The sequence below is a fragment of the Herminiimonas fonticola genome, from assembly GCF_003293745.1.
Taxonomy (GTDB): domain Bacteria; phylum Pseudomonadota; class Gammaproteobacteria; order Burkholderiales; family Burkholderiaceae_D; genus Oxalicibacterium; species Oxalicibacterium fonticola.
Map to the genome: position 1 here is coordinate 1 of NZ_PTLZ01000002.1, position 763,437 is coordinate 763,437.

Here is a 763,437-nt window from a genome sequence, read left to right on the forward strand (position 1 = left end):
GATATATTCATGATTAAACACCCTGTAGTAGCTATAGGGTAAAGAGATATAGTAAAGGAGTTGTCATGTCTGGTTCAGCGTTGAAGATTGGCGAGTTGGCGAAGATGACGGGCTCGCAAGTAGAGACAGTTCGTTATTACGAACGTGAAGGCTTGCTTCCTGCGCCTCACAGGTCGGAAGGCAATTACCGTCTTTACGATTTAGCCCACGTCGAGCATCTACAGTTTGTATTGCGGTGCAGGTCGCTTGATATGACGCTTAACGAGATACGAGAATTGCTTAAGTTTAGGGATGCGCCAGAAAAAAACTGTGGTGCAGTCAATGAGCTGCTGGACCACCACATCGGACATGTGACCACTCGTATTGCGGAATTGCAGTCGTTAGAAAATCAGTTAAAGAAACTGCGGAAGTTGTGCGAAAAATCACAAATGGCGAGGGACTGTCAGATTCTGCAAGGCTTGTCCAAGCCTCAGAGTGCAAAGACGAAGAAGCTTGCTTCCCACGGACGTGGGTGCTGCTAATAAGAGTGATGAAGATCCGATTTCGGTCGAACCAATGATTGCTCATCAAGATTAAATTATTCCGCATTTGATTTGTTACGGCCGTAACATTACAATAGATACCATGATGTCTAAAACTTGGTTGTTGTTAACTTATAAAGTCCCACCGGAACCGGCGAAGAAGCGGATCGCTTTGTGGCGCAGACTTAAAGGGTTGGGGGCGATCTATTTGCAGAGCGGCGTCTGTCTCTTGCCAAATAACGACGAGCACATCAGACGTTTGAAGATGATCGAGAATGAAATTGCCGAGATGGATGGTGAATCTGTTCTTCTCGAAAGTGTCGCCCTTGATCAAGCGCAAGAGGACAAAGTGGTGGCTCGTTTCAAAAAAGACAGAGACGAGGATTACGTAGAGTTTCTCGACAAGTGCCAAGCCTTTGAAGGCGAAATTATCAAGGAAACTGCGGCAAACCATTTCACTTATGCCGAGTTAGAAGAAAACGATTTAGATCTTAAGAAGTTACAAACATGGCTGGAAAAAATTCGGAAATTGGATTTCTATGATGCTGCGCTCGCAATTGAGTCGCAAAATCGATTGCTAGCCTGCGAAGCATTACTTGATGTGTATGCACAGAAGGTCTTCGAATCACAAGATGAAAATCGGTAGCAATTTGCAATGCCCTACCGATTTACCTCCAAAATGACATTATCAGGAATTTTGCAATGAGCATGCTTGAATCAATCAGGGTGTGGGCGAAAAAAATAAAACGAGATGCAGTGATGCTGTGGTTTGCTCAACGTCATCCAGATACACCACTGATGGCGAAACTTATATGCATTTTCACCGTGGCATACGCTCTCAGCCCAATTGATTTAATTCCAGACTTTGTCCCAGTACTTGGCTACGTTGACGACGCCATATTGTTGCCAGCGCTGATCTGGTCAGCGGTCCGGCTGCTTCCAGATCACGTCGTTTTGCACTGTCGTTCGCAGGCGGAAGAATGGATGATCAAAGAAAAAAGCAAGCCTACGAGTTATGCAGGTGGAGTAGCCATCGCCATCCTTTGGGCTGCGACTCTGTATCTGTCTTGGTGGTGGTTTTTTGGCAGATAAATCTATCGCTAAAAAATCACTGTCTATTTGAGCGACGAGCGTCAGATCAGCAAAGAAATAAATCTAATAGCTACACTGATTTCACATTTAGGGACCTAACTCTCAATGGTTGTAAAGCTTCAATTGCAACTGGGCGCATATTTAGAGATGCGAGCGATGGTTAAATTACATGCTCATAGTCAATTTATTAAATATTATTTTTGATTTGGACGGTATGCATGGCGGTTCGCCTGGGCATCATAGAGCGCATGATGTTCTGGCAAACCGGAATGTTTAAAAAAATCATAAAGCATCAACTCAACAATTTCCCTATTCACCAGCTTATAGTGACACCAAGGCGGAACACGATGATCCAATACTTGGCAAAATAAATCCCAGTCGGTTTCATAATCAACACAGATAAAGACATCTTCTTTATTGCGACGAACGATCTCAAGCCATTTGATAATCTCAAGGTGAAGATTGCCGACATTAAAGTATGAGTTCGGTATTTGTCGCAACAGCGGTACTACCACTTCACGTACAAATGCAGAGCAGGCGTTATCTGGATATGGTGTCTCTGCGTAAAAATCCTCACCGTACTCCGATGCCATTCCCAGACTGATTAGTTTTGGTTCTCGAAAATCCGTAAATTCAGTATCTAAAAAAACATTCATGCAGCCTCTCAAATTACAATATTAAGGGAGTAATAATGCCGCACACTTCCATTAGAGAGAAGCAGAGAAGTTATATTTGGGAAGAGTGGACAAATGAAATACAGAAATCATAAGCAACGACTATACGCAAGACTCTTGGGAAAAACGAATAGAGGACGGACCGAAGAGCAAGCATGGCTTGATATCATGCCTGTAGGTCGCGAGTTCGGTAGTAAGGACTACGAGCTATTAGGTCTTTTAGATATTCAAACTAATAATCGGTAAATAAAGACTAACCGACCTCAGTGTTTAAAACGCTTGCGTGTGGCAGCTTTGAAATGCGAATGCATGGCGACTTTGCGATGCGGATGAGTGGACATTAATTCGAATACTCAGATTTCATTGATACATCGCACGCTTGATGTATCAGTCAAGGCGGGCAATTTATGATTTACCACCAAAACCTTTTTAGATTTCCTCCGTTCTAATACACATGACAAAAATTTCCTTTAGCGTGCTACTCGCAGCCATATTTATCATCATAGCGGGATGTGGCAAAGAACCAGAGGCGGCACACCGATTTAGCACAGTCGATTTCGAAGGCTATAAACTGCCTGGCCGGATTGAACAGGCAAAAGCGATGGGATTTCAGAGTTGCGAATCTAGCTATGACAACTTTAAATGTCGCCGCGCCGGAGCAGAACTACTTGGAGTAAAGGCTCTAAATGCATCCTTGCTGCTTGAATATAAAGATTATTTTCTGGATGACAGTAGTTATAAAACGGCCTTGGCACCAGATCAAAGAGCCCCGGAGAAACTGACCTATGGAAGCATCTCATTTGTCTTTCCAGAAACGAATTACGATGCGCGCTGCATTGAGAAAAAGCGGACTGCGTCATGGGATAAACCGATCGAATGCCGCAAAGGAGATACCGGAACTGACTTCTTAAAGCACAAACTATCCACAACAGGCTGGTTTGAGAGCAACTGGAAAATGCACCGCTATTATTTTAAAGAAGATCAATTGGTTGGGATTCATATTGACCGAGATGGAAAAACTGTCACCATCAAACAGATTTCTCAGAAAGAGCGGGACTCAGAAATACAGTCTATTAAACAAAAAAACAGCGATGTACAGGCGAGACAAGCCGCACAAGATGATGTTCTAAAGAAGTTAAAGGACTGACCGATACGCTATGAATGCCAATAGAGATGCGCATTTATAGGGTATCGAAAAGAGTGCCAGTCCATTTTATAGAAGCCTATTTGACAAAAGAATTTTGGCGCGATATTCTTTTATTGGGCCGTCTGAGCCCAACCTGCCGCCGGGTTAAAACAGACGCAGTATCCTCATCAAGATGACCTTCAATTCGGGTCGGTATGTAATCGGCGGACACCGGCCAATATTGATTGAGGGCTCATACCATGGCAAGTATTCCATTATCTATGTCCGTTGTAGACGGATTAAAAAACCGTATTCGTCTTATCTATGACGAGCGCAAATCTTCTCATCTGTCCGAAGCACTTGCTGCCGCACTTGGCTTTAATACCAACGCTGCTCTTAGAGCGGAACTGGAAAATCAGGGTAGCGATCCGCTTTATCGCCTCTTGGATGAGGTTAGGTTCGATACCCGCATGCAGGAGCTTGGGTATCCTCCTGACCCTGAGTTTATGTTCGAAGATGCGCAAATCCCAGAAATGCTTTTGACAACATGCCCGCGAGCGCATGAGATTGAGTACGAATCTGTGCGTAAGAAAGCATGGCGGAACCTGATTGTTTGTGCTGTCAATGAAGGACTTAGGCTGAAGATTTTTTCACTACGTCCAGGCGACAATCGTTGGCCGGGCTACGATCCTCGGGGAAGCAACGTCTATTTGTTCGACTTTATTCTGCCCTGTAATTTACCGGCGCGTGTTGCTGTCCATGATGCCGGTTACGATGAGCTTTCCATACATGTAGCGGTCAACCCGAAAGGAGATTGGGTTAAGGCATCTGATGCAGGCTTTAGCGCAGGCGACGTGTTTGGTACTACATGGCTAGAACGGAGAAACGGTGCTTGGATTCAGTCTTCTGAATCATCTTTCAGTTGCCGTCGTCATCTGCTTAGCAAACTTAGCAATATGCAGGTAGCTCCCGCCGGTTATGGTGATCGAGGTTGGGTCATCATGTAGCAGAGCATCTTAATCAAGAAAAAGAAGAGAAAAAGCCTCCATTTCCCATGGAGGCTTTTACATATCGATTCTCTGCGAAGTCATGATTGAGCTATAGGTGAATACTGAGTGACCTCAGTGTTTAAGACGCTTGGGTGTGGCAATTTTGGAATGCGAATAAGTGGCAGGTTTGGAATGCGAATGTATGGCAACTTTGCAATGCGGCTAGGTGGCAACATTAATGCGGATACTCACTAATGTTTGGGAAACTCATTATTTGGTCGTAATATCCATTATGGAATATACATACGCTCGTCTCTATGATCCGATTGGGGAAGACTACGCATGTGATATGAAGACAGTGCAACATGAGGCTCGTTACTTGGCATCATTTGTTGAGTATCTACAATCAAGGAAAATATTTGAGACAGCCGATATTGGTCATCACGATATTCAGGATTACGTGAAGTGGCTAATACGTCGTAGAGGCCAGGCACTTAAGAAGAAAATCAAAACTGAAGCTGCGGATCTCGACTGGGTTGATGTTCGAATTCGCGCACTTCAGTCCTATCACAGCTATAACAAGCGCGTATCTCAGCAGTTGCCGATAAGGCCATTGCATGGACATTCAATATTTAAGTACTTAGGGAAAAGGCGCCGAAGAACTGAAGAGAATAGAACTCCTTTAATTCCTAAAGAGGTCTGGGATCCCTTTTTATGCGCTGCTCTTGATTATGTAGAATATTTTGCGGATGATATTCTTAGCGGCCAGAGTGCCATAGAAGATATCAGGGCGAATGTATTGCCTCTTGCAAGGATGGCTAAGAACTTTTCTTCAAACAACTTCACAGCGAGAAAAATAAAGCCGAGACTCAACGCGATAACGGAATTTTCTATTAACCCGAACTCAGGTATTGCCTGGCGTGAACGGTGGGTAAATGTTGATGACTTAAGAGTTGAATTATTTACCCTTTACCAAGCTTGTCTCGTAGTGGTTTCCTGTTTGTCGGGGATTCGTGAATCTGAGTTGGCGCTGATTCAGGTTGACGGATTTCAAGAGCAAACAGATGTAGACGGTGTGTCAAAGCGTTACACAGTGATTTCCCGGATGATCAAGGGGAATATCGACCGACAACTTATTTGGGAAGTAAATAGACCGGTCTATCAGGCGTGCCATGTCATAAAAAAAATGACTAGTTACGCTCGTTCACATCGTGCATGTAATGAGTTATTTATCCGAAGCTGGTATCGCGGGGCTGGCGAACAATTTCAGACTGACCTGCGAAAGGACTGCTTAGGACGCTCGACCAAAGGGTCAATTCTTCCTCTAGGTCCAGACGCTATGTCACTCGCGTTAAAAAATTTCGGAGCTCGGCTTGACGTAGCGATACAAGGTACGTATCGGCTTCCACTCGTCGACGGGGAAAAGTGGAATTTTACGATGCGGCAGCCCCGTCGGACGCTTGCGAGCCGAATCGCGCGCGAACCCTTCGGGTTGATTGCGGGAATGCTTCACTACAAGCATGTCAAACTGACGACTTTTCTGGGTTACGCTGGTAAAGATCCGTCTTGGATTCAAGATTTAGCTATGGAGGAATTTTCTGCAAACGAGGAGTTTCTTGGCCAGATTTGGGAGGATATTCAAGACGGTGCTCTCGCTGGTGCAAGGGGGCATGAATTGATTCACGAATTTAAGGGCATGGCCGGTGACATAAAAAAGAATAGTCTTCAATATTTCATTGAGAATAATCGCCGCAACCTTCACGTTGGTCTTCTAAATTATTGCCTCTTTCAGCGAGACCGTGCGTTATGCCTAACAAATAAGAAATCCGATCTTCCAGAGAAACCAGTTATTAACGCTTGTTACCCTGAGCGGTGTGCAAACAGTTGTATATCCAAAAATCACATACCAATTTGGCAGGCTCAACTCAATGACGCCCAGGCGATGCTTAATCATAAAAATGTCTCGATCCCGCAAAAAATCGCTCTTACAGATGACATAGCGAAGTCGCTTCACATTTTGAATCAATTAAACGGTACTTGTTAAGAATGTCAGATTCAATGAAAGAAATAGCAGCGACTGAAACACAATTGTTTGCAGCGTTAAACAGGATCGCTCTCGGAATTTCAGAAAAAACGAATGGCCGTATGACTCAAGAAAATATTGCACTTGAAGCGGGCCTTTCGAGAGCAACTTTTAACCGGTATCCGAACGTTATTCTTGAATATAAAAAGAAAAAGAAAAAAGAAAATTTCGTAGCTGATATTGAAAAATCACAAACTGTCGAGGATAAGCATCGAGATGTAGTGGCAGATAATATAAGATTGAAAAATGCTGCAATCGAAAATAAAGAGGAATATGACAAAAATATTCGTGCAGCAAGACAGGAAATATTCATTTTGAATCAGGCACTCGAAATGCGCGATAAAACATTGGCAGAAAAGGATCGCGAAATTGCGGAGCTTAATAAAAAAACCGTTGGGCTAAAATTGGTTCCTTGATTGTCGTGGAGAGAAATACATATAAAGCTTTGAACGATTCCGTTTTGTTTGCGTAGAAACATCATGAGCTTTACGACGCGCAGGAAAATCGACATGTATTCCATCCGCTTCTAAAAATAGCAATCAGCCTAATACGCTTTAATGAGTGAGTATTCGCACTAAATTAGTCACTCATGCTAAGGAGTTTGCGTGGCAATCGCATTGAAATTATCAGACGAATTAATTGATCTGACCAAGCCATATGCCGTTGCCGAGCATCGCTCAGTTCCGAAGCAGATCGAATATTGGGCGCGTCTCGGAAAGACTGCTGAGGATAACCCTGAGCTGCCAATTCAGTTCATAAAAAATACTTTACTTGCTATTGCCGAGATAGATGCTAAACAATTTACTGAGTATTCACCGGTGAACAATGCACGATGACGCACTGATTAGGCGAACAGATGCCTATTTCGGGCTACAAATAGGCGGGTCTTCGATGGGAATGCTCAATGAGGATGGCGGTGATGAATATCCGGAAAATGTGAATGACTATGAACTAGTGGTTTATGTTGATGTGGATGAACGTGCGGTTCCTTTCCATCCCATGGAAAATCATGCTCGTGCTGATGATGCTCATCGTGACGATGAGCATGCGAATGGAATATCGGCGAATGGGTGTGTTCGTGTGCATGAACTTCCGTCACATGTAACCAGATTCCAGCTCCCATCAAAGCAGCGGCAATCCAGAAGACGGTATTCGGTGTTTCACCTAATATCAACAACGAGACGACGGCACCCACAAAAGGAGCGGCAGAAAAATACGCACCGGTTCGCGCAGTGCCAAGATGCCGGAGTGACAGAACAAACATGACGAGACTTAGCCCATAACCGCAGAATCCCACGATGCCTGCGCTGAAGACGACCCGAACTTCCGGTACTGAATAGCTCAGCGCTAACGCAATAGATAAATTCACAGAGCCTGCGACCAAACCTTTAATGCCTGCGATTTGAACAGCATCACTCGCTGATACCTTGCGGGTTAAATTATTGTCGATCGCCCAGCACAAACATGCCGCAATAATCGCAAGTGCTCCCCAAGGCACGCCTAGTTCCAAGCGTTGCCCCCATGACAGCAAGGCACCCGCTATCACGATCAGAATCATGCCGATGAAAATACGGCGATCAAAGTTTTCCTTAAAGACAAACCATGCCAGCATTGCCGTCAACACGCCTTCCATATTCAGCAACAACGATGCTGACGATGCAGGTGTAACTGCCAATCCAATCATTAGGAGTACCGGCCCGGCGACGCCTCCTGTCAATATTGCCCCGCTCAACCATGGTAGGTCACTAGCGGTTAAGCGATCACCTGAGACCGGTTTATCTCTAGAGATGAAGTAGCGCACGCCATACCATGCAAGCAGGCCCAGACCGCTACCTAGATACAGCAGTCCTGCAAGCATAACGGGTTCCATCTGCCCGACCAGCATTTTAGAGAAAGGCGTACTGGCACCAAACAATGCGGCGGCAAGTAAGGCATAAACAACTCCTTTGTGCACTTTACTTTCTCCTTAATCTTGCGGTATTTCTATTTCATGGTGGGGGGCCATTGATGCGTTTCTAACTGGCAGTTCTGACACCATGAATAGAGCGCTTCGTACATCACCATGCCATGTTTGAGCATCTCATGGTCATCGGTAAAGTTTTGCGACAGTCCCAATGACAAGGCATACAAGCCGGCTGATTGCGGCGTGAGCCCGAGTCTTGATGTATCTGCACCCCGTACGATTTCGGCCAGTTGCTGTAATGCAGAATCCGTCAGTTTGTACTTTTTCAGGATAGCATCGAAACTGCAAAGCTCTCCGTCATGCGTCAACTCGACGCCTGGCACATCATAAGGAATCGCGCCGGTTTCTTTGGCAATACGCAGCACATCTTTTGCTGGGACATAAAGAAACTCTGCGCTTGGGTCGACGAATCGCATTATCAACCAAGGGCATGCAATACGATCAATCTTTGGACGTTCACGCGTGATCCATTTCATGTGATTCTCCTCACGAAGCCGATGTGCTCCAACGCTTCTCTACTCGGCTCCAGTCAATGTTTTTCATAAAGGCATCCACGTATCCTGCCGCTTTTGCACCGAAATCAATGTGATATGCATGTTCGTACATGTCTAGTGCCAGCACTGGCATTCCGCCAGCAAGGGTGTGGCAATGATCTGATGCCCATTGATTGCAGAGTTTGCCATCACGCGGTGACTTCACCAGCAAGACCCAACCAGAACCGCCACCCAAGGCTTTTCCCATAGCGACAAACTCTGATTGCCAACGTTCTACACTACCGAAGTCGCGCTCTATGGCATTACGCAATGAACCATTGGGTAGCAGGCCATCGCCTCCCAGTGAATCAAAATAGATTTCATGCAACAACATAGAGTTATAGGCAATCAACTCCTCGCGTTTTAATCCGTTGAGAAGAAATCCGGGTGCCTGATCAAAGTCAACGGTACCCAACTGCTGCTGAATCGCATTCAAACGTTTGACTGCACCGCCATAATTATTTGCATGATGACTTTGTATAAGTGTTGCAGACAATCCTGTGAGCGTTGCTGCATCGAGCGGTAGTGGAAGTAATTCATAAGACATTTTTATTCTCCAGAATATTGACTAGATAAACATAGCGAAATACACAGTAAAAACTGTTTTCAACAGGAAACCAATCACAGCACTGGCCGCGATAACGTGGATGACATTGCGTTTGTAGCGAACCAATGCAATTGCGGCAGCAATCGCCATGAGTGCAGAGATCCAGTCGAAAGAGCCTGAGAAACCTTGCGGCCATAAGACGTGATAGGCAAAGAACACGGCCAGGTTAAGAATGACACCAACTACGGCCGCCGTAATTCCACTCAATGGAGCAGTAAACTTCAAATTTCCGTGGGTAGATTCGACTAAAGGGCCGCCAGCTAGAATAAAAATAAACGACGGGAGGAAGGTGAACCAGGTCACAAGCACTGCTGCAGTAGCCCCGGCAAGAAACTGTAGATCCGGTCCGAACACAGCCTGTACATAAGCGCCGACAAAGCCTACGAACGCCACCACCATGATGAGTGGGCCAGGATTGGCCTCACCCAAGGCCAGGCCATCGATCATCTGGGTTGGCGTCAGCCAGTTGTAATGCCCGATCGCTCCCTGATAGATATATGGCAAGACGGCGTATGCACCGCCAAATGTCACTAAAGCGGCCTTGGTAAAGAACCATCCCATTTGCGTCAAGATGTGGTCCCAACCGAAGCGCAGGGTCAAAACTGCCATAGGCAAGCACCACAGTACAGCTCCTACAGCAAGAATTTTTGTCAATCCCAACCAACGAAATTGCGCGTGCGCAGGTGGCGGTGTTTCATCGTCTATCAATGCTGGGCCATACGATTTCTTTGATTCTCCATGACCACCGCCTACCGTAAATTTGTGCGGGATATAGCGACCACCGAGATAACCAAGTAACGCAGCTGTTGCAACGATGACCGGGAAAGGGACATTCATCGCAAAAATGGCAACAAAGGATGCTGCGGCAATCGCCCACATCAAATTGTTTTTCAATGCACGAGAACCAATACGATGAACCGCATGGACGACCACTGCCGTAATCGCCGGCTTGATACCGTAAAACAAACCGGCGATCAGAGGCACATGGCCGTACGCGATGTATAGCCAGGACAAAGCAATCAGAAAAAACAATGAAGGTAGTACGAACAACACGCCAGCTGCGATACCGCCTTTGGTACGGTGCATCAGCCAGCCCATATAGGTCGCGAGTTGCTGACCTTCCGGCCCCGGCAGCAGCATGCAATAGTTCAATGCATGCAGAAAACGCCGCTCGCTGATCCAGCGTCGCTGTTCAACGAGTTCTCTGTGCAACAGAGATATTTGCGCGGCAGGACCGCCGAAGCCGATGAAGCCTAATTTGAACCACAACTTCAGAGCCTGCCAGAAAGGTACTTGATCCGGTCGAGTTTGATCATCAGCATTCGGAGTCGTAGTTGGAGTGATGATACTCATGCTGAAATGTCCTGTTCAAAATTGGTTATCAGGGCATCAAAGATGCCTGACGCTATCATTAAAAGTTGATCATCATCGGCAACGGTTGAGCGTATGCCTGCCAATACCCGTTCGATACCACTTGCTTCCGGCGGCTGTATGCCACCGGCATCAATAAAATGGACAATGGCACCGAGCCGTGAAAGTGCGGGAGAGTCCAAACCAAAGCTGGTTAGCAAGGTCTCGAACGTGACCTTGGCCCCCACATGAGAGAACGTCGCACCGTCAAAATCGAAGCCCAATGCATCAGCCGGGCAATCGGCTGGCGACGCCAGCCACAAGATGCGCGCATCAGAATCAATAAAGCGGCGAATCAGCCATGCACTTGCCAAACGATCCATCCATGGCCGAGCACGTGTCGCCCAAGTGCGGCCGCGATAGTCGACAAGTGATAACCGTGGAATCTCTCCTGTAATGGAATGAGGCTCATCCGGCGACAAGGTTCGAATTGCAGCCGTCTCCAACTCCAGTAATGCCGCAGCCGTTTGTTTTTGCGACTCACTGGAAAAAAAGTCGATAGAGACCAATTGGTCAAAGGTTTTGCGTAATTTGCGTGCCTGCTTGAGTATTTCATTCGCAGTCTCGTCGTTGAGCTTGGCGCGATGCTGAGCAATGTCACCTGATAACTCTGCGAACTCTGTCGAACGGTCAAACAAAGTAACGAACGCTTCGTTATCTGTGCTCGTCTGCAGTAAATGCGTCGTGCCGCCGTTCTTGTCGATATCGTCTGCGATTTCCGATAACTTTTCTTTGTTGCCTTCTTGTTCAGGCAATAAATAAACGCCGTCGCGCAAAACTGCAGCACCGGACGATTTGAGCGCTCGCCATGCCCTCATACGCGCCGTGGCGTTTTCAGTCGGCAGGGTCAGAATAAGTAGAATCCATTTCATATTAAGTAGCTTTCTCTACATTTATGTATTTAACTCTACCATAAAATATTCTGAATACAAGGAGATCTACGTTTTTATGCATATCTGAGAGATGAGGCCAGTTGCACAGCCGAGTACGTTGATGGAGCAAAGAAGACGATTTCTAGAAATCAACGACAGGTAGAAAGCTAGCAATCAATAACTCTCATTTAGGTTTGATTGGAAAATTAGTTGCTATAATCGGCGCACTGTTTGGTTTGTGAGAACTTTGTGCGCCGCTTCTTTTGCATTTTCCTGTTGATGCTTTTACCTTTGCACAGTTTTGCTATGCAAAGTGGCTGGTTATCGACTTCAAATGCTTATGACCTCTCTCATGAACTGGTCCATCAAGAAGGCATTAGTCATCATCATGGCGACGATGGGTTAATCCATTACGATGATTCAAGCGAATCTGCTCAGCACTTTTCAGATCACGCAGCATCCGGTCAGAGCGCAACTTTGCCTGCAAGCGTCACAACTTTGAACCCGATGATCGCGTTCATAGTTCTTGTGTCAGAACGCAGCTATTTCCACATACCAAATCCTCATCTCGAACGTCCACAGCGACCGCCTTCATCCCTCGGTTAATCTGCCGAGGGTATTGCCTTTCTAATATTTATTAAGCTCCATACGGAAGTGTTCCGTTTGGCATGCGCATACCTTCGGTTCGCCTTTTTGGATACCGAATGGAGATCGCATGTTTGCCAGTTCTATATTTTTTCGCTTAACTCTTTTAGCGGTATTGGCGCTCACAGCGCCGATGGCGCTATCTGAATCCAATACACCACTCTCGATGGCCGTTGATGCCGCTTGGCAAAGATCGCCCTTGGCTCGCACGCTTGAAGCCCGACGCGGCGAGTCTGTTGCAGGTCAAGAATCAGCGCAATCTTGGATTGCCGGTTCACCATCAGTTGGCTTGTCTCAACGCAATGACCGCGGGAGCAATCAAACGGGTTTCCGGGAATCAGAGGTTTCTGTGTCTGCCCCGATTTGGTTGCCAGGGCAAAAATCAGCGCGAGAGTCCTTGGCCAATGTCAGCGCGGATGAATTAGAAGCGCAAATAGCGCATATGCGCCTAGTAATTGCCGGCGAAGTACGTGAACAGCTATGGGCGGTTGCTGCCGCACGGGAGGAACTGGCAGAAGCACAAGATCATCAGCGGCACCTTACCGCACTCGCAAGTGATGTGATGCGTCGTGTAAAAGCGGGTGACCTTGCGCGCACTGATGGCTTACTCGCGCAACAGGAAGTTCTTGCGGCAAAAAGTGCTATCACTGCTGCACAGACTCGACTACAGGTCGCGATGGCGCGCTACGCCACGCTAACCGGCCAGCAAAATATCCCGTCCCCGGAACTTGAACCTATTGCGACATCAATGCAGCAGCCGCATCCACGAATGCTGTTTGCACATAAATCTATACAGCGTTCCCAGGCGTCTCTCCATGCAGTGAACTCGACGCGTAGCGATCCCCCTACTGTTGGCTTACTGATGCGACGTGAACAAGACGGTTTAGTGAGTGGTTCCAGCCAAAGTATAGGGATTGCTGTGCAGATTCCCTTCGGAACAAATGCACGCAACCGCCCGTTAGAGTCTGCAGCTCTCACAAAAATCGAGACCGCAAAAGCAGAAGCAGCGCAAACCGAAAGCATGCTCCAGAGCGATATCGAACTGGCACGCCAACAATTAACGGCCTCCAAGGAAGGATTAGCCGCCGCTTCAGAACGTGCTGCACTGACACGTGAACATACTGAACTGATTGCCAAATCATTTCGTATGGGCGAGCGGGGATTGAGCGATCTCTTACGGTCTCACGCACTCAGCCATGAAGCTGATGTGAGTGAAAGACAGCAAAAAGTCTCAGTGGGACTAGCCCATGCCCGTTTAAATCAAGCACTAGGAATACTCCCGTGAATCTATTCAAATTTGTCGTTCTTTATTTTTTGCTGACAGCGTCAGCTATTGCCGCACCAGGTGCGCATGGCCCAGATGGTGAGCACCTGGACGGAGCTGGTGGACACGTGCATCGCGACGCGGGGCCTCGTGTTGAAACCTTTACCGAGTCATTTGAACTGGTTGGCCGCCTACAAGCAGACGAACTCTCGATCTTGATCGACCGCTACGAAACAAACGAACCGGTACTCAATGCCAAGCTGGAAGTTGATTTGAATGGCTTGAAAGCGCTTGCCAAGTTTCATGCCGATCACGGCGACTATGCGGTCGATGAAGAACACATGCTGAAAGCGCTAGCCAAACCGGGGAAGCACGCACTTATCTTCACGCTAACAGCTGGAAACGAAAGCGATTTGCTGGAGGGAACGCTGATCGTGTCCGATGAGGTAAAAACAGAAGACCACTCGCATTTTCCATGGGGATGGAGTGTTGTCGCCCTGTTTGTAGTGGCCGTACTGCTATTCGCGATCATCAGATTCCGCCGCCGCAAAAAATCGACAGGAAATAATCATGCATAACAAACTGGCTTATCTCGTCATTCCAGCATTCGTACTTGGATTGCTCTCACCAATAGCTAGCGGTGCACCAGGTGCGCATGGGCCAGATGGTGAGCATCTGGACGGTGCGGTGTCAGGTAGTGGTAGCGGATTGGCACGCTTACCTGATGGCAGCGTCAATGTCCCTAAACAAGCTCAACGAAGTATGACCATCCGAACGGTAATGGCATTAGAGAATGACCATCCACTTACCGTTGAATTGAATGGTCGGGTAGCGATAGATCCCAATGCAGGCGGTCGCGTACAAGCGCCATTTTCGGGACGCATCGAAGCCGGGCCAAAAGGTTTGCCCGTTGCCGGACAGCGCGTTGAGAAAGGACAGATTCTTCTTCGTATAAAACCAGTCGCCAGTGCAATCGATCGAGGCAATCAAGAAGCGCAATTAGCTGACCTACGCGCCAATCGCGTTTTGGCTGAGCAACGGGTTCAACGTCTCGAATCGCTGGAAGGGAGTGTTTCTCAAAAAGACATTGAAGCTTCTCGTGCAGAGTTGAGTAGCCTGAAAGGCCGCGAACGTGCCGTATCTGCAAGTGTTGTTGGTAGCGAGGCGATTACAGCCCCTGCTTCCGGCATCGTGGCGACTGCAAATGTCCTCAGTGGACAAATTGTAGAAGCACGCGATGTCCTGTTCGAAATTATTGACCCCGATCGCATGATCATCGAAGCAACCACCACTGATGTTGCACTTGCAAACCGGATTGACCAAGCAAGCCTAGTATCCCATCCGACAATCGATTTGATTATGTTGGGTGGCGGGCGCAGCTTGCGGGATGGTGCATTGCCGATCAATTTCCAAGCGCAGGGAAAAGGTATGGCGCTCGCTATTGGGCAACCTGTGACTGTCATAGCCAAGCTGACCGAAAAGGTAAAGGGAATCGCACTACCGGCAGAAGCACTTGTCCGTAATCCGGAAAACCAGCCCATTGTCTGGATCAAATCAGGTGCTGAACGGTTCATTGCTCAAAAGGTTGAAGCACGCGCATTGGACGCAAACACAATTGTTGTGGTGAAAGGACTTGCTCCTGAAAACCGTGTTGTTGTGTCAGGCACAGCGTTGATTAATCAAATCCGATAGGGGCGAACTCATGTTTAACTGGATTGTTCGTTTCAGTCTGACCAACCGCATATTTGTTTTGGTGGCGGCATTGCTCTTGATGGTCTATGGCTCGTTAATGGCATTGCGTACACCGATTGATGTATTCCCGGATTTGAATAAGCCTTTGGTGACCATTTTGACAGAGGCAGGGGGCATGGCTCCTGAAGAAGTCGAGCAGCTAGTATCGTTTCCCGTAGAGACATCGTTAAACGGAATGCCTGGTGTAACCAGAGTGCGTTCGGTTGCTGGTGTCGGTTTGTCGATTGTGTACGCCGAGTTTGATTGGGGTACAGATATTTATCGGAACCGACAATTAGTTTCGGAACGACTTGCCTTGGTGAAGGAGCAACTACCCGATGGCATTACGCCAATCATGGGGCCAGTCTCATCCATTATGGGCGAAGTGATGTTGATAGCATTACCTATCGATGTTGCTACAACCGATCCAATGCGCGCCCGGGAATATGCCGACTTTGTATTGCGACCGAGGTTGCTATCTATTCCGGGGGTATCGCAGGTCATACCTATTGGTGGTGACGTAAGGCAGTTGCGGGTTGAGCCGGATACAGCACGCATGGCGCAGTTCAATGTGACGCTTGAACAGATCGAAATCGCATTACGTGGCTTTGCTGCGAATACAAGCGGTGGTTTCATTGACCTCAATAGCCGTGAGTATCTAATTCGAAATTTGGGGCGTACCAACCGTCTGGAGGACGTAAAAGGATTGGCAGTTACATACCGCAATGGCACACCTGTTTTAATGGATCAGGTGGCCACCGTTCGCTTTGCTGCCGCATTTAAACGAGGCGACGCAGGACTCAATGGCAAGCCAGCAGTCATCGTCAGCGTACAGAAACAGCCCGCTGCGGATACTGTCAAATTAACGCGTGATATTGAAACCGCATTAAGTGAACTCAAACAAGGACTCCCTGCGGGTCTTTCTGCGCCGGAAGTGTTGTTCCGACAGGCCGATTTTATTGAAGCATCTATCAATAACGTAGTAGAAGCATTACGTGACGGTGCAATCCTAGTTGCCATTATCTTGTTTGCGTTTCTACTCAATATCAGGACTACTGCAATATCACTTATTGCTATTCCTTTGTCGCTTGCAGTGACTGCAGTCGCATTTCATCTATTAGGACAATCGATCAATGTCATGACACTGGGTGGACTCGCTATTGCGATTGGCGAACTAGTCGATGACGCCGTGGTGGACGTTGAAAATATCTTGCGACGTCTCAAGCAGCGAAGTGTTGGGGACAAATCGGTATCGGTATTGGAAGTAATCTGGCGTGCATCGGTCGAGGTGCGCTCTGGCATCGTGTATGCAACCGTTATCGTTGTTCTTGTATTCGTGCCACTTTTCGCATTACCCGGAATTGAAGGTCGTTTGTTCGCGCCACTTGGAATTGCTTACATCGTGTCGATTTTGGCATCGATGCTGGTTTCCATGACGATTACTCCCGTGTTGGCTTATTACCTGCTGCCTCAAATGAAGCAACTCGCACACGGTGATAGTCCAGTGGTTAGTCGCCTGAAGGCCTGGGATAAACGAGTGCTTGAGTGGTCGTTTCCAAGAGCGAAAATGATTCTTGTCGTGGCCGCATTGGTCGTCGTTACCGCAGGGTCTACGATCGCATTCTTTCCGCGTGCTTTCTTGCCGCCATTTAACGAAGGCTCATTGGTGATGGGTATGACATTCACTCCTGGCACTTCGTTGGCAGAAGCCAATCGGATGGGCGCAATGGCAGAAACACTCATTCGACAGGTTCCAGAAGTATCCAAGGTTGGACGACGCACTGGCCGTGCCGAGCTCGATGAACATGCCGAAGGTGTTCATTCGTCAGAAATCGACGTCGATTTGAAGCGTTCGGAACGCGGTCGGAAAGAAATAATGGCGGACATACGCGCACAGCTTTCGACTATCCCGGCTTCAGTGGCAATCGGCCAGCCGATTTCTCATCGACTCGACCATCTGCTCTCTGGGGTGCGCGCGCAAATCGCGTTGAAGATTTACGGTGAAGATACCGATACCTTACGTGGATTAGCGGAAGGATTGCGTTCACGCTTGGTAACCGTACCAGGACTGGTGGATCTCTCGGTCGAGCGGCAAGTTCTTATTCCGCAAATCAAGATACACGTAGATTATCGTAAGGCCGCTCAATATGGATTGGCACCCGGCCAATTGTTGACTACGTTGGAAACGCTCTCTGAAGGAAAGCGTATTGCACAAGTTGTGGATGGGGTGCGTAGATTCGATGTGACGATACGTCTGCCAGATGACGGACGCTCACCACAAGATTTGGCACGTGTGATGATCGACACACCGGCAGGAAAAATACCTTTGTCTTCTATTGCAACGGTTGAAGAAGGTGATGGCCCCAATCAGATAGGCAGGGAAAATGGCAGAAGACGCATCGTCGTCTACGCCAATACAGATGGCTCCGACATGTCACGCATCATCGGCGATGTTCGTGCTGCGATTGCCGCTACACCAATGCCAAGTGCTTACTTCGTGAGTGTCGAAGGACAATTCCAAGCACAAGAAAAAGCAATGAAGCTTATCGTCGGCTTGTCCCTATTGTCGCTGGCAATGATTTTCCTCGTGCTCTACTCGCGTTATAAATCGAGTGTTCTGGCATTCGTCATTATGGGCAACATCCCATTTGCGTTGATTGGTAGCGTCATTGCAATGTGGATTGCAGGCGTATCGCTGTCAGTGGCCTCTATGGTTGGCTTCATTACTTTGGCAGGTATTGCGACGCGTAACGGCATCCTCAAAGTCAGTCACTACATCAATCTCTGCAAGCTCGAAGGCGAAGAGTTCGGTCTGCCTATGATTGTGCGTGGGTCGTTAGAAAGGCTGACGCCCGTACTGATGACAGCATTGGTGGCTGCGTTTGCGCTAACGCCACTGCTATTGGCAGCAGATGCGCCAGGCAAAGAGATTTTGCATCCGGTTGCTGTCGTTATCTTTGGTGGTTTGATTAGCTCGACGATTCTCGATTCGCTTCTTACGCCAGTGATATTTTGGTTAGTCGGACGCAAACCGCTTGAACGGCTTGTTGCCGGGAAACAGGAAGATGCGTATTAAAAAGGTTTATGTGGCGGCACCTATTCAAGACACGCCACACTCTTGGAGAAAATGATGAGGAAAATTTTAGCTCTGGCAACTATGGCAATCGCCCTTACCGCAACTGGCCATGTACTCGCACACGGTGCGAAAGCAAACCATGGGGGAATTGTGCAAAGTGCAAATGATTTGAATTTTGAATTAGTTGCGAAAGATGGAAAGGCCACGATTTACGTTGAAGACCATGATGAGGCGTTTTCAACTACAGGAGCAACAGGAAAACTCACCATTCTTAATGGCGCAGAAAAAACGGAAGTATCACTTGAAGCTGCAGGAAAAAATTTGCTCGTAGCTAAAGGTGAGGTCAAATTATCTAAAGGTGCAAAGGTAGTTGCAGCAATTAATTTTGCAGATAAAAGCTCAGTTAACGTTAGGTTTGCGATTAAATAACTTTAAACTTCTACCTTTTTTCTTGGGAGCATGGTCCTGCAGCCTTGACTCCCGAGGCTAGTCTTTAGGAATCGCCATTTGCCTCTGTTGCTCTTGAATAGAATTGGGAATTCCGTTGTACTTGCAATATGAGTACACGGATTCCACCTGCTTTAAAATGGCTGATAGACAAACGAGTCAGGCTTGGCGATGAAATTCAAAGACTCAACAGGAAGTTCAGATGTCCGGTTTCGTGTGCCCCAACTCGATGGCCTTTTTCCGTTGAGCTGAATTCAATGCTGGCCATATGAACGGAATTTGGCTTTTAGGCATTTCTCGCAGATCTCGCTGGTATTTATCCTTCTGCAGGTTGATTTTAAAGAAAGTCGGGCTGTGGTCAATAGCATGTTTCTGAAGCCTCCACAGAACAACGAAGGAGTACTTGGGGGTTAAGTACTTATTCTTCCTGTAATACGCAAGTGCGTTGGTCAGAATTACATTGTTCTCGGTCGCTGCTAGTCGCTCCAAGGCGCGGACACAGGACTCCAGCCGCATCTGTTGCATTAAGCGATCAAGCTTCTTCTTGGCATCAGCTGGATTTAACTTTCGACCTTCTTCGAAGACGGAAAGTCCGAATTTCAAGATGCATTTCGAGCCGACCATCATTTGGTTTTTTGTCAGATGGTTTTTGATCTCGAAGTGATAGCGAAGTGCCTCCTGCTCACATAACTCGCACGTTTCAATCGGCTCCTCGTGGTCGATTGTCCTGTCCGTGAAGGACCATTCCTCAAATGCCTCCGGAAGAGTCTTACCAACCGAAAGAGGAAGAATGCTATCTCTTACCCGTTGCGGGTATGCAGTCATAGTGCCTCCTTAATGTCTAAAAATTGACTATCCCTTTTTCGCATAGTGGGAATATCCTCGTTCAAACATTTCGATATCGTTGAGGTAGAGCATAACTAATACTTGCCCACTAACAGAGGGCATTGAACTTTCTAACAGCTCGAAATCGTCAGCGTCATCGTTTTCAAACCAAGCGTCGGCTGATTGCTTTCCACTCTTATTTCCCTCGACACGATCATTGAGGATGTCGTAAGCAAAACTGTCCTCATCGAGAAGGCGCTTCAGACGCCATTTGCTTGGGACATGGGATGCCCTACTGAACCATTTAAGACCGTTATGCCCATAGCAAGCGACGATAACCGGTAGGATATCGAGCGCTGCGAGTCGGATCGACATGGCCTGCAGGCTGACATCGAAGTCATTAGCGACACGCTGTAGATCCTGTAGCGTTGGTTTGGAAAGCGATTTGATAATGGGTCGAAGAATGTTCGTCGGCATGAGCAGATGCGATGCAAATTCGTCCGCCTCTTTTTCGAGAGCTACCTCGGAACTGTAATTCTGGACGATGTCGTCGACCCGACATCGGAACGATCGACCTCGGTGGAGCAGCCAGTGGCCAATCTCATGTGCAACAGAAAATCGTTCTCGTCCTCGGCTGGTTGCTCTTCTGATCGTCGCAATGGCCTTGGTGTCGTAGCCCACCAAGGTGGCTTCGCACCCATTCAATGCTTCGTAACGAACTTCTACCCCTTGGTCAAAAGCAATAGCCTCTACGTCAAGGTCGGCTGCCGAAGTAATGCATAATTCATCAACAAGCTGTTCGGCACGATGGCCCGGGCGTATGAACGACATTGCTCACTCGCTATCGGATCGAAGCTTCTGCAGTTGTTGGTAAATACGCACAACATCTTCATCGGACATTTCATCCAGCTTTCTAGCAGCCAAGGTATAACGCGGATCGTTCATGGCCGATTGCACAAACGCCCGCGCCGTTTGAATATCGATCACATCAGTCTTCGTTTCATGAGCCGCAGTTTTCAAGGCGAGACCAGTCTTGGCAGCTGCAAGTCTGCGCCGTCCAATCTCGGCCCGCGCGGCAGAAAGCAGAGACAACTTCTCCTTTCGAAGCGCATCAATATCTTCACCATCCAGCAGCTCAGCAGCCGACATATTCAGTAGTTCTTGCTGCTGGCTTTCGAGCAGAGCTGACCATTCGTCCTTCTTTTCGGACTGGCTCACTTTTCATTCTCCTTCATGTCTTTCAAGCGCCTGTTGAGGCGTTTGCGTGCGGCTTCATATTGTTTCATATCCCATCCTAGAGAATCCGCAGCCTCTTGCCCTGTCATCTCCATGCCCCATGCAACCGCCAAATCTTGCAAGTCTGGCTCGTTGGCAAGTGAGTTCATGAGCTGATTGAAAAGCTCCTGGCCGCTGATAATCCGTTCTGGCGTGACTTCAGCACGTGGGATAACGAAAACGCCAGTAGCAGCGGCTTCATCGGCATCGTCACTAACAATTTCCGATACATCTACGAAATGATTGATGGCTCCCGTCGTTTCCCGCTCCCGCAAGTTGGATGCTTCGCTATGCATCGCGTTCATCAACACGACTGCGGGAGGCAGATCCCTCGGGAAGATCCTATCCTGCCCGAGCAGGGCGGTGAAAGTCTCCTGGATCAGATCTTCGGCAGACATGTTCACCAACCCTCGGACGTATGTCCGAGCTTTGTATCGAATCCGCTGGTAATCGTCATCCGAGAGCTGTTCCAGCGCCCGGTACACCTCTTCCTTGCTAAGACTCACACTGTCCCTCCCGTGTTTTATGAAGATGATGACTGCCCAACACACCGTTTCGGACGTCTTCTAGAAATATTTTTATTCCGGCGTCCGAAAATCCTATCCTCGTCAGTCATACCAAGTAGATGGCAAGAATGCGAGAACGGTAACCAATGCTGCCGAAATGATACTGCTGCAAAACCGGTTACAAAACAAGCAATTTGGGCCACTGACTTTTCTACATTTGAAGGATTAAAGACATGAGTAATGATAAAGACAAGCCCAACGGGCACAAAGACGTCACCATTTATATCAACGGTACGCCTAAGGTGGTGCGTAAGGAACGGCTGACGTTTGAAGAGATCGTTGCCCTGGCTTTCGACAACCCGCCGACCGGCGAAGGCGTGCAGTTCACGGTGCAGTATTCCCGTGGCCACTCCAACTCTAAGGGTAGTCTAGTTGAAGGCCAGTCGGTTCAAGTCAAAGAAGGGATGGAATTCGATGTCACGTCCACTAATCGCTCGTAGTCCCGACCTTCTGCGTCTGCAGAATGAAGGGTATGACATCGGAGTCCGCGATGGCTTCTTGCTCGTCAAGGACGTGCCCTACGTTACGGCCGCCCGTGAAATCAAGCGTGGAATCCTGATTTCTGCACTTGAATTGAACGGGGACAAGACCACTACACCGCAAAACCATGTGGCGATGTGGACGGGCGAGCATCCCTGTCACCATGATGGCCGGAGCATCACCACCATCGCTAATCCGAGCCCGCCGCAGGATCTAGGCGGTGGTATCCGTGCTGACTTCACATTCTCGGCCAAGGCTGCCTATCGTGATTACCATCATAAGATGACAACCTATATCGCTCGCATCTGCGGGGAGGCCAAGGCCATCGATTCATCCGTGACGGCAGCCACATTTCCGGCAATGCCTACCGAAGAAGGTGAGTCCGTATTTCGGTATCTCGATACCGCGAGCAGTCGAGTCGGCATCGGCGCGCTGAACGATCGCTTGGTAGGGCTGAAAATCGCTATTGTGGGTCTCGGCGGAACGGGGTCGTATGTCTTGGATTTGGTTGCAAAGACCTGCGTCGCGGAAATCCATCTGTTCGACGCGGATGTCTATTCTCAGCACAATGCTTTCCGCTCCCCAGGTGCGGCATCCATTGAAGACTTGCAGGCCAAGCCGTCCAAGCTTGCCTATTTGTCAGGAATCTACAACCGTATGCGACGCGGCATTTACTCACATGAGGTATATGCCGATGTCTCAACAGAAGTGCTTTATTCAATGGATTTTGTCTTCTTGTGTTTGGATCGTGGTGCAGCGAAGAAGATCCTTGTCAATATGCTCGTCGAAAAAGGCATTCCCTTCGTGGACGTTGGTATGGGTATCCTGCAGTCCCAGGACAAGCTGACCGGTCTTATGCGCGTCACCAGCTTTGCGGCAGGGGACGATCCTTCCGTGCTGGCTCGCATTGACTACTCAGACGAGGATATGGCGAAAAACGAATACTCTACCAATATCCAGATTGCCGAGTTGAACACCCTGAATGCTGCGTTGGCGGTGATTCAATGGAAGAAGCGCTACGGTATCTACCGCGACTCGTCGCGAGCGAACTCGTACAGCTACTCCATTGCCGCCAATGAAATGGCGAACCAAGCAGACGATGAGGAAGCGGCATGACGCGGTTGTATAGCATCAGCCACCAATATGTGGAGTACATCCCAGAACACTTACTGCCGGGGGTACTCTACATTTCTAAACGTTTCAGAACGGCCTCCCATTTGTGTTGTTGCGGTTGCGGTATGAAGGTCGTCACGCCCCTGAATCCTGCCAAGTGGAGCCTCACTGACTATGGCCCCAACGTATCGTTGTCGCCCTCAATTGGCAACTGGAATCATCCGTGCCGCTCGCACTACTTCATTATCCGTAATCATGTGCGCTGGGCAGGAAAAATGAGTCAGCGCCAAGTCGCCGCCGTACGGCAGCGGGATCATATTGACGTGGAACGTCACGCTAAAGGCAAGAACGTAGTGGCGCACCTATCCGAAATATTTAAACGCTGGTTCAAATAACACCACATTCACCAAGCTTAAAAAGATAGTACCCAATATATTTGTACCGATTTGATAAGCGGAAAGTTGCATTGCCGACGTTAGAAAATTTGGCTTTGAATATCTATTGAATCGCCCCGAGTTTACAACACACTTCAAGCCTCTCGAAGTACTGCTTTTCGTAGTTGACAGGCGAAAGATTAGCTAAACCTTTTTTATAAGTCTTTACAACGGGGATGCCGGGCCTTATAAAAAATACGAGGACGTGGATGGTGATTTTTGAACATCAGTGGAACTTTACGATGCGATTACGCGGCAAGCTCTTCCTGCAGTCATATGATCAGTCGTCACCGAGGTCTTCGCGCTCTTCATTAATCTCACTTTCTTGGGGCAATCCAAGTTGCGAGTACTGTTGTAGTACTTCTCGAATAGCGTCTACCACACTAAGCCCCTGGCGAATGAAGCCTGCCAAACAAATAAGAACTTCTGCTTCTATCCCATCAGCTCGAGCTTTTGCCATCAATTCTTTTGATGGCAAAATAAGTAGGCCGACCTCATCTGAACTTGGAATAACGACGTCAAATATGCGAAATACTTCACTTCCGGTCGTCGTTGCATCTATGCTGAAGTAATCCCAAAAAACTTGGCCAAGCGTTCCTTCCGGGTGCTGCTCGCGCCTAGCCCATTGTTTTAAAGTATTTTCGCCTTTTGATACCTTCTCGAGGAATCGTTGTGCTTTACCAGGTATCGTTGCTGATGCTTTTCGACTGTTGGAGTAAGTTCTTTGTGAAAGGCTTGCTGCATCCTTGACTATCTTCCACACCATCGACCATAACTCGCTTACGCTATGAATTTCAAGTGCTGTTCTAAAGATACTTTTCATCTGCTTCGACTCTTCCTCTTCTAGTTGGAAGTCGTAGTCGATGCATTGATCTAGAAGGTATCGATGGCAGTCTGCTACAGCGTAGTCGAGCCATAGATTTCGAAGGGCAAGATGATCTGTATAGTCGCGATTCTCTAATATTGATAATGCGTTCTCACTTCTACCAAGTTTGGAATCAGGGACAAGGAAGAAGCAGGCTTGCGCGGGGTAGTGCCATATTTCATCCCCGTTCATGCTGTAAGTTCCCTCTTTGGCTGCCAGATAATGTGATAGGAGGATTTGAGAATTGCGTAACTTGTCGATAAAGAAATCGGAGTCTGAGGGAGTTAAATTTATACAGTCCCGGTACATGAATGTACCGGAAAGCAAGCGAGGATTAATAGCTTGATGTAATGCAAGTAGGATTAATGCGGCATCATCAGAAATCTCACTATAGTCGTGATCAGTCGCTAGGTTTTCTTCTGTAAGTTTTTCAAGACGTTCGCGGAGTCGTAATTTCTCTGCACGCTGATTTTCTTCTTCAAGATTTCGACAATCGACGCAGCGTGTCTTTAATTTTTGTAACGTCCGCCTTATGTCTGCGCGGACGAATACTTGATGAAAACCTTCACAATGTGAGCAAGTTTGATTTCTATCCCAAGCCTGGGAAACTTGAGAAATGTGTTGTGTCAGTTGGTGGATATTTTTGATTTCTTTATAGGGTAGAAGATCTGCGACATTCTCTTTAAATTTGCCATCCTCATTCATTGCCCAATAGCGATCGACTAACACATGATCATCCGGATCGTCTGAATAAATTTCCACGTTTATCACGTTCTCCCTCCTTCCCTCGTTGAGTATTTTTTCATGCAGCGACGACGACACGTCGACGAAATACGGCATCGTCACTATTTTTATGCCTCATTTTATCTTGCGTTAGAGCCATGCCCCACGAAGGAGCTGACATAAACCTGCATCCCGTGGAAAATTTCTGTTCACTTATCATGTCACTGATTGTTATTTTTTGGATTGATGCGGACGGTACGCGTGTCGATTCGCCTGCGCGTCGTACAGTGCGTGATGTTCCGGCAAGCCGGAGTGCTTAAAAAAATCGTAAAGCATCAGTTCGACGATCTCGTTGCTCACTAGCTTATAGTTACACCATGGCGGCACGCGACAATCTAAGGCCTCACAAAATAAATCCCAATCAGTCTGGGAATCTACGCAGATATAAACCTCCTCTTTGTTTCGACGGACAATTTCAAGCCATTTAATAATTTCCAGATGAAGGTTGTCGACAGTGAAGTATGAATGAGGAATTTTCCGCAACAATGGCACGACTACTTCACGTACGAATGTCGAGCAAGCGCAATCTGGATATGGAACCTCCGCGTAAAAATCCTCTCCGTATTCGGATGCCATTCCTAAACTGATAAGGTGAGGTTCAAGAAAATCCGTGAACTCAGTATCTAGAAATACGTTCATACAGCCCCTCTAATTAAGATTTCGGATCGCTAGCCCAGTTTGGTAAAAGTTTCGTTTGACCGTTTAGTTGACATTGAAATTTGTACACTGGCAGGAAAGGTCTACCTGACACGAGAACCTGTTTTGGAAGATGATAAATCACCAAATAAGGTGCTTCACGTTCCGGTTCAACGCTCGTCCCAACTGGGCCTCGCCTTCGATCAATATTGAATGCATCGGAATTTCGTTTTTTCTTTGGTTACGATCATAATGCCGCAACGTTAAATGAACACTATAGATTGTAGTTCTAAAGTGTTCGTTATGAGTACATCGTGTCTTTTATGGGAGACACGGATGAATTCTCGAAAAGGGTTCGCGACGGCACTGAGGGAGTTAAGGACTAGCAAAGGCCTTACGCAAGAGGATTTCTCGGATGTATCGAGCAGAACTTATTTAAGTAGCCTCGAACGAAGCATGAAATCACCTACCTTGGAAAAGGTAGAAGAGTTGTCCGGTGTGATGGAAGTGCACCCCGCGACACTACTGGTATTGGCGTATTGCAGAGCAGAAGATGTTAAATTTAAAGAATTATTTCTTCGTGTTGCTGGTGAGTTGAAGGCTATGAATATCAAAACGTGAGGACAATTACCGCATGGTTGATTTGTCTAACGGGTGCACCTTCTAGTGCATGGCGGAGGCACGAGCTTTTTTTGATGGTGTATTAAGGATAATTTGAGAAATGCCTAAACGAATTGGTTCATCAATCAAGCGAGATCCGACGATCTCGGGACCTGACTTTTTGACGAAGGATGGCAATACTTCTTTGGTGCAGCAATTGGTAATGCTGATTCAGTCGAAGATTGATGACAAGGTTCTTAGAAGCGGTATTAAATTACCTTCAATTCGTGTTTGTGCAGAAGAATATTCGATTTCAAGATTTACTGTTGTAGAAGCATATGATCGACTAGTAGCGAATGGGTATTTGGACTCTCGCCGCGGTTCCGGTTTTTTCGTAAAGGAACGTAGGCATATAACTATTCCAAGAAATCCGGCTCGATCGGATATTTCCGCTCCACAGCATTTAGACATAGCATGGCTAGTACGAACTATGTTTCGTCAGCATCCAGCGCAAGCGATGCCTGGTTCAGGATTGCTCCCTCCAGAATGGATGAATGCAGGAATTGTTGGAAATAGTTTTCGTTCTGTTGCGCGTGAAAGTTCCAACCAGATATTTCATTATGGAACTCCTGAAGGCTATTTGCCACTTCGCCAGCAACTTCAGTTAAAGCTCGCTGAGATTGAGATTGGCGCAACGCCTGATCAGATAGTCACAACTTCTGGTGTCACTCAAGGATTAGACATAGTTGCACGCCATTTTCTTGCGCCTGGTGATGTTGTATTCGTGGATGACCCTGCTTGGTTTCTTATGTTTGCCAGTTTTGCCTCGATGGGGGCAAAAGTAATTGGCATTCCGCGAGAAGCCGATGGTCCCGATATTGCAGCGTTGGAACATTTGGCTGAACTGCATCGCCCTAAGTTGTACGTGCTTAACTCAATTCTTCATAATCCGACATCCACTTCACTATCATCAGCCAAAGCTTTCCGAGTATTAAATATTGCGGAAAAATTTGACTTCACGATCGTCGAAGACGACATTTATTGTGATCTCGAACCTGATGGTAATCAACATTCCGGTACACGAGTTGCAACTTTAGATCAGCTAAATAGGGTTATATATCTAGGTGGATTTTCTAAAACTCTAGCAGCAAACCTTCGCGTGGGCTTTATAGCTTGTTCGGCTGAAATCGCACGGCAACTCACAGATAGGAAAATTCTGGCTACTTTAACTTCGTCGGAAGTCGGAGAACGGGTAGTGTATAAAATTCTTGCAGAAGGATATTACCGAAAACACGTTCAGAGATTGCGCCTTCGACTCGATACAGCTCGTGAGGATTCGACGAGATCATTGGAAAAATTTGGATTGTCGGTGCCCACCGCGCCTTCCGCTGGAATGTTTCTTTGGGTAGATGCTAAATCTGACACCAATGTTTTAGCTGAACGCGCCATGCGCGAGGGGGTGTTGTTAGCACCCGGAGCGTTGTTCTCTCCAACTCAAGCGGCCTCTCAATGGATGAGAATAAATGTAGGTGCTATGCAGGATGCCGCAGTATTGCGGTGTTTCTCTAATTTATTTGGCGTGTAAGCGGCGCCAAATAATGCATTGTTATTGACCAGCTACGCTGGCGATACTCATTTGCATTAACTTCGCTGCTTGAGTGCGACGGTTTTGTCGCTTACCAACCACATAATTTGTGTCGCCATTATCTGAGACAATTTAAATGTATCACTGCTTTATAAACATGATTCCCGAGGCTAACTTGCTTTCCAATTCTTTTGGAACAAAATAAGGTCAATATAATCGGCGGATCGTCGACAAAAATCGTGTCGCCAGCCTGAATAAAATGGCGCGCCACCAGATCCAGCGCCTGCGTGACGCCGGATGTGGTGACGATTTGATCCGGCGTGGCGGAAATCTCCAGCTCTGCCATTTTCAATTGCAATTGCTGGCGCAGCGGCAGAAAACCTTGCGGCGTGCCGTATTGCAGCAGCATGTTTTGATTTTGCCGACTGACGGAGCGCAAGGCATTGCCAACCAGATCGCCATCCAGCCATTCGTTTGGTAAAGAGCCTACGCCGGGCATTTTTTCCGATGGCAGTTGGCGGAACATATTGCGTACCAGCCAGACGACATCCAGCTGTTGCGATTGTGTGGCGCTAGGACGTGGCGTACGCAATGCCAGCATGGGTGCGCGATCGCGCACATAAAACCCGGAGCCGCGTCGTGATTCAAGCAAGCCGCCGGCAACCAGCCTGTCATAAGCTTCGACCACAGTAAAACGCGACACGCTGTGCTCATCCGAGAACTGCCGTATCGACGGCATGCGTGCGCCTGTACGCAGCAATTTGTCGTCTATGCGCGAGGTCACCAGTTGCACGATTTGTTCGATCAGCGAGCTATCGGCCTGGCGCGATAGCAGGGGACGCGGCAAATCTGTGGCGACTGAAGGTGAGCTGAGGGATTTGGCTGTATTGGTCATATTGCCATGACAGTGGAGAGATTAATTCCTTAAGTGTACTGGTACTGTATTGGTTTTGTCGATTAGGATGTTTTGACTATAAAAATAGCCGGGCGATTTACGTATCGCTTTGTCATCCTACTGGAACCATATGGAATCCTTGTTGCCACTTTCCCTGTTCGCCTTCGTCTCATCGATCACGCCGGGACCGAACAACATCATGCTGACGTCGTCCGGTATCCGTTTCGGTTTTATGCGTTGCATTCCGCACATGCTGGGTGTGGTCTCGGGCTTTGGCGTGATGCTGGCGCTGTACGCCGCTGGTATTGGCAGCCTGATTGTCGCGATGCCCGTATTGCATATCATCTTGAAAACCATAGGCTCTGCTTATCTGGTTTATCTGGCGTGGCAATTGCGCAGCATGGCGTTCAGCCGTAGCGATGACGATAATGGGCACCCTATGTCTTTTATCGGCGCGGCATTGTTTCAGTTCGCGAATCCTAAAGCATGGGTGATGGCAGTGACTGGCGCTTCGGCCTTTCTGCCGCCTATGCAACCAATCTGGTTTGCGATTGCCGTGTTTTGCTTGTTATTCAGCGTGATCAATTTGCCGTGTCTGAGTATCTGGGCTGCTACCGGCGCTATTCTGCGTCGTTATCTGACACAGCCGAAATGGCGGCGTCTGTTTTGCGCAATCATGATCATATTGACGCTTTATTCAGCAGTGGCGGTCTGGTCATGAGCGCGCATGATAGTCAGAGTGCACTCGTCACCAATCTCGACGCGGTAGTCGACACTGATGAAGTGCCGACCACGGTGAAATCCATGACATCTGAAACAAAAGGAATGTGGCTGGGCGCGATAGGCATCGCGATTTTCAGTTTGACCCTGCCATTCACGCGCATGGTAGTTGCAGAATTGAATCCGGTATTGATCGCGTTAGGGCGCGCAGTTGTCGCGGCCTGTTGCTCTGTACTGTTGCTGTGGTGGACTAACGCGCCGCGTCCGACTCGATCGCAATTGAAATCGCTGCTCATTATTGCGTCAGGTGTCGTAGTTGGCTTTCCGGTGTTTTCATCGATAGCGATGAGCCAGATTTCCGCTTCGCATGGCGCGATCGTGCTGGGTATTTTGCCGCTGGCGACTGCCTTGTTTGGAGCCTTGCGTTTTGGCGAACGGCCTTCGATCGGATTCTGGATTACTGCCTTGATCGGTAGCGCGCTGGTGGCCGCATTTGCAATGGAGGAGGGCGGTGGCTCCCTTCAGCTGGGTGATCTGGCGATGCTGATTGCGGTGATTGCTGCTGCGATGGGATACGCGGAAGGCGGTCGCTTGTCGGAGTCCATGAGCGGCCAGCAAGTGATTTCATGGGCGTTGGTATTGTCGATGCCGATCGTGTTGCCGGTAACGATCTGGCTCGCGCTGCATTACGGTGTCAAGGCATCGGCTGGCGCATGGGTAGGGTTTGCCTACGTGTCGCTGTTCTCGATGTTTATCGGATTCTTCTTTTGGTACAAAGGTCTGGCGCTGGGCGGCATTGCGCGCGTCGGCCAGGTGCAACTGATACAACCCTTCCTCACATTGCTAGGTGCTGCAGCGATTCTTGGCGAAGCGCTGGAGTTGCGTAGCTTCCTGTTTGCATTGGCGATTATTTCAGTCGTCGCAGCCGGTAAGAAAATGGCAATCAAACGTTAAAGTTAAGCAGCAAACGAACAGAAAACAGCTCCAGTTGGTATCATGTGCATATTGCGCTGGCAGCTGCATTTTGCGGCGCAATTCGTCTGCCTGCTTTCCTGGCATCGATAGTTGGCAAGAAATGCTGCGGATTTGAGATAATCACGCGTATTCCTGCCGTGACTGCTGGCCTTACGCACACGATTGCATGCCACTTTTGCAAGATGCGAGTTTATTGCCGCAATTGCATTTCACGGACACCTGTTCATTTGTCATTTTTCCCTTTGAGGAAATGACATCAACTATTCTGGAGTTTGCATGTCTTTTTACGAAAAACTGAAAGCGCTCAATATTGAATTGCCGGCAGTGGCGACACCCGCCGCGGCATACGTGATGTTTGCGCAAAGCGGCAACACGATTTTCCTGTCCGGTCATATCGCCAAGAAAGACGGCAAACCGTGGGTCGGCCAGTTGGGCAAAAACATGACGACCGAAGAAGGCAAGATAGCAGCACGTGGCGTCGCCATCGATTTGATCGCCACCTTGCAAGCGGCATGCGGCGGCGACTTGAATCGCGTCAAACGCATCGTCAAAGTCATGAGCCTGGTCAATTCGACTGGCGAGTACACCGAACAACATCTGGTCACGAATGGCGCATCTGAACTGTTCGGCGAAATCTTTGGCGAACAAGGCAAGCACGCGCGTTCGGCATTCGGCGTGGCGCAAATTCCTTTGGGCGCATGCGTAGAGATCGAGCTGATCGCAGAAGTAAATTAAAGAAATATTGACGTCCCTGTATTGAGTGACGTCCTGGTCATCACACCGCAGTCATAGAGCATCGCAATAATGAAAATCGAAAATCCAACGCCGATCAAATGGCAATTCGCGCGCCGTGCAGAGCAACTGCAAAGCTCGGTCATCCGCGAAATCCTGAAAATCACGATGCGCCCCGACATCATTTCCTTCGCCGGTGGTTTGCCATCGCCGGAAACCTTCCCGGTCGAGCATATGAAGGCGGCGTTCGATACCGTCTTGTCGCGTCAGGGCAAGGTCGCATTGCAATACGGGCCTAGCGATGGCTACGCGCCTTTGCGTGAATGGATCGCCGATTCATTATCGATACCAGGTGTGACGATCACGCCGGATCAAGTGTTGATGGTGTCGGGTTCGCAGCAGGCGCTGGATTTGCTCGGCAAGGTCTTGATCGAAGATCACAGCAAAGTACTGGTTGAAACGCCTAGCTACCTCGGTGCCTTGCAGGCTTTCTCGGTCTATCACCCTGAATTCGTTTCAATTCCTACCGATGATTTCGGCTTGCTGCCGGAAGAAGTCGCAAAAATTGCAGATGGAGCGCGCCTCCTGTATGCGCTGCCGAATTTCCAGAATCCTACCGGTCGCACAATGTCGGTCGAGCGTCGCTTGGCACTGGTCGAAACCTGTGCACGCCTTGGCTTGCCTTTGATCGAAGACGACCCATACGGCGCACTCAGCTATCGCGGTGAACCATTGCCGAAGATGTTGACGATGAATCCTAGCGGCGTGATTTATCTGGGATCGTTTTCCAAAGTGCTGACACCTGGCATACGCCTGGGTTATGTGGTGGGGCCGGTGCCTCTGATCCGCAAGCTGGAACAAGCGAAACAGGCAGCTGATCTACACACCTCGCAATTGACGCAAATGGTGGTGTATGAAGCGATCAAGGATGGTTTCCTCGCACAACATATTCCCTCGATACGCACGCTATACGCGAATCAGTGTCAGGTCATGCTGGATGCGCTGACCGAATTTTTCCCGGCCGGTGTGACATGGAACAAACCGGAAGGCGGCATGTTCATCTGGGTGACCTTGCCCGAGCATATCGACGGCATGCAGTTGCTGGAAGAAGCGATTGCACAGAATGTTGCCTTCGTTCCCGGCGCGCCTTTCTATGCGAATGAACCGCAGAAAAATACCTTGCGCCTGAGTTTCGTTACTGTGCCGCCGGAGAAAATTCGTGAAGGCGTATCCAAGCTGGCGAAATTGATTGCGGCGAAAATGTGATTGATCGCATGCAGAAATAAAACTGGCCGCTGCCGAAAGGAGCGGCCAGTTTTATTTTGTGGATTTAATTTGATGGCTCTTTAGAGTTTGTTGATAGCTTGTACGGCTCTTTCTTCGTGGTGAGTTGCCGGGGGTGGCCCGGCAGCCACCTTCTTTCTTTGCTTCGCCAAAGAAAGAAGGCAAAGAAAGGCGACGCAGAAGCCGTTGCCCGCTGCACGGGTACCCAAGTCAAACGACCATCAGTCGGGAGCACAAACAAACTCGCCTTCGGCTCAAACAGGTTTGCGCTCTTTATCCGCCTGATGACCGCTTATCTTGGCAACGTCACATGCGATTAAGGTCAAAAGCAACCGCAACGTCTATACCTTGATAGCGCTGTTGAGCTAGCTTGCGACAATGCTGTTGCCGTTGAACTGCCGTTGAAGTTCAACCGCTGTGACGCTGCCGTTTGTGCGGTCGCCTTCTTTTGCTTACTTTTCTTGGCGAAGCAAGAAAAGTGAGTAGCTGGCGGGCTACCCCCGGCAACTGACTCTCATCGAATACAAATGATCAAATTATTCAGCGCTAGCCTTGGTCACCGGCGTCAAGGTCGTCGCCTTGATCTTCGATTCCAAACCTTTGCCTTTGCGCGCACGCTTGCCTATGTGCACCGCGAGTCCTGATGCCGACAGCAATATCTCCTGCGCTTTGGCACCGCGTCCCATACCGGATACAACTACGCCGCGCTGGCTGATCGGTTGTGCCGCCAGCAGCTTCTCGTTCTTTTCCAGTTCCATCAAAATCACACCGCGACCGCCTGCGGTCAGCGATTTGATTTCATCGATGCCGAATACCAGCACGCGACCTTTTTCCGACAGGCAGGCAATTGCACTTGCGCCGTTGATTACCGGACGTGGTGCCAGCGGTTCATCGCCGTCATCCAGCGTGATGAATGATTTGCCGCCACGTGTGCGGCTGACCATGTCGCCCGACTTGGCGGTGAAGCCATAACCGGCAGTTGATGCGAGTAACAGTGTGACATCGGCCGGGCCGGCAAAGTAATGCAGTACGCGTGTGCCGCTCGCCAGTTCGACCAGCGTGGTGATAGGTACGCCATCACCGCGCGCGCCGGGCAGGGCAGAGACAGGCACCGAGTAGATGCGACCGTTCGAACCGAATACCAATAGCGTATCGACGGTGCGGCATTCAAAGGTGTCGTACAGCGCATCACTCGCCTTGAAAGTGAATTGTGCGGCATCGTGGCCGTGGCCGGTGCGTGCACGCACCCAGCCTTTTTGCGAGATGACGACGGTCACTGGTTCATCGATTACTTTGGTTTCGACGACGGCTTTTTCTGCGACTTCGATCAGGGTGCGGCGTTTGTCACCGAACTGTTTCTCGTCGGCTTCGATTTCCTTGATGACCAGACGCTTCATCGACGATGGATTGTCGAGCAGATCCTGCAGCGTGGATTTTTCATTGCGCAGTTCTGCCAATTCCTGCTGAATTTTGATGGTTTCCAGACGTGCCAGTTGACGCAGGCGAATTTCGAGAATGTCATCAGCCTGACGTTCAGACAAACGGAATGCATCCATCAAGGCCGGCTTAGGTTCATCCGATTCGCGAATGATCTTGATGACCTTGTCGATGTTGAGCAGGATCGCTTCGCGACCTTCCAGAATATGGATGCGGTCATTGACTTTTTGCAGCTTGAATTGCGAGCGGCGAGTGATGGTCGTGAAGCGGAAATCTATCCACTCGCGCAGGATATCGCCGAGTGCTTTTTGGCGCGGTTTGCCGTCGCCGCCTATCATCACCAGATTGATGGAGACGCTGGTTTCCAGCGAGGTATGTGCCAACAGCATGTTGGTGAATTCGGTCTGGTCCTGATTCTTCGATTTTGGTTCGAATACCAAGCGCACAGGCGCATCGCGGCCGGACTCATCACGCACGGTATCGAGCATGGCCAGCACGGTTTGCTTCAATGCCAGTTGATCCGGCGACAGCGATTTCTTGCCTAGCTTGATTTTCGGATTAGTCAGCTCTTCGATTTCTTCCAGCACGCGTTGCGAGGAAGTGCCGTGCGGCAGTTCGGTGACGACTGCTTGCCACTGACCGCGCGCCATGTCTTCTATCTTCCACGTCGCGCGTACTTTGACGCTGCCGCGGCCGCTGCGATAGATATCGCTGATGGCGGTTGGCGAGGTGATGATCTGTCCACCACCCGGGAAATCAGGGCCCGGCACGATCGCCATCAATTCTTCATGCGTCAATTTTGGATTGCGAATGATGGCGACTGCTGCTGTCGCGACTTCGCTCAGATTGTGCGAAGGGATTTCGGTCGCCATGCCGACTGCAATACCTGACGCGCCATTCAACAAGACGAAAGGCAAACGGCTAGGCAGCAGTTTTGGTTCTTCGGTCGAACCATCATAGTTAGGCTGGAAGTCGACGGTGCCCATGTCGATTTCTTCCATCAGTAATTTGGCAATCGGCGTCAGGCGTGCTTCGGTGTAACGCATCGCCGCCGCACCGTCGCCATCGCGCGAACCAAAGTTACCCTGGCCATCGATCAAGGGATAACGCAGCGAAAAATCCTGCGCCATGCGCACCAGTGCGTCATAAACAGATTGATCGCCGTGCGGATGCAATTTGCCGAGTACGTCACCGACCACGGCTGCTGATTTGCGTGGCTTGGCAGCGGCGTTCAGTCCCAACTCATTCATCGCAAACAGAATGCGACGTTGTACCGGTTTCTGTCCATCGCAGACATCCGGCAGGGCGCGACCCTTGACCACAGAGATTGCGTAATCCAGATATGCGCGTTCGGCAAAGGTTGCCAGTGTCAGTGATTCGCCGCCATCGGCTGGTGCTGCAGTGTCAAAAAGATTGGCTTGATCAGTCATTATTGTTTTGCTTAATTTTTACGAGGATTATTCGATGGAAGTAATTGGGTAAGCAGAAGACGTGTCCGCAGACGGATTACTGTCGCGACGTCCCGGGATAATCATGTGTATGCGCTTGGAATCCGAACGCCGATTTGAAAACACAGCATTGTCGGCAAAACGCGAAGTCGGTTGATACAGATTATAGAACTGCGTAACCAGCTTCACGTAATTGCGGGTTTCCGGGAACGGTGGAATTGCATTATTGTATTTTTGCACAGCGCCTTCGCCAGCGTTATACGAAGCCAGGACCAGATGCTGTTGATTCGGATACAGATCTCGCAACACGCGCAGGTAACGTGCGCCTAAACGGATATTTGTTTTCGGATCGGTCAGTTTTTGCGCAATGCTTTTCTTGCGGTCCGCTTGCAGGCCGAAGCGCTCAGCCGTTGCCGGCATCAATTGCATCAATCCGACCGCGCCTTTCGGCGACACGGCATTTGGATTAAAACCTGATTCGGCTGCCATCACTGCTTTCAATAAGGTCGGATCGAGATTGAATTCGTTGGCTGCATCGTTCAACAGCTTTTCGTATTTTTTCAGATTCGGATGCTGTGACAGATAGCGGAATAGCGGTGTTTCTTTTTCTGCCGCATTTTCTACATTAGTCAACGGCGTCAGTCTGGACGCATTCAAGGCCTGATCGCCGCGTGCAAACAATTGATAACGTTTGTCGAGTTTTTCCGTTGCAAAATGCGCTTCGCCATTGGCATCGATATAGCCGTATACGTCTGCATGCGCAGCGACGGATAGCAGCGATAGCGATAAAGCCAGCAGGGAAGTGCGCACGATGTTCATGATCAGATATCGGCCTCAGCTTCGTTGCCGTGTTCTTCTATCCATGTGCGACGTGCAGCGGCTTCGCCTTTGCCCATCAACATGTTGAAGCGCGATTCGGAAAAATCCAGATCGAACTCGCCGAGCGAAACTGGCAGCAGGCGACGGGTATCCGGATTCATCGTGGTTTCCCACAACTGTTCCGCATTCATTTCGCCCAAGCCTTTGAAACGCGAGATGGCCCACGCAGATTCCTTGACGCCATCCTTGCGCAATTTGTCTTCGATTGCTTCCAGTTCGCCGTCATCGAGTGCGTAAATTTTCTGGATCGGTTTTTTGCCACGCGCAGGTGCATCGACGCGATACAGCGGTGGACGCGCGATGCAGATATGACCTCTATCTATCAATTGCGGGAAGTGCTTGAAGAACAGCGTCAACAGCAGCACTTGAATATGCGAGCCATCGACGTCCGCATCGGACAGGATGCAGATGCGACCGTAACGCAGACCGCTGAAATCGACAGTATCGTTTTTGCCGTGCGGATCGATGCCGATCGCAACCGCTATATCGTGGATCTCGTTATTGGCAAACAGGCGGTCGCGTTCGGTTTCCCACGAATTGAGCACCTTGCCGCGCAAAGGCAGAATCGCCTGAAATTCCTTGTCGCGTCCCATCTTGGCCGAGCCGCCGGCAGAATCACCTTCGACCAGGAAAATTTCATTGCGCGAAGTATCTGACGATTCGCAGTCGGTCAATTTTCCCGGCAAGACGGCGACACCCGAGGATTTTTTCTTTTCTACTTTTTGCGCGGAACGCAAACGCGATTGCGCCTGCTTGATGACGAGTTCGGCCAGCTTCTTGCCGTAGTCGACGTGCTGGTTCAACCACAGTTCAAGCGCAGGCCGCGTGTAGGTGGCGACCAGACGTACTGCATCGCGTGAGTTCAAGCGTTCCTTGATCTGGCCCTGGAATTGCGGATCAAGCACTTTGGCCGACAACACAAACGAGACACGTGCGAATACGTCTTCCGGCAACAGCTTCACGCCTTTTGGCAGCAGTGAATGCATTTCGACGAAACTTTTTACAGCGCCGAACAAGCCTTCGCGCAAACCGGATTCATGTGTGCCGCCGTTCGAGGTTGGGATCAGATTGACGTAAGACTCTCGTATCACCGCGCCATCTTCGGTCCATGCAACGACCCATGCTGCGCCTTCACCTTCGGCAAAACCTTCCGCATCGGCGTTCGCATATTGCTCGCCTTCGAACAGCGGGATGACGGTTTCTGCATTCGATGCCTGTGCCAGCGATTCGGTCAAATAACCGCGCAAGCCCTGATCGTATTGCCAGGTTTGCACTTCACCGCTCTTCGCATGCACCAGCGTGACTTTGACACCAGGCAACAAAACAGCTTTAGAGCGCAACAGGCGTTGCAGTTCTGCTTGCGGGATAACTGATGAATCGAAATATTTAGCATCAGGCCATGCGGTGACTTTGGTGCCGCTGCGTTTTTCATCGCGGGCAATCGGCCGCGATTTCAAAGGTTCGATGACGTCGCCGCCGGAAAACGTCAGCGTATGCACGCCGTTTTCGCGCCATACGGTAATTTCCAGGCGAGTGGAAAGCGCATTCGTTACCGAGACGCCGACGCCGTGCAAGCCGCCCGAGAATGCGTACGCACCGCCCGATCCCTTGTCGAACTTGCCGCCCGCATGCAAACGCGTAAAGACGATTTCTACCGTCGGGACTTTTTCTTCCGGGTGCAAGCCGACCGGGATGCCGCGACCGTCGTCTTCCACACTGACTCTACCGTCGGTATTCAATGTGACGACGATGTTCTTGCAATAGCCGCCCAGCGCTTCATCGGACGCGTTGTCTATCACTTCCTGGATGATGTGCAGTGGGTTCTCGGTACGCGTGTACATGCCGGGGCGCTGCTTGACCGGTTCCAGTCCTTTCAGGACGCGGATGGATGATTCGCTATAGTCTGCAGGGGATTTTTTAGTGGCCATTCAATCGAATACGGTAAGAGGCTGAAAAATGTACGTTGGAAGCTTACTGTGAATCCGAGCTTCCAATAATTGCTTAATTGATTACTTTTAAAAATCGCTTTAAATCAGGAATGCGGCATTGAAGTGTCTGCATTCTAATGAAAAAAAACGATGTGGTCGCGATGCGCTCGATTTAACTGTCTTCTCGAAGGGCGCGAAATCGCCAAATTGTTAAATAAGGTTAGATGCGTGATGCATCGCTGGCACTTTTTTAACAAAAGCGGTCAAATGTATATGTTTTGATAAATGGTGCACACAAATTTATACATTTCCCGGTTTTTCTCCTTTATTTATGGGATGGTTAATCGGTTTCAAGAGTGTATAAATGTTAACTAGTGCGCAGGGATTATGCGCCGTCTTCCGTCCTGTGGTGTTTTGCTTTTCAAGATTTAATGTCAGCTAATAGTTTTCCTTTTGCGGCTCGCCTGATTGGATTTAATCAACAGGAAACCGAAATTTTCGATGCCACATTTGCTCTGGACCAAGGCAAGGGCTATGGCTATTTTCGGCTGGCAGAAGATAACCTTCAAGATCCTGATTTATACATCGCCAATGCAGAAGAATTAAGGGCGCTGGTTGCCTTGTCTGATTTGCGTCCTAGCGATGTACGGCCTGTGCTGCTGGTTGGCACGCCAACTATTTCGCTTCCTTATACGCGTGTAGAACGACCGATTCGTTGGCAGCGTTTGTTCGAGGCGCTGGATAATTTAATCGAAAAACGCGCTGATACCCTGGCGCGCCTGGAAGCTTCCGATGTTGTGATGGTACCGGAGCGTCGTCGGCGCAATCGTGTTGATATCGATTTGACCGATCCGGCGGATTACGAAAGTCTGCGGACTGAGTTGCCGCATGGTGGCGCGGTGCTGATAATCGACAAAACACCAGCGTTTCGCGATTTTGTAGCGGAATTTCTGGCTCGCTATCAGATAGAAGTTTTGTGGGCCAAAGGCGAGGCAGAAGCCGAAGGCGCGTGTGTACGTCAGCGTGTGTCGGTGGTGCTGATCAATACGTCTGTCAATGACGTCGATCCGTTTCGCTTGTGCCAGACGGTTAAAACAGCGCGACCACACGACAAGACTTCAGTGATTTTTCTGGTGAGTAAATCCAGTGATTACGATGTAGATGCTGCGCGCAAAGCCAGTGTGGATGGTTTCCTGACGAAACCAGTGGCGAGTCAGCACATCGTCAGTGCACTGAAAAAATTCATGCATTTTCCGCGTTAAATTATTTCACCTGCACGACATTCGCTGTGCAGCTTCTCTTTATTTGCTCAGCATGCGCATGCCGCGCTCCAGACCTTCCAGAGTCAACGGAACCATACGATTATTCATTTGCTGCCGGATGATCGCGACTGACTGTCTATATTCCCAAATGCTTTCCGGTTCCGGATTGAGCCATACATAGCTTGGGAATGCCTTGGTAAAGCGCTGCAGCCATTCGGCACCAGCTTCTTCGTTGTAATAGTCGATTGCGCCTCCCGGGCGCAAAATTTCATACGGACTCATCGTCGCATCGCCGACAAAAATCACTTTCGTATCCGGCGTATATTTGCGCAACACATCCCAGGTAGCAAAACGCTCGGCGTGCTTGCGCTGGTTGTTGCGCCACAAGTGGTCATATACGCAGTTATGGAAGTAATAGAACTCCATATTCTTGAATTCGCTCTTGGCCGCAGAAAACAATTCTTCCGTGCGCTGTATGTGATCGTCCATAGAGCCGCCTACGTCCAGCAGCATCAAGATCTTGATGTTGTTCTTGCGCTCGGCCTGCATCTTGATGTCGAGGTAGCCCGCGTTGTTGGCGGTCGCGCGTATCGTCGCATCCAGCGCCAACTCGTCAGCCACGCCTTGCCGTGCAAACTTGCGCAAACGACGTAATGCGACCTTGATATTGCGGGTGCCGATTTCACGCGAGGTATCGTAATCGCGGTAGGTGCGTGCTTCCCATACTTTGACAGCGGAGCGATTGGTGCTCTCGCCACCTATGCGTATACCTTCCGGATTATTGCCGCTATTGCCGAAGGGCGAAGTGCCGCCTGTGCCTATCCATTTGTTGCCGCCTTCGTGACGTTCTTTTTGTTCCTTCAATAATTCCTGCAGGCGTTCGGCGAGTTTGTCATAGCCGAATTTTTCTATCAACGCGCGTTCTGCTGGGCTCAGGTCTTTCGCGGCACGCTTCAGTAACCAATCTAGCGGGATAGAGGCATTGTCTTCGAATATGGTGGCAATGCCTTTGAAGTACAGACCGAAGGCGCGATCGAACTTGTCGAAGTGCGCTTCATCCTTGACCAGGGTTAGGCGCGCCAGATAGTAAAAATCCTCCAGCGAGTGATGGGCGACGTCTTTTTCCAATGCTTCGAGCAAGAGCAAAAATTCCTTGATTGAAACAGGAATTTTTGCATCTTTCAGCATGAAGAAAAAATCAATTAACACGGCAAGTCCTGTCGTTCAGCTTGAACTTAGCGATTGGTACGCGACATGAAAACCAGTCGTTCGAACAAATGGATGTCTTGTTCGTTTTTCAGCAATGCGCCATGCAGCGGAGGGATGATGGCTTTGTCATCCTGGCTGCGCAGCGCTTCTGCCGGAATATCTTCCGCCAGCAAAAGTTTCAACCAATCCAGCAGTTCGGAGGTGGATGGTTTTTTCTTCAAGCCGCTAACATCGCGTACCTGGTAAAAAACTTCCAGCGCTTTTGCCAGCAATTCTTTTTTCAAATTCGGGAAGTGCACGGCAACGATTTGTTCCATCGTGTCGCGCTCAGGAAACTTGATGTAGTGAAAGAAGCAACGGCGCAAGAACGCGTCAGGCAATTCCTTTTCATTATTCGATGTAATAATGACGAGCGGCCTGTGTCTGGCTTTCACCATTTCGCGGGTTTCGTAGACATGGAATTCCATGCGGTCGAGTTCTCGCAGCAAGTCATTCGGGAATTCTATATCTGCCTTGTCGATTTCATCGATCAGCAATACGACTTGTTCATCGGCAGTAAACGCTTGCCACAACACACCTTTGACTATGTAGTTGTCGATAACTTTGACGCGTTCATCGCCGAGTTGCGAATCGCGCAGGCGCGACACTGCATCATATTCATACAATCCCTGCTGGGCCTTGGTCGTCGATTTGATATGCCATTGCAACAAAGGCATATCGAGTGCTGCGGCAACTTCTTCTGCCAGCATGGTTTTGCCGGTGCCTGGCTCGCCCTTGATTAACAAGGGGCGCTGCAAGGTCAATGCAGCATTGACGGCGAGCTTCAGGTCGCCGGTGGTGACATAGCTCTGGGAACCTTCGAAGCGTGTTTCGTGTCGCATGACGGTGTCATTAAGGTGAAAAGAAATCGGAGTATAAGCGAGAAGCCATGCGAAAGCGCATGGCATAAATACACTGGATCGCCTTGTCACCGTTCTTTGCGTAGTTTTTTGATGCCCAGGAGACAGTTGGACGCTTTTTGAATGTATCAAATTACAATAATTACTAAATGAAAATCTTCTTTCTCAGAGTCTGTGCCGTATGGCGCAGATTTCGTCGTGGTGCACTCAGGCATCACACTGATCACGCACAGTATTTGCCGCAGATTGAATCTCTGATGCGTAGGGCCGATCCCGACGCGTCCTGGCATGCGCGCGCCAACTGGATGATCGATCTGGCCGACTGGATACGTCGTGAGCCTAAAGTTTCCTTGCTGGACGATAGTGAATGGCGTCGCGTCAAGCATCAGCGGATTCGTTTTTTACTTGATTGGCTGGACGGCAATCGCGATGTCAAACAAGGCGTGCAGGCAACTTTGCGCAAGACGCTGCGCGAAGCGACTGGTCCTGAATTATTTTCCGCGACTGGTTTACCGCGCGAGTCCGCATTCTTTTCCGAATTGTCGGAACGCATGGTGAAATTGATCTTGCCGCGTCCGGTAGGGCAGCAGGATTTGTCGACCTTGTTTACTGCGATGTTTCCTGACGAATCGGATGCCGAGTGGTTGCTGGAACTCGATGTCAAAACTTTGTCGCGATTGTGGAAGCTGGGTGGCGATGACGGCATTGCGCATGGTTATCGTCAACAAATCGATGAAGCAATGTTGTATCTGGTGACGATGGTAATTTCAGTCGGTATCAGTCCGGCTTTCCGCCAGCGACTGGAGCCGCGCATGCCTTTGCTGGCAACACCTTTCATGTCGCTGCGTCGCGAACTGGAAAACTATTTGCTGGGTAGCGTCAAGGATGAAGCGGGCTTGCGTAGTGTGCGCATGTTGCTGGCAGTGTGCCAGGCGCAAACTGACAAGATCTACGCGCATCTGGATGAGTATGGCGTATCGGTCGGGCTGGTGTATCACGTCGAACGCATGCGCGCCCATCTGGTCAGGATTGCGCGTCTGCTGGATTTGCGTGGGGCGCCACATGCCGATGCAGGCTCGGGGCAGGTGCAAGCGGTATTGGTCGATTTGATCCTTGCACATCATCGCCGCTCGTCGGTACGTGAGCTGGTGAGTCGCAGCTTTTCTTTACTGGCGCGCAAGATGGTCGAGCGCAACGCCAATCACGGTGAACATTACATTGCACGCGATCGTACTGAATACCGTGCGATGTTGCGGGCGGCAATGTGGGGTGGTTTCATCACGGCTTTTACTGCGCTGATCAAGCTTGGGATTACCGGCCTTGGCCTCGCCCATTTTTTTGAAGGCGCATTCCTGTCGATTAACTTTGCGTTGAGCTTCCTCCTCATCACCGCGATAGGCGGCGTGTTGGCGACCAAACAGCCGGCAGTTACTGCACCCGCGCTGGCAGCACAAATGGGCGAGCTGGATACGGTGGAAGGCTTGCGCGAATTGCTGGCACGTATTGCGGCGCTGCTGCGTTCACAAGCAGCGGCCGTATTCGGCAATCTGCTGGCGGTGGCACCGGTTGTGATTGTCTTGTCATTTGCCGCTATGCTGATTTTCGGCAAGCCATTGATGAATCAGGAAAAAGCCTACGCGACAATTCATTCCTTATCGATCGTTGGTGTGACGCCCCTGTTTGCAGCCTTTACCGGTTTGCTATTGTGGCTGGCCAGTTTGATGGCAGGTTTTGCCGATAACTGGTTTGCGCTGCGCAGATTGAGAGAATCGATCGCGCATCATCGCCGTCTGGTGCATGCACTGGGCGCGCCTCGTGCCGAGCGTTGGGCGAACTGGCTGGAACACAATGTCTCCAGTATCGTCGGTAACGTGTCATTGGCAATTTTGCTCGGCATGATGCCGGTAATCGCACAGTTTTTCGGGTTGCCGCTGGACGTACGTCATGTGACTTTGTCGACCGCGACCTTGGCGGCGGCAGTCAGTAGCATCGGCTGGGAAGCGATGGCGACGCCGCAATTCTGGCTTGCCTGCGCGGGTATTTTTGCTATCGGCGTGCTGAATGTGGGCGTGGCTTTTTCTTGTGCACTGGCTCTGGCTTTGCGCGCACGCGACGTGCCGAAGCGGGTAAGACGTTTGGTATTTCGTGCGGTATTGCGGCGCTTTACACTGACGCCTTATATCTTTTTCTGGCCGACCAAGCCGGAAAATGCCGTGGCGGTCGAGACCGCTGGCGAGCAGCTTAATGAGCAAGGAAGGGACGTGTCCAGGACCATACTTCAGCGGAAAGATTGAGCGGAAACGCAGGTGGATAAACGCTCAAAACGGGACTGTCGGATGCTGTACACGCATTGCGATTTGAACATGGACGCTCCCTATCTCTTGAGGTAAAATCGAGCGGTTTTGGTGTAAAGAAGCAATTTTTTCGCTGCGAAGGACGTGTTTGCAGCGCTGTAGTAGCGGGTTTTGTATTCACTATATCCACACAGCTATCATGAAAAAACTATTTGCACTTCTCGCGTTCGCGGGTGTGGCCAACATCGCTGTTGCAGCGGAAGTTGTTGGCGATGCCAAAGCAGCTGCCAACAAGGTTTCGATGTGTATCGGATGCCATGCCATCCCGGGCTACAAAGCGACTTTTCCGGAAGTTTATCAAGTACCCATGATAGGTGGGCAGTCGGAAAAATACATAGTCAGCGCCCTGCACGCGTATAAAAAAGGCGACCGTAATCATCCTTCCATGCGCGGTATTGCAGCCAGCATGTCGGATCAGGATATCGCCGACGTTGCCGCTTATTACTCGCAACAGAAATAACGGGAGCCTATATGAAAAAAATTCTCGCATTGGCTGTTGTATCGCTGTCCGCACTTGTCTCGCTCAACGCTACAGCTGACAGCAAGATCGAAGCTGGTAAAGCCGCAGTCGCCAAATACAATTGTGCTTCCTGCCACGGTGCCGATTACCAGACACCTATCGATCCTGGTTATCCCAAGCTGGCTGGCCAGCACAAAGACTATCTGAAGCACGCGCTGGTCGCCTACAAGCGCGGCAATGAAGTGTCGAATGGTCGCAGCAATGCGATCATGGCGCCTTTGGCCAAACAATTGTCGAATCAGGATATCGAAAACATCGCTGCTTATCTGCACAGCCTGCCAACTACTTTGGTGCTGCGTAAGTAATTATTGATCGGATGTTTCGTCTAACAAAAAAGCCACGGTTTTCCGTGGCTTTTTTCATGTTCGTCAGCATTGCAAAAATCTGCTTCAGCGACGCTTGATGCATTCGATATAAGCGGCACCGTCTGGCGGCAAGCCATTGCGCTGCGAGTTCCAGATCATCTCACCCAGGCATTCCATGATCTGATGATGTGCTTCATGTTCTGAGCCCAGTCTGTGCGCCAAACCAGTGTACGCAGCGCGTATGCCGGGTGGCTGGTCGATGGAAATCTGTTCTGCAATCGACAAGTGCATGGATAGATGCAGGAAAGGATTGGCCTGACCTGACTCAACCGAATAATCCTGCGCCAGAGCTGCTTCTACATCCATTAATGCATCGGCATATTCCGGATGTTGAATCAGCCAGTCGCGCGCGATCGCTTCCAGCGGCGTGAGGATTTCATTGGCGCGCTGTTTGCGAAAAGTCTCGCAGAAAAAACGGCGTACATCGTGTTGTGAGGGTGTGAACATGGAAAAATAAAAGCGCAATAAAAACGATTTAAAAAAGCAGTTGAAAACGCAGTCGAAAATCCAGTTAAAAATGCATTTCATCAAGCGCAGACCGACATTGTACGTGGCTTGCTACTGAACTGCAGCGCGTGTTTCGGATAACATACGGTTCTTTGCTTTAGCGCTATTGCCGCCTTGCGGCATATTTTTTGAAATCTGAAACGGAAATGACCATGTTGAATCAGGAAGCTCTCGATACGCTTTTTACCCAAGCACATACCAATTCTGTCTGGCTCGACAAGCCTGTCACTAACGGTCAATTGCGGGAAATTTATGAATTGATGAAGTGGGCACCGACTTCGATGAATTGTTCGCCGGCGCGTATTGCCTTCGTCAAGTCGCCTGAAGCGAAAGAGAAACTGGCAGCTTGCGTCTCAGCTGGCAATGTACAGAAGGTAAAAACTGCGCCGATTACCGCAATCATCGGAATGGACATGGCATTTCCCCGCAAATTGCCGCAATTGTTTCCGCACATGGATGGACAGGCTGTCTTTGCCGGTAACGACAAATTGATAGAAGAAACGGCTTTCCGTAATTCTTCCCTGCAAGGCGCTTACTTCATCATGGCCGCACGTGCGATTGGTCTGGATTGCGGCCCTATGTCAGGTTTTGATGCTGAAAAAGTGAATGCTGCATTCTTCGTCGGCACGCAAGTCAAAGCTAACTTCCTTTGCAGCATAGGCTACGGCGATCACGAAAAAATCAAACCACGCTTGCCGCGTCTGACCTTTGAAGCAAGCTGCGCAATCGTGCTGTAAAAATGGGAAGAGAAAGCGTTTTCTTGAAAACGCTTTCCTTAAAAATTACACGCCTTTAGACGGCAAGGGCGTCTTCTGTTTGTATTCGCACAGATCGGCAATGATGCAATTCCAGCATTTAGGTGTACGTGCGATGCAGGTATAGCGGCCGTGCAGGATCAGCCAGTGATGTGCATCCTGCTGAAATTCCGGTGCGACAAATTTCATCAGTTTTTGCTCGACGATGTCGACATTCTTGCCCGGTGCAAGGCCGGTGCGATTCGATACGCGGAAGATGTGCGTATCGACTGCAATCGTTGCTTTCCCGAATGCGGTATTCATCACCACGTTGGCCGTCTTGCGGCCTACGCCCGGCAAGGCTTCCAGCTCTTCACGCGTGCGCGGGACTTCACCGCCATGTTCCGCGAGCAGAATCCGGCAGGTTTCAATGACGTTTTTTGCCTTGGTGCGATACAGGCCTATGGTTTGAATGTAGGGGATCAAGCCCTCGACGCCGAGTGCGTAAATTTTCCTTGGTGTGCCGGCATGAGGATACAGCTTGCGCGTCGCCTTGTTGACGGAAACATCAGTGGCCTGCGCTGACAGCATTACCGCGATCAGTAGCTGAAAGGGTGTCTGGTATTCAAGTTCGGTAGTCGGATGTGGATTGGCAGTGCGCAGTCGATTGAAAATTTCACGTCGTTTTTCTGCGTTCATTTAGCGTCCTTTTCCGCTTGTTCTTTTTTCAGTCGTGCGCGTTCTATCGCGGCTTGAATAATGGCTTTCTTGCGAGCCTGTTCGGCTTTCTCTGCATCCGAAATCGGTGTTTCGGATTGCACTTCCTTCAGTTTGGCTGCAGCTTTTGCTGCAAGCCGCGCCTCGTTTTCTTCTTTTTCGCGTTGCAAACGGGCGCTGCGGAAGTCATGTCGTGCGCGTGCCGCATCGGCTTGTGCTTGCGACCATGCATCCCAGCCAGTTTTCCCCGGCGTGACTTCTACCATCGCAATGCAATCGACCGGGCAGGGCGCCACGCACAGATCGCAACCGGTACACAGATCGGTGACGATGGTATGCATCTGCTTGGCTGCGCCTACGATGGCATCGACCGGGCAGGCTTGTATGCACAAGGTGCAACCTATGCATAAGGCTTCATCAATGAATGCGACTGGTCGTGGCCGTTCCATGCCGTTGACCGGATTGATGGGGATGACTTTCTTGCCTAGGACTTTTGCGAGTCGTGCGACGCCTTCAATGCCGCCTGGTGGACATTGGTTGTAGCTGGCGCTGCCATCAGCCATCGCTTCCGCATACGGACGGCATGCGGGATAGCCGCACTTTGTGCATTGCGTTTGCGGCAACAGATCTTCAAGCTGATCGGCAAGCGATTTATCGGTGGGTGATGACACAGCGGAGACGCAAAGAATAAAACAGAATTATCGTCTTATACGGGCTTGTGCGCCAAATGGAAAAAGCATGGATGTGGCATTGAGCCGATATTTCTGAAGTAATGCTAAGTGCTATCAGCTCAGTATTAGTTTCTTATCAGGAATGGTTCGCAATAAAGCTGGCGATTTTCGGACAAATGATCTCGCGCCATTTGCGGCCCGAGAAGATGCCGTAATGGCCGCATTGTGGTGCGGTGAATTGCTGTTTGCTGGATTTTGCGATGGACGAACACAAGTCTTGCGCAGCATGGGTTTGCCCCGCGCCTGAGATATCGTCTTTCTCGCCTTCGATGGTGAACAGCGCAACGGTTTTGATATCTTGCGGCCGCACCAGCTTGCCTTCGACTTCCCATGTGCCTAGCGGTAGACGATGTTCCTGGAAAACCGTCTTGATCGTATCAAGGTAATACTCGGCAGGCATATCCAGCACCGCATTGTATTCATCGTAGAACTTGCGATGTTCTTCCGCTGATTCGTTATCGCCCTCGCGCAAGTGCTCATAGAAATCCCAATGACTCTGCGCATGACGACCAGGATTCATCGCAATGAAGCCTGCGTGCTGCAAAAAGCCCGGATAAACCTTGCGACCAAAGCCGGGTTGACTGGCCGGTACACTGTAGATCACTTGATTTTCAAACCACGCATAGGTTTTTTCAAGCGCCAGATTGTTGACTTGTGTCGGCGATTTGCGTGGATCGATAGGGCCGCCCATCATCGTCATTGTCTTAGGCAATTTCGGATCTTTAGCAGTAGCCATTAGGGAAATTGCAGCCATCACCGGCACCGTAGGCTGGCAAACAGAAATGACGTGCAGGTCTGGACCGAGCTTGCGGATGAAGTCCTGAATGTAATAAACGTAATCGTGCAGATGGAAAGGACCTTCAGTCAGCGGCGCCATACGCGCATCGACCCAGTCGGTGATGTAGACGTCATGACCCGGCAGCAGACTGCGTACCGTGTCGCGTAGCAGGGTAGCGTGATGACCGGACAAGGGAGCGACCAGCAAAACCGTGGGCTGCTTCAATGCGGCGAATTCTTTTGCCGGTAGTGCTTTCTTGAAATGCAGCAAAGTGCAGAATGATTTTTCTGCTGCCACTTCTTCAACGATGCGCACGGATTTGTCGTTGATCTCTATTGTCTCGATGTCGAAATGAGGTTTTTCGTATTGCTTGCCCAGGCGGTACATCAGCTCGTAACCAGCCGCGATGCGGTGCGCAAATGGCGTATAGGAAAAAGGCGAGGCAGGATCGGTGAATAGGCGCGACGAGGCTTCAGCCCATTGCATCATGGGATTGAGCAAACTGCGGTTCAACTCATGCAATTGGTAAAGCATAGTGGCCTCCATCGATGAACGATCATTGAATTGATTGTCACAACAAAACATTTATATTGCAATGCACCATTGATAACTATGGTGATATTTCAGTGCAATGAGGCAAATTAATTTCAAATTTGAATTAGTTTGAGGTGTTTTGTCGGAGATCGCTGCGAATTTTGGGCAATAAAAAACGCCCTGTGGTGAACCAGAGGGCGTTTTCATGAGGCGCAGTATTTAGCGTGCCAGATATTGCAGCTTGTCCGTCTTGTCTTTCCATTCCTCTGCTTCAGGCAAAGGCGCCTTGGTCTTGGTGATGGATGGCCATTCGCGCGACAACTCTACATTCAGCTTGATGTAGTGCTGTTGATCAGCCGGTACATCTTCTTCTGCATAAATGGCGTTGACAGGGCATTCGGCTACGCACACTGCGCAGTCTATGCACTCATCCGGGTCGATAGACAGGAAATTCGGGCCTTCGCGAAAACAATCCACCGGGCACACGTCTACGCAATCCGTGTAACGGCAAAGTACGCAGGAATCGGTCACTACGTGGGTCATACCAGTCCTAACTGTAAATATTTGAAGTGGGCTGACTGCAGATGGCGGGAGCATGCGGCTCACATATCCCGGCGACAGTCGCAAAGCATTGTATTTTAAGGCATATCGCTATTTCCCACAAACCGCAGTTATACCGTTTTCGAATAAGTACATGCGCTGTGCGTCTTTAGGATGGGGAAATTTCGATGTGCGCGCAGCAGCTTGCTTGCTGCCGTGCCCTTGCTGACAAGACATATTTTTTCTGGGATAAAATGGCTTCCCCTCAATATCGGAGTCACCATGCGTGCACATTTCCTCGTCGGCATGCTTGCCCTGGCGCCAGCAATATGCGGCGCTGCAGAGTTGAACGGCAGCGGATTATCTGTGTTGTGGGGCATCCCGTTTGCCGGCTTGTTATTGTCGATTGCCTTGTGCCCGTTGCTTACGCCCGGTTTCTGGCATCACCATTTTGGTAAGGTGACGGTGGCTTGGGCACTGGCATTTTTGCTGCCATGTGCATTCCTGTTTGGGCCTGCGACCGCAATCCATGGTGCCGTGCATGCGTTTGTTGCCGAATTTTTCCCCTTCATTATTCTGATCACCTCGCTATTCGTTGTCGCGGGCGGCATTTGTGTACGCGGTAATTTGCATGGCACGCCTGCACTCAATACCGGCTTGCTCGCTATCGGAACCGTGCTCGCCAGTTTTATGGGAACGACAGGTGCTGCCATGTTGCTGATTAGGCCCCTGATACGCGCTAACGACAACCGCAAGCATGCTGCGCATATTGTTGTGTTCTTTATTTTTCTGGTTGCGAATGCCGGCGGCGCACTGACGCCGCTGGGTGATCCGCCGCTCTTTCTCGGATTTTTGAAAGGCGTGGATTTCTTCTGGACTGCGCGACATCTTTTTGCGCCAACCATCTTCCTTTGTGTGACGCTCCTGATTATTTTTTATTTGCTCGACAGCCACTATTATCACAAGCGAGAAGAACTCAGCCCGCGAGAAAAAGATCCCACCCCCGATTCTGCCATTCGTTTCGATGGCAAGATCAATTTCGTCTTGCTGGCAGTCGTCATTGTGCTGGTATTAATAAGCGGTTTCTGGAAGCCCGGCATTGCATTCACCTTCTTCGGCAATACGGTGGAGTTGCCACATCTGCTGCGGGACGTTTTGCTGCTCGCCGTGATTGGCCTCTCTTTATGGCTGACGCCGCATAGTGCGCGTAGCGGTAATGAATTTTCATGGGGGCCGATCCAGGAAGTCGGTAAATTGTTTGCCGGAATTTTCATCACGATCATTCCTGTCATTGCGATGTTGCGCGCGGGTGAATCCGGTGCTTTTTCAGCCGTGGTGCGCGCCGTAACGGACGGTAACGGGCAGCCGATTAACCAGATGTATTTCTGGGCGACCGGCTTGCTGTCGTCCTTCCTCGATAATGCGCCTACCTATCTGGTCTTTTTTAATACGGCCGGCGGGGATCCCGCAAGATTAATGACGACCATGGCGCACACGCTTGCCGCCATTTCTTGCGGCGCGGTCTTCATGGGGGCGAACAGTTATATAGGCAATGCGCCTAACATGATGGTCAAGGCCATTGCAGAAGAGCGCGGCATCAAAATGCCGTCGTTCTTTGCGTACATGGGATGGTCGTGCATGATTCTTGTCCCATTGTTCATTCTGATGACCTTCATTTTTTTCACCTGAGGACCTGCAAATGAAAGCAAAGATACTGGTTGCTCGCGCAACTTTCCCGGATGTGATCGAGCGTTTGCAGCAGCAGTTCGATGTCGAATCGAATCAGGACGACAAGATTTTTTCTGCTGCGGAGTTACATGAAAAAATGCAGGGCAAAGATGCAGTAGTGATCACGAGCAGCGAGAAATTGTCTGCTGAAGTCATCGCTGCCAATTCGCATTTAAAAGCCATTTGTAATGTGGCTGTAGGCTATAACAATATCGATGTTGCGGCGGCGACAAGCGCCGGCATCATGGTGACCAATACGCCGGATGTCTTGAATGAGACTACCGCCGATTATGCGTGGACGCTGTTGATGGCGAATGCACGTCGCGTGTCGGAATCCGAACATTATCTGCGCGCCGGCAAGTGGAAGAACTGGCGTTTCGATCAATTCCTGGGCGCCGATGTGCATGGCGCGACCTTGGGCATACTCGGTATGGGACGCATTGGTCAGGCGATTGCACGTCGCTCGATGGGATTCGACATGCAGGTGATTTATCATAATCGCAGTCGCCTCACGCCCGAGCAGGAAGCGCATGCAAACCATGCGCGTTATGTCAGCAAGGAAGAGTTGTTGCGTGGCGCGGATCACCTGATCCTGGTCTTGCCGTACTCGGCACAAACGCATCACATTATTGGTGCGGCAGAACTGGCCTTGATGAAACCAAGCGCGACGCTGGTGAATATTGCGCGTGGCGGCATCGTTGACGATATTGCCTTGATTGCCGCATTGCGTGAAAAGCGCATCGCGTCGGCCGGGCTGGATGTCTATGAAAACGAACCGGCCTTGCATCCGGATTTCCTGACTTTATCCAATGTGGTGTTGACGCCGCATATCGGCAGCGCATCGGAAAAAACACGCCGCGCGATGGCCGATTGTGCGTCAGCCAATCTGGTTGCCGCGCTGAGCGGCGTGCAGCCGCCGAATTTGATTAATCCTGAAGTAATACAAATGAAGTAATACAAGTGAAGTAATACGGCTGAAGTAATGCATCCGAATTAAAAGTGGTTGAAATGAAAGCGAGAGAATAAAGATGGCCGATATCAGTATCAAGCAGGAGCATCAGCTCCCCTTGCAGCAGGCGAAGGACGCGGCACAAAAAGTCGCGGACAAGATGGCAAGCGAATTCGAGATGACGACGCAGTGGGACGGCGATGTGCTGTCCTTCAAGCGTAGCGGTGTGGCCGGTACGCTGGCCCTGCGTGACAAGGAAGCACAGATCGACATCACGCTGGATTTTTTGTTCAAGGCATTTGCTTCCACACTGGAAGAAAAAGTCGCAAGAAACATGCGTAAGTTTTTTGCCGAAGCCGCGTAGAAGGTTTAATGCAAGAACAGCGCAGGGCAATAAAAAGCCCCGTATGAAAATACGGGGCTTTTTCTATGCAAGAGATGTGAACGGACTGTTCAGCCTTTCAGTTCATGCACCAGATCGATGTACTGTTGCATCGCATCGTCTTTCGAGATCCCTTTCAGATTATTCCAGGCATCCCACTTTGCTCGCGCGACGAAGTCCGTCATCGCAGGTTGCTCGCCAGTGACGTCGCCACTGCCAGCCTGCTTGAATAATGCATACATTTTCAGCAGGGTCAGATTGTCCGGACGTTCAGCCAAATTCTTGGAATCGGCTTGTGCTTGATTGAATTGCTCTTGCAGGCTCATGAATGCTCCCGGAAAATAAAACGCAATGAAAATAATGCAGGCAATGAAACGGGATGATGACGCGTCATTCTCGGACCCCGGCATCAAGCCGAAGTTCGAGCACGATCATGCAGTCTTGGCTTATACGCCCAGCAGTTCCACTTCGAAAATCAGGGTGGCGTTGGGAGGGATCACGCCGCCTGCACCACGTGCGCCATAGCCCAACGAGGCAGGAATGATCAGGGTGCGGGTGCCGCCGATTTTCATGCCTTGCACGCCTTCGTCCCAACCCTTGATGACGTGACCTGCACCCAGTGGAAACTGGAATGGGTCATTGCGGTCCTTGCTGGAGTCGAATTTTGCGCCAGCGGTGCCGTCGTCGTTACGCAGCCAGCCGGTGTAATGCACGGTTACATGGTTGCCTGCGGTCGCTTCTGCGCCGTCGCCGATAACGTTGTCTTCGTATTGCAATCCGGATGCGGTGGAGGTAGTAGCCATGTTGGTTCCTTTGAAAATGAGGTCAGAAAGTGGGCAGATTGTAGCAGGTGATGCGCGATTTTTCCGGCCCGGCCCTTATCCGGGCTGCTGGCAAACGTGGCAGAGTCGCTCACGGTAAAATGACCGCACTGCATACAGACTTGTATCAGAGGGAGGCCGCTGGTGGCGACTCTGATTTTCTAAGGATATTTTCTCATGCGACCGGTAATGACTGCTTTCGGACGGGCCGTATGGTCTCAACTGCACATCAGGATGCTGCTGCTGAGCGTATTGCCTTTTGTATTGTCGATCGTGGTGTGGGGCTTTGCTTTGTGGTTATACCTGCAACCGATGATTGATGGCTTGCAAGCTTATTTTATCGAGAACGACGGTTTTCGTTTCAGCAATGATTTGTTGATGTGGGTAGGCATGGGGGCGCTGAAGACAGTGGTCGTCCCCTTGATCGCCATGTGGATATTGCTGCCCTTGATGATACTGACGGCGCTGATTTTTGTCGGCGTGATGGCAATGCCCGTCATCGCCAAGCATGTCGGTAGCAGGCAATACAAGGAACTGGAAACGCGCAGGGGCGGGACTTTCCTTGGCAGCCTGTGGACATCAACATCGTCATTTGTCGTCTTCCTGGCGCTCTGGATCATCACCTTGCCGCTGTCGCTGATCCCGCCATTGACCTTCGTGATCCAGCCGGTATTGTGGGGCTGGCTGACCTATCGCGTGATGGCGTATGACGCCCTGGCTGATCATGCGGATGCCGCCGAGCGCAAAATCATTTTGCGCAAGCATCGCTGGCAGTTGCTGATGATCGGCGCGATGACCGGTGCGATGGGTGCCGCGCCTACCTTGCTCTGGTTGGGTGGCGCGTTGTCGGTCATTTTCTTTCCGCTGCTGGCCGCTGGTGCGATCTGGTTGTATGTACTGGTCTTCATCTTTAGCGGATTATGGTTCCAGCACTACTGCATGGAAGCATTGAAACGCCATCGTGCGACAGAAGCGGAGGTGCAGGCGCAGGCTGAACATGCTGCCCGCCAGCCGGCACCAACGTTGGTGTTAAATGCTGTCATCGAAGATGGAAAATAAAACGGTAACTCATTTCAGTGCATTCCTCGGTGCATTCATTACCTGACGAAAGAAGGAAACCTATGGCATTCGGACTCATTATCATTGGCGATGAAATTTTGTCGGGTAAGCGTGCAGACAAGCATTTTTCAAAAGTCGTTGAATTGCTGAGCGCGCGCGGCCTGTCACTGGAATGGGCGGAGATACTTGGTGATGACAGGGCGCGTATTACTGCCACGTTGCAGCGTACTTTCGCCAGCAATGACATCGTGTTCAGTTGTGGCGGCATCGGCGCGACGCCGGACGACCACACGCGGCAATGTGCGGCAGCCGCGCTCGGCGTGCCCATCGTGTTGCATCCGCAAGCCAAACAAAAAATTCAGGAGCGCATGCAGGAAATGGCGCGCGAAGCGAATGTGCCTTTCGATCTTGAAAAACCGGAAAACCTGCATCGCCTGAAGATGGGAGAATTCCCGCAAGGGGCAGATATCATTCCCAACCCCTACAATAAAATCCCCGGCTTCGCGATTCATCACGGGCAGGGCGGCGCACATTATTTCATGCCGGGTTTTCCGGTGATGGCGTGGCCGATGATGGAATCGATACTGGATACGCAGTATGCGCACCTCTTCCATCGGCAAGCATGGTTTGAAAAATCGGTGCTGGTGTTCCAGTCCATGGAATCGGCATTAACGCCTTTGATGGAGGCGATAGAGGCTGAATTTCCAGAAGTTAAAGTGTTCAGCCTGCCTAGCGTTGGCGATGCAGAAACACGTCGTCACATTGAACTCGGCGTGAAGGGCGAAGCAGTGCAAGCCGCCGCTGCCTTCGATAAATTGATTACGGAATTGAATCTGCTGGACGTTGAAGTCCAGCATATCCGATGAACTGAAGGTTTAGTTCGTCTTAGCGAAGGTCACCACGTGATCGGCCTCAAGTCGTATGCCTATGCGTTCACCTAGTGCGTGGTCGTGATGCGATGGTACGAGCGCAAGCACTTGCTGGCCGCTCTTCAATTTCAAGGTATATAAAAATTCAGCACCGCGGAAAGCTTTGCGTACTACTTCCGCCTGCAATGGGCTGGCGTCATCGTGGATCACGTCATCGGCGCGCAGCAAGACATCGACTTGTCCTTGTGCGTTTGCATCGCAGCTTTCCATGCCATGACAAAGCGGCAGTGAACCTAGCTCGATATTCACATGTTGCTGTGCTGGATCAATCGTGCCGGTTGTGAAAACGCCGAGTCCGATAAAGTCGGCAACAAAACGCGTGGCAGGACGGTGGTAAAGATTGTAGGCATTGTCCCATTGCACGATGGCGCCGTTTTGCATCACGCCGATCTGGTCTGCAATGGCAAAGGCTTCATGTTGATCGTGCGTCACCAATACGGCTGTGGTGCCGATTTCCTTCAGAATATCTCGCACTTCGGTAGCTAGTCGTTCGCGCAGATCCACGTCCAGATTCGAAAACGGTTCATCCAGCAAAAGTAAATCCGGTTGCGGTGCGAGCGCTCGTGCAAGTGCCACGCGCTGCTGCTGACCGCCGGACAATTCATGCGGGAATTTTTTCTCTTGGGAAGTCAAACCGACCAGGCTCAACAGTCTTGCAACACGTGACTGGCGTTCTTGTGCAGACAGACCGCGCAAGCCGAATGCCAGATTATCTGCGACCGACAAATGCGGAAACAGGGCGTAATCCTGGAATACGACGCCGACATGACGTGTTTCCGGCGCTGCGGTGTGCTGTGCCCCGCTCAATTCTTTTCCACCCAGGGTAATGCTGCCGCTGATCAGCGACTCAAATCCTGCAATCGCGCGCAAGACGGTCGTTTTGCCACAACCTGATTGACCCAGCAGGCAGCCGATTTGCCCGCGCTGCAGCGTGAATGACAGGTCATGCACAATTTCCTGCATGGTTCGGCCGAGCTGATAGCCGACGCGGATAGCGTCAACCGAAAGATGTGCCGCAGAATCTGGAATAGCTGACATGGTGCATGGTTCCGAAAATATCGCATGGGTGAAGTGAGCGATTGATTATAATTCTCATCCAACTTATTGAGAACAGAACAAACGCATGCTTCTTTTCATGTCCGCCTGTATGTGCATCACTATGGGTCCTCGCCGTGCCTGACTCACGCCATCAACATGGCGCATTGCACCCGCTACTGCTCGCCTCATTGCTCATTGCCTTATTGGTAGGCGTGCCGATAGCCGGCGTGCTGTCGAATCTTTTTTCGCCATCCGAATTGAGCAACAGCATCAGCACATTTTCTCATTTGTGGGAAACGGTGCTGCCCGAGTACATCCTCAACAGTGTGATCATTGCCGTCATCGTTGCCGTGTTGACGGCGGTGATAGGCATCGCTTGTGCATGGTTGGTTGCGGTGTTTGATTTCCCCGGGCGCAGATTTTTTGAGTGGGCATTGATCCTGCCATTGGCTATGCCTGCCTATGTCGTCGCCTATGCATACACAGATTTTCTGCAATTCACCGGCCCTGTCCAAACCGCTTTGCGTTCCTGGTTTGGCTGGCAAGGACAGACTTACTGGTTTCCGCAGATACGTTCCGTGGGTGGTGCCGGTTTTCTGTTTTCTTTTGTGCTGTATCCCTATGTTTATCTGTTGGCGCGTAATGCATTCATAGAACGCAGTCCACGCATGCTGGACGCAGCGCGTACGCTGGGAGCAGGGCCGTGGCGCGCATTCTTCCAGGTCAGTTTGCCACTGGCGCGGCCGGCTGCCGCTGCCGGGATCGCATTGGCATTGATGGAAACACTGGCCGATTACGGTGCGGTGGCTTATTTCGGCGTGCCTACGCTGACAACGGGGATTTATAAATCCTGGTACATCTTTTCTGACCGGGCTGCGGCGGCACAAATTGCAGCCGTGCTGCTGATTGCCGTCATGGGCTTGATGCTGCTGGAGCAAAAGAATCGCGGCAGGGCGCGTTATTACGCGGTCGGTGGACGCAGCGCAGCGCAATTGCCTACGCAACTTCAAGGACGACAGGCATGGAGTGCGACCTTGTTTTGTGCGCTGCCGATATTGTTCGGATTCCTCGCACCTTTAGTCATCCTGTTGCATTTGCTGTGGCATGCAGATGTCATTTCGTTCGGCGCTCGTTACTTCGGCTGGCTGCAAAACACAATCATCCTTGGCGGCGCCACGGCATTCATTGCGGTCGCGATATGCGTCTTGATGGCCTACGCGGCGCGCGTATCGAATAGCAAGGTGCAGGCGTTTTGCAATCGTATTGTCAGCATGGGTTATGCAATACCGGGCGCAGTGATTGCTGTGGGTATTTTGATTCCATTGGCGTATATCGATGCGTGGAATAGCGAGCATGGCATTGCATTGATATTAAGCGGCAGCGTGATTGCCTTGATCTATGCTTATCTCGTACGATTTCTTGCGGTGTCTTTCCAAAGCGTACAGGCTGGCCTGGTCAAGATTACGCCTGCGATGGATGCGAGTGCGCGCAGCCTGGGACATGGAATAGCTTCCATGTTGAGGCATATTCATGTGCCTTTGTTGTGGCGCAGTGTGCTGACGGCCGGCTTGCTGGTATTCGTCGACGTGGTGAAGGAATTGCCTGCGACCTTGACGATACGTCCCTTCAATTTCGATACGCTGGCGGTGATTACGCATCAATTGGCGTCTGACGAACGCTTGGGTGAAGCGGCATTGCCTGCTTTGACGATCGTACTGGTGGCGATAGTGCCGGTGGTAATGCTGGCGCGTGCGATTGCGAAGACAAAAGATTAAGCGCTCGATGTTTAAAGTGCGCAATGTTCACATTGAATCTTCAATAAAAAATGCCCCGTTTTATCGGGGCATTTTTACGTGTTTTTGCAGCTCATGTTTTACATGACATGAGCAGACTGGCTTATGCAGACTTGCGGCTGCGGCTAGTGGTTTTTTCTGCCGCGCTGACAAATTGGCTGGCTGCCACATTCAAATTGCCTTCCAGTGTTTCTACCGCTTGCTTGGCAGTTTTGGAAAACTGGTCGTAGCCGGCATTTGCATTGCCGATTGCCGATTTGAGAATCGCGACTGCATTTTCCGAACCGGCTGGTGCATTTTTGCTCAACTCTTCAACCAGCGACAATACTTTGCGATTGGTTTCTGCGATTTGTGTTTCTGTCGCCTTGGCAAATTCGGCTTGCGTGCTGGTTGCAATGCTGGCCAGGTGGCGGCTGTAGGCGATGGCTTTTTCAGCTGTCGGCTGTGCCTGCGCGCTGGTCAGGGAAAAGAATTCCTGCGGATCTTTCGCAGTGATTAACTGATGAACGGTAGAGCTCGATTCCTGCAACGACGATTTGACGACATTCAGATTCAGGTCGACGATTTTTTGCATACTGTCGAAAGCAGTGCTGGCAAAAGAATTTATGACGGCGAGTTGCGCTTCTAACTGATTCTTGGTGGCCGCTGAAAACTGTTCTGGAATAGCAAACATGTGTTTCTCCTTGTGGTGATACAGACGGGGTACGGTAATGCCGCAAATGTTGCGATGCAACAGAACCCATTTTAAGTCCATCGGCTTGGATGTCAAGTAAAATATGGTGCAACGCACAAAATAAATTTTCTTTTTAGTTTCATATAGTTACGGATGGAAAGATTATTGAGTCTTGGCAAATTCATATCGAATAATTTGCCTTCCAAGCTACGCCATATTCCGTCTCCGGCAATCAAAGCTTGCACGGCATAAAATTGCGTCTGCTGACGTGCAAAAAATTCAACGCACAGTATTTGTTTGGCACGCACACTTCATACTTGGGTTTAGCGTGAACATTCAAATAGCCAGCCAACAATAAACAGCAATTCAATGATCCCTTCGAAAAATACCGCCGCCAGTCCGTGGCTGGCGCTCATGCCTTTTGCGTTTGTACTGATCTGGAGTACCGGCTTCATCGTCGCAAAATTCGGTTTGCCATATGCACCACCGCTGACCTTTTTACTGTTGCGCTTCCTCGGCGTGCTGGTGTTTTTATTTCCGCTGGTATTGCTGCTGCGCGCGCAGTGGCCAGTGGGCAGCATGCACCATATCGCTGTGGCCGGGATACTGGTGCAAGCGGGTTATCTGGCCGGCGTATGGTGCGCAATCAAGCTGGGCATGCCGGCCGGTTTGTCGGCATTGATCGTTGGAATGCAACCAGTGCTGACGGCCTTTGCTGCACCTTTGATCGGCGAGAAAGTGCGAGGTCGGCAATGGATAGGTTTGATCTTCGGTCTGTGCGGCGTCGCCCTGGTAGTCGCGAACAAAATCACCTTGATCGGTTTGACCTGGCAAAGTATCGCCTTGTGTGTGATGGCTTTGTTGTCGATCACGATAGGGACGATGTATCAAAAACGTTACTGTCCGCATTTCGATTTGCGTACCGGCACCATCATTCAGTTTGCCGCGTCTAGTGCTGTCGTTTTACCGCTGGCAATCTGGCTGGAAGATTTTTCACCTGCACTACAGACAGTGCAGTGGACGCCGAATTTTATCGGTGCCTTGCTGTGGGCGATTCTCGCCTTGTCGATAGGCTCGATATTCTTGTTGTTTACCTTGATACGCAAAAGTGCCGCGACGCAAGTCACGAGTTTGCTCTATTTGACACCGCCAACTACTGCCTTGATGGCGTGGGCAGCATTCGGTGAAGTCTTCAGTTTAATAGGGCTGGCTGGCATGTTGCTTGCTGTAATTGGAGTCGTATTTGTCGTCAAAAAATAGGCTGAAAAAGTAAATATCTGCGCTTCGCTATTGAAAACCATTGTCATTTGTCTATTCTGCGTGGCGGCAAAATTGCACCAATAGTGTGAGCAAAAAATCATCGCTGATTAGAAAATAGATTAATGAATGTCGCTAACTATCTAATTCTCTTGCACATTTCAAGATATTTGCTAAACTGCAATTCATATTTTCTGTGCTAATTGAAAGGCTCGCAGATGCTTAAGTCCGCGTTAGGGGTATTTTTTTCACTACTCGTCATTATTCACGCCCCCATTGCGCAGGCTAAAGAGCCGAGCACTACAGCGGCGAAAAAGACAGTCGTAAAGAAATCAACCGTCAAAAAGACTAGCGTCAACAAGGCGAAGACCCCAAAAGCAGCATCGAAAAATGGTGCCGCTACGCGCAAATCATCTGTGCAAGCCAGCAAGACTTCTTCAAAATCCGCCAAGCGTGGCGCATCCAAGCAACGTGAAAACGTATCGCTCAATTCCGACGAAAAACTGGTAAAGAAAACAGTTGTTGTACGCGGCAAGCAAAAAGTCATTTATCAACGCGTTGCCAAACCGGTAGTACCTATCGTTCCTCCCGTGATGACCGCTGGCGACATCGCCGGCTTGAGCATGACACGCGATACATTGGCACTGGCGTCGAGTGTGGCCTTGATACTGGATCAATCCAGTTCGGAAGTCTTGTTTGAAAAAAATGCGAATGTGACCTTGCCGATTGCATCGATCACCAAGCTGATGACAGGTTTGGTTGTGGTCGAAGCGCAGCAGGACATGAATGAAATTCTCGAAGTCACGGATGAAGATGTCGATCGCGAGAAAAACAGTTCTTCGCGCTTGCGCGTGGGTTCGCAACTGTCGCGTGCAAACATGCTGCACATTGCATTGATGAGTTCAGAGAATCGCGCAGCCTCTGCTCTTGGTCGTCACTATCCAGGCGGCATACGTGCCTTCGTCGCCGCGATGAATGCCAAGGCAAAATCCCTGGGCATGACCGGCACGCATTATGTTGATTCAACCGGCTTGTCGAGCAATAACGTGGCAAGTGCACGCGATCTGGCGAAGCTGGTCATGGCTGCTTATCATCATCCGATACTCTGCCAATATTCAACCGATACCAAATACGTGGTGGAGCCAGGTGGACGCTCCCTGCAATACGCTAATTCGAATCGTCTGGTCACCAATCCTGACTGGGAAATCGGCATCCAGAAAACCGGTTATATCTCGGAAGCAGGTCGCTGTCTCGTCATGCAAACGAATATCAATGGTCGTCCTATAGTGATGATCTTCCTCGATTCCAAAGGCAAGTTTTCGCGTTTGGCAGATGCCGCCCGCATACGCAAATGGCTGGAAACGAAGGAGCCGCAAAACGTCGCACGCAAGCATCGCGCAGTCGAGAGTTGATCGATACCGATATGAAAAAAGGCGAACTTCGGTTCGCCTTTTTTATTTGTGTCGCACTTAATCGGCGTTAAATAGCTTGGGTCTTATCTCTTGGCAGGAACAACTCCTGCGGTAGTTTCGCTATAACCGAGTGCGGCGGAAATTTCTTTTGCTGTGATCATCAAATCTTCCAGCCATTCATCCTGCAATCTGTCGGCAGGTGCGGATATCGACAAGCCGGCAATCAGCTTGCCAGTGTCGTCATAGATTCCGGCGGCCATGCAACGTACACCCAGCTCCAGCTCTTCATTGTCGCGTGCGTAACCGTGTGTGCGTACCAGCTTCAGCTCGCCTTCCAGTTTCGCCAAATCGGTAATCGAATTTTTGTTGTGACCAGCCAAGCCGGTACGCACCGCGTAGGCATGCACAGTTCTCGCTTCATCTACCGACAGAAACAGTTTGCCGGTTGAGGTCAGATGCAAGGGGGCGCGACCGCCAACCGCACGTACCACCTGCATGCCGGAACGTTCGGAGAAGGCGCGATCGATGTAAATGATTTCGTCGTTTTGTCTTACCGATAAATTGACGGTTTGATTGGTCTTGCGATGCAGATGGCGCATCAGATCCAGTGCTGCTTCACGTACGCTCAAGCGGCTTTTAACGACATTGCCTAATTCCAGCAAGCGCATGCCAAGTCGGTAAGTGCCAGGCTCCGAGCGGTCGACAAAACGCTTGATGACGAGGTCGTTCAGAATCCGATGAGCGGTCGAAGGATGCAAAGCGGTGACGCGGGAAAGTTCTTTCAGGCTGACTGGGTCCGGGTAAGTGGCGAGTGCGTCCAGCAACGAAGTCATGCGTTCGATGACTTGAATTGATGTTTTATCCAACTCTGCAGTGTTATTCGTTTTCATGTTCTCTTGTGCCCATCGCAGTGCTGACTTTATATCACATTGTGAAAGATGAGAAAAGTTTGCTGCTTGCAACATTCATGAATACACTTTTGGATAGGTTGACTCGGCTCTTGTATCCGGCTTATTAACGGGATGTTCACGGCTTGAATGTCAGCATGAAAAATACCGCACACGCAGCTTGTCTAGCTTTCTACCTCGGCTGATAATTCACACCATGCATCAAATCCCCATCAATCCGATTGAAATCGAATGAACAATCCAGAACAAACAATCAGTGAATTCAAAAGTAAAAGCGGCTTGAAACGCATTTTTTCTGCATTCGGTTATTCGATGGCCGGTTTCAAATCGGCATGGCGCAGCGAACATGCATTTCGCCAGGAATTATTTGTCGTCGTGATTGCGACGATTGCCGCCTTGCTGTTGCCGGTTCCGGCCTGGCAAAAATTAGTGCTGATCGCTGTGTTTGTGCTGGTATTGATAGTCGAACTGATCAATTCGGCGATTGAGGCAGTGGTGGATCGCGTATCACTCGAGCGCAATCCACTATCAAAGAATGCAAAAGACTTTGGCAGCGCGGCCGTATTGTTGACCTTGATGCTGGCTCTAGCCACCTGGCTGGTTATTTTGTGGCCCTTGTTTGCGGGAAGATGAATCTCGCTGATGCGAATGAAACATGTCGCTCATAGCTTCAGAATAAGCTAATAACAAATGTTTATACCAGCCGCCTCAAGCATGTTTGCTTGCTGCGGCTGTTTTATTTTCATGTCTTATTCAAGGACTTTCATTCAATGCGGAAAATACATTCATGTGCCGCTCTGCACTCTGTGCATTAGCTTATGCGCAAGCGCACATGAAACAATTTCTGTATGAAGAATCACATTTTCTAAAGACTTGAAAAAATTCCTTATGCATAAAACGCATAAGGAACGATGAAACAATTCGTGTCGCTTTTTTTTACAGCAATTTAATCTTCAATCCTCAGAAACGAAATGCCCAAGGGGAAATTAAATGTTGCTCAAAAAATTGATAGGCACCGCCTTCGCACTTGCACTGATTGCACCTGCAGTACATGCAGCAGAAGTCTCGTTGTTGAATGTATCTTACGATCCGACGCGTGAACTGTACCAAGATTTCAACAAGGCTTTCGCTAAAGACTGGAAAGCAAAAACCGGTGACGACATCAAAGCCAAAGTATCGCATGGCGGTTCCGGCAAACAAGGTCGCGCAGTGATCGATGGCCTGGAAGCAGACGTCGTTACCTTGGCGCTGGCGTATGACATCGACGCCATCGCTGATAAAGGCCTGCTCGCCAAAGACTGGCAAAAACGTTTGCCGCATAACAGCTCGCCTTACACCTCGACTATCGTGTTCCTGGTTCGTAAAGGCAATCCTAAAGGCATCAAGGACTGGAACGATCTGGTCAAGCCAGGCGTAGCCGTCATCACACCAAATCCAAAAACATCGGGCGGCGCTCGCTGGAACCATTTGGCAGCATGGCTGTATGCATTGAAACAACCAGGCGGTACCGAAGCAACAGCTACTGATTTCATCTCCAAACTGTACAAAAACGTACCGGTTCTGGACTCCGGCGCACGTGGATCAACCACTACTTTCGTTGAACGCGGTATCGGCGACGTATTGCTGGCTTGGGAAAATGAAGCAATTCTGGCTATTAAAGAACTCGGCCCGGACAAAGTTGAAATCATAGCGCCTTCGTCGAGCATCCTGGCTGAACCACCAGTTGCTGTTGTTGACAAGGTTGTTGATCGTCGCGGCACACGTAAAGTAGCTGAAGCTTACTTGCAATACTTGTACTCGCCTGAAGGCCAGGAAATTGCAGCGCAAAACTACTATCGTCCTATCGATGAAAAAGTAGCGAAGAAATATGCAGGTCAATTTCCAAAGTTGAAGTTGTACACGATTGCAGATGTTGGTGGCTGGACAGCGGCACAGAAGAAGCATTTCTCTGATGGCGGCGTGTTTGACCAGATCTATCAACCAGGCAAAAAATAATCTGCACCATTCTTTGGGATTGAAATGAATATCTTGTTGCTCGCGGGTAGTCCATCGACACCGTCTCGTTCTACCCGCTTGCTGCATCACGTTGGTGAAAAGCTTGCATTACTCGGCCATCGTTATGTGAAGCTGCATGTTCGTGATTTGCCGGCGCAAGCGCTGTTACATGCAGACGTCAGTGATGCAGAATTGGAAGTTGCAAGAGAGCAGGTGGCGCAAGCGGATGCAGTCGTGATTGCGACGCCAGTCTACAAGGCGGCATATAGCGGAATACTGAAAGCATTTCTCGACCTGCTGCCGCAGGATGGCTTGAATGGCAAGCTGGTATTGCCCTTGGCTACCGGTGGCAGCCAGTCGCATATGCTGGCTCTCGATTACGGTCTGCGTCCGGTATTGTCGGCACTCGATGCGAAGCATGTACTGCCGAGTATTTATGCAACCGATCAGCAAATCAATTGGTCTGCTGAACATGGTTTGACGCTGGATCCTGCGATTGCAAAACGTGTTGCCGACGGCATAGAAAACTTGTCCAACAGTTTGCATGCATTGAGCGAAGTGTCCTTGAATACCTTCGATTCGATTCCATTCTCCAGCGTGCGATGTAGCGTTTAAGTCTATCGCCTGCTCAAGCAGGTCAGTCCTAACAATCTCTACCCCGTAAAAAATCGGTGCACATGCATCGGCGGGGATTCTTTTGCTCAAAATTTGTGTGACAAGGAAAACGATATGACCATTTCAAATGACAAACGCAATGCCAAGCGTCGCACTTTAGGTCTGCTGTCTGCAGCTGCAGTAGGCGCATTGACTGCAGGCTTGCCTAATCTGGCATCGGCGCAGAGCAAAGGCGTGCTGCGTATTGGTTATCAAAAATACGGCACGCTGGTGATCCTTAAAGGTCGCGGCACCTTGGAGAAACGTCTCGCGCCTGAAGGCATAGAAGTGAAATGGAATGAGTTCACCGCCGGCCCTGTCTTGCTCGAAGGTTTGAACGTAGGCAGCATCGACTTCGGTACTGCCGGTGAAGCGCCGCCGATTTTCGCGCAGGCTGCTGGTGCCAATCTTGTTTATGTAGGTAACGAACCGCCGGCACCGACTGCCGAAGCGATCGTCGTTCCAAAGAATTCAACACTCAAAACCGTCGCCGATTTAAAAGGTAAAAAAGTCGCGTTGAACAAAGGTTCTAACGTGCATTACCTGTTAGTCAAGGCGCTGGAAAAAGCCGGCCTGGCCTATAAGGATATTGAAGTTCTTTTCCTGGCACCTGCCGATGCACGCGCCGCATTTGAACGTGGCAGCATCGACGCATGGGTAATCTGGGATCCCTTCCTTGCCGCTGCCGAAAAACAACTAGGCGCACGCGTGCTGGCTGATGGCACCGGCCTGGTTGCGAATCATCAGTTCTTCCTCGCATCGCGTTCCTACGCTGAGAAAAATCCAAAGATCGTTGAAATCCTGCTGGATGAATTGAATCGCATCGATCAATGGGGTGCGCGCAATCAGGATGAGGTCGCGACGATTCTCGCTGCGCAAACCGGCCTTGATAGACCGACTGTTGAGCTGGCGACCAAGCGTTATTCCTACGGCGTCAAACCTGTCACACCTACAGTGATCGCGGAACAGCAAAAGATCGCGGATGTGTTCGCGAATCTGAAACTGATTCCTAAAAAGATCGTCGTCAAGGATGCCGTACTGGCAATCAAGTAATCGTCTCTGCAACAAGCCGTGCTGCCGTGTTGGCAGCGCGGATGTCTTAAAGGATTTTGAATCATGAGTTTGAACGTATTCTGGTTTTTGCCGACGCACGGTGACAGTCGTTATCTGGGCACATCGAAAGGCGCACGTCAGGTCGATTTCGATTACCTGAAGCAGGTCGCGGTTGCCGCCGATACGCTAGGTTACGACGGTGTGTTGCTGCCGACTGGCCGTTCCTGCGAAGACGCATGGGTCGCTGCATCCAGTCTGATCGGTGAAACCAAAAAACTGAAATTCCTGGTCGCAGTGCGTCCAGGTTTGAGTACGCCAGGTCTTGCTGTACGCATGGCTGCGACTTTCGATCGTTTGTCTAAAGGTCGCTTGCTGATCAACGTTGTGACCGGCGGCGATCAGGCTGAAATGGAAGCCGATGGTTTGCACGCCAATCATGCAGAACGTTACGAAATTTCCGATGAGTTCCTGAAAGTATGGCGCGCATCGCTGGCCGGTGAGGGTGGCGATGCAGGCTTCGATTTTGAAGGCAAGCATATACAGGTGAAGGGTGCCAAGACCTTGTATCCAGCAGTACAAAAACCGTATCCGCCACTGTACTTTGGTGGTTCGTCGCCAGCTGCGCATGAACTGGCTGCAGAACAGGTTGATGTCTACCTGACCTGGGCTGAACCACCTGCCGCCGTTGCAGAAAAAATTGCTGACATGCGTGCACGCGCTGCCAAACATGGCCGTACCTTGAAGTTCGGTATCCGCCTGCACGTGATCGTGCGCGAAACCAATGAAGAAGCGTGGAAAGCCGCTGATGAGTTGATCCAGTACGTGGATGACGATCTGATCGCCCGCGCGCAGGCTTCGTTCAACAAGATGGATTCAGAAGGTCAACGCCGGATGGCTGCACTGCACGGCGGCAAGAAAGACAAACTCGAAGTGTCGCCAAATCTGTGGGCCGGTGTCGGCCTGGTACGTGGCGGTGCAGGTACTGCATTGGTCGGCGACGCGGAAACAGTTGCGGCACGCATGCAGGAATATGCAGACCTCGGCATCGAGACTTTCATCCTGTCCGGTTATCCGCATCTGGAAGAATCGTATCGCTTTGCCGAGTTGGTATTCCCGCTGCTGAATAAAGGCAGAGCGCGTTCGGATGATGCGGTATTGACTGGCCCGTTCGGCGAAGTCATTTCCAATGACATCCTGCCTAAAGTTTCGCAGAGCTAGGAGCGCAACATCATGAGTGCTGTTCTTTCCACTTCCACCACCGCCAATCCATCGGCGCGCAAGCCTGTTTCGACCTGGCGTGCAACATCCTTGTCGCGCGTGTTGCCGTGGATCGTACCGGTCTTGCTGCTCACAGTCTGGCAAGTGGCCGCACACGTAGGCTGGTTGTCGAGCCGTATTCTGCCTGAGCCGTTTGCAGTCGCCAAAGCTGCATGGGATCTGGCTATATCAGGCGAGTTGTGGAGGCACGTCAATGTCAGTTTGTGGCGCGCGACAGTCAGCTTTGCGGTAGGTGGTGGACTGGGCTTGTTACTCGGTCTGTTGACCGGTACCTTCAAAACTGCCGAGACGCTGCTCGATACTACCTTGCAGATGATCCGCAATATTCCTGCGCTGGCCTTGATTCCACTGGTGATCCTGTGGTTCGGCATTGAAGAAACCTCGAAGATTTTTCTGGTCGCAGTCGGCGTGTTTTTCCCCATCTATCTGAATACCTTTCACGGCATCCGTTCAGTTGACAAAGGCTTGATCGAAATGGCGAAGAGCTATGGCTTGTCCGGCTGGCCGCTGTATCGCGATGTGATTTTGCCGGGTGCCTTGCCATCGATACTGGTTGGTGTGCGTTTTTCACTAGGCCTGGTATGGGTGCTGCTGATCGTGGCGGAAACGATAGCTGCACAATCCGGCATCGGTTACATGACGATGAATGCGCGTGAATTCCTGCAGACCGACGTCGTGCTGGTTGGCATCCTGCTGTACGCATTATTGGGAAAACTGGCTGATGTGGTCTCCCGTTTGTTAGAGCGGTACTGGTTGCGCTGGCATCCGGGTTACCGACACTGATTCGGCATTGAGGAGAACACAATATGCAAAGCAATCAAGTCGAACAAAAGAACGTGCAGGCAACTGCCAAGCGTGGCATCCGTGTCGCAGTTCAAGGTTTGTTCAAATCGTACGCAGGTCGTGAGGTATTGAAGTCAGTTGATCTGACATTGGAACCGGGTGAATTTGTCGCCGTTGTCGGTCGCAGCGGTTGCGGAAAAAGCACCTTGCTGCGTCTGATCGCAGAACTGGAAACTGCCGATCACGGTTCGCTGGTATTCGGCGAAGACAATAAACGCCCAGAGACACGCATCATGTTTCAGGATTCGCGCCTGTTGCCGTGGAAGCGCGTGCTTGACAATGTCGCGCTCGGTTTGCCAAAAAAAGACAGCGCATTGAATTCATTGAAGCAAGTCGGCCTGGAAGAACGTGCCGGTGAATGGCCGGCCGTGCTGTCAGGCGGGCAGCGCCAACGCGTCGCACTGGCGCGCGCCTTGGTGCACGATCCTGAATTGCTGCTGCTCGATGAACCTTTAGGCGCACTCGATGCATTGACACGTATCGAGATGCAGCAGTTGATTGAATCCTTGTGGCAGGAACGTGGCTTTACCGCGCTGCTGGTCACGCATGATGTACAGGAAGCGATCGCGCTGGCTGATCGCGTCGTGCTGATTGAAGACGGACGCATCACGCTGGATGAACGTATCGCACTGGCACGTCCACGTGCACGTGGCAATCTGGCGTTTGCACAACTGGAAGAACATATTCTGTCTCGCGTATTGAAACAACCGGCATCGTCAACTGATCCCGATTCTTCATTGGGCGATCTGTCGCTGCTGAAGTCGGTTCATCAGTTCGCGTGGGCCGTCTAAATTTTTACCCGTTTATTTTTAACTGTTTGAATTTTTAATTTTTTGATTCATAAACCCATAAAGGAAAATCATGAGCATCGAAAAAATCAACGCCCGTAATCAATTCAAAGGCAAGATCCACAGCATCATTCTGGGCGACGTCGTATCAGAAGTTGATGTTGAAACACCTGCCGGTATCGTCACGTCGGTCATCACGACACGTTCCGTCAAAGACCTCGATTTGAAAATCGGGACAGAAGTAGTAGCGCTGGTGAAAGCGACAGAAGTGTCGCTCGCCAAACTGCTGTAAGTTCACGTTCCAGGGTGCATCCGAAGTTCTGCCAAGGACGCGCCCTGCGGATAAAGGAAGATCATCATGACTTTCCCCGCATTGCAAGAATACTTGTCGCATCTTCATGCGACGCCACAAGCCGATACCAGTCCATGGTTGGATGAAAGCGGTCAGGCACATGGACGTTATTTCAACTCCACGCTGACCAGTGCATTTCAGCCACTACGAGCGCTTGACTTGAACGGTACACCGAATCAAATCGTTGGCGTACAAGGCTTCATGCGCAGCTATACCAAGACAGGTTCAGGCTTGAGTATCTGGAAGTTGCTGGATACCGTCGCCACCGACGACCAATCAATTGAACTGGACAGGTTGTGCCGCTTGCTGCACGCCGTCAATTTTTATCGTCAACCTGATCTGGTTGATATCGATCTTTATCTGAGCGTACATGCGCGCTTGCTGGCAGCAGTCGACAGCAATCACGGCATGTCATTCCGTCGTGTGCTGGACGTACTTGGTTTGCCACATAGAAAGATCGTTTTACAGTTGCCCTTGATACAGGCAGAGCAGGCCAGCCTTTTGAATTACGTTGCCGATAACTATAGACGCAACGGCTTTCGTCTTGCGGTCAACGCAGCGAATGCACAGCATGGACTGGAGTTGCTGCAGCAGGTAGAGGCGGATGTCATTAAAGTAGATGTCCGTGAAATTACCGATGAAGCCGCTGCACTCAAGTTATTGCAAGTGGCTGCTGATCGCAATGTGCGTGTTGTTTTCAAACGGGTTGAATCCCTGGCGGTACGCGAGAAATTAATTCGGCTCGGCGTGTTGGCGCAACAGACCATTACGGCACAAGGCTATTTGTGGGATCAACCCAAGGCCAGTGTGTTGCAACTCAATGACGCAGAGTACGGCGTAATCGCAACGGCAGATCTGGCATGATAGCTCTGCCAAATTTATCCGATTATCGAGTACTGGTTGTACCGGGCTTGCACGGCAGTGGCGCTGCGCATTGGCAAACGCGGTGGGAGAAACTGTACCCGACATTTGAGCGGGTAGAGCAGGATGATTGGGCTACACCCGACTTGCCGCGCTGGTCGCAACGCATGGCGCAGACACTGGACAGTTCCGATAAACCGGTATTGATTGTTGCGCACAGCTTTGGTTGTCTGACGACGATGCAGGCGGCCAATGTAAACGCGACGCGTGGACATTTCAATCTGGCCGGAGCTTTATTGGTTGCGCCAGCCGATCCTGAAAAATTCGGTGTAGCCGATGTCTTGCGCAACGCAAGATTGCCTTGCCCGGGCATCGTGATCGGCAGTACCGATGACCCATGGATGGCGAGTGCCCGTGCGGCTTTTTGGGCCGATAATTGGAACTGCGGTTTTTTGAATGCAGGCGCACTGGGGCACATCAATGCAGAATCCCAGCTGGGTGATTGGGAGCAGGGCTTGCAACACTTCAAACATCTGCTCGATATGGCGAATGCATTTTCGGCAGATTCACATCACACCGCTTAAAAACGCGGCTGTGCATAAGCTTGATTATGCAGGTTTTAACTTCATTCAAACTTGCGCAAGTAAGCAATCAGATCCGCAATCTGTTTCTCATTACTGATTCCATAGAAGCGCATTTTATTGCCCGGTACGACATCATTCGGTGATTTGATAAAGGCGCGCAAGCTGGCTTCCGACCAAACGATGCGCGAATTCTTCATGGCCGCCGAATATGCGAAATCCTTGCTGGTGCCCGCTTGCCTGCCGACAATTGCATTGAGTTGCGGGCCGAATGCGCCGCGCGCGGACGGCCCGACTTGATGACAATTCGCACATTTTGCAAAGGCCATCTTGCCTGCAATGACATCGCCTGCTGCATGTGACATGGATATGCAGCCAATCAGTGCTAATGCGATTAGTATCTTTTTCTTCATTGTGTATGAATCATCTGTATTGCGAGCTGCAGGCGCCCATCATAATCCAATAGTGGCGGCACACCTTGTTCTCGATGATGAGACTTGACTATTCGAATCTGTTTTTCGCTTTAGGAAGTGCGTCATGATTCAATTTCGAACCCCATGCTGGTTAGCAAGCTTGCGACAACTACTGATGCAACACAATTGCCATATGTTCATGAATCACCTAGTTTGTAACAATCTATGGTGAAAGCTGACATTCGATGCTATCGGTACAAAATGAATATTCATTCCAGATCCGGAGATCGCCATGTCATACCAATGTCAAAACGCGCTGTGTATGCATGTGAATTCAAAAGCAATGACGACATGTTTATGCGATCTTATGGGGGCCTACTTTGTTTGCGGTGTTTGCCAGCATAAAACCTATCTTGCGGAGCTGGCTCGGCGTGGTGCTTATGCGCAGTCGACATTCGATAGACGAAGGATATGATCCTATGCATCCAGCGTTAAGATGGACGCACGATACGTGGACTCGAGCATGCCAACGCACAGATTATCGTGATCCGGTTTCCTTTCATTAAGGCTATGCAATAAAGCGCACTGCAACCTCTCCTTTATCAAGCTCGAAATTATTTTTTATGATCCTCAAGCCGTTTTTTCAGCGCAGTGCTCGATTCGCTCAAAATGGACGATTGATTAAAAGTTTTCCTTTGGTCGCGCCCCCTTCATCCTTTCGATAATAAAAAACGCGGGCAACTTTGCCCGCGTTATAACATTTTCCGTCTTCAAGCGACCAGCTTCTGCACGTTCTCGCCGACACCATCAATCAATATCTTGCGAGGCTTCAGTGCTTCGGGGATTTCACGCGCCAGTTCTATATTCAATAGTCCGTTATCCAGTTTGGCGCCGACGATGTGCACATGTTCGGCCAGCTGGAAGCTATGCTCGAAATCGCGCGAAGCGATGCCGCGATGCAAGAAGTTACGGGGCGTTTCTTCACGTGCCTTGCGGCCGGTAATTTTAAGTGTGTCGCCTTCGGTCACGATTTCTATTTCCGAACGGTCAAAACCGGCGACGGCCATGGTAATGCGATATTTATCTTCATTCACCAGCTCGATGTTGTAGGGCGGATAACTTGATTCGGTGCGTTGTGAATCGTCAAAAAATTGAGCCAAACGATCGAAACCGATGGCAGAACGATAGAGAGGTGAAAAGTCATAAGTACGCATGGTTATATCCTTTCAAAATACAAGCGATAAGGTTGTCGCAAGCCTCGATTGAGCGCCTGCTGAACAAAATATAGTTGTGCTGCCATGCATTTCAAGCGGTGGAACTCTTTAAAATTTTTAATGATAATTCGCGGCCTTGATTGATTTTTTTTAATCCATGCGCGCGGCTGCCTGATCGCGCTCACGCGAAGATATAGCGGGCCTTTTGTGAGGCATGATTCAAATGCCGACGGGATACGTTTCCGGTGCTTCGCCGGTTTCCCACTGGCTGTTCAACTCCAGCGGCCTGACCGCGTGTGTTTCGTCAAAATAGAGAATGGCATCGAATTGCTGCGGCAGGCAGGCGTGGAAGTAGTGACTTCCTCGCTCGCTTTCGGGCAGATAGATGACGCCTATGGTCCGTTCCAGATGAGGCTGCATCAGTATGCGCGTCGCCGCATCGCCATCGAAGGTCAGTAGCATCCGCTCTATGCCGGTTTGATGCAGCAAGGATTCATAGCTGCCAGGTAACGCCGGGCGCACGCGCTTGCGTTCTGCCACGGCATCCCAATCGGATGCGGCTGTCACCGTACCATGATGCGTCATGAAGCCAATTGATACGACCTGATCACCATACAGTTGCCGCATCAACTGACCGACATTCCATTCGCCGTATTGCCCGACCTCGGTGGCGCGCGCATCGCCCAGATGCGAGTTATGCGCCCAGACGATAATTTTGGCCGGTTCGGAGTGAATCTTCGTCAAATGAGTGACCAATGCTTGCAGCGTGTCCGCCATGTGGCGGTCGCGCAGATTCCATGAAGAGGTGCGGCCCTTGAACATGGTTCGATAATATTGTTCGGCATTTTTTACGAGGCGCGCATTCTGTTGTGCATAGAAGAATGCGGCAGTGGCTTCGGTGCCATCTTGTTGCAGATACTTGTCGCCTTGCTGGCATAATTCCGTCAGCTGCGCGACCACTGCATTTTCACACGATGGCGACATCTGCACGCCAGTTGCATAGCCGTAGCTTTGGCTGTCATGCCGGAAGTGGTCGAAACAGGCATAGCGATGGCGCGCGCGCGCGGCTGCGTCAGGATCGACCTTGCCCAGATATTTCAGTACCTCATCGATGGACGTAAACAAGCTGTAGAGATCGATGCCGTAGAAACCGACTGTATGCAGCTCGGGCCGGGCGTCATTGTAGCTGCGCAGCCAGTCCAGAAAATGCACCACGTCGTTATTGCGCCACATCCATGTCGGAAACCGCTTGAAACCAGCCAGCGCCTGCTCACTGTCGCCATCCTCGCTGCGATTACAGACGTAGCGGTTGACCCGATACGCATCCGGCCAGTCTGCCTCGACTGCGACAGCATGGAAATTTTTTTCCTTGATCAGGCGTTGGGTAATGATCGCGCGCTCGCGATAAAACTCGTGCGTGCCATGGCTGGCTTCGCCGAGCAATACGAAGCGCGCATCGCCTATGCGTTCAAGCAGGTCGTCATAGTCTGTCTTGGTGCCGGTTAAAATCCGCGCGCAGGAGATGAGTGTTTCTGTTGTTGTCATCGTGCGGCCTTTTCACAAGACAAGACGGATATGGAAGCTATGGTTTGGTCGCGACCGCTTCCGGGCCGATCAGGTGCAGGACGAACCAGTTTGCAGCGAGTGCGGCTGCCTGTTCCAGGGCGCCGGCTTCTTCAAATAGGTGAGTTGCTCCGCGCACAATTTCAAGCTGCTTTTCGCAGCGCAAGAGTGCATACGCCTGGCGATTGAGTTCAAGCACGATGTCGTCATGCCCGCCGACAATCAATAGCGTCGGCGTATTCACCATGCGCAGCGCGCTGCGACCTGCCAGATCGGGGCGTCCGCCGCGCGAGACTACAGCCACAATGCCTTGCCCGCGCATGGCGGCCACCTGCAACGCGGCCGCAGCGCCGGTGCTGGCGCCAAAGAGTCCGATCGGCAGATGGGCTGTCGCCTCGCATGCTTGCAGCCAGTCGCACGCTGCATTCAGACGACGGCTCAGCAGGCTGATGTCAAAGCGCGTGGAAAGATTACTGTCTTCGTGGGGTGTCAGCAGATCGATCAGCAGTGTCCCCATCTGAAACCGCTGCAAGTAATCGGCGACATAGTTGTTACGCGGACTCAGCCGACTGCTGCCGCTGCCATGGGCAAACAGAATCATGCCGGCGGCACCCTCCGGGATAGTCAGCATGCCCTCCAGGGAAACGCCATCGGTTTCGACATCGATCAATTCTTTTTGTAGCGATTGCATTGTGTATCCCCCCATCCACTAGTGTTCAAACAGCATCGATCTGCGAAGCTGCTGTATTCAGTGCTTGCAAGCGTGATGCTTCGTTAAGCAGTTGTATGACTTCATCATCACTGGTTTGTCCAAAATCCTCGTACCACAAGCCGACGGCATGAAAATAATCCGGTATCAAAAGACAGACGATGTCATCCACCTGCGGCCGAATCTGCTGTACCGAATCCTGGGCGGCGACCGGTACCGCGACGATGATTTGCGCCGGCGCGGCCGCATGCACTATCTGTAGTGCCGCCGCCATCGTCGCACCCGTCGCCAAACCGTCATCGACCACGATCACGATGCGATCTTTCAAATCCGCGGGCGGACGATGGTTGCGATATATTTCTGCGCGCCACGCCAACTCTTCCTGTTTGCGTGCAATGAGGGCATCAATCGCCGATTGCGGAATGTTCAATTGCTTGATGACATCAGTCCGTAATATGCATACGCCGCCTGCGGCAACAGAACCCATCGCATATTCCTCATGACCGGGTACACCCAGCTTGCGCACCAGCAAAATATCTAGCGGTGCATGCAACGCGCGCGCAATCGCAAAGCCAACCGGTACGCCGCCACGCGGCAAAGCCAGCACGATGACATCGCGGCGTCCACCGTAGGCCGCAAGTCGTTCCGCCAGCATCATCCCGGCTTCGGCCCGATTTTTAAAACGCTTTGCTGGTATTGTCGTTTGCATCGTCATGACTCTTGATTTGAAGGACTGTATGGATGAGGTATGGGATTGAAAAGCAAGGGCATGCGTCGTTCAGTCCGTGTGATTGCAGGCAGCGCTGGCATCGATATCATCATCGTGTGCCGCTCCCCTCTGTTGGCGCTGGCGCGACGCCATATTGCTGAACGAGGCAATCATTCATCGCCGCCACGCCGCTCTTGTTGAGGGACGCGTGACAGACAGTGATCATCTTGCTGACTTCGGTGTCCCATCCCTTGTGATCGCGGAAGTGGGGCTTCATTTCTAGACAGTCCTCGATGGCCAGCATCCACTCTTCACGTGACCCCTCCGGTAATCCGGCAGGCCCGATCGATGTGTTGGTGGCAAAGGCAGGCATGGGCATCCGTCGTCCGTTTCCGGCAAGCAAAACGCTGCCTGCCATGCCGAAAATGTTGCATCTGTTTGTCATTGCCGGGCTCCCCGAAAAAATTTTTCATTTATCGACTCTATTTATTTCAGTGTCGATCACATGAATGATCGTTTCAATATAGGCGTTCCCCGCAATATGTCCCGCCAACTTCGCTGCGGTTTGACATGTATCAAGTAAGGCGTGGGTAGAAGTCAGGATCATATCTGTTCAGGCTGTCGGGCAGCAGGCGTTCGCATGGGCGACTTGTTTCAGAACGCATATATGCGGCTGGCCGATGTAGCAACCATAGACGTGGAGATACGATGAGCAGGCTGGATGTCATAACGCTGCGTCGCGCCGCTATACCCGTAGTCGTCTTGGGCTTCTTGCTATCTGGATTGCTGTGCAGCGCCCCTGCTGATGCAGGAGTTACTGCGGAAGCGCTGCGTGCAGCCTATCTGCTGCAGGTCGATCGACGTCTTGAATTGCCGGAGGAGGAAGCGCAGCGCTATGGCACGCTTGCACTGACAATGCTGGCCGATGCAGACGTGAGTTTGGCGGAGCCGCAGTATGTGGTGCTGGTTGATCGCAACCCCTATGTGCAAGCAATTTTTGTTTACTTAATTTCGCACGATCAGGCCTACGTGCTGATCGGCGCCTCGCCAGTATCCACCGGCCGTATAGGCCAGTTCGATCATTTTGAAACGCCAACCGGCGTATTCGAGCATACGCCGGCCAATCCTGATTTTCGTGCAGAAGGAACAAAAAACAAGCTCGGTATTCGTGGCTACGGTGTCGTCGGCATGCGCGTATTCGACTTTGGTTGGCAACAGGCGCGACGTGGATGGGGGGAGGGTGGAATGGGCATCATGCGGCTGCAAATGCATGCGACCGACCCCGATATTCTGGAGCCGCGTCTGGGGCGTGTGCAATCCAAAGGATGCATACGGATTCCTGCTGCATTGAACCGCTTGCTGGATCGCTACGGCGTGCTCGATGCTGCTTACGAAGCGATGCAAAGTACGGGCAGGGGGATGTGGATATTGCCGTCGGACCGCAGTCCTGTCACTGAAGCAGGGCGGTATTTGATCGTGGTCGATACCTTGCGTATCCAGCGTCCTTTGTGGGCGACGCTCGCGTCAGGACAATCGTTGCAACAGCATTCATATCCATATTGATAACGCCGACACGATGGCAACCGCTATCGCACCGATGTAAGGAGAACACCTTTATGTATCAGCATATTTTGGTGCCGATTGATGGTAGTACGACTTCCGAACGCGCAGTGACTGAAGCGACTGCGATGGCAAAGCTTTGCTCGGCCCGCGTCAGGCTATTGCATATTGTCGATATGGGCGAGTATGTCTATGGCTATGAAACGCCGCATTCTTACATCAGTCAAACGCGTCCGCAGGTGTTGGCGGCAGCGCGACAACTCCTGCAGCGTACGCGTAGCGAGCTGGAAGCCAAGGGTGTGCCGGTGGATATCGATTTGTGTGAAAGCACAGGTGCCTATGTATCCGACATTATTGTGGACCACGCCGTGCACTGGGGAGCCGACTTGATCGTGCTCGGCACACATGGCCGACGCGGAATAGATCGCATACTGATGGGCAGTGATGCCGAGCGAGTGGCGCGCATGTCGCCGTTACCTGTGCTGCTGATCAAGCCCGCCCATATGCAAAGTGCGCCGCATCCGAGCGGCATGCGCACCATCGCCTGCGATGAGATGCAGGATCCCGTTTAGAAAGCGGCTAGGGAGTGGCACTTGCAGCACGGAAAGCAGTCCTAGGTGCCGTGTATTTTTTCTATCCGTCCGGCTTTGATTTGTATCAACAACCTAGCAGAAGCGATCGTTACACTGAAAAGAATACTGGCGGAACATATGCTTGATAGAAGACAGGCGTGGTTCGCATTTCTTCATAGTTGTTCGAATGAACTCACTGGAAAAAATCATGACTAGTCAACTTCCCATTGCCGCCGTGAATACCATGACGCTCACCACTCCGCTCCTGTCTATCGATACAGATGTCGGGGATCTCGCCGTGCCGCTGCTGCAAGTACTGCTGAAACGCAAGAGCATACGCAACTTCAGCGATCGGCACCTCAGTCTGGAAACGCTGTCGCATTTGCTATGGTCTGCGTGCGGCATCAATCGGCCGGAGGAAGCACATCGCACCAATCCATCGGCGAGAAACTGGCAAGAGATTGATGTGTATGTCGCGATGGAGCAAGGCTTGTACCTGTTCGATCCGCACACGTTTACGCTGCACTTGCTGCAGGAAAAAGACTTGCGCGCTAAAACCGGAACACAGGATTTCGTGCCGCATGTGCCGGTGAACCTGATCTATGTTGCCGACCTTGCCAAAATGGAAGAGGGTGAGATGGACGAGCAAGAATTCTATGCCGCTCTGGATACCGGCTTCATCAGTCAAAACGTTTATCTGTTTTGTGCTGCAGCGGGTTTGGCGACTGTAGTGCGTGGATTGCTGGATCGTCCCGAATTGGCTAAAGCGATGAATTTACGGTCGAATCAGCAGATCATCGTGGCTCAATCTGTCGGCTATGCTGCGGATTGAAGGCTGGTCTACCCAGATTTTTTACAGAAGATTCGGCAGCGCCGCACTGAATTTATCAGAGAAAAATCAGCACGCCGCTACACAGTTCCTGCCGTCAGACTTCGCTATATAAAGCGCTTTGTCTGCCTTGGCGATAATTTTATTCGGACTGTCGGACTGATCTACCGATTGCAGTACGCCGACCCCGGCGCTGACTGTCACGATACCGATTGGATTAGCGGCATGCGAAATTGCCAGTAATCGAATCTTCTGAAGTATTGTTTCTGCAATTGCGATTGCGTTCTTGCGATCGCAATTCGGCAGCATGACGACAATCTCTTCGCCACCGTAGCGTGCGGCGAGATCCCCTTGCCGACTCTCCATGGATCTAATGGTCGCGGCAATTTTCCGCAGGCATGCATCTCCCGCCAGGTGTCCATAGGTGTCGTTATAGCCCTTGAAATGATCCAGCCCGAGGGGTTCACTCCACAGGCGAATTAATTGATTTGTTTGATGGAAAAAGAGCAGACGCTATCGGTCTGCTCTTTTCAATTCTCATTGGATGATTCAGCCAACGGTTTTTACATCAATACTGTTTAACGCAAAGTCCTGAACGCTGCTCGCATTTCGACACTGAATAGTTCCGGCTGCTCCCATGATGCAAAGTGACCGCCTTTGTCGACCTCATTGAAATAAATGAGTTTGGGATAAGCACGTTCTGTCCAGCTCTTCGGTGCACGATAAATTTCGCCCGGGAATACTGTCACCGCAACCGGTACCGATATCTCCGTGGTTTTTTGTTCGACAACGTTGAAGTTATTGTTGTTGTTTTCCCAGTAGAGTTGCGCCGAAGAAGTCGCGGTTTTCGTGAACCAGTACAGCGAAATATCATCCAGCATTTCATCTTTGGTGAATGCCTTGTCGGCATCGCCGCCGCTATACGTCCATTCGCTGAACTTGTCATAGAAAAATGCGGCAAGTCCGACCGGTGAATCTTCCAGCGCGTAGCCCAAGGTTTGCGGACGCGTCACCATCATCGCAGCATAGCCGCCGCCTTTTTTGTACAAGTGGTTCAGCGAATCGAAAGCGGCTTTTTCCACTGCAGACAATCCGGCTGGCGCAGGCTCGCCGTTGTTCAACGCCTTCGCCACATCGGCCGGTACGGTCGCCGGCATATTGACGTGGATACCCAGTAATCCGGCAGGTGCCTGACGTCCCATCGCATCGGCAATGACCGAGCCCCAATCGCCGCCTTGCGATACATAACGTTTGTAGCCCAGCCGCTTCATCAGCACATCCCATGCACGGCCTATGCGTTCCGGACCCCAGCCGGTGCTTTGCGGTTTAGCCGAGAAGCCGTAACCCGGCATCGAAGGCAGTACCAGATGGAAGGCATCTTCGGCTCGTCCACCGTAAGCAGTTGGATCGGTAAGCGGGCCGATGATTTTCAACAGTTCCATGATTGAGCCTGGCCAGCCGTGTGTGATGATCAGCGGCAGCGCATTTTCATGTCTGGAACGGATGTGTGCAAATTGAATATCCAGGCCATCGATTTTGGTCATGAACTGCGGTAGCGCGTTCAAGCGCTTTTCTACCTTGCGCCAGTCATAGCCTTTTTGCCAGTAGCGCACTAGCGGCTGCAACTTGGCCAAGGGTACGCCTTGCGATTGATCGCTGACCGTCTCGCGCGCAGGCCAGCGTGTTCCTGCCAAACGACGACGCAGATCGGTGAGCGCTTCTTCTGGAACATGAATGCGGAATGGGCGGATCGAGTTGTCCTCTGTCGCTGCGAACAATGCTCCGGGTAACAGGCCGACGGCGCTGGCTGCAGCAGTCGTGGCGAGAAAGTTGCGTCGCGTGAGCGATAGCGATAGATCGGACATGATGATTTTCCTTGCTTGGAATAGAGGTGATGGCAGAGCCGCATTGCAGCTCTGCATCAGTTTGATCAGCTGGACGACTTAAATCAGATTAATCACGACATCGATATTGCCGCGCGTCGCTTTCGAATACGGACAGGTTTGGTGCGCTGCATCGACCAGCGCTTGTACGACATCGCGATCCAGGCCTGGCACGCTGACATTCAAACGCGCTTGCAGGAAGTAGGCACCATCTGTATTGCATAGATCGACTTCAGCATCGACGGCCAGATCTGCTGGCAGTTTGATTTTCAACTTGCCGGCGGCGAGTCCCATTGCACCGATAAAGCATGCCGACCAGCCGGCCGCGAACAATTGTTCCGGATTGGTCCCTGTGCCGGCTGAGCCTGGTGAAGACAGCTTGATGTCCAGACGACCATCGGAGCTTTGCGCTGTACCATCGCGGCCGCCTGAGGATGTGTGGGTTTTACCTGTGTACAGTACTTTTGTGACTTGGGTCATGGTAGTTCTCCTGTTTAAATTAATAGTGTGTTGATACATTTCGTTGCTAGGTTTTGCTGCGCTTGCTAATACCGCTTGAAGAGTCAGCGTGCTGCTGCGACCAGCTTCATCACTGCATCTGAAAACTCTGCGGGTGCTTCCTGCGGCAGGTTGTGGCCAGCATCTTTGACTATGCGATGCAGGCGCGGACCGGTGAACTTCGCTGCATACGATTTACCGTCTGTTGCCGGTACCACGCCATCTGCATCGCCATCCATCGTGATCGTCGGTACACCGATGGTCGGCTGTGCAGCGAGACGTTTTTCCAGTGCGTCGTATTGCGGATCGCCTGCGACAAGATCGAGCCGCCAGCGATAGTTGTGAATCACGATATCGACATAGTCCGGATTGTCGAAGGATGCTGCTGTGCGATTGAAAGTCGCGTCATCGAAATGCCAGGTTGGCGAGTTTTTCTTCCAGATGATTTTGGCGATATCGCGTCGGTTGGCAGTCAAGCCGGCACGACCGCGCTCGGTTGCAAAATAATATTGATACCACCAGCCGACCTCGGCCTCAGCCGGCAAGGGCAGTGCATTGCGCAGGATGTTCTGGATCAGGTAACCGTTGACCGAGAGCAGGCCGATGCAGCGCTCAGGCCACAAGGCGGCGATGATGCAGGCGGTGCGTGCACCCCAGTCGTAGCCGGCCATGACGGCGCGCTCTATCTTCAACGCATCCATCAATGCAATGATGTCTACCGCAACTGCCGACTGTTGACCGGTGCGCAATGTTGCTTTGTCGAGAAAGCGCGTAGTGCCATGTCCGCGCAGATGCGGCACGATCACGCGACAGCCTTTTTCTGCAAGGATGGCTGCGACATCGATGTAGCTGTGAATGTCGTACGGGTAGCCGTGCAACAGGATGACCACCGTGCCATCGGCCGGACCAGCTTCGTAATAGCCGATATTCAAAACACCTGCATTCACCTGTTTCAACGGTTGCAGTTGCGCAATCGCGGACGACAAAGGATTTGCCTGTGCTGAGCGCATGAAAGGGATATTGGCAGCTGCGATGCCGAGGGCTGCAGTTCCCATCAGGCGACGGCGTTTGAGATCAATGTCAGACATATAAAAATCCTTTGCAAGTTAAGAAGGTCAGGTTCGATTGCCGGGCTTTGTTTCTTACTGTGTTGCGCAATCGGCATGGCTAAACTTTAAGGCTTGCTTGTATCTTCACTGTGTCTGCAACACAGGGTTTTGTATGTCTGTGTATCTGTAAAAAAGCTGATACATACGGATACAAAAAGAGGATTCGATATGCCAATTGATTCATGATTGTTCGCTTGTCTTGATTGCTGATGCTCCCGGATGAAACACGCTTCTTCCGGGAGCAAATTCTTACTTCGCTGCTTTGGCTGATTCTTTTGCCGCTGTTTCAATCAATCTGGATACTTCAGCAGGATGCGATGTCATGACGACGTGCGATGCGCCTGCGATGGCGACTGTCTTTTGCGAATTGGCGCGTTTAGCCATGAAAGCCAGAGCAGCTTCCGGAATGTTCTTGTCGGCCTTGCCATAGACAAACCACGAAGGAATGTTTTTCCAGGCCGGTTCGCCTGATGCTTCGGTGATGGCCGCCTCGGCAACCGGACGTTGTGCCGCTGCCATCAATTTGGTCTTGGCGACTGGCACGTCAGCTGCGAACTGATTGCGGAACTTCGCCTGATCGATATACAGATCCTTGCCGCCATCCGGCAGAGGGACCGGCTGTGCCAACGCAGAACCCAAGGTGCTGCCTGGAAATTTTGACGACAGACCGATTGCAGTCTCACCAACGTCAGGTGCAAAGGCAGCGACAAACACCAGGCCTTTCACATTGTCGTTACCGTTGGCAGCGGTGGAGATGACCGAGCCGCCATAGGAATGACCGACCAGAATCACTGGCCCGGCAATGCCTTTCACAATGCCGGAAACATAAGCGGCGTCGCCTTTTACGCTACGCAATGGATTGGCAGCGCCGATAACCTTGTAACCATCGGCGATCAGTTTGGCGCTAACGCCATCCCAGCTTGAGGATTCGGCAAAGGCACCATGCACCAGGACGATGGTGGGCTTGGATGAAGCATCGTCGGCAAAGGAGATTGCCGGCAACGTCACCGCTGCAGCGCTCAATGCAATCGTGAAAGCGCTCTTCAATACGTTTTTATAGATGTTGTTCATGTTGACTTCCTTTCAGTGGGAAAAATAAGCGTTGCGTCGTCGTTGGTGAGGACCCCTGAAGACGCGGTTGGTAAAACGATGTCACTCCGCCAGCGCGGCCTTGATTGCAGCGTCGGTTTCCTGATACTTGCCTTCGCCGAAATGTTTGTAGACGATCTGTCCTTTCTTGTTGATCAGATAGACCGCAGGCCAGTACTGATTGCTGAAGGCAGTCCACGTTGCGTAGCGATTGTCTTGGGCGACTGGATAACGAATATCAAAACGTTTCATCGCCTTGATCACGTTTTCTGTCGAACGCTCAAATGGATATTCCGGCGTATGGACACCCACCACGACCAGGCCTTGATCCTTGTATTTGTCGTACCAGCTTTTTACGTAAGGCAAGGTGCGTATGCAGTTGATGCAGGTGTAAGTCCAGAAGTCCACCAGCACCACCTTTCCGCGCAGTTGTTGCATGGTCAGCGGCTCGGTGTTCAGCCATTTTTCTATGCCGGTAAATTCCGGCGCCTGAGGCGGATTGTTGAACGGTGCAGCGTGTGCCAACGAGGCAGTAAGCAAAGTGGCAGCAAATAGAGTTTTGAGCAGGGTGTTCATCTTAAAAACCTTTCAGGGTGGGGAAGAGATCGGATATCCATGCGTAAATCAATACGTCGTACTGGAAGTAAATGGCGATGGCCGTCAGCACGATCAGCGCGCCAAAAATTTTCTGCAGCCGCTCGGCATACTTGGCAACAGCGCGTACACGAGTCGTCATGAACTGACCGCCGTAAGCGATAGCCAGCATTGGGATACCGGCGCCTATCGCGTATAAAATCAACAGCGATGCAGACCAGCCGAGGTTTTGTGCCTGTGTGACTAGTACTAGGATCGATGCCAGTACCGGACCGGCGCACGGGGTCCAGATCGCGCCCAGAGACATGCCGAGTACAAAGCCGCCGAGATTTCCTGATCCAGCGTTACCGCCGCTGGTACCTATGCGATTCAGCGGTCCGCTTAGATGCGCGATCAGCCATTCATACGGACGTCGCCACAGCATCGCAATGCCAGCCAGCATCAAGATGACGATGCCGGCCAGACGTAAAGTTTCGTGAGCGATGGCGACGGATTGCGAGACACTCGCCAGCAACATGCCCAGCGCTGCAAACGTCAATACAAAACCTGCCACGATGAAGAGCGGACGCAGTTTGCTTGCCCGTTTGATGGAGGTGCCGAGTACGATGGGCAGGATGGGTAGCACGCATGGCGAGGCAATAGTGAGTACGCCGGCGAGCAGGGCAAAGGGCAGTTCGATCAGATTGTTCATGGCACGGTCCTCTTGTTGGAATGACCGTATTTAAACGTCCGAGCGTATCTGCCATGTGTCCAAAACAGGCTTTATTGCAATGTCTTGTATCGCCGCCGGGCGTAGATACATTGAGATACAAAAGGCAGAAAGAACTCGGATATAAAGCAAGCATTGCCATCCCGAGGAAATTTCATGAACGCTGTAAACACACAAGCTCACAAGTCAAGCCACACAGGTTCCTGCCACTGCGGAGCCGTTAAATTTGAAGTGCGTAGCGCCTTGCTTCCTGCGACACGCTGTAATTGCAGCCTGTGCAAGCGCAAGGGTGCACTGATGTCGCCGGTATTTGCTGTCGATGATTTGCACATCGTCGAAGGTGCGGAAGCGCTGGCTATGTATCAATTCAATACGCGTTCCGCCCAGCATTTTTTCTGCAAAATTTGCGGTATCTATCCTTTTCATCAAACCCGCAAGGACGCGCGTTTATGGCGTGTCAATCTTGGTTGTCTGGATGGAGTCGATGCATATACATTGGAAAGCGTGATTGCGGATGGAGCCAGCTTGTCTGTGGTGGAGGAAGCATGAAGCGTTTATTTGCAATCATGGCTTTTCTCGCTGGCGGCATCAGCGTCGAGCTCACCAAACCCTTGAATTGCACACTGATGGAATCAAGTCAGCCACGTCTGAAGCGCCATAAGATAAGATGCAGCAATGGAAAATAACGACCACATCTTGATCGTCGACGACGATAGAGAAATCAGGGAACTGCTCGCCAGCTACCTGGAAAAAAATGGCATGCGCGCCTCGCTGGCCGCCAACGGACGCCAGATGCGAACTTTGCTGGAACAGGGTTCAGTCGATCTGATCGTGCTGGATTTGATGTTGCCGGGTGAAGATGGACTAACGCTATGCCGTGAACTACGCTCCGGCAAATGGCGCACGATTCCAGTCCTGATGCTGACTGCGCGCAACGAAGAAACGGATCGCATCGTCGGCCTTGAAATGGGTGCCGACGATTATCTGACCAAGCCGTTCGCGGTACGTGAACTACTGGCGCGGATACGCTCGGTATTGCGTCGTGCACGCATGCTGCCTTCGAATCTGCAAGTGAGCGAACCGGTGCAGTTTCTGGAGTTCGGCGACTGGAAGCTGGACACCACTGCGCGTCATCTGCTGGATAAGCAAGGCACGATGGTGGCGCTCAGTGGTGCCGAGTATCGCTTGCTACGCGTATTCCTCGATCATCCACAACGTGTATTAACGCGTGATCAATTACTGAATCTTACGCAAGGGCGCGACGCTGATCCCTTCGATCGTTCGATCGATTTGCTGATAAGCCGTTTGCGTCAGCGTTTGCAGGATGACGCGCGTGAACCGCGCTATATCAAGACGCTACGTAGTGAAGGTTATGTATTTTCTGCCGCAGTAGAGGTACGTGAGGGGCCGCGATGAAACCGATGAAATGGAGTTTGTGGCCACGCACGCTGTTCATGCGTCTGACGCTGATCCTGTTTGTCGGATTAGTCGTGGCGCACGCGTTTTCATTCTGGGTGATCATGCGCGAACGCACTGAGGCGACTACAGGCTTGATGCTCGGTTATATGGAACAGGACGTCGCCAGTTCGGTCGCCTTGCTCGATCGTTTGCCTGCAAGCGAGCGTGCAGCGTGGTTGCCACGACTGGAGCGTCGCACCTACAGTTTTTCACTGGCCCCGGGTATGGAGGGACACGCGCCCGACACCAAACTTTCCAGCATGATTGCGGCATCCTTTGTCGATGCAATCGGCAGTCATTACCCCGTTACTGCGAATGTCGTGCCGGGCCAAAAAGATCGCGTACAAGCGCAACTTGAGTTGAGCGATGGCAGTCCGCTCACGATCGATATGCGACCTGCCGGTTTACCCATGTCTGGATGGTTGCCGGTTGTGCTGTTGTTGCAACTGATATTGCTTGCCGGATTTACCTGGATAGGTGTTCGTCTGGCGACGCGTCCACTCGCACAACTGGCAGATGCCGCCGACACCCTGGGTCCTGATTTGCGTGCGTCACGTTTGGCTGAAGACGGGCCACTGGAAGTTGCCCGTGCGGCTAAAGCTTTCAATGCGATGCAGGAACGTATTGCTCTCTACATGACCGAGCGCATGCAGATTCTGGCAGCGATTTCACATGATCTGCAGACACCCATCACACGCATGCGCATGCGCGCCGACATGATGGACGACAGCGAACAACGCAAGAAATTGAATCATGATCTGAAGGAAATGGAAGTGCTGGTCAGGGAAGGCGTGGCCTATGCGCGCACGCTGCATGGAACCGCCGAGGCGCCTTGCACTATCGATCCCGATGCGCTGCTCGACAGCCTGGTCTTCGATTACGTCGATGCCGGACAGCAGCTGAGTCTGAGCGGCAAGATCGGACATCCGATTGTTACTCGACCGAATGCATTGCGCCGCGTTCTGATTAACCTGATCGACAATGCATTGAAGTTTTCAACGGTCGTCGAGGTTGCCCTTATTGACGAACACGATGGACGGACGACGATTCTGGTTCTGGACAATGGCCCGGGTATACCAGAAGACGAGCTGGAAACGGTGTTCCAGCCTTTTTATCGTGTGGAAACTTCACGCAATCGCGATACCGGCGGCACGGGTCTAGGCTTGGCCATTGCCAAACAACTGACGTTGGCGATGAACGCGACGCTGACTTTGCAAAATCGCTCTAGTGGCGGATTGGAAGCACGTCTCACGCTTGCGGACATCCAAGGGCGCGTCATTCCTTAAAAAGCGCAGCCATCTCAACATTATGAGATGTTAAAGCAAGGGCTTAGGTTGTGTAATCAGGTTCTAGTCCTAAAGTCTCCATCGGATAACAATGTGACTCTACCGAAGTGCTAAAAAATTGACTTAACTTGCTAGGGCGAACGACATCAAATGCATAAGCCTTTGAACGGAAGCTGCACGAAAAGAAAAATGACATCTTTTAAGATAGTAATTTCAAATTGACTTGATTTGGCGTCTACCAATTTATCGCTCTTTATAACGATGGTCGTCAACCTTGCGGACTCCGGGTCATTTGGTGGCAATAGCTCTCCAAATTCTCCGGCAGGTCCCTCGGACAAACGCCGCATTGCTGATTGCCTAAGACAGCATAGTCAATGAACTTTGGATATGGCAGGTTCAGATTCGCCATAATGTGCTTGAACTCTTCTAGTGTCCTGTCGCCACCCAAGCGCGGATTGCGTGCTTTTTCTTGGGCTATGGATGACACAAAACGCTGCTTGTAGTCATGCCCTGGGTACACCAACGTTTCATCCGGTAAGGAAAACAGCTTTTCCTTCACACTTTTATACAGCGCGTCGGCATCACCATTCTGGAAGTCAGTACGACCGCAGCCTTCAATCAGCAATGCATCCCCAGTAAATACCCGGTCGTTAAACAAGTAGGCAAAATGCCCCTCGGTATGACCAGGCGTATGGAGTGGATGTAGTGTGATGCCGTCGACCTGAAATGATTTGCCTTCCTCGATGCCGATGTCCGTGCATGGTAGGTTGTCATATGCCGGCGTAGCAATCTTGCTGCCAACTGCGCGCTTGAGCTCGAGCGCCCCGGTGATGTGGTCAGCATGAATGTGCGTGTCGACTGTGTAGACGAGCTTCAAGCCGAGACGGCGGACTTCGGCTAAATCGCGCTCCGTAGTAGAAATAACAGGGTCAATGAGAATGGCCCGACCGGTTTGTTCGTCACCCAGCAAGTAGGTATAAGTGCTAGACAGCGGTTCGTAGAGTTGTCTGAAAATCATAATGGCTCCTGACTAGGTCAAAGAAAAAATGGCTGTAGCTTTTTCTAAAACGATATATGTTTATATATATTATTATAGTATAATATTTTGGCGTAAAGCGTTAATTGACCCTATTTCCCATGACCAACACAAAGCAAATTGAATTAGTAAAACTCCAGGCATCTGCTGGGCAGGCCTGCAACCTATTGAAGATTCTTGCCAACTCTGACCGCTTGCTCCTGCTATGCCAGATGACGCAAGGTGAATACTCGGTCGGTGAGCTGGAAACGATGACTGGCATTCGCCAACCGACGCTGTCGCAGCAATTGACCGTTTTGCGCGAAGAGAAGGTGGTAAACACGCGTCGCGAAGGCAAGCAGATTTTCTACAGCGTTACCAGCCCAGAAGCTCTGGCAATACTGCAAGTACTTTACCAGTTGTACTGTCCGAAGGATGAGGAGAAATAAGATGACGATTGACTGGATTCACTTCACGCCATGGGTCTCGCTTGTTGGCGGTTTGCTGATTGGCGTGTCGGCTTCGCTGCTCCTGTTCTTCAACGGCAAAATTGCTGGTATCAGTGGCATTGTGGGCGGCCTGTTCAGACCGTTCAACGGCGACATAGGATGGCGCCTTGCCTTCCTCGCCGGCATGGTGTGCGCACCGCTTATCTATAGCTTGGCACTACCGCTTCCAGACGTACGTGTTGATAGCAGCATGCCGGTACTCATCGTCGCCGGGCTTCTGGTGGGCATTGGCACCCGTTATGGGTCGGGGTGTACCAGCGGACATGGCATATGCGGTCTGTCGCGCCGCTCGCCGCGCTCGATGGTGGCGACCCTGGCCTTTATGTTTGCAGGGTTTGTGACTGTCTACCTCGTGCGTCACGCGTTTACTTGAGGAGAATGAGATGAAATTACTGATGTCGTTATTAGCCGGCTCGGTATTCGGTCTTGGTCTGATTGTGTCAGGCATGGCAGACCCATCCAAAGTACTTGGATTTCTAGACTTGGCTGGAAACTGGGACCCGTCACTTGCCTTTGTCATGGGGGGCGCATTGCTAGTCGGCTCACTGGCATTCCCGTTCGCAGCCAAGCGACAACAATCACTGCTGGGCGAAGCAATGCGTCTGCCGATAGCCACGAAGATTGACCGGCGGCTTGTGCTCGGTGGTTTGACCTTTGGCGTCGGTTGGGGCTTGGCGGGATATTGCCCGGGGCCGGCCCTAGTATCGCTTGCCCAAGGGGGCGCAAAGCCTCTGCTGTTCTTCGTTGCGATGATAGCCGGCATGCTCGTGTTCGAGCTCTTGGAGCGAATATCAGCCAGATCGCACAAGAAAGCCGGATGAATACACCCATGCTATTTAGTCTTGTTTTAGGAGCTTCGGTCGGGCTTGTCATGGGCTTGACGGGAGCAGGTGGAGGCATCCTTGCGGTACCGCTGCTTGTGTTTGCGCTCAACATGACAGTCAGCGAGGCAGGACCAATCGCGCTACTCTCGGTCGGACTCTCGGCTGCAGTAGGAGCAATGATTGGCTTTCGGGCTGGAGCTGTCCGTTATCGGGCAGCAATGGTGATAGCTGGCACCGGCATACTTGCCGCTCCACTGGGGGTATGGCTTGCCCAGCGCCTTGATACGAATTTTCTTGGTATTTTGTTCGCTGTCGTATTAATTTGGATTGCGTACAAAAACTTGATGGAAGGTCGACAAAAAATACAAAAAACAATCGATGGGGATTCACTGCCATGTATCCGTGACGAAAAAAGTGGTCGCTTTGTTTGGACCAGCAAGTGCGCTAGCCGGTTATTGTTTGCCGGTAGCTTTGCTGGAGTATTGTCCGGCCTGTTAGGAGTAGGTGGCGGTTTTGTGATGGTGCCGGCTCTGCAACGCTATACCGATTTGGCAATGAAGTCTGTGGTGGCAACGTCGCTTGCAATCATTGCCTTGATATCGCTTACAGGGGTAGTTGTGAGCGTATCTGCTGGGCACTTTGACCATGATGTAGGCGTGCCTTTCGCCGGAGGCTCAGCTGTGGGAATGCTTATAGGTCAAGCCCTCTCTTTGCGACTGCCTGCAAAGTATTTGAAGATTGCTTTTGCAATCATTTGCATACTTGTCGCTTGCCTAATGGTTGGCAAAACCATTTCGAGTTGACTGACAGGTGATTACGTAGGTTCCATCGCTTTGCCTGCAATTCATGCGTGGTCTTTTCTTCATTTGCAAACCTCATTCAGGTTATGCAGTTTTTAGTGTGTTGCAACTACCGGTTGAATCCAAGGCCAAAAGCAGACATTAATCAAACGCATTTTTTGACGTCTAACTAATGTGCTGCACTTGTTCTGAATTCAATTGATTAATTATCGATGTAAATTGGTGATTGCTTTGCCAAGTGGGATTGTGTGCGATACGCAGGTCAATTTTCTATGCAACTCTGCATCTCCAAAGGTATCGCCATTTCAGTATGCTCAGCCAAGCCGACAAGATCCCGATTTTTCCCTAGCATAATCATTCTGGTATGAAGATCTTCGCGAATCTGGTTACTGATTTCGCGTCCCAGATAGCGCAAGGTTTTGTCGCGTAGGTCGACATAAATCAAATCGTAATGCTTGTTAAGTGAATGCCATAAGGCATGTGCACCAGCGGACTGACGCGCGCCGCTAATCAAGCAGTTGCCTGCATCCAGCCACCATCGATAGATGGCGCTTGCTATGCCACGACGTTGATAGGCTGGCGCGTATTTGGAATGTGTCGCGCGCAGATGTTTGTCCTGGCGACGATTCAGTTCTATCAAACGGTTAAAGACGGTATAGCCTGCGAGACAGCGGTGCTTCAGATCTTCAACATAGATATAGTGTTCTCCATCTGCCTCACGATAACGAAAGGCCAGGCCTGGAAAATTAATGTCTATGCAGGGAAGATCGTAAAGAATATCGCCGGGCTGATTCAAGCGTCGATTGAGCGTATCAAGTTCTTTTTCCAGCTCGGATAGTGGAAGCTGTACGTCGATGCGCAGTTCCATGATGCGCGCAAGCCAGAGAATATGTGGAAAGGGAAGGGCTAAGCTGTGCAAGATAAGCTCCAAATCAAGATTGGGTAAGTAGGTTTTTCATGGGCAACAAGCTGGCATCAAGCCAGACAAGTGCCACCCCACCAACCGCTCATCAAGCGTTCTGGTTTCGACTTGGCGCGTACCTGGGCACTGGCCTCCCATGCATCAAACTGAACGATCAATCCGGCGTAGATGCCGTAGCCTTCACCCGCTTGTATTTCCTCCATTGCCTGCAAGCTCTCGCCTGCCTTGATCGTGCCGTGGGCAACAATGGCTTCTTGGGCTTTGATGCCCCAATTTGCTTCCAAATGTTTTTCGCAAAGAATGCTTGCGCCAGATTCGATTCCATTGCCGGCCCAGATGCAGTCAAGACCCGTGATGGATCCACCGGCTCTAATACTTTTATCGCAACGGAATACGCCCTTGCTCACGAGGTCTTGCCCCACGAATGCATTGCCCGCAACAGACAGGTCGCCACCGCAAAATAATTCCCACTCGGCGCGCAAGTCACCACCGCAACGTAGATTCTCTTGAACCTCAATGCCCCAGCCCGCTTTGATATCGCCACCTGCGTCCAGCATTACTTCGCTGCGTATGCTGGCGGCAGCACGAATATCTTCGCCGGCGATAATCGAATGGCCTGCACGAATCCCGCCGCCGGCTCGTATTGACCGTCCGGCTCTCACAATCGAAGCAACTTCAATGTTGCCTTTTACTTCCAGCGTTCCGGCGAACACGATTGCATCAGCATCAATGGCGTCTACTCTTAATACGGCATCAGTGGGACCAAACTGCGTGAGCAGCCAGCAAGCGTCGTCGACTCTGCCCGCACTGACTAGTGCATTCAGAAGAGGTTGGTAATCGCTGCCTTCTTGATGGTTGCGTAGAAACCAGCGAAATCCATCGGCACATGGGCTCTTATGTTTAACGAAATTTTTTGTCAGTTCCATGGCGACTTGGATAGGAGACAAAAGGTCAGCGCACGATAGGCTGTAGAAACCAGAGATGGGCGGAGAGAGAACGTGCTGATCATGCGCAACAGGCGCACGAACGGAAGCTCGGCGAGAGCTTGCTCGCCGTAGATAATCGAAGACATGAAGTAAATCCCAAAGCGCAGCCGAAACTCAAGAAAGAGTTGGCCGCTATCGCGCCTGGCTTAAGCCCGGCGATAGATGAATTGCGCTAAAGAGAAAAGGAATTATCGCCGGGCTTAGGAATCTGCTGCCGGCTGGAGGGCGTGTTGGATGCCCTTAAACCTGAGCACGTGCGAAAACGGAACCGTCGTTAAAGACTGTTCTGATGCAAATGTGCCAAAGGAATAAACGAGGAGTGCCATAGACGCAAGTATAGGCGATCCCGCGATATCGGGCAAACCATGACTTTGTTGCAATGCCCTTGTTTCCGCAGGGAGGCGGGGCGAACATAGCAAACGATGTGCAATAAAAAAATCCCGCTAAGTAGCGGGATTTTTTTATGTCTAATAGAAATTCAAAAAATGAGAATTCTTAAAAACCATTAGATATCGAAGAGATACAGACACAGCGACTCTTGCTGCGATCTGCACGCTCTACAGTTACGGATTCGCATATAAAGTAATCGCCGATATGGCGATGACAGCGATCGAAATTATGATTCTCCACTTTGTGTTCATACATTCTCCTTGGGCATCCTGGCGTGCCGCATCGCCTATTCATCGTTACGTAAATTTTTAAAGTATTGCGTTCAAAGCCTTGTCCAAGTTTGCTACGGTGCGTTCGATGTTGTGCAGCTTGTCCAGGCCAAACAGACCGACCCGGAAGGTTTTGAAGTCAGCGCGTTCATCGCATTGCAAAGGCACGCCCGCTGCGGTTTGCAAGCCAGCTTCCACAAATTTCTTGGAGGACTGTATGCCGTCATCATTGGTGTAACTCACCACCACGCCCGGCGCTTGAAAGCCTTCTGCCGCGACGCTCTTGAAGCCTTTTGATACCAGCAGCGCGCGCACTTTGTCACCCAGCTCCTGTTGCTCGGCACGGACTTTGTCGAAACCATATGCGGCAGTCTCTTCCATCACGCCACGCAAGACGGTGAGAGCATCGGTAGGCATGGTGGTGTGGTAGGCGACATTGCCTTGCTCGTACGATTCCATGATTTGCAACCACTTGCGTAAATCGCAAGCGAAGCTGGTGCTTTGGGTCGAATCGATTTTTTCACGTGCGAGTGCGCTCAACATGATGAAGGCGCAGCCTGCCGAAGCACTCCAGCCTTTTTGCGGTGCGCTGATCAAGACGTCGACGCCGGTCGCTTGCATGTCAACCCACATGGTGCCCGATGCGATGCAATCCAATACAAACAATCCGCCCACCGAATGTACGGCAGCAGAGACTTGGCGCATGTAGTCATCCGGCAGCATGATGCCGGATGCGGTTTCCACGTGCGGTGCAAACACCACAGCTGGTTTGGTCGCCTTGATCGTGGCGACTACTTCGGCGATAGGCGCAGGTGCGAAAGGTGATTGCGCGGAGTCTTCCAGCTGACGTGCCTTCAATACCGTGGTACCGGAAGGAATACTGCCCATGTCCAGAATCTGGCTCCAACGATAGCTGAACCAGCCATTACGAAGAACCAGACATTGATTGTTCGTTGCGAACTGCCGCGCCACCGCTTCCATGCCGAAGGTACCGCTGCCGGGCATGACAACCGCGGATTGCGCCTTGTAGACCTGTTTCAAGGTCTTGGAAATATCTTTCATCACGCCTTGAAAGCGTTGCGACATATGGTTGATCGCGCGATCGGTGTACACGACGGAGTATTCGAGAAGACCGTCGGGATCGACATTGGGTAATAGACCAGGCACGTTTGCTCCAGCAAGAATGAATCAAATTCGGCCTAGCCAAGGGTTACTTGATTAAGCCACAAAAGGCAAAGAATGCCGAAAAGATAGATTTTACCGTTTACGCGGACAAAAGCCGACCCTCCCCATTTGGTAGCGCCATGATTTCTGCAGGAATACTTTCTTTTGAGACAAGAATCCGGGATTTACACCACTTAATCCACAACGTGACTCAGAATTTGAGGCGAATTTAAAGACAAATCAGGTATTTACAATTCTATTGACATAGATATTGAATCTATTGGTCATTGGAAATGGGATTTCATGCAATTTCGCCAAAGAAAGTGAGAGTTTCTGAATTGGTCATTGTTGATTTGCATCGAAAACTGCCCCACGTCTGGAGCACAATCCTGGCTACCAAAGTGAGTAATAGATTGGAGTGATCGACGTTCCCCCGACTTTTCTCGACAGTACGCATTAAATTCCCAGCCATGATTGACCTCGCCTTCTATTGATGGCGCGCAAGAACAGGTAACAACAGCAAATTGCCAATCACGATCATCAAGTAATTTAAATTTTTTAGCGAAGATTTACTCTGCCGGAATTGAATCAGCTAATAGTTTTGCATAGAATATTTGACATCAATTTGCGTTTGATTTTCTTTGTTTCCACTGATGAATTGCAGGATATTTTGATTGATCGAATTGCCATACGTTTGATATTTATCAAGTGCCGCCACTCCTTTCACATTACATTTTGTTGTTGCGAAAAATATACCTTTTTTGAAGTATGCAGGGATGACGCGCGATACGGTTTTGCATCAAATGACACCCAGGAAATGGATTGAAGTTATCACTACAAATCTTGGTTCTGTCTTCAATATGCCCAGTAGGGCATTTGGGAGTAGGGAGCGATGTTGCTAGGCTCGCCGTGTTTCTGGCTGACAACGGGGCTGGCTTCATTATTGGCGCTACTTTTGATGTCGATGGTGGACAGTTCATGACGTAATGTTGAATGTCGTTATTTCAAACTTGATTTGTGCAAGGAGAGATATATGGAACAAATCTTTTCGCAACCAGATATATCGCTGGGCATTGTTGAGATGGATAAGGCTCATAAGGTATTGATGCGAGAAATTATGAGCCTGATGCAGGCTCCCAACTTTGAATTGGCTCGGCGTTTGCCATACTTGGTGGAGCTGCTGGAGACGGATTTTCGGATTGAAGAGCAGTTGATGGAGTCAATGGATTATCCAGAGTTGCGCGCGCATCGTGAGCAGCACGCAAGTCTGCTTGGTGTCATGCATCACACCGTTACAAAGGCGATGAATGAAGATTACCTGCTGCCGCGGGAGGTGCTGAACACGTTGCCTCAATGGTTTCTGTGGCATCTTGTGAAGATGGATGCTTCATTTGTAAAAGCGCTGAAAGCAGCTGGCGCCATGCCGGTCAATCACTTTGTTTTCAAACCGAAACAATGGTCTGAAAAACATTCACATCATATCGGGCATGTCCGATCATGACTTAACCAAGGAGCACACCATGTTTCCTACAATGAACGCGCCCTCTAATCTGAAGAACCTGTTCAATTCAGAATTCAGTTTGTACAAGGCTGCGGCTGACAATGCATGTGATGCAGTATTCAAGATTGCAGATCTGAATCTTGAAATTTTGAAGCAGGTACGTGCCAGCTGGTCGGCACAGTCCGCGCAAATAAGGCAGATGGACGGAAATGTAATCTCTCCTCTGCTGGATATAAATCAATTCAAGAAAAACGCCGAGATTGCCACATCCTATGGACAGCATCTCACAAAAATCATGCTGGATTTTCAGGCCGATATGCTGAAAATGGCGCAGCAGCAGGCTGCACAAATACCGAGTGCGAACGGCAGTGCATCGGAAGCCGGCGACACGAGTATGGCGAATGGCAATTTTCCGGGAATTCCGTTGCTTCAGAGTATGGTGGAGCAGGCAAGTAAGGGATATGTCGATTGGAACAACAGCCTGCTCCATTTTATGGATGCAGCCAATCCCGATCTTGCACATCAAGCCCGACGGAAGGATACGAGTCATCAGGAGAAGTCTCGTAGCGCGAAATAGTGAAAGGCATAGCTTTGCCCGGGAGCCGGGGAGTTTGTGATGCGCATCATCATGGAGTGTCAGCGCCACGATGATCTGCATGCCAAGCATAATTCGCTGCAGAACATCGTCAAGGCGTAAAGTTGAAATGTTAAGGCAGGGTGTCTGCAGTGGTCGTACATAGTAAGAGATGTACGACCACTGCAGATCGTTCGGGCAGACCTATTCCAGTAACCGTAACAAGCCCATCACCGACAGGCAATCACCCTTCCAGAGTGTTATGCATGGCAGTGAGTGTGCTTTCCTATGCAAGCATATCTGCCACCTCTCAAGCACACTATTTCAATCCGAAACGCGACATGAGCCAGGATTTCAGCAACTGAATCAATAGCAGGTAGGCCGCCACGATCAGAAAAATGGCGGCATTAAGCGAAAGCGGCAATGCAGTCAACCCTAAAGAATCTGAAAAGGGTGATGTCGGCAACCAGAATGTCAGTAGTACGGTCATGATTGTAGTCATCAGCAAAGGCAGACTCGGCTTGCTTTGAATAAATGGAATCTTGCCGGTACGGATGATATGCACAACCAGGGTTTGTGACAGAAGAGATTCGACGAACCAGCCAGACTGAAACAGCTCAGATTGATGTCCAGCGCCGAAGACGAACCACAGTATGGCAAAAGTCAGGTAATCGAACAGGGAACTGACTGGTCCTACGGTCATCATGAAATGACCGATGTCCGCAATTTCCCAGCGGCGTGGCTGCTTCAGGTATTCGCGATCCACGTGATCGGTTGCAATCGTCGTCTGCGAGACATCGTACAGAAGGTTATTCAGTAATATCTGTATCGGTGCCATGGGTAAAAATGGCAGGATGGCGCTGGCTCCCAGCACGCTCAGCATATTGCCAAAATTGGAGCTGGAACTCATTTTGATGTACTTCGTGATGTTGCCGAAAACCTTGCGTCCTTCGAGTACGCCATCTTTCAGCACGATCAGGCTTTTACGCATGAGAATAATGTCGGCAGACTCCTTGGCGATATCAACAGCACTATCGACGGAAATGCCAACATCCGCAGCTTTTAATGCGGCACCATCGTTGATGCCGTCACCAAGGTATCCGACTACATGGCTGCGCTTTTGCAGGCACCGGATCACACGTGCTTTTTGCATGGGGCTGAGCTTGGCAAACATGCTGGATCGTTCGGCAAGATCACCTAGGGCAACGTCGTCGAGCGTATCGATATCGCTGCCGAGTACGACATGATCGCCAGCCAGGCCAACATGACGACAAACATTGAGCACCACGGCACCATTGTCGCCACTCAGAACTTTTACGTTAACCCCATAGTGATGCAGTGCAGTGATGGCCTCGGAGGTACTGTCCTTCGGTGGATCAAGAAATGCGATGTAACCCAGCAATGTGAGTGCCGATTCATCAGTCTTGCTGAAGGTGTTCGCGCTGTTTGCAGGTTTGTGTGGCAATTGCTTGTACGCAACCGCGATCACGCGGAAACCATCTTCATTCAGGCTGTTTACAGTCTGGCTCATGACAGTGCCATGCTGCGAGACCAGCGGCGCCGCAATGCCACCATGTTCGGCATGGGTGCAGACGCTTAATATTTCTTCTGCGGCTCCCTTGCATATGAGCAGGCGGCTGCCATCCGTTTGTTGCACGATAACCGACATGCGGCGGCGCTCGAAGTCAAATGGTATCTCATCAATTTTCTGATAATGCTTGTCCGGTTCGATCTTTTCATGAACGTCGACATAGCTGAGGATCGCGAAGTCGAGCAGGTTCTTCATCCCGGTCTGGAAGTAGCTGTTGAGGTAGGCATACTCCACCACCTTGGGCGAATCAGTACCGTCAATATCGACGTGCTGTTCGAGAATGATCTTGTCTTGCGTCAGGGTGCCGGTCTTGTCCGTGCACAGGATATCCATTGCGCCAAAATTCTGGATGGCATTCAGCCGTTTGACGATCACCTTTTTCTCGGACATCGCCAATGCACCTTTGGCAAGATTGATGGTGATGATCATGGGCAGCATTTCCGGCGTCAGCCCTACGGCAACGGCAACAGCGAACAGCAATGCTTCGAGCCAGTCGCCTTTGCTCAATCCATTGACGAGAAATACCAGCGGCACCATGACCAGCATGAACAGGATGATCAGGCGTATGTATTTGTTAATGCCCTGATCGAAACTGCTTATCTCGCGTCTTTTGAGAAGGTCGGCTGCAATATGGCCGAATGCAGTATGTTCTGCGGTCGCGATGACGATCGCCATCCCGGTACCGCTCATGACATTCGTACCCATGAAGGCCAGATTGACGATGTCCGAGAATACTTCCGCATCATTTTGTGCGATCGCGAAAGGAGTTTTTTCGACGGGCAGCGACTCACCGGTTAATGCAGCCTGACTGATGAACAGGGATTTGGACGACAATATGCGAACGTCGGCAGGGATGATGTCGCCTGCCGACAGAAAAATAATATCTCCCGGCACCAGTCCTGCCAATGGAATTTCTATTTTTCCCTTGGAGGTCCGCAGCACGGTAGCCGTGGTTGCCACCATGGAGCGCAGCTTTTGCGCAGCGCGATCAGAGCGGTGTTCCTGTACAAACGACAGCAGCGACGACAGCATGACCATGATGCCTATCATCAGGCCGCCCCACGTCTCGCCAATGGCAAGGTTGACCCCCGCCAGTATCAGCAACAGCAGAGACAAGGGACTGGCCAGCAACACCATAAAGCGTTTCCAGCCTGACCGTTGCGCTTCGGCAGCGATCAGGTTGGGACCGTAAATGCGTTGCCGGCTTGCCGCCTCGACGGCAGACAAACCCTGGAGAGTGGAATGTTGCTCCTGAATGACGGTTTCTGACGAGAGTGCGGCAATGCGTCGCATCTCCCGCTCCACCGTGCGTTCGGGTGTGTGTGCAATTTTCTGCGCATCCTCGAAAGCAGATAACTTCGCAGTAGCGGCAGACGTATTGCGAACAGCGAACATGGTGATTCTTCTGTTGAGTCAGGGTTGCATCACATACTTTCCCGGCGCTGCGGGTTTATGTGCCGGCATCGGGGGAGGGGGAATGCGTTTTCCGGATTTCACGCGGAGCCAGGATTCCCATGCGGGCCACCACGATCCTTCCTTGTGTTCAATGGTGGCTTGCCATGTGTCGGTATCAATCCCATGTTCTTTTTCAGCGCGAGTCGCAATCTGGTAACTGCGATCAGGATAGCCAGGCGGTGATACCACTCCGGCATTGTGGCCTCCGGAAGTGAGTACGAATGTGACTTCGGTATCTGATAATCGATGAATCTTGAATACCGAGCGCCATGGCGCAACATGATCGGTCAGCGTGCCAACCGCAAAGATAGGAATACTGATATCCGTCAGATGAGTCGACTTGCCTTCCGTGAAATACCTGCCTTCGGCAAGGTCATTTTGCAGGAATAATTGGCGTAAATATTCTGAGTGCATGCGATAAGGCATACGCGTGGCATCCGCATTCCACGCCATGAGATCACTTTTCTTTTCGCTCAGGCCGAGTAAATACTGGTTGAGCCTGCGCGACCAGATCAAATCATTGGAACGCAAAAGCTGGAACGCACCCGCCATTTGCTTGGTATCGAGATACCCCTGCTCCCACATGATGGCTTCTAGAAAGCTGATCTGGCTTTCATCAATAAACAGGGATAACTCCCCTGGTTCTTCGAAATCCACCTGGGATGCAAACAGACTCATGCTGGCAATGCGTTCATCGCCGTCGCGTGCCATGCTGGCCGCCGCAATCGACAGCAAGGTGCCGCCCAGGCAATATCCTGCGGCATTTAGTTGCGGAGCATGCGTCAGTTCCATGACTGCATCAATCGCGGCCATCACGCCAAGTTTACGATAGTCCTCCATCGACAAGTCCCTATCTTCGGCCAGCGGATTTTTCCACGAGATCATGAATACGGTATAGCCCTGGTTCACCAGATACCTGACCAGGGAATTTTGTGGCGAAAGATCGAGTATGTAGTACTTCATTATCCAGGCCGGCACGAACAGCAAGGGCAATGCATGTACTGTTTTGGTCGTCGGTGTGTACTGAATCAGCTCAATCAGATGGTTTTGGAAAACGACCTTGCCCGGCGAGATGGCAATATCTCTGCCGACCTTGAATGCATTGTCCGATTCGATTACATCGTTTGGCATACTCCGTCGCCAATCCCCGACTGCATTCAGCCAGCCCTGTACGAAGTTGCAGCCCCATGACTGGATGGCGGCTTGCTGTATCACAGGATTCGTCAGCGGAAAATTTGATGGCGCCAATGTATCCAGCAACTGGCGCACTGTAAATGTCACGACATCCTCATGGTGCTTGGATAGTCCCCGGACACCGGTGGTTGCACGGTGCCACCATTGCTGTTGCAGCAGGAATCCCTGGGAGATGGCATTAAACGGCCACTTTTGCCATGCCGGATCGCTGAAGCGCTGATCTTGCGATAAAGGCGTGACGCAGTACAGCGGCTGGTCCTCAGTGACGACGCAATTGCGATTGTAGAGATGCCACTGCCAGCAGTTTTGCCACGCTTTCTGCAGCAAAACAACACGTTTTGACGGCGATAGGAACAAGTGAGTCAGCCAATCTGCATAAGCGTTGAACATCGCGGCCGGGGAAATATTGCAGGTCGTGCGTCCGAGCCACGCATTGCTCATCAGATCCAAGTACGCTGATTCGTTAGCGCTTTCAGGATAATTGTAGGTCAAGGGCGTCAGCCAGGCACTAGCCATACGCTCGAAAGCGAGATTGTCGTAGGGATTCTTTTCAAGCATTGCAACCTCTCGAAAGAACAATGCAAGCAGTAATGCGTGCTGCCGTCGACTTAATACAGATCAAGACATCGCGTTTCATTCTAGGCAGGGAAGCGTGAAAACACCATGCAAGCGTTTGTAGTTCCGGATGTGAATCGATTGTTCTTCAAAACGCATCAGAAGATGACACATAAAGAACGCAACCTGACTGTCTGCAGCAAGGCGTGGAAGTCGCTCCTGCGCAGATGCGCCAGCCAGGTTGTACCTGATTATCCCTGGATCAGGGAATACGGTTGCTGTACAGGCTGAGGCAATAAATAATTAGCCTCTGCTTCTGCAGACGTGACGCAGATGGAAATTGGTGAGGTGTCGCTAATATCCATGCCTGCGGCCAGTTTTTTTAGTGCCGCTAAATCGAGCAGTTCAACGTCACGCTGCCGTACCTCGATGAGACCGTTTTTGCGTAATTTTGCAATCATCCGGCTAATGCTTTCTATTGTCAGCCCAAGATAGTTTCCAATATCTTCCCGCGTCATGCGCAACTGAAAGCGGGTTGGTGAATATCCTCGCAGCGCATAACGCGTGGATAGATTCACAAGGAAGGCAGCGAAACGTTGTTCTGCGTACATATTTCCCAGGATCATGATCACGTCCTGTTCACCTATGATTTCCTTGCTCATTACACGATGAAAATGGCGCATCAAAATCGGCATTTCCGTGAATAGTGTTTCAAGTTGTGCGTAAGGAATCACGCATACTTCGCTATCCTCCAATGCAGTAGCGTCACATTGATGGCGTGCACTACTGATGGCATCCATACCTAATAGATCGCCACTCATCTGGAGGCCGTTGATTTGCCGGTTGCCGGCGAGATTTTCCTGATAAGTCTTGAAATGGCCGACACGCACAGCATAGAGTGCTGTGAACGGATCGCCAATGCGATACAGGTAGCTATCCTTTGCAATTTTTTTGTGGACGACAATCTGGCTCAGGAGTCGCGTTTGATGTTCATTGAGCCCGGCCGGCAGGCATATCTGGTGCATGCTGCATCCTGAACAATTCCGAAGCGTAGAGCTTTCGAGGACAAGAGGAAAATTCAATTGCAAGGGAATTTTCATAAGACCCTCCAGATGAGCGGAATGGTTGACAATCACGATTCATTGTAGATATTTTTCTAATTTTTCTACTGTTCGTTTGCGCCAATGTCTTGTCTTTTTCGGCCAATATCTTATTTTTTGCACCCGATCAAATACGCTGCATTAAAAAATAATTGCCGCCAAACATTAAATAAATAAAGACCGATGCGAGTGTTCTCTGTAATCGCTCTTTTACTTGTATCGTCATTTTTTAAATAACAAAACTTTTTGTCTGCAATCGATAGGTCGATTCTCGTCTTGCTTATCACGGCAATAATCTCGCCTTCTGCGGCAAGAATCTCAACTTCCGTGTCCTTTACGGAGGCAGTTCTATATACGTTTTTCTTCTAACAAAATGCAAAAAGATTCGTTCTTCTTATAACTAATAAGTGCAATTATTGCGTCCTGTTAGTCATATTTGTAATAAAGAGAGCTTATGTCTGCCGCTGCCATCCCTGTTCCGGCCCAAAAACAAAAGGTATTCCGTGTCCTTCCCGGCTTCCATTTGTCGCTGGGCTTCACGATTTTTTATCTGAGCCTGATTGTTCTGATCCCCTTGTCGGCCGTCTTTTTAAAGACCTTCACGATGAGTTGGGATGCATTTATTGCGGCTGTGACATCCGATCGCGTGGTTGCTTCGTACAAATTGACGTTTGGCGCTTCCTTGTTGGCGGCATTCTTTAATGCGGTTTTTGGCGGAATCGTGGCCTGGGTGCTGGTGCGCTATTCCTTCCCCGGAAAAAAATTCATCGATGCGCTGGTTGATTTGCCATTCGCATTGCCGACCGCAGTTGCAGGCATTGCATTGACGGCTTTGTATGCGCCTAATGGCTGGCTCGGTCGTTATCTGGAAATGGTCGGCATCAAGGTTGCTTTCACACCGCTAGGCGTGATCGTTGCGTTGACTTTTATCGGCTTGCCCTTCGTCGTGCGCACCATACAACCGGTGCTGGAAGATGCAGAGCGTGAGCTGGAAGAAGCCGCCGCTAGTCTGGGCGCGAGCAACTGGCAAACTTTTTCCAAGGTTATTTTCCCTACAGTTTTCCCGGCATTGCTGACTGGTTTTGCATTGGCATTTGCACGTGCAACCGGTGAATACGGTTCGGTCATTTTCATCGCCGGCAATATGCCTATGGTCTCTGAAATTACGCCGCTGTTCATCGTCACCAAGCTGGAGCAATACGACTACGCCGGTGCGACCGCGATTGCGGTGGTGATGTTGTTGGTTTCTTTCGTGATGCTGCTGACGATTAATTTATTGCAAGCCTGGACCCGCAAGCGCGGTCAGGCGGAGAAGGTTTGATATGGCTGCCGTGATTTCTGCTATTGACGTTGCTGTTGCAGCCAAGCCGCGTACTGCACCACATGTGCCGGCCGCGACACTGGAGCCGGTGTGGGTACGGACATTGCTGATTGTTATCGCATTGGCGTTCCTGACTTTGTTCCTGTTTGTACCGCTGGTTGCTGTATTTGTTGAAGCGCTGAAAAAAGGTTGGGACGCCTATATAACAGCGATCCTTGAAGAGGATGCCATCTCTGCGATCAAGCTGACACTGCTTACCGCTGCGATTGCCGTGCCGCTGAATCTGGTGTTCGGCGTGGCGGCTTCATGGTGTATCGCCAAATTCGATTTTCGCGGCAAGAGTGTGTTGTTGACGCTCATTGATTTGCCGTTTTCGGTATCGCCGATTATCTCGGGTCTGATTTACGTGTTGCTGTTCGGCGCACAAGGTTGGTTCGGCGGCTGGCTGCAAGAGCACAACATCAAGATTTTGTTTGCGGTTCCGGGGATAGTGCTGGCGACGATTTTTGTGACCTTCCCGTTTGTTGCGCGTGAGTTGATTCCGTTGATGCAATCGCAAGGTAGTGAGGAGGAAGAGGCCGCCTTGGTGCTGGGCGCATCCGGCTGGAAGACTTTCTGGCACGTGACTTTGCCGAATATTAAATGGGGTTTGTTGTACGGCGTGATTTTGTGTAATGCCCGTGCAATGGGTGAGTTTGGTGCGGTATCGGTGGTCTCCGGGCACATACGCGGACAAACGAATACCATTCCGCTACAGGTTGAGATTCTGTATAACGAATACCAATTTTCTGCAGCATTCGCGGTAGCATCGTTGCTGGCATTGTTGGCACTGGTTACACTGGCGCTCAAATCATTCATTGAATGGCGTTTGCGGGACACACACGAAGAGTATCGGGAGCAGGGATCATGAGTATCGAAGTAAAAAACATACACAAGCAGTTTGGCAATTTCACCGCATTGAACAATGTCTCGCTGGAATTTCCAGCGGGCGAGTTGACTGCGTTGCTGGGACCATCAGGTTGCGGCAAAACCACCTTGTTGCGCATCATCGCCGGTCTGGAGCAACCAGATCACGGCCAGGTTTTGCTCGACGGTGAAGACGCATCGGCGCGCCACGTACGTGAACGCCAGGTCGGCTTTGTGTTCCAGCATTACGCATTGTTCAAGCACATGACCGTGTTTGAAAACATTGCTTTCGGCTTGCGTGTACGTCCAAGTGCGACACGTCCTTCGGAACAAGTGATCAAGGAAAAAGTCACCAAGTTGCTCGAACTCGTGCAGCTCGATTGGCTGGCCGATCGCTATCCGCCGCAATTGTCCGGTGGTCAGCGTCAACGTATCGCATTGGCGCGTGCCTTGGCAGTTGAACCGCGCGTATTGCTGCTGGATGAACCGTTCGGTGCGCTGGATGCAAAAGTGCGCAAGGAATTGCGCCGCTGGTTGCGCCGCCTGCATGACGACCTGCATGTCACCAGTATTTTCGTCACGCATGATCAGGAAGAAGCGCTGGAAGTTGCGGATCAAATCGTCTTGATGAACAAGGGTAACGTCGAACAGATCGGCGCACCTAAAGATGTCTACAACAATCCGGCCTCGCCATTTGTTTTCGGCTTCCTGGGTAACGTCAATTTGTTCCATGGTCGCGTGCATGAAGGCATTCTGCAATCGTCAGGTATCGCATTCGATGCGCCAGATCATGCGGAAACGCAAGATACCAAAGGTATTGCTTATGTGCGTCCGCACGATCTGGAAGTCGATCGTTACACCACAGGTGCAGAAGGTATCGTCGTGCAATTGCGTCGTGCTCACGCAATCGGCCCGTTGGCGCAGCTCGAATTGGAGCGCGATGACAACGGTGAACTGATTGAGGCAGTGATTTCAAATGAGCGTTTCAGCCAGTTGAAGTTCAAGGAAGGCGAAACGCTGATTGTGCGTCCTAAACGTTTGCAGGTGTTTGTCGACGATTCGATTTGATTGAATAGCCAGCGAGCGCCGCAACATGTGTTTCCGCATAGGCGGAATATGCATTTCCGGTAGAGGTTTCTTGATATGAATTTTCAGCAATTACGATCGATACGTGAAACCGCGCGTTGCGGCTACAACCTGACTGAGGTTGCGAATGTGTTGTTCACATCGCAGCCCGGTGTCAGCCGGCAGATACGCGAGCTGGAAGAAGAGCTGGGCGTCGATATTTTCGAGCGCAACGGTAAGCGCCTGACCGGCCTGACCGATCCCGGACGCGGCATACTCGTGATCATCGACAGGCTGTTGCTTGAAGCAGAAAACCTGCAGCGTGCGAGTCAGGAATATGCAGGACAGGAAATCGGTACGCTGACAGTTGCCGCCACCCATACGCAAGCACGTTACATGCTGCCTAAAGTGGTGCAAGGCTTTCGCTCGGCTTTCCCTAAAGTGCGGATTGCCTTGCAACAGAGTTCACCGGAACATATTGCGGAATGGGTATTGTCCGGCAAGGCAGATATCGGCATTGCGACAGAAGGCTTGAGCCAGTTCGAGGGCCTGGTGTCCTTCCCATGCTATCGCTGGCATCACTCGGTCGTGGTTCCTGAAGGTCATCCATTGTTGGCAAAATCACCGATTACGCTGGAAGATCTGGCGCAATATCCGTTGATTACCTATGACCTCGGCTTTACCGGTCGCGGCCATATCGACGATGCATTCAAGAAGGCCGATATTGCGACTGATATCGTGTTGACCGCGATGGATTCGGACGTTATTCAACAATACGTTTCGCTCGGCCTCGGTGTTGGTATCGTGGCATCGATGGCGGTGCAAAAGGATGGCACGAATGGCTTGAAGGTAATCGATTCGGCGCATTTGTTTGCACAGAACGTGACGCGTCTTGCGGTACGTCGTGGCGCTTATTTGCGTCAGTACACATATGATTTCATCCAGCAATTTGCGCCTGATTTGTCACGTGCAGATATCGATGAAGCGATGCGGACCAGCGCATAGGATGCATTTAAAGTTTTGCTGAACTTGTTTCAGACATAAAAAAATCCCGCACTTGCGGGATTTTTATTGGGCGATCAAAAAACACTCAAGGCATCAGTGGTTTTTTCGCAGCCTGCTTGCCCTTGATTTCGGCATTGGCTTTATTGATTGCATCTACACGATAAGCGATTGATGGATGAATTGCAGTGTATGCATTCGGTACGCTGGCAGGATATTGCGTTGCCAGTCGTTGCCAGAATGCGGCTGCGCCATCGATGTTGTAGCCTGCGCGTGTCAGCATGTAGAGCGCCAGCCTGTCTGCCGCTGCATCCAGTTCTTGCGGCATCGCGCGCACGCCACCACTACCGCCCAGGGCGCTGGTGTCTGGCGTGATACGAATCAGGTTGTCGATGATGCCGCCTACCGTGGCATTCATTTTTTGTTGTGACGGATGACCGAGTGCGTTATGTGCAAGTTCCTTCGCCAGTACAAAAGCCAGCTCGCCATCGTTACGTACAAAATTCAACATGCCGCGCGTGACTAATACGCGACGACCGTCTGCATACGCATTCACGTTATCCGCATTGCCGAGTTCGATGCCGAAGCCGCAAGCCAGTGTCAGTGGCACAGTGACGCTCACGTTGTTGCCGGTGCGGGTCAGGCCGAGTTTGATGCTGGTACGTTTGCCGACCATGGGGCCGAGTATCGCGGCAGCTTGACGCTCGGCGTTCGCTCCTGCAGGCATGGGCTGGCCTTCTACCGTAGCCAGAATATCGCCGCGCTTGATGCCGGCACGTGCCGCGCCGCTGTTGTTCAACACGCCAGTGACTTGCAGTTGTTCAGTGAAACCCAGAACCTGCGCCGCATCTACGTAATCTTCGGAAAACGAATACTTGTTCTTGGCGCTGAAACCGATCAGGTTGCGCGCATTGCCCTTGCATAGCGGTGCGTTGCTGACCAGCAGTGGAGCGGCGATGCGATACAGCCTATCCTGTTGCGTAGTGATGGCACGCATGTTTTGCAATTGCGCCGATTCGCTTGGCGTTGTTGCTATCGGTGCTTTTGGTGTATCGAGCGAAACCGTGCTGCACGCAGCTAATGCCATTGCGAGAGGAAGTAATGCGAGGCTGACGGGCTTGACGCGTCTAACGCACTTCAGTTGCGTGACGATGGGTTGAAGCAGGCCGTACATAAAGCATTCTCCTAGAATTTAGTGTTTCCCGGTGCTGCCGAAACCGCCAACACCACGGTCGCTGGTGTCGAATTCATCCACAATATTGAACCCGACCTGCAGCACAGGTACGATGACCAATTGCGCCAGACGTTCCATCGGATTCAAGGTGAATTCTGTCTGTCCGCGATTCCATGTCGAGATCATCAATTGACCCTGGTAATCGGAGTCGATCAAGCCCACCAAGTTCCCCAATACGATGCCGTGTTTATGTCCCATGCCGCTGCGCGGCAGGATCATCGCTGCGTAAGCCGGATTGGCAATATGAATAGACAGGCCGGTCGGGATCAAATGCGTTTCACCCGGCTTGATCGTGATAGGCGCATCTATGCAGGCGCGCAGATCCAGACCTGCGCTGCCGTTGGTAGCGTAGGCCGGCAATTGTTCTTTCATGCGCGGGTCGAGAATTTTTACGTCGATTGTTTTCATGTGAAGGATGTCGGGAAGTTTTGAACAGCAACGCAAAAACGATGCTTCAGATTAAGTCTTTTAGATTAAAGGCGGCTGGCGATTTCGCTGATCAACTGACGTGCAAGTTTTTGCTTGTCGGCGAGTGGCAGCAACGTGTGGCCTTGTTCATCGAACAGCACCAATTCATTCTGATCTTGGCCGAAGGTTTGATGGCCGATGTTGCCAACCAGTAGCGGAATGTTTTTCTTCTTGCGTTTGGCTTCGCCGTATTCCTGCAGGTTTTCAGACTCTGCTGCAAAGCCTACGCAGTACGGATGTTTTTCCAGAGCCGCGACTGCAGCCAGGATATCGGTGTTTTGTTCGAACTCAAGCTCAGGTGCTTTACCGTCCGTACCTTTCTTCAATTTTTGTGTACTGACATTTTTCACGCGCCAGTCGGCAACTGCCGCGACTGCGATGAACACATCTTGCGAAGTCACGCGCGACATCACGACATCGTGCATTTGCTCGGCGGTTTGTACATTGATGCGCTGCACGCCGTACGGTGTCGCCAATGCAGTCGGTCCCGAAATCAAGGTGACGTCTGCACCTGCTTCACGCGCGGCGCGGGCAATCGCATAACCCATCTTGCCGGAAGAAAGATTGGTGATGCCACGCACTGGATCGATGGGTTCGAAGGTAGGGCCGGCAGTAATCATCACGCTTTTGCCGACCAGCAGATTAGGCTGAAAGCAGGCGATGATTTCTTCAAGTAATTGTTCTGGTTCCAGCATGCGACCCATGCCGGTTTCGCCGCAAGCCTGTTCGCCTGCATCCGGGCCGAGTACGGCAATACGGTCTGCTCGCAATTGTGCGACGTTACGTTTGGTGGCCGGGTTTTGCCACATTTCGACATTCATTGCGGGTGCAACCAGCAAGCGCAAGGTTTCGGGACGTGCCACGCACAAGGTGGAAAGCAAATCGTCGCATGCGCCATGCGCAAGCTTGAAAATGAAATCGGCGGAGCAGGGTGCGATCACGATGGCATCGGCATCGCGCGTCAGATCGATGTGCGGCATGTTGTTGGAAACACGTGCATCCCATTGATCGGTCACGACAGGATTGCCCGACAAGGCTTGCATCGTTACTGGTGTGATGAAGTGTGTTGCGGCATTCGTCATGACAACTTGAACGATAGCGCCAGCCTTGGTCAGCTCGCGCGTCAGTTCGGCTGCTTTGTAGCAGGCTACGCCGCCAGTCAATCCGAGTACGATTTTTTTACCGGCAAGATCCATGAGGACTCCTGAAAGATGTTGCGGGCTAGTTTAACAGTTCAAGTGCCTGAAACCTGTTTTTTGCCGCGCCGTAACTCATCGTAGATAAACAGTACAGCGCCTATGCAAATCGCGCTGTCGGCAATATTGAATGCAGGCCAGTGCCAGTTGCCGATATACACATCCAGAAAGTCTATGACGTGGCCGTACAACACGCGATCAATCACATTGCCGATCGCGCCGCCAAGTATCAATGTCAAGGCCCAGCTCAACAAACGCTGGCCGGGATTTTTCTTTAATAAATAGATGATGAAGGCAGATGCACCCAAGCCAACCACGGTGAAAAAATGACGCTGCCAGCCGGTTTCCGACGCAAGGAAGCTGAAAGCCGCTCCCTTGTTATAGACCAGCACCAGGTTGAAGAACGGCGTAATCGGCATAGCCTCGCCGTAGACGAAGGTGCTGGTGATCGCGATCTTGGTGATCTGGTCGAGAATGATCAGAATCGCAGCGATACCCAGCCAGCGGGTAATGCTGGTGTTCGTAGAAGCGTTGGTCGTCATCAATTCTTTCAATATCAGTTCAATCTATCGTTACGCAAAGCGGCGCGCTTCGCCCTTGCCAAACAGGTTGTCTACGCAACGGCCACAGAGTCCTTCGTGCTCGGCATGTGACCCCACATCGGTACGATAGTGCCAGCAGCGTTCGCATTTTTGCGCTGTCGATGGCGTGACGAGGACAGATTCTTCTTCTGCGCTGGCAACTTTTTCCACACTGGCTTGGGAAGTGATCAGGACGAATTTCAAATCGTCGTCCAGACTTGCCAGCGCAGCGAATTTGTCGCCGCTGGTTTTCAGTGCCACTTCTGCCTGCAGCGATGAACCGATGCCGCCGGCGACGCGTACTTCTTCCAGTTGCTTGGTAACGTCGTTGCGCACTTCGCGCAGCAGCGTGTACTTGGTCAGCAAGGCAGCACCATCCGCTACTTCCGGCAAGGTGTAATAGGTTTGCGTGAAGATCGTGTCGCCAGCATCCTTGCCTGCAAAAATCACCCACGCTTCTTCTGCGGTGAACGACAGCACCGGTGCCATCAGGCGTAGCAGCGATTGCGTCAAGTGCCAGATCGCGCTTTGTGCCGAACGGCGCGCATGCGAAGTCACACCGCTGGTGTACAGACGATCTTTCAGGATATCCAGATAGAAGCCGCCCAGATCTTCGGTGCAATAACCTTGCAGCTTGGAGATCACCGGATGGAATTCATAAGCGCGGTAATGCGCGACGATTTCGTTTTGCATCGCGTTCATTTGCGCGATTGCATAACGATCGATTTCCAGCATGTCGGCAACCGCGACCAGATCCTTGCCGGCGTCGAAATCGGAAGTATTCGACAGCAGGAAGCGCAAGGTATTGCGAATACGGCGATAGCTTTCGGTCACGCGTTTCAGGATTTCATCCGAGATCGACAGTTCACCGGAATAATCGGTGGCAGCCACCCACAGGCGCAGGATATCGGCGCCCAGCGAATCGGATACTTTTTGTGGCGCGACGACGTTGCCCTTGGACTTGGACATTTTCTTGCCCTCGCCATCGACTACGAAGCCGTGCGTCAGCAACGCCTTGTATGGCGCGCGGCCATTCAGCATGGACGAGGTCAGCAATGAAGAATGGAACCAGCCGCGATGCTGATCCGAACCTTCCAGATACAAATCGGCCGGGAAGGCCAGTTGTTCCTTGTGCGAACCGCGCAATACCGTTTGGTGCGTGGTGCCGGAATCGAACCAGACATCCAGCGTGTCCTTGTTCTTCAGGTACATGTCGGCGTCGTCGCCGAGCAACTCTTTAGGATCCAGCGTCAGCCATGCTTCGATGCCGTTTTTTTCGACGCGTTGCGCAATCTGTTCCAGCAATTCCGGTGTGCGTGGATGCAGATCGCCGCTTTCCTTGTGCACGAAGAAGGCCATAGGTACGCCCCATTGACGCTGACGCGACAGGGTCCAGTCGGGACGGTTGGCGATCATGCCATGCAGACGTGCCTTGCCCCAACCCGGGAAAAATTCGGTTTGCTCGATCGCTGCCAGGGCAGTTTCGCGCAGTGTCGTTCCCTGGTTTTTCGGCATGACATCCATGCCGGCGAACCATTGCGATGTGGCGCGATAGATGATCGGCGTTTTATGGCGCCAGCAATGCATATAGCTGTGATCGAACATGACCAGCTTGAACAATGAACCGACTTCATCGAGTTTGGCGCAGATCGGCTTGGATGCTTCCCAGATGGTCAGGCCGCCAAACAGTGGCAGCCACGATGCGTATTTGCCGTCGGCCATGACCGGTGCGACGATCTCGTCGTCTTTCAGACCATGCGATTTGCAGGAGATGAAATCTTCGATACCGTAGGCAGGTGCCGAGTGCACGATACCGGTGCCGCTATCGGCAGTCACGTAAGTGCCCGGGTAGATAGGTGACAAACGGTTGTAGCCGGGATCAACATCGGCGAACGGATGTTTGAATTTGATCATGGCTAGTGCTTCACCGACGCAAGTGGCGATGGTTTTGCCTTCCAGGCCGTAACGCTGCAGCGTGGCTTCGACCAGATCGGCGGCGAGGATCAACAACACGGTTTCACCCTTGCGCTCGGTCTGCACCAATGCATAGGTAAATTCCGGATGCACGTTCAGCGCCTGGTTGGCAGGGATGGTCCACGGTGTCGTGGTCCAGATGACGGCGTAACCTTTATTAGTCGGCAGTTTGGCCAGGCCAAATGCCTTTGCGACTTTTTCCGGTTCTGCAAACGGGAAGCCGACGTCGATGGCCGGATCGCGCTTGTCCTGGTATTCGACTTCCGCTTCGGCCAATGCAGAGCCGCAATCGAAGCACCAGTTGACCGGTTTCAGGCCGCGATAGACATAGCCTTTTTCCAGCAAGGTGCCGAGTGCGCGAATTTCATCGGCTTCATTGCCGAAGTCCATGGTTTTGTATGGATTGTCCCATTCGCCGAGTACACCGAGGCGGATGAAGTCCTTCTTCTGGCGTTCGATTTGTTCGGAGGCGTAGGCGCGCGATTTTTCCAGTACATCCGCGGTAGGCAAACTCTTGCCATACAGTTTTTCGATCTGGATTTCGATAGGCATGCCGTGGCAATCCCAGCCCGGCACGTAAGGCGCATCGTAGCCGTCGAACTGACGCGTCTTGACGATCATGTCTTTCAGGATCTTGTTGACCGCATGACCGATGTGGATATCGCCATTCGCGTACGGCGGGCCGTCATGCAGAATGAATTTCGGCCGGCCTTTGGATGCTACACGGATTTTTTCATAAATCTTTTTATCCTGCCATTGCTTGACCCATTGCGGCTCGCGCTTGGCGAGATCGCCGCGCATAGGGAAAGGCGTATCGGTCATGTTGACCGGATACTTGCTGGCGGGCTTGGCTTCTGGCTTGTTCGGCTTGCCGGATTTGTTTTCGGGCTTATTTGTATTGTCGGACATGGTCTGCTTTTATAAAGTATTCAGTTGGATCAAACGAACGGTCGTGATGAGGAGGTACGTTCGATCGTCAAATTCGGTCAGTGGCTGATGTCGCCGAGTCGGCTATCTGTTTGAAGTAAGCACGTGCCTGCACTGCATCGCGTTCGATCGCCTCTGTCAGTGTCGGCAAGTCGATGTACTTTTCTTCATCGCGCAATTTCTTCAGAAATTCAACGCGTATCAATCTGCCATAGCATTGCTCGTTATAGTCGAACAGATAAGTTTCCAGTAGTACGCGGCCGCTATCGTCCACCGTCGGCCGTATACCTATGCTGGCCACGCCAGGTAGCGCTTCATCTGCCAAGCCATGCACTTGCACTATATAAATGCCGGACAGCGCAGGATGTTTGTGGGCTACGCGCAGGTTCAAGGTCGGGAAGCCGATTGTGCGTCCCAGTTTTTTACCGTGGATGACGTGGCCGGACATCGCATACGGGTGTCCGAGTAAAACTTCGGCTTCCGCAAAGTCACCTTGCGCCAAGGCCTTGCGTACTGCCGATGATGAAATGCGTGCGCCGCTGCTGGTCACTGTCGGTTGCGATTCGACGTGAAAACCATATTGCTTGCCCGCTTCTATCAGCGTGGCGACATTGCCGGCACGTTTGGAGCCGTAGCAAAAATCCTCGCCAACGATCAGCCATTTGACGTGCAAGCCTTGCACCAGGATTTTCTCGACAAATTCCTGCGGCGACAAGGAGGCAAAGTGTTCGTTGAAGTGTTCGACGATCACGCGATCGACGCCAGCCTTGGTCAGCGACTGCAGTTTGTCGCGCAAACTGGCGATACGCGTCGGTGCCTTCGATGGATCGCCGGCACGTGCTGCAAAGAATTCGCGCGGATGCGGCTCGAAAGTCATGACTGCAGATTCCAGACCCATTTTCGACGCAACTTCACGCAGGCGCGCCAGCAAGGCCTGATGGCCACGGTGCACACCGTCGAAGTTGCCGATCGCCAGCGCGCACGGCGCACGGGAAGCAGCATTGGGAAGTCCGCGAAATACCTTCATTGAATAGACTGGAGTTGACGGGTAAAGCCGTCGCAAAACCTTGAATTATAAATGCTTTCGACCGGCGTTCCCTCCTTCAAAATCGAGGGATTGCCATATTTGAACACCTTGCCGGCTATTTGCAGTGATTAATGAAAGCCATAAGTCACTAATAGAAAGCGACTTTGATAGCGATTTCGGCTGCTACATCGCACCCCAAACCGCATTCAACGCAGCAACTGCAGCGACGCCAGCCGTTTCCGTTCGCAACACACGCGGTCCCATGGACAGCATCAGCGCCCCTTGCGCAATCGCCAGATTCTCTTCCTTGTCCGTGAAGCCGCCTTCAGGTCCTATCATCAGCGCTACTGATTGCGGCGGATGGTGGCGTGCCCAGTCGGATAAGGATTGTTCAGCGCGCGGGCTGAGCATGATGCGTACGTGCAGATCCTGCTGCTGCGTCCATTGATGGAAGTCGACTGGTTCGACTAACGTTGTTAAACGATTACGACCGCTTTGTTCGGATGCTGCGACGACGATGCCTTGCCAGTGCTGCAGTTTTTTTGCGGCGCGCTCGGCGGAAAGTCGCACTACGCAGCGTTGCGAGGCCAGCGGCTGGATCGCATGCACGCCCAACTCAACTGCCTTCTCAATAACCCAATCCATCTTGGATGCTTCCGGCAGTGCTTGCGCCAGCGTGATCGCGTAGGGCAGTTCGACTTCGCGCGGCTCGAACAGCTTTACTTCGGCTGTGACACGTTTTTTTTCTATCGTGCTGATGGTCGCGGTGTACTCACCGCCTTCGCCATTAAATAGTGTGATGTGGTCGCCGGTGTTCAGGCGTATCACCTGAACGTGATGGGCGACGTGGTCGGGCAGGGTGACGATGGTGCCTAGCGCGAGCGCTTGCGGGCAATAAAAACGAGGCATTTGTGATCCGTTGTTGTCGATCCGGCATGAGATTTCGGCCGATCAGGACGCTGCTTGTATTAATTAAAAGGAATTTCCGATATTCGATTTTAGTCTGGGCGGCGTCACTCTGGTAAAATATGCGGCTTCGCAGCAAAGATCTTTTTGCTGCATGCAAGTCTGTTTTTGCACTGCTGATTAGTACCGCATTTATTTTATTCTTCATTCGACTCGCCATCACTCTAAATCACATGACTTCCACGCTCCCGACTACCAAAATGGCCAACGCAATCCGTGCGCTGGCAATGGACGCAGTACAAAAGGCCAATTCCGGTCACCCCGGCATGCCTATGGGGATGGCGGAAATCGCCGTCGCATTGTGGTCGAATCACTATTCGCACAATCCGGCGAATCCTAAATGGATTAACCGCGACCGTTTTGTCTTGTCGAACGGACATGGATCGATGTTGCATTACGCGCTGTTGCATTTGACTGGTTACGACTTGTCTATGGATGAGCTGCGTAATTTCCGTCAAATGCATTCGAAAACCCCAGGCCATCCTGAAGTGGATGTGACGCCAGGTATCGAAACCACGACCGGTCCATTGGGTCAGGGCATCACCAATGCAGTCGGCATGGCGCTGGCTGAAAAACTGCTGGCGGCTGAATTTAACAAGCCTGATTTCAATGTAGTCGACCACCACACTTATGTTTTCCTCGGCGACGGTTGCCTGATGGAAGGCATTTCGCACGAAGCGTGTTCGCTGGCCGGTACGCTCAAACTGTCGAAACTGGTTGCGCTGTATGACGATAACGGCATCTCTATCGACGGCCACGTCGAAGGCTGGTTCACCGACGATACACCGAAGCGTTTTGAATCGTATGGCTGGAATGTGATTCGCGCAGTTGACGGCCATGACGTCAGCGCAGTCGATGCAGCGATCAAGCAAGCCAAGCAATCCGACAAACCAACGTTGATCTGCTGCCGTACCGTGATCGGTAAAGGTTCGCCTAACATGGCCGGTACGCACAATGTGCACGGGGCAGCTTTGGGCGACAAGGAAATCGCAGCATCGCGCGAAGCAATGGGCTGGACCAGCGCACCGTTCGATATTCCTGCCGATGTCTACACCGCATGGGATGCAAAACTCAAAGGCAGCAAATCGCAAGCCGAGTGGGATGCCTTGCTGAGCGCTTACTCCGCAAAATTCCCACAAGAAGCGTCAGAACTGACGCGTCGCATGAGTGGCGAATTACCTGGTGATTTCGATAAAGTCGTCAGCGATTACATCGCAACCTGCGTAGAGAAAAAAGAAACCATCGCAACCCGCAAAGCCAGCCAGAATGCGATTCAAGCGTATGCGCCAGGCTTGCCTGAATTCCTCGGTGGTTCGGCTGATTTGACCGGTTCGAATCTGACCAACTGGAAAGAATGCGTCGCGGTACGTGGCGATCAAGCCGGTAATCACATCAACTACGGTGTGCGCGAATTCGGCATGAGCGCGATCATGAACGGTATCGCCCTGCATGGCGGCTACATTCCATTTGGCGCAACCTTCCTGACTTTCTCTGATTACAGCCGCAACGCATTGCGTATGGCTGCCTTGATGAAGCTGCGTTCGCTGTTCGTCTTCACACACGATTCGATCGGCCTCGGCGAAGATGGTCCTACTCATCAATCAGTTGAGCACGTTTCCAGCTTGCGCCTGATCCCTAATCTGGATAACTGGCGTCCATGCGATACCGTTGAATCGGCAGTCGCGTGGGAACAAGCAGTCAAACGTCAAAACGGTCCATCGACCTTGATTTTCTCGCGTCAGAATTTGCCGTTCCAGGAACGCAGCAAAGAACAGATCGCGAACATCAAACGCGGTGGCTATGTTTTGCGTGACGTGGCAAATGCACAAGCGATCCTGATCGCGACCGGTTCGGAAATCGAACTCGCAGTCAAATCCGCAGACGAGTTGGAAAAACACGGCGTCGCAGTGCGCATCGTGTCCATGCCATCGACCGACGTATTCGATCGTCAAGACGACGCATACAAAGCCAGCGTGTTGACCAAAGGCGTGCCACGCGTTGCGATTGAAGCGGGTGTGACTTCCTTCTGGTACAAGTACGTCGGCCTCGAAGGCGGCGTCATCGGTATCGATACCTTTGGTGAATCGGCACCAGCCGGCGTGTTGTTCAAACACTTTGGCTTCACCGTCGAAAACGTCGTTGCCGCTGTAAAGAAAACACTGGCGTGACCGAAATCACCTTCCGCCGCGCGACGGCAAATGATGCAGCAACAATCGCCGCCTTGCGCGTCGATAGCTGGCGCACCACTTATCGCGGTGTGATGCCGGATGCATATCTGGATGGCATGCGCGCGGAAGAAAGCACAGAGATGTGGTTGCAAGTGCTGAATGCAGACTTGCCAACCATTGCAGTCTTCGTTGCGGAAGCGGGTACAGAACTAGTCGGCTTCGCCGCCGGCATGTTGCTGATGCCTGAGAAGTTTGATTTGAATGCAGAGCTGACAGCGATTTATCTGAAGCCGATCGCACAACGCGGTGGTGTTGGTCGTCGCCTGCTTGCCATGATTGCCAGCGCATTGCAATTGCAGGGCGCGACCGGCTTGCTGGTGTGGGTGATTGCAGGTAATCAGGCGGCGCGTCAGTTTTACGAGCAAATGGGTGCTGAACTTTTAATCGAACAGCCGTTCACATGGGACGGGTTGGATTTGATGGAAACCGGTTACGGCTGGCGTGATCTGACCGCTTTGCGGCAGGCATGCGCTGAATAAATTTCTATAGTTGTTTGAATTTTTCTGGAGAAAAAGATGACCATTCGTGTCGCAATTAACGGCTACGGCCGCATCGGCCGCAACATCCTTCGCGCGCATTACGAGGGAGGCAAAAAAAATGACATTCAAATTGTTGCGATCAACGATCTCGGCGATGCCAAATCGAATGCGCATTTGACACGTTACGACACTGCACATGGCAAATTTCCAGGCACCATTGAAGTAGACGGCGATTACATGGTTGTCAATGGCGACAAGATTCGCGTTTTCGCACAACGCGATCCGGCGCAAATCGGCTGGGGCGAATTGAATGTCGACGTCGTACTGGAATGCACAGGCTTCTTCACGACCAAAGAAAAAGCATCGGCACACATTAAAGGCGGCGCGAAGAAAGTCATCATCTCGGCACCTGGCGGCAAAGACGTGGACGCGACGGTTGTATTTGGCGTCAACCACAATGTCTTGAAAGCCAGCGACACCGTGATCTCGAACGCATCGTGCACCACCAACTGTCTGGCACCGCTGGTCAAGCCTTTGAACGACAAAATTGGTGTGGTTAACGGCTTGATGACAACTGTCCATTCTTACACTAACGATCAAGTCTTGACAGACGTGATGCATGAAGATTTGCGTCGTGCACGTTCGGCGACGCAATCGATGATCCCGACCAAAACGGGTGCAGCAGCAGCGGTAGGCCTGGTATTGCCAGAACTGAACGGCAAGCTGGATGGCTTCGCGATCCGTGTTCCGACCATCAATGTTTCGCTGGTTGACTTGTCCTTCATCGCAGCACGCGATACGACAGTAGAAGAAGTCAATGCGATCATGAAGGAATCTTCAGAAGGCGCGTTGAAAGGTATCTTGACGTATCAAACAGAACCTCTGGTTTCGGTCGACTTCAACCACAATCCTGCATCGAGCAACTTCGATTCGACCTTGACCAAAGTCTCAGGCCGTTTGGTTAAAGTCTCGTCGTGGTACGACAATGAATGGGGTTTCTCGAACCGCATGCTGGACACCACAGTGGCGTTGATGACGGCAAAATAAGTTGTAGAGCTTTAAATAAAAATGCCCCGGATTTGGGGCATTTTTTTTGACTGTTTTTTTGGGGTGACCGATGTTTTAATCGGGACGGAAAAGATCATGCGCATCCAGAATGGCGTAGACGATTTCCGGATTCTTATCCAGGCATTTGCGTACCGCCGCTGGAATTGTTTGCCGAATCTTTTTACACAGACCGGGCCGCTCCAGCAATTCGATATTCAAGCCGCGTACCGTGCGAACTTCGTTCAGGCCAGGCGCGATTTGCAAGATGATTCCCAATTGCGCCTGCATGCGCTCGATCACGTGTTTCAAATCGGCATACGAAGAAACATTTTCTATACGCAGGATCAGCTTCTTTTCTTCCATCCTGGTCAATTGCAGGATGCGCATGTCACCTGCCGGATCTTGCAGCAAAGTCTCTCTATCGCACACGCAAGTGCCGGGTGGGCACTCTGTGCGTATCGCAACGTTTGCAGTAAAGGAAGATGCTGGCAACATGTGGTCTGCTGATCGCTAGATATACAAAGGATTTTATATCGCTGCTGTGAATTTACAAACGTGTCTATCTACCAGTTCGCATCCGCAAATTTACATTCGCTGGTTCAAACCTTTTTGACGAATTCCGTTTTCAGACTCATCGCGCCAAAACCGTCGATCTTGCAATCGATGTCGTGATCGCTGTCGACCAGACGAATATTCTTGACCTTGGTACCGACCTTGATGGTGCCCCCAGATCCTTTCAACTTCAGATCCTTGATCACGGTAACAGTATCGCCATTCTGCAGAACAGTGCCGACTGCATCGCGATAGACCTTGCCGCCTTCTTCGGCAGACTCTGCGACTTGCTGAACCGGCCATTCATGCGCACATTCCGGGCAGATGTACATGCCATTATCTTCATAGGTGTATTCGGAATTGCATTTGGAGCATGCAGGTAAAGCACTCATGGAACATCCTTAACGGTGGGGCGATTGCTGTAAAAACACAAAGTATACTGCGTGCACGCGAGGTTTCGGCTTCTTTATGGAGGATCGGGGCTTGCGTGATCTCAATCTGATGTCTCGAATTTCACTTCTTTTTTGTTGGCAAGTTCTGCCAAATCCAGCCTCAAAAATATATTTTCAATTGCCTGCATCCAAATCTGTATCTGGCGGGTAGTACCAGTATCAGCGCATAAATCTCCGGTGTCGGGATATGTCAGCTGATTACTCTTTAACTACCAAGGAAAACATCATGCAAACTACTTTTTCTGCCGTTGCACTCGCTTCTGCTGCTGTTTTGTTGTCAGCATGTTCCACCACCCCTATGTACTCGCAAGATGCATTGCCGCCGACGGTGCAGGTTCCAGCCGGTAATAGCGTCGCGCTGCAAACTGTTGGTGCAGGCGATATCACTTATGAATGCCGTGTTAAAAAAGATGTAGCTGGCCAGTTTGAATGGGTTTTCGTCGGTCCTGATGCTGTATTGTCGGATCGTAGCGGTAAAGCAATCGGTAAATATTTCGGCCCACCAGCAACATGGGCAAGCAATGACGGTTCGAAAATCACCGCGACTCAAGTTGCAGTGGCTCCAGCCGGCGCAGGCAATATCCCATTCCAGTTAGTCAAAGCCAACCCAGCAATGGGTAGCGGCGCGATGACCGGCGTGACATACATTCAGCGCGTTGCGACCAAAGGAGGTGTAGCACCAGCCACGGCTTGCGGCGCAGGTAATGTGGGCACCAAGGAAATCGTCAAATACCAGGCTGACTATATTTTCTGGAAAGCTGCTTGAGCTTGATAATTAAGTTTAATTAAGCGCGAGCAAGAAGTGGGCAGGCGAAGTACGTCCTATATAATCAATTGGAAATAAATCAGCGACATCCATCCAATTCTTTAAAGACAGACTATTTTGCCTGCCGACTCAGATTCCTTCGATTACAACGCCGCTTTGCATGCTTGCGCCTTGGGCGACGAGCAGGCGTTGAAGCGTATTTATCTGCAAGACAGCAAGCGTTTGCTTGGTGTGGCTTTGCGCATCGTGCGTCAACGGCATTTAGCCGAAGATGTGTTGCACGATGCCTTCGTCAATATCTGGAACAAGGCTGTCAGTTTCGATGCCACTCGTGGTGAAGGTCGCGGCTGGATCTACAGCGTAGTACGGCATCAGGCTTTAAACATGTTGCGAGATCGTGATCGCGAAGTGTATGCGGACGAAGAAGCCATCGACAACATGCAGCAACAGAATGAAGAATTGATTGTCGATCAATTTGAATTGAATGCCAATCTGGGACAGTTGCAGGATTGCCTGTCCCATCTCGACAGCGCCAAGCGCAACAGTATTTTGTGCGCCTATGTGGACGGCTGCAGTCATAGTGAAATTGCGCAACGCCTGAATGCGCCTCTGGGATCAGTGAAGGCGTGGGTCAAACGTGGTTTGGCCGCATTGCGGGAGTGCATGGGATGAATGAGTCATTCGACGAATTGCAGCATCTGGCCGGCGAGTATGTACTGGGTACATTGCCTGCCGAGCAGCGTCAGCAAGTTGCGCAGCGTATGGACAATGAACCCGCATTGCGTACGGCGGTGGACGAGTGGGAGCGGCGTTTGCTGCCCTTGACCTCACTGGTGGAAGAGCAGGAGCCATCAGTGCAATTGTGGCCACGTATCCTCAAAGATTTGCGTCGCCAGTCAGCGACTGCGCATACAAGTTGGTCAGCTTGGTGGAATGATCTGCGTTTTTGGCGTGGGTTGGCGGCAAGTGGTTTTGCTGCCGCTGCCGTACTTGTCGCGGTGATGATCATGCGTCCAACAACGCCAGTTTCAGGGCCGAACTTTATGGTGGTGCTGGTTGAGCCGCAAGAACGTACTCCGGGCTGGATAGTACAAGCCAGCGCAGACAAACAACTTACCTTGACGCCATTGCGTCCGGTGAGCGTGCCCGGTCAAAAATCCTTGCAGTTCTGGACCAAAGGTGAAGGCTGGGACAAACCGGTTTCACTGGGTTTGGTCGAGCCGGGAAAAACCGTCAAACTGGCGCTGGATAAACTGCCACCATTGCAGGCCAATCAGCTCTTTGAAATCACATTGGAACCGGAAAACGGTTCACCTACAGGCAGACCGACCGGTCCTATCCTGTTCATAGGCAAGGCAGCAAAAATGACATGAGCGCTACGGCGTTCATGTCATGCAAGGTGTGTGGAAGTGGCTATGCTGAACTCTACCGATTCATTGAATCGGATTGCTTTAGTCTTCTATGAGAGTTTGCTTTGCTGTCGAAGCGTAGCGATTACTTGCAATAAGATTTCAATTTCAAGTATCGCTCTACGTCTTGAGTATTTGCACCGACTCTAATTACTGCGTTTTCCAATTCACGCGGCGTTCGTTCAAACCGATCTGCCCAATATCGAAGTTCGTCTTGATTGTCGACCCTGATATGCGTCAAATCCGCTGGTGCGCGATTGCTTGCCTCTATTGACATACGTCTCTCTCTTGTCTCGACTGAAAGTGTTTGTCATCTCGCTGATGTCTCTGTGGACATTCATGGAGTGGCTTTAGTGTCGCGCTAACTTCTTTAAAATTCAAGTGCTAAGTGTTGGTTTGATTGCACGTATCCACAAAATTTTTTCTGAAGCGACAAAGACTTTTGTTTTTGATATGAAAATGTCAAAAATATATTGGCAATCTGAATTTGGCAGTTTGCATCAAGACTAGCTTGAGTCAAGAATAGTGCGGGGAGGGAGCTGCGCAAGTTGCTCATCAGACAGGCAACTTGTGCAGATTGTGCAGGGGATGAATTCTCTTTCAGATCAAGGACATATCTTGCTTGCACTCAGCTTATCCACAGGGCTGTGCACAAAAAGCGTGGATAACTTTTTACCGGTCGGTTTTATCAGTTTATACGCGCGTATTTGTCATTCGATACAGCAGTTACTATTACGCAAATACCGTAGCCCACAAGGCGACGACGGCTGCAATCTCTGGCGCGACTCGCTCCATTTCCACCCTTGCCCGCTCCGCTCCCTGTAGTCGAATCTGGTGCTGCAGTTTGCGGAATGTTCTATACGCATCGGCGACGGTATTCGACAAGGCTGTATCGATCAGTCCCAATTCGCCGCATAACTTCAGCAAGGCAATATTGCCGATGTCACCGGTCAGCCGCGGATGCTGTGCTGAGTCGCGCAATACGAGGAATTGCACCATGAATTCGATATCGATCATGCCGCCGTTATCGTGTTTCAGATCGAACAGGTCAGTGCGATTGGGATGCGCATCGTGCAGCTTTTTACGCATTTCCAGTACTTCTTTCTTCAGCGCGACCGGATCGCGCGTCTGGCGCAACACGCTTTCACGGATCGCTTCGAAGCGTGCACCGATTTCGGCATCGCCGGCGCAGAAGCGTGCTCGCGTTAAAGCCTGATGCTCCCAAAGCCATGCTGAAGTAGTTTGATATTTCTCGAACGACGAAACGGTGGAAACCAGCAAGCCGCTGGCACCGTCGGGGCGCAGTGCGATATCGACGTCGAACAGGATGCCGGCTGGTGTGTGCGCAGTCATCCATGTGATGAAACGTTGCGCCAGCTTGGCGTACAGCGCAGGTGCATCCTGGTCGTCATCGTCATATAGAAAAATCACGTCCAGATCGGATGCGTAGCCGAGTTCTTTTCCGCCCAATTTGCCGTAGGCAATGACGGCGAACTTCGGTTCCTCGCGATGCCGATTCGGCAGACCTTTCCAGATGGTTTGTATGGTTGCTTCGACCAGCTTGTCTGCCAGTTCGGATAAATGGTCGGCCAGGCGTTCAACGCTCATGTCACCTACTAAATCTTGTGCCAGCAGGCGTATCAATTGTGCGTGGTGCATTTCGCGCAGTACGTCCATTTGGCGTTCGGTATCGCCGGGAGTTTCGTCCAGGCGCTCGCGGCAATCGCGCGCAAATGCTTTCCAGTCAGGCGCTGCCTTCAATGTACGATCATCCAGCAGTTCGTCCAGCAGCAGCGGATGGCGAGTCAGGTATTTGGCGGCCCAGTCGCTGGCGGCGATCATGCGGATCACGCGTTCCAGCGCATGCGGATATTCAGTCAGCAAGGCAAGATAAGCGGCGCGACGCGCGATGGTTTCCAGGAAATCCAGCAGACGGCCCAGCGTAGTCGAGCGTGCCTTGCTTACTTTGACTATCAAGGGCAGCGAGGCATTCACCAGCGCGACCAGCTTGTTGCGGCTGGCTTCCGGCAAGGATTGCAGACGCGGCGAATGCCAGGTCGCAAGCAGGCGTTTGGCGGCATCGGCCGCATGGTCAAAGGACAGATTGAGCAAATAGGTTTCGATTACCTGTTCATTATCGGAGTCTGTCAGCACGGCATGCAAGTCTGCCGCGACCTGATCCTCGTCTCCGTTGTCATTCGTTTTATCGCTGAAAATTTCGTCGAATTGCGTGGCGACCAGCGCGCGTTGTTCTTCCAGCGCAGCCAGCAAAGTCGGCACATCGCTATAGCCCATCATCTTTGCAATGGTCAGTTGATCTGCTTTATTCGCTGGAAAGTTGTGGGTTTGTGCATCGTCCAGATATTGCAGCCTGTGTTCGAGATTGCGCAGGAAGGTGTACGCATGCAGCAATTGGGCTACGACTTCCGGTTTGAACAATTCTTTTTCGGCCAGTGTGCGCAAGGTGCTGCGCGTTGAACGATCGCGCAAGGCGGCGTCGCGCCCACCACGTATCAATTGGTGTACTTGTGCGAGGAATTCAATTTCGCGTATGCCGCCGCGCCCCAGCTTGACGTTATTGCTGCGATCGGGGTGGCGCGCTTCCTGGCGCGTAACTTCGGCGCGTATCTGCGCATGCATATTGCGGATCGCATCAATGGAGCCGTAATCCAGATAACGTCTGTAGATAAAAGGCCGGGTGATTTTTTCCAGAGCCGCGATGTCGGACGGCTTGCCGGTTAGTGCGCGCGCCTTGACCCATGCATAGCGCTCCCATTCGCGGCCTTGCACGATCAGGTATTCCTCCACCATATTGAAGCTGGCGGCCAGCGGGCCGGATGCGCCGTTCGGGCGCAAGGCCATATCAACGCGGAAGGTGAAGCCGTCTTCGGTGATTTCCGACAGAGCGGCTATCAATTTCTTGCCTAAGCGGACAAAGAATTCGTGGTTCGACAATTGTCTTTGTTCGGGCGTGGTGGTGACGGTTTCACCATCTTCGGGATAAACGAAGATCAGGTCGATATCTGAAGAAACGTTCAATTCTCCGCCGCCCAGTTTGCCCATGCCGAGCACGATCATTTCCTGCTGCTCGCCTGATTCTGCGCCTATGGGCGTGCCATGGCTGGCAATCATCTCGGTCGTGACGGCAGCCAAATGTGTCTGCACTGCAAAATCGCCAAAGGCCGTCATCGTGTCGACTACTTCGGCCAAGTCGGCCAGTCCGCTCAGATCGCGCTGGATCAGTGTCGAAATGATCAGATTGCGCAAGCGCCGCATTGCCGCCGGCAGGGAGGCGCCTGCATCTGTTTCGGTTTGTAAGATTTCAGCGAAGATGGCCGAGTTCAGGGATAATCTGCCGACTTCGGCAACCTTTTGCGCGCGGGATGCGTCAGCGTTAATCCATCGGGAATAGAACCGGGAAGCAGAAACTGGAGTCAAAGATAGGTTAGGCACGGGCTTGGGAGTATCCTAGAGTTCTTGTCGTTGAGCTTGAGGTAAAAGCTTTGTTTTATTTATGCCAGCCGATTGCCAGCCAGCCTGTTTTATTCTACGCGAAGTAGATTTGCCGACCTTTGATTGATGCATATAGATCCACGCCCACCTGAACAGACCCTGATTGCCAATCGGCTGCAGCTATGCTGGCGCGCGATCCAACAATCGGCTCGCGCTACCAATAGCGTCGGTTGCCGTCTTCTCGGCTGGCTGTTGAAGTTGCTGGTCGTTGCCTACTTCATCTTCTGCGCGCTCTTCCTTACCTTGCGTTATGCAGTCTTGCCGCAAATTTCCGCTTACCGCGTCGATGTGGAACAAGTCGCGACCAAAGCGATAGGGCGCCAGGTTTCGATAGAAACCATTGCCGCATCGTGGCACGGTTTGCGTCCATATTTATCGCTGAGCAATGTCGTGGTCTACGACAAGGACGGCGGAACGGCCTTGCAATTGCCTGCGGTTTCGGCGACGGTTTCCTGGTGGTCACTGGTGGTTGCCGATTTGCGTCTGCACAATCTGGAGATCGACAAACCGAACATGGATGTGCAGCGCGATGCAAACGGCAATTTTTATGTTGCCGGCTTGTTGGTCGATTTAAAAAAAGAGGGTGATGGCAAGGCTGCCAACTGGATACTGTCGCAACGCGAGATTCGCATCAAGGATGGGCAATTGCGCTGGCAGGATAATTTACGCCAGGCTCCGGAATTACTGCTGAGTCACGTCAACATCGTCTTGCATAACGAAGGACGGCACCATCAGTTTGCAGTGAAAGCAACGCCACCTGCTGAGATTGCTGCACCTCTCGATATACGTGCCAATTTCTATCACCCGATTTTTTCTCAAAAAATTTCCGATGCATCGCGCTGGACCGGTCAGCTATATACCGATTTGCGCGATAGCGACCTGGCGGCATGGAAGACTTATCTCGATTTCCCTTTTGATCTGCAGCAAGCCAAAGGCTCTATGCGCGCCTGGCTGTCCTTTGATCGTGCGCAAGTTGCCGACTTCACTGCCGATTTGAGTTTGTCGGATGTGGCTGTGCAATTACGCAAGAATATGGCGCCGCTGGCATTGGCCAATGCAAATGGACGGATTTCTGTGCGCGAGACTCTGGATGGCGGATCTCGCGATGGCGTGCCGACTTTCGGGACGCAGGGACATACGATTTCAGTGGTGGATTTTTCTCTGCAAACTGTCGATGGTTTGAGCTTGCCCAAAACCACGATGAGCGAGCATTACGTTGCCGCCAAAAAAGGCGCGCCAGAACGGATGGAAATTCAAGCGAAATCGCTGGATCTGCAAGCGTGGACCAATTTTGCCGGACGCTTGCCTTTGCCGGAAACGCAGTTGCGCCTGCTGCAGGATTTTGCGCCGCGCGGCAAGCTGAAAGATTTTTCAGCGCAATGGCAGGGCGCGTATCCGAATATTTCTTCCTACAAGATCAAAGGCGATTTTGTAGGCTTGGCGATGAGTGCACAAGCAGCCCGTCTGGCGCGTGCCGCTAGCGCCAACTTGCCGGCGCAAGCTGCCATCCCTGCAATTCCCGGTTTTGAGAATTTGACTGGTCATGTCGATGCGAGCAATCAGGGCGGGACATTCACGCTGGCATCGGAAAAAATCAAACTGGATTTGCCTGGTTATTTCACAGAACCGAAGATCGATCTTGATGCATTGAAAGTGGATGCGAAATGGACCTTCCAGAAAAACGATCAGTTGCTGCTGGAATTGCAAAAGATGAGTTTTGCACGTCAGGGTTTGGTCGGGTCGTTTGCCGGCACGCAGTTGATGTCTATGCAAAGCCAAGTGCCCCATGCGCTGGGCACCATCGATTTGACCGGTAGTTTGACCGGGTTGGAACTGAACAAGGTACGCGATTACCTGCCATTGGCCATGAACGAACATTTCCGCTCGTGGCTGGGCAGCGCCTTGATTGATGGCACGCTACGCGATGGCTACCTCAAGGTCAAAGGCGATTTGAATCATTTCCCGTTCCGTACGCAAAAGCTAGGTGAAAAACCGAAAGGCGAATTCATTTTCGGCGGCAAGATCGATAACGGTGGTTTGAACTACGCACCCGATATGTTTGGCAAAGACGGCAAGGTGCCGCTGTGGCCTTTGCTGGAAAAAGTCAAAGGGACAATTCTGTTCGACCGTACCCGTATGGAAATCAAGGGCGAAAGCGGCAAAACCCACGGCGCAGAAGTATCGAATGTGAAAGCAGTGATTGCGGATTTGCTGGCAAACGATCCTGTGCTCGAAATCGATGGTCATGCAGCTGGTACCTTGCAGGACATGGTGCAATACACGGTAGACAGTCCGGTTGCAGGCTGGATAGGGCACTTCACCGATGAAACCAAAGCAACCGGCAACGCCACGCTCGCGCTGAGTCTGAAATTGCCGCTGAATCAAATGATAGAAGCCAAGGTGCAGGGCGCGCTGAAGTTTGCCAACAATAATGTGATTTTGCAGAATGGCATTCCATCCTTGATGCAGGCAAACGGCCAGCTGGATTTCGATGAAAAGGGGCTAACCCTGAAGGGTATCAAGGCAAATTTCCTCGGTGGTCCTTTGACTGTCGCCGGCGGTACGCAAAAAGACGGCAATATTTTGATCAAGGCAGACGGCACGATCACGGCTGCCGGTTTGCGCAAGAACTATCCCGCGCCAGCGATGCAAAAACTGATAGACAAAATAAGTGGCAGCACACGCTTTGGTGTCGCTATCAGTGTCAAGAGCAAGCGAGTCGAGATTGTGGTCGATTCCAATTTGCGCGGCTTGGGTCTGGCTTTCCCTGCACCTTTGCAAAAATCGGCGAAGGATGCGTTGCCCTTGAAGATAGAACAAGCCAGCCTGCTATCCGACAACGCGGCGGTCATGCGTGACGGTATCAAGCTTTCATTGGGTTCATCGATGGTGGCTAGTTATCTACGCGAAAAAAATGCAAACGATTTTGCCGCCGCCTGGCGTTTGGTACGTGGCGGCATAGGCGTCAATACGCCGGCACCTGAACCGGATAGCGGCTTGATGGTGAACGTCAATCTGCGTTCGCTGAATATTGACGAGTGGATCGGTGTCGCGTCGTCGCTTACTGCGACGAGCGGCAAGCCTGAACAAAAGAAAATTGCAGACTCGTCAGACGCACTCAATATGTCGCAATACGTGGAGCCGAATGTGCTTGCTGCGCGTGCTAACGAATTGATTTTGATGGGCAAGAAATTCGACGACGTCGTGGTTGGTGTATCCCATGAAACCAGCGTGTGGCAGGCCAATATCGACTCGGCGCAGGCATCGGGTTATCTAACCTGGGTCGAGTCTTCGTCCGGTCGTGGTTTGGGTAAAGTCACCGCGCGTCTGGCGTCTATGGTGATCCCTAAATCAGTTGGCTCGGACGTCAAGAATTTAATGGACGGTGTAGACAGCACGACAGAAATGCCGGCGCTGGATGTGGTCGCCGAGAACTTTGAATTGTTCGGCAAGAAGCTCGGACGCCTTGAACTACTCGCAAATTATGTGCGCGCAACAGAAGGGCGTGAGTGGCGCATACGCAATCTGTCGCTTGCCAATCCGGATGCGACTCTGACGGCTAAAGGAAACTGGTTGGCGAAAAATGGCGGTAACGTTTCCAGCCTCGATTACAGTTTGAATATCACGAACGCCGGCAATCTGTTGAATCGTTTTGGCTTTGTCGATGTGCTGCGTGGTGGCAAGGGCAAGATGGACGGTGATATCAGCTGGAAAGGTTTGCCGTTTTCATTTGATATTCCCAGCTTGTCCGGCAACATCAATCTCGACATTGCATCCGGACAGTTCCTGAAGGTTGAGCCGGGTGCTGCCAAGCTGCTCGGGGTATTGAGTTTGCAATCGATACCACGTCGCTTGACGCTGGATTTTCGTGATGTGTTTTCAGAAGGTTTTGCATTTGACGGCATTAACGGTAGTGCGCGCATTTCCAATGGCGTGGCGAGCACTGACAACCTCAAGATGCGCGGTGTCAGCGCAACGGTACTAATAGACGGTACCGCCAATATCACCAAGGAGTCGCAGAATCTGCGTGCGGTTGTGATACCAGAAATAAATGCGGGTGCCGCGTCGGTTGCGTATGCCTTGGCGATCAATCCTGTCATCGGTGCCGGCACTTTCCTGGCGCAGTTATTCCTGCGTGAACCGCTGGCGCGTGCATTCACGTTTGAATATGCGATTACCGGACCATGGAGCGATCCAAACGTGAGCAAGGTCGATCGCAAGGCGGAACCGGCCGCGCCAAAATCAGGCATTGCAGAACCCAGCATAGAGGGCTGAATCATGACCAATTCCCTGACACGTGTAGCTGCCATACAAATGGTCTCTACACCTTCGGTTGAAGAAAATATCGCTACTGCACGTCGCTTGATTGCAGACGCCGCACGCCAGGGCGCGAATCTTGTTCTGCTGCCTGAATATTGGGCGGCCATGGGCATGCATGAAAACGACAAGCTGGGTTTGGCGGAGCAAATTGATGTCGGGCCTATTCAAAGCTTCATGGCTGAAACTGCACGCGAACATCAAGTGTGGTTGATAGGCGGTACCTTGCCGATGGCTGCATCGGTAGCCGACAAGGTATTGAATACGATGATGGTCTACAACCCGGCTGGCGAGCGGATAAAGCGTTACGACAAGATTCATTTGTTCAGCTTTACCAAGGGTGCGGAATCGTACGACGAGGCACGCACCATCGCGCAAGGCACAGAAGTCACAAGCTTCGATGCACCTTTCGGCAAAGTGGGTTTGTCGGTTTGCTACGACTTGCGTTTTCCCGAGTTGTATCGCGCGATGGGCGACTGCACACTGATCGTTGTGCCGGCTGCATTTACCTATACAACCGGCAAGGCACATTGGGAAATTTTGTTGCGCGCACGTGCCATCGAAAATCAATGTTATGTGCTGGCAGCTGCGCAAGGTGGACGTCATCAAAACGGCCGCACGACATGGGGACACAGCATGCTGATTGATCCGTGGGGTGAAATCAAGGCAGTGTTGCCAGACGGCGAAGGCCTTGTAATCGGCGATATCGAACCCAACTATTTATCCGGTATCCGGGAAAATCTTCCAGCCTTGAAACACCGCAAGCTGTAACTGCATTGCAGTGTTTCAAGGGGCTTTGAGCCAGATGCTCTACAATTCGTTATCCGAATCAATTTTGTTTGCGCATCAACGCGCAAATGGCAAATAAACAATGACTCCATTTGAACCAAATCTGAAAACCCTTGCCGTTGCGCGCGATGTATTGCTGACGCCTTTCGGCCTGGACGAATCCATCCTGATCAAGACCTTGGGAACGATGTTTACGCATCGCGTCGATTACGCAGATTTGTATTTCCAGTTTACGAAGAGTGAAGGCTGGAGTCTGGAAGAAGGCATAGTCAAAACCGGCAGCTTCTCTATCGACCAGGGTGTCGGTGTGCGCGCGGTATCCGGCGACAAGACAGCTTTCTCGTATTCGGATGAAATCTCCGAACGTGCATTGAATGAAGCAGCGATTGCGACGCGCACGATTGCGCGTCAGGGCGCAGGCAAGATCAAAGTGGCTTCAGCGATACAACAAGTAGGTGGTCGCGATCTGTATTTGCCGAATGATCCATTGACATCGCTGGACGCAACAGAAAAAGTAAAACTGCTGGAAAAAATCGAACGCATCGCACGCGCAAAAGATCCGCGCGTAGTGCAAGTGATGGCTGGCCTCGCTGGTGAATACGATGTCGTTCTTGTCGTACGCAGTGATGGCGTGTTGGCCGCTGATATTCGTCCACTGGTGCGTGTCTCGATCACAGTGATTGCAGAACAGAACGGTAGGCGCGAAATGGGTTCCAGCGGTGGTGGCGGTCGCTACAGCTATGGCTATTTCAGTGATGAATTGCTGGAGAAATATGCGAGCGAAGCTGTCGCTTCCGCACTGGTCAATCTTGAAGCGCGTCCGGCTCCTGCCGGTCCGATGACAGTCGTACTCGGACCTGGCTGGCCAGGCGTGTTGTTACATGAAGCGATTGGCCATGGACTGGAAGGCGATTTCAATCGCAAGGGTTCCAGCGCATTCTCCGGTCGTATCGGTGAACGCGTTGCTGCCAAAGGCGTGACGGTAGTCGATGACGGCACCATCGCCGATAGACGGGGTTCGCTGAACATCGATGATGAAGGCAATCCTACCCAATGCACGACGCTGATCGAAGACGGTATCTTGAAGGGCTATATTCAAGACACGATGAACGCACGCTTGATGAAGATGCCTGTCACAGGCAACGCGCGTCGTGAATCCTTCGCGCATCTGCCTATGCCGCGTATGACGAATACTTACATGCTCGGTGGCGACAAAGACCCGGCGGAAATTCTGGCATCGGTAAAAAATGGTTTGTACGCAGTCAATTTTGGCGGCGGTCAGGTCGATATTACCAACGGCAAGTTCGTGTTCTCGGCGAGTGAAGCCTACATGATCGAAAACGGTAAAGTCACGTATCCGGTCAAGGGTGCAACCCTGATCGGTAACGGTCCGGATGTATTGAACCGTGTCTCGATGATAGGTAACGATATGCGCCTGGACAGCGGTGTTGGCGTTTGCGGCAAGGAAGGTCAGAGCGTGCCGGTAGGCGTCGGTCAGCCGACCTTGCGCATCGACGGCGTGACCGTAGGCGGAACGGCTTGATGTTTGTTGGCATTCTTCCAAAATTTGTTTGAATGCCAAGCCATTTTCCAAGCTTTTCTTGCCAAATCACCTGAATTATTGCAATATTACCGACAGATCAAACAGAATTCAGTATAGATATGACTGCTTCGCGCTTCCAATTTTATTTTTACTTTAGCTATTCCAGCCCAACGGCGGTGGAGAAGCGGTAAGCGCGCAGGTAAAAAAGCTTAAACCGAAATTCTTTAAATAACCGCCCGCGATGGCGGTTTTTTATTTTTTGCAGAACAGATTTTGACCGGAGAAAAACATGCCACGCACAGATGATTTACGGATTAAAGAAATGAAAGAATTGACACCGCCGTCGCATTTGATCCGCGAACTGGGCGTTTCCGAAAAAGCAGAGACGACCGCTGCCGATGCGCGCATTGCATTGCATCGGATCTTGCACGGCCAGGATGATCGTCTGATGGTGGTGATCGGGCCATGCTCCATACACGACACCACAGCTGCGATGGAATACGCAAATCGTCTGGTGAAAGAACGTGCACGTTTTGCCGGTGAACTGGAAATCGTGATGCGCGTCTATTTCGAGAAGCCACGCACCACGGTCGGCTGGAAGGGTTTGATCAACGATCCGTACATGGACAACAGCTTCCGCATTAATGAAGGTTTGCACATTGCGCGTGAACTGCTATTGAACATCAATGAACTCGGCCTGCCGGCGGGTACTGAGTTCCTTGACGTCATCAGTCCGCAATACATTGCCGACCTGATCAGTTGGGGCGCGATCGGTGCACGCACGACAGAATCACAGATTCATCGCGAACTGGCTTCCGGTTTGTCCTGCCCTGTCGGTTTCAAGAACGGTACCGACGGTAACGTGAAAATTGCAGTCGATGCGATCAAGGCTGCATCGCAGCCGCATCATTTCCTGTCAGTCACCAAAGGTGGTCATTCGGCAATCGTTTCGACCAGCGGCAATGAAGATTGCCACGTCATTTTGCGCGGCGGTAAGACGCCTAACTATGATGCAGTCAGTGTCGAACAAGCTTGCAAGGATATCGCAGCGAACGGCCTGGCATCGCGTTTGATGATAGATACCTCGCACGCCAACAGCTCGAAAAAACCGGAAAACCAAATCCCGGTGTGCGCTGATATCGCAAAGCAGGTTGCCGGTGGCGATACGCGTATCGTCGGCGTGATGATCGAGTCGCATCTGGTTGCTGGTCGCCAGGATCTGATTCCGGGCAAGGAACTGGTTTATGGTCAATCGGTAACGGACGGTTGCATCAGCTGGGAAGATAGCCTGGGTGTATTGGAAGGCTTGGCAGAAGCGGTCAAACAACGTCGTCTGAAAGATCCGGACGCATAAGCGATAGCAGTAGAAGCAGTCGCAGAACTTGCAGCAGAAAATAAAAACGGGCACTGAATTCAGTGCCCGTTTTTTTATTGCATCCGACTTTAATATCGTTTGGTCAAAACCATCTGTTCGCCTTCGCGTCGCATCTCGGTACGATTCAAAAAGGACATGCCAAGCAGGGCAAAACTCAAACCGTTTTCCTGCACCAGCGCATCGACCTGGTTCAAGGTGATATCGCCTATCTTGACTGAATTCAACACCACCTGATACGCCGTTGTAACGCCGTTCGCCGTATTGACGTAGGCAGTCTGGCCTTTCTTGTAATCGATGCCCAAACGCCTTGCATCTGCGGCTGGCAAGGCAATCAGGGACGCACCGGTATCCACTAGCATGCGCATCGTGCCACCGTTGATTTGCCCTTGCACCATGAAGTGACCGCGGCCATCCGCTTGCAAAGTCACGCTGCTGGGGCCGGACGGAGCAATACGATTGACGTGTCCACCTATATCGATTTTTTGTTTTTTGCCGCTGGCATCGAAGGTTGCAGTGGTTTCGTTGACGTCGACCAGTTTGATACCGGAGGTCACCGTATTGCCGACCGAGTAGGTCTTCGGCGAACCGCCATCGATCACCAGCACGGCCTTGCCGGGGAAGAGGCCGATAACACTGATATCTGCCGCCTGGACTTGCAGCGCGGTGCAGCAAAGAATGGATGCGATCAGGGTACGATTCATGGCAGATGTCGTTGATATGAAAACAATGATTCTGTCACGAAATGTTCGTGATTTGGAAGGAAACGCGATGCCGCGATGAGGGCAGCAACAAACTGTCGCTAAATTGCCCAATATGGAAGAAATGCCGGCAAGCGAGATTCACTTGCCGGCATCTGCATAACAGTAGTTGTTAAAAACAGCGTTTAATGTAGAAAGTGCGGTGGGAAATGCTGCCGGAAATCAGTCGCGGAAGTTATTGAATTCCAGTGGCAGATCGGCAACTTCCTTGCGCAACAAGGCCATTGCATCTTGCAAATCGTCGCGTTTTGCGCCGGTGACACGAACTGCATCGCCCTGAATGCTGGCTTGCACTTTCAGCTTGCTGTCTTTCAGGATGCGCACGATTTTCTTGGCTGCTTCGGTTTCGATACCGTTCTTGATCTTGACAACTTGCTTGACCTTGTCGCCGCCGATTTTTTCTATCTTGCCGCGATCGAGGAAACGTACATCGACATTGCGTTTGACCAGCTTGTTGGTCAACACGTCCAGAACCTGATTCAACTGAAATTCCGAATCGGCATACGCGGTCAGGTCACGTTCTTTTTGTTCTACGCGGGCATCGCTACCCTTGAAGTCAAAACGGGTCGTGATTTCTTTTCCTGCCTGATCGACAGCATTCTTGACTTCAACCATATTGGCTTCAGAGACGGTATCAAAAGACGGCATGATGATTTTCCTTATTGTTGCCTGGCTCGCGACAAATGCCGACGAAGACCAGCTTGTTTATCCAGCTTACCCATCAGGAGTGCACTCCGATTTGTCCGCCATTCTAGCGGACAAAAAAACGAGGGGCTAGGGCTGTGGATGGTGAGCAGAGATTATAATCGCCCACTATGGCTCATTCTCTCCCGATTCAGTACGATTTTTCCCTGCGCAACCATAACACCTTCGGGGTGGAAGCGAATGCACATGCGTATTTGCCGATTGCCTCGGCCGATATGCTGGTCAAAGTCAAAAGTGATATCACGCTTGCCGCCATGCCGCGTCTGGTATTGGGCGGCGGCAGCAATATTCTATTGACCAGGGATTTCCCCGGCCTGGTTTTGCATATGGAAATCAAGGGAATCGAGATTGTCGGTGAAGATGATGATGCGACTTATGTGCGCGCTGCCGCTGGTGAAAACTGGCATCAATTCGTGCAATGGACTTTGGCGCACAATCTGGGCGGACTGGAAAACCTGTCGCTGATTCCCGGTAGCGTGGGAGCTGCGCCGATACAGAATATCGGCGCTTACGGCATAGAGATCAAGGATCGTTTTCATTCGCTGACGCTGTTTGATTTTGAAACCGGCGAGCAAAGTACGCTGGATAAAGCAGATTGCATGTTCGGTTATCGCGATAGCGTGTTCAAACATTGCTTGCGCGATAAAGCCGTGGTGCTGGATGTGACTTTCGCCCTGCCAAAGAAATGGCAAGCCGTGATTCGTTACGCTGATGTGACGCAAGAACTGGCGGCGCGCAAGATTGCAGAGCCGACTGCGCAAGACATCAGCGCCGCAGTGATTGCGATTCGTACGCGAAAGTTGCCCGATCCTGCAATGATAGGCAATGCAGGTAGTTTCTTCAAAAATCCGGTAGTGACTCCATTACAACGCGACGCACTGCTCGCGACTTATCCGCAATTGGTCAACTATGCGCAGCCGGATGGCAGCGTCAAACTGGCGGCAGGCTGGTTGATAGATCAGTGTGGCTGGAAGGGTAAAACTGCGGGTGCGGCCGGTGTCTATGAAAACCAGGCACTCGTGCTGGTGAATCGCGGCGGTGCCAGCGGGACCGAGATCGCGCAACTGGCCGCTGCCATTCAGGCCGATGTAGCGCAACGTTTCGATGTGCAACTCGAACCCGAACCTATTTTCCTTTGATTCGCAGAACAAAGTAATGGAATCGAAAATTTTATTGCCAGTACTGGGCAGTTATTTCGTACTCAGCTTGCTGAGCTTTGCTGCTTATGCGATTGATAAATCGGCAGCGCGCAAGGGTGAATGGCGGATTAGTGAAGGCAATCTGCACTTGCTTGATTTTCTTGGCGGCTGGCCCGGTGGATGGCTGGCGCAAAAATTTCTCCGACATAAAACCAGCAAAGCTTCATTCCAGCGTATTTACTGGGTGACGGTGCTACTGCATTGCGCTTGTGTGGGCTGGTTACTGTCGCCTTACGGCAGGGATGCGCTGCATGCGCTGAGGAATGGTTGATAGAACAACGTCTATCTAGTTAGCAGTGCCAGCTCAGTTTGAGCCGGCACTATATCCATATTACTTAGCCCCTTACTTGGACAGATAACTATCCTTGTCCTTGTCCTGCAGGAAGGCCTGCGAGTATTGCCCAACTGCGCGCCCAATCTCCGTTTTATTGAACTGCTCTTCACCATAGCTGCGGCAAGGCGCGCAGGCATAGCGTGGAATCTGCACCGCCAGGATGTGATTATGCGTATCGTCGCAGCGCGAATCGATCACGACGGTGCCGCCGCAATCCTGACAGGAACGTACCGTTTCATTGATGGTTTCGCGGATGCCGTCGGTATCGTAGTACACGTCCATGCTGCGCTTGTGGAACTCTTGTTCAGGATAGACCTGCTCACGTAGCGTGTCGCGATTGTTCCAATGGTGGAAGGTCGCATCCTTCAATTTCTCCAGGTAGGCACCAATCGCAGCAGGCTGTTTCTGGCTTTCTGCGTCGTAGTCCGGTTCCTGGATGTGGCTGAAATCCATGCCTGCCATCGCCAGGATGATGCCGGTGTTGATGTAGGGCAGAGCGGTTTCTATTGAGTAGCCGCCTTCCAGCACAGCCAGATCAGGTGCGAGTCGCTGATTGAGTACCGCGTAACCATGCGCGGTAAATTTCATGTTCGTGATCGGATCGGAATAGTGATTGTCCTGTCCTGCGGAATTGATGATCAAATCCGGTTTGAATTCTTCCAGGATAGGCATCACGATTTCATCCAGCACATACAGAAAGCCTTCTTCGCAAGTGTCTGGCGGCATAGGCAGATTGATCGTGGTGCCGAAGGCATTCGGTCCACCCAGCTCGTCCGGGAAGCCGGAACCGGGATAAAGAGTGCGGCCATCCTGATGCATGGAGATGAACAGCGTATTCGGATCGTGCCAGAAAATATCCTGCGAACCGTCGCCATGATGGCAGTCGGTATCGACGATGGCGATCTTCTTCACGCCATATTTATGGCGGATGTACTCGACCATGATCGCTTCCATGTTCAGCGTGCAAAAGCCACGGCTGCCATGCACGACACGGTATGAATGATGACCGCAAGGACGCACCAGCGCAAAGGCGTTATCCACTTCCTTGGTCATCACCTTGTCGGCCGCAGTGATGCAGCCGCCGACGGCAATCAGATGCGACGCATGCACGATCTCGTCTATGCCGGGCACGCAAAAATGTACGCGTTGAATGTCTTCAGCAGTTGCTACGCCGGGTTTGAATTCCTTGATGTTGTCGAAATCCAGCAAGCCTTCTTCAAACACCTGATCCTGCGTGTACAAAAGACGTTCTTCGCGTTCCGGATGCGTGGGTGAAATCGCGTAATCGAATGCCGGGAAAAATACCAATCCTGTGTTTTTCTTCATGATGCTTTCCTCAGACTTGTTCTTCATGTTTGATCAATCCGGGTTTGATTTGCAATCGGACGCGGATGTTCTTGCCCGTGGTTGCATAGCCGTGGATGACATTGAATGACTGGCAGTCGGCGACTTCCACTTCCAGATCTTCATCGCGTGCACCGGCGGCCCTGGCGATTTCAAGCAATCTTTCTTGGCCGATTGCCACCACATCGTCGACCGTGGCGCGCGAAGAGATCTTCATCTTGCGGCCGTCTTCAGCGAAGGTCAGTTGCTGCGATTCGGTATCGGCGAGCAGATTCAACTCGACGGTGGTGCGTGCCATCGCGGCACCGCTAGCATTGATCACTTCGGAATTCTCCGGCACTACTGCCGGCAGTTGCAGCAATTCTCCGACCTGTTTGGCAAGATAGGGCGCAGGTCCGCCGACGGCGATTAATTGCTGCGGGTTAAGCACTTTGCCTTCGAGCAGTTCATGAATGGTGTAGACCGGCTTGCTGTTGACCTCACTGATCATTTGCGTAACCTTGCTGGCAATGCTGGCGCACATGCTATCCACGATGGACTTGGCAACCTGTTCTGGCGTTTGCTGCAATGTGCTTGCGAGGCTTTCCATCGCGCGCAGAGCTTTGCTCTTGTCGCCGATGTCAGCTAGCCCGAGGACGATCAGCGCGTCGGTTGGCGTCGGTACCGGACCATCGAAGGCCATGGCAGAGCCCTTGCGTTCAGGTCCGATCTGCAATGCGCCGTTCACGACCTGCACATGACTGTCGCCACCGAGCGCCATCGAATGCGTGAGCAGGCCGCGGATCAAGGTCTTGTGTCCTTCTATCTCAACGCCCTTCGGTTCCAGTAATGGTGCACCGTCGGCGAATAGTGCGATATCTGTTGTCGTACCGCCTACGTCTATCGATACAGAATCCTGTGTTGACGAAACAAAAGGCAGCACGCCCATGATGGTGGCGGCCGGTCCGGACAGAATGGTTTGCACCGGATAGTTGCGCGATTGCTGTACGCCTATGGTGCCGCCGTCAGCCTTCAGAATAAACAAGGGCACATCGACACCGAGTTCCTGCAGATAGCTGGCTAGCTGATCGACCATGCGGCTGTGCAAGCTCCAGATCGCGGCGTTCAGATAAGTGGTTGCGATACGGCGTGGAAAATTCAGCACGCCGGATTGATGATGGCCGAGGGATACGTGCGCAATCTGGTCAGCGAAGAAGGCACCGACTTCCTGCTCATGCACAGGATTGCGTGTCGAAAACTTGCCGATGACTGCAAGATGTTCGATCTTGTCCGCGCTGAATTCTTGTTTCAGTGCCTGCAGCTCATCATCATCGATGGCCTCGGCTTCTATGCCGCGATGGTTCATATAGCCGGCGATCAAGTGTGTCTGGTCAGCGAGCGGCAAATCCTTAGGCGAAACGCCAGGTCCGTTCATGACTATCAGGCCAACCGGATCGAGCTGGTTTTGCGCCACGGCATTGGTAGAAATTGTGGTGCTGAGCACGATGCGCTTCAGCTGCTTGATATCGTCCGCAGTTGCGACAGCCTGGGTAGCGCGCATCACGCAAGCCAAAATATCATTCTTATCGGTCAGTACTTTTGACTTGCGGATGATTTTGCGGTTTTGCATCAATACCGAATCGGTATGCGTGCCTCCGACATCAATTCCAAGGATCATGCTTTTCTTTCCTGGGTAAAACACAGCGAGAGTGTTGCGAGCGAACAGGATCGCGCTGTGGGTTGCATATGTAAGTCAATTCAAATCTGCAGAGAGCAATTTTCAAAGCGTCATTATGGTGGAAGGATTACAAGGCCGTCCATAATCTGGCCGCAAACAGCAAAAAAGCCCGGCTCCATGATGAAGCCGGGCTTTTTTATTCGCTATCCAATCAGATGAAATGGCAAACGTAATCCAGTGTTTCTACCGTTTCAATGTCGAAGCTCGAATTTGCAGGTACTTCGAATTGCTGGCCGCCTTCGTAGGTATTCCATTCAGTTGCACCAGCCAGGCGAATGCGGCATTTGCCTGCATTCAGTTCCATGATTTCTGCAGCGCCCGTGTTGAATTTCAGGGTCGATGGAAAAATGATGCCTATGGTTTTCTTGGTGCCGTCCGCGAACAATACGGTGTGCGACACGCATTTGCCATCGAAGTAGAGATTGGCTTTTTTGACGACGGAAACGTTATCGAATTGAGTAGTCATGATCTGTATGTTTAATGTTGAAGGAATTATTCGTTTCTTTATTTCTTGTCTTTTTCAAAGCTAGGCAGTGCAACCGATGAGTTGCCGGTCAGCAGACCGACGCTGCTGTAGATGCCGAGTTTTTGACGTGTGTCTGTGATATCCAGATTGCGCATCGTCAATTGACCGATACGATCTGCTGGCGAGAACGGTGCGTCTTCCACTTTTTCCATAGACAGACGTTCTGGTGCGTAGGTCAGATTGGCCGATACGGTATTGAGGATGGAGTAATCATTACCGCGACGCAGTTCGATCGTGACTTCACCAGTGATCGCGCGCGCGACCCAGCGTTGCGCTGCTTCACGCAACATGATGGCTTGCGGATCGAACCAGCGACCCTGGTACAACAGACGACCGAGGCGACGGCCGCTTTCGCGGTATTGCTCGATCGTGTCTTCGTTATGGATGCCAGTGATCAGACGTTCGTAAGCGATGAACAACAGCGCCAAGCCTGGAGCTTCGTAGATGCCACGGCTCTTCGCTTCGATGATGCGGTTTTCGATTTGATCGCTCATGCCTAGGCCGTGACGACCACCGATGCGATTGGCTTCCAGCATCAGTTCAACCAGGTCGGTATAGACAACGCCATTCAATGCGACTGGGCGGCCTTCTTCAAAACGTACGGTGACTGTTTCGCGTTTGACTTCGACGTCGTCGCGCCAGAACGCTACACCCATGATAGGTTGGACGATCTGCATGCCGCTGCTCAGCTCTTCCAGATCTTTCGCTTCGTGGGTTGCGCCCAGAATGTTGGAATCTGTCGAATAGGCTTTCTCAACCGACATTTTGTAATCGAAGCCGGACTTGATCAGGAACTCCGACATTTCCTTGCGGCCGCCGAGTTCGTTGATGAAAGTATCGTCCAGCCAAGGTTTGTAGATGCGCAATGCCGGATTCATCAGCAAGCCGTAGCGGTAGAAGCGCTCGATGTCATTGCCCTTGAAGGTGCTGCCATCGCCCCAGATATCGACGTTGTCTTCTTTCATCGCGGCGACCAGCATGGTGCCGGTGACTGCGCGACCCAGCGGCGTGGTGTTGAAGTAGGTAACGCCAGCGGTCGAGATGTGGAAGGCGCCGCTTTGCAGCGCTGCGATACCTTCAGCAACCAGTTGTTCGCGGCAATCGATCAGGCGTGCCAGTTCAGCGCCGTATGCCTTGGCTTTTTCCGGAATCGCGTTGTAATCCGTTTCGTCAGGCTGGCCGAGATTGGCTGTGTATGCGTAAGGGATCGCGCCCTTTTGACGCATCCAGTGCAAGGCTGCGCTGGTGTCGAGGCCGCCGGAAAAGGCAATACCTACTTTTTGATTGACGGGAACGGATTGGAGAATATTCGACATGGTGTTTGCTTCGCGTACTTGGAATGAATGTGGATTAGATAATTAAGATGCGAGATAAAACTAAGATTAGTTGAGCTTGCCGAGGACCAGATATTCGAGCAACGCTTTTTGCACGTGCAAGCGGTTTTCCGCTTCGTCCCAGACTACCGATTGCGGACCGTCTATGACTTCTGCCGCGACTTCTTCGCCGCGATGTGCCGGCAGGCAGTGCATGAACAGTGCATCAGGCTGCGCGCGCTGCATTTTTGCGGCATCAACGATCCAGCCATCGAATGCTTTCAAACGTGCAGCGTTTTCTTCTTCGAAGCCCATGCTGGTCCACACGTCGGTGGTCACCAGATGTGCGCCTACGCAGGCGTCTGAAGGCAATGCATGCAAGGTGTAATGCGTGTTGTCGGCAGCGACCAAAGTCGGATCAATCTCGTAACCTTTAGGCGTCGACACATTGACGTGGAAGTCGAAAACCTGCGCCGCCTGCAACCACGAGTACAGCATGTTGTTGGCGTCGCCTATCCACGCAACCGTCTTGCCTTTGATAGTCCCGCGCTGTTCGATGTAGGTAAAGACATCGGCCAGTACCTGGCAAGGATGATGTTCATTGGTCAAGCCATTGATCACCGGTACGCGCGAATTGGCGGCGAAGCGTTCGATGATGTCCTGGCCGAAGGTACGGATCATGATGATGTCGCACATGCGTGACATGACTTGCGCCGCATCTTCCACCGGTTCGCCGCGGCCGAGTTGGCTGTCGCGTGTGTTCAGGTAAATTGCTGCGCCGCCGAGCTGGTGCATGCCGGCTTCAAACGACAGGCGTGTACGGGTGGAGTTTTTTTCGAACACCATCACCAGCGTGCGATCAGCCAGCGGATGGTAGGGCTCGTAATTCTTGAATTTGCTTTTGATGACACGGGTGCGTTCGATCACATGCTCGAACTCGTCCAGCGTCAAATCGGAAAATTGCAGAAAGTGTTTGATTGCCATAATTGAAAACGGCGACTAGGTTGCCGCCTGCCGCCGAATGTTGTAACTGCTTCAATTATAAGGGATTTTGACCCGAAAAAGCCACTTGCAGCGGCGCTTGCCTGGTTTCAATAAAGCTTCTGTGATGATTCATGCAATAACTGCAGGTACAAGGCGTGCCGCATCGGTGCGATATCGCCGGCTGCCACCGCTGTACGAATCGCACATTCCGGTTCATTCGAATGATGGCAATTATAAAATTTGCATTTGCCCAGATACTGCTCGAATTCCGGGAAAGCGCGCTCCAGCATGCCTTCGGTCAAATGATAAAGGCCGAATTCCTGGAAGCCAGGAGAATCGATAATCATCGTTTTGTCGTCCATCGCATACAGGCGTGTGAACGTGGTTGTATGTTTACCGGTATCGAGCGCGGCGGAAATCTCGCGTACTGCAATCGCCGCATCCGGAATGATCAGGTTGATGATGGATGACTTGCCCATGCCGGATTGGCCGATCAGGATGGTCGATTGCCCGACCAGCAAAGGCATCAGCGCGGCGACGGTTTCTTCCGGTTGCGCAGTGGCTGAGACTTCATGCACGGGATAACCGAGGCCGGCATAGAAGGCGACGCGCTTGCGGGTTTTTTCCAGCGATGCGACGACGTCGATTTTATTCAGGATGATATGCACGGCAACGCCGGCGGCTTCGGCCGCGACCAAGGAGCGCGACACGAGGTCATCGGTAAATCCAGGTTCGGTCGCCACCACGATGAATAGCTGCGTGACGTTGGCCGCCAGCAATTTGGATTTGTACTGGTCTGAACGATACAGCAGCGTCTTGCGTTCAGTAATCTCTTCGATCACGCCCTGATTGGCGGAGGTCAATTTCAGCTTGACGATATCGCCGACGGCTACATCGCTTTTCTTGCCGCGTGTGACGCATTGAAGTTTTTTGTCGTCGGCTTGAACCAGATAGTGTCGGCCATGTGCCGCGATGACGGTGCCTGTGACAGTGTCTGTAAGTGCGTCGATAGGTTTGGTCATTAATTAAGCGAACGAGCGTTCGTAGACGGCATTCAATTTGGCCGCGCAGATAAAGTCGTTGTCCGACAAGCCGCCTTTTCCCTCATTGACGGAATGCGTATTGAATTTGACGATGCAGCGGTTATAGGTAATCACCAGCTCGGGATGATGATCTTCGGCGTGGATGACGTAGGCGATTGCATTAACGAAGGCTAGCGTGTCGTAATAATCGGGGAAGGTGAATTCCCTGACGATTTTTCCATCCTGTAGTTTCCACGTGGAGACTGCTTGCAAACGCTGCGCGATTTCTTCCGCGTTCAATGCCGTCACTTGATGACAGCATTTTTGTTTGAGTAAGTCGGCAGCGTTGCTCATGATGGGTGGACTCAAATGGCCAGTAACTTGTTGATACGCACACTCGCTGGTGGATGCGAATCGTAAAACGCCGAATGCAATGGATCAGGCGTCAGCGTCGATGCATTGTCTTCATACAGTTTGACGAGTGCAGAAACCAGATCCTGAGAATTGGTGTACTGCGCGGCAAATGCATCGGCTTCGAATTCGTGCTTGCGCGAACTGAGGGAAGTCAGCGGCGACAGCAGGAAAGCGAAAACCGGCAGTATCAGTGCAAACAGAATCAGCGCCATTGCATCGTTGCTGGCACCCATCATCGGTTCTACGCCGAGGCCGGTATAAAACCAGGTTTGCGATTTCAAATAGCCGAGCAACGCGAGCAACACCAGCGATGAAGCAAACATGACGGCAATGCGTTTGACGATATGTTTGAGTTTGAAGTGGCCAAGTTCATGTGCCAGCACCGCTTCAATTTCATGTGGCGCCAGGCGTTCCAGCAAGGTATCGAAAAACACGATGCGCTTGGCGGCGCCAAAGCCGGAAAAATACGCATTGCCGTGTGCACTGCGGCGCGAGCCGTCCATCACGAACAAGCCGCTGGATGCAAAGCCTATGCGCTGCATCAGATTTTCAATACGGGTACGCAGACTCTCATCTTCCAGTGGTTTGAACTTGTTGAACATGGGCGCGATGAACAGCGGCACCAATACCAGCATCAGCATCTGGAATGCGCACCACAGCACCCATGCATACAACCACCACAAGTCACCAGATTTTTCCATCAGGATCAAGGTGACCCATACCAGACTGAGGCCGAGCGCCAGCGACAACACGGTACTTTTAAACAGATCGGTAAAGAACAGCGCAGGTGACATGCGATTGAAGCCAAAGCGCGCTTCCAGCACGAACTGGCGGAAATAATCGAAAGGCAATTCAATCAGACCGGAGATCAGCGCAAATGCCAGCACCAGTCCCAACTGATAACGCCAGCCATCACCGAAGACGGAAAACGAAGCACTCGCCAGCCATTGCAGACCACCCATCAGCGTAAAACCAATCAGCACGGCAGCATTCAGCAACACAATAAACAGAGCGAACTTGGTTTTCGCAATAGAGTAATCAGCCGCTTTTTGATGCGCTTCCAGCGAAATCTGACCGGCAAATTGCGCAGGCACAGTAGCGCGATTCACAAGAATGTGGCGGATATGGCGCGAGGCCAGCCAGAAGCGAACTACCAGACTGATAAGCAGGAAGCTGATAAACAAAACAGTAAACGCAAGTGATGACATTCTTTTCCTGTGAGAAAATGGCGGATTACGCCGGTCTAAGGGAAACAATTATGTCACAAGCTGTTGAAGTAACACCATCCGTAACGCCATCCACCGCGCCTGCGCGCCCGAATGAGTTCAATCTGGTGTGGCTCGATATGGAAATGACCGGACTGGATCCGGAAAATGACCGCATCATCGAGGTTGCCGTGGTGGTAACAGATTCAGAATTGAATGTCATTGGCGAAGGTCCGGTGTTCGCGATTCATCAATCGGATGAGGCGCTGGACGCAATGGATGCATGGAACAAAGGCACGCATGGCCGTTCCGGTTTGATCGAACGCGTCAAGGCATCGACTGTGACAGAAGCGCAGGCAGAAGAAGAATTAATCGAGTTTTTGAAAAAATACGTACCTAAAGGCAAATCGCCTATGTGCGGCAATTCGATTTGTCAGGACCGCCGCTTCATGGCGAAGGGCATGCCGAAGCTGGAAGCCTTCTTCCACTATCGCAATCTGGATGTCTCGACACTGAAAGAGTTGTGCAAACGCTGGAAGCCTGAACTGGCTAGCGGTTTCAAAAAGCACCAAAAGCACACTGCGCTGGCCGACATTATTGAATCGATAGAAGAACTGCGTTACTACCGCGAGCATTTCATCAAGGAATAATGCGTCGCTGATTTCAGCCATGGATGTAAAAAAGGCATGTGATGATCACATGCCTTTTTTCTTATCCAGGTGTTGACGTTTATTCTGCTCAGTCTTCAGCAGTTCCAGCACCGCAGCACTTCTTGAATTTCTTGCCACTGCCACATGAGCAATCGTCATTGCGGCCGACCTTCGGTGTTTCGCGCTGTACGGTTTTGACTGCAGACTTGCGGTGTGGCAGCCAGAACTTGTGGATTTCCGGGATTGCGGCTTCTATCTCGATGGTCAGCTTGTGGCATTTGACTGGATTGTCGACCAGTACCAATTCTTCTTCTTCGATTTCTTCTGCGCCCAGCAGATAGATAGGGCGCATCAGCGGCGCAATGTTCGAGGTTTGGATAGGCTCCCATGCCTCGGCGCGCAGGCTCATGCCTAAGTTGAAACCCCAGGCCCAGGCTTCGCCGTCGAGGATTGGTTTGCCTTCCCATTCGTGTTCGCAGAACAGCGGTTCGTATTCTTTGGGTGCGACTTCCAGTGTGATCGCGATTTCGTTCATGAAGCGGGCGATCAGCGCGACGATGCGTTCGTATTCCTTGTCATTCTTGAATTTCGGTATCGCTTCAGCATCTTCGCCCCAGACATGCGGCAACCATTCAGCCAGCGGCACTTCTTCCGGGCCGACGGCGAGGGCGGTCAGGTAGCCGTGTAGCGAGTCCATCGCCATGCAGTCGTCGGCGGTGCGATCGGACAGCAGGAATTTATCGAGTTCGTCGAATTCTTTATCGGAGAGGGGCTGGTCGAGATGCATGATGAGTTTCTTTGTTGATGTGCAGAGCCGAAGTGTATCAGCATGAAGGCCAAAGATTGAGCGTGATTGCTGAAATCACATGATCTGCGCGGCCGATGTGTTCCCGAGGAAATGTAACGCTGAAAAATACGCATGCACCGTACAATGCGCAGATGAATGAATCCTCTGCCTTGTCTTCGACTATATCTTTTACGGCACTTACGCCCGATTGCGTACTCGATGCGCTGGAAAGCGTTGGCTTGTACAGCGATGGTCGCTTGCTTGCTCTCAATAGTTACGAAAACCGTGTTTATCAAATTGGTATCGAAGACGGCCCGCCACTGGTCGCCAAGTTCTATAGACCAGCGCGCTGGAGCGATGAAGCGATACTGGAAGAGCATGCATTTGTCAGTGAGTTAGTCGAAAGGGAAATCCCGGTTGTCCCTGCGATGACGCTGTCGAATGGCAAAACGCTGCATGAATTTTCCGGTTTTCGTTTTGCGGTATTTGCCCGACATGGCGGCAGGGCGCCGGAACTCGATGATCCGGCGACACTGGAATGGATGGGGCGTTTTATCGGCCGTATTCATGCAGTCGGTAGCTTGCAAACGTTTCAGCACAGACCGGCATTGAATATCGTTACCTTTGGCGAAGAGCCGCGCGATTATCTGCTGGCGAATAATTTTATTCCGCCCGATCTGCTCGACGCATATCGCAGTGTGATTGCGCAGGCGATCGATGGCGTGCGCCGTTGTTTCGACCGGGCAGGTGACGTGAAGAATCTGCGACTGCATGGCGATTGTCATATTGGAAATGTCTTGTGGACCGATGCCGGTCCGCACTTTGTCGACTTTGACGATAGTCGCACCGGACCGGCCATCCAGGATTTATGGATGCTGCTATCCGGCGAGCGGCGCGATATGGTGAGGCAGTTCTCTGACTTGCTGGCAGGTTATGAAGACTTTGCCGAATTCGACACGCGCGAATTGCATTTGGTCGAAGCCTTGCGCACGCTGCGCCTGATTCACTACGCCGCTTGGTTGGCGCGTCGTTGGGACGATCCGGCTTTCCCCGTTGCTTTCCCGTGGTTCAACACGCAACGTTACTGGCAGGATCGCATACTGGAATTGCGCGAACAGGTAGCGCTGATGGATGAAGCTCCGTTGTGGGATTAAGCTGTTTGGCCGGGGTAATTCTTCGCTCTGTTCACATGGATAAAACGCAAGCGCGTTAGCGATTGTGAAGGAATTTTCATTGTGGCAATATGCGTTATTCCTTGAAGCAGTTTTGCGTGATTCCAGGCTCGGCAAGACTCATAAGAAAAAATTACCCCACCAGACTAGTTGATATGAGTTTTTTTCATTGGTTAACCAGTCTTCCCAGCGATAAATTTGAAGCCATCAGCGAGTTCGCACAAGCGAAACTGAGGGTTTTTAACGTCACGCCGTTTTGCCTGTATTTGATTCTGGCCTGGCATTTCAACTGGCAAGCAGTGTCGCCCAGTGTCGTGATCGGCGCTGCGGGATACATCGCGTATGCGTTCTTCTGGGTGCTGGTCGTACGCTTCTCTCTTCTTGATGTCACGCTACGTCGCACAACAGCGGCAATACTGGATCAGGCTTTGCCGGCCTTGGGCATGTATCTGGCCGGTTTTCTGGCGGGCCTGGTTGCCTGGGTTCCTGCGCTCGGGTCCATAGGCAGCGGTTTGCGCTTTGGGACGCGATATACATGGTTGTCATCGATAGTCGGTGGCCCGCTGATGGCCACCGCATTTTATTTTTCGTCCGACTGGAACACCATCCCTGCCGTTGCTGGCGGCATCGTGCTGGTGAATGTGCTGGTTCCACTTTATGTTGTGGCACTCGTCAAGAAACTCGAATTCGCAAAACGCGAAATCGAGTTACGGGCTGCACACTTTGAGGAAGCAACCAAGCATGACTATCTGACCGGATTACTGAATCGCGCGGGTTTCGCGGACGAACTGGAAGATCTATTCATGCCGGGAGCGGAATCACGTGAAGTGAATGCCGTCCTGTTGCTGGATCTGGATGGTTTCAAGGCGATTAACGATGCCTGCGGCCATGCGGAAGGCGACCAGATACTGAAAGTAGTCGCGCAGTCTTTAAAGAATTGCGTAAGGATCTCGGACAAGGTGGCGCGATTGGGCGGTGACGAATTCGGCATACTGTTGCGACATATCGTCGACGAGAAAAATGCAGAGGCGATGGTTGCAAAAATGCTGCGTGCGATTGCAGATATTTCACTGCCGCGCAAGGATTTGCGTTTGGGTGCCAGCTTCGGCATTTGCGTCATGCCACATCCGGATTTGTCTACGTATGAAGACGTCTTGAAAGTCGCCGATAGCCTGATGTATACAGCCAAAGCGGCAGGGAAAAATCAATTCCGCACTTTGGTAACATCAGCTGTGGCTTGCTAGCGGAACCAGCCTGCAACTCAATTCACAAGCCTGGTTCAGCTAAACCGGTGGCCGATTTTTAAATCTTTTGCGCGTTCTTTGTCATCGCGTCCAGCGCTGCAATCACCTTGTCGATAGACGCATCGCTATTGGCAATCAGCACTGCTTTTTCAATCGCATCGTCACGTTTTGTTTTGGCAAAATAACTGAGCAGGTAATCGCCGTTTTCAACGCCAGTATTGTTTCTGGCGTCATCCTTTGCCAGACGGCGCGCGTACCAGACGGCGTAGCCGTTCGACTCTTCGCAGCAATACACTTCTACTGAATGATGCGGGCCAAGTGGAAATTCTTCCGGGTCGGTGTGCCAGATGGTTTTGCGCCACAGGTGATTCTTTTTCGATTCAGGGATTTGGTTCATTTCTTGATACTTTCAGCATGTTCTGAATGATGTGGGCAGATGATTGCGTGTTGGCTGCATACGTGATGATACAGCGAGTGCCGCGTTCTATTAGTTTCAAGTAGCGCTTGGGCGACTGTCAGTGCGGGTCACGCAAGCCGGAGGGCTCTGTTGGAGCCGCAGCATGCAGCATGTGATGCAATTTTTCGTCTATGCGCGCGTACTCAAGTTCAATCGCATTCAAGCGCAACAATGCATCATCCAGTTCATTATTTTTTGCCTGGATTTCAAGATCCCTGCACAAAGCCGCCAGTGCAGTGGCACCTATCGACGCCGTACTGCCACACAAGACATGCGCCAACCGCGCGGTAACCGTCGCATCGCGTTCGCCAATTGCGGTATTCAGCAGCGTCAATCGCTTCGGACTGTCATTCAGGAACAAGTGTGCAAGTTCTGCAAAATCCTCGCCAAACATTTCAAGCGTTGCGTCCAGTTCATCATCCTGTTGCATAGTGGCAGTGGTGTTGTTTATGCCGGTTGGTAGCCAGCGGATCAATAATTCATGCAGGGTTTTCAGTCGTATCGGTTTGGCGATGAAATCATCCATACCGATGGCAAGGCAGGTGTCGCGCACATTGTGTTTGCCTCCAGCTGACCAGCCGATGATGAGTGTATGGTTGTCGGCCGATTCCATCGCACGTAATAACGCAGTGGTTTGATAGCCATCCATCTGCGGCATCTGGCAATCCATCAGCACCAGATCGTAATGATGTTCGTGGGCCATTTGCAGTGCTTGCTGGCCGCTGCTTGCCGTATCGACACGGCAGCCGAAGCGAACAAGCATCTGCTTCACTACCTGCAAGTTCATCGGATTGTCATCGACTGCGAGAATGCGCGCGTCAGAGAAAATCGCCAATGCTTCGGCGTTACCTGCATTCGCATGAGTGGTTTGCCGCACACCGGCGCAGACAAAACGCGGCGCATCTTTCTTCGCGATGCAAGTGCACAGCATATTCAGGGTGTTAAGCAGCGTGGTGTCGGAAGCCGGTTTGGGTAGCCATGCAGAAAAACCTGCGTTTGTCAGGCGAGTTGCATCGCTGCGATGGTGCTGGTCGCTGATCAATACGATCAACGCATCTCGATACAAGGGCGAACTGCTGATTGCCATGCCCAATGTCTCGCCATCTATCCCTTGGATGTTTTGATCCAGTAAAACGATGCGATACGGATCGCCGCTCACCGCTGCTTGATCCAGCGCGGTTAACGCATCTTTTGGTAACGCGAAGCTGTCGATGCGGACCACGCGTTGCTGCAACTTCTTTTCAATGCGGGAGCGATTGTCTGCATCCGGATCGACCAGCATCATTTTGACGTATGCAATTGGATTACTGGTGATATCCAGGGGCGCCGCGCTGGCGAAATGCGGATCCGATGCGAGTAATTGATCGACTTCCAGCAGCAGATTTTCGGCGCTGTCTTGGGCCAGATGGATCATGTCTGATTGATCGGATGCCAGATCGTTTTTTCGCACCATTTCCAGCACGCCGATGATGCCGTGCATTTGCGTGTTGATCATGCGCTGCAGATCGTCTAGCAGCTGCACGTTCACTTTTGTTTTGCTTGGCTCGCTGTTCTGATCTTCACGACGGCGCGCCTTCCGGCCGCGCTGTACGGCGGTGAGCGGCTTCACTTTGAACCGGATGATTGGGGACATGATCTCTCTAGAGAGGTTTTTTTAGCATCATCTGATATGGCAGTTGATGGTCGCTTGCTCACATCAAGTGTCACGCTGGTGTATATGCAGAATATATCAAAGCATGGCGCAAATGAATTGATCCGGGCGCTTTATTTTATTGCAAAAAATACATCTGTTCATGTAATCTTGCGGCTGCCTGTGATCAATAGAAAATCGAATCAAAAATGCAGGCTGCAACATCGAGTGTCCAGGGAGTACTCGTGGTGATCGAATCTGATCAGTACGAGTGAAGTACGAATAAAAGAACAATCGTAGTCAGGAGTGCACAAGCGAAGTGGCTTGATGCCTGCTCTAAAAGCAAATATCAGAAGCCGGGAGCGCTGCTGTATTTTTCGCGTTCTCTGCGTACTGCTATTCATGTGATGGTGTCAGATATTGCAAGGGGAGAATGCATGTCGAATATCGCTGGAAAAGCGTATGCCATGAACGTGATCACACCGATCCGTTGGTATATGACGTGGATTAACAAGGTCATTTTCTGGGTGGCGCTCAAGCTGCCATCGACGCTCAGAGGCTTGATTACGCTGTCGCTGATTCACTACGCGCGCTGGGTGATCATAGGCCGCAAGCAGTTTCCGCATCTGAGCAAGCATCAGCCGAAGGAAACGCTGAATTATTCCTACATGCTGTTCTTCAGTAATTTCAACGGTAGCTGGGCGCAGTACGTCGATTCATTTACGTTCTCGATTCCCAGCGGCCTCGATCTGTTCTGGAAATGGAATATTCGTTATCCGCGCTCGGTGCCGCTGACGCCTTTCCACGAATACATACAGTTCAACCAGATTCAAACCGATCACTACTACAACGCCTATCCAATGGCAGCGTCGAATGACATCAAGTCGGCGAAGACCTTGACAACCGCATTGCTGGAGTTCGATGCCGCGCACAGCAACGCGCCGCCCGATCAATTCCTGAAACAGTACAAGGCATTGCTGCGTAACCTGCAGCACGATATGGGCACCATGCAGCCCTTGCCGATTGTCAGTCTGGCCGATCAGGCAAAGGGAGATTGAGATGGCAAATACCAGCGGCAAGGCCTACGCATTAACCTGTCTTTGTCCTATCGAGAAAGGCCACCACAATGGCACTGCCTATAGCGATGAAGTCAGACATCGTTTGCAGGACTGGGGTTTGCTTGAGCACAGCCCTATGGCCAAAGTCCCGCAAACTTATTTGTGTCGTTATTTTGTACTGGACGACGTGTATTACGAGTCCTTGGCCGGTACTGAATTCGGTGGAACGTTTTACGACTTCATGTCTATCTTTTCGGACAAGTTTCGCCGCAGGGCCTTGCCGAGAGAAGATCACCTCAAATCCAAATACATCGTTTTTTCCTGCAATCTGCATGGCGATCTTGATGCGTATTTGCGTGGAATGTGGGCAGCGATCAGCGAAGACATCAAGCATATCTGGCAATTCTGCTACGGCTTCGATCAGGTCACGGATGCAGATTCATTTGTCGTCTACATCAAGAAGTGCCAATTGAAGGCGGCATTGTTCTTTGTCGGATCGAACGACGACCCCTTGCCTGAACAGTTGAAGGCGCTGTATCTGAAGCAGGAATTCTCACGCTTCGCAGCCGATCATCAAGGCATGCCGGCAGCGCAGTTGCAGCAGGCCTATCAGGCATTCATTCAGCGTGTTGAGCCGCTCAATCTGGCGGGGCCGGCGTGGACGCCAGGTCAGTCTGCACTATAAAAATAAAGGACAAACATCGTGGACAAACAGCTGGATCTGCTGGACATTCAAGGCAACGTGATCAAAGCCTACGGCCGCTATAACTTTCCGGTGGCGCGTTATCTCTTCCTGAATATTCGTGACGGTAAACGCGCGCGTGAATTTGTCGGCGCAGTTACCGAAGAAGTCACCACCGCCGTCAAATGGGATGACGGTGTTAATCCGATACCCAAGCCGCCGGCTACCGTCAACATCGCTTTTACCTATCCGGGTTTGAAGCAGCTTAACTTGCCGCGTGCTTCACTGATCGGCTTCCCTATGGAATTCGTGATGGGGATGAAGAAGCGCAAGGACATTCTCGGCGACGATGGTCGCAGCGCGCCCGATCATTGGGACCCGATCTGGCGCGACAGTCGCGAAACCGACTGGAACAAGGACGTGCACATCTGGATTTCAATCAATGGCCAGACGCCAGCCGATGTGCAGAAGCGTTATGAATGGCTGCAAGAACTGGTGACGCGCAGCGCGGGTGGCGTGGCAATTTTGTCCGGTCATCGCGGCGATGACGATGCAGAACATCTGCTGTTTCAGGATGTGCACGCGGTGATTGAAAACGGCAAACCGACCAGCAAGGAACACTTCGGTTATACCGACGGCATAGGCGATCCGGTATTCGAAGGATTGCCAGGCCGACCGGAGCGCGTGATCGGCCGAGGCAAGCAAATGAAGGATGGCAAATGGGCGCCACTCGCAACCGGCGAATTTATCCTCGGCCATCGCGACGAAGCCGATGAATATCCGACAGCGCCCGCACCGCAATTATTGTCACGCAACGGTACCTTCATGGTGTATCGCAAGCTGCATGAAAACGTCGGCACCTTCAACGCTTATCTGGAACAGGAAGGTGCGAAATATCCCGGTGGTAAAGAATTGCTCGCTGCAAAATTTGTCGGACGCTGGCGCGATAACGGCGCGCCTTTGGTTGATGCGCCTGATGCAAAGAGCAAGACTGAATGGGATGCGAAGTTCCTCGCGGCGAATGCCGTCGAGCGCGACAAGATGTTGAGCGGCTTTACTTTCAACAACGATAAGGATGGTGCGAAATGCCCATTCAGCTCGCATCTGCGCCGCATCAATCCGCGTGCCTCGCTGGAGTCAACGCCGGATGCATTTGAGACGCCAGGCGCATTGGCGAATCGCCGTCGCGTCATGCGACGCGGGCTGCCTTACGGCGACGTCAAGGATGCGACGCGCGACGATGGCAATCACGGCATCGTCATCATGATGATCAGCGCCAGCATCAGTCGCCAGTTTGAATTCGTGCAGCAACAGTGGATAAATTACGGTAACGACTTCCACGCCGGTAACGACAAGGAAATCATTCTCGGCAATCACAGCGCGGATTTGTCCAGCCGTGCGGTGCTGGAGGTAGAGAAGGACAGCGATGATGCGCCTTACTTCCTGTCAAAAATCCCGCGTCTGGTAGAAACACGTGGTGGCGATTACTTCTTCATTCCGAGCATGACGGCATTGCGGATGATAGCCAAAGGGATAGTTGATCCTACTTGATGAGGAAAGTAGGGGATCGCGGGGGAATAGTTACTGCGATTCTCTGCCTATCTGCGTGGCGCGTTTTGCAGGCGTTTGATCGGATCAAGTTATGATTCGTCATAATGAACGCCCGCATAGATACCTTTGTGGCACCGCCGTGTGCCGATGACATCACCATCCTTTATCAGGATGACGCGATATTACTGATCAATAAACCCAGCGGCTTGTTGTCGCTATCGGGTAAAAATCCGCTCAATCTCGATTCAGTCCATTACCGTTTAGTGCAGCAATTCCCGACGGCCTTGCTATTGCATCGGCTTGATTTTGGTACGTCGGGAATAATGATTGTTGCGCTCAACAAGGCGGTCGCGGCCAATATCAATCGCCAATTTCAGGCGCGCACCGTGGTCAAGACTTATCAGGCGGTGTTAGCGGGACACGTAGCTGCAGATGAAGGAGATATCGAATTACCGATAGCCAAAGATCCGGTCAATTTTCCGAAGTTGAAAGTTTGTTTCGAAACTGGCAAGGCTGCCAGCAGTCATTTTCAGGTGTTGGATAGACAGACAGGACCGGACACGACTCGCGTACTGTTCACACCTAGTACTGGGCGCACTCATCAATTGAGAATTCACAGTGCAGGGATGTGCCATCCTATTCTAGGTTGTGATCTCTATGGCACGGCTGACAGCCAAGGCATGGCCAAAAGACTTTTGCTACATGCTACTGGCGTGGAGTTCGCTCACCCCACTAGCGGCGAGCGAATTTTCGGTATCAGTGATTGTGCGTTTTAGCCAGAGACCGGACTGACACTAAAGTTTTCAATGTCAGAAATAAAAAAGCCCAGCTTTTAACTAGGCCTTCATATTTTCTTGGCTCCCCGCCTTAGACTCGAACTTAGGGGGGGCTCTTTGCTTTACCTGCGCTATTTGGAGAAAAAACTTGAGTGCTTACAATGAAGAGTGCAATCAAATTTCCCAACTAGTAGGTTCCCGCCGCGGCACATTATTGCGTGTATGACGGAAAGTAGAAATCGCATCGTAGACTATCTTGCGTGCGCGATTGATGCCGCCCAAAGGTCTATGCGCAGGTAAGCTGTGCCAAGGCGTGAACGATAAATTTTCCCCAAAGCTGCGTTGCGCTTCGCTGTCGAATTCTTGCTGAGGTATGCGGATGGTGGCGACTTTGCGGAAGGGCGATTTCGACTCCTTCCATTCATGGCCTGGATCTTCAATCGGCATGTCGGTTGCGTCGACTTGCAATTGCACGGTGAAGTCGAACACGGCTTCGCGTTGCGACAACTGGCGCACCATCGCTTCACGCAAATAATCCGGCCCGGGATTTGCCGGAATTTCGTCAGGATGCGTAACGCGTGGGATCGTCGAATATTTGACTGCCGTTTCGCCAAACAGATACGGCGTCGTACTCCAGTAGCGTGTCTGCAGCGGATTGGCGAATTTTTTCAGGGACTTGATCAGGTTCCAGATGACGCGCCAGTGCGTGGCGAAGTAGCTGATTTTTGCCCAGATGCTGCCGGTCATCGCCTTGATCAAGCCATCGAATTCCGCCACGTCCTTGGTGACGAACACATTGGTGGTGATGACGATAAAGTCTTGCGTCTGTTCGTGGCGCTCGGCTTCCAGCAATTTATCGCCGGCCACGCCCATCAACTTGATCGCCATGCCGCGTATGTCGCGCGAGGTGTCGGGCTGGATGGTGCCGTCCTGATTTGAAAAACGTATCCATGCCTGATAAGTGCGCGCTTCGCTGAAGATGCCTACTTTTAGCTCAAGCGGCAAGTCGGGTTCTATCGTGAACTCGGCTTTGACCAGACCATGCATTTTGGGATGAGCATCGCGGCGCATGATGCCGGTCGGATTGTCGCGGATGATTTTGGCTTGCAAGCGGGCTGCGAGGTCGCGTGTATCCTCAATTTCGCGGGCCGGGATGATTTCTTGAGCTAGTGCATTGTTGGACATGATTTATTATTGATTTGATACCACATCGTTGCCGCGTAGCAGACATTTCAAGCTATATTACGAGGGGCGGTGGACCGAGTAATAGTTGGCTATCATCAACTGTAATTAATTTTTTGGCAAGAAAAAGCGAGACAGCTTTTCGTCGATTTGAATACAAGCGGAGCATCAAATCAAACCTCAACAAGCATCGAATTGGTCAACATTGTCGAAGCGGGCAGGCCCGGTGAAAACCGGCTTGCACCGCTCCATGTTTTTTCGTCCGTCGATCGCATCCGGTTCCGAACAGGAACAAGCCGCAACTTCAGCACAAAGCGCGTATGACTTGAACGCTGCGCTAGCGCTGTTTGTCGCACTGATACATGGCCTGCGCGAAGTACATCAGCGCATCGATTTGCATCAGGCTTTGTGCCTGGCTAATTTACGTTTGCTGCAAGACGGTTCGGTTGAATTGCGTAACGACGCGACGGTGCCGCTCGCATATAGCTCACCGGAACAAACCGGGCGCATGAACCGGCAGGTCGACTATCGCAGTGACTATTATTCGCTGGGCATCGTGCTGTATGAATTGTTGAGCGGCCATCTGCCTTTCGAGTCTGACAGCGTGATGGAGCTGGTGCACAGTCACATTGCCAAAAAACCTTTGCCGCCCAGCCGCCTGAATCCTGCGATCCCTGAAGTGCTCGGGAATGTGGTCCTGAAGTTATTGGCGAAGAATGCGGAAGACCGTTATCAAAGTCTGGAAGGTTTGCTGAAGGACGTAGAGCGCTGCCAATCTTCGCTGGCAGAAACGGGTGTGATGGAACCGTTTCCGCTGGCGCAAAACGATGTCTGCGATCGTTTGCAGATTTCACAAAAACTGTATGGCCGACATTACGAATACAGCCGCTTGCTGAATGCATTCAAGCGCGTTGCAAGCGGCGGTGCAGAGTTGCTGCTGGTAAGCGGCTACGCCGGTATCGGCAAGTCGTCGCTGGTGAATGAAATCCACAAACCGGTGGTGGCGCAGGGCGGCTATTTCATTTCAGGAAAATTCGACCAGTTCAAGCGCACGATTCCATATTCCGCTTTCAATGATGCCTTCCGCGAATTGATGCGGCAAATCCTGACCGAGAGCGAAGCGCGGATTGCCGAATGGCGCAGCAAGTTGTTGAAGGCGCTGGGGCCTAACGGTCAACTGATCATTGAAGCCATTCCCGAGCTGGAATTCATTATCGGCAAGCAGCCGCAAGTGCCACTGCCGGGCGCGACGCGTAACAGCTTCAACTATGTGATGCAGAATTTCGTCAGTGTGTTTACGCACTCTGATCATCCTATCGTTTTATTCCTCGACGATTTGCAATGGGCGGATGCGGCATCGCTGAAGCTCATCACTCTGTTGATGAAAGATCTGGACGATCCATGCTTGTTGCTGGTCGGCGCGTATCGCGACAATGAAGTGGATATTGCACATCCGCTGAATCTGACTATCGATCTGATCCGCAAGAACACGATCGTCACGATCGTTGAAGTCAGCCCCTTGCTGGAAGACAGCATAGAAGAATTGGTCGCCGATACGCTCAAGCGCGATGCGGTAGAAACGCGTCCGCTGGCACAACTGATTTACCGCAAAACTCTGGGCAATCCCTTCTTCATCGGTCAGTTCATCAAGAGCTTGCACGGCGATGGCTTATTGCAATTCGAAAGCAGTTCGTGGAATTGGGATATCGATCAAATCAAGGCGTCGGATATTACCGATAACGTCGTCGAGTTGTTGACCAGGGAATTGCGTCGCTTGCCGGCATCTACGCAACGGCTGTTGACGATTGCGGCGTGTATCGGCAACCGTTTCGATCTGCAAACACTGGAAACAGTCAGCGAAAAATCACGGCATGAAATCAGCGAGTTATTGCACGATGCATTGCAAACCGGCTTGATCATACCGGCCGAACATACTGTTGCAGCAGTAGCGCTGCCGCCTTCGTCCTATCAGTTCCAGCATGATCGGGTACAGCAAGCTGCGTATGAAGGCATAGATAAACATGAAACAGATGTCGTGCATCTGGAGATAGGTCGCCTGCTGCTGAACAGCCTGACTGCAGTCGAGCAGGAAGAACAAATCTTCAACATCGTCGATCACCTGAACCAGGGACGAAACTTGTTGGCACAGCAAGTCGAGAAAGATGAGCTGGCCAATTTGAATTTGCTGGCGGCACAAAAAGCGCGCAAATCGGCAGCCTTCGATGTGCACTGCGACTGTATAGCAATTGCAGACGAATTCGGTAGTGACGATGACTGGAGCAAGAAGCCTGACTTCATGCACGAGTTGTACATGGAGTTGATCAACGTTGCTTTTGCCCGCGCCGATTATCGCGAGATGGAAAGACTGTGTCAGATCGTTTGCGAAAAGAGTGCCACGCCGCACCAAATTATCGCTGCCAAGGATTATCTGATTCGCTGTTATGGCGCGATTTACAAGCCGCAGGAATTGATGAAAACCGGGATCGAAATGCTGGAGATTTCCGGCATCAAGGTGCCGGCAGATTTGAATGAACAAGACATTCGGCTTGCACGTCTGAGACTCAAGCTGGCACTGCGCGGCAAGGATATCCTGGAGCTGGCTGATTTGCCGCCGGCAACCGATCCGCAATATCTGTTGCAACTGCATGCGACGATGGCGTTTCTTGGCTACGGGTTTACGTATCTTGCCGGTTCAAATGTAGTGTTGTGGGTTGCTCTGGAAATCGTGCGTCGTTCGGTACGTTACGGCTCATCGCCGAGCGCTGCCTATGCTTATGCTGTATGGGGACGTACGCTGGCCGGCAAATTAGGCCGGCAGCAAGAAGGCTATAAATTCGGCAAGGTCGCCGAGCAGCTCGGTGGCCATAAGCGCTTGCTGGGCGCGGTCGGTATCTTCCACGGCATTATTCGCCATCATCGCGAGCACCTGCGTTTGTCGCTGGAGCCTTTGATGGATACCTACGTCAAGGCAATGGAAACCGGCGACAGGCCGGGCGCGATGGTCGCCTTGTCATTTTCGGATGCGATTCGCTTCCAGTCCGGCGGCAATGTACAGGATGCCTTGATCACGATACGCAAGGATCTCGATATCTATCGCAAGATGGATTACGCAGCCTTGCTGGGCGTGATGGTGCCGTGGGCCTTGCTGTTCTCACGCCTGGTGGGAGAGTCGATCACCGATATCACGCAAGGACGCGAGCAGGAAGATTACGCATTGGCACGCAAGCATGCCTCCGATCCATGGGGCGTCTTTTACGTGCGGACGATACAAGCGATAGGCGAATATTATTTCGGCGAATTTGCCAGCGCGCATTTGCATGCGAAAGAAGCGATTGACTTGCCGGGTTTTGATTTCGGTACGCCATCATCCGGATTCCTGATGTGGTTACATTCGCTGTCCGAACTTGCACTGTGCCGTCCTTACGAGAGCAACGCCAAGGCGCTGGCAAGCGTCAAATCCCTGCAGGCGCGATTCAAGCCATGGGCGGATAGCGCGCCTATGAATTATCTGCATAAATGGCAGTTGGTAGAAGCTGAGCAGCTTCGTGTCGCCGGGAAAAGTGCACGAGCGGAGCAGTTCTACGAACTGGCAATCAAGGGCGCGCGCGACAACGGCTTTCTTAACGATGAAGCTTTGTCGCATGAATTGGCCGGCAAGTTTTATCTTGGTGTCGGTAAAGAGATTAATGCGCGCATGCATCTGGAACAGGCGCATGCCAAGTATGAAGAATGGGGTGCTTTTGCAAAAGCGCTGCAACTCGAATCGCTTCATTCTGCATTACTGGCGCGTGTGATTGAGCGCAAGCGTGAAGATAGCCGCGGCCTCGCCGAAGCACGTGAACGGCAAGTGGATATTCAAACGGTGATCCGTGCATCGCAGGCTTTGTCGGGTGAGATTCAACTCGATAAATTGCTGTCGAAATTAATGCATTTGCTGATCGAGAATGCCGGTGCGCAAAAAGGCGCATTGCTGGTAGCAGAACATGGTCGCCTGTTTGTGCAGGCAGAAATCAATGCAGACACCATCACTCTGCAACAGGATCTGGCGATAGAAAAATGCGAATACCTCGCACTTTCCGTCATCAACTACGTCAAGCGTACCGGTGAAAAAGTTGTGTTGGGTGATGCCGCTCACGATAGCCAATTCAATGGCGATCCCTACATAGAGCGCGAACAGCCAAAATCGATCATGTGCCTGCCTTTGCAAAAACAGGGGAAATTGGTCGGCATGCTGTACATGGAAAACAATCTGGCGGTGGATGCCTTCACGGCTGAACATGCAGAGTTGTTGCAGATTCTATCGACGCAGATTGCGATCTCGCTGGAAAACGCAGCCTTGTATAACGACCTTGAACAAAAAATCGAGGCACGCACGCAAGCGCTCAGTCAGAAAAATAGCGAATTGCACGATACGCTGAATTCATTGCGGCTCACGCAAAAGCAGTTGGTAGAATCCGCCAAGCTCGCTTCCCTCGGTCAGCTGGTCGCTGGTGTCGCGCATGAAATCAATACGCCGGTCGGTGTCGGCGTGACGGGTGCATCTACGCTGGCAGAAGAAACGATGCGTCTTAAATCCCTGTTCCAGAGCGGCGATATGAAGCGCTCCGATCTGGATGCGTATGTCGGTACTGCCACCACGATCAGCAAATTGCTGCTGTCGAATATGGAACGTGCAGCAACGCTGATTCAAAGTTTTAAAGACGTGGCGGTGGATCAGACCAGTGAAGAGCGACGCACCTTCCGTTTGAAGGCCTACATCGATGAGGTGTTGTCTAATTTGAGCCCGATGTTGCGCCGCTCTGAACATCGGATGACAGTCAATTGCGATGAGACGATAGAAATCGATACTTATCCTGGTGCCTTGGCGCAGGTCATTATCAACTTTGTCATGAATGCCTTGCTGCATGCCTTCCCTGATAACAGGCCAGGTGAAATGCTGATCGTGGTGCGCAATGTATATGCAAAAGGAATGGAAACCGATTTGATCGAGCTGCGGTTTTCCGATAATGGTATCGGTATCAAGCAAGCTAATCTGGCCAAAATTTTCGACCCATTCTTCACCACCATGCGTGGCCGTGGCGGTAGCGGTCTGGGGCTGAACATTATTCATAATCTGGTCACTGGCAGCTTGCAGGGACAAATCACGGTTGAAAGCCAGGTTGGTGTCGGTACAACTTTCATCGTGCGTTTTCCGCGCAATCCTGTGGCTGAAGCGCAAGCTCAACCAGGTCAGGCTTAAGGCGCACCATGTTTGAAGATTTTAAATTTGCGCCAGAAAAAGAAGGCAGCGTAGCCAGCACAGAACCGCCGTGGAAAATTCTGATTGCCGATGATGAGGAAGAAGTCCATCAGGTGACGGCAGTCGCGATGATCGATGTGCAGTTCAAGGGACGCAAGCTGGAATTCCTGCACGCATACTCTGCCGGTGAAGCACGCGATATGCTCGCAGCCGATCGCGACATTGCGATTATTCTGCTCGATGTGGTGATGGAGGAGGACGATGCCGGTTTGAAACTGGTCCGTCATATTCGCGAGCAAATGAATAATCGACGTGTGCGTATCGTGCTGCGTACCGGGCAGCCAGGGCAGGCACCTGAGCGCGATGTTGTGGTCGATTACGACATCAACGATTACAAATCAAAAACCGAATTGACGCGACAAAAGCTTTTGACATGCATCATTTCTGCCTTGCGCTCATACGACGATATCGTCGCACTGGAAAATCTGACCCGCGATCTGGAAAATCAGGTCATGGTACGTACACGCGAATTATCGTTGGCAAAAGAAGAGGCGGAGTCGGCTACTCGTGCCAAATCCGAATTTCTCGCTGTCATGAGTCATGAAATACGCACGCCTATGAACGGCATGCTGGGCATGATGCAACTGGCGCTGATGCACGCAGCGAACGACGAGCAGAAGGAACATCTGGAAACGGTACAGTATTCAGCCGAAGCCTTGCTGACCATCCTGAATGACATCCTGGATTTTTCCAAACTGGAATCCGGCCAGCTGGAGTTTGAGACTACCGATTTCGATTTGATCAAGGCGGTCGATAGCGTGATTGATTTGATGAGCGCCAGAACGCACAGTGCCGCCTTGTCGCTCAGCGTCGATTACGCAGGCGACTTGCCACGCGCATTGGCAGGCGATGTCGGACGCTTGCGCCAGGTTTTGCTGAACCTGATCAACAATGCATTGAAATTTACGGAGGAGGGCGGTGTCGCGCTGAAGCTGGAACAGCTCCCTGCCAGCGATGGACAGATTCTCTTGCGATTTACCGTGATTGATACCGGTATCGGCATTGCGCCGGAAGCGCAGGCTCGTTTATTCCAGTCGTTTTCCCAAGCAGATAATTCAATCTCGCGGCGCTTTGGCGGAACCGGGCTGGGCTTGTCGATCTGTAAAAAGATCGTCGAGATGCAAGGCGGCCGCATAGGCGTTGAAAGTACTGTGGGTGAGGGCAGCCGTTTCTGGTTCGAGTTGGCGTTTACGCCTGTGGTCGACATTCAAAGAAAACCGGCGGCTGTTAGCGCGGGACTTTCACTCGCCAGCCGTGCCTTGCATATATTGCTGGCCGAAGATAACGTAGTGAATCAGAAGGTTGCCGTCGCCTTGCTGAAAAGATCCGGCCATACGGTGCAGGTTGCTCAAAATGGACATGAAGCAGTGCTGGCCGTGCAGCAAGGTAATTTCGACGTTATTTTGATGGACATGCACATGCCGGAAATGGACGGACTGGCGGCAACGCGAGCAATTCGCGGCATGTCGGCACCTGCGTCCGGCTTGCCTATTGTGGCGTTGACGGCGGCGGGGGCCTTGTCTGATATACAAACCTGTATGGATGCGGGGATGAATTACTTCCTGGTCAAACCGTTCAGAATGGAGCGCTTGAGCGGGATTTTGGACCAATTATCCAGCGCCAAACTGTAAAAAACCGCTTGGCTGTCCCGGTAAAACATTCTCCATATCGCTGAAATAGCCGGATTTCCCCCCTCTTCTTCAAGCCTGATTGTCAGTCCATCCTCCGATAATGCTTATTAAGAAATTCCGACTGGCGTAAACAGCGTCAGCAGAATTGACTCTCAAGCGAGGATCCACGATGGAAACGAATCAGGCACTGCGTAAAAACTTTTCTCTGCAAGCAGCGGATGCGGGGAATGACGACTTCATTGATACCGTTATCGATGCGCCCAAGACTGGCGAACGCGTAGCTGGTATGGACTTGAAGGCGATTCGTGAAGCCATCGCCCGCGTGGAAGCAGAAGCCAAGGCGACTGTAACGGCCGAGAATCGTGCTTACGCAGAAGCGCACGCACGCTCACTTGCAGAAGACCGCGTCCAGGCTGATGCCGCCGCGATTGCCGAAGCCAATCGCAACGCCAAAGCAGCCGAAGAAGCAATCGCCGCCAGCCGCGCTCGTCTGGAAGTAGAGCGTCAGGCACGTGCCGCCAGCGAAGCACGCACCGCTGCAGTCAACAAGGAAATCGCTGAACTGCGCGCCCGTACCGAAGCCGATACCCAGCTCGGCATTATTGCAATCGGACGCGCCAAGGCAGAACAACTGGCACGCAAACGCACGATAGATCAAATCGCCGAAGAAACTCAATTAGGTGCGCAGGCAGCAGAAGCAGCGGAAAAACTGGCTGCAGAAACAGAATACAAGCGTCAGCAAATGGCAGAGCGCATCAGTGCTACCCATATCGCGACCGAAGCTGCAAAAGCGGAAGCAGAAGAACGTGCACGTCTTGAGTCGCATGTGGCTGATCTGGCGCGCGAACATGAGCGCCGCGAAAAAAGCGCACGCGAAACGAATCAAACACTGATCAATACACGCCGTGATGCGATGCTGCTGACGCAGCAACGCGAAGAAGCCGACACCAAGGCGCTGGCCTCGATGTTGAATCGCGTTCCGGCCGAAGTACGCGCCCGCGAAGATGCACTGGCACGGGCGGCGACCGAGCAAGAGCAACAGGCAACGGCGCAAGCACGTATCGAATCTGAACAACGCGCGCTGGAAGCGATCCAGATACGTCTGCACGCCGAAACTGAAATGCGCGCTGCAGCCGAACGTCGTGAACATATTGAAAGCATTGCAGCGGTAGCTGCGCAGTCGCGTCGCGAGGCAGACGAACGTGTGCGCGTCGCGACCGAAGCACGTATTCAAGTTGAAAAACAGTTGCAGACTTCCGCAATTGCACGTGTAGAAGCGGAACATCAGGCTGACGAACAGGCACGTGCGCGTATCGCAGTGGAAGCACGTGGCGAAGAAGAAGCACGCCAACGCGCAATCGCAGAGCAGCAGGCCGCAGCAGCAGCACGCGTGCGTGCAGAAGAAGAACAACGCGCCAGAGAATTGGCAGAACAACGCATAACAATGGAACGCGCAGCGGCTGAAATGGCAAGCGCACGTTCAGTATCTGAAAAATTTGCAGTAGACAAGGCAGCCGAGTGCGCAGCCTTGCAACAGCAGATGGCTGAAATCGCTGCACAAAAAGCGCAAGAAGCGCTGGAGCTGGCGAACGCAGAACACGCACGCCTGGAAGCAGAACAACGTACATTGCTGGCCCTGCAGGAAAAGAAACAGCTGGAAGCCAATGTTACAGCCACGGCTAACGCTCGCGCGGAAGTAAACAAAGAGCAAGTCGCGCTTTTGCAGCTACAGCAGGAAGCAGAGCAAAAAGCCTTGTCCGCTGCCGTAACTGAAAGCGCAGCGCTCAAGCTCAAGCTGGAACAAACCAAGGAACAAGCCGACCTTAAGCGCGCTGCGGCAGAAGCTGCATTGGCTCAAGCGCGTGAGGCAGTTGCCTTGGCAAAGGTACAGGCGCAACGTTTGCAGGATGAACAAAAAGCATTGGCCGTTACGCAGAAAAAACTGGCAGCAGAGCGCGAGCATGCCGAAGCTGTACAAAAGGAAATGCAAACTACCCAGGCAAGAATTGAAAAAGAAAATGCTGCGCGTGCAGCAGCTGAAGCACGTGCTCGTGCGGATGAAGAAAATTCGGTATTGCTGGCAGCGCAAGAGCAGGCCGATAAAGAATTGCGTGCGGCACGCCAGGCCGAATGTGTGGCGAATGAACACATTCTGGAGCAGGCCAAAGCCAAGACCGCGTTGCAAAGAAAAACAGCTCATCTGGCCTTGGACAAGGTTCGCCAAATGGTCGAGTTGACTCGTGTTCAACGCGAGCACGCCGAGGCCGAAGCATTGGCTTTGCAGGCACTGGAAGAGAAATGCCAGATCGAAGCTGCGGCAAAAGCAGAAGCTGAAGCGCGCATCCAGACTGACTTGCAACAAATGGAATTGCTGCGTGAACGCGAACTGAATGAACGCAAAATTCGTGAAGCTGCCGAAGCTGAATGCGTAGCAAGCCGCGAGGTGCTGGAACAAACCAGAGTCAAGGCAGAGTTGCAACAAGCAAGCGCATTGGCCTCCGAACAGCGGGCGGCAGAAGCACTGGAATTGGCACAAGCTGAACGTGTACGTAGTCTGGCTGAACAAAAAGCACTGGCAGCGATTCAGGAAAAATTGAGCAGCGAGCAAAAAGCCCGCTCTGAAGCGGAAGCACGTATTTTGCAAGAGCAGGAACAAGCTGGCGTCTTGCAGGCGCAAGCAGAAGCCGATCATGCATCGCGCACTGCCAAGGAATCGATACTGCAAGCAGAAAAGCAAGTGCTGGAAGCCGCTGTACAGCAGGCAGAACAGCAGCGCCAGGCAGCGCAAGCCGCGCAGACCGCAGCAAGACAAGCCGTCGAGTTGGCCAAGGCAGAACGCGCGCGTGCCGACCTTGAGAAAAAGGCGATGGATGCGATTGAAGACAAGTTGCTGGCTGAACAGCAACGTCTGGAAGGTGCCGCCAATATGTTGCGCGTCACGCAGGAAAAAATCGCAGCAGAAAAAGCCGCATTGCTCGAATCAGAATTGAGAATTCATGCTGAAAAAGAACAGGCAGCAATTTTGCGCAGCAGAGAGCAGGCACAACAAGCGATGCGTCATGCGACAGAAGTGATTGCCAGTGCTGAAAAAGAATTGCTGGTCACGGAAATGCAGCAAGTCGAAGCACAAAGAATCGTGATGGAAGCGGCTGAACGCAAGGCACTGGAAGCGCGCGAACTGGCGCAAGTCGAGGAACAACGCGCACTGGCCGAACAACGTACTCTGGAATTGCTGGAAGAACAGCAACTGTTGGAGCAACAGCGTCTGGAAGCAAGCGAAATCGCCTTGGCTGCAATTGAAGAAAAACTGCAGGCCGAACAAAAAGCGTGCAGCGAAGCTGAATTAACCGCAATCGCCGAACTTGAAATGGCAGAAGTATCGAAGCAGCGCCTGGCTGTTGAAGAGGAAGCACGTTTGGCGCAGGAAGCACAGCTTGCAGCAGAACGCGAAGCACTGGTTGCGGCCGAAGAGAAAGCAAAAGCGGCTGCCGCTGCGCTGGAATTATCGAAAGCCGATCAAGTTCAACGCGATCTTGAACAAGCAGAAGCGGAAGCGATTGCACGTGATTTGATTTCCCGCATCAGCGACAGGGGCGAGCAACATGATGAATGGCGCGAGCGCGCTACTGCAGTCCTGGCGGAATCTGGCGCATCGGTACCGCACAAAACCAGATCCGGTACGCGTATGTGGGCCTCGATTGCAGCCGGCCTTGCATTGTTTGTTGGCGTGGCAGGCTGGAGTGTTCAGCAAGATGCTTTCCACATGTTCGCACCACAGGCTGGCAAGTCGGTGGCGACTGTGAGCAATGTTTCAACTGGCGCAGTTGCACCGGCAACGCTGCAAATTTCTTATGCACTGTCCAGTTTCCCAGCCGAGATGACAACTCCTGGGCAGGGCGCAGAATAAGTAAATCGATAATAGAAGGCTGGTCAGAGTAATTTTTGACCGCTTGTTTTTATGCAAGAGGGAGCCAGGCAATCAGCCTTGCTCCCTCTTGGTGCGTTCGGGGTAGAGCGGCGTGTTTGCCGTCCCATTTTCATCAGGTGCGGATGCCTTCGATGAGAATTATCGATTTGCTTGCCGTTACTGACTGAAGCCCCGCAAATCCTGTCTTTAAGCCGCATCATCCGTATCAAGCTTTGCAGCATGCTTGTGCCCCTCTCAAAACGTAGCCATCCAGCCACATCGCCGCGCAGCAATCGGTTGGGGAAGATGAGCGGTTTGTCGTACTATATCGGCTGTGCGCAATTATCTAATAACCATAACAAGGAAAACCATGTTCTTCGCGTCACGTCGCACCTTCAATTCAGGCTTACGTTACGTGTTGAGCCGGACTTTGGCTTTGTCTCTGGCAGGATTCTGCGCGTTCCCGGCAATGGCGGATGATCTGTCCGACGTTTCGCAATTATTGCGCTCCGGGCAGCATGTTGCCGCATTGGCAAAAGCCGATGCCTTTTTGAATAAAAATCCACGCGATGCGCAAATGCGTTTTTTGAAAGGCGTGATCCTGACCGAGCAAAATAAATCGGCAGAAGCGATCGCGATTTTCAGCAAGTTGACGGATGATTATCCAACCTTGCCTGAGCCATATAACAATCTGGCAGTGCTGTACGCATCCAGCGGCCAATACGAAAAAGCGCGTACCGCGCTCGATATGGCGATACGCACCAATCCAACTTATGCAACTGCTTACGAGAATCTGGGTGATGTGCACGCCAAACTCGCAAGCCAGGCCTATGACAAGGCGTTGCAACTTGATAACTCGAATACTGGTGCCAAGTCCAAATTGACGATGGTGCGTACGCTGGTTGGCAATACGAATGGTGGTACCAATCCAAAAGTAGCCGTGGTTGCTGCTGCACCTTCAGCGCCTGCAAAAGTGGAGATCAAGCCAGAACCGAAGGTCGAGACCAAGCCGCCTGTGAAGGAAGTGCCTAAGGTCGAACCAAAAGTTGAACCAAAATCTCAAGCCAAACCTGAAGTAAAAGCGGAAGCCAAGCCAGATCCGAAAGCTGAACAAAAGCAGGCGCAGAAACTGGAAGCAGAAGCCAAGCGTGAAGCAAAGGCTAAAGCCAATGCAGCTGAAGCCGCCGAGCGCGAGCAAGTGATGAGTGCAGTCAACGCATGGGCGAAAGCCTGGAGCGCGCGCGACGTCAAAGCGTATCTGAATGCTTATTCCAGTGAATTCGATTTGCCTGCAGGTCAAACGCGCAAGGCGTGGTCGGATGAACGTCGTGCCCGTATCGAAGACAAAGGTCGTATCAGCGTGAAAATCGAAACGCCGCAAGTCACAGTAAACGGCAATACGGCGACCGTGAAATTCCGTCAGATTTATGATTCCGACCGGACCAAGGCTAACAGCCGCAAGACTATGGTGCTGATCAAGCAATCCGGTAAATGGCACATCAAGCAGGAGCGTGCGGGTAGCTAATGGCTGGTAATAAATTAAAGTTGCGGTTAATCGCACGTCGTATTGGATGTTGGACAGGTGCAGCAGCTTTAAGCTTACTGGTCGCTGGTGGTGCCAGCTTGCCTTTGCCATCTTTTGCCAGCGGCAGCAAGCCTGGTGTGCCGGCGCGTCTCGATCCGGAAATCATGCTGATCGATGTCTACAAGGCACTCGCAGCGAATCGTTTGCGTGATGCGCAGGCTAAAGCCGATGCTTTAGTCGCGGCTTATCCAAACTTCCGGCTCGGTCATCTGGTACGCGGTGATTTGCTGCTATTGCATACACAGCCTATCAAGACCTTTGGCGCGGCAACGAATGCGCCAGCCGAAAAACTCAATAATCTGCGTGCCGAAGCGATCGTGCGTTTGAAGTCCTTGCGTGAGCGTCCGGACCCGAACATGATTCCGCGCGTGATTTTGCAAATGCGTGAGGACCAGAAAAAAATTGTACTGGTCGATGCCAAACGTTCACGCCTCTATGTCTATGAGCGCAGTAACGATCAATTAAAACTGGTCAGTGATTACTACGTCAGTCAGGGCAAACTCGGTGTAGAGAAATTCAAGGAAGGCGATCAAAAGACGCCGCTTGGTGTGTACTACATTACTGCGCGTCTGGCCGGTGCAAAGCTGCCTGAGTTTTACGGGCCTGGCGCATTGCCTATCAATTATCCGAACGAATGGGACAAGGCCAACGGCCGCAGTGGTTCCGGCATCTGGTTGCACGGTACGCCATCGGACAGCTACAGTCGCCCACCATTGTCGTCGGATGGTTGTGTAGTCCTCACCAATCCCGACTTGAAGGAATTGTCTGCAACGGTTGAAGTTGGCAATACACCTGTCATCATCAGCGACGATCTGAAGTTCGTCACGAAGGCGAAATGGGAAGCGGATAGGCTCAGCGCCAACAAGATGCTGGAAGCATGGCGCGTCGATGTGGAAAGCACGGATTCGGATCGTTTGCGTCGACATTATTCGCGCAGCTTCAAGGCGCCACGCGGGCAAAGTCTGGATGGATGGTTGACCAAGCTGGAGCAATCAACTCTGGGTGCGCGCAAGATTGAGGTTGCAATGCGCGATGTGACTTTGTTCCGCTATCCGGATGGCAAGGATCAAAAGGAAATGATCGTCGCTGCCTTCACTCAGGAAGCTGTGATTGGCAAGGGCAAGCATGTCACGCGCAAGCGCCAGTACTGGGCTAAAGAAGGTGCGCAATGGAAAATTGTTTCTGAAGTTAATCTGTAACTGATTCCTCGGTACACCGAAAATTGCATTGATTTTCTCAACGAGAATTGATGCAATTTCATCATGAATTTTTCCTGCAATTCCATCAATCACATCTCGTATCGTCTTCATACTTCTTTACAGTTGTAAAAGACTATTTCTTCCGTGGATTTCCCCTGTGCGATCTATATAGTGATTTCATGTCGACGCGATTCATAAACCAAATCTGGTTTTCGCAGCGGCTAACAGGAGTCAATCATGCTGCACAAAAAATGGATAGGCATTGCTCTGCTGGCGACAGCCGCAGTCTCGACGACCGCTTCTGCTGATAATCGCGGCGTCAATACGGCATTGGGTGCTGTGGTCGGTGCAGTCATCGGCAATAGTGTCGGCGGGCAGGATGCAGCGATTATTGGCGGCGTGCTGGGCGCAGTAGTTGGCGCAAGTGCTTCCAGTGGTCACAACGACGACCGCAATTACGGACGTCGTCAGCCACAGGGCTACTACCAGCCACAACCTTATTACCAGGCTCAGCCTGTTTATTATCGGCCGGCTCCAGTGTATGCAAGACCGGTTTATCGCGAGAACTATGGTCAACGTAACGACTATCGCGACCGTTATCAATACGAGGGACGTCGCGGTGAATACGGCGGCTATGATCGCGGTGATTATCGTCGTTAAGTAATTTTGGAAAACTGAAACACGCGTAAAAAACGTCAAGCTTGGGAGGGCGTAGTCATCGACAAGATGACTACGCAACAAGCAACCGTATTGTTAGAGCCATAAACGTTACAGCGCATTTTTTGAAGTGGAAGATAGAAAAAAGCAAAAGTTGGCATGAATGAAAACTATGCAGACTATGCGATTTTTTCCTTCGACTTTGGTGGAAGAAAGGCTGTTGCGATGAAAACATTGAATACGCGCGTAGCGAAGCGCATGCTTATTTCGCTTGTAGGCTTGGCCGCCTTGGGCGGCTGCGCAGTCGTGCCGTATAACTCGGGTTACTACGAGCAGCCTTATGGCGGCCCAGTTTATGCGGCACAACCTGTCTATGTTGCGCCTGTCGTGAATTTTGGACTAAGTTACCGTTCGCGTGGCTACTATGGTCCGCGTTATTACGGTGGCGGTGGTTATCACGGTCGTGGTCGCTGGTAATCAAGGCGTCGACACTGGAAACGTGGATGGACGTATAAATTAAAAATGGCTAGTCGAATCGACTAGCCATTTTTGTATGTAATGAATGATAAAAATCAGTGGTCATAATCCCGATATTCACGATACCCGCGTTGATAGCCGTAGCGACCATCGTGTGGACGTTGTCTATCACGATAACTGTAGACTAATACCGGAGCCGGCGAAAAATACACGGGCGCCGGTTCATATACCGGTACTGCAGCGCCGTAAATAACCGGTGGTGCGTAATAATTGGAATAGTTGTTGTAGAGCGGAGCCGGCGCATAATACACGGGTGGTGGCGGATAAAAACCACCGACACCAACGTTGACCGACCAGTTTACGCCGCCAGCAATGGCACTCGTTCCAGCCAGTGTCAAGACGGTTGCCAAACCGCAAAATGTAATTAACTTTTTCATAGCGATCTCACACTAGTAATGCCTATATTACACGCCAAATAATCGTGCACTGCCACTGCTATTTCGTAACATTGTGTATCGTTTAATATATAAACAATAGTCCAACATGGCGTCGTGGTCTACTGCTCAACCCGGTATAAAACAGACAGATTTATTTGGGATCGGTCGCCACCAGCAGGCTGCAGCGAATTTTCTCTACCAGCAAGGCATCGGTTGCGCCACGCCACCAGCGCATGGCCAGCGATTGATGGCGCGAATGGCCAACAATGACCAGCTCGATTCCCAATTGATCGACCAGCTCGGCAATGGTCGGCACAGGTTCGCCGACTTCGATATGGGTTTGTACGTTGAGGCCGGCTTCGCGCAGGAGGGAGCCGCCATCGTTTAAATCGTGCTCCATTTTTTTCTTTTCGGCCTGAATTTCTTCTTCAATACCGACCATCGCTACCATTGCGTATTCGCCTATGACAACCGATGGCGGCGGGTTGACGACGGCGAGTAGATGGATTTCAGTAGAAGGGTCGGGTCCCAGCCGTATGCATTCCTGCAAGGCGGAACGACTTTCAGGCGTGCCGTTGTAAGCGACCAGAATTTTGCGGTACATAGACCCCTCCCGATATGCGATGGCACGTCATTAGTATAGCGCTAACAATGGAACGGGCAAGTCAGGTAAGAATGCGGTGTGTGACGAGTCTATCCAGTCTGTGAAGTTGCCAGATTCAGGTTGCCGATTTCAGATGGCTGAAAGTCAGCGCAGTCAGCAGGACGCCAATTGCGCCGACTGCAATCACCGGTCCGGTACCGAAATACCCGACGGCCAGCCCGGCTGCTCCCACGCCTGTCGATTGGCCGAGGAAGAAACAGGCGGCAAATGCGGAAACGGCGGCACCGCGCCGTTCCGGTGCCATCTGCGTGGCATTCATCTGCAGTGTGTTGTGCAGCATGTAAAAACCCATACCCGAAGCGAAGCAGGCAGGAATGGCCCACTGCCAGCTTGGCGCCAACCCTATCGTGAGGAAGGATGTCGCGACGATGATTCCGCCCCAGCGCGTCAAACCTTTTTCACCTAGCTTGCGCACCAGCCGACGCGAGGTGCTGGCATACAGCAAGCCACCCAGACTGAATAACATTACCAGAGAGGCCGCATTCGTCAGGGACAGATGGTGTACGCGGTGCAGATGCGAAGCGATAAATGCAAACGCGCCGTACAGGCATCCGCCTTCCAGGAACACGGTAACCAATACCACGCGAGCCCACGGCCGGGATAAAACCTGACCGAATTCATTGATCATCCGGCGTAGTGCAGACCCTTCTGCCTTGTGCGTAGTCAGCGCATAGGCAGGAAGGCGCCGATTGAAGGAAAAGAGCGTCAGGGCGATTAATACAAAGCAGAGTGAAATACCAAAAAACGGTATGCGCCAACTGAAATAATCACCGGCCAAACCGCCGAACAACACACCGGCAGAGATTCCCACGATCTGGCCGATCAGGAATTGCGCGAGCACCGGCTGACGTTGGTCATACGGTACTACATCACCTATCCATGCCATCGACAGCGGCACGATGGCGGCTGCCGTTGCACCGGCCAGTAGGCGCGCCACGATCAGCAAGGGGTAATTGGGGGCCAGTGCGCACAAGAGTGCAGTGACGGTACATGCCACACAAGCCCAGGCAATCACCAGGTACTTTCCGAAGCGGTCGCCCAAGGGACCGAAAAACAGCTGTGAAAAGCCGTACGCAATCGAGAACGCAGTAATGACGTAGGAAACGCTTCCCAGCGACATGTCGAATTCCGATGCCAGCCGGGGCAGTAATGGGTCGGTTACCCGTAACGAGATCGCGCTGCCGAAAGCAGCAAGCGACAAGGCCGGTATGGCAAGTGGCGGAATAACAGAGGCGGCTGGTTCGTTGGCGGGCATGGAAGCTATTAAATAAATGCAGGTAGCGAAGCGTACAACAAATCTGCAAAACGTATTTTGCATGCAGGCAACATGATGAACTGTACCGAAGCGACATTCTCCGGTATGAATGCGCCATTCAAGACTTGGACTTCGCTTTTTCCTACAAGAAATCGAGGCGCTGTCCTATATTAGGCAATTCATAACACAGATACGATTCTACTCAACTGCCACAGCCGTATGGATGTGCTTGATAGACATGGGGCGGTAGCAGTCCAGAGTTTGAATACCATCAAACCGAAGTGTAAAAAAGGGGTGAATTATGTCTATTCTCCATACAACTTTGCAAGATGCTTCCACTCTTTTCAAGGGTAATGTGACAGTCGAGTGGCCGGCTTATATCAAGGCTTGCCGTCAGATTGCCGAAAAAAAAACTGATCCCGTTGAAGTAGTTTTGCGGCAAAAACGCAGCCAGGCATTGAAATACCTGTGCAATAACACACCTGCGACCGGCCCTGCCTATAGCCTGACCGAACCGCGCATTTTTACACCTCAATTTATTTCCGAATTAGGTGCGGCGAATTCCAGATTGCGTGCCAAGCGTAATCCATGGGTGGAAGCCATGTTGAAGGAGATGCGCGAAAAGAGTGTCTGGCCATTAGTTGCAGACAGAAAAAATTTTCGATCTTTCGGGCCACCGATTGCGGTGCCGGAGCAGAGCAGCATTAGCGAGTCTGTTCGATCATCCGCATGAGGTGAAACATTACTCCAGAATTGAAAGCACTACCATGAAACGCCTTTATACTTTATTCATATGTACGATTGCCACGATTGGTGCTCTGTTTGTGATCTTGAATCCGATCACTGTATCGGCAGAAACCAGCCAGAATGGCATTGTCGAGCAAGCGCAAATTAACACTCTGGTGGCGATGGCGACTCCACCTTACAAGTGGTAAGTCCGAAGCGCGGATCTTAAAATGAAAAGCAGCAGACCTGATATTTACAGGTCTGCTGCTTTGGTTTTGCGATGGGCTGCGTAAGCGTGGAATAGAGTTCTGGCTCTGAACGCATTTATTAAATTTTTGACAGAGTCTCTACAGCTTCATCGTTATTCTCAGGTGCGCGATCGCTCGCCTTCTTCAATCTTTCAAAAAGCCAGATAAAAGCAAAAAATCGCGAGTATGGAAGCACTTACCAGCCAGCCAATATAATATTTGCTGCCCATTTCAAGCTCCGTTTTTATGTATTTGATTGCTTGATTGAAATCAAGAGAGTTCAGGATAAACCTTGCCTAACTTGTCTTCTGTGCGCTCAGTCACTTAAAGCGGTGCATATGAATAAATACTTTTGAAGTGCGGATAAAAAATCAGGCGGACATTTCTGTACGCCTGATTTGTGAGTCTGATGAACGTCGATTCGTTCTGCGACGCAAGGCCGATTCGGAATGTGCAGAGTTACTGCAAGCGAATTTCCCCATCAAAAGCAATATTCAGTTTTACGCCTTCGATTTCCAGCGTTACTTTTGCCGGGAATGATTCGGTACCACTGATGCGACCTTCGGCTATGGCTTTTTCCACTGCTTTTTCAATGGCATTTTGTGATCCGACACCAACGGTTTTCAAGAATTTTCGCATGCTGAGGTTGAAGCTTTCTTCGTCCATAGTGCACTCCTGTGTGGTGAGGGAAAAATTCGGCAATTCACGATTCATGTTCGGGTGGATGCAGCTCGACGACTATGCGCGCCCTTTTAGATCATAGCGAATTTTATCTGCATATGACAGATCAAAAATAAGGCCTGCATCGAAGTTCGACCGGGCCTGATGACAAGAGTTTCTGTTGCGGTTCAATCAGACCGGCCATTGCTCCAGACGATAAGCAGAATCCCAGAACATCCATTCCAGTTTTGCCGCATGCGTATAGGCAATGTGCATGTCACGGCGCGTTTCTGCGCTGGCAACTGACGCAACACGATCAACCGTAGCGATGACACCACGTACGGCGGCATGGAATTCTTCACCGGCATAAGTGCTAATCCAGGAATCGTAGGGATTGTTCTTTGCCGCGCGTGCAAGGATATCGCGACCGATTTCTGCATAGATCCAGAAGCAGGGCAGCAGTGCAGCCAATACGACCGGATAGGATGCGCTCCACGCCGTCGCAATCAGGTAGCTGCTGTAGTGATGCGTTGCCGGCGACAGTGGGGTTGCTGCAAAGGTCGCAGGACTGACATTGAACTGCTCCATGAAATCCGCATGCAGACTGCGTTCGACGATAATCGCAGTGTGCGCGCCATGCGCGAACTGGACGATCTCATCCGTGTTGTCGGCTTTTGCTGCAGCAACAGCAAGCGCCCGACCGAATGCGATCAGGTAATGCGCATCCTGAATCATGTAATGGCGGAAACGCTCCTGGCTCAAGGTCCCGTCAGCCAGTTCCTGATTGAAAGGCATGGTGCGTATGGTTTCAAACAGCGCGGCGTTTTCTTGCCAGATTTCAGCGGTAAAAGACATGAAGTTCCTTAATGAAGAGTACAGCCCGCTCGCATTGCTAGCTGCCAGCAGGCAGGGATTCAAGAGTAGGTGAGCGGAGTGTAGACGTGATCGAAAAATGCGCGCTCCAGCGCAACTGCGCGACTGAACATGCCGACGCAACGCGCCTGCTCCTGCGCATCCAGCAGTGGCCCGGTACGATCGAGTTCAGAACGCATCCAGCCGATAAATTCTGCAAATGTCGGATTGTTATGTAACGTAATCCATTCGGCATGGATGAAGCGTTCCGGTAGTTTTGCATCAGGGCGATCGGCCCAGCTTAAATACAACCATTCTGCAACGACCAGTACAGACAGGCACAAAGGATACATCCGGCTTTCAGCCGATTCGGTCATCAAGGCCTGGAACGCTTTGGTTGCTTCTGTCAGTGGCGGCGTGATCCGATGTTTGTCTGCGAGACCAAGTTCATCGAAGGCGCGCAGGAAGTATGTATTTTCGTCGCTGGTAATCATCGCGGCAAAGCGCGAGAAGCGCACGCGCGATGTGAAGAGATCTGCGCTTGCAATCGCTGCACCCAGCAAGGCGACAAAGCGATCGATGAATTGATAGTCTTGCACCAGGTAATGTTGCAGTACATCGTCAGCGACGCTGCCGGCAAATAACTCATCGATAAAGCGATGATTGATGGCGGCATCCCAATTTTCCTGATTCTGTTCGCGCAACCATTCGGTGAAGGTGCTGGTAGGATTGTTGCGTTTGCTGAAAGGTGTATCTGTCATGGAGATATTGATTAATCTAGAAGTTTGCTCGTATGAGCTAGCGCAAAATATAAAAAGTGGCGAGGGTCATCAGACATGGAAAACATAGGCTTGATTGTTGCTGACAACAATCAGAACAATGCTCAGTCCTGAATTTTACAGTGGCGGATATTTCTTTGCGTTCATGATCAGCTTGTCTTGAATTGCCGCGCTCAGATCAACCTTCAACACTGAGGCCAGACGAATCAGGTACAGCGCCACGTCAGCCAGTTCCTGCCGTACATGTTCTGCAGTCTCAGGTGCCTGCGCAACTTGCCACGATTCTTCTTCGCTGCGCCACTGAAAAATCTCCACCAACTCGCCGACTTCACCGGTTAATGCCATTGCCAGATTTTTTGGGGAATGAAATTGTTGCCAGTTGCGCGCATCCGCAAAGTCTTGCAATGTTTTTTCCAGCAACTTTGTATCGAGCAGCGTTTGCGTCATGACGGAGGAAATGAGGTTCGAATAAGCCAGCATGATAGCGCAGCTCAGTGCCTGCATTCATGTTGTTGCTGTCTTGTGTGAGGATAAGGCCCTGTTCTTCTCTGACATCATTGATGCCAGGGTAATTAAGCACGGAGGCGCGACTAGGTGACTTCCACAATTTACCGGTGCCGGCCTCATCTCTATAGTAGACACACAAATTAGTGGCCAGGCGCGAGTATTCCAATAGCGTCGGCTCAGCGACTATCGTCTGAAAAAATAATCACCCATATCAAGGAAAAAAATGAAAACATCGTTATTCGCAGCATTGTTGCTGGCATTGTCGTTGACTGCTTGCAACTCGGAAAAATCAGCATCGACTGAAGCCGCTCCTGCAGCTGCGCCTGTTGCCGCCGAAGCAGCTCCTGCAACACCAGGTGCTCCATTGAGCGCTGAAGATGCTGAGAAAGAAAAAATCCGCAAACAAAACGCTGCTGCTGAAGCTGCTTTGTCCGGACACTAATCGCATTCCTTGCGAAAGTAAAAACCGTCGCTTGCGGCGGTTTTTTTTCGTCTGCTATTTCCTGAATGAACAGTTGCCTGGACTCATCGTTTGCTTGTCCTACACGAGAAGATCACTTTATCCTATACCGTTATTTCTCCAAACGCCTAAAATGAAAGATCGCGGTTATTGCCAAGGAGATCGTCATGGTCAATCAAATTTCACCTCTTGAAAAAACAGATTCTGATCGTATGATTAAAGAAAGAGATACGAAGCAAGATCAACAGGATCAGAAACCGCTAGTTCGTAATAACGATTCAGACGTAGCGCCGGAAAAAAATCAGAACGACGTGCTGCGTCACCACGAGTAGTGGGTAGTGTGTGATCAGTAATGTGTTTGTCCGAAGCAGAGAGTCGGACGACGGGCTAGCCTTGAGGAGATAATCATGCGCACGATATCAAAGACCGACAAGGATCTCGAAGAGAAATTTGCCAAGCTTGATTTGGGTTCTGCTGATGATTACCCTGATCATCAAGCACGGCAGGCTGTGAGTGAATCGTATGTTGCGGCGAATACTGTTTCTGCGGAAACTGGCGGAAGATTTGATAATCGCACCGGTTTTACCGGCCACGTCGATGATGAAGATCTGCTTGATCCAGTCAATAGGGCAGACAACCCAACGATTCATTACGAAACCGTGCCCGGAGAAACCAACAAACGCAGCTATGTGAATGACAAACGGCTGATGAGCACTTCTGATGAAGATGTCTGAAGTCGCGTGACACAAAATCCGGAGCCACAAAGAAAAAGCCGTGCCGCATGTTTTCACATGGGGCACGGCTAAAATTCTTGGGGTGGCTGATGGGGCTCGAACCCACGACAACAGGAATCACAATCCTGGACTCTACCAACTGAGCTACAGCCACCATTGATTTACTGCGAGCGACTTGCGATGTTTTGCAAGACAGCTGCGCATTATACAAAATTCATACGCGGCTGGCAAATCAAATAAACAAAGTTGAGAAAACTAGTCGCTTGATGCCAGTTTTCGTACTGCCTTATACGGCTGCTTCGGTCTTCAGCGCAGTGACGGGAGGATGCAAATTCAGCAAGTTTGCGAAGGCATGCACCAATGAACTTTGGCTGCCGGTTGTAAATGCCTGCAGTGAACCCGGCATATTCTCGAAGCGTTGCAGCCCGCGCTGTTGCAGCAATCTTTCCAATTGGCGCGATACGGCCTCGCCGGTATCGATGATCGTCACCGGGACCTTGCTCTCGCGCTGAACTATGGCTTCAATTAAAGGCTGGACAAAAGGGTAGTGGGTACAGCCCAGCGCCAGCGTATCCGCACCGCCACGCAGCAAGGGCGTTACGTAACGCTCCAGCATCGCAGCAGTTTCCGGCGATGACAGCTCGCCTTTTTCAATTTGATCTACCAAGCCTATGCAAGCCTGCGTCAGAAAAGTGACGCCGGTGGTTTCGGCAATCTGGTCGCGCAGAGCGATGAAGCGATGGCTGGCTAAAGTACTTGCCGTTGCCAGTACGCCGGCCTTGCCACTTTTACTGAATACCGCAGCCGGCTTCAGGCCTGGCTCTACGCCGACAACAATCAGATCGGGATATTGTTGACGCAATGCCGCGATCGCAGCGGCTGTCGCTGTATTGCAGGCGACGACGATGGCCTTGACCTTCTGTGTCATCAGGAAGCTGGCGATGGCCAAGGTGCGTTCGATGATTTCAGTATCGGATTTGCCGCCGTAAGGAGCGTAGCCAGAATCTGCAAAACACAGCAGATGCTCGGACGGCAGGCGCGCCTGAACGTGACGCAACACCGACAACGCACCGACACCGGAATCGAAAATGCCGATAGGCGCTTCAGCAGCAACAGGGTCGGGATAGGCGGAGAAGCTCAAGGTCGTGGTGCTGTTAAATGAATTATCAGGTGCGACACAATGTATCGATCAAACCGCCGCAACAGGAATTTCGTTCAGGCGGATTTTTTCGATTTTTTCTTTCCACTCTTTCGGTCCGGTGTTGTGGACTGAGGTGCCGGTGGAATCGACGGCGACGGTGACGGGCATATCCGTGACGTCGAATTCGTAAATCGCTTCCATCCCCAGATCGGCGAAGCCCACTACCTTGGCAGTCTTGATTGCCTTCGATACCAGATATGCTGCACCGCCTACGGCCATCAGATACGCGGATTGATGTTTCTTGATTGCTTCGATGGCAGTCGGGCCGCGTTCTGCTTTGCCGACCATGGAGATCAAACCGGTTTGCGCCAGCATCATCTCGGTAAATTTATCCATGCGGGTTGCGGTAGTCGGGCCGGCTGGGCCAACCACTTCATCACGGACTGGATCTACCGGGCCTACGTAATAAATAATGCGATTGGTGAAGTCGACCGGCAGTTTTTCACCCTTGGCCAGCATGTCTTGTATGCGTTTGTGTGCAGCATCGCGACCGGTCAGCATCTTGCCGTTCAACAGCAAGGTTTGGCCTGGCTTCCATGAAGCGACTTCTTCCTTGGTCAGCGTATTCAAGTCCACGCGTTTCGACAATTCTGTATTCGGCATCCAGTTCACATCAGGCCAATCGGACAAGGATGGCGGATCCAGATAAACCGGACCGGAGCCATCGAGTACGAAGTGTGCATGACGTGTCGCCGCGCAGTTAGGGATCATCGCCACCGGCTTCGATGCTGCGTGCGTAGGGTGCATCATGATCTTGACGTCGAGTACGGTCGTCAAACCGCCCAGACCCTGCGCGCCTATGCCGAGTGCATTGATCTTGTTGCACAACTCGATACGCAATTCTTCAGTCTTGTTTTGCGGGCCGCGTTGCTTCAGTTCGTACATGTCGACGTCTTCCATCAACACCTGTTTTGCCATCAGCATCGCGCGTTCTGCAGTGCCGCCGATGCCGATGCCCAGCATGCCGGGTGGGCACCAGCCTGCACCCATCAAAGGCACAGTTTGCATGACCCAATCGACCAGTGAATCGGATGGATTGAGCATGACGAATTTTGTTTTGTTTTCCGAACCGCCGCCTTTGGCTGCGACTTGCACGTCCACAGTATTGCCCGGCACTAGCTCCATGTGCACGACGGCTGGTGTGTTGTCTTTGGTGTTCTTGCGCTCGAAGTGCGGGTCGGCCACGATCGATGCGCGCAAGGTGTTGTCTGGATGGTTGTATGCGCGACGCACACCTTCATTCACTGCATCAGTGATCGAAGTTTTGCCGAAGCCTTCGAACTTCACTTCCATGCCGATTTTCAAAAAGACATTGACGATGCCGGTGTCCTGACAGATAGGCCGTTTGCCTTCCGCGCACATGCGCGAATTGGTCAGGATCTGCGCAATCGCATCCTTGGCCGCCGGACTTTGTTCTGCTTCGTATGCCCGCGCCAGATGCTGGATGTAATCCTGCGGATGGTAGTAGCTGATGTATTGCAAGGCAGCGGCAACGGATTCGATCAAATCGTCTTGTTTAATGATGGTCATGGCGGTATCGGCTGTGAACGTTAGTGGAAGATGGATTTAGTGAGTTGCTTCAGTGTGCTGCCTGATTCAGTGAGTTGGTTTCCGCCATGATGCGATCAGCGTAGGCAATCGCCAATGCGGAAATCAGGAAAACAATATGAATACCGGTTTGCGCGTACAGCGTCTTTGCATCGTAAGACGATGCATTGATAAATGTCTTCAGTAAATGAATGGACGAGATGCCGATGATTGCCGTCGCCAGTTTTACTTTCAGTACCGACGCGTTGACGTGCGATAACCATTCCGGTTGATCGGGATGGCTTTCCAGATTCATCCGCGAGACAAAGGTTTCGTAGCCGCCAACGATGACCATGATCAGCAGGTTCGAGATCATGACGACGTCGATCAAGCCAAGTACAACCAGCATGATGGTGGTTTCTGTCAACTTCTCTGCGCGCTGCGCGCCGGGTATGGTGACGACGTCCAGAATATGTTTCAGCGATTCAGCATTGCCGAAGATCGCGCCTATCAAATCCGATAATTCCACCCAGAAGTGAAATACGTAGACGCATTGCGCCAGAATCAGACCCAGATACAATGGCAACTGTAGCCAGCGCGTCATGAAGATAAAATTGGCCAGCGGATGTATACGTTTTTTTGATGCTGATTCGTCAGTATGGGAAATTGATTTCATTAGATGCGTTGGTGTAATAGATGACGAATGGAAGCTGCATTTTACACGCGCTCGTGTATTTTGCTGCGGTGCGGACCAAGGTAATGGCAACTTTCGACTCGAATTGCTTGGACTGGTTCCATAGGTGGTTTTACAGCTAGATTTGCAGTCAGATTGGTGTAAGGCTTCAGTAAGCGTAGAAGCATATTGTGAGTAACAAATAAAATCCGTAACGGAGGGGACAATGTCCAGCATCGAGAGCTTCAAACAAGAGGAGCGGGTATTCAATTCGCCCGCAGATTTCGTCAACAACGCTGCTATCAGCGGCATGGAAGCTTATCGTGCCTTGTGTGCGGAAGCGGCCGACGATTACGAAGGTTTCTGGGCGCGCCTTGCGCAGCAGAACATACACTGGACCAAGCCGTTCACCAAAAAACTGGATGAGTCCAATGCGCCTTTTTATAAATGGTTTGAAGACGGTGAGCTGAACGTCTCCTGGAATTGCCTGGATAGGCACCTGACCAACGGCAATGCTGACAAAGTCGCGATCATTTTTGAATCCGACGACGGCAAAGTGACACGCGCCACTTATAAAGAACTGTACGAGTACGTTTGCAAATTCGCCAACGGCCTCAAATCGCTGGATATCAAAAAAGGCGATCGCGTCATCATCTATATGCCGATGTCGATAGAAGGCGTCGCTGCAATGCAAGCCTGCGCACGCATAGGCGCGACGCACTCGGTCGTGTTCGGCGGCTTCTCTGCCAAGTCGCTGCAGGAACGTATTATCGATGCTGGTGCAGTTGCAGTACTGACTTCCGACTATCAGGTGCGCGGCGGCAAAAATCTCCCCTTGAAAGCCATCGTCGATGAAGCACTGGCGATGGGCGGTTGCGATACCATCCGCAACGTTGTTGTGTATCGACGCACAGGCGGCGACATCAACTTCGTCAAAGGCCGCGATACCTGGTTGCACGAGCTCGTTGAAAAACAAGCGACAGTATGCGAACCGGTCGCCGTCGGTGCCGAACATCCACTCTTCATCCTTTACACATCGGGCTCCACCGGCAAACCAAAAGGCGTGCAGCATTCATCCGCCGGTTATCTGCTGTGGGCGATGCTGACGATGAAATGGGTGTTTGACATCAAGCCGAACGATGTCTACTGGTGTACTGCCGACATCGGCTGGATCACCGGCCACACCTATGTCACCTACGGCCCGCTCGCCGTTGGCGCAACGCAGATCGTGTTTGAAGGCGTACCGATGTTCCCGAACGCTGGTCGCTTCTGGGACATGGTGCAAAAGCACAAGGTTTCCATCTTCTATACCGCACCGACTGCGATCCGTTCTTTGATCAAGGCGGCAGAAGCCGATCCATCCGTACATCCAGGCAAATACGATCTCAGCAGCTTGCGCCTGCTCGGCTCGGTTGGCGAACCTATCAATCCGGAAGCATGGATGTGGTACTACAAAAATATCGGCGGCGAGCGTTGCCCGATTGCCGACACCTTCTGGCAAACGGAAACCGGCGGCCACGTGATTTCGCCATTGCCGGGTGCAACGCCTATGGTGCCGGGTTCCTGTACTTTGCCGCTGCCAGGCATTACCGCAGCGGTCGTCGATGATGGTGGCCACGATTTGCCGAATGGCAAAGGCGGCTTGCTTGTCATCAAGCGCCCATGGCCATCGATGATCCGCAATATCTGGAACGATCCGGAGCGCTTCCAAAAGAGTTACTTCCCGCCAGAACTGGGCGGCACAACTTACCTCGCAGGTGATGGTGCGATCCGCAATGAAGAAACCGGTTACTTCACCATCACCGGCCGTATCGATGACGTGTTGAATATCTCCGGCCATCGCATGGGCACGGCAGAAATCGAATCCGCACTGGTCGCCAATCCTATCGTGGCCGAAGCTGCAGTTGTCGGCAAACCGGATGAAACGACAGGCGAATCGATTTGTGCCTTCGTCGTTCTCAAGCGCAGCCGTCCGGAAGGGGATGACGCCAAACAGCTCGCCAAGGAATTGCGCGACTGGGTAGCAAAAGAAATCGGCCCGATCGCCAAGCCGAAAGAAATCCGCTTTGGCGACAACTTGCCTAAGACCCGCTCCGGCAAGATCATGCGTCGGCTGTTGCGCGTGCTCGCCAAGGATGAAGACATCACGCAAGATATCTCCACCCTGGAGAATCCGGCAATTCTGGAGCAGCTCAAGCAGGCACAATAAATTATCGTGGATTCAACAAAAGCCGTCGCAGTAGCCTGCTCCGACGGCTTTTTTACGTCCTTTGTATAATGACAGAGCGGGAAAACCGGCCTATTCGGAGAAATTTTTGCTATAATCGGCGACTTCGCTAAAAAGCAGCACTGCGAAGAACAAATTCAGGAGAGATGGATGAGTGGTTTAAGTCGCACGCCTGGAAAGCGTGTGTAGGTTCATAGCCTACCGGGGGTTCGAATCCCCCTTTCTCCGCCAAAATACAAAAGCCCGCGCAAGCGGGCTTTTTGTTTTTCGGCCGAGAAAAGTAAGCCGCCTGCGCGGCTTACGCGGGGATTCGAAGGGAATCGCTTGCAAGCGATTCCGCGGCCTGCGGAACGTAGGCGAATCCATTTTCTCTGCCAGAATAGTCAAAGTGTTTCGATCACAAATATTTGGGAATAGCCTCGGTGTTTCTTTTTAAAGTTCTCTTTTATTAAAGATATGCGGTGTGTATTTGTAAATATATCTTTTTGACCTTTTTTATTGACTCCGAGAGTCTCTGTAACCGAGTCACTTTCTACTTTCGCGGCTTTTAATAAAGTTACACACAAATCCTGAAAATACTTTTCTGACTCCAATTTATTTGGAAACGTGTTCACGTTTAATTTGATCGTGAGTTTCTTTGCACAGTGCTCGTCGCCTTCTATGTAATAGGCAATGTTGTTCGGCAGAATATCATCGCTGCTTAGTTCCAGCATTGGTGAATTCGCAAACCATTTCTCGTCAAATTGTGGCCGGTAATTGCCCGCTACTAGGCCATCGTCGGAACAAAATAGTCTCGCTAGATAAGGACTCCAGCCATCTTCTCTAGCGACAACTGGTGGGTGAGCTTCAGCGTATTTTTTATCCTTCAGTGCTTGAATAGATTTCAATACTTGTGCTTTGCTCGTTAGTGAATCCTTATACAACTCATGTGTCCACAATTCGATGAGTTGTGTATCTAGCGCGAATGACGTTATTGCTTTTCGCTTTGCATACAGCTGCAATTTCTTGTCTGTGATACTGGAAGTAATTCGTGGCGCACCGGATTCGTATGCCATATAAATTTTTAGAAAATAAATAAATGGTAGATAGAGCAGAGACAGAAAAAGCGGTACTGTGAATTCGCGGAGATTCGCAATACTTGCAAAGGCGGTGAAATCGTTTATCGCTTGATACAAGCCATTTAATAGATAGAAACATCCTGCTGTTACTAGAACTGAAAAACTAATTTTGTGCGCAACTGCGTACTCCGGCTTTCGCTCTGTGAATACACTCAAAGCCGTGAACAACGCTAAGAATGGTACTAATAGAAGCTCGACAATCATCGGGAAGCTATACAACTCCATGATGAATGTGATTGCGACCGTAACTCGAAAGATGTCTCGCGTAGTTTTTTTAAAGTACGCATGATCTTCACTAATTCGACTTAAATTAAAGAAAGTTACGAAACCGAATGTCAGAGCCCACACTAAAGTAGTCTTTAAATTTTCCCAATTCCACAACCCTACTTCTTTAAGAATAGTCGTGCTTAAAATGATCCAAAGTCCGGCTAACAGCAATGAAGCTAGTACCTTTCCTTGGCATATTGCCCGTATTAATGGTGGAATCGAGCTACGTACGCTGGCGTTCAACATAACCCAAGTGGTAAAGACAGCCAACCAAATTAGCGTCGATAATTCTCGATTACTAAGATTCATTATTTTTAACAAAAGATAGATGTTTTTTCAGCGATGATTAGCCGCATTTAATTCGCCTTTGGCATTCGTTGTGTTTTTAGTATTCAGAAGATTTTCGACTATTGCTAATATTTCTGCGTTGGGAAAATGCATGGAACTTTTATGCAGTGTCTTTACTGGGCTTTGTCATACTCGTCCCAGCTAGAGAAACCAATAGGTCTTTTAGGCTGTTCAATATTTTCGCGCTTTAAAGCGACCAGCAATACGCTGATTTGTGTGACATGCTGAATTAACTCTACTTGCTGTCCATCCTCCGTTTTACCTCTGAACGACATTAGTGAGGGATTCCAGAAGCCGATATCATCAATATGAATAGTGATGGATTGTCCGAAATTTACTAATCTTGCACCTACTTCATGTTCGTCATCAAGCTGACGATGAAAGTCGTTGATCCATTGAATTAGCCGCCGATGAAACTCGTCTGCGAGATTGTGATCTTTTGGGGGCATCAAAGCCGAAAGGTTGATGTTTGGCTGGAAAAATTCTGTGTTCATTGTTTCTCCTAGTTGTAATTGTTGTCATCGCATTCTACCCAAGGTTTGCGGTTATCTTCGATAACTAGATCGCCAAACACACGCTCGTTTTTCTAGTTCTTGAAATAGCTTGCGCGAGTTGGTAAGAAATCCTAAAAAATGCTCGTTCTAGCGGGCATTTTTGTTTGTGCAAAGTAGCTTGGTTACGCCTGGTTACACACCCGCAACGTTCCAGCTGAACTTCACCCTTTTATCCCCGTCTTACAAATACCAGTTTCTTGAGCCGCATCAGGACTGCCCAAACCTCACACACCAGGATTTGATATGGCTAGCTCTTTCTTTGCACGCGCTGCGCTGCTTATCTGTCTGACGCTACCTGCTGCAAGCTGGGCGCGGGTGGATGTTTTCGTTTCATTTGCGCCGCCACCGCTACCGATTTATGTGCAGCCGCCGCTTCCCTATGAAGGCTATATCTGGTCGCCGGGTTATTGGGCGTACGAAGACGGCGACTATTATTGGGTGCCGGGCACATGGGTTCGCCCGCCTGCAATCGGTTTGTTCTGGACTCCGGGTTACTGGGCATGGAGTAATGGTGGATACATATTCCACCGTGGTTACTGGGGTCCTCGCGTCGGTTTTTACGGCGGCGTGAACTACGGTTATGGATATAACGGTTACGGTTATCAGGGTGGTTACTGGAATCGCGGCGCGTTCTATTACAACAAGTCGATCAACAATTTCGGTAACCGCCATGTTACGCGGGTTTACAACAAGACCGTCGTGAATAACACGACAGTTAATAACATCAGCTATAACGGCGGCAATGGCGGCGTGAACGCCAGACCTAGTTCGCGCGAGCAAAATTATGCACGCGAAAAACATATCGCACCGACTTCTGTACAGAGACAGCATGTGCAGGCCGCCATCGGCAACCGCGAACAACGCGCATCGGTTAATCAGGGCAGGCCGCCGATTGCTGCAACCGACCGGCCTGGTCAGTTCAAAGGTTCAGCAGTAGTACCTGCGCGTGCGGCGGGTGGCCCGTTGCCTGATCGATTACGTCAGAACGATGATAGGCGTTCGTATGACGGACGTCTGGACTCTGCGCAACCTTTGTCACGACCTTCCACGTCGCAGATCAATCCGCAGCGTGACAATGGACAGCAAGCGCGTCCGCAGTTTGATCGCCCACAGGATCAGTCACGTCCGCAACAACAACGCGACGAACAGGTGCGACAACAACGTGACCAATCGCAGCGCGAAGTTCAACGATCCCAGCAGCAACGTGAACAGCAGGTACAGCGCGAACAGCAGATGCAGCAACGGGAGCAACAAGGACAGCAACAACGCATGCAACAAGTGCAACGTGAACAGCAAGTTCAGCAGCAGCGTGCACAGCAAGCGGAGCGCTCACAAAAGATGCAGCAACAACGTGAACAACAGCAAGCACGTCAGGCGCAACCGCGACAGGAATCACAGCACGTGGAGCCTAGACAACGCGAGCAGCGCCGGTCTCAGGCCTACGAGCAGGACAAAGCACCGCAAAACGAGCCACGTCGTGAAAGAGGGCGCGATTAACGGGTGGTTTTTATCTCTTCAGCAGAAAAAATGCCTGTGCGCGCGGGCATTTTTTTGTGGTGGAGAAAGCAAATCAGGAGTTTGGTTTGCGGGGAGGATTTGAAGGGAATTGCTTGCAAGCGATTCCGCAGCTTGCTCAGCAGTTTTGGATGGTGTTGCTTATAGAGATGACTCGATTGTCATAAGGTTTTACTCGGCGACTCTTTCTGCCGGGAATGGAAATGCAGGTCAATTCCCACAAGAGAATATCTGCTTGTCTGATTTTTTGTTTTGATCCAGCAACGTAAGATCAACACACAATCATTCAAAGGAGACCGTCATGATGACGCAAGTCGATGCAGTGAAGCAACGCAACGCAGAATTAAAAGATCGTGCCGAACGCGAAACGATTGTTCATGAGACGGTGCCGGGCGAAGATCGTATTCAGTCCGAACAAACGAAAAAAGACAAAGCGTCAGTCAGTACGACGGATGAGGATACTAACTAACATCGGTCTCAAATAAAAAACCGCGTCTCCTTTAAAAGAGGCGCGGTTTTTTTATGTTTGCTTAAAAAACCATTCTTTATATGGTCCTCTTTTCTGATTTGTCAGGAAACTTTATAAACGTCGCTCGACTCGCTCAGTTTGAAAGTGCCATCGCTTTGCTTGACTGCGGTGCGATCGGTGTCTTTAACGCGATAGCCGTTGAAGCTGCGCGGGAGGTGGGTGAAGCCGTAATCGAGATAGGTGATGCCTGGCACGAGATGTTGCAGAGTAACGGATTTGCCAGCGGCGTTCTTGACGTTGATTACTTCTGTAATTTTCATGAGATCTCCTGGTGGTTGTGACGTTGCAGTCATGCAAGGAGGAGCGATGCACAGACCGCGTTTCTACTTATACCACCAGTCGGAACCATGAGTTTGCGATTGCCTGATTATCGTGAGCCTCCCATGACTGCTTCATCAAGAAGCTGGCGGCTAGGCTAATTGCTGTTGTCATAATTATTGTTAAAGCGGCCGCCTTTGTTATCCGGCGTCTTGTATCCGTCACGGAATTTATCATCTGATTGGCGCTGGCGATTTGGGCTGCTATTCCAGTTGGGATTGGAGTTGGCGCGATCCGGTTTTCCATCTTTGTTGCGATCGTATTCTCTGCTATCAGGTATGCCGTTGCGGTTGCGATCTTGCTCACGCTGATCGGGAACGCCATTATGATTACGGTCAACTTCTCTGCTGTCCGGTATCCCATTGCGATTGCGGTCGACTTCGCGATTGTCGGGGATGCCGTTACGGTTTCTATCGGCTTCACGATTGTCAGGAATTCCATTACGGTTCCTATCGATTTCACGATTGTCAGGAATGCCGTTTCTATTACGATCGATTTCGCGGTTATCCGGAATGCCGTTGTGGTTGCGATCGTAATTGGGGTAGTAGGGCACTTCTTCGCGATACCAGGTTGTGCCGCCGTAGGAAGTCCCGTAGCTGCGTTGTTCAATGTAGGTGCCGCCCTGATTGCGATAGCCGTAACCATCGTCCACAGCGCAGCCTGTGAGTGCGCATGCGGTTGCGATGATGCTTGCGGTCAGCTTTTTCATTTTGTATGTCGTCATGGATGATGGACTGCGTAAAATTCTGGAGTGATGCACTAAATTTTTGACTCAATGCAGCTTGCTTTTTGCTATCTGTAATTCCTGCAATTGCTTGACCGTTTCCAGTATCTGCGCGAGTTCGTTCTCTGCATCGGACTGGATCAGTTCCTTCTCGTCGATATTGAGCTGGTTGTCGATGACGACCATTTCCACCCGGAAGATGTGTGGGTATTTATCCGTGATGGCTTGCAGCAGCACATCCAGCTTTTTGCGACCCAAGGCTTCCTTGATGCGCGCAGCGAGGAATAGTCTGACGATGGTGAGGCTATTGTCTTCGCTTAATTCCTGAATGGCGAGCGCTTCGCGGTGCAGCCATTCAGAGAATTGATCTGCAGTGACAAAGCTCGGTACGGTTAAAACGGAAACGTGAAACTGTACGTTCAGGTTGTCCATTATTTTCCCCTTGTTACTTGTCATTTGCGATCCTGCGAAGCTTTGATGCTTTCAGTTTATACGCGCGGATCGAGTTTGGGGAAGAGGGTTACATCCTTTTACTTTACGAGTACGGCAGAGAGTTTTTCCATCACGCGGGTGACATCTTCTGCCGTCGCAAAACCGATGCGTGGCCAGTTCTGAACCTTGTTGGTTTCAGTTGGTTTGCCGGTCAGGTATTTGCATTCATCCAGCAAGCTGGTCAGTGCTGCAGGTGTGATGCGGTATGCGGAGGCAAGCGGATGCACGTTGAAGGCGATCTCTGCTTCGTTGCCGGGCGCGAGTTCTGTGTGATAAATCGTGATGGTGCCGTTGCGCAGGAAGCGTGCGCCACCTTTATTGACTAGCGGACGTGGGGTGCCGAAGAGATTTTTCAATGCGGTGAGTGCTTGGTTGTATACGGCGTTTTCCATCTTGTGATCCATTCAAATGTGTTGAGCTGCTTATGGTCGATATTGTAGCTCTCGTGCGTGAAGCTCATGGGGCTGTTTCAGTTTTGATTTAAAAGTGCCGTTACAGGTGAATAAGCGAATGATCAAATTGCAGAAACGCACGTTGGCAAATGGCGATGGAATAGCGGCAATTGCGCAGGATGGGCTCGATGAAGTGGAGAATTGCGACAATTTGTTAACTATAAAATAATATTTTTGAAAAAAATATTTATGCGAAATTCTCTGATAGAGAAAATTTCCAGTGTTGACGAAATATTATTTTATCCATTTATAAGGGTACTTTTCTCCCATGAATATGGGAGAAAAAATAGTGCAATTGGCATCTCTGCTATGTCAGGTTCTCCCTATGACAACAAAGGAAAAATGCATATATTTTTCATGACACATTTTTTTGCAAATAGATGTAGCTCCTAACAATTTTTTTACACTAGAATCATTTAAAACGTAGCCGTGCGGCAAGGTAGACACCGCGATTTTGGCAGCAAAAATATTTAGTTTTGTAGTGGTTCCATTTCCTAAGAATATGTTCTGGATAACGTGCCTAGCGTTACTCAGGGAAAAATAAGCCGACAAGTATGGAAATGTCTGAGGATTCCAGATCAGAGTACATGATCAAGAAAGAGTGGTTGACGAAGCTCGGCCTGGGGCTAGCCTTGTTCCTGCTCGTGCTGATTTCTTTCGTGACTTTTAATAGCGTCGATCAGTTTGAAAATAGTTCAAAGCTGGTTGACCACACACATCTTGTTATCAAGCAAATCAATCAGATCGTGTCTGATGTGAAGGATGCGGAGTCCGCACAACGGGGTTATCTGATTACTTCCGAAGAATCGTTTCTGCAAGCACATCACGATGTGGTTGTCGAATTGCCGATAGAGATTAGCACGCTGAAATATCTGACGAGGGACAACCCCGAACAGCAGAAGACAATTAGTACCCTTGAAGAGTTAATCGACAAACGCATGCGGACCTTGCGTTTGGGTATCGATATGTTGGCGGATCGTGGTGCGATCAGTGGCCAGGAAGTGAGTGATCTTGTGGGGGGCAGTGGCAAGCAGGCGATGTCGCAATTGCGAGGACATGCTGATTACATGATCGCCGTCGAAGATAAATTATTGGGTGAGCGGGCTCGACTAGTGGAAACCAAGGCTAGCTCAACCAAACTGTGGATTTTGTTTGGTAATTTTGTGGCGATGGTGCTGCTGCTTTCTGCGCTTTTTTTGATTTTGCTGGAAATCAAACACCGCAAAGATGCGCAACGATCAATAGAAAGAACGGCAGCGCAGTTGGAACTTACGAACAAGGAACTGGAGAGCTTCAGCTATTCCGTTTCACATGATTTGCGTTCACCGTTACGTGCGATTGATGGTTATTCGCGGATGTTTGAAGAAGACTTCGCTGATCGTCTGGATGATGAAGGACGCCGCTTGCTGTCAGTCATTCGTGTCAGCAGCAAGAAGATGGGGCAGTTGATTGATGATTTGCTGGCTTTTTCACGCATGGGACGCAAGCCGGTCGATACGTCGAAGGTTGACATGAACGCCTTGGTCGATGAAGTCTGGTCAGAAGTCTGCGCCAGCTCCAGAACTTCATTGCCACTGAAGAAATCAAATTTGCCTGCAGCGTGGGGCGATCGTGCTTTGTTGCGGCAAGTGTTGATGAATTTGCTGGCGAATGCAGTGAAATACAGCAGCAAAAAGTCTGAACAGCTGATCGAGATTACGGCGAAGCAAGGCGAACACGAAGTTGTATATAGCGTGCGCGACAACGGTGTCGGTTTTGATATGCGTTTCTATAACAAGCTGTTCGGTGTCTTTCAGCGATTGCATACAGAACATGAATTTCCTGGAACAGGTGTCGGGTTGGCCATTGCGCAGCGTGTCATTGTGCGCCATGGTGGACGGATCTGGGCCGAGAGCAAACCGGACGAATATACGATTTTTAATTTCAGCTTACCTAAAGAGGCCACCGCATGAACGACGATATGCAACCAGTGCATATTCTGCTTGCAGAAGATACGCCCACCGATGCCGAAATGACTTTACGTGCGCTCAAGAAGGTGGGCCTCGTCAACAATATTACCTGGGTCAAGGATGGACAGGAAGCGCTGGATTATATTTTTCGTGGTGGCGATTTTACGGATCGGATCACGTCTGATCCGACCTTGATCATGCTCGATCTGAAAATGCCCAAGGTGAATGGACTTGAAGTCTTGAAGATGATCAAGACCACGGATACGACCAAGCTCATTCCAGTGATCATGCTGACGTCCAGCGCAGAAGAACCGGACATCGTGCGTTGCTATGAACAGGGCGTGAATAGTTACATCGTCAAGCCGGTTGAGTCGGACAAGTTTTTTGAAGAAGTTTCAAAGGCGGGTTTCTATTGGGCGATCCTGAATAGAATTCCCGGAGCACGATAATCGCAATCTGATGTCGAGACAGACTCATGATTAAAATCCTCATGGTGGAAGATACGCCGACCGATGCTGAACTCGCTTTACGCGAGTTGAAGCGGGGCGGCATTCAACATCAGGCAAGACGGGTTGAAACCGAGAAAGAGCTGCGGCATGAGCTACTCGACTTCAAGCCGGATGTTGTTTTGTCGGATTTTTCCATGCCGCATTTTGACGGCTTGTCCGCGCTCAAGGTTGTGCGTCAGGAGCAACCCGACCTACCATTTATTTTTGTCTCCGGTCGTATAGGCGAAGAGCTTGCTATCGAATCCCTGAAACTGGGCGCAAGCGATTACGTCATCAAGACCAATTTGTCACGCCTGCCGAGCGCGGTTGCACGTGCGATGGAACATGTGGAACAAAGAGATGCGCGGCGCCGCATAGAGACAGAACTGATGGAAAGCAATTTGATGTTCCGCACTTTCATGGAGAATTTGCCGGGTGCAGCCTTCATCAAGGATAAGGATGGTCGCTATCTGTACGGGAATCACGGCCTGGACAAGGCATTCAACGTTGAGAAGGGCTATTCCATCGGCAAGCTCGATACTGAACTGGTGCCGGTTCAAGTTGCGCATAAATTGCGTGAGATGGAAACGCGAGTAACGAACGCCGGCAGTGCTTTGCAGGAAATTGAAGCGATGTCGATGCCGTCGGGCGTGACATATTGGCTATCGACGAAATTTCCGCTGGTGGGCGAAAACAGTAATTCACGACATATCGGCGGCATCGCGATCGAAATAACAGAGCGTATGAAGGTCGAACAAGACTTGTTGTTGCGTACGCGCGCGATCGAGGCTTGCGTTAATCCCATCGTGATCGTTGATACCGCAGCGCCGGGTATGCCGATGATCTATGTCAACGGTGCGTTTGAAACAATCACCGGCTATACAAGTGAAGAGGCGATAGGCCGTAATTGCCGTTTCCTGCAAGGTACGGATACCGACCAGCCCGAGCTCGGTAAATTACGCGCGGCGATACGTGAACAGCGTCCCGCATCTGTCTTGCTGCGTAATTATCACAAAGACGGCAGCATGTTCCTGAACGAACTGTACATCGCACCTGTTAGTGAAACGATAGATGGCAGCGGCGCAGGACATTTTGTCGGTGTGCTGTATGACGTCACGCAGATCAAGCGTTATCAGGAAGATCTGGAGCATCAAGCCAATTACGATACGCTGACTGGCCTTGCCAATCGCAACCTGCTTAACGAACGTACGCAGCAGGCGTTGATACACGCGCGTCGTCATGATCAATTCCTCAGTCTGGTGTTTATCGATCTGGATAATTTCAAGCTCGTCAATGACAGCATGGGACATGGCGCTGGGGATGAATTGATTGCCAATGTCGGCGCGCGTTTGCAAACCTGCATACGTGACGGCGACACTGTCGCGCGTATTGGCGGCGATGAGTTCGTGCTGCTGCTGACGAATCAGAATCCAGGCGACAGCAATTTGACGGTGATGCAGCGCATTCAACAAGAGTTGACCAAGCCGATGTTGATTCGCAGCCAGGAGCTTGTGGTGACGTGCAGTATGGGTATTGCGCGCTTCCCGGAAGATGGCGAGGATTCGGAATCTTTGCTGGCGAATGCCGATGCAGCGATGTACCGAGCCAAATCAAATGGCCGCAATAATTTCCAGTTCTATACGAAGGAAATGAATGCAACGACTGGCGAGCGACTGTCGCTGGAAAATGACTTGTGGCACGCAATGGCGAATGATGAACTGTTCCTTGTTTATCAGCCACAAATCGATTTCCGTGATGGTTCCGTGGTTGGGATGGAAGCCCTGATTCGTTGGCAGCATCCGAAGCGCGGACTGATCTCGCCTATGGATTTTATTCCGATGGCAGAATGCAATGGCTTGATTATTCCGATTGGTATCTGGGTTATGGAAACCGCCTGCAAACATAATCTGCAATTGCAGAAAGAAGGTTTGCCGCCGATACGCGTGGCGGTCAATTTGTCTGCGCGCCAGATTGGCGAGAGGAATTTTGTTCAAACCGTCAAGGATGTGATCGATGCTACCGGACTCGACCCTTCCTATCTGGAACTTGAAGTCACCGAAAGTATGGTGATGCATAACATCCAGGAAGTCGTGGTGATTCTGAACAGCTTGAACGAGATGGGCATTCAATTGTCGCTGGATGATTTTGGTACTGGCTTCTCCAGCCTGGCTTATCTGAAACGTTTTCCTATCGATCGCTTGAAGATTGATCAATCCTTTATCTTCCATTGCGATAGCGATCCGGGCGATGCGATCATTTCGCAAACCATCATTGCACTGGCACACGGACTGAAGATCAAGGTCATTGCCGAAGGCATAGAAAAACCGGAGCATTTTGCCTTCCTGAAAGAAAATGGCTGTGATGAAGGACAGGGTTATTTCATCAGTCGACCACTTGCATTCAAGGACTTGCGTAAGCTATTGATTAGCAGACAAAACCTTCATTAGTCTCCTTCCTGCCCCTTCGCCAGAAGTGAGGCATCTCCTTGCGATAAATAGCTTTTTTGTGTTCATTACAGAAGCTGTAATAAAATACGGACTTGCAAGATGTAAGGGAGTATTTGCTTGAGAATGCCGGCACGCGCCGGCTTTTATTTGGGCGTTCCCTACCCATGCAAGCCATCTTGGCAGTAGATTTGTCTGTCGATGTGTTGTATAACTTCGACCACCGCGCCGGGCTGGATTTTTTTGCATATAGAGCCCGAACCATCAATAGCTAAGCAATCAGCGACTAACTCAAGTACTCATTTAAATTCGTGAATATTTATATCTGTGGGCAAAAGCACTTCGGTGCAGAAGTTTTTTCCTTGTTGTCGAATGCCGGACACACCATTGTCGGCGTCTCCGCACCAGCCTTGAACGGCGATGGTGGTGACGATCGTTTGAAAGCAGTGGCAGAAGCCGCTGGCGTCAAATGGATGAAGTCGGGTTTGCTGAATGAGAACACCATTCCGGACAACGTCGATCTGATCGTTGCGGCGCATTCGCACGATTTCATTCGTGAGCCGACGCGTGCAAAAACGACGCATGGTGCAATCGGTTACCACCCTTCGTTGTTGCCGCTTCATCGTGGCAAGGACGCGGTTATCTGGACGATCCGCATGGGCGATAAAGTCACTGGTGGCAGTGTCTACTGGTTGAATGAAGAGATGGATGGCGGCCCGATTGCAGCGCAGGAACATGTATTTGTAATGCCTGACGATACGCCGGAAACGCTGTGGAAGCGTGACTTGGCGCCGTTGGGTATTCGTCTGTTATGTGATGTCTGTAACGACATCGCACACGGCAAGATCGTCAAGCAAGTGCAGGATGAAAGCATTGCGACGACCGAACCGTCGATCAAGAAGTAATTCTGCAATAAAGATGGATATGCCGCACATTTGCCGGCCTATCCATCGTTTCTCTTCCCGCCTTCATTCTTGCTCTCGTCACCTCAATCGACGGGGAATCTCATCGTGAAACACATCAAACAAGTTTGGCGTGCAGCGACGCGTTCGATTGCAGTGATGCTGGCTATCGGATTTGTCACTGGATGTGCGAGCTCCACTGCAGATCGTTATCGCACTATTGAACAGGAAGCAGCTGCCTCTGGATTTTCAGCATTACGTTTTGACCTTGCTCCGCCAGTGATCGGGATGCTGCGTGCGTCCGGGATTTCACAAGCTGCGTCACGCAACGAACCGCAAACTCTGTGGGTCATGATCGAAGGTGATGGTCGTGCCTGGTTGAATGTGCGGGAGCCGTCACGTGATCCAACGCCTGTCGATGCGGTCGGCTGGCGGCTGGCGCAAAACATATCCAGGGACAATGTGCTGTATCTGGCGCGACCTTGCCAGTTTCTATCGTCGATTGAATTGCAGGCATGTTCCGTTGACGACTGGACCAATGCACGTTTTTCTGAAAAATGGGTAGGGCGTTTGAATGCAGCGATTGATGATGCCAAGCGTACTACGCGTGCGCGACAGATCGTTGTCGCTGGATATTCTGGTGGTGGCGTCATGGCTGCATTGATTGCGGCGCGACGTGACGATGTTGCGATGCTGATTACGATTGCCGCTCCACTCGATCATGCGGCGTGGACAGCACATCATGGCGTAGCGCCATTGAAGGGTTCGCTAACTGTCTTGTCGGTGAGAGAAAGATTGATGCGTCTGCCGCAAGTGCATGTGACAGGTGCCGAGGATAAAGTTGTGCCAACTGGCTTGCTGCAGGATTTTTTGCGTGCGTATCCGGCGGATGTCCCGGCAGAGCTTGTGACCCTGCCCGGGATCGATCACCGTATGCGTACGCAGATCGACATCAGTCGCATCAGAAGTTCCAGATTGCTTTCGCAGTCAATTGATGGCCGAGATACTTATCCTTGATTTCCATATCGTAGCCAATTGCAATCGTGGTGCCTTCTGCTGTGACATTGCGATAACCGAATCCAAGCTGCAAGGAGTCACGTGCCGGTTGTGTGCCATCGAGACGGAATGATGGACCGCCGCTGGCGAAGGTGGCGTTGATCGCCGGAGTATCTGCAAATTCATGCAGGTAACGGGCACGCAAAGTCGCACTGGAAGCTGCACTCAGTTTGTTGACGAACTCCACACCCAATACGCTTTGAGCTGAATTGGCACTTGCGCTGCCAACGTTTTGCGCCGAAGCACCGCCGTTTTCCGAGTACGCGTCGTTAGCGAGATAGCCAAGACGTGCACCCATTAACCAGCGACCACTCCATTTTTCATCCAGTGCAAACGGGATGCCGTATTCGACACGCGCACCGACTTGATAGCCTGAGTATTTGCCGCTCAGTGTTTCGGTAAAGCCTGGGATGATGACCGTGCGTTGGCTGGAATAACGATTGGCAGAAATCGCGACACCTGCATCCAGGGTGTAGCTGGCATCGGTACGGCTGAAGTAGGCACCGACATGGGTGGATTTGACGTCGGTATCATCGCCTGCGCCGCTATCTTTGCCGTCGCTGCCAGCTTGCGTATATCCGCCGGAGAAGCCCAGCATGTCGCGTGTGTTCAGATCGAACTCATAACCGACCGCCAAACCTTGCGCGTCGAGATCGTAACCATTCGCCCCTTTACGTGCATCCTGTTTGGCGATGGCTGCCAGCCCTTGCAACCAGAATCGATTGCCTACTGAGTCGCCACCAGAGAGGCCGGTTTTGCCCATCGCAAGTGGGCCGCCACTACGTGCGCTATCAATACGATTATCGAAGGCAGAGAACACGCTGCCTTGTGCAGCGCTTGCTGCTGATTGCGCGGCCGCATTGGTTTCCGGTGCGAGTTGTGCAGCGGCTTTGCCGACTGCTTCTGCATTTGGCAGCGATTCCAGCGCATTCAACAGGTTCACACTGGATTGCGAACCTGTGCTCAGCATTGCTTGCATACCGTTAGTGAACGCCACGCCGTTTTGTGGAGCAAGCGTTGCCAGGCTTTGTTCACGATGCGCGATCAGTTTTAGATCGTTGCCATCTTTTACCAGCGTGTAGGTCAGGAAGTTCGAGGTGCTATCAACCGTGAGGTTGGCCGCAGTTGCACTGAGTGTGCCGGCATTTAGCAGAGTGTAAGTCGTGCCGTCCGTTACATAGCCGTTCAAAATTGGACGTATGGTTGCACCATCTGTCAGTGTTGCAGCGCTTGTCACCGCAAGTTTGTCGCTCGCGCCGTTTGCACCAACGCGCGCTTCAAGTACGCCGGTCGCTGCCTGTACATAATTTCCTGCAACGCTGACGGTACGGAAAGCACCGCTGTCTGGTGCCTGCAAGGTACCGTTGACAGTCAGGTTGGTAGTAGCAAATGAGCCGTTGACGCGCAGATTGCCACCGAGGACGCTGATGGTCTGGAAGTTACGCAAGCCGCCATCAGCGAAACTTTGTGTGCCGTTGGTGTCCAATGTGTTAACGCCAGCGCCACCATCGATAGAGCCGATCACCGTGCCTCCCAGCAAATGCAGAGTATCGTTGCCGTCGCCCATATCGATTGCCATACCGTTCCTGCCTTCGATACGGCCGGAGTTGCTCAAGGTATCGTTACCGCCACCCATCTGGATCGCGGCTGCGGCTGTGGAGCTCAGCAATTGATCGACGCGTACAGCGTTGGCACCGCCGATGATGACGCCGGTAGCACCATTGGTAACCGTGTCGTCGAAATTTCCTACCAGGCCGATCGCTACCTTTTGATCGCCAGTGATGGTGCCATTGTTGGTAATGGTGACGATGCCGCCGACACCCACACCTGAAGCCGCAGTGCCACGACCTGCGGCCGTTGCTGTGCCGTTTGCGCCGTCATCCACCAGAATGCCGTTACTCTTGCCCCAGATTGATGCGCCCGCATTGTTTGTAATGGTGCCGCCGCCCATCGCGATGCCGTCACCACCATTTGGTTTGCCACCGGAATCGAAGCCACCACCACCCAGACCTTCAATACGTCCGTAATTGCTTACAGTGCCGATACCGTCGATATCGACGCCATCACCGTCGCCATTGCTGGTGGTGCTGATGCCGCCGGTTCCCGGTTGCTGGAATGCATTGCCTTCGCCGGCATAGCGGCCGCTGATGGTGCCGTAGTTGGTCACTGTCGCGGTGCCATCGCTGCCGACGCCTGAACCGTTGCGGCCTATGATTTGGCCGCCGAGCTGATTCGTCACCGTAACTGCGTTATCTGCGGTGATGCCGTGGCGCGGGCCGCTGATGGTGCCGTAGTTTTCAACAACGACGCCAAGATTGCCACCGATATCGATCGCATCGCTGGCACTGATCGCACTGTTGCACGCGGTGCCCAGATAGTCAGGGCATTTCGTATTGACGATGCCATTGCTGATGATCGTGCCGTAATTTGTAATCGTCGTATTGCTGCCGGCGCGAATCGCGTCATCCGCATCTGCACGAATCGTCGCTGCCGTGTTGGTGGCCGAGCCGTTGGTAATAAAGCTGCCAGTCGACGTTGCGCCAATGCCGCGAGAATCAATCGCTTGGCCCGCAGCCGCGCTGCCCGTACTCTTTTGCCAGATGGTGCCCTGATTATCGATCTGTATCGCGATGTTCGCTTTATTGGTGCGAATCACATCATTGCCAGCAGCGGATATGATCGCGCCAGCTGCGTTATTCAGAATCAGTTTGACCCCGTTTCCAGTCACATCAATCGTGCGCTCGGTGCCGGTTTGTTCGATCGTGCCCGCGTTATTCAGCGTCGCTGCACCGCTTGTGCCAGTCACGGTGACAGCGATGGTCGCGCCGCCGAGACTCAAGCTTGCGCCGCTACCGACTGTGCCGGTGTCGCCAGCGGCCAAGGTCTTTGTCGCCGTGCCGGAATCGGTAGGAATCGTGAAGCTCGCTGCCCACAATGGTGAGCAAAAGGCTGCCTGCAAAGCGATGACGAGGGGAAGCGGACGCAGCGAATGACTGAAACGCATTTTATTGTCTCCGAATAAATTGCCGGAGTATGCGTAGCAGTTATGACAAGCTCATTACCGTTTTGTTACAACACAATAAATTATCAAAAAATAACTTTCACTCAATTTGGTTATAAGCAAATGAGAATTCCATCGCAATCAAATTGCGACACTCGGGTATCCTGACGGGCAAGTGTTGCCGTGCTATAACGCTCGCGTTATAATGAGAATAATTCTCAAGTAATGCGCTGTTTGCGACTACGAAAGCCCATCACTGCAGCGTCTTTCGGCCAGTCTGGCCAATACCTGCGACAGTTCAGTCCCGACTGGTAAAATACGCGCTCTTTTTCTCCGGAAACTTGGAGCGCAAGTGGCTTGCGTCCACAGCTTGCTTTCCGCTTATGCGTGGCATTTCGCGCTTTTTTCGTATTTTTGATTTACGACGATTTGATATTTAGGATGTATTGATTTTATGGCCGCTTTTGACACCGTTAAGATTTTGACTGTCCATCACTGGAATAACACGCTGTTTTCCTTCACCACGACTCGTGAACCAAGTTTTCGTTTTGAAAGCGGCCATTTCGTCATGATCGGCTTGCCGATCGATGGCAAGAACGTGCTGCGCGCATACAGTATCGCCAGCCCATCCTGGGAAGAGCATCTGGAATTCCTGTCGATCAAAGTGCAGGAAGGTGCGTTGACCAAGTATTTGCAAAATCTGAAAGTGGGCGACGAGTTGCTGGTCGGCCGCAAACCAACCGGCACGCTGGTGATGTCCGATCTGTTGCCGGCTAAACGTCTGTTCCTGTTCGGTAGCGGTACCGGCCTGGCACCGTTCATGAGCATCATTCGCGACCCTGAAGCTTACGAACGCTTTGATCAAATCATTTTGGTGCACGGTGTGCGTCTGGTGAGTGAACTGGCTTACAAGGATTACATAGCCAATGAATTGCTGGAGATCGAAGGCCTGGGCGAAGAAATCGCTGCCAAATTGCTGTACTACCCAACCGTGACACGCGAAACTTTCATTAATGAAGGTCGCATCACGACCGCAATTGAAACCGGCAAGATGTGCGACGACCTCGGCATTCCACCGCTGGATCCATTGACCGATCGCGCGATGATTTGCGGCAGTCCCGACATGTTGAAGGACACTGCGGCACGACTCGATCATTTGGGCTTTGAAGTATCGGCCGGTATCGGTCAGCCTGGCGATTATGTGATCGAACGTGCATTTGTGGATCGCGGTTAATCATATTTTTCAAAACAGATATTGATGTCGCCGAGTATTGCAATGAGTTGATTGCGGCGAATTGAAAAGTGGCGCTGGATGTTTGCATAAACATCGGCGCCATTTTTGTATCTGCTGCAAGCGACTGCTCACGTTTGCTTCAAGCGCAGTCTGCACTGACACACTCACACACATCTTCTTCACAATTCTTTACCTTGCAGAATCAGGGATTCGCTTGATAAACACAGGCGGACTCGTTATCGTTACCACCTACCAAACGTTTTGCGACGTCGCCAGCCATTCCCTTGCATCATCCGGATAGCCAGCCAGTTCCTTGCAGCATGCATGAATGGACGGCTTTGAAGTACCAGCCTCCTTGTGTGCTGTCAAAGTTGGATGTGATCTTGTTTTATCCTGTTGCCTGATTGAATAACCACCAAACTCTGAATGTCCTTGTCCATGAAGTCATCTTCTTTCCTGTCTACTTTGCGCCAACGTGCTTTGCATCGTTATACCGTGCTGGCTTTGTTGGTCGTGCTGCTCACTGCTGCCGGTTATTGGGGATGGCACAAGTTTTATGCAAAGAAAGATCCGCGTGAAATTTATCAAGTCGCAGAAGTGCAGCGTGGCGATATTCAGGATCTGGTGACGGCAACCGGTACCGTGCAACCGCTCGAATACGTGGATGTCGGTGCGCAGGTATCCGGTCAGTTGAAAAAGCTGCATATTGAAGTTGGTTCGGTGGTCAAAGAAGGCGATTTGCTGGCCGAGATTGATCCGACCGTGTTTCGTGCAACGGTGGATGCACGACGTGCAGGTTTGCGCAATCAACAGGCGACGATGAAGGAGCGTGAGTCGGCATTGGTATTGGCCAACCTGCAATACACTCGTCAAAAAAATCTGATGGCAGCTGATGCCACAACGGCGGAAGCTTTGCAAACTGCAGAAGCAAGCTTGCGTGCAGCCAAAGCACAGATAGATGCGTTGCAAGCGCAGATAGAGCAAACGCAATCGACTTTGCGTGCTGACGAAGCCAATCTTAACTACGCAAAAATTTACGCCCCTATGGCAGGTACTGTTGTGTCGCTGACAGCGCGTCAAGGCCAGACACTGAACGCTAATCAAAACGCACCGACCATTTTGCGTATTGCGGATCTGTCGACAATGACGGTACAGACGCAAGTGTCGGAAGCTGAAGTGGGCAAGCTGAGCAAGGGTATGGAAGTGTATTTCACCACGCTGGGTAGTCAGGGTCGTCGCTGGTATGGTGCCTTGCGCAAGATTGAACCGACTCCTACTGTTACCAATAACGTGGTGTTGTACAACGCCTTGTTTGATGTACCTAACAAGAACCAGGCATTGATGCCTAACATGACGACGCAAGTGTTCTTTATTGCGGCGACAGCGAAGGATGTATTGCTGGTGCCGACTGCTGCGGTGACGATCGCACGAGGTTCTGGTGGTGCAGGTGGAAAACGCGAACGCGGTGAGACTGCAGGAAAATCGACGAATGAAAAATCCGCCGATGCGTCCACCACAAAGAACGCAGCTAGCAAGGCTGAGGCAAAAGACAAACCTGCCGATACTCAAGCTACCGCGCAAACAGCTGGAAAATCAGCTGATCCATCGGGCGATCAGTCATTCACGAACATGACGCAGGAAGAACGTCGCGCGTCATTCGAGAAGATGTCTCCCGAAGAACGCGAAGCCATGCGTGAGCGTCGCCGTGCGATGCGCGAAGCGGCCGGTAAATCTGGCGACTCTGCGTTGGCGCAAAGCGATAAATCGACGGGTGACGAGAAGTCCAAGGCAGGCAGTACAAAATCTGCAGCTGCAGACAAGGTCGATCCGCTTGCAGCAACGTCGAACATAGGTAGTCCTCCAACGTCCTCTGTTTCTACCAGCGGCTTCGCGGAGCAAAGCACAACACGTACGCCACGTAGTGGCACAGTCAAAGTCATAGATCAGGATGGCAAGATCGAACAACGCAAAGTCGAACTCGGTGTTACCAATCGCGTGCAGATGCAAGTAGTGAGTGGCTTGGTCGAAGGCGACACCGTCATTATCGGCATGAAGTTGCCACCATCAAGCAAACGCACACAAGCGGCGACTGGCCAGCAAGGCGGCATGCCACCAGGTATGGGCGGAGCTGGCGCTGGATCAGCACGGGGTCGTTAATGAACAAAGAGATAGACCCAGCCGTCGTGGAAACAGTGCAAGCTGCCGGTGTCCGTGATTCGGATGAGACGCCGCTGATTGAATTGCGCGGCGTGACCAAAACTTACCGCAACGGTGGCCTTGAAGTCGAAGTGTTGCACGGTATCGATTTGAAAATCTATGAAGGCGAGTTTGTCGCCATCATGGGTGCATCGGGTTCCGGCAAATCCACGTTGATGAATATTCTCGGCTGCCTGGATAGACCAAGTACCGGCAATTATTACTTCATGGGGCGTGATGTTTCGGACTTCGGTCGCGATGAACGCGCTTTGTTGCGTCGCGATGATTTCGGTTTCGTATTCCAGAGTTACAACCTGATCGCTTCCGCCAGCGCCGCAGAAAACGTGGAAGTGCCAGCCATGTATTCCGGCTTGCCGCCGGCGGAACGTCACGCACGTGCGCAAGCCTTGCTGGCTGAATTGGGTTTGGCAGACCGCTCGCACCATAGGCCGAACCAATTGTCAGGCGGGCAACAACAACGGGTATCGATCTCGCGTGCGTTGATGAACGGTGGTCGCATCATTCTGGCCGATGAACCGACAGGCGCGCTGGACAGCAAAAGCGGCCAGGATGTGATGAAGCTGCTGGCCGATTTGTCTTCCCGCGGCCACACGGTTTTGCTGATCACGCATGCGAAGGAAGTTGCAGATCACGCGCAGCGTTTGATTGAGATCAAGGATGGCCACATCCTGTCCGACCCAGGTCCTGCACATCCGTCGCCAACACAGACAGACTTTGTACGTCCGGTGGTCGCAGGCATAGGTTCGCGACTGACCGATATGCTGGAAGCGGCGAAGATGGCGCTACGTTCTTTGCGTGCGAATTTTTTCCGTTCTGTGCTGACCTTGCTCGGCATCGTGATCGGCGTTGCATCCGTGATCGCAATGCTGGCAATCGGCGATGGTGCCAAGGCTGAAGTAGTCGAGCGTATCAGTGCCATGGGTTCCAACCTGTTGCTGGTACGGCCGGGTGCGCCGAATCAACGCGGCTTTAATAGTACGGCGACGCTGGTAGTCGATGACGTCAAGGCGATTGACGATTTGCCGAATGTGCTGGCGGCGGTGCCGGAGCAAAGCAGTAGCGTCACTCTGCGTTTTGGTACCTCGGATACGTCTACCAGCGTAACGGGTACGTCGGCAAAATTTCCGCTCGCACGGCAATGGCCGGTAGCGCAAGGCACCTTCTTCAGTGAAGACGATGAAACGAATTACGCCGCCGTTGCGGTACTTGGGAAAACTACGGCGAATGCATTGTTTGGCGACAGTAATCCAATAGGCGAATTCGTACTGATCAACAATCTGTTGTTTCAGGTGGTTGGCATCATGTCGGAACGCGGTGCGTCGCCTATGGGCTCGGATCAGGATGACGTGGTGTTCGTCCCTTACTCAACCAGCAGCCTGCGTTTGTCGGGGCAACGTTATTTACGTAATGTGACTGTGGCCGTGGAAAACGTCGATCACATCGACGATACGCAGGAAGAAGTCGACAAACTGCTGCTGGAGCGTCACGGCACCGTCGATTACCAGATTCGCAATATGGCTTCCATCATGGAAGCGATGGAGCAGACGCAAAACACGCTGACTATTTTGCTTGGTTCGATTGCTGCGATTTCATTGCTGGTCGGCGGCATCGGCGTGATGAACATCATGCTGGTGTCAGTCACTGAGCGCACACGCGAGATCGGCATACGCATGGCGACCGGTGCGCGCGAGAGCAATATCATGCAGCAGTTTTTGATTGAAGCCGTGGTGGTGTCTGCGATAGGCGGTGCCATCGGTGTGGTGTTTGGTTTGGCAACCGCAGCCGTGATTGACGCATTCGGCACTCCTATTAAATATTCAGCAGCACCTGTATTGCTCGCATTCGGTTGCGCGTTCATGACGGGATTGCTGTTCGGTTATCTACCAGCTAAAAAAGCTGCACAACTCGATCCTGTGGTCGCGTTGTCGGCAGAATGAAATGACAGTCATGACTTCACGTTTTAATTCAACAGGGTTTAATTTTCGACGGTCGCGTCTCGCGCTTGCCGTAGCCGTCGTACTTGCACTGAGTGCTTGTGCGCATAACATTGATGCAAGCAAACCGGATGTGGAAATTCCCGCAACATGGGCAGAGGCAGCACCTGCTGGCGTTGAATTGCAGCGCGACTGGTGGCGTGGGTTTGGTTCAGAGGAATTGTCTGGCTTGATCGATCAGTCCCTGGCTGGCAGTCCGGATTTGATCATTGCCGCAGAGCGTGTGACGCAAGCAGAAATTGCTGCGCGCAGCGCCGGTGCATCTTTGTTTCCGTTACTGACTGTGAGTGCGGGCACCGAAACCGGTCAGGTTAAACCAGGCCCGACAGGCAGTGGTTGGAGTAGAAGCGAATCAAGCGGTGTGGCGCTGAGTGTCAATTATGAAGTCGACGTTTGGGGCCGCGTGGCGGCAACCACCAAGAGTGCGAACGCATCGCTGAACGCCAGTCTCTATGGTCTGGAAACGGTGCGTCTGACGCTGACGACTGGTGTCGCGAATGCCTACTTCCAGATACTGGCCTTGCGCATGCAATTGCAAGTGGCACAGGAAAATCTGGCTATTTCAGAAAAACTGTTTGCTATCGTCGAAGCGCGTTATCGCTTTGGCGCAGCGTCTGCCCTGGATGTCAGTCGTCAACGCAGTACGGTGTTGGCACAGCGCGCCACTATTTTTCCGCTACAGGTGCAAGAGCGACAAACCGTCAGCGCGTTAGCGATTCTGCTGGGTCGTCAGCCGCAGGCTTTACAGGTTGCGGCGCAAAGTCTGGAGGTGCTTGCTATACCGGAAGTCAGTGCCGGTTTGCCATCCACGCTGATTACACGCCGTCCCGATGTCGCCAGTGTCGAAGCGCAATTGCTGGCTGGTTCTGCCAATGTGGCAGCGGCACGCGCGGCATTGTTGCCGACGATTTCATTGACAGGCGCTGCCGGTAATTCGAGTGCTGCCTTGCTGTCTCTGGGTAATCCAACATACAGCGTAGGCATCGCAGCATCGATAGTCCAAACACTGTTCGATGGCAATCGCTTGCGCTTGCAGGTGGAAACCAATGAATCGACACGTCGACAACTGGCTGAAAGCTATCGTCGTACTGTGTATACCGCCTTGAAAGAAGTCGATGATGCGCTCGGCAATGCAACGCGCAATCGCGATCAGGAGCAGGCGCAGATCGAAATCAAGAAAGAAGCTTTACGTGCATTGCGCTTGTCCGAATTGCGCTATCGCGAAGGGGCAGATGATTTGAACGCTCTGCTCGATGCGCAGCGCACGCTGTTCACGGCTGACGATAGATTGACGCAGTTGAAGTTGCTGCGTCTGACCGGCACTACCGATGTATTCAAGGCACTTGGTGGTGGCTGGGACAAATCTCAGGTCGCAGCAAGATAGTCGAGAGCGGATGATGAGTGAAATACCAGTATCATCCGTTTCAACTATATTTGTTAAGCCGATTGCAGGGTAGGGTTGCGTGCCATGCGGTAAAGCGATCCCAGCAGCAGCGTGATTGCGAGGCTGGGTAGCGCGGAACCCACTTGCGGCCAGAGCATAGGGCAGATGTGGAATGCTGCGATGCCTATCAGCCAGATCGCGACAGGTACGACATTCACGGTTTTATCTGTCGCAGCTCCATTTTTTGCCAACTGCGAAATGACGACGCCGAACAAAGGTACGAACACCGAACTCAGTATCAGCAGAAAGGGTTCCAGGCCATGCATGGGCAGTATCAGTGCGCAGCAGGTAGCGACCAATGCCAGCGCAATTCCCCAGAAGCGTATCGTGAATTTTCCATTCAGGAAGTTGAGCGAGACTGAGCCGGAATAGACGTCGCCGTAAGCGTTATCCATTTCATCGATCAGAATCAAGCCCAACGCAATCAAACCGCCTTGCGCCAACAATAATGTCGTCATTAGATCGGCACCAGGATTCGACGTACTGACGATCAGCACACCCAATGCATGGCACCAGATATTGGCGATGGCAAAGCCCAGCCATGTACCACGGAAGGTGCTCGCACCGGCCTTGCCGTAACGCGCGAAATCAGCGACCAGAGGTAACCACGACACCGGCATTGCCATCACCAGATCTATGCCTGCGAGCGTACTCATAGAACCATCGCCAGCCTTGTTCCAGATCGCATCCAGACCTTGCGTTTGCGCTTTGATGAAGAATTGATACGTCAGCCAGATTAGCGACAGAATTACCAGAGGCAAGCCGAAGCGGCCGACAAAGCGTCGAACCAGACCGATCATGGAGCCGGTGGCGAGTGCCACCAATAACAAGCCCCAGAAAATTGCCGTGACATACGGAATCCACGCTGCTCAATACCGGTGATGCCTTTGATCAGCGCGGTCGTACCGTCGCGCATGACGACCAGCTCAAATGCGGACCAACCTAACAATTGAATGATGTTCAGAATGACTGGTAATTTTGCGAAGGATGTTCCCAGTGTTTGGCACATCAGGATAGGGCTGGACAAGCCGCGCTCGTATCCTATGTAGGCAACCCAGCCGAGCAGGGCAGCGCCCAGCACTGAGCCGGCGACGATGGCGAACAAGGCAGTTTGGGTGCCGAGTGCGGTGCCGAGGAAGGCGCCGATCTGCATGACCAGCAAGCCTACGCCAAGGCTGAACCAGAGCGCGGCGTGATCGCGGAACGAGAAGACGCGTTCTGCAGCAGGAATTGGTATGAAAGCGGGTGTAAAAGCGGCATTGCTGCTTGCCGCAGGAGTATCGGTTAAAGCCATCATCTTCTTTCAAAAGGATGGCAGGTCAGCCGGTTCTGCGCCGTGGAGGACGGCGATAGTTCGCATGCTTTCCTGCGCGAGGATTACCTCAATCAGGTTCAACGGGTATCTCTCACCCGCGCATGTTCTACCGCGCAGGACCCCGAGCCAGGAATTTCAACTGGGCGCTACTTTGATCTAAAAACTGCTTATAGGCAAGCCATACGTGACTGCGACTGCAGTATGAGGCACTAGAAATGAGGCGTGGGATTTTGGATGTAACAGGGAAGAAAGAGTCGGGCTGCACAGTAAAGCAGGAGGGGGAGCAGCCCGACAGAAATACACATTACTGTATATAAACACAGTATAAGTGTGCTGCCTGTAAAAGTCACGGATTAATTCTTGAGAGCTGAATTGTCGAACGTATCAAGGCTGGGATGTCGCTGGAGTAGAAAGAAAAACGCCCCGCTGAAAGCGAGGCGTTTGATTTGATGCCAGATACCGCGAGGGCAGTTTGTAGATTTACAAGCCTAGACGAGCAGTCGCTTCATCCATCACTTGCGTGTTCCAGGGTACAAAGCCGGTCATGCCGATTTTCGACAGTGCATTTCTGCCTGCTTCGTTTTCCGACAAGTTGAGCAACAGGCTTTTGAGTTTTTCGCGGTCGGATTCACTGAGCTTTTTCGATGCGAGGAATTGTTTGACTGGAATCGGTTTGGTTTCTGCCAAGACGCGACCACCTTTGGCTACCCATGCCTTGGCGACTGCAGCAGAACCCGTGACACCAGCGTCAACAAAACCGTTATCGATCATGAACGGCACGGCTTCCTGATAGCGTGTGGCAGTGAACGATTTTTCCGGTTGTGGAAAATTCAGCTCACGCAGATTGGCGGTAAACATCACGGTAGTAATCGAATCAAGCGAGGGCACGCCGACTTTTTTGGCGCGCAAATCCTGCATGGCTTTCAGTGGTGATGTGCTGGCGACCAGTACGCGTGCGCGGTAATCGGTGAATCCTTTGGCGGTGGCCAGGCCCTCATAGCCATTTTTCTTTACTGCTTGCAGACCGATGTGCGCTGCATGTATGAAGGCGATGTCAAATTTGTTTTCTGCCAGACCCTTGCCAAAGTTCGCAGCGTCTACGCTTTGCAGCTTCACATTTTGTTTGAGTTCTTTTGAAATCAATTGCAACAACGGTTTGTAACGTTCGCTGGCAGGTCCGCCATCTTGATAAGTAACACCTTCGTTAACTGCCAGAACAAGATCTTGTGCTGTTGCTGAGTTGATGCCTGCTGCGAGTAATGCAGTTGCTAAAAAAGAAGTGAGTTTCATATGCTGTATTCAGTGGAGATTGTTTGAAAATTTTAAGAACGCGAATACCGATAAGTACCGCATGAAGATGTTGAAATGATAAAAACTGAAAGGGTAAGAAAAAACGCATTGCGACAAGCAATGCGTTTTTTCTGATCAGCAAGCGCAAGCGCTTGCTATTTTTTACAAGCCGAGACGAGTCGTTGCTTCATCCATGACTTGTGCATTCCAAGGCACGAAGCCTGTCATGCTGATTTTGGACAGCGCGTTTCTACCAGCCTCATTTTCCGACAAGTTGAGCAACAGGCTTTTGAGTTTTTCGCGGTCGGATTCGCTGAGTTTTTTCGATGCGAGGAATTGTTTGATTGGGACTGGTTTGGTTTCTGCGAGGATGCGGCCGCCTTTGGCAACCCATGCTTTGGCTACGCCGGCAGAACCGGTGACACCAGCATCGACAAAACCATTATCGATCATGAAGGGCACAGCATCTTGATAGCGGGTGGCGGTAAAGGATTTTTCCGGTTGTGGAAAATTCAGTTCGCGCAGGTTGGCGGTAAACATCACAGTGGTAATCGATTCAACCGACGGTACGCCGATTTTCTTGCCGCGCAGATCTTGCATGGTTTTCATCGGGGAAGCGTTGGCAACAAGCACACGCGCACGGTAATCGGTAAATCCCTTGGCGGTCACCAAACCTTCGTAGCCATTCTTTTTGACGGCGACCAAACCGACGTGTGCAGGATGAATGAATGCCAGATCGAATTTGCCTTCAGCGAGGCCTTTTTCAAAAACTGAATATTTGTCTACGGTTTGCAGCTTGACGTTTTGTTTGAGTTCTTTTGACAGCAATTGCAGCAATGGTTTGTAGCGTTCACTGGCAGGTCCGCCATCTTGATAAGTCACACCTTCGTTAACGGCCAGGACAAGATCTTGTGCTACAGCGGAATTGATGCCTGCTGCCAGCAATATCATTGCCAACAAAGATGTGAATTTCATATAGGTCGCTCCGTTTAGAATATTTTTTTGAGGTAACTAATTGTAGAGTGAATGTTACATTAAGCAATCAAAAGCAAAGGAAATTTCTTGGTTTAAGTGACAAAAACGCACATAGATTTATTTGAGTTGCGCCAATAAACAGAGGGTTTTTGTCATGGCTGCTGACAGCTTTTGGCCGACAGGATTGCGCAACGAGTATGAGCTGGATGAAGTATGCATCGTGAATGCAGGATAAGGCCTTGCGCTTTGCCACTGTACGTTGCCGTACAAACAATTCCCGTCGAATGAGGGACAATCGCTACATCATCTGATGCACAGCTTTTGTAGCGCGCCGCCAGCCATATCTAGCTCGCGGTGAACGCTCCTTTCTTGAACCTCACATTGAAAGCGCGCACATCATGCAAATTCGGACATTGTTATTTGCCATTATCCTGGGTGCGATAGCGGCATTGGCTGCCTTGAATTGGGAAGCCTTCAATGCACCAACAGCCCTTTGGCTGGGAGGTACGACCGTACAGGCACCCTTGGGTTTGGTGATGCTGGGGCTGACGACATTGCTGGCTGCATTTTTTCTGGCACTGTTCATTCAGTTGCAGTCGCACTCTTTACTGGAGTCGCGCCGTCATACCAAAGAATTGCAGCTTCAACGTGAGCGTGCCGATCAAGCCGAAGCCTCGCGTTATACCGAGCTGCGTCAGTTTATCGAACTGGAAATGCGTACCATCGACAAGCAGAATCTGGAGCTGCGCGGCGCCTTGCTTGATCGTCTGGATCGCTTGAATACCGGCATTGCGACTGCCATTGAGCAATCCGGCAATACGGTTGCTGCGCACATAGGCGAACTGGAAGACAGACTGGAACGCGGTAGTAATGGCGTGACTTTGAACCGTTTGGCATGACGGTTTGAGGGTGGAAATATTTCCTTAAGGAAATTAATTGAGCTGTCCGTCCGGAAACATCGGTTAAACTAAGGCAATTCACCACTCCGGGCATCATCATGGCGAAAGCCAGCGTCAAAACCAAAACCAGGCAAATCGATACGAACGTCATCATTATCGGCGGTGCGTTGGCCATCGTATTGGTAGGCATGCTGTCGGTCTGGCTGTATTTTTCGTATGGTGCGCGCCCGGTGTCGCCATCGACTTATACAAGCTTTGGTCCGGTAGTGGTTCGCAGTTCCGAGTTTGCAATCAAGGCGACGATTGCTGTACAGACACGCAATGAAGATGCGACGTGGCTTGCCAGTAACAAGAAGCAACTGGATTTTGCATTGCAGGCAGCATTGGCCAATGTCGATCTCAAGCGCTTGCGTGAGCCGGAAGGCCTGACTTATGTGCAGACAATTCTGCGCGATGCGGGCAATACTGCTTTGAATACTCGTAATATCGAAGCAGTGCTGCTAACCGACTTCATTGTGCAGGCACAGTAATTTTTGCCGGTTTGATAGACAATGCAGGTTCGATGGATAGAAGCACAGACTATTTCGCATGAGCAACAAAGATAATTCAGTAGATCAAGCAGCAGACCATAATTCGCCAGCCCCGACTCGCAAAGACGTACTTCGCCCGGATTCTCCTTGCGCCGGTTATTGCTCGACTTCACATGGTGACGAAATCTGCAAAGGTTGCGGCCGGACCTTTGACGAAGTGATTAACTGGATCATTTACGACGACGCTGAAAAAGACGCCATCTGGGCCAGGCTGGAAGCCGCCGGCTTGGTAAAACGTTAAGCGTTTCTGCTTCGGCAGGGCTTAAGTACTCAAAACCCATCGCTATTTTCCATAGCCACATTAGACTTCAGGGCCAAGAGACGGTAGACTTTAGCCCTTTTCGCAAGGGCTATTCCATGTCCACTACGCCCGAAACCCTCATGTCCGCTTCCGTCGATTCTGCAACACCCGATTCTGCTATAGACGCAGGATCCGAACCTGAAATACGTTCCGTTTCGTCCGAACTGATCGCCAGCGAAGTGGCGCGCCGTCGCACCTTCGGCATTATTTCCCATCCTGATGCGGGTAAAACCACGCTGACTGAAAAGCTGTTGCTGTTCTCGGGCGCGATTCAACTCGCCGGTACCGTCAAGGGACGCAAGAGCGGCCGTCATGCAACATCCGATTGGATGGATATCGAAAAGCAGCGCGGCATTTCCGTCGCCAGTTCGGTGATGCAGTTCGAATATCGCGACCACGTCGTCAACCTGCTCGACACGCCAGGCCATCAGGATTTTTCTGAAGATACGTATCGCGTATTGACCGCAGTCGATTCCGCACTGATGGTGATTGACGCGGCAAAAGGCGTGGAAGAACAAACGATCAAATTGCTGAACGTTTGCCGCATGCGCAACACGCCCATCATCACGTTCATGAACAAGATGGATCGCGAGACACGCGATCCGCTGGAACTACTGGACGAGCTGGAATCAGTGCTGAAGATCGAATGCGCACCGGTCACCTGGCCGATCGGCATGGGCAAGAATTTCCGCGGCGTGTATCACTTGCTGCGCGATGAAATCATGTTGTTCGCGCCAGGCAGCGAGAAAGCCGATCAGACATTTGAAGTCGTCAAAGGCATAGACAATCCGCGCCTCGCCGAGATGTTCCCGCTTGAGATCGAACAATTGAAAATGGAAGTGGAGCTCGTGCACGGTGCATCGCATCCGTTCGACCTCGACGCCTTCCTGAACGGTACGCGTACGCCAGTATTTTTCGGTTCGGCGATCAACAACTTCGGTGTGCGCGAAATTTTGAATGCGCTGCTGGATTGGGCGCAGCCACCGCGCGAACGCGATGCGACGGTGCGTGCAGTCAAGCCGACTGAATTGCCTTTCTCCGGTTTTGTTTTCAAAATTCAAGCGAACATGGATCCGGCGCATCGCGATCGTATTGCGTTCCTGCGTGTGTGTTCCGGCCGTTTCCAGCGTGGCATGAAGGTCAAGCATTTACGCCTGAACCGCGAGATCAAGGTGTCCAGCGTAGTCACCTTCATGGCGTCCAGTCGTGAGCAGGTGGAAGAGGCATATGCAGGCGACATCATCGGTTTGCCGAATCACGGCAACATGCAGATCGGCGACAGTTTTTCCGAAGGTGAATTGCTGCAGTTCACAGGCATTCCATATTTCGCACCAGACTTTTTCCGCTCGGTGCGCATCCGTAATCCGCTGAAGATCAAGCAATTGCACAAGGGTTTGCAGCAGTTGGGCGAAGAGGGTGCGATTCAAGTCTTCAAGCCGGTCAACAGCAGCGATCTGGTGTTGGGTGGTGTGGGCGTGCTGCAGTTTGAAGTGGTCGCCAGTCGCTTGCTGAATGAGTATGGTGTCGATGCCGTATTTGAAGGTACCAGCATCAGCAGCGCGCGCTGGATTACCTGCGACGACAAGAAGATGCTGGCTGATTTTGAGCGCTCTTCAGCCGGCCACAATCTGTCGCACGATGCGGCTGGCAATCTTGCGTATCTGGCCAGTTCCGGCGTCAATTTGCGTCTGACGCAGGAACGTTGGCCGGGCGTGACTTTCCACGAAACACGTGAGCATGCCGTCAAGCTCGCTTAATGGTGCTTGCTTCGATTGCAACGCCGGTTATCCTTGCGATACCGGCGTTTTTTGTTTGCTTTTGTTGATTGAGTGTCGCTTGTCATGAAAAAAATTCTGAAATTCACCAGCTTTTCCCTGCGCGATCTATTTGTCACGGTCGGGCCGTTGGTGATTTTGATTGCTGCTGCATGCTATTTTGCTTACAAGCTGATCAATCCGTTTCCTCCGTCGCAGGTCGTTTTTTCGACCGGGCAGGATAGTAGTGCTTATGCAGAGTTCGGCAAAAAATATGCGCAGGAACTCGGCAAATTCGGGATTACGACAACACTGAAATCATCGCAAGGTTCAGCGGAAAATTTGCGCCTGTTGAACGATGAAGATTCGGATATCGACATCGCCTTCGTGCAAAGCGGTTCGACCCAACATGCCGATGCCGAGCGCTCCGGTTTGATCTCGATAGGCAGTTTGTTTTATGAGCCGGTCTGGTTGTTTTATCGCGAGAATGCGCAGTTGAAAAATCTGACGCAATTAAAGAAGATGAAGGTCAATGTTGGTACCGACGGCAGTGGCGTACCTAAGTTGTTTAACGCGATTCTCGAAGCGAATGATATTGACATCAATAGCGTAAAAACGAGCAAGCTGGCCGATACGCCGGCGACCGTTGAATTGCTGGCAGGCCGTATTGATGCCTTGGTGTTCAGTTCTGCGCCGGATGGATTATTGATTCAGATGTTGTTGCGAACGCCAGGGATCAAACTGTTTGATTTTTCGCAGGCGGAAGCGTATTCGCGTCGTTTTCCTTATCTGTCACATGTAGTTTTGCCGCGTGGCATTGTCGATTTTTCGCGGGATATGCCAGTCAAGAATTATCATTTGATTGCACCTACAGCCACCCTGGTTGCCCGTGAGGGTTTGCATCCGGCCCTGGTAGATTTGATTGCGCAGGCAGCCGTCAGTATTCACGGCGGCGCTGGGTGGTTTAACAAGAAGGGCGAGTTCCCGAACGGGAGCTACACGGAAATTCCAGTGGCGCCACAAGCCGAGAAGTTCTATCGCGATGGCGCACCGCTGCTGCAGCGTTACTTTCCGTTCTGGGTGGCCAATTTTGTTGAGCGCATGTGGATTGTGATCGTCGCATTGGGTGCATTGATCATTCCCTTGTCACGTATTTTGCCGCCCTTGTACGTATGGAAGGTGCGTTCGCGCGTGTATCGCTGGTATGGGCAATTGCGCTCTGTAGAACAGGCGATTGAGGATGTGCCACCGGAAAAACGTGCGGAGCTTTTCCCGGCGCAGTTGACGCGCTTGACTGAGATTGAAGAGAAAGTGAACCAGATTTCGATTCCACTTTCATTTGCGGATGAGTTATATCGCTTGCGCAGCAATATCAATCTGGTACGCAAGCGTATCTTGTGGCTGAGTGGAGTGAAAGCAGCTTAAGCGCCTATCCAGGGCAGGCCGGCTTTGCACCAGCCATTGACTGTTTTGCGATGGCCTTCGGCATCTTTCTCACCTTCAAATCCTTCGAGTACGTCGAAGGAGTGTGCATAGCCATTTTCCGTCGCCAGCTTTGCTGCGTGACGCGAACGTACCGCGCCGCGGCACAGAAATAACAAGACAGTGTCTTTCTCTGCAACTTGCGCAAGTTGCGACAGGAAATCCGGATTTGGCGTGCCTCCAGGGTACAGATTCCATTGCACGGCGACCTGCTGTTCCGGTGCGACATTGACGCGGCCTATCCAGTCGCGTTCTGCATTTGTGCGTACATCGACTAGTTTTACTTTTGGATTGTCTTGCAAGAGTGCATAGGCTTCTTGCGGTGTCACAGCACCGGCATACGGTAATTGATTGGCTACCCCGCGCGCATGTGCGGTAACAAGGATGTCAGCAGAAGTCGTCATGATGTAGGTTCAGGGTGATAGATCGTTTCATTATAAATGAGCACTTGCTTGCAAGTTTGTCGTCGGCTTGTATGGTGATGTCCATTGTTATAATCGGTGTTCACGTCCTCCAGGCAATCCAATGACCACTATCCAGCTCATCGCAGCGCTCATCTTTGCCATTGCACTTATTCATACATTCGCCGCAAAATCGTTTGAACGATTGGCGCATCATCATCCCAAACACGCGGGCTTATTGCATCTGTTGGGCGAGATCGAAGTCGTCTTTGGCTTCTGGGCCTTTGTATTGATCGTAGTGATGGCCTTGGTATCTGGCGGTACTACTGCACTGGATTATGCAGAATCGCGACAATATACCGAACCGCTGTTTGTCTTCGTGATCATGGTCATAGCCGCTTCGCGCCCGGTGTTGGAAATCGTTAAAATATTGATTGCAACGATTGCGCGTATAGCGCCGGTGAATACGGCAATTGCGCATGTCTGGTTGTGCATGGCGCTGGTGCCCTTGATAGGTTCATTGATTACCGAGCCGGCCGCGATGACGCTGGCTGCCTTGATGCTGGCACCGCTGGTTTTTCGTCAAGGCATTCCTGAGTGGTTGAAATATGGTGCGCTTGGTGTGCTGTTCGTCAATGTGTCTATCGGTGGCACGCTGACATCGTTTGCCGCGCCGCCGGTATTGATGGTGGCATCGACCTGGAGTTGGGATAGTGCTTTCATGGCGGCCAACTTCGGCTGGAAGGCGGCAATCGCAGTCTTGGTCAATGCGACTGGCGTGACTTTCTTGCTGCGTTCTTACATCAAACAGCCTGATGTGAAGAGTGAGCCGGATGCGGAATTGCGTATGCCTCTAATCGTCAGCCTGGTACACCTTGTATTCTTGAGCGGCGTGGTGATCTTTGCTCATCACCCGGTGATTTTTATCGGACTTTTTTTGTTTTTCCTTGGTTTTGCTAAAGGGTATGAGCAATTCCAGAATCCATTGATTTTGAAAGAAGGCTTGCTGGTTGGCTTCTTCCTGGCAGGTTTGGTGGTTTTGGGCGGCATGCAGCAATGGTGGTTGCAACCTATCGTTGCCAGTCTGGAGCCGACGGCACTGTTTTTCGGTGCGCTGGGTTTGACGGCGATTACGGATAATGCCGCGCTGACTTATTTAGGCTCGCTGATCGAAGGGATGTCTGATTCGGCCAAGTACATGCTGGTTGCCGGCGCAGTCGCCGGCGGTGGTTTGACGGTGATTGCCAATGCGCCAAATCCGGCGGGTGTGGCTTTATTGCGTCAGGGATTCAACGATGAATCGATAGGCATGCTTGGTTTATTGTTGGGCGCTCTTTTGCCAACAGCAGTTGCTGTCGTCTTCTTCCTGATTTTTTAATGATCAAAAATAGTGCATTAGTTAACTTTTATTAATAATTTGCACCTTAAAAGTGCTTTATTAAATTAATTCACCATTTTGGTGATTGTTTTTTCAGATCAAAGATTCAAAGCGTGCTCCAAAAGGGCGCTTAGCCAGTAAACATCGGCTGCTCCAGCAAGGTGCGACTATATATTTTTGCTGAAGCCGGTGGCATGGAATCTGCTATCATTTCGGGCGAGTTATGGACACATGCTGTTAGTACACGCACGGCTCACAACCCATTAACTAATTTGTATCACTTTGCTCAATTTTAGGAGATTCGCATGGCAATGACGGCAGCAGAGGTCTTGAAGATGGTGAAAGACAACGAAGTTAAATTCGTTGATTTTCGCTTTGCTGACACACGCGGTAAAGAACAGCACGTCACCGTGCCAGTTTCGCATTTCGACATGGACAAATTTGAATCCGGTCATGCATTTGACGGCTCTTCGATCGCAGGCTGGAAAGGTATCGAATCATCGGACATGTTGTTGATGCCGGATCCAAATACCGCCAACATCGATCCATTCTTCGAAGAAACTACATTATTCATGCAGTGCGACGTGATTGAACCGTCGGACGGCAAAGGCTACGACCGTGATCCACGTTCGATCGCCAAACGCGCAGAAGCGTATTTGAAATCGTCCGGCATGGGCGACACTGCTTACTTCGGCCCAGAACCAGAATTCTTCATTTTCGACAGCATCCGCTGGAAAATCGGCATGGACGGCTGCTTCGTCAAGATCGATTCGGAAGAAGCATCGTGGAGCACCGGCGAAAAACTCGAAGGCGGCAACACAGGTCACCGTCCTACAGTTAAAGGCGGCTACTTCCCAGTACCACCAGTCGACAGCTTCCAGGACATGCGTTCGGAAATGTGCTTGATCCTGGAATCGCTTGGCATTCCAGTTGAAGTGCATCACCACGAAGTTGCTGGCGCTGGTCAAAATGAAATCGGCAGCAAATTCTCGACTCTGGTTGAGCGCGCTGACTGGACCCAGAACTTGAAATATGTCGTCTGGAACGTGGCGCATACCTACGGTAAAACAGCGACCTTCATGCCAAAACCTATCGTTGGCGACAACGGTTCGGGCATGCACGTTCACCAATCAGTTTGGAAAGATGGCAAAAACCTGTTCGCAGGCGACGGCTATGCCGGTTTGTCGGATTTCGCCCTGTACTACATCGGCGGCATCATCAAACATGCTAAAGCACTGAACGCAATCACCAACCCAGGTACCAACTCGTACAAACGTTTGGTTCCAGGTTTTGAAGCACCAGTTAAATTGGCATACTCGGCACGTAACCGTTCGGCTTCGATCCGTATTCCTCACGTTTCGAACCCTAAAGGTCGTCGCGTTGAAGCGCGTTTCCCGGATCCTCTGGCAAATCCGTACCTGTGTTTCGCAGCATTGCTGATGGCAGGTTTGGACGGCGTGCAAAACAAGATCCATCCGGGCGAAGCAGCATCGAAAGATCTGTACCACTTGCCACCAGAAGAAGACGCGTTGATCCCAACCGTTTGCGCTTCGTTGGAAGAGGCTCTGGATCACTTGAACAAAGACCGTGAGTTCTTGACTCGTGGCGGCGTGTTCAGCGATTCCATGATTGATGCTTATATCGAACTGAAAATGCAAGAAGTTCAACGCTTCCGCATGACAGCTCACCCAGTCGAATACGATATGTACTATTCACTGTAAACTATCTTCGGATAGTCGCTGCTGATACAGGGCGAAAAAAGCGGGGAAAGCGCAAGCTTCCCCGCTTTTTTTATTGTTCTGTTATCGCTCGGTAAAGATTATTTGATAAATTGAAGTGTTGCTGACTTGCAGTAAATTGCCGTTCAATGTTTGTCAGCAAGTGTTTCTTGTCCTAAACTAAGTACCCCGGTTTAACAGTTTCAAAAAGAAAGTTTATGAAACGTCAATTCGCCATTCTGTTGTTCTCTGCCGTCGCATTGCCTGCGCTTTCGGCTTTTGCGCAAAGCGAGGTTTATCTGTGTGTCGATAGCAATGGCAATCGTGAATACAAAAATACCGGTGCCACCAAAGGTTGTAAAAGAGTCGATCTGCCCGGCGTAACGACTGTTCCTTCATCCGCCGCCAAAAAGCCAGTGACGCAAACGGTATCGGCCAAACCGACAGACTTTCCGCGTGTCAACGATACGGTGCAGAAAGCGCGTGACAGTGATCGCAAGCAGATTCTGCAAGATGAAATGAGGACAGAAGAACAAAAGCTGGCGACTATTCGTAGTGAATACAATAACGGTGAACCGGAGCGTCGCGGCGACGAGCGTAATTATGCAAAATATCAGGAGCGCACTGCCGCACTGAAAGACGATCTTGCGCGTACAGAAAAAAATGTGGAAGCATTGAAACGAGAGCTAGGCAACCTGAAGTAGATCGCTCAAGCAAGATCGGTACGATGTTTGCTAGGATTAAGCCGCGTTATGCGGCTTTTCTTTTTTGGATTCCTGTGAAAAAACCTTTAATTTCCTTTGGCGGTCTTGATTTGCTCGCATCAGCTGTGCTGGTGCTGAATGCGGAAGGCCGTATCTCCTATGCCAATCCTGCGGCAGAAAACTTGCTGGAAAGTTCTAGCAAGACCTTGCTCAATCACAAACTGACTGAGCTGTTCCTTAATTATGAGGAGCTGGAGGAAGTATTCCAGCAGGCAGTAGAACATCAGTTTGCCGACAAGCGGCAAGACCTGACGCTGGAGAGAGTAGGGCGTGAACCTTTGCAGGTACATACGGTGGTGACCGCACTGGATGATCCCGATTCTCCGGTATTGATCGAGTTACGGGAAAACGTCCAGCAATTGAAACTGGATCGCGAAGAACGTTTGATCGATCAAAGCCAGGCCAACAAGGAGCTAATTCGTAATCTGGCGCATGAGATCAAGAATCCGCTGGGCGGCATACGTGGCGCGGCACAATTGCTTGAACTGGAATTACCCGAGCGCCATTTGAAAGAACTGCGCGAATACACGCAAGTCATCATCAAGGAAGCTGATCGACTGCAGACTTTGGTAGATAGATTGCTGGCACCGCACCGCAGTCCGCATATCGTAGGCGACGTGAATATTCATGAGGTATGTGAGCGCGTGCGCAGCCTGATCGTCTCCGAGTTCCCGGCTGGCTTGAAGATCAAGCGCGACTATGATTTGTCGGTACCGGAATTTCGTGGCGACAAGGAACAACTGATACAAGCGGTATTGAACATTGCACATAATGCCGCGCAAGTGCTTTCTTCCCGCATGAAAACAGGCGACGCCGAAATTACCATCCGTACCCGTATTGCACGACAAGTGACGCTAGCCAAGGTGCGGTACCGGCTGGCATTAGACTTGCATATCATTGATAACGGACCGGGCATCCCGCCGGACATTCAAGACCGCATTTTTTATCCTCTGGTTTCAGGCCGGGATGGCGGTAGTGGATTAGGGTTGACGTTGGCGCAAACATTCGTGCAGCAACATATGGGCGTGATTGAATGTGACAGTCGGCCGGGATGTACGGACTTCAGAATTCTGATTCCATTGCCGTGACAGTTTCAAGATGGTCGCAGCAATGAATCAATAACTTTGCAATATGACTGCGGATATTAAAACTATATGAAACCAATTTGGATTGTTGACGACGACGAGTCGATCCGCTGGGTGCTTGAGAAAGCATTGGCCCGTGAGAATCTTGCAACCAAGAGTTTTTCCAACGCACGTGATGCTATGGAAGCGCTGAAAACCGGCGCCCCTCAAGTATTGGTATCCGATATACGCATGCCTGGTGAAACCGGTCTTGAATTGCTGCAGGCAGTCAAAGCCAAACATCCGGGTTTGCCGGTGATTATCATCACCGCGTTCTCTGATCTTGATTCCGCTGTTGCGGCATTTCAAGGTGGTGCATTTGAATATCTGGCCAAACCGTTTGATATCGACAAAGCAGTTGAACTGATACGTCGCGCCTTGGAAGAAAGTCTGCGTGAAACCAGCGTAGAACAGGCTTCTGCCGAAACGCCTGAAATTCTCGGTCAGGCACCGGCGATGCAAGATGTTTTTCGCGCGATCGGTCGTCTCTCTCAATCGAACGTAACGGTGTTGATCACCGGTGAATCTGGTTCGGGTAAAGAACTGGTTGCGCGTGCATTGCATAAACACAGCCCACGCGCATCGCAGCCATTCATTGCATTGAATACAGCAGCGATTCCAAAAGACTTGCTGGAGTCGGAACTGTTCGGTCATGAGCGCGGCGCCTTCACCGGCGCGCAAGCTTCGCGTCGGGGTCGTTTTGAACAGGCGGATGGCGGCACTTTATTCCTCGATGAAATCGGCGACATGCCTTTCGATTTGCAAACGCGTTTGCTGCGCGTGTTGTCGGACGGGCATTTCTACCGTGTCGGCGGGCATCAACCGTTGAAGGCGAATGTGCGTGTCATCGCCGCAACGCATCAAAATCTGGAGCATCGCGTACGCGAAGGCTTGTTCCGCGAGGATTTGTATCATCGCCTGAATGTGATTCGCTTGCGCCTGCCGAGCTTGCGCGAACGTCGTGAAGATATTCCTATCCTGACACGTCACTTCCTCGCACAAAGCGCCAAACAACTCGGTGTCGAGGTCAAGCGCATGTCGGAAGGCGCGATGCAGTTTTTGACCAGCCTCGAACTGCCTGGCAATGTACGTCAACTGGAAAATTTGTGTAACTGGATTACCGTGATGGCACCTGGGCAGACAGTAGAAGCCAAGGACTTGCCGCATGAGTTGACTGAAGGCCAGGCGTATTCATCGTCCACGCTGCCTGTGTCATCGACGAACGGTGCAGCTTATGTGCAGGAAAGCGATGGCAGTGCAGTCAGCAACATCACGCCTCAAGCATCGTCTTTCCAGACTGGTATTCAGGCTGAACACACCAGCTGGATTTCATTGCTGGAAACCGAAGCGGCGAACTTGCTGGCAGCAGGACAACCTGAAGTAATGGATGCCTTGGGTCGTCAGTTTGAATCGACCTTGATCAAGATGGCCTTGAAGCATACGCATGGTCGCAAGAACGATGCAGCAGTGCGTTTGGGGATAGGTCGCAATACCATCACGCGCAAAATCCATGAGTTGGGTATTGACGGTGCGAAAGACGATTGATGGTGTGTTGATCAATCTTGAGTTCGTGCATTAAATAAAAAAGACCCTGCTTAGTTGAAACTAAGCAGGGTCTTTTTTATTGTGCAGAGCTGAAGTACGAGCAACTTTTCTCAACAGATAAGGTTGCGAATGTCAGCTTGAGCGATCGGTTTTAAGCGGCCAGTTTTGCTGTGGAGCGACAGCCTTCCAGCAGGAAAGATAATCCAACTACCAATACCAGTTCGCCCTCAGCCGAGCGGGCAGTGCCGGCAATGCCTGCCACGGTAATCGCTGTCATCGGTTTGATCACCAGGTCGGCGGTACCTTCGACTGCACCAACGGACAGGATGTATGGTTGCGGCGCAGCGATGACGATGCCGACCCTTTCCATGCCGAGCTCATAGCCTAAGGAACCGGCCAGTGAACGTACCGGCAAGGGTCTTCCCTGATCGCGTAATACTGGTGCACCGCCTACATGTTCGAATTCTTCCGGCAATTCCACCACACGTTGTACAACCGACATCGGCAAGGCCAATGCTGCATCGGAACTACGCACCAGCATGGTCGGCACAATGGATAATTCAATCGGCAAACGTATCGAGAAGCGGGTGCCGATGCCAAGTTTGGAGTCGATGGTGATTGCGCCGCGATTTTTTTCGACTGCTGTTTTCACGACGTCCATGCCAACGCCACGACCGGATACGCTGTTGGCAACTTCCTTGGTGGAGAAACCAGGCAGGAAAACCAGTTGCAGCATTTCTTCCAGTGTTTGCGCGGCACTTTCGTTGATCAAACCTTTGGAGATGGCTTTGGCGCGCAATTGTTCGCCATTCATGCCTTTGCCATCATCGGAAATCTCGATCATGACGCTACTGGCTTCCTGCCATGCCTTCAGAAGGATGACTGACTTGGTCGACTTGCCGTTGGCGATACGGGTCGCATTGTCTTCAATGCCGTGATCCAGCGAATTGCGCAGCATGTGGACCAATGGGTCGTACAAACTATCGACGACCACGCGATCAACTTCAGTCTCGGCGCCTTCGATTTGCAGATCGACATCCTTGCCCAGATCCTTCGCCAGTTCGCGCACCAGGCGTGGGAATTTCTGGAAGAGTTTGCCGACTGGTTGCATGCGGGTCGATAGTGTTGCGCGTTGCAGTTCAGTCGAATAACGCGAGGCACGACTCAAGGTTTCTGCCAATGCTGCCATCAGTGTGGCAGCTTGTCCTTCGACCGGGAATTGTGCAAGTTTTTCCAGCAGCACGCTAGCCTGATTGGCAGCTTGTACCGATTCGCCGGCAACTTCCAGCAAGGCGTCAAGCTTGACTGCATCGACGCGTATGCTTTCTTCCTTGATGCCGGCGGTGGCAGCAGTTTTGTTCTCGCTTCGTCTGTCGACACCATCCCAACCGCCTTTTGCTGGTGCAGCAGGCGCGGATGTTGTGGCTACAGCAGCACTAACTGGTGCGTTTGCAGCGATCGTCGTTGTGGAAACCGGAATGGCCGTGCCTGCAGGAACGACGGCCAGATACAGTGCGTTCCAATCCAGGCCGTCTGCAGCAACTGCGGCGGCAGTGTCACTCGCAACGGCGCCAGTCGGTGGAGTTGTAGCAGCAGGTACTGCATCTTTACCTTCAATGGCACTGTTGAGAATATCTTCCAATGCACTTGGCATGGCTGGCAGGCTATTTGGTAGTGCGCCGTTTGATAGTGCAGTTAATTGATCGGCGACGAAACCACTGGCTTGCAATGCAGCTTCAATGGCAATCGGTGTGACCGGGACTTCGCCGGTGCGCAATGCGTCGAACAGGTTTTCTGTCAGATGGCAGGCGGAGACCATTGCCGGCAGATTCATGAAACCGGCACCACCTTTGATCGTATGGAAAGAGCGGAAAACGGCGTTGAGTGTATTCAAATCACCAGGGTTGCGCTCGAGACTGAGCAAATGCTCTTCTACGTTTGTGGCGAGCTCAAGTGCCTCGACAACGAAATCTTTGAGCATGTCGTCCATTAGAACCCCAGATCTGCAAGAAGGTCGTCAACGTCGTCCTGCACCATCGCAATGGTTGGTGCAGATGGGCCGTTCAACAATTCAACAGGTGTGTCGGCAGGTTTGGCTTCCGCACGCGCGGCTTTGATTTCCGGCGGAGCATTGTCGCGTAGCAGTTGGGCCAATTCGCTTTCTGCTTTGTGCGTGATGGTGACAATCCTCTTGATCAACTGACCTGTGATGTCCTGGAAATCCTGCGCCATCATGATTTCCAGAAGACGAGCTTTTTCGGCCTCGGTGACTATGACCACTTTATTGGAAAATTGGCGCGAGTCGTTTGCCAATGTTTTAAATTCTTCCACGTTCAGTTTGCCATCGAACAATTGGCCCCAACGTGTATTTATATCCTTGGCAGTTTTGGACAAGGCATCTTGTTCGGGCATGCCGATATCGATTGCGTTCAAGACCTTGTTCGCAGCTTGCTCGGTCAGCGTGGCGACGTACTCAAGGCGGCCTTGTGCGTCAGTGATTTGTGATGCGACATCCGATAAAGAGCGGTCGTAACCGAGTTCGCGCAAGGAGTCGTGCAGCAAACGAACAATGCCGCCCAAACGTTCAAACATCGGCTTGTCGGATACATCTTCGCTAGAGTTGGCTGCCGGCGAGGGCGCTGCAGTTGCTGCAGGAGTTGGAGGAGTCGCCGGTGCCACTGCAGCGGCTGCCGGCGCGACCGGCGCTACTGTTTCTGCACGTTGGGCGGAAATTTCTTCAAACAATGCATCAAAATCATCCAGGTCGCCGCTCATCTAATTTCTCTCTGTCTTGTTATTCGTTTGTACCGCTTGCATCTTGGCATTCCCTGGGGAGCGCGTCAGCAATACAAGATTGTCGTGTGTAACTCTGCAATATTGCGCCATTCCATTTAAACAAGTCATGAGTAGGCACAACGATTTTGCGTATTAACCTGAGGCAATAATACCCAGATTTAGAGGGAGCGCATAGTTATTCAAGACAAGTTTTCAATGCGACGCAACAATTGCAAAATTTGGTTAAAAGAGAAGAGGATTTTGCGAATTTCAGCAGGTTTTTCTTGCTTCTGGGAATGAAATATGAGGTGCTTTTCCCGGTCGCGAACAATGGGCTTGGATGGGTATGCTTGTGCCATGTCGTTTGACGCGATGTTCCCTCGCGCCTACACTGCAGCTACTTTTATTTGGCCCCGGGTTTTACTTATGTGCAGAGGTGAAATCTACCTTCGTATGAGTGCGATTTTCAATTCGGCGGCGCAGATGCTTATTAACATGGCAGTTTCATTTTCAAGGATAGGGACCCTCTCGAGGGTACGGCAAGCATGACATTTTCTTCTATCCCTTTTACTCATGATGTGGCGCTAGACCGGGCTTTGGACGCCGCGATCAATAACAAAACCAAGCCATTGGGCAGTCTTGGCATGCTGGAATCGCTTGCCAAACAGATAGGTTTGATTCAGCAGACTACGCAAGCAAGCATCAACGATCCGGCATTGATCGTGTTTGCTGGTGATCATGGCGTGGTTGCGGAAAACATTTCCGCCTTCCCGCAAAGCGTGACCTGGCAAATGATGGAAAATTTCCTTGCTGGCGGGGCGGCAATCAACGTTTTTGCGCGACAAAACAAGTGTGCACTGCATATCGTCGATGCTGGTGTTAATCATGATTTTGGGCCGCGTGATGGTTTGCTCGATCGCAAGGTGGCATATGGCACGCGCAATTTTGCGCAAGAGCCGGCGATGACTGCAGAGCAGTGTGCGCAAGCAATGCAGAGCGGTGCGGATCTGGTCGCAGGGCTGACGGGCAATGTAGTAGGTTTCGGCGAAATGGGCATAGGCAATACGACGGCCGCCGCTGCCATCATGCATGCAATCACAAAAATTCCGGTGGCGGAATGTGTGGGTGCCGGAACAGGTTTGGCACCCAGCGGTGTGCAGCACAAACAAAAAGTGGTGGAGGCAGCGATTGCATTTCATGCTCCTGTCATATCGGTAGGCGAACCTTTGGGTATTCTCGCAAGCTTCGGTGGGTTTGAAGTTGCAATGATTGCAGGCGCGATGCTGGCAGCAGCCGAGCGCCGGATGGTGATATTGATCGACGGTTTTATTATCACGAGTGCCTTGCTGGTCGCGGCGCGTTTGCAGCCCGCTATCCTTGATTATTGCGTATTCGCCCATTGCTCGGACGAGCACGGCCACAGGCAAATGCTGGCTTACCTGAAAGGACGGCCGGTTTTGCAAATGGGTTTGCGTCTGGGTGAAGGAACAGGGGCTGTACTGGCTTTGCCGCTGCTGCAGGCTTCAGTGAATTTTCTGCGTGAAATGGCAACCTTCGATTCGGCCGATGTGAGTAAAAAGAGCGCATAGAAAATGATGGAACCGGATATTATTCTCGATACAACTTGGCGTGCGCGTTGCTTGCAGTGTTGCATTCGTCAGCTGCGACTGTTCTTCATCGCCCTGCAATTTTTTACCCGGATACAAATCCCGCGGTGGGTAGGTTTTGACGAACGCTGGCTGCAACATGCTTCACGGTATTTCCCTGCGGTCGGTATCGTTGTCGCGCTGGTGACTGTACTGGTTTATGTCATCGCCTCGTTGTTGTGGACGCAATCGATAGCGGTGCTGCTATCGACGATAGCCGGCATTTATTTGACGGGCGCTTTTCATGAAGATGGTTTTGCCGATACCTGCGATGGTTTTGGCGGCGGTACGAGTAGCGAGCGCGTGCTCGAGATCATGAAGGATTCGCGCATAGGCGCCTACGGTGCAATTGGTATTGGTTTGATGCTGGCGTTGAAATGGATGACGCTTTCCAGCCTGCCATCGCCGGTAGTGGTTGTTACTTTGCTGGTTGCGCATCCGGTTTCACGTCTGGCTGCAGTCAGTTTGGTATGGCGGATGGATTATGCAAAAGCGAACGGCAAGGCGAAACCAATCGGCCAGGAGATGTCTAATCAAGAGTTTTGCATTGCCACTGCGACGACCTTATTGCCGATAGTCATACTTTGCTTGACCGGATTAATGCCTTTGCTTGCAATACTTACAGGCAGTCTTTTTGCTGCGCTGGTGTCCTTGTGGTTGGCAAGAATGTTTCAGCGTCGCATAGGTGGTTATACCGGTGATTGTCTAGGCGCCGTGCAGCAAGTTGCAGAAGTTGCTTTCTATCTGGGTGTGCTCGCCACTATTGCTTATTGAGGGGTTCTCATATGCACCTTTATCTCGTTCGCCATCCACGGCCCATAGTCGCTGCCAATACCTGTTATGGAAGCACCGATTTAGAGGTGACGGCGGAAGAGTTGGCGCTGGCGCATGCATCCTTGCTGCCGGTATTGCCAAAGAAGGCCGTGCTGTTTTCCAGCCCCTTGCGTCGTTGCAGAGAGTTAAGTGCCAGCCTGGCGGAAACGCTGGGATGCCAGGCACCGACTTACGATGAGCGTTTGGCAGAAATGCATTTCGGCGATTGGGAAATGCGCTCATGGGATGATATCCCGCGTGCATCTGTCAATGCGTGGAGCAATGACATGGTCGCTTATCAACCTGGCGGCGGCGAGAGTGTGCTGCAGGTTGCACAACGCGTACGCGCGTTTCGCGATGAGTTATCTGGCTTGAATATCGAACATGCCATCGTGATTTGTCACGCCGGCATTATTCGCTTGCTGGCAGCCTGCGAACACGGCTTGTCAATTCCCGAGATGGCTTTATACGCCGCACAAAAACCGCACAAGATTCGCTATGGTGAATTGCTAGTGGTGGATTGCTAGGATTACTTAAGCTGTTTCGCAGCAAGATATAAAACCTGCGCTGCTGCTTGCGCCGAGATGACATCTCTTCCCCACGGTTTGCGTTCGCTAGGCAGGGTACGCAACCAGCCAAACGTGCGCGCCGCCCGCATCACTTCACGCTGTATATCTTTTCCATCCTGTCGCAGATAAAGCAAAAAGTGTTGAACAATTTGTTGTGCATCCATGTTCAGGATGTAAGCAGTGGAGTGCAGATACAACAGCCAGTCGCGCGCCTGTGCCGAAGCCAGCGGCATGCTCTTGATCGGGTCGTCTTCAAAATCGATGAAGCTCACGGTGCCGTCGTGCCAAATCATATTTCGTGCAAAACACTGGCTGGCATTTTGACCCAGGCGATGCAGTTGCAAAATCGCCTGCAAACCGCTTTCCCAATAACTCAAAATTTTCTCTGGATCTTGCCGTAACAATTGATCAATCGAAGTTTTTCCGAGAAAAGAAATTGCAAACCATTGCGGCGTCACGTGCAGCACTTCCGGTACAGACACGCCTGCTGCTGCTAGCGAACGCAAGCGCGCGACTTCAATTGCCTGCGCAGCCGTGCCGCCAGGAGCCGGTACAGCGCGCAGCATAGGTTGACGCAAGACACATGCAAGCGTATTCAGTACCGGATAACCCCAATGTTTGAGCGGTGCCTCCAAACGTTTGACGATAACAGGCTGACCATCCACCTCCAGCAATGCGGTGCGGTCGGACGTGAGCGCCAACTGTGCGTCTATCGTTGTTATTTGTTCGGGAGTAAACATGCAATGAGTGGATGGCCGGGCAAGGCTGGATTATAGACCAGCGCTCTATGTGGCGACAGTCTGTGATCATGCAAATGAACAGGTAAAAGTCAGCGCTGTTGCCGCAGATGGGTGTGCGCCGTACAATGGCGCAGTTTTGGTGCTCGCGGACATGTTCATGTCTGCAGTTAAACGGGAAACACGAAGCCGTCAGGCCAAGGTGTGCTGCCCCCGCAACGGTAAAACAAGCGTCACAATCATCAGGTGACCAATCATTTCTCGAGACCACTGTGCAGTTGCATGGGAAGGTGAAATGGTTTGCTTGTCAGCCCGGATACCGGCCAGAACAGGTGAAAGCAATGCGAACGGGGAACGTCGCAAGTGCGCGTCTGCATAAAATTGCACGATGTCTGCTTGCTCTGATAGCCCTTGTCCCATTCTTTCGTTGAACTCGACTCGCGGGGAAGCAAGTCGAGTGCTCCTTATCAAAGAAGACATGATGAAACCTGTAACATCCCGCAGCATCGCTGCATGGAAACCACTCACGCTGGTTTCCGTACTCGCCACTTTGAGTTTCCCTGTTTTTGCGCAGGTTGAAACCGGACAAAACCTGGCACCGGTCACTGTGTCGGCATCGCGTTTTGAAAGTGTGGAAGCACCGATTGACGCGACAGTCATTACCGCACAACAAATTCGCGATTCTGGTGCAGGCAGCATTAACGAAGCGATACGCAAGATTGCCGGCGTATTTGGACGTTCTAGCCAAAGCGGGACGTCTGACTCATCCCTTGATTTGCGTGGATTTGGCTCAAGCAGCAATCAGAACGTGGCGATTTTTGTGGATGGAATTCGCATATCTGAAAACGAATTGCAACCTGCAGTGATGTCTGCAATCGCGATTGAATCCGTCGAGAGGATTGAAGTGGTTCGTGGGGGCAGTAGTGTGCTGTACGGCGAAGGCGCAACCGGTGGCACGATCCAAATCATCACTAAACGCGGTAGAACGAAAGGTACACATGGTTCTTTCGTCGCCGAAATAGGTAATCGTGGGCAGGAAGAAATACGCGCTTCCTTGAATACCGGCTGGGACGGCTTCTCCATTGATGCCAATCTTGGCGCTTTGCGTACAGATAACTATCGCGCCAACAACGAATTGAAACAAGAGAATTTCAGCGGTGGTGTTCAGTGGGCACTACAGAATGGACGAATAGGATTTCGTGTGGATGCAGCACGTCAGGATCTGCGCTTCCCGGGCTCTCTGACATTGAGTCAGTATCTGCAAAATCCAAGACAAACCTTAAAACCGACGGAGAACGGATCTCTCGACTCCAATCGTTATACGTTCTTTGTTGATCAGCATTACGGCAATCTGGAGCTCGCTGCTGATTTGTCTTATCGGGAAAAGACATCCAAAGGAGACTTCAGTGGATTTCTGTCAACCGCTGAAAGTGAGGTCAAACAATTCTCTCCTCGCGCAAAATACGTATCGAACTTCGGCAGTACGCGCAATGAGTTGATTGTCGGAATGGATTTTTCTGATTCCACGCGTTTTACCCAGAGTTCGTCCGGCGGGTTTGCGCTTGACGATGAACATGCCTCGCAACAGTCAATGGCGATTTATGGGCGTAATGAAATAAAGTTTGGAAATATGCGTGTCGCAGCAGGTGCCAGACATGAAAAATTTGATCAGGATTTGCGCGCAGGAACTTCCTACGATCAATCTTTTTCACTTAATGCCTTCGATTTAAATGCAAGCTATGAATTAACGCCGCTTGTGAGCTTGTTTGGTAAAACCGGTAAAAGCTATCGTGTAGCTAACGTTGATGAAAATGCCTTTGTTTCCAAGCCACTAAATCCGCAAAGGTCGAACGATCTTGAGCTGGGTGGATTGTTGGGCAATGAAAATAATAAATTGATAGCCAAGGTATTCAGGCATAAGTTGAAAGATGAAATCTTTTTCGATCCTACATCGGGTGGTTTTGGCGCCAACGTCAATCTTGACCGCACAAAACGACAAGGTATTGAAATAGAAGGACGCGCACGATTGTCATCGGAATTTTTCTTGTCTGCGGTATTGCAACATGTCTCGGCAAAATTTACGGATGGTCCTAACGAAGGCAAAGAAATGGTGTTGGTGCCAAAAAATACGGCAACTGTCCGCTTGAACTGGAAAGCGGACAAGCAGACCGCAGATGTTGGCGTGCAATGGGTGGATACACAACGTTATGGCAAGGATTTTTCGAATAGCTGTACAGCACTTATCCCGTCCTTTGCAACACTTGATGCGCGCTATGCAGTACGAGTGGGTGCTTGGGAATTTGCTGTGAGTGGTACAAATTTGACGGACAAGGACTATTACAGCCAGGCGTTTGGCGACTGCTCGAATAACCGAGGTATCTACCCTGATGCGGGTCGCTCGGTAAAACTCTCGGCACGTCTGGATTTCTAATTTTAAAAATTACTGCAATGATTTGCAAGATCGTCCCGCGTGGATGTTGGAATATGTTTTCCGACATCCACGCGGGATTTTTACATCTGCTTTTTTAATTGCAGACCTGATGCTCTTTTGCTTATTCAACATCAAAATCCTTGTTTGTTTCGAAGTAAGTCATGTGGTTCTGATGACACAGCCCTCGCACTAAGTATTTGGCACAGTTGCCGCAGAGTGTTGCTGGCCTTACAATGTCGCCAGTTTTGGTGCTCGCGGACATGCTCATGTCTGCAGTTAAACGGGAAACACGAAGCCTTATAGCTAACGTGTGCTGCCCCCGCAACGGTAATCAAGCGTCACGCATCTGTGACAGATTGTCTCTCAAACCACTGTGCAAGTAGCATGGGAAGGTGAGGCCATCATGCTTGCAAGCCCGGATACCGGCCAGGACAGGTGGAAATGCTGCGAACGGGGATCTTCGCGACGCGATTCGCGCACGTCCTGGTTATCCTGGCTCCTGTCGTCTCGGTCGTTGATTCTCTTCCTGCATTTCTTTTCAATTCAGCCTGCGGGGAAGCGGGCTGGATGCTGTGTCCCTATGAAAAGTAATCATGACCTCATCCGTTTTACGGCGCACAAAAGTGGCGATCCGGCCGCTCGCCATTGCATTATCCGTTTCCGCCGCATTCTCTCCGTTCAGCTTTGCGCAAACTTCAACAGAGTCATCGCTGGCTCCGGTGCTTGTGACGGCTTCGCGTACTGCGCAAAAAGCCAGTGATGTATTGGCAGATAATATTGTTATTACTGCAGAAGAAATCGCAGCGTCTGGCCAGACTTCTTTGGTTGATCTGTTGCAAACCAAACGCAGTGTCGAAATCAAAAGAAATGGTGGCGCTGGTAATGACTCTGACGTTTACATTCGCGGCGCGAATGGTAAGCAAACGATATTGTTGATTGACGGTGTACGTAGTGTGTCATCTACATCAGGAACGCCAACCTGGTCATCTATCCCGCTGTCCCAAATCGAACGCGTGGAAATTGTAATGGGACCTCTCAGCACGATGTACGGTGCAGATGCAGTGGGTGGTGTGATTCAGGTGTTCACCAAAAAAGGTGGTGGTGCGCCACGCCTGTCGTTTTCTGCCGGTGTAGGCACCTATGGCGAGCAGGTTGTGACGGCTGGTGTATCAGGTTCTACAGAAGGCGATCACCAAATACGCTATGCGATTAATGCATCGCACGAAGAGGCGGATGGTTTTTCTTCTCGGGTCGATCCAAAACAGAATCCGGATGATGATGGATATTCAAAGCGCAGTATTAGCGGACAGTTCTCATGGGAATTGGCCAAAGGTCAGGAGCTCGGCCTTACATTTTTGAATAGCACCAATAATGGTGAGTACGACAACGGCGTGTCCGCGTATAACGCACACATCATTGGCGATGTGGACGTGTATTCGGTTTATTCACGTAATCAAATTACTTCTGACTGGAGTAGTCTGGCGCAGGTTTCGCGTTCGTATACGAAACAACAGAACTTTACATCGGCTGTTCCCACCATCAATAATTCAAAGCAGGATCAAATCAGCTGGCAAAATGATTTCAAGATTGGAACTGACGTATTGCAATTCTTGATGGAGCATCGTGAAGAAAGCGTTTTCAACCCAAGTCAGCCGAAACAGAATCAGAGCCGTGATACGGACTCTTTGGCATTGGCTTATCAGTTGAATGCAGGTGCGCATTTGGCAAGTGCCAGCGTTCGTTACGATGATAGTTCGGTATATGGCTCGAATGTGACAGGCAGTATCGGTTACGGCTATCGCTTCACAAAAGAGTTAAGACTTAGCGGTAGTTACGGCACCAGTTTCCGTGCACCTACATACAACGAACTGTATTTTTCACCTAACTTCGGCAATCCGAACGTGAAACCGGAAAAAGGCAAAAATGCCGAAATCGGGATCTACTATGACAATGGTCAATCCGATTTCAGTATCTCTTATTATCATAATCAGATTACTGACTTGATCATTACGAGGACACCGTGTTCTTTCCCGGGTTTGGGGACGAGTTGTACCGATAACGTGAATGACGCTTTATTAAAAGGCGTGTCAGTTGGTGCTTCAACTAAAATCGCCGATTTCCGCGTGTATGGATCATTTGATTGGCAGGATCCGCGCGATCAGACTACAAACAAGCTGATTGAACGTCGTTCACGATCACATGGAACTGTCGGTTTCAGTCATGCTTATGGTTTGTTTAAATCCGGTGCAGATGTCGTTTTCTCTGACTATCGCTATGATGCAGCTAATGAAACCAAGAGAATGGGCGGTTATGCATTGTTGAACCTGCACGCTAGCTATGACTTGACGGATAACTGGCAATTGTTCGGCCGCTGGAACAATGTATTTGATAAATATTATGAGCTTGCACAAACTTATCAAACTCCAGGTTCCAATACATTTTTCGGCGTACGTTACGGTTTCAACTAAGTATTTGTAAAATGGCGCGGTAGTATTCGCGCTTGCAGTTGCAATCGATGTATCGCGCATGCCAGTTTGGGGAAGCTCTCCGAGCTCGCATGCGCGAATTTTATGAAAATGACTGAATGATTTTTTTACCATGAGCACGATGGCACATCGCGCGATCAGCACTCCCAGACCGCAAGGTCGCAAGCGGGCGTGGATGGTTTTGTCTACGCTGGTTTTCCTTGCCTTGTTGAGTGTGTTGATTGCATGTGTGGTGGGCTCGGTAGCGTTGCCCGTGCAGGATGTACTGTCCGCGATGCGTGAACTGACGCAGGGAACGAATTCGACTATGGCCGCGACCCTGGTTGATCTGCGACTCAGTCGCGCCTTGTCCGCATTCGTTACTGGTGCCACGCTGGCTTTGGCTGGTGTGATGATGCAGGCGCTGTTGCGCAATCCTTTGGCTGAGCCTTATGTGCTGGGTGTTTCTGGCGGTGCTGCAGTGGGTGCGTTAAGTGCGATGCTGTTGTTTTCGATGACATGGTCAATTGACGTCGCTGCCTTTGGTGGCGCGATGGCCGTGTCTGTCATGTTGTATTTGTTGGCGCAACGCGATTTGCGCGGTAGTGTCAATTCGGATGGCGGTGCGCCATTATTGTTATTGACGGGTGTGATCCTCGCATCCGGCTGTAGCGCATTGGTGGCATTGATGCTGTCGATTGCACCGGACAATCGCCTGCGTGGCATGGTGTTCTGGATGATAGGTGATTTGTCCGGTACGCAATTCCGCTGGTTGCCTTGGATCGTGTTGATAGGCGCCTTGATCTTTTCTACGCGTGCAGCGCGTGCGATCAATGTGATTGCATTGCATGCTGAAGCGGCAGTTACCTTGGGCATCAATGTCGCAAAATTCCGTATCGGCTTGTTCTTATGTGCGGCATTGCTGACTGCAAGTGCGGTGAGTAACGCGGGCAGCATCGGTTTTGTCGGCTTGATCGTGCCGCATGCATGTCGCTTTGTTCTGGGACCTGATCATCGTCTGCTGTTACCTGCCGCGGCACTGGTTGGTGGTGCGTTTCTTGTGTTGGCGGATACCTTGGCGCGTAGCGTCGTGGCGCCACAGCAGTTGCCGGTTGGTGTCATCACTGCAATCATCGGCGTGCCGGTATTCCTGCTGCAGTTGCATCAGTTAAGGAAGCGCTGATGCAAGCCAATAAGCTGCAGCTAAGAATTGCCGATCGTTTATTAGTCGATGGGCTGGACTGGCAAATCGGCGTTGGTGAATGCTGGTGCGTCATCGGCCGGAATGGTGCCGGCAAAAGCACTTTGCTACGTACCCTGGTTGGCTTGCGCCCGGCCGAAGGCGGTTCGATTGCATTGAACGGTCGCGCATTGAAAGATTGGCCCTTGCAGGATCTGGCGCGCCAGCGTGCGTTCTTGCCGCAGGGTAGAAACGACGCCTTCGCCTATCGCGTAATCGAAACGGTGTTGACCGCGCGTCATCCGTATCACGAGTCCGCTTATTGGGAGTCCGATGCCGACTATGCCGTAGCACATTCAGCGCTGCAATTAATGGATGTCGATGGATTAGCCGACCGTGATGTGCGTTCCTTGTCAGGCGGCGAGCGGCAGCGCGTCGCGATTGCCGCCGTGTTGGCGCAGGACACGCCTTTGTTATTGCTGGATGAACCTACCAGTGCACTCGATCTGGCGCATCAGGTGAGTGTCATGAGCTTGCTCGACAAATTATGTCGGGAGCAAAAGAAATCTGTTGTCATGGTCAGCCATGATTTAAACCTCGCGCATAGTGTGGCGACCCACGCTTTGCTACTGATGGGCGACGGGCGCTGGTTTGCCGGTGCGGTCGACGAAGTCATGCAGGCATCGCTGCTTAGCGAATGTTTGGGTCATCCGATCGAGATTATCAAACACGGCACGCGCACTATTTATCTGGCCGGCGATAGCGAACACGAAGTGAAGAAGAATGAATATGAGTGAAGACCAAAACAGCACAGACAAAGAAGTTGACGGCGTCACTGAACGTCACAATGCCCGCATGGCGCGGAAGAAAGAAGTTGTCGATAAAAAGATCGAAGCTGCCAAACGCGATGCCGGTGTATTGCTGATTACTTGCGGCAACGGTAAAGGGAAAAGCTCCAGCGCTTTCGGTATGGCAGCGCGTGCGCTAGGTCACGGCATGAAAGTCGGCGTTGTGCAATTCATCAAGGGCGCGATTGCAACCGGCGAAGAAAATTTCTTCCGTCGTTTTCCAGACGAAATCAGTTTCCATGTGATGGGTGAAGGCTATACGTGGGAAACGCAAAATCGTGAACGTGATGTGAAAAATGCAGAAATCGCATGGGATAAAGCTAAGGAATTATTAAGCGATCCCAAGGTCGGTTTGATCGTACTGGATGAATTGAACATCGCATTGAAATACAAATATCTTGATGTACAACGCGTGATTGAAGATTTGCAGGCGCGTCCCGCCATGCAGCACGTAGTAATAACTGGTCGCGGTGCGCCGCCTGAACTGATTGCTGTGGCTGATACCGTTACCGAGATGCAGCCCATCAAACACGCTTTTGCAGCTGGCATCGCTGCGCAAGCTGGTGTGGAGTGGTAACAATGGCTGTCATTTTTGCGAGCAAGGAATCATGAGCAGCGCGCGCATCGTTTTGATTTCTGGGATTGCGTCAGGGCAGGGCAAGACGACGATCACCGCTGCGCTGGCGCGCAAATTGATCAAGCAGGGTTTGCGCGTACGTGTCTTCAAGACTGGCCCCGACTATCTGGATCCGATGATCTTGCAACGAGCCAGCGGCGCCGAAGTATATGCGCTCGACTTGTGGATGGTGGGACTGGATGATTGCCGCAGATTATTGGCGCAGGCTGCTGCTGAAGTCGATGTGATTCTGATTGAAGGCGTGATGGGTTTGTATGATGGCGATCCTTCATCGGCGGATCTCGCGCGTGCATTCGGTGTGCCGGTTGTGGTCGTGCTCGATGCTGCCAAGATGGCGCAGACTGTAGGGGCAGTGGTGCTGGGTCTGCAGCAGTACGGCCCGGTAGAGCTGGCCGGTGTAATTGTCAATCGCGTTGCGAGCGCATCGCATGCAAGGCAGATTACGCAAGGGATACGCGGCGTCCCATTGTTGGCAACCTTGCCGAAACTGCAGGCATCGCTGCCGGAGCGCCATCTTGGTTTGGTGCAGCCAGATGAAATTGCGCAAGTGGATCAGATACTCGATCAACTTGCCGATCAGATTGATCTCGATATGGATGCGTGGAACAGCATTGCGCCTGTCATGCTCGACGATAGTCTGGCCGCCGTAAAGGCACCACAATTCCTCGCAGGGAAAAATATCGCGATTGCACGCGATGCCGCGTTTGCATTTGTCTATCACGCCAATCTGGAATGTCTGCGCGCCTCTGGTGCGCAGCTGCAGTTCTTTTCACCATTGAAGGATGAGCCGGTGCCGGCCGATGCAGATGCTGTCTATATCCCAGGCGGTTACCCGGAACTGCATTGCGCGACCTTGTCCGCAGCGCAGCACTGGCAGGATTCCATGCGTGACGCTTATGCGAAGGACATCCCGATACTTGCAGAATGTGGTGGCATGATGGTCGTGGCGGATACGCTCACCGATGCGCAAGGTAAGATCTGGCCCATGGTCGGTTTGTTAAAGGGCGAGGTCGTCATGCAGAAAAAGCTGGCCGGACTTGGCATGCAGGCATTGGCAACCGATAAAGGCGAACTGCGCGGCCACGCATTCCATTACTCGATTTTGAATACCGATGCCGCACCGGTCGCGCAGACTATCAAGCGATCCAATGGCGCGCAGGGTGAAGCCGTATATAAACAGCGGGCATTGACCGCGACCTATTTCCACGCTTACTTTTCATCCTGCCCGGCAGCGATGGCAAGTATCTTTTCAAAGGGAGAGTTGGACTGATGCGCACCCTGATAATCGGCGGAGCACGCTCCGGTAAAAGTGCTTATGCGGAGCGGCTCGCCGTCGCATCGAGAAAGCGCATCATCTACATCGCCACCGCACAGGCCGGCGACGACGAGATGAAAAGTCGTATTGCACATCATCGTGAACGCCGTGATGTCTATTGGACTACAGTCGAAGAACCCATCGAACTGGCGCGAACGATCGAGAAACATAGCGGGCCGGATACCTTGATACTTGTCGATTGTCTGACGGTCTGGCTTTCCAATCTTTTGTTTTCGGAAGCGCGAAGCTATCCCGAAGTGGGCGTGATAGAACCGCCTCCTGCCTTCCAGTATCAACGCGCATTATTGTTGAAGGCATTGGAAAATGCTAAAGGCGGCGTGGTTCTTGTGTCGAATGAAATCGGTCAGGGCGTGGTTCCGCAAGGTGCGATTTCGCGTTGGTTCGTCGATGAATCAGGCCGCTTGAATCAGGACGTTGCTGCAGTATGCGATCGCGCTGTATTGATCGTTGCAGGTTTGCCGCTTGCGCTCAAGGGTTGATGTGGGGCTGATTTGTTAATGGATTTGTCATTCGCTGCAATTGCGATCATGGTATTGCTGGGCGTGTTGCTGGACATGCGCCTCGGTGAAGCAACACGCTGGCATCCGCTGGTTGGTTTCGGCAATCTGGCGATCCGTGTCGAAAAAAAACTCAACGTAGGCGACTATCGATTTCTGCGCGGAGCTTTTGCTTGGATCTTGGTTGTGTTGCCTTTGGTCGCATTGACGTGGACGCTGACATTTGCGCTTGCTCAATTCGATATGCTGATTGCGTTTGCGGTACACGCCTTACTGCTTTACTTTTGCCTTGGATTGCGCAGCCTGCGTGATCATACTTTGCCGATTGCTCGCGCATTAATGGATGACGACTTGCCGCAAGCGCGTACCTTGACGGCGCGCATCGTCAGCCGCGATACCACGCAAGCGGAAGAATCCGATCTCGCCAAGGCTGGTGTTGAGTCCTTGCTGGAAAATGGCAACGATGCCGTGTTCGGCACCTTGTTCTGGTTCGTAATTGCCGGCGGTCCGGGTGCGGTGTTGTTTCGCCTGGCGAATACGCTGGATGCAATGTGGGGTTATCGCACACCGCGCTTTAACGATTTTGGTTGTACCGCTGCGCGCATCGATGACGCGCTGAGTTTTATTCCTGCGCGTTTGACGGCGCTGTCGTATGCATTACTGGGTAATACGCGTCTTGCATGGCAATGCTGGCGCACGCAGGCGCCAGCATGGTCCAGTCCGAATGCCGGGCCGGTGATGTCTGCCGGTGCGGGAGCCTTGAATATTTCTCTGGGTGGCGCGGCAATTTACGATGGTGAAGTTGAGCAACGTCCATCACTCGGTAGCGGCCCGCGTGCAACTGGCAAAGACATTCCCCGCGCATGGCGACTGGTTGCATTGACTACTGCCTTGTGGGTGGGAGTGATTTGCCTGATCAGTATTGCAGGAGCACTCTATGCTTGAGCATGGTGGCAATCTGCATGATGCAATACGGCGTTATCAACGTCCGCGTGCAGACTGGCTGGATCTGTCCACCGGTATCAACCCGCAACCGTATCCGATTCCCGCCATCGCATCTGATGCCTGGCATCGTTTGCCGGAACCAAGTACGGCCTTGCTGGAAGCTGCGCAAAGTTATTACGACGCTCCGCAACTGTTGCCGGTCGCTGGTACGCAAGCTGCGATTCAGGGCTTGCCGCGTTTGCGCTCGCATTCAAGAGTCGTGGTTGCGGCTCCTTCGTATGCGGAACATGCATTTCAATGGAGGCAGGCGGGGCATGAGGTAATAGAAGTACCGTACGCACAACTGGCATCGGCCGTGGACGATTGCGATGTGATGCTGGTCTGCAATCCGAATAATCCCACCGGCGAATGTGTAGACGCAGAAGTCTTGTTGCGTTGGTCGGCACAACTGGCTGCCAAGGGTGGATGGCTGATAGTCGATGAAGCATTTGGCGATATCACACCGGAAGCGAGTGTCGCTGCGTCTACTGCGCAAGCTGGCATGATCGTATTGCGTTCAGTCGGGAAATTTTTTGGCCTGGCCGGTTTGCGTTTGGGATTTGTCGCTGCGCATCCTGAGTTGCTCAAAGAATTGGCTGATTTGCTAGGTCCCTGGACTGTCAGTGGTCCGGCGCAGCAAATAGGCTTGATCGCATTATCGGATCGCGCATGGCAGCTTGCTATGCGTCAGCAATTAAAAGATAGCGGGCAGCGCTTGCAGCGACTGCTTGCAACGCATGGCATTGCATCAACGGGTTGTGCGTTGTATCAATACTGGCAACATGCAAGATCGGCGGAATTCGCGGAAAAGATGGCTGCGCATGGCGTCTGGATCAGACATTTTAACCATGGCGTGCGTTTGGGCTTGCCAGCTGATGAAGCAGGCTGGCAGCGCTTGCAGCAAGCACTGGCCACATCGATCATTTCACGGGATATTGAATGAGTATTCGTTTTGTAAAAACTGCTGTACTGGGCTTGATGTTGATTGCTGGCGCAGCGCATGCTGTTGTGAGCGTGCAGGATGATGGCGGCAATAAAGTGACTTTGGCGCAACCGGCGCAGCGCATCGTCTCTCTGGCGCCGCACGCGACGGAACTGATTTTTGCAGCGGGTGGCGGTGACCGTATTGTCGGCACCGTAGGCTATAGCGATTATCCGGCGGCAGCTTTGAAAATTCCACGCGTAGGCAGTCATCAGCAAATCGACGTGGAGCGCATCATCGCTTTGAAACCTGATTTGCTGGTGGTGTGGTTGCACGGCAATTCCGAGCGTCAGCTTGAACATATACGCAAGCTGGGCATTCCTTTCTTCTTCAGTGAGCCGAAAAAACTGACAGATATTCCGACCAGCATAGAGCGACTCGGCATCTTGATGGGTACCGAACAACAAGCGAACAAAGTCGCCGTCGCCGAGCGCGCAGAGCTGGCGCGTCTGGGTGCGCAGTACCGGAATCGTCCAAACGTGCGTATGTTTTATCAGGTGTGGGGCAAGCCGCTGTACACACTCAATGGCGGCAATATCATGAGCGACGTGATTCGCCTGTGCGGTGGTGAAAACGTATTTGCCAAACTGCCTATCCCTGCGCCGACCGTCAGTCTTGAATCCGTGTTGCTGGAAAATCCCGAAGTAATGATGACCGGTGATAGACAGGCAGAAAAATCCGGCGGACTGGAAATGTGGAAGGCTTATCCAAATCTGCTCGCAGTAAAAAACGATAATCTGTTTTCAGTCGATGCCGATCTGGTGAATCGCGCCGGACCGCGCTTGATCGAAGGTGCGGCGATGGTTTGCGAAAAACTGGAGCTTGCACGTAGTCGTCGTACTGCCAAATCACCGACACAACCGTGAGATATGCAGCCGTGAAATTTCCTTTCCATACCTTGATGGTGCAAGGCACCACATCCGACGCCGGTAAAACGACGCTGGTCGCTGCCCTGTGTCGTCTGCTCGCGCAACAAGGTGTGCAGGTGGTGCCATTCAAACCGCAGAACATGGCATTGAACAGCGCTGTTACTAGCGATGGTGGCGAGATAGGACGAGCGCAGGCATTACAGGCAGTCGCCGCTGGTTTGCCGCCGCACACCGACATGAATCCGATTCTGCTGAAGCCATCGAGCGACACCGGTGCGCAAGTTATCATTCACGGCAAGGCGCGCAGCGATATGAATGCGCGCGATTATCACGCCTACAAACCGATCGCGATGCAAGCTGTGCTGGGATCGTATGGTCGCTTGCGTACGCAATACGAAACTGTATTAGTGGAAGGCGCAGGCAGTCCGGCTGAAGTGAATTTGCGCGATAGGGATATTGCCAATATGGGTTTTGCCGAGGCTGTCGATTGCCCGGTGATTCTGGTCGCGGACATCGATAGAGGCGGCGTGTTCGCGCACATTATCGGTACGCTGGCTTGCCTGTCTGAGAGCGAACGCAAGCGCACCATCGGTTTTGTCATCAACCGTTTTCGCGGCGATATCAGTTTGCTGGAACCAGGCTTGCGCTGGCTGGAAGAACAAACCGGCAAGCCGGTGCTGGCGGTACTGCCGTATTTGCACGGCTTGTTTCTCGATGCTGAAGATGCCGTCGAACAAACGCAAGCTGCGCGCGGTGCTTTTCGCATCGTCGTACCGGTACCGCCGCGCATCAGTAATCACACGGACTTCGATGCGCTGCGCGCGCATCCGGATGTCGATCTGCAATTGATAGGGCCGGGGCAGCCGATTCCGCCTGCTGATTTGATCATCCTGCCGGGCAGCAAAAATACACGTGGCGATCTGGATTGGTTGATAGCAAATGGCTGGCGTGAGGCATTGATTCGTCATGCACGTTATGGCGGCAAGATCATAGGTATTTGCGGTGGCTATCAAATGCTGGGCAAGACGATAGACGACCCGCAAGGAGTCGAAGGCAAGCCGGGTATTTCGCAAGGTTTGGGTTTGCTGGATATCGCGACGGTATTGACGCAGGAAAAGCAGCTGGAGCAGGTCAGCGGTTTGTGTGCGTTTGCCGACAAAGAGGAGGCTGTCAGCGGTTACGAAATCCACATGGGTGTTTCCGAAGGTGATGCACGTTCGCAACCGGCTTTCATTATCGATGGTCGTCCGGAAGGTGCCCGTTCTGCCGATGATCAAATTCTTGGCAGTTATCTGCATGGGATGTTCGATACGCCGTCAGCCTGTTCCGCCTTGTTGCGCTGGGCTGGACTGGACAGCGACGTCACGGTGGATACGGCAAGTCTGCGCGAAGCCAGTCTGGATAGACTGGCACAAGCAGCGCAGCCGTTGCTGGATGCATTGTGCGCACTGGATTACCCCGCCGCCTGATCTTTTTCCCCTTATTTGCGTTGCCTTTGGCACGTCTGCAACAGCTGGTTGCGCAAGACCGACTACGAGATTGACCTTGCAATGCAGCATGATATTCTTGCTGCTGAATCAGCAATGGGCAAAGCGCAGGCTGGTTTTCAAGTGAATCGCCAATAACAACGCTAAAAGGGGAATTTCATGCCAGTCATCGTCATCGCCAATCCGAAAGGTGGCGTCGGCAAGAGTACGTTTGCCACCAATCTTGCCGGATATTTTGCTGCACAAGGACACAAGGTCATGTTGGGCGACGTCGATATTCAGCAATCGTCCCGCTCCTGGCTCGACTTGCGTCCTGCTTCCTTGCCGGCGATTCAGCCATGGGAAATTGAAGACGGTCATGTCGCCAAGCCACCGAAAGGAACAACGCACATCGTGCTCGATACGCCAGCCGGTTTTAGCGGCAAGCGTTTTGACAAGGTGATGCAGATTGCCGACAAAGTGATCGTTCCTTTGCAGCCATCGATTTTCGATATCCTGGCAACGCAGGAATTTCTGCAAAAGCTGAAGGAAATCAAAGGTAAATTCGAGCTCAGTGTGCTCGGTATGCGGGTCAATGGTCGCACGCGCGCCGCCGATCAATTGACGCAATATGTGAATGGCCTTGGTATTCCCGTGCTCGGTTTTTTGCGCGACACGCAGAACTATGTGCAGCTCGCAGCGAACGGCGCAACGCTGTGGGATGTGGCACCTTCACGCGTAGAAAAAGATCTCGATCAGTGGCAAGAACTTTTGCAGTGGGTCGATAAAAAATGATTTCGCCAGAATACGCGCAGCTCTTGGCGCGTTACAACCGCTGGATGAATGACAAGGTGTATGCCGCCAGCGAGCAGTTGAGCGATGCGGAGCGCAAGGCCGATCGCGGTGCGTTTTTCAAATCGCTACATTCAACCTTGAATCATCTGGTGTGGGGCGATGCGATGTGGCTGGGGCGCTTTACCAAAGGCACAGTGCTGGAAAGAGCGATGCCGACCACGCCCGGCAATGTCGATGTACATGCCGGGTGGGAGGCATTGAAAGCTGCACGAATTGCGTTGGATGAAGAGTTGATCGTCTGGGCTGCGAGTTTGGATGCAAGCTGGCTGGCAGGAGATTTTTCCTGGTATAGCGGTATGACCAAATCCACGCGTAGCGGTCCAGCCTGGCAATCTGTCACCCACATGTTCAACCATCAGACCCATCATCGCGGGCAGGTAACGACTCTGCTGTCACAACAAAAAATCGATCTTGGTGCGACTGATTTAATGATGATGCCGCATCAGAATTCCTGATTATTTTCTGCGTAATCTGCCGCATCCGCTTGCTCAAGCATCTTTAACATTTGAACCTTACGTTGTCATCAAATCGTCATGCTGACTCCGTAGCATTCATGACTACTCCCTTTTGAGAAAGAGTCATCATGAGTGCGCATGCAATGCTGGCTGCACAGGATTCAAGACGACAAGAACAACGTTATGTATTTCGCCGGCGCGGCTTGATGACGACCGATGAGGCGACGCTGCAGATACGCACTGTGGATGTGTCTGCGCATGGTCTGGCTGTCATGAGTCCGTCGCCGATCAAGGCAGGGAAGCTGTGTTCCATCATGCTGGACGCGGTCATCGGTGCGCGCATCGTGCAGCTGCATTTTTCCTGCAAGGCGATTTATTGCATATTGGCTGGTACCGAGGGGTTTCGTACCAGTCTGTATATCGATGGGAATGTGGACACGCACAAGCAGCAATTGCAAAAAATTATTGCAACCTGCTCATCCGCATCCCTGGCTGCGTCGAATTAGAAAATCAAGACGAAGCCAAGGCGGAATGGAGAATCAGATTTCCAGGTTGTCGATCAGGCGCGTGGCGCCCAATTTTGCGGCGGCAAGCACCACCAGTTTTTCACCTTGCGCCATATCGCCTGCAGTCGGCGGTTGCAGATTGCTGCGCTTGCGTATGGAAATGTAATCAGGTTGCCAGCCGCGTTGCTTGAGGTCGGCCATGGCCTGGCGTTCCAGTTCAAAAATATCCAGATGGCCGCTGCGTACTTCGTTGGCAACTGCATTCAGGTTGCGGAACAGAGTAGGCGCTTCTGCACGTTCTTCAGCCGACAAGTACATATTGCGTGATGACAGCGCGAGGCCGTCTTCTGCGCGATAGGTTTCAGCCGCGATGATTTCAGTCGGCAATGCGAATTGCTTGGACATATTGCGCACGATCATCAGCTGTTGATAATCCTTTTTACCGAATACAGCGACGCTAGGTTGTACGCAGGAAAACAGTTTCAATACGATGGTCGTCACGCCGCTGAAAAATCCGGGGCGGAATTCGCCTTCCAGCGTATTGCCCAAATCGTTCGGCGGTTGCACGCGGAATTCCTGCGGCTCCGGGTACAGATCTTTTTCCGTCGGTGCGAACAGGATGTAGACGCCTTCCTTTTCCAGCTTCTCGACGTCAGCCTGAAACGTACGCGGATATCTGTCGAAATCTTCGTTAGGGCCAAACTGCAGGCGATTGACGAAGATGGATGCGACGACCGGGTCGCCGTGTTTGCGCGCCAGACGCATCAAGGACAAATGACCGTCGTGCAGATTGCCCATGGTCGGAACAAATGCAGTGCGTAACTGGCCGCGCAAATGGTCGCGCAATTCTTCGATGCAGGAAATGATCTTCATAAAGCTGTCTTGGTAAGAGTTCGTTGCGCGTTAACAAGTAGTGCAAAACGAAATGATGAAATATCTGTATGAATGAAAAAGTAGGAAAGCTTTAAATGCGTGGTCAGCTAGGCGCGTAGGCCAGACGCACATAAATCGGTGCAAAAGGCTCGGCCTGCGTGATCTCGATCAAGGTTTCCTTGGCGAGTTCGAGCAGTGCGACGAAGTTGACGACCACGACAGGCACGCCGCGTGACGGATCGAACAGATCGGCGAACTCGACAAACTTGGTCGATTGCAGGCGGCGCAAGATAGATGTCATGTGTTCACGCACCGACAATTCTTCGCGGCTGATCATGTGATGCGCAGTCAGTTTGGCACGCTTGATCAGATCTGCCCATGCAGCCTGCAGATCCACGACTTCGACTTCCGGCCAGCGCGTGACGATGCTTTGCTCGATGTAAATCTGGGTGCGCACATAGTCGCGACCCAATTGCGGCAGGGCGTCGATTTGTTGCGATGCCAGTTTCATTTGTTCGTATTCGAGCAGACGACGTACCAGCTCGGCACGCGGATCGCTGGCTTCTTCGCCGGTATCGGCTTTGCGTACCGGCAGCAGCATGCGTGACTTGATCTCGATCAACATCGCTGCCATCAGCAGATATTCGGCAGCCAGTTCAAGATTGTGCAGACGGATCTGATCGACGTATTGCAAATACTGCTTCGTCACCTGCGCCATCGGAATGTCGAGGATGTTGAAATTTTGTTTGCGGATCAGATAGAGCAGCAGGTCGAGTGGACCTTCGAATGCTTCGAGAAAGACTTCCAGTGCATCCGGCGGAATATACAAATCCGTCGGCATGCGGAACAGCGGTTCGCCATACAGGCGCGCATACGCGACGCCATCGATGACATCCGGCGTGGTATCCGGCCTGCCATCGACCACAAGATCAGGCGCACTGGAAGGCAAGTGCGCCAGCATTGTGTTCGGCCCGTTGCTCATTTACCGGACTTTGTTTTGATACGGGTAAGCTTGTTGATCGATACGTGAAGCTTGATTGCGCGCTTGTGTTTCCAGATCGATAGGGCTTTTATCCCACAGCAATGCGCGACCTGCGAGCTGGGATGCTTCCAGGTTCGGATTTTTCTCTTTCAGCGAATCGATGAATTGAGTGATCTCGGACTGATAATTGGCGTGCTGTTTGCTGAGTTTCATGAGTAAATTGGCAACAAGGTGGAATCAACCGCTATTTTACCCTGTCTTTTGCCGGGTTTTGATGGGCTTTACCGGATGAGTTGCTGGATGTTCCATAAGGATACAATCCAGCTGCTCATTCAGCTATTTATGAACAGGCGAAATAAACTGCCATTTTGGCAATTGCCCGACGTCGATGCTGATAAAACCAATGTTCGGCAACTAGATGCCGCTATTTAAATGGAAGCACCATGAAGAATTTTTTACGTGCCTTGTTCAGCTTTGTTTGCGGTTTGTTGATGTTCGGCTGTAATGGCCGTGCGATTGAAGACTTCGGACTGGAAAAATTGAGCAAAGGCGTGTCGACCGAAACCGACGTGCGCAGTGCGATGGGCGAGCCGGAAATGGTCTGGAAAGAAGATAACGGATCGCGCACGCTGGAATATCCAAAGGGGCCGGAAGGACATCGCACCTTCATGGTGAATCTGGATGCGCAGGGAATTTTCCAGAATTACACGCAGGTATTAACGCAGCAGAATTTCGCAACAATCAAGGTTGGCATGAGCCGCGATCAGGTGCGCCGCATACTCGGCAAGCCGCGTACCGTCGTCAAGTTCGGTTTGAAAAATGAAGAAGTGTGGGATTGGCGTTATCTGGAAGGCCCGACGACAGAGCGGTTTTTCAATGTGCATTTCGATGTCGACAGCGGCACGGTTACACAGACTTCTGTGAGCGATCCGGTGCGCGGTTAGACCTAGATCCAAACAATATCAGGAAGCCAGTATCTCGCTGCGCATGACGGCTTCCGGCAGTGTGCGCAGGCAGTTTTGTAATCCCAAACGATTCAAAAAACCGCTGCGTCGCATCAGATCCAGCGGTTGCTGATTCGGTCCACACAGAATGAGTTGGCTACCTTGCTGCTGCAATGCCTTGTGTATGGTTTCCAGTGCGTCCAGGCCGGTTGCATCCATATTGATCAATTGATGCAATTCCAGAATCAACGCTTTTTCCGGCATCTCCTTCGGTGCGATCAATCCTTCCAGCTTGCCGACTGCACCAAAGAACAGCGAACCAAAGATCGAGTAAGCCATCACGCCTCGTGGCAAGGGTACGTGCAAACTGTCTGATGGAATCAATTCGATACGCGTCAGGCTGGAGATTCGATAAATAAAAAACACGCACGCCAGCACCAACCCAACTTGCACCGCCACCGTCAAATCGACGATGACCGTCAGCAGAAAAGTGGCGAGCATCAGAATCCGGTAGTTCATTGAAAAATGTCTGAGTCGTGCGAACTCATGCCATTCGCCCATGTTGTAAGCGACGTAGAGAAGAATGGCAGCGAGTGCGGCCAGTGGAATATTGTTGGCAAGCGGCGCGGCAATCAAGACGATGATCAGCAAAGTCAGTGCATGCAGGATGCCGGCAATCGGCGTTGCGGCACCCGCACGTATGTTGGTTACCGTTCGGGCAATTGTGCCAGTCGCAGGTATGCCGCCGAAGAAAGGCGTGACGACATTCGCGAGGCCTTGAGCCATCAATTCCTGATTCGGATCGTGCCGGTCGCCGGTGATGTTGTCGGCGACGCGCGCGCACAGCAGCGACTCAATCGCGCCCAGTAAAGCGATGGTCAGCGCAGGCGGGAATAATTGCTTGACCAGTTCCCACGAAAACTGCGGCAACTGAAATGAAGGTATGTCTTGCGGAATGCCGCCGAACTTGCTGCCGATAGTATCGACTTTCAGATCGAACAGCGTGACCGCCAGGGTTGCGAGGATCAAGACCAGGATCGTGCCGGGTATGGCGCGCATGATGGCTGACAGGCGATTGGATTTTTGGCTGGCTTGCCATTCAGGCAGATCCACTTTCTTTTTCCAGATCAATGGCCAGGCAAAAATCAGAATCAATGAAAGGATCGCAATCGCCACGCTGATCGGATTGAAGGTGTCGATATGCGTCGTCAGTACCTGCAGTTGCGCAAAAAAATCGGCAGGCATCTTGTCTATCCGCAAGCCGAAAAAATCCTTCATCTGCGACAAGGCGATCAAAACGGCAATCCCGTTCGTGAAGCCGATCACAATAGGCACCGGGATATAACGTATTAGAGAACCGAGGCGGAACAAGCCCATGGCGCACAGCATCATGCCGGCGAAGATGGTGGCAATTAAAAGGTTGGCGACACCGTAGGTTTCGACTATGCCGTAAATGATGACGATGAAGGCGCCGGCCGGGCCGCCGATTTGCACGCGCGAACCACCGAATGCAGAGATCAGAAATCCCGCAATAATTGCGGTAAAAATACCCGCTTCGGGTTTGACACCGCTTGCGATCGCAAATGCCATCGCAAGGGGAAGAGCAACGATACCGACAGTCAAACCTGCGCTCAGATCTCGGAAGAACAAACCAGCATCGTAATCGCGCAAGGAATCGAACAGGCGCGGGTGGAACGAGAATTGGAACTTCATTAGTCTGTACCTTCACGATCACTATGATTGCCGGATGCAGCGATTGCTACGAGTGGGTTTGCATGGAGACGATGTTAGCAGCAGCTTTTGTGCCAGACAATGGCGTGCGTGAAGTCAGTATTCAAGACCGCGTCGAACTTGCGTCCAACAGCAAGCATCTGCATTCCTCGCTGCACTTTCTTCCAAGAGATGAAGAGAGTTCGCAAAGGAAATGCAGATGCCAATACCAGCTCTGGTGATCAAGCCTGATAACGTTTTGCCGCGTGTTCCTGCGCGAGATTAGGCAACATTGCCTGGCGTGCAGTGTTGAATGTTTCCCATTGCGCAGCATCTGGCAGTGGCGGAATCGTGATGACTTCAGCACGGTCAAAGCCGACCAATGCCGCATCGACCAATTCGCCAACTTCCATTACGCCGTTGATCTCATTGACGTCACGTCCCGAGCGTTCCCAGATTTCTGTTCTTGTCGCTGCCGGCAATACCGCTTGAACATACACGCCGCGTGCACCGAGTTCTACGTGCAGTGCTTGCGAGTAGTGCAATACATAAGCCTTGGTTGCACCGTACATGCCAAGTTGCAGTTCGGGGGCAAGTGCGACTACTGAAGCGATGTTCACAATCGCGCCTTGTCCCTGTGCCAGATAACGGGGAATGACCGCTGCGCTCAAGCGTGTCAGTGCGGTGATGTTCAATGCGATCAGATTTTCCTGCGCATCGGCGGTTGAAGTTTCAAAACCGCCATGTGCTGCTGCGCCAGCGTTATTCAGCAAGATACCGATGTCTTTGTCATCGCGCAGGCGGGTTTCAACTTTTGCCAGATCGGCGGATTTGGTCAGGTCGGCGACGATGATGTCGACGGTCACACCGGTTTCCTTGCGCAGGCGTGCTGCGACTTCTTCCAGTCGTGCGCCGTTGCGGGCGACGAGTATCAGGTTGTGGCCGCGTTTGGCGAAACGGTCGGCGTAGGTTGCGCCTATACCGGTGGAGGCGCCGGTGATCAAGACGGTGGTGATTTTGGCTTCGATGCTCATGCTTATTCCTTTAATAATTAAAACGAGTCGGGATAGCAGTCAAAGGACTGCTTTATGGCATCAAGATTAATCATGATGTTCATAATGATTGCAATCATGATGACTGTCATGTAAAGTGTCAAGCATTAATTTGTGATTATTTTCAGCTAAGGAAAAAGATGAAAATCAGCAAAGAGCAGGTCGCAGAAAACCGGAAATTGATTCTGGATGCGGCGGCGCGCATGTTTCGCGAGCGCGGGTTTGAAGGCGTGACTGTGGCGGAAGTGATGAAAGCCGCAGGTCTGACGCACGGCGCGTTCTACGGACATTTCACATCCAAGGATGATTTGCTGGCGCAAGCTTTTGCGCATACGCTGGCGCCGTATTCCGATCCGGATGCGCCGGCGATCGACTTCGCAGCGTTTGGGGATGCTTATTTAAGCAATCAGCATAGAGACAATCCTGGTGTCGGATGTCTGTTCTCGACCTTGGCGCAGGAGGCTACGCGCGCATCGGATGCGGCGCGCGCAACGATGACGGAAAGTGCATGTCGCCAGATTGAAAACTTCAGTCGTTCAATGACGGGCGAAACAGAGGTGGAGCGACGTCAGGCAGCGGTTGGAAATTGGGCTGCAATGATAGGTGCAGTCACGCTGTCGCGCGTGTTGAACGATCCGGTCTTGTCGGATCAGGTATTGGCGGATGTAAAAGCGTGGCTGTATCGCTCTAATGCCATTGAAAAACAATAAGGCGAAAATAGAGCGCAATAAAAAACGGGCCAATTGGCCCGTTTTTATTTTCTGCTTTGTTTCTGTAGATCAGCCGACGCGCATGCCTGGCTCTGCGCCTGGCCATGGATTCAGAATGTAAATGCCTGGGTTAGTTTTCTCGTCTGCGGCAGAGGCAGCCAGTACCATGCCTTCAGAGATACCGAACTTCATCTTGCGTGGCGCGAGGTTGGCGACCATCACAGTCAATTTTCCGATCAGATCTTCCGGTTTGTATGCCGATTTGATGCCGGAAAATACATTGCGCAAACGACCTTCGCCTGCATCCAGTGTCAGACGCAGCAATTTATCCGAACCTTCCACGTGTTCGCAGTTGACGATTTTTGCAATGCGCAAATCGATCTTCGCGAAATCGTCGATCTTGATTTCCGATGCGATTGCTTCGATGCCTGTTGCGCCATTGCCGTTCGAGGTCGCGCCAGGTACACCGACAGTCGCATCAACGACTGCAGGCATGTCGAACAAATCATCCAGCATCTTAGCTTCGACGCGGGTCATCAAGTGCGAATACGGATTGACCAGATGATTGTTCGGCAGTGGCGTACCTACGTGATGCCATTGCAGCGGTTCTATATTCAACAATGCTTCGACCTGTGTGGCCAGATTCGGCAATACCGGTTTCAGGTAGATGGTCAGGATGCGGAATGCTTCCAGCAAGCGGCTGCAGACTTCCTGCAGTGCAGCGCTGTTTTCCGGCTTCTTGGCGAGTTCCCACGGTTTGTTGGCATCGACATAGGCGTTGATGATGTCGGCTTGTTCCATGATGGCGCGGAGGGCTTTGCCGTATTCGCGCTGGTCGTACAGCGATTGCAGCTCAGGTGCGATGTCGCGCAACTTGCTGATGAATGCATCGTCACTGGTCGCCCAGTCGGTGACGACACGGCCGTCGAAGCGTTTTGCGATAAAGCCGGCAGCGCGGCTGGCGATGTTCACATATTTGCCAACCAGATCGCTGTTGACGCGCGCGATGAAATCTTCCGGATTGAAGTCGATGTCTTCGTTACGTGCGCTGAGTTTATTTGCGAGGTAGTAACGCAACCATTCCGGGTTCATGCCGAGGCTCAAATATTTCAATGGATCGAGGCCGGTGCCACGGCTCTTGCTCATTTTTTCGCCGTTGTTGACAGTCAGGAAACCGTGCACGAATACCTTGTTCGGTGTTTTGCGGCCGCTGAATTTCAACATAGCAGGCCAGAACAGCGTGTGGAAATTGACGATGTCCTTGCCGATGAAATGGATTTGTTCCAGCGCAGGATCGGCTATGTAGGTGTCGAAGTTGTCGCCGCGTTTATCGAGCAAATTTTTCAGCGACGCCAGATAGCCGACCGGAGCATCCAGCCATACGTAAAAATATTTACCTGGCGAATCCGGAATCTCGATACCGAAGTAAGGCGCATCGCGTGAGATATCCCAATCGCTCAAGCCTTCGCTGGTGCTGCCGTCGATATTGTCACGTATCGAAAACCATTCCTTCACCTTGTTCGCGACTTCCGACTGCAGATGTGGTTTGCCGTCGGTGTCGTTACCTTGTATCCATTGCTCAAGAAATTCCACGCAACGCGGATCGGACAGCGTAAAGAAGAAATGCTCGGAGTTCTTCAACACCGGTGTCGCGCCAGTCAGCGTCGAATACGGATTGATCAAATCGGTAGGTACATAGACCGCGCCGCAAACTTCGCAATTGTCGCCGTATTGATCTTTCGCACCGCATTTAGGGCATTGGCCCTTGATGTAGCGATCCGGCAGGAACATGCTTTTTTCCGGATCGAAGAATTGTTCGACGGTCTTGGTCGCGATCAATCCGGATTTTTTCAAGTCCAGATAAATCTGTTGTGCGAGCTTGTGATTTTCCGGGCTGTCGGTCGAGCTCCAGTTGTCGAAGGCAATATGAAAACCATCCAGATATTGCTTGCGACCAGCGGCGATGTTGGCGACAAACTGCTGAGGCGTCAGGCCGGCTTTTTCCGCCGCGATCATGATAGGTGCACCGTGCGCGTCGTCGGCACCGACGAAATTCACCTCACTGCCTTGCATGCGCTGGAACCGCACCCAGATGTCGGCCTGGATGTATTCCATGATGTGGCCGATATGGAAGGCGCCGTTGGCGTAAGGGAGGGCGGTCGTGACGAAAAGTTTGCGCGGCAAGGGATTGCTCATAAGATGATGCTTGATGAATAAGGTAAGAAAGGCGTAATTTTAGCAGTGCCGCGCGGGTTGTCGCAGCCTCACGTTATATATAGCCATTAAATGACTGTATATGAGTCATATTGCTAAGCCACCTTGCCCTTATCTGTTTGAAGCAGATCGGATATTGCAGTCGGGGCTGGTCCATCCGCATGGTGACGCGGTAAAATGGCGTTTTTTTACAGGACGGCTTTGGCAATCCAAGGCCGTTTTTATTTGCCATGACAGTCCGCACCCGTTTTGCTCCCAGCCCTACCGGCTATCTCCACGTTGGTGGTGCGCGTACCGCGCTTTTTTCGTGGGCGTACGCACGCCACTTCGGCGGCACCTTCGTGCTGCGGATTGAAGACACCGATCTCGAACGTTCCACACCTGAAGCCGTGCAGGCGATCATCGAAGGAATGGAATGGCTGGGCTTGCATCACGACGAAGGTCCGTTCTATCAAATGCAGCGCATGGACCGTTATCGCGAAGTCATTGCACAGATGCTGGCTGCGGGTACCGCTTATCACTGTTACTCATCGCCGGAAGAAGTCGAAGCAATGCGCGAGCGTCAACGTGCTGCAGGAGAAAAGCCGCGTTACGACGGTACCTGGCGTCCGGAAGAAGGCAAAGCCTTGCCGCCGATTCCTGCCGATCGCAAACCTGTCGTGCGCTTCCGCAATCCGACTGAAGGCGATGTGACTTGGCTCGACGTCGTCAAAGGCTCGATCACGATTTCGAATCGTGAGCTGGACGATCTGGTAATTGCGCGTCCTGATGGCACACCTACGTATAACTTTTGCGTGGCAGTGGATGATTCCGACATGAAGATCACGCATGTGATCCGTGGCGATGATCACGTCAACAACACGCCGCGCCAAATCAATATCCTGCAGGCGATCGGTGCGCCTTTGCCGCTATATGGACATCTGCCGATGATTCTCGGTGCCGATGGCGAAAAATTATCCAAGCGTCACGGCGCAGTCAGCGTGATGGATTATCCGGCGCAAGGTTATTTGCCGGAAGCGATGCTGAACTATCTGGCGCGCCTCGGCTGGAGCCATGGCGATGATGAAGTGTTTTCGATGGAACAGTTCACGCAATGGTTTGATCTCGATCACCTGACTAAATCGCCTGCGCAATTCAATCCGGAAAAACTCGACTGGTTGAATAACCATTACATCAAGCAAGCGGACAATACACGCCTCGCTGGCCTGGTGCGCCCAATGATGGAAAGTCACGGTGCTCAATTTGCTAATGCACCTGATCTGGCCTCCGTCATTGCATTGATGAAGGACCGCATCAATACATTGAATGAGCTGGCCGTTGCGGCCATGCTGTTCTATCGCCAGCCTGCGCCGGATGCAGCATTGCTGACGCAGCACCTGACGGATGCAATCAAGCCAGCGCTTGCGCAATATGCAGAACAATTGAAAACAGTAGCGTGGACCAAAGAAGCATTGTCTGCTGCGCTGAAAGAAGTACTCGTTGCGCATAAAATAAAAATGCCGCAATTGGCTATGCCTTTGCGTTTAATCATCACGGGCCAATTGCAAACACCATCGATCGATGCAGTGGTCGAATTGTTTGGTCGCGAAGTAGTTTTGGCACGTATCACTAACTATCTTTAAAAAGATTCAAAAGAGTGATTTACACAGTGAGAAAACCTTTGCTATAATCTCGCTTCTGCGCAAGAGGGGGTATAGCTCAGCTGGGAGAGCGCTTGCATGGCATGCAAGAGGTCAGCGGTTCGATCCCGCTTACCTCCACCAGCAAAGCGCAGAGTAGTTAGTAGTACAAGGTCAGTATGGACAGGTTTCTGTCCCCATCGTCTAGAGGCCTAGGACATCACCCTTTCACGGTGAGTACAGGGGTTCGAATCCCCTTGGGGACGCCAAATTCCAGATTCGTCTGGTAAAAAAAAGCTCTGATTGCTCAGAGCTTTTTTCATTCAAGGTTAGGACGCAAAGAATCAGTGCTTAAGCCCTCGCTTATCACCGCTGCCGAATTTGCAAAAGGTCAGTATCAAGGACAGATTTTTGTCCCCATCGTCTAGAGGCCTAGGACATCACCCTTTCACGGTGAGTACAGGGGTTCGAATCCCCTTGGGGACGCCAAATTCCAGATTCGTCTGGTACGAAAAAAGCTCTGAATAATCAGAGCTTTTTTCGTTTATGGCTGTTGTGCAGTTCATATCTGGTTACTACCCAAACGCTCGCAAGCATGTTGAGCCTCAGCTTCAGATAATTACTTTCAACGCAGACGGTGCAATTGCTCGTTAGCGTCTTCTCTTGTCTTTACTCCCGCATTACTTCTGACGTTCACAATGATTGCTGCAAACTTGCAGTGTCGTTTTCCGCAGCGGCTTTTTGTAATCGGCTCATCATTCTCGCTGCAGCGAAAATGCTTTGCTGCGATGTCATTGTTGCATGCTCTGGTGCGGCGACTAGGCCGCGCGAGATAACAGTCTGATATCACTTGGATATCCCGCGCGCAAAATTCTTCTGAATCCGACGGTTCTTAACGTTTTCTTAGCACTACGAAATAAAAACGCTGTTAAATTAGCTGCCTAGACAGTTATTGACTTATCAGTTATTGATTGAGGCATATATATGAACAAGCTTGAAAAAATCTTCCCATCCGGTTCTTGGTGCGTAGAGGAAAGCGTTGGTTATCTCTTGGCGCGTGCCCGTACCAAGCTGGCGAAAGCGGTCGATGTCGATTTGGCTCAGCACGACATCACGCACGCACAAGGCAGCATGTTGCTGATGTTGAACTCAGGGAATTACTCGACAGCCGCGGAGTTGTCGCGCGAGTTGTACATCGATTCGGCATCCATCACTCGCATGGTCGATAGATTGGAAAAACGCGGCCTGATTCAACGCATGCCGCGTGGTGATGACAGGCGCGTGATCAATCTGCGTTTGACGGAAGTAGGTGTCGAGCTTGCGGACAAACTGCCAGATTTATATGTGGGCGTGCTCAATGAAAACTTTGCCGAGTTCAGCGGTGAGGAAGTGAATACGCTCAGAATTTTGCTGCGCAAGTTGCTATACGGCGCGGCACCGGAAACCAGCGGCAAGGAAGCGAAAGACAGGAGCGAATGATGAAAAACCTTTTACGTTTTTCTGCCGGTTCAAACCAAGGTTCTTTCCGCGGCATGGTCGCAACCAGTTGCGCAGTTGTTTTGCTCAGCGCTTGCGCCAGCTTCAAGGGAATAGAAACCAGCGGCACCTTGCGTCAGCCGGCGGATTATTCGACGGCCGAATCCTTGCCGGATCAGCATGGTCAGTGGCCAGACACCAAATGGGCGCAAGCAATTGGCGGTGCATCTTTGCAATCCTTGATCGATGAAGCGATTGCAGGTAATCCGAATTTGCAGATAGCCGCCGCGCGCGTGGCTGCAGTTACTGCGATGACAGATGCGGCAGATGCTGCCAGCCGTCCATCGGTATCCGCAAGTTTTGACAGTACCTATCAGCGTTTCAGTGAGAACTACATTATTCCGCCGCCTTATGCGGGTACATATCGCACGGACAACGCGTTGCGTCTTAACTTTTCCTACGATTTTGATTTCTGGGGAAAGCATGCGGGCGAATTGCGCAGTGCACTGTCACAAGGCAAAGCTGCACAGGCTGAGCAATACAACGCACGCCTGGTGATCGCAACATCAGTGGCACGCACATGGATACAGTTGGCACGTCAGTATGCGCAACTCGATTTGAATCAGCAGCAGCTGGATGTCACTGCAAAGATCGCACATCTGACGCAACTGCGTCTGGATGCAGGTCTGGATGCGAAATCCGAGAATCAGCAAACACGCCAGCAAGTCGCAAGTTTGGGGGCAGAGCACGAACAATTGCTGGAGCAAATTTCGCTGACACGCAATCAGCTTGCTGCATTGTTGGGGCAGGGTCCTGATCGCGGTCGTCAAATCGAGCGCCCGGTTCTACCAGCTGATGTCGCAATTGCCTTGCCCGACACTTTGCCTCTGGAATTATTGGGGCGCAGACCGGACATCGTTGCGGCGCGCTGGCAGGTTGAAGCAGTGCAGGGCGACATCAGTGCTGCCAAGGCTGCGTTCTATCCGAATATCAATCTGATGGCTTATGCAGGTTTCTCCAGTATCGGTTTGAACAATCTGCTGAAAAGCGGCAGTCGCATCGTCGGAGTCGGCCCGGCAATCACGATGCCGATTCTGGAAGGTCGCACCTTGCGTGCAAATCTGAAAGGCCGCGTGGCGGAATACGACAGCATGGTCGCCACGTATAACCGCGCATTGACCGATGCCTTGCACGATGTCGCCGACCAAGTGACATCTCTGCGTGCTGTTGCCTTGCAAAGCGAACAGCAGAAAAAAGCCACGCAAGCTGCTTCCGGCAATCTGGATCTGGCGCAGCAACGCGAACGCATAGGAACTACCAATATGTTGCCGGCCCTGGCTGCCGAGATGACGCTGCTGTCGCAACGTCGTGTCGATCTTGATTTGCAGGCGCGTCGCAGCGATTTGCGCATAGGTTTGATCAAGGCTTTGGGCGGCGGTTTTGACGCACAGGCGCAAGGTCTCGCAATTGAACAAAACTCTACTCCCTCGAACGTTTCCACCTCCGTGAGAAGTGCATCATGAATACGACTAACACAGCAGTAACAGAAACACCTCCAGCCAATAATGGCAAACGTCGCCAACGCATCATCGCCGTCTCTATCCTGTTGGCGCTGTTGCTGATTGCATACGGCATCTGGTGGGCAATCTACGCGCGTCATTTTGAAGATACCGATGACGCCTATGTAGCAGGCAATGTAGTGCAGGTCACGCCGCAAGTCAGTGGCACCGTGATCGCGATCCATGCCGATGACACCGAACTTGTGCAAGCCGGCAAACCTTTGATCGAACTGGATCACAGCGACGCCAAAGTGGCACTGGACCAAGCGGAAGCGCAACTCGCGCAAACCGTAAGGGAAGTGCGCACGCTGTTCGTCAACAACGGCACCTTGAATGCGAATGTCACTGCACGCATCAGCGATGTTGCGCGTGCCAAAGCCGATCTGGCGCGCCGAGAGCAATTGAGCGGAACCGGTGCGGTATCGAAGGAAGAACTAGATCACGCACGCACCGCATTGCAAGCCGCAGAATCTGCCTTGCAAGCCACGCGTGAACAACTGGCGTCGAATCAGGTGCTGACAGATCGCACCTCGGTTGCGAATCATCCGAACGTGCAACGTGCAGCTGCGCAAGTGCAATCGGCTTATCTGACTTTGGCACGCAATACCTTGCCGGCACCTATTACCGGCTATATCGCGAAACGTTCAGTGCAAGTTGGTCAGCGTGTCGCGCCAGGCACACCTTTGCTGGCGATCGTACCGCTGACGACCTTGTGGGTTGATGCCAACTTCAAGGAAGTGCAAGTCGCGAAGATGCGTATCGGTCAGCCGGTTACCTTGCATTCTGATTTGTATGGCAGCCGTGTTGAATATCACGGCAAGGTGGCGGGACTATCTGCCGGAACCGGCGCTGCGTTTGCCTTGCTGCCAACGCAGAATGCCAGCGGTAACTGGATCAAGGTGGTGCAACGTATTCCGGTGCGTATTGAACTCGATCCTAAAGAATTGGCTGAACGCCCTTTGCGTGTGGGTTTGTCTATGCAGGTTGAAGTAGACATCGCACATGCCGAAGGAACCTCGCTGACATCGGCTGTGCCTGCGCGTACTCAACCTGCTTATCAAACCGCGGTATTTGACAATGCAGGTCATGAAGCAGAAGCGCGTGTTGCGAGCATCATTGCCGCCAACAGCAATAGTGCAGCCACAAAAAATACACACTAAATCATGAGCGCAACTCCTCGTACCGCGTTGCCGCCCCTGAGTGGTACGCCACTCGTCGTCGGCACAATAGCCTTGTCGCTGGCGGTGTTCATGAACGTACTCGATTCGTCGATTGCGAACGTATCCATCCCGGCGATTTCCGGCGACCTTGGCGTATCGCCACAACAGGGCACGTGGGTGATTACCTCGTTTGCGGTGGCGAATGCGATTTCGGTTCCACTGACAGGCTGGTTGACGCAGCGTTTTGGTCAGGTGCGTCTTTTCATCACGTCTATCTTGTTGTTCGTGCTGGCTTCGTGTTTGTGTGGTTTGGCACCGAGTATAGAACTGCTGATTGCTGCACGGATTTTGCAAGGCGCGGTGGCGGGGCCGATGATTCCCTTGTCGCAAGCTCTGCTGCTGTCCAGTTATCCACCCGCGAAGAGCGGGATGGCATTGGCATTCTGGGGCATGACGACGCTTGTTGCGCCGGTTGCCGGTCCTTTGCTTGGCGGCTGGATCTCGGATAACTACACGTGGCCGTGGATCTTTTACATCAATATTCCTATCGGTATTTTCGCGGCGTGGGCCACCTGGTCTATTTATCGCGAACGGGAATCTAAAACCTACAAGCTGCCTATCGACAAGGTCGGTTTGGTGCTGCTCGTATTGTGGGTAGGTTGTTTGCAACTGATGCTGGATAAAGGCAAGGAACTGGACTGGTTCCATTCAGGTGAAATCATCATCCTGGCATCGGTCGCTGCAGTGGCATTCATCTACTTCATCATCTGGGAAGTCGGTGAAGAGCATCCGGTAGTGGATCTGTCCTTGTTCAAGGGACGTAACTTTAGCGGTGGCGTGATTGCGATCTCTGTGGCTTACGGCTTGTTCTTCGGCAGCCTGGTGATCTTGCCTCTGTGGCTGCAAACGCAGTTGGGATATACCGCGACGGAAGCCGGCAAGGTGATGGCGCCGGTCGGTATTTTTGCAATCATTTTGTCGCCTGTAGTTGGCAAGCTGTTGCCGAAGATAGATGCGCGCTGGGTGGCAACAACTGCCTTCCTGATTTTTTCGCTGGTGTTTTTCATGCGCGCACAGTTCACGCAGGATGTGGATGTATTAACGCTGATGATTCCAACCGTGATTCAGGGCGCGGCGATGGCGATGTTCTTTATTCCACTGACGTCCATCATCCTGTCCGGGCAATCTCCAGACAAGATTCCGGCAGCGGCGGGTTTGTCGAATTTTGTGCGCATCATGTTCGGCGGCATAGGCACCTCAGTGACATCGACGATGTGGGACAACCGTACGATTCTGCATCACGCGCAACTGGCTGAACATACTGGTCCGCACAATCCTGCATTTACACTATCGGTAGAAGCATTGAAATCGCGGGGTCTTACCGAACAGGGCGCATGGGCAGTCATTGATCGTTCGATGACGGTGCAGGCAAGCACCTTGGCGGCGACGGATATCTTCTGGATATCGGCAATCCTGTTCCTGATCCTGATTTCATTCATCTGGATGACCAAGCCAAGCAAATCAAGTGCACCAGCCGATGCTGCGGGTGCGCATTGATTCGATGATGGAATGATGGTTGTCGAGTGATTTTCGACAACCATCGTCTCATCCTCGTCTATCATGCGTGAATTAAATTTTTGGCTGCTTGCATGACATTTCCACAAACCTTGCATCTGTTTTGCCGTGTCGTCGATAACTACGGCGACATCGGTATTTGCTGGCGCTTCGCAAGGCAATTGCAGCGAGAGCACAATATCGCCGTCACCTTGTGGGTAGACGATTTGCGGAGCTTCCAAAGGATATGTCCGGAAGTGTTGCTCGATGCTGAAGAACAGCAAATTTTCGGCGTAACGATCCGTCATTGGCGTGATCAGGACGGCGTGTTCACGGTCAGTGATTTGGCCGACATCGTCATTGAATTTTTTGCCTGCGATATTCCACCTGGCTATATCACTGCAATGGCCGAATGTAATCCGCGCCCAGTGTGGCTCAACCTTGAAGGTTTGACCGCCGAAGAGTGGGTGGAGGGTTGCCATACCTTGCCTTCGTCTCATTCGCGCCTGCCTTTGACCAAGCATTTTTTCTTCCCGGGTTTTACGGGGAAAACAGGTGGTTTGCTGCGCGAATCAACTTTGGAAGAGCAGCGCCAGCAATTTCAATCTGATCCTATAGCCATGGCAGAATTTCTCGCTCAATTCGGCGTAACGTCGGCAGAGATGGCCTCGACCAAAGTGTCCTTGTTTTGTTATCCGCATGCGCCGGTTGCTGCCTTGTTTGAAGCTTGGCAAAACGGTGAAACAGCCATTACCTGTCTGGTGCCGGAAGGTGTTGCAAGCGACGCGATACAGACATTTCTCGGCACAGAGGCAAAAGCCGGAGCTGCATGCACGCGCGGCGCACTGACAGTGCGTGTGCTGCCATTCGTTGCTCAGCCGGATTACGACAAGCTGCTATGGGCTTGCGATCTTAATTTTGTGCGCGGCGAGGATTCGTGGGTGCGCGCGCAGTGGGCAGGCAAGCCGTTTATCTGGCATATCTATCCGCAAGACGAAAATCTGCATCACAAAAAATTGCGTGCATTTTTGCAGCGTTATTCACCTGACATTGCCAGCATGGCTACTTTCTCTTTATGCTGGAACGGCGCAGAAACAGACGAGAGTGAAGAGCCAACCGATTGGTCTGCGCGCTGGTCGGCATTCCAGGCTGATATGCCAAAAATTACATCCCTGTCTATTGATTGGCAGCAAAAAATGCTGGCAAACGGCGATTTGACATCCAATTTGTTGCAATTTGCCGTCTCGCTGCGATCAGAGGCTGCAAAAAACTAGGTATAATTCCCGGTTAATTTAAAGCGTCCTTTTTTCGATCAAACGTGAGCTTACGTGGCTTTGGCCGCAGGCGACAGATGATTTTTATGCAACCTACTTTTTACGTATACTTTTTATGAAACCTGCAAAAGAAATTCGCGTTGGCAACATCATTATGGTGGATGCAAAACCTTTCATCGTGTTGCGTTCCGATGTCAATGGTTCGAGCCGCACCGGCTTCACCTACAAGTGGAAGATGAAAAATCTTCTGACCAACAGCCCGATGGAAAACGTCATGCGCGGTGACGACAAGTTCGACGTCGTTGTCCTCGACAAAAAGCCTGTGACTTATTCGTACTTCGCTGATCCTTTGTACGTCTTCATGGACGAAGAATACAATCAGTTCGAAATCGAAGAAGAAAACCTGGGTGATGCTTTGCATTACCTGAAAGACGGCATGGAATGCGAAGCAGTGTTTTATGACGGCAAAGCAATTTCTGTTGAATTGCCTATCACGATCGCTCGTCAAATCGTTTATTCGGAGCCTGCAGTCAAGGGCAATACTTCCGGTAACGTATTGAAAGAAGCGCGTATTGAAAACGCTGTCGAAGCGCATCAACACACTGTTCAAGTGCCGTTGTTCGTCAGCAGCGACGACGTGATCGAAATCGATACACGCACCAATGAATACAAGCGCGTCGTTCGTAACTAAGATTGTGTTGAAATCAAAAAACGCTGCCTGATCCGCAGCGTTTTTTTCGCTTTGCAGTGATGTAACCGAAAAAACTGAAAGTCACTCAGTCAGTAAAAAAGCCTGCAAACATATTTGCAGGCTTTTTTACTTTCTTCTCTGTCGCACTAATCGATACGCACATTTAGCGCGCGTTCTGGATATGCGCTATGCGTTCATCCGTCGATGGATGGCTGGACAAATACGGTGGCGGTGCTTCGCCTTCCTTCGTTTTCATGCGCTCAAAGCTGGCAGACAATTGCGATAGCGGAATACCATTCGCCTTCATCATCGCGATCGCATAATCGTCGGCTTCACGTTCGGCATCGCGCGAATACTTCATATCCAGCATCAGCGTCGGCACGGTCACAATAATCGATGAGACATCGCCAAAAATAACCGTGACCACGGCACCGATCGCCGAGCTTTGCACGATACGGCGCATCAGATGACGTTCATGTAAATGGCCCAGTTCATGCGCGAGTACGCCCATGACTTGCTCATCGTTGTCCATCAATTTGACCAGTTCGTCGGTCATGATGATTTGTCCGGAAGGCAGTGCAAATGCATTCGGTCCGATTTTGCTTTTACGAAAAATGATTTCGTAGGATGGCGCACCGTCTTTCGGCGGCACCATCATCTGGAAATGCTTGTTGATGGCTTCGCGTCTGGCCGCCGGCAATTGACTGGGTGCGAGTATGCGTTTATCCAGGAACTCCAGCGTCCCTGTACTGATAGAGCGCTCCACGCTTTCCGGTATGGCTTTGGCGACAAGATTAGCTGCGATTGGCAATGCATATAAATAACCGAGCACCAGAATCGCGATGGTTGCGATCAGGCCTATGAACGCACTGCGCCAGCTTTGCTGCATACGCACGACAGCCGAATCGCGATATCCGGTTTCGGCCAGCAAGGCATCGAACTCCGATGCGTCATTGATTTCCAGATAGGCGTCGTCGGGAAAAGTCACCTTGCGGAAACCGTTGCGGGTACGCTCGGAGACCCGCAGTTCGGCGATCGGTGCAGCACGCTCTGCGTCACCGGAGATACGTGCTATCCCCTCAGTCACCGACAGCGTCACGCGATGGACGCGTGACGTTTTGCCGTCGAAATAGGATGCCGGGATCTGCGTCATTAAAGCGATAAGTCAAAGTCCAGCAGATCGGTCAAGCCTTCGCTGGTCGCGCCTGCTTGTGCCTGCGTTGCTGCAACGAAATGATCGAGGCTACCTTCGGGATGCAAGGTCATCGCTTCAACCCGATATTTCATATAGCGAATTTGCGCAAACGGCAGGAACAAGCCGAGTGTGCAGATAATCCCGATGATGTTGGTGATGGCGATGAAGGACACGCGTGACCATTTCATATTGCTTTGGAAACGATGCAAGCCCAGGCGTGTATTGTTCCAGATCAGGTTCTGGATCAGCGTTGCAAAAATCGGGAATACCAAAAACATCCAGACATACAGAGCAAATACAAAAGCGAAAATCGCCAAGGCGCTTGCTGTATCGGTCGGATCACTCATGCCACCGCTAGCGATCATGGTAAAGATCGCACCACCGAACAGAACGCAGATTACTGTGAAGCCGGCCAGCCAGATCATAAAGAACATCAGGTAGCGTTTATAAAATGCCCCCACTGTCGCATCGAAGGAAAAGTGCGTGCTGCCGAAGCGACTTTCCTGATGTTGAAACCGTTTCAGACGTTGATGTGCAAACGGCGCGCCCAGAAAGAAAATGATAACGGTCAGCAGAGGCCAAAGCAGATACACCAGATAGGCTTGTTTCAGCGAGCCACGGAAGCCGAAGCGTATGCCACGATAGCTGGAGTTATACAGTTTGAACTGCAGGCTTTTCCATATTAGCCAAGGCGCTGAGAACGCAACCGCGACGATCATCACCAATGCAACGATGCCTGATGATTCCACCGCGAGGTTGTAAGCAACGATCAAAATTACCGCGACAAATCGACCTTTCAGAATGGCGATAGGGTTGCCATGATATTCAAAGCTGGAATTGGCGACTGTCGTGTTGCCATAGAAGTACTTGAGCCGCCTTACCTTTGCCCACGCGGAATAAATACCCAAGGTGATGATCGATAACAGCAGATTGACGATCCAGATGCGGAAATATTCGCTGCCTGTGCCACTGAATGAAAATGGCAACGGGCCCGTCTGCTGCGGCTCGCCTTCATTTTCAGTCTGAAAAACAGAAATGTCAGTCATGTGTTTTCCCTGAGTAATTTATTTTTATCTGTTACCTGTCGCATGGTTGCTTGCCGATAATCAATTGTCAAGGATGAAGGCGATGCTGACTGCTTTAGTGGCATACCAGTTACAGAGAAAAATGTTTGTTTCAATGAAATGAAAATTCAGAAAGAGCTAAGCCGACTTTATCGCTACTTCAATTCTGGATTTTCTAAAATTTGATGACGTGATTACTCACGATGAAATTGCATGCAAGGCGATTCAAAACAGTGTGCTTAAATTTTAAGCACTTATGCCATGGAGAAATTTGTAAAATTTTTTATGAAAATGTAACAAATTCGAACTTAAATAAAATTGTACGTACCAATTGCAGATGCGCTTGGTAGCGAGCATTACTCATATGCAAGTCGCATCTACGAAGTGCAAATCAGGTATAGCGGCAACGTCGTTTACGCGCGATGCGCAGCTGACTGCGAAGCGTACTTATTTAAATTCACGTCATCGCGACAAATTATTTTCAGGAGATTTCATGCTTCGATCTGACACGCTTTTTGGCAAGCGAGAATCCAATACGCCAAATCCTTCATTGAACACAGGCAGTTCCCCTGCGTTGTCAACTACATCGAGTGCCGGTTTCCATAGCAAGCCAGCGTCTTCTACAACAAGCAATTTCAACAGCCCATCTTCCAGCCAGACATCAGCGCCTAGTACCAATGAAGTCGGTAGCAAGTTGATCGTCGGGCCTAACATCAAACTCAAAGGCGTAGAAATCACCGATTGCGATACCTTGGTAGTCGAAGGTTTTGTTGAGGCAACGATGGATTCGCGCGTGATTCAAATTTCCAAAGACGGATCCTTCAAGGGATCGGCCGGCATTGATATCGCAGAAATTCACGGCACCTTTGATGGCGAACTGACAGTGCGCCAGAAGCTGGTGATTTACGCATCGGGCAAAGTATCAGGCAAGATTCGCTACGGCAACGTGGTAATCGAAGAGGGCGGTCAATTGATGGGCGATGTGCAGGTTGGTGCTGCAACACCGCCCAAAGGATTGTCCGTCGCGAAAAGTGTTTGATTAAGTAATTATTCAAACCTGGTTTTGTCTTGTTGCCCGCACCGGTTTTCTGGCGCGGGCAATTGCTGTTGTTGGTTTTGCTGATGTAGTTGTTCTACTGTCGAAGATATTCGACGGTGGTCATAGGTTGCCGTGTCATTTTGTCTGTATTCGCAAGCCGTGCGACAATACGCCACGGCCTCGCTTGACGATCAAGCGCTTTTATTGCCCTACAGACCACTACTATGCATCCGCAATACATCCTTAATCTGTCTTGCCTCGATCAGCGCGGTATTGTGCAACGTGTATCAGGTTTTCTGGCCGAACATGGCTGCAACATCATCGATTCCGCGCAGTTCGGCGATCAGCAATCCAAACTCTTTTTCATGCGCGTGCATTTTTCGGCGGAAGACAAGGCGTTGACTGAAGAAGTATTGCGCACGACATTTGCAGCACTGGCCGACACGATGCAAATGAATTGGCAATTGCATGACGCGCTTAAAAAACCACGCGTGCTGCTGATGGTTTCCAAGATCGGCCATTGCCTCAACGATTTGCTGTTCCGTTACAAAAGCGGTTTGCTGCCGGTAGAGATTCCAGCGATCGTGTCTAACCACACTGATTTCTATCAGTTGGCTGCCAGCTACAACATCCCATTCCATCACCTGCCTTTGGCAACCGGCGCGCCGGAAGCTGCAAAGCGCGCGCAGGAAGAACGGATTCTGGAAATTGTGAAGACTGCCGATATCGATCTGATCGTGCTCGCGCGTTACATGCAGATTCTGTCACCGGAAATGTGTATCGCACTCGAAGGTCGTGCAATCAATATCCATCATTCATTCCTGCCTAGTTTCAAAGGTGCCAAGCCCTACTACCAGGCGCATGATCGTGGCGTGAAGTTGATAGGTGCGACTGCGCACTTCGTTACAGGTCATTTGGACGAAGGTCCGATCATTGAGCAGGATGTTGCGCGTGTCGATCATGCGATGGACCCTGCGACCTTGACGGCGATTGGTCGCGATGTGGAGTGTGTGGTGCTGGCGCGGGCGGTTAAGTATTTTGTTGAACATCGGATTTTGCTTAATGGGTATAAGACGGTGGTGTTCAAATAGGTTTTTGTTCGCTGTTTTTTTAAAATGCCGCTCTGGGTTTATTGAGCGGCATTTTTGTTTTATTAGTCTTGAACTTGTTAATACGGTTCTTTCTCCGTTGTTGACTTGCCGGGGGTAGCCCGGCGGCTACTCACTTTTCTTGCTTCGCCAAGAAAAGTAAGCAAAAGAAGGCGACCGCACAGCCGCTGCCCTTCGGGTTCCCGTTTGTGCACATCAAAAAATGGGAAGCGAACGAAACTCGCTGCGCTCAGACAGCGTTCACTTCTTTATCCATTTTCTGCTCCGCACAAACGGCAGCGTCACAGCGGTTGAACTTCAACGGCAGTTCAACCGCAACTTCCCAAACCAATTCAAGAGCAACCGTAGTCGTCACTTAAATAAGCGACGTTGTAGAAGTTGCCGTTGACGTTAATCGCATGTGACGTTGCCAAGGCAAGCGGTCGTCAGGCGGATAAAGAGCGCAAACCTGTTTGAGCCGAAGGCGAGTTTGTTTGTGCTCCCGACTGATGGTCGTTTGACTTGGGTACCCGCGCAGCGGGCAACGGCTTCTGCGTCGCCTTTCTTTGCTTTCTTTCTTTGGCGAAGCAAAGAAAGAAGGTGGCTGCCGGGCCACCCCCGGCAACTGACTCTCATTGAAGAAAGAACAGCTTCAACATCACAGATATTAATTTTTTTCGAGACGAAAAAAAGACGCGTCAAGCGCGTCTTTCATAATCATAAATCACAGAAAAAATCTCAAGCCAATACGCGTTTCAGGAAATTGCTGATGTCATCAATTTCTTCCATGCATACCGAATGCGGCATGTCGTATTCATGCCACTCAACGTTGTAACCATGCTTCTGCAGCAAGGCCAGCGTCTGCTGCGCACGTGTAATAGGAATTACCTGATCACCGCGACCGTGACCGTAGTAGATCGGAATGTTCTTGTTGGCTTCGCTGCGTTCGGCTTCGAACGAATCTTCCAGCGGCAGATAGCCTGACAGGCACAACAGGCCACCAAGTTTTTCCGGGTAGCGCAAACCGGTCTGGAGAGTCATCGCGCAACCTTGCGAAAAACCGCCGATCAAAATTTTGTCGGTGGCGATGCCACGTTCTTTTTCGCGCTCTATCAATGCACGGATATCAACTTCAGAATTGCGTACGCTTCTTTCATCGTCGTCCCGGCCAAATTCGCTCGATGAAATATCAAACCATGCGGGCATCATGCGGCCGCCATTGATCGTGACCTCCATCATGGGTGCATGCGGGAAGACGAAGCGGATGGCAGGGCAGCCTTCCAGATCGAGTTCCTTGACGATAGGCACGAAGTCATTGCCATCGGCACCGAGGCCATGCATCCAGATGACGGCGACGGTAGGGTTGGGAGCGGTAACGAGTTCGACGGTTTTCAGAGTCATGATGAGATGTGAAATGACGGGAGGATAGATTTGCTAAATTATTTTGCTGGACGGATGGCGTGCTTGGGACGCCAGGCCTTGCAGATGGCTTCGTTGGTCTCGACATAAGGGCCACCCATCAGGTCTATGCAGTAAGGCACTGCAGCAAAGATGCCGCCGACGAGTTGCTTGCCGTCCGCATCTTTCAAGCCTTCCAGGGTTTCCTTGATGGATTTTGGCTGGCCGGGCAGGTTCATGATCAGTGCTGCGTGATCTGCGGTCTCGCGTATGACGCTGACCTGACGCGACAGGATCGCGGTCGGTACGAAATGCAGGCTGATCTGGCGCATCTGTTCGCCGAAGCCTGGCATCTCTTTGGTGGCGACCGCCATGGTGGCTTCCGGTGTCACATCGCGACGGGCCGGACCAGTGCCGCCAGTGGTAATAACCAAGTCGCAACGTTCCACATCGACTAGTTCTATCAGGGCTTGTTCAATCGCAGCTTGTTCATCCGGGATCAGCCTGGTTTCTATTTGCCATGCACTGCTGAGTGCGGCAGTAAACCATGCTTGCAAGGCTGGGATGCCTTGATCTTCATAGACGCCGCTGGAGGCACGGTCGGAAATCGATACCAGACCGATCTTCAATTCATCAGGATTGGTCTTCTTCGACATCGTCTTCGTCATCCGTTGGTTGTGCAGCAGGCGCTTGCAGCGATTTCAGAATCTGGAACAGTTCGCGGTAAGCCTTCGGCGGCTTGTTCTCTGCCTGCTCCTTGCGTGCGTTGCGGATCAAGGTGCGCAAATGCTGTGCTTCCAGTTGCGGATTCTGTTCCAGCAAAACGGTCAAGGCTTTGTCGTCGGCCAGCAGCTTGTCACGCTTGCGTTCGATCGCGTGCAGTGCCGCTGTTTCTGACTTGGATGCGCCTCTCCAGCTGTCGAGCATTTTCTGGATGGCAGCGATTTCGTGTTCTTCCAGCGAGCGCATTTTCTTGCCGACGTATTGCACTTGGCGACGGCGGCCTTCGTGATCCTTGATCAGTTGGCATTCAAGGATGGCATCGCGCACGTCTTCCGGCATAGGGACGCGTTTGACGCGATCGCGTGGTTCGGCAATCAGTTCTTCGCCCAACTTTTGCAGGGCCGTCATCTGGCGTTTGAGTTCGGATTTGGACGGGCGCTCGTATTCCTGTTCGAATTCGGTGGACTGGAAGCCGCAGGAGCCTCGGTTGGGATTTGGCATGATCTGAAGTAAGGCGCGTAGCCATTCTGTAAACGACTGCTATCATAACTGTTTTATACGCATTCCCGAAGAAAACGACCCTCATGAGCGATACAGTGTTTATACATAGTCAAGATCAATTAAAGCAACTTGCACAGGATGTTTTACGTTACGCCAAGGAAAAAGGCGCGTCCGGCGCGGCCGTAGAGATCAGTGAAGGAAGTGGTTTGTCGGTTTCGGTGCGCAAGGGCGGCGTGGAAACGATAGAGCAAAACAAAGACAAGGGCATGGGCGTCACCGTGTATCTGGGCGAAGAGCGCCATATCCGTCGCGGTAATGCGAGTACCTCCGATTTTTCGCAGCAGGCGTTGAAAGACACGGTCGAAGCGGCTTACAACATTGCCCGTTTTACGGCAGAAGATGATTGCGCCGGTTTGCCGGATGACGATTTGCTGGAACGCAATCCGCAGGATTTGAAGCTTTGCTATCCGTGGTTGATTTCAACTGAAGAAGCGGTCGAACTGGCGAAGCTCGGTGAAGCGGCAGCTTTCGCAGTCGACAAGCGTATTACCAATAGCGAAGGTGCGAGCGTCTACGCACAGCAATCGCATTTTGTTTCTGCCAATTCGCGCGGCTTCATAGGTGGTTACCCCTATTCACGCCACACGATTTCGGTCGCTCCGATTGCCGGCAAAGGCAGCAATATGCAGCGTGATGATTGGTACACATCGATGCGCGATCCGAAAAAACTGGCAGCACCTGAAGCGGTGGGCCGTTACGCAGCGCAACGCGCATTGGCGCGCCTGAATGCGCGCAAGATCGACACCCGCACATGTCCGGTGCTGTTTGAGGCTCCGTTGGCAGCCGGTTTGCTGGGTGCTTTCGTGCAGGCGGTTTCCGGCGGCGCGCTGTATCGTAAATCGACCTTCCTGCTGGATTCGCTCGGCAAGTCTGCGTTTGCATCGCACGTGCAAATTACGGAAGACCCGCATGTGATCGGCGCGGTCGGTTCGTCGCCTTTCGATGAAGAGGGTGTCAAAACCAGCCATCGTGACGTGGTCAAGGATGGGGTCGTGCAAGGCTACTTCCTGTCTACATATTCCGCGCGCAAACTCGGCATGCAGACCACGGGCAATGCTGGCGGTTCGCATAATTTGTGCATGACATCTTCATTAACCGTGCCTACCGATGATTTCAAGGCGATGCTGAAAAAACTCGATACCGGTTTGCTGGTGACCGAGTTGATGGGCCAGGGCGTGAATTATGTGACCGGCGATTATTCGCGCGGCGCTTCCGGCTTCTGGGTCGAGAAGGGCATTATTCAATATCCGGTGGAGGAAATCACGATCGCCGGCAACATGAAAGATATCTTCATGCAGGTGGTCGCAATTGGTGCAGATACGCTCGTGCGCGGGACCAAACAAACCGGTTCTGTGCTGATTGAAAATATGGTGGTTGCTGGTGGTTAATAAGGCGTTTTCGTAGTATGGTTATGCCAGTTGTTTTATAGCGGAAGGCTGCAAATTTTTACTACTTTGCAGGGCTTACGCCACACTTACAACTCAGTTTTTTATTGCGCATATTCGTTAACATTTTTTCGCGAAGATGCTTGATAGAAGTCTTGTCCTTAACCAATCAGGAGACAAAATGGAACGTCGTTCATTCCTTAAAAAAGCAGCAGTTGGCGCATCGGCCGGCGCGGTTGCTGTGCCATCTTTTGCCCAAGCCAATCCAACGATTAACTGGCGTTTGGCATCCAGTTTCCCTAAATCGCTAGACACGATTTATGGCGCAGCGGATGTGTTTACCAAACGTGTTACGCAACTGACTGACGGCAAGTTCAATATCCGTCCTTTCGCAGGTGGCGAGATTGTTCCTGCATTGCAAGTGATGGATGCTGTGCAAGCCGGTACCGTTGAAATCGGTCACTCAGCTTCTTACTATTACTTCGGTAAAGATCCTACATTCGCATTTGATGCGGTAGTCCCTTTCGGCCTGACTTCGCGTCAGCAAACCGCTTGGTTCGATCAAGGCGGCGGTCGTGAACTGACCCGCGATTTCTTCAAGGATTATGGCATCGTCAACTTCCTGGGTGGTAACACCGGTACCCAGATGGGCGGCTGGTTCCGTAAAGAGATCAAGGAAGTCAAAGATCTGCAAGGCTTGAAAATGCGTATCGGCGGTTTCGCCGGCCGCGTCATGCAACGCCTCGGTCTGGTACCGCAACAGATCGCTGGTGGTGATATCTATCCTGCGCTGGAAAAAGGCACGATCGATGCAGCAGAATGGATCGGACCTTATGACGATGAAAAACTCGGCTTCAACAAGGTTGCGCCTTTCTACTACACACCAGGCTGGTGGGAACCAAGCTTGCAGCTGTCGTTCTATATCGGCACCAAGGAATGGGAAAAACTGCCTAAGCAATATCAGGCTGCGGTAGAAGCCGCTTCCTACGAAGCGCACGTTGTGATGCAAGCGCAATACGATGCTCGCAATCCTGCCGCCCTGGCGCGTTTGTTGAAAAATGGCGTCAAGCTGCGTCAGTTCTCCAAGCCGATCATGGAAGCCTGCTACAAGGCAGCTGTGGAAACGATGGATGAAGAAGCAGCGAAGAATGCCAAGTTCAAGAAGATCTACGAACCGTGGAAGCGTTTCCGTCAGGATCAGAACCAATGGGCTTCGGTGGCAGAAGCGCCGATCCAGAACTTCATGATCGGTCGCAAGTAAGCGTTTCTGCAGTACTAAAACGCAAGCTTCTAAAAACCCGCGGTGCATATGCGCCGCGGGTTTTTTTACAGCTGTTGGTTTTGCATCTGCGATAAGAGTAAAAATGGAGTGCAACCGCTATATGCGTCAGGCAAAAAAAATCCCGCAGAGCGCATCATGCGGGATTGTCAGGAGCAATAATTACTTACTTCTTGTCCGGTTCCGTCGAGAAGTTCAGTGGCGGGTTTTCTTCCGTCGTTGCTGCGGGTTGTTGATCACCCCCCGAGAAATTCAGATCCATGCCGCTACGCGCACCATATTCTTGTCCGCCACCCATATCGATTTGTAGTTCGATCTTTTCATGCATGTCGGTCTTCTTGTCGACCGAGATCAGGTTCGGGAAGGCGATGATCAGCGTCACCATGATGACTTGAATCAGCACGAACGGTACCGAGCCCCAGTAAATATCTGACGTCTTCACTTCCTTCGGCGCCACGGATCGCAAATAAAACAGTGCGAAGCCGAATGGCGGATGCATGAACGAGGTTTGCATATTGACACTCAAGAGCACGCCAAACCAGATCAGGTCGATGCCCAATTTTTCGGCGACAGGGCCAACCAGCGGCACCAGAATGAATGCGAGTTCAAAGAAGTCGAGGAAAAATGCCAGTCCGAAGAACAGGATGTTGACCACGATCAGGAAGCCGGCGGTGCCACCCGGCAATGATGTCAGCAAATGCTCAACCCACAGATCGCCATTGACGCCACGGAAGATCAGGCCAAACACGCTGGAACCGATCAGAATGAACATGACGAAGCAGGACAGACGCGATGTCGAATTCATTGCCTGCTTCAACAGGCTCCATGACAGGCGACGATTCATTAATGCCAGCACCAGTGCGCCGAACGCGCCCATGCCGCCACCTTCAGTCGGCGTTGCGATACCGACGAAAATTGTACCGAGGACCAGGAAGATCAGTGCAAGCGGGGGAACCAGAACGAACACAACTTGTTCTGCGATTTTCGACAGCATGCCCAGCTTCATTTTCCGATTGACGTAGGCAATCAGAAACGCGCCTGCAATACTCAGTGTCGCAGCATAAATGATGCCTTCATCGGCATGCAGCTTTGGATTGCTGGCCAGCAGAAGTTGTTCAATCGCAAAGCAGGCCGCAACAGTGCCGGCAATCAGAACAAACAGGGACATTATGCCGCTGGAACCGTCAGGTTGGCGCAGATTGCGCGCTTCCGGCGGCAAGGCTGGCACCCAAGTCGGTTTGATGATGGAAATGAGTAGCACATAACCTGCGTACATCGCTGTCAGCATCAAGCCTGGACCAAATGCAGCCTGGTACATATCGCCGACTGAGCGTCCGAGCTGATCGGCCATGACGATCAACACCAGCGACGGCGGAATGATCTGGGCCAGCGTGCCGGATGCGGCAATGACGCCGGTGGCGATTTTTTTATCGTAGCCGTAGCGCAACATGACCGGCAGAGAAATCAAGCCCATCGAGATGACCGATGCGGCGACGACGCCGGTCGTTGCGGCCAGCAAGGCGCCAACAAAAATAACCGCATAAGCGACGCCACCGCGCAAAGGTCCGAATAATTGACCGATGGTATCGAGCAGGTCTTCCGCCATACCTGAGCGTTCCAGAATCAGTCCCATAAAGGTAAAGAATGGAATCGCCAGCAAGGTATCGTTGGCCATGATGCCGAAAATACGGTTGGGCAAAGCCTGCAGCAATTCAGGTTTCAGCAAACCGAGTTCGATGCCGACCAGGCCAAAGAACAAACCATTGGCAGCGAGAGAAAACGCGACCGGGAACCCGGATAGCAAAAATACGACGAGCGCGCCGAACATGATTGGCGCCATGTTGGCAATGAGAAATTCAGTCATGAGTGTTCCTGGCGATCAGTTAATTTGATTGGCAGCTTTGATCGCCGCGATTTCTTCTTCTGGTGTGGCCACCTGTTTTTCAAACGCGCTGGCGGGTACTTTGCCTTGCAGGAAACCGATGCGCTTGATGATTTCCGAAATGCCTTGCAAGGCAAGCAGAACAAAACCTACCGGGATCAGCAATTTGGCTGGCCAGACGATCAGGCCGCCCGCATTACTCGATACTTCCTGGTTTTGGATGGAGGTCCAGGCGTAAGGCGTCGAATAATAAAGTATCAGGAGCGTGGCCGGCATCAGGAATAACAGGAACCCGATCAGGTCTATCCATACTTGTGTGCGTTTCGAGAAATGCGAAACGATCACGTCGATGCGCACGTGCTCATTGCGCCGCAAGGTATAGGAGGTTGCCAGCAGAAAAATTGCGCCAAACAAATACCATTGAATTTCGAGCCAGCCATTGGAGCTGATGTTGAACAGGTAACGTATTGCTGCATTGCCGGTGCAGATAAGAACGGCAATGAGTAAAGCCCAGCTAATACCATGGCCTATTTTTTCATTGAGGTTGTCAATGAATCGCGAAAGCGATAGTAAAAAAGACATTATTTTTCGTCTCCAGATTGGATTTGAACAAGACACAAACAGGGCTATTTATGTAGTCGCCATGCGCATGCTTTTAACTATTGTGAGTATAAAGAAGATAAATCAATTGCGCTCTTGTCGGCGCTGCATTTCTGCTGCGTACAGGCTTATCCCATTTTTACAGAACATAACGATACAGAGTCTAGCTGACGCCAACATTACGGTCAGGTGCGAGCAGCCGAAATCTGCGAAAAAATGTCGCTTGTCGGGAGGATAGTGGTTGGGATGTTGATCAGATGGCATGTTGGGAAGCGGCCATCTGATCAAATTGCGTATCAGGCCAGTTGGGCGCGATGTCGGGCAATGGCCGCGCGGACCTGATTCGGGGCGGTGCCGCCAACATGATCGCGTGCTGCAACCGAGCCTTCAAGCGTCAGTACTTGGAAGATGTCGGCTTCTATCAGTTTGGAAAAAACATGCAATTCTTCCAGTGACAAATCGCTGAGATCAATGCCGCGATCGACGCAGGCACGCACTGCATGCGCAACGGCTTCATGCGCATCGCGGAAGGGCAGGCCCTTCTTCACCAGATAGTCGGCCAGATCGGTTGCGGTGGCATAACCTTGCAGCGCTGCGGCGCGCATGGCGTCGGGTTTGACCGTAATGCCGCTCGCCATGTCGGCAAAGATGCGCAGCGTATCGATGACGGTGTCGACGGTATCGAACAAGGGTTCCTTGTCTTCCTGGTTGTCCTTGTTATAGGCCAGCGGCTGGCCTTTCATCAGGGTCAGCAAGGCGATCAGGTGACCGTTGACGCGTCCGGTTTTGCCGCGTGCCAGTTCCGGTACGTCGGGATTTTTCTTTTGCGGCATGATGGATGAGCCGGTGCAGAAACGATCGGCGATGTCGATGAAGCCGACCCGCGGGCTCATCCAGATCACCAGTTCTTCCGACATGCGCGATACGTGCGTCATGATCAGGGCGGCGGCGGCACAAAATTCAATCGCGAAGTCGCGATCCGACACGGCATCCAGCGAATTGTGGCAGACGTCGTCAAAACCTAGCGTCTTCGCCACGCGTTCGCGATCGATAGGGAAGGTGGTGCCAGCCAGCGCGGCGGCACCAAGCGGCAGGCGGTTAACGCGCTTGCGGCAATCCAGCATGCGCTCTGCATCGCGGCCAAACATTTCAACATAGGCCAGTACGTGATGGCCGAAAGTAATCGGTTGCGCTACTTGCATATGGGTAAAGCCGGGCAGGATGGTGTCGGCGTGTTGTTCGGCTAAATCCAGCAGCGCCAGACGCAAGTCACGCAACAGGCCTACGATATTGTCGATCTCGCTGCGCACATACAGGCGGATATCGGTTGCCACCTGATCGTTGCGCGAGCGGCCTGTATGCAGGCGCTTGCCGGCATCGCCGACCAGTTCGGTCAGGCGTTTTTCAATATTCAGATGGACATCTTCCAGATCCAGCAGCCATTCGAACTTGCCGGCCTTGATTTCTTCCAGAATCTGCGTCATGCCGCGTTGGATTTCGGCGTGGTCTTGCTGACTGATGATATTCTGATGCGCCAGCATCTCCGCATGTGCGAGCGAACCCTGAATATCGACTTGAGCCAGACGCTTGTCGAAAAATACCGACGCGGTGTAACGCTTGACTAGATCGGAGACGGGTTCGTTGAAGCGTGCCGACCATGCTTCGCTTTTTTTGGAGAGTTGTGCTGTCATAATTGTTTCCTGATGAATACGCGATTATAGAACAAGCGAACCTTCATTCCCATTCCAGCCTTGATTAATCCTCAAACCATGCCGTCATCGTCAGAGCCAACGCCCATCAAGCCACCGGAGATCGTGATCCCCGACTGTTGCAATATCGGCATCATGGTCAAATCTTTACTCTTCGTAAACGGTGCGGCACTGGCGGTGATCTTGATCGAGGCCGGCACTGTATACAACGGCTTGCTGGCGTTTATCGAAGCATCAATGCTGATAGAACTGGCCAGCCTGACGTCCTTGTTTGCCTTGTGCGGCTTGCGTCGAGTGATCAAAACCACACCACCCTGGGGGCAGCGCATTGCCTGCGCTGTAGTGCCCGCTGCCATCACCGGCCTGATTATTCACTATCTGCTGAACGATCCTCTGGCCATGATCAGTCTGAGCCGTTTGTCGGTGTCCGAGGGCATGGTGTGCGCAGCGCTATTCGGCATCGGCTTGCAGCATTATTTCGAATTACGCACGCGTGCGTTTTCGCCCGCCTTGGCTGAAGCCCGATTGCAGGCACTGCAGGCGCGCATACGTCCGCATTTCCTGTTCAACAGTTTGAATGCCGTGCTGTCACTGATACGCACTGAGCCGCGTCGTGCGGAAACCACGCTGGAAGATATGGCTGATCTATTCCGTATCCTGATGCGCGATACGCGCGAGATCACCACGCTAGGCAATGAAGTCAGGATAGGCATGCAATACCTGTCGATTGAAAAGATCCGTCTGGGCGAGCGGCTGCAGGTGAGATGGGACATGGACCATATCGCCGGCGACGTATTGCAGCGTGCAACAACCCCAGCCTTGCTGTTGCAGCCCTTGCTGGAAAACGCCGTGCACTATGGCGTTGAGCCATCGCAGGAAAATGCCACCATCTTGGTCGCCATCAGTCGCATACGCGATCGTATTGAGATTGTAATGACCAATCCTTATCATGCCGATGTCGTGTCTACCGGCAATCACATGGCGCTGGATAATATCCGTGAACGACTCGCTCTTTTATACGATATGGAGGCGCAATTGGCGACGAATATAGTGGATGGACAATTCGAGGTCCGCGTTTATTTGCCGTATCAAAAGGCGGCTGCATGAGTTTGCCCAGCCTGCCGCGTATTTTGATTGTCGACGACGAAGCGCCGGCACGTGCGCGTTTGACGACCTTGTTGTCGGATATCGCTGCGGAATGTCCGCATGCGTTGATTGGAGAAGCATCGCAGGCGCAACAGGCGCTGGATAAAATTGCGGAACTTGCCCCCGACATCGTTTTGCTGGATGTGCAAATGCCCGGCATGACCGGCCTCGAGATGGCAGCGCATCTTGCGCATAGTGAGGCGGCGGCGCCGGCGCCGGCGATCATTTTTGTCACTGCATATGATGAATATGCGTTGCAGGCATTTGAAGTACATGCGCTTGACTATCTGTTGAAACCCGTTAGGGCGACACGCCTGGCTGACGCGATTCGTCGCGTCAGGGCATTGAAGGACAATACAGCTTCGCAAGCAAAATTGATGGCAGCAGTCGCAACCACGCTGCAGGCAACGCGCAAGAATTTCTCAGTGCAGGAGCGCGGACGTTTGTTGTTGGTGCCGGTAGCCGACGTGCTCTATTTGAAGGCGGAAGCGAAGTACGTGACCTTGCGCACACGCGAGCGTGAGTATCTGCTGGAAGGCGCATTGTCATCTTTGGAGCTGGAGTTTGCCGCGCAATTCATACGCGTACATCGCAATGCATTGGTCGCGCGCGATGCGATCACCGGCGTTGAGCGCGGACAATTAACGGTGGATGCGGACAGCGATGGCGAAAGCGACAAGGCGCAGGATGCATGGCAGGTGATATTGCGTGGCATAGATGACCGCTTGCCGATTTCCCGACGTCAATGGTCGGCGGTGAAAGCGCTGGTGCGCTAGCATTGTGTACCCGTTCACACGATAAAAAAGGAAGCGCATGCGCTTCCTTTTTTATTGGATAGGCTAATTGAATCACCGGGAAGGTGATCCAGAGAGAGAAAATTTAGCCCGTGTTGCGGAGACCGGCAGCAATCCCATTGATAGACAAATGAATCCCGCGACGCACGCGTTCATCGACTTTGCCATCGCGCATTTCAGTCCGATGACGTTTGATCAATTCAACCTGCAAGTGATTCAGCGGATCGAGATAGGCGAAACGGTTTTTGATCGAGCGTGCAAGTAAGGGATTATTGGCCAGTCGTTCTTTCTTGCCGTTGATAAGCGTCAGGCATGACGATGTGCGTTCGTGCTCGCCGACGATGCGTTTGAAGATACTGTTGCGCAGCTTCTTGTCGACCACCATTTCCGAATAGCGCGAGGCCACAGCCAGATCGGTTTTCGATAAAACCATATCCATGTTGGACAACAAGGTGGCAAAGAATGGCCATTCCGCGAACATCGCGCGCAGGATTGCCACGCGCTTGGCCTTGTTTTCACCTTGTGCCAGCCATTGTTCAATGGCGCTGCCGAAACCGTACCAGCCCGGCAGCAGCAAACGGCATTGGCCCCATGAGAAGCCCCATGGAATCGCACGCAAATCTTCAATGCGACGCGTGGCCTTGCGTGAAGCAGGGCGCGATCCGATATTCAGTTCCGAGATTTCTGCAATCGGCGTGGCCGAGAAGAAATAATCGGTGAAGCCTGGCGTTTCATAGACCAGATCGCGATACGCCTGATAGGCCAGCTCAGACAGTTCATCCATCACGTTTTCAAACTCGGCCAGCTTTTTCGTATGCTTGCTGTCCGATGGATGCGGCATCAGGCTGGCTTCCAGTGTGGCGGCAACCAGCAAGGCCAGATTGCGGCGACCAATTTCCGGATTCGAAAATTTCGACGCAATGATTTCGCCTTGCTCCGTCAAGCGTATCTGACCATTCACGGTGCCGGCAGGTTGTGCCAGGATCGCTTCATAGCTGGGGCCGCCGCCGCGACCGACGGTGCCGCCGCGACCATGGAACAGGCGCAATTTGACGCCTGCGTTGTTGAAGACTTGAACCAGTTGCGTCTCTGCCTTGTAGAGTTCCCAGTTCGACGTCAGGAAGCCGCCATCCTTGTTGGAATCGGAATAGCCGAGCATGACTTCCTGCAAGTCGCCCTGTTTCGCGATCAGTTTTCTGACCAGCGGAATCGCCATCACCTGTTCCATGATGGTGGCTGCCAGGCGCAGATCGGGAATGGTTTCAAATAGTGGAATGACCATCAACTCGCCGGCACCGGCAGAACCATGATTCGCTTCGGTCCGCAACAGTCCGGTTTCGCGTTGCAACAGCAATACTTCGAGCAGATCGGATACGGTCTCAGTATGCGAAATGATGTAGTTGCGGATTGCGCGCGAGCCGTAACGCTGGCGAATGTCTTGTGCCGTGCGCAAGATTGCCAGCTCGGAATTGGTTTCGTCGGAATAGTCGATGTACGGTGAATACAGCAGGCGCGGTTCATTGAGCTCTGCCAGCAGCAATTCGATTTTCTTGTCTTCCGGCAGCGAAGCGTAAGCGGATTCGACTTGTGCGCGATTAAACAATTCGCCCAATACACGTTCATGTACGTCCGAGCTCTGACGCATGTCCAGTGTGGCCAGATGGAAGCCGAAAATTTCCGACGCGCGCAGCAGATTCGCCAGGCGCGGTTTGATCAAGGCGTCGCCATGACGCGCTTTCAGCGAATCGACCAGAATCAGCAGGTCGGACGAGAACTCGGTGGCCGCCTGATATGGTTTTCCCGGGCCCACTTCCTGACGCAGAATATTGATTGCACCAAAGGCGCGCGCAGTTGCGGCCAGTCGTGCATAGATGCCGATCAGTGCGCGGCGATATTGTTCGTCGGCGCGATGGGGCGAGGTGTCGGGCGACAATTCTGCCAAGGCGTTGACTTCCGGGCTGACGCCGGCAAGGAAGGTCGACACAGATAATTCCGCACCCAGTGCATGCACTTCTTCCAGGTAGAAATCGAGAATGGTCGTCGATTGACGTGCCAGCGCAAGTTGCATGGTGTCGGCATTGACGTTGGGGTTGCCATCGCGATCGCCGCCTATCCAGCTGCCCATTTGCACATAGGAAGGCAGATCACGGTAAGTATTGCCGCCACTACTGCGTTGCGGATACTGTTCTGCGATTTCGCCTTCGATATCTTCATACAGCGCTGGCAATTCGCGCAGGAAGGTCATGCGGTAGTACGACAGTGCGTTATTGATTTCGTCTTCGACGGTCAGCTTGGTATAACGCAGCAAACGGGTTTGCCACAAGGTCGTGACGCGTGCATGGATGCGTTCGGTATTCTCGGCGCGCTCCTTGGCCGTCATCGGCAGATCGCGCTGCGCCAGCAGACGTGCAATTTCGTGTTCTGCATCCAGAATACTTTTGCGTTGTACTTCCGTCGGATGTGCGGTCAGAACCGGAGCGATCAACGCATCCTTGAAGAACTTGCGTACTGCCGCACCGGTTACGCCGGCCCCGTGCAGTTTTTCCAGCGCGTAGGCAACGCTGCCTTCTTGCGGTGCCGAGCCGGCCAGCAAATGCGCACGACGACGACGATTGTGATGCTGATCTTCCGCGATATTCGCCAGATGTGAAAAATAGGAAAACGCACGTACGACGGAAATGGTTTGTTCCTTCGTCAGCTTCTTCAGCAATTTGTTCAGTTCTGCGCCGGCTTGCACATCGGCTTCACGACGGAAGCGTACTGCTGTCTGGCGTATGTTTTCGACTACCTGGAATACGGCCTCGCCTTGCTGATCGCGTAATACGTCGCCAAGCAGGCGTCCCAACAGGCGAATATCTTCCTTCAGTGGTGCATCTTTATTGGTCGATGGAGAAGTTGCGCGCGCAGGAGTTTTCAGTTGTTTTGCCATAGTCAAAGAATGCAATCAGCGTGTTAATGGTGATAAGAATGGAATGCCAAGTCTGCCGTGGAGAGGTGCATGCTAAAATTTCAAGAGTGTCTTAATCCAAAAACTGTGATGTCAGCGCGATTGTGCGCAGTCATCAAAACCGGCTGATTTGCAAAAAATTTGCTCAAAACGCATTTGCGTTTGAGCAGGTTTGCAAGTAGCCAGACAGAAAATCGAAAGAAGCCGTGCTGAAATTTCCACCTCCGAAAAAACTAGTCATTGCCTCGCGTGAAAGTCGTCTGGCCATGTGGCAAGCCGAGCATGTACGCGAAAAACTGGCCTTATTATATCCGCAGTGTTCGATAGAGATTCTCGGAATGACAACACGCGGCGATCAAATTCTTGATAGAACGCTGTCAAAAGTCGGCGGCAAAGGCTTGTTCGTCAAGGAACTGGAAGTCGCCATCGCCGAGCGGCGCGCCGATCTGGCCGTGCATTCGCTGAAGGATGTGCCTATGACTTTGCCTGACGGTTTTGCGCTGGCAACGGTGCTGGAACGTGAAGATCCGCGCGATGCGTTTGTCTCGAATGACTATGCGTCGCTGGATGAATTGCCGGATGGCGCAGTCGTTGGCACCAGCAGTTTGCGACGTCAGGCACAGATCGCGGTACGTCATCCGAAACTGGTGATACGTCCTTTGCGCGGCAATCTGGATACGCGCTTGGGCAAGCTGGACAAGGGCGAGTATGCGGCCATTATCCTGGCCGCAGCCGGCTTGAAGCGTCTCGGTTTGCCGCAACGCATACGCGCTTTCCTCGATCCGGAACAAAGCTTGCCGGCGCCGGGGCAGGGTGCCATGGGCATAGAGATTCATTCTGATCGCGCTGATTTGCAGGAATGGTTGGCACCGCTCAATCATCTGCCGACGGCGCAAGCGGTAACAGCCGAACGCACTGTTTCCAGAAATTTCGGTGGCAGTTGTCAGATTCCATTGGCCGCATTTGCGACGATAGATGGCGACACGATGCGCATGCGCGCAATGATTGCGACGCCGGACGGTACGCGCGTGGCGCGCGCCGATCTGGCCGGGTCTGCCGATGCACCGGAAATACTAGGCGGGCTGATCGCCGAAGTATTGCAGCAGCAGCAAGCCACCGCCATTCTGGCCTCCTGTCATGTCGGTGTTGACGGGGATGCCTGACGCTGGTTTGGGCGACGTCATCATCACGCGGCCGCTGGCACAAGCCGGTGTGCTGGCGCAGCGTGTGACGGCGCTTGGCCGTCACGCCATTATTTTCCCGTTGCTGGATATCCTGCCGTTGGCGGAGCAGGCTCCGCTACAGCGAGCATTAAGTGATTTGAGCGACTATGCGCTGATCGCCTTCGTCAGCCCGAATGCAATTGATGCCGCGTTTGCTGCACGTCCGGATTGGCCGGCCGACATACCGATTGCCGTGGTGGGGGAAGGCAGTCGCCAGGCATTGGCCAGGCATGGCGTGACTGGCGAGCACTACACCATCATCAGTCCGACCGATGCTGATCGTACTGATTCCGATACGTTATTGGTCGAACTGGATCTGGATGCCTTGCGCGGCAAGCAGGTCTTGATCGTGCGCGGTGAAACGGGACGGCCATTGTTGAGTGACGCATTGCGAGCAGTCGGTGTGCAGGTAACGCTGCTGGCTGCGTATCGCCGTGCCGCCCCGAAGTTTGACGATGCGCGCCGCAGCGAACTGAAACGTTTATTGTGTTGTCAGAACGACTGGATAGTGACCAGTTCGGAAGCTTTGCGTTTTTTTACCCAGATGGTTGCACAACTTGATATAACGGACGGCGTCGCAAAAATGCAACAGCAAAGAATAATCGTATCGCATATTCGCATCGCTGAAACCGCGCGGGCGCTGGGTTTCAGCAATATCACCCTTACCAGATCAGGCGACGACGGACTGTTAGCCGCGTTACAATCTCGCTCATGAACGATATGCCGACAACTCCAGAATCCACTCCGCAACCGAATTCGGCTGCGGCCCCCACCGCTACTGTCGTATTGGACGCCGAACCGTTGCGCAAGGAACATTCAGGCGCAGCCAAGCGCCAGGGATTGATTTACGCAGGTCTCATCGTGCTGGCATTGCTGGTGGTAGCGCAGTGGTGGGTATCACGCCAACAGCTTTCGGCCGTGCGTACCGAAGTCGCAAAGCGCATGCAAAGCGGCGATGCGATTAATACCGAGACCAAGGTCATCGTGAAATCCGCGCAGGAAACCATCACCGAATTGCAAGCCAAGGTGAATGTGCTGGAAAGCAAACAGGTAGAAGCACAAAGCCAGCAACTCGCGCTGGAACAGCTGTATCAGGATTTGTTTAAGAAGCGCGAAGACTGGGCATTGGCTGAGATTGAGCAAGTGCTGTCGACTGCCAGCCAGCAATTGCAGTTGGCCGGTAACGTCCAGGGAGCATTGATCGCGCTGCAAAATGCCGATGCGCGTCTGGCGCGTTCGGATACGCCGCAATTCGTCGTCGTGCGTCGTGCCATCGGCCACGATATTCAACGTCTGAAAGCCTTGCCTAGTCTGGATTTGACCGGCGTCGCATTGCGCCTCGATAGCGTTATTAGCCAAATCGATACGATGCCATTGCTGGCAGATGAAAAGCCTGCGATACCGGTTAGCGAACCAAAAAATCGTGCTGTGGCAGCCACAAGCAAAACAAAAAATTCCAAAACAGCAGTGCCAGCGGAACCGGAGGCCAGCAATGAATGGTGGCCAGTGGCAAAAGCCAGATGGGAAAGCTGGACCAGCGAAATGTGGGGCGAAATCCAGCAACTGATACGCGTACGCAGTGTAGAAACCTCCGATGCATTGTTGTTGTCGCCGACGCAGGAATATTACGCACGCGAAAATTTGAAATTGCGTTTGCTGAATGCACGCATGGCTTTGTTGTCGCGTAATGAATCGGCATTCCGCAGTGACATGATTGCGTCGCAGGACAGTATTGCCAAATACTTTGATACGCGTGCCAAGCAGACGCAAACTGCGCAAGCGATGTTGAAGCAAGTGCAGTCCAGCAATCTGGCGATCGAAATGCCTACGCTATCAGAAAGCCTGAATGCAGTCCGTAATTACAAAGCGAAACCTTGAGGCAGGCATCTTGCGATCAGTTCCAGGATTCGCCTCAACGTCAACTTCAATAACCATGATTGCCACCTGTTTTTAATATGCGCATATTTCTCTGGCTAGTCGCTTTGTTTGCCACCGCTATCGGTCTGGCAGTCGTGGCGCGCTTCAATCCCGGCAATGTGGTGTTTTTCTATCCGCCGTATCGGATTGATCTGTCGCTCAACTTTTTCTTGCTGCTTGCCGGCTTGCTGTTTTTCCTGATTTATCTGGTGCTGAAAACGCTGCGCGTTGCGCAAAGAATGCCGGGCAAGGTGGCAGCATATCGTCGTGAAAAACAGGAACGCAAAGGCAATCAGGCTTTGCGCGAATCCTTGAAAGCCTATTTCGAAGGTCGTTTCGGCCATGCTGAAAAAGCTGCGATGCGCGCCGTCGAGTCGCCGGATAACGCCGGCTTGGCCGCATTGATCGCTGCGCGGGCCGCACATCGCATGCAACAAACCGAGCGTCGTGATACCTGGTTAGCAACGGTAGAAGAAGATCAATCCTTGAAAACCGCGCGCTTGATGACAGCGATCGAATTGCTGGTCGATGAGCGTCAGCCTGAATTGGCTTTGGATGTCGTCAAGGAATTGAATGCCAACGGCACGCGCCACATTCACGCCTTGCGCATGGCATTGAAAGCCAATCAGCGCGCGAATAACTGGCCGGAAGTATTGCGTCTGGTCCGTACGCTGGATAAGAACAATGCCTTGCATCCAGCCTTGTCCACGCGTTTGCGCGAACTGGCGTATCAGGATTTGTTGAAGGATTCAGTCAACGATGCAGAGTCGATCCGCAATGTCTGGTGGAGCATCCCGGCGGAAGATCGCGTCAAGGCTTACATTGCTGCCTATGCTGCAGAAGCGTTTACCAAAAACGGCTTGCAGGATGAAGCGCGGGTGATTGTCGAGAAAGCGCTGGCAGTTGAATGGGATGACAGATTGCTGCGCGCGTATCGCGCTGCGGCAGCGACCGAAGGTTCGCCGGCCTTGCTGGCGCAAATCGAGCGTTGCGAAGAATGGTGCAAGAAGCATCCTAACGATGCCGAACTTGCGTTGACGCTCGGTACTTTGTGCCTGCGTCAGAATCTGTGGGGCAAGGCGCAACGTCAGCTGGAACAGGCTTTATCGGATGCCAGCGGATCACGCATGCTGCAGGAAGTCCATTTGAAGCTGGCGCAATTGCATGAAGCCTTGAATCACACCGAAGAAGCCGCTGCTCATTATCGTCAGTGCGCATTTGCGACGACCTTGTAGGTCGTCGTATTTTTTTAGCTTTACCAGCGTGATGGCATGCCGGCGCGATAGCTTGCCGGCAGCTTTTCAAATCCCCATGTCGCCTTGCCAGCCCGAGCAGGACGATGAAAGCGCTATAATTCAGGGTTTGCAAAATTCTTCCCACTTCTGAGAAAACAACATGAGTCTGAATCACGTTCCAGCTGGCAATGATTTGCCGAACGACTTTAATGTCATTATCGAAATCCCAATGAATGCCGATCCGGTCAAGTACGAAGTTGACAAGGAATCCGGCGCAATTTTTGTCGACCGTTTCATGAGTACGGCGATGCATTACCCATGTAACTACGGTTACGTTCCGCAAACTTTGTCGGATGATGGTGATCCGGTGGACGTGTTGGTGATTACACCTTTCCCGCTGTATCCAGGCGTGGTCGTGCGTTGCCGCGCGATCGGCATGTTGAAAATGACCGACGAAGCTGGTGGCGATGCAAAATTGCTGGCGGTGCCTATCGACAAGATTCTGCCTATCTACAGCCACTGGCAAAAACCTGAAGACATCAACGATCTGCGTCTGCAACAAATCCAGCATTTCTTTGAACACTACAAAGATCTGGAAAAAGGCAAATGGGTCAAGATCGAAGGTTGGGTCGGCCCGGATGAAGCCAAGGCAGAAATCATGTCTGGCGTCGAAGCGTACAAGAAAAACGCTGGTAAATAAGATTTGATTCGAAGATTCGAATTCACGTATTAGTGAAATAAAAAAAGCGCACCTCGGTGCGCTTTTTTATTTATTGCTTGATGCATTTGATTAATCTTGCCGCTACTCAGGGTCCCTCAGCGAGCTTAGCGGAACCAGACTGTATATGCGACGATCAGGCCGGCGACGATGACGCTGCAAGCCGGCCAGAACAGGCGTGAAGAATTAAAGTGAGGCGCGTTGGCCGGTTGCTCGATCTCGACGATGGACTTGGTCGTACGTTCGTTTTCTCTACGAGTACGCGTCAAATAACGTTTGATATCCAGCGCCATTTCATCGGCCGTCTGATAACGCTTATCGGCCTTTTTATTCATTGCCTTGACGACGATTTTTGAAAGCGCCAGTGGCACACCGCTTTCCACCATGTGCGGTTCGGGCGCAGCTTTGAATGCAATGTTATGTAGCAGCTTGTGCGTATCGTCGCTTTGAAACGGTTTGCGGAAGGTCAGCATTTCATACATCACTGCACCCAGCGAATAGACGTCGGTACGTGCATCTGCGCTCAGGCCAAGTGCCTGTTCGGGTGACATGTAATTGGGAGTGCCGAGAATATTGTCTTGGAAAAGTGTGTGTGGCGCGTCTTCTTTTTGCGGCAGGTCCGAAATTCTGTTCGGTGTACGCGCAATGCCGAAGTCCACAATTTTTGGCTGGTGATCAGCTACCAGGAAAATATTCGCCGGCTTGATGTCTCTGTGTACGACACCATGTTTGTGCGCGTGATCCAGCGCATCGGCAATCTTCCAGGCAATCGAGGCAACGTCGTCTGGCGTTAAGCGATGACCGGCATCGAGCAATTTGTTTAATTCACGACCTTGCAAGTATTCCATTGCGATATAGGTCGAATCACCTTCGCTGGACGCTTCATAGATCGTGACGATATTGGAATGCGCCAGACGACCTGCGGCCCGCGCCTCATTGATGAACTGTTGTTCGTGCTGTTTTCTCTCCACCGGCGACAAACGGCTGCGGAAAGTTTTGATCGCTACGGCTCTATCGATGATCGGATCGTGACCCAGATAAACCACACCGATAGAACCGCGACCGAGCTCATGCTTGACTGCAAAGCGTCCTATACGAACCAGCTTGGTTTGTGGGGTCAGGGGGAGGGTAGCTATAAATGTCATCGTGTTGGTAGCATGCCTTGGCGTTGGAAATATGACAAGCTTTTGATGATGAAAATTTGCGGCTTGAACATTTTTTACAACCCGGTTTTTAACCGTGTTTTAAGCTCGGCTTATATATCGCCATTTTATTTTCCCATTTCTAATGTCTTGTTATAGCTTGAATGGATTGCGTTCATTCAATTCATCCATATACGACTCTATGCCACCGGTTTCTCGTTTCAGGAATTCTTCTATGGCATCGGAAAACGCCGCATGTGCCAGCCAATGTGCAGACCAGGTTTTTTGCGGCAGGAAACCTCGCGCCATTTTGTGTTCGCCCTGAGCGCCACCTTCGAAGCAAGCCATCTTGTTGGCGATACAGAATTCCAGCGGCTGATAATAAGCAGTTTCAAAATGCAGGCAATCGACGTGTTTCAGCGCGCCCCAATAACGGCCAAATACATTTTGCTCATCATGAATCAGCAAGGATGAGGCAATCGCCTGGCCATCCTGTTCAGCAATGATCAACAAGATGTTCTGCGGCATCGTTGCGCCTATGCGCTGAAAGAAATCCAGATTGAGATACGGCGTTGAGCGATGGTCGGCGTAAGTGTGATCGTAGCAGCGCTTGAAGAAAATCCAGTCGTCCTCGGTGGCAGCATGACCTGAGACATGGCGGAAAGTTACGCCTGCATCATGCACCTTGCGGCGCTCGGCGCGGATATTCTTGCGCTTCTTGCGTTCCAGAGTTTTGAGGAAGGCGTCAAAATCCTTGTAGTCGGCATTGAGCCAGTGAAACTGCACGCCGGTACGCAGCATAAAGCCGGCCTCACGTAATATTTCGGCTTGTGCTTGTGGCGGATAAAGGATGTGCGTGGAAGAAAAGGTATTGCTCTCTTGCACTGTCGTAAGTGCCGCGATCAAAGCCCTCGTGGCCTCCGCATCGTGCGCCAGCAGACGGCTGCCTGTCACCGGCGTGAATGGAATGGCCGACAGTAGCTTCGGATAGTATTCAAGGCCGTTGCGCTCATAGGCATCGGCCCATGCCCAGTCGAACACGTACTCGCCGTAGGAGTGGCTCTTGACGTACAGTGGCAGCGCGGCGACCAGATCACCGCCAGCCTTGTCGTCATTTGCGCGCCATATTGTCAGGAATTGCGGCTGCCAGCCGGATTTTCCTGAAGCACAGCCGCTTTCATGCAAGGCATTCAGGAAAGCGAATGACAAAAAGGGATTGGCTTCGGCTTGCGCTTGAACCAGTGCATCCCATTGGGTTTGGCCGATTTCAGACAGAGCGGAAACGATACGCGTGCGATAATTAGTAGACGCGTTGAAAGATGCGTTGGACGATTCGTGTGCAGGCTCGCTGGAAGATTCGGTGCTTGAGTCATCCGACGTTTCGTTCACAGGTGATTTAGCTTTATTCATGCATTAGCCAGCTTCACGCTCTTTCATTTTCTGGAATTTTGTTTTCGAATTTCATTATTGAATTTCATCATTTATTACTCTAGCCATGACAGTAAAAGTCGCCATCGCGCAAATCAACAGTACCGTCGGTGATCTGGCCGGCAATCGCGCCAAAATTGCCGAGTTCTCACGCCGCGCCGCTGCACAAGGTGCAGACATCGTTTTGACGCCAGAATTATCGCTGGTCGGTTATCCGCCCGAGGATTTGTTGCTGCGCGATTCATTCTACGCAAAAACCGCGCAGACGTTGGACGAGCTCGCGGCCGATTTGGCGAATTTGAAGGACGTGCATGTCATTGTCGGGCATCCGGTTGAAAAGGATGGCCTGCGCTTCAATGCCGCATCGGTTTTGCTCAACGGCCATATCAGCGGCAGCTATTACAAACATGATTTGCCAAATGCGACGGTGTTTGATGAGAAGCGCTATTTTTTATCCGCCGATCTGCCGCTGGTCTTCGACGTCAAAGGCACCAAATTCGGTATCAATATTTGCGAAGATACCTGGTTTTCACACGCACCTGCGCGCGCGGCGGAAGCGGGTGCGCAAGTGTTGCTGGTGCCGAATGGCTCGCCCTTCCATATGAACAAACAGTATTTGCGTGTCGATGTGATGCACGCCAATGTGACCGTGCACGGCATGAGCCTGGTGTATGCGAATCTGGTTGGTGGTCAGGATGAATTGATTTTCGACGGTAATTCTTTTGTGCTGGATCAGCAAGGTGCGATGCGCGCGCAATTGCAGCATTGCGTAGAAGACTTGCAAATCATCGAATTCAAGGATGGCCAGCCTATCAACGGCACGATCATCGAAGAAAGCTCAGTCGAAGCACAAGTCTACAAAGCCCTGGTATTGGGTGTGCGCGATTACATAGGCAAGAATGGTTTTCCGGGCGCACTGATAGGCATGTCCGGCGGCGTCGATTCGGCATTGACGCTGGCCGTTGCGGTAGATGCGCTGGGTGCAGATAAAGTGCGCACCATCATGATGCCATCGCCGTACACAGCAGAAATTTCCTGGATAGATTCGCGCGATATGGTCAAGCGCGTTGGCGTACGTTACGACGAGATCGGCATCAGTGATTGTTTTGATGCATTCAATCGCACGCTGGCCGACGAATTCAAGGGTTTGCCGCAGGACACGACTGAAGAAAATATTCAGGCACGCATACGCGGCACTATTTTGATGGCGCTGTCGAACAAACATGGTTCAATAGTGCTGACGACTGGTAACAAGAGTGAAATGGCGGTTGGTTATTGCACCTTGTACGGCGACATGGCGGGCGGCTTTGCTGTGCTGAAGGATATTGCGAAGACGCTGGTGTATCGCTTGTGCGCATACAGGAATACTGTTTCCGATGTGATTCCTGATCGTATCCTGACGCGTGCGCCTTCGGCAGAACTGCGTCCGGATCAAACCGATCAGGATTCATTGCCGCCTTATGAAATTCTCGATGCCATCATGCAGATGTACATGGAAGAAAATCAAAGCGGCGCAGAAATTATCGAAGCCGGTTATCGCAAGGAAGACGTCGCGCGCATCACGCATCTGATCAAGATCAATGAATACAAACGTAGACAGTCGCCGGTGGGTATTCGCGTCACGCATCGCGCCTTTGGGCGCGATTGGCGTTATCCGATTACATCCAAATTTCGCGAATGATGGCAGAATAAATAAAATGTATCAGTGAATGTCGGTCACAGCGTAGACTAGATACCTAAACAAACAGCTCAAGTAAGCTTTAATTCAAGGAGTTTTGATGAAACAAATTACCGCCATTATCAAGCCATTCAAACTCGACGAAGTGCGCGAAGCATTGGCCGACGTCGGCGTCACCGGTTTGACCGTGACAGAAGTCAAAGGCTTCGGTCGCCAAAAAGGGCATACCGAGTTATATCGCGGTGCAGAATATGTGGTCGACTTTTTGCCTAAGGTCAAAGTCGAAGCAGTGGTCGATGATGCGGTAGTCGAACAAGCCGTAGAGGCCGTCATCAAGGCCGCGCGTACCGGTAAAATCGGCGACGGCAAGATTTTCGTTCAGTCAGTGGAACAGGTAGTGCGTATTCGTACCGGTGAAACCGGCGTTGACGCGGTATAAATCTGCAGTCTGTTGGTACCCCGGGTTTGCTGTAAAACCGAACTCGGGTTCTCACTTCTCATCATGGGTTTGCCGGCAGGCTCAGCGTTTGTTAGCTTGCTCTCAACAACACAACCAAAGCGCCAGCACCGCCGTCGGCCGCTTTGGCCTGACAAAATGCGAGGACTTCGTCCTTTTGCACCAACCAGTTGCGCACCTTGTTTTTCAGTACGGGTTCTTTGTTGATAGACCCTAATCCCTTGCCGTGAATGACGCGCACACAGCGCAGGCCGCGCTTGATCGCCTCGCGCAAGAACTCTCCCAGCGCTTCGCGTGCTTCGTCAGTACGCAAGCCATGCAAATCAAGCTGGCTTTGAATCACCCAATGGCCGCGCCGTAATTTGCGTACGACGTCCTGACCTATGCCATTGCGCGCGTAGCTTAATGCTCCGTCGGTTTCCAGCAGGGTTTCTATCGTGAATTCGTCGGACAGCGATTCCCGCAATGCGGCCTGTTCATCAGCCAGATGCTGGCGAGCGATAGGGAGCGGCTTGGTGGTGCTGACGTTTAACTTGTTGGATGGCGTGAGCGGTGCGACTACACCTATGCTGCGGCGGAACAGATCTGCTTCCAGTTGCGCAGTTTTCTCTTCCTGTATGCGCTTTTCTTCGGCGGCTTTACGTGTTTCTTCCCTGGACTTTAAATCCTTTTGCAGCGATTTAAGTCCGGCGAAATCCTTGATGGAAGCAGACATGAGGGGTGTTCCTGAATAATCCGGTTAAAGCGCACAAGAGCCTGCATTTGGCAGGTCCTTGTGTGCTTTAAATTTGGCATCGTAAAAAAGTATCGTAGCGACTTGGTTAGCGACTACCTTTACTTTTAGCCTTCCAGATAGCGTTGCGCATCCAGTGCGGCCATACAGCCGGTGCCGGCACTGGTAATGGCCTGGCGATAGATGTGATCTTGTACGTCGCCAGCGGCAAATACACCAGGAACGCTGGTTGCAGTTGCCATGCCTTCGAGACCGGTTTTCGTCTTGATGTAGCCGTTATGCATATCGAGCTGGCCTTCGAAAATGCTGGTATTCGGTTTGTGGCCGATGGCGACGAAGACCCCGTGCAACTTGATATTCGTGACTGCATCGCCTGCAGTCGACTTGATCTTGATGCCGGTTACGCCGCTGTCGTCGCCGGTAACTTCTTCCAGCGTGTGGTTCAGTTTCAGCTCGATCTTGCCTTCGGCAACTTTTGCCATCAGGCGGTCGACCAAAATCGGTTCCGCACGGAATTTGTCGCGTCTGTGAACGAGTGTGACTTTTTTCGCGATGTTCGACAGGTACAAGGCTTCTTCGACTGCAGTATTGCCGCCGCCGATAACCGCCACGTCCTGTTCGCGATAGAAGAAGCCATCGCAAGTTGCACAAGCGGACACGCCTTTGCCCATGAATGACTGTTCCGATTCCAGACCCAGATACTGCGCCGATGCGCCGGTCGCAATGATTAGCGAATCACAGGTGTATTCGCCCATGTCGCCGATCAGGCGTATAGGTTTTTCATCCAGCTTGGTGGTGTGGATATGGTCGAAGATGACTTCAGTATTGAAGCGCTCTGCATGCTGCAACAGACGTTGCATCAATTCCGGACCTTGCACGCCCAGCGGATCGCCCGGCCAGTTTTCCACGTCGGTGGTGGTCATCAATTGACCACCTTGTTCAACGCCGGTAATCAATACCGGTTTGAGGTTGGCACGCGCGGCATACACTGCTGCGCTGTAACCGGCGGGGCCGGAACCAAGAATTAAAACGTGGGCATGTTTTGCGGTAGGCATGAATGATTAATCGTCAAAGTGTGAATAAATGAGGCATAGACCGGTAAAAATCGCGTGCCACTGGCTGATATATGTTGCCACGGCATCAAATTTCAACCTGTCCTTGAATTATTGGGTGTAACAGGGAAAAACTGGTTAAGATTATAGACGAACCAGCCGCAGCAGCAGGAACGGCAAGCAGAAACAGCCTTGAGGCTGTCTTTCGCCCCTGCGTGCAAGCCGATCAACTGGATCAAAGCTGACTTATACGCTGTCGTAGCTTTATTTTCGTAGCCTATTCAGCATGCTTAACATTGACGCCATGCGTCCGGATTTATGACAAAGACAAGTACAACCTATACCCGCAAGACCGATTCAACAAAAGACCAGCCTTTGCCTGGCAAACTCGTGCGACTGTTGTCAGAGGCACGCTGGTTTATCCTCGCCGCCGTCACGGTTTATCTGATTCTGATTTTTCTGACTTACTCGCCGGCTGATCCTAGCTGGTCGCATGCGAGCGTCGTTCCCAAGCTGCATAACCTCGGTGGTCGTGCCGGCGCATGGCTGGCTGATTTGTTGCTGTTTATTTTCGGTTTCTCGGCCTGGTGGTTGTGCATCTTTTCGCTGCGGTTGGTCTGGCTGGGTTATCGCCGCCTGTCGCAACGCTTCCTGTTGAAAAAAGAGCCTGAACCTGAGCATAGGCATGAAGGTTTGATTCGCGGCATTGGATTCTTCCTGCTGATGGTAGGCAGCGTCGCGCTTGAATATTTGCGCATGTACAGCTTGAAGGCGGCCTTGCCGAATGCGCCAGGCGGCGTGTTGGGTAGATTGATAGGCAGTGCGGCGGAAGACGCTTTCGGTTTCATGGGCGCGACCTTGCTGCTGTTATTGCTGTTCGGTTTGGGTTTCAGCTTGTTCTTCCACGTGTCATGGTTGGGCGTGGCCGAACGCATAGGTGAAACGATAGAGCTGATATTGCAGGCGATCCGCAATCTGTATGGCGCACGCGAAGATCGCAAGGTCGGCGTCGTCGCCGCAGTCAAACGCGAAGAAGTGGTTGTGCACGAACGTGCAAAAATCGTCGATGCAGCACCTATGCGTATCGAGCCGCAAATCGTCGCTGTGCCGAAATCGGATCGCGTTGAAAAAGAACGTCAGGTTTCGTTGTTCAACGATTTACCGGATACCAATCTGCCGCCACTTTCGCTGCTGGATGAAGCGCCGCAATTGCAGGAAACCGTCAGCATAGAGACACTGGAATTCACCAGTCGTTTGATCGAGAAAAAGCTTTCCGACTTCGGCATTACGGTCAAAGTGGTTGCAGCCTATCCTGGTCCGGTGGTCACGCGTTACGAAATTGAACCGGCGACCGGCGTCAAGGGCAGCCAGATCGTCGGCCTCGCACGCGATCTGGCGCGCTCGTTGTCGCTGACCTCGATACGCGTGGTGGAAACAATTCCTGGCAAAAATTACATGGCGCTGGAATTGCCGAATCCCAAGCGCCAGATTGTGCGTTTGACCGAGATCATCAGCTCCAAAGTCTACAACGACAGTCACTCCAGCCTGACGATCGCATTGGGCAAGGACATTGCCGGTAATCCAGTCGTTGCCGATCTGGCGAAGATGCCGCATTTGCTGGTAGCCGGTACGACAGGCTCGGGTAAATCGGTGGGTATCAACGCGACTATTCTGTCGCTGCTCTACAAGTCCGATCCGAATCAGGTGCGTTTGATCCTGATCGATCCGAAGATGCTGGAATTGTCGATTTACGAAGGCATCCCGCATCTGCTGGCACCAGTTGTTACCGATATGCGTCAAGCAGGTCACGCGCTCAACTGGGGCGTCAACGAGATGGAGCGCCGCTATAAATTGATGAGCAAGTTAGGTGTGCGTAACCTTGCCGGCTACAACACCAAGATCGCCGAAGCGGAAAAGAATGAACAGAAGATTCCGAACCCGTTCAGCCTGACACCGGATGAACCTGAGCCGCTGGAAAAATTACCAACCATCGTCATCATCATCGACGAGCTGGCCGATCTTATGATGGTAGTCGGTAAAAAAGTTGAAGAATTGATTGCACGTATTGCACAAAAAGCACGTGCTGCCGGTATCCACTTGATTCTGGCGACACAGCGCCCATCTGTAGACGTGATCACAGGTTTGATCAAGGCGAATATTCCCACGCGTATTGCATTCCAGGTCAGCAGCAAGATCGATTCACGCACGATTCTGGATCAAATGGGCGCGGAAGCATTGCTCGGTATGGGTGACATGTTGTACATGCCGCCGGGCACGGGTTTGCCTGTGCGTGTGCATGGCGCCTTCGTTTCGGATGAGGAAGTGCATCGCGTGGTTGATCACCTGAAGGCGCAAGGTGAACCAAACTACATAGAAGGCATCCTAGAAGGAGGCGTTGCAGAAGATGGCGACTTGACCCTGAGTGCTGAAGGCGGTGTCGGTGGTGGCGAAGCGGATGCGCTTTACGATCAGGCTGTTGCCATTGTGCTCAAGAATCGCCGGGCTTCGATTTCGCTGGTGCAACGCCATTTGCGTATCGGCTATAACCGCGCCGCTCGTCTGCTGGAACAGATGGAGCAAAGCGGTCTGGTCTCAACCATGCAATCCAACGGCAACCGGGAAATTCTGGTGCCTGCCGGGAATGCAGCTGAATAGAAAGACCTCATGAAAAAATATTCTCAACAAAATAATCCGAAACAGAAATCGCTGGTGGCAAAAGCACTAGACCTGCGCGTCGCATTGTTCGCTACGGCTCTGGTAGCAGGCGCATTGTTTTTGACATCGCAAGCGCATGCAGCAGCGCTTGATCAGTTCAAATCCTTCGTGGCATCGACGCAATCTGCAAAGGGTGAGTTCACGCAGCAATTGGTCAAAGTCGAAAGCGGTGTGAGCAAGGTATCGAATAAATCCTCAGGTACATTCAGCTTTGCACGTCCGGGTAAATTCATCTGGACTTATCAAAAACCGTACGAGCAATTGTTGCAGGCAGATGGTGAAAAGCTCTACATCTATGATAAAGATTTGAATCAAGTCACGATCAAGAAGCTGGGCGACGCGCTCGGCTCGTCACCCGCTGCGATCTTGTTCGGCAGCAACGATCTGGAAAAGAATTTCACTTTGAAAGAAGCCGGCACCAAGAATGGTCTGGAATGGCTGCAAGCGACACCGAAAGCCAAAGACACGACTTTCGATCACATCGGTATAGGCCTGCGCAACGGCGTGCCGGAAGCGATGGAATTGCGTGATTCCTTCGGTCAGGTTTCTCTGCTTTCATTTACCAAGTTTGAAAAAAATCCTGCGATGCCTGCAATGCAGTTCAAATTTACAGTGCCGAAAGGCGCGGACGTTTTTCAGTAACTTATTTTTAGTAGAACTTAAAGTGACTGCTTGCGAGATACGCAAGCCAAGCATGTTGAGGTACAGTGCGACGCCAGTTTGATTTTTCGACTGGCGTCGATTTCATTCTCGCTATCGAAGCATATTTCCAGCGTCAAATTTATTCATGAGTTTTATCCCTCTCGCCGAACGGCTACGCCCGCATACCCTTGACGAAGTCATAGGGCAGCAGCACATCCTTGGTGAAGGCAAGCCTTTGCGCGTGGCGTTCGAATCGGGGGAGCCGCATTCGATGATTCTGTGGGGGCCGCCGGGTGTCGGCAAGACGACATTGGCGCGCCTGATGGCTGACAGCTTTCACGCTGATTTCATTGCCTTATCCGCAGTGTTGTCCGGCGTGAAGGATATACGCGAAGCGGTAGAGCGTGCGGAATTGTCGCGCGGTGCGATGGGGCGACGCACGATATTGTTTGTCGATGAAGTGCATCGCTTCAACAAGAGTCAGCAGGATGCGTTCCTGCCGCATGTCGAAAGCGGCTTGTTCACCTTCATCGGTGCAACCACTGAAAATCCATCGTTCGAAGTCAATGGCGCATTGCTGTCGCGTGCATCAGTGTATGTGTTGAAGTCGCTGGATGAAGAAGATCTGGGTGCGATGCTGGATAGGGCGTCCGCTACCGAACTGGATGGACTAAGGTTTACGTCCGATGCCAAAGCGACGCTGATAGGCAGTGCCGATGGCGACGGCCGCAAGTTGCTGAACAATCTGGAAATCGTTGCACGTGCAGCGCAAGCGAAGAAACTCAATGAAGTCGATGCAGAGTTATTGAAAGCCTGCCTCGGGGATGCCTTGCGTCGCTTCGATAAAGGCGGCGATGCGTTTTACGATCAGATTTCTGCTCTACATAAATCGGTACGCGGTTCGAATCCCGATGCGTCGCTGTACTGGTTCGTGCGCATGCTGGATGGTGGTGCCGATCCGCGTTATCTGGCGCGCCGTATTGTGCGTATGGCGAGTGAAGATATCGGCCTGGCCGATCCGCGTGCCTTGCGTTTGACGCTGGACGCTGCCGAAACGTATGAGCGGCTTGGTTCGCCGGAAGGTGAACTGGCCTTGGCGCAGGCGGTTATCTATCTGGCGTGTGCCGCCAAATCGAATGCGGCGTACAAGGCTTATAACGCAGCGCGCGCGCATGTGACCAAAGATAAATCGCGTTTGGTACCCGAGCATTTACGCAATGCGCCGACCAAGCTGATGAAAGAACTGGGCTACGGCAAGTTGTATCGTTATGCTCATGATGAGCCAGACGCGTATGCGGCGGATGAAACCTATTTGCCGGACGGGATGGTCGAGCCGCACTGGTATCAGCCGACGCCACGTGGGCTGGAAGGCAAGATCGGCGAAAAGCTGGCTTATTTACGTTCGCTAGATCAGGCAGCGAAGAAAAACAAAAAGTAAGTGATTGAATCGCCGTCTAAATCGTCAGATCGCCAATCTTCGCTGGTAATCAGGCTGGGCCTGACCACATCCTTGCTGATGTTTTCTTCTGATTTATTCTGTATCACCAGATTTGGAAGAAAACCGGATTTTGATTTGTTTGATGAAGGCGTAAGCCGCACCAAGACTAATGCCGCCAGCTATTCCATAGCCGATGCCGCCGCCATGCAATAAATATTGCCTGCCACTCCACATGGCGATGCCGACTGCAAGCGTCAAACCAACGATCAGGATGGAAAAGGGAATAGGGCGCGGCGCTTGATCTTTCATGATGTTCTGTTTGCTGGCGTTTAAGAATACGCAATGGTAACGCAGGCCATGGCAATGGTGAACAAGCGATGAATTTTCTCGACTAGCTTGGAATCGCCGCCCGCCTTGGTACAATCTCGTCTTGATTCATCTTTTCGCGCCCTCTCATGATAGACATTCAATTTCTTCGTAAAGACATCGCCACTGTTGCCGAGCGCCTTGCCGGTCGTAAATTTCAGCTCGACGTCAACGCTTTCAATGCAATGGAAGCGGAGCGCAAGCAGATTCAGTCCGCAACAGAAGACTTGCAAAACAAGCGCAATACGCTGTCCAAGCAAATCGGCGCCTTGAAAGGCAAGGGCGAAGATACTTCGGCGGTGATGGCGGAAGTGGCTGGCATCGGCGATGAGTTGAAAGCATCTGCAGCACGACTCGATGTTTTGCAGGCAGAAATCAGCAAATTCATGCTGGCGATCCCGAACTTGCCGCATGAATCGGTACCGGTTGGCAAAGATGAAGCCGACAACGTTGAATTGCGCAAAGTCGGTACGCCGCGCGCCTTCGATTTTGAAGTGCGCGACCACGTTGATATCGGTGCCGGACTGGGCCTGGATTTTGATGTGGCAGCCAAAATTACCGGTTCACGTTTCTCAGTCATGAAAGGTGGCATCGCCCGCCTGCATCGTGCGCTCGCGCAATTCATGCTGGATACACATACATCCGAGCACGGCTACACTGAATGCTATACGCCATACATCGTCAACGCCGATTCGCTGCAAGGCACCGGCCAGTTGCCGAAGTTTGAAGCGGATTTGTTCGCGGTGAAAAAAGGCGGCCAGGAAGGCGAGGGCGAGTCTCTGTATTTGATCCCTACCGCTGAAGTACCGCTGACGAATATCGTGCGCGATGAAATCGTGGCTGCCGATGCATTGCCTATTCGCATGACGGCGCATTCACCTTGCTTCCGCTCCGAAGCGGGTAGCTACGGGCGCGATACGCGCGGCATGATACGCCAGCATCAATTCGACAAGGTCGAGATGGTGCAGGTTGTCCATCCGGAAAAATCGTACGAAGCGCTGGAGGAAATGTGCGGTCACGCTGAAAACATCTTGAAGAAGCTGGGCTTGCCGTATCGCGTCATTACCTTGTGTACCGGCGATATGGGTTTCGGTTCGACCAAAACCTACGATCTGGAAGTATGGTTGCCGGCGCAAAATACTTACCGTGAAATTTCATCAGTATCGAATTGCGAAGCTTTCCAGGCGCGTCGTATGCAAGCGCGTTTCCGTAATGCGCAAGGCAAGCCGGAACTCGTACACACGCTGAACGGCTCCGGTCTGGCGGTTGGACGTACGCTGGTGGCATTGCTGGAAAATTATCAGCAAGCCGATGGTAGTGTGATCATTCCTGAAGTATTGCACCCGTATATGGGCGGCCTGAAGCGCTTGTCACCGCAAGCCTAGGTCGATAGAACATCGATGAATTAAAGCAGCGATGCGATCAGTTCAAGTTGTGCTGAATCGTCGTCTGTTTTTTCATTGAGCCACGGTCCCTGGCGACGGTCTATAAAAAGACTGTTCCCAGGGATTTTTTTCGCCTGTTTTTTTGCATCGGCCATCGCGCTGGCAATTTGATGGTGGGATACATAGTGGCCGGGTTCAATTTTTACCAGTCCTAACGATATCGTTACCAGAGCGTGAAATACCTTTTTGCCGCGCCTGTCTTCACTGATGTAACCAGCATTTTTACGATCGTCTTCATTGTAGAAGTCTGGTATCGCAGCGGCGAAGACATCGAGTATCGTGCGGCAGCGTTCTTCCCAGTCATCATTCTGAAACAGGATGATGAAATCGTCGCCGCCTATATGGCCGACAAAATCACGTTGCGGATCGCAGTAGCCGCTCAGGATTTTCCCGGTCAGACGCAGAATGTCATCACCCTTGCGGTAACCGTAGACGTCGTTGTACGGTTTGAAGTGATCGAGATCGACATAACAGGCGCAGAACGGTGTGCCGTTCTCCAGCAAACGGTCTATATGTTCGTAGATAGGCACGTTGCCAGGCAATAGCGTCAAGGGATTGGCGTAGCGCGCGGCGTTGATCTGCATTTGCGTAATTTCGCGCATCAGATCGTGTGCATTGCCCATACCCAGATACTGACCTGCATCGGTGATGATGAAGCCGTTGAACAAGTGATGGCGGTCGGCGTCGACAATGATCTGGCTCAAGGCATGCAGCGCCGTATTTTTATCCGTAATTAAAGGATTGGAATCCATGAACAGCGTGCAGGATTTTTTGCCATGCAGTTCGCGCAAATAAGGACGAGCGAAGCGATCAATCAGATTGGCACGCGTGATCAAGCCGATCGGTGTGCCGTTTGATACGACAGGCAAGACCTCCAGCGTTGGATCGCTGTTGAACATTTCATAGATGCGATTATTTTGTATGTCTGGCGATACGGATGGCACGCTGCGCAACAGTTTCAACGCAGTGAGCATTTTGTGCCCGCGTCCGGCCTCATGCGGATAAACGGCTACGCCGTTATGACGCAACAAATTACGCAGGTCGGTAGATATCGTAGTTGCCGGCAAGGCGGTCGGGCGCGCGATCTTGTAGCCTTGGCCGTAAGCGACGCCCAGATCGCGAATCATCAATAATTCAGCATCGGTTTCTATGCCTTCTGCAATGACGATGGTGCCGGATTTTTCGGCGATTTCCTGTATCGATCGTACAAATTGCAGCTTGATAGGATCCTGATTGATACCTTGCACGAAGTGCATATCGATCTTTACATATTCAGGTCTAAGCTCCGACCACAAACGCAGGCTGGAAAATCCTTCACCCAGATCGTCAATCGCAATCCGGAAGCCCATCGCACGGTAATGCGTCACCGCTTCGCGCAACAAATCGTAGTCGTATGTTGGCTGACTTTCGGTCAACTCAATGATCACGCGCTCGGGATTGATGCCGACTTCATGGATGTAACCCAATGTCTCACCGTGCCTGACGTCAGGTTGCACCAGACATTCAGGACTGACGTTCAAGAACAGCTTTCCTGGCAATTGCAGTTCGGCGAATTTCTCCAGCGTAATGCGACGGCACAAGTGCTCTACTTCAACACTCAGATTACAGTCGCGCGCCACCTTGAACAGATTCAAAGGCGAGTGCAAGGGACTATCGGAGGGGCCGCGTATCAGACCTTCGTAGCCTATGATTTCGCCGGTTTGCATGCGAATAATTGGCTGAAAAAGTGGCGTCAACTCACGTTTCTGTATGACTTCTTTTAGTCGCTGTGCCAGATGGTCGTCTGTTACAGGGTGGCTTTCATGTATCGCGACATCATTGGCGGCGGGTGACAAGTGAGTCTCCTTGGTTCTGAACCTTAACGGTTGCGCGAGTGACATCGTACTGATATCGAGTGCGTGCTCTGCGAACGCAATGTGTTCTAGTTCGGATGGCTTTGCAGGTGAAGATGACATCAAAATAATTCTTCGCTTTATGACGGTATTACGATTGAACAGACTAGTCTCGGCTGAATAGTACTGATGATTTATGACAGGATGATGATAGGAAATATTGCATCATTGGCAATGTGACTGCGTAAGTCTGGCGGTCAGAGGAGTGGAGCGCACAGATTGAAAAATCTGATAATGATTTGTCTGCCTGTCGTTCAAGGATGGGGTTTCCGATTGCAAAATACTCTGATATACTCTTTCCCTTCACTGCATTCGAGCGCAGTGATAGACCCAATTAGGAGAGGTGGCAGAGTGGTCGAATGTACCTGACTCGAAATCAGGCGTGCGTGCGAACGTACCGAGGGTTCGAATCCCTCTCTCTCCTCCAGAATTTGTAGTTCAGTAAATAACCCGCTTCAAGCCAAGTGCTGACGCGGGTTTTTTGCTTTTGCGATGTTTGTATTTAGGTGATTCCAAGCTTGTGACGAAGCGGGGTTAAGTTCAAAGGAAGTTGCTGATGTCGATTCGTATCCGACATTCCAGCAGCGCATTGAACACGGCATACGTACTACGAATACATGGATTGCAAGGCAAAGTAAGCCTAAGAATGAACTCAATCAGCAAGCGTGTTGCGTCGGCAGAATTCAAAATGGTTATGTTTAAAAAAGCCGCTTACAAGCGGCTTTTTTGTTGCGCGCTGCATCTTTAAATTGCTCTATTATTACTCTTGGCTCTTGTAGAGCGCTCTGCTGAGTTTTGACCCTTTAAGCGCAATTAATTTTCAGGTGGATCAGGCACATTCAGTATGTGCAAGTTCATGTAGTCTCTTTTCATGCCCGGCTTTAGCGGATATTCATAAAGGAATTGCCATGAGCAAAATGAGCGGTGAAAAAGCATCTCAATTGGCCATCAACCTGATCGAAGAGCAATTGCAGATATTGCCGATTTCGATCGCCATGATCTGGCAGCCGGCTGATGCCGGTAACGTTGAAGAGAGTGTGCTGGCGGAAGTACTTCAAAGAAAGCCGCGCCTTCTTAAAACCGGTTCTGGCGGGAATATCGCAGCGTCTTACGCCGCAGTTGATCCCGAATGGGATTTTCATGCATCTACGCAAGCTTTGTATTCAAATCCATTGCAAAAGAATCGCTACTTGCGCGTCGTGATCAGCAATGTTTTGCTGACTGTAGGCTCTTACTTCAAAGAGAACAACATGGCAGCAATGCGGACCCCGGAAGTGCAGTTCCTGGGACATGTTTGCAATGCAATTCTCAATGAAAATACTTTCGATATAGAGCCGGGTTATTTGCCGATTGCCACCTTCGACGGCCTGGTCATTGATAATAAACTTAACGGAACATTGTTGTTTGGGGATGGTGTGACCGAAGGATTTATGGAGTTCGGTGACGCGATCGCATTGCTGCAGTGGTTGTCACGATTCTTGCGCGGGGAAAAGAATTTTGTTTCCGGCGGCGATGCCGGCTAAGGCTTGAAGCAAGCAAGTTGATCGGAGGCATTAATGCTCAAGGTTCCGTCGAATTCTTTTCATGACGAAACTATTCTCTCAAAAATAATTCACTCGTCATTTTATATTTGTAGAAGAGTCGTCGAGCAAATTTTTGTCAATACAGCGGAATTAAAACCTCTCCGGAAGCCATCCTGAAATTATTCGGATCAGTTGCATCCGGTTCAAGGTATTCCGCTTCATCAGTGACATAACATTCATTGCCTGGACGGGCATTCGCCGGGATCAATTTGATGACTGTGCAGGTGATGCCTGTGGACTGATTCTTGAACTGACCGATCACGGATGTACTAGACATGTGGCTTCCTAGATGACGTGTTTGAATGATAGCGATTACATAGCAACGAAGATGTGATGACAATCCCATAAACATGGGGTGAATGACGTGCTGCAATTATTCTCGAATCACATGAGCCGCTTAGTTTTGAATGTTCTTGCTGGCTACTCGTTTTTTTTCTTTTCTGTAATGGCTTGAGGAGTAAATGCTGAGAAATGTCTTTTCTCCGAGCATGCTAGGATGGAATTGTCTGTGAGGAGATAGCCATGCCATCCGAGAAAATTGGCGCTTACGAAGTGGAATATTCTGCTGTTCCTGCCGCCGATGGAAAAGGCTGGGTCGCTCATGTCGCCGTCTATGGTCACTCAACCAATCCCATGCACAGGAACTGTATTTTTCCTGATCAGCGTGTTTCATTGGAGTCTGTCTTCAAGACAAGTGAAGAAGCGGAGGCTGAAGCGCGCAGGGCCGCGGCTGGCTTGCTGGATTCTCACAGCAGTCGCTCTGGCGCTCAATAAGCTTGAGGCATTGCTAGCGCTGAACCTTTTGCATTCTGCGTATCTCTTATGGAGATAAGAACAGAATAATGAGGAGATAGACATGAGTGGATTTTTACCAGAACCGCGACGCCATGTATTCAAAGCTTACACAACCAAATTGAAGGACGGCACGTTTTCCGGCCATGTTTCTCATGCGATAGAAGGTGAGTCCGGGGGAGTCAAAAGAATTTACGATACCGGCATAGTCGGCACCGAACGTGAGGCTCTGGATGAGGCACACGCGTTTATTGCGCGATATGTCGCAGCTCACCCTGAAGGGCGTGAATAATCTGCCTTGTTCAGATGATAGTTAACATATTCAATCAGGAGGCCTGTCATGAGTAGAGTACCTGATTCGGTTTACCACGGTTATGAAATATTTACGGTGATTGTGCCGATAGGTGATGGACGCTGGTCTGCCACCAGCGAGATAGAAACCAATGGCGCCGATGGTATAGACATATCGCAGGGTTTTGGTGGGCCTTGTGAGGGCCATAGCGTCGAAGAAGCTAGGGCATTGGTGCTCGTCGATACGAAGCAAAAGATAGATGATCTGCTCGCGGAACCTTGATCACTAAAGGCAATTAGATTGCTTACAATACAAACGAAGCCGCAGAAGTCAGCCTCTGCGGCTTTTTTCGTTGTAGCAAACGCAGTTGTTGTGAGTCCTTATACGTAATGCTTATAAACTTAGAGCGGACAATCTGTGTCGACTGGTTTATAGTTTCCAGCTAGATACTCCTCCTTTCATCATGACTGACCCGCACACCATTACCACCGCCGTTGAACCGCTGATCCAGGTCGGCATGTCGTTGCCTGAAATCAAATGGCCGTACCTGGTCAGCCTGACGCGTCTGAGTCTCGCGCTAGCACTTGGCTTGTTGATCGGGCTTGAACGTGAGCGGCGCGGCAAGGAAGCCGGCCTGCGTACTTTTTCGCTGATTGCACTTCTCGGTGCGATGGGTGGCACGCTCGGCGACAACTATGCTTACCTGATTCTGCTGCTGACTGGCGTTTTGACCGTCTTCTTGAATATTCAACGCTTGCGCACCAATGATAGTAGCGAGCTGACTACGTCGGCGGCGATGTTGATTACCTGCGTCGCGGGCATTCTGTGCGGCAAAGGTCATACGGCAACGCCGGCATCCATCATCGTGATAGTGACAGCGCTGCTGGCATGGAAAGACCGGCTCACCGGTTTCAGTCTCGGTCTGACCGAAAATGAAATGCGCTCGGCCTTGTTACTGGCGATTCTCGCCATCGTCATTTACCCGGCGCTGCCGGTCGGCACCATCGGTCCATGGAATTTGATTGAGCCGCGCGCAGCCTGGGTCACGGTGATCCTGATTGCGGGCATCGGCTTCGTCAACTACGTATTGTGGAAAATGTATGGCACGCGCGGGATTGTGATGGCAGGTTTCCTCGGCGGTTTGGTCAATAGCAGTGTGACCGTTAGTGAGTTGGCTTCACGCGCGAAAGACAATCAACGCGATACGGTCAGTGCGGCTTATCGCGGGATTTTGCTGGCAACCGCTGCGATGATTATTCGCAATGGTGCATTGCTGCTGATCCTCGCACCGACTGCAGCATTGGCGGCAACGATTCCTTTCGTCTTGATGCTGGCGATTAACGCTGGCTGGTTTTTCTTCGATGCCAATGCAAGACAAAAGACAGTCTACGATCCGGCGCAAGCTGTTGATCTGCCGCTGCCATTTGCACTTGGTGCGGCGCTGAAGTACGGTTTGCTCTTTCTGATTTTGCATATCGCCGGCGTGATCGCGCAACAAAATCTGGGCGAAACCGGCTTCTATGCCGTGAGCTTGATCGGTGGTGTGGTCTCCAGTGCGAGTGCCGTGGCTGCGGCTGCCAGCCTGGTAACCAGCGGGTCGGTACCTGAGCATGTTGCATCGACAGGTGCGGTGATTGCATCGTTGGCCAGCGTATTGATTAATTTGCCGTTGGTCTTGCGTGCGCATAACCGCAGGCTCACATTACGACTGTCAGTCGCGATGATCTCTATTTCTGTAGTCGGCATAGTCGGTGCCTTTCTTGCCAAGCCCTTGATGGTTTGGTTGCTGGCGGCATTCCCGGTGCTATCGCAATTCAACTAAGGTGCAAATAATCGATATATGGATTTGCGACTATGTAAATAATTAATTGGTCGTTGGTAGTTGGATAGCTGCACGATATAGTCGCACCTGTCTCCTCCAACTTCTCAAGAATTGGATTCAGCCCGCTTCCGTAAGGAGGTGGGCTTTTTTTTTTGTCGCATTATTAAAACGGCTCCCATATTGATGGGATACGAAAATATTAAAAATATTGCAACAATCAGCTTTATTCAAAAATCGCTGTTTGCATGAAGTTGTTCTGACCTTGTATTTCTGATCCCGTATTTCTGATTTGTATTAATCACATTGGCGGAAGGTGCTGCATGAGATCAACCGAACATGGTTTTTCCCTGATCGAAGTATTGGTCTCGGTTTTTATATTGGCTGTCGGTGTTATCGGCGCTCTCGGCATGCACTTGAATGCTCTACGTACGGCGCAGCAATCTGCATATCAAACGCGAGCGTTACATCTTGGCGCTGACATGGTTGATGCCATGCGTGCCAATGTTGAGCAAATGCGTTTGCCAGATAACGCGAATCCCTATCTGCAAGTCGACTATCAATCATCCCCGGCGTCTAGCCATTCAAGCAATCTCGCGTGCTATGGCTCCAACGGCGATTGCAATACGCAAGAACTAGCTAGGTTTGAGATTGATCAATTTCTGCGGCATATTGATGCGGATTTTCCCGGTGGCCGGGTACGGATTTGCCGTGATGCCTTGCCTTGGAATGCTAAGGCAGAACATTTTGAATGGGATTGCGCAATTGCGTCGAGTGCTTTGGTGCTTGCGCCGTTGGTGATCAAAATCGGCTGGCAAGAGAAAAATCTGCATAGCAAAACATCTCAAGTCGATTCTTCGATCACACCGAGCATGGTGCTGACTGTTGCATCCTATTCGAGATGAAACTTTTTAGTGATCGGTGCAAGGAAAGCGTTTCGTCATCTCAGCGAGGATGGACGATCACCGAAATGATGATTGCGATAACGCTAGGTCTTTTTATCCTGCTCACCACGATGGGTCTGCTCTTGTCCAGCAAGACGGCTTATGTAATGCAAGATCAGAATGCCACTATCCATGAAACAGGACGCTATGTAATTGAAGTGCTATCACGCAGCGTGCGCCAGGCGGGATATGAGAATTGGAATAACGGAAGCATGCCCATGCTGACTGGCACCGATTTTAGTGCGAACGTCATCGGTATGGACGCAATGACCTTGAAGAAGACCACGGCTGGGCTTGATGGCGCGACGGCTACGGATGTAGTGAATGGGAGCGATGTTCTTGCTGTACGTTTTTTTGGTGAGAGTGCTTACGGTGAGGACGGTGCAGTTTTGAATTGTGCGGGTCTGGCTGTGGCAGGACCTGCTTCGATTCAAGTGGCGGATCAAGAGCGTGGCTGGAGTATTTTCTTTGTCGCAAAGGATGCTGCTGGCGAGCCTGAATTGCGTTGCAAGTACCAATCCAAGACAAGTTGGAATGCAGATGCAATTGCCCGTGGCGTCGAATCATTCCAGGTTTTGTATGGGATTGATGCCGATGGTAATGGCTCACCAGAGCAATTTTTGAATGCGGACAGAATAGACGCACTGGACGATAGATTGCTATTAATTGGCGATAACGCAATGGCACGTGCAAGAGATAGAAATCGCAAGACGAATTGGAAGAAGGTAAAGGCGATCAAATTTTCACTATTGGTGCGTGGTTCGCAAGTTGCTCGCGATGACCATCTTGCCAACGAATACAACCTGTTCGGAGTGGCGTACAGCAATGCGCAGGCAGTGACAGATAAAGGTGTGCGTATCAGGGAAGATGCGTTGCCTAGTGCAACTAGAAACCGCATCAGGAAAGTATTTACGCACACGATTCAATTGCGTAATGACGCTGCCGGTAACGGCACATGAGCTTGCATGTATTTTTTTGCCGATCGTTCCAAAACGGTATGACTTTATTAGCGACGTTATTGGTCTTGCTAGTGGTTTTAATGCTGGGTATTGCGGGATCGCAAATTGCCGTACAAAGCGAAAAATCATCACGTAACGACAGAGATCATCAAATTGCATTTCAGGCTGCGGAAGCTGCATTGTTAGATGCAGAAATGGATATCGAGCATGCGCCAGATGGTGGTAGATCGCGCAGTGATCTGTTTTCTAATACGAGTGCAATAGGTTTTCCTGCCGCAGCTGGTTCTCCATGCGGGAGCGGCGAAAACAATCCTTATCTCGGCTTGTGTCATCACTCAGAAATCGGCGCAGCGCCGATTTGGCAGGTGGTTAATTTCATGGACGATGCCGCCACTACAAGCAGTTCGGTTCCATATGGCAGATTTACCGGCCAGTCGTTTCACACAGCGAACGGTTCCTTGCCAAGCAAACTGCCGCGTTACATTGTCGAATTGATGCCGTACAAAATGTCTGGTGGCCTTGTTGATGCGCCGAGTTATTTTTATCGTATTACGGCAGTTGGTTTTGGTGCGAAAGAGACGACGCAGGTCGCACTGCAAACAGTCTATCGAAAAACGCATTGATGAAAATATTGAGTCGACATGCGGCACACGCTTGTTTAATCAATGGGGTGCTACTCGTTTCATTTTCTTTTGTTTCGCATGCAGCAGTGCCTGAAATTGCAGTCGAAACCGATCCCTTGATCAGTCTTCTTTGCTCGAAACAGCTTTCGGGAAGTTTGACTATTTCCGGGGCAACGACATCGGCGTCCAGTATTTCAGATGCTGGTGTTTCGCTATATCAAGCCGGCTTTAACAAGGCGACCTGGAGCGGAAGTCTCAAAAAATACCGTCTGGGATTTGATGAATTTGAAGGCGAAATCAAGATTGCTTCTGTTGCCGAATGGGATGCGGCTGACATATTGACAGGTGTTGAATCAGTCATCGCAAAGCCAGCACCTGAAGCACGCCATATTTATACCTCGATGAATATCGCAAACCAGCCTTCGCTGACGATGCCATTCTTATGGAACAACTTGTCAATCGCGCAGATGGCGTTGTTACATACTTCTCCCGTCACTGGCAATGATGATCAGCTGGGTGAAAAGCGACTGGATTACTTGCGTGGCGGGCGTCAATACGAACTTGGTAATGCAGGTGGCATCTTTCGAAAACGCGATCGCGTGCTAGGTGCGATTGTGCATAGTTCGCCTGTTTTTGTAGGTGCTCCATCAGTTAGCTTGCAAGGTAGTGACTATCCCGCTTTTTATGAAGCACATAAGACGCGTCGATCAGCGGTGTATGTTGGCGCAAGTGATGGCATGTTGCATGGTTTTGATGCTGTTAACGGCGAAGAATTATTTGCTTATGTTCCTCAAGCATTGTTCAAAAATTTGAGCAGCCTCACGCGAGATGGTGGTGTCTATCGCCCTTTCGTTGATGGTGCAATTACGGTTGCGGAGACGCGCGTTGCAAATCAATGGAAGACGATATTGGCGTCTGGCATGGGTGGCGGCGCACAAGGTGTGTTCGCACTGGATGTAACCGCGCCCGACCAATTTGAAAAAGGACTGGGCGCTCTATGGGAATTTACCGACGCCGATGATGTGGATATGGGCAACGTGGTTGGCGCTCCACTCATTGCAAGATTCCGGATCAAGATTGTCAAAGGTGTACCTAGCTATAGAGATTTTGTTGTCGTTGCAGCTGGCTTGAATAACTATCGCGATGACGGAGTCGGAAAATTCAATCTTCAGGCACCCGGCGCACTGTTCCTGTTGGCACTGGATAAGAGCAAATCAGAGCCGTGGAAAATCGGTACCAATTACTTCAAGTTTGTTATTCCGATCAGTGACAAGATGCTGGCTAATGGGCTGACAGCACCTGCATCGGTGCCAGCTGATGATGGTTCTATTGCGTATATCTACTCTGGTGACTTGCAAGGAAATTTATGGCGTTTCGATTTCAGCGGCAATGCACCATGGCCGAACGCAGTTGGCGGTACATCGACAAAGCCGGTATTTGTTGCAATGGATGCGCAGCGCAATAGACAAGCCATCACGCAGAAAGTGCAGGTGGTTTACGCACCCTATGGAGGTTATCTGGTTTTGTTTGGAACCGGAAAATTCATCGAGGCTGCAGATATGGATGCAGCGCGTTTCAAGATGCAATCCTTTTACGCCGTGCTTGACGCGTTGGATGGCAAGACAGTCACGCGTAATCAACTGCTTGAAAGAAAGCTGATGCCAGTTAATTCCAGCAGAAATATGTTGGAGATTAACGGTGGCGAGGTCAAGTATGGTCTTCCAGCGAATGGCGATAAAGGTTGGTATTTAGATTTTCTGGATGCCAACAAGACAGGTGAGCGCAGTATCGGTAGCGCCCGTGTCAGTGATGGAATCCTGTTCTTCAATACACTTATTCCAAATAGCGATCCTTGTCAGGTGCATGGCGGACGTCGCTATATCCTCAACACACTCAATGGCTTGCCTGTCCATGCAAATCTCAGTGCAGAGCTTTCAAACACAGTCTTGTCGAGTACACCGATGGTGATGGCAATTGTGCCGGAACAAGCACCACGTGACGCCACAGGCAAGCGCCGCGTAAAAAAGAAGCTGGAGGTACTTGATCCCGTTGTCAGCGACAAGCAGGGCACCAGCGCGCCTGTTCCAAAGGCGGTAACGGAAACCTCCACATTATCTGGCCGCCTGAGTTGGAGGGAGATTGTCAATTGGGTGGAGTTGCGTACGTCAATTATTAAAAAATAGGAGGATGAATGTCTTGCAAGTACGTTCGTGGCTTCACGATGATAGAACTGATGATCACGCTGCTTATTCTCGCGATCCTGGCGGTGGTTGCTTTTCCATCCTATCAAGAGTCGGTATTGAAGACGAGGCGAACAGAGGGACGTGCTGCACTGATGAAGGCCATGCAGCAACAGGAACGTTATTACTCGCTGCATACAACTTATCTGGCCTTTTCTTCGATGTCTACCGATCTAAATGAAAAGAGATTCAACTGGTTTTCTGGAGAAAATGCACAAGCCAGTTTTTATGAAATCAGTGCACAGTCCTGCAAAGACAAAACTTTACGCGAATGCGTGTTGTTGAAAGCAGAGCCAGGGACCAGCAAGGTCAATGCGAAGTACCGTGATCCAAAATGCGGGAAGTTGACTTTGGCCAGTAGCGGGGAGAAAACTGCAGAAGCTGATGGTTGCTGGTAATGCCATGCCTTTAATACTGCCCCAGTTCAGATCGGATATCGATGCGCGCACCGAAGGCTTCTCCATTGTTGAATTGATGGTGATAATGCTGATTGCCGGCATCCTGCTGGCGATTGGCATCCCGAGTTTCCGGGGCATGATACAAAATCACCGCTTGATTACAGCTACGAATGCCTTGTTCATGGCAGTCAATTTGACGCGTTCAGAAGCGATACATCGTGGCGTGCGGGTGGATATGGTGCCGGCCGGAGATGGCACAAAGTGGACGAATGGTTGGGTGATTTTTGTCGATGAAGACAACAACCAGCGACCAGATACGAATGAAACGATTATTTATTCGCATGGCGAGCTGCACCGCGATGTACGGATCACGCCCAGTTTTACCGATTCGAAAGTACAATATATTGCATACAACGGGACTGGCCGTACGCGTACCAATGCGAATAGTCAGACTGCGCAATCCGGGAACTGGTTGCTTGAAGCCGGTGCGCAATCGCGCAAAGTGGTGCTCAATTTTCTCGGACGGGCGCGCGTATGCGACCCAAACAAGGAAGCGTCAAGCTGCTGAGCTGTTTATAGCTAAGCAGTTGCGGTAACAATCCATCATTCTAGAAAAGACTCTCGTGGAAATTCATAGCGACGTGCAAGGGATACGCCTTGCATTGGAACTGGCAGCCAAAGGCATGTTCACGACGACGCCGAATCCGCGCGTCGGTTGCGTTATCGTCAAGGAAAACCAGATCATCGGTACCGGCTACACGCAGCCGGTTGGTCATGCGCACGCGGAAGTGCAAGCATTGAACGATGCGGCTGACAAAGGTTTCGACGTCGAAGGTTCTACCGTGTATGTCACGCTGGAGCCATGCAGCCATCACGGTCGCACACCGCCTTGCGCCGATGCCTTGATCAAGGCACGTGTGGCGCGTGTGGTTGCCGCGATTGCAGATCCAAATCCTTTGGTCGCTGGTCAAGGTTTGGCGCGACTTGAAGCAGCAGGCATACACGTCGCGTGTGGCGTATTGGAAGATGAGGCGCGCGAAATCAATATCGGTTTTCTGTCGCGCATGCAGCATGGCAAACCGTGGGTGCGTATGAAAAGTGCCGCCAGTCTGGATGGCATGACCGCGCTGCATAACGGCATCAGCCAATGGATTACTGGCGATGAAGCGCGCGCAGACGGTCATTACTGGCGCGCGCGGGCTTGCGCAATCCTGACTGGTATCGGCACCGTGATGGAGGACGATCCGCAATTGACGGTGCGCGCAATCGACACACCGCGCCAGCCGCAACGCATCGTCATCGATAGCCAGTTGCAGATCAGCCCGCATGCACGCGTATTGAGCGGCGGCAGTACCTTGATCGTGGCGGCAGAAGCCAAACCTGAAAAAGAAAAAGCCCTGCGCGATCTCGGCAATGAAGTGATCGTGTTACCGAATGCCAGCGGCAAGGTCGATTTGCAGGCGCTGATGCTGGAATTGGGACGACGCCAGATCAACGAGCTACATGTGGAAGCTGGCTTCAAACTGAATGGCTCCTTGATACGCGAAGCTTGCGTCGACGAGTTGCTGGTTTATCTTGCGCCAACTTTATTGGGCGACGCGCAACGCATGTTCAATTTGCCCGCATTGGATTCACTTGAACAGAAAAAGAATCTGACTTTCCATGAGGTTAAGCAGATTGGTGCCGATTTGCGTATCCTTGCTCGTTTTATCTAACTTACTTCGCCATCATCATGTTTACTGGAATCGTTGCCGCCATCGGCAAAATTACTACTATTTCCCCTCTCGGCGATGCAGCAGCCGGGCATCGTTTGACGGTAGATGCAGGCGGTTTACCTTTGGCCGATGTTGCCCTCGGCGATTCGATCACCCTGAATGGTGCTTGCATGACAGTGGTTGCGAAGACCGATAAACAGTTTGAAGTCGATGTCTCGCGTGAGAGCCTGAACTGTACCGCCGGCCTGGATGCCATCGGGGAAGTGAATCTGGAAAAGGCGGTTACCTTGTCGGAACGCTTGGGCGGTCATCTGGTATCCGGTCATGTTGATGGGCTCGGTGTCGTCAGCAAGTTTGAGCCGGTAGGCGAATCATGGCTGCTGGCGGTGGCTGCGCCGAAAGAACTGGGAAAATTTATTGCAGTGAAGGGATCGATTGTGATCAACGGCGTGTCGCTGACGGTGAATACCGTTACAGATAGCGCTGATGCATGTACTTTCTCTGTGAACCTGATTCCGCATACAGTCCAGGTCACCACGCTCAAGCATTTGAAGTCGGGTAGCAAGGTCAACCTGGAAATTGATTTGATCGCACGTTATGTAGAAAGAATGCTCTCTGCGTCTAAGTAAGTGTATTAATTCTTTTAAAATCAATAACTTGATTTAATTTTCTTCCTGGATATGTCTATGTGAATCCATATCGATACCGTAAAAAATCACGTTTATTACGGTATAATTTACGGTATTAAAATGAATTTATTCAAAATACCGTATGAAACTGACCGATTTAAAGGTATCAAAAGCGAAAGCGATTGATCGCCCACAAAAGCTCACCGATGGAGGTGGGCTTTATTTATATATATCCCCAACTGGCGTTAAATCTTGGCGTTTGGATTACAGCCATAACAACAAGCGTTATACCCATACGATTGGTAAATATCCTGTCATTACTTTGGCAGAAGCGCGTGCTAGAAAATTGGAGTTAAAGAAGGAGTTATCAGCTGGTTTAAGCCCCAGTGTTGAGAAACATAAGGAAAAAATTCGAAGATCAGAAGAGGCGGCTCAAACATTTGAGTTGCTTGCCAATGAATGGTTTCAAGGAAAAAAAGACATACGGTCAAAAGCTTGGCAAGAAGGAAATGGTCTTTATCTTCGACGCGATTTGATCCCTGCGATTGGAAAAATACCGATCGATGAAATCAATGGAAAAACACTTTTACTAGTTTTGCAGTCAATTGCAAAAGATCGTGGTGTTAGAACTGCTGATCGTGCGCGTCAGACCGCGCTTCAGGTTTTTGAGCACGCTATTTTAAATTTTAAGACGGAAAAAAATCCGGCAGCTATTTTAAGGAAATGGGCCGAGATTCCAGCTGCTGTAAACCGCCCTCATTTAGAAGAGGGTGATGTACATCAACTGATTGATGCAATGGATGCATATCCTGGTTATCTCACTACAAAGCTGGCCGCCAAATTATTGTTGTTAACTTTTGTTAGAAAAATGGAAGTTACGGATGCTCAGTGGGATGAGTTTGATCTTCAGAATAAAAAATGGATAATTCCTGCCGAACGCATGAAGATGAAAGAGGCCCATGTTGTCCCGCTATCTGCTCAAGCGGTCTCACTAATAAATCAACTGCAGCCATATACGCGCGGCTCTAAATATTTATTCCCGAAGAACAGTACAGTTTTGAAGCCTATGAGTGCCGCGTCTTTGAACAAGATGTTTGACACGATGGGATACAAAGGAAGATTTTCGCCTCATGGTATTAGAGCTACGGCTAGTACTTGGTTGAATGAAAAAGGTTTTCGGCATGATGTAATAGAACGTCAGTTGGCGCATACCGAACGCAATCAAGTTCGAGCTAGCTACAATCATGCAGATTACTTATTGGAACGCCGGGAGATGATGCAAGCATGGGCAGATTTTTTATTCCCTAGTGCCAGTAAGTAGTTGTAGCAATACGTATTGGACTAACAACTCCACATACGGAGCAATCGATTAGAGCTTGGAAAGTCGTGAAATTAAGGGTATTGATGACTATGCTGCTGCCCAAGATAAATGGCCAGAAAAACTTATAAAACTGGGTCCACTCCTCAGAATATTGAATTTTTACTCAATTTATCTGAACGAGACGCTGGCTGACGGACCAATTACTTATCCAATATGTTCACTATTCTTTATCCAGAAATTGCAGAGGAGGCTCTTAAGTATCCAGGGGGTATTCATGCATTTCGCCTTCCGGAAGAGAGCATTCCGTTTTTCTTTGTAAAAATGATGCCTCAATATCTATTAACTGCAAAGATTAACAAAGGGTTCAAGATTTACGTTGTACCTTTGGAGGTTTCTGGAATCGTGACCGTGGGGTTGATGGCTGCATTCTTTGACGATTCTGACAATCCATTAACGGTATGGAGACCTTTGGCGGATGAGCCGGCTACTAGGCAACTAGTAGCCGCATTATCGGCAAAGAACTTGAAAGTACACCTCTTTGATGAGCATAATCGCGAGCTACTCGGTTATGCAGCAAGCGTTGGTATGCCTCTTGAAGCCCAAATAAGATTGGAGTGCGCGAACTTTCATGCCTTATCTCATCCCGTTGCTCATGCGTTAGGAGATGCTGCCAAAGCTTGGTTTTCTACTCGTACTGAAAAAGATGACACGGAGGCTATTTCCATTGCGTTCGACGAGCCGCTCTTTCCTGAAGATATTGTAATCACGGATATGAACAGTGACCGTTACGATTTCCATGGCAGCAAAGGATTTAACCAAACTTCATTGATTAAAACTGAGCCTGGATACACACAAGAAATCGATATCATTCTACTGTTACAGCGAATTTTCCATCCTAGCCAAATATTCCACGCGCCGAAAAGAATCAATGACGGTGAAGAGATTTCTGATGTGATGGTGATTACCGATAAGTTATGTCTCATAGTTCAAGCGAAGGACTCTCCAAATACAGACTTAATGCTGCAGAACAGTTTAGAAAGAAAACGTAAGAAAGCACTTAAACAGCTTAAAGAAGGTATCACTCAGGCATCCGGCGCCATCGGTTATTTACGCAGGGTCAGGCCACTAAAATTTCTAATCGATGGTGAGCAGATAGAAATCGACTTGGCAAACAGGAATATTCTGTCGCTAGTTGTAGTCCGCGAACTTTTTGATGATGGTTTTACAGAATACAGTGAGCTCTTATTCGACTTTCTTAACAAAATAGACTTGCCATGCATCGCGCTAGACTATTCAGAGCTTCATAACTACACCTCGTATTGCGACGATGCTGACGAATTCATCTTCGCATTCTTTGAAGTTTTCAACTATGCACTGGCGAATGGGCAATTTCCGCGGTTGCGTTTTGGAATGAATGACCTGTTCTGCGAAGACGGAGCTATCAAGTTTAATAAGCCGCGTTAGAGCTGGGCCTGTACTTCAATTGGCAAGACGAATGGAAAGACAAATCTTTGTGTCTAACAAGGCATTATCTTGGCGGCTAATTCAATCCGTGCGTGTTTGACGACTGACCATGCGCCCGTTAGCCCTAAAGTACCCATCAGAGTAGCGACCACAATATCCGGCCATCCAGAACCCGTCCCGTAGACTCCCAACGCTGCAAGCATGACTGCAATATTCCCAATCGCATCATTGCGTGAACATAACCAAACCGAACGCATATTGGCATCGCCTTCTCGGTAGGCGTAAAGCAGCACGGCAACTGATGCATTCGCTACCAGCGCAAGGAAGCCAATGACGCCCATGGTTGATGATTCGGGGACAATGCCCGACGCCAAATGATATGCAACGCTTCCCAGCACAAAAAGCCCATAACTTCCCATGATGAGACCTTTGGCAAGCGCAGTACGGGAACGCCAAACAGGTGCCAGCCCAAGAACGAAAAGGCTGACTGCGTAGTTGCCAGCATCACCGAAGAAGTCAACGGCATCAGCTAAAAGCGATACCGAACCGGCATGCCACCCGCCGACCAGCTCTACTACGAACATCACGGCATTAACGATGAGAGCAACCCACAAGATGCATCGATAGCGAGCGTCAACCGGTGGTTTATCTGAAGAGCAAGGGCCAGTGCAGCAATCCGCCATGATGAGTCCTTTAAGGTATATTCATGATTAAACACCCTGTAGTAGCTATAGGGTCAAGAAATATATAAAAGGAGTTGTCATGTCTGGTTCAGCGTTGAAGATTGGCGAGTTGGCAAAGATGACCGGCTCGCAAGTAGAGACTGTTCGTTATTACGAACGTGAAGGCTTACTACCTGCGCCACATAGGTCGGAAGGCAATTATCGTCTTTACGATTTAACGCACGTCGAGCATCTGCAGTTTGTATTACGGTGCAGGTCGCTTGATATGACGCTTAACGAGATACGGGAGTTGCTTAAGTTTAGAGATTCGCCAGAAGAAAACTGTGGCGCGGTCAATGAGCTGCTGGACCACCACATCGGACATGTGACCACTCGTATTGCGGAATTGCAGTCGTTAGAAAAACAATTGAAGAAGCTGCGGAAGTTGTGCGGACAATCGCAAAAGGCTAAAGACTGTCAGATACTGCAAGGCTTGTCTAAGCCTCAGAGTACCAAGGCGAGAAAGCTTGCTTCACATGGACCTGGATGCCATTAATTTGAATTACGAATGTCCGCTCTGGGTCGGAAGCAGACGTCTGCCAAAGGCCAAAAGCTGACATTGAGCTATCTAATTCTCTCATCACATTCTCAACTCAATTTTCACGTACTTTATATTGATGTTAATCGGTGCCTCTACGGTATTCTTTGTGCGCATCAGACCTTGAGCTATGGCATTGCCGTCGCTACACTTTTGCATTTGGTAATGGATTACGGAATTAGCGCACATTGCGTCTGTTGGGAAAGCCGCTGTCTATGTTGAAACTATTGCCCTAAGCCTAACGGCCTTCTTGTTGATGGCGTCTACCATAAGCGAGACGTTACGACGCGTTCCGGATGGCTATGCATTCGGAACTGACCTTAAGTCTCCACTTCTTCTTGGATTCCAAGGGGATCTCTTTCTTCTTATCGTCGGGGGATTCCTCAAATAATATTTCTACGCAGAGAGGAAGGTCAATCTCTCAGTGAGCACGATTTTACACGGCGTGTTGCCGAGTCGAATTGTTAAAGTGATTGTTTCTTGCTGCAAGTGTGACCGACAGTTTTCCGATTAGCTGAAAACATAATTCATACGTTAAAAAGCCTGGGCCAATCAGATTGGTCCAGGCTTTTTTAGAGATTCAAGCGCTTAACTCAAATCTAACTTAGCTGTACATGTAAAACCTTATGCAGAAACTTCTTCAAGCGATTTTCCTTTGGTCTCTATACCCATCGTAATGACGATCAGAGCTGCGGCAGTGAAAGAAATGGCGCCCAGAGTAAACACACCTGTATGACCCGTGAACGGCAAGATTACGCCAACTGCAAACGGGCCGAGCAATGAACCCAGGCGACCTATCGATGAAGCAAAACCGGCACCCGTTGCACGAGAGCGCGTAGGGTAGAGTTCTGGCGTGTACGCATAGAGTACGGACCACATGCCGAACATAAAGAATTGCATGCAGAGACCGGCACCTATCAGTTGTGCAACCGGTGCTTGCGCCGTCGCGACTTGGCCATACACATAGGCGGCACATGCACTGCCGATCAGCATCAAGACGCAGGTTGGTTTTCTGCCCCACGCTTCCAGCAGCCATGCAGAAAAGATGAAACCCGGGATACCTGCCAGCGAAATATAGATTGTGTAAGTAACCGATTTGGTGACTTCATAACCGGCTTGCTGCAGCAACGCACCCAGCCATGTGGTGAGACCGTAGTAACCGAGCAAGGCGAAGAACCATAGCGACCACAACATGATGGTGCGCTTCGCATATACGCCGTGCCAAAGTTCTGCGAACAATGCGCGCTTGTTTACTTTTTCAGGCATCGCGATGGCGGCAGTTGGTGGTGGCAGCGGCTTGCCCTTGTTGGCAGCGATCACGCGTTGTTCGATGTGGGTCGTGACGCGATCTGCTTCTTCAATGCGGCCGACTTCTTCCAGCCAGCGAGGTGACTCAGGCACATAGCGGCGGATCACGAAAACGAATACTGCAGGAACCGATAGCGCGATAAAGATGCCGCGCCAGCCTATCAATGGCAAGGTCAGGTAGGCAACGATGCCGGCTGCAATAAAACCGAGCGGCCAGAAACCTTCCAGAATCGCTACGTATTTGCCACGACTTTTAGCCGGAACGATTTCAGAAACCATAGATAAACCGATAGGGAATTCCATCCCCATACCGAAGCCGAGCAGCACACGGAACATCATTAACTGTTCAACGTTTTGCGAGAAGCCGCACAGCAAACTACCTACACCCCAGAACACCATGCTCCATTGGAACACCGGCTTGCGACCAAATTTATCTGCCAGCATGCCGGCCGTTGCGGCGCCAAGAAACATGCCGAGAAAACTGGAGCTTGCCAGCAAACCGGCTTGCGTCGTACTGAGGCCGAACTCTGCCTTGATGGAGCCAAGCACAAAGGTCATGATGCCAAGATCCATCGAATCGAAAAACCAGGCTGTCGCAATAATCGCGAATAGAGAACGCTGGTAGCGTGTCATCGGCAGCCGTTCCAGGCGTGCCGCCACATTAGAAAGAAGCTGAGCTCCAGGGGTTGCATTCATTTTTGTCTCCGGTAATGCCGCATCATTTGTGTGGCTTTTTATTGGATTAATGTTTTTGTTTCTAACTAATATATTACATGAATCTTAGTTATATTCAATGAAAATTCAAGAAGACTTTTGTCGCGTTGAAAACTTTCAACTGAATGCATTATTTTCACGACGATATTCGCCCGGCATTACGCCCTTCCTAGCTCTCCGGCCCATGCGCGCTTAACGATTCGGGCATATGTAGCGGCAACATCTTCGACCGGAAACGCTTTGGCCAGGCGGGTCACGGCCAATGCATCCTCAATCAATGCGGGCAGTTGTTCTTGCGCAATACCAAAATCTCTTAAATTGGTCGGAATCCCGAGTTGGGCTATCAGGTCTCGGATCAGGGCTGGTAATTGCTGGACGACTTGCTGTTCATCTTTGTCATCCAGGCCGAATAAACGCGCGACTTCAAGAAGTTCTTTATGTCGTGTGATTCGTAAGGCATCAAGTACATACGGCAACATGACGGCATTGGTGCTGCCGTGCGACTGATGCGTCAAACCTGCGACTGCGTATGCGATGCCATGCACTGCATTCAAACCTGCACCGCCGTACGATAATGCCGCGTAATGACTTGCATACGCCATGCCGATGCGTGCTTCAGTGTCGCCGCCATCGTGATAGGTGCGCATCAGAAAACGGGCGCAGAGGTCGATCGCTTGATGCGCGAACAACATGGTCAGTGACGAACGGCCGCTATAGCCGGGATCGGGATGCCCGCCTCTATCGAAGTCGAATGAATCCAGCGTTATGTACGATTCCAGCGCATGCGTCAGAGCGTCTATGCCAGAGTCTGCGGTGACGCGTGGTGGGCAAGTGTAGGTGAACTCGGGATCGATCAGTGCAATCACAGGGCGCAATACATTGTCCATAACCGCAACCTTGGTCGCATTGCTGGGATCAATCAGGATCGCGCCGGGTGTGGCTTCCGAACCGGTGCCGGCGGTGGTTGGTAGCGCGATCAAAGGGAGTGCGTGCGGCGCAGCGGGCAGAGCCCCTATAAATTGTTTGACTGGCTTGCCATCCGGGATCGTGACACATAAGGCTTTTGCCAGATCGATGTTGCTGCCCCCACCGAGTGCGATGACGTGGTCTGGACGTGTGTTGCCCAGCTTGCTGCGAATTTCCTGTGTTGCATCGTCGCAGAGAGTGGTGGTTGGATCTGGTTTTCCTCCTTCAAATAAGACAGTTTCTATACCGAGGGCGGTGGCTGCATCGATATATTCTTTTACCCAGGGAGTTTGTTTGCTGAAAAAAGTGTCTGTGACAAGGACGCCGGACTTGTAGCCTAGGCGTGCGAGCAAAGTCGGCAACTGGGCCCGACTGCCGCAACCTAAAATGACACGCGCAGGGGGGCAAAAATGGATTTGATCATTGGTTCGCATGAGACTCTCCGTGGGTCGGGATAGTAGAAAGAAAAGCGCGCATTTCGTCTGCAACGCGCACTGTGTTTTGCTTGAGGATGCTGTGTTTGCCACCGTTAATAATGCGTAGGTTTGCATTCGGCAAGCCCTGTGCAAGCAAATGCGCATGGGCGATTGGTGAGTCTTCATCGTCGCTGCCGTGCACGATTAAAGTCGGTGTGTGGATTGCGGATAGCAAGGGACGTTGATCTGTATCGCTGATGGCTTGCCAGGTCCACGCGACGGCATCGCGATCAGCCGCATTGTGCAGACCTAATCGAACTTCACGCGCTTCAATTTCCTGCAATAGCGGGACGTAATCGGTTTGATGAAACCATTCTGTCTGTTGCAGTACAGGGCTGCCCGACATCAGGATTAGTGCGGCAGGCATGTGCAGCTTTTCACGCTGCAGCAAAGCGATTGTGGCCAGCGTGACCGACACGCCCATGCTCCAGCCCGCCAGCACGAAGTTTGGCGTTGTTACGTGCGTTGCGACTACCTCTGCAATATCTGCAGCAAATTTTTCCAATGTGTAGTCGCTGGTTTGCATGCCGCGAAAGGCATCTGCGCGACCACGTAAATTGGGTTGTATCCAGCGTGCATCGTTCGGCAATAGTTGCACTACCGGATCCCAACTACTGCGCGTTCCCTGTATGCCATGAATCGCAATGATGCTTAAGTCGCTTGCATCGTTGCCAGTGATGGCTACATCAAATTTTTCCATTATTCCTCCACGTTTTACTTGGATATTCTTCGTATATAAGATATATCTTTAGCTGTTCCTGATCGCGTGAACTCTGTAGAGTTATGGTTCACAGCCGTCATATACAATCGTTTTTTCACTAGGTATTGATTCACACTCCATGGCAACTACAAGAAAAACATCAGTCAAGACCAAAGCGGCGGAGCCGAAAAAGAAAACCACACGTCAGGCCAGCAGCATTAATGGCATGGCGGATCCCAAACCGAAGCTGACTGATCTCGCATACGACCAACTCGAAGAGGCGATCATTACCTTGCGTATTCCTCCAGGTTCGGTCATCTCTGAACTGACCTTGAGCGAAATGTTTAACATCGGTCGTACGCCTATACGCGAAGCTATCCAGCGGTTGGCGCGCGAGCATTTGTTACTGGTCTTGCCGCAACGCGGTTTGATGGTTCCTGAAATCGATCTCAAGAAACAGTTGAAGCTTCTGGAAACACGCCGCGAAGTAGAGCGCCTGATTTGCAAAAGTGCTGCGCGCCGTGCGACGCCTGCCGAGCGCGAGATCTTTGCCAGACTGCACGATGAATTCATGCATGCTTCTTCCACTAACGACGACGTCACTTTTATGCGTTCGGATCGTGAGTTCAATGAACTCACACTGGTCGCAGCGCGTAATGAATTTGCCGAAGGTGCTATGCGCCTGATGCATGGCTTATCGCGTCGCTTCTGGTATTTCCATTACAAACAGGCAGCAGATCTTCCGGAAATGGCGCGCTTGCATGCCAATGTGGCCGGAGCGATTGCCAAGGGCGATGTGGCAGCAGCGGGCGAGGGACTCGATCGACTGCTGGACAATATCGAAACCTTTGCAAAAGCAACACTGATGTCCGACATGTAAAAAAAAGCGGTTGCCGGGATCAATTCGGCAACCGCGAAGAGCATCAAATAACGAGGCCGCGATCAATGGTTTCGTTTTCTTCTTTAGTTAATTGAGGTCCATCCAGCGTGACGCGTGAATCATCGAGACGGAAGCGCTTGATGATGGGCTTCAACTCTTCCTTCACATGTTTTTCGCTATAGCCGTTAAACAGGTGGCCGATCAATCCACGATTAAGATCAGTCGTACCCATTGCCCAGTCGGCGATAGGGAAAGTCAGGTTCATGTTGTACTTCATCATGATGCCCTGATTGTGATGCGCAGTATGGTGGCGACGTATCGTGTTGATGAATGGCATATTGCGTACAAACCAGTTCTCATGCACGTGGCAGCAGTAGTGAAATGTTTCATAGATCAGATACTGCGCGACCATCGTAATGAACAGGATATAACCGGCATTCAGATTAAAAATGATGGAGGCCAGATAACCAAACGTCAGACCACCAACACCCAAAGTGATTAATACACGCCAAGGGAAGAAAACGATACGAAATTCACGTGTTGTATCTATCGTCGCTTCGTTATCGGTGAAGTATTGGTGATGCTGGCGGGTGTGGCGATCGTAAATCGCACGTAATGCGTAGACGTCAATGCGACGGTGCATGACGAAACGATGCATCGCCCATTCGACAAAATTCCCGGCCAGAAAAACCGGTATCGCAATCAACCATTCCCAGCCCGCACCGTCCAGTTGCGTCAGGCAATACCAGATTGCTGCAATCCCTACCGAGTACATCACCCCAATATGCAACAGGCCGTTGTATAGCGGGCTGATATCGGCTTTGTATTCTTCGCGGAATTTCCGCTGGCGTTCGCTCATCATGATTATCTCCTTAATCGTTGTGCTTGATGTATGACTGATATATTAGTGGTGTATATTTTCGATGTCAAGGTCGATATTTGGATGCATGGTGATTTTGTGTGAGGTTTGTTGCATGAACGGAAATCCGCAAATCGATAAAATCAAAACGAAAGGAGATGAATATGGAATTGATACCTCGTCTGCAGAAACTGGTGGATACCTTGAATGGTTTGTTCGAGAGTGAAGGTAAAAAAGACGAACAGCAAAAACTTTCCATTGCGGGTGAGGCGTTAAAAATGCTGGTCGCGACTGATGACTGGTTGCCGGAGGAATTTGCGCAATCCCATCCTCAGTACTATCAGCAATACTTGCTGTACTGTGATCCACAGCAACGGTTTTCCATTGTCAGTTTTGTGTGGGGGCCTGGCCAAACCACACCTATACACGATCACAAAGTGTGGGCATTGATAGGCATGCTGCGTGGTGCAGAACGCAGCGAGCGTTTCGTGGTGGCGTCGCAGGCTCAGCCTATGAAGTGCATAAGCAGGGACATACTGTTTCAAGGGGAGATTGAAAGCTTGTCGCCGTCTTTGGGCGATATACATCGTGTGTCAAACGCGTATGCAAACCGCTTATCGATCAGTATCCACATCTATGGTGGGAATATTGGCCAAATTAAACGACACATTTATGATCAGGCCACTGGGAATATGAGCGAATTTATTTCTGAATATTCAAATATCCCGTGCAATTCGGGCTCCTGTTTTCCGACATCTTCGGCGTGTATATCGGGTAATCCTTGTCCTCGATACTTGAAATTTTGCTTTCGGGCAATAGCACACGATTGAGTGGCAGCTTTGGGTCGACAGTAGATAGCAGTTTTATTAGAAAATTTGGAGTTGCGTTTTATGAGGAGGAATTCATAAAAGTTGCTTTGAAAATACAACTTATTTACGACACATTCATCGGAATAACTATTTCCGTACGGCAATTTAAGATAACCTGAAATCTGCGACTGTGCAATACGGTGCAAGGCATCACATGATGCAATACGAACAACTATTTTCCATTCATTTAGATAGAATCTTTCTCATTTCAAAACCATGTTTTCCTCCCCGTTTTCCAAGAATCTATCTTTGCAAGCATGGGGTACCCTCGTTCTTGGCTGGACAGTAAGGGTTTCACTTTCTAAAAGTGCTTTAAGGGCACAAGGGGTTGCAACAAGTAAGCCCAGGGCAAACGGTGTAACTATATTCTTTGATTGCGACTCTAATATTGAACGCGCAATTTGTTCTTCAATTTCATCTTTGTTCATGTGTACTTTCAGAGTGCGAACGCGCGCCTTCCTTGTTAAAAAGAAAAGGATGCATTCGAGGGAAACAGGAGAGTTTTCTAGTACAGGTATTCGAGAGAATTCCTGAATGATTGAATGCTTGGGTCGTAAGATATGCACACTCAATAATTGCAATTATTATAACATTTAAGTTGCTATTTTGAAATATTCAGAAGAGAATAGCGGGCGGTTTTATATCTCAGTTTGTCTGTCTTTGTATCGCTGAAGCCATGAAATTAGACGGTATTTTTGACGGTATTTCTGTAATGAAATTATATTAAATATAATTAAATCAAAGACTTATGATTTTTATTTCATAATCGCACGTTATGTGGAAAGAATGCTGAGCGCTTCAAAATGAGTTTTTAATGAACCTGCTTAAATGAACCTGCTTACTTTGCAGCTTCATCTGTCGTGTAGATATCGGTTCAATGCTCCGAGTAGCAGGAAATTAATGCCGATGCTGTATTTTGTGAAAACTCTATAGCCCCGTTGCTAGTCAGATAGCTCGCATTGTTTTGATGTAATAAGAAAAGGTGTACCACCATGAATTCCTCCCTCCGTCTTCGCCTCGCTTGCTTCGTCGTAATAACAGGCGCCGCGTTTCACGCAAATGCAGAGAGTTTTGCATCGTCGGCTTCAAGTGCCGGTTCAGCCTCTAGCGGCAGCGTGTCGGACTCGTTGCATGATTCGAGCAACAGTTCGAGCAACAGTTCGAGTACGGATGAGAAGAGAGCCGATGGCGACTACCGCATCATCGATGTTGCCGCAGCGCCTAATCGAGGCGATTTCCGACGGGTCACTATGCAGGCTGACACTTCGCAGCAACGTATTGTGCTCGACCTGCCTGCGACCATTCTAGACAAGCAAGGTCTTAGTCGTGGTGATCTGGTGCACGCGCAACATCGCGTGTACGGCCTGGAGTTTGCTCGCAGCGATACGCGCGAAGCGTTCTATCTCGTGCTGGACGACAAGTGGCATGAAGAACTTGCGCCGCGCATCGTCGGTCTGTGAGGCTTAGGCCGCTCCTATTACTCTTGTTGACGGTTGCAGCCGTTACAGTCGCTGGCGCGGCAAATGCTGCCTCCGGCTTATCGGCCGCATCGAATTTCTGTGATCGGGCGCATCAGCTCTCCGCGGGCCAGCAAGATCGCATATTGCGATTTGCGGCTGTCGTGCGCGAGGAGTTGGCTGCGATTAACAGTAGTGCGGTATTGATCAGCCGCTCCGGTCTGGATTTGTCACGCTTTCATATACGTTACTCGCATGCCGCCATTGCCTGGCGAGATGAGGATGAGGTGTGGACTGCTCGCCAGCTCTACTATGCATGTGATGAAGAGCGCCCCCGCATTTATGACCAGGGCATTGCCGGATTCGCGATGGGTATCGACAATCCGTCGCTTGGCTACATCTCGATAGTCAAACTGCCATCTGACTCGGCACAGATACTTAGAGACGCATCGCTGGATAAAGCGCGCGTACTGAGATTGCTGGCGGCGACCTATAGCGCCAATGCCTATGCATATGGTCTGAGCTATCAGAATTGCAATCAGTGGGTGATGGAAACACTGGCGGCGGCATGGGGCGGGCTGGCTGATGGCGAGGACTTGCGCGAGCGTGCCCAGCTTTGGTTACGCCAGGCTGGCTATGCGCCGCAACCGACGGCTGTCGATTCCCACTGGCTAATGTTTGCTGCAGGTTTTGTGCCGCTTTTGCATCTTGATGATCATCCAGCAGATGATCGCTTTGCGATGAAACTGAAGATCAGTTTGCCGGCCACCGTCGAAACTTTCATCCAGGAGAAATTCCCTGGTACTGAACACATCGAGATTTGCCACGATGGCAAACGCGTCGTTGTACATCACGGCTGGTCGCCTATCGCCGACGGATGTATACCGGGAGAAGGTGATCGTATTGTCTACCTGGATGAGTAACAAATATCCTCTTCGTTACCAACCGACCTACATTAGGTAAATTGATCGGCTAAGGTTTTTGGCGCTTGCTGCGGATAAACTGAGGTGCCGAAGTTGCCTATACGATGTCTAGTGGCAGCACGATGATTGGTATCAATGTCATGCGATTTTTGAGGCAGACATTGCATTTTCTTCCTTCAGGAATTGAAGGGGGGACATAGGTCTTCCCATCAAATAGCCTTGCAGTACGTCGCATCCTAATGATGTCAAACAATCCTGCTGATTAGTGGTTTCAACTCCTTTACCGACAATGCGTAAATTGAGCGAATGTCCCAATGAGATGATCGCTGCGACAATAGCAGCATCGTTTGTTCCATACGCTAGCTCACGTATAAAATCGCGATCAATTTTCAATTCACTGGCTGGCATGTGTTTTAGGTAGCGAAGGCTAGAGTAAGCCGAGCCAAAATCATCAATCGAAATTTCCACACCCAACTCAGCTAATTTTTTCAATATAAGCAAACTAGCTTCTATATTGTGCATGGTCGCTGACTCTTTCACCTCCAGAATAAGGCAGCCTGGAGGCAGACTACGCCCAATGAGTGTTGCGGCTACGAATTCAACCAGGTTAGTTTGTCGAAACTGGCTCGCAGATAAATTGACTGATATTTTCCATGTCGAGTAACCGACGTCATGCCATTCACGCATCTGCCTGCATGCTTCGTCCAGTACCCATTCTCCGATTGTGTCAATTAATCCCGTTTTCGTCGCAATAGGTACGAAATCATCAGGTTCAATTATTCCGCGCGTTGGATGTTTCCAGCGCAACAAGGCCTCTGCGCCTACAATCGAACCGTTTTGCGCGTGAAACTTTGGTTGATAATCTAAATAGAATTCACCAAGTTTCAATGCATTGCGCAGGTCTTGAATGAATTGAAGTTGATTATGGGCGTTAGCATTCATCGACGATTCGAAGAAGCGATAGCCAGCACGGCCAGTATGCTTGGTATGGTACATCGCTGCATCGGCATTCACTAACAAGTCATGTTCCGTGACTCCATTTTCAGGAAATACGGCAATGCCGATACTGCTTGATATACAAAAGTCATATTCGTTTATTTGGACCGGCTGATTGATGGCAATGACAAGTTTATTGGCGACTGAGGCAGCATCTTCGAGATCATTTATTTCAATCAAAATTACAAACTCGTCTCCTCCCAAACGGGCGACAATATCTTGTTCGCGAAGATTGTTGCGAATGCGTGCGGCGACCTCAATCAATAGCAAGTCCCCGGTGTGGTGTCCAAGCGAATCATTGACTGTTTTAAAACCATCCAGATCAAGAAACATGATCGCAAATCGACTTCCTTCTCGAGTCGCATTACTCAGCATTTGCTTCAGTCGCTCTTCCAGAAATCTGCGGTTTGCCAATTTAGTTAAGTTGTCATGTAGTGTTTGTTTTGTTAGCTCTGAGTTTGCATCAGCCAGCGAGCGAGCCAGTTTCTCTGTCTGTGTTTCTAATTTTTCATCCAGAGCCGACGTTAGTAATGCCGATGCAAATGCCAACACTGCCAAGGTCGTAACAATGACAAGCACAGTTAATTGACCCGGCTTGATGCCATCGGCTACTGCGCTACAAACACTACCGATGGGGAAATTCGCTGCCGCCATTCCTGTGTAGTGCATCCCAACAATCGCGCCACCCATGATGATGGAAGCAAGCGCTCTAAATGTCTTCGTGTGACGCGCGTCTTTGCGCAACTTGAATGCGATCCAAAGTGCTGCGCCAGACGCAAAGACCGCTATGACTATAGACGTGCCGAATAGGAAGCGGTCATATTCAATGCCGGGAGTCATGCGTAATGCAGCCATGCCGGTGTAGTGCATGGCCGCGATAGCCGATCCCATGATAACGGCACTGATGGATAGATGAGTGACCGGAAGATGAGGCTGATTAATTTGCCAAAGAGCAAATCCGGATGCGAGAACGGCGATGACTAAAGACAGAGCCGAAATTTTAAAATCGTAAGCCAGCGGTATGGGTAGTTGGAATGCCAGCATGCCGATGAAATGCATGGACCATATCCCGACTCCCATTACGAGAGCACCACCGACCAGCCAGCCAAAGATGTTTTTTTCTTGGAGAGAGTTGATTCGGCCGGCCAAATTCAGCGCAGTATAAGACGTCAGAATGGCGACCATGAAAGAAAGAGATACCAATGACGAATCATAGCTTGTACTTAGCATGACGTACCTCATTCAATAGGGCGGCGCATTGCGCAAGTCACACGCGGAAAAGACGGTATTTCTCCATTCATACGGCCAGCAATATGCCGAAGAAAGTGCGATGAAGCACTTTTATAATAAGCGTTGATTTGTGTCAATAAAATTAACGCGCTCTTAATGTCATTTCAAGGAGCTTTATCCATTTGTACGTGTTTTTCAATGCAGAATGAATGCCTTCTGCTCCCAAATGCTTAGGTCTGGAAGTCTTCTGCTGAGTATTTCAAGCAGGCAGGGTTGGCGGCATAGACGTTTTGTATGGGATCAGGTAGCGGGTATTAAATAGAAGGGCAAGTGCGCTTACCCAAGCCAGAGACAACATCCAGCCCGCTAAAATATCGCTTGGGTAATGGAAGCCCTGGTACATACGACATACGCCAACCAAAAGAACGGCGGCGATACTGATTGCAACGATTATCGGAATCTTGCGGCTGGAACGCCATAGGATTACTAAGGCTATCGCGATGGCCATCGACTGCGTTGCATGACCACTGGGGAATCCAAAAGATGCATGAGTTATCCACAAATCCGGTCGACTTCGCTGAATTGCTATTTTGAGAATTGATGCGAGGATAGCCGAACCGGCGATCGCCACTAGCCAGAACAAGGCTGTGCGCCACAGACGTTGGTACAGCAGATAGCACAAGATAAAAACGCTCAGCAGAGTGACCAGCATAGAAATCGTTGACGCAATATGATCCAGCAATGGTGTCGCATACACACGGAGAGACCATAGAAGAGTTTTCTCGAAGACAGGAAAACCGCCGCGGTTTATGCGCTCTGCGAGGGAAAAGAAAAAAATCATTGGCAGGATGACGCCAAATAGAAGCAAGGCTTTCCTGATCTGTCCAATATATGCATGATTACCCCGCAAGCTCCGAAGAGTCCATCCATCCTGTTTTGTGAAGTAATTTCGAACTGGATTTGTCATGTGCTAACTCAGCTAGAGTCTGTTTAAGGATGTATGTCAGTTCGTCAATTTTTTGCCATTAACTGAGTCGGGGCAAACCGGTGCAGGCTGGTTTGCAAGAAGCGCAAGGAAAAGAAAAGCAGGGCCCAATGTTATGCAAGTAGGGTGACAACTTAATGACAAATTCTTAATGAACGGTGGCTGAGGCCAGTGGCATCGCTTTAATCCACAGCGTCAACATCGATTACAAACAGGCAGTCCAAAAACAGCCGCAGATCACACTAAAATGTCTGCGGGCCGGCACAAATCGCCGAATTCCGCTCAAACCGGCCGATTCTTGCGTAATCCAGAGAGTAGAAGGCCGCCAAATCCTTTAAAATAGCGACCTACTCCGAGATTACCCATGTCTATTTCAACTACCCAAGAAATCGTTACAGAATTACGTGCCGGCCGTATGGTGATACTGGTCGATGAAGAAGATCGTGAAAACGAAGGCGATCTGGTGTTGGCGGCCGAGTTCGTCACGCCGGAAGCGATCAATTTCATGGCCAAGTTCGGTCGCGGTCTGGTTTGTTTGACATTGACCGAAGAACGCTGCGATCAACTTGCGCTGGCGATGATGACGTCGCGTAATGGCACTTCGTACGGCACGAATTTCACGGTATCGATCGAAGCGGCTGAGGGCGTGACGACTGGGATTTCTGCCGCGGATCGTGCAAAAACCATTCAGGTTGCGGTATCGAAGAATGCCAAGCCGTCAGACATTGTGCAGCCCGGCCATATTTTCCCCTTGAAGGCACAAAAAGGCGGCGTGCTGATGCGTGCTGGTCATACCGAAGCCGGTTGCGATTTTGCCGAATTGGCCGGCTTGACGCCTGCCGCGGTGATTTGCGAAATCATGAAGGACGACGGTACGATGGCGCGTCTGCCGGATTTGATCGAATTCGCCAAAGAACATAATTTGAAAATCGGCACGATTGCCGACCTGATTCATTACCGCAGCCAACATGAAAGCTTCGTCGATCGCATCGGCGAACGTACGATGGAAACCGTACACGGTACTTTCCAGGCCGTGCTGTATCGCGACAAGCCTAGCGGCGGCGCGCATCTGGCGCTGGTGCATGGAAAAATTGTACCCGGCGAGGAAACCCTGGTGCGCGTGCATCAGCCAGTATCGATTCTCGATCTGCTGGAAACCAAGGCGACCACGCATTCATGGAATATGGCTTCAGCGATGGCGGCGATCAAACAGTCCGAGCGCGGCGTGATGGTTTTGTTGAATTGCGAAGAATCGGCTGATGAGCTGTTCTCTCAATTTGAAGCGCTGACCAATCCTGATATACGCCCACAACAACGCGCGGCGCGTATGGATCTGCGTACCTACGGTATTGGTGCGCAGATTTTGAAAGATCTGTCGGTTTGCAAAATGAAGCTGCTTGCCAATCCACGCAAGATGCCCTCGATGACAGGTTTCAACCTGGAAGTAACCGGTTATCGGGCAACCCCTGAAAATTGAGCGCTCGTTCAATTTTCATGAAATTATTTAATTAAATCAAGAGACAAGCTGTTGTTTCGGCAGAATTGAAATGCAGCAAAGTTGAACCAGTAATGTATCCAGCGCTTTGCGCATGAAGGGAAATACCATGACAGTTGGCACCTACGATATGAATTTGGCAGGAGAAGGTTTGCGCATAGGCATCGTGCAGGCACGTTTCAATCAGGACGTATGTCATGGTTTGCTGGCAGCTTGCCTGGCCGAACTGAAGCATCTGGGTGTCGAAGACGAAGACGTCTTGCATGTGACGGTTCCCGGCGCGCTGGAAATTCCTTTGGCCTTGCGCAAAATGGCAGAAACGCTGCAGTTCGATGCATTGATTGCGATTGGCGCAGTGATTCGCGGCGAGACCTACCACTTTGAACTGGTATCAAATGAATCCGGCGCTGGCATCACACGCGTAGCTCTCGATTTCGGCCTGCCGATTGCGAATGCTGTATTGACCACAGATACCGACGAACAAGCCGAAGTACGGATGGCGGAAAAAGGTGCCGATGCGGCACGTGTCGCCGTCGAGATGGCCAATCTGACGATCGCGCTGGAAGATCTGGCCGACGCCGGCGACGCAGAAGAGTAATCGTCCGAGAGTAAATGTTTTTATCGCCTGCTTGCAGTGCGCGCTTTTTAACCTTTTTTGCGCCTTCTGAAATGAAGTGCTGTGAGCCATGACCCAAAAAACCGACCACGCCAATCCGAGCAAAAACCGTACGCCGCGTCATCGCGCGCGTGAATTTGCCTTGCAAGGCCTGTATCAATGGCTGTTGAATAACGAAGACGTGCGCGTGATCGAAACGCATATTCGTCAGGCGCATGGCTTCGACAAGGCCGATGCCGAGCATTTCGATGCGCTGCTGTATGGCAGCATCAAGCAAGTGGCCGAACTGCGCGCCGGTTTGTCGCCGCTGATCGATAGAGAGATTTCGGCTTTGTCACCAGTGGAACATGCAGCTTTGCTGATCGGCGCATTTGAATTGAAGAACCACATCGAGATTCCGTACAAGGTTGTCATCAATGAAGCGGTTGAATTGACTAAATCCTTTGGCGGTATCGATGGCCACAAGTATGTGAATGGCGTGCTGGATAAGTTTGCGGCAAGCGTGCGCGAGCCTGAAATCAACGGCGGACGTAAGGGCTGATCTGTTGTTTGCCGATTACTTTTGTTTCGAAAGTAAGGCTGAAAAATAAAATTGCCGCCACCTTGTTTCCGTTTGCTCGGATGCCGGTGGCGGTTTTCATTGGGGAATTAGTTTGCCTTCGAATTTGACTCAACTCGCTTCGCGTCTCGATAACATCGCGCCTTTCCACGTTATGGAGTTGGCAAAGATGGCCGCCGAACTGGAGCGGCAAGGGCGCCACATCATTCATATGGGCATAGGCGAGCCGGACTTTACGGCTGCGCCGTCTGTGCAAGCGGCCGCGGCGCAAGCCATGGCCGATGGCAAGATGCAGTACACGTCTGCGACCGGCTTGCCGGAATTGCGAGCAGCGATTGCCCGGCATTACCACGATAAATACGGTGTTGAAGTGGCGCCATCGCGCATCATCGTGACGCCTGGCGCATCCGGCGCTTTATTGCTGGCTTGCGCTGCGTTGGTCGAAAAAGGGGCGGAAGTATTGATGTCCGACCCTTCATATCCGTGTAACCGGCATTTCGTCGCAGCTTTTGATGGGACGTCGAAGTTAATTGCGAGCGGTCCTGAGCATCGCTTTCAGCTGTCGGCAGATATGGTGCGTGAAAACTGGGGCGAACAAACCTGCGGCGTGTTGTTGGCTTCACCATCGAACCCGACTGGCACTTCGATCGCAGAAGATGAACTGCGCAGCATTGTCGAAGTCGTGCGTGAAAAGCAGGGCTTCACGATAGTCGACGAGATTTATCATGGGCTGCGCTACGACGCAGCGCCATTTTCTGCGCTGTCGCTGGGCGACGATGTGATCGTCATTAACAGCTTCTCCAAATATTTCAATATGACGGGCTGGCGTTTAGGCTGGCTGGTAGTGCCGGAAGCGTTAGTACAGCCTATCGAAAAACTGGCGCAGAACCTGTTCATCTGTCCGTCGAGTCTGGCGCAGCATGCCGGTCTGGCCTGCTTTGAACCGGAGGCGACCACAGTTTATGAAGCGCGCAAAGCCGAGTTCAAGCGCCGTCGCGATTACATAGTGCCTGCGCTGGAAGGGCTTGGTTTCAAAGTGCCTGTCATGCCGGACGGTGCGTTTTATGTGTATGCCGATTGCAGCGCCTTGTCTGACGACGCAGATAGCCTGACGATAGCGATGTTGAATGAGGCGGGAGTGGTGATGGTGCCGGGGCTGGATTTCGGTCCGTCCACGGCGCATCAATATATCCGCGTGTCGTATGCAACGTCGATGGAGAATTTGCAGGAGGCGGTAGCGCGCTTGCGGGTTTTCTTTGAAAAGCGCAATAAAGCGTGAGAATTCAGGAATAAATGGAAATAAAAAAGGAGCCAAGGGCTCCTTTTTTTATGACTTCATTTGCGGCTTTAATATCGAGCGGCTTACAGTGAAGTGTATTGTGCGACATTCGCCTGACGACGCGCGCGATCTTCCAGCGCTGTTTTGTCGTTGATCATATCTGCAGTTTTTTCCTGTGCCGAATTTGGAATTGGCTGGATGCGTGGCGCTGCACGGCTGGCCATCGTGGCAAAAGCCGATACGCGTTTGCCGCCTGCAACCGCTTTCAAGCGATCATATTCACCTAATACCTTGGCACCGTAACCGTCGTCGCTAGCCATAGCTGCTGCGCCTACATAGCGTTTCAAGCCAGCTTCAACCGAGCCGCCACGTGCCACGTATTCCTTCAGGATCAAGGCGCCGACACGGATGTTGGCGACTGGATTCAGCGCTGCATGTGTGCCGCCCATTTCTGCAAATTTGTCGCGATGCACTTTTGACATGACTTGCATCAGGCCTTGTGCGCCAACCGGGCTTTCAGCAAACGGATTGAAGCGCGATTCGATCGCCATCACTGCCAAAATCAACAAGGGGTCAATCTGGACCTCCTTGCCGGTCAGGTAAGCTGCAGAAACCAGCATATTGGTTGCATCGTTGGCGACGCGATAGCGCTTGGCGATCCATTGCGTTACGCGTTGCTGTTGCAAGTCGGTACCTATCATGGCGGCATTGCCGGATGATGTGCTTGGGGTTGGGTCTTCGGAGTCGGCAGCAGTTGCCGCTTCATCCATCAGATTTGCCATAGGCGGCATTTCTTCAGGTGCTGGTGACGCAATGGCTTCGCTGAATGGTGACAGTGCTTGTACGCGGTCTGCAATTTCCGGCTTGAAAAACATCAAGGCGAGGGTTGCGATGGCAGTCAGGCCTAAAGCCATGACTGCGTGGCGTCCAGTTGCAACGAGGCGACTGGTTGAGCTGCGGACGGAGATCGACGTTGCGATCGCCTGTCGTGCTGATTGGTTGGCGACTTTACGCATCGCCGAGTTGATTCGATTTAACATGCAAAACTCCAGGATTGACGCGGCAAATAAAGGGCTCCACTACAAATGACGCACATCTGTAGAACCCTGCACATGCCGTGAATCAGAGAAATCGCTTGCTGTCGCGCGTCGCGTACGGCAAGCGTCGGAGTTGATTACTTATCGGGCGCGCATCGTATGCGGCATGCCCTTGGCAAACAACTTTTTCGGGGAGAAGGCGAGAAGCCTTTTGAAAACACTCCTAAAATGTCATGTGGGACCCCGATCCCGTGAAATGAAGAGTGTTTCTTTTCTGCCCGGTTTGGTGTTCCAATACGGGGCCTGCTCTTCAAGTTGTGCGGATTGTAGGAGGCGGTTTATATCAAGTCAATACTATAAAAACTAAATTCTATTACTTTTAAATCTTAAGTTTTGGTCGCTAGTCCGGTAAAACCTAAGTGAATCAGGTACTTGGCTGTTTTATTTGAAAATTCAAGTGCACTGTGCAAAATGGCGAAAAAATATGAAATATTCAGATTTACGTGACTTTATTTCTCAGTTGCAACAGATGGGCGAACTTAAACGCATAAACATGCCAGTTTCGCCGTATTTAGAGATGACGGAGATCTGTGATCGCACTCTTCGCGCCCAAGGTCCGGCACTTTTGTTCGAGCAGCCGACCGGGCATAAAATTCCCGTACTAGGTAATCTTTTCGGTACGCCGCAGCGCGTTGCTCTGGGTATGGGGGCAACCGATGTCAGTGAATTGCGCAAAATCGGTCACGTGCTGGCGATGCTGAAGGAGCCGGAACCGCCGAAAGGATTCAAGGACATGTTGGGTCTTGGATCGTTGGTGAAGTCGTTATGGGATATGGCGCCTAAGGAGCGCAGCAGCGCGCCATGCCAGGAAATCGTATGGGAAGGTAATGATGTCGATCTGGCGCGCCTGCCGATTCAGCATTGCTGGCCGGGCGATATCGCCCCTCTTATTACATGGGGTTTGGTGATTACCAAAGGTCCGCACAAGAAACGCCAGAATCTGGGTATATATAGGCAGCAGGTTATTGGCCGCAACAAAGTCATCATGCGCTGGCTGGCACAACGTGGCGGCGCGCTGGATTTTCGTGAGCACAGTATTGTTAACCGCGGCCAGCCGTATCCGATCGCGGTCGCACTCGGTGCCGATCCCGCTACTATATTAGGAGCGGTGACGCCGGTGCCGGACAGTTTGTCGGAATACCAGTTCGCCGGCTTGTTGCGCGGCAGCCGGACTGAATTGGTCAAGGCGATCGGTAGCGAGTTGCGCGTGCCAGCTTCCGCTGAAATTGTGCTGGAAGGGCATATTTATCCGGACGAATCGCATCCGTCCGGTTACGAGCATGCGCTCGAAGGCCCGTATGGCGATCACACTGGTTATTACAACGAGCAGGATACATTTCCCGTCTTCACGATCGATCGCATCACGATGCGACAAGATCCGATTTATCACTCTACGTATACAGGCAAGCCGCCGGATGAGCCGGCCGTGCTCGGTGTGGCCTTGAATGAGGTATTCATTCCGCTGCTGCAAAAGCAGTTTTCGGAAATACTGGATTTCTATCTGCCGCCCGAAGGATGCAGCTACCGGATGGCGGTTGTGCAGATCAAGAAAGCCTACCCGGGTCATGCCAAGCGCGTCATGTTCGGCGTATGGAGCTTTTTGCGTCAGTTCATGTATACCAAGTTCATCATCGTAGTGGATGAGGACGTGAATATCCGCGACTGGAAAGAAGTGATCTGGGCGATTACAACCCGGGTTGATCCTACGCGTGACACGACGCTGGTCGACAACACGCCTATCGATTATCTGGATTTTGCGTCACCGGTCAGCGGCCTGGGCAGCAAAATGGGTATAGACGCGACCAATAAATGGCCGGGTGAAACCAGTCGCGAATGGGGCACGACCATCGCCATGACGCCGGAAGTAAAAAAACGTGTCGATCAGATCTGGCAGGAGCTGGGGATTTAATCGGCGAAGTCTATGACGTCTCGTTGATCTGCATAGCACAAATAAAGGGCCGCTTCAAAGAGCGGCCCTTTATGTATGCACTGGTATTGCTCTGAGGATTTGCCGTGCTGCCGCAGCTAATTCCTGCAGCGCGCTTCGTTTTTTGCTGTTAAAATTCACCTCGGCGGGCCCCTGCGCATTGCGGCATGGCCAACCTGGTCAGGTCGGGAACGAAGCAGCCACAGTCATTTCCTGCAAGTGCCGCAGACAAGGCTCGCCTCTTTATCTTTTTATAGCCACAGCTCTAGTCGCTATACCTTCCAAGTAGCATCCATATATAGACAGTCCCACCAGTTGATCTGCTCGGCTGTTTTGTGATTCTCTAATTTAATCTCGCTCAGCTTGTACTAATCAGGCAGCAAATTACTTTTCATTCTGCGCATGACTTGTGTGCTACTTTCGATTTCACTAATCGACAAGCCTTGCATCATCTCTGCGCGTAGTTCTTTCGATAACTTTTCGATAATCTTCAATTGTTCATTCGCCTTGGGGGTCAGTACCGCATATTTACGTCGCTTGTCGGCGCTGGATGCGGTGCGCTGTACCCATTCCTTTTCTTCTAGTATGTCTAGCAGGCGAACCAGCGTCGGGCTTTCGATGCCTAGCTTGCGTGCCAGGTCGCGTTGCATCAAGCCTTGCGGATGTCTATGCAACTGTAATAGGACCTGACGAGTCGAAAGGTTCAAGCCGAACGGTTTGAGGCGCTGATTCATCTGGTAACGCCAGGCGCGCGAGATGTCGCCTATCGTTTGTCCGAGTTCGGTTTGGTAATCGGTCAGATTGCCGTGTATGTCTGCTGTCATTTTTCCGTCAGCCTGTTGCGATGAATGATAATTGGCATGTTAAGCTAGCAGTTAGTATAGCTAACGAATTGATGCTTGGTAACGTTGGCACTTGCGCTTATTTTCATGAATTGCTTTTTCAGCAGTTCATTTCATCAGTTCACACTAAATAGTCAGCATGCAACAAACGAAAAAATATCTTTTGATAGGCGCAGCAGTCGTGGTGCTTGGTGGCGTCGCTTATCTGGGTTTGCGCGCTCCTGCGGAGCACGGCAAAAAATCCGATAACGTGCAAATCGTCAAAACCGCTATCGCTGAACAAAAGACGATTCCGATCAAGGTTCTGGCCAATGGCTATGTAACGGCGATTAATACAGTCGACGTGCGGCCTAAAGTGCAGAACATTGTGCGCACGATACACGTGAAGGAAGGGCAGTTCGTCAAAGCCGGCCAATTGCTGTTCACGCTGGATGAACGCAGCGATCAATCGAACGTGGCAAAAGCGCGTGCTGAACTGGCCGCCAGTCAATCAGATCTGGCGGACGCAGAGTTGACGCTCAAACGCAACGAAGATCTGCTGGCGCGTAATTTTGTTTCCAAGGCCGTCGTCGATACCTCGCGTAACAAGGTTGAGTCATTACGTAATACCGTCAAGGCGAATCAGGCGATTACAGAATCCGGCAATGTTGCCCTCAGTGATAACCGTATCGAAGCCAGTATTTCCGGCCGTATCGGCATTATCAGTGTGCATCCTGGCAGCTTGGCGCAACCGTCCGGTGACGCGATGGTGACAATCTCTCAGCTCGATCCGATAGCGGTGAGCTTTACCTTGCCTGAGCGTGAATTGGCAAATATCACCGCGACTTATCCACAAGGTAATGCACCGGTTAAAGTGCAATTGCCGGGACAACCGGAAGTGACCGGCAAACTTATCTTTATCGACAACACTGCAGATACACAAAGCGGCACGATACGCATGAAGGCGCAATTCGATAACGCGGCGCAAAAATTATGGCCAGGCACTTTTGTCAGTGTGAATATGATTTCGCGTAACGTGGCGGATGCAGTGCTGGTACCGGCGCAAGCGGTAGTCACCGGGCCGGAATACAAATTCATCTATGTTGTGCAGGCAGATGACACGGTCAAGGAACAAAAGATTGAAGTCGTGGCGATCGAAGAGGGCCAGGCAGCGGTCACTGGCCTGGTTGCGAATGCACGCGTTGTAGTCGAGGGCACGCAAAATCTGCGCGCCGGCAGCAAAATCAGTGAAGCAAAAGATAAGTCGCCCGCTGGTGCAAAACCATCTGTCGCCCCAGTTCATTAATTGGTATTTCCAATCGCAAGATCGCAGGTGGCGCTCAGCATTTGTACATGCGAGCGCATGCTTCTTAAATTGATCAACACAGTGTTATTGCCCGACTGATTATCCAGTGAATATTTCCGAACTTTGCATACGTCGGCCGGTCATGACCGTGCTCTTGTCGATCGCGGTGGTCGTGATCGGTATCTTTTGCTATTTCAAGTTGCCGATTGCGGCCTTGCCTAGCTACGACACGCCGATCATTAACGTTACGGCATCCTTGCCCGGCGCCAGCCCGGAAGTCATGGCATCGTCTGTCGCAACGCCGCTGGAAAAACAGTTTTCCACCATCGCCGGCGTTGCCACTATCAGTTCCAGCAGCACCCTGGGCAATACCTCCATCGTTTTAGAGTTCGATCAAAATCGCGATATCGATGCCGCTGCGGTCGATGTACAAGCTGCATTGCTGCGCGCGCAGCGCAGTCTGCCGGACGAGATGAATGATTTGCCGGCATACCGCAAGGTCAATCCGGCCGATGCCGCGATCTTGTTGCTGGCATTAACGTCGCCATCGATCTCTTTATCCGATCTGAACGACTATGCAGAGAATCTGATTTCACCATCACTGTCGACAATTGACGGGGTGGCGCAGGTGCAGGTGTACGGTCAACGGCGTTATGCAGTGCGCATCAAGGTCAAGCCGAACGAACTGGCGGCACGCAATATGACGCTGGATGAAATTGCTGCATCGCTGCGTGCCTCGAATGCCAATTCACCGGTCGGCGTTCTGGATGGCCCGCGTCAGACGCTGACCTTGCAGGCAAATGAACAATTGAAAAATGCAGAAGCGTTCAGCAATCTGGTTATCAGCAGCAGCAACGGACAAACCACGCGTCTGAAAGATGTAGCGACGGTCGAAGATAGTGTGGAATCGACCAAGAGCGGTAGCTGGGTAAACGGCAAGCCTTCGATTGTTCTTGCAGTGCAGCGCCAGCCGAATGCCAACACGGTGGCCGTGGTCGATGGCGTCAAACGCACCTTGCCGCAATTCAAATCACAAATGCCTGCATCCATCGAGTTGCAGGTTTTGAACGATAGGTCAGTCTCGATACGCGAGGCGATTCATGACGTCAAACTGACTTTGCTGCTGACCATCGCATTGGTGGTGCTGGTAATTTTCCTGTTTTTGAAGCGACTGACTGCGACACTGATTCCAGTGTTGTCTTTGCCGATTTCGTTGATCGGTTGTTGCGCCTTGATGTACTGGTTTGGCTACAGTCTCGACAATATCTCGCTGCTTGGCATCACGATTGCTGTCGGGCTGGTGGTGGATGATGCGATCGTCATGCTGGAAAACATCGTGCGTCATATAGAAGATGGCATGGAGCCTTTGGCTGCGGCCTTGAAGGGATCGCGTGAAGTCAGCTTCACGATTATTTCGATTTCGATTTCTCTGGTCGCTGTCTTCATCCCTATCTTTTTCATGCCGGGCGTGATCGGTTTGCTGTTCCATGAATTTGCCGCTGTGGTGTCATTGGCGGTGCTGGTTTCCGCGGTCATGTCTTTGACGCTGGTGCCGATGATGTGCAGCCGTTTGCTGAAGCATGAAGAACAGGATGGCAACGAAGGCGCTCACTCACAGGAAAAAGAAAACTGGCTTATCAGAACGTTCGAAAAAGGATTCAATCGCGTACTCGATAGTTATACGCATGCACTTGATTGGTCGCTCGCACATAGAGTCACGATGTTGTGGGTTGCCGTGGGCACTTTTGTGTTGACCGCGTTTTTATTCATCACGATTCCAAAAGGTTTTTTCCCTTCAGAAGATATCGGCCAGATCAGCGTCACGATAGAAGGGCCTCAGGATGCCTCGTACCCCACCATGGTGCAACTGGTAACTGCCGTCGGTACCATCATTCAAAATGATCCGAATGTAGCGACCGCGACGATGCGCGCGCGCGATAGCAATGTCGGCAACATGTTCGTTGGCCTCAAGCCGCGTTCCGAACGTGCTTCGATGGAGAAAGTATTAAGCGATTTGCGCCGCAAGGTGAAAGCGGTTCCGGGAGCGACGGTTTATTTGACGCCAGTGCAAAATTTACGGCTGGGCGGCCGCACATCCAAGAGTCAGTTCCAGTATGTATTGCAAAGCGTGCAAGCAGAGGAGTTGAATACGTGGGCGGAAAAAATGCAGGCGCAGATGCGCGCTGACGGTTCTTTCATTGACGTCACCAGCGATTCGCAACTGAAGGGTTTGCAGGCAGTGGTAGAAATCAACCGCGATCGCGCGAATGAAGCGGGTGTCGGTATCGCCGACATACGCACCGCGCTGTACAGTGCTTACGGTGATCGCCAAGTCTCGACGATTTATACCAGCAGCAATAGTTACTCGGTGATCATGCAGGATGACAGCACGGGCATGCAGGATGAATCGACGCTGAGCAAAATTTATCTGCGTAGCAAAACCGGTGCGCTGGTGCCGTTATTAAGTGTGGCAACAGTCAAGCGTACTGCGGGGCCTATCTCGGTCAATCATCAGGGACAACTGCAGGCGATTACACTGTCTTTCAATCTGGCGCCCGGCATTCCTCTGGGTGATGCGACCAAGAAAGTCGATCAGATCAAGGATGCCATCAATTTTCCGGCTGGCATCGCAACCAATTATGCGGGTGATGCCGCTGTATTCCAGTCGTCACAAAGCAGCCAGATTGCCTTGGTCGTGCTGGCACTGGTCGTGATCTATATTCTGCTCGGCGTTTTGTATGAAAGTTATATTCATCCGATCACGATTCTTGCCGGTTTGCCGTCTGCTGCGGTGGGTGCACTGCTGACGTTGCGTATCTTTGGTTTTGAACTGACGATGATTGCGGTGATCGGTATCTTGCTGTTGATTGGTTTGGTGAAAAAGAACGCGATCATGATGATCGACTTTGCACTGGCTGCACAACGGGAACAAGGTATGACACCGGCCGAAGCGATTCGTACTGCATGTATTTTGCGCTTCCGTCCTATCATGATGACGACGCTGGCAGCAGCATTTGGTGCGCTGCCGATTGCGCTTGGCCTGGGTGCCGGTGCAGAGTTGCGACAGCCGCTAGGCTTGGCTGTGGTGGGTGGTTTGCTGGTGTCGCAAGTGATTACGCTGTTGATTACACCAGTGATCTATCTATACCTCGATCGCTTCAGTGGCGATGGTCCGTTGCAGATCACAGCTGAGCAGGAACTGGCTGCACGTTGAAATTACGCCGCCCAGGCGCGTTCAAGTATTGCGCGCTGTATGACCGCTGTACTGTGCGTGTCGCCTAAGGTTCCAAATACACGACCGGATGCTGCATCGCTGCGACTGCTGATGAATAGCTCAGCATTTGCAGCAGGTGCATGTTGCAGCATCAGGCAGGATTGAATGATTAGTACTAAACGCTGTGCAATACGGCGCGCCAGCATTTCTCTCTGTTCTGCTGAAGTTGCCAGGTCTGCGTGCAAAGCCTTGATCGCATCGAGCAGAGCAGGGTGAGCTGCTGCAGTATTTTTCAGTTCGCTCAACAGCAGAGCAAAACCTTCCTGCTCTTTTTCGATGGCGCGCAATACGTCCAAACACATCACATTGCCGGAACCTTCCCAGATTGAATTGACTGGCGCTTCGCGGTACATGCGTGCCATCGCACCGGTTTCCACATAGCCGTTACCACCCCAAATTTCCATGCATTCGCCGGTAAATTCCAGTGCGCGCTTGCAGATCCAGAACTTGGCTGCCGGTGTAACAATGCGACGCCATGCGCGTTCCCGCAGATCGTTCGGAGATTCCTGAGATGCATCGGCGGCGCGCGCCAATCGCAGCATCAGCAAGGTGGCGGCTTCGCTTTCCAATGCTAGATCGGATAGCACATTGCGCATCAGCGCTTGTTCTGCCAACGGACGTCCGAATGCATTGCGGTGCCGTGCATGATGAATGGCTTGCACCAGTGCATTGCGCATCAAGCCAGCGCTACCGATGACGCAATCAAGTCGCGTGTGATTCGCCATTTCTATAATGGTTGGAATGCCGCGACCTTCTTCGCCCACCATTACGCCGCAGGCATCCTGAAACTCGACTTCGCTGCTGGCATTGGAGCGATTGCCGAGTTTGTCTTTCAAGCTTTGTATCAATATCGAATTCTTGCTGCCGTCAGGACACCAGCGCGGCACGAAGAAGCAGGACAATCCTGCTCCTGTAAGTGCCAACACCATATGGGCGTCGCACATAGGCGCGGAGAAGAACCATTTGTGACCGGTCAGCAGATATTCTTTGCCACGTCCTTGGCCCTGAATGGGATGTGCGACAGTGGTATTACTGCGCACATCGGAGCCTCCCTGTTTTTCCGTCATGCCCATACCTATCAGCATGGAATGTTTTTGCTCCAAAGGCAGATCGCGTGGATCGTGTTCAAGGGAAAACAGTTTTTTCTTCAGTGTTGCAAACAATTTTTCTTCTTGCTGCAGCAAGGGAATCGACGCAAAGGTCATTGTTACCGGGCATAGCGAACCCGATTCGACCTGTGCCTGCAGATAATAGGCTGCGGTGCGTGCGACATGCGCGCCGCTACGTGGCTGCGACCAGGGTAGGGCATGCAGGTTTTCACGTCTTTGCATGGCAAGTAATTGATGCCAGCTGGGGTGGAAGTCGACTGCATCGATGCGATTGCCGAAGCGATCGTGGGTGCGCAGTTCCGGGATATGCTGATTGGCGAATTGGCCCAGATGCAAGGTTTCCTGCGTGCCGAGTTCTGCTCCATAACGGATCAGATCCTGTTCATGCCAGGCTGCCTGCTCGCGTTGTACGGCGGCGGCCAGGGTCAGATCAGTAGAGTACAAATTGTAGTCGCGCAGATCCGGCGCCTGATTGGTGACGTCGTGAGTAGGCCATTGCATGGAGAACTCCTTTTGCTATGTTGCAAACTGCTTCAAGGCTGCCGGAAGACTGCATCTGAACCGAGTCTATAACTATGCGCTGCAGCTTGCCATTTTAGATGGGCTTGGCTTGATTCTGCGCCGTTTTTTCCATCAATTTTTCCATGAATTATTACCGTACAAGCAAGGAAAACAGGAACACTGTAAATCTACTGCCGTCGTCAGGTAAAATGCGGTTTGCGTTTTTATTGTTTTTATCCAGATCGGCTCTCATGTCCTATCAAGTTCTCGCCCGTAAATATCGTCCGAAAAGCTTCGACACGCTGGTCGGGCAGGAGCATGTCGTGCGAGCCTTGACGCATGCGCTGGATAACAAGCGTTTGCACCATGCCTATCTGTTCACCGGTACACGCGGCGTCGGCAAGACCACTTTGTCGCGGATTCTGGCTAAATCGTTCAATTGCATAGGTACTGACGGTAGCGGCGATATCACGGCGACGCCGTGTGGCGTATGTGATGCCTGCGTAGCGATCGATGCCGGCCGCTTTGTCGACTATATCGAAATGGATGCTGCATCCAACCGCGGTGTAGACGAAATGGCGCAGTTGCTGGAGCAGGCGATTTACGCGCCATCCAATGCGCGCTTCAAGGTCTACATGATCGATGAGGTGCACATGCTCACCAACCATGCTTTCAACTCGATGTTGAAAACGCTGGAAGAGCCGCCTGAACACGTCAAATTTATTTTGGCAACGACCGATCCGCAAAAAATTCCAGTCACCGTTTTATCGCGTTGTCTGCAATTCAATCTGAAACAAATGCCGCCTGGCCATATCGTTGCGCATCTGGACGATATTCTGGGCCAGGAACAAATCGAATTTGAAACACCCGCATTGCGTTTGCTGGCGCAGGGCGCACACGGTTCCATGCGTGATGCGCTATCGCTGACCGATCAGGCGATTGCCTACGCCGCCGGCAAGGTCACACTGGAAGCAGTGCAGGGCATGCTCGGTGCGCTGGATCAATCCTTCCTGATTCGCCTGCTGGATGCATTGGCGCAAAAAGACGGCGCCGGCTTGCTGGCGGTGGCCGATGAGATGGCGACACGCAGCTTGTCGTACAACGCCGCGCTGCAGGACCTGGGTACGCTATTGCATTGCGTCGCATTGGCGCAAACAGTCCCGGCTGCATTGCCGGATGATTTGCCGGAACGCGAAGATGTTTTGCGATTGGCCGCTTTGTTCGATGCTGAAGAGATACAACTGTTTTATCAAATTGCAGTGCATGGTCGCAATGAGTTGGGATTGGCACCGGATGAATACGCCGGTTTCTCGATGACCTTGTTGCGCATGCTCGCCTTCCGTCCCGGCTTTGGTCCGGCAGAAGCACAGACTGGCACACAGGCAGCACCGCTGGCGGCCCGACCATCTGTACCTGTCGCAGCGACACCTGCTGCACGTTTGAGCGCTGCGCCGCAGGCAGTAACGAATAGCGCGCCGGTTACGCGGCCCGCCGGCATGAGTCCGGCCATGGCGGCGTTGCAAGCAGCTCGCTCCGGCAGCAAGGTGGCAGCGCCTGCTGCTCCTACTTCTGCAGCGGCCGCACCTGCACCTGCACCAGCTCAGTCGCCAGTGCAGGCATCGGCACAAGCTGAAAAATCAGTCGCCATCGATATGCCACCAGCCCCGCCGTGGGATGATGAAATGCCTGCTGAACGCGGCAACGTCAACGAAGAGTTTTCCAGTCCGGCAGCTCAAAAAAAAACTGAACCGCAAGCTGGACGACCACTAGCGGCTGGTAATGCAAGTGCAGCTATGGCCGCTGCATCAAGCACAAGCTCATCATCAACGCAACAGCCAGCGCCGCCACAATCCTCGACACCGGCGGCATTACCATCGCGTCCTTTTACTTTACATCCGGTAGCTTCCTTGAAGTGGGATGGCAACTGGCCTGCACTTGCGGCAATTTTGCCGGTGCGCGGTGTGGCACAACAGTTGGCCTTGCAGAGTGAATTGCTCACATGCGGACCAACAATCGAGAGCGATCAAATTCAATTCGAGTTGCTGGTTGCCGTGGACGTCTTGCTGGCCAACGGTAGTGCGGAAAAACTGACGGCCGTTTTGTCAGAACATTTCGGTCAAACCGTGCGCGTGCAAACCAGGATTGGTGCGGTAGAACACACCGCCAGTGCAGCTGCGATGGCGGATCGTGCCGAACGGCAGAATGAAGCAGAACAAGCTATGCAGGAAGATCCCTTCGTACAAAAATTGATGCGCGAATTTGGCGCAACCATCGTGCCCGGCTCGGTCAGGCCGATCTGAGTGCGATTGCAAACTACTCATTCATACAGCGTTATTTAAAGGAGCAACATCATGATGAAAAACCAATTGGCTGGCCTGATGAAGCAGGCGCAAGCAATGCAAGACAATATGAAAAAGACACAGGATCAACTGGCGTTGATTGAAGTCGAAGGTCAATCCGGTGCAGGCCTGGTAAAAATCGTCATGTCGTGCAAGAACGATGTAAAACGCGTTTCCATCGACCCATCCTTGCTGGCTGACGATAAGGATATGCTGGAAGATCTGGTCGCCGCGGCATTCAACGATGCAGTGCGCAAGGCAGAGGCTACCTCGCAAGAAAAAATGGCTGGCGTGACTGCCGGCATGCCTATGCCGCCTGGCTTCAAAATGCCTTTCTAAGCCAGCATCGCAGCTTGGCAATAATCACAGCTTGAATTGAAGGTCATCGTTTGAAATCGACATCGAGTCTTGATTTTTTGACAGAGGCATTGCGTCGCCTGCCCGGCGTCGGGCCCAAGTCTGCGCAACGCATGGCGTATCACTTGATGCAGCACGACAGAGATGGTGCTGCGATGCTGGGGCGCGCCTTGTCGCAAGCGGTGGACCGGGTGCAGCACTGTGCAATGTGCAATACTTTTACCGAGCATGCGGTATGCGAAACCTGCCTCGATGCTGAACGAAATTCCGCTTTGTTGTGTGTGGTCGAAACGCCGGGCGATCAGTTGATGATAGAACAGACGCTGACCTTCAAAGGTTTGTACTTCGTGTTGATGGGGCGCTTGTCACCGCTGGATGGCATAGGCCCCAAAGATATTCATCTGGAAAAACTGATCAGTCGTGCCACTGACGGTATGGTGCAAGAGGTTGTATTGGCAACCAACTTCACGAATGAAGGAGAAGCCACCGCGCACTACATCAGCGAAACGCTGAAAGCACGGGGCCTCAAAGTGAGTCGCTTGGCACGTGGTGTGCCAGTAGGCGGCGAACTGGAATACGTGGATGCCGGCACCATCGCGCGCGCGATGCTTGATAGACGCACGACATAAGTTTTCGTCTTCAGCTTGAAGTGTTGATCGTGCTGTCTACTTCTCTAATTTCTTCCTGAACATCATGACTAAAGCTACTTCGTCCGGGCCGCTGGCCGGCATCAAGGTTCTTGAACTCGGTACATTAATTGCCGGCCCGTTTTGTTCGCGCATGCTGGCAGAATTCGGTGCGGATGTGATCAAGATCGAATCGCCGGATGGTGGTGATCCGATTCGCCAATGGCGAGTACTGAAGGATGGTACTTCCTTGTGGTGGTCGGTACAGGCGCGCAACAAGAAGAGTCTGACGCTGAATCTGAAAGACCCACGCGGCCAACAGATAGCGAAAAAGCTCGCGCTCGAAGCTGACATCATCATTGAAAACTACAGACCTGGCGTGTTGGAAAAGTGGTCTCTCGGTTACGAACAATTGAAAGCTGAAAATCCGGCCACCATCATGGTGCGACTATCCGGCTTCGGCCAGACCGGGCCGTTGAAGGATCAACCCGGCTTTGGTGCCATCGGCGAATCGATGGGCGGCATGCGTTATGTTTCCGGCTTCCCTGATAGACCGCCGCTGCGCATAGGTATTTCCATCGGCGATTCTGTCGCGGCAATGCATGGCGTGATAGGCGCGATGATGGCCTTGCGCCATCGCGATACAACAGGCGGTCGCTGGAACGGCAAGTCTGGCGATGAACAAGTTGCAGGGCAGGGTCAGATGGTGGACGTCGCCTTGTATGAAGCGGTCTTCAACATGATGGAATCACTGGTGCCTGAATACGATTACGCAGGCGTGGTCCGCGAACGCACAGGCGGCGCTTTACCAGGCATCGTGCCATCGAACACTTACACAACCGGAGACGGTGAAAACATCGTCATCGCCGGCAATGGTGATGCCATTTTCAAACGCCTCATGCTGGCGATGGGACGCGATGATCTTGCCAATGATATGCAACTCGCACGCAACGATGGTCGCGTACCGCGCACGGCAGAAATCGACGAAGCGATACAAGCTTGGTGCGCGACGCAAACTATCAACAGCGCGATGGAAAAATTGCAGGCAGCCGATGTGCCCGTCGGGAAGATCTATTCAGTGCGTGACATGATGAGCGACCCGCAATTTCTCGCACGGAAAATGTTCGAACAGCATACTTTTGCAGATGGTACACCCATCAAATTGCCGGCGATCACACCCAAGTTATCCGAGACACCAGGCGAAACAAAATGGCTGGGCCCGACCTTGGGCGAGCATACCGACGACGTATTGAAAACGCTGGGTTATGATGATGCTGCCATTGCCGAGTTGCGACGCGACGGTGTAGTGTGATCAAGCTCGCCGTCACCGCAATAATCCGAATAAAAATCGAGGAGATGAAATGAACAAGAATTTCTTGAAGCAGTTTGCGATTGCCCTGGGACTTTTTTTGCTCGGCTACTGGACGTTTAACGGTTTGATCTTCAACTAAATCAGTTGCATTAAAAATCCACACTTCTCATCCGTTTTAAAAACGGACACCTGCCGTCCACATCGCCCCCGCTGTTCCGAAGACGATCAGCTCGGTGCACAAATGTTGATAACAATATCCGACTGCCGGCAAAATGACTGGTGCCGTTCCGTATTTGTTAAACGGAATATTGTCCTTGTATTGATCCTTGTAGCCATGAATCAATCCGCCGACAATTTTCACGTACATATCCGGAGTTGCGTCTAGCGGGCGAAATTTCGCGCCCCAGTAAACGAGCTGGGTATCCTGATTGTATGAGTTGCTGAAGGTTGCGCCACCCACCACAAAATTTTTGTCATAGTTCCATTCCAGATTAATCAAGCCTTGGTGATTATTGTGGATTGGGGAAGGGCGAAAATGTCTGGTCGCAACGCTAGTGAATAGTGTCAAGTTGTTGGCGCTGTAGGAAGCAACGGAATCTGTATTTTCTTGTGCATGAGCAGGGATGGCCACTGTAAATAAAAGTGCGAGAAGGGCCGGAATGCCTGAATTTGGCAGGATATTTTTTTGCATGTAGTGAGCGCAATCTGAATAAAGCGTAGTTAAAGAATAAGCGGCTGTTGTGATCGTATCCGGATGCTGGCCAGGTAATTGGCCGCATTGTTATTTATAGTCAGGATAGATAAGCCTTGTTATATACGACCCTAGGTTCGGGAATCCGTTCATATTATTTTCTCTATTCGGATTCTTTCCTAAAAAACAATTGAATGCTGGTCTGTTGCTCGGTCAATAAGGGACGTTTATTCGACGTATTTGACCTTACATAGATATTCAAAAAGGGGATTGCATAATAATGTTTAAAAAAGTTCTGCTTATATCGCTTGTTTTGGGGATGTTGTCATCGTTGTCTGGGTGTGCAGTTAATCATGCAACAGCTATGGTTACACCCGGCACGGATATTAAAGCCATGAAGACATTCTATGTTGTTAAGGGGCCGGATGCATCTGACAAGACTGATCAGATCATCAAAGATTATCTGACCAAAAAGGGTTATTCGGCAACGGTAGGGCCGGAGTTAACACCTCCATATAACGCTGATGGAGTAATAACTTACGTAGATAAGTGGTTTTGGGATATCACGATGTACATGATCGAATTAACGATTAATGTCAGGAATCCGGTTAATAATTTTCCTGTGGCTGTGGGCAATTCGTATCACACCTCACTCACTAGATTGTCTCCGACAGAGATGGTGAATGAGGTCATGACTAATATTTATAAAGAAGCTAAATAATCTCAGGGAGAGATAAAAATGAAATTGATGATTAAAACTATTTTTTCGAATAAGTCGTTATCCGCAGCGGCACTTGTTTTTGCAGTCTCTATGCTTGGTGGTTGTGCAGCTCCTTCGACATCAAAAGGCATGACACCTGATTCGATTAAAACTACAAACAAGCATGCCAAGTCTGTAAGTGTGAATGTGGCCGGTGGCAAAGAGACGGATAAGATAGGCAAGTCACAAATTGCAGATACTGCATTTTCTCAGGCACTTGTCGATTCGATTAACAATTCCAAGACGTTTTCGAGCGTAATCCAGGGCAAGGGTGCGGACTATCTTTTGACAGTAAGCATTTTTAATATTGACCAGCCATCCTTTGGTTTTTCGTTTACCGTCAAGATGGAAGCAGGTTGGTCATTGCAGCGTGCTGATACGGGCGCAGTGGTCTGGCAGGAATCGATTAAGTCAGAACATACGGCTACAACAAGCGATGCATTTGCCGGTGTTGAACGACTGCGTTTGGCAAATGAAGGTGCGGCTAAAAATAATATTTCGCAAGGTTTAAGCAAAATATCTGCATTGAAGTTATAAACTTAATTGAAAGTAAAAAGGCCGATCATTGATCGGCCTTTTTACTTTCATGCGCAGGAAAAGCATCAGTATTTGCTATTTCAAAGCCTCAATCAGTTTGTCCAGCTTCACGGCATCTGCGCAAAATGCACGGATTCCTTCGGCCAGTTTTTCCGTTGCCATCGCATCGTCATTCAACATGCTGCGGAAGATCTTTTCATTCAGCGTCAGCTTTGCGATATCCACATTTTTTGCTTCTGCAGGAACCAGCTTGCGCGCCAATGGCACGTCTGATTCGGCCAGTTTTTGCAACAGTTCCGGACTGATGGTCAGCAGATCGCAGCCTGCGAGTTCGGTAATTTGCGAGGTGTTGCGAAAGCTGGCGCCCATCACTTCTGTCTTGTAGCCGAACTTGCGATAGTAGGTGTAGATGCGTTTGACGGATTGCACGCCTGGATCATCTGCACCTGTGTAATCGGTGCCGGTAGCTTTTTTATACCAATCATAGATGCGGCCAACGAAAGGCGAGATCAATTGCACGTTCGCATCTGCGCAGGCTATCGCTTGCGGCAAGGAGAACAACAAAGTCAGGTTGCAATGTATGCCTTCTTTTTCCAATACTTCGGCTGCGCGTATGCCTTCCCAGGTTGATGCGATCTTGATCAACACGCGCTCGCGTGAGATGCCGGCAGCTTCGTACAGTTTGATCAGTGTGCGACCTTTGGCAATCGAGCCTTCGGTATCGAAAGACAGGCGTGCGTCGGTTTCTGTCGAGACGCGACCGGGAATGATTTTGAGAATTTCAGTACCGAATGCGACCAGCAAATGATCGACGATCTGCTCTGTACTTTTGCCTGCATGTTCGCGCGCGATTTTTTCCATGATCGGGCGGTATTCATCCTTCTGCACGGCTTTCAAAATCAATGAAGGGTTAGTCGTTGCATCTTGCGGTGCAAATGCCTTGATCGACTGGAAGTCGCCTGTATCGGCAACGATAGTGGTGTACTGCTTCAGTTGTTCGAGTTGGTTCATGGCGAGACTTATTCGTGAGAAAGATATTTGGTTTCGATAATCTATTGTACGCAAAGTGCGGGCGACTCTGCAGGAACAAAGATTCTTTAATAGTTTGATACAAAACAAGATGATTGATCCGTGACGGGATCAATAAAAATCGCAATAAAGGTACCAGTGAAAGCAATAACCACAGGCGTACAGATTTAGCGCAGGAATGAATCGAATTGCATCTCGATTTTTTCCAGCGCTTTCTGGGCTGTGATCATTTTTTTGCGACGTTCCGGACTGAGGCGCAATGCCAGGCCGACCGCCAGAATATCGATGACAACCAGATGCGCGAGACGTGCCGAGATCGGGGTGTATGGATCGGTATGGAAGTGCAGATCGATAGGTATCAATACAGTCGCCAGTTCTGCCAGCGGTGTACCGCTTGGTGCCAGTATGACGACATCGGCGCCACAGGAACGTGCCAGTTGTACGCTGCGCAGCAAAGCGATGCTGTTGCCGCGCTGCGAGATAGCGACGACTGCATCACCTTTTTTCAATAAGGATGCGGCAATGCTGTGTATGTGCGGATCGGCATAGGCGACGGTGGGCACGCCGGAGCGAAAGAATTTGTGTTGTGCATCGGCGGCGATGATGCCGGATGTGCCTTGACCATAAAATTCGATGCGGCTGGCACGCGACAATACTTGCAAAGCCTGTTCTATCGCATTGGCATCGAGGCTGTTGCGCAGGTCGAGCAGGGTGTTGATAGAACGGCCGCAAATCTTGTTGACCAGATCTGCAGCCAGATCTTCCGGAGCCGGCGATTCGTCGGCACCGGGTGACAGAGCCAAGCCTTGCGCCAGCTTCATCTTGAATGCATGCCAGCCATCGAAGCCGATTGCACGGCAAAAACGCACGACGGTTGGTTCTGACACTTCGGCTTTTTTAGCCAGCGCGGTGATGTTTTCTGCGATGGCTAATTCCGGCTGTTCCAATACGGCAAGCGCGACTTTTTTTTCCGATTTGGAAAGCGAGTCGTACTGTGTGCGTATCGAATCAAGCAGCATGCAGCTTTTCCCTTATTCGTCCGTCTATTCCGGCAACGCTTCTTCGCGCCATTGCAAGCCGTCGCGGCCTATCAGTGCGCTGGCTGCTGCTGGACCCCATGTACCTGAGGCGTAAGGCAAAGGCTCGTTGCCTTCCTGTTCCCAATGACGCAACACTGGCTCCACCCATTCCCATGCGGCTTCCAGTTCATCGCTACGCATAAACAACGTCAGCTGACCGCGCAAGACGTCGAGCAGCAAGCGCTCGTAGGCATCCATGCGCGGAGTCTTGAAGGTTTCGGCGAAATCGAGTTCGAGTTCGACTGGTTTCAGGCGCATGCCATCGCCTGGTGTTTTTGCCATCAGGTTCAATTGCAAGCCGTCGTCCGGTTGCAGGCGTATCACCAGGCAGTTCGGTTGGAAGCTGCTGGTCGATTGCGCGAAGATAGAATGCGGGATGGCTTTGAAGCGCACCACGATTTCGGCCAATTGATCGGCCATACGTTTGCCGGTGCGCAGATAGAAAGGCACGCCAGCCCAGCGCCAGGTATCGATCTCGGCTTTGACGGCGACGAAGGTTTCGGTATTCGATTCCGGGTTGGCATTTTTTTCCTGGCGATAGGCCGGGACTGCCTTGCCTTCTACATGGCCGGCGCGATATTGGCCGCGCACGATGTTTTTGGCCAAGGCGGTAGGTGTGAATGGCTTTAGCGAGCGCAAGACTTTCAGTTTTTCATCGCGCACTGCGTCAGGGGTGACGGACAGCGGCGGTTCCATCGCGACGATACACAGCAACTGCAGCAAATGGTTTTGCATCATGTCGCGCAAGGCACCTGAAGTTTCGTAGTAACCCATGCGATTGCCGACGCCGATTTCTTCCGCAATCGTGATCTGCACGTCGGAAATCCATTCACGCCGCCACAACGGTTCGAACAAGACATTGCCGAAGCGCAGAGCCAGCAGGTTTTGCACAGCTTCCTTACCGAGGTAATGATCGATACGGAAGATCTGCGATTCCTTGAATACTTGACCGACTTCCAGATTGATTTGCTTGGCGCTGGCCAGATCGCGGCCCAATGGTTTTTCCAGAACGACGCGAGAATTGTCTGTCGCCAATCCACGTTTGGACAAGTTGTGGCAAATCTTTGCGAACAGTGTAGGTGGGGTCGCCAGATAAAACACGCGGGTCAATGTTGCATCGGTACGCAATACATCGTTCAGCGGCTGATACGTCGTGGCATCGGTTGCATCCAGCGACACGTAACGCACGCGTGCGCAAAATTTGTCCCAGGATGCCTGTGCGAATACTTTTTCATTGATATGCGGTCGTGAATTTTCATTCAGGGCATCGACGAATTCGGCATCGCTCCAGCTTTGACGACCTATGCAAATGATCTGCGCGGTGGGTGGCAAGTCGCCGGCACGGTCGCGTGCATACATTGCAGGAATCAGTTTGCGCATGGACAAATCGCCGCCGCCGCCAAACAGTACGAGATCAAAATCGGTAAGAGCCATGATTATTTTTATTAAGTTTGTGTACTAAGTTGAGATGTGTGAATTTATATTTTTCAAAACATCCACAGTAAATGTTTTATTTGACCGCTTGATTACAGTGCAGCCTTGGCGCGTGCAATCAAGCCATTGGTCGAGCTGTCGTGCTGCGCCGGTTTGGCTTGTTCCGTCAGTTCGGCGGCAATGTTCTTGGCGAGTATTTTGCCCAGTTCCACACCCCATTGATCGAAACTGTTGATGCCCCAGATTACGCCCTGTACAAACACCTTGTGTTCATACAACGCAATTAACGCACCAAGTGTGTTCGGGGTTAACGCATCCATCAAAATAGTATTGCTTGGACGATTGCCGGGAAAGGTACGGTGCGGCAGCAGCTTTTCAATTTCGTCGTTCGGCAAACCTTGCTTCTGCATATCTGCGCGGACTTCTTCCGCATTCTTGCCACGCATGAAGGCTTCCGATTGGGCAAAGCAGTTTGCCAATAACAGAACTTGATGCGATTCAAGTTGATGTGACGGTTTCAACGCAGCGATGAAATCAACTGCCATGACGTCGGTGCCTTGATGCAGTAACTGGAAGTAGGCGTGCTGACCATTAGTACCGACATCGCCCCAGATAATTGGACAGGTCGCCACATCGACTTTTGAACCGTCGACCTTGACGCGCTTGCCGTTACTTTCCATTTCCAGTTGTTGCAGGTAACCGGGAAACAGACGTAGATCCTGATGGTAGGGCGCTATCGAAATGGAATTGCTTTCGACAAAATTACGATTCCAGATGCCAATCAGGGCCAGAATCACGGGCAGATTTTTCTCTAGCGGCGTTTGCTGGAAGTGTTGATCCATCGCATGCGCACCAGCAAGAAACTCCTTGAAATTGTCTATGCCTATCGAGATGATCAGCGCCAAACCGATGGCTGACCATATTGAATAACGACCGCCTACCCAATCCCAGAACGGGAACATGTTTTCTGCGGCGATCCCGAATTCGGTCACCAGATCGAGTTGCGTGGATACTGCAACAAAATGCTTGTGCAGGTCTGCTTCGGTCGCGCTTCGTAGAAGCCATGCGCGAGCCGAACGTGCATTTGTCATCGTTTCCGATGTGCCAAAAGTTTTGGATGCGACGATGAAAAGAGTGGTCGCCGGATCGATGCGGGATAACAAGGCATCGAGATCGTGACCGTCAACATTCGAGACGAAATGCATGACGAGGCGTGAATGGCCGAATGAACGCAACGCCTGACAAGTCATTTTCGGACCGAGGTAGGAACCACCTATGCCGATATTCACGATGTCGGTAATTTCGCGGCCATCGTATCCGCGCCATTCGCCTGAACGTACGCGCTCGGAAAATACACCCATCCTATCGAGGACTGCATGAATATCCGGAATGATGTCTTTGCCATCGAGCAGCAATTGGTCGCTGCGCGGTCGACGCAAGGCGGTGTGCAAGACAGCGCGATGTTCTGTGCGATTGATTTCCTTGCCGGCAAACATCGCATCGCGTTGTGTTTCTACCTGCGTCTCGCGTGCGAGATCGCATAGCAGTTGCATCGTTTTGTCGTCGACACTATTTTTCGAAAAATCGAGAAACAGGCCCGCGGCTTCAACGGATAATTTGGTGAAGCGGGCAGGGTCTTGCGTAAAAAGATCGCGGACCTGCCGGTTTTTTGTTTCAACGTGATGCTGTTGTAGCGCTTGAAACGCAGCAGTAGCAATGAGCGTAGATGTTGGATTGGACGTGCGCATGGGCAATATATGCGATAGAAGTTGGATTTAACTATACAGCAAATTATGGTAATTTCACTACAAATATATTTCGTGTAAACAACGCGTCAAATCAAATGCGCGTTGCCGCTTATCTGTAGCTAGCCTGTTACGGATACGCTTAATGGGTGAAAGTTCAATCCGCTAGGATGATTTGGCAAGTTTGCAGGATAATGGCGAAGAAGTGAATTTCCTGCGCGATTGCGTGTCGTATGCTTTCGTAGGAAAACCAAAAAAGATGATAGCTTGGCACGTTTTATTGTAGTAAAATTTCAAAACTGTTTTCAAGGATTCCATATGCCGCTCAATCCCGTCGTGTCTGCTGTCACCGAGCGGATCATAGAGCGCAGTCGCCCTTATCGCGCTGCTTACCTGAATCAACTGTCGGATTCCATACAACAAGGCGTGCAGCGCAGCACCTTGTCCTGTACCAATCTTGCGCACGGCTTTGCAGCGTTTCCCGCCAACGACAAGCTGGTGTTGAAGCAGCAAAAGAATCCATCCGTCGCCATCATCTCGGCTTACAACGATATGTTGTCGGCGCATCAGCCCTATGAACGTTTCCCTGCAATCATCAAGGATGCGGTGCGCCAAGTCGGTGGCGTGGCGCAATTCGGCGGTGGTGTGCCGGCGATGTGCGATGGGATTACGCAAGGGCAGCCTGGCATGGAGTTATCGCTGTTTTCACGCGATACGATCGCCATGTCGACGGCGATTGCGTTGTCGCACAATATGTTTGACGCTGCGGTTTATCTCGGTATTTGCGACAAGATCGTGCCCGGTTTGCTGATAGGTGCCTTGCATTTCGGCCATCTGCCTGCAGTGTTTATTCCTAGCGGTCCGATGACGACGGGCATGTCCAATTCTGAAAAATCCAGAATCCGTCAGTTGTATGCGCAGGGCAAGATAGATCGCGAAGCCTTGCTGGAAGCCGAGTCCAAGTCGTATCACGATGCCGGCACCTGTACTTTTTACGGCACTGCCAACAGCAATCAAATGCTGATGGAAGTGATGGGCCTGCATTTGCCGGGCTCAGCCTTTGTCACGCCGAATACGCCTTTGCGCGATGCCTTGACGGTACGCGCGGCGCAACGCGCAGTAGAGATCAGCGCGCAGGGAAAAACCTTTACTCCTATTGGCCGTTTGGTTGATGAAAAAACTATCGTCAATGCGATCATCGCCTTGCTGACGACCGGTGGTTCGACCAATCACACTATCCATTTAATTGCGATTGCAAAAGCAGCGGGCATCGTGGTCGACTGGAATGATTTCGACAAATTGTCGGCGGTAATCCCATTACTCACGCGTATTTATCCTAACGGCGAAGCCGACGTGAATCATTTCCACGCGGCTGGCGGTACCGGTTTCGTGATTCGCGAATTGCTGGATGCAGGTTTGTTGCACGACGATGTGACGACCATACTTGGCAAGGGATTGCGCGCACATTGCACCGAGCCTTTTCTTGATGGTGAGAAAGTCGTCTGGAAGCCAACTCCGGAAGTTAGTGCTGATGAAAACGTATTGCGCCCGGCCGACAGACCGTTTGCGCCGGATGGCGGCTTGCGACTGTTGACCGGCAATCTAGGTCGCGCCGTGATCAAGATTTCTGCAGTCAAACCGCAATACCATGTGGTTGAAGCACCAGCGATAGTCTTTACGTCGCAAGAAGATTTCATGCATGCGTATCAGGATGGCAAACTGAATCAGGATTTCGTTGCCGTGGTGCGTTTCCAGGGGCCGAAGGCGAATGGCATGCCGGAATTACATGCACTGACCCCCGCGCTAGGCAGTTTGCAGGATGCCGGTTTTCATGTCGCACTGGTGACAGATGGACGCATGTCCGGTGCGTCAGGCAAGGTACCGGCGGCGATTCATGTTTCGCCGGAAGTGCTGGCTGGCGGCCCATTGGGGCGCATACGCGACGGCGATATTATCCGCTTGGATGCGGAGGCCGGGACCTTGCAGGCTTTGGTCGATGAAGCGGAATGGCAGCAGCGTCCGCACGCATCTGCCGACCGCTCTTCGAACGTAGTGAGGATGGGGCGTGAGCTGTTTGCAATGTTCCGTTCATCGGTCAGTGTGGCAGAAGATGGCGCGACGACCTTTGCCTTGCCGCGTTTGATTGTGCCGACCGATACCGAGATCAATCTGCCGAAAGGCGATGCGGAACCTTTCAGCGATGAAGACACCCACGTTCAACAATCCATTTAAATCAAAAAGATGAATCAGCCCATGAACCTGCTTGAAATTATGCGGAGCTCGCCGGTGATTCCGGTGATTGCGATTGATGATCTTGCACATGCAGTGCCATTGGCACGTGCATTGGTCGCGGGCGGTATCCGCGTACTGGAAGTCACCTTGCGTACCCAGCATGGTCTGGCTGCGATTCGCGCGATAGCCGAGCAAGTACCGGAAGCGATACTCGGTGTTGGCACCTTGACGCGACATGAAGATTTTGCTGCGGCACGCGATGCCGGTGCGATCTTTGGTGTGTCGCCGGGATTGACGAAAGATTTGATCGAGGGTTCTCGCTCCAGCGGTTTGCCTTTGTTGCCTGGCGTGATGACACCATCTGAAGTGATGAGTGCACGCGAGGCTGGTTTCCGTCAGGTGAAGCTTTTCCCTGCTGTGCCTGCCGGCGGTGTGGGCATGTTGAACGCGATTGCCGGGCCGTTGCCGGATATGCTGTTTTGTCCGACGGGTGGAATTTCGCAAGAGACTGCGGCACAGTTCCTCGCTTGTAAAAACGTTGCTTGCGTCGGTGGGTCTTGGTTGACGCCTAAGGATGCGTTGGTAGCTGGAGATTGGGCGCGGGTTACCGCCTTGGCTAAGGCGGCTTCGGCGCTTAAATAGCATTTATTAATTAATTGTTTTCTCCGTGGTAAGTTGCCGGGGGTAGCCCGGCGGCTACTCACTTTTCTTGCTTCGCCAAGAAAAGTAAGCAAAAGAAGGCGACCGCACAGCCGCTGCCCTTCGGGTTCCCGTTTGTGCACATCAAAAAATGGGAAGCGAACGAAACTCGCTGCGCTCAGACAGCGTTCACTTCTTTATCCATTTTCTGCTCCGCACAAACGGCAGCGTCACAGCGGTTGAACTTCAACGGCAGTTCAACCGCAACTTCCCAAACCAATTCAAGAGCAACCGTAGTCGTCACTTAAATAAGCGACGTTGTAGAAGTTGCCGTTGACGTTAATCGCATGTGACTTTGCCAAGGCAAGCGGTCGTCAGGCGGATAAAGAGCGCAAACCTGTTTGAGCCGAAGGCAAGTTTGTTTGTGCTCCCGACTGATGGTCGTTTGACTTGGGTACCCGCGCAGCGGGCAACGGCTTCTGCGTCGCCTTTCTTTGCTTTCTTTCTTTGGCGAAGCAAAGAAAGAAGGTGGCTGCCGGGCCACCCCCGGCAACTGAGCCTCATCGAAGAAAAACAGTTTCAATTATCACCAGACGCTGACAAGACAGGGAAACATCCCTGAAAGCACCGATATATTCCCGCATTACATAATGCAAGCACCTCATCCGGTAAAATAGCGCCTTAGGCCTAATATCAACCATCAATTTCCCGCATACGCCATGACCCAAGATGAAATGAAACAAGCTGTTGCCCGTGCCGCAATCGAATATGTTGTTCCGGGTGAAATTATTGGGGTCGGTACCGGCTCTACTGCCAATTTCTTCATCGATGAACTGGGCAAGATCAAGGATAGGATCAAAGGTGCCGTGGCTTCGTCAGAAGCGACCGCACAACGTTTGCAATCGCATGGCATTACAGTGTTCGATTTGAATGATATCGATAGCATGTCGGTGTATATCGACGGCGCAGATGAGATTACAGCGACAGGCGCGATGATCAAGGGCGGCGGTGCGGCATTGACGCGTGAAAAAATTGTGGCCTCGGTTGCCAAGCAGTTTGTGTGTATTGCCGACGGTTCAAAATTGGTGGATTTGCTGGGTAATTTCCCGTTGCCGGTGGAAGTGATTCCGATGGCGCAAGCCGTGGTGGCACGCAAGCTGGCTGCGCTCGGCGGTGAGCCGCGTCTGCGTGTGAAGGATGGCAAGCCTGTGGTGACTGACAACTGTTGCTACATTATCGATGTGCTGGGCTTGCGGATTCAAAACCCGGTAGAGCTGGAAGCGCAAATCAACGATATCGTTGGTGTTGTGACGGTTGGTCTGTTCGCACGCCGTGCTGCTGATATCGGCTTGCTGGGTACTGCTGACGGCGTGCAACGTCTGACGTTTTAATTAAAACAACTGATAACTGTCATAGGCTTATCAGTTGCTGCATCAAGAGTATTGCCGGATTCCTTCATGCAGCAGTTTGATGAATGCATGATTGGAAACCGGCTTGCTCATCAAATATCCCTGTCCCTCATTGCAGCCGTTTTTCAGAAGAAACTGAAAGTGTTCTTCAGTCTCTATACCTTCGGCCAGCACGGTCAGATTCAAGTTGTGCCCGAGTGAAATGATCGCCTTGATGATCGCGGCACTATCCGGATTGGTGGCGATATCGCGCACGAAAGATTGATCGATTTTCAAGGTATCGACCGGGAAACGCTTCAGGTAACTCAAACTTGAATAGCCGGTACCGAAATCATCCAGAGAAATTTTTACACCTAGTGCACGCAAGCGTGTCAGCAAGGAAAAGGATTTTTCGACATCGGTGGCCATCACGCTTTCGGTAATTTCCAACTCCAGATATTTCGCTTCCATTCCGGTTTCTGCGAGTATGCGCTCCACCAGTTCAACGATGTCCCCGCGTGCGAGTTGGCGTGGCGACAAATTGACCGAGACGGGAATAGGCGGGTGACCAGCAAGTTGCCAGGTGCGATTTTGTCTACATGCGGTGCGCAATACCCACTCACCAATCTGGATAATCAGTCCGGTTTCTTCTGCGAGTGGAATGAAGTTGGCAGGGGAAACGGTACCTTCAGGACTGTTCCAGCGTATCAGGGCTTCCGATCCTATGATTTTTCCGCTGCCGAGATCTACCTTCGGTTGGTAGTGCAACACGAATTCATTGTTTGGAATGGCTTGGCGCAGACGATTCAATAGCGCCAGGCGATCTGTCACGGTGTCGTTCATTTCCGCAGCAAAATACTGGAAGTTATTGCGTCCCAGCTCTTTTGCCTTGTACATTGCAGAATCTGCATTCTTCAGCAGAGTTTCCACGTCGCGGCCATCATCTGGACACAAGGTGACGCCTATGCTGCAGGTAATGCGGAATTCCAGATCGTTCGCCATCCACGGTTGAGAAACTTCATGCAGTACTCGTTGCATGGTTTGTGTAATCGATTCTTCGTCGGGTTGGCTGGTCAGCAATAGTACAAATTCATCGCCACCTTGGCGCGCAACGGTATCGCTTTCACGTAGACAGGACGTAAGACGTTGCGCAGTAATTTTCAGCAGCTCGTCGCCCACTTGATGACCGAGACTGTCATTGATGAATTTGAATTGATCGAGATCGAGGAAGGCGATTGCCGTGATATTACTGTAACGCTCGGAGTGCAAAACCGCTTGTTGCATGCGATCGTAAAGCAGTGTTCGATTCGGCAAGCCGGTCAATGCGTCATGCGTAGCCTGAAACTGGATTTCCGCTTCATGCAATTTGCGTTCAGTGATGGCTTCTACCGTACCTTCATAAAATACCAGGTCGCCCGTACTGTTGAATACGGCGCGCGCGTTTTCAGAGATCCAGATTATTTCCCCGTCACGTTTGTAGATGCGTGACTCAAAATTGGTGACCACGCCATTCTTCAGCATCAACTGCATGAATTCAATGCGACGCTTGGGTTCGACATAGACTTGATGCTCGATGTCTTTCAAGGTCGAGATTAAATCGTGCGGTGAGTTGTAGCCATACATGCGTGCCAGAGCAGGATTGACGGCAAGATAGCCGTTGCCTGGCGTGGATTGATAGATGCCCTCGATCGCGTTTTCAAAAATGCTGCGATAGCGACGTTCGGCTTCGCGCAAGGCTTCGTCAGCTTGCCGACGTTCGGTAATGTCCTGGATAAAACCTTCGAGTACGTCCCACTGCTTGTTGTCATGCGAAATATTGGTGCCGCGTTCCCATACCCAACGCACTTCGCCATCGGCACGCACGATCCGGTATTCGATATCAAAGCGGCGATTGTTTTTTACGGCCGCGAGAACGGCATTCCGTACGAGATCCCTATCATCCGGATGCGTGATGTCATCGTATGAAACACGGCTGTTGAATAAAATATCTTCTTCCGGATGGCCGGTAAGTGCCAAACATCCTTCACTGACAAATTCCATCGTCCAGTGCGCGTCCAGCCGGCAGCGATAAACCATGCCTTCCAGATTGGCCAGCAGCGTGCCGAGCAAGCGGGCTTGTAATGTCGGGTCAGAAGGATGGGAGGGCATTGAAAGCAGCATATTCAGATTTGGAAATTTGAGTCACGGACTGTTTTAAATGGATAGGCAATTTCTGGGACCATGACAATCTGCCTATGCATTTGCGTGACAGGGATAATTACTTCCCATGTAGCAATAAAGATGCCACGGCAAACAGCAAGCGCGAGCACTTAATTGGTGCAACGGAATGTGAGTTGAATGACAAGGAAGGCATTTTTCCGCTGAGCGCTTATTTTCTGGCGTAGCTTGTGCTGAGTGAGCCAAGTCTAATCTTTGCAGGGTGACGGCGACGCAGGTTTCAGGCGGGGGAGTAATGCGACCTGCTTAACTAACTAAAGGCTAGCAAGGTTGCTGGTCTTTATTGTTTTTGCTTGTGTTTATTACGCGAGCTATACGGATCAGCGCGGTTTATCGATGATTTCGCGCGCCATGCGATCTTGCCTGTCATAGAAATCCAGCGTGCCGATGTCGCCGCTATTGCGTTGTCTCGATGGCACTAAATACTCGACGTCGAGCATCAATTCGTCATCGATTTCCATATCATCTTCACTGCCCCAGCTGCTATTCATAGATCCTCCGTAAGGACTGTATTTTACGATGTTTTTTCGAAGTTTTTGATACGTGCTCCGAAGTCACATTTCGGAACACGTACCAAGCTACACACTTAGCCGAGAGAGTCTGGCACTTCGCCGCTGCCGGGTAATTTGGCGGCGAGGACGGCAAATTTTTCGATGGCGGGCGGATGTGCCAGCAGGCTTGCGGCAGTTGTTCCCAATGCTTTGGCGATTTCTCCCTGGAGATGTGCCTGACTCGCATTTTCATCCGGGAATGCATCGAAGATGCCAAAAGTTTTTGCATCCAGCTTGATGGCAAACCATGCGGTAGTGCCGGGCTCGCCCAAAGCGTAAGACAGTTGCGCATGCAAAAACTCTTCCAGCTCTTTTTCCTTGCCTGGCTTTGCTTCCAGGCGAACCTGCAATCCGACGTTAACCATAGTGCCTCCTGTCGATGACGATTGAGTGTGTATGTGGCGAATCAGCTCTTCGCGTTGTTGGAGCTGTGTTTAATTGTATTCCTCATCTTCATTTAATGGGCAATGCTGATGGGGGGTAGCACTACTGTAAGCTGTCAGACTTTTGCGCAAGCTGCCGGAGAAAATGCTTCTGCAGCGGAGAAAATAAACACACCCTGCGGTCTATGACTTATCATCGTGGCCCGTTTCATTTACAGAGGTTTTTCATGGCAAACGCGTGCGGCGTCGATTTTGGGACGTCGAATTCGACAGTCGGCTGGAGCCGACCCGGCACTTCAGCACTGTTGCAGCTGGAAGATGGCAAAACAACATTGCCATCCGTGGTTTTTTTCAATGCAGATGAAGAGCAGGTGTACTACGGACGCGCCGCGCTGGCCAATTATCTGCAAGGTTATGAAGGTCGCCTGATGCGCTCGTTGAAGAGTTTGCTCGGCACCAGCCTGATCGACGATCAGACCGAGGTAATGGGCAAGGCTTTGCCGTTCCGGACCTTGTTGACGCAATTCATAGGCGAGTTGAAGCATAGGGCTGAAACAGCGGCGGGTCGCGAATTCACCAGCGTCGTCATGGGCAGACCTGTCCATTTTGTCGACGGCGATGAAGAAGCGGACATCCTGGCCGAAGATACTCTGTACGAAATTGCCCAATCGGTGGGCTTCAAAGACATTGATTTTCAATATGAGCCGATTGCCGCAGCTTTCGACTATGAGTCGCAAATCGAGAAGGAAGAGCTGGTACTGATCGCCGATATCGGTGGTGGTACTTCCGATTTTTCTATCGTGCGCTTGTCACCGGAACGTGCAAAAAAGGTGGATCGACGCGACGATATTCTTGCAACCGCTGGTGTGCATATCGGCGGTACCGATTTCGACAAGTATTTGAGTCTGAACAGCATCATGCCTTTGCTCGGACTAGGCAGTCGCTTGAATAATAATAATGAAGTGCCGTCCAGCTACTACTTCAATCTGGCAACCTGGCACACGATCAATCTGGCGTACACGCAAAAGACCTGGTTGCAGATCAAGGATATCTATCGCGATGCGCGCGAAAAAGACAAGCTCGACAGTTTGTTGAACCTGATTGAAAACCGCTCCGGCCATTGGCTGGCGTTGAAGGCAGAAGAAGGCAAGATTGCCCTGTCAGCAGAGCTGGAAACGCAACTGGTGCTGGAACGTTTGTCGCCAACGCATACGCTGACCTTGAAGCGTGATGAATTTGACGAAGCGATCTACAGAATGGTGACGAATGTTGAAAATACAGTTGCCGATTTGTTGCGCGACGCAGACATCGATGCGGATGAGATCGATACGGTGGTGTTTACCGGTGGTTCCAGCGGCGTGCAACTGTTGCGCGAAAAAATTGCTTCCTTGCTGCCGAATGCGCGTCGTGTCGAAGGCGATCTGTTTGGCAGTATCGGTGCCGGCCTGGCGCTGGATGCTGTCAGAAAATTTGGCTAAATAAACAAAAAACAAGTCAAAAATAAATCAAGAAAAAAATTAGTCATGCCAACAGCGAAGACTGCTTGGCATGACTAATTTTAAAATGGTATAAACAATTTGCGCATTTATGCGCAATTTTTTTGTCGGTGAAATTTTTCTGCAATAGTTGCAGCACGATGCAGCATCAGTTTGACTGATCGTTCGTGTGCCCGATTTGTCATTACAGCGTAATAATGCAGGCTTATTGTCACGCACTTTTCACGCGCAGTTACGAACCGCGATGAAACTTGATTGGTTATAAGCAAGCACAAGCAGGTGATTGAGGAGATGGAATGTTCGCTGCAGTAGATCTGGGTTCCAATAGTTTCAGGTTGCATATAGGGCGACATGATGGCGAGACGATTCGCATCATCAAGAGCGCGCGCGACCCGGTGCGATTGGGCGCAGGTTTGGACAGCAAGGGAAACCTGACGCCGGCCGCAATGCAAGGCGCGATTGAATCCCTGGCACGTTTCAATTCCATTTTAAGCACGTATCCATTGAATGCGGTGCGTGTGGTTGCAACCAACACGATGCGCATAGCGAAGAATTCTGCTGCATTTCTGCCGGCAGCAGAAGCCGCCATCGGCTATCCGATAGAGATTATTTCCGGTGAAGAAGAAGGGCGCCTGATTTATATGGGTGTAGCCAGCACTTTGCCATCGTTGACCGAGCGTCGCCTGGTGCTGGATATCGGTGGCGGCTCGACAGAATTGATCCTGGGCAAGGGGTTGGAAATCGAGCAGGTCGAATCGTTCAGCATAGGCACGGTGCCGCAGACATTGTCATTTTTCCGCGAGGGCAATATTAATGCTGCGACCTTTGATGCGGCGATTCTATCCGCGCGTTCGCGCTTTGAAGATGCGGCGCCTGTATATCGCTCGGAACGTTGGTCTGGCGCCTATGGTTCTTCCGGAACGATACGGGCGATCTCCGATGCGATCAGCAAGAACGGATTGGGTGATGGTAACTTGTCGCTCAAGAGTCTGGATGCGCTCAAGCGTCGCCTGATCCAATTTGGTCATGCCAGCAAAATCGATCTGATCGGCATGAAAGCAGATCGCGCCACCACTATTCCTGGCGGACTCGCGATTCTGATCGCAGTCATGCAGGAATTAGGGATCAAGGTCATGAAGCCGATTGATGCCGGCCTGCGCATGGGCGTACTGTGGGATTTGCAATTACGCGCTACCAAGCGCGATAGACGTGAACAATCGGTGCGCGACTGTCTGCGACGCTTTCATGCGGATGAAAAGCGGGCCGAATTTGCGGCGCAAACGGCCAGTGCCTTGTTCAGTTTAATGAAACCGGCAGACAATACTTATGCCAAGTTATTGAACTGGGCCGGCTTGCTGCATGAAATCGGCTTGTCTGTATCGCACAGCGGTTATCACAAGCATGCTGCTTACATGATCGAGAATGCGGACTTGTCAGGCTTTACAACGCGCGAACAACGTCTGATGAGTTATCTGGTGCTGGCGCAAAAGGGCAATCTGCGCAAGGTTGGCGACTCGTTGATGGATAGCGATTTTGCGAAGGCGATTTTGGCCTTGCGACTTGCCGTGATGTTCATGCATGCACGGATCAAGGTCGACCTCGATGAGGTAAGACTGAAAATGAAAAGCAAAATCGAATTTGAATTACCCAAGGCCTGGGTGAGTGATCACCCGACCGTCGCATACTGGATTGAGAAGGAAAAGGAATGCTGGAGCGATGTCGGCGTCGATTTTTCTATCAAGCTCAATAGCTGAATAAGCTTGTCCTGAGAGCAAAAAGGGCGCTCGCGATGACTATCCTTGCTACACGCTGTGAACCTTTTCCCGTCTTGTCCTTCTGAGTAAGCGTATTCCTCGTACATTACAATGCACCTGGAAATCTGTGGCCCTACAGATGGCCCATTCATTCTGGAGATTGTCTTGTTTAACAACATCGTCGATATCGTGTCGCAGAGCGGCTATCTGGGGATTTTTCTGTTGATGCTGGCAGAGAACGTGTTTCCGCCTATCCCATCCGAACTGATCATGCCGCTGGCCGGTTTTGTTTCCGCACGCGGCGAGTTGAATTTGCTGCTGGTGATCCTGGCTGGTACTGCAGGCTCTGTGGTGGGCGCCTTGCCCTGGTATTACGCGGGTGCGATATTTGGCAAGGACAGGCTCAAGCGCATCGCTAACAAGCATGGCCGCTGGTTCACCTTGTCGCCACGCGATATTGATATGGCGTCAGACTGGTTTTCACGACATGGTGCGGCGGCGGTGTTTTTCGGGCGCTTGATTCCGGCGATACGCACCTTGATTTCAGTGCCGGCCGGCATAGTTCGCATGCCTTTGCTGCCGTTTTTGGCGTATTCGACGATCGGTTCCTTGATATGGACCGCCTTGCTGGCCGTTACCGGCTTCGTACTGCAATCACAGTACGAACAGGTTGAACACTATGTGGAACCTGTTTCGAAAGCCGTGGTATTTCTGGTAATCGCAATTTACATCTATCGTTTTATACGCTTCAAGCCGCAGCCATCGTAATCAAAAAATCAAACCGTTCTTTTTGAATAATGCGATATCGACATAGTTGGACAGATGATTGCTCTTGCCGGATACATTCACTGACAGGCCGCCCAGTTCGATATTCGTATCCTGTGCCATCAAATCCTGCAATGCCATGCGGGTAGAGCGTTTCGATCGTTGTATGGTCTTGGTCAGGGCCTTGGCTACGACAAACCCTTCCAGCGTCAACGATGATGGCGGCTCATCGCGATACTTCTTCATCATCGTCAGGTGTTCGAGCTGGATCGGTGTTTTACCGGTATTCGGATTCGGCACGACTTGCGAAAATACCGTCCATTCCACAGCGCGCGCACCAGCTAGCTCACGCAAGGTTTCCAGATTGATTAGCGAAGTACCGGCTACGTAGGTTTGCGATGCGAACTTGCGGAACTCTTTCAGGAAAAGGGCGGTGCCTATCGTATCGGCAATCACGATGACGAAACCTGGTTGAGTCGATGCGAGACGGCTGGCTTCTTGCGCATTCAACTTTTCGTTGCTACCCAAACGTACCGTGCCGGTCAGGTTCAAGCCACGTCCACGCAATTCGGTCGACAGACTGCTGAATGCCTCCTGGGTAGTTGGGCTGTCCTGATAAACGATGCCGACGTTCTTGATTCCCAGTGGTGCGAAATGCGAAAGAATATGCTGCACTTCCTGCAGATAGCCAGGCCGCCAGAACAGAATTCTATTATTGCTCAACTCAATGGCATCCACTAAGGGAGCAAATAAAACCAGATTGCTGCGCTTGAATGCAGGCGCATTCAGCACAGCCTGCGTCACGTTATCGCCCACGCCGCCCAGTAAAAAATCCACCTGATCACGTTCTATCAATTCGGTCACTGCCTTGGCGGCAACGCTTGGCGTAGCCTGATCGTCACGCACGACGTATCGCACTTTTTTGCCGCCTATGCCGCCGGTCGAGTTCAATGCATCGAAATAGGTTTTAATGCCGGCGACATAATCGCGGCCGATAGCAGCATTGGGGCTGGAGAGATCAATGGCCTGGCCGATGACGATGGCGTTGGCGTCTTCCGCGGAGAACGCGGCAGAGGACATCATGAAGGCAGCGGAGGCAAGAGAGAATAAACACAGGGATCGAAGGATCATGAAAGATAATTGTAGTTGTCAGATCAGACCGGAATTTTGCGCGGGAATTATGACCGCACCATGAATTCAGAAAATCCGTGATGGCTAAGTACAACAATTGGATGTCGCCATATACAAAAAACGTATTTGCTAATACGCTCGCAGAACAAGTGCCGGCGCTATTCTTCTTGCATTAAAAGAATAAACTATATATATTATTTATACGATTTAAATCATGGGAGGACATCTTGTCGATAGAAAATACAGTTAAGGATGCAGTCAAGCCGGTAGCAGCGCCAGTAACAACGGCAGCGCCAGCCAAAAAAGCGGTAGCAAAAAAAGTGACTAAACCTGCAGTGAAGGCAGTTACCAAGAAAGCTGCTGCACCTGCGAAAAAGGCTGCACCAAAAACCGCTGCAACGAAGGCTGTTAAACCAGCAGCCAAGCCTGCCGCTAAAAAGGCTGCAACAAAAGTAGCTGTGAAAGCAGTGAAAAAAGTAGCAACGAAAGCTGCGCCTAAGAAAGCAGCTGCCAAGAAAGTTACGGCTAAACAGCCTTTGGCCAAGAAACCGATAGTGAAGCCTTCCGCTAAAGTGAAGGTGGCAAGCAAGCCGCTGCAAGTCAAGCCGGTCGCATTGCCAAAAGAAAAGATCAAAAAAGCCAAGCTCGTCAGAGACAGTTTCACGATGCCTGAGGTCGAATATCAGGTCTTGAGCGACGTCAAAAAAGCATTTTTGAAATCCGGCGTATCAGTCAAGAAAAGTGAACTCTTGCGCGCAGGTGTTGCCTTGATCAAAACACTGGATCTGAAAAAATTGAATGCCGTCATTTCTGCATTGGCACCGATCAAGGCTGGCCGTCCGAAGAACGACAAGTAAGCGATGATGATGTGCGCATGACATGCCGCATAAGCGATATGCCTGAAGCAAAATTAAGCCGGTGCTGATGCATCGGCTTTTTTATTGTTGTCTCAAAAATTGAAATTGATAGTGTTGCAGTGTCACGAAAATGACATGTTCCTGTCATTTTGCTGAAGTATTCGCCAGTTACGCTTTGCTCGTCACAATATAAAGGACGACACATGCGATTACTGAATGCTTCTGCCGATACAACCTCCGCTTCCCCAAGACTGACCTTGAGTATGGCCAGCACGCCGGAAGAAGTGCGGGAAGTACAGCGTTTGCGTTACAAGGTATTTATCGAAGGTATGGGTTTGACCGCATTGGCAAACGCCGAACGCCTCGATAAAGATGAATACGATGCGTATTGCGATCACCTGATCGTACGCGACTCCACCACGTTGAAAGTGGTCGGCACCTATCGTGTGCTGAGCCCGCAAGCGGCGCGCAAGATAGGCGGCTTTTACTCCGAGCAGGAATTCGATTTGAGCCGACTCGACAATCTGCGTGGTCGGATTGCCGAAGCGGGCCGTGCCTGCATCCATCCTAAATACCGCAGCGGCGCGGTCATCATGATGCTGTGGGCAGGGATCGCGGCTTTCATGCAAAAAGAAAAATGCGAATACCTGATCGGCTGCGCCAGCATCAGTCTGGCGGATGGCGGTCACAATGCGGCAGCGCTGTATCACGCGATTGCTGAAACCAATCTGGCGCCTGCCGAGTATCGCGTCAAACCGCACTTGCCATTCCCGATTACAGAACGTGAAGCCGGCCACAAGCCGGAAATGCCAGCATTGATCAAAGGCTATCTGCGTAGCGGTGCATGGATATGCGGTGAACCGGCGTGGGATCCTGATTTTCACAGCGCGGATTTGTTCATGATGCTGCCGCTGGCCAAACTCGATAGCCGTTACGCCCGTCACTATCTAAAAAATGGCGCGAAAGATGAAGCGAAAGAGGATGCGCCAGCATGAAACCACGCGACCAGTTTCTGACGAATGATTTTATCGGTGCGGACGCTGGCAACATGCGTGAAAAAACGCACGATCCGGTTCGCGCTCCTATTCGATTCCGTACGATCTGGATTTCAGACGTCCACCTGGGAACCACAGGTTGCCAGGCACAACGTCTGCTGGAATTTTTGCGTAAAACCGAATCGGATACCTTGTATCTGGTCGGTGACATCATCGACGGCTGGCAACTCAAGCGTCGCTGGTACTGGGATCAGTCGCATAACAATGTCGTGCAAACGGTGTTGAAAAAAGCCAAGAAGGGCACCAAGGTTATCTTCGTGCCAGGCAATCACGATGAAGCGGTGCGCCAATTCATTGATCTTGATTTTGGCGGCATCCGTGTACGCGATGAGTTGATCCATACGACCGTGCAAGGCAAGCGCATGCTGGTGTTGCACGGCGACCGTTTCGACGGCGTGATCTCTTGTGCCAAATGGCTGGCCTACGTTGGCGACAATCTGTACACGATGATCCTCAAGTGGAATCAGTGGCTCAATAGCTGGCGTGCACGCGCCGGCCTGCCGTACTGGTCGCTGTCGCAGTATCTGAAATTGAAGGTGAAGAATGCAGTCAGTTACATTTCTTCATTTGAAAATGCCTTGGCTGCGGAAGCCAAGCGTCGCGGCCTCGACGGCGTGATTTGCGGCCATATCCACAAGCCGGAAATCCGCGAAATCGATGGCATTACCTATTGCAACGACGGTGACTGGGTCGAAAGTTTATCGGCACTGGTCGAAGATTATGCCGGCGAATTACGTCTGGTCACATGGCAGGAAATTGTGATGCCGCATCAAAGCGCCAAACATCAAAAGGAAGAAGAGCTATGCGTATCGCCATCATAACGGATGCCTGGGCACCGCAAGTCAATGGTGTCGTCAATACATTGAAGGCCACGCGCAAGCAATTGCGCGCCAACGGTCACGCGGTATTGATGGTGACGCCGGAGAACATGAAGACCTATTCCTGCCCCAGCTATCCGGAAATCCGTCTGGCCTACAAGCCGTATGGCAAGGTTGCGGCGGCGCTGGATGACTTCGATGCGGATTGCATACACATCGCGACCGAAGGGCCTATGGGTCTGGCGGCGCGACGTTACTGCCTCAATCGCGGGCTGGATTTCACAACCGCGTATCACACGCGTTTTCCTGAGTATTTGCGTGCGCGCTATCACTTGCCGCTGGCATTGACGTATCGCTGGCTGAAGTGGTTCCACAAACCATCAAAGGCGGTGATGGTACCGACGCCACGCATGCAGGATGCGCTGGAACAAAGCGGCTTCAAGAACGTCGTGCAATGGAGTCGAGGAGTGGACACTAATTACTTCAAACCTGGACCGCGCGAAGAAGCGACCTTGAAGCGTCCACTGTATTTGTATGTGGGTCGTATCGCGGTCGAAAAAAATATCGAAGCCTTCCTGCAGATGGAATTACCTGGCGCGAAATGGGTCATTGGTGATGGTCCCATGCGCGAGGAACTGGAGCAGAAGTATCCAGACGTGCGCTTCCTCGGTGCCAAACCGCATGAAGCCTTGCCGGCGTATTACAACTGTGCCGACGTATTCGTTTTCCCTAGTCGTACCGATACTTTCGGTCTGGTACTGATAGAGGCGATGGCCTGTGGCGTGCCGGTGGCGGCTTATCCGGTTGAAGGGCCGATTGACGTCGTGGCACACGGCAAGTCCGGCATTCTTGATGCGGATCTGATGCGCGCTTGCTTTGAAGCCTTGAACTTGAAGCGCTCAGTGGTGAGGGAACATGCCTTGTGCTATTCGTGGAATGCTGCGACACAACAGTTCTTGAGGCATTTGCATCCGGTGCGCAAGAACAATCTTATTCCGATGGTGCAGTCGTCGATTGCATAAGCCGAATTCCATAGCGCGTTTCTTGTCGATAAGATTCTGGCCTGAGCTTGCTCCAGACTAATACCCTATCAAGTTAAACATCGACTTGTCGCATGCCTTGCCTATACTGAAAACATGCGCAAAGTATTGCGCATGTTTTCTTTATTGGCTGAAACATGGAGTCGATCATGGCACGTAAATATATTGATTGTCGTGAATTTCCCAGCGACATGAATTGTTCGGTTGCGATCGCGGCAGATAGTGAAGATGAGTTGTTGAACGCAGCCGTGCAGCATGCGGTCGCGGTACACCAACATGTCGACACGCCGGAGTTGAGAGAGCAAATTCGGGAATTATTCAAGGACGGCACGCCGCCGCTTGTATACCGTTGATAAGCCAGCAAGATGGCAGGTATGCAAAGCTGATTTATTTGCGGGCTTATTTACTCAGTAAATCAGGCGCCATGACGGCGCGTACAAAGTTACCGGCGATTTCATCCCGTTCGCGTTGGACTATCCACCAGGCATTGCCTTTGCGGATAGTCCAGTCTTGTGCGGTGCCGGTCACGAGTAGCGCGGCTAGTTGGCCCAGCGTTGGCTGATGGCCGATAATCAGTACCGGTTCGCGACTGCCCGGCCAATGGGCTGCAGCTAGAATCTTTTCGGCGGTCGAGCCGGGTGCCAGATCATCAACAATCTTGAACTTGCGCCCCAACGCTTCTGCGGTCTGGACGGTGCGGGTGGCCGGGCTGACCAGGATCTTGCAACTGTTGGGCAGATTATGATCCAGCCACTCAGCCATTTTCCATGCTTGCTTGTGGCCTTTTGCCGTCAATGCGCGGCCCTCGTCGGGCTCTCCCATTTCTGCTTCTGCATGCCGCCACAAGATCAATTCCATGTTGTCACTCCAAAGGGGTGCCTAGAACTTCCATCAAATGTTGTTGTGCGCTGAAGGCGCTCGCCTTGCTGCGTGGTTTACGTTTTTGATATACGCCGTTGGAATCCAGTTCCCAGGTATTCATATTATCTTTGAGGTAGGGATTCAAACCTTCCGCGATCACACGTTTTTTCAAGGCCGGATCGAGGATGGGAAAAGCGACTTCAATCCGGCGAAACAGATTGCGGTTCATCCAGTCTGCGCTAGACAGAAAAATGTCGTGTGCCAGATCGTTGCGGAAATAATAGATGCGGCTATGTTCCAGGAAACGTCCGACATTGGAGCGAACCCGAATATTCTCGGACAAGCCCGATACGCCTGGACGCAAGGCGCAGGCACCACGCACGATCAGATCGATTTTCACGCCGTCGGCAGATGCCGCATACAGAGCGCGAATCACGGATTCATCCAGCAAGGCATTCATCTTGGCGATGATGCGCCCAGGACGACCTGCTTTTGCAATCTTTGCTTCGTTGCGGATGGCCTTGATGAATTCCTTTTGCAAGGCGAAAGGTGCCAGCCACAGATGGTTCAGCGTTTTTGGCTTGGTCAGGCTGGTCAGGTGAATAAAAACTTCATTGACCTCGGTAGCGATCACCGGATTCGCCGTCAGCATGCCGAAGTCGGTATAAAACTTGGTGGTACTCGGATGATAATTGCCTGTGCCCAGATGCGCGTAGTAGCGTAACGCGCCTTCTTCGCGGCGTATCACCAGTGCCAGCTTGGCATGCGTCTTCAAACCGACCACGCCATATACAACCTGCGCGCCTGCACGTTCCAGTCTGTCGGCCCAGTTGATATTCGCTTCTTCATCAAAGCGCGCCATCAATTCCACGACTACGGTGACTTCCTTGCCGCGTTGCGCAGCGAGGATCAGCGATTCCATCAAGTCGGAATTCATGCCAGTGCGATAAATCGTTTGCTTGATCGCGACCACAGCCGGATCGTGCGCGGCACTGCGTATGAAGTCGAGCACCGGCTGGAAGGATTGGAAAGGATGGTGCAGCAGTACATCATGCTTGCCTATGACGGCAAACAGATCCGTATTCGACAACTTGGGCGGATACAGCGGCGAGTAAGGCGGGAAGCGCAGCTCAGGTTTGGTCACATGGTCGATCAACTCCGACAGGCGCACCATATTGACCGGCCCATCGACCGCATACAGGCGATTCTGGTCGATGGAGAACTGTTCCAGCAGGAATTGCGACAGATGCGGCGGGCAGTTTTTGGCGACTTCCAGTCGTACGGCAACGCCGAAATTGCGGCTTTGCAATTCCCCCTGCAATGCCTGGCGCAGGTTCTTGACCTCTTCTTCATCCACCCACAGGTCGCTGTTACGCGTCACGCGGAATTGCGAATAGGCCAGCACTTCGCGGCCTGTGAACAAATCGTTGATGTGCGCATGGATGATGGAAGACAGCAGACAGAAGGAAATGCCGTTCTTTGATAGCTCGGGTGGCAACTGTATGACGCGCGGCAAAACGCGTGGTGCTTTCAGGATCGCGATGGCAGTGCCGCGACCGAAGGCATCCTTGCCGGACAGCTCAACAATGAAATTCAAACTCTTGTTGACGACTTGCGGGAAGGGATGGGCCGGATCGAGTCCGATAGGCGTCAACAGCGGGCGTACTTCGCGGTCGAAATAGGATTTGACCCATGCGCGTTGCGCTTCATTGCGATCCTGGTCGCGTAATAAGTGAATGCCTTGTTTCGCCAACTGCGGCAAAACGTCTTCATTTAATACACGATATTGACGTTCGACGATTTGATGACATTCCGTGCCAGCGATCGCCAGGGCTGCCGACAGGGCAGGTGCTTCGATGATTTCGCCATCTATATGGTTATTCGCTAAAAGGCTGGCAATTCTGACTTCAAACAACTCATCCAGATTATTACTGACGATGCACAGATATTTCAGGCGTTCAAGTAAAGGGACGTCCGGATTTTCGGCCTGTGCCAATACCCTGCGATTGAAGGCCAGTTGAGATAATTCGCGGTTCAGATATATCGCGCTTTTGGACGGAATCGGTGGCGAAACAACTGCTGCTGCGGCTTTCTTGTGCATTTTCTTGACTTTGGCCATGGGAATCTCGCAGAGTGTAGAGTCTCATTATGACAACTTAATGACAGCTATTTTTGCGTCTGATCAAGTTTGTGACATGATTCGCCGGAAGTCATAAAGCTGTCATAATTGTTCGCTAGAGTTCGCACTGTCTTATTTAGTTAACCCCTAAGGAGCAGATATGCGATTGAATCAATTTGTCAAAACCGCCGTAGTTGCTGCAGGTGCAGCAGTGGCGTTCTCTTCCGCAGTGGCTGCCGATATTACAGGCGCCGGTGCAACATTCCCATACCCAATTTATTCCAAATGGGCAGAATCCTATAAAGCAGTAAGCGGCACGGGCATGAACTATCAGTCCATCGGTTCCGGCGGCGGCATCAAGCAAATCAAGGCAAAAACCGTTGATTTCGGCGCATCCGACATGCCTTTGAAGGCAGAAGAACTGGACGCCGAAGGCTTGATCCAGTTCCCGGCGATCATGGGCGGTGTGGTGCCTATCGTCAATCTGGACGGTATCACCCCAGGTCAATTGAAATTTACACCTGACGTACTGGCAGCGATCTACCTCGGCAAAGTCGTTAAATGGAACGATCCGAAAATCACTGCCTTGAATCCAGGCGCCAAACTGACAGATCAAGACATTACTGTTGTTCACCGTTCAGACGGATCGGGTACCACTTTCCTGTGGACCGACTTCCTGTCGAAAACCAATGCTGACTTCCAAAAAGAAGTGGGCGCAGGTACAGCAGTTAAATGGCCAGCAGGCGTAGGCGGCAAAGGTAACGAAGGCGTTGCAGCTAACGTACAACGTATCAAGGGTTCGATTGGCTATGTTGAATATGCATACGCTAAAAAGAACAAAATGTCGCACACCCAGCTGAAAAACCGTGACGGTCAATTCGTTCAACCTGACGATGACACCTTCAAGGCTGCAGCTGCAGGTGCAGACTGGGCGAAAACACCAGGCATGGGCGTGGTTCTGACCAACCAGGCTGGCAAAGCTAGCTGGCCTATCACTGGCGCATCGTTCATCCTTTTGCACAAATCGCAAGCATCGGCTGAACGCGCTAAAGAAGTGTTGAAATTCTTTGACTGGTCTTACAAAAACGGTGGTGCTGCCGCAACTGAGCTGGACTATGTTGCGATGCCACCTGCAGTTGTCAAACTGGTTCTGGAATCCTGGAAAGCAAACGTCAAAGATGCTTCCGGCAAGGCTGTTTGGTAAGAGCTGATTCAATCGCTGTCTAATGTTACACAGAGCTGCAGCCTGATGGCTGCAGCTCTATTTCACTACCAAATATTATGAGCGTAACTTCTAATGCACTTTCTGCACACGCCATGACTTCAGATAAAGAAAACAGTGAAGGCGGCATCTTCAGCAAAGCGCTGATGGCCACGATGCGCAAGCAGCGACTTCAGGATTTTCTTTTTCATAAAATAACGTTCATCTTTGCGTTAAGCGTGTTATTCGTCCTGCTCGGCATCATCGCCTCCTTGATGATCGGTGCATGGCCTGCTTTAAAAGAATTTGGTTTGCCGTTTGTTACCAGCGTTGAGTGGGATCCCGTCAACGATCAATACGGCGCGGCGATTGCGATCGTCGGCACTTTGGCTACTTCATTTATCGCCTTGCTGATCGCTTTCCCGATCAGCTTCGGCATTGCATTATTCCTCACTGAAATCTGCCCGGCCTGGCTCAAGCGTCCTTTAGGTACCGCTGTTGAATTGCTGGCGGGTGTGCCGAGCATCATCTACGGTATGTGGGGTTTGTTTGTGTTTGCTCCACTGTTCTCTGATTACATCCAGCCCGCATTGGCTGCCACACTCGGACAATTGCCTGTAATCGGCAATTTGTTCAAGGGCCCGCAAATGGGCATAGGTATTCTGGCGGCTGGCATCATTCTCGCCGTCATGATCATTCCGTTTATCGCATCGGTGATGCGTGATGTATTCGAGATCGTGCCGCCGGTATTGAAGGAATCTGCGTACGCACTCGGTTGTACCAAATGGGAAGTGGTTCGCAAGGTTGTGCTGCCATACACACGCATAGGCGTGGTCGGCGGCGTGATGCTCGGTCTCGGTCGTGCACTCGGTGAAACGATGGCGATTACCTTCGTCATCGGTAATGCACACAAACTGTCGTGGTCCTTGTTCGCCGCTGGCAACAGTATCGCTTCTACTTTGGCGAATGAATTTGCCGAAGCGGAATCTGTCTTGCACGTATCGTCGCTGTTTGCACTCGGCCTGATCCTGTTCGTGATTACCTTTATCGTTCTGTCAGCTGCAAAAATCATGCTGATGGGTATGTCCCGCAAGGAGGGCGCGAAATGAGTGCAGTCTTGAAACAAGAAGGCGTGAAAGAAACGATGAATCCAGTCTATCGCAAACGTCTGTTGGTGCATCGCGTCGGTATCGCCTTGTCTTTCCTCGCGATGACGATAGGCCTGTTCTTCCTGATGTGGATTTTGTTCACCTTGTTGGTCAAAGGCGTGGGCGCAATCAACTGGGCGATTTTCACGCAAACCACACCGGCGCCAGGTAGCGAAGGCGGCGGTTTGATGAATGCGATTGTCGGCAGCTTGTTCATGGTTGGCGCAGCGGTATTCATCAGTACGCCGATTGGCATCCTGGCTGGTATCTATCTGGCGGAATACGGCGAAGTCAGCTGGTTTGCCAAGATCACCCGCTTTGTTACCGACATCATGTTGTCGGCACCATCGATCGTGATTGGCTTGTTCATTTACGCAATCTATGTCGCCAACGTCAAACATTTTTCCGGCTGGGCCGGTAGCTTCGCGATCTCGTTGATTGCGATTCCGGTGGTGGTGCGTACTACCGACAATATGTTGAATCTGGTACCAACCAGCTTGCGCGAGGCCGCTTTTGCACTTGGTGCTCCGCGCTGGCGTGTTGCGACCTTCGTGCGTTTGCGTGCAGTCAAGGCTGGTGTGATTACCGGTGTGCTGCTGGCGGTTGCGCGTATCTCTGGCGAAACCGCACCCTTGCTGTTCACTGCATTGAATAACCAGTTCTACAGCGCGAACATGAATGCGCCTATGGCCAATCTGCCGGTGGTGATCTATCAATTCGCGATGAGTCCGTATGACAACTGGCGCTCACTGGCATGGGGCGGCGCATTGCTGATTACCTTCAGCGTACTGGCATTGAACATTGCATCACGCACCTTGTTCAATCAAAAGATTAATAACTGATTTTTCCAAAGCGAACGCTATGACTACTCAAACGTCTTTGAATACCTCCGGCAAGAAAACGCTGGATATCAGAAACCTCAATTTTTATTATGGCACTTTTCAAGGCCTGAAAAATATCAATTTGAGCATTGAAGATAAAAAAGTAACGGCCTTCATCGGTCCGTCCGGCTGCGGAAAATCAACACTGTTGCGCACCTTCAATCGCATGTATGACCTGTACCCAGGCCAACGTGCGGAAGGCGAGATCATGTACCACGGCAAGAACATTCTCGAACCGGGTCAGGACGTCAACATGTTGCGCGCCAAGGTCGGCATGGTGTTCCAGAAGCCGACGCCGTTCCCGATGTCGGTCTATGACAACATCGCCTTCGGCGTGCGTCTGTATGAAAACCTGCCTAAAGGCGAGATGGATGAGCGCGTTGAATGGGCGCTGAATAAAGCGGCCTTGTGGACCGAAGTGAAAGACAAGCTCAACAAGAGCGGTTTGAGCTTGTCTGGCGGTCAGCAGCAACGTCTGTGTATTGCACGCGGTGTCGCGGTCAAGCCTGATGTCTTGCTGCTGGATGAACCGACTTCGGCACTGGATCCGATTTCGACTGCCAAGATTGAAGAGTTGATCAGCGAACTGAAGGGTGATTACACGATTGCTATCGTCACGCACAATATGCAACAAGCGGCGCGTTGTTCGGATTACACCGCGTACATGTATCTGGGTGAATTGGTCGAATTCGGTGAAACCGATCAGATCTTCATGAACCCGAATAAAAAAGATACGCAGGATTACATCACCGGTCGCTTCGGCTGATTTGCAAAAGAGCTAAAAGAAAAAACAGCTGTGTGCATGCATTTGAAACCAAGCGCTGCACGTGACCATTTAATAGAACTCAGTTTACATTCGAATTAGGAGAAACCTGATGCCAGGCGAACACTCTTCCAAGCAATACGACACGGATCTGGAAACCATCCGTTCCAAGGTATTGGCCATGGGCGGTCTTGTAGAAAACCAGTTTCAAGATGCAATTTCATGCTTCAGAACCGGCAATGTTGCGCAAGCCGAGCAAGTCATCAAGGCAGATGAAAACGTCAATAATCTGGAAGTCTCGCTAGACGATGCCTGCAGCCACTTGATCGTCAAACGTCAGCCTGCCGCAAATGATTTGCGTACCGTGATGGCAACCATCAAGGTCATCACCGATCTGGAGCGCATAGGCGACGAATCAACGAAAATCGCACGCGCAGCAAAAAGCATTACCGAACGCGGCGTGACGACCATCAATCATTACGAAACCATACGCGTGATGTCGATCAGTGCCAGCAACATGCTGCATGATGCACTGGACGCTTTTGCCCGTCTCGATGGCAAGCAGGCGATCCGCCTGATTGCGCAGGATGAATTGGTCGATCACGAATTCCGCTCCATCATGCGCACACTGATCACCTTCATGATGGAAGATCCGCGTACAATTTCCGGCGCGCTGGATACGCTGTGGGTAGCCAAGGCAATCGAACGTATCGGCGACCATGCAAAGAACATCGCCGAATACGTGATCTACATCGTCGAAGGCAAGGATATTCGTCACACCGACTACGCAGCATCGCAACTGGAAGATCGTACGACTAACTAAAATTATGGCTGCTGAAAAACCTACGATACTGATTGTTGAAGATGAGCCACCGATTATTGAATTGGTGACGTTCACTTTGAAGGGCGCAGGCTGGAATGTCGCTGCGGTACAAACGGCCGGCGAAGCCTGGGATTTTATCCAGCAGCGCTTGCCGCAACTGATATTACTGGACTGGATGTTGCCGGATCAAAGCGGCTTGCGTTTGTTGTCCAGGATTCGTGCAGACAGACAGTTCAACGAACTGCCTATCATCATGTTGACCGCGAAAAGCATGGAGGAAGACAAGATTGCCGGCTTGGACAACGGTGCGGATGACTACGTCACCAAGCCATTTTCCCCGCGTGAATTGACGGCACGTATCAATGCTTTGTTGCGTCGCAAGACGCCGGAACATTCACAAACCTTGATGACCGCAGGCAAAATCAGTCTAGATCCTGTCAGCTGCAGCGTCAGCATGAACGATGAAAAAATTGAGATCGGCCATGCTGAATTCAAGTTGTTGAAATTTTTCCTCGCGCATCCTGATCGCGTATTCTCGCGCAGTCAGTTGCTGGACAAAGTGTGGGGCGATCACGTCGTGATTGAAGAACGTACAGTCGATGTTCACGTTCTACGTCTGCGCAAGGCATTGAAAGATGCAGAAAACTTGATCAAAACAGTGCGTAGTGTAGGCTATATGCTCTCAGAAAAATAAGCCGAAACCAGCCGTCTATGAATCCTCAGTTGTTGTTCTGGATACCCGCCACACTGCGGCTGTCTTTTATCCTGATTGCCTCCGGCATAATCTGGTATTTTTTTGGTCCCATTATCGGACTGTCTGCCGGGCTCATTTGTCTGACAGCCTTGGTTGTCATTCAACTTAACTATCTCTATCTGTTAAGCGGCTGGCTCGATCGTCCCGATAGCGAAAAATTACCCGATGGCTGGGGCGCATGGACCGATATTTTCTCGCGCCTGTATCGTCTGCGTCGCGATGACGAGCGTAACCGTACCGAGTTGACCGAATGGCTGGCGCGCTTTCGCCAGGCGATGAGCCTGTTGCCTGATGGCGTCGTCATCATGGATGACGTGTTGTTCCTCGAATGGTGCAATCCGGCCGCAGAGCGTCATTTGGGCTTGAACAACGGACGTGATAAAGGCATGCGGGTCACTAATTTGATACGCAGCCCTGACTTTATCGACTACATCATCCTCGGGCGTTATGAACAACCGCTTACGCTCAGCCTGAAAGATCGCAAGCTGATCGTGCAGATCATTCCGTTTGAGAATCGTCGCCAGATTCTGGTGACCCACGATGCCACCGAGTCCGACCGTATCGAAATGATGCGCAGAGACTTCATCGCGAATGCCTCGCACGAACTGCGCACGCCGCTGACAGTCATCAACGGTTTCCTTGAAATCGCCCAGACCCAGCCGGATCTGGAGCAGACCATACGCATGTCGCATCTGAAGTTGATGATAGAGCAGGGGCAGCGCATGCAGAATCTGGTCGAAGATATGCTGACGCTCACCAGACTGGAATCTATCGACTATCCGCTACGTCCCGAGCACGTCAATATTCACAACCTGCTGGATCAGATCAGGCAAGAAGCCGAAGCCTTATCCGGCGGCCGTCATGTGATTTCATTGGCGATAGATGGCCCGGATATCGAAGGTAGTACCGACGAGCTACGCAGTGCCTTTAGCAATCTGGTCTCGAATGCCGTGCGTTATACGCCGGAACATGGGCACATCGACATCAAATGGCAAAACACTGACGCTGGGGCACAGTTCTCGGTCAAAGACAGCGGCATAGGAATACGGCCCGAGCATCTTGTGCGTTTGACTGAGCGTTTCTACCGCGTGGATAAAAGCCGTTCGCGTGAAACGCAAGGTACCGGCTTGGGTCTGGCGATCGTCAAGCATGTGCTGCTGCGGCATGGTGCGGTGCTAGCGATTGAGTCGCAGCCGGATGTCGGTAGCACCTTCAGCGTGCAATTCAAAAACATAAACCTGCCGGCATAGCCTTGCAGCACAAGATATTTCCGGACAGATATCCGGAAATATCTTGTGTTGATGCCTGCGCTCAATATCATTCCTCGCGGCAAGTCCTTCCGCTCATACCCCTGATTTTTTCGCCAGTTGGCAAGCTTTTGCGGGCATGTTGATTTGCTGCAATCCTGAGTTTGCCTGAAAAACGCGTAAGTAATCTATCGGGCTGCATGTATGAGTGTGCGTCTGCGCGCCTGCCTATATTGAAATTGCAATCATGTTGTCTATACTCATCTTATCTGGTGTGCGCTCGCACTACGGAGCGGCAATTGTGTGGCAGGTGTTTTCTGCAGCAAGGCAACTCGCGTAGGTATGTCAGCCGCAGCTTGATCTCGGAGTCGATGTAACACGGCCGTCCTGCTACGCAATTTCGGCGGCTCCATTGGTGAGCAAGGGAATCGGCATGGTGATCTCCATCGTTCTCGTCGTGCTTGTGCTCGGTTCGGTGCTGTTTCATTTTCTCAGCCCGTGGCGGCTGACGCCGCTAGCTTCCAATTGGCAACAGATGGACGATACGCTGGCGATTACTTTTGTGATCACCGGCGTTTTCTTTATTGCCATCAATTTTCTCCTGGTCTACATGCTGCTGCGCTTTCGCCACCGCGAGGGCAGTCGAGCCGCCTATGCGCCGGATAATAAAAAGCTGGAACGCTGGCTGATAGGCGGTACTACGCTGGCAATCATGGCGCTGCTGGCACCCGGTTTATTCGTTTATGCGGCCTACATCAAGCCGCCGTCGGATGCATTGCATCTGGAAGTTCTGGGTCAGCAATGGCAGTGGCGCTTTCGTTTTCCCGATCAGAATGGCAAGCTGGGCTTGAGCGATGCGCGCCTGGTGAGCGCAGCCAATCCTTTCGGCCTGGACCCTAAAGATCCGAATGGACAAAATAATATTCTGATCAATAGCAATGAAGTGCATCTGCCGCTCAACAAGCCGGTGAAGATGCTCTTGCGTTCACAAGATGTATTGCACGATTTCTACGTGCCGCAGTTTCGCGCACGCATGAACATGGTGCCGGGCATGGTGACCAGTTTCTGGTTTACGCCGACCAAAGCGGGGCGTTATGAAATTCTCTGTGCGCAATTGTGCGGGGTCGGTCATTACACAATGCGCGGCGTGGTGGTAGTCGAGGATGAGGCAGCGTTTCAAAAATGGTTACAGGCGCAACCGACCTTTGCAATGACGATGGCTGCACCAGCCGTTGTCGCCGGCACACATGATCAGAGCGCGCCCGATGCCAAACTGGAGCAAGGTAAACAGCTGGCGCAATCCAAAGGTTGCGTAGCTTGTCATTCGCTGGATGGCAGCAGCGGGGTTGGTCCAAGCTGGAAAAACCTGTTCGGCCACACTACTAGCCTGAGCGATGGCAGTAGCGTGCTGGTCGATGAAGCGTATCTGAAAAAATCCATCATTGATCCGCAGGCCCAGGTCGTGAAAGGTTTTGCTCCCATCATGCCGAAGCTGGAGATGTCGGATGCCGAGCTTGCTGCGCTGATTGTCTATATCGAATCACTGGGTGCTGCCGGACAAGGCGCGCAACAAAGTTCACAGTACACGAGGCAGCAATAAGGTCAGCAAAGAGGAGATCTCATGTCTTATTCCGAGCACGATACGCAGGACCATGCCCCCCAGGGTTTCTGGACCAAATATGTATGGAGCCAGGATCACAAGGTGATCGCGATTCAATATGCCAGCGTCGCCATCGCGGTGGGGCTGGTAGGCGTGGCGCTGTCGAACCTGATGCGTTTGCAACTCGGCTTCCCCGGCCGCTTCGCTTTCATCGATGCAGCGCACTACTACCAGTTCATGACCATGCACGGCATGATCATGGTGATCTATCTGCTCACGGCTTTATTCCTCGGCGGCTTTGGCAATTACCTGATTCCGCTGATGGTGGGGGCGCGGGATATGGTTTTCCCTTATCTGAACATGTTGAGCTTTTGGGTGTACCTGCTGTCTGTGCTGGTGTTGATGGCCAGTTTTTTCGTGGCGGGTGGTCCTACCGGTGCAGGCTGGACGCTGTATCCGCCGCAAGCGATTTTGCAGGGCACGCCCGGGCATGACTGGGGTATCATTTTGATGCTGGTATCGCTGCTGATCTTTATTGTGGCAGCAACCATGGGTGGCTTGAACTATGTGACGACTGTCTTGCAGGCGCGCACCGAAGGCATGACGCTGCTGCGCATGCCGCTGACTGTATGGGGAATTTTCGTCGCCACCATACTTGCCTTGCTGGCTTTTCCTGCGCTGTTTGTCAGCGGCATCATGATGTTGCTCGACAAAACGCTGGGCACGAGTTTCTTCATGCCTGCGATCGTTTCGATGGGGCAGGTGACGCAATATACCGGCGGTAGCCCGCTGCTGTTCCAGCACTTGTTCTGGTTCTTTGGGCATCCAGAGGTGTATATCGTGGCACTGCCGGCCTTCGGCATCGTGTCCGATTTGATCAGCGTGCATGCACGTAAAAGTATCTTCGGTTACCGGATGATGGTGTGGGCGATACTCGCGATCGGTGTGTTGTCGGTGGTGGTGTGGGCGCATCACATGTTCGTCAGCGGGATGAATCCCTATTTCGGCTTTTTCTTCGCAACGACTACGCTGATCATTGCGGTGCCGACTGCGATCAAGGTGTACAACTGGCTGCTTACCTTGTGGCGTGGCGATATACATTTGTCTGTGCCCATGCTGTTTGCGCTGGCGTTCATCAGCACCTTTTTGATCGGTGGCTTGACCGGACTGTTTCTGGGTAATGTCAGCGTCGATATTCCCTTGTCGAATACCTACTTTGTGGTGGCGCACTTCCATATGGTGATGGGGGTGGCGCCGATACTGGTCGTCTTCGGCGGCATCTATCACTGGTATCCGAAAGTGACCGGACGCATGTTGAACGACGCGCTGGGCAAGCTGCATTTCTGGATCACTTTCGTCGGCACCTACGCCATCTTCTTCCCCATGCATTATCTCGGCATGCTTGGCATGCCGCGCCGCTATTACAACTTCGATGGCTATCAATTCATTCCGCAGTCGGCGCATACGCTCAACACGTTTATCACCATCGCTGCACTGATCGTTGCCACCGCGCAACTGGTATTCGTCGGCAATCTGATCTGGAGTCGGTTTTACGGTGTGCGGGCAGACGCCAATCCCTGGCGCGCCGCATCGCTGGAATGGCAAACGCCGCAGACGCCACCTGTGCACGGTAATTGGGGACCGCATACGCCGGTGGTGTATCGCTGGGCTTATGCGTATAGCGTGCCGGGTGCGCCGCAGGATTTCATCGCACAGAATGCCCCGCTGGAAGAGGGCGGCATGGAACCCGAAGCGCATAGCACTAAAGAGGTGCCGGCATGAACACATGCATCTTGCTGAAAACCGATAACGCTCATTCCAGCGGTGCGTCGACTGCGTGGCGAGATCTGGAACCCGTTGCGCTTGGTACAGCGTTATGGATATTCATGGGCGTGGCCAGTTCTCTGTTTGCGCTATTCATCGCCTCGTATGCGATGCGTATGGATGCAAACGATTGGCATCCGCTCGCGATGCCTTGGCAGCTGTGGCTGAGCACGCTATTGCTGATATCCGGCAGCGTGACCTTGCAGTTGGCGAGTAGATCTGCCCGCAGCGCAGACTGGAGACGTACGCGTGCGCTGTTACTAATGGGTGGGATTGCTGCGCTGGCTTTTATATGTATACAACTATGGGCTTGGCAAGCGTTGCTGGCGGCACAGGTAAGGCCGGCCGGCAATCCTGCCGGCAGCTTCTTTTACCTGCTCACGGCCATGCATGGTTTGCACGTGGCGGGCGGTTTGCTGGCATGGGGCAGGACGGCGCGCCGTGCATGGAGCGCTGAAGCAGACGCTGCATCGTCCCGTATTGCTTGGTCGATCAGCTTGTGTGCACGCTACTGGCATTTTCTGTTGGTGGTGTGGCTGCTGCTGTTTGCGACACTGGGCTGGTTGACGCCGGAAGTCGTGCGTTTTATCTGCGGCCCGCGTTGAGCGTGGGAACAGGAGGCGGTATGAGTGCACCGATATTGACGTCAGGGCCTGGCGCATCGACTGCAATGGCTGGCTGGCGCCAGCTGGTGGCGGATTGGTCGTCCGACAGGCAAGCCTTCCAGGTGTCGTGGGGCAAGGCCATGATGTGGATTTTCTTGCTGTCGGATACCTTCATCTTCAGTTGCTTTCTCACCGGTTACATGACGGTGCGCCTGACGACCACAGCAGCGTGGCCCAATCCGAGCGAAGTATTTTCCCTGAATATAGGTGGCACCGACATGCCGTTGCTGCTGATCGCGATCATGACATTTGTACTGATCAGCAGCAGCGGCACGATGGCAATGGCGGTCAACTACGCCTATCGCCGCAACCGCGTCACGACAGCGATATTGATGCTGGCTACAGCGATACTAGGTGCCAGCTTTGTCGGCATGCAGGCCTTCGAATGGAGCAAGTTGATCGCTGAAGGCGTGCGGCCGTGGGGCAATCCTATGGGCGCGGCGCAGTTCGGTTCCACATTTTTCATGATCACCGGATTCCATGGCCTGCATGTGTCGGCCGGCGTGATTTACCTATTGATTGTGGCGTCACGCGTGCTGCGCGGGCGCTATGAGAAGACGGGCAACTACCAGATAGTCGAAATTGCCGGGCTCTATTGGCACTTTGTCGACCTGGTGTGGGTATTCATTTTTGCGCTGTTTTACCTGTGGTGAGGTGTGCGATGACTTCCATTAGCAGTCAAGAACATCCGATCGGACTCTATCTGAAGGTTTGGGGGCTGTTGTTCGTACTCAGCACGATGTCCTATCTGGTCGACTATTTTCACTTTCATAGTTATCTGAGATGGGGGTTGATTATTACCTTCATGCTGATGAAGGCGGGATTGATCGTCGCCGTGTTCATGCACATGGCATGGGAGCGGTTGGCGTTGATGTATGCGATTTTGATACCGCCGCTTTGCCTGCTGGTGCTGGTGGCGTTGATGGCGCTGGAGGCTGAGCATACGTTGGGGACGAGATTGTTCTTTTTTAGTAGCTGAATATCTCGGAAAAGCAAACGATACGCTTGTTTTGAGGCATTAGATGCCTTAATCAAGCAGGCCATTTTGTATGGATCGCGGCCTGATTCAAATATTTCTAATTGGGTAATAGTTTCGTCACATGCGAAAAATGGCTTGTCAATCGGCTAAAATAGCGAGTTGTATTTTTTGCCTTATTGAAAGCTATTTCAATGCTTCTTCCTATTATTCTTTCCGGTGGTGCCGGTTCACGTCTGTGGCCGGTTTCGCGCGAAGCCTTGCCCAAGCCGTTTATCGCGCTGCCGGATGGTGAGACTTTGCTGCAAAAAACGCTGAAGCGCGCAATCGCGCTACCGGGCGTTGAGAATGTGTTGACAGTAACCAATCGTGATTATTATTTCCTGACCCGCGACGAATACGAATCAAATACCGAGTCGGACAGTAAACATATCATTCACGATTATCTGCTCGAACCTGTTGGACGCAATACTGCGCCCGCAATTGCGGCGGCTACCTTGCATGCTTGCCGTAAGCACGGTGAAGATACGGTGCTTCTGATTTTGCCTGCCGATCATCTAATTAACGATCAATCATCCTTCACGCAAGCAGTCAGTACCGCAACGACCCTGGCAAGCCAGGGCTGGCTTGTAACATTCGGTATACATCCGACCGCACCTGAAACCGGCTATGGTTATATAGAAAGCGGCGAAGCTCTTGCCGATTCGATTAGCCATAAAGTTGCGCGGTTTGTCGAGAAGCCTGATCTGGAAACCGCAAAAACATATATTGCGTCAAATCGTTTTACCTGGAATTCGGGCATGTTCTGTTTTACTGCGGGAGCGATGCTGGCGGCGCTGCGTCAATGTGCGCCTGAAGTTTTATCGGCCGTAGAACAAACCTTTGCTGCCACTGGGCTCGATAAAGATCCCGTTGTACTGGATGCAACAGGCTTCACTTTGGCGCCAGATATTTCGATCGATTACGCAGTCATGGAGAGAGCCGACAAGGTAGCGGTTGTTCCGGTAAGCTTTGACTGGAGCGATATCGGCTCATGGTCGGCGCTGGCAGAATTGGTCGCGCCGGACGATAGGGGCAACAGAACCAGTTGCGAAACAGTATTGGTAGACACGGATAACTGTTACGTTCAGAGCGACTCGCGCATGATTGCTGCGGTTGGTGTAGATGACCTATTGATAGTCGATACCCCGGATGCCTTATTGATTGCGCATAATTCACGTGCGCAAGACGTCAAGTCTGTGGTGGCGCGTCTCAAGCTGCTTTCTCACGCCACGGTACAACACCATCGGACAACGCATCGCCCATGGGGTACATATACTGTGCTGGAAGAGGGCGTTGGTTTCAAACTCAAGCGCATTGTTGTCAAGCCGGGTGCCAGCCTCTCATTGCAGATGCATCATCATCGCAGTGAGCATTGGGTGGTCGTATCCGGCACAGCGATGGTCATTAATGGCGAACGCGAAATTCTTGTCCAGCGCAACGAATCCACGTATATTCCTGCCGGTACTGCGCACCGACTGACCAACCCTGGCGTCGTTGATTGCGTGATGATAGAAGTTCAAACTGGTGATTATTTAGGCGAAGACGATATCGTTCGCCTGGAAGATCGCTATGGTCGTGTTTAACCTAACATTTAGAAGATAACCATGCGTAAAGTTGCATTGATTACTGGCGTCACTGGACAAGATGGCGCATATCTCGCCGAATTGCTGCTTGATAAGGGCTACGAAGTACATGGTATCAGGCGTCGTAGTTCACTATTCAATACTGCTCGGATTGATCATTTATTTCACGATATTCATGAGACCGGTTTGCCCTTTTTTCTGCATTACGGAGACATGACTGACTCCTCCAGCTTGACGCGCATCATTCAAAAAGTGCAGCCAGACGAAATTTATAATCTTGCAGCACAGAGTCATGTGGCAGTTTCGTTTGAGGAGCCTGAATACACCGCTAACTCCGACGCGTTGGGTGCACTACGTGTTTTGGAGGCGATCCGTATTCTTGGGTTGGAAAAGAAAACTCGTTTCTACCAAGCGTCAACTTCCGAATTGTATGGTTTGGTGCAAGAGATTCCTCAAAAAGAAACTACGCCTTTTTATCCACGTAGCCCGTATGCCGTTGCAAAACTCTACGCTTATTGGATCACAGTCAATTATCGTGAAGCATATGGAATTTATGCCTGTAACGGTATCTTGTTCAATCATGAAAGCCCGGTTCGTGGTGAGACATTTGTTACGCGCAAAATTACGCGCGCGCTCGCGCGCATCAAGCTTGGCTTACAAGAGTGTCTTTTCCTTGGCAACATGGATTCGCTGCGAGATTGGGGGCATGCAAAAGATTACGTCGAGATGCAATGGCTGATGCTGCAACAGGAAAATCCGGAAGACTTCGTCATCGCTACAGGTGTCCAATACAGTGTGCGTGATTTCGTCAATGTTGCGGCTAATGAACTAGGCATCACCATTCGATGGGAAGGTAATGGTATAGATGAGAAAGGTTACGACTCAACTGGCAAGTGCATTGTTTCTGTCGATCCACGTTATTTTCGCCCTACTGAAGTTGAAACATTATTGGGTGATGCAAGCAAAGCCAGAATTAAACTAGGTTGGGTGCCCAAGATCAGTTTTAATGAGCTGGTGAGTGAAATGGTGCGTGAAGATCTCAAGAGTGCTGAACGCGATGAATTGGTAAAGCGGCATGGTTATCAAGCAAATAATTACCATGAGTAATATCGCGTGAGTTTGAAGCGAAATTTTTCAGTTGGATTCATTGTTTCAATTTGGGGAGCACTCCTCGGTTTGGCGGCGGTTCCTTTTTACCTTAAATATCTAGGTACAGAGGCGTACGGCTTGATAGGTTTTTTCGCAACGACGCAAGCGCTGTTGCAGCTTTTGGATTTGGGCCTATCTCCAACAATTAATCGCGAAGTCGCGCGTTGTTCAGCTTCTGGCAATATGCGCGAAGCGAGGAACCTATTGCATACGATGGCAATAGTCTATTGGATCATGGCAGGATTGATTGCTTTGGTTGCAATAGGTTTGGCCCCATTTGTAGCCGAGCATTGGCTTAAAGCTAGTCAATTACCTGTAGATACGGTGACTCATGCGATCACGCTAATGGGTGTTGTGGTTGCATGCCGTTGGCCGGTTGGACTCTATATGGGGGCTTTGATGGGGATGCAGAGAGTTGCACTGTCAAGCTCCATTGGCGCTGTCGTTGGAACTTTGTCCAGTTTAGGTGCAATTGCAATTCTTGTATTTGTTTCTCCAACGATTGAAGCTTTTTTTATTTGGCAAGCTTGTGTTGGGTTTATGTATGCAATTGTCATGCGCGGCGTGGCATGGAAAATAATGGGTGAAGACAATGAATCGCGCCGATTCAATATTGATGATCTGAAACGGATTTGGCGTTTTTCTGCAGGTATGAGTGCGGTCACTTTAACGGGCGTCATTTTGATGCAATTAGATAAAGTATTGCTAAGCAAATTCCTCAGTCTAGATGATTTCGGACGTTATGTGCTGGCAGGAGTAGTCGCAAATGGCTTATACATATTTTTGACCCCCTTATTTAATGCTATCTATCCACGGATGACAGCGCTTGTCGCTTCCGGGGAAACAGAAAAACTAATTGATTTGTATAAAACGGGGACGCGCCTTTTCCTGACTTTGTTTTTCCCAGTCGTGATTATGGCGGTGCTGTTTTCTGAAGACTTTCTGTTCGTCTGGACCAGGAATCAGCAACTAGCTACAAGTTCCGCATTAATCACTTCAGTGCTTTTGCTTGGTACCGCTTTGAATGGTGTTATGCATTTTCCGTATGCTTTGCAACTGGCTTATGGTTCAACTAGATTGCCCTTAACAATTAATGTAGTGCTGATAATAATTATGGCGCCGATGATTGTTGTCTTGAGCATGTCATATGGCGCCATAGGTGGTGCGATGACATGGCTTCTATTGAATATTTCATATTTGATTTTTGGAACATGGATTACACATAAAAATATATTGAAGGGGGAGGCCTTGGACTGGTTAATTCATAGTGTAGGCATACCATTTGGTATCTCATTTATTGTTATGATGGCAGGCTGGCAATTCACTTATGTAAAAGGAAGTCATTACTTTAATTTTCTTTGGGGTACCAGCTTCATATTGCTGGCTTTGCTGGCGAATATGCTCTTGATGCCCAAAAAAATAGTTGCGAAAATTAAGCAGTGGCGACCTTAACGGTTTAGTAACGAAAATGTAATGCTTCTAGTCGATATGATTTATTTGGAAGGTTCGGTATGTATCAAGAATCGAAACGACTATTAAAAAATCAAGTTTTTAGCAAAAGTCCGAGCGAGTTGGCAGGGGAAAATGGCACTCGCAAAATTTGAGTTGAAAGATATACATGACTCATATTTGTCGCGTCCAACTAAACCGCAAATGTCTCCATATGGTTTCAATTTAGTCGGAAGTAAATCAATGCATCATATTGCGATGCAGCGAGGTGAGTTTGAGTCGGAAGAAACAGCGCTCTTTATGAAACAGTTTCAGCAAGCGGATGTATTTGTCGATGTGGGGGCTAATATTGGATTCTATTCTTGTCTTGCTAAATCTGTAGGGAAGCACGTCATTGCTGTATAACCGCTGCCTCGGAATTTCGGATGTTTAGTAGCTAATTTATTAGCTAATGCATGGGACGATGTTGAGGTATTTCCGCTTGGACTCAGCAAGAAGCCAGGCTTGGCAACCTTATACGGTACTTCCCGTACTGGTGCATCATTGATTGGGAGTTGCGCAGGAGCATCTCAGTTCTTCCATCGTACAATTGCACTTTCCACGTTGGATATATTGCTTGGAAGTCGTTTTAATGGAAAGAAAGTATTTATAAAAATTGATGTTGAAGGCGTGGAGTATGAGGTACTACTTGGGGCTTTGGTGACAATGGATATGAATCCAAAGCCTACGTGGGTGATAGAGATATGTTTGAATGAATATCATCCAGATGGGATAAATCCTCACTTTCAGGATATGTTCAATTTGTTCTGGCAGCGTGGATACGAAGTGTGTACAGCAGATGAAAATAATAAATTGATCCAGCCGGAAGATGTTGCTCGATGGGTTCAAGAAGGCAGGTGTGATTCGGGAATGATTAATTATAAATCCCCCCCTTCTGATGTTATTGAGTCTGGTTCTAGATTTTTGCAAAGTAGGGTCTTCGGCTTTTAAGCTAATTTTTAATGTCTCGATAGACATCAATTTACCAATTTCATCAGTATTAGATGTTGGTAAATAAAACGGTGAGGAAAATATGGTAATGGAAGTATTGCAGAATAAATCGCAAATCGACGAATCTAGAGCTGCGTTAGTAAAGAAAGGTGCTTCTGCTATTGAATCGCCATTTCGTTCTTTTTTAAGACGTTATCGTTTGGCCGGCGGTATCGTATTGGGTGACCATGTCAAGAGCTGGGATGTATTGGCTAGTCTGAATTTTATCGAAAAGCATGTCCAAAAAAACGAATCTATATTAGATATCGGTTGTTATGCATCTGAGATAGTTGTTGCGCTTCATAAATCTGGTTATAAGAATTTGACTGGCGCAGACTTGAATCCCGACTTGACGCAAATGCCATACAACGATTCCATTCGCTACGAAATTACTAATTTTATGCAAACGCCGTTTGTTGAAGGTTCGTTCAAGGCCATTACGTCTATTTCTGTCATAGAGCATGGATTTGATGGCGATGCATTGTTAAAAGAGACGTCTCGCCTTCTTCAATCTGGTGGATACTTTATTGCCTCTTTTGATTACTGGCCAGAAAAAATAGATACAAGCGAGATTAAATTTTTCGGTATGGATTGGAAGATCTTTTCCAAAAAAGACGTTGCCGATTTTATTCAACAGGCGGCTGATTATGGTATGACGCCAGTTGGTGAACTTCATTATGAAGCTCAAGAAACACCAATAGAATGCGGTGGCAAAAAATATACTTTTGGTTGGTTGGTGCTTCAAAAAACTGTTTAACGTGCGAGTGCTCATAGTGGCGGGATCTTATCCGCCAGACAAATGCGGGGTCGGGGACTATACCGCGCAATTGGCGAACGCCTTGGCGGCGAGGCCAGGGATCGAGGTGGCGGTTCTTACCAGCTTGTCTGCGGGTATTCCATCGGACTTGACGGAAGTTAAAGTATTCCGTGTGATGCAGAATTGGCGACTCAGAAACGTCTTGCAGATAAAGCAGGTGATTTCTAAATTCCGACCTGATGTTGTTCATATTCAATACCCGACACAAGGATACAACGGTCGACTTCCTCAGGTGTTCCCAGTTGTTATGCGGTTGTTGGGTTTTCCTGTTGTTCAAACTTGGCACGAACATTATGTTGAATGCAGTGCGGTCAATTGGTTGAATTTACTGGCGTGTAATGGCTTGGTTTATGTGCGGCCTGATTTGGTGTCGAAGCTTCCTCATTGGATACAAGTGAGGCTCCGAAAAACTCCTTTAGTTTATATTCCCAATGCATCTACGATTCCAGTGGCGCGCTTAAGTGTGGAGCAAGAACATAGTATTAAATGGGAGTTATCTGGCGGTAAACCAATTGTTTGTTATTTTGGCTTTGCATATCCAAATAAAGGAGTAGAGCGGTTATTTACGATTGCGGATCCAAGTAAACATCATCTCGTTTTAATCTGTGATTTGAATGATGAACATCCTTATCAAGCAACGATTTTACGTTTGATGGAACAGGCGGCGTGGAAGGGACGTGTGACGGTTACCGGATTCCAGTCAGCACAACGCGTGGGGGAAATCCTTGCTGTTGCGGATGCGGTCCTCTTTCCTTTTCCTAACGGTGCGGGCGAATGGAATACTTCTTTGAAAGCGGCTGAGGAAGCCGGTGCATTTACAGTGGCTACGACACAAGATAATGATTTATTCGGATACCACGAATCAAAAAATATTTATTTTGCCGATTGCGATCAAATATCGGAAATGCAGGTTGCATTACATCGATATTTAGGTACTCGTAAGAAGCCTATGATAAAAAATGTATGGGAAGAAGTTGCGATGAAGCATGAGCAATTGTATCGAACTCTTTAAGGCTGATTGATTTATGCTCATTAAATTGACAATCTGTATTCCCGTTTATAACTGTGCTGCGTTTTTAGGGCAGGCCTTAGACTCCATTCTGCCGCAGGCTAAAGAAGGGGTTGAGGTTGTTGTTTATGATGGTGGTTCTACCGATGCGACTCCTGTTTTGATGGAATGCTATACCAATTTGTGGGCAAATCTGCATTACCATCGAGGCAGTGAGCGTGGCGGGATTGATGCGGATATGGCAACGTGTGTTGAGTTCGCACAAGGGAAGTATTGTTGGCTGTTCAGTGGCGATGACGTGATGCGTCCAGGTGCTATTGAGTGCTTATTTGAATGGCTAAAACAAGAAAAAGATGTCTATATTTGCAGGCATACCATTTGCAATAAAAATATGGTCATTTCGCATGAGCATCCCGTATTGTCTCTTGATCAGACATTTTCAGCAGATTTTATCAATTCCGGCGAACGTCTTGAATGGTTTCGGCGTGCAGCTACTACAGAAGCATTTTTCAGTTTTATCAGCGGAATAATTGTTCGTAGAGAGAAATGGCAGAGTGGCGAATTGCCTGTGGCCTTTAGCAAAAGCTGCTGGGGGCATGTTGCGCGGCTTTTCGGCTTGGCTGCTTCGGGATTGAAAGTTTGCTATGTCGCTGAGGTTTGGCTAGATCAGCGTGGAGAGAATGATTCATTCGCGGACAAGGGGATTGTCAATCGGTTTAGGATTGGTATTGAAGGATACCATCGGTTAGCGGATACATTTTTTGGACATGAGAGCGAAGAAGCTTTTCATGTCAGGCGAGTAATCCAGAATGAATTTGGTTTGAAGACATTTATGTTGATAAAAATTCAATGTATGAAATATCCGATACGAGAGAGTAGGCAGGAGTTAGACAGATTGGTGCGAATGACGTATTGCGATAGCCTGTTCATTCCAAAAATAAAGTGTTTTATATACTTCGGAACTCCATATTTCTTCTTGGGTGTACTTAGAGCACTCTATCAACCTGTCAAATGGATGCGCAGGTTGTTGCACAATGCTTGAGTCTCCTAAATTATCTATTTGTCTCGCTACGTATAACAGAGGGATGTTCATTGGAGAGACTCTAGATTCGATTTTAAGTCAGTTGCAGCCGGGTGTAGAGCTTGTGGTTGTGGACGGCGCATCTCCTGATAATACCTCCGAGGTAATGGCGCAGTACTTACAGCGTTATCCGCAAATTCGATATTATCGTGAGCAGGAAAATTCCGGCATTGATAAAGATTATGACAAAGCCGTGGGCTATGCGAAAGGTGAGTTCTGTTGGTTAATGACAGACGATGATTTGCTTCATCCTAGTGCCATCAATCGAGTGATTGTTACATTGGAGGATGAGCTTGATCTCGTTGTTGTTAATGCGGAAGTCAAGAATGCAGATTTTTCAAAAACCTTGGATGCAACGTTAATTAAGTTACCTGCTGATAAAAAATTTGATGCTCGGAATAATGAGGATTTTTTTGAAAAAACAGTGCAAGGACTTTCATTTATTGGTTGCGTAATTATCCGGCGAGAGTTGTGGCTATCTAGGAATCGCACGCTTTATTACGGTACGTTATTTATCCATGTTGGAGTGATTTTTCAAGATCCAGTGGTTGTAAAATCGACCGTCATTTCTGAGCCCTTAATTACGATTCGCTATGGCAACGCAATGTGGACGCCCCGTAGCTTTGAAATATGGATGTTTAAATGGCCGGAATTGATTTGGTCATTCAACGCATATTCGGAGAAAACAAAAGCGCTTGTCTACCCACGCGAGCCGTGGAGAAAAATTCGATTGCTTGCGTTGTATCGTGCACTTGGCGGATATGGCATGACTGAATATCGGAAATTCTTATTGGGGAAAGTATTCGGTTTGTTGCGCTTGCAGTGTCTATTTGTTGCCATTGTTCCTGCGATAGCGATGAATATGCTGATCAGTTTGCACTGCGTTTTGATAAACCGTAGCGCAAAGTCCGCAATGTATAGTCTCTTAAAGAGCCGTCATGCGAATTTGGTAACAAGATTCGCAGCAAATATTTTGGATGTTGGCAACTAAAATGAAGAGTGCTCTTATTACCGGGTTAACAGGACAGGATGGGCTGTATTTGGCTGAGTTGTTATTGGAGAAGGGTTATCGAATCATCGGTGCTGTACGAGACGTACTTAGTGCAGAACGAAGAATCCCAGCTCATTTAAAAATAGTTGAGCTTGTTGAATGGGACATGCTGGATCAGCAGAAGATGATAGAAGTTCTGTCGCATTATCGACCCACGGAAGTATATAACTTTGCGGCGTATTCGTCTGGGGTGGGGATGTATGACGATCCGGTTGGGATCGGTGATGTCAATGGTCTAGCGGTCGCTCGTACACTTGAAGCGATCCGGATTGTCGATATAAAAATCCGGTTTTGCCAGGCATCCAGCCGGGAAATATTTGGTGCTGCGCTCGATAGTCCCCAAACTGAAGATACCTTAGTGAATCCGCGTAGTCCGTACGGCGCGGCCAAATTATATGCTGATTCTATGAATCGTATATACCGGGAGCACTATGGCATGTATGCGTGCTCTGCGATTTTATTCAATCATGAAAGTCCGCGTCGAGGATTGGAGTTTGTCACAAGAAAAATTACTCACGAAGCTGCGAAGATAAAACTAGGCCTGACAAAGGAGCTTCACCTTGGCAATCTTGATACAGAACGGGATTGGGGATTTGCTGGTGACACTGTGCACGCAATGTGGCTGATGCTTCAACATACTCATGCGGATGACTATATAGTTGCAACGGGTGAGACACATTCAGTACGTGAGTTTTGTGAGTGTGCATTTGAGTATTTGGGGCTTGATTATCGGACTTACGTCAGAGAGAACGCTTCTGCTTACCGACCAAGTGAGCCAGCATTATTGGTCGGTAATGCTAGCAAAGCAAAGCAAAGCCTGGGATGGATGCCACAGGTTGGCTTTAGGGCGTTGGTACATATGATGGTGGCTGCAGAAATGCGGTCGCTGGAAAAAATTTAAAAACTACTTAGGTAATGTCTATGTATAAGAAAATTGAAAAGTGCAGAATTTGCGGCAATACACATTTGGAATGTGTATTGGATTTGAACGAGCAGATGTTGACCGGTGTGTTTCCTCGCGAGAAAAACGCGAACGTTACAGTTGGCCCGCTACGTTTGGTTAAATGTGTGGGGGGAGATGATGTCTGTGGATTATTACAGATGGAGCATTCCTATGATTTGGGTGAGATGTATGGCGAAAATTATGGCTATCGCTCAGGTCTAAATGCCAGCATGGTGACTCATTTGCATGACAAGGTAAAACGTATCCTTGGCCTCGTTGAGCTAAACAAGGGTGATTTGGTTATCGATATAGGTAGTAATGATAGTACTACGCTACAGGCTTATCCTTCGTCAGGTCCCGTGTTGGTTGGTGTTGATCCGACAGGCGTTAAATTTCATAGTTACTACCCTTCCCATATTCAATTAATTCCTGACTTCTTTTCTTCAACATTGGTGGAAGCTCGTTTCCCAGGGAAGAAGGCAAAAGTAGTTACTTCGTTTTCCATGTTTTACGATCTTGAGGACCCTTTGGGGTTTATGCAGCAAGTGTATGGGGTGTTAGCGGATGATGGGGTCTGGGTATTTGAACAGAGTTATATGCCGACCATGCTCGATACTAATTCGTACGACACGGTTTGCCATGAACATCTCGAATTCTACGCGCTGCGCCAGATAAAATGGATGGCAGACAAAGTTGGATTCAAAATTGTTGATGTGGAGTTTAACGACATAAATGGGGGTAGTTTTTCAGTCACTGTGGCGAAATCTAACGGAGACCTAACGATTGTTCCTTCTGTTCAGAAGATTCTTGATGATGAACGTTTGAAGGGATTGGATACGTTGGTGCCGTATCAGGAATTTGCGGAGCGCGTTGTTAAGACAAAACGGGATCTTCTGAAATTTATTGAAACAGCACATGCCGAAAACAAAACAGTGGCTGTTCTTGGTGCTTCGACGAAAGGCAATGTGTTATTGCAATACTGTGGTTTAACGACAAAACAAGTTGAATTTGTTGGTGAGGTTAACCCGGAAAAATTTGGTTGTTATACACCAGGAACATGGCTTCCCATTATCCCGGAGCAGGAGCTTTTGGATAAAAAACCTGATTATATGATTGTGCTTCCTTGGCATTTTAAGAATTTCTTTGTGGCAAATAAAAAATTCTCTGGTATGAATCTAGTGTTTCCTTTACCGGAAATAGAAGTCGTAAGGGGTGCTGTTTAATAATAAATAGACTTAACCATTTTCTTTTTATTGGTGGGAAAAAATAATCGGAAGTTGAATCTATTATTTTGAAGAATTGTAACTGGTTAGAAAAAGTACTCATAGCAGCGATCATTTTACTTATCGGTGACACGATACTGGGTGGTCCGGTGGGTCTTATCTTCAGAGGTGAGCGTCATTTCATATTGACGCTCATTTTTTTGGTCAGCTTTTATCTTTGTTTACAAAAATTAACGAAGATATCCATTTTAAAAACTTTGTCCTGGAAAGACTATGTTTTTTGGCCGCTATGGATTTTTCTCATAAATTTGATATGGGTTTTAGCTATCCCTATTGTCACAGGTGGTAGTTTAATGTTGGCCATACAAGATGCTCAATCCTTAGCGATATTGCCTATAGCTTCACTCGTTGCGTGTTCTATGCAACACAAAAAAATATCACTTTTCCTGATGCAGTGGATAACAGGATTAACGGTTATTTTAGCTGCTTGCCAATTCGCTTTATGGATTTGGTTGAACTGTTATCCTCAGCCCCCCGAAAATTATTATCATTACATTAAATTAATATTTAACACGGTTGATTCTGTATTCATTTTTTTGCAAGAGCCTATTAGTGGTGATCATGTGCGTGTGTTTTGGATTAGTTCAATCTGGATAACGGTTGCTGTTTTTATCACGCCGTTAATCATAAATAGTAATAAAAAAATATTTTTGGTAGATCTGATTTTAGGATGTGCAATTTGTGTGACGTTTACAAAAGGGCTTTGGTTGGGGATTTTTGTAGCAATAATTTTTTGTATTGGTGTGATGTTATTTTTTATTCGTAGATACACATCTTTTAGCGAGTCACCCATCAATAACTGGTGGTATGGGCTACTTGGACTCGTGTGCTCGATATTTCTTATTATGTTTTTGGACTACCTAGTTAATGAACGAATTAGCCTACTTTCGCGGATGTCAATTTTTGAGATAACTGACGCATCGAATAAGGACATGCCAATTAATAACGTGATCACCGACAAAAGTACTGCTGAACGAATGTCGCAAACAGGTGCATTGTTAACTAAGTGGGAACAACGTCCCTTTATGGGTTTTGGCTATGGTGCTTTTGTTTCAGATCATGTGCGTGATCCATCTCGTCCATTTTTATATGAGATGCTTCCATTCGCTCTTTTGATGAAGTTGGGAATAGTTGGCTTCGGTTTGTATTTAATTTCTATATGGGGACTGATTTTAAGTGTTTTATATAAAAAGAGAGGTTCATACGAGGGGGTGATGTTTATAGGAACAGTCATCGCTTTTTTTATAGCAGCTAACACCAATCCAATTTTATATAGCTTTGTTGGTATGACTGTTGTGTTTTTCATTTTGATATGGTGGATAGAAATGATGCATGCTGCTGGGAAAGTGCCCGATAATCAAGATAGAAGTGTGCCGTGAAGTTGACTCCGACTGTTGTACTACTCGCTACTTATAATGGCGAAAAATATTTAGTAGATTTTTTGGAGAGCCTTTGCAGGCAATCTGAGAAAAATTTTAAAGTGATCGTTAGAGATGACGGATCAACCGATAACACTTTGCACATTCTGGAAAGTTACCAGGACAAACTCCAGATTGAAATAATGGAATCTGTAAAGCGACTTGGCCCAGCTTTTAGCTTTCTAGAGCTACTGAAGTGCTGCGGAGATCAGTTCGATTTTTATTTTTTTGCTGATCAGGATGATTATTGGCACGCATCAAAAATTGAACGAGCGATTGATAAACTTGCATCGTGTAAGAACGGAGTGGGCTTGTACTGTTCGCGGTTAGAGTATGTTGATCAGAATCTCGCTCATATTAATTACTCAAGAATTCCTGAGGAAATTTCTTTTGAAAATGCACTTGTGGAAAATATTGCTACAGGTTGTACGGTTGCGATCAATGGCGCTGCTAGACGACTGATTATCGACAATCCACCAATGCAACTCATCATGCATGATTGGTGGTTTTATATTGTGGTGGTTGCGTTTGGCAAGGTTATTTACGATCCATTTCCATCAATTAAATATCGTCAGCATGGCAACAATACGATTGGTGCTGCAACTAATATAGTGCAAGATTTCAAACGCAGATTGCGTCGTTTTATCAGGAGTGATGGTGGCATTTTTGGTATTGCAAAACAGGCCATCGAACTTAAACGATGCTTTTCCAGTGCGTTTGAGAAAAAGCAGTTGAGGTTAGTCAATAGCATAATTGATGGGAAAGATTGCATTCCTAAAAGGGTATCACTTGCATTCTTCTCGAAATTTGTTCGTCAACGATGGTTTGATACTTTTATCCTCCGAGTTTTATTTTTGACTGGACGATTTTGAGCCAGGTTGCTTATATTGCATAAAGCATTTTTAGCATACAAAATTAACGAAGCACATTGACATGATTATTGCTGTTACCGGTGGCACTGGATTTATTGGACGCAACCTTGTGCTGCATCATCTTGCGTTAGGGGATGAGGTACGCGTACTTTCACGTCGATCGCCTAGTTCCGTTAGATTGCCTGATTCAGTAAAGTGGTATTGCGGTGATCTCACCAGCGCCACTGGTTTGGAATCATTTGTTGATCAGGTAGATGTTCTATATCACTGCGCTGGCGAAATTCGTGATGAAGCTCTTATGAGCGCGCTGCATGTAGATGGCACGCGGGAGTTGATTAATGCTGCAACTGGCAAAATTGGACGGTGGGTGCAGTTGAGCAGTGTCGGCGTGTACGGGTTTCCTCAAAGTGGCGAAATAACCGAGGTAAGTCCGCAATGTCCCACAGGCATTTATGAAATAACAAAGAAACAGTCAGATGATTTGGTCGTTGAAGCTGGAATGGGCGGTGCATTTGATTGGGCAATCTTGCGTCCTTCGATCGTATTTGGTGAGCAAATGGCCAATCAATCATTATTTCAAATGATTAAAGTTATTGATAAAAAAATGTTCTTCTTCATAGGTAGACCCGGTGCAAGTGCCAACTATATTCATGTGGATAATGTTGTGTACGCTTTGAGTCTCTGCGCTTCGCTACCACAGGCGGCTGGAAAATTTTTTAACTTGTCGGATTATGTGACATTGGAAGTATTTGTTGGAATGATTGCCGATGCATTGGGTAAAAATAGACCCTGCATTCGACTTCCAGTAATTGTCACGAAGGAAATTTCCAGAATGGGTACATTGCTCAGTAAACGTTTCCCGTTAACGGAATCCAGAATTAATGCGATGACAACAAGGGTTGTTTATCCTACTAATTCCATTCAGTCTGTTTTAGGTTATAGCCATAAAGTTTCTATGATATCTGGTGTTACTCGCTTGGTCCGTTCATGGCAGACTAATTAGAGTACTTATCGACCAATCGAGAGCCATTAATCTTGCTCTTGTCAGACAAATATTTTAAATGCCGATTTGTGAAAAAACAGCCGAAATTATTTATAAGTCGAGGTAATGTGGCATGAGACTAAAGGTCGTCAGAGTCGTCACGGCGTCTTATGTAGTCCCTTGGCATCTCCATAACACGCTTATGCGTATATCGTCCGATTTTGAGGTGTGCGTCGTAGGAATGGATGTATCGAAGAATCAAAATTCTTATCCACATGTAAAATTTGTTGATATCGATATCAATCGAAAAACGAGTTTGAGCGCAGATTTTTTAGCCTTGTTTGCATTGTGCAGATTTTTCCTCGCATACAAGCCAGACATTGTCCATTCCATCATGCCGAAGTCAGGTTTGTTGAGCGCCTTGGCTGGGTTTGTTTGTCGCGTACCTATTCGCATCCATACTTTTACTGGTCAAACATGGGCTGCAAAAAAAGGTTTGTCGCGTCATTTCTATTATTTTCTGGATAGATTAATTAATGCGCTGAATACCGTTTGTTTAACGGACAGTTTTTCGCAATCATCTTTTTTGCGAGATTACAAAATTTCTAATTCCGGATGCCCATTACCGGTTCTATCTAAAGGTTCTTTATCTGGTGTAGATGTTGAGCGATTTAATTTGTCCACACTTATTGAGCCTGGAAATAAACTCCGTTGTGAACTGGGGTTGGATAAAGAGGATTTTATATTTTCTTTTATCGCTAGAAAAACCCGTGATAAAGGTGCAATTGATATATTAAAAGCGTTTTCCTCTGTATCAGCCGTTTCACAAAAGGCAAAGTTGTTGTTTGTTGGCCCCGATGAAGACGGTGAAATTGAGCGCCTCCGAGAAACGGCTCCAGAACTGTTCTCTAATGTAGTTGATGTTGGGCATGTAAGTAATCATGAGGTTTATTTAGCGATCACTGATGTTCTTTGTTTGCCAAGTTACCGTGAGGGGTTTGGCACAATTGTGATTGATGCCGCAGCAATGGGCATTCCTACAATTGGCTCTGATATTCCAGGATTAATCGACTCAGTTGTTAACCAAAAGACCGGGATGTTATTTTCGGTAGGGGATTTAGATGAGCTGACGAAGCTTATGCTTACTTGTATTGCAGAGCCGTTAATGTTGACGCAAATGGGGCAGTTTGCGAAGAGCAGAGTAACGGAATTTTTTACTGCAGATAAATTGTACACAGCGTTAAAAGAATTTTACTTGGAATGTGCATTGGACAACCATACTACTTGTAAAAAAATAGGTGCGTTGTCATGAATTTGTTGATTACTGGTGCCAATGGTTTCGTAGGTCACCCGTTGTGTATGGAGATGAGCCAGAGGCAATATTCGGTAAGAGCCGCTGCAAGAAGTTTTTGTAATTTTGATCATCTCCCTGAGGAAAAGATAAGCAGGGTATTGGTGTCAGATATAAATGGCGATACCAATTGGTCAAGTGCTTTGACGGGTATCGACGTCGTCATTCATCTTGCGGCGCGTGTGCACGTGATGCAGGATCATTCGGTTAATCCATTGGCAGAATTTCGTCAAACGAATGTTGCCGGAACGGAGCATCTTGCGCGCGCTGCGGCAGCAAGTGGTGTCAAGCGATTCGTTTATGTCAGCTCTATCAAAGTAAACGGTGAATCGACGAGACGAGATGAAATGTTTGTTGAGTCTGATAAGGTTTGTCCTCAAGACCCCTACGGAATTTCGAAATGGGAAGCTGAACAGGCTTTGCAGCGAGTAGCAAAAGAAACGGGGTTGGAGATTGTGATTGTAAGACCTCCTCTTGTTTATGGCCCTAAGGTAAAAGGGAATTTTGCTCAAATGCTGAAGGTGGTACGTAAGGGAATACCATTGCCACTGGCAGAAGTTGATAATTTGCGCAGTCTGATCTATGTCGGCAATCTGGTGGATGCTTTGATCCTTTGTGCAACGCATCCGGCTTCCGCTGGACAAACTTACCTTGTGAGCGATGATGAGGATGTTTCAACGTCAAATTTGTTACATGAACTAGGTAAGGCAATGGGGTGTCCAGCATGTCTACTGCCTTGCCCTCCCATTTTATTGAGATTGGGTGGGAGTTTATTTGGGAAAAGTGAACAAGTAGAGCGTTTGCTTGGTTCCTTGCGTGTAGACAGCGGTAAAATTCGCCGTGAATTGGGTTGGGTACCTCCATATTCATTACTGCAAGGTTTGCAGGCCACCGTTATTTAGTTTTGTGTAATTTATGTTGAAACGCTCGTTTGATTTACTACTGTCCATCATTGCTGCTTTTTTGCTGGCCGCGCCGGTTATCGTCGTTGCATTAATGGTGCGAATAACATCGTCAGGGCCAGCCGTATATTGGTCTGATCGTGTTGGCCTGCATAATAAAATTTTCAAAATGCCAAAATTCAGAACCATGCGTGTAGATACTCCTGCCGTAGCTACCCACTTGCTTACGAATCCAGAACAATTTTTGACGCCTATCGGTTCTTTTCTGCGCCAATCTAGCCTGGATGAGTTGCCGCAGTTATGGAGCATTCTCAAAGGTGACATGAGCTTTGTTGGCCCGCGCCCGGCATTATTTAATCAGGAGGATCTGATATCGTTACGCAGCCGTTACGGCGTTGATCGGATCAAGCCAGGATTGACCGGATGGGCGCAGGTTAATGGTCGCGATGAGTTGCCGATTCCGGAGAAGGTAGAACTGGATGTGGAATATATGCAGCGACAGTCTTTCTGGTTCGATTGGAAAATTATCATTCTGACGTTTCTCAAAGTATTAAAAAAAGACGGTATTACTCACTGAGTCCAGATGAAACCATTCCTCGAATTGCCGCGTTTTCAAAAGCAGTTGATCGCCGCCACGGCTGATCTGCTTTTGTTACCGCTGACTTTTTATTTGGCTGTGCTGCTACGTTATGACAGCAGTACGCCGCAGTTATTCCAGATGTATTTCTGGATGATAGTCGCGGCGCCGCTGATTTCTATTCCTATTTTTCTCAAGCTGGGCCTTTATCGCGCGGTAATCCGCTTTATCGATCAAAAAATTGTCTATGTGGTTGTGCTGGGGGTAACGTTGTCGGTTATTTGCCTGGCCGCATTGGCGACCTTTACCCACACCGTCACCTTGTCACGCGGGGTTTTTGGCATCTACTGGGTGAGCGCTATTCTGTATGTGGTCGCCAGTCGTTTCATGGCGCGCGGTTATCTGCTGCGGACAAATGATAAAAGCGGTGCGATACGCGTTGCGATTTATGGCGCCGGGCATTCGGGGATGCAGCTGGCCAGTGCGTTGCGTGCAGGGAGTGCATACCTTCCTGTGGCTTTGCTCGACGACAAAAAGGAATTGCAGGGAGCAACGATTGCGGGTGTAAAAGTGTGGGCGCCGGATTGCCTACCTAAATTGGTTGCGGATAAACAGGTGCAGGAAATTTTGCTGGCGATGCCGTCCTTGCGCAAGGCAGAGCAGAAAATCATTCTGGAGCGACTTGAACCGCTTAAGGTAAAGATCAAGGTGACGCCGCCGATTGCCAGCCTGGTCAATGGCGAATTGCGCGTGCAGGATATACGCGATATTGAAATTGAGGATTTATTGGGCCGCGATACGGTAGAGCCGGATGCGCAATTACTGACTACCTGCATCACAGGGAAAACCGTGTTGGTAAGCGGAGCTGGCGGTTCGATAGGCTCGGAGTTATGTCGTCAGATCATACGCCTGTCGCCTAAACGCTTGCTGTTGCTCGATATATCGGAGTTTGCGCTTTACTCGATCGAGCAGGATTTGCGCGAGATCGAACAAGCCCATCATGACAAGGTGGAGCTATTACCTTTCCTCGGCTCGGTACTGGATGCGGAAAAGTGCGAACGTATTTTGCGTACCTTTGCAGTCGATACCATTTATCACGCGGCGGCGTACAAACATGTTCCGCTGGTTGAACACAATCCGATTCAAGGCATACGCAATAATGCATTCGGCACCATGATGTTGGCGCAAGCTGCCATTGCTGCGGAAGTCGCCTGTTTTGTGCTGATTTCTACCGACAAGGCGGTACGTCCCACCAATGTGATGGGAACGACCAAGCGCCTGTCGGAGCTGATTTTGCAGGGGCTGTCGCGTACGCAGAAGCAAACTCGGTTTTGCATGGTGCGTTTTGGTAATGTATTGGGATCATCTGGCTCTGTGGTTCCACTGTTTCGCAAGCAAATCATGGCAGGTGGCCCGATCACACTCACTCATCCGGAAATTACCCGTTACTTCATGACCATTCCGGAAGCGGCGCAACTGGTATTGCAGGCAGGTGCAATGGGCGAGGGCGGCGATGTATTCGTGCTGGATATGGGCGAGCCGGTCAAGATTCTTGACCTCGCCACGCGCATGGTGCATCTCAGCGGCCTGGAAGTGCGTAGCGCATCCGATGAGTCCAGCGATGCGATCGAGATCAGGCATGTCGGTCTTCGTCCAGGTGAAAAATTGTATGAAGAGTTATTAATCGGCTCTAACGTAGAAGGTACGCAGCATCCCTTGATCATGCGCGCACAGGAAAACGAAATCCCATGGGCTGAATTGCAGACATTGCTTTCGAAGTTGCAGCAGGCTTGTGAGCAATTCGATTACGCGCAAGTACGCGCCATGTTGCAGCAGATCGTGAGCGAATACGCGCCGCAATGCGGAATAGAAGATTTGCTTTGGCTGGAAAAAAACGGCGCTTGCAGTGCAGGCGACAATCTGTCACGGCAATTGGAATCCGATACGCCAATAGTCAAACCCGGATTGCGGCAGGTGAGCCCGTAGTTCTCTGCATGTTTACTCATAAATAGGAAGATGGAATGATTTTAGTGACGGGCGGTGCCGGTTTTATCGGTTCGAATTTTGTGTTGGACTGGCTGGCGCAGAGCGATGAGCCGGTGGTGAATGTCGACAAGCTGACTTATGCCGGCAACCTGAATAATCTGGTTTCGCTGCGTGACGACACGCGACATATATTTGTGCACGCAGATATCTGCGATAGCGACAAGATGCTGGAATTGCTCAACACATACAAGCCGACTGCCATCGTGCATTTTGCTGCGGAAAGCCATGTGGATCGTTCTATCCACGGCCCGGCAGAATTCGTGCGTACCAATATCAATGGCACTTTCAGCCTGCTGGAAGCGGCACGCACTTACTGGTCGCAACTGGCAAGCGCAGATAAAGAGAACTTTCGCTTCCTGCATGTTTCCACCGATGAGGTGTATGGCACGCTGGGCCCGGATGATGTACCGTTTTCCGAGACGACTGCGTATGCGCCTAACAGTCCTTATTCGGCATCGAAGGCAGCCTCCGATCATCTGGTGCGTTCCTATCATCACACCTACGGCTTGCCGACGCTGACGACCAATTGCTCGAATAATTACGGTCCGTATCATTTTCCGGAAAAACTGATTCCGCTGATCATCGCCAATGCGCTTGCTGGAAAACCTTTGCCTATTTATGGCGATGGGCAGCAAATTCGCGACTGGCTGTATGTCGGCGATCACTGCACCGCGATCCGTCGCGTACTGAAAGCCGGCAAGCCGGGAGAGACCTACAATATCGGCGGCTGGAACGAGAAGGCCAATCTGGATGTAGTGCATACCCTGTGCGATATGCTGGATGCATTACAGCCGAACGCTGTAGGTAGCAGTTATCGGGAACAGATTACTTATGTCACAGATAGACCTGGCCACGATCGCCGTTATGCGATCGATGCGCGCAAGATCGAGCGAGAACTCGGCTGGAAGCCTGCCGAAACCTTCGACAGCGGTATCAGGAAAACCGTGCGGTGGTATCTCGATAATCAGGCTTGGGTACGAGACGTGCAATCTGGCGAGTACATGAAGTGGCTGGAGAAAAATTACAAGCAGCGCAAACCACCTTCGGACGCACAGGAAACAGCATGACGCAACTGCTTGCCACTCCATCACGCAAAGGCATCATCCTCGCCGGAGGTTCTGGCACGCGCTTGTATCCGGTCACGATATCGGTTTCCAAGCAATTGCTGCCGGTGTATGACAAGCCGATGATCTATTACCCGCTGACGACGCTGATGCTGGCGGGCATACGCGATATCCTGCTGATTTCTACACCGCAGGATACGCCGCGCTTTCAGGAGTTGCTGGGCGATGGCAGCCAGTGGGGCATCAATCTGACTTATGCGGTGCAGCCTTCACCGGATGGCTTGGCGCAGGCATTCATCATAGGTCGCAGCTTTATCGACAACGGTCCATCCGCATTGATATTGGGTGACAATATTTATTATGGTCACGCGTTTGATCAGCAGTTGCGGCAGGCGTCTGAGCGAACGAGCGGAGCTACAGTATTTGCCTATCACGTACAGGATCCTGAGCGTTACGGCGTCGTCGAGTTTGACAAAGAACGCCGTGCTGTCAGCATCGAAGAAAAACCGCTGACACCGAAATCGAATTACGCGGTAACCGGTTTGTACTTTTACGATAATCAGGTATGCGATATTGCCGCTTCCATCAAGCCGTCTGCGCGTGGCGAGCTGGAAATTACCGATGTCAATCGTGCTTATCTGGCAAAGGGTGAATTGAATGTCGAGTTGATGGGGCGCGGCATGGCGTGGCTGGATACCGGCACGCACGAATCCTTGCTGGAAGCTGGGCAGTTCATTGCAACTATCGAAAATCGCCAGGGCCTGAAGGTGGCCTGTCCGGAAGAGATCGCTTTCCGTAAAGGTTATATCGATGCTGCCCAGCTGGAAAAACTAGCCGAGCCTTTGAAGAAAAATGGCTATGGTCGTTACCTGTTACGTATCCTTGACGATAAAGTATTTTGATTATGAATGTTGCAAGAACAAAGATTCCTGATGTGCTGTTGATCGAACCGAAAGTGTTCGGCGACGATAGAGGATTTTTCTTCGAGAGTTTCAATGAACAGCGTTTTGCTGCAGCCGTTGGCAAAACGGTGGAGTTTGTACAGGACAATCACTCCAGGTCTGCGCGTGGGGTGCTGCGCGGTCTGCATTACCAGATACAACAGCCGCAGGGAAAACTGGTACGGGTGGTGTCAGGAGAAGTCTTCGATGTCGCCGTGGATATCCGTAAAAGCTCGCCGACTTTCGGTTTGTGGGTGGGTGCGCTGCTATCTGCCGAGAACAAGCGCCAGATGTGGATACCGGAAGGTTTTGCACACGGTTTTGTCGTGACCAGCGATTCGGCGGAATTTCTGTACAAAACGACGGATTATTGGGCTCCCGAACATGAGCGTTGCATCGCCTGGAATGATCCGGCCATCGGCATAGAATGGCCGATCGATGGCAGCCCCATTTTGTCAGGCAAGGATCAAAACGGAATGTCGCTCGCTGATGCCGAGGTCTTCGCTTGAAGATCCTGCTTACAGGAAAAACCGGCCAGCTCGGTTACGAACTGGAACGCACGTTGCAAGGCTTGGGTGAGGTCTTTGCACTTGATCGGCAGCAGATGGATCTGGCGAATCTGGATCATGTGCGCGATGTGATTCGCACGATCAAGCCGCAACTTATCATCAACCCGGCAGCCTATACGGCGGTTGATCTGGCTGAAACCAATGTTGAAAGTGCCATGCGCATCAATGCCGAGGCACCGGGTGTGATGGCTGCCGAAGCGAAGAAGCTCGGTGCAGCGATGATTCATTATTCGACCGATTATGTTTTCGATGGTGAAAAATCTGGAAGCTATTCTGAAACGGATACTCCGAATCCGCAAAGCGTCTACGGCCGCAGCAAGCTGGCCGGCGAACAGGCCATTCAGGCAGCAGGCATTCCGCATCTGATTTTGCGCACCAGCTGGATCTACGGTTTGCGTGGGAAGAATTTCTTGCTGACTGTGAAGCGACTGGCGCAAGAGCGCGATGAGTTACGTATCGTCGCCGATCAGTTCGGAGCGCCGACCTGGTGCCGTACGGTCGCAGAAGCCACTGCATATTGTGTAGGCCGCTTGCAAGCGGACGTTGCACAGACGGAGATCAATCACGATGCATGGGCAGGACATTCCGGTTTGTACCATTTGACTGCACAAGGCAAAACCAGTTGGCACGGTTTTACGCAGGCGATCATTGCGCATCCTGTTATCTTAAAGAAGCCTAAAGTCACTTCGATCTCAACGCAGGATTACCCATTGCCAGCCAAGCGCCCGCAAAACTCGGTATTGTCTTCTGAGCGGTTCATGCAGACGTTTTGCAGTTTGCCGAATTGGGATGCAGGATTAAAACTCTGCATGGACTGAATTTGGTAAATCGTTCTTATTGATTGATCCGAGAAATTAAAAAGCAGCCATTAAGCGCAATAGTCTGTGCTTAATGGCTGCTTTTTTTTACCTACTGCTATTAGTTAGATACGTATCAATTTCTATTCGATCTATTTATAACTCACGCGATCCAGAATACGTTGCGCTGCAATCTGGTTTTTGCCGATAGAAGCAACGGAAACATTTTCCATCTTGAACTTGCCCAGCGATTCCAGTGTCTCGTTTTTAACTTTTGCTGTTTTCACTACAGGCCATTCGTTATTGCCTTCTGCAAAGTAGCCTTGTGCTTCGTCGCTGGCTAGATATTCCAGGAACTTCACGGCAGCTTCGCGATGCGGAGCATGCTTCGCCACACCACCACCGGCAATGTTGAAATGCGTACCGCTGGTTTGTGCATTCGGCCAGATGAAACCGACGTTTTTCATCGCTGCGATATCTTCTGCTTTGGTCGAGCGCAACAGACGTACGTAATAGTAGGAATTGGCAATCGCTACGCCGCATTCGCCGGAAGCAACGCCCTTGATCTGATCGGTATCGCCGCCGCGTGGTGGACGGGCGAAATTGGCAACCATGCCTTTGGCCCATTGTTCCGTGGCCTTTTCACCATCGCGTTCGATCATCGAACCGATCAATGACAGATTGTATGGATGTGAACCTGAGCGGGTGCAGACCTTGCCTTTATTGACTGGATCAGCCAGCGATTCGTATGTTGCAACATCGGCTGGTTTAACTGTCGCCTTGTTGTACACAATCACGCGGGCACGGGTTGAGAAGCCGAACCATTCAGGGCCTTTACCATCGTCCTTGCCGCGCAGATTGGCTGGGATGCGTGCATTCAGAATTTTTGACTGTACTGGCTGAAAGAAGCCTTCAATCTCTGCGCGCCAGATACGAGCCGCATCCACCATGACGATGACATCTGCAGGACTGTTTTTTCCTTCATTTTTAATACGTTCAAACAAGGCATTGTCATCCGCTTCAATGCGGTTGATTTTGATACCGGTTTGTTTGGTGAAGTTGGAGTACAAAACTTCGTCGGTCTGGTAATGGCGAGCTGAATATAGATTCAGGACTTTTTCTTGCGCATGAACCAAAGACACTGATGAAGTCATAAGGAATGCGGTTAGGGCTATGGCGATACCTTGTCTCATGGACTTTCCTTTTTCATCTTGTTAAGGGAGTGTTAAATTATAGCCAATTTTCTTATAAACGGGAATTATTCTCAACTGCAATTCGATCTGGATAACGCAGCTGACTAAAAACGGGTACGCTTCGTTCTTTGTAAAAAATTGAATAATCATGCGTTTGACTTATCGTATTTTCTCACTGGCTACATTGAGCAGCGCTCTCTTGCTTTCTGCCTGCACATCGCTTTCCCCGTTTAAATCTGATCCTGTTGTGCAGCCTGTTATCCAGGCAAAACCAGTTGAGGCTATCAAGGTGGCGCTGGTACTTGGTGGTGGCGCGGCGCGCGGGTTTGCGCATATTGGGGTGATCAAGGCGTTGGAGTCGCAAGGGATAGTGCCAGACATGGTCGTTGGCACTAGCGCAGGCAGTCTGGTTGGCGCTTTGTACGCGGCCGGAAACAATGGTTTTGCCTTGCATAAAATGGCGCTGGAAATGGATGAGGCAACCATCTCTGATTGGTCGGTACCTTTCTTTTCCAAATCGAGCGGTGTGTTGAAAGGCGATGCGCTGCAGAACTATGTTAATAAATCAGTGCGTAATGTAGCGATAGAAAAAATGAAAATACCGTTTGCTGCAGTTGCGACGGATTTGAATAGCGGTCAGCCGATTTTATTTCAACGCGGAAATGCGGGACTCGCGGTGCGTGCATCGTCAGCAGTGCCTGGTATCTTCCAGCCAGTGAAGATAGGCGAACGCATGTATGTCGATGGCGGCTTGGTTGCGCCGGTGCCGGTACATTTTGCGAAGGAGTTGGGCGCGGACTTTATCATTGCGGTCAATATTTCTACCCAGCCCGACGTGCAACTGGCATCTAGTTCTGTCGATGTGGTCCTGCAAACCTTTGCCATCATGGGGCAGAGTATCAATCGTTATGAATTGAAGGAGGCAGATATCGTGATTCGTCCCAGCCTAGGCATGATGAAAGGCAATGACTTCAATGGTCGTAATTTGGCCATGCTCGCTGGTGAACAGGCAACGATGGCATTGATGCCGGAGATCAAGCGCAAGTTGAAAACCAGGCGCGAACAATAAGAATGCAATAGATATTGATAGGCGCCATAAAAAAAACCGCACAGTGCTGTGCGGTTTTTTTATGGGTGAAAGGAATTTACTTTATTTCTGGATCGCTGATGCGTCGACCGCCGTTGAAGCGTTTTTTCCAGTAACCGACATCCATGCTTTCAATTCTGACTTCGCCGCCGGCTGAAGGAGAATGAATGAATTTTCTATCGCCCAAATAAATACCAACATGAGAGAAGCCGCGTTTCAATGTGTTGTAGAACACCAGATCGCCGGGCTGCAAATCATTTTTTTCGATGTGTTGGCCGACTTTGCTGATTTCGACTGAGGTGCGTGGCAATTCCTTGCCCCATGCTTCTTTGAATATGTGTTGAACCAAGCCACTGCAATCGAGACCGTTTTCCGGCGTGGTACCGCCGTACTTGTAACGTATGCCCAGCATACCCATCGCCTGGAGCGCAAGTTCTGATGCGCGATTGGTCAAGTCCTGCAGTTTGCTGATCGGCTTGCCGGCTTCTGGCGGTGGAGTATCTGCACTCCAGACAGCCGAAGTCGCCATCAAGCTGAGCGCGAATACAGCTGAGCGCGCCAGTTTGTGAGTGCGAGAGGATCGTTGAAAAACTGTCATCAAGTGAAATTCATTCAATAGGACTGAAGGAATGTAAGTCAATCTGGAAGTGCTGTCAAAATTTATTCGCTGGCGTTATGCTGTTACCAACATTAAAAAGGTTGATTGCATGCCGACAGATTCACATCGCGATATCTCGTTAAAACCCCGTATTTTGATTGCCGACGACTCTCGGATTGTCCGGGCAACCCTGATCAAGCGTATCGAGGGCATGTTCGAATTTCGTGAGGCGCTCGATGGCGAGCAGGCTTGGGAGATGTTATTGATCGACCCCAGCATACGTGTGGTGATTTCTGATTTGACGATGCCCAAGCTGGATGGTTACGGACTCCTGAAACGCATTCGATCATCCAAAATCGGCCGCATACGCAATATGCCTGTGGTAGTGGTGTCGGGCAGCGACGAACAGGCTGAGCGCGATCGCGCCAAGGCGGCCGGCGCTACCGACCTGATTACCAAAGGCATGAGTACCGGTCAATTATTGTCACGCCTGGATATTCTCTCGAAGCTGATTAGTACCCAAAACGAATTTGAGCGTGGCTTGGAAGCGCTGGTGCAGCATGTTGATACAGATGAGCATGTTGCCTTGTTGTCTCCAGAGGTGTGGCAAGAACAGGCAGAAGGGATGCGCGCGAGTGCCGTGCGGCAGAACCGTAATTTTGTAGTGTTGACAGCTTGTATTGGTTTGAAACACGTTGAGTTGGATGCTTATCCAGCCTTGCCGCCGCCAACAGTGATCAACGCGATTGGTCAACTTCTACATCGCACTGTTCGACAAACAGATTGTGTCGCACGCACTGGTGAAATTGAATTCACGATCGCCACCGGCAGCATTCATTTTGACTCCGCGCGTAATTTTGCTGAACGTGTCTGCCGTGCGATTGCGCATGCCAATTTGATCAAGGATGGGCAAATGGCTTTGATCGCCAGTTGCGGCGTTGTCTCGATTAGCGAATACGCTGATGACGCTGCAGAAATCGAAGGGTCCCTTGCGCAGATGCGGGTAAAAGCCAAAGATCGCGCTTTGCTGGGTTTGCAAAATGCAATTACAGGCGTGATCGGTACACAAGAAGAATTACTGTTAAAGCAGGGTGGTCATCTGTCTGAGGCGGACATCAATACAATTGATCCTGCTCAGAGCGGAGAAGTCGATTTATCGATAGATCTGGCGACATTGTTGCGCTGGATCAAGGAAGGCAAAGAAGATCAAGTGCTGGCGCATATCGGAAAACTGTCGACTGAACTGCAACCCTTGGTTGATTTGCTGTTGAAGCAATACAAAGTTTAGTGAGTTGCTTTTTCCAGATGCAGAATGATACGTCTGGAGGCTGATAAATTTCTGCAGCTACAAGCAAGAGTCACCTATTCGTCCTGAAGAGTAGGGAAATTTATTTATCATGCTCATCCCGGGAATGTTCTCCCCGACGGTCTGTGAGCGTCGCTCTGACGCTTTTTGCATGATATTCCATCAGCAGGATTTTAAAACTGCCTGGCATCGAGGGATCATGCGTCAAAGCATGTAATAGCTGTGATTGCACAAACATGGTTTGTTTTTTTAACATCTCACAATCTGTATTCACAACGCCTTGATTCATCTTTGCAACCAGGCTGAGTACATCGCGTTTGAATTGATACAAAGGCGATTGCAAGAGTATGTTGTCTACCTGCCGAGCAGATTTTTTCGTGACAGTTGTAGCGGACTTGGGTTCTTTTTGCGCTTCAATTGGTGGCAGCACATGTTGGAGCACTGAGCGTTTGAAAAACATAGTTCCCCCTTACGCTTGAAAGATATTTTCCTGTGTCTGTTTGTGAAGTTGCATTTTTGCCATGTTTTCTAGGGCAATTCAATAAAAGACACTTGGCCATTGTTGTGTCGCCCTAGACTAATGAATGAGCGCCAATAGTGTTTCTCAATGTCAGTTATTTTTTTGTTATTTAATCATACGCTTATTGGGAAAAAGAAAGGTTAACTGATGTTAAATAATAAACATTGTTCTTGCCCCAAGATGAGGCTGCATGCCTTACAATTCATTTTTGTCTAATTGGAGCCACTTGCATGCAATCAAAACAAATCCTGACGCTTGACGATGTGAAAAAAATCGCTGCGGCAGCGGAGACAGAAGCAACATTGAATAAATGGTGCGTGACAATTGCGATCGTCGATGATGGTGGCCACCTGCTGTGGTTGCAGCGTCTGGATGGTGCTGCGCCGATTTCCTCGCATATCGCGCCTGCCAAGGCAAAAACAGCCGCCTTGGGTCGTCGCGAATCGAAGGTTTACGAGGACATTATCAATAATGGTCGGTTTTCGTTTATTACCGCACCAACGCTGGAAGGGATGCTGGAGGGCGGCGTGCCTATCGTTATTAATGGCCAATGCTTGGGCGCGATTGGCGTTTCCGGCGTGAAATCGACCGAAGATGTGCAAATTGCCAAGGCTGGCTTGGTTGCAATTGGTGCCTGATTTCTTGTTGCTCTCGTTTTGACAGACTGACATCGTGGTGTATCTCGCGATGCAGCACGATTATCTCAACTAAACACCCTCCAAGTGCCGGATTCGGTTGCCAGTCGAGGGTGTTTTGCACTATAATTCGGCGGTTTAGCTAATTTTACTCCGCCGTAGCGCATACCCATTTCCCATCGTCTAAATACGACCTGTACAACCCTTTGATCAAGCGAATAGTCTTGGTCAAGAAGCGCGCAAGCTGCGCGGGTTGTGACGGTTAATCTGGCGCAGCGCAACGGCGGTAACCTCATCAGGAGTTACCCCTTGCCGCCATTCTTTTCTGGCCCTACAGTTCCGGCCATCCTTGCGCTAGCAGACGGGTCGATTTTCACAGGTATTTCGATAGGCGCGTCGGGTCATACGATCGGCGAAGTCGTGTTCAACACATCGATGACCGGTTATCAGGAAATCCTCACCGATCCTAGCTACAGCAATCAGATCGTTACTCTCACTTATCCGCATATCGGCAACACAGGCGTCAACGCCGAAGATGTCGAATCGACCAAAATTCATGCGGCGGGTTTGATCATCAAGGATTTGCCTATCCTGGTTTCCAACTTCCGCTCGACGCAGACGTTGTCCGCTTATTTGAAGTCCGAGAATATTGTCGGTATAGCAGGAATCGATACGCGCAAGCTGACGCGTATCCTGCGTGAAAAAGGTGCGCAAAGTGGCGCGATTCTGGCGGGCGAAGGTGCTACAGCTGAAAAAGCACTGGCCTTGGCGAAAACCTTTGGTGGCTTGGCCGGCTTGGATCTGGCGAAAGTGGTATCGACCAAAGCGTCGTACCCATGGACAGAAACCGAATGGAAGCTTGGCAAAGGGTACGGCCAGCAAACCGCGCCTAAACATCATGTCGTCGCATTCGATTACGGCGTCAAATTCAATATCCTGCGCATGCTGGCAGAACGTGGTTGCAAAGTAACGGTGTTACCGGCGCAGGCAACTGCCGCTGACGCATTGGCGCTGAATCCGGACGGCATTTTTCTGTCGAATGGCCCTGGCGATCCTGAGCCATGCGACTACGCGATTGCTGCGACCAAAGAGTTGATCGAACGCGGTATCCCGACGTTTGGCATTTGCCTCGGTCACCAAATCATGGCGCTTGCATCCGGCGCTAAAACACTGAAGATGAAGTTCGGCCACCACGGCGCGAATCATCCGGTGCAGGATCTCGACAGCAAAAAAGTGCTGATCACGTCGCAAAATCACGGCTTTGCTGTCGATGGCGCGACCTTGCCGGCTAACTGCCGCACCACACACGTTTCCTTGTTTGACGGTTCGCTGCAAGGTTTTGAGCGTACTGACAAGCCGGCGTTCTGCTTCCAGGGACATCCCGAAGCATCGCCAGGCCCGCATGACATCGCCCCCTTGTTTGATCGCTTCGTGGCGATGATGGAGAAAAATAAAAATGCCTAAACGCAGCGACATTAAAAGCATCCTGATTATTGGTGCCGGCCCGATCGTGATCGGCCAGGCATGTGAGTTCGACTATTCCGGCGCGCAAGCATGTAAGGCACTGCGCGAAGAAGGCTACAAAGTCATTCTGGTCAACAGCAATCCTGCGACCATCATGACTGATCCTGAAATGGCTGATGTGACTTACATCGAGCCAATCACATGGCAAGCCGTCGAACGCATCATCGACAAAGAACGTCCTGACGCAATCTTGCCGACGATGGGTGGACAAACTGCGCTGAACTGCGCGCTTGATTTGCATCACAACGGCATCCTGACTAAATACGGTTGCGAATTGATTGGCGCTTCGCCGGAAGCAATCGACAAGGCAGAAGATCGCTCGAAATTTAAAGATGCCATGACCAAGATCGGTCTGGGTTCTGCGCGTTCAGGGGTGTCGCACACACTGGAAGAATCGTGGGCCGTGCAGAAAGAACTGGGTTTTCCATGCATTATCCGTCCTTCGTTCACAATGGGTGGCAGTGGTGGCGGTATCGCATACAACGCGGAAGAATTTGACGCGATCTGCAAGCGCGGCCTGGAAGCATCGCCAACCAGCGAATTGCTGATCGAAGAATCGCTGATCGGCTGGAAAGAATTCGAGATGGAAGTCGTGCGCGACAAGGCCGACAATTGCATCATCGTCTGCTCTATCGAAAATCTGGACCCTATGGGCGTCCACACCGGCGACTCCATCACAGTGGCACCAGCGCAAACGCTGACCGACAAGGAATACCAGATCATGCGTAATGCATCGATCGCGGTCCTGCGTGAAATCGGTGTCGATACCGGCGGTTCCAACGTCCAGTTCTCGATCAATCCGGAAGATGGCCGCATGATCGTCATCGAGATGAATCCGCGCGTATCGCGCTCATCCGCATTGGCATCGAAAGCAACTGGTTTCCCGATTGCGAAGATCGCTGCCAAATTGGCAGTCGGCTTTACGCTGGACGAGTTGCGTAATGAAATCACTGGCGGCGCAACACCTGCATCGTTCGAGCCATCGATCGATTACGTTGTTACCAAGATTCCACGTTTTGCATTTGAAAAATTCCCGCAAGCTGATAGCCATTTGACGACTCAGATGAAATCGGTGGGCGAAGTGATGGCCATCGGTCGTACTTTTCAGGAATCATTCCAAAAAGCGCTGCGCGGACTCGAAGTTGGCGTCGATGGCATGAATGAAAAAACCACCGACCGCGAAATAATTGAAGAAGAACTCGGCGAGCCAGGACCGGAGCGCATCTGGTACGTGGGCGACGCATTTGCTCAAGGTTTCTCGCTGGAAGAAGTGCATGGCTTGACGCACATCGATCCGTGGTTCCTCGCGCAAATCAAGGAAATCGTTGATATCGAACTGTGGTTGGAAACGCAATCACTCAGCGCCATTGATAAAACGACCTTGTTCAAGCTGAAGCAAAAAGGCTTCGCCGATCGTCGTTTGGCTAAATTGCTGAAGACCACCGACAAGGCAGTGCGCGAACAGCGTCACGAGATGAACGTACGCCCGGTCTACAAGCGCGTTGATACTTGCGCTGGCGAATTCGCCACCAACACTGCGTACATGTATTCGACGTATGAAGAAGAGTGCGAATCGCAACCGACCAACAAGAAAAAAATCATGGTTCTGGGCGGCGGTCCTAACCGTATCGGCCAGGGCATCGAGTTCGATTATTGCTGTGTCCATGCGGCGATCGCGATGCGTGAAGATGGTTACGAAACCATCATGGTCAACTGCAATCCGGAAACCGTTTCGACAGACTACGACACCTCCGACCGCTTGTACTTCGAGCCACTGACTTTGGAAGATGTGCTGGAAATCGTTGCGCTGGAAAAACCTCTGGGTGTCATCGTGCAATACGGCGGCCAGACTCCTTTGAAACTGGCACTCGATCTGGAAGCCAACGGCGTGCCTATCATCGGTACGTCGCCGGACATGATCGATGCAGCAGAAGATCGCGAACGCTTCCAGAAGATGTTGCACGAACTGAAGCTGCGCCAGCCGCCGAATCGTACAGCACGTACTGAAGAAGATGCATTGCGCCTGGCGCAGGAAATCGGTTATCCGCTGGTGGTACGCCCGTCCTACGTTCTTGGCGGACGTGCGATGGAAATCGTGCACGAACAACGCGATCTTGAGCGGTACATGCGTGAAGCTGTCAAGGTCTCGCACGACTCGCCAGTGCTGCTGGATCGCTTCCTGAACGATGCGATCGAAGTTGACGTCGATTGCTTGTCCGATGGCGAACGCACCTTCATTGGCGGCGTTATGGAACACATTGAACAAGCAGGCGTGCACTCAGGCGATTCGGCTTGCTCGTTGCCACCTTATTCGCTGTCGCAAGAAACCATAGACGAACTGAAACGCCAAACATCGTTGATGGCTAAAGGCTTGAACGTGGTTGGTTTGATGAACGTACAGTTCGCGATCCAGCAGCAAGAGATCGATGGCAAGTTGCAGGATGTCGTGTTTGTGCTGGAAGTGAATCCACGCGCTTCGCGTACCGTACCGTATGTGTCGAAAGCCACAGGCTTGCAACTCGCTAAAATCGCGGCACGTTGCATGGCTGGTCAATCGCTGGATAGTCAAGGCATCTTCAACGAAGTGATCCCGCCATACTTCAGCGTCAAGGAAGCGGTCTTCCCATTCGTTAAATTCCCGGGCGTCGATACGATCCTCGGACCTGAGATGAAATCGACCGGCGAAGTGATGGGCGTGGGCAAAACCTTTGGTGAAGCCTTTGTCAAATCGCAACTCGGTGCCAGCATCAAGTTGCCGCGTTCTGGCAAGGTGTTTCTGAGCGTCAAGGGCGGTGACAAACCACGCGCGGTTCAAGTGGCGAAAGATCTGGTTGAAATCGGTTTCTCGGTTGTGGCAACCAAAGGTACTGCGGCGGCAATCAGTGCAGCCGGTATCGAAGTGCAGTCAGTCAACAAAGTGGCAGAAGGTCGCCCGCATATTGTCGACATGATCAAAAACAACGAGATTGCACTGGTGATCAACACGGTTGAAGAGAAGCGTAGTGCAATCATTGATTCACGCACGATTCGTACTTCGGCATTGCAAGCGCGTGTGACTACCTATACAACGATTGCCGGCGCGGAAGCTGCAGTGGAAGGCATGGCCCATCTGGACGAGTTACACGTCTACGATTTACAAGGCCTGCATAAAACTTTACACTAAGCTCAGAGCCAATAAACTTAACCACAGAAGTCGCAGAGGGTGCCGGATTCCGGTGCCATCTGCGGCCTCTGTGGTTTTCCACTTTTAAAGATATACGCCATGACTACACCTATTACACCTTATGGTGCCAGCCTCATGAAAGAGGAATTGCATCGCTTGAAAACCAAAGATCGGCCATGGGTTATCAATGCCATTGCGGAAGCGCGCGCGCAAGGCGATCTGTCTGAAAATGCAGATTATGATGCCGCCAAGGAAAGACAAAGTTTTATTGAAGGAAGAATTGCCGATCTGGAAGGCAAGCTTGGTACTTCCCAGATCATTGATCCGACTACGCTGGAAGCCGATGGCCGTATCGTTTTTGCGGCTACCGTGGAACTGGAAGAATTGGATTCAGGCGATAAAGTAACCTATCAAATCGTGGGTATCGACGAGGCCGACTTGAAGGAAAAGAAAGTATCGATCACATCGCCGATTGCACGCGCGATGATTGGTAAATCTGTCGGTGATGTCGTCGCAGTGGAAGCGCCGGCCGGTATTCGTGAATACGAAGTCCTGGAAGTGCGGTACATCTAAAAATGTTCATGTCACGTGCACGATTGCTGATTGCGACCTTTTGGGTGGGAACCTTGTGGGCGGTAGGGTTTGTCGTAGCGCCGACCTTGTTCTCTACGCTCAGCGATCGCGCGCTGGCCGGTACGATTGCCGGCAGTCTTTTTAATATTGTCGCGTGGCTGAGTATTTTTTGCGCAGCTGCTTTGCTTGCGCTGTTGTTTCAGGCAAGCCGTAGCGAACAAAACAAACCATCCAGGGGATTGTTTTACCTGATCGTGGGAATGGTCGGATGTACGCTGATTGGCTATTTTGGCTTGCAACCGCATATGGCGGAGTTGCGGCTTGTTTTGCACAGCATTACGGACGTAGCGGTAGTCGCGGATGCCAAAAAACAATTTGGCATCTTGCATGGTGTTTCTACCGGGATTTATGTTGTGCAGAGCCTGCTTGGCGCTGCACTGATCGTTAAACTTCGTTGAAATCTAATGAAGCTTAACGATAGCCTTTATCGTCCGAGCGACGATTTCTTTGGGCTGGTTTGACGCGGTTTGGCGCGTTTGATAGAACCGCCTTGCGTGACACGTTCATTCCCTTTGACCATCACTTTTGTCACTGAAGGGCGTTTGGTACCGCTAGGGCTAGGCTTGACGATGGTAACTTCACGCATGCCTTTGCCACGTGTCTCAGTACGTTCTTTCGGTGCATCTTTCTTCGGACGATAAATCACCAGCAATTTACCGATCTGTTGAATCGGTGCTGCGTTCAGTTGTTCGCAAATCGTTTCATAGATGGTGACGCGTGCTTCGCGATCATCACCAAATACACGGACTTTGATCAGACCGTGTGAATTGAGACTGTTATCGATTTCTTTGATAACGCTGGGTTTCAAACCGTCTTCACTAATGATGACGACAGGGCTGAGAGCATGCGCTTCAGCGCGTAAGGAGCTGCGCTCGGCCGGGGTAAGTTTCAACATATATGGCAATGGTGACGGGGATAGTTTTGCTCCGGTACGCATTGCGAACCTGACAAACTTTGTCCCACATTATTTAAAACTAGTATTCTACGCGAATGGCAAAGAAGAAATTAAACAAAAACTGGCTGCACGACCATATTAACGACCCATATGTGAAGCTGGCACAGAAAGAAGGCTATCGCGCGCGCGCGGTCTACAAGCTGCAAGAAATCGACGAAGCCGAAAAACTGATCAAGCCGGGGCAGATTATTGTGGATCTGGGTTGCACGCCGGGCAGTTGGTCGCAATATGTGCGTAACAAGTTGTCGGGCAGTGTAGGCGGGGGCATTAATGGCACGATCATTGGGCTGGATATGCTACCGATGGAGCCGATTGCCGACGTGAATTACATTCAAGGCGATTTTCGTGAGCAAGAAGTACTGGAGCAGCTGGAACAGCTGGTAGCAGGGCGGAAAGTTGATCTTGTGTTATCGGATATGGCACCCAATCTATCCGGTATTGCCGTGGCAGATGCTGCGCGCATGATGGATATTATTGATCTGGCCATAGATTTCTCCAAGCATCACATGAAACCTAGTGGCTCCTTGCTGGTAAAGTGTTTTAACGGCACTGGTTTCAATGAAATTGTCCAAAAATTCAGATTGGAATTCAAGACAGTGACGCAAAAGAAGCCAAAAGCCAGCCGGGATAAATCGTCTGAAATCTTTTTGCTTGGAAAAGGTTTGAAAAATCCGCTTTAAATGTAGATTTGCCTCTTGTTTATGCTTGTATTAACCCGATATCAGATACTGCAAGCCTTGATGTTTGCGGGTAGAATCGAAGCTACATTTTAGAAAAAGGCGCTATACGCGTCCAAGGAGTCTTAGTGAATAATATGTTTTCCAAGGTCGCCATATGGGTGGTCATCGGGATGGTCCTTTTCACCGTCTTCAAGCAGTTCGACGGACGCACTACAGCGGGTGCGGCAGCGGCGATTCCCTATTCGGATTTCCTGGACGAAGTAAAAAGCAAACGCATCAAAGAAGCCACGATTGAAGATCGCACCATTGTTGCGACTACGACCGACGGTAAAAAAATCAAATCGGCTATTACCTATCTCGATCGTGGTCTGATCGGCGACTTGGTGAATAACGGCGTGAAGTTCGACGTCAAACAGCCGGAAGAACAATCCTTCCTTTCACAAATTTTCATTTCCTGGTTCCCGATGTTGTTGCTGATCGGTGTCTGGGTATTCTTCATGCGTCAGATGCAGGGCGGTGGCAAGGGCGGGGCGTTCTCGTTCGGCAAATCCAAGGCGCGCATGCTGGATGACACGACGAATACAGTGACGTTTGCCGATGTCGCCGGTTGCGACGAAGCAAAAGAAGAAGTGACTGAACTGGTTGAGTTTTTGCGCGATCCAACTCGCTTTCAAAAACTCGGTGGTCGTATTCCACGCGGCGTGTTGATGGTCGGCCCTCCAGGTACTGGTAAAACTTTGCTGGCACGTGCGATTGCGGGCGAAGCCAAAGTGCCGTTCTTCACAATCTCCGGTTCGGATTTCGTCGAAATGTTCGTCGGCGTAGGCGCATCGCGCGTACGCGACATGTTCGAGAACGCCAAGAAACACGCTCCTTGCATCATCTTTATCGATGAGATCGATGCAGTCGGTCGTCATCGCGGCGCCGGCATGGGCGGCGGTAATGATGAACGCGAACAAACCTTGAATCAAATGCTGGTCGAGATGGATGGCTTTGAGCCTAATGCTGGCGTCATCGTGATCGCCGCAACCAACCGTGCTGACGTGCTGGATAAAGCATTGCTGCGCCCAGGTCGTTTCGATCGTCAAGTGATCGTCGGTTTACCTGACATTCGCGGTCGCGAACAGATCTTGCTGGTACACATGCGCAAGGTGCCTATCGCGACTGACGTTAAGGCCGATATTCTGGCGCGCGGTACCCCGGGTTTCTCAGGTGCTGACCTGGCTAACTTGGTCAATGAGGCAGCCTTGTTTGCGGCTCGTCGCAACAAGCGTCTGGTCGAGATGCAGGATTTCGAGGATGCAAAAGACAAGATCGTCATGGGTCCGGAACGCAAGTCGGCTGTTATGCGTGAAGAAGAACGTCGCAATACCGCTTACCATGAATCAGGTCATGCGGTGGTCGCCAAGCTGCTGCCTAAAGCTGATCCTGTACATAAAGTCACGATCATGCCGCGTGGCTTCGCACTCGGTTTGACCTGGCAGCTGCCTGAACATGACCGCGTCAATATGTACAAGGACAAGATGCTGGAAGAAATTTCCATCCTGTTCGGCGGACGTATTGCAGAAGAAGTGTTCATGCATCAAATGTCGACTGGTGCATCGAATGACTTTGAACGTGCAACCAAACTGGCGCGTGCAATGGTGACGCGTTACGGTATGTCGGAAAGCCTGGGCACCATGGTCTACGAAGATACCGAGCAGGATGCATACTTCGGCCGCTCGTCAGCGAAAACGGTTTCTGAAGCGACGCAACAAAAGGTTGACACTGAAATTCGTACGATTCTGGACACGCAATATGCGTTGTCGCGCAAGTTGATTGAAGACAATCGCGACAAGGTTGAGCTGATGGCAAAAACCCTGCTGGATTGGGAAACCATTGACTCCGACCAGATCAACGACATCATGGAAGGACGTGAGCCGCGTCAACCTAAGTACGGTATTCCAGTCAAACGCGCAACGTCGGATACTCCTTCTAGTGGCGTTCCACCGACTGCAACTGCACCGGATGCGCCTGCAGCACCAGCGCAATAAGCGTTCGACGCATTTCTTGAAGTAGCGATGTATTAATGTAGGGTGAGGAGCAATCCTCACCCTTTTTATTTTTCAGTGAATATTATGCAGACTCATTTGCAATGTGGTCGTTACCGTCTTCGCGTGGATGCCACTGCGCGCCCCTTGGTCATGGGTATTTTGAACATTACGCCAGACTCGTTCTCAGACGCAGGGAAATATCATGCGCTGGATTCCGCGATCTCGCATGCCGAGGAAATGATTGCTGCCGGTGTCGACATCATCGATATTGGTGGCGAATCAACCCGACCTGGCTCGCAGCCCGTTTCATTGCTGGATGAACTCGCACGCGTAATGCCATTGGTGTACGCCTTGCGCGATTGCGGCAAGCCACTCTCCATCGATACCTACAAGCCGGAAGTGATGCGCGAAGCGATTGCTGCCGGTGCCGATATGATCAACGACATCAACGGCTTTCGCGCTCCCGGTGCGTTGGAGGCAGTGGCGGAGCTGGATTGCGCACTCTGCGTGATGCATATGCAAAAAGACCCACAAAGTATGCAGTTGAAGCCTGATTATCAGGATGTCGTTGCCGATGTCAGTGCATTCTTGAGGGAACGTATCAATGCAATGGAACAAATGCACATTGCACGCGATCGTATCTGCATAGACCCGGGATTTGGGTTTGGGAAATCGCTTGCGCATAATATCGCCTTGCTGAAAAATATCGGGCAATTGCAAAGCACTCTTGATTTGCCTTTGCTGGCGGGTTTGTCGCGCAAAACTATGATAGGTGCAATACTCGATAAACCGGTCGAGCACCGTATGGCGGGTAGTCTGGCTGGGGCACTGGCTTCAGTGGCACATGGTGCGCGTATTGTGCGTGTGCACGATGTGGCAGAAACAGTGGATGCACTGACCGTGTGGCATGCAATCAATCAGTAAAAATTAAATAAGAAATCAGAACTAAAAAATGACAAGAAAATATTTCGGCACCGATGGTGTACGCGGCAAAGTTGGTGTAGCTCCGATTACTCCTGATTTCGTCATGCGACTTGGCTATGCAGCCGGCACTGTGCTGGCCAAATCGGGAGCGTCAAAAACATCAGTTAGCAGGCCGGTTGTCTTGATAGGCAAGGACACGCGTATTTCCGGCTATATGCTGGAAGCAGCCTTGGAAGCAGGATTTTCCGCTGCCGGCGTTGACGTCATGCTGGCAGGTCCTATGCCTACACCTGCGGTGGCCTACCTGACGCGCGCACTGCGTTTGTCTGCAGGCGTGGTTATCTCGGCTTCGCATAATCCTTACGACGATAACGGCATCAAGTTCTTTTCTGCATCCGGTAACAAATTACCCGATGCAGTGGAATTGGAAATAGAAGCCGCATTGGATAAGCCGATGGCTTGCGTAATCTCGGAAAAACTTGGTCGTGCCAAGCGACTGGATGATGCACGCGGACGTTATATCGAATTCTGCAAGAGCACATTTCCTAATGAGCTCGATTTGCGCGGCATGAAAATTGTCGTCGATTGCGCGCATGGTGCCGCTTACCATATTGCGCCGGATGTATTCCATGAACTTGGTGCAGAAGTCGTTGCCATCGGCAATCAGCCTAGCGGCTTCAACATCAATGACAAGGTCGGAGCGACGGCACCCGAAGCTTTGGTTGAAGCAGTAAAGGCTAACAAGGCAGATATCGGGATTGCACTGGATGGTGATGCCGATCGCCTGATCGTGGTTGATGCATCCGGCCGGATTTTCAATGGCGATGAATTGCTTTACATCATGGTCAAGGATCGCATGAGCGTAGCGCCTATAGCAGGCGCGGTTGGTACCTTGATGACGAATATGGCGCTGGAAGTTGCGTTCAAAAAAATGGGCATAGGATTTGTCCGCGCCAATGTCGGTGATCGTTACGTGCTGGAAGCATTGAAGGAGCGCGGCTGGTTAATCGGCGGCGAAGGTTCCGGTCACATGCTGTTCCTCGATAAACACACCACTGGCGACGGCATCATTTCTGCGTTGCAAATCTTGTCCGCATTGAAGCGCAGCGGCAAGACGTTGGTGCAATTGACTGCTGATATTGCGATGTTTCCGCAAACCTTGATCAATGTAAAAGTCACACCGGGTTTTGACTGGAAGAAAAATGCCGCTTTACTGGCTGAAAAAGAACAGGTCGAAGTTGAGTTGGGTGAAGAGGGTCGCGTCTTGATTCGTGCCTCCGGCACTGAACCTTTGATACGGGTTATGGTTGAAGCAAAGAATGGCGAAACTGCCGATAAAATGGCGCGCCGGATCGCCGCAAAATTAAACACTTAATTTTTTGCAAAATGTTGATATCGAAAGCACTTTAGTCGTTGACCGATGCCGTATATTGCAGTATTATTTCGTTCTTCGGAGTGTAGCGCAGCCCGGTAGCGCACCTGGTTTGGGACCAGGGGGTCCAAGGTTCGAATCCTTGTACTCCGACCAGAATTTAAAGGACTAGCCTAATCGCTAGTCTTTTTTTCGTCCATATTTTTGTCTGTTATTTCCAGTGCTTCCGATACAGGAACATTCGGCCAACATCGTGCTCTGATGCATACGAGCCACGTTTTTCAGTTTTAATTATTTCTAATGTTTTTCAGGTAACTCTTGATGGGTGCTGGGGCTATTGCGGATGCCGAATTCAAACGCATGTCGTGGTATTGTTGTTCAAGACTACATAGACAAGGTGAATCCAAATGAATATATCCGTAGCTAATTTGCACGAATATCCAAAGTCTATGCCGCGGTTCGATTTTGCATCGGCTATGCAGGCGCATAAAGCGCCGACACCTGAGCCGATTGAGGAGCCTTTGCCAGGTGAACATCCTGTGCCGCAGAAAGATCCGGTACCTTCACCGAATCCGGAAATAGATGATCGGCGCTCTTAGTCCTCAGCATTTTTTCTTCATAAAATAATTCAGTCAGTCAGCTTGTAAAGATCAACCTGGGATACGCCATGGAAAAACAGCAAAACTGGAGTACCGAACTGTACAAAGGGATGGAGGTTCACGTCACGACTTTGCAAAAGGAAGATGAGAAACATCAATGGGACTATACGGTCAGAATTTGCGAACCTGGTGTTGATGCGACCGCAGAAAGTGAACTGGCGGCAGAGTCTGGCGATGATGCCGATTATATTTCTGCGGAAGAAGCGTTGGCAGCGGGTTTTGCCAAGGGCTATGCAATGGTGAACGAAATTAGAGAATAAAAATTTGCGGTTCAATGCAGCATGAGTTGCAAGAAGAACGAGCGAGAGAAATACAGTGGAAGAGTAGGGAGTGGTCTGCCCAGCAGGAATCGAACCTGCGACCCTCAGCTTAGAAGGCTGATGCTCTATCCAACTGAGCTATGGGCAGAAACAGTTTGCGGCTGCATGAACAGTAAACATCTACTGCGCAAGATGTACCTGATGGTATGCCGTAAAGGTGCTGCATTATGCCTTTTTTACGGTGAGGTTTCAATGCTGCGGACTGCACGAGCACAAGTTGTGCTGCCGCTTTATAGCTTGTCATGGCATCGTGAATAAATCATTCATCGATTGCGGGCGTACTGTTGAGGATGTTTGCTCAAAGCTGTGCACTAGTTACGAGCCATATATCTCGATATCTATCGACGTAACGGCGTGTTCGATATTTCTGTCGAACACACCGTTACGCCGATGAGCATATCCATTTCTGCACGTCGTTATATGCACGGGCCGACTTTTGATAAAGGTGGATCTATCCTTTGGCAAACGCCAGTAAATCCGCATTCAATTTATCTTTGTGCGTGTCTGTCAAACCGTGCGGCGCGCCTGGATAGACGATCAACTTGGCATTCTTGACCAGCTTGGAAGACATGAGTGCACTGGCACCGATAGGAACGACTTGATCATCGTCGCCATGTACTACCAGCGTTGGAACATTGAATTTTTTCAAATCTTCCGTAAAGTCGGTTTCTGAAAATGCCTTGATGCAATCGTAGGTATTTATGTGACCAGCTTGCATACCTTGCGCCCAGAAGGAATCGATCATGCCTTGTGAAGCTTTAGCGCCGGGCCGGTTAAAACCAAAGAACGGGCCGCTAGCAAGATCTCTGTAAAGTTGCGAGCGGTCCTTGATCGATGCAGCACGAATGCCATCGAATACTTCGATAGGCAAGCCGCCTGGATTATTCGCGGTTTTCAACATCAACGGTGGAACCGATGAGATCAAGGCTGCTTTGGCAACGCGTTTGGTACCGTGACGACCGATATAGCGTGCAACTTCGCCACCACCGGTAGAGAAACCGACGAGGATGACATTTTTCAGATCCAGCAGGTCCAGCAGCAAAGCCAGATCATCAGCGTAGGTATCCATCTCATTGCCTTTCCATGGCTGCGTGGAGCGACCATGCCCGCGTCTATCATGAGCGATGGCGCGGAAGCCGTTCGATGCGACGTGCAGCATTTGCGATTCCCAGCTATCGGAACTCAAGGGCCAGCCGTGGCAAAACACGATGGGTTGACCCGAACCCCAATCCTTGAAGTAAAGCTGTGTACCGTCTCTGGAGGTAAAGGTATTCATATTGTGTTTTCCTGTATGCGTGCTGGAAGGCGGTTTTTTGCTTTCGGCAGCAAACGCTGTTAGGGGCAGGCTGAGTGCGGCTGCCACGCCGGCACCGCCTTTCAATGCTGAACGGCGAGCATCATTGATTTTTTTTGTTGCATCTTCAGACATGCGTTTCTCCTGACGGTAAGCGATCGAAAAGTAAGCCAATGTGGCTGATCGACCTTAGTCTTTTGAAATGACGGGCAGATATCAGCGCAGCTCATTCTTGTGTCGTTCGCCATGTTTTATTTATCTATTGCAACAAATGACAGAGATAAAAGCGCACCGTGCTGGAGCATTTGTCACCGGGCTGTGTCCTCAAGCTCAGTGAAGCCTCGTGCTGTTTCCATAAGGGAGGGAGAAATTGAATTGTGACAAATGACATGTACTTCCGTTTTGCTGCACCGCAGTGTATCTTTTGATCTCTAAGTCATACCACCAAGAAGTCGAAGAGAAATCCATGAAAATTCAAACGCCAACATCTGAAAAAGCACACGTATTGGCGATTGATGACGATCCGATGATCCGGCAGTTGATTTGTGATTATCTGGGTGACTATGACTACAAGGTCACAGCGCTCGCAGATAGTCGTGAGATGCTGGATGTCATGGCAAAGGAAACTGTAGATCTGCTGATTGTTGATTTGAAGTTGCCGGGCGAAGATGGCATGCAAATTACGCGCAGATTGCGTGACGAGTCCGACCTGCCCATCATCATGCTTACCGGACGCAAGGAAGAAGCAGATCGCGTGATGGGTTTGGAGTTGGGCGCTGATGATTATTTGACGAAACCATTCTCACCGCGTGAATTGCTGGCGCGCATACGTGCCTTGTTGCGGCGTGCCCGTGCGCAAGAAACGGTTGCCGATAGTTTGTCGCGCATACGTGCATACCGATTTTCCGGTTGGGAATTGAATGTCAGGTTGCGTCGTCTGGTCGATCCGGAGGGACAGAATGTTGCGCTCACGAATACTGAATTCAATCTGCTGACTGCATTTCTGGCAGCGCCGCAACGTGTGCTTTCCAGAGAAAAATTGCTTGAGTTATCGCGTTTGCACAATGACGAAGTCTACGATAGAGCAATTGATGTACAGGTTGGCCGCTTGCGCAAAAAGATAGAGGGCTTGCGTTCAAATGAACGTTTTATCCGCACTGAACGTGGCTCGGGTTATGTATTCACCTCAGACGCCAGCGCAATACGCTGAGGTGCAAAGTGAGCGACGTGCATGTATCCATGCAAAGGTATCTCGCGAACGTATTTGCAAAATGAATCTCACCGTACCAGCTTCACGTCTACTGTTTTGTATCCCGCTTCCTAGAAATATAGATCCACATATATGAATCTTAGCGCCGCTTTTCGATGGCAAACCGCGAGTGGATTGGTGTCTCTATCGGAAGAGGCGTGGACACTTTTTGATTTTCCCGTTGCCAGCGTATCGTCGTTGACCGAGTTGTGGCAGCGCGTGCATCCGGATGATCGGATGTCTGTATCGCAGTCTGTGGATCAGGCTTTACGCGATAACACTGTGCTTGATTTTGAACAACGCTTTTTGATGGCTGACGGTACGGTGCGCCATGTGCAAGTGATTGCACGCGCAGTCACAGGCAATGCGAGGAATGCCGAAGGTGCCGAATACATAGGCACAATGACAGATGTCACCGGACGTCAGCGATCACAACATGCCGTCGCAAATGCACTGCAAGAAATTCAGGCGCAAAACATTCAATTCCGATTGGCGGTAGATCACATACCGGGTTTGGTCTGGAGTTCACAGCCTAACGGTTATATCGATTTCCTTAATTTGCGCTGGTTGGAATATACCGGTATGCGACTCGCCGATGCTTGCGGTTGGGGCTGGCAGGCGGCCTTGCATCCGGATGATGCGCCTAGACTGATGGTGATATGGAAGCAGTTGCTGGAGACTGGTTCTGCCGGTGAAGCGAAAGCACGTCTGCGTCGTTACGATGGCAGTTACCGTTGGTTTATGTTTCGCGCGATTCCAATGTATGACGAAGACGACAAGCTGATCAAATGGTATGGCCAGACCACGGATATCGAAGATCACCAACGTGCCGAAGCATTGCTGGACAGGGAAAAACGCTTGCTGGAGCTGATTGCCAAGAGCAATCCCTTGCGTCATACCTTGAATGCAATGTGCGAAATGGTGGATGAGATGGCAGTCGGCTCGGTCTCATCAGTGTGGTTGATTTCATTGGAAAATCATCGGCTGGAACAGATCGCCGGGCCGGGTATACCGCAGAGTTTTACCGATGCTTTGGCCAGAGAAGAATTGAACTCGCAAGAAGGTCCCTGCGGTTTGGCCGCGTACTATCGAACGCCAGTTGTGATCACCGATATTGCCAATGATCCACGGTGGGCGGCATACGGCGAATTTCTGGTTCCGCATGGTTTGCGCGCTTGTGTATCGACGCCTATTTTTTCATCTGCCGGGAATGTGCTGGGGACTTTTAGCCTGCATTCAAAAGAAGTAGGCGTACCTACTTCCTATCAACAAACAATCATTGATCACTTCACGCATGTCGCCGCACTGGCGATAGAGCGGCAGCATGGTGATGCGGCATTGAAGGAAAGTGAAGAGCGCTTTCGCTTGATGGCGGAGTCCACGCCCGATGTCATCTGGATTACTGATTTGGTGCCGGAGCGGGTGCTTTATGTCAGTCCCAGTTTCGAAAAATTGTGGGGACATACAGCCGCAGATCTGTATCGCGATGCGCGTTTGTGGACCAAAGTGATACATCCCGAAGATGTAGCTCGCGTAGTTGAAATTTTTGCACAGGGAAAGAACGGAAAAACAGACGCGCTTTACGATGTGGAGTTTCGTTTATTACGCGCTGATGGTTCGATACGCTGGATACATGAGCGCGCCGTTTTCATACGCGATCAAGCCGATGTCGCTTATCGGGTCAGCGGCATTTCTACCGATATTACCGAGCGTAAATTAACCGAGGCCGCCCTGCTTGCATCGCAAGAACGTTTCAAACTTGCGGTCGCCGCATCGGCAGACGGCATCTGGGATTGGGATATATCCAGCGATGCGCTGTTTATGTCTGAGCGTGCACAACATATCTACGGCTTGCATTCTGATATTAATGTCAGACCAAGGCTGGAATGGTGCGCAATGATGACCATGCATCCAGCCGACGAAGCGGAACACGAGGTGTTGCTGACCAACTATTTATCAGGCATAGCTGCAAGCATTGATCATGAATGCAGGGTGCAGGGCAGCGATGGACATTTCCATTGGATACGTATCCGTGGCATGTGTGAGCGCGACATCAATGGCCTCGCCACCCGTCTGGCCGGCTCCATCAGTGATATCGATATGCAGAAGCGCACGGAAGCCGCTTTGCAGCAAGCACGACGTCTGCAAGCGATGGGTACTTTGGCTGGTGGCATCGCACATGATTTCAATAATATTCTAGGCGTCATTCTCGGATACGGCGAGATGGCCTTGAGCGATACGAATGAAGGCAGTCGCCAGCGGCGCGATCTGGAAAGCATCATGAGCGCAGGTGAGCGTGGTCGCACCTTGGTCGATCGCATACTGACATTCAGTCGCAGCGGGTTTAGCGAACGCTTGCCGGTTCATGTAGAAGCCGTGGTGCAAGAGACCATAGATTTGTTGACGCCGACTTTGCCGGATAACATCGAAATCAATCTGTGTCTGACCGCTGGACGTACCGCCATGATGGGTGACGCGACGCAGGTGCATCAGCTGGTGATGAATCTGGTGACGAATGCCGTGCATGCGATGGAGAAAGGTGGCTTGATCTGGATTTCGCTGAGTGTGCGACATCGTCAAAGCGCACGCATTGCGACCACCGGCATGTTGCAGGAAGGCTCGTATCTTGTTCTTGAGATTGCCGATAGCGGTAGCGGTATAGAGCCCGATGTGCTGGATCGTATTTTCGATCCTTTCTTTACAACCAAAGAGGTTGGCGTCGGCACCGGCCTTGGCCTGTCACTGGTGCATGGCATCGTGACCGATGTAGGCGGCGCCATCGATGTGATGAGCACAGTAGGCAAGGGTAGTTTCTTTACCGTGTATTTACCTAGCGTAGGTGAGGCCGCTATCGATGATGTACTGACTGCACCGGCATTGCCACTTGGTAATCGACAGCGCATTTTGGTGGTCGATGACGAAGAACCCTTGGTGCGATTGGCAACTCAGACATTGTTGAACCTGGGCTATGTGCCAGTACCATTTACGTCCAGTCAATCTGCGCTGGATGCATTTACTGCTGCACCTGGCGAATTTGATGCGGTGCTGACGGATGAACGCATGCCAGGAATGTCAGGCTCGGTCTTGATAGGCGCAATGCGTAGTGTGCGTCCCTCGCTGCCCATCGTTTTAATGACCGGTTACTTGAGCGAAACCGCCGCAAAGAAAAAGTATGAGGCAGTGGCCGATATCATTTTGAAAAAGCCTTTGTCCATGAAAGATATGGCGAACGGCATGGCGCAGTTATTTACCTAATTCGCCGATAGTGATTCATGTCGATTGACACAGAAGCTGAGCCATTCGATATATGCATGACACAAGCTTATACGACAATGCGATTATCCGATTCTTGAGAGTTTCATTCTCGAATCGCTGATCGTTTTCAAGGAGTAGCGCATGTATCTGATGTCCATCGGTGCCGGTATTTTGATTGGTGTCATCTACGCCTTAATGAATGTACGTTCGCCGGCACCGCCGGTGATCGCTTTGCTGGGACTGCTCGGCATATTGATTGGTGAGCAAATGGTACCTATTGCCAAACGCGTCATCAGCGGCGAGCCAGTTTCCCTCGCTTGGTTTTCCAGTACCTGCGTACCGAAAATAACCGGTATCGAGGCTCCTCCTCCGCGCAAGGACGACACCAATCCTCCTGGCGTTTGATTGCATCTTCACCCGTTTCTTTTCATGGAATCCAACATGAACAATAATCGTAGAACTGTCCTGAAAACTGTTGCGTCCGGCGCCGCACTTGCAACTTTGGGTGCAATGTCTTCCAGCTCGAATGCCGCTTCTGCTGCTAGTGCCAGCGTAACAAGCTCAGCATCCAGTACCAGTGTTAAACCAGCGGGCGCGACTTCGTCGCCGACATTGATTTTATTGAACGGTCGCTTTCACACGGTTGATAAAAGCAAACCGACTGCTACTGCAGTAGCGATCAAGGATGGCAAGTTCCTCGCGGTCGGTGATGTGGAAGATGTGATGCGTCATCGCACGCCTGATAGCCAAGTCATTGATCTGAATGGTCGCACCGTGATCCCGGGTTTGAACGACTCGCACATCCATTTGATACGCGGTGGCCTTAACTATAATCTTGAGTTGCGCTGGGAAGGCGTGCCATCGGTAGCCGATGCGCTGCGCATGCTGAAGGAGCAAGCGCTGCGCACGCCGAATCCGCAATGGGTGCGCGTGGTCGGCGGCTGGACAGAGTTTCAGTTCGCGGAAAAACGCATGCCGACGCTGGAAGAGATCAATGCAGCCGCACCGGATACGCCGGTGTTCGTCTTGCACCTGTACGATCGCGCCTTATTAAACCGCGCCGCCTTGCGCGCAGTTGGTTACACCAAGGACACGCCGAATCCACCTGGCGGTGAAATCCAGCGCGATGCAGCCGGCAATCCAACCGGCATGTTGATCGCCAAACCGAATGCACTGATTCTGTATGCAACGCTGGCCAAAGGTCCGACCTTGCCGCGCGAGTTGCAAGTCAATTCCACACGTCAGTTTATGCGCGAGTTGAATCGCCTAGGCGTCACCAGCACCATCGACGCCGGTGGCGGCTTCCAGAATTATCCTGAGGATTACGCGATCATCGACCAGCTGGCGCGCGAGCAGCAACTGACAGTACGTGTTGCCTACAATCTGTTCACGCAGAACAAGGGCAAGGAACTGGAAGACTTCCAGAAATGGAGCACGATGGTCAAGCCGGGCCAGGGCGATGATTTTTACCGCCATAACGGCGCCGGCGAAATGCTGGTGTTCTCGGCCGCAGACTTTGAAGATTTTCTGGAGCCTCGTCCTGATCTGCCACCGGGTATGGAAGCCGAGCTGGAACGCGTCGTACGTCATCTGGTGTCGCAACGCTGGCCGTTCCGCTTGCATGCAACTTATGACGAATCGATCAGTCGCATGCTGGACGTATTCGAAAAGGTCAATCGTGAGATTCCATTCGATGGTTTGCGCTGGATGTTCGATCATGCGGAAACCATCACGCCGCGCAATATCGATCGCGTGCGTGCACTCGGCGGTGGCATCGCGATTCAACATCGTATGGCATTCCAGGGTGAATATTTTGTAGAACGTTACGGCACCGAAGCAGCGGCCAACACGCCGCCTATCAAGCGCATGCTGAATGCCGGCATTCCTGTAGGCGGCGGCACCGATGCAACGCGTGTCGCCAGTTACAACCCGTGGACTGCACTGTACTGGCTGGTATCCGGCCGCACAGTTGGCGGCATGAAAATTTATGATTCCAGCGCACAGTTGTCGCGCGATACCGCGCTTGAATTGTGGACCAACGGCAGCGCCTGGTTCTCCAGCGAACAAGGTAAAAAAGGCCGGATACAGGAAGGCCAGTTAGCCGATCTAGCCGTGTTATCGGCGGACTTCTTCACGATCAAGGAAGACGCCATCAAATCGCTGGAATCGGTACTCACCATAGTCGGCGGCAAGATCGTGTTTGGCGCAGATGAATTCAGCAAGATTGCACCGCCACCGATACCAGTATTGCCGGATTGGTCGCCAGTCAAAACCGTGCCTGGCCATTACCGTCAAGTCGCGAGCAGCAAGCAGTTGGCTGCATTGCCGCATCAATGTGCAGGCGCTTGCGGCGTGCACATGCATGCACATGATGTCGCGCGCAAATCTACCGTGCCGGTAACGAGTCATACCGGTTTCTGGGGTGCGTTGGGTTGTAGCTGTTTTGCGTTCTGATCGGATGAAAAATTTTCTGATCAGATTCAATGCGCCGCAGGTCGATATCGGCCTGCTGTTCCTGCGTGTCAGCGGCGCCTTCATGCTTTTGCATGTGCATGGCTGGCCCAAGATTGTTCATTACAGTCATGAGTTGACGGTGATCGAAGATCCTTTCGGCTTGGGCGCGCAATTTTCTCTGTTGGCAGCAATCTTTGCTGAAGTGGTTTGTCCTGTGCTGATAGCTATCGGCTTGCTGACGCGATTCGCTTGCCTGCCTGTGCTTGCCGTGTTGCTGGTGTCGATGTTCATCGTGCATCCGCAATGGTCGATTGCTGAAGGGCAGTTTGGCTGGTTGCTGATGGTGATTTTTGGTGCGATTGCTTTTTGCGGTCCTGGTAAATATGCGCTGGGTTCAGCCATCGGACGCAAGGAATTGTCATGAGCGCCGCTGCGGGCAAGACCGCAAGCGCGACTTCTTCCTGGAGTCCGCTGCAGAATAAATTATTTCGCGCGTTATGGCTGGCGACGGTGGCGTCGAATATCGGTACCTGGATGCACGATGTAGGCGCAGGTTGGATGATGACTTCGCTCAGCTCCGACCCGTTCATGGTGGCTTTGGTACAAGCAGCGACCAGCTTGCCTATGTTTCTGTTTGCGCTGCCTTCTGGTGTGCTGGCCGATATCGTGGACAGACGCAAATATTTGCTGTTCGCACAAATCTGGATGTTACTGACTGCGGCTGTACTGAGTGGATTTGCATTCGCTGGCATGGTGACGCCGGAGATTCTGCTGGGGGCGACCTTCTTACTTGGCGTAGGCGCAGCAATGGCGGCACCACCTTTTCAGGCCATCGTGCCTGAACTGGTGGCGAAGGAAGATCTTGCTTCTGCTGTTGCACTGAACTCGCTCGGCATCAATATCAGTCGCGCCATAGGACCGGCGCTCGCTGGTTTGATCCTGTCCTTCGCCGGTCCTGCCGTGGTCTTCATGCTGAATGCGCTGTCGGTATTAGGCGTGGTCGCGGTGCTGTACTTCTGGAAATCGACGCCGCGCGTACAGCGTTTGCCGGCTGAACATTTCCTCCCTGCGGTGCGTGCCGGCTTGCGCTATGTACACGCAGCACCGGTGTTGCGCGTGGTGCTGATACGCGCGGTGGCTTTCTTCACGTTCGGTAGTGCGGCGTGGGCATTGTTGCCGCTGGTGGCGCGCAATGAACTTGGACTTGGTGCTGGCGGTTACGGCATTTTGCTGGCGTGTATTGGTGTCGGCGCTGTAACCGGTGCAGTCTTATTGCCACGCTTGCGCAAGCGTTTTTCAACGGATGGTTTGGCGGTAGGCGCAACGCTGCTATTTGCCTTGTCCATGCTGGCGCTTGCCATGCTGAAAAATGCAGTGCTGCTCGGACTAGTTTTACTTTTCTCCGGCTTTGCGTGGATCGCTATGCTGTCGATACTCAATGTCGGTGCGCAACGTAGTTCGGCCGGTTGGGTCAAGGCGCGTGCACTGGCTGTTTATCTGGTGGTGTTCTTTGGTGCGATGGCGGCAGGTAGTGCAATCTGGGGCCAGACCGCCGGCAAGTTCGGTACACCAACTGCGCTGATCATCGCTGCTATCGGCATGGTGTTGTCATGTGCCACCGCATTGCGCTGGCGTCTGGATTTGACGCCGGATTTGAACTTGACGCCATCTGTTCATTTGCAGCGCGAAGCGATGTCAGACGAACCAGCGCATGACTCTGGGCCGGTAATGATTACCGTCGAATATCGTATTGCTGCGGAAAACACCGAAAATTTCAAGAAAGCCATCCATGCAATGCGCCACGTACGTCGTCGCGGTGGTGCATTGACTTGGGGAATTTTCGAAGACATTGCGCAGCCCGGGCGTTACATAGAAACCTTTGTCGTCGAGTCATGGCTGGAGCATTTGCGCCAGCATGATCGTTTTACTGAAAACGACAAGGCAATCATGTTGCGTGTGCATAGTTTTCATCAAGGGCTGGATGCACCTTTGGTTCAACACTTGATTGCACCAAACTAAGTACAAGAAAGTGAATATCGTCTGACTTGTACGTATTTTTGATTTTCACTAGCTCACTTACATTCTTAACTTTAATTTTCAACCAGCGGAGCACATCATGAGCAATCCAAAACTCGAAGTCCTGACACCAACTAACTCGCAATTGATTTTCATCGATCATCAGCCGCAGATGGCTTTCGGTGTGCAATCTATCGATAGACAAACGCTGAAGAACAATACCGTCGCCTTGGCTAAAGCCGGCAAGGTTTTCAATATTCCAACCATCATCACTACTGTCGAAACTCAAAGCTTTTCGGGCCATACCTATCCGGAATTGCTGGATGTATTCCCGGGACAAAAAATTCTGGAACGCACGTCAATGAATTCCTGGGATGACCAAAAAGTGCGTGATGCATTGAAAGCAAACGGTCGCAAGAAAGTCGTCGTCGCTGGTCTGTGGACAGAAGTCTGCAACAACAGCTTTGCGTTGTGCGCCATGCTGGAAGGCGATTATGAAATCTACATGGTGGCAGATGCATCCGGCGGTACATCACTGATGGCACACGATCTGGCGATGCAACGCATGATTCAAGCGGGCGTGGTGCCGGTAACCTGGCAACAAGTCATGCTGGAATGGCAGCGCGATTGGGCCAACCACGCAACCTATGACGCGGTTACTGGCATCGTCAAGGAACATTCAGGTGCTTATGGCATGGGCATCGATTACGCTGTAACGATGGTGCACAAAGGTCAGGCACGTAATACAAGCCAGCATGAAACATTGGCGCCGGTTGCTGCGCCGGTACGCAAGTAATTTACATGCTCAGCTGAGCAGCTAGCAAGCTAAAGCATCAACAATGATCTGCTGTGTGCAGACACGGCAGATCATTGAGTATTTTCCATATATCCATCAGCAGAACGAAGCTGTGGCTTAGCGTGCGATGATGGCGCTTGCATCAATCTCAAACAGCATTCCATCCAAAGCCAAGCGCGGTACCGATATCAAGGTACAAGCGGGTAGTAGATATTCGCCTCAGACTTCCTGTCATTGACGGCCATCTTCGGTTTCACCACCTTGTCCTGCTATATAAACCAGGCGCGTTGGCGTATTAGCGATTTAGTTTAAAACCTGAACTTATATTGAGATAAAGCGCTTTTATTTTGTGTATCCAGAATAAATTTCTTACGAGAAGCTTACATAAAAGCGCGATGTAATTTTCTTGATTGCGCGCGCTATCTTTCGTCGCTATATTCTATCGATGGAAAGTTTTGCAGTGTGTCGCTTGCTTGATGCGTTGCTGACTTTCCATGTCTAATTAAAATAAACAAGGAGACAACATGACTGACATTAGTAGACGCGGAATGCTGCAAGCTGCTGGTTTGTTAACGATGGGTGCAGTGACTGGTTGTGCATCGTCGCGTAGTGGCGGGAAAGACCAAGCCATTTTCTCCATAGAGCAACCATCGATTCCTATCGTGGGTAGCAATGACCGTTTTCCAGTGCGTCGTATTTATTGCATAGGCCGCAATTATGCAGCGCATGCACGTGAAATGGGCTCGGACCCAACGCGTGAACCACCTTTCTTTTTTCAAAAACCCAGCGATTCGATTCAATTTGTACCGCCTGGGAAAACCGTCGACCATCCTTATCCGACGCTGACTAAAAATTATCATTACGAGATTGAACTCGTTGCGGCAATTAACAAGGGTGGCAAAAACATTCCTGTCGAAACTGCTTTGCAGCATGTCTTCGGTTACGCAGTCGGTCTGGATATGACGCGTCGTGATCTGCAAGCTGCGATGAAAAAGGAAGAAAAGCCGTGGGAAATCGGTAAGAGCTTCGACATGTCCGCACCTATTGGTCCCTTGCATCCGGTTGCAAGTATCGGTAACTTCACTCAAGGCAAAATCTGGCTGAAGGTGAATGGTCAGGTCAAGCAAAGCTCGGATCTGAAAAACATGATCTGGTCGGTTGCGGAACAAATCAGCAATCTTTCGAAAGCGTTTGAGTTGTTCCCTGGGGATATCATTTATTCGGGTACACCGGAAAATGTCGGGCCGGTTGTGCGGGGTGATGTGATGGAAGGCTATATCGAAAAGCTGCCTAGCATTACTCTGAAAGTCGTTTAATCGTTTCAGTAAATACGTCATTGCTAAAATAAAAATAGCCGGGATTGCTCCCGGCTATTTTTTTGTCTGGCGGTTTAATCAGTACAGATTAAAGTCCCAGCGCTTTTTTCACGCCCGCCCCATAAGCGGGATCGCATTTTGTGCAATTGTCGATGTGACGCTGCTTGATTTCGATTGGTGCATCACCCATCGCGCGACCAGTGTTGTCGAACAAAACTTGTTGCTGTGCTGGCGTCATCAGCTTGAACAGCGCACGTGGTTGCGAGTAGTAATCATCGTCATCCTCACGGAAATTAAAACGATCCGCAGCACCATTGATTGCCAATGGCGGTTCGCGGAAATCCGGTTGCTCTTGCCATTCCTTGTAACTGTTTGGCTCATAAGCCAAAGTGCTGCCGTGATTGCCATCGACCCGCATTGCACCGTCGCGATGGAACGCATGGAAAGGGCATTTCGGTGTGTTGACTGGAATCTGATAGTGATTTACACCGAGGCGATACCGTTGTGCATCGCCGTATGAGAACAAACGGCCTTGCAGCATTTTGTCTGGCGAGAAGCTGATGCCTGGGACAACGTTGGCCGGATTGAATGCCGCTTGCTCGACATCGGCAAAATAATTGTCGGGATTGCGGTTCAATTCAAACACGCCGACTTCGATCAAGGGATAATCGGCTTTGGGCCAAATCTTGGTCAGGTCGAATGGGTGATACGGGACTTTTTCTGCATCTTTCTCCGGCATGATCTGTACCGACATGGTCCAGCGCGGAAAGTCTTTCTTTTCAATCGCTTCGTACAGATCGCGCTGGAAGCTTTCTCTATCGCTACCGACTACCGCAGCTGCCTCTGCATCAGTCAAATTCTTGATGCCTTGCTGTGTACGGAAATGGAATTTTACCCAGAAGCGTTCATTATTGGCATTCAGAAAACTGAAGGTGTGAGAACCGAAACCGTGCATGTGGCGGTAAGAAGCAGGGATGCCGCGATCACTCATGACGATGGTTACTTGATGCAGTGCTTCCGGCAAAGAACTCCAGAAATCCCAATTGTTTTTTGCGCTGCGTAAATTGGTGCGTGGATCACGTTTTACAGCATGGTTCAGATCCGGAAATTTCAAAGGATCGCGGAAGAAGAATACCGGCGTGTTGTTGCCGACCAGATCCCAGTTGCCTTCTTCGGTGTAGAACTTCATCGCAAAGCCGCGAATGTCGCGTTCTGCATCGGCTGCGCCGCGTTCGCCGGCAACTGTCGAGAAGCGCAGGAACATCTCGGTCTTCTTGCCGACCTGCGAAAAGATTTTTGCCTTGCTGTATTTGGTGATGTCGTGGGTGACGGTAAAGGTCCCGAATGCAGCTGATCCTTTGGCATGCATGCGTCGTTCAGGGATGACTTCGCGATCGAAATGGGCCAGCTTTTCCAAAAACCATACGTCCTGCAAAAGTTGTGGCCCGCGCGGGCCAGCAGTCAAGACATTCTGGTTGTCGGAAACAGGTGCGCCGTTGATGGTGGTGAGCTTTTTCTTTGACATGGGTCCCCCGGAAATATGTGATTGATATAGAGAAGAACGATACAAACGAGAAGTGAGCGTTCAAATACTATCATCGAAGATCCGGAGTAATTATTTGAATTTTGATGTCCGCGCAATAGGAAAAAACTATATGTATAGTCGCACTGAAGCGTTGCGATTTTTTTGCAATGATTGCGGGTCAGTTACACAGCTTGGATGTCATGTGACATGCGGTCATGCAATGTTGATATAGAGGATGCGACGGGTGTGGCCGAAACGTAATGCAGCATGCGGTTTGCCGAAACCGGTTCGGCAAACCGCAGGAATAAAGCGATCGCTAGACTCTTATTCAAACACGTGTGAAAACTTCATTCGTATCTTTTAGTTTGAATGAGCCATCGCTTTGTGCCTCGGCAACCTGGTCAGTGTGCTTGACCATATACCCTTGAAACTCTTTGGGCAAATGTGCCATGCCGAAATCGAGATAGCTGATTCCTTTGGTGATATTCAGCATGATCAAGGATTTACCTGCGGCATTTTTAACTTTGAATTCTTCAGCGATTTGCATATGACCTCCATAGTGAATAAAAGCAATTTAATTACCGTGATTGCTATGTGAACTGACTGCATGACATTTATAGCATTTAAGATGCAACTTTAAAATTGCTTAATTTTGATATCAAATACAGTAAATATTGATATGAAACTTGCCGTCGATTTTGCGCAGTGCACAACGCAAAAAAGCCTGCGTACACGCAGGCTTTTTTTCACGCTTCACTTGTTTAAACTGGAGCCACACGAGTTTTTGTCAGGACGCGTTTCTATATATGGTGCTGGTATGTTTCCCGACCGCCAGCGCCGGTAGTAGCGACCTGTTTGTATGGTGCTAAATGCGGCTCTTTTTGAGAGCACGGGCTTATCGTAGCAAGTGCATGTGACAGGAGTTTGACATGAATCAAATTTCTGTCAGCTTTGTCTTTGGTTTGTTTCAGGTAAGTATTTTCTTCAAGCGCTGCCGCAAGAAAGCTGATGCTTCTCTGTTGTGCGTCTGGCTTTTTGCTTGGCGCGCTCACTACTCTTGGTCGGTGCGCTGGCTGCATCTTCCTTCGCCCATTGCACGCGCTGCGCTGATTCTGCGCACTTTTGTTTCTTCGTTTCGGCAGTCTTGTAGCGCTTCGCTTGCTGACGATCGTCTTGTGTCTGTTGCTTTTCCCTGCGTTGTTGCAGGCGTTGCAGTTCTTTCTTGTCTTGCTGCAGTTGTTTTTGCGCTGCACCGTTATCGCTAGCGGCCGCTGCGATAGCGATTTCTTTCATGCTGACGGTTTTGTCGCCTTGGCAGGGTGTATCGCTATAAATGATTTTGTCACCGGATTCGCATTTGTAAATCGCAAAGGCAGGTGCGGAACAAAAGATCAGTGCAAGAAGCAGTAGCTTGAATGGCATGGCAGTCCCGTGTCTGGTTGAACAACGAAGTGCTTCTACAAAGTGATGATGAAATTAATCTTGAATAAGCTTGCCCGGATTCATGATGTTGAGTGGGTCGAGTGCATGTTTGATCGTGCGCATCAGATTCATTTCAATCTCTGATTTGTAACGCAAGATTTCTTCACGTTTCAATGCACCTATGCCGTGCTCGGCGGAGATGGAGCCATCGAAGCTATGCACGCTATCGTGCACAATACGATTGATCGCTGCTTGTTGCATCAAAAAACTATCTTCGGTGTCGTGTTCAGGATGTGCGATGTTGTAGTGCAGATTACCATCGCCCAAATGACCGAAAGTCACTATGCGCACGCCGGGAAATGCCTCGCGCACCAGTCGATCGGTCTCGCTGATGAAGTCACCAATTACGGAAATCGGCAGCGAGACATCGTGCTTGATATTTTTTCCTTCGGCGGCTTGTGCCAGCGGGATATGTTCACGCACCGTCCACAAGGCTTTTGATTGTGCAATCGACGTCGCAATGATCGCGTCCTGCACAATACCTTGTTGTAGCGCATCACAGATCAAATTTTCCAGCAGGGTGTTTGCATGCTCGTCGGATTCGCTATCGGACAATTCAAGCAGGACATATTGTGCATGCGCTTCCTTGAACGACAAGCGCATCTGAGGGAAATGCCGACTTACCAGCGTCATGCAAAATCCAGACATCAGCTCGAAACCAGTTAGCGCCGCATTGCATTTTTTTTGTGCCAGCGTCAGCAGACGCAAGGCATCGTCAGCACTGCGTAATGCGAGCAGCGCGGTGCGTGTTGCTTTGGGTTGTGGGAATAGTTTGATGACTGCGGCGGTGATGATACCCAGTGTGCCTTCTGCACCTATGTAGAGGTCGCGCAAATCGTAGCCGGTATTGTCCTTGCGCAAGCCGCGCAAGCCGTGCCAGATATCGCCTTGCGGCGTAACGACTTCCAGGCCCAGGCATAATTCGCGCGCATTGCCGTAGCGCAGAACTGCAGTGCCGCCGGCGTTGGATGAAAGATTGCCGCCTATCGTGCAACTGCCTTCGGAACCCAAAGAAAGTGGAAAGAGTCTGTCTGCACCTTCTGCTGCTTGCTGAATGTTATGCAGGATGCAGCCGGACTCGACGGTCATCGTATTGTTGACCGGATCGATAGTGCGAATCTGGTTCAGACGGGTAAGAGACAAGACGATCGCAGTACCGCTGTCATCCGGTACGCTGCCGAGTACCAGGCCGGTGTTGCCGCCTTGCGGCACAACAGGAACCTTGAATTGATTGCAGAGGCGGACAATGGCGGCGACTTCTTCCGTCGAGCCGGGTTTGACTACGGCACACGCTGTGCCGGTAAAACGACGACGTGCATCAATCAGGTAAGGTGCATTTTGCTCGGCATCTATCGATACATATTGCGCACCGATGGTGTGGCGGCATGCATCGAGAAACGCTGTCATTCAGCAGCCTTTTTCAAGGCTTGTTTGGTGAGCGCCTTCGCAGCTTTTTTGTAAGGGCGCAAATAGGCAATGACACAAATGAAAAACGCCAGCACCAGTGCAACTTCTATCCAGCCCAGAATGGCGGACAGGCCGATATCGCTCATGCCACGCACCAGGCCTTCGGCGAAATACAGCAAAATCAGCATCGATGACCATTGCATCGTGTATAGATCGCGTTTCAGGATGCCGCGCAAAGGAATCAACAAAGGAATGACTTTAAGCACCAGCCATGAACCATTCGGCCGTATCGGCGCCAGTACCATTTCCCATGCGATGCATAGAACGATCAAGGCGAGCAGGCTGACGACCGCGCCGCGATGAATGATTGTTTGGCTTTGTGTTTGCATCAGTTGTTCTGCAGTTTGAACGCGGTGTGTGCCAGACGTTGACCGAGTGCAATGGCCAGCGCGCGGGTATCGGCCGAAATCGCCTGCGTGCCGCTGACACCTGACCAGTGCGACGCGCCGTAAGGTGTACCGCCGCTGCTGGTGGTCATCAACTCTGCTTGTGTGTAAGGAATGCCTAGCAGCAGCATGCCGTGATGCAGCAAGGGCAGCATCATCGACAACAAGGTAGTTTCCTGTCCGCCATGCAGACTGCCAGTGGATGTAAACACGCAAGCCGGTTTGCCGGCCAAGGTGCCGGATAGCCATTGCGACGAAGTGCCATCCCAAAAATATTTCATTGGTGCTGCCATATTGCCGAAGCGGGTAGGCGAACCTAGTGCGATGGCTGCGCATTCTTGCAGATCGCTCAGTTCTACATAAGGTGCGCCTTCCAGCGGCACCTCCGGTTCGCTTGCTTCGGTGACGGTAGATACAGCCGGCACGGTGCGCAAGCGCGCTTCGCAGCCGGAGACGCTGTCTATGCCTTGTCCGATCAACTCGGCCAGTTTGCGCGTGGAGCCATGACGCGAATAATACAAAACGAGAATAGGGAGCTTGGATGAGTTCATGCTTGGTATTATAGGATGCTTTATAAGCATCTAAATATTTGATCTGGCCCCTCTGTGCAAAATCCCGCGCAGGCCTTTTCAGATAAATGGATATATCGGAATTATCAATACGCGCGCTGCATGAAGCTAGAAACTTTTCCTCTTTTCCGTGATTTATCCTGGCCGCAAATGCGGCATCTGTTCCGTTTTGCAGCACGCCGCCTTGATGAAGAAAGATTGCCGCAGGTTGCAGGCAGCCTGACGTTTACGACGGTGCTGGCACTGGTGCCTATCCTGACGATTGCACTGGCGATTTTCACTACCTTTCCCTTGTTCAATACCTTCCGCGCTTCGCTGGAAGCTTACTTCGTGCGAAATCTGATGCCGCAAGGGATAGCCAACACCATCCTTGGTTATCTGACGCAGTTCTCCAGCAAGGCGACACGTTTGTCGGCGGTTGGCGCAGTTGCCTTGATCGTGACTGCCGTCATGATGATGCTGATGATAGATCGCGTTTTCAATCAAATCTGGCGTGTCAAGACGACGCGACCGATTACACAGCGCATACTGGTTTACTGGGCAATCGTGACCCTGGGACCTTTGCTGATAGGCGCGTCGATTACGCTGACGTCTTATGTATTTACCGCGACGAATGGTGTACTCAGAAGCAGCATTCCATTCTCCGGTGGTGTGCTGTATTCAACGATCTCGATTCTGTTGACCACAGTCGCGTTTACCCTGCTGTATATCGTGGTGCCGAATCGCCTGGTCGAATGGCGTGATGCCTTGTGCGGCGGCTTGCTGGCGGCAATTGCGTTTGAAGTGGTCAAGCGCCTGTTTGCCGTTTTTGTCGTCAAGGTGCCAACCTATACTGTGGTGTACGGCGCGGTCGCGGCTTTTCCTATTTTTCTGGTGTGGATCTATCTGGGCTGGTTGATTACCTTGGGTGGCGCAGTGGTGACTGCTGCCTTGCCTATCGTGAAATATGAGCGCTGGTGGCATGTGCCGCAACCGGGTAGTGCCTTCGTTGATGCGATGGCGCTGCTGGCAGTTTTATATGAGGCAAGAACCAGCGCCAATTCTGCAGTGGTCGACAGCAAATTATTGCGCGACAAAACTCATCTAGGCTTTGACGAGTCGGAAGTTTTACTCGAAAAAATGCTGGATGCCGGCTGGGTCGGGCGCATCAAGGCTGAAGGCCCGAAGCGTATGCAATGGGGCAAGCGTATTACCGATGGACTGGATCGCTGGGCACTGCTGGCCAACCCTCAACAACTTACTTTGGCAGATGTCTATCGCGTGTTTGTATTTGATGCTGTTAGCGATAACCACCTCGCGCAGCAAGTGGAAGCTGCGGTCGAGCAGGGGCTTAATGTGTCACTATCCGAGCACTTCAGCCATCAGGCCGATCTGGCCAATCAAAACGAGATTTGACCTGTCAGCATTTGCCAGTACATCAGCCATGCGGCCAGGAAGGAATAAATCGGTTGTTTGAACGAACGCGGCCGGTTTTTCTCGAATTGAAAATGCCCTATCCACCCAAAGCCGTAAAACGCTACAAGGGCTGCCAATAACCACCAGACATTGCCGCTTAGCGCCAGCAGGATCAGAAAAATGATGGAAAGCGTTGATCCAAAGAAATGTAATTGGCGTGATGTGCGATCCGTATGGTCAGTCAAATAGCTGGTGTAGAACTCGGCAAACGATTGCTGTGTCTTGTGTGAGATCACATTCATGATGGCCTCCTTCTGTTGCAACATCTTCAGATTAGGCCTCGTTTGCACCGGATGCAAGCTTTACAGCTTCGCTAAACAATCGTTTGTGAATTTTTAACACTTGTGTGCTGTCATACATTGACAGGCCATTGCTTAGGTAGCTGATAGCGTAAAACCTGCGGTGACGGCCGGATGATGGAATGGTAGATTTTTCGTGGCGCTTGCGCTACATTGGAGTTGTCCGCAGTACAACCATAATGTTGGGAGGGCCGCCACATGAAAGTATCCGAAATACTCAAGGTAAAAGGAAACATTCTCTTCACGGTGACGCCAGACAGTCCGATGCTGGAGGCCGTCAATACGATGGCTGAAAAGGATATCGGTTCGCTGGTCGTAATGGATAAAGGCAATCTGATCGGTATGCTTTCTTTCCGCGAAGTCATGGCGACCATTCATGCCCATGGTGGTGCGATAGGGGACGGCAGTGTTCGGCAGCACATGAACCAGGCCCCGATCACGATCTCCTGCGATACCGAAATCAATGAGGTACGTCGCATGATGCTGGAAAAACATGCGCGTTATGTCCCTGTCCTCGATGGAAAAATACTGGTAGGCGTGATCTCGTTTTATGACGTGGCGAAAGCCGTGCTGGAAGCGCAAAGCTTCGAGAATAAAATGTTGAAATCGTACATTCAGAGTTCACCTGCAATGGCTAACGAGGACGACGGTTAAGACGGCATCGTTTTAAAAAGCCGTTCGCGCATCTGATGGATGCACGAACGGCTTTTTTATTTGGTGAACCGGACAATCGCGTACTATTCTGCTGGCAGCGCCGAGGACCATGATGCTCTGTTGTGCGCCCCACTCATTCACATTTCCACGATTTCATTTACATGAAAAAACCAAGTCAGTTTTCTCTACTCGCGCAAGGTCGTTTTGCACCGTTTTTCTGGGCTCAATTTTTTGGTGCATTCAATGACAATGTGTTCAAGACTGCCTTGTTGACGATATTGACTTTTGAGGCGTTCAACTGGACCACGATGGATACGGGGTTTCTGAACAACCTGATTCCAGGTTTGTTTATCTTGCCTTTCGTATTGTTTTCCGCAATTGCAGGGCAACTTGCCGACAAGTTTGAAAAATCCGGCTTGGTGCGTTACATCAAGCTGCTTGAAATCGGCATCATGCTGGTCGCAGCCGTAGGCTGGTTTACGCAGAATTTATGGTTGTTGATTGCTGCGGTGGCGGGCATGGGCTTGCATTCCGCTTTGTTTGGCCCTGTCAAATATGCTTACCTGCCGCAAAAGCTGGCACCGGAAGAACTGGTGGGTGGTAACGGTGTGGTCGAGATGGGAACCTTTGTCGGTATTTTGCTGGGCGAAGTATTGGGCGCAGTACTAGTGTTGCAAAAACCATGGGGCATAGAGTTGGTTGCCGGCGGCACGATTGCGATTGCAGTGGCAGGGTGGTTGGCGAGCAGGGCAATCCCGTATTCGCCAGCGCCTGTGCCCGACTTGAAAATCAACTGGAATCTGGCCACGGAAACAGTACGCAACATCAGTTACTCGCGGAAAAATCGCACAGTATTTCTTGCGATGTTGGCCAACTCCTGGTTCTGGTTTTATGGCGCGATCATGCTGGCGCAATTCCCGCTGTATGCGAAGCAGTATCTGCATGGCGATCACAGTATTTTCGTTTTGCTGTTGACGATTTTTTCTCTGGGGATCGGTGTCGGCTCTTTGTTATGCGAAAGATTGTCCGGCCGTAAAGTGGAAATTGGATTGGTGCCGCTGGGAGCGATTGGTTTGTCGGTGTTCGGTTTTGATCTATTTCTTGCGAGTGGCGCTTATACGAGTACCAGCCTGGTTGATTTTTCAAGTTTCCTGCAGCAGCCTGGCAGTATGCGTATCCTGCTTGATTGCCTGTTGATAGGCGGTTTTGGCGGTTTGTATATCGTGCCACTGTTCGCATTGATACAGACGCGTTGCGATCCTACGCATATGTCGCGCACGATCGCCGGCATGAATATCCTGAATGCCTTGTTCATGGTGGTGGCTGCGTTGCTGGCGATGGTGTTATTGAATGCGGGTTTGAGTATTCCGCAATTGTTTATGGTGACGGCAATTTTGAATGCTGTGGTCACTGGATCCATCTTTGTTGCCGTACCTGAGTTTCTGCTGCGTTTCCGTGCCTGGTTGGGCTTTTAAGAACGTCTGCACTCTCGGATAAAGCAATCACGCTAGTGGATGCAAGGTATCGTTATCGTTGCTGTGTTGCGGAGCGACCAGAGGCAAGGTCAAGGTGAAGGTCGTGCCTGTGCCTACAGCACTTTGTACGCGCACGCGACCACCGAGTATGCCGCTGACGATATTGTGCGTGATATTCAAGCCTAAACCGGACCCACCTTCACCAAGCTTGGTTGTAAAAAACGGATCAAAAATTCGGGTCAAATTACTGCCTGGAATCCCTATGCCATCATCCTTCACAGTGATTTCTACCCAGCCATCTGCGCTATTGCATGCACCCACCACAACACTACCCTGAGTTCTTCCTTCAAAACCGTGCAGCAGCGCATTGCTGATCAGATTGGTCAGTACCTGACCCAGTGGGCCGGGATAGCTATCAAAGGTCAGATCAGCCGGAATGCTTTGTTCCACGGTGAAAGGCGTCTTGCGTATCGCCGGCCACAAGGTCAGCAGGATTTCACCGGTGATTTCTTCCAGTGAAAAGCTCCGTCTTTGAGAACTGGTTTGATCGATGGCAACTTGTTTGAAGCTGTTCACCAGATCCGCTGCGCGATGCAGATTGCGCACCAGAATATCGCTGGCCTTGTCGACATCAGTGAAATAGCTTTCCAGGCTGGAGCGTTTGATACCTTTATCGCCGCGATAATTGTCGAGTAATTTTGAAGTCTGGTTGCTGAGTGTACTGGCCACCATCAGACTATTGCCGATAGGCGTATTCAATTCATGCGAAATCCCCGCTACCAGTGCGCCTAGTGCTGCGAGTTTCTCATTGTTAACCAACTCTTCATGCGCCATATTCAACGCTTCCAGCGTGGTCTCCAGTTCCTGATTTGCTTGTTGTAATTCTTCGGTCCGTTCGACGACGCGGTCTTCCAGCGTCGCGTTGAATTCCAGAATCTCGGTTTCGATCAAACGTTTTTCGGTGATGTCCTGGCATGCCAGGATGCCGAACTGCTCACCTTCCAGCAAAAAAACATGGCCGGAAAACTGGATCAATATCTTGCTCTGGTCGCCGCAATACATCCATAACTCGGCTAGCTGTTCCAGGCTGCCGGTACTTTGCAGATTGCTCAGGACGGCGTCGCGATCGGCGGGATTGCAATACATGGCGAGATCCAGCGTGTTCTTGCCGAGCACGGACTGCCGTGTGCGTTTGAACAATTGTTCAAATGCGGCATTGACGTCCTTGATCACGTTATTGTTGCTGAGTTGCGTGACGAACATGGGTACCGGCGTGGAATGGAAAATCGTTGCGAAACGTTGTTCGCTGAGTCGCAACTCTTCTTCTGCGCGCTTGCGCTCCAGTTCCGCCGACGCACGTTCGCTGAATACCTGCAGCAGCGATTTAACGAGATCAGGGTTGCGTAGCGGTTTGGAGTGCATCACGGCCAGTACGCCTATGGCAAGGCCGTTGGCATCGTGCAGCGGCGCACCGGCGTAGCTGTCCCAGCCACGTTTGATCAGGGAGGCGTTCTGCGCGAACATATTTTGTACATCATGTGTGAAAACGCAGAGGCCGGCATCCAGCGTATGTCCATAAGGTGTGCCGGGTATCGCGCACTCGAAGTTGTCGACGATTTCGCCATGCATATGCGATGCCAGTGTCAGAATGCGCTGCGGGTCAGTACTGGAACGCAGCGCTATCAGTGCGCAATCGGTGCGCAGCGCAGCGGCCAGATCGTTGACCAGCAATTCAAAGAAGGGCTCACCGGCGATGCCCTGCGTGCCCTGTGCCAGCCGCAGCAGCGCATGATCGGCTTCCATCTTTTGTTCTTCCAGCAGCCTTTGACTGGTTACATCGCGCATGACGGCCAGCATGTATGTTTCGTCGTCGATGCAGAACAGCGTTGCATTGAGCAGGCAGTGGTGAATTTCACCGGCCTTGTTGCGCATGCTCCAGGCGAAATTTTCCACCTGCTTATCGCGCTCAAGCAGCTGGAATAATTCTGTACGCTCTTCCGGATATACCCAGATGTGCAAGCGCAAACCGTTTTTCAAAAGCCATTCATCGCGTGTAAAACCGAGAATTTTTTCAAACGCAGCATTGACTTCGATAAATGTGCCGTCGGGATAACGTGCAATCGAAATCGGCTCTGGGTTGCAGCGGAAGGCACCAGCAAATTTTGCTTCAGACAGACGCTGCACTTCTGCGACGCGGCGTTTTTCTGTGATGTCTTCCACCATTGATAACAGGCGCCCGGCATTGCCGGCATCATCGTCTATGGTCGAATAATGCCATTCACAAGTAATGATGCGACCATCTGCAGTCAGGTTCTCTTGTATGGATTGTGTATCTGCTGGGTTTGATCTTGATTGCAGCACGATATCTTCAATCAGATGGCGTTTATCGAGCGGCGCCAGAAAGCGGATATGTCGTCCAAGCGCGAGATCGCGGCGATAACCGAATATCCGTTCTGCAGCGGGATTCCATTCCACAACTTGAAGTTTTTTATCCCACTCGATGATGGCAATCGGGCTTTGCTCAAGGAATACGCGAAAACGTGTTTCCCGTTCCTGCAGCGCCAGTTGAATGCGTGTCTGTTGATGTTGATCTATTCCACTGATATTTTCTTGCTTGGTGTCGCCAAAAATTTCTCGCAGGCGTTTGCGTATGGTTTCAAGTTGCTGCGACAGCAAAGCAATTTCGCCGTGACGCTTGCCTCCAATTGTATGATCAAGCTGTCCGGACAATAGCTGTTGCGTATCGGTATTCAAGCGTAGCAGTGGACGTATCAAACGACGTTCGAAAAAGAGCAGGATCAACAGAATGGATACGGCGATTTGAAACGCCAGTGGCCACAATTGTTGCAGCAGATTGTTGGTCGTCATTTTTTGCAGACGTGCGCCGCCGACTTCAATCTTGAGCGAGCCTGCAACCTGACCACGGTAATAGATATTGGTTTCGGAGGAGGCAATAAAACCGCTCGGGCGTTTGCGTCGCTGGTCGCTGACAAAGACGGTTCGCTTGTTGTCGCGTATTTCAATGCGCACAATATCGTCATTGCGCCACATCGCAGCATCGGCCAATGCAGAGGCATCGTCGTATTTGAGATTCCATACGGCTTCGCTCATGGTGTCGGCCAAGGCCAAGGCGTTTTCTTCGGCGAGTTTGATGGTGCTTTTGTTGACTTCGGTGTCGTAGGTTTTGAACCAGCTATAGCCATTGATTGCAATGGCAGGCACGAGCAAGCCGATTGCCACCGCCAGTACGATAGAACGTCGCAGGGTGAGTACGCTTTTTTTCATGTCGTCCGGTTAGGGTGGGGGACTATGCAATAAGAAAACGTTACGGCGGTGGTAGGGCTTGTATTTGTGTGGCGAAGTGCAGATTTACCGTTTAGGTCGTTTTATGGGTACGCAACCAGTCGTGCAGTGCATCTGAAGTCAAGGGTTTTGAAAACAAATAGCCTTGTCCATAAGGGCAGCCGAGTTCGGTCAGAATTTTTGCTTGTCGCTCATCTTCAACGCCTTCGGCGATGATATCCAGCTCCAGATTGCGGCCTAACTGAATGATCATTTCTGCGATGCTGCTGCCGCGCGAAGAATCGGTAATTTCCATGACGAATGCTCGATCGATTTTGAGTCTATCGACGCTCAATTTTTGCAAATGGCTGAGCGATGAGAAACCGGTGCCGAAGTCATCAATGGCAATGCTGACGCCGGTTTCTGTAATTTGATCGAGCAATTTGATCAGTGCGTCCGGCTCTTCCATCGCCATCGATTCTGTGATTTCAAGCTCAATGCAATGCGGTGGAGCATTGGTGTCTTCCAATGCCTTGCGCAGCATGCTGAGAAAATGCGGATGACGGAATTGAACCTGCGATACATTGACCGACATCATGAAGTTGGGAAAGCCATGACGTTGAATGCGCACCAACTCCTGGCAAGCCTGGCGCAATACCCATTCGCCGAGCTCGATGATCAGGCCGGAGTATTCCGCAATCGGAATAAAGCGGCTTGGTGAAATCATCGTTTTATCTTCTGTCTGCCAGCGCAATAACGCTTCTGCGCCCACAGGCAAACGCGTGACCATATCGATCTGCGGTTGGTAGACGACGAACAGGTGTCTTTCTTCAAACGCGGCACGCAGTGCATGCATCATATTCACGCGTTCGCGTATGTCTATACCCATGCTGCGCGAGAAATGCAGATAACCGGTGCGTTGCTGCAGCTTGGCGCGTTTCAACGCAATATGGGCATTCTTCAGCGCTTCAACACCGCGGCCCTCGTGCTCTGATAAACGTACCAAGCCCACCGTGGCAGAAAGCTGTACATCCTGCCCATCAATACTGAACGGTCGTTCAAATTGCGCCAATACCGCTGCCGGATTTACCTGGATGTCATCGCCCAGTACGCCAAACGTATCGCCACCCACGCGCGCCACAACCAGTCTGTCGCCCAAACGCGATTGCAGGCGCGACGCAACAGACAGCAACAACAGGTCGCCGAATTGATGTCCCAGCGTATCGTTGGTTTCAGCAAAATGATCGATGTCGATCAGTGCCAGTGTGGTTGGTTTATCTGTCGTTGAGATCAGGTTGTCGTCGATGATTTCTTTGAGGCGCGTGCGATTCGGTAGTTTTGTCAGCGAATCGTAGAAGGCAGAATTGTGCAGATTTGTGACCAGCATGATGTTGGCGAGGCCAACTGAAATATTGCTGCAAAAAACTTCCAGTAATCGCAGAGCCGTGTCGTTTAACGGTCTATCGATATGGAAGAAGGCTGCGAAGTCGTTGATAGCGTTGCCGCCAAAGTGCAGTGCTGTAAATTCGCGTCCATAAATATTGCGGCGTTCGTTGAGGGCGCGACGCAAGGCATGACCGATTTGCTCATCTTCCAATGTGGATACAGAATGATTCAGCAGATTCCGGTATTTGCCGGCAGCTGCGACCACAAATAATTCGGTGTCCTGATTTTGCAACGTTTCGCGTACGCAAAAAAGACCATTAGGCTGGATATCCAGCAAGTGGGAAATTTGTCTGAGGACGCCGTTTGTAAATTCTTCCAGCGTTTGTAGTGCCATCAATTCGGTGCTTGCGCGCAAGATCATGTCCAGGCCGCGGCTGCTTGAATTGATGGTACAGATTTGTTCGTAAGAACGGATGGCCGCAGTGACGACTGTATATAACTTGATACGTGTCAGTTCGGATTTCGTCTTGTAATCATTGATATCGAATTGCTGGATAGCGTCGATTTCCGGCGCGTAGCCAGGTTGACCGGTGCGCAGGATAATGCGCACTTCGGTTCTGTGCAAGACATCGCGTATGTAATGAACGAGTTGCAGACCTTCATCCTGCTGTTCCATGACAACGTCCAGCAAAATGACCGCAACATTCGGTTCATTTGCCAGGATCGCGCGCGCTTGCTGCGCAGAGTAAGCGTGTAGAAATGACAGCGGTCGATTTTGTATTTCAACGTTGCTGAGGGCAAAGGTTGTTGCTGAATGGACGTCTGCATCATCATCGATGATCATGACCTGCCAAACATCCTTGCTTGTACCCAGAGTATTGTTGTCGGATGGTGTTGCAGCTTCATCCAGAAATACAAGGTCATCCTCGCTATGGCTGACCGACTTGCTCATGTTGCCTTCTCCGGGATTTGGTTTTTATAGTATGGAAACCGTATATTGCACACCGATTTAACATACGGCAATGATTTTTCTTGAAGTATTTGTGTTCTGCGCACTGGTAGAATGGTGCTTTATTCAATTGATCATTAACCATCATGTCCGGTAATACATTTGGCACACTCTTTACTGTCACCACTTTTGGCGAATCTCACGGTCCCGCGATCGGTTGCGTAATCGATGGTTGTCCGCCTGGCATGGTGTTGTCAGAAGCCGACATTCAGCTCGATCTGGATCGCCGTAAGCCAGGGACCTCGCGTCATGTGACCCAACGTCAGGAATCGGATACCGTCGAAATCCTGTCCGGCGTGTTTGAAGGCAAGACAACCGGTACGCCGATTGCGCTGTTGATTCGCAACGAAGACCAGCGCAGCAAGGACTACGGCAATATCACCGACACTTTCCGCCCTGGTCATGCCGATTACACGTACTGGCATAAGTACGGTATCCGCGATCCGCGTGGTGGTGGCCGTTCATCTGCTCGCCTGACGGCGCCGGTAGTCGGCGCTGCAGCGATTGCGAAGAAGTGGTTGCTGGAACAATACGGCACTACCTTCAAAGGTTGCATGAGTCAGTTGGGCGAAATTGAAATCCCGTTCGAGAACTGGGCGCACGTTCCTGAAAACCCATTCTTCTCGGCCAATGCAAGCATACTTCCGCAGCTGGAAGCGTATATGGATGACTTGCGCAAGAACGGCGATTCCTGCGGTGCGCGCATCGACGTCGTTGCCGAGAATGTGCCGATCGGACTGGGTGAGCCGATTTACGACAAGCTGGATGCGGAAATCGCTTACGCATTGATGGGCATCAATGCCGTCAAGGGTGTGGAGATAGGTGCAGGCTTCAAGTCGGTTGCGCAAAAAGGAACAGAGCACGGCGATGAATTGACGCCTGGCGGTTTTGCCAGCAATAACGCAGGTGGCGTGCTGGGCGGAATTTCAACCGGGCAGAACATCACGGCGTCGATTGCGATCAAACCGACATCCAGTATTCGTACCGCACGTCATTCGATAGATAAAGTCGGCAATCCGATCATGGTTGAAACGCTGGGTCGACATGATCCTTGCGTTGGCATTCGGGCCACGCCTATCGCTGAAGCCATGCTGGCATTGGTGCTGATGGATCATGCCTTGCGTCACCGTGCGCAATGTGGCGACGTCAAGGTCAGTACGCCGCAGATTCCTGCCAGTGCAGGTTGATTTTTAGTCGCAGTGTTTTTCTGAATTTTCGATAAGGAGCCGGATTGAAACTCTTTAAATCGCATTCTATTCACGCGTCGACTATTCTTGTTTTCTCGGTGCTGACCTTGTCCGCCTGCGAAACCGTACAAACCACGCAAGGCGGAGTGGTTGGGGTTGATCGCAGCCAAAGAATGGCGATTTCGGCGCAGCAACTGGATCAAGCTGCATCCAAGCAGTACGGTGAATTGATCGCGGAAGAAAAGAAGAAAAACAATCTCAACCGCGATTCGGCACAAGTCGCACGCGTACGCTCTATTTCGAATCGTCTGATTGCACAAACACCTGCTTTCCGCCCTGACGCAAAAGCTTGGCAGTGGGAAGTCAATGTACTGACCTCGGCTGAAGTCAATGCGTGGTGCATGCCAGGCGGGAAAATTGCGGTCTATAGTGGTCTGATCGAGAAACTCAAGGTAACGGACGATGAGCTGGCCGCAGTCATCGGCCATGAAATCTCACACGCCTTGCGTGAACATGCACGTGAGCGCGCGTCGAGTCAGATGGTTGCCGGTAGTGTTATTTCGATTGGTTCTGCTTTGTTCGGCGTTGGCAGTCTAGGTCAAACAGGTGCTGAATACGCGTACATGGGCGTGATTGGCCTGCCGAATTCACGCGAGCATGAAAGAGAAGCCGACCGCATTGGTGTCGAATTGGCCGCGCGTGCCGGTTACGATCCGCGTGCCGCGATTACGCTATGGCAAAAAATGGGGCAGGTCGGCGGCAGTGCGCCACCTGCATTTCTATCTACCCATCCATCGAGTGCCGATCGCAGCAGCGATCTGGCGGTATACGCGCAACGCGTGATGCCACTTTATCTACAAACCAAAAAATAGACCTCCATAGCAGGGCATTGCTTTAAATGTAATTACCCTCATGTTGGAGGTGCCACACGCTTTTCGGCGTGCGCGTAGCCGTTTCCTGCAATGGAGATGCGCTAAATATGGCATAATTAAAGGCTGTTTATATCAGTCGTTACTGACTTACTTTGGCACACGAATATGGCTCAAACGCTCTACGATAAACTCTGGCAATCGCACGTTGTTGAAACCGGCGACGATGGCACAACCGTGCTTTACATCGATCGTCATCTGTTGCATGAAGTCACCAGCCCGCAGGCTTTTGAAGGCTTGAAGCTGGCTGGTCGTCGCCCATGGCGCGTCTCCGCCAATCTGATGGTGGCGGATCACAATGTGCCGACTACCGACCGCTCGGAAGGGATTGCAGATCCGACATCGCGCCTGCAGGTTGAAACGCTGGATCACAATGCACACGAATACGGCTTGACCTATTTCAGCATGCGCGACAAGCGTCAAGGTATCGTGCACGTAATCGGACCTGAGCAAGGTGCAACTTTGCCCGGCATGACCGTGGTTTGCGGTGATTCGCACACGTCCACACATGGCGCGTTTGGCGCATTGGCGCACGGCATAGGCACGTCGGAAGTCGAGCACGTACTTGCGACGCAAACCTTGCTGGCGCAAAAATCCAAAGCGATGCTGGTACAGGTCGACGGTCCATTGCCGCTTGGCGTCACTGCAAAAGACATCGTGTTGGCCATTATTGGCAAAATCGGCACCGCAGGCGGCACCGGTTATGCAATTGAATTTGCCGGTTCGACCATACGTTCCTTGTCGATGGAAGGTCGCATGACCATCTGCAATATGGCTATCGAAGCAGGCGCACGTGCCGGCATGGTCGGCGTCGACGAAACCACGATCAATTACGTCAAGGGCCGTCCTTTGTCGCCTGTCGGCCCGCACTGGGATCGCGCAGTCGAATACTGGCGTACCTTGCATTCCGATGCCGGTGCCAAGTTCGATATGGTCGTGACCTTGAACGCTGCAGAAATCAAACCGCAAGTCAGTTGGGGCACATCGCCAGAGATGGTCGTGTCGGTTGATGGTCGCGTACCTGATCCGGATAAAGAAAAAGATGCAACCAAGCGTGACGGTATGGAAAAAGCGCTTGTGTACATGGGGCTGAAGCCAAACACGCCGATTACCGATATCCGTATCGATAAAGTGTTCATCGGTTCCTGCACCAATTCACGCATAGAAGATTTGCGCGCTGCTGCTGCTGTAGTACGTGGCAAGCATCGTGCCTCGAATGTGAAACTGGCGATGGTGGTGCCAGGCTCGGGATTGGTCAAAGAGCAGGCAGAACGCGAAGGTTTGGACAAGATTTTCAAGGCGGCTGGTTTCGAATGGCGTGAGCCGGGTTGTTCCATGTGTCTGGCTATGAATGCTGATCGTCTGGAGCCGGGTGAGCGTTGTGCGTCGACCTCGAATCGCAATTTCGAAGGACGTCAGGGTGCAGGCGGCCGCACGCATCTGGTTAGTCCGGCGATGGCTGCAGCTGCCGGTATTGAAGGCCATTTTGTTGATGTTCGGGCGTTGTAAATAAAACTGGGGAAAAACATGAAAAAAACAGTTTCGATATTTTTGCTGATCGCATTTTCCGGTCTGCTGACAGCTTGCAATACGATGAGTGGCTTGGGTAAGGATGTGGAGCACCTGGGCGACAAGATACAAAATAAGGCTGCGAAATAACGCGCTTGTGTCGCTGCGCGGATGAGAAAATTGAATCAGTGCGGCAACGCTTAGTCGTTGCCACACATGTTAATAGTTGGAAGTATGGAAAAATTTAATATTCTTGATGGTTTGGTTGCACCGCTGGATCGTGCAAATGTCGATACCGACGCCATCATTCCGAAACAGTTTTTGAAATCGATACAACGCACCGGTTTCGGTCCGAACCTGTTCGATGAATGGCGCTATCTGGATCAAGGCGAGCCGGGCAAGGATAATTCCACTCGTCCCTTGAACCCTGATTTTGTGCTGAATCAAGCGCGCTATCAAGGTGCTCAGATTTTATTGGCGCGCAAGAATTTCGGCTGCGGCTCCTCACGCGAACATGCGCCGTGGGCCTTGAGCCAGTATGGTTTTCGCGCGATTGTTGCGCCCAGCTTTGCCGATATTTTCTTCAATAACTGTTACAAAAACGGCTTGCTGCCAGTCGTGTTGACTGAATTGCAAATCGATCATTTGTTCAACGAGGTCAAGGCTTTCCCTGGCTACCATCTGGTGATCGATCTGGAAAAGCAAATCATAGGTACCAGCAACGGTAGCGTTGCCTATCCATTCGACATTGATGCTTTCCGCAAATACTGTTTGTTGAACGGTTTCGATGACATCGGCCTGACTTTGCAAAAGGCCGACAAGATACGCGAGTATGAAGAGCGTCATCTTGCTGCTCAGCCTTGGCTCTCGAACACTATTTAACGACGCGTATCATACGATTTGATACGTACGGCTTGGTATCAAGCCGCGCTTTCCCTCTTTTTTTAATTCTTACTGAAGTTATCAAATGAAAATTGCAATTCTGCCAGGCGATGGCATTGGTCCGGAAATCATGAATCAAGCAGTCAAGGTGATGAACGCCTTGGGTGAAAAGTTTGAAACCGAAACCGTGCCGGTCGGCGGAGCAGCATATGCAGAGCAAGGTCATCCATTGCCGGAATCGACCTTGAAGGTCGCGAAAGAAGCGGACGCTATTTTGTTCGGTGCCGTTGGCGATTTCAAATACGACACGCTGGAACGTTCGCTGCGCCCTGAGCAAGCGATTCTCGGCCTGCGCAAGCATCTGGGTTTGTTTGCCAACTTCCGTCCTGCGATTCTGTATCCGGAACTGGCTGGTGCGTCGTCCTTGAAACCGGAAATCGTTTCCGGCCTCGACATCATGATCGTGCGCGAATTGACTGGTGACATTTACTTCGGCCAACCGCGCGGTATGCGCGAAGCACCGGACGGTCCGTTCAAGGGCTCGCGTGAAGGTTTCGACACCATGCGTTACAGCGAACCAGAAATTCGCCGCATTGCGCACGTCGCATTCCAGGCTGCGCAAAAACGCAGCAAGCGTTTGACCAGCGTCGATAAAGCTAACGTATTGGAAACCTTCCAGTTCTGGCGCGATGTGGTCACCGACGTGCACAAGGAATACAAAGACGTCAAACTTGATCACATGTACGTCGATAACGCAGCAATGCAATTGGTACGCGCACCGAAAGAATTCGACGTTGTTGTCACCGGTAATATGTTTGGCGACATCCTGTCCGACGCAGCAGCAATGTTGACCGGTTCTATCGGCATGTTGCCATCGGCTTCTCTGGATGCAAACAACAAGGGTTTGTACGAACCTTCTCACGGTTCGGCTCCTGATATCGCAGGCAAGGATATCGCCAACCCATTGGCACAAATCCTGTCGCTGGCGATGATGTTGCGTTATTCACTGGCCAAGACCGAGCAGGCTGATCGTATTGAAGCTGCAGTGAAGTCGGTATTGAAGCAAGGCTTGCGTACGGTAGATATCTACGAAGCCGGCACCACCAAAGTCAGCACGACGCAAATGGGTGATGCAGTCGTTAAGGCGTTGGCATAAAAATCTGCTGTTTTTTGATTAATGGGTGCGGAAAGCACCTGAATTAAGGAAATGATGATGAAAGTTGTTGGCTTAGTCGGTTGGCGTGGGATGGTGGGATCGGTCTTGATGCAACGCATGCAGGAAGAGGGCGATTTCGATCTGATCGAACCAGTATTCTTCACAACATCGAACAAGGGGGGCAAAGCCCCTGCGATGGCGAAGAAGGAAACGACTCTGCAGGACGCCAACGATATCGATGCGCTGAAAAAATGCGACATCATCATTACCTGCCAAGGCGGCGATTACACCACCGAAATTTTCCCTAAGCTGCGTGCATCGGGTTGGGACGGTTACTGGATCGATGCGGCATCGACACTGCGTATGAAAGACGACGCCGTCATCATCCTTGATCCAGTCAATCAAAATGTGATCACAGACGCATTGGGTCGTGGCGTCAAAAATTACATAGGTGGCAATTGCACCAACTCCATCTTGTTGATGGGTGTCGGTGGTTTGTTCCGCGAAGGCCTGGTTGAATGGGTCAGCTCGATGACGTATCAAGCAGCATCTGGCGGCGGCGCTAATCACATGCGCGAATTGTTGTCAGGCATGGGCGTGGTTCATGGAGCAGTGGCTGATGAACTGGCCACCCCTGCGTCGGCAATTCTGGATATAGACCGCAAGGTTGCGGAAACCATACGCAAGGAAGTGCCAACCGAATTCTTCGGCGCACCTTTGGCTGGTGGCTTGATCCCTTGGATCGACGCACAACTGGAAAACGGTCAGTCGAAAGAAGAATGGAAAGGCCAAGCCGAAGTTAACAAAATCCTCGGTAATACCAACACAATTCCAGTTGATGGCTTGTGCGTACGTATCGGTGCTATGCGCTGCCACAGTTTGGCGTTGACGATCAAATTGAAGCGTGATGTGCCTTTAGCTGAAATCGAATCCATCATCCGTTCCGGCAATCAATGGGTGAAATGGGTGCCGAATGAGCGCGCCATCACCGTCAAGGAGTTGACGCCTGCAGCGATCACCGGTGGTCTGGAAATCGGTGTTGGCCGTGTGCGCAAGTTGAATCAAGGGCCAGAGTACATTTCAGCCTTCGTGATCGGTGATCAATTGCTGTGGGGCGCGGCAGAACCGCTGCGCCGCATGCTGCGCATCGTGCTGGATCGCTGATAATCGAATCGTAACTGCATGTGACGTTGTCACTACGCAACATAAACCCGCCAAATTCGCTCAAATAATGAGCGATTGGCGGGTTTTAAATTAGTTGCCAATATGGTTGCGCTTGCGCGCGTAAGTCCATGATGCTATGGTGAAAGTTCTTAGAAAAACGATAAATAAGCGTTGCTTGTGGTCCCCAACGTACGCTAACGGAATACTCTCCATGCCACTAAAAATGCGGTCAACTTCTCGCTCTAGCTTTTCCTCGTTCAAATTAAAGACGCTTAGCGCAGCGGTGATATCTGCCGTTGTGTTGTCTAATGCGCACGCCGCAGGTCTGGGGAAACTGACCGTCCTATCGTCGCTGGGGCAGCCGTTACGAGCCGAGATCGAACTGACCTCAGTTGCGCAGGATGAACTGGGGAGTTTGGTGCCTAAACTGGCGTCTGCCGATGCCTTCCGCCAAGCCAATATTGATCTGCATCCAGCATTGTTTTCATTGAGATTTGCGGTCGAGCAACGCGGTAACCGGCCTATCGTTCGGATTACTTCTACCCAGCCGATTAATGAGCCGTATGTTGATATGCTGCTGGAATTGGGTGGCAATAAAAACCGCCTGGTTCGCGAATATACCTTCCTGCTTGATCCGCCTGAAATGCGCTCTGCGCGTCCGGCACAAGTAGCACCAATTACACGTCCATTGGCTCCTGTTGCAAGACCGGTCGAAAGCATTCCAGAGCCAGTCGCACAATCGGCGCCGCCACCTTCTCAAGCTTTGCCGCCACCAGCGTCTAGCGAGGCCTTGCCTCCACCTGCGGCTGAACCAGCTCCGCGCGCCGCGCCGCAAGCAATTCGTGAAGCGACACCAGCGAAACCGGTACGTACTGCATCAGAACCAAAAGCTGACGTGTCTGCATCTGATGAATATCGGGTTAAAAAAGGCGATACGCTGGCAAAAATCGCCAATCAACACCGGCCAAGCGGCGTTTCGCTCGACCAAATGCTGGTCGCCTTGTACCGTGCGAACCCTGATGCTTTTGTAGGCAAAAACATGAATCGCCTGCGTGCCGGACAAATCCTGTCCGTGCCGGAAGCTGACACCGCAAAATCGGTGGGCCAATCCGAGGCGAGAGGTGTGGTCGTAGCGCAAGCTGCTGATTTCAATAGCTATCGCAACAAACTGGCAGACCAGGTTGCCACCGCAGAAGCGAAAAAATCTGACGACGTCAAGCAAACTGCCGGCGGAAAAATTACCACCCGTATTCAGGAGGAGTCCGCTGCTGCGGCCGAATCCAAAGACAAGTTGAAATTGTCCAAATCGGGCGCGACCACATTAAGCGCGGGTTCCGACAAGGCTGGTGCCAGCACGGAAGAGTTGATCGCTAAAGACAAGGCAATTGCAGATGCAAATGCACGCGTCAAAGAACTGGAAAAAAACGTCAGCGAACTGCAAAAGATTCTTGAAATTAAAAACAAGGATTTGGCTGAACAGCAAAAACAGGCAACCGCTGCTGCAACGCCAGCTGCGGTAATTCCACCAGTAGCAGCTCCGGCACCAGTTGCAGAGACACCTTCTGCTGCAACTCCTCCTGTTGCTGCAGAGGCGCCAGCTGCCGAACCGGCCCCGGTGCCAACGGCTGAGCCAGTTGTGCCGCCAGCCCCAGTTGCTGAAGTTAAACCAGTACCTAAAAAACCTGTCGTTGTTGCGCCACCGCCACCTGAACCAAGTTTCCTGGATGACTTGATGGGTAACGCGATGTTCTTGCCTGGCGCTGCAGCATTGCTTGCAGGCTTGGGTATTTACAGTTCGCGTCGTCGCAAGCAAACCAAATCGTTTGAAGACAGCATCATCTCGGATTCCAGCCTTAAATCGAACTCGCTGTTTGGTTCCACCGGTGGTCAAAGTGTCGATACCAATAACAGTGTCTTCAATTCCAATTTCGTTCCTTCTGCCAGCCAGCTGGACACGAATGAGGTCGATCCGATTGCAGAAGCCGACGTTTATATTGCTTATGGTCGTGATGCTCAGGCGGAAGAAATTTTGAAGGAAGCCTTGCGCAATCAACCTGACCGTCATGCAGTACGCGTCAAGTTGCTGGAAATTTATGCCAACCGCAATGACGCGCGTTCGTTCGAGATTTTGGCGAGCGAGTTGTACAGCATGACAAAAGGCGAGGGCGAAGATTGGACGCAAGCCGCGAATCTTGGCTTGATTCTGGACCCGGGCAATCCTTTATATGCCAGTGGTGCCGGATCAGAAAAAGGCGAGTCCAAAGCGGCCGCATTGCTGGCACCTACCCAGCCGTTTGACGAGGTACATGCCGAGTCGCCAGCGGACGTTGCAGAGTCGGTTAGTTCATTTGAAAGTTCTTTAGCTGAAAACAGCTTGTCCTTGCCGGAAGAAGACGAACATAAAACGGTCGCTTCGATGCAGCCGGATGTAGTCGAGGATCTCGATTTTGATCTGGAAGGCTTGGATCTTGAAACTCCGGACAATAAATCGCCTGATGCAACGCCGGCGAAAGCCGAAATGCCAGCGGATATTGCTGATATCGATTTCGGCTTCCTGGAAGATAACAAGCCTGCTGCGCATGCCATAGAGGAACAATCTGCACCTGAAGAATTTTCGGCGCCGGAAATTCGCATTCCAGACGACCTCGGCCTTGATTTCCCATCTAAAAGCGATGCGCCTGTAAACGTGCAAGCTGCAAATATCGCTTCGACACCGATCAAGGATGTGGCAGCCGATCTATCTGATATTTCACTTGATCTAAACCCTGTTGCCGCGCCAGTAGCGGTGTCAAGCCTGGATGAGGAGCATTTTGCGCTGGATGGCGTGGATGAAGCGACCAGCTATACCAGCAACGCAGAAATGGCGACCAAGCTTGATCTGGCGATTGCCTATCAGGAAATCGGTGACAAGGAAGGTGCGCGCGAACTGCTGGAGGAAGTAGTCAAAGGCGGTAACGGTGAGCAATCCGAGAAGGCGAGAAACCTGCTGAGCAAACTCGCCTGACGGGCTAAAATGCAGTATCGACGGGCGCAATGCACTGCTTGCGCCCGTTTTTCATTTTCAGTTTCGATTTTCGGGCAATGTTTATCATGAATGGCGAATCAGGCAGCTCAGGCGAAGCAAAACGCATCGTGCTCGGCGTGCAATACGACGGCGCGCCTTGGCAGGGCTGGCAGACGCAGCTTAACGGTTTGACTGTGCAAGACAAGCTGGAACTCGCATTGGGGAAATTTACCCAGCATGACATTTCTACCTCATGCGCCGGACGCACCGATGCCGGCGTGCATGCAATCGAGCAAGTGGTGCATTTCGATACCGTGCTGGATAGGGATATGCAATCGTGGGTGCGTGGTGTGAACACTTTTCTGCCATCATCGATCGCGGTGCGTTGGGCGACTGAGGTCACGAACGATACAGAGGAAAATTTTCACGCCCGCTTCAGTGCGCGCTCCAGAACCTATCAATACGTGTTGTACAACAATCAGGTGCGTTCGCCTTTGCTGGAAGGCAAAGCAGGCTGGGTGTTCCGCACGCTGGATGTCGATAAGATGCGTGTAGCGGCCGAGCATCTACTTGGCGAACACGATTTTTCCAGCTTTCGTTCCGTGCAATGTCAGGCCAAATCGCCGGTCAAGACGATGTATGCAATCAAGATCGAGCAACGTGGTGATTTGATCATGTTCACTGTCCATGCCAACGCGTTTTTGCATCACATGGTGCGCAACATTATCGGTTCGCTGATTTATGTCGGAAATGGCACGCAACCAACTGCGTGGTTGAAAGAGCTGCTGGAAGCACAAGATCGCAAAGTTGCCGCGCCAACCTTCATGGCGGATGGTTTGTATCTTGCCAAAATCGATTACGATCCAAAATGGAAATTGCCGCAAATCGACACACAAAATTTTCTATGGTCTTGATTGCGTTTTAAAAGGTGTGCTTCATCGGTAATCTTGAACTTGATACGCATAGACAATAAGCACATGTTTTTCAATAGGCTGGTAACACAATGACACATCGCACTCGCATCAAAATTTGCGGTTTGACTAGACTGGAAGATGTACAAGGCGCGATTACGGCTGGTGCCGATGCGGTCGGTTTTGTCTTTTATGCCAAAAGCCCGCGCTATATTCAGCCTGAAACCGCGGCGAAGTTGATTGCGCAAATCCCGCCTTTCGTCACTGCGGTTGGTTTGTTCGTGAATGCCAGCGTGGAAGAAGTGCAGGTGGTTGTAGAACAGACCTCGATTGCAATGCTGCAATTTCACGGTGATGAGACGGTAGAACAGTGTGCTGCCATCGCCGCTGCAGTGAACCGGCCTTTCATGCGCGCAATACGTGTAAAACCGGATACCAGCCCCGCCGATTTGCTAAAATACGAATCTGATTATCGTGCCGCCAGCAGATTATTCACCGGCTTGTTGCTGGATACCTATGTTGATAGCTATGGCGGCAGTGGAAAGGTCTTCGATTGGTCTCTCATTCCGGAAAACATCGCGCCTCGGGTCGTTTTAAGTGGTGGCTTGAGCGTACAAAACGCGACTGACGCGGTTACACGCGTACGCCCGTATGCCGTCGACATCAGTAGTGGTGTCGAACGCGACAAGGGCATCAAAGATCTCGCGAAAATTCGCGCCTTTATCGCCGCCGTGCAGCTTGCCGATACAGCAAACGCAAATGCACGCAGCCAGACTAAATAACAAGAGAACATCATGAAAGAATTAGACGCCTTAGGCAGTTTTGCCGAGCGACAAGCAATCATCGAGAGTGCATTGCATCAAACAGCACCTTACAATTTGCCAGACGCCAAAGGCCACTTCGGCCCATACGGTGGCAGCTTTGTGGCAGAAACGTTGAGCCACGCGCTGGCTGAATTGAAAGAAGCGTATGCGCACTACAGCAAGGATCCTTCCTTCCTTGCAGAATTTCATTACGACTTGAAGCATTTCGTCGGTCGCCCAAGTCCGATTTATCACGCCAAACGCTGGTCTGAAAAGATGGGTGGCGCACAGATTTACTTCAAGCGTGAAGACTTGAATCACACCGGCGCGCACAAGATCAATAACGTGATTGGTCAGGCCTTGCTGGCACGCCGCATGGGCAAGCCACGCATCATTGCAGAAACCGGTGCCGGCCAGCATGGTGTGGCGACCGCGACGATTTGCGCGCGCTTCGGCCTCGAATGCGTGGTTTACATGGGTAGCGAAGACGTCAAACGTCAGGCGCAAAACGTGTATCGGATGAAGTTGCTGGGTGCGACAGTGGTGCCGGTTGAATCCGGTTCCAAGACCTTGAAAGACGCGTTGAATGAAGCGATGCGCGACTGGGTTACCAACGTTGAAAATACCTTTTACATCATCGGTACCGTCGCCGGTCCGCATCCATATCCAATGATGGTGCGCGATTTCCAATCGGTGATAGGCAAGGAATGCATAGAACAAATGCCGGAAATGACCAGTCGTCAGCCGGATTATGTCGTCGCCTGTATCGGTGGCGGCTCGAATGCCATGGGGATTTTCTATCCTTATATAGAATACAAGAATGTGCAATTGGTTGGTGTTGAAGCGGCCGGTGAGGGCTTGGAAACGGGCAAGCATTCTGCGTCACTGACAGCTGGTTCACCTGGCGTCTTGCACGGCAATCGTACTTATCTGTTGCAGGATGAAAATGGTCAAATCATCGAGACACATTCGATTTCGGCTGGCCTCGATTACCCTGGCGTAGGACCGGAACATGCATGGTTGAAAGACTCGGCACGCGCACAATACGTGTCGGTGACCGATGAAGAAGCATTGCAGGCTTTCCACGATTGCTGCCATATCGAAGGCATCATTCCTGCGCTGGAATCCAGCCATGCTTTAGCCTATGCAGCCAAGCTGGCAGCGACTTTGCCGAAAGACAAAGTGGTGTTGGCAAATCTGTCTGGTCGCGGTGACAAGGATATGCACACTGTCGCGCAGCGTATGGGGTTGAACTTCGGTTAAGCGCAATTCAAACGGCAATGGATCAGTCCATTGCCGTTTTCATTTTCATGCGCGACTGCAGTCGCGTTGTTCACTAAAGATAAAACAAGATGTCCAGAATTCAATCCACGCTATCCGCATTGGCGGCTAACAATAAAAAAGGCTTGGTCACCTTCATTACCGCAGGCGATCCTTCGCCGGACCTGACGGTGCTATTGATGCACGCACTGGTCGCAGGTGGTGCCGATATCCTCGAACTGGGCGTACCTTTTTCCGACCCGATGGCCGAAGGCCCGGTGATTCAGCGCGCTTGCGAACGAGCACTCAAGTTCAATGTCGGTATGCACGACGTATTGGGTTTTGTCAGTGAGTTTCGCAAGACCAATACGACGACGCCTGTTGTCTTGATGGGTTACGCCAATCCGATAGAACGCATAGGCCAAACGGCATTTGTCCTGGCAGCGAAAGCAGCTGGCGTGGATGGCACTATCGTGGTTGATTACCCACCGGAAGAGTGCGAAGAGTTTGCCGCGACGCTGAAGGCGAACGATATGGATCCAATTTTCCTGTTGGCACCAACCTCGACGGAAGAGCGCATCCAGCAAGTTGCCAAATTCGGCAGCGGTTTCAGTTATTACGTTTCACTGAAAGGCGTTACCGGCGCGGGCAATATCGATACAACTGAAGTGTCGCAACGCATAGCAGCGATTCGACAACACGTAAAATTGCCTATAGGCGTAGGTTTCGGCATTCGCGATGCGGCGACTGCCAAGGCGGTAGCAGCGGTATCGGATGCCGTCGTGATTGGTAGCCGTATCATTCAGGAACTGGAAAATACCCCGAGAGAGCACGCGGTAGAAGCAGTGCAGACCTTTATTGCCGGTATCCGCAAGGCGCTGGACGAATAAGGTGAAAATGTCTTTGTAGACAAGTAAAATACTGCGAATCAAATAAGCGATCAGAAAAAACACGCAATTGTGGCGAATATCCGTGCAAACGGTACAATTCGCCAAGTCAAAATGAAAGAGGTCACGATGAGCTGGCTAGAAAAATTACTTCCCCCACGCATTCAGCGTTCCGATACTGCGCAACGCAAATCGGTTCCAGAAGGTTTGTGGGTTAAATGCCCGTCTTGCGAATCCGTGCTGTATCGCACCGATCTGGAAGCCAATATCCACGTTTGCCCTAAGTGCACACACCACATGCGCATTCGTGCACGTGATCGTCTGGATGCATTGCTGGATGCAGGCGGACGTTACGACATCGGTCAGGAAGTATTGCCTGTTGATACACTCAAATTCAAAGACAGCAAAAAATACCCGGATCGTCTGAAGTCGGCGCTCGAAGCTACTGGCGAAACCGATGCCTTGATCGTCATGGGCGGCTCCATCATGAGTTTGCCTGTCGTCGTTGCCTGCTTCGAGTTCGAATTCATGGGTGGTTCCATGGGCTCGGTGGTTGGCGAGCGTTTTGCTCGCGGCGCACAAACTGCGTTGGAACAAAAAGTGCCGTTCATCTGCTTTACGGCAACTGGTGGTGCGCGTATGCAAGAGGGCTTGTTGTCCCTGATGCAAATGGCCAAAACCACGTCCATGCTGACAAAATTGTCTGAAAAGAAATTACCTTTTATTTCGGTGCTGACCGATCCAACCATGGGCGGCGTGTCAGCTTCTTTTGCCTTCATGGGTGACGTCGTGATTGCAGAACCAAAAGCACTGATCGGTTTTGCCGGTCCGCGCGTGATTGAAAACACGGTTCGCGAAAAATTGCCGGAAGGCTTTCAGCGCGCCGAGTTCCTCGTGACTAAAGGTGCGGTCGATATGATCGTTGACAGACGCAAAATGCGTGAAGAAATCGCACGTCTGTTGGCATTATTGCAAAATCAGGCAGCGGAAGTTCTCGCTTAAGCCTGTAGTCCGGTCGCAGAAGCCCGAACCATACAAGGTTCGGGCTTTTTATTTGAGCAATCGCCATCACATACTTTCTCTAACCACGATCAATTTGTATGGAAAACCATCCTACGACCCTCGCTGACTGGCTCGCGCTGCTGGAAACGATGCATCCCAAAGCCATCGATATGGGATTGGATCGTGTGCGACAAGTCAAGGAGGCAATGGCGATTGAATTTGCCTGTCCAGTGATTATCGTCGGCGGCACGAATGGCAAGGGTTCAACCTGCGCCATGCTGGAATCGATATTGCTGCGCGCCGGTTATCGGGTTGGTTTATACACGTCGCCGCACATCCTGCATTTCAACGAGCGCATGCGTATCAATGGACAATCCGCGACAGATGCCGAATTGATCGCTGTTTTCAACAAGCTCGACGTCATCCGGGCAGACGTATCTTTATCGTATTTTGAATTCACCACGCTGGCGGCTATGCAGTTGTTTGCCGATGCCAAGCTGGATGCAGTGATTTTTGAAGTGGGCCTGGGCGGTCGTCTGGACGCGGTTAATGTGTTAGACGCGGATGTATCTATCGTCACCAGTGTCGATATCGATCACACCGAATATTTGGGTGACACGCGGGAGAAGATCGGTTTCGAGAAAGCCGGTATTTTCCGCGCTGGCAAAACCGCCATTTGTGGCGATCCGATGCCGCCTCAGTCGCTGATCGACCATGCAGAAAAAATCGGCGCCGATCTATGGTTGTTCAATCGCGATTTCAATTATTCCGGCGACAAGCTGCAATGGAATTTCAGCGGCCGCAGCGGTCGTCGTAATTCGCTGGCCTATCCAGCATTGCGCGGTGCCAATCAGTTGTTGAATGCGTCAGGCGTGCTGGCTGCATTGGACGCCTTGCGCCTGCGTTTGCCGGTAGGCGCACAAGAAGTGCGGACTGGCTTGGCGCTGGTCGATTTGCCGGGACGTTTTCAAGTGTTGCCAGGTCAACCTACGGTGATTCTCGACGTGGCGCACAATCCGCATGCGGCCGCTACGCTGTCGCAAAATCTCGGCAATATGGGTTTTCATCCTTATACCTACGCAGTGTTCGGCTCAATGCAGGACAAGGACATCGCTGGCGTGATCGAACACTTGAAAGGGCAGGTTGATCACTGGTGCGTCACCGATCTACCTTTGCCGCGCGCCGCTAGCGCAGAAGAAATTCGCGAAAAGCTGATTGCCGCTTACGGTGAGTCGCCGGCAGCTGGTGACACGGAACGCAGCATCCAGACATTCGCCACGCCTGCAGAAGCTTTTGCAAATGCCATGAGCCGAGCGGGCGAGAATGATAGAATTACGGTTTTCGGATCCTTCCTTACAGTTGCAGGCGTAATGGAATTCCGACATTCCGAACATCACTAGCGAATTTCACTCTATATCGTATGGGCTTGTTCTCGTTTCTTCGTAAAAAACAGCAGGAATCCTCGGTCGGCAACAGCGATTTTTATTCGCGGGCCGACGAAGAGCAGTCGAGTGGTCGCAGCAAACGCAAGCAAAGCAACAAGCGCACTGAAGCGGTCGATCCGGTATTGCCAGAAAAGAAACGCGCGCGCAGACGTTTGATAGGCGCGATTGCTCTGGTACTCGCTGCCGTCATCGGTTTGCCGATGATTCTGGATTCTGAGCCGAAGCCTCTGGCCGACGATATCAATATACAAATTCCATCCAAAGATACGGTAGCGCCGATAGCTCAAAGCAAAGCGCCTACAACGCAAAAGAGCAGTCAGCCAACGGCAGAGTCACTTTCACCAGATGAGGAAGTGATTGAAGCGCCTGCGTCGCAAGTTGCAGCCAAGACTGAAGTCAAGCCGGAAGCAAAGCCAGAAGTAAAAGCAGTCGAGCCCGATAAAAAGCCAGTTGCTAAAGTCGAGACACCAGAACACAAGGTGGCGACGCCGCCGACCATAGCCAAGACTGATCATTCGGATGAAGCCGCGCGGGCACGCGCCATCCTGGATGGTAAAGCGAATACAGCAGCACCGAAAGCATCAGGAAAAATTGTCTTGCAGGTCGCCGCTCTTGCGTCGCAAGATAAAGTAAATGAATTGCAAAAGAAATTGCAGGGTGCTGGTCTGAAGTCGTTTACGCAAAAAGTAGCGACTGAATCCGGCGAGCGGATTCGGGTACGCGTAGGTCCATTTGCCAATGAGGCTGAAGCTGAAAAAGCGCGCGCCAAATTAACCAAGCTCGGTTTGACCGGCAAACAGGTTCCGGCTTGAGGTGCAGCTTAATGCGCGGCGTGAAGTAAATCGATAGTGACGATTTTTGATTATCTGGTTTTGTTTGTACTGATCTGTTCCATCGTGATCAGTACCTTGCGGGGACTGGTAAAGGAAATTCTGTCCCTGTTGAGCTGGATAGTGGCATTCGTGGTTGCCAACGCATACGGCGAGTCGCTGGCGGAGTTGCTGCCGAATATGCTGCCCGGCAGCACGACGCGCCTGATAGTAGGATTTATTACCTTGTTCATCGGTGTGCGCATCCTGATGGGCTTGTTGGCAATGGCATTGAATGAAGTAGTCAAGGCGACCGGTTTGACCCTGGTGGATCGTGGTCTGGGTGGTTTGTTCGGTTTGGCGCGTGGTTTGGTGATAGTGCTGGCAGCCGTACTATTGTGCGGTATGACGGCGATACCCGAACAGAGTTTCTGGAAAGAGGCCTTGTTCAGTCCGTTGGCAGAAACTGTTGCCCGTACTGTCATGCCTTTCCTGCCGGGTGATTTTGCGCGGCATATAAATTTTTAAATTGTTCTAGTTGAGGAGTCCACCATGTGTGGCATTGTTGGCGTCGTTTCTCACAATCCCGTTAATCAATTAATCTATGATGCGCTGCTGCTGTTGCAGCATCGCGGTCAGGATGCTGCCGGTATCGCAACCGATAACGGCAATACATTCAGCATGCACAAGGCCAACGGCCTGGTGCGTGACGTTTTCCGCACACGTAATATGCGTTCGCTGTTCGGCAATTCAGGTGTCGGTCAGGTTCGTTATCCGACTGCTGGTTCATCCAGCGCAGAAGAAGCACAACCGTTCTACGTCAATGCACCGTTCGGCATCATCATGGCGCATAACGGCAATCTGACCAACTGGGAACAGTTGAAGATTGAGATGTTCAAGAACGATAGACGCCACATCAACACCACGTCTGATTCAGAAGTGTTGTTGAACGTGCTGGCGCATGAAATTCAGCAAGCGACGACTGGTTATTCGCTTGATCCTGCTGCAATTTTCAAAGCGGTATCGATGGTGCACAAACGTGTGCGCGGTTCATACGCGGTGACGGCACAGATTGCCGGTTACGGTTTGCTGGCTTTCCGCGATCCGTTCGGTATTCGTCCTTTGTGTATCGGTTTCAATGAAACCGCTCAGGGCACAGAATATCTGGTTGCGAGTGAATCGGTTGCACTGGAAGGCTTGGGCTTCCGCTTCTTGCGCGATGTCTTGCCGGGCGAAGCGATCTTCATCGATCTTGACGGCAAACTCTACAACCAGCAATGTGCAGAAAATCCAACGCTGAATCCTTGCGCGTTTGAATTCGTTTATTTCGCGCGTCCTGATTCGATTATCGACGGCGCATCGGTGTATGCAACGCGCCTGAAAATGGGCGAATATCTGGCCGAAAAAATCGCACGCGAATTCCCGCTCGGCGATATCGACGTCGTGATGCCGATTCCTGATTCGTCGCGTCCTGCTGCGATGGAGTTGGCGCACAAACTGAATATCGAATACCGCGAAGGCTTCATCAAGAACCGTTATATCGGCCGTACCTTCCTGATGCCGGGACAAGCAATACGCAGCAAGTCGGTGCGCCAGAAATTGAATGCCATCGGCTCTGAATTCAAAGGTAAAAACGTCTTGCTGATCGATGACTCCATCGTGCGTGGTACGACCAGCCGCGAGATCGTGCAGATGGCGCGTGAAGCTGGTGCGAAGAAGGTCATGTTTGCATCCGCTGCGCCGCCGGTTAAATTTCCGAACGTGTACGGTATCGACATGCCTACCCGCGCAGAGTTGATTGCATACGGTCGTACTGATGAAGAAGTTTGCCGCGAAATTACGGCGGACGCGTTGATCTATCAAGATATCGATGCATTGAAACGTGCGATTTCTGACGTGAATCCAGCGTTGAAGAGCCTGGAAGCATCGTGCTTCGACGGTATCTATGTGACTGGCGATATTTCGCGTGACTATCTGGATCGCATTGAATTCGCGCGCAATAATCCGAAACCGGAAACAGACGATGCAATTCGTTCGCAGTTGAACTTGAATCTGGCGCAGGTGGATTAACACTTTGCTGCATGACTAGCGTGCATCAATGCCTGCTCTGCGTACCTTGTGCGCACGCAGGCATTTTTTATTGGCTATCCTGAATTGACTACGATGACTAACTCTAAAAAATACGGCTTTACCACCACCACGCTGCACAGCGATAGGCAAAAGACTATCGAGCATGGCTCATTGCACAAGCCTATCCATACCTCGGTGACCTTTGGCTATAACGATGCGCGCGAGCTCGCGACAGTGTTTCAAGGCAAACAATCCGGCTATCGCTACGGCCGTCAGGGTAACCCTACGGTATCGGCGCTGGAAGACAAGATCAACAAGATGGAAGAGGGTTTGGGCACAATTTGCTTTGCAACCGGTATGGCAGCGATTGGCGCCGTAACGCAAGCCTTGTTGCGTGAAGGTGATCACGTTGTGTCGTCGGCCTTCCTGTTCGGCAATACCAACAGCCTGTGGCAAACAGTTGGCATTCAGGGCATCGACGTATCGATGGTCGACGCAACCGACGTCAAGCATGTGGAAGCGGCGATCACACCGGCGACGCGCATTGTGTTCGTTGAAACGATTGCCAATCCACGCACACAGGTTGCCGATCTGGCGCGTATCGGCAAGTTGTGCGCTGAACGCGGGATCGTCTACATCGTCGACAACACGATGACGTCGCCTTATCTATTCAAACCGAAAACTGTGAACGCCAGCATCGTCATCAATTCGCTGACCAAGTCGATCGGCGGCCATGGCAATGCATTGGGCGGCAGTTTGACTGACACAGGCCTGTTCGACTGGTCGCGCTTCCCCAATATTCTGGAAACCTACAAACGCAATCCGGCGCCGCAATGGGCACTGGCGCAGATTCGTGCGAAGGCATTACGCGACTTTGGCGGTTCGCTCGGACCGGAAGCAGCGCACCACCTGGCTGTTGGTTCAGAAACGATGGCCTTGCGCATGGATAGAGAATGCAAGAATGCGCTGGCCGTGACGCAAATGCTGGAGGCCGATCCGCGCGTTGCGGCTGTCTACTATCCGGGTTTGCCATCGCATCCGCAGCACGCAATTTCTACTGAATTGTTTCGTGCTTACGGCAGCTTGTTCAGTTTTGAATTGAAGGATGGTATCGATTGCTTCGATTACCTGAATCGTTTGAAGTTGGGTGTATCGGCCAGTAATCTGGGCGATACACGCACCTTGGTGATTCCGGTTTCACACACCATTTTTTATGAAATGGGTGCTGAACGCAGAGCCAGCATGGGAATTGCCGAGTCGCTGATACGTGTTTCGATCGGGATTGAAGACACCGATGATCTGGTGGAAGACTTCCGCCAGGCGCTGGATGTTGCCTGATTTTGTGGACGTGTCGCCGGACTGCTGAATAGATCAGGCAGCCCGGTGACAGAACTTAAGGTAACAAGGTTTTAGCGGCCAGCGCATCCAGTACTTTGGTACTCGGTTGTGGAACGAAAGTCTGCAATCTACGCAGCAAGTCGGCTGCATTTGCCTCATGCATCATCAAGTCTGCCTGATTCGCTTTCACGAAACCTTGCGCCACCTGGTTTTGCAGGAAGGCGATCAAACCATCGTAAAATTGATCCACATTCAATACGCCTACCGGTTTTTCATGGAAACCGAGTTGCGACCAGGTCAGTATTTCGAACAGTTCTTCCAGCGTGCCTATGCCGCCCGGCATGGCAATAAATCCATCCGATAATTCCGCCATCATCGCTTTGCGTTCATGCATGTCTTTGACCACGTGCATGCGCGTCAATTGATTGTGTCCGACTTCCTTGTCCATCAAGGCTTGCGGGATGACACCGGTTGCTTCTCCACCTAAACGTAATACTTCGTTGGCAATGACTCCCATCAGGCCGACGTTGCCGCCACCATAAACCAGAGCAATATTTTGCGTGACCATTTCCTTGGCGAGCGAACGGGCCGCCTCTGTATAAATGGATTTGTTACCGAAGGAGGAGCCGCAATAGACGCAAAGGGATTTCATTATTCAGGGAATTTAAAGATAAGGGAGTGGAAGAGAAAGATGTGCAGCATAAAAAATAAAAGCGGGATCGATGCATCGCTGCATCAACCCCGCGGATAAAACTCAAGGCGATGATTGCATCATTTGCCGGAATTTATTTGGCTGCCTTTGCCGGTGTGCGTGTTGCAGTTTTTTTTGCGACAGTTTTTTTCTTGGCAGCCGGTTTTACCGTCACTTTTTTCAACGCTACTTTTTTCGTTGCAGTTTTCTTGACAGCTTTTTTTGCCGTGGCTTTCTTCGCTGTCGGTTTTTTATCGGCTGCTTTCTTGACTGCAGATTTAGTCAGGCCATCGATACGCTTATGCAGTGCCTGCAATTCTTTTTGCGTACTGAGGCCGAGGCTGATGAGCGAACGTGTAACGGTTTGTTCAATCACTTGCTCCAGCTTTTCCCAGGAGTCGGACGCTTGCTTGCCGACGCTGCCGGTAATGGAGAGAAAGCCATCTGAAAGATCGGAGGCTTTTTCCTCTGCAATCTTTCGTGTGCGCTTTTGCAGGCTGGAGCCTTCTTTCGCCAAACGGGAAATGACTTTTCCGCCTTCTCGCTGAGTTTTCGCAAGTGCGTCTAGCCCGGCCTGCCAAATTTGCTGGGCAGAAGCGTGTACGCCATTGTTCACTTGCTTTGGATTTGATTTCGCTGTTTTGTTTAGTTTCTTTGCCATGCGACTCTCCGTTTCTGGTTAAACAAAATGTCATGGTTGGCATGTCACTGAGCTAGTGAAAATGCCGCAAACGCAATCAATTATAGTGGCAATAAGCTGTGCGTATGTGCATTGCTTTGATGCGCAGCTTCACTGATTTTCAGTGCGGCTGATTGTGTTTGAAGGGGAGAGTGAGTGTAGACGTCGGCAAGTGCGGCGTCTGGTTTACTTTGATTTGCTGATCGTTATCAGCTTGGTGCCGGCGATGCGGTCATGCAAGAACTGTCGGCTCGGATGTATGCGGGCAGTGAGGGCCCATGCAATGACATTGGCAAGTACGATAGCCACGGCAGTCCATGCTTTGGCATCCAAGGCCCACGCAATGGCCAGACCCGGCAAGAACCATAGCCATGCGAGAAAGTAGCGGGCAAGGGCGCGTTTGAATGATAGCGACTTGCCTTCAAGGGTTACCAAGCGCATGCGCCATGTTTTCATCGGCAAGGTTTGGCCGCTATGGATCCAGAACCAGATGAAGTACGCGCCTATGACGAAGAACAGCCAATATTGCAATGCATGGCGTAAATACAGTGCGTGGCGTTGCTGAAAAATCGGGGAGAACAACAGACCGGCAATTGCCACTACGCCGAACAGCAGCACACCTTCATAAATCATTGTGGTCAGGCGGCGTTTTATTGTGGGTGTATTAGAAGTGTCGAATTGCATTGTGCAAACGGCTCAATCAAGGCGTAGAAGAAGATAGCGGTATTGTAGACGGTTGAATGACTTCTACTGTAGGCGAGGGCTGTTTTGCTTTGGCCGATGTTGTGACTGCATTTTTTGCTTGCAGGCTAGCTTGGCCAGTGTGCTGACGCGGCGGATTTACAATTTGTTTTTTAGGTGTAATGCTTGCTGCCAACTGCTGTTTCTTTTCTTCGGACAGTTGTTGGTACTGCTCCCATTGTTTGGCGCGTTGTTCTGCATTCAACTTCTTGACGCGGTTATAGCTTTCGCGCGCAAGACGGCGCTGTTCTGGCGATAATTTGACCCAATCCCGCATGCGGTCTTGCATACGCGCCTGCTCTTCGGGCGACATAGAAACAAAGCGATTCGCCAGCTCCAGCCATTTTTCCTTGCGGAAAGCATCCAATCTCGCCCAATCACCGGCCAATGGAGCCAGCGCCTGTTGCTGAGCGTGACTTAGCTTGCTCCACTCTGATTTTGGCGCAGGGCTAGGGCGGGCTTTGACCACTGGTTTGACTGTAGGCTGTGTGGCATTGGCAGCAGGTATCGCGGTAGGCGCAACTGTTGGCGTATTAACCGGCGTAGGGGCGTTTGGTGCAGGCATGGCTTGCAGTACGCCGGCCAATGTCATCGACACCAGCAGCGCAGCGATTTTCTTCGGATGGTTTGCACCCATAGAAAAAATCCATGCCTTCATGGCCTAGTCCTCTCCCTTGGCTAAAAATGCACCAAAGCCGTTATCCAGGTAAGCGGAGATAGGCAGATCATCTGTTAATACTTCTGCATCGATCGCCGCAGATTCAATAATTTGCTGACGTTGCTCGAATTGATAAATACCCATCAAACCGAAAACCAGTGCAGCAAGGGGAATAGCCAAACCGGCGCGACTTATCCATGCAAAAAACTTAGGCGAAGAAGAAGACCCTGCCGAGCGGCCGGCGAAAGCAGCTTGGGGCGCAACGACATGAACAGCAGATTCCTGTTTTTTATGCGATAGCGCAATGTTGCGCGCCGATGCAAGACGTTCTACGGTTTTTGGTGACAAATCGCTAGCGCTTTGATCCAAAGCGTGCCGCAATTTGTAGGCGAAGTCTAACTCTTTCGTTTTCATAAATAGATTCCTTTGGCTTTCAGTGCCTGGGCCAAGGTATGGGTCGCGCGGGAACAATGTGTTTTAACGCTGCCCTCGGAACACCCCATGGCCGTAGCTGTTTCAGCCACGTTCAGATCCTGCCAATAACGCATCAGGAAGGCTTCTCGTTGACGTGCCGGGAGATTTTGTACTTCAGTTTCGATAAGTTCAAGTACCTGCTTGCGTTCAAGCGTCACCAGACCGGTCTCGGAGCCGTAGCTGCCTTCTTCTGCTTCGACCATATCCATTGCATCGAAGTTTTCCTGGTCTTCTTGTTTGTTGCCGAAGCTGGAAAACAGGCTGATCCACGAGCTGCGGACTTTTTCGCGCCTGAAGTAGTCGCGTATTGTGTTTTGCAGGATGCGCTGGAACAGCATGGGTAACTCGGCTGCCGGCTTGTCGCCGTACTTTTCGGCGAGTTTGATCATGGCATCCTGGACAATATCTAGAGCCGATTCTTCCTTGCGTACTGCATAGAGGGCTTGCTTGAAAGCGCGGCGCTCTACGTCTTCAAGAAAATCTGAAAGTTCTTTGTCAGTTGCCATTGGATGCAGCGAATTCGGTAGAGCGCTGCCTGAGATGTTGCTGGATTAGATATCCCACTATTGGAATGATCACTTTTTCAAACTGCACGCATGCTAGCAAAAAAGCCTCGTTTGCGGGCATTTTTTGCGCAAAATCCTTGATTTCAAACAGCTTTCCATGAATTTCACTTGACCGGAATTGTGCAACGCAGTAACGTATCACTCCCTTCGTCACCTCGAAGGGATCCCATGGTCTTTTTGCATGTTGCGCATGATGCAACTTTGTCGAAAGGCGCGCTTCAAAATTTGAAAGCTGTTTGCTCTAACCCGTGCCACAAGCGCGAGAAATTCGCAATCCTGCCTCAGAAACTCCGGCCGAACGAGTCGCGTTAAGCGTTTGTTTGAAGCACATTCACAGATGTGTAACGAATCGACGTGATCGCACAAAAAAGGGACGCCCCAGCACTGTTGCAGCTAGCGGTTTCAATAGGAGAGAGCATCCGATCAATTTCCAATGGACCTTGAAAGGACGTTAGCATGACCTCAGACGCAAGCACTACCGCAGTTAGCAATAATAAAATCGGTGAAGAAATCACCGGTGCAGAAATCGTCGTACGTTGCCTGGCCGAAGAAGGTGTTGAACATGTGTTCGGCTACCCTGGTGGCGCAGTGCTCTACATCTACGACGCGATTTTCAGTCACAGCAAATTCCAGCATATTCTGGTGCGCCATGAGCAGGCCGCCGTGCATGCTGCTGATGCATATTCCCGCAGCTCCAATAAAGTCGGCGTTTGCCTCGTGACCTCAGGTCCGGGTGTCACCAATGCCGTCACTGGTTTGGCGACTGCGTATATGGACTCCATTCCAATGATCATCATTTCCGGTCAGGTGCCTTCGCACGCGATTGGTCTGGATGCATTCCAGGAATGCGATACGGTCGGGATCACCCGTCCATGCGTCAAACACAATTTCCTCGTCAAGGATGTCAAGGATCTCGCCGCGACCATGAAGAAAGCATTCTTCATCGCGACTACCGGCCGTCCAGGTCCGGTGTTGATCGACATCCCTAAAGACATTACGATGCACAAGTGCGTTTTCGAATATCCAAAAGAAGTCGAAATGCGCTCGTACAAACCGGTCGATAAAGGCCACGCCGGTCAAATCCGTAAGGCGGTGCAACTGCTGTTGCAAGCCGAACGTCCGATGATCTATACCGGCGGCGGCGTGATTCTGGCGCATGCATCCGAAGAGCTGAACAAGCTGGTCGATAAGCTCGGTTTCCCTTGCACCAATACCTTGATGGGTTTGGGTGCATACAAGGCATCGAGCGACAAGTTCGTCGGTATGCCAGGCATGCACGGAACCTACGAAGCCAACATGGCGATGCAGCATTCCGACGTGATGATCGCGATCGGTGCCCGCTTCGATGACCGTGTAATCGGTAATCCAAAACATTTTTCATCGACCCCGCGCAAGATCATTCACATCGATATCGATCCATCATCGATTTCGAAGCGCGTCAAGGTTGATATTCCTATCGTCGGCAACGTCAAGGAAGTACTGGTTGAATTGCTCGCGCAACTGGATGCAGCCGACGCCAAACCGAATACGGTTGCATTGTCCGCATGGTGGAAGCAAATCAATGAATGGCGCAAACGCGATTGCCTGAAGTTCACGGATTCGACTGAAGTCATCAAGCCACAATCGGTGATCCAGAAGGTTTGGGAAGTCACCAAGGGCGATGCCTTCATCACATCCGACGTCGGTCAACATCAAATGTGGGCGGCGCAATACTATCCGTTCGACAAACCACGTCGCTGGATCAATTCCGGTGGTCTCGGCACGATGGGCGTAGGCTTGCCGTATGCGATGGGCGTGCAGATGGCGAACCCGGATGCAACGATCGCCTGTATCACTGGCGAAGCATCGATCCAGATGTGTATCCAGGAGCTGGCGACTTGCAAGCAATATCACCTGACGCCAAAAATTATTCTGTTGAACAACCGTTTCCTCGGCATGGTGCGTCAATGGCAACAGCTGGAATACGGCTCGCGTTATTCCGAGTCCTACATGGATTCGCTGCCTGATTTCAACAAGCTGGTTGAGTCCTACGGTCACGTCGGCATGAAGATTGAAAATCCAGCCGACGTCGATGGTGCACTGAAAGAAGCATTTGATATGAAGGATCGTCTGGTATTCATGAATTTCATTACAGATCAAACCGAAAACGTCTGGCCTATGGTCAAGACCGGCAAGGGCTTGACTGAAATGTTGCTCGGCTCGGAGGATCTGTAATGCGTCATATCATTTCTGTACTGATCGAAAATGAAGCCGGTGCATTGTCGCGCGTGGTGGGTTTGTTCTCCGCGCGCGCTTACAATATCGAAACTTTGACTGTGGCACCAACTGAAGATGCAACCTTGTCGCGCATGACGATCGTCACTAGCGGCTCGGATGAGGTGATTGAACAAATCACCAAGCATTTGAACCGTTTGATCGAAGTGGTCAAAGTGGTCGACCTGACCGAGGGTGCGTTTATCGAACGTGAGCTGATGCTCATCAAGATTCGTGCAGTCGGCAAGGAACGTGAAGAAATGAAACGTACTGCGGATATTTTCCGTGGCCGTATCATTGACGTCACTGACAAGACCTACACCATCGAATTGACTGGTAACAAAACCAAGCTCGACGCGTTTATCGATTCTATCGATCGCACGGCGATTCTGGAAACTGTCCGTACAGGCGGTTCCGGTATCGGTCGCGGCGAACGCATACTCAAGGTTTAAGCATTTGCAAGATCAAGCAGTTTAAAAACTCAGTTTAAAACTTAGTTAAAAATAAGCAGTTCATTTACACCAACAACCAACACTATTTAGGAACATCATGAAAGTTTTTTACGATAAAGATTGTGATCTGTCGCTGATCAAAGGTAAAAACGTTGCCATCATCGGTTACGGTTCGCAAGGTCACGCACACGCGCAAAACTTGAACGACTCCGGCTGCAAAGTAACGGTTGGTCTGCGCAAAGGCGGCGCTTCATGGGACAAAGTAGCGAAAGCCGGTCTGAACGTTGCTGAAGTCAACGACGCAGTCAAAGCAGCTGACGTCATCATGATCTTGCTGCCAGATGAAAACATCGCGCAGGTTTACAACGAAAACATCGCACCACACGCTAAACAAGGTGCTGTCTTGGCATTCGCTCACGGCTTTAACGTGCACTACGGTCAAGTCGTGCCACGCGCCGATCTGGACGTCATCATGGTTGCTCCTAAGGCGCCAGGCCACACAGTACGCGGCACCTACGCACAAGGTGGCGGTGTTCCTCACCTGATCGCTGTGTACCAAGACAAATCCGGCGTCGCACGCGACATCGCTTTGTCGTACGCAATGGCTAATGGCGGTGGCCGTGCCGGCATCATCGAAACCAACTTCCGTGAAGAAACAGAAACAGATTTGTTCGGCGAACAAGCTGTTTTGTGCGGTGGCGCGGTTGAGCTGATCAAAGCTGGTTTCGAAACATTGACCGAAGCTGGTTACGCTCCGGAAATGGCTTACTTCGAATGCTTGCACGAACTGAAATTGATCGTTGATCTGATCTATGAAGGCGGCATCGCCAACATGAACTACTCGATCTCGAACAATGCAGAATATGGCGAATACGTCACCGGCCCACGCATCGTGACCGAAGACACCAAAAACGCAATGCGCCAATGTCTGAAAGACATTCAAACCGGCGAATACGCGAAGAGCTTCATCCTTGAAAACAAGGCTGGCGCACCTACGCTGATTTCCCGTCGTCGTTTGAATGCAGAACATGACATCGAACAAGTCGGTGCAAAACTGCGCGCGATGATGCCTTGGATCGCTAAAAACAAATTGGTTGATCAATCGAAAAACTAAGTTTGTTTGAGTAAAGCCGGGCATCATCCGGCATGCGCTTGCAAGCGCATGCCGCGCTCGGTCGAAAAACCACGCACTTGCGTGGTTTTTTTTCGCCTTCACGTGCCTTGGATCGCTAAAAACAAATTGGTTGATCAATCGAAAAACTAAGTTTGTTTGAGTAAAGCTGGGCATCATCCGGCATGCGCTTGCAAGCGCATGCCGCGCTCGGTCGAAAAACCACGCACTTGCGTGGTTTTTTTTCGCCTTCACGTGCCTTGGATCGCTAAAAACAAATTGGTTGATCAATCGAAAAACTAAGTTTGTTTGAGTAAAGCCGGGCATCATCCGGCATGCGCTTACAAGCGCATGCCGTGCTCGGTCGAAAAGCCACGCATTTGCGTGGCTTTTTTTCGTTTACATTTAGTTGCACTAAATTAATGAACGCCTTGCTTGATAGAAAGAACTAACGCTTGGTTCATGAGTCACAATAGGACTAAATTTTTAAATCATTTTTGGTGCTCTGCGCCTCTTTCTGGAGAATCACAATGTCACGAATAAAATCCGTTTTGATGGCTTTGAGCTGTTTTGCCGTGAGCGCTGTTGCGTTTGCACAAGCGCCGATTCAAACCAGCGGCACGCTGGTCATTGTTCCCGCATTTGGCGAAGTAAAAATGGCAAATGATGAAGCAACCTTGACCTTGATGATTGAGGAACAGGATAAGGACAAAGCCGCCGCAGCTTCGCGCGTGAATCAAAAAATGAAACAGGGTATGGAGATCGTGCGCAAGGAAGACCCTAAAGCTGTGCTCACCACGCGCGGTTATTACACCTATGCCGTTTATCCGGAAGAGCAGCCTCGTCCAGCGACGAATAAAGTGCGTCAACCTAGCGGCTGGCGCGTCGGCCAATATCTGGAAGTGAAAACCAGTAATCTGACTGGTTTGCCGAAAATGGTCGCCGCCGCGCAACGCGTATTGGCAGTGAACGGTTTGCAGTTTGCTCTGAGCGACGCAACTGCCAAAAAACTGGATGCGCAGCGCATAGATGCAACGTATAAAAATTTGAGCGAGAGGATTGCATCTATCGCGCGTGCGATGGGACGCAACCCAGCCGATGCAGTGCTGGATACTGTCGACTTTGAAGGTTCGGGAAACTATGCGCAAGAAGCCGCACCAAAAATGATGCGTGCGGCGATGGCGGCGGATACTGCATCGGTTGAAGAGCCAAGCTTCGAGCCGGGGGAAACGACCTTGACCATGCGGGTGGTTGGCAAGGTTAAATTCCGTTGAGTTAGGCCTTGTGTTGAGGTCAGACCGGCTTAATATGATGACTGTGCTCTGCAGCTTGATTGCGTTGCATTCATCCCGTTACATGAATTGAGTACCTTAACCGCGGCTTCTGGCCGCGGTTTTCTTTTGCTTATTGGGACTCTCAGTCCTGCCGCCCTATGCAGATATGGTGCGGCATTCAGCTTATTTTCCGCATTTTTATCGCTGTCGCCATCGCGATTCCCGGCCGCCGCTGGGATTGCCCGTCTGATACACTACGACTTCCTGATTTTCCATTCAATACCGGACCTAATACACGGGATACGCATGTCTAGTTTCAATCGTCGAAAAGCGAAAAATAGTACGTCAGCTTTTGCCAGAACACGTCCTCTCGGCAAGTTGGCACGCGGTACGCAAAACTCGCGTCATGATGACAACGATGAGTTGATTGTCTCGCCACCAAAGGGACGGCATCGCGGTATATATCTGCTGCCAAATGCATTTACTACGGCAGGCTTGTTTTGCGGTTTCTACGCCATTGTGATGGCGATGGGACAAAAATTCGACCACGCAGCGATTGCGATTTTCGCTGCGATGTTGCTTGATGCCATTGATGGTCGCGTTGCACGTTTGACGAATACGCAAAGTGAGTTCGGTGCGCAGTTCGATAGTCTGGCCGACATGGTTTCCTTCGGCGCGGCACCTGCCCTGGTGGTGTACATCTGGGCCCTGCAGGACTTGGGCAAGCTCGGCTGGTTGGCGGCATTTGTATATTGCGCCGGCGGGGCATTGCGTCTGGCGCGTTTCAATACCAATATTGGTGTCGTTGATAAGCGCTATTTTCAAGGCTTGCCTAGTCCTGCGGCGGCAGCTTTGGTCGCCGGCTTTATCTGGTTGATGCAGGATCTCGGCTATGCCGGCAACGAATTGAGCTGGGCGGCATGGGTCATTACGTTGTATGCGGGATTGACGATGGTCACGAACGTGCCGTTTTACAGTTTCAAGGACATTAACTATCGCAAGTCGGTGCCGTTCATCGCGATCTTCGTGATCGTGCTGGCATTTGTGGCGATCGCTGGCGATCCGCCGAAAGTATTGTTCGGCCTGTTCGTGCTGTATGGTTTATCCGGTTATGCAATTTATTTTTGGCGCCTCGCCAAAGGTAGGCCGGTAAGCATAGTTCAGACAGAAATCGATACGCACGATTAAGAATATACTGAGGCGCTTCGTGCGAAGAAGCACTAGTCAATTGAAGTAACGCAGTTTAAATATTGAGCCCAGGCTCAGGAGTACAACATGGCAGTCGATTCAAACAAACTGATTATTTTCGATACGACCTTGCGTGATGGCGAGCAGTCACCCGGCGCATCGATGACGAAAGACGAGAAGATCCGTATCGCCAGACAGCTTGAGCGTTTGAAGGTCGATATTATCGAAGCCGGTTTTGCGGCAGCGTCGCAAGGTGATTTTGAATCGATACACGCGATCTCCGGCATCATCAAGAATGCGACGGTGTGCTCCTTGTCGCGCGCCAATGATAAAGACATCGCGCGAGCTGCAGAAGCGTTGGCCCCGGCGGAAAGAAAACGTATTCACACTTTTCTCGCGACGTCGCCCTTGCACATGGAAAAGAAGCTGCGCATGACGCCGGATCAGGTGTTCGAGCAAGCCAAGATGGCGGTGCGTTACGCGCGTAAATTTACCGACGATATTGAATTCAGCCCGGAAGATGGTAGCCGCTCGGATATCGATTTCCTGTGCCGCGTGATTGAAGCTGTCATCAAGGAAGGTGCGACCACGATTAACTTTGCCGATACCGTCGGTTACGCCGTGCCCGGCTTGTACGGCAATATGCTGAAGACCTTGCGTGAGCGTATTCCCAATTCCGACAAGGCGGTATGGTCTGTGCATTGCCACAACGATCTCGGCATGGCGGTTGCCAATTCGCTGGCCGGCGTCATGATAGGCGGCGCACGTCAGGTTGAATGCACGATCAACGGTCTCGGTGAACGTGCCGGTAATACCGCGCTGGAAGAAATCGTGATGGCCGTGCGTACACGCAAGGACCACTTCAAGTTGGAGATAGGCGTCGATACGACACAGATCGTGCCGACTTCCAAACTGGTGTCGCAAATCACCGGTTTTGCCGTACAGCCGAATAAATCAGTGGTTGGTGCCAATGCATTTGCGCATGCGTCCGGCATTCATCAGGACGGCGTGTTGAAAGCACGTGATACCTATGAAATCATGCGTGCCGAAGACGTGGGCTGGGCCGCCAATAAAATCGTGCTGGGTAAGCTGTCGGGCCGCAATGCCTTCAAACAGCGTCTTGAAGAATTGGGTATCAAGCTGGAATCGGCTGCCGATACCGATGCTGCGTTTATCCGCTTCAAGGAGTTGGCTGATCGCAAATCGGATATCTTCGATGAAGATATCATGGCTTTGGTATCGGACGAACAGCACTCGCATGAGCATGAATACTACAATTTTATTTCTCTGACACAGCAGTCGTCCAGCACGACCAAGCCTGTTGCCAGCGTCGTATTCTCGATAGATGGCAAGGAAGAAACCTGCAAAGGTGAGGGCAATGGCCCAGTCGATGCGATCGTCAATGCAATCGAATCGAAAGTGGCAAGTGGTGCAGAATTGCTGCTGTTCTCAGTCAATGCGATTACTACCGGCACGCAATCGCAAGGCGAGGTGACAATGCGTTTGTCGAAAGCCGGCCGCATCGTTAATGGCGTGGGCGCAGACTTGGATATCGTCATTGCTTCGGCAAAGGCTTACATTTCCGCGCTGAATAAATTGCATTCAAAAATAGAAAAATTGAGTCCGCAGTTGTAAATTATCTAGCACTTTTTTAAAAGGCCTTGCCGCGATGCAAGGCCTTTTTATTTGTGCTTGCCGTTTTATAGACCTCTTTGGAAATCACTATCTTACGTGCGAAAACGTACAGATTAATTCAAAAAAAAAGATAAGGATCAGAAATCTGTTGGTGATGGAAAGGCCGGTACACACGGCAGAAGGGGAGGCAGTATGGATGCAAGCAAGTCGCACTTCATGGGCCTGATTTTGGCGAGCATTGTTATTGTTTTTTTTACAGTCGTGGCCACTATCGTCATCGTGACATGGTCACCGATACTGCATGAGGCGCTTGCCGACGATATGGGTCGCGATGCCAATAATATCGCTAAACAGATGAACGACTTTGCGCCGTACATTGCTTTGCATAAAACTGAATCCTGGCATTACACGGCAGCGCTGAATGATTTAATGGCGATTGCGGATTGCCCAAAGTGAGGGTGCGGATGTCACGATGAATGGTGATTGAGTCACCGCCGAATGACCGTCTGGCGACGTACTGCTAGCTGCCAGAAAATTGGCCTGTTCAAGATACTACAGCGCGGATTGTATTCATAAACTGATCCGGCGCCACTGGCCTGCCCATCAGATAACCTTGCAAGGTATCGCAGCCCAGCATCGTCAAATATTCTTGCTGTTCTTCAGTCTCGACGCCTTCGGCCACGATGCGCAGATTCAGCGTACGTCCCAAAGCTACGATTGCTGCAACGATGGATGAATTACCGCTACCTTGTGCAAGGTCGTGTATGAAGCCCCTGTCGATTTTCAGTTCGCTTGCCGGGAGGCGCTTCAGGTAAAGCAGGCTGGAATAACCCGTACCAAAATCGTCGATAGCAATATCGATCCCCATGTTCGCGAGCTTGTCGAGTATAGTCAGACTTGCTTCGACGTCATGCATGGCGGTTGATTCGGTTACTTCCAGCATCAGCCCGGACGCGGGTAATCCGTTCCTCGCCAATGTCGTTTGTACGCGCTCGATCAGATGGTCGTTGCTGAACTGAACCGCTGATAAATTCACAGCTACCTTCCAGTGCTTGTTTCCTTCGTCATGCCATATGCGCATCTGACGGCAGGCTTCATCCAATACCCATTCGCCTATCGGCACAATCAAGCCGGTCTTTTCTGCCAACGCAATAAAATCGTCAGGCGCAATCATGCCGCGTGTCGGATGTTGCCAGCGCAATAGCGCTTCCGCACCGATAACCACGCCATCCTGCGTGTTGAATTTTGGCTGGTAGTGCAGACAGAATTCCTTGCGCTCAAGCGCCAGTCGAAGATCCTGTATCACCTGCAACTGCTTATGTGCATTGGTGTTCATCGACGCTTCAAAGAAGTGGTAGCCGTTACGTCCGGTACTTTTGGTGTGATACATCGCCGCATCGGCATTGACCAGCAAGTCATGCGGGATTAAACCGTCACCCGGATAAATGGCGATGCCAACACTGGCGGATACGCCCAGCATCTGGTGGCCGATATGAAATGGTTGATTGATGATGTTGCATAGTTTGTCTGCCACCGAGGCAGCATCTTCAGGTTCTGCAACTTCGATTAGTAAAACGAATTCATCGCCGCCCAGACGTGCTGCCGTATCCTGCGCTCTGATGCTGCCCTGAATGCGCCGAGCTACTTCAACCAGTAGCATGTCGCCGATATGGTGGCCGAGAGAGTCGTTGATTGCCTTGAAGCCGTCGAGATCCATAAACATCAGTGCAAAACGGGTGTGCGTACGCTCAGCCTTGTGCAGAATTTGATTCAAACGATCTTCCAGCAAGGTCCGGTTCGGCAGTTTGGTCAGATTGTCTTGCAGCGCCTGTTGCGTTAATTCCTGATTAGCGACCGCCAGCGATTTGGCCAGCAAACTGGTTTGCGATTCGAGTCGCGCATCCAGCACCGAGGTGAGCAATGCAATTGCCAGCACCGACAGAGTCACGATGATCACGACCAATGCCAGCCAGCCGGGAAGGATGCCTTCACTTGCTGCAGCACAAATACTGCCGACAGGGAAGTTTGCCGCAGCCATGCCGGTGTAGTGCATGCCGATGATAGCCACGCCCATCACAACTGCAGCCATCGCACGCGCACGTTTCATGTGCGGTCGATTTTTCCGCAAGGTGAAGGTTATCCATAGCGCAGCGCCCGAGGCCGCGATGGCGATCAGTACGGAAAGCGAGAACAGCAGCGGATCGTATTCAATCCCTGGTGTCATGCGCAAAGCGGCCATGCCGGTGTAATGCATGGCGGCGATGGCAATGCCCATCAGCAAGGCACTTGTACAGAGCTGCATGTTGCTCAAGGTGGCTTGGCTGATACGCCACAAGGCAAAACCTGAAGCCACTACCGCGATCACAAGCGAGGTGATCGTCAGGGTTAAATCGTAACCGAGAGCAATCGGCAGGCGAAACGACAGCATGCCGATGAAATGCATGGACCAGATACCGACGCCCATCGCGAACGCGCCGCCGGCCAGCCATAAGGCGGCCCCCTTGTGTTGCGTCGCGTTGATGCGCTCCGCCATATCAAGTGCGGTATAGGACGCCAGGATCGCAACCAGCAGGGAGATAAGAACCAACAGCGTATCGTAATGTGCTGCGTAGTATGCCGTTAACATAATAAAAACTTCATTCACTCAATATTAAACAAACAGGACGATACGAAAATTGCCGTTTTCATGGCAAGGATGCGCTATCACGGTGTCGCCAGACGAACAGGGACTACGCAGAAAAACTAATGACCAGAACTCTTCAGGAGGCAGGAGTTGGTAGGGCGACAGTTCATGTCGTCAAACAATGTTTGAATAATTAATGACACGATGACAATGGCGCATAAGGGATGTTTTTCACGACGCTGTATGAGCCTTAATATTGTACCTTGCCGGCCGGAAATTCGACGCTCAAGACACAATAGTTTGCATATGTTTAGATGGTGAAAATTCAATTGATTTCTCTGTGGAAATAATAATAAAAATATATGCATTACGCGCCTATGTGCGTTGTCGAACAGAGGTGCATTTATGTTTCCTTCATATTGGAATTAACGTTGGCGCATCACTGGTCGACGATCTTCCTGATAGAGATTGGGTGAAAATATTCAGCATTTCACGCTCGAAAAATACTGAATGGCGCTAGCCGTATCTCAGCATCGGGTGCGCATTTTTCCGCTCTATCAAACCTACTTGAATCTGCGTTAAAGAAGACGCGGCGTTTTGAAAGGAAATGTGATGGATAAGGACGTAATTTCTACCCTCAATGACCTGATTGAAACCTGTAAAGATGGTGAAGAGGGTTTTAAAAGTTGTGCCGAGGATGTCGGCAATTCGCAACTCAAAAAAACACTGTTGACCTATGCAGCTAGTTGCTCAGCTTCTGCGCGCGAGTTGTCTGCTCTGGTGACAGCACATGGCGGTAATCCAGAAACAAAAAGCAGCTTGAGCGGGACTTTGCATCGCCGTTGGATAGATATCAAATCCTTAGTAATGGGCAAGGATGATGAAGCCGTGTTGAATGAATGCGAACGGGGTGAAGATGTCGCGAAAAAAAGCTATCGTCGTGCGCTGGAAAAGGATCTTCCGCTGGATGTGAAGGCGGTGATCGAACGTCAGTATCAAGGCGTATTGCAAAACCATGATGCCATCAAGATCCTGCGCGATCGCGCACATGCAGCTGCATTGTAAAAGTGAGGATGCGGATATTCGACGTGTTCCCCTGTTTCATTCAATTTTTGAAATTCAAGGAGAGTCAACATGGAAGAAGAAAAACGGAATACAGTTAGCGATGATCTGAAAACCTTGTCGCGTGACGCAAAAAAGATGGCGCTGGACGCGCATGACGAAGTAATGGAGAAAAACGGTGAGCTGAGCGCGAAGTGTATGGAATTGTTTAATTCTGCTATCGCGACTGCGAAGGAAGTGCCGGCCGTTGCTGCTGCGAAAACCAAAGAAGTCGCCGCATCGACTGATGACTATGTTCATCAGAATCCATGGAAGGCAGTGACGCTGTCTGCAGGTGTTGGTTTATTGTTGGGTGTTATCTTCTCTAAAAGAACGGTACGCTAAGTCTGATTTTAGTCAAACATGGTTAGCATCAAAAAAACCTGCGGCACAATTTGTGTTGCAGGTTTTTTTTCGTTCACATGATTGCGGAAACATGGCTGAACAAGTTTATTCAGCATCCGCCTTGGGATAAAACGCACGCTTGGCATTGATGATGCTGCCTTGGGCATATCCGATGCCTATGCTTTTCAGCTTTGTCAGGGTGATGTCGTCTTCGACGTTTTGTGCGATGGTGTCAATTCCCATCACTCCGCTGATGTTTTGTATCGCTTCAATCTTGGCGCAATCGACTGGATCGCTCGCCATGCCTTTGACGTAGCTGCCGTCAATTTTCAGGAAGTCCACATTCAAATGTTTTAGGTAGGCAAACGACGACATACCGCTGCCAAAGTCATCGAGTGCAACCCGGCAGCCCAAGGGCTTGAGCTTGCCGATGAAATTCAATGCACGTGTCAAGTTGGTAATGGCGGTGGTTTCGGCAATCGCAAAACAGATAGCTTCGAACGGCAAAGCGTAGTGAGCGAATTGTTCCATGATGAAGTCGAGGAAGCCGTCATCATCCAGTGAACTGCCGGAAATTTTGACGAACATCAAATGCTGATTCTCGTTCGGCGATTTCTTGATTGCTGCAGCATGTTGAGCAAAGACGGTACGTATGACCCAGCGATCGATGGTAGGCATGAAGTGATAGCGCTCAGCCGCAGGCAGGAAGGCCGAGGTCGGAATCAGCTTTCCGGATTCGTCGGCCATCATCAGGCTCAACTCATCGAAGGAAAAATTTTTCTTGTCCGTTTGAATGCTGACGATACGCTGCGAGAATAGATGGAAGCGGTCGTTCTCGAAAGCTTTTTGGATGCGTTCATTCCATTTGATTTCGCCTTCTCGCGCAGCTAGTTGGTGATCCTCAGGGCGATAGATGTGCACGCGGTTACGACCGGAATCTTTTGCGACATAACACGCAGTGTCGGCGGCGCTTAGCAGATCAGGCAGGGACAGGGCGTTGGTATTGAAGTTGACCAAACCGATACTGACACCAATCGGGAAGATCTTGTCTTGCCAGACAAATTGAAAATCGCAAATTGTTTGCCGCAATTTTTCCGCGATACGACTAGCCGATTCGGGCGAGCAATTCTCGAGGAAGGCTCCGAACTCGTCGCCACCCAGTCGCGCCAGCGTATCGCTGTCACGCACCAGCGGTTGCAGCAATGCCGTGATTTGACGCAGCAGTTCGTCGCCTGCACTGTGACCACAGGTGTCATTGACGATCTTGAATTGATCCAGGTCCATGTACAGCAAGGCATGCTGCTTGGATTGGCGCGCGAGTGTATCGATTGCCAGTTCCAGTCGACGCTCGAATTCACGGCGATTGAACAAGCCGGTCAGCGGATCGTGCGCCGCCTGATGCGACAACTGAATGGCCAGCTTGCGCGAATCGCTGACATCGTGGAATACCAGCACAACGCCAATAATCCGGCCTTCGCGATTACGTATAGGTGCAGCGGAATCTTCCACCGCATATTCGATGCCGTCGCGACTGAGCAGCACCGTATCCTTGATCAGTTCGACATTGCTTTGTTGTGCCAGTACCAGCTCAACCGGATTGGGAACGGATTCTCGGGTAAAGCCATTGAGTATCTTGAACACTTGTGTCGACGGCAAACCTTGTGCTTCGATACTCTTCCAGCCAGTCAGTTTTTCAGCGACGCGGTTCATGTACTCGATATTGCCGCGACTGTCGGTGGTAATGACGGCGTCGGCAATCGATTCGAGGGTAACTTGCGCACGTTCTTTTTCGGCGAATAGAATTGCCTGCGACAGTTCGCGGTCTGATTCATGTTCTTGCAACGACGTCACCATGCCGTCAAAGGCGCGCGCCAGTTGGCTGATTTCTTCCTTGCCGTACTTGATACCGGTACGCGCGTCCAGATCGCCGGCCGCGATTTTGTTTGCTGTTTTTACCAACACCTTGACGCGTCGCAAAATGATGACGTCGCCGACAAACCAGGCAGCCAGCAAAGCCAGCAAGGCAATGATCGCCAGCGTGGTCAATTCCATCATTTGCAAATGGTTGGCTGGTGCGACGATGTCCTTGATCGGGATGCCGATGCTGACTTTGAAGTTGGAAATATTATTGGTGCCGACCGGTGCAAACGCATGCAGGCGCGTGATGCCATCTGTATCCGTGAGTTCTGAGGTGCCGAAGCCGACCTTGATCATGACGTCGAACAAGGATTGTGAAGCACGCGTGCCTATCCATTTTTCAGGATTTGGTCGTCTGGCAATGATGGTGCCGTTGCTGTCTGCGGTGATAAGTACGGCACCGGCAGGTAATGCGATGTCGCTGACAAAGCGATCGAGGTAATTCAAATCCAGTGCTGCAAAAATCACCGCTTGCACGGCACCGTTATTATCGAAGACTGGATAGGTCAGGTTGATCGCATGTTTGCGCAAGGCGTTACCAAATACATAGTCGCCGGCGATGAAGGTCTGCTCTTGTATCGCGCGTTTGAAATGTGGGCGGTCTGCAACATTGAGTTTGCCATTTAACGGCATTGCGCTGCAGTCAACGTCACCATTCAGTTGAATCAGGCCGAAGTTGACGTAACCTTCATTTTTTTTCAGGACTCTGGCGAGAAACTCGCTGCAGGTTTTTGTATCGCCGCGCAGTTCTGGTAGTGTCGAAAGTACACTCAATAATTGTTTGGTACCTTCGATGGAACGCGCTTCACTGGTCGCAGCTAATTGAGTTAGCTGCTGCAGGTTGTCTTCCGCCATGTGCACAGCTTGTTGTCGTTCTTTCCACGCGCCGTACACGGTCAGAATGACGGGAGGCACAATGGCGAGTAACACCAATACAAGCAAGCGCACACGCAAGCTATCGAAATTGAAATATGAGCTAAGCGGTTTGTTCAATGCGTGGACTTTTAAAATGACCGTCGATCCCGCGCTGTACAGTACAGCGCGCAGCTTCGACTGTAATAATGATTAATTCTTATCGCGCATGTATGCGACTTTACAGTCGTTCCCTGAGTGAACTCAGACTAGGGCGGAGGGAAAAGAGTTTCCGAAATACAGCAGAAGGACAAAAATAGTTAGTGCCGCGCACTGTAATTTGCGTCCGTCAGACTGCCCGGCGCATTTTCTGGGCTGTGTAATCTTTGACTTCTTTAGGCATTTTGACCAGTTTGATGATGGCTAAAGTGCAATTATCTGCCTTGCCATTGACTGCACGTTCCCGTGCTTTGGCAATCAGCATTTCGCTGGCTTTGCGCGGCGAGTTCATCGCGATGGCAGCGCCTAACTCTGCTTCGTTGAAATATCGCCACAGTCCATCACTGCAGAGCAGGAAAGAGTCGCCGATTTTCAAGCCGTCGCGCCGGTTGGTCGCGAGCGTGAAATCACTACTGCTGCCCAGTACGTTCACCAACAGATTCACTAATAGTGGATCGTTGGCTTTGGTCTCGTCGAGCTTGTTTTCAGCTTTTAATTGTTCGAAATATGTGTGGTCGGTTGTCCGCTTAACGCAATTCGGACCTTCAAAGTAGTACAGACGTGAATCGCCTACGTGTGCCCAGATGGCACTGTTTTGCGGTGTGATGATCAGAAGAACAACGGTGCTATGCGGTTTTTTGGCGGAAGACATGGCTGACAACTTGATAACGGTGTCTGCTTCTTTCGCAATGCTGAGCAAAATATCTTCCACCGTGTCTGTCAGCGGCGAAAAACGTTCAAAAATTTGTTGAGCCGTATTGATTACTTGCTCTGCTGCCAGCGCACCCTGATTACCCATGCCATCAGCGACGACGGCCAGCATGTAGCCGGGGGCCTTGGGCGCAGCAAACAATGCGCATCTATCTTGTTGATCTTCGCGATCGCCAATATGTTGGCCGGTTCCTGCTTCTATCTTGTATTGGCTCATACGTCTGGGTGGATTAAACTATGCAGGTAAATTTGTTGCGTTTGATTATTGCATGCGTATTTGGCAGGCAAGTCAAAGGCAGCCCGTTTAAATTGTAAGAATTTTTTACAATTGGTTTTATTTGTCTTTATGACATAAAAACTAGCGACTCTATGCATGCAGCACCTTTTACATGCAGAATCAGTCGCTTTTTGTAGGCAATTTGCTACGACGACTTCGGTAAATGGATGTCGGTTTGTAGTGACACGAGGATGCATCCTTATTGAAGTGCAACATCGCCAGAATGACCTATGACTATGAGTTCTCCGCAAGCTATTCACCAACGTATTGTTGAACTTGAAGTCGAACATCGCGACCTGGATGAAGTGATTGAAACGCTGATCCGTGACGGCCGGCATGAAGAGTTACAATTGCGTCGTTTGAAAAAGCGTAAATTGCAATTGAAGGACAACATCACCTTGCTCAAAATGCAGCTGATTCCCGACATTCCCGCTTAGTAAACACCTTGTATTACCTGAGCGAAGATACAAGCATTGCAATGCGCACCACGCAGTTGTCGCGTGCATTCTTGTTTAATTAGTTTCTGTGCAGGCTTGTATCTTCAGGCGCACAAACCTTGCCTTTTAACGCATTGCCCAAGACCTTATTTTGATCGCTGAATCTGCCGCATTGCCCGCTGGAGCCTCCGCCCCACAAGTCGCCACTCACGATGCCGAGCTCGATCAGCTGTTTGGCGTGGATAGTCCGCTCGGGCATGCGGTTGGCGGTTTTCGTCCGCGCAAATCCCAAACCGAGATGGCCAAGGCAATTGCCAATGCGATCGCCAATCAAAATACCTTGATCGCCGAAGCCGGTACTGGCACCGGTAAAACCTTCGCGTATCTGGTGCCGTCCTTGCTGTGGGGCGGCAAGGTGATTATTTCCACCGGCACCAAGAACTTGCAGGATCAACTTTTTCTGCGTGATATTCCTACCGTCCGCAAAGCGCTGGGCGCACCGGTTTCCATCGCCTTGCTCAAAGGGCGCGCCAACTACGTTTGTCATTTCCATCTCGAACGCACATTACAGAATGGCCGGCTGACTTCACGTGACGATGTCGGCTACCTGCGTGAAATTTCGCGCTTCATGAAAACCACCGGTTCAGGTGACAAGGCTGAGTTGTCCAAGGTGCCGGAAACTGCTTTGGTGTGGAACCTCGTCACCTCGACGCGCGATACCTGCATGGGCGCAGAGTGCCAGTATTACCAGGATTGCTTTGTGATGAAGGCGCGCAAGGAAGCGCAGCAGGCTGACGTTGTGGTCGTCAATCATCATTTGTTCTTTGCCGACGTGGCGTTGAAAGATACCGGCGTCGCCGAATTGCTGCCGTCGGCGAACACGATTATTTTCGATGAGGCGCATCAGTTGCCAGAGACCGCAACGCTGTTTTTCGGCGATACGATTTCTACATCCCACGTCTTGGAGTTGTGTCGCGATGTGTTGGCAGAAGGTTTGTCGCATGCGCGCGATGGTGCGGATTGGGCTGGCGTCGTGAGCAAGGTCGAGCGTGCCGCACGCGATCTGCGCCTGACTTTTCCTCAGGATATCGTGCGTCTCGCAGTGAATCAGATTGCGCCGTCCAGCGCGTTTTTTCCTGCGCTGGAAACATTGAAGGATGAACTGGACGGCATGATCTCCGTCCTGCAAAAACAGGCCGAACGCGCCGAGACGATAGAACAATGCCGTGTGCGCGGAGTGGAAATAGCCACACGCCTCGATGCATGGAACAAGCCCAGGGGCGATGTAATCATCGGCCAGGAAAGCGTGTTGTGGGTAGAAGCATTTTCGTCGTCGCTGCAGCTGCATCAGACGCCGCTTTCGATTGCACCGATTTTCAACAAGCAGCGTGAAGGCGTGCCGCGTACATGGATATTTACTTCCGCCACGCTGGCAGTTAAAAATGACTTCAATCATTACACCGCGCAAATGGGCTTGTGGGACGAGCCGGCGCAATCATGGCCGAGTCCTTTTGATTACGACAGCCAGGGTTTGTTGTACGTCCCTACCGGTTTGCCGCAGCCGAATTCACTTGAATATACCGATGCCGTGATCGATGCGGCATTGCCGGTAATTGAAGCCGCTGGTGGCGGTGCATTCTTATTGTGCACAACGATACGCGCAGTCAATCGTGCTGCGGAGCGCTTGCGTGAAGAATTCGAACGTCGAAAATTGCCTTTCCCATTGATGGTGCAGGGCGAGGCTGGACGCACAGAGTTGCTGGATAGGTTCCGCGCGGCTGGCAATGCGGTATTGATCGGCAGTCAGAGTTTTTGGGAAGGCGTCGATGTGCGCGGCGATGCATTGTCATTGGTGATTATCGACAAGTTACCTTTTTCGCCACCGGATGATCCGGTTCTGGCTGCGCGTATCGAAGCGCTGGAACGCAAGGGCATGAACGGCTTCATGCATCACCAGTTGCCGGCAGCTATCATCAATTTGAAGCAGGGCGCTGGTCGCCTGATCCGTGATGAAACTGATCGTGGCGTGCTGATGATTTGCGATCCACGTTTGATTGCCAAACCGTATGGCAAACGAATCTGGCAAAGCCTGCCGCCTTTCAAACGAACCCGCGAACTCGATGCAGTACGCACGTTTTTTGCATCGACCCTAGAGTCGATTAACGACGCAGAGTAATTGCAAGGCGAGCGGCAACCATCTGTCCGGCAGTCGTGTAAAACGCGAAAGCTAGTTCAGAAAGCAGCATGGCTTCAGGTAAAATTCGCACATGAAAATTCTTATCAGTAATGACGATGGCTATCTTGCGCCCGGGCTGATCGCTTTGGCCGAGGCGCTGGCACCGATTGCCGATATCGTCGTCGTTGCGCCGGACAGCAATCGCTCCGGCAGCTCCAATTCCCTGACACTGGACAGGCCGCTTTCCGTCTACCAGGCGGCTAACGGTTTTTACTTCATCAACGGTACGCCATCCGATTGCGTCCACATTGCGCTGACCGGCATCATGGGTTTTCGCCCCGATCTGATTGTTTCTGGTATTAATCAGGGGCAAAACATGGGCGACGACACCTTGTATTCCGGCACGGTTGCGGCAGCGACGGAAGGGCATCTGTTTGGCATTCCGGCGATCGCTTTTTCGCAACTGGACAAGGGATGGGCGGAAATCAATTCGGCGGCACGCGTTGCGCGCGATATCGTTGAACGTTGCGCGGAAGGGCGTTTTGATCATCTGGCTGAAAATTTCCTGTTGAACGTCAATATTCCGAATTTGCCATATGAACAACTGAAACCTGCGATTGCCACTCGTCTCGGCAAGCGCCATCAGTCAGAAGCCGTAATCAAAACGCAAGATCCAAGTGGTCGCGATATTTATTGGATAGGTGCTTGTGGTGGACAAAAGGATGCAGGCGAAGGCACCGATTTTCACGCAACCGCGTTGGGTCATGTATCTATTACGCCTTTGCAAATAGATTTGACACACAATGCGCAACTTGCCACGTTGAAGAAGGTTTTGGCATGACGGACAAAACCAAGCGCTTCCCGCTGTCGCTCTCATCAATTGCCGAGAAAGCTCCTCGCAATGGCACACGCAGTGAGCCGCATCGCAGCACAAGCAGTAAAACTGCCACGCCACAGACCGCCACGCTGAATGCTTCGCGCCATGCAGTCGGGTCTCCGGCACGAATTGCTTCAATTCCTGCCGCATCACAAGGCCAGACAGCGTCTTCGCATAAAGCCGTGACTCATGCTCCTGCTGCCGGTAATCGCTCCACACCGCTGGTTTCGGATGCGATACGTAAAGCAATGACTGCGCGCGTGGCCAAACAGGGCGTAAAGGACAGCAAGGTATTGGCTGCAATGGAGGCGGTGCCGCGTCATTTATTCATGGAGCCGGCTTTGGCGAGCCAAGCTTATATCGACGCGTCCTTGCCTATTGGTTATCACCAAACCATTTCGCAACCTTATATTGTGGCAAGAATGATTGAGGTCATGCGGAACAATAATGCGGGTGGCGTACTCAATCGTGTGCTGGAAATCGGTACAGGTTGCGGTTATCAGGCAGCTGTCTTGTCGCTGGTGGCGAAAGAGGTCTATTCCATCGAGCGTATCAAGGGTTTGCACGAATTGGCCAAAACCAACCTGCGACCCATGCGCGTGGCAAACATCCGCTTGCATTACGGAGATGGTATGCTTGGCCTGCCACAGGCAGCCCCGTTTGACGGCATTATTTTGGCCGCCGCCGGGATGGAAGTGCCACAGGCCTTGCTGGAACAAATGACGATAGGTGGTCGCCTGGTTGCCCCGGTTGGGGACAGGCATCAAGTTCTGCAATTAATAGAACGCGTCAGCAAATTTGAATGGAAAAGTTCGACGCTGGAGGATTGTCATTTTGTGCCACTCCGTCCAGGTACCGTAACTTGAACTCCGCGAACATACATCGCTAAAAAATAATTGAACGTAAAGAGAATGAAAAAAATTCGAATCACATTGTTGGCATTGCTGGTTGGCTCATTAGCCGCTTGTGGTACGCCGCACCGCGCTGCTCCGGTTACAGAGCGTACGATAGGTGGCACGACGTCAGCTGCAAAAGCTGCAGCAGAAGACCGCAGTTTCTATACAGTAAAGAAGGGCGATACCTTGTACCGTATCGCACTGGATTTCGGCCAAAGCTACAGCGAATTGGTGACATGGAACAAACTGGCAAATCCAAACGATATCAAGGTTGATCAGGTGTTGCGTGTAGCACCGCCTGAATCTTCGTCATCCCGCAGCGGTGCGCAAATTGGCTCGATTGCGACTTCGTCAGGTACCGAAGCAAGGACTTTGTCGACGCCTCCTACAATGACAGGCGGAAATAAAACTGCTCCGCGTGGTGAGAAGCGTCCGTATTCCGATAATAATATGGCCGAGATGCAAAAAAATGAAGGCGCAGCAGGCGCTACACCGGTCAAGCCGGCTGAAACTGCCGCAGCTTCAGACGACGAAACAGTTTCCTGGATGTGGCCGGCCGACGGCAAGGTCGTCGCGAATTTCGATGACAATAAAAAGGGTATCGATATCGCAGGTAAATCCGGCCAGCAAGTGTTGGCAGCCGGTTCCGGCAAAGTCATGTACGCCGGTAGCGGGATTCGCGGCTACGGCAATCTGGTCATCGTCAAACATACAAGCACTTTGTTGTCTGCCTATGCGCACAACAAGGCGATTCATGTGAAAGAAGGTCAGAACGTTACCAAGGGGCAAAAAATTGCCGACATGGGTGATTCGGATGCAGATGCAGTCAAATTGCATTTTGAAATTCGCCAGCAAGGCAAGCCTGTCGATCCATCCAAATTCTTACCCAGCCGCTAATGACACGTAACCGGAACGCACAGGCAGACGACGAGGAAAACGCGGAACCCGCGTCCCCCGGGCTACCTTTTCATTCCGTTGATGAGGAAGAGAAAGGCGACGACGTTGATGATGATGTCGAATCTGCCGATTCAGATGAGCACAACGAACATGCGGCGGCATCGGTTGAAGTCGCCGGTATCGATGAGCTGAAAAAGGTTCTGTCGACTGAGTTATCTACCGATGCGACCCAGCATTACCTGAATCAGATTGGTGCGCGTCCCTTGTTGACGGTGCCGGAAGAAGTCCACTTCGCCACTCTGGCCAAACAGGGCAATTTTGAAGCCCGGCAGAAAATGATCGAACACAATCTGCGGCTGGTTGTGTCGATAGCCAAGCATTACATCAATCGCGGTGTCGTTCTGCTGGACTTGATCGAAGAGGGCAATCTGGGTTTGATGCGTGCCATCGATAAATTCGAACCGGAACGGGGTTTTCGTTTTTCGACCTATGCAACCTGGTGGATACGTCAGAGCATAGAGCGCGCGATCATGAATCAGGCCCGTACCGTGCGTTTGCCGGTACATGTGGTGCGTGAATTGAATCAAACGCTGCGTGCCAAATTTCATCTGGAAGCACAGCATCACGATGGCAAGGATGCAACTGCAGAAGATATCGCGCATCTGGTCGACCGTAGTGTGGAAGATGTGCAGGATATTCTGGCGCTGTCGGAACATGCCAGTTCGCTGGATGCGCCGCTCGATGGTGACCCGCAAGCCAGTTTGATGGATCTGTTGCAAGGAGATCATGCCAATGACCCCGATACGCTGGCCGAACATAATGAGATGACGGTGCTGGTGCGCGATTGGCTGGACATGCTGCCGGATAAGCAACGTCTGGTGATCACACGCCGTTTTGGCCTCGATAACGATGACCCTGCGACTCTGGAAGAGTTGGCGACAGAAATGCATATCACGCGTGAGCGGGTTCGCCAAATTCAGCAAGAAGCCTTGATTAAATTAAAGCGCTCTCTGACCAAGACTGGTGTCGATAAAGATTCCCTGTTGTAGCAAGTGGGATAGCATTAAATCTATCGCGCATATGAAGCAGTTTGCTATCATCCGTTTCTTTTGACGCCTCCCTTTAATGCAAGTCTGGTATTGCCTGGCTTGCTCATCTGATTCAATCCCTATGCAGCAAACCATTATTGATATCGAGTCCCTCGACACGGAAGCACGCGGTGTCGGCCATCTGAAAAATGAAGATGGCACGCCAGGAAAAGTAGTCTTCGTCGAAGGTGCCTTGCCAAAAGAGCGCGTGGTCTATTCTTCCTATCGCAAGAAGGCGAATTGGGAAGCCGCAAAGATGATGTCCGTGATCAAGGAGTCATCGCTGCGCACCAAACCACAATGCAGTTATTTCGGCATCTGCGGCGGTTGTTCGATGCAGCATCTTGAAGCTGGCGCGCAAGTGGCTCTGAAGCAGCGTATTCTGGAAGACAATCTGAAGCATATAGGCAAGGTAAAGCCGGAAACCATGCTGCGCCCGATACACGGCCCGACTTGGGGTTATCGCTATCGCGCCCGTATTTCAGTACGAAATGTGCCGAAAAAAGGCGGCGTGCTGGTGGGTTTTCATGAGCGTAAATCGTCCTTCATTACCGATATGAAGACCTGCGAAATCCTGCCTGCGAATGTTTCTGCAATGCTGGTGCCTTTGCGTGAATTGATTGCATCGCTATCCGTCATTGATCATTTGCCGCAAATCGAATTGGCAATTGGTCAGGGCGCGGAAGAAAAAATCACCGCCATGGTGTTGCGCATCATGACCGAACTTTCGCCGGAAGATGAAGTGAAATTGAAGGCGTTTGCCGATCACCACAAAGTGCAATGGTGGTTGCAACCAGCTGGTCCGGATAGTGCTTATCAGTTCTATCCGGTAGAAGCGAATTTACATTACGCCTTGCCGGAATTCGGCGTAACGATGCCATTCAAACCGACTGATTTCACGCAGGTGAATCATCAGATCAATCGGGTGCTGGTGGCGCGCGCATTGCGTTTGCTGGATGTACAAGCGACCGATCGTGTCGCCGATCTTTTCTGCGGCTTGGGAAATTTCACTTTGCCGATTGCAACGCAAGCGCGTGAAGTGGTTGGAGTGGAAGGCAGCACAACCCTGACCGAGCGCGCACTGGAAAATGCACAGGCAAATCAACTAGCCGAAAAAACCTCGTTTTATTCACGCAATCTATTCGAAGCGAAAACCGAGGATTTTATCGAAATGGGTAAATTCGATCGCATGCTGATCGATCCGCCACGCGATGGTGCATTGGCCGTATGTGAAGCGCTGGCGGGGCTGAATGCAGTACGGCCGGATTTGATGCCTAGTCGCATTGTCTATGTGTCATGTAATCCTTCCACCCTGGCGCGCGACGCAGCAGTATTGGTCAATGACGGTCCTTATGTGTTGAAAAATGCTGGTGTAGTCAATATGTTTCCGCATACCTCGCACGTCGAATCGATGGCGGTTTTTGAATTGAATCAGACAGAAACACCAGTTGGGTAGTCCAGATCGCATGTTTAAAAAAGCCGACTTTGATGTCGGCTTTTTTGTCTGTATTGCAAGAATTTTCGGCTGATTTCGGAGGGTATGTATTGACTAGATAGCATCGAATTTAAGCAAACATGACTTATTCTGAGGATGGGGCAAAGTCTGTAATCAGCCTGCCTTCTTCGATTTGATGCTGTCGGTTAAACGAATTCGGGTGAAAAAATGCCGCGTACTTGATGCATGATCTTACGACTGGTATTGCTTAGGCATAAAACCATGTGTTCCTGCTCATAAAGAAGGGGTTTCATGCTAGAATCCAAGGTTAATTGAGTTCTCAATTTTTCGTCTTAACCCTTTCTTTTTATTGGAGTTTTTTCAGATGGCAATCGAACGCACACTGTCGATTATTAAACCGGACGCAGTCGCTAAAAACGTAATCGGTCAGATTTATTCCCGTTTCGAAGGCGCTGGCTTGAAAATCATCGCTGCTCGCATGACACAATTGTCGCGCGCAGAAGCTGAAGGTTTCTACGCTGTTCACAGCGCACGTCCTTTCTTCAAGGACCTGGTTGACTTCATGATTTCCGGTCCTGTGATCATTCAAGTGCTCGAAGGCGAAAACGCCATCATCAAGCATCGTGATCTGATGGGTGCAACCGATCCTAAGAAGGCTGACAAAGGCACGATCCGTGCTGACTTCGCTGACTCGATCGATGCAAATGCAGTGCACGGTTCCGATGCAGAAGAAACAGCGAAAGTTGAAATCGCTTACTACTTCCCAGCGTTGAACGTGTATTCACGTTAATTCGCGTTTTATGTGTAATGCCGCTATTCGTTGATATGTTTTCATCGGCGATCAAGCGGCGACAAGAAGTGTTTTTATGACGACTCTCACCAATCTGCTGGACCTGGATCCTGCGCAGCTCATCGCTTATTGCGGTGAGTTGGGTGAGAAGCCGTTCCGCGCCAAGCAATTGCAGCGCTGGATACATCAATTCGGCGCCAGTGATTTTGACGCGATGACGGATTTGGCCAAGTCGCTACGTGACAAGCTGAAGACGCGCGCGATGATTGCTGCGCCAGCTGTGATTTCCGATCACACCTCTTCCGACGGTACGCGCAAGTGGCTGATTGATGTGGGGCAGGGCAATGCAGTCGAGACTGTTTTTATTCCCGAAGAAAACCGCGGCACCTTGTGTATTTCGACACAAGCGGGTTGCGCGGTAAATTGCCGGTTTTGCTCAACCGGAAAACAAGGTTTTAATCGCAATCTGTCAGTTGGCGAAATTATTGGTCAGCTGTGGATGGCAGAATTTGAATTGCGTCGGACCAAGGGCATAGAGCCAGGTCCAAAAGGCGAACGCCAGATCACCAACGTCGTGATGATGGGTATGGGCGAACCTTTGCTGAATTACGAGCCTACGGTCACGGCACTCAAGTTGATGCTAGACGATAACGCGTATGGTTTGTCGCGTCGTCGCGTGACCTTGTCAACCAGCGGCGTGGTGCCGATGATAGACAAACTGTCACAGGATTGTGCAGTGGCATTGGCAGTTTCGCTGCACGCCTCGAACGATGCCTTGCGCGATGGCTTGGTGCCATTGAATAAAAAGTATCCGTTGAAAGAGTTGATGGCGGCATGCAAGCGCTATCTGGAATTCGCTCCACGTGATTTCGTGACTTTTGAATATTGCATGCTGGATGGTGTCAACGACACTGATCAGCATGCGCGCGAGTTGCTGGCGCTTGTGCAGAATGTGCCCTGCAAATTCAATTTGATTCCATTTAATCCATTCCCTGAATCCGGTTTGACGCGCTCGAATAATTCTCGCATCAAGGCATTCGCCCAAGTGCTGATGGATGGTGGCATTGTCACGACAGTGCGCAAGACACGCGGTGATGACATCGATGCGGCTTGTGGTCAATTGGCAGGTGAAGTGCAGGATCGTACACGTGTGCAAGATCGTATGAAAAAAATGGCCGAATATCAGGAAAAATTCGGTAAGAATTTTGGACGTATTGTGGAGATTTCATCTTGAAAATAGCGCGTCCTGTTGTCTCGCTCGGAATCACTTTGTTTTCGATAATTTTGTTGGCAGGGTGTGTAACCAGCACCACCAGTTCGACCAAACAAGATGGCGACGCGATGGCTGTGCCCGGTGCCGATAAATCAGATAATCAGAGACGTGCTCGAATTCGTTTGCGACTGGCTAGTGAGTATTACCAGCAAGGTCAGATGAATGTTGCGCTGGATGAAGTCAAACTTGCATTGCAGACGGACTCCGAATTTTCCGATGCATACAGCATGGCCGGATTGATTTACATGGATCTGGGCGAAACACGATTGGCAGAAGAAAATTTAACGCACGCCATGCGTTTGGCGCCAAACGATCCAGACCTGAGCAATAATTATGGCTGGTTCCTTTGCCAGAATGGGCGCGCTCCGCAGTCGATTGCCTATTTCGAAGCAGCCATTCGCAACAAGGCTTACCAGTCGCCTGCCAAGGCATTGAATAATGCAGGTACTTGCAGTTTGATTTTGAAAGATCCGGCCGCAGCAGAACGTTATTTTAATCAAGCCTTTCGCTACGATCCTAGTAGCCCGACAACGAACACTAATTTATCGCGTATCAATTACGAGCGTGGCGATTTTGAACTCGCCCGTTTTTACATTACACGTGTCACCAAGGCGGATGTGTTGACTGCAGAAGTGCTGTGGCTTGCAGTCAAAATTGAACGCAAGATGGGTGATCGTGCAGCAGAAGCCAGTTTTGTGACGCAGTTGCGTCGCCGTTATCCAAACTCAAATGAATTTGCGGCTTATCAGCGTGGAGCCTTTAATGAATGATGAAGCACGAGTAAACGAGCAGCCGGAAAACGTTGCTTCTACCAACTCTAATCCTGAGCCGGTTGTTAATACAGCAGAGCCGATAGTGCCGGCTGGAGTGCAACTTGCTGTTTTGCGTGAAGCGCGCGGCTGGACGACTCTGCAGATTGCCAGTCAGCTTAACCTTGCGAACAGACAGATTCAGGCATTGGAAGCGGATAATTACGCAGCTTTGCCGGGCATGGTCATAGTGCGCGGTTTTATTCGCGCTTATGCGAAAGTATTGCAAGCCGATCCCGCACCTATTCTGGCAGCGATTGTCGATGACACTTCTGCACCGGCTGTCTTGCTGCCGGAGCGTAATACACTTTCGGCATCGTTTTCTGAAGCTAAGTTATCGCCTTCCGGCCCTCGCGGACTCTCATTCAAAGTAATGATTGCTGCTGCTGTGTTGGCTGTAATTGGTGCTGCTGTATTTGCTGGTCAGCATCTGGGTTTGATTCCGATTTCGTCACAAACTTCCAAGGCGGAAGAAAAGCTTGTTCCGATTGAGACCGGAGAAATCGTCGAGGTGCCTCCTGTGCAAGCTGAGGTAATTGAAACAACGGTTGCTCCAAGCACGAATGAGTCGAGTGTGGCTTCGGTGGCAGCGAAGCCATCGACGATGACGCCGGTTGTATCTGTCACTGAATCAAAAGTTGTAGCGCCCGAACCCAAACCTGCAGCAGTTACACCTGCGCCAGTTGTTGCACCGAAACCGGCCGTCGCTGCAGCAGCCGTTCAATCTGCAACTGTAGCGACGAGTACAACCCCTGTTGCTGCTACCGTTCCAGTGAATAGCAAAGACGCATTGGCGATCAAGGTGCGTGAAGATTCATGGGTGGAAATCAAGCGTGCCGATAATAGTGTTTTGCTTTCCCGTTTGTTGAAAGCCGGCACCTCCGAGGTTGTTGCGGTGACAGAACCTGTATCCATGGTGATCGGGAATGCTGCCGGCGTTGATGTGACTTTGCGTGGCAAATCTGTTGATGTTGTTACAGGTAATACCAGTAACGTTGCCCGTTTGAATTTGAAATAATTTAAGTATGTCTTCATCTGATCCGATTGCTACAGGTTCTTTGGCGCGGCGTAAAAGTCGTATAGCGGTTGTCAGTTACGGCGGCCGCGAAGTGCGTATAGGTGGCGATGCGCCTGTTGTCGTGCAATCGATGACTAATACCGATACGGCAGATGTCATCGGCACTGCAATTCAGATCAAGGAATTGGCGCGAGCGGGTTCGGAAATGGTGCGCATCACGGTGAATACGCCGGAAGCTGCAGCTGCCGTGCCGGCAATCTGCGAGCAACTCGACAAGATGGATATCGTCGTGCCGCTGGTGGGCGATTTTCATTACAACGGTCACAAGCTGTTGAACGATTATCCGGATTGCGCAAAAGCGCTGGCGAAATATCGTATCAATCCCGGCAATGTAGGCAAGGGTAATAAGCGCGATACGCAGTTTGCGCAGATGATAGAAACGGCCTGCCGCTTCGACAAGCCGGTACGTATCGGCGTCAATTGGGGCAGCCTGGATCAAGAACTGCTGGCGCGCATCATGGATGAAAACGCGGCAAGAACGAACCCTTGGACTGCGCAGGCGGTGATGTATGAGGCGTTAGTCACTTCAGCAATTGAAAACGCGTTGCGGGCCGAAGAAGTCGGTCTGGCTGGTGATCGCATCATCCTGTCGTGCAAGGTATCGGGTGTTCAGGATTTGATCGCGGTTTATCGCGAACTGGCGCGTCGTTGCGATTATCCATTGCACCTCGGTTTGACCGAAGCGGGCATGGGTAGCAAAGGTATCGTTGCTTCAACGGCTGCATTGTCGGTGTTGCTGCAAGAAGGCATAGGCGACACGATCCGTATTTCGCTGACGCCGGAACCTGGTGGCGATCGAACTCGTGAAGTCATTGTTGGTCAGGAAATTCTGCAAACCATGGGACTGCGTAAATTTACGCCTATGGTGATTGCATGCCCGGGTTGTGGTCGTACGACGTCGACGGTATTTCAGGAATTGGCCGATGGCATTCAGACTTATCTGCGCGATCAGATGCCGGTTTGGAAAAAACAGTATCCAGGTGTCGAAGCGATGAACGTTGCAGTGATGGGATGCATCGTCAACGGCCCGGGTGAATCAAAGCACGCGAACATCGGTATCAGTTTGCCGGGTACCGGCGAATCGCCGGCCGCACCGGTATTCGTCGATGGTGAAAAAACCGTTACTCTGCGTGGCGATAATATCGCCGCAGAATTTCATGCAATCGTGCTGGATTACGTCAAGACTCGCTACGGTAAAGAAAACACAACTGCTAGTGGCCTTGCTGAATAAGCGATGTTGGTCACGAAGCCGGCAGCATCAAACAAGTTAAAGATAAGTTTTTAAAAATAAATGTCAGATACCAAGAAAATAGAAAAAATTGTCGGCGTAAAGGGAATGAACGATATTCTCCCTGGCGATGCTCCGATGTGGGAATTGTTTGAAAATACTGTGCATACGGTTTTGAAAAGCTACGGCTTTCAGCAAATTCGTACGCCTATCGTTGAGCCGACTGCCTTGTTTGCGCGCGGGCTGGGTGCAGTCACCGATATCGTCGAAAAGGAAATGTATTCTTTTACCGATTCGATGAATGGCGATGAGTTGACCTTGCGTCCGGAATGCACGGCAAGCGTCGTGCGCGCCGCGCTCGAACACAATTTGACTTACGACGGTCCAAAGCGTCTGTGGTATTCAGGCCCGATGTTCCGTCACGAAAGACCGCAACGTGGCCGCTATCGTCAGTTTCATCAGATCGGTGCAGAAGCAATCGGTTTTTCCGGCCCGGATATCGATGCAGAACTAATCATGATGTGTCAGCGTTTGTGGGATGACCTTGGTTTGCAGGATGTACGTCTGGAATTGAATTCGATCGGCAATGCGGAAGAGCGTAACAAGCATAGAGCTGATCTGATTGCCTACTTTGAACAGCACGCGGAATTGCTGGATGCCGAAGCGCAAAAGCGTTTGCACAGCAACCCATTGCGCATTCTCGATACAAAAAATCCGACCATGCAGGATATGGTCAATGCGGCACCTAAGCTGCTCGATTATCTGGGTGAAGATTCGCGTGCGCATTTTGAAGGTGTGCAAAAAATCCTGAATCACAATGCGATTCCGTTCACGATCAATCCGCGTTTGGTGCGCGGTATGGATTATTACAATCGCACCGTGTTTGAATGGGTCACCGATCAGCTCGGCTCGCAAGGTACGGTTTGCGGCGGCGGTCGTTACGATCCCTTGGTGGAAATGTTTGGTGGCAAACCGACACCGGCTTGCGGTTTTGCGATGGGCGTTGAACGCCTGCTCGAACTAATGAAAGCCAGCGGCGAAAAATTTGCACCGAATCAATGCGACGTTTATATCGTGCATCAAGGCGAAGCCGCGCAGTTGCAAGCCTCCGTTGTCGCAGAACGTTTGCGCGATGCAGGTCTGGATGTCTTGTTGCATTGCGCATCGTCTGCCGGTATTGGCAGTTTTAAATCGCAGATGAAGCGCGCAGACAATAGCGGTGCAGCTTACGCCGTGATTATCGGCGAAGATGAAATCGCACAAGGTATGGCAGTCGTTAAAGAAATGCGCGATTCAGAGGGCAAGCAATCGAATGTTGTGTTCGAAGGTATTGCCGATTATCTGGTCGACCAAATTGTTGGCGATGATCATGACCACGATCACGCCGATCACGTTCACTATCACCACTAATATCAAAAATCATCATGGCATACGATCACGCAGAAGAAGAACAACTAGCCAGCCTTAAAGCCTGGTGGAATCAATACGGCAATCTGGTTACCTGGTTGTTGATTATCGTGCTGGCTGCGTACGCAGCCTGGGCAGGTTGGGGCTTGTATCAACGCAATCAGTCGGCACAGGCAGGGCAGCTTTATGAAGAGTTGCAAAAAGCTGTAACGGCACAAGACAAGGAAAAAATCCAGCGCGTAGCTACCGACATGGAAGAGAAATTTTCCCGTACTGCTTATGCGCAAATGAGTGGCTTGGCAGCGGCTAAATCGGCTTTCGATGCTAATGACTTTAAAACCGCAAAAGCGCAGTTGCAGTGGGTCGCCGACAAAGGTAGTGATGAATACAAGGCCATCGCAAAAATTCGTCTGGCTGGTATTTTGCTCGATGAAAAAGCATACGATGAAGGTTTGAAAACTTTGGCGGGTGATTTTCCTGCAGAGTTTGCCGGTGTGGTGAGCGATCGCAAAGGCGATATCTTCGTTGCACAGAACAAGCTGGATGAAGCGCGTACCGCGTATCAGGCTGCCCTCGAAAAAATCGATGCGCAAAATCCGGGACGTCAGTTGATCCAGATAAAACTGGATGCAATTGGTGGCGCTTCCGTGAAAAAAGCTGCATAAACTAGCTGCATACACCAGCTTTAAAAACGCTTAAGGACGAAGATGCGTATCAAATCGAATGCCACGTTGAATTCTGCCGTGCTGGCAACGTCAAAAATTCTGGGCGCAGGATTGTTGCTTGCAATCACCGGATGTTCCTCGCTTAATCCGTTTGCCAGCAAACCATCGACACGCAATCAACCTGCTGCGTTGACCGAAGTCAAACCGACAGCAACTGTGCGTACTGTCTGGTCGGAAAGAGTCGGTAAGGCAGGTCAATATAGTTTTGCGCCTGCTGTCGTTGGCAACGATGTATTTGCCGCAGCAGCGGACGGCACGATTACGCGCATCAATGCAGCGACAGGTCGTTCGATATGGAGCATCAATGCTGGAACCAAGTTGACGGCTGGCGTCGGCAGTGACGGCGATACCATCGTTGTCGCTGGTGAAAAAGGCACCGTGCTGGCATTTGACGGCAACGGCAAACAACTCTGGAAGGCACAAGCCAGCAGCGAAGTGTTGTCTACGCCTGCAATCGGCCAAAACGTCGTGGTAGTACGTAGTCTGGATAATCGCGTGGTCGCACTGGATGCGGCGACAGGCGCGCGCAAATGGTTCCTGCAACGTACGGCACCGGCGCTGACCTTGCGTACTTCGCCTGGTATCACGATTGTGAACTCGACGGCTTTCGTTGGTTTGGCTGGTGGCCGCTTGCTGGCCGTCATGTTGAATAATGGCGCGCCGCGTTGGGAAGTCGCTGTCGGTGATCCACGCGGTACGACAGAATTGGAACGTATCGCTGATATTTCCGGTTCACCGGTTGTGGCCGGTCGTGATGTTTGTGCAGTTGCGTATCAGGGACGTGTGGCTTGTTTCGATGCAGCCAGTGGCACGCCACGCTGGGCGAAAGCATTATCCAGCGATGTAGGTGTGGCAGTCGATGAACGTTTTGTTTACGCCGCCGATGAGCGTGGTGGATTAAGTGCTTTTGCGCGCGATGGCGGCACCAGTATCTGGCGCAATACGCAATTGGCGAATCGCCGCTTGTCGACGCCTGTCAGCTCCAACCGTTTGGTCGCGATAGGTGATTACCAAGGTTACATCCATTTTTTCTCGAAAGAAGATGGTTTGTTAGCGGCGCGTATCAGTACCGATGGCAGCCCGATTCTTGCCGCGCCGGTTAGTGCCGGCGCGAATTTTATTTTTCAAACTCAATCAGGAACGTTGGTCGCAATTGCGGCCGAGTAAAACAATTAGATGAAGCCGGTTATTGCACTTGTAGGTCGACCTAACGTCGGCAAATCCACGCTATTCAACCGACTCACGAGGTCGCGCGATGCCTTGGTCGCTGATCTTCCGGGCTTGACGCGTGATCGGCACTACGGCGAAGGCCGTGTGGGCGAACGTCCTTTTCTGGTGATTGATACTGGCGGTTTCGAGCCTGTTGCCAAGGAAGGCATCATGCATGAAATGGCCAAGCAGACCAAGCAGGCGGTAGCAGAAGCGGACGTCGTGATCTTTATCGTCGACGGTCGTCAGGGTCTGACGCCACACGATAAAACCATTACCGATTTTCTGCGCAAGTCGGGGCGCTCGGTGATGCTGGTGGTCAACAAGGCCGAGGGTATGAAGTACACGATGGTCACCGCCGATTTCTATGAACTCGGTCTTGGTGATCCTTACGTGATTTCTGCCGCGCATGGCGATGGCGTTACCGATCTGGTAGAAGAGTCGCTGGATATCGCCTTCGCGCAACGTCCGCCGGAAGAAGAAATCCCTGAGTCGAAGGACCGCAGTGTCCGGCTGGCGATTGTCGGTCGCCCGAATGTCGGCAAGTCAACGCTGGTCAATACCTTGCTGGGCGAAGAGCGCGTGATCGCTTTCGATTTGCCGGGCACTACCCGCGATTCAATCGAGATTCCGTTTGAGCGCGACGGCAAGTTGTACACCTTGATCGATACTGCCGGCATACGCCGTCGCGGCAAGGTATTTGAAGCGATCGAAAAATTTTCGGTGGTTAAAACCCTGCAATCGATTTCCGAAGCGAATGTCGTGCTCTTGCTGCTGGATGCACAACAGGATATTTCCGAACAGGATGCGCATATTGCCGGCTTCATTCTGGAGTCCGGCCGTGCATTGGTAGTCGGCGTGAATAAATGGGACGGTTTGACCAGCGATAGACGCGACGAGATCAAGATTGATCTGGAGCGAAAACTGGGTTTCTTGTCATTTGCGAAAACACATTTTGTCTCTGCACTAAAATCGAGCGGTATTGGCCCGATGATGAAATCAGTCGATGGTGCTTACGCAGCAGCGATGTCCAATTTGTCTACTCCAAAACTGACCCGCGCCTTGATCGAAGCGGTAGAGCATCAGCAACCGCGTCGCAAGGGTTCCATCCGTCCGAAATTGCGTTACGCGCATCAGGGCGGGATGAATCCACCTATTGTCGTCATCCACGGCAATGCGCTGGATGCTATCGATGCGAATTACAAACGCTTCCTTGAAAAACATTTCCGCGAAACTTTTTCGCTGGTAGGGACTCCACTACGTATCGAGTTACGTTCCGGCAAAAACCCTTTCAGTCGTTCGGAAAAATAAACCGGCTGGACGGAAAAGTCCGAAATCGATTACATTCCTGAGAGAGGCACTTGAAAACAAGCAAGATGCCTCAACCTCCTAATCACAACAACACAATGGAGCTGTCATGACCAACAAAGGGCAACTGTTACAAGACCCATTCCTCAATGCCTTGCGCAAAGAGCACGTCCCCGTTTCTATCTATCTCGTCAATGGCATCAAGCTCCAGGGTCATATCGAATCGTTTGATCAATACGTCGTATTGCTGCGCAATACCGTTACGCAAATGGTCTACAAACACGCAATTTCCACAGTCGTTCCGGCACGCGCCGTGAATCTGAGCATCGAGTCTGAAGCTGAATAAGGTCGGCATCATTTTGCTACTGGCACGGGACTAATATGCGTGCAGTACTGGTTGGCCTTGATTTTGGTAAAGGCGATTTTGCCGCAAGCCTGGAAGAACTTTCCCTACTTGCGCGATCCGCAGGTGCCGAACCTATCATGACGATTACAGGCAAGCGTGCCAGTCCGGACGCTGCCTTGTTCGTCGGTTCCGGCAAGGCAAATGAAATAGCCGATGCGGTGCTTGATCATGAGATCGATATCGTTATCTTCAATCACGCACTTTCCCCCGCGCAGCAACGTAATCTGGAGCGCCATCTGAAGATCAGGGTGGTCGATCGCACCAGCCTGATTCTGGATATTTTCGCGCAGCGTGCACAAAGTCACGAAGGTAAAGTCCAGGTCGAATTGGCGCAATTGCAACATTTATCTACCCGCTTGATCCGTGGTTGGACCCATCTGGAACGCCAAAAAGGCGGTATCGGCTTGCGTGGTCCGGGTGAGACGCAATTGGAAACCGATAGACGCTTGCTGGGCGAGCGGGTTAAAGCTCTCCGTGCGAAGCTCGAAAAACTGCAAAAACAGCGTGCAACACAACGTCGTGCGCGCGGTCGTAATAATGCATTTTCCATTTCGCTGGTTGGCTATACCAATGCAGGTAAATCAACACTGTTCAATGCATTGACCAAGGCGAGAATGCTGGCTGCGGATCAGTTGTTTGCTACGCTGGATACTACTTCTCGCCGCATTTATCTGGGAGAAGCTGGTAATGTCGTGATTTCGGATACAGTCGGCTTTATTCGCGAGTTGCCGCATCAATTGGTTGCCGCATTTCGCGCCACTTTAGAGGAAACCATAAACGCCGATTTACTGTTGCATGTGGTCGATGGCGCAAGTCCGATGCGTATGCAACAGATCGAAGAAGTGAATATGGTTTTGCAAGAAATCGGTGCCGATCACATCCCGCAGATTCTAGTTTGGAACAAGATTGACGCTGCAGGGCTGGAACCTGCTTTGGAGCGTGATGAATATGATAAAATCCGACGTGTTTTTATTAGTGCCCAGACTGGAAGCGGATTGGATCTATTGCGTGAAGCGATAGTCGAATGTGCGAAGCAGCGCGCCGCTGGACTAGCAGATGTATCGCTAACTGCATCTGACGACGTCAACCTATAACGAATTTTTTGGTATTCCAACCCATTATTTTTCAGCCCGGACCGCAAAAGAATGCTTGTTTCCCTACTCAAAAGATTTGGCTTGAAATTCTCGCTCAACGATCCTCGCTGGGGTCGTGGCTCTGACGACAATAACAAGAATCAGGATGGCAAACGGCCGAACGACGGCCCGCCAGATCTGGATCAATTGTGGCGCGATTTTAATCAGCGCCTAAGCAACCTGTTTGGTAACAAGAAAAACGGTGGCGGCAATAACAACGGTAACGGTGGCAATTCCGGTGGAACCGGATTTACCCCTGACATGCGTGGTGCCGGCATTGGTGCCGGAGTCATCGCTGCGATCGTTGGATTTCTGTGGCTGGTGAGTGGCTTCTTCATCGTGCAAGAAGGCCAAACCGGCGTAGTCATGACCTTCGGTAAATTCAGCCACATGACGCCAGCCGGTTTTAACTGGCGCTGGCCGACCCCGATTCAAAGCCACGAAACTGTGAATGTGTCGCAGGTTCGTACGGTAGAGGTCGGCTATCGCGGCAACGTCAAAAACAAGCAGCAGCAAGAATCCTTGATGTTGACTGAAGATGAAAACATCATCGATATCCAGTTTGCAGTTCAATTCACATTGAAAAATGCTTCTGACTGGGTATTCAACAACCGCGAGCAGGACGAGATGGTCAAGCAAGTCGCAGAAACTGCGATACGCGAAGTCGTTGGACGCAACAAGATGGATTTTGTCTTGTATGAAGGTCGCGAAAAAATCGCATTTGACGCCAGCCAGTTGATGCAGCAAATCGTTGATAAGTACAAGGCTGGTGTGCAAATTACTAACGTGACGATGCAAGGTGTGCAGCCGCCGGAACAAGTACAAGCTTCGTTCGATGATGCGGTGAAAGCAGGCCAGGATCGTGAACGTCAAAAGAATGAAGGTCAAGCTTATGCCAACGACGTGATTCCGCGTGCCCGTGGTGCCGCCTCGCGTCTGATGCAAGAGTCGGAAGCTTATCGTGCGAGTGTGACTGCGAATGCGCAGGGTGAAGCATCTCGCTTCAAGCAAGTGCTGGCGGAATATCAAAAAGCGCCAGCCGTGACACGTGACCGTATGTATATCGAGACGATGCAGAAGATCTTCTCAAGCACGACCAAAGTGATGGTTGATTCCAAGGGCAGTAATAATCTGATTTATCTGCCGCTGGATAAATTGATTGCACAAACTGCTGCCGGCACAGCAACTGCGCCATCAGCAACCACAGCTACTACACCAGCATTACCATCTGATTCAGTCGCATTGGAGACGCAATTGCAGCAGGATTCCCGCACCCGTGATAGCCGTAGTTCCCGTGATCGGGAGGCTCGATAATGAATCGCCTTATTTCTGTTGTAATCGCATTGGTGATTGTGGTCGGCGTATTTTTCTCGACTATGTTTGTGGTCGATCAGCGCCAGTACGCGATCGTGTTTGCCTTGGGTGAAGTGAAAACGGTGATCAGTGAACCTGGTTTACATTTCAAATTGCCACCGCCATTCCAGAATGTAATCTTTCTTGATAAGCGCATCCTGACGCTGGATACGCCAGATGCGGATCGCTTCATCACGGCTGAAAAGAAAAATATCCTGGTCGATGCTTTCGTCAAATGGCGCATCGTTGATCCACGTCTGTATTACGTCAGTTTCAGTGGCGATGAGCGCAGTGCGCAAAACCGCATGGCGCAAATCGTCAAGGCTTCGCTGAACGAAGAAATTACCAAACGCACAGTGCGTGAAGTGATCTCCGGCGAACGCGGCAAGGTCATGGACGGTATTCAGAAAAAAGTAACGGAAGAAGCCAAACAGATTGGTGTCGAGATTGTCGATGTGCGTTTGAAGCGTGTTGATTACGTTGATCAGATCAACGCCTCGGTTTTTGAGCGCATGAAATCCGAGCGTGCACGTGTAGCGAATGAATTGCGTTCGACAGGCGCGGCAGATTCAGAGAAAATTCGTGCAGATGCTGATCGTCAACGTACTGTGATTCTGGCTGAAGCTTATCGCGATGCCGAGCAAATACGTGGTGAAGGCGATGCGAAAGCGTCGCAGATTTACGCGCAGGCATTTGGACAAAGCCCGGAGTTCTACAAGTTCTATCGTAGCCTCGAAGCTTATCGTGCCAGCTTCAAGACGCGCAATGATATGCTCGTCATCGATCCGAATTCTGAGTTCTTTAAGTACTTCAAAAATCCGACAACTGGTAGTAGCGCGCCAAAGAAATAAAGTTGTCTGCCGTGAATGCAGGATGGGGCCAAGGTCTTGGTACTCAAGTCCTGATGCGTTCACGGCAGTCTTTTCTTTTTAGCACCACTACGTTTTACAAGAGCGAATAATTTTCACGAGCGTGTTTCAGTTTTGAATTGCGCTTTGCCAAGTGCCTTGGCGATATTAGCCGTGCCTATTTTTTTTCTGACCTATTTCATTTCCCGTCATGCCTAATTGGCTCTTGCCTGAAAATATTGCCGATGTTTTGCCGTCTGAAGCGCGCAAGATTGAAGAGTTGCGTCGTCTGATCATCGACAGTTTCCATCTGTACGGCTACGAGCTGGTCATGCCTCCTATGCTGGAGTATCTGGAGTCCTTGTTGGCCGGTGCCGGCCAGGATATGGATTTGCGCACCTTCAAGCTGATTGACCAACTATCTGGTCGTACCTTGGGTGTGCGGGCAGACATGACAACGCAAGTTGCACGTATCGATGCGCATCTGCTGAATCGAAGCTCGGTTACAAGGCTGTGCTACTGCGGCAGCGTATTGCTAACACGTCCAAACGGTTTGCATGCCACACGCGAGCCTTTGCAAATCGGTGCAGAGATATACGGTCACGCCGGTTTGGAAGCAGATGGCGAAATTCAAGAGCTGGCGCTGGCCTCATTGGCATTGGCAGGTTTTAGCCATGTACGTCTGGATTTGTGCCATGTCGGTGTGCTGCGTGCATTGCTCGAAAGTGATGCGAATGCGCAGAAGGATGAGCGTGCACTGTATACTGCGTTGCGTGCGAAAGATGTGCCGGCTCTGGAGGAGATCACCGCGGCGTATGGCGCGGACACGCGTCGCGCCTTGCTTGCCTTGCCAGGACTATATGGTGATGTAACGGTGATTGCGAAGGCACGCGAAGTATTGCCACAATTGCCTGGGATTGCCAAAGCATTGGATGAGTTGAATGCCTTGGTCAACCTTGCCGGCGACGCCAGTGTAACGATCGATTTGGCAGATCTGGGCGGTTATCAATACGAAAGCGGCGCCATGTTTGCGATTTACGTTCCCGGCTTGCCGAACGCAGTTGCACGCGGCGGTCGTTACGACCATGTCGGTGAAGCATTTGGCCGCGCACGTCCGGCGACTGGTTTTTCGATGGATCTGCGTGAATTGGCGCGATTGTTGCCTGTAGCTGAACCCAAGCGCGCGATACGTGCACCATGGGGCCGTGAACCGGCATTAAGTAAAGAAATTGGCGCATTGCGCAAGGCAGGGGAAGTCGTGATTCAAAGTCTTTCCGGCCACGAAAACGATCAGGATGAGTTCGAGTGCGATCGCGTACTCGTGCTTGAAAATGGCAACTGGATTATCAAAAAATTAGGTTAAGTAATGTCTACAAAAAGCATGGCAAAAAACGTCGTAGTAATCGGTACCCAATGGGGCGATGAAGGCAAGGGCAAGATCGTCGATTGGCTGACCGATCATTCGCAAGGCGTGGTGCGCTTTCAAGGCGGTCATAACGCGGGACATACGCTGGTTATCGGCGGCCATAAAACCGCATTGCAATTGATCCCGTCGGGCATCATGCGCGATGGCGTGGCGTGCTACATCGGTAACGGCGTAGTGCTGTCAGTGCCTGACGTGCTGCGTGAAATCGACAAGCTGGCTGCGATCGGTGTTGAAGTGCCATCGCGTCTGAAAATCTCTGAAGCTTGCCCGATCATTTTGCCGTATCACACCGCACTCGACGTCGCTCGCGAAGTGGCACGCGGCGATGCAAAGATTGGTACGACAGGCAAAGGCATCGGCCCTGCATACGAAGACAAGGTAGCGCGCCGTGCGATTCGTGCGGCCGATTTACTGAACGAAAAACGTTTCGCTGAAAAATTGCGTGAAAACCTCGACTATCACAACTTCGTACTGGCTAATTACCTGAAGGTGCCAACGGTCGATTACCAGAAGACACTGGATGATGCGTTGGCCGATGTGCCACGCTTGAAGCCTATGGTGGGTGACGTATCGAGTGCTCTGTACGCAGCATTCAATGCTGGCGCGAATCTGTTGTTTGAAGGCGCGCAAGGCAGCTTGCTCGACGTCGATCACGGTACTTATCCTTACGTCACATCGAGTAACTGCGTGGCAGGTAATGCATCGACAGGTTCGGGGGTTGGTCCAGGCATGTTGCATTACATCCTGGGTATTACCAAGGCTTACACCACGCGCGTAGGTTCGGGGCCATTTCCATCCGAATTGCCAACCGATACAGGCGTAGGCAAGCATCTGGCAACAGTCGGTCACGAGTTCGGTACCGTTACCGGTCGTGCACGTCGTTGCGGCTGGTTCGATGCTGCCTTGCTGAAACGCTCGGTACAGATCAACGGTGTGACTGGTATGTGTTTCACCAAACTGGACGTGCTGGATGGTCTGGAATCGCTGCGTATTTGCACCGGTTATAAATTGAATGGCAAGACAGTGGATATCTTCCCGGTTGGTGCGGAAGATGCGGCAGCCTGCGAGCCGATTTACGAAGAAATGCCAGGCTGGAAAGAAACGACAGTGGGTGCAAAAACGCTGGAAGCCTTGCCGGCAAATGCGCGTGCCTATATCGACAGAATCGAGAAACTCGTCGGTGTACCTATCGACATGATTTCAACCGGTCCTGATCGTGAAGAAACCATCGTATTGCGTCATCCATTCAAATAAGATCTACAACAGTCGGCAACATGCCTGAAGCTAGCGACAAGGATTTATGGGTTGCATGGGATGAATACCACCATGCAATCGAACGTCTTGCGTTGCTAGTGCATGAGTCCGGCTGGAAGTTCGATCAAATACTTTGCCTGGCGCGCGGCGGTCTGCGTCCAGGTGATGTCTTCTCCCGCATCTTCGATGTTCCGCTGGCGATTTTATCGACCAGTTCCTATCGCGAAGATGTCGGCATGACGCAAGGCATGCTTGATATTGCCAAACACATCACGATTACCAATGGCTCACTGAGCGGCCGCATTTTGCTGATCGACGATCTGGTTGATTCCGGCGTTACGCTGGAAAAAATTCAGTCGCATCTCTCGGAGCAATTTCCTGATGTGACAGAAGTAAAATCTGCCGTCATCTGGTACAAAGCTTGCTCATCAGTCAAGCCTGATTACTATCTTGAGTATTTGCCGCACAATCCGTGGATACATCAGCCATTTGAAGAATACGATGGCCTGCGCCCGCACCAATTAGCAGCATGGATTAAAAAAGGCGACGTAGAATAAAACGTGTAGTGATGTTGTCATGCTCGGCTGGCATTATGCTGTGAGCAATGAATGAGGCATACGCGGATGCGGCGGGAAAATGCGAGGCGGTCGGATATAAAATCGACTGCAATATTTGAGTGTAAGCAGATTGCAAATAACTTGAATCTGAAATGCATTCTGAAAAAGAAAAAGCCCGTTGACGAATCAACGGGCTTTTAATAACTTGGTGCCCACGGAGGGACTCGAACCCCCACACCTTGCGGCACATGGACCTGAACCATGCGCGTCTACCAATTCCGCCACGTGGGCCTACAGAAAGATGAGCAGTATAGCGGAAATCATTTGAATGTCAATCGTCGAATGCAATCATTTCGGATGATTGCCGACTTATTATGCAAACATCGTCACCGTCCGTTACACTGACTCCCGTTCCAATAACAATTAACTGAAACAGCTTTTGAGCCAATACTCTTACACCATTCCCAGCCGCGAGGAAATTCTCGGCATCTTACGCACGGCGACCACGTCGCATGATGCTCAATCCCTTGCCACCGCACTCGGCGTAAAGCCTGACGAGATGGACGGCCTGATGCGCCGCCTGAACGCAATGGAGCGCGACGGTCAGATCAAGCCGGATCGTTCCGGTAATTATCAACTCGCGAACTCATCCAATTTTATTGAAGGCCGCGTCAGTAGTCATCGCGACGGTTTCGGTTTTCTGATTCCAGACGATGCAAGTGCGGACATCTTTCTGCCGGAAAAAGAAATGCAGAAAGTGCTGCATGGTGATCGTGTACAAGCGCGCATCATCGGCACCGATAGACGCGGTCGCCCTGAAGGCACCATCGTTGAAGTTGTGTCGCGTGCGAATACACATGTGATCGGCCGTTTGCTGAATGAAAACGGCGTGTGGGTTGTTGCACCCGAAGACAAACGCATAGGCCAGGACATCATGCTGGCCGGCTCACCAGGCAAAGCAAAAACCGGCCAGGTCGTCAGCGTCGAATTGACCGAACAACCTTCGCGTTTCAGCCAGCCTGTCGGCAAAATTGTCGAGGTGCTAGGCGACATCGATGATCCAGGCATGGAAATCGAAATCGCTGTGCGCAAATACGGCGTGCCACACGAATTTTCTGAAGATGCAAAAAAAGCCGCAGCCAAGCTACCGACAGAAGTCCGTGCTATCGATATAAATGATCGCGTCGATTTGCGCGATGTGCCGTTGGTGACTATCGATGGTGAAGATGCGCGTGATTTCGATGATGCGGTTTACTGTGAACCATGCAAGATTGGTCGCGCAGATGGATTCCGTTTGATCGTTGCGATTGCCGATGTCAGCAATTACGTGAAACCGAATGAACCGCTCGACGTGGATGCGATTGAACGCAGCACCTCGGTGTATTTCCCGCGCCGCGTGATTCCGATGTTGCCGGAAAAATTATCGAACGGTTTGTGTTCGCTCAATCCTGGTGTCGATCGCTTGACGCTGGTTTGTGATGCGGTAATCACTAGCAAGGGTGAGATCAAGGCTTATCAATTTTATCCTGCGGTGATTCATTCTGCAGCGCGCCTGACCTATACCGAAGTCGCTGCCATTCTCGGCAACACCAAGGGCATAGAAGCGAGCAAGCGCCCGATGCTGGTGCCACATCTATTGAACTTACATGGTGTTTATCAAGCTTTGCTGCAGGCACGTCATGCGCGTGGTGCGATTGATTTCGAAACCACAGAAACCTATATTGTTTGCAATGAAGTTGGCAAGATCGAACAGATATTGCCGCGTACTCGCAATGAAGCGCACAAGCTGATCGAAGAGTGTATGTTGGCGGCCAATGTCTGTGCTGCTGACTTGCTTGAACGTCACAAACATCCGAGTTTGTACCGCGTGCACGCGTTGCCAACGAAAGAGAAACTGAATCAGGTTCGTACTTTCCTGAAACAGGTCGGCTTGAATCTGGGTGGCGGCGATAAGCCTAGCGCATCCGATTACGCCGAGTTGATGCCTAAGATCAAGACGCGTCCTGATGCCTTGCTCTTGCAAACAATGTTGCTGCGTTCTATGCAGCAAGCGGTCTACAGTCCGGAAAATATCGGCCACTTCGGTTTGTCGTATGAGGCTTACGCTCATTTCACCAGCCCGATCCGTCGCTATCCCGATTTGCTGACGCATCGTGCGATCAAGGCGATTTTGCAAGGCAAGCGCTATACGCCTAAAGGGATGGACACGAGTGTATTGAACACGATGTTGTCGCCCGCCGCACGTAAAAAGCATGCGCAAGATAAAGCCGAAGGCAAACAAAAAGCCGAAGGCGAACTCGCGATATGGGAAGCGCTGGGCATACATTGCTCCGCCAATGAACGTCGTGCGGATGAAGCTTCACGTGACGTCGAAGCATGGCTCAAGTGCTACTTCATCCGCGACAAGCTGGGCGAAGAATTCACTGGTGTGATTTCCGGTGTGGCGACTTTCGGTATTTTCGTGCAGCTCGATTCGCTGTTCATTGAGGGCATGGTGCATGTCACAGAGTTGGGTGCGGACCACTTCAAATTCGATGAGGCACGTCACGAACTGCGCGGTGAGCGTACCGGTATTCGTTATCAATTGACTGACAGGGTTACGGTGCAGGTTAGCCGGGTTGATCTGGATGCACGCAAAATCGATCTGCGTCTGGTAACCGAGCCTGGTATTCATACGGTATTGAAAAACGAAGCGCGCCGTGCGGATACCGAGCATCAATTGCGTACGCAAAAAGGTGCAAAGAAAAGTTCGGCGAAAACAAGTCCTGCAGGCAGCACAGCTCCTGCGAAAAAAACCAAGGCAAAACGTCCGCCGGCGACGCCAAACAAACAGCGTCCACCGGCAACCAAACCAAGCAAGAAGAAGCGATAAAAAATGAAGAGCAAGATGATTTTCGGCTTCCATGCCGTCACGGCGCGTTTGCGTCATGAAGCCTCTTCGGTAGAAGAAATTTATATAGACGCGAGTCGTCACGATCAGCGCATGAAGGATTTGATACGCGCCGCGGAAGCGTCCAAGGTGCGGATTATTTCAGCTGACGACGCTCGTCTCAGCAGTATCGTCGGCACGCGGCGTCATCAAGGCGTTGTGGCCAAGGCGGGTGAACTGTCGTTGGCACGCAATCTGGATGAATTGCTGGATGCAGTTGATGGCCCACCGTTGCTGCTGGTGCTGGATGGGATCACAGACCCGCATAATCTGGGCGCATGCCTGCGCGTGGCGGATGGTGCAGGTGCACATGCGGTCATCGCACCTAAAGACAGAGCAGTCGGTTTGAATGCGACGGCAGCCAAGGTTGCCAGTGGTGCGGCCGATACCGTTCCTTACATTACTGTAACGAATCTGGCGCGTACCTTGCGCGAACTCAAGGAGCGCGAAATTCTGTTGATCGGAACTACCGACGACTCTGAAAAAGGCTTGTATGAAGCTGATTTCTCCGGCCCGGCAGCATTGATCATGGGTTCGGAAGGTGAGGGTATGCGCCGCCTGACGCGGGAAACCTGTGACGTTCTGGTCGGCATCCCGATGTTTGGCTCGGTCGAAAGCTTGAACGTATCCGTGGCTTCTGGTGTTTGCCTGTACGAAGCCCGCAGACAGCGGATCGCCACCGGCTCATAAGCCGCAATCTGAACTGCAGTTCAGAAGCTGTAATTCATCAGTCGAGCAATCACAAAAAAGCCGTACAAATCATGACGAAAGCCTGTTTGGCTTCCGTCATGATTTGCTATAACAGGCTAATATTGCTACTTCAGCATTTTTCGCATATCCATATTCCATGTTTAGTCGTATTCGAGAAGATATCGCCAATATCATAGTTCGCGATCCAGCCGCGCGCAGTGAGTGGGAAGTCATTACCTGCTATCCAGGCTTGCACGCAATCGTCATGCAGCGCTGGGCGCATTGGTTCTGGGTAAATGATTTGAAGTGGTTGGGACGCTTTACCTCACATATCGCGCGTTGGTTGACCGGAATTGAAATCCATCCAGGTGCAAAAATTGGTCGTCGTGTTTTTATTGATCACGGTTTCGGCGTGGTGATCGGTGAAACGGCAGAAGTCGGTGACGATTGCACAATCTATCAAGGTGTCACTCTGGGCGGGACTTCTCTCAGCAAAGGTGCGAAGCGTCATCCTACATTGGCCAATGGCGTCATCATCGGCGCCGGTGCTCAGGTGCTGGGCGCATTTACGGTCGGCGAGGGTGCCAAGGTCGGTTCGAACGCCGTGGTGGTGAAGGAAGTGCCGGCAGGTGCCACAGCGGTCGGCAATCCGGCGCGCATCATCCTGAAAGACAATGCACGTGATGAAGCTGCTGCACGCATGTTTGCTTCATATGGCGTGACACCAAACGGCGACGATCCTTTATCCAAGGCCTTGCACGGACTGATTGATAATGCCGCGACTCAAGAGCATCAAATCGAAAAAATTCTGGCGGCCTTGAAGTGCGCTGGTATCGATTGCGAAACCTTGCTCACAACAGAAAAATTTGATCCGGCAGAAATGAACAAGCTGGTCGAGTAACAGATCGGGTAGCAGATCGATTAACAACCACGGATTAAACGTTTTAAATGAGTGATGACGTAAGTAGTACGGAAGTGCCGGAAATATCAAGCAATGAGCAATTCTTGCTGGATGCAGGTGAAATTCGCGTGTTGGCAGTGCTCGCTGAAAAAGAAGCACTGACGCCGGATAGTTATCCGCTATCGTTGAATGCACTGACGAACGGTTGTAACCAATTGACCAGTCGCGATCCTGTGATGTCCATGAGCGAGGCCGACGTACAGGTGATTCTTCAAGGTTTGATGGAAGAAAAGTTCGTGACCGAGGTTCATCAGGCTGGTGCACGAGTCAGCAAGTATCAACATCGTCTGCGTGTGAAGTGGTCGCTGGAACAGGACAAGCTGGCCGTATTGACGATACTGATGCTGCGCGGCATACAGACTGCAGGTGAAATTCGTACGCGTTCCGGCCGTCTGCATGATTTTTCTTCGATTGCTGATGTCGAGGCAGGCTTGCAATTTCTGATGGATAAGTATCCACCGCTGGTTGCGCGTTTGCCGCGCACACCGGGGACCAAGGAGTCGCGTTACGCGACCTTGTTGTCGGGCGAAGTTTTTCCTGAGTCGAATGAGGTTGCAACTGCAACGAGCGCGATTGGCGGCTCTGCTCATATAAGCCGGCAAGATCGGCTTACTCAACTTGAAGAAGAGGTCAGTTCTTTGCGGCAGCAAGTCGCTGCATTGACTGAGCAGTTCCAGCAATTCAAAGAACAGTTTGAGTAAGTCGTCTGTATATTGGTAGATGACGCTTCATCGTTGCGCCAGTATTTCCTAATTGCCGATTTCAGCGCCATTCAAATCATAGCGACGGATAGATCCGTTCGTATCCAGTGCCAGCCAGTCTCCACGTGACGCAGTGTCATCCAGATCCCAGTCTGACAATACATAACGTACACGCGCCTTGCCATCTTCCTGATAGTCATGGCGTGCCGGCCTGTGGGTATGGCCGTGGATCATGGTTGCGGTTGCAGTTTGCTCGAATAAACCTGCAATAGCTTCATTGTTGACGTCCATGATTTCGTAAGACTTGTCACGTTGTGCAGCGCGGCTGCCTGCGCGCAGGTTTTCGATAATCGCTTTGCGTTGCGTCAGCGGCAGGGCGAGAAAATTTCTTTGCCATTCCGCATCTCGCACCTGCGCGCGAAATTGCATATAGGCTGCATCGTCTGTGCAATATGCATCGCCATGCGTCAGTACGAGCAAGCGATCAGCAATAGTGGTTACATATGGATCGGGTAACAGTGTGATGTTGCAGGTTTTGGCGAATTGTTCGCCGACCAGAAAGTCGCGATTGCCGGCAATCCAGAAAACATCAATGCCACGCTCACTTATTTTCTTGATCTCTTCTACGACCAGTCGGTTGTACGCATCGGCTATGTCGTCATCACCAGCCCAAGCTTCGAAAATATCGCCTAGTAAATAAAGCTGCCGGGTTTTTGTAGCTTGGGTATGCAGAAAGTTGAAAAATGCCTCGGTGGTCCGTGGCATTGCAGCCTGCAAATGCAGGTCAGAAACAAAAAGCGCAGCCTGCAAAGGCTGCGCTTGTTCGTTCGATGCAGAAGATGAAATGGTCATATCGTGCGTCGAGAATAATGCAAGTCAGAAGTGATGATTAGATGACTTCTGCTTTTTCGATGACGACATCTTCCACTGGTACGTCAGCAAACATGCCGCTGCGTGTGGTTTTGACTGATTTGATTTTTTCGACGACATCGCTGCCATCAGTGACTTTGCCGAATACGCAGTAACCCCAACCGTCTTGACCTGGATAGTCGAGGAAAGTGTTGTTGTTGATGTTGATGAAAAATTGGGCAGAAGCCGAATGCGGATCCGAAGTGCGCGCCATTGCCAAGGTGTAGATGTCGTTCTTGAGGCCGTTTTTGGCTTCGTTTTCAACTGTAGCGTTGGTTGGTTTTTGTTTCATGCCTGGTTCAAAACCACCGCCTTGAATCATAAAGCCGTCGATCACACGGTGAAAAATGGTGCCGGCGTAGTGACCGGAGTTAACGTAGGCCAAAAAGTTTTCAACCGTCTTAGGCGCTTTTTCTGCGTCGAGTTCGATGGTGATTTTGCCGTGGTTGGTGGTGAGGATGACTGCCATATTATTCCTTGATCTATGTAAAGTGAAACTGACTAAGTGAAGCTGAATGAGTGAATTTTAAAATATTGCGTAATTTATTGTGTGATGGTCGCGGATTCGATCACAACTGCCTGAACCGGAACGTCCTGATACGGTCCGCGGTTACCTGTACTGACTTGTTTGATCTTGTCGACGACTTCCACACCTTTGACGACTTTGCCAAACACTGCATAACCCCAACCGTCTGTGCCTGGATAGTTCAGCATGTTGTTGTTATTGGTGTTGATAAAGAATTGTGCGGTAGCAGAATGCGGGTCGCCGGTACGTGCCATCGCAATGGTGTAGATATCATTCTTCAAGCCGTTTTGCGCTTCATTGCGGATAGGTGCACGCGTTGTTTTTTCGCGCATGTTCTTGTCGAAGCCGCCGCCTTGAATCATGAAACTACCAATCACACGGTGGAAAATCGTGCCGTTGTACTGGCCGCTTTTCACGTATTGCAAAAAGTTTTCTACCGTTTTCGGTGCTTTTTCCGAATTCAATTCCAGTTCGATATCGCCCAGATTTGTTTTCAATACAACACGAGGAGCATCTGCTGCTTGAGCCAATTGCATTGCGCCTGATAGAGAGAGCGCTGCAATCATGGTCATGACATGACGACGGGAGAATTTCATTCTGGCTTCCTTCATTCGTTTGGTGCGTTTATGTATTGGTTACGTTTATAAAAATACGAACCTGCAATTTTTCGATTCTTGTTGCTCTACTTAAGCAAAATTTCTAAAACTGTATTCGTTGCCCTGTTGCACGAATACCGACACTGTCATATTATGCCGTCCCGCTCGCAAGTTAGGCGTTTGATCTGATGCAGCCGGAGAATTTAAGTTTTGATTGGCGTGTGTGTTTATTGTGTTGCAAGAAAATTTATTACCGGCTTGCCGATAACAACTAGCAAACTCAAACAGAATTCCAACGTAGCAGAAGAGTATTTCATCAATGCTATACTGCCGCAAAAACGTGCATTTTATCAAAAAGTAGTATGACAAAGTGTTTTGGCGACCTAGTCGCATCAGCGCCGGGATTTGCTGATACGCGTTGATGATGCGTATCAAGTCTTGCAACTACTAAAAGTCTCGCAACAAATTCCTGGCCGAAACAGACAACCATTCATGAGTGCCCTGAAGATCTACAATACGCTGGCGCGTGAGAAGCAGTCGTTTACTCCTATTGATCCGGGCAAAGTCCGGATGTATGTGTGCGGCATGACGGTGTACGACTATTGCCACATCGGGCATGCGCGCGTCATGGTGGTATTCGATCTGGTACAGCGTTGGTTGCGTACATCAGGTTACGAAGTCACTTACGTACGCAATATCACCGACATCGACGACAAGATCATCAAGCGTGCTGCAGAAAACGGCGAATCGATTTCGCAACTGACGCAACGTTTTATCGATGCGATGGATGAAGATGCCGCTGCGCTGGGTGTGCAAAAACCCGATCACGAACCGCGCGCGACCAACTATGTGCCGCAAATGCTGGGCCTGATTGAAACGCTGGAGCGCAATGGCCTCGCGTATAAATCATCCGATGGCGACGTCAATTATTCGGTGCGTGACTTTCCAGGTTACGGCAAATTGTCCGGCAAATCGCTGGATGATTTGCGTGCAGGCGAACGCGTTGATGTGAATACAGGCAAGCGCGATCCACTGGACTTCGTATTATGGAAGTCATCTAAAGAGTCAGAGCCGGAAGAAGTAAAGTGGTCGTCCAAATGGGGTAGCGGCCGTCCAGGCTGGCATATTGAATGCTCGGCAATGGCCTGCGATTTACTCGGTGAGCAATTTGATATTCATGGTGGCGGTGCAGATTTGCAATTTCCACATCATGAAAATGAAATTGCTCAGTCTGAAGGCGCGAGCAAGCACACCTTCGTCAACTACTGGATGCACAATGGTTTTGTGCGTGTCGACAATGAAAAAATGTCCAAGTCCTTGGGCAATTTTTTCACGATCCGTGAAGTGCTGGAGAAATTCGATCACGAAGTGGTGCGCTTCTTTATCTTGCGTGCGCATTATCGCAGTCAGTTGAATTATTCCGATGCGCACTTGGATGACGCCCGCAATGCGTTGACGCGTATGTACACTGCGTTGAAAGAAGTCGCGCCAGATGACTTGCCCCTGGATATGGCAGAAGCTCACGCAGTTCGCTTTGCGGATGCGATGAACGATGACTTTAATACGCCATTGGCAATTGCCGTTCTGTTTGAACTGGCAAATGAAATCAATAAAAATAAATCCGCAGTGCTGGCACGCCAGTTAGTCAAACTGGCTGGTATAGTCGGTCTTCTGCAACGACCGGCGCAGGAATTTTTGCGTGCCGGATTGGCAAGTACAGAAGACGGTAGCGATCTGGAAACTTTTGTTGCAGAGCAAATTGCCGCACGCGTGCATGCTAAAAAAGAAAAGAATTTTGCTGAAGCCGATCGCATCCGTGCGGGCCTGCTGGAAAAGGGCATCATTCTTGAAGATAAATCTGGCGGTTTGACCGAATGGCGAAGGGCTTAAGCTAGATGGTAAAGATGATTGCCGCTGATGAAATGCTTCTCCTGCCATCCTACTGGGAGGAAGCGAAGGTCGAGTTGATGAAACGCGACCGCATCATGCGCAAGCTGATTCCACAGTTTGGCGATTTACATCTGGTGGGCCGCAGCGAACCGTTTTCTACGCTGGCGCGTTCCATCATCAGCCAGCAGATTTCCGTCAAGGCTGCGGATAGCATCTGGCAACGATTTCTCGAAGTTTGCCCAAAGTGCACGCCGGCACAGGTCGTCAAGGCTGGCGACAAGCTGGCTGCTTGTGGTTTATCCAAACGAAAATCCGAGTACATTCTCGATCTGGCCGACCATTTCAAGGCGAAACGTGTCAATTTTGACAAGTGGACCGAGATGGCGGATGAAGACGTTATTGCCGATTTGATTCAAATTCGAGGCATCGGACGCTGGACAGCGGAGATGTTTTTGATATTTAATCTGCTCCGGCCGAATATATTACCGTTGGACGATCTTGGTTTGCTGGCTGGCATTAGCCGCAACTACTTTTCGGGCGAGCCGGTTTCCCGTAGTGACGCGCGCGAAGTCGCGGCGAATTGGGAACCGTATCGCACAGTGGCAACCTGGTATCTGTGGCGCAGTCTGGACGCAGCACCGGCAACAAATTAAACATATACGAAATCCACCTCGTGTTGAACAGAAGGAGGCACGATGAGTAAAACGACTTTCCTGGGCTTTGAACAGCCGATTGCAGAACTCGATTCCAAGATCGAAGAGCTGCGCTTTGTACAAGATGATTCTGCAGTCGATATCTCGGAAGAGATTGATAGACTGTCGAAGAAAAGCCAGCAACTGACCAAAGATATCTACGCCAAGCTCACGCCATGGCAAGTGTCGCAGATTGCCCGTCATCCACAACGTCCATACACCATGGATTATGTGAATGAAATTTTCACCGACTTCCACGAATTGCACGGCGATCGCAGCTATGCGGATGATTTGTCCATCGTCGGTGGCCTAGCCCGTTTCAACGGTATGCCTTGTATGGTCATTGGCCATCAAAAAGGGCGTGATACCAAGGAACGCAGCATGCGTAATTTCGGTATGCCGAAACCAGAAGGCTATCGCAAGGCGATGCGCCTGATGAAGCTCGCGGAAAAATTTGGTTTGCCAGTATTCACCTTCGTCGACACACCGGGCGCATTCCCGGGTATCGATGCAGAAGAACGTGGCCAGTCGGAAGCGATCGGCCACAATCTGTACGTGATGGCGGAATTGAAAGTGCCGCTGATTGCCACAATCATCGGCGAAGGCGGTTCCGGCGGCGCACTGGCGATTGCAGTTGGCGATGCAGTACTGATGTTGCAATACTCGACTTACTCGGTGATTTCGCCAGAAGGTTGCGCATCGATTTTGTGGAAGTCCGCAGAACGCGCATCCGATGCAGCAGAAGCCTTGGGTCTGACCGCACATCGCTTGAAGGCGATGGGCTTGATTGACAAGATCATCAATGAACCACTGGGCGGTGCACATCGCGATCCGAAACAGATGGCCGCATTGGTCAAACGCGCATTGGCTGATACCGTGCGTCAGTTCCAGGGCATGAAAACCAAGGATCTGTTGGCTGCACGTCATGAAAAATTGATGAGCTACGGTAAATTCAAAGAGATCACCACACCGGAATGAGCCTTGAGCAATAAAAACATTGCGGCAACGCAAAGTGAATTTGAACGCGCGTTAGGGGAAATCCGGACGCGCGTTTCTCTTTCCGGATCTACTACGCAAAAGATAGCCATTGCTTATAGCGGAGGTCTGGATTCTGCCGCCTTGCTGCATCTGCTGCGCGCATATGCAACGCAACATGAACTCGAATTGTTTGCCTTCCATGTGCATCACGGATTGAGCGCGAATGCCGATCAGTGGCTGGCACATTGCGAGCAGCAATGTGCCGAGTTGAACGTGGTATTTGATGCGCGGCGCGTGCAAATAGCGAATCAGGAAAAGAGTGGGGTCGAAGAAGCCGCGCGCCATAGTCGCTATGCCGCCTTGGGCGAAATGTGCCGTACGCATGATGTGCCTTTATTGTTGACTGCGCATCATCAGGACGATCAGGCAGAAACCGTGATGCTGCAATTGTTGCGAGGCTCCGGCGTGGCAGGATTGTCCGGTATGGATAGTGCCAATCATGCGGCGGATTTGCTGGGCGATGCGACTTTGCTGATGGGACGACCATTGCTGCAACTGGCACGCGCCGATCTGGAAAAAATCGTCACCAGCAATGCTATCGCTTTTGTCGAGGATGAATCCAACCTCGATCCGCGTTATGCACGCAATGCCTTGCGCCATCAAGTGATGCCGACACTGGCGCAACATTTCCCCGGTTTCCAGCAACGCTTTGCACGTACCGCGCAACACGCACAATCGGCGCAGCGCTTGTTGATAGAGTTGGCAGAACAGGATTTGACGCAGTGTCTGGATGGCGAATGCCTCGACATTACGAAGCTGAAAAATTTCAGCGCGGATCGTATCGATAACATGCTGCGTTATTGGTTTGGTCTACGCGGTGTGCGCATGCCATCGACGTCCTGGCTCAATGAAATGCGCACGCAACTGCTGGAAGCCAAACACGACGCGCAATTATGTGTGACGCATGCCGATTGTCATATTCGCCGTCATCGCGATCGTGTTTTCATTACGCCCAAGCTAGCTCCAGAAACGTTGGAGCAAGCGCCAGTAGCCTTCACTTGGAAAGGCGAGGCATCGATTCATTTTGCAGAATTCAGCGGCACGCTTTTTTTTGAGAAGGCAGAGCAGGGCATAGCTGCAGCCTGGCTAGGTTCACAAGCTTTGTCGCTACAGTTGCGTAGTGGCGGTGAACGTCTGAAGCCGGCATGGAATCGTCCTACCAAAAGTCTGAAATATCATTACCAGGCCTGCGATGTTCCCGCATGGGAGCGCGAACGCTTACCGCTGGTTTTCGCGGGCAAGCAATTATTGTTTGCAGCGGGAATCGGCATGGATTGCCACCAACTCAGCAGCGAAGCCGGGCCGCATATCCAGATTCGCTGGCAATTCGATTAACGCTAAAGGTGCTTGTCCGCATTTTTTGGTTATTTGACAAGCAGAAAATGGCTGGAAAGCCTAGGCGGGCTTGTCATTCTGCGCTGCAAGCTGTAAAGTCGTGGGTTGATTTTTCCAGCCTCTCTCTTTTTTCAAGCGTGTTTTTTCTATCCTTATGGCTTTAATCGTTCACAAATACGGCGGCACGTCGATGGGCTCTACCGAGCGCATCAAGAATGTCGCCAGACGCGTTGCCAAATGGCATGACGCTGGGTATCAAATCGTCGTAGTGCCGTCGGCCATGTCCGGCGAAACGAATCGTTTGATCGGCTTGGCAAAAGAGTTGATGACGCAACCAAGTCCGCGCGAACTGGACATGCTGGCTTCGACCGGCGAGCAGGTTTCCGTGGCCTTGCTGGCAATGGCCTTGCAATCGATAGGCAAGGAAGCTGTGTCTTACGCAGGTTGGCAGGTTGCGATCAAGACCGACTCGGCCTTCACCAAAGCACGGATTCAATCGATCGATGATGTGAAAGTAAAAAAAGATCTGGACGCTGGTCGCATTGTCATCATTACCGGTTTTCAGGGAGTCGATGATGAAGGCAATATCGCGACGCTGGGACGCGGCGGTTCAGATACTTCCGCGGTTGCTGTTGCCGTCGCACTGCAGGCGCAGGAATGCTTGATTTATACCGACGTTGATGGCGTATACACCACCGACCCACGCGTCGTGTCTGAAGCGCGTCGCTTGAATACCGTTACGTTTGAAGAGATGCTCGAAATGGCGTCGCTCGGTTCGAAAGTGCTGCAGATACGCTCAGTCGAATTTGCCGGCAACTACAAGATGCCGACGCGCGTGTTGTCGTCGCTGACCGACCCTATGATGTCGCTGGAAGAAGAAGCAAAATCCGGCACACTGATTTCGTTTGAGGAAGATACAAATATGGAACAAGCCGCTATCACCGGTATTGCATTCAATCGCGATGAAGCGAAGATCACTGTGTTAGGCGTGCCGGATCGCCCAGGCATCGCTTATCAGATCCTTGGTCCGATCGCTGCAGCGAATATTGAAGTCGACATGATCATTCAAAATCAATCAGTCGACGGCAAAACAGATTTCACCTTTACCGTACCGCGTAGCGAGTATGCAAAGGCAGTCGATGTACTGAATGACAGCGTCAAGCTGCATATAGGCGCTGCCAGTGTTCAAGGTGACACCAAGGTATCGAAAGTGTCCGTGGTCGGTGTCGGCATGCGCAGCCACGTCGGTATCGCTTCGCAAATGTTCCGCACCTTGTCGGAAGAGGGTATTAATATTCAGATGATCTCGACTTCTGAAATCAAGATTTCCGTTCTGATCGATGAAAAATACATGGAACTGGCAGTGCGCGCATTGCACAAAACCTTCGATCTGGAAAAAAACAATTAAGTCATATTTTGATGGCATAGTTTGGTTGACCAGACATGCCTGAAAAGTTATGATACTGAACCTTGCAGTGGCGGGCAGTTTGAAGCTACTGAAGTAATGTGGAGGCGTGGCCGAGTGGTCGAAGGCACTTCCCTGCTAAGGAAGCATACGGGCTTAAACTCGTATCGTGGGTTCGACTCCCACCGCCTCCTCCAAGAATTGAAAGCCCTTGATGCAAATCAAGGGCTTTTTTTCTTTGGTCGAATTGGATCAAGTCACTTTTACTGGAACAACGCATTTTGAACACGAAAAGAAGTAAACGCTGGAACGGCAGCATGGATACGCTGACGGTAGAGTATTTGAACGGTGTGGTCGCGCAAATGACGTCATATGGCGAGCGCGTGCAATTCAGTTTGACCAGTGGGCAGACGCCGAACTACCAGGTCATCAACACCTTTGATAAAAAAATGGCCTTCAATGGCAATCATCATTTGATGCACCCGCAAGAAGATGAATTCACAGGTAGCAATGCCACCACTGTATTGACGCTGGAGCAGGTCAAAGCCTGGATAGCTGGCGTTGGTGTCAAAAAGACTGTCAGTGCGCGTACCGCTCGTGTCAGCTCACATAGTAGGACCGGTAGTAGTCCTGCTGCGGCGAAGGTGGGTGATTTGATCGATGTGCAGAAATATGAGTACTTCAAAAACAATGTTCAAAAACTGCCGGAAGGTATTCGCGCCTATTCACAGGAAGTCAGCAACTTGATGAAGAATGGCATGTCGGCGGAAGCTGCCTTTGGCGAAATCGTTCAACAGTACTTCTGAAGCTGATCTGAATGGTCGCGCGAATTTATTTCGCTCATAAAAAAAGCCCGCAATTAATTGCGGGCTTTTTTGTAGGCGAATACTCGTATCTGCATCAACTTTTCAAATTCTTTCCACTGCGGCGATGAAAGCTGATGAGCTACACGCGATAGATTTTTTCTCCAGTTTGAATAATCTTGAATTTGGCATCGGATAGCGGATCCAATGCGCGTCCATCTGCAAGCTTGTAGGTTTTGCTGCCTGGTTGTCCCTCATCCGCCGTTTCTACCGGGGTTTGAAAAACCTCCACATGGTAACCAGCCCCTGTTTTTCCTTTGGCATCGAATTTTTCTACCAAATCCATAAGAGTCTCCTTTAGGTTGAGGATGGAATATCCGATCTCACAATAGCAGATTTTTTCGGCAATTTCGGCATCGGTGTATTTGATCTTGTATTGAAGGAATTGCCGACTGGTGAATGTTAATAAAAATATATGTAACTTTTAATTTTATTAACTAATTTTGTTTTCTGAGGTTTTTTTCACCAAGTTTTGACTCTGGGTACGGGGGCAATTACTAAGTGTATGTATCTGCTTCGATACAAGCGACACACAACATGGACACATTTCATAAGCATGATGCGTTTGTTGGAAGAAATGCAGAGTCGAAACAAGGATGGAAAACAAGAATTATGCAAAAAATCGAAAATAATTTGGACCGGACCCTAAAGTTTTGAAAGTCGCTGCCGTTACCAAACTTAGATAACGGTATAAAAATATTTTAAATTTATTTTGCTTGAACCCTAAAGTTTTGCAAAAGCGTGCCGTTAAAGATACAAGAGGGTAAAAAAAGAAGATTTTTTCACTGTTTTTATCAAATATTTTTAAGAATTTTAGTTACTAAAAATAGTTAAAAATTATTTTTCGTCGTTGTTTTTGGAAAAACTTTTGAGTTGGCAATAAATGCTCAGAAGTAATATGCAAGCCATTCTTCGCTCAATTTCATGTTGAGCGTATCCTATGCTGGTCGACGTTTGTAAGACAAACGCCTACCGGCCTATTGTCGTCTTCTCTGTATAAAAATACCGAGTAGTGCCTATTTCAGGCATTTGTTTCCCGAATCAGAATGCATTCACTGGCTCACAAATGTGGCCACAGACATTCACAGGTAAGGGGATACACATGACAAATAACGACATCATTGCAGAAATTCGCGACGCTAATCTGGGTTACCTGATGCTGGCGCAACAAATGATTCGTGCCGACAAGGCAACTGCAATCTTCCGCCTGGGTATCAGTAACGAAATCGCTGATTTGATCGAAGGCATGAACAATGCCCAAATCTTGAAATTGGCAGGAGCGAACATGATGTTGGCCCGATTTCGATTCGACGATGGTGCCATCCTTGGCATGCTGACCAATTACAACAAAGACCGTTCGTTGGCACATTCGCATGCAGCGATCTTGATGGCCGGTCAGGCTGTTGAGCAAATCGCTTAACGTAAATAGCCGCTGCCTTAGTCCATCCGATCAAATTGCTGTAACTCTTCCGAAGAGCGCGAACATGGCCAAGAAAAGTGTTGTGACAGAATCCCAAGAGATTCAACTCGCCATAGAACTGATTAATCTGGGTGCAAGATTGCAGTTGCTGGAGTCGGAAACCTCTCTTTCGCGCGAACGCTTGCTGAAGCTATATAAAGAACTGCGCGGTGTTTCCCCACCAAAAGGAATGTTGCCATTTTCGACAGACTGGTTTATTACATGGCAGCCGAATATTCATTCTTCGCTTTTCATTGGTATTTACAAATATCTGGTTGAGCATGCGCAGATTTCCGGCATTCACGCAGTAACGAAAGCGTACAAGCTGTATCTGGAGCAGGTTGATATGGGCGAAGATGGCGAGCCTGTCTTGTCTTTGACGCGCGCCTGGACCCTGGTTCGATTTTTCGATAGTAAAATGCTGGCGACGGCATGCTGCAGCGAATGCAGTGGTCATTTTGTAGTGCATCGGCTGGATTTGAATGCCAATTACACATGCGGCCTGTGCCACATGCCGTCCAGAGCCGGTAAAACCAAACGAGCCAAAATGGATGCAGCTTTGCTGGTGGCGTGACCGGATGGTTTAATTTCTGGAAAGAGTGTCTGAGTGAAGAAAGTGCGGCGCTCCGGCGCAAAACCGGCGTCGCCCGAACCTAGATATTTATTCAACGTGCCTGCAGTGCAGGCTCTTTTTTTTCAAATCCTTTCTTTTTTTATCGTTTTGCTGATCGCCCGAAGTCTGGGGGCGATTCTCGGTATAACGATGCATATCCTGGTCATCGCATTTCTTCAGGGCGCGGTCGCGGCAGGTTTTTCATGCTGGCGTGGCCTGGCTTCATGGTGGATTGCTATTCAGTTTTTCTTTCCTTTCGTTTTGCTTTTTGCCCTGTTGTTACAACTGCCGTCCTACCTTTTCCTGTTTGCCTTTCTCATTTTTCTATTTTTGTACTGGAGCACTTTTCGCACTCAGGTTCCTTTTTATCCATCGAATCTGACGACTTGGGATGCAGTGGCCGAGTTATTGCCGAACGATAGAAGTGTTCATCTGATCGATATCGGTAGTGGTTTGGGCGGTTTGGTTTTGAATTTGGCGAAGCGCCGCCCGGATAGTCATTTTCTTGGTATAGAAATTGCACCGTTGCCGTGGTTGGTGAGTATGTTACGCGCACGCTTCACGCGGAGCTCGGCTCAATTTACGCGTGGCGATTATGGGCACTTGAATTTTGCCGAATACGACGTCGTGTTTGCGTATTTATCTCCAGTAGCAATGCCAGCCTTGTGGGAGAAAGCGCGCACTGAAATGCGGCACGACACGATGTTGTTGAGTTATGAGTTTCCGATTCCGCATGTGGAACCAACTTTCACGGTATCTCCTGTTGCAAATAATCCGAAAATTTATGGTTGGCGTATGTAGGATTGTTAGGGATTCTTGTGCGACGATTTGATTCAAGTTCTTGCAATTAAAGCCGTTGAAAGCCTATATAGCCATGCCCAAAAACTCGAGTTAAGTGCGCCGCTCGGACAAGCGGGCAATCATCTCGGTTGCGTATTGGCAATTGTTGAGGCAATAATGGCATCCTAAATCCAAAAATCGGAGCACACGCTTGTTAGTTATCATCGGATATATTGTCGTCCTCGCATCGGTTTTTGGGGGATTCGTACTGGCGGGTGGTCATATCGCTGCGTTGTTTCAACCCGTCGAATTATTGATGATTGGTGGAGCTGCAACCGGTGCATTTTTTGTCGGAAATAACGGTAAAGCGATCAAGGCAACGCTGAAGGCTTTGCCTAGTGTCCTCAAGGGCTCCAAATATACAAAATCCTTGTATATGGAATTGATGACACTGTTGTTTGAAATCCTGACCAAGGTGCGCAAGGAAGGTTTGATGTCGATTGAAGGTGATATCGATGCTCCTGAAGAAAGCGCTATCTTCACCAAATATCCGGCCGTTCTGGCGGATCACCATATTATTGAGTTCATCACTGACTATCTGCGATTGATGGTGTCCGGGAATATGGACGCATTCCAGATTGAAAATTTGATGGACAACGAAATCGATACTCACCATGCTGAAGGTGAAATCCCTGTGCATTGCATTGCAAAACTGGGTGACGGTTTTCCGGCATTCGGTATTGTGGCGGCGGTTATGGGTGTGGTTCACACGATGGCGTCGGTCGGTTTGCCGCCGGCAGAACTGGGTATTTTGATTGCGAATGCGCTGGTTGGTACCTTCCTCGGTATTTTATTGGCTTATGGTTTTGTGTCTCCAATATCCAGCGTACTCGAGCAAAAATTACACGAATCCTCTAAGGTTTTTCAATGTGTCAAAGTCACATTGCTGGCAAGCTTGAACGGTTATGCTCCGGCACTGGCAGTAGAGTTTGGTCGTAAGGTATTGTTTTCGACAGAACGTCCTTCTTTCAGCGAATTGGAAGAACACATCAAGCAATCGAAAACAAAATAAACAGATTCTTGATATATAAGAACTAAAGAAATAGAAGAACCTAGCGGAGACTTAGATGGCTGACGAAGGACTCCGTCCCATTATCGTAAAACGTATCAAGAAATCCGGGGGCGGCCATCATGGCGGCACCTGGAAAATTGCCTACGCCGATTTCGTGACCGCGATGATGGCGTTCTTCCTGCTGATGTGGTTGCTCGGCTCGACGACCAAAGGCAATTTGCAAGGGATCGCAGATTATTTCGCTACACCGTTGAAGGTGGCGATGGCGGGTGGTTCCGGCAGCGGTGACGCGACCAGTGTAATCAAGGGCGGCGGCAAGGACATGACGCGCATTGATGGTCAGCAAAAACAAGGTGACGATGCGACGCCAACCAAAAAGAGTAATTTGAAAGCGGCTGCCGCTGAGCTTGAGCGGCAAGAGATGGAGCGTCTTAAATCCCTGAAAGAGCGGATTGAAGAAGCCATCGATTCAAATCCCAGTTTGCGTCAGTATAAAAATCAGCTTTTGCTGGATATCACATCTGAAGGCCTGCGCATCCAGATCGTTGATGAAAAAAACCGTCCCATGTTTGCCTTATCCAAGGCTGAACTGCAGCCATACACCAAAATTATCCTGCACGAGATTGCCAAAACACTCAACGACATTCCTAACCGGATCAGCTTGTCCGGGCATACCGATGCAACTCCGTATTCCAGTGGTGAAAAAAGCTATAGTAATTGGGAGCTTTCATCCGATCGGGCGAATGCATCACGTCGAGAATTGATTGCGGGTGGTATGGCCGAGTCGAAAATGCTGCGCGTTGTTGGTCTGTCGTCTGCCGTGTTGTTTGATCCCACAGATCCATTAAATCCGATTAATCGCCGCATTAGTATTATCGTGATGAATAAGAAAACAGAAGACTCCATCACCAAAGAAAATCGGACGGCAGAGGTAGCCGACGAGGAAACTGCAAAAGAGACAGTGGAAAAAGGTGTCAATATATCAGGCGTAGTCCAGCCTGCACCAGCGGCAGTGCCGAAACCGACTTCTGTTCCCGTTGCGCCCAAGCCGACAGCCAGCGCAACAGCTACGGCCGCCGCTGCAGCCGCTGCGGGAAAATAGAAAATTAACGGCAAATAAACGAAATAATGACTGGGTCTTTCCCATGACAATAAATAATTCGTTAGCGTCGAAAGTCACGGACCTTTTATCGGGTTTGTCTGATCACGGTAGACAACATCTGACAGAAGTAGAGACTGATCTGATTCAGACCAACGTTCTTCTCACGGAAGCGATTGAGAAGCTGAGCGCCAGTTTCATGGCGATTCATGCAGCAGTCACCGAACAGCAGCAGATGGTCGATGCATTGGCGACGGGTGCAAGTGCCTCGTCCGAAGCCACGTTGGCATTGAAGGCAAAATCGGCACAAATTGATCAGCACGTGAATGCGGCGGTGACGGGTTTGCAATTTCAGGATATGACAAACCAGCTGATTAGCCGTACTTTGCGTCGTGTTGTTGGATTTCGCGATGTACTGGAAGTGACTGGGACCAGCAGTATTGCCATTCCTGTAAATGCGAGTAATGAGCAACTGCATGCAATGCTGAGCCAGATCAATGAAACGTTGAAGACGGAAAGCCAGGACCTGGAAAAAGAATTATGGAAGGCCGTTTGTCAGACGCACATGGAGAGCGGAGACATTGAGCTGTTTTGATCGGCGAAAAAATTTGGATTAGCGGGCTTAAAAACCTGAAACGTGTATTAGCAGGAGTAAAAATGGCAAAGACAATATTGGCGGTCGACGATTCTGCTTCATTACGGCAGATGGTGGTTTTCAGCTTGCGTGCTGCAGGCTATCAGGTCACCGAAGCGGTAGACGGACAAGATGGGCTGGACAAGGCGCAAGCACAGATTTTTGATCTGGTGCTGACTGATCAAAACATGCCGCGCATGGACGGTTTTTCCTTGATTCGTGCCTTACGCGCATTGCCAACTTATCAGAAGGTGCCGATTCTGATGCTGACGACGGAATCCAGTGATGAGATGAAAGCCAAGGGACGGGCGGCAGGTGCAAATGGTTGGCTGGTTAAGCCGTTTGACCCGCAACGCTTGACTGAGGTCGTGAAAAAAGTCATAGGCTGACACGCGATGCGCGTAAGCATTATCACGAGCATAAAAACCGGAGTGGAATAATGACCATCGATATGAGTCAGTTCTTCCAGGTGTTTTTCGACGAGACCGAAGAACTGCTGGCGGAGATGGAAAAATTGTTGTTGGCGGTCGACGTATCAGCTCCTGATGCGGAAGACCTGAACGCGATTTTTCGTGCCGCACATTCTATCAAGGGTGGTGCTGCCACGTTTGGTATTACCGATCTGACTGAAATAACGCACGTGCTGGAAACCTTGCTGGATCGCATACGCAAAGGCGAGATGGCACTGGTGGCTGAGCATGTCGATGCTTTTTTGTCGGCCAAAGATATTTTGAAAATGCAGCTGGATGGTCACAGGTTGCACACGCCAGTCGATCTCGACGCTGTTGCCGAAGTGCGCATGATTCTGGAAGCGCTGTCGCAGGACGAGGCGGCTGCACCGGTACAAGCATCTGCTGCTGTGACGACAGGTTCAGCAGCGACATCGCCAGTGCGTACTGATAGACGCTTTCGTATCGAATTGCCCCAGGTTCCTCCACGCGACGTGGAAGCGCTGGCTGCAGAGCTGGGCTTGCTCGGTGAAATTAGTCAGGATGTATTGCCGGATCAACGCGCATTCTTCATTCTGAGTACGCATGAAGGGCCGGATGACATTATTGCGATCTGCTCTTTCATTCTCGATCCGCAAGACCTCAAAATTACCGAAGAATCCGTACCTGTATCGGCGGGCACCAAGCTGTCGATTGATGAGCGCAGTCAGGCCGAGGAGAAGCAGGGTTTTGGTTTCTTTGAGCCACTGCATTCCACCATTGCGATCAAGGATCAGGAAAACGAACAAGGCTACGGCTTCTTTGCACCATTCGTGCCGCTGGATATAGCGCCACCCGCAGCAAGCAAAGCAGCGGATTCCGAAGATGATGATGCCGATGAAACGCCTCACGCCATTGTTGCCACAGATAAAAAACCTGCCGTTAAACGTGATGCAGATAAAATAGTAAACAGCGCAGAATCATCGTCTATCCGCGTTGGTATAGAAAAAGTCGATCAGTTGATCAACCTGGTTGGCGAACTGGTGATCACGCAGGCCATGATTGAACAGCGTACGGATTCGCTCGACCCCATGCTGCATGAACGTTTGCTAAATAGTGTGACGCAACTGACGCGCAATACCCGCGATTTGCAGGAAGCCGTGATGTCCATACGCATGATGCCTATGGATTATGTGTTCTCCCGTTTCCCGCGCATGGTGCGTGATCTCGCGGCCAAGCTGGGCAAGAAGGTTGACTTTGTGACCCATGGTGCGGCGACTGAGCTCGACAAGGGTTTGATTGAACGCATTGTTGATCCTTTGACGCACCTGGTACGTAACAGTATCGATCACGGGATTGAAATGCCTGAGGTTCGGGCGGCGGCAGGCAAGGCGCCTGCCGGTCAGCTTGCACTCTCTGCCGGCCATCAGGGCGGCAACATCATGATTGAGGTGAGCGATGATGGCGGTGGTTTGAGCCGTGACAGAATTCTCGCCAAAGCGAAACAGCAGGGGATGGATGTTTCTGATGACATGCCGGATGAAGAAGTCTGGCAATTGATTTTTGCACCTGGATTTTCAACTGCAGAAGCGGTGACCGATGTGTCCGGCCGCGGTGTCGGGATGGATGTCGTCAAACGAAATATCACTGCCATGGGCGGTGTGGTCGATATTCGTTCCAGCAAGGGCTTTGGTACGACTATCTCGATTTCATTACCTTTGACCTTGGCTATTCTGGATGGCATGTCGATCAGGGTGGGTGAGGAGATCTACATTCTGCCTTTGGGCTATGTAGTGGAATCCTTGCAACCTGAATCGAATGATGTGAAGGAAATCAGCGGGCAGGGTACAGTGGTCAAGGTACGCGGGGATTACCTGCCTTTGATCCCCTTGTACAAAATGTTCGATATAGAACCACGGTTTACCGACCCATCAGAAGGCATAGTGGTTATTCTGGAGTCGGAAGGACGTAAAGCAGCTTTGTTTATCGACGATCTGGTCGGGCAGCAGCAAGTCGTAGTCAAGAATCTGGAGTCGAACTATCGCAAGGTCGCCGGTATCTCGGGTGCCACCATTCTGGGTGATGGCGGTGTGTCCTTGATCATCGATGTAGCAGCATTACTGCGTTCAAGCCGTCAGTTGAACGATGAATCCATTTATTCCTGAATAGGAGAACTCTCATGATTCACAATGTAAAAGACAATACGACAGGCGCTGAAACCGGAAATGAATTCCTTGCCTTTACCCTGGGCAAAGAAGAATACGGCATTGATATTTTGAAGGTGCAGGAAATTCGCGGTTATGAAGCCGTGACCCGTATTGCGAATGCGCCGGAGTTCGTTAAAGGCGTCGTGAACTTGCGCGGCATCATCGTGCCTATCGTCGACATGCGCATCAAGTTCAATCTGGGTGAGCCAACCTATGACCAATTCACAGTGGTCATCATTCTGAATATCGGTGGACGTGTGGTTGGGATGGTAGTGGATAGTGTTTCTGACGTAATTACCTTGTCGCCAGAGCAGATCAAACCAGCACCGGAAATGGGTACTGCTTTCAATACTGATTACCTGATTGGTTTGGGCACACTGGATGAACGCATGCTGATTCTGGTTGATATCGATAAATTGATGTCCAGCGAAGAAATGGGCTTGATTGAAAAAATTGCTGCATAAGATTGATAAAATTTAAATTCGCAAGATTGGAATTAAGCAGATTCAAAAATCGACTGTGAAAAACAGCGTATGCAGTTTTTGGAGGTCACATATTCATGCGCTATGAATATGCAAAAGGCAAAAGGAAATCAGCAGTATGAAACCGAATTCTCAAGCAAGACCAGAAGGCTCCAAAGAGTTCGAATTCACGGCACGCGACTTTGAGCGGGTGCGTTCGCTGATTTATAAAAAGGCCGGTATCGCTCTGGCCGAGAGCAAACAGGAAATGGTCTATAGTCGCCTGGCGCGTCGCTTGCGTGCAACCGGTATAGGATCGTTCGTCACTTATCTGGACAAGCTGGAGCAGGGTGGCGATGCTGAGGAGTGGGAGGCATTCACCAATGCCTTGACGACCAACCTCACATCGTTTTTCCGCGAATCCCATCACTTCCCGATTCTTGCCGAGCACCTGAAAAAAGTAAAAGAGCCTATCGAAATCTGGTGTTCTGCCGCGTCTACCGGCGAAGAACCGTATTCAATTGCGATGACGGCTTGCGAAGCATTCAATACCTTGACGCCACCAGTTCGCATCATTGCGACCGACATTGATACCAATGTCTTGAACACGGGAGCCAACGGCGTTTATTCGATAGATCGTCTCGACAAGATGTCGCCAGAACGCGCCAAGAAATTTTTCTTGCGTGGTAAAGGTGAACGCGAAGGTCTGGTACGTGTGCGTCCCGAACTACGGCAGATGATCACTTTTAAACAGGTGAATCTGCTGGCCGACAATTGGGGCATCAATACGCAATTCGACGTGATATTTTGTCGCAACGTGATGATTTATTTTGATAAGCCCACACAAGGAAAAATTCTGGATCGTTTTGCACCGTTAATGAAACCCGACGGTTTGTTATTTGCAGGCCATTCCGAGAATTTCCTGTACGTGAGTGATGCATTCAAGTTACGTGGAAAGACAGTCTACGAACTGGATCCGGAGAAAAAAGCGCGCGCCCAGTTGCGCAGGGCATGAGATAGAACTTATGAACGAATTGACCAAAGAACACTTCGCCACGAATGTCTATTACGACCGGACCTTCGATCGCGACGCGGCCAAAATTCTGCCGGGTGAGTATTACTACACGGGCAAGGACATGCTGATCGTCACTGTGCTGGGTTCGTGCGTCTCCGCTTGTATACGTGATCGCATAACGGGCGTGGGGGGCATGAATCATTTCATGCTGCCGGATGGTGGGGGTGATGCGGACAGTCCGATTTCTGCATCGGCGCGCTACGGTACATATGCGATGGAAGTCTTGATCAATGATTTGCTGAAGGCGGGCGCAAAGCGCGAAAATCTGGAAGCAAAAGTGTTTGGCGGCGGCGCTGTGCTGCGCGGATTTTCATCGATGAATGTGGGCGAACGCAATGCCCAGTTTGTTCGTGATTTCCTCAAGATTGAAAACATTCGGGTTGTCGCTGAAGATTTGAACGATATTCATCCGCGCAAGGTTTATTACTTCCCGCGTAGCGGCAAGGTACTCGTCAAGAAACTTAAACAATTGAATAACAATACTCTAGTCAACCGCGAAGAGGATTACGCGAATCGCTTGCAGACAAACAATGTCGCTGGCGATATCGAGCTGTTTTCCTGATTGCATATACCTCAATAAAAATAGTTTTGATTAGGCACGGTATGAAAATAAAAGTATTGATTGTGGACGACTCGGCGTTGATCCGCAGCGTGATGAAAGAGATCATCAATAGTCAGCCCGATATGGAAGTGGTAGGCGTGGCGCCGGACCCGATTGTGGCACGCGATTTGATCAAGCAGACCAATCCCGACGTGTTGACGCTGGACGTCGAGATGCCGCGCATGGATGGTCTCGATTTCCTTGAAAAATTGATGCGCTTGCGCCCCATGCCTGTTGTGATGGTGTCGTCATTAACGGAGCGTGGTTCGGAAATTACCCTGCGCGCGCTGGAGCTTGGTGCTGTCGATTTCGTGACCAAGCCCAAGATGTCGATTCAGAGCGGCATGCTGGAATACACAGAAATGATCGCGGATAAAATCCGCGCTGCGTCCAAGGCACGCATCAAGCCGCGCCAGATTACTCCAGCAGACTCAAACAAGGCTGGCGAGGGTGTGTTGCCGTTAATTCGCAATCCGCTGACCAGTAGTGAAAAATTGATCATCATAGGTGCATCTACCGGTGGCACAGAGGCGATCAAGGATTTCCTGATGCAAATGCCGTCTGATTGTCCGGGCATTTTGATCACTCAGCATATGCCACCTGGCTTTACCAAGTCGTTCGCACAGCGCCTCGATAACTTGTGCAAAATTGATGTGAAAGAATCAGAAGGTGGCGAACGTGTTTTGCCGGGGCACGCCTACCTTGCGCCTGGACATTCGCATTTGCAACTGGTGCGTAGCGGCGCCAATTACATGACACAAATCGATCAGGGGCCACCGGTGAATCGTCATCGTCCATCGGTTGATGTACTGTTTCACTCGGCTGCAGTGCATGCCGGTAAAAATGCTGTAGGCGTAATTCTTACCGGCATGGGTAAGGATGGCGCATTAGGCATGCTGGAAATGAAAAATGCAGGTGCTTATAATTTTGCGCAGGACGAAGCCTCCTGTGTCGTGTTCGGTATGCCGCGCGAGGCGATCGCCGTTGGTGCGACGCATGAAGTCGGGTCCTTGAATTCATTGCCGGGCATGGTTTTAGGCTATCTTGCAACACATGGTAGCCGCGCCTTGCGTGTATAAACCAAGGTATGCTGTTGCTGTGGTGGAAATCTTCCAACTCTGCAGCATCATCAGTGCATAATAGTAGTGTTCGAAAGATGGCAATTTAAAGCGAGTCCGATCACTTTTAAGATCGATAATGATTCAAAGAATTAATGGAGTAATTCATGGCAGGTCCAAACACCAAATTTTTAGTCGTCGATGATTTTTCAACAATGCGTCGTATCGTCCGCAATCTTTTGAAAGAGTTGGGCTATACCAATGTTGATGAAGCTGAAGACGGTGCAATGGCACTGGCCAAGCTGAGAAGCGAACACTTCGATTTCGTCGTATCCGACTGGAATATGCCGAACATGGATGGTTTGACGATGTTGCAAAACATTCGTGCCGATCCAGCGCTGTCCAAGTTGCCGGTTCTCATGGTGACAGCCGAAGCGAAGAAAGAAAACATTATTGCAGCGGCACAAGCCGGCGCTAATGGCTATGTAGTGAAGCCATTTACTGCCGCGACTCTGGACGAAAAACTCGCGAAGATTTTCGAAAAACTGGCTGCTGCCGGAGCTTGAGTTGAGCACGACCTTACGTGCAGAATTGACGCCTTCAGAAATGGCTGGCGCGGGCGGAGATATCTCGCATGACGAGGTATTGTCGCGCGTCGGTCACATGACACGTTCCTTGCACGACAGCTTGCGCGGTCTGGGCTTCGATCAATTGATCGCGAGTGCATCGCACGATATTCCTGATGCACGTGATCGCCTGGATTACGTAGCGCGCATGACGGAGCAGGCAGCACAACGCGTGTTGAATGCGACCGAAGCAGCCGGCCCCTTGCAGGATCGTATTCAATCCGACGCTGCCAGCATGGCGAGCGAATGGCAGCAGACCTTGCAGGGTGCTTTTTCAGAAGAAAAATACCGTGCAATGGCGGCACGTACCGTTTCCTATCTGGACCAGACCCAAGGAGCAACGGCGGAAACCAAGCAGCATCTGATGAATATCATGATGGCGCAGGATTTTCAGGATTTGACAGGGCAGGTCATCAAAAAAGTAACCGAGTTGGCGCACGGTCTGGAGCAGCAACTGCTGCAATTGCTGGTTGACTATGCACCGCCGGAAATCAAGCGCGAAGTGGATACTGGTTTGCTGAACGGGCCACAAATCAATCCGACTGGTAATGATGTTGTTGGCAGTCAGGCGCAGGTAGACGATTTACTCGATAGTCTGGGCTTTTAATACACAGGGTCGGCAGTTTTTGCGGCTCTTTTTGTTTTGGTTTTTTCCTTTCTCATCACCTCCATGTCTGCAAATAAATTCATTGTTCGAGAACCGCTCCTGAGTGCGGCACAGCAAATCGTTGGATATGAACTTCGTTGGGATGGCAACGAGCATGGCGACGGCATGGCCAGCGATGAAGATTTGCTGGAACTGGCCACATTTGCAGCGGAACAGCTGCGCAATGACGATGCTGGTTGGCTACTGAGCGATAGCGTGTTGTTCCTGGAAGCGACACCAGCGCTGATTACTTCTGCTGTGGTGCAAACACTGCCGGCAAAACACGTAGTCTTTCGTTTGACCGCAGCCGATCTGGCCGATGCCGATACGCAAAAAACAGTGATTGAATTGCGGCAGCAGGGTTATGGAATTTCGCTGTGTAATGCTGAGGTGGTTGCGCCAAATAGTCCACTATTAGCTATCGTCAGCCATGTCGAAGGAACGCTGGGCGGAGACGGTGCGTTTGCAAGTACCTCCCATGTTGACGGGAAACCGTTGCCAATCAAGGTTGCTCGTCATATTGCAGGCTGGCAGGAATACGAAACCTGCTTGGCAGCTGGATTGCAAACGTTTATTGGTAATCTCTATCTGACACCGCGTCCGAGTGTAGAGAAGCAGGGCTTGAATCCAGCACAAACCATCATTGTCCAGTTAATGGAGATGGTGCGCAAAAATGCCGATGTGCGTGAACTGGAAAATGTCCTCAAGCGTGACGCTACCTTGTCATACAAATTATTCCGTTATATCAACAGCGTTGGCTTTGGTCTGGGAGCAGAAATCCAATCCTTGCGCCATGCCGTCACGATGCTGGGTTACTCACCTTTGTATCGCTGGTTATCCTTGTTGCTGACTACCGCCAGTACGAATAGCCATTCTGCTGTGCTGATGCAAACTGCGATTGTGCGTGGTCGTTTTGCCGAACTGGCAGGAAATGGCATTCTGCCCAAGCAGGAAGCCGAAAACCTGTTTGTGGTTGGTATGTTTTCGCTGCTGGATCGCTTGCTTGGCATTCCGATGGAAGAGGTCCTCGAAAAAATCCAGTTGTCCGAATTAGTCTCGCAAGCTTTGCTGACGCGTGAAGGCATGTACGGCCCATTCCTGGCATTAGCCGAAGCTTGCGAACCGGATAATGGCGATATTGGTGCACTTGCAGACTCCTTGTTTCTCAACGCGCGGCAGGTCAATGAAGCCCATCTGGCGGCATTGGCATGGGCGCAAGCCATCAAAATCTAAGTTGTTTCCACATATACCCGCTCGGCAACACTTAAAAAGCGGGTATTTCCCACCCTATTCCCTCGATCACCCAGAAGCTTTCTAGCCAATAATCGACTCATTGGTCCGTATGGCGTCGTCTTGAACGCCTGCCGGACTATCTCAGGAGTCGGCTTTGGCTGAAGAAAGTGATCTCGAAAAGACAGAACCCGCGTCACCGCGCAAGCTGGAGCAGGCGCGGGAGCAGGGTGACGTCCCGCGTTCGCGCGAGCTGGCGACTTGCACCTTGTTGCTGGGCGCGAGTGCTGCTTTCTGGTTCACCGGCGGCCATATGATCACTGAGATGAACGGTGTGCTCGCATCCGGTCTGAGCTTTGATCGCGAGATGGCTTTTGATATGGAATTGTTGCTGGCGCATGCCGCTGCCAGCATTATCAGATTACTCATAGCATTTGCGCCGGCAGCCTTGATCCTGATGGTGGTGGCCCTGGCGTCGCCGATGCTGATTGGTGGCTGGTTGTTTAGCGCAGAGGCTCTGCAACCGAATTTTGGTCGCATGAACCCGATCAAGGGCATCGGCAATATGTTTTCTACCCGCTCGGCAGTTGAGTTGGGCAAGGCTATCGGCAAGACCGTTTTGGTCGGCTGGATTGCCTGGATGGTCATCAAATTCGAAATCGATGCAGTGCTGGCCTTGAGCGTCGAACCGCTGAAATCCGGCATGGAGCATTTGGGTCATTTGTTGCTGGTCAGCTTCATCTTCATCGTCAGTGGCTTGATCATCATCGCGGCAGTGGATGCGCCATATCAAATGTGGGCACATGCGAAGAAACTGATGATGTCGCGCCAGGATGTGCGTCAAGAATCCAAGGAATCTGACGGTAACCCTGAAATCAAAGCCAAGATTCGCCAGCAACAACGTGAAATGGCGCGTCGCCGCATGATGACTGAAGTCCCAACCGCAGACGTGGTCGTGACTAATCCGACGCACTATGCGGTGGCACTCAAATATTCTGAAAAAGGTAACCGTGCACCGATAGTCGTCGCCAAGGGTGCTGATGAAGTCGCAGCAAGAATCCGTGAGCTCGCGATGGAAAACAATGTCGTGTTGATGGAAGCGCCACCTTTGGCACGTGCCCTGTTCCGCCACGCAGAACTCGGTGACGAGATTCCGGAAGCTCTGTATATCGCAGTAGCTGAAGTGCTGGCCTATGTATTCCAGTTGCGCGCTTACAGCAAAAACGGTGGTTCACGTCCACAAAAACCGGGTGACATCGATGTGCCGCCAGAACTTGATCCTCTTAACCCCGCTGCAGAAGATGCAGATACCAATGGCCTGCCACAATGAATAGTCTGAAAATGCCAGCCTGGATGACTGGCCCTGGTTCAAAAGCCATCGCTGCACCGTTGATCATCATCATGATGTTGTCGATGATGATTTTGCCGCTGCCGGCGATCGTGCTGGATATCTTCTTCAGCTTCAATATCGCGCTGTCCATCATCGTATTGCTGACCGCTTTGTACACGGTCAAGCCGCTGGACTTCATGGTGTTCCCGACCGTGCTGCTGGTCAGCACGATGTTGCGTTTGTCCTTGAACGTGGCTTCGACTCGCGTGGTGTTGACCGAAGGTCATAACGGCCCGGACGCTGCCGGTAAAGTGATTGAAGCCTTCGGTCACTTCTTGATCGGCGGTAATTACACCGTCGGTATCGTCGTATTTATCATTCTGACCATCATTAACTTCACCGTCGTGACCAAAGGTGCAGGCCGTATCGCTGAAGTGGGCGCTCGTTTCGCATTGGATGCGATGCCTGGTAAACAAATGGCGATCGACGCCGATCTGAATGCAGGCTTGATCGGTGAGCAAGATGCACGTTTGCGTCGCACGCAAGTCGCGCAAGAGGCAGAGTTTTATGGTGCGATGGACGGTGCCAGCAAGTATGTACGGGGTGATGCAATCGCCGGCATTATCGTTACTGTCATCAATATTGTCGGCGGCTTGATGGTCGGCATGATCCAGCACGATATGGCATTTTCTGCTGCGCTGGAAAACTACACTTTGCTCGCTATCGGTGATGGCCTGGTGGCACAGATTCCTTCTCTGATTATTTCGACAGCTGCAGGTATCGTTGTGTCGCGCGTTGCAAGTGAACAGGATATCGGCGGCCAACTGGTCGGCCAATTGTTCGCCAAGCCGCAAGTGCTGTACATCACCGCAGCAATCATTGGCGGCATGGGTTTGATCCCAGGAATGCCGCACTTTTCCTTTCTGTTGCTGGCTGCTGGCATGGCTGGTGCGGCGTACCTGGTTTCGCAACGCGCGCTGAAAGCGCCAGAAGTCGAACCAGAAGTCACTGCACCGCCACCAGCACCTGAAGTCGAAGAAGCCACCTGGCAAGACATCGTGCAAGTCGATACCTTGGGCCTGGAAGTCGGCTACCGCCTGATCCCATTGGTTGATAAATCACAAAGCGGTGAGCTGTTGCGCCGTATCAAAGGCATACGCAAAAAATTTGCGCAGGAAGTCGGCTTCCTGTCGCCGCCAGTCCATATTCGCGACAACCTTGAGCTGAAACCTTCGGCCTATCGCATTACGCTAAAAGGTGTGGAAGTCGGTAGCGGTGAAGCGCTCGCAGGTCAGTTCCTCGCGATCAATCCCGGCATGGTGAGCGGTACCTTGCCGGGGCAGACTACCAGCGATCCAGCCTTTGGTTTGCCAGCGACGTGGATCGATGCCGGTCTGCGCGAACAAGCGCAAGGCATGGGTTATACCGTAGTTGATGCCGGTACAGTGGTCGCTACGCATTTGAATCATTTGATCACCACGCATGCAGCCGAATTGCTGGGTCGTCAGGAAGTGCAGCAACTGCTGGATCACCTGACCAAGGAATCGCCAAAGCTGGTGGACGATCTTGTACCAAAACTGATTCCGCTGTCGACCTTGCAAAAAGTTTTGCAAAACCTGTTGATCGAAGGCGTGCACATCCGCGACATGCACACCATCATCGAAACCATGACCGAGCACGCCAGCTTTACACAAGACGTCAACGAATTGACCGCGCTGGTACGCGTCGGACTCGGTCGCGCCATCGTGCAACAGCTGTTCCCATCGACCAATGAATTGTCTGTGATGACCCTGGATAACCGACTTGAACGTCTGTTGACGCAAGCATTGAGTGCAAGCGGTCCCGAAGGCGCCGGCATCGAGCCAGGTTTGGCCGATACGATCGCCGCGCAGGCAGAAGCTGCCACGCGTCAACAGGAGCAATTAGGTTTAACGCCGGTACTGTTGGTGCCGGCACAGTTAAGGGCATTGCTGGCGCGCTTCCTGCGCCGTGCAATACCGCAGTTGAAAGTTCTTTCGCACGCAGAAGTGCCCGATTCAAAAACGATCAGAGTTACTAGCTTAGTTGGAGGCCAGGTATGAATGTCAGAAAATTTACAGCAAGCACGTCGCGCGGCGCATGGAGTCTGGTGCGCGAAGCACTCGGTCCGGATGCCGTCATTCTTTCCAATCGTGCGGTGGCGGATGGCGTCGAGATTCTCGCGCTGGCTGGTGAGGACATGGCATCGCTGGCCGAGCCTTTCGTTGAAAAGACGATTTCGGAAACCACATTGGCCTCTTTGTCACCGAATTACAAGCCAGCTCAGTCTGAGCCTTTGGCAATTTCTGCACCGGTCCCTGCAGTTGCATTGCCGCAGTCGGCGCTGGGCGAAATCAATGCTGCAGAGTTGCACGATGTGATGAAGGAAATCCGCTCCATGCGCGGCATGCTGGAAATGCAATTGGCCGAACTGGCTTGGACCGATCAGCACAAACGCGAGCCGGCAAAATCTAGCGTCTTGCGTGAGATGCTGGCAGCCGGATTCAGTGCCAGCCTGTCGCGTTATCTGATTGAAAGAATGCCAGCCGGTGCCAGCAAGGACAGCGGCATGGAATGGATCAAGACCATCCTCACACGCAATCTGGCGACCATCGACAATGAAAACGAAATCCTTGAAAAAGGTGGCGTCTATGCATTAGTCGGTCCTACCGGCGTCGGCAAAACCACGACGACTGCAAAACTCGCAGCGCGTTGCGTGATGCGTCATGGTCCAGGCAAGCTCGCACTGATCACTACCGACGGCTATCGTATCGGCGGCTACGAACAATTGCGCATTTACGGCAAAATCCTCGGCGTCATGGTGCACTCGGTCAAAGACGAAGCCGACCTGCGTATCGCACTCGATGAGCTTAAAGGCAAACACACCGTATTGATCGATACCGTCGGCGTCAGCCAACGCGACCAAATGGTGGCAGAACAGATCGCGATGCTGACTGGTGCGGGCAGCCAGGTCAAACGCCTGCTGTGTTTGAACGCGACTTCAACCGGCGAAACACTCAACGAAGTAGTGCGTTCCTACATGGGTAATGGTCTTGCAGGTTGCATATTGACCAAATTAGATGAGGCTGCAACGATAGGCAGTGCACTAGATGTAGTCATTAGACAGAAATTGAACTTATACTACGTGGCTAATGGGCAACGCGTGCCGGAAGACCTGCACGTCGCGAACCAGCAGTACTTGGTTGACCGTGCATTCAAGCTCAAGCGCGAAACGGCACCATTCCAGTTCAACGATGCGGAAATACCTTTGGTAATGGCAAATACAGCAAGAGCAATGAACGACAAAAGTTTGCGTGAGGTGATTCTTGGCTAGTTTCGAATGTGATCAGGCAGAAGGTCTACGGCGCATGCTCGCCGGGCCCAAGCCGCGCATCTTTACATTTTTATCTGCGACTTCGGTTGCGGATAAAAGTGCGATGCTGGTCAATTTGAGCGCTTCACTTGCTTCAAGCGGCAGCGATGTCGTGCTGCTGGATGCGTGTATGTCTAAGGATGGCATTACACGTCGCATGGGCGTTGAAGTGCAAGCGACCTTGCTGGATGTAGCACGCCAGCAGCGCGCCTTGAATCAAGTTGTACAGGCAATGCCGCAAGGCTTTGGCATTGCGTCACTAACCAGTGGCTCGGTACATGCAGCCTCACGTGACGTTGATCAATTGCGTCGTCTGTCCAATGCATTTGGCGTACTGGCTGCACAATCGGACGTCTTGGTGGTGGATGCCGAGTTGGACGAGAGTGATAACTTCACTATTCCCGGTATGGCAAGTGGTGATATCGTTATTCAGGTCGCGCCAGGTGCGGCTTCGATCAAGGAAGCCTACTCGCTGATCAAGCGTCTCAACACACAGTTAGGCCGCCGACCTTTCGGCATTCTTGTCACTGGTGCCGATGAACGTGAGGCCGAAGTCGTTTATCAAAACATGGCGCATGTCGCCAGCCGTTATCTGGCGGTACAATTGCATTCCATAGGCTCAATTCCATCTGACGAGAACACGACACGCGCCGCGCGTTTGGGACGCGCCGTGATTGACGCGTTTCCCATGGCTGGCGCATCGGTGGCGTTTCGTCGCCTGGCAGAACGTTTTACACTGTCCGCCCATGGCGTCAAGTTTGGGGCTTGATAGATGTACACCGCAGAAGGAAAATCGGATAGGGATCACCTGGTAAGCGAGCATGCACCGCTGGTCAAGAAACTCGCGCATCAGATGAAAGCCAAGTTGCCGCCCAGCGTGGAAGTCGACGATCTGATTCAGGCGGGCATGATAGGTTTGCTGGACGCGGTCAGCCGCTACGAAGAAACACACGGTGCACAGTTCGAAACCTATGCCGTGCAGCGCATACGCGGCGCGATGCTGGATGAATTGCGCAGCAGCGACTGGATGCCGCGCAGCATGCGTCAGAACATGCGCAAGATCGAGGTGGCGATGAACACCTTGCAGCAAAAGCTGGGTCGCGCACCGAATGAAAGCGAAGTTGCCAAGCAGCTCAAGCTGTCACTGGCCGACTACCAGGATTTGCTCAGCGATGGCGGCGGCCATCAACTGGTGTATTACGAAGATTTTCACGATAGCGAAGACAACGAGCATTTCCTCGATCGCTATTGCACGGACGAATCGCCGGATCCTTTGCAGAATTTGATGAACACCGGTTTCCGCTCAGCGGTGATTGCGGCCATCGAAGCCTTGCCCGAGCGCGAAAAAATCCTGATGAGCTTGTACTACGAACAGGAAATGAATCTGAAAGAAATCGGTGCCGTCATGGGCGTGACCGAATCGCGGGTATCTCAACTACATAGCCAGGCCATTGCCAGGATGCGTGCAAACTTGAGGGAGAAGGCGTGGACTGGGGTAGCTTAATTGGCATCGTACTTGCGCTTGGCGGCATACTTGCCGGGCAAATGCTGGAGGGCGGCAAACTAGGCTCCCTGATACAGCCAGCAGCCTTTGTTATCGTCCTTGTCGGCACGATAGGTGCTGTGCTGCTGCAAAGCGGCTGGCAAAATTTTGTGAACGGTCTGAAAATGGCCGGCCGCGTTTTTATGCCGAAACACGACGATTACCCCGCCTTGATGCTCGACATTACCAACTGGAGCACGATTGCGCGACGCGAAGGCCTGCTCAGCCTGGAGCGTGTCATCAAGGACGTCAACGATCCCTTCATCGCGCACGGCTTGCGTCTGATTGTCGATGGCGTTGATCCGCATAAATTGCGTGAAGTACTGGACATGGAAATCGGCGCATACGAAACGCAGCAACGTCTGGCGATCAAAATATGGGAAGCCGCAGGCGGTTATGCGCCGACCATCGGTATTCTTGGTGCCGTGCTTGGTTTGATTCATGTGATGGAAAACCTGTCAGATCCATCCCGTCTTGGCAGCGGTATTGCCGTGGCTTTCGTGGCGACGATTTACGGCGTCGGTTTTGCCAATCTCGTGTTCCTGCCTATTTCCAGCAAGCTCAAGGCCATAGTCGCCCGCGATGTCTTCAAGCATGAAATGCTGGCCGATGCATTTGCCGGCATTGCAGCGGGTGATAACCCTCGCTTGATCGAAGAACGCATGAATATCTACCTGATGTAACTTGCTTTCATCCTCGGCAGACACCGCACATGGCCCGTAGAAAACACGAAGAAGAACACGAAAACCATGAACGTTGGCTGGTGTCTTATGCCGACTTCATTACCTTGCTGTTCGCCTTTTTCGTCGTTATGTATGCGATCTCTTCGGTCAACGAAGGCAAGTACCGCATTCTGTCCAATTCTCTGGGTGTCGCATTTGGCGGGGTGACCAGCAAAGCACCGGTACTAAAAGATCCGGTCGAGTCCAGTCGACCGGTTCTGCCGCGACCACTCCCGGCACAATCACAACGCGCCAATGATGCTGCCACCAAACGCGAAAAAGCACGCATGACGAATATCGCACGGGATATTCTCAAGGCAATGGCACCGCTGATCAGTCAAGGCAAAGTGCGCGTCACACAAACCAATCGCGGCGTCAGTGTCGAAATCAATGCCAGCGTGTTGTTTGCACCGGGTGAAGCCAAACTCAATGCGCAATCCGAAAAAGCCTTGCGTGCAGTGGCCGAGGTATTGAACAAGGTCGATAACGATATTCAGGTTGAGGGCCACACCGATAATGTTCCGATCAATAACGCAATGTTTCCATCCAATTGGGAATTGTCAGCAGTGCGTGCCAGCAGCGTGGTGCGCCTGTTTCTGGAAAGCGGCATGAATGAAAAACGCCTGGTGGCAATGGGTCACGGTGCCAACCAACCAGTCGATAGCAACGATACGGCGGAAGGGCGTTTGCGCAATCGACGCGTACAGTTGATGATCCTTTCCGGTTTGCCGGATGTGGTCACCGAGGTTCCGGTGACAGCAGAAGACTGATCGCTTGCTTGGCGAATCACGTTCAAAATAACTGTTTCAAGTATGAAAATTCATGAGTTTCATAGATAAAGCGCGATCAGATCGCAGAATCGCAGCACTCTCCGCACGCGTTCAACAACAACTCAAAATCAAGTTTAAAAATCCAGTGAAGGTGGATGGCAGTCCATTCTGAACGGCGATACGGCTGTCATTGAATACGCAAGCAGTCGTCATCCGAGCGCAGCACTTGAGCGTGAACTTTTGCAACTTGAACTTCAGTTGTCCAGCTATCGTCGCATCAAACTTGGCATTTCTTCAGTCATCGAAAATGACGTTATGCCGAATTTCATTAACGTGCTTGATGCAGAATTACTACGTCAAAAGTTAACTCCGCAATTTCTTCAGCTGGGCTTTCAGGGTGAGCATTTTTATAGAGATTCGGACAAGAATACGCAGGCTTATCTGAATCATGTATTGACCGGGCCGCCAGAGAAATTTGCTGATGTCGTTCCCTTGTTTGTCATGTTGATGAGCGTGGGCGAGGTTTTGACGGTGGATGCATATCAAGAGTTTTACGATAAATTTCTGCTCTTGAATAAAGGGACGTATGCCAAGCAGTTGTTGGCGATTGAACAGTTGATCAATGACTGGGGAAAGTCAACGTCGCTGGATCAAACAGATACTGTCAAGAAGATCATGCTGACGATAGAAGCAAAAGCTAACTTCAGCTGGTTCGGATTTACAGATGAAAATGGATTCCCAGAGCAGGGTTTCTTCGTGGATGAGGTGTTTTCGGTTAGGTTGTTGCCAACTTGATTGTTGAAGGTCATATGACTAAATGGTCTGTCATAGATATTTGCAATCCTCACTAGCTTAAGTGCTCTTCTATTGTCATGCCAAGCCAGGGTAACTAATCAGTATCAAAGCACTACCTCGATACAGAATCAATATTCTCCGCGGCTGAAATTTTCGTGTAATTCACCATTTTTAAAAGTGTTTTGCAAGAGCACTTATTTAACTTTTTCCACATAAAAAGTTGACACTTCCGAGTGTTAATTACAACAAGCCTTACGTAAAACTTACGTTATTTTCAAATCCCCCATAAACATGGCATGTCCCCGCATGCGATTCTCTATATGGTTGCTTTTTTCTTAAGTACACCATCGGGGGCGGCTTTTAACGGCCGCAATAAATGCACAAGCAATTCGTTGTAAGTCCTTTCTTCCGCAAGTTGTTTTCTCCTTCAATTACTTTAGTGCTTAGTGGACTCTTTTTCACATCGTCTATATTTGCTCAAAGCTTTGCTGCCGATGAATTAATAAGGCAACAAGAACGTGAACGTCAGTTGCGGTTGCAGCAAGAGCAAACGCCTGACGTTCGATTGCAAACGCCTGCATCTACTATGTCGGCAGCGATTCGCTTACCAAAAAACGAGTCACCATGTTTTCGCATTGATCGCTTAGCGTTGTTTGGCAATGCAGCTGATCAATTTCAATTCGCCGTACAAAGCGTAGTTGAAGGCGAGGATTCTCCTATTGGCAAATGCCTCGGTGCCAATGGCATCAACTTGGTACTGACTCGGGTGCAAAACGCCATCGTCGCCAAAGGCTTCGTCACTACGCGTGTGCTCGCCGCACCACAAGACATCAAGACTGGCGACCTCACACTGACAGTTATTCCAGGGCGTGTCCGTGACATCCGTTTTGCAGTAGATGCAGATCCACGCGGGACGAAATGGAATGCCATTCCGATTCAGTCCGGCAACATACTAAATTTGCGTGATATTGAACAGGGTTTGGAAAACTTCAAGCGCATTCCTACTGCTGCGGCAGACATCAAAATTGAAGCAGCCGAAGGCGAAGGAGCGCAGCCTGGACAAAGTGACCTGGTTATTTCCTATCAACAGAGCTTTCCGTTCCGAGTATCTCTTTCCTTAGATGATTCAGGTTCCAAATCGACGGGCAAATATCAAGGTGGGCTGACACTGTCCTATGACAACTGGTGGACGTTGAATGATCTGTTTTATATCAGCGCGAACCATGATCTGGGCGGCGGCGATCCAGGTGCACGCGGTACGCGTGGCGGAACAGTTCACTATTCGGTGCCGTTTGGGTATTGGACTCTGAGCACAACAGCCTCAAGCAATCGATATTTTCAAAGCATTGCCGGCTTGAACCAGAACTACGTTTACTCAGGTACGAGTAGTAGTAATGATCTCAAACTATCTCGGGTGGTTTATCGAGACGCACAACGTAAAACGACAGTAGCGTTACGTGCTTATCTTAAAGAGTCCAATAACTTTATCGATGACACCGAAGTAGAAACACAGCGCAGACGTACAGCAGGCTGGGAACTAAGTGTTGGACACCGTGAGTTCATGGGAGCGAACACGCTGGATCTGAATCTCGCCTATCGCCATGGCACGGGAGCGTTTCAGGCACTTTCAGCTCCCGAGGATTTGTTCGGTGAAGGTGCATCGCGCCCTCAAGTCTGGAATGCAGACGTGTCCCTCTCTGTTCCATTTCAAGTCGTTCAACAAAACCTACGTTACCTCGGTGCGTTCCGTGGCCAGTGGAACGATACGCCCTTAGTACCGCAAGATCGGTTTTCCATTGGCGGCCGTTACACAGTACGAGGCTTTGATGGCGACATGATGCTTTCTTCCGATCGTGGTTGGACCTTGCGTAATGACGTTGGCCTCATCTTAGGCGAAAGCGGACAAGAACTTTACCTTGCTCTCGATTACGGTGAAGTGAGCGGTCAGGCCAGCCAATATCTGATTGGTACGCGTCTGGCGGGTATGGCACTCGGCCTGCGCGGAAATTTTCTTGGCGGCTCTTACGACATTTTTGTCGGCCAACCCATAAAGAAACCAGATGGATTCAGGACCGCGAATACCACAGCAGGCTTCAGTCTGAATTGGAATTATTAATCTGATCTTTGCAATTTTTACTTAAGCGCTCTCACATTAAACGCGTCAATCATTAGGCAAACATGAACAAGAATCTATACCGCATTGTTTTTAATAAAGCTCGTGGCATCTTGATGGTTGTTGCAGAGAACGTATCCGCACAAGGTAAAGGTGATGCTGATCCAGTAGCGTCCATTATTGCTAAGCAAGAAACAGATTTGCATTGCTTGAAAATGAGGCAGATTTCATTTGCAGCGAAACTTGCTGCTGGTGTTATGGCCTTAGTGATGCCATTGGCACACGCGCAGATCGTCGCTGACCCGAATGCCCCTGGTAATCAGCGTCCCACTATTCTGCAAACCGCGAATGGCCTACCACAAGTAAATATTCAAACACCATCTGCTGCAGGCGTATCACGCAATACATACAGCCAGTTCGACGTGCAAAGTAACGGTGCGATTCTTAATAACAGCAGAACTAATACCGCAACACAAACCGGGGGGTGGATTCAAGGCAATCCATGGTTAGTAGGCGGCGCGGCGCGTGTCATTCTTAACGAAGTTAACTCTAGCAATCCAAGTCAGCTACGGGGTTATATCGAAGTCGCAGGACAACGCGCTGAAGTCATCATTGCCAATCCTGCAGGCATTCAGGTCAATGGCGGAGGTTTCATTAATGCCGATCGCGTCACGCTGACGACCGGTACTGCAGTCATGAATCAAGCTAATGGTGGATCGCTCGACAGCTACCGTATTCCACAAGGCACGATCAATATTGATGGTCTGGGACTGGATACGCGCACGGCAAGTTACACCGATATTCTTGCAAGATCGGTTCAGGTGAATGCAGGTATCTGGGCGAATCGTTTGAAAGTCGTCACTGGTGCGAATGAAGTTAGTACGACAAGCACAGACTATCCAGGAGATGTCTCGCAAGGTGTAACTCCGATCGCCGGCACTGGTCCAGTCCCGCAATTTAGTCTTGATGTCGCCGCGCTAGGTGGCATGTACGCCGGTCACATTTATTTAGTTGGTAGTGAGAGTGGATTGGGTGTGCGCAACAAGGGCGCAATTAATGCAGCAGGTGGCAATCTTGTTCTTCTCTCTAACGGTCTATTGACGAATGAAGGAGCGATCCAGGCAGCATCGTCGAATGGTAGTGGTGGCAACGTAAAAATAGATACGGCTGGCGGAATCAGTAACGTCGGCGCAAACGCAGTTATCAGTGCACAAGGTCAAGCATCAATCGTGACCGCAACTGGTCTTCTTAACGAAGTCGGTGCAAAGATGGAGGCGACTTCATTGCTCGCTATCACCGCTGGCTCTATAGACAATGCAGGCAAGCTAACTGCCGGCGATGCGATTACTCTAAATGCTGGTGATATTGGCAATGCAGCCACAGGTGAGATTGCGGGAAATACGACCAAGATTGCAGTCACGAACAATCTCACTAATCGTGGATTGATTGATGGCAGTAACGTATTGGTCGAGGCAGGTACGCTCGACAACATCGGTACCGGCCGCATCTATGGTGATGACCTCGGCATTGCAGCTAACGTTCTGAACAACGATACAGAAACAATCAATGGCCTCCGTTCCGATGCCGTGATTGCTGCACGTCAGCGATTGGATCTCGGTGTTGGTACTTTAAACAATCGAAATGGCTCGCTGCTTTTTAGCGCAGGCGTCGGTGCAAATGCCCTCAACATCGGTGGCAACTTGGATGCGCAAGGTCAAGCTACTGGCACCGTTGGCACGCTCAACAACGCGGCTGCCACCATAGAATCTCTGGGCGGTGCAAATATTTCTGCGCTGCAGATCAACAATATCAATCCCGATTTCAGCATTCGAACGGACACCAGTTATGCCGCCGCTTCTGCCCATTACATTCGCTTGGGAGGAACCAGATACCTAGAGAGTGAACTGGGACGCTGCTTCAAGTGCGCATCGGACCGATATGATAACGGCGACCCTAATCTTCCACGTTTGGAGTACGTCGCCCCTAGCGCTCAATATCCGTTCGAGGCTGGTTATTCGCGTGTTCCTTATCAGCTCGAAGCTTACGTGTACGACGAGTTCAGTGATAGCACCATAACAGTTTCATATGCATATCCTGCTGGTAGTCCCGTGTGGGCACTCTTCAATGTGCCAGAGGGTGACCAGGTACAACTAAGTAGTAGGCTTCTCAGCTACAACCAGAATCTGATTTCTCGGGGATACCGTGACTATTATCATATTTGGGTTACAAGCACCGAGACTATACAGACGGTAGTCGACAATCCGGGTGCTCCAGGTCGAATCATCTCTGGTAGTGCGATGAAGCTTTCAGGTGGAGCGATCCTTAATGACAACAGCCAGATTCTCGCTGATGGGAATTTGGACATCACGGGCAGCAACCTGACTAGTACTGAGACATCAGGCAATCGCCAAGTTACAGACTTCGGCTCATTCCGCGGCGATAGTGTGAAGTACAAAGGCTATGGCGTACACGAAGGATACTTTGGTACAGGATCTTATGTTTATGTAAGTGAGAGTGTCACAACTAAACTTGATACGTCGCTTGTTGAAGGTAATAGAAGCGTTTCCGGTACCGGTACACAACTGACCACACGGACTGCACCTACCAGTAGCATTCTGCGTTCGAGTCCTAATCCTGCGGCTACATATATCTTCGAGGTAGACCCACGCTTCGCTAACCAGCAGCAATGGCTCTCTAGTGATTACATGTTGCAGGTACTGTCGACAGATCCCAATACGATACAAAAACGCCTGGGTGATGGCTTCTATGAGCAAAAACTCATACGTGAGCAGGTTGCGCAACTCACAGGACGCAGATTCCTTGATGGCTATGCCAGCGATGAGGCGCAATATCAAGGGTTGATGCAATCGGGTGTCACTTACGCGCAGAAGTGGAATCTCGTGCCTGGCATAGCCCTTACAGCAAGTCAGGTAGCGCAGCTCACGAGTGACATGGTATGGCTGGTTGCTCAAGAGGTTGTACTGCCGGATGGAACCAAGACTATGGCGTTGGTGCCGCAAGTTTATGCGATGCCGAAGGCGGGAGATCTCGCTGCTAATGGGTCTTTGCTGGCCGGGCAGAACGTCAACATCCAACTTACCGGGGATCTCAAAAACTCTGGCACGATTGGGGGACGCAAGGTAATGCAAATCAGTGCAGACAATGTGCAAAATCTCGGCACTATTGGCGGCAAGGGAGTCAACGTGGTCGCACAACAGGATCTGATCAACTTTGGTGGTCGCATGATTGCTGAGGATAGCCTTACCGCCACGGCAGGCAGGGATCTCATCGTACAAAGTACGACGAGTACCGGATCTTCCTCCGCTGGTCTATCCAGCAGCAGTCTTACGCAAGTAGATCGCGTGGCGGGTCTTTACGTTACGGGGGATAAGGGCATTCTTGTTGCCAGCGCTGGCAATGACTTTAGCGTGTTGGCAGGCGTGCTCTCCAGCACGGGCAGCATTCAAGCAACCGCTGGCAACAATGTCAACCTCGGCACGGCAGATACTGCATACGCTAGCGACCTTACAGCCAACGAACGTAACTACATGCGCGAGTCGGGCATGCGGGAAGTGGGTAGTCAAATCGTCTCGGGTGGCAACATAATTCTTGCCGCCGGCAATGATACTCATGTCCGTGCTGCCACCGTCAATGCTACCGGAGACCTGACACTCAGTGCAGGCGGCGATGTCAAGATTGTGGAGGGGCGAACAACAAGGCAAAGTGACGATGCGCGCTACGCTACGAGTTCCGGTTTCCTCTCCAAATCGACTACAGAAAGTCGAAATCAAAGTCAGAGTGATATTGCCATCGGCAGTAGCCTCGGTGGCAAGACCGTCACGCTCGGGTCGGGCGGTGACACGCTCATCCGTGGGTCCAATGTGGTCGGCGACAATGGCACCACCGTGGTAGCGGGTAGGGATCTCAGCATCCAGGCCGCGACCAACACCAGCCAGTCCAGCAGTTTCAACGAGACGAAGAAGAGCGGTCTTTTCAGCAGTGGCGGCTTGAGCATTACCTACGGCAAACAGCAGCTAAGCACCGATCAGAACAAACAGTCCACCAATGCCTCGGCTAGTACGGTGGGGAGCGTCGGCGGCGATATCGTGCTCTTGGCGGGGCAAACCTATAGCCAGATTGGCAGCGATGTACTTGCCCCTTCGGGTGACATTAGTATCGCCGCGAAGAAGGTCGATATCGTTGCTGCCACCAATACCTATACCAATAGTACGGAGCAGCGCTTCAAACAAAGTGGCCTGACGCTCGCCATCACCAGCCCGATCATTAGTGCCATCCAGACTGTGCAGCAAATGGCAGTTGCTGCGAGTCAGACTAGTGACGGCAGAATGAAGGCGCTGGCTGGCGCAACGGCCGGGCTTGCGGCCCAAGGCGGTTATGACGCGATTCAGGCAGGACAAGGCGCAACCATCAATGGCAAAGAGAATCAGATCGCAACCGGTAAGGATGCACAGGGCAATCCAACCAGCCGTGATGCTACCGCCGCCGATCAGGTAGGGGGCGTCAACCTCAGCATCAGCATTGGCGCCTCCAGCAGCGAAAGTAAGACGATCCAGACCGGCATCAATGCGCTTGGTTCCACGATAGCTGCAGGCGGCAATGTCACCATCGTTGCCAGCGGCGCAGGTAAGAATTCCGACGTCACTGTGCAGGGCTCTGACATCGGTGCAGGGAACAACGTTATTATTAGCGCGGAAGATGAAATTAAATTACTTGCAGCTCGAAATGCCGATGAACAGCACAGCACTAACAAGAGCAATAGTGGGAGTATAGGCATAAGTATCGGTACCAGCGGTTTCGGCGTGACAGCCTCTGCAAGTTCTGGTCGTGGGAATGCGGATGGCAAGGATGTTAGCTGGAGCAATACCCACATTAACGCAGGCAATCAATTGGCGCTAGTTTCAGGCGGCGATACTAATTTAATTGGTGCGGTCGCTAATGGCAAACAAGTAGTGGCAAATGTGGGCGGAGATTTGAATATCGAAAGCCTGCAAGACACCAGTAAATACGACAGCAAACAAAAAGACATTGCTGCCAGCATCACTATCGGTGCTGGTGCCAGCACTGGCAGTCTCAGTTACAGCAAGAGCAGTGTCAATAGTGACTACGCGAATGTGAGTGAGCAGAGCGGGATCAAAGCAGGTGACGAGGGCTTCCAGGTTAAAGTAGGTGGCAATACTGACTTGAAGGGCGCTGTCATTGCCAGCACTGACAATGCGGTACAGGACGACAAAAATGCTCTCGTCACGGCAAGCCTTACTACCAGCGACATTACTAATCATGCTGAGGCTAGTGCTAAAAGTAGTGGAATTAATCTTTCCAGCGATATGCTGGCACAAGGTAAATACGGTATTGCCAAAGGCATTATAGGGACATCGCTTAACAACGGGAAAGAGTCAGGTTCTTCCGAGGGAGTTACTCATAGTGCTATTGAATCTGGACGTGTAGTGCTTACTAATGAGGCTGCACAGTTGAATTTGACTGGTAAGTCTACAGACGAAACGGTTGCGACTTTGAATCGTAACACCTCCAATGCGCAACATGCGGCGCAGAAGCTTGATCTTGGCGCAATGATGGAAACGGTAGAGGCGGAGCGCGCCATCAAGCAGGAGGCGTTCAGACAAGCAACAATAGTGACCGATGCAGTTTATAAGTCTGCTACAGGGCCAAAAAAAATAATGCTACAAAAATGTACAGGACAAGGAACAGATTGTAGCGCTGTAGAAGTTGATATGAGTACGCATAAAATTACTATAGGGCCTGACGGAAAGGTGTACGTATTTAACCATGGTATCTCGAACACAGAGCAGGATGCGTTGGCAAATGCAGCCAAACAGAGTGATGCGCATGCGCTTGAACAAGGGGTGTACGTTGTTATAAATCCTCACACAGGTAGTGCACTTGCGGAGGTGTTGTATGCAGGTTGGGACAAGGTGGCGGGTACGACTTTTGGTATTAGCAACGCAAGCGAAGCGAATATTGATTTGCGCGACCAGGTCAAAGCGGCGGGTGGCATGATTATGGAAGTTGATCATAGCCGCGGCAATATCACCAGTTTCAACGCCACCCAAACCCAAATCGAAAGGGGACAAACGAATGTGCCTGTGAGTTTCGTTCAAATGAACGGTTCACCGATTAATGCATTGGTGGCGCAACAAGCATTCGATGTAGCGACTGGTGCTGTCGCCAAAGTATTTCAATCGACACATCAAAACGACTTTATAAGTACATTTTTGGGAAGCAATCCAACAACGGGCGGCTTAACAAGTATTTTCGGTGCTGCTCATGGAAGTTACGGTCCGAATGTATCTACAGAACTTGCTGAAAGAGTTTGGGGCGTTGGACAAAAAAGTATTTCGATACCGAGTATTAGTAGAGATTAATTATGATTAAGATTATTGGTATTACTCCTATTTTGTTTTTTTTATGTTCTTGTAGTTTGCATTACATGGATGCTCCACCACCAAGCCAAAATCAATACTGGATAAAGTCGGGGCACTCCTTAGAACTCATAAATGTTGCACTCATTAGCTGTGGATATGACGAACCGAGATGGAGTGTGGAACAACAAGAAAAAGTCGATATTTGCATGCTTAGGAAAGGGTTCGTTTTCCGAGACTCACCTTATGGAAAAGTGCATGCTCGCTGTACATATCCGCCTTATCAACATCTCCCATCTTGCCAATCAATGAAGAAATGATCCATTTGTTGAATTTCGGTTGGACAGTGTTAAGAAATTCCTCGCTCTAAAAATATGCGCAAATGGATGTAACGCTTGCATAAATAATGTATTCCTATTTAGGTAGTCAGCTTAATTATTTTTTGGACAAAACATGAAGAAAATACCGTTATTCCTTGTTCTTATAGTTATGCTTTCAGGTTGCGGTACTACGAATAATAAGCATAGTTCAAAAGATGCAATGAGCGCTTGCATTGCTGCTGTTAAAGGGACTGATTTTCTGGTTGTTAGCGTTCCAGCCGCAGACAGCTTTATTGCTAATAAACTGATTGTTGCGTCGGTCAAGACAACCGGTTCGAATGCTATTGATGCGTTAGTAACTACGATGTCTCTGTCAGTCAGGCCTGCAATTATCGTCGTGGGGGATAACGATGAAGTGACTGCTGTGACTTTAGAGGCATCCCTACTCAAATTGCCGCAAGGTACAGTTCGCTCCAGCAAACCGGTATGTGTTGCAGGGGCAGATGTACATAAAACGCCTCTTCAGGCAGCCGCTGATAGTGCCGGTATTCAATTGGTAATGGCTTCGAATCGATAAGCGCAAATGTCATTCATACGAGGTAGATATTTGTTGTCATCGGCGCGCTTAAAGATTGCTATTGCGTTGTTGTTTGCCATGACATTGGCAGGGTGCGCAACATCATCAAGTGTACAAACCGAGTTCGATCCAGCAACCCAGGCTCGGATTCGTGTATTCCATGGCACGGCTGCGTATCTTTATCTGGGTGACGTTTGTGATGGCAATACCCATCCGGTTATTCATGCTGCTGCAGGCGGATTTTCCTATTTCGAACGCAATAAAAAAATAGGAGTGCCAGCTACTGACGATATGCCGTTTTCTTATCATGAGTATGCGATTCCAGCCAATGAACCTCTTACAGTGAAAATGTACTGGCAAGCGCAAAATGCGAGTGGGACATGGGAGCGTTGTGGTCCACTTTATACAACGTTTACTCCTAATGCTGGACAGAATTACGATACCTTCATGCAGTTCCACCGTGGTGTTTGTCAGGGAGTGAAGGTCCGTAAATTAGTAATGCATGCCGATGACAAGGCTACTACCATAGCCGCACCACTGAATGGTCTTCCATTTCGTCATTGTAATTAGTAGTTAGCTCATTTTCTTACACTCGCGGTCGTTTGGCACCAATTGCACTTGATCGAACCGAGGTGCTTATCGGATGCTATTAACGGCAGGCGGCGGCAATGTCGACGGCAAGGATGTTAGTCGGATAGCACCACATCAACGTGGGTAATCAGGAATAAGGCAATCCGGCAGTGGCATCTTACTTTTATGGTCCAGCACGAGAGGTTCACTCCAAACGTGGGTCAGTTTTCGATGCAAATCAACATCAACTTTGCACAAGGCTATGGCGTGGGTCGACCGGAACCGATCACATTCGTAAAAACCTGAATGTTTTATTTTCATTTTGATCTTCTTGATCGGAATGCCAGACGGGCAGTGAGGCTGCCTAATTTTTTATACAGCAAGCCATACGGCTTGTTCCAGCTTATAACTGCACGATACTGGCTAAGCACCGCTTTTATATCGCCGCGCACGATCGGGCCTGTTAGCGCTTTTTCTGGTCCGATTTTCAAAACATTCTCAGTGGTTTCCCGCACCAGTGCAGCCATCATCTTGAGCGCAACGTCCTGCGGTATACCAGCTTGTCCATAGGTTTGCACGGCAGTGTCCAGCAGCGTTACCAGATAGTTGGAGGCGAACACGGCAGCAGCGTGATACAGGATTTTTTCTTCGCTCTTGATCGTCACCAACTGCGCGCCGATTGCTGTAAATAGCGGCGTCAATATATCGAGTGCACGTTGATCGCCCTCGACACCGCAATAGGTGTCGGCGAAATCGCAGATGATTTTTTCCGGTACTGCAAAACTGCGGATGGGGTGGATGCTGGCGATTGCTGCGCTGTGCGCGCTTGCAGCTTGCAATATCGATGATGGCAGCGCGCCGCTACAGTGGAAGACGATACTGTCTTTGGACAGACAATTCGCGTTTGCCAAAGACTCGCAGCATGCTGCGATTTGATCGTCCGGTGCAGCGATCAGAAAGATATCGGCAGGGCGCAGATCATCGTAGTTATTTGCTACACGTCCTGCGCCTATAAAAGTGATTGCGTTCATTCCACTTGCTGTCGAACGATTCAAAATGTCTTGAATCTCGACAGCATGCTTCTCGTACAACAAGCGTCCCAGCGTCTGGCCGACTTTGCCACAGCCGATAATGCTGAGTGTCGCGGGTTTGTTCATGCTGATCGCTCGTGAGGGACGCTGTTTATTTGCCGGCTTTTTCCAGTGCTTCCTGCTGCTCCAGCCATTCTGCCTCAAGCTGTGTGACTTCCTTGGTATAAAAACTTTGGTCTGCCAGCAACTGCTTCAGTTCTTTTTTCTTGGCGGAGTCGTATATCAACGGGTCCGCAAGGGCTGTTTCTACTACTGCTTTCTGTGCATTGCGCTTGGCGATTTGCTCTTCCAGCTTTTTGATTTTAAGTTCTATCGGCTTTCTGTGCGCAGCCAGTTTTTGACGATCTTCCGCTTCCTGTTTTTTCTGCTCACGTTTGTCTACCGCAGATGCTGCTGGTGCAGCAGGTGCGATGATGCTTGCGGATTTCTCTTTGACGACTGGTAGTGCTGCAGCATTGCCTGCGGCGGCGTTCTTGGTCGCGAGTTTGGTCTTGAACAGCCAATCTTTGTAATCATCCAGATCGCCGTCGAATGGTTGAAGTTTGCCGTCGGCGACGATGATGAATTCGTCCGTCGTGGCGCGCAGCAGATGTCTATCATGTGAGACAACCATCAGCGTGCCTTCGAACTGTGCCAATGCCATGGTTAATGCTTCGCGTGTTTCCAAGTCCAGATGGTTGGTTGGTTCATCGAGTAGCAAGAGGTTAGGGCGTTGCCAGACGATCAGTGCCAACGCAAGACGTGCTTTTTCACCGCCGGAGAATGGTGCGATTTTGCTGGTGACCATCGCGCCGTTGAAGTTGAAGCTGCCGAGGAAGTTGCGCAGCTCTTGTTCACGTACGGTCGGTGCAATGTGCGCCAGATGCCACAGTGGTGATTCTTCGTGACGCAGCATTTCAACTTGATGCTGGGCGAAGTAACCGATTGCCAAACCTTTGCCGAATTCTGATACGCCACTCAGTGGAGCCAGTTCTGCGGCGATAGTTTTGATCAGCGTTGATTTACCAGCGCCGTTGACGCCGAGCAGGCCGATGCGCTGGCCGATCTGCAATGAAAAGTTGATGCCGGAAACGATCTTCTTTTCCGTGATCGAGTAGTCGGTTTCATTTTCGATACGGTAACCGGCATCGACGTTTTCCATGACCAGCAATGGATTCGGCGCAGCAGCCGGTTCGCGGAATTCAAATGAAAATTCAGCGGCTGCGCGCAGGGGGGCAAGCTCATCCATTTTTTCCAAAGCCTTCATCCGGCTTTGAGCTTGACGCGCTTTGCTGGCTTGCGCCTTGAAGCGGTTAATGAAGGATTCCAGATGTGCGCGTTGACGCGTTTGTTTCTCCAGCGCGCTTTGCGCCAGGATCATTTGTGCAGCACGTTGACGTTCGAAACCTGAGTAATTACCCGAATAGCGTTTCAGCTTGCGCTCGTCGATATGCACGATGACGTTGACGACAGCATCCAGGAAATCCCTATCATGCGAGATGACGATCAAGGTGCCTGGATAACGTTTGAGCCAGTCTTCCAGCCAGATGATTGCATCCAGATCCAAATGGTTAGTCGGTTCATCGAGCAGTAGCAAATCGGAAGGGCACATCAAGGCTTGCGCCAGATTCAAACGCATACGCCAACCGCCGGAAAAGCTCGCAACCGGTTGCTCCATCTGCGCCATCGTGAAGCCTAGGCCGAGCAGCAATTGTTCGCCGCGCGAGCGCACAGTGTAGGCATCGGCATCGGCCAAAGCACTGTAGAGTTCGCCGATCAATACACCATTGTCAGTCGTGTCTGGTTCACTTTCGAGGAAGGCGAGTTCTTCTTCCAAGCGGCGCAAGGTGACGTCGCCATCGATGGCGTAATCGATCGCTGAGCGTTCCAGTGGTGGAGTCTCTTGCGCGACATAGGCGACGCGCCATTTTGCGGGGAAGTCGATAGAGCCGAGGTCGGCATGCAGTTCACCCCGCAGCAATCCGAACAGGCTGGATTTACCTGCGCCGTTGGCACCGATCAGGCCGATTTTATCGCCTGGATTGAGTGTGACGTCGACTTTGTCGAGAAGTGGCTTGATGCCACGCATGAGTGAAACTTGTTGAAAACGGATCATGTGGTGTGTAAGTGGATCGCGCTGGCGACCGACTTTGCTTCTTCAATAAACGATTTAAAAATAAGCGGCAAGAAAAGTTTCCTGTAGCCGAAAGATGGAGCGGCAAGTTTTGTAGCTTGCTTATGCGAATGTCAGTCCGCTGATTTGCCCGGTTCCCGCATCAACGGGAACGAGCATATAAAAATTTATTGCAATTGATCTGCAGTGACCAAGAACACCATGTCGTCGCCGGCACTGGTGGTCAGCCAGGTCAAGTTCAATTCTGGAAATGCGGCTTCTGCAAACGCGCGTTCATTACCGATTTCGACCATCAAGATACCTTTTGGCGTCAGGCGTTTTGCTGCGCCGGCAACGATCTTGCGCACCAGATCCATGCCATCGTCACCACCTGCGAGTGCAATTTGCGGTTCGCGCAAATACTCTGGCGGCAGCTTGCCCATGGATGTGGAATTGACGTAAGGCGGATTGGTAATGATCAGATCGTATTTGTTCTCAGGCACATTCGTGTACAGATCGGATTCGATCAAAGTGATGCGATCCTGCAGTTCATATTCTTCCACATTGAGTTTCGCAACGGCCAATGCATCGGCAGAAATATCAACCGTGTCCACCTGCGCATTCGGGAAGGCATCTGCCAGCATGATGGGCAGGCAACCTGAACCCGTGCACAGTTCCAGAATATTGGTGATCTTGTCCGGATTGCTGACCCACGGTGAAAATTGATCGGGGATCAATTCTGCAATGAAGGAACGTGGCACGATCACGCGTTCATCGACGTAAAAGCGATAGCCGCCCAACCAGCCTTCGTTAGTGATGTAGGCTGCAGGCAGACGCTCATCGGCGCGCTGTTCGATCACGCGCAAGACGGCATCAACTTCATCCTGCAACAAGTGCGCATCGAAAAACGGATCGAGCTTGTCGAGCGGTAATTTCAATGTATGCAAAATCAGGTAAGCCGCTTCATCCAGTGCATTGGTGCTGCCATGGCCGAAGAACAGCTTCGCGGTGTTGAAGCGGGTCACTGCGTAACGCAGCAAGTCGCGAATGGTGGAGAGATCGTTAGGCTTGGTAGGCATGGTTCTATACAACTACTAAAAAGGATGAAGCCCGATACGCGCGTTGCGCTTATCGGGCAGGGTAATTTTGGTCATGACGTGCAATGTTTCAGCAAGTCTTGATTTTTCGATTTTTCAAGGCAGTCGCAGTAAATTCTGCGTTCGCTACCTTGATGTGTTTCTTACAGCAGCAAATTTTCCATCGTGCGGCGATAAATGTTTTTCAATGGATCGATGAATCGCACTTCAATATGTTCATCGATTTTATGAATGCTGCCGTTAGGCGGGCCGAACTCGACGACCTGTGGGCAAATCTGTGCGATGAAACGTCCATCGGATGTGCCGCCGGTAGTCGACAATTCTGTCGTCACGCCGGTTTCTGATTTGATGGCATCTGCCATTGCATCGCTCAAGCTGCCTTTAGGCGTCAGGAACGGATAACCGCTGATAGACCATTTCAAATCGTATTCGAGGCCATGTTTGTCGAGGATCGCATGTACGCGTTTTTGCAAACCTTCGACCGTACTAGCCGTGCAAAAACGGAAGTTGAAGTCGATCACGACATTGCCTGGAATCACATTCGATGCACCTGCACCGCCGTGCATATTCGATACCTGCCACGAGGTTGGCAGATAATATTCGTTGCCGTCATCCCATTTCTCGGCGACCAGTTCTGCCAATGCAGGTGCGCATTGGTGGATAGGATTGCGTGCCAGTTGCGGATACGCGATATGCCCTTGAATACCTTTGACGGTCAGTTTGCCGGACATGCTGCCGCGACGACCGTTCTTGATGGTGTCGCCCAGCACATCGGATGAAGTCGGTTCACCAACCACGCAGTAGTCGAGTTGTTCGCCGCGCGCTTTCAATGCATTACAGACGATCACGGTGCCATCTGTGGCCGGACCTTCTTCATCGCTGGTAATCAGGAAGCCTATCGAGCCTTTGTGATCCGGATGTGCGTGTACAAACTCTTCAGCGGCGACGACCATTGCTGCGATCGAAGTTTTCATATCCGCCGCACCGCGACCGTACAGTTTGCCATCACGTTGCGTTGGTACGAAAGGTGGTGATGTCCATTGCTCCAACGGACCTGTTGGCACCACGTCGGTATGGCCAGCGAATACCAGCAATGGTTGCGCGTATCCTTTACGTGCCCACAGATTCGTGACGCCATCGGATTCTATGGTTTCGCAAACAAAACCGAGAGGCGACAACAATTCGATCAGGCGTGATTGGCAGCCTTTGTCTTCAGGTGTTACCGATGACAGTGAAATCAGTTCTTCAGTGAGAGCGAGCGTCTTGCTCATAGAATTAATCTTGAAAAATTTGTTGATAAAGATCGGCCGAAAAGCCGACTGTAGTTTTTTTGTTCTTGACGAGGACAGGGCGCTTGATTACTGAGGGCGATTCCAGCATCAGTTCGGTTGCACTTGTCGCATCGACGATGGATGCCTTGCGTTCATCCGGCAGATTGCGCCAGGTTGTGCCTTTGCGATTGACCAGCACGTCCCACTGCACATCTCGCAACCAGCCGGCGATCAGTTCGCGTGTAATGCCGTCTTTCTTGAAATCATGAAAGACAAAATCAGTGTCATTGTTGCTTAACCAGGTGCGCGCTTTCTTGACCGTGTCGCAATTGGGGATGCCATACAGATTGATTGTCATGCTTACATTTTCAATGTGAATTCAGTGAAGCTCGCGCCTTGTTCTTCTTCAGGCTCTTCGACTTCCACTTTTTGTGCCGAGTTATTCAACAGCCAGAACAGGTTGCTGGCTGAGTCTGCGTGAGCCAGTGCTTCATCCTGTGTTACTACGCCATCCTTGATCAGTTGCATCAAGGCTTGTTCGAATGTTTGCGAACCTGGCGACATACTCTTCTCGATGGCTTCCTTGATCTGCGTGATTTCACCTTGCTCGATCAATTCCGCGACGTGGCGCGTATTCATCATGATCTCGACTGCGGCACGACGACCACCGTCAATGGCACTGATCAGGCGTTGCGAAACAATCGCACGCAAAGTCGACGAAAGATCTGTCAGCAGAGACTGGCGATTTTCTATCGGATAGAAATTGATGATCCGTGTCAGTGCCTGATAACTATTATTCGCATGCAGCGTTGCGACCACCAGATGTCCGGACTGCGCATAGGCGAGCGCGGCGGCCATGGTTTCCTTGTCGCGAATCTCGCCGATCAAAATGCAATCTGGCGCCTGGCGTAATGCATTGCGCAAGGCGACTGACATATTGGTCGAATCACTGCCGATTTCACGTTGATTGACGATCGAACGCTTGTTCTTGAACAAGTACTCGATTGGATCTTCCAGCGTCAGAATGTGACCGGTACGCAGCGTATTGCGATGATCCAGCATTGATGCAATCGTGGTCGACTTCCCTGAACCTGTGGAGCCGACGACCAGTAGCAGGCCGCGTTTTTCCATGATCAGGTTGGCTAGTGCAAACGGCAAGTTCAGTGTATCCAGCGCAGGGATTTCTCCCGGAATGTAGCGCAATACTGCAGAGATACTGCCGCGCTGACGGAACGCCGATAAGCGGAAGCTGCCGACGCCTGCCACCGGGATACCGATGTTGAGCTCGCTCTCGCGTTCGAGCTCTTCCAGTTTTGCTGCCGGCACGACTTCCGCCAGCAAGGACATGATGGCTTTCTGGTCCAGCTTCTGCTGGTTGATCGGCATCAAGCTGCCATTGATCTTGATATGGATCGGCGAATTGACTGCGATAAACAAGTCAGATGCTGCTTTTTCCTTCATCAGGAGAAATAACCGATCCATTGCCATGAGCGAATCCTTAGGTGGAAGTCAAAACACGATTTACAGCTTACCTCTGCAGTTCACTTGAACCATTGATGCAAGTGAGATTAGTCGCGCAGCAGTTCATTGATGCCGGTTTTTGCACGGGTTTTTGCATCCACGCGTTTGACGATCACAGCGCAGTACAAGCTGTATTTGCCATCAGCAGAAGGCAGGTTGCCGGATACAACGACTGAGCCGGCAGGAATACGACCGTAGCTTACTTCGCCGGTAGCACGATCGTAAATCTTGGTTGATTGACCGATGTAGACGCCCATCGAGATAACCGAGTTTTCTTCAACGATCACGCCTTCAACGATTTCTGAACGGGCACCGATGAAGCAGTTGTCTTCGATGATGGTTGGGTTGGCTTGCATAGGTTCCAGCACGCCGCCGATACCGACACCGCCAGACAAGTGAACGTTCTTGCCGATCTGTGCGCAGGAGCCAACTGTCGCCCATGCATCAACCATAGAACCTTCGTCGACGTATGCGCCGATGTTGACGAAGGACGGCATCATGACGACGTTTTTGCCGATGAAGCTGCCGTGACGTGCGACTGCAGGCGGCACCACGCGGAAGCCGCCTTTGGCGAAATCTTCAGCTGTGTAGTTTGCGAACTTGGTTGGAACCTTGTCGTAGAACTGCATGTGGTCGCCGGATGGCATCGTGATGTTGTCTTCCAGGCGGAAGGACAGCAAAACGGCTTTCTTGACCCATTGATTGACAACCCATGCGCCGCTGTCTTTTTGCGCAACGCGCAAAGTGCCATCGTTCAATTGCGCGATGACTTGCGCGACTGCATTGCGCAAATCTGCTGGTGCATTTTTAGGAGAAAAATCTGCACGGTTTTCCCATGCCTGGTCGATGATTTGTTCGAGTTGTTGTGTCATGTGAGTACTTATCGGTTGATGATAAAAATAAAATGAATTAAGAGCTTGGGTTTAAAGCTTAACTACCAGCTGTTCGGAAAAATAATCAGGAGTTTGCGCCAGATAATTTTTTGGTAAATTCGACGATGCGTTGCGCTGCTTCCAGACATTCATCGACTTCGGCTACCAGTGCCATGCGTATGCGATTTTGCCCGGGGTTGATGCCATGCGCCTCGCGGCCCAGATAGCTGCCTGGCAATACCGTGACATTATATTCGGCATAGAGACGCTTCGCGAATTCGATATCGCTGATGGTGGCGATTTTGTCGACTTTGGCCCACAGATAAAAACCGGCGTCCGGCAAATCGACATCCAGTACTTCTTGCAGCAAGGGTGTGACTTGCTTGAATTTCTTGACGTATTTTTCGCGATTCTCTATCACGTGTTGCTCATCGTTCCATGCTGCAATCGATGCGCTTTGCACGGATGGACTCATCGCGCTGCCGTGATAGGTGCGGTACAGCAGAAATTTCTTGAGAATTTCTGCATCGCCGGCAACGAAGCCGGAACGCATACCCGGCACATTCGAGCGTTTCGACAGGCTGGAGAATCCGATCAGACGAGGGTAGCCTTTGCGTCCCAGTTTGTGTGCAGCTTCCATGCCGCCCAAAGGGGCTTCCGCACCGAAGTAAATCTCGGAATAGCATTCATCGGCCGCGATGACAAAATTGTAGCGATCCGACAAGGCAAACAGCTCGGCCCAATCGTCCAGCGTCAGCACGGCGCCGGCAGGATTGCCTGGCGAGCAGACATAGACCAGTTGCACGCGCGACCATACTTCATGCGTGATCGCAGCAAAGTCCGGGGCAAAGTTGCGCGCCGGATCGCAATTAACAAAGTAGGGATGCGCGCCAGCCAGATAAGCTGCACCTTCGTAAATTTGATACAGCGGGTTCGGACACACGATCAAAGCGTGCTGGCTAGGATCGATCACGGTTTGCGCCAGTGCAAACAAGGCTTCACGCGAACCGTTGACAGGCAGCACTTGCGTGGCTGGGTCGAGTTTCGGCAGATTGTAGCGGCGCTCCAACCAGCTCGCGATAGTCGCACGCAAGGCTTCCGTTCCTGCTGTAGTCGGGTAAGTCGCCAAACCATCCAGATTGTCAGCCAATGCCTTTTGAATAAAAGCCGGCGTTGGATGCTTGGGTTCACCGATGCCCAGACTGATAGGACGGTAGGCAGCGTTCGGCGTGACGCCGGCGAACAGTTGCTTGAGTTTTTCGAAAGGGTAGGGTTGCAGCTGATTTAGAAGTGGATTCACGGCAGAGGGCGGAAAATATGCGATCAGTGTTAACAGTGAGTGTCAATTGAGGCAAGGTTCAAAGTGGCAACATTATACCGCCCATGAGCCTGTAACCGTAGCGCGCTTTACGCCATACTTAAGGTCTTGCGTAAGGACTTGTTTCAAATGCTAATAAACGTTATTTCAAATGCTATGATTACCCCCTTTTGCGGGCTGTTTCGCCGCATCCGCCAACTCGGTCGGAACCTTAATTCTGTTGTATATCCTGGGAACGGTTGATAACGTGCGTTTAACTTCGATTAAATTATCTGGATTTAAGTCTTTCGTCGATCCAACGAATTTTCAGGTGCCTGGCCAATTGGTAGGGGTCGTCGGCCCTAACGGTTGCGGTAAATCCAATATTATCGATGCAGTGCGCTGGGTTTTGGGTGAATCCAAGGCTTCCGAGTTGCGCGGCGAATCGATGCAGGACGTTATTTTTAACGGCACTAATACCCGCAAACCGGCAGGACGCTCCTCAGTCGAACTGGTATTCGATAATGGCGAAGGCAAAGCCGCCGGTCAGTGGGGCCAGTATGCAGAGATCGCCGTCAAGCGCACGTTGACGCGCGACGGTACCTCGACTTACTACATCAATAATCAGGGCGTACGTCGCCGCGATATTCAAGACATTTTCCTTGGTACCGGTCTTGGCCCACGCGCTTACGCGATTATTGGTCAAGGCATGATTTCGCGCATCATCGAAGCGCGCCCGGAAGAACTGCGTATCTTTCTGGAAGAAGCCGCCGGCGTATCCAAGTACAAGGAACGTCGTCGCGAAACAGAAAATCGCCTGCAAGACACGCGTGAAAATCTGCTGCGCGTGGAAGACATCCTGCGCGAGTTGAATGCCAATCTGGAAAAGCTGCAAAGCCAGGCTGCCGTCGCGCAAAAATTCCACGAACTGCAAGCTGATCAGGACGAGAAACAAAAGCTGCTGTGGCTGTTGCGCAAGAATGAAGCGAAGGGCGAGCAGGACAAGCATTTCCGCGATATCGAAAAAGCGCAAGTCGACCTGGAAGAACAAACCGCCAAATTGCGTCATGTAGAAACCGAACTTGAACATATGCGCCAGGCGCATTACGGTGCTGGTGATCGCATGCACCAGGCACAAGGGCATTTGTATCAAACCAATTCCGAAATCGGCAGTCTCGAAGCACAAATCAAGTTCGTCATCGAATCGCGCAGCCGTTTGCAATCACAACTCAATTCATTGACCGCACAACGCGATCAATGGCAACGCCAGGGCACGCAATACCAGGATGATCTGGTCGATGCAGAAATGCATCTGGAAGAACAAGCGATGCGTGTCGAGCAAGCGCAGGAAATCGCGCACCGTGAAAACGACAGATTGCCCGCATTGGAGCAGGCATGGCGCGAATCGCAATTGAAAACGACTGAGTCGCGCGGCAAGATCATGCAGGCGCAGCAACAGATCGAACTCGAATCCGCACATCAACGTAACGCTTCCAATATTCTGTCCGGCTTGACCGTACGTCGTGAGCGTTTGCAGCAAGAAAAACAAGGCCTGAATCTGCCTGACTCCACACATCTTTCCAACTTGAAGATGCAGCTGGAAGAAAAGCAGGCAACGCTGGAAGAAGCAACCGAACAGCTGGAAGTCGCGCAAGAGCAACTACCCAAGCTGGAAGAAGAACGTCGCACAGCGCAGCAGCAAGTGAATACTGAAACTGCCAACAACGCGCAACTCGAAGCACGCCTTGCCGCATTGAAGCAATTGCAGGAAAACGTACAGACACAAGGCAAGGTTCAACCGTGGTTGCAAAAACACGAGCTGAGTGAGTTGCCGCGCTTGTGGCAAAAGCTGCATATCGATCAAGGTTGGGAAACCTCGCTGGAATCGGTATTGCGTGAACGCACCTCGGCGCTGGAAATGTCGAATCTCGATTGGGCCAAAGCCTTCTTCAACGATGCGCCTCCAGCCAAGTTGGCTTTGTTCACGCCGAACGCGACACCGTCGGAAGCGATCCCAACGCAAGCGGGTCTCAAGCCTTTCCTGAGTTTGCTGCAATTGAACGATCCTGGTCTGCGCGCCTTGCTGCAGGATTGGCTGCACAACGTCTATGTCGCCGACGATATCGCGGCCGCTTTCGTCGATCGTAATAAATTGCCTAACGGCGCTTATTTCGTCACCAAGCAAGGTCATGTCATCAGCAAATCGAGTGTGCGTTTTTATGCATCAGATTCCGAACAGGATGGCATGCTGGCACGCCAGCAGGAAATCGAAAACATCACCAAGCAATTGCGTGCGCAGCACATGCTGGCTGACGAAGCGAAGTCTCGTTCGGTACGTGCCGAATCTGCATTGACGCAAGCAACGCAACGCCTGCAAGAGATTCGCCAGCGTGCGAATACGTTGACGCAAGCGGTACATGGTTTGCAAATCGATGTGATGAAACTGTCGGAAGTACAGGAACGCTTCAACCAGCGCAGCACGCAGATCAGCACAGATCTGGAAGAAATCGCTGCGCAGGAAGCCGAACAGCAACAAATCAAGGCAGAGTCGGAAGCCAAGTTCGAACAACTCGACGGCGAGTTGGGTGAGTTGCAGGAAAAACACGAAGAAGGACAGACTGAATATCTGGCTAAAGAACAGCAGTTGAATGACGCACGCCAACGCGCACGTGAACTCGAGCGTGCTGCACAAGAAGCTGGATACGCGGAGAAGTCGCAACGCAGCAAGATAGAAGAATTGAAACGCAGCATCGCTACTGCGCTGGAGCAAGCGGCTCAACTGTTTGCCAATATGCAGCAAGGCAGCCTGGAGCTGGAAAGCCTGGACGATCAGGCTGCACAAGCCGGTCTGCAAACCTTGCTAGACAAACGTACTGAGCAAGAACGTGCGTTGGCCGATGCTCGCCATGAACTTGATCAACTGACACAGCAATTGCGCGGCCATGACGAGGCGCGTATGCAAGCCGAACGCAGCCTGCAACCGCAACGAGATCGCATCATGGAGCTGCAGTTGAAAGAACAGGCCGCACGCCTGAATCAGGAACAATACGCGCAGCAACTGATAGAAGCACAAGCCGACGAAGCGGCGCTGATGGAAAAACTCAACGGTGACGTACGTCCTTCTTATCTGCAAGGCGAAGTCACACGTCTGACGAATGCCATCGCGGCTCTGGGCGCCGTCAATCTGGCCGCACTGGATGAACTGGCAACCGCATCGGAACGTAAAAACTTCCTCGATGCGCAAAATGCCGATCTGACCGAGGCAATCAATACGCTGCAGGATGCAATCCACAAGATCGACAAGGAAACACGCGATCTGTTGCAAGACACTTTCGACAAGGTCAATCATCACTTCGGCGAATTGTTCCCGATTCTGTTCGGTGGCGGTCAGGCCAAATTGACGATGACAGGCGAAGAGATTCTGGATTCCGGTGTGCAAGTGATGGCGCAACCGCCAGGCAAAAAGAATGCAACGATTCATTTGCTGTCAGGTGGTGAAAAAGCATTGACGGCAACCGCACTGGTGTTCTCGATGTTCCAGCTGAATCCTGCACCGTTCTGCCTGCTGGATGAGGTCGATGCGCCGTTGGATGATGCCAATACCGAACGTTTCTGCAACATGGTCAAACGCATGTCGGCACATACGCAGTTCCTGTTTATTTCGCATAACAAGATCGCTATGGAAATGGCGCAGCAATTGATCGGTGTGACGATGCAGGAGCAGGGCGTATCACGGATTGTTGCAGTTGATATGGAATCGGCCGCCAGTTTCGCAGAGGCCTGATGCGCTAACGTAATACTGAAATGGAATGCAGCAATTTTTAATGTTGAAGGCGTAGCGTTCTAGTGGAAAATTTCGCGGAGCTCTGGTTTTCAACAGTGTTTTTCAGAGAGCGGATAGATTTTCGGTTCGCTCGCCAGACTTAACATGAACATGTGTTGTACGGTATCCTGCAAGCTGGTTGCCACCTGTTGTAGGCACGCTTTTTTATCGGATAGTGGACGACCATCAAACCCTGGATTTTTATGACGCAATCCGTTTTATCTTATTTTGTCGCTCGCATCTTTTGCTCGATGAATATCCGCACGATGACCAATCAATTTTCCGTTCAAGGTGCAGCATGACCGATCTGCAGACCAGTTTGATAGTGATAGGTGGCGCGATTGTGGTCGGTGTCATTTCCTATAACAAGTGGCAGGAATACAAGGCGAAGAAAAGTGTTGAGCGCGCTTTTTCAGCGTCGCATGATGACGTGCTCATGGTGCCTAGTGAAGAAGGTGCCGCACCGATATCGGTTACGGATTTTAGTGCTGAGCGACGCGAGCCGACATTGTCATCTGCTGATCAGGCCTATGCCGATACACCTTTCGAAGGCGCGGAGCCGGAAGAGCGCGCGCAGGAAGAACTCGACGCGCAAGCAGACATGATGCAAGCGGTGGAAGAAAAAGAATTGCCGGTTGATTACCTGATCGATTGCACGATTCCTTTGGCCTTGACCACGCAACTACGCGGCGAAAAAATTCTGCCTGCTTTGCAATCCTTGCGACATGTCGGTAGCAAGCCGGTAAATTTTGCCGGCCAGAATATCAATGGCGGTTGGGAAGCGATTACGCATGGCGGTATTTATAAATCGCTGATGGCGGGCGTGCAACTCGCGAACCGCAGCAATGCGCTGAACGAATTGGAGTATTCCGAATTCGTGATGCGTCTGCGCCAGATAGCCGATGATTTCGATGCGGATCCTGATGTGCCGGATATGGCTGAAGTCATGGTGAGCGCACGTTCCTTGCATCATTTCGTCACTGAGTACGATGCCAAACTCAGCGTGAATATTCAATCCAATGGTGCGCCGTGGTCGGTAACGACCTTGCTTGCTGCATTGGGACGGCAAGGTTTTGATGTGCGCCCTGAAGGTCGTTTGGTAATGCCGGATGGCGATGGCGGCGTACTGTTCTCTTTATCGACTAATGTCACACTTGCAGAAGAAACGACGAATCGTTTGACGCTGTTGCTGGATGTGCCGGTCGTTGCTCCTGAACGCGATGGTTTCGGCGCGATGATCGCTTGCGCACGTTCCTTGTCATCGCGACTGGACGGCACAGTCGTAGACGATAGCAGCCAGCCTTTGTCGGATGCATCCCTGAATGAAATCGGCGGCCAGATCGAAGTGTTTTACGCCGATATGGAAGCAGCGGATATTCCGGCAGGCTCCAACCGGGCTTTGCGCTTATTTAACTGATCATGCAGCCGGATCTGTTTTCAACAGCATCGCAACAAGCGGGCACTGTGCCGTCTGAAAAAAAATCGCAAGACATTCCAGATGCCAGCAATCCGCCTGCACGCGCAGCGTGGTTGCGCGATGAATTGAATCGCCACAATTACGCTTATCACGTACTCGATAATCCATCGATCCCGGATGCGGAATACGACAAGCTGTTCCGCGAATTGCAGGCGATTGAAGTCGCACATCCCGAACTACTGGTTTTCGATTCGCCTACGCAGCGCGTGGGTGCCTTGGCTGCATCCGCCTTTCCGCAAGTCACGCACTCGGTGCCTATGCTGTCGCTGGGTAACGGTTTTGAAGATGCAGATATCGTTGCCTTCGATAAACGCGTCAGCGATGGTTTGAACAGTACAGTTGAAGTCGAATACGCGACCGAATTGAAGTTCGACGGACTCGCGATCAATCTGCGCTATGAAGACGGCATACTGGTGCAGGCTGCGACACGCGGCGATGGTGCGACCGGGGAAAACGTGACTGCCAATATACGTACAGTGCGTGAAATTCCTTTACGTCTGCATACAGCGACGCCACCCAAAGTATTGGATGTGCGTGGCGAAGTCATGATGTACAAGGCCGATCTGCAAAAACTGAATGAACGCCAGCGTGAATTGGATGCAAAGGAATTCGCCAATCCCCGTAATGCGGCTGCCGGCAGCTTGCGTCAACTCGATTCGCGTATTACCGCACAGCGTACCCTGCGTTTCTTCGCTTACGGCATAGGCTTGCTGGAAGGTGCGGACATGCCTGCATCGCATTCCGCTTTGCTGGACTGGTATGCGGAACTGGGTATTCCAGTATGCGCAGAACGGGCAGTGGTGAATGGGGCGCAAGGTTTGCTCGAATTCTACAAAAAGACTGGCGCAAAACGTGCGCAGTTACCGTACGAAATCGATGGCGTCGTATACAAAGTCAATCGCCTGGATCAACAACAGCAACTCGGTTTCGTGTCACGCGCGCCACGTTTTGCGATCGCGCATAAATTTCCTGCGGAAGAAGCGTTGACGACGGTGCTGGACATTGAAGTGCAGGTCGGGCGTACCGGCGCGATTACACCAGTCGCACGTCTGGCGCCAGTATCGGTGGGCGGTGTCACCGTCACCAATGCAACTCTGCATAACGAAGATGAAGTACGTCGCAAGGATATTCAAATAGGCGATACGGTGATTGTGCGACGCGCCGGCGATGTGATTCCGGAAGTAGTGGCCTACGTACCTGAGTCGCGGCCGGCGAATGCGCAACCTTTCGTCATGCCTAGCAATTGCCCGGTCTGCGGTTCGCCTATCGTGCGTCTGGAAGATGAGGCAATTGCGCGCTGTTCAGGTGGCTGGATCAAGTGTTCGGCGCAGCGCAAAGGTGGCTTGCTGCACTTTGTCTCACGCCGCGCAATGGATGTCGAAGGCCTGGGCGATCAACTGGTGGAACAATTGGTCGACAAGCACATCATCACGACGGCTGCAGATTTGTACAAGCTGGGTTTTCGCGCATTGGCCGAGCTGGATAGAATGGCCGACAAGTCTGCACAGAATGTGCTCGCCGCTCTGGAAAAATCCAAGACCACGACTTTTGCACGTTTTATCTATGCGCTCGGGATTCGCCATGTAGGCGAAGCAACGGCGAAGGAACTGGCGCGACATTTTGGCAATCTGGATGCCTTGCTGGCAGCGTCGGAAGAACAGTTATTGGAAGTCGCAGACATTGGCCCGGTCGTGGCAAAATCGATCACGGCATTTTTAAGCGACCCATTGAATGTCGAATTGCTTGCGCAGTTGCAGGCAGCCGGTGTTCATTGGCCGGAACATGTTGTTGAAAACAAGCCCAAGCCGTTTGCCGGTAAAACCTTTGTGTTGACGGGAACATTGCCGACCTTGAGTCGCGATGCTGCGGCTGAAAAAATTGAAGCAGCCGGCGGCAAGGTTGCCGGCTCTGTCTCAAAAAAAACCAGTTATGTAGTCGCCGGCACAGAAGCTGGCAGCAAACTTGCTAAAGCCGAAGAGCTGGGCTTGACGATACTCGACGAAACCGCATTCCTTCAATTATTGGATAGTGATGAACAAAATTAAAAAAGCAGTTTTCCCGGTGGCTGGCCTGGGCAGTCGTTTTTTGCCAGCAACCAAAGCGCAACCCAAGGAAATGCTGCCGATTGTCGACAAGCCACTGATCCAATACGCGGTGGAAGAAGCCGTTGCAGCCGGCATCACCGAGATGGTTTTCATTACAGGGCGCAACAAGCGCGCGATTGAAGATCATTTCGATACGGCTTACGAACTGGAAGCAGAATTGGCTGCCGCCGAAAAAAATGCATTGCTGGATCTGGTGCGCAATGTCATTCCCAAGCACATCAACTGCATTTACATACGTCAGTCGGCGCCGCTAGGTCTTGGCCACGCAGTATTGTGCGCACGTCCGGTGATTGGCAATGAACCGTTTGCAGTCTTGCTGGCCGATGATTTCATGGATACCGATGCTGGTACGAAGCCGGTGCTGGCGCAGATGACAGATATATTCGAACGCGAAGGCCACAGCATACTCGCGGTGCAGGATGTGCCGCGCGCAGAAACCAAGCAGTACGGCATCGTCAGTGCGACGAATTATCAAAACAATCTGGAGCTGGTCAACGCGATCGTTGAAAAACCGCAACCTGACGTAGCGCCATCGACGCTGGCGGTGGTTGGTCGCTACATTTTGACTAACAAGATATTTGATTATCTGGAAAAAATCGGCAAGGGCGCAGGTGGCGAGATTCAGTTGACCGACGGCATTGCCGCCTTGATGCAAGCGGAAAAGGTGCTGGCTTATCGTTATGCCGGACAGCGTTATGATTGTGGTTCCAAGCTCGGTTATTTGAAAGCGACCATGGCGATGGGACGCAAGCATCCGGAAACCGGCGCTGCATTTGAAGAATATTTGAAGGCAATGAAATGAGCGTTAGAGAAATCCTGAAGATGGGTGATCCGCGTCTGTTGCGTGTGGCTGAACCGGTTACCGAGTTCAATACGCCGGAGCTGGATGCGTTGATTGCGGACATGTTCGACACCATGCATGCCGCCAATGGCGCCGGTCTTGCCGCGCCGCAGATAGGCGTGAATCTGCGTTTGGTGATTTACGGCTTCAAACAAAATACGCGCTATCCCGATGCGCCACCGGTACCGGAAACTGTATTGATCAACCCGAAGTTGCGTCCGCTTTCAGCCGAGCGCGAAGAGGGTTGGGAAGGTTGTTTGTCAGTGCCGGGATTACGCGGCATGGTGCCGCGTTTCAGCGCTTTGCATTACGAGGGTTTTGATCAGTTCGGTAATGTAATCAGCCGAGATGCAGAGGGTTTTCATGCGCGCGTGGTGCAGCATGAGTGCGATCATCTGGATGGGATTTTGTATCCGATGCGTATCGAAGATTTTACGCAGTTCGGTTACGTCGATGTGTTATTCCCTGAAATGGATGCGAACGAAGACGATTGATTTTATAGACTTGAAGCAGTGATTACTTCACTGCGCGGGTACTCAAAATTCTTCGCCTTCATTTAAATAGCGCCATTCTCCCACCGGTAAATCACCCAGCTTTACACGGCCTATGCGCACGCGTTTCAAGCCAACTACTTTCAATCCGACGATATCGCACATACGGCGAATCTGACGCTTTTTCCCTTCGCGTAAAATGAAGCTGAGCTGATCTTCATTTTGCCATTTCACCTGCGCCGGCAACAGCTTTTTCCCATCCAGCATCAAACCGTGATTCAATCGCTTCAAATCAGACTCGGGCAGCTTGCCCGGCTTGATGTATTGCACGCGCACCAGATATTCTTTCTCTACGCTGGTGGTTTCGCCGATCAGGTGTTTGGCGATGCGGCCATCTTGCGTCAGCACCAGCAAACCGACGGAATCGATGTCGAGTCGTCCGGCCGGAACCAGACTGCGTAATTGCGTTGGATGGAATTGCGTGGTTGACTTGTCTTCTTTCCAGCGATTCTCGGCCTTGATCAAGGCGACGGCCGGTTTGTAGCCGTCTTCAGCCTGGCCGCTGACGTAGCCCATAGGTTTGTTGATCAAGATCGTCACGCGCTTCGATTGTTCTGCGGCTGCCTGGCGTTCAACTGTCACGCGTTGTGTAGGCAAGATTTTTGTGCCGAGTTCCGAGACAACTTTGCCATCGACGCGGACCCAGCCGCGCTCTATCCATTCATCGGCTTCGCGACGGGAGCAAAGGCCAAGTTCTGACATGCGTTTGGAAAGGCGTAATGGTTCGGTCATGGCGATGCAGTTTTATAAAAATTAATGGTGATGATTAAAAATGATTTTGACGCGGAAGTCTGGGCGGAATCTTGAAATTTACAAGGACCTCAGACTCGCAAGGCATCGAGCAGGTCGCTTTCCAGCTGAATCTGGCTGCGCGGATTGTTCAATGCCAAACCATCGATCAGGAAGACGTCTTCGACTCGTTCGCCCAGCGTCATGACTTTGGCGGTATGCAGATTGACTTTGTACTTGGTGAGCACATTGGCGATCGAATACAGCAAGCCATTTCTGTCATTGGCTGAGACAGTCAGTAAATAATATCGGCCGCGTTCATCCGGGCGCAAATCAACAGTCGGCGTCGCCGGGAAGTTGCGGCACAGACGAGACAAACGACCTTTGCTAGGTAAAGGCAAGTCGCTTTGCATGATCAGCATCTTGCTCAAGTCATGCTCGATCAGGCTGATCAAGTCGCGATAACTGTCGGCAAACGCCGGTTCTGTAATCAGGAAGGTATCAAGCGCGTAACCGTGTTTGGTGGTGTGAATCTTGGCGTCGAGAATACTGAAATTCTTGTGGTCGAAATAACTGCAAATGCGTGCGAACAGATCAGGTTGATCCTTGACATACACCGTCACCTGCAAACCTTCGCCTATCGGTGCCAGGCGGCATTTTACGATTGGTACTGTACTGTCGATTTTGTCGTACAGAACACGTGTTTGCCATGCGATATCGGCGGCATCGTGGCGCAGGAAGTAAACCACATCCAGTTGCTGCCAGAGTTTTTCATGATCCTTGTCGGACAAGCCAAACAGACGCAAGGATTTGAGTGCTTCTTCCTGCCGGTTCTTGAGCTCACGATCGGCCGATGGCGCTTGCCCGCCGAATACACGCGAAGTCATGTGATACAGATCTTCCAGCAACTTGCCTTTCCACGCATTCCAGACTTTCGGACTGGTGCCGCGTATGTCGGCCACAGTCAGCAAATACAGTGCGGTCAGATGACGTTCATCCTTTACCAGCTTGGCGAATGTAGTGATGACATCCGGATCGGATAAATCCTGTTTCTGCGCAACCTGCGACATCGTCAAATGATTCTCGACGAGGAAGATAACAAGCTCGGTATCTTCCTCCGACAAGCCGTGATCGACGCAAAAGACACGCGCATCTTCCATCCCTAATTGCGAATGATCGCCGCCACGGCCTTTGGCTATATCGTGAAACAGCGCGGCGATATACAGCAGCCACGGTTGTGAAAAATTGGCGGCGAGCTGGCTGCAAAACGGATATTCGTGCGCATGCTGGCTGAGGAAAAAGCGGCGTACATTGCGCACCACCATCATGATGTGTTGATCCACTGTATAGACGTGGAAAAGATCGTGCTGCATCTGGCCGACGATCTTGCGGAAATTCGGCAGATAGCGACCCAAAACGCTGGTCTGATTCATGCTGCGCAGCGCATGCGTAATGCCTTGCGGTGCCTGCAGAATTTTCATGAAGAGTGCGCGATTGACCGGGTCGCGGCGGAATTTGTTATCGATCTTGAAGCGCGAGTGCCACAGCGCACGGAAGGTGCGCGAAGTCATGCCCTTCAGTTCAGGATGCAAGGACAGCAGCAGGAAAACTTCCAGCATCGCAGACGGTGTCACATCGAAAGTATCGTCATGCGCGATATCGATAAAACCGTTCACTTCATTGAAACGTTCATTGATCGCGACCGGCGAAGTCATTTGCGGGAATAGTTGCGCTTCAATGTTTTGCAGCAGGATCGCATTGAGTTGCGTGACCGCTTTTGCAGCGAGATAGTAACGCTGCATCAGGTATTCGCTGGCGCGACGCGTTTCTGTCGACTTGAAGCCTATCGATTCGGCAATTGCAGTCTGGATATCGAAGACCAGTCGGTCTTCACGACGATTGGCGATGATGTGCAGCCGTATCCGCACATCTTTGAGCGCACGTTCTTTTTGCTTGAGTTGGCGTGCTTCGGTCGGCGTAATCAATCCACGTTCGGCCAATGCCGGCCAGGAGTCGCCGAGTCCTGCCGCTTTTGCGACCCATAGAATTACTTGCAGATCGCGCAGGCCGCCCGGGCTTTCCTTGCAGTTCGGCTCCAGACTGTAGGGTGTGTCTTCGTATTTGGCGTGGCGTTGGCGCAGTTCCAGGGTTTTATCCTGAAAAAAGGCGCGTGGGTTCATTGCCGCATCGCAGCGCTCTTTCATGGACTGAAATAGAGAGGCATTACCGATAACTAATCTGGCCTCGAGCAAACTGGTTTGTACAGTGATGTCGGCTGCCGCTTCCGACAGGCATTCATCGATGGTACGTATGCTGTGGCCGATCTCGAGGCCGATATCCCAAAACAACTGGATCAATTCTTCCAGTTTTGCCTGCAGTTCGTTATCGGGCGCTTCCTGCAGCAATATCAATACATCGACATCGGAGTAGGGGAACATTTCTCCGCGACCGTAACCACCGACTGCGACCAAAGCGGCAGATGCTGGCAAGTTAAAATTAGCCCAGGATTTGGACAATGCTTCATCGACGTTTTTGGTTAATTCCGTCAATAACAGATCTGTCTTGCCGTTTGCCAAAAACCGGTCTATGACGATTTGTCGCTCGGCTTTGAGCTGTTCTTTCAGTTCGATGGCAAAAGACGGCATGAATGATCAGGCGTTGACAGTTTGTGGGATATCCGTTGGCGGCACGATAAATGCCGGTGGTGGTGGGGTGCCAGCCGATTGTGTCAGTATTTCGTAACCGGTTTCGGTCACGAGTATCGTATGTTCCCACTGTGCCGACAGGCTTCTATCCTTGGTTTTGATGGTCCAGCCATCACCCATTTCGCGGATTTCGCGGCGACCGGCATTGATCATGGGTTCGACTGTGAAGATCATGCCCGCTTCGAGTTTTTCCAGCGTGCCAGGGCGGCCGTAGTGCAGCACTTGCGGCTCTTCGTGGAATACCTTGCCGATGCCGTGGCCGCAAAATTCGCGCACCACGCTGTAGCCGGCTTTTTCCGCATGCTGTTGAATCACGAAGCCGATATCGCCCAGATGCGCGCCTGGTTTGATTTTCGAGATGCCGAGCCACATGCATTCATAGGTGATTTCGCTCAAGCGTTTGGCCTGGATGGATGGTTCGCCGAGCAGGAACATACGGCTGTTGTCACCATGATAACCATCCTTGATGACGGTAATGTCCAGATTGACCGAATCGCCATTCTTCAAAACTTTATCACCGGGGATGCCGTGGCAGATCACGTCGTTGACAGATGTACAAATCGCTTTTGGATAGGGCGTATAGCCGGGCGGGCAATAATTCAGTGGAGCGGGAATGGTGCCTTGTACATTGACCATGTATTCATGGCACAGGCGATCCAGTTCGCCGGTGGTGACGCCGACTTTGACGAAGGGGGTAATGTAATCAAGTACTTCGGCGCCTAAGCGGCCGGCAATACGCATGCCTTGGATGTCTTCTGCAGTTTTAATTGAAATATTGCTCATGGGAAGCCGAAAAGTGCTGAGTTAGATGCTGCGTTATTCGCTGAAATCGCAGCATGAATTAATAATAGATGATGAATTATAGACGAGCGCCTACTTATTCGCCGACGAAAGTGGCACGGGACTTGAAACAAACGGCTATTTTGAGGTAGAATCTCGGGCTTGCCTGAATTGGTTTTCAAGCAAATTTTTTTGTAAATCGCGAATCCGCTCGAAAAGGGTGCCTGAGTCAAGACTGAAATCAGTCTGAATCCGGTGACTGAGCAGATTCCAGACCCCAACCCTGGAGATATTATGTCAGTAACTATGCGTGAAATGCTGGAAGCCGGTGTCCATTTTGGTCACCAAACCCGCTTCTGGAACCCTAAGATGGCCCCTTACATTTTCGGCCATCGCAACAGAATTCATATCGTCAATCTGGAAAAAACCCTGGGCATGTACCAGGAGGCGATGAAGTACATCAAACAATTGTCTTCCAATCGCGGCACCGTGCTGTTCGTCGGCACCAAGCGTCAAGCGCGTGAAACCATCGCCGCTGAAGCAGCGCGCGCTGGCATGCCTTACGTTGATCAACGCTGGTTGGGCGGCATGCTGACCAACTTCAAAACGATCAAAACATCGATCAAGCGTTTGAAAGAAATGGAAGCTTCGATTGCAGATGGTTCAGTCGAAAAACTCAGCAAAAAAGAAGCGCTGATGTTTGATCGCGAAAAAATCAAGCTGGAAAAAGCAATCGGCGGCATCAAGGATATGGGCGGCATTCCTGACGCAATTTTCGTGGTTGACGTTGGTTACCACAAAGGCGCGATCACCGAAGCAGCTAAACTGGGTATCCCGGTTATCGGTGTGGTTGATACCAATCACTCGCCAGAAGGCGTGACTTACATCATTCCAGGTAATGATGACTCGTCCAAAGCAATCATGTTGTACGCACGCGGTGTAGCAGATGCGATCCTCGAAGGCCGCGCTAGCGCGACTAACGATCTGGTCGAAGCTATCAAAGGCGGCGACGACTTCGTTGAAGTCAACGAGCAGGCTTAATACCCTGGCTCTGATGGTTTGAGCGTCAGAAATGAAGGGGCAACAATAGTTAGCCCCTTTTTTTCGAGCACATTTTGAACGTAATAAGATGGAAGACGTCACAACGACGTCCGTCTGTCAGGAATTGTTAGGAGATTGTAATGGCCGTTATTACTGCAGCTATGGTTGGTGAATTGCGCGCGCTTACCGATGCGCCTATGATGGAATGCAAAAAAGCATTGACGGAAGCCGATGGCGATCCAGTCAAGGCAGAAGAACTGCTGCGCGTTAAACTCGGCAGCAAGGCATCGAAAGCAGCTTCCCGTGTGACCGCTGAAGGCGTTGTTGCTGCCTTCGTTTCCGGTGGTGTCGGCGCATTGGTCGAAGTTAACTGCGAAACAGATTTCGTTACCAAGAACGATGAGTTCCTCGCCTTGGCAAATGCTTGCGCCAAATTGATCGCTGAGAAAAATCCGGCTGACGTCGCGGCCTTGTCGGCTTTGCCATTGGATGGCAAAACAGTTGAAGAACAACGCGCTGCGTTGATCGGCCGTATCGGTGAAAACATGTCTATTCGTCGTTTTCAACGTTTCGAGACAACTGGTAAATTGGCTTCCTACCTGCACGGTACCCGTATCGGCGTGATGGTCGATTTCGATAGCGCAGACGAACAAGTTGGTAAAGATGTTGCAATGCACATCGCCGCGATGAAGCCGGTTGCCTTGTCGTCCGACAATGTTCCTGCTGATCTGATCGCCAAAGAGCGTTCGGTTGCAGAGTTGAAGGCAGCAGAATCAGGCAAACCAGCTGAAATCGTCACCAAAATGGTTGAAGGTTCGGTACAGAAATACCTGAAAGAAGTTTCCTTGCTGAATCAAACATTTGTTAAAAACGACAAGCAAACCGTCGAACAAATGTTGAAAGACACCAAATCCACCGTGAAAGCATTCACGATGTATGTAGTCGGTGAAGGCATCGAGAAAAAGCAAGACGACTTTGCCGCAGAAGTAGCAGCACAAGTCGCAGCAGCAAAACAGGCGTAAGTTAAAAAAATCGGGCCGAAAGGCCCGTTTTTTTAACGCCATCAAGTATGCTTTGATGTGCGCCAATAATTAAGATTTTGCTTCAGCATCGTCATCCACAATATGGCGATGCTGAAGCAGAATCTGGTAAGAACTGAAGTAAAACCATCGCCTCAGTACAACCGGATAAACAAGGAATCCTGCCCATGACAAGCCCAGCCTACAAACGCGTTCTTCTCAAACTTTCGGGTGAGGCGTTAATGGGAGACGATCCGTACGGCATCAATCGCGCGACCATCGAGCGTATGGTGGCCGACGTGTCGGAAGTGTCAAAGTTAGGTGTGGAGTTGGCGATCGTAATTGGTGGCGGCAATATTTTCCGTGGCGTCGCTCCGGGTGCGGAAGGCATGGACCGCGCCACCGCCGACTACATGGGTATGCTGGCCACTGTGATGAATTCGCTGGCCTTGGCCGATGCAATGCGCCAGGCTGGTATCACGGCACGCGTGATGTCGGCGATTGCGATTGAACAAGTTGTTGAGCCTTATGTTCGTCCCAAGGCTTTGCAATACCTGGAAGAGGGCAAGATTGTTGTCTTCGCAGCCGGTACTGGCAATCCATTCTTTACCACCGATACCGCAGCTGCTCTGCGCGGTTCTGAAATCGGTGCGGAAATCGTGTTGAAGGCTACCAAGGTGGATGGCGTGTACAGCGCAGATCCAAACAAGGATCCGGATGCGACACGTTATTCCACCATCACTTTTGACGAAGCGATTTCCAAGCATTTACAAGTGATGGATGCGACTGCATTTGCCTTGTGCCGCGACCAAAAATTACCAATTAAAGTGTTCTCCATCGTCAAGCCAGGTGCGCTCAAACGCGTGATCATGGGTGAAGATGAAGGCACATTGGTGCACGTATAAATCAAGTAAATTTTGCTGAATTGAATTCGGCGAATTCAATTCGCGTTTAACTCGTAGTAGAAGAGGAGAACAGTAATGACTGTTGTAGATGCAAAAAAAACTGCTGATCAAAAAATGCAAAAGTCCATCGAGACTTTGAAGGCAGATTTGGCAAAAGTACGTACCGGCCGCGCTCACACCGGCATACTGGACCATGTCATGGTCGAGTATTACGGCAATCCGACCAATTTGACGCAGGTTGCCAACGTGACGCTGGTTGATGCGCGCACGATCGGTGTTCAACCTTTCGAAAAGAAAATGGTTGCCGTCGTTGAGAAGGCAATTCGTGATGCCGATCTGGGTCTGAATCCATCGACTCAGGGCGAAATGATCCGTGTACCAACGCCGCCATTGACCGAAGAACGCCGCAAGGAAATGGTCAAGCTAGTCAAAAGCGAAGCTGAAGATGCAAAAATCGCGATCCGCAATATTCGCCGCGACGCCAACGAAAGCCTGAAAAAGCTTTTGAAAGAAAAAGCCTGCTCGGAAGACGACGAACGCCGTGCGCAGGATGAAATCCAGAAACTGACCGACAAGTTTGTACTGGAAGTCGACAAAATGGTCGTCGAAAAAGAAAAAGAAGTGCTGACAGTTTGAGTCGGCTCTCGATTCTTTTGCCATCCCCATTATTTCTGGATATCCATCCATGACGTCGTCGAGCTCAACCCAGGTCGTGCCTGACGTATCGCTGGTGCCGCGTCATATTGCCATCATCATGGATGGCAATGGACGCTGGGCGACCAAGCGTTTCATGCCGCGCGTGGCAGGTCACGTCAAAGGTGTGGAAGCCGTGCGCGGTATCGTCGAAGCATGTGCGATGCAGGGCGTGGAGTATGTAACCTTTTTTGCTTTCAGCTCGGAAAATTGGCGTCGCCCGGATGATGAGGTGTCCTTGCTGATGCGTCTGTTCGTGACGGCGCTGGAGCGTGAGGTTGCCAAGATGCATGCCAACGGTATCCGACTGAAAATTGTCGGCGACCTTAGTCGTTTCGACGACAAACTGCAAAAAATGATTGCCAGCGCGGAACGTAAAACGGCTGCAAACGATAAGTTGACGGTCACCATTTGTGCCAACTATGGCGGTCGTTGGGACATCATGCAGGCGGTCAATCAAATGGTGGCGACCAATCCCGGTGCGACTGATTTCAGTGAAGAGCAACTGGCGCAATATTTGTCGCTGGCTTATGCTCCTGAGCCTGATCTGTTCATACGCACTGGCGGCGAAGAACGTATTTCCAACTTCCTGCTGTGGCAGCTCGCTTATACCGAGTTGTATTTCACCGATGCCTACTGGCCTGATTTTGATGCGGCTGAGTTGGAGAAGGCAATTTCATCCTATCAGCAACGCGAACGGCGCTTTGGTCGTACCAGTGCCCAGTTGACTGAACAAGCGTCGGCGGCCAAATGCTGAAAACCCGTGTCATCACTGCATTGATCTTACTGGCAGTGCTGTTGCTGGTGATTTCTTCTGCTTCATTTATCGTCTTTGCCGTATTCACGGGAATCTTCTTTGCTGCGGCCGCGTGGGAATGTCTGCGCCTGTTTGGCAATAAATTTCCTGTGGTCGGGGCCGTCTTGTGGACAGTAGCGTTTGCCTATCTGGTGGTGACTGCCAGCTTTAAACAAAGTGTGCTGCTGTACGCGATCTGCGTTGCGATCTGGGCCTTGCGTCTGGTGCCTTCGCTGGGATTCGGATTGCCATCGCTGGATGGCGTGCGGAATCGCTTGCTGACCGGTATTTACGGCATTGCCGTCCTAGGTGCGTTCGTTGCCATCCTCAGTTTATACAATCGTTCAGCGCTATACATGTTCTCGGTCATGGCGCTGGTCTGGATTGCCGATATCGGCGCATATTTCAGTGGTAAGGCTTTTGGCAAACGCAAGCTGGCGCCCTCGATTTCTCCCGGTAAATCGTGGGAAGGTGCGATAGGCGGCGGCATTCTGGTATTGCTCGCTAGTGCAGCGACGCTGAAAGTACCAGCCTTGAACGATACGTTTGCTGTACAGCTTTACCTCAAATGGGGTTGGGCTGGTTTTCTCTCGATATTAATATTGATGGTTGCTGCCAGCATAGTCGGCGATCTGTTCGAATCCCAACTCAAGCGTCGCGCAGGCATGAAGGACAGCAGTAATCTGCTGCCCGGCCATGGTGGCGTACTCGATAGACTGGACGCATTGATCCCGACATTGCCGCTGGCAGTGCTGGTTGGCTACTGGATGTAAGGCGCAAATGCAGCAAAAAATGCAGTACATCACAATACTCGGTTCGACCGGCTCCATAGGCGTATCGACACTGGACGTCATTGCACGTCATCCTGATCGTTATCGTGTCTATGCATTGACGGCGCAAAATCGTGTCGAAGAATTGGCCGCGCAGTGCGTACAATTTCAGCCGAGTATCGCCGTCGTTGGCAACGCCGAATCTGCTCAAAAACTCCAACTCATATTGCGTCAACAAGGCTTGAAAACTCAGGTCGAACATGGCGCAGCCGCTTTGTGCGCAGTTGCCAGTGCGGCAGAGTGCGATTGCGTGATGGCGGCGATTGTCGGCGCGGCTGGTTTGGCTCCTACGCTGGCAGCAGCGCGTGCCGGTAAAAAAGTACTGTTGGCGAATAAAGAAGCGCTGGTCATGTCTGGTCCTTTGTTGATGGACGCAGTGGCTTCCAGTGGTGCGACCTTGATGCCGATTGATAGCGAACACAATGCTATTTTCCAGTGCATTCCTGCGGCATATCACGATCAACATCAACGCACACCATCGCAACACGGTATCGAAAAAATCCTGTTGACGGCGTCGGGCGGACCTTTCCTGCATCGCGATATCAACACACTGGATAAAGTAACTTGTGCAGAAGCGATTGCGCATCCTAAATGGGTAATGGGCCGAAAAATTTCGGTGGACTCGGCCACGATGATGAACAAGGGCTTGGAAGTGATAGAAGCGCACTGGTTGTTCGGTGTGCCGGCCAGCCAGATTGAAGTCGTGATTCACCCGCAAAGCGTGGTGCATTCTATGGTGTCGTACGTGGATGGCTCGGTGCTGGCACAACTTGGCAATCCCGATATGCGTACGCCGATCGCACACGCGATGGCGTACCCGGAACGTATCGCTTCAGGAGTTGCTTCTATCGATCTGGTCAAGATTGCGCAGCTTACTTTTGAGGCACCCGATCTGGTCCGATTTCCCTGTCTGAAACTGGCGTATGATGCATTGCAAGCGGGCGGTTCAGCGCCGGCGATCATGAATGCTGCGAATGAAATCGCAGTACAGGCCTTCCTGGATGGTCGTATCGGTTTTCGCGTGATCGATCAATTGATTGCACGCGTGATGGCCGCCTTGCCCTCGGGCCCAGTAACGGATATTGAATCAGTTTTTGAGCAGGATCAGCGCGCGCGCGATGTTGCCAATTCTTTTATATAAACATGCACTTTCTCCAAACCATTCTGGCTTTTGCGGTCGTTCTCGGCGTGCTGATTATCGTGCACGAACTGGGACATTATCTGGTCGCGCGCTGGTGCGGCGTCAAGGTGTTGCGTTTCTCTGTGGGTATGGGGAAGGTCGTTTATTCGCGACGTTTCGGCGCGGACCAGACCGAATGGGCGATTTCTGTTTTGCCCCTTGGTGGTTACGTCAAAATGCTGGATGCGCGCGAAGGTGACTTGAGCGACGTTTCGCCGGAAGATTTGAAGCGCGAATTTACCCGGCAATCGGTATGGCGTCGTATTGCTATTGTGGCTGCGGGTCCACTTGCCAATTTCTTGCTGGCGATCTTGGTATTTGCCGGTTTGTACGTCTATGGTATTCCGGAACCAGCTCCTAAGCTGCGTGCGCCAGCAGAACAGTCAGTAGCCTATCAAGCTGGCTTGCGCGGTGGGGAACTGGTTACTGCGGTCAATGGCGAGCCGATTCAGATCTGGAACGACCTGCGCTGGCAGATGGTGCAAGGGGTTGTGAATAACAAGCCGGTCAAGCTGGATGTTGAGCGGGCGAATCCCAATTTTCCATCTGAAAAATTAATCAGCACGCTAACCATTCCCGTCGACAGCATTTCTGCCGAAGAGCTGGAAGGTGACTTTCTCGTCAAACTGGGTATCGATCTGGCACGTCCTCGCGCAATCCTGGGCCAGGTTGTAGCAGACGGTCCTGCGATGCTTGCAGGCTTGCAGACTGGCGATCTGGTGACAGCCGTGAATGGTGTGGCGATTCCTGATGGCATGGCCTTGGTGGAAGCAGTACGCGCTTCTCCGGGCAAGATGCTGAAAATCGATCTTTTGCGCGATGGTAAGCCGCTGAGCGTCAATGTCACGCCGGAAGAGGCGAACAAGGATGGTCAGGTTTTCGGCCGCATCAAGGTCGAGGTGCCGATGGTGCCGGATATGGTGTTGGCGAGCCATGGCCCGATTGCGGCTTTGGTCAAGGGCGTACAGAAGACCTGGGATACCAGTGTGATGACGCTCAAGATGGTCGGCAAGATGATCGTCGGCGAGGTGTCGTGGAAAAATGTGACTGGTCCGATTACGATCGCTGATTACGCTGGGCAGACGGCGCGTATAGGTCTGATCAGTTACCTTAGTTTTATCGCCTTCGTCAGTATCAGTTTGGGTGTCATGAATCTATTACCTATCCCAGTGCTGGATGGTGGGCATTTGCTGTATTATGCTGTGGAAGTTTTGACGGGTCGTCCTGTCTCTGAACGCTTTGGCGCAATTGCGCAGCGTGCAGGAATAGGAATATTGATGACCTTGATGTTGGTGGCGGTTTTTAATGATATTAACCGCCTGATCTCCTGACCAGGTAAGTCTTTCAACGAACCCAAGTCTGACTAGTATCTCAATCTACGATAGCCAATGAAATTATATTCAGAACGTTTCTCTTTGCCGACTTTCCCTCGTCACCTTATCGCTGTTGCTGCCTTTGCATTGTGCTCCGGCTACGCGCATGCGGCTGATCCTTTTACTGTAAAGGACATACGCGTTGAGGGGATTCAGCGTACAGAAGCGGGCACGGTTTTCAGCTATTTGCCGGTACGGGTAGGTGAAACGTTTACCGATGAAAAAGGTGCGACTGCGATCAAGGCTTTGTACGCAACCGGTTTTTTCAAGGACGTGCGTATCGAGGTTGAAGGCGATGTGCTGGTTGTTTTCGTTGAAGAGCGTCCTGCGATTGCCGCCGTTGAATTTACCGGCACCAAGGAATTCGACAAGGAACAGTTGACGAAGGCGCTGAAAGAAATCGGCGTTGGCGAATCGCGGATTTTCGACAAGGCCTTGGTCGATCGTGCCGAACAGGAACTGAAGCGTCAGTATTTGTCGCGCGGTTTGTATAGCGTTGTGATCACCACGACGGTAACGCCGATAGAGCGCAATCGTGTATCGATCACGTTTGCAGTCGAAGAGGGTGATGTTTCGCGCATTAAGAACATTAACATCATCGGTAGCAAGGCTTTCAGCGAAAAAGAATTAATCAAGAACATGAGCCTGAGCACACCGGGCTGGTTTACCTGGTATTCGAAGGCAGATCAATATTCAAAACAAAAACTGGCTGGTGACATTGAGAAGATGAAATCGTTTTATCTGGATCGCGGTTATATCGAGATGCAGATAGAGTCGACACAGGTTTCGATCTCGCCGGATAAAAAAGATATTTACATCACCGTCAATATTAAAGAAGGTGAGAAGTACTCCGTTTCCGATATCAAACTCGAAGGTGAGATGTTTGGTCGTGAAGAGGAATTGAAGTCGCTGTTGCAATTGAAAAAAGGTGATGTTTATTCCGGTGAAAAATTGACGGCGAGTACGAAAAACATTTCAGAACGTCTCGGCAACTTCGGTTACGCCTTCGCCAACGTGAATGCAAATCCGCAATTGGATCGTGACAAGAAAGAAGTGGCTTTCACGATACTGATTGATCCGGGCAAGCGCGTATACGTTCGCAATATCAATATTTCCGGCAATACTAAAACACGCGATGAAGTCATTCGCCGCGAGTTGCGTCAGTTTGAAAATTCCTGGTACGACGGTGAAAAAATTAAACTGTCGCGTGATCGTGTCGATCGTCTCGACTACTTCAATGAGGTCACTGTCGAAACACCGGACGTTCCTGGCAAGACTGATCAGGTCGATGTCAATCTTGCTGTTACAGAAAAACCGACCGGTAACATTATGCTGGGTGCAGGTTTTTCCAGTTCGGAAAAATTGTCCTTGAGTGGTGCGATTAATCAGGCAAATGCTTTTGGTAGTGGCAACACAGTTGGTATTGATGTCAATACCAGCAAATTGAATCGCACCATTGCATTGTCTAGCACAAATCCATACTTCACTGACGATGGCATTAGTCGCAGTTATGAAGTATTTACCCGCACGACCCGACCGCCGACCATAAATACCGGCGATTATCGTATTCGCACAAACGGTGCCAATGTTAAATTCGGTGTGCCGTTTTCAGAATATGACCGCGTGTTTTTCGGTATTGGTATAGAGCAAACAGACCTTGAAACATATACAAACACAAACGGCACGGTTACTAATAACACTACTAGTCCTGACGCATACCGGCGCTATGTAGACAATATCAATGGAGTTGCCAGAAAGGATGACCCTCGCAGTGCTTTCCAAGAGGGGCAGCACGATGCTTCTGCGACTGCACTGCCTTTAACAGCAGCTTGGCAGCGCGATAATCGCGATAGTGCATTGGTGCCAACTAAAGGCCGTTATCAGCGCGCTAACTTTGAAATTTCGCCAGCGGGCGATTCGAATTATTTCCGCGCAACTTACCAGCAGCAATGGTTCCGACCTTTGTTCAGTAGTACGACATTGGCATTGAACGGCGAGGTTAATTACGGTAAAGCTCTGGGCGGAAAGGTTTACCCTATCTTCAAGAACTTCTATGCCGGTGGTATTGGTTCCGTGCGCGGTTATGAAAGTTCATCGCTCGGCCCCAAAGATGAAATCACTGGTGATCCATTGGGCGGTTCGTCACGACTCATTTTCAATGCTGAGTTGCAATTTCCATTTCCTGGATCAGGAATAGATCGGAGCTTGCGCTGGTTTACTTTCTTTGATGCTGGTAATGTATATAAAGATGGGTTCGGTGGAGACTTGAAAACCTCGGTGGGTATAGGTTTAAGCTGGATATCGCCAATCGGACCGTTGAAGTTGAGTTTTGGCAAGGCATTGAATGCCGATGATAGTGCCGATGTCACAAAACGTGATAAAACCCAAGCCTTTCAATTCCAGTTGGGTACAGGTTTCTAATCGCTTTGAGGCATAATCAAAAATTAGTAATTGAAATTTGAAATGCGGAGAATTATTTTGAAGTCATTATCTAAATTATCAGTAGCATCCAAAGGCCTGACATTATTTGTCGCAGGGTTGTTCTTGGTTTCTGGTGTGCAAGCGCAGGAAATGAAAATTGGTGTCGTCAGTACCGAACGCATTTTCCGCGAAGCCGCACCTTACAAAGCTGCACAAGTAAAGATCGAACAGGAATTCTCCAAGCGCGAGAAAAATTTGCAGGATTTGGCAACACGTTTAAAAGCCATGGCAGACAAGCTGGATAAAGATGCAGCAGTATTGTCAGATTCGGATCGTACCAAGCGTCAGCGTGAACTGGCTGAGGTCGACAAGGATTTTCAACGTACGCAGCGTGAATTCAAGGAAGATTTGAACCAGCGTCGTAACGAAGAAATGGCAAATGTCATCGACCGTACCAATAAGGTGATCAAGCAGATCGCTGAAGCGGAAAAATACGATATCGTGCTGCAGGAAGCGGTTTATATCAGCCCGCGTATCGATATCACTGACAAAGTGCTCAAGGCTTTGAGCAAATAATATAAAAGGCAACGATGAGCACTCGGCTGGGAGAATTAGTCGAACGCTTGGGGGGCCGGTTGATCGGCAATGCTGACATTGAAGTCGTCGGTATTGCACCGTTAAGCGATGCTTCAGCATCGCACATCACGTTTCTTTCCAATCCCAAGTTTAGAGGGCAGGCTGCACAAACTCGTGCGGCCGCTTTGATTTTGTCTCCTCCAGACGATGAAGTCGTGGGCGCGACATATTCCGGTGCGCGTATTGTCGTGACCAATCCGTACGCCTATTTCGCGCGCTCCGCACAATTTTTTGCATCATTGAATGCGCGAGTGGCACCGCATGGTATTCATCCTACTGCTGCTGTTGACCCGCAAGCACAGGTTGCGGCTAGCGCTTCCATCGGACCACACGTCACTATCGAAGCTGGCGCCATCATTGAGGATGCTTGCGTGATTGGAGCAGGGTGCTTTGTCGGGGCTGATGCGCGAGTTGGCAGTGCAACGCATTTTTATCCGCGCGTTACATTTTTGGCTGGCTGCCAGATCGGCAAGCGTGGAATCATTCACTCCGGTGCTGTGATAGGTGCAGATGGCTTTGGCTTTGCCAATGAAGGTGGGGCTTGGATCAAGATCCCGCAAACCGGTACAGTCAAAATCGGCGATGATGTCGAAATTGGAGCGAATACATCTATCGATCGCGGTGCCCTTGCCGATACCGTGATTGAAGACGGTGTCAAACTCGATAATCAAATCCAGATTGGTCACAATTGCCATATAGGCGCGCACACCGCGATGGCTGGCTGCGTCGGCGTGGCGGGTAGCGCGATTATCGGCAAGCATTGCACATTTGGCGGCGCGGCCATGGTGCTAGGTCACCTGACGATTGCGGATAATGTGCATATTTCGTCGGGCAGCATGGTGTCACGCTCTATCCATGAAAAGGGACAATACACAGGGTTTTATCCATTGGCAAAAAATGCCGATTGGGAAAAATCTGCCGTCATAGTGCGCAATTTACCGACGATGCGTGAGAAAATTCGGCAGCTGGAAAAAACAATTAAATCGCTAGGCAATAACGAGAGTGAAGAACCAAATGAGTAACGAACCAAATGCGGATGTAAAAGCAGTGTCAAAAACGCTGGATATCAATCAGATCAAACAATATTTGCCGCATCGCTATCCCATGCTGCTGGTTGATCGCGTATTGACCTGGGAATCGGGTAAATCGATTACCGCAATCAAAAACGTTACGGCGAATGAAGAATTTTTCAATGGCCATTTCCCGCACAAGCCGGTGATGCCAGGTGTATTGATGATTGAAGCGCTGGCGCAAACTGCCGCTTTGCTATCGTTCCTGACGATGGGTCAAAAACCTGATGACAATAGCGTGGTGTACTTCATCGGTATCGATGGTGCGCGCTTCAAGCGTCCAGTCGAACCTGGCGATCAGTTGAAAATGGAAGTTGAAATCCTGCGTAACGCGCGTGGCATCTGGAAATATAAAGCGACCGGTTCGGTAGATGGCCAACTCGCGCTTGAAGCAGAACTGATGTGCACAATGCGTACCATCAACGAACCAAGTCCAGCTGCGGGGCAGTAATGAGCTTGATTCATCCAACCGCGATTGTTGATCCGAAGGCGCAACTTGATGCGTCGGTCGAGGTTGGTGCGTATTCGGTTATCGGGCCCAATGTAAAAATTGGCGCGCGCACAAAAATCGGTCCGCATGTCGTCGTGGAGGGACATACGACGATCGGTGTCGACAATACGATATTCCAGTTCGCTTCCATCGGTGCTGCACCACAAGACAAGAAATATGCGGGCGAGCCGACGCAACTGTCTATCGGCGATCGCAATACGATACGTGAATTCGTCACCATCAATCTAGGTACGACGCAGGATGCAAACATCACGCGCCTGGGTAGCGACAACTGGATCATGGCTTATGTGCATATTGCGCATGATTGTCAGCTGGGTAACAACATTATCCTTGCCAACAATGCGACGCTGGCCGGCCATGTTCATCTGGAAGACTGGGTCTTTCTCGGTGGCTTTACGTCTGTGCATCAATTCTGTCGCATAGGCGAACATGCGATGACGGCATTCACTGCGGCCGTCAGTCAGGACATTCCACCTTTCGTCACTGCAGCGGGAAACCGTGCAGTACCGGCAGGGATCAATAGCGAAGGTTTAAAGCGTCGCGGTTTCAGCAGCGAACAAATCATGGCAATCAAGCGTGGCTACAAAACGATTTATCGTTCTGGTTTGCCGCTGGAAGAAGCCAAGGCCGCGTTACTGCTCGAAGAAAACAACTCTCCCGACGCTGCTCCTTATCTGCGGCAATTGCGCGAATTCATAGCAGCATCTCCTCGTGGCATCATCCGCTGACGCAACAGGCAAGACCTCGATAGCAATGGTCGCCGGTGAAACTTCCGGCGATCTGCTGGCGGGGCGCTTGTTGTCCGGTTTGCGCCCTCAATTGCCTGACGCATTAATGCACGGCATAGGCGGGCCGTATATGGCAGAACACGGCTTCATCAGCGATTTTCCTATGGAGAAATTGTCGGTGCGCGGGCTGTTCGAAGTGCTCGCACATTATCGCGAAATCAAAGGTATTCAAATCGCATTGCGCGATCAATTATTGATAGAGCGGCCGGCCGTTTTCATCGGCGTCGATGCACCTGATTTCAATCTGGGACTTGAAGCGCAATTGAAAAACGCCGGTATTCCCACCATGCATTTTATAGGCCCCTCGATCTGGGCCTGGCGCGGCGGGCGCATCAAGAAGATTGCACGTGCCGTATCGCATATGCTGGTCATCTTTCCATTTGAAGAAGAGATTTATCGCAAGGCAGGTATTCCAGCGACCTATGTTGGCCATCCTTTGGCGCAAGTCATACCGATGGTGCCGGATCAGGCTGGAGCTCGCATGGCCTTGGGATTGCCGGCTAACACGCCTGTCGTGGCACTGCTGCCGGGCAGTAGGATGTCGGAGCTGAAATACAATGCGGTGGCTTTTGTGGCAGCCGCCAAACTATTGTTGCAACGTGATCCGTCGCTGCAGTTTGTTGCTCCCATGGCTGGCGACGCGCAGCATCGCTACTTCAATGAATTGATTGTGCAGGCCGGCTTGCAGGATGTGCAGATCAAGGTCATAGACGGGCAATCGCATCGCGCACTGGCAGCAGCAGATGCAGTCATGGTGGCATCCGGCACTGCATCGCTGGAAGTTGCCCTGTTCAAAAAGCCAATGGTAATCGCCTACAAGATGATGCGTGCTTCCTGGCATGTGTTACGGCATATGGGTTATCAGCCTTGGATAGGTTTGCCGAATATTCTTGCGCAGGAATTTTTGGTGCCGGAACTATTGCAGGATGCAGCGATACCTGAAGCGCTGGCAGACGCGCTGTGGAAACAATTACAGGATGGTGCACATAGGGAATACCTGCAGCGTCGCTTCACTGAAATGCACCACACTTTGTTACGCGATACGGCTGCAGAAAGTGCGCGCGCCGTACTGGAATTGATTGCGCAATCACCGCGTGCTTGAGACACATACACGGTCACTAATAAAGCAAGCACATAGCCATGGTAAAAAAAATCGATACCAATCTTTCGCTGTTCACTAGTCTGGACGAGGATGTCATCTGTGGCGTGGATGAAGCTGGTCGCGGCCCATTGGCCGGCCCTGTTTTTGCTGCAGCCGTGATCCTTGATCCACTGCGTCCGATTGATGGTTTGCGCGACTCAAAGAAACTCACAGAGGCAAAGCGCGATGCATTGGCGATAGAGATCAAGTCGCATGCATTGTCCTGGTCGATTGCACAATGTTCAGAAGAAGAAATCGACACCTTGAACATCCTGCAAGCCACCATGCTGGCGATGCGTCGCGCAATTGAGGGGCTGCATATTACGCCGACGTTGGCACTGATCGATGGCAATCGCTGCCCGGTCATGACCGTTCGTGGCGAAGCAATTATCAAGGGTGACGACAAAGTTCCGGCGATTTCTGCTGCATCGATTCTGGCAAAAACCGCGCGCGACCATGCTCTCGGATTGCTGCATATTGAATATCCGCATTACGCTTTCGATCAGCACAAAGGTTATCCAACGGCTTTGCATATGGAACGTCTGCGTGAACATGGCGTGTCGCCTGTGCATCGCAAGTCGTACGCGCCTGTGCGTGCCTTACTTAATAAATAATAAGTCAACAAATAGTCGCGACAAAATCCGCCAGATGCATTTCTGCTTACCATGACGCTCAAAACAATTTCATCGCGCGACAATCCACTTTATAAAGAGTTGAAGCATCTCGCTACCAGTTCACAAGCTCGTCGCAAGGCGGGGCGCACTCTGCTGGACGGTGTGCATCTGTGCGAAGCGTACTTGCAGCAAGTCGGCATGCCGCCTCTTTGCATCGTCAGTGAAACTGCTTTGCTCAATAGCGAAGTGACCGTCATTCTGCAGGAATGCGGTAATAGCGAAACCCAAAGCATCGTGCTGCCGGATGCCTTGTTTCATGCTTTAAGCCAGGTCGAACACGGCATTGATATCTTGTTTGTGATTGACACGCCAGAGCAGATGGAGCCACAACGCTTGGTGCAGTCTGCAGTCTTGCTGGATAAGGTGCAGGATCCTGGCAATTTCGGTTCTATCGTGCGTAGCGCAGCGGCAGCAGGGATCAAGCAGGTGTTTTGCAGCCCGGGAACGACTTTCGCGTGGTCGCCCAAGGTATTGCGCGCAGGGATGGGCGCACATTTTTTAATAGAGATATTTGAAAATGTCGATCTGGAAGCATTGATCAAGCGCGCCGATATTCCGGTTATCGCAACCAGCTCATATGCAAAAAAACGTATTTACGATCTGGACTTGACGCAGCCGGTCGCCTGGTTGTTTGGGCATGAAGGGCAAGGTGTGGCTGAACATTTGCTGGCCCTGTCCACGCATCAAGCCACGATTCCACATCTGGGCGCGATTGAGTCGCTGAATGTTGCAGCAAGCTCGGCAGTGTGTTTCTTCGAGCAAGTACGCCAACAAACTTCAAAGTAACTTTTCTCAATCCGGGCGTTGTTCGGATTTGATTTCCTGCAATATCGTCGCGGCAATCTCTTCGATCGATTTGGTTGTTGATGACATCCAGCGTATGCCTTCGCGGCGCATCATTTTTTCCGCTTCATTGATTTCATAACGACAGTTGGCCAATGCCGCATATTTGCTGCCAGGCAGACGTTCGTTACGGATTTCTGCCAGCCGGTCGGGAGCGATCGAGAGGCCGAATATCTTGTTCTTGTATTCTCGCAGCCCGCCAGGCAGTTTTTCTCGCGCAAAATCATCAGGTATCAAAGGATAGTTTGCGGCCTTGATGCCGTATTGCATCGCCAGAAACAGGCTCGTCGGCGTTTTGCCGGAACGGGAGACGCCGACCAGTATCACATCTGCTTCCGCCAGATTTTTGTTCGATTGCCCATCGTCGTGCGCCAGCGAAAAATTGATGGCTTCGATCCGGTTTTTGTATTCCTCAGAATCTGTGCTGGTATGGCTGCGACCTATCGTATGCGTAGATTTCACACCCAGTTCCTGTTCCAGCGGTTCGACGAAGGTCTGGATCAAATCCATGTGCATGCCTTTGGATTGCCGCACTACGTTTGATAGTTCGGCTTTGACCAAAGTTGAAAAGATGATCGGACGTTGACCATCGAGCGCAAATGCGTCATTGATTTTGCGCAGTGCATCATGCGCCTTGTCCAAGGTGTCGATGAATGGTAATCGTATTTGTTTGAAGCGCAGATCGAATTGCGTCAACACTGAGTGACCAAAGGTTTCAGCAGTGATGCCGGTGCCATCGGAAACGAAAAAAACGGTACGTGCGCTGGCGATGGTGCGATCAACGAGTGTAGACATGATTGAAATGTAAGGCTGCTGTAAGTTAAAAAAATGCTGCGGTGCGATGCGCATCGAGACGGGATTCGGTAAAATGGCGGCCAATAGCTGTTTTTATCCAAGGCCGCTCTCGAAGAATAACAAAAACTGTCGCCTAAGAAAGGCACGCATGAAGATTTCTTGTCATCAAAGCAGAGGTTGTTATGTCGAACGTTGTAAACACTGGCATTAAGCATGACCAGGTAGGTGAAGGAAATTACGTCATTTCCTTCGAACATCTCCGGATGTCCGATGTGGACACTGTAGGAGGAAAAAACTCTTCATTGGGAGAAATGATCAGCCAGCTTGCAGAAGCTGGTGTTCGAGTACCGGGCGGTTTTGCTACTACGGCACAGGCGTTTCGGGATTTCCTTGAACATAGCGAAGGCGGTGGGCTGAGTCTGGCGCAACGCATTGCAGATCGGCTTGCCGATTTGAATATCGATGACGTGCGTGCGCTTGCACAGGCGGGTGCCGATATTCGCAACTGGATCGTGGAAACACCATTCCAGCCGCGACTCCTGAACGAAATCACACAGTTCTATCAAAATCTTTCTGCGGATTCATCCAAGGAAATGTCGTTTGCCGTGCGTTCTTCCGCGACCGCTGAAGATTTGCCGGATGCGTCGTTTGCCGGTCAGCAGGAAACCTTCCTCAATGTAGTCGGCATCGATAATGTGCTGGAAGCCATCAAGCACGTGTTCGCTTCGCTGTACAACGACCGCGCCATTTCCTATCGTGTACACAAAGGTTTCACTCATGCCGAAGTCGCATTGTCGGCTGGTGTGCAGCGCATGGTGCGTTCTGATCTGGGTTCTGCTGGCGTGATGTTTACGCTGGATACGGAATCCGGTTTCACGGATGTAGTCTTCATCACGTCCAGCTACGGTCTGGGCGAAACAGTGGTGCAGGGTGCCGTCAATCCCGACGAATTCTATGTGCACAAGCCTATGCTGGAACAAGGCAAGCTGCCTATCATCCGTCGCAACATCGGTTCCAAACTGATCAAGATGGAATTCACTGCAGAAGCGAAAGCAGGGCGTTCAGTGCAAACCGTCGATGTACCTATCGGCATGCGCAATCGCTACTCGCTGACCGATGAAGAAATCGTGCAACTCGCAAAGTACGCAGTCATCATTGAAAAGCACTACGGTCGTCCGATGGATATCGAATGGGGCAAGGACGGTCTGGATGGCAAGCTGTACATCTTGCAAGCGCGTCCGGAAACCGTCAAGTCGCAACAAAAACCGACCGATGTGCAGCAACGCTTCAAGATGAAAGGTAGCGGCACAGTGTTGACTGTCGGTCGCGCCATTGGTCAGAAGATCGGTGCTGGTCCTGTTCGCGTGATTCTTGATGCGGCAGATATGGAGCGCGTGCAACCAGGTGATGTATTGGTCGCCGATATGACAGACCCGAACTGGGAACCGGTCATGAAGCGCGCCTCCGCCATCATTACCAATCGCGGTGGTCGTACCTGTCACGCCGCGATTATTGCGCGTGAACTCGGCGTGCCGGCTGTTGTTGGTTGCGGTGATGCCACCGAGTTGTTGAAGGATGGCGCACTGGTAACGGTCTCATGCGCTGAAGGCGATGAAGGTAAAGTTTACGACGGCTTGCTGGAATCCGAAGTGACGGAAATCGCACGTGGCGATTTGCCTGAACTGCCATTGAAGATCACGCTTAACGTCGGTAATCCTCAGCTCGCGTTTGATTTCCAGTCGATTCCAAATGCAGGTGTCGGTCTGGCGCGTCTGGAATTCATCATCAACAACAATATCGGCGTGCATCCAAAAGCAATTCTGGAATATCCGAACATCGATCCGGATTTGAAGAAGGCAGTGGAATCGGTTGCACGCGGTCACGCGTCGCCTAGGGCATTTTATATCGACAAACTGGCAGAAGGCATCGCCACCATCGGTGCTGCATTCTGGCCTAAGCCGGTGATTGTGCGTCTGTCGGATTTTAAATCGAACGAGTACAAGAAACTGATCGGCGGTTCGCGTTACGAACCGGATGAAGAAAATCCTATGCTGGGTTTCCGCGGTGTAGCACGTTACCTCGCACCGGATTTTGCCGAATCGTTCGAAATGGAATGCAAGGCGATGAAGCGCGTGCGCGATGAGATGGGCTTGACTAACGTCGAGATCATGGTGCCGTTCGTTCGTACCTTGGGTCAGGCAGAAAAAGTCATCAATCTGCTGGCGAAGAATGGTTTGAAGCGTGGTGAAAACGGCTTGCGCATCGTCATGATGTGCGAAGTGCCATCGAATGCAATTCTGGCGGAAGAATTCCTGAATTACTTCGACGGTTTCTCTATCGGTTCCAACGATTTGACGCAACTGACGCTGGGCCTGGATAGGGATTCCGGCATGGAGATTCTGGCGGCCGATTTCGACGAGCGCGATCCTGCTGTACTGGCCTTGTTCTCGCGCGCAATTGCAGCATGTCGCAAGCAGGGCAAGTATGTAGGCATCTGCGGTCAAGGTCCATCGGATCATCCGGACTTCGCAGAATGGTTGATGAAGGAAGGTATTACTTCGCTTTCACTCAATCCGGATTCTGTGATCGAAACCTGGCAGAACCTGGCTAAACGTCTGTAATAAAGTAGTTGAATAGGTAGGTGTAAAGGTCGGGTGCTTAAATTGTTTTCCATCACAGTTTTTTAGACTAGACTGTGCACACCCGACCGGATAACACTGAACAAGCCTTATCGTGGTTTCTCAACCCTCGTTGCTCTCCGGACTGCGAGGGTTTTTTGTTGTTGAATTAAAGGAATCCTGATGACTGACTGGATGATTTGGTTTGCGGTGGCATGCGTGTTGATCATATTGGAAATGGCAACCGGTACTTTTTACTTATTGATGATTGCCATCGGTGCGGCGGCGGGTGGTCTTGTCGCGTTGAGCGGAGCAAGCGGGACATGGCAGTGCATTATTGCTGCAGCCATTGCAGCCATCGCCACTTTTGCCTTGCGTCGCAGCCGTTTTGGTAAATTGGATAATTTGGACGCAGCGCGCGACCCGGGCGTGAACCTGGATATTGGGCAAACGCTGGAAGTCGCAGAGTGGCGCAGTGCCCCAGGTACAACAAGCACCGCACGTGTCATGTATCGCGGCGCGCTGTGGGATATCGAGTTAGCCAGCGGCGGCACGGCAGTAGCTGGCCAATTCCGGATTCAGGAAGTGCAGGGAAATCGTCTGATTGTCATTAATAACAATGCGACAGGTAGTTAGACTTGCTGCTTAAGGCAGCAGAAAACTTTACGTACTAATCGCAACATACCAAGGAGCTTCCATGTTCGGCACTACAAGCACCACTATTATTTTTTTGCTCTTCGTCGTCATCGTTTTTGTCATCAAGACCGTCAATGTCGTGCCGCAGCAGCATGCATGGGTTGTTGAACGTCTGGGTAAATATCACGCAACGCTGGGCCCTGGTCTGAAGATCGTGTTGCCTTTCATTGATCGCATTGCTTACAAACATTCGCTGAAAGAAATTCCGCTCGACGTGCCTATGCAAGTCTGTATCACCAAAGACAATACACAACTCGAAGTCGACGGCATTTTGTATTTTCAGGTGACCGATCCGATGCGTGCATCGTATGGTTCATCGAATTACATTTCTGCGATTTCGCAACTGGCGCAAACGACCTTGCGTTCAGTTATCGGCCGCATGGAACTGGATAAGACCTTTGAAGAACGCGATCTGATCAATCACAGCGTCGTCGGTGCGGTTGATGAATCGGCTGCGAACTGGGGCGTGAAGGTTTTACGTTACGAGATCAAGGATTTGACGCCACCGCGTGAAATTTTGCACGCGATGCAATCGCAAATTACTGCAGAACGTGAAAAGCGTGCGCTGATTGCCGCATCCGAAGGCCGCAAGCAAGAGCAGATCAATATCGCGACCGGCGAGCGTGAAGCATCGATTGCGCGTTCAGAAGGCGAGAAGCAAGCTGCGATTAATCGTGCGCAAGGTGAAGCTTCTGCCATTCTGTCGATTGCGGTGGCGAGTGCCGAGGCGATACGCAAAACCGCAGCGGCGATTCAAGAGCCAGGCGGTTCCGATGCAGTGAATCTGAAGGTGGCCGAACAGTATGTGGAAGCTTTCGGCAAGCTGGCGAAGACAAACAATTCCATCATCATTCCAGCCAATCTGGGCGATATGGGCGGCTTGATTGCGACTGCACTACAAGTCGTGAAATCGCAAGGCACGCAAACGAAATTGTAAATTGACGGTGGTTGGTTTTTACTGAATAGACCTCGCAATAAAAAAACGGCGCCTTGAGCGCCGTTTTTTTATCGTCGATTCTGTTTCATCACAGACTGAATTTCGCGCTGAGTATCACGCTCTTTTTCGCTATCGCGTTTGTCGTGCTGCTTTTTACCTTTGGCCAGCCCGATTTCGCATTTGATATAGCCTTTTTGAAAATGCAGATTCAGCGGCACCAGCGTATAGCCGGCACGCTCGACCTTGATGGTGAGTTTCTTGATTTCATCCGCTTTCAGCAGCAGCTTGCGTGTGCGCACCGGATCGGGCGTCACGTGCGTGGAAGCAGATGCCAAAGGGCTGATATGCGCGCCAAACAGGAAGATTTCATCATTGCGCACGATTACGTACGCTTCCTTCAATTGCGAGCGTCCGGCGCGTATGGCCTTGACTTCCCAACCCTGCAGTACGATGCCGGCCTCGAAGCGCTCCTCGATAAAATAATCGTGAAATGCTTTTCTGTTATCAACAATGCTCATGAGTTTCGGCTAATGGTCGGTTAAAATGACGAGTCTGCGATTCTATCAAACGGTTTATATTCAATGGCAGTAGTGCATAAAACAGTCTTGCTGGGTTACAGCGCCGAACAGATGTTCGCGCTAGTCGATAGGGTTGAGGATTATCCTCAGTTTTTGCCATGGTGCGGTGGCGTTGACGTCAAGCAGCGCGAAGACGGCAGGCTGGTGGCGAGCATCATGATCAACTATCACGGCATCAAGCAAAGTTTCACGACCGAGAATACTACGGTGCAATCGGTGTCGATGACGATGCGTTTGCTTGAGGGACCGTTCAAGGAGCTGCATGGTACATGGGTATTCAAGTCCTTGCGCGAAGATGCATGCAAGATTGAATTCGACCTGCAGTATGAATTCTCGAATCGATTGATCGAATCCATTATCGGCCCGGTATTCAATATGATCGCTACCAGCTTTGTCGACTCATTCAGCAAGCGTGCGGATGCAGTGTATGGCTGACGCATCTGCTCTTGCTTCTATCCATGTCCAGGTTTGCTATGCGAGACCGGATAAGCAGTTTTTGCTGGAGCAGACGGTTGTGCCTGGCACAACCATCCAGCAAGCGATCCAGAGCAGCGGGATTATTCAGCAGGCACCGGAAATTGACGTCAGCGTCTGGCGTGTCGGGATTTACGGCAAGTTGAAGACGCTGGATACGGTGCTGCGCGAACATGATCGAATTGAAATCTACCGACCCTTGATCGCAGATCCAAAAGATTCACGCCGCAAGCGCGCTGAAAGCAAAGACGCTAAAAAGAAGCTCTGATTGCATTGAGCAATATTGATCCATACAAAAAACCGTTGAATTTCAACGGCTTTTTTAATTTCTATTTGCATTCATCCAGCACGCGATTATTGTTGCGTGTCTCTTGCGCACGTTCTTCATCAGTCATATAGGAGCGTTCGCCGGATTTGTCCCTGAGACTGATGCGGTCACCTGAATCCAAGGTGCGCTTGTAATTACTGGCTTGTTCACAGTTTTTCTTCTTGTCGGCAGCCAGTTTTGCCTTTTGCTCTGCTTCCTTGTCTTTTTCTGCCTGCGCCGTCTTGCGTTTATTGTAGTCGGCGTTCTTTTCTGCGATTGTCTCTGGCGCTTTCTTTGCTACGTCGCCTTCGCTGGCTGTTTCGTCCGCGGCTTTGGCTGGAGCGCTGGCTTGCGTCGACCCCTTAGGTGATTTCAGGATTTTGCTGTTTGGTACCGATGCTGGCGGCGGTGTGTCGGAGTACTGTTTGACGCCTCGTTCATTCAGCCAGACATATTGCGCCAAAGCGGCGCCGGCGCAGCTAGCTAACACAATGGCAACAGTAAAACGTTTCAAACCGGATGCATGCATGACAAATCCTCAAGAAAGGGCGGGGTAAATACTTGTGCGATTTCGCCATGCTTCCTCTGGTCTGTCAATGCAAAAGGAAAATTTGCAGCCATCTTGTCGCAAGGGCGGGACGCATTAAACGGATTTCTGTATAATTCGCTTTTGCGCCACTAGGAAAACACTATGCGTTTATTACAAAAAGCACTCACATTCGATGACGTGCTGCTGGTCCCGGCTTATTCCGACATTCTCCCTAAAGATACTTCTCTTGTTACGCGCCTGTCGCGCAACATCACGTTGAATATCCCTTTGCTGTCCGCAGCGATGGATACCGTGACCGAAGCGCGCCTTGCCATTGCGATGGCTCAAGAAGGTGGTATCGGCATCATTCACAAGAATCTGACCGCCGCCGAGCAGGCGCGCGAAGTCGCCAAGGTCAAGCGCTTCGAATCCGGCGTAGTCCGAGATCCGATCACGATTCCTCCGAACACCAAGATTCGCGATGTGATCGCCTTGTCGCAACAACACGGCATTAGCGGTTTCCCTGTCGTCGAAGGCAAGAATGTCGTTGGCATCATTACCAATCGCGATCTGCGTTTTGAAAACGAACTGGATGCGCCTGTCAGCAGCAAGATGACGCCGAAAGACAAGCTGGTTTGCGTGCAGGAAGGCGCTGATCTGGTGGAAGCCAAACGTCTGATGAACAAGCACCGTCTGGAACGCGTGCTGGTCGTCAATGCCGCATTTGAATTGCGCGGACTGATTACCGCCAAGGATATTCAAAAAGCGACCGAGCATCCGCTGGCATCGAAAGACAGCCAGGGTAAATTGCGCGTCGGCGCTGCCGTTGGTGTCGGTGCTGATAACGACGAACGCGTCGATCTGCTGGTCAAAGCCGGTGTGGACGTGATCGTGGTCGATACTGCGCACGGACATTCCAAAGGCGTGCTGGATCGCGTGCGTTGGATCAAGGATAACTACAAAGGCGTGGACGTCATCGGCGGCAATATCGCTACCGCCGCTGCTGCGCTGGCGCTAGTTGAACATGGCGCGGATGGTGTCAAGGTCGGTATTGGCCCAGGTTCGATTTGTACGACGCGTATCGTCGCTGGCGTCGGTGTGCCGCAAATTACTGCGATTTCCAATGTGGCGGAGGCGCTCAAGGGTACCGGCGTGCCGTGTATCGCTGATGGTGGCATTCGTTTTTCCGGTGATATTTCCAAGGCGCTGGCAGCTGGTGCATCGACTGTGATGATGGGCAGTATGTTTGCCGGCACCGATGAAGCGCCGGGCGAAGTGATTCTGTTCCAGGGTCGCAGCTATAAAGCGTATCGCGGCATGGGCAGTTTGGGCGCGATGGCGGACGGCTCGGCCGATCGCTACTTCCAGGACCCAGCGAACAACGTCGACAAGTTCGTGCCGGAAGGTATCGAAGGTCGCGTTGCCTACAAAGGCAGCATGGTCACGATTTTGTATCAACTGGTAGGTGGCGTGCGTTCATCCATGGGTTACTGCGGTTGCTCGACGATAGATGAGTTCCGCGACACAGCAGAATTTGTGGAAATCACCTCGGCCGGCATGCGTGAATCGCATGTGCATGATGTGCAGATCACGAAGGAAGCGCCGAACTACCGTGCTGACTAAGATCGTTACGGTAGTGAAATGACAGATTCTCCCAGCGCTAGCGGCAGTAATGTCATGCCGAATGCGGGTGTACGGCAGCATGAAAGTTTTTCTGATGCTGTTGCCCGTATCGAGCGCTTGGGAAAAAGTCTGTTTGGTGTCACCGCCTGTGTCGTACATTTAGACGGCGAAGGATCTGGACTTCATACGCACTCGCATCAATATTGCGCGCAGCTACCTTTGGGTGAAGTCTTGCATGTAATGCCGGAGAAATCGTCGCCATTCAGTCCTGCATTAGGCAAGATCGATAACTTCGAAGTACGGTTTTATGCGGTGCACCCACTGCGTAATCGCACAGGGAATATTGTTGGCAGGGTGGCGTTGATACACGAACGTTCACGCGCCTTTACCGCTGGCGATGCTCACTGGATGACTGATCTAGTGGCACTGCTGGAGCGGGAATTGCACTTTTCCGCGTATGAAGTCGCACCATCCAGTACTGATTCCTCTAAATAATTGTTCCACCTTGAAACGCTAAGCTCACTCTCATGCATTCGAAAATTCTCATCCTCGATTTCGGTTCACAAGTTACCCAATTGATCGCACGTCGCGTGCGCGATTCCGGCGTTTTTTCTGAAGTCTTTCCATACGACGTCAGCGATGAGTTCGTTCGCAATTACGGCGCAGCCGGGGTGATTCTTTCCGGCGGCCCGAATTCGGTGATCGAAGGCGATGAGTCGCCCCGCGTACCGCAAGCCGTATTTGAGTTGGGCGTACCGGTGCTTGGTATTTGCTACGGCATGCAAGCCATGGCGGAGCAGTTAGGCGGCAAGGTAGAAAACGGCACAGTGCGTGAGTTCGGTTACGCCGAAGTTCGCGCCCATGGCCACACTGCATTGTTGAAAGACATCAGCGACTTCACGACAGCCGAAGGTCACGGCATGCTCAAAGTCTGGATGAGCCACGGCGACAAGGTCAACGAAATGCCGCCTGGTTTCAAGCTGATGGCATCGACGCCGAATTGTCCGATCGCCGGCATGGCTGACGAAGTGCGTCGCATGTATGCATTCCAGTTCCATCCGGAAGTCACGCACACGGTGCAAGGCAAAGCGATCATCGCGCGCTTCGTGCACGATATTTGCGGCTGCAAATCGGACTGGAACATGCCCGATTACATCGCTGAAGCAGTTGAAAAAATCCGTCAGCAAGTCGGCACAGATGAAGTCATTCTCGGCTTGTCTGGTGGCGTCGACAGTAGCGTTGCTGCTGCATTGATCCATCGCGCGATTGGCGATCAACTGACCTGCGTTTTCGTTGATCACGGTCTGTTGCGTCTGGACGAAGGCAAGATGGTGATGGATATGTTTGCCGACAATCTGGGCGTCAACGTGATCCGTATCGATGCCGTCGATCAGTTCATGGGCCATCTGGCTGGCGTGAGCGATCCGGAAGCAAAACGCAAAATCATCGGGCGTGAGTTTGTTGAAGTGTTCCAGGTAGAAGCCGGCAAACGCAAGAATGCAAAATGGCTGGCGCAAGGCACGATTTATCCTGACGTCATTGAAAGTGCAGGCAAGGGCAAGAAGGGCCACACCATCAAGAGCCACCACAATGTGGGCGGTTTGCCGGAAACCTTGAATCTGAAATTGCTGGAGCCATTACGCGAACTGTTCAAGGATGAAGTGCGCAAACTCGGCGTCGCGCTCGGTCTGCCACATGACATGGTGTATCGCCATCCATTCCCTGGCCCAGGCCTTGGCGTACGCATACTTGGTGAAGTGAAAAAGGAATTCGCCGATCTGTTGCGTCGTGCTGATGCGATCTTTATCGAAGAACTGCGCAAGACACCATTCGTGCTTGCACCCGGTGCATCGGAAGCAACCGACAACGGCATTCCACATCGTAATTGGTATGACGCGACCAGCCAGGCATTTGCGGTATTCCTGCCGGTCAAATCAGTCGGTGTGATGGGCGATGGCCGTACCTATGAATATGTAGTTGCCCTGCGTGCTGTACAGACGCAGGATTTCATGACGGCACACTGGGCGCATCTGCCACACGAATTGCTGGGTAATGTTTCCAATCGCATCATCAACGAAGTACGCGGCATCAATCGTGTTGTGTATGACATTTCAGGTAAGCCACCAGCGACGATCGAGTGGGAGTAATTGCCGGTGACGGAAAGTCTGTTTTTTGCTTTACAGCCTGACGTCGCTGCTATCACGCAGATTAACGAAGTGACTGCGGCTTTGCGTACTCAACATGACCTGTCTGCGCGCTTCATAAGCGCTGACAGGTTGCATGTTACTTTGCATTTTGTTGGGGACCTTGCTGCTATTTCACAAGAGCAGCTGGATAGTGCACACGCTGCCGCTGCAGCCATAAAATTGCCAGCTTTCGATGTTAGTTTCGACAAGGTGCTTAGCTTTCGATCTGCAAAAGCAGAGCGGCCGTTGGTACTGGCAAGCAGTTCCTCCATGAATCCGCTTCAATTGTTTCGCTATGAACTTGGCGACTCACTTCGCAGGCGCGGAATCCCTGCAGAAAAAACGACTTTCACTCCGCACATCACACTCTCCTATGACGAATATAAGGTCGAAGAAGAGGTTTTGGTAGCTCCAGTTAAGTGGACAGCTCGCGAATTTGTGTTGATCAAGAGTTTTGTCGGGAAAAGTCGTTACGAGGTATTGGGGCGTTGGCCTCTGGGTGCTGCGTAAGCTGCCACTTAAGGTAAGGTACAGCCGCACAACCCTTTGATGGCAAGCTCTATTTGGGCAAATCTGCAGGAATGCCGTTCGGACTACGGGCCATCTGATAACCATACCAAAGACTTTGTGCGATCCGTTGTGCAGAAGTGATGGCACGCTGGCCCATGGCTTGATTGGCTTGTTCTTTTGTGGTTTCTTCAAAGAGTGCCAGCCAGCGTTTGAAAAGTGCTTCGTCCAGATGGGCCATGGCAGCGTGCTTTTGCATGGGTGTGCCGCTGTAGTTGCCGGTGCCACGAAGGATGGATGACCAGAAGTTGGCTAGCGTCACCAAGTGATGATCCCAGTCATGTACCTGGCTGTTGAAGATGGGGCCGAGCACTTCGTCTTGCCTGACCTTCGCGTAGAAGGCATGCACAAGTTGCGCAACTTCTTCTTCAGTACAGAGTTCGGGGTTGAGCATTTTTTCTCCGGAAAAGCGATGCCCATTTGATAGAGCGTTGTGCATATGAAATTTGATGACTAGCGAATAAGGAGATGATATCCCTTGATTGCATTAATCGAAATGCTCACTCATGCAGCAGGCTCAGACCACACCGCAAATTCATTTCCACTAGGTTCAGTAAAATGAAAGCGACGGCCGCCGGGGAATGAAAAAATCTCTTTGCTGATGGTGCCACCAGCTTGCCTGATTTTTTGCTCGGTAGATTCAAGTTCCTGGCTGTAAAAAACCAGCAGGGCTGCACCTTTGTCAGAATGCGATGCCAGCTCAGATTTGTAGAAGCCGCCATCCAAACCTTCGTTCGAAAAAGCCGCGTAATCCGGGCCGTAATCGACAAAATTCCATCCAAAAGCGGCTTCAAAGAATTGCTTGGTTGCCGCAATATTTTTGGATGGGTATTCTACGTAATTAAGTTTTTCATGAAGATTCATGACGGGCTCTCCTCAGTGCTTGGCAATATCAATGTTCGACTGATTATATTGCGTGTTGATTACACCGCGCTGGGAATGCCATGCTGCAGATATTTGATCTGGCCCGATAGAGTAGCGAGCCAGATCACCTCCGTATTCTGCATCAAACTTCTGTCGCCGCTTTCGCCATGTTCTTTTTCAGTTCCAGATCTGCATACGGATCGTCCTTGTCGGATTCGCTCGTGACTGCATTTTTGAGCATGTACTTTGCATAGGCATCCAGCAATTCCATCGTGAAATTAGCCTTGTCTTTGACCGGGATCCAGCCTTTGTCGCTTTTCTCTTCAAGCTGCATATCTGCACCGTTGAATTTGATGCTGATTTCCTTGTCTTTTTGCGCCAGTTCGAACTGATCGAGAAAGTTGCTGACAGATGCGCTTGGGTTGCTGCCTGCAAAATCAGCCATCGCGTTTTTGAGTGCTTCTTTACGAGCTGAAGTTGCGCTGCTGATCATGCTCGCCATGCCGTCGCGTAATGCAGGGTTTTCATTGAGCATGGTTTGAAATTTCACATTGCGATTGTCGCCGCTGAGTTCAAAGCCGTTTTTGTTCGATGTAATACGCAGCGCCGGTGGAACATTGATGCCGTAAGCTTGCAGAGCGTTGCTCAAGCTGTCCTTGAAGTTCACGTTGGATACTGACGAAACTGGCGAAACCGGCGTCAGTGCTGATGCAGTGATGGGTTTGTTGACAGCACTGGCAAGCAAATCGCCAAAGGCAGCATTGGCAGATTTATTCAATTGAGAAGAAGTGAAGCTGTACTGTGAGTTGACACTGCGATCGTTCGAAATTTTATCCATGCTTTTTCCTCCGTTGAATAACTCAAGATGAATCAACCAAAACAGGTGACTCGCGATATAACTGTTAGCAGCCCAGCTTAGCAGTGCGATCACGGCTGCAATGCGATGAGTAAGGGGATGAAATGCTGCTACTTCGAGGAAAAATATGATTTCCTTTATATAGCGCGAGTCGCTGCACATTTGATCTAGCGCAAGAATTAAAAGGAGTGATGCGCCATAATGAAAACCACTATGCATCCAGGCTCAGACTCTTCTCATCGCTTGCGATCCGATCAAGGATCTGCTGTGGGAGCTGCTCTGCAAACACTTGCATCGCTACTATGGCTGCCGCAGGCAGGCTTGCTGGCTTATGCAGTACAAGGCTTGGCGGACGGTGGCGGTTTGGCTGCCATCAAGATTCCCGCGCTACTTTTAGTATTGCTTGGACTTCTACGTGCGGCATGTGACGCTGCAGGCTCACGAAGGGCGTTCAAAACTGCACGCGCACGTTTATCCATGCTGCGTGCACAGGTCGCGACTGCGCTGGCAGCGCGTTCTCCACTGGATGTTGACAGACCGGCGTCGGGGCTCGCCGCGAGCGTGATGGCAGAACAGGCTGAAGCAGTGATTCCATATCTGACGCGTTATCGTCCTGCGCGTTTGCGTTCCACCATAGTCCCCATCGTTATTCTCATTGCCGTCTTCCCCTTGTCGTGGATTGCTGCGCTGGTTCTACTGGTCGCTGCACCTCTGATTCCGATTTTCATGGCGTTGGTGGGCTGGCGCGCGAAAGCTGCGAGCGAAGTGCAAATGGTGGAGATGGGTGACATGAACGCTTTTTTGCTGGATAGATTGCGCGGGCTGGCAACTTTGCGAACGCTGGGTGCGATAGACATGACTGCGCAGCGTTTGCGTGATGCAGCGCAAGCCTTGCGGCTACGCACGATGGCTGTGTTACGGATTGCGTTTTTATCGTCTGCAATACTGGAGCTGTTCGCTGCCTTGGGCGTGGCAATGATCGCGGTGTATGTCGGCTTTCATTTGCTGGGACAAATTGAATTCGGTGCCTGGGGTAATCGCCTGAGTCTCGGACAAGGCTTGTTTATCTTGTTGTTGGCTCCGGCTTTTTTTGAGCCTTTGCGAGATCTGTCTGCCGCTTGGCATGACAGAGCCGCGGGTGAAGCAGCGCTGGATGCATTAGATCGTTTGTCCGATACAGGATTGCTGTTGCCGGATGCGGGTGATGGGGCAAACGCGTTGTCATCTCATACTGGCGTCGCGCCATCAGTCGAGATTTCCAATCTTCTTTTCTCTCATGTCGGTGCTGCGGATCTCGTTTTTGACAATTATTTTCTGCATGTGGCCGCAGGCGAACACATCGCGATTGTTGCCCCCAGCGGCGGCGGCAAATCGACCTTGCTGTCCTTGATTGCCGGTTTGGTACCTGCACAAGGTGGCGAGATCAAAATCGATGGCGTGCCACTTTCCGCAAACACGGTGATTACTCTGCGTAGCCGCATGACATGGATAGGTCAGAAACCGCATATTTTTGCAGGTTCGGTACGTGCGAATGTAAGTCTCGGTCGTGCCGGCGTTGATGCGGAAGATGTTGCTGACGCTTTGCAGTTTGCCGCGCTGGATACGGTGCCGCAAGCACAGCTTGGTGTTGCCTTGGGCGAGGGTGGTGGCGGCTTGTCGGGCGGTGAAGCAGTACGCCTGGCTTTGGCGCGCGCGATGGTTGCTGGTTGCGCCAATGCCGATCTGCTACTGGTAGACGAACCGACCGCGCATCTGGATACCGTGACTGCCAAAGAAGTAAGCGACGCCTTGCTGCAACTGGCGCAAGGCAAAACGATGATTGTTGCCACCCACGATCCGGTGCTGGCGGCGCGTATGCATAGGGTGATTGTGTTGAACGCGGATGCCGAGGTGGAAGCATGAAGCTCAGTCGCGATCTGCATCCGGTGCTGGCCTTATTTTTTGCCAGCGACAAAAACAAATTATTGACAGGCGCTTTGCTGGCGGCGGTTACCGTATTGTCCGGCATGGCTTTGCTTGGTTTGTCCGGCTGGTTCATCACGGCGACTGCGATTGCCGGCTTGAATGTATCGCTGGCATTCATGTTCGATGTTTTCATGCCTTCGGCCGGGATTCGATTGCTGGCACTGGGTCGCACCGCTGCACGCTATGGCGAAAGATTGGTCACGCATGACGCCACGCTGGCGGTGCTGGCCGCCTTGCGCGAACGTTTATTTCTTGGTTGGGCGCAACCCGAAGCGGCCCGCCGTTTAATGGTACGACCTGCGCAATTACTGTTCCGCCTGACTGGCGATATCGATGCGCTGGATTCCTTGTATTTGCGCATTCTGGTGCCGCTTGCGTCGGCTTTGGTCGCTGCGCTGGCAACCGGGATCGCATTGAGTTTTATCGATGTGTATTTGGGTATCAGTATTGCCATTTGGCTGATAGCTACTGGTCTCGGGATTGCATATCTCGTTGCGCGCGGCGCACGTCGCGCAGCACGTCATCGCAGCTATGGCATAGAAGCTCTGCGAGCACGCAGCATCGATCTCGTCGCGGGACAAACCGAGTTATTGATGGCGGGACGATTGACTGCGCAAAAGGCTGCACTGCGTGCAGCCGATGAATATCTCGCGCGTGCCGACGATACATTGAACCAGCTGGAAGCACGAGCCGGCGCAGCGTATAGCGTAGTGGGTAGCCTGACTCTGGTTGCCACGCTGCTGGTGGTCGCGGTGTTGATGGAAAACGGTGTCATAGGTGCGCCGGTTGCCGCGCTGGCCTTGTTGCTGGTGCTGACTGCGACAGAACCTTTTTCAGCCTTGCGTCGCGGCGCATTGGAGCTGGGACGCACTGTGCTGGCTGCACGCCGCTTGAATCCGCGCTTGCAGGATGCTGATAGCCCAACAGTTAAACAAGCTTCTGTACTGTTTTTATCTGAGGATCTGATCCTTTCTTTGCATGATGTACGCGCGCATCCTGCAGGTCAGGATGCATCTGATACTTCGGTGCTGCAGGATATCTCCTTGAAGGTAGCTCGAAACGAGCGCGTGGCCTTGATCGGGGCGAGCGGCGCAGGCAAATCGACCTTGATGGCGGTGATCGCCGGTGAACTGGCTGCACAGTCGGGAACGGTACAAGTTGCCGCTCACAGCCTGCTGACGCAGAGGACGGAGTTATTTCAAGACAGTCTGCGCGACAACCTGCGTCTGGCGGACGCGACTGCGAATGACGCGCGCCTGTGGGATGTATTGCAGACGGCCGGTCTGGCGGATGACGTGGCAAAAATGCCGAACGGGCTGGATACGCGCCTGGGTGAGGGCGGCTTGGGATTGTCCGGTGGGCAACTACGTCGTCTGGCCTTGGCGCGCTTGTTATTGCGCGATGTGCCGCTGTGGTTGCTGGACGAACCGACCGAAGGGCTGGATCCACAGACTGCGCGCGATGTTTTGCAGCGTTTGGACAAGCTGGCAGCAGGCCGCAGCCTTTTGCTGGCAACGCATGTACGGCGCGAGGCCGCGTTGGCGAACCGCTTGGTTTGTATGGAACATGGGCGTATTGTTATGGACGTGATGCGTGGCGATACGGGTTTTGACCTTGTATTGAATACGCTGCGACCGGATTAATTTCGACCCCGACCACTGCGCGGCAAAGAATTTAAGTCTTAAAAGGGAGCTACATGGAACTCGATATTGTTTCGTTATCACGGTTACAGTTCGCCACCACGGCGCTGTATCACTTTCTGTTTGTCCCACTCACAATCGGACTTTCCATTCTGCTGGCAATCATGGAGACGGTCTATGTCATGACCGGCCGTGTCATCTGGCGCGACATGACCAAGTTCTGGGGCACGCTGTTCGGTATCAACTTTGCCATGGGCGTTGCGACCGGCATCGTGATGGAATTCCAGTTCGGCATGAACTGGAGTTACTACAGCCACTACGTCGGCGACATTTTCGGCGCGCCGCTGGCGATTGAAGGCTTGATGGCCTTCTTCATGGAAGCGACCTTCGTTGGCCTGTTCTTTTTCGGTTGGGACAAACTATCCAAAGTCGGCCATTTGATTTCAACCTGGGCGGTCGCCATAGGTTCCAATTTCTCAGCATTGTGGATTTTGATTGCCAATGGCTGGATGCAAAATCCGGTCGGCTCTGCCTTCAATCCGGAAACCATGCGTATGGAAGTCACCGACTTCGCCGCTGTGCTGACCAACCCGGTTGCGCAAGCCAAATTCGTGCACACCGTATCCGCCGGCTATGTGACAGCTGCGATTTTCGTGCTGGGTATCTCGGCCTGGTATGTGCTGAAGGGGCGTCACCTTGAACTGGCAAAACGCTCGATGACAGTTGCCGCATCTTTCGGTCTGGCCGCATCCTTGTCGGTCGTCGTGCTCGGTGATGAAAGCGGTTATCTGTCGACCGAACATCAAAAGATGAAGCTGGCGGCAGTGGAAGGCATGTGGAAAACACAGGATGCGCCGGCAAACTTTACATTGGTTGGCTTCCCGAATCAGGAAGCGCGCGAAACGCATTACGCGATTCATATTCCCGCATTGATGGGTTTGATCGGTACACGTTCGCTGGATACAGTCATCCCCGGCATTAACGAACTGGTGCAGCGCGCTGAATTGCGTATTCACAATGGCATCAAGGCTTACGATGCGCTGCAAAAAATTCGTGAAGCGGGCAGCAGCAGTCAAATTACACCGGCGATGCGTTATGCATTCGAAGAAACCGGTAACGATCTGGGCTACGCATTACTGCTCAAACGCTATGTAGACGATCCGCGGCTGGCGACGCCAGAGCAAATATCCAAAGCTGCTTTCGATACCGTGCCGCAGGTGGCGCCGCTGTTCTGGTTATTCCGCATCATGGTGGCGATCGGCATGTTCATGATTTTGCTGACCGCCGTGTTCTTTGTATTGTCTGCGAAGCGACAGCTTGATAGATATCGATGGCTGCTCAAGCTCGCTGTATTCGCGATTCCGTTGCCTTGGATTGCGATTGAGTCGGGCTGGCTGGTTGCCGAATTTGGCCGTCAACCTTGGGTGATTGAAGGTGTGTTGCCGACTGCCGTTGCCGTATCGCACCTTGGTATCAAAACCTTGCTGATTACGCTGGCTGGCTTCGTGGCGATTTATACGGTGCTGTTCATCATCGAGATGAAGCTCATTTTCAAAATCATCCGCAAAGGGCCGACGACAGAACATTCGCCGGAAGCAGGAGCCTATGGCAAAACAACTGCCGCTTCCATTCCAGCAGCCACACCGGAGCCACTATGATTCTGCACACACTTATCGACTACGACATCCTGCGTCTGATCTGGTGGAGTTTGATCGGCGTGCTCTTGCTGGCTTTCGCGGTCACCGACGGCTTCGATCTGGGCACGGGAATCTTGCTGCCCTTCGTCGCGAAAACCGATATTGAACGGCGCGTGGTGATTAACAGCGTCGGCCCGGTATGGGAAGGCAATCAGGTCTGGCTGATCCTTGGTGGCGGTGCCATTTTTGCCGCATGGCCGCAGCTTTATGCAGTGGCTTTCTCAGGCTTCTATCTAGCGATGTTTGCGATTCTGGTTGGCCTGATCTTGCGGCCGGTTGCCTTCAAGTTCCGTAGCAAGCGCGAAGAACCCGCATGGCGTGCACGCTGGGATTGGGTATTGTTCTTCTGCGGCTTCATACCGACGCTGATCTTTGGTGTGGCATTGGGCAATGTGCTGCAGGGTGTGCCGTTCCGATTGTCTGCCGACATGCATATTTTTTATGACGGCAGCTTCTTCGGTTTGCTTAATCCATTCGCTGTGTTGTGCGGTCTGGTATCGGTAGCGATGCTGGTGATGCACGGTGCTGCGTGGTTGCAATTGAAAACGGAAGGTGCCATTGCAGAACGCGTGCGGCTCTACGGTAGCTTCGCTGCATTGGCGACCTTCGTACTGTATGCCTTTGCAGGTGTACTGCTGTGGGCTTACATAGATGGTTATCGCATCACCAGCGCGATCAATCCTATCGGGCCTTCCAATCCTCTACTAAAAACTGTTGATGGCCATGTCGGTGCATGGTTCGTCAATTATGCGGCACAGCCGTGGACCTTGGCTGCACCTGTGCTGGGTTTGCTCGGTGCGCTTGGTGCATGGAGTGGCTTGCGCTTGCGTCGTGAAATTTTCACGATTTTGAGTAGTGCGGTGAGTGTAGGTGGCATCGTACTTAGCGTAGGTGCATCGATGTTCCCGTTCATCCTGCCGTCGTCCATCGATCCGCGTGCCAGCCTGACGGTGTGGGATTCGTCATCGAGTCATCTGACGCTTTTCATCATGCTGGTGGTTACGGCAGTGTTCATCCCACTCATCGTGGCGTACACAACGTGGGTGTATCACGTGTTGTGGGGCAAGGTAGATGAACAGGCGATACGCGATGAAAGCGGTCACGCGTACTGATGTGTTGATGTATTGAATTTCGATGTTCGCCGCCATCGCATGATGGTGGCATTTAGAGACAAGGATAAATCATGTGGTACTTCGCCTGGATACTTGGTCTGCCGCTTGCCGCTGCGTTCGCAGTGCTGAATGCAATGTGGTACGAACTGATGGACGATGAAGCGATACGTAAAGAAAAACTTAGCAATCCATAACCGGACGAGTTTTGTCGCGGTATGCGCGTAGGAGTTCGTTTCGATAAAATGGGGCTCTAATTAAAACTTGCATGTTCGATGACAGCAAGTTTTAGACAATCAGTGTCAGTACCCAAAGAGATTCAAACCTAGATGCATACCGTTACGATCGCTCTGGTCTTATTGCTGGCCGTATTGGCCAGCGGATTTTTTGCACGACTATTACCGATCAAGGTGCCTTTGCCCTTGGTGCAGATTGCAGTGGGAGCAGGTCTGGCTTACGGCTTTGGCATCAGCGTTCCACTTGATCCTGAATTCTTCTTCCTTTTTTTCATCCCACCATTGCTGTTCCTGGATGGCTGGCGCATTCCAAAAAGTGCCTTCTTTCGCGACTTCCGTCCGATTACCACGCTGGCGATCGGGCTGGTACTTTTTACCGTACTTGGCATGGGCTACTTCATACACTGGATGATTCCATCCGTGCCGTTGGCCGCCGCGTTTGCATTGGCCGCCATTCTGTCGCCTACCGATCCGGTTGCCGTCTCTGCCATCGCTTCGCAAAGCCCGATTCCTCCGCGCCTGATGCATATACTCGAGGGTGAGGCATTACTCAACGATGCGTCCGGCCTGGTGTGTTTTCGCTTCGCCTTGGCGGCTGTGATTACCGGTACGTTCTCCTTTCTGGACGCATCCATGGAGTTCTTGTGGGCGGCAGGCGGCGGCTTGCTGGTCGGCGTACTTGTTGCATGGTTGATCGGTGTCGCGAATAAATGGCTGGTGGTCGCTGTCGGTGAAGACCCGGGTAGCCAGATTTTGATCAGTCTGCTGCTGCCATTTGCTGCTTATCTGTTGGCAGAACATCTGCAGGTTTCCGGCATTCTTGCCGCTGCTGCTGCCGGTATCACCACCCACTATACGGATATGGTGGGTCGCCGATTGGCGACAACGCGCATGCAGCGCCGCGCTGTGTGGGACACGATACAGATGGCGCTCAATGGTGTGATTTTTGTGATTCTCGGTGCACAAATACGTGCCACGATGGATGGCTTGCCTATGGTAGCCGCCAATATGGGATTGAATAACGTATGGTGGTTATCGCTCTACGTAATCGCAATCGGAGTCGCTTTAACCGTTCTGAGATTTCTGTGGGTGTGGAGTTCGCTCCGATTCACTTTGTTTAAAAAACACCGTGACCAGCCCAGCAAGATCAAACCTTCCATGCGCGTGCTCTTGTTGACCGCATGCTCAGGTGTGCGCGGTGCGATCACGCTGGCGGGTATTTTGACTCTGCCTTTATTGATGCCGGATGGCTCTGCATTCCCGGCGCGCGACTTACTGATTTTTCTGGCAAAAGGCGTGATCCTGCTTTCCTTATTGAGCGCTAGTGTGGCCTTACCTTGGTTGAGCAAGGACATGAAGTTTGCACCCGAACCGGTGCTAGGCATGAATGAAGGAGATGCACGCGTCGCTGCAGCCGAAGCGGCGATACGTCACATCAAATCGATATGTGACGCTGCGCCTGCAGATGCAGAGAATAGCGGTCAGACAGAAGCAGCCATGCGCGTTGCCGAACTCTATAAGCGACGACTGGACTACGGTTTAAGCGAAGGCGAAGAAGCCGCGCGCATACAATTGCTGGCAGAGAAAGAACGCGAACTGCGTTTGTCCGCCATACGAGCGGAGCGGGATGAATTATTCAAAATGTGGCTGCACAATAAACTTGACGATACCTTGCATCAGCGTTTGTTGCGCGAGCTGGATTTGATTGAAGGGGCGTTGACGCGGAGTGTGCAGGAATAGTTTCTTATTTGTTGAGTCCTCCTTTTTTACACCAAAATTTAGTCTTAACGACAGGCTGGTTTTGAAATGATGTCAGCATGGAAACATGTGTAGCGCTTAAGTCGTCATAGGAGAATCTGGCAAACGCCTCTCTGGTCTATAATGACGACCCGCGACATATAAGCAAACTAGCCTAGTTCCGCATTAATTTGCGACCTGCCATTTGCTCGCGACCTTGTATCAACCTTCATCCGGCCATCATTTTGACTTACAGCGTAAAAGAGATTTTCTACACTTTGCAGGGCGAGGGCGCGCACGCAGGGCGGCCTGCTGTGTTTTGTCGTTTCTCCGGCTGTAATTTATGGACAGGACGCGAGAGCGATAGGGCGACTGCGGTTTGCAAGTTTTGCGATACCGATTTTGTCGGCACCGATGGCGAAGGCGGCGGCAAGTTTTCCGATGCGACCAAGCTGGCGAATACCATCAACGCCTTGTGGCCTGAGTCTTACACAGCAAGTAAATACGTGGTGTTTACCGGCGGTGAACCCTTGCTGCAACTCGACACAGAATTGATCGATGCGATGCACGCAATCGGTTTTGAAATCGCGATTGAAACCAACGGCACCTTGCCGGTGCCTGCTGGCGTGGACTGGATTTGTGTTAGCCCGAAGATGGGTTCGCAACTGGTGGTGCGCAAAGGCAGTGAATTGAAAGTCGTGATCCCGCAATTAGCGCAGTCGCTGGCTGCGTATGAAGATCTGGATTTTGAACACTTCTTCGTGCAGCCTATGGATGGTCCCTTGGTGGAACAGAACACCAAGCTTGCTATCGATGTTTGCAAACGCAATCCGAAATGGAAGCTGAGCATACAGACGCATAAACTTTTACAGATACCTTGACGCTTGTTCGTCACTCACTAGTCGCTTTACAGAAAAATCATGCTGACAATTACCCGCAAACTTGAATTCGATGCCGGTCACCGTATTCCCGACCACAAGAGCCAATGCCGCAATCTGCACGGCCATCGCTATACGCTCGAAATCACGCTGGTCGGCAATGTGATCGATGAAGAGGGTAGTTCCGATAACGGCATGATCATGGATTTTTCGGATATCAAATCTCTGGCGAAACAGCATTTGGTCGATGTCTGGGATCACTCGTTTATCGTCTATGAAGAAGATGCGAAGGTGCGTGAGTTCCTCGAGAGTATTCCGGGTCACAAAACCGTGATCATCGACCGTATTCCTACCGTCGAAAATCTGGCGCAAACCGCGTTCAATATCTTGAATGCAGCGTACAAGGATCATTACGGCACGGGCTTGCGTTTGCACAAACTGGTGCTGCACGAAACGCCAAACTGCTGGGCTGAAATCACTGCGGAAGGCTGATTCTTGATGCAGGACGACGGTCACAATGTAATTCAGGATTCAATTTGGATGCGCCAGGCGCTGGATCAGGCGCATAACGCCTGGGCGCTAGGCGAAGTGCCGGTTGGTGCCGTCGTCGTCAAGGACGGGCAAGTGATTGCCACTGGTTTCAATCAGCCTATCGGCACCCACGATCCCACTGCGCACGCAGAAATCATGGCTTTGCGCGCTGCGGCGACCATCCTCGGTAATTACCGCCTCCCCGGTTGTGAACTGTACGTTACGCTGGAACCTTGCGCGATGTGTTCCGGCGCAATGATTCATGCGCGTTTGGCTCGCGTGGTATTTGGCGCTTCCGATCCCAAGACCGGCGCTTGCGGTTCCATCGTCAATCTGTTCGAGCAGGATCAACTCAATCACCATACGCAATTGATAGGCGGCGTGATGGCGCAGGAATGCGGCGCCTTGCTGAAGGACTTCTTTGCGGAACGTCGCAAGGCAGCGCAGGCAACAAAAGCTGACGGTTCCAACGCCATCTGACAATCTTTAGATCGACTTTGCGACATTCTTCGTTGCAGCATTACTGCTGATCGTTTCCCCGTTTCCTGATTTCCCTCGTTGAACCACACGCCGTTGGCGCACTCCAACCGAATAATCGTGGCTGCTTGCCATTGTTTCACCATGGAGAAAGTCATCATGGATGCAGCGCGTTCCATCGAAATTTCTGCTCAAGATCAAAAACTGAAGCCGCCCAGCCTGTTGTTATTGGCGCTGGAAGGCCGTGCGCCTTGGGAGTTTGGCGCTTCCCTGCTGGCATTTCCCTTGTTGAAAAATGGTCCGCGAGGCGACGGCCATCCTGTGATGGTTTTACCGGGTTTGATGGCTGGAGATGTCTTGACTTTGTTCCTGCGCAAATTCCTGCAGGGCAGCGGTTATACGGCTTATGCGTGGCAACAAGGTTGGAATCTTGGGCCGCGTGAAGGCGTGCTTGACGCATGTATCGCGCGCGTCAAGGAGCTGCGCGAAAAGCATGGTCAAAAAGTCAGCCTGATCGGCTGGAGTCTGGGTGGAATTTTCGCTCGTGAAATTGCCAAAGCGTTACCGAATGATGTGCGCCTGGTGATTACATTGGGTTCGCCATTTACCGGTCATCCAAAGGCGAACAATGTGTGGCGACTGTATGAGGCAGTCAGTGGTAAAACTGCAATCGACGATGTGCAGATTGTCGAAATCCGGAAGCCGCCACCAGTGCCAAGCACCTCGATTTTCAGTCGCAGCGATGGTATTGTGTCGTGGCAATGTTGCGTCCAGGAAGAGGGCGAACAAGCGGAAAATATCGAAGTCCATGGCAGTCATACCGGCATGGTCGTCAATCCGACGGTTCTGCATGTGATTGCCGATCGACTTGCGCAAGCCGATGGAAAATGGCAGCGCTTCGACAGGGATGGTCATCAAGGTATAAAAAAGTGCATTTATCGCGATCCAAAGCGCGCATAAGTTTTAACTATTTTTTGAAAGTTTCAGTTTGCCCATCGCTAAAGTAAATGATCTCGATATCTGGTACGACACGCAAGGCGATCCAGGCAACCCACCGCTTTTGTTGATAGTCGGCTTGGGGATGCAATCGGTATCCTGGCCGGAGTCGTTTTGCAATGGTCTGGTCGAGCGCGGTTTTTATCTGATTCGCTTCGACAATCGTGACAATGGTTTATCGACCAAGCTGCATCATCTGGGCAAGCCGAACACGCTGCTGGCCGTGATGAAAATGGCGTTGCGGATGAAGCTTGCTGCTGGCTATAAACTTGACGATATGGCGGCGGATGCGATCGGCCTGATGGATGCACTCGATATTCCCAGGGCACACATAGTCGGCGCTTCGATGGGCGGCATGATTGCGCAGATCGTTGCCGCACGTTATCCGGAACGCGTACTCAGTTTGACTTCCATCATGTCGACCAGCGGTAGGCGCGGTTTGCCGGGGCCGACACGCGCAGCGCGTAAAGTGCTTTTCGCGCCCGCACCAGATCCGACAAATCACGCAGCGCTAACCGAGCATTTCGTCAATACGATGCAAGTGATAGGCAGCCCGGCTTATCCGACCTCGCAAGAGGTTTTGCAGAAAAGGGTCGCTCATACCATCAAACGCAGTCTGGAGCCGGTCGCCACGACAAGGCAACTGTTGGCCATAGGTGCGTCCGGTGATCGCGTCGAACTTTTGAAAAGCATTACCGTACCTACTTTAGTCATTCACGGTATTGAAGATCCGTTAGTACCGATTGCAGGCGGACGTGAAACTGCACACTTGATACCGAACGCAGTGATGCTAGAGATCGCCGGCATGGGGCACGATTTGCCTGATCAATTAGCCGAAGAAATCACAGCAAAAATCGCTATGCATTGCCATGCTGCAGATGCAATGACAGTCGCCACACCAGCATAGACCGGATAGCAGAATGAACATTCAATTGAATCAGAGTGTGCAGCAATTACTGCTTGCGAATAAACCGGAAGGTCCAGTAGTCGCGATCGTTTCACCTAGCGGCTACTCACCGAATCCGGAAGCGGTTGAGCGCGGCATCGCGACCCTGCAAGCGCAAGGCTGTCACGTGCGCAACTACACGGATGCTGCCAGTAAATTTCAACGCTTCGGTGCCAGCGACGATGCGCGCATTGCGCAATTGTATGCGGCTGCGCAAGATCCTGAAGTCGACATCGTGCTGGCCTTGCGCGGCGGTTACGGCTTGACACGGTTATTACCCGATCTGGATTTCGGCATGCTGGCCGCTAGCGGAAAACTATTCGTAGGCCATAGCGATTTCACTGCGTTGCAAATGGGTTTGTTGGGACGGACGGGCGCTGTCAGCTTTTCCGGCCCGATGTTGTGTGACGATTTTGTACGGGATGAGTTGAGCGGCGGCTTGAGCAAGTTCACGATCAATGATTTCTGGCAATGCATGACGCAGTCTTCGCACACGGTTGTCGGGCAGGTCGAAGATAATCCGCAGATGTCGGTCAACGGTACTCTGTGGGGGGGCAATCTGGCGATGCTGGCGCATCTGGTTGGTTCGCCGTGGTTGCCGAAGGTGCAAGGCGGCATTCTGTTTGTCGAGGATGTGAATGAACATCCGTATCGCGTGGAGCGCATGATGTTGCAGTTATTGCATGCTGGCGTACTTGATGATCAGCAGGCGATATTGCTGGGTGATTTCTCTTCTTATCGTTTGACTGATTACGATAATGGCTATGACTTTGCGCAGATGGTGGCTTATTTGCGGGCGCACTTGCCGGTGCCGGTTTTCACGGGATTGCCGGTTGGGCATGGGCGGGATAAGGCTACGATGGTGCTGGGTTCTCGGGCGGAGTTGGTTTCTGATTCTGCTTCGTTTTCGCTGACGATGTCTGGGTATGGATCGTTGCTTGGTCGCTAATACTTTTCTTCCTTCGTGGTGGATTGCCAGGCCACCCCCGGCAAGCCAACTACGAAGAAATGAACATTTCAGTGCCGAATCAAGACTAAAGGCAAGCAAACCGCCAGCCAAGCTCAGCCGAACACCCCTCCACAATGGTAAAATACCCAGTTATCCAAATTAATACCTCCAAAGGCTTTATCAGTGCTTTCCACAGCTAATATCACGATGCAGTTCGGCCCCAAGCCGTTGTTTGAAAACATTTCCGTCAAGTTTGGCGACGGCAACCGTTACGGCCTGATTGGTGCTAACGGCTGCGGCAAGTCCACTTTCATGAAAATTCTCGGCGGCGATCTGGAGTCATCGGCCGGCACGGTCATGCTTGATCCGAACGAACGTCTGGGTAAATTGCGCCAGGATCAGTTTGCGTTTGAAGAAATGCGCGTGCTTGATGTCGTGATGATGGGGCACACGGAAATGTGGGCGGCGATGGCTGAGCGTGATGCGATTTACGCGAATCCGGAAGCGACCGACGACGATTACATGAAGGCAGCCGACCTCGAAGCGAAGTTTGCTGAATACGACGGCTACACCGCCGAATCGCGCGCTGGTGAATTGCTGCTTGGAGCCGGCGTGTCTATCGATTTGCATCAGGGACCGATGAGCAATGTATCGCCAGGCTGGAAGCTGCGCGTATTGCTGGCACAGGCGCTGTTCTCGAATCCTGATATTTTGCTTCTTGATGAACCGACCAACAATCTGGACATCAACACGATTCGCTGGCTGGAAGATGTGCTCAACGAGCGCAATTCAACCATGATCATCATTTCCCATGATCGCCATTTCCTGAATCAGGTGTGTACGCACGTAGCCGATATGGATTACGGCACTCTGAAGATTTATCCAGGCAATTACGACGACTACATGTTTGCTTCGACGCAAGCGCGCAACCAGCAACTGGCGAATAATGCGAAAGCGAAAGACAAGGTTGCCGAGTTGCAGGAATTCGTACGTCGTTTTGCTGCGAACAAATCCAAGGCACGTCAGGCAACATCGCGCGCCAAGCAAATCGAGAAGATCAAGGTTGACGACATCAAGCCATCGTCGCGTGCTTATCCATTCGTGCGTTTTGACGGCGAGAAAAAACTGCATCGTCAGGCAGTCACGGTGGAAGGCATTTCGAAATCCTTCGATCGTGATCTGTTCAAGAATTTCAGCATCACGGTAGAAGCGGGCGAACGCATCGCCATCATCGGTGCCAATGGCGCGGGTAAAACGACCTTGCTACGCAGCATAGGCGGCAATGACATCACAGGTCTGGATGCTGATCGCGGTACCGTTAAATGGGCAGAGAACGCCAACGTCGGTTACATGCCGCAAGATCCAACAGAAGATTTCGCCAGCGACAAAAATCTGACCGATTGGATGGGGCAATGGACCAAAGAAGGTGACGACGATCAAGCCGTGCGTTCGATTCTGGGACGTTTGCTATTCGGCGGCGACGACGTGAAAAAATCGGTCAAGGTTCTGTCCGGCGGTGAAAAAGGTCGCATGACTTACGGCAAATTGATGCTCGGTCGCCACAATGTGTTGCTGATGGATGAACCGACCAATCACATGGACATGGAATCGATCGAATCGCTGAATATTGCGCTGGAAAAATATGCCGGTACGCTGATTTTCGTTTCGCATGATCGCGAATTCGTTTCATCACTGGCAAACCGGGTTCTTGAAGTCAAAGAAGGTGGAATTGTCGACTTCCAGGGCACGTACGAAGAGTATTTGACCAGCCAGGGTATTGAGTAAAAGCAAGAATGAAAAAGCGCGACGTGGAGGATTCCCGTCGCGCTTTTTCACGTGTGCATTGTTATGCAACAACGTTTTTTCCATGTTTTGCGGCAAATTCTCCTTGCATCGAGGTATTCAACCTCCACATGAGAATGACGCTACAATTTGACTGCAATATCGTCACAGCTAAACAAGTTCATCGCGTTCAATCACTGACCAGCCATGCAAATCCAGCCAATCAAAACTATTGAATTCGAACGCCCAGCAATGGAAGGCGGCACCAGTTGCGTCGCTCACGCGTGGGCGCGCACACCGGCCACGCCGACGCCGGAAGAAAAAGTTGCCTTGAAGGAGCGCATCAAGCGCTTGTTGAAAGAACGCGAAGCCGTCTTGGTCGCACATTACTACGTCGATTCCGACTTGCAGGATCTGGCGGAAGAAACTGGCGGTTGTGTATCCGATTCGCTGGAAATGGCGCGCTTCGGTCGCGATCATCCAGCCAAGACGCTGGTTGTCGCCGGCGTCAAGTTCATGGGCGAAACGGCAAAAATTCTCAGTCCTGAAAAAACCATTTTGATGCCTGATCTGGATGCGACTTGCTCGCTAGATCTCGGTTGTCCGATTGATGAATTCAATGCCTTCTGCGATGCGCATCCTGATCGCGTAGTCGTCGTGTATGCGAACACCAGCGCAGCGGTGAAGGCGCGTGCCGACTGGATGGTGACCTCGTCTATCGGCTTGAAGATCGTTGAACATCTGCATGCACAGGGCAAGAAAATCCTGTGGGCACCGGACAAACATCTGGGCGGCTATATTCAAAAACAGACTGGCGCCGACATGCTGTTGTGGCAGGGTTCCTGTCTGGTGCATGACGAATTCAAGGCAGTTGAACTGGAACTGCTGAAGAAAGAACATCCGCTGGCCAAAGTATTGGTACATCCGGAATCGCCAGCTTCCGTGGTTGCACTGGCAGATGCCGTCGGTTCGACTTCGCAACTGATACACGCCGCTCAAACGATGGATGCGCCTGAATTTATCGTCGCGACCGACAACGGCATTTTGCACAAGATGAAAGCCGCTGCGCCGGGCAAAATCTTTATTGATGCGCCTACCGCCGGCAATAGCGCGACTTGCAAGAGTTGCGCACATTGCCCTTGGATGGCGATGAATGGATTGCAGAACCTGGCCGACGTACTGGAATCGGGACGTAATGAAATTCACGTCGATCCGGCAATCGGCCGCAAGGCTACCGTCTGTATCGACCGCATGCTGGATTTTGCAGCAGCGCAAAAAGCCAATGTGCGTCCATCCAGCGATCTGGCGAAAGAAGGAAAACTGTTTTCAGGGATAGGTCCGGCATGAGTCTATTGCGCAATCCATTTGCCCCTTTCGATGCGGCACTCAAGGCTGCATTTGAAGCCAATATCGTGGCGGCTCTGGCAGAGGATGTGGGTACCGGCGATATCACCGGCAAGCTGGTTCCTGAACAGGAAATCGTCAACGCACATGTAATCGTGCGCGAAGCGGCTGTGTTGTGTGGAGCGCCGTGGTTTGAAGCGGTGATGAAGCAACTGGATGCGCGTATCAAGATCGTCTGGAATTATGCAGAAGGCGATTTGATGAAGGCTGATAGCGAAGTCTGCGCAATCGAAGCGCCGGCCCGCGCCTTGCTGACGGCTGAGCGCGCAGCCCTGAATTTCCTGCAATTGCTGTCTGGCGTTGCAACGGCTACGCGCGAATATGTGGAACTGATCGCAGGTACCAAGTCAGCGATTTTGGATACTCGTAAAACGCTGCCTGGCTTACGCCTGGCGCAGAAGTACGCAGTGCGCGTAGGTGGCGGCAAGAATCAGCGTCTGGCACTGTATGACGGCATCCTGATTAAGGAGAACCACATTGCAGCAGCAGGCGGCGTTAAGGCCGCCATGCAGGCTGCGCTGGCATTGAATGCCGGTGTGACGATACAGATCGAGGTGGAAGATTTGCAGCAATTACAGGATGCGCTTGAAGCCGGTGCGCAATCGGTATTGCTGGATAATTTTTCGCTGGAGATGATGCGCGAAGCGGTAGCACTGACCAAAGGCCGTGCCTTGCTTGAAGGTTCCGGCGGCGTGAATCGGGATTCGGTCAGGGCGATTGCAGAAACAGGCGTAGACCGCATTTCGATAGGCGCTTTGACCAAGGATGTACGCGCAACCGATTACTCCTTGCGCATACTTGAATCGAAGTAAATCGAATCAAATACCGCCTTGTTGCTTGAGTCGAAAAAAAGCCGCTGATTTTGCGATCAGCGGCTTTTTTTTATGAGCTTGCTATCTGATTATTTGCGGTCAGGTTGCAAGACGCTAGGCAGCGCCTTTGGCAAAGTCTCAGGATAGTCGCGACTGAAGTGCAGGCCGCGACTTTCACGTCGCGACAGTGCGCTATTGACGATCAGCGATGCTACTTCGACCAGATTACGCAATTCCAGCAAATCCGGCGTGATGCGGAAGTTGGCGTAGTACTCGTCGATTTCTTCTTTCAGCAGACGGATACGATGTTGCGCGCGTTCCAGGCGTTTGGTGGTGCGTACGATACCGACGTAATTCCACATGAAGCGACGCAGTTCTTCCCAGTTATTGGCAATGATGACTTCTTCATCCGCATCGGTGACGCGGCTTTCATCCCAGGCCGGCAGGGTGACGGCTTTTTGCTTTGGTTGTTCTTCAATGTACTTGGCGGCAGCACGACCGAGTACCAGACATTCCAGCAATGAATTGCTGGCGAGGCGATTTGCACCGTGCAAACCTGTACAGGTGGTTTCGCCTACGGCATACAAGCCGGGCAGGTCGGTGCGGCCAGCCAGATCGGTAATGATGCCGCCGCAGGTGTAATGCGCCGCCGGTACGACCGGGATCGGTTCCTTCGTAATGTCGATGCCGAATTGCAGGCAGCGTTCCATGATGTTTGGGAAATGTTCTTTCAGGAACTCAGACGATTTGTGGCTGATGTCCAGATTGACGTAATCGACACCATGCTTTTTCATTTCAGCATCGATGGCGCGCGCGACGATGTCACGCGGTGCCAGTTCGGCGCGTTCGTCATAGGCAGGCATGAAACGCTTGCCCGAGTTTTTGCCTGAATTCGGTGGCAAGCGCAGTTCGCCACCTTCGCCACGGACTGCTTCGGTGATCAAATACGATTTTGCGTATGGGTGATACAGGCAGGTCGGGTGGAATTGAATGAATTCCATATTCGCGATGCGGCAGCCTGCGCGCCATGCCATTGCAATGCCATCACCGGTCGCGGTATCAGGATTGGTCGTGTACAGATAAACCTTGCCGGCACCGCCAGTCGCCAGCACCGTGTGCTCGGCGGAAATCGTGATGACCTTGCCGCTTTTGACGTCTTGTACATACAGGCCTAGACAACGCGGGCCATGTTTTTTGCGTTCCAGGTTCGCTGATGTGATGACGTCGATGGCGTAGTGATGCTCCATCAAGGTGATATTCGGGTGGTTGCGTACTTTTTCTTCCAGCGTGACTTGTACCGCGTGGCCGGTTGCATCTGCCGCGTGAATGATACGGCGCTGGCTGTGGCCGCCTTCGCGTGTCAGATGGAAACCAAGCTCGGCCGTCGCATCGGGCGTGAAGGGCACGCCTTGTTCTATCAGCCATGCAATCGCTTCCGGACCATGTTCGATGATGTAGCGGGTGGCAGCTTCATCGCATAAGCCACCGCCGGCCACCAGCGTGTCGGCGACATGCTCGTCATAGCTGTCGTGCGAATCGAGGACGGCGGCAATACCGCCTTGCGCCCAGCTACTGGCGCCATCGAGCAGCGAACGTTTGGAAATGACTGCGACCTTGCGGGTCTCGGCCAGATGGAGAGCAACGGAGAGACCGGCTAATCCACTGCCGACAATTGCGACATCAAATTTCATAGGGTTTCGTATTAAAGAAAAAGTTTGCCCATGACTATATGCGATTTAGCCGACGGCCGTGTAATTTGCATATAGAAAAAGGGGCTTTTACAGTAGAAGACATGAGAAAAATGTTAAGAATTGTTGATTTTTAAGATGTCGTGAAACATGATTTTTACCTCGTGTGTGGCCCTGAAAAAAGGTCTAGCATACGAGCATCATGGGCATGGAAACTGGTCGAATATAAGCACTTGCCCATCAATAATGGATATCAGCTTACCCAGCTGATGCTCCTGTTTTTGAAGAATCGAAAAATGCATAAGCAGCCATTTTATAAATCCTTGTACGTACAAGTTATTTTTGCCATCGTCGTTGGTATCTTGCTCGGCCATTTTGCGCCTGAGACTGGCACCGCTATGAAGCCGTTTGGCGATGGTTTTATCAAACTGATAAAAATGATTATCGCGCCTGTGATTTTTTGCACGGTCGTAATCGGTATTGCCGGCATGGAGGACATGAAAAAAGTCGGCAAGACTGGTGGCCTCGCGCTACTTTATTTTGAAATCATGAGTACGCTGGCTTTGCTGGTTGGCCTGATCATCGTCAACGTCTTGCAGCCTGGCGCGGGGATGAATGTCGATGTCACTTCCCTGGATGTCGCCAGCATTGCGAGCTACACGGCACCTGGAAAGCTTGAAACTATCACCGATTTCTTGCTGCATATCATCCCGGTCAGCATGATTGATGCGTTTGCCAAAGGCGATGTGTTGCAAGTGTTATTGGTATCTGTCCTGTTTGGCTTTGCGCTACATAAATTCGGCGGGCGCGGCACGCTGATATTTGATTTTATCGAGAAAATTTCACACGTTCTGTTTGCCATCGTCGGTTTCATCATGAAGGCTGCACCTATCGGTGCTTTTGGTGCAATGGCATTCACGATAGGCAAGTACGGCATCAGTTCCCTGTTGTCGCTGGGGAAAATGATGGGCGCGTTCTATCTGACTTGCCTGTTCTTTATCTTTGTCATATTGGGAATCGTGACGCGCTTGCATGGCTTCAGCATCTGGAAGTTCGTCAAATACATCAAGGAAGAATTGCTGATCGTATTGGGTACGTCTTCGTCGGAATCCGTATTGCCGCGCATGATAGCCAAGATGGAAAATCTGGGCGCGAAAAAATCAGTGGTCGGTCTCGTCATTCCAACCGGTTACTCATTCAACCTTGATGGCACGGCGATTTATCTGACAATGGCCGCGGTGTTCATCGCGCAGGCAACGAATACGCCTATGAGTTTGATGCAGCAAGTCACGCTGCTCGGTGTTCTGCTGCTGACATCCAAGGGCGCTGCGGGCATTACCGGCAGCGGCTTCATTGTATTGGCCGCGACCCTGTCCGCAGTTGGTCATGTACCGGTTGCAGGGCTGGCATTGATATTGGGAATCGACAGGTTCATGTCGGAAGCACGCGCACTAACCAATACCATCGGTAACGGCGTTGCTACCTTGGTTGTTGCCAAGTGGGTCAATGAGCTGGATATGGGCACTTTGCACGCTCAATTGAATAACGAAACTGCTGAAGCTGCAGCAGAGCCGGAAAAAATACTGGATCTGACGAACACCAAACTGGATATGTGAAGCTTGCGACAGGTACTTCAGAGATAAGGGATTACCCTCTGAAGTGCCGACGTATTTCTGGTGCAGGCTGATGCCAAACCTGTACTAAACGCAGGTCAGACTAGCGGAAATTGGTGAGAAGAGCAGATCAGTGTTTCTGCTTCTTCCGCTGATAAGGGTGGCGAAAACAAGAAGCCCTGTCCCAGATTGCAGCCCAGTTTTTTTAACTCATGAATATGCCCGGTGGTTTCTACGCCTTCGGCGATAGTTTGCAGATTCAATGTTTGCGCCAGCGCCATCACCAGACGAATAATTTCTCTATCGCTTTGTCTGGTATCAAGGCCGTGTACGAAGGCCTTGTCGATTTTGAGTATATCAATCGGCAATTTCTGCAGATATGCGAGCGAAGAATAACCAGTACCAAAATCATCCAGTGCCAGACGCAGGCCGAGTTTTTTCAGCAAGGACAGGTTCTCTATTGTTTGCAGAGGATTCGCCATTGCCGACGTTTCTGTCAGTTCGAGTTCTATCGTGTGCGGAATCACACCGCTGTTGTTGAGAATGTCGCGCACTTGTGTGAAGAAAGATGTGTGCAGCAATTGCCGCATCGAGACATTGACCGCGACGGTGATGTCGCCCATGGCCGGATAGCTGGCCTGCCATGTAGCGAGTTGCTGACATGCCTGTTCCATCGCCCACATGCCGATAGGCACCACCATGCCTGAGGTTTCGGCGATAGGGATGAACTCGTTGGGTGAAATCATGCCGTATTCCGGACTGTTCCAGCGCAGCAGTAATTCAAATCCCTTGACGCTACCGTCAGCCAGCGAGACCTTGGGCTGATACGCAACCGACAGTTCATTCCGTTCCAGCGCAAAACGCAAAGCTACATCCATGCGTGCATGCTTGTCGGATTTGCTTTGCAATGCAGCATCGTAAATTTCGATCCGATTGCGGCCACGCTCCTTGGCCTGGTACATCGCGGCATCGGCGTCGCGTATCAGATCGGCCGGCACCTGGTGATCCGGACTTAATTGCGCAATACCGATACTGGTTTGAATCTTGACCGCGATACTTTCAAAGATCAGTTGTTTCGATACTGCCTGCATGATGGCATTAGCCTTGACGCTGGCTTCTGCCAAAGAGGAATTGGTCAGGATAACGAATTCATTGCCGCCAAAACGTGCGACGAAATCGGTTGCCGGCAAGGCACTCACGACGCGCTTGCTGATTTCAATCAGACATTTATCACCAAAGTCGTGACCGTGGGTGTCGTTGACGCTCTTGAAGAAATCGAGATCGCAGAACAGCATGGTCAGGCTGGATTGACGCTGCCGGCTGACTTCGATTGCTGTACCCAATGTTTTGACCAGATAGCGACGATTCGGCAAATCGGTCAGCATGTCATGCATCGCCTGGTATTCGATTTGCATTTCCGTTGTCTTGCGTTGTGTAATGTCGCGTGTGACGCCGAGTATGCCTATCGTCTCGCCCTTGGCATCGCGCAACGGATATTTGCTGGTGTGGAACCACAGATGCATGTCGCTATGCCAGAACCCCGGCATTTCCATATCCTGCAAAGGCATGCCAGTTTGCATGACTTGCAGATCTTGCTGCTGAATCTCATCTGCTATTTCCTGCGGGCTGAATTCATCATTTGCATTCGCCATCTTCAGGCAAATGTCGTAGACGGTTTTTCCACGCAATTCATCTTCGCTGGAATAGCCGAAATGTTTCTGGAATACCTGATTGCTGATCGTGAAGCGACCGTCGCGGTCTTTGGCGTAAATCATCGATGGATTGAGGTCGAGTACCGCGCGCAGCAATGAGGTTTCTTCCTGCAACTTCAGTTCGACATCCTTGCGTAGAGTAATGTCTTCCAGACTGAATACGAGTCCATTGATGGCTGAATCATGCAGCATGTTGTAGCCGCGTGTTTCCAGCCAGACCCAATGCCCGTCTTTATGTTGCGTGCGATGGCGCGAGAAGATTGTGCTGTGTGGCGTGTCACGCAGATAACGCAGTTTCTTTTTGTGTTCTTCTGCTTCATCCGGATGCAGTACGGCCCGCAAGCCATCGCGGATGATTTCTTCCTGGTCGTAGCCTATGACTTCCTGTAGTGCAGGATTGGCAAACTTGATTTGATAATCAGCGTCGGTGATGATGAAAATATGACGTGTCACGCGCGCAATCGCATTGAAACGCCGTTCGTTGGTGCGCGCCTGGCTCAGTGCCATGCGATTGATGTTCAGTGTTTTGGCCAGTAACAAGGCCAGCCAGCCTATGCAAATTGTCGCAAACAGTTCGGGCAGCCAATCGCCTACGGTGACGCCCAGATGCACGTTGATGCGGTGACCGATCAAAGCCAGCGCAGCAATAAGCACCATCGCAATGTTACTGCGCAAAACCAATGGGAAAACGCCGGCAATCGCGATCAACCAGGGCATAGGCAAAGCCGGCATCGATTTTTGCGTAGAGAGAATCGCGATGGCGAAGGTGGCAATGATCACTTCACACAGCAGGAATTTTTCATCCAGAAGAATCGCTGTGCGCAGCCAGAAGTGACGTACAAAGGCGAGCATGAGTAGTGCGGTCAACAACACGGCGGCCAGCATGCCTGTTTTTGATAGGGTCAGGTGCCTGGCGTAAATCAGTAGAACGACGTGGAATAGCAATGTGGCATACAACAGCAAGGAAGCGGTGCGGAAAATATCGCTTCCTGCTAAAACGTTGATGGCACGTAGGCGCGTTTCCTTCATCAGCTGGGAGCGACCGGTTTTATTTTCGCGGCAGCAGTCTTGGCATTTTTGCGCGCAGTCTCAACATCGGCGGCACCTGCCAGTGCCACACCCATGCGACGGCGTGCAAACGATTCCGGTTTGCCGAATAGACGGATATCAGTGCCTGGTATGTGCAGTGCTTCGGCAACACCTTCGAATGCCACGACCTTGGCGTCATGCTGGCCGTAGATCACGGCGGATGCGGCGGGGGTTTTCATCGCAACATTGACGGGCAGGCCGAGTATGGCTTTTGCGTGCAATTCAAATTCGCTTTGTTCCTGGCTGGCCATGGTAACCATGCCGGTGTCATGCGGGCGCGGGCTGACTTCTGAAAACCAGACCATATCGTGCTTGACGAAAAGTTCGACGCCGAACAGGCCCAGGCCGCCCAGATTGTCGGTCACCTTTTTTGCAATGTCGTGCGCTTTTTGCAATGCTTCAGGATGCATCACTTGCGGTTGCCATGACTCAACATAATCGCCGTTGACTTGCACATGCCCGATAGGTTCGCAGAAATGCGTATGTACTTCACCGTCGGCACCAATGGCGCGCACTGTCAGCAAGGTAATTTCATAATCGAAATCGATGAAGCCTTCGACGATTACGCGACCTGCATCGACGCGCCCGCCCGAGGCGGCGCAATCCCACGCAGATTCGACGTCGGCGATGCTGCTCAGTTTGGATTGCCCTTTGCCGGATGAGGACATCACAGGCTTGACTACGCAGGGGAAGCCGATTTCTGCAGCGCCGGCTTTGAGTTCTTTCAAGCTGTCGGCGAAACGATAAGGGGAAGTCGCCACACCGAGTTCTTCGGCGGCCAGGCGGCGTATGCCTTCTCTGTCCATAGTCAGCCATGCGGCACGCGCGGTCGGTATGACGCGGACGATGCCGGCGTTTTCCATTTCCATTAAGGCAGTGGTCGCAATCGCTTCGATTTCCGGCACGATCAAGTCAGGCTTTTCCTGATTGATCAATTCTGCGAGAGCAACGCCGTCTGTCATGTCAATGACATAAGCGCGATGCGCGACTTGATGCCCTGGGGCATTGGCGTATCGATCGACTGCAATGACTTCAACCCCCAGACGTTGCAATGAAATGATGACTTCCTTACCCAGTTCGCCGGAGCCCAGCAACATGACTTTTGTGGCGGTGGAAGATAGGGGAGTGCCGATGCGAGGGGATGGTTTGCTTTTAATCATGACGGCAAATTCTGTGAACGCGAGTAGCGTTCGGATTGTGTTCGGGAAGACCTGTATTAGCATCCAGACAATAACAAATCTTGCTTGGTTTGGACAGGGCAAATTGCATGCAGCCATCGTTTTTCAGTATGAAATAAAACGAATCGCAAAGCGAGCCGATTAGGCAAAAAAAAACTGCCAGAGAATATCTGGCAGTTTTTTATTCGAGACTTTCTCGAACGAAATACTCAACGAGTTCAGTCGTCGGCGTAGATGTCGTTGTCTTTTGTTTCCTTGACGAAAATCATACCGATGACAAAGGTGATCAGCGCGATGATGATTGGATACCAGAGACCGTAGTAAATATCGCCTTTGAATGCAACCAGAGCAAACGCCGTGGTTGGCAGCAAGCCGCCGAACCAGCCGTTACCGATGTGATACGGCAAGGACATCGATGTGTAACGAATGCGGGTTGGGAACATTTCCACCAGCATCGCTGCGATCGGTCCGTACACCATCGTTACGTAGATAACGAGGATGAACAGCAACAGCAAGGTCATAGGATAGTTGATTTGCGCAGGATCAGCCTTGGTTGGGTAACCGTGGGCCTTGATGGCATCGCCAAGTTCTTTCGAGAAAGCCTTATTTTTGGCATCGGCTTCTTCTTTCGGCAAGCCTTTTGCGTCGTAAGACGTGATCAAGGTATTGCCGATTTTTACCGTTGCAACCGTACCTGGTGCGGCGTCCTGATTCGAGTAAGCAACCGAAGCAGCGGCCAGTTTAGCTTTCACGATGTCGCATGACGAAGTGAATTTTTTGGTGCCGGTTGGGTTGAACTGGAATTGGCAAGTTGCAGGATCAGCAGTCACGACCACTGGTGCATCTTTCAATGCTGCTTCCAATGCTGGATTAGCATAGTGAGTCAATGCGCCGAAGATAGGGAAGTAGGTCAAAGCCGCGATCAGACAGCCCGCCATGATGATAGGTTTGCGGCCGATTTTATCGGACAGCGTACCGAAGATCACGAAGAATGGCGTTGCCAGCAACAGTGAAGCTGCGATCAAGATGTTGGCCGTTGCACCATCGACCTTCAGCGTTTGCGTCAGGAAGAACAGTGCGTAGAACTGACCGGTGTACCAAACCACTGCTTGACCAGCTGTCAGGCCGACCAGTGCCAGGATAACGATCTTCAGGTTTTTCCATTGCGCGAATGATTCGGTCAATGGTGCTTTGGATGTCTTGCCTTCCGCTTTCATTTTCACGAAAGCTGGCGATTCAGCCATAGACAAACGGATCCAGACTGAGATACCCAGCAGGAAGACGGATACCAGAAACGGAATGCGCCATCCCCAATCAGCAAATGCTTCTTCGCCGACAGCAGTACGTGTACCCAGAATCACCAGCAGCGACATGAACAAACCCATGGTTGCCGTAGTTTGAATCCAGGATGTGAATGCGCCGCGCTTGTCATGCGGAGCATGCTCGGCAACATAGGTTGCTGCACCACCGTATTCACCACCCAGTGCCAGACCTTGCAAGATACGCAGGATGATCAGGATGATAGGGGCAGCGATACCGATCGAAGCGTAACCCGGTAGCAAGCCGACGATGAAAGTCGACGCACCCATGATGACGATGGTGACGAGGAAGGTGTATTTACGGCCGATCATGTCGCCCAGGCGACCGAATACGATCGCGCCGAACGGTCGCACGATAAAGCCGGCTGCGAAGGCGAGCAGTGCGAAAATGAAAGCAGTGTTTGGATCGGTGCCAGCAAAGAACTGCTTGGCGATAATGGCGGCTAACGAACCGTAAAGGTAGAAGTCATACCATTCAAATACGGTCCCCAGAGAAGAAGCGAAAATAACTTTCCGTTCTTCTGGAGTGATGCCGCGACCGTTGGTCGATACTGTGGCCATGCTCGTCTCCTTAAAATTATTAATGGGATGCAGTGACGCATTCCTTGTATTGGCTAAGCGACCCGAGTGTGCGACTGGAACCTTACGCGATGCTTGCGCAAGCTTACATAGTGCTTACATGGTGCATGTATCGATTTTGCGTTGCAGCAAAGCGTGATGCGGGCTTTAGATGTGATGTTTTTAGCCTATATTGCACGGCGTAACACAGGCCCATTGACGAACAATCCTTAGCTGTAACGCAGATGGCTCTAAAATGACGCCATTTGTAATAGAAGAATCCCGATGACGAACCCATCCAATACTCCTGCGACCCATCCAGAGCCAGCTGCAACAACTTCATCGACCATCCCGTTTCTGCAAGAACTGGGCATTAAAGCTCTTGAGTCGGCTGATGGTCAGGCGCAAGTTGAATTGACATTGCAGGCCCGTCATCTCAATGGCTGGCATGTTGCCCATGGCGGCGTGATCATGACGATGCTGGATAACGTGATGTCCTTGGCTGGACGTTCGATGGAGCCGGATAGTCGCGGCGGTGTCACGATAGAAATGAAAACCAGCTTCATGCAGCCTGGCGGTACTGAAGGTTGCCGCCTGATCGCGAAGGGCAAGGTCGCACATGCATCGAGCAGCATTTATTTTTGCGAAGGCGAATTGTGGAATGGCGACAAGCTTGTAGCAAAAGCGACAGGGACTTTCAAATTTCTTCGCCGTACCGATGTTGCAAAAAAACTGAAACATGCGTGAACTCGCGCGCCTAAACCTTCAGCCATCAGTTAATCGAAAGCAGGCATGAAACAATTTCAAAATAGAGTTGCCGTGATCACCGGTGCTGCCAGCGGCTTCGGTCGCGAGTTCGCGAATCTGGGCGCACGCCTGGGTATGAAGCTGGTGTTGGCCGATGTACAGCAAGATGCCTTGCAAAAAGTGGAAGCAGAACTGGCCGAGCAGGGTGCGCAAGTGCTGGCCGTGCATTGCGATGTGAGCAAGGCTGAGCAAGTACAGGCACTGGCCGATGCAGCAATGGCACGCTTCGGTGCAGTCCATCTGCTGTTTAATAATGCAGGTGTGGCTGGTGGCGGTCTGGTTTGGGAGAACTCGAAAGCAGATTGGGATTGGGTATTAGGCGTCAATTTGTTCGGTGTGATTCACGGTGTGCGTATCTTTACACCCTTGATGCTGGAATGCGCGAAGCGTGATCCTGCGTATGAAGGGCATATCGTCAATACTGCATCGGTTGCCGGTTTGCAAAATGCGCCGACGATGGGTATCTATAACGTATCCAAGCACGCGGTCGTCTCGCTGACAGAAACGCTGTATCAAGACTTGCGGCTGGTGACATCGTCTATCAGTACTTCATTGTTGTGCCCATTTTTTGTACCCACCGGGATTCATCAATCAGAACGTAATCGTCCGGATGACATGCATAACGATGCAGCACCGACAGTCAGCCAGCGTGCAGCGCAATCGTTTTCTGAAAAAGCAGTGATCTCGGGAAAAATTTCAGCGGCGCAGATTGCCGAATGGACTTTCGATGCGATACGCGATAATCGCTTCTATATTTTTTCCGAACCGGAATCGCTGATCAATGCGCGCAAGCGGATGGAAGATATAGTGCAACAACGCAATCCTTACGATCCCTACGAGGACGTGCCGCACATACGTGAACTGCTGAAGGCAAAACTGGCGAAGTGATTACGTAGCTGATGCTGCGTTGGTGATTGGAAGTAAAACTACAAAGAGCTGTAAGCACAGCAGCTTTAAAATCCTTTGGTGCACTGGCCGCGATGCGGAGCACGTTCCGGCATAGGCGGCATCGCGATTGCCGGGCGTTCTATCAATACCGGAGGCTGGCCGTTTTGCAGTTTGACTAGTGTCGAGACGCGCGTGCCGTAATCTGGCGACTCTATGCAGACTGCCGACAGCAATCGCTCGCGTTCCAGACTGACACCGGTTTTGGGTAGGCGGCAATCGGAGGCGGAAGTTGTATCCGACAGCATTTCAAAGAAGGCATCTTCCGGTGCACCCTGACATAAGAGGCTGGCAAATTCGGCCTTGGTACTGACGACCTTGGGCCAGGCACAATCGAGCAGGGAATTCGACAAACCGTACATGCCTTGCTTGAGCGGTTTGCCGTTGCGTTCATCCTTTTCACCGCGGTTCGAATACCAGATCAGTTCACTGGTATTGCCGATCAATAAATTGAAGCCATTGTAGTTAGTCGCGTAGGCAGAAATTTCCTGGATATAGTCGGCCGGTGTCATTTCACCCGCCAGATAATTCAAAACCAGATTGCCGCGGCTCGGTGCATCGGAGCGCATTTCAGACGGCGCTCGGATATTGGTGATTGCTGCAAAGCGTCCATCACGCGTCACGCCCATCCAGGTGCCGCCGCCTTGCAAGTCGCGACCTGCGTAAATTTGCGGATGGTCGTGCCACCAATCGGCAGGGCTGGCAGGCCTATCGTAGAATTCGTCACGATTACCTGCTGCAAGCAGCGGCATATTCGGCATGACTTGCCAGGCGAAGACGATCAAGCACATAAAGTTAAATCCAGAAAATATTCCATATGGCGTTTGCCGGCGATCATGGCCAGCAACTCACTACTCGCAACGGCTTGCTCCAGTTTCGCTTCAAAACCTTCCGCGACCTCCAGATACACTTCCATCCACGTATGCAAACCATCCTGTTCTTCAGGGCGGCGCTTGAGCGCAGTACGGATGCCGTATTCACTACGGAGATTATCCTGCATCTCGGTAATTTTTGTCAGGAACACGGCAGCGTCAGCAACTTGCACTCGGTAATAAACGTAGAGATCCATTTGCGTATCGTCAGTATCGTGAAATTAAACCGGGTCGGTAAGAGGATAAGGCAAAGTCTGGAAGGACAATGCAGGGCCATTTGCCGAGCCGAGCCGCACTTCCGATTCTGCTGCCGCTAGTTTGATCTCAACCAGACAATCGATTTCTTGCGCATTCGTGCGCTCGGCATTCACCACCATGCCGCAAGGCTGATCAGGATCGTTAATCGAAAAAATCTCGGTGCCGGGTGCTGCACTTTGTGCCGTTACGCTGGCGCGCATCATGCGGCGCTTGAGCTTGCCGAGGTATTGGCTGCGGGCAACGATTTCCTGACCCGGGTAGCAGCCTTTCTTGAAATTGACGCCGCCTATCAATTCAAAATTGATCATTTGCGGGACGAATTTCTCTTGCGTAACTGTCGTGATGTGCGGCACGCCACCATCTATTTCTCCCAGATGCCAGGCTGCCGCGCCGCTAGGCTGCAGAATTTTTGTCAGCATCGGCCATGCTTCTATCGCCTGCACTTCGGTCGTGATCCATTGATAACGCGGCACTTCAAATGCATTGGGATGACGGATCAGCGTGCCGGCTGCGGTTTCCACCTTGCCGTAAATCGCGACGGGCAGAGTCGGGAACCATGGCATCAAGGCAGTCGCGGCAGCTGGGCCCGACAAGCCAAGCATGACTTGATTTGGTGTGACATCCGTTAGTTTGGCTTTTGCACGCAATACAAACATTTGCAGACGTTTTTGCACGCCGGGCTGGATCTCGCGTGGCAGCTGCAGCATCACGCCATCAGTGGTTTTCCAGATCAGCATGCTGGCCAGCAAACGACCTTTGGGTGAGCAATAACCAGCCAGGCGCGCTTCATCGATGCTGAGATGCTCGACGTCGTTAGTCAGTTGATTATGCAAAAAATGTGCTGCATCTTCCCCAGCGGCGGAGATCAAGCCAAGGTGGGTGAGCGGCGCTACAAAATTGTCTCTGGCTGTCTCGACAGACGTGTCGGCACCGAAAGACAGTACTTCAGATGCTGCGTTTTCACTGACGGGCGCACTCAATTGCGCACCTTGTTCAGCCAGAAATTTCAACCATGTAGTCATAGATTCAATCAATAAATTGCGGCAAAAACTGCTTCAGCCATTATCATTAGTGTCCGATTATAGTGGCGTGGGAAAAACGCGTGCTATCCCCGTCGATTTTAGCGAGACCTTGTTTTAATGAAAAAATTATTAAGGCGGACTTTTCTGCTGGCAATCATTGTCGGCGCATCGTTCATGTTCTGGGCAGAGAAGCCCATCATTGCTGACGGTCAACCGTCCATGGAATTTACGATTGCACCCGGCAGCAGCCTGAAAAGTAGCATGCAGCAGATCGACGAAGCCGGTGTGCCGGTGCAACCGTTGCTGATGGTGATCCTGGCGCAAGTGACGGGAAATAGCACCAAATTGAAGGCTGGGACTTACGATTTGAAGTCGGGTACGACCCCGCGCGGCTTGGTCAATCAACTGGTGCGTGGCGAGTTTGCGCAAGAAGCATTGACCGTCATTGAAGGCTGGAGCTTCAAACAGATGCGGCAGGCGATCAACGCACATCCATCCTTGAAGCACGATACCGCTGCCTGGTCGGATCAGGAGCTGATGGCAAAACTATCCAGTGTTTACACCAAGCCGGAAGGTTTGTTTGCGCCGGACACGTATCTGTTCGCGAAAAATTCCAGCGATTTGCAAATCTACAAACAGTCTCATAACCTGATGCTCAAGCGTCTGAATGAAGCGTGGCTGGCACGTGATCCAGGGTCGCCGTACGCGTCGCCGTATGAAGCCTTGATCATGGCCTCCATCGTGGAAAAGGAAACAGGCAAAAAATCTGAGCGCACGATGATTGCTGGTGTATTCGTCAACCGGCTGAAGCAGGGCATGTTGTTGCAAACCGATCCCACCGTCATCTACGGCATGGGCGATAACTACAAAGGCAATATCCGCAAGCGCGATCTGCTGACCGATACACCACACAATACGTATACTCGTCTCGGCTTGCCGCCGACGCCGATTGCCTTGCCGGGCATGGAGTCCTTGCATGCGGCGATGAATCCTGCAGCTACCGATGCGGTATATTTTGTCGCACGCGGTGATGGCAGCAGCCAGTTTTCTGCGACGCTGGATGATCATAATAATGCGGTGAACAAGTACCAGCGCAAGCAATGACACTAGCTGCCGGCGAACGCCGCAGCAAACAAGACTTATAAAATTCGAATCATCTTTATGGCAGTGGCATGACGACAGCAAAATTCATTACGTTTGAAGGTATCGATGGCGCGGGTAAATCCACGCATTTGTCGTTCGTGGCCGATTTACTGCGGGAGCGTAAAAAGACGGTCGTTGTTACGCGCGAGCCCGGCGGTACCAGTCTTGGTGAATCGCTACGGACTATTTTGCTGCACGAAAAAATGCATCTGGAAACGGAAGCCTTGCTGATGTTTGCTGCTCGACGTGAACATATTGCACAAGTGATTGCACCAGCTCTGGAACGTGGCGATTGGGTCATCTCCGACCGTTTTACCGATGCGACATTCGCTTATCAGGGCGGCGGTCGCAAGCTGGATTTGCAAAAGCTGGCAGCACTGGAACAATGGGTGCATCCGCATTTGCAACCTGATTTGACCTTGTTGTTCGATGTGCCGCTGGATGTGGCGCGCGCGCGCCTGGATGCGACGCGCACTTTGGATAAGTTCGAGCAGGAGAAAGCAGATTTCTTTGCCGCGACGCGGGCGGAATATTTACGCCGCGCCGCTGAATTCCCGCAGCGTTTCCGTATCATCGATTCTACGCAAGCTATAGCGACGATCCAGGATCAGTTGCGCGGCATCATTGCAGGGCTGGATTCTTGAATACTCTTTTACCCTGGCAAGGCGCTTCCTGGCAGCAGTGGCAATTGCTGCGTGAACGACTGCCGCACGCGATTTTATTTCACGGCCCGGAAGGCATAGGCAAGACTGCATTTGCCGAAGCATGTGCGCAATCGCTGCTGTGCGAAACGCCTGTCGCGGATGGACATGCTTGCGGCACATGCGATGCCTGCGGCTGGTTCACGCAATACAGTCATCCTGATTATCGTCGCGTGCGTCCGGAAATTCTGGATGATGGCGACGGCGCTGAAGGCGAGGATGGCGAAGCGGAAACCAAGAAAGCCAAATCGACCAAGGCACCTTCGAAAGAAATCAAGATCGATCAGGTACGCGCCTTGTCTGACTTCATGAATATTTCCACGCATCGCTCCGGCATGCGCGTCATCACCTTGTATCCGGCCGAAGCCCTGAATACCGCCGCCGCAAATTCATTGCTGAAAATGCTGGAAGAGCCGCCACCACGCACGATGTTTTTGCTGGTAACGAACAGCATCGATCGCCTGCTGCCGACCATACTGTCGCGCTGCCGCAAATTTGCGCTGACCATGCCAAGCAAGGATGAAGCGCTGGCCTGGCTCAAGGAACAGCAGGTAAAGGATGCGGACGGCTGGCTGGCCGAACAGGGCGGTGCACCACTTATTGCGCTGGAATCGTCGCAAGCCGGTACGCGCGAAACGATGGATGAATTCCTGCAGCAATTGGCGCAGCCTGGCGTAGATGGCGCGTTGAAAGCGGCTGACCGTTTGCAGAAAACGCCGATGCCGGAGTTAGTCTCATGGTTGCAACGCTGGTTGTATGACGTGCTTTCCGTCAAACTTTCCGGCACAATCCGTTACTATCCACGTTATAAAAAAGAACTGGGTGCGCTGGCTGCACGAATCGAAGTTGGCAACTTGTTGCAAGCGATCAAGAGCGTCAATGAACGGCGTGCAATTGCCGATCATCCGCTGGCACCCAAGCTGTTCATAGAAGACATGTTGCTGGATTATTCAACGCTTTTTTCCTGAAAGGTTAGTGATGGCAGATACCCCGATCGCAGCAGCAAATCCCGCAGTGGGTCGGCCCTCGGTATTGTCGTTGCCGATCAAGGAAAAATCTGCGTTGTACGCGGCCTACATGCCATTTCTGCAAAACGGCGGCATCTTCGTGCCATCAACCAAGCAGTACATGATAGGCGATGAGATTTATCTGATCCTGACCTTGATGGATGATCCGACCAAATACCCGATTGCCGGCAAGATCGCCTGGATCACGCCCGCCGGCGCCAACAACAACAAGGCGCAAGGCATAGGCGTGCAGTTTTCCGCAGACGAAAGCGGCCAGCGCATCAAGCAGCGTATCGAGGAATTGCTGGGCGCGGCGCTTGGTTCTTCGCGTGCGACGCATACCTTGTAAATCGCATCCCGTTCAAGCATCTTTCATCGCCAGTAATTGAATACCCAGTTTAGCCAACAATCCGCAGCGCAGTATTTCCACCGCCTGGCGACTCTGGACGATTTGCCTGCCATCGTCGCCATCTACAACAGCACTATTCCATCACGCCAGGTCACTGCAGATATCGAGCCTGTCACCGTGGCTTCACGTCTGAACTGGTTTAACGAACATTCAGCGGGCAAACGACCTATCTGGGTGGTGGAAGATCATGGGCAGATGCTGGGTTGGTTGTCGTATTCCAATTTTCATGCACGTGCGGCCTATGTGCACACGGCTGAGATTTCCATTTATCTGGCGCAAGATGCGCGTGGTAAAGGTTTGGGCGCGTATTTTTTGACCGAAGCCATTGCATTTGCATCGGCGCTGGATATTCACACACTGGTCGGCCTGATTTTTGCTCATAACGAACCGAGCCTGAAATTGTTCGAGCGTTTCGGCTTCGAGCGCTGGGCTGACATGCCGCGTGTTGCCACGCTGGATGGGGTTGAGCGCGATTTGATCATAGTTGGCAAACGTATTGCATAGGCAAGATTGCCTGCATTGAGCTAGTTCCAGGTATGACGCTCGCAGCAAAACCATCTGGCGCGTACAATTCAGCCCTATGTATATCGATTCCCACTGTCACATCAATTTCCCCGAGCTTGCTGCGCGCATGCCGGAAATACTCGGCAAAATGACCGAGAACGAAGTCAGCCATGCGCTATGCGTTTCGGTTGATTTACCTAATTTCCCCAGCGTGCTGGAGCTGGCTGAACGGCATCCGAATATCTATGCATCGGTTGGCGTGCATCCGGATTATGAAGATACGCCTGAGCCATCCGTCGATGATCTTATCCGTTTGGCCGATAACCCGCGCATCGTCGCCATCGGTGAAACTGGCCTGGATTATTACCGGCTGGAAGGCGATCTTGAATGGCAGCGCGAACGTTTTCGTACGCATATCCGCGCCTCGCGTGTGACCGGCAAGCCGTTGATCATTCACACCCGCGCTGCATCTGAAGACACGATACGCATCATGCGTGAAGAAGGAGCGGGTACGGATGCCGGCGGTGCTGCTGGCGTCATGCATTGTTTTACCGAATCGCTGGAAGTGGCGAAGGCGGCGATGGAAATGGGTTTTTATATTTCGTTTTCCGGCATCGTTACCTTCAAGAGTGCGAAAGATTTACAGGCTGTTGCGCGTGAAGTGCCGTTGGAACAGATGCTGATCGAAACCGATTCGCCTTATCTGGCGCCGGTACCGCATCGCGGCAAGGTGAATGAACCGGCTTTGGTGCGTCATGTGGCGGAATATCTGGCGACCTTGAAGGGCGTGCCGGTAGAACAGATCGCTCAACAAACGACTGATAACTTTTTTAATTTATTCAAGATTGCGCGGTAACAAATGACGTACGTGAAATTGGCTCAATCGCTCCTTGTGCGCAGACTGGTTTTGCAACTGCTGATGGTGCTTTCAGTGTTCGCAAGTTTGACTATGCCGGCCCATGCAGGTGCATACGAGGATTATTTCAAAGCGGCCAAACTGGACGATGCCGCTACTATTACTTCTCTGTTGCAGCGTGGTTTTGATCCGAATACGGTCGAGTCGGAACGCGGTGACTCCGGCTTGATCCTCGCTTTGCGGGAAAAATCCATGAAAGTATTTCCCGTGTTGATGAATGCGCGTGACATCAATGTAAATCTAAGAGCGAACAACGGCGACACCGCATTGATGATTGCTGCTTACACGGCGAACAAGCCGGCCGTTGAAGCCTTGCTCGCCAAAGATGCAACGGTGAATCAGGATGGCTGGACGGCTTTACACTATGCAGCGGCGATAGGCGATAACGACATCGTGAATTTGTTATTGGAAAAATCTGCCGTGCTGGATGCTCCATCACCGAATAAAACCACACCCATCATGATGGCAGCGCGCGGCGGTCATATCTACACGGTCAAGGCCTTGCTTGATGCTGGTGCCGATGCATCGTTGAAGAATGATGCGGGTATGAGCGCGATCGATTTTGCGCAGCAAGGTGGGCACGAGGATATCGTTGAAGGCTTGACGTATCGCTTGAAGAAAGCTGGCAAGCTGTAAGCACGTTAGCAGAAAAATGCTGGCGCACATCCTTGAAAAATCGCGTTACAACATGGCTATTAAAGTCTGAGTGTTTTGTTCAGGCGGCATTAGGCATCACGAATTTTTCTTTCAGTTTTTCACAAAGATCGTCTACATCGGCAGTCGTCAAACCCAGGGTTTCGGTTGCCATCTCACCACCTTCCAGCCAATCGATAGACACTGCATGCCGATGCTGTTGTATCGCCTGATCTACCACGCAGAAGATCGCGATTAGTTCACGTACATCAGGCTCAAAAAGATGGTCAGCCATGACTTCATACGAATGATGTTTTTTGATGGCGAGAACAACACGTGGATCTGCATGCCAATGTTCGGCCAGCATGGCGCCAACGAGTGCGTGATTGATGCGATGGCGTGAATTTTCCAGTTCGATGAAGCCACTATGTTCCAACTGGTTGGCGACGGTGAGTGTATCCGCGTAATCGATAAAAGATGCCATCATCAACGGTATGCCGATATCGCAAAACAGGCCGAAGTTATAAGCGAGTTCAGGTGCGACTTTGGTGGTCTGACGAGCAACGTACATCATGCCCCAGGAGCGTTTTTCAGAAACATCCCAAAAGCGCGGCATCATCATCTTGCCGTGCGCCAGTGCGCGTCTGGCCATCAGGCGCGTGATCACCGCGTTGCAATTATTCAAGCCGATCAGCGTAATTGCGTCTTGCACATGTTCAATGTGCCGATTCAAATTGAACATGGCCGAATTTGAGATCGCAAGAAGGTTGCCTGCAATAGCGACATCGCGTTCGACTAGCTGCACTATTTTTCGGAGAGATGGATCTTCCTGTGCGATTTCACGTTGTAGTGCAATAAGTAATGCAGGGCGAGGAGGAATATTGACTGGGCGTGCGAGCTCAGCGGGTGTTCCCTGATGGCTATTTGTCGGATTGGGCCCGTACATAATGTTCCCTCAAAAGAATCAATTTCTTATGCTTGCCAGGTTTTAATGAATTGATGCAGGTGAATGATGCTGCGTGCTTCCTCAAATCAAGTAAGAGGAGTGGCATATGTGTTATTTATTTCTTATATGAAAATAGAATAATCCTAGTCACATCGTTTTGCATGTGAAATATTGCAAAAAAACGAAGAAGAATGTGATTTTTTGTGAAATGAAAAGAAGCTTTCCATGTTGCAATAATTCTTCGGCTGCAAATGAAAAAGCCTGCATTCTCTGATGAGAATGCAGGCTTTTTCTTTATGACGATGAAAAATAGAATGTGGTTTTGAGCCGGATCAGTTCGATTTTTTCCTGAGCGGGCAATTTTTGCACGGCTTCTTACTCTCGCAGCATTTCTTTTTCTTGCTCATATCGAAATCCCTTCCGCAGGTTTGTATCGCTGCGGCTGCATGTCGCTCAGACCAAACCGTCAAACAGAATCACATCAACCAGATCGCCAGCTTTGACTTCGGCTCTGTCGTGTTCCAGCACAACCATGCAGTTGGCTTCCGACATCGAGCGCAACACGCCTGAGCCTTGCGAGCCGGTGATGCGCACTTGTTGTATGCCGTCGCTGTTACGGCTCAAGATGCCGCGCTGATATTCAGTGCGACCGGGACGTTTGCGGATGGCAGCTTGGGATACGACGCGTAACAACGGCGGTGCTTCTACCGCTGATGCGCCCATCATGTGCAGCAAAGCCTGGCGCGCGAGAAAATAGAAGGTCACCATCACGGCGACTGGATTGCCGGGCAAACCGAACAGATAGGCTTCCTTTCCGTTCGATGCAATTTTTCCGAAAGCCATGGGACGGCCGGGACGCATGCCGATTTTCCAGAAACCGACGTCGCCCAGTTGTGCCATCATTTGCTTGGTGTAATCCGCTTCGCCTACGGATACGCCGCCAGACGTGATGATTGCATCGGCATTTTCGCAAGCGGTGCGGAATGCAGCTTCGAGTACGTCCGGATCATCCTTGATGACGCCCATGTCGACAACATCGCAGCCGAGGCGTGTCAGCATGCCGTGCAAGGTGTAGCGATTGCTGTCGTAGACGCAGCCTTCGTCCAGTGTTTCGCCGATGGAGCGCAGCTCGTCACCGGTCGAGAAAAAGGCAACGCGCAAGCGACGTTGCACCGGTACTTCACCTATGCCTAGCGAAGCCAGTAAGCCGAGGTCGGCAGGGCGCAGAATTTTGCCTTTTTGCAGGGCAGGTGTGCCGGCTTTCAGATCCTCGCCTTTGAGACGGCGATTGTCGCCGGTCTTTACCGCACCGGCCGGAATCGTCATGCCGGTATCGCTGGCATCGCGTACAAATTCCTGTGGAATAACGGTATCGCATTGTGCCGGCATGACGGCGCCGGTCATGATGCGCACGCATTCGCCGCTGTTGACTGCGCCATCGAAAGCGCGACCGGCGTAAGCGGTGCCTATCACTTTCAGTTTTACATCCTGATCTTTGCTCAAGTCGTTGCCATGCAAGGCATAGCCGTCCATCGCCGAATTATCATGCGAAGGGACGTTGATAGGCGAAACGATATCGGCTGCCAGCACGCGATCCAGTGCGCTTCTCAGCGCGATTTTTTCGACCGCATTGATAGGCTGGATGAACTGGCGAATGATCGCTTGCGCATCTGGCACCGGCAGCGCATCAGGATCGTAGTCGGACAAGCAGCTGATTACATTAGCGAGCGTGTTGCGCGATGCATTCGTTGCGCTGCCATCGGACGGATTATTTTTGGCCATATTGTTGGAAATTTCGTTATCGTTGAGTTCGTCGTTGTCCAGCGCGCCATCCAAGCCGGACATGTCGCGCAGAATATGCGAATAACGTAGATTCATGACGCAGTCGCTTCGTATTTTCTCAAGTCGTCCAGCGTGTTGATATTGCGGAACGCATCTTCATCGTCGAAGTGAACTTCAGCGACAGTCAGCGACGAATACCATTTGTCGAACTTGCGTCCACCTTCTTGTAGATACAAGGTCAGGTGCGGCAACAAAGAAGCCTTCGCCAGACAAAAGACAGGATGCGCTTGCAATGATTCGCCTTCGCCAGTGACGGCAACGGCCAGGTCGGCATTTTTTTCTTCCAGCCCTGCGGCCAGACACGCGACCAGATCCTTGGGCAGAAATGGTGAGTCGCAAGGCGCAGTCACCAGATAATCCGTTTCGCAATGAAGCATACCGGTTTGCAAACCTGCCAGCGGGCCGGCAAAACCTTGCATCTCATCCTGCCAGACCGGCACGCCGAAACCTTCATATGGCGCGATATTCTGATTCGCATTGATCATGATGTAAGCGACTTGCGGCGACAGGCGCATCAATACATGCAAAGCCATAGGTGCGTCGCGGAACAATTGCAAACCTTTGTCTACGGTACCCATGCGAGTGCCGCGTCCGCCTGCAAGTATGAGTCCGGTAATTTGACTGGTATCCATTTTTTAAATTGTGTCGATATCAGTTGAAGGAAGGAGGAAAAACTTAGCCGCCGATGTACGACATCTCGACCTTGCGCTCGGTGTTCAATCCATCGGTGTTGGCCGTACGTAATTCAGAATAGCGATCGCCGCGTGCACGCCAGATATGCGCGATGACGGTTGAAATTTCTTCATCCGTTTTGTCGTTACGCATCAGCGCGCGCAAATCGTGGCCGCCGGTTGCGAACAGGCAGGTGTAAAGCTTGCCTTCAGTAGACAAACGTGCGCGGCTGCAATCGCTGCAAAATGCCTGCGTCACGCTGGAGATCACACCAATTTCGCCGCCGCCGTCACGGTTTTGATCCACGTAGCGCCAGCGTCCTGCAGTTTCTCCGGTGTAATTCGGTGCGATCGCTTCGAGTGGCATCTCGGCACTGATGCGGCGTACGACTTCAGAGGATGGAATGACTTCATCCATCTTCCAGCCGTTCGAGGCGCCGACGTCCATGTATTCGATGAAACGCAGGATGTAAGGCGTATCTTTGAAATGGCGCGCCATCGGCACGATTTCCTGATCGTTCATGCCGCCCTTGACGACCATATTGATCTTGATCGGGCCGAGGCCGACGCGATGCGCGGCTTCTATGCCTTCCAGCACGTCAGAGACTGCAAAATCGACGTCGTTCATTTGCTTGAATACTTTGTCGTCGAGTGCATCGAGCGAAACGGTGACGCGCTTCAGGCCGGCGTCTTTCAAAGCCTGTGCCTTGCGCGCCAGCAATGAGCCATTGGTGGTCAAGGTCAAATCGAGTTCGCGGCCATCCGGCGTGCGTAATGCGGCGAGCATTGCTATCAGCTTTTCCACATTTTTGCGCAGCAAGGGTTCACCGCCGGTCAGGCGAATTTTCTCCACGCCATGCGCGACGAACAAGGACGCAATGCGGGTAATTTCTTCAAACGACAGCAATGATGTCTGCGGCAGGAAAGCGTAATCCTTGTCGAACACCTCTTTCGGCATGCAATACACACAGCGGAAATTACAGCGATCCGTAATCGAAATGCGTAAATCCTGCAGCGGCCGCGCAAGCGTATCCGCCAGCAAGCCGTTAGGTGCTTCAAGGCGTGCCGGAATGACCGGTATCTTGTTCAGATAACGCAGGTCTGCGAGCGGAATGATTTTTTCAGTCATGGCGAAAATCGTGTAAGTACCGACATTGTAAGTGTTTCACGCCCTGGCTGTCGAATTGAGCCCGGCGATTTATTTGGCTGCATACTCTTGGTAGATGATGGGCAAGCGCCCGTTTCGCAAGAGAAAACGTGAAAAATATGACAATGTTTGCGTGCAAGTCATCAGCGAGTCGCATCCAATTAGTTTAGACTTGCGCTATAAAATTCAGGAGAACTAATGAGTATCACGATAGAAGCAGTCAAAGCAGCATTGTCCACAGTCATAGACCCTAATACCGGCAAGGATTTAGTCAGCAGCCGTTCTGCAAAAAACATCCAGATCAATGGCACCAACGTCATATTCGACGTGGAGCTGGGTTATCCGGCAAAAAGCCAGATCGACGGTATACGCAAGGCATCTATCGCGGCAGTACGCACGATAGAAGGCATAGGTAGCGCGACTGCCAACGTGCATTCCGTCATCGTGGCGCACTCGGCGCAACGCGGTGTGAAGTTGCTGGCAAACGTTAAAAATATTATTGCAGTGGCGTCCGGCAAGGGCGGCGTCGGCAAATCGACGACATCCGTGAACTTGGCGCTGGCCTTGGCGGCAGAGGGGGCGCAAGTCGGTATTCTGGATGCAGATATTTACGGTCCTTCGCAACCGATGATGATGGGCATTTCCGGTCGGCCGGAAAGTGCCGATGGCAAAACCATGGAGCCGATGGAGAACTACGGTCTGCAGGTTTCCAGTATCGGTTTCATGATCGATCCGGATGAACCTATGGTGTGGCGCGGCCCTATCGTGACGCAAGCTTTGACGCAACTGCTGGAACAAACCAACTGGCGCGATCTTGATTATCTGATCGTCGATATGCCGCCAGGTACTGGCGATATCCAATTGACGATGTCGCAAAAAGTGCCTGTTACCGGTGCTGTAATCGTTACCACGCCGCAAGACATCGCCTTGCTGGATGCGCGCAAAGGTTTGAAAATGTTTGAGAAAGTCGGCATCCCGATTCTCGGCATTGTGGAAAACATGAGTACGCACATCTGCTCCAACTGCGGTCATGCCGAAGCGATTTTCGGTGAAGGCGGCGGCGAAAGAATGTGCGGCGAATACGGCGTGGATTTCCTCGGTGCCTTGCCGTTGACAATGTCGATTCGTCAGCAAGCGGATTCAGGCAAGCCGACAGTTGTTGCCGACCCTGATGGCCCGATTGCCGTGATCTACAAACAGATCGCGCGCAAGATTGCGATCAAGGTTGCAGAAAAAGCCAAAGACATGTCGGCGAAGTTCCCGACCATCGTGGTCAAGAACGACTAAGCTTGCCGGCTTGATGTAATATGTATTTACGCGTATGGTTGCTTTAAAGTACTAATGTCAGTTAATAAGTATTGATGCGTGAGCAGCGATTGCTCACGCGTTATTCATGATTTTCCTTCATCGTTTGCAAGCGCGATTTTCAGAGACGAAATCCGATTTGCAGTTTCGGCGCACAATAGTAATTGCGTCGCTATCGTTACAACGACAGGCAGAATATGCCGGAATGAGGAGACATGGAGACAGAAGCAATCCGCATTGGTGTCATCATGCAATGCACGCCTTTATCAAGCAGATGGCAGCCATTTCAATGGCTGCCGATTGAAATCGTTGGGCAGGTACCGGAGCTGAATGCGCCGCGTTGCCTGCGTAATGATCCGGCCGATACGCGTTGGTTATTCAACGGTATCGACGTCACCTTGTGCAGTAGCGAGGCAGAAGGCTATTTCCTCAACATCAGTGCGCCTGTGCCGTGCTGGTTCATTATGTGGCGCATCGAAGATATCGATGGCGTCGAACTTGCAGTTCCCAAATCAGTCACCCTGTCGTACAACGAAGCAGCCCGTCTGATGGATGGTGGCGAGCGGGTGGATACCTTGCCGGCCTCTGCTGAAATTGTCGAGCGCCTGACCGCGTTTACGCACGACTATTACCATCCAGAGCCTAAACGCAAACACAAGAAGCCATCGTTTGAAGGCGGTGAAGGCGTCGCTAAAATGGCCCGCGCCGAAGGTGATCACCATGGCGGCTGAAGATTTTTTCACTCGCTGGTCGAAAAAGAAAAGCGATACGGTAACGGCGCCTGATGCCGAAGTTGCGGCTACGGATACTGCCGTGCATCCCATGACCGAGGCGCGCAGCAATGACGAAGTCACTCCGATTCCTGATGCTGCAGTCAAGCCCTTGCCGACTCAGGAAGACGTCGACAAGCTGACACATGACTCTGATTATTCCGCCTTCATGACGCAAGGGGTGGATGAGTCGGTCAAGCGTTCTGCGATGAAGAAATTATTTACCGATCCGCACTTCAACATCATGGATGGCTTGGACATCTATATCGATGATTACAATAAATTTGAACCGATCACGCCAGAATTACTGGCTTCGTTGAATCACGCGAAAGCATTGCTTGATCCCTTGTCGCAACTCAAGACTCCGATGATGCGTTTGCTGGAAAAAATACCTGAAGCACAAGAACAAGCGACAGATGGCGAGATGCCTGTGATTGGCGAACAAGTACGCGCATCGGATAGCGCGGATAACACGTCGCCTGATAATGCGCACGAAAAAGACTATGCTGAACAGCAGATACCTCAGGCAGCCGAGATTCTGCCGGATCAATCAATAGAAGAATCCAGCGTAAAAAATCCCAAAGCCAAACCTGACGTCGACGACGTTTAGGATTGATTCAATAGCCAGCCTCTACAAGCCAGCCAATGACAACAGAATTCAAAGTATGTAATTGCAATCGAACCATGCCGTTGGATGCTGCTGCAGGCGCGCAGCTTGGCGCAGCACTCGGCACCAGCGTATTACCTGTCGCCACCGAGCTTTGCCGAAGGGAAGTCGGCGCGTACATGTCATCGCTGGATGGCGTGGACGATGTGGTTGTGGCCTGCACGCAAGAGCGCGCCTTGTTTGCCGAGATCGCACAGCAAAAGAACTCGGTTGCTCCTTTACGCTTTGTGAATATTCGCGAGACTGGCGGTTGGGGTGCGCAATCAAAAAGTGCCTTGCCGAAGGTGGCCGCTTTGCTGGCCGCCGCCGCATTGCCTGATCCAGAACCTGTACCCACTGTCGATTACCAATCGGCCGGACACGTATTAATAGTAGGGCCGGCGGATCGCGCTTTGTCCTGGGCCAAACGTTTGGGTACGCAACTTGATGTCAGCGTTTTATTGACGGGTAATGCCGCTGGCGAGATAGCGCAGGACAGGGAATTTCCTTGTTTCTCCGGCGATCGAGTCGCCATTACCGGTTGGCTGGGCGCATTCACAGTGAAATGGCAGCAAGCGAACCCGATTGATCTGGAAACCTGTACGCGCTGCAATGCGTGCGTAGAAGTTTGCCCGGAAAATGCAATCGATCTGATGTATCAAATCGATCTGTCCAAATGCAAGTCGCATAGGGATTGTGTGAAGGCTTGCGGAACAATAGGTGCAATCGATTTCACACGGATTGTGACTGAACGCAGTAGTGAATTCGATTTGATTTTCGATTTGTCCGATGCGGCCTTGCTCGGCTTGCATCAACCACCGCAAGGTTATTTTGCTCCAGGTGCATCCATCGATAAACAGATGGATGAGGCCTTGAAGCTGACGCAGATGGTAGGCGAATTCAGCAAGCCAAAATTTTTCATCTACAAGGAAAAATTATGCGCGCATGGCCGCAACGGCAAGGTTGGCTGTACTTCCTGCATTGATGTATGTTCGGCAGAAGCCGTCAGCCATAACGGCAATCTGATCAAGGTTAATCCGAATCTTTGCGTGGGTTGCGGTGCATGCACGACAGTATGTCCATCCGGCGCATTGGCCTACGCTTATCCGCGCACGACCGATACCGGTACGCGCGTGAAGACGATGTTGAATACCTACGCCAAAGCTGGCGGAGTTGAGCCCATGCTGCTTTTGCATAATCAGGAGCAGGGCGCAGCAATGGTCAGCGAGCTGGGACGGCTGGCGCAGGCTAAAGGCAAGTTGCAGGGCATGCCGGCACGCGTCATCCCGCTTGAGTTGCATCATGCAGCATCGACCGGCATAGACATCTGGCTGGCCGCAATTGCCTATGGTGCTACGCATGTAGCGATACTTACGACTACGCAAGATGCGCCGCAATACGTGCATGCCTTGACGCAGCAAATCGATATTGCGCAAACCATATTGAGCGGTCTTGGGTATGAAGGCGTGCATCTGTCGCTAATTCAAGCAAGCAGCGTTTCGCAACTTGATGCAGCGCTTGCCGCAATCGAGCCTGCACAAGTCCCGTCAAAACGAGGATTGTTTAATGTGGCGGCGGATAAACGCAACACGCTGGAACTGGCAATCGATCATCTGAAGAGCTTTGCCCCGCTAAAACCGGATGAGATTGCTTTGCCTGCTGGTGCACCGTATGGCATGGTCATCGTGAACAAGGATGCGTGTACCTTGTGCATGTCATGCGTAGGCGCCTGTCCTGAGTCCGCGCTAAGCGATAACGCAAATTCTCCGCAGTTGCGTTTCATCGAAAAGAATTGCGTTCAATGCGGCCTGTGTGAAAAGACCTGCCCTGAAAATGCAATCACGCTGGCACCGCGCTTGTTGCTGACGGATGCGGCAAAAAATCTGCAGGTCTTGTATGAAGCAGAGCCATATCATTGCATCAGCTGCCAAAAACCATTTGGTACGACAAAGATGATTGAAAACATGGTGAGCAAGCTCTCTTTGCACGGCGCATTCTCCGGCAATATCGACAGACTCAAGATGTGTTCAGACTGCCGTGTTATTGACATGATGGCCAACAAAACCGAATCGTCGATCGCAGATTTGAAGTGAATAGAAGCAGTTGAGTAATTGGTTTGTAACGGACTGTGATGGATGAAATGCGGTCTATTCATTTAAATAAAAGTACTGACAGGCTCACATGACAAGCACCCAGGCAATCAAGTTTGAATCGCAAGATCAAGGTGAAGAAACCGCACGCGCTGATCTTTATGGTTTGTTGGCGACCCTGTTGTATGCGCCACCACCGCAAGCTTTGTTAACTACGATAGGCAGTGCAGTGGTGCAGGGCGACAGTCTGCTGGAGCATGCATGGGCTGATCTGGTCGCTGCTTGCAAGACAGCGCAGCAAGAAGCTGTGCGCGAAGAATATGAATTGCTCTTTATCGGCGTGGGTAAGCCGGAAGTGATGCTGTACGGCTCGTTTTATCTTTCCGGCTTTTTGATGGAAAAACCCTTGGCGGAGCTGCGTACTGATTTATCGCTGTTGGGTTTGCAACGATCGGACGATGTGGTTGAGAGTGAAGATCATCTGGCATCACTATGTGAAGTGATGCGCTACTTGATTGCCGCTGATGACGTGGTGCATGCGAATCTCGCAGTGCAGGAGAAGTTTTTCAATACGCATATGCGTGCCTGGGTGCTGGATTGCTGTAATGCGCTGGAATCCAGCTCAAACGCAAATTTCTACAAACCGGTGGCGCGCCTGGCGCATGCATTTTTTGAAGTTGAAATGCAGGCTTTCGATATGGCTTAGTTGATATGGTTCAGCCATGTCAGATTCAAATTTATTAATAAAATTACAAATATTTTTGAGTTTGAAGCTGGTTTTACCCTGAAAAAGTGCAATTTTTATTATTTATGGCGTGCAAGTTGCAAAAAGGTATGCTAAGTTGTGAAAATAGTACATAGGAATTAAAAAACATATTACGTCCTGCCCCAATTACAGGAGACGATCATGTCCGAGCAATCCCGCATTCCCCGCCGTACTTTCTTCGCAGGCTTGGGCTTAGTCGCCGCAGCCGGCGTTGCCGCCAAATTAGCTCCCGAATCTGCAACTTCTGCCCTGGAAAACGCACTGTCCCCGCAAGAGCCTGAAGGCGACAGCTACCGTTTGACAGAGCACGTCAAAAAATACTACCGCACCACCACAATTTAATTACGAGGTGACGTCATGCTGTTAACTCGCAAAAGTAACGCTGCAGAGCGTTCGCCTGCTCGCTTCACATCCAGCCTTGCCGATAGTCTGTCGCGTGCTTTGCCGACTATGGACAGACGCGGTTTTCTCAAGCGTTCCGGCATTGGTATCGGTGCTGGTATTGCTGCCGCACAGCTCGGGCTGATTCAAAAAGCCAAAGCAGCAGAAGGCGGAAAAGCTGCAGCAGGTGGCAGCAAGATCGAAGTAAAACGTACAGTCTGTACGCACTGTTCAGTCGGTTGCGCATCGGATGCGATCGTTGAGAACGGCGTGTGGGTGAGACAGGAGCCGGTGTTTGATTCGCCGCTTAACCTCGGTGCGCATTGCGCCAAAGGTGCAGCATTGCGTGAGCATGGTCACGGTGAGTATCGCCTGAAATACCCGATGAAACTGGTCAACGGAAAATACCAGCGCATCAGCTGGGATCAGGCGATGAATGAAATCACAGCCAAGATGCTGGATATCAAAAAAGTCAGCGGCCCTGATTCTGTTTTCTTCGTCGGTTCTTCCAAGCACAATAATGAACAAGCTGCGCTGTTGCGCAAATTCGTTTCTTTCTTCGGTACCAATAACACCGATCATCAAGCCCGTATTTGCCACTCAACCACGGTCGCTGGTGTAGCTAATACCTGGGGTTATGGCGCGATGACCAATAGTTACAACGACATGCAGAATTCAAAAGCTGCGTTGTACATCGGTTCCAATGCGGCTGAAGCACATCCGGTTTCCATGCTGCATATGCTGCACGCGAAGGAAACCGGTACCAAGATGATCGTGGTAGATCCGCGCTTTACGCGCACGGCCGCAAAAGCTGATCAATACATACGCATACGCTCCGGTTCGGACATTCCTTTCCTGTGGGGCGTGCTGTATCACATCTTCAAAAACGGCTGGGAAGACAAACAGTACATTCACGATCGCGTCTATGGCATGGAAAAAGTCAGAGACGAAGTCATGAAATGGACACCGGAAAAAGTTGAAGAAGCCTGCGGTGTGCCGGAAGCAGAAGTCTATAAAGCCGCAGAAACGATGGCAAAAAATCGACCATCTACCATCGTGTGGTGTATGGGACAAACGCAGCACTCGATCGGTAACGCGATGGTGCGTGCCTCCTGCATTCTGCAACTGGCTTTGGGTAATGTAGGTAAATCCGGCGGTGGCACAAATATTTTCCGCGGCCACGATAACGTACAAGGTGCGACCGATGTAGGTCCTAATCCTGATTCGCTGCCGGGCTATTACGGCCTAGCCACTGGTTCATGGAAGCACTGGTGTGCGGTATGGGGCGTCGATTATGAGTGGGTGAAGAAACAGTACGTTTCGCAAGCCATGATGGAAAAATCCGGCACTACGGTATCGCGCTGGGTCGATGCTGTGCTCGAGAAAAGCGAAAATATAGATCAGGACAACACGGTCAAGGGTGTGCTGTTCTGGGGCCATGCGCCAAATTCGCAGACCCGCGGGCTAGATATGAAAAAAGCCTTCGACAAGCTCGATTTGTTGGTCGTCATTGATCCCTATCCATCCGCGACGGCAGCGATGGCGGCGATGAAAGTTGATGGACAGGAACTTAATCCGAATCGTGCTGTTTATCTATTGCCGGCTGCGACTCAGTTTGAAACATCTGGCTCGGTGACAGCGTCGAATCGCTCTCTGCAATGGCGTGAAAAAGTAATCGAACCATTGTTCGAGTCGCGCACCGATCACATGATCATGTATCAGATGGCGCAAAAACTGGGTTTTGGCAAAGAGCTGGTCGCCAAGATTAAACTGGTTCCAGGCAAGGGCGGCATGATGGAGCCGGAACCGGAAGCCATGCTGGAAGAAATCAATCGTGGTTCATGGACCATCGGTTATACCGGCCAATCACCGCTGCGTCTGAAAGCACATATGCGCAATATGCATATGTTCGATGTGAAGACATTGAAATGCAGCGGCGGCAAGGATGCTGCAACCGGTTACGACCTGACCGGCGATTATTTTGGTTTGCCATGGCCTTGCTATGGCACACCAGAGTTGAAGCATCCAGGCTCCCCTAATCTCTATGACACGTCCAAAACAATGATGGAAGGTGGCGGTAATTTCCGCGCCAACTTCGGTGTCGAAAAAGATGGCGTTAGCTTGCTCGCGGAAGACGGTTCACACAGCAAGAACGCGGAAATTACAACCGGTTATCCAGAGTTTGATCACATCCTGCTGAAAAAACTCGGTTGGTGGGATGACCTCACCGATGCAGAGAAAAAAGCTGCGGAAGGCAAGAACTGGAAAACCGATCTTTCCGGCGGTATTCAACGTGTGACGATGAAAGTGCATGGTGTGCATCCATGGGGGAATGCGAAGGCACGTGCTGTGGTCTGGAACTTCCCTGATCCAGTGCCGCTGCATCGCGAACCTATCTACGGTACACGTCCGGATCTGGTTGCCAAATATCCGACGCACGATGACAAGAAAGGTTTCTGGCGCATGCCGACCTTGTACAAGTCGCTACAAGACAAGAATGTCGAAGCCAAGCTGTACGAAAAGTTTCCTATCATTCTTACTTCAGGACGTCTGGTCGAGTACGAAGGTGGCGGCGAAGAAACACGTTCGAATCCTTGGTTGGCCGAATTGCAGCAAGATAACTTTGTCGAGATCAATCCAAAAGCAGCATCCGATCGCGGCATACGTAATGGCGACTATGTGATTGTCAGCACACCGACCGGAGCGCGCATCAAGGTCAAGGCTTTGGTGACGATGCGTGTCGGTGTAGACACTGCCTTTATCCCTTTCCATTTTTCGGGCTGGTGGCAGGGCAAGGACATGATCGATTCGTATCCAGAAGGCGCACATCCTATCGTGCGTGGTGAAGCGGTGAATACTGCAACGACTTACGGTTACGACTCGGTCACGATGATGCAGGAAAGCAAGACCACCATTTGCAATATCGAGAAGGCAGCGGCGTGATTATCAGCGGTAGAAACAACGAGCAGTGAACAGCACAGCACAAGCAGCAAATATAAATCGTTGAACGTTGATAAGAATAGCTAAGGAGAGATCAAAATGGCACGAATGAAATTCATCTGCGATGCAGAGCGCTGTATCGAATGCAATGGCTGCGTGACCGCGTGCAAAAACGAGCATGAAGTGCCGTGGGGCGTCAATCGACGACGCGTAGTCACGGTCAACGATGGCATAGTCGGACAGGAAAAATCGATCTCAGTCGCCTGCATGCATTGTTCCGATGCGCCTTGCATGGCGGTTTGCCCGGTCGATTGCTTCTATCGCACCGACGAAGGTGTGGTCTTGCATGACAAGGATATCTGTATCGGTTGCGGTTACTGCTCGTATGCTTGCCCGTTCGGCGCACCACAATTTCCATCCAATGGCACCTTCGGTTTACGCGGCAAAATGGATAAATGTACATTCTGCGCCGGCGGTCCGGAAGAGAATGGTTCGAAAGCAGAGTTTGAGAAATACGGACGCAATCGTCTGGCTGAAGGCAAGTTGCCGGCTTGTGCTGAAATGTGTTCAACCAAAGCCCTGTTGGGTGGCGATGGCGATGTGATTGCCGATATTTTCCGAGCTCGCGTACTGCGTCGAGGCAAAGGCAGTGAAGTCTGGGGTTGGGGCACCGCTTATGGCAAGTCACATAATCCGGAAGCGAAAGCACCTCCAGCGGAGAAAAAATCATGATGCGTACCCTATTGATTTCATTACTTGCGTTGGGCATGTTTGGCTGCAGTGAAACAAGCCAATCGCAAGCCGATGCGCGTGTGTCCGGCGACGTGCCTCCCTATAAGGGCGCAGTGAACGATCCTTATGTGATCAAGGGCTGGACAGCCGGCAACAAGACCGAGTGGGATACGCAAATGCGTAATCGCGCACAAGCACAGAACGAGTACGTGAAAGTCAATTAAGGCATTCACGAGGAGAATGATCATGCATACATGGTTCGCCAAACTCGCTATCGGTTTGTCGCTGCTTGTTGCGACCGCCGGTATAACGTCGGCTCAAACGAATCAAACTGCTGCAAATAAAGCTGCAGAATCCAAAGCGGAAGCAACACCGCCGCCGGCGGTACAAAATATGTCGAATATTCAATCCGACGATATTTTGTACATGAAACAGAATCAGGCTGAACGTACTCAGGTTCAGCCGGGTAATCTGGCGCCGGTTTATCGTCAAATAAAAGAGGGTGGCGAACACTACTCCAGCCTGCCTGCACTGGAAGCAGGTGTGTTGATACAGCCTAAAGCACAGTTTCCAGGGCAAGCCCGTGCAACGACTGCGGGTGAAGCCTGGCGACAATATCGCAATGGCCCGCTGACGACATACGGTGGCTGGCTGATCATTGTTGCTGTCGTGGGGATAGCGGCTTTTTACTTGGCGGTTGGCACCATCAAATTGAAAAGCGGACGTACTGGCCGCCTGATCGAGCGCTTTACATCGTTCGAGCGCACCGCGCACTGGACAGTCGCCATCAGCTTTCTGACTCTGGCACTTACAGGTCTGATCATGTTGTTTGGTAAATATGTCGTGTTGCCGGTATTTGGCCATACTGCGTTCGGCTGGCTCGCGTATGCGTGCAAGAACGTACATAACTTTGTCGGACCGGTGTTTACCGTTGCTCTCATCGTGATGTTCGCAATTTTCGTCAAGGATAACTTCCCGGCCAAAGCGGACTGGCAATGGTTGAAGAATCTGGGCGGTGCACGTGGTCATGCCAGCGCAGGTCGCTTCAATGCCGGTGAAAAATTATGGTTCTGGGGCGGCCTGGTCTTTCTAGGCTTGATCGTCAGCGCATCCGGTTTTGTACTCGACATGCTGGTGCCTGGCATTCTGTACACCCGCGGCAATATGCAGATTGCCAACGTGATTCATCTAGTGGGTGCGGTAATGGTATTCAGCGCATCGCTTGCGCATATCTACATCGGTACGCTCGGGATGGAGGGTGCTTTCGAGGCGATGTCGACAGGTTATGTCGACGATGCGTGGGCCAAGGAGCATCACGATATCTGGTATCAGGAAATTGAAAGCGGCAAAGTCCCACGTGTTCGCAGTGAAAAAAGTGCGGATAAACTGGGTATTCCGGCCAAGGCTGTCTAAGGAGGCATACATGAGCAAGATACAGATGAGCAAGTTACTGATCGCGTTGATGGGCTTGATGGTCATGGGCGTGGCTGCGGCAAAACTGCCACCCTTGAGCGACGAAGCAAAAGCAAAAGCCGACGAGGCAAAAAACAAGACGGCATGGAACGACAAGGTTGCGGCTTATCAGTTATGCCAGGCGCAGGATAAGGTCGCTGCAAATTACCTGAAACAAAAAGGCAAACCAAAGCCGGCAATTGAAGTCCCAGCCTGTACCAATCCAGGGCCGTATGTCGCGTTGCAGGTTGCGACTTCTACCGTTGGTGTGGCTGACGCGAAACCGGTTCCTGCCGCTGGCGCAAAAAAGTAATCCGTCTTCACAATAGGCAATCCGCCTTTTAAAGGTGGATTGCCCGCAGGCTGCCATGAACCCTGCGCATCTCTTGCCGTTATAATCCCGACTGTGCCAACAAAAATGCGATGTCATAGGACATTTCATGTAGTTGCGCGCCACGCATCATGTAAAAACATGAATCCGATAGTGAACAAGGTCGTTTTCCTTGTCCAAAATGAGTTGCCATGTCGTATCGCCCAGAATTTACCAGCACGCCGATCAAACTGACGTATGACGTCAATGCCGTCAATGAAAGTACGCAAGTGTCGACGATTGCGATTCCTGCCGAACGTCCGTTGACGGTCTACGTCGATGGTCGCGAACTGGTGACGCTGATGACCTTGGGCGCCGCACCGGAAGCGCTCACACTGGGTTATTTACGCAATCAGCGTTTGGTAGAAACGATAGAAGAAGTTGTTGCCATCCACGTTGACTGGAACAAGCATGCAGTGGCGGTAACCACGCGTGGCGGAATCGAGAATATTGAAGAACGCACAGCCAAGCGTGTGGTGACCACTGGTTGCGGACAGGGCACGATGTTCGGCGGCTTGATGGACGAGGTCGATACGATAGTCTTGCCGCCAGATGCAAGATTGAAGCAATCTACTTTGTATAAAATCGTCAACAAGATACGCACGCAGGATTCTGTCTACGCAAAAGCGGGCTCCGTGCATGGCTGCGGCTTGTTTTCATCGGAAGGTGAATTGCAGTATTTCATCGAAGATGTGGGGCGTCACAATGCTGTTGATTCCATAGCCGGCATTATGTGGCTAGAAAATATCAGCGGCGCAGACAAGGTTTTTTATACGACAGGCCGACTGACATCCGAGATGGTGATCAAGGGCGCACAGATGGGCATGCCTTTCCTGATTTCTCGTTCCGGCACTACACAGATGGGACATCTGGTGGCGGAAAAGGTCAACATGACCTTGCTGGCACGTTGCACCGGCAAACATTTTTTGCTGGTGACCGGCAAGGAACGTATGGTCTACGAGCCGGAATTACTGGACGTTCCGCTTCACGTTGCCTGAGACAGCTTGCCCATTACTTGGCGATATATTCGTCGGGCGCATTGAAGTCTTCTATCGATGCACATTTAGAGTGCGTTAAAATTGCCGCAACATAATAAATAGCGACGAACTCGTTGCTCTTACTTCCTTCTTTCCATGCCATTAATTGACGCCACCCAGGCTGCTTTCGGTTTGCTCTTTTCGGGCGACCCTGTGCTATGGCGAATTATCTGGATCTCGCTGAAGACATCGATAGTCGGTTTGCTGATTGCCGCACCGATCGCAGTGTTGATCGGTTACGTGATTGCAACACGGGAATTCACGGGACGGCGCATAGTGATCTGGATTGCGCAGGCGGCCTTGTCCCTGCCTACCGTTTTGATTGGCTTGCTGCTGTATCTGCTGTTGTCTCGCCAAGGACCTTTCGGTTCGCTGCAATGGTTGTTCACGCAATCAGGCGTTATTCTCGGACAAATCCTGATCGTGCTGCCGGTGTTGATTGCGTTCACCTTGTCGGCAGTGCAGGCCGCCGATCCGCGTTTGGCGGAAACCGCGATTGTGCATGGCGCTTCCAGATGGCGTGTGATGTTGACGGTATTGCATGAAGTACGTTTCGGCGTGATGGCGGCTGTGATTAATGGCTTCGGTCGCGTCATTTCTGAAGTCGGTTGCGCGATGATGGTAGGCGGTAATATCGCCGGCGAAACACGTACCATCACAACCGCGATTGCGCTGGAAACCAGCAAAGGCGAATTCGCTCAAGGTATCGCGTTGGGGATTGTCCTGGTGGCGTTTGCCTTGCTCATCAACGCCGGCATGATGCTATTGCAAGGCGATACACGCCCTGCGAGGAATATGTGATGACTGCATTGTTAACTATCCACAATCTGCAAAAGAAATTTCATCAGCGGCAATTGCTGAATATCAAAAACCTGGCTATTGCTGCGGCGCAGGCTTATGTGCTGACCGGCGCCAACGGTTCAGGAAAAAGTACCTTGATGCGTATCCTGGCAGGACTGGAATCAGCCGATGCGGGGGAAGTGAAATTTAATAACGAAGCAGTCAATCTGTCACCTTATCCGCGCACCATGCGTGATGCCATCGTCTACGTACATCAACATCCTGTGATGTTTTCCACCAGCGTTGCCGACAATATTGCGTATGGTCTGACTGTACGCGGTGTAGCGAAAAATATCGTTGCTGAAAAAGTGGAAGAAGCAATTGAATGGGCCGGCATTGTGCACTTGCGCAAGAGCATTCCGGCATTCTTGTCCGGTGGTGAAAAACAGCGTGTCGCGTTGGCGCGTGCGCGTGTATTGTCACCGAAATTATTGTTGCTCGATGAGCCGACCGCCAATCTGGATGGTGCTGCTCGCGAACAGGTGATTGCGCTGATTCCGACTTTGGTGGGCGAGGGCAGTAGCGTCATTATGGCTTGCCATGACAGGGATTTAATTGCCTTGCCGGGTGTGCAGCGCTTGAAAATACGTGACGGTACACTGGAAGTCAAAGAGATTAATCTGCACCATTAGTCGTGCAGATTTTTTGAGGCGCTTTGTTCTTAAGGCAAGCGCAATGTAAAAAGTGCGCCGCCATTTGCTAGTGTTTTCAAGTGAGTGCTGCCATGCCGATCTTCATTTTGATGCGCGCGGGCGATTGCTTCGCATAAAGCCATACCCAAACCAGTAGATTGTTTTTCTTCTGTCGTTCCCAAGCCTGGCCCATCATCCTGAATCGTGAAAACGATGTAGCCATCTCTTTTTGCACAGGCAATGCTGATTTCTGATTTTGCAAAACGCAGCGCATTTTGCAAAGCTGCGTCCAAAGCCATACCCACCAGATGTTCATCAAAGAATGCGATGGTAGGCATGTCGTCGTCATTGATGCTTATCTGTTTTGCCGGACGCTCGACGGAATGAACAACAGGATGATGACGAATCAAGGCTTGTAAAAAATCATCCGGACTGACAGCTTCAATACGCGCGTTCAAACCGTGTTCGGAAGCTTTGTACAGAGTCAAGAATCCTGTCAATTTTTCACGCAGAGCGATGCAGCTCATATGCGCTTGCTTAGCCAGCGCATGATCGAGATCTGCGGTCAAAGCTGATAATTGTCCTTCCAGTGCACCTAATGCATTCTTCAAATCGTGCACGATGACAGCAGTCAGTTGCGGACTCATGGTCAGGCCTCGCGCGCGACTTTAACCAGCGTTTCACGAAGGAAGCGGTACATCTTCGCGACGCGTTCGCTGTTTGGCATCAAGCCATCGAGTTGTGCCAGATAACCGTTAACACGTTCAACATAGGATCTATCCAGACCTTTCTGGCTCATCCACAGCAAATGCAACTGAGCGGCAGCGAGCAGCACGCCAGTGTTGTCGGGTGTTGCGACCAATGCTTCTTCCAGTTTTTCCAGTGATTCGTCGAATTGGCCGTTACGCATCAGTTTGGTCGCTTCATCTACGATCAAGGCTCCTGCGCTGATCGATTCTTCGACGATTTTTTCGATCATGGCTTCGTTGCCGGTGTCTTTCAACACTCTGCGTGCGAACGCGACCAGCCTTTCGTTTTCATGATCTGCCTTGATGGCCTTGCTCATCATGCGCGCGCCTTCTTCATTCAAGCCTACGCAAAATGCTGCTTTGGCGAGCGTAAGTGAATCGGCATCAGCACGGATTTCACCGGCGGCTTCCTTGGCGGATTCGTATGCAGCCTTGGCTGACTCCATATCGCCCAGGCCGGCAAAAGCCTGCGCTGCAATAATCGCCTGCCGCGTTGGAAAAGAGGGATCATCCTGGTAATCCTTGGCCGCGACACTCAATACCGTCAAAGCCAGGGTCGGTTCGCGTGTATCGACATGTACTTGCGCCAGTGACAGTGCATCTGACGCTTGTGCCGTCAACGAGCCGCGAGTATGACTGACTGCCTTGGTGAAAGCAGTGAGGGCTTGTTCCAGATCGCCGACACGATATGCAGCATCGCCGACCAGACGACTGCGGCGTGCAGAGGGAATGACTTCATAAGACTTGTTCAAGGCATCAAGCGCTTCCTGATCCTTGCCTTGCGATTCGGCGATCTGTGCGAGCAGATCGTAGGCGCCGATGAACTGGTTATTCTTTTCGAGTACGCTTTCCACGATGACTTTTGCTTCATCGAGTTTGCCTGCCGCTTGATGGCAGCGTGCCAATCCCAGTTTGGCCCAGACCAGATCGTTGCGCAGGCTCAACGCTTCTGCGTAGACTTTGCGCGCAGCTTCAATATCGCCAAGATCAAGCGCGGCAGATGATTTCAATTTGAGAACATCGACTATCCATTTCGGATCGCTTTGCGCAACCTTGTCGCATTCGGCAATCGCACCGGCAAGATCCTTGCGATCCAGCCTGTCGGTGATTGGTTTGAGCGCATGCTGCCTGTCGAGCAGACGCTCGATGCGATCTGCGATGCGGCCACCGGTCAACGGTTTGACCATGTAGGCATCAGGTTGAAATTCTGCGGTGCTGGCAACGCTGTCGTAGCTACTTTCTGCCGTGACCATGAAGAACATGGCAGTTGGCGACAGCATCTTGTTCGAACGCAGAAACTCCAGCATTTGCTGACCGTTGGTTTCCTTGTTGAGGTTGTAATCGCACACGATCACATCGTAATTGGCGTTGCGTATGAACTTGATCGCGTCATCCGGCGTGGCCGCCTGATCAACCTGTTCGATACCCAATTGTCCTAATTGAGTCCGAATGTTTTGCCGCATTGTCTGCAAATCATCGACGACCAGGGCGCGCAGTTTGGCAAGACGGCTATTGAGGATAGTGGCCATGTGCATATGAGGATGATAGTTCTCTCATCATACCGGGCTGCGGCTGACTTTAGAAAGTCTGCGTTGCAAAAACATCATTTCCCGATGGGTAGTTGCGCACATGATGCTGTTAAGTTTTGACGGCATCATGTGCAGGCTACAGGGCACGGCGGCTCAATGGTGGTAGCGATACTCTTGCGTGTATCCACCGTAGCCGTAAGATGCCGCTCTGACGTCTTGGACGTAGATGTAACTCTCTTCATGCAGATTACCCAGGATGTGTTCAAAGCCTGCAAACGCTTCCTTGATATACAGCGCTTTCTCATCCTTGGTATTGGTTTCGTCGGTAATCTTGATATCGAAGTAAAAGCTGTTCTTGTTTTGCTCGCTCAAAAGATGCCCGCCAACGACCCAGCTATCGCGTCCTGTGAAATCAATGGCGATGGCCGTGACTTCACGTTTCTTTTTCAAAATACGGCTAGTCAGATCAAGCAATAGGTCGGATATCTGCTTGACCAATTCTGGCGATTTTTCGGCACTTACTTTGACGTTGAGGATAGGCATTTGAATCTCCAATTAGTTTGCTATGCAACTACTTCGTTAAAAAAAAGCTCAAGCTATGGTTGAGCGCACTTGTTTCACTTTGGTGACGGTTTCATCAAAGTGAGCCAAACCAAGTTCTTTCTTCAAGCGCTTGGTTACTTCGCCGCTTGCGGCATCGAGTTGTTCCTGCAAGGCAATTCCGGCCGCGGTTGCCTGTATTGCTGATTCTCGACCGTCGTTACCGGTAGCCTGGCGTAACAACAATCCCAATTGCTGCAAACCATCCAGCGTACGCGTCGCGGTGGAGCGTGAAATCGCAAGCTCCCTAGCCAATTCGCTTTGCAACATGTCGGGCTTTTTCAATACCGCACGCAGCATGAATGCCTGTGACGGTGTCAGGCCGAATGGCTTGAACGCCTTGCTCCATTCACGTTCAAGAACGCGGGCGAGGGCAGTCGTATTGAAATAGAGGCAGTAATCAAACATGAAGCAAGTCTAGGATAATTTAGTTCGCTATGCAACTATAATTTGTGCGGGCTTGGATTTTTTCGTTCGCTTAAGGTTCTCGGCGCATAATGCGTCACCGCAAAGGCCTACACTGCGTATAGCTCATCTACCGACAACGGTCTGGCATTTTGCCGATAAGCACGTTTTTTCAGAAAAGATTTAAACGATGCTTGCAGCAACTCCCTTAGCTCCCGAATACGTCAGCGAAATCTTGCGGCTGAATATCGGCGACGATTTGACCGAACACGGCTGGTCGCAGCAAAACTGCTTCCTGACGGAAGAGTTGACCATTGCTCTCGCCGCCGAATGCCATTTATTAAACGATGACGGCGCAATGAAATTGGCAGGCGTAGGGCGTGGCGACGACCAGGCAGTAAGACCAACGATACGCGGTGACCAGATTGCATGGCTGAAAGCCGGACAATCGATTGCCTGCGATCGCTATCTGCAAATCATGGAGAACTTGCGCGTCGCACTCAATCGCACGCTCTTCCTTGGCCTGGATGAATATGAAAGCCACTTCGCTTTTTACTCTCCCGGCGCGTCTTATCTGAAGCATCTGGATCGCTTTCGGGATGACGATAGCCGTACTGTTTCCGTCGTGATTTATCTCAATCCGGATTGGTTGCCAGAGCAGGGCGGTGCCTTGCGCCTGCACCCTGAAGGCAAATGTAGTGAAGACATTACGCCTACAGGCAGCCGGCTGGTGTTGTTCATGTCGGCCGACATGCTGCATGAAGTTTTGCCTGCGACGCGCGACCGGATGTCCTTGGCAGGGTGGTTCAGACGTCGCGTTTGAGCAAATCGAATGTCCAGAATGGACCGCAGCCAGCCTTCACGTTTCGCCAATATTTCTTTTTTTCCCTCTGAAACACCCTTAAATCCGTCGTCTTGAAAACGGAAAGAAGGTGCCGCCAGCACGTTTATTTTTAATATCGTACAATTGCGATATTAAATTCTAAGTAATACGATATTTGTTTCGGATTTCAACGAAACATGTCGAAAAGGAAATTTTATGGATAACGATGTCATACACAAGGCTTTAGCCAATCCGGTACGTCGCCAGATTCTGGCCTGGCTGAAAACGCCGGAAGTCTATTTCGCAGAACAAGAGCATCCGCTCGATTTTGGCGTCTGTTGCGGAATGATAGACAAGCGTAGCGGTTTGTCGCAATCCACTGTTTCCGCCCATCTGGCAACTTTGCAGGCGGCTGAGCTGGTGACATCGCGACGTGTCGGCCAATGGGTGTTTTTCAAACGGAATGAAGCGACGATTCAGGCCTTTCTCGAATCTATTCACGACGATCTGTAATGCTGATCGCCAAGCCCGAACACTCATCACAATATTCAAGAAAGACTGTATGCCTTTAGCCTTACTCATACTGGCGCTGAGCGCCTTTGCAATCGGCACCACCGAATTTGTCATCATGGGCTTGCTGCCTGACGTAGCGCGCAGCCTGTCTGTCTCAATCCCTAGCGCAGGCTGGTTGATCAGCGGTTACGCACTCGGTGTCGCGATCGGCGCTCCTATCATGGCGGTCGCAACAGCATCCTTCCCGCGCAAACGCGCCTTGCTGCTGTTGATGGGGATTTTCATCATTGGCAATATTCTGTGCGCGGTCGCAACTGACTACAACTTCCTGATGGTGGCACGCATCATTACCTCTCTGTGCCACGGCGCTTTCTTCGGCATTGGCTCTGTTGTCGCCGCAAGTCTGGTGCCGGAAAATCGCAAGGCTTCTGCAGTGGCTTTGATGTTTACTGGCTTGACGCTGGCGAATGTGTTGGGCGTCCCGCTCGGTACGGCACTGGGTCAAGTCGCCGGTTGGCAAATGCCGTTCTGGGCAGTTGCGGTACTCGGCGTGTTGTCGCTGATCGGTTTGTGGCGTGTGATGCCGGTGGGGCATGACGAAGAAAAAACAGATATCCGTGCCGAGATCGGTCAGTTGCGCAACGCAGGTTTGTGGGCGGCATTGGCGACGACCATGCTGTTTTCCGCTGCAGTATTTGCATTGTTCACCTATGTCGCTCCCTTGCTGGAAGACGTCACGCATGTGTCGCCACGCACCGTTACCTGGACGCTGTTCCTGATCGGCCTCGGTTTGACGGTCGGCAATTACATCGGTGGTCGCTTGGCTGACTGGCGTCTTGGTACTGCGCTGACCGGCATCTTTCTGGTGCTGGCCGTGGTCGGTGCAATCGTGCGCTGGACCAGCCCGTATTTGATTCCGGTCGAAATCAATTTATTCCTGTGGGCACTGGTGTCGTTCGCTGCAGTCCCTGGCTTGCAAGTCAACGTGATGATCTTTGGCAAAGCTGCACCGAATCTGGTGGCGACGCTAAACATCGGCGCGTTTAACGTCGGCAATGCACTTGGTGCATGGGTCGGCGGTTCGGTAATCGGTGCAGGTTTCGGCCTGCAGGCAGTTCCTTTGGCGGCGGCAGTGCTTGCGCTTGCCGCATTAGTGGCTATCCGTATCTCGCTGCATTTTGTACAACGCGCAGCGGGCGTTACGAGTGAGCCTGTTGTTGCAGTTGCATAAGCAGTACTTTTCCTAATTCTGAAGAAAGCATGTCATGACTACACTTTTTACTCCTATCAAAGTCGGCGATCTCGAATTGCCTAATCGCGTCATCATGGCGCCACTCACACGCTCGCGCGCAGTCGGCGGTGGTCGTGTACCGAATGCGTTGATGGCTGAATATTATGTACAGCGCGCATCTGCCGGTTTGATCCTGAGCGAAGCAACCGCGGTCACGCCACAAGGCGTCGGCTATGCAGACACGCCAGGCATCTGGTCCGACGAGCAAGTCGCCGGCTGGAAGTTGGTGACAGATGCAGTCCATAAAGCAGGCGGTTTGATTTTCCTGCAACTGTGGCACGTAGGTCGTATTTCGCATCCACTGTTTTTGAACGGCGAATTGCCGGTTGCGCCAAGTGCGATTCAGCCAAAAGGCCACGTCAGCATCGTGCGTCCGCAAGTTGAATACGTCACGCCACGTGCACTCGATCTGGCAGAAATTCCAGGCATCGTTGCCGCTTATCGCAAAGGTGCAGAGAACGCCAAGCTGGCCGGTTTCGACGGCGTAGAAGTACATGGCGCAAACGGCTATTTGCTGGATCAGTTCCTGCAAAGCAGCACCAATCTGCGCACCGACATCTACGGCGGTTCGCTAGAAAATCGTGCGCGTTTGATGCTGGAAGTGACCGATGCATGTATCGACGTATGGGGCGCATCGCGCGTTGGCGTACATCTGGCACCACGCGGCGATTCTCATGATTTGAGCGATGAAAATCCGGCAGCAACCTTCGGCTATGTTGCAACTGAATTGGGCAAGCGCGGCATCGCATTCATTTGCTCACGCGAATCGGTAGGTGACAATCGCATTGGACCTCTGCTGAAAAAAGCCTTCGGTGGCGTCTACATTGCGAATGAAAAAATGGACAAGGAAACGGCTGAACAAGTCATCGCGAGCGGTGAAGCGGATGCGGTAGCCTTTGGTAAATGGTTTATCTCCAACCCTGATTTGCCACGTCGCCTGAAAGACAATGCACCGCTCAATCCGTCACGTCCGGAAACCTTCTACAGCCCGACGGCAGAGGGTTACACCGACTATCCTGCGCTGGCTTGATGATGTGAATGAATGTGTATTCAAGTGTGCATATGATTTTTGATTCGATCATATGCAGCTTGAATATCACGATTCGATTTACGATCCGATGCTAAAGACACGCCGGCTCGCTGGCGTGAGCAAAGCATGATGTTGCGGATTCTTGCGCAGATAATGCACGAGAAATCCGCAAATCGGCACGACGCTTTTTCCTATCTCTCCCACATGTTCCATCGCCTTGCTGGCGAGTAGAGAACCCAGTCCTCTGCCTGCAAGCGCAGGCAAGACTTCTGTGTGCATGATCATGCACACTTCATCAAAGACGTAGTAATCCACAAAGCCGATGACACGATTGTCGTCTATCCATTCGTAACGCTGGATGATGGTGTCTTCTTGTGGTGTCGCGCGCTTCATGCCTTGATCAAAGAGACGGTCTTTCAATTTGGTAGGGATATACTAATCATCATGAGATGATACATCGGTCTAACAGACTCACTTGGAGAAGGAAGATGCCGAATTTTAATGCGAATGTCAGCAAGTTGGCACGCCAACCTGAGGATTGCAGTCGCGTGCTGGTTGCTGCGCTGGAATCAGGCGATATTGAAACCTCGGTTGCCTTGTATGAGACTAGCGCAGTCCTGTTCAAAAAATCAGGTGAAGTGATGACAGGGCTGGATGCTATACGCGAAAACAATGCTGGCGTGATCGCACTGAAGCCGAAGTTCACGATCGCATTTATCACTGCGACCTTGAGTGGCGACGGTACGCTGGCGACAAATCGGATGAAGGCGGAGCTGGCGTTTACCAAACCAGATGGGCAGTTGGTAAAAACGAATGTGGATACGCTGGAAGTGCTGAGAAAGCAGGAAGATGGATCGTGGCGTTACATCATCGACGATCCGTACGGCAGTATGCGTGCAGGCATGAAGGATCGCTAGTTCGGCTAGCGGAATCCTTATGCCTGCATCGCGGGATTACGCTTTCGGTTTTTTTCTGCTGTCCAGGAATTTGCTCAATTCTTGAATACGCGTTTCTGTATGCAAGCGCATGCAGCTGTAATACTCAACATCTTTCAAGCTGCTGCCAGTGTTGTAGACGCTGATGGTTTTGCAATCCTGCTCGACAAATCCGCTCCACGCCTGCTGCGCAATCTTCAATTGTTTTTTGACGGCTGGATAAGGAATGCCGTCAATATCCTTGTTTGGCATTTGAGCTCTCAGCGCCTTGTAGGTGCTATCGAGTTTATCGCTGGATTTTTTATATTCTGCTTTTACGCAAACACCCATTTCCTGCGCTGAACCCTTGCCTATGCAAGGATCAACCTGCTGTGCGAATGCGGAAAATGAGAGCAAGGTGAGGAACAGCAAGGTGATTTTTTTCATTTTGTATTTTCGAAAAGAATGAATAAGAGTGGCGTCACGTTTGCGTAAGCTTGGTGTCAGCTAACGTGCACGGATTTGCAGGGATAGCTTGCTTCATATTTTCATCAACGTCAATAAAGGCAATCGCTCTCTGCCTAAATTACTTCATCGCTGCTATACCTTCAAGCGATAACCGGTTTTGAAAATGTACCAGACCGCAAACAGACACAAGCTCAGGAATACCAATGTCATCACCATACTGACCACGACGCTGACGTCCGACACGCCATAAAAACTCCAGCGAAATCCGCTGATCAAATAAACCACCGGATTCACCAGCGCGATTTTTTGCCAGACCGAAGGCAGCATGCTGATCGAGTAAAAACTGCCACCAAGGAAGGCGAGGGGCGTCACGATCAGCATCGGAATGATCTGCAGTTTCTCAAAGCCGGTTGCCCAGATGCCGATGATGAAACCGAACAGGCTGAATGTCACTGCAGTCAAAATCAGGAAAGTGATCATCCAGAATGGATGTGCGATTTCAAATGAAACAAACAGTCGCGCCGTCGCGAGTATCAATACGCCGAGGATGATGGATTTGGTCGCTGCTGCGCCTACGTAACCGATCACGATCTCTACATAAGAAATCGGTGCAGAGAGGACTTCATAAATGGTGCCCGCATACTTGGGCATGAAGATGCCGAAGGATGCATTGGAAATACTCTCCGTCATCAGCGCCATCATGATCAGGCCCGGGACGATGAATGCGCCGTAACTGACGCCATTCACTTCAACCATGCGTGAACCGATAGCTGCGCCGAATACGACGAAGTACAGTGAGGTGGAAATAACCGGCGCGGCGATGCTTTGCATCAGTGTGCGCCAGGTGCGTGCCAGTTCGAATTGATAGATGGCGCGGATTGCGTAAAGGTTCATGATTGTCTTCTTAATCTTTGCTATGTACTAAACTGACGAAGATCTCTTCCAGCGAACTTTGGCTGGATTGCAGATCCTTGAAATCGATACCGTGTTCGCCAAGTCGCTTCAACAGTTCGCCTATGCCGGTCTGTTCGCTTTGCGCATCGAAGGTGTAAATCAATTCGTTGCCGTCGTCTGTGAGCTCCAGTTGCGAGCTGGCGAGTTCTGCCGGTATCGCTGCCAGTGGACGTTGCAGATGCAAACGTAGCTGCTTCTTGCCGAGCTTGGCCATCAGTGCCGCTTTATCCTCGACCAGAATGATTTCACCTTTGCGAATCACACCTATGCGATCGGCCATTTCTTCGGCTTCTTCGATATAGTGCGTAGTGAGGATGATCGTGACGCCGCTTTCACGCAGGCCACGTACCATTTCCCACATGTCGCGCCGCAACTCGACGTCAACGCCGGCTGTCGGTTCATCGAGAAACAGAATTTGCGGTTCGTGCGATAGCGCCTTGGCAATCATCACGCGTCGCTTCATGCCGCCTGACAAGGAAAAAATCTTCGAGTCTTTCTTGTCCCACAGGGATAGCGAGCGCAAGACTTTTTCAACATGCGCATGATCTTTCGGTTTGCCGAAAATACCGCGGCTGAAATTGACGGTCGCCCACACGGTTTCAAACGCGTCAGTGGAAAGCTCCTGCGGTACCAGTCCGATCTTGCTGCGCGCAGCACGATAGTCGGCCACGATGTCGTGACCGTCCGCCAGTACCGTGCCTGTGCTTGGATTGACGATGCCGCAGATGATGTTGATCAGCGTGGTCTTGCCAGCGCCGTTAGGGCCTAGCAGGGCGAAGATTTCACCGCGACGTATGTCGAGATCGATTCCCTTCAGTGCCTGAAAACCGGATGCATATTGTTTGGTCAGGTTCTTGACCGAAATGATGGATTGCAAATTAGCCCCGCATAAAATCCGATGGCATAGATTGTAGTGCGTATGCTGTTCTGATGCTTTTGGTCGATTACTTCAATTCAAGCATCCTTGTAATTTTTCCGTCAGGACGTCGTCAGTCATATCAAGTATCCTTCGTTGCTGAATATCACCGCGACAGTCTTTGTCGCGCGATCCACCGCCTGTTTGTACTCGTCTTCTGCACATGAATCAAAAAATAACACCATCGACCGCTTTGCTGCTCACGATTGCACCGCTTATGTGGGCTGGTAACGCAATCGTAGGCAGGTCGGTGAACGGCCTTGTGCCACCGATTACTCTGAATTTTTTCCGCTGGTCGATTGCCGCATTGATTTTGCTGCCGTTTGCGACCTGGATATTCCGTCGCAATAGCGCGCTGTGGACGCATTGGCGGCGTTTTTCCTTGCTGGGCTTGCTTGGCGTCGGACTGTATAACTCCCTGCAATACCTCGCCTTGAAAACTTCATCGCCGATCAATGTCACTTTAGTCGCGGCCAGCATGCCGGTCTGGATGCTGATGATAGGTTCACTGTTTTTCGGCGTGCGTGTGTCGTTCAAACAATCCATCGGTGCAGTGATGTCGATTGCCGGCGTATTGCTGGTGTTGAGTCGCGGCGAGCTGCGCCAATTGCTGGCCTTGCGTCTGGTGCCGGGCGACATCTTGATGATACTGGCGGCGATTGTCTGGTCTTTTTACAGTTGGTTGCTGACCTTGCCGAAAGATCCGGTCGAAATCAAATCGAACTGGATTGCCTTCATGCTGGCGCAAGTGGCCTTCGGTGCAGTGTGGTCGGGTGCATTTGCCGCAGCTGAATGGAGCATAGGCGCTCAAGACATCGCTTGGGGCTGGCCACTTATCGCAGCTTTGGTCTTTGTCGCGATCGGCCCGGCCATCATCGCCTTGCGTTGCTGGGGCATAGGCGTGCAACGCGTCGGCCCGACCATTGCCGGATTCTTCAGTAATCTGACGCCGCTGTTTGCTGCGCTCATGTCATCGGCCTTCCTGGGTGAAGTGCCACATCTTTATCATGCGTTTGCTTTCGCGCTGATCGTTGGCGGGATTGTGGTTTCTTCACGCCGCTGAACGCGCTTGTTTTTTGACCATGTCTTTGCCTGCGTGCAGCGGCATGGTAAGCATTCCCTGCATCCTTTGAAGTAGCTCTAGCCTCGCTAAAAGACTATGCTTGATCCAGGCGATCGAGTATCTGCGTTTATCAGTTGTCATTTTTATTTTGATAACAAATTCATTATTCGTAAAAATATATTTCATTAGTAAATTATATTTGAGTAAAATAGATTCATCCTTGCTACGGATTTACTTACGCATCATGAAAAAACAGATGACTTGGTTGGCTCTTTCCTGTGTGACCGCGCTGCTTGGCGCGTGTGCCGACATGGGCAATATCAAACCGCAAGCCCGTCAGATGGATGCAAATACGCTGGATGGTGGCAAGCAGTTGGCGGTTTCGAATGCTGCAATCGCGGCGCAATGGCCGCAACAGGAATGGTGGCATGCCTATGGTGATCCGCAACTCAATAGCCTGATTGCGACTGCGCTTGCGGATAATCCAAGCTTGCATATCGCGGAAGCGCGCGTGCGTCAGGCGCAGGCTTTTGCCGGCATGGCCGAATCTGCAACCTTGCCTGCAGTTGGTGCATCGACTTCGATGACACGTCAACTCTTCTCCGAACACGACTTTATTCCGCCACCGGAGGCCGGTAACTATGCCTGGTACAACCGTGTTGCGGTAGAAGCGACTTACGATCTCGATTTGTGGGGCAAACAGCGTCAGGCCCTGGCCGCAGCACTGGATGAAGTGAAAGTCGCCGCTGCCGAATCGCAGATGGCGCGACTGGCGCTGGAAAACAATATCGTGCGCAGCTATGTGCAGCTTTCACTGCAATTCACTTTGAAAGACATGGTTGAAGATACGCTGTCGCATCGCGAAAAATCCCTGCATGTCATGCGTCAGCGTCTTGCTGCAGGTTTGGCGACTGAAGTCGATCTCACGCAACTCGAAGCTGCAGTACCGCCTTTGCATATACAGATAGAACAGCATGAGGAATCGATCACGCTCTTGCGTAATCAACTCGCCGCTCTCACAGGTAAAGGTCCGGCTGCCGGAGAGAAAATCACGCGCCCTACATTGATGCTCAAGAGCAATGCGTGGCTGCAGTTGCCGACTGCATTGCCGGCGGATTTGATAGGCCGTCGTCCTGATGTCGCTGCACGGCGCTGGGGCGTGGAAGCAGCCAGCAAGAAAATCGAAGTTGCCAAGGCGTCCTTCTATCCGAATATCAATTTGATGGCATTCATTGGTTTTCAATCGATAGGTTTCAGCAAATTCCTTAGCGGCGAATCGGCGATACGCGGATTCGGGCCTGCGATTTCTTTACCTATTTTCGATGGCGGTCGTTTGCGCAGCAATCTGGGTGTGCATACAGCCGAGTACGACATCGCGGTGGAAAGCTATAACGGCACCTTGATCCATGCTTTGGAAAACGTCGCCAGCACCTTGACCGTCGCGCAATCGCTGCAACAGCAAAAAGATCTGAACGATGGCGCATTGGCCACGGCAAGCAAGGCCCGTAATCTGGCCAGCAAAGGTTTTTCCGCTGGCATGACGGATTTCCTCGTGTTGCTGAATAGTGAAGTTGCCTTGCTGGCGCAGCAACAGCAGCAAGTGCAGATCACCGCCCGCATGATGGAAAGTCACGCAGCATTGATGCTGGCCTTGGGTGGTGGCTACAGCCCTGAACAAGTTGAAGCAACTGCTGCGTCTTCTCAGCAAAACGCGCAGAAAACGGAAAGCATGCAACAAAAAGGTAGGCAGCCATGAGTAATTTTGACAGTACCACTAGACGCATAGAGCGTTGCGGTGTTCGCATGCCGGATCATCCGAAGCAATTGGTGTCGCTGAGCCGTTTGGCGTATCACATACAAAAACGTATGCAGGACCAACTCAATGCGGTGATGAGAAATCATGGTTTAACCAGCGTCAGTTATACCGCGCTGATGGTGTTGTACGGCTCCGATGATGAAACGCAACGCGCATCCGACTTGGGCGAGGCCTGTTCCGAGAAACCGGCCAATTTGACGCGCATCTGCAATGATCTGGAAAGACAGGGCTTGATCAAACGTCGTTTCAGTCAGGAAGACAGACGCAGCGTCGATATCTCCTTGACCAGCGCCGGCCGCAAGTGCGTCGAGAAAGTGTCGCCTGAGTATTGGAAGATCTTGCAGTTAACTTACTCAGGTATCAATGCAAAGGATCTCTCCTTGCACGAAGCATTGCTTAGGCAGCAGTTGAACAACCTGGAAGAAAGCGCCTGAGTCGTGAGTACTGCTGCTGAATCCACGTCTGCAATATCTGATCCGGCAACGTCAGGGTCGGCACCACCGGCTGCATGGCATCGTCGTGCACGCGTGATTGCTCAGGATTGGATAGAGACAGAAGGGCAGCGTTGGGTCTTCGTATTGAAAACCATGCTGGCAGCTTTTCTCGCCTTGTGGATTGCATTTCGTCTCGGCTTCGATTCGCCGCGCAGTGCAATGATGACGGTCTTCATTGTTGCCTTGCCCAGCAGTGGCATGGCGCTGGAAAAAAGTATTTACCGTTTGCTTGGTACCTTGATCGGCTGTGCCGCAGCGTTGACATTGTTTGCCTTGTTTCCGCAACAGGCGCTGCTGCTTTTCATTGCACTCGCAGTGTGGGTGGGTTTGTGCACTGCCGGTTCGGCATTGATGCGCAATGCGCGTTCTTACGGTTTCGTATTGGCGGGCTACACCGCGTGCATGATTGCTGTGCCGGCGATAGACATGCCGCTGCATGTGTTTGATCTGGCCGTCTCACGGGTGACTGAAATCTCACTCGGGATCTTGTGTGCGGCATTGGTCAATGATGCGATTTTTCCCAAGCATCAAAGTGAGCAATTGGTGCAGGCCGTACGCAAGTTGTATCGCGACATCGCACAGTTGTTCCATGATGCGATGCAAGGACGTCTTAGCCCGGAACAATTGGAGCGTCAGCATCTGCAATTTGCAACTGAAGTAGCCGCCCTGGAGTTGGGGCGCGCTGCTGCTTTTTTTGAAGCGGGCGATGTCCGTACGCGTAATCAGCAACTGTACGCATTCAATTCTGCCGCGATGATAGGACTGACAACCTTCCATACCTTGCATCAACTGATGCAACGCCTGCGCGATCGCGGCGACATGCTGGTGCCGGATGTGATGCATCCTTTGTACGCCGCATTTTCATCGGCATTGATGGTGACGAATGCTCCGGCGCGCAATGCGGTCGAAGCTGGTGTGACGCGCGACAAGCTGATTGCATTGAATCAGGTTTTGCCGCAGCTGATTGCCGATACGCGTAGCGAATTTTTGCAGCATCCATTCAATGATCAGCAAAGGCTGGATCTGGATACGGCCCTGGAGTTGATGCAGCGTTTCAGCGACGAACTTTTCCAACTGGTTTCGATTTATCACGATCTGCCGAAACGACTGTCGAACATTCAAGAAAAGACTCAAACGAAAATACTGGCTTATAGCGCCAAGACGCCGCCCATGATTGCGATTGCGGCCGGCTTGCGCAGTGCCGCGGCCTTGCTGCTGCTGGCCCTTGCCTGGTATGGATTGAACTGGCCTAGCGCCAGCGGTGCAGTCATCATCACGGTTATTTTTTGCGGTTTGGCAGCATCATCGCCAGATCCTTCGACTTTGATACGTCAGACCACATTGGGCTTCAGCATCGCGCTTCCGTTTGCTTTTATCTGCGCTTTCTTCATGCTTAATCACGTGGAAGGTTATGCCATGCTGGTGCTGGCGATGTTGCCGTTTTTGATCGTTGGCGCGTACGTCAGTACCTGGCGCAAGGTGGCGGGGATAGGTATCGGTTTCAATCTGATGTTTGCGCAAATGATCTCGCCCGAGAATTTGATGCGCTTTGATGTTATCGATTTCATCAACTCAGGCATGGCGCAAATCATCGGGCTGATGCTCGCCGCCTTGATGTTCGCGCTGATCCTGCCTGAACACAAGCAGGGTTCGCGGCGGCATATTGCGGAAGCATTGTGGGATGAGGCCTGGCGTCTTTGTATCAGCGATGCACGCCATTTACGCCATCATTTTGAAAGCAGTGTGCGCGATTTGTTGAACCAGCTCAGCATGAGTATTCGCGGGACTGCCGATGCGGCGACGCGCATGACGCTGAATCAGGCAATCACGCTACTGGAACTCGGTCACGCGATTATCGATTTGCGTGACTTGAGCGCGCGTCTTGCAGCCGGGCACCCGGCACGGATTGCGAAGGAAAAATGTGTAGCGAGCCTGGCCGATTATTTCCGCCGGCCTCAAGCGGAGCAACGCGAACGCGCAATCGCCGAGACAAAAGCAGCTGGCAAGATGCTGCGCGAATTGTTATCTGATGGAAGCAATCTCTTGCCGCAAGAAACAGCACAACTGCAGCGTGCCTTGACGGATCTGCATTTGATCCATACCTCGCTGCTGGATCAATCATTGAGTAATTTTTCCGTAACAGCGGAATCGGAGAATGGAGCACTTCATGCCGCGTGAAATTGCCATATTCGGTGTGTTAATGCCGTCACTGTTAATCGTTTTTCTGGCGAGCGTGCTGATTCATATCGGTATCGACTGGTTGTGCGGCCACTTTGGCGTCTATCGACACGTCTGGCATCGTTCGCTGTTTCGTTTGTGTTTGCTGGTTTGCATATTCGGCGTACTTGCGCTCTTGATTTACTAAAATAATTTACTGAAACAAAGGATCACGCTCATGCGTACATCTGCCACTCTGCGCTACGTCATTACCGGCGTACTCTTGTTGATTGCCATTCTGTTCGGTGCCTACCTGTGGAATGACAATATGTATTCGCCATGGACGCGCGATGGTCGCGTCAAGGCGAATACCATACACATTGCACCGGATGTATCGGGCATCGTGACGAATGTTGCCGTGCACGATAACCAATTCGTGCACAAGGGTGATGTCCTGTTCAGCATCGACAAGCGTCGCTATGCGCATGCGGTGTCGCAGGCAGAAGCGACACTGGCGGCGCAACAGGCAGAGAGGGGCATGCGCAGCAAGGAAGCTGCACGTCGCAGCGGTCTGGACGCATCGATAGTCACCAGTGAAAATCGTGAAGCCGCGGCGTCGCTGTCGTCTATCGCTGGAGCAAAATATCAGGCTGCCGCGGCAGCGCTGGAAACCGCGCAACTCAATCTGGAACGCACCGATGTCAAAGCGCCGGTCGATGGTTACGTCACCAATCTGCATGTGTATGCGGGTGATTTTGCAGCGATAGGGATTCCGCAGTTGGCGGTGATAGACAGTAATTCTTACTATATCAGCGGCTATTTTGAAGAAACCAAATTGCCTTATCTGGCTGTGAACGACGTCGTTGAAATTCACTTGATGAGTGGCGGTGCGTCATTGAAAGGCCATATCGAAAGTATTTCCCGCGGCATTACCGATCGCGATGCAGCGACTGGTAAAGAATTGCTGGCTGATATCAATCCGACGTTCAACTGGGTGCGCTTGGCTCAGCGTGTACCTGTGCGCATACGGATCGATGATCTGGATAAAGAACACAAGCTGGTGGCCGGCACGACATGCACGGTGATCGTCAAGCCGGTAAAGAAGTAGGGTAACGTCGGATGTAAAGCTTAATGCCGACTCAGGCGTACCAGTTGCGCCTGCAAGCTCGCTATGCGATCCAGCAGATCCAATACCAGCGCAACCCCGGATGGATTGATTTCCATGTCTTCCGTCAATTGCTGTGCCAATTTTGCACGGCGTAACGAAGAGCCGGGGAATTGCCACTCTTGTGCCTGCTGCTCAATCGGTTCCAGTACGCCTTCCATTACCAGCGACCTGATCGTTTCTTCCGATGCATGCGATGCCTGGCACAGTTCAAACAAGGTCAGCTTAATGTCCTCTTCGACGATCTGGCAATCGAGATAGTTGCTCACTGTTTTGCTCATGATGAACGTCCTTATGAAAAGGCACGAGGATTGAAGGGAGCAGCGTCACGCAGCTTGCGATAAGCTTCTTTTGCTTGTTCAGTATCGGCGGGTGGCAAGACGATGTTCAGAACCACATACAGGTCGCCTGCTTCCTTGCCGGGTATCCCTTTACCTTTCAGGCGCAGCTTGCGGCCGGCAGCGGAATTGGGTGGAATGCTCAGCTCGATCGAGCCTTGCGGTATCGCTACCGTCAGGCTGGCTCCGAGTGCAGCTTCCCACGGTGCGAGCGGCAGATCGACATACACGTCGTGGCCATCGACGCGATAGCGCGGATGTGGACGAAAGACGATTTCCAGATACAGGTCGCCGGCTTTTCCTCTACCTATGCCGGGGCCGCCCTGACCAGACAGGCGCAAGGTTTGTCCGGAACGTATACCTTTTGGAATGTTGACGCTAAGAGTGCGATCCCTGGTGACCACATGGCCACTGTCATCGATCACCGGCATGCGCAGCGAGATATTACGTTCGGCGCCACGATAAGCGTCTTCCAGATCGATTTGCACTTTGGCATGATGATCCTCGCCTTGCGCATGCACATTGTGCCGTCGACCATGGCCAAAACCGGTTTGTCGGCCAAACATTTGCTCAAAGTATTCACCGAAGTCGGATACATCGCCGAACCCTGCATGGCCACCGCGACCGCCAAACTCAAAACCGGCATCCGCATTCGGTGGCGGCTGGAAGTCTTGTCCGTTTTTCCAGTTGGCACCAAGCTGATCGTAGGACGCGCGCGTCTCCGGATCTTTTAAAACCTTGTAGGCTTCGCCCATTTCCTTGAAGCGTGCTTCTGCATCCGCCTCTTTCGATACATCGGGATGAAGTTTGCGCGCCAGTTTGCGATAGGCGCTTTTGATCTGGTCTTGCGTCGCGTCGCGTTTGACGCCCAGTGTTTCGTAATAATCCTTGAATTTCATGACGGCAGCCTTGTGTCAGATTTCAGAGAAGATTCAATCGCCAGAATATCTACTCAGTAAAACTTATCCATATGATGCGTAGAAAGTCATTAAACGATGGTGCCGAATATTTTTCCTATGCCGGCGGTGGTCACCATTGCCAATGCGCCCCAGAATCCGACGCGTACCGCAGCACGCAATAGTGGTGCGCGGCCAGCACGCGCTGCCAGTAAGCCCAAGGCTATCAGGAACAGCAGTGAGGTCAATGCCAACGCAGGAATCAATAAATGTGCGGGTGCGATTAACACAGTCAGCAAGGGCAGCGCCGAGCCTACGGAAAAAGTGATGGCCGATGTGAGCGCTGCTTCAATAGGGCGTGCGGCAGAGGCTTCATGAATGCCCAGTTCATCGCGCGCATGTGCGCTCAAGGCATCGTGCGCCATTAATTGTTGTGCAACCTGTGCCGCCAGCTCCGGCGTTACGCCGCGTGTGACATAAATGGATGCCAGTTCGCGATGTTCCGCAAGCGGCTGTTCGTGCAGCTCTATGCGCTCGCGTTCCAGTTCAGCCTGTTCGGTATCGGCTTGCGAACTGACTGACACATATTCACCTGCGGCCATCGACATGGCACCGGCGACGAGCGCCGCAATACCGGTGATTAATAATTCATGACGCTCGACATTGGCGGCGGCGACACCCAGTAAAAGGCATGCAGTAGAAATGATGCCGTCGTTCGCACCGAGTACTGCTGCACGTAACCAGCCGATGCGACCGTTGAGATGACTTTCGGCACGATGATGATGCGGCATGCATGGCTCCCGTAGCGTTATGGCTGAATGGTAATGACACTCTAGCATCCTGACCATCTACATAACAATCACAGCAGTCTGAAAAATTGGAAAGGCCTGAATTTTCGCCATGCCCAGGCATTTAATTCGATATCGGGTGCATTGTCTGGGTCAATTTTGATCCATGTCAATTTGTTCGCAAGCTGCTTTGCTACAGTCGGTCAACTCTATTGCAAGCGAAGGATGATTGTGCCGGATATCGTATTCCCGAAATTGAAGCTGAAGAATAAATTGCTGCTCCCTATCGTACAAGGCGGAATGGGCGTGGGTGTTTCTGCGCATAGCCTGGCAGGTAATGTCGCAAAACTGGGTGCAGTCGGTACGATTTCCAGCGTTGATTTGCGTCGCCATCATGCAGATTTGACGAGGCAAACCGAGAAGTCGCGTGACAAGGCCGCGATCAACTCTGCCAATCTGATTGCACTTGACCGCGAAATCAAGGCGGCGAAAGAAATCGCAGCCGGCAAGGGCATGATCGCCGTCAATGTAATGCGCGCAGTCGCCGAATATTCAGCCTATGTGCGGCAATCGTGTGAGAGCGGTGCCGATGCCATCGTGGTCGGTGCCGGTTTGCCTATGGATTTGCCGGAACTGACAGCGGACTACCCCGATGTGGCCTTGCTGCCTATCTTGTCCGATGTGCGCGGCATTGCACTGATACTGAAAAAATGGATGCGACGCAATCGCCTGCCGGATGCCATCGTGATCGAGAATCCGCAATATGCAGCCGGCCATCTGGGCGCGGCCGGCCTCGATAGCGTCAACGATCCTCACTTTGCTTTTTCTATTGTGCTCGAAGGCACGCGGCAACTATTCAAGGACTTGGGCATAGAGCCTGAAAAAATCCCGCTCATCGTCGCCGGCGGCATACACAATCCGCAACAGGTAAGCGAATTGTTTGGCCTGGGCGCAAGCGCGGTGCAGCTCGGTACTGCCTTTGCCGTGTCGGAAGAAGGCGATGCGCATATCAACTTCAAGCATGTGCTGGCCGCTGCGCGACCGGAAGATATCGTTACCTTCATGAGTTGCGCCGGTTTGCCGGCGCGTGCAGTGAAGACGCAATGGTTGGTCAATTATCTAGGTAAAGAAGCCAAGCTGCAGGGTAAAGCCGGTCCCAAGGATTGTACGGTCGGTTTCGACTGCCTGCATCAGTGCGGTTTGCGTGACGGTATCGCCAAGGCAGGGCAGTTCTGCATTGATACCCAACTCGGCTTTGCATTGAAAGGCGATGTTGAACGTGGCTTGTTTTTCCGTGGCTCCGAGCCTCTGCCATTCGGCAATGCGATCCGCCCGGTACGTGAGCTGATTGATTATTTACTGAAGGGAGTCAATCCGATGCTTGCTGTAGCGAGCTGAACTTGAACGTCTGAAAGTATCGTCTCTTTTGGGAAAAGTCTTCTTGTCCTACATATCCTCGCGTCAAGTCTTGCATGACGACTTGTGCTGTCTGTTATATCCTCGACCACTATCGATAGCTGTTGTTGCTTGATTCCTGTCTCCTGCTCATTATGCGAGCGTGGAATTTTCAAGAAATGTCAGCGGAAATTCGCTTCGATATAGAGTTTCCATACGAGGATTAGTGTCATGAACGCACGCCGTAAAGTCTTACTGTGGGTCATATCCGGCTTGCTGCTGGCGTTCGTGATCGCTAGCATTAGCTTGTCCATGCTGGTGGACGGCAAGCACCTGAAAGAACTGGCGCGCGACAAGGCGCAGCAGGAATGGTCGCGTGATCTGACGATAGGAGACATAGCACTGCAACTGTTCCCGTATCCGCAGTTGCATGCAAAGCATGTCATGCTTTCCAATCCGGACTGGGCGCGCGACAAATACCTGATTGAAGCTGCGGATATGCAGGTGGAGTTCGCTTTCCTTCCTTTATTGACAGGGAAATTCGTCGTGAGCGGCCTGCATTTCGACGGATTGAAAACCAATTTCAATATTGCGAATGACGGTCGCCGCAGTTGGGACTTCCCGCGTGCGCAAGCCTCCTCGTCAATTTCCATGGCGCTGACAAGCTTGAATGCGAAAAATAGTCACATCCGCTTCCGTCATGCCGAAAATGAACCCAGGACATGGCAGGTACAAAATCTGCGTGTTGATGGTCATCAGAATTTGCATGATGTTGAGTTCGATATGCAGCTGGAGCGCGACCAGTATTTGCTGCAGCTCAACGGCAAGCTTGATGATCTTTCCTCTCTTGGTCAAGAAGGTGCCGTGACTAAGGGCGTTATACACGCCAAATCCGGACAGGCTTCCGCCACCATCAGCGGAAAAATGCCGCTCGATACTTCCCTGAGCAACTACGATTTGCTGGTGACCATCGAAGCACCGTCGACGCAGGAATTTTTTGGCTTCCTCGGTGTGAAGCAAGACACACCCGCACCATTGAAAGCTAGCGTTGCACTGCAGGCGGTCAATAGAAAAACCGACTTCAAGGATCTCAAGCTGCAATTGGGCAAGATGAATTTATCCGGCGAAGGCCAGATCAATCTTCGCGGTAAAACCCCAGTCTTTAGCGCGCAATTGCAAGCGGATCGTGTGGATATGATCCAGACTTTTCTCGATGCTGGACAGCCGCCATTGCCACCAAAGAAAGCCGGCCAGCTGTTTCGCGACAATCCGTTCGCCTGGCATTTGCTGGTCGCACTGAATGGGACGCAAGGCAAAGTCGATGCGAATATCGCCGCCTTGAAATTGCGCTCCGGGATTGAAGTGACAGATGCCAGCGCGAAGATGACGTTCAACGACGATCGCCTGACAGTCAATAAGTTTTCCGGGAAATTGCTGGGCGGTGCTGCGGCTGGCGACGCAGTTTTCAATGGCAGTCGAAAGACCGTTCAACTTAACTTGCAAATGGAAGATACGACGCTGGAGCAGTGGTTCAAGCAAACCGGGAAAAGTATCACTGTCTCTGGCGGCAAGATGAAGGTCGATGCAAAAATTACAGCACAGGGTACATCGATGAATGGCCTTGCCGCGTCAGTGACTGGCCCCGTTCATATTCAAATCGGTGCGGCAAAAATCTTTTCACCGAAAGCAGGGCAGGCTGAGTTTTGGCTGACCGGTTTGTTCTCGGCCAAGGATTCGGATCGCGTCGATCTATCTTGTATCAGTGCACGCTTGCCATTCCAGTCAGGGATGGCTGAAGGTGAAGGCATCGTCGGCGCTCGTAGCGACGTAAGCCAGTTGCTGACACGTGGCAAGGTCGATATGCGCGATCAGACTCTGGATTTGCATGGCCGCGTGCGCGCACGTTCCGGCGTCAATCTGGGTGTTTCCACGTTTGCCAGCGAGGTCAAAATTACCGGTCAGATCGTCAAACCTGAAATGAGCCTGGATGAATCCGGTGCTGTCGGAGCCATCGCCCGAGTGGGTGCAGCTATTTTGACCAGCGGCCTCAGTGTCGTTGCAACCTCATTATGGGATGGCGCAAATCCCGAGTCCGATCCCTGCCATCAAGTCTTCTCAATCAAGGCAAAAGCCGCGAACGACAGGGATAAACGGCAATCGCCGAACTGAAACAGCGCATTTGATGGAATAGAAGTGAAACAAAAGCTATGATGTCGGCAGTTTTTGTTTCGAAATAGGATCACCGATGGCTCTCATAGAAGATATTGTCAACAAGCAAAAGGACGGCGCGCGGTTTGTGATCTCGGCACAGGCGCTACGGCTGGATCCTGAAGAGTTCGAGACGCTCGTGAAAATGTGGATGGAGGATGAGAATCGCGGCTTTGAGCTGGCTGCCGTCCCGCACCGTACTTGTATTGAAGGTGAATTTTTTATAGACCGTATTACCGTCACCCGCGTGATCGCTCCAAAATAAACGCAAACAAGCGCTACAATCACGCCACCGTTTTTATTACCCGTTTTTACTACCAATATCGCCTGTGCTCAATCGCCTGCCTGTAATCCCGCAATACCTTATGCCCAAAAAGGCACTGACCGTCTTTGCCGGCAAAGTTGCCGGCGCGAAGGCGGGACGTGTAACGACCGGGTTGATACGCTGGTTTATCGGCAAGTACAAAGTCAATATGAGCGAAGCGGCGAATCCGGATATTCACAGCTACGCCAGTTTTAATGAATTTTTCACGCGCGCATTACGCAGCGGCGCAAGACCGATTGCGGATGTCCCCTTCATTTGCCCGGTCGATGGTGCAATCAGCCAGTTTGGCGCGATACAAAAAGATCAGATTTTTCAGGCCAAAGGCCACAACTATTCCACGACCATGCTGGTTGGCGGCGATAAAGAGCTGGCAACCAAATTCGAGAATGGCAGCTTTGCCACCTTGTATCTCAGCCCGCGCGACTATCACCGCATCCACATGCCCTGCGACGGACGTTTGACGCGGATGATTTATGTGCCTGGCGATTTGTTCTCGGTCAATCCGACGACGGCGCGTGGCGTACCTAATCTGTTTGCGCGTAACGAGCGCGTGGTTTGCGTATTTGAAGGCGAGGTAGGACCGTTCGTGTTGGTGCTGGTCGGTGCGACTATCGTCGGTAGCATGCAGACGGTGTGGCACGGTGTCGTGAATGCCGCGCGTCTGGGTGTGGTGCGCGAATGGCACTACGACAAGCAATTCATCGCTTTGAAAAAAGGCGAAGAGATGGGCCGCTTCCTGCTTGGCTCCACCGTCGTGATGTTGTTCCCAGCCCAAACGCTGGCCTTCAATCAGGCATGGTTAGCGGAACGGGCTGTGCAATTGGGTGAGCCTATGGGATCGGCGATAACTAAAGAAACTGCGAAAGAAACCGCAGTCACGCCTTAAGGTCGCAAGACGCCCGCAAGGCAGGGCGTCTATATCTTTGGATTCAATTACCTTTGGACGGGAAGGGATGATCTTCATCCACCAGGCCATAACGTTTTTCCTCTTCCTTTATGTCGTCCGAGTTCAGTGCTTGAGGCTTGTTGCTCTCCTTTTCGGTTTGCCCTGATTGCTTCTCACCGTTATCTGTATTCAGCCAAACCTTCTCTTCTTTGTTCATGCAGCACTCCTTGGGTAATTAAGTTTTTTGAGACAAGACCGTTTGCAAAAGATTCAACCTAGTCCGAAAATCAGATTCAAGTGGCTGAATCATCTCTCATGCATTTGAAATCGGCAAGCGTGTCCCACATCTGCCTGATATGCTTTCACTGTCCAAATAATTGGGCAAAAGTTGAACTGACCGCAGAAAATATACTATGAGCTTCCTTCTGGAACTGATTGAGCAATACGGATTGCTGTTTGTTTTTGGCAATGTGTTGATAGAACAATTGGGCGCCCCGGTTCCCGCTTACCCTACGCTGGTGATTACTGGTGCCTTGCTGGGACGAGGTGAATACTCCGGCCCCATGCTGTTGTTCATTGCCGTTATCGCGGCCCTGATTGCAGATTTCGCGTGGTATCAAGCCGGTCGGCGTTATGGTGCCAGCGTGATGGCGCGTTTGTGCAAAATTTCATTATCGCCCGATTCCTGCGTGCGGCAAACCGAATCTATCTATGTGCGTTATGGCCCGGCCTCATTGCTGGTAGCCAAATTCATTCCCGGCTTTGCGTCGGTTGCGAGTGCATTGGCCGGCGCGATTGGTACGCGCCCTGCAAAATTCATAGTGTTCGATGCGCTGGGTGCTGCGCTGTGGTCGGGTTCGGCAATTTTTCTTGGTTCACTGTTCAGTTCTGCCGTTGCCGATTTGCTGGATATTCTGGCCAGTCTGGGTAAGTGGGGAATTTTGCTTGTCGCCTTGGCCCTGGCCGTCTATATCGCGAAGAAATGGTGGCAGCGTCGTGCCTTCATCAAGGAGCTGCGCATGGCGCGCATCACTGTGGAAGAGCTGGAGCAATTACTGAAAACGGGTAATCCGCCCACCATCATCGATGTGCGTTCCGAGCTGTCGCGTCAAACCGGAAGAATTCCAGGCGCACAGATATTGTCTGATGATGACATCAGTGCCTTGGTGGTGAATACGACGACAGATTCGGAAGTAATTATTTATTGTGCCTGTCCAAATGAAGCGTCGGCTGCACGCTTGGCAAAAAAATTGATGCAACGTGGTTACACGCGTGTGCGTCCATTGACCGGCGGGATAGACGCATGGGTCGCAGCAGGTTTTTCGGTGGATAAAAATTAGGCTATTTGATGATTCCTGTAATCGTCGTTTACTAGTCGCAACTCATTCACTCTGGAAGTACAAGCATGCTGATTCTGTTTTTAAAAGCGGCAGTTCTGATCCCGGTTACCTTGCTGCCGATTCTGAATCCTTTCGGTAATGCGCCGGTTTTTGCCAGCCTGCACGGCAATATCGCTCCGCAAGCACAAAAGCGACTGGCACGACAAGTAGCGATCAATTGCTTCCTGATGCTGGTAGGCGCGATGTTTATCGGTTCACATGTGTTGAATTTCTTCGGGATATCGCTCCCGATTGTGCGCATAGGTGGTGGCATACTGGTGATGGCAACCGGCTGGCGGTTATTGAATGACAATTCTCATGATGCGATTCGTACGCAAGTCGCGAGCAAGCAGGTAGAAGTATGGTCGGATGAGGATTTCAAGGTACGCAGTTTTTATCCGATCAGCTTTCCGCTGACGGTCGGCCCCGGTTCCATCGCTGCAGCAATCACATTGGGTGCCAACACACCGACGCGCGTGCTCGATTGGGTGATGTCCATCGGCAGCGCCGCCTTGGGCGCTGCCATGACGGCACTGGTGATTTACCTCTGCTACAACTCTGCAAACAAGCTGATGAACTTGCTTGGACGTCTGGGCACCATGGTGCTGTTGCGCTTGTCAGCTTTTATCCTTCTGTGCATCGGTATAGAAATACTCTGGCATGGCATTCTCGGGCTGATGAACGAAGCGGGCATAGTTATCGGCTGAATCGTTCATCTTGTTCAAGCATTCGCTGCAGGATATTCCGGAATACTCGCCTGATATTCCTTTTCCATTTGTAAAAATGTATTCCAGAACAGGCGTGGCTCTTGTTCGCTCAAACGATCTTCCAAGACGTCCAGATGGGTATGCCATCCGCCTGACACATTGACCATTTCTTTGCGGTTCGGCAGTTTGCTGTGAGTCAAAGTCAACAGTGTCTTTTTCCCTTGTGGCTTTAGTTCAAAGCGTACTTCCGATCCTTGTCCATTTTTTTCATTCCAGGTAAAGCACAGCAGATGTGGTGGTTCGCATTGCGTGACGTGGCCGCTTTGCACATGACCAGTTTCGTAGGGGCGAAAACGTTCTGGTGTGATTTCTTTTGTCAGACATTTGAAGTCGAATGCCAGTGTCACTTGACCGCCCACTTTCAATTCCATAATGCCGGATGCCAGCCATGTGCTGCGTTTCTCCGAATCGGTCAGATAAGCCCATACCTGATCCACGGAACCGGACAGGGTACGCTCCATGCGTACCGTTGCCGTATCAATTACCACGCCATAGTCACTCATGTTTTTCTCCTTTTTGCTTTCGTTGATTTTTGCAGCTCGCGCTCCAATGCATCAAGTCGATCCGACCAGAAATTTTCATAAAAACGTAACCAATCCTCAGCGGCTGCCAACGGCGCAGCCTGCAGGGAGCAGGTGTGTGTACGACCTTGTACCGTTCGCAGTATCAGGCCGGCATTCTCCAATGCTTTGACGTGTTTGGACGCACCGGCCAGCGACATATCGAAAGGAGCAGCAAGTTCACTGATCGTCCGTTCGCCGTCGGCCAGCAGTCGCAGCATTTTCCGTCGTGTTACATCGCCAAGAGCGGTGAACACGGCATCGAGTTTTTGAGAGTTTAATTCAACCATACAGTTGAATATATCAGGCGAAAATTAAAAGTCAACCTTTTGGTTTAATATTTTTCGAGTGCGGTGAAACTGTGCTGTAGAACTGATAAGGTAATACGAGTCATTCCAGCGCCATCACTGCAACGATGCAGGTTGCACAGACTGTGATCAGCGCGTACAGGTATTTGCGTACCCGCCTTCGTCTGTCAATCAGAAAGAGTGTTCTTTCACGCTTCATGGCTATTCCACCTCGCTGATCAAGTTCACGTTGGCAACCTCAAGTATCTTGATTTTTTCCATGCGATTGGCAGGCAAGGCGACATCGATGATGTGTAGCGTTTTTCTACCTATCAATGCCATGCCTATAGGCGATAAGACCGATACATATGCCAATTCCGGATTGGCTTCATGCGGACAAACAAGCGTAAGGATTCGTTTGTCGTCAACGTTCGCCGGTGTATAGCTCACACTTGAATAGAGCGCAACGCAATCTTTGCGTTCCGTGTCAGCGGCGAGTATTTTCGACGTTGAAACGATATCCAGCAATTCTTCGCCGACATTGAGCTCAACGTCAGCCAGGCGCAATAATTGTTCAGCAAGCCGGCTCAGGATAGCGGCATCGTTTTGTTTCAGGATACGTTGATTTTTCATGGCAATAGTTCTCCGTGGCCGACCACGAAAGGCAGGCCAAAATTGGCAGTGCAATATCGATGCGCGTGATTACACAAGCATCAACAAAAAGGAAGATTCAGGCGGGTGGCTCGGGAGTGATGTGAGGGAACGAAACTTCGTTCCTGCTGATACTCGCCGAGCCTAAGAGAGGCAGGCGAGGTCTCTTGTGAAAGACGATGGTGTGTAAATCTCCGCCGCGCCGTGGGCGATGGCAGAGACGCTCATTGCGAGCAGAAAATGCGCGCGCAGGGATTCCGTGTTCGGCGCAGAACTGATGCGTTTCGACAGGAAGGTTGGCGCGGTGGTCATTTTAATAATGATGAAAAATTAAGCAATGCGCGCAATCGATGCGCGACCTGGATGAGTATAGCTGTTTGCAGGTTTACGTCAACCTCATGAACATCTGTGTTTTTGCACAAGAGGTTTTTGTTTGTGGAAATAAGGTTAACGCAATGCGGCCCACAGCAAAGACAAGCCTGAAAACAGCAGCAAGACATCCAGCAGATAGCGATGCGCTTGATCGCTCAACTTTAGCATCACGATTTTTCCGGCAAAGGTACCCGCCATCAACGAGGCGCCTACCAGTAAACCTTTGATGAAGATATTCGGTGGCATTGCCCCGAACTCGCCAAAGGTAATGATCTTGCTGACGTAAAGAAATAGCGAGCTGGCGGCTTCGGTTGCGATGAAGGCACCTTTCACCAATCCGTATGAAATAAAGGCCGGAACGCTGAGCGGTCCGGTCGAGAGCACCACGCCAGTCAGATAGCCGATGAAGGCACCGGCTATCGAGAGTTGCCACAGGCGCAGGCGAAAGTTGCGCAGCATCAGCCAGTGACGTGCTGGAATCATCGCAATGAAAAAGATGCCGAGAAAAATATTGATCAGGTTGGCAGGCAAGGCGAGCAGGGTGCGTGCACCAAGGGCCGCCGCCGGGATGCCGGTAATCGAGTAGGCTGCGAATGCGCGCCAGTCGATCAACTTCCACCACGCCATCACACGCGCCAGATTTGCCATGACGGCGGCGACTGCCATGATAGGTACAGCCTGTTTGGGGCCGAAGGTATACACCAGTATCGGCAGCAGGATGATGGATGAGCCGGTGCCTATGATGCCGCTGATGCCACCTGCAATCAGGCCGACAATAAGGACAAAGAGATAAGAAATCATGCGTGCAGATGATGTATGTGTTTGCTGCCAGTGCAGATTGTGCTGCAGACCGTTACACTGCCGGTATTAATAGAGAGTGCCATGACGATAGTAGACAACAGAAAAGCGTTTCACGATTACTTCATCGAAGATCGATACGAAGCAGGCATTGTATTGCAAGGATGGGAAGTCAAGGCGATCCGCGCCGGCCGTGTGCAGCTGAAAGAAGCATACGTGATTGCGCGCGACAATGAAATTTACCTGTTCGGCGCACACATCAGCGCATTAAACAGTACATCAGCGTTCGATCATCCGGAAGCGATACGCACGCGCAAGCTCTTGCTGCATGCGGCAGAGATCAAACGTTTAACCAGCAAGGTCGATCAATCCGGTTTCACGATGGTGGCTGTCAATCTGCACTGGGTGCAAGGCCGTGTGAAGTGCGAGATTGCGCTGGCCAAGGGCAAGAAAGAATACGACAAACGCAATACCGAAAAAGAACGCGACTGGCAGCGTGAGCATCAAAAAATCATGAAGATCCATCGCCGTTGATCTCAAGCTGAAAACGTAAAAATTCGCTATGCAAAATTCAGACAAAAAACTCAGTTCGCAAGAACTCACGCATATCACCGATGTCACGCTCGATCATTACAACCAGCGCGCCGCTGCTTTCTGGGAAGGCACGCGCTCGCATGATGTCAGCCAGAATATTCACTCCTTGCTAAAGCATATAGAGGGCGCTGCACCTTTCAGTATTCTGGATTTGGGTTGCGGTCCGGGGCGTGATCTGAAAACGTTCATAGCACTGGGACATCAGCCGGTAGGCCTGGACGGCTCGGCAGAGTTTGTACAGATGGCGCGTGATTATGCAAACTGCGAAGTATGGCAACAGGATTTTCTGAAGCTGGATTTGCCGGAACAACGTTTTGACGGCGTGTTCGCCAATGCATCGCTGTTTCATGTGCCGAGTCAGGAATTGCCACGCGTACTCAAACAACTGCATGCAAGCTTGAAAAACGGCGGCGTACTCTTCACCTCCAATCCGCGCGGTGAAAACCAGGAGGGATGGAGCGGCGATCGCTATGGCGCTTATTTCGAATTACCCGCTTGGCGTCAATTCATGACAGATGCCGGGTTCGCCGAGTTGGAGCATTACTATCGGCCGCCAGGTTTGCCGCGTGAACAGCAACCTTGGCTGGCCTCGATCTGGCGCAAGATCTGATCTTGTTTGCTACTTCTTAAACCGCCCTTGCCGGTTTTCGTATCATGAAAATAATCACTGCTGCAAACAGGCACGCCGCACCAGCGGTGTACAAGGCTGGCGTATAAGTCAGCAACATCGTGCGTGACAAACCTGCACCGTAAGCAGCGATCGCACTGCCGATCTGATGTGCCGCAAAGATCCAGCCGAACACCATGCCCGCACGCTCCTTGCCAAACGTCGCACCCGCCAGTTTGACCGTGGGCGGCACCGTCGCGATCCAATCCAATCCGTAAAACATTGCGAAGATAGACAAGCCATACAGCGTGAAATCCGAATGTGGCAACCACAGCAGCGACAAACCGCGCAAGCCGTAATACCAGAACAGTAGTTTGCGATTGTCATAGCGGTCGGACAGCCAGCCCGACAAGATGGTGCCGACAAAATCGAAGGCGCCCATCATCGCCAGCATGCTGGCAGCAGGGATTGCAGCCATGCCGTAATCGCCGCACAGCGAGATAAAGTGCGTCTGGATCAGTCCGCTGGTGGAGAGGCCGCAGATAAAGAAGGTGCCGGCAAGAACCAGGAAGGTGCGATTGCGAGAAACACTGGCCAGTACTTTCAACGGCTCCAGCAAAGTCATGTGTGCTGCTGAAGCTTGCATAGGCAATGCCACGCTCGGGTCAGCACCGTAAGCGACGATGCCCACATCATTAGGATGGTTGCGTATCAGGAGGAAGGCCAGAACGGCGACCAGGGCGCAACAGAAAAATACCGGCAACACAGCCATGCGCCAGCCGTGATGCTCGATCAGCCACGCAGCGACCGGCAGGAAGATCAATTGTCCGGTCGCAGAGCTTGCGGTCAGCAGACCGATCACCAGTCCACGCCGTTTTTCAAACCAGCGATTGGCAACCACTGCGCCCAATACCAGTGCCGTCATGCCGGTCGCAATGCCAAGGATCAAGCCCCACAGCATGAACATATGCCAGAGCTGTGTCATTTGCGTGGACAAGGCGAGACAAAGCGCCACCAGCGTCAGTGCAGTCGAGATCACATTGCGCAAGCCGAAACGTTCCATGAAAATGGCCGCAAACGGTCCGATCAGGCCGAACAAAATGAAGCGCAGTGCGATTGCGGATGAAATCTGATCCGTAGTCCAGCCGAACTCCTTGCTGAGTGGTTGCAGCAGCACGCCCGGCAAACCCAGCGCGGCGGCAGAAGTCAGCATGGTCAGGAAGGTGATAGCGACGATCATCCAGGAAAAATGGATACCTTTGCGGTCCAGCCATCTGGACAATGATTGAGCGAACATGAATTTCCTATTTGTGGTTCGACAGGGTGCTGTTGAATGGTGAATCAGACATTTGCATTAGCGAGCAATTGCGCGCGTGCGGCTGACAAAATTTCTTCCGCAATCGCATCGTCATGGGTGGCGCGCGCCAGCATCATCGCGCCTACCATCGTGCTCCATTGCGCCAGCGCTACCTTCCTGCGCGTTGCGGTGTCATCGGATGCAACCAGTGATGCCAGCACCTCCACCAATTCGGTAGTGCCAGCCAGATAGGCGGCGCGCACCGGCTTGTCGTGCGCTTCGCGTGCGACGTCGACGGCGAGGGCGGGGCCTGGGCAACTGTTACCAATATCCAGTACATTTTTCGACGACAGATAATTGTCGACGATGGTTTTCAGTGCAGTTTTTTCATCCTTTGCACTCTCCACACGCTTTTTCCAGCGCTCAACTGCATGGTCGAACGCATTGGCGCAGGCTACTGCCGCCAATTCATCCTTGGATGAAAAATGCCCGTAAAAGCCACCGTGCGTCAGCCCGGCTGCTGCCATCAGGTCAGCGACGCTGACACCGTTGAAGCCTTTTTCGCGAAACAGTTTTGCAGAAACGTTCTCGATGGCAGAGCGGTTCAGGTCGGTTTGTTCTTTGGATACGCGTGGCATGGCAGGTTCGGAAAAGTAGGCTTGAACGAATAATAGATGTTAATCATCATAAATGCAATAGATGTTATTCATCATCTATAAATTTAATTGGATTGGCTGAAAATGAATTTGCGTAACGCTAAATCCAGGGGGCGTACTTGCAGGCCAGGGTTCTCACGATGTGAGATTGACAACGGCAGATGCCGACATCAATCGATGCGGGTAATCCTGTTTGTCGCAGGCGGCGTCATCGGCGAATGACTGCGCAGATATGCTTCCAGCGCATCGACATCGATCGCGCCGCCAGAGATATGTTCGCCCTTATTGAATAGACTGAACTGATCGCCGCCGTTCGCGAGATAACTGTTGATCGTCACGCGATAGATAGCTTTGTCGACAATCGGCACGCCATGCAGGCGCATCGCGCTGACGCGTGAGCCGGCAGGTTTTTGCAGATCGTAGGAATAAGTAAATCCTGCAGATGGAAATAATATGCGCGGACCGTCGTCGGTATTCGATTGCCGCTTGAATTGTTGTTCCAGCACTCGATGTAATTGCGTACCGCTAAAACTCTTCACGACAAGATTATTGCCGAACGGCTGCACGCTGAATATCTGCCCATACGTAATCTCTCCACCTCTATTTGGCACATGCAGGTCGGCACGAATACCGCCCGGATTCATCAGCGCGATTTGCGCTCCGCCATGTTCGGCAGACTGTGTGGCGGCAAGTTGCGCATCCGCGATCAAATTGCCTAGCGGGCTTTCGCCGGATATGGCTGACCTGCGTGATACGGATATCGTCAACCTGCCGACCATGCGATTGGTCAATGCGGCTGCCGCATCGGCATAACGGGTGACGATCGCATCGACATCACGGTCTTTGCCAAAGCGCGGATAGTCTGCCGATGGCTTGATCGTCACTCCGGCGTTATTCACGAAACTTTCGCCCTGCACGATGACGTTGTCCGCAGATTTTGAAACAACTTTATGCGTGCGTGGATCGATGGTCAGATTGATGTCTGTGATCACAGTGCCGTATTGCCCAGCGCTGGTCAGCAAGAATGGTTTGGCCGGATTGCGTTTGCCGTAATCGCAAATGTAGGATCGATGCGTATGCCCGGAAACCACGACGTCGATGGCCGGAGCTAGACGTTCAAGTATAGGCACGATAGCGCCGGTCAGGCTGGGGCAGGAACTTTCACTGCTGCCATTGGTTACACCGCCTTCATGGATCACAACCACGATCGCATCGGCACCTTGCGCTTTCAACTGCGGTACCAATGCATTCGCGGTGCCAGCTTCGTCGGCGAAGCTCAGTCCGGCGACGCCGGCAGGCGTGACGATGTGCGGCGTGTTCTTCAGCGTCAAACCTATGAAGCCGATTTTGACTTGTTGTGTGCCACTACCGAATGATTTGATGCCGGTGGCAGGGAATAAGGTCTGCCCGTCAGCCTTGAATGTATTGGCCGCCAGAAAGCCGAAATTGGCACCAGGGAATTGCTTGTTGAGCGCGCATGGTTCGCGCTGCGTGAACTTGGCACAACCGCCATTTTGCATACGCAGTAACTCGCGCCAACCTTTATCAAATTCATGATTGCCTACCGCGTTGAAGTCGATGCCGAATGCATTGACCGCTTCTATAGTTGGTTCGTCGAGGAATAGGGCAGAGACCAGCGGCGACGCACCTATCATGTCGCCGGCAGATACAACGGCGTGATTGGGATTGGCTTGCTTTAGTGATTTGATTGCGCTGGCCAGATAAGCCGCGCCGCCTGCCGGCACGTAAGTACCGACGCTATTTGCGGCAGGGACGAACAAGGATAAACGAGGTGCTTCCAGATGGCCGTGCAGATCGTTGAAGGCAATGATCTTGACCTCGACATTGCTGGCATCTGCAGAAGCGCTGCTGGCGCTGCCGGTCAAAAAAATGACAGACAGCGCCAGCAGTATCCTGCTTGATTTAAACATCGCTCAGACGATGATGTTTAAAAAGACAGTATTTAAGGATTGCCCATGAAATCGCGCTTGCCGATTTCAATACCGTTGTGGCGCAGGATTGCGTAAGTCGTCGTCACGTGGAAGAAGAATTGCGGCAGGCCGAAGTGCACCAGATAGTCCTGAGCGTTGAATTTTCTTTCTTTCGGGGTACCTGGGCGCAGAACGATCTCGCGTGCTTCCTGACCGTTGATCTTGTCTGCCGGGATGCCGTCGATAAAGGCGACAGTTTCTGCCAGCATCGCGCGCAAATCCGCAAAGGTAGTCGCCAGACTGTCATCGACTTTCGGTACTTCCAGACCGGCCAGACGAGCCGAGACACCGCGGGCGAAGTCGCCTGCGATTTGTACCTGGCGAATCAAAGGGAACATGTCCGGGTAGAGACGAGCTTGCAGATAAGCATTCGGCTCTATGCTTTTTGCTGTTGCATGTTCTTCTGCTTTGCTCAGTAGAGCGCTGACACTGTTAAGCATTTGTTTGAAAACAGGGACAGAAGCGGCGTGTAGAGAAATGGTCATGAAAGTTCCTTGAATAAGTTTGCAGTGAGGTCATTCGCCGAATGGGCGGTAAAGCGTGCAGCGATTATAGGCAGGAAATCAAAGACGCGTTGCCTGCGTCTTTAAATGGGCAGACTCTCGATATTTTCTTCGTGATTGCAACACGGGTATTGATTGTCACAAAAGGGATATAGCGAAAGACAGCGCTTCATTATTTTAAATCGTGGTCGAAGACGTGATTTTTGCGAGGAGTAAACAGTCTGCTTTCGACCTTGGATTCAACCGGTCAATGCAACAAGTTGGCTGAATCCAAGGCCGATAGCGGACATCTGCTCGCAACTACGCATTATCAAAAGAGAGAAGACCAGCTGCACGATAACTTTCAATTAAGGAATCAAAGAGCTTGATATCTTGCCTTCCTCTCGCCATGAGCTGTGCCCCTGAAATGGCCGCAAAGATTGCGCGAGCGCGAAGTTCAGCAGGCTTTCGCTTCATTCCAGTCCGTTGCAGCACGTTACCTAGCCATGCCACGTTCACCTCTGCAAACGCTTGCACTTGGACTTGAACCTCTAACGGTAAATCATCGTATTCAGCAGTCATGAAGCTACAAAGACAAATACGATTACCGTTCTCTAATGACCGTCGAAAAGTTTCTGGGTATCGATTCAGACATACCTCAGGCGTTCCTGCATTCATTGCTATTGCCTCTAAGGTGGCCGCTGAATCGTCAGCATAGCGTCGAGCCACTGCTGCAGCCAAATCCGCCTTACTTGGAAAATGGTGATACAGACTTGCGGCCTTTATACCCACTTGTTCAGCCAGAGTACGCAGATTTAATCCCCTATAGCCGTGCGCCTGAGCAATACGCGTAGCGGCAGCAAGAATCTTGTCGCTAGAACTAGAACTCTGATTGGTACTCAAGATGATGCCCTCAAATATATGGTTGACGAATGCCAGTATAGCGCATATTCTTAAACCTAACAAACGTTAGGTAGGATTTGTGTATAACCCTCCTTTTTTGTTAATTCTATTTAATTCAGGAGAATGTAATGACATCTAGCACCACAACCAACAGCACCAATATGACGGTCTATGACTTTCCGGTCGGCCCTTATCCGACGCGCGTACGAATCGCTATAGCAGAAAAGAAATTGCAAATGAAAATCCGGTTCGAGCTGGTAGATTTGTACAAGGGGGAACACAAAAAACCAGAGTTCATCGAGCAAAAAAATTATTCGGGAACGCTGCCAGTGCTCGAGTTGGCAGATGGCACACTGATAGCCGAATGCACCGCCATTACTCAATACCTCGATACGCTAGATGGGTCGCCCAGCCTTACGGGCAGCACGCCTCTGGAGCAGGGAATCATTCATATGATGAGCAAGCGGGCCGAAATCGAATTGCTTGACGCTATTAGTGTCTATTTTCACCATGGCACGCCAGGCTTGGGACCATTGGTGGAGCTTTACCAAAATCCAGAATGGGGATTCCGTCAGCGTGACAAAGCGATTCGAGGTATGCATTACTTTGACAAAGTGCTCCAGCGCCAACCTTTCATTGCTGGCGACAAATTTTCGATGGCGGACATAACTGTCATCGGAGGCCTAGTGTTTGCTGCCATCGTAAATCTGGAAGTCCCACCGGAATGCAAAGCCTTGCTTTCCTGGTACGAGCGGATGAAAAAACGCGAAAGTGTTGCTACACAACCGGCGTTTTCTAGTTAAGAGGGCTTTCGCAGAATTGAGAATGGTCGGCCGGGACAGCTTTGTGTGGCATACATGCAAATGTCCACTCTTGGCCGATAGCTGACGTCTGCTCCCCACCCTAAACTGAGCCTGAGCAGAGTGACGGCGAACTGTCGTGGGGCGTCGGGTGGTAGCTCCGGCTTCATGCGCCTATGCTTGCTTGTCGCGCTCGCGTGCCCACTCAGTGTACAGATCGGGAAGGTCGTCCGTTGGCACTGGCATGTGGCGGATTGTCATGGATTGCTCGGAGAAGGGCTTGGCAAGATCCTCATAGACCGCTGCGGAAGATAGTCCGAACGGCGCGCCGTCCGCATTGGAATAGGCGTAGGTGATTTTGCGAACGCCAGCCATGCGCATGGCCGCCATGCACATGGGACACGGATGGCCGCTGGCATAGACGACACAACTGCTGAGATCAGGCGAACCGAGTTTTCGGCTGGCGGCGCGAATGGCCATTAATTCGGCATGGGCTGTCGGGTCATTGGTTGCGCAAATTTCGTTGACGCCGGTGGCGATCACCACGTCATCCCGTACCACAATCGCACCGAAAGGGCGCCCACCTCTGCTTATGTTGGCGCGGGCTAGTTCGATGGCGTCAAGCAGGTAGCGATTTTCATTAGTCATGATTGTGTTCCTTTCAATGGTATTTTAAATTTTCGGCGTGCACTGGCAGTCAGCACAAGCGGCTCGAAGTTCTGGTGGGGACACGACGAGCTGGGATGCTAGATGTTTACGCAGCGCGGCCTCAGTAACGTAACCGCAGCCAATCATCGTCAGTACCGGCGCATGCGAGGCTACCCCGGAAGCCGCAATCATTGCACCCGCACCCATGCTGAAACGTGCGTGGTTAACTACAGTGATCCAATTGAAGCAAGCTCTGAAATTTGCGTTTCCATAAAAAACGCCGTTGGCAAGCGCCAAACAGGTTCCGGCTATTGTCAGCGCGTTTTGCCCGGATGCCATACCGCCCTGGATCATAAATATACCGTTGATCGTAAGCGGTACGTTGGCACACAATCCAAAGAAGGGTATGAGACGTTCATATCTAGTTCCTATGCCTGGGATTTGATTGGCGAATAGGCATACGGCGGCCGCTAGACTTGCAGCAATACCACCGCTAATAACCATTGTGTTGGGCCCCGTCATCGCGAGACCGAGCGAGCTAATCAAAAAAATTACTGACGATGCAGTAGCTTTAAGTTCGTCTGACAACATGCCGCAAGTCCCCGTTATGTGTATTTATGAAACAGGAGCGTAGACATGCTGCAAAACCGTGTCCATCGGGCTTTCCTGATTTTTAACTAAGGATTTACTGAGACGTGTAGTCTGTCCCGGTCTCAATGGACACCAGGTTAAGCATTGAGTGCTAATTGGCGTGGCTCGAATCCGGCCGGGGTCAAATACCCTAATGTCGAATGGCGGCGATGCCGATTGTAAAACCGAATGTAATCGAAACACGTTTGTACGTGCTTCTTCGTAACTTCCATCAATGCGCAATACTTCTGCAGCAGCAGACGGAAGCGTTGGAATCGCAGGCCCGATTGCAAGAAACAACATTCCAAAGCATTTATATAGCTCGGTAAAGAGGAAGAGAAAATTGAAACAGCTCGACCTTGCTTCTTATAATACGTTTCGACTGTCTCGCTTAAATAGTTCCAATCGTTCTCTTCAATTTTTAATAGCGCGATTACCTCTCTTAATAATTTTCAAGTGCTTTCATTTTTTGCGGCAGATGAATGTCCGCTATTGGCCTTGGATTCAACCGGCGACCTATCATGGCCGAGATCGCGATAAAGCGGAACAAGGTTGAGAATAATTGGTTGCTCATGGAGGATGATTTTTATTGGGCGGTCGATTTTTCAGATTTCGCTTTCCTTTGATTTTGGATCGTAGCTACTGATCTGTTCAACAAAGCCATCGAATGCCGCTAGCAGGGGTAGATACTTTTCTGTTTCATTTTCCAGTTGCATCAACGCATGGCAGGTCGCCTCGTACGTCGAGAGCTGATCCGGCTTGTGTGCCTTGCGTATCCGGTAATGCGAAGCAGGTGGATCGCTTAAAGGCAGGCGCGGCAATTGTTGCAGTAGCGGATTGAGGTAAAGCATCTTTCGGCTTTTGCGCCAGGTTCCATCGATTACGACCAGGCGATATTGGATTGCTGTGTTATCTGCAGGAATAGTCAATACTGGCGGAGTTGCGATGTTGCCGTCTTCCGAGGTGCTGGGGTACAGCAATAATGGCAGAATTGTTTTTTGCCTCTGATCATTATCTTGTCGATGAGGGAAGGGCGCATACAGCAATCCACGCAACTCATCTTCCGCAAATACTTCACCGGTAATTATTTGGCTGCGCGCCAAACTCAGATGCAGCAGGCGCGCGCTTCCCTTTGCGTTGTCGATTTCCAGCGGGTGCTGCAGAAAAAGCACTTCGACCTCGTGCCCAGTCGGTGTAATCCAACGGCAAATGCATGTACGTTGCGGGCGCAGGCATTTTGTACAGAGTGCTCGTTTAATGGATGTCATGTGATCCATTCAGATTGCAGAAAATCGCTTGGCCAATTTCTCTTTGCGGAAATGTTCAACCACGAAATCAACGAAGGCACGTGTTTTTGCAGGGAGCAGCTTTTGTGCAGTGAAGTAGAGTGACAGCGTGCCGATGTCGACATACCAATCCGGCATCACGCGTATCAGTTTTTTATTTTCCAGGTAATGAAGTGCATTAGGCATCGAAATCAGCGCGATTCCCAGGCCCAATTGGGCTGCTTCACACGCGGCATCGGGGTCGCTCATGGTCATGCGCGTACGCAAGGTAATCGGCATTTGTTCATTCACGTGATTGCGTAAAGGCCACGAACGTATGCGCCCGGTTTGCGGTGAACGAATCAAAATGCCATCGTGTTGCGCCAGATCTTCCGGCACGCGCGGCATGGCTTTATCCGCAAAGTAATTCGGTGCTGCGACCAGCACACCGTGCGCCGGTGCCAGCGCGCGTGCCACTACACCAGGCGGCAAATCGAAGCCACCGCCGATGGCGGCATCGAATCCTTCAGCCACCATATCGACGCGACGATTATCGAAGTGCCAGTCAGGCACGATGGCAGGATAAAGCTTCAGGAAATCTGCGAGCAGAGGCACGATATAAGTACGGCCGAAACCTGTGCCCATGCTGATTTTCAGCGTGCCTGCAGGCTGGCCATCCACGTTGGCCAGATTGGCGACAGCTGACTGGATAGTCGCCAGGCCGCCGCTGACTTCTGCCAGGAAGAGTTCGCCAGCCTCGGTCAATTTCAGGCTGCGGGTGCTGCGCTGGAACAGGCGCACGCCCAGATTTGTCTCCAGTTTTGCCACGTTCTTGCCCACTGCGGCCGAAGTCAGACTGAGGCGCCGTGCGGCTTCCGAGAAGCTTCCTGCCTCTGCGCTGCGGACAAAACATTCGATGCTGCTCATGGATTCCATGGCGGTCCTTTTATAATCACTTTAAACCATTAGTATCAACAGATTATAGAAATTACTATCTAGTCACAACATAATTCATGATCGATACTGACTCCGTCGTCTCGCAATTCAACTTAATTTAATCAAACAAACGGAGAATAAATCATGTCGAACTCAACACAACAAACTTTGGCAGGCAAAACAGCTTTCGTTCAAGGCGGTTCACGCGGTATTGGTGCCGCCATCGTCAAACGTCTGGCACGTGACGGTGCCGCAGTTGCTTTCACTTACGTCAGCTCGCCTGACAAGGCAAATGAAGTTGTTTATGCGATTCAACAAAGCGGTGGCCGCGCGCTGGCTATCAAGGCCGACAGTAGCGATGCTGCAGCAGTTAAACAAGCCATCGATCAAGCAGCAGCGACCTTCGGCGGTATTGATATTCTGGTGAATAACTCTGGCGTCCTGGCTTTGGGTCCTATTGAAGAATTCAAGCTGGAAGATTTTGATCGCACCGTTGCAGTGAATGTGCGTAGTGTGTTCGTTGCAACTCAAGAAGCGCAACGTCACATGGGCGACGGTGGTCGCATCATCACGATAGGCAGCACAAATGCTGACCGCATGCCGTTCCAGGGCGGTGCAGCGTATGCGATGAGTAAAGCAGCAATCGTCGGTTTGACCAAAGGTCTGGCACGCGATCTTGGCCCACGCGGCATCACTGTGAATAATGTGCAGCCAGGTCCTGTTGATACCGATATGAATCCTGCCGACAGTGATTTTGCAGATAGTTTGAAAGGTTTGATGGCAGTCGGACGCTATGGCAAGGTAGAAGAAATCGCATCTTTCGTGGCTTATCTTGCTGGCCCTGAAGCTGGTTACATCACTGGTGCCAGCTTGACGATTGATGGTGGTTTTGCCGCGTAATCAAGCAAGCAGAATATGGAAAAAATGAAAATTGGCCTGCGTTATAGCAGACCAATTTTTTTATAGCTTGTCCTTAAATCAAAGCTGCGCGAAATCAACTTTGCTTGATTCCTTCTAGAAGAAGAATGTCGCGTTCAATAAAATTTGGCGCGGATCGCCAAGGGCAACAACGTTATTGCTCAAGGCCCCTGGATAGTACTTTTTGTCGAACAGGTTTTTCACATTTAACGCAAGCTTGTAGCCATTGCCTACATAGTTGAGAGCTGCATCTGCCAAGGTATAGCCGGGAATAGTGTAGCTATACGAATAGCCGCGCATGGCACCCGAATAGCGAACGCCGGCACCAACGCTGAAGCCATGCAATGCAGCCTGACGGAATGTGTAAGTTCCCCACAAGGTTGCAGCATGACGTGGCACGTTATTCAGCGGTTTGCCAACATTGGCCGCAATGGTATCCTTCGTGACCTCGCTGTCGGTATAGGTATAGCCGGCCAGCATATTCCATCCGTTGCGCAGATCCATTGCAAGATCTACTTCCACACCTTTGCTTTGTTGCTCACCGATTTGCAGGTAGTAGCCAGTGTTGTTTACGTCGGATGCGGATACGTTTTGACGTGTCAAATCATAGAGCGCAATACCTGATGTGATACGGCCATCGTCGGATGCAAACTTCAAGCCGACTTCGCTTTGCTTGCCGCTCTCGGGTTTGAGTTGCTCGCCACTGATTTTTAAACCGCTGAGCGGTAAAAATGAATCTGCATGGCTGATGTAAGACATCACATTTGGCGAAATTTTGAACATCAAGCCAGCATTTGATGTAGTGGCCAAGGTGTTTTGCGTTTGCATGGCTCCGGTTTTGTTGTTGAGTGTTTCCAGTTTGCCGTCTTCACGACGTACACCAAGCAAGAGGCTGAACCTATCATTGAATTCAATGCGATCACGCAAGTAGAGTGCAGTCGATGAAAACGTGGTGGTGTTGTCGTTTGTCCAGTTTGCAGGGCAGGTGATCGCAGCGCCATAGACTGGTTGATACAGATTGAGTGCCGCAAGACTGCAGGTGCTGGACTTGAAGTGGTCTCTATCTTGTGCCAGATCGAGTCCGCCCATGACAGCATGCTTCATGCCGAGCAGCTCAAGTTTCTTTTCAATATTGGTGTCTAGTCCAATGACGCGACTATCAGAATCTTGCAGAGTCGCAGAACGATTCTGCAGGATCTGGTTTGCTTGAAGCGTGCCATTGAATACTGCGCGTCCTTGCATTGATTGTTCTTGCCAACGGAAATTCTGCTGCAATTTCAGATCTGGCGCGAAACGGTGCTCCAGCGTATAGCCGACGCGATATTGCTCGGAAGTGTAAGGGCCGAATGCCGATTCGCCGATGAAGCGATTCCACGGAATTGCGCCATTTTTATTCGGCAGGATGGTGCCATAAGGTGACAAACCTTGCTGGCGTATGTATTCGTTGTAGTTATAGCTGGTTAATAGAGTGAAATCGGTATCCGGCCCCACATCCAGTGTCAGCGAAGGAGCGATCCAGCGATGCTTCTGATAGACGAAGTCGGTAGGGTCGTCGCGATCGAGTACCAGCCCATTGATGCGAAACGCGCTCTTGCCATTCGCTGAAATCGGTCGACCAAGATCGAAGGTCGCTTGCTTGAAGCTGTCGCTGCCGATGGTGACGCCGACTTCATTGAAAGCGTCGCTACGCGGTTTTTTACTGACCATATTTACCATACCACCCGGCTGTACTTTGCCGAACATGATGGATGCCGGTCCTTTTAAAACCTCCACGCGTTCCATGCCGAACGGCTCTTGTGCCACCCATGCGTTTTGCGAAACGGATAAGCCGTCCAGGAAAACCGATTCGGTCGCACGTTGCCCGCGAATGATGAAATCGTCCCAGCCGCGTCGACCGAAATTGCCGGACACGACGCCCGTCACATTACGCAATGCATCGGTGAGTGTGACGGCTTGTTGAGAGTCCAGTAACTCGCGTGTCAGGACGGAAATTGACTGCGGCGTCTCCAGCAAGATCGCGTCCGATTTGGTGATGCCTGATGCTTTCTTCGCGATAAAACCGGCGCCATCGCTCTGTGTAGTTTCGACGACGATCTCTGGCAACACGACAGGATCTGGCGTGTTGTTTTGTGCATGTACCAGCGATAAAGTGAAGGGTAAAAACAGAGTCGCCATGGAACTGGCGATGATTTTTTGTTTCAAAATGACCTCGATAAAACGCGGCAAGCCGCAACAATTGTTACTGGCTGGCTATCGAGATAATCGATTTTGATGGCTGGCTGAAGGGTGGTTCCTGCAAATTTTTAGTTTTGTTTCGATGGTGCGGTGCATACCAAAACTAAAAATCGACAGTAAAAATATTTTTGCTAATGATAATCGTTATTGTTTGTGATTAAAAGAGCTTTGTGCTGTTTGTGTGGCTGTGCACTCAATTTTTCTCCCGCGCCAGCGATAGAAATTCGCTCCTGAGTCCGAGATTGCTGCGCATTTCACCCAGCAATGCGGATGTCACCGTTTCTTCTCCCGGCGTCTGGATGCCGCGACTTTCCATGCACATGTGGCGGCATCGAATCACCACGCCAACCGACAGCGGCTGCACATGTTCCATCAGCGTTTCCGCGATTTGTATGGTCAGGCGTTCCTGCACCTGCAGGCGGCGTGCAAAGCAATCGACCAGGCGCGTGAGTTTGGAAAGGCCGACGATTTTGCCGTTCGGCGTATAGCCTATGGTGGCGGTACCGAAGAAGGGCGCAAGATGATGTTCGCAATGGCTGTAAACAGGAATACCTCGTACGACGATCAATTCGTTGTATTGCTCTGCACCGTCTTCAAAGACCTTGAGTATTTCAGCCGGATTTTGCGCATAACCGGCGGTCCAGTGTTGCCACGCTTTTTGCACGCGCCGCGGCGTGTCCTGCAAGCCTTGTCGCTTCGGATTTTCGCCGAGATGGATCAACAGACGGCGCCAGTCGTGCTCTGAAAAATCGTCGTCTTTTATTTCAGCCAGAGCTGTCGGCCTTGTATGCAAGAGGTGTTCGTCAAGCGGATGTATTTTCATGATTTGCATTCAGGCGAGGCATTCGCCTGTTTCAGATAAGCGATCAAATCGCTGCGTTCTTGTTTGCTTGCAACACCGGCATAGCCCATCGCAGTTCCGGGAACGGCCTTGGTCGGATTGGTGAGGAACAGATCCAGCGTTTTTGCGTTCCAGACGATAGTCGAATTTTTCATCGCGTCCGAATACGCGAAACCCTTCACGCTGCCGGCGCGGCGGCCGAACAGGCCGCAATGTCGCGGACCTGTACGATCGTAGGCGAGGGCATGGCAAGCCAGGCAACGTGCGTAAATTGCTTCACCTGCCTTGACCTGCGTCGTCAGTGCTGCATCGTTCCCCGATGCAGCAACTGCCGACGCCATGCCCGCGGCCAGCGCCAAACTGAGTAGTCTGCGCACGATGCTTACGACATGAAAGCCGACGGCACAGGGATTTCTCCCAGCGCATTGCGCAGGATCGCCCAGTGCATTGCTTCGTCACCCAGAATGCTGGCGGCGGCTTGCGCGAGTTCGCGATTGCCGAACAGCGGTACCGCGCCCAGATAGGCGCTGACTGCGCCTTTTTCCAGCGTGGCGGCGAAGCGCAATACATCGGTTTGCGATTTCAGTTTATCGACCGGAAAAACGTATTTGTCTTTGGGATTGACGGCCTTGCCGCCAAGTTTGGCAATGGTCTTGGCAAGAACGTCTGCATGTTCCTTGTGATGACCCTGAAAAGTCAGCGCCAGGTCGAGCACCGGTTTTTGCAGCAGGCCGCTTTCCGCACCCAGCTGATAGGCGGCAATTGCTTCGAGTTCTGCACCAAGAGCGCTGTTGAGTATGCTTACGTCGGAAGCGGTCGATGTGCTTCCTTTGGCAGCCAGTGCATCATTTCCTGCGAGCAGGGCGACGGCGGCGCCGGATAGCAGCAGGCCGGATTTGCCGAGAAAGGAGCGACGTGTCGCAGGGAGTGAAAAATTATCGGCTTGAATTAGAAATGACATGTTATTTCTCCATTAAATAAGTACTGCACTCGATTAGGCCTAGGACCTGTTAATGATTAATTTGTGAGATGCGTTCCAGCGTGCCGGCGACGATGCGATCGCAACGCGCGCCATCGAAGGAAAACGCGGTTTCGTAGACGAAATCGATTTCCTTCGCCAATGCCTCGCGCAGCAGGCCGCGGGCACGGAAGAAACGGCTGCGTACGGTGGCTTCCGGAATGTCCAGACAGCGCGCCGTTTCATCGACGCTCATTTCTTCCAGTGCGCGCAATACGAACACTGTGCGGAATACATCCGGCAGTGCATCGATCTGCCGCTCCAGCATGCGGCGTGCTTCCGCACGCGACGCTGCTTCTTCGGGCTGTTCAGGTGTTGCTTCATTCATGTTGACCTCTGCGGCTTCGTTTTCCAAAACAGCATCGCCATCCAGACGAATGATGTCGGCCCGGCGTCGGCTTTTACGTGAGCGCGCAATGGCTTCGTTGATGACGATGCGCGTCAGCCAGGTAGATAAAGTTGATTCACCGCGAAATTTTTCCATGTTGCGATAGGCCAGCAGATAGGCTTCCTGCAACACGTCTTCGGCTTCGGCGTCGTCTTTCAGAATGCTGCGTGCGGTACGGTACAAGGGGCGGTTATGACGTCGCATCAGGAACGTGAATGCAGTCTGATCGCCGTGCGCAATGCGTTGGGCAATTTCGCTATCCGAACAGTCGGCGGGATTTTCTTTTGCTGTGGACGTTTGCATTGCTTTCTCGCTTTTTTGTGTTGTTGCATCATTGGATGCAGGTTGCGACGCTGGCGTTCCCGTTGCTGATATTCGTCAGTGTTGGCGTTTATTTGATGTATGTGGCACAGGCAACGTTTCTGTGTTGCTCGGTATGTGAATGCTGCAATGCAATGTCCAGGTTGGAGGGCTTGCTTACACATTGAAAGTCGGCACATACTGCCTATACTGAAGCATGTACAGGCAGCTTAGAGGAGCCGTCATGAGACACAGACTGTATTATTTTCTGCCGGATATAGACAGTGCACGCCGTAGCTTCGATGACATGTTGCTGAGCCGCATAGAGCAACGTCATATTCGCTTTATTTCCAGCGATCCATTACCTCCAGATATGCCGGAGGCAAGTTTTCTTATTAAAACAGATGTGTTGCATGGCGCCGCGGCCGGCATGATCGTCGGTGCAATTCTCGGTATAGCATTTGGTGCCTTGCTGATTGTGTATTTTGACCTGGGGCAAGCAACCGTACTGGTTACAACCTTGATGGGTATTTTATTTGGCGGTTGGGCCTCGAGCATGGCTGCAGCGGCTATACCCAATTCGCAGTTGAAGGTGTTTTATCCAGATCTTGAAAAAGGTCGGATATTGATGATAGTGAATGTGCCTGCGCGACGCGTGGAAGAAATTGAAAAAATGCTGGCTGCACGTCATCCTGAAATGAAGTTCGGTGGCGAAGAGCCACATATACCGGTTTTCCCCTGATCCGAAAAACTGGCCTGATTGAATTTGGTGATGAGATGTCTGTTGTGCAGCAATGACCGAAAAGCTTGAGTGATTTTTAAATCGGTATTGTTTCTTTATGGAGGTTGTTATGGAACTTCACATGCATTCACATCGATGGGAAAATCGCAGTCCTGACTGGACGGTGGCCGCTGTTTCCGGATTTGCCGCGGGTGCAGTTTTGATGGTGCTGGAGTTACTTTGGTCGACTATCATCATGGGCGCAAGTCCTTGGGAAACATCGCATATGGTGGCGGCAATCACGATGGGGCAAGATGCCTTGCAGTCCACCGATTTTGATCTGCTGATCGTTTCAATAGCCTTGATTACTCATTATGTGCTGGGGATTGCATTCGCGATTGTCCTTTCCTTCTTGATCGCGTCCTTCCATTTCGATTCAAGCATAGGCATGGTGTTGTTGACCGGCGCAGTATTCGGGGCAGTTCTGTACTTGTTTAATTTCTATGGCATGGTGCAGTTTTTCTCGTGGTTTGCTGAAATGCGTGGCTGGGCAACGGTTGCTGCGCATGTGATCTTCGGCATGGTAGTCGCCTCCATGTACTGGAAGCTGGAACAGGTACGACGGTAAGGGGAGAGCATCGAATAGTCACTGATTTATTTACATGATTATTTAATGCTGAAAACGGCACGCGACGGAAAATGTCGGGTGCCGTTTTTTATGATGCGTTAGATGTTTGCCGCTTGAAGGACTGGCTTAATAACCTACTGTAAAACGTTGGCGCGTATGTACAGGTTTTTCCAGCTCGTCGATAAACGCAATCGCGAAATCCTTGAACGAAATCCAGCTTCTGCCATGCGCATCAACCAGCAAGTCATCCTTGCCTAAACGAAATGTGCCAGTACGGGCTTCTTCGACAAACTCGGCTGAGGGTGACAGGAAAGTCCAATCCAGTTCTGTTTCCTGACGCAAGGTATCGAGAAACACACTGCCTGCGCTTGCTTCTGCTTTGTATTCAGCAGGGAAGCCAGGCGCATCGATCACCTTCAAACCTGGTGCGGCAAACAAGCTGCCTGCACCACCGACGACCAGCAAGCGTTTAACGCCGGCTTTTTTAACCGGATTGATGATTGCGCTCGCTGGAATGCCGGAAAAATGCGCTGCGCTGAATACGGCGTCGTGGCCAGCGACTGCACTTTCCAGTGCTGCGGCGTCCAGCACATCTACATTCTTTGTCGTCACACCGGCGCGCGTACCCAGCGCCGATGCTTTGCGTGCAATTGCCGTCACGGTATGGCCGCGGCGTAATGCTTCTTCAAGTAATTGACTGCCGGCGCGGCCGGTTGCTCCGATGATGGCGATCTTGCTCATGTTTGCTCCTGTTGATTGGTATGAGGCTTCAGCTTAGTTGCTTAAAGCGAATCTAAAAAGCGTATTATTTGACATAGTTTGTTTCTAAAAACGGTCGAATAATGGATAGATTGATTGCAATGCAGGTGTTCGTCGAGGTTGTGGATGGTGGCAGTCAATCTGCTGCCGCAGACAAGCTTGATATGTCGCGACCTGTCGTTTCACGCTACCTGGCTGAACTGGAAGAATGGGCTGGCGCACGTTTGCTGCACCGCACGACGCGCAAGCTGAGTTTGACCGTTGCGGGTGCTGAAATGCTGCCACGCTGTCGTCAAATATTGGAGTTGTCTACTGATATGAAAACCGCGCTTGCGATGCCGGAGGATGCGCCGCAAGGGCTGTTGCGTATCACCGTCAGCACTTCGTTTGGCCAGGCACATCTGGCCGAAGCCGTGTCTGAATATGTGCAGCGTTATCCAGCGGTCAATGTCGAGATGCTGCTGCTGGACCGCGTCGTTAATCTGGTGGAAGAGCGCATTGATCTGGCGATTCGTGTCAGCAAAGAACTGGATCCGAACCTGATTGCTCGCAAACTTAGTGTGTGCCGATCCGTGATGTGCGCTTCACCTGCCTATCTGGATAAATACGGTACGCCTACGCAGATTGAACAGTTAATTCAGCACAACTGCCTGATTCACTCGTATTACGGTAGCGTGTGGCAGCTGGAGCATGACAATATGCCTGCCAATGTTGCGGTTAAAGGCAATATCAGTGCGAATGACGCGACCTCTTTGGTACAGGCAACTCTGGCAGGTGCGGGCATCGCATTGCTGCCAACTTATCTGGTTGCACCTTTTCTTCATTCTGGTCAGTTGTTGGCACTGTTGCCGGATTATCATCCGCAGGAATTCGGTATTCATGGCGTGTATGCATCGCGCAAACACATGCCGGCGACTTTGCGTACGATGCTGGATTTTTTGGCTGAGCGTTTTACCCTGGAGCCGACATGGGATAAATTTCTTTAGGGAAATTTTATTTTAGTCAGGCGATGGATGGATTGTTTTCAATCTGAAAACAATCCAGAAACGACTTGCTGCGCAGCAGCATTATTTTCAACTAGCGGTGAATTTTTTGCATGTGTGGTGATAAATGTCGGGTGCTATGATCGGCAAAACCGGCAAAACCGGTCTTTATCCATGCCCGGTTTTATCCCGAATCGGCGCCCAGCAAATATCTGCCTATCCAGCATTTGCAGTAAATATAGGCCTCGCCCACTAGCGGCAGGGCATCATCCGGCATGACCGGAGGCAAGGCCTAGCGTCTTTCCCCGGCCTCGGCCTGACAATCTGAATAAGACATCACCTATCTATGAGCGCCATTTATCCTAGTAATACATTCAGCGTACGCGAAACGCTGGAAAACAGTATCTATTCCAAAGTCACTTTGCGTTTGTTGCCTTTCCTTTTTCTTTGCTACGTCGCGGCTTACCTCGATCGCGTCAACGTCGGTTTTGCCAAGCTGACAATGTTGAACGATCTGCAGTTCAGCGAAACCGTTTATGGTTTGGGCGCTGGCATTTTCTTTATCGGTTACTTCCTGTTTGAAGTACCAAGTAACATCATCATGCACAAGGTCGGCGCACGCGTCTGGATCGCCCGCATCATGGTGACGTGGTCGATACTGTCCGCCGCAACCATGTTCGTCACATCGCCGACCATGTTCTATGTGATTCGTTTTTTGCTCGGCGTGGCTGAAGCCGGCTTCTTCCCTGGCATCGTGTTGTACCTGACTTACTGGTTCCCGGCTTCGCGTCGTGGCCGCATGAACGCCTTGTTCATGATTGGTATCCCGATTGCAGGTGTAGTCGGTGGTCCTTTGTCGGGCTGGATCATGAATCATTTTGCTGGTGCTAACGGCTGGCACGGCTGGCAATGGCTGTTCTTGCTGGAAGCCATTCCATCGTTGATCCTCGGTATCGTTACATTCTTTTATCTGCCTAACAGCATCCGTGCATCGACATGGTTGTCTGACGACGAGAAAAAGATTTTGGAAGAAAACATTGCAAAAGATGGCAGCGAAAAAAAATCGCACTCCATCGCTGGCGTGTTTACCAATCCTAAAGTCTGGCTGATGGCGGCTATCTATTTCTGCTGCATGATGGGCTTGTATGGCATCAGCTTCTATTTGCCAACACTGGTTAAAGCATCGGGCGTCAAGGATGCGCTGGACGTCGGTTTGCTGACGGCAATTCCATACACCTGCGGCGTGATCGCTACCTTGCTGGTTGCACGTAGCGCGGATCGTATGCGCGAACGTCGTTGGCATTTTGCTATTGCCAGTGCACTCGGTGGCCTGGGCTTGTTCCTGAGCACCGTGTATGGCGATAACGTTGTGTTGGCCTTGATGGCTCTGTCCCTTGGTACCGCCGGCATGTTGTCGACGATGCCAGTGTTCTGGACTTATCCAAGCGCAATCCTTGGTGGTGCTGCCGCTGCAGCGGGTATTGGCTTGATCAATTCGGTAGGCAACCTCGCAGGTTTCGTCAGCCCAACGATTGTCGGTTGGTTAAAAGACGTTACCGGTAGTACTAACGCCGGTATGTACTTTGTTGCTGGTGCGCTGGTACTTGGTGCTGTGCTGGCATTGTTGCAGCCGAAGTCACTGGTTAACAAGTAAATACACGCCGCAATAAATCAGCAAATAGCTCCGAATAAAAAATCCCGCTTTTTAGCGGGATTTTTTATTCGGCATCGTTTTCGCGGGGATACACAATAACGATATTTTCGTTCGTGACAGATTCTTGAAATATTAGGAGTGTAGTGCTTGCAGGGCCGATTGCAAATGCTGCTCCAGCTCTTCAACAGGCGCATAACCTGGGCTGATCGTTCGTGTCTCTCCGTTGATTTCCAATAAGAGTGCAGGGAAGCTTCGTACGCCTAATGAACGAGACCGTGCGAAACTTTTCTTGCCAAAGCAATCGTGCTATCAGCTTCCCACACCTTATAGAACGCAGTCATGTCGATGGAATAACCCAGCTTACGAAGTGCGTCGCTAGCCAGACGAGCAAGTACATGTCCGTCTGTTGTGTCAACGGCCTCGACATAAAAGCCGTGCTGCAGCGCTCTAAATACGGCGAGTAAATCTGCATCAGGTGCAACAACCCTCGCAGCTACCACTGCACGACAAATTGGTTCGGTGTCATATACAAAGTTTTTACGCGCCATCAAACCCTCACGATTGAATGGCAAGCCACTAGCTTCTTCCACGCGAGCCCAATGAGTAAGGCGGATGTTCTTGCCGGCCTCATCAAGAACATCAGTAGTGCCTGCGCGCAAACCACCGACAACAATCTCAAGCGGTAATTCCGGATGCAATTTTGCCAGTGCAGTCATTTCCTTGCCGAAGCCGTAACACCATGAACACATGGGGTCACCTACAAATATAAGTTTCATACTTTATTTCCTGAGGCAGACGTCCTCATTGACAGGAGCCCGCAAAATTTAATTAACGAACAGTTTTCTTTTCCACTTGACGTTGACGCATGGTGGTCACGTTCTCGCGGGCGACGCCCCAGTTGTCGGTCTCAACTTCATCGATGATGACGAAGGTGGTGGCTGGATCTTTATTCAGAACACGGGTCAGCAAATCAGTGGCGCCTTCGATCAGTTGAAGTTTCTGTTCTGGAGTCACACCTTCGCGGGTGACGCGGATATTGACGTAAGGCATGGCAAGTACTCTTCGAGTTAAACAGCCAGATTAGTAAAAGTTTTATTCACGATCCTCCACTGTTCCTTATTGCGAACGAGCGAAAGGTACAACTGATAATTGAAACCAAGCATGGGCGAATGGAGCTTGACGTTGGCAATGCATCCGGAGATATCAACGCTCACGAGTTTCATTAGGTAGGGATCGCCGTTGTCCTTCGGACTAGTGCGATTGGCAACCCCGTCCAAATATGCTGCGATCGTTTTGTGATACGGCTGCCCATTCACCTCGCCATAAACCTGAGCGCCTTCATCAAAGATCGCAGCAAGCGTAGTCACGTTGCCTGTATAGACGCCGTCAAAATAAGACTGCACCACAGTACGAATTTGTTTATCAGCGTCCATGCACGGATCCTTGATGAAAGCGGTCTTTACCAAACGCCAGCGGTTGCACCACCATCCACCGTCAATATCGTGCCGGTCGTAAATTGTGAGTCGGTGATGTACAGCACAGCGTCGACGATGTCATTGGTGAGGCCGGTTTGGCCCATAGGCGCCAGCGCTTTGCGGAAGTTGGTTGTGGCATCGTCACTGCCATGCAGTGGCGTATCGATACTGCCGGGTGCCACAGCATTTACTTTGACATTCGACGTTGCCAGTTCCAACGCGAGACCACGTGTTGCATGGTTGAGCCCACCCTTGATAAGAATCGGTAATAAGGCTGGCAACTTCACATTTGGCGCCATCGCGATACTTGCCGTGATGGTCACGATATGGCCTTGTTTGTTAGCGGCCATATGCTCGGCCGCTTCTTGTGACGGATAAAAGAAACCCTTCAGATTCGTGTTAACGAGCGAATCGAGATCATTTTCGGTGTACTGAGCGATAGGTTTGGCGATAAAGATGCCCGCGTTATTAATCAAGATATCAACTTGTCCGAAGGCAGCAATTGCCTTGCTAAACAGCTCTTTAGCAGTAGATGGTTTTGCGATATCACCAGCAACTTGCAGGAAATTTTTCGGATTGCCCAACTTGGCAGCAGCCGCTTGCAGACGCTCGGAAGTACGCGCATTACCTACGACGTTGTAGCCACGCTTCAAATATGCTTCGACCAGGGCATATCCGATGCCACTTGATGCGCCCGTAACAATGACTGTTTTGTTAGTAGTGTTCATTTTGAGATTTTCTTTAGTTATCAGTGGGATTGCAGGCAATAGGAATGTGGCCTGCTTCGACGGTGCTGAGCCGTTGTGCTCGGCACCGATGTGATGAACTATACTTATGCAAAAAATGTAGATAAATACTGTTTTTCGTAAATTTATTGATACATGATGTAATGAATTGGATGTCTGTTTACGACAAGCAAGTTGCGTCGGAATGTTCAGCTCTATTGAGTGTTCGCTTTGGACTGATAGCGGCCATTGACGGAACTCGTGGCAATTCAATTTGGTGTAAGGGACTTGATGCTGCCTTGGATATCGCTATGACACATGGACGCTAGCCGGTTCCAGACACGCTCTGCGCACTGGCGTTCGCCTGTCAAATTATTCGCATGCGGCAGCGTTTGTGAAAAGCATCGATGTATTACACGGCACCGGCATGGTGACGGATAATAGCGATCACATCATTTTGAGCACCATTTTTGGAATCCCCATGGAAATTAAGGTCAACTTTCTCGACAAGCTTCGTCTGGAAGCCAAGTTCGATGACTTCACGGTAATCGCCGACCAGCCTATCCGCTATAAAGGCGATGGCTCGGCGCCAGGTCCCTTTGATTACTTTCTGGCTTCATCGGCTTTGTGCGCGGCTTATTTTGTGAAGTTGTACTGCAACACTCGCAACATTCCTACCGAAAATATCCGTCTGTCTCAGAATAATATTGTTGATCCGGAAAACCGTTACCAGCAGATTTTCAAGATTCAGGTCGAGTTGCCAGCAGATATCTCGGAGTCAGACCGCCGAGGTATTTTGCGCTCCATCGACCGTTGTACAGTGAAGAAAGTAGTGCAGGCAGGGCCAGAGTTTGTGATTGAAGAGGTAGAGAACCTCGATGCCGACGCTCAGGCCTTGCTGACCTTGACGCCGGCTGCTGATGCCAGCACCTATATCGCGGGCAAGGATCTGCCGCTGGAGCAAACCATCGCCAATATGTCGGGCTTGTTGGCGGATCTGGGCATCAAGATTGAAATCGCTTCGTGGCGCAATATCATTCCCAATGTGTGGTCGCTGCATATCCGTGATGCGCATTCGCCTATGTGTTTTACCAACGGCAAGGGATCGACGAAGGAAAGTGCGCTGGCATCTGCCTTGGGCGAATATCTCGAGCGACTGAGCAACAACCATTTCTATGCCGGCACGTTTTGGGGCGAAGACATCGCGAACGCAGAGTTTGTGCATTACCCGAACGAGCGCTGGTTCAAGCCTGGCCGTAAGGATGCGCTGCCGCCTGACATTCTGGATGAGTACTGTCTGCAAATTTACAATCCCGATGGCGAGCTGCGTGGCTCGCATCTGGTCGATACCAACTCCGGCAATACGCAGCGTGGCATCTGTTCGTTGCCGTATGTGCGACAGTCGGACGGCGAGGTCGTGTATTTCCCGTCCAACCTGGTCGAAAACCTCTACGTCAGCAATGGGATGAGCGCCGGGAATACGCTGGTCGAAGCGCAGGTGCAATGTCTGTCGGAGATTTTTGAAAGGGCGGTTAAACGCGAAATTCTGGAGGGTGAAATCGCCTTGCCGGATGTGCCGCAGGAAGTACTGGCGAAATACCCTGGCATTCTGGCCGGCATTCAGGGCTTGGAAGAACAAGGCTTTCCGGTGCTGGTGAAGGATGCGTCGCTGGGCGGTGTGTACCCAGTGATGTGCGTCACATTGATGAACCCGCGCACAGGTGGTGTCTTTGCATCGTTCGGCGCACACCCAAGTTTGGAGGTGGCTCTGGAACGCAGTCTGACGGAATTGCTGCAGGGCCGCAGTTTTGAAGGCTTGAATGATTTGCCTCGGCCCACCTTTGCAAGTGAGGCCGTGACTGAGCCAAATAACTTTGTCGAACACTTCATCGATTCCAGCGGCATCGTGTCGTGGCGTTTTTTCAGTGCGAAGGCTGATTACGATTTTGTTGAGTGGGATTTTTCTGGCCAAGGTGAAAACTCCAATGCCGAGGAAGCCGCGACCTTGTTTGGCATTCTCGAAGAGATGGGCAAAGAGGTTTACACGGCAGTGTATGACCAGCTAGGCGCCGTGGCCTGCCGGATTCTGGTGCCGGGGTATTCCGAGGTTTATCCGATAGAAGATTTGATCTGGGATAACACCAACAAGGCGCTGCTGTTCCGCGCCGATATCCTGAACCTGCATCGCCTGGACGACGACAACCTGGACGCACTGCTTGAGCGTCTGGAGAACAATGAGCTGGATGATTACGGCGACATCGCCACCTTGATAGGCATCGAATTTGACGAAAATACGGACTGGGGTCAACTAACCGTTCTAGAGTTGAAGTTGCTGATCAATCTCGCCTTGCAGCAATTTGAGGAGGCGCATGACCTGGTGGGAGCCTTCCTGCAGTACAACGACAACACAGTCGAGCGCGGATTGTTTTATCAAGCCTTGAATGTGGTGCTGGAGGTGTTGCTGGATGAAGAGTTGGAACTGGATGATTACGTAGTCAATTTCCGACGGATGTTTGGCAACGTCCGGATGGACGCAGTGCTGGGCTCAGTGGACGGCAGCGTGCGCTTCTTCGGCTTGACGCCAACGAGTATCGAGCTGGACGGACTCGACAGGCACCATCGTCTGATCGACAGCTACAAAAAATTGCACGTCGCGCGGGCTAAAGCAGCGGCTACATCAAGTTAGGATTGCGAGTCATGGCTGGATGCGACGATGTCGTTCATCCAGCACAAACGCATGTTCGATAGCAGAGCGACCATTTGCACCAGCGTGCATCAGTTGGGGCAATATCCTCTTCCGATCTCGGATTCAACCAGTCGATGAAAAAAAGGAAAAAGAAATGCGATTTGCTCAAATTGGCTCTGCTGCATGCCTCTATATTTCGGTTTTGCTCATTAGTGGGTGCGCTACTCCGTACTTGAAACCCACTTCGGAACAGGCTTCGAGCGCTAGTCAGGAGCCAACCTTCTGCCTGCAAAGCAATGATATGAGTTGTTCAATTACCGCAGATCCAGCAGTTCAACCTGAGCCTCGCAAGAACTGTCACCAGCTCCCGGAGGGGTTTGATCCTGAAAAAGATTCGGGCGCTTGTCCAATAGAAAACGTATGGGGCACAGGCCGTCGTGGAGGATACCAGTGCTGTAAGCGTCCACCTGTTTAATTACCGGGCTACGACTTGGCCGACCAGATATATGTTGCTGTGTGCGTGTTAATAACTAAGTTGCCGATAGCGGACCTTGGTATCAAATAAGCACGAGAATAAAAAAGGGCAGACACATTTGAAATGTCTGCCCTTTTTATTTGCGAAGCTAGTCGCTAAAGATTAATTGCGAATCTGTAGTGAGCGGTTGAGGCTCAATGCAGCCAGCGAGCCAAAGGCGCCGGACAGCAAATACAAGCTGACATAGCCGAGGCCAAAATGCGCTGACAGGCCCAGTGCAACCAACGGTGCAAAACCTGCACCAACCAGCCATGCAAGATCGGAAGTCAGCGCGGCACCGGTGTAGCGGTATTTGGCAGGGAAGTTTGCCGAAACCGCACCAGCAGCTTGACCATATGACAAGCCCAGCAGGCCAAAGCCGAGGATCACGAAAAGATCCTGACCTTCAGGTCCGCCATCCATCAGCATAGGTACAAAGGCGCTGAAGATCGCGATCAATACAGCCAGCGTACCCAGTGTGGTGCGACGACCGAAGCGATCGGCAATCAGACCAGACGCTACAACGCCGACAGCCGCCAATGCCGCTCCCCACATTTGAACGTGCAGGAAGACGCTGATGGAGCGCGCCGAGTACAGGTTGATCCACGACAGCGGGAATACCGTCACAAGGTGAAACAGCGCGTAACTTGCCAGTGCTGCCAGCGCACCGATGACCAAGTTGCGGCCTTGCGAACGGGTGATTTCCACGACGCCGGTTGGCTCCAGTTCCTGTTCATCCAGCAGGCGGCTGTATTCTGGTGTCGATACCAGGCGCAGACGAGCAAACAGCGCTACCACGTTGATGGCAAATGCGACATAGAAGGGATAGCGCCAGCCCCAGTCAAGAAAATCGGCTCTGGGAATAGTCGATATCAGGTAAGCAAACAAACCAGCGGCAATAATGAAACCGACTGGCGCACCGAGTTGTCCCAACATCGCATACCAGCCACGTTTGTTTTGCGGGGCGTTAAGCGCAAGCAGGGAAGGCAGGCCATCCCATGAACCGCCCAGCGCAATACCTTGGCCTATGCGTAATAGTGACAACGCGATAATTGCGGTTGCTCCCATATGCGCGTAAGTCGGCAGGAACGCGATGCCAGCAGTAGAAAAGCCGAGCAAAAAGAGGGCTAGTGTCAGTTTTGCTTCACGACTAAAATGTCGCTGAATTGCCATGAAGGCAATAGTGCCGAATGGCCGTGCAATAAATGCAAATGAAAAGATGGTGAAGGCGTACAGCGTACCTTCAAGCGGTTCGGCAAAAGGAAAAAATACCGCCGGAAAGACCAGTACCGACGCAATTGCATAGACAAAAAAATCGAAGTATTCCGACGCGCGGCCTATGACGACGCCGATGGCAATTTCGCCGGGGGCGATTTGGCTGTGCCTGGTATTAAGCAGGCGTGGGCCATTGCCAGGTGAGGCAAGCCGTGAATCGGGTGGAAGTTCAGTGTTATAAGTGCTGTCCATAATCTTGGCCTCCGTATCGATTTTATTAATCAACGCGCCGACGTTACCCCACTTCCACAGGTCCCTGACCTCTAGGGTGGGACAAAACGTCCTATCGGCAACGCGCGCTGTTTGTATTACATTAGCACGATCTTCCAACCTCCGTAATGCATTGAATGACTTCTTTGATAACTCGTCGCGGATTATTGTTGTTACCACTCGTGTTGCTTGCAGGCTGCGACTTGGTGGTGCTCAATCCTTCCGGTGACATAGCTGCACAACAGGGGCAACTGATTGTTGTTTCTACGCTATTGATGCTGTTGATCATCGTCCCGGTGATCGCTCTGACTATATTTTTTGCCTGGCGCTATCGGCAAAGCAATACAACAGCTAAATATGATCCTGATTGGGATCACTCCACTCAACTCGAACTGGTGATCTGGGGCGCTCCGCTTCTGATCATTATTGTTCTCGGCGCGATTACATGGATCAGCACGCATACGCTGGATCCATATCGTCCGCTGGACAGGCTGGATGCTGATCGCCCGATCTCAGCCGCTGCCCAGCCGATCACGATTGAGGTCGTGGCACTCGATTGGAAATGGCTGTTCATCTATCCTGAACAAGGCATTGCGACCGTCAACGAATTGGCTACGCCGATTGACGTTCCTGTGCGCTTCAAGATCACCGCATCGACTGTGATGAATTCGTTCTACATCCCTGCGTTGGCTGGCCAGATCTATGCAATGCCAGGCATGCAAACGCAATTGAATGCAGTCATCAACAAAGAAGGCGTCTACGACGGTTTCTCCGCGAACTTCAGCGGCGATGGTTTCTCGCACATGCGCTTCAAGTATCACGGCATGGAAGTGGCGGACTTCGACAAGTGGGTGAAAAAAGTCAAAGCTGAAAGCAACTCGCTGGATCGTACAAGCTACACCGCGCTGGAAGCTCCTAGCGAACGCGAACCTGTGCGTTACTACGGCAAAGTCGCTCCAGACTTGTACGGCGCGATCTTGAATCGTTGCGTTGCCGAAGGCACGGTCTGCATGGACAAAATGATGCATGACGATGCAAACCGCATGAAGATTGATGCGGCTGCCAAGAATTTCCTTAAAGACGGAAACGTATCCCGTGTCGCGCAAATCGACGCTGCGGTATGCACTTCGTCCACCAATTTAGTGAAGAGTAATGATGCTAGAGCATATTGATCTGACGAAGCTTATCTTCGGTCGTCTGAGCTGGGACGCGATCCCGTTTCACGAACCTATCTTGCTGGTAACGTTCGGCATGGTGGTGCTCGGTGGCGCTGCACTGTTGGGCGCGATGACTTATTTCCGCGTGTGGGGCACTTTGTGGCGCGATTGGATTACCAGTATCGATCACAAGAAAATCGGCATCATGTACATGATTCTCGGTTTGGTCATGTTGATGCGCGGCTTTGCCGATGCATTGATGATGCGTGCCCAACAGGCTATCGCTTTTGGCGACAATCCTGGCTTTCTGCCACCGCATCATTACGATCAAGTCTTTACTGCGCACGGCGTGATCATGATTTTCTTCGTGGCGATGCCGCTGGTAACCGGTTTGATGAACTATGTCGTGCCTTTGCAAATCGGCGCACGTGACGTTGCTTTCCCGTTCCTGAATAACTTCAGCTTCTGGATGACGACCTTCGGTGGCGGATTGACGATGGCTTCGCTGTTCGTCGGTGAATTTGCACGTACTGGCTGGCTGGCATATCCGCCGCTGTCCGGTATTTTGGCCAGCCCGGGAGTAGGGGTCGACTATTACATCTGGTCACTGCAGGTGGCCGGCGTAGGGACCTTGCTGTCCGGCGTCAACCTGATTGCAACCATCGTCAAGATGCGCGCACCAGGCATGGATATGATGAAGATGCCGGTGTTCACTTGGACTGCCTTGTGCACCAACGTGTTGATCGTCGCTGCTTTCCCTATCCTGACCGCTGTGCTGGCAATGTTGTCGCTGGATCGCGTATTTGATACCAACTTCTTCACGAACGACTTGGGCGGCAACGCCATGATGTACGTGAACTTGATCTGGATCTGGGGCCATCCTGAAGTCTACATTCTGATTCTGCCGCTGTTCGGCGTGTTCTCGGAAGTCGTATCGACATTCTCGGCCAAGCGTTTGTTCGGTTACACCTCGATGGTGTACGCGACTGTCGTTATCACGATTCTGTCTTACCTGGTTTGGCTGCATCACTTCTTCACGATGGGTTCCGGCGCGAGTGTCAACTCGTTCTTCGGTATCACAACGATGATTATTTCGATTCCGACCGGCGCGAAGATTTTCAACTGGTTGTTCACGATGTATCGCGGCCGTATTCGTTTCGAATTGCCGATGTTGTGGACCATGGGCTTCATGATCACATTCGTGATCGGCGGTATGACCGGCGTGTTGCTGGCTGTTCCACCAGCTGACTTCGTATTGCATAACAGCCTGTTCCTGATCGCTCACTTCCACAACGTGATCATCGGTGGTGTGGTGTTCGGTGTGTTCGCCGCGATCAACTACTGGTTCCCGAAAGCATTCGGCTTCAAGCTGGACGTGTTCTGGGGTAAATGCTCGTTCTGGTTCTGGCTCGTCGGTTTCTGGATGGCGTTCATGCCGTTGTACGTATTGGGTCTGATGGGCGTAACGCGTCGTATGAGTCAGTTCCAGGATCCATCGCTGCAAATCTGGTTCCAGATTGCTGCTGTCGGTGCAGTCCTGATTGCGTTGGGTATCGGCTCGATGTTCATGCAGTTCTATGTCAGCTTCAAACGTCGCAAGGAATTGCGCGATGTGACTGGCGATCCATGGAATGGCCGTACGCTGGAATGGTCGACTTCGTCGCCGCCGCCAGATTACAACTTCGCATTCACACCACGTGTACATGACAATGACACATGGGCTGACATGAAGAAAAATGGCTACACGCGTCCATTGACGGGCTACACCTCGATTCACATGCCGAAAAATACGGCAGCCGGTTTCATCATCTCTGCATTGAGTGCGGCGATCGGTTTCTGCCTGATCTGGCACATGTGGCTGGGTGCTGGCGTCGTGTTCGTTACCATGATGGCAGCCATCATTATTCATACCTTTAATTACAAACGCGATTTCTACATCCCGGCGGAAGAAGTAACCCGCACGGAAGAAGCTCGCACACGTTTGCTGGAAAGCCATGTCTGAAATTACTGCAACTTCTGCCAGCGCATTGAGCGCTGATCTTGGCGCGGATCCGAGCGCTCGTTATTACGTGCAAGAGCATCATCCGGAAAACAGCACCTTGCTGGGTTTCTGGTTGTATCTGATGAGCGATTGTCTGATTTTCGCGTGTCTGTTCGCAACCTACGCTGTACTGGGTCGCAACTACGCGGGCGGCCCTACCGGTGCCGAATTATTCGACCTGCCGCTGGTGGCGATGAACACGGCATTCCTGTTGTTGTCGTCGATTACCTACGGCTTTGCCATGCTGGAATCGCAACGTAAAAACCTGCGTGCCACCATGATCTGGCTGGCAGTGACCGGTTTGTTCGGCTTGGCCTTCCTGGCGTTGGAACTGTACGAATTCCATCATTTGATTCATGTGGGCGCAGGTCCACACCGCAGCGGTTTCCTGACAGCGTTCTTCGCACTGGTGGCGACTCACGGTTTGCACGTTACTTTCGGTATCGTGTGGTTGGTAACCTTGATGTTCCAACTCAAGCGCCACGGCCTGATTCCTGAAAACGGCCGTCGCCTGATGTGCCTGTCCATGTTCTGGCATTTCCTGGACGTGATCTGGATCGGCGTCTTTACCTTTGTTTATCTGATGGGAGTTTTGCCATGAGCGATCATCACGCACATGCCGATCACGGTCATCACGGCCACGAAGACCATGTTGATCATGGCAGCCTGAAAAGCTATTCGATTGGTTTCATCCTGTCGGTTATCCTGACAGCGATTCCATTCTGGCTGGTCATGGGTAAGGTCATCACCGACTCCAGCACTACGGGTTTCGTTCTTCTTGGTTTTGCGGCAGTACAAATCGTGGTTCACATGATTTACTTCCTGCACATGAATACCAAATCCGAAGGTGGCTGGTCGATGCTGGCTCTGGTGTTTACCATCATGGTGGTTGTCATCATGTTGGCAGGCTCCATCTGGGTCATGTATCACCTCAACACCAACATGATGCCGCACATGATCGATCCGACTGGCGAAGCACACATTCCATCGGCAGTACATGATGCAGCGTCACACATGAACCATAAATAATGGTGCATGAGTTGCAAAACAAGGACGGCTCGGTTTCGCAGGAAACCGAGCCGTCTTTACGTTCACGCACAACACGCATAGTCTTGGCAGTGTGTGCGCTGGTGTTGTTCGCCGCTTTTGTCGCGCTAGGTACATGGCAGGTTTATCGTTTGCAATGGAAGCTCGCGCTGATCGAGCGCGTAGACCAACGCGTACATGCAGCGGCAATTGCTGCGCCAGCGCCTGATTGCTGGTCGCAGGTCAGTGCAGAGAGTGACGAATATCGCCATGTCAATGCAAGCGGTGTCTTTTTGCATGAACTGTCCAGCAAGGTGCAGGCGGTGACGGAACTCGGTGCCGGCTACTGGTTGCTGACACCGTTACGCCAAGATGATGGCAGCGTGGTCTTCATCAACCGTGGTTTCATCACGGAAGCGCAGAGCAAGACGATTTTTACCGATCAGAAAAAAGCAAATCCAGTTGTGCTCGGAAATGGCGAGCGAGTTGTAATCACCGGTTTGTTGCGCATCAACGAACCGGGCGGCGGCTTCTTGCGTAAAAACGATATTGCAGGTGATCGCTGGTATTCGCGTGATGTACAGGCGCTGGCGCAGGCTCACAATCTGTCACGCGTAGCGCCTTACTTTATCGATGCAGAAACTGATAAAAGCAATTCTTCCAGCAGCGCGGATGCGTCGCTGATCCGTCCGGTTGCCGGCTTGACGATCATCTCATTTCACAATAGCCATATGGTCTATGCACTTACTTGGTATGCTCTTGCCTTGATGGTGGCAGGCGCGGCCTTTTGGGTGACGCGCGAAGAGCGCAGGGCAAGGCGATCAAGATCGCATTGATTGTCCTGGTGCGCTGCCAATCGCACCGATTGTATAGACCGAGAAACTGAAGATGCCGGGAAAAACTGAAACTCCTTCGGTTAAAGAAGACCTGAAAATTCGAAGCAGCGCTGTGCGTGGCGAAAATTCCGCCGGCCACAAGAATATGCAGCAACTGATTCAGCTGCGCTGGATCGCCGTCGTTGGACAAATCACGACGATTGCTGTCGTTACCCTGATCTTCGGCATCGATCTTCCTGTGCGCCATATGCTGGAAGTTCTCGTTTGCCTGGTTGCCTTCAATATTGCCAGCCATCTGCGTTGGCACGAACGGCCTTACGTATCAAATAATGAGTTGTTCCTGGCGATGCTGGTCGACGTCGGCATCCTTACCGCGCAGCTTTACCTGAGCGGTGGCACCACCAATCCCTTCATCTTCCTGTACTTGTTGCAAGTCATTTTGAGCGCGATGCTGCTTGAAGCATGGTCGACCTGGAGCATTGTTGCGATCACCAGTATCTGCTTGGTTGGTCTGACGCTATTTTCCAGTCCGCTTACCTTGTCTTATGATCACGAGCTGCGGTTTTTCAGCTTGTATGTACAAGGCATGCTGATCTGTTTTACCTTGAATGGCATCTTGCTGGCGTTTTTCATGACGCGTATCAGTCGTAATTTACGAGCCGGCGATGCGCGACTTGCCGAGTTTCGCAAACGCGCGCTGGAAGAAGAACACATCGTCCGCATGGGCTTGCTGGCGTCCGGTGCGGCGCATGAACTGGGAACGCCGCTGGCAACCTTGTCGGTGATTCTCGGCGACTGGAAGCACATGCCGGAGTTCACCAATAACAAAGTGTTGCTGGAAGAAATTATCGAAATGGAAACGCAGTTGCAACGTTGCAAAAGCATCGTCAGCAGCATTCTGCTATCCGCCGGTGAGGCTCGAGGTGAATCGTCGGTCAAGACTACGCTCAGTACTTTTCTGGACGATCTCGCGACCGATTGGCGTAGCAGCAGGCCGGTTGTATTGTTTGAATACAGCAATCGGATCGCGCATGACGTCCCGGTGGTATTTGACTCCGTGTTGAAACAGATGATCTGCAATGTTCTCGACAATGCATTTGAGGCATCACCGCAATTCGTGAGTCTGGACGTATCCCGACAGGGCGATACCTTGACTTTGCGCATTACCGATAAAGGCCCCGGCTTTGCGCCTGCGATGCTGGCACAAATCGGCAAGCCTTATCAGTCCAGCAAAGGGCGGCCGGGTAGCGGGCTAGGTTTGTTTTTAGTGGTGAATGTGGCGCGCAAGCTTGGCGGTACCGTTAATGCGAGTAATCGGGAAGAGGGCGGCGCGCTGGTTGAACTGACTTTGCCACTTGCTGCAATCAGTCTGGACGAGGAAGAGTAAATGTCGACTGATCGTTTATTGTTATTGATTGAAGATGATGCCGCTTTTGCGCGCACATTGGGTCGTTCGTTTGAGCGCCGCGGTTACACGGTTTTATTGGCAGCGAACCTGGATGCGGCAACGGCTTTGTTGCGAGAACATTCGCCGGGTTATGCGGTAGTCGATCTCAAGCTGGAAGGTAATACTTCCGGTCTTGCATGCGTGCAGATGCTGCATAAACATGATCCGGCAATGCTGATTGTTGTGTTGACGGGATTTGCGAGTCTGAATACAGCGGTAGAGGCGATCAAGCTGGGCGCATGCCAGTACCTTGCCAAGCCATCGAATACCGATGACATTGAAGCTGCATTTGGTCACATCGCTGGTGTAACGGAAATTGAATTGACCAGTCGTTCGACGTCGATCAAGACGCTCGAATGGGAGCGCATACACGAAGTGCTGGTGGAAACGGATTTCAATATTTCCGAAGCTGCCCGTCGGCTCGGCATGCACAGACGTACCTTGGCGCGTAAACTGGAAAAGCAGCGCGTCAAGTAAGCATCGTTGCAGTCGCAACAGTATTCACAATATCTGCAAACACAGTTCGAATATGCCAACGCGTACTGCATCTTGTTTTGATCAAGTGATTTGAGAAGCCTGTGATGACCTTGAGCTTGTTCGATGACGAAGAAAGCAGGCGTACATGGCAAGAGCCTTTGTGCGAAGGCGCTGTTGTGTTGCGTGGTTTCGCTCTTGATGATGAAACCAGGATTCTTGCCGCGCTGAAAAAAATCCTCGCACAATCACCCTTACGCCATATGGTCACGCCCGGCGGTTTTCGCATGTCGGTCGCGATGAGTAATTGCGGGACTTACGGCTGGGTGACAGATCGCAGCGCTTATCGCTACGACCGTATTGATCCCGAAAACGGGAATGCATGGCCGGCCATGCCAGGATTCTTTGCAGAGCTTGCGCAGAAAGCAGCGGCGCAAGCCGGCTTCAAAGATTTTATGCCTGACGCCTGCCTGATCAATCGCTACGAAGTTGGCGCACGCATGTCTTTGCACCAGGACAAGAACGAACGCGATTTTACGCAGCCTATTGTTTCTGTTTCGCTAGGCATTCCAGCCGTGTTTTTATTCGGTGGTATGCAACGCGCAGACAAAGCCATGCGCGTGCCGCTGGCGCATGGCGATGTGGTGGTGTGGGGTGGTCCCGCAAGATTACGGTATCACGGCGTATCGGCACTCAAGCCTGCAAGTCATTCGCTGCTTGGCGAATGTCGGATCAACCTGACATTCCGCAAGGTGAGTTGATCGCCTTTGCTGCCAGACTGATCGACGCTGCGCAAGCAGCGTACTTATTTTTCCGCAAGCGCTAATGGATGGCGATCAGGCAGGCATTTTTTCCATGGCTTGTTGCATTTCTTGCTGACTTACGTCGCGGATGTGGGTGGCGATGGACCAGTTGTGACCAAAAGGATCTTCTACTACGCCGTAACGGTCGCCCCAGAAAGTATCTTCCATAGGAAACTTGGCAGTCGCACCGGCGGCAATTGCGCGATTGAAAACGGCATCGGCATCTTCGACATACAGGTGAATAGTGACCAGTGAACCCTTCAATGCTTTGGGTCCCAAGGCACCGCAGCCGCGCATTTCGTCCATCAGCATGATGCAGGAATCGCCGATGCGGATCTGGGCGTGCATTATTTTTCCGTCAGGTCCGGGCAATCGCATCATTTCAACTGCATGAAATGCTTTGATATAAAAGGTGATTGCGTTGGCGGCACCGTCGCAAACAAGATGAGGTGTCACGGTATGCATACCGGTGGGGATGGCTTGTACTTTTTGACTCACGATAATTCTCCTTTGGATTGAAGATCCGGTTGTCTGTAATGGCCGGACATGGTGCTGCGCTTGTCGTCCCTGATCGTTGATGATGTGAACAATTTTTGATCTGCTTCGTAGTATTCAATCAAGCGATCAATCCTTGCCTCTCATTTTCGTCTTGCTCCGTGCTTTGCATAGACACCGTCGATTGTAATAAGCGGTCAAAGCGTGCGATTGCATCCAGATAGCTTAGATCGTTAATCAGGTTTTGAAACCCTGTATCTACAAATACTCTGCAGGTTTCATTTCCTGGAGGCATTACGAATGGCATAGCTTGTGACTGGAAATGACAGGCAAGAGCGGCTTGGCGCCATTTCAGTTGTTGAGCTGTGCGCAGAATTTCTCGCTTGGTTTGCAGGCGGAAGCCGGACGCTAAGCGAGCAGCAAGACTAGTGTGTGCGGAGTCAGTGTGAACGCAAGGGATCCAGCAAGCTTCGCAAGTCGTTATGGTCGAGCTCATACATCAAGGCAATCAGACTGCCTAATTCACCTTTGGGAAAACCTTCACGCGCAAACCAGCCCAGATAATGTCCAGGCAAATCGGCCAGCAGACGGCCTTTGTATTTGCCATATGACATGGTGCGACTGACCAGCAGGGACAGGTGTTCTGGATTCATACTTACATTGGAATTATTCGACGATGGCGCAAATGATAAACCGTCAAACCGGCAAGATTGATGTTGTTTATCGAAATTCGAATGATGCCGCTGCGACGGTTTGTTAACAGGGTATGCTTCAATCCTGCCTACAATAGGTATTCCTGAGTACACAAGTCCCCAAGCAATGTAAGTTCAAATCACCTTTCGAATATGGAGAACAGCATGAGCCAATATCAAATTGCAGTTGTCGTCGGCAGTCTGCGCAAGGATTCCTTCAATCACAAAATGGCAAATGCTCTTGCCAGGCTCGCACCGACTGGATTCGTATTCAAGCAAGTGCAGATCGGTGATTTGCCGCTCTACAATCAGGATGATGATGGCAATCCATCTGCCGAAGTGAAGCGCTTGAAGGCAGAGATATCTGCTGCGCAAGGTTTGCTGTTTGTGACGCCTGAATACAATCGTTCGATTCCGGGCGTGCTCAAGAATGCGATCGATCATGCCTCACGCCCTTACGGTCAAAATACTTGGGCTGGCAAACCAGCCGGCGTGCTCGGCGTTTCTGTTGGTGCGGTAGGTACTGCGCTGGCACAACAGCATTTGCGCAATATTCTCGCTTATCTCGATGTACCTACACTTGGTCAGCCGGAAGCATTTATTCACGCCAAAGACGGATTGTTTGACGCGGATGGAAATATTGGCGAAGGCAGTAAAAAATTCCTGCAGGGATGGATGGATTTATATGTCGCCTGGGTGAAGAAGCACGCAGGCTGATAGCGCTGTCATTAGATCTGATTACCGGCGCCGTCCGGCAAGATATTGATGGCGCCAACAGTATTACGCCAAGCAGGGTTTCATCGCCTTCAGCATGATTCCCATGCGTCTTTTTCTGGGGCAAGGAAAGACACCTCAGCACTGAGGGCGGGTTCAGCTAGAACCCGCGAGCAAATTAGAATACAATGAGAATCATTGTTATTTAAATTGGTTTTGTGTGAATCTTTCCGAGCTCCCTCCCTTTACTTCCGCAGTTGTCGATCAAGTAACAAATATTGAGAGCGACGATCCGATTGCCAAACGTTTGCGTGAGCTTGGATTTGTTTCCGGCGAGCCGGTTCGTATTGTGGCGAGTGGACCTATGGGTGCAGACCCTTTGCTGGTGCAAATCGGTTTTACGCGTTTTGCCTTGCGTCGCTCGGAAGCGCAGCGCGTCAGCATTCATCTCGATAATTAATTTTCGGTTCTTCCATGGCTATCTCAGGTATTTCACGCATCGCGCTGGTCGGCAATCCTAACTGCGGCAAAACGGCTTTATTCAATCAGCTGACAGGCAGCCGCCAGAAAGTGGCGAACTATGCCGGCGTGACGGTTGAACGCAAGGAAGGGCGCTTTACTGCAGCGTCCGGCCGCGTCTTCAAACTATTGGATTTGCCCGGTGCTTATAGCCTGGAAGCAACCAGCCCGGATGAGGTCGTCACGCGCGATATTTGCCTGGGACGCATTCCTGGCGAAGAATTGCCGGACTTGATCGTCTGTGTGGCCGACGCCACCAATCTGCGTTTGCATTTGCGTTTTGTGCTGGAAGTGAAGCGCCTGGGCCGGCCTATGGTGCTCGCGCTGAACATGATGGATGCGGCACGCAAGCGCGGCATCACCATCAATCGTGAAGAGCTGCAGCGCCAGCTCGGCATGGACGTCATCGAGACGGTTGCCATTAAACACGATGGCGCAAAAAATCTGGTCGCGCACATCGATCAGATGCAAGTGCCGGAAGTGCATGCTGCGACGCACGAAAGCGATGCAGATTTACATACGGAAGTGCGCAAGATCCTTGCTATTGCCGTCACCATGCCACGCACCACGGCGGTTGTCGACGATGCGATCGATCGCTGGGCGCTGCATCCGATATTTGGTTTGGCCATTCTGGCGGCAGTGATGTTCTTTATCTTCCAGGCTGTGTTCTCGTGGGCAGAACCGCTGATGGATGGCATTACTGAAGGCGTGACCTTTACTGGTCAATGGTTCGCTTCGACCATGCCGGATGGCTTGTTGCGCAGCCTGATTGTCGATGGGCTGTTTGCCGGTTTGGGGGCGGTGCTGGTTTTCCTGCCGCAGATTTTGATTTTGTTCCTGTTCATCCTGGTGCTGGAAGAATCCGGTTACCTGCCGCGCGCGGCCTTCTTGCTTGATCGCATGATGTTCAAGGCTGGGCTGACGGGGCGCTCGTTTATTCCCTTGCTGTCGAGCTTTGCCTGCGCGATCCCGGGCATCATGGCGACGCGCAGCATTCAGGATCCACGCGATCGGCTGACGACGATTCTGGTAGCGCCGTTGATGACGTGCTCGGCTCGCTTGCCGGTGTATACCTTGCTGATCGCCGCGTTTATCCCAAACACAACGGTATGGAATTACTTCAATCTGCAAGGCATCGTACTGTTCGTGCTGTACGTGTCGGGGGTGACCAGCGCGCTTGCAGTTGCGTGGTGCATCAAGCGCATGCGCAAGGATAAAAGCGAGCATGCATTGCTGATGGAATTGCCGTCTTACCGTTTGCCTAGCCCACGCAATATTGCGATCGGTCTGTGGGAACGTGCTTATATTTTCATGCGCCGCGTTACTACCATCATCATGTCCCTGACTGTGCTGCTGTGGTTTTTGTCGACTTTTCCAGCGCCGCCGGAAGGTGCGACCTTGCCGGCGATTGATTACAGTCTCGCCGGCATGATCGGTCATTTTATTGAACCTGTATTTGCGCCCATCGGTTTCAATTGGCAAATCTGTATTGCCTTGATTCCTGGTCTTGCTGCGCGCGAAGTTGCCGTTGCTGCTTTGGGTACCGTGTATGCGATGTCAGGTAGTGAAGAAGCGGTGGCCGCACAACTCGGCCCGGTCATTGCGGCGCAATGGTCGCTGGCGACAGCTCTGGCTTTGCTGGCCTGGTATGTATTTGCACCGCAATGTCTGTCGACACTTGCTGTAATACGACGCGAAACAAACTCGTGGCGTGTGGTGGCAGTTTCCGCCGGTTATCTGTTTGGCCTGGCTTATCTGGCGGCATTTTTGACCTATCACATTGCAAAGGCACTCTCATGAGCATGTATGGATTTGTACAGGATGCGATCATCGCCCTCGTTGTGCTGATGAGTGCTCTGTACGTTCTGCGCAAGTTGATGCCGAAGTGGGCGCGTGGCAGGCAGTTGGCCTTGGCGACGATGCTGACTCAGCCTTCGCATTCGCTGCTGGTACGCAAGTTGGGGAGTTTCATGACACCTGGCGATTCGTCGGGTGGTGGCTGCGGTAGCGGTTGCAGCAGTTGTTCGAGCTGCGCTTCCAATCCGGAAAGCGGTTCCGAATCCAGGCCGCAAGAACAGTCTGAAAAGAAGGTGGAAGCGGAAGCCAAACCCTTGGAGTTTCAGCGCCATATCTGAGTTAAAAGTAACTCAGCAATCATTCAACGCATCACGGTCCTGAGCAGGATGTGCCCTCGCGCTGAAGATAAATTCAAACTCTTATTTGATATTCAGCCCAGCCATGACTGGCTGTTGACGTTCCGCCATCAGGAAGCGATGCAGGTTGATTGCATCGGCAGTGCGGTTCACACTGGCACGCGCATTCAACAAGACCATGATTGCATCACGACCGGCAGTGCGCACACGCATGATGATGCAACGTCCGGCTTCTTGCGTATACCCTGTTTTGGACAAGGAGATCGTCCAGTTCTTGTCACCCACCAGTTTGTTCGTGTTGTGATAGTGACGGGCGGAGCCACCGACATCAATCAGATCGCCAGATACGGTCGTGATTCTTTCGATTTCAGGATAGCGGGAAGCCGCCATCGCCAACTTGGCCAGATCGCTTGCAGTCGACGTATTGAACGGCGAAAGCCCGGTCGGCTCTTCAATATTGGTGCGACGCAAAGATAATGCATGCGATTTATTGCGTACCGCTTGTTTGAAATACTCAATGCCGCCCGGATAAGTGCGAGCCAGTGCATGTGCTGCGCGATTGTCGGACGACATCAATGCCAGTTCCAGCAAGGTATTGCGCGACAGGACGGCGCCGACAGGGACGCGTGACGAACTGAACTTGAGTACGTCTACATCTTCTTCAGTAATGACGATATGTTCGTGCATATCCAGATGCGCATCGAGCACCACCATGGCGGTCATCAACTTGGTCAGCGATGCAATCGGTACGATATCGCTGGAATTTTTCTCGAACAGCACTTTGCCTGTAGCTTCATCAATCACGATGGCATGCTTGGAGCCCAGGGACATCGCCGAGGATGATGCAGTAAGGGTGATTAGTGCAGCAAAGAGAAAAGACTTGATCATGTGCGCTCGAAAAATAATTGCTTCGGGCGCTGATCATAGCGTCGTTTGCAGAGGATGTATGTGGTTATCGTGTCGCTGCAAGGATATTTTTTGTAACCGATGCATATTGGTCAAGCTGTCGACACTGACAAGATATAAACAGAATAGAAGGCGATGCAGAAATGACATCTGCATAAGATGATTGCATCACGATTTGCTATCTATAACTTCAATCTGAAAGTTGTAGAGATAAGCTTGTTTTGAGGGAAATTTTGGACGATGCAGATGATCAGGCATCGTCCACCTTGGCTTAAGAAGCGTCAGGTTTTGCTGGCAGGTTTGGATCGAGTGTTCGTGCAACTGCGGCGAACATTTCAGATGCAGCAGTAAATTTATTGCGTTCAAGGTATTCGGATTCGCGCATCAGATGGACGGCGAGGGCGGTATCGTTGGTCGTGATGCCCTTCAGGCTGCGGCCAAGGTGGCGGCAGAAGGAAGCAACTTCACTTTTGCTAACGGTTTCTACTGGTGCTGCGCTGGTATTCGTGTCGCTCATTGATGCTTCCTTTTTTATTCAGTGGCTGAAGGTGAAATGATAGCTAAGCTGTCATAAATTGTCTTCTATGCTCTTTGCATAAATTTTTTCAGCCTCGAAAATACCAGATAAATCAGACCATCGCCTTCAAATCAACTTTACACAAATTACTTTAATATATAAATATAAATAATTGATTATATTAATAAATTTAAATTAATTTAAAGTGCTTTGTGAGATTCGTGACGGGCAGCGGACATCAGCAGGAAATCTTTTTCTGTCAATGACGCGCGGTTGCCATGCACAAGTCATGGCACGAATATTGAACGTTATTCGTTTGCCTATGCCGAAGTGTTTGGTGAACCATTACCCTTATCCAACAAAGGAGTCTGATGCAACGTCGTGACCTACTCAAAGCATCCGCCGCGCTCGCGCTGGCCGGTTTTTCTGCCCCTCAGTTATACGCAGCGGGTAACGCTCCCGCCAAACTCAAAACCTTAGGCAAGTCCGAACTCTTCGATTACGCATTCCTGAAAGGTCGTGCGCGTGACATGGCCGGCAAGCCATATCAGCAGACCGTCGACAAGGTTCCCGCCAAGGTCAAGGCACTGGATTGGGATCAGTATCAGTCCATCGGTTATCGCGACGATCATGCCTTGTGGGGTAAGGATAAGCTGCGTTTTCAAACCAAGTTCTTCCATCTGGGCATGTACGCGACGCAGTCGGTCAAGATACATGAGCTGGAAGACGGCAAGGCGCGCGAGCTGGCTTACGATCCGGAGATGTTCAATTACGGCAAGAGTGGACTGAAAGGTGCAGATTTGCCCAAAGATCTCGGCTTTGCCGGTTTTCGCGTGAATTTCCATACGGATCTGGTGCGCGATATTGCTGCGTTCTTGGGTGCCAGTTATTTCCGTGCGGTGGGTGGCGATTGGCAATACGGCTTGTCGGCACGCGGTCTGGCGATCGATTGCGGCATGGCGCGTCCCGAAGAATTTCCGCGCTTTACCGAATTCTGGCTGGAACGTCCGGCCAAGCAGTCGAGCAAATTGATTGTCTATGCCTTACTGGATTCGCCTAGCGTCGCCGGTGCTTATCGTTTTGAAATCATGCCCGGCGCGACCATGTTGATGGATATTGATGTCGCCCTCTATCCGCGCAAAGCCATCGAGCGCATGGGGGTTGCGCCATTGACCAGCATGTTCCTGACTGCAGAAAACGATAGGCGCATAGGTAACGATTGGCGTACAGAGATCCATGATTCCGATGGTTTGGCGATGTGGTCGGGTAATGGAGAATGGATCTGGCGACCTTTGGTCAATCCTGAAAACCTGCGCTTCAATGCCTACGCCGATCAAAGCCCGCGCGGGTTTGGCTTGATGCAGCGCGATCGCAATTTCGATCATTATCAGGATGACGGCGTCTTTTACGACAGGCGTCCGAGCTTGTGGGTGGAACCTAAATCGGGATGGGGAAAAGGCTCTATCCAGTTGGTTGAAATTCCAACCGTCGATGAAACCTTCGACAACATTGTCGCATTCTGGAACCCGGAAGCAATACCGCAACCGGGCCAGGAATTGTTGTTTGGCTACAAGCTGCATTGGGGTGCCAAGATGCCGTTCAACCCGCAGGCGGCCAAGGTAGTGGCGACGCGCACCGGCATCGGTGGTGTCGTCGGCAAGCAGCGCACGTATTTCTCCTGGCGTTTTGCAGTGGACTTTGCCGGCGGCGATCTGGCCTTGCTCGGACGCGATACCAAGGTTAAAGCGGTCGTAACAGCAAGCAAAGGTGAGGTTGAAATCACGTCAGCGCGTCCGCTGGACGATATCAAAGGCTATCGCGCCATGTTCGACGTGAAGATCGCTGACGATATTCAGGGGCCGATAGACTTGCGACTGTATCTGACCGCAGATGGACAAACCTTGTCCGAAACCTGGTTGTATCAATGGACGCCGCCGACCAAGCGCAGCTTTTAATGAGCCATTCGCTTCACAGCAAAAACATGGCTGAAATCTGGCCGTCGTGCAGCCTCGGCCGTTTTCAATTTTTAATGAAGAAGGTAAGATGTCGGCATGATTGATCCTTCATTGATGGGCCGGCTTTCCTTTACGCCGACAGCTCCTACCAAACCACCGTTGCAGCCTGGTCGTCACAATCTCGGCATAGCCGAAGAACGTGATGCCATTCTGTATGTTCCAACCGGGCTCGAAGAAGAAGTCGCCGTGCCTTTGCTGGTCATGTTCCATGGCGGCGGCGGTAGCGCTGAAAAAGTGCTGCCTTTCCTGCAAGAGCATGCAGAGCGCAATCAATTCCTGTTGCTTGTGCCGCAATCGATTTATCCGACCTGGGATATCGTCATAGGCGGTAACGGCCCCGATCTGCAGCGGCTGAATCAGGCGCTGACAGAGGTATCGTCACATTATTTTATCGATCCTGATCATTTCGGCTTTGCCGGATTTTCGGATGGCGGCAGTTATGCCTTGTCGAATGGCATCACGAATGGTGATCTGATCACGCATGTAATCGTGTTCTCTGGCGGCTTCATGTCTGTCTTCATGCAAGAAGGTGCGCCCAAGGTATTCATCGCGCATGGTCTGTCGGATGAACAATTGCCGATTGAAACCAGCGGTCGTCCGCATGCAGATAAATTGAAGGCTGCAGGCTACGACGTGACTTTCCTGGAATTCAATGGCAATCATTCGATACAGCCGCCTATCGTGAAATTGGCTGTAGAGTTTTTCCTGAAGTAAACGCGCTGTCTCTCATGCGAGACTTATTTATCCAAGTAAGACGACAAACAAGCCGTGCTAAAATTTTGACATGAACCGACTTTTCAAGACTGCGATGTTGTGGCTGCTTGCGCTGGCTTTGCCAGTGCAGGGCTTTGCCGCGGTAACGCAATCGTCTTGTGTGCCGCAGATGCAAGCGCAACATATCGTTGCAGCGACTGGCGGCATGCAGGATTCGGTGCAGCCTCATCACACGACAGAACATCAGCATCATCAAATGAGTATGTCTGCTGAGCACGCCGTACCTGTCGCTGCAGATGTGCCGTCTGATCATCAGATAAATACCCATGCAAACGTAAAATGCAGTGCCTGCGCTACGTGCTGTATCGGTATCGCCATGTTGCCTGTCATGCCGGAATTGCCTGCTTTCCCGATTGCTTCAACGCCAGTTTTTTCTTCGCTGTCTTCTTTGTTTCCCGGTCATATTCCTGACGGGCTCAAACGTCCCCCCAAGTTTTCTCTCGTTTAAATCTCGGTAATCAATTTGCTTGAACAGCTTTGCTGTTCAAGTCGCGATTGATGTGCGTGCGCATTGCGTACGCCGATTACTCATCATTTATTAAACGAGAATTTCATGAAAATTCCATTTCATTCGCCAATTGCAGTGATGGCGTCGCTTGTCTTGCTGTCGGGTTGTGCCAATTTTTCAGCCGATGGTGGCATGAACGATGTCGCAGCACTGACTAAGGAACGCACCGGCCAGATACCGCAGCGTACGAGCACGGAGCAGGACCGAGTCCAGCACGATAAAACCGTGCGTGATTTGTTGTCCCGACCACTGACACCGGATAGCGCAGTTCAAATTGCCTTGATCAATAACCCTGGCTTGCAAGCCAGGCTAAGCGCGTTGGGCGTAGCCGAATCCGATCTGGTACAAGCCGGTCGCATGCGTAATCCAGGATTTTCATTCGGTCGTTTGAGTGGCGGTGGCGATGTGGAGATAGACCGCAGCATCATGTTTGATCTGGTCGGTTTGCTGACCATCCCACTGCGTAGCGAGATTGAGCGTGGCCGCTTCGAACAGGCAAAACTGCAGGCTGCGATTGATGCCGTCAAGCTTGCCGCCGAAACGCGCCGGGCTTTTTTCTATGCAGTCGCCGCACAGCAGACAGCCTTGTTCATGGAACAGGTCAAGGAATCAGCCGAAGCCGGTGCCGAGTTGGCGCTAGGCATGCGCAAGGCCGGTAACTGGAACAAGCTGGATACCGCACGCGAGCAAATTTTTTACGCAGAGTCGATCGCAGAACTGGCACGCAGTCGCCAAACTGCAGTCAGCACGCGCGAACAATTGACGCGCACCTTGGGTCTGCTGCAGTCCGACCAGACATTCACCTTGCCTGCAAAGTTGCCTGACTTGCCCAAGACCGCGATGGATATAGGCAATCTTGAAGCGCAGGCCATGCAACAAAGGCTGGATGTGCAAATGGCCAAACGTGATGCCGAAGCGACTGCCAGTGCACTCGGTTTAAGCAAAGTGACACGATTCATCAATGTGCTCGACGCCGGTTACATGAACAAGAGCGAAACCGGCAAGTCACGCAGCAACGGCTATGAGATCAGCGTTGAACTACCCTTGTTCGATTGGGGCAGCGCGAAGTCGGCGAGGACAGAAGCGCTATACATGCAATCGCTACATCGCACCGCCGACATTGCGGTTAGAGCCCGCTCTGAAGTGCGCGAAAGCTACGCCGCCTATCGCAGCGCCTACGAACTGTCGGCACATTACCGAGATCAAGTCGTCCCCCTACGCAAACAGATTTCAGAAGAAATGCTGTTGCGCTACAACGGCATGCTGAGCAGCGTTTTTGAATTATTGGCCGATGCGCGTTTGCAGATCAGCGCGGTCAATGCTGCGATCTCGGCGCAACGCGATTACTGGCTGGCGGAGTCCGATTTACAGATGGCGATCAATGGCAGCGGACCTAATACGCCGCCAGCCGGTATCGCAGCAGCAGCGACGACCTCGACACCAGTTGAACACTGATAAGAATAGATAGGAACAAACATGATTTCTCGCAGAAATTTTCTCGCAAGCGCGACGACGATCTTGGGTGCAGGTTTTGTCAGCAAGGCTGGCGCAGCAGGCATACCTGAAGCGCAGATCATTCAGCATGCGCAGACCTTGCCGCCGAAGGCACCTTCGACTGGTCGCCCGTTTAATCCTGTAGTGACGCTCAACGGCTGGAGTGCGCCGTGGCGCATGAAAAACGGCTGGAAGGAATTTCATCTGATTGCCGAGCCAGTGATACGTGAACTCGCTCCCGGTATGAAAGCGACATTGTGGGGTTACAACGGCTCCAGCCCGGGGCCGACGATAGAAGTGGTGGAGGGTGACAAGGTACGCATCTTTGTTACCAACAAATTGCCTGAGCATACGACGATACATTGGCACGGTCAGCGTTTGCCGAATGGGATGGATGGTGTGGGAGGCTTAACGCAGCCGCAAATCCCGGTGGGTAAAACCTTTGTCTATGAATTTGAAGCGAAGCGGCCAGGCACTTTCATGTATCACCCGCACGCTAAGCATAAGTTCTCTATTATGGACATACAAACACAACATGATTTGGTATGGACATATAGATTTTATGGATAACAATACGTTGGATTAGCAATGGTCTTGTTCGTGAGAGTAGAGGTAATATGGCGACCCAAGAATGGTCTGCATTTTCCTCCATTGGCGCTCCGGTGCCTGCTCCGAATAACCGTTTTGCAAGCTATACCAATTGGCCACCCTAGAGCGAATCACTCACATTCCCCACATTGTCTCGGTAGTTAAGGGTGAAGTCGTTTACTCCGAGAGTAAGCGACCGACAATTCAGCGCCTGCCTCAGATATTTTGGAGAAGCGCCAGTCCGTGGCGAGAGGCAAATCTCTGGGCTGTAGAGCGTGCCACGAACAGAGACACGTCTTTGAAAACGGTGTCTAGCAACATGAACTGCTTACTGCACTACGCCAATTTCCTCGAGGCGAAAGGACTGGAGTGGTTCACCTTCCCGCTGCGAAAAGCAGACCGATGCTTGGTGCAATACAGAGGAACCCTAATCCAAGAAAGGGACTCTGGGAAAATAATGCCTTCTACAGCCTCGGAATACATGCGCAATGCGGTTTCTTTCTATCGCTGGGTGTTATCCAATGGGCTACTGGACTCTGCCGCTCCGCTCTGGAGAGATAAAGCGGTGTACATCCGTTTTTTCGATGCGGTTGGGTTCGAAAGAACGGTGGTACGGCTAACTACAGACTTATCTATACCAAACAGGACGCATCCTGGACTTCGACTTGAAGACGGATTGTTGCCGGTATCTGCGGAAGATCGTGATGCGCTCCTGGACTTTGCTAAAACCAATTCAAGCCAAGAGTTATATCGTATGCTTGCCTTGGGATTTTTTACAGGCATGCGTCTGGGGAGTATTTGTGACCTGAAAATACAGACTCTTGAAAATGCAGTTGAGGACCCCGTTGCTAAAGGTCTCTTTTGCATAAACATCGGGCCAGGCGCAACACCTGCGGTTCAAACAAAATTTGGTGTGACAGGCCGCATTTGGATTCCAAAATCACTCCTTGATGACCTTCTGGAATACGCCGGTAGCTTGCGTCGTTCAAAGAGACAGGCAAAGGCCCCCGTCGAAAACAAAGAGCTAGTCTTTCTAACGGTATTCGGAAACCCATACGGCGCAAAAGACTCGGAACAGTCATCTGCCATCAATACGGAAATGGTTACCTTTAGGCGTAAAGGCACGCAAGCAGGTATCAAGGTTTCTAAGACCTTTCATTTTCACCAGTCTCGCTGCACTTTTGCTACTGAACTAGCGACCATAGCGCTCAGCACGACGGATCCAATCAATGCGATAGCGCTGGTTCGTGATGCGTTGCTCCACAAAAACGAAGCCACGTCACTTAAGTACATCAAATTTGTCACTGTAACTCCCGCCAAGCAAGCGGCTGCTAATGAGTTCATGCGCGCATTCATGGGAGTTAAAAATGCCGGCAAGACCTAATCTTAATGGCATTGCAGTACCCAATTTATCCTTCCCGATGGTTCAATATGGCGGAAGGGAAACGCCATGGAGTCTTGTTCCATTGTTGTACTCTGGTGGTGCCTCGGCTGACATTAAAAAGGTGATGAATGCTATTGAGCAAGGCTCCCTTGGTGAGGCACTCTTGGGAAGGCTCACCCTTGTAAATCGGCTTCATCAAGAGATTTGTGATGATCTGATATGCGGGGGGAGTAGGCATACTGCCGGTAAGCGTATAACCCTGCTTCGATCGTTCTTTGCAAGGGCAGACAAGGTAGGTGCCGACTTACGGTTGGAGACGGTCACTGAAAACTACCATGCCTGGGCGGCTGACCTTTTGCATAGACAGCTTGTTCTCAAAGAAGTCAGTGGAGCTACGGTATACGACGACGCCAGAGTTTTGTCAGGACTTTTTGGTAGGGTGTTAGGCAGGCAGCACGCTTTAATCAAAGAAACTAGGATCCACAGACCAAGGCAAACCGGGAAGTTCAGTACGTCTGCGGCAGGCAAAGTTAATCTGACGGAGACCTTTAAATTTGGACTAGTTCTTATTGAAATTTGTGAGTGTCTTTCTTTTGCGACGACACAAAACATACTGCCTGTTCAACTATCCCTGCATACAGGACACACGTTGGAGTTTTGGTCTGGCTTACAGAAGCCAGCCATACGCAACCGAACAACGCGAAGGCACAATCATGAGGCTCGCGTATCCGAAGAAAAACGGGCCGCTTGGCAAGCAGACAAGTCATTGCGAACACGTTCACCTCTTGTGAACCTTCGCATTGAGGCGGAGCTGCTTTTGTTCATCGCGCAGACCGGCATGAACCTGCAGCAAGCGTATACGCTCCGGATGGATACATTCCACTACACCAGCTATCTTGATGGATACCAAGTTCGGCAACATAAAGGACGAAGAGAAGGCTCCGTTCTATTTGAGATATTTAACGAATATCGTGCTCATTTTGAACAGTATCTCGATTGGCGAAATGCTTGGTTCCCAGAACAAGATGATGGGTTGCTATTTCCGTTCATCACTGAGGGGAGAAGTTTAGCTAAAGCTCCAGAGTTCCATCACGTTCGGCAGATTTGCGACAGTTGCGCTATTTGGTGCGTGCTCCCCCGCTCACTGCGTAAGACGCGAATTAATTGGTTACTTCGCAGAATAAGTGATCCGCAACTGGTCGCAGACATGGCTCAGCACGACTTACAAACACTGTTACAACAGTATGCAGAACCCAATATTCAATTGGCGATGGTCGAGATAAGTAAATTTCACGCAAAAACCGCAAGTAGTCTCATGCCACCAAGCCCCGGCCTTTGCGTGACAGTCTCCCCCGAGCCACTGGACAATATGCCTGATGGCGCTCCGGCACCTGACTGTGTCACTGGTGGAGGATGCCTGTTTTGCAAGAGCCATCGAGACGTTGATAGCAGCGACCATGTGTGGTCATTGGTAAGTTTTAGGCACCTTAAATCCATTGAATTAGCCAAATACAAACCTCCGAAGACCGCCACGTTGCCACCTCATCCGGCAGAGATGGTTGTCCAGCGGATTACTCAAAAGATTAAATTTTTCGAAAGCAGTAGCGAAGTGCGTGGAATGTGGGTGAGGGAATCACTTCTGTGCATTGATGAAGGGAACTACCACCCATCTTGGGACGGCTTTATTCAACTAAACGAAATGAGGGGAAGTTCTGAATGAGCGCCGTACCTGTCTTACCGGGCCTAGCAATTGAATCAACTTTAGTAGTTCCTGGAGCAATCAATTTTCGACCGCTCGAATGGCCACCTGCAAGAGACTGGCCAGTTATCGTGGACAAGCAGGGCAATGTGGTCAGCCGATTTGCCGACAGCTTATGGATCCTTGATCCTTGGGCAGACCGCCGAATGGTGTTGAATTTCGGTGACGGTCGAGTGGATAAAACTGATCCAATTGATAGAGGCAATGCAGACCTATTGAGAATCATTGCCAGTTGGTGGTTGTACGGCCCAAGTGACTTACGCACCGCTCGCACGCTGCTCGCTAGATTCAGTTTGCTCCGACCCATTTTCAGTACCTGTACCCGAGAAGGTATCCTAGCCTCAGAACTGACTCGGTTCCCACTTGTTGTGGAAAAAATTGCGGAAGCTTTAATGCCGTCCATGGGCGGCGCAATTCTTTCCCTCCTTCATGAATTATATGAATGTCGCGACAAAATCGGTTTTGAATTGATTGACCGAAACGGACTAGTCAGACTCGCAGCAATGTTGCCCCTACATGAGCGCAGGCAAACTCCATACATCCCCCCACGAATTTGGCAGTATCAAGTTACCCGACTTCAAGCCTGTCTAGAGGACTTTCTCGCACACAAGAATGACATTCAGGCTTGTTTCGATTTTTGCCTTGCTGCCTATGTGCATAACTATGGCTCGCTTGAATCAGCCTTAAGACCTGCCCGTGCTTCAAACATTCGACCATTTTTTACGCCTGAGGGCGGAAGAGCAAAACGAAAAGGTATGGTCTTTCATGGCCCGTTCCTAGTCATAGCAAAAAAATTTAAGATCGACGGTGTTCTAAGAAACTGGATGGGCCCCAAAGATGGTCTGGCTGAGTCGGCTTTATCGATTGACGTTTTTTCCACTTATCTTTCCATGGTTACGTTTGTAGGTCTTGCCTACGTCCTCAACTTCAGTCTAATGCGCCGGGGAGAAGCGGGAAGTCTTCGTGCTGATTGTTTGCGGGTTGAAGATGATCCTCAATTTGGGAAGATCTATCTGCTTCAGGGGCAAACCTCCAAGACCATTACCGACGACAGAGCTATTTGGGTCACTGCCCCTTCTGTGTCACTTGCCATTGATGCGTTGGCTATGGTCGCGCTACTGAGAGCAAAGTGCTCCGTTACCGGGGCAGAGGGAGCCCTTCTTTTAAATAGCATTGCTACAGAACCTTGGGCGTCCGGTGTTCCGGCATTAGCGCCGACGTTAAAGCAACATATAAAACCGTATTCGCTTGTCACTTTGCATTATCCACGGCTCTTTGACCTCAATGAATTGCGTATTAGACAAAAAGACCTCGAGTTGGCAAGACTTGCAAACCCCACTTTGTCCGATGAATTTAAGGTCGGCGCGATATGGCCCTTAGCTTGGCACCAACTGCGCAGGACAGGGGCCGTCAATATGCAGTCATCCGGACTCGTCTCGGACGCGTCCTTGCAATTCCAGTTGAAGCACCTAACCCGAGCCATGTCCTTGTATTACGGCCAAAACTATTCTCGCATCAGGCTGGAAGAAACATCAAAAACGTTATATGTTCAAACCATGTATGAAATGTTAGGCCGAGAGTTCACGAAGCTGACTACAGACCGATTCGTGAGTCCACACGGTGAGCGTCGAAAAGCAGAAATAGTGCGGCTTATCTCCGTTGATGACGTCAAGCAATCCATATTGCTAGCAAAGAGTGGTGGAGTTGCATGTAGAGAAATTATTCTGGGTGTTTGTACAAACAGAGAACCCTGTCCGTATGGCGGTATTGATACGGTGGCTCATTGCGGCGGAGGTGCTGCGGACGACGGAAAGAGCTGCTCCGATATTTTATATGACCGGAGCAAACAAGCTCAAGTTGAACATTTGGAGCGAGTTTTGAACGAGAGGCTGTCTACCGCCCCGGCAGGAAGTCCTTTGTATGAATCCCTTGAAGCGCAAAAACGCAGCGTAGAAGATTATTACCATGCCACAAAATAAAACTGAACCTCTATCTGCCTTGGACAAGTACCGCGCGGCGTTTATGAGACTGAAAATGAACACCCCCCAGCGGTTACCAAAAGGGACCATTGTCAGCCAAAATAATGTTGCGAAGGAAGCGGGCACAGACCCTAGTGCGCTTAAGAAAAGCCGATTTCCATTATTTATTGATGAAATTCAGCGATATGTGTCTGTCCAATCGGATAAGAAACCGGTTTCAGCTCGTCAAAAAACGCTTTCCACCCGAAAAAAGAATCGTAGCTTGCAGGAGCGCCTAAGTGAAGTTGCCAAACAAAGGGATAACCTTGCTAGCCTATTGACTGAAGCAGACATGGCAATCTTGGAACTACGGAGTCAATTGGTTGAATTCCAGCGAACTGCCAGCAATGTAGTGGAGCTTTCAGTCAAGCCACAAGGTGTGCGTCGGTGAGAGGTGTCAATCAACAATAGTTTTTTAGGTGAGATGTTACGGGGACGGGAAGATATCAACGCAAAATGCTAGCGTTCTTAATTGAATTAAAAGCACGCTATGCACTGCTCGCGCTAATGCTGGACTGTGAAACCAGCCATCGAGAAAGGTTTAGTTACGAGAGAATATTCACTAAAGTACCCGTAACATCTCACCTTAAACGATGAAATAGTGACTGACATTGCATTAGCTGATTACCTGTCTAGTTCATCACTTAAGTAAGGAAATTCTGTGATCTCTATTTCGTTATCTCTTCTTTTATGCCATCGATAGCGCCTATGAATGGCGCAAAATATAATCGGACATCATTCAAAATGATGTTTTTAGCACCCGAACTTTTTGGTCGCGCCAGTTCTATTTTTATTGCTTTAATAGCGCCGCTAAATGGAGAAAAATAAAGTCGTAAATCCTGTAAAGCAATTGATTGAATATACTTAAAGGCGGCGTACATTTTGTCTCCTTGCAGATAAATTACAAACATACTTGAAATCAACTTCCTTCGCCACGTTAAGAATATTAATCTTTCTGTAGCTCGATCTCTTCTTCTCCTCACTTTTCTCCTACAGAACGCGGAATACTTTTGGACTGATTTGTTTACTTTACGGACTTCTATAACCTGCAATCAGCCTGTCGGCCATCAAGGTCATGAACGAAGAACCCTGAATGCTGGGCTTTTTAACCCGACGCTATGCACCATCCAAGAAAGTTAGAGGGACTCAAGTACCTTAGATTCACCGTTTTTAAATACGAGTTCTAAATGAAGGCCTTGGCGGCCTACAATGATTGCTAGTAATGGCCTGTTGTCCAAGCGTTTCTTGGCAAGTAACGACCATTCTGTTTTATCTATGTTCGAAGGGGACGGTAGATCTTCTGGATGAGTGTGCCATTCACCTAAATATCTAATTGTTCCGCGACTCTGATGCCAAAATGTCTCTGCAATTTCTCTGTGGTTATTTGAAGAGCGCTCAAACAGAAAGCGAAAACGTGAATCGGTGGCTGCAGGTTCCGTAGCATGTAAGATTTCGAGATTAGGCCCTCGAACGCAGCCAAGAAGGATTCCCCCACTTTCAGTATCGCTACTTTGGCGCTGAGCATGAGCGCCAAAAGTTGTTGCTGCTTGGTCAGCAAGGTGCACAAGCACTTTCCGGTCAGATGTCGCCCAAGAAGCTAAGTACGGCATAGAGGGCATCCTGGATGGGTAGTAGGACTGCAATCCGAGGTTGCAAGAGTGTATTTCGAATCAGTTATTCTCGTTCGCAGATTTTTCATGGTGATTCCATTTACCCAATCAAGAACCATCTCAGCACCTAAGTTTGCAGCATGAGATGACACATATGCTGGGAATGGTACATATAGGCCTTCACAACCTGCACCTGCGGTTACCTTCGGAAGCTCTTCTACTATTGATGTGAGCTGTTTTTGTCTTTCGTATTCCTTTAGACATCTAAAGCAGGCGTCATCTGCTTTAGATTTTATAAGACCACGTACAGCCACACCCGGACCATCAATCCACACTGTAAGCAATGGAATATTTGGCGATAGCTTATTTGCTAGCCAATGACCTAAAGATTCTTCACCTGTAGCATCAATTACTAAGTCCATGCCCGTAAGGTCGACCTGTTGGGCTTTTTTGGGGAGTGAAACAATATGGACTCCTGGCGATTGCATGCCTATCTCAATGAATAAAGCATCCGCTTTGTTCATGAAAAGCGATGGGATTCCGAGTCTATGTCGTCCCATGTTTTGCGGCATCATGATGTCGTCGTCTATTAGCATCAAGTGTCCCTTGCCTGTGCCTGCCCCCATTTTGGCCAATTGTTCAGCAAGAAACCCACCAATCGTTCCGCAACCTACAATCGCTATCCTTTTGTCTGCCAGCGAGACACGATTGGGAATATTTCGAGTTGTTATGTATTCAGAATCAACTCGAATTACAGCGTGAGGTGTGATTGGAAGCGGGTAAATACTGCGTGCATCGATGAATTTCGACTTCCGTTGATTTTTTTTGAAAGAGGAAAAGTCCACTGAAAAGGCATACTTCATCAATGGCGAATTGATGACGAATAGAACTAGAGTTGGAGCTAACTTAGCAGCGGTAAGTAGGCTGCTTTCAATTTTTTTTCTGCAATTGGAATCAAGTTTTCCTTGCCAAGCCAAGATGCTCTTTACGTCGTTTGGCGGCCATGAGTCTGTGCGTGGTCTTGCTTTGGTCGAAGTCTTTAAGTGGTAGACCGGGATTGGCTTTGGTTTTGATTTGTGACCGGCCAGCATCAATAATCGGGAAGTCCGGTCAATATTGTCGCTGAGGATAGTCCATGTAGAGCCGCTAATATCTATGGAGAAAGCCAAAACCAAAGTGGGTTGTGGTGCAACATCAGAAATACAGAAAGTTCCAAAGTTCCAATAGGCAAAAAATTCTTCTTCCAAATCTTCAATAAGTTCATTATTGATTATTTTTTCTAGTATATTTTCTGCTCGCTCAAGACATGCCAATGTTTGACCCACAGGGTCACAAATATCTAATGTGACAGTACCGTTTGCTATATAGCAGAGACCACCATTTCCATCGATGTGTGGAGCGATAGGAAGAAGAGACGAGGGTACCTTTAGTAATCGTACGCGCGGGATTTCAATAAATTTCGGGTCGAATGAAAACAAAACAGGATGGACTTCACCTGCTGCAGTAAGCAGCCCTTTAAGTACTATCCATCCATCGTTGCTTCTTCTTTCGAAATTGAAGCCGCGGTTTTTTAATACAGCAACGACGTTAGCAATAGAATCTACGGATTCGGGATTCATCCGGCCTTTGTTCGTCCCACAAGTTCAGACGCCCCTGCAGCCGCAGGTGCCGCTGCAATTGTCGCTGCTACCGAGACCTCTCGTATATCTTGAGGTGTATTTGGGAAGCGACTGCCGAATTTTTGAATCATCCAAGTGCAAGCTTGGGTAGGATTTGCTGAATGGATTGCGCCTCTTAAGTATTTCTCCATGTCTTCAAATTTCTGTGCAGCCTCTTCAACCTTCTCTCTACCTAGTCTCTCGGTTAGGGATTCGTTTGCATCAACGGGACAGTCAACACCTTTTCTCAATGATGCTGGCAGTTCAGCTAAGACATCAAGGAGTGCAATATCGTCGCGTCGGTCTCTTTTCTCGAACAATGGAACTGCTGCTGCCATCAATAAAATTGATGAAGGTCCGCCAGATTCCCATTGCCAATCACGAAAGGCTTTCAAAAATCTAATTATCCGGCGCAACTGAATACCGCGGATTTCAACTTCGTCCAGAAACCATTTTTTGATTGGCCGAGGGTCTGATTCTTTCCAGTTTTCCTCACGATGAGCAAGTAAAACACTCCCATTAGGAAGTGCTGTCCACACATCGCGTTCGGCACGTGCAAGTGCATTTTCAATGCTATCGAAAGCAAATTTTGTATGCGCTTTCAGGAGCGTTTCAAATTCAGTATCAGGGATAGCGTAAAGGGGAATGTCAATGTGGGCAAAACTGGCTATCTCAAGCCTCACACAGGTAGGCTTATCGGTTATCAGTTTCCAGCCTTTTTCATCGGCGAGCTTTCCTAAACAACTTTCCGCAGCCGCAAAATAAATAGAACTCGCTACGCTAGGACGACTGGTTTGGGAAAGGAAACTTAACGGTAGATATGCGCCGTCATCAATGTCAGCCTGTTGTGTCGCGTGTGCCGGCGCATTAATGGTTTTGTATGCCCACGAGCCTTGTGTGAAAAAGCGTGGTTGAGGTGAATTTTTCTCAAATCCCTGTGCTTTTAGAATGCGGGGCATTTCAGCGCGCAAACACTTTCTTACTTCGTTCTTAGCCTCTTCGATGTACGTTCGCTGCAGAGGATTAAGTTCTAGCGCGTCTAAGAACGAGTGTGGTTTTTCCTCAGTTGAATAAAAAAGAGAACTTAAGTTAAGCATTGCTCCTCCTGCGATTTTTAGGTTTGTCGTTCTTTACTAATAGAAAACTGGTCATCGATTACCGACTACTTTCCTTCTAAGAGGAATTATTTTTATTTGGAAACATTTATGAAAGACAATTATTTCTTCTAATTTGTGGTCAGTTGTAAATTTTTCAAGAGAAAATTACATATCGACAATTTTGTACAAGCTCGTCAATATCGCATATTTACTTGGTTGCTTTGCGAGTTGTATCTAGCTTTATTCAAGTATTGATTCATGGAAACAACTCTACGGACTGGACGCGATATGAATTGGAATAAAGAACAACCTTTTCAGGCATTAGCATTAACGGGGGGCGGTTATCGTGGATTATTCACAGCGCATGCGCTTGATGTAATTGAGAAGAAAATTGGTGAGCCTATCGGCCGCAGATTCGACTTGGTGTGCGGTACATCCATTGGGGGAATCGTTGCCTTGGCGGTTGCTTTTGAGATACCGATGGAAAAAGTGGTTAAGGTATTCATGGAAGACGGGGAAAAAATTTTTCCGCCAGAACGTCGCGCGGCAAACGCTCGTTTTGAAAAATGGGATTTATACACACATCTGGATAAGGCGAGATATGACTCTAAACCTCTACGAGATGCGATTACAAAACTTGTTCCAGCGGATGCCTTGCTTAAGGATGCTGTTCATCCACTAGCAATACCAGCAGTCAACGTGACACAAGGGATTCCGCAAGTATTTAAAACACGTCACAAGCAGGAATGGGAGCGTGATTGGAAGTTCAAGGCGGTTGACGTTGCTCTGGCAACGGCGGCAGCTCCTACATTTTTCGAGTTGGCTGAGATCGGCAATAATCTCTATGCAGATGGAGGACTTTTCGCGAATGCACCTGATCTAATAGCCCTTCATGAGGCTGAATATTTTTTTCAAGTTCCAATTGATTGCTTTCGGCTGCTGAGTGTTGGCACAACCACGAAAAGCTATTCGCTTTCACATTCAACTGGACGAGATTTCGGAATTAGAGATTGGATGCAAGACCAACGACTCTTTTCTGTAATGATTTCATCCCAGCAGCAATTTGTGGAGCAGCTCGTCGCACACCGTTTAAAAAACCAATATCTTCGGATAGACCATGAGCCTTCTAATGAACAGACATCAGATTTAGGATTGGACCTTGCTAGTGTTGCAGCACAAAAAACACTTATGGGTCTTTCTGAAAAGTTGGTGACAGATATCTTGGGTACGAAACTGCTCCCATATCTTGATCATAAACCTCAATTAAAAATATACAGAGGTGAATAATGGGGAAGGCATCTAGTCTTTTTAATGGGGCAGGAAGTCAAACGTTGTATCGGAGAGTTGTACCAACTGAGGAACAAAGAACCTTTCTTCAAGAGCAATGGAATGAGCTAGCAGAACATTTAAAAGCAGAGCTTTATGCTGACTATGGTTATCCAATAACAACTTGGATTCAAGGTTCGTATAAGTTCGGCACTCTTATTCGTCCGGTTCGTTTTGGCGACGAATACGATGTTGATCTCGGAATTTACTTTGAGTTGGGAAGTGAGGGCGATGCTAAGCCCGCACCCGAACAACTTAGGGATTGGGTACAGCGGGAACTGAAGGTGTACAAAGATACGCGCGCTGATATTAAATCTATGGATGAGCCACCTAAGGAAAGATGCTCGCGCCTAATTTACGAAAGGCAATTCCACATTGATACACCTGTCTACGAAGTGGTGCCCTCAAAGGATTACCGTCGCTTGGCTTGTTTATCGGGGAAATGGGAGGAAAGCGACCCCAAAAAAATCTATAAATGGTTCCGCGATACTCTTTCCGCAAAAGATCTAGACCAGCTTCGGAGAATAATTCGATACCTAAAAGGATGGGCTGCAATAGGATTTGATGAAGCTCCAGAATCTCGACCATCGTCGATATTTTTGACTGTCGTCGCAACTGAAGTTTTTGAAAATCAATGGTATGAACGTTTTGTTGGTTTGGACGATGAGGATGCCTTAATCCTCATCGTGAAGAAAATGCATGACCGATTGCAAAATAATTCTGAAGTTAAAAACCCTGTAGAAAGGGATGAGAATTTAAATCGCATTTCGGAAGATGCTTGGAATGGATTCCTCTCTAGGCTGCAAGCGTTTCGCGACGCAGCTGAAAGAGCAGAAGTTGCAGAGGATGAGATTTCAGCCGCATTAGCTTGGTCGGAGTCACTCTCCTATTTAATGCCTCTATCCGAAGCAATGGAAGTCGAAGTCGCAGATGAGGGTTCGCAACATGCTCTGATGATTGTTCCTGATATTAAGATACACGTCTATCGACGTAATCCTAAGCAGCTCATTGGACAGTTTGATAATGAGGTTGCGGCAGTTGCTAAAGACTGCGACCTCGTTTTCACAATTACAAATCCTCATATCATTCCTGATTACGCGACTATCGAATGGACTGTGCGTAATGATGGCGATGATGCAAGTTATCTTGGGGATTTAGGACATCGCAGAATCGGTATAAGAAATTACTCTACCGAGGAGCACACCGCTTATGCTGGACTTCATTATATGGACTGTATTATTCGCCTCAACGGGCAAGTATATGCGGTTCGGCGCGTACCTGTGCACGTAAAGGATATTCAATATCCTGACCGTAATCCTCCGCGGCCAGCTTATACAAAGATACGGAGTCTAAGAAAGCGCCGCCGATAATAAAAGTTTTGATACTTTCGTTTTACGTAAGCTCTTCATATGGACAACATTGAATTACTCAATGTCGTGACGGTGTTTCCTATTCATCAGAATATTCATTTTCGATTTAGGACTGAAGAGAGATTCAAAATGTCAAATTTCTCTACAAAACACATATGAGCTACTACCGTTACTTCATTATAGAGACATATGAAAACCAGGGGGAACCGTCCAGCAAGAAAATTCGTGCTCGCCCGCTAGCGGGTCAAGGAGTGCCTGAACAGCTAAACCTATCATGCTCCGCTGGAATGCGAGAGGCACATCCCTCAGGCACGTTGTTCAAAGTTGACTGCCAAGTCATCAATCGGGAAGGAACTCCATTTTTGTACCGCCATCCTTCGTGGCCTTATGAAGTTGTCATACGCGAACAAGCCAACGAGTTCATCGAACAAAATTTCGCCAAGCAGGTACAAAGAACTAAACGCGTATAAGTGCAATATTTAGGTATCCATTCCGTTTTCATGGGTGGTAATTTTTCTCTTCACTATGCACTGAAGTTCCGCTTTAAACACAAATAGACGGTTGCAAATAATCATCAGCTCACCTCCAAAATTCATCAAAACTATATTCAACTCACACCTGCCAAGCTTAATGGAAACGGAAAATCCGCAATGGGACGAAAAACACAAATAAACTTTCTGCACACGATTTTTCCGCCATTCACGAACCGTAACGTCGAACTGCTCGTTAGTAAAGCGAACCAGCATATTGCCCAGCATCTGCGACAGAGCAAGTTCTATATGATTGCCGCACGTGCACAGGCCAGTTTCGTGAATCAACGAATAGACTTGGAGAATGCAACTATTTCCTTGGATGTGCAGGTGGGGACAGAGGTAGTCGATACAGGTGTAATTCACGTTTCGAAATTCAACGAACTTCAAGAAAACTGTACGATTAAAATTACTGAAGAAGCGGTCCTTTTGGGAGGTACGAAGAAGGGCACGCACGCAAAGGTATGGCTCACTCCTGACTCAGTGTATTGGCATGTCGCTCGGCACAGTCCTTACTTGGAAGGCTTTACACGTCACGACCGAGTTTGTAACTACGACCTTTTATATGTTGGTATAGCTAAGCAGCAGGATAGCTATCAGCGTCTCATAAAGAATGCTCATCATGGGCGGCTCAGAGTTTTATCGGAGGAGCATTCGCGAAAACCGGGCGCCCATCCATCTGACGAAATAACGTTATTTCTCTTTGATATTGAGCCGTTTGGAATTCAGACTATGTCGGCGGAAGATGACGACTATGATTTTTTTCGAGAAGCGCCACCCGATAAGGTGGTTGCTGATGCTGAGAAGGCGTTCGTAAGCTTGCTGGATCCACATTACAACGTTACGAAATTTCGGAATTATCCCAAAGGTAATGATGGCTTGTACGGGGCGGGATTGAACGGTTATGGTTACATCATCAATGAAAATTTCAGATTCAACACCGCGACTGCTCTATTCAAGGGATTCAGAAGCGAAGCCGGCTTCGACAATCGCCAAGATTCCATTTATGTGGAAGGGGACGAAGTAAATCTGATTCTCAGTAATGAAATAGAATCAATATTTAGTTATAAATAAAATTGGGGGCGACTTGACGTCGATAGTCATCTGGCGCAATGAAAACAAAGAGGAATTTATGCCAGGCCTTTGGGCGGTAAGCGATTCTCGCGTATCTAGTTCAAACAGTGTCTTGACTGATAATTATCCTAAGCTGTCTGCCATTCATGCGATGTCTTACCAGTCTGGTGATTTTCCCCGCAAGCATCCTAGACATCTTTTTTCGATTGGTTTTGCATTTGCAGGAAGTACCCTGATTGGGTCAACCGTAAGAGAGATGCTCTCTACTCTTCTCTCTGGCCTTAAAGAGATTGATTATTACGATGCGCCCGACCTGTCATTCGACGAAAAAATTCCATCTTTAAAAGAAGTGGCCGACCTCGCCGGTAGAATTGCATCCAAATATGTTGTGAGTCTTGGCGTGCACTACCCAAGTAATGCAAGAATTGAACTCGTAATATTTGGTCATTGCGTGAAGACCAATTCGCTCCGAATATTTAGATTACGCAACTCACCGGGTGCGCCTGCCATAGTGACCGTTGTTGAGATGCCATTGCATGAACGCGATTTCTTCGTTTTTGGTGATAAGCCCTCAGAAGTTGAGATCGCAATTCTTGAGAAGCGAACTACGTTCCAGCACCATTCGCTTGACTGGGATAGGGCACCAATATTAGTAATGCTCGAAATTGCACAGGATCCTAATTTTTCGTCCATCGGAGGCTCTCTACAGCTTTGCGCAACCGGAAAGTTCGGAATTCGTCATCTGCCGTTAACAAAGCCAGGGGAGCAATTGTTCGTTGGCTTCGACATGTTCGAGGGTAATCCTCTTATCGGAGGCTTTTCCTATGTTCATTCCTTTTCACTTAGTCACCCAAACTCTGACGGTTGGGAATGCTCCACGAAGACGCAGGACTAACTCTTACGTCAGCTACTTTTCATGGTTGAGACTAAGTTGACAGGCAGTAATCGGCCAAAGCAGACAGTCAAATTTTTGTATTTAATGGACTAGGCGTTTCGGCCCTTAACTCACGTCGTGCATGATTGACGACTGACCATGCTCCCGTTAGCCCTAGCGTACCCATCAGTGTAGCAACCGCGATGTCTGGCCATCCCGAACCGGTGCCGTAGACTCCAAGTGCCGCCAGCATGACTGCGATGTTTCCAATGGCGTCATTGCGCGAACAAAGCCATACGGAGCGCATGTTGGCGTCACCTTCTCGATAGGCATAAAGCAGCGCGGCAACCGATGCATTTGCTAGAAGCGCGAGGAAACCAATGACGCCCATGGTTGATGATTCGGGCACGATGCCTGACGCCAAATGATATGCGGCGCTTCCCAGCACAAAGACTCCGTAGCTGCCCATGATTAAGCCTTTGCCAAGCGCGGTACGAGAACGCCAAACAGGAGCCAGCCCAAGAACGAAAAGACTGACTGCGTAGTTGCCAGCATCTCCGAAGAAATCCACGGCATCGGCTAAAAGCGATACTGAACCAGCATGCCACCCGCTGATTAATTCAACGAAGAACATGCCAGCATTAACCACGAGAGCAATCCACAGGATGCGTCGATAGCGCGCATCAACCGGTGGTTTATCTGAAGAGCAAGGGCCTGTGCAGCAGTCCGCCATGATGGTTCCTTTAAGGTATATTCATGATTACACACCCTGTAGTAGCTATAGGGTCAATGATTATTTCAAAAGGAATTGTCATGCCTGATTCATTACTAAAGATTGGCGAGTTGGCCAAACTGACAGGATCTCAAGTTGAGACTGTTCGGTATTACGAGCGGGAAGGTTTGTTACCGGCGCCGGATAGGTCGGAAGGCAACTACCGTCTTTATGGAACAGCTCACGTTAAGCATTTGCAATTTGTTTTGCGGTGCAGGTCGCTTGATATGACTCTAAGTGAAATTCGGGAATTGCTAAAGTTTAGGGATTCGCCAGAGCAAAACTGTGGAGCGGTCAATGAATTGCTTGATTGCCATATCGAACATGTCAGCACGCGTATTACGGAGCTACAGTCATTGGAAAATGAGCTGAAGAAACTGCGTAATTTATGTCGACAGACCCAAAAGGCTAAAGACTGTCAGATACTGCAAGGCTTGTCTAAGCCACAAAGTACAAAGTCAAAGAAAGTTGCAAATCATGGCCGAGGGATATAAATGAATTGCGCTAAACTGTAAAAAGTTTTATAAATACCGCCAAATGCGCCGACACTCCTTTTCATCTTTTTGCCGCTTAATTGCTTGCTTCCTGGTCATGACCGTTCTGACCTCAGGAATAGCAATGGCTGCCTACGTCTGTCCGCAGACAACGGCTCCTGTGCAAGAGATGGCAATGGGTG

General features: G+C 51.1%; 707 protein-coding genes, 10 tRNA genes, 1 other RNA gene, 6 pseudogenes and 3 riboswitches. Of the genes and pseudogenes, 478 read left to right on the forward strand and 246 right to left on the reverse strand.

Features of this window, described 5'->3' with window-relative positions; all coding sequences use genetic code 11:
• The first annotated feature begins 65 nt into the window (after nt 1-65).
• The 3 genes from cadR (Hfont_RS07370) to Hfont_RS07380 all read left to right on the forward strand — a co-directional run bounded on the left by cadR (Hfont_RS07370) (nt 66) and on the right by Hfont_RS07380 (nt 1,613).
• On the forward strand, nt 66-521 hold the full coding sequence (cadR, locus tag Hfont_RS07370; protein ID WP_112991766.1) for a Cd(II)/Pb(II)-responsive transcriptional regulator: 456 nt from the start codon (nt 66-68) through the stop codon (nt 519-521).
• A 103-nt stretch (nt 522-624) separates the two neighbouring features.
• Nucleotides 625-1,167: a Chromate resistance protein ChrB gene (locus Hfont_RS07375; RefSeq protein ID WP_112991767.1), complete on the forward strand. Its 543-nt coding sequence runs from the start codon at nt 625-627 to the stop codon at nt 1,165-1,167.
• Nucleotides 1,168-1,223: 56 nt separating this feature from the next.
• Nucleotides 1,224-1,613: a YkvA family protein gene (locus tag Hfont_RS07380; protein ID WP_112991768.1), complete on the forward strand. Its 390-nt coding sequence runs from the start codon at nt 1,224-1,226 to the stop codon at nt 1,611-1,613.
• 194 nt (nt 1,614-1,807) lie between these two features.
• Here the strand turns inward: Hfont_RS07380 and Hfont_RS07385 are convergent, their stop codons facing one another.
• Nucleotides 1,808-2,269 carry a 3'-5' exoribonuclease gene (locus tag Hfont_RS07385; RefSeq protein ID WP_112991769.1) on the reverse strand — a complete coding sequence of 154 codons (462 nt, stop codon included), beginning with the start codon at nt 2,267-2,269 and terminating at the stop codon, nt 1,808-1,810.
• Nucleotides 2,270-2,741: 472 nt separating this feature from the next.
• Here Hfont_RS07385 and Hfont_RS07390 point away from each other — a divergent pair, with 472 nt between their 5' ends.
• From Hfont_RS07390 to Hfont_RS07410, 5 genes are all read left to right on the forward strand, one after another.
• The gene (locus Hfont_RS07390) at nt 2,742-3,434 is read left to right on the forward strand and encodes a hypothetical protein (protein WP_112991770.1); all 693 of its coding nucleotides are present in this window, start codon (nt 2,742-2,744) and stop codon (nt 3,432-3,434) included.
• A gap of 239 nt (nt 3,435-3,673) precedes the next feature.
• Nucleotides 3,674-4,420 (forward strand): hypothetical protein, encoded by a 747-nt coding sequence (locus Hfont_RS07395; RefSeq protein WP_112991771.1) that lies wholly within the window; start codon nt 3,674-3,676, stop codon nt 4,418-4,420.
• A gap of 208 nt (nt 4,421-4,628) precedes the next feature.
• Nucleotides 4,629-6,446, forward strand: a complete 1,818-nt coding sequence (locus Hfont_RS07400) for a hypothetical protein (protein ID WP_133467284.1) — start codon at nt 4,629-4,631, stop codon at nt 6,444-6,446.
• Nucleotides 6,447-6,460: 14 nt separating this feature from the next.
• Nucleotides 6,461-6,901 carry a hypothetical protein gene (locus Hfont_RS07405; RefSeq protein ID WP_112991773.1) on the forward strand — a complete coding sequence of 147 codons (441 nt, stop codon included), beginning with the start codon at nt 6,461-6,463 and terminating at the stop codon, nt 6,899-6,901.
• A gap of 189 nt (nt 6,902-7,090) precedes the next feature.
• A complete protein-coding gene (locus tag Hfont_RS07410) occupies nt 7,091-7,321 on the forward strand; it encodes a TA system antitoxin ParD family protein (protein ID WP_112991774.1) in 231 nt (76 codons plus the stop codon).
• 65 nt (nt 7,322-7,386) lie between these two features.
• Here Hfont_RS07410 and Hfont_RS07415 read toward each other — a convergent pair whose 3' ends face one another.
• From Hfont_RS07415 to Hfont_RS07435, 5 genes are read right to left on the reverse strand one after another with little or no spacing between them, the layout of a single operon-like run.
• Nucleotides 7,387-8,439 (reverse strand): DMT family transporter, encoded by a 1,053-nt coding sequence (locus tag Hfont_RS07415; RefSeq protein WP_112991775.1) that lies wholly within the window; start codon nt 8,437-8,439, stop codon nt 7,387-7,389.
• A gap of 29 nt (nt 8,440-8,468) precedes the next feature.
• A complete protein-coding gene (locus tag Hfont_RS07420) occupies nt 8,469-8,924 on the reverse strand; it encodes a chromate resistance protein ChrB domain-containing protein (RefSeq protein WP_112991776.1) in 456 nt (151 codons plus the stop codon).
• A gap of 10 nt (nt 8,925-8,934) precedes the next feature.
• Nucleotides 8,935-9,528 carry a superoxide dismutase gene (locus Hfont_RS07425; protein ID WP_112991777.1) on the reverse strand — a complete coding sequence of 198 codons (594 nt, stop codon included), beginning with the start codon at nt 9,526-9,528 and terminating at the stop codon, nt 8,935-8,937.
• Nucleotides 9,529-9,549: 21 nt separating this feature from the next.
• Complete coding sequence (gene chrA, locus Hfont_RS07430) at nt 9,550-10,941, reverse strand: chromate efflux transporter (protein ID WP_112991778.1); 1,392 nt, start codon at nt 10,939-10,941, stop codon at nt 9,550-9,552.
• On the reverse strand, nt 10,938-11,870 hold the full coding sequence (locus tag Hfont_RS07435) for a chromate resistance protein ChrB domain-containing protein (RefSeq protein WP_112991779.1): 933 nt from the start codon (nt 11,868-11,870) through the stop codon (nt 10,938-10,940). Before Hfont_RS07435 ends, chrA begins: the two co-directional genes overlap by 4 nt.
• A gap of 715 nt (nt 11,871-12,585) precedes the next feature.
• On the opposite strand from Hfont_RS07435, the gene Hfont_RS07440 reads away from it, so the two are divergent.
• Genes Hfont_RS07440 through Hfont_RS07460 form a run of 5 tightly spaced genes read left to right on the forward strand, consistent with a single transcriptional unit; the run spans nt 12,586 to nt 19,015 of the window.
• Nucleotides 12,586-13,800 carry a TolC family protein gene (locus Hfont_RS07440; RefSeq protein WP_112991780.1) on the forward strand — a complete coding sequence of 405 codons (1,215 nt, stop codon included), beginning with the start codon at nt 12,586-12,588 and terminating at the stop codon, nt 13,798-13,800.
• Entirely contained in the window at nt 13,797-14,357 is a 561-nt protein-coding gene (locus Hfont_RS07445) for a hypothetical protein (protein WP_241523043.1), read from the forward strand. Before Hfont_RS07440 ends, Hfont_RS07445 begins: the two co-directional genes overlap by 4 nt.
• On the forward strand, nt 14,350-15,471 hold the full coding sequence (locus tag Hfont_RS07450) for an efflux RND transporter periplasmic adaptor subunit (RefSeq protein WP_112991781.1): 1,122 nt from the start codon (nt 14,350-14,352) through the stop codon (nt 15,469-15,471). The genes Hfont_RS07445 and Hfont_RS07450 overlap by 8 nt, the downstream gene beginning before the upstream one ends.
• 10 nt (nt 15,472-15,481) lie before the next feature.
• Entirely contained in the window at nt 15,482-18,586 is a 3,105-nt protein-coding gene (locus tag Hfont_RS07455; protein ID WP_112991782.1) for an efflux RND transporter permease subunit, read from the forward strand.
• Nucleotides 18,587-18,637: 51 nt separating this feature from the next.
• Entirely contained in the window at nt 18,638-19,015 is a 378-nt protein-coding gene (locus tag Hfont_RS07460; RefSeq protein WP_338322774.1) for a hypothetical protein, read from the forward strand.
• A gap of 216 nt (nt 19,016-19,231) precedes the next feature.
• Here the strand turns inward: Hfont_RS07460 and Hfont_RS07465 are convergent, their stop codons facing one another.
• From Hfont_RS07465 to Hfont_RS07480, 4 genes are read right to left on the reverse strand one after another with little or no spacing between them, the layout of a single operon-like run.
• Nucleotides 19,232-19,858 (reverse strand): hypothetical protein, encoded by a 627-nt coding sequence (locus Hfont_RS07465; protein ID WP_112991784.1) that lies wholly within the window; start codon nt 19,856-19,858, stop codon nt 19,232-19,234.
• 27 nt (nt 19,859-19,885) lie between these two features.
• A complete protein-coding gene (locus Hfont_RS07470; protein WP_241523044.1) occupies nt 19,886-20,689 on the reverse strand; it encodes an ImmA/IrrE family metallo-endopeptidase in 804 nt (267 codons plus the stop codon).
• Between the two features lie 3 nt (nt 20,690-20,692).
• Complete coding sequence (locus Hfont_RS07475; protein ID WP_112991785.1) at nt 20,693-21,076, reverse strand: hypothetical protein; 384 nt, start codon at nt 21,074-21,076, stop codon at nt 20,693-20,695.
• Complete coding sequence (locus tag Hfont_RS07480) at nt 21,073-21,531, reverse strand: hypothetical protein (RefSeq protein ID WP_133467285.1); 459 nt, start codon at nt 21,529-21,531, stop codon at nt 21,073-21,075. The genes Hfont_RS07475 and Hfont_RS07480 overlap by 4 nt, the downstream gene beginning before the upstream one ends.
• Nucleotides 21,532-21,872: 341 nt before the next feature.
• Between Hfont_RS07480 and Hfont_RS07485 the strand changes: the two genes are divergently transcribed.
• Genes Hfont_RS07485 through Hfont_RS15310 form a run of 3 tightly spaced genes read left to right on the forward strand, consistent with a single transcriptional unit; the run spans nt 21,873 to nt 23,687 of the window.
• Entirely contained in the window at nt 21,873-22,139 is a 267-nt protein-coding gene (locus Hfont_RS07485) for a multiubiquitin domain-containing protein (protein WP_112991787.1), read from the forward strand.
• Nucleotides 22,114-23,295, forward strand: a complete 1,182-nt coding sequence (locus Hfont_RS07490) for a ThiF family adenylyltransferase (RefSeq protein WP_112991788.1) — start codon at nt 22,114-22,116, stop codon at nt 23,293-23,295. The genes Hfont_RS07485 and Hfont_RS07490 overlap by 26 nt, the downstream gene beginning before the upstream one ends.
• Nucleotides 23,292-23,687 carry a ubiquitination-like system serine protease family protein gene (locus Hfont_RS15310; RefSeq protein WP_162845885.1) on the forward strand — a complete coding sequence of 132 codons (396 nt, stop codon included), beginning with the start codon at nt 23,292-23,294 and terminating at the stop codon, nt 23,685-23,687. Before Hfont_RS07490 ends, Hfont_RS15310 begins: the two co-directional genes overlap by 4 nt.
• A 319-nt stretch (nt 23,688-24,006) precedes the next feature.
• Here the strand turns inward: Hfont_RS15310 and Hfont_RS07500 are convergent, their stop codons facing one another.
• The gene (locus Hfont_RS07500; protein WP_133467286.1) at nt 24,007-25,362 is read right to left on the reverse strand and encodes a hypothetical protein; all 1,356 of its coding nucleotides are present in this window, start codon (nt 25,360-25,362) and stop codon (nt 24,007-24,009) included.
• 183 nt (nt 25,363-25,545) lie between these two features.
• The gene (locus Hfont_RS07505; protein ID WP_112991791.1) at nt 25,546-26,013 is read right to left on the reverse strand and encodes a hypothetical protein; all 468 of its coding nucleotides are present in this window, start codon (nt 26,011-26,013) and stop codon (nt 25,546-25,548) included.
• Between the two features lie 333 nt (nt 26,014-26,346).
• On the opposite strand from Hfont_RS07505, the gene Hfont_RS07510 reads away from it, so the two are divergent.
• Both Hfont_RS07510 and Hfont_RS07515 read left to right on the forward strand, forming a co-directional pair.
• Nucleotides 26,347-26,631 carry a helix-turn-helix domain-containing protein gene (locus Hfont_RS07510; protein WP_112991792.1) on the forward strand — a complete coding sequence of 95 codons (285 nt, stop codon included), beginning with the start codon at nt 26,347-26,349 and terminating at the stop codon, nt 26,629-26,631.
• Nucleotides 26,632-26,731: 100 nt separating this feature from the next.
• On the forward strand, nt 26,732-28,195 hold the full coding sequence (locus Hfont_RS07515; RefSeq protein WP_112991793.1) for an aminotransferase-like domain-containing protein: 1,464 nt from the start codon (nt 26,732-26,734) through the stop codon (nt 28,193-28,195).
• 172 nt (nt 28,196-28,367) lie between these two features.
• On the opposite strand, the pseudogene Hfont_RS07520 reads toward Hfont_RS07515, so the two are convergent.
• Nucleotides 28,368-29,090, reverse strand: a pseudogene (locus Hfont_RS07520) (GntR family transcriptional regulator); the annotation flags it as partial.
• 130 nt (nt 29,091-29,220) lie between these two features.
• Here Hfont_RS07520 and Hfont_RS07525 point away from each other — a divergent pair.
• From Hfont_RS07525 to Hfont_RS07540, 4 genes are all read left to right on the forward strand, one after another.
• Nucleotides 29,221-29,811: a LysE family translocator gene (locus Hfont_RS07525; RefSeq protein WP_112991794.1), complete on the forward strand. Its 591-nt coding sequence runs from the start codon at nt 29,221-29,223 to the stop codon at nt 29,809-29,811.
• Nucleotides 29,812-29,894: 83 nt separating this feature from the next.
• Nucleotides 29,895-30,764 carry a DMT family transporter gene (locus tag Hfont_RS07530; RefSeq protein WP_241523076.1) on the forward strand — a complete coding sequence of 290 codons (870 nt, stop codon included), beginning with the start codon at nt 29,895-29,897 and terminating at the stop codon, nt 30,762-30,764.
• A 297-nt stretch (nt 30,765-31,061) separates the two neighbouring features.
• Complete coding sequence (locus tag Hfont_RS07535) at nt 31,062-31,520, forward strand: RidA family protein (RefSeq protein WP_112991796.1); 459 nt, start codon at nt 31,062-31,064, stop codon at nt 31,518-31,520.
• A gap of 69 nt (nt 31,521-31,589) precedes the next feature.
• On the forward strand, nt 31,590-32,783 hold the full coding sequence (locus Hfont_RS07540; protein ID WP_112991797.1) for an aminotransferase-like domain-containing protein: 1,194 nt from the start codon (nt 31,590-31,592) through the stop codon (nt 32,781-32,783).
• 554 nt (nt 32,784-33,337) lie between these two features.
• On the opposite strand, the gene parC is transcribed toward Hfont_RS07540, so the two are convergent.
• Genes parC through Hfont_RS07560 form a run of 3 tightly spaced genes read right to left on the reverse strand, consistent with a single transcriptional unit; the run spans nt 33,338 to nt 38,493 of the window.
• Nucleotides 33,338-35,668: a DNA topoisomerase IV subunit A gene (parC, locus tag Hfont_RS07550; RefSeq protein ID WP_112991799.1), complete on the reverse strand. Its 2,331-nt coding sequence runs from the start codon at nt 35,666-35,668 to the stop codon at nt 33,338-33,340.
• Between the two features lie 27 nt (nt 35,669-35,695).
• Nucleotides 35,696-36,505 carry a lytic transglycosylase domain-containing protein gene (locus Hfont_RS07555; protein ID WP_112991800.1) on the reverse strand — a complete coding sequence of 270 codons (810 nt, stop codon included), beginning with the start codon at nt 36,503-36,505 and terminating at the stop codon, nt 35,696-35,698.
• Nucleotides 36,506-36,507: 2 nt separating this feature from the next.
• Complete coding sequence (locus Hfont_RS07560; protein ID WP_112991801.1) at nt 36,508-38,493, reverse strand: DNA topoisomerase IV subunit B; 1,986 nt, start codon at nt 38,491-38,493, stop codon at nt 36,508-36,510.
• Between the two features lie 431 nt (nt 38,494-38,924).
• Here Hfont_RS07560 and Hfont_RS07565 point away from each other — a divergent pair, with 431 nt between their 5' ends.
• Complete coding sequence (locus Hfont_RS07565) at nt 38,925-39,755, forward strand: response regulator (protein WP_112991802.1); 831 nt, start codon at nt 38,925-38,927, stop codon at nt 39,753-39,755.
• 39 nt (nt 39,756-39,794) lie between these two features.
• Here Hfont_RS07565 and Hfont_RS07570 read toward each other — a convergent pair whose 3' ends face one another.
• Entirely contained in the window at nt 39,795-40,964 is a 1,170-nt protein-coding gene (locus tag Hfont_RS07570) for a vWA domain-containing protein (RefSeq protein WP_112991803.1), read from the reverse strand.
• A 26-nt stretch (nt 40,965-40,990) separates the two neighbouring features.
• The gene (locus Hfont_RS07575; protein WP_112991804.1) at nt 40,991-41,845 is read right to left on the reverse strand and encodes an AAA family ATPase; all 855 of its coding nucleotides are present in this window, start codon (nt 41,843-41,845) and stop codon (nt 40,991-40,993) included.
• A 275-nt stretch (nt 41,846-42,120) separates the two neighbouring features.
• Here Hfont_RS07575 and Hfont_RS07580 point away from each other — a divergent pair, with 275 nt between their 5' ends.
• From Hfont_RS07580 to Hfont_RS07590, 3 genes are all read left to right on the forward strand, one after another.
• A complete protein-coding gene (locus Hfont_RS07580; protein ID WP_479680722.1) occupies nt 42,121-44,157 on the forward strand; it encodes a site-specific recombinase in 2,037 nt (678 codons plus the stop codon).
• Between the two features lie 199 nt (nt 44,158-44,356).
• Nucleotides 44,357-44,677 carry a c-type cytochrome gene (locus Hfont_RS07585; protein ID WP_112991805.1) on the forward strand — a complete coding sequence of 107 codons (321 nt, stop codon included), beginning with the start codon at nt 44,357-44,359 and terminating at the stop codon, nt 44,675-44,677.
• Between the two features lie 11 nt (nt 44,678-44,688).
• Nucleotides 44,689-45,042, forward strand: a complete 354-nt coding sequence (locus tag Hfont_RS07590) for a c-type cytochrome (RefSeq protein ID WP_112991806.1) — start codon at nt 44,689-44,691, stop codon at nt 45,040-45,042.
• An 84-nt stretch (nt 45,043-45,126) separates the two neighbouring features.
• Here Hfont_RS07590 and Hfont_RS07595 read toward each other — a convergent pair whose 3' ends face one another.
• Nucleotides 45,127-45,549, reverse strand: coding sequence for a DUF1841 family protein (locus Hfont_RS07595; protein WP_112992400.1), 423 nt, complete (start codon nt 45,547-45,549; stop codon nt 45,127-45,129).
• A gap of 206 nt (nt 45,550-45,755) precedes the next feature.
• Here Hfont_RS07595 and Hfont_RS07600 point away from each other — a divergent pair, with 206 nt between their 5' ends.
• Nucleotides 45,756-46,346, forward strand: coding sequence for a malonic semialdehyde reductase (locus tag Hfont_RS07600; protein ID WP_112991807.1), 591 nt, complete (start codon nt 45,756-45,758; stop codon nt 46,344-46,346).
• A gap of 45 nt (nt 46,347-46,391) precedes the next feature.
• Here Hfont_RS07600 and nth read toward each other — a convergent pair whose 3' ends face one another.
• From nth to fdxA, 4 genes are all read right to left on the reverse strand, one after another.
• Nucleotides 46,392-47,042, reverse strand: a complete 651-nt coding sequence (gene nth, locus Hfont_RS07605) for an endonuclease III (protein WP_112991808.1) — start codon at nt 47,040-47,042, stop codon at nt 46,392-46,394.
• Nucleotides 47,039-47,731 carry an electron transport complex subunit RsxB gene (rsxB, locus tag Hfont_RS07610; RefSeq protein WP_421800991.1) on the reverse strand — a complete coding sequence of 231 codons (693 nt, stop codon included), beginning with the start codon at nt 47,729-47,731 and terminating at the stop codon, nt 47,039-47,041. Before rsxB ends, nth begins: the two co-directional genes overlap by 4 nt.
• Nucleotides 47,732-47,867: 136 nt before the next feature.
• Nucleotides 47,868-49,103 (reverse strand): polyhydroxyalkanoate depolymerase, encoded by a 1,236-nt coding sequence (locus Hfont_RS07615; protein ID WP_112992401.1) that lies wholly within the window; start codon nt 49,101-49,103, stop codon nt 47,868-47,870.
• 219 nt (nt 49,104-49,322) lie between these two features.
• The gene (fdxA, locus tag Hfont_RS07620; protein WP_112991810.1) at nt 49,323-49,646 is read right to left on the reverse strand and encodes a ferredoxin FdxA; all 324 of its coding nucleotides are present in this window, start codon (nt 49,644-49,646) and stop codon (nt 49,323-49,325) included.
• Between the two features lie 279 nt (nt 49,647-49,925).
• On the opposite strand from fdxA, the gene Hfont_RS07625 reads away from it, so the two are divergent.
• The 3 genes from Hfont_RS07625 (at nt 49,926) to Hfont_RS07635 (ending at nt 52,684) form a co-directional block, all read left to right on the forward strand.
• Nucleotides 49,926-51,332 (forward strand): sodium:proton antiporter, encoded by a 1,407-nt coding sequence (locus Hfont_RS07625; RefSeq protein WP_112991811.1) that lies wholly within the window; start codon nt 49,926-49,928, stop codon nt 51,330-51,332.
• A gap of 10 nt (nt 51,333-51,342) precedes the next feature.
• A complete protein-coding gene (locus Hfont_RS07630) occupies nt 51,343-52,326 on the forward strand; it encodes a 2-hydroxyacid dehydrogenase (protein ID WP_112991812.1) in 984 nt (327 codons plus the stop codon).
• Between the two features lie 73 nt (nt 52,327-52,399).
• Nucleotides 52,400-52,684 carry a polyhydroxyalkanoic acid system family protein gene (locus Hfont_RS07635; RefSeq protein WP_112991813.1) on the forward strand — a complete coding sequence of 95 codons (285 nt, stop codon included), beginning with the start codon at nt 52,400-52,402 and terminating at the stop codon, nt 52,682-52,684.
• 89 nt (nt 52,685-52,773) lie between these two features.
• On the opposite strand, the gene Hfont_RS07640 is transcribed toward Hfont_RS07635, so the two are convergent.
• Both Hfont_RS07640 and Hfont_RS07645 read right to left on the reverse strand, forming a co-directional pair.
• Nucleotides 52,774-53,028: an acyl-CoA-binding protein gene (locus tag Hfont_RS07640; RefSeq protein ID WP_112991814.1), complete on the reverse strand. Its 255-nt coding sequence runs from the start codon at nt 53,026-53,028 to the stop codon at nt 52,774-52,776.
• A gap of 120 nt (nt 53,029-53,148) precedes the next feature.
• On the reverse strand, nt 53,149-53,505 hold the full coding sequence (locus tag Hfont_RS07645; RefSeq protein WP_112991815.1) for an FKBP-type peptidyl-prolyl cis-trans isomerase: 357 nt from the start codon (nt 53,503-53,505) through the stop codon (nt 53,149-53,151).
• A 195-nt stretch (nt 53,506-53,700) separates the two neighbouring features.
• Here Hfont_RS07645 and Hfont_RS07650 point away from each other — a divergent pair, with 195 nt between their 5' ends.
• Complete coding sequence (locus tag Hfont_RS07650; protein WP_112991816.1) at nt 53,701-54,582, forward strand: EI24 domain-containing protein; 882 nt, start codon at nt 53,701-53,703, stop codon at nt 54,580-54,582.
• Between the two features lie 62 nt (nt 54,583-54,644).
• Nucleotides 54,645-55,448 (forward strand): competence/damage-inducible protein A, encoded by an 804-nt coding sequence (locus Hfont_RS07655; protein WP_112991817.1) that lies wholly within the window; start codon nt 54,645-54,647, stop codon nt 55,446-55,448.
• 9 nt (nt 55,449-55,457) lie between these two features.
• Here the strand turns inward: Hfont_RS07655 and Hfont_RS07660 are convergent, their stop codons facing one another.
• Entirely contained in the window at nt 55,458-56,549 is a 1,092-nt protein-coding gene (locus tag Hfont_RS07660) for an ABC transporter ATP-binding protein (protein ID WP_112991818.1), read from the reverse strand.
• A gap of 134 nt (nt 56,550-56,683) precedes the next feature.
• On the opposite strand from Hfont_RS07660, the gene Hfont_RS07665 reads away from it, so the two are divergent.
• Nucleotides 56,684-58,324, forward strand: coding sequence for an ABC transporter permease (locus Hfont_RS07665; protein WP_112991819.1), 1,641 nt, complete (start codon nt 56,684-56,686; stop codon nt 58,322-58,324).
• 121 nt (nt 58,325-58,445) lie between these two features.
• On the opposite strand, the gene Hfont_RS07670 is transcribed toward Hfont_RS07665, so the two are convergent.
• Nucleotides 58,446-59,015 carry a phasin family protein gene (locus tag Hfont_RS07670; protein ID WP_112991820.1) on the reverse strand — a complete coding sequence of 190 codons (570 nt, stop codon included), beginning with the start codon at nt 59,013-59,015 and terminating at the stop codon, nt 58,446-58,448.
• A 414-nt stretch (nt 59,016-59,429) separates the two neighbouring features.
• Here Hfont_RS07670 and Hfont_RS07680 point away from each other — a divergent pair, with 414 nt between their 5' ends.
• Both Hfont_RS07680 and pbpG read left to right on the forward strand, forming a co-directional pair.
• Nucleotides 59,430-60,275 carry a DMT family transporter gene (locus tag Hfont_RS07680; protein WP_241523046.1) on the forward strand — a complete coding sequence of 282 codons (846 nt, stop codon included), beginning with the start codon at nt 59,430-59,432 and terminating at the stop codon, nt 60,273-60,275.
• 215 nt (nt 60,276-60,490) lie between these two features.
• On the forward strand, nt 60,491-61,684 hold the full coding sequence (pbpG, locus tag Hfont_RS07685; RefSeq protein WP_112991823.1) for a D-alanyl-D-alanine endopeptidase: 1,194 nt from the start codon (nt 60,491-60,493) through the stop codon (nt 61,682-61,684).
• A gap of 83 nt (nt 61,685-61,767) precedes the next feature.
• Here pbpG and Hfont_RS07690 read toward each other — a convergent pair whose 3' ends face one another.
• Nucleotides 61,768-62,574 carry an IclR family transcriptional regulator gene (locus Hfont_RS07690; RefSeq protein ID WP_112991824.1) on the reverse strand — a complete coding sequence of 269 codons (807 nt, stop codon included), beginning with the start codon at nt 62,572-62,574 and terminating at the stop codon, nt 61,768-61,770.
• A 249-nt stretch (nt 62,575-62,823) separates the two neighbouring features.
• Between Hfont_RS07690 and Hfont_RS07695 the strand changes: the two genes are divergently transcribed.
• The 10 genes from Hfont_RS07695 to Hfont_RS07740 all read left to right on the forward strand — a co-directional run bounded on the left by Hfont_RS07695 (nt 62,824) and on the right by Hfont_RS07740 (nt 71,000).
• On the forward strand, nt 62,824-63,225 hold the full coding sequence (locus tag Hfont_RS07695) for a diacylglycerol kinase (RefSeq protein ID WP_112991825.1): 402 nt from the start codon (nt 62,824-62,826) through the stop codon (nt 63,223-63,225).
• Between the two features lie 357 nt (nt 63,226-63,582).
• Complete coding sequence (locus Hfont_RS07700) at nt 63,583-64,587, forward strand: sulfate ABC transporter substrate-binding protein (protein WP_112991826.1); 1,005 nt, start codon at nt 63,583-63,585, stop codon at nt 64,585-64,587.
• Nucleotides 64,588-64,611: 24 nt separating this feature from the next.
• Entirely contained in the window at nt 64,612-65,202 is a 591-nt protein-coding gene (gene ssuE, locus Hfont_RS07705) for an NADPH-dependent FMN reductase (RefSeq protein ID WP_112991827.1), read from the forward strand.
• Nucleotides 65,203-65,316: 114 nt separating this feature from the next.
• Entirely contained in the window at nt 65,317-66,294 is a 978-nt protein-coding gene (locus tag Hfont_RS07710; protein ID WP_112991828.1) for a sulfonate ABC transporter substrate-binding protein, read from the forward strand.
• A 69-nt stretch (nt 66,295-66,363) separates the two neighbouring features.
• Complete coding sequence (ssuD, locus tag Hfont_RS07715) at nt 66,364-67,512, forward strand: FMNH2-dependent alkanesulfonate monooxygenase (RefSeq protein WP_181666450.1); 1,149 nt, start codon at nt 66,364-66,366, stop codon at nt 67,510-67,512.
• A gap of 12 nt (nt 67,513-67,524) precedes the next feature.
• Nucleotides 67,525-68,355, forward strand: a complete 831-nt coding sequence (ssuC, locus tag Hfont_RS07720; protein ID WP_112991830.1) for an aliphatic sulfonate ABC transporter permease SsuC — start codon at nt 67,525-67,527, stop codon at nt 68,353-68,355.
• A 23-nt stretch (nt 68,356-68,378) separates the two neighbouring features.
• Nucleotides 68,379-69,206: an ATP-binding cassette domain-containing protein gene (locus Hfont_RS07725; protein WP_112991831.1), complete on the forward strand. Its 828-nt coding sequence runs from the start codon at nt 68,379-68,381 to the stop codon at nt 69,204-69,206.
• A 70-nt stretch (nt 69,207-69,276) separates the two neighbouring features.
• On the forward strand, nt 69,277-69,495 hold the full coding sequence (locus Hfont_RS07730; protein ID WP_112991832.1) for a TOBE domain-containing protein: 219 nt from the start codon (nt 69,277-69,279) through the stop codon (nt 69,493-69,495).
• Between the two features lie 66 nt (nt 69,496-69,561).
• Nucleotides 69,562-70,419, forward strand: coding sequence for an EAL domain-containing protein (locus Hfont_RS07735; RefSeq protein ID WP_112991833.1), 858 nt, complete (start codon nt 69,562-69,564; stop codon nt 70,417-70,419).
• Complete coding sequence (locus tag Hfont_RS07740) at nt 70,416-71,000, forward strand: RBBP9/YdeN family alpha/beta hydrolase (RefSeq protein WP_162845886.1); 585 nt, start codon at nt 70,416-70,418, stop codon at nt 70,998-71,000. Before Hfont_RS07735 ends, Hfont_RS07740 begins: the two co-directional genes overlap by 4 nt.
• A 41-nt stretch (nt 71,001-71,041) precedes the next feature.
• Here the strand turns inward: Hfont_RS07740 and Hfont_RS07745 are convergent, their stop codons facing one another.
• The 5 genes from Hfont_RS07745 to Hfont_RS15210 form a co-directional block, all read right to left on the reverse strand.
• Nucleotides 71,042-71,362 (reverse strand): c-type cytochrome, encoded by a 321-nt coding sequence (locus tag Hfont_RS07745; RefSeq protein ID WP_112992403.1) that lies wholly within the window; start codon nt 71,360-71,362, stop codon nt 71,042-71,044.
• An 818-nt stretch (nt 71,363-72,180) separates the two neighbouring features.
• The gene (locus tag Hfont_RS07750; protein ID WP_112991834.1) at nt 72,181-72,624 is read right to left on the reverse strand and encodes an Hsp20 family protein; all 444 of its coding nucleotides are present in this window, start codon (nt 72,622-72,624) and stop codon (nt 72,181-72,183) included.
• Between the two features lie 219 nt (nt 72,625-72,843).
• Nucleotides 72,844-74,169, reverse strand: coding sequence for an erythromycin esterase family protein (locus Hfont_RS07755; protein ID WP_112991835.1), 1,326 nt, complete (start codon nt 74,167-74,169; stop codon nt 72,844-72,846).
• Nucleotides 74,170-74,206: 37 nt separating this feature from the next.
• Entirely contained in the window at nt 74,207-74,878 is a 672-nt protein-coding gene (locus tag Hfont_RS15205) for a dienelactone hydrolase family protein (RefSeq protein ID WP_112991836.1), read from the reverse strand.
• Between the two features lie 25 nt (nt 74,879-74,903).
• The gene (locus tag Hfont_RS15210) at nt 74,904-75,605 is read right to left on the reverse strand and encodes a phosphoribosyltransferase (RefSeq protein ID WP_241523047.1); all 702 of its coding nucleotides are present in this window, start codon (nt 75,603-75,605) and stop codon (nt 74,904-74,906) included.
• 39 nt (nt 75,606-75,644) lie between these two features.
• On the opposite strand from Hfont_RS15210, the gene Hfont_RS15065 reads away from it, so the two are divergent.
• The 5 genes from Hfont_RS15065 to Hfont_RS07790 all read left to right on the forward strand — a co-directional run bounded on the left by Hfont_RS15065 (nt 75,645) and on the right by Hfont_RS07790 (nt 78,569).
• Nucleotides 75,645-75,806: a hypothetical protein gene (locus Hfont_RS15065; protein WP_162845887.1), complete on the forward strand. Its 162-nt coding sequence runs from the start codon at nt 75,645-75,647 to the stop codon at nt 75,804-75,806.
• A 92-nt stretch (nt 75,807-75,898) separates the two neighbouring features.
• Entirely contained in the window at nt 75,899-76,114 is a 216-nt protein-coding gene (locus Hfont_RS07775; protein WP_112991839.1) for a hypothetical protein, read from the forward strand.
• Nucleotides 76,115-76,313: 199 nt separating this feature from the next.
• A complete protein-coding gene (locus tag Hfont_RS07780; RefSeq protein WP_162845888.1) occupies nt 76,314-77,168 on the forward strand; it encodes a murein L,D-transpeptidase in 855 nt (284 codons plus the stop codon).
• Between the two features lie 53 nt (nt 77,169-77,221).
• Nucleotides 77,222-77,737 (forward strand): universal stress protein, encoded by a 516-nt coding sequence (locus tag Hfont_RS07785; protein ID WP_112991840.1) that lies wholly within the window; start codon nt 77,222-77,224, stop codon nt 77,735-77,737.
• Between the two features lie 208 nt (nt 77,738-77,945).
• Complete coding sequence (locus Hfont_RS07790; protein ID WP_112991841.1) at nt 77,946-78,569, forward strand: nitroreductase family protein; 624 nt, start codon at nt 77,946-77,948, stop codon at nt 78,567-78,569.
• 66 nt (nt 78,570-78,635) lie between these two features.
• On the opposite strand, the gene Hfont_RS07795 is transcribed toward Hfont_RS07790, so the two are convergent.
• From Hfont_RS07795 to Hfont_RS07825, 7 genes are all read right to left on the reverse strand, one after another.
• Nucleotides 78,636-79,076, reverse strand: a complete 441-nt coding sequence (locus Hfont_RS07795) for a diguanylate cyclase (RefSeq protein ID WP_112991842.1) — start codon at nt 79,074-79,076, stop codon at nt 78,636-78,638.
• 68 nt (nt 79,077-79,144) lie between these two features.
• Nucleotides 79,145-80,431 carry an alpha/beta fold hydrolase gene (locus tag Hfont_RS07800; protein WP_112991843.1) on the reverse strand — a complete coding sequence of 429 codons (1,287 nt, stop codon included), beginning with the start codon at nt 80,429-80,431 and terminating at the stop codon, nt 79,145-79,147.
• A 78-nt stretch (nt 80,432-80,509) separates the two neighbouring features.
• Nucleotides 80,510-80,929, reverse strand: coding sequence for an organic hydroperoxide resistance protein (locus Hfont_RS07805; RefSeq protein WP_112991844.1), 420 nt, complete (start codon nt 80,927-80,929; stop codon nt 80,510-80,512).
• A gap of 83 nt (nt 80,930-81,012) precedes the next feature.
• Nucleotides 81,013-82,035 carry an alpha/beta fold hydrolase gene (locus Hfont_RS07810; protein ID WP_112991845.1) on the reverse strand — a complete coding sequence of 341 codons (1,023 nt, stop codon included), beginning with the start codon at nt 82,033-82,035 and terminating at the stop codon, nt 81,013-81,015.
• 270 nt (nt 82,036-82,305) lie between these two features.
• Nucleotides 82,306-83,127, reverse strand: a complete 822-nt coding sequence (locus Hfont_RS07815; protein WP_112991846.1) for an alpha/beta fold hydrolase — start codon at nt 83,125-83,127, stop codon at nt 82,306-82,308.
• A gap of 81 nt (nt 83,128-83,208) precedes the next feature.
• Entirely contained in the window at nt 83,209-83,721 is a 513-nt protein-coding gene (locus Hfont_RS07820; protein ID WP_112991847.1) for a thioredoxin family protein, read from the reverse strand.
• A gap of 1 nt (nt 83,722) precedes the next feature.
• Nucleotides 83,723-84,430 (reverse strand): cytochrome c biogenesis CcdA family protein, encoded by a 708-nt coding sequence (locus Hfont_RS07825; RefSeq protein ID WP_112991848.1) that lies wholly within the window; start codon nt 84,428-84,430, stop codon nt 83,723-83,725.
• A gap of 174 nt (nt 84,431-84,604) precedes the next feature.
• Here Hfont_RS07825 and Hfont_RS07830 point away from each other — a divergent pair, with 174 nt between their 5' ends.
• The 3 genes from Hfont_RS07830 (at nt 84,605) to Hfont_RS07840 (ending at nt 87,192) form a co-directional block, all read left to right on the forward strand.
• Nucleotides 84,605-84,997: a GFA family protein gene (locus Hfont_RS07830; protein ID WP_112991849.1), complete on the forward strand. Its 393-nt coding sequence runs from the start codon at nt 84,605-84,607 to the stop codon at nt 84,995-84,997.
• 126 nt (nt 84,998-85,123) lie between these two features.
• Nucleotides 85,124-85,864 (forward strand): response regulator, encoded by a 741-nt coding sequence (locus tag Hfont_RS07835; protein WP_112991850.1) that lies wholly within the window; start codon nt 85,124-85,126, stop codon nt 85,862-85,864.
• Nucleotides 85,861-87,192, forward strand: a complete 1,332-nt coding sequence (locus tag Hfont_RS07840) for a sensor histidine kinase (RefSeq protein ID WP_112991851.1) — start codon at nt 85,861-85,863, stop codon at nt 87,190-87,192. The genes Hfont_RS07835 and Hfont_RS07840 overlap by 4 nt, the downstream gene beginning before the upstream one ends.
• Nucleotides 87,193-87,460: 268 nt before the next feature.
• On the opposite strand, the gene Hfont_RS07845 is transcribed toward Hfont_RS07840, so the two are convergent.
• Nucleotides 87,461-88,210, reverse strand: coding sequence for an MBL fold metallo-hydrolase (locus tag Hfont_RS07845; protein WP_112991852.1), 750 nt, complete (start codon nt 88,208-88,210; stop codon nt 87,461-87,463).
• Between the two features lie 119 nt (nt 88,211-88,329).
• Between Hfont_RS07845 and Hfont_RS07850 the strand changes: the two genes are divergently transcribed.
• Genes Hfont_RS07850 through Hfont_RS07865 form a run of 4 tightly spaced genes read left to right on the forward strand, consistent with a single transcriptional unit; the run spans nt 88,330 to nt 90,343 of the window.
• Nucleotides 88,330-88,656, forward strand: coding sequence for an ArsR/SmtB family transcription factor (locus Hfont_RS07850; RefSeq protein WP_112991853.1), 327 nt, complete (start codon nt 88,330-88,332; stop codon nt 88,654-88,656).
• A 1-nt stretch (nt 88,657) separates the two neighbouring features.
• Entirely contained in the window at nt 88,658-89,089 is a 432-nt protein-coding gene (locus tag Hfont_RS07855; RefSeq protein WP_112991854.1) for a YeeE/YedE family protein, read from the forward strand.
• A gap of 10 nt (nt 89,090-89,099) precedes the next feature.
• The gene (locus Hfont_RS07860; RefSeq protein ID WP_112991855.1) at nt 89,100-89,537 is read left to right on the forward strand and encodes a YeeE/YedE family protein; all 438 of its coding nucleotides are present in this window, start codon (nt 89,100-89,102) and stop codon (nt 89,535-89,537) included.
• Complete coding sequence (locus Hfont_RS07865; protein WP_338322775.1) at nt 89,534-90,343, forward strand: sulfite exporter TauE/SafE family protein; 810 nt, start codon at nt 89,534-89,536, stop codon at nt 90,341-90,343. Before Hfont_RS07860 ends, Hfont_RS07865 begins: the two co-directional genes overlap by 4 nt.
• 259 nt (nt 90,344-90,602) lie before the next feature.
• Here Hfont_RS07865 and Hfont_RS07870 read toward each other — a convergent pair whose 3' ends face one another.
• The 3 genes from Hfont_RS07870 to Hfont_RS07880 form a co-directional block, all read right to left on the reverse strand.
• Nucleotides 90,603-91,208 carry an N-acetyltransferase gene (locus tag Hfont_RS07870; protein ID WP_112991856.1) on the reverse strand — a complete coding sequence of 202 codons (606 nt, stop codon included), beginning with the start codon at nt 91,206-91,208 and terminating at the stop codon, nt 90,603-90,605.
• A 107-nt stretch (nt 91,209-91,315) separates the two neighbouring features.
• Nucleotides 91,316-92,188: a hypothetical protein gene (locus Hfont_RS07875; protein ID WP_112991857.1), complete on the reverse strand. Its 873-nt coding sequence runs from the start codon at nt 92,186-92,188 to the stop codon at nt 91,316-91,318.
• Nucleotides 92,189-92,946: 758 nt separating this feature from the next.
• Nucleotides 92,947-94,074 (reverse strand): aminotransferase class V-fold PLP-dependent enzyme, encoded by a 1,128-nt coding sequence (locus Hfont_RS07880; protein ID WP_112991858.1) that lies wholly within the window; start codon nt 94,072-94,074, stop codon nt 92,947-92,949.
• A 1,030-nt stretch (nt 94,075-95,104) separates the two neighbouring features.
• On the opposite strand from Hfont_RS07880, the gene Hfont_RS07890 reads away from it, so the two are divergent.
• Nucleotides 95,105-95,572, forward strand: coding sequence for a bacteriohemerythrin (locus tag Hfont_RS07890; protein WP_112991859.1), 468 nt, complete (start codon nt 95,105-95,107; stop codon nt 95,570-95,572).
• Nucleotides 95,573-95,591: 19 nt separating this feature from the next.
• Entirely contained in the window at nt 95,592-96,149 is a 558-nt protein-coding gene (locus Hfont_RS07895) for a hypothetical protein (protein ID WP_133467287.1), read from the forward strand.
• 316 nt (nt 96,150-96,465) lie between these two features.
• Here the strand turns inward: Hfont_RS07895 and mgtA are convergent, their stop codons facing one another.
• From mgtA to fnr, 3 genes are all read right to left on the reverse strand, one after another.
• The gene (gene mgtA, locus Hfont_RS07900) at nt 96,466-99,132 is read right to left on the reverse strand and encodes a magnesium-translocating P-type ATPase (RefSeq protein ID WP_112991861.1); all 2,667 of its coding nucleotides are present in this window, start codon (nt 99,130-99,132) and stop codon (nt 96,466-96,468) included.
• An 18-nt stretch (nt 99,133-99,150) separates the two neighbouring features.
• Nucleotides 99,151-100,944: a PHA/PHB synthase family protein gene (locus tag Hfont_RS07905; protein WP_181666437.1), complete on the reverse strand. Its 1,794-nt coding sequence runs from the start codon at nt 100,942-100,944 to the stop codon at nt 99,151-99,153.
• 248 nt (nt 100,945-101,192) lie between these two features.
• Nucleotides 101,193-102,041: a fumarate/nitrate reduction transcriptional regulator Fnr gene (gene fnr / locus Hfont_RS07910; RefSeq protein WP_112991862.1), complete on the reverse strand. Its 849-nt coding sequence runs from the start codon at nt 102,039-102,041 to the stop codon at nt 101,193-101,195.
• 454 nt (nt 102,042-102,495) lie between these two features.
• On the opposite strand from fnr, the gene cysT reads away from it, so the two are divergent.
• The 4 genes from cysT to Hfont_RS07930 all read left to right on the forward strand — a co-directional run bounded on the left by cysT (nt 102,496) and on the right by Hfont_RS07930 (nt 106,338).
• Nucleotides 102,496-103,362, forward strand: coding sequence for a sulfate ABC transporter permease subunit CysT (gene cysT / locus Hfont_RS07915; protein ID WP_112991863.1), 867 nt, complete (start codon nt 102,496-102,498; stop codon nt 103,360-103,362).
• A gap of 1 nt (nt 103,363) precedes the next feature.
• Nucleotides 103,364-104,272: a sulfate ABC transporter permease subunit CysW gene (gene cysW, locus Hfont_RS07920; protein WP_112991864.1), complete on the forward strand. Its 909-nt coding sequence runs from the start codon at nt 103,364-103,366 to the stop codon at nt 104,270-104,272.
• Complete coding sequence (locus tag Hfont_RS07925) at nt 104,269-105,336, forward strand: sulfate/molybdate ABC transporter ATP-binding protein (protein ID WP_112991865.1); 1,068 nt, start codon at nt 104,269-104,271, stop codon at nt 105,334-105,336. The genes cysW and Hfont_RS07925 overlap by 4 nt, the downstream gene beginning before the upstream one ends.
• A 75-nt stretch (nt 105,337-105,411) precedes the next feature.
• Nucleotides 105,412-106,338: a CysB family HTH-type transcriptional regulator gene (locus Hfont_RS07930; protein ID WP_112991866.1), complete on the forward strand. Its 927-nt coding sequence runs from the start codon at nt 105,412-105,414 to the stop codon at nt 106,336-106,338.
• An 85-nt stretch (nt 106,339-106,423) separates the two neighbouring features.
• On the opposite strand, the gene Hfont_RS07935 is transcribed toward Hfont_RS07930, so the two are convergent.
• The 7 genes from Hfont_RS07935 to Hfont_RS07965 all read right to left on the reverse strand — a co-directional run bounded on the left by Hfont_RS07935 (nt 106,424) and on the right by Hfont_RS07965 (nt 114,651).
• On the reverse strand, nt 106,424-107,509 hold the full coding sequence (locus Hfont_RS07935; protein ID WP_112991867.1) for a M48 family metallopeptidase: 1,086 nt from the start codon (nt 107,507-107,509) through the stop codon (nt 106,424-106,426).
• 18 nt (nt 107,510-107,527) lie between these two features.
• Nucleotides 107,528-107,977, reverse strand: coding sequence for a dUTP diphosphatase (gene dut, locus Hfont_RS07940; RefSeq protein WP_112991868.1), 450 nt, complete (start codon nt 107,975-107,977; stop codon nt 107,528-107,530).
• Nucleotides 107,978-108,042: 65 nt separating this feature from the next.
• Complete coding sequence (gene coaBC, locus Hfont_RS07945; RefSeq protein ID WP_112991869.1) at nt 108,043-109,233, reverse strand: bifunctional phosphopantothenoylcysteine decarboxylase/phosphopantothenate--cysteine ligase CoaBC; 1,191 nt, start codon at nt 109,231-109,233, stop codon at nt 108,043-108,045.
• A 38-nt stretch (nt 109,234-109,271) separates the two neighbouring features.
• Nucleotides 109,272-109,775, reverse strand: coding sequence for a signal peptidase II (gene lspA, locus Hfont_RS07950; protein ID WP_112992407.1), 504 nt, complete (start codon nt 109,773-109,775; stop codon nt 109,272-109,274).
• Nucleotides 109,776-109,805: 30 nt separating this feature from the next.
• Nucleotides 109,806-112,697: an isoleucine--tRNA ligase gene (ileS, locus tag Hfont_RS07955; RefSeq protein WP_112991870.1), complete on the reverse strand. Its 2,892-nt coding sequence runs from the start codon at nt 112,695-112,697 to the stop codon at nt 109,806-109,808.
• 67 nt (nt 112,698-112,764) lie between these two features.
• Nucleotides 112,765-113,742: a bifunctional riboflavin kinase/FAD synthetase gene (locus tag Hfont_RS07960; protein ID WP_112991871.1), complete on the reverse strand. Its 978-nt coding sequence runs from the start codon at nt 113,740-113,742 to the stop codon at nt 112,765-112,767.
• Between the two features lie 183 nt (nt 113,743-113,925).
• Entirely contained in the window at nt 113,926-114,651 is a 726-nt protein-coding gene (locus Hfont_RS07965) for a 16S rRNA (uracil(1498)-N(3))-methyltransferase (protein ID WP_112991872.1), read from the reverse strand.
• Between the two features lie 230 nt (nt 114,652-114,881).
• On the opposite strand from Hfont_RS07965, the gene tkt reads away from it, so the two are divergent.
• The 3 genes from tkt to gap are packed head-to-tail and all read left to right on the forward strand — an operon-like array spanning nt 114,882 to nt 118,462.
• Nucleotides 114,882-116,876 carry a transketolase gene (gene tkt / locus Hfont_RS07970; RefSeq protein WP_112992408.1) on the forward strand — a complete coding sequence of 665 codons (1,995 nt, stop codon included), beginning with the start codon at nt 114,882-114,884 and terminating at the stop codon, nt 116,874-116,876.
• On the forward strand, nt 116,873-117,415 hold the full coding sequence (locus Hfont_RS07975; RefSeq protein ID WP_112991873.1) for a GNAT family N-acetyltransferase: 543 nt from the start codon (nt 116,873-116,875) through the stop codon (nt 117,413-117,415). The genes tkt and Hfont_RS07975 overlap by 4 nt, the downstream gene beginning before the upstream one ends.
• Before the next feature lie 36 nt (nt 117,416-117,451).
• Nucleotides 117,452-118,462 (forward strand): type I glyceraldehyde-3-phosphate dehydrogenase, encoded by a 1,011-nt coding sequence (gap, locus tag Hfont_RS07980; protein ID WP_112991874.1) that lies wholly within the window; start codon nt 117,452-117,454, stop codon nt 118,460-118,462.
• Nucleotides 118,463-118,537: 75 nt separating this feature from the next.
• Here the strand turns inward: gap and Hfont_RS07985 are convergent, their stop codons facing one another.
• Together Hfont_RS07985 and Hfont_RS07990 are read right to left on the reverse strand one after the other, a co-directional pair.
• Nucleotides 118,538-118,957: a hypothetical protein gene (locus Hfont_RS07985; protein WP_162845889.1), complete on the reverse strand. Its 420-nt coding sequence runs from the start codon at nt 118,955-118,957 to the stop codon at nt 118,538-118,540.
• 104 nt (nt 118,958-119,061) lie between these two features.
• Complete coding sequence (locus Hfont_RS07990) at nt 119,062-119,406, reverse strand: zinc ribbon domain-containing protein YjdM (RefSeq protein WP_112991875.1); 345 nt, start codon at nt 119,404-119,406, stop codon at nt 119,062-119,064.
• Between the two features lie 286 nt (nt 119,407-119,692).
• On the opposite strand from Hfont_RS07990, the gene Hfont_RS07995 reads away from it, so the two are divergent.
• The 3 genes from Hfont_RS07995 to Hfont_RS08005 all read left to right on the forward strand — a co-directional run bounded on the left by Hfont_RS07995 (nt 119,693) and on the right by Hfont_RS08005 (nt 121,605).
• Nucleotides 119,693-120,232: a DUF3455 domain-containing protein gene (locus Hfont_RS07995; RefSeq protein ID WP_112991876.1), complete on the forward strand. Its 540-nt coding sequence runs from the start codon at nt 119,693-119,695 to the stop codon at nt 120,230-120,232.
• A 117-nt stretch (nt 120,233-120,349) separates the two neighbouring features.
• A complete protein-coding gene (locus tag Hfont_RS08000) occupies nt 120,350-120,904 on the forward strand; it encodes a sigma-70 family RNA polymerase sigma factor (RefSeq protein ID WP_112991877.1) in 555 nt (184 codons plus the stop codon).
• Complete coding sequence (locus Hfont_RS08005; RefSeq protein ID WP_112991878.1) at nt 120,901-121,605, forward strand: anti-sigma factor; 705 nt, start codon at nt 120,901-120,903, stop codon at nt 121,603-121,605. Before Hfont_RS08000 ends, Hfont_RS08005 begins: the two co-directional genes overlap by 4 nt.
• 121 nt (nt 121,606-121,726) lie before the next feature.
• Here Hfont_RS08005 and Hfont_RS15315 read toward each other — a convergent pair whose 3' ends face one another.
• Together Hfont_RS15315 and glnE are read right to left on the reverse strand one after the other, a co-directional pair.
• Nucleotides 121,727-121,918, reverse strand: a complete 192-nt coding sequence (locus Hfont_RS15315) for a DUF3606 domain-containing protein (RefSeq protein WP_112991879.1) — start codon at nt 121,916-121,918, stop codon at nt 121,727-121,729.
• Between the two features lie 455 nt (nt 121,919-122,373).
• Nucleotides 122,374-125,094 (reverse strand): bifunctional [glutamate--ammonia ligase]-adenylyl-L-tyrosine phosphorylase/[glutamate--ammonia-ligase] adenylyltransferase, encoded by a 2,721-nt coding sequence (glnE, locus tag Hfont_RS08015; RefSeq protein ID WP_112991880.1) that lies wholly within the window; start codon nt 125,092-125,094, stop codon nt 122,374-122,376.
• A 126-nt stretch (nt 125,095-125,220) separates the two neighbouring features.
• Between glnE and Hfont_RS08020 the strand changes: the two genes are divergently transcribed.
• The 4 genes from Hfont_RS08020 (at nt 125,221) to aroG (ending at nt 133,157) form a co-directional block, all read left to right on the forward strand.
• Nucleotides 125,221-129,429 carry a YhdP family protein gene (locus tag Hfont_RS08020; protein ID WP_112991881.1) on the forward strand — a complete coding sequence of 1,403 codons (4,209 nt, stop codon included), beginning with the start codon at nt 125,221-125,223 and terminating at the stop codon, nt 129,427-129,429.
• Between the two features lie 3 nt (nt 129,430-129,432).
• Nucleotides 129,433-130,242, forward strand: a complete 810-nt coding sequence (locus Hfont_RS08025) for a carbon-nitrogen hydrolase family protein (RefSeq protein ID WP_112991882.1) — start codon at nt 129,433-129,435, stop codon at nt 130,240-130,242.
• Nucleotides 130,243-130,342: 100 nt separating this feature from the next.
• On the forward strand, nt 130,343-131,803 hold the full coding sequence (gene tldD / locus Hfont_RS08030) for a metalloprotease TldD (RefSeq protein ID WP_112991883.1): 1,461 nt from the start codon (nt 130,343-130,345) through the stop codon (nt 131,801-131,803).
• Nucleotides 131,804-132,092: 289 nt separating this feature from the next.
• A complete protein-coding gene (gene aroG / locus Hfont_RS08035; protein WP_112991884.1) occupies nt 132,093-133,157 on the forward strand; it encodes a 3-deoxy-7-phosphoheptulonate synthase AroG in 1,065 nt (354 codons plus the stop codon).
• A gap of 89 nt (nt 133,158-133,246) precedes the next feature.
• Here aroG and Hfont_RS08040 read toward each other — a convergent pair whose 3' ends face one another.
• Both Hfont_RS08040 and Hfont_RS08045 read right to left on the reverse strand, forming a co-directional pair.
• Nucleotides 133,247-133,879: a retropepsin-like aspartic protease family protein gene (locus Hfont_RS08040; protein ID WP_112991885.1), complete on the reverse strand. Its 633-nt coding sequence runs from the start codon at nt 133,877-133,879 to the stop codon at nt 133,247-133,249.
• Nucleotides 133,880-134,098: 219 nt separating this feature from the next.
• Entirely contained in the window at nt 134,099-134,584 is a 486-nt protein-coding gene (locus Hfont_RS08045) for a YajQ family cyclic di-GMP-binding protein (protein WP_112991886.1), read from the reverse strand.
• Nucleotides 134,585-134,751: 167 nt separating this feature from the next.
• Between Hfont_RS08045 and murB the strand changes: the two genes are divergently transcribed.
• Together murB and Hfont_RS08055 are read left to right on the forward strand one after the other, a co-directional pair.
• Nucleotides 134,752-135,780 (forward strand): UDP-N-acetylmuramate dehydrogenase, encoded by a 1,029-nt coding sequence (gene murB / locus Hfont_RS08050; protein ID WP_112991887.1) that lies wholly within the window; start codon nt 134,752-134,754, stop codon nt 135,778-135,780.
• Nucleotides 135,781-135,796: 16 nt separating this feature from the next.
• On the forward strand, nt 135,797-136,111 hold the full coding sequence (locus tag Hfont_RS08055; protein ID WP_112991888.1) for a DUF1294 domain-containing protein: 315 nt from the start codon (nt 135,797-135,799) through the stop codon (nt 136,109-136,111).
• A gap of 72 nt (nt 136,112-136,183) precedes the next feature.
• Here the strand turns inward: Hfont_RS08055 and Hfont_RS08060 are convergent, their stop codons facing one another.
• The 8 genes from Hfont_RS08060 to Hfont_RS08095 form a co-directional block, all read right to left on the reverse strand.
• The gene (locus tag Hfont_RS08060; RefSeq protein WP_112992410.1) at nt 136,184-137,500 is read right to left on the reverse strand and encodes a histone deacetylase family protein; all 1,317 of its coding nucleotides are present in this window, start codon (nt 137,498-137,500) and stop codon (nt 136,184-136,186) included.
• A gap of 10 nt (nt 137,501-137,510) precedes the next feature.
• Nucleotides 137,511-139,175 (reverse strand): hydantoinase/oxoprolinase family protein, encoded by a 1,665-nt coding sequence (locus tag Hfont_RS08065; RefSeq protein WP_112991889.1) that lies wholly within the window; start codon nt 139,173-139,175, stop codon nt 137,511-137,513.
• A 211-nt stretch (nt 139,176-139,386) separates the two neighbouring features.
• The gene (ppnP, locus tag Hfont_RS08070) at nt 139,387-139,701 is read right to left on the reverse strand and encodes a pyrimidine/purine nucleoside phosphorylase (protein ID WP_112991890.1); all 315 of its coding nucleotides are present in this window, start codon (nt 139,699-139,701) and stop codon (nt 139,387-139,389) included.
• Between the two features lie 38 nt (nt 139,702-139,739).
• Complete coding sequence (gene argG, locus Hfont_RS08075; RefSeq protein ID WP_112991891.1) at nt 139,740-141,077, reverse strand: argininosuccinate synthase; 1,338 nt, start codon at nt 141,075-141,077, stop codon at nt 139,740-139,742.
• A 66-nt stretch (nt 141,078-141,143) separates the two neighbouring features.
• Nucleotides 141,144-142,058, reverse strand: a complete 915-nt coding sequence (gene argF / locus Hfont_RS08080; protein WP_112991892.1) for an ornithine carbamoyltransferase — start codon at nt 142,056-142,058, stop codon at nt 141,144-141,146.
• Between the two features lie 107 nt (nt 142,059-142,165).
• Nucleotides 142,166-143,080, reverse strand: a complete 915-nt coding sequence (rsgA, locus tag Hfont_RS08085; protein ID WP_112991893.1) for a ribosome small subunit-dependent GTPase A — start codon at nt 143,078-143,080, stop codon at nt 142,166-142,168.
• Nucleotides 143,081-143,083: 3 nt separating this feature from the next.
• A complete protein-coding gene (locus tag Hfont_RS08090; protein ID WP_112991894.1) occupies nt 143,084-143,434 on the reverse strand; it encodes a 4a-hydroxytetrahydrobiopterin dehydratase in 351 nt (116 codons plus the stop codon).
• A gap of 11 nt (nt 143,435-143,445) precedes the next feature.
• Nucleotides 143,446-144,702, reverse strand: coding sequence for a M48 family metallopeptidase (locus Hfont_RS08095; RefSeq protein WP_112991895.1), 1,257 nt, complete (start codon nt 144,700-144,702; stop codon nt 143,446-143,448).
• A 50-nt stretch (nt 144,703-144,752) separates the two neighbouring features.
• Here Hfont_RS08095 and orn point away from each other — a divergent pair, with 50 nt between their 5' ends.
• A complete protein-coding gene (gene orn / locus Hfont_RS08100) occupies nt 144,753-145,349 on the forward strand; it encodes an oligoribonuclease (protein ID WP_112991896.1) in 597 nt (198 codons plus the stop codon).
• 88 nt (nt 145,350-145,437) lie between these two features.
• Here orn and Hfont_RS08105 read toward each other — a convergent pair whose 3' ends face one another.
• Nucleotides 145,438-146,136, reverse strand: a complete 699-nt coding sequence (locus Hfont_RS08105) for a UPF0149 family protein (RefSeq protein WP_112991897.1) — start codon at nt 146,134-146,136, stop codon at nt 145,438-145,440.
• 152 nt (nt 146,137-146,288) lie between these two features.
• On the opposite strand from Hfont_RS08105, the gene Hfont_RS08110 reads away from it, so the two are divergent.
• Complete coding sequence (locus tag Hfont_RS08110) at nt 146,289-147,290, forward strand: serine/threonine protein kinase (protein WP_112991898.1); 1,002 nt, start codon at nt 146,289-146,291, stop codon at nt 147,288-147,290.
• A 173-nt stretch (nt 147,291-147,463) separates the two neighbouring features.
• On the forward strand, nt 147,464-148,552 hold the full coding sequence (locus tag Hfont_RS08115) for a GGDEF domain-containing protein (protein ID WP_162845890.1): 1,089 nt from the start codon (nt 147,464-147,466) through the stop codon (nt 148,550-148,552).
• Nucleotides 148,553-148,610: 58 nt separating this feature from the next.
• On the opposite strand, the gene Hfont_RS08120 is transcribed toward Hfont_RS08115, so the two are convergent.
• Entirely contained in the window at nt 148,611-148,949 is a 339-nt protein-coding gene (locus Hfont_RS08120; protein ID WP_112991900.1) for a hypothetical protein, read from the reverse strand.
• A 118-nt stretch (nt 148,950-149,067) separates the two neighbouring features.
• Nucleotides 149,068-150,642, reverse strand: a complete 1,575-nt coding sequence (locus Hfont_RS08125) for a response regulator (RefSeq protein ID WP_241523048.1) — start codon at nt 150,640-150,642, stop codon at nt 149,068-149,070.
• 434 nt (nt 150,643-151,076) lie between these two features.
• On the opposite strand from Hfont_RS08125, the gene Hfont_RS08130 reads away from it, so the two are divergent.
• The 4 genes from Hfont_RS08130 to Hfont_RS08145 all read left to right on the forward strand — a co-directional run bounded on the left by Hfont_RS08130 (nt 151,077) and on the right by Hfont_RS08145 (nt 154,706).
• Nucleotides 151,077-151,697 (forward strand): hypothetical protein, encoded by a 621-nt coding sequence (locus Hfont_RS08130; protein WP_112991901.1) that lies wholly within the window; start codon nt 151,077-151,079, stop codon nt 151,695-151,697.
• A 1-nt stretch (nt 151,698) separates the two neighbouring features.
• The gene (locus tag Hfont_RS08135; protein WP_112991902.1) at nt 151,699-152,382 is read left to right on the forward strand and encodes a hypothetical protein; all 684 of its coding nucleotides are present in this window, start codon (nt 151,699-151,701) and stop codon (nt 152,380-152,382) included.
• Between the two features lie 18 nt (nt 152,383-152,400).
• Entirely contained in the window at nt 152,401-153,930 is a 1,530-nt protein-coding gene (locus tag Hfont_RS08140; RefSeq protein WP_112991903.1) for a Dyp-type peroxidase, read from the forward strand.
• A gap of 104 nt (nt 153,931-154,034) precedes the next feature.
• Nucleotides 154,035-154,706: an RluA family pseudouridine synthase gene (locus Hfont_RS08145; RefSeq protein WP_112991904.1), complete on the forward strand. Its 672-nt coding sequence runs from the start codon at nt 154,035-154,037 to the stop codon at nt 154,704-154,706.
• A 174-nt stretch (nt 154,707-154,880) separates the two neighbouring features.
• On the opposite strand, the gene Hfont_RS08150 is transcribed toward Hfont_RS08145, so the two are convergent.
• Nucleotides 154,881-155,891: a catalase family protein gene (locus tag Hfont_RS08150; protein WP_112991905.1), complete on the reverse strand. Its 1,011-nt coding sequence runs from the start codon at nt 155,889-155,891 to the stop codon at nt 154,881-154,883.
• Between the two features lie 247 nt (nt 155,892-156,138).
• Here Hfont_RS08150 and Hfont_RS08155 point away from each other — a divergent pair, with 247 nt between their 5' ends.
• From Hfont_RS08155 to Hfont_RS08185, 7 genes are all read left to right on the forward strand, one after another.
• The gene (locus tag Hfont_RS08155; RefSeq protein WP_112991906.1) at nt 156,139-161,127 is read left to right on the forward strand and encodes a trifunctional serine/threonine-protein kinase/ATP-binding protein/sensor histidine kinase; all 4,989 of its coding nucleotides are present in this window, start codon (nt 156,139-156,141) and stop codon (nt 161,125-161,127) included.
• A gap of 8 nt (nt 161,128-161,135) precedes the next feature.
• Nucleotides 161,136-162,818, forward strand: a complete 1,683-nt coding sequence (locus Hfont_RS08160) for a response regulator (protein WP_112991907.1) — start codon at nt 161,136-161,138, stop codon at nt 162,816-162,818.
• A 169-nt stretch (nt 162,819-162,987) separates the two neighbouring features.
• The gene (locus tag Hfont_RS08165; protein ID WP_241523049.1) at nt 162,988-166,725 is read left to right on the forward strand and encodes a hypothetical protein; all 3,738 of its coding nucleotides are present in this window, start codon (nt 162,988-162,990) and stop codon (nt 166,723-166,725) included.
• Between the two features lie 370 nt (nt 166,726-167,095).
• A complete protein-coding gene (locus Hfont_RS08170) occupies nt 167,096-168,250 on the forward strand; it encodes a L,D-transpeptidase Cds6 family protein (RefSeq protein ID WP_112991908.1) in 1,155 nt (384 codons plus the stop codon).
• Entirely contained in the window at nt 168,250-169,509 is a 1,260-nt protein-coding gene (locus Hfont_RS08175; RefSeq protein ID WP_112991909.1) for a L,D-transpeptidase family protein, read from the forward strand. The genes Hfont_RS08170 and Hfont_RS08175 overlap by 1 nt, the downstream gene beginning before the upstream one ends.
• A 237-nt stretch (nt 169,510-169,746) precedes the next feature.
• Entirely contained in the window at nt 169,747-170,169 is a 423-nt protein-coding gene (locus Hfont_RS08180; protein ID WP_112991910.1) for a YMGG-like glycine zipper-containing protein, read from the forward strand.
• Between the two features lie 156 nt (nt 170,170-170,325).
• The gene (locus tag Hfont_RS08185; RefSeq protein ID WP_241523050.1) at nt 170,326-170,643 is read left to right on the forward strand and encodes a hypothetical protein; all 318 of its coding nucleotides are present in this window, start codon (nt 170,326-170,328) and stop codon (nt 170,641-170,643) included.
• 95 nt (nt 170,644-170,738) lie between these two features.
• Here the strand turns inward: Hfont_RS08185 and Hfont_RS08190 are convergent, their stop codons facing one another.
• The 3 genes from Hfont_RS08190 to Hfont_RS08200 form a co-directional block, all read right to left on the reverse strand.
• Nucleotides 170,739-171,080 (reverse strand): hypothetical protein, encoded by a 342-nt coding sequence (locus Hfont_RS08190; protein ID WP_112991911.1) that lies wholly within the window; start codon nt 171,078-171,080, stop codon nt 170,739-170,741.
• A 151-nt stretch (nt 171,081-171,231) separates the two neighbouring features.
• Nucleotides 171,232-171,684: a universal stress protein gene (locus tag Hfont_RS08195; RefSeq protein ID WP_112991912.1), complete on the reverse strand. Its 453-nt coding sequence runs from the start codon at nt 171,682-171,684 to the stop codon at nt 171,232-171,234.
• A gap of 115 nt (nt 171,685-171,799) precedes the next feature.
• Nucleotides 171,800-172,999 carry an MFS transporter gene (locus Hfont_RS08200; RefSeq protein WP_112991913.1) on the reverse strand — a complete coding sequence of 400 codons (1,200 nt, stop codon included), beginning with the start codon at nt 172,997-172,999 and terminating at the stop codon, nt 171,800-171,802.
• Nucleotides 173,000-173,300: 301 nt separating this feature from the next.
• Here Hfont_RS08200 and Hfont_RS08205 point away from each other — a divergent pair, with 301 nt between their 5' ends.
• Together Hfont_RS08205 and Hfont_RS15070 are read left to right on the forward strand one after the other, a co-directional pair.
• Nucleotides 173,301-173,732 carry a hypothetical protein gene (locus Hfont_RS08205; RefSeq protein ID WP_112991914.1) on the forward strand — a complete coding sequence of 144 codons (432 nt, stop codon included), beginning with the start codon at nt 173,301-173,303 and terminating at the stop codon, nt 173,730-173,732.
• Between the two features lie 34 nt (nt 173,733-173,766).
• A complete protein-coding gene (locus tag Hfont_RS15070) occupies nt 173,767-173,934 on the forward strand; it encodes a hypothetical protein (RefSeq protein ID WP_162845891.1) in 168 nt (55 codons plus the stop codon).
• Between the two features lie 498 nt (nt 173,935-174,432).
• On the opposite strand, the gene Hfont_RS08210 is transcribed toward Hfont_RS15070, so the two are convergent.
• From Hfont_RS08210 to Hfont_RS08225, 4 genes are all read right to left on the reverse strand, one after another.
• Nucleotides 174,433-174,639, reverse strand: coding sequence for a DUF6494 family protein (locus Hfont_RS08210; protein ID WP_112991915.1), 207 nt, complete (start codon nt 174,637-174,639; stop codon nt 174,433-174,435).
• Between the two features lie 186 nt (nt 174,640-174,825).
• Nucleotides 174,826-175,488, reverse strand: coding sequence for a thiaminase II (tenA, locus tag Hfont_RS08215; protein WP_112991916.1), 663 nt, complete (start codon nt 175,486-175,488; stop codon nt 174,826-174,828).
• Between the two features lie 59 nt (nt 175,489-175,547).
• Entirely contained in the window at nt 175,548-176,246 is a 699-nt protein-coding gene (locus Hfont_RS08220) for a TenA family protein (RefSeq protein ID WP_112991917.1), read from the reverse strand.
• Nucleotides 176,247-176,381: 135 nt separating this feature from the next.
• Complete coding sequence (locus Hfont_RS08225; protein ID WP_112992414.1) at nt 176,382-176,711, reverse strand: nucleotide pyrophosphohydrolase; 330 nt, start codon at nt 176,709-176,711, stop codon at nt 176,382-176,384.
• 283 nt (nt 176,712-176,994) lie between these two features.
• On the opposite strand from Hfont_RS08225, the gene Hfont_RS08230 reads away from it, so the two are divergent.
• From Hfont_RS08230 to Hfont_RS08235, 3 genes are all read left to right on the forward strand, one after another.
• A complete protein-coding gene (locus tag Hfont_RS08230; RefSeq protein WP_112991918.1) occupies nt 176,995-177,213 on the forward strand; it encodes a hypothetical protein in 219 nt (72 codons plus the stop codon).
• A gap of 185 nt (nt 177,214-177,398) precedes the next feature.
• Nucleotides 177,399-177,563, forward strand: coding sequence for a hypothetical protein (locus Hfont_RS15075; protein WP_162845892.1), 165 nt, complete (start codon nt 177,399-177,401; stop codon nt 177,561-177,563).
• Nucleotides 177,564-177,638: 75 nt separating this feature from the next.
• On the forward strand, nt 177,639-177,965 hold the full coding sequence (locus Hfont_RS08235) for a hypothetical protein (RefSeq protein WP_112991919.1): 327 nt from the start codon (nt 177,639-177,641) through the stop codon (nt 177,963-177,965).
• Nucleotides 177,966-178,043: 78 nt separating this feature from the next.
• On the opposite strand, the gene Hfont_RS08240 is transcribed toward Hfont_RS08235, so the two are convergent.
• From Hfont_RS08240 to Hfont_RS08255, 4 genes are all read right to left on the reverse strand, one after another.
• Nucleotides 178,044-178,119 (reverse strand) — tRNA-His (locus tag Hfont_RS08240).
• Nucleotides 178,120-178,251: 132 nt separating this feature from the next.
• Nucleotides 178,252-179,106 carry a glutamate racemase gene (gene murI, locus Hfont_RS08245; protein WP_112991920.1) on the reverse strand — a complete coding sequence of 285 codons (855 nt, stop codon included), beginning with the start codon at nt 179,104-179,106 and terminating at the stop codon, nt 178,252-178,254.
• A 48-nt stretch (nt 179,107-179,154) separates the two neighbouring features.
• Nucleotides 179,155-180,696, reverse strand: coding sequence for a fumarate hydratase (locus Hfont_RS08250; RefSeq protein ID WP_112991921.1), 1,542 nt, complete (start codon nt 180,694-180,696; stop codon nt 179,155-179,157).
• 49 nt (nt 180,697-180,745) lie between these two features.
• Nucleotides 180,746-181,369, reverse strand: coding sequence for a YqhA family protein (locus tag Hfont_RS08255; RefSeq protein ID WP_112991922.1), 624 nt, complete (start codon nt 181,367-181,369; stop codon nt 180,746-180,748).
• Nucleotides 181,370-181,592: 223 nt separating this feature from the next.
• Here Hfont_RS08255 and acs point away from each other — a divergent pair, with 223 nt between their 5' ends.
• Nucleotides 181,593-183,575 (forward strand): acetate--CoA ligase, encoded by a 1,983-nt coding sequence (acs, locus tag Hfont_RS08260; RefSeq protein WP_112991923.1) that lies wholly within the window; start codon nt 181,593-181,595, stop codon nt 183,573-183,575.
• Nucleotides 183,576-183,733: 158 nt separating this feature from the next.
• Nucleotides 183,734-183,824 (forward strand) — tRNA-Ser (locus Hfont_RS08265).
• Nucleotides 183,825-183,976: 152 nt separating this feature from the next.
• Here Hfont_RS08265 and Hfont_RS08270 read toward each other — a convergent pair.
• Nucleotides 183,977-185,287 (reverse strand): hypothetical protein, encoded by a 1,311-nt coding sequence (locus tag Hfont_RS08270; RefSeq protein WP_112991924.1) that lies wholly within the window; start codon nt 185,285-185,287, stop codon nt 183,977-183,979.
• Between the two features lie 152 nt (nt 185,288-185,439).
• Nucleotides 185,440-185,820: a DUF6173 family protein gene (locus tag Hfont_RS08275; RefSeq protein ID WP_112991925.1), complete on the reverse strand. Its 381-nt coding sequence runs from the start codon at nt 185,818-185,820 to the stop codon at nt 185,440-185,442.
• Nucleotides 185,821-186,123: 303 nt separating this feature from the next.
• On the opposite strand from Hfont_RS08275, the gene Hfont_RS08280 reads away from it, so the two are divergent.
• Complete coding sequence (locus Hfont_RS08280; RefSeq protein WP_112991926.1) at nt 186,124-187,377, forward strand: YXWGXW repeat-containing protein; 1,254 nt, start codon at nt 186,124-186,126, stop codon at nt 187,375-187,377.
• A 319-nt stretch (nt 187,378-187,696) separates the two neighbouring features.
• A complete protein-coding gene (locus Hfont_RS15080; RefSeq protein WP_162845893.1) occupies nt 187,697-187,864 on the forward strand; it encodes a hypothetical protein in 168 nt (55 codons plus the stop codon).
• Nucleotides 187,865-187,965: 101 nt separating this feature from the next.
• Here Hfont_RS15080 and Hfont_RS08285 read toward each other — a convergent pair whose 3' ends face one another.
• From Hfont_RS08285 to Hfont_RS08300, 4 genes are all read right to left on the reverse strand, one after another.
• A complete protein-coding gene (locus Hfont_RS08285; protein ID WP_112991927.1) occupies nt 187,966-188,184 on the reverse strand; it encodes a hypothetical protein in 219 nt (72 codons plus the stop codon).
• 155 nt (nt 188,185-188,339) lie between these two features.
• Entirely contained in the window at nt 188,340-188,966 is a 627-nt protein-coding gene (locus tag Hfont_RS08290) for a hypothetical protein (protein ID WP_112991928.1), read from the reverse strand.
• A gap of 48 nt (nt 188,967-189,014) precedes the next feature.
• Nucleotides 189,015-189,422 (reverse strand): hypothetical protein, encoded by a 408-nt coding sequence (locus Hfont_RS08295; protein ID WP_241523051.1) that lies wholly within the window; start codon nt 189,420-189,422, stop codon nt 189,015-189,017.
• A 74-nt stretch (nt 189,423-189,496) separates the two neighbouring features.
• Nucleotides 189,497-189,850, reverse strand: a complete 354-nt coding sequence (locus tag Hfont_RS08300) for a hypothetical protein (protein ID WP_112992415.1) — start codon at nt 189,848-189,850, stop codon at nt 189,497-189,499.
• A 614-nt stretch (nt 189,851-190,464) separates the two neighbouring features.
• On the opposite strand from Hfont_RS08300, the gene Hfont_RS08305 reads away from it, so the two are divergent.
• The 5 genes from Hfont_RS08305 to Hfont_RS08325 all read left to right on the forward strand — a co-directional run bounded on the left by Hfont_RS08305 (nt 190,465) and on the right by Hfont_RS08325 (nt 196,710).
• Nucleotides 190,465-191,862, forward strand: a complete 1,398-nt coding sequence (locus tag Hfont_RS08305) for a sensor histidine kinase (protein ID WP_241523052.1) — start codon at nt 190,465-190,467, stop codon at nt 191,860-191,862.
• Entirely contained in the window at nt 191,859-192,308 is a 450-nt protein-coding gene (locus Hfont_RS08310; protein WP_112991930.1) for a response regulator, read from the forward strand. Before Hfont_RS08305 ends, Hfont_RS08310 begins: the two co-directional genes overlap by 4 nt.
• Before the next feature lie 26 nt (nt 192,309-192,334).
• Nucleotides 192,335-194,794: an EAL domain-containing protein gene (locus Hfont_RS08315; RefSeq protein ID WP_112991931.1), complete on the forward strand. Its 2,460-nt coding sequence runs from the start codon at nt 192,335-192,337 to the stop codon at nt 194,792-194,794.
• 308 nt (nt 194,795-195,102) lie between these two features.
• The gene (locus Hfont_RS08320) at nt 195,103-195,696 is read left to right on the forward strand and encodes a formyltransferase family protein (RefSeq protein ID WP_112991932.1); all 594 of its coding nucleotides are present in this window, start codon (nt 195,103-195,105) and stop codon (nt 195,694-195,696) included.
• A 105-nt stretch (nt 195,697-195,801) separates the two neighbouring features.
• Entirely contained in the window at nt 195,802-196,710 is a 909-nt protein-coding gene (locus Hfont_RS08325) for an alpha/beta hydrolase (RefSeq protein ID WP_112991933.1), read from the forward strand.
• On the opposite strand, the gene Hfont_RS08330 is transcribed toward Hfont_RS08325, so the two are convergent.
• The gene (locus Hfont_RS08330; protein ID WP_112991934.1) at nt 196,655-199,753 is read right to left on the reverse strand and encodes an autotransporter outer membrane beta-barrel domain-containing protein; all 3,099 of its coding nucleotides are present in this window, start codon (nt 199,751-199,753) and stop codon (nt 196,655-196,657) included. The genes Hfont_RS08325 and Hfont_RS08330 overlap by 56 nt on opposite strands.
• 451 nt (nt 199,754-200,204) lie before the next feature.
• Here Hfont_RS08330 and Hfont_RS08335 point away from each other — a divergent pair, with 451 nt between their 5' ends.
• The 4 genes from Hfont_RS08335 (at nt 200,205) to Hfont_RS08350 (ending at nt 206,579) form a co-directional block, all read left to right on the forward strand.
• On the forward strand, nt 200,205-200,984 hold the full coding sequence (locus Hfont_RS08335; RefSeq protein ID WP_112991935.1) for a ferredoxin--NADP reductase: 780 nt from the start codon (nt 200,205-200,207) through the stop codon (nt 200,982-200,984).
• A 438-nt stretch (nt 200,985-201,422) separates the two neighbouring features.
• Nucleotides 201,423-203,141, forward strand: a complete 1,719-nt coding sequence (locus tag Hfont_RS08340) for an efflux RND transporter periplasmic adaptor subunit (RefSeq protein WP_112992417.1) — start codon at nt 201,423-201,425, stop codon at nt 203,139-203,141.
• Entirely contained in the window at nt 203,141-205,138 is a 1,998-nt protein-coding gene (locus Hfont_RS08345; protein ID WP_241523053.1) for a MacB family efflux pump subunit, read from the forward strand. Before Hfont_RS08340 ends, Hfont_RS08345 begins: the two co-directional genes overlap by 1 nt.
• A gap of 10 nt (nt 205,139-205,148) precedes the next feature.
• The gene (locus Hfont_RS08350; RefSeq protein WP_112992419.1) at nt 205,149-206,579 is read left to right on the forward strand and encodes an efflux transporter outer membrane subunit; all 1,431 of its coding nucleotides are present in this window, start codon (nt 205,149-205,151) and stop codon (nt 206,577-206,579) included.
• A gap of 53 nt (nt 206,580-206,632) precedes the next feature.
• Here Hfont_RS08350 and Hfont_RS08355 read toward each other — a convergent pair.
• The 3 genes and pseudogenes from Hfont_RS08355 to Hfont_RS08365 form a co-directional block, all read right to left on the reverse strand.
• A pseudogene (locus tag Hfont_RS08355) lies at nt 206,633-207,933 on the reverse strand (purine-cytosine permease family protein).
• A gap of 52 nt (nt 207,934-207,985) precedes the next feature.
• A riboswitch (TPP riboswitch) is annotated at nt 207,986-208,088 on the reverse strand.
• Nucleotides 208,089-208,434: 346 nt separating this feature from the next.
• Nucleotides 208,435-209,244, reverse strand: coding sequence for a phosphate/phosphite/phosphonate ABC transporter substrate-binding protein (locus tag Hfont_RS08360; RefSeq protein ID WP_112991936.1), 810 nt, complete (start codon nt 209,242-209,244; stop codon nt 208,435-208,437).
• Nucleotides 209,245-209,406: 162 nt separating this feature from the next.
• The gene (locus tag Hfont_RS08365) at nt 209,407-210,219 is read right to left on the reverse strand and encodes a phosphate/phosphite/phosphonate ABC transporter substrate-binding protein (protein ID WP_112991937.1); all 813 of its coding nucleotides are present in this window, start codon (nt 210,217-210,219) and stop codon (nt 209,407-209,409) included.
• Nucleotides 210,220-210,617: 398 nt separating this feature from the next.
• Here Hfont_RS08365 and Hfont_RS08370 point away from each other — a divergent pair, with 398 nt between their 5' ends.
• From Hfont_RS08370 to Hfont_RS08390, 5 genes are all read left to right on the forward strand, one after another.
• On the forward strand, nt 210,618-211,118 hold the full coding sequence (locus Hfont_RS08370; protein WP_112991938.1) for a LapA family protein: 501 nt from the start codon (nt 210,618-210,620) through the stop codon (nt 211,116-211,118).
• A 98-nt stretch (nt 211,119-211,216) separates the two neighbouring features.
• Nucleotides 211,217-211,648, forward strand: coding sequence for a flagellar basal body-associated FliL family protein (locus tag Hfont_RS08375; RefSeq protein ID WP_112991939.1), 432 nt, complete (start codon nt 211,217-211,219; stop codon nt 211,646-211,648).
• A 58-nt stretch (nt 211,649-211,706) separates the two neighbouring features.
• Nucleotides 211,707-211,949 (forward strand): DUF1289 domain-containing protein, encoded by a 243-nt coding sequence (locus tag Hfont_RS08380; RefSeq protein WP_112991940.1) that lies wholly within the window; start codon nt 211,707-211,709, stop codon nt 211,947-211,949.
• A gap of 116 nt (nt 211,950-212,065) precedes the next feature.
• Nucleotides 212,066-213,766, forward strand: coding sequence for a peptide chain release factor 3 (locus tag Hfont_RS08385; RefSeq protein WP_112991941.1), 1,701 nt, complete (start codon nt 212,066-212,068; stop codon nt 213,764-213,766).
• Nucleotides 213,767-213,850: 84 nt separating this feature from the next.
• Complete coding sequence (locus Hfont_RS08390; RefSeq protein ID WP_112991942.1) at nt 213,851-215,188, forward strand: TAXI family TRAP transporter solute-binding subunit; 1,338 nt, start codon at nt 213,851-213,853, stop codon at nt 215,186-215,188.
• Here Hfont_RS08390 and Hfont_RS08395 read toward each other — a convergent pair.
• Nucleotides 215,185-215,649 carry a rhodanese-like domain-containing protein gene (locus tag Hfont_RS08395; protein WP_112991943.1) on the reverse strand — a complete coding sequence of 155 codons (465 nt, stop codon included), beginning with the start codon at nt 215,647-215,649 and terminating at the stop codon, nt 215,185-215,187. The genes Hfont_RS08390 and Hfont_RS08395 overlap by 4 nt on opposite strands.
• Nucleotides 215,650-215,770: 121 nt before the next feature.
• Here Hfont_RS08395 and Hfont_RS08400 point away from each other — a divergent pair, with 121 nt between their 5' ends.
• The 5 genes from Hfont_RS08400 (at nt 215,771) to ntrC (ending at nt 222,175) form a co-directional block, all read left to right on the forward strand.
• Nucleotides 215,771-217,024, forward strand: a complete 1,254-nt coding sequence (locus Hfont_RS08400; protein ID WP_112991944.1) for a putative Na+/H+ antiporter — start codon at nt 215,771-215,773, stop codon at nt 217,022-217,024.
• 305 nt (nt 217,025-217,329) lie between these two features.
• Entirely contained in the window at nt 217,330-218,745 is a 1,416-nt protein-coding gene (gene glnA / locus Hfont_RS08405; RefSeq protein ID WP_112991945.1) for a type I glutamate--ammonia ligase, read from the forward strand.
• Between the two features lie 215 nt (nt 218,746-218,960).
• Nucleotides 218,961-219,446 carry a DUF4124 domain-containing protein gene (locus Hfont_RS08410; RefSeq protein ID WP_112991946.1) on the forward strand — a complete coding sequence of 162 codons (486 nt, stop codon included), beginning with the start codon at nt 218,961-218,963 and terminating at the stop codon, nt 219,444-219,446.
• 23 nt (nt 219,447-219,469) lie between these two features.
• Nucleotides 219,470-220,594, forward strand: coding sequence for a nitrogen regulation protein NR(II) (glnL, locus tag Hfont_RS08415; protein WP_112991947.1), 1,125 nt, complete (start codon nt 219,470-219,472; stop codon nt 220,592-220,594).
• 66 nt (nt 220,595-220,660) lie between these two features.
• Nucleotides 220,661-222,175 (forward strand): nitrogen regulation protein NR(I), encoded by a 1,515-nt coding sequence (ntrC, locus tag Hfont_RS08420; RefSeq protein ID WP_112991948.1) that lies wholly within the window; start codon nt 220,661-220,663, stop codon nt 222,173-222,175.
• Nucleotides 222,176-222,326: 151 nt separating this feature from the next.
• Here ntrC and Hfont_RS08425 read toward each other — a convergent pair whose 3' ends face one another.
• Both Hfont_RS08425 and Hfont_RS08430 read right to left on the reverse strand, forming a co-directional pair.
• Nucleotides 222,327-224,165 (reverse strand): chemotaxis protein CheA, encoded by a 1,839-nt coding sequence (locus tag Hfont_RS08425; protein ID WP_112991949.1) that lies wholly within the window; start codon nt 224,163-224,165, stop codon nt 222,327-222,329.
• The gene (locus Hfont_RS08430) at nt 224,165-224,950 is read right to left on the reverse strand and encodes a protein phosphatase CheZ (protein ID WP_112991950.1); all 786 of its coding nucleotides are present in this window, start codon (nt 224,948-224,950) and stop codon (nt 224,165-224,167) included. Before Hfont_RS08430 ends, Hfont_RS08425 begins: the two co-directional genes overlap by 1 nt.
• A gap of 545 nt (nt 224,951-225,495) precedes the next feature.
• Here Hfont_RS08430 and cobT point away from each other — a divergent pair.
• From cobT to Hfont_RS08445, 3 genes are read left to right on the forward strand one after another with little or no spacing between them, the layout of a single operon-like run.
• Entirely contained in the window at nt 225,496-226,539 is a 1,044-nt protein-coding gene (cobT, locus tag Hfont_RS08435) for a nicotinate-nucleotide--dimethylbenzimidazole phosphoribosyltransferase (RefSeq protein ID WP_112991951.1), read from the forward strand.
• Between the two features lie 6 nt (nt 226,540-226,545).
• Entirely contained in the window at nt 226,546-227,370 is an 825-nt protein-coding gene (locus Hfont_RS08440; RefSeq protein WP_112992420.1) for an adenosylcobinamide-GDP ribazoletransferase, read from the forward strand.
• A gap of 11 nt (nt 227,371-227,381) precedes the next feature.
• Nucleotides 227,382-227,936 carry a histidine phosphatase family protein gene (locus Hfont_RS08445; protein WP_112991952.1) on the forward strand — a complete coding sequence of 185 codons (555 nt, stop codon included), beginning with the start codon at nt 227,382-227,384 and terminating at the stop codon, nt 227,934-227,936.
• A gap of 2 nt (nt 227,937-227,938) precedes the next feature.
• Here the strand turns inward: Hfont_RS08445 and Hfont_RS08450 are convergent, their stop codons facing one another.
• A complete protein-coding gene (locus Hfont_RS08450; RefSeq protein ID WP_112991953.1) occupies nt 227,939-228,718 on the reverse strand; it encodes a BUD32 family EKC/KEOPS complex subunit in 780 nt (259 codons plus the stop codon).
• Nucleotides 228,719-228,838: 120 nt separating this feature from the next.
• Nucleotides 228,839-229,057, forward strand: a riboswitch (cobalamin riboswitch).
• 139 nt (nt 229,058-229,196) lie between these two features.
• Between Hfont_RS08450 and Hfont_RS08455 the strand changes: the two genes are divergently transcribed.
• The 14 genes from Hfont_RS08455 (at nt 229,197) to Hfont_RS08520 (ending at nt 244,226) form a co-directional block, all read left to right on the forward strand.
• The gene (locus tag Hfont_RS08455) at nt 229,197-231,146 is read left to right on the forward strand and encodes a TonB-dependent receptor (protein WP_112992421.1); all 1,950 of its coding nucleotides are present in this window, start codon (nt 229,197-229,199) and stop codon (nt 231,144-231,146) included.
• A gap of 229 nt (nt 231,147-231,375) precedes the next feature.
• Nucleotides 231,376-231,591, forward strand: a riboswitch (cobalamin riboswitch).
• A 148-nt stretch (nt 231,592-231,739) separates the two neighbouring features.
• The gene (locus Hfont_RS08460) at nt 231,740-233,614 is read left to right on the forward strand and encodes a TonB-dependent receptor plug domain-containing protein (RefSeq protein WP_112991954.1); all 1,875 of its coding nucleotides are present in this window, start codon (nt 231,740-231,742) and stop codon (nt 233,612-233,614) included.
• A gap of 130 nt (nt 233,615-233,744) precedes the next feature.
• Nucleotides 233,745-234,794, forward strand: a complete 1,050-nt coding sequence (locus Hfont_RS08465; RefSeq protein WP_112991955.1) for a FecCD family ABC transporter permease — start codon at nt 233,745-233,747, stop codon at nt 234,792-234,794.
• Nucleotides 234,794-235,588 carry an ABC transporter ATP-binding protein gene (locus Hfont_RS08470; protein WP_112991956.1) on the forward strand — a complete coding sequence of 265 codons (795 nt, stop codon included), beginning with the start codon at nt 234,794-234,796 and terminating at the stop codon, nt 235,586-235,588. The genes Hfont_RS08465 and Hfont_RS08470 overlap by 1 nt, the downstream gene beginning before the upstream one ends.
• Nucleotides 235,581-236,216 (forward strand): cob(I)yrinic acid a,c-diamide adenosyltransferase, encoded by a 636-nt coding sequence (gene cobO, locus Hfont_RS08475; protein WP_112992422.1) that lies wholly within the window; start codon nt 235,581-235,583, stop codon nt 236,214-236,216. Before Hfont_RS08470 ends, cobO begins: the two co-directional genes overlap by 8 nt.
• A gap of 31 nt (nt 236,217-236,247) precedes the next feature.
• Nucleotides 236,248-237,546 carry a cobyrinic acid a,c-diamide synthase CobB gene (locus Hfont_RS08480; RefSeq protein ID WP_112991957.1) on the forward strand — a complete coding sequence of 433 codons (1,299 nt, stop codon included), beginning with the start codon at nt 236,248-236,250 and terminating at the stop codon, nt 237,544-237,546.
• Nucleotides 237,543-238,091 carry a bifunctional adenosylcobinamide kinase/adenosylcobinamide-phosphate guanylyltransferase gene (cobU, locus tag Hfont_RS08485; protein ID WP_112991958.1) on the forward strand — a complete coding sequence of 183 codons (549 nt, stop codon included), beginning with the start codon at nt 237,543-237,545 and terminating at the stop codon, nt 238,089-238,091. Before Hfont_RS08480 ends, cobU begins: the two co-directional genes overlap by 4 nt.
• A 12-nt stretch (nt 238,092-238,103) precedes the next feature.
• The gene (cbiB, locus tag Hfont_RS08490; RefSeq protein ID WP_112991959.1) at nt 238,104-239,054 is read left to right on the forward strand and encodes an adenosylcobinamide-phosphate synthase CbiB; all 951 of its coding nucleotides are present in this window, start codon (nt 238,104-238,106) and stop codon (nt 239,052-239,054) included.
• A complete protein-coding gene (cobD, locus tag Hfont_RS08495; protein ID WP_112991960.1) occupies nt 239,047-240,036 on the forward strand; it encodes a threonine-phosphate decarboxylase CobD in 990 nt (329 codons plus the stop codon). Before cbiB ends, cobD begins: the two co-directional genes overlap by 8 nt.
• Nucleotides 240,033-240,941 (forward strand): cobalamin-binding protein, encoded by a 909-nt coding sequence (locus tag Hfont_RS08500; protein ID WP_112991961.1) that lies wholly within the window; start codon nt 240,033-240,035, stop codon nt 240,939-240,941. Before cobD ends, Hfont_RS08500 begins: the two co-directional genes overlap by 4 nt.
• Nucleotides 240,942-240,976: 35 nt before the next feature.
• Complete coding sequence (locus tag Hfont_RS08505; protein ID WP_112991962.1) at nt 240,977-242,413, forward strand: cobyric acid synthase; 1,437 nt, start codon at nt 240,977-240,979, stop codon at nt 242,411-242,413.
• A 177-nt stretch (nt 242,414-242,590) separates the two neighbouring features.
• Entirely contained in the window at nt 242,591-243,205 is a 615-nt protein-coding gene (locus tag Hfont_RS08510; RefSeq protein WP_112991963.1) for a ParA family protein, read from the forward strand.
• On the forward strand, nt 243,202-243,720 hold the full coding sequence (locus Hfont_RS08515; RefSeq protein ID WP_112991964.1) for a DinB family protein: 519 nt from the start codon (nt 243,202-243,204) through the stop codon (nt 243,718-243,720). The genes Hfont_RS08510 and Hfont_RS08515 overlap by 4 nt, the downstream gene beginning before the upstream one ends.
• 128 nt (nt 243,721-243,848) lie before the next feature.
• Nucleotides 243,849-244,226: a PilZ domain-containing protein gene (locus Hfont_RS08520; RefSeq protein WP_112991965.1), complete on the forward strand. Its 378-nt coding sequence runs from the start codon at nt 243,849-243,851 to the stop codon at nt 244,224-244,226.
• Nucleotides 244,227-244,259: 33 nt separating this feature from the next.
• On the opposite strand, the gene panC is transcribed toward Hfont_RS08520, so the two are convergent.
• From panC to Hfont_RS08535, 3 genes are all read right to left on the reverse strand, one after another.
• Nucleotides 244,260-245,099 (reverse strand): pantoate--beta-alanine ligase, encoded by an 840-nt coding sequence (gene panC, locus Hfont_RS08525; protein WP_112991966.1) that lies wholly within the window; start codon nt 245,097-245,099, stop codon nt 244,260-244,262.
• Between the two features lie 103 nt (nt 245,100-245,202).
• Nucleotides 245,203-246,060 carry a segregation and condensation protein A gene (locus Hfont_RS08530; RefSeq protein WP_112991967.1) on the reverse strand — a complete coding sequence of 286 codons (858 nt, stop codon included), beginning with the start codon at nt 246,058-246,060 and terminating at the stop codon, nt 245,203-245,205.
• Between the two features lie 21 nt (nt 246,061-246,081).
• Complete coding sequence (locus Hfont_RS08535; RefSeq protein ID WP_112991968.1) at nt 246,082-246,294, reverse strand: DUF3460 family protein; 213 nt, start codon at nt 246,292-246,294, stop codon at nt 246,082-246,084.
• Between the two features lie 230 nt (nt 246,295-246,524).
• Here Hfont_RS08535 and Hfont_RS08540 point away from each other — a divergent pair, with 230 nt between their 5' ends.
• Complete coding sequence (locus Hfont_RS08540) at nt 246,525-247,025, forward strand: outer membrane protein assembly factor BamE (protein WP_112991969.1); 501 nt, start codon at nt 246,525-246,527, stop codon at nt 247,023-247,025.
• Between the two features lie 18 nt (nt 247,026-247,043).
• Here Hfont_RS08540 and Hfont_RS08545 read toward each other — a convergent pair whose 3' ends face one another.
• Both Hfont_RS08545 and Hfont_RS08550 read right to left on the reverse strand, forming a co-directional pair.
• A complete protein-coding gene (locus tag Hfont_RS08545; RefSeq protein WP_112991970.1) occupies nt 247,044-248,738 on the reverse strand; it encodes a SulP family inorganic anion transporter in 1,695 nt (564 codons plus the stop codon).
• A gap of 239 nt (nt 248,739-248,977) precedes the next feature.
• A complete protein-coding gene (locus Hfont_RS08550) occupies nt 248,978-249,769 on the reverse strand; it encodes an SDR family NAD(P)-dependent oxidoreductase (protein WP_112991971.1) in 792 nt (263 codons plus the stop codon).
• 158 nt (nt 249,770-249,927) lie between these two features.
• Here Hfont_RS08550 and Hfont_RS08555 point away from each other — a divergent pair, with 158 nt between their 5' ends.
• Nucleotides 249,928-250,497 carry a TetR/AcrR family transcriptional regulator gene (locus Hfont_RS08555; protein ID WP_112991972.1) on the forward strand — a complete coding sequence of 190 codons (570 nt, stop codon included), beginning with the start codon at nt 249,928-249,930 and terminating at the stop codon, nt 250,495-250,497.
• 69 nt (nt 250,498-250,566) lie between these two features.
• On the opposite strand, the gene metG is transcribed toward Hfont_RS08555, so the two are convergent.
• Nucleotides 250,567-252,693: a methionine--tRNA ligase gene (gene metG / locus Hfont_RS08560; protein WP_112991973.1), complete on the reverse strand. Its 2,127-nt coding sequence runs from the start codon at nt 252,691-252,693 to the stop codon at nt 250,567-250,569.
• A gap of 248 nt (nt 252,694-252,941) precedes the next feature.
• Here metG and gltX point away from each other — a divergent pair, with 248 nt between their 5' ends.
• The 10 genes from gltX (at nt 252,942) to Hfont_RS08610 (ending at nt 262,044) form a co-directional block, all read left to right on the forward strand.
• Nucleotides 252,942-254,333 (forward strand): glutamate--tRNA ligase, encoded by a 1,392-nt coding sequence (gene gltX / locus Hfont_RS08565; RefSeq protein ID WP_112991974.1) that lies wholly within the window; start codon nt 252,942-252,944, stop codon nt 254,331-254,333.
• A gap of 65 nt (nt 254,334-254,398) precedes the next feature.
• A tRNA-Ala gene (locus tag Hfont_RS08570) sits at nt 254,399-254,474 on the forward strand.
• 49 nt (nt 254,475-254,523) lie between these two features.
• Nucleotides 254,524-254,599, forward strand: a tRNA-Glu gene (locus Hfont_RS08575).
• Nucleotides 254,600-254,743: 144 nt separating this feature from the next.
• Nucleotides 254,744-254,819, forward strand: a tRNA-Glu gene (locus Hfont_RS08580).
• Between the two features lie 495 nt (nt 254,820-255,314).
• Nucleotides 255,315-255,809 (forward strand): MarR family winged helix-turn-helix transcriptional regulator, encoded by a 495-nt coding sequence (locus tag Hfont_RS08585; RefSeq protein ID WP_112991975.1) that lies wholly within the window; start codon nt 255,315-255,317, stop codon nt 255,807-255,809.
• Entirely contained in the window at nt 255,806-257,329 is a 1,524-nt protein-coding gene (locus Hfont_RS08590; protein ID WP_241523055.1) for an efflux transporter outer membrane subunit, read from the forward strand. The genes Hfont_RS08585 and Hfont_RS08590 overlap by 4 nt, the downstream gene beginning before the upstream one ends.
• The gene (locus tag Hfont_RS08595) at nt 257,326-258,525 is read left to right on the forward strand and encodes an HlyD/EmrA/EmrK family protein (protein ID WP_112991977.1); all 1,200 of its coding nucleotides are present in this window, start codon (nt 257,326-257,328) and stop codon (nt 258,523-258,525) included. Before Hfont_RS08590 ends, Hfont_RS08595 begins: the two co-directional genes overlap by 4 nt.
• Nucleotides 258,526-260,082, forward strand: coding sequence for a DHA2 family efflux MFS transporter permease subunit (locus Hfont_RS08600; RefSeq protein WP_277740457.1), 1,557 nt, complete (start codon nt 258,526-258,528; stop codon nt 260,080-260,082).
• A gap of 92 nt (nt 260,083-260,174) precedes the next feature.
• Nucleotides 260,175-261,353, forward strand: a complete 1,179-nt coding sequence (gene earP, locus Hfont_RS08605; protein ID WP_112991979.1) for an elongation factor P maturation arginine rhamnosyltransferase EarP — start codon at nt 260,175-260,177, stop codon at nt 261,351-261,353.
• Between the two features lie 115 nt (nt 261,354-261,468).
• Nucleotides 261,469-262,044, forward strand: coding sequence for an elongation factor P (locus tag Hfont_RS08610; protein WP_112991980.1), 576 nt, complete (start codon nt 261,469-261,471; stop codon nt 262,042-262,044).
• Nucleotides 262,045-262,207: 163 nt separating this feature from the next.
• Here the strand turns inward: Hfont_RS08610 and Hfont_RS08615 are convergent, their stop codons facing one another.
• On the reverse strand, nt 262,208-263,197 hold the full coding sequence (locus Hfont_RS08615) for a M48 family metallopeptidase (RefSeq protein ID WP_112991981.1): 990 nt from the start codon (nt 263,195-263,197) through the stop codon (nt 262,208-262,210).
• On the reverse strand, nt 263,197-264,285 hold the full coding sequence (locus Hfont_RS08620) for a YjgN family protein (protein ID WP_112991982.1): 1,089 nt from the start codon (nt 264,283-264,285) through the stop codon (nt 263,197-263,199). Before Hfont_RS08620 ends, Hfont_RS08615 begins: the two co-directional genes overlap by 1 nt.
• A 511-nt stretch (nt 264,286-264,796) precedes the next feature.
• Between Hfont_RS08620 and Hfont_RS08625 the strand changes: the two genes are divergently transcribed.
• Together Hfont_RS08625 and purU are read left to right on the forward strand one after the other, a co-directional pair.
• Nucleotides 264,797-265,342, forward strand: a complete 546-nt coding sequence (locus tag Hfont_RS08625; protein ID WP_112992423.1) for a bactofilin family protein — start codon at nt 264,797-264,799, stop codon at nt 265,340-265,342.
• Between the two features lie 224 nt (nt 265,343-265,566).
• Entirely contained in the window at nt 265,567-266,433 is an 867-nt protein-coding gene (gene purU / locus Hfont_RS08630) for a formyltetrahydrofolate deformylase (protein WP_112991983.1), read from the forward strand.
• Between the two features lie 735 nt (nt 266,434-267,168).
• Here the strand turns inward: purU and Hfont_RS08640 are convergent.
• Genes Hfont_RS08640 through yjgA form a run of 3 tightly spaced genes read right to left on the reverse strand, consistent with a single transcriptional unit; the run spans nt 267,169 to nt 269,052 of the window.
• A complete protein-coding gene (locus tag Hfont_RS08640; protein WP_112991985.1) occupies nt 267,169-267,831 on the reverse strand; it encodes an alpha/beta hydrolase in 663 nt (220 codons plus the stop codon).
• 38 nt (nt 267,832-267,869) lie between these two features.
• Entirely contained in the window at nt 267,870-268,484 is a 615-nt protein-coding gene (gene mog / locus Hfont_RS08645; protein ID WP_112991986.1) for a molybdopterin adenylyltransferase, read from the reverse strand.
• Entirely contained in the window at nt 268,462-269,052 is a 591-nt protein-coding gene (gene yjgA, locus Hfont_RS08650) for a ribosome biogenesis factor YjgA (RefSeq protein ID WP_112991987.1), read from the reverse strand. Before yjgA ends, mog begins: the two co-directional genes overlap by 23 nt.
• An 83-nt stretch (nt 269,053-269,135) precedes the next feature.
• Here yjgA and pmbA point away from each other — a divergent pair, with 83 nt between their 5' ends.
• Complete coding sequence (pmbA, locus tag Hfont_RS08655; protein ID WP_112991988.1) at nt 269,136-270,500, forward strand: metalloprotease PmbA; 1,365 nt, start codon at nt 269,136-269,138, stop codon at nt 270,498-270,500.
• Between the two features lie 178 nt (nt 270,501-270,678).
• Nucleotides 270,679-271,758 carry a TRAP transporter substrate-binding protein gene (locus tag Hfont_RS08660; protein WP_112991989.1) on the forward strand — a complete coding sequence of 360 codons (1,080 nt, stop codon included), beginning with the start codon at nt 270,679-270,681 and terminating at the stop codon, nt 271,756-271,758.
• Nucleotides 271,759-271,942: 184 nt separating this feature from the next.
• Here Hfont_RS08660 and Hfont_RS08665 read toward each other — a convergent pair whose 3' ends face one another.
• The 3 genes from Hfont_RS08665 to argH form a co-directional block, all read right to left on the reverse strand.
• Nucleotides 271,943-273,640, reverse strand: coding sequence for a TRAP transporter large permease (locus tag Hfont_RS08665; RefSeq protein ID WP_112991990.1), 1,698 nt, complete (start codon nt 273,638-273,640; stop codon nt 271,943-271,945).
• A 15-nt stretch (nt 273,641-273,655) separates the two neighbouring features.
• Complete coding sequence (locus tag Hfont_RS08670) at nt 273,656-274,240, reverse strand: TRAP transporter small permease subunit (protein WP_112991991.1); 585 nt, start codon at nt 274,238-274,240, stop codon at nt 273,656-273,658.
• A 314-nt stretch (nt 274,241-274,554) separates the two neighbouring features.
• Complete coding sequence (gene argH / locus Hfont_RS08675) at nt 274,555-275,949, reverse strand: argininosuccinate lyase (protein ID WP_112991992.1); 1,395 nt, start codon at nt 275,947-275,949, stop codon at nt 274,555-274,557.
• 78 nt (nt 275,950-276,027) lie between these two features.
• On the opposite strand from argH, the gene Hfont_RS08680 reads away from it, so the two are divergent.
• Both Hfont_RS08680 and Hfont_RS08685 read left to right on the forward strand, forming a co-directional pair.
• Nucleotides 276,028-277,074, forward strand: a complete 1,047-nt coding sequence (locus Hfont_RS08680; RefSeq protein WP_241523056.1) for a sensor histidine kinase — start codon at nt 276,028-276,030, stop codon at nt 277,072-277,074.
• Complete coding sequence (locus Hfont_RS08685; protein ID WP_181666439.1) at nt 277,071-277,889, forward strand: LytR/AlgR family response regulator transcription factor; 819 nt, start codon at nt 277,071-277,073, stop codon at nt 277,887-277,889. The genes Hfont_RS08680 and Hfont_RS08685 overlap by 4 nt, the downstream gene beginning before the upstream one ends.
• 103 nt (nt 277,890-277,992) lie before the next feature.
• Here Hfont_RS08685 and ppc read toward each other — a convergent pair whose 3' ends face one another.
• The gene (gene ppc, locus Hfont_RS08690; protein ID WP_112991994.1) at nt 277,993-280,836 is read right to left on the reverse strand and encodes a phosphoenolpyruvate carboxylase; all 2,844 of its coding nucleotides are present in this window, start codon (nt 280,834-280,836) and stop codon (nt 277,993-277,995) included.
• Between the two features lie 227 nt (nt 280,837-281,063).
• On the opposite strand from ppc, the gene hemC reads away from it, so the two are divergent.
• The 5 genes from hemC (at nt 281,064) to ppa (ending at nt 285,929) form a co-directional block, all read left to right on the forward strand.
• Complete coding sequence (gene hemC, locus Hfont_RS08695; RefSeq protein ID WP_112992425.1) at nt 281,064-282,017, forward strand: hydroxymethylbilane synthase; 954 nt, start codon at nt 281,064-281,066, stop codon at nt 282,015-282,017.
• Nucleotides 281,992-282,792: a uroporphyrinogen-III synthase gene (locus Hfont_RS08700; RefSeq protein ID WP_241523057.1), complete on the forward strand. Its 801-nt coding sequence runs from the start codon at nt 281,992-281,994 to the stop codon at nt 282,790-282,792. The genes hemC and Hfont_RS08700 overlap by 26 nt, the downstream gene beginning before the upstream one ends.
• Nucleotides 282,789-283,955, forward strand: coding sequence for a uroporphyrinogen-III C-methyltransferase (locus tag Hfont_RS08705; RefSeq protein WP_181666440.1), 1,167 nt, complete (start codon nt 282,789-282,791; stop codon nt 283,953-283,955). The genes Hfont_RS08700 and Hfont_RS08705 overlap by 4 nt, the downstream gene beginning before the upstream one ends.
• A gap of 77 nt (nt 283,956-284,032) precedes the next feature.
• A complete protein-coding gene (locus tag Hfont_RS08710) occupies nt 284,033-285,229 on the forward strand; it encodes a heme biosynthesis protein HemY (protein ID WP_112991996.1) in 1,197 nt (398 codons plus the stop codon).
• 160 nt (nt 285,230-285,389) lie between these two features.
• On the forward strand, nt 285,390-285,929 hold the full coding sequence (gene ppa, locus Hfont_RS08715; protein ID WP_112991997.1) for an inorganic diphosphatase: 540 nt from the start codon (nt 285,390-285,392) through the stop codon (nt 285,927-285,929).
• Nucleotides 285,930-286,054: 125 nt separating this feature from the next.
• Here the strand turns inward: ppa and Hfont_RS08720 are convergent, their stop codons facing one another.
• Together Hfont_RS08720 and Hfont_RS08725 are read right to left on the reverse strand one after the other, a co-directional pair.
• Nucleotides 286,055-287,092, reverse strand: a complete 1,038-nt coding sequence (locus Hfont_RS08720) for a serine/threonine protein kinase (RefSeq protein WP_112991998.1) — start codon at nt 287,090-287,092, stop codon at nt 286,055-286,057.
• Nucleotides 287,093-287,242: 150 nt separating this feature from the next.
• Nucleotides 287,243-288,499: a GNAT family N-acetyltransferase gene (locus Hfont_RS08725; protein ID WP_112991999.1), complete on the reverse strand. Its 1,257-nt coding sequence runs from the start codon at nt 288,497-288,499 to the stop codon at nt 287,243-287,245.
• Nucleotides 288,500-288,584: 85 nt separating this feature from the next.
• Between Hfont_RS08725 and Hfont_RS08730 the strand changes: the two genes are divergently transcribed.
• Both Hfont_RS08730 and Hfont_RS08735 read left to right on the forward strand, forming a co-directional pair.
• A complete protein-coding gene (locus Hfont_RS08730) occupies nt 288,585-290,198 on the forward strand; it encodes an NAD+ synthase (RefSeq protein ID WP_112992000.1) in 1,614 nt (537 codons plus the stop codon).
• A 97-nt stretch (nt 290,199-290,295) separates the two neighbouring features.
• On the forward strand, nt 290,296-290,634 hold the full coding sequence (locus tag Hfont_RS08735; RefSeq protein ID WP_112992001.1) for a P-II family nitrogen regulator: 339 nt from the start codon (nt 290,296-290,298) through the stop codon (nt 290,632-290,634).
• Nucleotides 290,635-290,725: 91 nt separating this feature from the next.
• On the opposite strand, the gene Hfont_RS08740 is transcribed toward Hfont_RS08735, so the two are convergent.
• Entirely contained in the window at nt 290,726-291,367 is a 642-nt protein-coding gene (locus Hfont_RS08740; RefSeq protein ID WP_112992002.1) for a Smr/MutS family protein, read from the reverse strand.
• A 125-nt stretch (nt 291,368-291,492) separates the two neighbouring features.
• Nucleotides 291,493-292,440 (reverse strand): thioredoxin-disulfide reductase, encoded by a 948-nt coding sequence (gene trxB, locus Hfont_RS08745; protein WP_112992003.1) that lies wholly within the window; start codon nt 292,438-292,440, stop codon nt 291,493-291,495.
• A 315-nt stretch (nt 292,441-292,755) separates the two neighbouring features.
• On the opposite strand from trxB, the gene Hfont_RS08750 reads away from it, so the two are divergent.
• From Hfont_RS08750 to Hfont_RS08760, 3 genes are all read left to right on the forward strand, one after another.
• The gene (locus tag Hfont_RS08750; RefSeq protein ID WP_112992004.1) at nt 292,756-295,092 is read left to right on the forward strand and encodes a DNA translocase FtsK; all 2,337 of its coding nucleotides are present in this window, start codon (nt 292,756-292,758) and stop codon (nt 295,090-295,092) included.
• A gap of 9 nt (nt 295,093-295,101) precedes the next feature.
• The gene (gene lolA, locus Hfont_RS08755; protein ID WP_112992005.1) at nt 295,102-295,794 is read left to right on the forward strand and encodes an outer membrane lipoprotein chaperone LolA; all 693 of its coding nucleotides are present in this window, start codon (nt 295,102-295,104) and stop codon (nt 295,792-295,794) included.
• Between the two features lie 145 nt (nt 295,795-295,939).
• A complete protein-coding gene (locus Hfont_RS08760) occupies nt 295,940-297,232 on the forward strand; it encodes a replication-associated recombination protein A (RefSeq protein ID WP_112992006.1) in 1,293 nt (430 codons plus the stop codon).
• A gap of 93 nt (nt 297,233-297,325) precedes the next feature.
• On the opposite strand, the gene Hfont_RS08765 is transcribed toward Hfont_RS08760, so the two are convergent.
• The gene (locus Hfont_RS08765) at nt 297,326-297,541 is read right to left on the reverse strand and encodes a hypothetical protein (protein ID WP_112992007.1); all 216 of its coding nucleotides are present in this window, start codon (nt 297,539-297,541) and stop codon (nt 297,326-297,328) included.
• Nucleotides 297,542-297,687: 146 nt separating this feature from the next.
• Here Hfont_RS08765 and serS point away from each other — a divergent pair, with 146 nt between their 5' ends.
• Nucleotides 297,688-298,983, forward strand: a complete 1,296-nt coding sequence (gene serS / locus Hfont_RS08770; RefSeq protein ID WP_112992008.1) for a serine--tRNA ligase — start codon at nt 297,688-297,690, stop codon at nt 298,981-298,983.
• 20 nt (nt 298,984-299,003) lie between these two features.
• Here the strand turns inward: serS and Hfont_RS08775 are convergent, their stop codons facing one another.
• The gene (locus Hfont_RS08775) at nt 299,004-300,998 is read right to left on the reverse strand and encodes a GGDEF domain-containing protein (RefSeq protein ID WP_241523058.1); all 1,995 of its coding nucleotides are present in this window, start codon (nt 300,996-300,998) and stop codon (nt 299,004-299,006) included.
• A 274-nt stretch (nt 300,999-301,272) separates the two neighbouring features.
• On the opposite strand from Hfont_RS08775, the gene Hfont_RS08780 reads away from it, so the two are divergent.
• Both Hfont_RS08780 and Hfont_RS08785 read left to right on the forward strand, forming a co-directional pair.
• Nucleotides 301,273-301,362: transfer RNA gene (locus tag Hfont_RS08780), tRNA-Ser, on the forward strand.
• 481 nt (nt 301,363-301,843) lie between these two features.
• Nucleotides 301,844-302,458 carry a hypothetical protein gene (locus Hfont_RS08785; RefSeq protein ID WP_112992009.1) on the forward strand — a complete coding sequence of 205 codons (615 nt, stop codon included), beginning with the start codon at nt 301,844-301,846 and terminating at the stop codon, nt 302,456-302,458.
• Between the two features lie 136 nt (nt 302,459-302,594).
• Here Hfont_RS08785 and Hfont_RS08790 read toward each other — a convergent pair whose 3' ends face one another.
• Nucleotides 302,595-302,795, reverse strand: a complete 201-nt coding sequence (locus Hfont_RS08790; protein ID WP_112992010.1) for a hypothetical protein — start codon at nt 302,793-302,795, stop codon at nt 302,595-302,597.
• A gap of 245 nt (nt 302,796-303,040) precedes the next feature.
• On the opposite strand from Hfont_RS08790, the gene Hfont_RS08795 reads away from it, so the two are divergent.
• The 14 genes from Hfont_RS08795 (at nt 303,041) to Hfont_RS08860 (ending at nt 315,714) form a co-directional block, all read left to right on the forward strand.
• Nucleotides 303,041-303,292 carry a hypothetical protein gene (locus Hfont_RS08795; RefSeq protein ID WP_112992011.1) on the forward strand — a complete coding sequence of 84 codons (252 nt, stop codon included), beginning with the start codon at nt 303,041-303,043 and terminating at the stop codon, nt 303,290-303,292.
• Nucleotides 303,293-303,374: 82 nt separating this feature from the next.
• A complete protein-coding gene (locus tag Hfont_RS08800) occupies nt 303,375-303,602 on the forward strand; it encodes a hypothetical protein (protein ID WP_112992012.1) in 228 nt (75 codons plus the stop codon).
• A 48-nt stretch (nt 303,603-303,650) separates the two neighbouring features.
• Entirely contained in the window at nt 303,651-303,884 is a 234-nt protein-coding gene (locus Hfont_RS08805) for a hypothetical protein (protein WP_112992013.1), read from the forward strand.
• Nucleotides 303,885-304,065: 181 nt separating this feature from the next.
• Nucleotides 304,066-305,424 carry an MgtC/SapB family protein gene (locus Hfont_RS08810; RefSeq protein WP_112992014.1) on the forward strand — a complete coding sequence of 453 codons (1,359 nt, stop codon included), beginning with the start codon at nt 304,066-304,068 and terminating at the stop codon, nt 305,422-305,424.
• Between the two features lie 320 nt (nt 305,425-305,744).
• Nucleotides 305,745-306,326, forward strand: coding sequence for a type IV pilus modification protein PilV (pilV, locus tag Hfont_RS08815; protein ID WP_112992015.1), 582 nt, complete (start codon nt 305,745-305,747; stop codon nt 306,324-306,326).
• Between the two features lie 65 nt (nt 306,327-306,391).
• A complete protein-coding gene (locus Hfont_RS08820) occupies nt 306,392-307,324 on the forward strand; it encodes a PilW family protein (protein ID WP_241523059.1) in 933 nt (310 codons plus the stop codon).
• A complete protein-coding gene (locus tag Hfont_RS08825; RefSeq protein ID WP_112992017.1) occupies nt 307,321-307,947 on the forward strand; it encodes a pilus assembly PilX family protein in 627 nt (208 codons plus the stop codon). Before Hfont_RS08820 ends, Hfont_RS08825 begins: the two co-directional genes overlap by 4 nt.
• A complete protein-coding gene (locus Hfont_RS08830) occupies nt 307,947-310,130 on the forward strand; it encodes a pilus assembly protein (protein WP_112992018.1) in 2,184 nt (727 codons plus the stop codon). The genes Hfont_RS08825 and Hfont_RS08830 overlap by 1 nt, the downstream gene beginning before the upstream one ends.
• An 8-nt stretch (nt 310,131-310,138) precedes the next feature.
• The gene (locus Hfont_RS08835; RefSeq protein WP_112992019.1) at nt 310,139-310,585 is read left to right on the forward strand and encodes a type IV pilin protein; all 447 of its coding nucleotides are present in this window, start codon (nt 310,139-310,141) and stop codon (nt 310,583-310,585) included.
• A 4-nt stretch (nt 310,586-310,589) separates the two neighbouring features.
• A complete protein-coding gene (locus Hfont_RS08840; RefSeq protein ID WP_241523060.1) occupies nt 310,590-311,153 on the forward strand; it encodes a GspH/FimT family pseudopilin in 564 nt (187 codons plus the stop codon).
• A gap of 55 nt (nt 311,154-311,208) precedes the next feature.
• A complete protein-coding gene (gene ribD / locus Hfont_RS08845; protein ID WP_112992020.1) occupies nt 311,209-312,300 on the forward strand; it encodes a bifunctional diaminohydroxyphosphoribosylaminopyrimidine deaminase/5-amino-6-(5-phosphoribosylamino)uracil reductase RibD in 1,092 nt (363 codons plus the stop codon).
• A 17-nt stretch (nt 312,301-312,317) separates the two neighbouring features.
• Entirely contained in the window at nt 312,318-312,929 is a 612-nt protein-coding gene (locus tag Hfont_RS08850; RefSeq protein ID WP_112992021.1) for a riboflavin synthase, read from the forward strand.
• A 142-nt stretch (nt 312,930-313,071) separates the two neighbouring features.
• Nucleotides 313,072-314,250, forward strand: a complete 1,179-nt coding sequence (locus Hfont_RS08855) for a tyrosine-type recombinase/integrase (protein ID WP_112992022.1) — start codon at nt 313,072-313,074, stop codon at nt 314,248-314,250.
• A gap of 213 nt (nt 314,251-314,463) precedes the next feature.
• Nucleotides 314,464-315,714, forward strand: coding sequence for a hypothetical protein (locus Hfont_RS08860; protein ID WP_112992023.1), 1,251 nt, complete (start codon nt 314,464-314,466; stop codon nt 315,712-315,714).
• 53 nt (nt 315,715-315,767) lie between these two features.
• Here the strand turns inward: Hfont_RS08860 and Hfont_RS08865 are convergent, their stop codons facing one another.
• A complete protein-coding gene (locus tag Hfont_RS08865; RefSeq protein ID WP_112992024.1) occupies nt 315,768-316,397 on the reverse strand; it encodes a cation efflux transmembrane domain-containing protein in 630 nt (209 codons plus the stop codon).
• A gap of 79 nt (nt 316,398-316,476) precedes the next feature.
• Here Hfont_RS08865 and cadR (Hfont_RS08870) point away from each other — a divergent pair, with 79 nt between their 5' ends.
• Nucleotides 316,477-316,932: a Cd(II)/Pb(II)-responsive transcriptional regulator gene (gene cadR, locus Hfont_RS08870; protein WP_112992025.1), complete on the forward strand. Its 456-nt coding sequence runs from the start codon at nt 316,477-316,479 to the stop codon at nt 316,930-316,932.
• A gap of 666 nt (nt 316,933-317,598) precedes the next feature.
• Here cadR (Hfont_RS08870) and Hfont_RS08875 read toward each other — a convergent pair.
• The 3 genes from Hfont_RS08875 to Hfont_RS08885 all read right to left on the reverse strand — a co-directional run bounded on the left by Hfont_RS08875 (nt 317,599) and on the right by Hfont_RS08885 (nt 321,138).
• Nucleotides 317,599-318,978: an MFS transporter gene (locus Hfont_RS08875; RefSeq protein WP_112992026.1), complete on the reverse strand. Its 1,380-nt coding sequence runs from the start codon at nt 318,976-318,978 to the stop codon at nt 317,599-317,601.
• 176 nt (nt 318,979-319,154) lie between these two features.
• Nucleotides 319,155-320,396 (reverse strand): iron-containing alcohol dehydrogenase, encoded by a 1,242-nt coding sequence (locus Hfont_RS08880; RefSeq protein WP_112992027.1) that lies wholly within the window; start codon nt 320,394-320,396, stop codon nt 319,155-319,157.
• The gene (locus tag Hfont_RS08885; protein ID WP_112992028.1) at nt 320,383-321,138 is read right to left on the reverse strand and encodes an alpha/beta fold hydrolase; all 756 of its coding nucleotides are present in this window, start codon (nt 321,136-321,138) and stop codon (nt 320,383-320,385) included. The genes Hfont_RS08880 and Hfont_RS08885 overlap by 14 nt, the downstream gene beginning before the upstream one ends.
• Nucleotides 321,139-321,277: 139 nt before the next feature.
• Between Hfont_RS08885 and Hfont_RS08890 the strand changes: the two genes are divergently transcribed.
• On the forward strand, nt 321,278-322,018 hold the full coding sequence (locus tag Hfont_RS08890) for a GntR family transcriptional regulator (RefSeq protein WP_112992029.1): 741 nt from the start codon (nt 321,278-321,280) through the stop codon (nt 322,016-322,018).
• A 43-nt stretch (nt 322,019-322,061) separates the two neighbouring features.
• On the opposite strand, the gene Hfont_RS08895 is transcribed toward Hfont_RS08890, so the two are convergent.
• Nucleotides 322,062-322,880 carry a sterol desaturase family protein gene (locus tag Hfont_RS08895; protein WP_112992030.1) on the reverse strand — a complete coding sequence of 273 codons (819 nt, stop codon included), beginning with the start codon at nt 322,878-322,880 and terminating at the stop codon, nt 322,062-322,064.
• A 161-nt stretch (nt 322,881-323,041) separates the two neighbouring features.
• Here Hfont_RS08895 and Hfont_RS08900 point away from each other — a divergent pair, with 161 nt between their 5' ends.
• Nucleotides 323,042-323,707 (forward strand): cysteine dioxygenase family protein, encoded by a 666-nt coding sequence (locus tag Hfont_RS08900; protein WP_112992031.1) that lies wholly within the window; start codon nt 323,042-323,044, stop codon nt 323,705-323,707.
• Nucleotides 323,708-323,949: 242 nt separating this feature from the next.
• On the opposite strand, the gene Hfont_RS08905 is transcribed toward Hfont_RS08900, so the two are convergent.
• A complete protein-coding gene (locus tag Hfont_RS08905) occupies nt 323,950-324,174 on the reverse strand; it encodes a hypothetical protein (protein WP_112992032.1) in 225 nt (74 codons plus the stop codon).
• Nucleotides 324,175-324,738: 564 nt separating this feature from the next.
• Between Hfont_RS08905 and Hfont_RS08910 the strand changes: the two genes are divergently transcribed.
• Nucleotides 324,739-325,206, forward strand: a complete 468-nt coding sequence (locus Hfont_RS08910) for a hypothetical protein (RefSeq protein WP_112992033.1) — start codon at nt 324,739-324,741, stop codon at nt 325,204-325,206.
• Nucleotides 325,203-326,126: a DUF2145 domain-containing protein gene (locus Hfont_RS08915; protein WP_112992034.1), complete on the forward strand. Its 924-nt coding sequence runs from the start codon at nt 325,203-325,205 to the stop codon at nt 326,124-326,126. Before Hfont_RS08910 ends, Hfont_RS08915 begins: the two co-directional genes overlap by 4 nt.
• 138 nt (nt 326,127-326,264) lie before the next feature.
• On the opposite strand, the gene Hfont_RS08920 is transcribed toward Hfont_RS08915, so the two are convergent.
• Together Hfont_RS08920 and Hfont_RS08925 are read right to left on the reverse strand one after the other, a co-directional pair.
• A complete protein-coding gene (locus Hfont_RS08920; protein WP_112992429.1) occupies nt 326,265-328,352 on the reverse strand; it encodes a putative bifunctional diguanylate cyclase/phosphodiesterase in 2,088 nt (695 codons plus the stop codon).
• A gap of 259 nt (nt 328,353-328,611) precedes the next feature.
• Entirely contained in the window at nt 328,612-329,319 is a 708-nt protein-coding gene (locus Hfont_RS08925) for a phosphatase PAP2 family protein (RefSeq protein ID WP_112992035.1), read from the reverse strand.
• 382 nt (nt 329,320-329,701) lie between these two features.
• Here Hfont_RS08925 and ribBA point away from each other — a divergent pair, with 382 nt between their 5' ends.
• The 4 genes from ribBA to Hfont_RS08945 all read left to right on the forward strand — a co-directional run bounded on the left by ribBA (nt 329,702) and on the right by Hfont_RS08945 (nt 333,286).
• Nucleotides 329,702-330,814, forward strand: coding sequence for a bifunctional 3,4-dihydroxy-2-butanone-4-phosphate synthase/GTP cyclohydrolase II (gene ribBA / locus Hfont_RS08930; protein WP_112992036.1), 1,113 nt, complete (start codon nt 329,702-329,704; stop codon nt 330,812-330,814).
• A 127-nt stretch (nt 330,815-330,941) separates the two neighbouring features.
• Nucleotides 330,942-331,430, forward strand: a complete 489-nt coding sequence (ribH, locus tag Hfont_RS08935) for a 6,7-dimethyl-8-ribityllumazine synthase (protein WP_112992037.1) — start codon at nt 330,942-330,944, stop codon at nt 331,428-331,430.
• 88 nt (nt 331,431-331,518) lie between these two features.
• Nucleotides 331,519-331,989, forward strand: coding sequence for a transcription antitermination factor NusB (gene nusB / locus Hfont_RS08940; RefSeq protein ID WP_112992038.1), 471 nt, complete (start codon nt 331,519-331,521; stop codon nt 331,987-331,989).
• Between the two features lie 112 nt (nt 331,990-332,101).
• Entirely contained in the window at nt 332,102-333,286 is a 1,185-nt protein-coding gene (locus Hfont_RS08945) for a pyridoxal phosphate-dependent aminotransferase (RefSeq protein ID WP_112992039.1), read from the forward strand.
• A gap of 83 nt (nt 333,287-333,369) precedes the next feature.
• Here Hfont_RS08945 and Hfont_RS08950 read toward each other — a convergent pair whose 3' ends face one another.
• Entirely contained in the window at nt 333,370-334,326 is a 957-nt protein-coding gene (locus tag Hfont_RS08950; RefSeq protein WP_112992040.1) for a lytic transglycosylase domain-containing protein, read from the reverse strand.
• A gap of 481 nt (nt 334,327-334,807) precedes the next feature.
• Here Hfont_RS08950 and ubiD point away from each other — a divergent pair, with 481 nt between their 5' ends.
• On the forward strand, nt 334,808-336,292 hold the full coding sequence (gene ubiD / locus Hfont_RS08955) for a 4-hydroxy-3-polyprenylbenzoate decarboxylase (RefSeq protein WP_112992041.1): 1,485 nt from the start codon (nt 334,808-334,810) through the stop codon (nt 336,290-336,292).
• A 162-nt stretch (nt 336,293-336,454) separates the two neighbouring features.
• Nucleotides 336,455-336,553: signal recognition particle sRNA small type (gene ffs, locus Hfont_RS08960), an RNA gene on the forward strand.
• 125 nt (nt 336,554-336,678) lie between these two features.
• Here ffs and Hfont_RS08965 read toward each other — a convergent pair.
• A complete protein-coding gene (locus tag Hfont_RS08965; protein ID WP_112992042.1) occupies nt 336,679-337,134 on the reverse strand; it encodes a MarR family winged helix-turn-helix transcriptional regulator in 456 nt (151 codons plus the stop codon).
• Between the two features lie 157 nt (nt 337,135-337,291).
• On the opposite strand from Hfont_RS08965, the gene Hfont_RS08970 reads away from it, so the two are divergent.
• Together Hfont_RS08970 and Hfont_RS08975 are read left to right on the forward strand one after the other, a co-directional pair.
• Nucleotides 337,292-338,437: an efflux RND transporter periplasmic adaptor subunit gene (locus Hfont_RS08970; RefSeq protein WP_112992043.1), complete on the forward strand. Its 1,146-nt coding sequence runs from the start codon at nt 337,292-337,294 to the stop codon at nt 338,435-338,437.
• 106 nt (nt 338,438-338,543) lie between these two features.
• Nucleotides 338,544-341,651 carry an efflux RND transporter permease subunit gene (locus Hfont_RS08975; RefSeq protein WP_112992044.1) on the forward strand — a complete coding sequence of 1,036 codons (3,108 nt, stop codon included), beginning with the start codon at nt 338,544-338,546 and terminating at the stop codon, nt 341,649-341,651.
• A 2-nt stretch (nt 341,652-341,653) separates the two neighbouring features.
• Here the strand turns inward: Hfont_RS08975 and Hfont_RS08980 are convergent, their stop codons facing one another.
• Entirely contained in the window at nt 341,654-343,321 is a 1,668-nt protein-coding gene (locus tag Hfont_RS08980) for an isovaleryl-CoA dehydrogenase (protein WP_112992045.1), read from the reverse strand.
• Here Hfont_RS08980 and Hfont_RS08985 point away from each other — a divergent pair.
• The 5 genes from Hfont_RS08985 to Hfont_RS09005 all read left to right on the forward strand — a co-directional run bounded on the left by Hfont_RS08985 (nt 343,320) and on the right by Hfont_RS09005 (nt 347,955).
• Entirely contained in the window at nt 343,320-343,529 is a 210-nt protein-coding gene (locus Hfont_RS08985) for a hypothetical protein (RefSeq protein WP_112992046.1), read from the forward strand. The genes Hfont_RS08980 and Hfont_RS08985 overlap by 2 nt on opposite strands.
• Before the next feature lie 43 nt (nt 343,530-343,572).
• The gene (locus tag Hfont_RS08990; RefSeq protein WP_112992430.1) at nt 343,573-345,621 is read left to right on the forward strand and encodes a DNA polymerase III subunit gamma/tau; all 2,049 of its coding nucleotides are present in this window, start codon (nt 343,573-343,575) and stop codon (nt 345,619-345,621) included.
• 51 nt (nt 345,622-345,672) lie between these two features.
• Complete coding sequence (locus tag Hfont_RS08995; protein ID WP_112992047.1) at nt 345,673-345,999, forward strand: YbaB/EbfC family nucleoid-associated protein; 327 nt, start codon at nt 345,673-345,675, stop codon at nt 345,997-345,999.
• A 50-nt stretch (nt 346,000-346,049) separates the two neighbouring features.
• Nucleotides 346,050-346,646 carry a recombination mediator RecR gene (gene recR / locus Hfont_RS09000; RefSeq protein ID WP_112992048.1) on the forward strand — a complete coding sequence of 199 codons (597 nt, stop codon included), beginning with the start codon at nt 346,050-346,052 and terminating at the stop codon, nt 346,644-346,646.
• A gap of 64 nt (nt 346,647-346,710) precedes the next feature.
• Nucleotides 346,711-347,955 (forward strand): CaiB/BaiF CoA transferase family protein, encoded by a 1,245-nt coding sequence (locus Hfont_RS09005; protein WP_112992049.1) that lies wholly within the window; start codon nt 346,711-346,713, stop codon nt 347,953-347,955.
• Nucleotides 347,956-348,130: 175 nt separating this feature from the next.
• Here Hfont_RS09005 and Hfont_RS09010 read toward each other — a convergent pair whose 3' ends face one another.
• Entirely contained in the window at nt 348,131-348,646 is a 516-nt protein-coding gene (locus Hfont_RS09010) for a sn-glycerol-3-phosphate transporter (protein WP_112992050.1), read from the reverse strand.
• Nucleotides 348,647-348,926: 280 nt separating this feature from the next.
• Here Hfont_RS09010 and Hfont_RS09015 point away from each other — a divergent pair, with 280 nt between their 5' ends.
• Entirely contained in the window at nt 348,927-349,367 is a 441-nt protein-coding gene (locus Hfont_RS09015; RefSeq protein ID WP_112992051.1) for a hypothetical protein, read from the forward strand.
• A gap of 18 nt (nt 349,368-349,385) precedes the next feature.
• Nucleotides 349,386-349,943, forward strand: a complete 558-nt coding sequence (locus Hfont_RS09020) for a hypothetical protein (protein ID WP_112992052.1) — start codon at nt 349,386-349,388, stop codon at nt 349,941-349,943.
• 75 nt (nt 349,944-350,018) lie between these two features.
• Here Hfont_RS09020 and tal read toward each other — a convergent pair whose 3' ends face one another.
• From tal to pgi, 4 genes are all read right to left on the reverse strand, one after another.
• On the reverse strand, nt 350,019-350,954 hold the full coding sequence (gene tal, locus Hfont_RS09025; RefSeq protein ID WP_112992053.1) for a transaldolase: 936 nt from the start codon (nt 350,952-350,954) through the stop codon (nt 350,019-350,021).
• 185 nt (nt 350,955-351,139) lie between these two features.
• On the reverse strand, nt 351,140-351,991 hold the full coding sequence (locus Hfont_RS09030) for a MurR/RpiR family transcriptional regulator (protein ID WP_112992054.1): 852 nt from the start codon (nt 351,989-351,991) through the stop codon (nt 351,140-351,142).
• A gap of 24 nt (nt 351,992-352,015) precedes the next feature.
• Nucleotides 352,016-353,485, reverse strand: coding sequence for a glucose-6-phosphate dehydrogenase (gene zwf, locus Hfont_RS09035; protein WP_112992055.1), 1,470 nt, complete (start codon nt 353,483-353,485; stop codon nt 352,016-352,018).
• A gap of 92 nt (nt 353,486-353,577) precedes the next feature.
• The gene (gene pgi / locus Hfont_RS09040) at nt 353,578-355,233 is read right to left on the reverse strand and encodes a glucose-6-phosphate isomerase (RefSeq protein WP_112992056.1); all 1,656 of its coding nucleotides are present in this window, start codon (nt 355,231-355,233) and stop codon (nt 353,578-353,580) included.
• 315 nt (nt 355,234-355,548) lie between these two features.
• Between pgi and edd the strand changes: the two genes are divergently transcribed.
• From edd to rpiA, 3 genes are all read left to right on the forward strand, one after another.
• Nucleotides 355,549-357,462: a phosphogluconate dehydratase gene (gene edd, locus Hfont_RS09045; protein WP_112992057.1), complete on the forward strand. Its 1,914-nt coding sequence runs from the start codon at nt 355,549-355,551 to the stop codon at nt 357,460-357,462.
• 21 nt (nt 357,463-357,483) lie between these two features.
• Nucleotides 357,484-358,104: a bifunctional 4-hydroxy-2-oxoglutarate aldolase/2-dehydro-3-deoxy-phosphogluconate aldolase gene (gene eda / locus Hfont_RS09050; RefSeq protein ID WP_112992431.1), complete on the forward strand. Its 621-nt coding sequence runs from the start codon at nt 357,484-357,486 to the stop codon at nt 358,102-358,104.
• 716 nt (nt 358,105-358,820) lie between these two features.
• Nucleotides 358,821-359,492, forward strand: a complete 672-nt coding sequence (rpiA, locus tag Hfont_RS09060) for a ribose-5-phosphate isomerase RpiA (RefSeq protein ID WP_112992059.1) — start codon at nt 358,821-358,823, stop codon at nt 359,490-359,492.
• A 42-nt stretch (nt 359,493-359,534) separates the two neighbouring features.
• Here the strand turns inward: rpiA and Hfont_RS09065 are convergent, their stop codons facing one another.
• The 3 genes from Hfont_RS09065 to Hfont_RS09070 all read right to left on the reverse strand — a co-directional run bounded on the left by Hfont_RS09065 (nt 359,535) and on the right by Hfont_RS09070 (nt 362,622).
• Complete coding sequence (locus Hfont_RS09065; RefSeq protein ID WP_241523061.1) at nt 359,535-361,637, reverse strand: putative bifunctional diguanylate cyclase/phosphodiesterase; 2,103 nt, start codon at nt 361,635-361,637, stop codon at nt 359,535-359,537.
• A 389-nt stretch (nt 361,638-362,026) separates the two neighbouring features.
• Nucleotides 362,027-362,197, reverse strand: a complete 171-nt coding sequence (locus tag Hfont_RS15085; RefSeq protein WP_162845894.1) for a hypothetical protein — start codon at nt 362,195-362,197, stop codon at nt 362,027-362,029.
• Nucleotides 362,198-362,292: 95 nt separating this feature from the next.
• Nucleotides 362,293-362,622 (reverse strand): putative quinol monooxygenase, encoded by a 330-nt coding sequence (locus tag Hfont_RS09070; protein WP_112992061.1) that lies wholly within the window; start codon nt 362,620-362,622, stop codon nt 362,293-362,295.
• Nucleotides 362,623-362,867: 245 nt separating this feature from the next.
• Here Hfont_RS09070 and Hfont_RS09075 point away from each other — a divergent pair, with 245 nt between their 5' ends.
• The 3 genes from Hfont_RS09075 (at nt 362,868) to Hfont_RS09085 (ending at nt 366,658) form a co-directional block, all read left to right on the forward strand.
• Complete coding sequence (locus tag Hfont_RS09075) at nt 362,868-364,118, forward strand: Hsp70 family protein (RefSeq protein ID WP_112992432.1); 1,251 nt, start codon at nt 362,868-362,870, stop codon at nt 364,116-364,118.
• Nucleotides 364,119-364,432: 314 nt separating this feature from the next.
• Nucleotides 364,433-365,890, forward strand: a complete 1,458-nt coding sequence (locus Hfont_RS09080) for a Ppx/GppA phosphatase family protein (RefSeq protein ID WP_112992062.1) — start codon at nt 364,433-364,435, stop codon at nt 365,888-365,890.
• A gap of 165 nt (nt 365,891-366,055) precedes the next feature.
• On the forward strand, nt 366,056-366,658 hold the full coding sequence (locus tag Hfont_RS09085; RefSeq protein WP_112992433.1) for a DedA family protein: 603 nt from the start codon (nt 366,056-366,058) through the stop codon (nt 366,656-366,658).
• On the opposite strand, the gene Hfont_RS09090 is transcribed toward Hfont_RS09085, so the two are convergent.
• Entirely contained in the window at nt 366,659-367,738 is a 1,080-nt protein-coding gene (locus tag Hfont_RS09090; RefSeq protein WP_241523062.1) for an ABC transporter substrate-binding protein, read from the reverse strand.
• A gap of 220 nt (nt 367,739-367,958) precedes the next feature.
• Nucleotides 367,959-368,450, reverse strand: a complete 492-nt coding sequence (locus Hfont_RS15275; protein ID WP_338322777.1) for a hypothetical protein — start codon at nt 368,448-368,450, stop codon at nt 367,959-367,961.
• A 1-nt stretch (nt 368,451) separates the two neighbouring features.
• On the opposite strand from Hfont_RS15275, the gene Hfont_RS15280 reads away from it, so the two are divergent.
• The 5 genes from Hfont_RS15280 (at nt 368,452) to Hfont_RS09115 (ending at nt 371,909) form a co-directional block, all read left to right on the forward strand.
• Nucleotides 368,452-368,643 (forward strand): hypothetical protein, encoded by a 192-nt coding sequence (locus tag Hfont_RS15280; protein WP_338322778.1) that lies wholly within the window; start codon nt 368,452-368,454, stop codon nt 368,641-368,643.
• A gap of 203 nt (nt 368,644-368,846) precedes the next feature.
• Nucleotides 368,847-369,638 (forward strand): GNAT family N-acetyltransferase, encoded by a 792-nt coding sequence (locus Hfont_RS09100; RefSeq protein ID WP_112992064.1) that lies wholly within the window; start codon nt 368,847-368,849, stop codon nt 369,636-369,638.
• 53 nt (nt 369,639-369,691) lie between these two features.
• On the forward strand, nt 369,692-370,519 hold the full coding sequence (locus Hfont_RS09105; protein ID WP_421800994.1) for a UDP-2,3-diacylglucosamine diphosphatase: 828 nt from the start codon (nt 369,692-369,694) through the stop codon (nt 370,517-370,519).
• Nucleotides 370,501-371,538, forward strand: coding sequence for a glycosyltransferase family 4 protein (locus Hfont_RS09110; protein ID WP_112992066.1), 1,038 nt, complete (start codon nt 370,501-370,503; stop codon nt 371,536-371,538). The genes Hfont_RS09105 and Hfont_RS09110 overlap by 19 nt, the downstream gene beginning before the upstream one ends.
• A 167-nt stretch (nt 371,539-371,705) precedes the next feature.
• Nucleotides 371,706-371,909 (forward strand): DUF1059 domain-containing protein, encoded by a 204-nt coding sequence (locus tag Hfont_RS09115; protein WP_112992435.1) that lies wholly within the window; start codon nt 371,706-371,708, stop codon nt 371,907-371,909.
• 46 nt (nt 371,910-371,955) lie between these two features.
• On the opposite strand, the gene sixA is transcribed toward Hfont_RS09115, so the two are convergent.
• Together sixA and ppk1 are read right to left on the reverse strand one after the other, a co-directional pair.
• Complete coding sequence (gene sixA, locus Hfont_RS09120; protein WP_112992067.1) at nt 371,956-372,414, reverse strand: phosphohistidine phosphatase SixA; 459 nt, start codon at nt 372,412-372,414, stop codon at nt 371,956-371,958.
• Nucleotides 372,415-372,418: 4 nt separating this feature from the next.
• Entirely contained in the window at nt 372,419-374,518 is a 2,100-nt protein-coding gene (ppk1, locus tag Hfont_RS09125) for a polyphosphate kinase 1 (RefSeq protein WP_112992436.1), read from the reverse strand.
• Nucleotides 374,519-374,696: 178 nt separating this feature from the next.
• Here ppk1 and pstS point away from each other — a divergent pair, with 178 nt between their 5' ends.
• From pstS to rfbD, 34 genes are all read left to right on the forward strand, one after another.
• On the forward strand, nt 374,697-375,740 hold the full coding sequence (gene pstS, locus Hfont_RS09130) for a phosphate ABC transporter substrate-binding protein PstS (protein ID WP_112992068.1): 1,044 nt from the start codon (nt 374,697-374,699) through the stop codon (nt 375,738-375,740).
• Between the two features lie 113 nt (nt 375,741-375,853).
• Nucleotides 375,854-376,846, forward strand: a complete 993-nt coding sequence (pstC, locus tag Hfont_RS09135) for a phosphate ABC transporter permease subunit PstC (protein WP_181666441.1) — start codon at nt 375,854-375,856, stop codon at nt 376,844-376,846.
• Nucleotides 376,843-377,727, forward strand: coding sequence for a phosphate ABC transporter permease PstA (gene pstA / locus Hfont_RS09140; RefSeq protein ID WP_112992070.1), 885 nt, complete (start codon nt 376,843-376,845; stop codon nt 377,725-377,727). The genes pstC and pstA overlap by 4 nt, the downstream gene beginning before the upstream one ends.
• A 19-nt stretch (nt 377,728-377,746) precedes the next feature.
• Nucleotides 377,747-378,532: a phosphate ABC transporter ATP-binding protein PstB gene (pstB, locus tag Hfont_RS09145; RefSeq protein ID WP_112992071.1), complete on the forward strand. Its 786-nt coding sequence runs from the start codon at nt 377,747-377,749 to the stop codon at nt 378,530-378,532.
• A 109-nt stretch (nt 378,533-378,641) separates the two neighbouring features.
• Nucleotides 378,642-379,352, forward strand: coding sequence for a phosphate signaling complex protein PhoU (gene phoU, locus Hfont_RS09150; RefSeq protein WP_112992072.1), 711 nt, complete (start codon nt 378,642-378,644; stop codon nt 379,350-379,352).
• A 4-nt stretch (nt 379,353-379,356) separates the two neighbouring features.
• Nucleotides 379,357-380,046, forward strand: a complete 690-nt coding sequence (gene phoB / locus Hfont_RS09155; protein WP_112992073.1) for a phosphate regulon transcriptional regulator PhoB — start codon at nt 379,357-379,359, stop codon at nt 380,044-380,046.
• A 17-nt stretch (nt 380,047-380,063) separates the two neighbouring features.
• A complete protein-coding gene (gene phoR, locus Hfont_RS09160; RefSeq protein WP_112992074.1) occupies nt 380,064-381,356 on the forward strand; it encodes a phosphate regulon sensor histidine kinase PhoR in 1,293 nt (430 codons plus the stop codon).
• A 430-nt stretch (nt 381,357-381,786) separates the two neighbouring features.
• On the forward strand, nt 381,787-382,953 hold the full coding sequence (locus Hfont_RS09165; RefSeq protein ID WP_112992075.1) for a cytochrome c oxidase subunit II: 1,167 nt from the start codon (nt 381,787-381,789) through the stop codon (nt 382,951-382,953).
• Nucleotides 382,954-382,974: 21 nt separating this feature from the next.
• Nucleotides 382,975-384,735 carry a cytochrome c oxidase subunit I gene (gene ctaD, locus Hfont_RS09170; RefSeq protein ID WP_112992076.1) on the forward strand — a complete coding sequence of 587 codons (1,761 nt, stop codon included), beginning with the start codon at nt 382,975-382,977 and terminating at the stop codon, nt 384,733-384,735.
• Nucleotides 384,732-385,382 (forward strand): cytochrome c oxidase subunit 3, encoded by a 651-nt coding sequence (locus Hfont_RS09175; protein WP_112992077.1) that lies wholly within the window; start codon nt 384,732-384,734, stop codon nt 385,380-385,382. Before ctaD ends, Hfont_RS09175 begins: the two co-directional genes overlap by 4 nt.
• 20 nt (nt 385,383-385,402) lie before the next feature.
• Nucleotides 385,403-386,095, forward strand: coding sequence for a heme-copper oxidase subunit III family protein (locus Hfont_RS09180; RefSeq protein WP_112992078.1), 693 nt, complete (start codon nt 385,403-385,405; stop codon nt 386,093-386,095).
• Nucleotides 386,096-386,103: 8 nt separating this feature from the next.
• The gene (locus Hfont_RS09185; RefSeq protein WP_112992079.1) at nt 386,104-386,421 is read left to right on the forward strand and encodes a cytochrome C oxidase subunit IV family protein; all 318 of its coding nucleotides are present in this window, start codon (nt 386,104-386,106) and stop codon (nt 386,419-386,421) included.
• Nucleotides 386,422-386,612: 191 nt separating this feature from the next.
• Nucleotides 386,613-388,043: a mannose-1-phosphate guanylyltransferase/mannose-6-phosphate isomerase gene (locus Hfont_RS09190; RefSeq protein ID WP_112992080.1), complete on the forward strand. Its 1,431-nt coding sequence runs from the start codon at nt 386,613-386,615 to the stop codon at nt 388,041-388,043.
• Between the two features lie 21 nt (nt 388,044-388,064).
• Nucleotides 388,065-389,150 (forward strand): GDP-mannose 4,6-dehydratase, encoded by a 1,086-nt coding sequence (gmd, locus tag Hfont_RS09195; RefSeq protein ID WP_112992081.1) that lies wholly within the window; start codon nt 388,065-388,067, stop codon nt 389,148-389,150.
• A 6-nt stretch (nt 389,151-389,156) separates the two neighbouring features.
• Nucleotides 389,157-390,644: a lipopolysaccharide biosynthesis protein gene (locus tag Hfont_RS09200; RefSeq protein WP_112992082.1), complete on the forward strand. Its 1,488-nt coding sequence runs from the start codon at nt 389,157-389,159 to the stop codon at nt 390,642-390,644.
• Between the two features lie 132 nt (nt 390,645-390,776).
• The gene (locus Hfont_RS09205) at nt 390,777-391,046 is read left to right on the forward strand and encodes a hypothetical protein (protein ID WP_112992083.1); all 270 of its coding nucleotides are present in this window, start codon (nt 390,777-390,779) and stop codon (nt 391,044-391,046) included.
• Between the two features lie 3 nt (nt 391,047-391,049).
• A complete protein-coding gene (locus Hfont_RS09210; RefSeq protein ID WP_112992084.1) occupies nt 391,050-391,631 on the forward strand; it encodes an FkbM family methyltransferase in 582 nt (193 codons plus the stop codon).
• An 88-nt stretch (nt 391,632-391,719) separates the two neighbouring features.
• Nucleotides 391,720-392,427 (forward strand): class I SAM-dependent methyltransferase, encoded by a 708-nt coding sequence (locus Hfont_RS09215; RefSeq protein WP_162845895.1) that lies wholly within the window; start codon nt 391,720-391,722, stop codon nt 392,425-392,427.
• The gene (locus Hfont_RS09220; protein WP_112992086.1) at nt 392,378-393,499 is read left to right on the forward strand and encodes a glycosyltransferase; all 1,122 of its coding nucleotides are present in this window, start codon (nt 392,378-392,380) and stop codon (nt 393,497-393,499) included. The genes Hfont_RS09215 and Hfont_RS09220 overlap by 50 nt, the downstream gene beginning before the upstream one ends.
• 13 nt (nt 393,500-393,512) lie before the next feature.
• Complete coding sequence (locus tag Hfont_RS09225) at nt 393,513-394,538, forward strand: glycosyltransferase family 2 protein (protein ID WP_112992087.1); 1,026 nt, start codon at nt 393,513-393,515, stop codon at nt 394,536-394,538.
• A complete protein-coding gene (locus Hfont_RS09230) occupies nt 394,531-395,568 on the forward strand; it encodes a glycosyltransferase family 2 protein (protein ID WP_112992088.1) in 1,038 nt (345 codons plus the stop codon). Before Hfont_RS09225 ends, Hfont_RS09230 begins: the two co-directional genes overlap by 8 nt.
• A gap of 1 nt (nt 395,569) precedes the next feature.
• A complete protein-coding gene (locus Hfont_RS09235) occupies nt 395,570-396,529 on the forward strand; it encodes a GDP-mannose 4,6-dehydratase (RefSeq protein ID WP_112992089.1) in 960 nt (319 codons plus the stop codon).
• A gap of 20 nt (nt 396,530-396,549) precedes the next feature.
• Nucleotides 396,550-397,794, forward strand: a complete 1,245-nt coding sequence (locus Hfont_RS09240; RefSeq protein WP_112992437.1) for a class I SAM-dependent methyltransferase — start codon at nt 396,550-396,552, stop codon at nt 397,792-397,794.
• A 68-nt stretch (nt 397,795-397,862) separates the two neighbouring features.
• Nucleotides 397,863-399,233 (forward strand): O-antigen ligase family protein, encoded by a 1,371-nt coding sequence (locus Hfont_RS09245; RefSeq protein WP_112992090.1) that lies wholly within the window; start codon nt 397,863-397,865, stop codon nt 399,231-399,233.
• The gene (locus Hfont_RS09250; protein ID WP_112992091.1) at nt 399,230-400,144 is read left to right on the forward strand and encodes a glycosyltransferase family 2 protein; all 915 of its coding nucleotides are present in this window, start codon (nt 399,230-399,232) and stop codon (nt 400,142-400,144) included. Before Hfont_RS09245 ends, Hfont_RS09250 begins: the two co-directional genes overlap by 4 nt.
• Before the next feature lie 61 nt (nt 400,145-400,205).
• The gene (locus Hfont_RS09255) at nt 400,206-401,147 is read left to right on the forward strand and encodes an NAD-dependent epimerase/dehydratase family protein (protein ID WP_112992092.1); all 942 of its coding nucleotides are present in this window, start codon (nt 400,206-400,208) and stop codon (nt 401,145-401,147) included.
• A gap of 181 nt (nt 401,148-401,328) precedes the next feature.
• On the forward strand, nt 401,329-402,438 hold the full coding sequence (locus Hfont_RS09260) for a glycosyltransferase (protein ID WP_277740294.1): 1,110 nt from the start codon (nt 401,329-401,331) through the stop codon (nt 402,436-402,438).
• On the forward strand, nt 402,435-403,379 hold the full coding sequence (locus Hfont_RS09265; protein ID WP_112992094.1) for a UDP-glucose 4-epimerase family protein: 945 nt from the start codon (nt 402,435-402,437) through the stop codon (nt 403,377-403,379). The genes Hfont_RS09260 and Hfont_RS09265 overlap by 4 nt, the downstream gene beginning before the upstream one ends.
• Nucleotides 403,380-403,395: 16 nt before the next feature.
• Nucleotides 403,396-403,956 (forward strand): sugar transferase, encoded by a 561-nt coding sequence (locus Hfont_RS09270; protein ID WP_112992438.1) that lies wholly within the window; start codon nt 403,396-403,398, stop codon nt 403,954-403,956.
• Nucleotides 403,957-403,962: 6 nt separating this feature from the next.
• Complete coding sequence (locus Hfont_RS09275) at nt 403,963-405,942, forward strand: polysaccharide biosynthesis protein (protein ID WP_112992095.1); 1,980 nt, start codon at nt 403,963-403,965, stop codon at nt 405,940-405,942.
• A gap of 35 nt (nt 405,943-405,977) precedes the next feature.
• The gene (gene rfbB, locus Hfont_RS09280) at nt 405,978-407,069 is read left to right on the forward strand and encodes a dTDP-glucose 4,6-dehydratase (protein ID WP_112992096.1); all 1,092 of its coding nucleotides are present in this window, start codon (nt 405,978-405,980) and stop codon (nt 407,067-407,069) included.
• A complete protein-coding gene (gene rfbA, locus Hfont_RS09285) occupies nt 407,066-407,968 on the forward strand; it encodes a glucose-1-phosphate thymidylyltransferase RfbA (protein WP_112992097.1) in 903 nt (300 codons plus the stop codon). Before rfbB ends, rfbA begins: the two co-directional genes overlap by 4 nt.
• 2 nt (nt 407,969-407,970) lie before the next feature.
• On the forward strand, nt 407,971-408,516 hold the full coding sequence (gene rfbC / locus Hfont_RS09290) for a dTDP-4-dehydrorhamnose 3,5-epimerase (RefSeq protein ID WP_112992098.1): 546 nt from the start codon (nt 407,971-407,973) through the stop codon (nt 408,514-408,516).
• Nucleotides 408,513-409,394, forward strand: a complete 882-nt coding sequence (gene rfbD, locus Hfont_RS09295) for a dTDP-4-dehydrorhamnose reductase (RefSeq protein WP_112992099.1) — start codon at nt 408,513-408,515, stop codon at nt 409,392-409,394. Before rfbC ends, rfbD begins: the two co-directional genes overlap by 4 nt.
• A gap of 131 nt (nt 409,395-409,525) precedes the next feature.
• On the opposite strand, the gene Hfont_RS09300 is transcribed toward rfbD, so the two are convergent.
• Nucleotides 409,526-410,527 carry an extracellular solute-binding protein gene (locus Hfont_RS09300; protein WP_112992100.1) on the reverse strand — a complete coding sequence of 334 codons (1,002 nt, stop codon included), beginning with the start codon at nt 410,525-410,527 and terminating at the stop codon, nt 409,526-409,528.
• 187 nt (nt 410,528-410,714) lie between these two features.
• Between Hfont_RS09300 and Hfont_RS09305 the strand changes: the two genes are divergently transcribed.
• Nucleotides 410,715-411,635 carry a patatin-like phospholipase family protein gene (locus Hfont_RS09305; protein WP_112992101.1) on the forward strand — a complete coding sequence of 307 codons (921 nt, stop codon included), beginning with the start codon at nt 410,715-410,717 and terminating at the stop codon, nt 411,633-411,635.
• A 76-nt stretch (nt 411,636-411,711) separates the two neighbouring features.
• Here Hfont_RS09305 and Hfont_RS09310 read toward each other — a convergent pair whose 3' ends face one another.
• Nucleotides 411,712-412,251: a C40 family peptidase gene (locus Hfont_RS09310; RefSeq protein ID WP_112992102.1), complete on the reverse strand. Its 540-nt coding sequence runs from the start codon at nt 412,249-412,251 to the stop codon at nt 411,712-411,714.
• 109 nt (nt 412,252-412,360) lie between these two features.
• On the opposite strand from Hfont_RS09310, the gene Hfont_RS09315 reads away from it, so the two are divergent.
• Nucleotides 412,361-413,539, forward strand: a complete 1,179-nt coding sequence (locus Hfont_RS09315; RefSeq protein ID WP_112992439.1) for a response regulator — start codon at nt 412,361-412,363, stop codon at nt 413,537-413,539.
• A gap of 100 nt (nt 413,540-413,639) precedes the next feature.
• On the opposite strand, the gene Hfont_RS09320 is transcribed toward Hfont_RS09315, so the two are convergent.
• Nucleotides 413,640-414,017: a hypothetical protein gene (locus Hfont_RS09320; protein ID WP_112992103.1), complete on the reverse strand. Its 378-nt coding sequence runs from the start codon at nt 414,015-414,017 to the stop codon at nt 413,640-413,642.
• A gap of 290 nt (nt 414,018-414,307) precedes the next feature.
• Here Hfont_RS09320 and Hfont_RS09325 point away from each other — a divergent pair, with 290 nt between their 5' ends.
• The 5 genes from Hfont_RS09325 (at nt 414,308) to Hfont_RS09345 (ending at nt 420,430) form a co-directional block, all read left to right on the forward strand.
• On the forward strand, nt 414,308-414,715 hold the full coding sequence (locus tag Hfont_RS09325) for a GlcG/HbpS family heme-binding protein (RefSeq protein ID WP_112992104.1): 408 nt from the start codon (nt 414,308-414,310) through the stop codon (nt 414,713-414,715).
• A gap of 306 nt (nt 414,716-415,021) precedes the next feature.
• Nucleotides 415,022-416,176 carry a glutamine-hydrolyzing carbamoyl-phosphate synthase small subunit gene (carA, locus tag Hfont_RS09330; protein WP_112992440.1) on the forward strand — a complete coding sequence of 385 codons (1,155 nt, stop codon included), beginning with the start codon at nt 415,022-415,024 and terminating at the stop codon, nt 416,174-416,176.
• Nucleotides 416,169-419,399, forward strand: a complete 3,231-nt coding sequence (carB, locus tag Hfont_RS09335) for a carbamoyl-phosphate synthase large subunit (RefSeq protein WP_112992105.1) — start codon at nt 416,169-416,171, stop codon at nt 419,397-419,399. Before carA ends, carB begins: the two co-directional genes overlap by 8 nt.
• A gap of 99 nt (nt 419,400-419,498) precedes the next feature.
• Nucleotides 419,499-419,972, forward strand: coding sequence for a transcription elongation factor GreA (gene greA / locus Hfont_RS09340; protein WP_112992106.1), 474 nt, complete (start codon nt 419,499-419,501; stop codon nt 419,970-419,972).
• Nucleotides 419,973-419,974: 2 nt separating this feature from the next.
• The gene (locus Hfont_RS09345; RefSeq protein ID WP_112992107.1) at nt 419,975-420,430 is read left to right on the forward strand and encodes a DUF4149 domain-containing protein; all 456 of its coding nucleotides are present in this window, start codon (nt 419,975-419,977) and stop codon (nt 420,428-420,430) included.
• 26 nt (nt 420,431-420,456) lie between these two features.
• Here Hfont_RS09345 and Hfont_RS09350 read toward each other — a convergent pair whose 3' ends face one another.
• The gene (locus Hfont_RS09350) at nt 420,457-420,927 is read right to left on the reverse strand and encodes a YhbY family RNA-binding protein (protein WP_112992108.1); all 471 of its coding nucleotides are present in this window, start codon (nt 420,925-420,927) and stop codon (nt 420,457-420,459) included.
• A 95-nt stretch (nt 420,928-421,022) separates the two neighbouring features.
• Between Hfont_RS09350 and Hfont_RS09355 the strand changes: the two genes are divergently transcribed.
• The 7 genes from Hfont_RS09355 (at nt 421,023) to Hfont_RS09380 (ending at nt 426,915) form a co-directional block, all read left to right on the forward strand.
• Nucleotides 421,023-421,667 carry an RlmE family RNA methyltransferase gene (locus Hfont_RS09355; protein WP_112992109.1) on the forward strand — a complete coding sequence of 215 codons (645 nt, stop codon included), beginning with the start codon at nt 421,023-421,025 and terminating at the stop codon, nt 421,665-421,667.
• A gap of 125 nt (nt 421,668-421,792) precedes the next feature.
• Nucleotides 421,793-423,700, forward strand: coding sequence for an ATP-dependent zinc metalloprotease FtsH (ftsH, locus tag Hfont_RS09360; RefSeq protein ID WP_112992110.1), 1,908 nt, complete (start codon nt 421,793-421,795; stop codon nt 423,698-423,700).
• Nucleotides 423,701-423,784: 84 nt separating this feature from the next.
• Nucleotides 423,785-424,624, forward strand: coding sequence for a dihydropteroate synthase (folP, locus tag Hfont_RS09365; RefSeq protein ID WP_112992111.1), 840 nt, complete (start codon nt 423,785-423,787; stop codon nt 424,622-424,624).
• Nucleotides 424,625-424,652: 28 nt separating this feature from the next.
• A complete protein-coding gene (gene glmM, locus Hfont_RS09370) occupies nt 424,653-425,999 on the forward strand; it encodes a phosphoglucosamine mutase (protein WP_112992112.1) in 1,347 nt (448 codons plus the stop codon).
• A gap of 76 nt (nt 426,000-426,075) precedes the next feature.
• A tRNA-Pro gene (locus tag Hfont_RS09375) sits at nt 426,076-426,152 on the forward strand.
• A gap of 251 nt (nt 426,153-426,403) precedes the next feature.
• Complete coding sequence (locus Hfont_RS14985) at nt 426,404-426,595, forward strand: hypothetical protein (protein WP_133467288.1); 192 nt, start codon at nt 426,404-426,406, stop codon at nt 426,593-426,595.
• 68 nt (nt 426,596-426,663) lie between these two features.
• Nucleotides 426,664-426,915: a hypothetical protein gene (locus Hfont_RS09380; protein WP_112992113.1), complete on the forward strand. Its 252-nt coding sequence runs from the start codon at nt 426,664-426,666 to the stop codon at nt 426,913-426,915.
• 71 nt (nt 426,916-426,986) lie between these two features.
• Here the strand turns inward: Hfont_RS09380 and Hfont_RS09385 are convergent.
• Together Hfont_RS09385 and Hfont_RS09390 are read right to left on the reverse strand one after the other, a co-directional pair.
• A tRNA-Arg gene (locus tag Hfont_RS09385) sits at nt 426,987-427,063 on the reverse strand.
• A gap of 363 nt (nt 427,064-427,426) precedes the next feature.
• A complete protein-coding gene (locus Hfont_RS09390; RefSeq protein WP_206604469.1) occupies nt 427,427-428,404 on the reverse strand; it encodes an alpha/beta fold hydrolase in 978 nt (325 codons plus the stop codon).
• Between the two features lie 331 nt (nt 428,405-428,735).
• On the opposite strand from Hfont_RS09390, the gene Hfont_RS09395 reads away from it, so the two are divergent.
• The 7 genes from Hfont_RS09395 to Hfont_RS09425 all read left to right on the forward strand — a co-directional run bounded on the left by Hfont_RS09395 (nt 428,736) and on the right by Hfont_RS09425 (nt 438,039).
• On the forward strand, nt 428,736-429,479 hold the full coding sequence (locus Hfont_RS09395) for a response regulator (RefSeq protein ID WP_112992114.1): 744 nt from the start codon (nt 428,736-428,738) through the stop codon (nt 429,477-429,479).
• Between the two features lie 132 nt (nt 429,480-429,611).
• Nucleotides 429,612-432,773 carry a PAS domain-containing protein gene (locus Hfont_RS09400; RefSeq protein WP_112992115.1) on the forward strand — a complete coding sequence of 1,054 codons (3,162 nt, stop codon included), beginning with the start codon at nt 429,612-429,614 and terminating at the stop codon, nt 432,771-432,773.
• Between the two features lie 141 nt (nt 432,774-432,914).
• A complete protein-coding gene (locus Hfont_RS09405) occupies nt 432,915-433,178 on the forward strand; it encodes a DUF1427 family protein (protein WP_112992116.1) in 264 nt (87 codons plus the stop codon).
• A gap of 105 nt (nt 433,179-433,283) precedes the next feature.
• On the forward strand, nt 433,284-435,227 hold the full coding sequence (locus Hfont_RS09410) for an amidohydrolase (RefSeq protein WP_112992442.1): 1,944 nt from the start codon (nt 433,284-433,286) through the stop codon (nt 435,225-435,227).
• A 4-nt stretch (nt 435,228-435,231) separates the two neighbouring features.
• Nucleotides 435,232-435,651, forward strand: a complete 420-nt coding sequence (locus tag Hfont_RS09415) for a DoxX family protein (protein ID WP_112992117.1) — start codon at nt 435,232-435,234, stop codon at nt 435,649-435,651.
• Nucleotides 435,648-437,246: an MFS transporter gene (locus Hfont_RS09420; protein WP_112992118.1), complete on the forward strand. Its 1,599-nt coding sequence runs from the start codon at nt 435,648-435,650 to the stop codon at nt 437,244-437,246. The genes Hfont_RS09415 and Hfont_RS09420 overlap by 4 nt, the downstream gene beginning before the upstream one ends.
• 97 nt (nt 437,247-437,343) lie before the next feature.
• The gene (locus Hfont_RS09425; RefSeq protein ID WP_112992119.1) at nt 437,344-438,039 is read left to right on the forward strand and encodes a hydrolase; all 696 of its coding nucleotides are present in this window, start codon (nt 437,344-437,346) and stop codon (nt 438,037-438,039) included.
• A gap of 117 nt (nt 438,040-438,156) precedes the next feature.
• Here the strand turns inward: Hfont_RS09425 and Hfont_RS15320 are convergent.
• Nucleotides 438,157-438,258: pseudogene (locus Hfont_RS15320) on the reverse strand (RidA family protein); the annotation flags it as partial.
• Between the two features lie 305 nt (nt 438,259-438,563).
• Here Hfont_RS15320 and Hfont_RS09435 point away from each other — a divergent pair.
• Complete coding sequence (locus tag Hfont_RS09435) at nt 438,564-439,355, forward strand: fumarylacetoacetate hydrolase family protein (protein ID WP_112992120.1); 792 nt, start codon at nt 438,564-438,566, stop codon at nt 439,353-439,355.
• Nucleotides 439,356-439,443: 88 nt separating this feature from the next.
• Here the strand turns inward: Hfont_RS09435 and Hfont_RS09440 are convergent, their stop codons facing one another.
• From Hfont_RS09440 to wrbA, 6 genes are all read right to left on the reverse strand, one after another.
• The gene (locus Hfont_RS09440) at nt 439,444-440,880 is read right to left on the reverse strand and encodes a catalase (RefSeq protein ID WP_112992121.1); all 1,437 of its coding nucleotides are present in this window, start codon (nt 440,878-440,880) and stop codon (nt 439,444-439,446) included.
• A gap of 328 nt (nt 440,881-441,208) precedes the next feature.
• Nucleotides 441,209-441,427, reverse strand: a complete 219-nt coding sequence (locus tag Hfont_RS09445) for a hypothetical protein (RefSeq protein ID WP_112992122.1) — start codon at nt 441,425-441,427, stop codon at nt 441,209-441,211.
• 437 nt (nt 441,428-441,864) lie between these two features.
• Nucleotides 441,865-442,302: a hypothetical protein gene (locus Hfont_RS09450; RefSeq protein ID WP_112992123.1), complete on the reverse strand. Its 438-nt coding sequence runs from the start codon at nt 442,300-442,302 to the stop codon at nt 441,865-441,867.
• A gap of 54 nt (nt 442,303-442,356) precedes the next feature.
• Nucleotides 442,357-443,769: an FAD-binding oxidoreductase gene (locus tag Hfont_RS09455; protein WP_112992124.1), complete on the reverse strand. Its 1,413-nt coding sequence runs from the start codon at nt 443,767-443,769 to the stop codon at nt 442,357-442,359.
• Nucleotides 443,766-444,158, reverse strand: a complete 393-nt coding sequence (locus Hfont_RS09460) for a DUF2069 domain-containing protein (protein WP_112992125.1) — start codon at nt 444,156-444,158, stop codon at nt 443,766-443,768. Before Hfont_RS09460 ends, Hfont_RS09455 begins: the two co-directional genes overlap by 4 nt.
• Nucleotides 444,158-444,766 carry an NAD(P)H:quinone oxidoreductase gene (wrbA, locus tag Hfont_RS09465; protein WP_112992126.1) on the reverse strand — a complete coding sequence of 203 codons (609 nt, stop codon included), beginning with the start codon at nt 444,764-444,766 and terminating at the stop codon, nt 444,158-444,160. The genes Hfont_RS09460 and wrbA overlap by 1 nt, the downstream gene beginning before the upstream one ends.
• Before the next feature lie 120 nt (nt 444,767-444,886).
• Here wrbA and Hfont_RS09470 point away from each other — a divergent pair, with 120 nt between their 5' ends.
• Nucleotides 444,887-446,179: a YihY family inner membrane protein gene (locus Hfont_RS09470; protein WP_112992127.1), complete on the forward strand. Its 1,293-nt coding sequence runs from the start codon at nt 444,887-444,889 to the stop codon at nt 446,177-446,179.
• On the opposite strand, the gene Hfont_RS09475 is transcribed toward Hfont_RS09470, so the two are convergent.
• A complete protein-coding gene (locus Hfont_RS09475; protein ID WP_112992443.1) occupies nt 446,164-446,481 on the reverse strand; it encodes an Mpo1-like protein in 318 nt (105 codons plus the stop codon). The two genes, Hfont_RS09470 and Hfont_RS09475, sit on opposite strands and share 16 nt — an antisense overlap.
• 255 nt (nt 446,482-446,736) lie before the next feature.
• Between Hfont_RS09475 and Hfont_RS09480 the strand changes: the two genes are divergently transcribed.
• Nucleotides 446,737-447,192, forward strand: coding sequence for a CBS domain-containing protein (locus tag Hfont_RS09480; protein ID WP_112992128.1), 456 nt, complete (start codon nt 446,737-446,739; stop codon nt 447,190-447,192).
• Between the two features lie 161 nt (nt 447,193-447,353).
• Nucleotides 447,354-448,658: pseudogene (locus Hfont_RS09485) on the forward strand (MFS transporter); the annotation flags it as partial.
• Between the two features lie 36 nt (nt 448,659-448,694).
• Here Hfont_RS09485 and Hfont_RS09490 read toward each other — a convergent pair.
• Entirely contained in the window at nt 448,695-451,952 is a 3,258-nt protein-coding gene (locus Hfont_RS09490; protein ID WP_112992130.1) for a PAS domain S-box protein, read from the reverse strand.
• Between the two features lie 91 nt (nt 451,953-452,043).
• Nucleotides 452,044-454,287 (reverse strand): two-component system response regulator, encoded by a 2,244-nt coding sequence (locus tag Hfont_RS09495; RefSeq protein ID WP_112992131.1) that lies wholly within the window; start codon nt 454,285-454,287, stop codon nt 452,044-452,046.
• Nucleotides 454,288-454,430: 143 nt separating this feature from the next.
• Here Hfont_RS09495 and aroC point away from each other — a divergent pair, with 143 nt between their 5' ends.
• From aroC to Hfont_RS09585, 18 genes are all read left to right on the forward strand, one after another.
• Nucleotides 454,431-455,531 carry a chorismate synthase gene (gene aroC / locus Hfont_RS09500; protein ID WP_112992132.1) on the forward strand — a complete coding sequence of 367 codons (1,101 nt, stop codon included), beginning with the start codon at nt 454,431-454,433 and terminating at the stop codon, nt 455,529-455,531.
• Between the two features lie 44 nt (nt 455,532-455,575).
• Nucleotides 455,576-456,403, forward strand: a complete 828-nt coding sequence (locus Hfont_RS09505; RefSeq protein ID WP_112992133.1) for a M48 family metallopeptidase — start codon at nt 455,576-455,578, stop codon at nt 456,401-456,403.
• 165 nt (nt 456,404-456,568) lie between these two features.
• The gene (gene leuC, locus Hfont_RS09510) at nt 456,569-457,969 is read left to right on the forward strand and encodes a 3-isopropylmalate dehydratase large subunit (RefSeq protein ID WP_112992134.1); all 1,401 of its coding nucleotides are present in this window, start codon (nt 456,569-456,571) and stop codon (nt 457,967-457,969) included.
• Nucleotides 457,970-457,987: 18 nt separating this feature from the next.
• A complete protein-coding gene (locus Hfont_RS09515) occupies nt 457,988-458,119 on the forward strand; it encodes an entericidin A/B family lipoprotein (RefSeq protein WP_112992135.1) in 132 nt (43 codons plus the stop codon).
• Nucleotides 458,120-458,203: 84 nt separating this feature from the next.
• Nucleotides 458,204-458,851, forward strand: a complete 648-nt coding sequence (leuD, locus tag Hfont_RS09520; protein ID WP_112992136.1) for a 3-isopropylmalate dehydratase small subunit — start codon at nt 458,204-458,206, stop codon at nt 458,849-458,851.
• Between the two features lie 85 nt (nt 458,852-458,936).
• Entirely contained in the window at nt 458,937-460,007 is a 1,071-nt protein-coding gene (leuB, locus tag Hfont_RS09525) for a 3-isopropylmalate dehydrogenase (RefSeq protein ID WP_112992137.1), read from the forward strand.
• 51 nt (nt 460,008-460,058) lie between these two features.
• Nucleotides 460,059-461,171, forward strand: a complete 1,113-nt coding sequence (asd, locus tag Hfont_RS09530) for an aspartate-semialdehyde dehydrogenase (protein ID WP_112992138.1) — start codon at nt 460,059-460,061, stop codon at nt 461,169-461,171.
• A gap of 298 nt (nt 461,172-461,469) precedes the next feature.
• Nucleotides 461,470-464,175: a motility hub landmark protein FimV gene (locus tag Hfont_RS09535; protein ID WP_277740463.1), complete on the forward strand. Its 2,706-nt coding sequence runs from the start codon at nt 461,470-461,472 to the stop codon at nt 464,173-464,175.
• Nucleotides 464,176-464,261: 86 nt separating this feature from the next.
• A complete protein-coding gene (gene truA / locus Hfont_RS09540) occupies nt 464,262-465,089 on the forward strand; it encodes a tRNA pseudouridine(38-40) synthase TruA (RefSeq protein WP_112992444.1) in 828 nt (275 codons plus the stop codon).
• An 89-nt stretch (nt 465,090-465,178) separates the two neighbouring features.
• Complete coding sequence (locus Hfont_RS09545; RefSeq protein ID WP_112992140.1) at nt 465,179-465,868, forward strand: phosphoribosylanthranilate isomerase; 690 nt, start codon at nt 465,179-465,181, stop codon at nt 465,866-465,868.
• Between the two features lie 12 nt (nt 465,869-465,880).
• Entirely contained in the window at nt 465,881-467,152 is a 1,272-nt protein-coding gene (gene trpB, locus Hfont_RS09550; RefSeq protein WP_112992141.1) for a tryptophan synthase subunit beta, read from the forward strand.
• Nucleotides 467,153-467,241: 89 nt separating this feature from the next.
• Complete coding sequence (gene trpA / locus Hfont_RS09555) at nt 467,242-468,039, forward strand: tryptophan synthase subunit alpha (RefSeq protein WP_112992142.1); 798 nt, start codon at nt 467,242-467,244, stop codon at nt 468,037-468,039.
• Nucleotides 468,040-468,165: 126 nt separating this feature from the next.
• Nucleotides 468,166-469,038 carry an acetyl-CoA carboxylase, carboxyltransferase subunit beta gene (gene accD / locus Hfont_RS09560; protein WP_112992445.1) on the forward strand — a complete coding sequence of 291 codons (873 nt, stop codon included), beginning with the start codon at nt 468,166-468,168 and terminating at the stop codon, nt 469,036-469,038.
• A 98-nt stretch (nt 469,039-469,136) separates the two neighbouring features.
• On the forward strand, nt 469,137-470,438 hold the full coding sequence (gene folC, locus Hfont_RS09565; protein ID WP_112992143.1) for a bifunctional tetrahydrofolate synthase/dihydrofolate synthase: 1,302 nt from the start codon (nt 469,137-469,139) through the stop codon (nt 470,436-470,438).
• 20 nt (nt 470,439-470,458) lie between these two features.
• Nucleotides 470,459-471,295 carry an SPOR domain-containing protein gene (locus tag Hfont_RS09570; protein ID WP_112992144.1) on the forward strand — a complete coding sequence of 279 codons (837 nt, stop codon included), beginning with the start codon at nt 470,459-470,461 and terminating at the stop codon, nt 471,293-471,295.
• A 36-nt stretch (nt 471,296-471,331) separates the two neighbouring features.
• Nucleotides 471,332-471,820, forward strand: a complete 489-nt coding sequence (locus Hfont_RS09575; RefSeq protein WP_112992145.1) for a CvpA family protein — start codon at nt 471,332-471,334, stop codon at nt 471,818-471,820.
• A gap of 24 nt (nt 471,821-471,844) precedes the next feature.
• Nucleotides 471,845-473,362 carry an amidophosphoribosyltransferase gene (purF, locus tag Hfont_RS09580; RefSeq protein WP_112992146.1) on the forward strand — a complete coding sequence of 506 codons (1,518 nt, stop codon included), beginning with the start codon at nt 471,845-471,847 and terminating at the stop codon, nt 473,360-473,362.
• A gap of 93 nt (nt 473,363-473,455) precedes the next feature.
• Nucleotides 473,456-474,700, forward strand: a complete 1,245-nt coding sequence (locus tag Hfont_RS09585; protein WP_112992446.1) for a cystathionine gamma-synthase family protein — start codon at nt 473,456-473,458, stop codon at nt 474,698-474,700.
• 55 nt (nt 474,701-474,755) lie between these two features.
• Here Hfont_RS09585 and Hfont_RS09590 read toward each other — a convergent pair whose 3' ends face one another.
• The 6 genes from Hfont_RS09590 to Hfont_RS09615 all read right to left on the reverse strand — a co-directional run bounded on the left by Hfont_RS09590 (nt 474,756) and on the right by Hfont_RS09615 (nt 478,449).
• Entirely contained in the window at nt 474,756-475,352 is a 597-nt protein-coding gene (locus Hfont_RS09590) for an LOG family protein (protein WP_112992147.1), read from the reverse strand.
• 133 nt (nt 475,353-475,485) lie between these two features.
• Nucleotides 475,486-476,052 (reverse strand): phasin family protein, encoded by a 567-nt coding sequence (locus tag Hfont_RS09595; protein WP_112992148.1) that lies wholly within the window; start codon nt 476,050-476,052, stop codon nt 475,486-475,488.
• A 204-nt stretch (nt 476,053-476,256) separates the two neighbouring features.
• On the reverse strand, nt 476,257-476,754 hold the full coding sequence (locus Hfont_RS09600; RefSeq protein ID WP_112992149.1) for an RDD family protein: 498 nt from the start codon (nt 476,752-476,754) through the stop codon (nt 476,257-476,259).
• A gap of 16 nt (nt 476,755-476,770) precedes the next feature.
• Entirely contained in the window at nt 476,771-477,469 is a 699-nt protein-coding gene (locus Hfont_RS09605; RefSeq protein WP_112992150.1) for a DUF3106 domain-containing protein, read from the reverse strand.
• 3 nt (nt 477,470-477,472) lie between these two features.
• Nucleotides 477,473-477,883 carry a DUF3619 family protein gene (locus Hfont_RS09610; protein ID WP_112992151.1) on the reverse strand — a complete coding sequence of 137 codons (411 nt, stop codon included), beginning with the start codon at nt 477,881-477,883 and terminating at the stop codon, nt 477,473-477,475.
• The gene (locus Hfont_RS09615) at nt 477,880-478,449 is read right to left on the reverse strand and encodes an RNA polymerase sigma factor (protein WP_112992152.1); all 570 of its coding nucleotides are present in this window, start codon (nt 478,447-478,449) and stop codon (nt 477,880-477,882) included. The genes Hfont_RS09610 and Hfont_RS09615 overlap by 4 nt, the downstream gene beginning before the upstream one ends.
• A gap of 516 nt (nt 478,450-478,965) precedes the next feature.
• Between Hfont_RS09615 and Hfont_RS09625 the strand changes: the two genes are divergently transcribed.
• From Hfont_RS09625 to Hfont_RS09655, 7 genes are all read left to right on the forward strand, one after another.
• Complete coding sequence (locus Hfont_RS09625; protein ID WP_112992154.1) at nt 478,966-480,723, forward strand: acetolactate synthase 3 catalytic subunit; 1,758 nt, start codon at nt 478,966-478,968, stop codon at nt 480,721-480,723.
• On the forward strand, nt 480,723-481,214 hold the full coding sequence (ilvN, locus tag Hfont_RS09630; RefSeq protein WP_112992155.1) for an acetolactate synthase small subunit: 492 nt from the start codon (nt 480,723-480,725) through the stop codon (nt 481,212-481,214). The genes Hfont_RS09625 and ilvN overlap by 1 nt, the downstream gene beginning before the upstream one ends.
• A 97-nt stretch (nt 481,215-481,311) precedes the next feature.
• Nucleotides 481,312-482,328 carry a ketol-acid reductoisomerase gene (ilvC, locus tag Hfont_RS09635; protein ID WP_112992156.1) on the forward strand — a complete coding sequence of 339 codons (1,017 nt, stop codon included), beginning with the start codon at nt 481,312-481,314 and terminating at the stop codon, nt 482,326-482,328.
• Nucleotides 482,329-482,855: 527 nt separating this feature from the next.
• A complete protein-coding gene (locus Hfont_RS09640) occupies nt 482,856-483,599 on the forward strand; it encodes an SIMPL domain-containing protein (protein ID WP_112992157.1) in 744 nt (247 codons plus the stop codon).
• Between the two features lie 306 nt (nt 483,600-483,905).
• Nucleotides 483,906-484,787, forward strand: a complete 882-nt coding sequence (gene pssA / locus Hfont_RS09645; RefSeq protein ID WP_112992158.1) for a CDP-diacylglycerol--serine O-phosphatidyltransferase — start codon at nt 483,906-483,908, stop codon at nt 484,785-484,787.
• Nucleotides 484,788-484,874: 87 nt separating this feature from the next.
• Nucleotides 484,875-486,422, forward strand: a complete 1,548-nt coding sequence (locus Hfont_RS09650; protein WP_112992159.1) for a 2-isopropylmalate synthase — start codon at nt 484,875-484,877, stop codon at nt 486,420-486,422.
• A gap of 192 nt (nt 486,423-486,614) precedes the next feature.
• Complete coding sequence (locus tag Hfont_RS09655; protein ID WP_112992160.1) at nt 486,615-486,878, forward strand: hypothetical protein; 264 nt, start codon at nt 486,615-486,617, stop codon at nt 486,876-486,878.
• Nucleotides 486,879-486,966: 88 nt separating this feature from the next.
• Here the strand turns inward: Hfont_RS09655 and Hfont_RS09660 are convergent, their stop codons facing one another.
• The gene (locus Hfont_RS09660; RefSeq protein WP_112992161.1) at nt 486,967-489,048 is read right to left on the reverse strand and encodes a putative bifunctional diguanylate cyclase/phosphodiesterase; all 2,082 of its coding nucleotides are present in this window, start codon (nt 489,046-489,048) and stop codon (nt 486,967-486,969) included.
• Nucleotides 489,049-489,657: 609 nt separating this feature from the next.
• Between Hfont_RS09660 and Hfont_RS09665 the strand changes: the two genes are divergently transcribed.
• A complete protein-coding gene (locus Hfont_RS09665; RefSeq protein WP_112992162.1) occupies nt 489,658-490,110 on the forward strand; it encodes a ferritin-like domain-containing protein in 453 nt (150 codons plus the stop codon).
• A 69-nt stretch (nt 490,111-490,179) separates the two neighbouring features.
• The gene (locus Hfont_RS09670) at nt 490,180-490,491 is read left to right on the forward strand and encodes an ElaB/YgaM/YqjD family protein (protein ID WP_112992163.1); all 312 of its coding nucleotides are present in this window, start codon (nt 490,180-490,182) and stop codon (nt 490,489-490,491) included.
• 105 nt (nt 490,492-490,596) lie between these two features.
• Here Hfont_RS09670 and Hfont_RS09675 read toward each other — a convergent pair whose 3' ends face one another.
• Entirely contained in the window at nt 490,597-493,401 is a 2,805-nt protein-coding gene (locus tag Hfont_RS09675) for an EAL domain-containing protein (RefSeq protein ID WP_241523064.1), read from the reverse strand.
• A gap of 208 nt (nt 493,402-493,609) precedes the next feature.
• Entirely contained in the window at nt 493,610-494,407 is a 798-nt protein-coding gene (locus tag Hfont_RS09680) for a PP2C family protein-serine/threonine phosphatase (protein WP_112992164.1), read from the reverse strand.
• Nucleotides 494,408-494,703: 296 nt separating this feature from the next.
• Between Hfont_RS09680 and Hfont_RS09685 the strand changes: the two genes are divergently transcribed.
• The 23 genes from Hfont_RS09685 (at nt 494,704) to Hfont_RS09795 (ending at nt 519,098) form a co-directional block, all read left to right on the forward strand.
• A complete protein-coding gene (locus tag Hfont_RS09685) occupies nt 494,704-494,904 on the forward strand; it encodes a YdcH family protein (protein ID WP_112992165.1) in 201 nt (66 codons plus the stop codon).
• Between the two features lie 151 nt (nt 494,905-495,055).
• Nucleotides 495,056-497,080 carry a DNA repair helicase YoaA gene (locus tag Hfont_RS09690; protein ID WP_112992166.1) on the forward strand — a complete coding sequence of 675 codons (2,025 nt, stop codon included), beginning with the start codon at nt 495,056-495,058 and terminating at the stop codon, nt 497,078-497,080.
• A gap of 91 nt (nt 497,081-497,171) precedes the next feature.
• Nucleotides 497,172-497,921, forward strand: coding sequence for a 5'/3'-nucleotidase SurE (surE, locus tag Hfont_RS09695; RefSeq protein WP_112992167.1), 750 nt, complete (start codon nt 497,172-497,174; stop codon nt 497,919-497,921).
• A complete protein-coding gene (locus Hfont_RS09700; protein ID WP_112992168.1) occupies nt 497,918-498,823 on the forward strand; it encodes a protein-L-isoaspartate(D-aspartate) O-methyltransferase in 906 nt (301 codons plus the stop codon). Before surE ends, Hfont_RS09700 begins: the two co-directional genes overlap by 4 nt.
• A 45-nt stretch (nt 498,824-498,868) precedes the next feature.
• Complete coding sequence (locus Hfont_RS09705; RefSeq protein ID WP_112992169.1) at nt 498,869-499,750, forward strand: peptidoglycan DD-metalloendopeptidase family protein; 882 nt, start codon at nt 498,869-498,871, stop codon at nt 499,748-499,750.
• A complete protein-coding gene (gene rpoS / locus Hfont_RS09710) occupies nt 499,750-500,799 on the forward strand; it encodes an RNA polymerase sigma factor RpoS (protein WP_112992170.1) in 1,050 nt (349 codons plus the stop codon). The genes Hfont_RS09705 and rpoS overlap by 1 nt, the downstream gene beginning before the upstream one ends.
• A 121-nt stretch (nt 500,800-500,920) precedes the next feature.
• Nucleotides 500,921-502,294, forward strand: coding sequence for a 23S rRNA (uracil(1939)-C(5))-methyltransferase RlmD (gene rlmD, locus Hfont_RS09715; RefSeq protein WP_112992171.1), 1,374 nt, complete (start codon nt 500,921-500,923; stop codon nt 502,292-502,294).
• Nucleotides 502,295-502,658: 364 nt separating this feature from the next.
• Nucleotides 502,659-503,084: a nucleoside-diphosphate kinase gene (gene ndk / locus Hfont_RS09720; protein WP_112992172.1), complete on the forward strand. Its 426-nt coding sequence runs from the start codon at nt 502,659-502,661 to the stop codon at nt 503,082-503,084.
• Between the two features lie 76 nt (nt 503,085-503,160).
• A complete protein-coding gene (gene rlmN / locus Hfont_RS09725; RefSeq protein WP_112992173.1) occupies nt 503,161-504,318 on the forward strand; it encodes a dual-specificity RNA methyltransferase RlmN in 1,158 nt (385 codons plus the stop codon).
• A 35-nt stretch (nt 504,319-504,353) separates the two neighbouring features.
• Nucleotides 504,354-505,127, forward strand: a complete 774-nt coding sequence (gene pilW / locus Hfont_RS09730; RefSeq protein WP_241523065.1) for a type IV pilus biogenesis/stability protein PilW — start codon at nt 504,354-504,356, stop codon at nt 505,125-505,127.
• The gene (locus Hfont_RS09735; RefSeq protein WP_112992175.1) at nt 505,120-506,184 is read left to right on the forward strand and encodes a helix-turn-helix domain-containing protein; all 1,065 of its coding nucleotides are present in this window, start codon (nt 505,120-505,122) and stop codon (nt 506,182-506,184) included. Before pilW ends, Hfont_RS09735 begins: the two co-directional genes overlap by 8 nt.
• A 7-nt stretch (nt 506,185-506,191) precedes the next feature.
• On the forward strand, nt 506,192-507,475 hold the full coding sequence (gene ispG / locus Hfont_RS09740; protein WP_112992176.1) for a flavodoxin-dependent (E)-4-hydroxy-3-methylbut-2-enyl-diphosphate synthase: 1,284 nt from the start codon (nt 506,192-506,194) through the stop codon (nt 507,473-507,475).
• Between the two features lie 60 nt (nt 507,476-507,535).
• On the forward strand, nt 507,536-508,882 hold the full coding sequence (gene hisS / locus Hfont_RS09745; RefSeq protein WP_112992177.1) for a histidine--tRNA ligase: 1,347 nt from the start codon (nt 507,536-507,538) through the stop codon (nt 508,880-508,882).
• Nucleotides 508,883-508,896: 14 nt separating this feature from the next.
• Entirely contained in the window at nt 508,897-509,544 is a 648-nt protein-coding gene (locus Hfont_RS09750) for a tetratricopeptide repeat protein (RefSeq protein WP_112992178.1), read from the forward strand.
• A gap of 42 nt (nt 509,545-509,586) precedes the next feature.
• Entirely contained in the window at nt 509,587-510,771 is a 1,185-nt protein-coding gene (gene bamB / locus Hfont_RS09755) for an outer membrane protein assembly factor BamB (RefSeq protein WP_112992179.1), read from the forward strand.
• A 9-nt stretch (nt 510,772-510,780) separates the two neighbouring features.
• A complete protein-coding gene (gene der / locus Hfont_RS09760) occupies nt 510,781-512,124 on the forward strand; it encodes a ribosome biogenesis GTPase Der (RefSeq protein ID WP_112992180.1) in 1,344 nt (447 codons plus the stop codon).
• A gap of 106 nt (nt 512,125-512,230) precedes the next feature.
• Nucleotides 512,231-512,467 carry an RNA chaperone Hfq gene (gene hfq / locus Hfont_RS09765; protein WP_112992181.1) on the forward strand — a complete coding sequence of 79 codons (237 nt, stop codon included), beginning with the start codon at nt 512,231-512,233 and terminating at the stop codon, nt 512,465-512,467.
• A gap of 35 nt (nt 512,468-512,502) precedes the next feature.
• Complete coding sequence (gene hflX / locus Hfont_RS09770; RefSeq protein WP_112992182.1) at nt 512,503-513,621, forward strand: GTPase HflX; 1,119 nt, start codon at nt 512,503-512,505, stop codon at nt 513,619-513,621.
• Between the two features lie 51 nt (nt 513,622-513,672).
• On the forward strand, nt 513,673-514,974 hold the full coding sequence (gene hflK, locus Hfont_RS09775) for an FtsH protease activity modulator HflK (RefSeq protein WP_112992183.1): 1,302 nt from the start codon (nt 513,673-513,675) through the stop codon (nt 514,972-514,974).
• Nucleotides 514,974-515,864, forward strand: coding sequence for a protease modulator HflC (gene hflC, locus Hfont_RS09780; RefSeq protein ID WP_112992184.1), 891 nt, complete (start codon nt 514,974-514,976; stop codon nt 515,862-515,864). Before hflK ends, hflC begins: the two co-directional genes overlap by 1 nt.
• A 208-nt stretch (nt 515,865-516,072) precedes the next feature.
• Nucleotides 516,073-517,224 (forward strand): ATP phosphoribosyltransferase regulatory subunit, encoded by a 1,152-nt coding sequence (locus Hfont_RS09785; RefSeq protein WP_112992185.1) that lies wholly within the window; start codon nt 516,073-516,075, stop codon nt 517,222-517,224.
• 3 nt (nt 517,225-517,227) lie between these two features.
• Nucleotides 517,228-518,541 carry an adenylosuccinate synthase gene (locus Hfont_RS09790; protein ID WP_162845898.1) on the forward strand — a complete coding sequence of 438 codons (1,314 nt, stop codon included), beginning with the start codon at nt 517,228-517,230 and terminating at the stop codon, nt 518,539-518,541.
• A gap of 20 nt (nt 518,542-518,561) precedes the next feature.
• Nucleotides 518,562-519,098: a phosphoribosyltransferase gene (locus Hfont_RS09795; protein WP_112992186.1), complete on the forward strand. Its 537-nt coding sequence runs from the start codon at nt 518,562-518,564 to the stop codon at nt 519,096-519,098.
• A 206-nt stretch (nt 519,099-519,304) separates the two neighbouring features.
• On the opposite strand, the gene Hfont_RS09800 is transcribed toward Hfont_RS09795, so the two are convergent.
• Nucleotides 519,305-519,389: transfer RNA gene (locus tag Hfont_RS09800), tRNA-Leu, on the reverse strand.
• Nucleotides 519,390-519,537: 148 nt separating this feature from the next.
• On the opposite strand from Hfont_RS09800, the gene rnr reads away from it, so the two are divergent.
• The 4 genes from rnr to Hfont_RS09820 all read left to right on the forward strand — a co-directional run bounded on the left by rnr (nt 519,538) and on the right by Hfont_RS09820 (nt 524,379).
• A complete protein-coding gene (gene rnr, locus Hfont_RS09805) occupies nt 519,538-521,970 on the forward strand; it encodes a ribonuclease R (protein ID WP_112992187.1) in 2,433 nt (810 codons plus the stop codon).
• A gap of 3 nt (nt 521,971-521,973) precedes the next feature.
• On the forward strand, nt 521,974-522,717 hold the full coding sequence (rlmB, locus tag Hfont_RS09810) for a 23S rRNA (guanosine(2251)-2'-O)-methyltransferase RlmB (RefSeq protein WP_112992188.1): 744 nt from the start codon (nt 521,974-521,976) through the stop codon (nt 522,715-522,717).
• 157 nt (nt 522,718-522,874) lie between these two features.
• The gene (gene cysE, locus Hfont_RS09815; protein WP_112992189.1) at nt 522,875-523,618 is read left to right on the forward strand and encodes a serine O-acetyltransferase; all 744 of its coding nucleotides are present in this window, start codon (nt 522,875-522,877) and stop codon (nt 523,616-523,618) included.
• A 47-nt stretch (nt 523,619-523,665) separates the two neighbouring features.
• Nucleotides 523,666-524,379, forward strand: coding sequence for a YceH family protein (locus Hfont_RS09820; protein ID WP_112992190.1), 714 nt, complete (start codon nt 523,666-523,668; stop codon nt 524,377-524,379).
• Nucleotides 524,380-524,427: 48 nt separating this feature from the next.
• Here Hfont_RS09820 and Hfont_RS09825 read toward each other — a convergent pair whose 3' ends face one another.
• From Hfont_RS09825 to Hfont_RS09835, 3 genes are all read right to left on the reverse strand, one after another.
• A complete protein-coding gene (locus Hfont_RS09825; protein ID WP_112992191.1) occupies nt 524,428-525,231 on the reverse strand; it encodes a UDP-2,3-diacylglucosamine diphosphatase in 804 nt (267 codons plus the stop codon).
• Between the two features lie 37 nt (nt 525,232-525,268).
• Nucleotides 525,269-525,757: a peptidylprolyl isomerase gene (locus Hfont_RS09830; RefSeq protein ID WP_112992192.1), complete on the reverse strand. Its 489-nt coding sequence runs from the start codon at nt 525,755-525,757 to the stop codon at nt 525,269-525,271.
• 74 nt (nt 525,758-525,831) lie between these two features.
• On the reverse strand, nt 525,832-526,410 hold the full coding sequence (locus Hfont_RS09835; RefSeq protein WP_112992193.1) for a peptidylprolyl isomerase: 579 nt from the start codon (nt 526,408-526,410) through the stop codon (nt 525,832-525,834).
• Between the two features lie 492 nt (nt 526,411-526,902).
• Between Hfont_RS09835 and cysS the strand changes: the two genes are divergently transcribed.
• From cysS to Hfont_RS09870, 7 genes are all read left to right on the forward strand, one after another.
• A complete protein-coding gene (cysS, locus tag Hfont_RS09840; protein ID WP_112992194.1) occupies nt 526,903-528,300 on the forward strand; it encodes a cysteine--tRNA ligase in 1,398 nt (465 codons plus the stop codon).
• A 32-nt stretch (nt 528,301-528,332) separates the two neighbouring features.
• Nucleotides 528,333-528,953 carry a DNA-3-methyladenine glycosylase family protein gene (locus Hfont_RS09845; protein ID WP_241523066.1) on the forward strand — a complete coding sequence of 207 codons (621 nt, stop codon included), beginning with the start codon at nt 528,333-528,335 and terminating at the stop codon, nt 528,951-528,953.
• A gap of 42 nt (nt 528,954-528,995) precedes the next feature.
• The gene (locus Hfont_RS09850) at nt 528,996-529,970 is read left to right on the forward strand and encodes an acetyl-CoA carboxylase carboxyltransferase subunit alpha (RefSeq protein WP_112992196.1); all 975 of its coding nucleotides are present in this window, start codon (nt 528,996-528,998) and stop codon (nt 529,968-529,970) included.
• A 3-nt stretch (nt 529,971-529,973) separates the two neighbouring features.
• The gene (gene tilS, locus Hfont_RS09855; RefSeq protein ID WP_112992197.1) at nt 529,974-531,365 is read left to right on the forward strand and encodes a tRNA lysidine(34) synthetase TilS; all 1,392 of its coding nucleotides are present in this window, start codon (nt 529,974-529,976) and stop codon (nt 531,363-531,365) included.
• Nucleotides 531,366-531,519: 154 nt separating this feature from the next.
• Entirely contained in the window at nt 531,520-532,773 is a 1,254-nt protein-coding gene (locus Hfont_RS09860) for an aspartate kinase (RefSeq protein WP_112992198.1), read from the forward strand.
• A 100-nt stretch (nt 532,774-532,873) separates the two neighbouring features.
• Nucleotides 532,874-532,967: transfer RNA gene (locus Hfont_RS09865), tRNA-Ser, on the forward strand.
• 120 nt (nt 532,968-533,087) lie between these two features.
• The gene (locus Hfont_RS09870) at nt 533,088-533,576 is read left to right on the forward strand and encodes a hypothetical protein (protein WP_241523067.1); all 489 of its coding nucleotides are present in this window, start codon (nt 533,088-533,090) and stop codon (nt 533,574-533,576) included.
• A gap of 139 nt (nt 533,577-533,715) precedes the next feature.
• Here Hfont_RS09870 and Hfont_RS09875 read toward each other — a convergent pair whose 3' ends face one another.
• On the reverse strand, nt 533,716-533,919 hold the full coding sequence (locus Hfont_RS09875; RefSeq protein ID WP_112992200.1) for a hypothetical protein: 204 nt from the start codon (nt 533,917-533,919) through the stop codon (nt 533,716-533,718).
• Nucleotides 533,920-534,735: 816 nt separating this feature from the next.
• Here Hfont_RS09875 and flhD point away from each other — a divergent pair.
• The 27 genes from flhD to Hfont_RS10010 all read left to right on the forward strand — a co-directional run bounded on the left by flhD (nt 534,736) and on the right by Hfont_RS10010 (nt 566,151).
• Nucleotides 534,736-535,053, forward strand: a complete 318-nt coding sequence (gene flhD / locus Hfont_RS09880; RefSeq protein ID WP_112992201.1) for a flagellar transcriptional regulator FlhD — start codon at nt 534,736-534,738, stop codon at nt 535,051-535,053.
• Between the two features lie 64 nt (nt 535,054-535,117).
• Nucleotides 535,118-535,666, forward strand: coding sequence for a flagellar transcriptional regulator FlhC (gene flhC, locus Hfont_RS09885; protein ID WP_112992202.1), 549 nt, complete (start codon nt 535,118-535,120; stop codon nt 535,664-535,666).
• A gap of 189 nt (nt 535,667-535,855) precedes the next feature.
• Nucleotides 535,856-536,506 (forward strand): class I SAM-dependent methyltransferase, encoded by a 651-nt coding sequence (locus Hfont_RS09890; RefSeq protein ID WP_241523068.1) that lies wholly within the window; start codon nt 535,856-535,858, stop codon nt 536,504-536,506.
• A gap of 190 nt (nt 536,507-536,696) precedes the next feature.
• Nucleotides 536,697-537,557, forward strand: coding sequence for a flagellar motor stator protein MotA (gene motA, locus Hfont_RS09895; RefSeq protein ID WP_112992204.1), 861 nt, complete (start codon nt 536,697-536,699; stop codon nt 537,555-537,557).
• Nucleotides 537,558-537,612: 55 nt separating this feature from the next.
• The gene (gene motB / locus Hfont_RS09900) at nt 537,613-538,659 is read left to right on the forward strand and encodes a flagellar motor protein MotB (protein WP_112992205.1); all 1,047 of its coding nucleotides are present in this window, start codon (nt 537,613-537,615) and stop codon (nt 538,657-538,659) included.
• A 43-nt stretch (nt 538,660-538,702) separates the two neighbouring features.
• Nucleotides 538,703-539,251, forward strand: coding sequence for a chemotaxis protein (locus Hfont_RS09905; protein ID WP_112992206.1), 549 nt, complete (start codon nt 538,703-538,705; stop codon nt 539,249-539,251).
• A 62-nt stretch (nt 539,252-539,313) separates the two neighbouring features.
• Nucleotides 539,314-539,679 (forward strand): response regulator, encoded by a 366-nt coding sequence (locus tag Hfont_RS09910; RefSeq protein ID WP_112992207.1) that lies wholly within the window; start codon nt 539,314-539,316, stop codon nt 539,677-539,679.
• A 50-nt stretch (nt 539,680-539,729) separates the two neighbouring features.
• The gene (gene cheA, locus Hfont_RS09915) at nt 539,730-541,883 is read left to right on the forward strand and encodes a chemotaxis protein CheA (protein ID WP_112992208.1); all 2,154 of its coding nucleotides are present in this window, start codon (nt 539,730-539,732) and stop codon (nt 541,881-541,883) included.
• Between the two features lie 14 nt (nt 541,884-541,897).
• The gene (locus tag Hfont_RS09920; RefSeq protein WP_112992209.1) at nt 541,898-542,389 is read left to right on the forward strand and encodes a chemotaxis protein CheW; all 492 of its coding nucleotides are present in this window, start codon (nt 541,898-541,900) and stop codon (nt 542,387-542,389) included.
• 136 nt (nt 542,390-542,525) lie between these two features.
• On the forward strand, nt 542,526-543,401 hold the full coding sequence (locus Hfont_RS09925; RefSeq protein ID WP_112992210.1) for a CheR family methyltransferase: 876 nt from the start codon (nt 542,526-542,528) through the stop codon (nt 543,399-543,401).
• 10 nt (nt 543,402-543,411) lie between these two features.
• Nucleotides 543,412-544,023, forward strand: coding sequence for a chemoreceptor glutamine deamidase CheD (cheD, locus tag Hfont_RS09930; protein ID WP_112992211.1), 612 nt, complete (start codon nt 543,412-543,414; stop codon nt 544,021-544,023).
• A 41-nt stretch (nt 544,024-544,064) separates the two neighbouring features.
• The gene (locus Hfont_RS09935) at nt 544,065-545,141 is read left to right on the forward strand and encodes a protein-glutamate methylesterase/protein-glutamine glutaminase (protein WP_112992212.1); all 1,077 of its coding nucleotides are present in this window, start codon (nt 544,065-544,067) and stop codon (nt 545,139-545,141) included.
• 146 nt (nt 545,142-545,287) lie between these two features.
• Nucleotides 545,288-545,686 (forward strand): chemotaxis response regulator CheY, encoded by a 399-nt coding sequence (gene cheY / locus Hfont_RS09940; protein ID WP_112992213.1) that lies wholly within the window; start codon nt 545,288-545,290, stop codon nt 545,684-545,686.
• Between the two features lie 40 nt (nt 545,687-545,726).
• Entirely contained in the window at nt 545,727-546,353 is a 627-nt protein-coding gene (gene cheZ, locus Hfont_RS09945) for a protein phosphatase CheZ (protein WP_112992449.1), read from the forward strand.
• Nucleotides 546,354-546,416: 63 nt separating this feature from the next.
• Nucleotides 546,417-547,625 carry an EAL and HDOD domain-containing protein gene (locus tag Hfont_RS09950; RefSeq protein WP_112992214.1) on the forward strand — a complete coding sequence of 403 codons (1,209 nt, stop codon included), beginning with the start codon at nt 546,417-546,419 and terminating at the stop codon, nt 547,623-547,625.
• A 154-nt stretch (nt 547,626-547,779) separates the two neighbouring features.
• Nucleotides 547,780-548,952 (forward strand): flagellar biosynthesis protein FlhB, encoded by a 1,173-nt coding sequence (flhB, locus tag Hfont_RS09955; RefSeq protein WP_112992215.1) that lies wholly within the window; start codon nt 547,780-547,782, stop codon nt 548,950-548,952.
• A complete protein-coding gene (flhA, locus tag Hfont_RS09960) occupies nt 548,949-551,033 on the forward strand; it encodes a flagellar biosynthesis protein FlhA (protein WP_112992216.1) in 2,085 nt (694 codons plus the stop codon). Before flhB ends, flhA begins: the two co-directional genes overlap by 4 nt.
• Nucleotides 551,030-552,304, forward strand: coding sequence for a flagellar biosynthesis GTPase FlhF (gene flhF, locus Hfont_RS09965; RefSeq protein WP_112992217.1), 1,275 nt, complete (start codon nt 551,030-551,032; stop codon nt 552,302-552,304). Before flhA ends, flhF begins: the two co-directional genes overlap by 4 nt.
• Entirely contained in the window at nt 552,297-553,112 is an 816-nt protein-coding gene (locus Hfont_RS09970) for a MinD/ParA family ATP-binding protein (protein ID WP_112992218.1), read from the forward strand. The genes flhF and Hfont_RS09970 overlap by 8 nt, the downstream gene beginning before the upstream one ends.
• A gap of 3 nt (nt 553,113-553,115) precedes the next feature.
• On the forward strand, nt 553,116-553,847 hold the full coding sequence (locus tag Hfont_RS09975; RefSeq protein ID WP_112992219.1) for an RNA polymerase sigma factor FliA: 732 nt from the start codon (nt 553,116-553,118) through the stop codon (nt 553,845-553,847).
• Nucleotides 553,829-554,569 (forward strand): flagellar motor protein, encoded by a 741-nt coding sequence (locus Hfont_RS09980; RefSeq protein WP_112992220.1) that lies wholly within the window; start codon nt 553,829-553,831, stop codon nt 554,567-554,569. Before Hfont_RS09975 ends, Hfont_RS09980 begins: the two co-directional genes overlap by 19 nt.
• Nucleotides 554,570-554,598: 29 nt before the next feature.
• On the forward strand, nt 554,599-555,378 hold the full coding sequence (gene motD, locus Hfont_RS09985) for a flagellar motor protein MotD (RefSeq protein WP_112992221.1): 780 nt from the start codon (nt 554,599-554,601) through the stop codon (nt 555,376-555,378).
• Nucleotides 555,379-555,711: 333 nt separating this feature from the next.
• A complete protein-coding gene (locus tag Hfont_RS09990; RefSeq protein WP_146779185.1) occupies nt 555,712-556,173 on the forward strand; it encodes a hypothetical protein in 462 nt (153 codons plus the stop codon).
• A 376-nt stretch (nt 556,174-556,549) separates the two neighbouring features.
• Entirely contained in the window at nt 556,550-558,289 is a 1,740-nt protein-coding gene (locus Hfont_RS09995) for a ShlB/FhaC/HecB family hemolysin secretion/activation protein (RefSeq protein WP_112992223.1), read from the forward strand.
• A 62-nt stretch (nt 558,290-558,351) separates the two neighbouring features.
• Nucleotides 558,352-564,687: a hemagglutinin repeat-containing protein gene (locus Hfont_RS10000; RefSeq protein WP_112992224.1), complete on the forward strand. Its 6,336-nt coding sequence runs from the start codon at nt 558,352-558,354 to the stop codon at nt 564,685-564,687.
• A 450-nt stretch (nt 564,688-565,137) separates the two neighbouring features.
• On the forward strand, nt 565,138-565,581 hold the full coding sequence (locus Hfont_RS10005; protein ID WP_133467290.1) for a hypothetical protein: 444 nt from the start codon (nt 565,138-565,140) through the stop codon (nt 565,579-565,581).
• A 6-nt stretch (nt 565,582-565,587) separates the two neighbouring features.
• Nucleotides 565,588-566,151, forward strand: a complete 564-nt coding sequence (locus Hfont_RS10010) for a hypothetical protein (RefSeq protein ID WP_112992226.1) — start codon at nt 565,588-565,590, stop codon at nt 566,149-566,151.
• A gap of 317 nt (nt 566,152-566,468) precedes the next feature.
• Here Hfont_RS10010 and Hfont_RS10015 read toward each other — a convergent pair whose 3' ends face one another.
• The 8 genes from Hfont_RS10015 to dapC all read right to left on the reverse strand — a co-directional run bounded on the left by Hfont_RS10015 (nt 566,469) and on the right by dapC (nt 575,395).
• Nucleotides 566,469-567,308 carry a Rossmann-like and DUF2520 domain-containing protein gene (locus Hfont_RS10015; protein WP_112992227.1) on the reverse strand — a complete coding sequence of 280 codons (840 nt, stop codon included), beginning with the start codon at nt 567,306-567,308 and terminating at the stop codon, nt 566,469-566,471.
• Between the two features lie 25 nt (nt 567,309-567,333).
• Entirely contained in the window at nt 567,334-569,310 is a 1,977-nt protein-coding gene (locus Hfont_RS10020) for an ATP-binding cassette domain-containing protein (protein ID WP_112992450.1), read from the reverse strand.
• Between the two features lie 212 nt (nt 569,311-569,522).
• Nucleotides 569,523-570,413 carry a 50S ribosomal protein L3 N(5)-glutamine methyltransferase gene (gene prmB, locus Hfont_RS10025; RefSeq protein WP_112992228.1) on the reverse strand — a complete coding sequence of 297 codons (891 nt, stop codon included), beginning with the start codon at nt 570,411-570,413 and terminating at the stop codon, nt 569,523-569,525.
• A gap of 161 nt (nt 570,414-570,574) precedes the next feature.
• On the reverse strand, nt 570,575-571,702 hold the full coding sequence (gene dapE, locus Hfont_RS10030; protein ID WP_112992229.1) for a succinyl-diaminopimelate desuccinylase: 1,128 nt from the start codon (nt 571,700-571,702) through the stop codon (nt 570,575-570,577).
• 4 nt (nt 571,703-571,706) lie between these two features.
• Nucleotides 571,707-572,060 carry an ArsC family reductase gene (locus Hfont_RS10035; protein WP_112992230.1) on the reverse strand — a complete coding sequence of 118 codons (354 nt, stop codon included), beginning with the start codon at nt 572,058-572,060 and terminating at the stop codon, nt 571,707-571,709.
• Between the two features lie 2 nt (nt 572,061-572,062).
• Complete coding sequence (locus Hfont_RS10040; RefSeq protein WP_112992231.1) at nt 572,063-573,190, reverse strand: PilT/PilU family type 4a pilus ATPase; 1,128 nt, start codon at nt 573,188-573,190, stop codon at nt 572,063-572,065.
• 80 nt (nt 573,191-573,270) lie between these two features.
• Complete coding sequence (gene dapD / locus Hfont_RS10045; RefSeq protein WP_112992232.1) at nt 573,271-574,095, reverse strand: 2,3,4,5-tetrahydropyridine-2,6-dicarboxylate N-succinyltransferase; 825 nt, start codon at nt 574,093-574,095, stop codon at nt 573,271-573,273.
• 85 nt (nt 574,096-574,180) lie between these two features.
• On the reverse strand, nt 574,181-575,395 hold the full coding sequence (gene dapC, locus Hfont_RS10050) for a succinyldiaminopimelate transaminase (protein ID WP_112992233.1): 1,215 nt from the start codon (nt 575,393-575,395) through the stop codon (nt 574,181-574,183).
• A 265-nt stretch (nt 575,396-575,660) separates the two neighbouring features.
• On the opposite strand from dapC, the gene smc reads away from it, so the two are divergent.
• From smc to def, 5 genes are all read left to right on the forward strand, one after another.
• Nucleotides 575,661-579,176, forward strand: coding sequence for a chromosome segregation protein SMC (smc, locus tag Hfont_RS10055; RefSeq protein ID WP_112992451.1), 3,516 nt, complete (start codon nt 575,661-575,663; stop codon nt 579,174-579,176).
• A 337-nt stretch (nt 579,177-579,513) separates the two neighbouring features.
• Nucleotides 579,514-580,632: a cell division protein ZipA C-terminal FtsZ-binding domain-containing protein gene (locus tag Hfont_RS10060; protein WP_112992234.1), complete on the forward strand. Its 1,119-nt coding sequence runs from the start codon at nt 579,514-579,516 to the stop codon at nt 580,630-580,632.
• 2 nt (nt 580,633-580,634) lie between these two features.
• Nucleotides 580,635-582,737 (forward strand): NAD-dependent DNA ligase LigA, encoded by a 2,103-nt coding sequence (ligA, locus tag Hfont_RS10065; RefSeq protein WP_112992235.1) that lies wholly within the window; start codon nt 580,635-580,637, stop codon nt 582,735-582,737.
• On the forward strand, nt 582,724-583,599 hold the full coding sequence (gene galU, locus Hfont_RS10070; RefSeq protein ID WP_112992236.1) for a UTP--glucose-1-phosphate uridylyltransferase GalU: 876 nt from the start codon (nt 582,724-582,726) through the stop codon (nt 583,597-583,599). The genes ligA and galU overlap by 14 nt, the downstream gene beginning before the upstream one ends.
• A complete protein-coding gene (def, locus tag Hfont_RS10075) occupies nt 583,596-584,132 on the forward strand; it encodes a peptide deformylase (RefSeq protein WP_112992237.1) in 537 nt (178 codons plus the stop codon). The genes galU and def overlap by 4 nt, the downstream gene beginning before the upstream one ends.
• 42 nt (nt 584,133-584,174) lie before the next feature.
• Here the strand turns inward: def and Hfont_RS10080 are convergent, their stop codons facing one another.
• The 3 genes from Hfont_RS10080 to map form a co-directional block, all read right to left on the reverse strand.
• Nucleotides 584,175-584,921, reverse strand: a complete 747-nt coding sequence (locus Hfont_RS10080; protein ID WP_112992238.1) for a pseudouridine synthase — start codon at nt 584,919-584,921, stop codon at nt 584,175-584,177.
• Nucleotides 584,922-585,010: 89 nt separating this feature from the next.
• Entirely contained in the window at nt 585,011-587,563 is a 2,553-nt protein-coding gene (locus tag Hfont_RS10085; RefSeq protein ID WP_112992239.1) for a [protein-PII] uridylyltransferase, read from the reverse strand.
• A gap of 6 nt (nt 587,564-587,569) precedes the next feature.
• Nucleotides 587,570-588,406, reverse strand: a complete 837-nt coding sequence (map, locus tag Hfont_RS10090) for a type I methionyl aminopeptidase (RefSeq protein WP_112992240.1) — start codon at nt 588,404-588,406, stop codon at nt 587,570-587,572.
• Between the two features lie 291 nt (nt 588,407-588,697).
• Here map and rpsB point away from each other — a divergent pair, with 291 nt between their 5' ends.
• The 16 genes from rpsB to Hfont_RS10170 all read left to right on the forward strand — a co-directional run bounded on the left by rpsB (nt 588,698) and on the right by Hfont_RS10170 (nt 604,267).
• Complete coding sequence (gene rpsB / locus Hfont_RS10095) at nt 588,698-589,444, forward strand: 30S ribosomal protein S2 (protein ID WP_112992241.1); 747 nt, start codon at nt 588,698-588,700, stop codon at nt 589,442-589,444.
• A gap of 140 nt (nt 589,445-589,584) precedes the next feature.
• Nucleotides 589,585-590,466: a translation elongation factor Ts gene (gene tsf, locus Hfont_RS10100; protein WP_112992242.1), complete on the forward strand. Its 882-nt coding sequence runs from the start codon at nt 589,585-589,587 to the stop codon at nt 590,464-590,466.
• A 185-nt stretch (nt 590,467-590,651) separates the two neighbouring features.
• A complete protein-coding gene (gene pyrH, locus Hfont_RS10105; RefSeq protein ID WP_112992243.1) occupies nt 590,652-591,368 on the forward strand; it encodes a UMP kinase in 717 nt (238 codons plus the stop codon).
• Between the two features lie 75 nt (nt 591,369-591,443).
• On the forward strand, nt 591,444-592,004 hold the full coding sequence (gene frr, locus Hfont_RS10110) for a ribosome recycling factor (RefSeq protein ID WP_112992244.1): 561 nt from the start codon (nt 591,444-591,446) through the stop codon (nt 592,002-592,004).
• A gap of 49 nt (nt 592,005-592,053) precedes the next feature.
• Nucleotides 592,054-592,818 (forward strand): polyprenyl diphosphate synthase, encoded by a 765-nt coding sequence (gene uppS / locus Hfont_RS10115; RefSeq protein WP_112992245.1) that lies wholly within the window; start codon nt 592,054-592,056, stop codon nt 592,816-592,818.
• A complete protein-coding gene (locus Hfont_RS10120) occupies nt 592,812-593,630 on the forward strand; it encodes a phosphatidate cytidylyltransferase (RefSeq protein WP_112992246.1) in 819 nt (272 codons plus the stop codon). Before uppS ends, Hfont_RS10120 begins: the two co-directional genes overlap by 7 nt.
• Before the next feature lie 19 nt (nt 593,631-593,649).
• Nucleotides 593,650-594,828, forward strand: coding sequence for a 1-deoxy-D-xylulose-5-phosphate reductoisomerase (gene ispC, locus Hfont_RS10125; RefSeq protein WP_112992452.1), 1,179 nt, complete (start codon nt 593,650-593,652; stop codon nt 594,826-594,828).
• 2 nt (nt 594,829-594,830) lie between these two features.
• Nucleotides 594,831-596,198, forward strand: a complete 1,368-nt coding sequence (rseP, locus tag Hfont_RS10130) for an RIP metalloprotease RseP (RefSeq protein ID WP_112992247.1) — start codon at nt 594,831-594,833, stop codon at nt 596,196-596,198.
• A 57-nt stretch (nt 596,199-596,255) separates the two neighbouring features.
• Entirely contained in the window at nt 596,256-598,661 is a 2,406-nt protein-coding gene (gene bamA / locus Hfont_RS10135) for an outer membrane protein assembly factor BamA (protein ID WP_112992248.1), read from the forward strand.
• A gap of 42 nt (nt 598,662-598,703) precedes the next feature.
• The gene (locus Hfont_RS10140; RefSeq protein WP_112992249.1) at nt 598,704-599,237 is read left to right on the forward strand and encodes an OmpH/Skp family outer membrane protein; all 534 of its coding nucleotides are present in this window, start codon (nt 598,704-598,706) and stop codon (nt 599,235-599,237) included.
• Nucleotides 599,238-599,251: 14 nt separating this feature from the next.
• Nucleotides 599,252-600,319, forward strand: a complete 1,068-nt coding sequence (gene lpxD, locus Hfont_RS10145) for a UDP-3-O-(3-hydroxymyristoyl)glucosamine N-acyltransferase (RefSeq protein WP_112992250.1) — start codon at nt 599,252-599,254, stop codon at nt 600,317-600,319.
• The gene (fabZ, locus tag Hfont_RS10150) at nt 600,312-600,818 is read left to right on the forward strand and encodes a 3-hydroxyacyl-ACP dehydratase FabZ (protein ID WP_112992251.1); all 507 of its coding nucleotides are present in this window, start codon (nt 600,312-600,314) and stop codon (nt 600,816-600,818) included. The genes lpxD and fabZ overlap by 8 nt, the downstream gene beginning before the upstream one ends.
• Entirely contained in the window at nt 600,818-601,606 is a 789-nt protein-coding gene (lpxA, locus tag Hfont_RS10155) for an acyl-ACP--UDP-N-acetylglucosamine O-acyltransferase (RefSeq protein ID WP_112992252.1), read from the forward strand. The genes fabZ and lpxA overlap by 1 nt, the downstream gene beginning before the upstream one ends.
• A complete protein-coding gene (gene lpxB / locus Hfont_RS10160) occupies nt 601,590-602,768 on the forward strand; it encodes a lipid-A-disaccharide synthase (protein ID WP_112992253.1) in 1,179 nt (392 codons plus the stop codon). Before lpxA ends, lpxB begins: the two co-directional genes overlap by 17 nt.
• Before the next feature lie 38 nt (nt 602,769-602,806).
• Complete coding sequence (gene rnhB, locus Hfont_RS10165; RefSeq protein ID WP_112992254.1) at nt 602,807-603,421, forward strand: ribonuclease HII; 615 nt, start codon at nt 602,807-602,809, stop codon at nt 603,419-603,421.
• Between the two features lie 51 nt (nt 603,422-603,472).
• Nucleotides 603,473-604,267 carry a TrmH family RNA methyltransferase gene (locus Hfont_RS10170; protein ID WP_112992255.1) on the forward strand — a complete coding sequence of 265 codons (795 nt, stop codon included), beginning with the start codon at nt 603,473-603,475 and terminating at the stop codon, nt 604,265-604,267.
• Between the two features lie 6 nt (nt 604,268-604,273).
• On the opposite strand, the gene ppsR is transcribed toward Hfont_RS10170, so the two are convergent.
• Nucleotides 604,274-605,119, reverse strand: coding sequence for a posphoenolpyruvate synthetase regulatory kinase/phosphorylase PpsR (gene ppsR, locus Hfont_RS10175; RefSeq protein ID WP_112992453.1), 846 nt, complete (start codon nt 605,117-605,119; stop codon nt 604,274-604,276).
• A gap of 182 nt (nt 605,120-605,301) precedes the next feature.
• Between ppsR and ppsA the strand changes: the two genes are divergently transcribed.
• From ppsA to Hfont_RS10190, 3 genes are all read left to right on the forward strand, one after another.
• Nucleotides 605,302-607,740 carry a phosphoenolpyruvate synthase gene (gene ppsA, locus Hfont_RS10180; protein WP_112992256.1) on the forward strand — a complete coding sequence of 813 codons (2,439 nt, stop codon included), beginning with the start codon at nt 605,302-605,304 and terminating at the stop codon, nt 607,738-607,740.
• Nucleotides 607,741-607,920: 180 nt separating this feature from the next.
• Nucleotides 607,921-608,373: an NfeD family protein gene (locus Hfont_RS10185; protein ID WP_112992257.1), complete on the forward strand. Its 453-nt coding sequence runs from the start codon at nt 607,921-607,923 to the stop codon at nt 608,371-608,373.
• A gap of 61 nt (nt 608,374-608,434) precedes the next feature.
• Nucleotides 608,435-609,370 carry an SPFH domain-containing protein gene (locus Hfont_RS10190; protein ID WP_112992258.1) on the forward strand — a complete coding sequence of 312 codons (936 nt, stop codon included), beginning with the start codon at nt 608,435-608,437 and terminating at the stop codon, nt 609,368-609,370.
• A 68-nt stretch (nt 609,371-609,438) separates the two neighbouring features.
• Here Hfont_RS10190 and smpB (Hfont_RS10195) read toward each other — a convergent pair whose 3' ends face one another.
• The gene (smpB, locus tag Hfont_RS10195; RefSeq protein ID WP_112992259.1) at nt 609,439-609,888 is read right to left on the reverse strand and encodes an SsrA-binding protein SmpB; all 450 of its coding nucleotides are present in this window, start codon (nt 609,886-609,888) and stop codon (nt 609,439-609,441) included.
• Between the two features lie 63 nt (nt 609,889-609,951).
• On the opposite strand from smpB (Hfont_RS10195), the gene Hfont_RS10200 reads away from it, so the two are divergent.
• Nucleotides 609,952-610,383 carry a type II toxin-antitoxin system RatA family toxin gene (locus tag Hfont_RS10200; protein WP_112992260.1) on the forward strand — a complete coding sequence of 144 codons (432 nt, stop codon included), beginning with the start codon at nt 609,952-609,954 and terminating at the stop codon, nt 610,381-610,383.
• Complete coding sequence (locus Hfont_RS10205; RefSeq protein WP_421800992.1) at nt 610,367-610,690, forward strand: RnfH family protein; 324 nt, start codon at nt 610,367-610,369, stop codon at nt 610,688-610,690. Before Hfont_RS10200 ends, Hfont_RS10205 begins: the two co-directional genes overlap by 17 nt.
• 61 nt (nt 610,691-610,751) lie before the next feature.
• Here the strand turns inward: Hfont_RS10205 and Hfont_RS10210 are convergent, their stop codons facing one another.
• Complete coding sequence (locus tag Hfont_RS10210) at nt 610,752-611,258, reverse strand: DUF4124 domain-containing protein (protein WP_112992262.1); 507 nt, start codon at nt 611,256-611,258, stop codon at nt 610,752-610,754.
• 162 nt (nt 611,259-611,420) lie between these two features.
• On the opposite strand from Hfont_RS10210, the gene guaB reads away from it, so the two are divergent.
• Genes guaB through thpR form a run of 4 tightly spaced genes read left to right on the forward strand, consistent with a single transcriptional unit; the run spans nt 611,421 to nt 615,577 of the window.
• A complete protein-coding gene (gene guaB / locus Hfont_RS10215; RefSeq protein WP_112992263.1) occupies nt 611,421-612,881 on the forward strand; it encodes an IMP dehydrogenase in 1,461 nt (486 codons plus the stop codon).
• An 18-nt stretch (nt 612,882-612,899) separates the two neighbouring features.
• The gene (locus Hfont_RS10220; RefSeq protein WP_241523069.1) at nt 612,900-613,376 is read left to right on the forward strand and encodes a GAF domain-containing protein; all 477 of its coding nucleotides are present in this window, start codon (nt 612,900-612,902) and stop codon (nt 613,374-613,376) included.
• A 32-nt stretch (nt 613,377-613,408) separates the two neighbouring features.
• Nucleotides 613,409-615,028: a glutamine-hydrolyzing GMP synthase gene (guaA, locus tag Hfont_RS10225; protein WP_112992265.1), complete on the forward strand. Its 1,620-nt coding sequence runs from the start codon at nt 613,409-613,411 to the stop codon at nt 615,026-615,028.
• A 6-nt stretch (nt 615,029-615,034) separates the two neighbouring features.
• Nucleotides 615,035-615,577, forward strand: a complete 543-nt coding sequence (gene thpR, locus Hfont_RS10230; protein ID WP_162845899.1) for an RNA 2',3'-cyclic phosphodiesterase — start codon at nt 615,035-615,037, stop codon at nt 615,575-615,577.
• Between the two features lie 49 nt (nt 615,578-615,626).
• Here thpR and Hfont_RS10235 read toward each other — a convergent pair whose 3' ends face one another.
• The 3 genes from Hfont_RS10235 to Hfont_RS10245 all read right to left on the reverse strand — a co-directional run bounded on the left by Hfont_RS10235 (nt 615,627) and on the right by Hfont_RS10245 (nt 617,336).
• A complete protein-coding gene (locus Hfont_RS10235; RefSeq protein WP_112992267.1) occupies nt 615,627-616,028 on the reverse strand; it encodes a group III truncated hemoglobin in 402 nt (133 codons plus the stop codon).
• A gap of 110 nt (nt 616,029-616,138) precedes the next feature.
• Nucleotides 616,139-616,498, reverse strand: coding sequence for a VOC family protein (locus Hfont_RS10240; RefSeq protein ID WP_112992268.1), 360 nt, complete (start codon nt 616,496-616,498; stop codon nt 616,139-616,141).
• 142 nt (nt 616,499-616,640) lie between these two features.
• Complete coding sequence (locus tag Hfont_RS10245; RefSeq protein WP_133467291.1) at nt 616,641-617,336, reverse strand: hypothetical protein; 696 nt, start codon at nt 617,334-617,336, stop codon at nt 616,641-616,643.
• 219 nt (nt 617,337-617,555) lie between these two features.
• Here Hfont_RS10245 and cydD point away from each other — a divergent pair, with 219 nt between their 5' ends.
• The 15 genes from cydD to nadC all read left to right on the forward strand — a co-directional run bounded on the left by cydD (nt 617,556) and on the right by nadC (nt 634,513).
• Nucleotides 617,556-619,256 (forward strand): thiol reductant ABC exporter subunit CydD, encoded by a 1,701-nt coding sequence (cydD, locus tag Hfont_RS10250; RefSeq protein ID WP_112992270.1) that lies wholly within the window; start codon nt 617,556-617,558, stop codon nt 619,254-619,256.
• On the forward strand, nt 619,253-620,962 hold the full coding sequence (gene cydC / locus Hfont_RS10255) for a thiol reductant ABC exporter subunit CydC (RefSeq protein WP_112992271.1): 1,710 nt from the start codon (nt 619,253-619,255) through the stop codon (nt 620,960-620,962). The genes cydD and cydC overlap by 4 nt, the downstream gene beginning before the upstream one ends.
• Before the next feature lie 53 nt (nt 620,963-621,015).
• Nucleotides 621,016-622,617 (forward strand): cytochrome ubiquinol oxidase subunit I, encoded by a 1,602-nt coding sequence (locus Hfont_RS10260; protein ID WP_112992272.1) that lies wholly within the window; start codon nt 621,016-621,018, stop codon nt 622,615-622,617.
• Entirely contained in the window at nt 622,614-623,768 is a 1,155-nt protein-coding gene (gene cydB / locus Hfont_RS10265; RefSeq protein ID WP_112992273.1) for a cytochrome d ubiquinol oxidase subunit II, read from the forward strand. Before Hfont_RS10260 ends, cydB begins: the two co-directional genes overlap by 4 nt.
• A gap of 71 nt (nt 623,769-623,839) precedes the next feature.
• Nucleotides 623,840-623,962, forward strand: coding sequence for a cytochrome bd-I oxidase subunit CydX (gene cydX / locus Hfont_RS10270; protein ID WP_112992274.1), 123 nt, complete (start codon nt 623,840-623,842; stop codon nt 623,960-623,962).
• A gap of 132 nt (nt 623,963-624,094) precedes the next feature.
• The gene (locus Hfont_RS10275) at nt 624,095-625,741 is read left to right on the forward strand and encodes a Na+/H+ antiporter (protein ID WP_112992275.1); all 1,647 of its coding nucleotides are present in this window, start codon (nt 624,095-624,097) and stop codon (nt 625,739-625,741) included.
• 242 nt (nt 625,742-625,983) lie between these two features.
• The gene (gene queE / locus Hfont_RS10280; RefSeq protein ID WP_112992276.1) at nt 625,984-626,619 is read left to right on the forward strand and encodes a 7-carboxy-7-deazaguanine synthase; all 636 of its coding nucleotides are present in this window, start codon (nt 625,984-625,986) and stop codon (nt 626,617-626,619) included.
• Between the two features lie 39 nt (nt 626,620-626,658).
• Entirely contained in the window at nt 626,659-627,108 is a 450-nt protein-coding gene (queD, locus tag Hfont_RS10285) for a 6-carboxytetrahydropterin synthase QueD (protein ID WP_112992277.1), read from the forward strand.
• 6 nt (nt 627,109-627,114) lie between these two features.
• Nucleotides 627,115-627,627: a tRNA adenosine(34) deaminase TadA gene (tadA, locus tag Hfont_RS10290; RefSeq protein ID WP_112992278.1), complete on the forward strand. Its 513-nt coding sequence runs from the start codon at nt 627,115-627,117 to the stop codon at nt 627,625-627,627.
• Between the two features lie 141 nt (nt 627,628-627,768).
• Nucleotides 627,769-628,584: an esterase/lipase family protein gene (locus tag Hfont_RS10295; RefSeq protein ID WP_241523070.1), complete on the forward strand. Its 816-nt coding sequence runs from the start codon at nt 627,769-627,771 to the stop codon at nt 628,582-628,584.
• Nucleotides 628,585-628,612: 28 nt separating this feature from the next.
• Nucleotides 628,613-629,527: an alpha/beta fold hydrolase gene (locus tag Hfont_RS10300; protein WP_112992280.1), complete on the forward strand. Its 915-nt coding sequence runs from the start codon at nt 628,613-628,615 to the stop codon at nt 629,525-629,527.
• Between the two features lie 13 nt (nt 629,528-629,540).
• Entirely contained in the window at nt 629,541-630,515 is a 975-nt protein-coding gene (gene ldcA, locus Hfont_RS10305; RefSeq protein WP_112992281.1) for a muramoyltetrapeptide carboxypeptidase, read from the forward strand.
• A 183-nt stretch (nt 630,516-630,698) separates the two neighbouring features.
• A complete protein-coding gene (locus Hfont_RS10310) occupies nt 630,699-632,300 on the forward strand; it encodes an ABC-F family ATPase (protein WP_112992282.1) in 1,602 nt (533 codons plus the stop codon).
• Nucleotides 632,301-632,504: 204 nt separating this feature from the next.
• Nucleotides 632,505-633,644, forward strand: coding sequence for a quinolinate synthase NadA (gene nadA, locus Hfont_RS10315; protein WP_112992283.1), 1,140 nt, complete (start codon nt 632,505-632,507; stop codon nt 633,642-633,644).
• Nucleotides 633,641-634,513, forward strand: a complete 873-nt coding sequence (gene nadC / locus Hfont_RS10320) for a carboxylating nicotinate-nucleotide diphosphorylase (RefSeq protein ID WP_112992284.1) — start codon at nt 633,641-633,643, stop codon at nt 634,511-634,513. The genes nadA and nadC overlap by 4 nt, the downstream gene beginning before the upstream one ends.
• Nucleotides 634,514-634,602: 89 nt before the next feature.
• On the opposite strand, the gene nadB is transcribed toward nadC, so the two are convergent.
• Entirely contained in the window at nt 634,603-636,204 is a 1,602-nt protein-coding gene (gene nadB, locus Hfont_RS10325; protein ID WP_112992285.1) for an L-aspartate oxidase, read from the reverse strand.
• 293 nt (nt 636,205-636,497) lie between these two features.
• Here nadB and Hfont_RS10330 point away from each other — a divergent pair, with 293 nt between their 5' ends.
• On the forward strand, nt 636,498-637,817 hold the full coding sequence (locus Hfont_RS10330) for a dicarboxylate/amino acid:cation symporter (RefSeq protein WP_112992454.1): 1,320 nt from the start codon (nt 636,498-636,500) through the stop codon (nt 637,815-637,817).
• 95 nt (nt 637,818-637,912) lie between these two features.
• Here Hfont_RS10330 and Hfont_RS10335 read toward each other — a convergent pair whose 3' ends face one another.
• The 3 genes from Hfont_RS10335 to Hfont_RS10345 form a co-directional block, all read right to left on the reverse strand.
• On the reverse strand, nt 637,913-640,555 hold the full coding sequence (locus Hfont_RS10335; RefSeq protein ID WP_162845900.1) for a sensor domain-containing protein: 2,643 nt from the start codon (nt 640,553-640,555) through the stop codon (nt 637,913-637,915).
• Entirely contained in the window at nt 640,555-641,775 is a 1,221-nt protein-coding gene (gene purT, locus Hfont_RS10340) for a formate-dependent phosphoribosylglycinamide formyltransferase (protein ID WP_112992286.1), read from the reverse strand. The genes Hfont_RS10335 and purT overlap by 1 nt, the downstream gene beginning before the upstream one ends.
• Nucleotides 641,776-642,011: 236 nt before the next feature.
• Nucleotides 642,012-643,673, reverse strand: coding sequence for an MFS transporter (locus Hfont_RS10345; protein WP_112992287.1), 1,662 nt, complete (start codon nt 643,671-643,673; stop codon nt 642,012-642,014).
• A 282-nt stretch (nt 643,674-643,955) separates the two neighbouring features.
• Here Hfont_RS10345 and Hfont_RS10350 point away from each other — a divergent pair, with 282 nt between their 5' ends.
• On the forward strand, nt 643,956-644,417 hold the full coding sequence (locus Hfont_RS10350) for a PaaI family thioesterase (protein ID WP_112992288.1): 462 nt from the start codon (nt 643,956-643,958) through the stop codon (nt 644,415-644,417).
• A 45-nt stretch (nt 644,418-644,462) separates the two neighbouring features.
• Nucleotides 644,463-645,365: an SDR family oxidoreductase gene (locus Hfont_RS10355; protein ID WP_112992289.1), complete on the forward strand. Its 903-nt coding sequence runs from the start codon at nt 644,463-644,465 to the stop codon at nt 645,363-645,365.
• 65 nt (nt 645,366-645,430) lie between these two features.
• Here the strand turns inward: Hfont_RS10355 and Hfont_RS10360 are convergent, their stop codons facing one another.
• Genes Hfont_RS10360 through ygfZ form a run of 3 tightly spaced genes read right to left on the reverse strand, consistent with a single transcriptional unit; the run spans nt 645,431 to nt 647,574 of the window.
• Nucleotides 645,431-646,213 carry an NRDE family protein gene (locus Hfont_RS10360; protein ID WP_112992290.1) on the reverse strand — a complete coding sequence of 261 codons (783 nt, stop codon included), beginning with the start codon at nt 646,211-646,213 and terminating at the stop codon, nt 645,431-645,433.
• Nucleotides 646,204-646,491, reverse strand: a complete 288-nt coding sequence (locus tag Hfont_RS10365) for a DUF4936 family protein (RefSeq protein WP_112992291.1) — start codon at nt 646,489-646,491, stop codon at nt 646,204-646,206. The genes Hfont_RS10360 and Hfont_RS10365 overlap by 10 nt, the downstream gene beginning before the upstream one ends.
• A gap of 24 nt (nt 646,492-646,515) precedes the next feature.
• Complete coding sequence (ygfZ, locus tag Hfont_RS10370; protein ID WP_112992292.1) at nt 646,516-647,574, reverse strand: CAF17-like 4Fe-4S cluster assembly/insertion protein YgfZ; 1,059 nt, start codon at nt 647,572-647,574, stop codon at nt 646,516-646,518.
• Nucleotides 647,575-647,691: 117 nt separating this feature from the next.
• Here ygfZ and mltG point away from each other — a divergent pair, with 117 nt between their 5' ends.
• From mltG to Hfont_RS10405, 7 genes are all read left to right on the forward strand, one after another.
• Complete coding sequence (mltG, locus tag Hfont_RS10375; RefSeq protein WP_112992293.1) at nt 647,692-648,678, forward strand: endolytic transglycosylase MltG; 987 nt, start codon at nt 647,692-647,694, stop codon at nt 648,676-648,678.
• 68 nt (nt 648,679-648,746) lie between these two features.
• Nucleotides 648,747-649,361, forward strand: coding sequence for a dTMP kinase (gene tmk / locus Hfont_RS10380; protein WP_112992294.1), 615 nt, complete (start codon nt 648,747-648,749; stop codon nt 649,359-649,361).
• On the forward strand, nt 649,358-650,386 hold the full coding sequence (locus Hfont_RS10385; RefSeq protein WP_112992295.1) for a DNA polymerase III subunit delta': 1,029 nt from the start codon (nt 649,358-649,360) through the stop codon (nt 650,384-650,386). Before tmk ends, Hfont_RS10385 begins: the two co-directional genes overlap by 4 nt.
• Nucleotides 650,387-650,396: 10 nt before the next feature.
• On the forward strand, nt 650,397-650,774 hold the full coding sequence (locus Hfont_RS10390; RefSeq protein WP_112992296.1) for a PilZ domain-containing protein: 378 nt from the start codon (nt 650,397-650,399) through the stop codon (nt 650,772-650,774).
• 36 nt (nt 650,775-650,810) lie between these two features.
• Entirely contained in the window at nt 650,811-651,338 is a 528-nt protein-coding gene (locus tag Hfont_RS10395) for a GNAT family N-acetyltransferase (RefSeq protein WP_112992297.1), read from the forward strand.
• Nucleotides 651,339-651,414: 76 nt separating this feature from the next.
• Nucleotides 651,415-652,194: a TatD family hydrolase gene (locus Hfont_RS10400; protein WP_112992298.1), complete on the forward strand. Its 780-nt coding sequence runs from the start codon at nt 651,415-651,417 to the stop codon at nt 652,192-652,194.
• 75 nt (nt 652,195-652,269) lie between these two features.
• The gene (locus Hfont_RS10405) at nt 652,270-652,890 is read left to right on the forward strand and encodes an ankyrin repeat domain-containing protein (RefSeq protein ID WP_338322779.1); all 621 of its coding nucleotides are present in this window, start codon (nt 652,270-652,272) and stop codon (nt 652,888-652,890) included.
• A gap of 79 nt (nt 652,891-652,969) precedes the next feature.
• Here Hfont_RS10405 and Hfont_RS10410 read toward each other — a convergent pair whose 3' ends face one another.
• From Hfont_RS10410 to moaA, 4 genes are all read right to left on the reverse strand, one after another.
• Nucleotides 652,970-653,833 carry an HDOD domain-containing protein gene (locus tag Hfont_RS10410; RefSeq protein WP_112992300.1) on the reverse strand — a complete coding sequence of 288 codons (864 nt, stop codon included), beginning with the start codon at nt 653,831-653,833 and terminating at the stop codon, nt 652,970-652,972.
• A 453-nt stretch (nt 653,834-654,286) separates the two neighbouring features.
• Complete coding sequence (gene moeA / locus Hfont_RS10415) at nt 654,287-655,615, reverse strand: molybdopterin molybdotransferase MoeA (RefSeq protein ID WP_112992456.1); 1,329 nt, start codon at nt 655,613-655,615, stop codon at nt 654,287-654,289.
• A 92-nt stretch (nt 655,616-655,707) separates the two neighbouring features.
• On the reverse strand, nt 655,708-656,307 hold the full coding sequence (mobA, locus tag Hfont_RS10420) for a molybdenum cofactor guanylyltransferase MobA (RefSeq protein WP_112992301.1): 600 nt from the start codon (nt 656,305-656,307) through the stop codon (nt 655,708-655,710).
• A gap of 43 nt (nt 656,308-656,350) precedes the next feature.
• On the reverse strand, nt 656,351-657,475 hold the full coding sequence (moaA, locus tag Hfont_RS10425; RefSeq protein ID WP_112992302.1) for a GTP 3',8-cyclase MoaA: 1,125 nt from the start codon (nt 657,473-657,475) through the stop codon (nt 656,351-656,353).
• 216 nt (nt 657,476-657,691) lie between these two features.
• On the opposite strand from moaA, the gene apbC reads away from it, so the two are divergent.
• The 14 genes from apbC (at nt 657,692) to Hfont_RS10495 (ending at nt 671,454) form a co-directional block, all read left to right on the forward strand.
• Nucleotides 657,692-658,780 carry an iron-sulfur cluster carrier protein ApbC gene (apbC, locus tag Hfont_RS10430; RefSeq protein WP_112992303.1) on the forward strand — a complete coding sequence of 363 codons (1,089 nt, stop codon included), beginning with the start codon at nt 657,692-657,694 and terminating at the stop codon, nt 658,778-658,780.
• Nucleotides 658,781-659,013: 233 nt separating this feature from the next.
• Nucleotides 659,014-659,529 (forward strand): DUF3305 domain-containing protein, encoded by a 516-nt coding sequence (locus Hfont_RS10435; RefSeq protein ID WP_112992304.1) that lies wholly within the window; start codon nt 659,014-659,016, stop codon nt 659,527-659,529.
• Nucleotides 659,519-660,178, forward strand: a complete 660-nt coding sequence (locus tag Hfont_RS10440; protein WP_112992305.1) for a DUF3306 domain-containing protein — start codon at nt 659,519-659,521, stop codon at nt 660,176-660,178. The genes Hfont_RS10435 and Hfont_RS10440 overlap by 11 nt, the downstream gene beginning before the upstream one ends.
• A gap of 74 nt (nt 660,179-660,252) precedes the next feature.
• Nucleotides 660,253-662,307 (forward strand): 4Fe-4S binding protein, encoded by a 2,055-nt coding sequence (locus Hfont_RS10445; protein WP_112992306.1) that lies wholly within the window; start codon nt 660,253-660,255, stop codon nt 662,305-662,307.
• A gap of 88 nt (nt 662,308-662,395) precedes the next feature.
• Nucleotides 662,396-663,010, forward strand: a complete 615-nt coding sequence (locus Hfont_RS10450; protein WP_112992307.1) for a TorD/DmsD family molecular chaperone — start codon at nt 662,396-662,398, stop codon at nt 663,008-663,010.
• Between the two features lie 201 nt (nt 663,011-663,211).
• Entirely contained in the window at nt 663,212-663,412 is a 201-nt protein-coding gene (locus tag Hfont_RS10455; RefSeq protein WP_112992308.1) for a hypothetical protein, read from the forward strand.
• Between the two features lie 15 nt (nt 663,413-663,427).
• Nucleotides 663,428-666,394, forward strand: coding sequence for a formate dehydrogenase subunit alpha (locus tag Hfont_RS10460; protein WP_112992309.1), 2,967 nt, complete (start codon nt 663,428-663,430; stop codon nt 666,392-666,394).
• Between the two features lie 96 nt (nt 666,395-666,490).
• On the forward strand, nt 666,491-667,123 hold the full coding sequence (fdh3B, locus tag Hfont_RS10465; protein WP_112992310.1) for a formate dehydrogenase FDH3 subunit beta: 633 nt from the start codon (nt 666,491-666,493) through the stop codon (nt 667,121-667,123).
• Nucleotides 667,120-667,347, forward strand: a complete 228-nt coding sequence (locus Hfont_RS10470; RefSeq protein WP_112992311.1) for a hypothetical protein — start codon at nt 667,120-667,122, stop codon at nt 667,345-667,347. Before fdh3B ends, Hfont_RS10470 begins: the two co-directional genes overlap by 4 nt.
• Nucleotides 667,348-667,369: 22 nt before the next feature.
• Entirely contained in the window at nt 667,370-668,536 is a 1,167-nt protein-coding gene (locus tag Hfont_RS10475; protein WP_112992312.1) for a formate dehydrogenase subunit gamma, read from the forward strand.
• A 10-nt stretch (nt 668,537-668,546) separates the two neighbouring features.
• A complete protein-coding gene (locus tag Hfont_RS10480; protein WP_338322780.1) occupies nt 668,547-668,888 on the forward strand; it encodes a hypothetical protein in 342 nt (113 codons plus the stop codon).
• A gap of 209 nt (nt 668,889-669,097) precedes the next feature.
• Entirely contained in the window at nt 669,098-669,943 is an 846-nt protein-coding gene (locus tag Hfont_RS10485) for a formate dehydrogenase accessory sulfurtransferase FdhD (RefSeq protein WP_112992313.1), read from the forward strand.
• A 135-nt stretch (nt 669,944-670,078) separates the two neighbouring features.
• The gene (locus Hfont_RS10490; RefSeq protein ID WP_112992314.1) at nt 670,079-670,783 is read left to right on the forward strand and encodes an ABC transporter permease; all 705 of its coding nucleotides are present in this window, start codon (nt 670,079-670,081) and stop codon (nt 670,781-670,783) included.
• Entirely contained in the window at nt 670,783-671,454 is a 672-nt protein-coding gene (locus tag Hfont_RS10495) for an energy-coupling factor ABC transporter ATP-binding protein (RefSeq protein WP_112992315.1), read from the forward strand. The genes Hfont_RS10490 and Hfont_RS10495 overlap by 1 nt, the downstream gene beginning before the upstream one ends.
• A gap of 29 nt (nt 671,455-671,483) precedes the next feature.
• On the opposite strand, the gene Hfont_RS10500 is transcribed toward Hfont_RS10495, so the two are convergent.
• From Hfont_RS10500 to Hfont_RS10515, 4 genes are all read right to left on the reverse strand, one after another.
• A complete protein-coding gene (locus Hfont_RS10500) occupies nt 671,484-672,101 on the reverse strand; it encodes a sensor histidine kinase (protein WP_112992316.1) in 618 nt (205 codons plus the stop codon).
• 2 nt (nt 672,102-672,103) lie between these two features.
• A complete protein-coding gene (locus tag Hfont_RS10505; protein ID WP_112992317.1) occupies nt 672,104-673,732 on the reverse strand; it encodes a tetratricopeptide repeat protein in 1,629 nt (542 codons plus the stop codon).
• Between the two features lie 153 nt (nt 673,733-673,885).
• Nucleotides 673,886-674,275, reverse strand: coding sequence for a tautomerase family protein (locus tag Hfont_RS10510; RefSeq protein WP_112992318.1), 390 nt, complete (start codon nt 674,273-674,275; stop codon nt 673,886-673,888).
• Between the two features lie 48 nt (nt 674,276-674,323).
• Nucleotides 674,324-674,740, reverse strand: coding sequence for a MarR family winged helix-turn-helix transcriptional regulator (locus tag Hfont_RS10515; protein ID WP_112992319.1), 417 nt, complete (start codon nt 674,738-674,740; stop codon nt 674,324-674,326).
• 187 nt (nt 674,741-674,927) lie between these two features.
• Here Hfont_RS10515 and Hfont_RS10520 point away from each other — a divergent pair, with 187 nt between their 5' ends.
• The 4 genes from Hfont_RS10520 to Hfont_RS10535 all read left to right on the forward strand — a co-directional run bounded on the left by Hfont_RS10520 (nt 674,928) and on the right by Hfont_RS10535 (nt 678,394).
• A complete protein-coding gene (locus tag Hfont_RS10520) occupies nt 674,928-675,560 on the forward strand; it encodes a 2OG-Fe(II) oxygenase (protein ID WP_112992320.1) in 633 nt (210 codons plus the stop codon).
• 216 nt (nt 675,561-675,776) lie between these two features.
• Nucleotides 675,777-676,073 (forward strand): ArsR/SmtB family transcription factor, encoded by a 297-nt coding sequence (locus Hfont_RS10525; RefSeq protein ID WP_112992321.1) that lies wholly within the window; start codon nt 675,777-675,779, stop codon nt 676,071-676,073.
• A 49-nt stretch (nt 676,074-676,122) separates the two neighbouring features.
• A complete protein-coding gene (locus tag Hfont_RS10530; RefSeq protein WP_112992322.1) occupies nt 676,123-677,304 on the forward strand; it encodes an MFS transporter in 1,182 nt (393 codons plus the stop codon).
• 34 nt (nt 677,305-677,338) lie between these two features.
• The gene (locus tag Hfont_RS10535) at nt 677,339-678,394 is read left to right on the forward strand and encodes an alkene reductase (RefSeq protein ID WP_112992323.1); all 1,056 of its coding nucleotides are present in this window, start codon (nt 677,339-677,341) and stop codon (nt 678,392-678,394) included.
• A gap of 78 nt (nt 678,395-678,472) precedes the next feature.
• Here the strand turns inward: Hfont_RS10535 and Hfont_RS10540 are convergent, their stop codons facing one another.
• Complete coding sequence (locus Hfont_RS10540; RefSeq protein ID WP_112992324.1) at nt 678,473-678,787, reverse strand: GNAT family N-acetyltransferase; 315 nt, start codon at nt 678,785-678,787, stop codon at nt 678,473-678,475.
• A gap of 95 nt (nt 678,788-678,882) precedes the next feature.
• On the opposite strand from Hfont_RS10540, the gene Hfont_RS10545 reads away from it, so the two are divergent.
• Nucleotides 678,883-679,311, forward strand: a complete 429-nt coding sequence (locus Hfont_RS10545) for a YybH family protein (RefSeq protein ID WP_112992325.1) — start codon at nt 678,883-678,885, stop codon at nt 679,309-679,311.
• A gap of 36 nt (nt 679,312-679,347) precedes the next feature.
• Here Hfont_RS10545 and Hfont_RS10550 read toward each other — a convergent pair whose 3' ends face one another.
• The 3 genes from Hfont_RS10550 to Hfont_RS10560 all read right to left on the reverse strand — a co-directional run bounded on the left by Hfont_RS10550 (nt 679,348) and on the right by Hfont_RS10560 (nt 681,607).
• Entirely contained in the window at nt 679,348-679,755 is a 408-nt protein-coding gene (locus Hfont_RS10550; RefSeq protein WP_112992326.1) for a lysozyme inhibitor LprI family protein, read from the reverse strand.
• Between the two features lie 153 nt (nt 679,756-679,908).
• A complete protein-coding gene (locus Hfont_RS10555; protein WP_112992327.1) occupies nt 679,909-680,670 on the reverse strand; it encodes an ABC transporter permease in 762 nt (253 codons plus the stop codon).
• Between the two features lie 10 nt (nt 680,671-680,680).
• Nucleotides 680,681-681,607 (reverse strand): ABC transporter ATP-binding protein, encoded by a 927-nt coding sequence (locus tag Hfont_RS10560; RefSeq protein WP_206604470.1) that lies wholly within the window; start codon nt 681,605-681,607, stop codon nt 680,681-680,683.
• A 202-nt stretch (nt 681,608-681,809) separates the two neighbouring features.
• On the opposite strand from Hfont_RS10560, the gene Hfont_RS10565 reads away from it, so the two are divergent.
• The 6 genes from Hfont_RS10565 (at nt 681,810) to Hfont_RS10595 (ending at nt 688,284) form a co-directional block, all read left to right on the forward strand.
• Nucleotides 681,810-682,709, forward strand: coding sequence for a DMT family transporter (locus Hfont_RS10565; RefSeq protein ID WP_112992329.1), 900 nt, complete (start codon nt 681,810-681,812; stop codon nt 682,707-682,709).
• 244 nt (nt 682,710-682,953) lie between these two features.
• The gene (locus Hfont_RS10575) at nt 682,954-684,465 is read left to right on the forward strand and encodes an efflux transporter outer membrane subunit (protein ID WP_112992331.1); all 1,512 of its coding nucleotides are present in this window, start codon (nt 682,954-682,956) and stop codon (nt 684,463-684,465) included.
• The gene (locus Hfont_RS10580) at nt 684,462-684,959 is read left to right on the forward strand and encodes a MarR family winged helix-turn-helix transcriptional regulator (RefSeq protein ID WP_112992332.1); all 498 of its coding nucleotides are present in this window, start codon (nt 684,462-684,464) and stop codon (nt 684,957-684,959) included. The genes Hfont_RS10575 and Hfont_RS10580 overlap by 4 nt, the downstream gene beginning before the upstream one ends.
• Before the next feature lie 3 nt (nt 684,960-684,962).
• Entirely contained in the window at nt 684,963-687,197 is a 2,235-nt protein-coding gene (locus Hfont_RS10585) for an FUSC family protein (protein ID WP_112992333.1), read from the forward strand.
• Nucleotides 687,187-687,384: a DUF1656 domain-containing protein gene (locus tag Hfont_RS10590; RefSeq protein WP_112992334.1), complete on the forward strand. Its 198-nt coding sequence runs from the start codon at nt 687,187-687,189 to the stop codon at nt 687,382-687,384. Before Hfont_RS10585 ends, Hfont_RS10590 begins: the two co-directional genes overlap by 11 nt.
• 30 nt (nt 687,385-687,414) lie before the next feature.
• Nucleotides 687,415-688,284, forward strand: a complete 870-nt coding sequence (locus Hfont_RS10595) for an efflux RND transporter periplasmic adaptor subunit (protein WP_112992335.1) — start codon at nt 687,415-687,417, stop codon at nt 688,282-688,284.
• Between the two features lie 20 nt (nt 688,285-688,304).
• On the opposite strand, the gene Hfont_RS10600 is transcribed toward Hfont_RS10595, so the two are convergent.
• The 3 genes from Hfont_RS10600 to Hfont_RS10610 form a co-directional block, all read right to left on the reverse strand.
• Nucleotides 688,305-688,622: a chaperone modulator CbpM gene (locus Hfont_RS10600; protein WP_112992336.1), complete on the reverse strand. Its 318-nt coding sequence runs from the start codon at nt 688,620-688,622 to the stop codon at nt 688,305-688,307.
• Nucleotides 688,623-688,633: 11 nt separating this feature from the next.
• Nucleotides 688,634-689,578: a DnaJ C-terminal domain-containing protein gene (locus Hfont_RS10605; RefSeq protein WP_112992337.1), complete on the reverse strand. Its 945-nt coding sequence runs from the start codon at nt 689,576-689,578 to the stop codon at nt 688,634-688,636.
• An 89-nt stretch (nt 689,579-689,667) separates the two neighbouring features.
• The gene (locus tag Hfont_RS10610) at nt 689,668-690,366 is read right to left on the reverse strand and encodes a VIT1/CCC1 transporter family protein (protein ID WP_112992338.1); all 699 of its coding nucleotides are present in this window, start codon (nt 690,364-690,366) and stop codon (nt 689,668-689,670) included.
• Between the two features lie 222 nt (nt 690,367-690,588).
• Here Hfont_RS10610 and Hfont_RS10615 point away from each other — a divergent pair, with 222 nt between their 5' ends.
• The 4 genes from Hfont_RS10615 to asd (Hfont_RS10630) all read left to right on the forward strand — a co-directional run bounded on the left by Hfont_RS10615 (nt 690,589) and on the right by asd (Hfont_RS10630) (nt 695,177).
• Nucleotides 690,589-691,761 carry an NAD(P)H-dependent flavin oxidoreductase gene (locus Hfont_RS10615; protein ID WP_112992339.1) on the forward strand — a complete coding sequence of 391 codons (1,173 nt, stop codon included), beginning with the start codon at nt 690,589-690,591 and terminating at the stop codon, nt 691,759-691,761.
• Nucleotides 691,762-691,989: 228 nt separating this feature from the next.
• Nucleotides 691,990-693,927, forward strand: coding sequence for an AsmA family protein (locus Hfont_RS10620; RefSeq protein ID WP_112992340.1), 1,938 nt, complete (start codon nt 691,990-691,992; stop codon nt 693,925-693,927).
• Nucleotides 693,928-694,003: 76 nt separating this feature from the next.
• Nucleotides 694,004-694,231 carry a hypothetical protein gene (locus Hfont_RS10625; RefSeq protein ID WP_112992341.1) on the forward strand — a complete coding sequence of 76 codons (228 nt, stop codon included), beginning with the start codon at nt 694,004-694,006 and terminating at the stop codon, nt 694,229-694,231.
• 100 nt (nt 694,232-694,331) lie between these two features.
• Nucleotides 694,332-695,177 carry an archaetidylserine decarboxylase gene (asd, locus tag Hfont_RS10630; protein ID WP_170176897.1) on the forward strand — a complete coding sequence of 282 codons (846 nt, stop codon included), beginning with the start codon at nt 694,332-694,334 and terminating at the stop codon, nt 695,175-695,177.
• A gap of 43 nt (nt 695,178-695,220) precedes the next feature.
• On the opposite strand, the gene Hfont_RS15090 is transcribed toward asd (Hfont_RS10630), so the two are convergent.
• On the reverse strand, nt 695,221-695,394 hold the full coding sequence (locus Hfont_RS15090; protein ID WP_162845901.1) for a hypothetical protein: 174 nt from the start codon (nt 695,392-695,394) through the stop codon (nt 695,221-695,223).
• A gap of 196 nt (nt 695,395-695,590) precedes the next feature.
• Here Hfont_RS15090 and Hfont_RS10635 point away from each other — a divergent pair, with 196 nt between their 5' ends.
• Together Hfont_RS10635 and Hfont_RS10640 are read left to right on the forward strand one after the other, a co-directional pair.
• A complete protein-coding gene (locus Hfont_RS10635; RefSeq protein WP_112992343.1) occupies nt 695,591-696,517 on the forward strand; it encodes a DedA family protein/thiosulfate sulfurtransferase GlpE in 927 nt (308 codons plus the stop codon).
• A 65-nt stretch (nt 696,518-696,582) separates the two neighbouring features.
• Nucleotides 696,583-697,263, forward strand: coding sequence for a MarC family protein (locus Hfont_RS10640; RefSeq protein WP_112992344.1), 681 nt, complete (start codon nt 696,583-696,585; stop codon nt 697,261-697,263).
• A 14-nt stretch (nt 697,264-697,277) separates the two neighbouring features.
• Here Hfont_RS10640 and Hfont_RS10645 read toward each other — a convergent pair whose 3' ends face one another.
• The 4 genes from Hfont_RS10645 to Hfont_RS10660 form a co-directional block, all read right to left on the reverse strand.
• On the reverse strand, nt 697,278-697,826 hold the full coding sequence (locus tag Hfont_RS10645; protein ID WP_112992345.1) for an SRPBCC family protein: 549 nt from the start codon (nt 697,824-697,826) through the stop codon (nt 697,278-697,280).
• Nucleotides 697,823-698,173 carry an ArsR/SmtB family transcription factor gene (locus Hfont_RS10650; protein ID WP_112992346.1) on the reverse strand — a complete coding sequence of 117 codons (351 nt, stop codon included), beginning with the start codon at nt 698,171-698,173 and terminating at the stop codon, nt 697,823-697,825. Before Hfont_RS10650 ends, Hfont_RS10645 begins: the two co-directional genes overlap by 4 nt.
• Nucleotides 698,174-698,392: 219 nt before the next feature.
• Nucleotides 698,393-698,803 carry a GreA/GreB family elongation factor gene (locus Hfont_RS10655; RefSeq protein WP_112992347.1) on the reverse strand — a complete coding sequence of 137 codons (411 nt, stop codon included), beginning with the start codon at nt 698,801-698,803 and terminating at the stop codon, nt 698,393-698,395.
• A 465-nt stretch (nt 698,804-699,268) separates the two neighbouring features.
• Entirely contained in the window at nt 699,269-699,994 is a 726-nt protein-coding gene (locus tag Hfont_RS10660) for a sulfite exporter TauE/SafE family protein (RefSeq protein ID WP_181666443.1), read from the reverse strand.
• 81 nt (nt 699,995-700,075) lie between these two features.
• On the opposite strand from Hfont_RS10660, the gene smpB (Hfont_RS10665) reads away from it, so the two are divergent.
• Both smpB (Hfont_RS10665) and Hfont_RS10670 read left to right on the forward strand, forming a co-directional pair.
• Nucleotides 700,076-700,525: an SsrA-binding protein SmpB gene (gene smpB, locus Hfont_RS10665; RefSeq protein ID WP_112992459.1), complete on the forward strand. Its 450-nt coding sequence runs from the start codon at nt 700,076-700,078 to the stop codon at nt 700,523-700,525.
• Nucleotides 700,526-700,553: 28 nt separating this feature from the next.
• The gene (locus Hfont_RS10670) at nt 700,554-701,195 is read left to right on the forward strand and encodes a class I SAM-dependent methyltransferase (RefSeq protein WP_112992348.1); all 642 of its coding nucleotides are present in this window, start codon (nt 700,554-700,556) and stop codon (nt 701,193-701,195) included.
• 16 nt (nt 701,196-701,211) lie between these two features.
• Here Hfont_RS10670 and Hfont_RS10675 read toward each other — a convergent pair whose 3' ends face one another.
• The 5 genes from Hfont_RS10675 to Hfont_RS10695 all read right to left on the reverse strand — a co-directional run bounded on the left by Hfont_RS10675 (nt 701,212) and on the right by Hfont_RS10695 (nt 706,521).
• Complete coding sequence (locus tag Hfont_RS10675) at nt 701,212-702,489, reverse strand: MFS transporter (protein WP_112992349.1); 1,278 nt, start codon at nt 702,487-702,489, stop codon at nt 701,212-701,214.
• Nucleotides 702,490-702,533: 44 nt separating this feature from the next.
• Nucleotides 702,534-703,127 carry a TetR/AcrR family transcriptional regulator gene (locus tag Hfont_RS10680; RefSeq protein WP_112992350.1) on the reverse strand — a complete coding sequence of 198 codons (594 nt, stop codon included), beginning with the start codon at nt 703,125-703,127 and terminating at the stop codon, nt 702,534-702,536.
• Between the two features lie 188 nt (nt 703,128-703,315).
• Nucleotides 703,316-705,076: a bifunctional metallophosphatase/5'-nucleotidase gene (locus Hfont_RS10685; protein ID WP_112992351.1), complete on the reverse strand. Its 1,761-nt coding sequence runs from the start codon at nt 705,074-705,076 to the stop codon at nt 703,316-703,318.
• A gap of 32 nt (nt 705,077-705,108) precedes the next feature.
• Nucleotides 705,109-705,621, reverse strand: a complete 513-nt coding sequence (locus tag Hfont_RS10690; RefSeq protein ID WP_112992352.1) for a DUF1993 domain-containing protein — start codon at nt 705,619-705,621, stop codon at nt 705,109-705,111.
• 318 nt (nt 705,622-705,939) lie between these two features.
• Nucleotides 705,940-706,521, reverse strand: coding sequence for a TetR/AcrR family transcriptional regulator (locus Hfont_RS10695; RefSeq protein ID WP_112992460.1), 582 nt, complete (start codon nt 706,519-706,521; stop codon nt 705,940-705,942).
• 128 nt (nt 706,522-706,649) lie between these two features.
• Between Hfont_RS10695 and Hfont_RS10700 the strand changes: the two genes are divergently transcribed.
• Nucleotides 706,650-707,324 (forward strand): glutathione S-transferase, encoded by a 675-nt coding sequence (locus Hfont_RS10700; protein ID WP_241523071.1) that lies wholly within the window; start codon nt 706,650-706,652, stop codon nt 707,322-707,324.
• 171 nt (nt 707,325-707,495) lie between these two features.
• On the opposite strand, the gene Hfont_RS10705 is transcribed toward Hfont_RS10700, so the two are convergent.
• From Hfont_RS10705 to Hfont_RS10725, 5 genes and pseudogenes are all read right to left on the reverse strand, one after another.
• Nucleotides 707,496-707,969: a nucleoside deaminase gene (locus Hfont_RS10705; protein WP_112992353.1), complete on the reverse strand. Its 474-nt coding sequence runs from the start codon at nt 707,967-707,969 to the stop codon at nt 707,496-707,498.
• Between the two features lie 24 nt (nt 707,970-707,993).
• Complete coding sequence (locus Hfont_RS10710; protein WP_112992354.1) at nt 707,994-708,560, reverse strand: hypothetical protein; 567 nt, start codon at nt 708,558-708,560, stop codon at nt 707,994-707,996.
• 137 nt (nt 708,561-708,697) lie between these two features.
• Nucleotides 708,698-708,799: pseudogene (locus Hfont_RS10715) on the reverse strand (IS3 family transposase); the annotation flags it as partial.
• A gap of 405 nt (nt 708,800-709,204) precedes the next feature.
• Nucleotides 709,205-709,876 carry a tRNA-uridine aminocarboxypropyltransferase gene (locus tag Hfont_RS10720; RefSeq protein ID WP_112992355.1) on the reverse strand — a complete coding sequence of 224 codons (672 nt, stop codon included), beginning with the start codon at nt 709,874-709,876 and terminating at the stop codon, nt 709,205-709,207.
• Nucleotides 709,877-710,800 carry a LysR family transcriptional regulator gene (locus tag Hfont_RS10725; RefSeq protein WP_112992356.1) on the reverse strand — a complete coding sequence of 308 codons (924 nt, stop codon included), beginning with the start codon at nt 710,798-710,800 and terminating at the stop codon, nt 709,877-709,879.
• Nucleotides 710,801-710,944: 144 nt separating this feature from the next.
• On the opposite strand from Hfont_RS10725, the gene Hfont_RS10730 reads away from it, so the two are divergent.
• Nucleotides 710,945-711,700, forward strand: a complete 756-nt coding sequence (locus Hfont_RS10730; protein ID WP_181666444.1) for a 3-oxoacyl-ACP reductase family protein — start codon at nt 710,945-710,947, stop codon at nt 711,698-711,700.
• A 114-nt stretch (nt 711,701-711,814) separates the two neighbouring features.
• On the opposite strand, the gene Hfont_RS10735 is transcribed toward Hfont_RS10730, so the two are convergent.
• The 5 genes from Hfont_RS10735 to Hfont_RS10755 form a co-directional block, all read right to left on the reverse strand.
• Nucleotides 711,815-713,920, reverse strand: coding sequence for a TonB-dependent siderophore receptor (locus tag Hfont_RS10735; RefSeq protein ID WP_181666445.1), 2,106 nt, complete (start codon nt 713,918-713,920; stop codon nt 711,815-711,817).
• Nucleotides 713,921-714,146: 226 nt separating this feature from the next.
• The gene (gene folE, locus Hfont_RS10740; RefSeq protein WP_181666446.1) at nt 714,147-714,776 is read right to left on the reverse strand and encodes a GTP cyclohydrolase I FolE; all 630 of its coding nucleotides are present in this window, start codon (nt 714,774-714,776) and stop codon (nt 714,147-714,149) included.
• A complete protein-coding gene (locus Hfont_RS10745) occupies nt 714,773-715,135 on the reverse strand; it encodes a c-type cytochrome (RefSeq protein WP_112992464.1) in 363 nt (120 codons plus the stop codon). Before Hfont_RS10745 ends, folE begins: the two co-directional genes overlap by 4 nt.
• Nucleotides 715,136-715,176: 41 nt before the next feature.
• Nucleotides 715,177-715,755: a ferritin-like domain-containing protein gene (locus Hfont_RS10750; protein WP_112992358.1), complete on the reverse strand. Its 579-nt coding sequence runs from the start codon at nt 715,753-715,755 to the stop codon at nt 715,177-715,179.
• Between the two features lie 49 nt (nt 715,756-715,804).
• On the reverse strand, nt 715,805-716,503 hold the full coding sequence (locus Hfont_RS10755) for an RNA polymerase sigma factor (RefSeq protein ID WP_112992359.1): 699 nt from the start codon (nt 716,501-716,503) through the stop codon (nt 715,805-715,807).
• 241 nt (nt 716,504-716,744) lie between these two features.
• On the opposite strand from Hfont_RS10755, the gene Hfont_RS10760 reads away from it, so the two are divergent.
• Both Hfont_RS10760 and Hfont_RS10765 read left to right on the forward strand, forming a co-directional pair.
• On the forward strand, nt 716,745-717,242 hold the full coding sequence (locus Hfont_RS10760; RefSeq protein ID WP_112992360.1) for a DUF1269 domain-containing protein: 498 nt from the start codon (nt 716,745-716,747) through the stop codon (nt 717,240-717,242).
• A 109-nt stretch (nt 717,243-717,351) separates the two neighbouring features.
• On the forward strand, nt 717,352-717,849 hold the full coding sequence (locus Hfont_RS10765; protein WP_112992361.1) for a hypothetical protein: 498 nt from the start codon (nt 717,352-717,354) through the stop codon (nt 717,847-717,849).
• Nucleotides 717,850-717,975: 126 nt separating this feature from the next.
• Here Hfont_RS10765 and Hfont_RS10770 read toward each other — a convergent pair whose 3' ends face one another.
• On the reverse strand, nt 717,976-718,590 hold the full coding sequence (locus tag Hfont_RS10770; protein ID WP_112992362.1) for an NAD(P)-dependent oxidoreductase: 615 nt from the start codon (nt 718,588-718,590) through the stop codon (nt 717,976-717,978).
• Between the two features lie 101 nt (nt 718,591-718,691).
• On the opposite strand from Hfont_RS10770, the gene Hfont_RS10775 reads away from it, so the two are divergent.
• Together Hfont_RS10775 and Hfont_RS10780 are read left to right on the forward strand one after the other, a co-directional pair.
• On the forward strand, nt 718,692-719,594 hold the full coding sequence (locus tag Hfont_RS10775; RefSeq protein WP_112992363.1) for a LysR family transcriptional regulator: 903 nt from the start codon (nt 718,692-718,694) through the stop codon (nt 719,592-719,594).
• A gap of 343 nt (nt 719,595-719,937) precedes the next feature.
• Nucleotides 719,938-721,245: an MFS transporter gene (locus Hfont_RS10780; protein ID WP_112992364.1), complete on the forward strand. Its 1,308-nt coding sequence runs from the start codon at nt 719,938-719,940 to the stop codon at nt 721,243-721,245.
• A 260-nt stretch (nt 721,246-721,505) separates the two neighbouring features.
• Here the strand turns inward: Hfont_RS10780 and Hfont_RS10785 are convergent, their stop codons facing one another.
• The 4 genes from Hfont_RS10785 to Hfont_RS10800 are packed head-to-tail and all read right to left on the reverse strand — an operon-like array spanning nt 721,506 to nt 723,448.
• Entirely contained in the window at nt 721,506-722,021 is a 516-nt protein-coding gene (locus Hfont_RS10785) for a DsbA family protein (protein WP_241523072.1), read from the reverse strand.
• A 52-nt stretch (nt 722,022-722,073) separates the two neighbouring features.
• On the reverse strand, nt 722,074-722,295 hold the full coding sequence (locus tag Hfont_RS10790; protein WP_112992365.1) for a 2-hydroxymuconate tautomerase family protein: 222 nt from the start codon (nt 722,293-722,295) through the stop codon (nt 722,074-722,076).
• Between the two features lie 17 nt (nt 722,296-722,312).
• A complete protein-coding gene (locus tag Hfont_RS10795) occupies nt 722,313-722,678 on the reverse strand; it encodes a nuclear transport factor 2 family protein (protein ID WP_112992366.1) in 366 nt (121 codons plus the stop codon).
• 26 nt (nt 722,679-722,704) lie between these two features.
• Entirely contained in the window at nt 722,705-723,448 is a 744-nt protein-coding gene (locus Hfont_RS10800) for an SDR family NAD(P)-dependent oxidoreductase (protein WP_112992465.1), read from the reverse strand.
• Nucleotides 723,449-723,926: 478 nt separating this feature from the next.
• Here Hfont_RS10800 and Hfont_RS10805 point away from each other — a divergent pair, with 478 nt between their 5' ends.
• On the forward strand, nt 723,927-726,131 hold the full coding sequence (locus Hfont_RS10805; protein ID WP_112992466.1) for an OsmC domain/YcaO domain-containing protein: 2,205 nt from the start codon (nt 723,927-723,929) through the stop codon (nt 726,129-726,131).
• 637 nt (nt 726,132-726,768) lie between these two features.
• Here the strand turns inward: Hfont_RS10805 and Hfont_RS10810 are convergent.
• A complete protein-coding gene (locus Hfont_RS10810; RefSeq protein ID WP_112992367.1) occupies nt 726,769-728,112 on the reverse strand; it encodes an MFS transporter in 1,344 nt (447 codons plus the stop codon).
• A 155-nt stretch (nt 728,113-728,267) separates the two neighbouring features.
• Here Hfont_RS10810 and cyoA point away from each other — a divergent pair, with 155 nt between their 5' ends.
• The 8 genes from cyoA (at nt 728,268) to alkB (ending at nt 735,872) form a co-directional block, all read left to right on the forward strand.
• Entirely contained in the window at nt 728,268-729,302 is a 1,035-nt protein-coding gene (cyoA, locus tag Hfont_RS10815) for a ubiquinol oxidase subunit II (RefSeq protein ID WP_112992368.1), read from the forward strand.
• A complete protein-coding gene (gene cyoB, locus Hfont_RS10820; protein WP_112992467.1) occupies nt 729,286-731,289 on the forward strand; it encodes a cytochrome o ubiquinol oxidase subunit I in 2,004 nt (667 codons plus the stop codon). Before cyoA ends, cyoB begins: the two co-directional genes overlap by 17 nt.
• Nucleotides 731,282-731,929 (forward strand): cytochrome o ubiquinol oxidase subunit III, encoded by a 648-nt coding sequence (gene cyoC / locus Hfont_RS10825; protein WP_112992369.1) that lies wholly within the window; start codon nt 731,282-731,284, stop codon nt 731,927-731,929. Before cyoB ends, cyoC begins: the two co-directional genes overlap by 8 nt.
• Nucleotides 731,926-732,357, forward strand: a complete 432-nt coding sequence (gene cyoD / locus Hfont_RS10830) for a cytochrome o ubiquinol oxidase subunit IV (protein WP_112992370.1) — start codon at nt 731,926-731,928, stop codon at nt 732,355-732,357. The genes cyoC and cyoD overlap by 4 nt, the downstream gene beginning before the upstream one ends.
• 2 nt (nt 732,358-732,359) lie before the next feature.
• Nucleotides 732,360-733,190, forward strand: a complete 831-nt coding sequence (locus tag Hfont_RS10835; protein ID WP_421800995.1) for an SURF1 family protein — start codon at nt 732,360-732,362, stop codon at nt 733,188-733,190.
• A 52-nt stretch (nt 733,191-733,242) separates the two neighbouring features.
• On the forward strand, nt 733,243-734,577 hold the full coding sequence (locus Hfont_RS10840; RefSeq protein ID WP_112992371.1) for an ATP-binding protein: 1,335 nt from the start codon (nt 733,243-733,245) through the stop codon (nt 734,575-734,577).
• Entirely contained in the window at nt 734,578-735,114 is a 537-nt protein-coding gene (locus Hfont_RS10845; protein WP_112992372.1) for a response regulator transcription factor, read from the forward strand. It abuts the gene before it with no gap.
• Between the two features lie 104 nt (nt 735,115-735,218).
• Complete coding sequence (gene alkB / locus Hfont_RS10850) at nt 735,219-735,872, forward strand: DNA oxidative demethylase AlkB (protein ID WP_112992373.1); 654 nt, start codon at nt 735,219-735,221, stop codon at nt 735,870-735,872.
• A 75-nt stretch (nt 735,873-735,947) separates the two neighbouring features.
• Here the strand turns inward: alkB and Hfont_RS10855 are convergent, their stop codons facing one another.
• Both Hfont_RS10855 and Hfont_RS10860 read right to left on the reverse strand, forming a co-directional pair.
• Complete coding sequence (locus Hfont_RS10855) at nt 735,948-736,412, reverse strand: VOC family protein (RefSeq protein ID WP_181666447.1); 465 nt, start codon at nt 736,410-736,412, stop codon at nt 735,948-735,950.
• A gap of 437 nt (nt 736,413-736,849) precedes the next feature.
• Complete coding sequence (locus tag Hfont_RS10860) at nt 736,850-737,062, reverse strand: DUF3820 family protein (RefSeq protein ID WP_112992374.1); 213 nt, start codon at nt 737,060-737,062, stop codon at nt 736,850-736,852.
• Nucleotides 737,063-737,266: 204 nt separating this feature from the next.
• On the opposite strand from Hfont_RS10860, the gene Hfont_RS10865 reads away from it, so the two are divergent.
• The 4 genes from Hfont_RS10865 (at nt 737,267) to Hfont_RS10880 (ending at nt 740,469) form a co-directional block, all read left to right on the forward strand.
• On the forward strand, nt 737,267-737,818 hold the full coding sequence (locus Hfont_RS10865; protein WP_112992375.1) for an NADPH-dependent FMN reductase: 552 nt from the start codon (nt 737,267-737,269) through the stop codon (nt 737,816-737,818).
• 217 nt (nt 737,819-738,035) lie between these two features.
• A complete protein-coding gene (locus Hfont_RS10870) occupies nt 738,036-738,275 on the forward strand; it encodes a FeoA family protein (RefSeq protein WP_112992376.1) in 240 nt (79 codons plus the stop codon).
• Between the two features lie 14 nt (nt 738,276-738,289).
• Complete coding sequence (feoB, locus tag Hfont_RS10875; protein WP_112992377.1) at nt 738,290-740,134, forward strand: ferrous iron transporter B; 1,845 nt, start codon at nt 738,290-738,292, stop codon at nt 740,132-740,134.
• Nucleotides 740,131-740,469, forward strand: coding sequence for a DUF6587 family protein (locus tag Hfont_RS10880; protein WP_181666448.1), 339 nt, complete (start codon nt 740,131-740,133; stop codon nt 740,467-740,469). The genes feoB and Hfont_RS10880 overlap by 4 nt, the downstream gene beginning before the upstream one ends.
• An 81-nt stretch (nt 740,470-740,550) precedes the next feature.
• On the opposite strand, the gene Hfont_RS10885 is transcribed toward Hfont_RS10880, so the two are convergent.
• On the reverse strand, nt 740,551-741,375 hold the full coding sequence (locus Hfont_RS10885) for a D-alanyl-D-alanine carboxypeptidase family protein (RefSeq protein WP_112992378.1): 825 nt from the start codon (nt 741,373-741,375) through the stop codon (nt 740,551-740,553).
• A gap of 289 nt (nt 741,376-741,664) precedes the next feature.
• Nucleotides 741,665-741,910 (reverse strand): hypothetical protein, encoded by a 246-nt coding sequence (locus Hfont_RS10890; RefSeq protein ID WP_112992379.1) that lies wholly within the window; start codon nt 741,908-741,910, stop codon nt 741,665-741,667.
• A 371-nt stretch (nt 741,911-742,281) separates the two neighbouring features.
• On the opposite strand from Hfont_RS10890, the gene Hfont_RS10895 reads away from it, so the two are divergent.
• The 9 genes and pseudogenes from Hfont_RS10895 (at nt 742,282) to Hfont_RS10935 (ending at nt 752,841) form a co-directional block, all read left to right on the forward strand.
• Nucleotides 742,282-743,865: an OpgD/OpgG family glucan biosynthesis protein gene (locus Hfont_RS10895; protein WP_112992380.1), complete on the forward strand. Its 1,584-nt coding sequence runs from the start codon at nt 742,282-742,284 to the stop codon at nt 743,863-743,865.
• Nucleotides 743,866-743,961: 96 nt separating this feature from the next.
• Nucleotides 743,962-744,639 (forward strand): alpha/beta hydrolase, encoded by a 678-nt coding sequence (locus Hfont_RS10900; RefSeq protein ID WP_112992381.1) that lies wholly within the window; start codon nt 743,962-743,964, stop codon nt 744,637-744,639.
• 70 nt (nt 744,640-744,709) lie between these two features.
• Nucleotides 744,710-745,147 (forward strand): hypothetical protein, encoded by a 438-nt coding sequence (locus Hfont_RS10905; RefSeq protein ID WP_133467300.1) that lies wholly within the window; start codon nt 744,710-744,712, stop codon nt 745,145-745,147.
• Nucleotides 745,148-745,252: 105 nt separating this feature from the next.
• Nucleotides 745,253-746,662, forward strand: a complete 1,410-nt coding sequence (locus Hfont_RS10910; protein ID WP_112992383.1) for a TolC family protein — start codon at nt 745,253-745,255, stop codon at nt 746,660-746,662.
• 21 nt (nt 746,663-746,683) lie between these two features.
• A pseudogene (locus Hfont_RS10915) lies at nt 746,684-747,199 on the forward strand (multicopper oxidase domain-containing protein); the annotation flags it as partial.
• Between the two features lie 547 nt (nt 747,200-747,746).
• Nucleotides 747,747-748,673, forward strand: coding sequence for a site-specific integrase (locus Hfont_RS10920; RefSeq protein ID WP_241523075.1), 927 nt, complete (start codon nt 747,747-747,749; stop codon nt 748,671-748,673).
• Complete coding sequence (locus Hfont_RS10925; RefSeq protein WP_112992386.1) at nt 748,657-750,393, forward strand: site-specific integrase; 1,737 nt, start codon at nt 748,657-748,659, stop codon at nt 750,391-750,393. The genes Hfont_RS10920 and Hfont_RS10925 overlap by 17 nt, the downstream gene beginning before the upstream one ends.
• Complete coding sequence (locus Hfont_RS15150; protein ID WP_206604471.1) at nt 750,390-752,411, forward strand: hypothetical protein; 2,022 nt, start codon at nt 750,390-750,392, stop codon at nt 752,409-752,411. Before Hfont_RS10925 ends, Hfont_RS15150 begins: the two co-directional genes overlap by 4 nt.
• Nucleotides 752,398-752,841 carry a hypothetical protein gene (locus Hfont_RS10935; protein WP_112992387.1) on the forward strand — a complete coding sequence of 148 codons (444 nt, stop codon included), beginning with the start codon at nt 752,398-752,400 and terminating at the stop codon, nt 752,839-752,841. The genes Hfont_RS15150 and Hfont_RS10935 overlap by 14 nt, the downstream gene beginning before the upstream one ends.
• A gap of 277 nt (nt 752,842-753,118) precedes the next feature.
• Here the strand turns inward: Hfont_RS10935 and Hfont_RS10940 are convergent, their stop codons facing one another.
• From Hfont_RS10940 to Hfont_RS10955, 4 genes are all read right to left on the reverse strand, one after another.
• Nucleotides 753,119-753,331 carry a hypothetical protein gene (locus tag Hfont_RS10940; RefSeq protein WP_133467301.1) on the reverse strand — a complete coding sequence of 71 codons (213 nt, stop codon included), beginning with the start codon at nt 753,329-753,331 and terminating at the stop codon, nt 753,119-753,121.
• A 255-nt stretch (nt 753,332-753,586) separates the two neighbouring features.
• Complete coding sequence (locus tag Hfont_RS10945; RefSeq protein WP_112992389.1) at nt 753,587-754,060, reverse strand: Mov34/MPN/PAD-1 family protein; 474 nt, start codon at nt 754,058-754,060, stop codon at nt 753,587-753,589.
• Nucleotides 754,048-755,679, reverse strand: a complete 1,632-nt coding sequence (locus Hfont_RS10950; RefSeq protein WP_112992390.1) for a ThiF family adenylyltransferase — start codon at nt 755,677-755,679, stop codon at nt 754,048-754,050. The genes Hfont_RS10945 and Hfont_RS10950 overlap by 13 nt, the downstream gene beginning before the upstream one ends.
• The gene (locus tag Hfont_RS10955; RefSeq protein WP_112992391.1) at nt 755,676-756,815 is read right to left on the reverse strand and encodes a CBASS cGAMP synthase; all 1,140 of its coding nucleotides are present in this window, start codon (nt 756,813-756,815) and stop codon (nt 755,676-755,678) included. Before Hfont_RS10955 ends, Hfont_RS10950 begins: the two co-directional genes overlap by 4 nt.
• Nucleotides 756,816-757,103: 288 nt before the next feature.
• Between Hfont_RS10955 and Hfont_RS10960 the strand changes: the two genes are divergently transcribed.
• From Hfont_RS10960 to Hfont_RS10980, 4 genes are all read left to right on the forward strand, one after another.
• Nucleotides 757,104-758,102, forward strand: coding sequence for a CBASS cGAMP-activated phospholipase (locus Hfont_RS10960; RefSeq protein WP_162845928.1), 999 nt, complete (start codon nt 757,104-757,106; stop codon nt 758,100-758,102).
• A complete protein-coding gene (locus Hfont_RS10965) occupies nt 758,102-759,511 on the forward strand; it encodes a CBASS cGAMP synthase (protein WP_112992393.1) in 1,410 nt (469 codons plus the stop codon). Before Hfont_RS10960 ends, Hfont_RS10965 begins: the two co-directional genes overlap by 1 nt.
• A gap of 650 nt (nt 759,512-760,161) precedes the next feature.
• A complete protein-coding gene (locus Hfont_RS10975; RefSeq protein WP_112992395.1) occupies nt 760,162-761,115 on the forward strand; it encodes a hypothetical protein in 954 nt (317 codons plus the stop codon).
• A 13-nt stretch (nt 761,116-761,128) separates the two neighbouring features.
• Entirely contained in the window at nt 761,129-762,010 is an 882-nt protein-coding gene (locus Hfont_RS10980) for a hypothetical protein (protein ID WP_133467302.1), read from the forward strand.
• 67 nt (nt 762,011-762,077) lie between these two features.
• Here the strand turns inward: Hfont_RS10980 and Hfont_RS10985 are convergent, their stop codons facing one another.
• Nucleotides 762,078-762,722: a cation efflux transmembrane domain-containing protein gene (locus tag Hfont_RS10985; RefSeq protein ID WP_112992397.1), complete on the reverse strand. Its 645-nt coding sequence runs from the start codon at nt 762,720-762,722 to the stop codon at nt 762,078-762,080.
• A gap of 80 nt (nt 762,723-762,802) precedes the next feature.
• Here Hfont_RS10985 and cadR (Hfont_RS10990) point away from each other — a divergent pair, with 80 nt between their 5' ends.
• Nucleotides 762,803-763,255: a Cd(II)/Pb(II)-responsive transcriptional regulator gene (gene cadR, locus Hfont_RS10990; protein ID WP_112992470.1), complete on the forward strand. Its 453-nt coding sequence runs from the start codon at nt 762,803-762,805 to the stop codon at nt 763,253-763,255.
• The last annotated feature ends 182 nt before the right edge of the window (nt 763,256-763,437 follow it).

Coding starts and splice junctions, on each gene's coding strand:
- cadR (WP_112991766.1), top strand. CDS start 66: ATGTCTGGTTCAGCGTTGAAGATTGGCGAGTTGGCGAAGATGACGGGC.
- Hfont_RS07375 (WP_112991767.1), top strand. CDS start 625: ATGATGTCTAAAACTTGGTTGTTGTTAACTTATAAAGTCCCACCGGAA.
- Hfont_RS07380 (WP_112991768.1), top strand. CDS start 1,224: ATGAGCATGCTTGAATCAATCAGGGTGTGGGCGAAAAAAATAAAACGA.
- Hfont_RS07385 (WP_112991769.1), bottom strand. CDS start 2,269: ATGAATGTTTTTTTAGATACTGAATTTACGGATTTTCGAGAACCAAAA.
- Hfont_RS07390 (WP_112991770.1), top strand. CDS start 2,742: ATGACAAAAATTTCCTTTAGCGTGCTACTCGCAGCCATATTTATCATC.
- Hfont_RS07395 (WP_112991771.1), top strand. CDS start 3,674: ATGGCAAGTATTCCATTATCTATGTCCGTTGTAGACGGATTAAAAAAC.
- Hfont_RS07405 (WP_112991773.1), top strand. CDS start 6,461: ATGAAAGAAATAGCAGCGACTGAAACACAATTGTTTGCAGCGTTAAAC.
- Hfont_RS07420 (WP_112991776.1), bottom strand. CDS start 8,924: ATGAAATGGATCACGCGTGAACGTCCAAAGATTGATCGTATTGCATGC.
- Hfont_RS07425 (WP_112991777.1), bottom strand. CDS start 9,528: ATGTCTTATGAATTACTTCCACTACCGCTCGATGCAGCAACGCTCACA.
- chrA (WP_112991778.1), bottom strand. CDS start 10,941: ATGAGTATCATCACTCCAACTACGACTCCGAATGCTGATGATCAAACT.
- Hfont_RS07435 (WP_112991779.1), bottom strand. CDS start 11,870: ATGAAATGGATTCTACTTATTCTGACCCTGCCGACTGAAAACGCCACG.
- Hfont_RS07440 (WP_112991780.1), top strand. CDS start 12,586: ATGTTTGCCAGTTCTATATTTTTTCGCTTAACTCTTTTAGCGGTATTG.
- Hfont_RS07450 (WP_112991781.1), top strand. CDS start 14,350: ATGCATAACAAACTGGCTTATCTCGTCATTCCAGCATTCGTACTTGGA.
- Hfont_RS07455 (WP_112991782.1), top strand. CDS start 15,482: ATGTTTAACTGGATTGTTCGTTTCAGTCTGACCAACCGCATATTTGTT.
- Hfont_RS07460 (WP_338322774.1), top strand. CDS start 18,638: ATGATGAGGAAAATTTTAGCTCTGGCAACTATGGCAATCGCCCTTACC.
- Hfont_RS07465 (WP_112991784.1), bottom strand. CDS start 19,858: ATGACTGCATACCCGCAACGGGTAAGAGATAGCATTCTTCCTCTTTCG.
- Hfont_RS07470 (WP_241523044.1), bottom strand. CDS start 20,689: ATGTCGTTCATACGCCCGGGCCATCGTGCCGAACAGCTTGTTGATGAA.
- Hfont_RS07480 (WP_133467285.1), bottom strand. CDS start 21,531: ATGTCTGCCGAAGATCTGATCCAGGAGACTTTCACCGCCCTGCTCGGG.
- Hfont_RS07485 (WP_112991787.1), top strand. CDS start 21,873: ATGAGTAATGATAAAGACAAGCCCAACGGGCACAAAGACGTCACCATT.
- Hfont_RS07490 (WP_112991788.1), top strand. CDS start 22,114: ATGTCACGTCCACTAATCGCTCGTAGTCCCGACCTTCTGCGTCTGCAG.
- Hfont_RS15310 (WP_162845885.1), top strand. CDS start 23,292: ATGACGCGGTTGTATAGCATCAGCCACCAATATGTGGAGTACATCCCA.
- Hfont_RS07505 (WP_112991791.1), bottom strand. CDS start 26,013: ATGAACGTATTTCTAGATACTGAGTTCACGGATTTTCTTGAACCTCAC.
- Hfont_RS07510 (WP_112991792.1), top strand. CDS start 26,347: ATGAATTCTCGAAAAGGGTTCGCGACGGCACTGAGGGAGTTAAGGACT.
- Hfont_RS07515 (WP_112991793.1), top strand. CDS start 26,732: ATGCCTAAACGAATTGGTTCATCAATCAAGCGAGATCCGACGATCTCG.
- Hfont_RS07525 (WP_112991794.1), top strand. CDS start 29,221: ATGGAATCCTTGTTGCCACTTTCCCTGTTCGCCTTCGTCTCATCGATC.
- Hfont_RS07530 (WP_241523076.1), top strand. CDS start 29,895: ATGACATCTGAAACAAAAGGAATGTGGCTGGGCGCGATAGGCATCGCG.
- Hfont_RS07535 (WP_112991796.1), top strand. CDS start 31,062: ATGTCTTTTTACGAAAAACTGAAAGCGCTCAATATTGAATTGCCGGCA.
- Hfont_RS07540 (WP_112991797.1), top strand. CDS start 31,590: ATGAAAATCGAAAATCCAACGCCGATCAAATGGCAATTCGCGCGCCGT.
- parC (WP_112991799.1), bottom strand. CDS start 35,668: ATGACTGATCAAGCCAATCTTTTTGACACTGCAGCACCAGCCGATGGC.
- Hfont_RS07555 (WP_112991800.1), bottom strand. CDS start 36,505: ATGAACATCGTGCGCACTTCCCTGCTGGCTTTATCGCTATCGCTGCTA.
- Hfont_RS07560 (WP_112991801.1), bottom strand. CDS start 38,493: ATGGCCACTAAAAAATCCCCTGCAGACTATAGCGAATCATCCATCCGC.
- Hfont_RS07565 (WP_112991802.1), top strand. CDS start 38,925: ATGTCAGCTAATAGTTTTCCTTTTGCGGCTCGCCTGATTGGATTTAAT.
- Hfont_RS07575 (WP_112991804.1), bottom strand. CDS start 41,845: ATGCGACACGAAACACGCTTCGAAGGTTCCCAGAGCTATGTCACCACC.
- Hfont_RS07580 (WP_479680722.1), top strand. CDS start 42,121: ATGCGTAGGGCCGATCCCGACGCGTCCTGGCATGCGCGCGCCAACTGG.
- Hfont_RS07585 (WP_112991805.1), top strand. CDS start 44,357: ATGAAAAAACTATTTGCACTTCTCGCGTTCGCGGGTGTGGCCAACATC.
- Hfont_RS07590 (WP_112991806.1), top strand. CDS start 44,689: ATGAAAAAAATTCTCGCATTGGCTGTTGTATCGCTGTCCGCACTTGTC.
- Hfont_RS07595 (WP_112992400.1), bottom strand. CDS start 45,549: ATGTTCACACCCTCACAACACGATGTACGCCGTTTTTTCTGCGAGACT.
- Hfont_RS07600 (WP_112991807.1), top strand. CDS start 45,756: ATGACCATGTTGAATCAGGAAGCTCTCGATACGCTTTTTACCCAAGCA.
- nth (WP_112991808.1), bottom strand. CDS start 47,042: ATGAACGCAGAAAAACGACGTGAAATTTTCAATCGACTGCGCACTGCC.
- Hfont_RS07615 (WP_112992401.1), bottom strand. CDS start 49,103: ATGCTTTACCAATTGCATGAGTTGAACCGCAGTTTGCTCAATCCCATG.
- fdxA (WP_112991810.1), bottom strand. CDS start 49,646: ATGACCCACGTAGTGACCGATTCCTGCGTACTTTGCCGTTACACGGAT.
- Hfont_RS07625 (WP_112991811.1), top strand. CDS start 49,926: ATGCGTGCACATTTCCTCGTCGGCATGCTTGCCCTGGCGCCAGCAATA.
- Hfont_RS07630 (WP_112991812.1), top strand. CDS start 51,343: ATGAAAGCAAAGATACTGGTTGCTCGCGCAACTTTCCCGGATGTGATC.
- Hfont_RS07635 (WP_112991813.1), top strand. CDS start 52,400: ATGGCCGATATCAGTATCAAGCAGGAGCATCAGCTCCCCTTGCAGCAG.
- Hfont_RS07640 (WP_112991814.1), bottom strand. CDS start 53,028: ATGAGCCTGCAAGAGCAATTCAATCAAGCACAAGCCGATTCCAAGAAT.
- Hfont_RS07645 (WP_112991815.1), bottom strand. CDS start 53,505: ATGGCTACTACCTCCACCGCATCCGGATTGCAATACGAAGACAACGTT.
- Hfont_RS07650 (WP_112991816.1), top strand. CDS start 53,701: ATGCGACCGGTAATGACTGCTTTCGGACGGGCCGTATGGTCTCAACTG.
- Hfont_RS07655 (WP_112991817.1), top strand. CDS start 54,645: ATGGCATTCGGACTCATTATCATTGGCGATGAAATTTTGTCGGGTAAG.
- Hfont_RS07660 (WP_112991818.1), bottom strand. CDS start 56,549: ATGTCAGCTATTCCAGATTCTGCGGCACATCTTTCGGTTGACGCTATC.
- Hfont_RS07670 (WP_112991820.1), bottom strand. CDS start 59,015: ATGTTTGCTATTCCAGAACAGTTTTCAGCGGCCACCAAGAATCAGTTA.
- Hfont_RS07680 (WP_241523046.1), top strand. CDS start 59,430: ATGCCTTTTGCGTTTGTACTGATCTGGAGTACCGGCTTCATCGTCGCA.
- pbpG (WP_112991823.1), top strand. CDS start 60,491: ATGCTTAAGTCCGCGTTAGGGGTATTTTTTTCACTACTCGTCATTATT.
- Hfont_RS07690 (WP_112991824.1), bottom strand. CDS start 62,574: ATGAAAACGAATAACACTGCAGAGTTGGATAAAACATCAATTCAAGTC.
- Hfont_RS07695 (WP_112991825.1), top strand. CDS start 62,824: ATGAACAATCCAGAACAAACAATCAGTGAATTCAAAAGTAAAAGCGGC.
- Hfont_RS07700 (WP_112991826.1), top strand. CDS start 63,583: ATGTTGCTCAAAAAATTGATAGGCACCGCCTTCGCACTTGCACTGATT.
- ssuE (WP_112991827.1), top strand. CDS start 64,612: ATGAATATCTTGTTGCTCGCGGGTAGTCCATCGACACCGTCTCGTTCT.
- Hfont_RS07710 (WP_112991828.1), top strand. CDS start 65,317: ATGACCATTTCAAATGACAAACGCAATGCCAAGCGTCGCACTTTAGGT.
- ssuC (WP_112991830.1), top strand. CDS start 67,525: ATGAGTGCTGTTCTTTCCACTTCCACCACCGCCAATCCATCGGCGCGC.
- Hfont_RS07725 (WP_112991831.1), top strand. CDS start 68,379: ATGCAAAGCAATCAAGTCGAACAAAAGAACGTGCAGGCAACTGCCAAG.
- Hfont_RS07730 (WP_112991832.1), top strand. CDS start 69,277: ATGAGCATCGAAAAAATCAACGCCCGTAATCAATTCAAAGGCAAGATC.
- Hfont_RS07735 (WP_112991833.1), top strand. CDS start 69,562: ATGACTTTCCCCGCATTGCAAGAATACTTGTCGCATCTTCATGCGACG.
- Hfont_RS07740 (WP_162845886.1), top strand. CDS start 70,416: ATGATAGCTCTGCCAAATTTATCCGATTATCGAGTACTGGTTGTACCG.
- Hfont_RS07745 (WP_112992403.1), bottom strand. CDS start 71,362: ATGTCACATGCAGCAGGCGATGTCATTGCAGGCAAGATGGCCTTTGCA.
- Hfont_RS07750 (WP_112991834.1), bottom strand. CDS start 72,624: ATGCGTACTTATGACTTTTCACCTCTCTATCGTTCTGCCATCGGTTTC.
- Hfont_RS07755 (WP_112991835.1), bottom strand. CDS start 74,169: ATGACAACAACAGAAACACTCATCTCCTGCGCGCGGATTTTAACCGGC.
- Hfont_RS15205 (WP_112991836.1), bottom strand. CDS start 74,878: ATGCAATCGCTACAAAAAGAATTGATCGATGTCGAAACCGATGGCGTT.
- Hfont_RS15210 (WP_241523047.1), bottom strand. CDS start 75,605: ATGCAAACGACAATACCAGCAAAGCGTTTTAAAAATCGGGCCGAAGCC.
- Hfont_RS15065 (WP_162845887.1), top strand. CDS start 75,645: ATGGGATTGAAAAGCAAGGGCATGCGTCGTTCAGTCCGTGTGATTGCA.
- Hfont_RS07775 (WP_112991839.1), top strand. CDS start 75,899: ATGGCCAGCATCCACTCTTCACGTGACCCCTCCGGTAATCCGGCAGGC.
- Hfont_RS07780 (WP_162845888.1), top strand. CDS start 76,314: ATGAGCAGGCTGGATGTCATAACGCTGCGTCGCGCCGCTATACCCGTA.
- Hfont_RS07785 (WP_112991840.1), top strand. CDS start 77,222: ATGTATCAGCATATTTTGGTGCCGATTGATGGTAGTACGACTTCCGAA.
- Hfont_RS07790 (WP_112991841.1), top strand. CDS start 77,946: ATGACTAGTCAACTTCCCATTGCCGCCGTGAATACCATGACGCTCACC.
- Hfont_RS07800 (WP_112991843.1), bottom strand. CDS start 80,431: ATGTCCGATCTATCGCTATCGCTCACGCGACGCAACTTTCTCGCCACG.
- Hfont_RS07805 (WP_112991844.1), bottom strand. CDS start 80,929: ATGACCCAAGTCACAAAAGTACTGTACACAGGTAAAACCCACACATCC.
- Hfont_RS07810 (WP_112991845.1), bottom strand. CDS start 82,035: ATGTCTGACATTGATCTCAAACGCCGTCGCCTGATGGGAACTGCAGCC.
- Hfont_RS07815 (WP_112991846.1), bottom strand. CDS start 83,127: ATGAACAACATCTATAAAAACGTATTGAAGAGCGCTTTCACGATTGCA.
- Hfont_RS07820 (WP_112991847.1), bottom strand. CDS start 83,721: ATGAACACCCTGCTCAAAACTCTATTTGCTGCCACTTTGCTTACTGCC.
- Hfont_RS07825 (WP_112991848.1), bottom strand. CDS start 84,430: ATGAACAATCTGATCGAACTGCCCTTTGCCCTGCTCGCCGGCGTACTC.
- Hfont_RS07830 (WP_112991849.1), top strand. CDS start 84,605: ATGAACGCTGTAAACACACAAGCTCACAAGTCAAGCCACACAGGTTCC.
- Hfont_RS07835 (WP_112991850.1), top strand. CDS start 85,124: ATGGAAAATAACGACCACATCTTGATCGTCGACGACGATAGAGAAATC.
- Hfont_RS07840 (WP_112991851.1), top strand. CDS start 85,861: ATGAAACCGATGAAATGGAGTTTGTGGCCACGCACGCTGTTCATGCGT.
- Hfont_RS07845 (WP_112991852.1), bottom strand. CDS start 88,210: ATGATTTTCAGACAACTCTACGAACCGCTGTCTAGCACTTATACCTAC.
- Hfont_RS07850 (WP_112991853.1), top strand. CDS start 88,330: ATGACCAACACAAAGCAAATTGAATTAGTAAAACTCCAGGCATCTGCT.
- Hfont_RS07855 (WP_112991854.1), top strand. CDS start 88,658: ATGACGATTGACTGGATTCACTTCACGCCATGGGTCTCGCTTGTTGGC.
- Hfont_RS07860 (WP_112991855.1), top strand. CDS start 89,100: ATGAAATTACTGATGTCGTTATTAGCCGGCTCGGTATTCGGTCTTGGT.
- Hfont_RS07865 (WP_338322775.1), top strand. CDS start 89,534: ATGAATACACCCATGCTATTTAGTCTTGTTTTAGGAGCTTCGGTCGGG.
- Hfont_RS07870 (WP_112991856.1), bottom strand. CDS start 91,208: ATGGAACTGCGCATCGACGTACAGCTTCCACTATCCGAGCTGGAAAAA.
- Hfont_RS07875 (WP_112991857.1), bottom strand. CDS start 92,188: ATGGAACTGACAAAAAATTTCGTTAAACATAAGAGCCCATGTGCCGAT.
- Hfont_RS07890 (WP_112991859.1), top strand. CDS start 95,105: ATGGAACAAATCTTTTCGCAACCAGATATATCGCTGGGCATTGTTGAG.
- Hfont_RS07895 (WP_133467287.1), top strand. CDS start 95,592: ATGTTTCCTACAATGAACGCGCCCTCTAATCTGAAGAACCTGTTCAAT.
- mgtA (WP_112991861.1), bottom strand. CDS start 99,132: ATGTTCGCTGTTCGCAATACGTCTGCCGCTACTGCGAAGTTATCTGCT.
- Hfont_RS07905 (WP_181666437.1), bottom strand. CDS start 100,944: ATGCTTGAAAAGAATCCCTACGACAATCTCGCTTTCGAGCGTATGGCT.
- fnr (WP_112991862.1), bottom strand. CDS start 102,041: ATGAAAATTCCCTTGCAATTGAATTTTCCTCTTGTCCTCGAAAGCTCT.
- cysT (WP_112991863.1), top strand. CDS start 102,496: ATGTCTGCCGCTGCCATCCCTGTTCCGGCCCAAAAACAAAAGGTATTC.
- cysW (WP_112991864.1), top strand. CDS start 103,364: ATGGCTGCCGTGATTTCTGCTATTGACGTTGCTGTTGCAGCCAAGCCG.
- Hfont_RS07925 (WP_112991865.1), top strand. CDS start 104,269: ATGAGTATCGAAGTAAAAAACATACACAAGCAGTTTGGCAATTTCACC.
- Hfont_RS07930 (WP_112991866.1), top strand. CDS start 105,412: ATGAATTTTCAGCAATTACGATCGATACGTGAAACCGCGCGTTGCGGC.
- Hfont_RS07935 (WP_112991867.1), bottom strand. CDS start 107,509: ATGTACGGCCTGCTTCAACCCATCGTCACGCAACTGAAGTGCGTTAGA.
- dut (WP_112991868.1), bottom strand. CDS start 107,977: ATGAAAACAATCGACGTAAAAATTCTCGACCCGCGCATGAAAGAACAA.
- coaBC (WP_112991869.1), bottom strand. CDS start 109,233: ATGGATCTTGCCGGTAAAAAAATCGTACTCGGATTGACTGGCGGCGTA.
- lspA (WP_112992407.1), bottom strand. CDS start 109,775: ATGACGACCAACGCTTCTACGAACACCAGCATTACCCGCTGGCTGGGT.
- ileS (WP_112991870.1), bottom strand. CDS start 112,697: ATGTCCGACAATACAAATAAGCCCGAAAACAAATCCGGCAAGCCGAAC.
- Hfont_RS07960 (WP_112991871.1), bottom strand. CDS start 113,742: ATGAAGGTATTTCGCGGACTTCCCAATGCTGCTTCCCGTGCGCCGTGC.
- Hfont_RS07965 (WP_112991872.1), bottom strand. CDS start 114,651: ATGCCTCGTTTTTATTGCCCGCAAGCGCTCGCGCTAGGCACCATCGTC.
- tkt (WP_112992408.1), top strand. CDS start 114,882: ATGACTTCCACGCTCCCGACTACCAAAATGGCCAACGCAATCCGTGCG.
- gap (WP_112991874.1), top strand. CDS start 117,452: ATGACCATTCGTGTCGCAATTAACGGCTACGGCCGCATCGGCCGCAAC.
- Hfont_RS07985 (WP_162845889.1), bottom strand. CDS start 118,957: ATGTTGCCAGCATCTTCCTTTACTGCAAACGTTGCGATACGCACAGAG.
- Hfont_RS07990 (WP_112991875.1), bottom strand. CDS start 119,406: ATGAGTGCTTTACCTGCATGCTCCAAATGCAATTCCGAATACACCTAT.
- Hfont_RS07995 (WP_112991876.1), top strand. CDS start 119,693: ATGCAAACTACTTTTTCTGCCGTTGCACTCGCTTCTGCTGCTGTTTTG.
- Hfont_RS08005 (WP_112991878.1), top strand. CDS start 120,901: ATGAATGAGTCATTCGACGAATTGCAGCATCTGGCCGGCGAGTATGTA.
- Hfont_RS15315 (WP_112991879.1), bottom strand. CDS start 121,918: ATGTCAATAGAGGCAAGCAATCGCGCACCAGCGGATTTGACGCATATC.
- Hfont_RS08020 (WP_112991881.1), top strand. CDS start 125,221: ATGCATATAGATCCACGCCCACCTGAACAGACCCTGATTGCCAATCGG.
- Hfont_RS08025 (WP_112991882.1), top strand. CDS start 129,433: ATGACCAATTCCCTGACACGTGTAGCTGCCATACAAATGGTCTCTACA.
- tldD (WP_112991883.1), top strand. CDS start 130,343: ATGACTCCATTTGAACCAAATCTGAAAACCCTTGCCGTTGCGCGCGAT.
- aroG (WP_112991884.1), top strand. CDS start 132,093: ATGCCACGCACAGATGATTTACGGATTAAAGAAATGAAAGAATTGACA.
- Hfont_RS08040 (WP_112991885.1), bottom strand. CDS start 133,879: ATGAATCGTACCCTGATCGCATCCATTCTTTGCTGCACCGCGCTGCAA.
- Hfont_RS08045 (WP_112991886.1), bottom strand. CDS start 134,584: ATGCCGTCTTTTGATACCGTCTCTGAAGCCAATATGGTTGAAGTCAAG.
- murB (WP_112991887.1), top strand. CDS start 134,752: ATGGCTCATTCTCTCCCGATTCAGTACGATTTTTCCCTGCGCAACCAT.
- Hfont_RS08055 (WP_112991888.1), top strand. CDS start 135,797: ATGGAATCGAAAATTTTATTGCCAGTACTGGGCAGTTATTTCGTACTC.
- Hfont_RS08060 (WP_112992410.1), bottom strand. CDS start 137,500: ATGAAGAAAAACACAGGATTGGTATTTTTCCCGGCATTCGATTACGCG.
- Hfont_RS08065 (WP_112991889.1), bottom strand. CDS start 139,175: ATGATCCTTGGAATTGATGTCGGAGGCACGCATACCGATTCGGTATTG.
- ppnP (WP_112991890.1), bottom strand. CDS start 139,701: ATGACTACTCAATTCGATAACGTTTCCGTCGTCAAAAAAGCCAATCTC.
- argG (WP_112991891.1), bottom strand. CDS start 141,077: ATGTCGAATATTCTCCAATCCGTTCCCGTCAATCAAAAAGTAGGTATT.
- argF (WP_112991892.1), bottom strand. CDS start 142,058: ATGGCAATCAAACACTTTCTGCAATTTTCCGATTTGACGCTGGACGAG.
- rsgA (WP_112991893.1), bottom strand. CDS start 143,080: ATGACCAAACCTATCGACGCACTTACAGACACTGTCACAGGCACCGTC.
- Hfont_RS08090 (WP_112991894.1), bottom strand. CDS start 143,434: ATGAGCAACGCTGCCGACTTACTCAAACAAAAATGCTGTCATCAAGTG.
- Hfont_RS08095 (WP_112991895.1), bottom strand. CDS start 144,702: ATGTCATCACTTGCGTTTACTGTTTTGTTTATCAGCTTCCTGCTTATC.
- orn (WP_112991896.1), top strand. CDS start 144,753: ATGTCACAAGCTGTTGAAGTAACACCATCCGTAACGCCATCCACCGCG.
- Hfont_RS08105 (WP_112991897.1), bottom strand. CDS start 146,136: ATGCATCTCGACCAGCCCCTCTCCGATAAAGAATTCGACGAACTCGAT.
- Hfont_RS08110 (WP_112991898.1), top strand. CDS start 146,289: ATGAATGAATCCTCTGCCTTGTCTTCGACTATATCTTTTACGGCACTT.
- Hfont_RS08115 (WP_162845890.1), top strand. CDS start 147,464: ATGAGTTTTTTTCATTGGTTAACCAGTCTTCCCAGCGATAAATTTGAA.
- Hfont_RS08120 (WP_112991900.1), bottom strand. CDS start 148,949: ATGAACCAAATCCCTGAATCGAAAAAGAATCACCTGTGGCGCAAAACC.
- Hfont_RS08125 (WP_241523048.1), bottom strand. CDS start 150,642: ATGTCCCCAATCATCCGGTTCAAAGTGAAGCCGCTCACCGCCGTACAG.
- Hfont_RS08130 (WP_112991901.1), top strand. CDS start 151,077: ATGTCGAATATCGCTGGAAAAGCGTATGCCATGAACGTGATCACACCG.
- Hfont_RS08135 (WP_112991902.1), top strand. CDS start 151,699: ATGGCAAATACCAGCGGCAAGGCCTACGCATTAACCTGTCTTTGTCCT.
- Hfont_RS08145 (WP_112991904.1), top strand. CDS start 154,035: ATGAACGCCCGCATAGATACCTTTGTGGCACCGCCGTGTGCCGATGAC.
- Hfont_RS08150 (WP_112991905.1), bottom strand. CDS start 155,891: ATGTCCAACAATGCACTAGCTCAAGAAATCATCCCGGCCCGCGAAATT.
- Hfont_RS08155 (WP_112991906.1), top strand. CDS start 156,139: ATGTTTTTTCGTCCGTCGATCGCATCCGGTTCCGAACAGGAACAAGCC.
- Hfont_RS08160 (WP_112991907.1), top strand. CDS start 161,136: ATGTTTGAAGATTTTAAATTTGCGCCAGAAAAAGAAGGCAGCGTAGCC.
- Hfont_RS08165 (WP_241523049.1), top strand. CDS start 162,988: ATGGAAACGAATCAGGCACTGCGTAAAAACTTTTCTCTGCAAGCAGCG.
- Hfont_RS08170 (WP_112991908.1), top strand. CDS start 167,096: ATGTTCTTCGCGTCACGTCGCACCTTCAATTCAGGCTTACGTTACGTG.
- Hfont_RS08175 (WP_112991909.1), top strand. CDS start 168,250: ATGGCTGGTAATAAATTAAAGTTGCGGTTAATCGCACGTCGTATTGGA.
- Hfont_RS08180 (WP_112991910.1), top strand. CDS start 169,747: ATGCTGCACAAAAAATGGATAGGCATTGCTCTGCTGGCGACAGCCGCA.
- Hfont_RS08185 (WP_241523050.1), top strand. CDS start 170,326: ATGAATGAAAACTATGCAGACTATGCGATTTTTTCCTTCGACTTTGGT.
- Hfont_RS08190 (WP_112991911.1), bottom strand. CDS start 171,080: ATGAAAAAGTTAATTACATTTTGCGGTTTGGCAACCGTCTTGACACTG.
- Hfont_RS08195 (WP_112991912.1), bottom strand. CDS start 171,684: ATGTACCGCAAAATTCTGGTCGCTTACAACGGCACGCCTGAAAGTCGT.
- Hfont_RS08200 (WP_112991913.1), bottom strand. CDS start 172,999: ATGCCCGCCAACGAACCAGCCGCCTCTGTTATTCCGCCACTTGCCATA.
- Hfont_RS08205 (WP_112991914.1), top strand. CDS start 173,301: ATGTCTATTCTCCATACAACTTTGCAAGATGCTTCCACTCTTTTCAAG.
- Hfont_RS15070 (WP_162845891.1), top strand. CDS start 173,767: ATGAAACGCCTTTATACTTTATTCATATGTACGATTGCCACGATTGGT.
- Hfont_RS08210 (WP_112991915.1), bottom strand. CDS start 174,639: ATGGACGAAGAAAGCTTCAACCTCAGCATGCGAAAATTCTTGAAAACC.
- tenA (WP_112991916.1), bottom strand. CDS start 175,488: ATGTCTTTTACCGCTGAAATCTGGCAAGAAAACGCCGCGCTGTTTGAA.
- Hfont_RS08220 (WP_112991917.1), bottom strand. CDS start 176,246: ATGACAGATACACCTTTCAGCAAACGCAACAATCCTACCAGCACCTTC.
- Hfont_RS08225 (WP_112992414.1), bottom strand. CDS start 176,711: ATGACGCAAACGCTGCTCGATACAAAGTTGCTGGAAAAAACATTGCAA.
- Hfont_RS08230 (WP_112991918.1), top strand. CDS start 176,995: ATGAAAACATCGTTATTCGCAGCATTGTTGCTGGCATTGTCGTTGACT.
- Hfont_RS15075 (WP_162845892.1), top strand. CDS start 177,399: ATGGTCAATCAAATTTCACCTCTTGAAAAAACAGATTCTGATCGTATG.
- Hfont_RS08235 (WP_112991919.1), top strand. CDS start 177,639: ATGCGCACGATATCAAAGACCGACAAGGATCTCGAAGAGAAATTTGCC.
- Hfont_RS08250 (WP_112991921.1), bottom strand. CDS start 180,696: ATGACCATCATTAAACAAGACGATTTGATCGAATCCGTTGCCGCTGCC.
- Hfont_RS08255 (WP_112991922.1), bottom strand. CDS start 181,369: ATGAAATCAATTTCCCATACTGACGAATCAGCATCAAAAAAACGTATA.
- acs (WP_112991923.1), top strand. CDS start 181,593: ATGTCCAGCATCGAGAGCTTCAAACAAGAGGAGCGGGTATTCAATTCG.
- Hfont_RS08270 (WP_112991924.1), bottom strand. CDS start 185,287: ATGAATCTTAGTAATCGAGAATTATCGACGCTAATTTGGTTGGCTGTC.
- Hfont_RS08275 (WP_112991925.1), bottom strand. CDS start 185,820: ATGAACACAGAATTTTTCCAGCCAAACATCAACCTTTCGGCTTTGATG.
- Hfont_RS08280 (WP_112991926.1), top strand. CDS start 186,124: ATGGCTAGCTCTTTCTTTGCACGCGCTGCGCTGCTTATCTGTCTGACG.
- Hfont_RS15080 (WP_162845893.1), top strand. CDS start 187,697: ATGATGACGCAAGTCGATGCAGTGAAGCAACGCAACGCAGAATTAAAA.
- Hfont_RS08285 (WP_112991927.1), bottom strand. CDS start 188,184: ATGAAAATTACAGAAGTAATCAACGTCAAGAACGCCGCTGGCAAATCC.
- Hfont_RS08290 (WP_112991928.1), bottom strand. CDS start 188,966: ATGACGACATACAAAATGAAAAAGCTGACCGCAAGCATCATCGCAACC.
- Hfont_RS08295 (WP_241523051.1), bottom strand. CDS start 189,422: ATGACAAGTAACAAGGGGAAAATAATGGACAACCTGAACGTACAGTTT.
- Hfont_RS08300 (WP_112992415.1), bottom strand. CDS start 189,850: ATGGAAAACGCCGTATACAACCAAGCACTCACCGCATTGAAAAATCTC.
- Hfont_RS08305 (WP_241523052.1), top strand. CDS start 190,465: ATGGAAATGTCTGAGGATTCCAGATCAGAGTACATGATCAAGAAAGAG.
- Hfont_RS08310 (WP_112991930.1), top strand. CDS start 191,859: ATGAACGACGATATGCAACCAGTGCATATTCTGCTTGCAGAAGATACG.
- Hfont_RS08315 (WP_112991931.1), top strand. CDS start 192,335: ATGATTAAAATCCTCATGGTGGAAGATACGCCGACCGATGCTGAACTC.
- Hfont_RS08330 (WP_112991934.1), bottom strand. CDS start 199,753: ATGCGTTTCAGTCATTCGCTGCGTCCGCTTCCCCTCGTCATCGCTTTG.
- Hfont_RS08335 (WP_112991935.1), top strand. CDS start 200,205: ATGGCCGCTTTTGACACCGTTAAGATTTTGACTGTCCATCACTGGAAT.
- Hfont_RS08340 (WP_112992417.1), top strand. CDS start 201,423: ATGAAGTCATCTTCTTTCCTGTCTACTTTGCGCCAACGTGCTTTGCAT.
- Hfont_RS08345 (WP_241523053.1), top strand. CDS start 203,141: ATGAACAAAGAGATAGACCCAGCCGTCGTGGAAACAGTGCAAGCTGCC.
- Hfont_RS08350 (WP_112992419.1), top strand. CDS start 205,149: ATGACTTCACGTTTTAATTCAACAGGGTTTAATTTTCGACGGTCGCGT.
- Hfont_RS08360 (WP_112991936.1), bottom strand. CDS start 209,244: ATGAAACTCACTTCTTTTTTAGCAACTGCATTACTCGCAGCAGGCATC.
- Hfont_RS08365 (WP_112991937.1), bottom strand. CDS start 210,219: ATGAAATTCACATCTTTGTTGGCAATGATATTGCTGGCAGCAGGCATC.
- Hfont_RS08370 (WP_112991938.1), top strand. CDS start 210,618: ATGCAAATTCGGACATTGTTATTTGCCATTATCCTGGGTGCGATAGCG.
- Hfont_RS08375 (WP_112991939.1), top strand. CDS start 211,217: ATGGCGAAAGCCAGCGTCAAAACCAAAACCAGGCAAATCGATACGAAC.
- Hfont_RS08380 (WP_112991940.1), top strand. CDS start 211,707: ATGAGCAACAAAGATAATTCAGTAGATCAAGCAGCAGACCATAATTCG.
- Hfont_RS08385 (WP_112991941.1), top strand. CDS start 212,066: ATGTCCACTACGCCCGAAACCCTCATGTCCGCTTCCGTCGATTCTGCA.
- Hfont_RS08390 (WP_112991942.1), top strand. CDS start 213,851: ATGAAAAAAATTCTGAAATTCACCAGCTTTTCCCTGCGCGATCTATTT.
- Hfont_RS08395 (WP_112991943.1), bottom strand. CDS start 215,649: ATGACGACTTCTGCTGACATCCTTGTTACCGCACATGCGCGCGGGGTA.
- Hfont_RS08400 (WP_112991944.1), top strand. CDS start 215,771: ATGACCACTATCCAGCTCATCGCAGCGCTCATCTTTGCCATTGCACTT.
- glnA (WP_112991945.1), top strand. CDS start 217,330: ATGGCAATGACGGCAGCAGAGGTCTTGAAGATGGTGAAAGACAACGAA.
- Hfont_RS08410 (WP_112991946.1), top strand. CDS start 218,961: ATGAAACGTCAATTCGCCATTCTGTTGTTCTCTGCCGTCGCATTGCCT.
- glnL (WP_112991947.1), top strand. CDS start 219,470: ATGTTTGCTAGGATTAAGCCGCGTTATGCGGCTTTTCTTTTTTGGATT.
- ntrC (WP_112991948.1), top strand. CDS start 220,661: ATGAAACCAATTTGGATTGTTGACGACGACGAGTCGATCCGCTGGGTG.
- Hfont_RS08425 (WP_112991949.1), bottom strand. CDS start 224,165: ATGGACGACATGCTCAAAGATTTCGTTGTCGAGGCACTTGAGCTCGCC.
- Hfont_RS08430 (WP_112991950.1), bottom strand. CDS start 224,950: ATGAGCGGCGACCTGGATGATTTTGATGCATTGTTTGAAGAAATTTCC.
- cobT (WP_112991951.1), top strand. CDS start 225,496: ATGACATTTTCTTCTATCCCTTTTACTCATGATGTGGCGCTAGACCGG.
- Hfont_RS08440 (WP_112992420.1), top strand. CDS start 226,546: ATGGAACCGGATATTATTCTCGATACAACTTGGCGTGCGCGTTGCTTG.
- Hfont_RS08445 (WP_112991952.1), top strand. CDS start 227,382: ATGCACCTTTATCTCGTTCGCCATCCACGGCCCATAGTCGCTGCCAAT.
- Hfont_RS08450 (WP_112991953.1), bottom strand. CDS start 228,718: ATGTTTACTCCCGAACAAATAACAACGATAGACGCACAGTTGGCGCTC.
- Hfont_RS08455 (WP_112992421.1), top strand. CDS start 229,197: ATGAAACCTGTAACATCCCGCAGCATCGCTGCATGGAAACCACTCACG.
- Hfont_RS08460 (WP_112991954.1), top strand. CDS start 231,740: ATGACCTCATCCGTTTTACGGCGCACAAAAGTGGCGATCCGGCCGCTC.
- Hfont_RS08465 (WP_112991955.1), top strand. CDS start 233,745: ATGAGCACGATGGCACATCGCGCGATCAGCACTCCCAGACCGCAAGGT.
- Hfont_RS08470 (WP_112991956.1), top strand. CDS start 234,794: ATGCAAGCCAATAAGCTGCAGCTAAGAATTGCCGATCGTTTATTAGTC.
- cobO (WP_112992422.1), top strand. CDS start 235,581: ATGAGTGAAGACCAAAACAGCACAGACAAAGAAGTTGACGGCGTCACT.
- Hfont_RS08480 (WP_112991957.1), top strand. CDS start 236,248: ATGAGCAGCGCGCGCATCGTTTTGATTTCTGGGATTGCGTCAGGGCAG.
- cobD (WP_112991960.1), top strand. CDS start 239,047: ATGCTTGAGCATGGTGGCAATCTGCATGATGCAATACGGCGTTATCAA.
- Hfont_RS08500 (WP_112991961.1), top strand. CDS start 240,033: ATGAGTATTCGTTTTGTAAAAACTGCTGTACTGGGCTTGATGTTGATT.
- Hfont_RS08505 (WP_112991962.1), top strand. CDS start 240,977: ATGGTGCAAGGCACCACATCCGACGCCGGTAAAACGACGCTGGTCGCT.
- Hfont_RS08510 (WP_112991963.1), top strand. CDS start 242,591: ATGCCAGTCATCGTCATCGCCAATCCGAAAGGTGGCGTCGGCAAGAGT.
- Hfont_RS08515 (WP_112991964.1), top strand. CDS start 243,202: ATGATTTCGCCAGAATACGCGCAGCTCTTGGCGCGTTACAACCGCTGG.
- Hfont_RS08520 (WP_112991965.1), top strand. CDS start 243,849: ATGAGTGCGCATGCAATGCTGGCTGCACAGGATTCAAGACGACAAGAA.
- panC (WP_112991966.1), bottom strand. CDS start 245,099: ATGAAGATCATTTCCTGCATCGAAGAATTGCGCGACCATTTGCGCGGC.
- Hfont_RS08530 (WP_112991967.1), bottom strand. CDS start 246,060: ATGCTGGCGCACTTGCCTTCCAGTGCGCCTGATCTTGTGGTCGATGGC.
- Hfont_RS08535 (WP_112991968.1), bottom strand. CDS start 246,294: ATGAAACTCAGCAAACAGCACGCCAATTATCAGTCCGAGATCACTCAA.
- Hfont_RS08540 (WP_112991969.1), top strand. CDS start 246,525: ATGAAGAATTTTTTACGTGCCTTGTTCAGCTTTGTTTGCGGTTTGTTG.
- Hfont_RS08545 (WP_112991970.1), bottom strand. CDS start 248,738: ATGAAGTTCCAATTCTCGTTCCACCCGCGCCTGTTCGATTCCTTGCGC.
- Hfont_RS08550 (WP_112991971.1), bottom strand. CDS start 249,769: ATGAGCATCGAAGCCAAAATCACCACCGTCTTGATCACCGGCGCCTCC.
- Hfont_RS08555 (WP_112991972.1), top strand. CDS start 249,928: ATGAAAATCAGCAAAGAGCAGGTCGCAGAAAACCGGAAATTGATTCTG.
- metG (WP_112991973.1), bottom strand. CDS start 252,693: ATGAGCAATCCCTTGCCGCGCAAACTTTTCGTCACGACCGCCCTCCCT.
- gltX (WP_112991974.1), top strand. CDS start 252,942: ATGACAGTCCGCACCCGTTTTGCTCCCAGCCCTACCGGCTATCTCCAC.
- Hfont_RS08585 (WP_112991975.1), top strand. CDS start 255,315: ATGAACAAGCTTGAAAAAATCTTCCCATCCGGTTCTTGGTGCGTAGAG.
- Hfont_RS08590 (WP_241523055.1), top strand. CDS start 255,806: ATGATGAAAAACCTTTTACGTTTTTCTGCCGGTTCAAACCAAGGTTCT.
- Hfont_RS08595 (WP_112991977.1), top strand. CDS start 257,326: ATGAATACGACTAACACAGCAGTAACAGAAACACCTCCAGCCAATAAT.
- earP (WP_112991979.1), top strand. CDS start 260,175: ATGACATTTCCACAAACCTTGCATCTGTTTTGCCGTGTCGTCGATAAC.
- Hfont_RS08610 (WP_112991980.1), top strand. CDS start 261,469: ATGAAACCTGCAAAAGAAATTCGCGTTGGCAACATCATTATGGTGGAT.
- Hfont_RS08615 (WP_112991981.1), bottom strand. CDS start 263,197: ATGACGCAGATCCCGGCATCCTATTTCGACGGCAAAACGTCACGCGTC.
- Hfont_RS08620 (WP_112991982.1), bottom strand. CDS start 264,285: ATGACTGACATTTCTGTTTTTCAGACTGAAAATGAAGGCGAGCCGCAG.
- Hfont_RS08625 (WP_112992423.1), top strand. CDS start 264,797: ATGCTTCGATCTGACACGCTTTTTGGCAAGCGAGAATCCAATACGCCA.
- purU (WP_112991983.1), top strand. CDS start 265,567: ATGCATCCGCAATACATCCTTAATCTGTCTTGCCTCGATCAGCGCGGT.
- Hfont_RS08640 (WP_112991985.1), bottom strand. CDS start 267,831: ATGACTCTGAAAACCGTCGAACTCGTTACCGCTCCCAACCCTACCGTC.
- mog (WP_112991986.1), bottom strand. CDS start 268,484: ATGTCGAAGAAGACCAATCCTGATGAATTGAAGATCGGTCTGGTATCG.
- yjgA (WP_112991987.1), bottom strand. CDS start 269,052: ATGCCAAATCCCAACCGAGGCTCCTGCGGCTTCCAGTCCACCGAATTC.
- pmbA (WP_112991988.1), top strand. CDS start 269,136: ATGAGCGATACAGTGTTTATACATAGTCAAGATCAATTAAAGCAACTT.
- Hfont_RS08660 (WP_112991989.1), top strand. CDS start 270,679: ATGGAACGTCGTTCATTCCTTAAAAAAGCAGCAGTTGGCGCATCGGCC.
- Hfont_RS08665 (WP_112991990.1), bottom strand. CDS start 273,640: ATGACTGAATTTCTCATTGCCAACATGGCGCCAATCATGTTCGGCGCG.
- Hfont_RS08670 (WP_112991991.1), bottom strand. CDS start 274,240: ATGTCTTTTTTACTATCGCTTTCGCGATTCATTGACAACCTCAATGAA.
- argH (WP_112991992.1), bottom strand. CDS start 275,949: ATGACAGCACAACTCTCCAAAAAAAGCGAAGCATGGTCGGCACGCTTC.
- Hfont_RS08680 (WP_241523056.1), top strand. CDS start 276,028: ATGCCGTCATCGTCAGAGCCAACGCCCATCAAGCCACCGGAGATCGTG.
- Hfont_RS08685 (WP_181666439.1), top strand. CDS start 277,071: ATGAGTTTGCCCAGCCTGCCGCGTATTTTGATTGTCGACGACGAAGCG.
- ppc (WP_112991994.1), bottom strand. CDS start 280,836: ATGGCAAAACAACTGAAAACTCCTGCGCGCGCAACTTCTCCATCGACC.
- Hfont_RS08700 (WP_241523057.1), top strand. CDS start 281,992: ATGTCGGTGTTGACGGGGATGCCTGACGCTGGTTTGGGCGACGTCATC.
- Hfont_RS08705 (WP_181666440.1), top strand. CDS start 282,789: ATGAACGATATGCCGACAACTCCAGAATCCACTCCGCAACCGAATTCG.
- Hfont_RS08710 (WP_112991996.1), top strand. CDS start 284,033: ATGCGCATATTTCTCTGGCTAGTCGCTTTGTTTGCCACCGCTATCGGT.
- ppa (WP_112991997.1), top strand. CDS start 285,390: ATGAGTCTGAATCACGTTCCAGCTGGCAATGATTTGCCGAACGACTTT.
- Hfont_RS08720 (WP_112991998.1), bottom strand. CDS start 287,092: ATGACATTTATAGCTACCCTCCCCCTGACCCCACAAACCAAGCTGGTT.
- Hfont_RS08725 (WP_112991999.1), bottom strand. CDS start 288,499: ATGAATAAAGCTAAATCACCTGTGAACGAAACGTCGGATGACTCAAGC.
- Hfont_RS08730 (WP_112992000.1), top strand. CDS start 288,585: ATGACAGTAAAAGTCGCCATCGCGCAAATCAACAGTACCGTCGGTGAT.
- Hfont_RS08735 (WP_112992001.1), top strand. CDS start 290,296: ATGAAACAAATTACCGCCATTATCAAGCCATTCAAACTCGACGAAGTG.
- Hfont_RS08740 (WP_112992002.1), bottom strand. CDS start 291,367: ATGTCTGCTTCCATCAAGGATTTCGCCGGACTTAAATCGCTGCAAAAG.
- trxB (WP_112992003.1), bottom strand. CDS start 292,440: ATGCCTACCGCAAAACATGCCCACGTTTTAATTCTTGGTTCCGGCCCC.
- Hfont_RS08750 (WP_112992004.1), top strand. CDS start 292,756: ATGACAAAGACAAGTACAACCTATACCCGCAAGACCGATTCAACAAAA.
- lolA (WP_112992005.1), top strand. CDS start 295,102: ATGAAAAAATATTCTCAACAAAATAATCCGAAACAGAAATCGCTGGTG.
- Hfont_RS08760 (WP_112992006.1), top strand. CDS start 295,940: ATGAGTTTTATCCCTCTCGCCGAACGGCTACGCCCGCATACCCTTGAC.
- Hfont_RS08765 (WP_112992007.1), bottom strand. CDS start 297,541: ATGAAAGATCAAGCGCCGCGCCCTATTCCCTTTTCCATCCTGATCGTT.
- serS (WP_112992008.1), top strand. CDS start 297,688: ATGATAGACATTCAATTTCTTCGTAAAGACATCGCCACTGTTGCCGAG.
- Hfont_RS08775 (WP_241523058.1), bottom strand. CDS start 300,998: ATGTCATCTTCACCTGCAAAGCCATCCGAACTAGAACACATTGCGTTC.
- Hfont_RS08785 (WP_112992009.1), top strand. CDS start 301,844: ATGAGCAAAATGAGCGGTGAAAAAGCATCTCAATTGGCCATCAACCTG.
- Hfont_RS08790 (WP_112992010.1), bottom strand. CDS start 302,795: ATGTCTAGTACATCCGTGATCGGTCAGTTCAAGAATCAGTCCACAGGC.
- Hfont_RS08795 (WP_112992011.1), top strand. CDS start 303,041: ATGCCATCCGAGAAAATTGGCGCTTACGAAGTGGAATATTCTGCTGTT.
- Hfont_RS08800 (WP_112992012.1), top strand. CDS start 303,375: ATGAGTGGATTTTTACCAGAACCGCGACGCCATGTATTCAAAGCTTAC.
- Hfont_RS08805 (WP_112992013.1), top strand. CDS start 303,651: ATGAGTAGAGTACCTGATTCGGTTTACCACGGTTATGAAATATTTACG.
- Hfont_RS08810 (WP_112992014.1), top strand. CDS start 304,066: ATGACTGACCCGCACACCATTACCACCGCCGTTGAACCGCTGATCCAG.
- pilV (WP_112992015.1), top strand. CDS start 305,745: ATGAGATCAACCGAACATGGTTTTTCCCTGATCGAAGTATTGGTCTCG.
- Hfont_RS08820 (WP_241523059.1), top strand. CDS start 306,392: ATGATGATTGCGATAACGCTAGGTCTTTTTATCCTGCTCACCACGATG.
- Hfont_RS08825 (WP_112992017.1), top strand. CDS start 307,321: ATGAGCTTGCATGTATTTTTTTGCCGATCGTTCCAAAACGGTATGACT.
- Hfont_RS08830 (WP_112992018.1), top strand. CDS start 307,947: ATGAAAATATTGAGTCGACATGCGGCACACGCTTGTTTAATCAATGGG.
- Hfont_RS08835 (WP_112992019.1), top strand. CDS start 310,139: ATGTCTTGCAAGTACGTTCGTGGCTTCACGATGATAGAACTGATGATC.
- Hfont_RS08840 (WP_241523060.1), top strand. CDS start 310,590: ATGCCTTTAATACTGCCCCAGTTCAGATCGGATATCGATGCGCGCACC.
- Hfont_RS08850 (WP_112992021.1), top strand. CDS start 312,318: ATGTTTACTGGAATCGTTGCCGCCATCGGCAAAATTACTACTATTTCC.
- Hfont_RS08855 (WP_112992022.1), top strand. CDS start 313,072: ATGAAACTGACCGATTTAAAGGTATCAAAAGCGAAAGCGATTGATCGC.
- Hfont_RS08860 (WP_112992023.1), top strand. CDS start 314,464: ATGTTCACTATTCTTTATCCAGAAATTGCAGAGGAGGCTCTTAAGTAT.
- Hfont_RS08865 (WP_112992024.1), bottom strand. CDS start 316,397: ATGGCGGATTGCTGCACTGGCCCTTGCTCTTCAGATAAACCACCGGTT.
- cadR (WP_112992025.1), top strand. CDS start 316,477: ATGTCTGGTTCAGCGTTGAAGATTGGCGAGTTGGCAAAGATGACCGGC.
- Hfont_RS08875 (WP_112992026.1), bottom strand. CDS start 318,978: ATGAATGCAACCCCTGGAGCTCAGCTTCTTTCTAATGTGGCGGCACGC.
- Hfont_RS08880 (WP_112992027.1), bottom strand. CDS start 320,396: ATGCGAACCAATGATCAAATCCATTTTTGCCCCCCTGCGCGTGTCATT.
- Hfont_RS08885 (WP_112992028.1), bottom strand. CDS start 321,138: ATGGAAAAATTTGATGTAGCCATCACTGGCAACGATGCAAGCGACTTA.
- Hfont_RS08890 (WP_112992029.1), top strand. CDS start 321,278: ATGGCAACTACAAGAAAAACATCAGTCAAGACCAAAGCGGCGGAGCCG.
- Hfont_RS08895 (WP_112992030.1), bottom strand. CDS start 322,880: ATGATGAGCGAACGCCAGCGGAAATTCCGCGAAGAATACAAAGCCGAT.
- Hfont_RS08900 (WP_112992031.1), top strand. CDS start 323,042: ATGGAATTGATACCTCGTCTGCAGAAACTGGTGGATACCTTGAATGGT.
- Hfont_RS08905 (WP_112992032.1), bottom strand. CDS start 324,174: ATGAACAAAGATGAAATTGAAGAACAAATTGCGCGTTCAATATTAGAG.
- Hfont_RS08910 (WP_112992033.1), top strand. CDS start 324,739: ATGAATTCCTCCCTCCGTCTTCGCCTCGCTTGCTTCGTCGTAATAACA.
- Hfont_RS08920 (WP_112992429.1), bottom strand. CDS start 328,352: ATGCTAAGTACAAGCTATGATTCGTCATTGGTATCTCTTTCTTTCATG.
- Hfont_RS08925 (WP_112992035.1), bottom strand. CDS start 329,319: ATGACAAATCCAGTTCGAAATTACTTCACAAAACAGGATGGATGGACT.
- ribBA (WP_112992036.1), top strand. CDS start 329,702: ATGTCTATTTCAACTACCCAAGAAATCGTTACAGAATTACGTGCCGGC.
- ribH (WP_112992037.1), top strand. CDS start 330,942: ATGACAGTTGGCACCTACGATATGAATTTGGCAGGAGAAGGTTTGCGC.
- nusB (WP_112992038.1), top strand. CDS start 331,519: ATGACCCAAAAAACCGACCACGCCAATCCGAGCAAAAACCGTACGCCG.
- Hfont_RS08950 (WP_112992040.1), bottom strand. CDS start 334,326: ATGTTAAATCGAATCAACTCGGCGATGCGTAAAGTCGCCAACCAATCA.
- ubiD (WP_112992041.1), top strand. CDS start 334,808: ATGAAATATTCAGATTTACGTGACTTTATTTCTCAGTTGCAACAGATG.
- Hfont_RS08965 (WP_112992042.1), bottom strand. CDS start 337,134: ATGACAGCAGACATACACGGCAATCTGACCGATTACCAAACCGAACTC.
- Hfont_RS08970 (WP_112992043.1), top strand. CDS start 337,292: ATGCAACAAACGAAAAAATATCTTTTGATAGGCGCAGCAGTCGTGGTG.
- Hfont_RS08985 (WP_112992046.1), top strand. CDS start 343,320: ATGGAGAACTCCTTTTGCTATGTTGCAAACTGCTTCAAGGCTGCCGGA.
- Hfont_RS08980 (WP_112992045.1), bottom strand. CDS start 343,321: ATGCAATGGCCTACTCACGACGTCACCAATCAGGCGCCGGATCTGCGC.
- Hfont_RS08990 (WP_112992430.1), top strand. CDS start 343,573: ATGTCCTATCAAGTTCTCGCCCGTAAATATCGTCCGAAAAGCTTCGAC.
- Hfont_RS08995 (WP_112992047.1), top strand. CDS start 345,673: ATGATGAAAAACCAATTGGCTGGCCTGATGAAGCAGGCGCAAGCAATG.
- Hfont_RS09005 (WP_112992049.1), top strand. CDS start 346,711: ATGACTAAAGCTACTTCGTCCGGGCCGCTGGCCGGCATCAAGGTTCTT.
- Hfont_RS09010 (WP_112992050.1), bottom strand. CDS start 348,646: ATGCAAAAAAATATCCTGCCAAATTCAGGCATTCCGGCCCTTCTCGCA.
- Hfont_RS09015 (WP_112992051.1), top strand. CDS start 348,927: ATGTTTAAAAAAGTTCTGCTTATATCGCTTGTTTTGGGGATGTTGTCA.
- Hfont_RS09020 (WP_112992052.1), top strand. CDS start 349,386: ATGAAATTGATGATTAAAACTATTTTTTCGAATAAGTCGTTATCCGCA.
- tal (WP_112992053.1), bottom strand. CDS start 350,954: ATGAACCAACTCGAACAACTGAAGCAGTACACCACTATCGTTGCCGAT.
- Hfont_RS09030 (WP_112992054.1), bottom strand. CDS start 351,991: ATGCTGCTTGATTCGATACGCACACAGTACGACTCGCTTTCCAAATCG.
- zwf (WP_112992055.1), bottom strand. CDS start 353,485: ATGGCTCTTACCGATTTTGATCTCGTACTGTTTGGCGGCGGCGGCGAT.
- pgi (WP_112992056.1), bottom strand. CDS start 355,233: ATGCGCACGTCCAATCCAACATCTACGCTCATTGCTACTGCTGCGTTT.
- edd (WP_112992057.1), top strand. CDS start 355,549: ATGCCGCTCAATCCCGTCGTGTCTGCTGTCACCGAGCGGATCATAGAG.
- eda (WP_112992431.1), top strand. CDS start 357,484: ATGAACCTGCTTGAAATTATGCGGAGCTCGCCGGTGATTCCGGTGATT.
- rpiA (WP_112992059.1), top strand. CDS start 358,821: ATGACCCAAGATGAAATGAAACAAGCTGTTGCCCGTGCCGCAATCGAA.
- Hfont_RS09065 (WP_241523061.1), bottom strand. CDS start 361,637: ATGCCCTCCCATCCTTCTGACCCGACATTACAAGCCCGCTTGCTCGGC.
- Hfont_RS15085 (WP_162845894.1), bottom strand. CDS start 362,197: ATGAATAGCAGCTGGGGCAGTGAAGATGATATGGAAATCGATGACGAA.
- Hfont_RS09070 (WP_112992061.1), bottom strand. CDS start 362,622: ATGGTTAACGTCGGATTGCAGGTTCGCCTGGAAGCAAAGCCAGGCAAG.
- Hfont_RS09075 (WP_112992432.1), top strand. CDS start 362,868: ATGGCAAACGCGTGCGGCGTCGATTTTGGGACGTCGAATTCGACAGTC.
- Hfont_RS09080 (WP_112992062.1), top strand. CDS start 364,433: ATGTTCGCTGCAGTAGATCTGGGTTCCAATAGTTTCAGGTTGCATATA.
- Hfont_RS09090 (WP_241523062.1), bottom strand. CDS start 367,738: ATGATGTCCTCTGCCGCGTTCTCCGCGGAAGACGCCAACGCCATCGTC.
- Hfont_RS15280 (WP_338322778.1), top strand. CDS start 368,452: ATGCCTGAGGTCGAATATCAGGTCTTGAGCGACGTCAAAAAAGCATTT.
- Hfont_RS09100 (WP_112992064.1), top strand. CDS start 368,847: ATGCGATTACTGAATGCTTCTGCCGATACAACCTCCGCTTCCCCAAGA.
- Hfont_RS09105 (WP_421800994.1), top strand. CDS start 369,692: ATGCGTGAAAAAACGCACGATCCGGTTCGCGCTCCTATTCGATTCCGT.
- Hfont_RS09110 (WP_112992066.1), top strand. CDS start 370,501: ATGCGTATCGCCATCATAACGGATGCCTGGGCACCGCAAGTCAATGGT.
- Hfont_RS09115 (WP_112992435.1), top strand. CDS start 371,706: ATGGCACGTAAATATATTGATTGTCGTGAATTTCCCAGCGACATGAAT.
- sixA (WP_112992067.1), bottom strand. CDS start 372,414: ATGGAATTGATCTTGTGGCGGCATGCAGAAGCAGAAATGGGAGAGCCC.
- ppk1 (WP_112992436.1), bottom strand. CDS start 374,518: ATGCACAAGAAAGCCGCAGCAGCAGTTGTTTCGCCACCGATTCCGTCC.
- pstS (WP_112992068.1), top strand. CDS start 374,697: ATGCGATTGAATCAATTTGTCAAAACCGCCGTAGTTGCTGCAGGTGCA.
- pstC (WP_181666441.1), top strand. CDS start 375,854: ATGACTTCAGATAAAGAAAACAGTGAAGGCGGCATCTTCAGCAAAGCG.
- pstA (WP_112992070.1), top strand. CDS start 376,843: ATGAGTGCAGTCTTGAAACAAGAAGGCGTGAAAGAAACGATGAATCCA.
- pstB (WP_112992071.1), top strand. CDS start 377,747: ATGACTACTCAAACGTCTTTGAATACCTCCGGCAAGAAAACGCTGGAT.
- phoU (WP_112992072.1), top strand. CDS start 378,642: ATGCCAGGCGAACACTCTTCCAAGCAATACGACACGGATCTGGAAACC.
- phoB (WP_112992073.1), top strand. CDS start 379,357: ATGGCTGCTGAAAAACCTACGATACTGATTGTTGAAGATGAGCCACCG.
- phoR (WP_112992074.1), top strand. CDS start 380,064: ATGAATCCTCAGTTGTTGTTCTGGATACCCGCCACACTGCGGCTGTCT.
- Hfont_RS09165 (WP_112992075.1), top strand. CDS start 381,787: ATGGTGATCTCCATCGTTCTCGTCGTGCTTGTGCTCGGTTCGGTGCTG.
- ctaD (WP_112992076.1), top strand. CDS start 382,975: ATGTCTTATTCCGAGCACGATACGCAGGACCATGCCCCCCAGGGTTTC.
- Hfont_RS09175 (WP_112992077.1), top strand. CDS start 384,732: ATGAACACATGCATCTTGCTGAAAACCGATAACGCTCATTCCAGCGGT.
- Hfont_RS09180 (WP_112992078.1), top strand. CDS start 385,403: ATGAGTGCACCGATATTGACGTCAGGGCCTGGCGCATCGACTGCAATG.
- Hfont_RS09185 (WP_112992079.1), top strand. CDS start 386,104: ATGACTTCCATTAGCAGTCAAGAACATCCGATCGGACTCTATCTGAAG.
- Hfont_RS09190 (WP_112992080.1), top strand. CDS start 386,613: ATGCTTCTTCCTATTATTCTTTCCGGTGGTGCCGGTTCACGTCTGTGG.
- gmd (WP_112992081.1), top strand. CDS start 388,065: ATGCGTAAAGTTGCATTGATTACTGGCGTCACTGGACAAGATGGCGCA.
- Hfont_RS09205 (WP_112992083.1), top strand. CDS start 390,777: ATGGCACTCGCAAAATTTGAGTTGAAAGATATACATGACTCATATTTG.
- Hfont_RS09215 (WP_162845895.1), top strand. CDS start 391,720: ATGGAAGTATTGCAGAATAAATCGCAAATCGACGAATCTAGAGCTGCG.
- Hfont_RS09225 (WP_112992087.1), top strand. CDS start 393,513: ATGCTCATTAAATTGACAATCTGTATTCCCGTTTATAACTGTGCTGCG.
- Hfont_RS09230 (WP_112992088.1), top strand. CDS start 394,531: ATGCTTGAGTCTCCTAAATTATCTATTTGTCTCGCTACGTATAACAGA.
- Hfont_RS09235 (WP_112992089.1), top strand. CDS start 395,570: ATGAAGAGTGCTCTTATTACCGGGTTAACAGGACAGGATGGGCTGTAT.
- Hfont_RS09240 (WP_112992437.1), top strand. CDS start 396,550: ATGTATAAGAAAATTGAAAAGTGCAGAATTTGCGGCAATACACATTTG.
- Hfont_RS09255 (WP_112992092.1), top strand. CDS start 400,206: ATGATTATTGCTGTTACCGGTGGCACTGGATTTATTGGACGCAACCTT.
- Hfont_RS09260 (WP_277740294.1), top strand. CDS start 401,329: ATGCGTATATCGTCCGATTTTGAGGTGTGCGTCGTAGGAATGGATGTA.
- Hfont_RS09265 (WP_112992094.1), top strand. CDS start 402,435: ATGAATTTGTTGATTACTGGTGCCAATGGTTTCGTAGGTCACCCGTTG.
- Hfont_RS09275 (WP_112992095.1), top strand. CDS start 403,963: ATGAAACCATTCCTCGAATTGCCGCGTTTTCAAAAGCAGTTGATCGCC.
- rfbB (WP_112992096.1), top strand. CDS start 405,978: ATGATTTTAGTGACGGGCGGTGCCGGTTTTATCGGTTCGAATTTTGTG.
- rfbA (WP_112992097.1), top strand. CDS start 407,066: ATGACGCAACTGCTTGCCACTCCATCACGCAAAGGCATCATCCTCGCC.
- rfbC (WP_112992098.1), top strand. CDS start 407,971: ATGAATGTTGCAAGAACAAAGATTCCTGATGTGCTGTTGATCGAACCG.
- Hfont_RS09300 (WP_112992100.1), bottom strand. CDS start 410,527: ATGACTTCATCAGTGTCTTTGGTTCATGCGCAAGAAAAAGTCCTGAAT.
- Hfont_RS09305 (WP_112992101.1), top strand. CDS start 410,715: ATGCGTTTGACTTATCGTATTTTCTCACTGGCTACATTGAGCAGCGCT.
- Hfont_RS09310 (WP_112992102.1), bottom strand. CDS start 412,251: ATGACAGTTTTTCAACGATCCTCTCGCACTCACAAACTGGCGCGCTCA.
- Hfont_RS09315 (WP_112992439.1), top strand. CDS start 412,361: ATGCCGACAGATTCACATCGCGATATCTCGTTAAAACCCCGTATTTTG.
- Hfont_RS09320 (WP_112992103.1), bottom strand. CDS start 414,017: ATGTTTTTCAAACGCTCAGTGCTCCAACATGTGCTGCCACCAATTGAA.
- Hfont_RS09325 (WP_112992104.1), top strand. CDS start 414,308: ATGCAATCAAAACAAATCCTGACGCTTGACGATGTGAAAAAAATCGCT.
- carB (WP_112992105.1), top strand. CDS start 416,169: ATGCCTAAACGCAGCGACATTAAAAGCATCCTGATTATTGGTGCCGGC.
- greA (WP_112992106.1), top strand. CDS start 419,499: ATGACTACACCTATTACACCTTATGGTGCCAGCCTCATGAAAGAGGAA.
- Hfont_RS09345 (WP_112992107.1), top strand. CDS start 419,975: ATGTTCATGTCACGTGCACGATTGCTGATTGCGACCTTTTGGGTGGGA.
- Hfont_RS09350 (WP_112992108.1), bottom strand. CDS start 420,927: ATGTTGAAACTTACCCCGGCCGAGCGCAGCTCCTTACGCGCTGAAGCG.
- Hfont_RS09355 (WP_112992109.1), top strand. CDS start 421,023: ATGGCAAAGAAGAAATTAAACAAAAACTGGCTGCACGACCATATTAAC.
- folP (WP_112992111.1), top strand. CDS start 423,785: ATGCAGACTCATTTGCAATGTGGTCGTTACCGTCTTCGCGTGGATGCC.
- glmM (WP_112992112.1), top strand. CDS start 424,653: ATGACAAGAAAATATTTCGGCACCGATGGTGTACGCGGCAAAGTTGGT.
- Hfont_RS14985 (WP_133467288.1), top strand. CDS start 426,404: ATGAATATATCCGTAGCTAATTTGCACGAATATCCAAAGTCTATGCCG.
- Hfont_RS09380 (WP_112992113.1), top strand. CDS start 426,664: ATGGAAAAACAGCAAAACTGGAGTACCGAACTGTACAAAGGGATGGAG.
- Hfont_RS09390 (WP_206604469.1), bottom strand. CDS start 428,404: ATGTCTGAAGATGCAACAAAAAAAATCAATGATGCTCGCCGTTCAGCA.
- Hfont_RS09395 (WP_112992114.1), top strand. CDS start 428,736: ATGAAAATTCAAACGCCAACATCTGAAAAAGCACACGTATTGGCGATT.
- Hfont_RS09400 (WP_112992115.1), top strand. CDS start 429,612: ATGAATCTTAGCGCCGCTTTTCGATGGCAAACCGCGAGTGGATTGGTG.
- Hfont_RS09405 (WP_112992116.1), top strand. CDS start 432,915: ATGTATCTGATGTCCATCGGTGCCGGTATTTTGATTGGTGTCATCTAC.
- Hfont_RS09410 (WP_112992442.1), top strand. CDS start 433,284: ATGTCTTCCAGCTCGAATGCCGCTTCTGCTGCTAGTGCCAGCGTAACA.
- Hfont_RS09415 (WP_112992117.1), top strand. CDS start 435,232: ATGAAAAATTTTCTGATCAGATTCAATGCGCCGCAGGTCGATATCGGC.
- Hfont_RS09420 (WP_112992118.1), top strand. CDS start 435,648: ATGAGCGCCGCTGCGGGCAAGACCGCAAGCGCGACTTCTTCCTGGAGT.
- Hfont_RS09425 (WP_112992119.1), top strand. CDS start 437,344: ATGAGCAATCCAAAACTCGAAGTCCTGACACCAACTAACTCGCAATTG.
- Hfont_RS09435 (WP_112992120.1), top strand. CDS start 438,564: ATGACTGACATTAGTAGACGCGGAATGCTGCAAGCTGCTGGTTTGTTA.
- Hfont_RS09440 (WP_112992121.1), bottom strand. CDS start 440,880: ATGTCAAAGAAAAAGCTCACCACCATCAACGGCGCACCTGTTTCCGAC.
- Hfont_RS09445 (WP_112992122.1), bottom strand. CDS start 441,427: ATGCAAATCGCTGAAGAATTCAAAGTTAAAAATGCCGCAGGTAAATCC.
- Hfont_RS09450 (WP_112992123.1), bottom strand. CDS start 442,302: ATGCCATTCAAGCTACTGCTTCTTGCACTGATCTTTTGTTCCGCACCT.
- Hfont_RS09455 (WP_112992124.1), bottom strand. CDS start 443,769: ATGACAGCGTTTCTCGATGCATGCCGCCACACCATCGGTGCGCAATAT.
- Hfont_RS09460 (WP_112992125.1), bottom strand. CDS start 444,158: ATGCAAACACAAAGCCAAACAATCATTCATCGCGGCGCGGTCGTCAGC.
- wrbA (WP_112992126.1), bottom strand. CDS start 444,766: ATGAACTCATCCAAGCTCCCTATTCTCGTTTTGTATTATTCGCGTCAT.
- Hfont_RS09470 (WP_112992127.1), top strand. CDS start 444,887: ATGAAGCTAGAAACTTTTCCTCTTTTCCGTGATTTATCCTGGCCGCAA.
- Hfont_RS09475 (WP_112992443.1), bottom strand. CDS start 446,481: ATGAATGTGATCTCACACAAGACACAGCAATCGTTTGCCGAGTTCTAC.
- Hfont_RS09480 (WP_112992128.1), top strand. CDS start 446,737: ATGAAAGTATCCGAAATACTCAAGGTAAAAGGAAACATTCTCTTCACG.
- Hfont_RS09490 (WP_112992130.1), bottom strand. CDS start 451,952: ATGAAAAAAAGCGTACTCACCCTGCGACGTTCTATCGTACTGGCGGTG.
- Hfont_RS09495 (WP_112992131.1), bottom strand. CDS start 454,287: ATGAGCAAGTCGGTCAGCCATAGCGAGGATGACCTTGTATTTCTGGAT.
- aroC (WP_112992132.1), top strand. CDS start 454,431: ATGTCCGGTAATACATTTGGCACACTCTTTACTGTCACCACTTTTGGC.
- leuC (WP_112992134.1), top strand. CDS start 456,569: ATGGCTCAAACGCTCTACGATAAACTCTGGCAATCGCACGTTGTTGAA.
- Hfont_RS09515 (WP_112992135.1), top strand. CDS start 457,988: ATGAAAAAAACAGTTTCGATATTTTTGCTGATCGCATTTTCCGGTCTG.
- leuD (WP_112992136.1), top strand. CDS start 458,204: ATGGAAAAATTTAATATTCTTGATGGTTTGGTTGCACCGCTGGATCGT.
- leuB (WP_112992137.1), top strand. CDS start 458,937: ATGAAAATTGCAATTCTGCCAGGCGATGGCATTGGTCCGGAAATCATG.
- asd (WP_112992138.1), top strand. CDS start 460,059: ATGATGATGAAAGTTGTTGGCTTAGTCGGTTGGCGTGGGATGGTGGGA.
- truA (WP_112992444.1), top strand. CDS start 464,262: ATGAATGGCGAATCAGGCAGCTCAGGCGAAGCAAAACGCATCGTGCTC.
- Hfont_RS09545 (WP_112992140.1), top strand. CDS start 465,179: ATGACACATCGCACTCGCATCAAAATTTGCGGTTTGACTAGACTGGAA.
- trpB (WP_112992141.1), top strand. CDS start 465,881: ATGAAAGAATTAGACGCCTTAGGCAGTTTTGCCGAGCGACAAGCAATC.
- trpA (WP_112992142.1), top strand. CDS start 467,242: ATGTCCAGAATTCAATCCACGCTATCCGCATTGGCGGCTAACAATAAA.
- accD (WP_112992445.1), top strand. CDS start 468,166: ATGAGCTGGCTAGAAAAATTACTTCCCCCACGCATTCAGCGTTCCGAT.
- folC (WP_112992143.1), top strand. CDS start 469,137: ATGGAAAACCATCCTACGACCCTCGCTGACTGGCTCGCGCTGCTGGAA.
- Hfont_RS09570 (WP_112992144.1), top strand. CDS start 470,459: ATGGGCTTGTTCTCGTTTCTTCGTAAAAAACAGCAGGAATCCTCGGTC.
- purF (WP_112992146.1), top strand. CDS start 471,845: ATGTGTGGCATTGTTGGCGTCGTTTCTCACAATCCCGTTAATCAATTA.
- Hfont_RS09585 (WP_112992446.1), top strand. CDS start 473,456: ATGACTAACTCTAAAAAATACGGCTTTACCACCACCACGCTGCACAGC.
- Hfont_RS09590 (WP_112992147.1), bottom strand. CDS start 475,352: ATGAAATCCCTTTGCGTCTATTGCGGCTCCTCCTTCGGTAACAAATCC.
- Hfont_RS09595 (WP_112992148.1), bottom strand. CDS start 476,052: ATGGCAAAGAAACTAAACAAAACAGCGAAATCAAATCCAAAGCAAGTG.
- Hfont_RS09600 (WP_112992149.1), bottom strand. CDS start 476,754: ATGCAATTCGACACTTCTAATACACCCACAATAAAACGCCGCCTGACC.
- Hfont_RS09605 (WP_112992150.1), bottom strand. CDS start 477,469: ATGAAGGCATGGATTTTTTCTATGGGTGCAAACCATCCGAAGAAAATC.
- Hfont_RS09610 (WP_112992151.1), bottom strand. CDS start 477,883: ATGAAAACGAAAGAGTTAGACTTCGCCTACAAATTGCGGCACGCTTTG.
- Hfont_RS09615 (WP_112992152.1), bottom strand. CDS start 478,449: ATGGCAACTGACAAAGAACTTTCAGATTTTCTTGAAGACGTAGAGCGC.
- Hfont_RS09625 (WP_112992154.1), top strand. CDS start 478,966: ATGACCTCAGACGCAAGCACTACCGCAGTTAGCAATAATAAAATCGGT.
- ilvN (WP_112992155.1), top strand. CDS start 480,723: ATGCGTCATATCATTTCTGTACTGATCGAAAATGAAGCCGGTGCATTG.
- ilvC (WP_112992156.1), top strand. CDS start 481,312: ATGAAAGTTTTTTACGATAAAGATTGTGATCTGTCGCTGATCAAAGGT.
- Hfont_RS09640 (WP_112992157.1), top strand. CDS start 482,856: ATGTCACGAATAAAATCCGTTTTGATGGCTTTGAGCTGTTTTGCCGTG.
- pssA (WP_112992158.1), top strand. CDS start 483,906: ATGTCTAGTTTCAATCGTCGAAAAGCGAAAAATAGTACGTCAGCTTTT.
- Hfont_RS09650 (WP_112992159.1), top strand. CDS start 484,875: ATGGCAGTCGATTCAAACAAACTGATTATTTTCGATACGACCTTGCGT.
- Hfont_RS09655 (WP_112992160.1), top strand. CDS start 486,615: ATGGATGCAAGCAAGTCGCACTTCATGGGCCTGATTTTGGCGAGCATT.
- Hfont_RS09660 (WP_112992161.1), bottom strand. CDS start 489,048: ATGTTAACGGCATACTACGCAGCACATTACGATACGCTGTTGGTTCTT.
- Hfont_RS09665 (WP_112992162.1), top strand. CDS start 489,658: ATGGATAAGGACGTAATTTCTACCCTCAATGACCTGATTGAAACCTGT.
- Hfont_RS09670 (WP_112992163.1), top strand. CDS start 490,180: ATGGAAGAAGAAAAACGGAATACAGTTAGCGATGATCTGAAAACCTTG.
- Hfont_RS09680 (WP_112992164.1), bottom strand. CDS start 494,407: ATGAGCCAATACAAGATAGAAGCAGGAACCGGCCAACATATTGGCGAT.
- Hfont_RS09685 (WP_112992165.1), top strand. CDS start 494,704: ATGAGTTCTCCGCAAGCTATTCACCAACGTATTGTTGAACTTGAAGTC.
- surE (WP_112992167.1), top strand. CDS start 497,172: ATGAAAATTCTTATCAGTAATGACGATGGCTATCTTGCGCCCGGGCTG.
- Hfont_RS09700 (WP_112992168.1), top strand. CDS start 497,918: ATGACGGACAAAACCAAGCGCTTCCCGCTGTCGCTCTCATCAATTGCC.
- Hfont_RS09705 (WP_112992169.1), top strand. CDS start 498,869: ATGAAAAAAATTCGAATCACATTGTTGGCATTGCTGGTTGGCTCATTA.
- rpoS (WP_112992170.1), top strand. CDS start 499,750: ATGACACGTAACCGGAACGCACAGGCAGACGACGAGGAAAACGCGGAA.
- rlmD (WP_112992171.1), top strand. CDS start 500,921: ATGCAGCAAACCATTATTGATATCGAGTCCCTCGACACGGAAGCACGC.
- ndk (WP_112992172.1), top strand. CDS start 502,659: ATGGCAATCGAACGCACACTGTCGATTATTAAACCGGACGCAGTCGCT.
- rlmN (WP_112992173.1), top strand. CDS start 503,161: ATGACGACTCTCACCAATCTGCTGGACCTGGATCCTGCGCAGCTCATC.
- Hfont_RS09735 (WP_112992175.1), top strand. CDS start 505,120: ATGAATGATGAAGCACGAGTAAACGAGCAGCCGGAAAACGTTGCTTCT.
- ispG (WP_112992176.1), top strand. CDS start 506,192: ATGTCTTCATCTGATCCGATTGCTACAGGTTCTTTGGCGCGGCGTAAA.
- hisS (WP_112992177.1), top strand. CDS start 507,536: ATGTCAGATACCAAGAAAATAGAAAAAATTGTCGGCGTAAAGGGAATG.
- Hfont_RS09750 (WP_112992178.1), top strand. CDS start 508,897: ATGGCATACGATCACGCAGAAGAAGAACAACTAGCCAGCCTTAAAGCC.
- bamB (WP_112992179.1), top strand. CDS start 509,587: ATGCGTATCAAATCGAATGCCACGTTGAATTCTGCCGTGCTGGCAACG.
- der (WP_112992180.1), top strand. CDS start 510,781: ATGAAGCCGGTTATTGCACTTGTAGGTCGACCTAACGTCGGCAAATCC.
- hfq (WP_112992181.1), top strand. CDS start 512,231: ATGACCAACAAAGGGCAACTGTTACAAGACCCATTCCTCAATGCCTTG.
- hflX (WP_112992182.1), top strand. CDS start 512,503: ATGCGTGCAGTACTGGTTGGCCTTGATTTTGGTAAAGGCGATTTTGCC.
- hflK (WP_112992183.1), top strand. CDS start 513,673: ATGCTTGTTTCCCTACTCAAAAGATTTGGCTTGAAATTCTCGCTCAAC.
- hflC (WP_112992184.1), top strand. CDS start 514,974: ATGAATCGCCTTATTTCTGTTGTAATCGCATTGGTGATTGTGGTCGGC.
- Hfont_RS09785 (WP_112992185.1), top strand. CDS start 516,073: ATGCCTAATTGGCTCTTGCCTGAAAATATTGCCGATGTTTTGCCGTCT.
- Hfont_RS09790 (WP_162845898.1), top strand. CDS start 517,228: ATGTCTACAAAAAGCATGGCAAAAAACGTCGTAGTAATCGGTACCCAA.
- Hfont_RS09795 (WP_112992186.1), top strand. CDS start 518,562: ATGCCTGAAGCTAGCGACAAGGATTTATGGGTTGCATGGGATGAATAC.
- rlmB (WP_112992188.1), top strand. CDS start 521,974: ATGAAGAGCAAGATGATTTTCGGCTTCCATGCCGTCACGGCGCGTTTG.
- cysE (WP_112992189.1), top strand. CDS start 522,875: ATGTTTAGTCGTATTCGAGAAGATATCGCCAATATCATAGTTCGCGAT.
- Hfont_RS09820 (WP_112992190.1), top strand. CDS start 523,666: ATGAGTGATGACGTAAGTAGTACGGAAGTGCCGGAAATATCAAGCAAT.
- Hfont_RS09825 (WP_112992191.1), bottom strand. CDS start 525,231: ATGACCATTTCATCTTCTGCATCGAACGAACAAGCGCAGCCTTTGCAG.
- Hfont_RS09830 (WP_112992192.1), bottom strand. CDS start 525,757: ATGGCAGTCATCCTCACCACCAACCACGGCAAAATCACCATCGAACTC.
- Hfont_RS09835 (WP_112992193.1), bottom strand. CDS start 526,410: ATGAAATTCTCCCGTCGTCATGTCATGACCATGATTGCAGCGCTCTCT.
- cysS (WP_112992194.1), top strand. CDS start 526,903: ATGAGTGCCCTGAAGATCTACAATACGCTGGCGCGTGAGAAGCAGTCG.
- Hfont_RS09845 (WP_241523066.1), top strand. CDS start 528,333: ATGCTTCTCCTGCCATCCTACTGGGAGGAAGCGAAGGTCGAGTTGATG.
- Hfont_RS09850 (WP_112992196.1), top strand. CDS start 528,996: ATGAGTAAAACGACTTTCCTGGGCTTTGAACAGCCGATTGCAGAACTC.
- Hfont_RS09860 (WP_112992198.1), top strand. CDS start 531,520: ATGGCTTTAATCGTTCACAAATACGGCGGCACGTCGATGGGCTCTACC.
- Hfont_RS09870 (WP_241523067.1), top strand. CDS start 533,088: ATGGATACGCTGACGGTAGAGTATTTGAACGGTGTGGTCGCGCAAATG.
- Hfont_RS09875 (WP_112992200.1), bottom strand. CDS start 533,919: ATGGATTTGGTAGAAAAATTCGATGCCAAAGGAAAAACAGGGGCTGGT.
- flhD (WP_112992201.1), top strand. CDS start 534,736: ATGACAAATAACGACATCATTGCAGAAATTCGCGACGCTAATCTGGGT.
- flhC (WP_112992202.1), top strand. CDS start 535,118: ATGGCCAAGAAAAGTGTTGTGACAGAATCCCAAGAGATTCAACTCGCC.
- Hfont_RS09890 (WP_241523068.1), top strand. CDS start 535,856: ATGCATATCCTGGTCATCGCATTTCTTCAGGGCGCGGTCGCGGCAGGT.
- motB (WP_112992205.1), top strand. CDS start 537,613: ATGGCTGACGAAGGACTCCGTCCCATTATCGTAAAACGTATCAAGAAA.
- Hfont_RS09905 (WP_112992206.1), top strand. CDS start 538,703: ATGACAATAAATAATTCGTTAGCGTCGAAAGTCACGGACCTTTTATCG.
- Hfont_RS09910 (WP_112992207.1), top strand. CDS start 539,314: ATGGCAAAGACAATATTGGCGGTCGACGATTCTGCTTCATTACGGCAG.
- cheA (WP_112992208.1), top strand. CDS start 539,730: ATGACCATCGATATGAGTCAGTTCTTCCAGGTGTTTTTCGACGAGACC.
- Hfont_RS09920 (WP_112992209.1), top strand. CDS start 541,898: ATGATTCACAATGTAAAAGACAATACGACAGGCGCTGAAACCGGAAAT.
- Hfont_RS09925 (WP_112992210.1), top strand. CDS start 542,526: ATGAAACCGAATTCTCAAGCAAGACCAGAAGGCTCCAAAGAGTTCGAA.
- cheD (WP_112992211.1), top strand. CDS start 543,412: ATGAACGAATTGACCAAAGAACACTTCGCCACGAATGTCTATTACGAC.
- Hfont_RS09935 (WP_112992212.1), top strand. CDS start 544,065: ATGAAAATAAAAGTATTGATTGTGGACGACTCGGCGTTGATCCGCAGC.
- cheY (WP_112992213.1), top strand. CDS start 545,288: ATGGCAGGTCCAAACACCAAATTTTTAGTCGTCGATGATTTTTCAACA.
- cheZ (WP_112992449.1), top strand. CDS start 545,727: ATGGCTGGCGCGGGCGGAGATATCTCGCATGACGAGGTATTGTCGCGC.
- Hfont_RS09950 (WP_112992214.1), top strand. CDS start 546,417: ATGTCTGCAAATAAATTCATTGTTCGAGAACCGCTCCTGAGTGCGGCA.
- flhA (WP_112992216.1), top strand. CDS start 548,949: ATGAATAGTCTGAAAATGCCAGCCTGGATGACTGGCCCTGGTTCAAAA.
- flhF (WP_112992217.1), top strand. CDS start 551,030: ATGAATGTCAGAAAATTTACAGCAAGCACGTCGCGCGGCGCATGGAGT.
- Hfont_RS09975 (WP_112992219.1), top strand. CDS start 553,116: ATGTACACCGCAGAAGGAAAATCGGATAGGGATCACCTGGTAAGCGAG.
- motD (WP_112992221.1), top strand. CDS start 554,599: ATGGCCCGTAGAAAACACGAAGAAGAACACGAAAACCATGAACGTTGG.
- Hfont_RS09995 (WP_112992223.1), top strand. CDS start 556,550: ATGCACAAGCAATTCGTTGTAAGTCCTTTCTTCCGCAAGTTGTTTTCT.
- Hfont_RS10000 (WP_112992224.1), top strand. CDS start 558,352: ATGAACAAGAATCTATACCGCATTGTTTTTAATAAAGCTCGTGGCATC.
- Hfont_RS10005 (WP_133467290.1), top strand. CDS start 565,138: ATGAAGAAAATACCGTTATTCCTTGTTCTTATAGTTATGCTTTCAGGT.
- Hfont_RS10010 (WP_112992226.1), top strand. CDS start 565,588: ATGTCATTCATACGAGGTAGATATTTGTTGTCATCGGCGCGCTTAAAG.
- Hfont_RS10015 (WP_112992227.1), bottom strand. CDS start 567,308: ATGAACAAACCCGCGACACTCAGCATTATCGGCTGTGGCAAAGTCGGC.
- Hfont_RS10020 (WP_112992450.1), bottom strand. CDS start 569,310: ATGCGTGGCATCAAGCCACTTCTCGACAAAGTCGACGTCACACTCAAT.
- prmB (WP_112992228.1), bottom strand. CDS start 570,413: ATGCCTACCAAGCCTAACGATCTCTCCACCATTCGCGACTTGCTGCGT.
- dapE (WP_112992229.1), bottom strand. CDS start 571,702: ATGAGCAAGACGCTCGCTCTCACTGAAGAACTGATTTCACTGTCATCG.
- Hfont_RS10035 (WP_112992230.1), bottom strand. CDS start 572,060: ATGACAATCAATCTGTATGGCATCCCCAATTGCGACACGGTCAAGAAA.
- Hfont_RS10040 (WP_112992231.1), bottom strand. CDS start 573,190: ATGGCAATGGATCGGTTATTTCTCCTGATGAAGGAAAAAGCAGCATCT.
- dapD (WP_112992232.1), bottom strand. CDS start 574,095: ATGACACAACAACTCGAACAAATCATCGACCAGGCATGGGAAAACCGT.
- Hfont_RS10060 (WP_112992234.1), top strand. CDS start 579,514: ATGACCGATCTGCAGACCAGTTTGATAGTGATAGGTGGCGCGATTGTG.
- ligA (WP_112992235.1), top strand. CDS start 580,635: ATGCAGCCGGATCTGTTTTCAACAGCATCGCAACAAGCGGGCACTGTG.
- galU (WP_112992236.1), top strand. CDS start 582,724: ATGAACAAAATTAAAAAAGCAGTTTTCCCGGTGGCTGGCCTGGGCAGT.
- def (WP_112992237.1), top strand. CDS start 583,596: ATGAGCGTTAGAGAAATCCTGAAGATGGGTGATCCGCGTCTGTTGCGT.
- Hfont_RS10080 (WP_112992238.1), bottom strand. CDS start 584,921: ATGACCGAACCATTACGCCTTTCCAAACGCATGTCAGAACTTGGCCTT.
- Hfont_RS10085 (WP_112992239.1), bottom strand. CDS start 587,563: ATGCCGTCTTTTGCCATCGAACTGAAAGAACAGCTCAAAGCCGAGCGA.
- map (WP_112992240.1), bottom strand. CDS start 588,406: ATGAGCAATATTTCAATTAAAACTGCAGAAGACATCCAAGGCATGCGT.
- rpsB (WP_112992241.1), top strand. CDS start 588,698: ATGTCAGTAACTATGCGTGAAATGCTGGAAGCCGGTGTCCATTTTGGT.
- tsf (WP_112992242.1), top strand. CDS start 589,585: ATGGCCGTTATTACTGCAGCTATGGTTGGTGAATTGCGCGCGCTTACC.
- pyrH (WP_112992243.1), top strand. CDS start 590,652: ATGACAAGCCCAGCCTACAAACGCGTTCTTCTCAAACTTTCGGGTGAG.
- frr (WP_112992244.1), top strand. CDS start 591,444: ATGACTGTTGTAGATGCAAAAAAAACTGCTGATCAAAAAATGCAAAAG.
- uppS (WP_112992245.1), top strand. CDS start 592,054: ATGACGTCGTCGAGCTCAACCCAGGTCGTGCCTGACGTATCGCTGGTG.
- Hfont_RS10120 (WP_112992246.1), top strand. CDS start 592,812: ATGCTGAAAACCCGTGTCATCACTGCATTGATCTTACTGGCAGTGCTG.
- ispC (WP_112992452.1), top strand. CDS start 593,650: ATGCAGTACATCACAATACTCGGTTCGACCGGCTCCATAGGCGTATCG.
- rseP (WP_112992247.1), top strand. CDS start 594,831: ATGCACTTTCTCCAAACCATTCTGGCTTTTGCGGTCGTTCTCGGCGTG.
- bamA (WP_112992248.1), top strand. CDS start 596,256: ATGAAATTATATTCAGAACGTTTCTCTTTGCCGACTTTCCCTCGTCAC.
- Hfont_RS10140 (WP_112992249.1), top strand. CDS start 598,704: ATGCGGAGAATTATTTTGAAGTCATTATCTAAATTATCAGTAGCATCC.
- lpxD (WP_112992250.1), top strand. CDS start 599,252: ATGAGCACTCGGCTGGGAGAATTAGTCGAACGCTTGGGGGGCCGGTTG.
- fabZ (WP_112992251.1), top strand. CDS start 600,312: ATGAGTAACGAACCAAATGCGGATGTAAAAGCAGTGTCAAAAACGCTG.
- lpxA (WP_112992252.1), top strand. CDS start 600,818: ATGAGCTTGATTCATCCAACCGCGATTGTTGATCCGAAGGCGCAACTT.
- rnhB (WP_112992254.1), top strand. CDS start 602,807: ATGGTAAAAAAAATCGATACCAATCTTTCGCTGTTCACTAGTCTGGAC.
- Hfont_RS10170 (WP_112992255.1), top strand. CDS start 603,473: ATGACGCTCAAAACAATTTCATCGCGCGACAATCCACTTTATAAAGAG.
- ppsR (WP_112992453.1), bottom strand. CDS start 605,119: ATGTCTACACTCGTTGATCGCACCATCGCCAGCGCACGTACCGTTTTT.
- ppsA (WP_112992256.1), top strand. CDS start 605,302: ATGTCGAACGTTGTAAACACTGGCATTAAGCATGACCAGGTAGGTGAA.
- Hfont_RS10185 (WP_112992257.1), top strand. CDS start 607,921: ATGACTGACTGGATGATTTGGTTTGCGGTGGCATGCGTGTTGATCATA.
- Hfont_RS10190 (WP_112992258.1), top strand. CDS start 608,435: ATGTTCGGCACTACAAGCACCACTATTATTTTTTTGCTCTTCGTCGTC.
- smpB (WP_112992259.1), bottom strand. CDS start 609,888: ATGAGCATTGTTGATAACAGAAAAGCATTTCACGATTATTTTATCGAG.
- Hfont_RS10200 (WP_112992260.1), top strand. CDS start 609,952: ATGGCAGTAGTGCATAAAACAGTCTTGCTGGGTTACAGCGCCGAACAG.
- Hfont_RS10205 (WP_421800992.1), top strand. CDS start 610,367: ATGCAGTGTATGGCTGACGCATCTGCTCTTGCTTCTATCCATGTCCAG.
- Hfont_RS10210 (WP_112992262.1), bottom strand. CDS start 611,258: ATGCATGCATCCGGTTTGAAACGTTTTACTGTTGCCATTGTGTTAGCT.
- guaB (WP_112992263.1), top strand. CDS start 611,421: ATGCGTTTATTACAAAAAGCACTCACATTCGATGACGTGCTGCTGGTC.
- Hfont_RS10220 (WP_241523069.1), top strand. CDS start 612,900: ATGACAGATTCTCCCAGCGCTAGCGGCAGTAATGTCATGCCGAATGCG.
- guaA (WP_112992265.1), top strand. CDS start 613,409: ATGCATTCGAAAATTCTCATCCTCGATTTCGGTTCACAAGTTACCCAA.
- Hfont_RS10235 (WP_112992267.1), bottom strand. CDS start 616,028: ATGCTCAACCCCGAACTCTGTACTGAAGAAGAAGTTGCGCAACTTGTG.
- Hfont_RS10240 (WP_112992268.1), bottom strand. CDS start 616,498: ATGAATCTTCATGAAAAACTTAATTACGTAGAATACCCATCCAAAAAT.
- Hfont_RS10245 (WP_133467291.1), bottom strand. CDS start 617,336: ATGGATAAAATTTCGAACGATCGCAGTGTCAACTCACAGTACAGCTTC.
- cydD (WP_112992270.1), top strand. CDS start 617,556: ATGAAAACCACTATGCATCCAGGCTCAGACTCTTCTCATCGCTTGCGA.
- cydC (WP_112992271.1), top strand. CDS start 619,253: ATGAAGCTCAGTCGCGATCTGCATCCGGTGCTGGCCTTATTTTTTGCC.
- Hfont_RS10260 (WP_112992272.1), top strand. CDS start 621,016: ATGGAACTCGATATTGTTTCGTTATCACGGTTACAGTTCGCCACCACG.
- cydB (WP_112992273.1), top strand. CDS start 622,614: ATGATTCTGCACACACTTATCGACTACGACATCCTGCGTCTGATCTGG.
- cydX (WP_112992274.1), top strand. CDS start 623,840: ATGTGGTACTTCGCCTGGATACTTGGTCTGCCGCTTGCCGCTGCGTTC.
- Hfont_RS10275 (WP_112992275.1), top strand. CDS start 624,095: ATGCATACCGTTACGATCGCTCTGGTCTTATTGCTGGCCGTATTGGCC.
- queD (WP_112992277.1), top strand. CDS start 626,659: ATGCTGACAATTACCCGCAAACTTGAATTCGATGCCGGTCACCGTATT.
- tadA (WP_112992278.1), top strand. CDS start 627,115: ATGCAGGACGACGGTCACAATGTAATTCAGGATTCAATTTGGATGCGC.
- Hfont_RS10295 (WP_241523070.1), top strand. CDS start 627,769: ATGGAGAAAGTCATCATGGATGCAGCGCGTTCCATCGAAATTTCTGCT.
- ldcA (WP_112992281.1), top strand. CDS start 629,541: ATGAACATTCAATTGAATCAGAGTGTGCAGCAATTACTGCTTGCGAAT.
- nadA (WP_112992283.1), top strand. CDS start 632,505: ATGCAAATCCAGCCAATCAAAACTATTGAATTCGAACGCCCAGCAATG.
- nadC (WP_112992284.1), top strand. CDS start 633,641: ATGAGTCTATTGCGCAATCCATTTGCCCCTTTCGATGCGGCACTCAAG.
- nadB (WP_112992285.1), bottom strand. CDS start 636,204: ATGAAATTTGATGTCGCAATTGTCGGCAGTGGATTAGCCGGTCTCTCC.
- Hfont_RS10330 (WP_112992454.1), top strand. CDS start 636,498: ATGCATAAGCAGCCATTTTATAAATCCTTGTACGTACAAGTTATTTTT.
- Hfont_RS10335 (WP_162845900.1), bottom strand. CDS start 640,555: ATGAAGGAAACGCGCCTACGTGCCATCAACGTTTTAGCAGGAAGCGAT.
- purT (WP_112992286.1), bottom strand. CDS start 641,775: ATGATTAAAAGCAAACCATCCCCTCGCATCGGCACTCCCCTATCTTCC.
- Hfont_RS10345 (WP_112992287.1), bottom strand. CDS start 643,673: ATGGCCACAGTATCGACCAACGGTCGCGGCATCACTCCAGAAGAACGG.
- Hfont_RS10350 (WP_112992288.1), top strand. CDS start 643,956: ATGACGAACCCATCCAATACTCCTGCGACCCATCCAGAGCCAGCTGCA.
- Hfont_RS10355 (WP_112992289.1), top strand. CDS start 644,463: ATGAAACAATTTCAAAATAGAGTTGCCGTGATCACCGGTGCTGCCAGC.
- Hfont_RS10360 (WP_112992290.1), bottom strand. CDS start 646,213: ATGTGCTTGATCGTCTTCGCCTGGCAAGTCATGCCGAATATGCCGCTG.
- Hfont_RS10365 (WP_112992291.1), bottom strand. CDS start 646,491: ATGGATCTCTACGTTTATTACCGAGTGCAAGTTGCTGACGCTGCCGTG.
- ygfZ (WP_112992292.1), bottom strand. CDS start 647,574: ATGACTACATGGTTGAAATTTCTGGCTGAACAAGGTGCGCAATTGAGT.
- mltG (WP_112992293.1), top strand. CDS start 647,692: ATGAAAAAATTATTAAGGCGGACTTTTCTGCTGGCAATCATTGTCGGC.
- tmk (WP_112992294.1), top strand. CDS start 648,747: ATGACGACAGCAAAATTCATTACGTTTGAAGGTATCGATGGCGCGGGT.
- Hfont_RS10390 (WP_112992296.1), top strand. CDS start 650,397: ATGGCAGATACCCCGATCGCAGCAGCAAATCCCGCAGTGGGTCGGCCC.
- Hfont_RS10400 (WP_112992298.1), top strand. CDS start 651,415: ATGTATATCGATTCCCACTGTCACATCAATTTCCCCGAGCTTGCTGCG.
- Hfont_RS10410 (WP_112992300.1), bottom strand. CDS start 653,833: ATGTACGGGCCCAATCCGACAAATAGCCATCAGGGAACACCCGCTGAG.
- moeA (WP_112992456.1), bottom strand. CDS start 655,615: ATGGCCAAAAATAATCCGTCCGATGGCAGCGCAACGAATGCATCGCGC.
- mobA (WP_112992301.1), bottom strand. CDS start 656,307: ATGGATACCAGTCAAATTACCGGACTCATACTTGCAGGCGGACGCGGC.
- moaA (WP_112992302.1), bottom strand. CDS start 657,475: ATGACTGAAAAAATCATTCCGCTCGCAGACCTGCGTTATCTGAACAAG.
- apbC (WP_112992303.1), top strand. CDS start 657,692: ATGAGTATCACGATAGAAGCAGTCAAAGCAGCATTGTCCACAGTCATA.
- Hfont_RS10435 (WP_112992304.1), top strand. CDS start 659,014: ATGGAGACAGAAGCAATCCGCATTGGTGTCATCATGCAATGCACGCCT.
- Hfont_RS10440 (WP_112992305.1), top strand. CDS start 659,519: ATGGCGGCTGAAGATTTTTTCACTCGCTGGTCGAAAAAGAAAAGCGAT.
- Hfont_RS10445 (WP_112992306.1), top strand. CDS start 660,253: ATGCCGTTGGATGCTGCTGCAGGCGCGCAGCTTGGCGCAGCACTCGGC.
- Hfont_RS10450 (WP_112992307.1), top strand. CDS start 662,396: ATGACAAGCACCCAGGCAATCAAGTTTGAATCGCAAGATCAAGGTGAA.
- Hfont_RS10455 (WP_112992308.1), top strand. CDS start 663,212: ATGTCCGAGCAATCCCGCATTCCCCGCCGTACTTTCTTCGCAGGCTTG.
- Hfont_RS10460 (WP_112992309.1), top strand. CDS start 663,428: ATGCTGTTAACTCGCAAAAGTAACGCTGCAGAGCGTTCGCCTGCTCGC.
- fdh3B (WP_112992310.1), top strand. CDS start 666,491: ATGGCACGAATGAAATTCATCTGCGATGCAGAGCGCTGTATCGAATGC.
- Hfont_RS10470 (WP_112992311.1), top strand. CDS start 667,120: ATGATGCGTACCCTATTGATTTCATTACTTGCGTTGGGCATGTTTGGC.
- Hfont_RS10475 (WP_112992312.1), top strand. CDS start 667,370: ATGCATACATGGTTCGCCAAACTCGCTATCGGTTTGTCGCTGCTTGTT.
- Hfont_RS10480 (WP_338322780.1), top strand. CDS start 668,547: ATGAGCAAGATACAGATGAGCAAGTTACTGATCGCGTTGATGGGCTTG.
- Hfont_RS10485 (WP_112992313.1), top strand. CDS start 669,098: ATGTCGTATCGCCCAGAATTTACCAGCACGCCGATCAAACTGACGTAT.
- Hfont_RS10490 (WP_112992314.1), top strand. CDS start 670,079: ATGCCATTAATTGACGCCACCCAGGCTGCTTTCGGTTTGCTCTTTTCG.
- Hfont_RS10495 (WP_112992315.1), top strand. CDS start 670,783: ATGACTGCATTGTTAACTATCCACAATCTGCAAAAGAAATTTCATCAG.
- Hfont_RS10500 (WP_112992316.1), bottom strand. CDS start 672,101: ATGAGTCCGCAACTGACTGCTGTCATCGTGCACGATTTGAAGAATGCA.
- Hfont_RS10505 (WP_112992317.1), bottom strand. CDS start 673,732: ATGGCCACTATCCTCAATAGCCGTCTTGCCAAACTGCGCGCCCTGGTC.
- Hfont_RS10510 (WP_112992318.1), bottom strand. CDS start 674,275: ATGCCTATCCTCAACGTCAAAGTAAGTGCCGAAAAATCGCCAGAATTG.
- Hfont_RS10515 (WP_112992319.1), bottom strand. CDS start 674,740: ATGTTTGATTACTGCCTCTATTTCAATACGACTGCCCTCGCCCGCGTT.
- Hfont_RS10520 (WP_112992320.1), top strand. CDS start 674,928: ATGCTTGCAGCAACTCCCTTAGCTCCCGAATACGTCAGCGAAATCTTG.
- Hfont_RS10525 (WP_112992321.1), top strand. CDS start 675,777: ATGGATAACGATGTCATACACAAGGCTTTAGCCAATCCGGTACGTCGC.
- Hfont_RS10530 (WP_112992322.1), top strand. CDS start 676,123: ATGCCTTTAGCCTTACTCATACTGGCGCTGAGCGCCTTTGCAATCGGC.
- Hfont_RS10535 (WP_112992323.1), top strand. CDS start 677,339: ATGACTACACTTTTTACTCCTATCAAAGTCGGCGATCTCGAATTGCCT.
- Hfont_RS10540 (WP_112992324.1), bottom strand. CDS start 678,787: ATGAAGCGCGCGACACCACAAGAAGACACCATCATCCAGCGTTACGAA.
- Hfont_RS10545 (WP_112992325.1), top strand. CDS start 678,883: ATGCCGAATTTTAATGCGAATGTCAGCAAGTTGGCACGCCAACCTGAG.
- Hfont_RS10550 (WP_112992326.1), bottom strand. CDS start 679,755: ATGAAAAAAATCACCTTGCTGTTCCTCACCTTGCTCTCATTTTCCGCA.
- Hfont_RS10555 (WP_112992327.1), bottom strand. CDS start 680,670: ATGAACCTTTACGCAATCCGCGCCATCTATCAATTCGAACTGGCACGC.
- Hfont_RS10565 (WP_112992329.1), top strand. CDS start 681,810: ATGAATCAAAAAATAACACCATCGACCGCTTTGCTGCTCACGATTGCA.
- Hfont_RS10575 (WP_112992331.1), top strand. CDS start 682,954: ATGAAAAAACAGATGACTTGGTTGGCTCTTTCCTGTGTGACCGCGCTG.
- Hfont_RS10580 (WP_112992332.1), top strand. CDS start 684,462: ATGAGTAATTTTGACAGTACCACTAGACGCATAGAGCGTTGCGGTGTT.
- Hfont_RS10590 (WP_112992334.1), top strand. CDS start 687,187: ATGCCGCGTGAAATTGCCATATTCGGTGTGTTAATGCCGTCACTGTTA.
- Hfont_RS10595 (WP_112992335.1), top strand. CDS start 687,415: ATGCGTACATCTGCCACTCTGCGCTACGTCATTACCGGCGTACTCTTG.
- Hfont_RS10600 (WP_112992336.1), bottom strand. CDS start 688,622: ATGAGCAAAACAGTGAGCAACTATCTCGATTGCCAGATCGTCGAAGAG.
- Hfont_RS10605 (WP_112992337.1), bottom strand. CDS start 689,578: ATGAAATTCAAGGATTATTACGAAACACTGGGCGTCAAACGCGACGCG.
- Hfont_RS10610 (WP_112992338.1), bottom strand. CDS start 690,366: ATGCCGCATCATCATCGTGCCGAAAGTCATCTCAACGGTCGCATCGGC.
- Hfont_RS10615 (WP_112992339.1), top strand. CDS start 690,589: ATGATTGTGCCGGATATCGTATTCCCGAAATTGAAGCTGAAGAATAAA.
- Hfont_RS10620 (WP_112992340.1), top strand. CDS start 691,990: ATGAACGCACGCCGTAAAGTCTTACTGTGGGTCATATCCGGCTTGCTG.
- Hfont_RS10625 (WP_112992341.1), top strand. CDS start 694,004: ATGGCTCTCATAGAAGATATTGTCAACAAGCAAAAGGACGGCGCGCGG.
- asd (WP_170176897.1), top strand. CDS start 694,332: ATGCCCAAAAAGGCACTGACCGTCTTTGCCGGCAAAGTTGCCGGCGCG.
- Hfont_RS15090 (WP_162845901.1), bottom strand. CDS start 695,394: ATGAACAAAGAAGAGAAGGTTTGGCTGAATACAGATAACGGTGAGAAG.
- Hfont_RS10635 (WP_112992343.1), top strand. CDS start 695,591: ATGAGCTTCCTTCTGGAACTGATTGAGCAATACGGATTGCTGTTTGTT.
- Hfont_RS10640 (WP_112992344.1), top strand. CDS start 696,583: ATGCTGATTCTGTTTTTAAAAGCGGCAGTTCTGATCCCGGTTACCTTG.
- Hfont_RS10645 (WP_112992345.1), bottom strand. CDS start 697,826: ATGAGTGACTATGGCGTGGTAATTGATACGGCAACGGTACGCATGGAG.
- Hfont_RS10650 (WP_112992346.1), bottom strand. CDS start 698,173: ATGGTTGAATTAAACTCTCAAAAACTCGATGCCGTGTTCACCGCTCTT.
- Hfont_RS10655 (WP_112992347.1), bottom strand. CDS start 698,803: ATGAAAAATCAACGTATCCTGAAACAAAACGATGCCGCTATCCTGAGC.
- Hfont_RS10660 (WP_181666443.1), bottom strand. CDS start 699,994: ATGATTTCTTATCTCTTTGTCCTTATTGTCGGCCTGATTGCAGGTGGC.
- smpB (WP_112992459.1), top strand. CDS start 700,076: ATGACGATAGTAGACAACAGAAAAGCGTTTCACGATTACTTCATCGAA.
- Hfont_RS10670 (WP_112992348.1), top strand. CDS start 700,554: ATGCAAAATTCAGACAAAAAACTCAGTTCGCAAGAACTCACGCATATC.
- Hfont_RS10675 (WP_112992349.1), bottom strand. CDS start 702,489: ATGTTCGCTCAATCATTGTCCAGATGGCTGGACCGCAAAGGTATCCAT.
- Hfont_RS10680 (WP_112992350.1), bottom strand. CDS start 703,127: ATGCCACGCGTATCCAAAGAACAAACCGACCTGAACCGCTCTGCCATC.
- Hfont_RS10685 (WP_112992351.1), bottom strand. CDS start 705,076: ATGTTTAAATCAAGCAGGATACTGCTGGCGCTGTCTGTCATTTTTTTG.
- Hfont_RS10690 (WP_112992352.1), bottom strand. CDS start 705,621: ATGACCATTTCTCTACACGCCGCTTCTGTCCCTGTTTTCAAACAAATG.
- Hfont_RS10700 (WP_241523071.1), top strand. CDS start 706,650: ATGACATCTAGCACCACAACCAACAGCACCAATATGACGGTCTATGAC.
- Hfont_RS10705 (WP_112992353.1), bottom strand. CDS start 707,969: ATGACTAATGAAAATCGCTACCTGCTTGACGCCATCGAACTAGCCCGC.
- Hfont_RS10710 (WP_112992354.1), bottom strand. CDS start 708,560: ATGTTGTCAGACGAACTTAAAGCTACTGCATCGTCAGTAATTTTTTTG.
- Hfont_RS10720 (WP_112992355.1), bottom strand. CDS start 709,876: ATGGATCACATGACATCCATTAAACGAGCACTCTGTACAAAATGCCTG.
- Hfont_RS10725 (WP_112992356.1), bottom strand. CDS start 710,800: ATGGAATCCATGAGCAGCATCGAATGTTTTGTCCGCAGCGCAGAGGCA.
- Hfont_RS10730 (WP_181666444.1), top strand. CDS start 710,945: ATGTCGAACTCAACACAACAAACTTTGGCAGGCAAAACAGCTTTCGTT.
- folE (WP_181666446.1), bottom strand. CDS start 714,776: ATGAAAATACATCCGCTTGACGAACACCTCTTGCATACAAGGCCGACA.
- Hfont_RS10745 (WP_112992464.1), bottom strand. CDS start 715,135: ATGGCGTCGGCAGTTGCTGCATCGGGGAACGATGCAGCACTGACGACG.
- Hfont_RS10750 (WP_112992358.1), bottom strand. CDS start 715,755: ATGTCATTTCTAATTCAAGCCGATAATTTTTCACTCCCTGCGACACGT.
- Hfont_RS10755 (WP_112992359.1), bottom strand. CDS start 716,503: ATGCAAACGTCCACAGCAAAAGAAAATCCCGCCGACTGTTCGGATAGC.
- Hfont_RS10760 (WP_112992360.1), top strand. CDS start 716,745: ATGAGACACAGACTGTATTATTTTCTGCCGGATATAGACAGTGCACGC.
- Hfont_RS10765 (WP_112992361.1), top strand. CDS start 717,352: ATGGAACTTCACATGCATTCACATCGATGGGAAAATCGCAGTCCTGAC.
- Hfont_RS10770 (WP_112992362.1), bottom strand. CDS start 718,590: ATGAGCAAGATCGCCATCATCGGAGCAACCGGCCGCGCCGGCAGTCAA.
- Hfont_RS10775 (WP_112992363.1), top strand. CDS start 718,692: ATGGATAGATTGATTGCAATGCAGGTGTTCGTCGAGGTTGTGGATGGT.
- Hfont_RS10780 (WP_112992364.1), top strand. CDS start 719,938: ATGAGCGCCATTTATCCTAGTAATACATTCAGCGTACGCGAAACGCTG.
- Hfont_RS10785 (WP_241523072.1), bottom strand. CDS start 722,021: ATGAAACTTATATTTGTAGGTGACCCCATGTGTTCATGGTGTTACGGC.
- Hfont_RS10790 (WP_112992365.1), bottom strand. CDS start 722,295: ATGCCTTACGTCAATATCCGCGTCACCCGCGAAGGTGTGACTCCAGAA.
- Hfont_RS10795 (WP_112992366.1), bottom strand. CDS start 722,678: ATGGACGCTGATAAACAAATTCGTACTGTGGTGCAGTCTTATTTTGAC.
- Hfont_RS10800 (WP_112992465.1), bottom strand. CDS start 723,448: ATGAACACTACTAACAAAACAGTCATTGTTACGGGCGCATCAAGTGGC.
- Hfont_RS10805 (WP_112992466.1), top strand. CDS start 723,927: ATGGAAATTAAGGTCAACTTTCTCGACAAGCTTCGTCTGGAAGCCAAG.
- Hfont_RS10810 (WP_112992367.1), bottom strand. CDS start 728,112: ATGGACAGCACTTATAACACTGAACTTCCACCCGATTCACGGCTTGCC.
- cyoA (WP_112992368.1), top strand. CDS start 728,268: ATGACTTCTTTGATAACTCGTCGCGGATTATTGTTGTTACCACTCGTG.
- cyoB (WP_112992467.1), top strand. CDS start 729,286: ATGCTAGAGCATATTGATCTGACGAAGCTTATCTTCGGTCGTCTGAGC.
- cyoC (WP_112992369.1), top strand. CDS start 731,282: ATGTCTGAAATTACTGCAACTTCTGCCAGCGCATTGAGCGCTGATCTT.
- cyoD (WP_112992370.1), top strand. CDS start 731,926: ATGAGCGATCATCACGCACATGCCGATCACGGTCATCACGGCCACGAA.
- Hfont_RS10840 (WP_112992371.1), top strand. CDS start 733,243: ATGCCGGGAAAAACTGAAACTCCTTCGGTTAAAGAAGACCTGAAAATT.
- Hfont_RS10845 (WP_112992372.1), top strand. CDS start 734,578: ATGTCGACTGATCGTTTATTGTTATTGATTGAAGATGATGCCGCTTTT.
- alkB (WP_112992373.1), top strand. CDS start 735,219: ATGACCTTGAGCTTGTTCGATGACGAAGAAAGCAGGCGTACATGGCAA.
- Hfont_RS10860 (WP_112992374.1), bottom strand. CDS start 737,062: ATGAATCCAGAACACCTGTCCCTGCTGGTCAGTCGCACCATGTCATAT.
- Hfont_RS10865 (WP_112992375.1), top strand. CDS start 737,267: ATGAGCCAATATCAAATTGCAGTTGTCGTCGGCAGTCTGCGCAAGGAT.
- feoB (WP_112992377.1), top strand. CDS start 738,290: ATGGCTATCTCAGGTATTTCACGCATCGCGCTGGTCGGCAATCCTAAC.
- Hfont_RS10880 (WP_181666448.1), top strand. CDS start 740,131: ATGAGCATGTATGGATTTGTACAGGATGCGATCATCGCCCTCGTTGTG.
- Hfont_RS10885 (WP_112992378.1), bottom strand. CDS start 741,375: ATGATCAAGTCTTTTCTCTTTGCTGCACTAATCACCCTTACTGCATCA.
- Hfont_RS10890 (WP_112992379.1), bottom strand. CDS start 741,910: ATGAGCGACACGAATACCAGCGCAGCACCAGTAGAAACCGTTAGCAAA.
- Hfont_RS10895 (WP_112992380.1), top strand. CDS start 742,282: ATGCAACGTCGTGACCTACTCAAAGCATCCGCCGCGCTCGCGCTGGCC.
- Hfont_RS10900 (WP_112992381.1), top strand. CDS start 743,962: ATGATTGATCCTTCATTGATGGGCCGGCTTTCCTTTACGCCGACAGCT.
- Hfont_RS10905 (WP_133467300.1), top strand. CDS start 744,710: ATGAACCGACTTTTCAAGACTGCGATGTTGTGGCTGCTTGCGCTGGCT.
- Hfont_RS10910 (WP_112992383.1), top strand. CDS start 745,253: ATGAAAATTCCATTTCATTCGCCAATTGCAGTGATGGCGTCGCTTGTC.
- Hfont_RS10920 (WP_241523075.1), top strand. CDS start 747,747: ATGCCTTCTACAGCCTCGGAATACATGCGCAATGCGGTTTCTTTCTAT.
- Hfont_RS10925 (WP_112992386.1), top strand. CDS start 748,657: ATGCCGGCAAGACCTAATCTTAATGGCATTGCAGTACCCAATTTATCC.
- Hfont_RS15150 (WP_206604471.1), top strand. CDS start 750,390: ATGAGCGCCGTACCTGTCTTACCGGGCCTAGCAATTGAATCAACTTTA.
- Hfont_RS10935 (WP_112992387.1), top strand. CDS start 752,398: ATGCCACAAAATAAAACTGAACCTCTATCTGCCTTGGACAAGTACCGC.
- Hfont_RS10940 (WP_133467301.1), bottom strand. CDS start 753,331: ATGTACGCCGCCTTTAAGTATATTCAATCAATTGCTTTACAGGATTTA.
- Hfont_RS10945 (WP_112992389.1), bottom strand. CDS start 754,060: ATGCCGTACTTAGCTTCTTGGGCGACATCTGACCGGAAAGTGCTTGTG.
- Hfont_RS10950 (WP_112992390.1), bottom strand. CDS start 755,679: ATGAATCCCGAATCCGTAGATTCTATTGCTAACGTCGTTGCTGTATTA.
- Hfont_RS10955 (WP_112992391.1), bottom strand. CDS start 756,815: ATGCTTAACTTAAGTTCTCTTTTTTATTCAACTGAGGAAAAACCACAC.
- Hfont_RS10960 (WP_162845928.1), top strand. CDS start 757,104: ATGAATTGGAATAAAGAACAACCTTTTCAGGCATTAGCATTAACGGGG.
- Hfont_RS10965 (WP_112992393.1), top strand. CDS start 758,102: ATGGGGAAGGCATCTAGTCTTTTTAATGGGGCAGGAAGTCAAACGTTG.
- Hfont_RS10975 (WP_112992395.1), top strand. CDS start 760,162: ATGGGACGAAAAACACAAATAAACTTTCTGCACACGATTTTTCCGCCA.
- Hfont_RS10985 (WP_112992397.1), bottom strand. CDS start 762,722: ATGGCGGACTGCTGCACAGGCCCTTGCTCTTCAGATAAACCACCGGTT.
- cadR (WP_112992470.1), top strand. CDS start 762,803: ATGCCTGATTCATTACTAAAGATTGGCGAGTTGGCCAAACTGACAGGA.